Origin of the sequence: Mesorhizobium maamorense (assembly GCF_044998965.1) — a bacterium.
Classification (GTDB): domain Bacteria; phylum Pseudomonadota; class Alphaproteobacteria; order Rhizobiales; family Rhizobiaceae; genus Mesorhizobium.
The window spans coordinates 920,703-1,826,109 of the sequence record NZ_CP173356.1 but is presented as its reverse complement, the minus strand read 5'-3'; the positions used below and the strand labels follow the sequence as shown (position 1 = coordinate 1,826,109).

The 905,407-nt window shown below is 63.1% G+C and carries 854 protein-coding genes, 7 tRNA genes, 43 pseudogenes and 3 riboswitches (2 of these 907 only partly in view); of the genes and pseudogenes, 397 read left to right on the top strand and 507 right to left on the bottom strand.

What is annotated here, in order from left to right; all coding sequences use genetic code 11:
* A protein-coding gene (locus ACIU1A_RS09370) for an ATP-binding protein (protein ID WP_404927168.1) crosses the window boundary here: on the top strand, positions 1-598 show its end. 680 nt of this gene lie to the left of the window's left edge; only the last 598 of its 1,278 coding nucleotides appear in the window; its start codon lies beyond the left edge, outside the window; its stop codon occupies positions 596-598.
* Positions 599-683: 85 nt separating this feature from the next.
* On the opposite strand, the gene ACIU1A_RS09365 is transcribed toward ACIU1A_RS09370, so the two are convergent.
* The 3 genes from ACIU1A_RS09365 to ACIU1A_RS09355 form a co-directional block, all read right to left on the bottom strand.
* On the bottom strand, positions 684-1,055 hold the full coding sequence (locus tag ACIU1A_RS09365; RefSeq protein ID WP_246681934.1) for a DUF1515 family protein: 372 nt from the start codon (positions 1,053-1,055) through the stop codon (positions 684-686).
* A gap of 206 nt (positions 1,056-1,261) precedes the next feature.
* Positions 1,262-1,555: a hypothetical protein gene (locus ACIU1A_RS09360; protein WP_404927167.1), complete on the bottom strand. Its 294-nt coding sequence runs from the start codon at positions 1,553-1,555 to the stop codon at positions 1,262-1,264.
* A gap of 168 nt (positions 1,556-1,723) precedes the next feature.
* Positions 1,724-2,404, bottom strand: a complete 681-nt coding sequence (locus tag ACIU1A_RS09355; RefSeq protein WP_404927166.1) for a glycoside hydrolase family 108 protein — start codon at positions 2,402-2,404, stop codon at positions 1,724-1,726.
* Positions 2,405-2,483: 79 nt separating this feature from the next.
* Between ACIU1A_RS09355 and ACIU1A_RS09350 the strand changes: the two genes are divergently transcribed.
* Together ACIU1A_RS09350 and ACIU1A_RS09345 are read left to right on the top strand one after the other, a co-directional pair.
* Entirely contained in the window at positions 2,484-2,699 is a 216-nt protein-coding gene (locus tag ACIU1A_RS09350) for a hypothetical protein (protein WP_404927165.1), read from the top strand.
* A gap of 13 nt (positions 2,700-2,712) precedes the next feature.
* Positions 2,713-2,865 carry a hypothetical protein gene (locus ACIU1A_RS09345; protein WP_404927164.1) on the top strand — a complete coding sequence of 51 codons (153 nt, stop codon included), beginning with the start codon at positions 2,713-2,715 and terminating at the stop codon, positions 2,863-2,865.
* 226 nt (positions 2,866-3,091) lie between these two features.
* Here the strand turns inward: ACIU1A_RS09345 and ACIU1A_RS09340 are convergent, their stop codons facing one another.
* From ACIU1A_RS09340 to ACIU1A_RS09305, 8 genes are all read right to left on the bottom strand, one after another.
* Positions 3,092-4,108, bottom strand: coding sequence for an acyltransferase family protein (locus tag ACIU1A_RS09340; RefSeq protein WP_404927163.1), 1,017 nt, complete (start codon positions 4,106-4,108; stop codon positions 3,092-3,094).
* 24 nt (positions 4,109-4,132) lie between these two features.
* Positions 4,133-6,229 (bottom strand): hypothetical protein, encoded by a 2,097-nt coding sequence (locus ACIU1A_RS09335; protein ID WP_404927162.1) that lies wholly within the window; start codon positions 6,227-6,229, stop codon positions 4,133-4,135.
* Between the two features lie 76 nt (positions 6,230-6,305).
* The gene (locus tag ACIU1A_RS09330) at positions 6,306-8,591 is read right to left on the bottom strand and encodes a hypothetical protein (RefSeq protein ID WP_404927161.1); all 2,286 of its coding nucleotides are present in this window, start codon (positions 8,589-8,591) and stop codon (positions 6,306-6,308) included.
* Complete coding sequence (locus ACIU1A_RS09325; protein WP_404927160.1) at positions 8,576-8,983, bottom strand: DUF6950 family protein; 408 nt, start codon at positions 8,981-8,983, stop codon at positions 8,576-8,578. Before ACIU1A_RS09325 ends, ACIU1A_RS09330 begins: the two co-directional genes overlap by 16 nt.
* Positions 8,980-9,402, bottom strand: a complete 423-nt coding sequence (locus ACIU1A_RS09320; protein ID WP_404927159.1) for a hypothetical protein — start codon at positions 9,400-9,402, stop codon at positions 8,980-8,982. The genes ACIU1A_RS09325 and ACIU1A_RS09320 overlap by 4 nt, the downstream gene beginning before the upstream one ends.
* Before the next feature lie 18 nt (positions 9,403-9,420).
* Entirely contained in the window at positions 9,421-10,053 is a 633-nt protein-coding gene (locus ACIU1A_RS09315; protein WP_140624674.1) for a hypothetical protein, read from the bottom strand.
* A complete protein-coding gene (locus ACIU1A_RS09310) occupies positions 10,053-10,805 on the bottom strand; it encodes a hypothetical protein (protein WP_404927158.1) in 753 nt (250 codons plus the stop codon). Before ACIU1A_RS09310 ends, ACIU1A_RS09315 begins: the two co-directional genes overlap by 1 nt.
* A gap of 3 nt (positions 10,806-10,808) precedes the next feature.
* Positions 10,809-13,112, bottom strand: a complete 2,304-nt coding sequence (locus tag ACIU1A_RS09305) for a phage tail tip lysozyme (RefSeq protein WP_404927891.1) — start codon at positions 13,110-13,112, stop codon at positions 10,809-10,811.
* A 78-nt stretch (positions 13,113-13,190) separates the two neighbouring features.
* Between ACIU1A_RS09305 and ACIU1A_RS09300 the strand changes: the two genes are divergently transcribed.
* Entirely contained in the window at positions 13,191-13,364 is a 174-nt protein-coding gene (locus ACIU1A_RS09300) for a hypothetical protein (protein WP_404928106.1), read from the top strand.
* Here the strand turns inward: ACIU1A_RS09300 and ACIU1A_RS09295 are convergent.
* A pseudogene (locus ACIU1A_RS09295) lies at positions 13,314-13,502 on the bottom strand (phage tail length tape measure family protein); the annotation flags it as partial. The gene ACIU1A_RS09300 and the pseudogene ACIU1A_RS09295 sit on opposite strands and share 51 nt — an antisense overlap.
* Between ACIU1A_RS09295 and ACIU1A_RS09290 the strand changes: the two are divergent.
* Complete coding sequence (locus ACIU1A_RS09290) at positions 13,462-13,881, top strand: hypothetical protein (RefSeq protein ID WP_404928105.1); 420 nt, start codon at positions 13,462-13,464, stop codon at positions 13,879-13,881. The pseudogene ACIU1A_RS09295 and the gene ACIU1A_RS09290 overlap by 41 nt on opposite strands.
* A gap of 24 nt (positions 13,882-13,905) precedes the next feature.
* Here the strand turns inward: ACIU1A_RS09290 and ACIU1A_RS09285 are convergent, their stop codons facing one another.
* The 13 genes from ACIU1A_RS09285 to ACIU1A_RS09225 all read right to left on the bottom strand — a co-directional run bounded on the left by ACIU1A_RS09285 (position 13,906) and on the right by ACIU1A_RS09225 (position 21,456).
* Positions 13,906-14,061 (bottom strand): hypothetical protein, encoded by a 156-nt coding sequence (locus ACIU1A_RS09285; RefSeq protein WP_404927157.1) that lies wholly within the window; start codon positions 14,059-14,061, stop codon positions 13,906-13,908.
* A gap of 83 nt (positions 14,062-14,144) precedes the next feature.
* A complete protein-coding gene (locus tag ACIU1A_RS09280) occupies positions 14,145-14,492 on the bottom strand; it encodes a hypothetical protein (protein WP_404927156.1) in 348 nt (115 codons plus the stop codon).
* Positions 14,489-14,677, bottom strand: coding sequence for a hypothetical protein (locus ACIU1A_RS09275; RefSeq protein WP_404927155.1), 189 nt, complete (start codon positions 14,675-14,677; stop codon positions 14,489-14,491). Before ACIU1A_RS09275 ends, ACIU1A_RS09280 begins: the two co-directional genes overlap by 4 nt.
* A 12-nt stretch (positions 14,678-14,689) precedes the next feature.
* A complete protein-coding gene (locus ACIU1A_RS09270; RefSeq protein WP_404927154.1) occupies positions 14,690-15,424 on the bottom strand; it encodes a hypothetical protein in 735 nt (244 codons plus the stop codon).
* A gap of 55 nt (positions 15,425-15,479) precedes the next feature.
* Positions 15,480-15,893, bottom strand: coding sequence for a DUF4128 domain-containing protein (locus ACIU1A_RS09265; protein ID WP_404927153.1), 414 nt, complete (start codon positions 15,891-15,893; stop codon positions 15,480-15,482).
* Position 15,894: 1 nt separating this feature from the next.
* Positions 15,895-16,344 (bottom strand): HK97 gp10 family phage protein, encoded by a 450-nt coding sequence (locus ACIU1A_RS09260; protein WP_246676247.1) that lies wholly within the window; start codon positions 16,342-16,344, stop codon positions 15,895-15,897.
* Positions 16,344-17,384, bottom strand: coding sequence for a head morphogenesis protein (locus ACIU1A_RS09255; RefSeq protein ID WP_404927152.1), 1,041 nt, complete (start codon positions 17,382-17,384; stop codon positions 16,344-16,346). Before ACIU1A_RS09255 ends, ACIU1A_RS09260 begins: the two co-directional genes overlap by 1 nt.
* 447 nt (positions 17,385-17,831) lie before the next feature.
* A complete protein-coding gene (locus ACIU1A_RS09250) occupies positions 17,832-18,212 on the bottom strand; it encodes a hypothetical protein (protein ID WP_404927151.1) in 381 nt (126 codons plus the stop codon).
* A 1-nt stretch (position 18,213) separates the two neighbouring features.
* Positions 18,214-18,699, bottom strand: a complete 486-nt coding sequence (locus ACIU1A_RS09245; RefSeq protein ID WP_404927150.1) for a DnaT-like ssDNA-binding protein — start codon at positions 18,697-18,699, stop codon at positions 18,214-18,216.
* A gap of 4 nt (positions 18,700-18,703) precedes the next feature.
* Positions 18,704-18,892 (bottom strand): hypothetical protein, encoded by a 189-nt coding sequence (locus ACIU1A_RS09240; protein ID WP_404927149.1) that lies wholly within the window; start codon positions 18,890-18,892, stop codon positions 18,704-18,706.
* Between the two features lie 7 nt (positions 18,893-18,899).
* Entirely contained in the window at positions 18,900-19,853 is a 954-nt protein-coding gene (locus ACIU1A_RS09235) for a DUF2184 domain-containing protein (protein WP_404927148.1), read from the bottom strand.
* 14 nt (positions 19,854-19,867) lie between these two features.
* Positions 19,868-20,305, bottom strand: a complete 438-nt coding sequence (locus ACIU1A_RS09230; protein ID WP_404927147.1) for a DUF2190 domain-containing protein — start codon at positions 20,303-20,305, stop codon at positions 19,868-19,870.
* A 2-nt stretch (positions 20,306-20,307) separates the two neighbouring features.
* Positions 20,308-21,456 (bottom strand): DUF2213 domain-containing protein, encoded by a 1,149-nt coding sequence (locus ACIU1A_RS09225; RefSeq protein ID WP_404927146.1) that lies wholly within the window; start codon positions 21,454-21,456, stop codon positions 20,308-20,310.
* 46 nt (positions 21,457-21,502) lie between these two features.
* Between ACIU1A_RS09225 and ACIU1A_RS09220 the strand changes: the two genes are divergently transcribed.
* On the top strand, positions 21,503-21,994 hold the full coding sequence (locus ACIU1A_RS09220; protein WP_140518146.1) for a hypothetical protein: 492 nt from the start codon (positions 21,503-21,505) through the stop codon (positions 21,992-21,994).
* On the opposite strand, the gene ACIU1A_RS09215 is transcribed toward ACIU1A_RS09220, so the two are convergent.
* Positions 21,991-23,358 carry a DUF1073 domain-containing protein gene (locus tag ACIU1A_RS09215; RefSeq protein WP_404927145.1) on the bottom strand — a complete coding sequence of 456 codons (1,368 nt, stop codon included), beginning with the start codon at positions 23,356-23,358 and terminating at the stop codon, positions 21,991-21,993. The two genes, ACIU1A_RS09220 and ACIU1A_RS09215, sit on opposite strands and share 4 nt — an antisense overlap.
* Positions 23,359-23,442: 84 nt before the next feature.
* On the opposite strand from ACIU1A_RS09215, the gene ACIU1A_RS09210 reads away from it, so the two are divergent.
* Positions 23,443-23,790 (top strand): helix-turn-helix domain-containing protein, encoded by a 348-nt coding sequence (locus ACIU1A_RS09210; RefSeq protein ID WP_404927144.1) that lies wholly within the window; start codon positions 23,443-23,445, stop codon positions 23,788-23,790.
* Here the strand turns inward: ACIU1A_RS09210 and terL are convergent.
* From terL to ACIU1A_RS09190, 4 genes are read right to left on the bottom strand one after another with little or no spacing between them, the layout of a single operon-like run.
* Positions 23,787-25,175 carry a phage terminase large subunit gene (gene terL, locus ACIU1A_RS09205; protein ID WP_404927143.1) on the bottom strand — a complete coding sequence of 463 codons (1,389 nt, stop codon included), beginning with the start codon at positions 25,173-25,175 and terminating at the stop codon, positions 23,787-23,789. The genes ACIU1A_RS09210 and terL overlap by 4 nt on opposite strands.
* Entirely contained in the window at positions 25,162-25,626 is a 465-nt protein-coding gene (locus ACIU1A_RS09200; RefSeq protein ID WP_404927142.1) for a DUF2280 domain-containing protein, read from the bottom strand. The genes terL and ACIU1A_RS09200 overlap by 14 nt, the downstream gene beginning before the upstream one ends.
* Before the next feature lie 27 nt (positions 25,627-25,653).
* Positions 25,654-25,941: a putative metallopeptidase gene (locus ACIU1A_RS09195; protein WP_404927141.1), complete on the bottom strand. Its 288-nt coding sequence runs from the start codon at positions 25,939-25,941 to the stop codon at positions 25,654-25,656.
* The gene (locus ACIU1A_RS09190) at positions 25,892-26,281 is read right to left on the bottom strand and encodes a putative metallopeptidase (RefSeq protein ID WP_404927140.1); all 390 of its coding nucleotides are present in this window, start codon (positions 26,279-26,281) and stop codon (positions 25,892-25,894) included. The genes ACIU1A_RS09195 and ACIU1A_RS09190 overlap by 50 nt, the downstream gene beginning before the upstream one ends.
* A 34-nt stretch (positions 26,282-26,315) precedes the next feature.
* Here ACIU1A_RS09190 and ACIU1A_RS09185 point away from each other — a divergent pair, with 34 nt between their 5' ends.
* Entirely contained in the window at positions 26,316-26,924 is a 609-nt protein-coding gene (locus tag ACIU1A_RS09185) for a hypothetical protein (protein ID WP_404927139.1), read from the top strand.
* Between the two features lie 303 nt (positions 26,925-27,227).
* Here the strand turns inward: ACIU1A_RS09185 and ACIU1A_RS09180 are convergent, their stop codons facing one another.
* The 5 genes from ACIU1A_RS09180 to ACIU1A_RS09160 all read right to left on the bottom strand — a co-directional run bounded on the left by ACIU1A_RS09180 (position 27,228) and on the right by ACIU1A_RS09160 (position 31,153).
* Positions 27,228-28,925, bottom strand: a complete 1,698-nt coding sequence (locus ACIU1A_RS09180) for an ATP-dependent endonuclease (RefSeq protein ID WP_140568125.1) — start codon at positions 28,923-28,925, stop codon at positions 27,228-27,230.
* A gap of 254 nt (positions 28,926-29,179) precedes the next feature.
* Positions 29,180-29,824 (bottom strand): transcription termination/antitermination protein NusG, encoded by a 645-nt coding sequence (locus ACIU1A_RS09175; RefSeq protein ID WP_140568126.1) that lies wholly within the window; start codon positions 29,822-29,824, stop codon positions 29,180-29,182.
* On the bottom strand, positions 29,821-30,456 hold the full coding sequence (locus ACIU1A_RS09170) for a hypothetical protein (protein WP_404927138.1): 636 nt from the start codon (positions 30,454-30,456) through the stop codon (positions 29,821-29,823). The genes ACIU1A_RS09175 and ACIU1A_RS09170 overlap by 4 nt, the downstream gene beginning before the upstream one ends.
* Positions 30,441-30,935 (bottom strand): YdaU family protein, encoded by a 495-nt coding sequence (locus ACIU1A_RS09165; protein ID WP_404927137.1) that lies wholly within the window; start codon positions 30,933-30,935, stop codon positions 30,441-30,443. Before ACIU1A_RS09165 ends, ACIU1A_RS09170 begins: the two co-directional genes overlap by 16 nt.
* Positions 30,932-31,153 (bottom strand): hypothetical protein, encoded by a 222-nt coding sequence (locus tag ACIU1A_RS09160; RefSeq protein WP_404927136.1) that lies wholly within the window; start codon positions 31,151-31,153, stop codon positions 30,932-30,934. Before ACIU1A_RS09160 ends, ACIU1A_RS09165 begins: the two co-directional genes overlap by 4 nt.
* A gap of 92 nt (positions 31,154-31,245) precedes the next feature.
* On the opposite strand from ACIU1A_RS09160, the gene ACIU1A_RS09155 reads away from it, so the two are divergent.
* Positions 31,246-32,031 (top strand): HNH endonuclease, encoded by a 786-nt coding sequence (locus tag ACIU1A_RS09155; protein WP_404927135.1) that lies wholly within the window; start codon positions 31,246-31,248, stop codon positions 32,029-32,031.
* A 35-nt stretch (positions 32,032-32,066) separates the two neighbouring features.
* Here ACIU1A_RS09155 and ACIU1A_RS09150 read toward each other — a convergent pair whose 3' ends face one another.
* From ACIU1A_RS09150 to ACIU1A_RS09120, 7 genes are read right to left on the bottom strand one after another with little or no spacing between them, the layout of a single operon-like run.
* A complete protein-coding gene (locus tag ACIU1A_RS09150; protein ID WP_404927134.1) occupies positions 32,067-32,792 on the bottom strand; it encodes a hypothetical protein in 726 nt (241 codons plus the stop codon).
* Positions 32,789-33,658: a DNA-methyltransferase gene (locus ACIU1A_RS09145; RefSeq protein ID WP_404927133.1), complete on the bottom strand. Its 870-nt coding sequence runs from the start codon at positions 33,656-33,658 to the stop codon at positions 32,789-32,791. The genes ACIU1A_RS09150 and ACIU1A_RS09145 overlap by 4 nt, the downstream gene beginning before the upstream one ends.
* Entirely contained in the window at positions 33,655-35,049 is a 1,395-nt protein-coding gene (locus tag ACIU1A_RS09140) for a helicase (protein ID WP_404927132.1), read from the bottom strand. The genes ACIU1A_RS09145 and ACIU1A_RS09140 overlap by 4 nt, the downstream gene beginning before the upstream one ends.
* Positions 35,046-36,158 (bottom strand): DNA polymerase III subunit beta, encoded by a 1,113-nt coding sequence (gene dnaN, locus ACIU1A_RS09135; RefSeq protein WP_404927131.1) that lies wholly within the window; start codon positions 36,156-36,158, stop codon positions 35,046-35,048. Before dnaN ends, ACIU1A_RS09140 begins: the two co-directional genes overlap by 4 nt.
* Positions 36,155-36,523: a hypothetical protein gene (locus ACIU1A_RS09130; RefSeq protein WP_404927130.1), complete on the bottom strand. Its 369-nt coding sequence runs from the start codon at positions 36,521-36,523 to the stop codon at positions 36,155-36,157. The genes dnaN and ACIU1A_RS09130 overlap by 4 nt, the downstream gene beginning before the upstream one ends.
* A 20-nt stretch (positions 36,524-36,543) precedes the next feature.
* On the bottom strand, positions 36,544-36,885 hold the full coding sequence (locus ACIU1A_RS09125; protein WP_404927129.1) for a hypothetical protein: 342 nt from the start codon (positions 36,883-36,885) through the stop codon (positions 36,544-36,546).
* 3 nt (positions 36,886-36,888) lie between these two features.
* On the bottom strand, positions 36,889-37,269 hold the full coding sequence (locus ACIU1A_RS09120; RefSeq protein WP_140518127.1) for a hypothetical protein: 381 nt from the start codon (positions 37,267-37,269) through the stop codon (positions 36,889-36,891).
* 70 nt (positions 37,270-37,339) lie between these two features.
* Here ACIU1A_RS09120 and ACIU1A_RS09115 point away from each other — a divergent pair, with 70 nt between their 5' ends.
* Positions 37,340-37,558: a hypothetical protein gene (locus tag ACIU1A_RS09115; RefSeq protein ID WP_404927128.1), complete on the top strand. Its 219-nt coding sequence runs from the start codon at positions 37,340-37,342 to the stop codon at positions 37,556-37,558.
* Between the two features lie 5 nt (positions 37,559-37,563).
* Here ACIU1A_RS09115 and ACIU1A_RS09110 read toward each other — a convergent pair whose 3' ends face one another.
* On the bottom strand, positions 37,564-37,701 hold the full coding sequence (locus tag ACIU1A_RS09110; RefSeq protein ID WP_404927127.1) for a hypothetical protein: 138 nt from the start codon (positions 37,699-37,701) through the stop codon (positions 37,564-37,566).
* On the bottom strand, positions 37,698-38,609 hold the full coding sequence (locus ACIU1A_RS09105) for a GapR family DNA-binding domain-containing protein (protein WP_404927126.1): 912 nt from the start codon (positions 38,607-38,609) through the stop codon (positions 37,698-37,700). Before ACIU1A_RS09105 ends, ACIU1A_RS09110 begins: the two co-directional genes overlap by 4 nt.
* Positions 38,610-38,910: 301 nt before the next feature.
* On the opposite strand from ACIU1A_RS09105, the gene ACIU1A_RS09100 reads away from it, so the two are divergent.
* Complete coding sequence (locus ACIU1A_RS09100) at positions 38,911-39,264, top strand: helix-turn-helix domain-containing protein (RefSeq protein ID WP_404927125.1); 354 nt, start codon at positions 38,911-38,913, stop codon at positions 39,262-39,264.
* Here ACIU1A_RS09100 and ACIU1A_RS09095 read toward each other — a convergent pair.
* A complete protein-coding gene (locus ACIU1A_RS09095) occupies positions 39,248-39,469 on the bottom strand; it encodes a hypothetical protein (protein WP_140568139.1) in 222 nt (73 codons plus the stop codon). The genes ACIU1A_RS09100 and ACIU1A_RS09095 overlap by 17 nt on opposite strands.
* A 4-nt stretch (positions 39,470-39,473) precedes the next feature.
* On the bottom strand, positions 39,474-39,713 hold the full coding sequence (locus ACIU1A_RS09090; protein WP_404927890.1) for a hypothetical protein: 240 nt from the start codon (positions 39,711-39,713) through the stop codon (positions 39,474-39,476).
* A 419-nt stretch (positions 39,714-40,132) separates the two neighbouring features.
* Between ACIU1A_RS09090 and ACIU1A_RS09085 the strand changes: the two genes are divergently transcribed.
* From ACIU1A_RS09085 to ACIU1A_RS09005, 17 genes are all read left to right on the top strand, one after another.
* Entirely contained in the window at positions 40,133-41,056 is a 924-nt protein-coding gene (locus ACIU1A_RS09085; protein ID WP_140568140.1) for a hypothetical protein, read from the top strand.
* Positions 41,057-41,225: 169 nt separating this feature from the next.
* Entirely contained in the window at positions 41,226-41,417 is a 192-nt protein-coding gene (locus tag ACIU1A_RS09080; RefSeq protein WP_140568141.1) for a hypothetical protein, read from the top strand.
* Complete coding sequence (locus tag ACIU1A_RS09075; RefSeq protein WP_140568142.1) at positions 41,414-41,629, top strand: hypothetical protein; 216 nt, start codon at positions 41,414-41,416, stop codon at positions 41,627-41,629. Before ACIU1A_RS09080 ends, ACIU1A_RS09075 begins: the two co-directional genes overlap by 4 nt.
* Positions 41,629-41,904: a hypothetical protein gene (locus tag ACIU1A_RS09070; RefSeq protein WP_404927124.1), complete on the top strand. Its 276-nt coding sequence runs from the start codon at positions 41,629-41,631 to the stop codon at positions 41,902-41,904. Before ACIU1A_RS09075 ends, ACIU1A_RS09070 begins: the two co-directional genes overlap by 1 nt.
* Before the next feature lie 112 nt (positions 41,905-42,016).
* Entirely contained in the window at positions 42,017-42,247 is a 231-nt protein-coding gene (locus tag ACIU1A_RS09065; RefSeq protein ID WP_404927123.1) for a hypothetical protein, read from the top strand.
* Positions 42,244-43,020 carry an ERF family protein gene (locus tag ACIU1A_RS09060; RefSeq protein WP_404927122.1) on the top strand — a complete coding sequence of 259 codons (777 nt, stop codon included), beginning with the start codon at positions 42,244-42,246 and terminating at the stop codon, positions 43,018-43,020. Before ACIU1A_RS09065 ends, ACIU1A_RS09060 begins: the two co-directional genes overlap by 4 nt.
* Positions 43,017-43,676, top strand: coding sequence for a lambda exonuclease family protein (locus ACIU1A_RS09055; RefSeq protein ID WP_404927121.1), 660 nt, complete (start codon positions 43,017-43,019; stop codon positions 43,674-43,676). The genes ACIU1A_RS09060 and ACIU1A_RS09055 overlap by 4 nt, the downstream gene beginning before the upstream one ends.
* 63 nt (positions 43,677-43,739) lie before the next feature.
* Complete coding sequence (locus ACIU1A_RS09050; protein WP_404927120.1) at positions 43,740-44,240, top strand: hypothetical protein; 501 nt, start codon at positions 43,740-43,742, stop codon at positions 44,238-44,240.
* On the top strand, positions 44,237-44,389 hold the full coding sequence (locus ACIU1A_RS09045) for a hypothetical protein (RefSeq protein WP_404927119.1): 153 nt from the start codon (positions 44,237-44,239) through the stop codon (positions 44,387-44,389). The genes ACIU1A_RS09050 and ACIU1A_RS09045 overlap by 4 nt, the downstream gene beginning before the upstream one ends.
* Entirely contained in the window at positions 44,389-44,703 is a 315-nt protein-coding gene (locus ACIU1A_RS09040; protein ID WP_404927118.1) for a hypothetical protein, read from the top strand. Before ACIU1A_RS09045 ends, ACIU1A_RS09040 begins: the two co-directional genes overlap by 1 nt.
* Positions 44,703-45,095, top strand: a complete 393-nt coding sequence (locus ACIU1A_RS09035; protein ID WP_404927117.1) for a hypothetical protein — start codon at positions 44,703-44,705, stop codon at positions 45,093-45,095. Before ACIU1A_RS09040 ends, ACIU1A_RS09035 begins: the two co-directional genes overlap by 1 nt.
* Positions 45,092-45,415, top strand: coding sequence for a hypothetical protein (locus tag ACIU1A_RS09030; RefSeq protein ID WP_404927116.1), 324 nt, complete (start codon positions 45,092-45,094; stop codon positions 45,413-45,415). Before ACIU1A_RS09035 ends, ACIU1A_RS09030 begins: the two co-directional genes overlap by 4 nt.
* On the top strand, positions 45,412-46,083 hold the full coding sequence (locus ACIU1A_RS09025) for a hypothetical protein (RefSeq protein WP_404927115.1): 672 nt from the start codon (positions 45,412-45,414) through the stop codon (positions 46,081-46,083). The genes ACIU1A_RS09030 and ACIU1A_RS09025 overlap by 4 nt, the downstream gene beginning before the upstream one ends.
* The gene (locus ACIU1A_RS09020) at positions 46,080-46,340 is read left to right on the top strand and encodes a hypothetical protein (RefSeq protein WP_404927114.1); all 261 of its coding nucleotides are present in this window, start codon (positions 46,080-46,082) and stop codon (positions 46,338-46,340) included. The genes ACIU1A_RS09025 and ACIU1A_RS09020 overlap by 4 nt, the downstream gene beginning before the upstream one ends.
* A complete protein-coding gene (locus tag ACIU1A_RS09015; RefSeq protein ID WP_404927113.1) occupies positions 46,337-46,801 on the top strand; it encodes a hypothetical protein in 465 nt (154 codons plus the stop codon). The genes ACIU1A_RS09020 and ACIU1A_RS09015 overlap by 4 nt, the downstream gene beginning before the upstream one ends.
* Before the next feature lie 160 nt (positions 46,802-46,961).
* The gene (locus ACIU1A_RS09010; RefSeq protein ID WP_404927112.1) at positions 46,962-47,291 is read left to right on the top strand and encodes a helix-turn-helix domain-containing protein; all 330 of its coding nucleotides are present in this window, start codon (positions 46,962-46,964) and stop codon (positions 47,289-47,291) included.
* An 80-nt stretch (positions 47,292-47,371) separates the two neighbouring features.
* Positions 47,372-48,130, top strand: a complete 759-nt coding sequence (locus tag ACIU1A_RS09005; protein ID WP_404927111.1) for a tyrosine-type recombinase/integrase — start codon at positions 47,372-47,374, stop codon at positions 48,128-48,130.
* A 197-nt stretch (positions 48,131-48,327) separates the two neighbouring features.
* Here the strand turns inward: ACIU1A_RS09005 and rbsK are convergent, their stop codons facing one another.
* The 3 genes from rbsK to ACIU1A_RS08990 are packed head-to-tail and all read right to left on the bottom strand — an operon-like array spanning position 48,328 to position 50,791.
* On the bottom strand, positions 48,328-49,257 hold the full coding sequence (gene rbsK / locus ACIU1A_RS09000; protein ID WP_404927110.1) for a ribokinase: 930 nt from the start codon (positions 49,255-49,257) through the stop codon (positions 48,328-48,330).
* A gap of 4 nt (positions 49,258-49,261) precedes the next feature.
* Positions 49,262-49,714 (bottom strand): RbsD/FucU family protein, encoded by a 453-nt coding sequence (locus tag ACIU1A_RS08995; RefSeq protein ID WP_140515764.1) that lies wholly within the window; start codon positions 49,712-49,714, stop codon positions 49,262-49,264.
* A 27-nt stretch (positions 49,715-49,741) separates the two neighbouring features.
* Positions 49,742-50,791, bottom strand: a complete 1,050-nt coding sequence (locus ACIU1A_RS08990) for an ABC transporter ATP-binding protein (RefSeq protein ID WP_140685728.1) — start codon at positions 50,789-50,791, stop codon at positions 49,742-49,744.
* 289 nt (positions 50,792-51,080) lie between these two features.
* Between ACIU1A_RS08990 and ACIU1A_RS08985 the strand changes: the two genes are divergently transcribed.
* From ACIU1A_RS08985 to ACIU1A_RS08975, 3 genes are all read left to right on the top strand, one after another.
* On the top strand, positions 51,081-52,745 hold the full coding sequence (locus ACIU1A_RS08985; protein ID WP_404927109.1) for an ABC transporter substrate-binding protein: 1,665 nt from the start codon (positions 51,081-51,083) through the stop codon (positions 52,743-52,745).
* 87 nt (positions 52,746-52,832) lie between these two features.
* Positions 52,833-53,954 carry a carbohydrate ABC transporter permease gene (locus ACIU1A_RS08980; RefSeq protein ID WP_404927108.1) on the top strand — a complete coding sequence of 374 codons (1,122 nt, stop codon included), beginning with the start codon at positions 52,833-52,835 and terminating at the stop codon, positions 53,952-53,954.
* A gap of 13 nt (positions 53,955-53,967) precedes the next feature.
* On the top strand, positions 53,968-54,885 hold the full coding sequence (locus ACIU1A_RS08975; RefSeq protein WP_140515758.1) for a carbohydrate ABC transporter permease: 918 nt from the start codon (positions 53,968-53,970) through the stop codon (positions 54,883-54,885).
* Positions 54,886-54,930: 45 nt separating this feature from the next.
* Here ACIU1A_RS08975 and ACIU1A_RS08970 read toward each other — a convergent pair whose 3' ends face one another.
* Both ACIU1A_RS08970 and ACIU1A_RS08965 read right to left on the bottom strand, forming a co-directional pair.
* Positions 54,931-55,674: a creatininase family protein gene (locus tag ACIU1A_RS08970; protein ID WP_404927107.1), complete on the bottom strand. Its 744-nt coding sequence runs from the start codon at positions 55,672-55,674 to the stop codon at positions 54,931-54,933.
* 4 nt (positions 55,675-55,678) lie between these two features.
* Complete coding sequence (locus ACIU1A_RS08965) at positions 55,679-56,224, bottom strand: SIS domain-containing protein (RefSeq protein WP_140656290.1); 546 nt, start codon at positions 56,222-56,224, stop codon at positions 55,679-55,681.
* A 208-nt stretch (positions 56,225-56,432) separates the two neighbouring features.
* Between ACIU1A_RS08965 and ACIU1A_RS08960 the strand changes: the two genes are divergently transcribed.
* Positions 56,433-57,455, top strand: coding sequence for an aldo/keto reductase (locus ACIU1A_RS08960; RefSeq protein WP_140515754.1), 1,023 nt, complete (start codon positions 56,433-56,435; stop codon positions 57,453-57,455).
* A gap of 91 nt (positions 57,456-57,546) precedes the next feature.
* Here the strand turns inward: ACIU1A_RS08960 and ACIU1A_RS08955 are convergent, their stop codons facing one another.
* The 4 genes from ACIU1A_RS08955 to clpP all read right to left on the bottom strand — a co-directional run bounded on the left by ACIU1A_RS08955 (position 57,547) and on the right by clpP (position 62,899).
* Positions 57,547-57,819, bottom strand: a complete 273-nt coding sequence (locus ACIU1A_RS08955; protein ID WP_006201846.1) for an HU family DNA-binding protein — start codon at positions 57,817-57,819, stop codon at positions 57,547-57,549.
* A gap of 196 nt (positions 57,820-58,015) precedes the next feature.
* Positions 58,016-60,427: an endopeptidase La gene (lon, locus tag ACIU1A_RS08950; protein ID WP_140493937.1), complete on the bottom strand. Its 2,412-nt coding sequence runs from the start codon at positions 60,425-60,427 to the stop codon at positions 58,016-58,018.
* A 272-nt stretch (positions 60,428-60,699) separates the two neighbouring features.
* A complete protein-coding gene (gene clpX / locus ACIU1A_RS08945) occupies positions 60,700-61,974 on the bottom strand; it encodes an ATP-dependent Clp protease ATP-binding subunit ClpX (protein ID WP_140493939.1) in 1,275 nt (424 codons plus the stop codon).
* Positions 61,975-62,269: 295 nt separating this feature from the next.
* Complete coding sequence (gene clpP / locus ACIU1A_RS08940; RefSeq protein ID WP_027028064.1) at positions 62,270-62,899, bottom strand: ATP-dependent Clp endopeptidase proteolytic subunit ClpP; 630 nt, start codon at positions 62,897-62,899, stop codon at positions 62,270-62,272.
* 338 nt (positions 62,900-63,237) lie between these two features.
* Here clpP and ACIU1A_RS08935 point away from each other — a divergent pair, with 338 nt between their 5' ends.
* Positions 63,238-63,858: a hypothetical protein gene (locus ACIU1A_RS08935; protein WP_404927106.1), complete on the top strand. Its 621-nt coding sequence runs from the start codon at positions 63,238-63,240 to the stop codon at positions 63,856-63,858.
* Between the two features lie 2 nt (positions 63,859-63,860).
* On the opposite strand, the gene ACIU1A_RS08930 is transcribed toward ACIU1A_RS08935, so the two are convergent.
* A complete protein-coding gene (locus ACIU1A_RS08930; protein WP_404927105.1) occupies positions 63,861-64,964 on the bottom strand; it encodes an NAD(P)/FAD-dependent oxidoreductase in 1,104 nt (367 codons plus the stop codon).
* Between the two features lie 104 nt (positions 64,965-65,068).
* Here ACIU1A_RS08930 and ACIU1A_RS08925 point away from each other — a divergent pair, with 104 nt between their 5' ends.
* Positions 65,069-66,319, top strand: a complete 1,251-nt coding sequence (locus ACIU1A_RS08925) for a cytochrome P450 (RefSeq protein ID WP_404927104.1) — start codon at positions 65,069-65,071, stop codon at positions 66,317-66,319.
* A 35-nt stretch (positions 66,320-66,354) separates the two neighbouring features.
* Here the strand turns inward: ACIU1A_RS08925 and ACIU1A_RS08920 are convergent, their stop codons facing one another.
* The 6 genes and pseudogenes from ACIU1A_RS08920 to ACIU1A_RS08895 all read right to left on the bottom strand — a co-directional run bounded on the left by ACIU1A_RS08920 (position 66,355) and on the right by ACIU1A_RS08895 (position 70,782).
* The gene (locus ACIU1A_RS08920; protein WP_404927889.1) at positions 66,355-66,702 is read right to left on the bottom strand and encodes a cupin domain-containing protein; all 348 of its coding nucleotides are present in this window, start codon (positions 66,700-66,702) and stop codon (positions 66,355-66,357) included.
* 86 nt (positions 66,703-66,788) lie between these two features.
* Positions 66,789-68,069, bottom strand: a complete 1,281-nt coding sequence (locus ACIU1A_RS08915; RefSeq protein WP_140493947.1) for an O-acetylhomoserine aminocarboxypropyltransferase — start codon at positions 68,067-68,069, stop codon at positions 66,789-66,791.
* Positions 68,070-68,227: 158 nt separating this feature from the next.
* Positions 68,228-68,749, bottom strand: coding sequence for a CoA-binding protein (locus ACIU1A_RS08910; protein ID WP_140521835.1), 522 nt, complete (start codon positions 68,747-68,749; stop codon positions 68,228-68,230).
* A pseudogene (locus tag ACIU1A_RS08905) lies at positions 68,746-69,527 on the bottom strand (AAA family ATPase). The gene ACIU1A_RS08910 and the pseudogene ACIU1A_RS08905 overlap by 4 nt, the downstream one beginning before the upstream one ends.
* A complete protein-coding gene (locus ACIU1A_RS08900; protein ID WP_404927103.1) occupies positions 69,527-69,949 on the bottom strand; it encodes a VOC family protein in 423 nt (140 codons plus the stop codon). Before ACIU1A_RS08900 ends, ACIU1A_RS08905 begins: the two are co-directional and overlap by 1 nt.
* A gap of 11 nt (positions 69,950-69,960) precedes the next feature.
* Positions 69,961-70,782 (bottom strand): enoyl-CoA hydratase, encoded by an 822-nt coding sequence (locus ACIU1A_RS08895; protein WP_140521829.1) that lies wholly within the window; start codon positions 70,780-70,782, stop codon positions 69,961-69,963.
* A gap of 152 nt (positions 70,783-70,934) precedes the next feature.
* Here ACIU1A_RS08895 and ACIU1A_RS08890 point away from each other — a divergent pair, with 152 nt between their 5' ends.
* From ACIU1A_RS08890 to rpsI, 4 genes are all read left to right on the top strand, one after another.
* A complete protein-coding gene (locus tag ACIU1A_RS08890; RefSeq protein ID WP_140493956.1) occupies positions 70,935-71,381 on the top strand; it encodes a PaaI family thioesterase in 447 nt (148 codons plus the stop codon).
* Between the two features lie 62 nt (positions 71,382-71,443).
* Positions 71,444-72,091, top strand: a complete 648-nt coding sequence (locus tag ACIU1A_RS08885) for a LysE family translocator (RefSeq protein ID WP_404927102.1) — start codon at positions 71,444-71,446, stop codon at positions 72,089-72,091.
* A 274-nt stretch (positions 72,092-72,365) separates the two neighbouring features.
* The gene (gene rplM, locus ACIU1A_RS08880; RefSeq protein ID WP_010915638.1) at positions 72,366-72,830 is read left to right on the top strand and encodes a 50S ribosomal protein L13; all 465 of its coding nucleotides are present in this window, start codon (positions 72,366-72,368) and stop codon (positions 72,828-72,830) included.
* A 1-nt stretch (position 72,831) separates the two neighbouring features.
* Positions 72,832-73,314, top strand: a complete 483-nt coding sequence (gene rpsI / locus ACIU1A_RS08875) for a 30S ribosomal protein S9 (protein ID WP_140493960.1) — start codon at positions 72,832-72,834, stop codon at positions 73,312-73,314.
* 61 nt (positions 73,315-73,375) lie between these two features.
* Here the strand turns inward: rpsI and ACIU1A_RS08870 are convergent, their stop codons facing one another.
* The 3 genes from ACIU1A_RS08870 to ACIU1A_RS08860 all read right to left on the bottom strand — a co-directional run bounded on the left by ACIU1A_RS08870 (position 73,376) and on the right by ACIU1A_RS08860 (position 77,208).
* Entirely contained in the window at positions 73,376-74,764 is a 1,389-nt protein-coding gene (locus ACIU1A_RS08870; RefSeq protein WP_404927101.1) for an MFS transporter, read from the bottom strand.
* 81 nt (positions 74,765-74,845) lie between these two features.
* Entirely contained in the window at positions 74,846-75,904 is a 1,059-nt protein-coding gene (locus tag ACIU1A_RS08865) for a glycerophosphodiester phosphodiesterase family protein (RefSeq protein WP_404927100.1), read from the bottom strand.
* 95 nt (positions 75,905-75,999) lie between these two features.
* Positions 76,000-77,208, bottom strand: a complete 1,209-nt coding sequence (locus tag ACIU1A_RS08860) for an acyltransferase family protein (protein ID WP_404927099.1) — start codon at positions 77,206-77,208, stop codon at positions 76,000-76,002.
* 123 nt (positions 77,209-77,331) lie between these two features.
* Between ACIU1A_RS08860 and speB the strand changes: the two genes are divergently transcribed.
* From speB to ACIU1A_RS08845, 3 genes are read left to right on the top strand one after another with little or no spacing between them, the layout of a single operon-like run.
* On the top strand, positions 77,332-78,339 hold the full coding sequence (gene speB / locus ACIU1A_RS08855) for an agmatinase (RefSeq protein ID WP_140521821.1): 1,008 nt from the start codon (positions 77,332-77,334) through the stop codon (positions 78,337-78,339).
* A 29-nt stretch (positions 78,340-78,368) separates the two neighbouring features.
* A complete protein-coding gene (argC, locus tag ACIU1A_RS08850; protein ID WP_404927098.1) occupies positions 78,369-79,295 on the top strand; it encodes an N-acetyl-gamma-glutamyl-phosphate reductase in 927 nt (308 codons plus the stop codon).
* Complete coding sequence (locus tag ACIU1A_RS08845) at positions 79,292-80,134, top strand: aminoglycoside phosphotransferase family protein (RefSeq protein WP_404927888.1); 843 nt, start codon at positions 79,292-79,294, stop codon at positions 80,132-80,134. Before argC ends, ACIU1A_RS08845 begins: the two co-directional genes overlap by 4 nt.
* Positions 80,135-80,216: 82 nt before the next feature.
* Here the strand turns inward: ACIU1A_RS08845 and ACIU1A_RS08840 are convergent, their stop codons facing one another.
* Entirely contained in the window at positions 80,217-81,305 is a 1,089-nt protein-coding gene (locus ACIU1A_RS08840; RefSeq protein ID WP_404927097.1) for a COX15/CtaA family protein, read from the bottom strand.
* Between the two features lie 183 nt (positions 81,306-81,488).
* On the opposite strand from ACIU1A_RS08840, the gene ACIU1A_RS08835 reads away from it, so the two are divergent.
* Positions 81,489-81,704: a DUF2842 domain-containing protein gene (locus tag ACIU1A_RS08835; RefSeq protein ID WP_140556977.1), complete on the top strand. Its 216-nt coding sequence runs from the start codon at positions 81,489-81,491 to the stop codon at positions 81,702-81,704.
* 17 nt (positions 81,705-81,721) lie between these two features.
* Here ACIU1A_RS08835 and ACIU1A_RS08830 read toward each other — a convergent pair whose 3' ends face one another.
* Positions 81,722-82,780 carry a polysaccharide deacetylase family protein gene (locus ACIU1A_RS08830; RefSeq protein ID WP_404927096.1) on the bottom strand — a complete coding sequence of 353 codons (1,059 nt, stop codon included), beginning with the start codon at positions 82,778-82,780 and terminating at the stop codon, positions 81,722-81,724.
* An 88-nt stretch (positions 82,781-82,868) separates the two neighbouring features.
* On the opposite strand from ACIU1A_RS08830, the gene ACIU1A_RS08825 reads away from it, so the two are divergent.
* Positions 82,869-84,095: a GNAT family N-acetyltransferase gene (locus ACIU1A_RS08825; protein ID WP_404927095.1), complete on the top strand. Its 1,227-nt coding sequence runs from the start codon at positions 82,869-82,871 to the stop codon at positions 84,093-84,095.
* 46 nt (positions 84,096-84,141) lie between these two features.
* On the opposite strand, the gene ACIU1A_RS08820 is transcribed toward ACIU1A_RS08825, so the two are convergent.
* The gene (locus ACIU1A_RS08820; RefSeq protein WP_224705935.1) at positions 84,142-86,391 is read right to left on the bottom strand and encodes an exopolysaccharide transport family protein; all 2,250 of its coding nucleotides are present in this window, start codon (positions 86,389-86,391) and stop codon (positions 84,142-84,144) included.
* Between the two features lie 253 nt (positions 86,392-86,644).
* Here ACIU1A_RS08820 and ACIU1A_RS08815 point away from each other — a divergent pair, with 253 nt between their 5' ends.
* The 4 genes from ACIU1A_RS08815 (at position 86,645) to ACIU1A_RS08800 (ending at position 91,248) form a co-directional block, all read left to right on the top strand.
* Positions 86,645-87,208 carry a polysaccharide biosynthesis/export family protein gene (locus tag ACIU1A_RS08815; RefSeq protein WP_140493982.1) on the top strand — a complete coding sequence of 188 codons (564 nt, stop codon included), beginning with the start codon at positions 86,645-86,647 and terminating at the stop codon, positions 87,206-87,208.
* 9 nt (positions 87,209-87,217) lie between these two features.
* Entirely contained in the window at positions 87,218-88,348 is a 1,131-nt protein-coding gene (locus ACIU1A_RS08810; protein ID WP_404927094.1) for a glycosyltransferase family 4 protein, read from the top strand.
* 93 nt (positions 88,349-88,441) lie between these two features.
* Complete coding sequence (locus tag ACIU1A_RS08805; protein ID WP_404927093.1) at positions 88,442-89,977, top strand: undecaprenyl-phosphate glucose phosphotransferase; 1,536 nt, start codon at positions 88,442-88,444, stop codon at positions 89,975-89,977.
* Positions 89,974-91,248, top strand: a complete 1,275-nt coding sequence (locus ACIU1A_RS08800; RefSeq protein WP_404927092.1) for an O-antigen ligase family protein — start codon at positions 89,974-89,976, stop codon at positions 91,246-91,248. Before ACIU1A_RS08805 ends, ACIU1A_RS08800 begins: the two co-directional genes overlap by 4 nt.
* 80 nt (positions 91,249-91,328) lie before the next feature.
* Here ACIU1A_RS08800 and ACIU1A_RS08795 read toward each other — a convergent pair whose 3' ends face one another.
* The 3 genes from ACIU1A_RS08795 to ACIU1A_RS08785 form a co-directional block, all read right to left on the bottom strand.
* Positions 91,329-91,838, bottom strand: coding sequence for a ferritin-like domain-containing protein (locus ACIU1A_RS08795; RefSeq protein WP_140781469.1), 510 nt, complete (start codon positions 91,836-91,838; stop codon positions 91,329-91,331).
* Between the two features lie 117 nt (positions 91,839-91,955).
* Entirely contained in the window at positions 91,956-92,558 is a 603-nt protein-coding gene (locus tag ACIU1A_RS08790; RefSeq protein WP_404927091.1) for a DUF4142 domain-containing protein, read from the bottom strand.
* Between the two features lie 49 nt (positions 92,559-92,607).
* A complete protein-coding gene (locus tag ACIU1A_RS08785; RefSeq protein WP_404927090.1) occupies positions 92,608-94,005 on the bottom strand; it encodes a cytochrome B6 in 1,398 nt (465 codons plus the stop codon).
* 389 nt (positions 94,006-94,394) lie between these two features.
* Here ACIU1A_RS08785 and ACIU1A_RS08780 point away from each other — a divergent pair.
* Positions 94,395-94,471, top strand: a tRNA-Pro gene (locus ACIU1A_RS08780).
* Between the two features lie 46 nt (positions 94,472-94,517).
* Here the strand turns inward: ACIU1A_RS08780 and ACIU1A_RS08775 are convergent.
* Both ACIU1A_RS08775 and ACIU1A_RS08770 read right to left on the bottom strand, forming a co-directional pair.
* Positions 94,518-94,979: a YbaK/EbsC family protein gene (locus tag ACIU1A_RS08775; RefSeq protein WP_140521801.1), complete on the bottom strand. Its 462-nt coding sequence runs from the start codon at positions 94,977-94,979 to the stop codon at positions 94,518-94,520.
* Positions 94,980-95,117: 138 nt separating this feature from the next.
* Positions 95,118-95,402: a helix-turn-helix domain-containing protein gene (locus ACIU1A_RS08770; RefSeq protein WP_140624655.1), complete on the bottom strand. Its 285-nt coding sequence runs from the start codon at positions 95,400-95,402 to the stop codon at positions 95,118-95,120.
* Between the two features lie 285 nt (positions 95,403-95,687).
* Here ACIU1A_RS08770 and ACIU1A_RS08765 point away from each other — a divergent pair, with 285 nt between their 5' ends.
* Both ACIU1A_RS08765 and ACIU1A_RS08760 read left to right on the top strand, forming a co-directional pair.
* Positions 95,688-96,299 carry a hypothetical protein gene (locus ACIU1A_RS08765; protein WP_140583720.1) on the top strand — a complete coding sequence of 204 codons (612 nt, stop codon included), beginning with the start codon at positions 95,688-95,690 and terminating at the stop codon, positions 96,297-96,299.
* A 220-nt stretch (positions 96,300-96,519) separates the two neighbouring features.
* Positions 96,520-96,702 carry a hypothetical protein gene (locus ACIU1A_RS08760; RefSeq protein WP_140521795.1) on the top strand — a complete coding sequence of 61 codons (183 nt, stop codon included), beginning with the start codon at positions 96,520-96,522 and terminating at the stop codon, positions 96,700-96,702.
* Between the two features lie 280 nt (positions 96,703-96,982).
* Here ACIU1A_RS08760 and ACIU1A_RS08755 read toward each other — a convergent pair whose 3' ends face one another.
* The 7 genes from ACIU1A_RS08755 to ACIU1A_RS08725 all read right to left on the bottom strand — a co-directional run bounded on the left by ACIU1A_RS08755 (position 96,983) and on the right by ACIU1A_RS08725 (position 101,838).
* The gene (locus tag ACIU1A_RS08755; RefSeq protein WP_140515713.1) at positions 96,983-97,285 is read right to left on the bottom strand and encodes a hypothetical protein; all 303 of its coding nucleotides are present in this window, start codon (positions 97,283-97,285) and stop codon (positions 96,983-96,985) included.
* A 100-nt stretch (positions 97,286-97,385) separates the two neighbouring features.
* On the bottom strand, positions 97,386-97,925 hold the full coding sequence (locus ACIU1A_RS08750; protein WP_140494005.1) for a MerR family transcriptional regulator: 540 nt from the start codon (positions 97,923-97,925) through the stop codon (positions 97,386-97,388).
* A gap of 224 nt (positions 97,926-98,149) precedes the next feature.
* Positions 98,150-98,473 (bottom strand): integration host factor subunit alpha, encoded by a 324-nt coding sequence (locus ACIU1A_RS08745; RefSeq protein ID WP_140494007.1) that lies wholly within the window; start codon positions 98,471-98,473, stop codon positions 98,150-98,152.
* 100 nt (positions 98,474-98,573) lie between these two features.
* Positions 98,574-99,545: a beta-ketoacyl-ACP synthase III gene (locus ACIU1A_RS08740; protein WP_140494008.1), complete on the bottom strand. Its 972-nt coding sequence runs from the start codon at positions 99,543-99,545 to the stop codon at positions 98,574-98,576.
* 9 nt (positions 99,546-99,554) lie between these two features.
* A complete protein-coding gene (gene plsX / locus ACIU1A_RS08735) occupies positions 99,555-100,625 on the bottom strand; it encodes a phosphate acyltransferase PlsX (RefSeq protein WP_140494009.1) in 1,071 nt (356 codons plus the stop codon).
* 119 nt (positions 100,626-100,744) lie between these two features.
* Positions 100,745-101,293: a DUF177 domain-containing protein gene (locus ACIU1A_RS08730; protein WP_140515709.1), complete on the bottom strand. Its 549-nt coding sequence runs from the start codon at positions 101,291-101,293 to the stop codon at positions 100,745-100,747.
* Entirely contained in the window at positions 101,290-101,838 is a 549-nt protein-coding gene (locus ACIU1A_RS08725) for a ubiquinol-cytochrome C chaperone family protein (RefSeq protein ID WP_404927089.1), read from the bottom strand. Before ACIU1A_RS08725 ends, ACIU1A_RS08730 begins: the two co-directional genes overlap by 4 nt.
* A 114-nt stretch (positions 101,839-101,952) precedes the next feature.
* On the opposite strand from ACIU1A_RS08725, the gene ACIU1A_RS08720 reads away from it, so the two are divergent.
* Positions 101,953-102,468: an outer membrane protein assembly factor BamE gene (locus tag ACIU1A_RS08720; protein ID WP_140494015.1), complete on the top strand. Its 516-nt coding sequence runs from the start codon at positions 101,953-101,955 to the stop codon at positions 102,466-102,468.
* Positions 102,469-102,711: 243 nt separating this feature from the next.
* On the opposite strand, the gene ACIU1A_RS08715 is transcribed toward ACIU1A_RS08720, so the two are convergent.
* Together ACIU1A_RS08715 and ACIU1A_RS08710 are read right to left on the bottom strand one after the other, a co-directional pair.
* Complete coding sequence (locus ACIU1A_RS08715; protein WP_140685744.1) at positions 102,712-104,853, bottom strand: sodium-translocating pyrophosphatase; 2,142 nt, start codon at positions 104,851-104,853, stop codon at positions 102,712-102,714.
* Between the two features lie 230 nt (positions 104,854-105,083).
* Positions 105,084-105,584 carry a DUF2165 family protein gene (locus ACIU1A_RS08710; RefSeq protein ID WP_140880502.1) on the bottom strand — a complete coding sequence of 167 codons (501 nt, stop codon included), beginning with the start codon at positions 105,582-105,584 and terminating at the stop codon, positions 105,084-105,086.
* On the opposite strand from ACIU1A_RS08710, the gene ACIU1A_RS08705 reads away from it, so the two are divergent.
* On the top strand, positions 105,556-105,897 hold the full coding sequence (locus tag ACIU1A_RS08705) for a hypothetical protein (RefSeq protein ID WP_224519177.1): 342 nt from the start codon (positions 105,556-105,558) through the stop codon (positions 105,895-105,897). The genes ACIU1A_RS08710 and ACIU1A_RS08705 overlap by 29 nt on opposite strands.
* A 25-nt stretch (positions 105,898-105,922) precedes the next feature.
* Here the strand turns inward: ACIU1A_RS08705 and ACIU1A_RS08700 are convergent, their stop codons facing one another.
* The 5 genes and pseudogenes from ACIU1A_RS08700 to ACIU1A_RS08680 form a co-directional block, all read right to left on the bottom strand.
* The gene (locus tag ACIU1A_RS08700; protein ID WP_140494023.1) at positions 105,923-106,672 is read right to left on the bottom strand and encodes an ABC transporter permease; all 750 of its coding nucleotides are present in this window, start codon (positions 106,670-106,672) and stop codon (positions 105,923-105,925) included.
* On the bottom strand, positions 106,669-107,607 hold the full coding sequence (locus ACIU1A_RS08695) for an ABC transporter ATP-binding protein (RefSeq protein ID WP_140515705.1): 939 nt from the start codon (positions 107,605-107,607) through the stop codon (positions 106,669-106,671). The genes ACIU1A_RS08700 and ACIU1A_RS08695 overlap by 4 nt, the downstream gene beginning before the upstream one ends.
* Positions 107,604-108,767 carry an ABC transporter permease gene (locus ACIU1A_RS08690; protein ID WP_404927088.1) on the bottom strand — a complete coding sequence of 388 codons (1,164 nt, stop codon included), beginning with the start codon at positions 108,765-108,767 and terminating at the stop codon, positions 107,604-107,606. The genes ACIU1A_RS08695 and ACIU1A_RS08690 overlap by 4 nt, the downstream gene beginning before the upstream one ends.
* A 97-nt stretch (positions 108,768-108,864) precedes the next feature.
* Positions 108,865-109,776: pseudogene (locus ACIU1A_RS08685) on the bottom strand (ABC transporter substrate-binding protein).
* 78 nt (positions 109,777-109,854) lie between these two features.
* A complete protein-coding gene (locus ACIU1A_RS08680; protein WP_181165181.1) occupies positions 109,855-110,064 on the bottom strand; it encodes a hypothetical protein in 210 nt (69 codons plus the stop codon).
* Between ACIU1A_RS08680 and ACIU1A_RS08675 the strand changes: the two genes are divergently transcribed.
* Complete coding sequence (locus ACIU1A_RS08675) at positions 109,981-110,553, top strand: NADPH-dependent FMN reductase (protein ID WP_404927087.1); 573 nt, start codon at positions 109,981-109,983, stop codon at positions 110,551-110,553. The genes ACIU1A_RS08680 and ACIU1A_RS08675 overlap by 84 nt on opposite strands.
* A 14-nt stretch (positions 110,554-110,567) precedes the next feature.
* Here ACIU1A_RS08675 and ACIU1A_RS08670 read toward each other — a convergent pair whose 3' ends face one another.
* The 13 genes and pseudogenes from ACIU1A_RS08670 to ACIU1A_RS08610 form a co-directional block, all read right to left on the bottom strand.
* Positions 110,568-111,782: an MFS transporter gene (locus ACIU1A_RS08670; RefSeq protein ID WP_404927086.1), complete on the bottom strand. Its 1,215-nt coding sequence runs from the start codon at positions 111,780-111,782 to the stop codon at positions 110,568-110,570.
* Positions 111,779-112,279 carry a transcription antitermination factor NusB gene (gene nusB / locus ACIU1A_RS08665; RefSeq protein WP_140494035.1) on the bottom strand — a complete coding sequence of 167 codons (501 nt, stop codon included), beginning with the start codon at positions 112,277-112,279 and terminating at the stop codon, positions 111,779-111,781. Before nusB ends, ACIU1A_RS08670 begins: the two co-directional genes overlap by 4 nt.
* A complete protein-coding gene (ribH, locus tag ACIU1A_RS08660) occupies positions 112,276-112,770 on the bottom strand; it encodes a 6,7-dimethyl-8-ribityllumazine synthase (protein ID WP_140494037.1) in 495 nt (164 codons plus the stop codon). Before ribH ends, nusB begins: the two co-directional genes overlap by 4 nt.
* 237 nt (positions 112,771-113,007) lie before the next feature.
* Positions 113,008-113,625, bottom strand: coding sequence for a riboflavin synthase (locus tag ACIU1A_RS08655; RefSeq protein WP_140494039.1), 618 nt, complete (start codon positions 113,623-113,625; stop codon positions 113,008-113,010).
* An 11-nt stretch (positions 113,626-113,636) separates the two neighbouring features.
* Positions 113,637-114,760 (bottom strand): annotated as a pseudogene (ribD, locus tag ACIU1A_RS08650) (bifunctional diaminohydroxyphosphoribosylaminopyrimidine deaminase/5-amino-6-(5-phosphoribosylamino)uracil reductase RibD).
* A gap of 2 nt (positions 114,761-114,762) precedes the next feature.
* Positions 114,763-115,243, bottom strand: a pseudogene (gene nrdR / locus ACIU1A_RS08645) (transcriptional regulator NrdR).
* A gap of 139 nt (positions 115,244-115,382) precedes the next feature.
* Positions 115,383-115,973 (bottom strand): hypothetical protein, encoded by a 591-nt coding sequence (locus tag ACIU1A_RS08640; RefSeq protein WP_404927085.1) that lies wholly within the window; start codon positions 115,971-115,973, stop codon positions 115,383-115,385.
* Positions 115,974-116,054: 81 nt separating this feature from the next.
* A pseudogene (gene glyA, locus ACIU1A_RS08635) lies at positions 116,055-117,367 on the bottom strand (serine hydroxymethyltransferase).
* Positions 117,368-117,548: 181 nt separating this feature from the next.
* Positions 117,549-119,189: a Na+/H+ antiporter gene (locus tag ACIU1A_RS08630; RefSeq protein WP_404927084.1), complete on the bottom strand. Its 1,641-nt coding sequence runs from the start codon at positions 119,187-119,189 to the stop codon at positions 117,549-117,551.
* Positions 119,190-119,353: 164 nt separating this feature from the next.
* Positions 119,354-120,608: pseudogene (locus ACIU1A_RS08625) on the bottom strand (murein L,D-transpeptidase).
* 349 nt (positions 120,609-120,957) lie between these two features.
* A complete protein-coding gene (gene ldtR / locus ACIU1A_RS08620; protein ID WP_013896002.1) occupies positions 120,958-121,473 on the bottom strand; it encodes a transcriptional regulator LdtR in 516 nt (171 codons plus the stop codon).
* Positions 121,474-121,710: 237 nt separating this feature from the next.
* A complete protein-coding gene (locus ACIU1A_RS08615) occupies positions 121,711-122,133 on the bottom strand; it encodes a DUF6163 family protein (protein WP_140665439.1) in 423 nt (140 codons plus the stop codon).
* Positions 122,130-123,172, bottom strand: a pseudogene (locus ACIU1A_RS08610) (enoyl-CoA hydratase/isomerase family protein). The gene ACIU1A_RS08615 and the pseudogene ACIU1A_RS08610 overlap by 4 nt, the downstream one beginning before the upstream one ends.
* Before the next feature lie 195 nt (positions 123,173-123,367).
* Here ACIU1A_RS08610 and ACIU1A_RS08605 point away from each other — a divergent pair.
* From ACIU1A_RS08605 to ACIU1A_RS08595, 3 genes are all read left to right on the top strand, one after another.
* A complete protein-coding gene (locus ACIU1A_RS08605) occupies positions 123,368-124,198 on the top strand; it encodes a DUF2066 domain-containing protein (protein WP_140728257.1) in 831 nt (276 codons plus the stop codon).
* An 88-nt stretch (positions 124,199-124,286) separates the two neighbouring features.
* Positions 124,287-125,318, top strand: a complete 1,032-nt coding sequence (gene hemB / locus ACIU1A_RS08600) for a porphobilinogen synthase (protein WP_140521765.1) — start codon at positions 124,287-124,289, stop codon at positions 125,316-125,318.
* 221 nt (positions 125,319-125,539) lie between these two features.
* Positions 125,540-126,187 (top strand): dihydrofolate reductase family protein, encoded by a 648-nt coding sequence (locus ACIU1A_RS08595; protein ID WP_140557014.1) that lies wholly within the window; start codon positions 125,540-125,542, stop codon positions 126,185-126,187.
* A gap of 90 nt (positions 126,188-126,277) precedes the next feature.
* On the opposite strand, the gene ppk2 is transcribed toward ACIU1A_RS08595, so the two are convergent.
* Complete coding sequence (gene ppk2, locus ACIU1A_RS08590; protein ID WP_404927083.1) at positions 126,278-127,198, bottom strand: polyphosphate kinase 2; 921 nt, start codon at positions 127,196-127,198, stop codon at positions 126,278-126,280.
* 239 nt (positions 127,199-127,437) lie between these two features.
* On the opposite strand from ppk2, the pseudogene ACIU1A_RS08585 reads away from it, so the two are divergent.
* Positions 127,438-128,481: pseudogene (locus tag ACIU1A_RS08585) on the top strand (aldo/keto reductase).
* 80 nt (positions 128,482-128,561) lie between these two features.
* Positions 128,562-128,708 (top strand): hypothetical protein, encoded by a 147-nt coding sequence (locus ACIU1A_RS08580; RefSeq protein WP_140494066.1) that lies wholly within the window; start codon positions 128,562-128,564, stop codon positions 128,706-128,708.
* A gap of 27 nt (positions 128,709-128,735) precedes the next feature.
* Here the strand turns inward: ACIU1A_RS08580 and ACIU1A_RS08575 are convergent, their stop codons facing one another.
* Together ACIU1A_RS08575 and ACIU1A_RS08570 are read right to left on the bottom strand one after the other, a co-directional pair.
* Positions 128,736-128,969: a DUF982 domain-containing protein gene (locus tag ACIU1A_RS08575; protein WP_246670991.1), complete on the bottom strand. Its 234-nt coding sequence runs from the start codon at positions 128,967-128,969 to the stop codon at positions 128,736-128,738.
* Between the two features lie 130 nt (positions 128,970-129,099).
* A complete protein-coding gene (locus ACIU1A_RS08570) occupies positions 129,100-129,765 on the bottom strand; it encodes a GntR family transcriptional regulator (RefSeq protein WP_404927082.1) in 666 nt (221 codons plus the stop codon).
* A 118-nt stretch (positions 129,766-129,883) separates the two neighbouring features.
* Here ACIU1A_RS08570 and ACIU1A_RS08565 point away from each other — a divergent pair, with 118 nt between their 5' ends.
* Together ACIU1A_RS08565 and ACIU1A_RS08560 are read left to right on the top strand one after the other, a co-directional pair.
* Positions 129,884-131,137: a multidrug efflux MFS transporter gene (locus ACIU1A_RS08565; RefSeq protein ID WP_140557018.1), complete on the top strand. Its 1,254-nt coding sequence runs from the start codon at positions 129,884-129,886 to the stop codon at positions 131,135-131,137.
* 36 nt (positions 131,138-131,173) lie between these two features.
* Positions 131,174-131,539 (top strand): DUF423 domain-containing protein, encoded by a 366-nt coding sequence (locus ACIU1A_RS08560; RefSeq protein ID WP_140521759.1) that lies wholly within the window; start codon positions 131,174-131,176, stop codon positions 131,537-131,539.
* A gap of 15 nt (positions 131,540-131,554) precedes the next feature.
* On the opposite strand, the gene ACIU1A_RS08555 is transcribed toward ACIU1A_RS08560, so the two are convergent.
* A complete protein-coding gene (locus ACIU1A_RS08555; RefSeq protein WP_181167406.1) occupies positions 131,555-131,695 on the bottom strand; it encodes a hypothetical protein in 141 nt (46 codons plus the stop codon).
* Positions 131,696-131,768: 73 nt separating this feature from the next.
* Positions 131,769-131,912, bottom strand: coding sequence for a hypothetical protein (locus ACIU1A_RS08550; RefSeq protein ID WP_140494076.1), 144 nt, complete (start codon positions 131,910-131,912; stop codon positions 131,769-131,771).
* Positions 131,913-132,076: 164 nt separating this feature from the next.
* On the opposite strand from ACIU1A_RS08550, the gene ACIU1A_RS08545 reads away from it, so the two are divergent.
* Positions 132,077-133,153 carry a substrate-binding domain-containing protein gene (locus ACIU1A_RS08545; protein ID WP_404927081.1) on the top strand — a complete coding sequence of 359 codons (1,077 nt, stop codon included), beginning with the start codon at positions 132,077-132,079 and terminating at the stop codon, positions 133,151-133,153.
* Positions 133,154-133,168: 15 nt separating this feature from the next.
* Here ACIU1A_RS08545 and ACIU1A_RS08540 read toward each other — a convergent pair whose 3' ends face one another.
* The gene (locus tag ACIU1A_RS08540) at positions 133,169-134,347 is read right to left on the bottom strand and encodes an OpgC family protein (protein WP_140560565.1); all 1,179 of its coding nucleotides are present in this window, start codon (positions 134,345-134,347) and stop codon (positions 133,169-133,171) included.
* 201 nt (positions 134,348-134,548) lie between these two features.
* Between ACIU1A_RS08540 and ACIU1A_RS08535 the strand changes: the two genes are divergently transcribed.
* A complete protein-coding gene (locus tag ACIU1A_RS08535; RefSeq protein ID WP_404927080.1) occupies positions 134,549-135,208 on the top strand; it encodes an alpha/beta hydrolase in 660 nt (219 codons plus the stop codon).
* A 24-nt stretch (positions 135,209-135,232) separates the two neighbouring features.
* Here the strand turns inward: ACIU1A_RS08535 and ACIU1A_RS08530 are convergent, their stop codons facing one another.
* Positions 135,233-135,853, bottom strand: a complete 621-nt coding sequence (locus tag ACIU1A_RS08530) for a TetR/AcrR family transcriptional regulator C-terminal domain-containing protein (protein ID WP_404927079.1) — start codon at positions 135,851-135,853, stop codon at positions 135,233-135,235.
* An 80-nt stretch (positions 135,854-135,933) separates the two neighbouring features.
* On the opposite strand from ACIU1A_RS08530, the gene ACIU1A_RS08525 reads away from it, so the two are divergent.
* A complete protein-coding gene (locus ACIU1A_RS08525; RefSeq protein ID WP_404927078.1) occupies positions 135,934-137,124 on the top strand; it encodes a TCR/Tet family MFS transporter in 1,191 nt (396 codons plus the stop codon).
* 24 nt (positions 137,125-137,148) lie between these two features.
* Here ACIU1A_RS08525 and sthA read toward each other — a convergent pair whose 3' ends face one another.
* Entirely contained in the window at positions 137,149-138,537 is a 1,389-nt protein-coding gene (gene sthA, locus ACIU1A_RS08520) for a Si-specific NAD(P)(+) transhydrogenase (protein ID WP_140494088.1), read from the bottom strand.
* 201 nt (positions 138,538-138,738) lie between these two features.
* Between sthA and ACIU1A_RS08515 the strand changes: the two genes are divergently transcribed.
* From ACIU1A_RS08515 to ACIU1A_RS08505, 3 genes are all read left to right on the top strand, one after another.
* Positions 138,739-139,209: an RDD family protein gene (locus ACIU1A_RS08515; protein ID WP_140521755.1), complete on the top strand. Its 471-nt coding sequence runs from the start codon at positions 138,739-138,741 to the stop codon at positions 139,207-139,209.
* 138 nt (positions 139,210-139,347) lie between these two features.
* Positions 139,348-140,112 carry an arginyltransferase gene (locus ACIU1A_RS08510; protein WP_140494092.1) on the top strand — a complete coding sequence of 255 codons (765 nt, stop codon included), beginning with the start codon at positions 139,348-139,350 and terminating at the stop codon, positions 140,110-140,112.
* Between the two features lie 126 nt (positions 140,113-140,238).
* A complete protein-coding gene (locus tag ACIU1A_RS08505) occupies positions 140,239-141,135 on the top strand; it encodes a DMT family transporter (protein ID WP_140565175.1) in 897 nt (298 codons plus the stop codon).
* Here ACIU1A_RS08505 and ACIU1A_RS08500 read toward each other — a convergent pair.
* Together ACIU1A_RS08500 and parC are read right to left on the bottom strand one after the other, a co-directional pair.
* Complete coding sequence (locus ACIU1A_RS08500; RefSeq protein WP_404927077.1) at positions 141,123-142,322, bottom strand: AI-2E family transporter; 1,200 nt, start codon at positions 142,320-142,322, stop codon at positions 141,123-141,125. The two genes, ACIU1A_RS08505 and ACIU1A_RS08500, sit on opposite strands and share 13 nt — an antisense overlap.
* A 241-nt stretch (positions 142,323-142,563) precedes the next feature.
* Positions 142,564-144,816, bottom strand: a complete 2,253-nt coding sequence (parC, locus tag ACIU1A_RS08495) for a DNA topoisomerase IV subunit A (protein ID WP_404927076.1) — start codon at positions 144,814-144,816, stop codon at positions 142,564-142,566.
* Between the two features lie 312 nt (positions 144,817-145,128).
* Here parC and ACIU1A_RS08490 point away from each other — a divergent pair, with 312 nt between their 5' ends.
* Entirely contained in the window at positions 145,129-146,319 is a 1,191-nt protein-coding gene (locus tag ACIU1A_RS08490; RefSeq protein WP_404927075.1) for a hypothetical protein, read from the top strand.
* Positions 146,320-146,442: 123 nt separating this feature from the next.
* Here ACIU1A_RS08490 and aspS read toward each other — a convergent pair whose 3' ends face one another.
* Positions 146,443-148,233, bottom strand: coding sequence for an aspartate--tRNA ligase (aspS, locus tag ACIU1A_RS08485; protein ID WP_404927887.1), 1,791 nt, complete (start codon positions 148,231-148,233; stop codon positions 146,443-146,445).
* Positions 148,234-148,412: 179 nt separating this feature from the next.
* Entirely contained in the window at positions 148,413-149,279 is an 867-nt protein-coding gene (locus ACIU1A_RS08480) for a LysR family transcriptional regulator (protein ID WP_404927074.1), read from the bottom strand.
* On the opposite strand from ACIU1A_RS08480, the gene ACIU1A_RS08475 reads away from it, so the two are divergent.
* The 3 genes from ACIU1A_RS08475 to rnd all read left to right on the top strand — a co-directional run bounded on the left by ACIU1A_RS08475 (position 149,279) and on the right by rnd (position 152,845).
* Positions 149,279-150,283 carry a DMT family transporter gene (locus ACIU1A_RS08475; RefSeq protein ID WP_318012625.1) on the top strand — a complete coding sequence of 335 codons (1,005 nt, stop codon included), beginning with the start codon at positions 149,279-149,281 and terminating at the stop codon, positions 150,281-150,283. The two genes, ACIU1A_RS08480 and ACIU1A_RS08475, sit on opposite strands and share 1 nt — an antisense overlap.
* Before the next feature lie 99 nt (positions 150,284-150,382).
* Positions 150,383-151,618 carry an MFS transporter gene (locus tag ACIU1A_RS08470; protein WP_404927073.1) on the top strand — a complete coding sequence of 412 codons (1,236 nt, stop codon included), beginning with the start codon at positions 150,383-150,385 and terminating at the stop codon, positions 151,616-151,618.
* Between the two features lie 75 nt (positions 151,619-151,693).
* A complete protein-coding gene (gene rnd / locus ACIU1A_RS08465) occupies positions 151,694-152,845 on the top strand; it encodes a ribonuclease D (protein WP_140494108.1) in 1,152 nt (383 codons plus the stop codon).
* A gap of 30 nt (positions 152,846-152,875) precedes the next feature.
* Here the strand turns inward: rnd and ACIU1A_RS08460 are convergent, their stop codons facing one another.
* From ACIU1A_RS08460 to ACIU1A_RS08435, 6 genes are all read right to left on the bottom strand, one after another.
* The gene (locus ACIU1A_RS08460) at positions 152,876-153,295 is read right to left on the bottom strand and encodes an MAPEG family protein (protein ID WP_404927072.1); all 420 of its coding nucleotides are present in this window, start codon (positions 153,293-153,295) and stop codon (positions 152,876-152,878) included.
* A 29-nt stretch (positions 153,296-153,324) separates the two neighbouring features.
* Complete coding sequence (locus tag ACIU1A_RS08455; protein ID WP_404927886.1) at positions 153,325-153,798, bottom strand: hypothetical protein; 474 nt, start codon at positions 153,796-153,798, stop codon at positions 153,325-153,327.
* Positions 153,799-153,904: 106 nt separating this feature from the next.
* Positions 153,905-155,407 (bottom strand): IMP dehydrogenase, encoded by a 1,503-nt coding sequence (gene guaB / locus ACIU1A_RS08450; RefSeq protein ID WP_140494114.1) that lies wholly within the window; start codon positions 155,405-155,407, stop codon positions 153,905-153,907.
* 137 nt (positions 155,408-155,544) lie between these two features.
* Positions 155,545-155,994, bottom strand: a complete 450-nt coding sequence (locus tag ACIU1A_RS08445) for a PIN domain-containing protein (protein ID WP_404927071.1) — start codon at positions 155,992-155,994, stop codon at positions 155,545-155,547.
* Positions 155,991-156,236 (bottom strand): type II toxin-antitoxin system Phd/YefM family antitoxin, encoded by a 246-nt coding sequence (locus tag ACIU1A_RS08440; RefSeq protein ID WP_140494118.1) that lies wholly within the window; start codon positions 156,234-156,236, stop codon positions 155,991-155,993. Before ACIU1A_RS08440 ends, ACIU1A_RS08445 begins: the two co-directional genes overlap by 4 nt.
* 115 nt (positions 156,237-156,351) lie before the next feature.
* Positions 156,352-156,570 (bottom strand): hypothetical protein, encoded by a 219-nt coding sequence (locus ACIU1A_RS08435; protein WP_404928104.1) that lies wholly within the window; start codon positions 156,568-156,570, stop codon positions 156,352-156,354.
* Here ACIU1A_RS08435 and ACIU1A_RS08430 point away from each other — a divergent pair.
* Positions 156,488-157,868, top strand: a pseudogene (locus tag ACIU1A_RS08430) (MFS transporter). The gene ACIU1A_RS08435 and the pseudogene ACIU1A_RS08430 sit on opposite strands and share 83 nt — an antisense overlap.
* A 6-nt stretch (positions 157,869-157,874) precedes the next feature.
* On the opposite strand, the gene ACIU1A_RS08425 reads toward ACIU1A_RS08430, so the two are convergent.
* Together ACIU1A_RS08425 and ACIU1A_RS08420 are read right to left on the bottom strand one after the other, a co-directional pair.
* Complete coding sequence (locus tag ACIU1A_RS08425) at positions 157,875-158,672, bottom strand: RlmE family RNA methyltransferase (protein WP_404927070.1); 798 nt, start codon at positions 158,670-158,672, stop codon at positions 157,875-157,877.
* Positions 158,673-159,011: 339 nt separating this feature from the next.
* Entirely contained in the window at positions 159,012-160,361 is a 1,350-nt protein-coding gene (locus ACIU1A_RS08420; protein WP_404927069.1) for a Ppx/GppA phosphatase family protein, read from the bottom strand.
* 427 nt (positions 160,362-160,788) lie between these two features.
* Here ACIU1A_RS08420 and ACIU1A_RS08415 point away from each other — a divergent pair, with 427 nt between their 5' ends.
* Positions 160,789-161,721 carry a lysylphosphatidylglycerol synthase domain-containing protein gene (locus ACIU1A_RS08415; protein ID WP_404927068.1) on the top strand — a complete coding sequence of 311 codons (933 nt, stop codon included), beginning with the start codon at positions 160,789-160,791 and terminating at the stop codon, positions 161,719-161,721.
* A gap of 123 nt (positions 161,722-161,844) precedes the next feature.
* Positions 161,845-161,918: transfer RNA gene (locus ACIU1A_RS08410), tRNA-Gln, on the top strand.
* 38 nt (positions 161,919-161,956) lie between these two features.
* Here ACIU1A_RS08410 and ACIU1A_RS08405 read toward each other — a convergent pair.
* Complete coding sequence (locus ACIU1A_RS08405) at positions 161,957-163,144, bottom strand: IS481 family transposase (RefSeq protein WP_404927067.1); 1,188 nt, start codon at positions 163,142-163,144, stop codon at positions 161,957-161,959.
* 221 nt (positions 163,145-163,365) lie between these two features.
* On the opposite strand from ACIU1A_RS08405, the gene ACIU1A_RS08400 reads away from it, so the two are divergent.
* Together ACIU1A_RS08400 and ACIU1A_RS08395 are read left to right on the top strand one after the other, a co-directional pair.
* Positions 163,366-163,860 (top strand): hypothetical protein, encoded by a 495-nt coding sequence (locus tag ACIU1A_RS08400; RefSeq protein ID WP_224519168.1) that lies wholly within the window; start codon positions 163,366-163,368, stop codon positions 163,858-163,860.
* A gap of 364 nt (positions 163,861-164,224) precedes the next feature.
* Positions 164,225-165,229 (top strand): L,D-transpeptidase, encoded by a 1,005-nt coding sequence (locus ACIU1A_RS08395; protein ID WP_404927066.1) that lies wholly within the window; start codon positions 164,225-164,227, stop codon positions 165,227-165,229.
* A 93-nt stretch (positions 165,230-165,322) separates the two neighbouring features.
* Here the strand turns inward: ACIU1A_RS08395 and ACIU1A_RS08390 are convergent, their stop codons facing one another.
* The gene (locus ACIU1A_RS08390; RefSeq protein WP_140560557.1) at positions 165,323-166,009 is read right to left on the bottom strand and encodes a D-lyxose/D-mannose family sugar isomerase; all 687 of its coding nucleotides are present in this window, start codon (positions 166,007-166,009) and stop codon (positions 165,323-165,325) included.
* 186 nt (positions 166,010-166,195) lie between these two features.
* Between ACIU1A_RS08390 and ACIU1A_RS08385 the strand changes: the two genes are divergently transcribed.
* Entirely contained in the window at positions 166,196-167,254 is a 1,059-nt protein-coding gene (locus ACIU1A_RS08385; RefSeq protein ID WP_404927885.1) for a D-TA family PLP-dependent enzyme, read from the top strand.
* A 24-nt stretch (positions 167,255-167,278) separates the two neighbouring features.
* On the opposite strand, the gene ACIU1A_RS08380 is transcribed toward ACIU1A_RS08385, so the two are convergent.
* The 8 genes and pseudogenes from ACIU1A_RS08380 to hutI form a co-directional block, all read right to left on the bottom strand.
* Entirely contained in the window at positions 167,279-168,043 is a 765-nt protein-coding gene (locus ACIU1A_RS08380; RefSeq protein WP_404927065.1) for a heme ABC transporter permease, read from the bottom strand.
* A 164-nt stretch (positions 168,044-168,207) separates the two neighbouring features.
* Entirely contained in the window at positions 168,208-169,980 is a 1,773-nt protein-coding gene (locus tag ACIU1A_RS08375) for a glucan ABC transporter ATP-binding protein/ permease (RefSeq protein WP_140494133.1), read from the bottom strand.
* Positions 169,981-170,334: 354 nt separating this feature from the next.
* The gene (locus ACIU1A_RS08370; RefSeq protein ID WP_404927064.1) at positions 170,335-178,911 is read right to left on the bottom strand and encodes a GH36-type glycosyl hydrolase domain-containing protein; all 8,577 of its coding nucleotides are present in this window, start codon (positions 178,909-178,911) and stop codon (positions 170,335-170,337) included.
* A 268-nt stretch (positions 178,912-179,179) separates the two neighbouring features.
* Entirely contained in the window at positions 179,180-179,767 is a 588-nt protein-coding gene (locus ACIU1A_RS08365) for a HutD family protein (protein WP_140583760.1), read from the bottom strand.
* Positions 179,768-179,778: 11 nt separating this feature from the next.
* A pseudogene (gene hutU, locus ACIU1A_RS08360) lies at positions 179,779-181,448 on the bottom strand (urocanate hydratase).
* Between the two features lie 36 nt (positions 181,449-181,484).
* Positions 181,485-182,300, bottom strand: coding sequence for an N-formylglutamate deformylase (gene hutG, locus ACIU1A_RS08355; RefSeq protein ID WP_404927063.1), 816 nt, complete (start codon positions 182,298-182,300; stop codon positions 181,485-181,487).
* A gap of 70 nt (positions 182,301-182,370) precedes the next feature.
* A complete protein-coding gene (gene hutH / locus ACIU1A_RS08350) occupies positions 182,371-183,906 on the bottom strand; it encodes a histidine ammonia-lyase (RefSeq protein ID WP_140521721.1) in 1,536 nt (511 codons plus the stop codon).
* Positions 183,903-185,135 (bottom strand): imidazolonepropionase, encoded by a 1,233-nt coding sequence (gene hutI, locus ACIU1A_RS08345; protein WP_404927884.1) that lies wholly within the window; start codon positions 185,133-185,135, stop codon positions 183,903-183,905. The genes hutH and hutI overlap by 4 nt, the downstream gene beginning before the upstream one ends.
* Before the next feature lie 96 nt (positions 185,136-185,231).
* Here hutI and ACIU1A_RS08340 point away from each other — a divergent pair, with 96 nt between their 5' ends.
* Entirely contained in the window at positions 185,232-186,587 is a 1,356-nt protein-coding gene (locus ACIU1A_RS08340) for a formimidoylglutamate deiminase (protein ID WP_404927883.1), read from the top strand.
* A 13-nt stretch (positions 186,588-186,600) separates the two neighbouring features.
* A complete protein-coding gene (gene hutC / locus ACIU1A_RS08335) occupies positions 186,601-187,344 on the top strand; it encodes a histidine utilization repressor (protein ID WP_404927062.1) in 744 nt (247 codons plus the stop codon).
* Positions 187,345-187,472: 128 nt separating this feature from the next.
* Here hutC and ACIU1A_RS08330 read toward each other — a convergent pair whose 3' ends face one another.
* Positions 187,473-187,817, bottom strand: a complete 345-nt coding sequence (locus ACIU1A_RS08330) for a RidA family protein (RefSeq protein ID WP_172350986.1) — start codon at positions 187,815-187,817, stop codon at positions 187,473-187,475.
* A 221-nt stretch (positions 187,818-188,038) separates the two neighbouring features.
* Here ACIU1A_RS08330 and aztA point away from each other — a divergent pair.
* From aztA to ACIU1A_RS08310, 4 genes and pseudogenes are all read left to right on the top strand, one after another.
* Positions 188,039-188,873: pseudogene (gene aztA, locus ACIU1A_RS08325) on the top strand (zinc ABC transporter ATP-binding protein AztA).
* Complete coding sequence (aztB, locus tag ACIU1A_RS08320; protein ID WP_404927882.1) at positions 188,873-189,748, top strand: zinc ABC transporter permease AztB; 876 nt, start codon at positions 188,873-188,875, stop codon at positions 189,746-189,748. The pseudogene aztA and the gene aztB overlap by 1 nt, the downstream one beginning before the upstream one ends.
* Before the next feature lie 29 nt (positions 189,749-189,777).
* Positions 189,778-190,719: a zinc ABC transporter substrate-binding protein AztC gene (aztC, locus tag ACIU1A_RS08315; protein ID WP_404927061.1), complete on the top strand. Its 942-nt coding sequence runs from the start codon at positions 189,778-189,780 to the stop codon at positions 190,717-190,719.
* Between the two features lie 144 nt (positions 190,720-190,863).
* Positions 190,864-191,202, top strand: a complete 339-nt coding sequence (locus tag ACIU1A_RS08310) for a TIGR01244 family sulfur transferase (protein WP_404927060.1) — start codon at positions 190,864-190,866, stop codon at positions 191,200-191,202.
* Here the strand turns inward: ACIU1A_RS08310 and ACIU1A_RS08305 are convergent.
* Positions 191,199-191,666 carry an Lrp/AsnC family transcriptional regulator gene (locus tag ACIU1A_RS08305; protein WP_140515609.1) on the bottom strand — a complete coding sequence of 156 codons (468 nt, stop codon included), beginning with the start codon at positions 191,664-191,666 and terminating at the stop codon, positions 191,199-191,201. The genes ACIU1A_RS08310 and ACIU1A_RS08305 overlap by 4 nt on opposite strands.
* 138 nt (positions 191,667-191,804) lie before the next feature.
* On the opposite strand from ACIU1A_RS08305, the gene hppD reads away from it, so the two are divergent.
* The 3 genes from hppD (at position 191,805) to ACIU1A_RS08290 (ending at position 193,585) form a co-directional block, all read left to right on the top strand.
* Positions 191,805-192,917, top strand: a complete 1,113-nt coding sequence (gene hppD, locus ACIU1A_RS08300) for a 4-hydroxyphenylpyruvate dioxygenase (protein WP_404927059.1) — start codon at positions 191,805-191,807, stop codon at positions 192,915-192,917.
* A 69-nt stretch (positions 192,918-192,986) separates the two neighbouring features.
* Positions 192,987-193,211 carry a type II toxin-antitoxin system Phd/YefM family antitoxin gene (locus tag ACIU1A_RS08295; RefSeq protein ID WP_140557060.1) on the top strand — a complete coding sequence of 75 codons (225 nt, stop codon included), beginning with the start codon at positions 192,987-192,989 and terminating at the stop codon, positions 193,209-193,211.
* Positions 193,208-193,585, top strand: coding sequence for a type II toxin-antitoxin system VapC family toxin (locus tag ACIU1A_RS08290; RefSeq protein ID WP_404927058.1), 378 nt, complete (start codon positions 193,208-193,210; stop codon positions 193,583-193,585). Before ACIU1A_RS08295 ends, ACIU1A_RS08290 begins: the two co-directional genes overlap by 4 nt.
* Positions 193,586-193,594: 9 nt before the next feature.
* Here the strand turns inward: ACIU1A_RS08290 and ACIU1A_RS08285 are convergent, their stop codons facing one another.
* The 3 genes from ACIU1A_RS08285 to hmgA all read right to left on the bottom strand — a co-directional run bounded on the left by ACIU1A_RS08285 (position 193,595) and on the right by hmgA (position 196,597).
* The gene (locus ACIU1A_RS08285) at positions 193,595-194,131 is read right to left on the bottom strand and encodes a DinB family protein (protein ID WP_140515603.1); all 537 of its coding nucleotides are present in this window, start codon (positions 194,129-194,131) and stop codon (positions 193,595-193,597) included.
* Between the two features lie 19 nt (positions 194,132-194,150).
* Entirely contained in the window at positions 194,151-195,164 is a 1,014-nt protein-coding gene (locus ACIU1A_RS08280) for a fumarylacetoacetate hydrolase family protein (protein ID WP_404927057.1), read from the bottom strand.
* 119 nt (positions 195,165-195,283) lie between these two features.
* The gene (gene hmgA, locus ACIU1A_RS08275) at positions 195,284-196,597 is read right to left on the bottom strand and encodes a homogentisate 1,2-dioxygenase (protein ID WP_404927056.1); all 1,314 of its coding nucleotides are present in this window, start codon (positions 196,595-196,597) and stop codon (positions 195,284-195,286) included.
* A gap of 99 nt (positions 196,598-196,696) precedes the next feature.
* On the opposite strand from hmgA, the gene ACIU1A_RS08270 reads away from it, so the two are divergent.
* The 4 genes from ACIU1A_RS08270 (at position 196,697) to ACIU1A_RS08255 (ending at position 199,535) form a co-directional block, all read left to right on the top strand.
* A complete protein-coding gene (locus tag ACIU1A_RS08270) occupies positions 196,697-197,140 on the top strand; it encodes a MarR family winged helix-turn-helix transcriptional regulator (protein WP_140494170.1) in 444 nt (147 codons plus the stop codon).
* Between the two features lie 157 nt (positions 197,141-197,297).
* On the top strand, positions 197,298-197,936 hold the full coding sequence (locus ACIU1A_RS08265) for a lysophospholipid acyltransferase family protein (RefSeq protein ID WP_404927881.1): 639 nt from the start codon (positions 197,298-197,300) through the stop codon (positions 197,934-197,936).
* On the top strand, positions 197,933-198,883 hold the full coding sequence (locus tag ACIU1A_RS08260; protein WP_404927055.1) for a phosphatidate cytidylyltransferase: 951 nt from the start codon (positions 197,933-197,935) through the stop codon (positions 198,881-198,883). Before ACIU1A_RS08265 ends, ACIU1A_RS08260 begins: the two co-directional genes overlap by 4 nt.
* A 4-nt stretch (positions 198,884-198,887) precedes the next feature.
* Positions 198,888-199,535 carry a CDP-alcohol phosphatidyltransferase family protein gene (locus ACIU1A_RS08255; protein WP_181167398.1) on the top strand — a complete coding sequence of 216 codons (648 nt, stop codon included), beginning with the start codon at positions 198,888-198,890 and terminating at the stop codon, positions 199,533-199,535.
* 39 nt (positions 199,536-199,574) lie between these two features.
* Here the strand turns inward: ACIU1A_RS08255 and tdh are convergent, their stop codons facing one another.
* Together tdh and ACIU1A_RS08245 are read right to left on the bottom strand one after the other, a co-directional pair.
* Positions 199,575-200,609, bottom strand: coding sequence for an L-threonine 3-dehydrogenase (gene tdh / locus ACIU1A_RS08250; RefSeq protein ID WP_404927054.1), 1,035 nt, complete (start codon positions 200,607-200,609; stop codon positions 199,575-199,577).
* 52 nt (positions 200,610-200,661) lie between these two features.
* Positions 200,662-201,849 carry a glycine C-acetyltransferase gene (locus ACIU1A_RS08245; protein ID WP_140557066.1) on the bottom strand — a complete coding sequence of 396 codons (1,188 nt, stop codon included), beginning with the start codon at positions 201,847-201,849 and terminating at the stop codon, positions 200,662-200,664.
* Between the two features lie 322 nt (positions 201,850-202,171).
* Here ACIU1A_RS08245 and ACIU1A_RS08240 point away from each other — a divergent pair, with 322 nt between their 5' ends.
* Genes ACIU1A_RS08240 through ACIU1A_RS08230 form a run of 3 tightly spaced genes read left to right on the top strand, consistent with a single transcriptional unit; the run spans position 202,172 to position 205,036 of the window.
* On the top strand, positions 202,172-202,912 hold the full coding sequence (locus ACIU1A_RS08240) for a hypothetical protein (protein WP_404927053.1): 741 nt from the start codon (positions 202,172-202,174) through the stop codon (positions 202,910-202,912).
* A complete protein-coding gene (locus tag ACIU1A_RS08235; protein WP_404927880.1) occupies positions 202,836-204,296 on the top strand; it encodes a putative bifunctional diguanylate cyclase/phosphodiesterase in 1,461 nt (486 codons plus the stop codon). The genes ACIU1A_RS08240 and ACIU1A_RS08235 overlap by 77 nt, the downstream gene beginning before the upstream one ends.
* A gap of 5 nt (positions 204,297-204,301) precedes the next feature.
* Positions 204,302-205,036 (top strand): polysaccharide deacetylase family protein, encoded by a 735-nt coding sequence (locus ACIU1A_RS08230; RefSeq protein ID WP_404927052.1) that lies wholly within the window; start codon positions 204,302-204,304, stop codon positions 205,034-205,036.
* Positions 205,037-205,097: 61 nt separating this feature from the next.
* On the opposite strand, the gene ACIU1A_RS08225 is transcribed toward ACIU1A_RS08230, so the two are convergent.
* The gene (locus tag ACIU1A_RS08225) at positions 205,098-205,496 is read right to left on the bottom strand and encodes a MarR family winged helix-turn-helix transcriptional regulator (protein ID WP_404927051.1); all 399 of its coding nucleotides are present in this window, start codon (positions 205,494-205,496) and stop codon (positions 205,098-205,100) included.
* Between the two features lie 146 nt (positions 205,497-205,642).
* Here ACIU1A_RS08225 and ACIU1A_RS08220 point away from each other — a divergent pair, with 146 nt between their 5' ends.
* Entirely contained in the window at positions 205,643-206,050 is a 408-nt protein-coding gene (locus ACIU1A_RS08220; protein ID WP_404927050.1) for a hypothetical protein, read from the top strand.
* A 128-nt stretch (positions 206,051-206,178) separates the two neighbouring features.
* Here ACIU1A_RS08220 and ACIU1A_RS08215 read toward each other — a convergent pair whose 3' ends face one another.
* Complete coding sequence (locus ACIU1A_RS08215) at positions 206,179-208,224, bottom strand: FAD-dependent oxidoreductase (protein ID WP_404927049.1); 2,046 nt, start codon at positions 208,222-208,224, stop codon at positions 206,179-206,181.
* Between the two features lie 141 nt (positions 208,225-208,365).
* Between ACIU1A_RS08215 and queF the strand changes: the two genes are divergently transcribed.
* Positions 208,366-208,827 (top strand): preQ(1) synthase, encoded by a 462-nt coding sequence (gene queF / locus ACIU1A_RS08210; RefSeq protein ID WP_140515582.1) that lies wholly within the window; start codon positions 208,366-208,368, stop codon positions 208,825-208,827.
* Positions 208,828-208,836: 9 nt separating this feature from the next.
* On the opposite strand, the gene ACIU1A_RS08205 is transcribed toward queF, so the two are convergent.
* The 5 genes and pseudogenes from ACIU1A_RS08205 to ACIU1A_RS08185 all read right to left on the bottom strand — a co-directional run bounded on the left by ACIU1A_RS08205 (position 208,837) and on the right by ACIU1A_RS08185 (position 215,399).
* Entirely contained in the window at positions 208,837-209,442 is a 606-nt protein-coding gene (locus ACIU1A_RS08205) for a hypothetical protein (protein WP_140560535.1), read from the bottom strand.
* Positions 209,443-209,446: 4 nt separating this feature from the next.
* Positions 209,447-209,926, bottom strand: a complete 480-nt coding sequence (locus ACIU1A_RS08200; protein WP_140650049.1) for a DUF3828 domain-containing protein — start codon at positions 209,924-209,926, stop codon at positions 209,447-209,449.
* A gap of 140 nt (positions 209,927-210,066) precedes the next feature.
* Positions 210,067-212,048 (bottom strand): annotated as a pseudogene (locus tag ACIU1A_RS08195) (FAD-dependent oxidoreductase).
* A gap of 115 nt (positions 212,049-212,163) precedes the next feature.
* Positions 212,164-213,812: pseudogene (locus tag ACIU1A_RS08190) on the bottom strand (ABC transporter substrate-binding protein).
* Between the two features lie 39 nt (positions 213,813-213,851).
* Positions 213,852-215,399, bottom strand: a complete 1,548-nt coding sequence (locus ACIU1A_RS08185; protein ID WP_404927048.1) for a trimethylamine methyltransferase family protein — start codon at positions 215,397-215,399, stop codon at positions 213,852-213,854.
* 92 nt (positions 215,400-215,491) lie between these two features.
* Between ACIU1A_RS08185 and ACIU1A_RS08180 the strand changes: the two genes are divergently transcribed.
* Both ACIU1A_RS08180 and mutL read left to right on the top strand, forming a co-directional pair.
* Positions 215,492-216,394, top strand: coding sequence for a LysR substrate-binding domain-containing protein (locus ACIU1A_RS08180; RefSeq protein WP_140515572.1), 903 nt, complete (start codon positions 215,492-215,494; stop codon positions 216,392-216,394).
* Between the two features lie 67 nt (positions 216,395-216,461).
* Entirely contained in the window at positions 216,462-218,339 is a 1,878-nt protein-coding gene (gene mutL / locus ACIU1A_RS08175) for a DNA mismatch repair endonuclease MutL (RefSeq protein WP_404927047.1), read from the top strand.
* A gap of 37 nt (positions 218,340-218,376) precedes the next feature.
* Here mutL and ACIU1A_RS08170 read toward each other — a convergent pair whose 3' ends face one another.
* Entirely contained in the window at positions 218,377-219,120 is a 744-nt protein-coding gene (locus tag ACIU1A_RS08170) for a hypothetical protein (protein WP_404927046.1), read from the bottom strand.
* Positions 219,121-219,252: 132 nt separating this feature from the next.
* Positions 219,253-220,146: a DMT family transporter gene (locus ACIU1A_RS08165; protein WP_140521678.1), complete on the bottom strand. Its 894-nt coding sequence runs from the start codon at positions 220,144-220,146 to the stop codon at positions 219,253-219,255.
* A gap of 93 nt (positions 220,147-220,239) precedes the next feature.
* On the opposite strand from ACIU1A_RS08165, the gene ACIU1A_RS08160 reads away from it, so the two are divergent.
* On the top strand, positions 220,240-221,166 hold the full coding sequence (locus ACIU1A_RS08160) for a LysR family transcriptional regulator (protein WP_404927045.1): 927 nt from the start codon (positions 220,240-220,242) through the stop codon (positions 221,164-221,166).
* 3 nt (positions 221,167-221,169) lie between these two features.
* Here the strand turns inward: ACIU1A_RS08160 and ACIU1A_RS08155 are convergent, their stop codons facing one another.
* A complete protein-coding gene (locus tag ACIU1A_RS08155) occupies positions 221,170-221,718 on the bottom strand; it encodes a hypothetical protein (protein ID WP_404927044.1) in 549 nt (182 codons plus the stop codon).
* 172 nt (positions 221,719-221,890) lie between these two features.
* On the opposite strand from ACIU1A_RS08155, the gene ACIU1A_RS08150 reads away from it, so the two are divergent.
* Entirely contained in the window at positions 221,891-222,124 is a 234-nt protein-coding gene (locus tag ACIU1A_RS08150) for a DUF2093 domain-containing protein (RefSeq protein WP_140494196.1), read from the top strand.
* A gap of 92 nt (positions 222,125-222,216) precedes the next feature.
* Here ACIU1A_RS08150 and lpxK read toward each other — a convergent pair whose 3' ends face one another.
* From lpxK to ACIU1A_RS08120, 6 genes are all read right to left on the bottom strand, one after another.
* Entirely contained in the window at positions 222,217-223,248 is a 1,032-nt protein-coding gene (gene lpxK / locus ACIU1A_RS08145; RefSeq protein ID WP_404927043.1) for a tetraacyldisaccharide 4'-kinase, read from the bottom strand.
* Position 223,249: 1 nt separating this feature from the next.
* Complete coding sequence (gene waaA / locus ACIU1A_RS08140; RefSeq protein WP_404927042.1) at positions 223,250-224,566, bottom strand: lipid IV(A) 3-deoxy-D-manno-octulosonic acid transferase; 1,317 nt, start codon at positions 224,564-224,566, stop codon at positions 223,250-223,252.
* Positions 224,563-225,354: a lysophospholipid acyltransferase family protein gene (locus ACIU1A_RS08135; protein ID WP_140521674.1), complete on the bottom strand. Its 792-nt coding sequence runs from the start codon at positions 225,352-225,354 to the stop codon at positions 224,563-224,565. The genes waaA and ACIU1A_RS08135 overlap by 4 nt, the downstream gene beginning before the upstream one ends.
* A gap of 5 nt (positions 225,355-225,359) precedes the next feature.
* Entirely contained in the window at positions 225,360-225,605 is a 246-nt protein-coding gene (locus tag ACIU1A_RS08130; RefSeq protein ID WP_140494203.1) for a DUF4170 domain-containing protein, read from the bottom strand.
* A 76-nt stretch (positions 225,606-225,681) separates the two neighbouring features.
* Positions 225,682-226,485 (bottom strand): 3'(2'),5'-bisphosphate nucleotidase CysQ, encoded by an 804-nt coding sequence (locus tag ACIU1A_RS08125; RefSeq protein WP_140583786.1) that lies wholly within the window; start codon positions 226,483-226,485, stop codon positions 225,682-225,684.
* Positions 226,472-227,815 carry a TldD/PmbA family protein gene (locus ACIU1A_RS08120; RefSeq protein WP_404927041.1) on the bottom strand — a complete coding sequence of 448 codons (1,344 nt, stop codon included), beginning with the start codon at positions 227,813-227,815 and terminating at the stop codon, positions 226,472-226,474. The genes ACIU1A_RS08125 and ACIU1A_RS08120 overlap by 14 nt, the downstream gene beginning before the upstream one ends.
* Positions 227,816-227,972: 157 nt before the next feature.
* Between ACIU1A_RS08120 and ACIU1A_RS08115 the strand changes: the two genes are divergently transcribed.
* Entirely contained in the window at positions 227,973-228,389 is a 417-nt protein-coding gene (locus tag ACIU1A_RS08115) for a VOC family protein (protein ID WP_140521668.1), read from the top strand.
* Positions 228,390-228,415: 26 nt separating this feature from the next.
* Here ACIU1A_RS08115 and epmA read toward each other — a convergent pair whose 3' ends face one another.
* Complete coding sequence (epmA, locus tag ACIU1A_RS08110) at positions 228,416-229,462, bottom strand: EF-P lysine aminoacylase EpmA (protein ID WP_140515560.1); 1,047 nt, start codon at positions 229,460-229,462, stop codon at positions 228,416-228,418.
* Positions 229,463-229,585: 123 nt separating this feature from the next.
* Between epmA and efp the strand changes: the two genes are divergently transcribed.
* On the top strand, positions 229,586-230,155 hold the full coding sequence (gene efp / locus ACIU1A_RS08105) for an elongation factor P (RefSeq protein ID WP_140494213.1): 570 nt from the start codon (positions 229,586-229,588) through the stop codon (positions 230,153-230,155).
* A gap of 190 nt (positions 230,156-230,345) precedes the next feature.
* On the top strand, positions 230,346-230,888 hold the full coding sequence (locus tag ACIU1A_RS08100; protein WP_404927040.1) for a dihydrofolate reductase family protein: 543 nt from the start codon (positions 230,346-230,348) through the stop codon (positions 230,886-230,888).
* Positions 230,889-230,985: 97 nt separating this feature from the next.
* On the opposite strand, the gene ACIU1A_RS08095 is transcribed toward ACIU1A_RS08100, so the two are convergent.
* From ACIU1A_RS08095 to ACIU1A_RS08075, 5 genes and pseudogenes are all read right to left on the bottom strand, one after another.
* Complete coding sequence (locus ACIU1A_RS08095) at positions 230,986-231,855, bottom strand: patatin-like phospholipase family protein (protein ID WP_140521662.1); 870 nt, start codon at positions 231,853-231,855, stop codon at positions 230,986-230,988.
* Positions 231,852-233,228, bottom strand: coding sequence for a M16 family metallopeptidase (locus ACIU1A_RS08090; RefSeq protein WP_404927879.1), 1,377 nt, complete (start codon positions 233,226-233,228; stop codon positions 231,852-231,854). Before ACIU1A_RS08090 ends, ACIU1A_RS08095 begins: the two co-directional genes overlap by 4 nt.
* A 2-nt stretch (positions 233,229-233,230) precedes the next feature.
* On the bottom strand, positions 233,231-234,613 hold the full coding sequence (locus ACIU1A_RS08085) for a pitrilysin family protein (protein WP_140557097.1): 1,383 nt from the start codon (positions 234,611-234,613) through the stop codon (positions 233,231-233,233).
* A 140-nt stretch (positions 234,614-234,753) separates the two neighbouring features.
* The gene (gene rsmD, locus ACIU1A_RS08080; RefSeq protein ID WP_140624605.1) at positions 234,754-235,308 is read right to left on the bottom strand and encodes a 16S rRNA (guanine(966)-N(2))-methyltransferase RsmD; all 555 of its coding nucleotides are present in this window, start codon (positions 235,306-235,308) and stop codon (positions 234,754-234,756) included.
* A pseudogene (locus tag ACIU1A_RS08075) lies at positions 235,305-237,337 on the bottom strand (pseudouridine synthase). The gene rsmD and the pseudogene ACIU1A_RS08075 overlap by 4 nt, the downstream one beginning before the upstream one ends.
* A gap of 182 nt (positions 237,338-237,519) precedes the next feature.
* Here ACIU1A_RS08075 and ACIU1A_RS08070 point away from each other — a divergent pair.
* On the top strand, positions 237,520-237,969 hold the full coding sequence (locus ACIU1A_RS08070) for a nucleoside deaminase (RefSeq protein ID WP_404927877.1): 450 nt from the start codon (positions 237,520-237,522) through the stop codon (positions 237,967-237,969).
* Between the two features lie 17 nt (positions 237,970-237,986).
* On the opposite strand, the gene ACIU1A_RS08065 is transcribed toward ACIU1A_RS08070, so the two are convergent.
* Complete coding sequence (locus ACIU1A_RS08065; protein WP_404927039.1) at positions 237,987-238,739, bottom strand: hypothetical protein; 753 nt, start codon at positions 238,737-238,739, stop codon at positions 237,987-237,989.
* 154 nt (positions 238,740-238,893) lie between these two features.
* Positions 238,894-241,857: an isoleucine--tRNA ligase gene (ileS, locus tag ACIU1A_RS08060; protein WP_404927038.1), complete on the bottom strand. Its 2,964-nt coding sequence runs from the start codon at positions 241,855-241,857 to the stop codon at positions 238,894-238,896.
* 296 nt (positions 241,858-242,153) lie between these two features.
* Here ileS and ACIU1A_RS08055 point away from each other — a divergent pair, with 296 nt between their 5' ends.
* Both ACIU1A_RS08055 and ACIU1A_RS08050 read left to right on the top strand, forming a co-directional pair.
* Positions 242,154-242,597 (top strand): antitoxin Xre/MbcA/ParS toxin-binding domain-containing protein, encoded by a 444-nt coding sequence (locus ACIU1A_RS08055; RefSeq protein ID WP_140557104.1) that lies wholly within the window; start codon positions 242,154-242,156, stop codon positions 242,595-242,597.
* 2 nt (positions 242,598-242,599) lie between these two features.
* Positions 242,600-243,034, top strand: coding sequence for an RES family NAD+ phosphorylase (locus tag ACIU1A_RS08050; protein ID WP_140494233.1), 435 nt, complete (start codon positions 242,600-242,602; stop codon positions 243,032-243,034).
* 12 nt (positions 243,035-243,046) lie between these two features.
* Here ACIU1A_RS08050 and ACIU1A_RS08045 read toward each other — a convergent pair whose 3' ends face one another.
* Positions 243,047-243,817, bottom strand: a complete 771-nt coding sequence (locus ACIU1A_RS08045; protein ID WP_224519163.1) for a MipA/OmpV family protein — start codon at positions 243,815-243,817, stop codon at positions 243,047-243,049.
* 229 nt (positions 243,818-244,046) lie between these two features.
* Here ACIU1A_RS08045 and ACIU1A_RS08040 point away from each other — a divergent pair, with 229 nt between their 5' ends.
* Complete coding sequence (locus tag ACIU1A_RS08040; RefSeq protein WP_140521651.1) at positions 244,047-244,601, top strand: HdeD family acid-resistance protein; 555 nt, start codon at positions 244,047-244,049, stop codon at positions 244,599-244,601.
* Positions 244,602-244,833: 232 nt separating this feature from the next.
* Here ACIU1A_RS08040 and ACIU1A_RS08035 read toward each other — a convergent pair whose 3' ends face one another.
* Positions 244,834-245,814 (bottom strand): bifunctional riboflavin kinase/FAD synthetase, encoded by a 981-nt coding sequence (locus tag ACIU1A_RS08035; RefSeq protein WP_404927876.1) that lies wholly within the window; start codon positions 245,812-245,814, stop codon positions 244,834-244,836.
* 6 nt (positions 245,815-245,820) lie between these two features.
* Positions 245,821-246,681, bottom strand: coding sequence for a TIGR01459 family HAD-type hydrolase (locus ACIU1A_RS08030; protein WP_404927875.1), 861 nt, complete (start codon positions 246,679-246,681; stop codon positions 245,821-245,823).
* A gap of 247 nt (positions 246,682-246,928) precedes the next feature.
* Here ACIU1A_RS08030 and ACIU1A_RS08025 point away from each other — a divergent pair, with 247 nt between their 5' ends.
* The 3 genes and pseudogenes from ACIU1A_RS08025 to ACIU1A_RS08015 all read left to right on the top strand — a co-directional run bounded on the left by ACIU1A_RS08025 (position 246,929) and on the right by ACIU1A_RS08015 (position 251,762).
* Complete coding sequence (locus tag ACIU1A_RS08025; protein ID WP_404927037.1) at positions 246,929-248,842, top strand: pilus assembly protein TadG-related protein; 1,914 nt, start codon at positions 246,929-246,931, stop codon at positions 248,840-248,842.
* Between the two features lie 195 nt (positions 248,843-249,037).
* Positions 249,038-251,015: pseudogene (locus ACIU1A_RS08020) on the top strand (pilus assembly protein TadG-related protein).
* 114 nt (positions 251,016-251,129) lie between these two features.
* Positions 251,130-251,762 (top strand): LysE family translocator, encoded by a 633-nt coding sequence (locus ACIU1A_RS08015; RefSeq protein ID WP_404927036.1) that lies wholly within the window; start codon positions 251,130-251,132, stop codon positions 251,760-251,762.
* 22 nt (positions 251,763-251,784) lie between these two features.
* Here the strand turns inward: ACIU1A_RS08015 and ACIU1A_RS08010 are convergent, their stop codons facing one another.
* Complete coding sequence (locus tag ACIU1A_RS08010) at positions 251,785-252,609, bottom strand: DUF2189 domain-containing protein (protein ID WP_140515546.1); 825 nt, start codon at positions 252,607-252,609, stop codon at positions 251,785-251,787.
* A 330-nt stretch (positions 252,610-252,939) separates the two neighbouring features.
* Between ACIU1A_RS08010 and ACIU1A_RS08005 the strand changes: the two genes are divergently transcribed.
* Positions 252,940-253,446 (top strand): CAP domain-containing protein, encoded by a 507-nt coding sequence (locus ACIU1A_RS08005; protein ID WP_404927035.1) that lies wholly within the window; start codon positions 252,940-252,942, stop codon positions 253,444-253,446.
* Between the two features lie 53 nt (positions 253,447-253,499).
* Here ACIU1A_RS08005 and ACIU1A_RS08000 read toward each other — a convergent pair whose 3' ends face one another.
* The 7 genes from ACIU1A_RS08000 to ACIU1A_RS07970 all read right to left on the bottom strand — a co-directional run bounded on the left by ACIU1A_RS08000 (position 253,500) and on the right by ACIU1A_RS07970 (position 261,488).
* Positions 253,500-255,032, bottom strand: a complete 1,533-nt coding sequence (locus tag ACIU1A_RS08000) for a DHA2 family efflux MFS transporter permease subunit (RefSeq protein WP_140494247.1) — start codon at positions 255,030-255,032, stop codon at positions 253,500-253,502.
* 310 nt (positions 255,033-255,342) lie between these two features.
* Positions 255,343-256,521: an HlyD family secretion protein gene (locus tag ACIU1A_RS07995; RefSeq protein WP_140557111.1), complete on the bottom strand. Its 1,179-nt coding sequence runs from the start codon at positions 256,519-256,521 to the stop codon at positions 255,343-255,345.
* Positions 256,518-256,997: a MarR family winged helix-turn-helix transcriptional regulator gene (locus ACIU1A_RS07990; protein ID WP_140495025.1), complete on the bottom strand. Its 480-nt coding sequence runs from the start codon at positions 256,995-256,997 to the stop codon at positions 256,518-256,520. The genes ACIU1A_RS07995 and ACIU1A_RS07990 overlap by 4 nt, the downstream gene beginning before the upstream one ends.
* 128 nt (positions 256,998-257,125) lie before the next feature.
* Positions 257,126-258,145, bottom strand: a complete 1,020-nt coding sequence (locus tag ACIU1A_RS07985) for an iron ABC transporter permease (protein ID WP_181165125.1) — start codon at positions 258,143-258,145, stop codon at positions 257,126-257,128.
* 8 nt (positions 258,146-258,153) lie between these two features.
* A complete protein-coding gene (locus tag ACIU1A_RS07980; RefSeq protein WP_140521643.1) occupies positions 258,154-259,101 on the bottom strand; it encodes an ABC transporter substrate-binding protein in 948 nt (315 codons plus the stop codon).
* A gap of 45 nt (positions 259,102-259,146) precedes the next feature.
* Positions 259,147-259,935 carry an ABC transporter ATP-binding protein gene (locus ACIU1A_RS07975; RefSeq protein WP_404927034.1) on the bottom strand — a complete coding sequence of 263 codons (789 nt, stop codon included), beginning with the start codon at positions 259,933-259,935 and terminating at the stop codon, positions 259,147-259,149.
* Between the two features lie 255 nt (positions 259,936-260,190).
* Positions 260,191-260,400: riboswitch (cobalamin riboswitch) on the bottom strand.
* 62 nt (positions 260,401-260,462) lie between these two features.
* Complete coding sequence (locus ACIU1A_RS07970) at positions 260,463-261,488, bottom strand: LacI family DNA-binding transcriptional regulator (RefSeq protein WP_140494255.1); 1,026 nt, start codon at positions 261,486-261,488, stop codon at positions 260,463-260,465.
* A 181-nt stretch (positions 261,489-261,669) separates the two neighbouring features.
* Between ACIU1A_RS07970 and ACIU1A_RS07965 the strand changes: the two genes are divergently transcribed.
* The 7 genes from ACIU1A_RS07965 to ACIU1A_RS07935 all read left to right on the top strand — a co-directional run bounded on the left by ACIU1A_RS07965 (position 261,670) and on the right by ACIU1A_RS07935 (position 267,517).
* Positions 261,670-262,701, top strand: a complete 1,032-nt coding sequence (locus ACIU1A_RS07965; protein ID WP_140631406.1) for a Gfo/Idh/MocA family protein — start codon at positions 261,670-261,672, stop codon at positions 262,699-262,701.
* Between the two features lie 2 nt (positions 262,702-262,703).
* The gene (locus tag ACIU1A_RS07960; RefSeq protein ID WP_404927033.1) at positions 262,704-263,609 is read left to right on the top strand and encodes a sugar phosphate isomerase/epimerase family protein; all 906 of its coding nucleotides are present in this window, start codon (positions 262,704-262,706) and stop codon (positions 263,607-263,609) included.
* An 83-nt stretch (positions 263,610-263,692) separates the two neighbouring features.
* Positions 263,693-264,700, top strand: coding sequence for a substrate-binding domain-containing protein (locus ACIU1A_RS07955; protein WP_140515536.1), 1,008 nt, complete (start codon positions 263,693-263,695; stop codon positions 264,698-264,700).
* A gap of 85 nt (positions 264,701-264,785) precedes the next feature.
* Positions 264,786-265,583, top strand: a complete 798-nt coding sequence (locus ACIU1A_RS07950; protein WP_140560600.1) for an ATP-binding cassette domain-containing protein — start codon at positions 264,786-264,788, stop codon at positions 265,581-265,583.
* Positions 265,580-266,623 (top strand): ABC transporter permease, encoded by a 1,044-nt coding sequence (locus ACIU1A_RS07945; protein ID WP_404927032.1) that lies wholly within the window; start codon positions 265,580-265,582, stop codon positions 266,621-266,623. The genes ACIU1A_RS07950 and ACIU1A_RS07945 overlap by 4 nt, the downstream gene beginning before the upstream one ends.
* 218 nt (positions 266,624-266,841) lie before the next feature.
* Entirely contained in the window at positions 266,842-267,069 is a 228-nt protein-coding gene (locus ACIU1A_RS07940; RefSeq protein WP_404927031.1) for a DUF4160 domain-containing protein, read from the top strand.
* Positions 267,062-267,517: a DUF2442 domain-containing protein gene (locus ACIU1A_RS07935; protein ID WP_404927030.1), complete on the top strand. Its 456-nt coding sequence runs from the start codon at positions 267,062-267,064 to the stop codon at positions 267,515-267,517. Before ACIU1A_RS07940 ends, ACIU1A_RS07935 begins: the two co-directional genes overlap by 8 nt.
* Positions 267,518-267,656: 139 nt before the next feature.
* Here the strand turns inward: ACIU1A_RS07935 and ACIU1A_RS07930 are convergent, their stop codons facing one another.
* The 3 genes and pseudogenes from ACIU1A_RS07930 to ACIU1A_RS07920 form a co-directional block, all read right to left on the bottom strand.
* The gene (locus ACIU1A_RS07930; RefSeq protein WP_404927029.1) at positions 267,657-268,796 is read right to left on the bottom strand and encodes an alanine racemase; all 1,140 of its coding nucleotides are present in this window, start codon (positions 268,794-268,796) and stop codon (positions 267,657-267,659) included.
* Positions 268,793-270,084: pseudogene (locus ACIU1A_RS07925) on the bottom strand (D-arabinono-1,4-lactone oxidase). The gene ACIU1A_RS07930 and the pseudogene ACIU1A_RS07925 overlap by 4 nt, the downstream one beginning before the upstream one ends.
* A 12-nt stretch (positions 270,085-270,096) precedes the next feature.
* Complete coding sequence (locus ACIU1A_RS07920) at positions 270,097-271,278, bottom strand: MFS transporter (RefSeq protein WP_404927028.1); 1,182 nt, start codon at positions 271,276-271,278, stop codon at positions 270,097-270,099.
* Between the two features lie 126 nt (positions 271,279-271,404).
* Between ACIU1A_RS07920 and ACIU1A_RS07915 the strand changes: the two genes are divergently transcribed.
* The 3 genes from ACIU1A_RS07915 (at position 271,405) to groL (ending at position 274,446) form a co-directional block, all read left to right on the top strand.
* A complete protein-coding gene (locus ACIU1A_RS07915; protein ID WP_181165128.1) occupies positions 271,405-272,031 on the top strand; it encodes a TetR/AcrR family transcriptional regulator in 627 nt (208 codons plus the stop codon).
* Between the two features lie 393 nt (positions 272,032-272,424).
* Positions 272,425-272,721, top strand: coding sequence for a co-chaperone GroES (groES, locus tag ACIU1A_RS07910; RefSeq protein ID WP_006203049.1), 297 nt, complete (start codon positions 272,425-272,427; stop codon positions 272,719-272,721).
* Between the two features lie 69 nt (positions 272,722-272,790).
* Positions 272,791-274,446: a chaperonin GroEL gene (groL, locus tag ACIU1A_RS07905; RefSeq protein ID WP_140494274.1), complete on the top strand. Its 1,656-nt coding sequence runs from the start codon at positions 272,791-272,793 to the stop codon at positions 274,444-274,446.
* Positions 274,447-274,546: 100 nt separating this feature from the next.
* Here groL and ACIU1A_RS07900 read toward each other — a convergent pair whose 3' ends face one another.
* On the bottom strand, positions 274,547-275,158 hold the full coding sequence (locus ACIU1A_RS07900; protein WP_140494276.1) for a TetR/AcrR family transcriptional regulator: 612 nt from the start codon (positions 275,156-275,158) through the stop codon (positions 274,547-274,549).
* Between the two features lie 97 nt (positions 275,159-275,255).
* Here ACIU1A_RS07900 and ACIU1A_RS07895 point away from each other — a divergent pair, with 97 nt between their 5' ends.
* The 4 genes from ACIU1A_RS07895 (at position 275,256) to ACIU1A_RS07880 (ending at position 277,526) form a co-directional block, all read left to right on the top strand.
* A complete protein-coding gene (locus tag ACIU1A_RS07895; RefSeq protein WP_404927027.1) occupies positions 275,256-276,266 on the top strand; it encodes an NAD(P)-dependent alcohol dehydrogenase in 1,011 nt (336 codons plus the stop codon).
* Between the two features lie 36 nt (positions 276,267-276,302).
* Positions 276,303-276,749, top strand: a complete 447-nt coding sequence (locus ACIU1A_RS07890; RefSeq protein WP_404927026.1) for an OsmC family protein — start codon at positions 276,303-276,305, stop codon at positions 276,747-276,749.
* Between the two features lie 17 nt (positions 276,750-276,766).
* Positions 276,767-277,141 carry a nuclear transport factor 2 family protein gene (locus tag ACIU1A_RS07885; protein ID WP_140880467.1) on the top strand — a complete coding sequence of 125 codons (375 nt, stop codon included), beginning with the start codon at positions 276,767-276,769 and terminating at the stop codon, positions 277,139-277,141.
* Positions 277,142-277,247: 106 nt separating this feature from the next.
* Positions 277,248-277,526, top strand: a complete 279-nt coding sequence (locus tag ACIU1A_RS07880; protein WP_140637692.1) for a hypothetical protein — start codon at positions 277,248-277,250, stop codon at positions 277,524-277,526.
* Between the two features lie 100 nt (positions 277,527-277,626).
* Here ACIU1A_RS07880 and ACIU1A_RS07875 read toward each other — a convergent pair.
* The 6 genes and pseudogenes from ACIU1A_RS07875 to ACIU1A_RS07850 all read right to left on the bottom strand — a co-directional run bounded on the left by ACIU1A_RS07875 (position 277,627) and on the right by ACIU1A_RS07850 (position 279,971).
* A pseudogene (locus ACIU1A_RS07875) lies at positions 277,627-278,162 on the bottom strand (LysE family translocator).
* A 77-nt stretch (positions 278,163-278,239) separates the two neighbouring features.
* Positions 278,240-278,575, bottom strand: coding sequence for a YkgJ family cysteine cluster protein (locus tag ACIU1A_RS07870; RefSeq protein WP_140880465.1), 336 nt, complete (start codon positions 278,573-278,575; stop codon positions 278,240-278,242).
* A gap of 51 nt (positions 278,576-278,626) precedes the next feature.
* Positions 278,627-278,794: a hypothetical protein gene (locus ACIU1A_RS07865; protein WP_181167560.1), complete on the bottom strand. Its 168-nt coding sequence runs from the start codon at positions 278,792-278,794 to the stop codon at positions 278,627-278,629.
* A 1-nt stretch (position 278,795) separates the two neighbouring features.
* The gene (locus tag ACIU1A_RS07860; protein ID WP_140494290.1) at positions 278,796-279,200 is read right to left on the bottom strand and encodes a hypothetical protein; all 405 of its coding nucleotides are present in this window, start codon (positions 279,198-279,200) and stop codon (positions 278,796-278,798) included.
* Positions 279,200-279,427 carry a hypothetical protein gene (locus tag ACIU1A_RS07855; RefSeq protein WP_140494292.1) on the bottom strand — a complete coding sequence of 76 codons (228 nt, stop codon included), beginning with the start codon at positions 279,425-279,427 and terminating at the stop codon, positions 279,200-279,202. Before ACIU1A_RS07855 ends, ACIU1A_RS07860 begins: the two co-directional genes overlap by 1 nt.
* A gap of 334 nt (positions 279,428-279,761) precedes the next feature.
* On the bottom strand, positions 279,762-279,971 hold the full coding sequence (locus ACIU1A_RS07850; RefSeq protein WP_010915421.1) for a cold-shock protein: 210 nt from the start codon (positions 279,969-279,971) through the stop codon (positions 279,762-279,764).
* 302 nt (positions 279,972-280,273) lie between these two features.
* Between ACIU1A_RS07850 and ACIU1A_RS07845 the strand changes: the two genes are divergently transcribed.
* On the top strand, positions 280,274-281,428 hold the full coding sequence (locus ACIU1A_RS07845) for an ISNCY family transposase (RefSeq protein WP_404926836.1): 1,155 nt from the start codon (positions 280,274-280,276) through the stop codon (positions 281,426-281,428).
* A complete protein-coding gene (locus ACIU1A_RS07840; RefSeq protein WP_404927025.1) occupies positions 281,425-281,676 on the top strand; it encodes a hypothetical protein in 252 nt (83 codons plus the stop codon). Before ACIU1A_RS07845 ends, ACIU1A_RS07840 begins: the two co-directional genes overlap by 4 nt.
* A gap of 139 nt (positions 281,677-281,815) precedes the next feature.
* Here the strand turns inward: ACIU1A_RS07840 and ACIU1A_RS07835 are convergent, their stop codons facing one another.
* Positions 281,816-282,949 (bottom strand): metallophosphoesterase, encoded by a 1,134-nt coding sequence (locus ACIU1A_RS07835; RefSeq protein WP_404927024.1) that lies wholly within the window; start codon positions 282,947-282,949, stop codon positions 281,816-281,818.
* Between the two features lie 110 nt (positions 282,950-283,059).
* Entirely contained in the window at positions 283,060-283,725 is a 666-nt protein-coding gene (locus ACIU1A_RS07830) for a TetR/AcrR family transcriptional regulator (protein ID WP_404927023.1), read from the bottom strand.
* A gap of 119 nt (positions 283,726-283,844) precedes the next feature.
* On the opposite strand from ACIU1A_RS07830, the gene ACIU1A_RS07825 reads away from it, so the two are divergent.
* The 4 genes from ACIU1A_RS07825 (at position 283,845) to ACIU1A_RS07810 (ending at position 287,576) form a co-directional block, all read left to right on the top strand.
* Positions 283,845-284,627 (top strand): NIPSNAP family protein, encoded by a 783-nt coding sequence (locus ACIU1A_RS07825; RefSeq protein WP_404927022.1) that lies wholly within the window; start codon positions 283,845-283,847, stop codon positions 284,625-284,627.
* Between the two features lie 377 nt (positions 284,628-285,004).
* Positions 285,005-286,402, top strand: coding sequence for a class II fumarate hydratase (gene fumC / locus ACIU1A_RS07820; protein WP_404927021.1), 1,398 nt, complete (start codon positions 285,005-285,007; stop codon positions 286,400-286,402).
* A gap of 179 nt (positions 286,403-286,581) precedes the next feature.
* On the top strand, positions 286,582-287,004 hold the full coding sequence (locus ACIU1A_RS07815; protein ID WP_140584479.1) for a DoxX family protein: 423 nt from the start codon (positions 286,582-286,584) through the stop codon (positions 287,002-287,004).
* Positions 287,005-287,171: 167 nt separating this feature from the next.
* Entirely contained in the window at positions 287,172-287,576 is a 405-nt protein-coding gene (locus ACIU1A_RS07810) for a DoxX family protein (RefSeq protein ID WP_404927020.1), read from the top strand.
* A gap of 334 nt (positions 287,577-287,910) precedes the next feature.
* Here ACIU1A_RS07810 and ppx read toward each other — a convergent pair whose 3' ends face one another.
* Positions 287,911-289,446 carry an exopolyphosphatase gene (gene ppx / locus ACIU1A_RS07805; protein ID WP_404927019.1) on the bottom strand — a complete coding sequence of 512 codons (1,536 nt, stop codon included), beginning with the start codon at positions 289,444-289,446 and terminating at the stop codon, positions 287,911-287,913.
* A complete protein-coding gene (locus tag ACIU1A_RS07800; protein WP_140685788.1) occupies positions 289,446-291,638 on the bottom strand; it encodes an RNA degradosome polyphosphate kinase in 2,193 nt (730 codons plus the stop codon). Before ACIU1A_RS07800 ends, ppx begins: the two co-directional genes overlap by 1 nt.
* A gap of 200 nt (positions 291,639-291,838) precedes the next feature.
* Between ACIU1A_RS07800 and ACIU1A_RS07795 the strand changes: the two genes are divergently transcribed.
* Entirely contained in the window at positions 291,839-292,084 is a 246-nt protein-coding gene (locus ACIU1A_RS07795) for a zinc-finger domain-containing protein (protein ID WP_140494310.1), read from the top strand.
* An 18-nt stretch (positions 292,085-292,102) separates the two neighbouring features.
* Positions 292,103-293,324, top strand: a pseudogene (locus ACIU1A_RS07790) (FAD-dependent monooxygenase).
* A 34-nt stretch (positions 293,325-293,358) separates the two neighbouring features.
* On the opposite strand, the gene ACIU1A_RS07785 reads toward ACIU1A_RS07790, so the two are convergent.
* The 5 genes from ACIU1A_RS07785 to ACIU1A_RS07765 form a co-directional block, all read right to left on the bottom strand.
* The gene (locus tag ACIU1A_RS07785; RefSeq protein WP_404927018.1) at positions 293,359-294,021 is read right to left on the bottom strand and encodes a TIGR02117 family protein; all 663 of its coding nucleotides are present in this window, start codon (positions 294,019-294,021) and stop codon (positions 293,359-293,361) included.
* A gap of 115 nt (positions 294,022-294,136) precedes the next feature.
* Positions 294,137-294,886 (bottom strand): amino acid ABC transporter ATP-binding protein, encoded by a 750-nt coding sequence (locus ACIU1A_RS07780; protein WP_181165173.1) that lies wholly within the window; start codon positions 294,884-294,886, stop codon positions 294,137-294,139.
* A 69-nt stretch (positions 294,887-294,955) separates the two neighbouring features.
* Positions 294,956-296,113, bottom strand: a complete 1,158-nt coding sequence (locus ACIU1A_RS07775) for an amino acid ABC transporter permease (protein ID WP_140565096.1) — start codon at positions 296,111-296,113, stop codon at positions 294,956-294,958.
* Between the two features lie 3 nt (positions 296,114-296,116).
* Positions 296,117-297,304, bottom strand: a complete 1,188-nt coding sequence (locus tag ACIU1A_RS07770) for an amino acid ABC transporter permease (protein ID WP_140656239.1) — start codon at positions 297,302-297,304, stop codon at positions 296,117-296,119.
* 63 nt (positions 297,305-297,367) lie between these two features.
* Positions 297,368-298,396: an amino acid ABC transporter substrate-binding protein gene (locus tag ACIU1A_RS07765; RefSeq protein ID WP_140494320.1), complete on the bottom strand. Its 1,029-nt coding sequence runs from the start codon at positions 298,394-298,396 to the stop codon at positions 297,368-297,370.
* A 591-nt stretch (positions 298,397-298,987) separates the two neighbouring features.
* Between ACIU1A_RS07765 and ACIU1A_RS07760 the strand changes: the two genes are divergently transcribed.
* From ACIU1A_RS07760 to ACIU1A_RS07740, 5 genes and pseudogenes are all read left to right on the top strand, one after another.
* On the top strand, positions 298,988-300,172 hold the full coding sequence (locus tag ACIU1A_RS07760; protein WP_404927017.1) for a cystathionine beta-lyase: 1,185 nt from the start codon (positions 298,988-298,990) through the stop codon (positions 300,170-300,172).
* Between the two features lie 211 nt (positions 300,173-300,383).
* A pseudogene (locus ACIU1A_RS07755) lies at positions 300,384-301,473 on the top strand (HPP family protein).
* A 90-nt stretch (positions 301,474-301,563) separates the two neighbouring features.
* Positions 301,564-302,232, top strand: coding sequence for an RNA polymerase sigma factor (locus ACIU1A_RS07750; RefSeq protein ID WP_404927016.1), 669 nt, complete (start codon positions 301,564-301,566; stop codon positions 302,230-302,232).
* 115 nt (positions 302,233-302,347) lie between these two features.
* Entirely contained in the window at positions 302,348-302,872 is a 525-nt protein-coding gene (locus ACIU1A_RS07745) for a DUF4142 domain-containing protein (RefSeq protein ID WP_140494328.1), read from the top strand.
* The gene (locus tag ACIU1A_RS07740; protein WP_140565090.1) at positions 302,869-303,189 is read left to right on the top strand and encodes a cupredoxin family copper-binding protein; all 321 of its coding nucleotides are present in this window, start codon (positions 302,869-302,871) and stop codon (positions 303,187-303,189) included. Before ACIU1A_RS07745 ends, ACIU1A_RS07740 begins: the two co-directional genes overlap by 4 nt.
* Positions 303,190-303,292: 103 nt before the next feature.
* On the opposite strand, the gene ACIU1A_RS07735 is transcribed toward ACIU1A_RS07740, so the two are convergent.
* The 5 genes from ACIU1A_RS07735 to ACIU1A_RS07715 all read right to left on the bottom strand — a co-directional run bounded on the left by ACIU1A_RS07735 (position 303,293) and on the right by ACIU1A_RS07715 (position 306,595).
* Positions 303,293-304,513 (bottom strand): anion transporter, encoded by a 1,221-nt coding sequence (locus ACIU1A_RS07735; protein ID WP_404927015.1) that lies wholly within the window; start codon positions 304,511-304,513, stop codon positions 303,293-303,295.
* A gap of 153 nt (positions 304,514-304,666) precedes the next feature.
* Positions 304,667-305,455: a GGDEF domain-containing protein gene (locus ACIU1A_RS07730; RefSeq protein ID WP_140494334.1), complete on the bottom strand. Its 789-nt coding sequence runs from the start codon at positions 305,453-305,455 to the stop codon at positions 304,667-304,669.
* A gap of 185 nt (positions 305,456-305,640) precedes the next feature.
* The gene (locus ACIU1A_RS07725; protein WP_140494336.1) at positions 305,641-305,865 is read right to left on the bottom strand and encodes a hypothetical protein; all 225 of its coding nucleotides are present in this window, start codon (positions 305,863-305,865) and stop codon (positions 305,641-305,643) included.
* 289 nt (positions 305,866-306,154) lie between these two features.
* A tRNA-Arg gene (locus ACIU1A_RS07720) sits at positions 306,155-306,231 on the bottom strand.
* Between the two features lie 58 nt (positions 306,232-306,289).
* Complete coding sequence (locus ACIU1A_RS07715; RefSeq protein WP_140494338.1) at positions 306,290-306,595, bottom strand: ETC complex I subunit; 306 nt, start codon at positions 306,593-306,595, stop codon at positions 306,290-306,292.
* A 141-nt stretch (positions 306,596-306,736) separates the two neighbouring features.
* Here ACIU1A_RS07715 and ACIU1A_RS07710 point away from each other — a divergent pair.
* The 4 genes from ACIU1A_RS07710 to ACIU1A_RS07695 all read left to right on the top strand — a co-directional run bounded on the left by ACIU1A_RS07710 (position 306,737) and on the right by ACIU1A_RS07695 (position 309,813).
* Positions 306,737-306,813, top strand: a tRNA-Pro gene (locus ACIU1A_RS07710).
* A gap of 307 nt (positions 306,814-307,120) precedes the next feature.
* Positions 307,121-307,990 (top strand): ABC transporter ATP-binding protein, encoded by an 870-nt coding sequence (locus ACIU1A_RS07705; RefSeq protein WP_140494340.1) that lies wholly within the window; start codon positions 307,121-307,123, stop codon positions 307,988-307,990.
* On the top strand, positions 307,987-308,775 hold the full coding sequence (locus ACIU1A_RS07700) for an ABC transporter permease (protein ID WP_140584473.1): 789 nt from the start codon (positions 307,987-307,989) through the stop codon (positions 308,773-308,775). Before ACIU1A_RS07705 ends, ACIU1A_RS07700 begins: the two co-directional genes overlap by 4 nt.
* Positions 308,776-308,802: 27 nt before the next feature.
* The gene (locus tag ACIU1A_RS07695) at positions 308,803-309,813 is read left to right on the top strand and encodes an ABC transporter substrate-binding protein (RefSeq protein WP_404927014.1); all 1,011 of its coding nucleotides are present in this window, start codon (positions 308,803-308,805) and stop codon (positions 309,811-309,813) included.
* A 395-nt stretch (positions 309,814-310,208) separates the two neighbouring features.
* Here ACIU1A_RS07695 and hdaA read toward each other — a convergent pair whose 3' ends face one another.
* Genes hdaA through ACIU1A_RS07680 form a run of 3 tightly spaced genes read right to left on the bottom strand, consistent with a single transcriptional unit; the run spans position 310,209 to position 312,664 of the window.
* Entirely contained in the window at positions 310,209-310,913 is a 705-nt protein-coding gene (hdaA, locus tag ACIU1A_RS07690) for a DnaA regulatory inactivator HdaA (protein ID WP_404927013.1), read from the bottom strand.
* A gap of 34 nt (positions 310,914-310,947) precedes the next feature.
* Positions 310,948-312,135 carry an AI-2E family transporter gene (locus ACIU1A_RS07685; protein WP_404927012.1) on the bottom strand — a complete coding sequence of 396 codons (1,188 nt, stop codon included), beginning with the start codon at positions 312,133-312,135 and terminating at the stop codon, positions 310,948-310,950.
* Positions 312,107-312,664 (bottom strand): CDP-alcohol phosphatidyltransferase family protein, encoded by a 558-nt coding sequence (locus ACIU1A_RS07680; RefSeq protein WP_224658586.1) that lies wholly within the window; start codon positions 312,662-312,664, stop codon positions 312,107-312,109. The genes ACIU1A_RS07685 and ACIU1A_RS07680 overlap by 29 nt, the downstream gene beginning before the upstream one ends.
* A gap of 172 nt (positions 312,665-312,836) precedes the next feature.
* On the opposite strand from ACIU1A_RS07680, the gene purM reads away from it, so the two are divergent.
* From purM to ACIU1A_RS07655, 5 genes are read left to right on the top strand one after another with little or no spacing between them, the layout of a single operon-like run.
* Positions 312,837-313,913: a phosphoribosylformylglycinamidine cyclo-ligase gene (purM, locus tag ACIU1A_RS07675; protein WP_140494348.1), complete on the top strand. Its 1,077-nt coding sequence runs from the start codon at positions 312,837-312,839 to the stop codon at positions 313,911-313,913.
* Positions 313,910-314,623, top strand: coding sequence for a phosphoribosylglycinamide formyltransferase (purN, locus tag ACIU1A_RS07670; protein ID WP_404927011.1), 714 nt, complete (start codon positions 313,910-313,912; stop codon positions 314,621-314,623). Before purM ends, purN begins: the two co-directional genes overlap by 4 nt.
* Before the next feature lie 60 nt (positions 314,624-314,683).
* Complete coding sequence (locus ACIU1A_RS07665) at positions 314,684-314,938, top strand: type II toxin-antitoxin system HicA family toxin (RefSeq protein WP_404927010.1); 255 nt, start codon at positions 314,684-314,686, stop codon at positions 314,936-314,938.
* A complete protein-coding gene (locus ACIU1A_RS07660) occupies positions 314,935-315,276 on the top strand; it encodes a type II toxin-antitoxin system HicB family antitoxin (protein ID WP_140494354.1) in 342 nt (113 codons plus the stop codon). The genes ACIU1A_RS07665 and ACIU1A_RS07660 overlap by 4 nt, the downstream gene beginning before the upstream one ends.
* A 51-nt stretch (positions 315,277-315,327) precedes the next feature.
* Positions 315,328-315,837, top strand: a complete 510-nt coding sequence (locus tag ACIU1A_RS07655) for a histidine phosphatase family protein (protein WP_140520620.1) — start codon at positions 315,328-315,330, stop codon at positions 315,835-315,837.
* A 47-nt stretch (positions 315,838-315,884) separates the two neighbouring features.
* Here ACIU1A_RS07655 and ACIU1A_RS07650 read toward each other — a convergent pair whose 3' ends face one another.
* The 6 genes from ACIU1A_RS07650 to ACIU1A_RS07625 all read right to left on the bottom strand — a co-directional run bounded on the left by ACIU1A_RS07650 (position 315,885) and on the right by ACIU1A_RS07625 (position 320,414).
* Positions 315,885-316,124: a DUF680 domain-containing protein gene (locus ACIU1A_RS07650; RefSeq protein ID WP_140494357.1), complete on the bottom strand. Its 240-nt coding sequence runs from the start codon at positions 316,122-316,124 to the stop codon at positions 315,885-315,887.
* A gap of 190 nt (positions 316,125-316,314) precedes the next feature.
* Positions 316,315-316,542 (bottom strand): DUF680 domain-containing protein, encoded by a 228-nt coding sequence (locus ACIU1A_RS07645; RefSeq protein ID WP_404927009.1) that lies wholly within the window; start codon positions 316,540-316,542, stop codon positions 316,315-316,317.
* Between the two features lie 44 nt (positions 316,543-316,586).
* Positions 316,587-316,790: a DUF680 domain-containing protein gene (locus ACIU1A_RS07640; protein ID WP_404927008.1), complete on the bottom strand. Its 204-nt coding sequence runs from the start codon at positions 316,788-316,790 to the stop codon at positions 316,587-316,589.
* A 505-nt stretch (positions 316,791-317,295) separates the two neighbouring features.
* Complete coding sequence (dapB, locus tag ACIU1A_RS07635) at positions 317,296-318,069, bottom strand: 4-hydroxy-tetrahydrodipicolinate reductase (RefSeq protein WP_404927007.1); 774 nt, start codon at positions 318,067-318,069, stop codon at positions 317,296-317,298.
* An 8-nt stretch (positions 318,070-318,077) separates the two neighbouring features.
* Positions 318,078-320,171, bottom strand: a complete 2,094-nt coding sequence (locus tag ACIU1A_RS07630; protein ID WP_404927006.1) for an ATP-dependent helicase — start codon at positions 320,169-320,171, stop codon at positions 318,078-318,080.
* A 69-nt stretch (positions 320,172-320,240) separates the two neighbouring features.
* The gene (locus ACIU1A_RS07625; RefSeq protein WP_181169231.1) at positions 320,241-320,414 is read right to left on the bottom strand and encodes a hypothetical protein; all 174 of its coding nucleotides are present in this window, start codon (positions 320,412-320,414) and stop codon (positions 320,241-320,243) included.
* Between the two features lie 110 nt (positions 320,415-320,524).
* Between ACIU1A_RS07625 and ACIU1A_RS07620 the strand changes: the two genes are divergently transcribed.
* Complete coding sequence (locus ACIU1A_RS07620; protein ID WP_404927005.1) at positions 320,525-320,665, top strand: hypothetical protein; 141 nt, start codon at positions 320,525-320,527, stop codon at positions 320,663-320,665.
* Between the two features lie 213 nt (positions 320,666-320,878).
* Here ACIU1A_RS07620 and ACIU1A_RS07615 read toward each other — a convergent pair.
* The 3 genes and pseudogenes from ACIU1A_RS07615 to ACIU1A_RS07605 all read right to left on the bottom strand — a co-directional run bounded on the left by ACIU1A_RS07615 (position 320,879) and on the right by ACIU1A_RS07605 (position 324,493).
* Positions 320,879-322,037 (bottom strand): annotated as a pseudogene (locus tag ACIU1A_RS07615) (M20 aminoacylase family protein).
* 17 nt (positions 322,038-322,054) lie between these two features.
* On the bottom strand, positions 322,055-323,281 hold the full coding sequence (locus ACIU1A_RS07610; protein ID WP_404927004.1) for a Zn-dependent hydrolase: 1,227 nt from the start codon (positions 323,279-323,281) through the stop codon (positions 322,055-322,057).
* Positions 323,278-324,493: pseudogene (locus tag ACIU1A_RS07605) on the bottom strand (diaminopropionate ammonia-lyase). Before ACIU1A_RS07605 ends, ACIU1A_RS07610 begins: the two are co-directional and overlap by 4 nt.
* Before the next feature lie 102 nt (positions 324,494-324,595).
* Between ACIU1A_RS07605 and ACIU1A_RS07600 the strand changes: the two are divergent.
* Complete coding sequence (locus ACIU1A_RS07600) at positions 324,596-325,075, top strand: Lrp/AsnC family transcriptional regulator (protein ID WP_140494372.1); 480 nt, start codon at positions 324,596-324,598, stop codon at positions 325,073-325,075.
* Positions 325,076-325,144: 69 nt separating this feature from the next.
* Positions 325,145-326,287 carry a flavin-containing monooxygenase gene (locus ACIU1A_RS07595; RefSeq protein ID WP_404927003.1) on the top strand — a complete coding sequence of 381 codons (1,143 nt, stop codon included), beginning with the start codon at positions 325,145-325,147 and terminating at the stop codon, positions 326,285-326,287.
* An 11-nt stretch (positions 326,288-326,298) separates the two neighbouring features.
* On the opposite strand, the gene ACIU1A_RS07590 is transcribed toward ACIU1A_RS07595, so the two are convergent.
* From ACIU1A_RS07590 to ACIU1A_RS07575, 4 genes are all read right to left on the bottom strand, one after another.
* Positions 326,299-328,407: a molybdopterin-dependent oxidoreductase gene (locus ACIU1A_RS07590; RefSeq protein WP_404927002.1), complete on the bottom strand. Its 2,109-nt coding sequence runs from the start codon at positions 328,405-328,407 to the stop codon at positions 326,299-326,301.
* 156 nt (positions 328,408-328,563) lie between these two features.
* Entirely contained in the window at positions 328,564-330,441 is a 1,878-nt protein-coding gene (locus tag ACIU1A_RS07585; RefSeq protein WP_140494379.1) for an ABC-F family ATP-binding cassette domain-containing protein, read from the bottom strand.
* A 136-nt stretch (positions 330,442-330,577) separates the two neighbouring features.
* Positions 330,578-331,027, bottom strand: a complete 450-nt coding sequence (locus tag ACIU1A_RS07580) for a MucR family transcriptional regulator (RefSeq protein ID WP_140494381.1) — start codon at positions 331,025-331,027, stop codon at positions 330,578-330,580.
* Positions 331,028-331,347: 320 nt separating this feature from the next.
* Positions 331,348-331,860, bottom strand: coding sequence for a DinB family protein (locus tag ACIU1A_RS07575; RefSeq protein WP_404927001.1), 513 nt, complete (start codon positions 331,858-331,860; stop codon positions 331,348-331,350).
* 65 nt (positions 331,861-331,925) lie between these two features.
* Here ACIU1A_RS07575 and ACIU1A_RS07570 point away from each other — a divergent pair, with 65 nt between their 5' ends.
* Complete coding sequence (locus ACIU1A_RS07570; protein ID WP_140494385.1) at positions 331,926-332,618, top strand: glutathione S-transferase family protein; 693 nt, start codon at positions 331,926-331,928, stop codon at positions 332,616-332,618.
* A 63-nt stretch (positions 332,619-332,681) separates the two neighbouring features.
* Here ACIU1A_RS07570 and ACIU1A_RS07565 read toward each other — a convergent pair whose 3' ends face one another.
* The gene (locus tag ACIU1A_RS07565; protein WP_404927000.1) at positions 332,682-332,930 is read right to left on the bottom strand and encodes a DUF2934 domain-containing protein; all 249 of its coding nucleotides are present in this window, start codon (positions 332,928-332,930) and stop codon (positions 332,682-332,684) included.
* 297 nt (positions 332,931-333,227) lie between these two features.
* Here ACIU1A_RS07565 and ACIU1A_RS07560 point away from each other — a divergent pair, with 297 nt between their 5' ends.
* The 3 genes from ACIU1A_RS07560 to ACIU1A_RS07550 all read left to right on the top strand — a co-directional run bounded on the left by ACIU1A_RS07560 (position 333,228) and on the right by ACIU1A_RS07550 (position 335,702).
* Positions 333,228-334,382 carry an ISNCY family transposase gene (locus ACIU1A_RS07560; protein ID WP_140898061.1) on the top strand — a complete coding sequence of 385 codons (1,155 nt, stop codon included), beginning with the start codon at positions 333,228-333,230 and terminating at the stop codon, positions 334,380-334,382.
* A gap of 157 nt (positions 334,383-334,539) precedes the next feature.
* The gene (ndk, locus tag ACIU1A_RS07555; protein ID WP_010915217.1) at positions 334,540-334,962 is read left to right on the top strand and encodes a nucleoside-diphosphate kinase; all 423 of its coding nucleotides are present in this window, start codon (positions 334,540-334,542) and stop codon (positions 334,960-334,962) included.
* A 131-nt stretch (positions 334,963-335,093) separates the two neighbouring features.
* Entirely contained in the window at positions 335,094-335,702 is a 609-nt protein-coding gene (locus ACIU1A_RS07550; protein ID WP_404926999.1) for a class I SAM-dependent methyltransferase, read from the top strand.
* 26 nt (positions 335,703-335,728) lie between these two features.
* Here the strand turns inward: ACIU1A_RS07550 and ACIU1A_RS07545 are convergent, their stop codons facing one another.
* From ACIU1A_RS07545 to ACIU1A_RS07520, 6 genes and pseudogenes are all read right to left on the bottom strand, one after another.
* Positions 335,729-336,490 carry a YbaY family lipoprotein gene (locus ACIU1A_RS07545; protein WP_140494392.1) on the bottom strand — a complete coding sequence of 254 codons (762 nt, stop codon included), beginning with the start codon at positions 336,488-336,490 and terminating at the stop codon, positions 335,729-335,731.
* 92 nt (positions 336,491-336,582) lie between these two features.
* The gene (locus ACIU1A_RS07540) at positions 336,583-337,062 is read right to left on the bottom strand and encodes a molybdenum cofactor biosynthesis protein MoaE (protein WP_404926998.1); all 480 of its coding nucleotides are present in this window, start codon (positions 337,060-337,062) and stop codon (positions 336,583-336,585) included.
* A gap of 1 nt (position 337,063) precedes the next feature.
* Entirely contained in the window at positions 337,064-337,318 is a 255-nt protein-coding gene (gene moaD, locus ACIU1A_RS07535; protein WP_140624569.1) for a molybdopterin converting factor subunit 1, read from the bottom strand.
* A 1-nt stretch (position 337,319) separates the two neighbouring features.
* A complete protein-coding gene (gene pgsA, locus ACIU1A_RS07530) occupies positions 337,320-337,916 on the bottom strand; it encodes a CDP-diacylglycerol--glycerol-3-phosphate 3-phosphatidyltransferase (protein ID WP_140494400.1) in 597 nt (198 codons plus the stop codon).
* Positions 337,917-338,087: 171 nt separating this feature from the next.
* A complete protein-coding gene (uvrC, locus tag ACIU1A_RS07525; RefSeq protein ID WP_404926997.1) occupies positions 338,088-340,151 on the bottom strand; it encodes an excinuclease ABC subunit UvrC in 2,064 nt (687 codons plus the stop codon).
* Positions 340,148-340,908 (bottom strand): annotated as a pseudogene (locus ACIU1A_RS07520) (SDR family oxidoreductase). Before ACIU1A_RS07520 ends, uvrC begins: the two are co-directional and overlap by 4 nt.
* Positions 340,909-341,319: 411 nt before the next feature.
* Here ACIU1A_RS07520 and ACIU1A_RS07515 point away from each other — a divergent pair.
* Entirely contained in the window at positions 341,320-341,976 is a 657-nt protein-coding gene (locus tag ACIU1A_RS07515) for an outer membrane protein (protein WP_140494406.1), read from the top strand.
* A gap of 62 nt (positions 341,977-342,038) precedes the next feature.
* Here the strand turns inward: ACIU1A_RS07515 and ACIU1A_RS07510 are convergent, their stop codons facing one another.
* The 3 genes from ACIU1A_RS07510 to ACIU1A_RS07500 all read right to left on the bottom strand — a co-directional run bounded on the left by ACIU1A_RS07510 (position 342,039) and on the right by ACIU1A_RS07500 (position 343,779).
* Positions 342,039-342,635: a glutathione S-transferase family protein gene (locus ACIU1A_RS07510; protein WP_140624566.1), complete on the bottom strand. Its 597-nt coding sequence runs from the start codon at positions 342,633-342,635 to the stop codon at positions 342,039-342,041.
* A gap of 384 nt (positions 342,636-343,019) precedes the next feature.
* Complete coding sequence (locus tag ACIU1A_RS07505; RefSeq protein WP_140520634.1) at positions 343,020-343,466, bottom strand: histone; 447 nt, start codon at positions 343,464-343,466, stop codon at positions 343,020-343,022.
* Between the two features lie 142 nt (positions 343,467-343,608).
* A complete protein-coding gene (locus ACIU1A_RS07500) occupies positions 343,609-343,779 on the bottom strand; it encodes a hypothetical protein (RefSeq protein ID WP_404926996.1) in 171 nt (56 codons plus the stop codon).
* A gap of 226 nt (positions 343,780-344,005) precedes the next feature.
* Here ACIU1A_RS07500 and ACIU1A_RS07495 point away from each other — a divergent pair, with 226 nt between their 5' ends.
* Positions 344,006-344,317, top strand: a complete 312-nt coding sequence (locus ACIU1A_RS07495) for a transcriptional regulator (protein WP_404926995.1) — start codon at positions 344,006-344,008, stop codon at positions 344,315-344,317.
* 130 nt (positions 344,318-344,447) lie between these two features.
* Here ACIU1A_RS07495 and ACIU1A_RS07490 read toward each other — a convergent pair whose 3' ends face one another.
* The 5 genes from ACIU1A_RS07490 to ACIU1A_RS07470 all read right to left on the bottom strand — a co-directional run bounded on the left by ACIU1A_RS07490 (position 344,448) and on the right by ACIU1A_RS07470 (position 347,412).
* Entirely contained in the window at positions 344,448-344,900 is a 453-nt protein-coding gene (locus ACIU1A_RS07490; RefSeq protein WP_140494414.1) for a hypothetical protein, read from the bottom strand.
* 209 nt (positions 344,901-345,109) lie between these two features.
* Positions 345,110-345,274: a hypothetical protein gene (locus ACIU1A_RS07485; RefSeq protein WP_404926994.1), complete on the bottom strand. Its 165-nt coding sequence runs from the start codon at positions 345,272-345,274 to the stop codon at positions 345,110-345,112.
* A 35-nt stretch (positions 345,275-345,309) separates the two neighbouring features.
* Positions 345,310-346,158 (bottom strand): 23S rRNA (adenine(2030)-N(6))-methyltransferase RlmJ, encoded by an 849-nt coding sequence (locus tag ACIU1A_RS07480; RefSeq protein WP_404926993.1) that lies wholly within the window; start codon positions 346,156-346,158, stop codon positions 345,310-345,312.
* On the bottom strand, positions 346,155-346,766 hold the full coding sequence (locus ACIU1A_RS07475) for a hypothetical protein (protein WP_140818889.1): 612 nt from the start codon (positions 346,764-346,766) through the stop codon (positions 346,155-346,157). The genes ACIU1A_RS07480 and ACIU1A_RS07475 overlap by 4 nt, the downstream gene beginning before the upstream one ends.
* 37 nt (positions 346,767-346,803) lie before the next feature.
* On the bottom strand, positions 346,804-347,412 hold the full coding sequence (locus tag ACIU1A_RS07470; protein WP_246671778.1) for a TetR/AcrR family transcriptional regulator: 609 nt from the start codon (positions 347,410-347,412) through the stop codon (positions 346,804-346,806).
* A gap of 134 nt (positions 347,413-347,546) precedes the next feature.
* Between ACIU1A_RS07470 and ACIU1A_RS07465 the strand changes: the two genes are divergently transcribed.
* Positions 347,547-348,011: a carboxymuconolactone decarboxylase family protein gene (locus ACIU1A_RS07465; protein WP_404926992.1), complete on the top strand. Its 465-nt coding sequence runs from the start codon at positions 347,547-347,549 to the stop codon at positions 348,009-348,011.
* Positions 348,012-348,151: 140 nt separating this feature from the next.
* Positions 348,152-348,751, top strand: coding sequence for a YdeI family protein (locus ACIU1A_RS07460; RefSeq protein ID WP_140520638.1), 600 nt, complete (start codon positions 348,152-348,154; stop codon positions 348,749-348,751).
* A gap of 91 nt (positions 348,752-348,842) precedes the next feature.
* Here the strand turns inward: ACIU1A_RS07460 and ACIU1A_RS07455 are convergent, their stop codons facing one another.
* Positions 348,843-349,292, bottom strand: a complete 450-nt coding sequence (locus tag ACIU1A_RS07455) for a DNA polymerase III subunit chi (RefSeq protein WP_140494426.1) — start codon at positions 349,290-349,292, stop codon at positions 348,843-348,845.
* Positions 349,293-349,301: 9 nt separating this feature from the next.
* Positions 349,302-350,822, bottom strand: coding sequence for a leucyl aminopeptidase (locus tag ACIU1A_RS07450; RefSeq protein WP_404927873.1), 1,521 nt, complete (start codon positions 350,820-350,822; stop codon positions 349,302-349,304).
* A gap of 362 nt (positions 350,823-351,184) precedes the next feature.
* On the opposite strand from ACIU1A_RS07450, the gene lptF reads away from it, so the two are divergent.
* The 6 genes from lptF to rsmA all read left to right on the top strand — a co-directional run bounded on the left by lptF (position 351,185) and on the right by rsmA (position 358,789).
* Positions 351,185-352,387, top strand: a complete 1,203-nt coding sequence (gene lptF / locus ACIU1A_RS07445; protein ID WP_404926991.1) for an LPS export ABC transporter permease LptF — start codon at positions 351,185-351,187, stop codon at positions 352,385-352,387.
* Positions 352,384-353,469 carry an LPS export ABC transporter permease LptG gene (gene lptG, locus ACIU1A_RS07440; RefSeq protein WP_181165175.1) on the top strand — a complete coding sequence of 362 codons (1,086 nt, stop codon included), beginning with the start codon at positions 352,384-352,386 and terminating at the stop codon, positions 353,467-353,469. The genes lptF and lptG overlap by 4 nt, the downstream gene beginning before the upstream one ends.
* On the top strand, positions 353,469-355,889 hold the full coding sequence (locus ACIU1A_RS07435; protein ID WP_404926990.1) for an LPS-assembly protein LptD: 2,421 nt from the start codon (positions 353,469-353,471) through the stop codon (positions 355,887-355,889). Before lptG ends, ACIU1A_RS07435 begins: the two co-directional genes overlap by 1 nt.
* Before the next feature lie 90 nt (positions 355,890-355,979).
* Positions 355,980-356,912, top strand: a complete 933-nt coding sequence (locus ACIU1A_RS07430) for a peptidylprolyl isomerase (RefSeq protein ID WP_181167198.1) — start codon at positions 355,980-355,982, stop codon at positions 356,910-356,912.
* A gap of 13 nt (positions 356,913-356,925) precedes the next feature.
* Positions 356,926-357,942, top strand: coding sequence for a 4-hydroxythreonine-4-phosphate dehydrogenase PdxA (gene pdxA / locus ACIU1A_RS07425; protein ID WP_404926989.1), 1,017 nt, complete (start codon positions 356,926-356,928; stop codon positions 357,940-357,942).
* Between the two features lie 10 nt (positions 357,943-357,952).
* Positions 357,953-358,789, top strand: a complete 837-nt coding sequence (gene rsmA / locus ACIU1A_RS07420) for a 16S rRNA (adenine(1518)-N(6)/adenine(1519)-N(6))-dimethyltransferase RsmA (RefSeq protein WP_140565058.1) — start codon at positions 357,953-357,955, stop codon at positions 358,787-358,789.
* A gap of 56 nt (positions 358,790-358,845) precedes the next feature.
* On the opposite strand, the gene ACIU1A_RS07415 is transcribed toward rsmA, so the two are convergent.
* The 10 genes from ACIU1A_RS07415 to fabD form a co-directional block, all read right to left on the bottom strand.
* Positions 358,846-361,095 carry a molybdopterin cofactor-binding domain-containing protein gene (locus ACIU1A_RS07415; RefSeq protein WP_404927872.1) on the bottom strand — a complete coding sequence of 750 codons (2,250 nt, stop codon included), beginning with the start codon at positions 361,093-361,095 and terminating at the stop codon, positions 358,846-358,848.
* A complete protein-coding gene (locus tag ACIU1A_RS07410; protein ID WP_404926988.1) occupies positions 361,095-361,598 on the bottom strand; it encodes a (2Fe-2S)-binding protein in 504 nt (167 codons plus the stop codon). The genes ACIU1A_RS07415 and ACIU1A_RS07410 overlap by 1 nt, the downstream gene beginning before the upstream one ends.
* Positions 361,595-362,971: a c-type cytochrome gene (locus tag ACIU1A_RS07405; RefSeq protein WP_404926987.1), complete on the bottom strand. Its 1,377-nt coding sequence runs from the start codon at positions 362,969-362,971 to the stop codon at positions 361,595-361,597. The genes ACIU1A_RS07410 and ACIU1A_RS07405 overlap by 4 nt, the downstream gene beginning before the upstream one ends.
* Before the next feature lie 226 nt (positions 362,972-363,197).
* Positions 363,198-363,854, bottom strand: coding sequence for a guanylate kinase (gmk, locus tag ACIU1A_RS07400; protein WP_404926986.1), 657 nt, complete (start codon positions 363,852-363,854; stop codon positions 363,198-363,200).
* 3 nt (positions 363,855-363,857) lie between these two features.
* Positions 363,858-364,748: a YicC/YloC family endoribonuclease gene (locus ACIU1A_RS07395; protein ID WP_404926985.1), complete on the bottom strand. Its 891-nt coding sequence runs from the start codon at positions 364,746-364,748 to the stop codon at positions 363,858-363,860.
* Positions 364,749-364,918: 170 nt separating this feature from the next.
* Positions 364,919-366,127, bottom strand: a complete 1,209-nt coding sequence (mltG, locus tag ACIU1A_RS07390; RefSeq protein WP_140494453.1) for an endolytic transglycosylase MltG — start codon at positions 366,125-366,127, stop codon at positions 364,919-364,921.
* A 102-nt stretch (positions 366,128-366,229) separates the two neighbouring features.
* A complete protein-coding gene (gene fabF, locus ACIU1A_RS07385; protein ID WP_140494455.1) occupies positions 366,230-367,492 on the bottom strand; it encodes a beta-ketoacyl-ACP synthase II in 1,263 nt (420 codons plus the stop codon).
* Positions 367,493-367,526: 34 nt separating this feature from the next.
* Positions 367,527-367,763, bottom strand: a complete 237-nt coding sequence (locus tag ACIU1A_RS07380) for an acyl carrier protein (RefSeq protein WP_006203723.1) — start codon at positions 367,761-367,763, stop codon at positions 367,527-367,529.
* Between the two features lie 268 nt (positions 367,764-368,031).
* Positions 368,032-368,769, bottom strand: coding sequence for a 3-oxoacyl-[acyl-carrier-protein] reductase (gene fabG / locus ACIU1A_RS07375; protein ID WP_140494457.1), 738 nt, complete (start codon positions 368,767-368,769; stop codon positions 368,032-368,034).
* Positions 368,770-368,902: 133 nt separating this feature from the next.
* Entirely contained in the window at positions 368,903-369,844 is a 942-nt protein-coding gene (gene fabD, locus ACIU1A_RS07370) for an ACP S-malonyltransferase (protein WP_140520652.1), read from the bottom strand.
* Between the two features lie 276 nt (positions 369,845-370,120).
* Between fabD and ACIU1A_RS07365 the strand changes: the two genes are divergently transcribed.
* Positions 370,121-372,049, top strand: a complete 1,929-nt coding sequence (locus tag ACIU1A_RS07365; RefSeq protein WP_404926984.1) for an LTA synthase family protein — start codon at positions 370,121-370,123, stop codon at positions 372,047-372,049.
* A 45-nt stretch (positions 372,050-372,094) separates the two neighbouring features.
* Here the strand turns inward: ACIU1A_RS07365 and ACIU1A_RS07360 are convergent, their stop codons facing one another.
* Positions 372,095-373,804, bottom strand: coding sequence for a pilus assembly protein TadG-related protein (locus ACIU1A_RS07360; protein ID WP_404926983.1), 1,710 nt, complete (start codon positions 373,802-373,804; stop codon positions 372,095-372,097).
* A 450-nt stretch (positions 373,805-374,254) separates the two neighbouring features.
* Between ACIU1A_RS07360 and rpsF the strand changes: the two genes are divergently transcribed.
* The 13 genes from rpsF to ACIU1A_RS07295 all read left to right on the top strand — a co-directional run bounded on the left by rpsF (position 374,255) and on the right by ACIU1A_RS07295 (position 386,092).
* The gene (gene rpsF / locus ACIU1A_RS07355; protein ID WP_140494463.1) at positions 374,255-374,749 is read left to right on the top strand and encodes a 30S ribosomal protein S6; all 495 of its coding nucleotides are present in this window, start codon (positions 374,255-374,257) and stop codon (positions 374,747-374,749) included.
* The gene (rpsR, locus tag ACIU1A_RS07350) at positions 374,749-374,997 is read left to right on the top strand and encodes a 30S ribosomal protein S18 (RefSeq protein ID WP_006203718.1); all 249 of its coding nucleotides are present in this window, start codon (positions 374,749-374,751) and stop codon (positions 374,995-374,997) included. The genes rpsF and rpsR overlap by 1 nt, the downstream gene beginning before the upstream one ends.
* Before the next feature lie 213 nt (positions 374,998-375,210).
* The gene (gene rplI, locus ACIU1A_RS07345; protein ID WP_140494465.1) at positions 375,211-375,795 is read left to right on the top strand and encodes a 50S ribosomal protein L9; all 585 of its coding nucleotides are present in this window, start codon (positions 375,211-375,213) and stop codon (positions 375,793-375,795) included.
* A gap of 216 nt (positions 375,796-376,011) precedes the next feature.
* Entirely contained in the window at positions 376,012-377,304 is a 1,293-nt protein-coding gene (locus tag ACIU1A_RS07340) for a class I SAM-dependent methyltransferase (RefSeq protein WP_404926982.1), read from the top strand.
* 85 nt (positions 377,305-377,389) lie between these two features.
* Positions 377,390-377,713 (top strand): YnfA family protein, encoded by a 324-nt coding sequence (locus tag ACIU1A_RS07335; RefSeq protein ID WP_404926981.1) that lies wholly within the window; start codon positions 377,390-377,392, stop codon positions 377,711-377,713.
* A 3-nt stretch (positions 377,714-377,716) separates the two neighbouring features.
* Complete coding sequence (locus ACIU1A_RS07330) at positions 377,717-378,688, top strand: small ribosomal subunit Rsm22 family protein (protein WP_140624553.1); 972 nt, start codon at positions 377,717-377,719, stop codon at positions 378,686-378,688.
* A gap of 225 nt (positions 378,689-378,913) precedes the next feature.
* Positions 378,914-380,404, top strand: a complete 1,491-nt coding sequence (locus ACIU1A_RS07325) for a replicative DNA helicase (RefSeq protein WP_140494474.1) — start codon at positions 378,914-378,916, stop codon at positions 380,402-380,404.
* Between the two features lie 86 nt (positions 380,405-380,490).
* Positions 380,491-381,894 carry a DNA repair protein RadA gene (gene radA, locus ACIU1A_RS07320; protein ID WP_140494476.1) on the top strand — a complete coding sequence of 468 codons (1,404 nt, stop codon included), beginning with the start codon at positions 380,491-380,493 and terminating at the stop codon, positions 381,892-381,894.
* Positions 381,895-381,937: 43 nt separating this feature from the next.
* Positions 381,938-382,609, top strand: coding sequence for a CvpA family protein (locus tag ACIU1A_RS07315; RefSeq protein ID WP_140494478.1), 672 nt, complete (start codon positions 381,938-381,940; stop codon positions 382,607-382,609).
* A 121-nt stretch (positions 382,610-382,730) separates the two neighbouring features.
* Positions 382,731-384,200, top strand: a complete 1,470-nt coding sequence (gene purF, locus ACIU1A_RS07310) for an amidophosphoribosyltransferase (protein ID WP_404926980.1) — start codon at positions 382,731-382,733, stop codon at positions 384,198-384,200.
* A 48-nt stretch (positions 384,201-384,248) separates the two neighbouring features.
* The gene (locus ACIU1A_RS07305) at positions 384,249-385,004 is read left to right on the top strand and encodes an SDR family NAD(P)-dependent oxidoreductase (RefSeq protein ID WP_140494482.1); all 756 of its coding nucleotides are present in this window, start codon (positions 384,249-384,251) and stop codon (positions 385,002-385,004) included.
* 82 nt (positions 385,005-385,086) lie between these two features.
* Positions 385,087-385,722, top strand: coding sequence for a hypothetical protein (locus ACIU1A_RS07300; protein WP_140728190.1), 636 nt, complete (start codon positions 385,087-385,089; stop codon positions 385,720-385,722).
* 151 nt (positions 385,723-385,873) lie between these two features.
* The gene (locus tag ACIU1A_RS07295) at positions 385,874-386,092 is read left to right on the top strand and encodes a hypothetical protein (RefSeq protein WP_140494486.1); all 219 of its coding nucleotides are present in this window, start codon (positions 385,874-385,876) and stop codon (positions 386,090-386,092) included.
* 14 nt (positions 386,093-386,106) lie between these two features.
* Here ACIU1A_RS07295 and ACIU1A_RS07290 read toward each other — a convergent pair whose 3' ends face one another.
* Complete coding sequence (locus ACIU1A_RS07290) at positions 386,107-386,613, bottom strand: OsmC family protein (RefSeq protein ID WP_140494488.1); 507 nt, start codon at positions 386,611-386,613, stop codon at positions 386,107-386,109.
* Positions 386,614-387,129: 516 nt separating this feature from the next.
* Here ACIU1A_RS07290 and ACIU1A_RS07285 point away from each other — a divergent pair.
* On the top strand, positions 387,130-388,641 hold the full coding sequence (locus tag ACIU1A_RS07285; protein ID WP_404926979.1) for a S10 family peptidase: 1,512 nt from the start codon (positions 387,130-387,132) through the stop codon (positions 388,639-388,641).
* 153 nt (positions 388,642-388,794) lie between these two features.
* On the opposite strand, the gene ACIU1A_RS07280 is transcribed toward ACIU1A_RS07285, so the two are convergent.
* Together ACIU1A_RS07280 and ACIU1A_RS07275 are read right to left on the bottom strand one after the other, a co-directional pair.
* Entirely contained in the window at positions 388,795-389,682 is an 888-nt protein-coding gene (locus tag ACIU1A_RS07280; RefSeq protein WP_404926978.1) for a glutathione S-transferase family protein, read from the bottom strand.
* A 27-nt stretch (positions 389,683-389,709) separates the two neighbouring features.
* Positions 389,710-390,291 (bottom strand): VOC family protein, encoded by a 582-nt coding sequence (locus ACIU1A_RS07275; RefSeq protein WP_140633401.1) that lies wholly within the window; start codon positions 390,289-390,291, stop codon positions 389,710-389,712.
* Positions 390,292-390,614: 323 nt separating this feature from the next.
* On the opposite strand from ACIU1A_RS07275, the gene ACIU1A_RS07270 reads away from it, so the two are divergent.
* Together ACIU1A_RS07270 and ACIU1A_RS07265 are read left to right on the top strand one after the other, a co-directional pair.
* Entirely contained in the window at positions 390,615-391,502 is an 888-nt protein-coding gene (locus ACIU1A_RS07270; protein WP_140624547.1) for a DMT family transporter, read from the top strand.
* A 55-nt stretch (positions 391,503-391,557) separates the two neighbouring features.
* On the top strand, positions 391,558-392,460 hold the full coding sequence (locus tag ACIU1A_RS07265; protein ID WP_140562454.1) for a DMT family transporter: 903 nt from the start codon (positions 391,558-391,560) through the stop codon (positions 392,458-392,460).
* Positions 392,461-392,628: 168 nt separating this feature from the next.
* Here ACIU1A_RS07265 and ACIU1A_RS07260 read toward each other — a convergent pair whose 3' ends face one another.
* A complete protein-coding gene (locus ACIU1A_RS07260; RefSeq protein ID WP_404926977.1) occupies positions 392,629-393,492 on the bottom strand; it encodes a LysR substrate-binding domain-containing protein in 864 nt (287 codons plus the stop codon).
* 113 nt (positions 393,493-393,605) lie between these two features.
* Between ACIU1A_RS07260 and ACIU1A_RS07255 the strand changes: the two genes are divergently transcribed.
* Positions 393,606-394,013: a 4-oxalocrotonate tautomerase family protein gene (locus ACIU1A_RS07255; protein ID WP_404926976.1), complete on the top strand. Its 408-nt coding sequence runs from the start codon at positions 393,606-393,608 to the stop codon at positions 394,011-394,013.
* Between the two features lie 136 nt (positions 394,014-394,149).
* On the top strand, positions 394,150-396,372 hold the full coding sequence (locus ACIU1A_RS07250; RefSeq protein WP_404926975.1) for an AMP-binding protein: 2,223 nt from the start codon (positions 394,150-394,152) through the stop codon (positions 396,370-396,372).
* Between the two features lie 118 nt (positions 396,373-396,490).
* On the opposite strand, the gene ACIU1A_RS07245 is transcribed toward ACIU1A_RS07250, so the two are convergent.
* Together ACIU1A_RS07245 and ACIU1A_RS07240 are read right to left on the bottom strand one after the other, a co-directional pair.
* The gene (locus tag ACIU1A_RS07245) at positions 396,491-397,309 is read right to left on the bottom strand and encodes a phosphatidylcholine/phosphatidylserine synthase (RefSeq protein WP_140666238.1); all 819 of its coding nucleotides are present in this window, start codon (positions 397,307-397,309) and stop codon (positions 396,491-396,493) included.
* Between the two features lie 3 nt (positions 397,310-397,312).
* Positions 397,313-398,011, bottom strand: a complete 699-nt coding sequence (locus ACIU1A_RS07240; protein WP_140517832.1) for a phosphatidylserine decarboxylase — start codon at positions 398,009-398,011, stop codon at positions 397,313-397,315.
* 212 nt (positions 398,012-398,223) lie between these two features.
* Between ACIU1A_RS07240 and ACIU1A_RS07235 the strand changes: the two genes are divergently transcribed.
* Positions 398,224-399,105 (top strand): SMP-30/gluconolactonase/LRE family protein, encoded by an 882-nt coding sequence (locus ACIU1A_RS07235; RefSeq protein ID WP_140517830.1) that lies wholly within the window; start codon positions 398,224-398,226, stop codon positions 399,103-399,105.
* A 31-nt stretch (positions 399,106-399,136) separates the two neighbouring features.
* On the opposite strand, the gene ACIU1A_RS07230 is transcribed toward ACIU1A_RS07235, so the two are convergent.
* The 3 genes from ACIU1A_RS07230 to ACIU1A_RS07220 all read right to left on the bottom strand — a co-directional run bounded on the left by ACIU1A_RS07230 (position 399,137) and on the right by ACIU1A_RS07220 (position 402,882).
* Complete coding sequence (locus ACIU1A_RS07230) at positions 399,137-401,020, bottom strand: ABC transporter ATP-binding protein/permease (protein ID WP_140517829.1); 1,884 nt, start codon at positions 401,018-401,020, stop codon at positions 399,137-399,139.
* Between the two features lie 25 nt (positions 401,021-401,045).
* The gene (locus tag ACIU1A_RS07225; protein WP_140520669.1) at positions 401,046-401,393 is read right to left on the bottom strand and encodes a helix-turn-helix transcriptional regulator; all 348 of its coding nucleotides are present in this window, start codon (positions 401,391-401,393) and stop codon (positions 401,046-401,048) included.
* A 121-nt stretch (positions 401,394-401,514) separates the two neighbouring features.
* Entirely contained in the window at positions 401,515-402,882 is a 1,368-nt protein-coding gene (locus tag ACIU1A_RS07220; RefSeq protein ID WP_404926973.1) for an Ig-like domain-containing protein, read from the bottom strand.
* A 128-nt stretch (positions 402,883-403,010) separates the two neighbouring features.
* Between ACIU1A_RS07220 and ACIU1A_RS07215 the strand changes: the two genes are divergently transcribed.
* Positions 403,011-403,622: a TIGR00730 family Rossman fold protein gene (locus ACIU1A_RS07215; protein ID WP_140494518.1), complete on the top strand. Its 612-nt coding sequence runs from the start codon at positions 403,011-403,013 to the stop codon at positions 403,620-403,622.
* 101 nt (positions 403,623-403,723) lie between these two features.
* On the opposite strand, the gene ACIU1A_RS07210 is transcribed toward ACIU1A_RS07215, so the two are convergent.
* Positions 403,724-404,611: a LysR substrate-binding domain-containing protein gene (locus ACIU1A_RS07210; RefSeq protein WP_404926972.1), complete on the bottom strand. Its 888-nt coding sequence runs from the start codon at positions 404,609-404,611 to the stop codon at positions 403,724-403,726.
* A gap of 121 nt (positions 404,612-404,732) precedes the next feature.
* Between ACIU1A_RS07210 and ACIU1A_RS07205 the strand changes: the two genes are divergently transcribed.
* Both ACIU1A_RS07205 and ACIU1A_RS07200 read left to right on the top strand, forming a co-directional pair.
* The gene (locus ACIU1A_RS07205) at positions 404,733-405,023 is read left to right on the top strand and encodes a muconolactone Delta-isomerase family protein (protein WP_140555775.1); all 291 of its coding nucleotides are present in this window, start codon (positions 404,733-404,735) and stop codon (positions 405,021-405,023) included.
* 177 nt (positions 405,024-405,200) lie between these two features.
* Positions 405,201-406,198 (top strand): annotated as a pseudogene (locus tag ACIU1A_RS07200) (transporter).
* Here the strand turns inward: ACIU1A_RS07200 and rarD are convergent.
* The 8 genes from rarD to cysS form a co-directional block, all read right to left on the bottom strand.
* A complete protein-coding gene (gene rarD / locus ACIU1A_RS07195) occupies positions 406,176-407,102 on the bottom strand; it encodes an EamA family transporter RarD (RefSeq protein ID WP_404926971.1) in 927 nt (308 codons plus the stop codon). The pseudogene ACIU1A_RS07200 and the gene rarD overlap by 23 nt on opposite strands.
* A gap of 83 nt (positions 407,103-407,185) precedes the next feature.
* The gene (cimA, locus tag ACIU1A_RS07190; RefSeq protein WP_404926970.1) at positions 407,186-408,802 is read right to left on the bottom strand and encodes a citramalate synthase; all 1,617 of its coding nucleotides are present in this window, start codon (positions 408,800-408,802) and stop codon (positions 407,186-407,188) included.
* Positions 408,803-408,988: 186 nt separating this feature from the next.
* Positions 408,989-409,948, bottom strand: a complete 960-nt coding sequence (pip, locus tag ACIU1A_RS07185) for a prolyl aminopeptidase (RefSeq protein WP_140764157.1) — start codon at positions 409,946-409,948, stop codon at positions 408,989-408,991.
* Positions 409,945-410,421, bottom strand: coding sequence for a GFA family protein (locus ACIU1A_RS07180; RefSeq protein ID WP_140520673.1), 477 nt, complete (start codon positions 410,419-410,421; stop codon positions 409,945-409,947). The genes pip and ACIU1A_RS07180 overlap by 4 nt, the downstream gene beginning before the upstream one ends.
* Complete coding sequence (locus ACIU1A_RS07175) at positions 410,418-410,909, bottom strand: GFA family protein (RefSeq protein WP_140818856.1); 492 nt, start codon at positions 410,907-410,909, stop codon at positions 410,418-410,420. Before ACIU1A_RS07175 ends, ACIU1A_RS07180 begins: the two co-directional genes overlap by 4 nt.
* 6 nt (positions 410,910-410,915) lie before the next feature.
* A complete protein-coding gene (locus tag ACIU1A_RS07170; RefSeq protein WP_404926969.1) occupies positions 410,916-411,302 on the bottom strand; it encodes a VOC family protein in 387 nt (128 codons plus the stop codon).
* Positions 411,299-411,655 (bottom strand): endonuclease domain-containing protein, encoded by a 357-nt coding sequence (locus tag ACIU1A_RS07165; RefSeq protein ID WP_140520951.1) that lies wholly within the window; start codon positions 411,653-411,655, stop codon positions 411,299-411,301. The genes ACIU1A_RS07170 and ACIU1A_RS07165 overlap by 4 nt, the downstream gene beginning before the upstream one ends.
* Before the next feature lie 253 nt (positions 411,656-411,908).
* Positions 411,909-413,357, bottom strand: coding sequence for a cysteine--tRNA ligase (cysS, locus tag ACIU1A_RS07160; protein WP_404926968.1), 1,449 nt, complete (start codon positions 413,355-413,357; stop codon positions 411,909-411,911).
* Between the two features lie 416 nt (positions 413,358-413,773).
* On the opposite strand from cysS, the gene ACIU1A_RS07155 reads away from it, so the two are divergent.
* The gene (locus ACIU1A_RS07155; protein WP_140494544.1) at positions 413,774-413,929 is read left to right on the top strand and encodes a hypothetical protein; all 156 of its coding nucleotides are present in this window, start codon (positions 413,774-413,776) and stop codon (positions 413,927-413,929) included.
* Between the two features lie 65 nt (positions 413,930-413,994).
* Here the strand turns inward: ACIU1A_RS07155 and ACIU1A_RS07150 are convergent.
* Positions 413,995-414,770 (bottom strand): annotated as a pseudogene (locus ACIU1A_RS07150) (SOS response-associated peptidase).
* Positions 414,771-414,893: 123 nt separating this feature from the next.
* Here ACIU1A_RS07150 and ACIU1A_RS07145 point away from each other — a divergent pair.
* The 4 genes from ACIU1A_RS07145 to ACIU1A_RS07130 all read left to right on the top strand — a co-directional run bounded on the left by ACIU1A_RS07145 (position 414,894) and on the right by ACIU1A_RS07130 (position 417,275).
* Entirely contained in the window at positions 414,894-415,328 is a 435-nt protein-coding gene (locus ACIU1A_RS07145) for an NUDIX hydrolase (RefSeq protein ID WP_140494548.1), read from the top strand.
* A gap of 62 nt (positions 415,329-415,390) precedes the next feature.
* Entirely contained in the window at positions 415,391-415,765 is a 375-nt protein-coding gene (locus tag ACIU1A_RS07140) for a TIGR02301 family protein (RefSeq protein WP_404926967.1), read from the top strand.
* A 388-nt stretch (positions 415,766-416,153) separates the two neighbouring features.
* Positions 416,154-416,411, top strand: coding sequence for a hypothetical protein (locus ACIU1A_RS07135; protein ID WP_008874920.1), 258 nt, complete (start codon positions 416,154-416,156; stop codon positions 416,409-416,411).
* 69 nt (positions 416,412-416,480) lie between these two features.
* Positions 416,481-417,275: a hypothetical protein gene (locus ACIU1A_RS07130; RefSeq protein WP_224706163.1), complete on the top strand. Its 795-nt coding sequence runs from the start codon at positions 416,481-416,483 to the stop codon at positions 417,273-417,275.
* 104 nt (positions 417,276-417,379) lie between these two features.
* Here ACIU1A_RS07130 and ACIU1A_RS07125 read toward each other — a convergent pair whose 3' ends face one another.
* Both ACIU1A_RS07125 and ACIU1A_RS07120 read right to left on the bottom strand, forming a co-directional pair.
* Positions 417,380-417,607 carry a hypothetical protein gene (locus ACIU1A_RS07125; protein WP_140580909.1) on the bottom strand — a complete coding sequence of 76 codons (228 nt, stop codon included), beginning with the start codon at positions 417,605-417,607 and terminating at the stop codon, positions 417,380-417,382.
* A gap of 52 nt (positions 417,608-417,659) precedes the next feature.
* Positions 417,660-418,991 (bottom strand): dihydroorotase, encoded by a 1,332-nt coding sequence (locus ACIU1A_RS07120; protein WP_404926966.1) that lies wholly within the window; start codon positions 418,989-418,991, stop codon positions 417,660-417,662.
* A gap of 81 nt (positions 418,992-419,072) precedes the next feature.
* On the opposite strand from ACIU1A_RS07120, the gene ACIU1A_RS07115 reads away from it, so the two are divergent.
* From ACIU1A_RS07115 to ACIU1A_RS07105, 3 genes are all read left to right on the top strand, one after another.
* Positions 419,073-419,933 carry a YgfZ/GcvT domain-containing protein gene (locus ACIU1A_RS07115; RefSeq protein WP_404926965.1) on the top strand — a complete coding sequence of 287 codons (861 nt, stop codon included), beginning with the start codon at positions 419,073-419,075 and terminating at the stop codon, positions 419,931-419,933.
* A complete protein-coding gene (locus ACIU1A_RS07110; protein ID WP_140555790.1) occupies positions 419,933-420,565 on the top strand; it encodes an HD family hydrolase in 633 nt (210 codons plus the stop codon). Before ACIU1A_RS07115 ends, ACIU1A_RS07110 begins: the two co-directional genes overlap by 1 nt.
* 65 nt (positions 420,566-420,630) lie before the next feature.
* Positions 420,631-422,769: a putative bifunctional diguanylate cyclase/phosphodiesterase gene (locus ACIU1A_RS07105; protein WP_404926964.1), complete on the top strand. Its 2,139-nt coding sequence runs from the start codon at positions 420,631-420,633 to the stop codon at positions 422,767-422,769.
* A 9-nt stretch (positions 422,770-422,778) separates the two neighbouring features.
* Here ACIU1A_RS07105 and ACIU1A_RS07100 read toward each other — a convergent pair.
* Positions 422,779-423,668 (bottom strand): annotated as a pseudogene (locus tag ACIU1A_RS07100) (fatty acid desaturase family protein).
* Between the two features lie 115 nt (positions 423,669-423,783).
* Here ACIU1A_RS07100 and ACIU1A_RS07095 point away from each other — a divergent pair.
* Positions 423,784-424,701, top strand: coding sequence for a LysR substrate-binding domain-containing protein (locus tag ACIU1A_RS07095; RefSeq protein ID WP_404926963.1), 918 nt, complete (start codon positions 423,784-423,786; stop codon positions 424,699-424,701).
* An 18-nt stretch (positions 424,702-424,719) separates the two neighbouring features.
* Here ACIU1A_RS07095 and ACIU1A_RS07090 read toward each other — a convergent pair whose 3' ends face one another.
* The 8 genes from ACIU1A_RS07090 to ACIU1A_RS07055 all read right to left on the bottom strand — a co-directional run bounded on the left by ACIU1A_RS07090 (position 424,720) and on the right by ACIU1A_RS07055 (position 432,696).
* Positions 424,720-424,914 carry a DUF3303 domain-containing protein gene (locus ACIU1A_RS07090; RefSeq protein ID WP_404926962.1) on the bottom strand — a complete coding sequence of 65 codons (195 nt, stop codon included), beginning with the start codon at positions 424,912-424,914 and terminating at the stop codon, positions 424,720-424,722.
* Between the two features lie 98 nt (positions 424,915-425,012).
* Positions 425,013-426,476 (bottom strand): RimK family protein, encoded by a 1,464-nt coding sequence (locus ACIU1A_RS07085; protein WP_404926961.1) that lies wholly within the window; start codon positions 426,474-426,476, stop codon positions 425,013-425,015.
* A gap of 5 nt (positions 426,477-426,481) precedes the next feature.
* The gene (locus ACIU1A_RS07080) at positions 426,482-427,579 is read right to left on the bottom strand and encodes a GNAT family N-acetyltransferase/peptidase C39 family protein (RefSeq protein ID WP_140494571.1); all 1,098 of its coding nucleotides are present in this window, start codon (positions 427,577-427,579) and stop codon (positions 426,482-426,484) included.
* A gap of 204 nt (positions 427,580-427,783) precedes the next feature.
* Positions 427,784-428,575 (bottom strand): anti-sigma factor family protein, encoded by a 792-nt coding sequence (locus ACIU1A_RS07075; protein WP_404926960.1) that lies wholly within the window; start codon positions 428,573-428,575, stop codon positions 427,784-427,786.
* Between the two features lie 2 nt (positions 428,576-428,577).
* On the bottom strand, positions 428,578-429,090 hold the full coding sequence (locus ACIU1A_RS07070) for an RNA polymerase sigma factor (protein ID WP_140549337.1): 513 nt from the start codon (positions 429,088-429,090) through the stop codon (positions 428,578-428,580).
* Positions 429,091-429,246: 156 nt separating this feature from the next.
* Positions 429,247-429,663 (bottom strand): type II toxin-antitoxin system VapC family toxin, encoded by a 417-nt coding sequence (locus ACIU1A_RS07065; protein WP_404926959.1) that lies wholly within the window; start codon positions 429,661-429,663, stop codon positions 429,247-429,249.
* Positions 429,663-429,905, bottom strand: a complete 243-nt coding sequence (locus tag ACIU1A_RS07060; RefSeq protein ID WP_404927871.1) for a type II toxin-antitoxin system VapB family antitoxin — start codon at positions 429,903-429,905, stop codon at positions 429,663-429,665. Before ACIU1A_RS07060 ends, ACIU1A_RS07065 begins: the two co-directional genes overlap by 1 nt.
* A 52-nt stretch (positions 429,906-429,957) precedes the next feature.
* Positions 429,958-432,696: a DUF2339 domain-containing protein gene (locus ACIU1A_RS07055; protein ID WP_404926958.1), complete on the bottom strand. Its 2,739-nt coding sequence runs from the start codon at positions 432,694-432,696 to the stop codon at positions 429,958-429,960.
* 255 nt (positions 432,697-432,951) lie between these two features.
* Between ACIU1A_RS07055 and ACIU1A_RS07050 the strand changes: the two genes are divergently transcribed.
* The gene (locus tag ACIU1A_RS07050) at positions 432,952-433,416 is read left to right on the top strand and encodes an NUDIX domain-containing protein (RefSeq protein ID WP_404927870.1); all 465 of its coding nucleotides are present in this window, start codon (positions 432,952-432,954) and stop codon (positions 433,414-433,416) included.
* A 45-nt stretch (positions 433,417-433,461) separates the two neighbouring features.
* Here ACIU1A_RS07050 and ACIU1A_RS07045 read toward each other — a convergent pair whose 3' ends face one another.
* From ACIU1A_RS07045 to ACIU1A_RS07005, 9 genes and pseudogenes are all read right to left on the bottom strand, one after another.
* Positions 433,462-433,980 (bottom strand): PaaI family thioesterase, encoded by a 519-nt coding sequence (locus ACIU1A_RS07045; protein ID WP_140555803.1) that lies wholly within the window; start codon positions 433,978-433,980, stop codon positions 433,462-433,464.
* On the bottom strand, positions 433,977-434,747 hold the full coding sequence (gene recO / locus ACIU1A_RS07040) for a DNA repair protein RecO (protein WP_140565009.1): 771 nt from the start codon (positions 434,745-434,747) through the stop codon (positions 433,977-433,979). The genes ACIU1A_RS07045 and recO overlap by 4 nt, the downstream gene beginning before the upstream one ends.
* Positions 434,748-434,879: 132 nt before the next feature.
* On the bottom strand, positions 434,880-436,016 hold the full coding sequence (locus ACIU1A_RS07035; RefSeq protein ID WP_140517808.1) for a porin: 1,137 nt from the start codon (positions 436,014-436,016) through the stop codon (positions 434,880-434,882).
* Positions 436,017-436,596: 580 nt separating this feature from the next.
* Positions 436,597-437,486: pseudogene (locus tag ACIU1A_RS07030) on the bottom strand (aminoglycoside phosphotransferase family protein).
* 5 nt (positions 437,487-437,491) lie between these two features.
* Positions 437,492-438,424, bottom strand: coding sequence for a GTPase Era (gene era, locus ACIU1A_RS07025; RefSeq protein WP_404926957.1), 933 nt, complete (start codon positions 438,422-438,424; stop codon positions 437,492-437,494).
* On the bottom strand, positions 438,421-439,146 hold the full coding sequence (rnc, locus tag ACIU1A_RS07020) for a ribonuclease III (RefSeq protein ID WP_404926956.1): 726 nt from the start codon (positions 439,144-439,146) through the stop codon (positions 438,421-438,423). The genes era and rnc overlap by 4 nt, the downstream gene beginning before the upstream one ends.
* Before the next feature lie 4 nt (positions 439,147-439,150).
* Positions 439,151-439,900, bottom strand: a complete 750-nt coding sequence (gene lepB / locus ACIU1A_RS07015; RefSeq protein WP_404926955.1) for a signal peptidase I — start codon at positions 439,898-439,900, stop codon at positions 439,151-439,153.
* 77 nt (positions 439,901-439,977) lie between these two features.
* A complete protein-coding gene (acpS, locus tag ACIU1A_RS07010) occupies positions 439,978-440,391 on the bottom strand; it encodes a holo-ACP synthase (RefSeq protein ID WP_140494597.1) in 414 nt (137 codons plus the stop codon).
* Positions 440,388-440,987 carry a DUF2062 domain-containing protein gene (locus tag ACIU1A_RS07005; protein ID WP_140517804.1) on the bottom strand — a complete coding sequence of 200 codons (600 nt, stop codon included), beginning with the start codon at positions 440,985-440,987 and terminating at the stop codon, positions 440,388-440,390. The genes acpS and ACIU1A_RS07005 overlap by 4 nt, the downstream gene beginning before the upstream one ends.
* A 218-nt stretch (positions 440,988-441,205) precedes the next feature.
* On the opposite strand from ACIU1A_RS07005, the gene ACIU1A_RS07000 reads away from it, so the two are divergent.
* The gene (locus ACIU1A_RS07000) at positions 441,206-441,727 is read left to right on the top strand and encodes a GNAT family N-acetyltransferase (protein ID WP_404926954.1); all 522 of its coding nucleotides are present in this window, start codon (positions 441,206-441,208) and stop codon (positions 441,725-441,727) included.
* Here ACIU1A_RS07000 and ACIU1A_RS06995 read toward each other — a convergent pair.
* The 4 genes from ACIU1A_RS06995 to rpoZ all read right to left on the bottom strand — a co-directional run bounded on the left by ACIU1A_RS06995 (position 441,724) and on the right by rpoZ (position 445,489).
* Complete coding sequence (locus ACIU1A_RS06995; protein WP_404926953.1) at positions 441,724-442,113, bottom strand: VOC family protein; 390 nt, start codon at positions 442,111-442,113, stop codon at positions 441,724-441,726. The two genes, ACIU1A_RS07000 and ACIU1A_RS06995, sit on opposite strands and share 4 nt — an antisense overlap.
* A gap of 10 nt (positions 442,114-442,123) precedes the next feature.
* Positions 442,124-442,702 (bottom strand): orotate phosphoribosyltransferase, encoded by a 579-nt coding sequence (gene pyrE / locus ACIU1A_RS06990; protein WP_404926952.1) that lies wholly within the window; start codon positions 442,700-442,702, stop codon positions 442,124-442,126.
* 28 nt (positions 442,703-442,730) lie between these two features.
* Positions 442,731-444,959, bottom strand: a complete 2,229-nt coding sequence (locus tag ACIU1A_RS06985; RefSeq protein ID WP_140517800.1) for a bifunctional (p)ppGpp synthetase/guanosine-3',5'-bis(diphosphate) 3'-pyrophosphohydrolase — start codon at positions 444,957-444,959, stop codon at positions 442,731-442,733.
* 128 nt (positions 444,960-445,087) lie between these two features.
* Positions 445,088-445,489, bottom strand: coding sequence for a DNA-directed RNA polymerase subunit omega (gene rpoZ, locus ACIU1A_RS06980; protein ID WP_404926951.1), 402 nt, complete (start codon positions 445,487-445,489; stop codon positions 445,088-445,090).
* A gap of 332 nt (positions 445,490-445,821) precedes the next feature.
* Between rpoZ and ACIU1A_RS06975 the strand changes: the two genes are divergently transcribed.
* Together ACIU1A_RS06975 and ACIU1A_RS06970 are read left to right on the top strand one after the other, a co-directional pair.
* Positions 445,822-446,403: an NYN domain-containing protein gene (locus tag ACIU1A_RS06975; RefSeq protein WP_140494612.1), complete on the top strand. Its 582-nt coding sequence runs from the start codon at positions 445,822-445,824 to the stop codon at positions 446,401-446,403.
* Complete coding sequence (locus ACIU1A_RS06970) at positions 446,400-447,077, top strand: uracil-DNA glycosylase (RefSeq protein WP_404927869.1); 678 nt, start codon at positions 446,400-446,402, stop codon at positions 447,075-447,077. The genes ACIU1A_RS06975 and ACIU1A_RS06970 overlap by 4 nt, the downstream gene beginning before the upstream one ends.
* Before the next feature lie 14 nt (positions 447,078-447,091).
* On the opposite strand, the gene ACIU1A_RS06965 is transcribed toward ACIU1A_RS06970, so the two are convergent.
* The 3 genes from ACIU1A_RS06965 to dapA form a co-directional block, all read right to left on the bottom strand.
* Complete coding sequence (locus ACIU1A_RS06965) at positions 447,092-447,802, bottom strand: GH25 family lysozyme (RefSeq protein WP_404926950.1); 711 nt, start codon at positions 447,800-447,802, stop codon at positions 447,092-447,094.
* 83 nt (positions 447,803-447,885) lie between these two features.
* The gene (gene smpB / locus ACIU1A_RS06960) at positions 447,886-448,365 is read right to left on the bottom strand and encodes an SsrA-binding protein SmpB (RefSeq protein ID WP_006202221.1); all 480 of its coding nucleotides are present in this window, start codon (positions 448,363-448,365) and stop codon (positions 447,886-447,888) included.
* A 25-nt stretch (positions 448,366-448,390) separates the two neighbouring features.
* Positions 448,391-449,272, bottom strand: a complete 882-nt coding sequence (dapA, locus tag ACIU1A_RS06955) for a 4-hydroxy-tetrahydrodipicolinate synthase (RefSeq protein WP_140494617.1) — start codon at positions 449,270-449,272, stop codon at positions 448,391-448,393.
* Between the two features lie 302 nt (positions 449,273-449,574).
* On the opposite strand from dapA, the gene ACIU1A_RS06950 reads away from it, so the two are divergent.
* On the top strand, positions 449,575-451,620 hold the full coding sequence (locus ACIU1A_RS06950) for a lytic transglycosylase domain-containing protein (protein WP_404926949.1): 2,046 nt from the start codon (positions 449,575-449,577) through the stop codon (positions 451,618-451,620).
* A gap of 177 nt (positions 451,621-451,797) precedes the next feature.
* Positions 451,798-452,694: an alpha/beta fold hydrolase gene (locus ACIU1A_RS06945; RefSeq protein WP_404926948.1), complete on the top strand. Its 897-nt coding sequence runs from the start codon at positions 451,798-451,800 to the stop codon at positions 452,692-452,694.
* Positions 452,695-452,827: 133 nt separating this feature from the next.
* Here the strand turns inward: ACIU1A_RS06945 and ACIU1A_RS06940 are convergent, their stop codons facing one another.
* Together ACIU1A_RS06940 and ACIU1A_RS06935 are read right to left on the bottom strand one after the other, a co-directional pair.
* Positions 452,828-453,895, bottom strand: coding sequence for a site-specific integrase (locus ACIU1A_RS06940; RefSeq protein WP_140818837.1), 1,068 nt, complete (start codon positions 453,893-453,895; stop codon positions 452,828-452,830).
* Positions 453,896-454,136: 241 nt separating this feature from the next.
* On the bottom strand, positions 454,137-455,279 hold the full coding sequence (locus tag ACIU1A_RS06935; RefSeq protein ID WP_404926947.1) for a porin: 1,143 nt from the start codon (positions 455,277-455,279) through the stop codon (positions 454,137-454,139).
* Positions 455,280-455,750: 471 nt separating this feature from the next.
* Here ACIU1A_RS06935 and ACIU1A_RS06930 point away from each other — a divergent pair.
* The 4 genes from ACIU1A_RS06930 (at position 455,751) to ACIU1A_RS06915 (ending at position 458,844) form a co-directional block, all read left to right on the top strand.
* Positions 455,751-455,841: transfer RNA gene (locus tag ACIU1A_RS06930), tRNA-Ser, on the top strand.
* Positions 455,842-456,015: 174 nt separating this feature from the next.
* A complete protein-coding gene (locus ACIU1A_RS06925) occupies positions 456,016-456,258 on the top strand; it encodes a GIY-YIG nuclease family protein (protein ID WP_140646347.1) in 243 nt (80 codons plus the stop codon).
* 123 nt (positions 456,259-456,381) lie between these two features.
* Entirely contained in the window at positions 456,382-457,530 is a 1,149-nt protein-coding gene (locus ACIU1A_RS06920) for a porin (RefSeq protein ID WP_140494626.1), read from the top strand.
* A 201-nt stretch (positions 457,531-457,731) separates the two neighbouring features.
* The gene (locus ACIU1A_RS06915) at positions 457,732-458,844 is read left to right on the top strand and encodes a pyridoxal phosphate-dependent aminotransferase (RefSeq protein ID WP_140559452.1); all 1,113 of its coding nucleotides are present in this window, start codon (positions 457,732-457,734) and stop codon (positions 458,842-458,844) included.
* Between the two features lie 36 nt (positions 458,845-458,880).
* On the opposite strand, the gene ACIU1A_RS06910 is transcribed toward ACIU1A_RS06915, so the two are convergent.
* Positions 458,881-459,885, bottom strand: coding sequence for a bifunctional helix-turn-helix transcriptional regulator/GNAT family N-acetyltransferase (locus tag ACIU1A_RS06910; RefSeq protein ID WP_140520698.1), 1,005 nt, complete (start codon positions 459,883-459,885; stop codon positions 458,881-458,883).
* A gap of 152 nt (positions 459,886-460,037) precedes the next feature.
* Between ACIU1A_RS06910 and ACIU1A_RS06905 the strand changes: the two genes are divergently transcribed.
* The 6 genes from ACIU1A_RS06905 to ACIU1A_RS06880 all read left to right on the top strand — a co-directional run bounded on the left by ACIU1A_RS06905 (position 460,038) and on the right by ACIU1A_RS06880 (position 466,389).
* Entirely contained in the window at positions 460,038-460,322 is a 285-nt protein-coding gene (locus ACIU1A_RS06905; RefSeq protein WP_404926946.1) for an acylphosphatase, read from the top strand.
* 69 nt (positions 460,323-460,391) lie between these two features.
* Positions 460,392-461,042: a TetR/AcrR family transcriptional regulator gene (locus ACIU1A_RS06900; protein ID WP_404926945.1), complete on the top strand. Its 651-nt coding sequence runs from the start codon at positions 460,392-460,394 to the stop codon at positions 461,040-461,042.
* A 66-nt stretch (positions 461,043-461,108) separates the two neighbouring features.
* Complete coding sequence (locus ACIU1A_RS06895) at positions 461,109-462,272, top strand: isovaleryl-CoA dehydrogenase (RefSeq protein ID WP_404926944.1); 1,164 nt, start codon at positions 461,109-461,111, stop codon at positions 462,270-462,272.
* A 1-nt stretch (position 462,273) separates the two neighbouring features.
* The gene (locus tag ACIU1A_RS06890; protein WP_404926943.1) at positions 462,274-463,881 is read left to right on the top strand and encodes a carboxyl transferase domain-containing protein; all 1,608 of its coding nucleotides are present in this window, start codon (positions 462,274-462,276) and stop codon (positions 463,879-463,881) included.
* A 1-nt stretch (position 463,882) separates the two neighbouring features.
* Positions 463,883-464,446, top strand: coding sequence for an O-acetyl-ADP-ribose deacetylase (locus ACIU1A_RS06885; protein ID WP_140580871.1), 564 nt, complete (start codon positions 463,883-463,885; stop codon positions 464,444-464,446).
* Positions 464,428-466,389, top strand: coding sequence for an acetyl/propionyl/methylcrotonyl-CoA carboxylase subunit alpha (locus ACIU1A_RS06880; RefSeq protein WP_404926942.1), 1,962 nt, complete (start codon positions 464,428-464,430; stop codon positions 466,387-466,389). Before ACIU1A_RS06885 ends, ACIU1A_RS06880 begins: the two co-directional genes overlap by 19 nt.
* A gap of 79 nt (positions 466,390-466,468) precedes the next feature.
* Here the strand turns inward: ACIU1A_RS06880 and ACIU1A_RS06875 are convergent, their stop codons facing one another.
* Complete coding sequence (locus ACIU1A_RS06875; RefSeq protein ID WP_404926941.1) at positions 466,469-466,681, bottom strand: hypothetical protein; 213 nt, start codon at positions 466,679-466,681, stop codon at positions 466,469-466,471.
* 76 nt (positions 466,682-466,757) lie between these two features.
* On the opposite strand from ACIU1A_RS06875, the gene ACIU1A_RS06870 reads away from it, so the two are divergent.
* Entirely contained in the window at positions 466,758-467,381 is a 624-nt protein-coding gene (locus ACIU1A_RS06870) for a hypothetical protein (protein WP_404926940.1), read from the top strand.
* A gap of 63 nt (positions 467,382-467,444) precedes the next feature.
* Here ACIU1A_RS06870 and ACIU1A_RS06865 read toward each other — a convergent pair whose 3' ends face one another.
* Both ACIU1A_RS06865 and ACIU1A_RS06860 read right to left on the bottom strand, forming a co-directional pair.
* On the bottom strand, positions 467,445-468,566 hold the full coding sequence (locus ACIU1A_RS06865) for a branched-chain amino acid ABC transporter substrate-binding protein (RefSeq protein WP_404926939.1): 1,122 nt from the start codon (positions 468,564-468,566) through the stop codon (positions 467,445-467,447).
* Positions 468,567-468,964: 398 nt separating this feature from the next.
* Positions 468,965-469,231, bottom strand: coding sequence for a sel1 repeat family protein (locus ACIU1A_RS06860; protein WP_010915070.1), 267 nt, complete (start codon positions 469,229-469,231; stop codon positions 468,965-468,967).
* A gap of 446 nt (positions 469,232-469,677) precedes the next feature.
* Here ACIU1A_RS06860 and ACIU1A_RS06855 point away from each other — a divergent pair, with 446 nt between their 5' ends.
* The 5 genes from ACIU1A_RS06855 (at position 469,678) to ACIU1A_RS06835 (ending at position 473,356) form a co-directional block, all read left to right on the top strand.
* The gene (locus ACIU1A_RS06855) at positions 469,678-470,019 is read left to right on the top strand and encodes a DUF2147 domain-containing protein (protein ID WP_140517988.1); all 342 of its coding nucleotides are present in this window, start codon (positions 469,678-469,680) and stop codon (positions 470,017-470,019) included.
* Between the two features lie 198 nt (positions 470,020-470,217).
* Positions 470,218-470,376 (top strand): hypothetical protein, encoded by a 159-nt coding sequence (locus tag ACIU1A_RS06850; protein WP_404926938.1) that lies wholly within the window; start codon positions 470,218-470,220, stop codon positions 470,374-470,376.
* Positions 470,377-470,429: 53 nt separating this feature from the next.
* Positions 470,430-470,624: a hypothetical protein gene (locus ACIU1A_RS06845; RefSeq protein WP_404926937.1), complete on the top strand. Its 195-nt coding sequence runs from the start codon at positions 470,430-470,432 to the stop codon at positions 470,622-470,624.
* A 101-nt stretch (positions 470,625-470,725) separates the two neighbouring features.
* Entirely contained in the window at positions 470,726-472,186 is a 1,461-nt protein-coding gene (locus ACIU1A_RS06840) for an AMP nucleosidase (protein WP_246671782.1), read from the top strand.
* A gap of 159 nt (positions 472,187-472,345) precedes the next feature.
* Positions 472,346-473,356 carry an endonuclease/exonuclease/phosphatase family protein gene (locus ACIU1A_RS06835; protein WP_404926936.1) on the top strand — a complete coding sequence of 337 codons (1,011 nt, stop codon included), beginning with the start codon at positions 472,346-472,348 and terminating at the stop codon, positions 473,354-473,356.
* 13 nt (positions 473,357-473,369) lie between these two features.
* On the opposite strand, the gene ACIU1A_RS06830 is transcribed toward ACIU1A_RS06835, so the two are convergent.
* Together ACIU1A_RS06830 and ACIU1A_RS06825 are read right to left on the bottom strand one after the other, a co-directional pair.
* Entirely contained in the window at positions 473,370-473,963 is a 594-nt protein-coding gene (locus ACIU1A_RS06830; RefSeq protein WP_404926935.1) for a DUF922 domain-containing protein, read from the bottom strand.
* Positions 473,964-474,101: 138 nt separating this feature from the next.
* On the bottom strand, positions 474,102-475,781 hold the full coding sequence (locus ACIU1A_RS06825; protein WP_140559444.1) for an electron transfer flavoprotein-ubiquinone oxidoreductase: 1,680 nt from the start codon (positions 475,779-475,781) through the stop codon (positions 474,102-474,104).
* 309 nt (positions 475,782-476,090) lie between these two features.
* On the opposite strand from ACIU1A_RS06825, the gene ACIU1A_RS06820 reads away from it, so the two are divergent.
* The 3 genes from ACIU1A_RS06820 to ACIU1A_RS06810 all read left to right on the top strand — a co-directional run bounded on the left by ACIU1A_RS06820 (position 476,091) and on the right by ACIU1A_RS06810 (position 478,479).
* A complete protein-coding gene (locus ACIU1A_RS06820) occupies positions 476,091-476,645 on the top strand; it encodes a hypothetical protein (RefSeq protein WP_404927868.1) in 555 nt (184 codons plus the stop codon).
* A 109-nt stretch (positions 476,646-476,754) separates the two neighbouring features.
* Positions 476,755-477,627 (top strand): uracil-DNA glycosylase family protein, encoded by an 873-nt coding sequence (locus ACIU1A_RS06815; protein ID WP_404926934.1) that lies wholly within the window; start codon positions 476,755-476,757, stop codon positions 477,625-477,627.
* A gap of 48 nt (positions 477,628-477,675) precedes the next feature.
* Entirely contained in the window at positions 477,676-478,479 is an 804-nt protein-coding gene (locus tag ACIU1A_RS06810) for a helix-turn-helix domain-containing protein (RefSeq protein WP_404926933.1), read from the top strand.
* A gap of 9 nt (positions 478,480-478,488) precedes the next feature.
* On the opposite strand, the gene ACIU1A_RS06805 is transcribed toward ACIU1A_RS06810, so the two are convergent.
* On the bottom strand, positions 478,489-479,391 hold the full coding sequence (locus tag ACIU1A_RS06805) for a DMT family transporter (RefSeq protein ID WP_224617863.1): 903 nt from the start codon (positions 479,389-479,391) through the stop codon (positions 478,489-478,491).
* 282 nt (positions 479,392-479,673) lie between these two features.
* Here ACIU1A_RS06805 and pepN point away from each other — a divergent pair, with 282 nt between their 5' ends.
* Complete coding sequence (gene pepN / locus ACIU1A_RS06800) at positions 479,674-482,319, top strand: aminopeptidase N (protein ID WP_404926932.1); 2,646 nt, start codon at positions 479,674-479,676, stop codon at positions 482,317-482,319.
* A gap of 101 nt (positions 482,320-482,420) precedes the next feature.
* Here the strand turns inward: pepN and ACIU1A_RS06795 are convergent, their stop codons facing one another.
* The gene (locus ACIU1A_RS06795) at positions 482,421-482,834 is read right to left on the bottom strand and encodes a cupin domain-containing protein (protein WP_140517978.1); all 414 of its coding nucleotides are present in this window, start codon (positions 482,832-482,834) and stop codon (positions 482,421-482,423) included.
* A 243-nt stretch (positions 482,835-483,077) separates the two neighbouring features.
* On the opposite strand from ACIU1A_RS06795, the gene ACIU1A_RS06790 reads away from it, so the two are divergent.
* The gene (locus ACIU1A_RS06790) at positions 483,078-485,402 is read left to right on the top strand and encodes a PAS domain-containing sensor histidine kinase (RefSeq protein ID WP_404926931.1); all 2,325 of its coding nucleotides are present in this window, start codon (positions 483,078-483,080) and stop codon (positions 485,400-485,402) included.
* A gap of 44 nt (positions 485,403-485,446) precedes the next feature.
* On the opposite strand, the gene ACIU1A_RS06785 is transcribed toward ACIU1A_RS06790, so the two are convergent.
* The 15 genes and pseudogenes from ACIU1A_RS06785 to ACIU1A_RS06715 all read right to left on the bottom strand — a co-directional run bounded on the left by ACIU1A_RS06785 (position 485,447) and on the right by ACIU1A_RS06715 (position 500,995).
* Positions 485,447-485,926, bottom strand: coding sequence for a DUF4179 domain-containing protein (locus ACIU1A_RS06785; RefSeq protein ID WP_140520713.1), 480 nt, complete (start codon positions 485,924-485,926; stop codon positions 485,447-485,449).
* Between the two features lie 51 nt (positions 485,927-485,977).
* Positions 485,978-488,939 (bottom strand): annotated as a pseudogene (locus ACIU1A_RS06780) (bifunctional [glutamine synthetase] adenylyltransferase/[glutamine synthetase]-adenylyl-L-tyrosine phosphorylase).
* Positions 488,939-490,414, bottom strand: a complete 1,476-nt coding sequence (locus ACIU1A_RS06775) for an ATP-binding protein (protein WP_404926930.1) — start codon at positions 490,412-490,414, stop codon at positions 488,939-488,941. Before ACIU1A_RS06775 ends, ACIU1A_RS06780 begins: the two are co-directional and overlap by 1 nt.
* Before the next feature lie 8 nt (positions 490,415-490,422).
* On the bottom strand, positions 490,423-491,097 hold the full coding sequence (locus ACIU1A_RS06770; protein WP_404926929.1) for a response regulator transcription factor: 675 nt from the start codon (positions 491,095-491,097) through the stop codon (positions 490,423-490,425).
* A 342-nt stretch (positions 491,098-491,439) separates the two neighbouring features.
* Positions 491,440-492,984 carry a Do family serine endopeptidase gene (locus ACIU1A_RS06765; RefSeq protein ID WP_140494686.1) on the bottom strand — a complete coding sequence of 515 codons (1,545 nt, stop codon included), beginning with the start codon at positions 492,982-492,984 and terminating at the stop codon, positions 491,440-491,442.
* A gap of 135 nt (positions 492,985-493,119) precedes the next feature.
* On the bottom strand, positions 493,120-493,587 hold the full coding sequence (locus ACIU1A_RS06760) for a cytochrome c-type biogenesis protein (RefSeq protein ID WP_404926928.1): 468 nt from the start codon (positions 493,585-493,587) through the stop codon (positions 493,120-493,122).
* The gene (locus tag ACIU1A_RS06755; RefSeq protein ID WP_140494690.1) at positions 493,584-495,575 is read right to left on the bottom strand and encodes a heme lyase CcmF/NrfE family subunit; all 1,992 of its coding nucleotides are present in this window, start codon (positions 495,573-495,575) and stop codon (positions 493,584-493,586) included. The genes ACIU1A_RS06760 and ACIU1A_RS06755 overlap by 4 nt, the downstream gene beginning before the upstream one ends.
* Before the next feature lie 29 nt (positions 495,576-495,604).
* The gene (gene ccmE, locus ACIU1A_RS06750) at positions 495,605-496,048 is read right to left on the bottom strand and encodes a cytochrome c maturation protein CcmE (RefSeq protein ID WP_140494692.1); all 444 of its coding nucleotides are present in this window, start codon (positions 496,046-496,048) and stop codon (positions 495,605-495,607) included.
* 14 nt (positions 496,049-496,062) lie between these two features.
* Positions 496,063-497,217, bottom strand: coding sequence for a c-type cytochrome biogenesis protein CcmI (ccmI, locus tag ACIU1A_RS06745; RefSeq protein WP_404926927.1), 1,155 nt, complete (start codon positions 497,215-497,217; stop codon positions 496,063-496,065).
* 127 nt (positions 497,218-497,344) lie between these two features.
* On the bottom strand, positions 497,345-497,782 hold the full coding sequence (locus tag ACIU1A_RS06740; RefSeq protein WP_140517972.1) for a hypothetical protein: 438 nt from the start codon (positions 497,780-497,782) through the stop codon (positions 497,345-497,347).
* Between the two features lie 187 nt (positions 497,783-497,969).
* Positions 497,970-499,358, bottom strand: coding sequence for an ATP-binding protein (locus ACIU1A_RS06735; RefSeq protein ID WP_404926926.1), 1,389 nt, complete (start codon positions 499,356-499,358; stop codon positions 497,970-497,972).
* Positions 499,359-499,386: 28 nt separating this feature from the next.
* Positions 499,387-500,052: a response regulator transcription factor gene (locus ACIU1A_RS06730; RefSeq protein ID WP_140494700.1), complete on the bottom strand. Its 666-nt coding sequence runs from the start codon at positions 500,050-500,052 to the stop codon at positions 499,387-499,389.
* Positions 500,053-500,123: 71 nt separating this feature from the next.
* The gene (locus ACIU1A_RS06725) at positions 500,124-500,414 is read right to left on the bottom strand and encodes a hypothetical protein (RefSeq protein WP_140494702.1); all 291 of its coding nucleotides are present in this window, start codon (positions 500,412-500,414) and stop codon (positions 500,124-500,126) included.
* Complete coding sequence (locus ACIU1A_RS06720; protein ID WP_281405944.1) at positions 500,411-500,542, bottom strand: hypothetical protein; 132 nt, start codon at positions 500,540-500,542, stop codon at positions 500,411-500,413. Before ACIU1A_RS06720 ends, ACIU1A_RS06725 begins: the two co-directional genes overlap by 4 nt.
* A 45-nt stretch (positions 500,543-500,587) precedes the next feature.
* Positions 500,588-500,995 (bottom strand): DUF3168 domain-containing protein, encoded by a 408-nt coding sequence (locus tag ACIU1A_RS06715; RefSeq protein ID WP_140494704.1) that lies wholly within the window; start codon positions 500,993-500,995, stop codon positions 500,588-500,590.
* A 256-nt stretch (positions 500,996-501,251) separates the two neighbouring features.
* Between ACIU1A_RS06715 and ACIU1A_RS06710 the strand changes: the two genes are divergently transcribed.
* Positions 501,252-502,040: a 2-keto-4-pentenoate hydratase gene (locus ACIU1A_RS06710; RefSeq protein WP_140624508.1), complete on the top strand. Its 789-nt coding sequence runs from the start codon at positions 501,252-501,254 to the stop codon at positions 502,038-502,040.
* A 45-nt stretch (positions 502,041-502,085) separates the two neighbouring features.
* On the opposite strand, the gene ACIU1A_RS06705 is transcribed toward ACIU1A_RS06710, so the two are convergent.
* The 5 genes from ACIU1A_RS06705 to ACIU1A_RS06685 form a co-directional block, all read right to left on the bottom strand.
* Complete coding sequence (locus ACIU1A_RS06705) at positions 502,086-502,892, bottom strand: ABC transporter permease (protein ID WP_404926925.1); 807 nt, start codon at positions 502,890-502,892, stop codon at positions 502,086-502,088.
* 3 nt (positions 502,893-502,895) lie between these two features.
* A complete protein-coding gene (locus ACIU1A_RS06700) occupies positions 502,896-503,729 on the bottom strand; it encodes an ABC transporter permease (RefSeq protein WP_140517968.1) in 834 nt (277 codons plus the stop codon).
* Positions 503,730-503,745: 16 nt separating this feature from the next.
* Positions 503,746-504,858 (bottom strand): ABC transporter substrate-binding protein, encoded by a 1,113-nt coding sequence (locus ACIU1A_RS06695; RefSeq protein WP_140494711.1) that lies wholly within the window; start codon positions 504,856-504,858, stop codon positions 503,746-503,748.
* A gap of 69 nt (positions 504,859-504,927) precedes the next feature.
* Positions 504,928-506,022, bottom strand: a complete 1,095-nt coding sequence (locus ACIU1A_RS06690) for an ABC transporter ATP-binding protein (RefSeq protein WP_404926924.1) — start codon at positions 506,020-506,022, stop codon at positions 504,928-504,930.
* A 196-nt stretch (positions 506,023-506,218) separates the two neighbouring features.
* Positions 506,219-507,076: a LysR family transcriptional regulator gene (locus ACIU1A_RS06685; RefSeq protein WP_404926923.1), complete on the bottom strand. Its 858-nt coding sequence runs from the start codon at positions 507,074-507,076 to the stop codon at positions 506,219-506,221.
* Between the two features lie 75 nt (positions 507,077-507,151).
* Between ACIU1A_RS06685 and ACIU1A_RS06680 the strand changes: the two genes are divergently transcribed.
* From ACIU1A_RS06680 to ACIU1A_RS06655, 6 genes and pseudogenes are all read left to right on the top strand, one after another.
* A complete protein-coding gene (locus ACIU1A_RS06680) occupies positions 507,152-508,741 on the top strand; it encodes an amidohydrolase (RefSeq protein WP_404926922.1) in 1,590 nt (529 codons plus the stop codon).
* 28 nt (positions 508,742-508,769) lie between these two features.
* Entirely contained in the window at positions 508,770-509,702 is a 933-nt protein-coding gene (locus tag ACIU1A_RS06675; protein ID WP_404926921.1) for a dimethylarginine dimethylaminohydrolase family protein, read from the top strand.
* 206 nt (positions 509,703-509,908) lie between these two features.
* Positions 509,909-512,058, top strand: a pseudogene (locus ACIU1A_RS06670) (transglycosylase domain-containing protein).
* 133 nt (positions 512,059-512,191) lie between these two features.
* A complete protein-coding gene (locus ACIU1A_RS06665; RefSeq protein WP_140624505.1) occupies positions 512,192-512,776 on the top strand; it encodes a DUF1214 domain-containing protein in 585 nt (194 codons plus the stop codon).
* A complete protein-coding gene (locus ACIU1A_RS06660; RefSeq protein ID WP_404926920.1) occupies positions 512,769-513,338 on the top strand; it encodes a DUF1254 domain-containing protein in 570 nt (189 codons plus the stop codon). The genes ACIU1A_RS06665 and ACIU1A_RS06660 overlap by 8 nt, the downstream gene beginning before the upstream one ends.
* A 449-nt stretch (positions 513,339-513,787) precedes the next feature.
* Positions 513,788-514,819 (top strand): hypothetical protein, encoded by a 1,032-nt coding sequence (locus ACIU1A_RS06655; protein ID WP_140878928.1) that lies wholly within the window; start codon positions 513,788-513,790, stop codon positions 514,817-514,819.
* Here ACIU1A_RS06655 and ACIU1A_RS06650 read toward each other — a convergent pair.
* From ACIU1A_RS06650 to ACIU1A_RS06640, 3 genes are all read right to left on the bottom strand, one after another.
* The gene (locus ACIU1A_RS06650) at positions 514,797-515,144 is read right to left on the bottom strand and encodes a DUF1491 family protein (RefSeq protein WP_140494737.1); all 348 of its coding nucleotides are present in this window, start codon (positions 515,142-515,144) and stop codon (positions 514,797-514,799) included. The two genes, ACIU1A_RS06655 and ACIU1A_RS06650, sit on opposite strands and share 23 nt — an antisense overlap.
* 71 nt (positions 515,145-515,215) lie before the next feature.
* Positions 515,216-515,980: a peptidoglycan-binding protein gene (locus ACIU1A_RS06645; protein ID WP_404926919.1), complete on the bottom strand. Its 765-nt coding sequence runs from the start codon at positions 515,978-515,980 to the stop codon at positions 515,216-515,218.
* Positions 515,955-517,700: a PAS domain-containing sensor histidine kinase gene (locus tag ACIU1A_RS06640; protein WP_404926918.1), complete on the bottom strand. Its 1,746-nt coding sequence runs from the start codon at positions 517,698-517,700 to the stop codon at positions 515,955-515,957. Before ACIU1A_RS06640 ends, ACIU1A_RS06645 begins: the two co-directional genes overlap by 26 nt.
* Before the next feature lie 533 nt (positions 517,701-518,233).
* Between ACIU1A_RS06640 and ACIU1A_RS06635 the strand changes: the two genes are divergently transcribed.
* Complete coding sequence (locus tag ACIU1A_RS06635; RefSeq protein WP_404926917.1) at positions 518,234-518,584, top strand: DUF5330 domain-containing protein; 351 nt, start codon at positions 518,234-518,236, stop codon at positions 518,582-518,584.
* Between the two features lie 99 nt (positions 518,585-518,683).
* On the top strand, positions 518,684-519,112 hold the full coding sequence (locus ACIU1A_RS06630; protein WP_404927867.1) for a SufE family protein: 429 nt from the start codon (positions 518,684-518,686) through the stop codon (positions 519,110-519,112).
* 175 nt (positions 519,113-519,287) lie between these two features.
* Here the strand turns inward: ACIU1A_RS06630 and ACIU1A_RS06625 are convergent, their stop codons facing one another.
* Entirely contained in the window at positions 519,288-519,713 is a 426-nt protein-coding gene (locus ACIU1A_RS06625) for a MucR family transcriptional regulator (RefSeq protein ID WP_095089970.1), read from the bottom strand.
* Between the two features lie 429 nt (positions 519,714-520,142).
* Entirely contained in the window at positions 520,143-520,511 is a 369-nt protein-coding gene (locus ACIU1A_RS06620) for an SH3 domain-containing protein (protein WP_404927866.1), read from the bottom strand.
* Between the two features lie 116 nt (positions 520,512-520,627).
* Here ACIU1A_RS06620 and ACIU1A_RS06615 point away from each other — a divergent pair, with 116 nt between their 5' ends.
* From ACIU1A_RS06615 to ACIU1A_RS06605, 3 genes are all read left to right on the top strand, one after another.
* The gene (locus ACIU1A_RS06615; protein ID WP_404926916.1) at positions 520,628-522,742 is read left to right on the top strand and encodes a S9 family peptidase; all 2,115 of its coding nucleotides are present in this window, start codon (positions 520,628-520,630) and stop codon (positions 522,740-522,742) included.
* 67 nt (positions 522,743-522,809) lie between these two features.
* Positions 522,810-523,436 (top strand): LysE family translocator, encoded by a 627-nt coding sequence (locus tag ACIU1A_RS06610; RefSeq protein ID WP_140520736.1) that lies wholly within the window; start codon positions 522,810-522,812, stop codon positions 523,434-523,436.
* A 159-nt stretch (positions 523,437-523,595) separates the two neighbouring features.
* Complete coding sequence (locus tag ACIU1A_RS06605; RefSeq protein WP_404926915.1) at positions 523,596-523,985, top strand: SET domain-containing protein; 390 nt, start codon at positions 523,596-523,598, stop codon at positions 523,983-523,985.
* Here the strand turns inward: ACIU1A_RS06605 and ACIU1A_RS06600 are convergent, their stop codons facing one another.
* From ACIU1A_RS06600 to ACIU1A_RS06585, 4 genes are all read right to left on the bottom strand, one after another.
* Positions 523,986-524,936 (bottom strand): cytochrome c, encoded by a 951-nt coding sequence (locus ACIU1A_RS06600; protein ID WP_140559432.1) that lies wholly within the window; start codon positions 524,934-524,936, stop codon positions 523,986-523,988.
* Between the two features lie 9 nt (positions 524,937-524,945).
* Positions 524,946-525,383, bottom strand: a complete 438-nt coding sequence (locus ACIU1A_RS06595; RefSeq protein ID WP_404926914.1) for a c-type cytochrome — start codon at positions 525,381-525,383, stop codon at positions 524,946-524,948.
* Between the two features lie 157 nt (positions 525,384-525,540).
* Positions 525,541-526,143 (bottom strand): superoxide dismutase, encoded by a 603-nt coding sequence (locus ACIU1A_RS06590; RefSeq protein WP_140638749.1) that lies wholly within the window; start codon positions 526,141-526,143, stop codon positions 525,541-525,543.
* 172 nt (positions 526,144-526,315) lie between these two features.
* The gene (locus ACIU1A_RS06585) at positions 526,316-527,194 is read right to left on the bottom strand and encodes a branched-chain amino acid aminotransferase (RefSeq protein WP_140494756.1); all 879 of its coding nucleotides are present in this window, start codon (positions 527,192-527,194) and stop codon (positions 526,316-526,318) included.
* Positions 527,195-527,348: 154 nt separating this feature from the next.
* On the opposite strand from ACIU1A_RS06585, the gene ACIU1A_RS06580 reads away from it, so the two are divergent.
* Both ACIU1A_RS06580 and ACIU1A_RS06575 read left to right on the top strand, forming a co-directional pair.
* On the top strand, positions 527,349-528,011 hold the full coding sequence (locus tag ACIU1A_RS06580; protein WP_140517954.1) for a haloacid dehalogenase type II: 663 nt from the start codon (positions 527,349-527,351) through the stop codon (positions 528,009-528,011).
* Between the two features lie 202 nt (positions 528,012-528,213).
* On the top strand, positions 528,214-529,038 hold the full coding sequence (locus tag ACIU1A_RS06575) for a L,D-transpeptidase (RefSeq protein ID WP_140553967.1): 825 nt from the start codon (positions 528,214-528,216) through the stop codon (positions 529,036-529,038).
* Between the two features lie 85 nt (positions 529,039-529,123).
* Here ACIU1A_RS06575 and ACIU1A_RS06570 read toward each other — a convergent pair whose 3' ends face one another.
* Positions 529,124-530,662 (bottom strand): helicase HerA-like C-terminal domain-containing protein, encoded by a 1,539-nt coding sequence (locus ACIU1A_RS06570; protein ID WP_404926913.1) that lies wholly within the window; start codon positions 530,660-530,662, stop codon positions 529,124-529,126.
* A 283-nt stretch (positions 530,663-530,945) separates the two neighbouring features.
* On the opposite strand from ACIU1A_RS06570, the gene ACIU1A_RS06565 reads away from it, so the two are divergent.
* The 4 genes from ACIU1A_RS06565 to ACIU1A_RS06550 all read left to right on the top strand — a co-directional run bounded on the left by ACIU1A_RS06565 (position 530,946) and on the right by ACIU1A_RS06550 (position 535,224).
* Positions 530,946-532,388, top strand: a complete 1,443-nt coding sequence (locus ACIU1A_RS06565; protein WP_404926912.1) for a methylmalonyl-CoA mutase subunit beta — start codon at positions 530,946-530,948, stop codon at positions 532,386-532,388.
* A complete protein-coding gene (gene scpA, locus ACIU1A_RS06560; protein WP_404926911.1) occupies positions 532,385-534,505 on the top strand; it encodes a methylmalonyl-CoA mutase in 2,121 nt (706 codons plus the stop codon). Before ACIU1A_RS06565 ends, scpA begins: the two co-directional genes overlap by 4 nt.
* A 111-nt stretch (positions 534,506-534,616) precedes the next feature.
* Complete coding sequence (locus ACIU1A_RS06555) at positions 534,617-534,838, top strand: AbrB/MazE/SpoVT family DNA-binding domain-containing protein (protein ID WP_140494768.1); 222 nt, start codon at positions 534,617-534,619, stop codon at positions 534,836-534,838.
* Positions 534,835-535,224: a type II toxin-antitoxin system death-on-curing family toxin gene (locus tag ACIU1A_RS06550; RefSeq protein ID WP_140559427.1), complete on the top strand. Its 390-nt coding sequence runs from the start codon at positions 534,835-534,837 to the stop codon at positions 535,222-535,224. Before ACIU1A_RS06555 ends, ACIU1A_RS06550 begins: the two co-directional genes overlap by 4 nt.
* Before the next feature lie 9 nt (positions 535,225-535,233).
* Here ACIU1A_RS06550 and greA read toward each other — a convergent pair whose 3' ends face one another.
* Complete coding sequence (gene greA / locus ACIU1A_RS06545) at positions 535,234-535,710, bottom strand: transcription elongation factor GreA (RefSeq protein ID WP_140494772.1); 477 nt, start codon at positions 535,708-535,710, stop codon at positions 535,234-535,236.
* A 116-nt stretch (positions 535,711-535,826) separates the two neighbouring features.
* On the opposite strand from greA, the gene ACIU1A_RS06540 reads away from it, so the two are divergent.
* A complete protein-coding gene (locus tag ACIU1A_RS06540; protein ID WP_404926910.1) occupies positions 535,827-537,203 on the top strand; it encodes a TIGR03808 family TAT-translocated repetitive protein in 1,377 nt (458 codons plus the stop codon).
* Positions 537,204-537,214: 11 nt separating this feature from the next.
* Here the strand turns inward: ACIU1A_RS06540 and ACIU1A_RS06535 are convergent, their stop codons facing one another.
* Together ACIU1A_RS06535 and ACIU1A_RS06530 are read right to left on the bottom strand one after the other, a co-directional pair.
* Positions 537,215-538,219: an asparaginase gene (locus tag ACIU1A_RS06535; RefSeq protein ID WP_404926909.1), complete on the bottom strand. Its 1,005-nt coding sequence runs from the start codon at positions 538,217-538,219 to the stop codon at positions 537,215-537,217.
* 26 nt (positions 538,220-538,245) lie between these two features.
* Positions 538,246-539,412, bottom strand: a complete 1,167-nt coding sequence (locus tag ACIU1A_RS06530; RefSeq protein ID WP_404926908.1) for an acetyl-CoA acetyltransferase — start codon at positions 539,410-539,412, stop codon at positions 538,246-538,248.
* 188 nt (positions 539,413-539,600) lie between these two features.
* Here ACIU1A_RS06530 and betI point away from each other — a divergent pair, with 188 nt between their 5' ends.
* The 5 genes from betI to betB are packed head-to-tail and all read left to right on the top strand — an operon-like array spanning position 539,601 to position 545,897.
* Complete coding sequence (gene betI / locus ACIU1A_RS06525) at positions 539,601-540,191, top strand: choline-responsive transcriptional repressor BetI (RefSeq protein WP_404926907.1); 591 nt, start codon at positions 539,601-539,603, stop codon at positions 540,189-540,191.
* Positions 540,188-541,717 carry a choline-sulfatase gene (gene betC, locus ACIU1A_RS06520; protein ID WP_404926906.1) on the top strand — a complete coding sequence of 510 codons (1,530 nt, stop codon included), beginning with the start codon at positions 540,188-540,190 and terminating at the stop codon, positions 541,715-541,717. Before betI ends, betC begins: the two co-directional genes overlap by 4 nt.
* Positions 541,714-542,721 carry a threonine/serine dehydratase gene (locus ACIU1A_RS06515; RefSeq protein WP_140520747.1) on the top strand — a complete coding sequence of 336 codons (1,008 nt, stop codon included), beginning with the start codon at positions 541,714-541,716 and terminating at the stop codon, positions 542,719-542,721. Before betC ends, ACIU1A_RS06515 begins: the two co-directional genes overlap by 4 nt.
* Before the next feature lie 3 nt (positions 542,722-542,724).
* Positions 542,725-544,377 (top strand): choline dehydrogenase, encoded by a 1,653-nt coding sequence (betA, locus tag ACIU1A_RS06510; RefSeq protein WP_404926905.1) that lies wholly within the window; start codon positions 542,725-542,727, stop codon positions 544,375-544,377.
* Positions 544,378-544,433: 56 nt separating this feature from the next.
* Complete coding sequence (betB, locus tag ACIU1A_RS06505) at positions 544,434-545,897, top strand: betaine-aldehyde dehydrogenase (protein ID WP_404926904.1); 1,464 nt, start codon at positions 544,434-544,436, stop codon at positions 545,895-545,897.
* A 30-nt stretch (positions 545,898-545,927) separates the two neighbouring features.
* Here the strand turns inward: betB and ACIU1A_RS06500 are convergent, their stop codons facing one another.
* Complete coding sequence (locus tag ACIU1A_RS06500) at positions 545,928-548,168, bottom strand: AGE family epimerase/isomerase (protein ID WP_404926903.1); 2,241 nt, start codon at positions 548,166-548,168, stop codon at positions 545,928-545,930.
* 7 nt (positions 548,169-548,175) lie between these two features.
* Positions 548,176-548,349 carry a hypothetical protein gene (locus ACIU1A_RS06495; RefSeq protein WP_404928103.1) on the bottom strand — a complete coding sequence of 58 codons (174 nt, stop codon included), beginning with the start codon at positions 548,347-548,349 and terminating at the stop codon, positions 548,176-548,178.
* Between the two features lie 200 nt (positions 548,350-548,549).
* Between ACIU1A_RS06495 and ACIU1A_RS06490 the strand changes: the two genes are divergently transcribed.
* A tRNA-Pro gene (locus ACIU1A_RS06490) sits at positions 548,550-548,626 on the top strand.
* A 129-nt stretch (positions 548,627-548,755) separates the two neighbouring features.
* On the opposite strand, the gene ACIU1A_RS06485 is transcribed toward ACIU1A_RS06490, so the two are convergent.
* Positions 548,756-549,874, bottom strand: a complete 1,119-nt coding sequence (locus ACIU1A_RS06485; RefSeq protein WP_404926902.1) for a glycosyltransferase family 9 protein — start codon at positions 549,872-549,874, stop codon at positions 548,756-548,758.
* A 303-nt stretch (positions 549,875-550,177) separates the two neighbouring features.
* Between ACIU1A_RS06485 and ACIU1A_RS06480 the strand changes: the two genes are divergently transcribed.
* Entirely contained in the window at positions 550,178-550,522 is a 345-nt protein-coding gene (locus ACIU1A_RS06480; protein ID WP_404927865.1) for a hypothetical protein, read from the top strand.
* Between the two features lie 27 nt (positions 550,523-550,549).
* On the opposite strand, the gene ACIU1A_RS06475 is transcribed toward ACIU1A_RS06480, so the two are convergent.
* The 4 genes from ACIU1A_RS06475 to ACIU1A_RS06460 form a co-directional block, all read right to left on the bottom strand.
* Positions 550,550-552,169, bottom strand: a complete 1,620-nt coding sequence (locus ACIU1A_RS06475; RefSeq protein ID WP_404926901.1) for an ABC transporter ATP-binding protein — start codon at positions 552,167-552,169, stop codon at positions 550,550-550,552.
* A 1-nt stretch (position 552,170) separates the two neighbouring features.
* Entirely contained in the window at positions 552,171-553,289 is a 1,119-nt protein-coding gene (locus tag ACIU1A_RS06470) for an ABC transporter permease (RefSeq protein ID WP_404926900.1), read from the bottom strand.
* The gene (locus ACIU1A_RS06465) at positions 553,282-554,205 is read right to left on the bottom strand and encodes an ABC transporter permease subunit (RefSeq protein ID WP_140494801.1); all 924 of its coding nucleotides are present in this window, start codon (positions 554,203-554,205) and stop codon (positions 553,282-553,284) included. Before ACIU1A_RS06465 ends, ACIU1A_RS06470 begins: the two co-directional genes overlap by 8 nt.
* Before the next feature lie 171 nt (positions 554,206-554,376).
* Positions 554,377-555,969, bottom strand: a complete 1,593-nt coding sequence (locus ACIU1A_RS06460) for a peptide ABC transporter substrate-binding protein (RefSeq protein ID WP_140559418.1) — start codon at positions 555,967-555,969, stop codon at positions 554,377-554,379.
* Between the two features lie 285 nt (positions 555,970-556,254).
* Here ACIU1A_RS06460 and ACIU1A_RS06455 point away from each other — a divergent pair, with 285 nt between their 5' ends.
* Positions 556,255-556,701 carry a TadE/TadG family type IV pilus assembly protein gene (locus ACIU1A_RS06455; protein WP_404927864.1) on the top strand — a complete coding sequence of 149 codons (447 nt, stop codon included), beginning with the start codon at positions 556,255-556,257 and terminating at the stop codon, positions 556,699-556,701.
* The gene (locus ACIU1A_RS06450) at positions 556,702-558,471 is read left to right on the top strand and encodes a hypothetical protein (protein WP_404926899.1); all 1,770 of its coding nucleotides are present in this window, start codon (positions 556,702-556,704) and stop codon (positions 558,469-558,471) included.
* 20 nt (positions 558,472-558,491) lie between these two features.
* Here the strand turns inward: ACIU1A_RS06450 and ACIU1A_RS06445 are convergent, their stop codons facing one another.
* The 10 genes and pseudogenes from ACIU1A_RS06445 to ACIU1A_RS06400 form a co-directional block, all read right to left on the bottom strand.
* Positions 558,492-560,126 carry an alpha-glucosidase family protein gene (locus ACIU1A_RS06445; RefSeq protein ID WP_404926898.1) on the bottom strand — a complete coding sequence of 545 codons (1,635 nt, stop codon included), beginning with the start codon at positions 560,124-560,126 and terminating at the stop codon, positions 558,492-558,494.
* On the bottom strand, positions 560,119-562,122 hold the full coding sequence (glgX, locus tag ACIU1A_RS06440) for a glycogen debranching protein GlgX (protein ID WP_404926897.1): 2,004 nt from the start codon (positions 562,120-562,122) through the stop codon (positions 560,119-560,121). Before glgX ends, ACIU1A_RS06445 begins: the two co-directional genes overlap by 8 nt.
* A 156-nt stretch (positions 562,123-562,278) precedes the next feature.
* Complete coding sequence (locus ACIU1A_RS06435) at positions 562,279-563,907, bottom strand: alpha-D-glucose phosphate-specific phosphoglucomutase (protein ID WP_140514918.1); 1,629 nt, start codon at positions 563,905-563,907, stop codon at positions 562,279-562,281.
* A 3-nt stretch (positions 563,908-563,910) separates the two neighbouring features.
* A pseudogene (glgA, locus tag ACIU1A_RS06430) lies at positions 563,911-565,355 on the bottom strand (glycogen synthase GlgA).
* A gap of 106 nt (positions 565,356-565,461) precedes the next feature.
* Entirely contained in the window at positions 565,462-566,727 is a 1,266-nt protein-coding gene (glgC, locus tag ACIU1A_RS06425) for a glucose-1-phosphate adenylyltransferase (RefSeq protein ID WP_140494816.1), read from the bottom strand.
* 3 nt (positions 566,728-566,730) lie between these two features.
* Positions 566,731-568,977 (bottom strand): 1,4-alpha-glucan branching protein GlgB, encoded by a 2,247-nt coding sequence (glgB, locus tag ACIU1A_RS06420; RefSeq protein WP_404926896.1) that lies wholly within the window; start codon positions 568,975-568,977, stop codon positions 566,731-566,733.
* Positions 568,978-569,081: 104 nt separating this feature from the next.
* A complete protein-coding gene (locus ACIU1A_RS06415) occupies positions 569,082-571,550 on the bottom strand; it encodes a glycogen/starch/alpha-glucan phosphorylase (protein ID WP_404926895.1) in 2,469 nt (822 codons plus the stop codon).
* A 131-nt stretch (positions 571,551-571,681) separates the two neighbouring features.
* Positions 571,682-572,464 carry an ATP-binding cassette domain-containing protein gene (locus tag ACIU1A_RS06410; RefSeq protein WP_140495053.1) on the bottom strand — a complete coding sequence of 261 codons (783 nt, stop codon included), beginning with the start codon at positions 572,462-572,464 and terminating at the stop codon, positions 571,682-571,684.
* Positions 572,461-573,522: an ABC transporter permease gene (locus tag ACIU1A_RS06405; protein ID WP_140494823.1), complete on the bottom strand. Its 1,062-nt coding sequence runs from the start codon at positions 573,520-573,522 to the stop codon at positions 572,461-572,463. Before ACIU1A_RS06405 ends, ACIU1A_RS06410 begins: the two co-directional genes overlap by 4 nt.
* A gap of 156 nt (positions 573,523-573,678) precedes the next feature.
* On the bottom strand, positions 573,679-574,656 hold the full coding sequence (locus tag ACIU1A_RS06400) for a sugar ABC transporter substrate-binding protein (protein ID WP_404927863.1): 978 nt from the start codon (positions 574,654-574,656) through the stop codon (positions 573,679-573,681).
* A gap of 267 nt (positions 574,657-574,923) precedes the next feature.
* Between ACIU1A_RS06400 and ACIU1A_RS06395 the strand changes: the two genes are divergently transcribed.
* From ACIU1A_RS06395 to ACIU1A_RS06380, 4 genes are all read left to right on the top strand, one after another.
* Positions 574,924-576,150, top strand: coding sequence for an ROK family protein (locus ACIU1A_RS06395; protein ID WP_404926894.1), 1,227 nt, complete (start codon positions 574,924-574,926; stop codon positions 576,148-576,150).
* Positions 576,151-576,597, top strand: a complete 447-nt coding sequence (locus ACIU1A_RS06390) for an RbsD/FucU family protein (RefSeq protein ID WP_140638723.1) — start codon at positions 576,151-576,153, stop codon at positions 576,595-576,597. It abuts the gene before it with no gap.
* Entirely contained in the window at positions 576,594-577,517 is a 924-nt protein-coding gene (locus tag ACIU1A_RS06385) for a carbohydrate kinase (RefSeq protein WP_140494831.1), read from the top strand. Before ACIU1A_RS06390 ends, ACIU1A_RS06385 begins: the two co-directional genes overlap by 4 nt.
* A gap of 492 nt (positions 577,518-578,009) precedes the next feature.
* Entirely contained in the window at positions 578,010-579,152 is a 1,143-nt protein-coding gene (locus ACIU1A_RS06380) for a DegT/DnrJ/EryC1/StrS family aminotransferase (protein WP_404926893.1), read from the top strand.
* 10 nt (positions 579,153-579,162) lie between these two features.
* Here the strand turns inward: ACIU1A_RS06380 and cysQ are convergent, their stop codons facing one another.
* Genes cysQ through cysD form a run of 3 tightly spaced genes read right to left on the bottom strand, consistent with a single transcriptional unit; the run spans position 579,163 to position 582,810 of the window.
* The gene (gene cysQ / locus ACIU1A_RS06375; RefSeq protein ID WP_404926892.1) at positions 579,163-579,954 is read right to left on the bottom strand and encodes a 3'(2'),5'-bisphosphate nucleotidase CysQ; all 792 of its coding nucleotides are present in this window, start codon (positions 579,952-579,954) and stop codon (positions 579,163-579,165) included.
* 10 nt (positions 579,955-579,964) lie between these two features.
* Positions 579,965-581,902 carry a sulfate adenylyltransferase subunit CysN gene (gene cysN, locus ACIU1A_RS06370; RefSeq protein WP_181170895.1) on the bottom strand — a complete coding sequence of 646 codons (1,938 nt, stop codon included), beginning with the start codon at positions 581,900-581,902 and terminating at the stop codon, positions 579,965-579,967.
* Between the two features lie 2 nt (positions 581,903-581,904).
* Positions 581,905-582,810 (bottom strand): sulfate adenylyltransferase subunit CysD, encoded by a 906-nt coding sequence (gene cysD / locus ACIU1A_RS06365; protein WP_140638718.1) that lies wholly within the window; start codon positions 582,808-582,810, stop codon positions 581,905-581,907.
* 483 nt (positions 582,811-583,293) lie between these two features.
* On the opposite strand from cysD, the gene ACIU1A_RS06360 reads away from it, so the two are divergent.
* Together ACIU1A_RS06360 and ACIU1A_RS06355 are read left to right on the top strand one after the other, a co-directional pair.
* Positions 583,294-584,571, top strand: a complete 1,278-nt coding sequence (locus ACIU1A_RS06360) for an O-antigen ligase (RefSeq protein WP_140514968.1) — start codon at positions 583,294-583,296, stop codon at positions 584,569-584,571.
* A gap of 17 nt (positions 584,572-584,588) precedes the next feature.
* Positions 584,589-585,536 carry an NAD-dependent epimerase/dehydratase family protein gene (locus ACIU1A_RS06355; RefSeq protein ID WP_404926891.1) on the top strand — a complete coding sequence of 316 codons (948 nt, stop codon included), beginning with the start codon at positions 584,589-584,591 and terminating at the stop codon, positions 585,534-585,536.
* Here the strand turns inward: ACIU1A_RS06355 and ACIU1A_RS06350 are convergent.
* Both ACIU1A_RS06350 and ACIU1A_RS06345 read right to left on the bottom strand, forming a co-directional pair.
* On the bottom strand, positions 585,524-586,063 hold the full coding sequence (locus ACIU1A_RS06350) for a sugar transferase (protein ID WP_140494844.1): 540 nt from the start codon (positions 586,061-586,063) through the stop codon (positions 585,524-585,526). The genes ACIU1A_RS06355 and ACIU1A_RS06350 overlap by 13 nt on opposite strands.
* A 219-nt stretch (positions 586,064-586,282) precedes the next feature.
* On the bottom strand, positions 586,283-588,265 hold the full coding sequence (locus tag ACIU1A_RS06345) for an SDR family NAD(P)-dependent oxidoreductase (protein ID WP_404926890.1): 1,983 nt from the start codon (positions 588,263-588,265) through the stop codon (positions 586,283-586,285).
* A 542-nt stretch (positions 588,266-588,807) separates the two neighbouring features.
* On the opposite strand from ACIU1A_RS06345, the gene ACIU1A_RS06340 reads away from it, so the two are divergent.
* From ACIU1A_RS06340 to ACIU1A_RS06315, 6 genes are all read left to right on the top strand, one after another.
* Positions 588,808-590,241 carry a phosphomannomutase gene (locus ACIU1A_RS06340; protein ID WP_404926889.1) on the top strand — a complete coding sequence of 478 codons (1,434 nt, stop codon included), beginning with the start codon at positions 588,808-588,810 and terminating at the stop codon, positions 590,239-590,241.
* Complete coding sequence (locus ACIU1A_RS06335; protein WP_140738177.1) at positions 590,238-591,653, top strand: mannose-1-phosphate guanylyltransferase/mannose-6-phosphate isomerase; 1,416 nt, start codon at positions 590,238-590,240, stop codon at positions 591,651-591,653. The genes ACIU1A_RS06340 and ACIU1A_RS06335 overlap by 4 nt, the downstream gene beginning before the upstream one ends.
* Before the next feature lie 76 nt (positions 591,654-591,729).
* Positions 591,730-592,821 (top strand): GDP-mannose 4,6-dehydratase, encoded by a 1,092-nt coding sequence (gmd, locus tag ACIU1A_RS06330; protein ID WP_404927862.1) that lies wholly within the window; start codon positions 591,730-591,732, stop codon positions 592,819-592,821.
* A 2-nt stretch (positions 592,822-592,823) separates the two neighbouring features.
* Positions 592,824-593,924, top strand: a complete 1,101-nt coding sequence (locus ACIU1A_RS06325) for a DegT/DnrJ/EryC1/StrS family aminotransferase (protein ID WP_404926888.1) — start codon at positions 592,824-592,826, stop codon at positions 593,922-593,924.
* Positions 593,925-593,991: 67 nt separating this feature from the next.
* Positions 593,992-594,729: an ABC transporter permease gene (locus tag ACIU1A_RS06320; RefSeq protein ID WP_404927861.1), complete on the top strand. Its 738-nt coding sequence runs from the start codon at positions 593,992-593,994 to the stop codon at positions 594,727-594,729.
* Complete coding sequence (locus ACIU1A_RS06315) at positions 594,726-595,478, top strand: ABC transporter ATP-binding protein (protein WP_404926887.1); 753 nt, start codon at positions 594,726-594,728, stop codon at positions 595,476-595,478. The genes ACIU1A_RS06320 and ACIU1A_RS06315 overlap by 4 nt, the downstream gene beginning before the upstream one ends.
* Positions 595,479-595,689: 211 nt before the next feature.
* Here ACIU1A_RS06315 and ACIU1A_RS06310 read toward each other — a convergent pair whose 3' ends face one another.
* Together ACIU1A_RS06310 and ACIU1A_RS06305 are read right to left on the bottom strand one after the other, a co-directional pair.
* Positions 595,690-597,354, bottom strand: coding sequence for a glycosyltransferase (locus ACIU1A_RS06310; protein WP_404926886.1), 1,665 nt, complete (start codon positions 597,352-597,354; stop codon positions 595,690-595,692).
* The gene (locus ACIU1A_RS06305; RefSeq protein WP_404926885.1) at positions 597,354-599,642 is read right to left on the bottom strand and encodes a hypothetical protein; all 2,289 of its coding nucleotides are present in this window, start codon (positions 599,640-599,642) and stop codon (positions 597,354-597,356) included. Before ACIU1A_RS06305 ends, ACIU1A_RS06310 begins: the two co-directional genes overlap by 1 nt.
* A gap of 263 nt (positions 599,643-599,905) precedes the next feature.
* On the opposite strand from ACIU1A_RS06305, the gene ACIU1A_RS06300 reads away from it, so the two are divergent.
* Positions 599,906-600,514: an acetyltransferase gene (locus ACIU1A_RS06300; RefSeq protein WP_404926884.1), complete on the top strand. Its 609-nt coding sequence runs from the start codon at positions 599,906-599,908 to the stop codon at positions 600,512-600,514.
* A 21-nt stretch (positions 600,515-600,535) separates the two neighbouring features.
* On the opposite strand, the gene ACIU1A_RS06295 is transcribed toward ACIU1A_RS06300, so the two are convergent.
* Positions 600,536-600,664 carry a hypothetical protein gene (locus ACIU1A_RS06295; RefSeq protein WP_404926883.1) on the bottom strand — a complete coding sequence of 43 codons (129 nt, stop codon included), beginning with the start codon at positions 600,662-600,664 and terminating at the stop codon, positions 600,536-600,538.
* Between ACIU1A_RS06295 and ACIU1A_RS06290 the strand changes: the two are divergent.
* The 3 genes and pseudogenes from ACIU1A_RS06290 to ACIU1A_RS06280 form a co-directional block, all read left to right on the top strand.
* Positions 600,635-601,012 (top strand): annotated as a pseudogene (locus ACIU1A_RS06290) (glycosyltransferase); the annotation flags it as partial. The gene ACIU1A_RS06295 and the pseudogene ACIU1A_RS06290 sit on opposite strands and share 30 nt — an antisense overlap.
* Before the next feature lie 184 nt (positions 601,013-601,196).
* Complete coding sequence (locus ACIU1A_RS06285) at positions 601,197-601,682, top strand: glycosyltransferase family 4 protein (protein ID WP_404926882.1); 486 nt, start codon at positions 601,197-601,199, stop codon at positions 601,680-601,682.
* Between the two features lie 60 nt (positions 601,683-601,742).
* The gene (locus tag ACIU1A_RS06280) at positions 601,743-602,861 is read left to right on the top strand and encodes a glycosyltransferase (RefSeq protein ID WP_404926881.1); all 1,119 of its coding nucleotides are present in this window, start codon (positions 601,743-601,745) and stop codon (positions 602,859-602,861) included.
* 75 nt (positions 602,862-602,936) lie between these two features.
* Here the strand turns inward: ACIU1A_RS06280 and rfbD are convergent, their stop codons facing one another.
* From rfbD to ACIU1A_RS06175, 21 genes and pseudogenes are all read right to left on the bottom strand, one after another.
* On the bottom strand, positions 602,937-603,821 hold the full coding sequence (rfbD, locus tag ACIU1A_RS06275; protein ID WP_404926880.1) for a dTDP-4-dehydrorhamnose reductase: 885 nt from the start codon (positions 603,819-603,821) through the stop codon (positions 602,937-602,939).
* The gene (gene rfbB / locus ACIU1A_RS06270; RefSeq protein WP_404926879.1) at positions 603,818-604,888 is read right to left on the bottom strand and encodes a dTDP-glucose 4,6-dehydratase; all 1,071 of its coding nucleotides are present in this window, start codon (positions 604,886-604,888) and stop codon (positions 603,818-603,820) included. The genes rfbD and rfbB overlap by 4 nt, the downstream gene beginning before the upstream one ends.
* 31 nt (positions 604,889-604,919) lie before the next feature.
* Positions 604,920-605,474, bottom strand: coding sequence for a dTDP-4-dehydrorhamnose 3,5-epimerase (gene rfbC, locus ACIU1A_RS06265; protein ID WP_404926878.1), 555 nt, complete (start codon positions 605,472-605,474; stop codon positions 604,920-604,922).
* Positions 605,475-606,356, bottom strand: a complete 882-nt coding sequence (gene rfbA, locus ACIU1A_RS06260; RefSeq protein ID WP_140514965.1) for a glucose-1-phosphate thymidylyltransferase RfbA — start codon at positions 606,354-606,356, stop codon at positions 605,475-605,477. It abuts the gene before it with no gap.
* 19 nt (positions 606,357-606,375) lie between these two features.
* Entirely contained in the window at positions 606,376-607,830 is a 1,455-nt protein-coding gene (locus ACIU1A_RS06255) for an O-antigen ligase family protein (protein ID WP_404926877.1), read from the bottom strand.
* Positions 607,827-609,086, bottom strand: coding sequence for a hypothetical protein (locus ACIU1A_RS06250; RefSeq protein WP_404926876.1), 1,260 nt, complete (start codon positions 609,084-609,086; stop codon positions 607,827-607,829). The genes ACIU1A_RS06255 and ACIU1A_RS06250 overlap by 4 nt, the downstream gene beginning before the upstream one ends.
* Positions 608,974-611,352, bottom strand: a complete 2,379-nt coding sequence (locus ACIU1A_RS06245) for a GumC family protein (protein ID WP_404926875.1) — start codon at positions 611,350-611,352, stop codon at positions 608,974-608,976. Before ACIU1A_RS06245 ends, ACIU1A_RS06250 begins: the two co-directional genes overlap by 113 nt.
* 47 nt (positions 611,353-611,399) lie before the next feature.
* Positions 611,400-612,302: a polysaccharide biosynthesis/export family protein gene (locus tag ACIU1A_RS06240; RefSeq protein ID WP_404926874.1), complete on the bottom strand. Its 903-nt coding sequence runs from the start codon at positions 612,300-612,302 to the stop codon at positions 611,400-611,402.
* 21 nt (positions 612,303-612,323) lie between these two features.
* Positions 612,324-612,692, bottom strand: a complete 369-nt coding sequence (locus ACIU1A_RS06235; RefSeq protein ID WP_140629328.1) for a hypothetical protein — start codon at positions 612,690-612,692, stop codon at positions 612,324-612,326.
* 235 nt (positions 612,693-612,927) lie between these two features.
* Positions 612,928-613,413, bottom strand: a complete 486-nt coding sequence (locus tag ACIU1A_RS06230) for a hypothetical protein (protein ID WP_140663032.1) — start codon at positions 613,411-613,413, stop codon at positions 612,928-612,930.
* Positions 613,414-613,752: 339 nt separating this feature from the next.
* The gene (locus tag ACIU1A_RS06225; RefSeq protein ID WP_140514864.1) at positions 613,753-614,922 is read right to left on the bottom strand and encodes a glycosyltransferase family 4 protein; all 1,170 of its coding nucleotides are present in this window, start codon (positions 614,920-614,922) and stop codon (positions 613,753-613,755) included.
* A gap of 29 nt (positions 614,923-614,951) precedes the next feature.
* Entirely contained in the window at positions 614,952-617,417 is a 2,466-nt protein-coding gene (locus tag ACIU1A_RS06220) for a glycosyltransferase (RefSeq protein ID WP_404926873.1), read from the bottom strand.
* Positions 617,410-618,369 (bottom strand): hypothetical protein, encoded by a 960-nt coding sequence (locus ACIU1A_RS06215; protein WP_404926872.1) that lies wholly within the window; start codon positions 618,367-618,369, stop codon positions 617,410-617,412. The genes ACIU1A_RS06220 and ACIU1A_RS06215 overlap by 8 nt, the downstream gene beginning before the upstream one ends.
* 8 nt (positions 618,370-618,377) lie before the next feature.
* Entirely contained in the window at positions 618,378-618,653 is a 276-nt protein-coding gene (locus ACIU1A_RS06210) for a hypothetical protein (RefSeq protein WP_404926871.1), read from the bottom strand.
* Positions 618,654-618,696: 43 nt separating this feature from the next.
* Positions 618,697-619,956 (bottom strand): glycosyltransferase, encoded by a 1,260-nt coding sequence (locus ACIU1A_RS06205; protein ID WP_404927860.1) that lies wholly within the window; start codon positions 619,954-619,956, stop codon positions 618,697-618,699.
* 52 nt (positions 619,957-620,008) lie between these two features.
* Positions 620,009-620,998 (bottom strand): annotated as a pseudogene (locus ACIU1A_RS06200) (glycosyltransferase); the annotation flags it as partial.
* 143 nt (positions 620,999-621,141) lie between these two features.
* Positions 621,142-621,837 (bottom strand): bifunctional 2-polyprenyl-6-hydroxyphenol methylase/3-demethylubiquinol 3-O-methyltransferase UbiG, encoded by a 696-nt coding sequence (locus ACIU1A_RS06195; protein ID WP_181168414.1) that lies wholly within the window; start codon positions 621,835-621,837, stop codon positions 621,142-621,144.
* A gap of 103 nt (positions 621,838-621,940) precedes the next feature.
* Positions 621,941-622,966 carry an NAD-dependent epimerase gene (locus tag ACIU1A_RS06190; protein WP_140514855.1) on the bottom strand — a complete coding sequence of 342 codons (1,026 nt, stop codon included), beginning with the start codon at positions 622,964-622,966 and terminating at the stop codon, positions 621,941-621,943.
* Entirely contained in the window at positions 622,966-624,240 is a 1,275-nt protein-coding gene (locus tag ACIU1A_RS06185) for a nucleotide sugar dehydrogenase (protein WP_224617653.1), read from the bottom strand. Before ACIU1A_RS06185 ends, ACIU1A_RS06190 begins: the two co-directional genes overlap by 1 nt.
* A gap of 41 nt (positions 624,241-624,281) precedes the next feature.
* A complete protein-coding gene (locus ACIU1A_RS06180) occupies positions 624,282-625,559 on the bottom strand; it encodes a sugar transferase (RefSeq protein WP_181168415.1) in 1,278 nt (425 codons plus the stop codon).
* Between the two features lie 398 nt (positions 625,560-625,957).
* Positions 625,958-626,548 (bottom strand): biotin transporter BioY, encoded by a 591-nt coding sequence (locus tag ACIU1A_RS06175; RefSeq protein ID WP_140580800.1) that lies wholly within the window; start codon positions 626,546-626,548, stop codon positions 625,958-625,960.
* Positions 626,549-626,665: 117 nt separating this feature from the next.
* Here ACIU1A_RS06175 and ACIU1A_RS06170 point away from each other — a divergent pair, with 117 nt between their 5' ends.
* The gene (locus ACIU1A_RS06170; protein ID WP_404926870.1) at positions 626,666-627,574 is read left to right on the top strand and encodes an MBL fold metallo-hydrolase; all 909 of its coding nucleotides are present in this window, start codon (positions 626,666-626,668) and stop codon (positions 627,572-627,574) included.
* A gap of 10 nt (positions 627,575-627,584) precedes the next feature.
* Here ACIU1A_RS06170 and ACIU1A_RS06165 read toward each other — a convergent pair whose 3' ends face one another.
* Positions 627,585-628,370, bottom strand: coding sequence for a DUF1499 domain-containing protein (locus ACIU1A_RS06165; RefSeq protein ID WP_404926869.1), 786 nt, complete (start codon positions 628,368-628,370; stop codon positions 627,585-627,587).
* A gap of 175 nt (positions 628,371-628,545) precedes the next feature.
* Entirely contained in the window at positions 628,546-630,174 is a 1,629-nt protein-coding gene (locus ACIU1A_RS06160; protein WP_404926868.1) for a fatty-acid--CoA ligase, read from the bottom strand.
* 305 nt (positions 630,175-630,479) lie between these two features.
* Here ACIU1A_RS06160 and ACIU1A_RS06155 point away from each other — a divergent pair, with 305 nt between their 5' ends.
* Positions 630,480-630,836 carry a hypothetical protein gene (locus ACIU1A_RS06155; RefSeq protein ID WP_140514848.1) on the top strand — a complete coding sequence of 119 codons (357 nt, stop codon included), beginning with the start codon at positions 630,480-630,482 and terminating at the stop codon, positions 630,834-630,836.
* 140 nt (positions 630,837-630,976) lie between these two features.
* Positions 630,977-631,366, top strand: coding sequence for a DUF427 domain-containing protein (locus ACIU1A_RS06150; protein WP_404926867.1), 390 nt, complete (start codon positions 630,977-630,979; stop codon positions 631,364-631,366).
* A 38-nt stretch (positions 631,367-631,404) separates the two neighbouring features.
* On the opposite strand, the gene ACIU1A_RS06145 is transcribed toward ACIU1A_RS06150, so the two are convergent.
* Complete coding sequence (locus ACIU1A_RS06145; protein WP_140878879.1) at positions 631,405-632,145, bottom strand: polysaccharide deacetylase family protein; 741 nt, start codon at positions 632,143-632,145, stop codon at positions 631,405-631,407.
* 145 nt (positions 632,146-632,290) lie between these two features.
* On the bottom strand, positions 632,291-634,969 hold the full coding sequence (gene ppdK, locus ACIU1A_RS06140) for a pyruvate, phosphate dikinase (protein WP_404926866.1): 2,679 nt from the start codon (positions 634,967-634,969) through the stop codon (positions 632,291-632,293).
* A gap of 212 nt (positions 634,970-635,181) precedes the next feature.
* On the opposite strand from ppdK, the gene ACIU1A_RS06135 reads away from it, so the two are divergent.
* The 3 genes from ACIU1A_RS06135 (at position 635,182) to ACIU1A_RS06125 (ending at position 636,170) form a co-directional block, all read left to right on the top strand.
* The gene (locus ACIU1A_RS06135) at positions 635,182-635,526 is read left to right on the top strand and encodes a VOC family protein (RefSeq protein ID WP_404926865.1); all 345 of its coding nucleotides are present in this window, start codon (positions 635,182-635,184) and stop codon (positions 635,524-635,526) included.
* Positions 635,527-635,659: 133 nt separating this feature from the next.
* Positions 635,660-635,735, top strand: a tRNA-Gln gene (locus tag ACIU1A_RS06130).
* A gap of 66 nt (positions 635,736-635,801) precedes the next feature.
* Positions 635,802-636,170 (top strand): VanZ family protein, encoded by a 369-nt coding sequence (locus ACIU1A_RS06125; RefSeq protein WP_404926864.1) that lies wholly within the window; start codon positions 635,802-635,804, stop codon positions 636,168-636,170.
* Positions 636,171-636,250: 80 nt separating this feature from the next.
* Here the strand turns inward: ACIU1A_RS06125 and smc are convergent, their stop codons facing one another.
* From smc to ACIU1A_RS06110, 3 genes are all read right to left on the bottom strand, one after another.
* Complete coding sequence (gene smc / locus ACIU1A_RS06120) at positions 636,251-639,709, bottom strand: chromosome segregation protein SMC (RefSeq protein ID WP_404926863.1); 3,459 nt, start codon at positions 639,707-639,709, stop codon at positions 636,251-636,253.
* A gap of 114 nt (positions 639,710-639,823) precedes the next feature.
* Positions 639,824-640,567 carry a DsbA family protein gene (locus ACIU1A_RS06115; protein ID WP_404926862.1) on the bottom strand — a complete coding sequence of 248 codons (744 nt, stop codon included), beginning with the start codon at positions 640,565-640,567 and terminating at the stop codon, positions 639,824-639,826.
* Between the two features lie 142 nt (positions 640,568-640,709).
* Positions 640,710-641,210, bottom strand: coding sequence for a DUF721 domain-containing protein (locus ACIU1A_RS06110; RefSeq protein ID WP_140555929.1), 501 nt, complete (start codon positions 641,208-641,210; stop codon positions 640,710-640,712).
* A 56-nt stretch (positions 641,211-641,266) separates the two neighbouring features.
* Here ACIU1A_RS06110 and mutY point away from each other — a divergent pair, with 56 nt between their 5' ends.
* Together mutY and ACIU1A_RS06100 are read left to right on the top strand one after the other, a co-directional pair.
* Positions 641,267-642,484 (top strand): A/G-specific adenine glycosylase, encoded by a 1,218-nt coding sequence (mutY, locus tag ACIU1A_RS06105; protein ID WP_404926861.1) that lies wholly within the window; start codon positions 641,267-641,269, stop codon positions 642,482-642,484.
* Complete coding sequence (locus tag ACIU1A_RS06100) at positions 642,477-643,088, top strand: HAD family phosphatase (RefSeq protein ID WP_140494934.1); 612 nt, start codon at positions 642,477-642,479, stop codon at positions 643,086-643,088. Before mutY ends, ACIU1A_RS06100 begins: the two co-directional genes overlap by 8 nt.
* A 66-nt stretch (positions 643,089-643,154) precedes the next feature.
* Here the strand turns inward: ACIU1A_RS06100 and ACIU1A_RS06095 are convergent, their stop codons facing one another.
* Entirely contained in the window at positions 643,155-644,288 is a 1,134-nt protein-coding gene (locus ACIU1A_RS06095) for a site-specific DNA-methyltransferase (protein WP_404926860.1), read from the bottom strand.
* Positions 644,289-644,453: 165 nt separating this feature from the next.
* Between ACIU1A_RS06095 and ACIU1A_RS06090 the strand changes: the two genes are divergently transcribed.
* The gene (locus ACIU1A_RS06090; protein ID WP_404926859.1) at positions 644,454-645,143 is read left to right on the top strand and encodes an HAD family hydrolase; all 690 of its coding nucleotides are present in this window, start codon (positions 644,454-644,456) and stop codon (positions 645,141-645,143) included.
* Between the two features lie 35 nt (positions 645,144-645,178).
* Here ACIU1A_RS06090 and ACIU1A_RS06085 read toward each other — a convergent pair whose 3' ends face one another.
* Positions 645,179-645,904 carry a hypothetical protein gene (locus ACIU1A_RS06085; protein ID WP_404926858.1) on the bottom strand — a complete coding sequence of 242 codons (726 nt, stop codon included), beginning with the start codon at positions 645,902-645,904 and terminating at the stop codon, positions 645,179-645,181.
* Between the two features lie 129 nt (positions 645,905-646,033).
* Here ACIU1A_RS06085 and thrC point away from each other — a divergent pair, with 129 nt between their 5' ends.
* Genes thrC through ACIU1A_RS06065 form a run of 4 tightly spaced genes read left to right on the top strand, consistent with a single transcriptional unit; the run spans position 646,034 to position 652,242 of the window.
* Positions 646,034-647,431, top strand: coding sequence for a threonine synthase (thrC, locus tag ACIU1A_RS06080; RefSeq protein ID WP_404926857.1), 1,398 nt, complete (start codon positions 646,034-646,036; stop codon positions 647,429-647,431).
* 14 nt (positions 647,432-647,445) lie between these two features.
* Complete coding sequence (locus ACIU1A_RS06075) at positions 647,446-648,738, top strand: M16 family metallopeptidase (protein ID WP_404926856.1); 1,293 nt, start codon at positions 647,446-647,448, stop codon at positions 648,736-648,738.
* Positions 648,739-648,753: 15 nt separating this feature from the next.
* The gene (locus ACIU1A_RS06070) at positions 648,754-649,350 is read left to right on the top strand and encodes a GNAT family N-acetyltransferase (RefSeq protein ID WP_140494945.1); all 597 of its coding nucleotides are present in this window, start codon (positions 648,754-648,756) and stop codon (positions 649,348-649,350) included.
* Positions 649,351-649,353: 3 nt separating this feature from the next.
* Complete coding sequence (locus ACIU1A_RS06065) at positions 649,354-652,242, top strand: EAL domain-containing protein (protein WP_140514838.1); 2,889 nt, start codon at positions 649,354-649,356, stop codon at positions 652,240-652,242.
* Between the two features lie 22 nt (positions 652,243-652,264).
* Here the strand turns inward: ACIU1A_RS06065 and ACIU1A_RS06060 are convergent, their stop codons facing one another.
* Positions 652,265-652,873, bottom strand: coding sequence for a YqgE/AlgH family protein (locus ACIU1A_RS06060; RefSeq protein ID WP_140494949.1), 609 nt, complete (start codon positions 652,871-652,873; stop codon positions 652,265-652,267).
* Between the two features lie 169 nt (positions 652,874-653,042).
* On the opposite strand from ACIU1A_RS06060, the gene ACIU1A_RS06055 reads away from it, so the two are divergent.
* From ACIU1A_RS06055 to ACIU1A_RS06045, 3 genes are all read left to right on the top strand, one after another.
* On the top strand, positions 653,043-653,849 hold the full coding sequence (locus ACIU1A_RS06055; protein WP_140514836.1) for a protein-disulfide reductase DsbD domain-containing protein: 807 nt from the start codon (positions 653,043-653,045) through the stop codon (positions 653,847-653,849).
* A gap of 85 nt (positions 653,850-653,934) precedes the next feature.
* On the top strand, positions 653,935-654,417 hold the full coding sequence (locus tag ACIU1A_RS06050) for a peroxiredoxin (protein WP_404926855.1): 483 nt from the start codon (positions 653,935-653,937) through the stop codon (positions 654,415-654,417).
* Between the two features lie 2 nt (positions 654,418-654,419).
* Complete coding sequence (locus ACIU1A_RS06045; RefSeq protein WP_140671822.1) at positions 654,420-654,899, top strand: DUF2938 domain-containing protein; 480 nt, start codon at positions 654,420-654,422, stop codon at positions 654,897-654,899.
* Between the two features lie 155 nt (positions 654,900-655,054).
* On the opposite strand, the gene rnhA is transcribed toward ACIU1A_RS06045, so the two are convergent.
* The 11 genes from rnhA to coxB all read right to left on the bottom strand — a co-directional run bounded on the left by rnhA (position 655,055) and on the right by coxB (position 664,341).
* Positions 655,055-655,588, bottom strand: a complete 534-nt coding sequence (gene rnhA / locus ACIU1A_RS06040) for a ribonuclease HI (RefSeq protein WP_140494956.1) — start codon at positions 655,586-655,588, stop codon at positions 655,055-655,057.
* The gene (locus ACIU1A_RS06035; RefSeq protein WP_140494958.1) at positions 655,585-656,547 is read right to left on the bottom strand and encodes a homoserine kinase; all 963 of its coding nucleotides are present in this window, start codon (positions 656,545-656,547) and stop codon (positions 655,585-655,587) included. Before ACIU1A_RS06035 ends, rnhA begins: the two co-directional genes overlap by 4 nt.
* 5 nt (positions 656,548-656,552) lie before the next feature.
* Positions 656,553-657,563 (bottom strand): 4-hydroxy-3-methylbut-2-enyl diphosphate reductase, encoded by a 1,011-nt coding sequence (gene ispH, locus ACIU1A_RS06030; protein WP_404926854.1) that lies wholly within the window; start codon positions 657,561-657,563, stop codon positions 656,553-656,555.
* An 87-nt stretch (positions 657,564-657,650) separates the two neighbouring features.
* Complete coding sequence (locus tag ACIU1A_RS06025) at positions 657,651-658,406, bottom strand: SURF1 family protein (RefSeq protein WP_404926853.1); 756 nt, start codon at positions 658,404-658,406, stop codon at positions 657,651-657,653.
* Entirely contained in the window at positions 658,403-658,789 is a 387-nt protein-coding gene (locus ACIU1A_RS06020; protein WP_140494962.1) for a DUF983 domain-containing protein, read from the bottom strand. The genes ACIU1A_RS06025 and ACIU1A_RS06020 overlap by 4 nt, the downstream gene beginning before the upstream one ends.
* Before the next feature lie 259 nt (positions 658,790-659,048).
* Entirely contained in the window at positions 659,049-659,927 is an 879-nt protein-coding gene (locus tag ACIU1A_RS06015) for a cytochrome c oxidase subunit 3 (RefSeq protein WP_404926852.1), read from the bottom strand.
* Position 659,928: 1 nt separating this feature from the next.
* Positions 659,929-660,561: a cytochrome c oxidase assembly protein gene (locus ACIU1A_RS06010; RefSeq protein ID WP_140514826.1), complete on the bottom strand. Its 633-nt coding sequence runs from the start codon at positions 660,559-660,561 to the stop codon at positions 659,929-659,931.
* An 8-nt stretch (positions 660,562-660,569) separates the two neighbouring features.
* Positions 660,570-660,731, bottom strand: a complete 162-nt coding sequence (locus ACIU1A_RS06005; protein ID WP_140494968.1) for a hypothetical protein — start codon at positions 660,729-660,731, stop codon at positions 660,570-660,572.
* Between the two features lie 2 nt (positions 660,732-660,733).
* Positions 660,734-661,678, bottom strand: a complete 945-nt coding sequence (locus ACIU1A_RS06000) for a heme o synthase (protein ID WP_140494970.1) — start codon at positions 661,676-661,678, stop codon at positions 660,734-660,736.
* Between the two features lie 72 nt (positions 661,679-661,750).
* Positions 661,751-663,403: a cytochrome c oxidase subunit I gene (gene ctaD / locus ACIU1A_RS05995; RefSeq protein WP_140494972.1), complete on the bottom strand. Its 1,653-nt coding sequence runs from the start codon at positions 663,401-663,403 to the stop codon at positions 661,751-661,753.
* Between the two features lie 38 nt (positions 663,404-663,441).
* Complete coding sequence (coxB, locus tag ACIU1A_RS05990; protein WP_404926851.1) at positions 663,442-664,341, bottom strand: cytochrome c oxidase subunit II; 900 nt, start codon at positions 664,339-664,341, stop codon at positions 663,442-663,444.
* 375 nt (positions 664,342-664,716) lie between these two features.
* Between coxB and ACIU1A_RS05985 the strand changes: the two genes are divergently transcribed.
* On the top strand, positions 664,717-665,262 hold the full coding sequence (locus ACIU1A_RS05985) for an invasion associated locus B family protein (protein ID WP_140494976.1): 546 nt from the start codon (positions 664,717-664,719) through the stop codon (positions 665,260-665,262).
* 164 nt (positions 665,263-665,426) lie between these two features.
* Positions 665,427-666,839, top strand: coding sequence for a metalloprotease TldD (gene tldD / locus ACIU1A_RS05980; RefSeq protein ID WP_140514821.1), 1,413 nt, complete (start codon positions 665,427-665,429; stop codon positions 666,837-666,839).
* A gap of 21 nt (positions 666,840-666,860) precedes the next feature.
* On the opposite strand, the gene ACIU1A_RS05975 is transcribed toward tldD, so the two are convergent.
* Genes ACIU1A_RS05975 through ACIU1A_RS05965 form a run of 3 tightly spaced genes read right to left on the bottom strand, consistent with a single transcriptional unit; the run spans position 666,861 to position 669,290 of the window.
* Positions 666,861-667,259 (bottom strand): hypothetical protein, encoded by a 399-nt coding sequence (locus ACIU1A_RS05975; protein ID WP_404926850.1) that lies wholly within the window; start codon positions 667,257-667,259, stop codon positions 666,861-666,863.
* Between the two features lie 34 nt (positions 667,260-667,293).
* A complete protein-coding gene (locus tag ACIU1A_RS05970) occupies positions 667,294-668,529 on the bottom strand; it encodes a class I SAM-dependent RNA methyltransferase (protein ID WP_140514819.1) in 1,236 nt (411 codons plus the stop codon).
* Positions 668,526-669,290: a TlyA family RNA methyltransferase gene (locus ACIU1A_RS05965; protein WP_224617663.1), complete on the bottom strand. Its 765-nt coding sequence runs from the start codon at positions 669,288-669,290 to the stop codon at positions 668,526-668,528. Before ACIU1A_RS05965 ends, ACIU1A_RS05970 begins: the two co-directional genes overlap by 4 nt.
* A 175-nt stretch (positions 669,291-669,465) precedes the next feature.
* Between ACIU1A_RS05965 and ACIU1A_RS05960 the strand changes: the two genes are divergently transcribed.
* Positions 669,466-669,867, top strand: coding sequence for a GFA family protein (locus ACIU1A_RS05960; protein WP_140514816.1), 402 nt, complete (start codon positions 669,466-669,468; stop codon positions 669,865-669,867).
* Between the two features lie 25 nt (positions 669,868-669,892).
* Here the strand turns inward: ACIU1A_RS05960 and ACIU1A_RS05955 are convergent, their stop codons facing one another.
* The 6 genes from ACIU1A_RS05955 to ACIU1A_RS05930 form a co-directional block, all read right to left on the bottom strand.
* Positions 669,893-670,186: a hypothetical protein gene (locus tag ACIU1A_RS05955; protein WP_140520807.1), complete on the bottom strand. Its 294-nt coding sequence runs from the start codon at positions 670,184-670,186 to the stop codon at positions 669,893-669,895.
* A gap of 148 nt (positions 670,187-670,334) precedes the next feature.
* Positions 670,335-672,272 (bottom strand): 1-deoxy-D-xylulose-5-phosphate synthase, encoded by a 1,938-nt coding sequence (dxs, locus tag ACIU1A_RS05950; protein WP_224617667.1) that lies wholly within the window; start codon positions 672,270-672,272, stop codon positions 670,335-670,337.
* Between the two features lie 78 nt (positions 672,273-672,350).
* A complete protein-coding gene (locus ACIU1A_RS05945) occupies positions 672,351-673,271 on the bottom strand; it encodes a pirin family protein (RefSeq protein WP_404926849.1) in 921 nt (306 codons plus the stop codon).
* A gap of 40 nt (positions 673,272-673,311) precedes the next feature.
* Positions 673,312-673,578 (bottom strand): DUF2277 domain-containing protein, encoded by a 267-nt coding sequence (locus ACIU1A_RS05940; protein ID WP_010914875.1) that lies wholly within the window; start codon positions 673,576-673,578, stop codon positions 673,312-673,314.
* 98 nt (positions 673,579-673,676) lie between these two features.
* Entirely contained in the window at positions 673,677-673,928 is a 252-nt protein-coding gene (locus ACIU1A_RS05935) for an exodeoxyribonuclease VII small subunit (protein ID WP_140498064.1), read from the bottom strand.
* 3 nt (positions 673,929-673,931) lie between these two features.
* Entirely contained in the window at positions 673,932-674,858 is a 927-nt protein-coding gene (locus tag ACIU1A_RS05930; protein WP_140559379.1) for a histone deacetylase family protein, read from the bottom strand.
* A gap of 121 nt (positions 674,859-674,979) precedes the next feature.
* A riboswitch (cobalamin riboswitch) is annotated at positions 674,980-675,160 on the top strand.
* 48 nt (positions 675,161-675,208) lie between these two features.
* Between ACIU1A_RS05930 and bluB the strand changes: the two genes are divergently transcribed.
* Entirely contained in the window at positions 675,209-675,961 is a 753-nt protein-coding gene (gene bluB, locus ACIU1A_RS05925) for a 5,6-dimethylbenzimidazole synthase (RefSeq protein ID WP_140520811.1), read from the top strand.
* 43 nt (positions 675,962-676,004) lie between these two features.
* Here the strand turns inward: bluB and ACIU1A_RS05920 are convergent, their stop codons facing one another.
* Positions 676,005-676,610 (bottom strand): TetR/AcrR family transcriptional regulator, encoded by a 606-nt coding sequence (locus ACIU1A_RS05920; protein WP_404926848.1) that lies wholly within the window; start codon positions 676,608-676,610, stop codon positions 676,005-676,007.
* Between the two features lie 118 nt (positions 676,611-676,728).
* On the opposite strand from ACIU1A_RS05920, the gene ACIU1A_RS05915 reads away from it, so the two are divergent.
* Entirely contained in the window at positions 676,729-677,952 is a 1,224-nt protein-coding gene (locus tag ACIU1A_RS05915; protein ID WP_140674977.1) for an MFS transporter, read from the top strand.
* A gap of 50 nt (positions 677,953-678,002) precedes the next feature.
* On the opposite strand, the gene ribB is transcribed toward ACIU1A_RS05915, so the two are convergent.
* Complete coding sequence (gene ribB / locus ACIU1A_RS05910; RefSeq protein ID WP_140514808.1) at positions 678,003-679,103, bottom strand: 3,4-dihydroxy-2-butanone-4-phosphate synthase; 1,101 nt, start codon at positions 679,101-679,103, stop codon at positions 678,003-678,005.
* Positions 679,104-679,203: 100 nt separating this feature from the next.
* Positions 679,204-680,325: a chorismate synthase gene (gene aroC / locus ACIU1A_RS05905; protein ID WP_140738270.1), complete on the bottom strand. Its 1,122-nt coding sequence runs from the start codon at positions 680,323-680,325 to the stop codon at positions 679,204-679,206.
* A 182-nt stretch (positions 680,326-680,507) separates the two neighbouring features.
* On the opposite strand from aroC, the gene ACIU1A_RS05900 reads away from it, so the two are divergent.
* Positions 680,508-680,768 carry a DUF1344 domain-containing protein gene (locus ACIU1A_RS05900; protein WP_140498049.1) on the top strand — a complete coding sequence of 87 codons (261 nt, stop codon included), beginning with the start codon at positions 680,508-680,510 and terminating at the stop codon, positions 680,766-680,768.
* 104 nt (positions 680,769-680,872) lie between these two features.
* On the opposite strand, the gene ACIU1A_RS05895 is transcribed toward ACIU1A_RS05900, so the two are convergent.
* The 4 genes and pseudogenes from ACIU1A_RS05895 to ACIU1A_RS05880 all read right to left on the bottom strand — a co-directional run bounded on the left by ACIU1A_RS05895 (position 680,873) and on the right by ACIU1A_RS05880 (position 683,945).
* A complete protein-coding gene (locus ACIU1A_RS05895) occupies positions 680,873-681,460 on the bottom strand; it encodes a histidine phosphatase family protein (protein WP_140520815.1) in 588 nt (195 codons plus the stop codon).
* Between the two features lie 51 nt (positions 681,461-681,511).
* Complete coding sequence (gene fabI, locus ACIU1A_RS05890; RefSeq protein WP_140514802.1) at positions 681,512-682,330, bottom strand: enoyl-ACP reductase FabI; 819 nt, start codon at positions 682,328-682,330, stop codon at positions 681,512-681,514.
* Positions 682,331-682,435: 105 nt separating this feature from the next.
* Positions 682,436-683,384 (bottom strand): annotated as a pseudogene (locus ACIU1A_RS05885) (DnaJ C-terminal domain-containing protein).
* Positions 683,385-683,483: 99 nt separating this feature from the next.
* Positions 683,484-683,945 (bottom strand): RT0821/Lpp0805 family surface protein, encoded by a 462-nt coding sequence (locus ACIU1A_RS05880; RefSeq protein WP_140580763.1) that lies wholly within the window; start codon positions 683,943-683,945, stop codon positions 683,484-683,486.
* Positions 683,946-683,985: 40 nt separating this feature from the next.
* Here ACIU1A_RS05880 and pdxH point away from each other — a divergent pair, with 40 nt between their 5' ends.
* Complete coding sequence (gene pdxH / locus ACIU1A_RS05875; RefSeq protein ID WP_404926847.1) at positions 683,986-684,603, top strand: pyridoxamine 5'-phosphate oxidase; 618 nt, start codon at positions 683,986-683,988, stop codon at positions 684,601-684,603.
* Between the two features lie 139 nt (positions 684,604-684,742).
* Here the strand turns inward: pdxH and ACIU1A_RS05870 are convergent.
* Both ACIU1A_RS05870 and ACIU1A_RS05865 read right to left on the bottom strand, forming a co-directional pair.
* A pseudogene (locus ACIU1A_RS05870) lies at positions 684,743-685,492 on the bottom strand (crotonase/enoyl-CoA hydratase family protein); the annotation flags it as partial.
* A gap of 19 nt (positions 685,493-685,511) precedes the next feature.
* The gene (locus ACIU1A_RS05865) at positions 685,512-687,281 is read right to left on the bottom strand and encodes an acyl-CoA dehydrogenase (protein ID WP_404926846.1); all 1,770 of its coding nucleotides are present in this window, start codon (positions 687,279-687,281) and stop codon (positions 685,512-685,514) included.
* 227 nt (positions 687,282-687,508) lie between these two features.
* Here ACIU1A_RS05865 and ACIU1A_RS05860 point away from each other — a divergent pair, with 227 nt between their 5' ends.
* Complete coding sequence (locus ACIU1A_RS05860; RefSeq protein WP_404926845.1) at positions 687,509-687,745, top strand: hypothetical protein; 237 nt, start codon at positions 687,509-687,511, stop codon at positions 687,743-687,745.
* A gap of 377 nt (positions 687,746-688,122) precedes the next feature.
* The gene (locus ACIU1A_RS05855; RefSeq protein WP_404927859.1) at positions 688,123-689,238 is read left to right on the top strand and encodes a glycoside hydrolase family 25 protein; all 1,116 of its coding nucleotides are present in this window, start codon (positions 688,123-688,125) and stop codon (positions 689,236-689,238) included.
* Positions 689,239-689,262: 24 nt separating this feature from the next.
* On the opposite strand, the gene purD is transcribed toward ACIU1A_RS05855, so the two are convergent.
* Positions 689,263-690,546: a phosphoribosylamine--glycine ligase gene (purD, locus tag ACIU1A_RS05850; RefSeq protein ID WP_404926844.1), complete on the bottom strand. Its 1,284-nt coding sequence runs from the start codon at positions 690,544-690,546 to the stop codon at positions 689,263-689,265.
* Positions 690,547-690,704: 158 nt separating this feature from the next.
* The gene (locus ACIU1A_RS05845; RefSeq protein ID WP_404926843.1) at positions 690,705-691,526 is read right to left on the bottom strand and encodes a phytanoyl-CoA dioxygenase family protein; all 822 of its coding nucleotides are present in this window, start codon (positions 691,524-691,526) and stop codon (positions 690,705-690,707) included.
* Positions 691,527-691,617: 91 nt separating this feature from the next.
* Between ACIU1A_RS05845 and ACIU1A_RS05840 the strand changes: the two genes are divergently transcribed.
* Positions 691,618-692,529: a LysR family transcriptional regulator gene (locus ACIU1A_RS05840; RefSeq protein ID WP_404926842.1), complete on the top strand. Its 912-nt coding sequence runs from the start codon at positions 691,618-691,620 to the stop codon at positions 692,527-692,529.
* Between the two features lie 69 nt (positions 692,530-692,598).
* Entirely contained in the window at positions 692,599-693,582 is a 984-nt protein-coding gene (gene ubiA, locus ACIU1A_RS05835; RefSeq protein ID WP_404926841.1) for a 4-hydroxybenzoate octaprenyltransferase, read from the top strand.
* Positions 693,583-693,657: 75 nt separating this feature from the next.
* Here ubiA and ACIU1A_RS05830 read toward each other — a convergent pair whose 3' ends face one another.
* The 3 genes from ACIU1A_RS05830 to ACIU1A_RS05820 all read right to left on the bottom strand — a co-directional run bounded on the left by ACIU1A_RS05830 (position 693,658) and on the right by ACIU1A_RS05820 (position 696,822).
* Positions 693,658-694,224 carry a DUF6101 family protein gene (locus tag ACIU1A_RS05830; RefSeq protein ID WP_140498020.1) on the bottom strand — a complete coding sequence of 189 codons (567 nt, stop codon included), beginning with the start codon at positions 694,222-694,224 and terminating at the stop codon, positions 693,658-693,660.
* A 182-nt stretch (positions 694,225-694,406) separates the two neighbouring features.
* Positions 694,407-695,837, bottom strand: a complete 1,431-nt coding sequence (locus ACIU1A_RS05825) for an FAD-binding oxidoreductase (protein ID WP_404926840.1) — start codon at positions 695,835-695,837, stop codon at positions 694,407-694,409.
* 10 nt (positions 695,838-695,847) lie between these two features.
* The gene (locus ACIU1A_RS05820) at positions 695,848-696,822 is read right to left on the bottom strand and encodes an L-threonylcarbamoyladenylate synthase (protein WP_404926839.1); all 975 of its coding nucleotides are present in this window, start codon (positions 696,820-696,822) and stop codon (positions 695,848-695,850) included.
* Positions 696,823-696,984: 162 nt separating this feature from the next.
* Between ACIU1A_RS05820 and ACIU1A_RS05815 the strand changes: the two genes are divergently transcribed.
* On the top strand, positions 696,985-697,434 hold the full coding sequence (locus ACIU1A_RS05815) for a hypothetical protein (protein ID WP_404926838.1): 450 nt from the start codon (positions 696,985-696,987) through the stop codon (positions 697,432-697,434).
* A gap of 89 nt (positions 697,435-697,523) precedes the next feature.
* On the opposite strand, the gene glyS is transcribed toward ACIU1A_RS05815, so the two are convergent.
* The 3 genes from glyS to ACIU1A_RS05800 form a co-directional block, all read right to left on the bottom strand.
* Positions 697,524-699,821 (bottom strand): glycine--tRNA ligase subunit beta, encoded by a 2,298-nt coding sequence (gene glyS, locus ACIU1A_RS05810; protein ID WP_404926837.1) that lies wholly within the window; start codon positions 699,819-699,821, stop codon positions 697,524-697,526.
* Positions 699,822-700,159: 338 nt separating this feature from the next.
* The gene (locus ACIU1A_RS05805; RefSeq protein WP_140675004.1) at positions 700,160-700,645 is read right to left on the bottom strand and encodes an endonuclease domain-containing protein; all 486 of its coding nucleotides are present in this window, start codon (positions 700,643-700,645) and stop codon (positions 700,160-700,162) included.
* A gap of 411 nt (positions 700,646-701,056) precedes the next feature.
* Positions 701,057-701,977 carry a glycine--tRNA ligase subunit alpha gene (locus ACIU1A_RS05800; protein WP_404927858.1) on the bottom strand — a complete coding sequence of 307 codons (921 nt, stop codon included), beginning with the start codon at positions 701,975-701,977 and terminating at the stop codon, positions 701,057-701,059.
* Between the two features lie 216 nt (positions 701,978-702,193).
* Between ACIU1A_RS05800 and ACIU1A_RS05795 the strand changes: the two genes are divergently transcribed.
* Positions 702,194-703,348: an ISNCY family transposase gene (locus ACIU1A_RS05795; RefSeq protein WP_404926836.1), complete on the top strand. Its 1,155-nt coding sequence runs from the start codon at positions 702,194-702,196 to the stop codon at positions 703,346-703,348.
* A gap of 195 nt (positions 703,349-703,543) precedes the next feature.
* Positions 703,544-704,005, top strand: a complete 462-nt coding sequence (locus ACIU1A_RS05790; RefSeq protein WP_404926835.1) for a GNAT family N-acetyltransferase — start codon at positions 703,544-703,546, stop codon at positions 704,003-704,005.
* A gap of 62 nt (positions 704,006-704,067) precedes the next feature.
* On the opposite strand, the gene ACIU1A_RS05785 is transcribed toward ACIU1A_RS05790, so the two are convergent.
* The 5 genes from ACIU1A_RS05785 to ACIU1A_RS05765 form a co-directional block, all read right to left on the bottom strand.
* Positions 704,068-705,840: a tetratricopeptide repeat protein gene (locus ACIU1A_RS05785; RefSeq protein WP_404926834.1), complete on the bottom strand. Its 1,773-nt coding sequence runs from the start codon at positions 705,838-705,840 to the stop codon at positions 704,068-704,070.
* A 159-nt stretch (positions 705,841-705,999) separates the two neighbouring features.
* A complete protein-coding gene (locus ACIU1A_RS05780) occupies positions 706,000-706,467 on the bottom strand; it encodes a DUF1284 domain-containing protein (protein ID WP_140675012.1) in 468 nt (155 codons plus the stop codon).
* An 8-nt stretch (positions 706,468-706,475) separates the two neighbouring features.
* Complete coding sequence (locus tag ACIU1A_RS05775) at positions 706,476-707,057, bottom strand: biotin transporter BioY (RefSeq protein WP_140675015.1); 582 nt, start codon at positions 707,055-707,057, stop codon at positions 706,476-706,478.
* Between the two features lie 105 nt (positions 707,058-707,162).
* Positions 707,163-707,831 (bottom strand): GntR family transcriptional regulator, encoded by a 669-nt coding sequence (locus ACIU1A_RS05770; RefSeq protein ID WP_140497988.1) that lies wholly within the window; start codon positions 707,829-707,831, stop codon positions 707,163-707,165.
* Positions 707,832-707,937: 106 nt separating this feature from the next.
* Positions 707,938-708,954: a polyprenyl synthetase family protein gene (locus ACIU1A_RS05765; protein WP_140514769.1), complete on the bottom strand. Its 1,017-nt coding sequence runs from the start codon at positions 708,952-708,954 to the stop codon at positions 707,938-707,940.
* Between the two features lie 165 nt (positions 708,955-709,119).
* On the opposite strand from ACIU1A_RS05765, the gene ACIU1A_RS05760 reads away from it, so the two are divergent.
* From ACIU1A_RS05760 to ACIU1A_RS05730, 7 genes and pseudogenes are all read left to right on the top strand, one after another.
* Positions 709,120-709,344, top strand: a complete 225-nt coding sequence (locus ACIU1A_RS05760) for a DUF2007 domain-containing protein (RefSeq protein WP_135901951.1) — start codon at positions 709,120-709,122, stop codon at positions 709,342-709,344.
* Positions 709,344-710,144, top strand: a complete 801-nt coding sequence (locus ACIU1A_RS05755; protein WP_140497984.1) for a methyltransferase — start codon at positions 709,344-709,346, stop codon at positions 710,142-710,144. Before ACIU1A_RS05760 ends, ACIU1A_RS05755 begins: the two co-directional genes overlap by 1 nt.
* Positions 710,145-710,231: 87 nt before the next feature.
* Positions 710,232-711,096: pseudogene (locus ACIU1A_RS05750) on the top strand (S49 family peptidase).
* Positions 711,097-711,233: 137 nt separating this feature from the next.
* Positions 711,234-711,419, top strand: a complete 186-nt coding sequence (locus ACIU1A_RS05745; protein WP_140497980.1) for a hypothetical protein — start codon at positions 711,234-711,236, stop codon at positions 711,417-711,419.
* Between the two features lie 50 nt (positions 711,420-711,469).
* Entirely contained in the window at positions 711,470-712,348 is an 879-nt protein-coding gene (locus tag ACIU1A_RS05740) for a 4-(cytidine 5'-diphospho)-2-C-methyl-D-erythritol kinase (protein WP_404926833.1), read from the top strand.
* On the top strand, positions 712,335-712,889 hold the full coding sequence (gene moaB, locus ACIU1A_RS05735) for a molybdenum cofactor biosynthesis protein B (RefSeq protein WP_140818319.1): 555 nt from the start codon (positions 712,335-712,337) through the stop codon (positions 712,887-712,889). Before ACIU1A_RS05740 ends, moaB begins: the two co-directional genes overlap by 14 nt.
* Before the next feature lie 322 nt (positions 712,890-713,211).
* Entirely contained in the window at positions 713,212-713,457 is a 246-nt protein-coding gene (locus tag ACIU1A_RS05730) for a hypothetical protein (protein ID WP_140671798.1), read from the top strand.
* Between the two features lie 148 nt (positions 713,458-713,605).
* Here the strand turns inward: ACIU1A_RS05730 and ACIU1A_RS05725 are convergent, their stop codons facing one another.
* Complete coding sequence (locus ACIU1A_RS05725) at positions 713,606-714,130, bottom strand: glycosyltransferase (protein ID WP_140514953.1); 525 nt, start codon at positions 714,128-714,130, stop codon at positions 713,606-713,608.
* A 150-nt stretch (positions 714,131-714,280) separates the two neighbouring features.
* Between ACIU1A_RS05725 and ACIU1A_RS05720 the strand changes: the two are divergent.
* Positions 714,281-715,436 (top strand): annotated as a pseudogene (locus tag ACIU1A_RS05720) (PA0069 family radical SAM protein).
* A 142-nt stretch (positions 715,437-715,578) separates the two neighbouring features.
* Positions 715,579-716,274, top strand: coding sequence for a ribonuclease HII (locus ACIU1A_RS05715; RefSeq protein WP_404926832.1), 696 nt, complete (start codon positions 715,579-715,581; stop codon positions 716,272-716,274).
* A gap of 321 nt (positions 716,275-716,595) precedes the next feature.
* Here ACIU1A_RS05715 and ACIU1A_RS05710 read toward each other — a convergent pair whose 3' ends face one another.
* The 7 genes from ACIU1A_RS05710 to ACIU1A_RS05680 form a co-directional block, all read right to left on the bottom strand.
* Positions 716,596-717,087 (bottom strand): F0F1 ATP synthase subunit B, encoded by a 492-nt coding sequence (locus ACIU1A_RS05710; RefSeq protein ID WP_140514758.1) that lies wholly within the window; start codon positions 717,085-717,087, stop codon positions 716,596-716,598.
* Between the two features lie 10 nt (positions 717,088-717,097).
* Positions 717,098-717,697, bottom strand: a complete 600-nt coding sequence (locus tag ACIU1A_RS05705) for a F0F1 ATP synthase subunit B (RefSeq protein WP_140671796.1) — start codon at positions 717,695-717,697, stop codon at positions 717,098-717,100.
* A gap of 94 nt (positions 717,698-717,791) precedes the next feature.
* Positions 717,792-718,016, bottom strand: coding sequence for a F0F1 ATP synthase subunit C (locus tag ACIU1A_RS05700; RefSeq protein WP_140497964.1), 225 nt, complete (start codon positions 718,014-718,016; stop codon positions 717,792-717,794).
* A gap of 84 nt (positions 718,017-718,100) precedes the next feature.
* The gene (locus tag ACIU1A_RS05695; protein ID WP_140497962.1) at positions 718,101-718,859 is read right to left on the bottom strand and encodes a F0F1 ATP synthase subunit A; all 759 of its coding nucleotides are present in this window, start codon (positions 718,857-718,859) and stop codon (positions 718,101-718,103) included.
* An 87-nt stretch (positions 718,860-718,946) separates the two neighbouring features.
* Entirely contained in the window at positions 718,947-719,345 is a 399-nt protein-coding gene (locus ACIU1A_RS05690) for an AtpZ/AtpI family protein (protein WP_140498124.1), read from the bottom strand.
* A gap of 256 nt (positions 719,346-719,601) precedes the next feature.
* Entirely contained in the window at positions 719,602-720,783 is a 1,182-nt protein-coding gene (locus tag ACIU1A_RS05685) for a cell wall hydrolase (RefSeq protein ID WP_140671794.1), read from the bottom strand.
* 100 nt (positions 720,784-720,883) lie between these two features.
* On the bottom strand, positions 720,884-722,212 hold the full coding sequence (locus ACIU1A_RS05680; protein ID WP_140663079.1) for an MFS transporter: 1,329 nt from the start codon (positions 722,210-722,212) through the stop codon (positions 720,884-720,886).
* A 115-nt stretch (positions 722,213-722,327) separates the two neighbouring features.
* Between ACIU1A_RS05680 and ACIU1A_RS05675 the strand changes: the two genes are divergently transcribed.
* The gene (locus ACIU1A_RS05675; protein WP_404926831.1) at positions 722,328-723,248 is read left to right on the top strand and encodes a LysR substrate-binding domain-containing protein; all 921 of its coding nucleotides are present in this window, start codon (positions 722,328-722,330) and stop codon (positions 723,246-723,248) included.
* Positions 723,249-723,322: 74 nt separating this feature from the next.
* Here ACIU1A_RS05675 and der read toward each other — a convergent pair.
* Positions 723,323-724,755, bottom strand: a pseudogene (gene der, locus ACIU1A_RS05670) (ribosome biogenesis GTPase Der).
* Positions 724,756-724,758: 3 nt separating this feature from the next.
* Positions 724,759-725,424: a tetratricopeptide repeat protein gene (locus ACIU1A_RS05665; RefSeq protein WP_140514747.1), complete on the bottom strand. Its 666-nt coding sequence runs from the start codon at positions 725,422-725,424 to the stop codon at positions 724,759-724,761.
* A gap of 190 nt (positions 725,425-725,614) precedes the next feature.
* On the opposite strand from ACIU1A_RS05665, the gene ACIU1A_RS05660 reads away from it, so the two are divergent.
* Positions 725,615-726,628 carry a polysaccharide deacetylase gene (locus ACIU1A_RS05660; protein ID WP_404927857.1) on the top strand — a complete coding sequence of 338 codons (1,014 nt, stop codon included), beginning with the start codon at positions 725,615-725,617 and terminating at the stop codon, positions 726,626-726,628.
* Between the two features lie 36 nt (positions 726,629-726,664).
* On the opposite strand, the gene sbmA is transcribed toward ACIU1A_RS05660, so the two are convergent.
* From sbmA to ACIU1A_RS05645, 3 genes are all read right to left on the bottom strand, one after another.
* Positions 726,665-727,924: a peptide antibiotic transporter SbmA gene (gene sbmA / locus ACIU1A_RS05655; protein WP_140497950.1), complete on the bottom strand. Its 1,260-nt coding sequence runs from the start codon at positions 727,922-727,924 to the stop codon at positions 726,665-726,667.
* A 115-nt stretch (positions 727,925-728,039) separates the two neighbouring features.
* Positions 728,040-729,200, bottom strand: a complete 1,161-nt coding sequence (locus ACIU1A_RS05650; protein WP_404926830.1) for a YbfB/YjiJ family MFS transporter — start codon at positions 729,198-729,200, stop codon at positions 728,040-728,042.
* A 76-nt stretch (positions 729,201-729,276) separates the two neighbouring features.
* A complete protein-coding gene (locus ACIU1A_RS05645) occupies positions 729,277-729,477 on the bottom strand; it encodes a hypothetical protein (RefSeq protein WP_140520836.1) in 201 nt (66 codons plus the stop codon).
* A gap of 93 nt (positions 729,478-729,570) precedes the next feature.
* Between ACIU1A_RS05645 and ACIU1A_RS05640 the strand changes: the two genes are divergently transcribed.
* Genes ACIU1A_RS05640 through ACIU1A_RS05630 form a run of 3 tightly spaced genes read left to right on the top strand, consistent with a single transcriptional unit; the run spans position 729,571 to position 732,193 of the window.
* Positions 729,571-730,563, top strand: a complete 993-nt coding sequence (locus ACIU1A_RS05640; protein WP_404926829.1) for a LysR substrate-binding domain-containing protein — start codon at positions 729,571-729,573, stop codon at positions 730,561-730,563.
* Complete coding sequence (locus ACIU1A_RS05635; protein ID WP_140564288.1) at positions 730,560-731,816, top strand: aminopeptidase; 1,257 nt, start codon at positions 730,560-730,562, stop codon at positions 731,814-731,816. Before ACIU1A_RS05640 ends, ACIU1A_RS05635 begins: the two co-directional genes overlap by 4 nt.
* Before the next feature lie 23 nt (positions 731,817-731,839).
* Positions 731,840-732,193: a DUF488 domain-containing protein gene (locus ACIU1A_RS05630; protein ID WP_404926828.1), complete on the top strand. Its 354-nt coding sequence runs from the start codon at positions 731,840-731,842 to the stop codon at positions 732,191-732,193.
* Positions 732,194-732,380: 187 nt separating this feature from the next.
* On the opposite strand, the gene ACIU1A_RS05625 is transcribed toward ACIU1A_RS05630, so the two are convergent.
* The 3 genes from ACIU1A_RS05625 to ACIU1A_RS05615 all read right to left on the bottom strand — a co-directional run bounded on the left by ACIU1A_RS05625 (position 732,381) and on the right by ACIU1A_RS05615 (position 734,069).
* Complete coding sequence (locus ACIU1A_RS05625) at positions 732,381-732,734, bottom strand: ArsC family reductase (RefSeq protein ID WP_404926827.1); 354 nt, start codon at positions 732,732-732,734, stop codon at positions 732,381-732,383.
* Between the two features lie 218 nt (positions 732,735-732,952).
* Complete coding sequence (locus tag ACIU1A_RS05620; RefSeq protein WP_140497937.1) at positions 732,953-733,306, bottom strand: nuclear transport factor 2 family protein; 354 nt, start codon at positions 733,304-733,306, stop codon at positions 732,953-732,955.
* 130 nt (positions 733,307-733,436) lie between these two features.
* On the bottom strand, positions 733,437-734,069 hold the full coding sequence (locus ACIU1A_RS05615) for a 2'-5' RNA ligase family protein (protein ID WP_404926826.1): 633 nt from the start codon (positions 734,067-734,069) through the stop codon (positions 733,437-733,439).
* Between the two features lie 274 nt (positions 734,070-734,343).
* Here ACIU1A_RS05615 and ACIU1A_RS05610 point away from each other — a divergent pair, with 274 nt between their 5' ends.
* From ACIU1A_RS05610 to ACIU1A_RS05585, 6 genes are all read left to right on the top strand, one after another.
* Positions 734,344-735,501 carry a fumarylacetoacetate hydrolase family protein gene (locus ACIU1A_RS05610; RefSeq protein WP_140559346.1) on the top strand — a complete coding sequence of 386 codons (1,158 nt, stop codon included), beginning with the start codon at positions 734,344-734,346 and terminating at the stop codon, positions 735,499-735,501.
* A gap of 150 nt (positions 735,502-735,651) precedes the next feature.
* The gene (locus tag ACIU1A_RS05605; protein ID WP_281406201.1) at positions 735,652-735,780 is read left to right on the top strand and encodes a hypothetical protein; all 129 of its coding nucleotides are present in this window, start codon (positions 735,652-735,654) and stop codon (positions 735,778-735,780) included.
* A complete protein-coding gene (locus tag ACIU1A_RS05600; RefSeq protein ID WP_140497931.1) occupies positions 735,774-736,709 on the top strand; it encodes a substrate-binding domain-containing protein in 936 nt (311 codons plus the stop codon). The genes ACIU1A_RS05605 and ACIU1A_RS05600 overlap by 7 nt, the downstream gene beginning before the upstream one ends.
* 119 nt (positions 736,710-736,828) lie before the next feature.
* Positions 736,829-737,815 carry an ABC transporter permease gene (locus tag ACIU1A_RS05595; RefSeq protein WP_140497929.1) on the top strand — a complete coding sequence of 329 codons (987 nt, stop codon included), beginning with the start codon at positions 736,829-736,831 and terminating at the stop codon, positions 737,813-737,815.
* A gap of 3 nt (positions 737,816-737,818) precedes the next feature.
* Complete coding sequence (locus ACIU1A_RS05590; protein WP_140497927.1) at positions 737,819-738,610, top strand: ATP-binding cassette domain-containing protein; 792 nt, start codon at positions 737,819-737,821, stop codon at positions 738,608-738,610.
* Positions 738,611-738,725: 115 nt separating this feature from the next.
* Positions 738,726-739,748 carry a LacI family DNA-binding transcriptional regulator gene (locus tag ACIU1A_RS05585; RefSeq protein ID WP_140580727.1) on the top strand — a complete coding sequence of 341 codons (1,023 nt, stop codon included), beginning with the start codon at positions 738,726-738,728 and terminating at the stop codon, positions 739,746-739,748.
* Between the two features lie 336 nt (positions 739,749-740,084).
* Here ACIU1A_RS05585 and ACIU1A_RS05580 read toward each other — a convergent pair whose 3' ends face one another.
* The gene (locus ACIU1A_RS05580) at positions 740,085-740,678 is read right to left on the bottom strand and encodes a TetR/AcrR family transcriptional regulator (RefSeq protein ID WP_404927856.1); all 594 of its coding nucleotides are present in this window, start codon (positions 740,676-740,678) and stop codon (positions 740,085-740,087) included.
* 245 nt (positions 740,679-740,923) lie between these two features.
* Between ACIU1A_RS05580 and ACIU1A_RS05575 the strand changes: the two genes are divergently transcribed.
* The 6 genes and pseudogenes from ACIU1A_RS05575 (at position 740,924) to ACIU1A_RS05550 (ending at position 748,699) form a co-directional block, all read left to right on the top strand.
* Positions 740,924-741,172, top strand: a complete 249-nt coding sequence (locus tag ACIU1A_RS05575) for a hypothetical protein (RefSeq protein ID WP_140497921.1) — start codon at positions 740,924-740,926, stop codon at positions 741,170-741,172.
* A complete protein-coding gene (locus tag ACIU1A_RS05570) occupies positions 741,166-744,342 on the top strand; it encodes an efflux RND transporter permease subunit (RefSeq protein WP_404927855.1) in 3,177 nt (1,058 codons plus the stop codon). The genes ACIU1A_RS05575 and ACIU1A_RS05570 overlap by 7 nt, the downstream gene beginning before the upstream one ends.
* Positions 744,343-744,357: 15 nt before the next feature.
* A pseudogene (locus ACIU1A_RS05565) lies at positions 744,358-745,513 on the top strand (efflux RND transporter periplasmic adaptor subunit).
* A gap of 176 nt (positions 745,514-745,689) precedes the next feature.
* Entirely contained in the window at positions 745,690-746,382 is a 693-nt protein-coding gene (locus tag ACIU1A_RS05560; RefSeq protein ID WP_140762471.1) for a GntR family transcriptional regulator, read from the top strand.
* A gap of 29 nt (positions 746,383-746,411) precedes the next feature.
* Positions 746,412-747,518, top strand: a complete 1,107-nt coding sequence (locus tag ACIU1A_RS05555; RefSeq protein WP_404926825.1) for a mandelate racemase/muconate lactonizing enzyme family protein — start codon at positions 746,412-746,414, stop codon at positions 747,516-747,518.
* Positions 747,515-748,699, top strand: coding sequence for a mandelate racemase/muconate lactonizing enzyme family protein (locus ACIU1A_RS05550; RefSeq protein WP_404926824.1), 1,185 nt, complete (start codon positions 747,515-747,517; stop codon positions 748,697-748,699). The genes ACIU1A_RS05555 and ACIU1A_RS05550 overlap by 4 nt, the downstream gene beginning before the upstream one ends.
* Here the strand turns inward: ACIU1A_RS05550 and ACIU1A_RS05545 are convergent.
* Positions 748,696-749,241 (bottom strand): hypothetical protein, encoded by a 546-nt coding sequence (locus tag ACIU1A_RS05545; RefSeq protein WP_404928102.1) that lies wholly within the window; start codon positions 749,239-749,241, stop codon positions 748,696-748,698. The genes ACIU1A_RS05550 and ACIU1A_RS05545 overlap by 4 nt on opposite strands.
* Between ACIU1A_RS05545 and ACIU1A_RS05540 the strand changes: the two are divergent.
* The 4 genes and pseudogenes from ACIU1A_RS05540 (at position 749,233) to ACIU1A_RS05525 (ending at position 754,540) form a co-directional block, all read left to right on the top strand.
* Positions 749,233-750,598: pseudogene (locus ACIU1A_RS05540) on the top strand (ABC transporter substrate-binding protein). The gene ACIU1A_RS05545 and the pseudogene ACIU1A_RS05540 overlap by 9 nt on opposite strands.
* 69 nt (positions 750,599-750,667) lie before the next feature.
* A complete protein-coding gene (locus tag ACIU1A_RS05535; RefSeq protein WP_140498118.1) occupies positions 750,668-751,621 on the top strand; it encodes an ABC transporter permease in 954 nt (317 codons plus the stop codon).
* Positions 751,618-752,496 carry an ABC transporter permease gene (locus ACIU1A_RS05530; protein ID WP_140497909.1) on the top strand — a complete coding sequence of 293 codons (879 nt, stop codon included), beginning with the start codon at positions 751,618-751,620 and terminating at the stop codon, positions 752,494-752,496. The genes ACIU1A_RS05535 and ACIU1A_RS05530 overlap by 4 nt, the downstream gene beginning before the upstream one ends.
* Complete coding sequence (locus ACIU1A_RS05525) at positions 752,489-754,540, top strand: dipeptide ABC transporter ATP-binding protein (RefSeq protein ID WP_404926823.1); 2,052 nt, start codon at positions 752,489-752,491, stop codon at positions 754,538-754,540. Before ACIU1A_RS05530 ends, ACIU1A_RS05525 begins: the two co-directional genes overlap by 8 nt.
* 22 nt (positions 754,541-754,562) lie before the next feature.
* On the opposite strand, the gene ACIU1A_RS05520 is transcribed toward ACIU1A_RS05525, so the two are convergent.
* Entirely contained in the window at positions 754,563-755,465 is a 903-nt protein-coding gene (locus ACIU1A_RS05520) for a LysR family transcriptional regulator (protein ID WP_404926822.1), read from the bottom strand.
* Positions 755,466-755,579: 114 nt separating this feature from the next.
* On the opposite strand from ACIU1A_RS05520, the gene ACIU1A_RS05515 reads away from it, so the two are divergent.
* From ACIU1A_RS05515 to ACIU1A_RS05485, 7 genes are all read left to right on the top strand, one after another.
* Complete coding sequence (locus ACIU1A_RS05515; RefSeq protein WP_404926821.1) at positions 755,580-757,235, top strand: ABC transporter substrate-binding protein; 1,656 nt, start codon at positions 755,580-755,582, stop codon at positions 757,233-757,235.
* A gap of 240 nt (positions 757,236-757,475) precedes the next feature.
* The gene (locus ACIU1A_RS05510; RefSeq protein WP_404926820.1) at positions 757,476-758,273 is read left to right on the top strand and encodes a DUF427 domain-containing protein; all 798 of its coding nucleotides are present in this window, start codon (positions 757,476-757,478) and stop codon (positions 758,271-758,273) included.
* A gap of 80 nt (positions 758,274-758,353) precedes the next feature.
* Positions 758,354-759,118 carry an SDR family oxidoreductase gene (locus ACIU1A_RS05505; protein ID WP_140497899.1) on the top strand — a complete coding sequence of 255 codons (765 nt, stop codon included), beginning with the start codon at positions 758,354-758,356 and terminating at the stop codon, positions 759,116-759,118.
* Positions 759,119-759,568: 450 nt separating this feature from the next.
* The gene (locus ACIU1A_RS05500) at positions 759,569-760,543 is read left to right on the top strand and encodes an ABC transporter substrate-binding protein (protein ID WP_140514717.1); all 975 of its coding nucleotides are present in this window, start codon (positions 759,569-759,571) and stop codon (positions 760,541-760,543) included.
* Positions 760,544-760,619: 76 nt separating this feature from the next.
* A complete protein-coding gene (locus ACIU1A_RS05495) occupies positions 760,620-761,705 on the top strand; it encodes a glycine betaine/L-proline ABC transporter ATP-binding protein (protein ID WP_404926819.1) in 1,086 nt (361 codons plus the stop codon).
* Positions 761,702-763,678 carry an ABC transporter permease gene (locus tag ACIU1A_RS05490; protein ID WP_404926818.1) on the top strand — a complete coding sequence of 659 codons (1,977 nt, stop codon included), beginning with the start codon at positions 761,702-761,704 and terminating at the stop codon, positions 763,676-763,678. The genes ACIU1A_RS05495 and ACIU1A_RS05490 overlap by 4 nt, the downstream gene beginning before the upstream one ends.
* A 34-nt stretch (positions 763,679-763,712) precedes the next feature.
* On the top strand, positions 763,713-764,090 hold the full coding sequence (locus ACIU1A_RS05485; RefSeq protein ID WP_140649038.1) for a GFA family protein: 378 nt from the start codon (positions 763,713-763,715) through the stop codon (positions 764,088-764,090).
* Between the two features lie 6 nt (positions 764,091-764,096).
* Here the strand turns inward: ACIU1A_RS05485 and ACIU1A_RS05480 are convergent, their stop codons facing one another.
* A complete protein-coding gene (locus ACIU1A_RS05480) occupies positions 764,097-765,455 on the bottom strand; it encodes an NAD(P)-binding domain-containing protein (RefSeq protein ID WP_404926817.1) in 1,359 nt (452 codons plus the stop codon).
* Positions 765,456-765,717: 262 nt separating this feature from the next.
* Between ACIU1A_RS05480 and ACIU1A_RS05475 the strand changes: the two genes are divergently transcribed.
* Both ACIU1A_RS05475 and ACIU1A_RS05470 read left to right on the top strand, forming a co-directional pair.
* A complete protein-coding gene (locus tag ACIU1A_RS05475; RefSeq protein WP_140497887.1) occupies positions 765,718-766,440 on the top strand; it encodes an XRE family transcriptional regulator in 723 nt (240 codons plus the stop codon).
* Between the two features lie 111 nt (positions 766,441-766,551).
* The gene (locus tag ACIU1A_RS05470) at positions 766,552-766,920 is read left to right on the top strand and encodes an endonuclease domain-containing protein (RefSeq protein ID WP_224705000.1); all 369 of its coding nucleotides are present in this window, start codon (positions 766,552-766,554) and stop codon (positions 766,918-766,920) included.
* Positions 766,921-767,038: 118 nt separating this feature from the next.
* On the opposite strand, the gene ACIU1A_RS05465 is transcribed toward ACIU1A_RS05470, so the two are convergent.
* The 4 genes and pseudogenes from ACIU1A_RS05465 to ACIU1A_RS05450 all read right to left on the bottom strand — a co-directional run bounded on the left by ACIU1A_RS05465 (position 767,039) and on the right by ACIU1A_RS05450 (position 770,822).
* The gene (locus tag ACIU1A_RS05465; protein WP_404926816.1) at positions 767,039-768,079 is read right to left on the bottom strand and encodes a heme-dependent oxidative N-demethylase family protein; all 1,041 of its coding nucleotides are present in this window, start codon (positions 768,077-768,079) and stop codon (positions 767,039-767,041) included.
* Positions 768,080-768,088: 9 nt separating this feature from the next.
* Positions 768,089-769,054, bottom strand: coding sequence for a PDR/VanB family oxidoreductase (locus ACIU1A_RS05460; RefSeq protein WP_404926815.1), 966 nt, complete (start codon positions 769,052-769,054; stop codon positions 768,089-768,091).
* Positions 769,051-769,647 (bottom strand): dimethylamine monooxygenase subunit DmmA family protein, encoded by a 597-nt coding sequence (locus ACIU1A_RS05455; RefSeq protein WP_140520859.1) that lies wholly within the window; start codon positions 769,645-769,647, stop codon positions 769,051-769,053. The genes ACIU1A_RS05460 and ACIU1A_RS05455 overlap by 4 nt, the downstream gene beginning before the upstream one ends.
* 40 nt (positions 769,648-769,687) lie before the next feature.
* Positions 769,688-770,822: pseudogene (locus ACIU1A_RS05450) on the bottom strand (aminomethyltransferase family protein).
* 283 nt (positions 770,823-771,105) lie between these two features.
* On the opposite strand from ACIU1A_RS05450, the gene ACIU1A_RS05445 reads away from it, so the two are divergent.
* From ACIU1A_RS05445 to ACIU1A_RS05370, 16 genes are all read left to right on the top strand, one after another.
* Positions 771,106-771,387 carry a hypothetical protein gene (locus ACIU1A_RS05445; protein WP_140514705.1) on the top strand — a complete coding sequence of 94 codons (282 nt, stop codon included), beginning with the start codon at positions 771,106-771,108 and terminating at the stop codon, positions 771,385-771,387.
* Between the two features lie 13 nt (positions 771,388-771,400).
* The gene (locus ACIU1A_RS05440; protein WP_140497873.1) at positions 771,401-771,778 is read left to right on the top strand and encodes a hypothetical protein; all 378 of its coding nucleotides are present in this window, start codon (positions 771,401-771,403) and stop codon (positions 771,776-771,778) included.
* Between the two features lie 14 nt (positions 771,779-771,792).
* Positions 771,793-771,954 carry a hypothetical protein gene (locus ACIU1A_RS05435; protein ID WP_140497871.1) on the top strand — a complete coding sequence of 54 codons (162 nt, stop codon included), beginning with the start codon at positions 771,793-771,795 and terminating at the stop codon, positions 771,952-771,954.
* 14 nt (positions 771,955-771,968) lie between these two features.
* Entirely contained in the window at positions 771,969-773,372 is a 1,404-nt protein-coding gene (locus ACIU1A_RS05430) for an APC family permease (protein WP_140514701.1), read from the top strand.
* Positions 773,373-773,415: 43 nt separating this feature from the next.
* A complete protein-coding gene (locus ACIU1A_RS05425) occupies positions 773,416-774,105 on the top strand; it encodes a hypothetical protein (protein ID WP_181165153.1) in 690 nt (229 codons plus the stop codon).
* Entirely contained in the window at positions 774,102-774,431 is a 330-nt protein-coding gene (locus tag ACIU1A_RS05420; RefSeq protein WP_140497867.1) for a hypothetical protein, read from the top strand. The genes ACIU1A_RS05425 and ACIU1A_RS05420 overlap by 4 nt, the downstream gene beginning before the upstream one ends.
* Before the next feature lie 87 nt (positions 774,432-774,518).
* The gene (locus tag ACIU1A_RS05415) at positions 774,519-775,415 is read left to right on the top strand and encodes a glutamine amidotransferase family protein (RefSeq protein WP_140497865.1); all 897 of its coding nucleotides are present in this window, start codon (positions 774,519-774,521) and stop codon (positions 775,413-775,415) included.
* 4 nt (positions 775,416-775,419) lie between these two features.
* Positions 775,420-776,151 (top strand): protein GlxC, encoded by a 732-nt coding sequence (locus tag ACIU1A_RS05410; protein ID WP_404926814.1) that lies wholly within the window; start codon positions 775,420-775,422, stop codon positions 776,149-776,151.
* A 6-nt stretch (positions 776,152-776,157) separates the two neighbouring features.
* Positions 776,158-777,486, top strand: coding sequence for an FMN-binding glutamate synthase family protein (locus ACIU1A_RS05405; RefSeq protein WP_140514697.1), 1,329 nt, complete (start codon positions 776,158-776,160; stop codon positions 777,484-777,486).
* Positions 777,487-777,548: 62 nt separating this feature from the next.
* Positions 777,549-778,856, top strand: a complete 1,308-nt coding sequence (gene glnT, locus ACIU1A_RS05400) for a type III glutamate--ammonia ligase (protein ID WP_140497861.1) — start codon at positions 777,549-777,551, stop codon at positions 778,854-778,856.
* 35 nt (positions 778,857-778,891) lie between these two features.
* A complete protein-coding gene (locus ACIU1A_RS05395) occupies positions 778,892-780,145 on the top strand; it encodes a sarcosine oxidase subunit beta family protein (RefSeq protein ID WP_404926813.1) in 1,254 nt (417 codons plus the stop codon).
* 10 nt (positions 780,146-780,155) lie between these two features.
* Positions 780,156-780,431 carry a sarcosine oxidase subunit delta gene (locus ACIU1A_RS05390; RefSeq protein ID WP_140520863.1) on the top strand — a complete coding sequence of 92 codons (276 nt, stop codon included), beginning with the start codon at positions 780,156-780,158 and terminating at the stop codon, positions 780,429-780,431.
* Positions 780,432-780,634: 203 nt separating this feature from the next.
* A complete protein-coding gene (locus ACIU1A_RS05385) occupies positions 780,635-783,613 on the top strand; it encodes a sarcosine oxidase subunit alpha (RefSeq protein ID WP_404927854.1) in 2,979 nt (992 codons plus the stop codon).
* Positions 783,606-784,232 carry a sarcosine oxidase subunit gamma gene (locus ACIU1A_RS05380; RefSeq protein ID WP_404926812.1) on the top strand — a complete coding sequence of 209 codons (627 nt, stop codon included), beginning with the start codon at positions 783,606-783,608 and terminating at the stop codon, positions 784,230-784,232. The genes ACIU1A_RS05385 and ACIU1A_RS05380 overlap by 8 nt, the downstream gene beginning before the upstream one ends.
* 305 nt (positions 784,233-784,537) lie before the next feature.
* Complete coding sequence (locus ACIU1A_RS05375; RefSeq protein WP_404926811.1) at positions 784,538-786,907, top strand: DUF1989 domain-containing protein; 2,370 nt, start codon at positions 784,538-784,540, stop codon at positions 786,905-786,907.
* A gap of 252 nt (positions 786,908-787,159) precedes the next feature.
* A complete protein-coding gene (locus ACIU1A_RS05370) occupies positions 787,160-788,869 on the top strand; it encodes an APC family permease (protein ID WP_140514686.1) in 1,710 nt (569 codons plus the stop codon).
* 77 nt (positions 788,870-788,946) lie between these two features.
* Here the strand turns inward: ACIU1A_RS05370 and ACIU1A_RS05365 are convergent, their stop codons facing one another.
* The 4 genes from ACIU1A_RS05365 to ACIU1A_RS05350 form a co-directional block, all read right to left on the bottom strand.
* The gene (locus ACIU1A_RS05365; protein ID WP_404926810.1) at positions 788,947-792,096 is read right to left on the bottom strand and encodes an efflux RND transporter permease subunit; all 3,150 of its coding nucleotides are present in this window, start codon (positions 792,094-792,096) and stop codon (positions 788,947-788,949) included.
* A 247-nt stretch (positions 792,097-792,343) separates the two neighbouring features.
* A complete protein-coding gene (locus ACIU1A_RS05360; RefSeq protein ID WP_404927853.1) occupies positions 792,344-793,471 on the bottom strand; it encodes an efflux RND transporter periplasmic adaptor subunit in 1,128 nt (375 codons plus the stop codon).
* A gap of 74 nt (positions 793,472-793,545) precedes the next feature.
* The gene (locus ACIU1A_RS05355; RefSeq protein WP_404926809.1) at positions 793,546-794,154 is read right to left on the bottom strand and encodes a TetR family transcriptional regulator; all 609 of its coding nucleotides are present in this window, start codon (positions 794,152-794,154) and stop codon (positions 793,546-793,548) included.
* Positions 794,155-794,557: 403 nt separating this feature from the next.
* The gene (locus ACIU1A_RS05350) at positions 794,558-796,198 is read right to left on the bottom strand and encodes an acyl-CoA synthetase (protein ID WP_404926808.1); all 1,641 of its coding nucleotides are present in this window, start codon (positions 796,196-796,198) and stop codon (positions 794,558-794,560) included.
* 193 nt (positions 796,199-796,391) lie between these two features.
* On the opposite strand from ACIU1A_RS05350, the gene ACIU1A_RS05345 reads away from it, so the two are divergent.
* From ACIU1A_RS05345 to ACIU1A_RS05330, 4 genes are all read left to right on the top strand, one after another.
* Positions 796,392-797,357, top strand: a complete 966-nt coding sequence (locus tag ACIU1A_RS05345) for a sugar-binding transcriptional regulator (protein ID WP_404926807.1) — start codon at positions 796,392-796,394, stop codon at positions 797,355-797,357.
* A 79-nt stretch (positions 797,358-797,436) separates the two neighbouring features.
* On the top strand, positions 797,437-799,491 hold the full coding sequence (locus ACIU1A_RS05340; RefSeq protein WP_404926806.1) for a bifunctional aldolase/short-chain dehydrogenase: 2,055 nt from the start codon (positions 797,437-797,439) through the stop codon (positions 799,489-799,491).
* Between the two features lie 84 nt (positions 799,492-799,575).
* Positions 799,576-799,833 carry a type II toxin-antitoxin system RelB/DinJ family antitoxin gene (locus ACIU1A_RS05335; protein WP_140497837.1) on the top strand — a complete coding sequence of 86 codons (258 nt, stop codon included), beginning with the start codon at positions 799,576-799,578 and terminating at the stop codon, positions 799,831-799,833.
* Between the two features lie 59 nt (positions 799,834-799,892).
* Entirely contained in the window at positions 799,893-800,102 is a 210-nt protein-coding gene (locus ACIU1A_RS05330; protein ID WP_404926805.1) for a type II toxin-antitoxin system YafQ family toxin, read from the top strand.
* Positions 800,103-800,176: 74 nt separating this feature from the next.
* Here the strand turns inward: ACIU1A_RS05330 and ACIU1A_RS05325 are convergent, their stop codons facing one another.
* The 3 genes from ACIU1A_RS05325 to ACIU1A_RS05315 all read right to left on the bottom strand — a co-directional run bounded on the left by ACIU1A_RS05325 (position 800,177) and on the right by ACIU1A_RS05315 (position 803,869).
* Positions 800,177-801,229, bottom strand: a complete 1,053-nt coding sequence (locus ACIU1A_RS05325; protein ID WP_140555459.1) for a substrate-binding domain-containing protein — start codon at positions 801,227-801,229, stop codon at positions 800,177-800,179.
* Between the two features lie 40 nt (positions 801,230-801,269).
* Positions 801,270-802,265 (bottom strand): ABC transporter permease, encoded by a 996-nt coding sequence (locus ACIU1A_RS05320; RefSeq protein WP_140551153.1) that lies wholly within the window; start codon positions 802,263-802,265, stop codon positions 801,270-801,272.
* Positions 802,266-802,357: 92 nt separating this feature from the next.
* Positions 802,358-803,869: a sugar ABC transporter ATP-binding protein gene (locus ACIU1A_RS05315; protein ID WP_404926804.1), complete on the bottom strand. Its 1,512-nt coding sequence runs from the start codon at positions 803,867-803,869 to the stop codon at positions 802,358-802,360.
* A 135-nt stretch (positions 803,870-804,004) separates the two neighbouring features.
* Between ACIU1A_RS05315 and mtnK the strand changes: the two genes are divergently transcribed.
* Together mtnK and mtnA are read left to right on the top strand one after the other, a co-directional pair.
* Complete coding sequence (gene mtnK / locus ACIU1A_RS05310) at positions 804,005-805,276, top strand: S-methyl-5-thioribose kinase (protein ID WP_404926803.1); 1,272 nt, start codon at positions 804,005-804,007, stop codon at positions 805,274-805,276.
* Positions 805,273-806,367, top strand: coding sequence for an S-methyl-5-thioribose-1-phosphate isomerase (gene mtnA, locus ACIU1A_RS05305; RefSeq protein WP_404926802.1), 1,095 nt, complete (start codon positions 805,273-805,275; stop codon positions 806,365-806,367). Before mtnK ends, mtnA begins: the two co-directional genes overlap by 4 nt.
* 37 nt (positions 806,368-806,404) lie before the next feature.
* On the opposite strand, the gene ACIU1A_RS05300 is transcribed toward mtnA, so the two are convergent.
* The 4 genes from ACIU1A_RS05300 to nanR all read right to left on the bottom strand — a co-directional run bounded on the left by ACIU1A_RS05300 (position 806,405) and on the right by nanR (position 810,238).
* Positions 806,405-807,205 carry a sugar phosphate isomerase/epimerase family protein gene (locus tag ACIU1A_RS05300; protein ID WP_404926801.1) on the bottom strand — a complete coding sequence of 267 codons (801 nt, stop codon included), beginning with the start codon at positions 807,203-807,205 and terminating at the stop codon, positions 806,405-806,407.
* Positions 807,206-807,265: 60 nt separating this feature from the next.
* A complete protein-coding gene (locus tag ACIU1A_RS05295; protein WP_404926800.1) occupies positions 807,266-808,111 on the bottom strand; it encodes a phosphogluconate dehydrogenase C-terminal domain-containing protein in 846 nt (281 codons plus the stop codon).
* Positions 808,112-808,156: 45 nt separating this feature from the next.
* Positions 808,157-809,419: a ribulose-bisphosphate carboxylase large subunit family protein gene (locus ACIU1A_RS05290; protein ID WP_404926799.1), complete on the bottom strand. Its 1,263-nt coding sequence runs from the start codon at positions 809,417-809,419 to the stop codon at positions 808,157-808,159.
* Between the two features lie 105 nt (positions 809,420-809,524).
* On the bottom strand, positions 809,525-810,238 hold the full coding sequence (gene nanR, locus ACIU1A_RS05285; protein WP_140497819.1) for a transcriptional regulator NanR: 714 nt from the start codon (positions 810,236-810,238) through the stop codon (positions 809,525-809,527).
* Positions 810,239-810,598: 360 nt separating this feature from the next.
* Here nanR and ACIU1A_RS05280 point away from each other — a divergent pair, with 360 nt between their 5' ends.
* From ACIU1A_RS05280 to ACIU1A_RS05235, 10 genes are all read left to right on the top strand, one after another.
* Positions 810,599-811,621 (top strand): ABC transporter substrate-binding protein, encoded by a 1,023-nt coding sequence (locus tag ACIU1A_RS05280; protein WP_140520883.1) that lies wholly within the window; start codon positions 810,599-810,601, stop codon positions 811,619-811,621.
* A gap of 73 nt (positions 811,622-811,694) precedes the next feature.
* Positions 811,695-814,178, top strand: coding sequence for an ATP-binding cassette domain-containing protein (locus tag ACIU1A_RS05275; protein WP_404926798.1), 2,484 nt, complete (start codon positions 811,695-811,697; stop codon positions 814,176-814,178).
* The gene (locus ACIU1A_RS05270; protein WP_404926797.1) at positions 814,175-815,239 is read left to right on the top strand and encodes an ABC transporter permease; all 1,065 of its coding nucleotides are present in this window, start codon (positions 814,175-814,177) and stop codon (positions 815,237-815,239) included. Before ACIU1A_RS05275 ends, ACIU1A_RS05270 begins: the two co-directional genes overlap by 4 nt.
* Before the next feature lie 94 nt (positions 815,240-815,333).
* Complete coding sequence (locus ACIU1A_RS05265) at positions 815,334-816,161, top strand: phosphogluconate dehydrogenase C-terminal domain-containing protein (protein ID WP_404926796.1); 828 nt, start codon at positions 815,334-815,336, stop codon at positions 816,159-816,161.
* Positions 816,162-816,435: 274 nt separating this feature from the next.
* Positions 816,436-817,377 (top strand): D-ribose ABC transporter substrate-binding protein, encoded by a 942-nt coding sequence (locus ACIU1A_RS05260; protein ID WP_404926795.1) that lies wholly within the window; start codon positions 816,436-816,438, stop codon positions 817,375-817,377.
* 76 nt (positions 817,378-817,453) lie between these two features.
* Complete coding sequence (locus ACIU1A_RS05255; protein ID WP_404926794.1) at positions 817,454-818,098, top strand: DUF2291 family protein; 645 nt, start codon at positions 817,454-817,456, stop codon at positions 818,096-818,098.
* Positions 818,095-819,642, top strand: a complete 1,548-nt coding sequence (locus ACIU1A_RS05250) for a sugar ABC transporter ATP-binding protein (RefSeq protein WP_404926793.1) — start codon at positions 818,095-818,097, stop codon at positions 819,640-819,642. Before ACIU1A_RS05255 ends, ACIU1A_RS05250 begins: the two co-directional genes overlap by 4 nt.
* Complete coding sequence (locus ACIU1A_RS05245) at positions 819,642-820,706, top strand: ABC transporter permease (RefSeq protein ID WP_404926792.1); 1,065 nt, start codon at positions 819,642-819,644, stop codon at positions 820,704-820,706. The genes ACIU1A_RS05250 and ACIU1A_RS05245 overlap by 1 nt, the downstream gene beginning before the upstream one ends.
* Positions 820,707-820,708: 2 nt before the next feature.
* Positions 820,709-821,743, top strand: a complete 1,035-nt coding sequence (locus ACIU1A_RS05240) for a Gfo/Idh/MocA family protein (protein WP_404926791.1) — start codon at positions 820,709-820,711, stop codon at positions 821,741-821,743.
* The gene (locus ACIU1A_RS05235; protein ID WP_404926790.1) at positions 821,740-823,578 is read left to right on the top strand and encodes a hypothetical protein; all 1,839 of its coding nucleotides are present in this window, start codon (positions 821,740-821,742) and stop codon (positions 823,576-823,578) included. Before ACIU1A_RS05240 ends, ACIU1A_RS05235 begins: the two co-directional genes overlap by 4 nt.
* Positions 823,579-823,580: 2 nt before the next feature.
* Here the strand turns inward: ACIU1A_RS05235 and ACIU1A_RS05230 are convergent, their stop codons facing one another.
* Positions 823,581-824,294, bottom strand: coding sequence for a transcriptional regulator NanR (locus ACIU1A_RS05230; RefSeq protein ID WP_140514647.1), 714 nt, complete (start codon positions 824,292-824,294; stop codon positions 823,581-823,583).
* 282 nt (positions 824,295-824,576) lie between these two features.
* Between ACIU1A_RS05230 and oiaX the strand changes: the two genes are divergently transcribed.
* Complete coding sequence (oiaX, locus tag ACIU1A_RS05225) at positions 824,577-825,827, top strand: 3-oxo-isoapionate-4-phosphate decarboxylase OiaX (protein WP_404926789.1); 1,251 nt, start codon at positions 824,577-824,579, stop codon at positions 825,825-825,827.
* A gap of 8 nt (positions 825,828-825,835) precedes the next feature.
* On the top strand, positions 825,836-827,158 hold the full coding sequence (locus ACIU1A_RS05220) for a four-carbon acid sugar kinase family protein (protein ID WP_404926788.1): 1,323 nt from the start codon (positions 825,836-825,838) through the stop codon (positions 827,156-827,158).
* Here the strand turns inward: ACIU1A_RS05220 and ACIU1A_RS05215 are convergent.
* Positions 827,155-827,973 carry a class I SAM-dependent methyltransferase gene (locus ACIU1A_RS05215; protein ID WP_404926787.1) on the bottom strand — a complete coding sequence of 273 codons (819 nt, stop codon included), beginning with the start codon at positions 827,971-827,973 and terminating at the stop codon, positions 827,155-827,157. The two genes, ACIU1A_RS05220 and ACIU1A_RS05215, sit on opposite strands and share 4 nt — an antisense overlap.
* A 149-nt stretch (positions 827,974-828,122) precedes the next feature.
* Positions 828,123-828,662 (bottom strand): Lrp/AsnC family transcriptional regulator, encoded by a 540-nt coding sequence (locus ACIU1A_RS05210; RefSeq protein WP_404926786.1) that lies wholly within the window; start codon positions 828,660-828,662, stop codon positions 828,123-828,125.
* 49 nt (positions 828,663-828,711) lie between these two features.
* Here ACIU1A_RS05210 and ACIU1A_RS05205 point away from each other — a divergent pair, with 49 nt between their 5' ends.
* The 4 genes from ACIU1A_RS05205 (at position 828,712) to dhaL (ending at position 832,445) form a co-directional block, all read left to right on the top strand.
* Positions 828,712-829,902 (top strand): MFS transporter, encoded by a 1,191-nt coding sequence (locus ACIU1A_RS05205; RefSeq protein ID WP_404926785.1) that lies wholly within the window; start codon positions 828,712-828,714, stop codon positions 829,900-829,902.
* A gap of 59 nt (positions 829,903-829,961) precedes the next feature.
* A riboswitch (FMN riboswitch) is annotated at positions 829,962-830,164 on the top strand.
* A gap of 76 nt (positions 830,165-830,240) precedes the next feature.
* The gene (locus ACIU1A_RS05200) at positions 830,241-830,714 is read left to right on the top strand and encodes a 6,7-dimethyl-8-ribityllumazine synthase (protein WP_404926784.1); all 474 of its coding nucleotides are present in this window, start codon (positions 830,241-830,243) and stop codon (positions 830,712-830,714) included.
* Between the two features lie 77 nt (positions 830,715-830,791).
* Positions 830,792-831,799: a dihydroxyacetone kinase subunit DhaK gene (locus ACIU1A_RS05195; protein WP_404926783.1), complete on the top strand. Its 1,008-nt coding sequence runs from the start codon at positions 830,792-830,794 to the stop codon at positions 831,797-831,799.
* Between the two features lie 10 nt (positions 831,800-831,809).
* The gene (gene dhaL / locus ACIU1A_RS05190) at positions 831,810-832,445 is read left to right on the top strand and encodes a dihydroxyacetone kinase subunit DhaL (protein ID WP_404926782.1); all 636 of its coding nucleotides are present in this window, start codon (positions 831,810-831,812) and stop codon (positions 832,443-832,445) included.
* Here the strand turns inward: dhaL and ACIU1A_RS05185 are convergent.
* Genes ACIU1A_RS05185 through ACIU1A_RS05175 form a run of 3 tightly spaced genes read right to left on the bottom strand, consistent with a single transcriptional unit; the run spans position 832,442 to position 834,467 of the window.
* The gene (locus ACIU1A_RS05185) at positions 832,442-832,885 is read right to left on the bottom strand and encodes an RpiB/LacA/LacB family sugar-phosphate isomerase (protein WP_140497783.1); all 444 of its coding nucleotides are present in this window, start codon (positions 832,883-832,885) and stop codon (positions 832,442-832,444) included. The genes dhaL and ACIU1A_RS05185 overlap by 4 nt on opposite strands.
* Positions 832,886-832,919: 34 nt before the next feature.
* Positions 832,920-833,678: a triose-phosphate isomerase gene (locus ACIU1A_RS05180; protein WP_404926781.1), complete on the bottom strand. Its 759-nt coding sequence runs from the start codon at positions 833,676-833,678 to the stop codon at positions 832,920-832,922.
* A gap of 18 nt (positions 833,679-833,696) precedes the next feature.
* Positions 833,697-834,467, bottom strand: coding sequence for a DeoR/GlpR family DNA-binding transcription regulator (locus ACIU1A_RS05175; protein WP_404926780.1), 771 nt, complete (start codon positions 834,465-834,467; stop codon positions 833,697-833,699).
* Between the two features lie 263 nt (positions 834,468-834,730).
* Between ACIU1A_RS05175 and fba the strand changes: the two genes are divergently transcribed.
* The gene (gene fba / locus ACIU1A_RS05170) at positions 834,731-835,795 is read left to right on the top strand and encodes a class II fructose-bisphosphate aldolase (RefSeq protein ID WP_140497777.1); all 1,065 of its coding nucleotides are present in this window, start codon (positions 834,731-834,733) and stop codon (positions 835,793-835,795) included.
* Positions 835,796-835,816: 21 nt separating this feature from the next.
* On the opposite strand, the gene ACIU1A_RS05165 is transcribed toward fba, so the two are convergent.
* The 13 genes and pseudogenes from ACIU1A_RS05165 to ACIU1A_RS05105 all read right to left on the bottom strand — a co-directional run bounded on the left by ACIU1A_RS05165 (position 835,817) and on the right by ACIU1A_RS05105 (position 850,852).
* Positions 835,817-836,608: an aspartate/glutamate racemase family protein gene (locus ACIU1A_RS05165; protein WP_140629103.1), complete on the bottom strand. Its 792-nt coding sequence runs from the start codon at positions 836,606-836,608 to the stop codon at positions 835,817-835,819.
* Positions 836,605-837,966 (bottom strand): dicarboxylate/amino acid:cation symporter, encoded by a 1,362-nt coding sequence (locus ACIU1A_RS05160; protein ID WP_140520896.1) that lies wholly within the window; start codon positions 837,964-837,966, stop codon positions 836,605-836,607. The genes ACIU1A_RS05165 and ACIU1A_RS05160 overlap by 4 nt, the downstream gene beginning before the upstream one ends.
* A 2-nt stretch (positions 837,967-837,968) precedes the next feature.
* Positions 837,969-838,802 carry an ABC transporter substrate-binding protein gene (locus tag ACIU1A_RS05155; RefSeq protein ID WP_181167654.1) on the bottom strand — a complete coding sequence of 278 codons (834 nt, stop codon included), beginning with the start codon at positions 838,800-838,802 and terminating at the stop codon, positions 837,969-837,971.
* Between the two features lie 227 nt (positions 838,803-839,029).
* Complete coding sequence (locus ACIU1A_RS05150; protein ID WP_140672566.1) at positions 839,030-839,971, bottom strand: sugar phosphate isomerase/epimerase; 942 nt, start codon at positions 839,969-839,971, stop codon at positions 839,030-839,032.
* A gap of 48 nt (positions 839,972-840,019) precedes the next feature.
* Positions 840,020-841,537, bottom strand: coding sequence for a glycerol-3-phosphate dehydrogenase (locus tag ACIU1A_RS05145; protein WP_140672565.1), 1,518 nt, complete (start codon positions 841,535-841,537; stop codon positions 840,020-840,022).
* Between the two features lie 45 nt (positions 841,538-841,582).
* Entirely contained in the window at positions 841,583-842,623 is a 1,041-nt protein-coding gene (locus tag ACIU1A_RS05140) for a 2-hydroxyacid dehydrogenase (protein ID WP_404926779.1), read from the bottom strand.
* A gap of 10 nt (positions 842,624-842,633) precedes the next feature.
* Positions 842,634-844,187 carry an FGGY-family carbohydrate kinase gene (locus ACIU1A_RS05135; protein WP_404926778.1) on the bottom strand — a complete coding sequence of 518 codons (1,554 nt, stop codon included), beginning with the start codon at positions 844,185-844,187 and terminating at the stop codon, positions 842,634-842,636.
* Positions 844,187-845,312, bottom strand: a pseudogene (locus ACIU1A_RS05130) (ABC transporter ATP-binding protein). Before ACIU1A_RS05130 ends, ACIU1A_RS05135 begins: the two are co-directional and overlap by 1 nt.
* Complete coding sequence (locus ACIU1A_RS05125; RefSeq protein WP_140514619.1) at positions 845,309-846,427, bottom strand: ABC transporter ATP-binding protein; 1,119 nt, start codon at positions 846,425-846,427, stop codon at positions 845,309-845,311. Before ACIU1A_RS05125 ends, ACIU1A_RS05130 begins: the two are co-directional and overlap by 4 nt.
* A gap of 5 nt (positions 846,428-846,432) precedes the next feature.
* Positions 846,433-847,290, bottom strand: coding sequence for a carbohydrate ABC transporter permease (locus ACIU1A_RS05120; protein ID WP_140497759.1), 858 nt, complete (start codon positions 847,288-847,290; stop codon positions 846,433-846,435).
* A gap of 12 nt (positions 847,291-847,302) precedes the next feature.
* Complete coding sequence (locus ACIU1A_RS05115) at positions 847,303-848,226, bottom strand: carbohydrate ABC transporter permease (RefSeq protein WP_023777019.1); 924 nt, start codon at positions 848,224-848,226, stop codon at positions 847,303-847,305.
* A 160-nt stretch (positions 848,227-848,386) separates the two neighbouring features.
* Positions 848,387-849,832, bottom strand: coding sequence for an ABC transporter substrate-binding protein (locus ACIU1A_RS05110; protein ID WP_140497757.1), 1,446 nt, complete (start codon positions 849,830-849,832; stop codon positions 848,387-848,389).
* A gap of 45 nt (positions 849,833-849,877) precedes the next feature.
* Complete coding sequence (locus ACIU1A_RS05105; protein WP_181165158.1) at positions 849,878-850,852, bottom strand: sugar-binding transcriptional regulator; 975 nt, start codon at positions 850,850-850,852, stop codon at positions 849,878-849,880.
* Between ACIU1A_RS05105 and ACIU1A_RS05100 the strand changes: the two genes are divergently transcribed.
* Complete coding sequence (locus ACIU1A_RS05100; protein WP_140739414.1) at positions 850,781-851,071, top strand: hypothetical protein; 291 nt, start codon at positions 850,781-850,783, stop codon at positions 851,069-851,071. The two genes, ACIU1A_RS05105 and ACIU1A_RS05100, sit on opposite strands and share 72 nt — an antisense overlap.
* 115 nt (positions 851,072-851,186) lie before the next feature.
* Here ACIU1A_RS05100 and ftsZ read toward each other — a convergent pair whose 3' ends face one another.
* On the bottom strand, positions 851,187-852,224 hold the full coding sequence (ftsZ, locus tag ACIU1A_RS05095) for a cell division protein FtsZ (RefSeq protein WP_140497755.1): 1,038 nt from the start codon (positions 852,222-852,224) through the stop codon (positions 851,187-851,189).
* 473 nt (positions 852,225-852,697) lie between these two features.
* On the opposite strand from ftsZ, the gene ACIU1A_RS05090 reads away from it, so the two are divergent.
* From ACIU1A_RS05090 to fhuB, 5 genes are all read left to right on the top strand, one after another.
* Positions 852,698-854,053: a glutamine synthetase family protein gene (locus ACIU1A_RS05090; protein ID WP_140514618.1), complete on the top strand. Its 1,356-nt coding sequence runs from the start codon at positions 852,698-852,700 to the stop codon at positions 854,051-854,053.
* 125 nt (positions 854,054-854,178) lie between these two features.
* A complete protein-coding gene (locus ACIU1A_RS05085; protein WP_404926777.1) occupies positions 854,179-855,063 on the top strand; it encodes a helix-turn-helix domain-containing protein in 885 nt (294 codons plus the stop codon).
* Positions 855,064-855,200: 137 nt separating this feature from the next.
* On the top strand, positions 855,201-857,390 hold the full coding sequence (locus ACIU1A_RS05080; RefSeq protein WP_404926776.1) for a TonB-dependent siderophore receptor: 2,190 nt from the start codon (positions 855,201-855,203) through the stop codon (positions 857,388-857,390).
* 22 nt (positions 857,391-857,412) lie between these two features.
* Positions 857,413-858,288: an ABC transporter substrate-binding protein gene (locus ACIU1A_RS05075; RefSeq protein ID WP_404926775.1), complete on the top strand. Its 876-nt coding sequence runs from the start codon at positions 857,413-857,415 to the stop codon at positions 858,286-858,288.
* Positions 858,289-858,314: 26 nt separating this feature from the next.
* Positions 858,315-860,291 (top strand): Fe(3+)-hydroxamate ABC transporter permease FhuB, encoded by a 1,977-nt coding sequence (fhuB, locus tag ACIU1A_RS05070; RefSeq protein ID WP_404927852.1) that lies wholly within the window; start codon positions 858,315-858,317, stop codon positions 860,289-860,291.
* 15 nt (positions 860,292-860,306) lie between these two features.
* Here the strand turns inward: fhuB and ACIU1A_RS05065 are convergent, their stop codons facing one another.
* Complete coding sequence (locus tag ACIU1A_RS05065; RefSeq protein WP_404926774.1) at positions 860,307-861,167, bottom strand: MurR/RpiR family transcriptional regulator; 861 nt, start codon at positions 861,165-861,167, stop codon at positions 860,307-860,309.
* Positions 861,168-861,336: 169 nt separating this feature from the next.
* Between ACIU1A_RS05065 and murA the strand changes: the two genes are divergently transcribed.
* The 9 genes from murA to ACIU1A_RS05020 all read left to right on the top strand — a co-directional run bounded on the left by murA (position 861,337) and on the right by ACIU1A_RS05020 (position 872,264).
* Positions 861,337-862,593: a UDP-N-acetylglucosamine 1-carboxyvinyltransferase gene (murA, locus tag ACIU1A_RS05060; protein ID WP_404926773.1), complete on the top strand. Its 1,257-nt coding sequence runs from the start codon at positions 861,337-861,339 to the stop codon at positions 862,591-862,593.
* The gene (locus tag ACIU1A_RS05055) at positions 862,590-863,474 is read left to right on the top strand and encodes a BadF/BadG/BcrA/BcrD ATPase family protein (protein ID WP_404926772.1); all 885 of its coding nucleotides are present in this window, start codon (positions 862,590-862,592) and stop codon (positions 863,472-863,474) included. Before murA ends, ACIU1A_RS05055 begins: the two co-directional genes overlap by 4 nt.
* Positions 863,475-863,648: 174 nt before the next feature.
* The gene (gene murQ / locus ACIU1A_RS05050) at positions 863,649-864,581 is read left to right on the top strand and encodes an N-acetylmuramic acid 6-phosphate etherase (RefSeq protein WP_140672693.1); all 933 of its coding nucleotides are present in this window, start codon (positions 863,649-863,651) and stop codon (positions 864,579-864,581) included.
* Between the two features lie 140 nt (positions 864,582-864,721).
* On the top strand, positions 864,722-866,236 hold the full coding sequence (locus ACIU1A_RS05045) for an ABC transporter substrate-binding protein (protein ID WP_404926771.1): 1,515 nt from the start codon (positions 864,722-864,724) through the stop codon (positions 866,234-866,236).
* Positions 866,237-866,381: 145 nt separating this feature from the next.
* Positions 866,382-867,341, top strand: coding sequence for an ABC transporter permease (locus tag ACIU1A_RS05040; RefSeq protein WP_140555522.1), 960 nt, complete (start codon positions 866,382-866,384; stop codon positions 867,339-867,341).
* Complete coding sequence (locus ACIU1A_RS05035; RefSeq protein ID WP_404926770.1) at positions 867,341-868,180, top strand: ABC transporter permease; 840 nt, start codon at positions 867,341-867,343, stop codon at positions 868,178-868,180. Before ACIU1A_RS05040 ends, ACIU1A_RS05035 begins: the two co-directional genes overlap by 1 nt.
* Positions 868,177-869,925 (top strand): ABC transporter ATP-binding protein, encoded by a 1,749-nt coding sequence (locus tag ACIU1A_RS05030; RefSeq protein WP_404926769.1) that lies wholly within the window; start codon positions 868,177-868,179, stop codon positions 869,923-869,925. Before ACIU1A_RS05035 ends, ACIU1A_RS05030 begins: the two co-directional genes overlap by 4 nt.
* A 222-nt stretch (positions 869,926-870,147) precedes the next feature.
* A complete protein-coding gene (locus tag ACIU1A_RS05025; protein WP_404926768.1) occupies positions 870,148-871,149 on the top strand; it encodes a serine hydrolase domain-containing protein in 1,002 nt (333 codons plus the stop codon).
* Positions 871,149-872,264, top strand: coding sequence for an anhydro-N-acetylmuramic acid kinase (locus ACIU1A_RS05020; RefSeq protein WP_404926767.1), 1,116 nt, complete (start codon positions 871,149-871,151; stop codon positions 872,262-872,264). The genes ACIU1A_RS05025 and ACIU1A_RS05020 overlap by 1 nt, the downstream gene beginning before the upstream one ends.
* Here the strand turns inward: ACIU1A_RS05020 and ACIU1A_RS05015 are convergent, their stop codons facing one another.
* The 3 genes from ACIU1A_RS05015 to ACIU1A_RS05005 all read right to left on the bottom strand — a co-directional run bounded on the left by ACIU1A_RS05015 (position 872,265) and on the right by ACIU1A_RS05005 (position 875,952).
* A complete protein-coding gene (locus ACIU1A_RS05015; RefSeq protein ID WP_404926766.1) occupies positions 872,265-872,693 on the bottom strand; it encodes a GNAT family N-acetyltransferase in 429 nt (142 codons plus the stop codon).
* A 65-nt stretch (positions 872,694-872,758) separates the two neighbouring features.
* The gene (locus ACIU1A_RS05010; RefSeq protein ID WP_404926765.1) at positions 872,759-874,150 is read right to left on the bottom strand and encodes a sigma-54-dependent transcriptional regulator; all 1,392 of its coding nucleotides are present in this window, start codon (positions 874,148-874,150) and stop codon (positions 872,759-872,761) included.
* Positions 874,147-875,952, bottom strand: a complete 1,806-nt coding sequence (locus ACIU1A_RS05005) for an ATP-binding protein (protein ID WP_404926764.1) — start codon at positions 875,950-875,952, stop codon at positions 874,147-874,149. Before ACIU1A_RS05005 ends, ACIU1A_RS05010 begins: the two co-directional genes overlap by 4 nt.
* A gap of 341 nt (positions 875,953-876,293) precedes the next feature.
* On the opposite strand from ACIU1A_RS05005, the gene ACIU1A_RS05000 reads away from it, so the two are divergent.
* Positions 876,294-877,604 carry a dicarboxylate/amino acid:cation symporter gene (locus tag ACIU1A_RS05000; protein WP_404927851.1) on the top strand — a complete coding sequence of 437 codons (1,311 nt, stop codon included), beginning with the start codon at positions 876,294-876,296 and terminating at the stop codon, positions 877,602-877,604.
* Positions 877,605-877,718: 114 nt separating this feature from the next.
* On the opposite strand, the gene ACIU1A_RS04995 is transcribed toward ACIU1A_RS05000, so the two are convergent.
* From ACIU1A_RS04995 to ACIU1A_RS04970, 6 genes are read right to left on the bottom strand one after another with little or no spacing between them, the layout of a single operon-like run.
* Complete coding sequence (locus ACIU1A_RS04995; protein ID WP_404926763.1) at positions 877,719-878,729, bottom strand: ROK family protein; 1,011 nt, start codon at positions 878,727-878,729, stop codon at positions 877,719-877,721.
* A complete protein-coding gene (locus ACIU1A_RS04990) occupies positions 878,726-879,448 on the bottom strand; it encodes a ribulose-phosphate 3-epimerase (RefSeq protein ID WP_404926762.1) in 723 nt (240 codons plus the stop codon). The genes ACIU1A_RS04995 and ACIU1A_RS04990 overlap by 4 nt, the downstream gene beginning before the upstream one ends.
* Positions 879,445-880,278, bottom strand: a complete 834-nt coding sequence (locus tag ACIU1A_RS04985; RefSeq protein WP_140685216.1) for an alpha/beta fold hydrolase — start codon at positions 880,276-880,278, stop codon at positions 879,445-879,447. The genes ACIU1A_RS04990 and ACIU1A_RS04985 overlap by 4 nt, the downstream gene beginning before the upstream one ends.
* Positions 880,275-881,096, bottom strand: a complete 822-nt coding sequence (locus ACIU1A_RS04980; protein WP_140497708.1) for a sugar phosphate isomerase/epimerase — start codon at positions 881,094-881,096, stop codon at positions 880,275-880,277. Before ACIU1A_RS04980 ends, ACIU1A_RS04985 begins: the two co-directional genes overlap by 4 nt.
* Positions 881,096-882,172 carry a Gfo/Idh/MocA family protein gene (locus ACIU1A_RS04975; protein WP_404926761.1) on the bottom strand — a complete coding sequence of 359 codons (1,077 nt, stop codon included), beginning with the start codon at positions 882,170-882,172 and terminating at the stop codon, positions 881,096-881,098. Before ACIU1A_RS04975 ends, ACIU1A_RS04980 begins: the two co-directional genes overlap by 1 nt.
* A gap of 4 nt (positions 882,173-882,176) precedes the next feature.
* Positions 882,177-882,998 (bottom strand): sugar phosphate isomerase/epimerase, encoded by an 822-nt coding sequence (locus ACIU1A_RS04970; protein ID WP_140763440.1) that lies wholly within the window; start codon positions 882,996-882,998, stop codon positions 882,177-882,179.
* 175 nt (positions 882,999-883,173) lie between these two features.
* On the opposite strand from ACIU1A_RS04970, the gene ACIU1A_RS04965 reads away from it, so the two are divergent.
* The gene (locus ACIU1A_RS04965) at positions 883,174-884,322 is read left to right on the top strand and encodes a Gfo/Idh/MocA family protein (protein ID WP_404926760.1); all 1,149 of its coding nucleotides are present in this window, start codon (positions 883,174-883,176) and stop codon (positions 884,320-884,322) included.
* Between the two features lie 8 nt (positions 884,323-884,330).
* Entirely contained in the window at positions 884,331-885,296 is a 966-nt protein-coding gene (locus tag ACIU1A_RS04960) for an alpha/beta hydrolase (protein WP_404926759.1), read from the top strand.
* Here ACIU1A_RS04960 and ACIU1A_RS04955 read toward each other — a convergent pair.
* From ACIU1A_RS04955 to ACIU1A_RS04920, 8 genes are all read right to left on the bottom strand, one after another.
* Positions 885,284-886,318: a LacI family DNA-binding transcriptional regulator gene (locus ACIU1A_RS04955; RefSeq protein ID WP_404926758.1), complete on the bottom strand. Its 1,035-nt coding sequence runs from the start codon at positions 886,316-886,318 to the stop codon at positions 885,284-885,286. The genes ACIU1A_RS04960 and ACIU1A_RS04955 overlap by 13 nt on opposite strands.
* A gap of 288 nt (positions 886,319-886,606) precedes the next feature.
* Positions 886,607-887,398, bottom strand: a complete 792-nt coding sequence (locus ACIU1A_RS04950) for a sugar isomerase domain-containing protein (RefSeq protein ID WP_140520921.1) — start codon at positions 887,396-887,398, stop codon at positions 886,607-886,609.
* Between the two features lie 40 nt (positions 887,399-887,438).
* On the bottom strand, positions 887,439-888,209 hold the full coding sequence (locus ACIU1A_RS04945) for a GntR family transcriptional regulator (RefSeq protein ID WP_140555545.1): 771 nt from the start codon (positions 888,207-888,209) through the stop codon (positions 887,439-887,441).
* Complete coding sequence (locus ACIU1A_RS04940) at positions 888,206-889,081, bottom strand: ROK family protein (RefSeq protein ID WP_404926757.1); 876 nt, start codon at positions 889,079-889,081, stop codon at positions 888,206-888,208. Before ACIU1A_RS04940 ends, ACIU1A_RS04945 begins: the two co-directional genes overlap by 4 nt.
* Positions 889,078-889,815, bottom strand: coding sequence for a PIG-L deacetylase family protein (locus ACIU1A_RS04935; protein WP_404926756.1), 738 nt, complete (start codon positions 889,813-889,815; stop codon positions 889,078-889,080). The genes ACIU1A_RS04940 and ACIU1A_RS04935 overlap by 4 nt, the downstream gene beginning before the upstream one ends.
* Positions 889,812-890,669, bottom strand: a complete 858-nt coding sequence (locus ACIU1A_RS04930) for a carbohydrate ABC transporter permease (protein ID WP_404926755.1) — start codon at positions 890,667-890,669, stop codon at positions 889,812-889,814. Before ACIU1A_RS04930 ends, ACIU1A_RS04935 begins: the two co-directional genes overlap by 4 nt.
* Positions 890,666-891,598 (bottom strand): carbohydrate ABC transporter permease, encoded by a 933-nt coding sequence (locus tag ACIU1A_RS04925; RefSeq protein WP_140514575.1) that lies wholly within the window; start codon positions 891,596-891,598, stop codon positions 890,666-890,668. Before ACIU1A_RS04925 ends, ACIU1A_RS04930 begins: the two co-directional genes overlap by 4 nt.
* Before the next feature lie 50 nt (positions 891,599-891,648).
* Positions 891,649-892,917, bottom strand: a complete 1,269-nt coding sequence (locus ACIU1A_RS04920; protein ID WP_404926754.1) for an extracellular solute-binding protein — start codon at positions 892,915-892,917, stop codon at positions 891,649-891,651.
* 322 nt (positions 892,918-893,239) lie between these two features.
* Here ACIU1A_RS04920 and ACIU1A_RS04915 point away from each other — a divergent pair, with 322 nt between their 5' ends.
* Complete coding sequence (locus ACIU1A_RS04915; RefSeq protein ID WP_404926753.1) at positions 893,240-895,432, top strand: extracellular solute-binding protein; 2,193 nt, start codon at positions 893,240-893,242, stop codon at positions 895,430-895,432.
* Entirely contained in the window at positions 895,429-896,292 is an 864-nt protein-coding gene (locus ACIU1A_RS04910) for a carbohydrate ABC transporter permease (RefSeq protein ID WP_404926751.1), read from the top strand. The genes ACIU1A_RS04915 and ACIU1A_RS04910 overlap by 4 nt, the downstream gene beginning before the upstream one ends.
* Here the strand turns inward: ACIU1A_RS04910 and pcaD are convergent.
* A complete protein-coding gene (gene pcaD / locus ACIU1A_RS04905; protein WP_140671878.1) occupies positions 896,282-897,106 on the bottom strand; it encodes a 3-oxoadipate enol-lactonase in 825 nt (274 codons plus the stop codon). The genes ACIU1A_RS04910 and pcaD overlap by 11 nt on opposite strands.
* Before the next feature lie 131 nt (positions 897,107-897,237).
* Here pcaD and ACIU1A_RS04900 point away from each other — a divergent pair, with 131 nt between their 5' ends.
* Positions 897,238-898,899, top strand: a complete 1,662-nt coding sequence (locus tag ACIU1A_RS04900; protein WP_404926749.1) for an alkaline phosphatase family protein — start codon at positions 897,238-897,240, stop codon at positions 898,897-898,899.
* Between the two features lie 107 nt (positions 898,900-899,006).
* Here the strand turns inward: ACIU1A_RS04900 and ACIU1A_RS04895 are convergent, their stop codons facing one another.
* The 6 genes from ACIU1A_RS04895 to ACIU1A_RS04870 all read right to left on the bottom strand — a co-directional run bounded on the left by ACIU1A_RS04895 (position 899,007) and on the right by ACIU1A_RS04870 (position 903,397).
* Complete coding sequence (locus tag ACIU1A_RS04895) at positions 899,007-900,266, bottom strand: ABC transporter substrate-binding protein (RefSeq protein ID WP_404926748.1); 1,260 nt, start codon at positions 900,264-900,266, stop codon at positions 899,007-899,009.
* Positions 900,267-900,329: 63 nt separating this feature from the next.
* Positions 900,330-900,761 (bottom strand): DUF4440 domain-containing protein, encoded by a 432-nt coding sequence (locus tag ACIU1A_RS04890; protein ID WP_140583868.1) that lies wholly within the window; start codon positions 900,759-900,761, stop codon positions 900,330-900,332.
* On the bottom strand, positions 900,758-901,813 hold the full coding sequence (locus ACIU1A_RS04885) for an aldo/keto reductase (protein WP_140763457.1): 1,056 nt from the start codon (positions 901,811-901,813) through the stop codon (positions 900,758-900,760). Before ACIU1A_RS04885 ends, ACIU1A_RS04890 begins: the two co-directional genes overlap by 4 nt.
* Complete coding sequence (locus tag ACIU1A_RS04880; protein ID WP_140648998.1) at positions 901,810-902,169, bottom strand: TIGR04076 family protein; 360 nt, start codon at positions 902,167-902,169, stop codon at positions 901,810-901,812. The genes ACIU1A_RS04885 and ACIU1A_RS04880 overlap by 4 nt, the downstream gene beginning before the upstream one ends.
* Position 902,170: 1 nt before the next feature.
* The gene (locus tag ACIU1A_RS04875) at positions 902,171-902,659 is read right to left on the bottom strand and encodes a DUF3830 family protein (RefSeq protein ID WP_140497666.1); all 489 of its coding nucleotides are present in this window, start codon (positions 902,657-902,659) and stop codon (positions 902,171-902,173) included.
* 9 nt (positions 902,660-902,668) lie between these two features.
* Complete coding sequence (locus ACIU1A_RS04870; RefSeq protein WP_404926746.1) at positions 902,669-903,397, bottom strand: GntR family transcriptional regulator; 729 nt, start codon at positions 903,395-903,397, stop codon at positions 902,669-902,671.
* 145 nt (positions 903,398-903,542) lie between these two features.
* Between ACIU1A_RS04870 and ACIU1A_RS04865 the strand changes: the two are divergent.
* The 3 genes and pseudogenes from ACIU1A_RS04865 to ACIU1A_RS04855 all read left to right on the top strand — a co-directional run.
* Positions 903,543-904,342, top strand: a pseudogene (locus ACIU1A_RS04865) (ABC transporter ATP-binding protein).
* Positions 904,339-905,106 (top strand): ABC transporter ATP-binding protein, encoded by a 768-nt coding sequence (locus ACIU1A_RS04860; protein ID WP_404926745.1) that lies wholly within the window; start codon positions 904,339-904,341, stop codon positions 905,104-905,106. Before ACIU1A_RS04865 ends, ACIU1A_RS04860 begins: the two are co-directional and overlap by 4 nt.
* Positions 905,103-905,407 (top strand): annotated as a pseudogene (locus ACIU1A_RS04855) (branched-chain amino acid ABC transporter permease) (it continues 605 nt past the right edge of the window). Before ACIU1A_RS04860 ends, ACIU1A_RS04855 begins: the two are co-directional and overlap by 4 nt.

Here is a 905,407-nt window from a genome sequence, read left to right as displayed (position 1 = left end):
GACGATGTTGCTTGATCCTCTTTTGCCAGGCGAGCGGATTGACGTAATCGACCGCGGAATGAAGGTCGCAAACGAAAAGAACACGGCGGCCACTGACATAACCCTAGAAGCTAAGAACCTGCTGGCGGACCTTTCAGAAGGGTACCCCCATTTCATCCAGCAATTCGCGTTTTCAGCCTTTCAGCATGACAAAGACAACCTAATCACAGCCCAAGATGTGATCGGCGGAGCCTTTTCGGAAAATGGAGCGCTGTCCCAGCTTGGGGATAAATATTTTAATGAGATGTATCACCTACGGATTGCGTCAAATGACTATCGCCACGTGCTTAACACCATGGCGTCACACGGGGACCAGTGGGTCTCGCGCAGGCAGATCATCGAAGAGTCAGCCCTCGCCAAAACCACTGTGACCAACGCCCTGAATGCGTTAAAGGCTAGGCAGATTATCATGTCAGATGACAGCAGAAAGGGGCGCGGCTTTTATCGCTTGCCCACCCGGTCTTTCGCAGCCTGGATTAACGCTATTCGCTCCGTTTCTGAGCGCACAGAAGGCCAGGTCGGGTTTGCTGCTGGGGTCCCTCTCGATACAACATTTTAACCGCGTCATTGCCACCTATTACCACCTATTACCCTCGAAGAGATTGCAACCTGGCGGGCCGAAACAAAACATCAGCAGATCCAGGCTACCCACCCCGCAGCACGCGCCAGATGTCCGTCCAGTATGCTGTAACGAGCGAAGCCAGCGCCGCTGCTCCCATGCCGGTGACACCGAGCGCCCCGAGGCCCATCAGCTTCCAGCGCGTCACCTCCGCCGTGACTTCCTTGACGCTGGTCATATCGGCATTGAGCTTGCTGACGGCCGTCTCGGTGGCACTCACGCGCTCCACCAGCTCGTCGGTCTTCTGGTACATCTTCGCCCGGCTGGCAGCTGCGCGCTGTTCAGATTGCTCATAACTGAGCGCTGCCCGGGCATCGCTATCCTTGATGTCGCGCCGGATCTCGGTGATGTCGCGCTGCATGTCTTGCGTGGCTTGCAGCAGGCCGCCGATCATCATTTCCAAGCTTTTCGTTCCTGATGTCGGCATCATCCCCGCCCTCGGTGCAAAGCTATGATTTCAGTTCGGCACGGCGCGCAGCGCTGGCCCTGGTGTGCAGGTCGCATTCCGCACGGGTGTAGAGCTTCACCGCGCAGCCGGGCGCCATGGTGCGGTCGATCTTGTTCTGGTCGGCGATGCTCTTGCCCTGCGCACCGGCAAGGCTGTTACCGATGGCCTGTCGTAGCGGCGTTACACCGCTGACGCCCGAAGTCGTACACGCCGCCAGCGTCGATGCACTCGTCAAGAGACATGCGAGCATCAATGCCCTTGTGGATCGCATCGGTGTTCTCCTTTTCGATCTTGGCGCGCAGCTCGTCGGCGCCCCAATGTTTGATGAGCGCGTAGCCCCCGGCCGCAGCGCCCGAGATGGCGACAGCGATGGCGGCCCAGGCGATAACGCCGGCCAGCGGGCGGGGAACGCCGAGGATGCCGGCAACCAGAGAGATGAGCCAGGTCATGCCGGCGCGGTACCGAGCGCTTCAGCCAGGTGCTTGGCCTTGCGGTTGACGTACCAGCGATAGGCAAGGCCGCCGATGACCAGCAGTGCACTCGCGAACGCCAGGGCAACGACGACTTTTCCAATGAGCTCGCTCGAATACGAGAGCGGCGAGATCTGGTTCTGGAGCTCAGTTAACGTGCCAGCGAGCCCACCGCCGGCGACGCCACCACCGGTCGCCAAATCGGCCGGCGCTGTCGATGGCGCCGCCTTGGCATCCTCGACCAGCGCCTTTGCCTGACCGCCGTCGACGAAGCTGGCGGCCTGCGGCGTCTCGCCGGTCGCCCATGCCTTGCCGATCGCGCGCACTTCGGCAACGCGCGCTGTCCAGCCCTTGCCGAAGGTCGGGAACGTGCCGAGATGGCGAAGGAAGTTCATGCGCGAGATCACAGATGCGATCGATCAGCGCGTCGTTGTTGTTGACCGCCTTCAGCGCCGCCAGCGTGCCCACGCCCATGACGCCGTCGATCGGCCCGGTATAGATCGGGCGAAGCGCCTGTTGGAGCCACATGATCGAACGGCCGGGCCCGGAGTTCACGCCGCCATCAAACACGACGTAGTCGACGCCGTCGGGCAGCAGGTCGCCCTTCACCGCGTCCCAATACTGGCGATCATAGATCTCGCCAACCTCGTCCATGGTGATGCTCTTGACCGAGCGCTTCGCCAGACCCTTGCCCTTCCGGTAGCCGTCATAGACGCGCTGCGTCACACCCTTGTTGGTCGGGCCGCCCGGATCGGCCGGATGGTTCACATAGCCGCCTTCGTGCGCCAGCACCTTGGCAAGCGATTCTTTTTCGCGCGAAACGGCCATGACAGTTTCCTTTCCGCCCTTGCGGGCAGCTTGTGGCTTTTCAGATTTTGGCTATGGTCGGCCCCGGGAGGGCCAGGGGATGAAATACGACGAACCCCGAGGGGATTGGGTTTCGCTACCCAAGCCGTGGCTGGAGCTACGGCAGCATTTGCGGGACGCGGTTTTCGACGCCGGCGAAGTCCACACCTATGACGGCGGACATCTCCTGTTGGTCGACGGCCTATGGGAAGTGATGGTGAGCGGGGATCACAACGACGCCGGCGTTGTTCTCAATGCGCTGCGCAAACCAAGCTAAAGGCCCGTACGCGATGGAAACTCAACTGGAAGCCTTGAGCGGGCGGCTCCTGAAACTATGGCAGGAATGGGCGCCCGCCATGGGCGTTGTCGTCGCCATCCTGGTCTGCCTGGTCTGGACGGTCTACCTGCCAATCATCGGATTGCGGCACCTCTTGGGGTACTGAAGTGCAGGTGCTTGAACTGCTGCGCAGGCCGAATTAGGCCGCGGCAGGACTGGCTCAAATAGCCGGCAGCTTACGTCCACATCCGAGATGTCGCTCTAAGCTTGTGCGGTAGCTTCCGCCTGGGGATGCACATGGACCGACCGAATTCTCCGTCTAAGCGGCATCTCGAACCCGTAATAGCTAGCGGTAGCGACCACCAGCGTCGTCGCGATCATCGTGCCATTCATCAGAATCCCTCGCCAGGTTGAAGTCCGGCCCATCGGAGGAATGCGACAAAAACCAAAATGTGGGTCAGGTAGATCGAATACGAAATCTCGCCGAGAAACTGAAATGGGCCGCATGTCAGTCCCCGCGCCACCAAGCCTCTTCCATCTGCCGTTCCAAGTATGATCAGCGGGAAGGTAAGCAGCAAAGCTTGTGCGTTGACGACGCCGTAATACCAGGCGACGAGAATGGCAAAGGCGAACACCAGGACCAAGCCGAGACCTCGCGCGGCCGCCCTTCTGAGCCAACCATCATTGATGTAAGCGCAGTAAATCAGCCACCCAGACACAAATCCCAGAATTCCTCTGGCCGGATTGACGTAGTACGATATGGCGCTCGGCGGCGTGTATATCTCGCTGTTCAGGAGACGAGAGTCGAAATACCACATGAACAGGAAGTAAGACCCGATCATCAGCAACGTGGTGATGATCAAGATTGCTGCATCGCTTCGCATCCTTGGTAGCAAAAAAATCACCGGGAAAGCGAAAACATAGCAGAACACCTCAACCGACACAGACCATGACGGGCTATTCCAATGAACCCCGTTTCCGATGAGGGGCCAGGCGTTGACGGTAAGCAATTGGGCCACAGCGTCGCGAACTAATCTGCCGACCGGATATGCAGGCGGCGGGGTGAAATGAACCACGTAGATCGCCCATGCGATCATCAGTGTGAGGGCGTAAAGCGGATAGATTCTCGCCACTCTTGCGAGCAGGTATTTCCCCACTTTCAAGCGTCGCCCGGTGCCGTATCCATAGGCGTAGCAAAGGGTGAAGCCACTCAAGACGAAGAACAGATCTACTGCCGCGTTGTGCCACATGTAGAACATATGAAGATTGGCGGGCAGCATGATGTGCAGATGCGCGAGGGCTACGACTACCGCAGCCACCCCGCGCACGCCGGTGAGAGCTTTGAGTTCTGGCTGTTTTAGATGCGCAGAGGCTAATGTGTTACGCCGCTCCATTGCCATCCATTGCATGACCCAAAGCTGGAAAGCAATGTTCTAGTTTATGAGCTTAGCGGCACGCATTGCCGCTTCGAGCGACAGGACGCGCCGCGATGCGTTCACCAGCGCGTTGTCCACGGCTTGTATCGCAGATTGCGAATAGGTCGCCGCGTGGGTCTGGCCACCGTAAGTGGCATAGGCCCCTTTGTTTGCGGTACCCGTGCCTGCGGTCCAGCCTATGTCTCGCGGGCTGAATACCGTGGCTCCAAAGTTATCCTGCACAAAGCTGTTGACGAAGGGTACAGTCGCGCCAATGGGCGTCGTGTTGCTCTCGGAGACATCGTTGCCGACAATGATGTGGGTGTCATTCTCGGCGTAGATGCCAAATCCGGCTGGGCCGTCATGGCCAAGTGAGGAGCAGCCGGTGACCACGGCGCGGCCCGCCGCCAAATAAATGCCAATCTGCTCACCGCCGGCCTCAGCCGCGCCATTGTTTCGCGCCGTGCATCCGGTGATGGTTATGCGAGGGCAAGACGTCACAATGCCTGAGTAAGAGTGCCCTAGAGCCACGCATCCGGTCAGCAGGGCGGCTGTATTGTTGGATGTCAACGTGATGCCCCGCCCGACATTGGGAGCCGGGATGCTTTTGTTGACGCCGACCGCCGAGCTTCCATTGATTTCCGTCTCAAGCCCATTGATGTGGCTCTCGGTGGTGCCGTAGGTGTCGATGTAGAGACTGTCTCCACCTTCTTCTCCGGAGAACCCGCCGATGATGCGCACGCCATTGATCGGCTTTCCAGACGTGCCCATGTAGGCGATGCCGCCGAGCTTGTTGGCGTAGCTCCAGAAATCGACAAGCGGGCCAACAACGGCAGACGTTCCGAAGTTCGAGAAGTACTTGATGCCGCGATCGTTCGAACGCTGGGCAAAGCAGGAGATGACCTCCCACTGAAGGCCAGCCGCGACGGCATCCTCATTCGTGATGTAGTAGCCGTTGCCGTATGCGTTGTCCGAAAAGTTGTCGTAAATCTTGCTCAGGCTTGTGGCACACATGCGGTAGTTATGCCAATGGCCCGTTGCCTCGATGCGCGTAACTCGAGCCCGCTCCGTGATGCCCGCAAAGTGGATACCATTCTGCGCGTTGCTTGTTGGAACGCCGTTACGGTTCAGGGTGAAGTCGCTGAACTCGATATAGGACAACCCAGATGCAACCGAGAAACCATGGCCGGTCGAATATGTGGTGATGACCGTATTGCCACGGCCCGCGCCAATAAAGCGGGTTCCTGACAGCGTGATGTTGATCGTGGAACTTAGTTTATAAGTCCCCGGTGGGACGATAATCGCTTTCCCAGCGGCGGCAGCCGCTTGGAATGCCGCCGAACTATCGGAACCGCCAGTTGGGTCGACAGTCCCATAGGCAAAAACAGACGCGCCCGAGTTCAACGAAAGTGAATACCCGGCTCCGTTGAAAGTTAGCAGCTTCCCCTTGTCGCCAGCAGTTGTTGCCGGCAGATTTATCGTTGCGGCGGCCGCAATGGCGGCAGCGGCAGCCGCTTCAGCCGCAGCTTGGATGGCGGCGCTGGCCGGGTCGGACAGAAGCCGGAAGGTCGAGCCGGATTTATAGCCGGCAACCACCATGCCAGCGACGAGACCGCCAGGAACGACATCGTTGCCGGCGGACGTCTTTATCGTTAGCGCCGCGCCGCCGTTGAACGCTACCGTCACTGGCGATGCGGTATTCGCCTCGAAAACAATGAAATTGATCAGCGCTCCACCATCGGCGGACGGGAGCGGAATGGTGCTGGTCGCGATGATTGCATTGGGTGTGCCCGCACCGGCATCCGTGGCCCTGATATAGCTGTAGGGCAGATCGGCAACGCGCGTCCACGATCCGGCACCGGAGGCGCCGAGCTTGCGATAGATGCCGTTGTTGGCGACGGTCGGATCGCCCACCACCCATGCCGACGAATTGGCGCCGTGGGCGAGATCGGCATCCATGTGCGCCTTGGTGTCATAGATCAACCCGCCATTCGACAGGAAGGCGGTGATGATGCCCTCGACCCAGGTGCCCCATGCCCGCAACAGCGCCTTGACCGGCTGAGACGGATTGGAGGACGGCCCATCGGCCATGATCGTGTTCATCAGTTCGGGCATGCGAAAGCTCCAGGGCTGGAGACCCCGCCGGAACGGCAAGGGTGAAATTCGTGGAAGCGGGTTAGACGGCCTGGGGTTAGGTGACGACTTTCGGGCCGGTGGCGACGCTGGACGTACTTTCCACGCCAGAGCCGTTCACCGAGCGCAGCCAGTAGTAATAGGTGCCGGCGGCGAGCGGGGTATTAGTCCAGGCATCGGACGAGGACGGCGCGCCATATTCGGTGCGGACCACGGTTGCGGCGCCTTCGTTGTTGACGGTGTTTCGGCGGATGTTGGTGGCAACATAATTGCCGGAGTTTGGCGTATTCCAGGTAAGTGCGACCTGGCCGACACCGCCAGTGGCGACCACACCCGAAACGGCGGCCGGCGGTGTGTTGTCGACTGTGGAGACCACCGTTTCGCTATCGGAGTAATCGCCATAGCTGCCGTTCGACCCGATATAGACGGCCTCGATGTTGATCGATGTGTCGGCGGGAACCGGATTGGTGTTCAGCACGATGAGACCGGCATCCGGTGCGATCCCGGGGAATTTCTGCTCGATCCAGGCCCCAGGAACACCGCCGCCCACATCGGCGACGCGATAGCGCAGCGCCGGCGTGAGATCACTGCGGTTCGGATCAACCAAGGCGAGGCGGATGTAGACTGTCCCGCTGCCGGATATTGCCGCCGCGGTATCGATGATTGGCTTCGGGATGCCGTCGGAAACCGGCTTCGCCGGCACGGGTGGCGCCGCCCCTTCATCGACCGCCGGGTTCCAGTCGTCGATCTCCGGGCCGGAACCAGGCATCTTGATCCACGTCATCTGAAAACCGCCGCGCGAAACGGAGAGGGCCGACCGCCGGTTAGCGATCAGCTTGCCATCCATCGATGGCAGCCGCCGCGGCGTCGCCAGCCTGACCCATGGCGCGTACACCGCGTTGATGCCGGTGAAGCGGACGTCGAACGTGCCGCGCTTCTTCTCCCGCAGACGCGCGAACTCCCGCTTGCCGAGCCGGCGAGCCTGACGCCATTGCTGGACCCAGATATAGTTGCCGTCTTGCGGCAAGACGCGACCGGCCTCGATCTGTGCCGGCGTGTCTTCGAAAAAGTCGGTGTCGGTTGTCGTGAAATCGGTGGCCGGATAAGTGAATTTCGGGATGAACTGGTTGACCTCTTCCTCAAACAGGACATCGTGCTGCACGGTGTGGCCGACGATATCGGCGTCCGTCAGCGTGGCGACATACTTTTCCCTGAACTTGCCGGCGACGAATAGCAGCGCGCCATCGCCGCGCTCGCACATCCAGCCGTCGCAGGAGGCGAGGATGGCATTCGTGCCGCTTTTCGGATCATGGTCAGTGGTGTCGAAGCCGCCGCACTCATAGCGCTTCTCCGTGCCGCCAGCGGCCCGGGGCACGTCTTCATCGCAGACGTCGGCCTCTTCCTGCCACATGTCGAGAACCGGCAGCAGCGCCTTGCGGAAATCGCGTTTTGTGCCGAACGGATTGAAACATTCGTGCCAGGCCAGAGTGAGGGCCGAATTCTTCGAGAAAGCCCATGTCGCCGGGTTTTCCGGATCCTGCGCGGGATCGCGGAAGTCCCAGACCAGCGCCAGTTCTGCGACCACCGACAGAGCCGGCTTGCCGTAGGGAAACCGCTTCTGGAAGTTTTCTGCACCAGGTGCGTTGCATGTCATGCCTACCGACGCCTGGCCATCGCCCCGATGTTCCGACGTCCAGACGCCTTCGGCGCCAAGATCATCTACGATCTCGGCAATCGCAGTTTCCGGTGTCAGCCCCAGTCGGCGATAGATGCGTACAGGATCGGCGTCGTTGTATCGGTCGCCGTCCGGGCTGATGACGGTGTTGCCGTCGAGCTCGACCTTGTCGTCATTCAGGTAGTAGCCGGTGTAGGCGTTGATGCGGTGGCCGACGATCGCCTGCACCGAATACATCCGGTTGTCGACCGCTTCCCAAAGCATCATTGCGCCGGCAAGCCTGGCCTCGCCAACCCCCCAGAACCGGTAGGGGATTGGCTGCGTCAGCGGCGCGCGGCCGTCCTCCGGCTTCGGCGGCTTCGGCGTCAGCAGGTACTGCACGCCGGCGACGATGGCTGTTGTCGCAATGGCCGAGGCGATGGCCGCATAGGAGACAGTCGTGCCGAAAAGCGTGAACCCGCCAGAGCCAAGAATGGCGGTGAAGATCGGCGTGAAGATCGGATCCTTGCGGACAGGCCAGCGGTATTCGCCGTGCCAGCCCTCTGCGATGATCTCCTGCGTCGACGCGGTCTCGAAGGCGCCGATGCCGGGATTGTAGGTGCGCGCTCGCGAAACCTTGGCCAGCGCCTGGCGCAACGCGTCATCGAACGGGTTCACGCGATACGCCATGCCACGCCGGTCCAGTCGAGATGCTTCACCATTGCCCCGCGCGCCGACATCACCGCCCAGAGCGGGCCGAACCTGATCGCCGGGATGTCCTTGATGGCGACACCGCCGGCGTCGAATCCGGTCATGGTGCTGATGATGCCGATATCGCCGTCCTGCGGCTGCTGGACGCGATGGAAGCCGAGAACACCGAGCTTTGCCCCGACGAGGGCTTCGCAGCCGCCGGCGGCCCGCAGGATGACTTCCGCGCCATCGGCGTCGAAGTAGGCGCCGCGCAGCTCGGCAGCTGGATCCTTGCCAGTCGCCTCGACCACCCAGTCGGCCGCGAACAGCGTGCAGTCGGTGAACCCCCACTGCCAGCGATGCGGCAGCCGTATATACTGTTCCAGCGTCATTGGTGCGCGGAGTTGAAGCGGAGCAGCACTGCGTCTGCATCCTGAATGTTCCTGCCGTCAAAATGGCTGCGATAGATGCAGCAGCTGGACGCGCCCTCGAACAGCATGAGGTACGGGTCAGTAAACCCTCTCATCGCTAAAAACGTGCAGTCTTTGATCGAAATATTGTCGGCCCGAACGACCACAGCCTTGCGGATGGCGAACAGTCCACCTTCGATGGCCCCACTCTCTGCCTTGACGACAACGCCATCCACCCGGAACGGCCTCCCATCGAACAGCGCCTGCAACCCGTCGCTGTCGTCGCGGACACCATCGCCATAGATCGTCGGGAGTGACGCCAGAGCAAGCGTTGGCTGCGCGATCGCAACCGCAGCAATAGCCAGCGCACCGCGCAGAAAACTGCGACGTGAGACATCCATCGGGAATGATCCTTTTGTCTAGTAATTCGGCCATGCCGGCGCGACACCGCGCGCCAGACGCGCGGTGCCGTCGCAGAACTTGTCGGTCGGATACATCGCCTTCTGGTGCGGGCCGGACCACAGTACCAGCGAGGCGCGCGACCTGGTGTTCGACCCCGAAACCACGGCAAGCGTCAGGGTCGTGGTCGGGTTGTCAGTGCCTGAGACTGGCGGCATGGATTCGGTGGGATGCGACGCCGTTCCTGTCCAAAGCGCAATGATCGGCGTCGTCGGCTGGTAATAGTCGTCCAGCGTGGTGAAGCCGATCTTCAAATCCTTGCCGCGGACATCGGGCATGGTGTCGAGCACGTTCGCCGCGGTGTCCGGGTCGACGCCAGATATCCCGAATTCCACGCTGGAGCTCTGGCCATTGACGAGCACCTCGAGCGTCGGGATGTTGAGCAGCCTGCCGCCGCCGAGATAGACGGTACCATCCTCGTCTAGGCTGTCGAAACCGGCAGGGATGTCGTTGACGCCTGCCCAGATATGCAGGCCGGGATCGCTGTCGAGCCGGAAGAAGATGCCAAGTATATGGCTCGATCCCATGCGATCGACGACCTCTTGAGGCACATAGTCGACGGAGTAGGAGCCAATCAGGTCCTGCCAGGCCATTAGAAGCCCTCAACGAACTGGATCGTTGGCGTCGACTGCCACCAGCCCTCGGCCTCCCATGCCAGCGTGAAGCTGGACGGGAACTTCATCACGCAGCGCGGCCGCGCGAATTCGATTCGGGTTCCTGCCGGCACCGCTTCGCGCAGCGGCCGGTCGAGCGACAGGACGTATTGCGAACCGGTGTAGGCCACGCCCTCGACGGTTTCAGTCACCGGGACAGGGTCCGAACTCTCCCAGTAACGGTAAGCGCGCCAGCCCTTGGTCGGGTGATAGATCGAAAACCAGTCGGACCAGCGCAGATTGCGCTCGGCGCCGTAGATGTTCAGCGTGATCTGGCCAGCATTAAGCGCCGCAGTTGCGCCCATGGTGCCGAACACGGTCGCCTGGCTATAACCGGCGCCATCAGAAAAAAGCGACGTGTCCGAATGTGGAATGCGAGTGATGACAGACCGGGGGACGCCGTTCATGACCGGGAACGGCCCAACCCAGTCCGATAGGATCGGCACATTCATAAATCGGATCGAGCTGTTCATGCGCGCCGCGATCCAATTGATGTATTCATGCTCTTCGCGGGCCCGTACGACACAACCCTCGTAGGAGCCGACAAGAACGCCCCCGCCGCTGGTTTCGATCGTGATCGATTCGCCGAGGCCGTTGCGACCACCTTCCAGTCCGCCGCCCTTGGTGTCGAAGGACAATCTGGCCGGCTTCAAGAAATTGACGTCGAGCGTGGGGAGATTGATGTACCCCATCGCCTATCCCTTCTGAGAAGTGTAGCGGCGCTGTGTGTCACCGAAGCCGCCGTTCACCTGGCCCTGGTGGTACTCGCCGATCGCCTCTTGGGCGCCCTGCTTGGCAAGCGTGCGGACATGATCATCGCCGCTTGCGCCAGTGACGTGGACGTGAAGCTCGACCTTGCCCTGCGACTGGCCGCGGTTCTGGTTTGCCGCCATCTGCATCGAGGCAGGGTTACTCCGGATCACATCACCGGAGCGGAGCTTCTTCAGTTCGGGACCGCGCTCGCCAACCCACGCCCAGCCCTCGGGTGCGTTTTCCGTGCCATCGGCATAAAAATTGACATAGCCGCCCGGATTGGAACTGAGAAAGCTAAACGCTTTGGTCCCGCTAAACGCAGAGCTCAAGCCGCCAAACAGTGACCCGAGCAAGCCGCCACCGCCACCGCCGCCGCCGGGCGCTGTGGGAAACTGGCTGAGTGCACTGCCCATCTTCCCCATCCCCTCGCCCAAGGAACCGAGACTTCCGGTCGCCTTGGCGGCGGTGCCACCGAACTTGTCGAGCGCCTGCTCGGCGCCGGAAAGGCGGCCGGAGAAGTTGTCTGCACCTTCAGGGTTGGCGAGCGAGAAGCCTCGAGGCCGTTCGAAGCCGGCGAATGCCGCTGTGGCCGATCGGACGTCCGGGGCGGCCTTGAGGCGGGCGAGTGCACCGCTTTCGGACGAGTTCAATTCCTTCCAAGCGAAATCGAGTTGCCCCTGCACATCGCCGAGATTGCCCTTGCCGCCTATGGCGCTCAGAAGTTGCGGGGCGCGGTCATTGTGCTGGAACAGCCCGAATGCATTGCCGGCGTCGCCGATCGCCGTCGGCTTGAATGCCGATTCCGCGCTGATGTTGCCGAGAATGCCGGCCACCTGGTGATCGGCAAGGCCCTTGGACTTGAAGAAATTCCATGCCTGCGCGGCAACGCCACCAGAGCCGACCGCAGCCAGCGGCGCGCGTGTAACCGCGCCCGGGGCATAGTTGTCGTTGGCCCCGCCAAGAATCGAGCCGACCACGCTGGTTCCGGCCGAGGCAAGACCGCTCCCGCCCGGCTTCTGTCCCGTCAGGGCAGACGCAAAGGCCGTGGCAAGCTGATCGAATATTTTCGACCAGGCCTTGTCCATCGAGTTCGTTAGGGCGTTCAGGATCGAAGTCCCCAACGCCTTGCCGATATTGCCGCCGCTGTTCAGCAGCTCGGACTTGAAGCCGTTGAGGAACCCAGAAGCCATGTCCTTCGCCTCGCCGAACCTGGTCATGTCGCGCATCTGGCCGGCTTCCGGCGAATCCATCCCGATGCCGGTGCCGCGAAGGCGTGAGGCGATCGTCTGCTCATCCTTGGTCAGAAACTGCTGCGACCGTTCAAAAGCCAGATCATTGCCGAGTTGCGCGCGCGCGATCTGATTGGCCATCTCGCCATAAGCGTCAGCCTTCTGCTTGATCAGCTCAAGTTCCTGCTGATCGACGGGCACATTGTTGCGCGCCGCTTCTTCACGAAGCTGCTGCGTCAACTGGAACTGCATGCGCATCGCTTCGGCCGCGCCGGAGGTCTTGCCGATCAGGTCAAGATCGAGTTGCTGCGAGGCAAGTGTCTGGTCGAGCGAGCGCTTCCTGTCCTTCTGCGCCTCGTCCAAGGCGTGCTGAGCGGCCAAGGCGGCTTGCTGGCCGGCCATGTCGATCCGGCGCGCGCGCTCTGCCGGGTTCTCGTTGTCGTTGTACTGGGCGCCTGCCTGAGCGCGTGCAGACGCCGCCAATTCTGCCGGGGATCGGGCAAACAGTCCCTGCCTCTGGGCATCGAATGCCTGCTGAGCACGAGAGGCCGACACCGAGCCGGCGGCCTGGTACTGCTCATATGCGCCCATGTTATCGGTGCTGAGTGCGCCTCGACGAAGAGGCAGGCCACCGGGGCCGACGGCTTTCGCCAAAGCCTCCTGCGCAATCTGCAACTGCTTGAGCGCGCGCGCCGCGGCATCCGCGTCCTTTGTCAAATCCATCAGCTTGCCGGCGGAGGTCGTCAAGGCGGCATTGTTCGGGTCAAGCGCCCACTTGTCCTCAACCATCTTGCGGAAGCCGATGATGTCGGGCGTCCCATCTTTGGCGGTTTTCCGCAGATGCTCAATGGCATCAGCGAACGGCTGGAACTCCCCGGCAACACTGAAGAAACCGCCAGCACTCTTGCCGGGGCTCACGAAGCGACCGAGATCCGACATTGCGCCTTGGGTCTGGTTGGCAATCTGGATGCCGAGACCGGCCTGCGTCGCCGATGACGACAGTTGCAGCCCGTTCAAGCTCGATACCGAGAACGCATCCTTGGCCTTGTCCGCGATCGTTCCATAGATGTCGCCGATACCCCTGAGAACGGCGGCATGATCCTTCAGCAGGACGTCGAGGCCTTTCACCTCCTTGCGCGTCGAGATGATGTAGGTGGCGAGACCGGCAACGGCCGCCACCCCCGCGCCGGCAGCAAGACCAGCCGGCGTCACCATGAAGGCGAGCAAAGCCTGTCCGGCCGACTTGGCTGCGGTTCCAACAGCCGCTAATGAACCTCGCAGCCCGCCCGGCCCTTCTTCCAGCGCGCCATAAACCTGCCCGATCTGCGAGGCGAATATCTGCACCGGCGATGCACCGAGCGCAAACATGGTGATCACGTCGTTGCCCTGGCGGGAGAGGTTGAGCATCTGCGATGAGGTGAGCCGCGCCGCATTGGCGTTGTCGTTCAACGCCTTCGTCGACTTATCCGCCGCCGGGGCCACCCTGCCGATGCCGGTGACGACCTTAGCCGAGCCGGAACCGATGTTGGCAAGGGTCGTGTTCGTCTTCTCGGCCGTCGCGACGAGCTTGACCAGGGAGGCATTGCCGCCTTCGACCAGTGTCGACAGCTTGAGCAGCGTGGCGTTCGCCTGGTCGACGCCGGAGGCGATCTTGGCCAAGGCAGCGTTGGACGCACTGGAGGCGGTCGAAAGCCTCTTCTGCGCCGCCTCCGCCTTGGTCGCGGCGGCCGACATGTTTTCAAGATTGGCCTTCGCCGTGACAGCTTGCGAGCTGTCGATGCGGTAGCCGAGTTCGGCAACGGTCACAGGTTCACCCTCTCACGAACATTGCGTCGAACATTTCTTCGGTCATGATCGGGCTGCTTTCGACGACTTCGATCGTCTCGTCTCCGCCGCCATAGACAGCCTTGAGGACCGTTCCGATCATGTCGCAACGGCCGGCATAAGCGATCTGGATAGCGTTCACGTCGGCTTTGAGGGCCTGTTCTTCTGACCAGCCGAGCCAGCCGAGAGCCTTCTCGGCGAGGTCGTTATAGAACTCGACAAGGCCTATGCGCCTGTCTGAGGGTCCTCGGTTCCCTCTCCTCCCGACATCGGCCGCCCGCCATTGGCGATGATCGTCAGGTAGGTGGAGACCGGGCCGATCAAGTCGGTGAGGCCCGTTCGGTAAACACGGTTCGGCACTTCCTTGGCCTCGTTGCCGGTCAGGCCGAGGCCGAGCGTGACAACGGCGACGATGGTGTCGAAATCGTACTGCCCGACGGAGCGAACGGCGCCGGATATGCCGCCGCTCTGGCGCGAGATGGACTGCGCCGCCTGCAATGAGGGGCGAAGCGTCACCTTCTCGCCGTCGAGTTCGATATCGACGTTCCCGGCGCCCAATGCTGGCTTGCTCATGCCTTCTTCTCCGGTTCGGCCTTGGGCGCCTTGATCGGCGTTCCCACCGCCTCGAAGGGCGACGGCATGGCCTTGGCTTCGGTATGGGTCAGTTCGAGCTCGACGTGATTGCCGGGCGCGAGAAGGTATTCCTGGCCCTTATGGGAGAGCTTCTGAGCCTCGGTGCCGCGATTGAACACTTTCATGGTGACCTCCTGTCAGCCCAGCGCCGCAACGCGGACATAGTTGGTGTTGGGAAGCACGGTGCAGTTGAGCATCTGGGCATCGTTTGCGCCGCCCATGCCTTCCTCTGCGCCGGCCACCATGCCCATGAACAGCCGTTCCGGGCCGGTCGGGACCGTCGTGGCGGTGTGGACACCAGACTGCGTTCCGGTCGTCGTGATCTCGGTGCCGCCCTTCGTTGCCGAAAGGGTGAACGTGTCGGCATCCGGAACAGCCTTGACGAAGTATTCCGTGCCGGCGACGAGGCCGGTCGGCAGAGCGCCCGTGGTAGAGAACTTGACCTTAGTACCGGCCACGAGACCGTGCGCGGTCCATGTCACGACACCAGGCGCGGCGATCGTGATGGTAGCGGCCGCGGATTTCGGGATCGGGGCGCCATTCAGAACGATGCGGAACGGGTAGTTGTAGTCGGTCTGCTCCGCCGCGATCATCGCCAACTGGCCGGGATCATTGACGTTCAGAGCGAAATTGTCGGAACGCTGCGGGGCCTGACGGGAGCCCTTCCAGTTGTAGGTGCGCCGGCGATTGAGCAGCGTGACTGAGTTGCCCTGGGCGGCATCGCCGGAATTGCCCATCGTCTCGTACTGGCCGACCTCGATCCACGAAACGCTGGCGAAATCAGCCTCCACCACGTCGATATCGGGAACGTCGATCGGCGCTGAACCGATATAGAAGCGGCTGCCCGCAACAGGGGACACTTTAATAGGCATTGCTGCCTCCTTTTCAGTTTAGGTGGGGTGCCCTCGCCAGGGGCGGCTTATGGCGTCAGGCAAAAGCTTCGAAAGAAACCGTCACCGGCGTCTGCCAATGGGTGTCGTCAGCTATGGGCTGCGCGACGTCCGGGGCTTTGGTCACCCGCAGGGATATCGATCCGTATGTCATCTGGAGATCAGTCGGGAACCATGCCGCCACACGACCAGCTATCTCCGCCGCGACGGACGCGTCCTGGTTCTTCTTGGCGAACACGTCGATCTGGAGGAGGCCGATGCGCTGGTGAGGATCGGTCGAGCCGATGAACAGCCGGCGGTTGATGTTCGGGACGTGGGTGACGCGCAGGTACCCGGTGATCGGCTTGACGAAATCCTCGTTCGGCCACGCGATCGGGAGAACTGGCGACAGCGTGAGGGTCTGCACCCTGCCCTTCAGCGCGAGCCATATCTGGGTTTCGATACTCGGCATTTCAGAGCCCCAGCCTGCGCTTCACTTCAGCCGCCTTGGCCTCGACGATCATGACCCAGCGCTGCGCAACCAGCGTCACCCAAGGCCGCGGTGTCGTGCCGTTGGCGCCATAGTGGACATAGGCCGCATAGTTGGCCGTGTATCCGAGATAGATCGTGTCGCCGAGATCGGCGCCATTGATGACCAGGATGACGTCGCCGAGGTCGGCCGGCACCGGTGCGCCTGGATTGTTTCGCGACAGCGTCGGCATTGCCGAAGTCGACGCCATCAGCGAGGCCCGGAGGAAGCCGGTGCGCTTGTACCCTGGCGGCTGGGGCTTCGCGTAGACCTCGTCTGCGAGAAGCTGATCGAGTTGCGAAACAAGCTCTTGCGCCGATTCCTTGAACACGATCTCAAGCGCGTTGGGCACCTTGGCGCACCAGTCGCCGACAGTCGCGGCAAAAGACGCCATCACCGCACCAACTGGGCGACGAAATCGATCTTGTATTCGCAGAAGCACTTGCAGCCGAGTGTGTGCCTGGTCGGAACCCCGGGTGCATGCGGGTACGGGATTGCGGTGCCGTCCGGCGCCGTGAAAGACTGATCGAACGGGACCACCTGCCCTTGCATGGCGATGTGCTGCATCCGGCCGTGCTCCTGCGGCGTGTGCTTCCAGCCTTTGGTGACATGCTGGGCCTGAAGGTTGCCCTTCTCCATCTGCTGCCGAAAGGCGATGTCTTTCGAGGCGCCCAAGGCAGCGAAGGTTTCATGCAGGCCGATGGTGTCTGCCCTCAGCTTCAGAAGGCTGTCAGCGTACCGGCCGGTGATTCTGTCGACCATTGCTGCGGGAACAGGCTTGCCGTCGGCGATCGCCTTGGCCACGGTCTTGTCGAACCGCTTGTCCCGCCGCGTCCGCTCGAGATAGTTCCGCATCTGGACTGGATCGCCGGATAGCAGTTCCTCGCGCGCGGTGGCGACGAATGAGGCCTGCGGACCGGTCAAGCCGATGATGCCGCCCTCTCGCCGCCCGGTGATGGTGGAGACACGCCCGACGACAGTAACGGCCGTCTTGGTCGGGTTGTCCCCTCGTGCGAGCCCGGTTTCCAGCGCCGCCCTGATCGCGGTCTGCTGATCTTGGACGATGCCGGTGATCAGCTGCGCCGAATGAGCCTGTAGCCACTGCTCGGCCGCCATATTGCGAGCATCCCAGCGCACCACGATGCGATGACCGGACGGATCGCGCAGGGTCGGGAACTGGTCGACTGTCGCGACGCCGCCGCCGTTGAAAGCCGCCCGGATCGCCTCATCCAGCGGGCGGAAGGCGGCCGGATCAAGGTGCATGGCGTTTATCGCGCCGTTGATGTCGCCACGCTCCAGGCGTTCAAACACGCGGCGCAGGACGATGTTCGACCTGATGTCGTCGATCGCTTCGATGAAGGCGGTGCGAACAGCCGGCTCGAATTGAGAGACGAGGATATCGAAGCGCTGACGAGGCGTGAGGCGGACGAGCATCGATCAGTTCTCCTTGCGATCCTGCTCAACGAATGCCACTGATATGCACAGGGGTTACTTTTGGGGGGACACGATGTATTCAACTCGCTTCGCTTTTCTCACCGTGATCTGCGCGCTTCCGCTCACCGCCTGCACCGGCGTACAAGGTGAGCATTATATTGGAATCCCGGGATCGTTGGCTTGGTTCCAAACGGCTTCGCCGGCAACTATCGCCGCTTATTTCGAACCTCGTTGTCAGGCATATGGCTTCAAGCCCGGAACAGACGAGATGGCACGATGCATCCAAGGTGAAGCATCGAGCCTACGAGCCGCAAAAGAGGCAAGGTTCCGCAGCTCCGGTACTACAACAGTCTACGCACCGCCTGCGCCACCAGTCTATCAGCCACAGAGGACTACGTTCACGAGTTGCCGTGCAACCGGCACCGGAAACGTGAACTGCACAACCTACTAAGCCGCGCAGAACGCCGTCCATGCCACCACGGTCCCCGCCGCAGGCGTCGGCCGTAGGCTGGTGATGACGCGCTCGGATCCGTCTATCATCAGGGAGTCGGTGAGCAGTGGCACGACCTCTGGCACGGCGAACGTCACCATGTCTCCGGTCTCGACGATCAAAACGCCGTTTTCATACCGCTGGTCGACGCGCTTAACAGCAGCATCGAGCGGATAGAGCACCACCGTCGGCTCGACCGGCGCCCAAGGCTGGTCAGGATCGACAACGCCGGGCGTCTCGCGCTTCAACTGGACCACGCCCTGCCCCAGCCCGCCGGCGGCGTCTGGCTGGAGCAGTTCGGTGACCATTTCGGCCATGTCGTCATAGAAACCGGCCACGTCAGACCACCATGATGGCGGGGAACCCCGTCACCGGGCCGATCAGCGGAGCCAACAGACCCTCAATGATGGTCGAGACTGGCGCGTCGGGTGCGAAGATGTTGCCATCGTCGCCCGGCTCAAAGAACTCGCGCTCGATGCCCTCGACCTTCTGGCGCTTTACCTTCTTGGACGGGTCGAACGAGATCGACAGCGATCCCGGCTTCTTCAATTCGATGTAGGCTGCCTCATAACTGGCCTGTTCAACCCTTGTCGGGATGAGATCGGAGGCAAGCGCAGAGCCATAGGCCGTGGCGCCGGTGCGCGGCCATTCCCGCTCCTGGGCAATGCCGCCCGTCGGCTGACCCGAAAACCGCAGCCCATAGGTGCCGTCGATGTAGGCGCTGCCCCGCTGCCGCAGAGCAGCAAACGGGGCATCCGCCGCATAGGTATAGCCGGCCGCGTCCCAATATGCCTTGAGGGCGTCATCGGTTCCGTAGCCGGCCATGGTGTTAGGCTTTCTTCTCTTCGACCGCCTTGGCCGCGGCTGCTCCGAACTCGAACCAGCCGGTGCCCTTGGCAACCTTCAGTTCGGCGTCCGAGAGATCGGCGTCGACGGTCTGGCCCGGCTCGACGAGAACCGGACCATCCTTGGTATTGAGACCGCGAGGGCCAGCCTGGGTGTTGGTGACTTTCATCATCGCCTCCTCAGACGCCGTCGAGATAGCGGATCGACTTCGGCCGGCGGATGTCGACACCACCGAGACGGAAGATGCCGGGAACATCGAACTTGATCGGCCCGGTCTGCCAGGCCGGCAGGAACCGGAACGGCATCGGCATGTGGAACTTCAACACCTCGGGCGAGCGGCGATAGGCCACCATGCGCTTGGTGCTGCCGGCGCCCGACGCATCGAGGTAGCCGAACATGCCGCGGATGGTGAGCGGCTGGCCCGTCACCAGCGTGTAGATGTTGTTCTTCATCACCCACTCGAGGATCGTGGTCTGGTTCACCGCGTCGATCCGGCGCGTCGAGATGTCGAGCAGCACCGAGTACGGCAGCAGGATGGTGTCCGCGATCTCGGCGCCCAGCGCGCCGGTGAAGATGCCGGTGAGCTGGCCGTTGATGTCGCGAAGGATCTGGTCGGGCGTTTTCGACGCGAAGGTCGTGGCCGAACCCGTGCCATCCGCCGGCGCCGTGGTTGCCGTGGGCGTGGTCGAGTTGACCAGGCCAAGGAAGCCCTTGCCGGCATCACCGACGAAGGCAACGCTGTCGATCTTCTCCTCGGCGATGCGGCGGGCGGCCGAGGCCTTGTCATTCGACAGGTTCATGCCGAGCAGCTGGGCGGTGCCGAGCTCCTCGAGATTGTAGCCGTAGCCGATCGCCGCCATGGAGACGGTCGTCTCGAACTTCTCGCGGGTCAGCTCGACCTTGGGCACGTCGTGCGCATTGCCGTTGAACCACTGCGCCTGGCCGACCGAATCCATCGAGAAATACGTGACGGACTGGATCCATTCGGGCGCCGAAGTGTCAACCGGGACCAGGGACGGATACTGGATGTCCTGATACCGGATCGCGTAGACCGTCGGCTCGATGAGCGTGGCCTGACGGATAAGGAAGCTCATCGCGACTTGCTGAGCGTCCTGCATGATGTGTGCGTTCATTGTGGCCGCTCCTGTTAGCCGAGGCGCAGCGCAGCGAGGCCAGCACCGGCGGTGCTGGTATCCCACTGAGCGTTGGCGATGAGGGTGTTGGACGTCGAGACGTTCGTGAGAACGCCCGTTGCCGGCACGTAGTAGACGGGATCGCCGACGGCGACCGCGACCGAAGCCTGGACGACGATGACGCCCTTCTTCATGATTGCCGCCGTGGCGTACTGCTCGTACTTGCCGGTCGGCTGCGTCGAATCCAGAACGGCGATGCCGCAGAACTTGACTGTGGCTTCGCTGTCCACGACCTGGTTGTCAGCCGTGCCCTGAACCGCGACCTTGCCGAAGCCGATACCTTCCGCGTCCTCGCAAAGGCGGGACACGATGTCGGACGGCTCCATGTTGAGGACCATGCCCTCGATCCAGCGCGCATGCTGGGCGCTATAGGTAGTCTGGACTGCCGGCATGATCAGGCCTCCTTCTTGTTCTGCCAGGCCGAGGCGAGATGATCGGTCATGGCCTGGTGGGCGGTGGCGACAGTGCCGGCCGCGTCATTGGTCTGGAGGCCGTTCTGCACGACCTGGCGGAACGGATCGGTGCCGCCGATCTTCTTCGCCGCGTCCTCGACCAGGATGTCGAAACGGGCATCGATGTACGCGTCGGCCTTGTCCTTGACCGCGGCATCGCCGAGCGCGGCGGTGACAGCGGCCTTGCGGATAGCGCCGTCACTGAGACCATCGGACTTGACGTCCTTGGCGATCGCCTTGGCCTTGGTGATCAGATCGGCGCGAGCCGCGACACGCTTGTCGAGGTCGGCGTCCGACAGCACCTTGGCGATGGCGGCATCGCGTTCGGCGTGGGCCTTGGCGAGATCGGCATCCTTGGCCGCGAGAGCGGTCTGGTGCTTCGTTTCGGCGTCGGCGAGCTTGGCCGCCGAGGACTGCAAGTCCGCGAGCAGCTTGGAAATGGCCTGGGCGCCCTGATCGGTGGTGGTCACCGACAGTCCGTCCACGACCACAGTGCGAAGTGCATCACTCATGGTGATGGTCTCCTTGTCAGTGGTTGAAATCGGGGCGGCGCCCCATGGTCCCACACCGTCACCGATGCGAGCTTTTGAACCGGCCCGGGCCCGATCGACGAGCGCCAGGTGGTTGATCTTGATGCCGCGCTGCTGCGCGTCGAAGGCCTCGCCGTCGGCAGTGATGCCAGGCGTGAAGTCGAGATCGCAGGTGTACCCGGCGGAGAGCTCGCGCTTGCCATCCATCACCGACTTGATGGCGGCCGCGTCCTTGAGGATCAGCGGCAGCATGACCCAGTTGCCGTCCTGCTTGGCGGCAGTGCTGACCTCGCCGACGGATAGCGCCTTCCAGTTGTCGGCAGTCACCTCCTCGTCGGGATGATCGACCGTGATCGGGGCGTGGCTGAACGACTGAAGGCTGTCCTGAGAGAACACCTGATCGGCGGCCCGGTAGACCCGCACAACGTCCTGATCCGGCTTGCCGACCTCATGGCCGGCGTAGAGCTGGATGCCGGTGCGCACGGCGCGCGCGGTGGCGACAAGGTAGCCGTCGGCGGTCTGGCGCGTTCCCGCGACAGATACTTTGTCGGTGAATTGCATTTCATATGCCTTTGTGTTTGGATCAAGAAGGGCGGAGTTGTTACACTTGACACTTCATGACATTCACGACATCGCAGAGATTTTTGGTGCAATAGGTGCGCTTATCGGAGCGGTAGGTACCATCGCCTTGACTTGGCTAGTTTTTCGCTTTTCTCAAAAACAGGAGGCTCAGAAATCTACAGAGGATGTTCAAAATTGGTGGCAGACACACAACTCGGTGGTCTTGAGCAACCCTAGGCTTCTATCTTTGGAGAAGCGCCTTCATCCATTCGGCGATCTGACTGATGAAGAGGTTCGGCGGCTGTACATCCATTTCATGACGCTTAATGTTTGCTACAATGCCTGGGCCAACAGGGATCAGATCGACCGGTCCCTATCTGAGTCAACGATAGACAATAGCGTCAATCGACTGTTTCTCGACCGAGATTTCGTAGTGCAACACGTTTTGCCACGCGGGTATCCGAAAGACTTTGCCGAAGAAATCCTACGACGCCTTGGGCTCCGAGAGTCGACCGCGAAGCCTCTACCGATGAGCTAGGGCTTTTCCCGTTGACCAATCTGTAGTGTCGCGGCCACTACTTCATCCTCGCTCGGCTCCTGCTCGGCCAAGGTGCCGAATTCATCAATGGCCGCTTCCAGACCAGGCAACGAGCCGTCCTCCACAAAGGCATTGACCAGTGCTTCGCTGAGAGCATCGATCGGGATCAACGGCGACTGGCCATTGCCACCAGCGAGAGCGCGCGCCGCATCGGACTTGGTCTTGAAGACGTCGGCTTTCTCCTTCTCCGACATGCCCCAGAGCGGCGCCCACTCGTAATAGACATCGGCCGGGCGCGAGCCGAGGGCCGACCTGATCAGCGCTTCATCGAGCCGATGCATGGCAGGCGTCATCTCGACCTGCTGCATGGCGGAGAGGCGATCGTAGTAGTTGCGCAGGTCCGATTCGCCGGTGGCGTTCATGCCGGCCGGAGCTTGGCCCAGCAAACGGGTTGCCGGGATGTCCGCGGCGCCGGACACGATCTGCAAGAACCGGTCGAGCACATCAGGCAGCGTGGCGAAGGATGCCGACTTCTGCTCGTATTCCTCTTCCTTGTCGAGGAGCAGCGTGCCGTTGATGCCCTTGGCAGTATTGGCGAGGGTATACCTCTCCAGGATCTTGGCCTTGTAGTCCTCGTTGGCGAGGCTCGCCATGAAGTTCGGCACCTTGATGATGTCGATCTTCGCTTCGAACACCAGCGAGGCGATATTTGCCGCGGTGCCATCGGCCTGCTTGATCGCGTCCATCACGGACTGGAGCACGCTGTCGCCCCACGACAACTGACCGTCGACCAGATCAATATCGGGTTGCGCGTTGCCCTGGAAGATGGCCAGGCGCGACGGGTGGATTTGGACCTGCGCAGTGGTGCCGGCGGTCAGCGTGTAGAACTTCGGCTGGCCGTAAAACTCGGACGCCGGGTCGCGGTCGATCTCGCCGGCGGTAAGCTGGCGGCGCGACAAGACCGTGAAGTATTTGACCCCGCCCTTGCCGATACGCTCGATCTCGATCGGCGCGGCTAGATCAGCATCACCGGTGCCGATATGGATGGCAGCGCCACCCCAGAGCCTGGCCCTTACCTTGGCCTCGAACACCTTGCCGCGAACATTAAGCCGGTTCTCTTCCGCCTCGATCGGTTCGATGACGTTTCCCTCGGCCTGCCAGTCGCGCCATGCTCGGACCGCATCAAAGGCCGGGATGTCGACGATCTTCCTTGGAAGCCAAGCCGTGCGGTAGGCGTTGAGCAGTTCCGCATCCGACAGCGGCGTGAAGGCGTAGTAGTTCGACGAGGCCTTGTCCCTGCCCGTCCCCATGCGGGAAATGAGATTGGTCAGGCTGTCCCTGGCAAGCGTGATGATGTTGCCCATACGAGGTTCTACCGCTTTCACATTTTTCTTGATCGGCGTTACTTTTTATGTGATTGTGGTGAAATAAGAAGAAGGAATTGCCGAATGTCGCAACATAATAGCCCTATCTTTCCTCAGCAACTTGTCACCGCCTTGAAAGAGAGAGGCATGGCCGCATCGGATCTCGCCCGTGCAATCGGGGTAAGCCCAACCGCGGTTTGGAACTGGCAGCATGGGAACACCTCGCCCCGTCCTGCTGCGCTTGAGTCGGTCGCGGCAGCGCCTGGTGTTACCAGCCAGTTTCTACTTTACGGCCCCCCAACCGGCGATGACGAAGTGGACGAGATTGAGACAGTAGCCGCAGTGCTTGAAGCGGCTAAAGTGAAGATCGCGGAACTCACAGGCATCTCGATCGAGAACGTCAAATTGCGCTTGGAGATGGCGGCGGATTAGATATTCGCCAAGGTGTAGGTGCTGGCATCAATCAGGGCGTTGAACGCCCGGCTTGTGCTGTCGGCGTCGTCATCGTGCGCCGCTTCGGGAAACCCTTCGAGCGCTGAGAACCATGCCTCATTCCAGGGCGCCCGCAGGACGAGCACGTTGCCGGCCTCAGCCTGCGCTGAGAAGGGACTGAAGCGCGTAACCTTGTCGCCCGATTCCGGTGTAGCCCTGGCGTCGAAGCCGACGAGCAGTTTGACCAGGTTCGTGACTTGCGACTTGCCCGCCTGTCCAGGGTCCTGTGGCAGCGAGATTTTCGTCGAAATGCCGTCGGCATCGGCCGTGTTCTTGATCAAACGCTCGACGCCGGCTGGCGAAAGGAAATCCTTGACGTGGTGGCCGACGATGTATCGCCCGTCGGGCAACTTGCCGATTTTTGTGCCCGCCGTGCCGTCTGGATCGTTGCCCTCGACCTTGGGCGTCGAGGCCAAATCCCAGCCGCGCATCCATGTGACGCCGGCTGGCACCGCGTCGACCACTTCGCACCAGCCGCGCTGGAACAGCAAGCCAGCAGCCGGCCGTATTTTCCAGTTACCGCCGAGTAGGCGCTCCCGCTCGACCGTCGGCTGCGCCATGAGGTTGGCGAGATAGCCGGGATCTGCGGCCATGAGCAGAGCATTGTCGCTAAGCTTGGCCGGAATGAACGTCACCGACTTTGGCGGGATCGGCTCGCCATCAATCGGGTTGACGTGATGGGCAAGTTCTTCCTTGCTGTCTGCCCAGATGATCGTGTCGCCGATGCGAACGAACCAGCGGATGACGCCAGCGCGCTCAGGGATCGCAAAGCCGGTTTCCTGATCGATCCACCAGGAGATGAATTCGGCTACCCAGCTATCAGCATCAGGGTTGCATGTCGCTCGAACGTATGGCCGCACGCCGCACATGGAGCGATTGCGGCTGAGCATGTACCAGAACTGCTTGGCCGAAAAATGCGTCAGCTCATCGAAACAGATGAGCGGTATCTGCGAGCCCTGCCAGTTGTAGATCGTCTTTTCGTGCTCGAGGTGAGCGAACGAGACGCCCGCACCTGACGGAAAGGTCCAACTCAGGTCAGGCGCCGATCGCGGTTGCGCGCTCAGGTGCGGATAGAGCTTTTCGCTTTCATCCCAAAGTCCGCCCTCATTGCGAACCTGCGTCAGATTTCGGCGGAAGAAGACCGCCCCAAAGCCGGGATTGGCGACATGCCGCAGCGGCTCCATGAGCAGCGCCCATGTCTTACCGCCACCAGCCGCGCCGCCGTAGATCGCGATATCGGCAGGGCTCGCCAGAAATGTGGTCTGAGGCCCTCCCTGCGGACGAACTATGGTCGGGCCGCCCTGCCCTTGCTCAACTCCTGCCATTATCGGGCAACTGGAAGATGGTGACCGGTGAAACTGGCACCGGCAGCTCCTTCCCGTCCTTTCCCGTCAACTCTCGGCGGTTCGTGTAGGCGTTGCCGACTTCCTCGGCTGCCTGCTTGTGCAGTTGCGCGGCCAAGCTCATGTTGCCCATGTTCTCGGCCTTGTCTGCCATGCGCTGGAGAGCGCGGAGACGAACGGCGCGATGGCTGATGGCGATGGCGGCTGTGTCCTCGAGAAAGGTCTTGCGGGTCTCTTCGAACAGCGTACGCCACTTGAGCGAAAGGTTGGACCCAGCCTTCTTGGTCGGATCGTAACATTCGACTGCTTGCGGCGTTAGCGTGACCGCGTAATCCTTCTTGAGGGCGGCAGCGACCACGGACGGGCTATCGAAGCAGGCGAGCGCTTGAACCACGTAGGTTTGCTGCTCTGGATTGAGTTTTGCTCGGGCCATCGGCTTTATCAGGACGCCATCAAGGGTTTACGCGACGCGAAGGCGGCAGGTCCCGCAGGCCTGGGCAATGCTCACATTGGCGATTTCAGGTGCGGCTTTTGCCGCGTCGACCATCTCGCGAACACCAGTGGCATCGGCACCATAGCGCCTGACCACGCCGACGAACTGTTCTACGTCGTGTCCCTTTATGGCGAAGGCCGGTAACCCGCTCCTGCGGAACTTCGGCTGGCCGAACATGTCGCGCTCTTGGCCGCAGTGATATAGCTCATGCTCGACCAAGGCGCAAAACTCGGCGTCGCCGCATTGGCTTGGCATAGTGGGCGTCGAACGTCAGGATGAAATCCGGCACATCGCCGAACCAGTCTAGGATCTGCCGCTCGATCCGAGCGCGCAGCCATTTACCTGCCGGCGGCAAACCTCTCTCGGCTTGGCCGATGATAGATCGCCCTGCCCTGCCATTCGGCACGTTCGTCCAGAGTGCGCCGATGGTGGCCTGGTTAAGGTGGCGATGGTCGTCATTACGAAGGAAGGCATCGTCAGCGATGAAGGTCGCGCGCGCCCACTTGCTCAAATCAGCCGAAGCGGCAAAACAGATCGCGTCCGTTTCCAGCAACTCGAGCGGCGGCAGCGGGCGCTGCTTGTCGGTGAGCGCCATTGTGTTAGCTTCCTACGTAACGTGGAGGGGTGAAATGGGCGAATGGTTTAAAGAAAAATGGATCGAATTGCTTATCCTGGCAATAATCGTCCCGTCCGCAATCGGCGGAATTACATGGGCTTTCGACATTGGAGCAAAGCTAGCCGTCCAAGAAAATCGGACAGAAACAATCCTCGCGTCATTGCCCGAATTGCGCACTCGGGTTGCTCACGAATCCATCTACGGAGCGTTCCAGACCGCCGTCTTGGTTTCACAGCCTTATGAGCGCAACGACCAATGGTTCACCGAGCTTCAACTACTCGATGCTGCGAACGGGAAGGTCACAAAATTTGAAACGAAGATGACGGGCCCAAATGATACCGACCACGTCTGGGCCGTTTATGGAAAATCCCTCGCTAAAGACCCCAAAGCCGCAAATTTTGATGCCATGCAAAATATGGCGACCACAGTAGATCTCACCAAGATGCTTCCGCCGACGATAAATTCGGAATCCAGTTTCGTTTCCTATGTGCCGGCGGATCAAATCGAAACCGTAATCAAGACGACGGGTGCAACCGAACAAAATAGCATTCCGGCTCCAGATGTTAACACTTGGCCGACGTTGCTTGACGCTACGGCAGGGATTCTAAAACCACAAAAGTGATAGCGGAAATGGCTGCGCAAAGCCGAGAGGTGGTGAAACTCCCCTCTATGGCCCGGCGAGTATTCCCTCCGACGGAGGTCCGCTACAGAACAGCCAAATCACCTGACGCCAGATGATAAATCATCTGCGCCAGAGTGCAAGCGATGTTCACGCTGCGTTCCCAAAGCCGAGTCTATGGAGATCGGCTTATATAGAGCAGCTCGCCGATCCCATGGAGGTTTACGCCAACTGCCAGCGCGACGGTCAGACATCCGCTATCGCGCGGTGCTTGCCTGACAACGCGCCGGCGATCCGCAAGACCCCTCAGTTTGGGATGCCTAGGCGCAGTGGATCGTCGATCCACCGCTTAATCGTTTCAATGAAGCTCCAGACGTCGTCATTGGCCGGAGCGAGATAGTCGGCGTGACTCGGATCAGAGCCCATTATAGCGAACGCATTGAGCAGCCACTGCGTTTTGTTGGCGATCTTACTGATGCCGTTGACTCCATTGAGCCAACATTCCAACTCACCAGAAGTCACGAAAAACACGCCATAGCGTGCGAACTCTTCCATAAGAGCCTTTGCTTCGTCGCGGCTAGCTTCAGGCAGGGCTTCAACCCCAAGCTTTTTACACTCCTTCTTGCCCACATCAGCCATGACCTTTGCCAAAGCGTCACGCCGAACATGCAGAGGCCGCAGAACGGCAGCGTCTGCGCTGAGTAGCGGCCAGACATGCGCAAAATCGTTGTCCATCAGAACATCGAAATCCATAATGCTCGCCGCAGGTACACCCAGACTTCTCAAGGGCAAGGCGATGCGCGGAATAGTTTGCCAGTTCTGTGCGTTTAAAAACAAGGCATCTTCAATTCCGCGACGCACCGTCACCAAGCGAGCATTGACCTCATCATAGAACGCTCGATCCGCGTCGGCTTCGCAGACAAGCACCCCTCGGTGAAACAGCCCCCGCATTGCATGCGCCGATCGCAAAAGAGGATTGCTCATTAGCTCGCGAACGCGCGCAGGCTCAATAGATCGGCTTGTCGCTCTCCCGAATTCATGGGTTAGCCTTACGATCCTAAGTTCCGGAGCCGTCTGCATACACCCCAGAAGGAAATCGGAGCTATGGGTAGCGACCACTAACGTCGCGTCTCGATCGCGTGCCGTTTGCGCCAGGACGCTGCCGACGCGGCGTGACAAGGTTGGATGCAAGAACGCCTCGGGCTCATCGATGAGCAGGATGCGATCAGGCAAACTCATCACCGCGGATACGAGGCCGACAGATGTCTTGACACCGTCTCCAAGATCGCTGAGCAGATCGGCATCTGCATGAAATGCGCGCGCTTCGCTATCCAGCGCTTGTTCCTCCGCCTCCGTCTTCGGTGCACGTTTGCTGAGACGGATACGAAATTGCGTCATACCTGTAGGGTCGACGACGAAGAACTTCGCGAACGCATCTTGAGTAAATTTTCTGACTTTCTGCCGGGCGTCTTTATCAAGGAAAAGCGCCCAGAGATGATTTTGCGGCTTCTCTTCAAGTGGGCCCGTTGCTTTCGGGTCTGTGAGATCAAATCGTGTGCGACCATCCAGTAGGATGGTGAAAAACTTGACAAAATTGTTTTTAACGGATGCGTGAAAATCATTCTCTGCCCAGCCCTCGAACCATTTGGCCGTATAGACGTGGATAAGTAGCTGTGGCTCATTCATTTTTACGCTTGGTTTCCGGAAGTAGGTATGGTCGGCGACCGTCGTATTTCCTGGCGGCGTACCGATCTCAAACATCTTCATCATTGCGGCGATGCCCTCCCGATCTGGCAGGGTGAGATCAACGCTGTCTAGCAATTGGTAGCTATCAATCTCGTTGTTCGCACATTTCGCATATATCTCCCGCAGCGTACGGCTTTTGCCGGCATTATTGGGACCCACAAGGACCGTGACGTTCGGACAATCGATGGACAAAGGAAGTTGACCAGGGGCGGGACCTGCCTTGAATGTCAGTTTCGCGACTTTGAGAACATTTTTCATGGCTACATTAAATCAGAACTAGCTCGACCTCGTCGAGCGTGACGTCACCGGCTGCCCCGATAGAGGTGCGGCCTGCGCATGACGCCGACGACGGCCAAGAGCGTCCCACTATGATGCCCGCTTCCGCGTAAGCAAATTCTTGCTGAACGTCCGGTTTGAGGCGCGAACTGGTCATGCGCTTTCACCTTGGTGAGTGCACAAGCGGTCGAGTAGATATTAACGCGGCGCCCGCCAGCCACCCCTGCCGCCAAAGGTCAGGCCGCGCGGGACGGATAAGGCTCGATATCGCCGGCGTCGAATTCAGCAGCCACCAGCCGGCCAAACATCTCGATCATGCTCTTGACCGTCCCCCTACCCGTGACGCCCACCACCTCGCCATGGAAGCCGGCGAGCATGTGTGTATGCTGCCAGTCCTGCTTGACGCGGATGGCTTGACCTTCTGGGAAAGTCATCTGGATAGTCTCGCGCCTGGTCTTGCCTTCGAGCTTACGCTTGATCCGCGATTCCTTGGTGTCGTCGAACTCGAGCTCGGCCTCCGCTCGCATGTAGGCTTCGACGGCAGGCGTGGGCACCTGCCAAGGCTTGCCAAACGGCCCGTCATAGCTGAGCAGGCGGCCGAGCCCGTCGCAATCCTTCAGGTACTCGCCATTCGCCGACGGCAGAGCCACAAAGATGTACCCGGTGAACAGCGGGAAGCGCCGCACGATGCGTGCGTTGGTCCGGTGATGGATAATCTCCTTGCGCATGCGCGGGTAGTAGCATTCGAACCCCTCGTCGCGGATCGAGCGCTCGGCGATGATCTCGTCTTTCCGTTCCTCCGGAATGCCGAAGCGATCTTTCGCCGTGCGTGAGCCGCCGGGGCCGATCTTGGCGATGAACCACTTTGCTGTGCTGCTCATGACCGACCTTTCACGATTTTGGTTTGCTCGAGCTTCGAAATGTCCTGCCGGGGCCGCTTGAGCGCGTCGATGCGCTTCTGCTCGGCCTGGTTCATCGCGATGCGAGGCAGGCCCTGACGCTTCGCCGCGCCAGCTGTGGCGGCCTCGGCCAAGGCTGCGACACGCTTGCGCACCGCTGGATCTTGGCGCTCCATTTCGATCAGGTGGCGCTTGTGGTCTTCCCGCGCCCGGTCGATCAGCTTCGATGCTTCGGTGCGCAGCGCGGCGCGCTCGGACAGAAATGGCGTCATGATCGCCCTCGCCCGCTTTGCGAATTCGGCACAGGTCGGCATGAACTGGCCGGTGTGATTGTCGACGCGGCCGGCGAGGAAGTCGCTGGCAGCTTCGGAAACCGCCCATGCCGGCAGATCCCGACATGCTGCCAGGAACTCGCCGGCCATCTCGGCGTGGTCGATCTCGGGTTGGTCCCGGAACTGGCCGGCCATGCGCAGCACCGCGGCACGGGTGTCGGATGCATCACAAGGTTTCATCAGCCCGTCGATCTCGGCGACACGAGCTTTGATCGCTCTCGCCCGGTCCCGGTATTTCTCGGGCAGCTTGTCGAAATCGTCCGTGGCTACGAGGTCACGCATTTGAGGAACCCCTCTTCGATTTTTTGCTGACGGGATTTTTTCGGCGCGCTGGCGCGCTCTAGAAAACCGTTAGGTTTTCCTTTGATGGTTATGGAAGGATGGCATTGCTCAAGCATCGCTTTAGCATCACCCTTTTTCTTGTCTTTCCAACGGCTTGCGGCGGCATTGCTCGCTTTCGCCTTTCTATCGACCGCCAATCGCCTCTCTTTCTTGAGACGTTTTTGCGACCACCTTTTGCTGCGGCCATCGAGGCTCCAGAAAGCCATGATGATGCTCTTCATCTTCCGCCAGCGCGCCGCGGAGACGCCGGCAGTCCGCGCCAGCATGTTGTCATCGTCGGCCAGGGAATTTGTCGGTGATGCCCACGCGGCCATGAGCAGTTGGAGATAAGCGCCATGCTCCTCCGTGGTCAGGTGCCGCGTGTCACGATGGTAATCATCGACCCAGAACGGCATGTACGGCAGGCGATTTCTGCTCACCCGGCCCTCCGGTCGGCGCGCGCGCCTTCCTTGGCCAACGCCAGCGTTCGGTAAACGGCGTCCTCGCGGCAGCGCAGTGCTTTTGCGATGCTGTCCGTATCGAACTGGCCGGAGCTCCACATCACGATGGCGGCCAGCGCCTGCTCATCGCGGAGGTAAGCATCGCCGGCCAGGCTGTCATCGAAGACTCCGTGGCAGTGCGGGCATGAGGTTTTCATTGCGCCGCCCTCGCTTGCGAAGATGCGCCAGAGCGGTTTGAATGAAATGCTGCAAGGGGGGAACGATGACTTGGGGATACGAACGCGGGCGCGTGTACAACAGACGCGCCGACATTCACGCTAGATTCCGTGGGCAACAGCAGGGCGGCATCATCACGCCCGTGGAGCACTCGTTGGTTATCATTGTCACCGGCGAGGAGGGCTTGGCACACGGCTACGCCGATCGGCGCCGGGCAGATGGCGTTTTCGAATACTTCGGCGAAGGCCAAGTTGGGGATATGCAGATGGTCCGCGGCAACGCTGCGATCGCCAATCATTCGGCCGCGGGAAAATCGCTGCTGCTGTTTCGTCGCGCGCCGGGCGGCCTGGTCTTCGATGGCGAGTATGTCTACGAGCGGCATCATTTCGAGCCGGCGCCAGACCGAGAAGGCAACGAACGACAGGCGATCGTGTTTGAGCTCCGGCCTATTGAGAACGTGGATGAAGCGGTCGAGCAGCAGGACCCGGCCGAAGCGCCCCTTGCCAGAATGAGGGATGCCGCCTTCGAGGCTGCCAACCTTGCGCCTGGTCGACGCGTGGTCGAGATGACGGTGGTGGAGCGCAGCCGACGCGTGCGGGACTATGTTGTCGCCCGTGGTGTTGGCCATTGCGAAGGATGCGACGCGCCGGCGCCGTTCAGGCGGCCGAACGGAACACCGTACCTGGAGCCGCACCACATTCGCCGGCTCAGCGACGGCGGGCCCGATGATCCGCGATACGTCATTGCCCTTTGTCCGAACTGCCATAGGCGTGTCCATTCGGGCGCGGACGCGCGCCAATATAATGCGGAACTGTTGAACAGGATGGATAGAATTGAGCCAACGCTGCCCTGGGTGTGAGCAGCTCATACCGCTGCCCTCAGATTCGTCGGAGATCATGCTGCCTCCGCCAGGAAGTGGTGCTCGCGGCTCGTCAGCCGGGCATCGTGATAGGCGCAATACGACTTTCCGGCTTCTACGCGGACACCGCAGCACAACATGTCGGGACCGGGTTTCTCCTCCAGATCGGAGCTCAGCGGAGCGCGGCAACGATCGAACAGGCAATCGATGAAGCGCATGGCAACGAAGTGCGCCTGAGCCCCGACCACGCGCGTCGAGGGGCGCGTCAGGTAGTCAAAGGCTGTGGGCTCCCGATCTAGGTCCGACGTGACAGCCAGGAAGAGCTTGCCCGGCAATTGGCCCGGCGAAACCTTGCCTTTGGCGGACGGCCTCCCCTTCTTCCCTTGGAAGCCGATTTCCTTCAATTCAGGTGTGCGCAGCACAAGGCTTTTCACGCCGAAGCGCGATATTGCCCTACCGCTCTTGCCGGCTAACTGGCGGGCGATCTGCGCATAGTTTTTCTTGGCCTGGAGTCCTTTCGCAACCAGTTCGATTTCAGCGGCCGTGTAGATGCTGCCCTGTCCCGAGCCTGGCGATGGGTTGCCCCGGCTGAAGCCAACTGCAGCAAGCGCCTTGTTGCGGTGAACGATGCCGATGATCGAGTTGCGTGAAACCGATCGACCACTGACCGATGATAGTTTGCTCGCTACCTGAGACGCCGAATCGCCTTGCCTGAGCCAGACGGCAATTTGATCGATTTCGGATTGAGCGTAGCCAGTCATGCCACCGCGCTCGCGATCATGTCGGACTGGCGGTCCTCGGAATCGAGATACCGACAGGCCTGGCGCCAGTAGCTTTCCTTGGTTTCGGTGCCGATGAACTTACGGCCCAGGCGAAGCGACATAACGCCTTCGGAACCAATGCCCATGAATGGCGACAGCACGACGTCGCCGGGGTTGCTCCACATGACCAGGGCGCGCTCTATGACGTCGAGCTGCAAAGGGCAAAGGTGACGCTCGTCGGCTCCCTCTCGCGCCATGGCGACGTTCAGGACGTTGGACTGGTTGATCGTCATCCAGACCGGCTCTGCCCACTCCTGCCACTGGGAGAGCGGGAAATCTTCCGGCGTGTGCTTGATCGGATCGGCGTTTTCACCGGGCTTGATGAAGGTTAGGAGATAGTCGGGCATGCCGCCGCGCGACTTCGAACTGTCCTTCTGCAACTGCTTGTAGAGCAGGCCTATGTGCTTGGTGCGCGTCATCTCCGTGACCGGGGATTTCCGTATGGTGCGTCGGCCGTGGTAGAGCCACCCGGCATCCTCATGAATCTGAATAATCTGGCCGGAAAAATCCTTGATCCCGATGGCACCGTCCTTCCATTTGGTCATCGGAAGGTCCGAACAATGAACGGCCGTCAAGCGGCCCGGCTTGGTGACGCGCAACTTCTCTCGAACTAGCCAGGCATAGTGTTGCGCGAATTCGTCATCGGTCGAGTTGCCCATGTCGGCGGCCGATTCCGAATAAACGAACAGCGAACCGAACGGCGGCGAGTAGACGCTGAAGTCGATGCTTTCGTTTGGCATCTGCATCAGGACATCGACGCAATCTCCTTGGATCGCCTGCCAGTTGGCGCCTTCATTCGAATTCAAGCAGCGGATATCCATGGGGCGAGCCTCGCAATATGGTTGGGCTGGTAGGCCGTTTTGACGGCCCACGACTGTTCCTGCGCCCGGCGCATCGCGGCGCGCATGGCGGTTTTCATCTTCGAATGGTCGTCGGATTTCCGGGATATGACGCTGCCGGTCGCCATCTCGCCTTCGGCGATCGCCAGGTGGACCATGAGCATGCGCTCCTGACCGAACCGCAAGCACCGGCGCACCGCCTGATACCAGGTCTCGTAGGAGTAGGACCGACCAGCAAAAGCCATGCGGGCGCAGAACGGCCAATCCAGGCCGAAGCACATGGATGGCTTGGCGATCAAATGCTTGAACTGCTTGGAGGCAAACCCTTCAAGCTTTTCCTCTTTTTCCTCGATCGATTGCGTGCCGCGAACCTCGACGGCATCAGGCAATGCCGCAATGAGCGCATCGGCCTCGTAGTTCGTGTCGCACCAGATCACCCACGGCTCGTCCAACTCGGAGGCCACGGCGGCGGCGATCACCTCCGCGCGCGCCTCGCATGTGTGGCGCTTGACCTCGTGCAGGCCGGTGGCCGAGAGCGAGGAGGCGCCGAACATATCGCCATCGCCTGCCTTGATGGCCTGGCCGCCGGCGGCATGCCGGACAATCTCAAATCCCGGCAGTTGGTAGCGCGCATCGCTGGCGTCGTCACCGAGGTCTGACGGACGCTCCGCCATTCTTGCCCAAGATGCCATCCAGTCCCAGAATGGGCGCTCCGCATGGCCTTTGAGACGCCATTGTTGTGAAGCGGTCGAGGTATCGTTAATGAAAAACCGCGATAGCATTTCGTTGTAGGCCATGACAGAGCAGAACTCGGCGTAGGATCCGAACTCCATATGATCGTTCGGCGCCGGCGTGGCGGAGGCCACGAGCTTGAACCGGGCATCACGGTGCGCTTCGGTCAGGTCTCGCCTGGTGACACCGGAAAAGCTCTTGAGGATCGAAGCTTCATCGCAGGAGACGATGCCGAACGAACTGGCGTCTACCTGCTCGCGGCGGTCGTAATTGCAGATGTTGATTAGGCCGGGCTTGACCTCGGTTTGATCGCGGACGACGCGGGCCTCATAGCCCCACTTTTCGGCGCGGCGCTTGGTCTGGCCGGCGACGGCCAACGGCGTCCAGATGATCGGCGTGAGGTTGGTCGCCTCCATGGCGCGCTGGCAGAACTCAAGCTGGACCTCAGTCTTGCCGAGCCCCGTATCGAGGAAGCACCCCGCGGATCCGACGCGGAGGTGATGCTCGACGCATGATCGTTGAAACGGGAACAGATGCTCGGAAAGGTCCGGTGTCGAGGCCAAGCCCCGATCCGAAACCTTGCGCACCTTGCTTGCCAGAAAATCGGAATATGCGGCGACAGTCACTCCGCTGCCTCCTTGTAGGCAGGCACGAATTCGGCGAGACGGCTATCACGATATGGCATCGCAAACGTGACCCTGGAAGCATCGTTCGGATCGTGGATCGTGATGCCGGTCTGGTGGTCCGCGTACCGGAGCTCGATTGTCTCGCAGTCGAAGCTGGACAGGATCGGAACGGCGACGTGGTGGACGACGGCAATCTGGAAATCGTCCCCGTGATAAGCGATCTCATCGACTGCCTCGCCGGTCGCGGTCACGGATGACAGCGTGACCTTCCCGTCCCTGCCGACGAACAGGATCGAATGTTCCTTGGCATCCGCGACGAGCGCAACGCGCCCCAGCGAGGCCAACAGCTCCTGCCGGTCAAGAATGATCGAAGTGGAGTTCTTCGGGATCAGGCGATGATAGTCAGGATAGGTGCCTTCGATCAGTTTCGATGCCAGGGTCTGGTTCCCGGACTGGAAGCGCACGAAGGCCTCGGACGCATCCACATTGACCGGACCAGACCACGACGGCGTGTCGATGATGGGAACGATGACAGATGGCATCGCCGCGGCCGCATGCGGTGCATCGACCGACATCAGCGACAGTTTCTTGCCATCGGTCGCGCAGAACTCCAGCTGACCTTCATGGACACGCCATGACACGCCGATGAGGAAATAGCGGCCATTGGGCTGTTCGGCCGAGAACGCGACGGCCTTGCCGATCCTGGTCAAGACGGCGCCGTCGACCGCAAACGCACAGTCACCGTCCTTGGTGAGCATCGGCATTTCAGGGAAGTCGGCCGCTGGCAGGACCGGCATCTTGAACTTGGACTTGCCGATGGTGACGGTCGCCTGCCGATCGTCAGCTGAGAGGCTGACCTCGCCCGACGAACTCTTGATTGCCTTGAGGAGCAGCGAGGCCGGCAGGCAAAGCACACCGGGCTCCTGCACTTCGGCAGGGCACGAATCCGCGGCGGCTTGCTCGAGATCGGTCGCGACGAAATAGACCTGGCTACCCTTCGCCTTGATCAACACATCGGCGATGATCGGGATCTTGTTGTCGGATGCCGCGTATTTGCCGACGAAGGTCAGCGCGGCGAGGATTGTTTCTCGTTCGGCAGTGAATTTCATGCCGGCACCCGATCGGGAAAGAGGTTGCGCTGCTCGCGAACGGAGCGAAGCCGGCCGTTGGTGATGTCATTCAGGATATCGACTGCATCCTGCCTGCGACCCTCACAAATCGCATCATGCAGACGGTCGGCGTCGTCGGTTAAGTCGGGCGCTTGCGCGATCTCCTTTTCGAGATTGGCGATCGCGTCGTCGTGATCATCTTTGGCGACAACCTCCTGGAGGTCGATCGCGTCATCGATCGCCATTTTGCGGACATCATTCCAAACGTTGTGCTCTTTGATCGCCGCGAGAAATTCGGTCTTGTCTTCCTCGACAAGCCTAGCCATGCGGTCGAAAATATCGGGGGACTGCACGTCCATCTTCATTGACCCCTTGATTGAGATTTTCAGGCGAGAGCGTCGAGCGCGGCGCGGTTGTAGGCCGTGAGCTTTTCGTCGTCGGATATGGCCTCGGCTGTGCGTTGCCGAGCGAAAGCCTCTCCTTCAGCCAAGGCGGTCATTTCGGCTTCATGCCGAGCCTTCTCGGCCTTCCGAGCGGCGGCGAATGCAGCGAGATCAGCCTTCAGCGCGCGCTTGGCCTCCGCGACGCGCTGCAAACAGGCGGCCGCTTCCCTGCGGTGGAGATCGGCCAGCTTTTCAGCGTTGGGCCGAGGCGCGAGCTTGAGCGGGAAGACGTTAGCAAGGTCGGCTTCGACCGCTTCGGCAAGGCTCTTGGTCATTGCGTTCATCGTTCACCTTTCAGCTTTCTTGCCAGCCACAAGATCAGCCAGCCTAACCAGCGCCGAACTATCTTCATGGCGCGCCCTTTCCTCGTCGTATGCTGCGTCAGCCTTGGCGAACCCGGCCGCAACCCAGGCTTGGAACAGGGGAAGCCATCTATGAGTGAGCATCCCCCGCGCCGGTCTATTCCACCCCTGTAAGATCACGTCGGCATCCACTCCGCATTCCGATTGGATGCGATATGCTGCCGTTTCTATGTTATCGCCGGGACCACGGTGGTATTTCCCCAGCAGGTCCGTCGCCATTCTCTTGGCGCTTCTGCCTGCAAACATCGGATCGTTGATTTCGATCACAGACATCTTGTTACCCTTTACACGCGACTTGTCGCCCATGACATGAACCCTTTGCTATGTTGCTTTCATGAGCAGCAGCAACAGAAGGGATTGGCGAGAACTTGAGACCATGGAAGAAGCCGCGCGTCGGTTGATTGGCGTCATGGACGAGCGAGCGAAACGAAGGGCTTCCGGACGCCTTCAAGGGCCGGAACAAATTCAGGATCAGCCGTTGTCCCCGGCTGAAAATGCGGACGGCGAGAGGCTTTTGGGTTCGGGTAGCCTCGATCGCCGTCCGCAGTCTGCCGATGCCGACAGAGAGGACAGTTGCGGCAGCGGATTGGGTTGAGGAGATCACGCGCGCCGCTCCCGCTTCATGATCTTGCGGCGTTCGACCTCACGGCGCGCGGCGGCTTCGCTGGCTGCCGAGACAGTGCCGATTTCCGGGTCGAACACGATGACTGTTCCGTCATGGGTCCAGATGGCGCTCATGCTGCCCTCCCCCGCTGCCGAGCTATGGCGGCGTCATTGGCGCATTTCGCGCAGGAAGCTTGGCTATGCGACCACCGGCAGGACTGCGGCTTCTGGCAATCGGGATTGAGTGCTGGCGATGGTGCCTTTTTGAGGAATGCCGGGACATCGGCATCGGAAATGGTGACGGCTCGCCCGGAATTGCCCTGGCCTATGGCACCCTGACCGACAACGATCTGATGAGGATCGTCGTTTTTTGCACGGGCGACTTCCGGGCTTGGTTTGCTGGGATGGCCGGCATCCCCTGGAGTAGCGCGGTCAGGTATCTCAGAATGATTGGCCGGCGCCGCAAGGGGATCGACGCCGGCCTCCTTTGTTGCAGGTTGGGCTTGGGGTGCGGGCACTGCAACAGAGCTGGAATTGGTGGCCGGAGCGGAGGGAGGAGGTTCCGCCCCGGCCGTATCCGTCGTTTCTGGGGAGGAGGTCAGATCGGACGAATTCTGTTCGATGATCTCGCCGGTTTCGGCGTCGTGCGGCGGAAGGTCGGTCGCGATGTTTTCATGCTTCATCGCGATCTTGGTGCCACCGTCGGCGCGCTTGCCGGCCGGAAATTCTTTAATGTTTTCTCGTGTGCGCGCACGGGCATGCGCCTGTGGCTTGCAAGCATCCTCGTAAGCGAGGCGATACAGGTCGAGGATGCTGTTGCGCTCCTCGAATTCCTGGATGCCAGTCTTGGCCTTCTTGCGAAGCTCGGTCACCAAGGCCCCGACGGCGGTGCGGTCGAAACCGCAGCCCTTCAATTCGGCATAGACTTCCTTGACGTCGTCGCCGATCGCGTCCTGCTCTTCCTTCAAGCGCAGAATGCGATCGACGAAGGCGCGCAGCTGGCCCGCGGCAACTGTCTGGCTGGTTTCGGTGGTGTCGGTCATGCCGCGCGCTCCGGCGCAGCGCCGAAAATGTCAGCCAAATCAGATCGCAACTCGTGAGGAGGAATACCTGTCGCCTTGGAAACGGCCCCTACTCGATCCGCGGGGACTTGGTCCCACATCGATATCGCAGACGGGGATACGCCTATCGCGAGAGCGAGCTTTGTTGCCCGTCCGCGCTCTTCTGCCAGGTATGCTTTGAGCTTTTCCATGTCGCCTATTTAAGCCCCACTGAATTTTCAGTCAAGCTGATTTTTCAGTGGGGCTTTATGGAATGGCGCTTCATGGCCAGCGATCATTAGCCATGCAGAAAACGATCCCAGGGCTTGCGGTTCGAACATCGGTGAAAGAGCGACGCGTTGCGCGCGGATGGGGCCAAGAGGAGTTGGCCGCCAGAGCCGGCATGAGCACAACTACGATTCACAACCTCGAGGCCGAGAAAAACGGCTTCACCGATAAGTCTCTTTCCGCAATTGCTGAGGCCTTGGGCTGCACCCCCGCCGAATTGTTGCTGCCTATCGATGCAACGCCACCCCACGTGATCCGCGGTGATGCGCAGATATTATCTATGCTCGCTCGGATTGAAGGCCTCACCAGCAAGGATATCGATGTGGCCTTCGGCGTCATCCAGCTTGCGCTGTCTAAACGGGGCGGATGAGCACTAGCGGTATCGTGTGGTCAATTTGCACTTGCCATTCGCCGCCGTGCAGAAGGGCCATCGCTGTTGATATTTCAGCAGCCTTTCGTTTTATGACGATGTAAGAATCCATCGGCGGGCCGGCGCCGGCGGAATTCCGTAAATCCGCAACGATCTGCTCGTTCCGCGTTTTATAGCGCGGCTTGATCCGATGCCTGATGGCCATCGGGTCACACCCTCTCCATCTCGCGAACTTCGTCCGGCACCGCGCCGAATGCGTCGATCAGCTTTGCGTCTTCCCACTCGCCGGTTTTGGGATCGCCTTCACGCTGGAAGGCCACTACCAGCGCCTTCCTGATGGCCAGGCGCTGAGCCAGACTGCGGGCATGGCTGGTGCTGTTAGCCTGGATCGGACTGTCGGCATGGAGCTTGCCGCGCTTGCCTGCGATGAAAGACTGGACGACGTACATAGCACTCAATTTTCGCCTCCTTGGCTTATGGTTAGGAGGATAGGAAAGGCTTCCTATGACGCAGAGTCAACGGGAGCTCGCGGTGTCCGCGTGACGAGGCTCCTGACAAGTACCTTCAGGAGTGATTTCGGATAGTGCAGATTCCTGACAGGCTTCGCTTGACGAGCCGGACACGCCAGCGGTGCCCGTGTGCATCAGAATGCATCGGATTGAACCGCGTCAGACTGGAGAAATTTGGGGGTTTCAGCTACATTAGTGCTGATTGCAGCAAAAAGCCGCCCCCGGCCAAGGAAAGCGGCTTTTCGTGAGCGATCAACAGCTAGGCTGGACCGTTCTACGCATCCCTGAATTTAGGTATCAGGGAGAATTTGTCCAGCCTAGTTCGACATCACCTCAACATGTTGAAAGGGCTAGATAAAATGACAGATAGCAGCGATTTGGTCACCACCCCTCGGCAGCTGCGCCTTGATCTCGAGGTTGCCGCAGAGCGGGAAATAGACGGCGTTGGAATGGGAGTGCTTACCGATGGCACTCCCTTTTTGACGATCCGCGGCCTTGCAAGGATGTGCGGCATCGACATGGCGTCGATAGTCAGAATGACCGCCGCATGGGATGACACTCCGCTCAAGCCACGCGAACAGAAAATCCGCGAACTGATCCGCGCGGCGGGAGGCGATGACACAGTCGCCTTTTTCGGCTTTATCAAGAACGGCGTGGTTCATCACGCCGTGCCGGCGGCCGTCTGCATGGCTGTAGTTGAGTATTATGCTTTCGAGGCACGCGGCGATAACGACCAGGCCTCGCGCAGCTACCGCACCTTGGCCCGAAAGGGCTTTAACGACTTCATCTTTGCCCAGGTTGGGTATAACCCCGCAGGCTCGCCGAGCATTGCTTGGCAGCAATTCCACGACCGCGTCACCGTCGCCTACCATGCCGTCCCGGCCGGGTTCTTTTCAATCTTCAAGGAAATCGCCGACATCCTAGTGACGTTGATCCGCTCCGGCGCGGATCTCGGCCCGCATTTCGTGCCTGACATCAGTGTCGGGCAGCGGTGGGCGGCCCATTGGAAGAAGCACAATCTTGAAGTGCTCTACGGCGAGCGCCGTCAGTACGAGCACAACTATCCGACTTATTTTCCCCAGGCTCCTTCGAACCCGCAGCCGGCCTATTGCTATCCCGACGATGCGTTGCCGGAGTTCCGCAGCTGGGTCCGCAAGGAGTACCTGCCGACGCATATGCCGCAATACCTCAACACGAAAGTGGCTCAGGGGCACATCTCGGCTCCGAAGGCCATCACAGCAATCAACGCGTTCGCGCCGCCTCGCCCCCTGCCCGGCAGATAAACTCTCAAGTCTCAGCAATCAGGAAGCCCGCTCCGGCGGGCTTTTTGCTGTGCGCGATTCGGGCGGCCCACTCATCAACGAGCTACAGTTTCAGTCCCACTGATTTTTCAGCTTGACTGATTTTTCAGTGTGGCTTAAATTCCTCATCAACACCAGATGAGGAACGGCAATGAACGCCACCACCTACGAAATCACGCTCGACGGGACCAAGCGCACCGTTACGCTTGCGCAGTTCCGCGCCGAGATTGAAGCCCGTCGTGCAGCAGCAGCCCCAATCATAGCTGCTTTGCTTGCTGGCGATATCGAAGCCTGCGCAGCCGCTCAATCCGCAATGCGCGCCAAGTTTTCGGTGTCGGCATGAACGCCGCCCTACGCAAGGTGATCGCCGAAAGCGCCGACTTCCGCATCGTCACCAAGATATTCGGCGGGCTGCTCGGCCCGGAATACACAGTTGCCGCTGGCGGCCGGTACTACCGCGTCGGCGAACTCACCCTCAACCAGTTGAAACGCGGCATTCCTGCCGAAGACCTCGATTTGCTCGAAGTCGACCCCGAAACGGACGAGGCGCTGTGATGACCCCGATCAGCTTCCGCGAAGTCTTCGTCATCATCCACAATCTCGACCAGTCCGACCTCGAGCAGGCCGGCGTGATCAATCCCGGCGCCAATGGCGGGTCGGACTGGCGCCGGTTCAACAGCGATTTTGGCACCTTCGTTCTCAAGCTTCCGAGCGAACGGCTCGACAAGCTGGTCGGCCTGATTGGAGGGCGCCGCCCGCGCGAAAGCGCGGCGCCGGCCGTCCGCCTCGCCTTCTTCGATGGTGAAGACCGTTCAGGGGAGGTTTGCTGATGGGCACTGCCCTCACCCACGCATGCAATTGGCTGGTCGCGCATCCTTGGATCGCCAGCATCATGCTTTGCACAACGTGTGTCGCGGCCGGTCGGCTCGATCTGGTGCTCCCATGACTGCGCCCGCATTCTTCTCCGAGCACGTCGACGCGGTCGTCGACGGCAAGCCGCTCCATGAACAACTGACAGCGCTCGCAGCACTCATCCAGGAAGCACAGCACAACAAGGATGCCGGCTACGGCCCGCCCGCCGACGACCTGCGCATGGCGCGTCGCCGCTGGCTCACCCTCTACGACCAATGGGCAGCGGAAAACCTGCCGTCTTACGAAAGGAAGGTTGCATGAGCACGTCTCTCGACGTCCGCACGGACGATACCCATCTCGCACCATCGCCCGACGATCGCATGGTTGCCGCCATCGAACGCGTCGCCATGGACCCGACGGTCCCGATCGAACGCCTCAAGGAAATGCTGGCGATGAAGGAGCGCATGGAAGACCGCGCGCTCGAAGCTGCCGACCGTCTGGCAAAGAAGGCGTTTTTCGCGGCCATGTCGAAGTGCCAGGCCGAATTGCCGGTCGTCACCAAGAACCAGAAGAACGACCACACCAAGTCGACCTATGCCGACCTCGCCGCAATCGAACAGCAGGCCATGCCGATCATCCATAAGCATGGCTTCGCGGTCTCCTTCCAGCCTGACGGCTACAACGAACTTGGCGAACTGCGCATCCTTTGGGAAATCTCTCACGAGGACGGGCATGTCAGGAACGGTGACGCCGGCATACCCGTCGACGCCGCGGGATCGCAGGGTAAGGTCAACAAGACCGGCACCCAGGCATTCGGGAGCACCGCGACCTACGGCCGGCGCTACCTACTCTGCATGCTGTTCAACATCAGCACCGGCGATGATCGAGACGGTAACCGGGGCGATGACGACGCGACGATCACCAATCAGCAGCGGGACGAGCTGCAGAACCTGATCGACGAGCTCGGCTGGAACGTCCCTGACTACTGCAAGTGGCTGGAGATCGACGCCTTGACCCACCTCAAGGCCCGTTTCTTCGCGCGGGAAAAGCAGCGGCTCGAAACCAAGATCAGCGTGAAGGGATCGGCGAAATGATCACCATCATCAACTGCGCCCAGAACACCGAGGAATGGCACCTCGCCCGCGCCGGCATCCCGACTGCCAGCATGTTCGCCACCGTCATGGCATCGGGCCGCGGCGGCGGTGACAGCAAGACCCGCGCGAAATACATGCGCCAGCTTGCCGGCGAAGTCATCACCGGCAAGCCCATGGAAGGCTTCACCAACGCCCATATGGATCGCGGTCATGAAATGGAGCCGGAGGCGCGCGAGCTTTACGCGTTCGCGACCGACACGCTTCCCGAACAGGTCGGGTTCATCCGAAACGGCCAAAAGGGGTGTTCGCCGGATTCGCTTGTTGGCACGAACGGCATGCTGGAAATCAAGACCAAGCTGCCTGACCTGGTTATAGAATGTTGGGAGCGCGGAGACTTCCCGCCCGAACATAAGGCGCAATGCCAGGGCGCCCTCTGGGTCGCCGAGCGTGAGTGGATCGATATCGTCGTCTATTGGCCCGGCATGCCCGTCTTCATCAAGCGTGCTTTCCGCGACGAAGGGTACATTGCCGAGATTTCAAATGCGGTCGACCAGTTCAACGCTGAACTTGCCGGCGTTGTCGATCGCGTTCGGCACTACGGCCGCCGCTCTGAAACCCTGAACAATCCGCTGGTTCAAAACGTCTTAGCTGGCTGACCTCCAGCGGTCCGGCGCGGCTGTGTTCCCTTACCGCGCCGGCACATTCTCAAAGGAACGACCATGAGCCGCGACAGCATCAACATCATTTTCGAATGGGACGGCGAGGCAATGCGCCCGCTATCGCGCTTCCATAACCTGGCGAATGCCGAGTTTGTGGTCGGCGAGCGGTACCGCTGCGAAGTTCAGGAAGATCGCTCATGGGTCAGCCACAAGCACCAATTCGCGTGGCTGCATGAGGCATGGCTGTCCCTTCCTGAGCATATTGCGGCTCGGTTCTTGAACGAAGACCAGATGCACAAGCACGGCCTGATTGCCGGCGGCTTCTGCGACAGCACGACCGTTCCTTGCGCCAGCCGGGCCGAAGCCGAGCGCTGGTACAAGCATCTCCGCTCCCGCGAGCCCGATACCGTGATTTCGATCAACGGCAATGTGCTGATCCAGTTCACAGCCTGGAGCCAATCGCGCCGCGCCATGGACGCCAAGACGTTCCAGAAGAGCAAGCAAGCTGTCCTTGACTATGTTGACGATCTGCTCGGCGTCCAGCGGGAGCAGGCAGCATGAAAACACCTCAGCACCTCTCTGACCTCTCCGACCACCGCAAGCGCCAGCAGATGACGGAACAGCTTCGCCGCGATGTCGTGGCCAAGCGCAGGATCCGGGTCAAGGCAGTCGGCCGGCACGTCGCCGCGGTGAAGCCGGAGGCTCGCTGATGGCACCGAGAAACAGCCGTGTCACCAGTACAGAAGTCATCTACGGCTTTTGGCTTGTGTTCGAGGAAGCTGGCGCCGTTCGATTGGCTCGTACATCGCCAAGTCTTGGCCGGGCCGAGCGCGCCATGTTCGTCCAGGCGAACCTACCGCGCAGCCTTTGGCAGACGCCAAGTTTGAGGGCGAGCATTGGTGTCCAGGCTGGCCCGAACGGCGGCTACTCTGTCGACCTCGCCGTTGCCTCTGAGGCCCTTCGCGGCGCACTTGGCGTTGATGTGGATCTTCAAGTGATCCCACATCATGAGAGCGGACGCTGATGGCCCGCCGCGAGTTCCCCAAGGATGTCTACGCGCAGATCGTGCGCCGCGCCATGCTGCCCACCGGCGAGATCGTCTGTGAAGGCTGCGGCTTGGTGCTGGGCAAGAAGCCCTATCACGTCGACCACACGGATCCTGACGCGCTGTTCCTCGACAAGAAGAGCAAGCTCACCGCCGCAGACGGGAAATGCCTTGGCGTCGAATGCTGCCATGCGCCCAAGACCAAGGTCGACGTCGCCAACATTGCCGAGGCCAAGCGCCGCGAGGCCAAGAACCTGGGCATGAAGACCAGGATCAAGGCGAAGATCGCCAGCCCGCCGAAGGCCGAGAAACCGGCCCCGAAGCCCCTGCCTCCCCGTCGAAACCTATTTCAGAGATTGGAGCAGTCATGAGTGAAGCGAAGCATACGCCGGGACCATGGCGCATCGATGCCGGCTACGAAGGACTGGTTATCATCGGCAAGCCAGCGTGGAAGCGTAGCGGCGAGTGGTGCATCGCCACGCTGGACGACCTATTGGGCGATCATGACGACGAGGCGCAAGCCAACGCCCGCCTGATAGCCGCCGCGCCTGATATGCTGGCCGCTCTCCAAGCCATCGTTGCAAAGTTCGATCCCGCCGCATTGGTCGAAAAGGATCTACCGCACAGCGACTTGGCCGACGAGATGCAAGCCGCGTTTGCCGCCATCTCCCGCGCCGGAGCCAAGCCATGACCAGGGTTGGAGAGACGCCGGCGGAAGAACTGAAGCGCCTCATTGGCGAATACCAGGACGATGATGCCGGAGAATCCACAAAGGCTGAAGCTTGGAACCTCATTGCCGATTTCACGGTAGAGAACAGCGCCGCAATTCTTCGCGCCCTCTCCCCCTGTCTGGATGGAGCGGAGCCGGAGGCCGTCTGTGATGCTTTCGACGTGCTTTCGCTCAGCGAAGCCTACGGTGGCAGCGGCGCTACGTCTGTCTCATCCAAAGACCTCAGCGCACTGGAGAAGGCTGTGAAGGCCCTCCGCGCCTCTCTAGCTAGGAAGAACACCGGGGCGGCGACGCCGGTGGCGTATGCAAGCGCCGGGCAACTGATGGGCTTTGAGGATCGACCCGGCGATGAGGGCGGCGTCTACATACCGCTGCGCAAGACACCATGCGGGCAATTCCAGATGCCGCTGTTTTCCACCCCCGCTGCTGGAGAACTGGCGGTGAAGGTCGGCCTATCCGAAGTGTATCACATTGAGCATGATGGATTCGAAGGCTCCGTCATCGGCTCCTACACCACCCGTGAAGGCAAGCGGGGCGTCGTTCTCCAGCAGATTGGCACCAAGGTTGTGCACGTCTATGGCGAGAAGTGGCTTGCCCTCGCTTCTCCCAAGCAAGGAGAGAAGGCATGAGGCTGACAGCAGTTCAGCGTGTTGTCTATCTGGCGCCAACCGCCAAACGCTACTATTTCACGCGGCGGGCGGCGGCGGGCGCCGAAGCGCGCGCGCTCATCAAGCGGAAATACCCAACAGAGCGCCCGGAATCCGAAGGTGGATACGTTACATATCGGGGCTGGCATTGGAGCGAAGATGAGCGCCTCGTCAAGGTTTGCAGCCGCCTAACCAAGCGCATCCTCCGTCTTGCCCTCTCTTCCGGGAGCGAGCCATGAGCGCGGACAAGCTGATAGAGCGGCTGCGGGCGGGACTTGCCGGAACAACCAAAGGGCCATGGCGACACTACACAGCTCCGCTGCGCAGCGGCATGACTGTCATCAACGAGGTCCAATGCGATGAGCGCGCACCTGTCGTCGCATGGGCCGGATTTGATGACAGTTTCCGCTCCAAGGCCAAGCACACGCGCAACGCAGCGCACATCGCCCGCTGCTCCCCCGACAACATCCGCGCCCTTCTCGATCTCCTCGCCTCCATCCAGGCCGATAACCTTCGGCTGAGGGAAGCGCTGGAAGCAATCCGCGACGAACGCGGCATTTGCGTTACATGCGGCGAATTGGCCGACGCAAAATCAAATTGCGTTGGTTGCGACGAAAGCCAACCCTGCCGATGGGGCCCGCGCGACCCGAGAGCGGTCGCCGCCCGTTCCCTATCTCAGGCTGGGGAGGGAGAGCAGTGAGTCGCGACAACAGAGACATAATCGTTGCTCTTCGCGCAATCGCCGCCGTGGCCGAAAAGTTGGCTGACGACATCCAGAACAGCCGGCTCTGGGAAGGCGAACGCGACGCGGCGATGGGCCAAATTGGCGCCTACCTTCGCAGCATTCCGAAGGAGCGCCCATGACCCACCCCTCCCATAGCAAGGCGGCCGATCTTATCCCCAACGTATTCACACCCGCCATGCTTGCGGAACGCTGGGCATGTTCCGAGCGACACATACGCAATATGGTGGCGTCCGGTGAGCTTCCCGCCTTCCGGCTGGCAGGAAAGCTCTTGCGCATCCGTGGCGCCGACGTGGAGAGGTTCGAATGTCAGACTGGCGGATCACAAGATTGCGGGGTGAATATTGCCTCACATGGCACGAGGGAGACATCCGCCGACGTTATCGACTTGGAACCGATGACCCGAAGGAGGCGGCCCGCCGCGCCCCGGCTCGATACGCGGAGCTAACCAGGCCGAAGGGCTCGACCGTTGGTGATCTATGGGCGAGTTATTGTCTCGACAAAGCCGGCCGATCGGTGGTCACCACCATGGGATATACGTGGAAGGCTCTGGAGCCATATTTCGGTAGCATCGAAGGTGAGGCCGTCGCGGTCGCCGATTGCCGCGCCTACACCGAGCATCGCCGCAAGGCCGGGAAAAAGGACGGATCGATCCACACCGAGCTCGGCCACCTGCGATCGGTCCTGGTGTGGGCGCACAGGGCGCGCCTGATCAAACATGCCCCGCACATAGAGAGACCGTCGAAGCCGGATCCGAAGGAAGGCTATCTAACCCGCTCGGAGGTGTCGCGGCTGATCGAGGCCGCCAACTCGCCCCACATCAAACTGGCAATCAGGCTGATGATAGCAACCGGGGCAAGGAATGCGGCTGCGCTGCAACTGACATGGGACCGAGTGGATTTCAAAAACCGGATGATCCAGTTGCGCAATCCATTCGACAAGGCGAGGCGCAAGGGCCGCGCGACAGTGCCGATCAACGATTCCCTTCTTGCCGCTCTGGAAGAAGCCAGGAAAGGCGCGCTGACGCCCTATGTAGTCGAATGGGCCGGCGGTTCCGTGACTTCGATCAAGAAGGGCATCAAGACTGCCGGGGCTGCTGTGGGGCGCCCGGACGCATCACCGCACATGTTGCGCCATTCGGCCGCCGTGTGGCTGGCTGAAGATGGGCATTCCATGGATGAGATCGCCCAATTCCTCGGCCACGAAAACAGCCGGATCACGTTCAAGACCTATGCCAGGTATTCGCCCGGCTATCTGCGCCGTCTGGCATCGTCGTTGGACGTTTGATTTACGAAGTGCTCTTTGGCACAGTGAACCTCGAAAACGGAACACAAGTTGAACATGACGCCGGAAACAGTAGGATACGAAGCGCCCCTTTCCCAGAGAAGCACGGCGTTCAGTGGGGCGCACATTGTTTACACCGAAGATGTCGGCGGTTCGAGCCCGTCATCGCCCACCATTCAGGCGCCTTTCATTCAAACGCCTCAGCCCCTCGCCAGCAGCGCCTCGACCTCGTGCAAGTCCGGCATGGACGGCGCGGTGCCTGGCCTCGTCACCGAAATGCCCGCAACGGCGCAAGCAAAGCGCACGGCTTGCAGGGGCTCCACCCCACGCGACAGCGCGGCGGCCAGGCCGCCATTGAAGGCATCGCCGGCTCCCGTGGTCTCGACCACCGGGCCGGCGCTGACGGCGGCGACATGTTCGGACCGATCCCTCGTGTGCAGCAATGCGCCTTTCTCTCCCAACGTGACGATGACGGCGCCGGCGCCCTTTTCGAGCAGCTTGCCGGCGGCTGCGCGGGCGTCATCGACCGAGGCGACCTTCATGCCGGTCAACTCCTCCGTCTCGGTCTCGTTGGGCGTGAGGTAGTCGCAGAGCGAATAGATGCGGTCGGGGAGCCTGGCCGCCGGAGCCGGGTTGAGGATGGTCGTCACCCCTGCCCCGCGCGCGATCTCCAACGCCCGCAGCGCCGCCTCGATGGGCTGTTCGAGTTGCGTCACGAAGACGCCGGCACCACGAATCAGGGCGGCATTGGCCTCGATGTCGTCGGGCGAGATCAGCATCGCCGCGCCGGGGCTGACGATGATGGCGTTGTTGCCGGTGCCCTCCTCGACGAAAATATAGGCAGCGCCCGTATAGCTGTCGGGCGTGTCGATCACGGCATTCTTCACGCCAGCGTCCTTCCAGGTGCGCTTGGCCATGTCGGCGAAGGCATCGACGCCGAGGCGCGTGAGGAAGGTTGCATCGGCGCCGAGCTTACCGGCCGCAACCGCCTGGTTCGAACCCTTGCCGCCGGGACCGAGGGTGAAGGACGTTCCGAGGATCGTCTCGCCCATGCGCGGCTGCCGCGCGGCGCGATAGGCCGTGTCGGCGACAAAGACTCCGAGGATGACGATCGGCTTGCCGGCCACCATGCCGCTACTCCGCATCCGGCGGGACCACGCCCTTGCGGAAGGCAAAACAGCCGTAGAAACGGCGTTCGCCGGTCTGGATGACGCAGTAAGCCTGCTTGGCGCGCTCGTAGAAAGCGTAGCGCTCGACCGGCAGCATCGGCCATGGCTTGCCCTCGGCGGCGTCGATCTCCTTTTGCACTTCCTGCTGAACGGGCGGGATCTCGTCCGGCTTGCCGACGATCTCCATGCGCGCGGCTGAATCGTCGACGAACGTATCCAGCGGGTAGAGCGACAGCACCGCCTTCACGACTTGCGCCGCCGGCGCGTCGATGCGCAGCAGCCGCCCGAGCGCCGTCTGGCGCGCCACCGAATCGGAGGGGAAGTTGGTGTCGGCGATAATCAGGTCGTCGCCGTGTCCCATCGCCCGCAATGCCTGGAGCACGTCGGCATTGAGGAGCGGATTGATCCCTTTGAGCATGATATTCCTCGTGAAATGAGTTTGAGATCAGAGACGCTTGCCGGTCTCGGCATCGAACAGATGGATGTGGTCGAGCCGCGGCCTGAGCTTGAGCGTATCGCCGGGCTTGAAGTCGTGGCGTTCGCGGAACAGCGCCACCATCTCGCCGTCCCCGAAACGCAGGAAGACCAGGGTTTCCGAGCCAGTCGGCTCGACCACCGAAATCTTGGCAGGCACGCCATCGGCATGGATCTCGAGATGCTCCGGCCGCACGCCATAGACGACGGCGCGCCCTTCCTCCACGGCGCTGCCGGGCGCGACCGGGAACAGAGCGCCGGCGATGTCGACACCGCCCTTGCGCGCGACGCCCTTGAGCAGGTTCATCGACGGAGAGCCAATGAAGCCGGCGACAAACAGGTTGGCAGGCCGGTCGAACAGTTCCAGCGGTGCGCCGACCTGTTCAATGCGGCCGTCGCGCATCACCACGATCTTGTCGGCCATGGTCATGGCTTCGATCTGGTCATGCGTGACATAGATGGTGGTGGTCTTCAGCCGCTGGTGCAGTTCCTTGATCTCGGTGCGCATCTGCACACGCAGCTTGGCGTCGAGATTTGAGAGCGGCTCGTCAAACAGGAACACCTGCGGGTTGCGCACGATGGCGCGGCCCATGGCGACGCGCTGGCGCTGGCCGCCGGAAAGCTGCCGGGGATAGCGTTTCAGGTAAGGGTTGAGGTCGAGGATGTCGGCGGCGCGCTTGACCCGCTCGGCAACCACGGCCGGATCGGTTTTGCGCAGCTTGAGCGCAAAGGCCATGTTCTGCTCGACTGTCTTGTGCGGATAGAGCGCATAGTTCTGGAACACCATGGCGATGTCGCGCTTGGCCGGCGGCAAGTGGTTGACCACACGGTCGCCGATGGCGATCGTGCCGCCGGAGACGGTCTCCAGCCCCGCCACCATTCTCAGCAGCGTGGACTTGCCGCAACCCGAAGGACCGACCAGCACCACGAATTGGCCGTCAGATATATCGACGCTGACTTCGTGCAGAACCTTGACGGTTCCAAACGCCTTGGCCACTTTGCTGATCGCGACTTGAGCCATATCTCCCCCATCGGCTCCATTGCCGTATGCGCAGAAGCTAACCAACGCGACCTGCCAGGGCAAGCCGGTCTCTTTCCGACAAAAACCCAGTCTCGTTGACACGGCGTTTGGTTGCGAGAATAGTGACGGGCGCTGGTCCGAATACCGGTTGCCCGAACCAAAAAAACGGAACTTCAATCGAGCAGGTGGGGTCCTGCGTCGTTCGTTTCCGAACCGGGAGAATCGTTTGGCGCTCCAGCGCCTGAGAAATTTGGCCGCATTCACAACAGATATTCTGGGAGGAACATCGATGAAAACAGGTCTCTACGAAACGCTGGTCCGCGCGGGGGCAACCCGACGCGACATATTGAAGGGCGCGGCCTCGATGGCCGCGATCGCTGCCGCATCCGGCGCCGGGCTCGGCGCCCTCACGCGCCCGGCCTCCGCTGCCAGTGAGCTGCGCTCGAAAATCCTGCAGATCCCCGGCGTGGGCAAGGGTCAGCCGACCGACGCCGACTTCCAGAAGGTCGGCGAGCTCTGCCTCGAGGCGACCAAGGCCAATGTCAAGGAAGGCGAATTCGCCGGCGTCGAGCTTACCTTCATGGGTCTCAACAACCAGAACCTGCACAATGTGCTATTCCGCGGCTTCCTGAAGCCCTGGGAAACCTATACCGGCGCCAAGATCAACTGGATCGATCTGGCGCAGGCCGACTACAATGCCCGCCTGCAGCAGTCGATCGCCACCGGCACGGTCGACTTCGACATCATCGAGATGGGCGCTCCGTTCGAGGGCGACGTCTGCGGCAAGGGCCTCACGTCCGAGATGCCCGACTGGGTCAAGACCCAGATCGATTTCGACGACCTCGTCAATTATCTGAAGCCGCCTGTCGGCACCTGGAACGGCAAGCAGTACCGCGTGACCGTCGACGGCGACGCGCATAATTTCAATTACCGCACCGATGTGTTTTCCGATGCCGACCTCGCCAAGGCCTGGAAGGACGGCGGCGGCGGCGGTGAATGGGGCGTGCCGAAGACCTGGCAGCAGGTCCAGGCGGTCACCAAGTTCCTCAAGGGCAAGCAGGTCAAGGGTCAGGACGTCTACGGCTATCTCGACGCGCCGAAACCCTGGGGCGGATTCGGCTTCTATTTCCTTGGCAGCCGCGCCACCGCCTACGCCAAGCACCCCGACGACAAGGCCTGGCTGTTCGACGCCGACACGATGAAGCCGCGCATCAACAATCCGGCCTGGGTGCGCGCTATACAGGACGTGATCGACGCGCTGCCTTCGGAGCCTGCCGACCAGATCAACGCCGATCCGAACACCACCGCCTTCCAGCAGTTCCTGGCCGGCACCGGCTCGATGGTCACCTGGTGGGGCGATGTCGGCTCGAACGTCAAGACCAACGACTCCTCCGTCGTGGGCGACGTCACCGGCTTCTCGATCCTGCCCGGCTCCGACGATGTCTACAACTCCAAGACCGGGCAGTGGGACAAACTCGCCAGCGGACCGAACTATGCGCCGAACTGCGCCTATCTCGGCTGGGGCGTATACGTCATGGCCCGCGTCGATAGCGACGAGAAGAAGAAGAAGGCGGCATGGTCCGCTGCCGCCCATCTCGGCGGCAAGGACCTGTCGATCTGGACGGCGATGTACCCGTCGGGCTTCCAGCCCTACCGCAACTCGCATTTCGACATTCCGGAGTGGGTGGCGGCGGGCTATGACGAAACCTTCATCACCTCCTATCTCAAGTCGGAATCGGACAGCTACAACCACCCGAACGCGGCGATCGAGCCACGCATTCCCGGCATCTTTCAATACTATTCAGCCGCCGAGGACATTCTGGCAAACACCTTCGCCGGCAAGATGAAGGCCCAGGAGGGCGCAGACGCCATTGCCGCGGCCTGGGAGAAGCTGACCGACCAGATCGGCCGTGACAACCAGATCAAGCTCTACAAGGCCTCGCTCGGTCTGTAGGCAGGCGTTATGGCCCGGCGGAACCTGTTCGCCGGGCCGTATCTCGGCCGGCTTCGGCCGGTCATTTGCGCAAATGAGGCAAGAGGCGTGGCTGACCAGACTTCGACCACGAATGCGTGGCCGGCAAATTCCGTACCGGACGACCTGATCCCGCCCGGCCGCAAACGCCTTGGTTGGGCCCTGATGGCCGTCGCGACGCTCGGCCTTCTGGCAACGATCCTGGTGCAAGTCCTCTACAAGAGCGAGGTCGACACAATCGGCTTCGAGACATGGCGGCCCGTGGTCTACGCCTATGTGCTGTGGGGCGTGGCGCTCGGCATCGGCCAGGTGCTGACGCGCGGCGAAGACGGCCAGCGTGCGCTGTTCCTCCTGCCGGCGCTGCTGTTCACCATCGCCATGGTAATCTTCCCGACCCTGTTCGGCTTCTATATCGCGCTGACGGACTGGAACCTGAGTTCGTTCTCGGGCCGCAAGTTCAACGGGCTCGACAATTTCTGGCAGATGCTCGGCGATCCCTATTACCGCAACGCGCTGTTCAACATGGTGCTCTATGTGCTGGCGGTGCTGGTCGAATATGTCATCGCCTTCGGCTTGGCGCTGCTGCTCAATGCGCAGATCCGGGCGCGCAAATTCTTCCGCGTCGTTTTTTTGATGCCGCTGATGCTATCGCCGGTCGCGGTCTCGTGGATGATCGGCAAATCGCTGATGGAGTACCGGTTCGGGCCGGCGGCGACACTGGCCCGCCACCTCGGCTGGGACAACCCCGCCTTCTTCTCCAACCCGATCACCGCCCGCATCTCGATCATGATGCTCGACGCCTGGACCTTCATCCCCTTCATGATGATCATGCTGCTTGCCGGCCTGCAGGCGATGTCGCGCGAGGTGCTGGAGGCCGCGCGGGTCGACGGCGCCACGGCCTGGCAGACCTTCTGGCAGGTCACTTTCCCGCTGATGCTGCCGGTGTCGGTGACCGCGGTCGTGTTGCGCATCATCTTCAAGCTGAAGCTGGCAGACATCATCATCACGGTCACCTCGGGTGGTCCCGGCGGCGCCACCGATTCCGTGTCGAGCTTTATCTACCGCGAGTACCGCGACCGTTCCAATGTCGGCTACGGCACGATGCTGGCGATGGCCTATCTCGTCATCATCGTGGTGTTCGTGACCTGGCTGCTGAAGGTCGCCAACCGCTTCGTGCGCAATGTGAACTAGCGCGGCAGGGATCATGAGCGTTCAGACCACCGACTATACCGTCTCCGAAATCCGCTCACCGGCGAGCTTCATCACCAGCCGCGTCTTTATCTACGGCGCGCTGGTGTTCTGGGCCTTCATCTGCCTGTTTCCGATCTACTGGACGATCACGACCTCGTTCAAGTCGGCGGTAGACGTGACCCAGGGGCATCTGATCCCCTTCGTCGATTTCCAGCCGGACTGGAAGGGCTGGCGATCGCTTGGCCTGTCGCCGGATTCGATCTTCCAGACGTCGACCGTCCGCGACGAATTCTTCAAGCGCTTCATGAATTCGGTCATCACTTCGGTCGGCGCGTCGAGCCTCGCCATCGTCATCGGCAGCCTCGCCGCCTACGGCCTCACGCGCTACCGCTATCACTTCGCCTGGTTCAAGAACGAGGACATTTCCTTCTTCTTCCTGTCGCAGCTCATCCTGCCGCCGGTCGTGCTCGCACTGCCGTTCCTGGTGCTTTACCGCGAAGTCGGACTGCTCGACACGCGCATCGGGCTGATCCTGCTCTACACGCTGATGGTGCTGCCGATCGTCATCTGGATCATGCGCGACCAGTTCAATTCCATCCCGGTCGAGCTCGAGGAAGCGGCCCTCGTCGACGGGTTGTCGATCTGGGGCGCGTTCTTTCGCATCGTCATGCCGATTGCCCTGCCCGGCATGGTCGCGGCTTTCATCCTGGCGATGGTGCTGTGCTGGAACGAGTATTTCTTCGCCGCCCTTTTGACCTCGACCGACGCCAAGACAATTCCGGTCATGGTGGCGAGCCAGACCGGTTCGCAAGGCATCAACTGGTGGTCGATGGCAGCGCTTGCCACGGCGGCAATCGCGCCCTTGGCCGTCATCGGCATCGCGCTGGAGCGCTACCTGATCATGGGTATGACCGCGGGAGCGGTGAAATAGGCGGCGCCGTCCTTACCTTCTCCACAAGGGAGAAGGAGAACCGCGCTAGCCCCTCAGGATCGTGCGCAGGTGATTCATGATCATGGCAACGCCCTCTGCTCCGAGCGCAGCCGAGGCATCCGGAGCGCTGGCCGTATACCAGCTCGTATTGTCGGCGAAATGGCCGGCATCGACAGCCTCAGGGCATAGCGCCAGCATCAGCGAGGTCTCGCCGATGCCGGCATGATCGAACGGGTACTTGCCGTTCATCTCGGCCGGCATCAGCGGATGCACCTGCACCCAGTTGAAAAAATTGCTGCCCTCGGCATGCTCGGCATAGTAGGCGGCCATCGCCTCGGAGCCCCACCAGCCTTCACCTCGTTCCTTCTCAAGGAAGCGGAAGATCGCCTGACGTCCGGCGGCCTTGAAGGCGAGATCGGTCGGCATGCCGGCGGCGAAATTCTCGGTCTGGTGGTGGATTATGGCGTGGATGTTGCGAAAACCGATGCGCAGCAGGCTGTAGAACAGTTCCTCCGCGAAGGGCGCCAGTTGATTGCCGCCAACCTGCACCGAGCCTGTGCCCTCCGGCGGCGCCACGGCGTAGCTCGCCGCGCCGTAGTAGAAGGGCGGCAGGATGACGATCTCCCGCTCCTTCTCAAACAGCTCCAGCGTCTTGACGACCGCCAGCGTGTCCATGCCGACCGCCATGTGCTCGCCATGGTATTCGAGCACGCCGAGCGGCAGCGCGATCGGCCAGTTCTGGGCGATCGCCTTGCGGATCTGGTGCGGCAGCATCAACTCGTAGCGCATCGCACTACTCCATATTGGTGTGACGGGCCCGCATCGCCTCCGGCGAGGCCGCGGTCAGACCCCTGAGTTTCAGCACCATGACCTCGAACAGCAGGAACAGCGCGCCTTCGAACACCGATCCCATCGGCAGGACCGATGTTTTTTGCGGACCCTGGTCGTCAGCCATGGTTTGCGCCGGCACGAGCAGCGTGAAGTCAGCCAAGCGCGCTGCACTGCCGCCCGGCTGAGCGGTCAGAAGCAGAACCGTCGCGCCGGCCTGGCGCGCCACCTGCATCAGGGTCAGCACGGTCGCGGTTTCTCCAGGCCCGGAACTGACCAGGAAGATATCGCCCTGCCCCACGGGCGGCGTGGTCATGTCGCCGACCACCGACACCGGGAGGCCCAGATGATGGAGGCGCATGGCGAAGCCCTTGACCTGCAAGGCCTCGCGGCCGCAGCCATAGACGACGATCTGCCGTGCTCCTGCAAGTATCTCGCAGGCGGCATCGATCCGGCCGTCGTCGACGCGCGCCAGCACAGTGCCGAGCTCGTCCAGAGCGGTCCTGAACATCTGCGAGCCCGCATCGCTCACGACGGTGGCGTCCAACGATCCGAGGTCGAAGAAGAGTGGAAATTCCCGGTCACGTCTCTCCCCGAACAGCTTGTTTTTATTCATGCTATCACCGCCAAAATCCGTGTCCAACGCCCCTGCGCGCTTTTGCTGTGCCACGAGCGTGATAGTGTCATGTCAGACAAATCAATGAGGCAAACGGCAGGATATGAAGACACGGCATTTCGACCGCATCGGCAATGGCGGCATCAGCTTCACCGAACTCGGCTTCGGCACGGCGCCGCTCGGCAACCTCTACCGCGCGGTCTCCGACGAGGACGCCAATGCGACGCTGGAGGCTGCATGGGCGACCGGCTGCCGCTATTACGACACCGCGCCGCTCTATGGGCTTGGCTTGTCGGAGACGCGGCTCAACCCCTTCCTGCGCGGCAAGAAGCGCGACGACTACGTGCTGTCGAGCAAGGTCGGCCGCATCATGCGCGCCTGTCCGCCGCAAGAGCGCACCGGCATCGGCAAGTTCTTCGACACGCCGTCGCGCAAGGAGGTCTACGACTACAGCTATGACGGCGTGATGCGCTCCTTCGAAGCGTCCCTGGAACGGCTCGGCGTCGACCGCATCGACATTCTGTTCGTGCACGACGTCGACATCTTCACCCATGGCAGCAAGGAAGCGTCCGACCAGCGCATAGAGGAGTTTATGCGCTCCGGCTATTACGGGCTGCTTGCCTTGCGCGATCAGGGCGTCATCAAGGCCTTCGGTGGCGGCATCAACGAATGGCAGGTTGCCCAGACATTGGCCGAGCGCGGTGATTTCGATCTGTTCCTGCTCGCCGGCCGCTATACGCTGCTCGAGCAGGAGGCGCTGACATCCTTCCTGCCGCTCTGCCAGAAGCGCGGCATCGGCATCGTTTTGGGCGGCCCCTACAATTCCGGAATCCTGGCCACGGGGCCGAAGCCGGGTGCCTTCTACAACTACACCGAAGCGCCGCGGGACGTGCTCGACCGGGTGGCGCGCATCGAGGCGGTCTGCCGACGGCATGACGTGCGCTTGATCGAAGCAGCGCTGCAGTTCCCGTTGCTGCATCCGTCCGTCGTGTCGGTGATCCCCGGTGGCCAGCGGCCAAGCGAGGTCGAAAGCAATCGGTCACTGCTCGATGCGAGACTGCCGGCGGCACTCTGGGCCGACCTGAAGAAGGACGGCCTGATGCGGGCGGACGCGCCGACCGGGTAGCTCGCAATCGCGAACCTCGACCAGTAGGAGCGCAAAAGAAAAGCCGGGGCTTGCCCGGCTTTTCTGATATTTTGAAATTTAAAAAAGGCGCTTAATTGACGGCGTCCTTGAGACCCTTGCCGGCCGAGAACTTCGGCACGGTGCGCGCCGGGATCTTCACTTCGGCGCCGGTCTGAGGGTTGCGGCCGGTCGAGGCTGCGCGCTTTGACACGGTGAAATTGCCAAAGCCGACAAGCCGGACATCGCCGCCCTTCTTCAGTTCGCCGGTGATGACGGAGAATACCGCATCGACAGCCGACTGCGCGTCACCCTTCGAAATGCTCGCGGCGTCGGCAACAGCGGACACCAGTTCGTTCTTGTTCATAAAAATTCCCTTCCATGAGAACACCGGAACTCACGACTCATCCGGCAGGAAACGGACTTTAGAAAGAAGCGCTCCCGCAACCAAGTCGAAAAGCCGGGAAAGGATGGAAAAAAGCCCGGAATTCCGGGGTTTTTCACATGAAAAAGCCGGGCGCGAGGCCCGGCTTTCTGTTTTTGCGCTGCAACTTTAGCAAGAACTAATGCGCAAGCGACTTTCCGGCGTCATCCGCAGTGTCCGTCGCGGCAGGAGGATTGACCGGTTCGACCCATTCGATTGGCTCCGGCATACGCACCAACGCGTGGCGCAACGCCTCGCCGACCCGCGAGACCGGGATGATTTCCATACCGTTCTTCACGTTGTCAGGAATATCCGCCAGATCCTTGGCGTTGTCTTCCGGGATCAGCACTTTCTTGATGCCGCCGCGCAGTGCGGCAAGCAACTTCTCCTTCAGACCGCCGATCGGCAGCACCCTGCCGCGCAGCGTGATCTCGCCGGTCATGGCGACATCGGCCCTGACCGGAATGCCGGTCAGCACGGAGACGATCGCGGTCGCCATCGCCACACCGGCCGACGGTCCATCCTTGGGCGTGGCACCCTCCGGCACGTGGACGTGGATGTCGCGCTTGTCGAACAGCGGCGGCTCGATGCCGAAATCGAGAGCGCGCGAGCGGACATAGGAGGCCGCCGCCGAAATCGATTCCTTCATCACGTCGCGCAGATTGCCGGTCACCGTCATGCGGCCCTTGCCGGGCATCATGACGCCTTCAACCGTCAGCAGCTCGCCGCCGACTTCCGTCCAGGCAAGTCCGGTGATGACGCCGACCTGGTCGTCTGCCTCGACCTGACCGAAGCGGAAGCGCGGAACACCGAGATAATCGGCGAGATTGTCCGCCGTGATGTTCACAGTCTTCTTCTTCGTCTTCAGGATCTCGGTCACCGCCTTGCGCCCGAGCTTCATCAGCTCGCGCTCCAGGCTCCTGACGCCCGCTTCACGGGTATAGGTCTGGATGATGGCGCGGATCGCGTCCTCACTGACGGAGAACTCCTTCGGCTGCAGCGCGTGATCGCGCACCACCTTCGGCAGCAAATGCCGCTTGGCGATCTCGATCTTCTCGTCCTCGGTGTAGCCGGCGATACGGATGATTTCCATGCGGTCCATCAAGGGCGCAGGGATGTTCAGCGTGTTCGCCGTCGTCACGAACATCACACTCGACAGGTCGTACTCGACCTCCAGGTAGTGATCCATGAACGTCGAGTTCTGCTCGGGATCGAGCACCTCGAGTAGCGCCGACGACGGATCGCCGCGGAAATCCTGGCCCATCTTGTCGATCTCGTCGAGCAGGAAGAGCGGATTGGATTTCTTCGCCTTCTTCATCGACTGGATGACCTTGCCGGGCATCGAGCCGATATAGGTGCGGCGGTGACCGCGGATCTCGGCCTCGTCACGCACGCCGCCCAGCGCCATGCGGATGAACTCGCGGCCGGTCGCCTTGGCGATCGACTTGCCGAGCGAGGTCTTGCCGACGCCGGGAGGGCCGACGAGGCACAGGATGGGCCCCTTGAGCTTCTTCTGGCGGCTTTGCACGGCGAGATACTCGACGATACGGTCCTTGACCTTGTCGAGACCGAAATGGTCGGTGTCGAGCACGTTCTGCGCGAACGCCAGGTCCTGCTTGACCTTGGAGTTCTTGCCCCACGGGATCGACAGGATCCAGTCGAGATAATTGCGCACCACGGTGGATTCCGCCGACATAGGCGACATCGTCCTCAGCTTCTTCAATTCGGCTTCCGCCTTTTCGCGGGCCTCCTTGGAGAGCTTGGTCTTCTTGATGCGGGCCTCGATCTCGGCGGCCTCGTCGCGGCCATCCTCGCCTTCGCCGAGCTCCTTCTGGATCGCCTTCATCTGCTCGTTGAGGTAGTATTCGCGCTGCGTCTTCTCCATCTGGCGCTTGACGCGCGAGCGGATGCGCTTCTCCACCTGCAGGACGGAGATCTCGGCTTCCATGAAGCCCATCGCCTTTTCCAGCCGCTCCTTGACCGAGAGCGTGGCCAGCATCTCCTGCTTTTCGGGGATCTTGATGGCGAGGTGCGAAGCGACCGTGTCGGCGAGTTTGGAATAGTCGTCGATCTGGCTGGCGGCACCAACCACCTCGGGCGAGATCTTCTTGTTAAGCTTGACGTAGTTTTCGAAGTCGGTGACGACCGAACGAGCCAGCGCCTCGACCTCAACCTCTTCCTCTTCCGGCTCGACCAGCGCGGTGGCGCGGGCCTCATGGAAGTCGGGACGGTCGGTGAACGCGGTGATTTTCGCGCGCGAGGCGCCTTCGACCAGCACCTTGACGGTGCCGTCGGGCAGCTTCAGCAATTGCAGCACGTTGGCGAGCGTGCCGATATCAAAGATGGCATCGGGCTCCGGATCGTCATCGGCGGCATTCATCTGGGTGGCGAGCAGGATCTGCTTTTCCTGACCCATCACCTCTTCCAGCGCCTTGATCGACTTTTCACGCCCGACAAAGAGCGGAACGATCATGTGCGGGAACACCACGATGTCGCGCAGTGGGAGGACTGCGAAGACGCCGTCGCTGGGAGCCTTGGTTATTTTGGCCATTGTCCAACCTTTCATGTCGCGGCCGCCAATCGGCCAACCGCGAATCTTATATTAACGACCGGGGATCGTTCCGCCTACCACCGTTGTGACGGGAGTTTTACAGCACAGAAATCGGGCACCTCGGCCTTCTCGTGTTAGGTGGATGCAGGAGGGCCAAAGATCAAGAGTTAACATCGCCGGCGTTCCATTCCCTCGCGAAGGTCGCATGCCTCTCATGGCAAAACGGCGCCCCGAGGGCGCCGTTCCACAAAAATATGGGTTCAAGTGGCATGTCAGGCGCTGACATTGCCCTTCTTTTCCTTCTGTTCGGAATAGATGTAGAGCGGCCGGGCACTGCCGGTCACCACTTCTTCCGAAATCACCACTTCGCGCACGCCTTCGAGCGCCGGCAGTTCGAACATGGTGTCGAGCAGGATCGCTTCCATGATGGAGCGCAGGCCACGCGCGCCGGTCTTGCGCTCGATGGCGCGCTTGGCGATTGCAGACAATGCGTTCTCGTGGAAGGTCAGGTCGACATTCTCCATCTCGAACAGCCGCTGGTATTGCTTGACCAGTGCGTTCTTCGGTTCGGTCAGGATCTGGATCAGCGCCGGCTCGTCGAGGTCTTCCAGCGTCGCCAGGACCGGCAGACGGCCGACAAACTCGGGGATGAGGCCGAACTTCAAGAGATCTTCCGGCTCCACAAGGCGGAAGACATCGCCGGTGCGGCGATCCTCGGGCGATGCCACGGTGGCGCCGAACCCGATCGAGGTCTTGCGGCCACGATCCGATATGATCTTGTCCAGCCCGGCGAAGGCGCCACCGCAGATGAACAGGATGTTGGCGGTGTCGACCTGCAGGAACTCCTGCTGCGGATGCTTCCTGCCGCCCTGTGGCGGTACCGAGGCGACAGTGCCTTCCATGATCTTCAACAGCGCCTGCTGCACGCCCTCGCCCGACACGTCGCGGGTGATGGACGGGTTATCGGACTTGCGCGAGATCTTGTCGATCTCGTCGATGTAGACGATGCCGCGCTGGGCGCGTTCGACATTGTAGTCGGCCGACTGCAACAGCTTCAGGATGATGTTCTCGACGTCCTCGCCGACATAGCCGGCCTCGGTCAGCGTCGTGGCATCGGCCATGGTGAAGGGCACGTCGATGATGCGGGCGAGCGTCTGCGCCAGCAGCGTCTTGCCGCAACCGGTCGGGCCGATCAACAGGATGTTGGACTTGGCCAGTTCGACATCGTTGTTCTTGCCGGCATGGGCGAGGCGCTTGTAGTGATTGTGGACGGCCACCGAGAGCACGCGCTTGGCGTAGGGCTGGCCGATAACGTAGTCGTCGAGAACCTTGAGGATCTCCTGCGGGGTCGGCACACCCTCGCGCGACTTCACCATCGAGGTCTTGTTCTCCTCGCGGATGATGTCCATGCACAGCTCGACGCATTCGTCGCAGATGAAGACCGTCGGGCCGGCGATCAGCTTGCGCACCTCATGCTGGCTTTTGCCGCAAAACGAGCAATAAAGCGTGTTCTTGGAATCGCCGCTGTTGTTGCCGACTTTGCTCATTTTCATGTCCTTTCATGGCCGCCCGCCGATGGTCTGGCTGAAAGGGCGCATACTCTATTTATCGCGGGAATCCGCCGCCGCCAGTATCCCGGCTCCCGCAACGTATTCCGTACGAAACACAAATCAGAAAACGTGGCAATGATTCGCAGCAACCCCACACAAAGCTAAGCCGTCGAAAATCAACATAGCCTTAACGTAGGCAATCCCGATCGTCGAGGGAACAGCCAATTGTGGCCGAAATGCCGCAAGACGCGCCAAAAGCGCGTGATGCCGCCATCCAACTGCCAATATGCCGTTATGCCAGCGCCCCTTCGGCCGCTTCGCGCGACGAAATGACTTTGTCGATCAGGCCGAAGTCCTTGGCCTCGTCCGCGGTCATGAAATGGTCACGGTCGAGCGTCTTTTCAATCTCGTCGTAGCTCTTGCCGGTGTGCTTGACGTACACCTCGTTGAGGCGGCGCTTCAGTTTAATGATGTCCTGGGCATGACGCTCGATGTCGGACGCCTGGCCCTGGAAGCCGCCGGACGGCTGGTGAACCATGATGCGGGCGTTCGGCGTGGCGAAGCGCATGTCCTTGTGGCCGGCGGTCAGGAGCAGCGAGCCCATGGAGGCCGCCTGGCCGATGCACAGCGTCGACACGGCCGGCTTGATGAATTGCATGGTGTCGTAGATGGCCATGCCCGAGGTGACGACGCCACCGGGCGAATTGATGTAGAGGTTGATTTCCTTCTTCGGATTCTCGGCTTCCAGGAACAGAAGCTGCGCGCAGACCAGCGTCGCCATGCCGTCCTCGACCGGACCGGTGATGAAAATGATGCGCTCCTTGAGGAGGCGCGAGAAAATGTCGTAGGCCCGCTCGCCGCGATTGGTCTGTTCGACCACCATCGGAACGAGGTTCATGTAGGTTTCGACGGGGTTCTTCATTCGTTATCTCTTGTCTCGCGGTGGGATTCCGGCGCCGGACATGCTGGCAACTCGGGCAGAATCGGTTCTGGATCGTTATTGTGTAAATAGGATGCCGGCTCATCCTTGTGCAAGGCCGACCCCTCCTAGCCATCTGGGTAAGTCGAATCAAGCTTTCCAGGCGAGATTCGCAGCGGCGGGCGCTTCCGCCGGCTCGCGACGGCACCTGCGGCCGAAGACAGGTAGCAGTTTCTTAACCGCATCACTTAACGAAATGCGCCGAAACTGCTTTTCTCGCGGACCGCTTCCCCTACAATTCAACGTTGAACTTGTGTCCACGGTTCAACAGGGGGAATGTCATGTCCAGGAAAACCGCATGCTTCGCCATGGCCGGGCTGACCATGCTTGGCTCGATTTCGCAGACGGCCGCGGGCGGCCGCGCCGTCGAATGCTATGAGCGGGTCCGCACGCCTGATGTCTATGATACCGTGTATGAGGACGTGATGATCAGTCCGCCCAGCCAGCAGGTCGATTATGAAGCGCCGATCTACGGCGCGCGCGAGCGCGTGGTGCCGATCTACGGCGCGCGCGAGCGCGTGGTGATGACGGTTCCGGCACAGGTGACCTATGAGGTGGTGCCCGCAATCACCCGCACCGTCTACCACACAGTCAAGGTCGACGATGGCGGCTATTCCTGGGAATGGCGCGTCATCCACGGCCGCAAGGTGCTGTGCAAGGTCCGGCACGGGGCGCGCTATGAACGCGTCGCCGAAACGGTGGTGATCCGGCCGGAGCGCACGAGGCGCACCGTCATCCCGGCGCAATATGACAGGATCGCCGAGGAGGTGCTGGTGCGACCGGAGCAAAGGCGCGTCGTCGACATTCCCGCCGCCTACCAGACCGTCGCGCGGCGCGTGCTGGTGCGCGAAGGCTCATCCGGCTGGCGGCGCGTGCATATTCCCAGACATTGCCAAGACTGAATTCAGGCGATTTCGGCTCGCAGCCAACGTTTCAGGCCGGCAATATCGCCATCATCGACAGCCGCCGCCACGCGCCGGCCGACCGCCGCCCCGAATTTATAGCCATGGCCCGAGCAGGCCGAGACGATCAGGCATTTGCCCGTCTCATGCGCCAGGAATTTCTCATCGTCCGTGAATGTATAGGCGCAGGTGACCACTTCGGTCACCTCATACTCCTCGATGCGGGCGATCGGCGGCGAAAACAGGTTGCGAATCGCCTCGCCCTCGCCCGGCACCGGCTGCCGGTTCCAGTCGGCGTCGCTGGTCGGCACCCTGTGCAGGCCTGAACCGAATTTCATGCCGGAACCTCGGGTCAGCGGGATCATGTAACCGTCGGTCTTGCCACCTACATCGAGGACTACGGGCGCACCTTCCCAGACGGCCTTGAGGTCCGCCGGCGGTTCGACATAGGCGAGCGCGGTTCGGTACGTCTTCAGTTCGCCGCCGAGTTCGGGGAACAGTTTCAGCACCCAGGCGCCCGCAGCGACGACGATGCGGTCGGCCTGCATCGTCTCGCCGGACGCGAGCACGATATGCCCTGCCTCGGAGTCGACCGCCGTCACCTTGCTGTTCTCGTAGACGTTGGCGCCGTTGGCGCGCAGCCACTTGGCCAGGCCGGACGCGATCTTGCGGCAATGCAGCGCGCCGCCTTCCGGCGAAAAATAGGCGTAGCGGAACGAGCCCGGCTCCAGGAAAGGCCAGCGTTCGACCGCGGCATCAGGTTCCAGCAGGTCGAACGGATAGTTTCCCTCCTCCAGCCCTTCCCGGTATTCCTCGGCTTCGTCGCCCGGCTCGCGCGAGACGCAGAGGAAGCCCCTGGAATCGAGATGGTTCTCGCCGAGGTCGGCCCACATCTCGTCCCAGGCTTCATAGGCCTCGCCGATCAGCCGGCCGTAGCCGGTCCCGGCCCGGTAGGCACGGCGAATGATGCGGTGATGGTCGCCGGATGCCGCCAACGGATTGGGGATCGGTCCCTGCTCGACGATGGAAACGCTATGGCCGGCCTTGACCAGCGACCATGCGGTGGAGAGACCGGCGATGCCCGCGCCGACAACGATCACATTCATCAAATCAGACTTTCCGCAGCCGTTGCGGCTGGCTCAACGCATTGGATTGCGGGCGCCAACATACGGTCTGGAACCAGGCTGGCAAGCCGCGCTATTGGTCTGGCATGACCAAATCGACGCCATCCTACCTAGCCTTTGATCCAGCGACCCGTCGCCTGAGGCTTGACCCGCACGAGTGGGCTTTCTTCCAGGATCCGTACGAGGCCTACACGTTCCTGCACGATGCATCGAACGTCTTTTTCTGGGAAGAATTCGGGTTCTGGTGCTTTGGCGGCTTCGACGATGTCGACAAGCTGTTGCGCGACCGCCGCTTCGGCCGCCATAACCCGGCGGGCATTCCCGACAGTCGTGGCATCGACCGGGATAGAACACATCTCAAGGCATTCGACGGCATCGAAGCCAATTCCATGCTGGAACTGGAGCCGCCGGTGCACACGCGGCTTCGAACACTGGTCAACCGCGCCTTCGTCTCGCGCCAGGTCGAGCGGCTGCGGCCGCGTGTGGAGGCACTCGCCAACGAACTGATCGATCGTTTCGAGCCGGGCAAGCAAGTCGACCTGCTGCCCGCCTTCGCTTCTCCCCTGCCCATCACCATCATCGCCGAGATGCTCGGCGTGCCGGTCGAAATGGGACCGCAACTGCTCGACTGGTCACATCGAATGGTCGCCATGTACGTGCATGGCCGCACTCGCGAGATCGAGGAGACGGCCAATCGCGCGGCGCAGGATTTCGCCGATTTCCTGCGCGGCACCATCGCCGAACGGCGCAAAAATCCCGGCGACGACCTGCTGTCGCTGCTGATCTCGGCGCAGGAGGGCGGCCAAAAATTGTCGGAAGACGAAATGGTGTCCTCGGCGATCCTGCTGCTCAATGCCGGCCACGAAGCGACCGTGCACCAGACCGGCAATGCGGTGCGCTCGATCTTGGCGCAAGGCGGCGACCCGCGCCGTTTCTTCACCTCAGCCGAGGCAACAGCGGCCGCTGTCGAGGAATGCCTGCGCTTCGACGCGCCGCTGCACATGTTCACCCGCTACGCCTACCAGGAGATCGAAATCGCACCCGGGATCGTCGTGCAGCCCGGCCAGACAATTGGCCTGCTCCTCGGCATGGCCAACCATGACCCGCATGCCTTTGCCGAGCCGCGGGCCTTCCGGCCGGGTCGTGTCGACCAGAAGAACGTGTCGTTCGGCGCCGGCATCCATTTCTGCGTCGGCGCGCCCCTGGCCAGGCTCGAATTGCAGGTGTCGCTGAAAACCTTGTTCGAGCGGCGCCCAAAACTCCGTCTTGCCCAAAGCCCAAGCTTCCGTGACACGTATCATTTCCATGGGCTGGAAGCGCTCACCGTCGGCTTCTGAAGGAGCGCAGGCCTGAGCTGTGAGCTGCGCGCAGCTCACAGCCTGATCACATACTCCTTGCGGGTGGTTTCAAGCACTTCCCAGCTTCCCTTGAAGCCAGGTCGCAGCACGAAGCTGTCGCCGGCCCTGACGGTGCGCGCTTCGCCACCCTCCTCTTCGATCACCGAAACGCCGGAAAGGATGTGACAGAATTCCCATTCGTCGTAGACGATGCGCCACTTGCCCGGAGTCGATTCCCAGATATCGGCATAAAGACCGCCTTCGCGCTCCTCGACGTTCCAGGTGCGGAATTTCGGATCGCCCGAGATCAGGCGATCGGGCGCCGGCGCGCCTTCTTCGGCGTCGACAGAATCCGTCGATATCGTCAGGTAATGCTCGGACAGGATTTGCCTCCATGAAGAACCGGCCTCGGGCCGGCTCGCCTTACCCCGGCGTTTTGCGCCGACCCTCCCACGAGGGGGAGGATAGATCAAACTTTGGCGAGTGCCTGTTCGAGATCGGCGACGATGTCGGTGACGTCCTCGATGCCGATGGACAGCCGCACCGTGTCCGGTCCCGCACCCGCCTTGACCTTCTGCTCGTCGGACAGCTGTCGGTGCGTGGTCGACGCCGGATGGATGACCAACGACTTGGTGTCACCGACATTGGCCAAATGCGAGAACAACTCCAACGCTTCGACGAATTTGACGCCGGCCTCGTAACCGCCCTTGAGGCCGAAGGTGAAGACCGCGCCGGCGCCTTGCGGCGAGTATTTCTTTTGCAGGGCGTTGTTCTTGTCGCTGGGAAGGCCGGGATAGTTGACCCAGGCCACCTTGGGATGGTTGGACAGCCAGCCCGCGACGGTGATCGCATTGTCGCAATGGCGCTGCATGCGCAGCGGCAAGGTTTCGAGGCCTGTCAGAATGAGAAAGGCGTTGAACGGCGAAATCGCCGGGCCGAGATCGCGCAAACCAAGCACGCGCGCGGCGATGGCGAAGGCGAAATTGCCGAAGGTTTCGTGCAGCACCAGGCCGCCATATTCGGGGCGCGGTTCCGACAGCATCGGGTACTTCCCTGATTTCGACCAGTCGAACGTGCCGCCATCGACGATGGCGCCGCCGATCGAGTTGCCGTGACCGCCAATGAACTTGGTCAGCGAATGGACGACAATGTCGGCGCCGTGCTCGATCGGCCGGATCAGGTAGGGCGAGGCCAGGGTGTTGTCGACGATCAGCGGCAGGCCATGCTTGCGCGCGATGTCGCCGATCTTCTCGATGTCGACGAAGGTGCCGCCGGGATTGGCCAGACTCTCGATGAAGATCGCCTTGGTCTTGTCATCGATCTGGCTCTCGAAGGTTGACGGATCGTTCGCTTCGGCCCAGCGCACCTCCCAGCCAAAGTTCTTGAAGGCATGGCCGAACTGGTTGATCGAACCGCCATAGAGCTTGTTGGCGGCAACGAAATTGTCGCCCGGCTGCAACAGATTGTGGAACACGATTACCTGGGCGGCGTGGCCGGACGCCACCGCAAGGGCGGCCGTGCCGCCCTCGAGCGCCGCTATGCGTTCTTCGAGCACCGCCTGCGTCGGGTTCATGATGCGGGTGTAGATGTTGCCGAAGGCCTTCAGCCCGAACAGCGAGGCGGCATGATCGGCGTCGTCGAAAACAAAGGAGGTCGTCTGGTAGATCGGCGTGGCGCGTGCGCCGGTGGCCGGATCGGGCTTGGCACCGGCATGGACGGCGAGCGTGTTGAAACCGGGCGTGCGGGTCACTGAAACCTCCCTCGAAAAAAACTTCTGAAATTCGCCGGCCATTCTTGGCCAAGCTCGACCACGAATGCAAAGAAGAAAATACCCTTCGGCGTGTCATCTTCGACCAGGCAGCAGGAAAATACGGCTCCTGCCGGAATAATTTTGCGCCTTCCCCTTGTCTATTTTTGCCGCACGCCGAAACTCTGGAATCCCGACCGCATCAGCGGCTTCTTCGACGACAGCACACCGGAATTGACCCCGGTCCAGCCGATCTCGCCGGACAGCTTGCCATATTCGATCTTGGGGCAGCGGTTCATCACCACCTTGACGCCGGCGGCTTCGGCGCGTGCGGCGGCTTCGTCGTGGCGCACGCCGAGTTGCATCCAGATCACTTTCGGCAGGGGATCGAGCTTCAGCACCTGGTCGACAACGCCGGCCACCGCCGCCGAGGCGCGAAAGATGTCGACCATGTCGATGGGCTGGGCAATCTCGGCAAGGCTGCCATAGACCGTACGGCCGAGTATCTCCTTGCCAGCATGGCCCGGATTGATGGGGAACACCTCAAACCCCTTGGCCAGCAGGTATTTCAACACGAAATAGCTTGGACGAACGTCGTTGGCGGACGCGCCGACCATGGCGATGGTCTTCACCGAATTGAGGATGCCGGCGATGTAGGCGTTGTCATAGCTATCGTGATTCATGGCTCGTCCTCATACAACGCCTCGGCGAGAAAGCCATCAGGATCACTGCTGAAATCGCGCATCATGCGGAAGTGGTCCGTATCACGAAAATCGGTCAAATCGAGCCCGAACCGGCTGATGCGGAACAGCCGCGCGCCTGGACAGGCCATCAGCAGCGGCGAATGCGTCGCCATGATCACTTGCGCAGTGCCCGACCGATCCATGCGCCGCAGCATCTTGAGAAGTTCGATCTGGCGCGATGGAGACAGCGCACTTTCGGGCTCGTCGAGGATGTAGATGCCTTGCCTGCGGCAACGTTCCTCGAAGAAGCGGATGAACCCTTCGCCATGCGACCAGGACAGAAGTCGGGCGGAGGTGGCTTGAACGGATCTTCCAGGGCCACCTGGTCAAGATAGCGAGCCACCGAGTAGAAGGATTCGGCGCGAAAGAACCAGCCGGCGGTGACTTTTGGCAACCAATGGCCACGGAAGGTATCTGCCAGCGCGGCACCACTCCTGTCGATGGCGCCGGAATGGTCGACAGGCCGGTAGCCCTTGCCGCCTCCGGCTTCGTCGTAACCGGCGAGCGCGCCGATCGCCTCGAGCAATGTCGATTTGCCGGTGCCGTTCTCACCGACGATGATGGTAATTGGTGTGGTGAATTCGAGTTCGAAGGCGTGACCGCGAAACAGCGGCAGGTTCCACGGGTATTTTTCCCAATCGGTCACCCGCTCGGAATCGAGCAGAATGCGCTTGAGATAGGGCGCCTTGAGCCGCGTCAACTGCCTGCGGTGAGCCATCAATCGGGCAGCGAGATCGTACCGTCTTCCGCGATCGGAAAGGCCGGGTTGTGCGCCACTTCCCAGACATGTCCGTCGGCATCGGCGAAATAGCCGTACCAGCCGCCCCAGAAGGCACGGCCTGCCAGCTTGACGATGCGGCCGCCGGCCTTTTCAGCCATCGCAAGCACCGCGTCGACTTCGGCATCGGAGCGGGTGTTGTAGGCGAGATAGACGGCGGAAGGCGCCTTGGCGAAGGTGATGCCGGAATCCTCCTCGGCGCTGACGCGCGGGAACAGGCCGAGTATAACACCACCCATCTGGAAGAAGGCGACGCCATCGGTGATGCCGGCATGACGCTTCAGGCCCATCGTCTCGTAGAAGCGCACCGCACGATCGAGATCGTCGGTGGCGATGGTGATGATGGAGATGCGCGGCTCCATGACTTTCGTCCTTATTCGTCGGTCCATTCCGGCTTGCGTTTGCCGATAAAGGCGCCGATGCCCTCCTGGGCGTCACGCGCCAGCATGTTCTCGACCATGACCCGGCCGGTATAGGCATAGGCATCCGCCAGCCCCATCTCGGCCTGCTCATAAAACGCTTCCTTGCCGGTCTTCAGCACCGAAGATGATTTTGAAGCAATGGTTTGGGCGTATTTGTTGACAATCTGATTCAGGTACTCGCGCGGCACGACGCGGTTGACCAGGCCGAACTCCTTGGCGGTCGCGGCATCGATGGTTTCGCCAGTCAGGAGCATTTCCATGGCGTGCTTGCGCGAGACGTTGCGAGACAACGCCACCATCGGCGTCGAGCAGAACAGGCCGATGTTGACGCCCGGCGTGCAGAAGGTCGCCTCATGCGAGGCGATGGCGAGGTCGCAACTGGCGACAAGCTGCAGGCCGGCGGCGGTGGCAAGGCCATCCACTTCGGCGATCACCGGCTTGGGGTGGCGCACGATCGCCTGCATCAGCGTAGCGCAGGCGGCAAACGTCTCTTCGAAGAAGGCCTTGCCGCGATCGGCGTCGGCGCGGCGCGCTGTCATCTCCTTGAGATCGTGGCCGGCGCAGAATACCTTTCCGGCCGCCGACAGCACTATGACGCGAACGGCCTTGTCGGCCCTGGCACGGTCCAGTTCCTCCGTCAGCGCCGCCATCACCGCCAGGGAAAGCGCGTTCGCGGGGGGATTGGCAAGCGTCAGGCGCAGCACGCCCTCGTCGCGGCTAGCCGCAACCGGCCCTTCAACTGCGACAGGCTTGATGGCAAGGATTTCGGCCATGGCTAAGGTCTCCGCGATTCCATTCCGCTGGCAGCGTATCTAATATCGGCTGGGGTTTCATCAACACCGTATCGCTTGCGCCAGTAGGATGAAGGTGTTGCCAGAAACGCGCCGCTTCGCCCATACAGGCTTGGCGCAGAATGAGGACCGAAATGCCCGCCCAGACCAAGCTCGAGCCGGTGCTGACAGCAGCCCAGGTCAATGCGCTGATGGAGACCGTGTTTCCGCAGCTCAACGAAAAGGGCGCGGCCTTTGAGGCAACCGACGTGTTTCCCGGCGGCTGCACCGTGCGGCTTAATGCCGGCGAACGGCATTTGCGTCCCGGCGGTACGGTGTCCGGCCCCGCCTTGTTCACGCTGGCCGACATTGGCGGCTATGTCTGCGTGCTCAGCCATGCCGGGCCGGATGCGCTCTCGGTCACCACCAATCTCAACATCAATTTCGTCCGCAAGGCCGAAGCGGGACCGATCGATGGCCATTGCCGCATCCTGAAGCTCGGAAAGAACCTGATGGTCTTCGACATCGACATCGTCGCTGGCCCGGAGGGGCAGACAGTGGCGCACGCCACCGGAACCTATTCGATCCCGCCGAAACGCTGACACGGAGAAGGCCGATCCGGCATCCTGGCCGGAACTCCCGATCGACACGTCCGTTTTGCGGCATGCCCGATCTGACCACATACCTTGCCTTTCTCGGCGCCGTGCTTGCCTACCAGCTTTCCGGCGTCGGGCCCGATATGATGCTTGTGATCAGTCGCGGCGTCGGACAGGGCTGGCGCCACGCGCTGGCGGCCGCGACAGGCTGCGTATCGGCCGGCGTCGTGCAAATTCCATTACTTGCGATGGGACTTGCCACGCTGATCACATCCTCGCCGCCTCTTTACAGCTTTCTCCAAATCGTCGGCGCCATCTATCTGATCGCCATCGTGGTCAAATTCCTGTTGGCGCGCCAGCAGGATAAAAGTCGTACCTTTGCCTTTGCCAACACCGGTGGCACTGCAGCCGCTTTCCGGCAGGGCATGATCTGCAATCTCACCAATCCGACGACGCTTGCCTTCATGTTAGCGATGCTGCCGCAATTCGTTCACCCTTGGGCCGGTCCAGCGGCGTTGCAGTTCATCATTCTCGGCACGACTATGAAGACGATGGGAATGGTTGTCCTCGGCGCCGTCGCGCTGACGTCCGGCGCGGTCGGCGGCTGGCTGTCGCGCCGAAGCAGCTTCGTCGTGTGGCAGGGAAGGCTAGCCGGAGCCATTATGGTCGCCGTCGGCATCAGACTCCTGCTTGCAGTGACGAGTGGCCGGCGGTGAGCGAAATACCAGCCGTTTTGGCGGTAGGCCGTGTTGTAAAATAATACCACATAGTTTAGCGCTTGAAATTTAACGGTTTTTCGTTTTCGTTGACTCCCAATGATGCTTGACGAGGGCTACCCTTCTCCCCTATAAGCCCTCACGAAGCAGCGGCCCGCAAAGGCCGCCGTTTTGTTATTGGCGGCGGGCAAGCGCTTTTCGCCAATCCAAGCAACAAGAAACGCCTTCCTTATCGTTTGTGGATTGGGGAAGGTCCGAACCGAAAGCAGAAAACATGACAACCTTTTCGCAGAAGCCTGCGGATGTGGTGAAAAAGTGGATCCTGATCGACGCCGAAGGTCTCGTCGTCGGCCGTCTCGCCACCGTTATCGCCAATCATCTTCGTGGCAAGCACAAGCCGACCTTCACCCCGCATGTCGACGACGGCGACAATGTCATCGTCATCAATGCCGACAAGGTGGTGTTCACCGGCAAGAAGTTCACCGACAAGGTCTATTACTGGCACACCGGGCACCCCGGCGGCATCAAGGAGCGCACCGCGCGCCAACTGCTTGAAGGCCGTTTCCCCGAGCGTGTCGTCGAGAAGGCCGTCGAGCGCATGGTGCCGCGTGGCCCGCTCGGCCGTCGCCAGATGAAGAACCTGCGCGTCTATGCAGGTGCCGAGCATCCGCATGTCGCCCAGCAGCCAGAAGTGCTCGACGTGGCCAAGCTGAATTCCAAGAACAAGAAGGTCGCATAAGATGGCTGAGCTTTCCTCGCTCGCAGAACTGGGCGCCGCCACCGGCAACACCAATACGCAGGCCGCGGCACCCGTCCATGTCCAGAAGCTCGACAAGTCGGGCCGCGCCTATGCCACCGGCAAGCGCAAGAACGCCATCGCGCGCGTTTGGGTGAAGCCAGGTTCGGGCAAGATCGTCGTCAACGACAAGGAATTCGCGACCTATTTCGCGCGTCCGGTCCTGCAGATGATCCTCAACCAGCCGATCATCGCCGCCAACCGCTCGGGCCAGTACGACATCGTCGCCACGGTCATCGGCGGCGGCCTTTCGGGCCAGGCCGGCGCTGTGCGTCACGGCATCTCCAAGGCGCTGACCTATTACGAGCCGGCGCTGCGTGCCGTGCTCAAAAAGGGCGGCTTCCTGACCCGCGACAGCCGCGTCGTCGAGCGCAAGAAGTACGGCAAGGCGAAGGCCCGTCGTTCGTTCCAGTTCTCGAAGCGCTAAGCGCATCGCAGCTTCACAACCGAAAGGCCGCCTCCGGGCGGCCTTTTTGCGTTGCGCATCACTATTGAGCGGAATGGTCGGCGTCGCGGATGAACAGGAACGCGCAAAGTGCCGAGCCGGCCACCGCGAGCGCCGAGGCCAGGAATGCCAGTTGCATGCCCTCGATCGTGCCCAGCGCCAAGGCGGATCCGAACAGCGCCACCCCGATCGCGCCACCCGACTGGCGCACGGTGTTGAGCACGCCCGATGCCGTTCCCGACATCTCCGCCGGCACGGAAGACAACAGCGCGGTGGTCATGGCCGGTACGGCAAGACCAATGCCGACCGGCAGGAACAGCAGGCGCCACAGCAGCGACAGGTAGGACGTATCGGCCTGGATCAGCGCCATCAGTCCGAAACCGGCTGCCCCGACGAACAGGCCAATCGCCATGGGCGATCGTGGGCCATGATTTGCGGCAATGCGCCCGGCGGCAATGTTCGACAGGGTGACTGCCGCCATGAACGGCAGGAAGGCGAGCCCCGTCATTTCGGGAGAAAAATGCCTTTCCTGCTGGAAATACAGGCTGAGCATGAAGATCGTGCCATAGAGCGTCAGGTTGACGGCCAGTCCCACGAGGCTAGTCACAGCCGGCACGCGGCTGGCAAAGAGACCGAGCGGAAACATCGGCGCCCTCGTCCGGCTCTCGACCAGCAGGAACAGGCTTGCGGCCACCGCCGCCAATACCAGTCCGCCGATGACCGGCATCGAGGTCCAGCCCGATGAACCGGTTTCGATAAAGGCGCCGGTCAGCGAAAACAGCGCCAGCACGACAAGTCCCTGCCCCACCCAGTCGATCGGCGGCCGCTCGGCCTTGAGCGGCGTTTCCTGCAGAAACCGATAAGCCATCCAGATGGCGAGAGCGCCAATGGGCAGGTTGACCAGAAAGATGCTGGCCCAGCCAAGCGACGCGACCATGAAGCCGCCGAGCACCGGCCCTGCCGACAGCGCGATGCCGCCCGCCGCCGTCCACAGCCCAACGGCGCGTGCCCGGCGCGCCTTGTCGGATGCGTAGGCGCGATTGAGGAGTGCCAGCGAACACGGCATCAGCAAGGCGGCACCCGCGCCTTGTGCAGCGCGCGCCGCAATTAGGAACCAGGCACTCTGAGCCAGGCCGCAAGCCAGCGAAGCAATGCTGAACAGCGCCATGCCGCCAACGAAAACGCGGCGAGCGCCGACCCTGTCGCCGAGGGCGCCGCCGGCGAGCAGCAGCGAGGCGAAGGCAAGCGTGTAGGCGTCGACGACCCATTGCAGGCCGCCGACCCCCATCGACAGCCCAGTACCGATCCTGTTCAGCGCGACGTTGACGATGGAGACATCGAGCTGCACGACCACGAAGCCGAGGCTGGTCGCAGCAACGGTGGCGGCATAGGCGGCAGGGCGCTTGATAACGATGGTATCGGGCATGCCCATGGATAACGGGTTTCCCCTGACACCGTTGCGTCAGCAGGCGCCGGCCTGCGACAACCAGGCCGGAACTTCAGCCGCGGCAAATCAATTGATGCTGGCGGTCGCGGCAGGTTCGACGCGTTCGCCCGTCCCCGCATAGGGCACGCGAAACCCATTTGCCGCCAGCCAGCCTATCGCCGCCTTCGGCTCATCGGTCTGGATGATTGTGGCGCCGCGATCGGCCCAGAAGCCCCAGGCTTCACGCGGCAGGCTGGCCTGAACCGCCAGTTCATCGCCCCGACCGCCGGCAAGGAAGCCGCCGGGCTTGTTGACGATGGCGTAGGTGTCGGCCCAGATGTGCCAGTCGCCCCTCACCGCCGTCGCGCGCATGCGCGCGCTGAACAGCGCTCCGCCAGTCTCGGTCAACGTCTCCGCGCCGGCGCGCCAGTTGATCAGCTCGATCGCGCGCGGCGCAAAAGCATGGTCGACCGTCGCGACGAAACCGGCGTCATGCACTGCGTCGTCGGCGATGATCGGCATGAACTGGAAGCCGCCGCCGATTGCAGCCATGGCGGCCTTGACCATGTCGATCCTGGCCTGGCTCCAGAGGTTTTCCTTGACGATGACCTGGTCGGCCATGCCGAGATCTCGCGCCACCGCGACCATGCCCGACAGGTCCCCAACCTCCAGCTTGTTGTCGAGATTGATGAGAATCCTGTCCCTGGTCGCCAGCAGCATCTCGCGCAGCGTCGAGACTGTCTCGTCGGTGACGGCGCCTGTGCCTTCGATCACCAGCCGGCAACTCTTCAGTTCGGCCAGCGTGTACTTAACCACCTCACCCTCGCAGGTCGTGGTGCGATCAAGCCAGCTGTCATGCATGACGACGAACTCGCCGTCCTTGGAGCGCCTGAGGTCGACCTCGACGATCTCGGCGCCGATCGCGATCGAGCCTTCGACGGCGGCAAGCGAATTTTCCGCATACAGCCTCTTGCCGGCCTGCATGCTGCCGGCGCGATGCGCAGCCACCATGACGTGGTCGCGCCACTGGTTGGCATGTTCGAAGCGGTCGAGGATCTGCCTGGCGCGGGTTTCGCCCGCCATTGACTGGCTGGCGGAAGCCGCCAGCGTGACGGAAAGCAGAAGGCTCGGCCAGAAGGTCCGCATCGAGAATCGCTCCATTCCGGATCGAACCGGGAATAGGCGATGCCCGTGACATCTGGGTGAACGAAGCCGGCTAGCGGTTGCCGCGATATGTCGCCTCAGATGCGTTTCGACAGTCGGCGGAAGCAGGCCATCGCGGGCATCTCGACGAAACGCCAGGTGATCCAGGAGACACCTATCGTGGCAAGGAGCATGACGAGGATCGCAACGTCCCCCGCCCAGCCGGCGCCGAAGCCGATCGCCGGCTCTCCGCGCAAGACGATGTCGCCGACAAGACCGAGGCCGAGCTTGCGCTCGACCAGGCCGGCGACGTTGATCATGCGCGCCTGGACGAAGATGTGGACCATGTAGATCGAGTAGGACAGCGCGCCGAGCGTCAGCATGAAAGGGGTTCTCAGGAAGACACTGATCCAGCCGCCCTCATGGGCAAAGAGGAACAGCGCCAGCGCGAACACCAGCGGTGCTGCTATCCCGGCATCATTGTCGCCCGCCAGTGCAACGAAAAGCACAATGACAGCCGCCATGACGATTTCGGCAAGGGTCCAGCTCAGCAGCGGGCCGGTCCGGGCAAGCGCCTGTCGCGCGCCTGCAATGGAATCATGCTGGAACCAGGCAAGCAAGGCGCCGAGTGAGAAGCCGTACAGGCAGCGTATGAAGCCGAAATCGAAGGACACATCCATATGGTGGGTCGAGTAACCAAGCAGGAACAGCGGCGCGGTGATGGCGGCGGCGACGAACCACACCCAGGCGCGTGCGCCTGCGGTGAAGACCACTCCCGCGAACAACAGATAGGCGAAGAACTCCGCCGAAATGCTCCAGCTTGGCGCATTCCAGGTCAATTGGTCCTCGAAGCCGACCCCCTGGAGCAGCAGCAGGTTGGCAAGCAGGCTCTGGAGGCTGAAGCCGCCGGTGAAGGGAGCGGCACCGGCGCCATGCACCTGCGGCAGCATCAGCCGCAGCAGCTCGAATCCGGCAAAGGCGGCGAGCATGAGAAAATGCAGCGGATAGATGCGGCCGAAGCGCACCACCGCAAAGCGTGCGACCTCCCGCGGCTGGTTCAGCCGCCAGCCATAGGAGCTGGCGATGACGAAACCGGAGAGAACGAAGAAGAAGTCGACAAACAGATAGGACGAACCGACAAAGGCGTTTTGCGAGATCGTCGAAGCGGTCGGGAAGTGGAACAGCGCCACCAGCAGGGCGCAGATGCCGCGCCACGAATCGAGAACCAGGAACCGCTCACCCGCCACCGTGCCGGACTGGATCGACGCCGCGCCATGGGGAGAATCAAGAAACGCGGTCTGCGTCATGATGATACAATCCTGTCTCGCGGCGGCACCGCGCCCGCGCCGTTTCGTTTCCCCAAGCTGTGACTGGCATGTTGCGTGCCGGTTCTGTAGTTGTTGCACCCCGATGAAAACCAAGGATCCGTAATGGCGAACAAGAACATCGACCATGCCTTCACAGCCCGCTCAAAGACGGGCGCTTCGCTGGAGCCGACCTATGCCGGCGCGCTGTCGTTCATGCGACGCAGATACACGAAGGATGTGAAAGGCGCGGACGCTGTGGTTTGGGGCATCCCTTTCGATGCCGCCGTCACCAATCGGCCCGGCGCGCGTTTCGGGCCGCAGGCGATCCGCCGCGCCTCGGCAATCCTCGACAACGATCCGCAATATCCCTTTTCGCGCGATCTGTTCGAGCACCTCGCGGTGGTCGACTATGGCGATTGTCTGCTTGATACCGGCAACCACCAGAAGACGCCGGGGACGATCGAACGCGAGGCGACCAAGATCCTGAAGACAGGTGCTTTCCTGCTGTCGCTGGGCGGCGACCATTTCGTCACCTGGCCCCTGCTCAAGGCACATGCCGCAATCCATGGCCCGCTCGCTCTGGTGCAGTTCGATGCGCACCAGGATACCTGGGAGGATGACGGCAAACGCATCGACCACGGATCCTTCGTCGGCCGCGCGGTCAAGGAAGGCATTATCGATCCCGACCGCTCGATCCAGATCGGCATCCGCACCCACGCGCCCGACACGTTCGGCATCAAGATCCTCTACGGTCACGAGATCGAGGAGATGCGTGCATCCGACATCGCCTACGCCATCGTCGACAGGACGGGCGGCAAGAAGACCTATCTCACCTTTGATATCGACTGCCTTGATCCTGCCTATGCACCCGGCACCGGCACGCCGGTCGCCGGCGGGCCGTCCTCTGCAAAGATCCTGTCGACGCTGCGCCAGCTCAATCAGATCGATATTGTCGGGGCCGATGTCGTGGAGGTTGCGCCGGCCTACGATCACGCCGATATAACGGCGATTGCCGGCTCGATGATCGCCATGCAGTATCTTGGCCTGCTGGCCGAGCGGAAAGCACGGCTCGAAGAGCTGAACAACGGCAGCCACAACGGCGCCGCGGTGAATCAAGGCAACGGCATATAGTTTTCGATATCAGGGAATTTGATCAGCCAATGAAACCGAGAATCTTCATCGACGGCGAGCACGGCACCACCGGCCTCCAGATCCGGGCGCTGCTTGCCGAGCGCGGCGACCTGGAGATCATTTCAATTCCCGCCGAGCGCCGCAAGGAAACGGCGGCGCGAGCCGAATTCCTCAATGCCGCCGACGTTGCGATCCTGTGTCTCCCGGACGATGCGGCGAAGGAAAGCGTGTCGCTGATCTCCAACGAGACCACCACGGTCATCGATGCTTCGACCGCGCATCGCGTCGCGCAAGGCTGGGAATATGGCTTTGCCGAGATGGACAAGGAGCAGGCGAAGAAGATCGGGGCGGCAAAACGCGTCGCCAATCCCGGCTGCTGGCCGCAAGGACCGATCGCGATGCTGCGGCCGCTGGTCGCCGCCGGCCTTCTGCCCGCGGATTTCCCGGTCACCGTCAACGGCATCTCCGGTTATTCGGGCGGCGGCCGCCCGATGATCGAGGACTATGTCGCCAAGGGCGAGGACGCCTCTGAATTTCTACCCTACGGGCTCACCCTCCAGCACAAGCACGTGCCGGAGCTCAGGGCCTATGCGAAACTGGCGCACGATCCGATCATGCAGCCAGCAGTGGGCAATTTCGCGCAAGGCATGATCACGGTGGTGCCGCTGCAGCTCGGTGGCCTCGACCATGTGCCGACCGGTGCGGAACTCCATGCAGCCATCGCCGACCATTTCGCCGCCATCAAGGGCGGCGTGGTCGAAGTGGCGCCCTATGCGCATCTGGAGCGCATTCCGGAGATCGATCCGGAAATCTACAATGGCACCAACCGCATGAAGCTCTACGTCTTTGCCAATGACAAGCGCGCGCAGGCCCTGCTGCTCGCCGTTTACGACAATCTCGGCAAAGGGGCATCGGGGGCTGCCGTACAGAACATGGACCTGATGCTCGGCCTCTGATGGCGGCACCGGCATTTCCGGACCGCTGGAAGATCAGCGCGCCCGAGCTCATCGCCGAGACCTTTTCGAGCCGCATCTGGAAGGTGCGGCGCGAGGATGGCTCGCCGGCGATCGTCAAGGCGCTGAAGCCATTCGACGATGTAGCAGACGAGTTGCGCGGCGAGCATTTCCTTGCCTGGCGGCGCGGCGAAGGCGCCGTGCGGCTGCTGGGCCGCGACGGGCACTCCATGCTGCTCGAATGTGCCGGGGAGACCATGCTGTCGCATGTTCTTGCCGAGCAGGGAGATTTGGCCGCCACGGAAATCGCGGCGGAGGTGATGGCAAAGCTGTTTTCGCCATCGGATCACCCCGCTCCGCCCGACCTGCAGCCGCTTCGGGAACGATTTTCCAGCCTGTTTAAGAAAGCGGAGGCCGACCGTGTCGTTGGCCGGAACAGCCTTTATGTCGAAGCGGCGGAAATCGCCGACCGGCTGCTGGGTGGTCCGCATGATGTCAGGCCGCTGCATGGCGACCTGCATCACGACAACATCATGCACGGAGCACGCGGCTGGCTGGCGATAGATCCGAAGGGCGTTCTCGGCGACCCGGGATTCGATGCCGCGAACATGTTCTACAATCCTCTTGATCGCGACGACCTTTGTCTCGATCCCCCACGGATTGCCGGGATGGCTGAAGTCTTTGCGCGAACGCTGAGCCAGACGCCGGCGGCAATACTGGATCACGCCATCGCCTATGGCTGCCTGTCGGCTTCCTGGCACCATGAGGACGACAACGCGATCGAGGAGAACCGCGAACTGTCGGTCGCAGCAGCGATCCGAACGGTACGGCTCGGCTTCTGATCCGTGCAGCCTTGCGTCAGGCGGAATTCGACGGCGACAAGACGATGGCGCAGTCGAACGTTCTGGATGTGACCGGTGAGACTCAGCGTCCGAGGGCGATCTCGTGGGGCAAGGGATAGGCGCCCTTGGTGCCGCGCCAATGCGCGGCGGCGAACCCCAGCACGATCAACGCGAATCCCTGGTGGATCAGCGCCATGTGCAGCGGCACATGCATCAACAGCGTGCCGATGCCGACGGAGGCCTGCACCAGCACCAGGGCAAACAACAGCGTCGCGCGACGAGCATGCGTTGAACCGGGCAGACGGCGACGCGCGGCGATCATGTGCCACAGGGCGACGACGAGCACCGTGTAGGCGCCGATCCGGTGCACGAACTGCACCGTCTTGGGGCTTTCAAAGAAATTGCGCCATGCCGGCTCCAGGATCAGCAGATCGCCGGGGATGATCTTGCCGTCCATCAGCGGCCAGGTGTTGTAGCTCAGGCCGGCGTGGAGCCCGGCGACCAGACCGCCGAGATAGATCTGGATCAGCGCCAGAAGCACTATGAAACCAGCCAGTTTCTGGGTCGAACGATCGGCCGCAGGTTCCGAATGCGGCGCCAGGCCGCGCGCGACGACCATGGTCGCCGTGAAGATCAGGGCGGCAAGCGTCAAATGGGTGGCGAGCCGGTATTGGCTGACCGAGACGCGGTCGACCAGACCCGAGGCAACCATCCACCAGCCGATAGCGCCCTGCAGACCGCCGAGAAGCAGGATGCCGACCAGCTTCGGCCCCAGTCCGCGCTCGATGCGGCGCGCCGCCCAGAAGAACAGCAGCGGCAAGGCGAAGACCAGGCCGACGCTGCGCGCCAGGAGACGATGCGCCCACTCCCACCAGAAGATCGACTTGAATGCCTCGATGCTCATGCCCTTGTTGAGCTCGGCATATTGCGGGATCTGCTGATAACGCTGGAATTCCTCTTGCCATTCGGCGTCGTTGAGCGGCGGGATGACGCCGTGGATCGGCTGCCACTCGGTGATCGACAGGCCGGACTCGGTGAGCCTTGTGGCGCCGCCGACCAGCACCAGCGCGAACAGCACCAGAAGCACGACGTAGAGCCAGCCGCGCACCAGCGCGCGGTTGTGCAGATCGCGGTCACGCGCCTCGTAAGGCGCGGCAGTAATGGCGGCCATGGATTTATCCCGGCAGGTTGAAGTCGCGGATTGGTGGACCATCGCATTCCCGCATGCAAGACCGGGCGGCGCGGCACGCCGTCGCGCCGCGTCTGTCGGGTTGCACAGCTTCGCGTCAAGGCCTATGGCCAAGCCGACACATTGAGCTGGGCCGCACTCTACCCCGGCTCCAGGAGGCCAACCATGCCCGTGCGCCTGAAAAAGCTGATCGGAATGTTCCTGCTGGTGGCGCTTGTCGTCATCTACGCGCTGGTCGCATCGATCTTCGCGGTCGCCCGGCTGTCCGAGGCGGGCCCGTGGACGCATTTCCTGTTCTTCCTGCTAAGCGGCCTGCTCTGGGTGCTGCCGGCCATGGGCATCATCAAATGGCTGATGCTGGAGCCTCGGCCCAAGCGCTGAACCGTTGCCGGCCGGCCTCAGATGGTGACCACCATCTTTCCGGCGTTGGCGAGCGGCGTCGTCACGCCAGACAGCATGGTGCGGATGTGGGCGAGGTTCTGATAACGGCCGTTGACCGAGATGCGCGGCAATGCGTGCAGGAAGCCGGCGTGTTCGGGGCGCAGCACGCCATGACGGGTGGTCACGGCCGAGGTGTAGCCGGCATCGCGGACAAAGCCCACTTCGCGGCAGCCGACGGCGCTGGCATAGCCGTAGGGATAGGCGAAATGGCGCGGCTCCTCGCCCAGCTCGGCTCGCAGGATGGACTTCACCCCGACGATTTCGTGCCGCGCGTCGGCTTCTGAAAGCCGCTTCAGATTGCTGTGGTTGATCGTATGAGCACCGATCGTTACGAGCGGATGCGCTGCGATCGCGCGGATCTCCGACCAGGTCATCAGCGTGTCGACGCGCGGCCGGCCGGCGTCGACGCCGTTCGCATGCGCCAGTTCGCGCAGCACGGCGCGCAGGTCCTCCTCGCGAACCTCGCTGGTGAGATAGGTGTGCAGCCGTGCGATGGCCTGGAGCTTTTTGGCCGGGCTGGTGCAGTCGATCGTCGTTTGCCCGTCGGACGTCGTCAGGGTCAGGCGATCGCCCGCGTTGACGAGATCCTCGACCACGTCCCACCACAGATCCGCAGTGCCGTTGATCAGCCCCGGAGCCACATAGATGGTGATCGGCGCGCCGTGCTTTTCCAGCACCGGCAAGGCTTCGGTCATGTTGTCGCGATAGGCGTCGTCGGCGGTGATGGCGGCGAACTGGCCGCCCTTGCCGCGCGCCGCGATACGCTCCACCGCCTCGTCCATCGAGACGAAGGCGTAGCCATCCGCCTTCAGGCCGGCGATCATGGCGTCGAGGAAGCCGGGCGCAATGTTGAGATGACGGTTGACGCTGTCTGGCTTTTCGGGCTTTGCCGTAACGCGGTGCAGCATGAGGATGGCGCCAATACCGCCGACCAGCGGTTTGGCCAGCGGTGCGAGGCCGGTATAGCGGGCGACGTTGAGCGCCAGCTTTCGGATTGCCTCCCCGCCGTCGATCATTCCTTCACCTTTTGCGCCTAGGCTGAACCAAGCACGGATACGCCTGAGCGCCCCCAAATCGGCAGCAATACGTCCTAAGGATTGAGGTATGGTTGACGCGGCCGCGTCATTTGACGGCAATCGCCTGGCGGCAATCGAAGCCCCGCCCAGTGTGCCGCCGATAGAGCCGGCTGGGCTGTCGGTTTCCACCGCTTCCGCCGATGGGATCGCGGCCTATGCCGCGTTCTGCCGCTCCGCCGTGTTCGCGCCGGCGCAGAGCGCGGTTTGGATCCGCAACTGGGCCGCGCAGGTCGAGCCGGACCCGGTCGTGGCGATGCTGAATTGCGAAGGCAGACCGGTTTTCGCACTGGCGCTGGAGGTCGTCGGCCATGGGCCATTCCGTGTTGCCCGCTTCATGGGCGGCCGCCACGCCAATGGCAATTTCGTCGCCGCCGACCCGCAATGGCTTGCCAGGGCGGACAGTGCGGCTATTCGTTCGACCCTGGCGGCCATAGCCGAGGCTCGCCCCGACATCGATCTCGTCGCCTTCGAACGCCTGCTGCCCGACCTCGATGGCGTAGCCAACCCACTCGCCTCGTTCGATTATTTCAACAGCCCGAACCTGTCGCTCGCCGTCGACCTGGTCGGCGGTTTCGATGCACTGCTCTCTCGCGCAAACGGAAAGCGCAAACGCAAGAAGCACCGCTCGCAGACGCGCAAGTTCGAGGCCATCGGCAGCCATCGGCGCATCGAGGCGCGGACCGTGGACGAGGTCGGCCGGCTGCTCGACGGCTTTTTCGAGATGAAGGAATCCCGCTTCCGCAGGATGGGCATCGCCAACGTCTTCGGCGACAATCAAGTGCGCGCGTTCTTCCGTGCTCTGTTCACCGAGGCGCTTGCCGAGGATAAGCCCTCCTTCGTGCTGCACGGGCTCCAGGTCGCCGGCAAGCTTCGCGCCGTGACCGGATCGAGCCGCTCGGGCAAACGGCTGATCTGCGAGTTCGGCGCGATCGCCGAGGATGACCTCGCCCACACCAGCCCCGGCGACTTCCTGTTCTTCGGCAATATCCAGGAAGCCTGCGAGGCGGGTTTCGACGTCTATGATTTCTCGGTCGGCGACGAGCCGTACAAGCGTTTATGGTGCGATATCGAAACGCAGCACTTCGAGGTGCTGGTTCCGCTGACGTCGAAAGGCCGCGCACTGGCGCTGGGGCTGCGGCAAAGCGCCAGGCTGAAAGCCGTCGTCAAGAACAGTCCGACGATCTGGAAGCTGACCAAGCTGCTGCGTCGCAAGGCCGCTGGCCAGGCGCCGGCGCCCGCCGAGGACGGTAGCTAACCCGCCCACCTTCCAACGTGATGACCACAAGCGCCGCTCATCGGACTCAAGCCGCCGAGCGCCTTCCCGGCACCGGGGTGCCCGGCGGTTCGTGGCCGAGCGGGGTCACCAGCGTCAACTCCGGATAGCCATTCTCGATAAGCTTGACGGCGGCCTGCGTCACCTCATCATCCGGCTCCAGCATGGAGAGGAACACCTCGGTCGCATCGCCACCCAGACGGCTGATGCCTTGGGCGTCGGCGGGACCGCATTCGACCACCACCAGGTCATAGGCGGTGGTCAGCGATTGCATGATGATCGGCAGCCGGTCGGCGGCGCGCATGGCGCGAACCGGATCGGCGGTGCCGACAGGAATGACATGGCAGTCGGAATAGAGGTCGGGGTGGATGACTTCGCTGAACTGCGCCTGCGACGCGAGCAGATTGGTGATGCCCGGGAACAGTCCGCTGTCGAGCATCGGTCGCGAGGCGGCGCCGGAAGCCGTGAGGTCGAGCAGCAGCACGCGCAGGCCGGCGTCGGAGACCTCACGCGCCACCAGGATCGCGGACGCGGCCGCCTCGTCACCTTCGGGCGACACGAAGATGGCGCGCGCGGCGCCGCTTGCGATCAGCTTTTCCGCCGCTTTTTCAACGTCGATCTCGCCCAGCACCGAACGCGGCCTGGTTTTGGCGACCGGGACGGCCTCGGCAACAGGGACGGTTTCGGCGACCGGTGCGCCGGCGGCGGGTTCGACCTCTATGGCAGATTCCGCCGGCGAGAGCAGATCCGGTTCCACCATCATCTCCGGTTCCACCGCTTTCTCAGCGTGGTGCTCAGGCCCGGACTCTGGAATGATCGTCGTTTCCCTGGCCGCGACCGGCATCGCCACCTCGTCGATCGGCTCGAAGCGAGCGCCGCTGGCCGGGCGCATGGCGCGGCCGGAAAAGAGTTCGCGCAGCAGCGTGAACACCGACATGAGCAAAAGCGAGGCGGCAAAAGCAGCACCGACGATCGGCCCGATCTTGGGGAAGTAGGCCTCGGAAGGCACTACGGCCTTCGAGATGACACGCGCGTCGACCGGCACGTAATTGCGATCCTGGCGCGAAGCCGCCTCGCGGTAGTTGGTCAGGTAAAGTTCGAGCTGCTGGCGCTTGGCGGCAGCGTCACGCTGCAGCGCATCGAGACCGACCTGCTGTTCGCCTGCCTCCGCGGAAGCCGCCTTCAGCGTGTTGACGTCGGCGACGAGCTGGCTCTCACGTGACTTGGCGGCATCGGCCTGCATCGCCAGGCCCTTCATCACCTTTTGAGCTTCACTGCGGATCTGCGCGTCGAGATCGGCTAGCTGCGATTTTGCCGCGCGGATGCGCGGATGATTATCGAGCAGCGTCGTCGACAGGTCGGCGATGTTGGCGCGCAGTTCGACCTGCCGTTCGCGCAAGCGCTGGATCAGATCGGATGACAGCACCTCGGGCAGCGAATCCAGCGAGCCGCCATTCTGCAGCGCCTTGCGCACGCTGTCGGCGGTGCCTTCGGCGGCGGCGCGGTTGGCCCGCACCCGCGACAATTCGGTCGACAGTTCGGCCAGTTGTTGGGTGGCGAGCACAGAATTGTTGCCGCCCACCAGAAGGTCCGACTGGGCGCGATAGGCGGCGACCTTGGCCTCGGCATCCCTGACCTGCTTCTGCAAATCGGCGATCTCGGGAGCCAGGAAGTCCGCCGCGGCGGTGTTGGATTCGAGCTTGGCCGCGCCCTGCCCGGCAATGTAGGCGGCGGCAATGGCATCGGGGATAGCAGCCGCGAGCTTGGGATCTTCCGAGGAGAACTCGATGGCGATGATACGCGTCTTTTCGACGCCATAGACGTTGAGCTTCTCGCGCATCTTCTTCAGGACGCGCTCATCGACCGGGATATCCAGGGGATCGTTCTTCAACCCCACCAGGATCAGCAGGCGGCTGAGAGGCGACATATCGACAGTTTCATCGAATTCGTGCAATCGCGACAGATCAAGCTTCTGCGCCACCCGCTTCAGGATTTCGTTGGACGAAATGATCTGGACCTGGGTGGCGACGCCTTGCTCATCGAGGATCGGCTTGTCGCTGTCATTACTGCCGGCGGGGCGCGTGTAGACGGATTCACGCGTATCGATCTGAACCTGCGTCTGGGCCTTGTAGTGCTTGGTTGCCAGCGAAGCGAGCGCAAACGCCAACCCGGTGACCACCAGGGAGACGACCAATATTCGCAGCCAGTTCCTCGCCAGGCTGGCGAAGAGCTGCCCAAGATCGACGTCAACGTCTGCGGCCGTGGACTGAACGGACATGCATCCTACTCCGATACGGATCGCATGCACCGTAAACAACTATGGTAACTCAGCCGTTAAGATCACAGCAAGCTTCCGCTAGGACTTACTGGGAGGCGCCAAGCAAAATCGCCAAAGTTGTAAAACTCCTGTCGATCGATGCCGTATCGGTCGTACCCTTTACCGGCCATTAACCCTAACAGGACGATAACGGACGCGCTCTCAGATGTTTGCTGCGACGCCGCAGCGGCCAGTCGAAGGTATGTGTCCTGTCATGAAAAGCACTGCTTCCCTCTTTCGCGCGCTGCTTGCCGTGTCGATGCTTGCTGGCTGCTCCAGCTACCGGCCGACGCCGGCCGCCTTCCACGAGGTGCTCGATCAACCCTATCGCCTGGGCGCCGGTGACCGCGTCCGCGTCACCGTGTTCGAACAGGACGGGCTGACCAACACCTATAGTGTCGACCAGTCCGGATATCTCTCCTTCCCGCTGGTCGGTGCCGTGCCGGCGCGCGGCCACACCGCCCAGCAGATGGAAAAGGAAATCGCCGACAAACTGCGCCAAGGCTACCTGCGCGATCCCGATGTTTCCGTCGAGATCGACCGCTACAGGCCTATCTTCGTCATGGGCGAAGTGGGCGCCGCCGGCCAGTATTCCTATGTGCCCGGCCTCACCGTTCAGAAAGCCGTCGCCATTGCCGGCGGCTTCACGCCGCGCGCCAACCAGGAAAGCGTCGACATCACCCGAGATATCAACGGGAAGGTGATGACCGGCCGGGTTGTTACGTCGGACCCGCTGCTGCCCGGAGATACCGTCTATGTGCGCGAACGTCTGTTCTGACGAACACACGTGGCGGACAAACTCAGGATCGTCCATTGCTTTCGTTCACCTGTCGGCGGGATATTTCGGCATGTGCGGGACCTCGCGGAAGCTCAGGTCGCCGCCGGCCATTCGGTCGGCATCGTGTGCGATTCGACCACAGGCGGGGAATTCGAGGAGCGCTTGTTCGATCGGATGAAGGCCATACTGGCGCTCGGCATCCATCGCACGCCGATGCAGCGCCATGTCGGACTGGGGGATCTCGCCTCGGCCTGGCGCACCTACGGAATCATCAAGGAATTGCGGCCGGACGTGCTGCACGGGCACGGCGCCAAGGGTGGCGCCTATGCCCGTCTGTTCGGCTCACTGTTGCGGGTATCAAGGTCTCGCGTAGCCCGCCTTTATTCGCCGCATGGCGGTTCTCTCCACTATGACGAGAGCACGTTCACGGGAAAGCTGTTCTTCGCGCTCGAGCGATCCATGGCTCACTTCACCGACTGTCTGCTGTTCGTCTCGGACTATGAGCGACGCACCTATCGCAGGAAGGTCGGCGAGGCGCCCATTCCGAACGCGCTGATCTACAATGGCCTGCGCGCGGCTGAGTTCGACCCCGTTCCGGAGAAGCCCGGAATGGTGGACCTGCTCTACATCGGCATGATGCGTGACCTCAAGGGACCCGACATCTTCATCGACGCGCTGGCCCTTGCGGGGACACGGCTCGGACGCCCGCTGGGCGCGGTCATGGTGGGCGACGGCGACAACCTGCCTCGGTACCGCGCGCAAGTGAGGCGGCTCGGGCTTGACGGCAATGTGCGTTTCCTGCCGCCGATGCCGGCCAGGGATGCCTTTGCGCTGGGCGCGCTGGTCGTCGTTCCTTCGCGCGCCGAAGCATTGCCGTATGTCGTGCTCGAGACGCTGGCGGCGGGAAAACCGATGATCGCCACGGCCGTTGGCGGCATACCGGAGATCTTCGGCGCCGATTCCCCTGCCCTGATCAGACCTGATCCGTTGCAGCTTGCCGACAAGATCGCCGAAGCGCTGGCCGATCCCGCCGCCTATCGAAAACTGATGCCCGATCGCGCCGATCTGGAGGCACGCTTCGGAGCCGATGTCATGGCTGCCGAGATCGAGAAAGCGTATTTCGCGGCGCTGGCCAAATAAACCACCGGCCCAAGCCCTTCCAAAGCCACGCGTTGTTTCAAGGGTTTCTTAGCTCTCTTTTGCTATTGCCTGGGGGAAGCTTGCGGAAATCCCATGAACGAGATCGATCCCGTGCACCGCTTTTCGGCAGAGGCTGTGCGCAAACTCGACACCCCGACCGATGGCGGCATGCCGGGCGGCATGAATGATGTCGCCCGTCAGGTCGCCTCGCAATACCGGCGCGATACGATGTCGCCGATCATGGTCAGCGGCGTCCTGCGGATGGTCGAGTTCGCAGTGCTGTTCCTTTCCGGCCTCGGCGTCTATTTCTACTTTGTCGGCTTCTTCAACTATTTCGCCTGGCAATATCCGCTGACGATCGCCGCCGCGTCGTTCCTTGCAGTGGTGCTGCTCGACGTCACCGATTGCTACCAGATCGTCTCGCTCATGCGGCCGATCGCCAATTTTGGACGTTTGCTGCTGGTCTGGGCCGGCACGTTCGCCCTCATGGCGCTGACGGCATTCGTGATGAAGATATCTGAAAACTATTCACGATTGCTGTTCGGCACCTGGTTCGCCGTCGGTTTCATTCTCATCTTCGGCCTGCGGCTGGTGATGTCGAAGCTGATCCGGCGCTGGGCGCGCGACGGCCACATGGAGCGGCGCGCCGTCATCGTCGGCGGCGGCAAGGCAGCGGAGGCCCTGATCCGCTCGGTCGAGAGGCAGCCCTACAACGACATCCGCATTTGCGGCATTTTCGACGATCGCAGCGACAAACGCTCGCCGCCTATCGTCGCCGGCTATCCCAAGCTCGGCACAATCTCGGAGCTGATCGAATTCGCCCGCGTCGCCCGCATCGACATGCTGATCGTGTCGCTGCCGCTGACCGCCGAATCGCGCGTGCTGCAATTGCTGAAGAAACTGTGGGTGCTGCCGGTCGACATCCGGCTGTCGGCGCATTCGAACGCGCTGCAGTTTCGTCCACGCGCCTATTCCTACATCGGCTCGGTGCCGATGCTCGACATCTTCGACAAGCCGATCAACGACTGGGATTCGGTGGCCAAGCGCGCCTTCGACATCGTTTTCAGCCTGATCGGCATCGTCGTGTTCTCACCGGTGATGCTGGCGACCGCTATCGCCATCAAGCTCGACAGCAAGGGACCGGTGCTGTTTCGCCAGAAGCGGCATGGTTTCAACAATGAGGTGATCGAAGTCTACAAATTCCGCTCGATGTATGCCGACCGGTCGGACCCGACCGCCAGACAGACGGTCACCAAGAACGACCCGCGCGTTACCCGCGTCGGCCGCTTCATCCGCAAGACCTCGATCGACGAGCTGCCGCAGTTCTTCAATTCGCTGCTGGGTTCGCTGTCGCTGGTCGGCCCGCGGCCGCACGCGATTGCCGCGCAGTCGCACAACCTGCTCTACAACGAAGTGGTCGACGGCTATTTCGCGCGCCACAAGGTCAAGCCCGGCGTTACCGGCTGGGCGCAGATCAATGGCTGGCGCGGCGAGATGGACACCAACGAGAAGATCCGCATGCGGACGGAATACGACCTCTATTATATCGAGAACTGGTCGATGCTGTTCGACCTGCGGATCCTGTTCCTGACGCCGATTCGGCTGCTCAACACGGAAAACGCCTATTGAGCGCGGTCACCCATGACCTGCCGCGCGCGGCGGTCAATGCGAAGCTGATCGCGCTGATTTCCTCGGGCGCGGTCGGGCTCGGCATCCTGCTTTCCGGCTTCGTCATCAGCGAGCCGGCTCCTTACGAGATCTACATGGCCGGCCTGATCGCCATCTGGGCGCTTTTCGGTTTGAGGATTTCGCACGCGGCCGCGCCGCTGCTGGTGCTTCTGGTGACGATGAATATCGGCGGCATGATCGCCATGACGCAGATGTCAGACCTCGCCAACACGCCGCTCTACCTTGCAGTGTCGCTGTTTCTCGCCTTCAGCGCGGTCTTCTTCGCATCGGTCACCGCCACGCAGCCGAGCCTCTACCGGCTGATCTTCATTGCCTATGTCGTATCCGCGGTGATGACTTCGCTGCTCGGCATAGCAGGGTATTTCCATGCCTTCCCGGGCGCGGAGATGTTCACCAAATACGACCGCGCCGCAGGCGCCTTCCAGGACCCGAACGTGTTCGGGCCGTTCCTAGTTCTGCCCGGCATCTATCTGCTCTATCTGCTGCTGACCGGGCCGGTCTCGCGCATGCCGCTGCTGGCGGTGCCGCTGCTCATCATCACATCAGGCATCTTCTTCTCCTTCTCGCGCGGCGCCTGGGGCATGTTTGCCGTCTCTGCCGTTCTGCTTACCGGCTGCCTGTTCCTGCAGAGCAACAGCGGCATGTTCCGGCTGCGCGTGGTGGTGATGACCATCGCGGCATTGTCGCTGCTGACGATCGCCATGATCGTCATCCTGCAGCTGCCGGGCGTGGCGGAAATGCTCTCCAACCGTGCCCATCTCGAACAGAGCTACGACACCGCCCGCCTCGGCCGCTTCGCCCGCTATGCAATCGGCTTCCAAATGGCGATGGAGCACCCGTTCGGCATCGGGCCTCTGGTGTTCGGCACCATCTTCGGCGAGGACACCCACGACATCTGGCTGAAGATGCTGATGGATTATGGCTGGCTCGGCTTCGTATCGTTCCTGACGCTTGTCCTCTGGACGATATGTGCCGGATTCCGCATCCTGCTGCGCGACCGGCCATGGCAGCCCTATCTCCTGTGCGCCTATGTCGCCTTCATCGGCAATGTCGGGCTCGGCACCTTCATCGACATCGACCATTGGCGCCACGTCTATCTGCTGCTCGGATTGGTCTGGGGCGCGATCGCGCTGGAACACCGTCATCAGCGGCAATTACGGCTGGCGATGCCGAAAGCTTCACGTGACCGCGGAGCGCTATCGGCTCGATAGTCGCCGCCGCCGACAGGCAGCGCGCGCTGCCGCTGTCGCACGATCATGGCCGGCGAAATTCGACGCGATGACAGGCCCGATTATCGTTTTGCGGCATCGCTGTCGGCCGCGGCGCGAGACAGGAACATCTGCGTCGTCTCGGCGAGATGGCTCTTGAGCCAATCCGCCATCGCCTCCTCTTCGCGCAGATTCTGCTCAGACACACGCGCCACCTCGGCCTCCCCTTCGGCGTTGGCCGCGGCGATGAGCATCGTGTAGGAGGCAATCTCCATATGCTCGAAAGTATAGCTGGCGAGCGAGCCCTTCATCACCTCGTCGCCGGCAAACACGCCGCTGATCGACTGGGCCATGGCGGTGAGCTTGCCGCCTGCGTCTTTCATCGCGGAGGATCCCTCTCCGATCCGGTCAAGACAGCTTTTGAGGCGCGAGGCCTGCTGCCGCGTCTCGTCGAGATGCTGACGGATGCGGTTGCGGAGTTCCGGATAGCTTTCGAGGCGTGACAGTTGCCCGGAGAGCATCGTCTCGGCCTGCTCCTCCATGGCGTGAGCGTCTCTCAGCCACTGTATCAACCAGTCGCGCGATTGTGTCATGAAGGTCTCCCTTGGGTTGCTCGCCCAAACCGCGAGTGGAGAGCATTGTTCCGCCCGGGCTATGGCAGGTTCGGCCAGAGGCGCTGCCAACGCGCGGATTGGCCGCCGACGCGACGGTCACTTCTTGCTCTGGCCCGAGGCATCGGCCAATGCCGGGTTCACCAGCTTGCTGCGGACGTCCCGCGCCATTCGCAGATGCTCCAGTACGGCCGGCAGGATATCCGAGGCGAAATGCTGGACATCCGGATCCTGGCCGGAGCCGATCTCCCATTCAAGGAGTTGCACAGTCTTCTGATGCTCGACGATCTGGCCGCTGATGTAAGCCAGATCGAATTCGACGCCTGTAAGCTTTTCCAGCCTGGTACGCATCTCCTCGTGCTCGGCATCCAGCCCAGGCGGAAGCGGCATCTTGGCCGCTTCGGCGAGCGACTTCAGCCTGTCGTTCGCCCTCTGGTGGTCGTCAACCATCCTGCGGGCAAAGTCTTTCACCGCGGCATTTTCGGATTGTCCGGCAAGCTCGCCGAAGCGGACCTCGGCCAGACCGCCAGCAGCGGTAAGCTGCGCGAACAGCCGGTCCTGATAGTTGGTTTGGTGAGGCATTGGCTTGCCGGGAGATTCCTTCATCGTGTCCGGCGCCATGCCAGCCGGATTGCCGAACTGGGCGAAGGCGGTGGCGGCAGGCAGAAGCGCAAGCCCCACGACAGTTGCGAGTAGACGCATGCGAACCTCCTCGGGAAGCGTATCGCGCCGGATATCACGGCGCGCTTTCTCAGAGCACGAGCAGATAGGCGACCAGCGCGTCCTTTTCCGATTGGTCGAGTTTGGTGCCCAGCACCAGATTGAAGAACTCGACCGTGTCGGCGAGCGTCATCAGGCGGCCGTCATGCAAATAGGGCGGCGTGTCCTTGATGCCGCGCAGCGCGAACGTCTTGATCGGACCGTCGGGAAGCTCGACCATGTCGTTGACGGTCTGTCCTGGCTTGTAGAAACGATCGAGCTTCAGATCGTGCATGTTGTTGTCCATGAAGGACGTCTGCGGATTGTGGCATTGGGAGCAGCGGCCCTTGCCCATGAACACCGCTTCCCCTTTCAATTCCTCTGCTGACGCCAGTGCCGGATCGAGGCGGCCAAACGGATCGAGCTTAGGCGCCGGCGGGAAATCGATGATGTTTTGCATCTGTGCCATCATCGCCACCTGGTTCGGGCGGTCAGGCAGGTTGACGCCCTTGCGGGTGGCACTGACATGATCGCCATTGAAATACGCGGTGCGCTGCTCGAATTCGGTGAAATCCTCCACGGACCGCAATGAGCGCTTCGATCCATGTATCTGCTGGTTGAAGAGGCCGCGCAGACTGGTGGTGTCGAGACGGAAGCGCGCCGCCTGCGGCCTGATGTCGGGTGTCTGATGGAAGGCGGCGTTAGTGTTGAAATTGGAATGGCAATCAAGGCAGGCGACACCCATGCTCTGGCCAGCGACCTTGCGGTCCTCGGTCTGATTGAACTCTTCCTGCGGGAATGGCGTCAGCAGAAGCCGCAAACCCTCCATCTGTACTGGGGTGATGATGCCGTTCATGATCTCGTAGTAATTGCGGATGGTAAGCAGTTCGCCGCGCGAGACATCGCCGAGTTCAGGGTGGGTGGTCAGGAAAATCGGTGGCGGGAATTCGGGCGTCAGGTGATCGGGAAGATCGAAATCGACGTCGAAGCGGCGCAGATCACGGCCTTCCTGGCGGCCGATCTCGCGGATTTCCTTCTCGGGAAACACTTGGCCTCCGGCAGCCTGCTTGACATGAGGTAGCGGCAGGAAGCCAGCCGGCAGAAGACCCTGGTCACGAATATCGCCGGGGCTCATCGAGCTTAGCCTGTCCCAGGTCGAGCCACCCGCCAGCTTGACCCTGACGCCACCCTGGACCGGCTTCTTGCCGTCGGTCATCATCACGCCCGGTATCGGACGGTCAGCCAGATCATAACGTTGCTCCAAAAGCTTCTTCTGACGCTCCATCACGCCAGGCTTCTGCGCCTCGTCATCGGCTTTCACCGCGGAAAAGGGCTGGCTCGGCAATGGCCGATAGGTGATGTCAGGAGGCAGCGGATCCGAGAACGCACTGATGCTGGCCGCCGCGACGATGATCGCGCACGGAAGGCCGATATGGAGTTTGCCGGTCATTTCGTCCCTCCTAAGTTCCCCGGACGGTTGCCAAACCGGACCGGGGGCGGTTTGTTCCAAGGCGGGAGTTGGCGAAAGGGAATTTATTTCCGCCACCGGATTGAGCCATCGCCGGGCCCGTCATCTCTGAATGCAGGGCGACATCTTCCCCGCCTCGAACGGCGACGCCACGTTTGGAAAGCAATTCCCGGCCAAGAGAGCCCCGACAGGTGGAGGCATTTACCCTGAAGGAAGCCTTGCTCATGGCATGGTCCACGGAGCGACCCGCGAATGCCCGTGGGACTTCCGGTCAGGTTTGACGCGATTTATCGGCGATGGTTGGTTCTGCTTCCGGAGGCGGTTTTAGCGCTTGCGCGCCAAGCCTCGAATATATATGGCTTTGCGCGGTCCGGAGTGTAGCGCAGCCCGGTAGCGCACTTGACTGGGGGTCAAGGGGTCGTCGGTTCGAATCCGGCCACTCCGACCATTTTAAACAAGGACTTACCCCCAAAGTCCGTCTCATCTATCGCCATCTACCCCTGGCACACATCGACCCATTCGGCGCCGGTGAGATCAGCCATGCGTTGCGGTGCGATGCGCACCGCCGCGTTGGTGGCGCCGGCGGCGGGCACCACCTCTTCGAAACCGCGCAGCGACACGTCGCAATAGACCGGCAGCGGCGCCGGCAGGCCGAACGGGCAGACACCGCCGACCGGATGGCTGGTTGCCTCGATAACCTCAGCGGCCTCCAGCATGCGCGGCTTGCTGCCGAACCGATCCTTGAACTTGCGATTGTCCAGCCTGGCGGTGCCGCTGGTCACGACCAGCATGGTGCGTTCGCCGACGCGAAGGCAGATCGTCTTTGCGATCTGTGCCGGCAACACGCCGTGCGCCTGCGCAGCCAATGCTACGGTTGCCGAACTCGCGTCAGTCACGATCACGTCGATGTCAGGCGCCTTGCTGGCAAAGAAGGCACGAACGGATTCCAAGCTCATCGAAACCCCGCGGATCGAAATGACGAAGCAGCAAGCTAGGCCGGCGCGTCCATAAACACGTGCCGAAGCCTTCAGTCACGGCAAACAGAAAACCCGCCAAGGTCCCCGGCGGGTTTTCGAACATGCATGGCACTGGCGCTACAGCACGGGGCGGTCTTGCGCGGCCCGCGCCTGCACGGCCGTGCCGAGCAGCGCCTCCTGAGGAAGCCGAAGCGCCGACGCAATACGGCGCAGTTGCGACGGATCGGCCGTCCTGCCGTTCTCGATATCCTCGATTTCGTCGACCGACAGACCGGTTGTCAGGGAAAGCTCCTCGACACTGTATCCCTTGGTTTCCCGAATCGTTCTGAGGGCGCTATGGCCTTGCCCGGCTTCGCTGGCAACCAGTTCCGGGAGGGGTTCGCGCTTTGCACTGTATGGCATTGGCAACTCCGTTGGCTGAAAGAGTTTGATGAAAATGGTGTTGCCTGAGACGGCGAGAACATGCCCGCTTGCGGGTGATTTGCCAAGTCACAAACTGGCCGTCACAGCATCGTGAACCATGCTTGGCGGACGCCGCTCGCAACCGCTCTCGATCAAGTTCTTTTGAACACCTGATCACCTCGTCCCTCGATGATTTTTACGACCCCGTTCGTTGGTTCAATTGCGCCGGCGCGAAACCCAAGACGTTGCCGGCGCGGCTGTCATTTTCCTGAAAGGATCGATGCGATGAAATTGCGGACAATCATGATCGTGCTCGGCACGCTTTCCAGCCTTGGCCTTGCTGCAACCAGCGCGCCGGCGGCAGACACGGTGCGGGTGCGCGGCGTCGTGGCCAGTTCCGACCAATCCCAGCTGACGGTGAAAAACCGCCAGGGTGGCATGGATAAGATCAAGCTCGCTGCCGGATGGAAGATATCGGGCGTCGCGGGCGCGTCGGTAAAGGACATCAAGCTCGGCGATTTCCTCGGCATAGCATCCGTGTCGAAGGCCGATGGCGGCAGCGGCGCGCTCGAGGTCGTGGTGTTTCCCGCAGCCTTGAAAGGCACGGGCGAAGGCGACCGCGCCTGGGACCTCAAGCCCAACAGCCGCATGACCAACGGCACCGTCGCCGACGTGACCGACGTGAATGGCCGCGCGGTGACGCTGACCTATGACAACGGCCAGACAAAGAAGATCTCAATCCCCGACAAGACGCCGGTCGTCACCTTCGCGCCGGCCACGCCGGGCGATCTCAAGCCCGGCGCGCCCGTCGTGGTCACCGCGACGCGCGGCGCCGACGGCACGCTGAGTGCCAACCGCGTCGTGGTCGGCAACAATGGCGTGGTCCCGCCCATGTAAGCCGGTTGCGTCTGCGGCCCCGTATCGAAATTTCTCCCGCTCATCGGCGCTGTGGGCTCAGCCTGTCGGCGGAGCCCACAGCCTGCGCCGCCAGACACATTCCAGAAACAAAATTCTATATTCGGGAAATACTGACGAAAAAAATCGGGAGCGTAATCCCGCTCGCGGCGAACAGGCTGTTGGCCTGATTCAGATTGCCTGCGAAAAAAGGAAGATATCCATGAAGAAGTCCCTCCTCTCGGCCCTCGGGCTTGCAGTTGCACTTGCATTCACCATGCCAATCCTCGGCGCGACCAGCGCTGATGCCGCGCCGATGCACAAGCATCATCGTCATCATCGCAAGCACCATCGCAGCCACCACTACCATCATCACCACCACAAGGTTATGGGCAAGAAGGCCTGAGCTTAACCGACTGCCAATGAGAAGACCGGCTTTGGCTTCTTGTTCGAAGCCGGTCTTCTCCTGGTTTCCCCGGATACGCGCCGTATCAGCGCGATCTCGCAGCGCTACAACGAGCGCCTGCTCTGACGAAAAAACCCCTGTTCGTGCTGCAGACCGACAAGCTGGGGCTATGGCCCTTTTTCGTGGCACCCACAGGTGCCGCTGTCCTAAACCGGGTGCACTTTCGGGCAACATGAATCGCCCGCGCACCGATCCAGCGGAACCGAGGAATAAATAAAGGTCAGCGCCGGCTGAACAGCAGACTGGCGACCAGACCAAGCACCACAAAGCCGATCGCCGCGGCCGTCGCCGGATGCTCGCGGGCGGATTTCTCGATCGCCCTGCCCCGCTCGCGGATCGCCGGCAACGCATCGTGCAGACGTTCCGCAAGGTCGGAATACGTGTCAAGCGCCGCGTCGCGACCGTCTTCGTAATAGGCGCCGCCCCGCCTGGACGCAGCCTTCTTCAGGGCCGCCAATTCCCTGGAGAGTGCAGCGACCCGCCTGTCGAGATCGACGTCCGAGAGGGTCGAGAATAATGCCATGATGCGTTTCCTTGTCTGCTCAAGCCTTGTCTTGCTCAAGAAAACGTAACGCATCACCCAAAGGCGGGTTCCCGTTCTTCAGGCGCCGGCCGGTTGCCCGTCAGCGCACTTGGTCGAGGAGGCGCTTGCATTCGAGGAGGTCGAACAACGCTTCCTGCAACAGCGCGCGATTGTCCCGCGACAGTTTCGAAGCGTCCGGCTGGACCGGGCCTTCCTCGTCGCTCTTGCCAAGACCGAAGAAACGGCGGCTGGGCTTGACCCTCGGCTGGCCAACCAGTTCGTCATCTCCGCCGCGCGGCTGCGCTGCCGCCGTCAACGGCACCTGGTCGGCCTGCTTTCGTTGCGAGATCGCCTCGACGGCGGCCATATCGCCATTGCCGATGGCAACCAGGAAATGGTTGCCGTTTTCGCGCAACAGCTTCTGCACGCCCTTGATGGTGTAGCCCTGGTCGTAGAGCATATGGCGAATGCCCTTGATCAGTTCGACATCCTGCGGCCGGTAGTAGCGGCGGCCGCCGCCGCGTTTCATCGGCTTGATCTGGTTGAAACGCGTTTCCCAGAAGCGCAGCACGTGCTGCGGCAGATCGAGGTCTTCGGCGACCTCGCTGATGGTGCGAAAGGCGTCAGGGCTCTTGTCCATGGGCGAAATCCTCACACTGGAGCATGATCCCGGGACATGGGAACCGGCGTTCGAACGAGATTCCCTCGACAGGAGGGGAGCTCATTCCGGCTGCGCGTAACGATCACGCGGAACACCAATCCGGCCATGTTGCCGAATCGGGTCTCATTTCAGCGGTTTGTGAGGCAATATTCAAGCCCGGCATCATCGCAAGGCCTGTTTTCAACCGTGCATTTGCAGCGAGCCTACTTGCCGCCCTTTGCCTTGCCGCTCTGGTGGGAGCGCAAGATGCGGTTCTTCAGCACGTTCGACGACTTGAAGGTCATCACCCGGCGCGGCAGGATCGGCACCTCTTCGCCGGTCTTGGGATTGCGCCCGATGCGCTCGTTCTTGGAGCGGACGTGGAACGTCGCGAAAGACGACAGTTTCACCGTCTCGCCACGGACGATCGCCTCGCAGATCTCGTCCAGCACCGCCTCGACGAGTTCGGCCGATTCAGTGCGCGACAAACCTACCTTGCGGTAAACGGCTTCGGCAAGGTCGGCGCGCGTAAGTGTCTTTCCCCCCATGCGACCGTCCCATCAGCTCAAACATAAAATCGATACAACAGCGGCAGAGCCTAAGTAATTGATCCGGCAAGGTCAAGGACCGAACCGGACCGTTCGGCACTTACCAGCGAAGCAGAACCGCGCCCCAGGTGAAGCCGCCGCCCATCGCTTCCAGAAGCACAAGGTCGCCCTTTTTGATGCGGCCATCGGCAACAGCCACGGAAAGCGCCAGCGGCACGGAAGCAGCCGAGGTGTTACCGTGCAGATTGACCGTCACCACCACCTTTTCCTCAGCTATCCCGAGCTTCCTGGCGGAAGCGTCAATGATCCGTTTATTGGCCTGATGCGGCACGAACCAGTCAAGGTCGTCGGCGGTGATGCCGGCCTGCGAAAACGTCGCCTCGATGACGTCGGTGATCATGCCCACCGCATGCTTGAAGACCTCGCGGCCTTCCATCCTGAGATAGCCGACCGTTCCTGTCGTCGAAGGCCCGCCGTCGACAAAGAGCTTGTCCTTGTGCGCGCCGTCGGAGCGCAGGCTCATCGCTAGCACACCGCGGTCGGCAATACTGCCGCCCCCTTCGCCGGCTTCAAGAACCAGGGCGCCGGCGCCATCGCCGAACAGTACGCAGGTCGAGCGATCGGTCCAGTCGAGGATGCGCGAGAAGGTCTCCGAGCCGATCACCAGCACGCGCTTGGCCAAGCCGCCGCGAATATAGAGGTCGGCCGTGGTTACCGCATAGACGAAGCCCGAGCATACCGCCTGCAGGTCGAAGGCAAAGCCGTGATGCATGCCGAGCCGGTTCTGGATTTCGACGGCCGTGGCCGGAAAAGTATTGTTGGGTGTCGAGGTCGCCAGCACGATCAGGTCGATGTCTCCGGGTGTCAGGCCGGCATCGGCGAGCGCTGCGCGCGCCGCCGCCTCACCCAGCGAAGCGGTGGTCTCGTCGTCGGCCGCGATATGGCGCTGGCGGATGCCGGTGCGCTGGGCGATCCACTCGTCCGAGGTTTCGACCATGCCTTCAAAGTCGGCATTCTTCATGATGCGGCGGGGCAGCGCGGCGCCCATGCCGCGCACGACTGATCTGATCAAAGTTCTTTCCTATTCCTTTGCGTCGCTGACGACGTCGGATTTCCTAGATGTCTGGGCATGCGGATTGCGCGCATGGAACAAGTCCAGGTCGGCCTCGATGCGGTCGAGCAGATTGTTGCGCACCATATCGTAGCCGAGTTCGATGGCGGCGGCGAAACCATCCGAATCGGCGCCGCCGTGGCTTTTCACCACAATGCCGTTCAGCCCCAGGAAAACGCCGCCATTGGAGCGGCCGACATCCATCTTTTCGCGCAGGCGATCGAACGCGCCCTTGGCGAAGATATAGCCGATCCTGGCCATCAGCGTACGGCTCATCGCCGCCCGCAGGTAGCCGCCAATCTGGCGCACCGTGCCTTCCGCCGTCTTCAGGGCGATGTTGCCGGCGAAGCCTTCGGTGACGACGACGTCGACCACGCCCTTGCCGATATCGTCGCCCTCGACGAAACCGTGATAGTTCATCGAGGCCATATTGGCTTCACGCAGCATGCGCCCAGCCTCCTTGACCTCTTCCTGGCCCTTGATCTCCTCGACGCCGACATTGAGTAGGCCGACACTAGGCCGCGAGACGCCGAAGACCGATCGGGCCATGCCGGTTCCAAGGATGGCAAAATCGATGAGCTGGTGCGCATCCGCGCCAATGGTGGCGCCGACGTCGAGGACCACGCTTTCGCCGCGCAGCGTCGGCCAAAGTGCCGCGATCGCCGGGCGGTCGATGGTGGCCATGGTGCGCAGGCAGAATTTCGACATCGCCATCAGCGCGCCGGTGTTGCCGGCCGAGACGCAGGCGTCCGCCGTACCCGACTTGACCGCCTCGACAGCCTTCCACATCGATGACTTCCAGCGGCCATGGCGCAGTGCCTGGCTCGGCTTGTCGTCCATCCTGACGGCCACCTCGCAGTGGAAGAATTCGCTCACACCGGCCAGCTTGGGAAATTTGGCCAGTTCGGGTCGTACGGCCTCCTCCCGCCCGTAGATGACGAAGCGGACGTCGGGACGGCGGGTCGCGACCGTCATGAGCGCCGGAATGACCACGGCTGGTCCGTGATCGCCGCCCATGGCATCGATGGAAATCCTGATCACGCGGTATTCATCTCACGGTTTTGCTTAGGCGGCGGATCGTTTTAGTGATCGCGAAGGTTCGGCGAAAATAGCGGTTTTGGACATTCGCACAACCGACTTTTCCGTCGCGGGCGAGGTTTTCAGGATTTTCCCAACAGCGACCGCAGTTTCTGCTGAAATTCATTCTCCACCGGTTCGGCCTCGCGGCCGGCATCCAGCGACGCACCCGGCTTGCGCGGATAAGGATCGATGGCCAGTCCGAAGAACTGCTCGGCGAGTGCCCCGACATCGATCGTGTCGCCTGAAAATGTTTCGGGACTGTCAGGTCCATCCGCGTCGAGCAGGATCTCGCCGCCGCCTTCGAATCCCTGTCGTCCAAGCTTGGAATCCTCGGGCAGGAACAGAGCCTCGAATGATTCGTCGATATGCGCCCCGACCGGATCGAGCGTGACGATACAGGCCTGGGTGATGTCGGCCTCGACCCGGCCGCTGACCTTCACGCCATTGCGTTTCCACGGCGTCACCAGGAATTCGGCACGGTAGGCTTCGACCGAGAGCAAGCTGTGCTCTTCGGCGAGTGTCGCGCGCTGGGTGGCGTCGGCCTCGATGACCACCGGCAAGCCCTTCTGCGGCAGGCGGGCGACGTTGGCAAAAAACGATACCGGACTTTGCGGGTCGGCGTGCTTCATCGATCTGCCTCCTGGGCGAGCGGAAAGGTCACCGTGCCGGAGACGATCGCCCGGCACGGCTGCGTGGCCAGCCGGTTGCGGGCATCGGCGACATAGTCGGACAGTCGTGACGCTTCCGCCCAGGCCGCAGCGTCGGGCCGGACATTGCGTGCAAGGGCGGCGGTGAGCCCATCATGATCATTGCGCTCCAATGCGTCGCCATAAGCGGCGGTGCGGCCATAAAACATCTTCGCCAGCTTTTTCATGCGCTTGGGCACTCCGACATCGCCAATGCCGAGTTCCCGCAGCGAATGGTCGACGTCGAGAAAAAACTCGTCGATCAGCACCTGCGCGATCTCCTGCGCCACGCCGTCTTCCCCACGCAGCCGGTGCTGGACCAGGAACATGTGCAGCGACAGCATTTCGAAACGCCCAAGCGGCGTGTCCGGCACATTCCAGTGGGAATAAAATACGGTCTGCCGCGCGGCCGCCACGATTTGTGCGTAAAGCGCGTCGGTGATGGCGCGGTTGGCGTGGCGTTCGCGACCAAAAAGGCGCTGGAACATGGGGATGGTCTCCGGGGACCGTTTGTTGAATTGGCCTTGTTGCATCGGCAAGCAAGCTGGTTTACCGGTTTTGCGGCCCAGCGCAAGTTGCGGCGATATAATGGAGAATTGTTGTTGCGCGCGCTGAATTTCAAGTCGACCTTCTCTTCCAGGCCCGCTGGCGCGATCTCGCTGCTGGCCATCATTGCGGCGCTTTCGGCCTGCAACAGTTCCAAGATGATCGGTGATCTGAACCCCAGCGAAACGCTGACGCAGGGGTATGTCATCGATCAGCAGGCGATCGATTCGGTGCCGGTCGGCTCAAGCCGCGAGCAGGTGCTGCTCGCGCTCGGCACGCCCTCGACGACGGCGACCTTCGACAATGAAGCCTTTTACTACATCTCGCAGACTCGCAAGCGCTATGTCGCCTTCGACAAGCCCCGGCTGATCGATCAGCATGTGCTGGCGGTTTATTTCGGGGCCGATGGGCGGGTCACCCAGATCGCCAATTACGGCCTGAAGGACGGCAAGATCTTCGACTTCATCTCGCGCACCACGCCGACTGGCGGCAAGGACCAGAACTTCCTCAGCCAGATCATCAACGGCGCCAGCAAGCTGGCGCCCGGCATTCCCGGCGGCGGCACTCCCTGATCTCAGACCCGCCTCCCCTTGGGGATGGCAGCACCATCTCAGGCGACCAAAAACCCGTGGGAGCGATCCCACGGGTTTTTGTTATCATGGGGCGGGAGAGGCCGGCTCGTGGGCGATGGGCAGACAGCGACGGCAGGACGCGGACGCAGCCGTTGAAATTCGTTTTCCGCGTTCCAAAACCGCCGTCAAATAAAAACCCGCGGGGATTGCTCCCCGCGGGTTTTCAATGTCGAGCTTTGCCGCTCAGCCGTGCGCCAGCACCGCCAGCAGCAGGAGCGCCACGATATTGGTGATCTTGATCGCCGGGTTGACCGCCGGGCCGGCCGTGTCCTTGTAGGGATCGCCGACCGTATCGCCGGTCACCGAGGCCTTGTGCGCCTCGGAACCCTTCAGGTGCTTGATGCCGTCCTTGTCGGTGAATCCGTCCTCGAACGACTTCTTGGCGTTGTCCCAGGCGCCGCCGCCCGAAGTCATCGAGATGGCGACGAACAAGCCGTTGACGATGACGCCGAGCAGAGAGGCGCCGAGAGCCGCAAAGGCCGACGCTTTCGAGCCCGAGATCAGCAGCACGCCGAAATAGACGACGAGCGGCGCCAACACCGGCAGCAGCGACGGGATGATCATTTCCCGGATCGCCGCCTTGGTCAGAAGATCTACCGCGCGCGCATAGTTCGGCTTGGACGTGCCGGCCATGATGCCCGGGTCGTCACGGAACTGCTTGCGCACCTCCTCGACAATGGCGCCCGCCGCGCGGCCGACGGCCGTCATGGCGATGCCACCGAACAGATACGGGATCAAGCCGCCGAAGATCAGGCCGGCGACGACGTAGGGGTTGGAAAGATCGAAGGAGACCTCGCCCATGCCCTGGAAGTAGGGATATTTGTCGCCATTGGCGGCAAAGAATTTCAGGTCGTTCGAATAGGCCGCGAACAGCACCAGTGCGCCGAGGCCCGCCGAACCGATGGCATAGCCCTTGGTCACCGCCTTAGTGGTGTTGCCGACCGCGTCGAGCGCGTCGGTGGAGTGGCGCACTTCCTTGGGCAGGCCGGCCATTTCGGCGATGCCGCCGGCATTGTCGGTGACCGGGCCAAAGGCATCGAGCGCGACGATCATGCCGGCAAGGCCGAGCATGGTGGTGACGGCGATCGCCGTGCCGTAAAGGCCGGCGAGCTGATAGGTCGAGATGATGCCGCCGACGATGACGATGGCCGGCAGTGCCGTCGATTCCAGAGAGACCGCAAGGCCCTGGATGACGTTGGTGCCGTGCCCGGTCACCGACGCCTGGGCGATCGAGTTGACCGGACGCTTGTTGGTGCCGGTGTAGTACTCGGTGATCACGACGATGAGACCGGTCACCACGAGGCCGATCAGGCCGCAGATGAACAGGTTCTTGCCGGTGATGACCATGCCGGCGACAGTGCCGACCTCGCCCCAGCCAAGCGTGGCCGAGGTGGCGACGCCCAAGCCCACGATGGACAACAGGCCGGTGACGATCAGCCCCTTGTAGAGCGCGCCCATGATCGAACCGTTGGAGCCGAGCTTGACGAAGAAAGTACCGACGATCGAGGTCAGGATGCAGGCGCCGCAGATAGCGAGCGGATAGAGCATCGCGGCACTCAGAACCGCGGTGCCGCCAAAGAAGATGGCGCCCAGCACCATGGTGGCGACGACTGTCACCGCATAGGTCTCGAACAGGTCGGCCGCCATACCGGCGCAGTCGCCGACATTGTCGCCGACATTGTCGGCAATGGTGGCGGGGTTGCGCGGATCATCCTCGGGAATACCAGCTTCGACCTTGCCGACCAGATCGCCGCCGACATCGGCACCCTTGGTGAAGATGCCGCCGCCGAGACGGGCGAAGATTGAGATCAGCGAGGCGCCGAAGCCGAGCGAAACCAGCGAGTCGATGACGATACGGTCATTGGGCTGAAGCCCCATGAAATGGGTGAGGATCAGGTAGTAGATCGACACGCCAAGCAGGGCAAGGCCGGCAACAAGCATGCCGGTGATGGCGCCCGACTTGAATGCGATGTCGAGGCCGGCGGCAAGGCTGTTGGAAGCGGCCTGTGCCGTGCGAACATTGGCCCGCACCGAAACATGCATGCCGATGAAGCCGGCCGCGCCCGAAAGCACGGCCCCGATCAGGAAGCCGATCGCGGCGGTGACGGACAGCAGCCACCAGGCGAGCAGCAGCACGACCACGCCGACGATGGCGATGGTGGTGTACTGGCGCGCCAGATAGGCTTGCGCGCCCTCACGGATGGCGGCGGAGATTTCCTGCATGCGTGCATTGCCCTGGTCCGACGCGAGGACCGAACGTGTCGCCCAGATGGCGTAAAGGACAGAAAGCAGGCCGCAGGCGATGACGGCGGAAATTATGGTCATGCCGGGTTTTCCTCGATTGCTGGCCCAAAAGAACCCCTCCCTGGGCCGTTGAGACAAAGACGGAATCCCGTGCGCGGAATCCCCCTCTTCGCAGCGGTGTATGCGAAACAGGGCCGCGAACGTCAAGATATTGTTCGGTTTTTGCCCGGCTTTCGCCCAAAAGAGCCAGACGGCGGCAGGTGTCGCCATGCCGCTGCTGCTTTATATCGATTGAAATCACGGATCAGCACTCAGGTTTGGCGCAGATCACCGTCTGGCTGGACGACGAAGATCAGCACCGCCAGCATGGTCATGTAGAACATGAATGCCTTCTGCTGGCCGTTCCAGATGCTCGATTGCCACATGGCGAACCACTCGCCGCCCACCACCATAAATCCAAGATACCAGATCAGGAATCCCATCGTCGCGGCGATAACGGCGAATTTCTTGGCATCGTTGAAAACCTCTCCGCTGGCATTGCGCGCTTGCCACAGGTTCCAGGCCGCGATCAGGTAGAGCAGACAGGTCAGCGCCTCGCCGGCGATGATGAGCCAGTAGCCCGTCGTCCATAGCGAGGGGTTGGTGATCGAGCGATACATCAGCGCGTTGCCGGGAAAGGTCGTGTCCATGCTCAGCACGTGCTGGACAAAGGCGAAGTTTGAGCCGTAATCGGTGACGTTGCCGAAAGCGACAAGAAAGGCGAAAGCCGCCAGACAGAGACACATGACGATCTTGGAGAAGCGCAAGGTCATGGCAAGAACTCCTGCTGAAGGATCGGGGCATCGGCCCAATCAATCGCCGAGTCCCGAAGATCGCGCAACTGGCAGGCGGGTGTTGATTACGCTCACGGCCAGCGCAAGACATTATGCCGGCAAGCAAGTCATCGCCGAACCCATCGAGGCGCTCCAGCTCGGCAGCGATTGCGCCGTGGGTGATCTTGTCTCGCTCGTGAAAGCCGGCACACAACACGACTTTGCCGTCATCTGCCGCCGCTGGATCTGCAAAGAGCAAGGCATCGAACTCGAACTGACGCTCGACCACCCTGCCCGTTCAAGTGGACGTTGAAAGATCGGAGCACCGGGACGGAAGCCTACTCGGCCTGGCGCCCCATGCGCCGCGCCGCATAGCGTTCGACCGCCGACAATCCATCATAGATCAGCACGGCCAAGGCGGCGACGATCAGGCCGCCCTGCAAGATGAAAGCGAGATTGTTGGACAAGAGCCCGGCAATGATCACCTCGCCCAATGTCTTCGCTGCAACCGTCGAGCCAATGGTGGCGGTGGCCAGGCTGATAACCACCGACAGCCTTATGCCGCCGAGGATGACCGGCGCGCTGAGCGGCAATTCGACCTTCAGCAGCCTTTGCCAACCGGTCATGCCGGCACCGCGCGCCGCTTCCATGACATTGCCGGGCAACGTCGTCAGGCCGGTCAGCGCGTTCTCGAAGATCGGCAGCAGACCATAGAGGAACAATGCGATCAGCGTCGGCTTCTCGCCGAACCCGACCGCCGGCACGGCAAGCGCCAGCACCGCCACCGGCGGGAAAGTCTGGCCGATATTGACCAGGCTGCGTGACAGCGGCAGGAATTCGGCGCCGGCAGGCCTGGTGACCAGGATGGCGAGCGCGACCGCCACGATGGTGGCGGCGAGCGTGGCGATCAGCACGGTGCGCAGGTGCAGCAGCATCAGCGTCAGCAGGCTACCCTGATTGTAGATCACAGGCGCGCCGTTCTCGGTCAGCGGCTTGAGCAGCGGCTCGAACCAGCCGGGACTGGTGACGAAAGCGACCAGCAGCACCACCAGCGCAAGCCTGAGCAGCAACGGCAGCCAGGCTTTCATGCCGGCCTCGCCGCACGCTTCACCAAGCCGTCGACGGTAACGCGACCGAGCGGCTTGCCGTCGGCATCCTTGACCGGCAGCGCCGGGCGGCCGGACCAGAGAAGTTCGGCCAGCGCGTCGCGCTGGCTGGCGTCGCCAGGAATCGCCTCACCTTCGGCCGCGCCCTTTTCGACTGCGTCGCGCACGCGGCCGAGCGACAGCAGCCGGAACGGTTTTTCGCTGGCGCCGACCAGGGTCTCGACGAAGCCGCTGGCCGGCCTCGCCAGTATCTCCGCCGGCCTGGCATATTGTACCAGCTTGCCGGCATCCATGACGGCGATCTTGTCGCCCATATGCACGGCCTCTTCCATGTCGTGGGTGACGAGGATGATGGTGGTGCCGAAGCGCCTCTGGATCGCAAGAAGGTCTTCCTGCGCCTTGGTGCGGATTATGGGGTCAAGCGCGCCGAACGGCTCGTCCATCAACAGCACGTTGGGTTCGGCCGCGAGCGCGCGGGCGACGCCGACGCGCTGCTGCTGGCCGCCGGAGAGCTCGTGCGGGTAGCGCGGGCCGTAGGCCTGCGGGTCGAGCTGATAGAGCGTCATCAGTTCGTCGACGCGCGCCTTGATGCGATCCTTATCCCAGCCAAGCAGCACCGGCACGGTGGCTATGTTCTGCGCCACCGTTCGGTGCGGGAACAGGCCGTGGCCCTGGATGGCGTAGCCGATGCTGCGCCGCAGCTCGTAGCCGGGCACCGAGCGGTTGTCGGCGCCGTCGAGCTTGATGACGCCGGAAGTCGGCTCGACCAGCCGGTTGATCATGCGAAGCAGCGTCGTCTTGCCGGAGCCCGAGGTGCCGACGATGACGCAAAGGGTGCGGGGCTCTATGATCATCGAGACTTCATCGACCACCGTGGTCGCATCGTAGCGCTTGGTAATGCCTTCGATCTCGATCATGCGGGGTCCGCCCTGCGCTTGGTTGAGGTCATTTCGATCACCGCGTCGAGAATGATGGCAGCAGCGAAGGCGAGCGCAACCGTCGGCACGGCGCCAAGCAGCACCAGGTCCATCGCGGTCTGGCCGACGCCCTGGAACACGAACACGCCGAAGCCGCCGCCGCCGATCAGGGCGGCGATAGTGACGAGGCCGATGTTCTGCACAAGCACGATGCGGATACCGGTGAGGATCACTGGGAAGGCCAGCGGAAACTCGACGCCGAACAGGCGTTGGCGATCCGTCATGCCCATGCCGCGCGCCGCGTCATTGGCGGCACGCGGCACACCGGCAAGGCCGACCACGGTATTGGCGACGACCGGCAGCAGCGAATAGAGGAACAGCGCCACGAACGCAGGTGCCGTTCCGATGCCGCGGATACCGAGCGCGGCCGCTCCCGGCACATGCGCCGCCACCCAGCCGAGCGGTGCGATCAGCAGGCCGAACAGCGCGATCGAGGGAATGGTCTGGACGATGTTGAGCACGTTGAGCACGCCGGCGCGCAGGCGCTCGACGCGATGGCACAGGATGCCAAGCGGCAGGCCCAGTATCACCGCCGCCGCCAGCGAACCAAGCGCCAGCGTGACATGTTTGGCGCCCTCGGCCCAGAAACTGTCGGCACGGTTGAAATATTCCTTGAGGATCGAAAGGCTGTCCCAGGATCCCGATATGAGCAGCAGCCCGATGGCGAGCGCGGCAACGACAAGCACGCCGACACGTGACCAGGGAGACAGGTTCATTCTCGTCAGCACGTCGGCCAGCAGGAGGGTAAAGGCGAAGATCAGCAGCCAGAACCCGGAGGCGGGCGAAACGCGTGCGAAGGTATTGCCTGCCGGGGTCAGGAATGTCCCGGTGACGCCGATCAACAGCGCGAGAGCCGCCAATGTCACGACGCTGGCGGCCAGGCGCAGCACGAGCGGCGTCTTGAACAGCGCTACAAGCGCGGCCACGACAACGATGGCCAAAAGCAGCGGGCCGGCCAGTGCCGGAAGTGCCTCAACGATCGAGCGCGCCTGGCCGGGCACGATGCGATTGGCGCGGAACGTGGCGAAAGGAGCGGCGAAAACCGCATAGGCAGCGATCGCGGCGATGACCACGCCGAGCTTGTCGAAGCGGAGGGTCATGGGGCGCATCTGCGCAGAGCGGCGTCACCAGAACGCAATGCAGTTGCAGAATTGTGAACTCTGCGCAAGGCCAGCATCACGGTCAGCCAAGCGCTGTCTACTTCAAGAACCCGTTCTTTTTCAAAAGTCTTCCGCCACACCCTTGACCGGCTCACCGCCGACCTGGACGCGGCCGTTGAGTTCCTTGCAGCGTGATGAGGTCGAGCTTGGCGAAGACCGGCTTCAACAACGTCTCGATCTCGGGATGCTCCTTCAGCACCGCCTCGCGGATGATCGGCGCCGGCTGGTAGACCGGCTGCACGCCCTTGTCGTCGTCGAGCACGACCAGCCCGGAGGGCGCGATGCCGCCGTCAGTGCCGTAGACCATGGCGGCGTTGGCGCCATTGGTCTGGTTGGCTGCCGCCGCGATGGTCGCGGCCGTGTCGCCGCCGGAGAGCGTGATCAACTGGTCAGGCTTCAACGTGAAGCCGTAGGTGGTCTGGAGCGCCGGCAGGGCCGCGGCTGAATTGACGAACTCGGCCGAGGCCGCGAGCACCACCTTGCCGCCGCCGGCGACATATTTGCCGAAGTCGGACAGGGTGGCGAGCTTATTGGTTTCGGCCACCTCCTTGCGCAGTGCGATCGCCCAGGTGTTGTTGGCCGGCGACGGCGACAGCCAGACGATCTTGTTGGCGTCGTAATCGAGCTTCTTGGCCGTCTCATAGGCCTTGGCGGCGTCCTTCCAGACCGGGTCGTCGGCCTTCTCGAAGAAGAAGGCGGCATTGCCGGTGTATTCGGGATAGATGTCGATCTCGCCGGCGGTGATCGCCTTGCGCACCACCGGCGTGCCGCCGAGCTGGATGCGGTCAGTGGTCTTGATGTTGTTGGCGTTGAGGACGAGCTGGATGATGTTGCCGAGCACGCCGCCCTCGGTGTCGATCTTCGAGGAGACGACCACCTGAGCATTCGCCGATGCTATCGCAATACCGAGCGCGAGCGCCGCGCCAGCCAGAAGCTTGATTGAAAACATTGTAAAATCCCTTGCTGTGAACCGGAATTCGGTGCCGCATATGAGCACGGCTCCAACGTCTCGTCGGGGCACACGGTTTCATAACAAGTGGTACAGACGCAATATTTTTGTTCGGAAGGCCAATTGCGACGCGACGCTGGCGATCTGCTGCCATCTGGCGGATAATGCGGTGAGGGTGCGGGTGGCAAACACGGAGAGCGTGTCATGGCCATACACAAAGTCGGTTACCTCATCGGCAGTCTTGCCCGGGAATCCATCAACCGCAAGCTCGCGAAGGCGCTCGTTCAACTTGCCCCTCCCGAACTCGACATGACCGAAATCGCCTTCAAGGATCTGCCACTGTACAGCTACGACTATGACGCCGACTTCCCATCGGCAGCCCGGGATTTCAAAAAGGCGATCGCCTCCGTGCAGGCCGTATTGTTCGTCACCCCGGAGTACAACCGCTCGATCCCTGGTGGATTGAAGAACGCAATCGACTGGGCCAGTCGGCCCTACGGCAAGAATTCGTTCGCGCGCAAACCGTCGGCCGTCATCGGAACATCGCCGGGCGCCATCGCGACCGCCGTCGCCCAACAAAGCCTTCGAAGCGTTCTGAGTTTCTGCAATTCGCCCCAGATGAACGCGCCTGAAGCCTACATACAGTTCACGCCGGGGCTGATCACCGACGACGGCGAGGTGACGGTCGAATCCACTGAGGACTTCCTGCGCAACTACATGGCTGAGTTTCACATGTTCATAGCGCGAGTGCTTCAGGTTCTGCCGCCGGACGCATAAATTCAAATTGGGCGTCAAGCCAGACGCAAGCTCGCAATCCTCAGCGCGCCGAGCGCGACGAAGCATAGCACGGTGACGGGAAAGATCATCCAGTTCAGCATGGTCCAGCCCCAGGCATTGTAGACCATGCCCGACATCAGCGAGGCGCAGGCCACGGAGCCGAACAGGACGAAGTCGTGGAACCCCTGCACCTTGCCCTTTTCGGAAGGCCGGTAGCTTGCCGCGACCATGGCCGTGGCGCCGATGAAGCCGAAATTCCAGCCGAGGCCGAGCAGGATCAGCGCCGTCCAGAATTGCCATAGCGCCAAGCCGGACAGCGCGACGACCGCACAGCCGATCAGCAGCAGGAGGCCGACCGCGACAATGCGTTCAGCACCGAAGCGATGGATCAGCGATCCGGTGAAGAAGCTCGGCCCGAACATTGCCATGACATGCCACGAAATGCCGAGCGTCGCATCGTCCTCCGACAGGCCGCAGCCGACCATGGCGAGCGGCGCGCCGGTCATGACGAAGCTCATCAGGGCATAGCTGCCGACCGCGCAGAAGAGTGCCGCGACGAAACGCGGCTGCGTGACGATCTCGGCCAAGGGCCGGGCATCGCTGCCGGCAATTTCCGTTCCGCCGGCGGCGGCCCTCGCCGGCAGGCGCAGCAATGACAGGATCGCCGCGCCGACGGCGGCTAGCACCAGGATGGATGCGAACGAACCGGCAAACATCACCGGTGCGAACAACTCGCGGGTGAAGATGACGATCTGCGGTCCCAGAATGGCGGTGATGATGCCGCCCGCCAGCACGAAGGAGATGGCGCGCGCCTTGAACTGCGGCGGCGCATTGTCGGCGGCGGCAAAGCGGAACTGCTGGACGAAGGCGCCACCGACACCGATCACTGTCAGGCCGAAGGCAAACAGCCAAAAACTGCCATGGAAGAGTGCCAGCGTCGCGACCAGACCGCCAAGCGCGGTGACGATCGTACCGGTCATGAAGCCGCTGCGCTGGCCCATGGCGCGGATGATGGCCGCCGCCGGCAGCGCACCGAGTGCCACGCCGAGATTGAAGCCGGTGATCGGCGCCGTCGCCAGCGACTTGTCCGGGCCGAGCAGATATTGACCGGCAAGCGCGCCCATGGAGATGGCGATGGGCGCTGCCGAACCGATGATCGCTTGCGAGGCGGCGAGGATCAACGCGGTGCGCCGCGCCTCCCTGGCCGCCTCGATGGCGACCGCCGTCATGAAGCGTCCTTGCCGCGTCCCTCGCCACGCACCCGACGGGAGACGCGATCGAGCACGGCGTTGACCAGCTTCGGCTCGTCTTCCTCGTAGAAAGCCTTGGCGATATCGACGTATTCGGAAACGATCACCGCCACCGGCACGTCTTCGCGCTTCATCAGTTCGTAGACACCGGCGCGCAGGATTGCGCGCAGTGTCGAATCGAGGCGCGACAGCGGCCAGTCATCGGTCAGCGCCTGGCGGATAACCGGATCGATGGTTTTCTGGTCCTCGACGACACCGGTGAGGATGGCGCGGAACCATTGGGCATCCGCCTCGCGGTAAAGCGCGCCATCGACTTCCTTGCCAAGGCGAAACGCTTCGTATTCGGCAGTGATCTCGAAGACGCCGCTGCCGGCGACATCCATCTGATAGAGGGCCTGCACGGCGGCAAGCCGCGCCGCGCCGCGCTTGTTGGCGTGGCGCACCGTGGGCTGTCCGGGCGAAGCGGGGTCGCTCACGATCGCGCTCCCAGTCGTTCCTTGAGCGCGATCATGGTCAGCGCCGCGCGCGCGGCAAAGCCACCCTTGTCGCCCTCCGAACGCTTGGCTCGCGTCCAGGCCTGCGCGTCGTTTTCCGTGGTCAGGATGCCGTTGCCGATACAGACCGAGTCCTGCACGGACAGGTCCATCAGTGCGCGGCTGGATTCATTGGCGACGATATCGAAGTGGTAGGTGTCCCCGCGGACGACGGTGCCAAGCGCGACGAAGCCGTCATAGTTCATGCCGCCTTCCGCCGCGCCGTCCAGCGCGAAGGTAATGACGGCGGGAATTTCGAGCGAACCTGGAACGGTGACGACGTCGTAGGTCGCACCCGCTTCGTCAAGCGCGCTCGTCGCGCCTTCGAGCAGCGCGTCGGCAAGATCGTCGTGGAAGCGTGCCTCGATAACGAGAAGGTGGGCCTTCTTCTTCGGGCGAATGAACGCTTTGCCGTGTTGGGATGTGCCAGCCATAAATGTCTCCGGGATCGCCGGTGACTTAGGCCGAAGCCGGATTGATCGCAAGCACAAGATTGCCTCATTGGGACGGGGTACCGAGATCGGACAGTCTGTAGCGAGGCTTTGAGCCCAGGCAACAATGGCGTGGGCCACTACTCCGCCAGCATCTACATCGGCCACCCCAGCCGCGCTTGCACTTTGGAATTCCTGTTTTCCATCACCGCTAGTTCCTCATGAACAGCTCGGCGATGCTCAAAGCCCCTCTTTCGCCGCTTCCGCCAGGCGCGCCGCATAGCGGGCCATGGTATCGATCTCGAGATTGACGCGGTCGCCGACCTGGCGCTCACCCCAGGTGGTGACGGTCAGCGAATGGTGGATCAGAAGCACGTCGAAGCGGGTGCCTTCCACCTTGTTGACGGTGAGCGAGGTGCCGTCGAGCGCGACGGAGCCTTTCGGCGCGATGAACTTCGCCAGCTCGCGCGACGCTTCCAGCGTGAAGCGCACCGCATCGCCCTCGTCCTTGCGCTCGACGATCTCGGCGGTGCCGTCGACATGGCCCGACACGATATGGCCGCCAAGCTCGTCGCCGATCTTCAGCGCCCGCTCAAGATTGATGCGCGTGCCTGACTTCCAGCCCATCGCCGTCGTCAGCCGGAGCGCCTCCTCCCAGGCCTCGACTTCGAACCAGCGCGCGTTCGAGCCGCTGTCGGGCAAGGCCGTCACGGTAAGGCAAACGCCGCCGCATGATATCGAGGCGCCGATGGCGATGGTTTCGGGATCATAGGCGGTGTCGATACGCAATCCCACGCCTTCCCGCAGCGGCTTGACGGCCGCGACGGTACCTATGTCTGTAACAATGCCGGTAAACATCGGTGTTGATCCTAAAAGTCTCTTATCCACTCGGCGTAGCTGTCCTCGCCGAACCGCATCTCGCGCAGTTTGCGAAATCCCGCTGGGACATGGTTGGCATCGATGGGCGATGCAATGCCCCCTTGCCGATCGCCTCCGGCCCCCGGAACAGCACGATGCGGTCGACCAGGCCTTCCGACAGGAAGGCGCTGGCCACCCTGGCTCCGCCTTCGACCAGCACGCTGGCCATGCCGAGCGCGGCAAGATCCTCGAGCAGTTCCGGCAGCGCCACGCCGCCTGCATGCGTCTCGGTGCCGATGAAACGCACGCCGGCGCGTTCGAGCGTTGCCCGCCGCAGAGGATCGGCTTCCAGGCAAGCCGCGACGTAGAGCGGCACCCGGTCGACACCGGACACCAGTTTCGAAGTCTCAGGCAGCCTGATCTGCCTGTCGAGCACAATGCGCGCCGGCGACCGGTTCTCCAATCCCGGCAAGCGCACCGTCAGCGCCGGGTCGTCCTCCAGCGCCGTGCCAATGCCGATCAGGATGGCATCGGCTTCGGCGCGCATTAAATAGACTTCACGGCGCGCAATGTCGCCTGTGATCGACACCTGCCCAGCCCCTTCCATGCCGATCTTGCCGTCGCTGGAAAGCGCTAGCTTGAGAGTCACTTCCGGCCGTTTCCTAAGCGATCGAATGAGATAGCCGGCCATCTGCTCGGCGGCCTCCGCCGCCAGGACATTCTCCACAACCTCGACGCCCGCGGTGCGCAGGATCGCGTAGCCTTGGCCTGACACGCGCGGATCGGGGTCGCTGGCGGCGCCAACGACGCGCGCGATGCCGGCAGTGACCAGTGCATTAGCGCAAGGCGGCGTGCGTCCGTGATGCGCGCAAGGCTCCAGCGTGACGTAGGCGGTGGCGCCGCGCGCCAGTTCGCCCGCTTCGGCGAGCGCCTCGGTCTCGGCATGCGGGCGGCCGCCGACAGCGGTGACGCCGGTGCCGACAATCATCGGGCCCAAGCCATCGTCGCGCACGATGAGTGTGCCAACGGAAGGATTGGTTGAGGTCCGGCCCGCATTCCTGCGCGACAGTCTGAGTGCGGCTGCCATGAAACGGCGGTCAAGGGCTGCCTGTCCGGCCTCGCTGCGTTCCGCCATGCTCAGCCAGCGTCCTCTTCGCTCTTGTCCTCGTCGCCTTTCAATTCCCCCAGCAGCTCATGGAAATCCTTGGCCTCGCGGAAATTGCGGTAGACCGAGGCGAAGCGGACGTAGGCGACGTCGTCGAGCGACTTCAGCGCTTCCATGACCAGCCGCCCAACCTCGCCCGAGGCCACTTCGGTCTCGCCGGAGCTTTCCAGCTGGCGCACGATGCCGGTCACGGCACGATCGATGCGCTCGGGATCGACATTGCGCTTGCGCACCGCGATCTCGACGGAGCGCAAGAGCTTGTCGCGGTCGAAAGGCACTTTTCGCCCCGACTTCTTGACCACGACGAGGTCGCGCAACTGCACGCGCTCGAAGGTGGTGAAACGGCCGCCGCAATCGGGGCAGACGCGACGCCTGCGGATCGCCGCGCCATCCTCGGCGGGGCGCGAGATCCTTCACCTGCGTATCTTCGGACTGGCAATAGGGACAGCGCATTGAGAGCCTTGGGTTCACGAATCTGGTGAGGCGAAAAGGCTTAGAGCCTTTTGCCACGATGGCAAGGCACGCAGACCCTTTCGCGTCAGAGATAGCGAGCCGCGAGGCAGATTGCCAGCACCCGCCTTCGCGCGCTTGGCTAGGGTGCAACGTCCTTGGTCGGAAAGCCGCATGATGTGCCGAGGTTGCGGTAGGCTTTAGTGAAGCCGTCCATCGGAATGCTGGCGAAAGCCTCTTTGCCGAAAGCGACATCGAGCGAGGTGACTTTGCGCATGGCTCGCAAGAGCGCGAGAGTGGTCTTGGGCTGGTTGTCGACCGTCCAGCTGGGACGGCCGTTCACGGCATCGTTCGAATAGACGGTGGCGGAAACCTTGACGCCAGGATCACCAAAAGTCGCGGCGATCTTCTTGCCAGTGGGCAGGTTCCGGTTGTCGACAATAAGCATGATGGCCGGGTAGGCGTCCGGCGGCATGGCGTCGCCGTTCGAGATCGACAGCGTCAGCGTGCCCGAATTGCCGCTGGCATCGAAAAAGGCAGTCGAAGCGGCGCAGGTCTTGCGCGCATCCTGCCCGGTGTCGAGCGTATCAACGATGGTTGTCCATCTGCCGAACGTAGCGGTGGCGGGCATTTCTGGGGCGGGTTGGGTCTGCGCAAGGGCAGCGCCGGGCAATGTCAGGAAAACGCCCAGCAAGCCATGGGCGCCAAGAGTGGCGGGGCGGAAATTACGCATCGTCTGGTCTCCAGTTCGGCGCGTCGACCGATCGGGGGTCGGCGCGCCGCTGGCGGATAAGAGATGACGCGTGGCGCGAGGTCAACCGAGATAAGGGTAGAGCGGAATCGATCGGTCAGCGCCACGACCTTGGCCTTGACCGCGGCCTCGACCGAGGCATTGCCCTCATCGGAATTGGCGGCCTTGAGGCCATCCAGCACCTCGGCGATCAGCTTGCCTATTTCGCGGAACTCGGCCTGGCCGAAGCCGCGCGTTGTGCCGGCGGGCGTGCCGAGCCGCACGCCGGAGGTGACGAAGGGCTTTTCCGGGTCGAAGGGGATGCCGTTCTTGTTGCAAGTGATGTTGGCGCGCCCAAGCGCTGCTTCGGCGCGCTTGCCGGTGGCATTCTTGGGGCGCAGGTCGACCAGCATCAGGTGGTTGTCGGTGCCGCCCGACACGATGTCGAGGCCAGTCTCCTGTAGGCTGGACGCCAGCGCCTTGGCGTTGGCGGCGACGCTCTCGGCATAGAGCTTGAAGCTCGGCTTCAGCGCCTCGCCGAAGGCAACCGCCTTGGCGGCGATGACATGCATCAGTGGTCCGCCCTGCAGGCCGGGGAACACCGCCGAGTTCATCTTCTTGGCGATCTCCTCGTCGTTGCACAGGATCATGCCGCCGCGCGGGCCGCGCAGCGACTTGTGCGTGGTGGTCGTCACGACATGGGCATGCGGCAGCGGCGAGGGATGCACGCCGCCTGCCACGAGGCCGGCGATGTGGGCCATATCAACCATGAGGTAGGCGCCGACCGCATCGGCGATCTCGCGAAAGCGCTTCCAGTCCCAGATGCGCGAATAGGCGGTGCCGCCGGCCAGGATCAGCTTCGGCTTCGTCTCATGCGCCGTCTTCTCGATGGCGTCCATGTCGAGCAGGTGGTCGTCCTTCCGCACGCCGTAGGACACGACCTTGAACCATTTGCCGCTCATGTTGACTGGCGAGCCGTGCGTCAAATGCCCGCCGGAATTGAGGTCGAGGCCCATGAAGATGTCTCCCGGCTGCAGGAGGGCTAGGAATACCGCCTGGTTCATCTGGCTGCCGGAATTGGGCTGCACGTTCGCGAAGTTGCAGCCGAACAGTTTTTTCGCGCGCTCGATCGCCAGCTCCTCGGCGACGTCCACGAACTGGCAGCCGCCATAGTAGCGCTTGCCCGGATAGCCCTCGGCGTATTTGTTGGTCATGATCGAACCCTGCGCTTCGAGCACGGCGCGCGAGACGATGTTCTCAGACGCGATCAGTTCGATCTCGTGGCGCTGGCGTCCGAGTTCGTTGCGGATCGCGCCGAAAATTTCCGGATCGGCATCTTCCAGCGTGGTTTCGAAGAAGGATTCGAATTTGTTCGACGCTGCCGCTGCTGTTGCCATGGCCTGAATTCCTTAGGTCCGGAGGTCGGTTTTGTCTTGCGCATGCCGTTGTCCCAAACCCCTGCACATTTTTGTGTGACAGGATTGGGTTCGCCGCGCCATTAACACAGTTGTTTTCGCCTCGCCACGTTTGCGGCGCGAAATTTGCTGGCCGGATTGCGGCAAGCAGAGCGGCGAACCGTTATTTCCTGTCGCGCCGCTGCTTCAGAAGAGCCTCGGTCAAGGTGATCTCGGAAAACAGCGCCCGCATCGTATGGTCATTGATCTCGCGGCTGAGAAACATGGCGCGTAGCGCGGCGCGCTCGGCTTCTATGCCGGCCGCCCTGAGTTCAAGCTCCAGACGGCTCGCCTCGCGCGCCTCGGCACGCGCTTCGTCGGCCCCGTCGGAGGCGGCGATGCGGCGCCGGTAGCCGGCGACGATGCTGTCGGCAACGGCGAGCCGTGCCTCGACGGCCCCGCCCTCGCCTGCCTCATTGGCGATGCTCTCGATCCTGGCGATCGCCGCATTGGCTGCGCCGACCCGCGCCCGGCGCTCCTCGGCCGCCGCCGCGTCCTCGCCCGGTTCGACCAGCCCGCGAGCGATCTTCGGCAGCGCGAGGCTGGCGATGGCCAGCGAGCAGATGATGACCCCGGCGGCGAGGAAGATCACCACGTCGCGGGCCGGGAACGGCGAGCCGTCCTGCAAGGTGAGCGGCAGCGACAGGATACCGGCCAACGTGATCGCTCCGCGCACGCCGGCGACCGATCCGGCGAGCCGCACGTGCAGGCCGAACGGCTCGGCCTTTCGCTTGCCGAGCCGCGCCGCCATGGCGCCCGCCATGTCGCCGATCCATATCCACAGGAAACGCAGGCCGATCAGGCAAAGGGTCAGCAGCAGGACTGCCAGCACCGGCTCGATGATCCAGTGCCGGCTGGACAACTCCGGCGGCACCTTACGGATGATATCGGGAAATTGCAGGCCAAGCAGGATGAAGAGCGCGCCGTTGAAGACGAAGGACAGCGTCGACCACAGCGACATCGTCTGCATGCGCGCCGAGACACCGAGAAAGCGGAACATGCCGGAAACTCCGGTCAACAGGCCGGCGGTGACCGCCGCCAGAATGCCCGAGGCGCCGATATGCTCGGCGCCGAGATAGGAGACGAAAGGCACCAGGATCATGACCAGAACCTGCGCCTCCGCCGGCACGCCGCCGATGCGGTTGAGCAGTTGCAGCGCCTTGGCGGCAACGAACAGCGCCGCCATGCCGGCGAGAATGCCGGCAGCCACGGCATAGAGAAAGCTCAGCGAGGCCGCGGCAAAGGAAAAGCTGCCGGTCAATGCCGCCACCACGGCAAAGCGGAACATGACCAGACCCGACGCGTCGTTGAGCAGCGACTCGCCTTCCAATATGTGCATCAGCCGCGCCGGAACGATGTTCCTGTCGACTATGGAAGACACCGCCACCGCGTCGGTCGGCGACAGCACCGCGGCGAGCGCGAAAGCGACGACGAGCGGGATGCTGGGCACGAGCCAATGCAAGGCGTAGCCAAATCCGACGATGGTGAAGAAGACCAGTCCAATGGCAAGGTCGAGGATGGGGCCACGCAAGGCGACAAGCTCGCGTTTGGGCGCAGCAAAGGCATCGGCGAACAGAAGCGGCGGAATGAATACGAGCAGGAACAGTTCCGGATCGATCTCGACATGCAGCCCGCGCGCCGGCCAGGCCAGCGCAGCACCCATGGCGATCTGCAGCACCGGCAGCGGCACCCGCACCAGCCGCACCAATGCACCGGAAAGCGCCACCAGGACGAGCACGACGAGGACGAAGACGGCAACTTGCATGGTCCGATTCCGGCAGTTTTGCCGACCATGCGCAATCGCCCGCGCTTCGTCCAGCCGGAGCGCGCCTACGCAGAGTTGGAGGTCAGCGGCGGTGTGAACGGCTTGGCGACGGCGACAGAAAAAGGCCGCTCAAGAGCGGCCTTTTTTCCTGAATAATCAATCGCTTAAAGCGACGAAGTGATCTGCAGCTCGTTGTTTCCGTCGAGGCCATATATGTCGTCGCGGAACTGGACGACGCCGGGGCCCGTCGACCAAGCCGAGAGATAGAGGAAATGCACCGGCACCGGGTTGGTGACCTGGACCGGCGTGTTTTCGCCGGTCTTGATCGCAGCCTCGAAATGCTGACGGTCCCAGCCGGGCGTGTCGCGTAGGATCCAAGTGACGAGGTCGCGCACGTTTTGCACGCGTACGCAACCCGAGGAATCGAAGCGCATCATCTTGCCGAACAGGCTCTGCTGCGGCGTATCGTGCATGTAGACGCCGTCCGGGCTCGGGAAATTGATCTTCACCGACGCCATGGCGTTGTCCGAACCGGGATCCTGGCGGAAACGGTACTTGGCCGCGTCGTCGGTCGACCAGTCCACATTCATCGGATCGACTTCGCTGCCATCTGGCGCAAACAGGCGAATATGGCTGTTCTTGAGATAATCGGGGTCCTTGCGCATCAATGGGATGATGTCCTTGCGCACGATCGACACCGGCGCGTTCCAATATGGATTGACGATGATCTCGTTGATCTTGGAATTGACGATCGGCGTCTGGCGATCGATCTTGCCGACGATCGCGGTATGGCGAAGCACTACGCGATCGTTCTCGACCGCCTCGACCTGCGCTGCCGGAATATCGACCAGCACATAACGGCTGCCAAGCGTGCCCGCCTTCTCCTTCAATCGCTGGAGATTGGTTTGCAACTGGCCGAGCCGGATCTGCGCCGAAACGTTCATCGCCGCGTAGGTATATTTGCCCAGCGCTCCGTCGGCCGGCAGGCCGTGGCGCAATTGGAAGCGCTTGACCGCCGAGTCGACATAGGAATCGAAGGCCGTCGAGATGCCGGCGCTCTGCGACAGGTCGCCGGCGACCATCAGGCGCTTGCGCAGCGGCACGACATCGGGATCGTCGACGCCGAGCTGCAGATTTCTTGGTCGCGGGAACCTCGACCCAGCCGCCCTGCCCGACAATGTTCTGGTACTGCGCCACAGCCTGCTCGGTGAAGGCGACGGTCTGCGGGCTGAAGATCGGCAGCGTCGAGGCCACCTTGCCGCCTGCGCTGGCGCGGGCGTCGAACTGATCGTCCCAGTTGCCGCGCGCCGAGGACTTCAGGATGTCCCCGATCACGTCCTGCGCGCTGGCGCGGCCGGCAACAACGGCGGCTGCGAGCGCGGAGGCTCCGGAAAGGAAGAAACGGCGGCTGGTTCTCATGGACGTTCCAGACATTTGTAGCAGTTCGAACACTTGCTGCGTTGATCATCGGGCGATCTCGCCCGCACTCTAAAATTGGCAATCTTAACAATTAGCCAACCATGGTCCGCATCACCTCGGTGTGAAAACGCGCAAGACTACGCGGCTGCGGGTGAACTCATGGTCTTCACCACTGCATCACTGCCATCTTCGGTTCCATTGGAATATGGCGGCAACGTGGCCTTGGCCCCCAATTTGCTTCGGCCAGCGCAACGAAAAGAAAAGACCGATGCTTTTCGGCACCGGCCCCGACTGGAGGTCGCTGTTGCGGCCGCGCTTCTGTGGCGCGGCTTCTGATTGGGGATGTGGCTTACATCCGGTAAGCGATGGTGTCGTTCCAGAAGCGGTCGAGGCGCTGGAGGGCGCGGTTCATCTGCTTGAATTCGTCGGTGTTGATGCCGCCGACCTGCTCGATCGAGCCGACATGGCGCTCATAGAGACCGGCGACCACGTCCGCCACCTCGTTGCCCTTCGGCGTCAGCGAGACACGGACCGAACGACGGTCGATGCGCGAGCGCTGGTGGTTGATGAAGCCGAGATCGACAAGCTTCTTGAGATTGTAGGAGACGTTCGAGCCGAGATAGTAGCCCCGCGAGCGCAACTCGCCGGCAGTCAGCTCCGAATTGCCGATGTTGAAGAGCAGCAGCGCCTGGATGGCGTTGATGTCGGAACGGCCATTGCGGTCGAACTCGTCCTTGATCACGTCGAGCAGACGGCGGTGCAGGCGCTCGACCAGTTGGAGCGATTCCATGTAAAGGGAACGGATTGCCTCGCGGCGATCGTCGGAAACGTTGGCGGTCTTTGCCGCCGGACGCGAATTGATCATTGTCTTTGCCTCTCGTTTGTCGCCCTGGTGATTTTTTGTTTTTCACCTTGATCGCGACACTATCGAATACTCATAAAATTCGACTTAAACGCCAAGGCTAACAAGAGCTTACCGGTAATAGGTTTCGCAAGACGCTTAACGAACGGTCACTCGAGCAAGGATAATTAACCTAAAGATTTAGCCAATGATTTCAGGGCGAAATCCGATCCGCCGGATCGCCGGCGGCGCGTGCCGGCTTCAGGTCCGGGGCGACCGCTTCTGCAGATAGATGACGAGGCGGAAAACGACATAGAGCAGCGCCACCCCCGCATGCGAGACGACGATGAGCGGGCGGTGGCCGAAGAGTTCGGGAAAGCCGGCATACATGACGATCTCCGTCGCGGCGCAGATGAACCAAATCACCGGCCCCCAGGAAGCCAGCATCCATAGGCCGGCTGCGGCAAAGGGAAAAAACACGGCGAGCATCACCGCTGTCACCTGCCAGTGGACCGGCATCAGGTCGAAGCGCCACAGCGAGCCGGGATAGAAGCCGATAAGCCTGATCCAGTACAGGATACCGAACAGCAGGCAGTATCCTGATATGATTCGCTGGAACCAGGCGAAGATAACCTCCACCCCTGAAGGCTGAAGCACGACGCGTCTGGACGTCACCTCACTCATAGCGCGAGTTCCCGTTCACCGAGCGAGGCAAAATAGGCATCGACATCCGCGTCGTCGACCGCATCGAGGGTTGCCGGCAGCCATTGCGGCTTGGAACCCTTTTCGATGATGGTGGCGCGTATGCCTTCGTAGAAATCGTGGCCCGCGAGCATCCGGTTGAGGATGCGGAACTCCATCTTCATGCATTGATCCATCGGCAGCGTCAGGCCGGCAGTGATCTGGCGCCAGGCGACACGAAGGCTGGTCGGCGAGCGCGTCAGGATCGTCGCCAGCGTCCTTGCCGCAAACTCATCGCTCCCTGCCGCCTGCTCCAGGCTGCCGATGATATCGGCAAGCGACGCCTGCGCGAAGTGATGGGCGATCGCCTCCAGCACCTGCCTGTCCGTCTCGCGCTTCGCCGGGATGAAGAAGCCGCGCAGCACCGATTCGGGATCGCCGGTGGCGGCGAGCTGGTCGAGAAAGCCAGCCTGGTCCTGCGCCTTGATCGTATGCGTGGCCAGCCCGGACCACAACGCGTCGCCATAGCGGATACGATTGCCGGTCAGCGCCAGGTACATGCCGAAGGAACCTCCAAGATCGGGCAGCAGATGGCTGGCGCCGACATCCGGGAAAAAGCCGATACCCACCTCCGGCATGGCGAACTGCGCATTTTCCGTCATCACCCGGTGCGATCCATGAAAGGAGATGCCGACGCCGCCGCCCATGACGATGCCGTCGATCAGCGCCACATAGGGTTTTTGAAACGCGCGATCTGGGCGTTCAGCCGATACTCGTCGGCGAAGAACTCGACAGGCGGCTTACCGGCCCGGCCGGCCTCATAGATGTGGAGAATGTCGCCGCCGGCCGAAAACGCCCTACCCTCGGCCTTGACGACGACGACATCGACGCTCCAGTCCCGCTCCCAAGCGTGCAATGCCTTGGCGAGCGCGTTGACCATCCCGTGCGTGACCGCATTGAGTGCCCGCGGCCGCGTCAACGTGACGATGCCGGCCCGGCCCAGATGTTCGAAGCGGATCTCGTCGCCTCCGCCAAAATCCATCGTGAAAGAATCCCTCCCCCGCTCCGCCGGGACTGAAGTGCTAAAGCGTGGGCCATGGCCGCGTCAATGCCGGCATGCCGGCAGCGCGTCTTGGCTCGTGCCGGAGCCTAGTGCTAAAAGAGCCGTTGTGGCCGCAACGCCGGGAACCGCACGGCGACTGCGCAGCTGTAGCGGGTTTCCAAAGGGGTGTTGCTCATGGCTGGATTTGCGCGCCTCGTGCCGATGACGATCGGGCTGATCGTCATTTGCCTGGCTTTGCAACCGACCCTGGCGGCAAGCCTCGCCGATCTTTACCAGTCGCAGACCATCGTCAACGGTCGGTACGAGAAGAACCGCCAGGCCGGCTTCAAACGTTGCCTCGACGCGGTTCTGGTCCGGGTTTCCGGCGACCAGCGCCTGCCGGCGAAACCGGAGATGGCGGCGCTGCGCGACAAGGCCGGCAGCTTCGTGGCGGCCTTTCGCTACCGCGATCGCATGGAAGGCATTCCCAACCATGACGATCAGGGCACGTATGATCGGCCTCACAATCTCTACTGCCAGTACAGCCCGGCGATGATCGATCCGGTGCTGGCTTCGCTCGGCAGCAGGCCATGGCTGACCGAAAGGCCACGGCTGGCGGTGTTCTTGTCGACCGAGCGCGGCGTCAAGCATTTCGCGCTCGATGCCGATGACGAGCGCGGCGTGCTGATGCGCGAGTCGTTCGGCAATGCCGCCGCGCCGATCGCCATGCAGGTAACCTTCCCCACGGCAGCGCTGCTGTCGAAGGCGGGGCTGGACGACAGGATCATGCGCGACGCCGACATGGCGAAGCTGGACACGGTTGCGAAAATGGCCGGCGCCGACCAAGCGCTTTCCGGCAGCATCGTCTGGAGCGGTAAGGAGTTGGGCTGGATCGCCGACTGGCGGCTGGCGAAGGCCGGCAAGACCTACGCCTGGCAAGTGCGCGGCGTCGGCTTCGACGAGGCGTTCCGCGTCGGCATGCGCGGTGCGGCGCAGATCCTTTCGGGCAATGGGCAACCCGAATAGAGACCCGATCGGATTGCTGGCACAAACGTGTCGCATTGGTCAGCACCACGGGTGCGTGATAAAAGCCGGCCAAACGAGAGTTTTGGCGATGAACAGATTCACCCCCGCAAAACCTGCCGGCGCGCGCAGCGTCGACGACATCACCGGCAGCCGCCGCTTGCGACGAATGCGCAAGGCCGACTGGTCGCGGCGCCTGGTGCAGGAGAACAGGCTTTCCGTCGACGACCTGATCTGGCCGATCTTCGTCGTCGACGGCAGACAAGTGCGCGAGCCGATCGCCGCCATGCCGGGCGTCTTCCGCCTGTCGATCGATCTTGCCGTCAAGGAGGCCGAACGCGCGGCGAAGCTCGGCATCCCCGCGCTCGCCACCTTTCCCAATGTGGACATTTCGCTGCGCGACCAGACCGGCTCGCATATCCTCGACCCCGACAACGTCATCAACCGCGCCACGCGCGCGATCAAGGACGCGGTGCCTGAGATCGGCGTCATCACCGACGCCGCGCTCGACCCGTTCACCAGCCATGGTCATGACGGCATCCTGCGCGACGGCCTCATCGTCAATGACGAGACGGTGGAACAGGTAACCGCGGCGGCCGTCATACAAGCAGCGGCCGGCGCCGACATCATCGCGCCGTCCGACATGATGGACGGCCGCATCGGCGCCATCCGCGACGCGCTCGACGCAAACGGTTTCCAGGACGTGGCGATCATGTCATATGCAACGAAATTCGCCTCCGCCTTCTACGGGCCGTACCGCGAGGCGGTCGGCACGGCCGGCCTGCTCAAGGGCGACAAGAAGACCTATTACATCGACCACGCCAATTCAGACGAAGCGGTGCGCGAGGCCGAGCAGGACCTGGCCGAAGGCGCCGACATGCTGATGGTCAAGCCCGGCCTGCCCTATCTCGATATCATCCGCAGGCTGAAGGACGAATTTGCGGTGCCAACCTTCGCCTACCAGGTGTCGGGCGAATATTCGATGATCAAGGCGGCGGGCGCCAATGGCTGGATCGACGGCGAAAAGGCTATGCTGGAATCGCTTCTTGCGTTCAAACGCGCCGGCTGCGACGGCATTTTGACCTATTTCGCCCCTGAGGTGGCGGAGATGCTGAGAGCATAGTTTCCTCCCAGCGCCTTCAAACCATATGCTCTTCATGGAACTCACCGGCGAATGAGCCGGTATGGCGGCTGTCTCGGCAGCCGCCACTTTCACTCTGGACATCGCATGGGCGAAGTACGGATATGCATCTTCTCGATCGCTGAAAATACTACTTGCAATTTGCAATCGGTTTGCTAGAAAGTAACTGCTTGCAAAATACAACTGGTCTGAGGAGGCTTTCCATGTCCAGACTTCGCGTCAACGCATTCACCTTGTCGCTCGACGGTTACGGCGCCGGTCCCGACCAGGATTTGAAAAACCCGCTCGGGGTCGGCGGGGAAGCCCTGCACAAATGGATGATCGGTACCCGCACCTTCCGCAAGATGGTGCTCGGAGACGACGGCGGCACAACCGATACCAACGAGGCGTTCGCGGCGCGCAGCTTCGAGAATGTCGGCGCCTGGATCCTCGGCCGCAACATGTTCGGGCCGATCCGCGGCGAATGGCCTGACGAAAACTGGAAGGGCTGGTGGGGCGACAGCCCGCCCTATCATGTGCCGGTCTTCGTGCTGACCCACCATGCGCGCGAGCCGATCGTCATGGAGGGCGGCACGACCTTTTACTTCATTACGGATGGCATCCATTCGGCGCTCGAGCAGGCAAGGGCAGCGGCCAATGGCAGCGATGTGCGGGTCGGCGGCGGCGTCGCCACCATCCGGCAGTACCTCCAGGAGAGGCTCATCGACGAGATGCATCTGGCGATCTCGCCGGTGCTGCTCGGCTCCGGCGAGCACCTCTTCGCCGGGATTGATATGCCGAAGCTCGGCTACGCGTGCAGCGAACAAGTAGCGACGCCGCTTGCCACGCATGTCGTCATCAAGCGGACTTAGGAATTAGTTGTCTGCGACAGTGGGAATTGGCAACCCTTGGTGCAGATCCTTTCTCCCCGTCACTATACGGGGAGAAGGACAAACTCTCGTTCAATACTTCTCGGGCACGTAGAGCTCGCGCGGCAGCACCTGGCGCTCGTATTCGGGATTGAAGACCCGCTCGGGCAGCGTGATCTCCTCGTGCGGCACCTCTTCATAGGGAACCTGCTGCAAGAGGTGGTCGATGCAGTTCAGCCGGGCGCGCTTCTTGTCGTTGCCCTCGACGATGAACCAGGGCGCCTCCGGAATGTTGGTACGGGCGAAGGTCTCTTCCTTGGCCTTGGTGTACTGTTCCCAGCGCACCCGCGACTGCAGGTCCATCGGCGACAGCTTCCACTGCTTCATCGGATCGTGGATGCGCATCAGGAAGCGCATCTGTTGTTCCTCGTCGGTGATCGAGAACCAGTATTTGACCAGCGTGATGCCCGAACGGACCAGCATGCGCTCGAACTCCGGCACGTCACGGAAGAATTCCTCCACCTGATCGGGCCCAGCGAAACCCATCACCCGCTCGACGCCGGAACGGTTGTACCAGGAGCGGTCGAACAGAACGATCTCGCCGCCGGCCGGCAGGTGCGGCACATAACGCTGGAAATACCATTGCGACGTCTCTCGCTCGGTCGGTGCCGGAAGCGCCACGAAGCGGCAGATCCGCGGGTTGAGCCGCTGGGTGATGCGCTTGATGACGCCGCCCTTGCCAGCCGAATCGCGGCCTTCGAAGATCACCACAAGCTTCTTCTTGTGGTAGGCGACCCAGGATTGCAGCTTGATCAGCTCGGATTGCAGCCCGATCAGGTCGCGAAAATACTGCATGCGGTCGATAGAAGGCGGATGCGCGTTCTTGTAGATCCTGGCGATCTCCAGCGACAGCGCCGGTTCCGACATCTCCAGTTCATAGTCCTCGTCGAGCGTGTCGGCGAGTTCGGCTTCCAGCCAGTCCCGGGCGCCGGACTTGGGTATGGATTCATTCATCGGTGTTCCTCCATCTGCAAGCTGCCGCCTCCGGCAACGACCGGGCGCACTGGTCGCGTCCTGACGGCGGCGCGCAACGCCCTGATCGACTGAGTATAGGCCGGCAATGACGGTTTTATTGCAGGGGCACGCCACGGCCGCTCATCGGTGTGCTGGGGCCGGAGGGCGACAAGCCGCACGGATTGTCCTACAAATCCAGCAACCTGATCGGGCCATTCTTCTCAATCGCGAGGACTGACATGGAATACCGCACTCTCGGCCGTTCCGGCCTGAAGGTTTCGGCGCTGACGATGGGCACCATGACCTTTGGCGGCGCCGGCCCGTTCGCGGCTGTGGGCAACAGCGATCTCGCCGAGGCGAAGCGCATGATCGATCTGTGCATTGATGCCGGCATCAATCTCATCGACACGGCCAATGTCTATTCGGACGGCCTGTCGGAGGAGATCATCGGCGAGGCACTCGGCGGCAAGCGCAGGAACGACGTGCTGATCGCCTCCAAGGCGCGCATGCGCATCGGCGACGGTCCCAATGACGAAGGCCTGTCGCGCCATCATTTGATCCGCGAATGCGAGAAAAGCCTTAAGCGGCTCAAGACCGACGTCATCGATATCTATTTCCTGCACGAATGGGACGGCGTGACGCCACTCGAAGAGACCATCGCCGCGCTCGACACGCTGGTCGGCCAGGGGAAGATCCGCTATATCGGCTGCTCCAACTATTCCGGCTGGCAGGTGATGAAGGCGCTCTCCATCAGTGACACCCGCCATCAGCCGCGCTTCGTCACCCAGCAGATCCACTACACGCTCGAAGCACGCGAAGCCGAATACGAGCTGCTGCCGATCTCGGTCGACTAGGGATTGGGCGTGCTGGTGTGGAGCCCACTGGCGGGAGGCCTGCTGTCGGGCAAGTATCACCGTGACAGCCCGACCGCGCGCCAGGTCGCCGGCTGGTCCGAACCGCCAATCCGCGACGAGGACCGGCTGTGGCGGATCGTCGATGTGCTGGTCGAAATCGGTAAGGCCCGCGGTGTGTCCGCCGCACAGGTGGCGCTTGCCTGGCTGCTTGGCCGGCCGGCTATCAGCTCGCTTGTGATCGGCGGGCGCAACGAGGCCCAGTTCAGGGACAATATCGCGGCGGCCAGCCTGACGCTGGCCGGCGAGGAACGTGATCGCCTCGACGCGGTCAGCCGCCCGCCCCTGCTCTATCCCTATTGGCATCAGCAGCTGACGGCAAAGGAGCGTTTCGGCGCCGCCGACCTTGTGATCGACCGAAGCAGCTTATAGGAACCCTGGTGCCGGCTCCGAGACGTCGGAAGGCGAACGACGCGTAGTCAGCCCACAAGAACAGCAAAAAAGGAGCCGCTATGGCACGAGCACCAAATTACGATCAGGAACGCAAAGAACGCGATCGCCAGAAGGCGGCCAAGAAGGCCGAAAAGCTGGCGGCCAAGGCTGCGGCGCGGGAGCGTCAGAAACCCGAGACTGACGCCGAGATTGAAACAGAGGAATGACGGCGCGCGGCGGCAATCCGGCCTGGATCAGGCCGGCGCCTTGTCGCTGACGAAGACGTCCACTTCACGCGCCGCCGCGATAAAGGCGCGCCTTGCGTTCATGGCCGGCTTGTCGCCGGCCAGCGCATCGTGGCAGGCCTGCAGCGCCGCGCGATGCTTGGGGGTGCGCTTGCCGGGCCAGCTGTTCATGAGATAGTCGGAAGCCTCGCGGGCCGAGCGTAAGAGCTGTGTACTTCCCGCCGTGACTGATTTGACGGTCACGGGTACTTCAAATCGGTTGTTTTCCATCGCCCGGTCCTACGCCATCGGCGTCCGCGAAGCGAGGCCGAAAGTGGGGCTCGGGGCCGGTGGTCCTTTTTTCGGCGGCGAGTGGCCTGCCCTGCAGGCCGCATTATGCCGCCACGACGGCAAATCCCCTGGCGCGAAGGCCGCGGCGATCATTGGCCAGCGACGTCAACAGACGGTCGCGACTGCCCACGATATGCTGCGAGAGCAAGCGCGCGGCTTCCTGTGCATCGCCGCTCCGCACGGCGGCCAGGATGGCATGATGTTCGGCCCACGCGCGGCCAAGGGCCGCTCCATCGCGTACCTCCAGCCAACGGGCGCGCGAAAGCCTGGTCATCGCGTCGCGGACGGCCCGAAACAGGAATTCATTGCCGGACAGTCGCGCCAGCTCGATGTGGAAATCCATGCCGACGCGATGCCATTCCTCGCGCGGAGTGTCGTCGTCGCAGGAGACGAGCATAGCCTCGATGACATCGACGGCACTTCTGTCGGCAAGCCCGCATGTCAGCCGCAAGGCCGCGACCTCGACCGCTTCGCGGTAGACCGCGATCTGCTCGAGTTCGGCCAGGTTGATGGGCGAGACCGTCCAGCCGCGCCCGTCCCTGCCGACCAGCCCTTCGGTTTCGAGCCGCAGCAGCGCAGCCCTGACCGGCGTGCGCGAGGCGCCGAAGCGGCTTTCGATCCAGCGCTCGGTGAGTTTCTCACCCGGGCCGATCTCAAGTCCAAGGATCATCCCGCGGAGCTGCCGTTCGACGTTGTGCATCTGCGACATCGTTGTTGCCTTTTCACGTGCCCGCATTGACAGCGGTCGGGCTGTGGGTCCATGACGGATACCGACTTGGTATCCCAAAATGGTATCCACAACAATCCCTGGCACACGCAGGCACGGCATGACGCAGAACGATACGGAACAGGGCGGCTACAATATCCACTGGCGGCGCAATCTCGCCGTCTGCTTCGCGGGTTCGTTCAGCACGCTCATCGCCATGACCCTGCTCTTGCCGTTCCTGCCGCTCTATGTCGAGCAACTGGGCGTCGAGGGCCATGCGGCGATCGTGCAATGGTCGGGCATCGCCTATGGGGCGACCTTCTTCGCGGCGGCGCTCGTTGCGCCGTTATGGGGACGGCTCGGCGACCGCTACGGCCGCAAGCTGATGCTGGTGCGCGCCTCCTTCGGCATGGCGATCTGCATGTCGCTGACCGGAATGGTCGAGACGGTCTGGCAATTGGTGCTGCTGCGCCTGCTGATCGGCTTTGCCGGCGGCTATTCCTCCGGCTCGACCATATTGGTGGCCATGCAGACGCCGAAGGACCGCTCCGGCTGGGCGCTCGGTGTCTTGTCCGCTGGCATCACGGCAGGTTCGCTGGTCGGCCCCTTGCTCGGCGGCGCGCTGCCGCCGGTAATCGGCATCCGCGCGACCTTTCTGTTGTCCGGCGGCGTCATCTTCCTTGCCTTTCTGGCGACGACATTCCTGATCAAGGAGAACCAGCGCCCGCAAGCAAGCAAAGCCGCGACGGCGGCAAAGCCGAAGAGCGGCTGGTCGCAAATTGCCGACAAGCGTCCGGTCGTGGCCATGCTGACGACCGGCATGCTGCTGGCCTTCGCCACCATGTCGATCGAGCCGATCATCACCGTCTATGTGCAGCAGCTGATCGAGGACCAGAGCCGGGTGACGCTCGTTGCCGGCGTGGTGATGTCGGCGGCCGCCCTTGGCGCAATCCTGTCGGCGTCATGGCTTGGCAGGCTCGCCGACCGCGTCGGTCACTGGAACGTCGTCGTCGGCGCGCTGGCCGTGTCGGCGCTGCTGCTCATTCCGCAGGCCTTCGTCACCGACGGCTGGCAACTGATCGGGCTGCGCTTCCTGATGGGCCTGGCGCTCGGCGGTTTGCTGCCTTGCATCACCAGCGTCATCCGCCACAACATTCCCGACGGCGTCGGCGGAAACGTGCTCGGTCTTTCGATCTCGGCCCAATATGTCGGCCAGGTCGCCGGACCGCTTGCCGGCGGTTTCGTCGGCGGCCATTTCGGCATGCGGGCGGTGTTTCTCGGCACGTCGGTGCTGATGGCGCTCGGCGCGGTCTACAACTGGATTGTCCAGGCGCGGCGGACGCGGCATATGTTGATGGAAGCGGGCAAGCCCTGACGAACTGCCCAGCCGATCAACCGAAGGAGCGTCGACATGAACCTGACCGAAACGACCGGCAGCCGTCTGCTTGTGCTCGCCGCCGGCATCGTGGGCGCGGCCGGCGTGGCGCTGTCGGCGGCCGCCGCACATCTCGGCGGCGCCTTCACCGGTACGGCGGCATCGTTCCTGCTGATGCACGCACCGGTGTTTCTCGCCGTCGGTCTCCTCGACGCGAATCGCCCGCTGCGGTTAGCCAGCCTGGTGCTGCTCGTCGGGCTCGTGCTTTTCACGGGCGATCTTCTCGCCCGCGATTTTCTCGGATCGAGGCTGTTTCCGATGTCGGCGCCGATCGGAGGCACCCTGCTCATCGCAGGCTGGCTGACCATAGCTGTCTCCGCCGTGGTGCGTCGGCGACCCTGAGATGCGCGGCCGGTTTCAATCCCGGCGACGTTCAAGTCGGATCCAAAGATCGCGGTTGCGCGCCGAGAGCGTCGCGCGGCGCGGCGCCTCTGGCCGCTCCGCGGCCGTGCCGATGCCCCAATAATTGCGATAAATGTCGTCGAACAGATGCTTCATGGGATGCATGGCTCTTCTCCTCTTGATTTGAATTGAATCGATCCAATAGGCCGACGCAAAAAATTCACGCCAGTCAGCTCCGCTTGCGCGCCACCAGGAAGCGCAGATCGCGAATCCACGGGCTTGTTCCGCCGCGGCGCTTGGACTTGTTGGCGGCCGACCCGATGCTCCAGTCGTTGCGGTAGATGTCTTCGAACAGATAGTTAACAGGATGCATGGCGCACCTCCCATCTAGGTTTAATCCAGCAGGCAGGTCTTAGTTGGATCGATTCAAAGATAGGCCTATGGAAGCCGCCGGTCAAGCAAAATTTGAATCGATCCAACGAAAGTGCTAGATGCAAATCGGGAACGTGCTAAATGCATGTCAGGAGGCACGCGCAAATGGCGTCACTCACCGCAGGCAATCGACGACCCGTCCGGCTGGCCGACATCGCCAAGGCAGCCGGTGTTTCGCACGGCACCGCCTCCAACGTTTTCAGCCGCCCCGAGATCGTGCGCGAAGAAGTCCGCGAACGGGTCCGTGCGGCGGCCGAGGCGATGGGCTATGCCGGCCCCGATCCCAAGGGCCGCCTGCTGCGGGCCGGCAAGGTCAACGCCATCGGCGTGGCCACCGCGGAGCCCCTCTCCTATTTCTTCGAGGATCCCTTCGCGCGCGTGATGATGGCCGGTATCTCGCAGGCCTGCGATGCGACCGGGGCCGGTATCTCGTTAGTCTCGGCGGCCAACACCGAACAGCTTGCCTGGAATATCCAGAGCGCCCTTGTCGACGGCTTCATCGTCTTCTGTATCGAAGGCGGCTCGCGCCTTGTCGAATTGGCGCGTGAGCGCAAACTGCCCTTCGTGGCGCTGGACCTGGATTCGGAGGATGGATCCGTCGCGGCGATCGGCGTCGACAACATCGCCGGCGCCAGCCTGGCGGCGCGCCATCTGACGGAACTCGGGCATCGCCGCTTTGCCGTGCTGGCGCTGCCTTTCGCCGACGGCAGGACAGGCATCATTTCGCCCGAGGAGCTTCGCGCCGCGGCCTATGCGGGGACACGCGATCGCCTCACCGGCTACTTCCGGGAGCTTTCGCGGGTTGGCATCGATACATCCAAAGTGCCCGTCTACGAAACCGCCAACGATGCCGCCACCACAAAGGCGGGGCTGGAAACGATCTTTGCTTCCGGCGAACCACCCACGGCCATCCTGGCGATGTCGGACAGGATGGCCTTGGCAACGCTTGAATGGCTGAGCGCGCGCGGGCTGAATGTCCCCGATGATGTTTCGGTCATCGGTTTCGACGGCGTTCCCGAAGCAGCGCTATCCGAGCCGCCACTGACCACCGTCGCACAGCCGATCGCCGAGATGGGCCGGCTTGCGGTCAAGGCGATCCTGGAAAACGACGGCAAGATCAGTCGGCAATTGCTGCCGGTCGAACTGATTGTGCGCGCCTCCTCGGCTCCACCGCGCCGCTGAACCGACTCGCCGACCTCAGCGGTTGGCTCTAGCCACGGCCGAGATACCGAACGACGCCTGGACGGGCTTGGCGTCCTTTTGCGTCGTCCTGGCTTTCCCCGAACCCCCGATGGTCGACAACCATTCGAGGTAGAAAGCGAGCGCGAACTGCATGGCGATGCCGGCGGCGAGCAGCAGGCTGTCATAGGCGAGGCCGCCGGGATTGATCAGCTTCATTACCTGGGCGACCATGGCGATCAGCGTGCCGGCGATGAACACCGGCAGCGAGCGCTTGCCGAGTATCGCCAGCGGATGGTCGGGTCCGGTGCGGAACAGGTTCGAGACCGCAGGCAGTGCCACCACCAGATAGCTGACCGCCAGGATGTGCAGCAGCCGCGGGAGCGACAGGAATGTCTTGTCGAAGCCGGTCAGCACCACCGGCAGGTCGAACCAGGTCACCTGGCCCCAAAGCGGACTATGCACCCATGCCAACGCGGCCAGCACATAGGCAGCGGCGGGACCGATCAGCCAGCGGTTGGCTGGAATGACGCCGCCGCGCCTGACATGCAGCATGGCGGCAAGGCCGATGTTGAACAGGAACTGCCAGGACAGCGGATTGAGGAACCACAGGCCGGGCTCGGGATAGTTCGGCGGGGCGATCTGCCAGATGCCGGCTACAAGCCACAGCAGGCCGGACACGGTCAGCGCTGCAAGCGGCCTGTAGCTGATGAACAGCAAGAAGGCCGGCGCCAGCAAAAGCAGCACCGCGTAGACCGGCAGGATGTTGTTGTAGCCGAGTTGGTGGCCGAGCGTGACGATGCCGACCAGCACCTCGGGCGTGTCCTTCATCAGCGGTTCGATGTTGATCAGCTTCAGCAGTTCCGGCCGCCGGCCGAACACCGCCGCGGCACAGAACAATGCCATTACCGCCATCGTGGTGACGATATGGGCGATATAGAGCACGCCTGCCCGCCGCCACATTTTCAGCGTCGCGAGCAGCCGGCCTCCCGGGCGGAACTTCGTGCCATAGGCAAGCGCGACCGAAATGCCCGATATCAGCACGAAAGCCTCGGCCGCATCCGAAAAGCCGAAATTCTTGTAGGTCAGGGTGTCGAAAGCCGTGCCCGGCACATGGTCGACGAAGATCGTCAGCAGCGCGAGCGCACGCAGCACATCGATGCGCGTATCGCGCTCGGTTGGAACTGGGGTGGTCATCGACAAAAGGCCTCAAAGCTGGTTGTTCATGCCCAGCAATGCGACCCCCGGCGCACCGCTTCGATTCCTCCGCGATGGAGTATATCGGCGCAGAAACGGACTGAAATGCGCCCGGTTCAATCAACTTTCGCGGAGCATGAAAATATTGCGTTTTGAAGCCGGCAAATTGAGTGAAACGAAATGTAATCAAAAGGATACGGCATGAGCGATACAAGCGTCGAAAACAGCCTGCCGCAGCTGGATCTGGCCTTTCCCTATCGCTTCTTCGGATCCGGCGGGGCCAGCGACGAATGCCTGTTCCTGCTGCATGGATCAGGTGTCGACGAGACGACCCTGGTGCCGCTGGCGAGGCAGATCGCACCGCATGCCTGCCTGGTCGCCGTGCGTGGCCGCATCGTCCAGGACGACGGCTTCCGCTGGTTCGAGCGGATCACGCCGACCAGCTTCGAGCAGGCCAGCATCCGCCGCGAGACGGCCGCTTTCGCACGCTTCATGGCCGAGGCCATGAAGCGGCACCGGATCGATCCGAAGCGCGCGGCTTTCCTCGGCTATTCCAACGGCGCCAATCTGGTTTCCAGCCTGATGCTGCTCCATCCCGGCCTTGTCGGACGGGCGGCACTGCTGCGGCCGATGCCGGTGCTGGACGAGACGCCGGCAACCGATCTGACCGGCATCAAGGCGCTGATTGTCGCCGGCGCCGCCGACCTGACCTACGGACCCTTCGCGCCGGCCCTGGTAACGCTGCTCAGCCAGCGCGGCGCCGAGGTCGACGCGCGTATCGTCGCTTCGGGCCATGAAATCGGCGACCCCGATGCCGCGATCGTGCGGCAATGGCTTGCCCCGCCCGCTCCTGCCGCCTGACGGGCAAGACGCGGATCGCCGCGCTCAGCCTCCTTCAGCGATGCCGGCCTGCGCCCCGGCAATCAGCAAGTCGAGGCCGCTTTCGAACAGCGCCTCGTGACCGCCCGCACGATAATCGGCCAGGGCCTGGCTGAGCAGCGGGTAACCGCTTGCCTTGGCATCGAGCGCTGCACCTCGACCCGGGCCGGCCGGATATTCTGCCTGTTCCTCGAGGACGCAGCCCACCGTGTAGCGCCCGACGATCATCAGCAACCGCATGGCCATGACGGAAGGCATGCCGGCCTCGCGCGGAAAAGTGAGCAACCGTTCGACATGTTCGAGATCGCCCGGATCGGCCTCGGTACCGGCATGGACGCGCGCACCGTCGCGATAGGCCATCAAGGCGCCGCGGAAGCTGCGGGCGTTGTTGCGTACGAATTCCTGCCAGCTCTCGCCCGGCAGCGGTACCTGATGTCCATGGCCGCGCCGCAGGATCTCCTCGTTCATTGCGTCGAGCAGGGCGCGCTTGTTCCTGAAATGCCAGTAGAGTGCCGGCTGCTGGACCTTGAGCCGCTGCGCCAGCAGCCGGGTCGAGAGCGCATCGATGCCGACGTCGTTCAACAGCTCGAGCGCCTGCGCCACGATCAGCGCCTTGTCCAGCTTCATATGCACCTCGCTTGCCCAGCCAATTTATCGGTGATAAACGCTACCTTATCACCGATAAACTTTAGGAAAGAAGCATCTCGATGAAAAGGGCCTATCTCGTCGTGCTGACGGCAATGGCGCTGGACGCGGCCGGCATCGGGCTGATCATGCCGGTGCTGCCGGGGCTGTTGCGCGAGGTTGGCCATGTCGAGGACATTGGCTGGATTTTCGGCGCGTTCCTCGCCGCCTATGCCGCAATGCAGGTGCTGTTTTCGCCCCTGCTCGGCGCGTTGTCCGACCGCTACGGCCGCCGGCCGGTGCTGCTTCTGTCGCTTGCCGGGTCGATGCTGGATTATCTGTTCATGACCTTCGCGCCGTCGCTGCCGCTGCTGTTCGTCGGCCGACTGATCGCCGGCCTAACGGGCGCCAGCATGGCGGTGGCCTCCGCCTATATGGTCGACATCAGCAGCGAAGAGCGGCGCGCCCGCGCCTTCGGCCATCTGAGCGCCGCTTTTGGCGTCGGGTTCATCGCCGGTCCGGTGCTCGGCGGCCTGCTCGGCGATGTCTGGCTGCGCGCGCCGTTCCTGGCGGCGACAGGGTTCACCGGCATCAATCTGGTGCTGGCCTTCCTTCTGCTGCCGGAGCCGGAGCGGGTCGGCGGCACAGGCGAGCCGCTGTCGTTCAACCCGCTGGCGCCGCTGCGTTGGGCCCTGACTTTTCCGGCCCTCCTGCCGCTGCTCGGCGCCTTTGCCGTGCTCGGCCTTGTCGGCGAAGTCGGCGGCACCGTCTGGGTTCTCTACGTGCAGGACAAATTCCGCTGGAGCCTTTTCACTGTGGGCATCTCGCTGGCATTGTTCGGCCTCTTCCATGCCGGAGCCCAGGGTTTCGTCGCCGGACCGATCGCCGAGCGCTGGGGCGAAAGGCGAGCGCTCATGGTCGCCATCCTTGCCGACAGCACGGCCTATGTGTCGATCGCGCTGGCCTGGCAAGGCTGGATGGCGTTCGCGCTGTTGCCGCTTTTCTGTCTCGGCGGCATCGGAGCCCCGGCGCTGCAATCGTTGCTGACGTCACGTGTCGCGGCAGATCACCAGGGGCGATTGCAAGGTGTGCTCACCAGCATGACGAGCCTGGTCTCGGTGCTCGGACCACTCGTCATCGCCATGCTCTATTTTCGCACTCGAATGGTCTTCCCAGGCATGGTGTGGGTCGCGGGCGCGACGCTCTATGTCCTCTGCCTGCCCCTGCTGCTCGCAACCGGATCGCCCACGGCCAAACGGGAGGCGGCGGAGTGAGGATAATAGTGGCCGGCGACAGGGTTATCCCTGCCCCATCCTGTTCCAGGCGTCCAGCCCGGCGATCTTATAGGCCTCGGCCAGCGTGGGATAGTTGAATGTATTGTTGACAAAGAAGTCGACCGTGCCACCCAGATTGATCACCGCCTGGCCGATGTGAATCAGTTCGGTGGCGCCCTCGCCGACGATATGCGCGCCGAGCAAGCGGCGTGTCTCGATCGAGAACAGAAGCTTCAGGAAGCCGGTGTTGACGCCCATGATGTGGCCCCGCGAGGTCTCGCGGAAACGGGCCACGCCAACCTCGTAGGCGGCGCCGCTCTCGCGCACCTGTTCCTCGGATTGGCCGACGGTGGAGATCTCGGGCACCGCGTAAATGCCATAAGGAAAGGTTTCCGGCGGCGGCGGCAATGTCACGCCGAAAGCATGGCACGCGGCTACCCGGCCCTGCTCCATCGAGGTGGAGGCCAGGCTCGGAAAGCCGATCACGTCGCCGGCGGCGTAAATGTTGGGCACGCTGGTCTGGAAGGTGTGCGGATCGACCTTGATGCGTCCCCTGGAGTCAGCCTCGATGCCGACCGCATCGAGGCCGAGGCTACCGACATTGCCGGTGCGGCCCGCGGCGTAGAGCACGATCTCGGAACGTATGGTGCGCCCGTCGGCCAGCGTGACCTCTGCATGGTCGGGCCTGGAGGCAATCTCCTTCACGGCGCTTCCCAGCCGGATGGTCATGCCGCGGTCGCGCATCTGGTGGATGAAGTCGTCGACGATCTCGCGGTCGACGAAATCGAGGATCGTGTTGCGCGGCTCGACCAGCGTCACCGGCACGTCGAGTGCCGAAAAGATCGTCGCGTATTCGACGCCGATGACCCCGGCGCCGATGACCGTCAGCGTGCGCGGCAAGCGGTCGAGCTCGAGCATTTCGTCACTGTCGAACACGCGGCTCTTGTCGAACGGCACGTCGCCCGGCCGGTGCGGCCTGGTGCCGACGGCGATCAGCGCATTGGCGAAGCCGACCTCGCTGTAGTCGCCATTGTCCGATGTCAGGCTGACCCTGTTGGGCCCGAGAAATTTCACCGCGGCGCGGGAGCTCTTGACCGTGTTGCGCATGAACTGGTGCTGCAGCACCTCGACCTCGTGGTCGAGCGTCTTGTGCAGGCGCTCGACCAAGTCTCCGACCGAGATGTCCTGCTTAACCCGATAGCCGCGCCCATAGAAGCCGCGCTCACGCCAGCCCGAGAGATTGAGCACGGTTTCGCGCAGCGTCTTCGACGGAATGGTGCCCGTGTGCACGGAAACGCCGCCCAGGCGCCGCCCCCTGTCGACGACCAGTACCGATTTGCCGAGTTTGGCCGATTGTACAGCGGCACGACGGCCGGAAGGGCCGCTGCCAATGACCAGCATGTCGTAATCCATCCTGCCCGTCCCTGCCCCTTGGCGCTTTTGGTGCGCCGCAACAAGCTAACGCCATGTCAGGCGCGAATTCAACCGGCCCGCCGGCCGCTTCCCCCGCCTTGCGCACCGGGAAAGGCTCGATCTTGATTCCGCCATCAGCCTTTACCATTTTCCCAGCAGGTGGGGCGCAGGCTAAGCAGGCCCCTGTTACGAGGAAATTACATGAACGCTCGCGTTCTCGACGGTGAAATCATCAATACCAGGCTCGACGACGTGAGGGCCTATGAAGGCGTACGCACGCGGCGTGTCCTGGCGGTCATGATCGACTATGTCATTGTCGCGCTGCTCATCATCCCTGTCGCCATATTAGTGTTCTTCCTCGGGCTTTTGACCCTCGGCCTTGGCTGGATGCTGTTCGGCGTCCTGGTCCCGGCCGTCGCGATTCTCTACATCTGGAACACGCTTGGCAGCGCCAACCAGGCGACCACGGGCATGAAGATGATGGGCATCCGGCTCGATCGGCTCGACGGCAGGCCGATCGACGGGCTCACGGCAGTGGTCCATTCGGTGCTGTTCTGGGCCGGCAACGTCATCCTGTCGCCGCTGGTGCTGCTGGTGACGCTGTTTTCCGATCGCAAGCGCACGCTGCACGACCTGCTGCTCGGCACGGTGGTCAGCCGCACCGGCCGCTGAGGCGCATTTTCGCAAGCATCGCCGCGGCGTCGGCACAAATGTGAAGGCGTCCGCATGGCCACGCCTTCACAATCCTGTTGAATTTTTCGCTTTCCGCGCCAAAGGTAGAGCGATTCGAAGGAGTGTTTCCGAGACTCGATGACGCAGCACCCGACCCAGTCGCCGCAGTTCTTCCTGACCGCGCCGTCGCCGTGCCCCTATCTCGACGGCCAGTTCGAGCGCAAGGTGTTCACGCATCTGGTCGGCGACAAGGCGTCAGAGATGAATGATCTCCTGACCCAAGGCGGGTTCCGCCGCTCCCAGAACATCGCCTACAGGCCGGCCTGCGAAACCTGCCGCGCCTGCGTCTCCGTGCGCATCCTGGCGCAGGAATTCGTCGCCAGCCGCAACATGAAGCGCGTGCTGCAGCACAATTCCGATCTCGTCGGCGCCATGCACAATGCCGAGCCCTCGACCGAACAATATTCGCTGTTCCGCAGCTATCTCGATGCCCGCCACCGCCGCGGCGGCATGTCGGACATGACGGTTCTGGACTACGCCATGATGGTCGAGGACACCCATGTCGACACCAAGGTCATCGAATATCGCCGGCGCGGGCCCGATACTTTCATCACCGGCAAGGGACAGGGCGAGCTGATCGCGGTGGCGCTCACCGACAAGATGGCCGACGGCCTGTCGATGGTGTATTCCTACTTCAATCCCGACTTCGAGGAGCGGTCTCTCGGCACGTTCATGATCCTCGATCACATCGCTCGCGCCAGGGCGATGGGGCTGCCCCATGTCTACCTGGGATACTGGGTCAACGGCTCGCGCAAGATGAATTATAAGATGCGCTTCATGCCGCAGGAGCATCTCGGCCCGAAGGGCTGGGAGCGCTACACCAACGAAGCGGTCTCACGCTGAGTTTTTCCAAGATCCACGTTTAACTGTTTCAACGCAGGGGATGCTGGTCTTTCAGCCGCTTGGCGGGAGAGTGCGTCATTGCGCCGATCGGCTGTCCCATCTGTATTTCATTACGAAAGTTTGCAAATGACGTCCCACAGCGACCACCAGAAGGGCCTTCTGATAACCGCCATTGGCGGCCTGACGCTGACCCTCGACATTCCGCTGATCCGCCTCGCCGATGGCGGCGCATGGACGATCCTGCTCTTGCGCGGGGCCGCCACCTTCATCGCCGCAATGATCATCTGGGCTGTCTGGCGGGCGCTCAGCCGAAACGCGCCTCAGCTCATTCCAGGCTGGTCGGGACTTGCGGCCGCGATATGCTACGGGCTGACCTCGATCACGTTCGTCACCGCCGTCTTCTACACCTCGACCGCCGACCTGGTGTTCATCCTGGCCTTCAACACGGTGTTCGCCGCGCTCTTGTCCTGGTTGTTTCTCCAGGAAAAGCCGCGGGCGGTGACGCTCGCGGCGATGCTGGTCATGATCCTCGGTGTGCTGGTAATCGTCGGCGGATCTGTCGGCACCGGACACCTGTTCGGCAATTTCATGGCGCTGTGTTCGGCCTTCTTCATTTCCGTGGCCATCACCATTTCGCGGGCCAGCGGCAAGGACATGGGCTTCACGGCGCTCGTCGGGGTGGTTCCGTCGCTCGTGCTGGCGGCCTTCATGGTGTCAGGTGAAGGCATCCATGTGAGCGCGCCCTGGTGGATCATCTTTAATGGCGCCGTGATCATGCCGATTTCGTTCTTCTGCCTGGCGGCCGGCCCCAAATACATCTCCGGACCGGAAGTGGCGATGTTCTACCTTCTGGAGACCGTGCTGGCACCGGTGTGGGTATGGCTGATCTTTTCCGAAACGCCGTCACGCAACAGCCTGATCGGCGGCGCGATCCTGATCGTCACATTGGTGGTCCATTCGGTGTGGCAGTTGCATGACGGACGCAGGCGCCGCGCCGCCCTTGCGGTGCGTCATCCGGCCTGAATCTTCTTCGCCTCGCCGTCGATCTCGATCAGCGACGGCGAGCCTTCCTGTTCAGGGGAAGCAGGCATCTCGTCCATCATTTCCACCTCGCGCAGCCATTCGCGCCAGATCGCCACCAGCAGTGCCATCAGCACCGGGCCGATGAACAGGCCGAGAAAGCCCATCGTCTTGACGCCGCCGATCAGGCCGAAAAAGGTCGGCAGGAAGGGCAGTTTTATCGGCCCGCCGACGAGCTTCGGTCGCAATGTCTTGTCGACGATGAACAGTTCGACCGTCCCCCAGATGAACAAAGCCAGGCCGGCCACCGGTGAGCCGCTGGCAGCGAGATAGATCGAAACCAGCGTGAAGGACAGCGGTGCCCCGCCGGGAATCAGCGCCATGACCCCGGTGAGCGCGCCAAGCGTCACGGGCGACGGCACGCCGGCCAGCCAGTAGGCGATGCCGAGCACCAATCCCTCGCCGATGGCGATGACGGTCATGCCGGTCACGGTCGAGGAAATGGTCGCCGGCACGACCCGCGAGATGCGCTCCCACCTCGTCGGCAGGATGCGCTCGCCCAGGCGATCGACCTGGCCCGCGAAATGCTCGCCGTCGCGATAGGCGAAGAACAGCGCGATCATCATGAACAAAAGCGTCAAAAGCAGGCCGAAGGCGCTGCCGCCAGCGGCAAGGACGCCGCGATAGATGCTGCCGATATTGGCGCCGCTGACCAGTTGGATCAGTTCGCCGATGCCGCCGGGATGGCCGAGATTGGTCGTCCATTGCTGGTTCAGCCATTCTCCTACGATAGGCAGCGTGGCGATCCAGTGCGGTGTCGGGGCGCCGTGCCGGTTGGTCTCGATCGCCCAGCCGACCCATTCGCGCACCTCGTTGATGGCGTAGGTGCCCGCGAGCGCGATCGGTATGACCAGGAAGGCAAGGATGAACAATATGGCGAAGGTGGCGGCGATGGTGCGGTTGCCGCCGACACCGGCCAAAAGCCGCCGGTAAAGCGGCCAGCTTGCGAAGGCGATGACCAGCGCGGCCAGCACCGGGAACAGGAAGCCGTGGAAGAAATAGACGCCGGCGGCAACGATCAGCACCAGCAGCCAGCGCGCCGCCGAGAGCGGTGGGATGACGGCGGCTCTGAGCGGCGTCGACAGACCGAACAGGCGCTGCCCCGGTTTCTGGATTTTCGTTTCCTTCAAACGCTCGTCTCTCCCCGGCCATCCCGCGGCTTATGCTCTGATATAGTGCAGCAATCGTGACGATAGTTCAAAAGGTGATGGTGAAGCTGCGGATCTCCCCCTCGAGGGGGAGATGGCCGGCAGGCCAGAGGGGGTAGCCGCGCGTAAGGCGCTAGCATTCTTTGTTCAAAGCAATGAGGTTGCGTCCAGTCGAACCGACCCCTCTGTCGCCTTCGGCGGCATCTCCCCCTCGAGGGGGAGATTACCCAAATTTCCCGGTCCTCGGGAAACCCTTCGGAACCATGCGGCCAGCCGACGCGCGGGCGCCGATCCATTCGGCCAATTCCTCGCGCGACCTTGTAAAGGTGCGGTCGGCCGAATCCTGCCAGGAAAGACCGGTCTCCAGCGTAAATGGCTTGAGATCAAGAAGCCCGCCATCCTTGTATTTCTGCAGCCGCACGCCCTTGCCGCGGCTCATTTCCGGAATGTCGGACAGCGGAAACACCAGCATCTTTCGGTTCTCGCCGACGATAGCCAGATGATCGCCGCCGACCGGCACGCAGCGCTTGGCTTCGTCGGGCGCCTTGACGTTCATCACCTGCTTGCCCTTGCGGGTGTTGGCGACGACCTCTTCCTCCGGCACGATGAAACCGTTGGCGTCATGCGAGACCAGCAGCAGCTTGCGCTTCGGATCGTGGACGAAGGCGGTGACGATGTCCTGGTCATTGTCCATGTCGACGATGATGCGGATCGGCTCGCCATGGCCGCGCCCGCCCGGCAGCCGATCGGCGCCGATGGTGTAAAATTTGCCGCCGGTGGTGAACACCAGGATCTTGTCGGTCGTCTGCGCATGGAAGGCGAGTTTCAGGCTGTCGCCTTCCTTGAACGCAAGCTGCGAATGATCGGTCAGATGACCCTTCATCGCACGCAGCCAGCCCTTTTCCGAAACCACCACGGTGACCGGCTCGCGCTCGATCATGGCATGTGCGATGTCGGTCAGGTCATGCTCGGGCGCATCGGCGAACTGGGTGCGGCGCTTACCGAGCTCGGTCTCGGGGCCGAATTTGTCCCGCAGGCTCGCAACCTCCCACTTGATCGTCCCCCATTGCTTGGCTTCGGACGCAAGCAGCGCCTCGATCTGCTTCTTTTCGGCAGTGAGGCCGTCGAATTCCTTGCGGATCTCAAATTCTTCCAGCTTGCGCAGGGCGCGCAGGCGCATGTTGAGAATGGCTTCGGCCTGGGTGTCGGTGAGCGACCAGCGGGCCATCATGACCTGCTTGGGCTCATCCTCCTCGCGGATGATCTTGATCACCTCGTCGATATTGAGATAGGCGATCAGGTAGCCGGCAAGGATCTCCAGCCGTCTTTCGATCTCGCCGAGGCGATGTTTCGAGCGGCGGATCAGCACGTCGCGGCGATGCTCGAGCCATTCCTGCAGCACGCCCTTCAGCGACAGGACATTGGGCACCTTGCCGCGCGACAGCACGTTCATGTTGAGCGGGAAACGGCTTTCAAGCTCGGTGAGCTTGAACAGCGATTCCATCAGGATGCCGGGATCGACGGAACGGCTCTTGGGCACCAGCACGACGCGGATGTCCTCGGCGCTCTCGTCTCTGATGTCCTCGAGCAGCGGCAATTTGCGCGCCATCAGGAGCTCGGCGATCTTTTCGATCAGCCGCGCCTTCTGCACGGCATAGGGGATTTCGGTGACGACGATGCTCCAGGTGCCCCTGCCCTGGTCTTCCTGACTCCATTTTGCCCGCACGCGAAAGCCGCCACGGCCGGTTTCATAGGCTTCGAGGATGGAGGCGCGGCTGTCGACGATGATGCCGCCGGTCGGGAAATCCGGGCCCTGGACGAAATCCATCAGCTTGGCCACCGGCGCGTCCCGATGCTCGATCAGGTGAAGGGCGGCGTCGCAAAGTTCCGCCGCGTTGTGCGGCGGGATCGATGTCGCCATGCCGACCGCGATGCCGGACGAGCCGTTGGCCAGCAGGTTGGGGAAGGCGCCCGGGAGCACCACCGGCTCCTCGTCCTCCTCATTGTAGGTCGGCCGGTAGTCGACAGCATCCTCGGTGATGCCCGCGAGCAGCTCGGTCGCCACATCGGTCATGCGCGCTTCGGTGTAGCGCATGGCGGCGGCGTTATCGCCGTCAATGTTGCCGAAATTGCCCTGGCCGTCGACCAAGGGGTAGCGCATCGAGAAATCCTGCGCCAGCCGCACCAGCGCATCGTAGATCGACTGGTCGCCATGCGGGTGGAACTTGCCCATCACCTCGCCGACGATACGAGCGCATTTGGCGAAGCCTTGGTCGGGGTTGAGGCGCAGCAGGCGCATGGCGTGCATGATGCGGCGATGGACCGGCTTCAGCCCGTCGCGGACATCGGGCAGCGCCCGGTGCATGATGGTCGACAGCGCATAGGCAAGATAGCGCTCCTCCAGCGCCTTCTTCAGGTCCACCGGTTCGATATGATCGCCGCCACCATTGTCAGGCGGCAAAAGCCTTTTTCCCATGGGCTGGAACTAGCCGAGCGGGTGATTCGCGGCAAGAGGGCAAGTCCTAAAGCGGGAGCATGGCCTGCCCTGCAACACGAGCCGCGAGGCAAGCCCGCCAGCCAACATCAATCTGTTACATGCCGTCTCTATTGCGAAGCGCGACGACGCTCGGCGGCCCGGTCTCCAGGGTGTTCGGATCGGGTTTGCCTTTCGCCGCGATTTTTGACCATTGTGGCGGGATGCGCCTTTTTCCCGTCCAGTTCGTCACTGAAGGGTGATGGCGCCAAAAATTGAAAAATAATTTTCAGGACACTCTCAGGGGCATTCGCGATGACAATCAAACGCTCGACTCTCAGGAAATTCCTCTTTTCGACCTTCTTGCTCACATTGCCGCTGAACGCGGCGCTCGCCCAGGACACCGCGGTCGCCGACCGGCTGAAGACGGCGCTTGCCGCGCAGGGCGTCGATATTTCCTGGACCGGCGTGACCGGCGACAACGCCAGCATGGTGTTGCAGGGCGTATCCATCAAACCGGGCGCGGAAAAAGAGGCCCTTGCGATCGGCGACGTCAAACTCGAAGGCGTGACCGAAGCCAATGGCGGCTATGATATCGCAACCGTGTCGACCTCGGCATTCGAACATAGCAAGGACGGCGTCACCCTCAATTTAAGCCCCCTCGTCATCCACGACATGATGGTTCCGGCCAGCGGCGCCAGCGGCCCGCTGGGCTCGCTGATGATGTACAAGTCCGCCGAACTCTCGAACATGAGGGTCAAGATCGCCGACAAGGCCGCTTTCTCGATGGACGGGCTTGCCATCGAAATCACGCCGCCGGCCGACGGCCAAGCGATGAAATTCACCGGCACCACCGAGAAGTTCAATGCCGACCTGACGCTGGTCGAGGATCCCACATCGAAGGAAGTCATCAACGCACTCGGCTACCAGAACATTGCGGGCAATTTCGAGATGGCCGGCACCTGGCAGCCCACGGACGGCAAGATGGAGCTGTCGAAATACAACATTTCGGTCGAGAATGCCGGCACGCTCGGCATGACCTTCGATCTCGGCGGCTACACGCTCGACTTCATCAAGTCGCTGCAGGAAATGCAGAAGAAGATGGCCGCGCAGCCCGAAGGGGCCGACAACTCGGCGCAAGGCATGGCCATGCTCGGCCTGTTGCAGCAGCTTTCCTTCAACAGCGCCTCGATCCGTTTCGACGACGATCTGCTGACGGGCAAGGTGCTGGACTATGTCGGCAAGCAGCAAGGCATGTCGGGCAAGGATATCGCCAACCAGGCCAAGGCGATCGTGCCGTTCGGCATGGCGCAGCTCAACAATCCGGAGCTGACGGCGCAGGTAACGGCGGCGGTCGGCAAATATCTCGACGATCCGAAGAGCCTCGAAATCTCGGCTAAGCCGCCGGCGTCGGTGCCGTTCGCACTGATCATGGCGGGCGCCATGTCCAATCCGACCGACCTGCCGAAGACGCTCGGCGTCACCGTCAAGGCCAACGAAGACTGATCGAAGCGACCTCGACTTGCTTCAAGATACGAAAAGCCCGGCAGCGATGCCGGGCTTTTGTCTGCGATTCTCAATCGAACGAGTCACTTCGGAGGCTTCTTTAAAGCGCCGTCCGAAGCGCCATCATGCCTCTTTCTTGATCGGTGCGACACGCAGCGACAAGTCGCGAAGCTGCTGCGGCGTGGCTTCCGACGGCGCATTCATCAACAGGTCGTAAGCCTGCTGGTTCATCGGGAACATGGTGATCTCGCGCAGGTTCTTGGCGCCCACCAGCAACATCACGACGCGGTCGATGCCGAATGCCGCTCCGCCGTGCGGCGGGGCGCCGTACTGAAACGCACGGTAAAGGCCGCCAAAGCGCTCCTCGACGGTCTGGCGATCCAGTCCGACCATCTCGAAGGCCCTGACCATGGTTTCGGGCAAATGGTTGCGGATGCCGCCCGAGGCAATCTCGAAGCCGTTGCACACGGCGTCGTACTGGAATGCCTTGATGCCGAGCGGCTCCTGGTTGTTGAGGGCGTCGATGCCGCCCTGCGGCATCGAAAACGGATTGTGGGCGAAATCGATCTTCTTCTCGTCCTCGTTCCACTCGAAGAACGGAAAGTCGACGATCCAGCACAGCTCGAAACGGTCGCGGTCGACAAGGTTCAGTTCCTCGCCGGCGCGGGTGCGCGCAGCGCCCGCGAAGGAGACGAATTTCTTGGGATCGCCGGCGACGAAGAAGGCGGCGTCGCCATCGGCAAGGCCCAGTTGAAGACGGATCGCCTCGGTGCGCTCCTCGCCGATGTTCTTGGCAAGCGGACCCGCGCCTTCGATTTTCTCGCCTTCCTTGCGCCAGAAGATGTAGCCCAATCCGGGCTGCCCCTCGCCTTGCGCCCAGCTGTTCATGCGGTCGCAGAAGGCACGGCTGCCGCCGGTCCTGGCCGGAATGGCCCAGACCTCGGCCTTGGGATCGTTGGCCAGGATGTTGGCGAAGACCTTGAAGCCGGAATCACGAAAATGGTCGGAGACCGCCTGCATCTCGATCGGGTTGCGCAGATCCGGCTTGTCGGTACCGTATTTGCGCATCGCAACATCATAGGGGATGCGCGGCCAGTCCTTCGTGACGGGCTTGCCGTTGGCAAAGGCCTCGAAGACCGATGTCATCACCGGCGCCATGGTGGAGAGCACGTCATCCTGCTCGACAAAGCTCATTTCGAGGTCGAGCTGGTAGAATTCGCCGGGCAGGCGGTCGGCGCGCGGATCCTCGTCGCGGAAGCAGGGGGCAATCTGGAAATAACGATCGAAACCCGAGACCATGATCAGCTGCTTGTATTGCTGCGGCGCCTGCGGCAGCGCATAGAAAGTGCCGGGGTGAATGCGTGACGGCACCAGGAAGTCGCGCGCGCCTTCGGGCGACGATGCGGTGAGGATCGGCGTCGAGAATTCGGTGAAGCCGACCTCGCCCATGCGCTTGCGCATCTCGGCGATGATCTTCGTGCGCGCCACGATGTTCCTGTGCAGCGTCTCGCGGCGCAGGTCGAGGAAGCGGTATTTCAGCCTGATGTCCTCGGGATAGTCCGGCTCGCCGAAGACCGGCAGCGGCAATTCCTTGGCCGCCGAAAGCACTTCGATCTCGCGCGCGAAAATCTCGATCTCGCCGGTCGGCAGGTTGGCATTGGTGGTTTCAGGCAGGCGCGCCTTGACCTCGCCGTCGACGCGGATCACCCATTCGCCGCGCACTGTTTCGGCGATCTTGAAGGCCGGCGAATCGGGATCGGCGACGATTTGGGTCAGGCCATAGTGGTCGCGCAGGTCGATGAATAGCAGGCCGCCATGGTCGCGCACGCGATGCACCCAGCCCGACAGGCGAACGGAAGCGCCGACGTCGCTCTTTCTCAACTGGGCACAGGTATGGCTGCGGTAACGGTGCATTGTCATGGGCAAAAGTCCGGGATGTTGGGTTGCCGGCCGAAGCATCGCGGCCCGGCCTGAAAAATTTGCGCGAAAAGCGCATGGGAGGCCCGGTTTGTCAAGGCGAGTGGGCGGAGGGCCAGGGCAACGAACCCGGGTTGACGGGTTCTTTCGGAGCATTCGCCGGCGCGCAGGTCGCCCTATGAACCAAGGCTTGACAGCCGCAGGCGATGCGCGAGGTGATCGACGACCAATGCGGCGCTTGCGGAAGACGTTGTGGCCCGATGAAGGCGGATCTCCGCCCCGGACAGCGGCGGCACATAAGGGCCAGGATGGACATCGCGCAGGCCGGGCGCGAGCATGCTGCCCTTGACCACGGTAACCGCAAGGCCCTGCTCGACGATCGCCTCCGTCGCGGCAAGGCTCGGGCTGACATAGGCCAGTCGCCACGGCCGGCCCGCTCTGTCGAGCGCGTCAATCGCCCATGCGCGAAACAAGCAATCGGGGTCCGACAACGCGACGGGCAGCGGATCGAGTTCTTCGACAGAGTGGGTCCTCGCCGCCGCCCATATCGCTCTTTCGCGGCATATCAGATCGCCCTCGGCCACACCTTCCGGATGCATGGCGATGACCGCGTCAAATGATGAGCCGAGCCGTTTCAGCAGCCGCGCCGTGAGGCCGATCTCCATTTCGACCTGCATGAGCGGAAATCGCACGGCGATATCGGCGAGGAGGCGTGGCAGGATCTTGGTGCCGTAGTCCTCCATGACGCCTATCCGGATGCGTCCCGCTACCCGTTGGTTGGAGACACGGGCAATCGCCTGCTCGTTAAGTGCAAGAATGCGGCGTGCGTCGATCAGAAACCCCTCGCCGGCGGCCGTAAGCTCGACATGGGCCGTCGATCGACGGAACAGCGAAATGTCGAGGCGCTCTTCAAGGCGCTTCACCTGCAAGCTGACGGTGGCTTGCGTTCGATTGAGCTGCTCGGCGGCTCGCGTGAAAGAGAGCCGCTCGGCAACGACGACGAAAGTCCGCAACAATTCCGGATCGAGACTCCGACTGCTCATTGCGCAAGCTTATCAAGCTCATTGCATTTATTCGATTCCTTTTACCCGGTTTGCCCGATACCGCTGGACTCCGAACTGGCAGAGGGGAAGCGATGGAAACTGGAGGCGTGCTCGCGGCGATTCTCTCCAGCGCCTTTGGCGGCACCGCTGTCGGTGCAACGCGCTATCTCGCGCGTTCGCTGGATCCGCTCACCATCGGCGCGATCCGGTTCGGGGGTGGTTTTCTAGTGCTCGCCGCCGTAGCGCTTCTGCGGCGGGACAAGTGGCCTGCGAAAAGCGATTGGCCGGGCGCCGCCGCATTGGGCCTGCTGTTCTTCGGCCTATTCCCGGTGCTCTTCAACGGAGCCCTTGTCTACACGACGGCGGCGCGAGGAGCTCTGGCGCTTTCGACGCTGCCTGTGCTCACAATGCTCGCAGGCGCGGTTCTGGGGATCGAACCGCCGACGACGCGCAAGATCGTCGGCGTCCTGGTCGCGATGGCCGGAGTGGCTGTCGCGCTTGGCAGCAGCCTGACGACAGCTCCCCAGGGCGCCTGGCGCGGAGACCTCCTGATGATCGCGGCGGCATTCTGCATGGCGCTCTACAATGTCTGGTCGCGACCCTTTCTCACCCGCTGCGCGCCGACATCATTCGCCGCGTTTGGCATGGCCGTCGGCACGGCCTGCCTGTTGGCGCTGTCGACTTTGACTGGAGGCCTGACGCGACTTGCCGCGCTTGAGGCGTCGCAATGGGTTGCCAGCGGATACCTGGCCGTAATTTGCGGCGCCCTGATCTTCTTCCTCTGGGCGTTCGCGCTTGAACGTGCGCCGCCAACGCTGGTTGCCGTTTCAGTTGCCGTGAACCCCGTGACGGCATCGATCTTCGGCGCCGTCTTTCTCGGTGAGCAAATCAATGCAAACCTAATTGTCGGGCTCATCGCTGTCCTCGCGGGAATAGCCATCGCGTCGGGAGCAGCCGGGCGGTTCGCCGTGGGACGTCGAGGAGGCAGGCGCCGACTTCCTTGAACGGAAAGGCGGACACATCCTGTTGGCGCGGGGAATTGCCGCTGGTATTGACAGAAGCGATGGTTCAAGAAGGGATCACAGACATGTGATCGCCTCTTAATGTCCTCCATCCGTCCGCTGATCCCGCTCCTCATCGCCGCAGGCATCCTGCTCGGCGGCAATGGGCTGCAAAGCACGCTGATCGCGCTGCGCGGCGCGCAGGAAGGTTTTTCGGCTTCCGACATCGGCCTGATGGGCACGTTCTATTTCGCCGGCTTCCTGCTCGGCTGCCTGGCCGTCACCCGCATCCTGAAGGCGGTCGGCCATGTCAGGACCTTCTCGGCGCTGGCCGCGGCCGCCTCGGCCGGCACATTGCTCCTGGTTCTGGTCATCGACCCGGTGATGTGGTGCGCGGTGCGTTTTGCCGGCGGTTTCTGCTTCGCCGGCCTGTTCACGGTGATGGAGGCCTGGCTCAACTCCGGGGTCAGCAACAAGGACCGCGCCCGCGTGCTTGCCATCTACCGCATGGTCGACATCGGCTCGGTCACCGGCGCGCAGTTCCTCATCCCGATCTTCGGAGCGGGCGGCTTCGCCATATTCGCCATCATGTCGATGATGATCACGCTGTCGCTGGTGCCGGTATCGCTGGGCGATCGCTCCAACCCGACGCCGCCGGAAGACGTCAAGCTCGACCTGGCGCGGGTCTGGCGCATCTCGCCGCTCGGCTGTTTCGGCTGCATCGCCGTCGGCGTCACCAACAGCGCGTTCCGCACGCTGTCGCCGGTCTATGCCGAGCAGATCGGCATGTCTGTCGCCGATGTCGTCACCTTCGTCAGCGTCGGTATCTTCGGCGGCGCACTCATCCAATACCCGCTAGGCTATCTCTCCGATCGCTGGGACCGGCGCTCGGTGCTGCTGGCGACGACATGCTGCGCCATGCTGGCAGCGCTGGCGCTTGCGTTCGTGGCGGGAGCCGACCCGTTTCTCAACTTCCTCATCATCTTCATCTTCGGCTGTTTCGCCATGCCGCTCTACTCGCTGTCGGCGGCGCACTCCAACGACCGCGCCGGCGCGGGCGAGTTCGTTCTGATCAACGCCGCCTTGATGCTGTTTTATTCCTTCGGCGCCATTGGCGGCCCTTTCGCCGCATCGACGGCGATGCAGTATTTTGGCCCAAGCGCGCTGTTCGTGTTCAGCGCGCTGGTCTATGCAATCTTCATCGCCGTCATCCTCTATCGGATGCGGGCACGATCGGGCGTGCCGGCTGGCAAGCGCAGCCGCTTCACCGCGCTGTTGCGCACCTCGACGGTTTTCGCCCGGCTGGCGAGAAGAAACGGCGATCCGGACGGGCCGTGATGCGAGCGCCAACGCTTGACGAAAGCCTTCCCGGCTGAAATCTAGGAAGACCCTACTCCTGCCAAAAGCGATTTGATGCACGTCATCACCACCCAAAAAGAACTCGAGACCGTTCTCGCCGCTTTCGAAAAATCGGATTTCGTCACCGTCGACACCGAATTCATCCGGGAAACGACCTTCTGGCCGATCCTGTGCCTGATCCAGATGGCGGCGCCCGGAATAACGGCGCTGATCGATCCGCTGTCGCCAGACATCGACCTGAAGCCGTTTTTCAGGCTGATGGCCAATGAATCTGTCGTCAAAGTCTTCCATGCCGCGCGGCAGGACATCGAAATCATCGTCCATCTGGGCGATCTCGTTCCCCATCCGGTGTTCGATACCCAGGTTGCGGCGATGGTCTGCGGGTTCGGCGACAGCGTTTCCTACGATCAGCTCGTGCAGCGCGTGACCGGCGCGCGGCTCGACAAGTCCTCGCGCTTCACCGACTGGCGCCACCGGCCGCTGTCCGAAAAGCAGCTCGACTATGCGCTTGCCGACGTCACCCACCTTATCGAGGTCTACCAGCATCTCAGCGCCGAACTGGAGCGGGAGAACCGCGCCCACTGGCTGAACGAGGAGATGGACGTCCTGACCTCGCGCGAAACCTACGATCCGCACCCCGAGGATGCCTGGAAGCGGCTGAAGATGCGGCTGCGCAAGCCGCAGGAGCTGGCGATCGTGCAGGCCGTGGCGGCATGGCGCGAGCGCGAGGCGCGCGAACGCGACGTACCCCGCGGCCGCGTGCTCAAGGACGACGCCATCTACGAGGTGGCGCAGCAGGCGCCGCGCGACGCGGCCGCGCTGGCCAAGCTGCGCACGATACCGAAGGGCTGGGAGCGCTCCTCGACCGCGGCGGCGCTGCTTGGCGCGGTCAACACCGCACTAGCTCTGCCCAAGGAGCAATTGCCGAAGCTGCCAAAGAGTTTTCAGCCGCCCGAGGGATCGAGCGCCGCCGCGGAGCTGTTGAAGGTGCTGCTCAGGATCGTGGCCGAAAAGCAAGGCGTCGCATCGAAGGTCCTGGCTTCCAGCGACGACATCGACCGCATCGCTGCCGAAGGCGAAGCCGCCGACGTGCCGGCGCTGCAGGGCTGGCGCCGCGCCGTTTTCGGCGAGGCGGCGCTGAAGCTGGTGCGCGGCGAGATCGGCATCAAGTTCGACAAGCGCAAAATAGCGGTGTTCGATTTGTAGGCGGAGCGCCCCAACGAAGGGGAGTACTGCTCAAACCACCCGGAGCAGGTGCAGCGCGAGCCAGATCCAGCCCAGCAAAAGAATCACTGCCCCCAGGGAGAAAGACCGGCTGCGCAGGAGCAGATTGTTGCTGGTCAGGTGAACCCAGGCATGAAAATAGCGGGTCCCGACAAAGATCCACATCAGGGCCAAGGTCAGATAGTTGACGCCGTTGGTCAGGTGCAACATCAGGCACAGCACATAGAAAAGCACCGGCAGTTCGAACTGGTTGCTGAGGTTGCTGGCAACTGTCACGCAGGAGGCCGGCTCGGTCGAGCGCGCCTTGTACTGGCTGACTTTGGCTTCGCCCGATTGGATGGCGACATACCTGCGCCGGGCCATGGCGCCATAGACGATGTAGACCAGCAACACGTGCGCCAGAACAGGCCAGAAAATCGATGTCTGGTTCATGAACCCTCCCCGCCCGGTGCCGGGTCAGATCAATTCTGTTTCTGACCCGCCAGCCAGAAGACGGCGATGACGATCACCGGAATTGCGAGCAGCGCGAATTTGGTGACGATCAGCGCCGAGGCGAGACCCAGGGAATCGGGATTGGCCGACAGGAAATCCGACAGAAGGCGGGCCACGGCGATGTTCTGGGCGTAGTTGGCGATCGTGTAGGGCAGCACCAGGATCAGTGCGAAGATCGATTGCATCTGGCCCGGAAGCACGCGGAAATTCCTCAACCGCCTTCCCGCTGCCAGGATCAGGCTGACCAGCGTCACCGACAACAGCGCGGGGAACAGAAGATCGAAGGTCAGATAGTGCCAGACCAGGATGATCTCGCCGCCGCGCCGGCCGAGCGCCGTCAGCCAGGCCATGCCTTCATCCGGCGTGAAGCCAAAAACGCGCATGTCGAGCGACGGCAAACCGCCACTCAACTGGCGGAAATAGAAGAACTCCATGAGCGTCATGGCGATGAAAACCGCCACCGATGCGGTGCAAAGGGCGGCAGCGTGGCGCGATAGCCGCAAGATAGTCGCGGCCAGATTGCGCCAGAACGTGTACTGGTCGGGCCGATCAGGCTCCGCCGGGATAGTTGGGGCTTTCGCGGGTGATCGTGACGTCATGGGCGTGGCTTTCACGAAGTCCGGCGTTGGATATGCGCACAAAGGTGGCGCGTTCGCGGAAATCGGCAAGGTCGCGGCCACCAACATAACCCATAGCGGCTTTCAGGCCGCCTGCAAGCTGGTGCAGCACGCCAGACACAGGTCCTTTGTAGGGGACCTGCCCCTCGATGCCTTCCGGCACCAGTTTCAGCGTGTCGCGAACCTCCGCCTGGAAGTATCGGTCGGCCGAGCCGCGCGCCATGGCGCCGACCGAACCCATGCCGCGATAGGCCTTGAAGGAGCGGCCCTGGTGCAGATAGACCTCGCCCGGGCTTTCGTCGGTGCCGGCAAGCAGCGAGCCGATCATGGCGGCACTGGCGCCGGCGGCAAGCGCCTTGGCCAGATCGCCGGAATATTTGATGCCGCCATCGGCGATCACCGAGGCGCCCGATTTGTGCGCAGTCTCCACCGCCGACATGATGGCCGACAGCTGCGGCACGCCGACGCCGGCGACGATGCGGGTGGTGCAGATGGAGCCGGGGCCGATGCCGACCTTGACGGCATCGGCGCCGGCATCGATCAGCGCCTGGGTGCCCTCGGCGGTGGCAACGTTGCCGGCCAGGATGCGCACCGAATTGGAGAGTTTTTTCGCCCGCGTGACGGCATCGAGGACACGCTGCGAATGGCCGTGCGCGGTGTCGATGACCAGAAGGTCGACGCCCGCCTCGATCAGGCGCTCGGCGCGCTCGAAACCGTCGTCGCCGACGCTGGTGGCGGCCGCGGCGCGCAGACGCCCCTGCGCGTCCTTGGTGGCGTGCGGGTTGAGCTGCGATTTCTCGATGTCCTTGACGGTGATCAGGCCGACGCAATTGCCCTGCTTGTCGACGACGACGAGCTTTTCGATGCGGTGCTGATGCAGAAGCCGCTTGGCCTCGTCCTGGTCGACATTCTCCTTGACCGTGATCAGGTTCTCACGGGTCATCAATTCATAGACTTTCTGCGCCGGATCGGAGGCGAAGCGCACGTCGCGATTGGTCAGGATGCCGACCAGCCGTCCGCTCTTGTGCCCGCCGGAGCCGCCATTCTCGACAACCGGAATACCCGAGATCGAGTAGGTGCGCATCAGCGACAACGCGTCGGCCAGCGTCGCGTCGGGACCGATGGTGACCGGGTTGACCACCATGCCGGATTCGAATTTCTTCACCTGCCGCACCTGCTCGGCCTGCTCGGCCGGCGAGAAATTGCGGTGGATGACGCCGATGCCGCCGGCCTGCGCCATGGCGATGGCAAGCCTTGCCTCCGTGACGGTATCCATGGCCGCCGACAGGATCGGCACGTTGAGGTCGATGTCGCCGGCAATCCGGGTGCGGATGTCGGTCTGGCCGGGCATGACTTCGGAATGGCCGGGCTGCAAAAGCACGTCGTCAAAGGTCAGCGCCAGCGCGCCGGTGGACGTTTCGATGATTTTTGCCATGGCCAGCCCTTTGAATGCGGGAAAAGCGCTGGACCGGGATGGACAGCGCGACTCTCTTCTTCCCTTTCAGGATTGGCGGTGGCTGGTACCACGTCCCGGCACGGAAGAAAAGCCGATCGTTGCGGACGCTTCAGCTTCTATTGCGAACCAAGGAAAGCATCCAGCAAAGCGTGACGCGGCGATGCAAAGGGGTTGACGACGGTTACACCGCCCCAGGTGAAGCCGTCCTGCAGGTCTTCCGACAGAAGCAGCCGGCAACCCGTTTGGGATGCAGCCGAAAGAATGACGGCATCCCAGATGCCGAAGCGATGGTCCGCCGCAAGATCGACAGCCATCGTCATCACCTCCGGCGTCGTCCCGGCAACCGGGAACGCGTCGCGCCAGCTAAGCAGCGCATCCCGAGCCTCCTTGGGCGACCTTCCAGCCTCGCGGACAAGGACCTTGAACAGTTCACCCAGCACCTGGACCGGAACAATGGCAGCGTCTTGTGGAACCTTGCGCAGCAGTCCGAGAACGTGGTCGCGTTTGGCTACGTTGTTAACGCCCTCTGCGTAGGCAAGAATGTTGGTGTCGAGCGCGACCCTCACAGGTCATCCTCGTAGAGCTCATCGCGGGTCCAGCGTCCTGCATCGGCAACCGGCTGCCGTTCGAGTCGCGACAGCAATGCCGCGCGCGAGCGGGAGGCCACACCCTCGTGCCTCTCCGCAGGCACGATCCGTGCCACCGGCCGACCATGGCTTGTCACGAGGTAGCTCTGGCCCTCGCGTACCTCACGCAGGATGCGAGAAAATCTGCGATTGGCATCGGCTGCCGAAACGGCCTCTTCCATGATCATAACGTCCTGTAGTTATTTTCACTACAATAGGGATAGTGTCCGCTTTTTGCAAGCAATCGCGTATCGCAGCCGCCACCGGAGGTTGCGGTCGCATAAAAGTGACAGCAATTTAACACGACATTGGTGTCCAGCCGTGATAACCGCCCTGCCTGCCGGCAAACTCCCGGTCGGCAACATCTGGAATCAAGCCCGGACGCGTTCCTTTGAACCGAACCATTCCGCTCATATTGGCGGTCGCTCTTTTCATGGAAAACATGGATTCGACCGTCATCGCCACATCGCTGCCGGCGATCGCCCTCGACATCCACACCAGCCCGATCGCGCTCAAGCTGGCGTTGACCTCCTATCTTGTGTCGCTGGCGATCTTCATTCCCATCAGCGGCTGGATGGCGGATCGCTTCGGCGCCAAGAACGTTTTCCGCGCCGCGATCGCGGTGTTCATCGTCGGTTCGGTCGCCTGCGCCGTTTCGGGCTCGCTGCCGGCCTTCGTGGTGTCGCGCTTCCTGCAAGGCATAGGCGGCGCCATGATGACGCCGGTCGGGCGCCTGGTGCTGGTGCGCGCCACGCCCAAGAGCGAACTTGTCGCGGCGATGTCCTGGCTGACCGTGCCGGCATTGGTGGGCCCGCTGGTCGGACCGCCGATCGGCGGCTTCATCACCACCTACTTCACCTGGCACTGGATCTTCCTGATCAATGTGCCGATCGGCCTGATCGGCATCTGGCTGGCCACCCGCTTCCTGCCGGAAACCGAGATCGATGGAGACGCCGCCGCTCGATTTCGTCGGCTTCGTGCTGAGCGGGCTGGCGGCGTCCGGCGTCGTGTTCGGCCTGTCAGTGATCAGCTTGCCCTATCTGCCGCCGGCGACCGGCTTCATCACCGTGGGCGTCGGGCTGGTGTCGGGCGCTCTCTACCTCATGCATGCGCGCCGTGCCAGGAACCCCCTGCTGGCGCTCGACTTGTTCCGCAACCAGGTATTCCGCTCCTCCGTGCTTGGCGGCGGACTTTTCCGCATCGGCATCGGCGCCGTGCCGTTCCTGCTGCCGCTGATGTTCCAGATCGGTTTCGGGCTGACGCCGTTCCAGTCCGGCATGATTACCTTCGTCTCCGCGATCGGCGCCATCGGCATGAAATTCGTCACAGCGCTGATCTTCCGCGTCGTCGGCTTTCGTCGCGTGCTGATCGTCGGCTCGCTGGTGGCCGCCGCGTCGATCGCCGTCAACGGCCTGTTCACGCCCGATACGCCCTATCTCTTGATGCTGGCCATGCTGCTGGTGGGCGGCTTCATCCGCTCGATGTTCTTTACCGGCATCAACGCCCTCGCCTACGCCGAGGTTTCAGCCGAGGACACGAGCAAGGCAACACCGATCGCCGCCGTGTTCCAGCAACTGTCGATCGCGCTGGGCGTGGCGGTTGCCGGCGGCATCCTGGAAGTATCGACGGCTATCCACGGCGGCCCGTTGACATTGCCGGACTTCCATACCGCCTTCTTCATCGTCGCGGCAATTTCCGCCGCCGCATCGCTGTCGTTCATGCGGCTGGCGCCCGATGCCGGCAACGCCGTATCGGGCCACGGCCGCCTGACCATGCCCAAGCCGCTGGAACCGGTGAGGTCGCCGGGGGAGTGAGACGGTTCAGCCGTCGCCGTCCGCCGGCCCTTCGCCATGGCTCCGTGCGCTCAAGTTCTTCGAGACATCCACTGGACGTTCCGATCCGCCTGATGGCGGACCGGATTCTCGCCCTTTGAAATCCTTCGCCAGTAGATACAGCTCCACCGACTCATCGCGCGACGCAGGCGGCTTGACGTGGTGGACGGACCGGAAATTCTTCTTCAGCATCGAGAGCAGCTCGTTTTCGGCGCCGCCCTGGAACGTCTTGGCCAGGAAGTGGCCGCCCGGCTTCAGCACCGACAGCGCGAAATCGGCGGCCACCTCGCACAGATGCATGGTGCGGATGTGGTCGGTCCGCTTGTGGCCGGTGGTGGGCGCCGCCATGTCGGACAGCACGACATCGGGATCGCCGCCAAGCGCCTCGGCCAGCTTCGGCGGCGCCTCGGGATCGAGGAAATCCATCAACAGCACCGGCGCGCCGGGCACCGCGTCCATCTCCAGATAGTCGATGCCTACGACATGCGGATTTTCCGCGGTCGATTTGGTCCGCGCGGCCGCGACCTGGCACCAGCCGCCGGGGGCCGCACCAAGGTCGATCACCTTCATGCCGGGTTTCAGCAGATGGTGCTTGTCGTCGATCTCGATCAGCTTGTAGGCCGCGCGCGAGCGGTAGCCGTCAGCCTTGGAGCGCTGGACGTAGGGATCGTTGATGTGGCGCTGCAGCCAGCGGCGCGACGATTCCTTCAGCCCGCTTTTCTTCTTGATCCGCGTCTTCAGCACGCGAATGCCGGCCGAGCCCGGCTTTTCCGGTTTCTTGGTCATTGGTTGACTTCTTGTCCAAGTTTTCTCGCTTGCCGGGTTGTGGCCGTTTTTCGGCGGCAGCGCGTTTGGCAAACGGCTTCCCCCACTCCGTCGCTGCTTCGCAGCGCCACCTCCCCCCTCCGGAGGGAGAGGAAGGGCGCCAAGATTGGCTAGCTCGCGCCATTCCTCTCCCCCGTCGATCGGGGAGAGGTGTCGAGCGAAGCTCGACGGAGCGGGGGCGACTGCTCACCGGAGCAACACTTGCGCCAGCTTGCCCGAGCGTGACTTCTGGACAAACGGAGGCGTTTGTCCGCGAAAACCGGTCGCCACTTTTCGCTGACGCGGTCCTGCGGTTGGGGATCATGCTCTGCCGCGCCCATCGTTGCGCCAGACGCCGTCATCGGCCATCAGCTCGCTCAAGATGCCCTCGCGCAGGCCGCGGTCGGCGACGCGCAGCCGCTCCGATGGCCACACGGCCCGGATCGCTTCCAGGATGGCGCAGCCGGCCAGCACCAGGTCGGCGCGGTCGGCGCCGATGCAGGGATTGGCGACACGCTGCTGGAAATCCCAGCCGACCAGCTTTTCAACCATGCGGTCGACGCTGTCCCTGTCCATCCACAGGCCGTCGACGCGGCGGCGGTCGTAGCGGTCGAGATCGAGATGGACGCCGGCCAGCGTCGTCACCGTTCCGGAAGTGCCCAGCAGATGGAATTTCGGGCTGGCCTTGAGGTGAGCCAGCCGATCACGGCCGTCGAAGGCGGCGAGCCGGGCGGCCACGTCGTCGACCATGGCGCCAAAAATCTCGCGCGTCACCGTGCGGCCGCCGAAGCGCTCGGCCAGCGAGACGACGCCGACCGGCAGCGACGTCCACGACACGATATGGTTGGCGAGCCGCGGCGAGCGGCGGCCGGTGAGATCGATCAGCGCGATCTCGGAGGAGCCGCCGCCGATGTCGAACAGCACGACGCCCTGCGTGTCGCGCTCGACCAGCGAACCGCAGCCGGACACCGCGAGCCGGGCTTCGGTCTGTCGGTCGATGATTTCGAGCTTGAGGCCAGCCTCGCGCTCGACGCGCTCCAGGAACTCGACGCCGTTCGCCGCCGAGCGGCAGGCTTCGGTGGCGATCAGCCGCGCCTTCCTGATCTTGCGGTTGCGCAGTTTCTCGCCGCAGACCTTCAGGGCCTCGACCGCGCGGTCCATCGCCGGTTGGCCGAGGCGGCCGCTGGTCGTGAGCCCCTCGCCCAATCGCACGATGCGCGAAAAGGCGTCGATGACACGAAACTGGCCATGACGCGCCGGCACGGCGACCAGCAGCCGGCAATTGTTGGTGCCGAGATCGAGCGCGGCAAATACCGGCAATTCCGGCATCGTCGGGCGACGGGCCCCCGGTTCTGGCCGAGCCACCGCGATGGGCGGTGTGGCTATGCCTGCAAGCGCCGCGCCAGCCGCGGCGGCGCGTGGCGCCGGCGCCCCATTCGCCGCGGGACGGATATCGTCGCGCGCAAAAACCTTGCGCCCGCGCCGGCGTTTGCGCCTTTTCTTGGCCTTGCCCTTTTGATGGTGGTTTGCGTCGCTCGCCTGCCCGTCGGCGGAGCGTGGCTCCGTCGGGCGGCGTTGCTGCCATTTGGCGGTCCCCAGGCCTGCCGGCCCCGGGGAAGCGCTGGACGCGCCCACCTCCGGCGCGCCGGCGCCGGTGTCGCGGTCTTCCACTGTCGTTCCTTCCGGCGCCGCGCGAACCGGCGAACGGACGCAGCAGGCGCTTCTTTGTTTCAAGTTGCCGCCAGACTAACAGCGCCGGCCCGGATCACCAAGTGCCGCGTGGCACGAATTTTGCCGGGCTGTCCGCAAACCGCCCGCTGCCGCGTCTTGCGCAAAGTGGGGGTAAACAGCGACTTTCAGCACAAATGCGTGTGGGGACGGTCGCATGGCCGGGCCGATATTCCCGCTCGGCTGTCGATTTTCCGCCTCTCAACGACGATTACGATTGCGGCTTGCCATAGCGGCAAGGCCCGGCGGTTGAATAGCCGGCTTCGATGAGGCATCTCTGAAATGGAGGGGGCAGAGCGATCGGAATCGCTGACCGCTTTCCCGCGATGACAGCGAAGGCAACGGGCCCGCAACGCATGGCAGTCAGGCAATGAACTGGAGACGCTATTTCTGGCCGGTCGTCGGCGTCGGGGCGGTGATTTTCTCGCTCCTGCTGCTCTGGCACGAATTGCGCGGCATTTCGCTGGATGATGTCTGGGACGGTATTGCGGCGATCCCGGCCCGCGGCTGGATCCTCGCGGGGCTGAGCTCGGTTGTCGCCTATGCCTCGCTCGCCGGCTACGACCACATCGCGCTCCTGCATATCGGCAAACGCGTGTCGTGGCTGTTCGTCACGCTGTGCTCCTTCACCACCTACGCGCTGTCGCACAATATCGGCGGCTCGGTGTTTTCGGGCGCCGTCATCCGTTATCGCGCCTATGGCACGAGGGGATTGAGCGGACAGGACGTCGGCGTGCTGGTGGCGATCTGCTGGATTACCTTCGTGCTGTCGACGGTACTTGCCTCCGGCCTCGTTCTGGTGCTCGAACCGCAGATCACCGACCGCTTCTCCGGCATAGCCCATCACGGCCTGTCGCGGGCTGCGGGCATCGTCATGCTTGCCGTCGTCGCCGCCTATATCTTCGGCAGCTGGCTGCATCTGCGGCCGCTGAAGATCGGCAGCTTTCAGATTCACTATCCGGCCCTGCCGATCGTGGCGCGACAATTACTGATCGGCCCGATCGAACTCCTGGCGGCAGCCGCGATCATCTTCTTTGCCCTCCCCGGGACCCATAACCCCGGCTATTTCGTGGTGCTCGGCGTGTTCCTCGTCTCCTTCTCGATCGCGCAGATCTCGCACGCGCCGGGTGGGCTGGGCGTGTTCGAGGTGGTGTTCCTGGCCGGGCTCTCCGACATGGACCCCGTGGGCGTGCTGGCGGCCCTGCTGGTATTCCGGCTGTTTTATCTCATCGTCCCGCTGTTTCTGGGCCTGGGCATCGTGCTCTACTTCGAGCGCTCGCAGTTCGGGCGGACAGGCAATTGAAAAGCCGCGCCGAAACATCACAATTGAAACACCGGCAGGCTTGACTATTTTCTGCTGGCGGCTACAAGGCAGCGCTCACAGCGGTTCGCCCGCTAGGCCCGCGCGGTTTATGACCTCGCCTGCTGGGGAATAGGTTAACGGTAGACCCACGGACTCTGACTCCGTTAGTCCTGGTTCGGATCCAGGTTCCCCAGCCAGCTTCACTCTGGTCCGTTCCGGACACATAGGTTACGGTTTATACCGGAGACATGGATAACACTTTTGGCCCGAAGGGGTTTTGGAGTGGTTCGAGCCTGCATGTCTCATCATCGAAATATCCCAAATCGTAGTCCATGAAGCTAGCCAGCCAGATATGGTCCTCGACCTGTTTGATGCCGACGATCTGGCCGGCAAAGACAAGGCTGAGGTTGATCTTCTTTCTGTTATAGCAGATGCGGCCGCAGGTGGTGACGGTGACGGCCTTGTCGTGAAACGGATAGTCGAGGTCTGGTAGGCCGGCATAGGGACGCGTTGAGGGCGCGTAGCGCTCCGCCGGGTAGTCCATGTCGAGCGCCTGGTGCGGGCGTTCTGAGTTGAACTCATCGATGAAGTCATCGAACCTGGCCTGCTGTTGAAGGAAATTGGCACCAGCCGGTTTGGTGGTTTCCTTCTTCAGGGTGAGGTGCATGCGCTCATGACGCCCGTTCTGCTGCGGGCAGCCCGGCTTGATGCGCTCGATGTCGATGCCCAGGCGCAGCCACCAGACCGACAGCTTGCTGAGGTTGAACAGCGCATTGGGGCTGGCGAAGGGAACGCCATTGTCGGTCCTGATCGCGCTGGGGAGGCCGAACTCTTTGAAAACGCTTTCGAACACGGTGAAGGCACAGGCTTCCTTGGTGGTCGAGAGCGCCTCGCAGGCGATGAGATAGCGGCTGGCAAAGTCGGTGATCGTCAACGGATAGCAATAGCGCCGATCGGCGAGCATGAACTCGCCCTTGTAGTCGGCACACCACAGATCGTTGGGGCGACAGCCGTTTGAAAGCGGTGTCCCCGTCGCCCGGTTTCGCCTGCGCTTGCGGTGCTCGACCAGGCCGTGGCGATCGAGCACGGCGTGCACCGTCGAGATCGCCGGCCGGTGCACATCCGGATACAGCCGGGCCAGCCGCTCGCGTATCTTCGGCGCGCCCCATGTCGGCTTGTCTTGCTTGAGGCGCACAATCAGCTTCTCGATTTGAAACGGAAGCTGATTGGCGTGGCGATAGGGCCGACGCGATCGATCCGTCAGCCCCTCCAGGCCGCTATCGTTGTAGCGCGCGAGGATCTTGTAGCCGGTCTTGCGCGAGATATCGAACTCTCGGCAAAGCACGGCCATCTTCTCACCGTCCAGCAGCCGGGCGACGAACTTCAGCCGCTCTTCCATGACGTTACACTCCTTCCAAGGCACCTTGCTCTCCTTGCAAAGGGCCGAAAGTGTAACCCATCTATCCGGAATGAACTGTCACCCATCCCTCGGGAAGGGCATCCCACCGTCCGCACCAGACCAACCAGCCTGATCCGCCGTCTCGCGATCGAACAGGCAGCCCGATCATCACGGGTTGAAATATCGGGGCGGCCTCTTACCTCGGTGAAGGGCGGGCGAACAATCCAGCAGATCGGAGAGCGGTTTTGGCGTCTCGCGGGATTCGACTACCGGCTATCCTGTTTCTTCTCACCGGCACGGGCGCGCTCTGGTCCTGCGTCGTTCCCGACGATACGTCCAAGCTTGCGAAAGAGGATCCCACAACGGCTGCCGCCCAAAAGGAAATGGTCGGCCTCAGCGAAGCGGATCTGCGAATGTGTGCGGGATTCCCCACCGCCACCGCCGACGAAGGAGCATCGGGGCAAATCTGGAGCTACGAGCGCGCGGTGCAGCGGGGCAATGTCAATGTCGTGCTTCCTACCTTCGCGGTGGGCCCTATCCCTTCCGTCGGCGGGTCGTTGAATGTCGCTCCGGGAGGTTATTGCAACACACAGGTTCGCATCGTCGATGGCCGTGTGGCTGAGGTCGCCTATGCGGGCGATAACAACCTTCCAAACCGCCGCGATGGGCTGTGTGTCAGCGCCGTCGACGCATGCGTCGTCTATGCCCGCAAACAAAACAAGGGCAGGCCTGGCAGTTAATGGCGTTCGACACCGGTGCGTGTGAGCCCGGCGTTGCCATAGGCGCTGCACGGGCTGGTGGAATGCCTGACACGGCGCGGCGAAGCGAGGAGTTGCCGGCGCTGCTGGCAAAGCTCGCCACGGCGATGGCCAAGGCGGATGTACCGATCAGCTCGTCATGCCTGTGTGCAGGACGAGCGTGCAGCCGGCGCCGAGTTCTTGCCGTTAAGTCTATCATCACATGCATCCGCGCGACCGCCGGACGTCCCGATCCGTATTCCTCATACTGGCGGTCGGTGATCGCGGCTCAAATGCAGGGGGGAATGGAACCAGATCGGCCCTGCAACGTCATAGAAGCAGGTGCTCATGCAGGAGTGTGACGTCGATGACCAGGCTCCTTCTCGTCGCGGCTGTCGTGCTCGCCATGGCATGTGACGTATCGGCGGCGGCAAAGCTGGACGTCGCAGCCGTCAACAACGCGCAATTCGACGACAGCGAAGCAAAAGGCGTCAGTGCGACCGTGCTGAAGGCACAGATCCTTCTGGATCGCGCGCGCTTCTCGCCGGGCCTGATCGACGGCCGCGCAGCAGAGAACTTCGCCAAGGCGGTCCGGGCGTTTCAGGCGGCCAACGGGCTGCCCGCCGATGGTAAGCTCACCCGCCAGACCTGGGACAAGCTGGTCGCGACCTCCCCGAGCCCGGCGCTCGAGACGTACGAGCTGACGCGCAAGGATGTGCGCGGACCGTTTACCAGGCGAATTCCGGCGCGCATGGAGAAAATGGCCCGCCTGCGCAGGCTCGGCTACCACAACGCGGCGGAAAAAATAGCGGAGCGCTTCCACGTCAGCCAACAGTTGCTTCAACGGCTCAACCGTGGCGTCGGCTTCAGGAAGGCCGGGCAAAAGGTGCTGGTGCCTGCCGTCACCCGAGGCGATCCGCCCGCGGGTGTTGCTGAGGTCGAGGTCGACAAGGGCGCGCGCCAGCTTCGCGTGCTCGACCCGTCCGGCAAAGTGCTTGCGGTGTACCCCGCCTCGATCGGCAGCCAGGAGAAGCCGGCGCCGAGCGGCCAGGCAGAGGTCAAACGCGTGGTGCACAACCCCACCTATCACTACGATCCCGACTTCGCCTTCAAGGGGGTGAGGACCAAACGCCCCTTCACGATCGCCGCCGGGCCAAACAATCCGGTGGGATCGGTGTGGATTGATTTGTCCATCGAAAGTTACGGCATTCACGGGACTCCGGACCCGAGCAAGATCGGGAAAACCTTCTCGCATGGCTGCATCAGGCTGACCAATTGGGACGCCGAAGACCTCGCCTCCGAAGTGCACGAGGGCACGAAGGTCATCTTCACCGGCGAAGCGGTGGGATCGATCACCCAGGGATCGCCGTAGAGGCAACCGGGGGAATCACTTTCACGTGGCTGCTGCCATTGAGGCGCTGCCGGCCTTGCCGTCAACCGGCCGGCGCCTCAATTCACGGCGAAATCACCCCAGCCACTTCTCATAATCGGACACCAGCAGGTGCAGCGGCGCGACGTCCTCGTCGATATTGGAGAAGCGACCGATCGGCTCGCGAAACACATTGTCGGTGAGATCGTCATTGACGGTCGACACCTCGCCGATCAGTACGTCCTTGCCTTCGGCCCAGAAGGCATGCCAGACGCCGGGCAGCAGCGTGACGCTCTGGCCCGGATCGAGCTTCAGCAGCCCGCCCGCCGGCAACCGGTGGATGGTGCCGTCGACAGGCACCGACACCTCGGCCTTGGGATCGATGCCGCCGTCGCGATCGTGCATGAACAGTTCCAGCACCAGCTTGCCGCCGCCACGGTTGATGATGTCCTCGGCCTTGATGTTGTGGCGGTGCATCGGCGACAACTGGTCCTTGCGCGAGATCATGATCTTCTCGGCATAGAGCATGCCCATGCCCTTCTTCATGTCCTCGTAGCGGCCGTTGCGCACTGTGAACAGGAACAGGCCGAGCTCCTTGAATTTTTCCTGGCCGTAGTCGGTGATGTCCCAGCCGAGCCGCGAGGTGAAAATGGCCGAGGAATCGACCTGGCGCGCCTTCATCTCTTCCGGCGACCAGTAGGCGAAGGGCGGCATGATGTAGCCGAACGAGCGGATGAAAGCGTCGGCTTCGCGGATGATGTCGTTGATGGCGGAGCGTTTCATGATCGTGGTCCTCGTGTCGACTTTTCCGACAAATCGCATAGCCGAACGACGATGCGGTGTCGATCCGTATTGCCTCGCCCCGGCTTGCAGCGCGGACGCATGGAACCTCCGATCCGCTCGGCTGGCCGCGTGACATAAGGCGCTTTCAGGGCCATAACCCCTGCGGATTCCACAGGGTGACAGATGATGCCGACCATTCACGACCTCGATACGCCATCGATCCTGATCGACGCCGCGCGCGCCGAAGCCAATATTGCCCGCGCGCAGGCGCATGCCGACCGCCACGGGTTGAAGCTCAGGCCGCACATCAAGACGCATAAGCTGCCCTATTGGGCGAAGAAGCAGGTGGCGGCGGGCGCGGTCGGCATCACCTGCCAGAAGATCGGCGAGGCCGAGGTGATGGCCGATGCCGGGCTGACCGACATTTTTCTCCCCTACAACATCCTTGGCCGTGCCAAGCTGGAGCGGCTGAAGGCGCTGCATGGGCGCGTCACCCTGTCGGTGACGGCGGACAGCGTTGAGACGATCGACGGACTGGCCGCCACCTTCGCCGATGCCGGCCATCCCCTGCCGGTCCTGGTCGAATGCGACACCGGCATGGGGCGTTGCGGCGTGCAGACGGCTGGCGAGGCTGTTGGGCTGGCAAGACAGATCGACACGGCCAAGGGCCTCGCCTTCGGCGGGCTGATGACCTATCCGGCCGCGGGCCGTGCGGCGGAGGCCGAGGCCTGGCTCGCCGGCGCCAGGCAGGCGCTGGCTGCCTGCGGCCTCGCCTGCGAGCGCATCTCCAGCGGCGGCACGCCCGACATGTGGCGCTCCGGCGAAGACAGCGTCGTCACGGAATACCGGCCCGGCACCTACATCTATCTCGACCGCTACCAGGTCGCCAAGGGCGTCGGCAGCCTCGACGATTGCGCGCTGAGCGTGTTGTCGACCGTGGTCAGCCATCCGACGCGGACGCGTGCCATCCTCGACGCCGGCAGCAAGGCGCTGTCGAGCGACACGCTGGGGCTCGCCGATTTCGGCGAGTTGCTCGGCGTTGCGGGAGCGCGGGTGACCGGCCTGAGCGAGGAACACGGCACGGTCACGCTCTCAGGCGATGGCAAGCTTCGCATCGGCGAGCGCGTGCGCGTGGTGCCCGACCATTGCTGCGTCGTCACCAACCTGTTCAATGAGGTCAATTTGATCGACGGCGAGACGGTGCTGGAAACCCTGCCGGTGGCCGCACGTGGGCGGATGGGATGACTTCTTTGGCCAGGCGCGGGTGATTCAAGCCGGCTGACGCTCAGCCTGCCGGGCCGCGACCCTGCGCATCGCAATCACCCGCCGCCGGTGGATTTCGGTACGCATCGCCATCAGGTGCAGCGCGAAGAACAGCACCGTGAAGCCGATGGCCATCACCAGCAGCGGCCAGAGCATCGAGGAGTCGATGGTCGATCCGCCCATGCGGAACACCGAGGCCGGCTGATGCAGCGTGTTCCACCAATCGACCGAGAATTTTATGATCGGGATGTTGATGAAGCCGACCAGCGTGATGATGGCGGCGGCCCAGGCGGCGCGGCCGGCGTCATCGAGCGCGCGGGTCAGCGCGATGATGCCGAGATACATCAGGAACAGCACGAAGACCGAAGTCAGCCGCGCGTCCCACACCCACCAGGTGCCCCACATCGGCTTGCCCCAGATCGAACCGGTGACCAGCGCCAGCGCGGTGAAGACGGCACCTATGGGGGCCGCCGATTTCAGTGCGACATCGGCCAGCGGATGGCGCCAGACCAATGTGCCGAGCGCCGAGAGCGCCATCAGCGTGTAGCACATCATGGCCAACCAGGCGAAAGGCACATGGATGTACATGATGCGGACGGTGATGCCTTGCTGGAAGTCCTCGGGCGCGGTGAAGCTCATATAGAGGCCGGCGGCAAGGGTCAGCGCCGCAATCGTCGCCAGCCACGGCACCACCCGGTCGGCAAGCGCCACGAACCGTGTCGGGTTGGCAAGATCGGTCCAGCCGCTCAGGCGTGAAGTGCTGTCGCTCATGCCGCTTTAAATAGCCCGGCTATGCGTCTGGGGCAATCGAGGGAGTGTCGCAGGCCTTGTCACCTCCCCTTGGGGGGTTGCTGCGAAGCAGCGGGGTGAGGACGGCGGCGCTCCCCGACCGGACCTTCGGTCCGACCTCCCACGGGGGAGGTAAAAGAACCCGCTCAGGCGGCCTCGCCCTGTATCGAGCGGCTGAGGCGGCGGACCTCTTCGTCGTTGAGCAGGCCGCCGGCGCGCAGCAGGCTGGCGAAACGGCCGTTGCGCAGCGACAGCTCGGCGAAGCCACCCATTTCGACCACCCTGCCCTTGTCCATGAACACGACCAGATCGGCGTCGCGGACGGTAGTCAGGCGGTGGGCGATGATGAAGGTGGTGCGGTCGCGGCGCAATTCGTCGATCGCTTCCTTGACGCGGTCTTCTGTCTCGACGTCGAGGGCGCTGGTCGCCTCATCCAGCACCAGGATCGGAGCATCCTTCAACACGGCGCGGGCAATGGCGATGCGCTGGCGCTCGCCGCCAGACAACTGGCCGCCGCGTTCGCCGACTACCGTGTCGTAGCCATTGCTCTTGGCCAGGATGAAGTCCTGTGCGGCAGCCGCGTTGGCGGCGGCATGGATCTCGTCGTTGGTCGCATCGGAGCGGCCGACGCGGATGTTGTCCTCGATCGAGCGGTTGAGCAGGCCTGCATCCTGGAACACGGTGGCGATCGAATGGCGCAGCGACTTGCGGGTCACGGTGCGGGTGTCGATGCCGTCGATCAGGATACGGCCGGTGGACGGCGAGAAGACGCGCTGCAACAGATTGATGAGCGTGGTCTTGCCGGCGCCGGTCGGCCCAACGATGGCTACGGTCTGGCCCGCCTGGACCTCGAAGGAGACGTCGTGGATGCCCTGCCCCGAATTGGCGAATTCGAAGCCGACATTCTCGAAGCGGACATGGCCGGTGACGTTAGTGAGATCGCGCAGCCCGTCCGGTTCGGCGGCGTCGGCCGCCGAGTCCTCGAGATGGTAGAAATCCTCGAGCTTGGCGCGGGCTTCCGAAATCTGGTTGGCGAATGCCGACATCTGGTCGAGACGTGCGATCAGCAGCGTTGCAAAACCGGTGAAGGCGATGACGTCGCCGATGCGCAGCTGGCCGTGGGTGACCAGATAGGCGCCGATCAAAAGCACCACCATCATCGAAATCGTCGACGACAGGCGATGCAGCGCATTGGCCATGGCCCACCAGTCGAGCACAGGGTTCTGCGCATCGAGCAGGTTCTTGACGTAGCGGCGCAGCGTATCGGCCTCATGGCCGAGGCGGTTGTAGCTCTGCAAAACGGCGACGTTGCTGACCGAGTCCGTCACATGGGCGAATACGGTGTGATAGTGGCGCTCCACGGCGGCCTGGCCTGCCTTGGTCCGCTTCATCACCAGCCGGCCGATGCCGACATAGAGCACGCCGAGAGCCAGCAGCACCATCGACATGCGCACGTCCATGCTGAGCGCGGTCGGGATCAGCAGGAACAACGCGACGGCCGTGGACAGATGCTGGCGCATGAATTCGAGCCAGAGACTAAACAAGGTCTCCACGGCACGCAGCAGCGTGTGCAGGGAATTGGACGTGCCGCGCTGATGATGCCAGGCGAGCGGCATGGTGATGACGCGCTCGAAGGAGTCGCAGAGCACTTCGCTGCGCCGGGCGTGGGCGAAGCGGTCGGCGCCGCGCGCCACAAGAACGAACGCGATGATGTTAAAGGCGCCCAGGCCGGCCCAGAGGGCGAGGGTCGAAAAGACGGAGCCGTGTGCGGAAATCGCGTCGATCACGCGACCGAACATGATCGGCTCCAGGATGGCGATGATGGCCAGCGCGACATTGGCTGAGCAGATCAGCGCTACGCGTTTCCTGTCAGCTGCCAAATAACCGAGCGCTCGCCAGTAGATTTGCAGAAGGGACACTTCAGCTACTCCGCCAAAACATTTATTGTGCACCGCACCATTTCTTGACACGTATCGGTTAACGCGTCGCAAAACAATGCCCGTCTATCCCTTCCGTTCCCGTTTAGCGAACAAAAGATGACGACGAGGCGAAATCTCACGTGATCACCTAACGGGTTGAGATAAAAGGTGAAATGTCAGCCTTGCGGCAAAATCATGGCAGCCGCTGAGCGCTGCCACATTTTTAATCACGGCGATCTTGCCCGGCATGGCCCGACCGGATCCGCCGGCTGCCGAAGCGGAGATCTGCAAATAGACAAAAGACTATCGCGCGCATTCCGGAGGATGCGCGGGACAGGGTTGAAGCTGTTGATTTTACGAAGGTATCTTCACGACGACTTCGACCTTGCTACCAGCCTTCGGTTGGAAAGACGCGGATTTCGTCTTCGAACCATCAACTTCAAGCGAGATCGACTTGGTCTTTTTGTCGCGGACGACACGCACCGTGACTTCGGCCCCCAGCATTTTGAGCGTGGCGGCGTAGCCATCCCAATGGCTGGGCAGTTTCGGCCTAAACGTGATCTGCTTTCCACGCCGCTCGATGCCGAGAATGCCTTCGACCGCCGCCCGGTACAGCCAGCCCGCCGAGCCCGTGTACCACGTCCAGCCACCGCGGCCGCCCTTGTTGTCGCTGGCATTGCCGTCGCCGGCGTAGATATCGGCCGCAACCACGTAGGGCTCGACGCGGTAGCGCTCTGCCGAGGCCTCGTCCAATGCGTGGTTGACCGGGTTCAGCATCGAGAAGCAGCGATAGGCCTCGTCGTTCAGCCCCATTTCGGCCAGCGCGATGACGAACCAGGTGGCGGCATGAGTATACTGGCCGCCATTCTCGCGAACGCCCGGCGGGTAGCTCTTGATGTATCCCGGGTCCTTCTTCGTCTTCGAAAAGGGCGGCGTGAACAGCTTGAGGATCTTGAGTTCGTCGTCGACGAGCAGCTTGGTCGCCTGCTGCATCGCCGTCGTCGAACGCGCCGGATCGCCCTCGCCCGAGAGTACGCTCCAGGACTGGGCGATGGAGTCGATCCTGCACTCCTGGGATGAGCGCGAACCGAGCGGCGTGCCATCGTCAAAACTGCCGCGCCGATACCATTCGCCGTCCCACGCCGTGCTCTCCAGCGCGCGTTTCAGCGCGTCGGCATGCTTTGCCCAGGCCTGCGCGTGCTTGGCATCACCCTCGGTCTTGGCCACGGCGGCGAAGTCGCCCAGCGTCCGCAGCAGGAACCATCCGAGCCAGACGCTCTCGCCCTTGCCTTGCTCGCCGACGCGGTTCATGCCGTCATTCCAGTCGCCGCCGAGGATCAGCGGCAGCCCGGCGGGACTGCTGCGCGCAATGGCAAGATCGAGCGCACGCGCGCAATGCTCGTAAAGGGACGCCGTCTTTTTCGAAATTTCGGGCGTGAAGAAGGCATCGTGCTCGCCCTCGCCGAGCGGCTGTCCATCGATGAAGGGCAGCTGCTCCTTCAGGATGGTGGCGTCACCCGTCACCAGCAGGTAGCGCGCGGTGGCATGGGCCAGCCAGACCACGTCGTCGGAGATCAGCGTACGCACACCCGCCCCGGTGCGCGGCAGCCACCAATGCTGCACGTCGCCTTCAGGGAACTGCCGACGCGCCGCGTTGAGGATCTGGTCTCGCGCCAGTTTGGGATCGTGCGCCAGCAGAGCCAGCGTGTCCTGCAACTGGTCGCGGAAGCCGAAGGCGCCACTGGCCTGATAGAAGGCAGAGCGGGCGCGGATGCGGCAGGCGAGGCTCTGGTAGGGCAGCCAGTGGTTGACCATGGTGTCGAGCGCCTTGTCCGGCGTTTCGACCTGGATGGTGTCGAGGAAGCCGCGCCACTCGCGCTCGTTGTCGGCCAGACGCTGGTCGAAATCCCTGCCCCGATGCTTGCGCACCAGGGCGCTCGCTTCCGCGGCCGAGCCGGCGTCCCCGAGCAGCCAGAACAGCGTGACGTCGCCGCCGGCCGGAACATCGATGTCGCGGGCGATTGCAGCGCAGGGATCGTCGCCGGCCTCCACGCGGCCTGACAGTCCCGCGCCGCTCAGCACCGCCTGCGGAAACTCGCTGGTGCCGTGCCGGCCCAGGAATTCAGTCCGGTCTGCTGTCACCGAATGCACGCCGTCATCGGCGGCGAGGAAGGCGACGCGCTCCCCGAAATCGAGCCCGTAGGGGTTCTGTGCCAGCAAGGCGCCGGTGGCGGCATCGCGCGACGGAACGATGGTCGCCGCCGTGCGCGAGCGATGTCCGCCCAGCACCCATTCGGCATAGGCATAGACGCGCAGCCTGGCCGGCGCCGGGCCGGCATTCTGGATGCGCAGGCGGGAAATCTTCACCGGGTCGACCGGGTCGACGACATGGGTGAGGTCCATCGATAATGAGCCGCGCTTCGACCGGAAGGTGGAGAACCCTTGGCCGTGCCACGTCTCGTAAGTCATCGACGGATCGCGCACCACGGCGGCGAGCGGCGAGAATGCCCGGCCACTGGCGTGATCATAGATATAGATGCCCTCACCGGGCCGGTTCGAAACCGGATCGTTCGACCACGGCGTCAGTTGGTAATCGCGGCTGTTGCGGCTCCAGGTGAAGGCAGCGCCTTCGGCGGAGACGTGGAAGCCGAACGAGGCGTTGGAAATAACATTGATCCAGGGTTGGGGCGTGGTGCTGCGGCCGGCCAGGCGGACGACATAATGCCGCCCGTCGCCCTCGAAACCACCGAACCCGTTCCATTGGCTGAGCCCGTGCCCGTCCGCCGCCAGGGCCTGCGAGCCAAAGGAATGCGTCATAGGCCCCAATTCGGGCAATGCCGCCGGCTGCTGGGCATCGCGCGCCTGCAAGGCGGCCACTTCGGCCCGCTCGATCTGATCGAAGATGGTGCCGTTGCGCGTGTGCAGAACCACGCGGGCAACCGCAAGCAGCGTCTTGTAGGTGGTCTCGTCCATCAGGTCGCGGCGCACGGCGAATATGTGCTGGCGCGGTCCGAGCTCCTTGCCGCGCAAGCGGCTGTTCTCGCACAGGGATTCGACTGCTCGCTGCAGGTCCTGCACATAGGACGAGGCCTGTTCGTTGACGACGACGAAATCGATCATCATGCCACGGGTGCGCATGTACTCCTGGAAACGCAGCGCCTGGGCGACGATTTCGAGATCGGCGACGTCGCCGATCCTGACCAGGAAGATCGGGAAATCGCCGGAGATGCTGGTCGGCCACAGGCTCGACTGCTTGCCCAGTCCCGAAGCGATGGATTCGGCCGGCAGGCGCAGGAACGGATCGGGATAGATCAGATAGCGCGCCAGCTTCTGTACGTTGGCGGCGTCGGCCAGGCTGAGGCCGAGATGCCGGGTCTGCACCTGGCTGCGCGTCCAGGCAAGCATTGCCTGTCGGGCAAAGCTCTCCGGGTGGTCGAGCCGGGCAATGGCCTCCTCCAGCTCCGCGCGGTTGGAACCGACGACGGTCCAGAAGGTCAGCGATATCTTCTTGTTGGCGGGCACGCGCACCTGGCGGCGCAGCGAGGCGACGGGATCGAGGGTGAAGCCGGAATGGCCGCCAAGCCGGGCGCCCGGATCGAACGCCGCAGCGTCGACGATGGTGCGGCCGCGGCCGATGAAGGCGCGCCTGTCGGTCTCGGCTTCGGCGTCGCGCGCCGGACCGGACGGGTCGGTGACGAAATGCACCATCGTCACGTCTGGCTCGCTGGTCTCGCGCTTGCGCCGCGTGGCGAAGATCGCCCCATTGTTGGGGGCAATTTCGGTCTCCACGAACATTTTCGAGAAGGCGGGATGGGCATTGTCAGATACCTCCAGGCCCAGCACGAGCTCGGCGAAGGAGGTCACTTCGATGTGGCGGTCGGTCGGTCCCTCGTTGAACAGCGTCACGCGCCGGCCTTCGCCATTGCCTTCCGAGATGACGATGCATTCGACCTCGGAGCGCAGCGTGCCGACCAGTTTGACGAAGCTCGCCTTATCGTCGGAGAACAGCGTCTGGGTGCGCTCCTCGGCCGCGCGCTTGGGCTCCGCCGTCGCCGACCACCAATCACCAGTGCCGGCGTCGCGCAGGAAAATGTAGGAGCCGAGCCGGTCCTCGGTCGGGTCCGGCTGCCAGCGCGTGACGGACAGATCGCCCCACCGGCTGTAGCCGGAGCCTGTCGCGGTGACCATCACCGAATAGCGGCCGTTCGACATCACGTTGGTCGAACGCAGCGCCCGCACAGGATCGAGCACGATGCGGGTGTCGGGACTCTCGGTTTCGGTCTCGTCCTTCGCCCGTTCGTCCGCCTCGGTCCTGACGGTCGCGGTCGGGATGTCGCGCGGCGCCCTCTCCTGGAGCAGAAGTTCGGCCGACTCGATGACCGGATCGCTGTGGAAACGGTCGCGCAGGCGACCCTCGAAAATGGCATCGGCCACCGCCGCGATCGACATGCCGGAATGGTGGGCCATGTAGTTCTGCACGACGACGTGATCGGTGCCTTCCGGCACGCGCTGCGGCGTGAAATCGACCGCGTCGTAGTAACCATGGCGGCCAAGCGCGCCGAGTTCCCGCAGGCGCGCGAGGTTCTGCACCGCTTCGCGCGGGTTGAACTGCGCGGCGAGCACGGTGGCGTAAGGCGCGATCACCGTGTTCTGGCCAAGGCCGCGCTTCAGCCCGAGACCGGGCACGCCGAAATTGGTGTACTGGTAGGTCAGCTCGCGGTCGCGGGCATTGTAGGCCGCTTCCGAGATGCCCCAGGGCACATTCTTCTGGCGGCCATACTGGATCTGACGCTTGATGATCAGCTTGCTGGTCTGGTTGAGAATCGAACCTTGCGGTTCCTTCATCACCAGCGGCGGCATCAGATACTCGAACATCGAGCCGGACCAGGACATCAGCGCGCCCTGGAAGCCTATCTCGACGATCGGCCGGCCAAGCCGGAACCAGTGCTCAGTCGGCAGGTCGCCCTTTGCGATGGCGAACAGGCTGGTCAGCCGCGCCTCGGAGGCCAGAAGATCGTAGCAGCTCTCGTCGAGCTGGTGCTCCTCGACCCGGTAGCCGATCGACAGCAGCTTGCGCTCCGGCCGCATCAGGAACGAGAACTCCATCTCGAAGGCGAAGCGGCGCGTGCGCTCGCGCAGGGTGAGCAGCTTGGCACGCAGCGCCTCTACGGCGTTGTCGTCGCTGTGGGCGTCGTGGACATGCGCCTCGCAGGTGGTTTCGAGCCTGGCCGCCCAGTCGACGATGACATCGCTCTGTGGCGATGCCGCCTCGGTGTGGATGGCGGTGGCGAGCTTGCGGATCTCGCCGGCCAGCACAGCCAAATTGATGGTGCGGATCGAGGCCATTTCCGGCTGCGCCTTGATGGTGTCGACGGCGCGCCGCATGCCGTCGAGGCGGTCGGCAAGGCGCTGGCGCAGCGGCCGCAGCTGACGGCGGTCGTCGGGCAGCTCATCCAGGCTCTCGCCGAGGATGGTCACTGTGTCGAGGATGCCCTCGAAATCGCCCTGGAGGTGAACGGACGGCGCCTCGGCCCATTCGGCGCAGGCCGCCGCCACCGCCACCAGATGGCCGGCGAGATTGCCGCTGTCGACAGCCGAGATGTAGAGCGGATAGAGCGGCTTCAGTGTGGTGGTGTCGTACCAGTTGAAGAGATGGCCGCGGTTGCGCGGCATGCTCTCGATGGTCGTCATGGTGGCATCGATGCGGGTGATGGCATCGGACAGGCTGATCCAGCCGAAATCGCGGGCCGAGACGACCGACAGGAGATAGACGCCGATGTTGGTCGGCGAGGTGCGCGGCGCGACCACTGGCGCCGGGCTCTCCTGGAAATTGTCCGGCGGCAGATGATGATGCTCGGCCGTGACGAAGGTTTCGAAATAGTGCCAGGTGCGGCGCGCCACCGTGCGCAGCGCATGGATGTCGGCCTGCGATATGCGCAGCCGGTCCTCGGTCTCGGCCGAGCGGCTGATCCAGCTGGCGATCGCCGGGGAGCCGATCCAGAACAGAGCGAAGAAAAAGGCGACGAAGGCGCCGGTGGAATCGGCCAGCACCGGAATGGCGAGGCCGACGAAGCCGATGATCACGGCGCCGTACATCATGCCGTAGTAGGAGCCGATGCCGTTGTCGCCGGCCTTGTGCGCCTGCGAGGCGGTGCGCCATTCCAGCAGGTTCTGCCGGGAGACGAACAGCCGGTAGAGCGTGCGCACGATGGCGTCGCCCATCATCCAGGCGTTATGCGCCATCAGCACGATCTTCAAGGCCACCATGGCGGTGCCGAAGGCCACGTCGCGCGCCAGCGCGGAGAAATGGCCGCGCGGCGTCTGGTCACCGCTCTTGGGCAGTATGGCGTTGACGACGTCGAAAGTGGGCGCCATGAACAGGCTGAGGATCAGCAATGCCTGCCATTGCGCGGCCTGCGTGAAGGGCAGCAGCGTCCAGCCGGCGATCGCCGCCATCACCCAGAAGATCGGCGTCAGCGAGCGGCGCAGATTGTCGACCATCTTCCAACGCGACAGCGCCGGGACGCCGGAGCGCGGATCGAGGATGAAGCCCAGGAGCTGCCAATCGCCGCGCGCCCAGCGATGGTGGCGCGAGGCGTCGACCGAATAGCGGGTCGGGTAATCCTCGACCAGTTCGACGTCGGTGACGAGCGCAGAACGCGCCAGCGCGCCTTCGAGCAGATCGTGGCTGAGGATGGTGTTTTCCTCGATGCGGCCCTGCAACGCGGCCTCGAAGGCATCGACGTGGTAGAGGCCCTTGCCGGTGAAGGAACCGTCGCCGAAGACGTCCTGGTACAGGTCGGACACCGCAAAGACATAAGGATCGAGGCCGCGATTGGCCGAGAAGACCCGTTGGAAGAACGACGCCTCGTCGCCGCTGGTCAGCGAAGCGGTGATACGTGGCTGCAGGATCGTGTAGCCCGAGGTGACGACGCGCCTGGTGGCATCGAAATGCGGTCGGTTGAGCGGGTGGCAAAGCTTGCCGACAAGCGTAGCGACCGCATCGCGGGTGGTGCGCGTGTCGGCGTCGAGCGTCATTACGTGAACGACTTTTTCCGGCAGCGGCACATCGAGCGGCAGGAAGGTGGTGTCGCTGTCGCCGCGCAGCAGCAGGTCAAGCTCGTGCAGCTTGCCGCGCTTGCGCTCCCAGCCCATCCAGCATCCCTGCGCGGCATTATAGAGCCGGCGCCGGTGCAGGAGATAGAAGCGCGGCGCGCCTTCGGCGGGATAGCGGGCGTTGAGGCGGGCGATCTCGTCACGGGCGAATTCGAGAATCTCGGTGTCGGCCGCGTCGATCTCGGTCTTGCTGTCGGGCCAGTCCGACAGCAGGGCGAAGTGGATCTCGTCCGCCAGATTGGCGAGGTAGTGCACTTCGATGTTGCGGATGTTTTCCTCGACGTCGTCGCGCGAGCCGATCAGCGACGGCACCACCACCAGCGTGCGTGCCTCGGACGGCACGCCGTGCCTGTAGTCATAGCCGATAAGGCGCGTCGGCTTGAGGAACAGCGAGACAACGGTATTGAAGAAAGCGAGCGCGCCTTCGCTGGCCGGCACGGCAAACAGCGCCAGCATCAAGACGATCGAAGGCACAGACAGGCCGAGATTGGCAAGGGCATTGCCGGAAACCACCAGCAGCAGCACGGTCAGCGCAAAGACCGGCAGGACGATGCCCAGCCATCCGGTCTTGGCAAAGGTGCGCTTGACGGTCTGACTGACGGTCGGTCGGTAGCCGATCGCCTTTTCCAGCTCCAGCCGGCGTGGCCCGACAAGGAAAAAACCGACATCCGTGTGCGCTAAAGGAGCCGCAAGGCCATCTGCGCCGTCGGCGGCGGATGCAATTTCGTTGGTGATCTGGCCGGCCAGTTCGATCGCCTTTTCGGCGACGCGATATTCCGACAGATTCGAGCGGCGGGCCAGCTCTTCGATCGCGGTCCGGTACTGGTCACGCGAGAAGAAATCGAGCGCGGCGAAGTCGGTGCGCTCGCGCAGCACCGTGTCGATACGGCTGACGCCCTCGAACCACACCGTCCAGTCGATATCGTTGATGAGACGCAGGCCGCGTATGATGTTGCCGGTCGTCACATTGCCGCTGGACAGCGTATGATGCTCGGAAATGATGATTTCCTCGGCGTCCGAGCCGGTCTTCTCGAGTTCGCCTTCCAGCCACTCCAGCGCCTTGCCTGCATTCTGCGAGCCGTCGCGCAAGCGGTAGAGCAGTTGCGTGGCAAAGGTGGTGTCCTGGGCGTGCGCGCTGAAATTGGCCAGGATCGCTTGCCGGTCGCGGGTATCGTCGGTCGCCAGCACCTTGTCGGCGACATCATTGGCGATCTGGCGCATCTGCCGGGTGCGGTTGACCCTGACCGCAAGGCGGCGAAGATTTTCGATCAGAACGAAGCGCAACAGCGACGGCAGCGCCCAGAGTTCGCCGATCTTCAGCGGCTCGACCGACTGGAAGCCCTGGACGATGGCCTTGAACATGGTCGCGGAGACGGAACTGTCGGAATGCGCCACATAAGTCCAGGCCAGCGCCAGCGCGCGCGGCACGCCGCCGCCGTCGGGCAACTTCAGCGTCGGCAGTTGACGATAGAAGCGGCGCGGCAGGTCGCGCTTGACCTGGAAAATGGTTTCCTCGACCAGATAGTTGTTGTCGAGCAGCCATTGCGCCGCGGGCGTGATGGTCTCGCCCCTCGCCTGCGCGGCGTTGGTCGAACGGTAGACTTCGAGGATCTTCTTGGCGCTGTCGCGGATGCGGGCCTGGAAATCGAATGGCGTCAGGCCGAACAGATCCGCGAGATCGCCCTTGGCCAGGCTTTCACCGAGCAGCCGAAGGCGTTCCTCCGGCAGGAAAATGGATCTTATCGGTTCTTCCGTGATGGGCGGGAAGCTCGCGCTGGTCTTTTCGATTTGTGCTGGATTCGTCTGAATATTCATTGAAAATTCCGTAAGCGGGCACTCAGCGGCGTCACCGCCACGGCAATGGCCCTAAAACCGATTCAAATGCAATTGGTTGCATGCCCAGCTTTTGCCGAAAATTGTTTCCGCACCACGACAAGGCATCGTCTTTTTCGACCGCTTCAAAGACGAACGCCTCTCACTCCCGCCGAGACCGATCGACGGAAAGGATTCAGGCTTTTTCGTGATCCCGGCTGGAGCTTACCCTATATTTCGCCGGCATCGCGATCATGTTTGGAAACAAGCGTTAATCGTTGGCTCGAATGCCATCGATCCGGACCACGAATACTGTCGTGTCGTCGATCGGCTGGATGCGCAGGCCAGTTGTGGCTGAGGCAGTCAGGAGCGCGTCGAGGTGGCCAAGGCGAACAGGCTCAGCGGCGGCAACCACGACTTCCCCACCCAGACACAGGACGAGGGTCGCCCGGCTTTCAGTTCCGATTTCCAAAGGGTTCGAGATTACGAGGCGTTCGACGGAATGCCTCATGCGGCCGCGACGAGTCATTACGTTGAGATCGGTGATCGGGCCGGCGATCAGTTCGGCACCGGTCGGCCGGTCGGCCGGAAAGGAAAGCGGGGCTGAAGCGGCGGTCAGGCGCGCCGGCGGCTGGCCGGCGACATCAAGAACGATCCCCTCGCCCTCCAGCACCGACAGCGTGCGGTCGATGCCGGCAAAGCTGGAGAACGGCCCTCCGCTCTCGACGCGCGCCATCGAGACACGCCAATCGAAGGCGTCGAGCCCGGCATCGGCCGGCGAGACGGCGATTTCCGTCGTCACGCCGCCGCCGTTCTTCCATGGCATCGATTTGTATTCGGCTGCCCGCAGGACGCGCATCGGTCGGCCTGTTATCCCAGAATGCCGGGCAAATTGAGCTGATGCTCCCTGGCGCAGTCGATGGCGATGTCGTAGCCGGCGTCGGCGTGCCTCATGACGCCGGTCGCCGGATCATTCCACAGCACCCGCTCCAGGCGCCTGGCTGCCTCAGGCGTGCCGTCCGCGACGATGACCATGCCTGCATGCTGGGAAAAGCCCATGCCGACACCGCCGCCATGGTGCAGCGACACCCAGGTGGCGCCCGACGCCGTGTTGAGCAAGGCGTTGAGCAGCGGCCAGTCGGACACCGCGTCCGAGCCGTCCTTCATCGCCTCCGTCTCGCGGTTTGGCGACGCGACCGAGCCGGAATCGAGATGGTCGCGGCCAATGACGACAGGCGCCTTGAGTTCGCCTCTGGCGACCATCTCGTTGAAGGCCAGGCCCAGCCGGTGGCGGTCGCCGAGGCCGACCCAGCAGATGCGCGCCGGCAAGCCCTGGAAAGCGATGCGCTCGCGCGCCATGTCCAGCCAATTGTGCAGATGCGTGTTGCCGGGCGTCAGTTCGCGCACCTTGGCGTCGGTCTTGTAGATGTCCTCCGGATCGCCGGAAAGGGCCGCCCAGCGGAAGGGGCCGATGCCGCGGCAGAACAGCGGCCGGATATAGGCCGGCACGAAGCCTGGGAAGGCAAAGGCGTTCTCGAAGCCTTCTTCCTTGGCGACCTGGCGGATGTTGTTGCCGTAGTCGAGCGTCGGCACGCCGGCGTTCCAGAAGGCCACCATCGCCTCGACATGCTCGCGCATCGAGGCGCGGGCGGCTTTCTCGACTGCTTTCGGGTCGGACGTGCGCTTCTCGCGCCACTCGGCCAGCGTCCAGCCCTTGGGCAGATAGCCGTTCAACGGATCGTGCGCCGAAGTCTGGTCGGTGACCATATCGGGGCGCACACCGCGCCGCACCAGCTCGGGCACGATATCGGCGGTGTTGCCGACCAGGCCGACCGACTTCGCCTCGCCTGCCCTGGTCCAGCGCGCGATCTTCTCCAGCGCCTCGTCAAGCGTATCGGCACGCTCGTCGACATAGCGGGTGCGCAGCCGGAAATCGATGCGGTCGGGATCGCATTCGACGGCCAGGCAGCAGGCGCCGGCCATGACGGCCGCGAGAGGCTGGGCGCCCCCATGCCGCCGAGGCCGCCAGTCAGGATCCATTTGCCCCTGAGATCGCCGCCATAGTGCTGGCGGCCGGCCTCGACGAAGGTCTCGTAGGTGCCCTGCACGATGCCTTGCGTGCCGATATAGATCCACGAGCCGGCCGTCATCTGGCCGTACATCATCAGGCCTTTCCTATCGAGCTCGTTGAATTTCTCCCAGGTCGCCCAATGCGGCACCAAATTGGAGTTGGCTATCAAAACGCGCGGCGCGTCCGGATGGGTGCGGAAGACGCCGACCGGCTTGCCGGACTGCACCAGCAGCGTCTCGTCCTCGCCAAGCGTCTTCAGCGAAGCGGCGATGCGGTCGAAATCGTTCCAGGTGCGCGCGGCCCGGCCGATGCCGCCATAGACGACCAGTTCGTTGGGATTTTCGGCGACATCGGGATCGAGATTGTTCATCAGCATGCGCAGCGGCGCTTCGGTCGTCCAATACCTGGCATTGAGCTTGTCGCCGCGGGGGCTGCGCACTTCGCGGATGTTGTGGCGAGGATCGGTCATGTCGTCACTTCCCTTTCAGACGAGTGCGGCGAGGCGTCAGCCCTCGACCCACGAAATCGCGGTCTCGAGGATGGATGTCAGCGTGGCGCGGATCGGCGCGGCGAAGGCGGCGTCGTAAGGCACCGGCCAGCTGTCGGGCGCGCCCTTGCCTTCGGGCTCTCGCATGTAGCCGCGGTTGGACAGTTCCATCTGCAGCGCATGGACGCCGTTTTGCGGCTGGCCGAAATGGCGCGTGATCCACCCGCCCTTGAAGCGGCCATTGACCACGAAGGTCTCGCCGGTCTCGGCCAGGATCCCGGCGACCTTTTCCTGCAGCGCCGGATCCGTGCTCTTGCCGTCATTGGTGCCGAGATTGAAGACCGGCAGCGTGCCATCGAACAGGCGCGGCAGCACAGAGCGGATCGAGTGGCAGTCATAGAGGACGATTTTGCCATGCAATCCGCGCAGCCGGTCGATCTCGGCCTGGAGCGCGGCATGATAGGGCATGAAGAATTTTCGGCGGCGCTCGTCGATTTCCGACGGCCCCGGTTCCTCGCCTGTACGGTAGAGCGGATCGCCGTCGAAGGTTTCGGTCGGGCACAGCCCGGTCGTCGCCTGACCAGGGTAGAGCGAGGCGCCGGACGGATCGCGATTGACGTCGATGACGGTGCGCGAGATGGCGGTGTGCACGACGGTGGCGCCAAGACCTGCGGCGAAATCATAGAGCTTGTCGATCCACCAGTCGCAGTCGCGCTGGCCAAGCCAGCTCGAGACCAGCCGGTTGTCGAGACCGGCGAGATCGATGCCGGTGTGCGGCATGGAAACCAGCAGCGGCGCGGTGCCTTGTTTTACCGTCAGCCAAGGAGGTGTCATGCGAGGCCTCCGCAGGTTGGAGCTCTACGGCTGGGATGAGAAGGAACGCAACCTACCATGCCAAGCACTCTCATGAGGCAATCCCCGGCAGCGCCACCGCGCTCGCCGCCTTGACCGCCGCACCGCTTCGCACCATGGCGATGGCTTTCTCCATGTCGGGATGGAAATGCCGGTCGTTGTCGAGATGCGGCACCTCGGCCCTGACCAATTTGCGCACCGCTTCGAGTGCGGCGCTGGAAGCAAGGGGCGCGTGGAAATCGCAGCCCTGGGTCGCGGCCAGCAACTCGATGCCGATGACGGCCGTGGCGTTCTCGACCATGCCGATCAGCCGGCGCGCACCATGTGCGGCCATCGAGACGTGATCCTCCTGGTTGGCCGAGGTCGGGATCGAATCGACGCTTGCTGGATAGGCCTTCTGCTTGTTTTCGGAAACCAGCGCTGCCGCCGTCACCTGCGGGATCATGAAGCCGGAATTCAGGCCGGGCTTCGGCGTCAAAAAGGCGGGCATGCCCGACAGCGCAGGGTCGACCAGCATGGCGATGCGGCGCTCCGACAGCGAGCCGATCTCGCAGACGGCGAGTGCGATCATGTCGGCGGCGAAAGCCACCGGCTCGGCATGGAAATTGCCGCCCGACAAGGCGGTGTCGTCCTCGGCGAAGATCAAGGGATTGTCGGTGACGCCATTGGCTTCCGTGCCGAGCGTGTCGGCCGCCTTGCGCAACACGTCCAGAGCGGCCCCCATCACCTGCGGCTGGCAGCGCAGGCAATAGGGATCCTGCACGCGCTCGTCGCCGACGCGGTGGGATTCGCGGATGGCGCTGCCGGCCATCAGACTGCGCAGCGCATTCGCCGTCTCGATCTGGCCGCGATGCTTCCTCAAGAGATGGATGCGCGGATCGAAGGGGGCGTCCGAGCCCCTGGCGGCGTCGGTGGACAGTGCACCCGCGACCAGTGCCGACTGGTAGAGAACTTCGGCCTCGAACAAGCCCGCCAGCGCGTAGGCGGTCGAGAACTGCGTGCCGTTAAGCAGCGCCAGCCCTTCCTTGGCGCCAAGGATGACAGGCTCCAGCCCATGCGAGACGAAGGCGACCTTGGCCGGGAAGCGGCCATGCGGCGTGAAGCATTCGCCGACGCCGATCATCACGGCCGTCATGTGTGACAGCGGCGCGAGGTCGCCGGAGGCGCCGACCGAACCTTGCGCCGGCACCACCGGGATGACATCGTTGGCCAGCATCGCTTCCAGCAGCTCGATGGTGCGCGACCGCACGCCGGAGGCGCCCTGCGCCAGGCTGGCAAGCTTCAAGGCCATCATCAGCCTGCAAACAGCGACCGGCATCGGCTCGCCGACGCCGGCGGCGTGCGAGAGCACGATGTTACGCTGAAGCGTTTCGAGATCCTGGGCAGGAATGCGGACGCTGGCCAGTTTGCCGAAACCGGTGTTGATGCCATAGACCGGCTCGCCCTTGGCGACGATGCGTGCGACAGCCTCCGCACTCGCCTTGATCTTTGGCCGGCAGGCATCGTCGAGCCTGGGCACGGCGCCGCGATAGATGGCGCGCCAGTCGGCCAGGGTCACGTTGCCGGGTTTCAGTACGAGTTCGGTCATTGTCCTCTCCAGATGCGCGCGTGCAAGGGGTTGAAGCCCATGCGGTAGACGAGTTCGGCAGGGCGCTCGATGCTCCAGATCGCTAGATCGGCGGATTTGCCCGCCTCCAGCGTGCCGGTCTGTCCGAGCAGACCCAGTGCGCGGGCGGCTTCGCGGGTCACGCCCGCGAGGCATTCATCGACCGTCATGCCGAACAAGGTCGCCGCCATGTTCATGGTCAGCAGCAACGACGTCAGCGGCGAGGTGCCGGGATTGTTGTCGGTGGCGACGGCGATCCTGACGTCATGCCTGCGGAATAATTCGATCGGAGGTTTCTTCGTTTCGCGAATAAAATAGTAGGCGCCGGGCAGGATCGTCGCCACGCTGCCCGATGCAGCCATTGCCGCCGCGCCTGCCTCATCGGTGTATTCGAGATGATCGGCCGACAACGCGCCATAGCGCGCGGCGAGTTCGGCGCCATGCAGGTTCGACAATTGGTCGGCATGGAGCTTTACCGGCAGGCCAAGCGCCTTTGCGGCTTCGAAGACCCGTGCCATCTGCTCGACCGAAAACGCGATGCCTTCGCAGAAACCATCGACGGCGTCGGCAAGCCCGTCGGCAGCAATGGCCGGCAGGATCGTGGCGGTGATGAGATCGATGAAGGCGTCCTTGTCGCCCTTGGCTTCCGGCGGCAAGGCATGGGCGCCGAGAAAGGTCGTGCGGATCGTCACCGGGCGCTCGGCGCCCAGGCGGCGCGCCGCGCGCAGCGACTTTTTCTCGTTTTCCAGGTCAAGGCCATAGCCGGACTTGACCTCGACGGTGGTGGCGCCCTCGGCGATCAGCGCATCGAGACGCGGCAGTGTCTGAGCGACCAATTCGTCCTCACCCGCGGCACGCAAGGCCCTGACCGACGAGACGATGCCGCCGCCGGCCCTGGCGACCTCCTCATAGGTGGCGCCGGCCAGCCGCATCTCGAACTCGTTGGCGCGGTCGCCGGCATGGACGAGATGGGTGTGGCAGTCGATCAGGCCGGGCGTGATCCAGCGGCCCTCGCAATCGACGATCTCGGCACGCTGCTCGAACGCCGCCGGAATATCGGCTTCGGCGCCGGCATAGACGATGATGCCGTCACGCGCGGCGACGGCGCCCTTTTCGACGACGCCCTGCCCTGCCCCTTCGGCAAAAGTCGCCAGGCGCGCATTGCGCCATATGCGAACCGCCGCCGCCCGGCCCCTGCTTTCTCCAGCCATCATATTTTCCCTTTGAAAGGATGGCTGTTATGTATATACATATTAAAAAGCACCGCAAGTGCTATTGTCATCATAAGCCAGGATTCGGAGAACAACGTGACGGCGATCTTTGCGGAACAGGCGCTTCTGCCGGAAGGCTGGCGAAGCAATGTGCGCATCGCCCTGGACGAAGGCCGCGTTGCGGCAATCGACGCCGGGGTTGCGCCGAACACCGGCGACGAGCGCCACGCCATCGTCCTGCCGGGCATGCCCAACCTGCATAGCCACGCGTTCCAGCGCGGCATGGCCGGACTTGCCGAGTTGCGCGGCCCGTCGGCCGACAGTTTCTGGAGCTGGCGCGAGGTGATGTACCGTTTCGCGCTGTCGATGACGCCCGATCAGGTCGAGGCGGTCGCCGCCCAGCTCTATGTCGAGCTGCTGGAGGCGGGCTTTTCGCGCGTCGGCGAATTTCATTATCTGCATCACGACCGCGACGGAAAGCCCTACGCCAACATTGCCGAAATGGCCGAGCGCATCGCGGCCGCCGCCGCAGAAACCGGCATAGGCTTGACGCTGCTGCCGGTCTTCTATGCACACTCTTCTTTCGGCGGCGCGGCTCCCAACGAAGGTCAGCGCAGATTCCTCAATGATGTTAACCGGTTCTCACGCCTGGTTGAGAAAAGTCGCGAATGCGTTCGCGCCTTGAATCAAGCGGTCATCGGCGTCGCCCCCCATAGTTTGCGTGCGGCGACGGTCGAGGAGTTGCGACAAGTCGCTGCGATGGCGCCGGACGGACCGATCCACATCCACGTCGCGGAACAAGTGAAGGAGGTCGAGGACTGCATTGCCTGGTCGGGCGCGCGTCCGGTCGAGTTTCTGCTTGGCCATGCCAATGTCGACCGGCGCTGGTGCCTGATCCATGCCACCCATATGACCGATGCCGAGACCATGGCGATGGCAAAAAGCGGCGCGATCGCTGGGCTGTGCCCGATCACCGAAGCCAATCTCGGCGATGGCATTTTTGCGGCGCCGCTGTTCGCGCAACATGGCGGCCGCTTCGGCGTCGGCTCCGATTCCAACGTGCTGATCGGGCTGCCGGACGAACTTCGGCAACTCGAATATTCGCAGCGTCTTGCCCACCGCGCCCGCAACGTGCTGGCGGTCGCCGGCGGCTCGACCGGCCGCGCGCTGTTCGACGCAGCGCTTGACGGCGGCAGCGTCGCCCTTGGCGCCGGCGCCTCGCGGATCGCCATTGGCGCATCCGCCGACCTCGTATCGCTCGACCACAGCCAGGCTTCGCTTGCCGGCAAGACCGGAGACGCGATCCTCGACGCCTGGATCTTCGCCAACGGCACCAAGGTCGATTGCGTCTGGGTGCACGGCCAAAAGCAAGTCAGCGGCGGCAGGCACGTCAGGCGCGACGCCATCGCGGCGTGTTTCCGCAATGTCATGACCGCGCTTTCGGCAGGCTGATCAGGGACAGCCCATGAGCATGGTGGCGACAGCGGAGACGGAGGGCGGCGAGACGGTGTCGCTGCATCAGCGCATCCTGTCGGACATAAGCGAGAAAATCCTGTCCGGCGCCTGGGCGCCGGGGCATCGCATCCCGTTCGAGCACGAGCTGACGGCCGAATATGATTGCTCGCGCATGACGGTGAACAAGGCGCTGTCGCAGCTTGCCAAGTCAGGACTGATCGAACGCCGCCGGCGCTCAGGCAGCTTCGTGCGTCAGCCGCAATCGCAAGCGGCGGTGCTGGAAATCCATGACATCAGGATCGAGGTCGAAGCGCTTGGGCTGCCCTATCGCTATGAGCGGCTGGCGCGCCTGAAGCGGCGCAGCAGCGCGCAAGACCGGTCGCTGCTCGGGCTTTCTGCCTCGGGTTGGGTACTATCGCTGGAATGCCTGCATTTCGCCGGAGAGCGGCCGTTCGCGCTCGAAGAGCGGCTGATCAATCTCTCCGCCGTCGCGGAAGCCGGCGAGGAAGAGTTCCTCGACATTGCACCGGGCCCGTGGCTGATCGGCCGTGTGCCATGGAGCGAGGCCGAGCATCGCATTCGTGCTGTTGCCGCCGACGAGCGTGTTGCCGATGCCCTCGACATCGACCTGAGCGCGGCCTGTCTTGTGGTCGAGCGCCGGACATGGAGCGCCGAGCACCCGGTCACCCATGTGCGCTTCACCTATGCAGCCGAGAGCCACACGTTGGTGGCAAGATTCACGCCGCAGGCCTGACCCTCCCCCTCTCCGGGAGGGTCGCGGAGCCGACGTTGCGAAGCAAGGTTGGCGAGACGGGTGGGGTGAGCGCCGCTCCCACCCCGCTGCTGCGCAGCGACCCTCCCACAAGGGAGAGGGTAAAAAGCTCAGATCGCCGCGGTGACAATGATCTCGACCAGATATTCCGGACCGGCGAGCTTGGCTTCGCCGGTGGCGCGTGCGGGTGTGTGGCCCTGCGGCACCCACTTGTCCCATTCCGAGTTCATCTCGGCGAAGGTGCCCATGTCGGCCAGCCAGATGATCGCCTGGACGATCTTGGTCTTGTCGGTGCCGGCCTTGGCCAACAATTCGTCGATCGTCGCCAGAATATCGCGGGTCTGCGAGGCGACGTTGCCGCCCGGCTCTCCGACCTGGCCGGCCAGATAGACGGTATTGCCGTGAATGACGATCTGGCTCATGCGCGGGCCAACATCGATGCGACGAATGCTCATGGGAGGTTTCCTTCCTTTGTGGTCGCGCCTCTTTAGAGTTGGCATCGGCTTCGGGCAAGGCCGAGCGTTCCAAATCCCCTTGGACCAGCAGCGCCGGAGGGTCACGGCAAGTTGAGCCGGCAGCCACAATTCCGCTCGATTGGCTTGTTGACTAATGTAATAACATCACATATCCAATCGGCGCTGCCCGGCAGCTGCACTACCGCCCCACGGACCGTCAAATGACCGAAACCTGCCTGACATTCCGTGACCTGACGCTTGGCTATAACAGCCATCCGGCGATCCATCATCTGGACGGCATCATACGCAAAGGCTCGCTGACCGCCGTCGTTGGCGCCAATGGCTCGGGCAAGTCGACGTTGATGAAGGGTATCGTCGGCGTGCTGAAGCCGATGGCCGGCGCGGTGACGCGGGCGCCTGGCGTGCGCGCCGCCTATCTGCCGCAGCAGTCGGAACTCGACCGCAGCTTTCCGGCCCGGGTCGTCGATCTGGTCTCGCTCGGCCTGTGGCCGAAACGCGGGCTGCTCGGCCGCCATACCAAGGAGGATCGCCAATCCGTCAGCGAGGCGTTGATGGCGGTCGGCCTTGGCGGCTTCGAGACCCGCCCGATCGACACGCTGTCGGGCGGCCAGTTGCAGCGCACCTTGTTTGCCCGCGTGCTGTTGCAGGATGCGGATCTCATCCTGCTCGACGAGCCGTTCAACGCCGTCGATGCAAAGACGATGGGCGATCTTATTGCGCTGATCAAGCGCTGGCATGGCGAGGAACGCACAATCATGGTCGTCGTCCACGACCTCGACCTTGTCCGGCAGAATTTTCCCGAAACGCTGCTGCTGGCCCGCCAGCCTGTCGCCTGGGGCGAGACGAAGGAGACGCTGCGGCCTGGAGAATCTCCTGCGGGCCAGGCGCTTCCATGAAGCGTGGGAAGAGAACGCGCCATGGTGCGAGCCGGGCGGACCCGATCATGACCATGACGGACATGATCACAATCATGATGAGCCTGCCCATGCACAGGATCGTCACCACCATCATGGCGCCGGACCAAGGGCTGCATGATGAACGTCTTCTACGAACTCTTCATCGCGCCTTTCGCCGATTTCGCCTTCATGCAGCGGGCGCTGTTCGGCTCGCTGATGCTGTCGCTCGGCGCCTGTCCGGTCGGCGTGTTCCTGATGTTGCGGCGCATGAGCCTCTCGGGCGACGCCATGGCGCACGCGATCCTGCCGGGCGCCGCCGCCGGCTTCCTGCTTTACGGGCTGGAAATCCTGCCGATGACCATTGGCGGCCTGATCGCCGGCATCGTCGTTGCACTCGGCGCGGGCGCCGTCTCGCGATTCACCATCCAGCGCGAAGACGCCTCGATGGCCGCCTTCTACCTGATTTCGCTCGCCGTCGGCGTGCTGATGGTTTCGGTCCGTGGCTCCAGCGTCGACCTCATGCATGTGCTGTTCGGTACGGTGCTGGCGCTCAACGATGAAGCGCTGACGCTGATCGGCGGCATCGTGCTGGTGACGCTTGCCAGTCTCGCCGTCTTCTGGCGGGCCTTGGTCGCCGAATGCCTCGACCCGCTGTTCCTGCGCTCGGTCAGCCGGTGGGGCAGTCCGGTGCATTTCATTTTCCTCGGCCTCGTCGTGCTCAACCTCGTTGGCGGCTTCCAGGCGCTGGGCACGCTTCTGTCGGTCGGACTGATGATGCTGCCGGCCGCCGCGGCCCGTTTCTGGACCGTGCGCGTCGAACCGATGTGCGTGCTGGCCGTGCTGATCGGCTTTGCCTCCTGCATCGCCGGACTGCTTCTGTCCTACCACGCCTCGCTGCCCTCAGGCCCGGCGATCATCCTGTCGGGAGGCGTCGTCTATTTCGCCTCGATCTTGTTCGGCACACGCGGCGCGCTGCGCGCCCGCATCGTCCATCACCGTCATCGGACGGCCTGATCCATCCCAAGCCTCCAAGGAGACCGCCCATGTTGAAATCGATCCGCGCCGCCCTTACGATGAGCGTTATAACAATAACTGCTCTCGACGCGTCGTCGGCCTTTGCGGCGCCCTTGAAAGTGGTCGCAAGTTTTACCGTCATTGCCGATTTCGCCAGGAATGTTGGCGGCGACCGCGTCAACATCACCACCATCGTGGGACCCGACGGCGATGCGCATGTCTACGAGCCGAGCCCGGCTGATGCGGTCGCCATGGCGGGCGCCGATCTGGTGCTGGTCAACGGCCTGCATTTCGAGGGCTTTCTACAGCGGCTGGTCGATGCCAGCGCCACCAAGGCCTCGATCGTCACCCTGACCAAGGGCGTGGCGGCGATCGACTTCAAACCGGAATTCGCCGATGCGGACGCGGCGGAGGGTGCGGGTACCGGCGGCAGCAAGACAGTCACCGACCCGCATGCCTTCCAGTCGATCGCCAACGCCAAGATCTATGTGAAGAACATTGCCGAGGCGTTCTGTGCGGCCGACAATGATGGCTGCGTCAGCTACCAGACCAACGCCGCGGCTTACACAAAGAAGCTCGACGCGCTCGAAGGTGAAGTGAAGGCGGCGATCCAGTCCATTCCCGAGGCAAAACGCGTTGTCATCACCTCGCATGACGCGTTCGGTTATTTCGAGCACGAATACGGCCTGACCTTCCTAGCGCCGGAGGGCGTCTCGACGGACTCCGAACCGTCGGCCGCCGACGTCGCCAAGCTGGTCGAGCAGGTCAAGCAGGACAAAGCGGCGGCGATCTTCGTCGAGAACATCACCAATCCGCGCCTGATCGAGCAGATCGCCAGCGAGACCGGCATCAAGGTCGGCGGCACGCTCTATTCCGACGCGCTGTCGCAGCCCGACGGCCCGGCCTCGACCTATATCGACATGATGCACAACAACATCACGCAGATCAAAGGCGCGATCCTCGGCAGTTGAGCCGCTCCGACCCAATCGGGCCCTCGCGGCCCGGTTGGATTTTCCGGTCAGCACTCGCTATTTGGCAGAGAAATCCCTCGGCGTGGATTGCCGGCCGTGCCGGGGAGTGGCAAGACTGCCCAACCAGATTGCGAGGACACCACAATGGAATACCGCGAGATCAGCGAGGACTATTCGGTCTCGGGCCAGATCCAGCCCGAGGACGTCGCCGCCATCAAGGCAGCCGGCTTCAAGAGCGTGATCTGCAACCGGCCGGACGACGAGCAGCCCGGCCAGCCTTCGGCCGACACGCTCAAGGCCGCAATCGAGGCTGCCGGGCTTGCCTTCCGCTACATTCCCGTCATCAGCGGCCAGATCACCGCGGAGAATGTCGAGGACCAGGGACAAGCGCTCGACGAGCTGGAAGGCCCGGTGTTCGCCTACTGCCGTTCCGGCGCTCGCTGCACCAATCTCTACGGGCTGATCCAGCAGTCGAAGGGTTAGATCGGCAGCGCGCCCGTCTCCTTGAGCGTCTCGAGCACAATCGCCGTCTTGACGTGCTGCACGGATTCGTGCGGCAAGAGCACGCCATTGACGAACTCCGACAATGATTTCAGGTCGGGCGTAACCACCTTCAGGATATAATCCATTTCGCCGGTCAGCGCGTGCGCCTCCTGCACTTCGGGCAGCCGCGCCACGAGTTCGCCGAAGCGCCGCGCATTGTCGCGGTTGTGGGTGGCCAAGGTCACCGAGATGACGTTGACCAGCGAAAAGCCCAGCCGGTCGCGGTCAAGCACGGCGCGATAGCCCTTGATATAGCCGTCCTCCTCAAGCCGCTGGCGGCGGCGCGAGCATTGCGAGGCCGAGAGGTTCACCCGCTCCGAAAGGTCGTTGTTGGTGAGCCGTGCGTCACACTGCAACAGCGCCAATATCTTGCGATCAAACTGATCAAGACGCGCATCATTCATGATACTTCCAAAAACCATGCACATTTCATGCATCAGATAAACATTTCAAGCGTTTGAATGCAAGCACCGTGCGACCTGCCCGCGCTATGATGAGTTGAGATGGCCTATGCAGGCCAAGCCAGCTTCCGGAGGATTATCATGGGTCCCTTCCCGCACGACGCCCCGCCCGCCAAGATCAGCAAGACCAACCCCGCCGGCACCGACGGTTTCGAGTTCGTCGAATTCGCGCATCCGGAGCCGCGGAAGCTGGCCCAGTTGTTCACCCGCATGGGCTACGTAGCCGTGGCCAGGCATCGCACGAAGGACATCACCGTCTGGCGGCAAGGCGACATCAACTATGTCGTCAACGCCGAGCCCAGCTCGCATGCGATGAAGTTCGTCGACAAGCATGGCCCATGCGCCTCCTCGATGGCGTGGCGGGTCGTGGACGCCAAGCATGCCTTCGAACACGCGGTATCGAAAGGAGCCACGCCTTACGAAGGCGCCGACAAGACGCTTGACGTGCCGGCGATCGTTGGCATCGGCGGCTCGCTGCTCTACTTCATCGAAACCTATGGCGAGAGGGGTTCGGCCTATGATGCCGAATTCGAATGGCTGGGCAAACGCGACCCCAGGCCGGAAGGCGTCGGCTTCTATTTCCTCGACCACCTCACGCATAATGTCTACCGCGGCAACATGGACAAATGGTGGGATTTCTACCGCGACCTGTTTGGCTTCAAGCAGATCCATTTCTTCGACATCGACGGCAAGATCACCGGGCTGGTCAGCCGGGCGATCACCTCGCCCTGCGGCAAGATCCGCATTCCGCTCAACGAGTCCAAGGACGACACCAGCCAGATCGCCGAATATCTGAAGAAGTACAATGGCGAGGGCATCCAGCACATAGCGGTGGGCACCGACGCGATCTACGAGGCCACCGACAAGCTTGCCGCCAACGGGCTGAAATTCATGCCCGGCCCGCCGGAGACCTATTACGAGATGTCGCATGCACGCGTGAGCGGCCATGACGAGCCGCTCGAACGCATGAAGAAGCATGGCATTTTGATCGACGGCGAAGGTGTGGTCGACGGCGGCACGACGAAGATCCTCTTGCAGATCTTCTCCAAGACCGTGATCGGACCAATCTTCTTCGAATTCATCCAGCGCAAGGGCGACGAAGGCTTTGGCGAAGGCAATTTCCGCGCACTGTTCGAATCGATCGAGCAGGACCAGATCAAGCGCGGCGTGATCAAGGTGCAGGCCGCGGAGTAGATCGATCCCGACCGGCGGCTTGCGGTTCGATAAATTATGACCTAAATTATGGTCACAAAGGATCGAGCCATGAATGTTTCCATCGCCGAGGCCAAGGCCAAATTGTCGGAACTCGTCAGCCGCGCGGAAGCCGGTGAAGAGATTGTACTCACGCGCCACGGCAAGGTGGCTGCGCGTATCGTGCCTCCGGCAACGGCGGAACCCTTGCCGCGTATCGGCGCGTTGAAAGGCAAGATCTGGATTGCGGACGATTTTGACGAACTCGGCCCCGAATGGGACGAGTACGTCAAATGATGATCGGCCCGTTTCTCGCCGATACCCATATCATCCTTTGGTCGATTTCGGACGATCGACGTCTCAGCAAGCACTACCGCGCCATCCTGGCTTCGGAAGCGGTGGTGTTCGCCAGCGCGGCAAGCGTCTGGGAAATTGTCATCAAGCGCTCAATCAGAAAACTCGATGCGCCGGATGATCTGCCAACACTGCTTCCAAGGATGCAATTTCAGCCGCTCGCCGTCACCTTCCAGCATGCGAACGCTGTCGCTGGCCTACCCCACCACCATGGCGATCCATTCGACAGACTACTGATTGCGCAGGCGCAAATGGACAAACTAACCATCATGACATCCGACCCGCATTTCGCCCGCTACGACGTCGCCCTGACATAAGCAGTGGTCTCACAAACCCAGCCGTCCAACCTCCTCCTGCCTTAGCTTCAAATCATAATCGAGCAGGAACTCGTCGAGTTGCGGCGGCGCGACCGACGTGCCGGACAGCATCGCGTGCACCTGGCCGCGATGGTGGATGTCATGCAGGAAAACATGGGCGAGGATATCGCCGATCTTTTCCGGGATCATGCCGTCTCCACGCCGGTCAGTGATGACATGGCGGTCGAGGTCGGCTTCCAACAAGGCATCGCAGAAGGTGATCAGCCTGCGGTCGAACTTGATCTGGGCCACTGACAAGTCGGCTGCGCTATCGAACGGCACGAAATCATCGTACACCGCGGCGCCGATACCGCCCTGCTCCAGAAAATCGAGATAGAGAAGATCGACCGCAAGGATGTGGTTGAGCGTCGCCCTTATCGACGGGAAGAAGCTGATGCGATTGGCTTCGAATTCACCAGGCCCCAGCATAAGCACGGCGCGGTAGAGCCGGTCGTTCGACCAGCGATTGTTGCGGGCCATGCGGCGCAGATGATCAAGTAGGTTCATCCTTCAACTTTTTGCGCTCTCACCCTTCATATTTCTCGACCGTCTGCTCGATGGCGCCGAAGATCGAATGCCCGGCCTTATCCTTCATCTCTATGCGCACCGTGTCGCCGAAATGCAGGAACGGCGTCTTCGGCTCGCCTGTCTCGATGGTCTCGATCATGCGCAGTTCGGCGATGCAGGAATAGCCCGCGCCGCCGGCCGAGACAGGTTTGCCAGGCTCACCGCCGAGCTTGTTGGAGACGGTGCCGGAGCCGATGATGGTGCCGGCCGCCAGCGGCCGTGTTTTCGCCGCGTGCACGATGAGCGTGGGGAAATCGAACGTCATGTCGACGCCGGCATTCGCCCGGCCGAAAGGTTTGCCGTTGAGGTCGGCAAGCAGCGGCAGGCTGACCTTGCCGCCATCCCAGGCCTCGCCCAACTCGTCCGGCGTCACCGCGACCGGCGAGAAGGCCGAGGACGGCTTGGATTGAAAGAAGCCGAACCCCTTGGCGAGTTCCGGTCCGGTGATCGCACGCAGCGTCACGTCGTTGACCAGCATCACCAGGCGAATCGCCTCCCGCGCTTTTTCGAGGCTGGCGCCCATTGGCACATCATCGACAACGACCGCGACTTCCGCCTCCATGTCGATGCCAGAGGCCTCGTCGGCCATGCGGATCGGGTCTCGCGGCGGGATGAAGCTGTCGGAGCCGCCCTGATAGATCAGCGGGTCGGTCCAGAAGCTCGCCGGCATCTCGGCCCCGCGCGCCTTCCGCACCAGTTCGACATGGTTCACATAGGCCGAACCGTCAGCCCATTGATAGGCGCGCGGCAGCGGCGAATGGGCATTATGTTCGTGAAAGCGCGCCGACGGCACCGCATTGCTCTCGAGCGACTCCGCCATTGCGGCCAGATGCGGCGAAATCCGCCGCCAATCGTCGAGCGCCGCCTGCAGCGTCGGCACCAGGAAGGAGGCATCGGTGAAGCGTGTAAGATCGCGCGAGACGACGACGAGCTTTCCGTCGCGCGTCCCGTTCTTCAATGTGGCAAGCTTCATGCGGTTTCCTCTCCTGACGCGGCCTTGCACCGCTTGGCCCACAACAAGGCTGTTATGGGCAATCGTCAAGCCGCCGGCTCAACTTTCCTGAAGGCAGTTTTCCGACGGCAGCGATCCATTCAGGACCAATCGCCCTCGGGTGTGCCATTGAAGCGCTTCTTCAGATCGGCCCAGCAGTCGATGTAATTGTCCTGCCTGGTGTCGAGTTCGGCAGCGTAGTGGGTCAGCATCTGCGGGAACCGGGTCTCGAACATGAAGGCCATGGTGTTGTCGAGCTTGACCGGTTTCAGATCCGCGCGCGAGGCCTTTTCGAAGCCAGGCGCGTCCGGGCCATGGGCCAGCATCAGATTGTGCAGGCTGATGCCGCCGGGAACGAACCCTTCTTCCTTGGCGTCGTACTGGCCGTGAATCAGCCCCATGAACTCGCTCATGATGTTGCGGTGATACCAGGGCGGGCGGAACGTATCCTCCGCCACCAGCCAGCGCGGCGGAAAGATGACGAAATCGATGTTGGCGGTGCCCTCCTCGCCGCTCGGCGCCGTCAGCACCGTGAAGATCGACGGATCGGGGTGGTCAAAGAGGATCGCACCAACCGGCGAAAACGTTGCCAGATCATATTTATAGGGTGCATAGTTGCCGTGCCACGCCACCACATCGAGGGGCGAATGGCCGATTTCCGTGACATGAAAATGTCCGCACCATTTGACGATCAGCCGGCAGGGCGTCTCCTTCTCCTCAAACCAGGCGCAGGGCGTCTTGAAATCGCGCGGATTGGCCAGGCAGTTGGCGCCGATCGGGCCGCGGTCGGGCATCGTCAGCTTGGCGCCGTAGTTCTCGCAGACATAGCCGCGCACTTCGGCATCGACCAGTTCGACCTTGAACACGAGGCCGCGCGGCAGGACCGCGATCTCGCCGGGCCTGAGCTCGATGACCCCCATCTCGGTGACGAAGCGCAAGGCGCCTACCTGCGGCACCACCAGCAACTCGCCGTCGGCGTTGAAGAAATGGTCGTCGACCATCGACCTGTTGGCGACATAGACATGCGCCGCCATGCCGGTCTGCCCAAGCACGTCGCCGGCGGTGGTGATCGAGCGCATGCCGGCGATGAAGTCGGTCGGCTCCTTCGGGATCGGCACCGGGCTCCAGCGATACTGGCCGAGCGCCAGCTCATGATCGCCGACATTGGGCGCACTTTTCCAGAAGGGATAGCTCACCGACTTGAAGCGCCCGGTATGTCTGACGCTCGGCCTGATGCGGTAAAGCCAGGAGCGCTCATTGGTGCCGCGCGGCGCGGTGAAGGGCGAACCGGAGAGCTGCTCGGCATAGAGGCCGTAGGCCGGCCGCTGCGGTGAATTACGCCCCTGCGGCAGCGAACCCGGCAGGCTTTCGGTTTCGAAATCGTTACCGAAACCCGGCATGTAGGAAAAGGCCATCGCTTCCTCCTCGCGAATGCTTGACCAAATTGGTTTCATTTGTAACCATCCAAAATGTAACTATCAATGCCGTGCGCCGGCATTTCTCGATGGCTGGTCATGGAATCCGAAATCCTGGAACTCGAAAGCTTTCTGCCCTACCGGCTGTATCGGCTGGCCGATGCGCTGAGCCGCGAATTCTCTCGGATCTACAAGGAGCGTCACGGCCTCACACGGCCGGAATGGCGTACGCTTTCGGGGCTTGGCCAGCGCGGCACAATGACCGCGACGGAACTCGGCGCGCAGTCGGCGATGCACAAGACAAAGGTTTCGCGTGCCGTGGCGGAGCTTGAGCGTCGCCGCTGGCTCATCCGAACCACTGACGAGAACGATCGCCGCGTCGAGCACCTGGCGCTGACCAGAGCCGGACTTGCGGCCTATAGCGAGATGGTGCCACTGGCGAAGGCTTTCGAACGGGAGCTGCTGGCCCAGCTGAGCGCCGACCAGCAAGCCTCCATCGTCAAAGGCGTTGCGTCCTTGGAAAGCGCGTTGGGTCTGAGATAGCGGCTATCGGCAGATAGAATATGAGACGGTGGCTCGACGCGACAGCGCCTTGAAGCAGAGACTGTCTGGCGGTCATTTTCGATCGCTGCTTGCTCGGTGGCGGATTTTCAGTGCTGTATGTCAGTCAGTGATCATCGACGGGCGAATTGGGGGAAGAATGAAGTCGCTGCTCGCGAGGCCGGTGGCCGTGGTCGTCTTGCTGTTTGCCAGAGCCATCACCGCTGTGCGGCCGTTTTGGCATGAAGGCAGATTGCCTCGGCGTCGCTCGATCTTCTTTGCCAATCATTCCAGCCATGGCGATTTCATCTTGATCTGGGCTGTTCTGCCGCCGCGCCTGCGGCGGCGGGTGCGTCCCGTAGCGGGTGCCGACTACTGGCTGAAATCAAAAGTCCGAGCCTTCATCGGCCGTGACGTTTTCAATGCCGTACTGATCGAGCGCAATCGCGATGGACGCACGATGGATCCTGTCGAAAGCATGGGAGAGGCGATGAGGGAAGGCTCTTCGCTCATTCTCTTCCCGGAAGGCACGCGCAACCAATCCGACGCGTCCTTGCAGCCATTCAAGTCCGGGCTGTTCCATTTGGCGGCATCGCACCCGGATTTCGAGTTGGTGCCGGTATGGATCGCCAATCTCAACCGGGTGATGCCGAAAGGGGAATTCGTGCCTATCCCGCTGATCTGCACCGTGACGTTCGGCGAGCCAATGAACCTGGCTGATGGCGAGAGCAAGGATATGTTCCTCGAGCGGGCACGTGTGGCGCTGCTGGCGCTGGCACCGAAAAAGGCAGCGGAATGAGCTCAACCCAATTCGATATGATGGTTCTCGTGCTCGGCGTCTGCGGGATCCTGCTCGTGGCCTCTTTCGTGGGGCATATCCTGGAGCGACGGCTGTCGCCAGAAGGCTCCAACCCAGCCATCGAGAACCTCAACGCCCGTATCAATGCCTGGTGGGTAATGGCGATCCTCATCGCCATAGCATTCATCGCCGGGCGGATCGGCGTCCTGCTTCTCTTCGGCTTCTGTTCCTTCGCCGCACTTCGCGAATTCGTGACGCTGACCAACACCAGGCGTGCCGACCACTGGGCGCTGGCCACGGCGTTTTTCGTCGTGCTGCCGGTACAGTATGTGCTGCTCTGGATCGAGGACTACGGGATCTTTTCTGTTTTCATCCCGGTCTACGCCTTCCTGTTGATGCCAATCATCTCAGCCACACGGGGCGACACCCAGCACTTCCTCGTTCGAATTGCCGAGGTGCAATGGGCGTTGATGATCTGCGTTTTCTGCGCCTCCCACGTCCCGGCTCTTCTGACGTTGCATATTCCCGGCTACGAGGGTCGCAATGTGCTTCTGATAGCCTTCCTTGTCATCGTCGTGCAATTGAGCGACGTACTGCAATACATCTGGGGAAAGGCGATCGGGCATACGAAGATCGCACCAAAGCTTTCGCCGTCCAAGACGCTTGAAGGTTTCCTCGGCGGCGTTGCAAGCGCCAGCCTCATCGGCGCTGGCCTGTGGTGGATCACGCCGTTCTCTCCGCTTCAGGCGGGCGCGATGGCCTTCCTGATCACGCTGATGGGTTTTTTCGGCGGCCTTGTGATGTCCGCCATCAAACGTGACCGCGGCGTGAAGGATTGGGGCCATCTGATCGACGGCCATGGCGGCCTGACAGATCGGCTGGATTCGGTGGTTTTCTCCGCTCCGATCTTCTTCCATCTCACTCGTTATTTCTGGTCACCGGGATGAGGCAGTGATGAACACGGGCGATCGCAGACCACTTGCAAGCCGCGACACGCGCTGGGCACAAGCGACGGCCAGACGTCTCGCCGCACTCTCCGTGACCCCCAACCAGATTTCGCAGGCCAGTATCCTCGCCGGCGCGCTGGCAGGCACGGCCTTCTGGCTTGGCGGGCAGAGCGGCGGCACTTCTCGTTTGCTGCTGTTGCTGGGCGCGGCGCTGTTTTGCCAACTGCGGCTGCTGTGCAATCTGTTCGATGGCATGGTCGCCGTCGAGGGCGGCAAGGCGTCGGCCGACGGGCCGTTCTGGAACGAGTTCCCGGACAGGCTCGCCGATATCGCCATCATGGCCGGCATAGGTTACGGCATCGGCATGCCTGGCCTTGGCTGGGCAGCGGCCTGTTTTTCGGTTCTCACCGCCTATGTGCGGGAATTGGGGCGGGCCAACGAGACGCCGAGCGATTTCACCGGACCGATGGCCAAGCCACATCGCATGGCAGTCGCAACCGTCGCGGCACTGCTATCTACCGGAGAATTCCTTTGGAATGGCCACAACGAAGTCTTGACGCTTGCGCTCGCCGCCATTGCCATCGGCGCCGCCGCAACTGCGTTGCGGCGCGCCTGGCGACAGGTGCGATGGCTGAAAACCAGGCGACCCTAGCATCGCCTGCCTCGAGGCCTGAGACTCCCGGCGCATCGATTACCAGTCCATCACCACCTTGCCCGAACTGCCGCTGCGCATCGCATCGAATCCAACCTGGAAATCATCGATGCCGATGCGGTGCGTGATCAGGCCTGAGACGTCGAGCGGGCCCTGGACCAGCGCGATCATCTTGTACCAGGTCTCGAACATCTCGCGGCCATAGATGCCCTTGAGATGCAGCATCTTGAAGATGACCTTGTTCCAGTCGATCTCGAACCCGGTCGGCGCAATGCCGAGGATGGCGATCTTGCCGCCATTGTTCATGGTGTCGATCATGTCGCGGAAGGCGGGGGCTGCCCCCGACATTTCCAGGCCGACATCAAAACCCTCCGTCATGCCGAGCGCCGGCATCACGCCGCTCAGTTTTTCCTTGGAGGCGTCGACGACGTGCTGGACGCCAAGCTTGCGCGCAAGATCCAGCCGAACCGGATTGATATCGGTGATAACGACCTTCCTGGCGCCGACGCATTGCGCCACCAGCGCGCCCATGATGCCGATCGGTCCGGCGCCGGTGACCAGCACGTCCTCGCCGACCAGATCGAATGACAATGCGGTGTGAACCGCATTGCCCAGGGGATCGAAGATCGCGGCGATCTCGTCCGGCACATCGTCCGGGATCGGCACGACATTGTGCTGTGGGATCGCCAGGTACTCGCCGAAGGCGCCCGGGCGATTGACGCCGACGCCGAGCGTGTTGCGGCACAGATGCCCCCTGCCCGCGCGGCAGTTGCGGCAATGTCCGCAGACGATGTGGCCTTCGCCCGACACGCGTTGGCCGACCTTGTATTCGGTGACCGCGGCGCCGAAATCCGCGACGGTGCCGACGAATTCATGGCCGGTCACCATCGGCACGGGCACCGTCTTCTGCGCCCACTGGTCCCAATTGTAGATGTGGACGTCGGTGCCGCAGATCGCGGTCTTCTTCACCTTGATCAGGACGTCGTTGGGGCCGATTTCCGGCACCGGCACCTCTTCCATCCAGATGCCCGGCTCGGCCTTGGCCTTCACCAGCGCCTTCATCATGTTCGACATTCTTTTGTCCCTTGAATCTCTTGATCCGGAAGCGGTTTGCGGCGCCGGTCGCTCAGGAAATCACACCTAGTTCCTTGCCAACCGCACCGAAAGCCTCGACCGCCCGATCAATGTCGGCGCTGGAATGCGCAGCCGACATCTGCGTGCGGATGCGCGCCTGGCCCTTGGGCACTACCGGGAAGGAGAAGCCGATGACATAGATGCCGCGTTGCAGCATGCGCGCCGCCATCTCCTGCGCCAAGCTGGCATCGCCCAGCATGACCGGGATGATCGGATGGCCGGCGCCTGCCAGCGTGAAGCCGAGCTTCCCCATCTGTGTCCGAAACCGTTCCGCATTGGCATATAGGCGCTCGCGCAGGGCATCGCCATTGCGGATCATGTCGAACACTCTGATCGAGGCGCCGGCGATCGCCGGCATCAGCGTGTTGGAAAACAGATAGGGCCGCGAGCGCTGGCGCAGCCAGTCGACCACCTGTTTCTTGCCGGACGTGTAGCCGCCGGAAGCGCCGCCCAGCGCCTTGCCGAGCGTACCGGTGATGATGTCGACCCTGCCCTCGACGCCGCAATGCTCAGCCGAGCCGCGGCCGTTCCTGCCGACGAAGCCGACCGCGTGACTGTCGTCGACCATGACCATGGCATCGTATTTTTCGGCCAGATCGCACACACCCGCGAGATTGGCGATGATGCCATCCATCGAGAACACGCCGTCGGTGGCGATCAGCCGGAAACGGCAATCCTTCGCCTCCTTCAGCCGCGCCTCGAGATCCGCCATATCGTTGTTGGCGTAGCGGAAGCGCTTGGCCTTGGACAGCCTGACCCCGTCGATGATGGAGGCGTGGTTCAGCGCATCGGAGATGATGGCGTCCTCCTCGCCCAGAAGCGTCTCGAACAGTCCACCATTGGCATCGAAGCAGGAGCCGTAGAGGATGGTGTCGTCCATGCCGAGGAAGGACGATATCGTCGCTTCCAACTGCTTGTGCTCCTCCTGCGTGCCGCAGATGAAACGCACCGAAGCCATGCCGTAGCCGTAGCGGTCGAGCGCGTGCTTTGCCGCCTCGCGCAGGTCGGGGCTGTCGGCGAGGCCGAGATAGTTGTTGGCGCAGAAATTCAGCACCTTCTCGCCGCCAACCTCGATCTCAGCCGACTGCGTGGAGGAAATCACCCGCTCGGACTTGTACAGTCCGGCCGATCTGAGCCCCTCAAGTTCGCCGTCGATATGGGAGAGAAATGCTGCGGTCATGATCGTGCCTCGTTTGACGTGGGCCGACTGTCGTCCCGCACGCACAAAAAATCCACCGCAAAAGCGACCGGATCAGGTGGCTGGGTAATGTCGAACGGATGCCGCAGGCATGGCTCGAGAGACGATCCGGATCACATGGGGCCGGCGAATGTTCAAATGCGGACCGGCCGCGAAAGAGGCCGATAACCATTTCGCGACCTTTAAGCCTTTCCCCTTGTCGGCCAGCTGTCGATTTCCAGTCCTGTTAATGTTTGCAGTTCAATGATGCTCATACAGGAATCCGTTGGCGAGAGGGCCGCCCCCCAAGATGTCGCAGCAGCCGGTGCAAACCGTTTCAGGCAAGCTCATACTGCTGATCAAGGCTGGTTATTGGCTGGCGCTGCTGATCATCGCCGCCATGGTGGTGGCTTCCTTCATCCTGCTGCAGCAGGTGATGGCCACCCAACGGCACAACCATACGCTGCTCGATATCGTCAGCACGCAAAAGACGCTGTCGCAGCGCATCGTCTTCCTCGCCGGTGCGACCGGTGCTGCTTCGCGCGACAAGCAGCCGGCGCTCGTCAACGCGCTCAAGCAGGCGACGGCGGAGTTCGAAACCAACTATGACCTGCTGCTCAAGCAGACGGCCGCCGATCCAAAGTCGCCGGCCAGGCTCGATCCGAAGACGATCGAGAACGTCCTTTTCGGCAAGCCTTTCCATCTCGACTATTTTTCCGTCGGGCTGGTCGCCAATGGCGAACGCCTGGTATCGGCCTTCTCGTCCCAACTCGCACTCGGCGACAATGGCGGCTACAAGGGCGGTTACGAGCGCGTCACCCTCGACGCCTCGGTCGCCAACGCAACATTGTCGGGCTATTCGGCGCTGGGCCAGCGCATCAGCGCTTTCGCCGACGAACGATCCGAAAAAGATGCTCGATCTGCACCGCACGCTGTTTTACGCCACGATCGGCGTCATCGTTCTGGTGGCGCTGTTCATCTTCCGGCCCATGTCAAACGCGATCCTGCGCAAGACGCGCGAACTCGTCGATGCGCGCAATTCGATGGCCTTCATCGCCGTTCATGACGGGCTGACAGGTCTGCACAACCGCACATTCCTGACCGACCATTTCGACACGCTGATCAAGAGCGCGCATCGTCGGCGCGAACGTCTTGCGGTGGTGCAGCTTGATCTCGACCGGTTCAAGCAGATCAACGACACGCTCGGCCACGCCGCCGGCGACTATGTGCTGGTCATCACGGCCCAGCGCATGCGCGATTCCTGTCGGGCGTCGGATCTGTGCGTGCGCCTCGGTGGCGACGAGTTCGTGATGATCCTCAACGGCGCCGGCGGCAGCGAAGACATCAACATGCTGGCACGGCGCATTCTTGCGCACATCAACGAGCCGATCGTCTTCCAGGGCACGACCATTCTACCGGGCGCCAGCGGCGGCATCGCCGTCTATCCGATCGACGCCGACAACGCCCAGGACCTGCTGGTTCACGCCGATCTGGCGCTTTACTCCGCCAAGAAGATGGGCGGCGGCAATTTCTCGTTCTTCTCCGAGGAATTGCGTCGCGAACTCGATTATCGCAAGCAACTTGAGCACGACATCAAGGTTGCCATTTCACAGCAGGCATTCCAGGTCTATTTCCAGCCGCAGGTTTCACTGAGCGACGGCACGATCAGTGGCATCGAGGCGCTGGTGCGCTGGAACCATGCCGAGCGCGGCATGATCTCGCCTGGCGAATTCATTCCCGTCGCCGAGAAATGCGGTTTCATGCCTGATATCGGCCGCATCGTCATCAGCAAGGCGATCAACGAAGCCGCCGTATGGAACCGCGACGGCATTGCTTTCGGACGACTTGCGGTCAACGTATCCGGAACCGAATTGCGCGAGCACGACTTCGATGCTTTCCTGTTCGAGACGCTTGAGAAGGCCGGCCTGCCGCCGCAGAAACTGTCGCTGGAAATCGTCGAATCCGTCATTCTCGATGACGAGAAGACAGGCATCGCGGCAAAGCTACGCCATATCAGGGCCGCCGGCGTCCATCTTGAGCTCGACGATTTCGGCACTGGCTACGCGTCGCTCAGCCACGTCAATCCCAACGAGATCGACCGGCTGAAGATCGATCGCCGCTTCGTCCAGAACATCCATGAGAACGGTGACAACTCCAAGATCGTGCGCGCCATCACCGAGCTCGCGCGCGGCCTTGGTATCTCGATCGTCGCGGAGGGCGCCGAGACCGAAGCCGAACTCGATTCACTGATGGCCATCGGATGCGACCAGGTGCAGGGCTACTCCATCGCCTTCCCGATGCCGCAGGACAAAGCCCGTGACTGGCTGAGCGCCCGCATGCCGAAGAAGGCTAGGCTAACGGTGCTGCAGGAAGCCTGGCGTAGGCAGCCCTCACCCGCGCTTGACAACTCATCACCGAAATGGCGCCCTGTGACGATCGCAAACGGGTAGCCCCGATGCCGCTTCTGCTTGCTTTGCTGACCATGCTCGCCGCATTTCCCGCTTATGCAGCGGATCGCACCATCTATCTGACTTTCGATGACGGACCGCTGAACGGCACCAGCAACATCCTCGACGCGCTGGAAGCGCAGCAGGTGCCGGCGACGTTGTTCATGGTCGGCATGCATGCGCAGGCGAGCGCGGGCAACAAGGCATTAGTCAGACGCGCAAAAGCTCTGCCGCTGGTGACGGTCGGCAATCACAGCTACAGCCACGCCAACAATCGCTACCAGCATTTCTATGCCGATACGGAAGGCGTGGTGGCCGACATGCTGCGGGCCAATGCCGTGCTCGGGCTCGCTCCAGCGGTTCATGCGAGGCTGCCTGGGCGCGACGTGTTCAGACTGCCCTCAATGTCGAAGAACGACACCTCGCTCGGCCTTGCGCAGGAAGGCCGGGAGGAGCCGGACTACGAATTCGTCGCCGCTTCCGGCTTCTATCTCTATGGCTGGGACCATGAGTGGGTGCATGACGACACAGGCAAGCCGGTGCAGAGCGTCGACCACCTGGTCAGCGAGATCGATCACTTGTTCGGCTATGGCCGCTTCGTCAAGCGCGGAAAGATGATCCTGCTCATGCATGACGAGATGTTCCAGGACGGCTTCGACGGCAAGACGAAACTGACCAGGCTGATTACAGCGCTGAAGCAGCGCGGCTATGCTTTTGGGACAATCCAGAGCTATGACGACTGAGCGGGCGATCCCTAGAGCGCCTAGTGTCGAAAGAGATTTACGTGGCGCGCCTTGGACATCGTCAGCTTTCCACATTGGCCCGCAAGGTCGCCAGCACTTGCGCAAACTCCGCCAGCCTGTCGTCTGACAGGCCCACGCGCAGCCGCTTGTCGAAAGCAAGCGCCGCCTTGCGCAGTGTCTCGAACATCGCCTCTCCGGCCTCTGTCAATTCGACCAGATGGACCCGGCGGTTGACGGGGTCGCGGCGGCGCGTCAGCAATCCCTGCGCCTCCATCCCGTTCAGATGATGGGTGAGCGTCGCTCCCTGTATGCCGATCATTCCGGCAAGCTCACGCTGGTTGGCAAGCTTGCTCGATTTGACCGACAGCAGAGTAAGCCAGACGGGCAATGTGCCGCCGGCTTCAACCAAAGCGGTGTCGAAGGCCTGTGCAACAAGCTTGGCGGTGCGGCCGAGATTCATGCCGACCGGCGGGCGTTCAAAGGGCGTCATGGCAAGACACTAGACGGTGTTTTCCACGGATGGAACTGGCACTCATTTATACATTGACATCTAACAGTTAGATATCTAACTATTTAGGCGACGGCGGGCAAGAGAGGAGAGCTGGTATGCAATATGTCTACATCATCACCATCGGTCTTCACGTCATGGCGGGGGTGTTCTGGGCCGGCACCACCATCACGCTGGCGCGCGACCCCGAGATCCGGGCTGAACGCTTCATTGGACCGCAAATGGGAGCGGCCGGCATGGTGTTTCTCACCGGTGCGCTGCTCTGGTATTTTTTCCATGGTGCCTATTTCGGTTCGATGGAAATGGTGCTGGCCCTCGGCATCGTTGCCGCCTTCGCCGCGGCTGGAGTGCTCAGCACCATGGTCCGCCGCACCAGCACGCAGCTTGCTGGCGCCAACGCGGCCACCGAACCTGCCCTGCGCGCGAAGATGGCCCAAGGCGAGCGAATCGCCGCCTGGCTGCTGGTTCTCACCGTGCTCTGCATGGCCACCGCCAGAATGTTCTGATCACGGATCGTACGGTGCCGGCGCAAGCAGGCGGCGTACGCGGCGCGCCACGAACCAAGGCAGCAGATGGCTCTACTTGCGGAGGTTCCGTTGCGCGCCTCCCCGAAATTGTTAGCGACAGCAGCCTTTCAAATCCTTAGCCCGAACCTGATGCCGTCATAGATGGCGGCGTGGATGTTGCGCGAGGCGACGGCATCGCCGATGCGGAACAGCACGAAAGATCCTTGCGGATTGCGCTCGGGAAAAATGTCGCCACCACTCACCAGCCGCTCATAGTCTATGGCGCCGCCGTTCGTCGCCAATGGCTTCAGCGAGAGATAAAGGTCGTCTAGCGGCGCCGTGCCATGCTCGACCACCACCTGGTCGACCCGCCGCTCGCCGCGCCAGCCATCGGCGAAATCGGAGGCAAGCTCGGCAACCAGTTGATTGCCCTCGCGGCGCACCGAGCGCAGCCTTGTGTTGATAGTGATGGTGACCCCCTTCTCCTGGAAGGCGCGCATGTAGGGTACGTGGTTCATGCCGCCCATTTCCGGCGCGAAGAATCGCTCCGGCGAAACCAGTTCCAGCTTCGAACCGGCAGCCGCGACGAGTTCCGCAGCGCCCATTCCCTGATGGCCTCCATTGTCGTCATAGAGCAGCACGTTTTCAGCCGGCTTGACGCTGCCAGCCATGATGTCCCAGCTCGATGTGACAAGAGTGTCGCCCGCCGTCAGCGGCGGATTCTGCGGCAGTCCGCCGGTGGCGATCACCACGACATCGGGCGACAACGCCAGAACGTCGTCCTTCTCGGCCCAACTGTCGTAGCGGATCTCGACGCCGAGCCGGTCGAGTTCGGCCAACCGCCAGTCGACGATGCCGATCAATTCCTTGCGGCGCGGGTTCTGCGTCGCCAGCCTGACCTGCCCGCCGGCCTGGCCCGATGCCTCCAGCACCGTCACCTGATGGCCGCGCTCCGCGGCCACGCGCGCTATTTCCAGTCCGCCTGCACCAGCGCCGATGACGACGACTTTTCGCTTTGGTCCCTCGGCCTTGGTGATGATATGCGGAATGTCCGCCTCGCGGCCGGTCGCCGCATTGTGGACGCAGAGCGCCTCGCCGCCTTCGTAGATGCGGTCGAGGCAGTAGGTGGCTCCGACACACGGGCGGATTTCGTGCTCGCGCCCTTCCATCACTTTGCGGACGATGTGCGGATCGGCGATGTGGGCGCGGGTCATGCCGACCATGTCGAGCTTGCCGGCGGCGATGGCGTGGCGCGCGGTTGCGACGTCGGAAATTCGCGCCGCGTGGAAGGTCGGGAATTTCGTCGCCGCCCTCACCTCGCCGGCGAAGTCGAGATGCGGCGATGAGCGCATGCCGGTCACCGGAATGACCTTGGTCAGTGCCGCGTCGGTCTCGATCGAGCCCCGGATGATGTTGAGGAAATCGACCTTGCCTGATGAGGCAAGCCGCCTGGCGATCTCGACGCCCTCCTCTTTCGACAGGCCTTGCGAAAAATCCTCGTCGGCGACCATACGTATGCCGACGACGAATTTTTCGCCGACGGCCGCCCGCACGGCGTCGAGCACCATGTCGGTGAACCGCAGCCGGTTGTCGAGCGAGCCGCCGAATTCGTCGTCCCGATGGTTGGTGGACGGAGACCAGAAGCCGTCCATCAGATGGCCGTAAGCCTCGAATTCGATGCCGTCGAGACCGGCGGCCTGGCAGCGCTGGGCGGCGGAAGCATAGTCGGAAACGATGCGTTCGATATCCCAATCCTCGATGGTCTTGGGAAAGGCGCGATGCGCCGGCTCCCGCACCGGCGAAGCCGACAGGACGGGCAGCCAGTCGGCCTTGTTCCAACCGGTTCGACGGCCGAGATGGGTGATCTGGATCATCACCTTGCACTCATGCTCGTGGCAGGCGTCGGTCAGTTCCGCGAGCCATCGCACGATCCCGTCATCATAGAGATGCAAATTGCCGAAAGCGGCCGGGCTGTCGCGTGAAACGATGGCCGAGCCGGCGGTCATTGTCAGCGCCATGCCGCCCTTGGCCTTCTCCGTGTGGTAGAGCCGGTACCGCGCCTTGGGCATGCCGTCTTCCGAATAGGCAGGCTCGTGGCTGGTCGACATCACCCGGTTCTTCAACGTCAGATGCTTGAGCTGATAGGGCTGGAGAAGCGGATCGTTGCTGGTCATCGTCTTCCTGCGGTTTCAAATTGTGTTATTGAGCGGCCAGATGCGCCGCCCCTGAGTGGATTGCGGCGTTTATTCCAATCTTCGTTCGCGCCGACCGCCATGGAAGCGTGCTTCCGGCGACAGGCAGGCAAGGAGCCGTCCATGATCGATACCAAAACCCTCACCCAGCTCGGCGCGCATGTCGAGACGCCACAGAGCCCGGAAGCGGCGGTCCTGGAAACCGTGCCGTTTTCGCGCGGCGACGGCCCGCCGGCCATCGTGCGCTTCACCTGCCCGGAATTCACCTCGCTGTGCCCGGTCACCGGCCAGCCTGATTTCGCCCACATCGTCATCGACTACGCACCCGACGCTGCTCTGGTGGAATCGAAGTCGCTCAAGCTGTTCATGACCTCGTTTCGCAATCATGGTGCTTTCCATGAGGATTGCACCGTCATGATCGGCCGCCGCATCGTGGCGGCAACGAGCCCGCTATGGTTGCGCATCGGCGGCTATTGGTATCCACGCGGCGGCATTCCGATCGACGTGTTCTGGCAGACGGGCGCACCGCCGGAAGGCGCCTGGCTGCCCGAGACCGGAGTGGCGCCCTATCGCGGGCGAGGCTAGCTCGAACCATCATTCGCATTGGTACTGGCTGAGCGCCCATTCACCGGTCACCGATAGCAGGTCCGATATCTTCCATTCGCCGTCGACCCTTTTGAACTTCCACTCAAGGCGGTGCGGGTTGCCGGCGACGACGAAGGCGACGATGACCTTGGCCTGGTCGCCATTGATCGCCTCGAGCGTCTTCAGGCTCTTGTCGATCTCGGCCTTATCATAGTCGGCATTGTCGAGCGCCATGTTGGGGTCGAGGCACTCGCCCTGCCCGGATTTGCGCAGCGCATCGCTCTTGTCGAGCACCGTTTTCGCCGGATCGACGAAATGGCGGCGCTGCGACGGATCGACCTCCAAGCCGACCTGATCGTAGAATGGCCGGACCACCGCTGTCGGCGAGCCCGGCTGAATTGGGGCGGCAGGTTCGCTCGGCGAGGCAGCCGGTGGTGTTGCCGGCTCGGCGGCTGCGCGAGGTGCAGGCGCTGGCGGCGACCCGTTGTCGTCGGGCGCGGTGGCCGCCGGAGCGTTTGCCGGCGGCGCGCCGAGCAGCCCCTGCGCGGCGCCGCCACTCAAGTCCGCCGCCATAATGCACACGGCCGACAGTGCCAGGAACCGGCGGCGGGCCATCGGATCACTCCGGATCTTGGCCCGCCAGGCATTCGAGCTGGCTCAGCGTCCAATCGCTGGTCTTCGATGCGATGTCCGATATCCTCCACTTGCCGTCGATCTTCTTCAGCGACCAATGCATTTCGCGTTGTGCATCGTCTCCTTCGGGAAAGAGGCTGAAGCTCGCCACCACCTGGGCAGTATCGCCATCCACCATCTCGGACACTTTCAGGGTCTTGGAGACGGTCTTCTGGTCGAAATCCTGCGCATCGAGGCCCGGATCGAAATCGATGCAGGCGACCTGGTCCGGATTCTTCCTCGTTGCCTGATCGTTGAGGTCGAACAGTCTCGTCACCGGCTCGGTGAAGCGATCCCGGTATTTTGCGTCGGCCTCGAACTTGACATCCGGAACATAGAAGAATTTCACGGCGTCCGACGCCGGACCGGCCAGGGCGACAGCGGGAAAGGCCGTCGAAAGGGCGGCAAGGAGCACTGTCAGTCTCATGCAGAATCTCCGGCTTTTGATGGCTTGGCGCAATCCAGTAGCACGCATCCTGCATATCGGCTTTTTTGCGGCTCATGAAGCCCGCGGCCGCGTCGCGGCCGATGCAGGTCATCCGACAGTCGTGCGTGCCAAGACTGCGATCAGAGACCAAGCGCCACCTTGCGGCCATCATGGATGGCAAAAGCCGCCTGCCTTGAGGCGGTACAATCACCAATCGACGTGTGGGCAATTTTGCGCCTGTCGAGTTCGACGGAAAGCATGTCGGCTGCCATATTCGTCGTGGCGAAGACCAGCGCATCGGCTTCGACGTCCTGCTCGGTTCCGTCGAGCAGGGAAGCGACCCTGGCGGCCTTCCCGTCCCAATGAACGATGGCGCTCTCGGTCAAAAACCGCACCCGCAGCCTGGCGAGTGCGCGGCGCAGCGGCGCGTCGACTGCCATTCGCTGAAGCTCTTTGCCAACCAGGGCGTCAGGTGTCACAAGCGTCACATTGTGACCGTCCTCGGCGATTTTCCATGCGGTGCCACACCCTTTCCAATTGCCGCCATCGTCGAGCAAGATAACATTTTTGCCTGGTCTCGCCTCACGGGCCATCACGGCTTCGGCCGAGAGAACCAGCCCGCCGCCCGGGATGCTTTCCCACTGCGGCAATGCCCGTTGGAAAGCGCCGTCTGACGGCATCGAGCCGGTTGCGATGATGACGTGGTCCGCGCCTTCGCGCTCGACATCCTCCACCTCGACATATTGTCCGTACCGGACGTCGACCTGAAGCTGGCTGAGCTGGCGCTGGTACCAGTCGATCAGATCCAGAATCTGGGCGCGGCGCGGTTGCAGCCCCGCAAGGCGGAACTGCCCCCCAAGACGGTCGGAAGCCTCGGCCAGCGTGACACGGTGACCGCGTTCGGCTGCTACACGCGCCGCTTCGAGGCCGGCGGGACCGCCGCCGACGACCAGTACGCGCTTGGGTTGGCTAGCCGGGGCGAAGCGATCTCCGCCCCATTCCCATTCCCGCCCCGCCGAGGGATTGATGACGCAGCTGATCCAGTAGTCGCGGCTGCGTCGGCCCCAACACATCTGGTTGCAGGACAGGCACCCGCGAATGTCTTCCGGCCGTCCGGCGGCGGCCTTTGCAGCCAGGTGCGGATCGGCGATCTGCCCCCGCACGATGGAAACCAGATCAGCGTGGCCTTCGCTCAGCACACTTTCGGCATTCTGCGGCGTACGGATGTGACTCTCGGCGGTGACCAACGCGTGGCGCACGGTGGATTTGAGCACGGACGCCAGGTCGGCGCCGAGCTTTTCCGGATAAACAAAGGTCGGGATGATTTTGTAGAAATCGAAGTAGGAGCCCGTTCCACAAGTCACATAATCCATCAAAGAATCGCGGTCGTGGAGGTCGATTATCTCGGCCAATGCTTCGCGCTTCAGCGCCACTTCGACTTCCGGTTCGTCGTTGACCGCAAGGCCGATGATGAAATCATCGCCGCATTCCCGGCGAATTCTGCTCATCACCTCACGGCTCATCCGGGTGCGATTTTGAAGGCTGCCGCCCCACCGGTCGTCGCGGCGATTCGACCAGGGCGTCCAGAACTGGTCCAGCATCGAATGATACGCCGCCCAGACCTCGACGCCGTCGAAACCGGCCTCGCGGCAACGGCGCGCCGCCTGCACGAAACCGTCGATCGTTTCTTCGATCTCGGCTTCGGACATTCGATGCGAACCGTCAGAGTCGTGATAACTCGGCAGTCCGGAAGGGGACCAGCCGGCATGGAACGAGTTGTCCGCGTCCGCGTGCTGACCGACATGATAGAGCTGCTGGATGGCGACGGCGCCGTTGCCGCGGATCGCTTCCGTCACTTTGCGGAAATGGGGGATCACGCTGTCGTCGGAAGGACGGAAGTTGCCGCGGGTAGAATCCCGGCCCGGTGCACCGGCATCGGCTCGACGACGATCATGCCCGCGCCGCCGATAGCGCGTTCGGCATAATAGCCGACATGCCGTTCTGTCGGCAGTCCCTCTACCGCCATGTTCGCGGTATGGGCTCCGAACACGATCCTGTTGCGTAAGGTCTTGCCGCGCAGAGCAATCGGCGTGAACAACCGGTTGAAGACCTGCCCAGACATGTACCGCTCCTCAAAAGCCCTAGCGGCAGCACCCGAGCGCCAGCGCCCGCAGCCATAATCGATTTGCCGGACAGCCGGCACCTGAAAGGGTGCCGGCATTCGCCAACCATTGCAGCTAGGCGTCCAGCCAGACGTTCTGGAGGTCCATTTCAAAAGTCTGGTGGACGCCGTAGTTCTTCACCTTCTTGCTCGTATGACTGTAGAGCTTCTGCCAGAACGGCTGGATGATGACGCCGGAATCCTGCAGGATCTGCTCGACATCCTTCATCACCTCCTTGCGCTTGGCGACGTCGATCAGCGATAGCGCCTGCTTGAGCTTGGCGTCGAAATCGGGATCGAATACGCCGATTCATTCCAGGCCTCGCCGGTGCGATAGCCGAGCGCCAGCACCTGGACGCCGAGCGGGCGCATGTACCAGATCGTCATCGAATAGGGATATTTCGTCCAGTCGTTCCAGAACGTCGAGCCCGGCAGCACCGTCCGTTTCACCTTGATTCCGGCCTCGCGCAGCTGGCCCGCGATGGCATCGCCGGTGTTCTTCTGCCAATCATCCTCGATGGTGATCAGCTCATGCTCGAAGTCGGCCTGACCCGCCTCCGCCATCAGCTTCTTGGCGCCGGCGGCATCACGCTCCTTCTTGGGCAGTGGGTAATATTCCGGATGGATGGGGCTGACATGGTGGTTTTCGCCGACCGTGCCGCGACCGCTATAGCCAAGCTGCAGCACCGCGTTGTTGTCGACCGCCATCTGGAGCGCGTTGCGAACACGCTTGTCATCATAGGGTTTGTGCGTGACGTTGGTGCGCGCAACCAGGGTGGTCGCGGTCGCCACCTCCGATTTCTCCAGCCCCATCTTGTCGAGGATGTCGATAAAATCGGCGGGCGACTCGAAATTGAGGTCGATTTCGCCGGAATCGAAGGCATTCACCGTGGCGTTGAAGTCGGTGCCGTAGTCGATGAATTCGACGCCGTCGAGCGGAGCTTCGCCGCCCCACCATTTGCCGTTCTCGCGGCGCTTGACGACAGCCTTCTGGCCAACATCGTAAGAGACCAGCTCGAAGGGTCCGGTGCCGATCGGCTTCTTGATCGGATCGGCGCCATCGGCATCGAAATTGCGGTGGACGACGAGCGCCGGATAGTCGGTGAAGTTCGGGATCAGCGAAATGTCGGGCTCGGAGAGCTTCAGCTTGACCGTGTTGTCGTCGATCTTGGTGATCGCGCCGTCCCTTGCCTTGCCGGTCTTGGCGTCGATCAGCGCGCCGACACGCGCGGCCATGGAGTTGCCGGCGACGCCCTTCTCGCACCAGCGCGTCACATTGTGCACCACATCATCGGCGTTGAAGGTATCGCCATTGTTCCAGGTGATGCCCTTGCGCACGTGCAGCGTATATTCGGTGGCGTCGTCGTTGATGTCCCAGCTTTCGAGCAGCACCGGCTCGAAGGTGAACTGCCTGGTATAGCGCACAAGCGGCTCCAGCCAGGTGCGCGAGATGTTGGCAAGCTCAACCCAGTCATAGGTGCGCGGATCCTTCTGCGCCTTCACCGACATCGAGACATGCAGCGTTCCGCCCTTCTTCGGCTCCTCGGCCAAGGCGTCCGTCGGCGCGGCAAGGCCGATCATGCCATAGGCCAGAGCCGTCGATGCCCCGAAGGCGCTTGCCAGCGCCAGGAATTCGCGCCGATCGATCCGACCCGCACGCGCCTCGTTGGCCATCTCCTCTATGGCGCTTGGAACACGATCACCATTGCTTTTGAAAAGCGTCATTTTTTCCTCCCTTGTGGTTCCCGTCAGATCTTCGTCCCGTCAGCTAACGCTGTCCGGCAGTTTCTCCTCGCGCAGCGCGATGAAATCCCTGAGACCGTCTGCAATACCCTCATCGAGCTTCGGCTCCTCATAATCGGCCAGCATGTTACGCGCTTTCTCGCGGCCGCGCGTGTCATGGTCCTTCGCCCCTTCGGCCTTCCACTGTTCATAGGAATTGAAATCCATGATGCTGGGCATGAAGAAGGCCCGCTCGAAATGCTCGAGCGTGTGCTGGGTGCCGAGAAAATGGCCCTGCGGCCCCACCTCGCGGATGGCGGCCATCGCTTCCTTGAAATCGTCGAACGGCAGCCCGCCGGCATATTTGTGCCAGCCGACGAGCTGTTCGCAATCGGTCGCGAACTTCGAATAGCCGCAGGTGAGACCCGCCTCGAGCCATCCGGCCGAGTGCCAGATGTAGTTGGCTCCGGCAAGGATGGCGGCATGCATGAGCATGTTCGCCTCGTAGCCGGCCTGGGCATCGTTCAGCTTCGAGCCGACATGGAAGCCGGACGTGCGCCACGGCAGCCCGTATTTCCGCGCCAGCGCGCCCATCAGATACATCATCTGCGCGGCCTCCGGCGTGCCGCCCATCGGAGCGCCGGTCTTCATGTCGACCGTGACCATGAACTGGCCGTAGATTTGAGGCGAGCCGGGACGCAGGAGCTGGGTGAACGCTACACCGGCAAGCGCCTCGGCATTGACCTGCGCCACCGCGCCCACGGCCGAGGCCGAGGTCGAGGCGCCGCAGAGCGCGAAGGGCGCCAGGATCAGCGGCTGATTGTGACGGGCATAGACCTTCATCGCATCCAGCATGGTGGCATCCCATACCAGCGGTGAATTGCAGTTGGTGATCGACACCAGCACAGGGTTGTCGCGCACGTAATCCTCACCGAACACGATGCCCGCCATCGCCATCGTGTCTTCCGCCCGATCCTTCGACGTCACGATGCCCATGAACGGCTTGTCGGAATGCTTCAGCGCCGAATGGATGATGTGGAGGTGACGCTTGGGCACCGCTATTTCCATCGGCTCGCAGATGATCGAGCTCGAGGAATGCAGGGCTGGCGCCATGTAGGCGAGCTTGTGGAAATTGTTGAGGTCGGCGAGCGTGCCGTAGCGCCTGACATTGTCGAGGTCACGCACATAAGGCGCGCCATACATCGGCACGAAGATGGAATTCTTTCCGCCCACGCGCACCGTACGCTCAGGGTTGCGCGCGTTGAGCGTGAACTCCGAGGGCACCTTCGAGACGAGCTCCATCAGCAAGGCCCGGTCGATCCGCACTCTTGTCTCGGAGACGTCCGCGCCGGCGGCCTTCCACATTTCGATGGCCTCATCGTCGCGGAACTCGCATCCGACGTCCTCCAGGATGGCGAGCGATTCCTGGTGTATGAGTTCCACTGCCTCGTCCGGCACCATCTGATAGACGGGGATTTGGCGGACCAGTGTCGGAAACGACGTTACCGGAGCTCCCCGCAGCGCCTTGCGCCCCAGGCGGCCGCCGGCTCGACGATTGGCGTGTTCGGTCACAGCGGCCGGTGCGTTCATGGCAACTCCATTCCTCTTATACCTCGCAGCCTAGACGCACAAAACAGGAATGTGACGCTGGAAAATCCTGATCTCTTGTATAAGCTCTGCTTATGCGAAACCTGCGCCACCTCCTGCCCTCGGCCGGCAGCCTGATCGTCTTCGAGGCGGCGGGCCGCCTGTCGAGCTTCACCGCCGCCGGGCGAGAGCTCGGCATGACCCAGGCCGCCGTTTCCTACGCGGTGCGCGGGCTGGAGGAACAGCTCGGCGCCAAGCTGTTCCAGCGCCGTCACCGGCAGGTCAGCCTGACGGAGGCCGGCGAGCGTTTCCACGCCGACGTCTCGCTGGGCCTGTCCCACATCCGCAAGTCGGCGGAGGATCTGCGCCTGCAGGCGACCGGCGGCCACGTGACGCTTGCCGCCTCGACTGCGTTCGGCTCCTTCTGGATGATGCCGCGGCTGCAGCAGTTTCGCGACGAACTGCCGGGCATTGATCTGCGCATCCAGACCGCCGACCGCGACCTTGACATCATCGCAGAGGGCATCCCGCTTGCCGTGCGCGGCGGCGAACCGAGGGACTGGCAGGACTATCATTCGCTGCCGCTTGCCGACGAAGAGATCTTTCCCGTCGCCGGCACCAGCTACGCGGCGAAGTTCGGCCTGCCCAAATCGGTCGCGGAACTGGCCACGCACCGTCTCATCCATCTCGAGGAGCCCTATCGGGAGGCGGCGAGCTGGAATGAGTGGTTCGAATCGGCCGGCGCCCGTCTCGGCGATACCGCGCGCGGCCTGCGCATCAACGACTACGGGCTGGTAATCCAGGGCGTCATGGAAGGGCAAGGCATCGCGCTCGGCTGGCGCCACCTTGCCGAGCGGATGCTGGCGACGGGACTGCTGGTGCCGGTGACGGACCATGTGCTCAGGACCGGCAAGGCGTTCTATGTCATCTGGCCGAGGAACCGGGAGCTTAGCGAGAATGCCCGCAAGGTACGGGATTGGCTGGCAGCGCAAGCGTGAGGTCGTTCACTGTTTTCACCGTACTTCACCCTCGCCCGCTCGGCACGAATCCGCCTATACTGTCATCATGCCCATACGCCAGCTTTCCGAAACGATGATCAACCAGATCGCCGCCGGCGAAGTCATCGAGCGTCCGGCAAGCGTGGTGAAGGAACTGGTCGAGAACGCGCTTGATGCCGGTGCGGGAAAGGTCGAGGTCGTCACATCAGGCGGCGGATTGAACCTGATCCGTGTCACCGATGACGGCTTCGGCATCCCCGAACAGGAGCTTTCGCTGGCGATTGCACGCCATTGCACCTCCAAGCTTGCCGAAGACATCCACGACATCCGCTCGCTCGGTTTTCGAGGCGAGGCGCTGCCGTCGATCGGCTCGGTGTCGCGGCTGTCGATCCGCTCGCGCACGGCGGCAAGCGACAGCGCCGCCGAGATCGGCATCGAGGGCGGCAGGATCTCGCCCGTCAGGCCGGCGGCGGCCAATCGCGGCACCACAGTGGAGGTGCGCGACCTTTTCTTCGCAACCCCGGCAAGGCTGAAATTCATGAAAGGCGAGCGCGCCGAAAGCTCGGCGACCAGCGACGTGGTCAAGCGCATCGCGATCGCCTTTCCGACCGTTCGCTTCACGCTCAGCGGTTCCGACCGCTCGACGCTTGAATTGCCGGCGACCGATGACAGCGCGGACGGACGCCTGCGCCGCATCGCCCAGGTGATGGGGGCCGAGTTTCCCGACAATTCCATTGCCATCGATGCGATGCGCGAAGGCGTGCATCTGACCGGCCATGTATCGATCCCGTCCTTCACCCGCGCAAACGCGCTGCAGCAATATGCCTATGTTAATGGCCGGCCAGTGCGCGACAAGCTGATCGCCGGCGCTATCAGAGGCGCCTTCGCCGACGTCCTGCCACGCGACCGCCATGCGGTCACGGTGCTTTTCCTGACACTCGACCCGGCGATCGTCGACGTCAATGTCCACCCAGCCAAGGCCGATGTCCGCTTCCGCGACCCCGGCCTGGTCCGCGGGCTGATCGTCGGCGCCATCCGCCAGGCGCTTGCCGAAGCCGGCATCCGCGCCGCCACTTCCGGTGCCGCCGGCATGATGGCGGCGTTCCGGTCGGGAGCGGCGTCATACGCCCATGGCGGCCCGGCCAATGGTCACCGCAGCTACCAAGCGGCCTACCGCGCCTCGGGCTCTGCCGGTTTCGACCGCGCACGCTCGCCGCAACGGCCACTCGACATGGAGTTCCAGGGTTCAGGATTCGAACGAAACGGCGGGTTCGGCGAAAACGAGCAGGCGGCGTTCGATGCCGGCCCGATCGCCAGCGCCGACGCCCGGGCAGGACAGGGCGAAGCGGCGGAGACGCTGCTTGGCACGGTGCTCGGTGCGGCACGGGCGCAGGTGCATGAGAACTACATCGTCGCCCAGACCAGGGACTCACTTATCATCGTCGACCAGCATGCCGCGCATGAGCGGCTGGTCTACGAGGCGTTGAAGAACGCGCTGCACGCGCGCGCCGTGCCGTCGCAGATGCTGCTTCTGCCGGAGATCGTCGACCTGCCTGAAGAGGATGCCGAACGGCTCGCCACGCATTCCGAAACGCTCGCCCGCTTCGGGCTCGGCATCGAGCGTTTCGGGCCGGGCGCCGTGGCCGTGCGCGAGACACCGTCGATGCTGGGCGAGACCAACGTCCAGCAATTGGTGCGCGACCTCGCCGACGAGATCGCCGACAACGACACCGTCGACACTCTGAAGGAAAGGCTGGACAAAATCGCGGCGACCATGGCCTGCCATGGTTCGGTGCGTTCCGGCCGCCTGCTCAAGGCCGAGGAGATGAACGCGCTGCTGCGCCAGATGGAGGCCACGCCCGGCTCCGGCACCTGCAACCACGGCCGCCCGACCTATATCGAACTCAAGCTGGCGGACATCGAAAGGCTGTTCGGGCGGCGGTGAAGTTTGGCCCTATGTCGGCAAGGCCGGGCGCCATCGGTCACTTCTTTTGCTGGTATTTCCTGGCGGAACGATTGAAAATGTAATCCATCGTGTGTCCGTTGCCGCCGCCACGAAAGTTCACGGAGATGATGTCCTTGTGACGCTCCACCCATTTCTGGACGTTCATGTAGATAGGCGTCATCAACATGCCCGCATCGCAACCATCGTCATCGAAAGGGATTTGCTGGACGACCTTGCCGCTGGTCTTCTTGATGACCTGCATTTTCGTCATGCAAATCCCTGAACCGGTGTTTGTGTAAAGTCCGGCAAACCGGTCGGCAGCGGTCTCAGCCCAAAAGGGAATTTCGACAGTTCCGTCGAGTTTCGCCTCGCCCGTGTCGTCCAGGCTTGCAACCTTCTTCAGCGTGACCGGAAATTTGTCCGCGCCTTTGCGCCAGGTCCCTCTCGCACCGCTTTCGCCGATGTCGAGGGAAAGCGGGCAATTCGTGGTATCGACTGGTGTCTTCGATCCCATCACCATGATGCGTTCAAATTCCTGGTCGTCCGAAATCGCGCACAGCGAGAGCCTGGTGCCGCTGACCGTGCCGTAGAGCGCGATCGGACTCTGCCTAGCGTCGTAGAAATAACTTCCCTCGACCGTTATGCCGCTGCCGAAGCTGTCATATGTCTGAAGCGATAGATGAACGGGATCGGGTCCTATCGACCCTTCGTAGTTCTCCACGTGATACCAGCCGGCGACGGCCTTTTGGCTCAGCAGCAGCAAGCAGAAAAACGCGGCCACGAACGCTCTTCCCATCCCGATCCCCTCCATCAGCACAAATCAGGATAGCGCGCCTTAGCCCGTATCACAGGGGTTGCCGGTTGAAGCAGCGCCTTGTGGATTTGAGTCGGAAAACAGCCGCAACTCTCTGATTTATCGTTTCAAATTCACTACGATGACGCCCCCTAGCGCCAGCGCGCCGCCAAGCAGGCCGAGCAGCATCGGGACTTCGCCCAGCCAGAAGAAGCCGATCAGGGCGGACATGGGAGAGACCAGATAAAGGAAGTTCGAGGCACGCGCCGCAGGCAAGCGCGAAAGCGCCGTCGCCCAGGCGGCATAGGCGATCAGGCTCGGCACGACGCCGAGATAGATGACCGCCCCCAGCCCCGCCATATCGGCGACCGCCGCCTGCGAAAAAGCTGCCGGCAGGAAGGGCGCCAGGCAGAGCGCGCCGAGCACCATGTTCGAGGCCGCGATGGTCAGTGGATGGTGGCGGGCGAACAGCGGCTTCTGCACGATGGTGTTGACGGCCGAACAGAGCGCCGATCCCAGCACCAGAAGCGCACCCGTGTCGAAATGCAGGCCCTGTCCGTCGGCCATGGCGATAATGCCGATGCCGCTGAAGGAAATGGCGGTGCCGACCCAGGCCATCGTCGAGAATCGTTCGCCGAGCAGCGCCATCGCCATGATGGCGGTGAAGATCGGGCTGACATTGATGATGAATCCGGCAGCACCGGCCGAAACCGTCAGTTCGCCGAAATTGAGCATGGCGGTGTAGAGCGCGACGAAAACGGCGCCGCCAAAGGCCAGGCGCCACAACTCGCCTATGCGCGGCAGCGTCGGCCGCCTGACAGCAAGGAAGATCGCCGCAGGTACCGCGGCGATGGCAAAGCGCAGGGCGCCGAGTTCGAGCGGCCCGAACGCGGCGAGGCCAGCCCGGATCGCCGGAAAGGCGGAGGCCCAGCCAATCACCGTCAGCGCCACCGCTACGGCCGCGGTGGTGTCCATCCGCTGTGCTGGATTCAACGTGCTCGTCATCGCCCTCATCTCGTCGTCCTCCCGTTCTTTCGCCTCTCGATGAGGAGAAAACGCTTTTTCGGACCAATTGACAAACGACCAAATCGAGGGTCAGCTGTGACTATGGATCACAGCTTAGACGGCATCTTGCCGCTCGAGACACTGCGCGCCTTCGATGCAGCGGCACGCACGGGGAGTTTTTCGGCAGCCGCGCAGAGGCTCCACCTTACCCATGGCGCTGTCAGCCGGCAGATTGCCAAGCTGGAGGACTGGCTTGGCCTGAAGGTTTTCGAACGCGGGGCGCGCGGCGTGACGCTGACGAACGAAGGCAATCGCCTGCATCTCAGGACCACAGAAGCCTTCGCGTTGATCTCGGTCAATTCGGACCGTTGGGTTGAACCGCGCGGCACCGCAGTGGTGCGGCTGGCTTCGATCCCTTCGGTGAGCGGCTTGTGGCTGATGCCACGCATGGCGGCGCTTGAGAATGATCCCACCCGCCTGCGCATCGTGCTGGATGTCGATAACCGCCAGGCCGATCTCGCCGATGAAGGCATCGATCTGTCGGTGCGCTGCGGACGCGGCCGCATCCCAGGCCGCGTTTCGATGCAGTTGTTCGAGGAGTATCTGTTTCCGATCGCCTCGCCGAGCCTCGCGCCGGAGATCGGTGGCGGCGACCCGGCCCGGCTGCTCAAATTCCCGCTGATCAACGATTCCGACGCATCCGGCTGGCGCGCCTGGTTCGCCGCGCAGGACATGGATTACCGGCCGCGCCCGCAGGACCGCCGCTTCGAAGACTACAATCTGGTGCTCGATGCCGCCGCACACAGCCTGGGCATCGCGCTGGCACGCCCGCCGCTCACCGAACACCAGATACGGTCGGGGCGTGTCGTGGCCGTCGACGACCGCGTTGTGCTCAATCCCGTTTCCTACTGGCTCGATCGTCCTGCCGGGAGGCCCCGCGCCGCTGCCGCCGACCTGTCGCGCCGGATCGCGGCGCATGCCGGGGTGTCGGCGGAAAAGATCGAACACTTCATCGAAGCCGACACGTAGGTTTCAGCGAATGGCCAGCCAGGCAAATGCAATGAGCGCGGCAACCAGCAGCCCCATCGCAACCGAAGCTCGCCCGATACCGGCCGTGCCTTGTTTGCGACCCCCCGATGCGGCGTCACTTGGCTGGCCGGTCATGCGCCCCGGCACCACATTGTCGGCCGGCGCCTTTTGCACGACGGATACCCGCGGCGAGACGAACGCCGGCCACGAGAGCGGCGCGGGCCGGGCAGCGCCGCCGTCTTCGGCTCTTGTGACGGCCACTGGCACGCCGCGCTGAGCCTCGTCGCCTGGCGACGTCTGCTTGCGCGCCGCAATCTCGGAAACGGCCTTTCTGGCGGTGTCCATATCCGGCTCCATCGCCGCCTGATAGGCCCCGTACGATCTGCGGTGCGGCCAATTGCTGCGACGTCTCGCCGACGCGGGCGGCAGGGCCGCCAACGCTTCCAAGGCCGGTTGCGGGCGTAAGACCGGCAGCGGCGGTTGCATGGCCATCTTGACCAGCGCTGCCTTGAGCGCATCGGGTTTCGCCGACGGCACCGCCTGCGGCGTCATCGCCTCCTTGAGCAAGGAAGCCGGCCGAGCGGAAGAAATGTCCATCATGTCCCCACCAATGGTACTCTTCGGCTCATCAAATAGGATATCAGCATTGCCTCGAGCTTGTCCCATGCTTGACCTTGCCGGCAATTTGTGGCGATGAACTCGGCATGAAGCTCGGCACCAAAGCATGATGAACCGTTTCGAAGGCCCCGGCGGCAAGGAAGCCCGTATTCGCTATCTCGACGGCGACTTCCAGGTGACGAGCCCCGGCGCGTTCGTGCGCTGTGCCGTGACCGGCGAAAGCATTCCGCTCGACGAGCTGAAGTACTGGAGCGTCGAGAGGCAGGAGCCCTACATCAACGCCGCGGCCTCATTGCGCCGCGAGATCGAGGCGCATCCGGAATTGCGCAAGCGAAGCTGAGCAAATCCCGGAATGCGCAGCCGTTTCTGTCCGCCGTTGCGTAAAAACCAAGAAGCAGAGCGGGTCAGCGATTCCATCGAAGGCTGAACGCCTTAGCCCTTAAGCTTAAGCTTACGCTGGCGCCAGGCATCGAGCGTCTCCTCGATGATACGTTCGGGAACGTGGTCGAGCTCGAAGACCGCATCGATTTCCAGCACGTCGAGACGATCGAGAAAATCCTTCGAAGCGCCATGGCGCAGCCGGGCGGCGTCCTTGGCGGTGGTGATGAGGCCGAGCCCTTCGGCGCGCGCGGTGGCCGCCAGTTCGGCAAGCTCATCCTCGCCGTAGAAATGATGATCCGGAAACGGCCGCTTCAAAGCCACCTCGCCGCCGGCCTCCTCTACCGTGTCGAAGAATTTCTCGGGGTGGCCGATGCCGGCGAAGGCGAGATAGCGTTTGCCGGCGAGGCGTTCCTTGCCGCTCGGCTCGGTGTGAGCCTCGAAGATCGGCCGGCCGGCGCGCGCCGCCTGGCGCACCACCGCGTCGGCGGCGGTGCCGTCACCCATCTTCAACAACCCGCTGGTGAAGACCAGCTGATCGACGACCCTGGCCCTGAGCGGTCCACCCGGGATGACACGGCCGTTGCCAATGCCGTAGCGCGTGTCGACGACGACCAGCGCATAGTCGATATGGATGCGCGCGCTCTGGAAACCGTCATCCATGATCAGGAAATCGCAGCCATGATTTTCCATGAGCAGTCGGGCGCCGGCGGCGCGGTGCGGCGTCACTGCCACGGGCGCGTGTTCGGCCAGCAGCAGCGGCTCGTCACCGACATGCCTGGCGCTGTCGTGTTTGATGTTGACGATATGCGGCTCGGCGAAGGAGCCGCCATGGCCGCGCGAGAGGAAACCGGGTTTGAGCCGCATGCGCCTGGCGTGTTCGGCCATGGCGATCGCCACCGGGGTCTTGCCCGTCCCGCCGACGGTGAAATTGCCGATGCACAGAACCGGCGCTTCGATCTTCTCGCGTCTGGCCCGCCGCATGCCACGGCCGGCGACGAATGCATAGGCGGCCGACAGCGGCGACAGCGCGAAAACGCGCCAGTCCGGCTCCTCCCACCAGAACGGCGGTGCTTCGGAGGCCATTTTAGCGCCCGTTCGCGCCCTTCAGGCGCGCCTTGACGACCAGCGGCTGGATATAGGGCTCAAGCGACTTCAGCGTGCGCGCCAGCGCGCCGCGCATCTCATCGACGGTCGCGGCGCCGGCCGCCATCATCTCATGGCGCGCGACTTCGTTGGTGAGCAGGAAGTTGACCGCACCGGCCAGCATGTCGCGGTCGCGCACCAGCTTGGCGCCGCCGCTGTCGAGCAGGCGCTGGTAGGCCTCGCGGAAATTCTGCACGTTGCGTCCGGCAAGGACCGCCGTCTCGAGCATGGCTGGCTCGAGCGGGTTCTGGCCGCCTTCGGAGGTGAGCGAACGGCCGACAAAGGCGATCTCGGTCATCCTGAGATAGAGCCCCATCTCGCCGATCGTATCGCCGAGCAGGATGTCAACGTCGGGCCCGATCCTGTCGGCCTTGCTGCGCCGCGCGACCTTGAGGCCCATGCCGGAAATCTGCTCGGCCAGGGCCTCGGCGCGGTCGGGATGGCGCGGGACTACTATCGTCAGCAGGCCGTGGTGACGCTTGTGCAGCATCGCATGGACCTCGGCGGCAACCACTTCCTCGCCGTCATGGGTCGAGATCGCCGCCCAGGTCGGACGGCCGCCAATCTGCCGCTGCAAAGTGGCCAGCGCCCGTTCGTCGACGGGCGGCGGGTTGGTGTCGACCTTGAGATTGCCGGAAACGGTTACCGGCCGGGCGCCGAGCGCGCGGAAACGCTCGCCATCGACATCGGACTGGGCAACGACATGGGCAAGGTTCTCGAACAGCGCCTCGGCAATGTTGGGGCGCTTCTTCCAGGACGTGAAGGAGCGGTCGGACAGCCTGCCATTGACCAGAACCTGCGGCACGTGGCGGGCGCCAAGCTCGAGAATCGTCATCGGCCAGATCTCCGATTCGGCAATGATCGCCAGATCCGGCTTCCAATGGTCGAGGAAACGGCTGACCGCCGGCTTGAGGTCGAGCGGCACATACTGGTGGATGATGCGGTCGCCCAATCTCTCGTCGGCGACCTTGGCCGACGTTACCGTGCCGGTCGTCAGCACGATGTTGACCCCGTAGTCGAGTATGCTCTCGACCAGGGGAACGACAGCTATGGTTTCGCCGACGCTCGCGGCGTGGATCCAGATAACAGGCCCATCGGGGCGAGGCCGGCCGGCGACGCCGTAGCGTTCGCGGCGGCGGTTGCGGTCTTCCTTGCCGCGCGAGGTGCGCCAGGCAACATAGGGTCCGACCAGCGGATAGGCGACAGCGCCCGCCAAACGATATGCCGTCAGCATGGCACGCGCCCAGCGACCGCTCATCGCGGGGCATCCACGAGACGGTAGGCCTCGGCGGTCGCGGCATTGAGCGAGGCCGTCACTTCGAGGCGCTTGCGCTCCATCTCGGCGTCATCGGCATTGGCCGGCACGAAAACCGGTGTACCGATGATGATGGACGAGCGGCCGAACGGCAGGTTGATGGTCGTCTTGTCCCAGCTCTTCTCCAGCACCTTGCGGCGGCTGGTGGCAATGGCCGCCGGCAGGATCGGCCGGCCGGAGAGCCGCGCCAGGAGCACGATGCCAAGCCCCGCATCGCGCGGCGTGCCATGGGGGATGTCAGCGATCATGGCGACGTTCTTGCCGGCGACGAGCGACTTTTTCAGGGCGATCAGTGCCTTGGCGCCGCCCTTGTCGAGATGTTTGGCATTATCGCGCCCGCCGGAGCCGCGTACGGCCTCGATGCCGAATCTCTCGATCATCAGGGCGTTGAGTTCGGCATCGGCACTGCGCGACACCATGGCGACGAGCGGCCTGCCCTTGGGGTAGTAGGCCGGCGTCAACAGATGCTGGCCGTGCCAGAGCGCAATGATGCCGGGCTCGAACTGGGCATAGGCACCGCCGGTCAATTTCGCCGAGCCGTCGACGACGCGGTTGGTCAGGCGCACCAGCCGAACGAACTGCGCCAGCAGGCCGACGATGATGTTCTTGACGAATCGCGACTGCGCCAGCGGCTTGCGGATCCTGCGCCAGAAGGCCTTGGTGGCGCGGCTGCGGCCCCTGCCCGTCGGCGTAGCCTGGCCGGGCGGCGCTTTCGCCAGATCATTATCCATCGAAGTCAACCGACAGCCTTGTGGTCGGGGTCCAGGAGCCGATGCAGGTGCACGACGAAATAACGCATATGGGCATTGTCCACGCTGGCCTGCGCCTTGGCTTTCCATGCCGTATGGGCGGATTGATAGTCGGGATAGATGCCGACGATGTCGAGCGCGTCAAGATCGCGGAATTCGGTGCCGCCAAGCTTCTTCAGTTCGCCGCCGAACACCAGGTGCAAAAGCTGTTTCTTTCCGTCTTCCGCGGCCATTTCGGTCCTTCACATATTGTGAGTTTGTGACAGGTCTAGACCAAAGCCGCCGACTTTGGAACCTTCGATAATGCTTTCAATCATCCAGTCCGGCAATGACGCCCACGAGCACCGCCAGCAGTTCACCGCTGCCGGCGGCGAGCGCGCCGTGGCGGGTCACCTCGCCGGCATAGAGCGGCGCGCGGCCATGCGGGTCGAGCAACTGGCCGCCCGCCTCGCGCAGGATAAGGTCGGCGGCGGCGATATCCCAGTCGTGCGCGTTCGGCTTTACGAAAGTGGCATCGAGCGTGCCGTTGGCGATCATTGCCAGGCGATAGGCAAGCGAAGGGCTGTAGGGCGCCCGCTTCAGCCGTTCCTGCCAGCCGGCCGGTATCCTGTCGAGCAATTGCTTCAACCCCGAAATTTCGGCCTTGTCGCCGGGCTGGCGCACCGCGATGCGGCTACCGTTGCGGAATGCGCCCTGGCCGGGCAGCGCCCAGTAAGTCTCGTTGAGCGCCGGACATTCGAGCACGCCGGCAAGCGAGCGGCCATGCTCGACGACGGCGACGCTGACGCACCAGGTGCGCTGGCCTTCCAGGAAGCCCCGCGTGCCGTCGATCGGATCGACGACAAAGGTTCGGCGCGCCGAAAGCCGCACTGGATCGTCGACCGTCTCCTCGGACAGCCAGCCATAATCCGGCCGCGCCGCAAGCAGGGTCTGGCGCAAATACGCATCGGCGGCGTGATCGGCCTCACTGACCGGCGAGGTCCCGCCCTTCATCCAGACCTGCGGGCTGTTGCCGAAGTAACGCATGGCGATGACGCCGGCCTCGCGGGCAGCGTCGCGCAGCAGCGGCAGATCCTCCGTGGCGCCAGTCGTGGTCAGATCATGCTCCGGCAAGGGTCATGCCTTCGATCAGCAACGTGGGGGCGGCGGTGCCGAAATTGCGATCGAGATCGCTTGCCGGCACCATGTTGAGGAACATCGTCTTCAGGTTGGAGGCGATCGTGACTTCGGCGACGGGGTAGGCAAGCTGGCCGTTGTCGATCCAGAACCCGGAAGCGCCGCGGCTGTATTCGCCGGTCACCATGTCGACACCTTGCCCGAACACCTCGTTGACGTAGAAGCCCGTCTTGAGCGAGGCGATCAGTTCTTCCGGCGAGCGCTCGCCCGGCTCGATGGCAAGATTGGTCGAAGACGGCGAGACGGACGAGCCGCTGCGCGAACCGCGTCCATTGGTAACGAGACCCAGTTCCCGCGCCGCCGAGGTCGACAGGAACCAGTGGTTGAGCACACCGTTCTCGATCATCAAAAGCTTGTCGCCTTCGACGCCTTCGCCGTCGAACGGACGCGAGGCCTGGCCGCGCCGCCTCAGCGGCTCGTCGGTGACGGTAATGGCCGATGCAGCCACCTTTTTGCCCATCATGTCGCGCAGGAACGACGTCTTGCGCGCGACGGCAGCGCCGTTGATGGCGCCCGCGAGATGGCCGGCAATGCCGCGCGCCACGCGCGGATCGAACACCACGTCGACCGGTCCGGTCGCGGCCTTGCGCGCGCCGAGCCGGCGCACGGCGCGTTCCCCGGCCTTGCGGCCTATGTCTTCCGGCGCATCCAGGTCGGCAAAATGCTGGCGCGAGGAGAATTCATAATCGCGCTCCATGCCGGTACCCTCGCCGGCGATGACGCTCGTGGAGCGCGAGAAGCGCGAGGCGACATAATGGCCGAGGAAGCCGTGCGAGGTGGCCAATACCAGCCCTCCGAGCCCGGCGCTGGCATTGCTGCCCGCCGAATTGGTCACGCCTTTGACGGCCAGAGCCGCCGCTTCCGCGGCCAGTGCCGCTTCCTTCAACTGGTCAGCCGATACTTCTGTTGCATCGAACAGGTCGAGATCGCGCGTCTGCCTGGCCAGCAGCGCCGGATCCGCGAGGCCCTGGTTGGGATCTTCGGGAGAGACCCTGGCCATGGCGACGGCACGTTCGGCAAGCGCCTTCGGGTCGGACGCGGCAGTCGCGGAAACACTTGCCACCCGCTGGCCGACAAAGACACGCAGCGAAACGTCGTCGCCTTCCGAGGCCTCGGTGTTTTCGACCTTGCCCAGCCGCACCGACACACCGGTCGAGCGGCCACGCACCGCGACGGCATCCGCGGCATCGGCGCCAGCTTTTTTGGCAGCCTCGACCAGGGCCGCGACGCGGTCGGTCAATCTTGATGCGTCCGATATATCGCTCATACGCGTGATCCTGCTGTTGCGGCTGGCCTGGGAGCCGCCGTCCCCCATCTATTGTTCCGGTCCGGCTTGTGCAATGGCACAAGCTTCAATCAAAATGCATCGGTTCAGCCGCCCATCGCGAAGCGCGGCACCGCATCGCCAGCACGGAGCATTTCCAATGACGCCTTTCCATCTTGCCTTCCCGGTCCGTGATCTCGATGAAACACGCGCTTTCTATGGCGAGGTGCTGGGTTGCGCCATCGGCCGCTCTTCGGAGACCTGGGTCGATTTCGACCTGTTCGGCCACCAGATGTCGGCGCATCTGCGGCCACGGGCCGCGCCGGCCGCCAGTGACGGGAAGGTCGACGGCATGGCGGTGCCGATCCCGCATTTCGGCGCCGTGCTTTTGATGGATGACTGGCAGCGGCTTGCCACGCGGCTGGAAGCACGCGCCGACATAGACTGGCTGGAGCGGCCGATGATCCGCTTCAAGGGAGAGCCCGGCGAACAGGCGACGCTGTTCATCCGCGATCCCTCGGGCAACGCGCTGGAATTCAAGGGCTTTCGTTCGCTGGAGCAGATTTTCGCGCATTGACATGGTGCAAGCCGTGGCGCGCGGACTCAGGACCCGGCAACAGGCGTCCAGATCACATCCTCGATCTTTTGCGCGCCCGTGGCCAGCATCGCCAGCCTGTCGAAGCCGAGCGCGATGCCGCTGGCCTGTGGCATGACCGCGAGTGCCGCGAGAAAATCCTCGTCCAGCGGATAGCGCTCGCCATAGACGCGCTCTTTCTCGTCCATTTCCATGATGAAGCGCCGGCGCTGCTCCTCGGCGTCCGTCAACTCGCCGAAGCCGTTGGCAAGTTCGACGCCGCAGCAATAGAGCTCGAAGCGCTCGGCGACGCGGGGGTCGCGTGGGCTCGGTCGCGCCAGAGCCGCCTCGGCGACCGGGTACTCGCAAAGGATGGTCGCGCGGCCGATACCGAGATTGGGCTCGATCTTCTCCACCATCACCCGGCTGAACAGGTCGGCCCAGCCGTCGTCGGGCGCGGTACGCAGGCCGGCACCGGTCAGGGCCTGATGGAGCGAATCGCGGTCGGTGATGCCGTCGGCGCTGACCGTCGCAAGCAGATCGATCCCGGCATGGCGCGCGAAGGCGTCCGCCACCGTCAGCCGCTCCGGCTCCGCGAAAGGATCGCAGTCGCGGCCGCGAAAGCTGAAGCGCGTGGCCCCTGCCCTTGTCGCGGCCAGCGCCAGCAGATCCGCGCAATCCCGCATCAGGCTCTCATAGGTTTCGCCGACCCTGTACCATTCGAGCATGGTGAATTCGGGATGGTGCAAAGGGCCACGCTCGCGGTTGCGATAGACCGGGCCGAAGCTGAAGATCCTGGTCTCGCCGGCAGCGAGCAGCTTCTTGCAGGCGAATTCCGGCGACGTGTGCAGATAGAGCGGCTTGCGCTGCCCGTCCGGCGCGACCGCCTCGGTTGCGAAGGCCGCCAGATGCGCCTCGTTGCCGGGCGATATCTGCAGGGCCGATGCCTGCACCTCGATGAAATCGCGACGGGCGAACCAGTCGCGCAAGGCGGCGGCAAGGCCGTTGCGCAGCATCAGGCGCGAACGGCGATCGGCATGCACATGCGGCGTCCACCAGGGCGAAGCGGCGGTCATGGGCGGTTTGAAGGCGCGCTGGTTCGCGTTGGGGGCTGGCGGTTCGCGCCGAGATGCGCTAGGCCCCCATCCAGCGCCGCGCAAGCCGGCAAACGCCCGTCAACTCTCGCAGGATAAAAAACCGTGGTGAAAGTCATCGCCAGTTCGCTCCGCAAAGGCAATGTCGTCGACAAGGACGGCAAGCTTTATGTGATCCTCTTTGCCGAAAACATCCACCCAGGCAAGGGCACGCCCGTGACGCAGCTCGACATGCGCCGCATCGGCGACGGGGTGAAGGTTTCGGAACGCTACCGCACCACCGAACAGGTGGAGCGCGCCTATGTCGAGGAGCGCGAGCACACCTTCCTCTACGCCGACGGCGAAGGCTATCACTTCATGAACCCCGAGACCTACGACCAGGTGGCGGTGTCGGAAGCCGTCGTCGGCGATGCCGCCCCCTATTTGCAGGAAGGTATGCCGGTTCAGGTCTCGCAGTTCAACGGCATCGCCATCTCCCTGGTGCTGCCGCAGCGGGCCACCTTCGAAGTGGTCGAGACCGAGCCCACGACCAAGGGCCAGACGGCGTCCTCTTCCTACAAGCCCGCCCTGCTCTCCAACGGCGTGCGCACCGCCGTGCCGCCGCATATCGCGCCAGGCACCCGCGTGGTGGTGATGACGGCCGATGGGTCCTATGTGGAGCGCGCGAAGGACTGAGAGCACTGCGCCAGGCGTCGCCAGCTTCTCAGCCGGACCCTATTTTTAGCCGCTGACGATGATCGGCGGCATCGCCAATTGGCGCCGGCCGAGGCCGGCGCTGCCCGGGCAAACAACAAGCGCAGCGTTATTTCCAGAAGCGTGTCGCACAAAGCCATCATCGTTCGTCCTTGTGGAAAGGAGAACGCCAATGAGAAAGCTTATCGTCACCGAATTCATCAGCGTCGATGGCATCGCCGAAGTCGAGAAACTGCCTGGCGTGACCTGGAACGACGAGATGAACAGGTTCAAGGAGGACGAGCTGGCTGACAGCGGCGCCATGCTTTTGGGACGCACAACCTACGAGATTTTCGCCGGCTCGTGGCCGAGCGAAACCGGAGACTTCGCCGACCGGTTCAACGCGCTGCCGAAATACGTCGCGTCCAGCAATTTGAAGGTGCTCGACTGGAAACCGGCCGAGCTGCTCAGGGGGCCGCTGCCGGAGGCGGTCAGGACACTGAAGCTAGGTAGCGGCGGCAACATCTATGTGCATGGCAGCCTCAGCGTCGCGCAGGAACTGTTGCGCCATGGTCTGGTCGACCGCGTCAGGCTGCTGAGCTACCCCGGCACCGTCGGCCAAGGCAAAAAGCTGTTTCCGGCCGACGATCCGGTGTCGCTTGAGTTGATTTCCGTCAAGCCATTCAGCAACGGCGTGGTGGCGCTGGAGTATGCGCCGGTGCTGGCGAAATCGTAGTCGGTTAGAGTGCCCTTCTTCCAGAGAGGACTGGAGGGCGCCTGGTTTTCGGGATCAAAGCTATAGCGGTGACGTGAGGCAACGTGTGGACCTCGCGTCACCCGGTCTGCTTTCCCCGTCTTTGCTCGACGGCAGCACTTTCCCTAGCCTCCACCACCCTCTCCACCTCGCGCTTCAGCTGATCCTTGATGTCCGCCGTCTCGGTCATCAGGACCTCGATCTTGAGGAAGTCGAGCACGCGGTATTTGGACACCGCCGGGCGGATCAGGATGTCGGGCTGGCACTGCTTCAGCTTGTTGGCGATGATCGACTGCATCATCAATTGCGTGGCGCCGAACATCAGGTCGACGGAGGTCGGCCGCCTGTGGTCGGCCTCTTCCGGCGCGCCGACCACGTCGACGCCGATGATGATGTCGGCATCATCCTCGATCAGGTCGAAGGGCACGGGGTTGTAGATGCCGCCGTCGATCAGCAGCCGGCCGTCGCGCATCACCGGGCGGAACACGGCAGGAATGGCCGCTGAAGCCGCTAGCGCCGAATGCAGGTCGCCTTCGGCGAACACGGCCAGCTTGTGGCCGAAATAGTCCGTCGCCGTCACCTTCAGCGGGATTTTCAGCTCGGCGAAGGTTTCGGGAATGGCTTCGGGCAGGAAGGCCTTGAGGATGCGCTCGACATTGAACTGGCTGACGCGGATGCCGGCCTGCATGGCCTCGGCGATGGTGCCGGGCCGCGCCCGCCACATGCGGCTCGCCACCTCGGCGCGGCGGCCGAGGATCGAGCGTGCATAATCGTGGATGTCCTTGCCGGTCATGCCGGAGGCCATGCCGGCGCCCATGATGGCGCCGATGGACGAGCCGGCGATTGCGACCGGCCTGATGCCCAGTTCGTCCAGCGCCTCGATGACATGGATATGCGCCAGACCGCGCGCGCCGCCGCCGCCAAAGGCGATGCCGAAGGTGAGGTTCATCCCTTGTTGGCTCCGGCCAAGGGCGGTCCGACGACCATGATGGTCGGCTCGGCCGACAAAAGCTTCTTCGCCGCGGCCTTGACCTGGTCGAGTGTCACCGCGTTGATGAGGCCGGTGCGGCGCTGAATGTAATCGACGCCGAGGTCGTCGAGCTGCAGCTCGACCAGGGTCGCGGCGATGGCGCTGGAGGAGTCCAGGTTGTTGATGGCGTAGGCGCCGATCATGTATTTCTTGGTCGCCGCCAGTTCCGCGTCGGTCGGGCCGTCCTCGGCAAGCCGCTTGACCACGTCCCGCACGATGCCAAGGGTTTCGGCGGCCCGGTCCGATCGTGTGCCGGTGGTGACGATCAGAGCGTCGGCATGGTCCTGGTTGATGAGCGAGGAATTGACGCTGTAGGCCAGCCCGCGCTTCTCGCGCACCTCTTGGAACAGGCGCGAGGTGAAGGTGCCGCCGCCGAGAATCTCGTTCATCAGAACCGCGGGGAAGAAATCCGCCGCCTTGCGCTTCACGCCGGGCCAGGCAAGCTGCAGCGAGGTCTGCGGCAGGTCGTAGTCGACCTCGATATGCCGCGCCAGATTCGGCTCGACGTCGGCAACCGGCGCGAGCGCCTGGTTCTGCGGCAGGTTGCCGAACACCATGTCCAGTTTCTTCTTCAGCGTTTCCGGGTCGATGGCGCCGACCACCGCGACATGCAGTCCGCTCCGCGCGAAGACCGCCTTGTGCAGCGCCTTCAGATCGTCCCGCGTGATGGCGGCGATGCTCTGCCTGGTGCCCTGGTCGGAGCGCGAATAAGGATGATCGCCATAGAGCGCGCGCGCCCACCTGTCCTGCGCGATCGTATCGGGGTCGTTCTCTCCGGCGATGATGCCGGACAGGATCTGGGCGCCGATGCGATCGATCGGCGCCTGGTCGAAACGCGGCTCGTTGACCGCCAGCCGCAGCAGGTCGAACGCCTCGTCGCGCTGCTCGGCCAATATGCGCATGGAACCGTAGATGCCGTCGCGGGTCTCCTCGAAGCTCATCTCGGCGCCGGCGTCGTCGAGCTTCACCTGGAAGGCGTCGCTGTCCAGAGGGCCTGCGCCTTCGTCGAACAGACCGGTCATCAGGTTGGCCAGCCCTTCCTTATCCGGCGGATCCTGCGTCGAGCCGCCCCCAAAGACGAAACGGATGGCCACCATCGGCACCGAATAATCCTCGACGAGCCAGGCGGTGACGCCCTTAGGCGAGGTGACCTGCTGGATGTCCATGGCGCGGGCGGCAAGCGCCGGCAGGACCAGGAAGAAGATGGAAAGGAGCAAAGTGACAAGCGCTGCGCGTGCCCTCCCTTCTCCCCGTTTGGGAGACGGGAAAGAGCCGTGTTGCTCGCTCTTCATCATCAATTCCCCGCCTGTTGCTGCGGCAAGAGATAGCCGGTCGTCGACCGGGCCAGCACCAGATAGCGCGCGGCGACGGCCTTGATCTCGCCGGGAGTGATGTTGCGGATGCGCTCCGGCCATTGCTCGATGTCCTGCACATTGCCGCCGGTGGCAAGCTCGGCGCCATAGATATTGGCCATCGAATCCTGTTTGTCGCGGGCGAAAACCATCGAGCGGACATAGCGGTCCTTGGCCTTGTCCAGCTCCTTGACGGTGACGCCTTCCCTGGCGATGCGCACGACCTCCGCGTCGACGGCCGCCTCGACATCGACGAGCCTGGCGTCGCCGCGCGGCGTGCCATAGACGGTGAAGTTGGTGTCGTCCAGCATGGTGCCCTGGAAATAGGCCCCGGCGTTGGAAGCGATGCCTTGCCTGACCACCAGCGCCTGATACAGCCGGCTGCGGTTGCCGCCGCCCAGTATTTCCGCCAGCAGGTCGAGCGCCTCGGCTTCGCCGGGCTTGGCCGTGTGGTAGGACGGCACCACCCATTGGGTGGAGAAATTCGGCACGCTGACGCGGGCGTCGGACAGCGTCACCGTGCGCCTGGTGTTCTGCTCCGGCTCGACCGGGCGGACGCGCGGCGGCAGGTCGGGCCCGCGCGCGATCTTGCCGTAGGTTTTCTCGGCCAGAGCCTTGACCGTGTCGGGCTCGACGTCACCGGCCACGATCAGCACCGCGTTGTTGGGCTGGTAGTATTTGTTGTAGAAGGCGATGGCGTCGGTGCGGTTCAACTGCTCCATCTCCTGCATCCAGCCAATGACCGGAATTCGGTAGGGCTGGTTCTGCCACAGCGTGGCGTCGAGTTCCTCTTCGAGCACCGCCTCGGGACTGTTGTCGATGCGCGAACGGCGCTCCTCCAGGATGACGTCGCGCTCGGTCTTGATGACATCGTCGGTGAGGATGAGGTTGCGCATGCGGTCGGCCTCGAAGCTCATCATCAGCTCGAGCGCCGACGGCGCCACCGTCTCGTGGAAGGCGGTGTAGTCGTAGGAGGTGAAGGCATTGTTGGAGCCGCCTATGTCGGAGACGGCGCGGTCGAACTCGCCGGCGGCGTGATTGGCCGTCGCCTTGAACATCAGATGCTCGAAGAAATGGGCGATGCCGGATTTGCCTGGCGGCTCGTCGGCGCTGCCCACCTTATACCACACCATATGGGTGACGATCGGTGAGCGATGGTCGGGAATGACGACCACTTCCATGCCATTGTCGAGCAGAAAATCCGTTACCTTGAACTCGGCCGGCCGCTTGTCGGCGGCGAAGGTCGCCGGGGCCAGTCCGGCAATGACCAAAGCCAGCGATGTGGCCAAGAGCGTCTTGCGCAGCCATTCAGCCTGAAATGTCATCAATGGCTCCGGTTTCTCATGACGGACGATAGGCGGCGAGCCGATGTTGTGAAAGTGAATTGTTGATTACTGGCATGGCACGACCTGCTCCCCTGGGAAGAGGGCTCGCATTCCATCTTCGCCCGCAAATGAAGCTTAACTCAGGCGGCCTCGACAAGCCGGATCAGCGTCTCGCCATAGTGGCGCTCGTCGACAACTGAAAATCCCGGTCCCGGCTCGAAAGGCGCCGCCGCTGCCTCCTCGACCACGCACAGCGCGCCGGGACGCAGCCAGCCGCCTTGCTTGGCCGACCTCAGCGCGCGTTCGCCAAGACCCTTGCCGTAAGGTGGATCGGCGAAAACGAGGTCGAACGGCGCCAGCGTGCCGGCCTCGCCCAGAGCCGTCGCGTCGCGCCGGAATATCTTGGTGCGGCCGGTCAGGCCGAAGGCCTCGACATTGTCGCGGATCAGGCCGCGGCCTTCGGCCGACTCCTCGATGAAGACGCCATAGGACGCGCCGCGCGATAGCGCCTCGAGCCCGAGCGCGCCTGTGCCTGCGAACAGGTCGAGCACGCGCGCGCCCTGCAGCCGATCGGCAAAGCGATGCGCCAGCACATTGAAAACAGCCTCGCGGGTGCGGTCGGTGGTGGGGCGGATGGCGCTGCCGCGGGGCGTCGCCAGCGGGCGCCCGCGAAACTCGCCGCCGACGATCCTCATTTCGCCCTTGGACCCTTGGAACCGCCGCGCGGCCGCTCGCCGCCGCCACCCGGACGTTCGCCACGCGGCTTGCCGAACGGCTTGGGGCCGCCCGGCTTGCCGCCGGGCTTGCCATAGGCCGGCTTGAAAGACGCCTTGCGGGCCTTGGCCTCAGCGGCTTTGGCAGCGTCCGCTTCCGCCCTGCCCTTGCCGATTGGGCGCGCGCCCGGCGCCATCCAGACATTGGCCTTGCGCTGGCCGGGCGGCTCGATCGGCCGCTGCTCGCGCTCGGATTTCTTGCCGCCCGGTTTGCCGCCAAAACCACCGCGCGGCTTGTCGCCGAAGCTACCGCGTTCGGGTCTCGGGCCGCGGTCGCCAAAGCTTTTTCCGGCCTCGCGCCTCTGTCGGGGCTGGTCGACAGTTTGCCCAGCGCCTCGTCACGGCTGCCTTCGCGGCGCTTGCGGTTCTTGATCAGGCCGCCCTCGCCGATCGGCCGGTGGTCACCCTCGCGCGAAAATCTCGGCCGCTCGGCCTCCTCGCGCCGCGGCTCGCCCCGCCGCACCGGCAGGTTGGAAAACGGCTTTGTTATCTCGGCATCGAAATTGGCACCGGATTCCTCTATCAGGCGTTCGCCGAGCTGATCGCGCAACACCTTGCCCTTGATCTCCAGCACATGGCCTTCGGGGAGCTCGTCGAGCTGGAACGGGCCGTAGGAGATGCGGATCAGCCGCGTCACGTCGAGGCCGAGCGCGCCGAGAATGTTCTTGACCTCGCGGTTTTTGCCCTCGCGCAAGCCGATGGTCAGCCAGGCGTTCGAGCCTTGCTCGCGATCGAGGCTCGCCTCGATGGCGCCATAGAAGACGCCGTCCACGGCAATGCCTTCGCGCAAACCCGCAAGCGCACTTTCCTCGACCTTGCCATGGACGCGCACCCGGTAACGGCGCAGCCAGCCGGTGGCCGGCAGTTCGAGCACGCGAGACAGGCCGCCATCATTGGTCAGCAACAGCAGGCCTTCGGTGTTGATGTCGAGCCGGCCGATGGTCATCAGCCGGGGCAATTCAGCCGGCAGCACATCGAAGACGGTCTTGCGGCCCTCGGGGTCGCGGTTGGTGGTCACGACACCGGCAGGCTTGTGGAACAGGAACAGCCGAGTGCGCTCGATCGGCGGGATCTCCATGCCGTCGAGATGGATGATGTCGCCCGGCATCACATTGAAGGCCGGCGAAGACAAAACCCGGCCGTTGACCTTGACGCGGCCGGCCGCGATCAACTCCTCGGCGTCGCGGCGCGAGGCAAGCCCGGCGCGAGCCAGCCGCTTGGCGATCCGCTCGCCGGCTTCCTCGGGCGCCTCCGCAGGACGCGGACGGGACTTGAAACCGCCTTGCGGCCGGTCGGCAGCGAAATCGCGCTTCGGACGGTCAGAGAAGTCGGGCTTGGGCCGATCGGCAAAATCACGCTTAGGACGATCGAAGCGTCTTTCACCCGTCGCACCTTCAGCCGCCATTGGCAGCTCGCCGTGCGGTGCATACGGCTTGCGCGGGCCTTCGCGGTTTTCATATGGCTTGCCTTGCGGACGCGGACCCTTGTTGAAGAGCCGCTCCGAGCGCCCGCCTTCCCCGTTTTCGCGCGGCTTGTACTCACGCTTCCGTGGCCGTTCGCCATCGGCGGGCATTGGACGCTCGCCGCGCGGTGCGTAGGGCTTGCGCGGGCCTTCGCGGTTTTCATAAGGCTTGCCTTGCGGACGCGGACCCTTGTTGAAGGGCCGCTCCGGGCGCTTGCCTTCGCCGCCTTCGCGCGGCTTGTACTCACGCTTCTGGGGCCGTTCGCCATCGGCGGCCATCGGCCGCTCACCGCGCGGCGCGTAGGGTTTGCGCGGCCCTTCGTGCTTTTCGAAGGGCTTGCCGCCGTCGCCACGCTTGGCAAACGGTTTCTTGGCGCCGAAGGCTGGCTTGCCGCCTTTGCCGGCATCGCGCCCACGCGCGCCCGCCGGTTTCGGACCGCTTTTGCCCGGACCCTTCTGGCGCGGAGATTTCTTGTCGTTGTCGTCCATGTGGCCTTTGTCCGTTTGCGCTGCTACAGCGTGGCGCATCCTTTCGGGCGCGCAACGAACGCTGTAGCATTTTTGATTTGGCGCATGATCATTTCCGAAAACCGTACCCGATTTTCGAGGTTATGCGCTCAATAACAGGATCACCGTCGAGTGGCGAGGAGATAATCGGAATGGAAACCCGCGTGAAGCGGCCCGATTTCATGGCGCTGGCGCTGGAGGAGGCACAAGCGGCAGCCTCGCGCGGCGAAGTGCCGGTCGGCGCCGTCATCGCCAGCGCCGGCACGGTCGTGGCCAGTGCCGGCAACCGCACCCGGGAGCTTGCCGATCCGACGGCCCATGCCGAGATGCTGGCCATCCGCGAAGCCTGCCGAAGGCTGTCGAGCGAGCGGCTCACCGGACACGATCTCTATGTGACGCTGGAGCCTTGCGCCATGTGCGCCGGCGCCATCTCCTTCGCCAGGTTGCGCCGGCTCTACTTTGGCGCCGCGGACGAAAAGGGCGGCGCGGTGTTCAACGGCGTGCGCTTCTTCGCTTCGCCGACCTGCCATCACACGCCCGACATCTATGCGGGCATCGCGGAGGCCGAATCGGCCCTGCTGCTGAAGGATTTCTTTCGGGAACGCCGCGACTGAACGGGGTGCGATACCCGTCAGCAAAGCAAATGCGCCCCGCTTTTTACAGGGACGGCAGCCAGTCGAACCAGCCACCCTTCTTGCCTTCCGCCTCTCTTCTTCAGGCGGCGTTCCTTTTTGTACTCGTCTTCGCCGAGTTCGTTTTGCGGCGCCGTGCCGGATGCGACGCGATAGGCAAGGGGCGGTTCGCTCAGATATTTGCGGGTATTCGGATCGCCCTGCTTGCTTTCGGCAAGGCGGCGCTGGATATCGGCGGCGCGGCCCTTGTCGGAATCGGCAGGCGTCCAACGCGGCGGGTGACTCGAGCCGGATTCTTCCATCGCCTTCTTCACCGAGGCGGGATCCGTCTGCACGTCGTCGACGATCTGCGACTGGTAGGACGGATCATCCTGGTGTGCGGTCGCGTCGGCGCGCAGGCGGGCACGGCGCTGCTCGGGCGATTCTGGCCATTCGGCGCTTGCGGTCTCGATGCTATCCTGTGGCGCCGGCAGCGCTTCCTTCTGACCAGGCGCCGGCTTCACCAGGGTCGGACGCGGCTTGTAATCGATGTGTTCCTTCCGCTTCGGCGCGAACGAAAAAGCGCCCGTGAGATCGCCGGCCAATTGTTCGCCGGCGGTCTTGTCGGTGCCGTAGGTCGGAGAACCGACACATCCGGACAGAGCGAGCCCCGATGCGACAAGCGGCGCCAACAGCGCGAGGCGCGCGTTAAATCTCTCGGTCATGCCAAAAAGTCCCACTCTAGACAGCCTCTCGATCGCCGCCGGCCCCAAGGTCCGGTCCCCATGTCCAAGTACTTGCGACGAAAATCCGGCGACAATTTGTCTTCCGGAGTTTCGCGTGTTTACCTCAACCACTCGTTAAGGGCAACGCGCGGACGGATTTGCACCGCCCGGCGTGGCATTTGTGCACCGATATGCCTGGCCTTCAAAGCCGGCCGAGCGCCCTAAGCTCATGCAGCACGGCGGCGTCGCGCGCCGAGACATCGGGAAAGGCAGGATCCTGCCCGACATCGGCGGTGTAACGCCATGACCGCGCGCATTTGACCAGGCCGCGGTCCTCGGCTTTTTCGATCACCACGGCGACGCCCTTCACGTCTTCGAGCGTGAAGGCGCCTTGTTGCGCCTCGCCATGGGCGATGACGAGATCGCTAGTGATCGCCATTTCGGCCATGTCGACATCCGATATCGCCGCCTCGAGCGCCGCATCGTCGATGGTAACGACGGGCACCGCTTCCAGCGACGAGCCGATCACCTTCTGGGCACGCGCGATTTCCAGCGCACCGGTGACGACGCGGCGCACCTGCCGCACCTTACGCCATTTTTCCGCCAGCGCCTCGTTCTTCCAGTTTTCCGGGATTGCCGGGAACTGGTCGAGATGTACCGAGACGGCATCGGGATGGCGGTCGAGCCAGGCCTCTTCCATGGTGAAGGGCAGCATCGGCGCCAGCCATCTTACTAGGCAGTCGAAAAGGTGGCGCACCACCTGCACCGAGGCCTTGCGCTTCGCGCTCGACGGCGCATCGCAGTAGAGCGCGTCCTTGCGAATATCGAAATAGAAGGCCGACAACTCGACCACCATGAAATCGAGGAGCGCACGGGTGATGCGCTTGAACTCGAAGGCATCGTAGCCCTGGCGCACCACCTCATCGAGTTCGGCGAGGCGATGCAGCATCAGCCGTTCCAGCTCCGGCATCCCTTCCAGCGGCACCTCCTCGCCATCGTCGTGGGCGAGCGTGCCCAGCATCCAGCGGATGGTGTTGCGCAGCTTGCGGTAGGCGTCGATGTTGGTTTGCAGCACGTTCTTGCCGAGGCGCTGGTCTTCCCAATAGTCGGTCGTCACCACCCACAGGCGCAGGATGTCCGCGCCGGACTGCTTGATCACGTCCTGCGGGACGACGGTGTTGCCGAGTGACTTCGACATCTTGCGGCCGTCCTCGTCCATGGTGAAACCATGGGTGACGACGGTGTTGTAAGGTGCCCTGCCCCTGGTGCCGCAGCTTTCGAGCAACGAGGAGTGAAACCAGCCGCGATGCTGGTCGGAGCCTTCGAGATAGACATCGGCCGGCCATTTGAGGTCCGGACGATCCTCCAGCGTGAAAACGTGGGTCGAGCCTGAATCGAACCAGACGTCGAGGATGTCCGTCACCTGCTTCCATCTGGAGGCATCGTGATTGCCGAGGAAACGGTCCTTGGCACCGGCGGCGAACCAGGCATCGGCGCCTTCTTTCTCGAAAGCGTCCATGATGCGCTGGTTGACCGCCTCGTCCTGGAGCACATTCCCGTCGGCGTCGGCGAAGACCGCGATCGGCACGCCCCAGGCGCGCTGGCGCGACAGCACCCAGTCGGGCCGTTCCTCGATCATGGCGCGAATGCGGTTCTGCCCCGCCCCTGGCACGAAACGGGTGTCGTCGATCGCCTTCAGCGCACGGCTGCGCAGCGTCGTGCCGTCGCCGAGGTCCTTGTCCATGTAGACGAACCATTGCGGCGTGTTGCGGAAGATGACCGGTTTCTTCGACCGCCAGGAATGCGGATAGGAGTGTTTCAGCCGACCGCGCGCGAACAACGCGTTGCGCTTGATCAGCTCATCGATGACCGCTTGGTTGGCATTGCCCTTCTTGCCGTTGTCGTCAAGGACGCGCGCCGCGCCACCCTCACGATCCGGACCGAAGCCCGGCGCGTCCTTGGTGAAAAAGCCGGCATCGTCGACGGTGAACGGGATCGCGGTGTCGACGCTGCGCGCGCGCAGGTCCGGGGCCGCGTCCATCCAGGCGTCGAAATCCTCGCGACCATGGCCCGGCGCCGTGTGAACGAACCCGGTGCCCGCATCATCGGTGACATGGTCGCCGGCAAGCATGGGCACCGGAAACTCATAGCCGCCTTCAAGACCCTTGAAGGGATGCGAAAGCGTAAGACTTCCAAGCTCTTGCGCCGACACGCTGCGAAGACGATTCAAGGTGACTTTGGCCTTGACCGAAGCCTCTTCGGCCAGTGTATCGGCAAAGATCAGCTTTTCGCCCGGCTGCGGGCCGAAGGCGTTCTCGGCTGCCGTGACCTCGTAGAGGCCGTAGTTGATGCGCGGCGAATAGTTGACGGCACGGTTGCCGGGGATCGTCCAGGGCGTCGTCGTCCAGATGACGACGTGGGCCTGCAGCAGATCGAGAGCGCCCTCGGTCAGTGCGGCCTCTCCGTCAGCGACGGGGCGCACCAGACTGGCGACGGGGAACTTCGCCCAGATCGTATCCGACTCATAATCCTGATATTCGATCTCGGCCTCGGCGAGCGCGGTGCGCTCGACGACACTCCACATCACCGGCTTGGAGCCGCGATAGAGCTGGCCCGACATGGCGAATTTCAACAGTTCGCCGGCGATACGCGCCTCGGCGTGGAAGGCCATGGTCGTATACGGATTCTTGAAGTCGCCGATGACGCCAAGGCGCTGGAATTCCGCCCCCTGAACGCCGATCCAGTGAGCGGCGAAATCCCGGCATTCCTTGCGGAATTCGTTGACCGGCACCTCATCCTTGTTCTTGCCCTTGGCGCGGTACTGCTCCTCGATCTTCCATTCGATCGGCAGGCCGTGGCAGTCCCAGCCGGGCACGTAATTGGCGTCGCGGCCGCGCATCTGGAAGGAGCGGTTGATGACGTCCTTGAGGATCTTGTTCAGCGCATGGCCGATGTGGATGTTGCCGTTGGCATAAGGCGGACCGTCATGCAGCACGTATTTCGGGCGACCGGCGGAGGCCTCGCGCAGCTTGCGGTAAAGATCCATCTCCTGCCAGCGCTTGACCAGCACCGGCTCCTTCTCGGGCAAACCGGCACGCATCGGGAAATCCGTCTGCGGCAGGTAAAGCGTCTTGGAATAGTCGATCGTTTCAGCTGTATCGGTCATTGGTCTGCCATTGTGGATTGCCCGGCGGCAAGGGAGCTCGGGCCTGAACTATCATGATCTGGAAAAAGCGCGAGGGGTCGCGCGCAAGATTCCCGGCGGCTCCGACAGCTCTCAGGCCGTCCGGAACACCGGGCTGGTAATTCGTATCGTAATCGCGACGGAACGCGAGACCACTGTCATGGCCGCGCTTTTAAACGAGGTGGGCCAGCTTGGAAAGCCCGAACTCCAAGGCACTCGCCTTGCCGCTTGTGCCAATTGCGCATATATGTTTGGGCAAATGGCACCGGAGGCGCGTCATGTCCAATCCGCATCGCAAGGTCCACGTGCCGGCTGCCAGACGGGCCGCCCGTAAGGAGAAGGTCGAGCTTGCGCAGGATGGCTTGGTCCGGGATGCCGCAACGGGGCAATTCCTGGTCAGCTTCACCAAGGTGGAAGAACTCCGCCACCGTGGGTTCAGCAATGACGAAATCTACAAGATCGTAGGATCGCGGCGCACTTTGGCGCGCAGGAAAGAACGCAATGAGAAACTGAGTATTGCCGAGTCCGATCGCGTCATGCGCATCGAGCGCATTTCCACAATGGCGGATCGTGTTTTCGGAGACCACGAAAAAGCGCAACGTTGGTTGCGCAAACGCAGCCGGGTGCTCAACGAAGCGCCTATCACGCTCCTGCAGTCGGAAACCGGTGCTTCCCTGGTGGAGGAGGAACTGCATCGCATCGATTATGGCATTTTCGCCTGACGATGCGTCTATGGCGTATCTCCAACTTCGCCGACCTGTCCGGCCGGGGCGGCATGCTCAGCTCCGGCCGTTGGAACATCAAGGGCACCGCCATTGTGTACTGCGCGGATCATCCCGCCACGGCGCTTCTTGAAATTCTCGTTCATGTCGACGTGGAAGATTTGCCGCCCACGTTCCAGCTCCTGGAAATCGAAGTGCCTGACGGCGTCTCCATTGCCGTCCCCGATTTGCCCGAGGGCTGGAAAGACAATCCGGCCAAGACACGCGAGATTGGCAGCGATTTTGTCAGTGCCGCCAGCCATCCAGTCATGGAAGTTCCTTGCGTGATCGTTCCCTTCGCCAGAAACTATATTCTCAATCCCGCCTTGCTGGAACGCGAAGGCATCGCCATCGTCGGCACCACAAGTCATCAGATCGATACGCGATTGCTGGAATAAGGCCGGTACCGGCTACATCTTGAAATCGAAGCGATAGGTCGTCGATACGCCGATCATGAACTGGTTGCGGTCGCCGCGCTCCTTGACCAGGCTGGAATCGGCGGCCGGGCCTTCGAGGCGTGAATATTCCCCGAACAGGCTGGCGGTCATCGGGTCGGTCACCTTCCACGTCACCGCACCGCCAAGGCCGACCGATTTCAGGCCGCCGCCGGGATTATACTGGTTCAACCCCGAGGCCACGGCTTCCTGCGCGTCGACGCCGTAATAGGCGTCGAAATATTTGGCGGAGGCGAACGAGACGCGCGGCCCGCCAGAGATCCTGACGGTTGGCGTCACATCGTAGAAGGCGTCGGCGGCGATGTCGGCGACGAAGCCGTTATGGGCGCGGATGCCGTGCCGCAGCTCGGCACGCGCACGTATCCAGTCCGTCGGATAGAATTCGAAGAAGCCGCCCACCTCGCCGCCCCAGCGGACCGGATCGAGGCCCTTCAACTCGTCGGCATCGCCATCGTCGCGCGAGAACAGGAACTTGCCGGTCAGGCCGGCGCGAACGCCGCCGTCATCGACCAGCGCCAGCGAAATGTTGTCGTTGCGTGAGGTGAAGCGGGCCGCCGGGCCAGCCTTGCCCAAGGAGATGATCGGCGAGGCGCTGAGCAGGTACTTCTTGCCGCCCTCGAAATTGGGCGCCACCATGCCGGTGGCGCCGACCGTCAGATACCAATCGCCGGACAGCCAGCCGAAGGCGCCCTCGCCGGCATCGGCCGCACCCGAGGTAGCCAGCATGACGGTAGCCAAGGCTGCAGAAATTTTCCCGACCGGACTCATGGCTACCCCATTAACACGATACGATTGTCTTTCGGTCACAGCTTTGAAGAGGCTTTGGTAAAATTTGATTTAAGGTCGAGACGTCCGGCTCGCATTGCTTGCACCATCCGGCCGCCGTCGGCTGGACGCGGGTCGGCACCAAGGGTAACTTCATCCCCTGCTGGCGGTCCTCGATGGAGATGGCGACATGACCCTGCACGGCGATGCACTGAAGAACGCGATCGGACAGACGCGAGGAAAGTGGGGGTGGTTTGTTGGTCTGGGCGTGTTGCTGCTGATCCTCGGCGGCATTGCCTTCGGCAACCTCTTCATCGCCACGGTGGCTTCCGTCTATGTCGTGGGGTGGCTGATGCTGGTGGCCGGCATCATCGAGATCATGCATGCCTTCGGGGTCAAGACGTGGGGCCGCTTCTTCTACTGGCTGCTCAGCGGATTGCTCTACGCGGTCGCGGGCTTTTTCGCCTTCGACAACCCGCTGCTGGCCTCGGCGGTGCTGACCTTCTTGCTGGCCGTCGCGCTTGTCGCTTCCGGCGTGCTGCGCGCCTGGGTCGGTTACAGCCACCGGCCTGAGCGCGGCTGGGGCTGGATCGTCGCGGCCGGCGCCATCAGCGTGATCGCCGGGTTGATCATAGCTATGGGCTGGCCGGTCAACAGCGTATGGGTGCTCGGCCTGTTCCTGGCAATCGACCTGATCTTCCAGGGTTGGACCTTCATCGCCGTCGGTCTGGCGCTGAAAAAGTAACGTCTGATTCGAGCATGATCTAACCCGAAAACCGGGCGCCACTTTTCGGGATCATGCTCATTTTGTTAAAGCATGATCTTGCCCGAAAACCGCACTCCACTTTTCGGGACCATGCTCATTTTGATAAAGCATGATCTTGCCCGAAAACCGCACTCCACTTTTCGGGACCATGCTCATTTTGTTAAAGCATGATCTTGCCCGAAAACCGCACTCCACTTTTCGGGACCATGCTTCAAAAAGCCATGGCCGCGTCGAGTTGCGAAAGCGGCTTGACGCCGGCCAGCAGTGCTCTCGCCTCGGCCTCGTCGCGCTTCATCTGCGCGACCAGCGCATCAAGCCCGTCGAACTTGACCTCGCTGCGCAGGTAACCGAAGAACGACACCTGGCAGATCTCGCCATAGAGGTCACCGGAAAAATCGAAGACGAAGGTTTCCAGAAGCGGCGCGCCATCATCGTCGACGGTCGGACGGCGGCCAAAGCTGGCAACGCCATCATGCAGCCTTCCGTCGGCGCGGCGAAAGCGAACGGCATAGATGCCTTCCCTGAGGGTGGCCTCGGCGGGAAGCCTCATGTTGGCGGTCGGAAAGCCGAGCGTTCGCCCCAGTTTCTGGCCGCCCGCGACTTCGCTCTCCACCGTGAAGCGATAGCCGAGCAGGCCGGCGGCCTCGGCCACCGCGCCTTCGCAAAGCAAGGCGCGGATGCGGCTCGATGAAACCACCTCGGCGCTTTCGTCCCGAAATGCATCGACCAGCGTGACGCCGAAGCCATGGCGCTCGCCAGCCGCCATCAGATAGGCCGGCCCGCCCTGGCGGTCCTTGCCGAAATGGAAATCGAAGCCGGTCACGGCATGGGTGATGCCAAGCGTTCTCTCAAGCACGTCGGTCACGAAAGCTTCCGCCGATAGCGAGGCGAAGTCGCGCGTGAAAGGCTGTTCGACGAGCGCGGCAAAGCCCAGCAGCGACAGGAGCCGCGCCTTCATCGGCGGCGGCGTCAGCACGAACAGCGGTATCTCGGGCCTGAATATCTTTCGCGGGTGCGGTTCGAAAGTCAGCACCAGCGCCGGCACGCCACGCCGCCGCGCCTCCGCCAATGCCCGTTCGAGCACCGCCTGATGACCGCGATGGACACCGTCGAAATTGCCGATCGCGACAACGCCGCCGCGCAAATCGGCGGGCAGCGGCGCGGTTGCCGAAAGGTGCTGGAAAGCGTCCATCGCCATCTACCGCAGCCTGGGAATGACGGCCACTGGATGATAGCCGTGCCTGTCAAGAAACGCGGCGAGCCTTGCGGGATCCGGTTGCGATGCATCGCCATAGTCGCGGGCATGAATGCCGCCTGAGACATAGAGAACGTCGAAACCGTTGTCGGCCGCGCCCTTGATATCGGTCAGCATGCCGTCGCCGATGGCCAGCACCTGGCGGCGCTCGACCGGCCGGCCAAGGATCTCCGCCACCTCCTTCATCGCCACATCATAGACGGGCGCATAAGGCTTTCCGGCGATCAACGTGCGGCCGCCGAGCTGCGCGTAGTCGCGCGCCAGGGCGCCGGCGCACCAGATGATGCGTTCGCCGCGCTCGACCATGATATCCGGATTGGCGCAGATGAAAGGCAGGTTCCTGGCGCGCAGCCGCCGCAGCAGCCCCGCATAATCTTCGGGCTTCTCCACTTCGTCATCGAACAGGCCGGTGCAGACGACGCCGGATGCCTCGAACTCCTCGACGAGATCGACGTCGAGCCCGTCATAGAGGGTGAGGTCTCGCTCGGCGCCGATATGGAAGATCTGTCGCGGGCCTTCCACGATCAGGTCGCGGGTCACGTCGCCCGAGGTGACCACGCGGTCGTAGGCCGATGGGGGAACGCCGATGACGTTCATCTGGGCCACGACGTCGGCGCTGCGGCGCGGCGAATTGGTGATCAGGACGACGGGAATGCCGGTCGTACGTGCTGCCGCCAGCGCCGACGCAGCCGCGGGAAAATGCCTTTCGCCATTGTGCACCACGCCCCAGACATCGCAGAGAATGGCCGAATAGTTCTTCGACAGGTCTTCGAGCGAACCGATGGTGTCAGGCGAGGCCGCCATGCCGTATCCTTCAGTCATGATCGTTGCGGTGCCGCAGCCGACGGTTCGCCGCAGCCGGTTGAATTATCCGAACCGGCCCAGCCTGTCACCAGCTTTCGCCCTTAACCGGACATCCGCCACCGTTCACCGGTTGGTTAACGAGCTTTGAAGGTGAGGCCTGACCTTGGATATATTCCAGAAACCTGAAATTTAACGATTTATGACACCGTCCCCAATGACTATCGATTTCGTGGGGGCAGCTGTGACAATGATCCGAAGATCTGGACGCGACCGGCGTGGCAATTATGCGCTGATGACCGTGCTCGCCATGGTGCCGCTGATGGGTGCCGTGGCTATCGCCGTCGACTATACGGAAATGGTGGGCCAAAGGCAAAACGCCTTGAATGCCTTGGACGCGGCAGGCTTCGCCACGGCCCAGCAGATCGTTGCCGGCGCCAGCGACGCCGACGCGGTGGCCTATGCCAAGAATTTCTTCGAAGCCAATCTCGCGCATATCGATCCGGCCAACACCACGCTGGCCGTGACGCTGCCCAACAACAACACGGGCGGCGGGACGCTGAAGCTCTGCGCTACCTTGGTCTACAAGCCCTATTTCGAGCCGACGGCTAAACTACTGCTGGGCGGCAGCGCCGGGAGCACCGATATCGGCTTCAGCACCTGCTCCGAAGTGCGCCTCAAGAACACGCTGGAAGTGTCGCTGGTGCTCGATAATTCCGGTTCGATGAAGGAGCTCGGCAAAGGCTCGAACAAGGTGCGGTTCGACCTTCTCAAGAGCGCCGCCAAGCAGCTGGTCGACCAGTTGGCCGGCCAGGCCCAGCAGATGAGACAGGTCACCAAGCCGGTCCAGTTCAGCCTCGTTCCCTTTGCCGCCTCCGTGAATGTCGGTGCGGGCAACGCTTCGGCGGCGTGGATGGACACGACCGGCCTATCGCCTATCCATCATGAGAATTTCGACTGGACGACCATGAGTTCGTCCTTTTCGTCCACCAAATACGCGCAGAAGATTGCCGGCATCTGGTACGCGAAAGGCACCGGCTGGGACGCGAGCCAGAAAGACCAGCCGCTGACCCGGTTCTCGATCTACAAACAGATGAAACGCATTTCAGCGTGCAGTCTCAAGAATTGGGACGGTACTTGTGCATCGAACGCGACCTTCACCTATGCGCCGGTCGCGAGTTGGGGTGGCTGCGTCGAGTCGCGCCCATATCCATACAATATCCAGGACACAGCTGCATCGACGACACTGCCTGCAACGCTTTTCGTGCCTATGTTCGCGCCCGACGAAACCGACCGCGTCGATAGCTCTTCAAGGCCAGCCAATAACAATTGGGATGTCGACGCCCCAGTGAGTTCAACCGCGTCCGATGCCGCACGCCAGCGCTATATGCCAAAATATTTCGACTGGGTGAACAAGGTGACGCCGGCCTACGGCATGGACGCCGGGCCGAATACAAGCTGCAGCACGACGGCAATCACGCCACTGACCGATGTTTCCACGACAGCCGGCGCAACTTTGATCAAGAACGCCATCGATGCCATGGCCGACGACGGCGCCACCAACGTTCCGGAAGGCATGGCCTGGGGCTGGCGGACCCTTTCCAGCACCGCACCTTTCACCGAGGGCCGGCCCGAAACGGAAAGAGGCAACGACAAAGTACTGATCGTGCTGACCGACGGCGCCAACACCTACTACACGCCGACCTCGGTGACGGCGCAGACCTACTCTGGAACCAATTGGAATTCTGGCGGTAACGACCTGGCTGGCAGCAAGGCGATCTATTCGGCTCTCGGTTACGTCGTTCCCTACAGCAACGGCTACAGCTACGGCCGCATGTTCCTCGGAACGGATGTCACCAAGGACGACTACAGCAACGCCAACTACACTAAGGCCATGAACGAGCATTTCACCGCGCTCTGCAATAACGCCAAGGCCGCCGGGGTCATGGTCATGACCATCGCGCTTGATCTGGACGCCACCAAGACAGCGGAGAAAACGCAGATGGATGCGCTGAAGGCCTGTTCTTCGGATTCCCGCTTCAGCAAGGACAAGACCGATCCGAGCAAGCCGATGAAGCTGTTCTGGAATTCGACGGGCGCAACGCTGTCCGACGATTTCAAGGCGATCGGCAACGAGCTGTCCAACCTGCGCATCGTCAGCTGATCCGACGAATTCCACGTCGACGCCCTGCATCCGGCGGGGCGCCTGTTTGGACGGCACGGGGCCGCAACTTCCAGATTGGTTAGCGGTTGATGAAGCGCTGGGCCAGCAATCGAGCGGTTTCCCAAACCCGTCCTTCAGCGTTTTGTGGAAAGCTGGCGTCGATCGAGAATCCGCCGGCGGGGGCCGCTGCAAGACATGCGTGAAATCTGGCGTCAATTCCACCGCGACAGGCGCGGCAACTATGCTCTCGTGACAGCCTTCGCGATGGTCCCGCTGATGGGCGGGCTGGCGCTCGCGGTCGACTTCACGGAAATGAACCGCGAAAAGCAGACGGTGTTGAACGCGCTCGACGCCGCCAACTTCGCCACGGCACGCCGCCTGACGGAAGGCGCCACCGACGACCAGCTGAGGGCCTATGCGCTCGACTTCTTCAACGCCAATCTGAACGATGTCGATGCCGCCAACACGACGCTCAACCTCACTTTGCCCAGCAACGCCGCTGGCGGCGGAACAATGAAGCTTTGCGGCACCTTGACCTATAATCCTTACTTCCTGCCAACGGCGAAGATACTGCTCGGCGGCACCGGCGCCACCAATATCGGCTTCACCGCGTGCTCGGAGGTGCGGCTGAAGAACACGCTCGAAGTGGCGCTGGTGCTCGACAATTCCGGATCGATGGTCACGCCCGGAACCGGCTCGGGGCAGAAGCGCATCGATCTCCTCAAGACCGCGGCGAAGCAGCTGGTCGACACGCTTGCCCAGCACGCCGCGATGATCAAGCAGGTCGACAAGCCGGTGCAGTTCGGCCTCGTACCCTTTGCCGCCTCGGTCAATGTCGGTCCTGGCAACGGCAATGCATCCTGGATGGACACCGAGGGCCTGTCACCGGTGTCGAACGAGAATTTCGACTGGTCGACGCTGAACGCCGCCAACAAATACGCCCAGCAGACCAACGGCATCTGGTACAAACGCGGCACCGGCTGGGGCGACGAGGAAGGCCAGATGCTGACCCGGTTTTCGCTCTACCGCGACATGAAGGTCGTCACCAGCCATGAGCGTGTTAAAAACAGCAAGCACGTTGTTTGTGCTGAATACAACTGGAACAATACCTGCAAGCGCAGTTACGACGCATACGACTATGTCGATTCCTACGGTCCGTTCGCCAGCTGGCAAGGCTGTGTCGAAGCCCGGCCTTACCCCTACAATGTCAACGACGCCCCGCCGTCCGGCGGCTCGGCCAACACCGGGATAGGCGTGGGCGATCCGGCGACGATGTTCGTGCCGATGTTCGCCCCGGATGAACCCGGCAATCACTGGAAGATCACCCAGGATCCCAACGAAGCCGCACCAAAGACCTACGGCGCCATCAACAGCTGGTGGAACGACGATCCTTCGAGCAGCAGCGGCCAAGCCCGGCTGCGCAACATGACCAAGTATTTCCAGCCGCGGCCGATCGATGCACCGGTATTGCCCGCAGGCAACGGCCCGAACTACAGTTGCACTACCAACCCGATCACGCCGCTGACCGACGTCAGCGTCGCCGATGGGCTCGCTACGATCAAAGCCGCGATCGACCTGATGCAGCCGGATGGCGGCACCAATGTTCCCGAGGGCATGGGCTGGGGCTGGCGGGTGGTCTCGAGCGGCGAGCCGTTCACGCAGGGGCGCCCGGAAACAGAAAAAGGCAACGACAAGGTGGTGATCGTGCTGACCGACGGCGCCAACACCTATTACACGCCTTCCTCGCTCAGTTATTCCGACCCCGCCGATCTCGAAGTCGACCTACGCGTCCTACGGCTATCTCAAGCCCGGCTATGCCGGCACCTCGGTCGGGCGCCTGTTCATGGGTACATCCAGCGCCATCGGCCAGTTCGACTATTCGAACGGCAATTACACCAGCGCGCTCAACGAGCAGATGACGACGCTTTGCAACAACGCCAAGGCGGCCGACATCATGGTGATGACGGTGGCTCTCGACCTGTCCACGACCAAGACCACCGACAAGAACGCCATCGATGCGCTGAAATCATGCTCGTCGGACTCGCGCTTCCGCAAGGACCCGGCGGATCCGAGCAAACCCGCCAAGCTGTTCTGGAATGCGACGGGCGCCAGCCTGTCGAACGATTTCAAGGAAATCGGCAACGAATTGTCGAACCTGCGCGTGGTCGGTTAACCGAACTCTGGCGCAACGCCCGACGCCGCCAAGCCCTTGTGGGCGCCTGCCGCAACGGGCACATAATGGCTGCACGCTGGACCGCATCCATCGCGGCACGCCTGGGGACGAACAATGCCCGATACCGCCAACCACCTCGCCTTCGCGCTGGTCTGCCTGGGCATGGTGCTGACGCCGGGTCCAAACATGATCTACCTGATCTCGCGCTCCCTGTCGCAAGGGCCGAAGGCCGGGTTGATCTCGCTTGGCGGGGTCGCCGTCGGTTTTCTCTTCTATGTGCTGTCGGCGGCATTCGGAATCACGGCGCTGCTGCTGGCCGTGCCCTTCGCCTATGACGCGCTGCGCTTTGCCGGCGTGCTCTATCTCCTGTGGCTGGCCTGGCAGGCCGTGAAGCCGGGCGGACGCTCGCCATTCCAGGTGCGCGACCTGCCGAAAGACGGGCCGCGCAAGCTGTTCGCCATGGGCCTGATGACCAATCTGCTCAATCCGAAGGTGGCGGTGCTCTATTTGTCGCTGCTGCCGCAATTCATCAGCATTGGCAAAGGCCATGTCCTGTCTCAGCTTCTTGTGCTCGGCGCGACGCAGATTTCGATCAGCCTGACCGTAAATGCCATCATCGCGGTGACGGCCGGCTCGATCGCCGCGTTTCTCGCCGGGCGGCCTTTGTGGCTGGTCATCCAGCGCTGGACGATGGGAGGCGTGCTGACGGCGCTGGCGCTGAAGATGGCGACCGACGCACAGCGCTGAGGGCGGCGGTCCCGGCGTTGGTCTACATCGGCCGCCTTGTCTGCTGGGTCCGCTCCGGTTCCACCACCTTGCGGTAGAGGTGCCAGGTGGCATGGCCAAGGATAGGCATAACGACCGCGAGCCCGGCAAACAGCGGGATCGAACCGATCACCAGCAGCACTGCGACCGTCAGGCCCCAAAGAGCCATCTGCAGCGGATTTGCCATCACCGCCCGGGCCGAGGTTTCTATGGCCGAAACGGCGCCGACGTCACGGTCGAGCAGCAGCGGGAAGGCGACGACAGTGGTGGCCAACACGATCACGGCGAAAACGAAGCCGGCGGCGTTGCCGAGAAGGATCAACGTCCAGCCTTTGCTGGTCGTCAGCACGTCGCGGACAAAGGCGCCGATCGAAGCCGGCGGCTGGTCGCCGAACAGGCTGGTGTAGATCGACTGCGCGGTGAACAGCCACAACAGGAACAGTACGAAAAGCATGATGCCGATGACCGCGATCGAAGGCACCGCCGGCGAGTGGCGGACATCGAGGGCATGCCGCCAATTGGTGTTCATGCCGAGCTCGCGCCGGCGGCTGATCTCGTAGAGGCCGAGCGCGGCGAAAGGGCCGACAAGGGCGAAACCCGACATCAAGGGATAGACGAGCTGAATGGCGTTGGAGCCAGACGTCCACTGCGTCAGGATCAGGCCGACGATGGGATAGATCAGGCACAGGAAAACGTAGTGAGACGGTTTTGCCCAGAAATCCTCGGCGCCGAGCCGCAGCGCATCCCAGAGGTCCGATGTGGTGATGTGGCGCACCGTGGGCTGCACATGCATTCCACGCGCGTCCGCCATGACATGAAAGCTGGCCATAAGCTTCCTCCCGTTGTCGGGGGCGGTCACCACCGTGATGGCCGCCCGTAGCTGCCACTAGTAGATGTAACAGCATACCCGATTTGCCAGGGGCTGTCGCCAAATCGATGGTTCCGGACAGGCTATCACGGGATTGTCATCGCTGCCCGGCAGAAGCCGCGCGATCTTCGGCATCGGATTTCCCGGACGATGGGCCATTTTGAAGCTGGATGGCCAAACGCAACGCTTGAAGACTACGCGGTGCGATCAGAGAAGGCCAAGGCATCAATTTCCTCGACAGTTTCTTCGGCTTGCCCGTCAAAAGCCATGATCGCGACTATGCAGGCAGGAATGAGCATTGTCATCGACCTCCCTCCAGAACCGCGCCGGACAAGGCGCTCCTTGCTGATCGGCCTTGCGGCCATTGCCGGGCTTGCTGCTTGCAGCACCGTTTCCGTGCCCACGGGTGAGGGCGCAGGTGTCTCTTCCTCCGCCACGGCCACCCTGGCCAACTTGCGCGCCGCGGCCGGGCGGACTCCGCTGACCGCGGACACCCAGCTCGAACAGGCGGCGTTGCAGCAGGCCGGCTACATGGCGTCGCGGACGCGCATGAGTCACACCACCGGCTGGGGCAAGGATTTCGCCTCGCGCATGAAGGACAATGGCGTGCACGGCGCTGCGGCCGAGAACATCGCCGAAGGCCGCTTCGACCAGCAGAAACTGTTCGATATCTGGATGCATTCGACCGGCCACCGGCGCAACATACTCGACCCGGACTTCAGTCGTTTCGGGCTTGCCTATGTCCGCGACGGCCGCGACCCCGGCCTCCGCTACTGGGCCCTGGTGCTCGGAAGGTAGCAAAGCCATCGCCGGCAGCGGCATCGCCGGCAGCGGACAGCCGTCGGCGAATATCAATCCATATGTGCCGCCGGCGCGCCGCCAGCCGGCGCCGTCTTCGGCTTGCGCAGCAGGATCACGAACGGAATGGCGGCCAGCGTCATTATCATCAGGATTTTGAAGTCGTTGACGTAAGAGATCATCATCGCCTGGATGTTCACCATCCTGTCGACCTGGGACAATGCCATCTGGTCGCCGCCGGCCGCCGCCGGCGAAACCGCCCACAGATTGGGGTTGAACGGATTGATAAAGGTGGAAAGCTCGGCGTGATTTATCTGTGTATTGCGCACCATGAGCACCGTCACGACCGATACGCCGATGGACGAGCCGAGGTTGCGCACAAGGCTGAACAAAGCCGTGGCATCGGTGCGGAAGCGCACGTCAAGCGTGGCGAAGGCCACCGTCGACAGCGGCACGAATACCATTCCCATTCCCAGGCCCTGGATGATGCCGGAAGTGATGATCAGCCAGTTGTCCATCTGGGGCGAGAAGCCGGCCATCGTGTAGAGCGACTGCGCGGTCAGGAGGAAGCCGATGACGACGAGGATTCTGGCGTCGACCTTGCTCATGAGCCGGCCGACGACGAGCATCGAGATCATCGTCCCCACGCCGCGCGGCCCGATCACGATGCCGATGGTGATGGTCGGATAGCCGAAGATGGTCGACAGCATCGGCGGCAGCAGCGACATGCTCGCCAGGATGAGCACGCCCATGACGAAGATGAACGCCAGCCCGGTCACGAAATTGCGGTCGAGGAAGATCTTGGGGTCGATGAAGGGATGCTCTGCCGTCATCGTGTGGATGATGAACACCCAGAAGCCGGTTATCGAAAGGCCAAGCTCGATCCAGATCTCGACCGACGAGAACCAGTCGACCTCGCCACCACGATCGAGCAGCAGCTGCAGAGCGCCGACGCCGAGCGATATCATGGCGAAGCCGAAGAAATCGAAGCTTCGCACCCGCCGCGCAATGGCCGGCAGATAAGCGGCCATGCCGAGGAAGGCGACGATGCCGACCGGCAGGTTGATGAAGAACACCCAGCGCCAGCTGAAATTCTCGGTCAGCCAGCCACCAAGCGTCGGACCCAGAATCGGCCCCAGCATGATGCCGGCGCCCCAGATGGCCATTGCCTGGCCGTGGCGTTCCTTCGGGTTGATGTCGAGCAGGAAGGTCTGCGACAGGGGCACGATCGCGGCGCCGAACACGCCTTGCATGAGCCGGAACAACACAATGGTTTCAAGGCTCCAGGCCAGACCGCACAGCATCGAGAAGATGGTGAAGCCGACCACCGCCGTCAGGAACAGTTCCTTGCGGCCGAAACGGTCCGCAAGCCAGCCGGTGACCGGCGTCATGATCGCCGCCGCCACGATATAGGAGGTCAGCACCCAGTTGATGTTGTCGGGCGAGGCGCCGAGATCGCCGGTCATGGTCGGTAGCGCGACGTTGGCGATCGTGGTGTCGAGCGCCTGCATGATCGTCGCCAGCATGAGCGCAACCGTGATCAGGCCACGATGCGGCACTTCTTTGAAAGGTTCTGGCGTGCTCATGATGCGGAACTTCCAGCCGGTAACAAAAACGTGTACACAGGGTTTCCGGGCGGCAAAGCCTTCCGTTGAGAGACCCTCATCGCGGTGGGACGCGATTATCGATGTGGGGGTTACATCGACCGAAAGTCTCGATTGAGCGGATGCCTGCCGCCCGGAAACATGAGGACCGACGGGTCCGTGTCGAAGATTTCAGCTTTCGATCAAGCCGCGATGCGGTTTGCCCCGAAGGCTGACCCTTTAACTCCTCCCATCAGACCAATCCCCCTGCTCAGTGCGTCCACCCGCATGATCCCCGCGGGCTTCCGCTGATTTACTTCGCGACCTCGCCAGCCGTGGCGTGGCCGAAAATGCCAGGCAGGCCGCGCGCCACGCCCGTGTCGACGGTAACGGCCGCGCTCATGCCTGTGCGCAGCATCATCTTGGCGTCGGGATCGCTCAGCTCCAGACGGACCGGAATACGCTGGGTGACCTTGACCCAGTTGCCGGTAGCGTTCTGGGCGGGCAGCAGCGAGAAGTCCGCGCCGGTGCCGGCGCCGATGGCCTTGACGGTCGCTTCGAAGGTCCTGCCCGGATAGGTGTCGACCACGATTTCGGCCTTCTGGCCCGGCTTCATATTGGTCAGCTGCGTTTCCTTGAAATTGGCGTCGATCCAGGTATCGCCGGTCTCGACCAGCGAAAACAGCGGCGTGCCGGAGCCGACATACTGGCCGACCTTGAAGGAAGCAGCCTGGTAGACGACGCCATCGGCGGGCGCCTTCACGGTGGTCTGCGCTAGGTCGTAGGCAGCCTTGTCGCGCGCGGCGAGCGCCGACATCACGGTCGGATGTTTGTCGGTCTCGATATCGGGATTGCCGCCAAGCGCCGCCTTGGCGCTGACGATACCCTGTTCGGCGACGGCAAGCTGCTGCTTTGCCTTATCGAGATCGTTCCTGGCCTCATCGAGCGAAGACTTGGCGTTGATGCCTTTCTGGGCGAGATCGGCGGCACGGTCGTATTGCGACTGGGCATAGGCAACTTCGCTGCTGGCGGATTTCTCCTGCGCCATGGCCTGGCTGTAGGCGGCACGCAGCTGCTCGACGTTGAGCCGCGCCGCTGCCACCGCCGCGTCGGCCTGCGCAAGTGCGATCCGGTAAGGCTCGGGGTCAATGGCGAAGAGAAGATCGCCTTGCTTCACCCTCTGATTGTCCGAGATGGCGACCTGAACGATGCGGCCCGCCGTATCCGAGGCGATCGATACCTTGGCCTGCTGCAGGTTGGCGTTCTCCGTCTCCTGGTAGCGCCCCCCAGTGACCCAGACATAGCCGCCACCAATGACCAACGCCGCCGGCAGGGCGAACATCAACAAGAAGCGGCCGAGACGGCGCTTCTTCTTTGGCGCCGGCGCCGGCTCTGCCGGAGGTGTCATTGTAACAGGGGCCGCGGCCGGCTGCTGCGGCGCTTCCATTTCCACTTTGGCGGCGTTTTCGTCGACCTTGGCTACCGCGTTCATGCTGCTGCGCCTTCCGTATTCTTGACCTTGTCGCAGGACGGTGAATCGCCATCCGCGAGATTCTGTGCCATCGCATCCAATGCCCTGATCAGGACGCGGCGATCGTCCGGCGAAACGCCGGTCAGCGACTCCTCATAGACTTCGCCGGCGAGGCTCTTGACCTCCGCATACGCGGCACTTGCCTTGGGAGTTGGGAAGATCATGCGCACGCGGCGGTCGGCGGCGTCGGAGCGGCGCTCGATCCAGCCGCCCTCCTCCATCCGGTCAACCAGCCGCGAGACGCTGATCGGCTCGATTTCAAGCAGTTCGGCAAGCCGCGCCTGCGAAACGCCCGCTTCCTTGGCGACGCGAACCATCAGGCGCCATTGCGCCGAGGACAGGCCAAGGCCGCTGGCGCGCGCTTCGAAGCGCTTTCGCATCAGCCGCTGCACGTCGTGGATCAAAAATCCCAATCTGTCTACGCCTTCGGAAACCATGAGTGGCATATATAATAAGCGTGCTTATCATTCAAGTCCGGCATTGTTCCAGAAGCCGGCAAACGTGCATGGCAGCCGTGCAGCACAATCATGGCTGCGTCCGATGATTTCGGCCGCCGCGACACCCATTACAAGCGGTTGCGGATCAGCATGGTGACAACGAAGAAGGCGCCGAGCGAGCTGGTGATGATGCCGATCGGCAGTTCCTGCGGCGGCAGCAATGTGCGCGCCAGAAGGTCGCTTGCCAGCAACAGCACCGCCCCGAACAGCGCGCAACTTACGATCAGGCGCAGATGCAGCGCGCCGGCCAGCGGCCGCGACAGATGCGGGATCATGAGGCCGACGAAGCCGATGACGCCAGCGACCGAAACCAGGATCGCGGTCGAAAAAGCGGCGACCAGAAACGTCGTCCGTCGCATTCGCGCCACCGGCACGCCAAGACTTTCGGCGGCATTTTCGCCGGCCAGGAAAGCGTCCAGCCGGCGATGATTCCACAGCCCGTACGCCGCAATCGTGCCGGCCCCAAGCGCACCCAGCCAGATATTGTCCCACCGCGCAAGGCCGAGCCCGCCCATCGTCCAGAACAGCACCGAATGGGCGGCGCGCTGGTCACCGGCAAAGACCAGGTAATTGGTCAATGCGGTGAACATGAAGGAGACCGCAAGTCCGGCGAGGATCAGCCGTTCGGGGCCTTGTCCCCTCACCCGCGCAACCAGCAAAAGCACAACGCAAGCCGCCAGAATACCGCCGGTGAACGCAGCGATCGGTAGCGTCCAGATCCCGAAACTGTCGCCGAAGACGGTGATGACGGAGACAGCGCCGGCGGCGGCTCCCGACGAGAGGCCGAACAGGAACGGATCGGCAAGATCGTTGCGCGTCACCGTCTGTAACAGCGCGCCGACCACGCCCAGGCCGCCGCCGACACAGATGGCCAGGATTATGCGCGGCAATCTGAGGTCGACGACGATCCTGCCGACCGGGCCGGACACGTCATGCCCCTTCAATCCGATCGCATGGCCAAGTGCTGCAACGACGTCGCCCAACGGAATCATCGTCGAGCCATAGGCGATCGACAGCAGCGCGAACGCGGCGATTGCCAACGCCGCCGCCGTCATGGCCAATAGGAATGCCTTGTGCCGCAAAGTCATGTTCCCGGTTAAAACGCTTCCGGATGCATCGCCCTGGCAATCTTGCCGATCGCGTCGATATTGGCCGGCCCGGGTGTCAGTTCGGCATAGCGAAGCGCCACGAAGCGTTCGTTCCTGACCGCGTCCGTCTCCTTCATTGCCGGATGCGCTTTCAGGAAATCGAGCAGCTTCCGGTAGCCGCCGCCATCCTGATAGTCGAGCAGGATGAGGAATTGCGGATTGCGCGAGGCCACCGTCTCCCAATCCGTGTTGCCCCAGCTGGTGTCCATGTCGGCCATGATGTTGTCGCCGCCGGCCGCGGAAATCATGGCGTTGGGAATGGCGAACTTGCCTGATGTGAACGGCTTGTCCTCGCCGGAATCATAGAGGAACACGCGCGTTCCCCTGCGGGCGCCGACCTTGGCCGTGATTTCGGCGAGCTGCGCCTTCCAGCCGGAGACGAGCTTATCCGCTTCGGCCTCCTTGCCGAAGATCTTGCCCAGCTTCTCGACATCGCCATAGAGCAGGTCCATCGAAGCGGCGGGGCGGTTCTTGTCGAGATGGACGCAGCTTTCCGTCAGCACCAGGGTCTTGATGCCGTGTTGCGCCAGCGTATCGGGCGTCACCTCGCCGCCCGGCTTCATGCCGTAGTACCAACCGGCGAAGAAGAAGTCGGGCTCGACAGCGACCAGGTTTTCCAGCGTCGGATATTTGGGCGCCAGTTCCGGGATCGAGCCTTGCTCGGCCTTGAATTCGGGGCCGACCTTGTACCATCCGGTGATGCCGGTCAGGCCGACGATCGACGGCTGCAGCTTCAGGGCGAAGGCCATCTCGGCCATGTTGAGATCGTGAATGACAGCGCGCTTTGGAGGCGCGTCGAAGGTCAGCGACTTGCCGCAGCTGTCGACCGTCACCGGAAAGGCGAAGGCCGTAGAGGCCAGCAGGGAGAAGGCAAGAGACACGGCAAGGCGTTTCACGGATGTTGCTCCTTGTTGAACGGGATCTGCCGGAAATGGCTTCGATCACGAAGATGGCGCGGCACGGTTCGGAACCTCGAACACCGTCAGCTCGCGGTCCTCCGTCGGGTGGCGCAACCTAAAGACGTCGATACCGAAGATCTCGCGGATCAGCTGCTGGGTGAGTGCTTCCCGTGGCGGCGCCAGCACATGCAACCGGCCATGGCTCATCACCGCGACCCTGGTGACGAAAGGCGTCACCAGTGCCAGATCGTGCAGCACCGCGATCACGGTCATGCCGAGGCCTGCAACCAGTTCGAGCAACTCGCTGCGCGCCCGCGGGTCGAGATGGTTGGTCGGCTCGTCGAGGAACAGGATCTTCGGCTCCTGCGCGATGGCGCGGGCAAGCTGGGCGCGCTGGCGCTCGCCGCCCGACAGCGAGCCGATGGTGCGGCCAAGCAGCGGCAACAGCCCGGTCCGGCGCAGAGCCTCGACGACAATGTCGCGTTCCTCGCTCCTGTGCCTGCGGCCGGTATGCGGAACCCGGCCGAGCTCGACATAGTCGATCACCGCCAGCCGTGGATCCGGTTGATCGGTCTGGCCGACGACGGCGATGTGCAGCGCCCGCTCGGCGGTCGAAATCCTGTCCAGCAAGCGCCCGGTTAGCTTCACTTCGCCCGAACTCGGCCTCAGCATGCCCGATAGCATGCGCAGCAATGTCGTCTTGCCGGCGCCGTTGGGACCGATGATGGCGAGACGGTCGCCCGCCGCCACCGAAAGGCTGACCGGATACACCAGATGCAGGCCATCCGCCGCTGCGGCCAGGTCGCGGGCATCGAGAAGCGGCGCGGTCATGGGCAATTCCTTGCAGGGCCTGCCGGAATACGGGCCAGCGTCTTGCTTGCCAGTCCTGCCGGACGCTGGCCTGAATTCACCTCGGTGGCGATATCGCGGCAAAGCGTGCACACGACGATGCGATGCATGGCAATGCGATGTATGCGATCGATGGAGCCGTCCAACTTCCGTCACTTTCAAAATGGCGACGGAAGGAAGCTGGCTTGAACCGGTCGACAAGACCGAAACCTGCGTCTCCTCCCGGCACACCCCGTCCGGTCAACTCATGCAGATGGCAGGTCTCCTGGCTCGCGGGTCGTTGCGCCATCCTGCCTTCCCAGCCTTGCCGGCCAGTGGCTTCTCGGATTTTGCTCGCCGCTTACAGTTGCGGGGGCAGCCATGGCTTCGACCCGAAAATCGGGCCTCACCATGTTCCCTTTTCACCCCTCGCCTTGCGGCGCGGGGACCATCACGAGTCGCAGCCTAGGATGCAGGCAGCGTCAAGGCAAGGTCGATGCATGTTCTGTTATAACGATACAAACGTGTGGTCAATCACTATCGCGCGCCACCAGTTCCAGCGGCCAGACCTCGCGAATGATCTCTGGCCCTTTCGCGCCGGCGAAAGCCGGGAGCGAGGCGAGCAGGATTTCGCCGAGCCGCCGCCCCATCGGGTCAAGGCTCGGACGAAAGCCGGTCAGCGCCGGCGAGAAATAACGGCAGAGTGGCGTGTCTACGATGACGATCACCGCGACATCCTGCCCGGGTTTGATCCCCATTTCGGCGAGCGCTTTGCAGCCGCCGAGCGCCATCGAGTCGTTGTTGAAGATAATCGCGGTCGGCGGATCCTTCGACCGCATGACTTGCGGTGTCACCGCGTAGCCACCGGCTTCGTTGATAAAACCATCCACAATCAGGCCGGGATCGACTTCGATGCCGTGCCGCCGCAGCGCCTTGCAATAACCCTCCAGAAACAGATAACCGAAATTCAGGTCAAGCGACGGCCGGATGGCGGCGATGCGGCGGTGGCCACGCGCAACCAGCCGGTCGACCGCATCGGCGCCCGCCTTCTCGAAATCCAGATCCAGAGAGGGATAGCTGTCGTCGCCGGACCGGCTTCGGCCGAGCGTCGCGAAGGGAAAGCCGGCCTTGCTCAGATAGTCGATGCGATCGTCCTCGCGCCGCGTCCAGGCCAGTACGACGGCATCGGCACGACGCGTCTCGACGACGCGGCGCAGCCGCTCCTGTTGATAATCCGCCGGCGCGCCCATGACGATGATCAGGTCCAGCCCGCACTCGGCCAATGTCGCTTGCAGTCCGGTGAGGAACGGAATGAAGAACGGCTCGCCATACTGCTGGTCGCCCGGATGCGGCTGCAGCATGAAAGCCACGGCATGGGTGGTGCCGCGGCGTAGGTTCCTGCCCGAGTGGTTCGGTGAATAATTGAGCTTCCGGGCCGCCTCGAGCACGCGCTGGCGTGTCTCGGCGTTCACGTCGGCGCGCCCGTTAAGCGCGCGCGAGACTGTACCGATCGAAATGTTCAGGTGCCGCGCAAGATCGTGAATGCTGGACGCCAAGACCTCCCCCTCCTGCTTCTGGCTAGCACCAGCCGGTCGTGCGGCCAAGGCGTTTCAGAGCCGACGGTACAAATCCGATTGACAATATATGCCATCGGGTGTGTCATCGTAAACGTTTACGGAAGTCATTTACGGACTGCCGTGGGTGCCAGCCAGGAGGGGTTGGCCGGAGGAGCGCTGGATGATGCACGTCGTCCTGGTCGGGTGCGGAGCCATGAGCAAAACCTGGCTCGAGGCCATCAGCCAATCCCCTGCCGTCAAGATCGTCGGTCTCGTCGACCTCGACGCCGACAGGGCGCGCCAGCGGGCACGCGAATACGACCTCGCCGGGGTCGCGATCGGGACCGATCTCGACGTCGTTCTCTCCCAGACCAGACCCGATGCGGTGTTCGACGTGGTCGTGCCTGCCGCCCGTCGCGCCGTGGCGAATTCGGCCTTTGCCCATGGCTGTCATCTGTTGACGGAAAAGCCGCTGGCCGACAGCCCGGACAATGCGCGCGCCATCATCGACGATGCGCGGCGCGCCCGGCGCATCCATGCCGTGGTGCAGAACCGCCGCTACGTCGCCAACGTCCGGCGCATCCGGCGCTTCCTCGGCTCCGGGGCCATCGGCGCTGCGACCAGCATCCATGCCGATTTTTTCATTGCGCCGCATTTCGGCGGTTTCCGCGAAGGCATGCGCCATGTGCTGCTGCTCGACATGGCGATCCATACATTCGACGCCGCCCGCTACATGGTCGATGGCGAGCCGACCGAAGTGTATTGCCGGGAATGGGAGCCGGCCAATTCCTGGTACCGGCAGGGATCGTCGGCAAGCGCCACCTTCGAGCTCGGCCAGGGCAAGATGTTCACCTATCGCGGCAGTTGGTGCGCCGACGGTTTCCGCACCAGTTGGGAAGGCAGTTGGCGCATCGTCGGCGAACGCGGCAGCCTGACCTGGGATGGTCATGACGAGTTGAAGGCCGAAGCCGTGCTGCCGGAACGCGAAGGCCTCCTCGACAAGGTCGTGCCGGTAGCGGTGCCGCCGCTCGACCCTGCCGACCGCATCGGCGGGCATCTCGGCGTCATGGAAGATTTCGTCCGCGCCGTGGAAACCGGCACCGAGCCGGAGACGCGCGGCGCCGACAATATCAAGAGCCTGGCCATGGTTTTCGCGGCGATCGAAAGCGCCGAGACCGGGCGCCGGATCGAAATCCCCAGGCAGGAAGGATGACCATGGCGGACCCGCTTCTTGACATCAGGATCGGCACCATGGTGCGGGCCAATCTCGAAGATCCGGCCGCCTATGTCAGGCAGATCCTGCCGCTCGGTTTCGAGAGCGTCCAGCCCTTCTTCTGGCAGACGCTGGGCGGCAAGGACCTGGGGCGGCTCGCCGGCGAGATCCGCGACGCGATCGGCGATGCCGATGTCAGCGTCAGCTCGATCGGCGTGTTCGGCAATCCACTCGAGAGCGGCGACACCGACCGCGGCGTGCTCAAGGCCTGGGAAACGGTGATCGACAGCGCGCATCTGTTCGGCACCAATCTGGTCAGCGGTTTTACCGGCCGCATCCGCGGCAAGCAGCTGACCGACAGCCTGCCGCGCTACCGCGAAGTCTGGGGCGAATTGGCCAAACGCGCGGCCGACAAGGGCGTGCGCATCGCCTTCGAGAATTGCGCCATGGATGGCAACTGGGCCGGCGGCGACTGGAACATCGCCCATAATCCGGACGCCTGGGAGCTGATGTTCAACGAATTGCCGGATGAGAATCTGGGTCTGGAATGGGAGCCCTGCCATCAGTTGGTCTATCTGATCGACCCGATCCCGCAGATCCGCAAATGGGCGCCGCGCATCTTCCATGTCCACGGCAAAGACGCGACGGTGCGCTGGGATGTCATCCGCGAGCACGGCGTCTTCGGCCGCCTGCCCTTCGTGCAGATGCGCACGCCCGGCTTCGGCGACAGCGACTGGACGCGGGTGATCAGCGAATTACGGCTGGCCGGATACAAGGGCGCCATCGACATCGAAGGTTGGCACGACCCGGTCTATCGCGACGATCTTGAAATTACAGGCCAGGTCCGCGCGCTGGAATACCTCCAGCAATGCAGGGGAGGCCTGAGCTACCTGCCGAACCCGACGTGAGGATTGGCCGGCGGGAGGAGCCGGACGGGATTGCCGAAGCAGATGTCGAAACCCTCGCTCGCGAGGACAAAGGAGGAACGTGCATGAGCATCGCCAAGAGAACGACACTTCTGCGCACGACCGTGGTGGCGACCGCCACGGCGCTCGCCGCCGCCATCTCCACCTTGCCGGCACAGGCGCTCGACGCGCAATGGTGCAAGGACGTCCACATCCGTTTCTTCGTCGGCGGCGCCGAGGGCGACGCTTTCGGCACCATTGTCTACAATGGCGCCAAGCAGGCTGCGGCCGATCTCGGACCGAAAGTGGATTACATCTTCTCAGGCTGGGACATCGAAAAAATGGTCCAGCAGCTGCGCGAGGCGGTCGCCGTCAAGCCCAACGGTATTGCCATGATGGGCCACCCCGGCGACGCCGCCATCATGCCGCTGGCCGAACAGGCGCATAAGGACGGCATCAAGATGATGTACCAGAACGTGCCGGTGCCGACGGTGGTGGCGGCCTTCGGCGGGGGCTATGTCGGCGCGCAGCAGGAACAGCAGGGCCGCGCGCTCGGCGCGGAAGCCTTCAAGCTGGCCAAGCTCAAGGCCGGTGACAAGGCAATCATGATCGGCCCGTTCGAGAATGAGAGCCGCGGCGCCCGCGAGCGAGGAACCGTCTCCGCCTTGAAAGAGGCCGGCATCGATGTCGTTCAAATCAATTCCGCAACCGAGTGGGCAGCCGATCCGAATCTGGCGATCCCGGTGATCACCGCCGCCTTGCTCAACAATCCCGGCGTGAAGGCCGTCGGCTACCCGGGCGGACAGATGCTCGGCAACGTCCAGACCTATATGACGGCGGCGGGCCGGAAGCCGGGCGACATCTTCAATTTCGGCTTCGACACCAGCCCGCAGATCGTCGAAGCCTTCAAGGGCGGCTGGGTGCAGCTGACCGCCGACCAGCAGCCGTTCATGCAGGGCTATCTGCCGATCCTCAGCCTCTGCCAGCAAGTGGTGCTGGGGCTGGCACCGATGAATGTCGATACCGGCGCCGGCTTCGTCACGCCTGAGAATTACAAGATCGTCGCCGAACTGGCCAAGCAGGCACTACGCTGACCTCCCAAGCCGCCGGCCGGGGGCTCAGGCCCGGCCGGCGGGACCGCCGGCGAGGCCCGGCATGCGACAAGCAAGCGAGGACCCGATGGCCGAACGCATCATCGAACTGCGCGACATCACGAAATCCTACGGCCAGGTCTATGCGCTTGGCGGGGTCAATCTCAGCGTCGACCGCGGCGAGGTGGTCGGACTGATCGGCGACAATGGCGCCGGCAAGTCGACGCTGATCAAGATCCTCGCCGGCGCGGTCAAGCCGACCAACGGCGAGATCCTCGTTCGCGGCAAGCCGGTCACCGGCTGGAACGCGGCGCGCTCGCGCGACGCCGGCATCGAGACCGTTTTCCAGGACCGTGCGCTGGCCGTGCAGCAGACCATCGTGCGCAATATCTTCATGGGACGCGAACTCACCGGTTTCCTCGGCTGGCTGAAAGTCGGCACCGAAATCAGGGAGGCGAGCCGGCTTATGCGCGAGATCGGCTTCACTTCGAAAGTGTTCACGCCGCAGTCCGTCGTCGGCCAGCTTTCCGGCGGCGAGCGCCAGGGCGTGGCGATCGCGCGCGCCATCTACAAGCAGGCCGACCTGATCATCCTCGACGAGCCGACAACGGCTCTGTCGCTGACCGAAACCGCCAAGGTCTTCCACTTCGTGCGCCAGGTGCGGGCGAGCGGGCGCTCGATCCTGTTCATCGGCCACAACATCCACCATGTCTTCGACATCGCCGACCGTTTCGTCGTGCTCGATCGTGGCACTGTGGCGCTGCAGGCCGACAAGCGCGACATCAAGTCGGCCGACACGCTCGTCAATTTCATGGAAGACCTCGCGCATCCCGGCGGACTGCCCGGCTTGGGCGAAGCCCAGCGCGCGGAGGACACAAGGCCATGAGCAACATCGCCGAGCCCAATCGCCAGGCTCCCTCGCCCCATACCGAAATGGGCGAAGCGGCGTGGAAGCACCCGTCGGATCATTTGCTGCGCGGCTTCGTTCTCGACAATCGCGCGGCGCTGGGCACGCTCGGCGTTTTCGTGGTGATGATGGTCGCCTTCACCATCGCCAATCCGACGGTGTTCACCACCTGGTTCCTCTACAGCTCGGTGCTGACCACGCTGCCGGTCGCGCTGTTCGTGGTCGTGCCGCTGGTCTTTGTCGTCACCTCCGGCGAAATCGACCTGTCGTTTCCGGCGACGATGGGTTTTGCCTCCTGGGTTTTCGCGCTGGTCGTTCAGGCCGGCTACGATCCCTTCCTCGGCATCGTCGCAGCACTCGCCACCGGCATGCTGCTCGGCTTCCTGGTCGGCGTGCTGGTCGTCTATGGCAGCCTGTCGTCGCTGATCGCCACGCTCGGCATGAACTTCCTGCTGCGCGGGCTGATCCAGATCATCAACGAAGGCAAGTCGACCGCGCTGCCGACGCTCGGGCAAAGCTGGACCTATACGATCTTCTCCAGCCAGGTTTACGGGATTCCGGTACAGATCCTGTGGGCGCTCGCCTTCGTCGTGTTCGCCGCGCTGCTCTACAACCGCCACCGCTTCGGCGCGCAGGTGAAGGTGGTCGGCGACAATCCCGACAGCGCCCAGCAGATGGGCATCGACGTCAAGCGGGTGAAGGTCAAGGTGTTCGTCTTCGTCGGCATCGGGGCCGCGATCGGCGGCACCTTCTCGACGATGATCAACTTCACCTGGTGGCCAACCGCCGGCGACGGCTATCTGTTGCCGGTGCTGGCTTCGGTGTTCGTCGGCGGCACGCCGACCTGGGGCGGCATCGGTACCGTGTTTGGCGGCGCTATCGGCGCGCTGACGGTGGCGTTCATCCAGACCGGCGTCGTCGCTGCCGGCCTCAGCGGCTTCTATGTGCAGTTCTTCAACGGGCTGATCATCATCCTGTCGCTGCTTGGCCACCGCTGGAACCAGGCGCGCTACCGCTGAAACGCTACCCAAGGCCGGCCGTTCGGCGCGACCGTCCGAGCTCAATCCGGTAGCTACAACGGCGGCCGCGCGGACGAGAACGCAGGGCCGGGGTCGTCGATTTACGTCACGCGCAATATCGATCAAACTGATGAAATGCGACGCTTTGGTGCACCCAGTGCACTTTCGCTTGATTTAGTGCACCCTCTGCATTAAATTTGGCGCGATGGAACAGCCACATGCCCACTTTGAAGGTTCTCGACGGCATCAAGATTCAGGTCTTTGCGGATGACCATAACCTGCCTCACTTTCACGCGTTGAAGGGTGAGTATGAAGTCCTGATCAGGATTGGCTCATGGAACGTGTTGCGTGGCCAAATGCGTCGCAAAGACCTCGATGCCGTAATCGCTTGGGCTAACTCGCATGAAGAGGAGTTGCGCAATGAATGGACCCGCCTCAATGGTTGACGATACCGTAACAGTCGGCAATCCGCTCCCCAGGATCGCCTCGGTCACCATGATTGATGGCCGCCGCGTGCGCATCACCTGGCGAGACGGCCGCTCCAATACGGTTGACCTGAATCCAGTGTTGAATAGCCATCGACACTTCATTCCGCTTCGCGACGATGACGAGCTGTTTGGAACCATGCGGGTTAACGAAGACGGCAATGCAATCGAGTGGGACGGGGGAATCGAGTTGTCAGCCGAATGGATCGATCCCCTGCCCTCAATTGGTATGGAGAACCGGGAATTCCGCCATATCATGGACGATCTGCTGAAATTCTCGCTTGAGGGGATGGCGCTCCAGTTGGAAATCTCCAGGCGCCAAATTGCCAACTATAGAGGATCGACACCGATCCCCAATTCAATCGCGTTGGCTACTCGATATCTCGCCGAGAAGGCCGGTCAACGATGACCCCGTCTGGAGGCGGATAGGCTCGCTGACTGTTCCAAGCATGCGGCTGCTGGCCGCCAGCGCATCGTGGCTTTGGGTTGACGGTCGGTCTGTTACATCGAAGCGTCTGGTTTGGCCTCATCGTAACGAGGCACCATGCCTACCCCATCGGCAGCGCGGGCCAGCGGTCCACGAGGCTGCCGCCCGAAAAAACCGCGATCGGTCCGAACTGCTGCAGCACCGCCTCGCTCTGCGTCGGGCGCAGGAAGGCGTAGTCGCCGGACCTGGTGGCGGCATCGCCGGGCAGGCCCATGAACTGCTGGTTCGAGGAAAGGCCAAGCAGGCCATTGGCCTTCATGCCTTCGGGAAACACCGGTTCGGCCATCCATTTGCCGCCATAGAGATAGCAACCCTTGCGCGGAAACCGGCCGACCGTCTGCAGCAGGCGGGTGACCGCCGGCGGGCCTGGCAGCATCGGCTCGACCACCTTGAGGATCGGCGTGGCGATGAAGGCCGCGGGCTGGAAGCCGTCGAGGCCGGGCGTGTCGAAATCCCCGGGCAGCACGAAGGCCGACCCGATCGACACTTCGTTGGCCATGCCGCCACGATGAAGCAACGCGGTCTTCGAGCCGCCGATGTTCAGTGTTCGGTGCTGGTCCTCGCCGAGAGCCGCGATGAACGCCGCGGCCCGCTGCGACGCCTCTGCCAGCGCCTTTTTGGGACCGCCGAACAGACCGGGAATGTGCGGCGCGTGCGCCTCGTAGGCCATGACGCCTTCGCAGCGCAACCGGGCGGGCAGCACGTTCAATGCCTTCGACAGCGCACGCGGTTCGGCGAACCCGCCCCGATGCAGCCCGACATCGATCTCGAAAGCGATGCGCAACCCGACGTCGAGTTCGGCGGCCAGAGCGCCGTATTCCGCCAGTCTCTCCTCGCTGTCGATCAGCCAGCAGGCGCGCGACCAGTCGGCGGTACCGCTTGAAATCGCTTGCCTTGCCGCGCCGACCGGCATCGGCTTGCCGTAAAGCATGTCGGCATCGGGAAGAGCGTCGAGCACGGCCCTTGTGATCGGCGGATGAAACGTCATGAAGCGATGGGTGCCGAGCGCCTCGGCGATATGCGAAAGCAGCGGCAGGCAAGCAAGCGACTTGTCGACCAGCCGCACGGCAAGGCCGGGCGCCAGTCTCTGCTTCACCAGGTCGATGTTGCGGTCCAGCCGGTCGCGGTCGAGCACGAGACAAGGCCGAAAGACGCCGGCCGCCCTCAACGCATCCGACAGCGTGGTGAAATAGCCGCTCATTGGCCGATGCCGAACAGGCCGGCCATGTAGGGCGAGACGAAACGGTTCTCGGGATCGATGTCTCGCCGAACAGCCATCGCATCATCCCAGCGCGGATAGAGCTTTTTGAAATCCGCCGCCTTCAGGCTGTGCATCTTGCCCCAATGCGGCCGGCCGCCATGCCTGCGAAAGATCGGCTCGGCCGCCCGCATGAAGGGCTCAGGGTCGTTGGCGGCATCGTGGTGAATGGCGATCGAGCAGGTCAGACGCTTGTAGAAGGGCGAAAGCCAGAACATGTCGGGTGCCACCGAGCGCACCTCCATCGGAAAATAGACTTCCGGAAAGTGCTTCTCGGTCAGCTCGATGATCTGCGTGATCACCTTCGGCCCCTCCTCGAAAGGCAGATGATACTCCATCTCGTTGAACTTGGTCTGGCGGTCGCTGGCATAGACGTTGAGCCAGTCTTGCACATAATCCTCGGCCGGCACCTTCTTCACGGCGCCGCGGATCAAAGAGCGGCGCAGCCACGGCAGCCGGCGCAGCCCCGGCTCAGCTTGCGTAGCGTCGCCAGGCCGGCCTCGTCGTCGTCGGTCGGCCTGGTGGTCGGGTTCGCGTCGCTGAGGTCGCTGGCGATGAACTGCGCGTAGCCGGAAAACGGAATGTAGTAGAATTCGGCCGACCGGTGCGCGGCCATCATCATCTCGAAATCGCGCAGCATGTCGGCGATCGGCAGCACCCATTTGCGGCGGCGCAGCCGGTAGGTCGCGATGTTGTTCAGCGTGACTTCGGTCAAGATGCCGAAGGCGCCGAGCGCAACGCCCATCGCATGGATCATGTCCTGGTCGCGGGTCCGATCGAATTCGCGCAACTCGCCCCGCCCGTCCACGATCTGCACCGTCTCCAACCGGGTGTGGTAAGCGCCCAGCGCCGGCCCGGAACCATGGGTGGCGGTGCCCAGCGCGCCGCCGATCGCCTGACGGTCGATGTCGCCCATATTGGGCAGGCCCTGGCCCAGGCCTTGCAGTATGTGCATCAGCGGGCCGAGCCGGGTCCCTGCCCGCACCCGCGCGCGATGGCTTTGTACATCGTGCGAGACCAGCCCCTCGATCTTCTCCAGGGAAACGATCGAGCCTTGCGATGCCACCAGCGGCGTGAAGGAGTGGCCAGCACCCGCCACGCGCAGCGGCCCAGGTGCCGTGCGCACCAGATCGGCAAGCTCGCCGGCGTCGGTTGGAGTGGCGACCAGCTTCGGCTCGGCGCGCACGAAGCCCGACCAGTTGCTCCAGTTCCGCGCGGTGATCGTCGACATCTAGCCGTCCCGTCAGACGCGCCGACGGCGCATAGTGGCCACGAACAGGCCAAGCAGGGCCACGCTGGCAAACGCGCTTGCCGCGGCGAATTCCGGCACGGGCCGGAAATCCTTGCCGTCGATGAGCAGCGACGCCGCGACCGGCCCGATCGCCAGGCCGAAGAGCTGTGCAGCCGGCACCAGCAGCACGGCGGTACGCGTCTCGTCCGCCGTGATCGCCAGCCGGATCTGATAGGGTACGATGAACAACAGGATGAAGCCCATGACAAAGGCGGCGATCCAGAATGTCGTCAGGCCAGGTGCGCTGGCAAGAACAAGGGAGGAGACCAGCGCGACGGCACCGATGGCCGTAATGGCAATGCGGTAATCGATGCGCGCCTCGAACACGGTCGCCGTCATCGCGCCCAGGACCTGCGTCGCCAGGCTGGCCGAGACGATCAGACCAACGGTCCAGCTATCAATCCCATACTGCGCACCGAGCGGTTCCAGGAAGGCCCAGATCGCGCCGAAGAACATGAAGTAGCAGAAGACCGACACTAGCGCGGTGATCGACGGAACCGTCAGCACATTGGCCAGGTTCTCCTCTTTCGGCAGGTCGGCGTAGTCACCGGGTACGGTGAAAGCGGCCGCCAGCGAGACGACGCAGACGACGGCAAGCACGATGAAGCCGCCGGACGACCCCGCCTCGGGAATGACATAGAGTGCCAAAAGCAGAGCGAGCGCACATTGCGCCAGGGTCTGCAGCGTCACGAAATAGCCGCCGATGCGCTCCGCCCGGCGCGAACGGGCGATCAGTTCGGTGGCGATCGCGACCAGACCACCTTCAGCCAGCCCGGCGATGGCGCGGGCGGCGATCAGCGCATTGGCGCTTGCGGCATGGGCGGTCCATACATTCGCCAGGGCCAGCAGGATCAAAAGGACGGCGCATTTCCAGCGCATGTTGCGCGCGGAAAGCAGCATCGCCACCACGGCTGAACCGATGGCGATCGCGATCATCTCCGCCGTGGCGACCAGCGCCAGTTCATCGCCGCTGACATGGCCCTCGGTGTAGAGCGCGCCAAGCAGCACGGGCTGAAGCCCGAGGATCAGCAGCCCGACCGAGCCGATCCATAATGCGGAGCCGAGCTCGACGCCGGTCGGGTTGCCGACCAGCCAATCGCCATTTTCCGCTTGTACGGCTTGCGTCGCAGTCACGAGGCGCCTCCCAACGTCCTTGCAGTGCGATAAAAAAGCTGACAACTTGTCAGCATTACGAAACTGATACTTGATCATGTTTCTTGTCAACCGGGAATTTTGAAGCTCTCGCGAGAGATTGGGCGCATGGCGGAAGCAAGGCGGATGGCGACGGCGCCGAGGCGCAGGCCCAAGCAGGAGCGGAGCCGCGAACGCATCGACGCGATCCTTTCGACGACCATGCGGCTGATCGGCGAAAAAGGCATCGACGCAGTGACAATGAAGGAAGTGGGCGCTCTGGCGGGAGGACCGATCGCCACCGTCTACCATTATTTTCCCAACAAATCGGCGATCCTGGCGATGCTCTATGAGCGCTTCTCGGAGGAAAGCCGCGCACGCTTCGGCGAGATCATCGCCGAAATAAGTGGGCTTGAGGACGTGACGGCTGCCGCGGACCGCATGATCGAGGACTATTACCGGCGCGTGGCCGACGACCCGGCCATCCAGGATCTGCAGAACGCGATCCAGGCCGACAAGGCGCTGCAGAACCTCGACATTGCTGAGACAAGGCACCAGGCCAAGATGTTCTGCGACCACGTCGCTCCGATGCTGCGGCCCGACCGGCGCGAAGACTTCGCGCGCGTGGTGTTCCTGATCTTCCAGCTTGCCGGCGGCGTCGTGCGGCTAGCGCTGACGCAGGACGAGAAGGAAGGCCGGCGCACGATCGACGACTACAGGTCCATCATCCATACGCAGCTGAGATTGTTTCTGTAGTTTTCGGCGGCGGCTTTCGCGCCCCTCTCCCGTGACATCGACACGTCTTGCGTATCGAAGTATCGGGCGGCAGGATCTCTGACCGATAGCGGCAGAGCACCCCTGCGCGCCTTGTTTTGCCGTCGATTGCGGGAGGAACCGGCGCATTTCGCATGAAAGGCCAGCGGCAACTGGCACGTTCTGCGAGCGGGCTTTCGCGGAAAACAAAATTTCGCGCCGCTGCCCGCTCGCGCGCGCCTTGACTCTCGCCAGCCAGCAGCCTATTTCACCGCCACGTTAGCACTCGCCATTGGTGAGTGCTAACCACAGGTCCGGTACCGCCGGGCTTTGTAGATTGTCCGGCTTCGCCGGACGGAGGAACTGTTTCTCACCGTTCTCATCGAGGAAGAAAACATGGCAAAGTCGAAGTTCCGCCCGCTTCATGACCGCGTGGTCGTACGCCGGGTCGAATCCGAATCCAAGACCGCCGGCGGGATCATCATCCCCGACACGGCGAAGGAAAAGCCGCAGGAAGGCGAGATCATCGCCGTCGGCTCCGGCGCCCGCGACGAAGCTGGCAAGCTCGTGCCCCTGGACGTCAAGGCTGGCGACCGCATCCTGTTCGGCAAGTGGTCGGGCACCGAAGTCAAGCTCAATGGCGAAGACCTTCTGATCATGAAGGAATCCGACATTATGGGCATCATCGGCTGAATATCGGCCTTCCCATCAACTGAATCTTAAATCTTCGGGCTCGATCCGAGCCCCTGCCAGGAGTTGAACATGGCTGCCAAAGACGTAAAATTCTCCCGCGACGCCCGTGAGCGCATGCTGCGCGGCGTCAACATCCTCGCCGACGCGGTGAAGGTCACGCTCGGCCCCAAGGGCCGCAACGTCGTCATCGACAAGTCGTTCGGCGCACCGCGCATCACCAAGGACGGCGTCACCGTCGCCAAGGAAATCGAGCTTGAGGACAAGTTCGAGAACATGGGCGCGCAGATGGTCCGCGAAGTCGCTTCGAAGACCAACGACATCGCCGGCGACGGCACCACGACTGCGACCGTTCTGGCGCAGTCGATCGTCCAGGAAGGCCACAAGGCGGTTGCCGCCGGCATGAACCCGATGGACCTGAAGCGCGGCATCGACCTGGCCGTGACCGAAGTGGTCGCAGCTCTCGGCAAGGCCGCCAAGAAGATCAAGACCTCCGAGGAAGTCGCCCAGGTCGGCACCATCTCGGCCAATGGCGACGAGTCGGTCGGCAAGATGATCGCGGAAGCGATGCAGAAGGTCGGCAACGAAGGCGTCATCACCGTCGAGGAAGCCAAGACCGCCGAGACCGAGCTGGAAGTCGTCGAAGGCATGCAGTTCGACCGCGGCTATCTCTCGCCCTACTTCGTCACCAACCCCGATAAGATGGTTGCCGATCTCGAGGACGCCTACATCCTGCTCCACGAGAAGAAGCTCTCCAACCTGCAGGCCATGCTGCCGGTCCTGGAAGCGGTCGTGCAGACCTCCAAGCCGCTGCTCATCATCTCGGAAGACGTCGAAGGCGAGGCCCTGGCCACGCTGGTCGTCAACAAGCTGCGCGGTGGCCTGAAGATCGCCGCCGTCAAGGCTCCGGGCTTCGGTGACCGCCGCAAGGCCATGCTGGAAGACATCGCCATCCTCACCGGTGGCCAGGTCATCTCCGAAGACCTCGGCATCAAGCTCGAGAATGTCGGCCTCAACATGCTCGGCCGCGCCAAGAAGGTGTCGATCTCGAAGGAGAACACCACCATCGTCGACGGCGCCGGCAAGAAGGCCGAGATCCAGGGCCGCGTTGCCCAGATCAAGCAGCAGATCGAGGAGACCACCTCGGACTACGACAAGGAGAAGCTGCAGGAACGCCTGGCCAAGCTCGCCGGCGGTGTTGCCGTGATCCGCGTCGGCGGTGCGACCGAAGTGGAAGTGAAGGAAAAGAAGGACCGCGTCGATGACGCCCTCAACGCGACCCGCGCGGCCGTGGAAGAAGGCATCGTTGCCGGCGGTGGCGTGGCCCTGCTGCGCGCTTCGGGCAACCTCAAGGCCACCGGCGTCAACTCCGACCAGGCCGCCGGCATCAACATCGTGCGCCGCGCGCTGCAGGCTCCGGCCCGTCAGATCGCTGCCAACGCCGGTGCGGAAGCATCGATCGTTGCTGGCAAGATCCTCGAGAACAAGGGCGCGACCTTCGGCTACAACGCCCAGACCGGCGAATATGGCGACATGATCGCCATGGGTATCGTCGATCCGGTCAAGGTCGTGCGTACGGCTCTCCAGGACGCGGCCTCGGTCGCCGGCCTGCTGGTCACCACCGAAGCCATGATCGCGGAGGCTCCGAAGAAGGAGTCGGCTGGCGGCGGCATGCCTGGCGGCATGGGCGGCGGCGGCATGGGCGGTATGGGCGGCATGGACTTCTAATCCAGCCATCTGCTTTATGCATGTGGAAAGGGCGGCAGCGATGCCGCCCTTTTCTTTGCACATTCAGGCCTTGCTTCAGCGTAGTCGGTTGGAATCAGCGTCAGACAGCAGTGCTCTCCGCTTGCCGCGTCGCCTTGCCGGCGAGGACTGCCTGCTCGATCAGGGTAGCCACCTCATCGGCCACGACGTTGATCGATGAGCGATCGCGGGTGGCGCGGGCAATCACCATCAGGCCTTCCAGCGAGGACTCGACCAACAGCGCCAGCGCCCGTGCGCGGCGCTCGACCACCCCTGCCCTGACAAACGCCTGGCGCAGCAGGCCGATCCACTGCTCGAAAGCGGAGCGGCAGATTTCCTCCAAGTCCGGCACGTCGTTCGGCGCATCGAGCACGACCGGCGCGATCGGGCAGCCGAGCGAGAATTCGTTGTCCTCCAGCATGCGAGCGACCGACTGGTAAATGTGGTGAACGGCGACCGCCGGATCGCTTTCCGCCGCCAGCTCGGCACCAAGCCTCTCAGTCACCTCGGCCACGCTGGCGCGCGTCACTTCGACGACCAGTTGATCCTTGCCACCGGGAAAGTGGAAATAGAGCGAGCCGCGCGGGGCGCCGCTGGCGCTCAGTATGTCATTGAGCGAAGTGCCGTGATAGCCGCGCCGCCTGAGCAGCAATCCGGTCGTTTCGAGTATGCGGGCTCTCGTATCGTTCGCCATGTCAACCTCTGTCAGGAGAGATCCTTATAAGCCTTGCCAGAAATATGACAACTGGTCTACATAATATGTAGATCAGTCTATATAATCGAGAGCCGAAATGCGCAGCTATCGTCTTGAGGGTTTGGGCGGAACCGAATGTCTGGTGATGCGGGTGGAGGTGCGACCGGAGCCAAGGCCCCAGGAGATCGTGGTGCGGGTGCGCGCCACCTCGCTCAACCGACGCGATACGATGATCCTCAATGGCACCTACCCCCTGACACCGCGCCGCGGGATCGTTCCGCTCAGCGACGGCGCCGGCGAGGTCGTCGCCATCGGCGATGATGTCACACGCTTTGCCGTCGGCGACCGTGTCACCGGCAGCTATTTCGCCCGCTGGATCGATGGCCGCATCAATGCCGGACTGATCGACCAGCTCGGCTGCACGCTGGATGGCATGCTCGGCGAGTACGCCGTGCTTGACGAGCAATGGGCGGTGCGAGTTCCCGAGCATCTCGACTGGCGCGAGGCGGCAACGCTGAGCTGCGCCGGCCTGACAGCCTGGAACGCACTGACCGGGGCGGAGATTCCCAAGCCCGGCCAATGGGTTCTAGTCATAGGCTCGGGCGGCGTCTCGCTGTTCGCGTTGCAGTTCGCCAAGCTGCTCGGCTGCCGCGTCGTCGCCGTCACCTCTCGCGCCGAGAAGGTCGGCAAGCTGCGGGCGATGGGGGCCGACCTCGTCGTGTCCTCGACCGACATGCCGGAATGGGGGGCGATGGTGCATGACGAAACCGGCGGTATCGACCTTACCGTCGAAACTGGCGGCCCGCCGACCTTCGCGCAGTCGATGATCGCCAGCGCGCTTTACGGGCGCATCGTGCTGCTCACCATTCAGGATGCGAAAGGCGCAACGGTGCAGATCCCGGGCGCCGTCTATCAGCGCAGCCTCGCCACCATCGGCCGTCTGTTCGTCGGCAGCCGCGCGAACCTCGAAACGATGCTCAACGCCGTCTCGGCGCACCGGTTGAGGCCGGTCATCGACAAGGTCTTCCCCTTCACCGAGGCCCGCGACGCCTACCGCTATTTCCAGCAAGGCGACGTGTTCGGGAAGGTCGTCATCGACGGAGCCTGATCTTCAACATCAATCGAACCTCAAGGGAGAACAGCAATGACAATTCGTGAAGCTTCGGCCGAGTGGCAAGGCACGCTGAGGGAAGGTTCAGGCCAGCTGCGGCTTGGCAGCGGTGTGTTCGAAGGCGCTTATTCCTTTCCGTCGCGTTTCGAGAACGGCCCCGGCACCAACCCGGAAGAACTGATTGCGGCCGCGCATGCCGGCTGTTTCTCGATGGCGCTGACCTTCACCCTTGGCCAGGGAGGTCATATTCCCCGGGACATCCGCACCGTCGCCAAGGTGCACCTCGGAGCGACGGAGGCCGGGCCGACCATCACCCGCATCGACCTTGAAACGTCGGTGGACGTCGCGGGGCTCGCCGAAGACCAGTTCGAGCGCCTTGCCCAGTCCGCCAAGGCGAGCTGTCTCGTTTCGCGCGCGCTGGCCGGCGTGGCCCAGATCAACCTCAAGGCGACCCTCGTGGGCACCGCCGCGCAACAATGAATCAGGAGAAGCACGAGATGAGCAGCATCATGGACAGTCATCCAGAGTCGCGGCGGACAGCCGAGATCATGCGGCGCTTCAACGACGTGTTCCAGTTGCACGATCCGTCGGCGCTTGCCGAGTTGGTGGGCGAGGACTGCGTGATTGAAAACACCGTGCCGGCACCGGACGGTGCGCGCCATGCCGGCAAGGCGGCCTGCGTCGGGCTATGGACGGCGATCGCGACTCAGCCCGGCACGCGCTTCGACATCGAGGAGACCTTCGTCGCCGGCGAGCGGGCGACGATCCGCTGGCGCTACTGGATGGCGGACGGCAATTCGCTGCGCGGCGTCAATCTGATGCGCGTCGAGGGCGGGCGTATCGTCGAGGCGATGGGCTACGTCAAGGGATAGGCTGGCTTCACCATATGAGTTACTCCTAATACACATCGGTTTGTGCTAGGAATAGAGTCCGACCGCCATTAGACGATCGAGAAAGACCATAGGGAGGACTAATGTCATGAACATCAGAACCGCCTGCTTTGGAGCACTCGCGTTGACCGTTCTCAGCGGCACGGCACTTGCCGGAGCGCTCGACTCGCCCAAGATGATGGAACCGTTCTTCACCGATGCGAGCATGAAGACGATGAAATCCGACGCCGAGATGAAAGCCGCCTGGGCAAAAATGTCCAAGGACGACCAAGCCATGATGATGAAGGACTGTCAGGATGCGGCGATGAGCAAGCCGTATGCCCCGTTCTGCGAAAAATTGAAGGCGCTCGGCGGCGCGAACAAATGATTGCCGGCTAGTCCGGAGTTGAAGAACAAAAGAAGGCGGGCCAAGGCTCGCCTTCTCATTGTTCGGCATCGATTTCGTGCCAAGGCGGGGCGAACGAATTCTACCTGTCCGCCAGCGCAAGCTTGGCGCCGAGCATGACGAAAGCGCCGGCGAACGTGCGGCGCATCCGAAGGTCAAAAGCATGAAGACGCTGCTCAGTTCCAGCATCTTCGACAGCGCGTGCGGCTCGGTCGTGCTGACGAACTGCGGCAGGAAGGCAAAGAAGAAGATCGACAGCTTCGGGTTGAGCACATTGACGAGGATGCCTCTCGCAATCACCTTGCCGGTGGAGCGCGGCGCGACATTGTCCTCGACGTTCAGACCACCCCTCTCCTTCAGCGTGTTCCAGGCCATGTAAAGGAGGTAGGCGACGCCCAGATATTTCAGCGTCTCGAAGGCGACCGCGCTGGTGTGCAGGAGCGCGGCGAGGCCGGTGATGGCGGCAGCCATATGCGGGATGATGCCGAGCGTGCAGCCGAAAGCGGCGACGATGGAGGCGCGGGCGCCGCGGGAAAGCCCGGCGCTCAGCGTGTAGAGGACGCCGGTGCCGGGCGAAGCCACCACGATCAGCGACGTCAACAAGAATTCGATGCTCACGATTTGGTTCTCCGCTGTGCTGCCCGGCGGGCAGCGTAGCAGCGAAATCCCCGCGCACAAGCCGCGGCGCCGTCAGATCAGAGGACAGGCAGCCCGTGCGCCCGACGCGCCATCAGGCAATCCTCGTCGCCGGGCATGCAGGCGCGGCAGACATCCGGGCGCAGCTCGTAGATGCCGCAAGCGGTTGCCTTGCCCACTTCGCCACAGAGAGCCGAACAGCGCGCGCCCTCGCAACGCATACCCGACAGATCGGTCGCGACATACTTGTCCGGGATACGGTCGAGCTGCGCGTCGTCCTCGGTGGAAAAGCGCGGCCACTCGGCCGAGTAGGAGCAACAGGCGCCGCAGCTCTGGCAATCAAATGCCGGGACGGTGCCTCGTTGCGACGATGAAAGGCTGGCTGCGGTCACCAACGAGAACGGTCCCTGCACAGCAGATTGCGGTCGGCGTCTTGCGGCAAGGCGCTATTTCTTCTTGCCTGCCTTGCGCGACGGCGCCTCGGCCGGAGACTTGAATAGGTCGGTCGCGGCCTCGGCAGCGGCATCCGCCTTCGGCGCGGCAGCCGGCTTGACCGGCTTTGCAGCGGCGGCGGGCGCCGGCGGTTGGTCCTTGGCGGAGAATTTTATGGCCATCTCAGTCCTCGTCGGCGAAGCGCGATGGTGCGCGCGGACTGCGCAAACGGCCGATCAGGGCCGAAACCGCCGTTATGTTCATTTCCTCAGGCGACCAGTTCCTCGCCTCCGCGATGTGATGCGGCGCCAGTTCGCGATGCGTGCTGCCGCTGTAGGCGGCGTCTTGATGGGTCACCGGCTCGCGGGTCTTGGCGTCTTGGCGGACATATTCGATCAAATAGTTCGGGCACTCGGCGCGGCCCCGCACGCCGACGCGCACCTGTGCATCGCCATGGACGCGCTTGCAGCGTTCGAGTTTTTCCAGCACACGCCGAACATATTCGACTGGCTTGTCCAATGTTTCGACCATGTCGGCGATGGTCGCATCAGCGGCGATGGGTGTCGCCGGCACACGCTTCGTCGCCATCAGCGTCTTCCGGCCCGTTTCGGCAACGCCGCCTGTGCGGCCGCCGCAGCCATTTCATCTGCCTCTTTTTCCAGGCGCAGTTCGCGCAAACGCGCGGTCTTGGCTTCACGCGCCTCGGTGAGGGCATCGCGTTCGGAAATGATGCGGTTGAGCGACATCGACTGGGTTTGCGTCTTGCTGAACAAGGGCACTGCCTGATCAGCAGCTGTTTTCGAATTGGCGGTCAAAATTTTTCTCCTGTCAGGAGTCTCGTGCCGATAGGGCAAGACCGGTCTTCAGTCAGGACCCACGCACAAAAGCATTGGGGCGGCGGATTCAATTTGCTGGAGCGTCCCTTAGCACGTTCAGGCCGACGCGCAGCGCATTTTCGACGGCGAGACCCACAAAGTGAAAAAGGCCAGGCACCGCCTGACCTTCCATGAGAGCGTCGCGCATCCAGTGGATGCACAGGACGCTCCGGCACGCAGCGTGCGAAAACTCAGGTTTCCGCCGCCATGCGCCCGAATTCGCCATTCACCAGTGCCAGTACATCCGTGGTCACCGGGAAGGCTGAATCCTTTTTCAGGCCGCCTTCAACTGGTCGGCCGACATCTTGCCGGACTTGTTGTCGCGGACCATCTCGTAGCCGAGCTTCTGGCCCTCGACGATGTCACGCATGCCGGCGCGCTCTACGGCCGAGATGTGGACGAAAACGTCGGCAGAGCCGTCGTCAGGCTGAATAAAACCAAAACCTTTGGTGGCGTTGAACCATTTAACTGTGCCGGTGCTCATGACGAACCCTTTCCATGGCAAATACTCGTTCGCCGTCATGCGGATGCACAACGTCGTTTGTCTCGATTTTTGATGTGGGAAGTTCGTCAAAGGCGCGCTGCAAAGCGCGGATAACAAAAGTCAGTCAACAAATATCGACAAAGGTCTTGTAAGCTATTTAAACGGCCATGTCAATTCTTGGCTCACCCGCCTGTCGTAAGCACATGAGTTGTCCGGATTAGGTAGCACGTGAGTTGTCCGGTTTTATCGCCAGCGGATGGAGGCTGGGGATGAAGCGGACGGCATGGCTACAGGAACGGAGAATGCAGAAGTTTCGAGACGTATTGAGCCGCTGGAATGGCGGCGATCTTTCGATGATGGAGGCAGGCGAGTTGCTTGGCATGTCGGAGCGGCAATTCCGACGCTACCGCGACCGGTACGAAGAAGCTGGGGAAGCAGGGTTGCTGGATCGGCGCTTGGGCAAGCTTTCGACGCGTCGGGTGCCGGCGGAAGCGATTGAGGAGATGCTGGAGCTTTACCGTCATCGCTACCTCGGCTGGAATGTGAAGCATTTCCACGAGCACCTGCTGCGCGATCACCATTTCAGCTGGGTCTACACCTTCATCAAGACGCAGCTCCACGCGGCGGGCCTTGTGGAACGGGCCAAGCGGCGCGGTGCTCACCGGCGCAAGCGGGAGAGGAAGCCTTGCGAGGGGATGATGCTGCATCAGGATGGCAGCCGTCATCGATGGCTGGCGGGTGAGCCGATGCTGGACCTGATCGTGACGATGGACGATGCGACGAGCACGATCTATTCGGCCTTCCTGATCGAGGAGGAAGGCACGGCGTCGAGCTTTCAGGGCCTTCTGGAGACATTCGTCGCCAAGGGATTGCCATCGAGCCTCTACAGCGATCGCGGCAGCCACTATTTCGTGACGCTGAAGGCCGGCGAGGCGGTCGACAAAAGCCGGCTGACCCAGGTCGGCCGGGCACTCGAGCGGCTGGGTATCGAACATATTCCAGCCTATTCCCCTGAAGCGCGAGGCCGCTCGGAGCGGATGTTCTCCACCTTGCAGGATCGGCTACCGAGAGAGCTGGCGCTGGCCGGAATTGCCGACATCGAGGCCGCCAACCGGTTCATCGCACAGACCTACCTACCAGCTCACAATGCCCGCTTCGCCAGGCCGGCCGCGGTCGAGGACAGCGCCTTTGTCGCCGCAGACCCGCAACAACTGGCCCAGATCCTGTGCATCGAGGAGGAGCGCGTCGTTGCCCGCGACAACACGGTCGCCTTCGCGCGGCTGCGATTGCAGCTGCCGCAGAGCCCGATCCGGCATCACTTCGTCAAAGCCACCGTCAAGGTCAGGCACTACCCGGATGGAACCCTCGCGATCTTTCACGGGCCGCGCCGCATTGCTCGCTACAGCTCTGACGGCGCCGCAATCGAAGACACTTGCCCCATCAGGCAAGCCGCGTGAACCGCTTCGACGCCAAAACAGAAGCGGACAGATCATGTGCTACCAAACCGGACAACTTGATTAGCTACCGACATTCTTGGCTCACCCGCCGCGACGGTTCATGCCAATCGGCACTGAACAAAGCGGCCCTAAAAAATCTGGACGCGCCGGGAGCCATTTCGGTCGAAGCACGTTTCATGGTTGTCGTCAGCAATTCACGAGAGCAATCGAAGGAAAAGCTAACGGCAAAGACGCCCCCCGCACGATAAAAGGTGCGAGGGGCGTTTTCTTTCGGCCTTGCATCGCGGCGGTCATCATCGGCGGCATCTCGTAGCGGAGGCCGAGGCCCGAGCGCACTGCCAGGTCGACGTCAGTCAGCGTCCGGGACGAAAAGGCCGCTGCGGGCTTTCATGTCTGGAACGGTTTGCTGAAGGCGTTGGTGAATGTGACCCCGCCGTGATCGTCGCTGGCTTCGCCCAGCACGACATCCATGCCATCATTGGTGACCCGCGCCAGTGCGAACCCGCCCATATAGGCCGCCTTTGGCTTGAAGAGATCAAGGCCGTCGCGCTGATAGATCATCGGCACCTCGTGCTGATGGCCATGGAAGGCGGCAATTATGTTATAGCCCTTCAGAGCCGCAAGCAGTGCCTGACGGTCCGCATCGCTCCACCAATGCGGCGGCCCCTTGCCGTCGTCGTCGAACGCCTTTTTGGCGGGATCCCATCGCTCAGTCGAAAAATTATCCCAGCCATAATGCTGAAACAGGATGACCGGGCGGCCGTCCGCCGCATAGGTCGCCAGATCCTGCTTCAGCCAGGGCAGGCTGCTCTCCGCGCCATGGCCGGTGTCGCCAGCGAAACGGTGGGTCTGGACAAGATGCAGCCCGCCCCAGTCCCACGCATAGCAGTCGGTCTCGACATCGTAGTCGGTGGCCGGAACCGGTGGCTTGAAGAACACGCCGGCACGGTGATTGACTTCGACATAGTCGCGCATTTCGCGCCGGTACCAGTCAACGTGATGCCGCGGGCCGTTTTGGTCGAGGTCATGATTGCCGAGCCCGACATAGACTGGAACATGCACGCGGTCAGGCCCCATGCCTTGCTGGTAACGCTGGCTGAATTGCAGCAATTGCGTGCCTTCACTCGGCTGGGTGATCTGACCACCGCCATCGTCGGTCATGTCGCCGCCGATGACGAGGCCGAGCGGCGTGCCGATTCGGCTGCCGGCGGAGCGTAGGCCCGTCGGGACGCCGCCGATCTCGACGGGCCATGTTTTGTCGCCAATGCCGTTCAGAGCCGCCACATTGCGCAGCAAGGCAGCGTCGGTCTTGCCTTCCTGCTGGCAATTGGGACTCAAGCCGCTGGCCATGCGGCAGGCATGGACATCGGCGATGAACAGGAAGGTGGCATCGACAGGCTGAATGCGCTGCCCGGTCTGGCCGAGCGCCGGGCGTGGAAGCGCAAGGGCCGTGGCAAGACCGGCGGCCCGCGCCAGAAAACGGCGTCGTGATACCGATTTTGGTGAGAAGCGCTTCATCATGGGTTGAAGTTCAGCACGGACACCGGTCAGCAGTAAAGTTCAGCGCCCGGTCCACGGCTGCCCTCCCCCAGAACGGAACTGAGTTGTAGGGATCGTTCCCGTCCTCGGCATCAAAGGTTTCCCGGTGGCAGCAATATCCTGCGACGCCGCCTCGTTGGGGCCATGGGCGAAGCTTGGGCGACATTCTGCTCCAGCCCCGCCAGGCAATCGCGCAACATGCCGGCATCCTGCGCCGTCTTGGCCATCGACATCGCGCCGGAATAGGCCGCGACGGCCAGGGCGGCGAAACGCTGCGGGTCGGTGTCCTGCTCCCTGCCCGCCTGCTGATCAGCCCGGACCTTGTCGGCGATCGCCTGGCGCCAGCCGGCAAAAATGCCGGCAAGGGCGGCGCGCAACTCGGCATCGGCGAGCGACAGTTCATGTGCAAGGTTGTTGAGGGGACAGCCGCGCACGAAGCCTTGTTGCTCAAGTTCCGCCGCCACGGCTTCGAAGGCTGCACGCACGCCTTCGCGCGCCGAAGCGGCCGCCCGCAAAGGCGCCATCCATGTCTCTTCGACCGCCGCGGCCACACGCTCTTCGATCACCGCCAGCGCCAACGCTCTCTTGGTCGGGAAATGATGATGCAACGCGCCGCCGCTGACACCCGCCGCCGCCATCAGATCGCCGAGACTGGACGCGTGATAGCCGCGTACCTGAAAGGACTCCTGCGCGGCATCGAGCACTCTGTTGCGCATGCCTTCGGGATCATTGGTGCGCTTCTGGGCATGCCCTGTCATCGGGAATCTCCACCGTGCCCCTCCAGGAGGGAAGAAAAAGAAGCTAGCAGATTGACAAAACAGGACAACCGGTCTGTTTTGTAAAACAGGATGATCACCCTGTTTTTGGAGACGAGCTTATGAGCCTGCCCCTGAGTGCCACATCGGAGACAGCAGCGCTCGCCTCCCCGGTCGTCGAACTGCGGCAGTACACGCTGAAACCTGGCAAACGCGATACCCTTATCGACCTCTTTGACGGCAAGCTGATCGAAGGCCAGGAAGAGGCCGGGATGACCATCATCGGCCAATTCAGGGACCTCGATCGCCCCGACATGTTCGTCTGGCTGCGCGGTTTCGAGGACATGGAGGCGCGCAAACGTGCCCTGAGCGCCTTCTATGACGGTCCGGTATGGGCAGCGCACCGCAATTCAGCCAATGCCACGATGATCGATTCCGACGATGTGCTGCTGCTCAAGCCTGCGTGGACCGGGGCTGGCTTCGATCTCTCCGGCGCCTTGCGCGCGGGCTTGGCCGTAGACGAAAAGCCAGGCAGAAGCACGCCGCTGTCAGGCATGGTCGTGATTCGGATTTATCATTTGCGGCCGGGCACAGAGGCCGCGTTCGCCAGCCGCTTCGAGGCCGAAGTCGCGCCGATGACGGCGTCACCCGGTGCGCGGCTGCTCGCCGCTTTCGTCACGGAGCATGCGGAAAACAGCTTTCCACGCCTGCCGGTGCGAGCGAGTGAGAATGTTTTCATCAGTGTGATGGGTTTTGATGGCGAAGAAGCGCAGGCCCAGCATGAAACCGCGCTTGCCGCCTCACCTGCATGGCAAGCCTTCTCGCACGCCGTCCGACATGACCTGACCAGACCGACCGAAACCATGCGCCTGTCGGCGACATCGCGCTCGCGGCTTTGTTGCTGATTTCCCAGTCCGCGCGGAGGCGGCGTCTGATCAGAGGCGGGGCGGCGTCTTTGCGGTGGACGGCGGGTATACGGCGGAGTGAGTGGACAGCCGATCTCCCCCCTCGTGGGGGAGATGGCCGGCAGGCCAGAGGGGGGCGCTGTCCCGCCGATCTCTCATTCGATTGCACTTCCGCCCTTGTTCTAACCTGAACGCAGCTGAATGACGACAGATAGCGTTCCTTCGCGCTCCCGCCGCCCTGCCGGGCATCTCCCCACGAGCGGGGAGATTGGCTCCGTCTTCAACCGATTTGCATCTTCATCGCCCGCAATCTCCGCTTGATGCGTTTTGTGCAACGCGATACGCCGTTGCCCAAATCGACAGACCGGAGACTTGCCGTGAGCGCTGCCAAGACCAGAACCGAAACCGATACGTTCGGTCCCATCGAGGTCGCCGCCGACCGTTATTGGGGCGCGCAGGCGCAGCGTTCGCTCGGCAATTTCAAGATCGGTTGGGAAAAGCAGCCGGCATCCGTCGTGCGCGCGCTCGGCATCGTCAAGCGGGCGGCGGCGGAAGCCAATATGGAGCTGAAGCGGCTCGATCCGGCGATCGGCAAGGCGATCGTCGAAGCCTCTCAAGAAGTCATCGACGGCAAGCTCAACGACCATTTCCCGCTGGTGGTCTGGCAGACCGGCTCGGGTACGCAATCCAACATGAACGCCAACGAGGTGATCTCCAACCGGGCGATCGAGATGCTGGGCGGCGTCATGGGCTCCAAGAAGCCGGTGCACCCGAACGACCACGTCAATATGAGCCAGTCGTCGAACGACACCTACCCGACCGCCATGCACATCGCCTGCGCCGAGCGCATCGTGCATGACCTGTTGCCGGCGCTGAAGCACCTGCACAAGGCGCTCGCCGCCAAGAGCAGAGAGTTCAACCATATCATCAAGATCGGCCGCACCCACACGCAGGACGCCACCCCGCTTACGCTGGGCCAGGAATTCTCGGGCTACGCCGCGCAGGTCGCTTCGTCGATCAAGCGCATCGAGCTGACGTTGCCCGGCCTGCAGGAACTGGCGCAGGGCGGCACCGCCGTCGGCACCGGCCTCAACGCGCCCGTCGGCTTCGCCGAGCGGGTGGCCGACCGCATCGCCGCCATCACCGGCATCGCCTTCGTCACAGCGCCGAACAAGTTCGAGGCGCTCGCCGCCCATGATTCCATGGTATTCTCGCACGGTGCCATCAACGCCGCTGCCGCCGCGCTGTTCAAGGTCGCCAACGACATCCGCTTCCTCGGTTCCGGCCCGCGTTCGGGCCTTGGCGAATTGTCGCTGCCGGAAAACGAGCCTGGTTCCTCGATCATGCCGGGCAAGGTCAATCCGACGCAGTGCGAAGCGATGACCCAGGTCTGCGTGCAGGTGTTCGGCAACAATGCGGCGCTCACCTTTGCCGGCAGCCAAGGCCATTTCGAGCTCAACGTCTACAACCCGCTGATGGCCTACAACTTCCTGCAATCGGTGCAGTTGCTCGCCGACGCTTCGGTCTCCTTCACCGACAATTGCGTCGTCGGCATCGAGGCGCGCGAAGACAACATCAAGGCGGCCCTCGACCGCTCGCTGATGCTGGTGACGGCGCTTGCGCCCACCATCGGCTACGACAGCGCTGCCAAAATCGCCAAGACCGCGCACAAGAACGGCACCACGCTGCGCGAGGAAGCGCTGGCCACCGGGCTGGTCAGCGAAGCCGACTACGACCGGATCGTGCGGCCGGAAGATATGACCCATCCGGGGTGAAGGCACTTTTTCGGCGGGAGAATATCCTCCCGCCACCGCATCGACCGGCACGAATTTCCGTTTTTCACCGCTTCACGGAAACGTATGTCCTGTGAACAATGTGTCGCCAGGCAGGCGGCTTTGGTGAACAGTCGGCATAGTCTATCTGACGGGCGATCAACCCCATTCGGAGAGCCACCATGTCCACCAACACTTCCTTCGCCGGCGCCGGCACCGCGTCCAACAGTTCTGTCACGATCCTGCTCGGCCGCATCCTGCTCGCGGTCATTTTCCTGCTTTCCGGTTTCGGCAAGCTCAGCGCCCTTTCCGGCACCGCGGCCTATTTCGGCGGCCTCGGCCTGCCCTTGCCGACCGTGACGGCCATCGTCGTCGGCCTCATCGAACTGCTTGGCGGCCTGGCCATTCTCGTCGGCTTCCAGACCCGGATTGCCGCCTGGGTGCTGGCGATCTTCACCGTCGCCACGGCCCTGGTCGCCCACACCGGCTGGGCCGACCAGATGCAGATGATCAACTTCATGAAGAACCTGGCGATCACCGGCGGCTTCCTCGTGCTGGCTTCCTCAGGCGCCGGCGCCTATTCGGTCGACGCCAAGCGCGGCTGAACTTCCTCCCCGTCTTGACAGCAGTGGCGCGGAATTTTCCGCGCCACTGTTTCGTTGTCGGTGCAGAAGCCTCAATTCAGCGCCCGGATTTGCCGGGCATTGGTGGTAGGATCGATCGGTCCGGGTGGGTAAAGGCCCAAACCGGCCAACCGACAACGGAGGTGATCATGCCTCGCAACGCACTGCTTCTGGCTTCGCGGCTGCTGCTTGCCGCGCTATTCGTACCGTCAGGCTTCCATGCGCTCGCCGACATTGCCGGCACGTCGGGCTATTTCGCCGGCCTTGGCCTGCCGCTTCCGGGGCTCGCCGCGTGGGGCACGGGCCTGTTCGAGCTGATCGCCGGACTGCTGATACTCATCGGCTTCCAGACCCGGATCGTGGCTCTGCTTTTGGCCGCCTTCTGCATCGTTGCCGGCTTCATCGGCCATTACGGCCAGGGCGCCGATGATGCGACGCTTGCCTTCCTGCACCAGCAGATGCTGATGAAGGACATCGCGATATCGGGCGGCTTTCTGGCGCTCGCCATGGCCGGCCCCGGCGCCTGGTCGGTCGACGGGCGGGCTGCGGTTTGATATCGCCTAAATCCAAGGGCAGGCCCGGAACCAACCAGACATATGCCCCGGGTTGAACTTTTGATGCCCGGGCCAAGTCAACACCCGCGTCAAGTCGACCCCCACTCCGTCGAACTGCGCTCGACACCTCTCCCCCGATCGACGGGGTAGAGGAAGGGCGCGAGTTCGCCAATCTTGGCGCCCTTCCTCTCCCTCCGGAGGGGAGAGGTGGCTTGGCGAAGCCAAGACGGAGTGGGGGAAGCCGGTCTTCAAACGCGAAGCCGCTGACAAGTGGCGCGATTGAGTTGGTCTATATCGGCGTGGATCAGATAACTCACGCTCTGGTAGGCCGTACCTATTTCACCGAAACGCTCGGTCCGCCCTCGACCGCCAGCACCAGGCGGCGGCCGGTAATTCGCGCCAGTTGCGCCAAGCGCCCGGCGGGACGCTCGCCATAGAGATCTGCCAGAGATGCCGGCAAGACCAGCGCCAGCACGCCATTGCCGCGCTGCTCCCATTTCAGCCTTGGCATGACGTCGGGCATCGAGGCGGTCAGCAGGTAGACGACGCGCATCGATGCCGCCAGCACCCGCGCCCGCTCCAGATAGCGCGGTGTCGCCAGCGCCTTGATCTCGGGCGCGATGGCTTCGTTGAAGATGCCGTCGTGCCGATAGGCATTGGCCATCGCCAGATAGGCGCGGCCAGGGTGGTCCACGCCGAAAAAGGAGGCGTGGGCGATGATGTTGAGCGATTGCTTGCCGCGATATTCGGGATGCGCGCGCCAACCGATGTCGGCCAGCAATGCCGCCGCGTGGCGGTAGCGCGCCTCGTCCTCGGTCTCGTCGATGCCGAAAGCGGCAAAGGTCTTGGCCGTCCAGTCGACGAGTTCATGCGCATGGGTGACCGAGCGCGAGCGCAGCCGGGCGAGTTCCTCCGATGCCGAGATCAGAGGATCGGCCTTCTGCTCGGCCTGGTCGAGCAGGGAATAGAGGAAGCCTTCGCGCACGCCGAGCGCCGAGACGATGATGTTCGACGGCTGCATCGCCGCCATGATCTCCTGCAGCACGATGGCACCGTAAGGCAGGAGCGAGCGGCGGTTCTTCGAAACACCCTCGATGCCTTTGATCTTCTCGATCTCGCCTTTCGCCACTTGCCGCAGGAAATTGGCGGCACTTTCGACGCCGATCTCGTAGTGGTGCATGACGCCAAGCGGATAGTTGGTCATCTCCATGTGCAGCCGGGCGAGATTTCGCCAGGTGCCGCCAACGGCATAGAAAGGCCTGCCTTGCCCGCTTTTCAGAAGCTTCGCCCGCCCCAGCTCGTCGCGCACGATTTTCGCCGCCTGCGTGAGGGAATTCTTGGCCATGTCCTGCAGGCGCAGGCCGCCCAGCGGTAACGTTATGCCGTCGCCGATCGCTTCGCCATTGACGTCGACCAGTTCAAGGCTGCCGCCACCGAGGTCACCCGCAATACCGTTGGCCGGATGAAAGCCGCAGATGACGCCGAGCGCGGAATAGTAGGCTTCCTCGCGGCCGCTGATCACGCGGATCTCGGTCTTGAGCACGTCTTCGGCGCGGTGGATGAAATCGGGGCCGTTGACGGCCTCGCGCGCGGCGGCGGTCGCCAGCACGTACATGTGCTCGGCACCGGCCTGGTCGGAGAGCGCGCGGAAGCGGCGGAACTCCTCCATCGACCGTGTCACGCCCTCGGGGTCGAGCTTCCCCGTCGACACGATGCCGCGGCCGAGGCCCGCCAGCATCTTTTCGTTGAACAGCATGGTCGGCGAGCGCGCCAGCCCCTCATAGACGACAAGGCGGATCGAATTCGAGCCGATGTCGATGATGGACAGCGGTCGGCGATCCTGCAGCCGGCCCTGGGAATCGGACAGCATCAGGCGGCGGCGTTCTTCTTGCGGCGCTTGAATTGCGCGATCCGCTTCGGCGCATGCGATTTCAGCGCATCACCCCGTCCCGACAGGCTCGGATTGGTCATGAAATATTCCTGCGCGTTGAACGGCTCCTCGCCCTCCTCGAGCACGACGCGCCGGGAGGTTCCATCAGCCAATACGTCGAAACTTTGCTGATTGTCCATGATGTTGCCGAGCATGATCTGGCCCAGCACCTGTTCATGCACAGTTGGGTTGGTGATCGGCACCATGGTCTCGACGCGGCGGTCGAGGTTGCGCGGCATGAGGTCGGCCGAGGAGATGTAGACGACGGCCTCGTCCGACGGCAGGCCGTGGCCATTGCCGAAGCAATAGATGCGGCTGTGCTCGAGGAAACGGCCGACAATCGACTTGACCCTGATGTTTTCCGACAGGCCCGGCACCTGCGGCCGCAGGCAGCATATGCCGCGCACGACCAGGTCGATCTCGACGCCCGCTCGGCTGGCGTCGTAGAGCGCGTCGATGATGATCGGATCGACCAGCGCGTTCATCTTCATCCAGATGCGTGCCGGCCGTCCCTCGAGTGCGTGGGCGACCTCATCGGAGATGTGCTGCAGGATACGGTTCCTCAGCGTGAAGGGCGAGATCGCCAGCCGCATTTCGGCGGTCGGCTCGGCATAGCCGGTGATGAAGTTGAAAAGCTGGGCGACATCGCGTGCGATCGTTGCATCGGTGGTGAAGAAGGACAGGTCGGTGTAGATGCGCGCGGTCACCGGATGGTAATTGCCGGTGCCCAGATGCACATAATTGCGCAGCTTGCTGTCCTCGCGCCGCACCACCAGCGACATCTTGGCGTGGGTCTTGAGCTCGAGGAAGCCGAACACGACCTGGACGCCGGCGCGCTCGAGGTCGCGCGCCCAGCGGATGTTGGCCTCCTCGTCGAAGCGCGCCTTGAGTTCGACCAGTGCCGTCACCGACTTGCCGGCCTCGGCGGCGTCGACCAGCGCACGCACGATCGGGCTGTCGTTGGAGGTTCGGTAAAGCGTCTGCTTGATCGCCACCACTTCCGGGTCGGCCATCGCCTGGCGAAGGAACTGAACCACCACGTCGAAGGATTCGTAGGGGTGGTGGACGATGATGTCCTTCTCGCGGATAGCGGCGAAGCAATCGCCGCCATGCTCGCGGATGCGCTCGGGGAAACGCGGATTGTAGGGCGTGAATTTGAGGTCGTCGCGGGCAACGGCGACGATCTCCGAAATCTGGCTGAGCGCCAGCGGGCCGGTCAGGACGCTGATGCGGCTCGACGAAACGCCGAGTTCGCCGGCGACGAATTCGCGTAGTTCGGCCGGCATGAGCATGTCGAACTCGATGCGAATGACGGAGCCGCGGCGGCGGCGCTTTAGCGCGGTCTCGAACAGGCGCACGAGATCTTCCGATTCCTCCTCGACCTCGATGTCGCTGTCGCGAATGATGCGGAACGTGCCGGAGCCCTTGACCTCGTAACCCGGGAACAACTTGCCGATGTAAAGGCCGACCGCCTCTTCCAGCGGGATGAAGCGGACATGGTGCTTGCGGTCCGGCAAACGGATGAAACGCTTCAGCGCCACCGGCAAGCGCAAGAGCGCGCTCATCTCCTCGCCGTTCTTGCGATGGCGAAGCTGCAGCGCCATCGAGAAGCCGAGATTGGGGATGAACGGGAACGGATGCGCCGGGTCGATCGACAATGGCGTGAGAACAGGAAACACCTGGTCCTGGAAGTGCTCCTCCAGCCAGGCCTTCTCGTCCTTGGTCAGCGCGTCGCGGGTGATACTCTCGATGCCTTCCTTGTTGAGCAGCACGGTCAGCGCCGAGAGGCTTTTCTGCTGGTCTTCCTGCAACCGTTCGACCTCGCGAAGCAGTTGTTCGAGCTGCTGCTCGGGGGTACGCCCATCCGGGCTTCTCAACACGATGCCTTCGCGAACCTGGCCGGCGAGACCGGCGACGCGCACCATGAAGAACTCATCGAGATTGGCCGCGGAGATCGACAGGAAACGTACCCTCTCCAGCAGCGGATGGTTTGTGTTCTGCGATTCCTCGAGGACGCGGCGGTTGAACTGCAACCAGGAGAACTCGCGATTGACGAAACGATCCGGATTGCCTTCCGGGCTTGCCGCTTCCGCATTGATGAACTCGCTCTGGACCGGCTTCAGTTCGTTCATGGTTCCTGCTCTTCCCACGTCTGGTTGCTTCGCCGCTTTCGGGCGGCGCCCAGGCTGTTGCGCCTGGCTGCGATGCTCCAGCCGGTTAACCGGCTTAAGTTATCCTCTGACAGGCTTTTGCGACAGTTTCATTTCATCGAACTTGCAAACAGGCCGGTTATGATCCAAACGCTGAGCAGACTGCGCTAAAGGAGACGACGATGGCAGGCGGTTCCATTCCCCATTTCCAGAACGATGCGGGCCATCCGGCGATCGACATCGGCGTCAAGGAATTCATGTGCACCGGCGCCAACCCGCCTTTCGACCATCCGCATGTGTTTCTCGATATGGGCGACGACAATGAGAAGGTCTGCCCCTACTGCTCGACGCTCTACCGCTATTCGCCGAAGCTGACGGCGATGGAAACGCTGCCGGCCGGCTGCCTCTACATCGACCAGGCCGCCTGACTTCCAGCGGCCCGGCCAATGGCAGACGCACAGTCCCGGCAAGTCATCATCGCCGGGGCGGGTATTGCCGGGCTGACCGCGGCGTTGGCTTTCGCTGAGCGCGGCTATCCCGTGCGGATCTTCGAACAGGCGCAGCGCCTGGAGGCGGCCGGTGCCGGCATCCAGCTTTCGCCCAACGCGACGCGCATCCTGCGTGAGTTCGGCGTACTCGACGCACTTCTTCCCAATGCCGTCAGGCCGGAAGCCGTGGTGCTGAAGAATGCGGCAACCTTGGGCGAACTGGCGCGCGTACCTCTTGGACGAACCGGCGAGGCGCGCTGGGGTGCGCCCTACCTCGTGGCGCATCGAGCGGACCTGCAAAACGCGCTGATGGCGCGCGTGGCTGCCATGCCCGATGTTCATCTCACCACCGGCGCGCGCCTTGGCAGCGTCACGATCAACAGTTCAGGCATCACCGCGGCAGCCGATGTGGGTGGCAGGCCCATCGCGGCGGAAGGTTTCCTTCTGGTCGGCGCCGATGGCGTCTGGTCGTCGGTGCGCGGACTTGCCGACCAAGGAAGGAAAACCAGGCTTGCGAAAAGCCACTTCTCCGGCGAACTGGCCTGGCGGGCAACCGTCAGCGCAGACAGTCCTGCCGGGCAAACTTTTGCAGAGATCGGTGCGCCGGACTGCGTCACCACCTTCCTGCATCCCGGCTTTCACATGGTCGCCTATCCCGTCAGCAAGGGCAGCGCCATCAACCTCGTCGCTTTCACCAGGGGCGAGCGTATCGCCGAAGGCTGGTCCGGCCATGCCGATCCCGCAATCCTGGCCGGCGCCATGCGCCGCACCGCGCCGGCGCTGGCAAGGCTTGCGGAGTTGGCCGGCCCATGGGCGGCCTGGCCGATCCATACGGTCGATCAGAAGCAGCCATGGGTAAGGTCGGGCCGCATCGCGCTGGTCGGCGACGCGGCGCATGCCATGACTCCGTTCGCGGCACAGGGCGCCGCAATGGCCATCGAGGATGCCGCCACGCTTGCCGATGTCATGGCCGCCTCCCCTGCCGACCTGGCCGGAAGTCTTCAAATCTGGGAAGGCCTGCGCCGGCCGCGCGTCGTGAGTGGCACGTCGCGGCGCCCTCAACCGCCTTGCCTGGCATGCCTGGGGTCCGGTGGCGTTGGCGCGCAACCTTTTCCTGAAAATGCGGGCGCCGGAGAAGCTCGCCGCGGATTTGGACTGGCTTTATGGGTGGCGGGCCTAGAACTCGAACGAGGCGTTGGCGTTATCTGCGCGACCTACCAATTATACAGCCTCAACGACCACCCGAGCGAGACCGGCAACGGGTTCCACCAACCGGTGCGCAGGCCGGCGGTTCGCAAGGCGGCCGCGGTCCAGGTGTTGCAGCCGGCCAGCGCATTGAAATGGCCGTTCGCCTCATAGAAGCGGTCGAAATTGGAATAGGCGGCCCCGGCGATGACGATCGGCCCGCCTGGTCCTTGCTGAAAACTCGCATCGATGAAGTCGAGCAATGCCGCAAAGCGGTCCTCCGGGATGTCGAAACCGGCGACGTCGGGTCCGGAGATATTGCCGGCGACCTCGACATGCATCACTGAAGCGTCAAGCGTCAGGGCCTTGAATACGGGCATCGCCTTCAGCTGCGACCAGGTCGGCGTCTCCAGGTAGAAGGCGCGGCCGCCCCAGCCGAAGACGATGTAGCGCACCTCGGGCGCGTCGGAAGGCTGGCCGGCAGCGGCGAGGAAGCGAAAGCGCCGGCGCACGCCGTCATCGACGGGAATGGCGATGTCGGTGTGGATCGGATTGCTCAGCACCAGAATGTGCCTGGTGCCCTCGCCGGCCGCGGCAGCCGGCCAAAGTGGCCGCGGCACCAGCGTGCCGAGTGCCGCGACCAGCACCACCGCGGCAACCAGCACGGCCAGGAAACGAAGGCGTTTTCTCATCCGGGCATAGTTCTTGCGATTCCATCACGTTTCAATCGAAACGATCCGATCGGCCAAATGTGAAAAAGCCCGACCGTGGCGCGGCCGGGCTCCTTCCATTTCGACGAGGCAGCGCTCAGTGCAATATCTGCGACAGGAACAGCTTCGTGCGCTCGTGGCGCGGGTGATCGAAGAACTCGGCCGGCGTGTTCTGCTCGACGATCTGGCCCTGATCCATGAAGATCACCCGGTTGGCGACTTTCCGCGCGAAGCCCATTTCGTGGGTGACGCACAGCATGGTCATGCCTTCCTCGGCAAGGCTAACCATGGTCTCCAGCACTTCCTTGATCATTTCCGGGTCGAGTGCCGAGGTCGGCTCATCGAACAGCATGATGCGCGGGTTCATGCACAGCGAACGGGCGATCGCCACGCGCTGCTGCTGACCGCCGGAGAGCTGGCCCGGATATTTGTTGGCCTGCTCGGGGATCTTGACGCGCTTGAGGAAATGCATGGCCATCTCCTCGGCCTGTTTCTTCGGCGTCTTGCGGACCCAGATCGGCGCCAGCGTGCAGTTCTCCAGGATGGTCAGGTGGGGGAACAGGTTGAAGTGCTGGAACACCATGCCGACCTCTCGGCGCACCTCGTCGATCTTCTTGAGATCGTTGGTCAATTCCTTGCCGTCGACGAAGATCTTGCCCTTCTGGTGTTCTTCGAGCCGGTTGATGCAGCGGATCATGGTCGACTTGCCGGAGCCGGACGGGCCGCAGATGACGATGCGCTCGCCGCGCATCACCTTGAGGTTGATGTCCTTCAGCACATGGAACTCGCCATACCATTTGTGCATGGCGATGATGTCGATGGCGACATCGGTGGTCGAGATGTGCATCTTCGCGGCATTGACCTTGATCTCTTCCGCGCTGACGGCGTTTTCGGTGGCCATGAACCAATCCCCTTTTTATCGTTTGTAACCGGTATCGAGCCGGCGTTCCGTATACATTGAATAGCGCGACATGCCGAAGCAGAACAGCCAAAACACGAAGGCGGCGAACACGAGACCGGATTTCGCGGTCTGCGGCGTCGCCCAGTTGGCGTCCGAGAAGTTCTGCTTGACCACGCCGAGCAGGTCGAACATCGAAATGATGAGGACCAGGCTGGTGTCCTTGAACATACCGATGAAGGTGTTGACGATGCCGGGAATGACCAGCTTCAGCGCCTGCGGCAGCACGATCAGTCCCATCTTCTGCCAATAGCCGAGGCCGAGCGAATCGGCGCCCTCATATTGGCCCTTGGGGATCGCCTGCAGGCCGCCGCGCACCACCTCCGCCATATAGGCGGCGGCAAACAGCGACACGCCGATCAGAGCCCTCAGGTACTTGTCGAAGGTGACGCCGGCCGGCAGGAAAAGCGGCAGCATGACGCTGACGAAGAACAGCACGGTGATCAGCGGGATGCCGCGCACAGCTTCAATGAAGATGATGCACAGCATCTTGACGATCGGCATCTTGGAGCGCCGGCCGAGCGCCAGCACGGTGCCCAGCGGCAGCGACACGGCGATGCCGACGAAGGAGAGGCTGAGCGTGATCAGCAGTCCGCCCCACCGCGACGTCTCGACATGCGGCAGGCCGAACACGCCGCCGACCAGAAGGAAGAAGGCGACGATCGGCAGCACGAGGAAAAGCAGGATGGCGTTCAGGCCCTTGCGCGGCACGCTGGGGACCAGCATCGGCACCAGCAGCGCCGCGAACAGGATGGCGACCAGGATCGGCCGCCAGCGCTCCTCGACCGGATAGGTGCCGAACATGAACTGGCCGAACTTGGCGTTGACGAAGGCCCAGCAGGCGCCGCTCCAGCCATCGGGCTGGATGCCGCCCTGCGCCACGGTCGCGCAGACGGTCCGGTCCGGCCCGGTCCACTGGGCATTGATGAAGGCCCAGTTGATGACCTGCGGCAGGACCCAGGCGACGATGATGATGCCGAGTATCGTGAGAATGGTGTCGCCGACCGAACCGACGAGGTTCTTGCGGACCCAGGCATACAGGCCGCGCTCGCTGATCGGCGCCGCCTCCGCCAGGGCCATTTCGGTGCGCACCCAGGACATGTCGTGTTCCTGCATGGCCTACCTTTCCACCAACGCCATTCTGGCATTGACCACGTTCATCACGGCGGAGGTCACCAGGCTGAGTATGAGATAGGCGATCATCATGATCAGCACGCCCTCGACCGCCTGGCCGGTCTGGTTGAGCACCGTGCCGGCGGTCGCCGTCAGGTCCGGATAGCCGATGGCGATGGCCAGCGAGGAGTTCTTGGTCAGGTTGAGATACTGGCTGGTCAACGGCGGGATGACGATGCGCATGGCCTGCGGCACCACGACCAGCCGCAGGATCGATCCCGACCGCAGTCCAAGTGCGGCGGCGGCCTCGGTCTGGCCCTTGCTGACACCCCTGATGCCGGCACGCACGATCTCGGCGATGAAGGCCGCCGTGTAGCAGGACAGCGCCAGATAGAGCGACAGGAACTCCGGCTTGACCTGGAAGCCGCCGGTCAGGTTGAAGGTCGACTGTTTCGGAAAATCGAAGCTCAGCGGAAAGCCGCTCAGCGCGTAGGCGAGCAGCGGCAGGCCGACGATGAGCGCGACGGACGTCCAGAACACGGGAAACTGCTGACCCGTCGCCATCTGCCGCTGGCGCGCCTTGCGGGCGACGAACCAAGCCATGGCGATGCCCACGATGAGCGCCACGAATATCAGCCAGGAGCCCTCGGCCCAGACGGCGCGCGGAAAATAGAAGCCGCGCTGGTTGAGGAAGGAACCGAAGGGCAGGTTATAGCTCTCGCGCGGCGGCGGCAGCACGGCCAGCACGCCCGAATACCAGAAGAAGATGACCAGCAGCGGCGGGATGTTGCGGAAGATCTCGACATAGACCGTGCAGATCTTGCGGATCAGCCAATTCTGCGACAGCCGGCCGATGCCGATGACGAAACCGATAATGGTCGCGGTGACGATGCCGGCCACGGCGACGATGATGGTGTTGATCAGGCCGACAATGATGGCACGACCGTAGGTCGAATCGGACGTGTAGGCGATCGGCGTGTCCGAGATGTCGAATCCGGCGCGGCCCCTGAGGAAGCCGAAACCGGAGGCGATATGGAGACGCTGCAGATTGTCGATGACGTTCTGCACGATCCACCAGACGGAGCCGAACAGAACGACGATGACCAGCGTCTGGAAAAAGAGGCTGCGGACTTTCGGGTCGTTGATAAAGGACCCGCGATTTGTGTCCTCGCGAAGGATTTCCTGCGATGCCATCACCGTCCCCTGTGAAAGAGAAACCGGAAGGCAGATGGTTCTGCCTTCCGGATCACATTTCGATCAGCGGATCGGCGGAGCGTATTGCAGGCCGCCCTTGGTCCACAGCGCGTTGATGCCGCGAGCGATCTTCAGCGGGCTCCCCGAGCCGACATTGCGGTCGAACATTTCGCCGTAATTGCCGACCGCCTTGACGATGTTGACGACCCAGTCGTTGGAGACGCCGAGATCGGTGCCGATCTTGGTGTCGGCTTCCTGGCCGAGCACGCGTTTGATCTCAGGGCTGGCCGAGTTCTTCATCTCGTCGACATTGGCCTTGGTGATGCCGAGTTCCTCGGCATCGAGCAGCGCGAAATAGGTCCACTTGACGATATGGTACCACTGGTCGTCGCCCTGGCGCACTGCCGGTCCGAGCGGCTCCTTGGAGATGATCTCCGGCAGCACGACGTGATCGGCCGGCGCACCCAGCGTCAGGCGGATGCCGTAAAGGCCCGACTGGTCTGTGGTGTAGACGTCGCAGCGGCCGGCGTCATAGGCTGCGTTGACCTCTTCGAGCTTCTCGAAAACGACCGGATTGTACTCCATCTTGTTCGCCTTGAAGTAGTCGGCGAGGTTGAGCTCGGTGGTGGTGCCGCTCTGCACGCAGACGGCGGCGCCGGACAGCTGAAGCGCCGAATTGACGCCCGGCAGCTTCTTGGCGTTGATCATGAAGCCCTGGCCGTCATAGTAGGTGGTGCCGATGAAGTTCAGGCCAAGTGCCGTGTCGCGGTTAATGGTCCAGGTGGTGTTGCGCGACAGGATGTCGATCTCGCCCGACTGCAGCGCGGTGAAGCGCTCCTTGGCGCTGAGCGGCGTGAACTTGACCTTGGAGCCGTCACCGAAGACGGCGGCCGCCACGGCGCGGCAGAAATCGGCATCGATGCCTTGCCAGTCACCCTTGTCGTCCGGCGCCGAGAAGCCGGCCAGGCCCGTCGACACGCCGCACTGGATGAAGCCCTTCTGCTTGACCGTGTCGAGCGTGGTGGCTGAAGCCGTTGAAGCCACGGCTCCAAGCGCGGCGGCTCCAAGGATGCCGATTGCAATGTGTTTCATGACCCACAGACCCTTTTCTGTTTTCAGGCAAACCTGATCTTTTTTTCCCGCGTGAACGCAGCTTTCCGTTCCGGCCCATTTCTGGAACTCCGCATCGCAGTCGACGCGCCGCCTCCCATTCACGAACAGCATCGAAGGCGATAATTCCTGTGAGGTCAAGGAAAATGACCGAATTCAGATGGGTTTGAAAATCGTTTGCCGCAATTGCCTGAATCGCAGACAAACGCGCCCGCAATTTAGTCACAAGCGCGAATAAAGCCGGCGAAGCTCGCCCTACGCCAGGCTGCGCTCTGTCCGCAAAAAATCCATCCGCCCGATTACTCTGCGTTACTGTGCTCTGCCGGCCGGATGCGTGCCGATGTCTGCGCCCTCTGGCTGGTCTGGGTCATGGTGAAGGTGCGCTTTGCGCTATTAGGCGACGCATGCCGCTGCCGGCGGCGGGCTTTCTGGCCGCGGCATTACCGCTTGCAGTCGGCCTGCGGCGGCTCGGCAATTGGCACATTCGAAGTCGGGGTCCTGGCGAAAGCCGGCTGTTGCGCGGTCCATGTCGCCGCACTATGGCTAGCGGCTTACCAAAAAAGGCGACGACGAATGGCAAAAGACGGCAACGAGCCGGTGACTGGCAAAATAGGCATCAACACGCGGCTTGCCCATTCGGGCAACAACCCGCACGACTATTTCGGCTTCGTCAATCCGCCTGTCGTGCACGCCTCCACGGTGCTGTTCCGCAATGCCGCCTCGATGGCTGGACGGGACCAGAAATACACCTACGGCACGCGCGGCACACCGACCACCGACGCCTTGGCCCAGGCCATAGACGCGCTGGAGGGGTCGGCCGGCACGATCGTGGTCCCGTCGGGCCTGGCGGCGGTGACGGTGCCGCTGCTTGCCTTCGTTTCGGCGGGCGACCACCTGCTGATCGTCGACAGCGTCTATCATCCGACGCGCAACTTCGCCGACACGATGCTGAAGCGGCTCGGCGTCGAGGTCGAGTATTATGCTCCCGGCATCGGCGCGGGCATCGCCGCCTTGATCAAGCCGAACACCAAGGTGGTGTTCACGGAATCGCCGGCTTCAAACACGTTCGAGGTGCAGGACATACCAGCCATCGCCAAGGCCGCGCACGCCGCCGGTGCCATCGTCATGATGGACAATACCTGGGCGACGCCGCTTTATTTCCGTCCGCTCGACCATGGCGTCGACATCTCGATCCATGCGGCGACGAAATATCCCGCCGGTCATTCGGACGTGCTGCTGGGTACGGTGTCGGCCACCGAGGCCTGCTGGAAACAGCTGTATGAAAGCTTCTGCACGCTTGGCTGCTGCGCCGGACCCGACGACGTCTACCAGGTGCTGCGCGGCTTGCGCACCATGGGGGTGCGCCTCGATCACCATCAGCGCAGCGCGCTCGCCATCGCGGCATGGCTGGAGGGCCAGAAGGGCGTCGCGCGCGTGCTCCACCCTGGCCTTCCCAGCCATCCCGACCACGCGCTGTGGAAGCGTGACTTTTCCGGCTCCAGCGGCATCTTCTCCATCGTGCTCGACGGCGGCGGCCAGAAACAGCAGCACGCGTTCCTCGACGCATTGCGGATCTTTGGTCTCGGCTACTCCTGGGGCGGTTACGAGAGCCTTGCCGTGCCGGTCTGGCTCGGCGACCGCGTCGTTGCCAAGGGCCCCTATGAAGGGCCGTTGATTCGTCTCCAGATCGGCCTCGAGGATGTCGAGGACCTCATGACCGATATTCTTCGCGGGCTCACCGCCGCCGTAGCGGCCTGACGCGACCTCTCGGACCGAGACCAGTAACGCCCGCAAGGCCTTGACGCGATTGAGCAAACGGAGGCCGCACGCGGCGCCCCGGACCGGCCATTTCGGCAATATTATTCTCCCCATCCGCAGTTTTGCGGATTTGTTTGACTTCCAAATTGCCGGCTTCCGCTTCATTGCGGCAGCGGAAATTATTCCCCAGCCACCGCACCAAGAGCCTGTCATGGCGTTCCGTCTCTTTGTTCCCATTCTTGCCGGCGCGACGCTGCGCGAACGCATCATCGCCTGCGTCGGTGCGATGATCGGCATTGCGCTGACTGGCGCGATCAGCGGACTTACGCTGGGTAGCGGCCCACATGTGCCGCTGCTGGTGGCGCCAATGGGAGCATCGGCGGTGCTGTTGTTCGCGGTGCCCGCCAGCCCGCTGGCGCAGCCTTGGTCGATCATCGGCGGCAACACGATCTCGGCGCTTGTCGGCGTGATCGTGGTGCAATTCGTGCACCAGCCGGTGCTCGCCACCGGTATTGCGGTAGCGCTGGCGATCGCCGCAATGTCGTTCACGCGCTGCCTGCATCCACCCGGGGGTGCGGCGGCATTGACCGCGGTGTTCGGCGGTCCAGCCGTCATCAGCGCCGGCTTCCTTTTTTCCTTTCGTGCCCGTGGCGGTCAATTCGATGCTGCTGGTGGCGCTTGGCTACGGCTTCCACAAGCTGGCCCGGCGCAACTACCCGCACGTGCCGGCCCCGGCGCCGGTAAACAGCCACGGCACCATCGACCCGCCGGCGCAATTGCGTGTCGGTTTTCGCTCCGAGGACATCGATGCCGCGCTTGGAGCGCTCGACGAGACCTTCGACATCGACCGGGGCGATCTCGACCGGCTGCTGCGGCAGGTCGAGCTGCAGGCCATGGTGCGCGAGCATGCGACGTTGCGGTGCCAAGACATCATGTCGCGCGACGTCATCTCGGTGGACGAGCACACGCCAGCCGCCGCTGCGCGCCAATTGCTGCTTGACCACAACATACGAACCTTGCCGGTGGTGGATGCCGAGGCAAGGCTGGCCGGAACCGTGGGCTTGCGGGAACTGACGCTGGCGGCCGGCACGGTCGGAACCGTGATCTCGCCGGCGGCAACCGCAACTGCCGGCTCGAACGCCATGGCGCTGCTGCCAGTGCTGACCGACGGGCGCAGTCACGCCGTCATCATCGTCGACGATAAAAACCACATCCTCGGGCTGATCACGCAAACCGATCTGCTGGCCGCGACGGCGCGGATGCAAAACACCGGCAGGGAGCCGGCCAAAGTGCTAGCATAGGCAGCCAGGCGGATCGCCTGGCGTGATTTTTCGGGAACCTTTTTTCGAAACCTGCATCCAATCTTCCGTGCAAGGATCGATGGAGGACACATGCCCGCGCTGACGGCAGCATCAACGGCGACGGACGAGCTGCGGCTCGTAGCCCGCGCGCTCGCCCGCGACAGCGATGCCTTTCGCAAGATCATGAAGCTGAACAATCAGCGGCTCTACCGACTGGCGCGCGGCATGGTGCGCAATGACAGCGAGGCCGAGGACATCGTGCAGGAGGCCTATGTCAGGGCCTTTACCAATCTCGGCACCTATCGCGGCGATGCTTCGCTTTCCACCTGGCTGTCGCGCATCGTCATCAACGAAGCGCTCGGGCGGCTTCGCAAAGGACGGCGAACCGTGGCCATGCCTGAAAACTCGGAAGCGCAGATCATCCGGTTTCCCCTCAACCCAAGCGACGATCCGGAGCGGACGATGGCGCAGCGGCAGATTCTTGCTCTTGTCGAGCGGGCGACCGACAGCCTGCCCGACGCCTATCGCGCGGTTTTCGTAGCCCGCGTCATCGAGGGGCTGAGCATCGAGGAGACCGCCGACCTGCTTGGCGTGCGGCCAGAGACCGTCAAGACGAGACTGCACCGCGCCCGCGCTTTGCTGCGCAAGGCGCTGGACGACGAGATCGGGCCGGTGCTGCTCGACGCCTTCCCCTTCGCCGGCCGGCGCTGCGAGCGGCTGACGCAGGCCGTGATGAAGCGGCTCGGATTCGAGGGCTGATCTTCAAGGCCAGATCTTTCGCCGATTGTCGGGAACGTTTCCGCGCCATCCTCATCCAATGAATGTCAACCCAGATGAAGCCCGCTGCCCAGGCTGTCGGGCAGAAGGAGATGCCATGCTTATCCGACACACCGCAGCGCTTGCCGCCCTCTTGCTGCTTGGCGCTGCCCCATTCGCGCAAGCGGCCGACAAGCCGACCGACCCACAGATCGCCCACATCGCCTACACTGCCGACATGATCGACATCGAGGCGGCCAAGCAGGCAATCAAGAAATCCAAGAACAAGGAAGTTGTCGATTTCGCCAAGGACATGGAGCGCGACCACGAAGCGGTGAACAAGCAGGCGCTCGACCTGCTCAAGAAGCTCAAGGTGAAGCCGGAAGACAATGCCACCAGCCAGGCGCTGACCAAGGCGGCGAAAGAGGAACATGCCAAGCTCGCCAAGCTGAAAGGGGCTGCCTTCGACAAGGCCTATATCGAAAACGAGGTGGCCTACCACAAGCAGGTCAATGGAGCGCTCGAAACCCTGCTCATTCCGTCGGCCAGCAATGCCGAGCTGAAGAGCCTGCTCGAAACCGGCCTCAAGATCTTCCAGGGGCATGAGCAGCATGCCGAACATGTCGCCGGCATGTTGAAATGAAAGCGGCCGTGCTGATCCGACCGCTCCTTGCCTGGCTGGCGCTGGTGCTTGCCGCCGGCCCGGCGCCGGCCGCGACGATCGAGGTGACGATCGAGAAGCTCGTCTTCTCGCCCGCAAGCGTCGAGGCCAGGGTCGGCGACACGATCGAGTGGGTGAACAAGGACGCATTCGCCCACACGGCCACGGTGAAGGGCAGCTGGGAGGTGATGATCCCGCCGAAGGCGAAGGGAAAACTGACCCTCAAGACGGCGGGAGCGGTTGATTATTTCTGCCGCTTCCATCCCAACATGAAAGGCCGATTGGTAGTGGCGCCCTGAAAATCTGGGCCGGTGGCGGGACTTGGCCGCAAATACCAAGCCCCGTCACGCCGGAGCCCCCGTCACTCCGGAGCAATTGAGCACGGAACAGTCGCGCCAGGGATCAGAGCGCCAGCCATGCCGTGCCAGCCGCCAGCGTCAGCAGCGTCAATGGCAGGCCGACTTTGAAGAAAGCGCCGAACGACAGCGACGTGCCGGCGGCGCGCGCCTGCTCGGCAACGATCAGATTGGCGACCGAGCCCAGGAGCGTGAAATTGCCGGCCAGCGTCGAGCTCATGGCGACGACCAGCCAGGCGCGCTCGGGGTTGTCCAGGCCGGGGATGAAGGGCCGCAGCGCCAGCACGGCCGGCACGTTGCTCATTATGTTGGAGAGCAACGCGGTGAAGCCCGACAGGCGCCAGACGTCGTCCAGCCCGAGGTTCTTGGCCGATGCGACGATGTCCGGTGTCAGCAGCGTTCGTTCGGCGCCGGCAACCACGATGAACAGGCCGGCGAACATGAACAGCAATGGCCCGTCGATTTCGCGATAGATGCGCTCTGGTTTGATGGCGCGGGTGAGCAGGAGGATGGCGCCGCCGATGAGCGCCGCCTTGGCGACAGGCACACCGGCGAAGAAGGCCACGGCCAGTCCGATGCAAACCACCACCGCTTTCAGCACCTGGCGGCGATGCATGCGGCCGCGCGAGACCTGCGGCGTCAATTCGCCGTTGCGCGCGAATTCGGTGCGGTAAACGACGCGAACAATGGCGATGACAGCGACGAGACCGAACAGCGCTACCGGAGCCAGAGCCGCTGAAAAGGCCGGATAGGAGATGCCCGACAGCGCACCGATGACCATGTTTTGCGGATTGCCGGTGATGGTGGCGACACTGCCGCAATTTGACGCGGTGGCGGTCGCGATGAGGTAAGGAACCGGATTGCGTTTGATGGCGCGGGTGACGTGAACGACGATCGGCGCCATGACAAGACAGATGGCGTCATTGACCAGGAAGGCCGACAGCAGGCCGGTCAGCAGGGTCACCATAACCAAAAGCATGAACGGCGCATGCGCATGCTCGATCGCGATGGCACCGAGGCCGCGGAAGGCGCCCGAGACCTTCAGATGCGCCACCACGATCATCATGCCGAGCAAAAGCGTGATGGTGTCGAAATTGATGGCGCGGTAGGCATCCTCCAGGCTGATCGCCCCGATGGCGATCATCGCGGCCCCGCCGAGCAGTGCGATCCCCGCCCGATCGAGGCGCAGGCCTGGTATGCGGCCGACGGCGACGCCGGCATAGGTCAGGACCAGGATCAGCAGTGCCGCCGCGCCCATCAATGTCATGCGAAGAAGGCCCTGCCCGATGCATTCAGCCCCGGCCGGAGCTGTGGCCACCACCTTTAGCGGGCGGCGCGCAAAGCGAAAATACCTTCTGCGTGATGGCTGCAGAAATCCCCAGCGACGCGCCCCCGGCGCCGGTGGCTGGCCGGATCCGCCTCAATGAACCGTGATTGTCGCGGCTGGCGGCGTTTGCTGAGAAACCATCGGATCGAAACTGACCTGGTCGCGTCCATTCGATTTGGCTGCATAGAGCCGCCTGTCGGCTGCCGAGAATATCTCCTCATAGGTAGTCGGCCCGTTAAAGGCAGTACCGCCAATGCTGACGGAAAGCGGACAGGACCGGCCGCCCGGCGAAAATTCCACCTCACGAATTCGCCGGCGGATGCTTTCGGCAACCAGCCAGGATTGCGAGGGATCGACACCGGGAAGAAACACGCCGAATTCCTCGCCGCCGATGCGGCCGACGATGTCGGTGCCGCGGAGCTGATCCTTGATCGTCTGCGCGATCAGTTTGAGCGCCTGGTCGCCGCAGTCATGCCCAAGCCGGTCATTGATCGATTTGAAGTGATCGGCGTCGATGATCAGCAGTGCACCGGAATTGGCCGACGCCTGTTTGCGGACCTGTTCGAGATAGGCTTCGACCAGCATGGAGAAAGCGCCGCGGTTGAGCACCGCCGTCAGGCTGTCGGTGGCGGCAACGACGGTGAGATCGCGCTGGGCAATGGCCAACTGGCGTATCTTCCACATCAGGAAGAAGAGAAACGATCCACCCAGCACCAGGGGCAACAGAATGTCGGTCAGCTGAGCCCGCCACACAGCTTCGGGGGAAAGATACGGGAAGTTGAACGAATCGACGAAAAACGCCACGCCAATGAAGAACGCCGTGCCGGCGGCGGTGACGGCGATCACCCTGCCCCAACTCGTCGGCGACAGGTCGAGCTTCATCTCTTCAACTCCGTTAGCCGCGTCTACTATGACGCGCCAACGCAAACAAAACGATAAGACTTTCCCTCCAATTCGACGGCAGAGGTTGCAGGGTTACGGCCGCCGGACCGGCGGCCGCCTCCGGCCTGCGTCTCGAAGATTTGTCCGGATGATCGATCCGGACCTACGACAGGAGGGTCCTGCCGTCAGCCGTTGGGCGCCGATTCGCCCAGCGTCTCTGCAACAAAGGATGCCGCGATCAGATCGTCGGCATCCAGGCCTAGAGAGCCTTCGCCCGCTCCCATGATGGCGGCAACCTTGTGGAAGGTCTTCAGCTCATGGTCGGAAATCCGGGCGGTTTGCATCTTGGCTTTGAGCTCGGCGATACGTCGCCCCAAGGCGGGCGACGTTCCAATTTCACGTTTCGACATGACGCGGTTTTCTCCTTCCCCAACCCATGCTTGTTTTGCCCGCCATTCGCAGCCCGAATGCTTACTTTTATGAGGGACCGCGAATACAAGGCCCCGAACGCGTGATCCTTGCGAAGGTTCCCGCGCGACAAGGTCACGAAATAATACGGAAAGGGCGCCACGGCGGCGGCGTGCCGCCGTCGCGCCGGCAAGCGCATTCGGGAAGACAAAAAGGGATGAAAAGTTCCGACCGGATTCCTGCCCGCGTTGAAATTCCTCACGTCCGGAGCAGCTAAGCCCTTGAAATTATTGGCGATCCCGACAGGATTCGAACCTGTGACCATCGGCTTAGAAGGCCGGTGCTCTATCCAGCTGAGCTACGGGACCGCTGGCCGGCTCGGAGCCGGTAAGATGTCTGCGCTGGCGCCCGCCCGGGCTTTGCCGGTCAATGCGTCCAGGGCGTCCTGCGGTCATAGCGGAAATTTTCCGCATAGGAAATCTGGCGGCGCTTGGGCTCTTTCGGCTCCTCGACGCGGTAGGCGAGCCCTTCCTTCTCGGCATAGGCCACGGCCTCTTCACGCGTGTCGAAGGTCAGCTTGATCTGGCTCCTCATGTCGCCGGAAGTGGTGTAGCCCATCAGCGGGTCGATTTTCTTGCGCATCTCGGGATCGAATTCCAGCACCCAATGGCCGGTCTTGGCCGTGCCGGACTGCATCGCGGTTTTGGCTGGACTGAAAATGCGCGCGGACATGACCACCTCATTGCTGTGCAAGGCAGCATGGCCGCCTCTTCGCCCGTCATTACTGCGCAATGCCGACGGCGGCAAGGTTTTTGCACTTGCAGGTTTTTGCACTTGCCATGCAACACTGAAATGAATAGGCAACAGACCGTTCGGAGTGTAGCGCAGCCTGGTAGCGCATCTGGTTTGGGACCAGAGGGTCGGGAGTTCGAATCTCTCCACTCCGACCACCTTTCACAGAACAGGCAATCGAGGGCCGTTGGCGCCTGCGAATGGCAATGTGTCGGGTGCAGAATGGGGCTGTCGGCAATCTCCGCGCGCGCCCAGTGGTCTTTGCTGCTGCATGTCACGGTCGCAACAAAAAGCCGCGGACGGCAAAGTTGCCTGCTCCACCGCATCGACTATTGTGAGCCGGAACACGACACGGTGCGGGGCAACAGATGCCCATCGGACATCGACTGTCCCGCTAAAGCCTCACGGAGGAACCATGAGCGACAGTTGGACACCCACCCGTCTCGGCGCAGGGCGGCATTCAGCATGACGACGGAAACCGCCACGGGCGGCACGGAGACAAAATTCAGACAGCCGCCAGCCGGAACCGGGATCGCGGTCGATCTCGATGGAGTGACCATAGATTTCGCATTGGCGGCCGGGCGTAGCTTCCAGGCGGTCGCCCGCGCCGATCTGAAAGTCGGCGACCAGGAATTCGTGGCGATCATTGGGCCGACGGGCTGCGGCAAGTCAACGCTGCTGAATGCCGGCGCAGGGCTTCTCGAGCCTTCGGCAGGCAGCGTCCGTGTGTTCGGCGCCCCGCTTCGCGGTCTCAACAGACAGGCTGGCTACCTCTTCCAGCAGGATGCATTGATGCCCTGGAAGACCGCTCTGGACAATGTGGCCATCGGGCTGGAAGTGGCAGGCGTGCCCTCTTCCGAAGCAAAGGAACGCGCGCGAGCATGGCTCGGACGCGTCGGCCTGGCTGCTTTCTGCGAGCGCTACCCTCACATGCTTTCAGGCGGCCAGAAAAAGCGCGTTGCTCTTGCGCAGGTGCTGATCCGCGACCCCAAGATCATCCTCATGGACGAACCCTTCGGACCGCTCGACGCACAGACGCGGCTGATCATGGGCGGCCTTTTGCTCAAGCTGTGGTCGGACGACCGCAAGGCGGTGATGTTCGTCACCCACGACCTCGAGGAAGCGATCGCGCTGGCTGATCGCGTGGTGGTGATGTCAGCCGGTCCCTCGGCACGCATCATCGGCGACTTTCCAATCCCGCTGGCGCGTCCACGCGATATTTCGGAAATCAGGCTGGAACCGCGCTTCCAGGAATTGCATCGCGACATCTGGCACATGCTGAAGAAGGAAGTGCTCAAGGCTTACGGCGAGATTGAAGAAGGAGCGATCCGATGAAAAGGACGACGCTGCTTTTCGCACAGCTAACCGTGGCCGTCATCGTCATCGCGCTCTGGCAGGCAGCGTCGACGACGCACCTGATCGGCGATCCGAACAATATTTCCTTCTTCTTCTCGACCCCGTTGGCGGTGGCAGGCCAGATATGGAAGTGGTTTGCCACCGGGACGATCTGGCATCATCTGTGGATCACGCTGTGGGAGTCCATGCTGGCCTTCGCCATCGGCTCGCTGGCAGCGATCGCGATCGGCTTCTGGTTTGCCCGCAAGCCAAGACTTGCGGCCGTCTTCGATCCCTATGTAAAGGCGGCCAATGCGCTTCCCCGCGTCGTGTTGGCGCCGATCTTCACGCTTTGGTTTGGCCTCGGCATCTGGTCCAAGGTTGCCTTGGGCGTGACGCTGGTTTTCTTCATCGTCTTCTTCAATGTCTACCAGGGCGTGAGGGAGGTGAACACGACGGTGCTGGCCAATGCCCGAATGCTCGGCATGAACGAACGGCAATTGCTACGCCACGTCTATATGCCATCGGCATTGTCCTGGGTGTTTTCATCGCTCCATATCTCCGTCGGATTTGCCGTGGTCGGCGCCGTGGTCGGCGAATATCTCGGTGCGGCCGGCGGACTAGGCTATCTGATACAGCAGGCCGAGGGCGTGTTCGACGTGGCGGGCGTCTTTGCCGGAATGTTCGTCCTCGCCGCTTTCGTGCTCTTGATCGACTGGATCGTCACGCTGATCGAAAAAAGGCTGCTTGTCTGGCGGCCTGAATTCTCGAAACCAGGCCGATAGGCCCCAATTCCGCTCAAGGAGGAGATCATGAGGATCATTTCGAAACTTGCGGCCGCCGCCGTCGTATTGCTCGCGGTGGCCACAGACGCGGGGGCTGCCGAAAAGGTCACCATTTCGATCGGCGGAGCATCATGCCTCTGCTACATGCCGACCGTGCTCGCCAAACAGATCGGCGCTTACGAAAAAGCCGGTATCGATGCAGACCTCGTCGATTTCAAGGGCGGTTCTCAATCGCTGACCGCAGTATTGGGCGGCAGCGCGGATGTGGTGTCCGGCTATTTCGATCACACGGTGAAATTGGCCGCCAAGAACCAGCGCCTGCAATCCTTCGTCGTTTACGACCAGTTCCCGGGACTGGTGCTGGCGGTGGCGCCGGGCCAGACCGGCAAGATCAAGTCAGTGAAGGACCTTGCTGGCAAAAAGGTCGGCGTGACCGCTCCCGGTTCCTCGACCGACTTCTTCCTGAAGTTCCTTCTGCAGAAGAACGGCATCGACCCGACATCCGCCGCCGTGATCGGCGTTGGGCTGGGCGCTACCGCCGTCGCCGCCATGGAGCAAGGGCAGATCGACGCCGTGGTGACGCTCGATCCGGCCGTCACCGTGCTTCAGGCCAGGCATAAGGACCTGACCATCCTGGCGGACACGCGCACCCAGAAGGATACCGAGGCGGTATTCGGAGGCGACTATCCCGGCGGAGCGCTTTACACCCGGCCGGAATGGATGGCCGCGCATCCCCAAGCAACGCAGGGATTGACCAATGCCATGCTTGCCACGCTGGATTACATTCACTCCCACAGCGCCGAAGAGATCATGGCCCAGATCCCCGACAATCTGATCGGCAGCGACAAGGACGCCTATCTGGCCGCGTTGAAAAATGCGATCCCCATGTATTCGACCACCGGGCTCATGGATCCAAAAGGCGCGCAGGCCGTGCTCGACGTTTTCTCTCTCGGTTCGCCCGATGTGGCCAACGCCAAGATCGATATCACGCAGACGTACACGAACGACTATGTGAACAAGGCGAAGAACGCCAACTGACGAGATCAACGTCAAGCAGCGGGCATATGGCTCGTTCGCCTTAGCCACGGAGTTCACCGAGCGCCGGCATTTCAGCGACTCGGTGGCCTCGTCGCCATTTTGGGTATCCGTCAATTGACGAATACCCGTTCTTCTCTCACCTAGCTTGGCATTGCGCGGGCAAGCCGAACGCGCAGCAATAGTGAGGGTGACTGAAGTCACATGAAGGTAAGCTCGCCGGGCGAGAACCCCAACCGCCCCACTCCCGGCGAGCCTACAACCTGATTTGGAACGCAATCAGGACCGGGATCAGCCGGCAAGCTTGTATCGCAAGATCGGTGCCAGCTTTGTTTCCCGAAATGGGACGGTTAAAGGGACATGGAACCACCATTTGCTGGCCGGCCGACCATCGCGCCCTAAACCTCGAACTCGCCCTGCCCCTCGTCCATGGCGCTGACGGTTTCAGCCGCCAGCGCCCGGGTGATCGGCGTCTTGCGTTCGAGCGCGGCGCGGTCCAGCCGCTCCACCACGCGCATGGCCGTCGCCAGGGAGCGCTCGATGCGGCGCACCAGATATTGCACGACATGCGGCTCGACCTCGACCTGGCGGTCGGCGAACAGCTTGGTGATGACACCTGCCAGCAGGAGATCGTCGGGTTCGTGGATCTCGACGGTTGCCGCCGCCTTCAGCCGCGACGCCAGATCGGGCAGCGTAACGGCCCAGGCCGAGGGAAAGCGGCGCGCCGTCAAAAGCAAATGCGAGCCGCTGCCGCGCACCGCATTGATCAGATGAAACAAACCCTGCTGATCGACGGTGCCGGTATCGACATCGTCGATCAGCGCCGGCCGAGCACCGAGATTTACAATGCTGTCGCCGACGCGGCGCGCGTCGACCTGAACAGCATCCGCCCGTGCCCGCCAGATCGAGGCCAGATGGGTCTTGCCGGAACCGGCCGGGCCGGCCAGCACGACCACCGGCGAGGGCCAGTCCGGCCAGCGATCGACCAGCGCCACTGCCTGGTTGTTGGTGCCGGAAACGACGAGTTCGTCTCGCGAATAGCCGGTGCCATGGCCGAGATCGAGCGGCAGCTGGCGCGGCGGGTCGGCCCTCTGGTCGCTCATGCCAGGCTCAGCCGCGCGACCCGGCCAGGCCGGATCATGGATTGATGCCTTTGCGACGATCGGCCGGCAATGGCGGCGCGGCCTTGCCGTGACCCTTGTAGAGCGGCGATTCCAGATAACGCGCAATGGCAAAGCGCACCAGCACCGCGACCGCGGCCGATGCAGGCACCGCAATCAGCAGGCCGACGAAGCCAAACAGCGCGCCGAAGGCGAACAGCGCGAACATCAGCCACACCGGATGCAAGCCGACGCTTTTGCCGACCAGCCGCGGCTGCAAGATATTGCCCTCGATGAACTGGCCGATGAAGAACACCACCGCGACCGCGACGACCATGGTCCAGTCCGGCCAGAACTGGACGAAGGCAACGCCGACGGCCAGCACCAGCCCGGTCAGCGAACCGACATAGGGGATGAAGGAGATCAGCCCGGCGAACAGGCCGATGAGGATGCCGAAATTGAGACCGGTCAGCGTCAGGCCGGTGGCATACATGGCGCCCAGCACCAGGCACAGCGTGCCCTGCCCGCGCACGAAGCCGGCCGTTGCCGTGTTGATGTCCCTGGCGATGGCGCGCACCGTGGCGACATTGTCCCGCGGCACCCAACTGTCGATCACCGCCACCATGCGGTCCCAGTCGAGCAGCATGTAGAAGGCGACCACCGGCGTCACCACGAACAGGCTGATCACCGAGACCAGCGCCACGCCCGAACTCCATATCGAGGTGAACACGGTTGTCAGCAGACCGAAGCCGGATGTCAGCAGTGAGTTCAATCCGTCGCGCAGGCCATTGGCGTTGACGCCGAATTTCTGTTCCAGCCATTTTGGATCGAACGAGGTGATCAGGCTCTGCAGCCGCGTCAGGTACTCAGGCAACTTGCCGGCAAAATCGGCCATCTGCGTCGCCAGCACCGGGATGAGGATGACGAAGGCCAGCACCAGCACGACGAGGAAGGTGATGAGGATGACTACCGTTGCCATGAAACGGCTGAGGCCGAGCCGCTGCAGCCGGTCGGCCACGGGATCGAGGAAATAGGCGAGCACCATGCCGGCCACGAAGGGCAAGAGGATGGCGCTGAAAACATAAAGGAAAAGCGCGAGCGCGGCGACGCCGGCCAGCCAGAAGAAGATCTGCCGGCGGAATCCGGCGGATGGATCATCACCGGCTGCCGCCGGCGCGCTCGCCGCAACTTCTTTGTCAGGTGCCCGGGGTGGAGCCTTCGCCATAGCCGCTCATATGCCTCAGCCAAGCCACGAGATAGGCTGCGGCCGAAGCCACGGTCAAGACCCCGGACAGCATTATGAGGGCGGGACGAAGTGGATCGAGATGGATCGAAAAAGCAAGCTCACCCAGCACCAGCGCCGCCAGTACAATCTGGATGGCGGTGTTGACCTTGGAGACGAGGAGCGGCTTCATCTCGACGGGGTGGGCCATCACGGTGGACAACAGCACCGCACAAATGATCAGCGCGTCGCGCGATACCATGGTGACGACCAGCCACAGCGGCAATTGCCCGATGAAGCCAAGGACGACGAACACGGAAACCAGGAGCAGCTTGTCGGCCACCGGATCGAGATAGGCGCCGAGCTTGGAATGCTGGTTGAACCGGCGGGCGATGAAGCCGTCGATGCCGTCGGAGATGCCGGCAACGAGGAACCCGGCAAAGGCCCAATCCCAGCGCGCCTGAAGCATGGCCAGCACCACGGCAGGCACCAGGACAAGGCGCATGATTGTGATTAGGTTGGGGATGGTCAAGCGCATGTCCCGTCGCTTCTGTCTGAACGATAGATGATGGAGATGAGGGATAGGCGCAAGAGAGAAGCTGCCGAGCTTCCCCTGGTGGGGAGCAGCAGTTTCAGCGCCGTTTTCCTTGCGGACCGAAACTGTTCATGCGAAGAGCCGCAAAGGAAACAGCGACAAGCCAGATATGAAGCGCGATACAGTCAAGCGTAAGAACGGGCTCACCTATGCCGAGGCTGGCGTCGACATCGATGCCGGCAATCTCATGGTCGAGAAGATCAAACCGCTGGTCAAGGCCACGCGCCGGCCGGGCGCCGATGGCGAGATCGGCGGTTTCGGCGGCCTGTTCGACCTCAAGGCCGCCGGATTTACCGATCCGGTGCTGGTCGCAGCAAATGACGGCGTCGGCACCAAGCTGAAGATCGCCATCGACGCCGGCAAGCACGACACGATCGGCATCGACCTGGTGGCCATGTGCGTCAACGACATCGTCGTGCAGGGTGCCGAACCGCTGTTCTTTCTCGACTATTTCGCCACCGGCAAGCTCGATCCGGACCAGGGTGCGGCGATCGTCGGCGGCATCGCCGCGGGCTGCCGGCAGGCCGGCTGCGCGCTGATCGGCGGCGAGACGGCGGAAATGCCGGGCATGTATCACGGCAAGGACTATGACCTTGCCGGTTTTGCCGTGGGCGCGGCCGAGCGCGGCCAGCTTCTGCCCACCGACGACATCGTCGAGGGCGACGTGCTGCTGGGGCTGGGTTCGTCGGGCCTGCATTCCAACGGCTTTTCGCTGGTGCGCCGCATCGTTGCGACCAGCGGCCTGGCATGGACCGATCCGGCTCCCTTCAATGACGAGGCCACATTGGCCGAGGCGCTGCTCGAGCCGACCCGCATCTATGTGAAATCGATCCTGAAGGCGATCCGCAACACGCACGGCATCAAGGCGCTGGCCCATATCACCGGCGGCGGCTTCCCTGAAAACATTCCGCGCGTTCTGCCGAAGGAGTTCTCGGCCGAGCTCGATCTCGACGCCATCGACGTGCCGCCTGTGTTCTCATGGCTGGCCAAGACCGGCGGTGTGGCGCCTGAAGAGATGATGCGCACCTTCAACTGCGGCATCGGCATGATCCTGGCGGTGGCGTCCGGCCAGGCGGCGCAGGTCGCTGCCGTCTTGCAGGAAGCCGGCGAGACGGTGACGCCGATCGGCCGGATCGTGCCGCGCCGCGACGCCGGCGTCATCTATCGAGGTTCGATCGGTCTATGAGCGCGCAGAAGAAACGCACTGTCGTCCTGATCTCGGGGCGCGGCTCCAACATGACGGCGCTGATCGCCGCCGCCAGCGACCCGGCTTTCCCCGCCGAAATCGTCGGCGTCATCTCCGACAAGACGGATGCCGCCGGGCTCGGCATGGCGAGGGCGCGCGGCATCGCCACCCAGGTGATTTCCCGGGCCGACCACGCCAGCAAGCAGGCCCATGACGCCGCGATCGATGCGGCGCTCACGGCCTTCAATGCCGAGATCGTGGCGCTGGCCGGCTACATGCGCATTCTGACCACCGGCCTCGTCCAGAAATGGCAGGGTCGCATGATCAACATCCACCCTGCCCTGCTGCCAGCCTTCAAGGGGCTCGACACGCATGCGCGCGTGCTTGCCGCCGGCATGCGCATCCATGGCTGCACGGTGCATTTCGTCACGTCCGAGATGGATGACGGCCCGATCATCGCACAGGCGGCCGTGCCGGTAATGGTCGGCGACAATGCCGACACACTTGCCGCACGGGTGCTGAAGGTGGAACACCAGCTCTATCCGCTGGCGCTGGGGCTGGTCGCCGAGGGCAAGGCCCGGATGGAAAAGGGCCGCGCCGTGTTTGCCCGCTTCGCCGACGATGCCGACAATGCAACCTCGACGATCATTGCACCGAGCCCGCTACGCGAGGAAATCGATTTCGAGCAATTGGCGCGGATCACGCCGTAGGCATTTTTGCAGTCATAATTTGATTGCAAACTTTGGCGCACCCGCCTATCTCATGCTTGCATGAACAGCAAGCATAGGCGCGTGCTCAAAGCGATATTCACCGATCCAGTTTCGGGCAGTACCGAATGGATTGCCGTCGAAGCCTTGCTGGTCGCCGTTGGTTGCCAGGTGATCGAAGGAAGCGGCTCACGCGTGCGTTTTGTCTTTAAGAGCGAAGTCGAGACGTTCCACCGGCCACACCCTTCAAAGGAAGCAAAGCGATATCAAGTACGGGATGCTCGCCAATTCTTGTTGAGGATCGGAGTGAAGCCATGAATGCGATGACCTACAAGGGCTATTCGGCCCGTGTTGATTATGATGACGATGACGAGATTTTCTTCGGCCGTATTGCCGGTATTCGAGACGGCGTATCCTTCCATTCAGAAACTGTCGCGGGGCTAAAAGCCGCCTTCCATGAAGCCGTGGACGACTATGTCGAAACTTGCGCGAAAATCGGTAAGTCGCCGCAAAGACCTTATTCCGGCAATCTCATGTTGCGCGTTGACCCCTCGGTTCATTCAAAAGTCGCAATGGCAGCGGAACTCGCAGGCAAGAGCCTGAACCAGTGGGGAGAAGAAGTCTTGCGCGAGGCCGCCGAAAAGCAAATTGCCTGAACCAGCAGCTGTCCTGCCTCCATCTGCATCCGCCATTCGACCGGGAGTATCGTGAAACAGTTGTTTGTGCTGCGCCACGCCAAGTCGAGTTGGGACGATCCCAACCTCCCCGATTTCGACCGGCCGCTCGCCGAACGCGGATTGAAGGCGGCCCAATTGATAGGGCGCGAACTCGCGGCGCGCGGGTGGCTCCCGGACCAGGCGCTGGTATCGCCGGCGCTGCGCACCCGTGAGACCTGGCGGCTGGTGGACGCGGAGTTGCCAGCGCATCCACGAGTCGCGTTCTCCGAGGCGCTTTATGAAGCCTCGGCGACGGATATTCTGAGCCAGATTCGTCAAGCCGATCCGTCGAACGACAGCTTGCTGGTGGTCGGCCACAATCCCGGTCTGCAATATCTGGCGAAACAGCTTGCCGGGCCAGGGTCAGAGGCCAAGGCGCGCAGGAGGCTCGAAGGAAAATTTCCAACGGCAGCCTTTGCGCGCCTCGTTTTCCAGGGCGACTGGTCCAACCTGTCGTCCGCGCGGCTGACGCATTGCCTGCGTCCGAAGGATCTGCGCTAGAAATCCGGGGTTAAGCTGGCAGCCAAGGCCGCTGCGTGTCCGGGACGTTAATTGCCCCAGATGCCTTGGCCGGGTTCGGGCCAGTCGGTAGTGGGCTTCGTCTTGGCATCGCCTGTCTCGTGGCCGGCCATGCCCGTATCCTTGAGCGCGCCGGTGACAAGGTGGTCCACGCCCGCCATCGGGGCGACGGGCTGGTTGGCATTGTCGGAGCCATAATGGTCGCTGCCGGCAAAGGCGCTGCCGGTCGCAACGAGGATGGCGGCGGTGGCGAGGGCGATCTTGTTCATTTCAATCTCCTGGATTCATCCGTTAGGCGGCGTCTTGGGAGGACGGTTCCGCTAAGGACAAGACCCCAGGCACTCCTGTTTTATTCCTGGGCTCGGATTGTTTTCTGCCGAGCTTGGAGGATTGGTCATGCGCAAAAAACAAGAGCGGCGGGCCGGGCCCACCGCTCTTTGTGGTCGAAGACTTACAGAATCAACGGCCCCAGATGCCCTGGCCAGACTGAGCCGGCACGTTGGCATTCGCGTCGCCCTGCGCCTTTATGGACTTGGTGATCGAGCCGGTATGCGTGGTGTCGATGTTGGAGGTCGACTGGTTGGCAACCGGCTGGTTGAAATTGTTGGAACCATAATTGTCGCTGCCGGCAAAGGCGCTGCCCGTGGCAATGAGAATGGCGGCGGCGGTAAGAGCGATCTTGGTCATTTCTTTACTCCTGAGTTCAAGTTGGTTGATGTCGGCAGTCGCGATCAACGGCCGAAAAGGTTGCGGTCTGCGCCCTGCGAAGCCGGGGCCTGGACGGTTCCATTCGTCTTCGAGATCGAAGCGATGACGGAATGGTCGACAGCGGCGGCGGGCTGATTGGCGTTGGCCGAACCATAATTGTCGCTGCCGGCGAAAGCGGTGCCCGTGGCAACGAGGATGGCAGCGGCGGTAAGAGCGATCTTGGTCATTTTGGTTACTCCAGTATGTTTGTTCTGTCCGTCTAGTGGCGTGCCCTTGGGAGGATTTCGCGTCGCTCGGACCACCCCGAGATGGGTCTGCGGTGTTGTCGTTTCCAGTCACGAAAATGTGCCAAAAAAGCTGTGGGACGGCCCTTGAAATTGAAACGACATCGCTGGCTGCCACAATTTTATCTTGTTGAACCAACGGTTTATTGAGAAAACTCCATTGAGCCCACCCGTTTGCGCAGAGCGTACGTTCACCGTTTGATGTACGGTCCGTCAACATAAATCGAACCGAACGGTTCGGTCTTATCTACGTAAGGCCCGCGCAAGTGGCCGCATCCGGGCGTTTGCTTTGCGGCTGGGTCGACATTGTCGCTTGCAAACGGGCTGAAGGACGCGCCAAGAGGCGCGCCGCATTCTCCACGCGGAGGCTTCGCCTCCGGTCGCGGCAGGCGCAAGCTTTCAGTCATTTTGGCGACTGGAGAAATGGAAAGCGGCGGGTTCTGGCCCGTCAAGAAGCGCCAAAGCCAAGGACGTCGCGCATACCGTATTGACCGGGCGGTCGCCCGGCCACCCAGAGGGCTGCGGCGATGGCGCCACGGGCGAACATGACGCGGTCCTCGGCCGCATGCGACAGGGTGACGATCTCGCCCCCGGTGCAGAAGCTGACGCTGTGCTCGCCGACGATGCTGCCGCCGCGCAGCATCGCGAAGCCGATCTCGCCGGCAGGCCGCGCACCGGTGACACCGTCGCGAACACGCCTCGCCATCGCATTGAGTTCGACGCCGCGTCCGTCGGCAATGGCTTGGCCGAGCATCAGGGCGGTGCCCGATGGCGCATCGATCTTGTGGCGGTGATGCGCCTCTAAAATCTCTGCATCCCAGTCCGCGGGACCGAGCGCTCTCGCCGCCTGCTCGACCAATCCGACCAGCATGTTGAGCCCAAGCGAAAAGCTCCCGGAGCGTACGATGACAACGGTTTTCGCGGCATCGGCGATGGCTGCCAATTCAGCGTCACCGAAACCGGTCGAGCCAATGACCATGGCAGGCCCGCGACGGCCGGCGCAGGCTCTCGCCAGATCGGCCGATGCCGCCGGCGTGGTGAAATCGATCACCACATCGGCCAGGCCGAGCGCCTCGTCGCGGCTGACCAGCCCATCGCCTACAACGCCCGGTCGATGAAAGCGGGCAGTGAGCGCCAGCCGCGAGTCGGCCTGCACGGCGTCCGCCATCTGGCGCCCCATGCGGCCGAGCGCACCGGCAATTGCGATCCTGACTGGCTTCATCGCTGCGGCTATTTCCACATGCCGCGCATGCGCGCGCCAATGTCGACGCGTATCTCCGGCCGGGGCGCCCTGCCCGGTGCTGCTTGCGCTGCCGGCCATACCGTCTGTTCGAATGCCGCAAGGAGGGAGGCCGGGATGAAGCGCGTGCGCGAGGCATAGACATGGCGGTCGCCGCGCGCCGCCTGGCCATGCGGAAAGAAGCGCTGCGGCATGACCAGGTTGAGGCTGTCCTTGGCCCTTGTCATCGCCACGTAAAGCAGCCGGCGCTCCTCCTCGATATCTTCCCTGGTACCAACGCCGAGATCGGCCGGAATGCAGCCATCGACGGTGTTGAGCACAAACACGTTCTTCCACTCCTGGCCCTTGGCCGAGTGGATGGTCGACAGGATCAAATAATCCTCGTCGCGGTGCGGCGGCCCGGCCTGGTCGCTGGTCGCGTCCGGCGGATCGAGCGTCAGCTCGGTCAGGAACCGTTCGCGCGAAGCGTAGCCGGATCCGATCTGCTCGAGCTGCAGAAGGTCGGCCCTGCGCGTGGTTGCGTCCTCGTGGATGCGCTCGAGATGCGGCTCGTACCAGAGCCTGACCTGTTCGAGATCGGCCGGCCATTTGGCGCCGGCACGCAGGCCGGAGTAGAGCGAGACGAAGCCCGGCCAGTCATCCGCCGCACGCTGCGGCGGCCGCCAGCCGGCAAGGCCCATCGCCTCGTCCAGCGCCGATGTCATCGTCTCCACGACTTGCGCCGCGGCCGAGGGGCCGATGCCCGGCAAAAGCTGCAGCACGCGAAATCCGGCGACGCGGTCGCGCGGGTTTTCGGCAAAGCGCAGCACCGCCAGCACATCCTTGACGTGAGCGGCATCGAGGAATTTCAGCCCACCGAACTTGACGAAGGGAATGTTGCGCCGCGTCAGCTCGATTTCCAGAGGCACGCTGTGGTGCGAGGCGCGAAACAGCACCGCCTGCGATTTCAGTGCCGTGCCGGCCTCGCGCTCGGCCAGGATGGCCTCGCAGACGAAATTGGCCTGTTCGACCTCGTCGCGTACAGTCACCAGCCTCGGCTTGGCGGCGGATTTGCGTTCCGACCACAGGTTTTTGGTGAAGCGTTCCGAGGCCTCGCCGATTACCGCATTGGCGGCGGCCAAAATGGTTTCGGTCGAGCGGTAGTTGCGCTCCAGCATCACCACATCGGCGGCCTGCGCGAATTGGTTTGGGAAGTCCAGGATATTGCGCACCTCGGCGGCGCGGAACGAATAGATCGATTGCGCATCGTCGCCGACCACCGTCAGCCCGGCGCCATCGGGTTTGAGCGCCATGAGGATCGAGGCCTGCAGCCGGTTGGTATCCTGGTATTCGTCGACCAGCACATGGTCGAAACGCCCGCCCAGATGCGTCGCAATTTCCGGTTCCGCGGTCATCTGTGCCCAGTAGAGCAGCAGGTCATCGTAATCGAGCACGTTCTGCGCCTGCTTGGCCTCGACATAGCCGGCGAACAGCTGCTTCAGCTGTTCGGCCCATCCGGCGCACCATGGAAAGGCGGAGCCCAGCACCTCGCCGAGCGGCGCCTGCGCGTTGACGGCGCGCGAATAGATGGCAAGGCAGGTGCCCTTGGTGGGAAAGCGCGCTTCCGTCTTCGAGAAGCCGAGTTCGTGGCGCACCAGGTTCATCAGGTCGGCCGAATCCTCGCGATCGTGGATGGTGAACGCCGGATCGAGGCCGATCTCCTGCGCGTAATCGCGCAGCAGCCGCGCACCGATGCCATGGAAGGTGCCGGCCCAGGTCAACGCGTCAGTGACGATGGAGGCGTTACGGCCGAGCACCTCGCCGGCGATGCGCTCGACGCGCCTGGCCATTTCGGACGCGGCGCGGCGTGAAAACGTCATCAGCAGGATGCGGCGCGGATCAGCCCCCTTGACGATGAGATGGGCGACGCGATGCGCCAGCGTGTTGGTCTTGCCCGAGCCGGCGCCGGCGATCACCAACAGCGGTCCTGCGATCCCGCCATCGCCATGTTCGACGGCCTGGCGTTGGGCGTCGTTCAGCCTTGCGAGATAAGCAGGCTGGTCGGTCGGTTCCCGAAATGTCGAATCATGGGCGGCAAGGTTCATCGCCCATCAAGCATCGTTTCCGCTTTGTTCGCAACAAGGAAGCGGCGCGGCGAGCTCAGGGTCGACAGGTCAGCGTTCCGGATCGACACCCATGGCCGCAGACTGCCTGCGCAATGCCTCCCGATCATTCTTCGGGACTGGCAGCAACAGGGGATCGACGGTGTCGGGTACGTCCTCGATCAGCTTGCGCGCGAGGCGGTAAGTGACGAAGGCGATGGTGCAGGCCAAGAGCAGACGGATCATCCAGCAGTCCTCCTTTGCCTGATCCAACCGGAGACATGAGCTTTTGTTCCTCGGCTTGATCGTCGCAACCAAACGGAGGTCGTCTCGTTGTCAGACGAGAGGAGGTAGCGATGAAGAAGCTCTCCCTAGGCCTTCTGCTGATCGTTCTGGCCGTGTCGGCCTGCGACAACAACGTCCCGCCAACCAAGGCCCCGGCAGCGGAAAACCCGCACGCCGACGGCAATCCTGTAGTCGATAAGACCGGCAAATGAGTTGACATGCGTGCACCAACGCCGCGGACCACGGCGGGACAGCACAAAGCACAGCCTGGAAAGGACGGCCGGCGCCGCTTGGGAGGTGCCTGATAGCGCCGGCCAGGCGGATATCAGGTCCGCCGCAATGTGGATGTTAGCTGAGTCTTGCCGTAGCGTCATGGGGATTCCACCCCTTTGGCTTCCCGCCAAATTCCGGAACGACCGCGCCGTTCATGCTCCCAATCGCCGTCTGACGACCGCGGCATGGAAATTCGTGCCGAACAGCAGGCCGTCATCGTTGAAGTCGTAGCTCGGATTGTGCAGCGGCGCCGTGTCGCCATTGCCGAGGAAGACGAAGCAACCGGGCACGTGAGCGAGGAAACGGGCAAAATCCTCCAGAGCCGGTCATCGGCTCGCGGGCGACGGCGACGCCTTCGGGCGCGAACACGTTTCCGGCGGCTGCAAAGGCCTCGTCGACCAATTCGGCGTCGTTGTGCAGCGGCACGAATTCCCTGCTGTAGGCGACCTCGGCGGTGACGTTGTAGGCGGCGGCGGTGCCGGCGGCGATGGTGCGCATCTGCTTCTCGATCTCGGCGCTGACCTCGGGGCGAAAGCTGCGGGCGTCTCCCAGGATACGGGCAAGGCCGGGCAGCGCGTTGCGGGTGCCGTCGGTGATCAGCTCGGTTACCGAAACCACCGATATGTCGGCCGGGCTCAGCCGGCGCGAGACGATGGTTTGCAGATTGGTGACCAGCGCGCAAGCGGCGACCAGTGTCTCCTGTCCATCCTGCGGCCCGGCAGCGTGGCCGCCGAGGCCTCTCAGAACGATCTCGAAGATATCCTCGGCCGACATCATCGGGCCGGGGCGGGTTTCGAAATGGCCAATCGGCAATCCGGGCAGATTGTGCAGGCCGAAAATCTCATCAAAGGGAAAGCGGCGCATCAACCCATCGTCGAGCATGGCCAGCGCGCCCCTGCCCCACTCCTCGGCCGGCTGAAAGATGAAGCGCACCGTGCCGTTGAACCCGCCCTCCCCGGCCAGCAGCTTCGCCGCGCCGAGCAGCATCGTGGTGTGGCCGTCATGGCCGCAGGCGTGCATGATTCCGGGATTTTGCGAGCCATAGGCCACAACCGATTGCTCGGTGATGCGCAGGGCATCCATGTCGGCCCTGAGCGCGATCGCCCTGTTGCCGCTGCCGCGCTTCAGCGTGCCGACGACGCCGGTGCCGCCGACGCGCTCGGTCACATCGTCGAGGCCGAATTCGCGCAGTTTGGCAGCGACGAAGGCCGCGGTGCGCTTTTCCTCGAACCCGAATTCCGGATGGGCATGCAGATCGCGCCGCCAGCCGGTCATCTCCTGCTTCAAGGCATCGAGGTCGATTTTGGCCATTTCTCCGCCCCTCTCAACTAGGTTGCAAGTCGGGTGACGACATCGAGCAGAATGTTGGCGCCAGCGACGAGCTCGGTACCCTCGGTGTATTCGCGCGGATTATGGCTGATGCCCCCGGCGCTCGGCACGAAGATCATCGCGGCAGGTGCGATACGCGCCATCATCTGCGCATCATGGCCGGCGCCGGACGTCATGCGCTTCGAAACCAGCCCGCGATTGATGGCAGCGGCCTCGATCAGCTCCACGATGCGGCTGTCGAAGATCACCGGCTCGAAGCGCGCCAGCCGCTCGACCGAGATCATCACGCCTTCGGCGGCGGTGAGTTCTTCGAGGTGAGCGGCGAGTGCTGATTCCTCCGCCTGCAACCGGTGCTCGAAAGGATCGCGCAGGTCGATGGTGAAGACCGCTCGCGAGGGAATGACGTTGATGGCGTTGGGCTCGAAACGCATCGTGCCGACGGTGGCGACGGTCGGCGTGTTCGAAGCCTTGGCACGATCGTGCAGGAAGGCGACGACACGCGCGGCCGCATGGCCGGCGTCGCTGCGCATCGACATCGGCGTGGTGCCGGCATGGTTGGCGACCCCGTCGATGGTGATGCGCTGCCAGGAGATGCCTTGCAGGTTTTCCACCGCGCCGATCGGCACGCCTTCGCGCTCCAGCACCGGGCCCTGCTCGATATGCAGTTCGAGATAGGTATGCGGCTTGAGGAAGCCCGGCTGCTCGTCGCCGGCATAGCCGATGCGCGCCAGTTCCTGCCCGAGCACGCTGCCGTCGGTCCCCACGGCCGCCAGCGCCTCGTCGATCGCAACACCGCCGGCATGAACCAGCGAGCCCATCATGTCGGGGGAATAGCGCACGCCTTCCTCGTTGGTGAAGGCGGCAACGGCCAACGGGCGTGACGGGACAAAGCCTGATGCCTTCAGTGTCTCGAGTGCCTCCAGCCCGGCCAACACGCCGTAGCAGCCGTCATAAATGCCGGCATCTATGACCGTATCGATATGCGAGCCTATCAGGATCGGCGCCTGCCCGGCATTCTCAGGCGTCCGCCAGATGCCGAAGATATTGCCCATGCGGTCGATGGCGACTTCGAGCCCCGCCTCGCGCAACCAGCCGACGAAGCGGTCGCGGCCCTGCCGGTCGGCGTCCGAGGCGGCAAGCCGCACCAGCCGGCCCTCGCCGTCGCGGCCGATGGCGCCGAGGTCCCGAATACGGCCAAGCAGCCGCTGCGCGTCGACCGAGATCATGGCGTTGCTCCAGAAAGTACCTTGCCCGCAAGCACGTCCGCGGCGGCCACGCCGACGAGTTCGGCATAACGCCTGGGATCGGTTGCGCCTTCGGTGTTGACGACCAGCACCCGCGAGAGCCGGTCGAAGCCGAGTTCGGCCTTATTGTCGGCCAGCGCCCGGATCAGTCCGGCCAGGCCGACCCCGCCGCTTTCGCCGGCAACGATGGCCGGATCGCCGCCGGCCGGCCGCGCAAGCCTCCGCATCACGGCGACCGCATCCTCCTCGTCGACGGTCATGAAGGCATCGGCGGCACGCGCCAGCACGCGCCAGGCGACAGGCGACAGGCGACGCCTCGTAGCATTCGAGCATCGCCATGACAGTCGCTTCGCCATGCGCGATCTTGACAGGATGGCCAGCCCTGGCGGCGCCCAGGATGCAAGCGGCACGTGCGGGCTCGACCACCGTGAAGACCGGCCTGGCATCGCCGAGCACGATGGCGAGATGGCCAGCCAGGGCGGCGGCAATGCCGCCGACCCCGGCCTGGACGAAGACATGGGTGGGCGGTTCGCCGAGCTGGCGCAGCGCCTCGCGCATGATCGCGGTGTAGCCTTGCATGACAAGGCCCGGAATGCGCTCATAGCCGGGCCACGAGGTATCGGACACGACGGTCCAGCCCTTGTCCGCCGCGACGCGTGCGGCTTGCCTGACCGAATCATCGTAGTTGCCGTCGACGCGGATCATCTCGGCGCCGTAGCGGGCGATAGCCGTGATGCGTTCGTCGCTGACGCCGGCATGGACGAAGATCGTCGCCGTGGCCCCGACAAGCCGCGCGCCCTGTGCCACCGAGCGGCCGTGATTGCCGTCGGTCGCGCAAACCATCGTCATGGTGGCGGCGACCGCCCTGACATCGGGCTGATCGAGATCGGCGATGCCGAGCGGCCTGCCAAGCCGGCGGCCCGCTTCCTCCAGCACCAGATGAACGACGGCATAAGCGCCCCCAAGCGCCTTGAAGCTACCGAGGCCGAGGCGAAAACCCTCATCCTTGAGGTGGATGGCGCCAATGCCCAGTTCGGCGGCCAGCGCCGGCAGCGCATCCAGCGGCGTCTCCTGATGATTGGCGCGATGGGACAGGAAACGCTCGGCCGCGTCTGCCCCCGCAACCCCAAGCGTTTCGGCGTCGACCGGATCGAGTGGGCTGCCGTGCAAGGCATTGCGGTTGAGCAGGAACATCAAGGCCTCCTTGGCTGACAACGAGACTATATTGCAAGGCAGGCGCAAAAAGCGCTGTATTCAAGGCCCCGAAATGCAAGTTTGTTTCCTCAGGACATGCCATTGCCTGCGTTGCCAGCCTCGCTCGACAGTTTCGACCTCGCCATTCTCGCCGTGCTGCAGAAGGACAACACGACGCCGCAGCGACTGATCGGCGAGGCCGTGAACCTGTCGGCGCCGGCGGTGCAGCGCCGTATCAAGCGCATGCAACAGACCGGCGTCATCGCGGCCAATGTCGCGGTCATCGAACCGGCGGCGGTCGGCCAGCCCATCACCATCTTCGTCGAGGTCGAACTCGAAAGCGAACGCACCGAACTGATCGACGCGGCCAAGCGGCAATTCCTGGCGGCGCCGGAAGTCCAGCAATGCTACTATGTGACAGGCGAGGCCGACTTCATCCTGGCCATCACGGTGGCCGACATGAGCGCCTATGAGGCGCTGACGCGGCGCCTGTTCTTCAACAGCAACAATGTCCGCAAATTCCGCACCTTCGTGGCCATGGACCGCGTCAAGGTCGGCCTGACGGTGCCGCTGCCGGGATGAGCGATCAGGTTGCATGTCTGGCATGCTTTCGCCATTCTCCGCATCGCGAATTAGCAGCGGGAGGCGCGCTTGCACGACACCACCCCGGTTGCGATCATCGGTGCCGGGCCGGCGGGCCTGGCCGTTGCCGCGTGCCTGCGGCAGGCCGGGGTCGACTTCATCTTGCTTGAAAAAGAGCAGCAGCCCGCTCCCGCCTGGCGGCGCCACTACGAGCGCGTCCACCTGCACACGACCAAGCGCTATTCATCCCTGCCCTTCGTGCCCTTCCCCAGGCATTATCCGCGCTATGTGCCACGTGATCTGTTCGTCGAATACCTCGATGCCTATGCGCAACGCTTCGATTTGCGGCCCCGCTTTGGAGAAGCGGTGCGTGCGATCCGCCGGCAGGGCAGAAGCTGGGGCGTCGAAGCGACATCGGGCACCGTGCGCGCTTCCCATGTGGTGATTGCCTCGGGATACAATGCCGAGCCGCTGATGCCGGCATTCGCCGGCGCCGGCAGTTTCAAGGGCAAAAGTCTGCACAGCGCGGATTACCGCAACAACACGCTGTTTGCCGGCCAGTCGGTGCTGGTCATCGGCATGGGCAACACCGGCGCCGAGATCGCGCTCGACCTGGCGGAAGGCGGCGCGCATCCGACGATCTCCGTGCGCGGCGGCGTCCATATCGTGCCGCGCGAACTGCTCGGGGTGCCCATCCAGGTCGTCAGCATGGCGACGCGCCTGGGGCCGCGACGCGTCAATGACGCCGTCTTTCCTATCATCCTCGATCTGGTGTTGGGCAGGCTGGAGAAATATGGGCTCAAACGGCCCAAGCAGGGATTGCTGGAGCAGATATCCCTGGCGTCGCGCATCCCGGTGATCGATGTCGGCACCATCGGCAAGATCCGCGAAGGCGCGATCAAGGTCGCGCCCGACATTGCCGAGATATCAGAGGGCGGCGCCCGTTTCGTCGATGGTCGGCACAGCGACTTCGACGCGATCATCTTCGCCACCGGCTACCGCCCAGCCTATGCCAAATTCCTCCAGCCCGGCGTTGAGCCTGGCGCCAGCGGCGTCAATGCGCGCGCTTCGGAACTCGGTCTTTATCTCGTCGGCTTCCACAATTCGGTCACCGGCCTGCTGCGCGAAATCGGAATCGAAGCCCAGGCGATCGCCGACGACATTCGTCTCCGGCAGAACAGAAAAAGGACGGCCGAAACCCTGCCGGTATGAGCTGAGGCCGCTCAGCTTGCCTTGCGCAGCCACACCTTGTTGTCGTGGAATGCCGCGCCGCCATAGGGTGCGGGTGCATCGGCGCCAGTCAGCACGTTGATGCCCTCGCCGCGCTCATGCGCGCTGTTCGGCCAGATGCCTTCGGCGATCACCACGCCGCGCTTGATGCCGTCGAACAGCCTCGCATGCAGCACCACCTCGCCGCGCGCATTGCCGAGTTCGACACGATCGCCCTCTGCCAAACCGTGTGCGGCGGCATCGTCGGGATGCAAGAGCAATTCCGGCCGGCCTTCCTTGGCCTTCGACACCGGCGTTTCGGAAAAGGTCGAGTTGAGGAAGTTGCGTGCCGGCGACGTAGCCAGCCGGAACGGATGCGCCTCGTCGGCAACCTCGATCAGGTCGACATGATCAGGAAATTGCGGCAACTGCTCCACCGGGCCGAACAGGCCCATGCTTTTCGGCGGCCTATTGGGGGCGGCTTGTCCGGTCCAATCGGCGCGGAAGCGGAATTTGCCGTCCGCATGGCCGAAGCCCTTGGTGAAATGCGCGGTTTCGAAATCCGGCTGCAGGTCGACCCATTTCTGCTCCTTCAGGCTGGCAAAGCTGCCCAGCCCGCGCTTGCCCAGAATGATATCGATATGCTGCTGTTCGGTGAGACCGAAGCCCGGCCTGTCGGCGACGCCGAGGCGCTCAGCCAATTGCTCGATGACGAAATGGTTGGTGCGCGGCCCTTCCGGCGGCTCGATCAGTTTCGGGCCGAGCGTGATGTGCTGGTTGCCGCCGCCCTTGTAGATGTCGTCATGCTCGACGAACATCGTTGCCGGCAGCACGACGTCGGCGAGCTTGGCCGTGTCGGTCATGAACTGCTCGTGCACGCAGGTGAACAGATCCTCACGCAAGAAACCCTGCTTCACCAGCCGCTGCTCGGGCGCGACATTGGCCGGGTTGGTGTTCTGGATGAGCAGCGCCGTCACCGGCGGCCCGCCATAGAGCGCATCCGGCGCCCCCGTCAGCACCGGGCCGATGCGCGAATGATCGAGAAAGCGGATCGAGGGATCGCGCATGCGCGTGCCCTCCAGCACCTCCTGGTTGAGCTTGAAGATGCCGGAATTGGAATGGAAGGCGCCGCCGCCCTCATATCGCCAGGCGCCGGTGACGGCGGCGATGCAGGAGGCGGCATGCATGTTGACCGCGCCGTTGCGCTGGCGGGCAAAGCCGTAGCCGAGGCGGAAATAGGTTTTCCTGGTCGTGCCGACGAGACGGGCAAAACTCTCTATCTCGGCCACAGTCAATCCGGTGATCGCGGCCGCCCATTCGGGTGAGCGTGTGCGCAGATGCGCTTCCAGACCTTTCGGGTCATCGGTGTATTTCTCGAGATAGGCGCGGTCAGCCAAGCCTTCCCTGAACAGCACATGCATGACCGCGCAAGCCAGCGCGCCATCGGTGCCAGGCTTCAGGACAAGGCCCATGTCGGCCTGCTTCATCGTGGCGTTCTCATAGACGTCGATGACCACGATCCTGGCACCGCGCTCCTTGCGCGCCTTGATGGCGTGGGTCATGACGTTGACCTGGGTCACCACGGCATTGGTGCCCCAGATCACCACGCAATCGGACTTGGCCATTTCGCGCGGGTCGGGACCGCGCAGCGCGCCCGCCCCCATCATCCAGCCGGTCCAGGCCAGGTTGGTGCAGATCGAGCCGAAGAAGCCCGAATATCTCTTCGCATGCCGCAGCCGCTCGATGCCGTCGCGCTGCACCAGCCCCATCGTGCCGGCATAAAAATAAGGCCAGACCGTCTCCGAGCCGTATTTTTCCTCGGCCGCGATGAACTTTTCGGCGACGAGGTCCAGCGCCGCTTCCCAACTTGTTTCCTGCCAGGCGCCCTCGCCCTTGGCGCCTTTGCGCACCAGCGGCTTCAGCAAGCGATCGGGATGGTGGACGCGGTCGGCGTAACGAGCAACCTTGGCGCAGACGACGCCGGCCGTATAGCTGTTGGACTTGGCACCATGGACGCGGCCGATGCGGTTGCCGTCAAGCAACTCGACCTCGAGCGCGCAGGTCGACGGGCAATCATGCGGACAGGCCGAATGGCCGATGCGAAGGCTGGCGTGCTGGTTCATGGCACTTGTTTAGCCGTTTTCGAACAGGCGTGTAGGGCCAGATCTGACCGTCCCCTTGAAGGAGAGGGTCGGCGCGTAGCGCCGGGGTGGGTTGTGGCGCAGACCCCCACCCCGCTCCGCTTCGCGGATCGACCCTCTCCACAAGGGGGAGGGTAACTACTCCGCCGTGCCTTCCTCATACTCGGCCGACATGGTCAGCCATTTTTCCTCGTGGCCGGCGAGCGTCTGGGCGAGTTGCGATCGCTCCTTGGCCAGCCTTGTCGCCGTCGAGGGATCCTTTTCGTAGATTGCTGGGTTGGCCAGTTCGTCCTCGATGCCGTCGATGCGCTTGCGGATGCGGTCCATCAGCGCTTCGGTGGCGCGAATTTCCTTGGCCAGCGGCTCAAAGGCGGCGCGGCGCTGGGCCGCCTCGCGGCGGCGGTCGGCCTTCGAGGCTTTTTCCGCCTCGCGCCGCTCGCGCCGGTCGCCGGACACGCCTGTGACCAGCGTCTTGTAATCTTCGAGGTCGCCGTCATAGGGGTTGACGGCGCCATCCTTGACCAGCCACAGCCGGTCCGCCGTCGCTTCCAGGAGATGGCGGTCGTGCGAGATCAGGATGACGGCGCCGGGGAACTCGTTCAGCGCATGGATCAAGGATTCGCGGCTATCGATGTCGAGATGATTGGTCGGCTCGTCAAGGATGAACAGGTTCGGCCCCTCGAAGGCCGACAAACCCATCAACAGCCGCGCCTTCTCGCCGCCGGATAGGTCTTTCGCCGCCGTGTTCATCTTTTCGGTGGTGAGCCCAAACTGGGCGACACGGCCGCGCACTTTCGATTCCGGCGCTTCCGGCATCAGCCTGCGAACATGCTCGTAGGCGTTTTCCTCAGGCCTGAGATCGTCGAGCTGGTGCTGTGCAAAGATCGCCACCTTCAGCCCCGGCGCCACGGTCATGGTGCCGGTCTCCTGCTTCAGGCGGCCGGAGAGCAGCTTGGCAAAGGTCGACTTGCCGTTGCCATTGGCGCCAAGCAGCGCGATGCGGTCGTCGGCATCGATGCGCAAGGTCATCTTCTTCAGGATCGGCTCACCGGGTGTATAGCCGACATTGACATTGTTCAGCGCGACGATCGGCGAGGCCACCGTCTTCACCGGCTCCGGGAAAGAAAATGGCCGCACCGTGTCGTTCACGATGGCCGTGATCGGCTTCATCTTTTCAAGCGCCTTGATGCGGGACTGAGCCTGTCTTGCCTTGGATGCCTTTGCGCGAAAACGCTCGACGAAGGATTCCATATGCTTGCGGGCGGCTTCCTGCTTGATGCGGCCCTTTTCCTGCTGTTCTTTCTGCTCGGTGTACTGGCGTTCGAACTGGTCGTAGCCGCCGCGCCAGAAGGTCAGCTTCTTCTGGTCGAGATGGACGATCGAGTTGACGGCGCGGTTAAGCAGGTCGCGATCGTGCGAGATCAGCAGCACCGTGTGCGGATATTTGGAAACATAGTTTTCGAGCCACAGCGTGCCTTCGAGATCGAGATAGTTGGTCGGCTCGTCGAGCAGCAGAAGATCGGGTTCGGAAAACAGCACGGCAGCGAGTGCCACGCGCATGCGCCAGCCGCCGGAAAACGAGGAGGCCGGGCGGCGCTGCGCGGCGTCGTCGAAGCCGAGACCGGCCAGGATGGTGGCGGCGCGCGACTCGGCCGAATGCGCGTCGATATCGGCCAGCCGCATATGGATGTCGGCAATACGGTGCGGATCGGTCGCCGTCTTTTCCTCCTCGAGCAGCGCCGTGCGCTCGAGGTCGGCTTTGAGCACGATCTCGATCAGCGGCTCCTCGGTTCCGGGCGCTTCTTGCGCCACCTGGCCGATCCGCGTGTTCTTCGGCAGGCTGATCGAGCCCGTCTCGGAAGGGAAATCGCCTGTTATGGCCTTGAACAGCGTGGTCTTGCCGGTACCGTTGCGGCCGACAAGTCCGGCCTTGGTGCCGGCCGGCAAGGTCAGCGAGGCATGGTCGAGAAGCAAGCGCCCCGCCATGCGCAGCGAGAGGTCGTTGATGATAAGCATGGCCGCGCTTTTGCACGGGAGACCGGCGCTTCGCAAGACCTTGCGGGCCGGTTGGCCACGCAAGGCATGAAAACGGCGCGCGCAATGGCGCCGTCAACATCGCAGCTCAGAGGCTTCCGGCTGCAGTCGGCCGCGCTCAGGCGCTGGCTTTGCCGCGCTTTGTCGCCTTGGCCACGGGGGCCGGCGCTGCCGGCTTGCGGCCAAGTCCCGTCGACTTCGCCAGCGCTGACCGTGTCGCTGAGTAGTTCGGAGCGACCATCGGATAGTCGGGCGGCAGGCCCCATTTGGTGCGATACTCATCCGGGCTCAGCCCATAGTCCGTCCTGAGGTGCCGCTTGAGCGACTTGAACTTCTTGCCGTCTTCCAGGCAGACGATGTAGTCGGGAAAAACCGACTTCTTCGGGTTCACCGCAGGAACCAGGCTTGGACTTTCCGCGACAACGGCACCTCCGAGCTTTCGCACCGAGGCACTGACGCTGGCAATCAGGTCAGGCAGGCCGGAAACCGGCAGCGGGTTGTTGCCGACATAGGCCGAGACAATGTCAGCGGTCAGCTCGATAACGGTCTTATCCTCGATATTTGACAAATCTTTCACCCTATTTGCGACAAAATCATCTACCCCAGAGAAGAATTTCGTCGATGCATTTATTTAACCGCGTCCCCCAAACGGACCAGCAAATCTCAAAACGAATCAAGACTTGCAGTCAAATATTTTTTAGGGAAATCGGCTCCGTGCAAACTAGAAAAGCTAATTTTTCGGGTCGGCAGACTTGGGCGGCCCGGTTGGAAGGCCAATATCTGTAAAACACGCGCCGTCGGTCATAACGCGCTCCAACGTCTTTCGGCCCTCAGTTCGCAGTTTCCGTGAAACGGTGAAAACTGCTCTATCGCAGCCGGCGGCCGAAATCAGGCGTATGCGCGCCCTTCCTCGGTGCGCTGGAAATGCGCCAGATCGAGCTGCACGGAAGGGCGGCCCAGAACCGTCAGGATCATATGGGCCTGGCCGCGGTGGTGGGTCTGGTGGTTGAAGACGTGGTCGAGCGCCGGAGCCAGCCGTTGCGAGACGGTGCGCATGTCCGATACCGTCATGTATATAAAGCGGCCCGACAGCGCCTTGTCGCTCAACGCGCCAACCCAGCCGACGATCCGCCGGTCCTCCGCCTCGCGCGCCATGCGCAGGCCCGGCAACGCCTGGTACAGTATGGCGTCCAGCGCCGTCGGCGCATCGCCCTCGCCGGTAAAGCGCTTCATCCAGATGCGATCGGCGGCCAGGAGATGGTTGAGCGTGCGCTTCATCGAGCCGAAGAAAGCGCCGACGTCGCGATTGAATTCCTCTTCGTCGAGATCGGCGGCGGCATCGTAGATGCGGCCATTGGCCCATTGATTATAGGCCGCAAACATCATGAAGTGCCGTTTCATCTTTTCTCCCGCCGGCCTGTGTCGAGGCGTTGCGGGATACCTAAACCGCAAGGAAGCCGCCGCCAATGACCATTCTGCTTTATGATCTCGTCGGACGCGACGCCACCCGCCCCTTCAGCCCGCATTGCTGGAAGGCGACGATGGCGCTGGCGCATAAGGGGCTGGAGATCAGCGCGGTGCCGACGCGTTTTCTCGAAGTGCCCCGCGTCGAGGGCGGCGCATCGAAACTCGTGCCGGTGATCCGCGACGGCGAGACGGTCGTCGCGGATTCCTTCGCCATCGCGCTTTATCTCGACGAAACCTATCCGGACCGGCCGTCGCTGTTTGGCGGTGAAGGCGGCAAGGCCATGGCGCGCTTCATCGAGCGCTGGTCGCAACTGACCATCCATCCCTATGTGACCACCGCCGCGATCATGGACCTTTATGCCATGCAGGATACGGAGAACGCCGCCTATTTCCGCCAGAGCCGGGAGCAGCGCCTGGGCAAGAGCCTGGAGGAGGTGATGGCCGCGCGGGACGCCGGGCTTGGCAATTTCAGGGCTTCGCTGGAGCCGCTGCGCTCGATGCTCGCCTATCAGCCATTCATCGGCGGAGATTCGCCCCTGTTCGCCGACTATATCGTGTTCGGCGCGCTGCAATGGGCACGCGTCGCCTCGCCCTACCCATTGCTCGACGACCACGATGTCGTGGCGCAGTGGTTCGCCCGCTGCCTCGACCTGCATGGCGGGCTGGGTCGAACGGTTGCGGCGGCCGCGTGAACCGTAGCGCCTGACCTTGCGGCAGGGCTAACGACGAGCCATCGGCTCCGCTATGGCCAGGTCTTATTTGGCCGCCTTTTTTGGCTTGCCGGGCTTGGCCGCGGTCTTGGCCTCATTGGGCGCGGTTTTTGCCTTGCCGGCGACGGCCGCCTTTCTTGCTGGCTTCTTCAACGCGGATGACCCTGCATCCTCCTGGTCGATGTCGACCGTCGCCTGTTGCCAATGGCGCTCATGCTGTCCGGCCGGTTGCCCTTCTTCCTGCCAGATATGATGTGCGCGGCTGCGAATGCGCTCCTGGCGATCGTCTGTCATGGTCATGGTCTCCATCCGGGCCGACCTCAGCGCGGCGCCGACATGTGACTATAGCAAGCAAAGCCTAATATTGCAGCCGTCCGATCTCGGGCTGGCGGCATCGCCGATATCGGCCCGGCACGCAAACGCGCATGGCGTCGACTTCCCCTGTCGACACCTCTGTCGACTTCCTCTGTCGACTTCCTCTGTCGTAAGCAGATGAGTTGTCCGGATTAGGTAGCACGTGAGTTGTCCGGTTTTATCGCCAGCGGATGGAGGCTGGGGATGAAGCGGACGGCATGGCTACAGGACCGGAGAATGCAAAAGTTTCGAGACGTATTGAGCCGCTGGAATGGTGGCGATCTTTCGATGATGGAGGCAGGCGAGTTGCTTGGCATGTCGGAGCGGCAATTCCGACGCTACCGCGACCGGTACGAAGAGGCTGGGGAAGCTGGGTTGCTGGATCGGCGCTTGGGCAAGCTTTCGACGCGTCGGGTGCCGGCGGAAGCGATTGAGGAGATGCTGGAGCTTTACCGTCATCGCTACCTCGGCTGGAATGTGAAGCATTTCCACGAGCACCTGCTGCGCGATCACCATTTCAGCTGGGGTTACACCTTCATCAAGACGCAGCTCCACGCGGCGGGCCTTGTGGAACGGGCCAAGCGGCGCGGTGCTCACCGGCGCAAGCGGGAGAGGAAGCCTTGCGAGGGGATGATGCTGCATCAGGATGGCAGCCGTCATCGATGGCTGGCGGGTGAGCCGATGCTGGACCTGATCGTGACGATGGACGATGCGACGAGCACGATCTATTCGGCCTTCCTGATCGAGGAGGAAGGCACGGCGTCGAGCTTTCAGGGCCTTCTGGAGACATTCGTCGCCAAGGGATTGCCATCGAGCCTCTACAGCGATCGCGGCAGCCACTATTTCGTGACGCTGAAGGCCGGCGAGGCGGTCGACAAAAGCCGGCTGACCCAGGTCGGCCGGGCGCTCGAGCGGCTGGGTATCGAACATATTCCAGCCTATTCCCCTGAAGCGCGAGGCCGCTCGGAGCGGATGTTCTCCACCTTGCAGGATCGGCTGCCGAGGGAGCTGGCGCTGGCCGGAATTGCCGACATCGAGGCCGCCAACCGGTTCATCGCACAGACCTACCTACCAGCTCACAATGCCCGCTTCGCCAGGCCGGCCGCGGTCGAGGACAGCGCCTTTGTCGCCGCAGACCCGCAACAACTGGCCCAGATCCTGTGCATCGAGGAGGAGCGCGTCGTTGCCCGCGACAACACGGTCGCCTTCGCGCGGCTGCGATTGCAGCTGCCGCAGAGCCCGATCCGGCATCACTTCGTCAAAGCCACCGTCAAGGTCAGGCACTACCCGGATGGAACCCTGGCGATCTTTCACGGGCCGCGCCGCATCGCTCGCTACAGCTCTGACGGCGCCGCAATCGAAGACACTTGCCCCATCAGGCAAGCCGCGTGAACCGCTTCGACGCCAAAACAGAAGCGGACAGATCATGTGCTACCAAACCGGACAACTTGATTAGCTACCGACACCTCTGTCGACTTCCTCTTGGCAATGGGCCGGCCGGCTTGTATAGAGCCCGCCACTCCCAATCCAACCAGACAAGGACGACCCAATGGCGCTCGAACGCACCTTTTCCATGATCAAGCCGGACGCAACGCGGCGCAATCTCACCGGCGCTATCACCAAGATGCTGGAAGATGCCGGTCTGCGCGTCATCGCTTCGCGCCGCGTTTGGATGAGCCGCCGCGAGGCGGAAGGTTTTTACGCCGTCCACAAGGATCGTCCGTTCTTCGGCGAGCTGGTGGAATTCATGTCGTCGGCGCCGACGATCGTGCAGGTGCTGGAAGGCGAGAACGCCATTGCCAGGAACCGTGAGGTGATGGGCGCCACCAATCCGGCCAACGCCGCCGAAGGCACCATCCGCAAGGTGCATGCGCTGTCGATCGGCGAGAATTCGGTGCACGGCTCGGACGCGCCGGAAACCGCCGCGCAGGAGATCAAGTACTGGTTCTCCGACACCGAGATCGTCGGCTGAGCCGACCCTGGCATTGTGACCGAAAAAGGCCGGCGGATTGCCGGCCTTTTTCATTGAAACGGATCGATCCGGCACTGCCGTTGAACCCTTGCCCGCGCTAAAGTCGGTCAGGCACAGGGAGCCGGCGAAGCATGACCAGCACCATTCCCGGCTTCTTCCAGGGCACCGAGATGCCATCGAGCGGCTGGTGGGAGGTGCTGTGGCCCGACCCCGGTGCCGTGCTTTCGTCAACGGGACTGAAGCCGGGCATGGAGGTGGCCGACCTCTGCTGTGGCGACGGCTGGTTTACGTTGCCCATCGCCAGGGTCGCCCGCCATGTCCTCGGCATCGATATCGATACCGACCTGCTCGACGTCACCCGTCGCCGGCTCAATGAAAACGGCACGAGGAATTTCGATCTCGTAGCGGGCGATGCCTATGAACTCGCGAGCCTGATATCCCGCCCCGTCGATTTCATCTTCATGGCAAACGCCTTCCACGGCGTGCCGGACCGGCCACGGCTGGCGCGAGCCGTTAGCGAAGCGCTCGTCCCTGCCGGACGCTTTGTTGTCGTCAACTGGCATCAGCAGCCGCGTGAACAAACCACGGTGCTCGGCGAGCCCCGCGGACCGAAGACCGAATTGAGGATATCGCCGGAACAGACCATCACGGCCGTCGAGGCGGCCGGCCTCAAATTCATCGAGCTGGTCGAGGTGCCGCCCTACCACTATGGCGCCGTGTTCGAAAAAATGAGCGGCTGACCTCCGCCGACAGCCGTTTCACGGCATCAGCTCGCGGCGCTGAAACGCAGGATCTCGCGGCCGTTCCCGTCGGCGATGGTCAACTTGCCGGCATCGACTTTATACGAAGCCGCCTTTGCCAGAGCCTCGAACAGCGCCTTTTCCTCCGCCATCACCTCGGGCGCGCAGGCCTTGTAGGTCGAGCCGATGTCGCTGATCGCGATCTTCTGGCCATCGAGGTTGGCGGTGGCAAAATAGCTGTTGCAGGGACCGTTGCCGTCGGCCTTGCCTGCTTCACTCACCCGGAATGTCGCTTGCGATGCGGTGATGGCTACGCCGTCGACATAATCGAGAAGCCAAAGCTGATCGAGAACGGAAGCAGTGGGCTCGGGACTTGGCGTCACCATCTTGAGCATGATTGTTTGCGGCGCATCGGTCAGCGGATCGACTTGATGGCGCTCATCCGAGATGAACAGGAGCCTGTCGCCGACGGTGATGCGGGCCTGCAACGCATAGGTCATCCGCCGCTGGATCCGGGACGGATCGAATTTGACCGCAAAGCTGATCGGCACCTGGCCTGCCGGCGTCAGCTTCTGTTCGCCGACGATTTTGGCGGGCGCGTCGGCCAACGAGACATCGGCAAGCTGGACCGAGAGCACGGCATTGGGCGGCAAAGCGATGCGCTCGCGGTAGGTCACCTCGCCTTTCAGGGCTTTTTCGGCGGCCACGGAGAGTTCCGGCACGGCCAGTATACCGACGACCAGAGGCACGAAACCGAAGACGAAGAACTCCGCTATCCTGTCCAGCATGACCATCTCCCTTCCCCGGGCTGGCCACAGCCCAGGCTGACCAACAGCGAATTGGCCAAAGGATTGCGGTCAATGCGTGGCTGAGGCGGAATTTATTCGGACGGTGGCCTCCAGCGTCCTGCCGCCTGTTCGTCTTTCTCCTTGGCCTCGACCCAGCCGCCTTCGGAGCCGTCAACGCGATGCTCCTTCTTCCAGAAGGGAGCGCGCGACTTCAGATAATCCATGAGGAAATTCGCCGCCTCGAACGCGGCTTGCCGATGCACGGAGGCCGCCACCACCAGCACGATGTTCTCGCCTGGCCGGATCTTCCCATGACGGTGGATGGCGGTGATGCCCTGCAGCGGCCAGCGCAGAACCGCTTCGGCCGCGATGCGAGTGATTTCGGCCTCGGCCATGCCCGGATAATGCTCGAGCTCAAGGGCCGAAAGCGTTCCCTGTTCGTCGCGGCACAGGCCTGAGAAGGTGACCACTGCGCCGATGTCGGCTCGGCCTCGCGTCAGGCTGGCGATTTCGGCGGCAACGTCAAAGTCTCGGCGCTGAACGCGCACGACGGGTACGACCGCGCCGGCCATCTCAGCCCCCGGTCATCGGCGGAAACAGCGCGATCTCGCGCGCGCCTGCTATCTTCTCGCCGTGCTCGACATGTTCCTGGTTGATGGCGACGCGGATCACGTCGGGATGTTGCAGCGCATGGTCGTATTCCTCGCCGCGCGACTTCAGCCAGCGCAACAGGTCCGCAACCGTGTCGACGCCATGCGGCAATTCCACGTCTTCGTCCGGCTTGCCGATTCGCTCCCGCACCCAGGCGAAGTAGATGAGCTTCGTCATCCTATTCGTCCATGATGTGCTTGAGGCCGGCACGGAAATAGTCATAGCCGGTATAAAGCGTGACCAGGGCAGCGATCCACAACAGCACCAGGCCGGTCTGTGTGGTCAGCGGAAAAATCTTGTCGCCGGCCGGACCGGCGAGCAGGAAGGCGATGGCGACCATCTGGATAGTGGTCTTCCATTTGGCAAGCTGCGTCACCGGCACGGAGACCTTGAGCGCCGCCAAATATTCGCGCAGGCCCGAAACCAGGATTTCGCGGCACAGGATGATGATCGCCGCCCACAGCGACCAGCCGGCAATGCCGGCATGGCGGTCGGTGTCAGCGGCAAGCAGCAGCAGGCATGTCGCGACCAGCAGCTTGTCGGCAATGGGGTCGAGCATCTTGCCGATGTTCGAGGTCTGCTTCCAGGCGCGGGCGAAATAGCCGTCGAAATAGTCGGTGATGGACGCCAGCAGGAAAATGATCAGCGCCGACCAGCGGGCGAAGTCGCTCGACTTCAGATGCCCCTCGAGGAAAAAGCACAGCACCACCAGCGGCACCGCGATAATGCGGGCGTAGGTGAGGATGTTCGGGAGGTTGAACGCGCGCTGAGCCATATCCGGGGGAACTCTTTCTGCCTGCGTACTCAAATCAGAAGCTGATGTAGGGGGTCAACAGGCCAAAATCGATTGGCCAGCAAAAATAGGCCAATCTTGTCATCTCGCGGGCTACGCCGCGCCGCTCCTTGCTTCGCCCGGGAGCCGACGGTCGCTTTCGGGCGACATGCATCAGTTCTCGTGAAAATGGTTGTAAACCAGTCTGGCCACCTGCTCGGAAATGCCGTCGACCTTTACCAGGTCCTCGATTGCCGCGCGACCGACCGCCTTGGCGGTGCCGAAATGCATCAGCAGCGCCCGTTTGCGGCTGGGGCCGATGCCGCCGATCTCGTCGAGCGGGCTCTTGACCATCTCCTTCTTGCGGCGGGCCCGGTGCGAGCCGATGGCGAAACGGTGAACCTCGTCGCGTAGGCGCTGGACAAAATAGAGCACCGGGTCGCGTACCGGCAGCGAAAACGAGTCCCTGCCCTTGACGAAGAAGCGCTCGCGTCCCGCGTCGCGGTCCTGGCCCTTGGCGATGCCGATGGCCACGACCCGGTCCTCGATGCCGAGATCGGCGAGGATCTTGCGCACGGCGCTCATCTGGCCCTGGCCGCCATCGATCAGGATGACGTCGGGCCAGGCAGGGAAGCCGCCCGACATGTCGCCCTCATCGCTGTCCGCCTCGCCTGCCGCGGCATCGTCGGGCGTCACATCGCCATGCTCCTTGAGCAATCGTGAAAACCGCCGCTCCATCACTTCGCGCATCATGCCGAAATCGTCGCCGGGCGTGATCTCGGTCGAGCGGATATTGAATTTCCGGTACTGGTTCTTCACAAAACCTTCCGGCCCGGCGACGACCATGGCGCCGACGGCGTTGGTGCCCATGATGTGCGAATTGTCGTAGACCTCGATGCGCACCGGCGGCTTTTCGAGCCCGAAGGTCTCGGCGAAGCCGGCGAGCAACCTGGCCTGCGTCGAGGTTTCGGCCAGCCGACGGCCGAGCGCCTCGCGGGCATTTTGCAACGCGTTGTCGGTCAGGTCCTTCTTCTCGCCGCGCTGCGGCACCGAGATCGATACTTTGCGGCCGGCGCGGGTCGAGAGCGCCTCGGCCAACAGTTCCTGGTCCTCCACGGCGTGCGACAGCAGAATGGCCTGCGGCGTCGGCTTGTCGTCGTAGAACTGCGCCAGGAAAGAGCCCAGCACCTCTGCGCCTTCCAGCGCCGGATCGGCCTCCGGGAAATAGGCGCGGTTGCCCCAGTTCTGGCCGGTGCGGAAGAAGAACACCTGGATGCAGACCTGGCCGCCCTCCTGATGGATGGCGAAGACATCGGCCTCGTCGACGGTCTGCGGATTGATGCCCTGGTGGCTCTGCACGTGCGAGAGTGCCGCCAGCCGGTCTCGATAGATGGCGGCGCGCTCGAAATCGAGGTCTTGCGAGGCCTGCTGCATGGCGGCCGAAATCTCGGTCTTCACCTTCTGGCTGCGGCCGGAAAGGAAATCCTTCGCCTCGGCGACCAGTTCGGCATAGTCGCTATGCGAGATCTCGCTGGTGCACGGACCGGCGCAGCGCTTGATCTGATACAGCAGGCAAGGCCGCGTGCGGTTCTCGTAGAAGGAGTTGGTGCAACTCCTCAGGAGGAAGGCGCGCTGCAAGGAATTGATGGTGCGGCCGACCGCGCCCGCGGAAGCGAAGGGGCCGAAATAATCACCTTTGCGCGAACGCGCGCCGCGATGCTTGTAGATGCCGGGCGAGACATGGTCGCCGGTCAAGAGGATGTAGGGAAACGACTTGTCGTCGCGCATCAGCACGTTGAAACGTGGCCGCAGCCGCTTGATGAGGTTGGCCTCCAACAGCAGCGCCTCGATCTCGGTGCGAGTGACGACGAACTCCATCGTCGCGGTCTCGCGCACCATGCGGCCGATGCGGTTGGTGTGGAAGCGGCCTTGCGCGTAATTGGTGACGCGCTTCTTCAGGCTGCGAGCCTTGCCGACATAGAGCACGTCGCCATTGGCATTCATCATGCGGTAGACGCCCGGCGCATTGGGCAGCCGCTTGACCAGCGTCTGGATCACTTCGGCGCCGACCATACCGTCGGCATCGCCGGCATGCGGCGTCCAGTCGATGGCGGTGAAGGCGACGTCCGGGCCGGCCGGTTCGACGATCTCCTCCGCCGCCTCGTCCTCGACGTCGATTTCGGGAGGCAGATCGTCGGCGCCGCCACGCATCTTGTGTTTCTGCTCTGCGGGACTCATTCCGTCATGCCTGTCACATCAGGTGTGCGCCATGCAAGATGCTGGCCGCCATCAAGCGCGATCATCTGCCCGGTAACCGAGCGGGCTTCCCAGAGATAGCGGATTGTGGCGCCGAATTCCGGCAATTGCGGGCCGCGTTTCAAAATGAGACCGGCGAGTTGCGCGGCAAAGTCACTGTCGTCCTGGTGCGCGTTCTTCAAGGTCGGGCCGGGACCGATGGCATTGACGCGGATACGCGGGCCGAGCGCCTGCGCCATCATCTGGGTTGCCGTCCACAAGGCGGACTTCGACAGCGCATAGGAGAAGTAGCGCGGCGTCGGCCGCCAGACACGTTGGTCGATCATGTTGACGATCAGCCCCTCCCGCCCGTCCGGCAGGGCCCGGGCAAGTTCTGCGCCAACAGCGCCGGGGTCTTCACATGAATGGCGAAGTGGCGGTCCCAGCCCTGCCAGTCGAAATCAAGAACCGAATCGTCCTCGAACAGCGAAGCGTTGTTGACCAGCAGCGAGATCGGCCCGAGCGCGGCTTCGGCGCGGCCGACCAGGTCGCCGACCTCGGCCATGTCGGTCAGATCGGCGGCGACCACGGCGGCGTGGCCGCCGGCGCGGTTGATCCGCTGGGCAAGCGCATCCGCGTCATCGCGCGAGCGGTTGCAGTGAATGGCGACGGCAAAACCGTGGGCGGCGAGATCCTCGACAATCGCGCTACCGATCCGTTTTGCCCCGCCCGTCACCAGCGCCGCGGTGGCTTTGCTCATCTGTTGTCAATCCTCGGTTTCGGCGCAAAGGAGGGCGCCGGCAAATTATGGCCCGCCACCGGTTAAATGGCGTTCGCACCTGCGGCAGCATTGTGGCGAAACGGCCGGTTCGGCATCTCGAGCCGGCCCCGCAATGAGCCAGCCTCGAAACAATATAGGGGGCCGGACTCCTTGCACCAAGCCGCGTGCGGCGCGGCACGACCCATCTGCTGACATTTCGCTGTTGCGAAGATGCAACGTCAAGTTTCTGCCTCATTCGCGCCGGGGAATGACCCAAGTTCAGGTTCGCTTCAGCCGCATTTCGACACGACATTTGGAACCGACGAACGCCAGATCCGTTTCACCCCCCGGACGGGTTGATGGGCGATCGTAAGAACAAGCCTGTGTCCTGTGGCTTAAGGAGTAACAACAATGCAAGCCAATCTCAAATTCGCACGGCCGTTGGCCGTAGCGCTCGGGCTCTTCGCCCTCGGTGGAACTGCCTATGCCGCCGATGTGGTCCAGGAAGAGCCGCCGGCACCTGCCCCGGTCGCCGAACTGCCCGTCGCGTCCTGGGCCGGCCCCTATGCCGGTCTTAATCTTGGCTATGGCTTCAGTGGCCGTACCAAGGAAAAGGATTTCGACGTTGAGACCGATACCAAGGGTTTCATCGGCAGCGTCTTCGGCGGCTATCAGTGGCAGCAGGAGAACTTCGTCTACGGCGGTGAAGCCGAACTCGGCTACAACGGCGTCAAGGGCGACGACAATGGCATCGACTCCAAGGCCGGCTTCGAAGGCTCGCTGCGTGCCCGTCTCGGCTACGCTGTGACCCCGGAAATCCTGCTCTACGGCACCGGTGGTCTCGCCGGCAGGAGCCTGAAGGTGGAGGACAGCGTCCTCGGCGCCAGCGACCGCGCCACCATGATCGGCTGGACCGCCGGTCTTGGTACCGACATCAAGCTGACCGACAATGTGTTCGGCCGCGTCGAATACCGCTACACCGACTTCGGCAGCAAGGACTTCGATGGCATCGGCAAGGTCAAGGCCACCGACAACCGCGTCACCTTCGGCGTCGGTATGAAGTTCTAAGTCGTTCAAGCCACGACACGAAGAAGCCGGGCCTCGCGCCCGGCTTTTTTATTGTCGGCCGCTCACGCGGGAACGCAGGGTTTCAGGTCCGGGAATTTCTCATCGAAGCGCGCGGCCCAGCGGACCAGCCGGTTGCGGCCTTTTTCCCATTTCCCGGCGAAACGCAGCGCCAGGTAGCCAAGGCAGGCGCGCAGCGCCATCTGGCCGGCGGTGATCTTCTTCGGCAGTTTCGGCGGATTGGCGTTGAGTAGATCGAGCGCGGCGGTGATCTTCGCCCACTGGCGATCGAGCCAGGGCTGGTAGACCATCTCCTCGGGCCGCGTGCGGCGCTCATAAACCATCGACAGCGCACAGTCGCAGATGCCGTCCGCCAACGCTTCCAGCACTTCCGCTTCCAGCCGCTTGTCGGGATTGCGCGGAAACAGCGCGCTCTTCGACATCCGGTTGAGCTGCTGGGTGATGGCTCGGCTGTCGTGGATCGAGCGGCCGTCGTCGAGCACCAGCACGGGGATCTTGCCCAGCGGATTGGCGCCGATCAGTTCGGCCGGCTTTTCTTCGGTTTTGACAGGCGCCAGGTCGACGGCGATGCCGGCATAAAGGGCCGCCATTCGCACCTTGGAACTATAGGGGGACGTGGAGGCGTAAAGCAGCTTCGGCATGATCGGGTTCCTGTTGGCAGCCCGTCACTGTTGACCGGGCGCCCTTCCCCGCGCAACAGCCAGAAGCGGAAAAACCAGCCGCCAGCAGCCGGCGACCACTCCTGCATGCCTTGGTCTCTTGTACGCCTTGATCAGGATGCGCCGCATGATGACGGCGGCAAACTCCGACAGGCCGACAAGACCAACGATCGTCCCGTCGCCGCGTGATGGCGCGGGCAACAAAAGCCCACCGGACTTCGCCCTGCGGCGAAGTCCTGGGAGCTGCGAAAGATATCTGGCGTCCGCCCCTCTCGTTGCGCCCCAATGCCAGAGCAGAGGGCGCGAGGCCTCAACGGCACCTGCCCTCATTTCTGCCGACACGGTCCCCGGCGCGAAGAAACGTGACTATTTCTTCGCGGCCTTCGCCGGCGCTGCTTTCTTGGCGGCTGGCGCCGCCTTCTTCACCGGTGCCGAAGACTTCGCCGCGGCAGCCTTGGCCGGAGCCTTGGCAGGGGCTGCCTTCTTTGCAGCGGGCTTGGCCGCGGCCTTGGCAGCCGGCTTCCTGGCCGGAGCGGCTTTCTTTGCCGGAGCGGCCTTCTTGGCCGGTGCAGCCTTCTTTGCGGATGCGGCGCTGGCCTTGGCGGGCGCTGCCTTCTTCGCCGCCGGTTTCGCGGCGGCCTTGGCTGCCGGCTTCTTGGCCGGTGCCGCCTTTGCCTTCGGCGCTGCCGCCTTCGGCTTGGCAGCGGGTGCTGCTTTCTTGACTGCGGTCGCGGCTTTCGCCGCCGCCGCTTTTACAGGTGCTTTCTTTGCCGGTGCCTTGGATGCCGGCGCTTTTGATGACTGCTTAGCCATGCGATGCCCCTTGCGTTATGCCGACGACCGTTAATGGCCCGGCGTGTCATGCTTATCTGACTCGCGCCTCGCTAGCCAGCGAAGCAATGATATGATTTTCTCAGCTTAAATTTTCGTTGCGATCGACACATGATCACACTCATCATCGCAAAAATATGGCGTTATCTTCCGATATCGCCAGCAATTTGGCATCGACATTCTCGATGCGCTGCGTGGGCGCGCCTGCCATGAAGCTGCAAAGATCAGCAAGCAGCTTCACGCATTGATCTTCGGCCGCGAATATCATGAGCTGCGGCTTATAGAGAATGATCATCTTTTGCAGGCGACCGGTCCCTTCGGATTACAAGTGCAATGCGATGCGCCGATCTGGAGATCACCTTGTCAAGCCTGGCTTCATCACTGAATTGACAGATTACTCTGCATGCCAGAGTATTCTGGCAAGTGTGTTCGATGTCGTTCACAAAGGCGAATGGTTAGTACTGCCCGAGGCTGCAGAGCCGTAGGGTGACAGCTCAAGGTCCGCAGCATTGGAGCCATTGATGAGTGCCGACGACATCATCCATCAGAGTACACGGCTCAGGATCATGGCCGCCCTGAACACGCTGGAAAGACGCGAGGCGCTGGAGTTCACGCAGCTGAAGGCCATGATCGAAACCACCGACGGAAATCTCGGCGCGCATCTCGATACGCTGGCCAAAGCGGGCTACGTCGATGTTGAAAAGCTTTTCGTCGGGCGGCGGCCGCGGACACGGATCAGAGCAACGACGATCGGGCGGCGCGCTTTTCGCGGTCACATTGCCTTTCTTCGAAAGATCATCGGTGAAGCCGAGGCGACGCGAGGCAGGAAATAGCACTGCGATTGGCAAACATTGTCGGCGCGTGCCGCGCGGCACATATTTTCGTCAGGGCCGATACCCCGAGTCGCAGAAAAGGCCCGCGGCTTAGGCCGCAGGCACCAACAAATCGACTGGAAACCGCCCGCTAGCGCAGGATGCGGCAGCGGCCGTTGTAGACCATCCAGCGGTCGAAGCCCGAGACGCAGAATTCGACATTGTCGCCGATCGAGGCAAAGCCCTGGCCTTCCTCGATCAGGTACCAGATGGCGCGGTCGCGGCCATCCGACAGGGCGACCGTGGCGCCGCAATAGCGCCGGCCGATCGGCCATTCCTCGCTGGCCGGCAAGTAGCGGTGCTGGTGGATGCGGTGGAAATCGGTGATCGCGACATCCGGCAGGTGCGGGACGTGCCGCACCTGATAGGAGAAGCGGCTGGTGATCTTGTTCAGCACCCAGGCTTCGCCGCAAATGCCGCTGTCCTCGTCAGAATAGACGGCAAGATCGGCGGCTTGCGCCGCCTGGGTGAAGCCAAGCGATGTGCCAAACGGCGTGCAGAGCGAGATCAGGGCGGCAAGGGCGGAGCGGGCGAAGCGAGTCATGGCAGCCTCTCAAGGTCGATTGCGCGCACTGTGCGGGATTCGCCGGGCGGCGGTCAAGCGATTGCATTGACAATGGTTTCCAGGGCGTGGCCGCCGGCTTTGGCCGCCGGCCATCAGCCGGGGCGCGCCGCCAGCAGCAGCCCGCCGATAACGGCGATGTTGACCAGGAAGGCGGACCTCAGCGCCTGCCTTTCCGGCCCGTGATGGCGTCAGAAGGGCAGGACGAGCAGGTTCGCCGCCACCGTGAACAGGATGAGCGCGCCGGCGGCATAGGGCACCGCGGCGCCGATGGCGAGGCAGAAGCCGGCCACCAATTCCAGCGGAGCGGAGCCGGGCCGGCCGCAGACCCGCTTTAACTGTTTGTCTTGGCGCATCTGTAAGGACGCCGCTCGCAGCCTGCATCCCGCTGCTACTCCCCTGCCAGCCAGTTCAGCGTCCAGTGGGCCGGCTTTTCCAAGACCAGCAATTTGTGCAGGGCCGGCAGGAGAATGCGCAATTCACCTTCCAGCGTGAAGGGCGGGTTGGCCACGACTAGGCCGCTGCCGTCGAGGCTGGGCGCTTGCGACGCGGGCCGGATTTCGAATTCGATGTCGAGCAATTTCGGAACGCCGGTTTCCTTCAGCGCCTTGCGGAAGCCAATCACCGCCTTGCGGTCCTTGATCGGATACCACAGCGCATAGATGCCGCCCGGCCAGCGCTTGTACGCCTTCGCCAGCCCGTCGACGAGGCGGCCGAACTCGCCCTCTTCCTCGAAGGGCGGATCGATCAGCACCAGTCCGCGCTTTTCCTTCGGCGGCAGGTGCGCGCCGAGCGCCAGCCAGCCGTCGAGCTCGATCACCCTTGTCTGGAAATCGCCGGCGAATTCCGTCTTCAGCTTCGCGACATCCTTCGGGTGCAGCTCGATCGCCGATAGCCGGTCCTGCTTGCGCAGAAGGTGCCGCGCGACCAGCGGCGAGCCTGGATATTTTTTCAATTGACCGTCTGCGTTGCACGCACGCACCGCGTCGAGATAGGGCGCGAGCAGCATTGCGGCCTGGGCTTCGGGCGCGGCATCGACCAGCCGGCCGATGCCGCCTTGCCATTCGCCGGTCTTCTGCGCCTCGGGCGAGGACAGATCGTAGCGGCCGATGCCTGCATGAGTGTCGATGACGCGGAACGCCTTGTCCTTCTGCTTCAGATATTCAAGCAGCCGCGTCAGCACGACGTGCTTGAGGACGTCGGCAAAATTTCCGGCGTGATAGGCGTGGCGATAGTTCATGTGGAACCCCTGCCCCAACGTGGCGGCGGTGGCTGTGAATTCGGATTTTGCGGCCGGCCGCCGGCAGAACGCAAGGACAGCAGGAAGCCGATCAAGCCGATCGCCATCAGCGCGAAGCCAACCGGTCGCGCACGGCTGTCGGTCTCGCCCACACCGGAGCGCAAGACAAGATCGACCACGCGTATCGGGATGTCGTCGGCGTCGCCGGGACCGACGGTGAAGACATAGGGGCCGGGGCCGACGGTCCGGATCACGCCAGCCTCATCGCGGAAGATCTTGTCGGGCAGTTGCGGGCTCGCCTGACGCGGATTGTCGGAATGATTGAACTGAAGCGTCGAGGCAAGCACCGTGCGGCCGCCGGAGGCGGCTGTCAGCGTCAGCACCGTGCGCTGCTGCGAAACGATGCGCTCGGCCCTCGCGGTCAAGTCGACCAGCACCCTGACCGGCGCATCGCGCGCGGCAAGCGGCACTGTGACCTGCCTGAAGCGGCCACCCTCATAGACCCGCCAGCTGCCGATCTGGTGACCGGAGAAATTGGTCATCGCCCATGGATAGATGGCGCCGACGCTGATGCCGGCGAGCAGGATCAACAGGAACAGAAAGCGCATTCAGGGAATCACCTTGTAATCGGACGTTGCCGGACAATTAGCCTCCATTGGCGCTGTCGCGCAGGCGCTCCATTTCGTCCAATAGCATGTCGAGGCCGAGTTCGAATGTCTTGTCGAAACCGCCAGTGCCGAAATAGGTCCCGGCCGCCATGACACTGGGGAAATCCTTCGCCAGTTGCTCGTCGTCGACGGTGGTCACCGCCGACGGGCCCTTGGCGTAGCCCGCGGTCTCGTCGAGGATCGCGCCCATGAGATAATAGCTGGCGGTGCGAAACAGCCTGGCGCTGAGTTCCGGGCCGAAACCGCCAGCCTCGAACAGGCCGATGACGCCGTTCAGCATCGCAAGGCAAGGCGGCGAATTCATCCGGTAGACGACAAGGAATGGCGCAAAGGCCGGGTGCTCCCTCGCAACACGGCGAAACTCATGCATGACCATCCGAATCCTGTCGCGCCACGGCATGCTGTCGTCGGGGATAACCATCCCGCTGACCTGGCGATCGACCAACGCCTCATAGAGGTGCGCTTGCGAGGGGAAGTGATGATAAATGCTCATCGCCTCGCAGCCGAGCACGGCGGCGAGCTTGCGCATCGAAAAACCGGAAAGGCCCTCCTTCTCGATCACCTCGAAAGCGGCATCCTCGATCATCTCGCGGGACAGCCGTCCGCGTGCTCGCTTTTTTTGATCGATGAGTCCATGGCCGCGCTTGACAACTTACAGCGTAAGGTTCATTTTTCACTCATCTTACACAGTAAGGCTAACAAAGACCAGAGGAGGAAAACATGTCACACCATCGCATTGCCAAATCCGTGCATTCGTCCCTCCATCGTGCGTTGGCTCTAACCGCCGTGGCCTGCGTCCTCGCCGCGGCCCCTGCCTATGCCGACGACTACGATGCAACCATAAAGGACATCCAGTCGACCATGGGCGGCGTGCCGAGCTTTGTGAAGCAACTTCCCAAAGCCGGTCTGCCCGGCGCCTGGGCCGAGGTCAAGGCCATCGAACTCAGCGACAAGACGGCGCTGCCGCCAAAGGTAAAGTCATTGATCTCGCTGGCAGTGGCGGCGCAGATCCCGTGCAACTACTGCATCTGGTCGGACACGCAAAACGCCAAGCGCGCCGGCGCTACCGATGAGGAAATCCAGGAGGCGGTGGCGATGGCGGCGCTGACCCGCCATTGGAGCACCATCTTCAATGGCATGCAGGTCGATTTCGACACGTTCAAGAAGGAAACGGGCGGGCAGTGAAACGACACCCGCGGTGGTCCGCGCCTGCGGGCCACCGCAGAACTGCCCTCATCCGACAGCCATCATCTTCGCCTTCGATTGTCATCCAGCGGGAAATGCCGCATTGAAAGTGCAATCGCAAAGCATGGACGAGGCCGCAAATGGCGCCGGTCAAGGTCGACCCCGACAAGGTGCACGAATTCGAGGACGCCGAGAGCTTTTATACTTGGCTCGGTGAACATCATGACAGGGAAACCGAGGTCTGGATCAAAATCCACAAGACCGGCTCGGGACTGAAGTCGATCTCGGCAAAGGAGGCGATCGAGGTCGTGCTGTGCTGGGGCTGGATCGACGCGGTGCGCAAGGGGCTCGACGACAAGAGCTTCCTGCAGCGTTACACGCCGAGGACGAAGAAAAGCATCTGGAGCCAGATCAACATCGACAATGTCGCCCGGCTGATCGACGACGGCCGGATGACGCGGCATGGGCTCGCCGAGGTCGAAGCCGCCAAGGCCGATGGCCGCTGGGCGCGTGCCTATGCCAGCGGCAAGGACATGAAAATTCCCGATGACCTGCAGGCCGCGATCGATGCCGAGCCAGAGGCTCGGCAAATGCTCGAAAAACTCAGCGCGCAGAACCGCTTCGCGCTCGCCTTCCGTATCCACAACATGAAGACCGAAGCCGGGCGCAGGAAGAAGATCGAGACTTTTGTCGAGATGCTCAAGCGCGGCGAGACGATCCATCCGCAGGGGAAGAAGTAAGGCTGCTCATGTACGAGCGACAGGTTTCTTCCGGCTCGATGATCGCGATCCACATTATCGACAAGGCAGCGATCAACCGCCGCTGACGTCCTCAAGCCTTGCGTTCCCAGCGGCGATCGGGCGTCTGCTGCCAATACGTCACCGCGTGGCCGGCGTCTTTCATCGTCTTCCAGTGCCCGCGGGCGGCCTCGACCTGGGCCGCATCGTGGCCGTCGAACAGGAACACGGCGCGCTCGTAGCCGCCAAGGTCCGGCGGCGCAGCGCCGTCCACCAGGAAGCGTATCTGCGCCGCGTTCGGGTTGCCTTCGCCGGTGGTCAAAAGGATCGGCTGCTCGGCGGGATGGGCTTCGCGGTCGGTGGCGTGCGCGAGGAAAGAATCGTCACGGAACGTCCACAGATGCTGGTCGAGCGCGTCGCGCCGCTCCTCGGTGCCGGTCTGCACCACGGCGCGCCAGCCGCGATCGACGCTGCGCTCAAGGAGGCCGGGCAGCGCATCCTCCAGCGTCGATTCAGTCAGGTGATAAAACAGCACGTCGGCCATGGGTCCCGATCAGCTCTCGTAGTGGTCGCGCACGAGCCGGTCGAGCAGCCGCACGCCAAAGCCGGAACCCCAGGACTGGTTGATTTCGTTCGACAGCGCCCCCATGGCGGTGCCTGCGATGTCGAGATGGGCCCAGGGCGTGTCCTTGACGAAGCGCTGCAAGAACTGCGCGGCGATGATGGCGCCGCCATAGCGGCCGCCGATGTTCTTCATGTCGGCATTCTTGGAATCGATCAGCTTGTCATATTCAGGACCGAGCGGCATGCGCCACAGCCGCTCCTGCGTCGACTGCCCGGCTGTCGCCAGGCGTTCCGCCAGTTCGTCATTGTTGGAGAACAGGCCGGCATAGTGCTGGCCGAGCGCGACCATGATCGCGCCGGTCAACGTCGCCAAATTGACCATGAACTTCGGCTGAAAGCGGTCATTGCAGTACCAGAGCGCGTCGGCCAGCACGAGGCGCCCCTCCGCATCGGTGTTGAGCACCTCGATGGTCTGGCCCGACATCGAGGTAACGATGTCGCCGGGACGCTGCGCATGGCCGTCGACGGCGTTTTCCACCAGCCCGATGATGCCGACGACATTGGCCTTCGCCTTGCGGGCGGCGAGCGCATGCATCAGTCCGGTCACCGCCGCGGCGCCGCCCATATCGCCCTTCATGTCCTCCATGCCGGATGCCGGTTTCATCGAATTGCCGCCGGTGTCGAAGGTGACGCCCTTGCCGATGAAGGCGACCGGGCTGTCCTTGGCCTTGCCGCCGTTCCACTGCATGACGGCCATGCGGGCGCCGCGCGGCGAGCCCTGCGCGACTCCGAGCAGCGACCCCATGCCGAGTTTCTTCATTTCCTTCTCGGCCAGGATCTCGACCTTGACGCCGAGGGCCTCCAGTTCCTTGGCGCGGGCGGCAAACTCGACAGGTCCCAGGACGTTCGCCGGCTCGTTGACGAGGTCACGCGCCAAAAGCACGCCGTCGATCACCGCCTCGGTCTCGGCGAAGGCCTTCTTCGCGCCCGCCGGATCGGCGGTGTGGATGGTTATCTTGGCCGGCTTTTTCGGCTCGGCCTTGTCGCCTTGGCCATCGTCCTTGTCTTTCCTGGTCTTGTACTTGTCGAAGGAATAGCTGCGCAGAAGAATACCCGCGGCAAGGCTGGCCGCCTGCGCACCGCTTGACGAGGCGCCGACCACGTCGAGCACCACCGCCACGTCCGTCGCCTTGCGCAGCGACCCCGCGATGGTGCCTCCAAGCTTCGTCCAGGCGTATTCGTCGAGCCCGGATACCTTGCCGACGCCGATCGCGACCAGCCTGTCGAGCGAGCTTGCCTGCGGCGTCAGCACTTCCATCACGCTGGCGAACTTGGCCGTGAATTCGGCCACAGGGAAGGCCCGTTCCAGCGTCTTGCCGGGATCATACGCCGCGGCGGTTTCGCTCAGGCCGCCATCATCCGCCGCTAGCACGAAGACCGTCCCCTTCCTGTTCGCGGCGGTCTGCGGCGCGGCGAATTTTGCGAAGGCGATCGAGGGTCTCTGGTTCATCATGTCCTGCTTTCGGGGAATGCGCGGCTCGCGCGAAGCGGTTGGAAGCGATCCGCGACATTTGGTCGTTTTCCGGCATTTGGCAAGACTTTGCCAAACGGGCTCCCCATATGGCACATGAATCGACGGCGATTCGTCGCGGCACGGCTCCGCTTTTTGGCCGCAACCTGTTGTTAACCATCGATGTTCGCCCTTTCTTATCCAATCCCGCCGACACTCCGGCCCAACGTGGCGAGCGATGTGGGACGGGAACCGGATCGTCTGCCTGACAGAGCCCGACGCAGCCAGTTGTGCGGGCGTCGCCGGACGGCTACCCTTATCCGGTGGCATGATGCCGTTCGAGAAAATTGAGAAAAGCCTTCATGAAGGTCGTTGAACGCTACATCATGCGCCGCGCTTTCGTGGTCTTTATTGCAGCGCTGGCCTGGACGCTGGCCATTGTTTGGACGACGCAAGTGCTGGCCAAGATCGACCTCGTCACCGACAGCGGCCAGTCGGCGCTGACCTTCTTCGAGGTTGCGGCCCTCATTCTTCCCTCGATCATTCCGATCGTGGTGCCCTTCGCGCTCGTCGTGGCGGTTGCCCAGACGCTCAGCGTCATGAATTCGGATTCGGAGCTTGCCGTCGTCAACGCAGCGGGCGCCTCGCGCTGGACCATTGTGCGGCCGATCATGATTCTCGCGGCCGCGGCCAGCGTCTTTTCCTTCGCCGTCGACAATGGCATCGACCCCTATGCGCGCCAGAAGAACCGGATGCTGGTGGCGGAGTCACGCGCGGATCTTCTGTCGCTGATCATCCAGGAGGGCACATTCCGCAAGATCGATGACGGGCTGTTCCTGCAGATAGGCGAGCGGCTTCCCGACAACCGGCTGGGCGGCATCTTCGTCGCGGATTCGCGCGAGGAAGGCGTCAACCTCGTCTACTATGCCAAGACCGGCAGCATCGTCGAACGCGGCGGCGAAAAGGTGCTGATGATGAATGACGGCGTCATCCATCGAAAGACGCTGACCGGCGACCTCTCGGTCATCCGCTTCACCTCTTACGCCTTCGACATGTCGGCCTTCATGGCGGCAGCGTCGGAGGTGACGCTGATGCCAAAAGACCAGACGACCCAGTACCTGCTCAACCCGAGTGCCAACGACAAGGTCTATCAGCAGCGCCCGAACGAATACCGGGCGGAGGTCGACCAGCGGTTCTCGGAATGGCTCTATTCCATGGTTTTCGCCCTGATCGCACTCGCGGTCGCCGGAGACGCACGCTCGCATCGCGAGGCGCGCGTCAATCCGCTGATCACGGCCATCGCGATATCGCTGTTCGTGCGCTGGCTGGGCTTTTTCGCCGCCAGCAAGGCCGATGAGGTTCCGCAATATGCGTATATGGTCTACGGCGTGCCCATCGTGTCGTCGGCGGTGGCAATCTGGTTCATCGCATCCAACCGGACGATGGAACTGCCAGTGGCCTGGGCAGATTGGCTGACGAATCTCGCCAGCCGGATGGCTGAAGCCTGGAATGCCGTCAAGCTGCGCCTGTCCAGGCGCAGCGCCTCGGGCCAGGGGGTCAGTTGATGGGCTGGACGCTGGGACGCTACTTCTTCTTCCGCTATGTCACGATTACCGTGTGGTTCTTCATCGGCCTGCTTGCGCTGGTGTTCCTGATCGATTTCACCGAGCTTTCCGGCCGCACGACCGGCCTGCCCGGCTTCACCTATGGAACGGCGCTGGCCATTTCCGGACTCAGGATGCCGATGATCATGCTGCAGACCGTGCCGTTTGTCGGTCTCTTCTCGGCGATGGCGACGCTGGTCTCGCTCAACCGCAGGTATGAACTGGTCATAGCGCGCTCAGCCGGCGTTTCGGCCTGGCAGTTCCTTCTGCCGTGCTGCATCGGAGCGCTGTTGTTCGGCGTCCTGTCGGTCGGTCTCATCAACCCGCTCGCAGCGCACGCCTTTTCCTGGTCCGAACAGATCGAAACCCAGTTGCGCTCGGGCAAGTCGAATACGGTGTCGGCCGACGCCGCGCCCTGGATCCGGCAGAAAACCAGCTCCGGAGACACCATCATCGGAGCGCGCGCCATCCTTAATCAGGGCCTGGAGATGGCTGACGCTGTCTTTTTCATCCTCGACCCGCAAGGCGATATCGTCGAGCGCAAGGATGCCGCGCGCGCCTATCTGCGGGACGGCTACTGGGAATTGCAGGACGTCAAGACCTTCAGGAACGGCACCATCCAGCCTGCGGCAAACGATCGCGTGCCGACCAATCTGAAGCCCGAATTCGTGCAGGAGCGGCTGGCGCGCCCGGAGACCATTCCATTCTACGATCTGCCGGGAAAAATCGAGGTTGCCCGTTCTTTCGGTCTCAAGGCAAATGCCTTTGCCATGCAGTTCGATTCGCTGGTGGCGTTGCCGTTCCTGCTCGTCGCCATGACGCTGATTGCGGCAACAGTTTCAATGCGATTTGCGAGGATGGGGCAATCGGCAACGATGATTCTGGGTGGCGTCGTTGCCGGGTTTCTGCTTTATGTCGTTTCGGTGCTGGTGAAGGCATTCGGCGTGGCGGGGTTCGTGCCGACTGTCGTAGCTGCCTGGGTGCCGGTCGTGGTAGCTATGTTCTTCGGGGTGACTTTCCTGCTATACAAGGAAGACGGCTAGTGAGGGAGGCCTTTTTGCCCAGTAACAGGCAGGCCGGTTTGGCGCGCCTTTATGCGGCGACCGCCTTGGCATGCCTGTTTGCATGCGCGGTTCCGCTGCCTGCGATCGCGCAGGATGTCGGCGACATGGCGACCAAGGTGCCGTCCGGCTCGCAGATGCTACTGGCGGCCGATACGCTGGTCTATAACAACGACAATCAGACCGTGACCGCCGTCGGCGGCGTGCAGATCGACTATGGCGGCAACCGACTTGTCGCGCAGAAGGTCGAGTACAACCGCAACACCAAGCGCATGGTCGCAAGCGGCAATGTCGAGGTGATCAACAGCGACGGCACCAAGATCAATTCGGATCATATCGACATCACCGACGACTTCGCCGACGGTTTCGTCAACGCGCTCCGCGTCGAAACCATCGACAAGGCCTATTTCGCCGCCGAAAGCGCCGAACGCATGGGCGGCGTGCTGACCACCTTCCACAATGGCGTCTACACTGCCTGCGAACCGTGCGAGGACAAGCCCGACAAGGCGCCGACCTGGCGTGTGAAGGCCAGGAAGATCATCTGGAACGGCGAAAAGAAGACGGTCCGCTTCGAGAACGCGAATTTCGAATTCTTCGGCTTCCCGCTCGCCTACCTGCCGGCGTTCGAGATCGCCGACCCGACGGTGAAGCGCAAGAGCGGCTTCCTGATCCCCGGCATCGTCTTCAAAAGCGATCTGGGCGTGGGGGTAAAGGTCCCCTATTATTTCGCGCTCTCGCCGACCTACGACCTGACCGTCACCGGCACCGGCTTTACCAAGCAGGGCTTTCTCGGTGAGGCCGAGTGGCGCCAGCGCTTCAACAATGGCGAATACAGCCTGAAGATCGCGGGGATTCAGCAGCGAGACCCCGATGCCTTCATCGACGCCGCCGGCCGCAATATCGATTCGGGCGAGGCCGGCGATCCCAACAAATTCCGCGGCATGATGGGCACGCAAGGCCAGTTCGCCATCAATTCGCGCTGGAATTTCGGCTGGGACGTGCTGCTGCAGACCGACAAGAACTTCTCGAACACCTACGCCATCGACAAATACAACGGGTCCGTTCACCAGTCGTCCGTTTACCTGACGGGGCTCGACGGCCGTAATTATTTCGACCTGCGCGCCATGCATTTCGAGGTGCAGGAAAACACACTCGACAGCAGCATCGCTGCGCGAAGCGGCCAGCAGCCCTGGGTGCTGCCCTCGCTCGACTATGCCTACATTCCGGATACATCGGTCGCAGGCGGCCAGTTGTCGTTCAACGTCAATTCGCGCGTCATTCGCCGCGATGACCTCGACGAGACCTATTTCACCCCTTACGACCCCAATTCAGGCACCCAACGTGTGCGCGGGATCGAGGGCGAATCCGGCCGGCTCACCGCCCAAGCCGAGTGGAAGCGGTCATTTGTCACCGATGACGGGTTGGTGCTGACACCCTTGCTGGCGCTGCAGGGCGACGTCGACTATGTCAACGCGTCATCAGCTTCACTCGCGGCCGTCAACCACATGGCGACGAATTTGGGCGAGCAGGATGATATGCGCTCGTCTTTCGCCCGCTATATGGCAACCGCCGGACTCGAGATGAGCTGGCCGCTGCTGTTTTCCATGGCCAGCGGCTCCAGTCATGTGTTCGAGCCGATGGCGCAGGTGTTCCTGCGTCCGAACGAACAATATGTCGGCGGCCTGGCTGTGCCGAACGAAGATGCCCAGAGCATGGTCTTCGACGCGAGCACCCTGTTCGAGCGCGACAAGTTCTCCGGCTATGACCGCATCGAAGGCGGCTCGCGCGCCAATGTGGGCCTTCGCTATTCCGGTTCCTACATCAACGGCTGGGGCACCAACGCCATCTTCGGCCAGTCCTACCAGATCGGCGGCGAGAACTCCTTCGACGCGCCGGACCTGGTCAATGTCGGCGCCTATTCGGGCCTCGAAAACACCAAGTCGGACTATGTCGGCCTGTTTGGCGTCAGCAGCCCGAACGGGTTCGCCGCCTCGGTCAGCGGCCGTTTCGACGAGCAGAGCTTCGAGGTTCGCCGCGCCGAGGTAAAGGCCGCCTATTCCGGCCTACCGGTGTCGCTGAGCGCCAAATACGCCTTCATCCAGGCTCAGCCGCTCTATGGTTTCACCACCGACCGCCACGAGGTCACGCTCGGCGCGTCCACGCATCTTGCCGAGAACTGGCGCGTGTTCGGAACGGGAACCTATGACCTCGAGGAAAGCCTGCTGGTCAAGGACGGGGTCGGTTTCGCCTACAATGATTCCTGCTTCACCTATCTGATGACGTACTCGCAGTCGCGCGACCTGAACACCAGGGAGGTGACGCAGAGCATCGGCTTCAACCTGTCGTTCCGCACCCTCGGCGATTTCGGATCGTCGAGCAGCGCCTTCGATACCACCCAGTAGCCCGCGACATCGTTTCGCCGCATAGGGCTGGCAGGGACTTCACAAACCCCGAAGAAGGATGAAGTTGGGCGGGACCGGGATAGAATTGGGATGTTTGCGATGAGGAAATACCTCTTTTCAGCAGGGTTGGCGCTGCTTGTGGCGGCGACATCCGTGTCGATGACCGTCATCACGCCGCCGGCTTTCGCCAGCGAGATCAAGTACGTCGTCAACGACATACCGATCACCAGCGGCGACATCGCGCATCGCGCCGCCTTCCTCAAGCTGCAGCGCAAGAAGGGCGACGCCGGCCAGGAAATGATCGATCAGACCTTGCGCATGGCCGAAGCCAGACGGCTTGGGATTCACATCAGCGACGCGCAGGTCGAGGCCGCGTACCAGCGCTTTGCCTCGAGCAACAAGATGCAGCTCAGCCAGCTCGACGGCGTCATGGAAAAGTCTGGAGTCAGCAAGGGCCATTTCAAGGAGTTCATCCGCGCCCAGATGGCCTGGAATCAGGCCTTGAGCGCGCGGTACCGTTCCGGCGAGGGCGGCAGCGTGACCGAGCAGGACGCCGTCAGGCGCATGCTCGACAAGGGCGGCTCCAAGCCGAGCGCCACTGAATACATGCTCCAGCAGGTCATCTTCGTCGTGCCGGCCGCCGAACGCAGCGCGACGCTGGGCAAGCGCAAGCGCGAAGCCGACGCCATGCGTGCCCGCTTCAACGGCTGCAACACGACGCGCCAGTTCGCCAAGGGCCTGATCGACGTCACGGTTCGCGATCTCGGCCGGGTGCTGGCGCCGCAACTGCCGCCGGACTGGGCCGAGCAGATCAAGGCCACCAAGGTTGGCGGCGCCACGCCTACCCGCCAAACGGAGCGCGGTGTCGAGTTCATCGGCATCTGTTCGTCGCGCGAGGTGTCCGACGACAAGGTCGCCCAGATGGTGTTCCAGAGCGAAGGCTCCAACGACAAGGCGGCCGACGATCTCAGCAAGAAATATGTCGACGAGCTGAAGGCAAAAGCCCGCATCGTCAAGCGCTGAGGTGGACAGGGCGATGCGCGCGCTGGCGTTGAGCGTCGGCGATCCTTCCGGCATCGGGCCGGAAATCGCGATTGCCGCGTTTCTGGCGCGTACAGCCGCGGCCCTTCCGCCCTTCTATCTCCTCGCCGATCCCGCGCTGATCGCCTCGCGGGCGCGCCGCCTCGGCGTTTCGCTGCCTATCGAGGAAACGACGCCAGCGCAGGCAACCGAGGTCTTTGGCCACGCACTGCCGGTCGTTACGCTGGCTGCCCGCTTCATCGACAGCCCCGGCCAGCCGGACCCGGCCAATGCGGCGGGCATCATCGAAGCGATCGATCGGGCGGTGGCCGCTAGCCTCGCCGGCGACGCCGCGGCCGTCGTCACCTGCCCGATCGCCAAGAAGCCGCTCTACGACGCCGGCTTCCGCTTTCCCGGCCACACCGAATATCTGGCGTATCTGGCGGCGCGGCACAGCGGCGTGGAAGCGATGCCGGTGATGATGCTGGCAGGCCCCGACCTGCGCACCGTTCCCGTCACCATTCACATCGCGCTGGCCGAAGTGCCGAAGGCGCTGACCACCGACCTGATCCTCGCCACGACGCGGGTCACCGCCGCCGACCTCAGGGACCGCTTTGGCATCGCCAACCCACGGCTCGCCATCGCCGGCCTCAACCCCCATGCGGGCGAGGATGGCTCCATGGGCCTGGAGGACCAGCGCATCATCAGACCGGCGATCGAGATCCTGCGAGCCGAAGGCATCGACGCGTTCGGGCCGTTGCCCGCGGATACCTTGTTCCATGCCCGGGGCCGGGCCGGCTACGACGTGGCGCTGTGCATGTATCACGACCAGGCGCTGATACCGGCCAAGGCGCTGGCCTTCGACGAGGCGGTCAATGTCACGCTCGGCCTGCCCTTCATCCGCACCTCGCCCGACCACGGCACCGCCTTCGATATCGCCGGCAAGGGCATTGCCCGGCCCGACAGCCTGATGGCGGCGCTGCGGCTTGCACGGCAGCTGGCCGACACCGACGCCAAATTTGTCACGCAATGAGGCTCAACCCATGAGCATGGATGGGCTGCCGCCGCTGCGCGAGGTCATCGAGCGCCACGGTTTGCAGGCAAAGAAGGCGCTCGGCCAGAATTTTCTGTTCGACCTCAACCTGACCGGCAAGATAGCGCGCGCCGCCGGCAGCCTGGCGGAGACGACCGTAATCGAGGTCGGCCCCGGCCCTGGCGGGTTGACAAGGGCCCTGCTTTTCACCGGCGCGCGCAAGGTCGTCGCCATCGAGCGCGACGAACGCTGCCTGGCGGCCCTCGCCGAGATATCGGCCCATTATCCCGGCCGGCTGGAGGTCGTTTCCGGCGACGCTCTGAAGATCGACTTCCCGACGCTTGCCGCGACCGCCGGTGACGGCGGGCCGGTCAGGATCGTTGCCAACCTGCCCTACAACATCGGCACGGAACTGCTGGTCCGCTGGCTGACCGTCGCGGACTGGCCTCCCTTCTATGCCTCGATGACCCTGATGTTCCAGCGCGAGGTGGCCGAGCGGATCGTCGCCGCGCCTGGCAGCGAGGCCTATGGCAGGCTCGGCGTGCTGGCGGGGTGGCGCACGCAGGCCAGGATAGCGTTCGACGTGCCACCCCAGGCGTTCACACCGCCGCCCAAGGTGACCTCCTCCGTCGTGCATCTCGAGCCGCGCGCGAAACCGCTATACGCCGACGTGAAAAAACTCGGTCGCGTCACGGAAGCCGCCTTCGGCCAGCGCCGAAAGATGCTGCGGCAGAGCGTTAAGAGCCTCGGCGGCGAAGCCCTGCTCGAACGCGCCGGGATCGACCCGACCCGGCGCGCCGAGACGCTCGATGTCGAGGAGTTCGTGCGGCTGACCAATGCGGTGTAGCACCGCCGGCCGTGGAGGGCGGCGCAATCCGATCCTTGTCGGGCGCACGCTTCGAACTACACGCCCAACACCGCCTTAACGCGCTCGCGCGTGTAGGGCAGGTCATAGATGCGTTTTCCCGCCGCATGGCGGAAGGCGTTGGCGATCGCGCCGGCTGTCGGGCCCTGCGCTGCTTCCGCGACGCCGAGATAGGGCGTGCCGGGATTGTCGACGACATGCACTTCCACGCTGTTCGGAACGGCGCTGAAGCGCAGGATCGGATAGGCCGACCAATCCGCGCTCAGGATGCGGGTGTCGTCGAAATGGACGGCCTCGTAAAGCGTCCAGCTTAGCGACTGCAAGATACCGCCTTCGGTCTGGTTGATGATCGAATCCGGCGCCACCGCTTCGCCGCAGTCGACCGCCGAGACCACATGCGAGATGGCGATGGCACCGCTGTCGCGATCGACCTCCGCTTCAAGCGCGACTGCGAGATAGGCGGCATGATTCTTGTACTTGGCGAAGGCGAACCCCCGGCCGCGGCCCTCCGGCATAGGATCATTGCTCCAGCCGAATTCTTGCGCCGCAACCTCGATCACCTTCCTGGCGCGCGGGTCCTTCATGTGCCTCAACCGGTATTCCACCGGGTCGGCGCCGGCCGCGAGCGCCAGCTCGTCCATAAAGCTTTCGATCGAGAAGACGTTGCAGTAGGCGCCGAGGCCGCGCAGCGACGAGACGCGCACCGGCATGTCGGCGACGAAATGCCAGTTCACCCGCTGGTTCGGCACGTCGTAGAGCGGGATGGCATTGCGGTCGCCATTGCCGAGCGGCGAGATCTGCAGCTTGGCCGGATCGGGCGGGAAATGCTTCGCCATCAGCCGGCCGGCGATCAGCGAACCTGCGGTTCCCGGCCGGGTGCCGTGACTGTTGCTCCACAGGTCATAGTGCCAGTTGACGATCTTGCCGCCGGCGTCGAGCGTTGCGCTGGCGCGCGTCAGCATGCCAGGGCCATAGGGCTCCCACAAATGCTCCTGATCGCGCATCCACTGCACGCGCACCGGCGTGCCGGGCAGCGCCTGCGCGATCAGCGCGGCGTCGGCCGCCGCGTCGTCGGCGCCATTGTGGCCGTAGCAGCCTGATCCCTCGGTGTGGATGCAGCGCACCTTTTCCGGTCCGACGCCGAGCATCTCGGCGATCGCCTTGCGGTCTGGATAAACGCCTTGAGTGTGCGTCCACACCGTGATGAGACCCTTGTCCGACAGGGCAACGGCAGCCGAGGGGCCGATCGACCCGTGCATCTGGTAGGCGCGGGTGAACTGCGCCTGCAGCGTCTTTGCGCCGGCTGCCGTGTCCGCGCCGACCGAGGTCACGGTGCCGACCTCGGCGACCGAGCGTTCGAGGAAGGCGGGGATATTGTCCTGGTCCGGCAAGGCCGGCTGCTCCTGCCACTTCGCCTTGGCGGCCATGGCGCGCATGGCCTGGACCGCCTGGAATTCCTGCCTGGCCACCACGGCCAGGAAGTCGCCGTCGCGGATCACCGCCACCACGCCCGGCATCGCCTTGATGGCCGCCTCGTCGACGCTGACGAGCTTGGCCGAATAGCTTGCTGGGCGAACGACGCGGGCATGCACCATGCCGGGAAGCCGCATGTCCTGGACGTAGGTCTCGCCTCCCGTTACCTTTGCCGGAATATCGACGCGGGCGAACGGCTTACCGATCGCGTGATAGCTGTCCGGCGATTTCAGCGCTGTGTCGGCAGATGCGTCCACATGCAGCAAATCCGCCACCACCAGTTCGCCATAGCCCACGGATTTCCCGTCCGGCCCGTTGATCCTGCCGCTTGCCGCCTTGAGCTGGTCGGCCGGAACGCCGAGCTTCTCGCTGGCCTTGGCGACCAGGATCTGGCGCACCTGCGCCGAGGCGTAGCGTATGGCGGTGCCGCTGTTCTGGATCGTCTGGCTGCCGGCGGTATAGCCCTCGTTCGGCGTCAGCGCGGTGTCGGCGGTGATGAGCTTGATGGAAGCCGGCTCGACCTCCAGTTCTTCGGCGGCGATCTGGCGTAGCGACGTCCTGGTGCCCTGGCCGAGTTCGGCCTTGCCAGTGAAGACGGTGATCGAACCGTCGGCATCCAACCTGATCCAGGCGTCGAGCGAGGGCGTATCGGCAAGGCTGCCCGGCAGTTTCTTGGCCGGCGCCGGCGTCGCGGGCGTCTGCGCCGTGGGCGCGGCCTCCTGAGCCTGCACGGGAATGGTGAAGGACACGACCAGCGCGCCGGTCCCGGCGAGAAAGCCGCGTCGTGTCAGGTCGGGAAAGGTTGGCGCGTTCATCATGCCCTCCCCGCGGCCGCGGCCGGCGCCAAGCCGGCCGATTTCGATTTCATCAGGTCGCGCGCGCGGCTCACTGCCCGCAGGATGCGCATATGCGTGCCACAGCGGCAGAGGTTAGGTTCCAGCGCCTGCCTGATATCGGCGTCACCGGCATCGGGTTTGGCCTCGAGCAGCGCATGCGCCCGCATCATCATGCCGGCGATGCAATAGCCGCATTGCGCCGCCTGCTCCTCGATGAACGCTTTCTGCATCGGACCCGGGTTCTCGATCGTGCCCAAGCCCTCGACGGTCTTGACCTCGCGGCCCTCCACCAGCATCGCTGGCGTCAGGCAGGAGAAGACGGGCTTGCCGTCCACCATCACCGTGCAGGCGCCGCATTGGCCAAGGCCGCAGCCGAACTTGGCGCCGTTCAGCTTCAAATCGTTGCGCAGCACGTAAAGCAGCGGCGTCGCGGGATCGACGTCGACGTGGTGGGAGATGCCGTTGACGTTGAGATTGATCATCTGTCCTTCGCTCCTACATTGTCCGGGCCGCGCTCGATGCCGTCCGAGGGCCGGACGCTGACTTGGTATTTTCCGCTCCTGGTGTCGGCGATCCTGGCGGCCGCATCCTGCCAGGCCGGCTTGCCGGCAAAGGCATCGCGCAGATAGGCCAGCAGGTTATTCACCTGGTCGTCCTTCAGCGTCGCTGCGGATCCCGGCATGATGGCGCTCGGGCGCCCACTCGCCGCCGGCAGGCCAAACAGCACGGTGTTGATGACGTTCTGCGGATCTGGCGCGTTGACCGCGCTCGACAGATGGAAATTGATACCGCCGAAAGGCGGCGGACGGCTGCCGTCGTGGCAGGTGGCGCATGCCGCCTGGTAGATGACGGCTCCACGCGCCGCCGGCGTATCGGCGGATGTCGGCGCCACGCCGGCGGTCGACGCCGGGTCGGCCGCGGCGCGGCCGCGGATGGCCTGCGCGGCGGTCGTCCGTTCGGCGGATGGTTCGCCCATGAGCGACATGACGTAAGTGGCCATGGCGTCGATGTCGGCATCGGGAAGCCGGCCGAGATTGCCCGTCACTTCGCCCATCGGGCCATTGGCGACGCCGTGGTCGGCATGCCAGCCTTGCCTGAGATAGGCAAACAGGCTGTCATGCGTCCACGGTATCGGCGCCGGTGAAGTGCCGTCGAGCGCAAAGGCCGTCCAGCCTTCGGCCTCGCCGCCGGCCATGTGCGACCCCTTCTCTTCCGCGCCGAGTCGATTGCGCGGCGTGTGGCAGGCGCCGCAATGACCGAGCCCATCGACCAGATAGGCGCCGCGGTTCCACTGCGTGCTTTGCGACGCATCGTTTTGATAGGCGCCCCTGTCGAAGAACAGCAGCTTCCAGCCGGCCAGCACGAAGCGCACATCGAGCGGGAAAGGCAGCTCGTTCGGAGGCGGCCGGTTGTTCACCGGCTGGCGCGTCATCAGATAGGCGTAGAGCGCGCGGTTGTCCTCATCGGAGACACGCGTGAAATGATCGAACGGGAAGGCCGGGTAGAGATGCCTGCCCTCGCGGTCGACGCCTTCGCGCATGGCGCGGTCGAAGGCTGCCTGCGACCAGCGGCCTATGCCGGTCTGCGGATCTGGCGTGATGTTGGTCGAATAGATGGTGCCGAACGGCGTCGGCACGGCGAGCCCGCCGGCAAAGGACTTTTCACCGGGCCTGGTGTGGCAGGAGGTGCAATTGCCGACGGAGGCCAGTACAGCGCCTTTCTCGATCAACGCCGGGTCGAACGACGATCGTTGCGGCGGCTCGACAGGGTCGATCGCCGGCTTCCAGGCATAGGCGAAAAATCCGGCGCCGCAGACAATGATGATGGCAAGAACGCCCAGCCAGAAGCGTTTCAAGATCTGCTCTCCCTCATGGCGGTACGCTGAAACGCTGCCGCCCGGCCGTTACCGGCGCCGCGGACGCGTTCGTGCGGGAGAAACTAGGGGCGCTGCCCTCTTCGTCAATTGTCTGATTTATGGCGCCGAAAAGCGCATCTTGCAGGCGCGACCTGCCCGGGCACATCGTTTGGTGCTGCCGGCCTTCGGCTTGTCCGCCGGCCCATCTTCGTGGGCAAAGGAAAGGCTAGCTCGTCTTCTCGTCCAAAAGTCCCGAGACGAAGTCGAACAAGCCGGGCCGACGATCGCGCCGCAACCGCTCGGCGACAACGATGCCGCGCACTTCGGCGAAGGCGCGATCGAGATCATCGTTGACGATGACGAAATCATATTCCTTCCAGTGCTCGATCTCGTTGCGCGCGTTCTTCAGCCGCGTCTCGATCACCGCTTCCTGGTCCTCGGCGCGGCGCTTCAGTCTTGCCTTCAACTCCTTCATCGAGGGCGGCAGGATGAAGATCGAGACGATGTCGGCGCGCATCTTCTCCTTGAGCTGCTGGGCGCCTTGCCAATCGATGTCGAACAGCATGTCGCGCCCTTGAGCGAGCGCAAGTTCCGCCGGTTCGCGCGGTGTCGCGTAGCAATTGCCATGCACCTCCGCCCATTCGAGCAGGGCGTCCAAATCGCGCAGCCGCTCGAACTCGCGCATGGTGCGGAAATGATAGTGAACGCCTTCGATCTCCGAGCCGCGGCGCGGCCTGGTGGTGACGGAGACCGACAGTTCGAGGCTGGAATCGCTCTCCAGAAGGTTGCGCGCAATCGTCGACTTGCCGGCGCCCGACGGCGACGACAGCACGAGCATCAGGCCCCGGCGGCGAATGCGGGACCCTAAATCCCTGGCGACCATCGGCTACTCCAGATTCTGGACCTGTTCACGGAACTGATCGACCACGGCCTTCAGTTCCAGTCCAATGGCGGTGACCGCGGCAGCGTTCGACTTTGAGCACAGCGTATTCGATTCGCGGTTAAATTCCTGTGCTAGAAAATCGAGCTTGCGTCCCATGGCGCCGCCGCCGGAAAGCAATGCACGACCGGACGTCACATGCGTCTTCAAGCGGTCGATCTCCTCGCGAATATCGGCCTTGGTGGCGAGGAAGGCGGCTTCCTGGTGCAAGCGGCCGACATCGAGGTTGGCCGAAGCATCCATCAAGAGCCGCACCTGTTCGGCGAGGCGCTCGCGGATGGCCGCCGGTTCGCGCGACGGATCCGCTTCAGCGCCCAGCGTCAGCGCCTCGATGGCGTCGATGTGGCCCAGCAGAAGCGTGCGAAGTGCCGCGCCCTCACCCTGGCGGGACCGCTCCAGCCCCTCCAGCGCCACCTCGAGTGCCGCCATGACGGCGTTGTCGAGCGCCGTGCGCACATCCTCGGTTTCGGTGGTCTCGGGAATATCGAGCACGCCGCGCAGCGACAACAATCCGTCGGCGGTCGCAGGAGCAACACCAAATTGTTCCTCGATCCGCTTGGCGAGCCCGGCCAGGTCCTTGAGGAAGGCCTCGTTGACAACGGGCTGGGACTGCATTCCGGCGGCGCGCGTGATGGTCAGCGTCGCCTGAAAATTGCCGCGCGCGAAACGTTTCTGAAGCGTCTGCCTGATGGCCGGCTCCAGCCGCTCGAAGCCCTGCGGCAGCCGCAGCCGCACCTCGACGCTCTTGCCGTTGACGGATTTGACCTCCCAGGCAATCGAGGTGCCGCCATGTTCGGCGACAGCACGCGCAAACCCGGTCATGCTCTGCAAATTCATGGTGCCTGCATACCCCCTGGCGCGTACTACGGATACTGCTTGATCCGGCCTCGCGCACCTTCAGAAAGCCGAAATGCCCGCCTGCCAATCGGCTTACGAGGCGCCCCGATAAATCCAAACGCTCCTGTCTTCAACCGATAGCGTGGACGAGCTGGAAAAACCGTGCGCCGCTACTGGGCCGCCCCCGCGTCGCCGTCAATGGGCGCGTCGGTCTGCCCCTCCACCTTGGCATCAGCCTTGGCCGCGTCGTCGACTTGCTTCTTCTGCTGGGCTCGATAGCGCGCAACGTTCTCATTGTGCTCGTTAAGCGTGGCGGCGAAGACGTGTCCGCCAGTGCCGTCGGCAACGAAATAGAGGTCGTCGGTCTTTGATGGATTGGCTACCGCCTCCAGCGCCGCGCGGCCGGGATTGGCGATAGGCGTCGGCGGCAGGCCGTTGATCACATAGGTGTTGTAGGGCGTCGGCTTCTGGATGTCCGACTGATAGATCGGCCGGTCGGCGGGTTTGCCCTTGCCGCCGAACAGACCGTAGATGATGGTCGGATCGGATTGCAGGCGCATGCCCTTGGCCAGCCGGTTCAGGAAGACCGCGGCGACGCGCGAGCGCTCATCGCCCTTGCCTGTTTCCTTCTCGACTATCGAGGCCAGCGTGACGAACTCGTCAATGCTGGCGAGCGGCAGGTCGGCGGCGCGCCGCTGCCAGACCTCCTCGACCAGCTTCTTCTGGTCGGCCAGCAGCTTGTCGATCATCTGCTGGCGCGTGGCGCCGCGCGTGAAGCGCAGCGTATCGGTGGCGAGACTGCCCTCTGGAGGCACGGTGGCCGGCATGTCGCCGCTCAAGGCGGGCTCGCCTGCGATGCGCGCCAGCGCCTGCTCGACTGTCAGCCCTTCGGGAATGGTCAGCGAGTACATGACCGACTTGCCGCTCTTCAGCAATTCCATGATGTCGCGCATGGACGCCCGGGGCTTGATCTCGTATTCGCCGGCCTTCAGCGCCGAATCATTGCCGAAGGCCCTAACGCCAAGACGGAATATGCGGGCGTCGCTGATCAGGCCGCGCCGCTCGAGCTGGTCGGCGATATCCTGGACGCCGGTGTTCGGCTTGACCAGGAAGGTGTCGCCATTGGCCGATGGGCCGGGCTCGGTGAATTCCTGCTTGCCGAAGTAAAGCGCGATACCCGCCGCCAGAACCATCAGCATCACCAAGGAGATGACGAAGTTCATGAACACGACGACCTGACTGCGCGAAGCACGCGAGCGCTTCGGCGGCGGCGTGCCGGCCTCCGGCCGCAAGGCTTCGGCGGCTGTCTTCGGTACGATCGGCCCCGATGTCGCCTGCCCTTGCCCGAACTCTCCGTTGCCGGCCGGATTTGTGTTCATTTCGCCCTACCGTTTGATCTCTCAACGAATCCCCTGCGGCAGAGTAGGGGCGAATATGGCAAAATTGACGACACGCCGAAGCGCCGTCCGGCAGGCGGACGGTCAGCCATTGTAGCGCTGGAAGACCAGTGAAGCGTTGGTGCCGCCGAAGCCGAAGGAATTGGACAACGCCACGTCGATCTGGCGGGCACGCGGCTTGTTCGGCACCAGGTCGATCGCGGTCTCACGCTCCGGATTGTCAAGGTTGATGGTCGCCGGCGCGATGTTGTCGCGGATGGCGAGGATCGAAAAGATCGCTTCGGCAGCCCCTGCCGCGCCAAGGAGATGGCCGATCGACGACTTGGTCGACGACATCGAAATCTTCGATGCGGCATTGCCGACCAGCCGCTCGACAGCGCCGAGCTCGATCGTGTCGGCCATGGTCGAAGTGCCGTGCGCGTTGATGTAATCGACATCGGCGGGCGTCAGCTTTGCCCGGTTCAACGCCGCCGTCATGCAACGGAATGCGCCGTCGCCATCTTCAGCCGGTGCGGTGATGTGATAGGCGTCGCCGGTCAGGCCGTAGCCGGTCACTTCCGCATAGATCTTCGCGCCGCGCGCCTTGGCATGCTCGAGTTCCTCAAGCACGACGACGCCGGCGCCCTCGCCCATGACGAAGCCGTCGCGATCGCGGTCATAGGGCCGCGAAGCCGTTTGCGGCGCGTCGTTGCGCTCGGTCGACAGCGCACGGCAGGCAGCGAAGCCAGCGATCGACAGTCGCGTCACCGGCGCTTCGGCGCCGCCGGCGACCATGACGTCGGCATCGCCCCAGATGATCAGCCGGGCTGCGTCGCCGATCGCATGCGCGCCGGTCGAGCAAGCGGTGACGACGGCATGGTTGGGGCCTTTCAGCCCATGCCGGATCGAAACCTGGCCGGAGACGAGATTGATGATCTGGCCGGGGATGAAGAAGGGGCTGATGCGGCGCGGGCCGCGCTCCTTCAGGATCATCGCGTTCTCGGCGATGCCTTCGATGCCGCCAATGCCCGAACCGATCAGGACACCGGTGGCGCACTGCTCGGCATGGGTCTTCGGCTGCCAGCCGGAATCCTTCAGCGCCTCGTCGGCGGCTGCGATCCCGTACAGGATGAAGTCGCCGATCTTGCGCAGTTCCTTCGGCTCGAGCACCGCCTCGGGATTGAAGGTGGCGTTGCTGCCGTCACCACGCGGAACGACATGGGCGATCTTGCAGGCAAGATCCTCCACCTCGAACTCGGTGATGCGCTTGGCGGCGCTGCGGCCGGTCAGAAGTTCCTTCCAGCTGTGCTCGAAGCCCATGCCGAACGGTGACAGCAACCCAAGGCCCGTGACGACGACACGCCTCATCGCAGGTCCTCCCCGGTGATGACTGCGGAAAGCGTCAGGCCGAAGCCTTGTCGATGTACTTCACGGCATCGCCCACCGTCAGGATGGTTTCAGCCGCGTCATCGGGGATCTCGACGCCGAATTCTTCTTCAAACGCCATGACGAGTTCGACCGTGTCGAGACTGTCGGCGCCCAGATCGTCGATGAAGCTCGCCTGCTCCGTCACCTTGTCGGCATCGACGCCCAGGTGCTCGATGACAATCTTCTTGACGCGCTCTGCGGTGTCACTCATTTGGGGCATCCTCGTCTTTTGGTTGTCTGTCTTCGTTAGCGGGCGGAATGCCGCTAATCAAGCTGAAAGATGGTCCCGCCGGAAACGCAATGGCCGCAGACCGGTTTTTGCCCGAACCGCCGGGTTGCGGGCCGCATTACACGAAAAATCGTGGGCGTCCAAGCCGAAATGGTCGCTTTTCACAGCCCGCCCAGGCGTTGCCTGTCGCCGTCTCAAAGCCACGCGAATACCCGGGCCCGGCCCGAAATGCATGCTTTGGCCGACCCGATCAGATCATCGCCATGCCGCCGTTCACATGGATGGTTTGGCCGGTGACGTAGCCGGCCTCGTTGGAGGCAAGATAAGCGACGGCGGACGCCACTTCGGCGCTGGTGCCCATGCGGCGCGTCGGGATAGCGGCCATGATCGCCTCCTTCTGCTTGTCGTTGAGCTTGTCGGTCATCGCCGATTCGATGAAGCCCGGGGCGACACAGTTGACGGTTATGCTGCGGGTGGCGATCTCCTGCGCCAGCGATTTGGAAAAGCCGATCATGCCGGCCTTGGAGGCGCAGTAGTTGGTCTGGCCGGGATTGCCGGTGACGCCGACCACCGAGGTAATGTTGATGATGCGGCCGTGGCGACGGCGCATCATCGGATGGGTCAGCTCACGCGTCAGCCTGAACACGGCCGTCAGATTGACTTCGAGCACGCTGTCCCAGTCGGCGTCCGACATGCGCACGAACAGCCCGTCCTTGGTGATGCCGGCATTGTTGACCAGGATGTCGACGCCCTCGAGATCGGCCTCCGCTTTCTGGCCGAGCGCCTTGACCTCGTCGCGGTTCGACAGGTCGGCCGGAAACAGCTTCACCCGGTCGCCCAGGTCGGCGGCCAGCGCCTCCAGTCTCTCGACGCGCGTGCCGTGCAGGCCGACGATGGCGCCTTGCGCATGCAGCACCCTGGCGATCGCCTCGCCGATGCCTCCCGACGCGCCGGTGACAAGTGCCTTGCGGCCGGTCAGTTCGAACATTGTGTTTTCCTCTTTGGTTTCGGAAGCTCAGCGAGCAACCTTATCTGTATACGTCTCGCGGGTATCCGATTGCCATCACCAACGGAATATCTTCAGCGATACAAGCCGCGCCATCAAATTCACACGCGGCGCCTCACCCGAGCGCCGCCAGTGCGGTTTCGACCTCGGCCGCGGAACCGACCGATGCCGTGGCGATTTCGCGGTTGATGCGCCGGGCCAGCCCTGAAAGCACTTTTCCCGCGCCGACTTCATAGAGCGTGGTGACGCCGTTCGCGCCGAACCACTCCACTGTCTCGCGCCAGCGCACGCGGCCGATCACCTGTTCGAACAGACGGCGCGCAATGATTTCGGGATCGCTGGTCGGAGTGACCGTGACATTGGAGACGAGCGGCACTACAGGCGCGTTCTTGGTTACCCCGGCCAGCGCCTCGCGCATGATCTCGGCGGCGGGCGCCATCAGCGCCGAGTGGAAGGGCGCGGAGACCTGCAGCATCAGCGCTCGCTTGGCGCCTTTTTCCGTGCACAGTTTGGCAGCCAGTTCGACCGCTGCCTTGGCGCCGGAAATCACCAACTGGCCACCGCCATTGTCGTTGGCGATCTGGCAGACCGATCCTTTGGCAGCCTCGGCGCAGGCGGCTTCGACATCGGCCTGCTCCAGTCCGATGATCGCCGCCATGGCGCCTTCGCCGGCGGGCACCGCCGCTTGCATGGCATTGCCGCGGATGCGCAGCAGCCTGGCGGCATCGGCAACCGAGACGAAGCCGGCGGCGGCAAGCGCCGAATATTCGCCCAGCGAATGGCCAGCGACGTAGGTAATCTTGTCCTTCAGCGAGAAGCCGCCCGCTTCCAAGGCCCTGATCGCGGCCAGCGATACGGCCATCAGCGCCGGCTGCGCGTTGGCGGTGAGCGTCAGCGTCTCTTCCGGCCCTTCCCAGATCAGCTTCGACAGGTTTTCGCCGAGCGCGTCGTCGACTTCGCTAAAAACCCTACGCGCCTCGGGGAAGGCATCGGCGAGGTCCTTGCCCATGCCGACAGCCTGGCTGCCTTGTCCCGGAAAGGTGAATGCAACGGCCATGTGTGGGCTCCCAAAGCTCGGTTCTGCTTGCCTGATACACGAATTTTCCTGCCTGTGACGCAACGCGGCCTGCCAAGTCAAGCCCGGTTCGACCCGGCCCCTTGGCAGCTTTGCCGGCCGAGTGCCTGTTCCAAAAGGCTTTTTGGCGATCACTCCTGATGAAAACCGCTCACGAATCGTTTGCTGGCTCTTCTTATTTCCGCCACAGGCGCTAGCTTTGCGTGACAATTCCATGACAATCGAGTGACGGGTCTGTCGCTGGGTGGGGAAGTTAAAGTGGCTAGGATTTCGAAAGGCGCAGGCAAAGCCGCGCCACAGTTTCTGGAAGACGATCCTTCCACCGGCTACCTGCCGGGACGGAAGTGGCCGACCATACGCTATGGGCTGACCAGCCTGCTGATCGCGGCCGTCCTGGTGTTCGCCATCGAATTGATCGTGCGCGGCGACTTCGCCGGCACGGTTTCCTTCTTCCTGCAGCCGCTCAAGCCGGGCTGGACCACGATCGTGGTGTTCGCACTGGTTCTGGTCGGCCTCGATGCCGTTTTCGGCCGCAGCTATCAAAGCCTGATGATCGTCGCGCCGCTGACGCTCTCGCTGGCTTTCATCGGTCACCAGAAATCGCATTATCTCGGCGATCCCCTCTACCCGACCGATTTCCTCTACTCCCGCCAGATCGTGGCGCTGCTGCCGCTTCTGGTGCGTGACCGTCCGATGACTGCCCTTGCCATGATTGTCGGCATCGTCGCCGGCCTGTCGCTGCTCATCTATGGCTGGCGGGTCTGGCGTCGAAAAGTGCCCATACTCAGCCGCAAGGGCCGTCTCGCCCGGCTGACGCTGGCCGTGCCGCTGCTCGCCTTCTTCGTCTCGATCATGGACTATGCCACCTTCTCCTGGACCCGGGACCGGCTGCAGATCATCCCGATCATGTGGGACCAGAAGGAAAATTACGCCTCCAACGGCTTTGCGCTCGCCTTCGCGCTTAACGTGCCGATGGCGCATGTCTCGGCGCCGCCAGGCTATTCGGAAAAGGCGATCGCGGCCATCGACAGGCCGCAGGTGACCGCCTCGGTGCCCCAGGAAAAGCCCGACATCATCGTCGTCATGAGCAGATCCTTCTGGGATCCGACCAAGCTGCCCGGGGTCACCATCACGCCCGATCCGATCCCCAACGTGCGGGCGCTGCGTTCGGGCTCCATGTTCTCACCCGAATTCGGCGGCATGACCGCCAATATCGAGTTCGAGGCACTGACCGGCTTCTCCAACGCCTTCCTGCCGGCCGGCAGCATCCCCTACCAGCAATATGTGCGCACGCCGACGCCGTCGCTGGCGACCTTCCTGAAGAGGGAGGGCTACAGGGCGCGCGCCATCCATCCGGGCACCAACTGGTTCTGGAACCGCGGCGCGGTCTATGCCGATTTCGGCTTCGACGACTTCAGATCGGAAGAGACGCTGCCGCCGATGCAAAAGCGCGGGCCGCTGGCATCCGACGCGGCGATGACGGACGAGATCATCAGCGAGGCCGATGCCAGCGATGCCCCGGTGTTCTTCTTTGCCGTCAGCCTGCAGAACCACGGCCCCTACGAGCCGAACCGCTACTACAACCCGACCCACACCGTGCAGGCGCCGATCAGCCAATGGGCGCGTGAATCGCTGCTGAGTTACACCGAGGGCTCGGCCGACGCGGACCGCGGTCTCGAACGCCTGATCGAATGGGCAAAGAAACGCTCTCGCCCCACCGTCATCGCCTTCTTCGGCGACCATCTGCCGCCGCTTGGGCCGGTCTATGTAGAGACCGGGTTCATGAAGGACAATGTCGCGCCGCGCAAGGAGGCTTCCGCCGAGGCGGCGCTGGAGCATCATCAGACGCCACTGGTCATCTGGTCGAACCGCACAGGCCCTGCCAAGGACATGGGCGCCGTCAGCCCCGCCTTCCTGCCCTATCACATCCTGAAAACGGCCGGCATCACCCACCCCTACTATACCGGCTTCCTGGGCGAGATGCGCGAACGCTACCGCGTGGTCGACCGCAATCTGCTGCTGACGCCGGCGGGAGAAGCCACGCCCGATTGGGCGCGGCAAAAGCAGATCGACCCGGCGATCCGCGACTTCCGGCTGCTGCAATACGACATGATGTTCGGCAAACGCCACGCGGCGCCCGACTTCTTTCCCGAAACGGTGGACAAGGTCGTCGCCCATATGAGCTGAATTTCGCGGCATCCTTCCAGGATGCCGCCCAGCGGGGTCGAGCGTTCAATTCGTCAGTTGCAATTTCGAGAATTTGTTGGCGATCTGCTGGAACACGTTCGGCAATTTGTTTGGATCGTTGACGGCGTAGTAGTCGCTGGGATCCGAGGCGCAGGCGCTGTAAAGCGTGCGGTTGGCGGCGGTATCGGATTGCAGCACCATCGTGTAGATTTCGGCGCCCTGCTTCTTCAACTGCGTGCAGACGCTTTTGGTCCATCCGTCGACATTGCGCGCGGCGGTCGTCTGATTGTCCGATCCAAGCCGACCGGCAGCGCCATAGTCTGAGCCCGCGAGAAAACCATAGGACGTATAGTCGGACTTGGTCGTCTCGTTGCTGGCGCCGTAGACGACATTCTCGCCGTCGGTGAGCAACATGACGATCTTGCTCACCCCAGGCGTCTTCCAAGGCGTACCCTCGGCGTATGGCGCACCCGGCGACAACACCCGCTGGCCCCAGGCCAGGCCCTCGGAAACATTGGTGCCGGACCCCGCCCATGCAAGCATCTTGGCGGCCTCGTTGCGAAGTTTTGTAAAGTCTTCCGTCAACGGGACGATTGGCGAGGGACAGGACCGGTTTGGCCCCACCGTCAATTGCAAGGCGTTTGGATCGTTTGTGACCGCGGTGGCAATGGCGGTGTTCTGCGGCGCCACATATTTGGCGACTGTTTCAAGATCACCCCGCAAAAGCCCGGCAGCACTTCCAAGCAGGCCGCTCAGGTCTATTCCGAGAATATTCAGTCCGCCATTCCGAGCAAGTTTGGCCTCATCAGGGGCGTCGTCGATAAACGAATTGTTGTAGTGATAGGCATCGTTTGAATAGCCGCTGGAAGGTCTCGTCCCCTTTCCCGGACTGTCCGGCGCGAAATACGGCACGAACAGAGTGTCGGGGTAACGTGGATCAGGCGGCGTATCGGCGATATTAAGGACACCAGGCCGCGCCTCGACGCAGCCTTTCCAACCCGTATCCTCCCCCTTGCCGTCCTTCCACCCCGTCAATTTGGCGGCAGCGGCCGGATCTTTCATCAACTGCCTGAACAGCGCCATATGATTGGGACGCTTGTCGTTGATGACGGGGAAATTGATTCCATTGGTGGATGACTTGCCGTCCATGTCGATCCAGGACGGGTCGAACCCGTCGCCGTTGACATTGACAGCCGTGACGAAGGGTACCAGCGCCACGCGGACCTTGCGCGTCGGTGATTGCGCCGCTTCCAGATATTTGAGCAGATTGTCCGTCGCTGTCTTGAGGGCAGCAATTTTGGCGCCGGCCATCGAGCCGGTGTTGTCCAGAACCAGCACGACTTCGAGCTGGTTGTTCGATCTGACCGCCGAGGCATCGACCACGATGTGCCTGCTCTCACCGAGCAGGAAGGCGAAGTTCAAATCGACGTCAGCCGAGGCGACGGCCTTAGTCTTGACGAAGTTGACGCCCCTGTCGACCGTCAACGTGGCCCGCGCATTTGTGAGTTCGCCATGTCCGGCTACGTTGGCCTGGAAATAGCGGTTGAAGGCGTCGGTGCGGGTGATGTCCAGATCGCCGAGATGCGAGGAGGCGAGATTTGCCGCGTCGAGCGCATTCTGCAGGTTGCTCTTGGCCCGCATGATGGTGGAGACATCGGCTGCGAAGGCCACCGCCGACAGGATGGCCGGCAAGCCGATCCCGAGCAAAAGCGCGAAGTTGCCGCTTTTCGAGCGCCAGAATTTCTTGAGAAGCATCCTTACCCCCGGAAATGCCTAGCCCGTTGCTGACAGCGGGATGCCGCTTTTTGCGCCAGACATGATGAATCGGCGGTTGATGCCGGGGCCGCAACCCCATACAACCTGTCATGGTGGTTAAGGCCTGGTTTCCGGGAACCACGGAGTCCTATCGCCGCACATGCCGGTTTTTCTGGCCCTGCGACATCCGGGATTGCCGCCTGCTCTTGCCTTCCACGTGGATTGCTATATAGACGCCGCCAATCTGCCGGTCCCAGCTGGGGGCTGAACGGAGGGCCGGAGGTTTTCGAAAACCTTCGCGTGAAGCCAGAAGCGCTTCCGCCTCCCGTGTCTCCGCTCTCGACCGTCTCGTCATGCTCCTTTCTTCCCCGCTCCTGGCGGGTCAGAGAAGTTGCAGAGGCTTTTGCCGCCGGGAACCGGGAGAGAAACGAAGAAAGGCGAAAAGACATAATGGCTCTTTACGAACATGTGTTTCTTGCCCGGCAGGACCTCTCGCAGCAGCAGGTCGATGCGCTTGTCGAACAGTACAAGGGCGTCATCTCCGCCAATGGCGGGTCCGTCGGCCGGGTCGAGAACTGGGGACTGAAGTCCCTCACCTACCGGGTCAACAAGAACCGGAAGGCATACTACACGCTGATGGATCTTGACTGCCCGCCGGCAGCGCTCAACGAAATGGAGCGCCAGATGGGCCTGTCCGAGGACGTGCTGCGTTTCCTGACCATCAAGGTCGATGCGCATGAGGAAGGTCCCTCCGCCATGATGCAGAAGCGCGAAGAGCGCTCGGAACGCGGCGGCTTCGGCGACCGCGACCGCGGCGACCGTGGTCCGCGCTCGTTCGGCGACCGTGATCGCGGCGATCGTCCGCCACGCAGCTTCGGCGGCGACGCTGGTGGCGATCGTGGTCCGCGCCGTCCGCGCGAAGGCTTTGAAGGGGGTGCAGAATAATGGTCGACATTAACCAGATCCCGACCCGGCGCCCGTTCCATCGCCGCCGCAAGACCTGCCCGTTCTCGGGCGCCAACGCGCCCAAGATCGATTACAAGGACGTGCGCCTCCTGCAGCGCTACATTTCCGAGCGCGGCAAGATCGTGCCGTCGCGCATCACCGCCGTCAGCCAGAAGAAGCAGCGCGAGCTCGCCAAGGCGATCAAGCGCGCCCGCTTCCTGGGCCTGCTGCCCTACGTGGTTCGCTAATCCTTGACGCGGGCGGCTCCGCCGCCCGCTTCTCTTCCACGGCGACGGGCGCCGCTGGATTGCGCATCAAATCCCAAGTTGAGGCCAAAAGCCTCTAACTGCCGCGACAGGCAGGACAGCGACACCGGCGGCAACGCCCTTTTGCTTCCTGACCTGTTCCAGAGAATTCGGTGCCGATCCCTTGATTGGCGCCCTAACGAAAGGAACAAAACCATGGAAGTCATTCTTCTCGAACGCGTTTCCCGCCTCGGCCAAATGGGCGATACCGTCAAGGTCAAGGACGGCTTTGCCCGCAATTTCCTGTTGCCGCAGGGCAAGGCGCTGCGCGCCAACGAAGCCAACAAGAAGAAGTTCGAAGGCCAGCGCGCCCAGCTCGAAGCCCGCAATCTCGAGCGGAAGTCCGAAGCCTCGCAGGTCGCCGAACAGCTCGACGGCAAGAGCTTCATCGCCGTTCGCTCGGCCGGCGAGACCGGCCAGCTCTACGGCTCGGTGTCGACGCGCGATATCGCCGACCTGCTGACGGCAGAGGGCTTTTCGGTCAACCGCAACCAGATCCAGCTCAACCAGCCGATCAAGACCATCGGCGTGACCAATGTGGCGATCGCGCTGCATCCGGAAGTCGAGGTCACGATCACGCTCAACATCGCCCGCACGGCCGACGAAGCCGAGCGCCAAGCCAAGGGCGAGACGCTGACCACCGCCGAGGCCATCTATGGCGAGGACATCAACGACAATGCCCGGCCGGAGAACTTCTTCGACCCGAACGCCGAGTTCGAGGGCGGCGAAGAGAACGCCTGACATCGGCGCGGCGCGCCTGCCGGCGCGCCGCATTCGGCTTCGGCCAATCAGCTCCGATCAGACTGGCAGCTCCGATCAGACCGGCAGTTCAAGTCAGACTGGACCAATGCCCGGGTTCACCACCTGGGCATTTTTGTGCCAAAAGGAACTTTTCGAAACCCTATATATTGATGCAGAGTAGGACAGCCTGTCTGACCGAGAGGGGACATTTGGGTCATGAATATTCTGTTGAAACGCGTTCTCGACCGCCTGGTGCGCACAGGCAGTCTCAAGGTGACCGGCCCACAGGGCACGACATTCGTGTTCGGTGACGGCAGCGGCGAGCCGGTGCATCTGCACATCAAGACCAGGCACGCCGAGCGCGCCATTACCTTCGATCCGATGCTGGCCGTGCCGGAAGCCTACATGGATGGCGAACTCGACATCCTCGAGGGCGGCGTCCTTGGCCTGATGCGCATCGCTTTCCAGAACATGGGCAGCGGCGGCATCGACGCGACGTGGTCGAAAGCCATCGAAGGCCTGCGCCACGCTTTCCGCCGCCTGCAGCAGATCAACACCGCGTCGCGTTCGCGCCGCAACGTGCAGCGCCACTATGATCTGTCGGGTGACCTTTACCGGCTCTTCCTCGATGAGGACATGCAGTATTCCTGCGCCTATTTCGAGCAGCCGGACATGACGCTGGACGAGGCGCAGGCAGCCAAGAAGCGCCACATCGCCGCCAAGCTCAGGCTGAAGGCCGGGCAGACGGTGCTCGACATCGGCTCCGGCTGGGGCGGGCTAGGCCTCTACCTTGCCAAGGCCTTCGACGTCGACGTACAGGGCGTGACACTGTCGACCGAGCAGCACGGCGTCGCCACCGACCGGGCGCATGCCCAGGGCCTGGAAAACCACGTTCACTTCGAGCTGAAGGATTACCGCGAACTCAACGAACGCTTCGACCGCATCGTTTCGGTCGGGATGTTCGAACATGTCGGGGTCAACCATTACCGCACCTTCTTCGACAAGAGCGCGACGTTGCTGAAGCCTGATGGCGTCATGCTCCTGCACACGATCGGCCGCTCCGGCGTGCCGTGGGCGACCAGCGCCTTCATCCGCAAATACATCTTCCCGGGCGGCTACATTCCCGCGCTTTCCGAAGTCATGCCGGCGATCGAGAAGTCAGGCCTCGTCGTCACGGACATCGAAATCCTGCGGCTCCATTATGCCGACACGTTGAAGCATTGGGGCCAGCGCTTCGCCGCCAACCGCGACAAGGCCAAGGCGATCTACGACGAGCGCTTCTGCCGCATGTGGGAATTCTATCTGGCAGCCTCGGAAGCCGCCTTCCGTTGGCAGGATCTGGTCATCTTCCAGATCCAGCTTGCCAGGAAGAACGACACCCTGCCGATGGCGCGCGACTATATGGTCAAATGTGAAAAGGCGCTCGAAATGCGCGACATGGGCCATCGCGAAGCGGCTCCGGTCGAAGAGCCCGCCAAGCCCGCCCGGCGCCGCAAGGTGGCGGAGTAGGAACAGACCGCTTTGCCGCATTGGCGCTTGCCATTCCCGGCTCGTGCCCTGAAAAAGGCCTCGTGATCGTCGCGAGGCCTTTTTCATGACCTACCTCCTCTATGCAGCCGCGGCGCTCGCCGAGATCGCTGGCTGTTTTTCGGTGTGGGCGTGGTGGCGGCTGGAGAAATCGCCGCTGTGGCTGCTGCCAGGTTTCGTTTCGCTCGTTCTCTTCGCCTGGCTTCTGGCCCTGGTCGACACCGGCGCGGCCGGCCGCGCCTATGCCGCCTATGGCGGCATCTACATCGCGGCGTCGCTGGCCTGGCTTTGGTTGGTGGAAAGCGTGCGTCCCGACCGGTGGGACCTTGCGGGGGCGGCGCTCTGCATAGTGGGCGCCTCTGTCATCCTGCTCGCACCACGAGGGGCATGAGCCGTGGAACTGCCTGCCCCGCTTCGACAGGCTGTCGATCGTGCCCTCGAAAACGTGCCGCTGCCGGTGCTCAGGCAGGCGGCGAAAACCCTGTCGGACCGTTACCGCGCCGAGATGCGCGACGGTCGCCTGCATATGGCGCAGGATATGGCGGTCAAGGCTTATCTGGCGACGCGGCTGCCGGCGACCTATGCCGCCGTCCGCGCCAGTCTCGACGCGGTGAACGAAGCGCAGCCGGAATTCGCGCCGGAAACCCTGCTCGATGTCGGCGCCGGCCCGGGCACGGTGCTTTGGGCGACGGCGGACCTGTGGCCCGGTCTTCAACAGGCGGTTTTGCTGGAAGCCAGTGCTGCGGTGCGCAAGGTCGGCGAGGCGCTTGCCGCCGATGCGATCGCTGCCCGGATCGCCTGGCAGGCCGGCGACGTGACCATCGACCTTGACGGTTTGCAGCCGGCGGACCTGGTCACCTGCGCCTATGTGCTGGACGAGATCGCACCGGCATCCCTGCCCAAAATGGTCGATCGGCTGTGGCAGCTCACGACAGACACGCTGCTGATCGTGGAGCCGGGCACGCCGGCGGGCTGGCAGCGTGTTCTCGCGGTTCGCCGGCAACTGATAGAAGCGGGCGCGCATGTGCTGGCACCTTGCCCGCACGAAGCCCCCTGCCCGCTCATCGCGCCCGACTGGTGCCACTTTTCGCGGCGCGTCGCCCGCTCGCGCCTGCACCGGCTGGCCAAGGACGCCGAAGTGCCATGGGAGGACGAGAAGTTCATCTATGTCGCGGCTTCGAGGCAGCCGGCGCCAGTCCGCGCGGCGCGGGTGATCGCGCCACCGAAAACCGGCTCGGGCAAGGCGGCGCTCAAGCTTTGCCGGCCGGACGGCAGTGCCGGAGAGACGCTTTTCAGCAAGCGTGACGGTGAACTGTTCAAGGCGGCACGGCGGTCGGACTGGGGCGATGTGCTCGATACAGCGTAGGGATTCGGGTGACGATCGTTCTTGCTTTGTTCCAAACCGTCGCGTAGAATCAGCACCTTGTCGAGTCAATCGGAATCAGGGCACGGGAATACTGTCCTGTGGACGGTTTTTTGTTTCTGTGAACAGTGGGCATCAAATCTGCTTGGGTGATAACTGTTGCAGATAAGTCAGCACTCAATTTTCCGATTCTGATATCGAGAGACCGGGATCGAAATCGGGGACATCATGGCAGAGGCAGCGCGGAAATTCGGCGTGGCGGAGCAACCGCTCTATCGCGAGGCGCCGAACAACATCGAGGCGGAACAGGCGCTGCTCGGCGCGATCCTGGTCAACAACGATGCCTTCTATCGCGTCTCCGACTTCCTGAAGGCCAGCCACTTCTACGAACCCCTGCATCGCAAGATCTTCGAGATCGCGGCCGAGCTCATTCGCATGGGCAAGGTGGCGACGCCGATCACGCTGAAGACCTTCCTGCCGGCCGACGAGAAGGTCGGCGACATGACGGTGGCGCAATATGTCGTGCGCCTGGCGGTCGAAGCCGTCACGGTCGTCAACGCCGCAGATTACGGTCGCGCCATCTATGACCTTGCGACGCGTCGCGCCCTGATCACCGTTGGCGAGGACATGGTCAACATCGCCTATGACGCGCCGGTCGACATGTCGCCGTCCGAGCAGATCGAGGATGCCGAACGGCGCCTGTTCGAGCTGGCCGAAACCGGACGCTATGACGGCGGCTTCGAGAGCTTCACCGACGCGGTCAAGACCGCGGTCGACATGGCCAACGCCGCCTACATGCGCGACGGCCACCTGTCGGGGTTGGCCACCGGCATGCGCGACCTCGACCGCCGCATGGGCGGCCTGCAATCGTCCGATCTGATCGTCCTTGCCGGCCGTCCGGGCATGGGCAAGACGTCGCTCGCCACCAACATCGCTTTCAACGTCGCCGAGGCCTATGTGCCGGCGCAGCAGGCCGACGGGTCGTTCAAGGCGGCGAATGGCGGTGTCGTCGGCTTCTTCTCGCTCGAAATGTCGTCGGAACAGCTCGCGACCCGTATCATCTCCGAACAGACGGAAATCTCCTCCTCGAAGATCCGCCGCGGCGAGATCACCGAAATGGACTTCGAAAAGCTGGTCGCCTGTTCGCAGACCATGCAGAAGATCCCGCTGTTCATCGACCAGACCGGCGGCATCTCGATCGCCCAGCTCTCGGCCCGCGCCCGGCGCCTGAAGCGCCAGCGCGGCCTCGACCTCATCGTCATCGACTATATCCAGCTGATGCAGGGCTCCAGCGCCAGGGCCTCGCAGAACCGCGTGCAGGAAATCACCGAGATCACCACCGGCCTCAAGGCACTGGCCAAGGAACTCGCGGTGCCGATCATCGCGCTGTCGCAGCTCTCGCGACAGGTTGAAAGCCGCGACGACAAGCGCCCGCAGCTCTCGGACTTGCGCGAATCCGGCTCGATCGAGCAGGACGCCGACGTCGTGATCTTCGTCTACCGCGAGGAATACTACCTCAAGAACCGCGAGCCGAAGCTCGGCACCGATGAGTACATCAAGTGGGAAAACGAGATGAACGAGATGCGCGGCAAGGCGGAGGTGATCGTGGCCAAGCAGCGTCACGGACCGACGGGCACGGTCACGCTAGCCTTCCACGGCGAATTCACCCGCTTCTCGGATCTGGCGGAGGAACATCATATCGCGGAAAGGTTTGAGTAGCTTTTTGACTCACCGTCGCGCTCCGTCACACCCCCTCTGTCCCGCCCACCTATCCAGCATCGGCGATCCCGAAGCAGGCCTCGCTAATGGCTAAATCCCGCGTCCAGTTCATCTGCCAGAACTGCGGATCGGTGCATCAGCGCTGGGCCGGCAAATGCGACGCCTGCGGCGAATGGAACACGCTGGTCGAGGAAGGTACGTCCGGCGGCATCGGTTCCGGGCCGGCCAATACGCGCAACGCCCGCAAGGGCCGCGCGGTGGTGCTGACCACGCTTTCCGGCGATATCGAGGACGCGCCGCGCATCGTGTCGGGCATCGGTGAGCTCGACCGCGCCACGGGCGGCGGCTTCGTGCGCGGCTCGGCGCTGCTGGTCGGCGGCGATCCCGGTATCGGCAAGTCGACGCTGCTCACCCAGGCTGCTGCTGCCCTTGCCTCGAGGGGCCACCGCATCGTCTATGTCTCGGGTGAGGAGGCGGTCGCCCAGATCAGGCTGCGCGCGCAGCGCCTCGGCGTCGCTTCCACACCGGTCGAGCTTGCGGCCGAGACCAATGTCGAGGATATCCTTGCCACGATCGCCGACGGTAAGCGGCCGGACCTGGTGATCCTCGATTCGATCCAGACGCTGTGGACCGACCTCGCCGATTCGGCGCCCGGCACCGTCACCCAGGTGCGTGCGGCCGCCCAGGCGATGATCCGCTATGCGAAATCCACGGGTGCTGCGATCGTGCTCGTCGGCCATGTCACCAAGGAAGGCCAGATCGCCGGCCCGCGCGTCGTCGAGCACATGGTCGACGCCGTGCTCTATTTCGAGGGCGAAGGCGGCCATCACTACCGTATCCTGCGCACCGTCAAGAACCGTTTCGGGCCGACCGACGAGATCGGCGTCTTCGAAATGTCGGACAAGGGGCTGCGCGAGGTTGCCAATCCGTCCGAGCTGTTCCTCGGCGAGCGCCACGCGAAATCGCCGGGAGCGGCGGTTTTCGCCGGCATGGAAGGCACAAGGCCGGTGCTGGTCGAAATCCAGGCGCTGGTCGCGCCCTCCTCGCTCGGCACGCCGCGCCGCGCCGTCGTTGGCTGGGACGGCGCCCGGCTGTCGATGATCCTGGCGGTGCTCGAGGCGCATTGCGGCGTGCGCTTCGGCCAACAGGACGTCTATCTGAACGTAGCCGGCGGCTACCGCATTTCCGAGCCCGCGGCCGATGTGGCGGTGGCGGCCGCACTGGTTTCCTCGCTCACCGGTCTTGCCCTTCCCGCCGATTGCGTCTATTTCGGCGAAATCAGCCTTTCTGGCGCCGTGAGGCCGGTTGCGCATGCGCAGCAGCGTCTCAAGGAGGCCGAAAAGCTGGGTTTCGCAAGCGCGGTTCTGCCCTTGGGCAGCGAGGAACTTGCCGGAGGAATCGGGGCCGGCGCTTTCCAGCCCACCGAGCTCGCCGACCTCGTGGCGCGCATAGCCGGCTCACGGCGCAGCCGCGCCAACGACGAAGAATGACGGGCTCACCTGGTGGTGAGCGACAGGGAGTGGGGCGACAAAGATGCCGATAACGCTGCTTGACGGAATTCTCGTCGGCTTCACCCTGGTCTCGGCGATGCTCGCCATGGTTCGCGGCTTTTCACGCGAGGTCCTGTCCATCGTGTCCTGGGCGGCGGCAGCCGCGGCGGCGTTCTTTTTCTACAAGCCCGTGCTGCCCTACCTGAAACCCTACATCGACAATGAAAAGATCGCCATGGCGGCCTCCGCCGGCGTCGTCTTCATCATCGCTTTGATCGTCGTCAGCGTCATCACCATGAAGCTCGCCGACTGGATCATCGATTCCCGCATCGGCGCGCTCGACCGCACGCTCGGCTTCCTCTATGGCGCCGCCCGCGGCATTCTGGTGGTTGCCGTGGCCCTGCTGTTCTTCAATTGGCTGGCCGGCGCCAAGGCACCGGCCTGGGTCACGGAGGCCAAGTCGCGGCCGCTGCTGGAACAGATCGGCGCCAAGCTTGAAAGCCTGCTGCCCGAGGATCCGGAAAACGCCATCCTCAAGAAGCTCAATCCGAATCAGCCGGCCGCCGAAACGCCCGCCGCACCGGACGCACCGGCCACGGATGCCCCGGCGGGAGGGGACGATGCCAATGCGCCGGCTCCTGACGACAGCGATGCCGGAACGCCTCCCGCGGACAACGCACCGGCCAATCCGGCCCCGGCGGCGCCGGCGAATTGATGAGTGATCGGGCGCCGCAGAACAGGCGCCCGAGACTGGCGGTGATCGTGAACCATCGCCGGGCGCGTTGCTTTTACGGCGCTGTCGCCTTATATGGCGATTTTAGCGGAGCTTGAGCCCCATGGCAGACGCAGACCACGTGCTTTCCGCGGAAGCTGACGATCACTTCCACGACGAATGCGGCGTGTTCGGCATTTTCGGCCGGCAGGACGCGGCGGCCATCGTCACGCTCGGCCTGCACGCGCTGCAGCATCGCGGCCAGGAAGCGGCCGGCATCGTCTCCTACGACGGCACCCAGTTTCATGTCGAACGCCATGTCGGCCTGATCGGCGACACCTTCACCAAGCAACGCGTCATCGACAGCCTGCAAGGCAATCGCGCCATCGGCCACACGCGCTACGCCACGACCGGCGGCGCCGGCATGCGCAACATCCAGCCCTTCTTCGCCGAACTGGCCGATGGCGGTTTTGCCGTGGCCCATAACGGCAATCTGACCAACGCCATGACCGTGCAGCGCGCGCTGCAGAAGCAAGGCGCGATCTTCTCCTCGACCTCCGACACCGAGACGCTTCTGCACCTCGTCGCCACCAGCAAGGAGCGCGATCTCAACTCGCGCTTCATCGATGCGGTGCGCCAGGTCGAGGGCGCCTTTTCGCTGGTGGCGATGACGGCCAAGAAGATGATCGGTTGCCGTGACCCGCTCGGCATCCGCCCGCTGGTACTGGGCGACCTCGACGGTGCCTGGATCCTGGCCTCCGAAACCTGCGCGCTCGACATCATCGGCGCGCGTTTCGTGCGCGACCTGAAGCCCGGCGAGATGGTCGTCGTTACCTCCAAGGGCATCGAGAGCCTGTTCCCGTTCGAGCCGCGGAAAACCCGCTTCTGCATCTTCGAATATGTCTATTTCGCACGCCCGGACTCTTCGGTCGAAGGCCGCAACGTCTACGAGGTGCGCAAGCGCATCGGCGCGGAACTCGCGCAGGAAAATCCCGTGGAGGCCGACATCGTCGTGCCGGTGCCGGATTCCGGCACGCCGGCGGCAATCGGCTTTTCGCAAGCCGCGGGCATCCCCTTCGAGCTCGGCATCATCCGCAACCACTATGTCGGCCGCACCTTCATCCAGCCCGGCGATTCGATCCGCCACATGGGCGTCAAGCTGAAGCACAACGCCAACCGCCGCATGATCGAGGGCAAGCGCGTCGTGCTGGTCGACGATTCCATCGTGCGCGGCACCACCAGCCAGAAGATCGTGCAGATGGTGCGAGACGCCGGCGCCAAGGAAGTGCATATGCGCATCGCCTCGCCGCCGACCAGCGCCTCCTGCTTCTACGGCGTCGATACGCCAGAAAAATCGAAGCTTTTGGCATCACGTATGTCGATCGAGGAGATGGCCGAATTCATCCGCGTCGATTCGCTCGGCTTCCTGTCGATCGACGGACTCTATCGCGCCGTCGGCGAGGCCAACCGCGACAACGAGCAGCCGCAATTCTGCGACGCCTGCTTCACCGGCCAGTATCCGAGCCGCCTGCTCGACTTCGAAGGCCACGACAATGTGCGCACGCTGTCGCTGCTGGCGACGAGCGGCGCATAGGATTGCCGCACTGCCAGTTGCCATAGCCATATTTCCGGAATCTATCGCATGACCTTCGACCTTTCCGGCCGCGTTGCGGTCGTCACCGGCGCCTCGCGCGGCATCGGTTACTTCATCGCCAGGGAACTGGCTGCCGCCGGCGCCCACGTCATTGCCGTGGCGCGCACCGTGGGCGGGCTGGAAGAACTCGACGACCAGATCAAGGCCGAGCGCGCCAAAACCGGCAAGGGCGAAGCGACGCTGGTGCCGCTCGACCTTGCCGACATGGCCGGCATCGACCGCCTGGGCGGCGCCATCCATGAGCGGTGGGGCAAGCTCGACATTCTCGTCGCCAATGCGGGCGTGCTCGGCGTGATCTCGCCGATCGGCCATGTCGAGGCGAAAACCTTCGAGAAGGTGATGACCATCAACGTCACCTCGACCTGGCGGCTGATCCGCTCGGTCGACCCACTGCTGCGGCTCTCCGACGCCGGCCGGGCCATCATCCTGTCGTCCAACGCTGCTCACTCGGCGCGCGCCTTCTGGGCGCCCTACGCGGCTTCCAAGGCGGCGGTCGAGACGATGATGCGCTCCTGGGCACATGAGACGCAGAGCCTGCCCTTGCGCGTCAATGCCGCCGATCCGGGGGCCACCCGCACCGCGATGCGCGCGCAGGCCGTGCCCGGCGAGGACCCGGAAACGCTGCCGCATCCCTCCGAGATCGCCAAACGCATCGTGCCGCTGGCAAGCCCCGACCTGAAAGAGACAGGATTGATCTTCCAGGCCAAGCACAACCGTTTCGTCGCCTACCGACAGCCGGAATAGCCGCATCTTTTTTGTCGGAAGAATTCGGCTCCGGGCGGCGTTCCTCGAATGTACATTCGAAGCTCAAACCCGGAGGACCGACATGCGCAGACTTATTCTCATCGCCGCCACCGCCACTATCTCCGCCTTGGCCGCCGGCACAGCCTTGTCACAAGATGCCAAGATGAGTTTCTTCGTCACCAGCGTCGGCTCGGGCAAGGGGGCCGACCTCGGCGGCCTGAAGGGCGCCGACGCGCATTGCGCCTCGCTGGCGGAAGCAGCCGGCGTCACCGGCAAGACCTGGGCCGCATATCTGTCGACCAGCACCGAGGATGCGCGCGACCGCATCGGCAAGGGACCGTGGGTGAATGCCAAGGGCATCAAGATAGCCGACGACGTCGCCTCGCTGCACGGCGATGCCAACGGCATCACCAAGCAGACGGCGCTCACCGAGAAAGGCGAGATGGTCAACGGCCGCGGCGACACGCCGAACCGCCACGATATGCTGACCGGCTCGAAACCCGACGGCACCAGGATCGCCGACCAGACCTGCGGTGACTGGACGATGAGCGGCACGGAAGGGGCAGCCATGATGGGCCATCACGACCGCACCGGGCTCGACGATTCAGCTGCCGCCAAATCCTGGAACTCTTCGCATGCTTCGCGCGGCGGCTGCGGCCAGGAGGCGCTGAAAGGCACCGGCGGCGACGGCCTGTTCTATTGTTTCGCAACGAATTGACCAGACCTCGCCCGCCCCGCCACATCACGCGGCTGTGATGTGGCGGGGCGGAAAGCTGAGTCGCGGTCATGCTTTCGTCATTTCCGCAGAGTTGATAGGATCGCATAGATTCCCACAACAAGCCCCGGCTGGGCAGAGCAAGGAAATTCCCATGGCTTCGAGCGTAGCGTTGGTCTGGTACCTGGTAATCGCCGGCCCGCAAGGCGGCATGGTCGTGTTGCCCAGCACGTTCGACAAGCGCGAACAATGCACCGCCGCCATCACCGAATACCAGAAGCAGCCGGCCCCGACCGGCTGGTCGCTGCAATGCGTGCCGAGCGCGTCACCCTTCACCGACGAGGGCGACGCGGAGGAACCGGCAGCGCAGTAAGGCGCGATGCGGCGTCAGCGCCGTGCGCTGACCGTCAGTTCCGGCTTCTGGTTGATGGTCTGGAACACCACGCAGTAGCGTTCGGTCAGCTTCAGCAAGGAATCGATGCGCTCCTGCGGCTCATCGGTGTCGAGACTGAAATTCAGCCTGATGGCGCGAAAACCGACCGGCGCATCCTTGGCAACGCCAAGCGTGCCGCGAAAATCAAGGTCGCCTTCGGCCTCGACCGTGGCGGCGCCGAGCTTGAATTCGAGCGCCGTCGCCACCGCCTTGAGCGTCACGCCGGCGCAGGCCACAAGTGCCTCCAGCAGCATGTCGCCCGAGCAAAGCTCGAGCCCCGAGCCGCCGGTTGCGGGATGCAGACCGGCAATCGCGAGAGCCCTGCCCGTCTCGACCTTGCAGGCGATCGACTGGTCATCGAGACTGCCTCTGGCCCTGAGCGTGATGAGCGCGCGCGAAGCATCATCGCGATAGGTCTCTTTCAGCGGCGCCTGCATGGCCTTCAGTGCGGTGGCGTCCATTTCGCTGCCCCTTTCGACGATCGTTTCTGGCGCTGGCATGCGTCAACCCACCGAGATTTGACCCGATCACACCGGAAAGCAAACATAATCATCGCGTTGGGACACAGGCGCGCGCAACCACTATCCCAAATGGACGGACGAGGCCTCAAAGACCGTCTGAGCCGTGGCGAGTGCCGCCGTCCCATTTTCCGGTGATCGACTCGGGTCAACGAGGGCTGGCGATGGGCAGTCGGGTGTGCGGGCGGTTTCTCCTGATTAGGAATTTTTTCTTGACAAGGTGAAGGCAACTATGGTATATTTCTGGTTATGGTGCTGAGTTGCGCCACGGACCCGCCGTACAGGCGGTTTTTTTCATTCAATGCTCTCTCAATAGCGCGTCGAGAAGGCTTGCACGGAACCCGCTGACCCGGATTCGTTGCTTGATGGCGGGCGATCCGTCTTCAGCCGGACAAGCCTTTCCTTTGACTTCGATCGCATTGGCTATAGCTATGCGACAAGCGTTCTCGCGGAGGCGTCATGCCGTTCAAGTTGAAACTGATCTCTCTCATCCTGCTGATGCTTGCTGCCTTCGCACAGCCTGTCCTGGCTGAAACGCCGGAGAGGCCGGCGCCGACCGGCGGTGTGCTGTCGCTGCTGCCGCCGCCGCAGGTCACCAGCCATTCGATCACGGTTGCCGGACGCAAGCTGGACTATCAGGCCAAGACCGGCACGCTGTCGCTGCTTTCAGGCAAGGCCGACGTCACGGCGGAGATCTTTTATGTCGCCTATACGCTGCGGCCACCGGCCGACGCGGCAAAAACGGCACCACGCCCCATTACCTTCGTCTTCAATGGCGGCCCCGGGGCGGCTTCCGCCTATCTGCATCTCGGTGCGCTCGGTCCGCGCATCATCACGACCGGAGCCGATGGCGAATTCCTGCCGCCGCCGCAAAAGATCATGGACAATCCGGACAGCTGGCTCGACATGACCGACCTCGTCTTTGTCGATCCGGTCGGCACCGGCTACAGCCGCGAGGCTCCCGGGCAGAACACCCACGATTTCTGGGGCGTCAACCAGGACGCCAGCTCGATCGGCGCCTTCATCCGGCTCTATCTGGCCCAGAACGGCCGCAGCAGCTCGCCGCTTTTCCTGGCCGGAGAAAGCTATGGCGGGTTTCGCGCGGCGCTGCTGGCCAGGACTTTGCAGGAAGATGTCGGCCTTAGCCCGAGCGGCATCGTGCTGATCTCGCCGGCGCTGGAATTCATGCTGGTGCAACCCGACGAATTCGAGCCGCTGCACTGGGCTCTCGAACTCCCCTCGCTGGCGTCGGTGCGGCTCAGTGCCGACGGCGTTACCGGCGAGGCGCTGCGGGCGCAGTTGGCCGCGGTCGAGCGCTATGCGCTTGGCGACTACCTCACGGCGCTGGCCAGCGGGCTGGAGCAAGGCGGGCGGCTGGCGAGCCAGCGGGTGGCCGAGATCACCGGCCTGCCCCTCGACCTCGTGCAGCGGAATTTCGCGCGTATACCGACCAGCCTTTTCGCGAGGGAGTTTGCCCGCTCGAAAAGCAAGGTGCTCAGCCCCTATGACGCCATGATCGGCACGGCCGACATCGCTCCTGAAAGCGCTCGCACCGCCGGACCCGATCCTGTGCTCGACCGCAGCGTTCCAGCATTGACCTCGGCTTTTGTCGGCTATGCCCGCGACGAATTGAACTACCACACCGATGTCAGCTACCGGCTGCTCAATGGCGAGATCAGCCGCAATTGGGACTACGGCACATCGCGGCAGGGCTATGCCGGCGTGATGAACGATCTGCAGCGGGCGCGCTCGCTCAATCCCGCGCTCGGCGTCGTCATCGTCAACGGCTACACCGACCTCGTCACGCCCTATCTGGCATCTCGCTATCTGGTGAACCAGGTACCGACGCTCGCCGGTGCAAAGCCCATCCGCGTCGATGTGCTGGACGGAGGACACATGATGTATTTCAGGCCGGACGGAAGGCGGGCGCTCAAGGCAGCGGCGGCGGAGCTTTACCAAGCGACGCAGTAAGCGTCGCTTGGAAACACCGGAGTGACGGGCAGTCCGCGATACGCTGGCGGGACAGTTCGCTCCTCTGTCCTCCAGGCAAAGGAGCCGCGAAGGACATCGCAGTTCATCTTGGCCGCCGGCTGCCTTCAACCGGCCTGCGGCGCCGAAGCGATCTCACACCCGTGGCTGTGACTTCACATGGGCAATGTAGCCGCGCACGTCGCTGGCCGGGTCTGCATAGGCCTTGCCGAGCTTCTTCTCCATCGCGGCCATGTAGTCGCTGGCCCATTCGGGCAGAGCATAGTCGATGACGGCGAGAAATTCGAGTGTCGCCGCCAGGCGGATGTCGGCGATAGACGGGTTCTTGCCTCCGATGAAGGGCTTGCCATCCCTGAAGAAAGAGTGGAACACCTCCAGCGGTTCGGAGATGGCGGCGATCGCCGCCTTCTGCGCCTCGGCCTTCCTGTCGGGATGAGCGTCGCTGTGGCCGACCTCTCCGGCATATTGCGGGAAACCGAGCGCCGGATAGGTGGCGCGCGCCACATAGGGATAGAGCGTGCCGATCAGGTAGAACATGGCGCTGTCGATCATCGCCCGCTTGGCAGGCGCCTTGGGGTAGAATTTCTCCAGCCCGTGCTTGTTGGCGAGATACTGCATGATGGCGCAGCTTTCCCAAAGCACCCCTCGCGGCAGGCCCTTGTCCTCGATCATCGGAGTCAGATGGGCCGGGTTGCGCGCCATGAATTCGGGCGAGCGCGTGCTGCCCCAGGCGTCGGCCTCGGCATGGTCCAGCCCGGCGGCGCGGGCAAACACCCGAACCGTCATGTTGTTGACGCTGGGCTTCAGCATGCTGATCATCAGGGCGGGTTTCTTCGCCGATTTCCCCTTGGTCCTGGACGCGGTTTTGCCGGCGGTTGCTGCTTTTGACGCCGCCTTGGCCGAAGGCTTTGCCGATATTTTTGGTGCCGGCTTGGCTGAAGCTTTTGCTGCTGGTTTCGCCGTGGCTTTTGGTGTCGCCTTGGCCGCCGGCTTCCTCGCACCCTTCGTCGCTGTCTTTGCCATGTGTTCCTCCCTTTGCTTATTCAAAAATCAATATGGATTGCGTGGCGCCCTGTCGGCCGACAATGTCGCGCGCGAGCGCTCGACCAGCGCCTGGATGGCGTCGGCCAGATGCGCCTCGGCGATGTTGTAGTCGCCACGCGCGACGCGGAGCTTGTGCGCTTCCATCAGCACGTCGGCATGGCTAAAGCCGGCCGGCGGCTCGAAACGGTAGGAAGCAAGTTCGATCAGCAGGCCAAGCGGATCCTCGAAATAGATCGAATCCATGAAACCGCGGTCCTTGACGCCACTGTGCTTGATGGCGCGCTCGTCAAGCCGGGCGACCGCCTGCAGGAAGGTCACGCGCGACACGGCAAAGGCGATGTGGTGGACGCAGCCGGTATCGGTCGGGGTGCGGCGCTTTGCCGGCGTGCGGGTCTCGTCGGTAAAGATGGTGATCAGCCGCCCGTCGCCCGGATCGAAATAGAGATGGCTTTCGGCTGCCTTGTCGAGGTTGGGTTGCTCGAAAATGAAAGGCATGCCCAGCACGCCTTCCCAGAAATCGATCGATGTCTGGCGACCGGCGCCGACCAGCGTGATGTGATGGACGCCTTGCGATTGCAGTTTCTGCATTGCGTTCTCCCCCTGATGTCGGCGTTTCGATATCCGTAAGTGCCAGCTGTCAGGCCCACCGCGCATGATGCGAATGGCGTCTCTTATGCGAGCGCTGGCTTCCTGATCCGCACCGTTCCCTTGGCTCGCCGAACCTTACGCGCCGGCTTTGTGAGACGATGCTAAACCAATCAGTCGCGCCGCGCCAGAAGCCGCATCGGGATCGGCCCTGCCCCAACGCAAGCACGGCGCTGGAGCAGCGCCATGCAAGGTTTCGCCCCTATAGCTGGCGGGAGCGGAGCCGACAGGGGCCGGAGCCGTTTTCACACAAGGCCGCTTGTCGCATGGCCGATGTCGCCATTCTCGAAACACGCGAAAGGGTTCTCGCCGGTATCCTCCTGACCGGCGCCGCCTATTTGCTTTTTTCGACGCAGGACGCTTCGATCAAGCTGCTGGTAGCCGGCATGAGCGTCTGGCAGATCCTGTTCTTCCGCAGCATCACCATACTGACCGCCTGCGCGGCGATCGGCGGACGGCATCTCTATGCGGAGACGGCGCGGTCGCCGATCGTGTGGCCGATGCTGTTGCGCAGCGTCTTCACCCTGGCGGCGTGGCTTTGTTATTACAATGCCGCGCGCAGCCTGCAGCTCGCCGAACTGACCACCGTCTATTACGCGGCCCCGATCATCGTCATCGTGCTTTCGGTGGTGATGCTTGGCGAAAAAGTGCCCATGCTACGCTGGCTGGCGGTGGCGATCGGCTTCGCCGGCGTCTTCGTCGCCTGCGACCCTGCCCATCTCGGCCTGTCCGTGCCGGTGCTGCTGGTGCTGGCCGCCGCTTTCCTGTGGGGCGTCGCTATCGTGCTGTTGCGCAAGACAGCACTTGCCGAGCGCTCGATGATCCAGCTCCTGCTCAACAATTTCTATTTCCTGATATTCTCGGCGGTGCCCGCGCTGCTCTGGTGGCAGATGCCCGGCTGGAGCGAACTGCTTCTGCTTGCCAGCGTCGGCGCGCTCGGCGGCTTGGCGCAGTATCTTCTCTTCGAAGGCATGAAACGGACGCCGGCCTCGATCATCGCGCCGCTGGAATACACTTCGCTGTTGTGGGCCTTCGCGCTCGGCTTCGCCATCTGGGGCGACGTGCCGCGTCGCGAAGTGTTTTTCGGCGCTGCTCTCATCATCACCGCAGGGCTGCTGATCGTCGGCGGCGAGCATTTCCGCAAACGGCTGTGACGGGCCAGATTTCTGACACTACGATGTCAGGACAGAACCACGTAAATTGGCTTTCATGACCGATGTAGCAGCCGCCACCGACACCGCAGAACGGACACTTGGCATCATCCTGGTGTCGTCGTCGGCGGCGGTGTTCGGATTGACCGGCGTGCTGACCAAATCGATCCATGCCGATCCGCTGACCATCACCTGCTGGCGCGGTTTCGTCGGCTCGATCCTGATCAGCCTCTATGTGCTGTGGCGCCGCCACCGCTCCGGCAACCGCCAAACGCTGCGGCTCGGCTGGCGCGGCTGGCTGCTGGCGGTGGAAGGCGCGCTGGCCAGCATCGCCTTCATCTGCGCCTTCAAATTCACCTTCGTCGCCAATGTCACGGTCATCTACGCGACGTCGCCTTTCATTGCCGCGCTGCTCGCCTTCCTGCTGGTGCGCGAGCCCTTCCGCCTGCAGACGATGTTAGCCGCCGCCGTCTCGCTTTGCGGCGTCGCGGTCATGGTCTGGTCGAGCTTCGGCACAGGCAATCTGTTCGGAGACGGGCTGGCGCTGCTGATGACGGTCGGCAGCGCGCTCTACATGATCATGGTGCGCGCCTTCCGCGACACGCCGGCGGTCTGGGCAGGCGCGGTCTCGGCCCTGCTGTTGTTCATACTCGGCTGGTTCGTCACCGACCCGCTTGCCGTCTCGGCAAGGGATGCCGTGCTGCTCGTCGCCTTCGGCTCGAGCTTCGCGCTCTCCTCGATCCTGTGGACGGAAGGCGCGAGGCTCATCCCGGCGGCTGAATCCGGCCTGCTCGGCTCTGCCGAAGTGCCGTTCGCGATCCTGTTTGCCTTCCTTTTCCTGGCCGAGATACCGCCCATGGCCAGCATGATCGGCGGCGCAATCGTGCTTTGCGCGGTCTTTGCCCATGCCGGCCGCGACTGGCTGTCGGCAAAGCAGCAACAAGCGCCAGGGCCGTTGTGAAAGCCGAGCCCAAAAAAATTTGCGCAGTCACGGAACCATCATCCCGTTCAGGCATTGTTGAGCCGACGGACCACCCCCGAGTCCCCCCAAACCCCTCGGTCCGTCCTACTCCAAGCCGACCGCAAGGTCGGCTTTTTCTTTGGCCCCGCGCCGGACGACAGGCCGCTGTCAGCCAAAAAGTCCTGGCACAGCCAGGCCGGTGCCGAGCAGTGCGGCCAAATCCCGCGCCGGGTTCTCGGCATCGGCGCGCAGCCGGATGGCGAATTCGGCAACGGGCACGGGCGGCAGCTCGAACGTGCGCGGTGCTTCGACAATCCCGGAATGGGCAAAGCGCGCGGTGCGCAGCGTCAGCGCAATGCCGGCCTTGACCGCCGTGCGCAGGCCGACCAGGCTCGCGCTGCCGGCCGCGATGCGATAGCGCCGACCGGCCGCATCGAGCGCCGAGATAGCCGCTTCGCGGAAGCCGCAATGCGGATCGAGCAATGCAAGCGGCAACTCGTCCTGTCGCGCAGCCAGCCCTTTTTGCGAACACAGCCACATCATCGGCTCGCGCAGCATGCCGATTTCGTCCGGCGTCGCAGCTTGCCGCATAATGATCGCCAGATCCAGGCTACCGCCCTGAAGGGCTTGCGCCAGCTCGGCGGAGCGGCCGACGCGCAGCTCGATCCTGACGCGCGGATGGCTTTCGGCGAAGGCACGCAGCAAATCGGGCAAGCCGCTGTCGGCGAAATCCTGCGTCGTACCGATCGCGATGCGTCCGTCGGCCCTTGCGCCCTTCAGGCCGAGCCAGGCTTCACGATGCGCTGCAAGGATACGCCGGGCATGGCCGACAAGCTCCTCACCGGTCGGCGTCAGGCTGCGGCCCCTGCCCTGCGGCGCCAGGAGCGGTTCGCCGACAGCCTCTTCCAGCCGCTGCATCTGCGCCGTCACAGCCGACGGTGAACGGCCGACGATAGAGGCCGCCTGCGCCAGCGAGCCGCCGTCGGCGAAGGCGAGGAATGTCCTCAAGAGGTCGGGATCGAGCGTTTTCATAATTCGATATTATCGAAGTATTCTCTGAAAACAATTCGATTTTCATGTTTCTTGGTTGGTGACAGGGTTGCATCATCGGCTGACAGAGGCCGCCAGAACCAAGGAGAAGGACAATGCCCATCATCAACGTCAGCGTCACCGGGAAGCCCGACGCCACGCTGTCCGCCAGGATCGCCAAGGAGGCGACCGAACTCACCGCCACGCACCTTCGCAAGAATCCGACCATAACGGCGGTTGCCGTCTCTTATCTCGATCCGCAGCACTGGTTCGCCGGCGGCACGTCGCTGGCCGAGCATGGGACCAATACGTTCTGGCTCGACATCAAGGTGGTCGACGGCACCAACACCAAGCTCGAGCTGGAAGCCTATCTCAAGGCGATCTTCGCCGCCTTCGGGCGCCTGCTCGGGTCCGTGCACGAAGAAAGCTACGCCTTCGTCCACGAAGTGCCGGCCGCCGCCTACGGTTATGGCGGCAAAACGCAGGAATTCCGCTTCATCAGCGGGAGACTGAAGGCGGCGTAAAGGATGCCGCTTTTGCCCTTCCCTTCGTGAGAGGCGGCAAGAGGCCCTTACGCATTGACCTTGCCCGCACATCGTCTAGGTTCTTGCCGAAGCGGCCGCAGAGCCGAGGTGCAAGGAACGTTGGGAGAGACGCGGCATGATCCTGACACTGGCGCTGCTTGCGGGTCTGGTCGTGGCCTGGCTGCTGATCGGGGTAGTGGAAAAGTTCCGCCTCGGCCTGCGCTTTGCCCAGGCGCTGCTCTACGTGCCGTTCAAGCTCGCCTATCGGATCAGCGACAGCCGCATAGCAATCGCGCGCGATGCGGTGGCGCCAGTCATCTATGTCATCTCACATCAGTCGCACTTCGAACCGGCGCTGATGCTGTCGCTGCTGCCTGACGACACGCTGCACATCCTCGACGGAGCCTCGGCCAGGGCACCATGGCTAGAGCCTTGGCGCGAGCTTGGCCGCACCATCGCCTTCAACGCCGAACACGTCTTCGTCAGCCGTAGGCTGGTGCGCGTGCTGAAGGGCAAGGGCCGGCTTGCCGTCTACCTGCCGGACGCGGTCGAGCCCGACGTCAAGTCGTTCCGGCTGTTTCGCGCTGTCACCCGCATCGCCATGCAGGCCGACGCCCGCATCGTGCCGATCTTCGTCGGCGGCGCCCGCGACCTTCCTGTCTCGCTGACGCCGGCCAGCATCGCGCCAAGGCGCTGGTTCCCTCGCCTGTCGATCAGCGCATTGGAACCAATGACCATCGCCGAGCTGGTGGCGCGCATTCCCGACCAGGCCTCGAACACCAACGCGCTGTTCGACCGCTTCGCCGAGGCGCGCTTCGCAGCCGCCGATCTCGATCGCGGCCTGTTCCTGGCCATGCGTGACGCCGCAACCAGGGTCGGCGCATCGCATCCGATCATCGAGGACGTCGTCTCGGGCGCGCTCAGCTATCGAAAACTGTTTATCGGCGCGCGCGTGCTGGGCAGGCGTTTCGAGACGGTGACGGCGCCCGGCGAAGCGGTCGGCCTGCTCCTGCCCAACGCCGATGGCGTGGTGCTGTCCCTGGTCGGGCTGCTCTCGGCCGGGCGGGTGGCCGCGATGATCAACTACACCGCGGGTCCGGCCAGCGTCACCGCCGCCATCCGCACGGCGGTGATCCGCACGGTCGTCTCCTCCCGCGCCTTCATCGAGAAGGCCGACCTCGGCGATATCGTGACGGCGGTCGAAAAGGGTGGCGCGAAATTTCTCTGGCTGGAGGATACACGCGCAAGCGTGACAGCGCTGGAAAAGCTTACCGCCGCCTTGCTGTGGCGCCGGCCGCTGCAGCGCCAGGACGCAGCCAAACCCGCGGTCATCCTGTTCACCTCCGGTTCGGAAGGCACGCCGAAGGCGGTGGTGCTGTCGCACAAGAACCTTTACGCCAACGCCATGCAGGCGGAAGCCCGTGTCACCATCTCGCCGGCCGATATCCTGCTCAACGTATTGCCTGTGTTCCACTCCTTCGGGCTGACGGGCGGCACCATCCTGCCGCTGGTTACAGGCGTAAAGCTGTTCCTTTACCCTTCGCCTCTCCATTACAAGATCATCCCCGAGATCGCCCGTAAGGTGAAGCCGACGGTCATGTTCGGCACCGACACTTTCCTCGCCAATTACGCGCGCGCCGCCAAGGACGGCGATTTTTCCAGCCTGCGCTTCGTCGTCGCCGGCGCCGAAGCGGTGAAGCCGGAAACCCGCCGCACCTATCGCGAGCGTTTCCAGGCCGAGATCATCGAAGGCTTTGGGCTGACCGAGGCCGCGCCCGTGGTTGCCGTCAACACCGCCATCCATAGCCGCGACGGCACCGTCGGGCGGCTGCTGCCGGCCATCCGCATGAAGCTCGAACCCGTCGAAGGCATCGATGGCGCCGGCCGTCTGTGGCTCGACGGTCCGAATATGATGATGGGCTACATGACCGCCGACCGACCGGGCGAATTGCAGCGGCTCGAAGGCTGGCACGACACCGGCGACATCGTCTCGGTCGACCGCGAGGGCTTCATCACCATTCGCGGCCGGGCCAAGCGTTTCGCCAAGATCGCCGGCGAGATGGTGTCGCTGGGTGCGGTCGAGATGCTGGTGCAGTCGCTGTGGCCGGAAGAGCGCCATGCCGCCGTGGCGGTGCCCGACAAACGGCGCGGCGAGCGCATCGTGCTGGTGACCACCGCCGACGATGCGAGTGCCGAGGAACTGCGCCAATTCGGCAAGAAGGCCGGGGCGGCCGAACTGATGGTGCCCAACGACATCGTCAAGGTGGAAGAGATCCCGGCGCTGGGCTCGGGCAAGACCGACTACGTGTCGGCCCGCAGACTGGCCATCGATCGTCTGGGGCTGAGTGCGGCGGCGTAGGCGAACGGCCTGAAGGGTCGTCTCGCCTAAATCGCAGGCCCGGGCGCAAAGCGCTGGCCTTCAATGCACCCTCTGTCGCCTTCAGCGACATCCCCGACTTCAAAGAGGGATAACAGCGTTATCCTATATCCGAAGGCGGCACCTGCTCGCCTTCCAGCCTGGCGCGCTTCGAATAGGCACGCACGCTGAAGGGCAGGAAGAGGAGATAACCGGCGACGGAGGCCGTCAGCGTGTACCAGGGATAGGTCATCAAGAGCAGGATGTAGAGCACGACCCCCAGGATGACCGGCAATACCTTGTCACCCGGCACCTTGACGCTCTTACCCGAATAGACCGGCAAACGGCTGACCAGCAGGAAGGCGACCAGTATGGTGAAGCCGGTGGCGATGAAGGCGGCCGGGCGGCCGGGCTCCAGCCCAAGCCGCAGGAAATACAGATAAAGCGGCAGCATCACCAGCACGGCGCCCGCCGGCGCCGGTACCCCAACGAAATATTCGGTCTGCCATGCCGGCCGCTCGGCCTTTTCCTCGTCAAGAACATTGAAGCGGGCGAGCCGCATGCCGCAGGCGATGGTGAACAAAAGGGCGGCAATCCAACCCGGCGATCCCGCGCGGTCGAGCAGGAAAGCGTAAAGCACCAGCGCGGGCGCGACGCCGAAATTGACGATGTCGGCCAGCGAATCCATCTGCGCGCCGAATTTCGACGTCGCCTTCAGCATCCGCGCCAGTCGGCCGTCTATGCCGTCGAGAAACGCGGCGAGCAGCACCATGACCACCGCGGGCTCGAAGCGGTTCTCGAAAGCGAAGCGGATGCCGGACAAGCCGGCACAGATGGCGAGCACCGTAACCAGATTGGGCAGCACCATGCGCATCGGGATTTCGCGAATGCGCGGGCCGCCGCTGGCATGTGCCTCGAATTTCTTGAACGGCGCGCCCACCGGTCAGGATATCCGCACGAGAGGCGTGGCGGCGATACCGCCGAATTCCGCCAGCACCGTTTCGCCGGCGACCGCCGTCTGGCCGACGGCCACGCGTGGTGTCGCCGCCTCCGGCAGGAAGACGTCGACGCGCGAACCGAAGCGGATCAGGCCGAAACGCTCGCCGATGGCGATCGAGCCGCCGGCCTCGGCCCAGCAGACGATGCGCCGCGCCACGAGGCCGGCGATCTGCACCGCCGCGACGGTGCCGTTGGGGCTGTCGATGACCAGCCCGTTGCGCTCGTTCTCGGTGCTTGCCTTGTCGAGTTCGGCATTAAGGAACTTCCCGGGCCGATGCTCGATACGGGAAATCTTGCCGCGCACCGGGGCGCGGTTCACGTGGCAGGAAAAGACGTTCATGAACACCGATATGCGGGTCATTTCGGCATTGCCGAGGCCAAGCTCGCGCGGCGGCACGGCCGGGCCGACCGCCGAGATGACGCCGTCGGCGGGGCTCACCACCAGACGGTCGTCGACCGGCGTCACCCGCTCGGGATCGCGGAAGAAATAGGCGCACCAGGCGGTGAGGATGAGCCCGATCCAGAACAGGATCGAGGAGAAATAGCCGAGGAAAAGCGTGCCCGCGCCAAAGGCGGCGATGAACGGATAGCCCTCGCGATGGATCGGTACGAACGCGTTCTTGACCGTATCGACAAGGCTCATGGGATGGGGCAGTCCCTGTTTCAGGTCCGGCCTCAATAACCGAAACACCCTCTGCCCGCAACGCGACAATGGCGAGGGAGGGGCGCGCAGTAGCCTTTTAGAATTGTCGGCCGCCATGTCGGCAAGCCATACGCTCGCCCGTCCTTGGCAGGACAGTGCCCCGCGACGCCTTCGGAACGGTGACGTGGGTCACGCAGCCAAGGAGCCAGCCAATGTCATCCGTTGCCGAGAACGCCAAGATTATCACCATGGGCCTCGCTTTCGGGGAATCGCCGCGTTGGCATGAGGGACGCCTGTGGCTCTGCAACTGGGGTACCGGAGAGATCGTCGCCGTGAGCGAAGACGGCAAGAGCAGGGTGATGCTCACCATGCCAGCGGTCCTGCCCTACTCCATCGACTGGCTGCCGGATGGCAGGTTGCTCGTGATTTCAGGCCGCGAAGGCCTGCTGCTAAGGCAGGAGGTGGATGGCAGGCTCGTCACCCATGCCGATCTGCGCGACCTCTCGAAAAGCCCCTGGAACGAGATCGTCGTCGATGGGCGCGGCAATATCTATGTCAATGGCGGCGGCCCGGCGCCGGCACCCGGCCAGCATTTCGGCCCGGGCACGATCGTGCTGATCACACCGGACGGGACGGCCAGGCAAGTGGCTGAGAATATCGCGTTTGCCAATGGCATGGCTGTGACCCCGGACAACAGGACGCTGATCATTGCCGAATCCCACTCCAACCGGCTGACCGCCTTCGACATAGCCGCCGACGGCACTCTGGCTAATCGGCGGGTGTGGGCCGATCTCGACGGCTATCCCGATGGCATCTGCCTAGATGCCGAAGGGACGGTCTGGTACGCGGATGTTCCCAACAAGCGCTGTGCGCAGGTACGCGAAGGCGGTGAGGTGCTGCAGACCGTGACCGCCGATCGCGGCTGCTTCGCCTGCATGCTGGGCGGTGTCGACGGCAGGACGCTGTTCATCACCGTCGCCGAATGGCGCGGCTTCGACCACATGTCGAGCGACGCCCGCACTGGTCAGGTGCTGGGCGTCGCTGTTTCCTCGCCTGGCGCGGGATGGCCGTCTTACATTTCGGGCACACGCTGATTGGCGAAAGCGATGGAGATAGCCAACGCCGCTACGACAGCTCCGACGTGCGCCTGCGCACCACCACACCCAGTTCGTCGCTTTCGCGGGCGATGCGCAGACGCTCCTCAGCTTCGGTCGCCTCGCGCTGGCGGTCCCACATCGAGGCGTAAAGCCCGTGCTTGCGCATCAGATCGGCATGTGTGCCGCGTTCGGCGATCTGGCCGTCCTTGAGCACGATGATTTCGTCGGCCGTGATCACCGTCGACAGCCGGTGGGCGATGACGATGGTAGTGCGGCCCCGGCTGACCAGGTCGAGCGCGGCCTGGATCTCCTGTTCGGTATGGCTGTCCAGCGCCGAGGTCGCCTCGTCGAGCATCAGGATCGGCGGCGCCTTGAGAATGGTGCGGGCAATCGCCACGCGCTGCTTCTCGCCCCCGGAAAGCTTCAGCCCGCGCTCGCCGACCATCGAGCGGTAACCCTCGGGCAGCCGCTCGATGAAAGGGCCGATCTGGGCGAGTTCGGCCGCCTTGCGCACCTCCTCCTCGCTGGCGCCGATGCGGCCGTAGCGGATGTTGTAGGCGATGGTGTCGTTGAACAGCACGGTGTCCTGAGGCACCATGCCGATCGCCGCGCGCAGGCTCTCCTGCGTCACTTCCCTGACATCCTGGCCGTCGATCAGCACCTGGCCCGACTGGATGTCGTAGAAGCGGAACAGCAGCCGCGAGATGGTCGACTTGCCCGCGCCCGAAGGACCGACGATGGCGACCGTCTTGCCGGCCGGCACCTCGAAGCTGATGCCTTTCAGGATCTTGCGGTTCGGATCATAGGAGAAATGCACGTCGCGGAATTCGACCTTGCCGGCTTCGATCGCGAGCGGCCTGGCACTGGGCTTGTCGACGATCTCCTGCGGCACGTCGAGCAGGTCGAACATCTGCTCGATATCGGTGAGGCCCTGGCGAATCTCGCGGTAGATGAAGCCGATGAAATTGAGCGGCACCGAGAGCTGCATCAGCATGGCGTTGATGAAGACGAAATCACCGACAGACTGCGTACCGCGCTGCACTTCGAGCGCGGACATGCACATGACAATGACCGTGCCCAGACCGTAGATGACGCCCTGGCCGAAATTCAGCCAGCCGAGCGACGTCCAGATCCTGGTCGCCGACATCTCGTAACGCGCCATGGAGCGGTCGAAGCGCTCGGCCTCCATGGCCTCGTTGTTGAAATATTTGACCGTCTCGAAATTGAGCAGAGAGTCGATCGCCTTGGTGTTGGCGTCGGTGTCGCTGTCGTTCATGTCGCGGCGGATCGAAATGCGCCAGTCGCTGGCGCGAACCGTGAACCAGACATAGAGCCAGACGGTGACCGCCACCACGGCTACGTATTTCCAGCCATAGGTGTAGGCGAAGATGCCCGTGGTCAGCGCGAATTCGAGGATGGTCGGCGCCGTGTTGAGCATGATGAAGCGCACGATCGTCTCGATGCCCTTGGTGCCGCGCTCGATGATGCGCGACAGGCCGCCGGTGCGTCGTTCGAGATGGAAGCGCAGGGACAACTGGTGCATATGGACGAAGGTGCGGAAGGCAAGCTGGCGCACAGCGTACTGGCCGACGCGGGCAAACAGCGCGTCGCGCAACTGGTTGAAGCCGAGTTGCACGAGCCGCACCACATTGTAGGCGACAACCAACATGACCGGGGCGAGCAGGAAGGCGGGCAGCGGCGGCGTCGATCTGCCGTCACCGGCCAAGGCGTCGGTCGCCCATTTGAAGAAATAGGGTCCCGCGACCAATGTCAGCTTGGCAACCACCAGCAGAATTGTCGCCCAGGTGACGCGCGCCCGCAGATCGGCACGATCCGCCGGCCACATATAGGGCCAGAGGTTAAGCAGCGTCTTGAAGGTCGGGGAATCGGCGGAGACGGTTTTTTCGGCCACTTTTCTTGCCTTTTGGGTGAGAGGGTCAGCGGCTGGTCGAGCAGGAAACGACGAGCGCGCTCAGCGAAGCCGACACGCCGGCAAGCGCGGCTTGGTCCACCTCGTAGCGCGAGCGCTGGCGGTCAGGCGCGAAGCGCACCAGCCCCGCCTCGACCAGGATCTTCAGATGCTGCGAGACGGTCGACTGGGCGAGATCGAGGTGGTCGACAACGTCCCGACAGCAGCAGAAACCGCTGGCAGACAGGCGTTTCAGGATCTCGATGCGCGCAGGGTGCGAGAGCGCGGCGAAGCGGGCAGCGATGGAGTGGCTGTCGGTGGTGCAAGAGGTTGGCGCGCTCGTCGCGCGGTCTTGTTCAGGCAGGGATTCGGTCATCGTTCATCGGCGATAGACGATGAACAGTGACGAGGCAAGCTGGCCGGATGGGGAGATTGCAGGCGGAGGGCTGCGAAGGATCGGCTTCGGAACGGCTTGCAGCCGCCCCGCTGACGCTTGCCTACTCCGTCTTCGCCGAATGCGTCGTCATCTGGTCACCCATCGCCTTGAGGTCGGCGGCCTCGCCTTCCTTAGACCGTGGCGGGACCTTGAACACCTGTCCCGGCCAGATGCGGTCGGGATTGCGGATCTGGTCCTGGTTGGCGAGATAGATTGTCGAGTAGCGCATGCCATAACCGTAAACGCGCCGCGAAATCCGCCACAGCGTATCGTGGCGGCGGATGATCACGGCGCCGTTGGCATGTTCGAGCTTAGGTGAAACAGTCTCGGCCACATCGGAAGGCGGCGTGGCCACTGCATCGGCCGGAGCCGGTTCCGCCGGGTTGGCGGGCGCTTCAGCGGCAGCCGACGGTTCGGCAGACTTTGCATCGGCCGCCTTGGATCCAGCAGGCGCCACGGCGGCGACCGCCTCGCCCGGTTCGCGCTCGAACGGTACGGCGGCGCGGGCCACCACCTTCATCCCGTCGGCATCGAGGCCATCGACACGGATGGTGTAACTGCCGACCGGTACGTCGCGCCTCGCCTCAACCAGGAAATGGCCATTCGGCGATGTCTGCGCTTCGCCAAGCAGGATATCGTTGGCATAGGCGCGCACCTTGCGGCCCGGGTCGGCGAGGCCGGCGACAAAGATCTTGCTGCCGTCAATCTCGACCGCTTCGACAACGATCTTGGGTTCGGCCACGGATGGCGCGGGCGGCGTTGTCGGCGCCGCAGGAGCAGGCGTTGCTTCGATGGCGGCGGACGTACCTGGCGCCGGAGCCGCGGCTGCAGGCGCTTCCGGTGTTGTCTGCGGCTGGGGCACGGTCAGCAGTTCGGCCGGCTTGCCCGGTTCCTCGACCATGGCCAGCACCTGGCCGCTCGCATTGGCGGGAATGGAGACGACGGCCGTCTGGGCGGAAGCGGTCGCGACATCGCCGGCGGTGGAGCGCAAGGCAATCGTATAGTCACCAGGCTTCAGCGGATCATCGAGCACGATGACGAAGGCGCCATCCGGACCGGCGACCGTCGAGCCGATCACGGTCGAACCGTTGAGGATCTCGACCTTTGAATTGGGCGCGGCATTGCCGGCGACGACGATCGAACCATCGCCTTCAACGCGCACCACGTCGAAGGTCGGGGCGATCGGACCCGCGACGGCAGGCGCGGTTGCCTCAGAGGTTGGAGCGGACGGTGCCGCAGCCTGCGGCAGCCGCGCTTCCGTGCCCGGATTGGCCGGCTTCGGCGCCACAGGCGGAGCCTGCGCCGCGACGTCCGCCGGCGGCGTGCGATTGAAATATGGGTCGAGCGCGCCCGACACATAGGCGGTTCCCGCGACCGCAACGGTCCCACCCGCCGCGAACAGAAACGCCTTCAACGGATTGATCGCCATCTACTTCCCTGCCCCTTAGCCACCTAACGCCGGTCTAGCCTGTTTTACCATCACCGACAAGAAAAAGCCCGGACTTCTCGGCCCTTAGGGCTTGACCGCGCTTTCAGACCCAATCACCAATCATCGGCATGAATACGATTCGATCCGTCTGCGTCTATTGCGGCTCGTCTCCGGGCCGCGATGAAACCTATGCCAAGGCTGGTCACCTGCTCGGGCGATCGCTTGCGCGCTCCGGCCTCAGGCTGATCTATGGCGGCGGCACCAAAGGCATCATGGGCGCTGTCGCTGAAGGCGCGCTCAAGGCCGGCGGCAAGGTCACCGGCATCATTCCCCGCTTCCTGATCAACAGGGAAGCAACCGAAACCGCGCTAGACCGGCTCGACGAGCTCGTGATCACCGAAAACATGCACGAGCGCAAACATAAGATGTTCGAGAAATCCGACGCCTTTGTGGCGCTGCCGGGCGGCATCGGCACAGTCGAGGAGATCGTCGAGGTCATGACCTGGGCGCAACTTGGCCATCACCGAAAGCCGATCGTCTTCGGCAATGTCGGCGGATTCTGGGATCCGATGCTGGCGCTTATCGACCATATGGCAACCGAAGGCTTCATTCACACCGCACAGCGGGTCAAGCCGCTGGTCGTCAATGACCCCGAGGCAATCGTCGCCGCCATCATGGTGGCAGGCTCCTCGGTCGATGCGCCGACGGAGGGCGTGCAGTCGGTGATAGATAAGATGTAGGGGAGTAAGGGAGTAAGGGAGTAGGGGAGTAAGGCAGTAGCGGAAGATAGAACCTACTGCCCTACTGCCCTACTGCCCTACTGCCCTACTGCCCTACTGCCCTACTGCCCTACTCCAGCCTGCCGCAGATCAGCGATTACCGCCCGCCGATCTTGGCGCCGCCAGGCAAGATGGATCGAGACCTTGCGCTCGAACCATGGCAGGTCCCGAAACAGGATCCCGGGCGGCGCGGCGATGCGCAGGCTCGACTGGACGGTGGCAAGGCCGAGGCCGGCGCTGACAAGGCCGAGCGAGGTCAACGGGTCCGCCGTCTCATAGGCGATATCGGGCAGGAAACCCGCCTTGGCGCAGGCGGCCAGGAACTGGCCGCGATTGGTGTCGTCGGGCTGGCGCACGACGGTGATCCAGACGCGGCCGTCGAGATGGTGCGGCTGGATATCGGCCACTTCGGCGAGCGGATCGCCTTCGGGCATCGCCAGCGCCAGCGGCTCGTGGCGCAGCGGCATGCTGGCGACATCGGGATCGTCCGCGGCGGGCGGCGAATAGACCAGGCCCAGATCCAGCGACCGCTGCCGCAGCTCCTCGATCTGCGCCGCCGAGCGCAGGCTTCTCAACTGGAGATGAAAATCCGGCCGGTCGCGGCGGAATTGGCGCAGCATCGCGGCGACAAGCCCGGCGTGCACGGCGCCTTCGACATAGCCGATGGCAAGACGCCCGACAGACCCGCTGGCAAGGTTTCGACCAAGTTCCTCCAGCCGGCGCGCGTTCGACAGCAGCGCGCGGGCCTCGGCGAGAAAGGCGCGGCCCTCGGCATTGAGATGGACGCGCTGTTTTACCCGTTCGAACAGGGTTACGCCAAGCTGCTGTTCAAGCTGCATGATCTGCCGGCTCAGCGGCGACTGCGAAATATGCAGCAGCTCGGCGGCGCGACCGACATTGCCGGTTTCCGCGACGGCGACGAAATATCGGATCTGGCGCAAGTCGAACATTTTTTGCTCCGCGCGGCATCAAGTCTTCAAAAGTCTCAACTTTAGCCTAATCAGTCTTGGACAGTCTGACCATCCAGCGCGATACCTGCCGTCACCTACCGCTGACAAACAGGAGACCGACATGCAGTTCTTTGCCCTCCTCACCCGCAACACCGAAAAATTCACCGATGCCGATTTCGCGCCGCTGCTGCCCGGCGAGGCCGAGCAGCGGCGCACGCTCTACGCCCAGGGCGCGGTTCGCCAGGTCTGGAACCGTGGCGACATTCCCGGGAGCGGCATGATGTTCGAGGCGGCCAGCGATGCCGACGTGCGCAGTCATCTCGGCAGCTTGCCGCTGGTCAAGGCCGGCATGATGGACATTGCCGCAATCGTGCCGCTGAACCCTTATCCCGGTTTCGGTCCGAAGCGCTAAGTGTGGCAGTCGCAATGCGGTGGCGGCGAAAGGCGCCGCCGCACTGACGCGGCCGCTCGAGAGAGTGTGATCGGCTGTCAAGGAACCGTCACACGAAACCCCGCCGCCCATGCTAGATGTTGCAATCACGCGCCGCCAAGCGGTGCGATGCTCGAAATATGCATCCGGCACTACACCATGGATACTGCTCTCGCCCCGGAAGGCACCGACCTGTCGCCCTACCTGCCAGACGAGCATGGGCTGTTCTTCATCTATCATTTCACCGCCGACGGCCTGCGCACCAAGGATGCCGCCGGCGCGCAATGGACGTGGCGCAGCTACCAGCTTTCCGACATGCGCGCACGCCACGAGATCGCCGCCGAACAGGCCCTGCCGGCGCCAGTGCGCGAGGCCTTCCTGTCCGCCAGCCATGGCTGCCACATCGACCTCGAGGATGACTGGCTCTACGGCGACCTGCCGGACCTGCGTCACGACTATTCGGCGGAAGCCGGCGGGCTTGGCCATTTCCGTTTCGCCCTCAACGACACCATGCTGGTCGGCGCCCGCAAGCAGCCCTTGCAGTCGGTCGACAATATCCGCAAGGCGATCGAGAACGGCTCGCGCAAGTTTCGCTCGCCGGCCGAGCTGATCGAGGCGGTCGTGGGCCAGTCGTTCGACGGCATGGCGGTGGAACTCGCTGCACTTGGCGACAGTCTCGACGGCATCGAGGACCGCATCGTCTGCGACGCATGGCACAATGAGCGGCAGGCGCTCGTCGATGCGCGCCGGCACCTGGTGGTGATTCACCGGCAGATGGCGACCCTGACAATCTGTTTCGCCATCTCGACCATTCGCACCGCAACGACCTGCCCGATTCGATCAACGACATGGCAGCACGGCTTTCGCACCGCGCGCAGACGCTGCACTATGATGGCGAGCAGTTGCAGGCGCGCGCCAGGCTGTTGCAGGACGAGCTGATGGCCAAGCTGACGACGCAGTCGAACCGGCTGCTCTACGTGCTGTCGGTGATGACCGCGGTGCTGTTGCCAATGACGATCATCTCGGGCCTGTTCGGCATGAATGTCGGCGGCTTGCCGCTGGTCAACACGCCGATAGGCTTCTGGGTGGTGACTGCGGTTTCGATGCTGATCGCCGGAGCGACCTATCTCTTCGTCAGGCGGCTCGGGCAGATGTAGCCCGGCGCGCCGTCGCCAGCATCGACCAGGAATACATGGCCAGCGCCGCCCAGATCAGGGCAAAGGCGACAGCCTGGGTGGTGTCGAACGGCTCTTTGAAGATCAGCACGGCGATCAGGAACACAATGGTCGGCGCAATATATTGCATGATGCCTATGGTGGAGAGACGCAAAAGCCTGGCGCCGAATGCGAACAGCAGCAGCGGCACCGCGGTCACCGGCCCGCAACCGGCCAGCAACGCCGCATCGACGCCGTTGCCGGAAACGAAATGGTCCTGTCCGGTGGCGATCAGCCAGGCGATATAACCCAAGGCCGGCACCGACAACAGAAGCACTTCGAGCAGAAAACCCTGGCTGGGGCCGATCGGCAGCGTCTTGCGGAAAAAACCGTAGGCGGCGAAGGAAAAGGCCAGCGCCAGCGATACCCATGGCAACTTGCCAGCCTCGATCGTCAGCACGGCGACCGCGATCGCCGCAAGCACCACGGCCGCGATCTGCAGCCGATCGAGCCGCTCGCCGAGCAGCAGGGCGCCGACCACGACGCTGACCAGGGGATTGATGTAATAGCCAAGGGCGGTTTCTACGGTGCGGTCGACGGCGATCGCCCAGACGTAGACGCCCCAATTGACCGAGATCAGCGCCGCCGTCAGCGCCGCCATGGCGATCGTGCGGGGCGAACGGATTGCCGCCTTGAAATCCGCCGTGCGGCCGGCCCAGACCAGAACCGCGGCGGCGATCGGCACCGACCAGACGATGCGGTGGGCAATCACCTCGGCAAGCGGCAGGTGCGCAACCGCTTTCATGTAGAAAGGCAGCAAACCCCACAAGAAATAGGCACCCAGCGCCAGCAGGAAGCCGCTGCGGGCTTTTGAAACTGCGTCCTGGGTAATTGCTTCAGCGGCCATGGCCCAACGCTATGGCCCAGTATCCTTGGCAAGACCATCGCAAAGTTCTGATGGATCAATGGACTTTCGCTGATGGTTCAAACTTACTCCGCCGCCACCAGACCCGCCATGTCCCGGTTCTTCATCAGCTTGTAGATGATGGAATCCATCAGCGCCTGGAACGAGGCGTCGATGATGTTTTCGGAAACGCCGACCGTCCACCAGCGGGCACCTGTCGCATCATGCGATTCGATCAGAACGCGAGTGATCGCCTCGGTGCCGCCATTGAGGATACGCACCTTGAAGTCGGCGAGTTCCAGATCGGCGATTTCGCCCTGGTATTTGCCGAGATCCTTGCGCAGTGCGATGTCGAGCGCATTGACGGGGCCGTGCCCCTCGGCCACCGACATCTTCTCCTCGCCCTCGACCAGCACCTTGACCACCGCTTCCGACACCGTCTTCAACTGGCCATTGGCATCGAAGCGGCGTTCGATCATGCAACGGAACGAGGTGACGTGGAAGAACTCGGGCAAGCCGTGCAGCATCTTGCGCGCCAGGAGCTCGAAGGAGGCGTCGGCGCCCTCATAGGCATAGCCGGAGGCCTCACGCTCCTTGACCACCGATATCAATGCGTCGAGCCGGTGATCGTCCTTCGGCACATCGATGCCGCGCCGCTTCAGCTCGGCCAGGAAATTGGCCTTGCCGCCCTGGTCGGAAACCATGACGCGGCGGCGGTTGCCAACCGCTTCCGGCGGCACATGCTCGTAGGTCGCAGGTTCCTTGGCGAGCGCCGAAGCGTGGATGCCGGCCTTGGTGGCGAAGGCGGAAGCGCCGACATAGGGCGCCTGCGCCTCCGGAGCGCGGTTCAAGAGTTCGTCGAAGGCGCGCGACAAGCGCGAAATGCCGGTAAGCGCCTCGGCGGAAATCCCCGTCTCGAAACGGTCGGCGAAGGCCGGCTTCAACGCCAGCGTCGGCACGATGGAGATCAGATTGGCGTTGCCGCAGCGTTCGCCAATGCCGTTCAGCGTGCCCTGGATCTGGCGCACGCCCGCTTCGACCGCGGCCAGCGAATTCGCCACCGCCTGACCGGTGTCGTCATGGGCATGGATGCCGAGATGGTCGCCGGGAATGCCCGCGGCGACGACCCTTTCGACGGTTGCGCGTAGTTCCGAGGGCTGCGTGCCGCCATTGGTGTCGCACAGCACCACCCAGCGCGCGCCGGCATCATAAGCGGTCTTGGCGCACGCCAGCGCATAATCCGAATTGGCCTTGAACCCGTCGAAGAAATGCTCGCAATCGACCATCGCCTCCTTCCCCGCGGCAATGGCGGCTTCCACCGAGGCCTTGATGGACTCCAGATTCTCCTCATTGGTGCAGCCGAGCGCCACACGGACATGATAGTCCCAGCTCTTGGCGACAAAGCAGATGGCGTCCGACCGCGACTGGACGAGTGCGGCAAGCCCAGAATCGTTGGAAGCCGACACCCCCGCCCGCTTGGTCATGCCGAAGGCGACGAACTTTGCCTGCGCGGTGCGCTTCTCCCTAAAGAAGGCCGTGTCGGTCGGGTTGGCGCCGGGGTAACCGCCCTCGACATAGTCGAGGCCGAATTCGTCGAGCAGCTTGGCGATGGCGATCTTGTCCTCGACCGAGAAGTCGATACCGGGCGTCTGCTGGCCATCGCGAAGTGTTGTGTCGAAGAGGTAGAGGCGTTGCTTTTTCATCGTCCTGTGGGCGCTTGAACGCCCCCCTCTGTCCTACCGGACATCTCCCCCTCAAGGGGGGAGATCGGCAGTTCGAATGTCCCGCCATCACCTGCGGCGCTGAAAATTTGCGAAACCCCGGGTGATGGCCAATCTCCCCCTTGAGGGGGAGATGGCCGGCAGGCCAGAGGGGGGTGAGCGCCGACATCAGTTTTTCCCCACAAACCCATCCGTAGCCCGGATCAGCCGGTCCAAGATACCCGGCTCGGAATAGGCATGGCCGGCACCCTCGATCAGGTGAAAATCCGCCTTCGGCCAGGCCTTGTGCAGCGCCCAGGCGTAGCGTGCCGGGCACGGCATGTCGTAGCGGCCGTGGACGATGGTGCCGGGAATGTCCTTCAACTTCCAGGCATCGCGCAGCAACTGTCCCTCCTCCAGCCAACCGGCATGGACGAAGTAGTGGTTCTCTATGCGGGCGAAGGCGACGGCGTAGTCGTCCTCACCAAACGGTCCGCTGGTCTCCGGCTCGGGCAAAAGCGTGATCGTCTCGCCTTCCCACAGGCTCCAGGCGCGGGCCGCCTCGATCTGCGCGTTTCTGTCGGACCCCACCAGCCGCTTGCGATAGGCGGCCATCAGGTCGCCGCGCTCGGCCTCGGGGATCGGCGCCAGGAAGCGCTCCCACTTGTCGGGAAACATCTCGGAGACGCCGAACTGATAGTACCATTCGAGTTCGGGGCGGGTCAGCGTATAGATGCCCCGTACGACGAGCTCACTGACGCGTTGCGGGTGCGTCTCGGCGTAGGCGAGCGCCAGCGTCGAACCCCAGGAACCGCCGAAGACCAGCCATTTGTCGAAGCCGGCCATTTCGCGCAAGCGCTCGATATCGGCGACCAGGTGCCACGTGGTGTTGGCCTCCAGCGAGGCATTCGGCGTCGACTTGCCGCAACCGCGCTGGTCGAACAGGATGACGTCGTAGAGATCGGGATCGAACAGCCGCCGATGCTTTGGCGAGATGGTGCCGCCCGGCCCGCCATGCAGGAATACCGCCGGCTTGGCGCCTTTGGTGCCGGAGCGTTCCCAATAGACCTGGTGGCCGTCGCCGACGTCGAGCATACCGCTCTCGAAAGCTTCGATCTCGGGATAAAGCGTGCGCAGTTCAGAGCTCATAGTTGCAAACCTTTGGACGGCCAGTCCGTCGTTTCATGGTCGGGATGCTGGAAGGAGATGATCTCCTCCTGCCTAGCGTAATAGTCTGGATCCTGGTGGACGGGCTGGTCGAAGATCGTCTCCACCCAAGGCAGCCGCCCGGCGTAATTGACCTGGATCTGCGGCGCCAGGTCGGAGCGATCGTCGAAGGCGCCGATGGCGATCTCCAAGCCGCCGGGCTGGCGGTAGGTCAGCGGCGTGCCGCAGCGGGCGCAGAAACCGCGATCGATGTTGACCGAGGACTGGAAATAGCTCGGCTCCTCACGTGTCCATTCGACGCCGTCCTTCGGCGCCGTCACCAGGGCGCCGAAAAAGGAACCGAACTGTTTCTGGCACATGCGACAGTGGCAGATGGACGGGCGTCCAAGCTTGCCCTTGATGCGGAAGCGCACGGCGCCGCACTGGCAGCCGCCGGTTCGAATGGTCTCGCTCATGATGTTTTCTCCGGCGGCCATTGCTCGGTGTCGTGGTCGGGATGCTGGTAGGAGACAAGCTCTGCCAGATAGGGGGCCGAACCCATGTCCGCCATCGTATCCTCGCCCGGCAATTCTGGAATGGAATCGACGTAAGGCAGCTTTGCCTCCGTGCCCCACTGGATGGTCGGCGCGATATCAGCCGGATCGTCGAAGGCCGCAATCGCCAGCGCCATGCCGTCCGGCGCCTCGAACGTCAGCGGCGTTCCGCATTCGGCGCAGAAGCCGCGCCAGGCAGCGTTCGACGAGCGGAAGCGCTTGGGCTCGCCGCGCGTCCAGTCCACCTTGGCGCCGCGCACCGAGACCAGCGGAAGGTAGAAATTGCCGCTCGCCTTCTGGCACATGCGGCAATGGCAGACCGAGGCATCGCCGAGTGCGCCCTCGACGCGAAAGCGCACGGCGCCGCACTGGCAGCCGCCGGTGTAGATCGGCCGGTTGTCGAGGCTCATGGCAGGTCACTCCGCATCATGGCAGACGGCCTCGACATTGTTGCCGTCGGGATCGAAGACGAAGGCGCCATAGTAGTCCGCATGATAGTGCGGGCGCAGGCCCGGCCCGCCATTGTCCTTGCCGCCGGCGGCGAGAGCGGCAGCATGGAAAGCATCAACCTCGGCGCGGCTGCGCGCGGTGAAGGCAACGTGCTGGTGGGCCTTTTGCCCCTCCTTGCCTTCCTGCAGCCAGAACACCGGCCGATCGCGGCCGTAGCCACCGACCTTGGCGCCGCCGGTGTATTCCAGCGGCACCATATGGAGCAGCGAGGCCCCAAGCGGCGCCATCGCCTTGTCATAGAAAGCCTTCGAAGCGTCGAAATCGGCAACGTCGATGCCGAGATGGTCGATCATGAAACGAACTCCTCCGTTGCTGGTTCCGGCACTTCCGCGCCAGCCAGGCCGGCCGCAATCACGATATGCTGACAGACATTGTCGATATCGCGGATCACGTCATCGTTCCAGAAGCGCAGGGTGGTCCAGCCGAGCGCTGTGAGCTTGGCTGTTCGCGCGGTGTCAGACGCCGAGACCTCATGAGAGGCGTGCTGAGAACCATCCAGCTCAACGATCAGCTTCCTGTTAGGGCAAGCAAAATCGACGATGTAGCCCGCTATTGGCATTTGACGTCGAAACGCCAGCCCCATGAGTCGGTGTGCGCGTATCTCATTCCAAAGCTTCAGTTCGGCGTCGGTCATAGCCTTGCGCATCTTGCGCGCATTGCCTCGATTGACAGGAGACACACGATAATGGATCACGGCGAGGCGCCCCCCTCTGTCCTGCCGGACATCTCCCCCTCAAGGGGGAGATCGGCAGTTTCGCTGACGGTGCCCAACCTCCAACGTCAGCGATTGGCGAAAGCCTCGGTGATATCCAATCTCCCCCTTGAGGGGGAGATGTCCGGCAGGACAGAGGGGGTGCTTCGCGCCAACCTCTCCATTCCCGCCACAAGAACAGTCGCCCTCACCGCTTCACCTCCCACGTCGTCACACGTTCGCCGGTGACCGGGTCCTTGCCGTCCTTCAGTTGTACGCCTTGCGCCAACAACTCGTCGCGGATGCGGTCGGCTTCGGCCCAGTTCTTGGCGGCGATCAATTCCAGGCGCCTGGCGATCGCCTTGGCGACCGGGGCTTCGTCGACCTTGGCCGCCCCCACATCGAAACCCAGGAAGGCAAGCGCACCCTTCAGCGAGGCCGCTGCGGCGTTTTCGCCATCGCCGCCGAAGTCGACCGCCTCGCCGGCCAACTGGGTCAAAACCTGGAAGGCGGCGTAGGTGGCGAGATCATCCGACAACGCCTGCACGACCTCGGCCGGCAATTGCCCGACCGCCGGCGCCAGATCGGCCGCGCGTTTCCACTTGCGCAGCGTGTTCTCCGCTTCCTCGAGCTTGCGCACGGAAAAGTCGATCGGTTCGCGATAATGGGTCATCAGCATAGCCAGCCTGAGCACCTCGCCGGGCCATTTGCGGCCGCCGAAGGTTTCGGTCTCCAGCAGCTCGTTGATCGAGTAAAAATTGCCGAGGCTCTTCGACATCTTCTGCCCTTCGACCTGCAGGAAGCCGTTGTGCATCCAGATGTTGGCCATCACATCGGTGCCGTGCGCGCAGCGTGACTGGGCGATCTCGTTCTCGTGGTGCGGGAAGATCAGGTCGAGACCGCCGCCATGAATATCGAAGACCTCGCCCAGATAGGCGGCGGACATGGCCGAGCATTCGATGTGCCAGCCCGGCCGGCCCCTGCCCCATGGGCTCTGCCAGCCCGGCTCCTCCGGGGACGACAACTTCCACAGCACGAAGTCGCCAGGATTCTTCTTGTGCGCGTCGACTGCAACGCGAGCACCGGCCTGCTGCTCGTCGAGATTTCGCTTCGACAACTGGCCGTAGTCGGGCATCGAAGCGGTGTCGAACAGCACTTCGCCTGCGGCAACATAGGCATGGCCGCGTTTGATCAGGCTTTGAATCAAGGTGATCATGTCTGCCTTGCCGTCGGCACGGGGCTCGACGAACTCGGTGGCGCGCGGCTCGACTGTTGGCTCCAGGCAGCCGAGCGTCGCGACGTCCTTGTGGAATTGGCCCGCGGTCTTCTCCGTCACCCGCCTTATCGCCTCGTTAAGCGACAGTCTGCCGGCTGATATCTCGCTGCCGAAATCGCGCAGTGCGCGTGCATTGATCTTGTCGTCGACATCCGTGATGTTGCGCACATAGGTGACGTGCGTCTCGCCATAGAGATGGCGCAGCAGCCGGAACAGCACGTCGAAGACGATTACGGGCCTGGCATTGCCGATATGGGCGAAGTCGTAGACGGTCGGACCGCAGACATACATGCGCACGTTCAGCGCGTCGATCGGGACGAAATCCTGCTTCGCGCGCGTCAGCGTGTTGTAGAGGCGCAGGCCCTTCGGTGCGTCAGACATTCCATGCCTTTCCGGTTCAGAACTTTTGCCTGGATGAAGCCAGCTCCGCGCCGAGGCGCAAAACGGACTCCAGCCTGCTGGCCGGGGCGTTTGTCCAATCTAGGGGAAGATGAGGCGAAAACGTCCGGACCAGCGCGAAGCTAGCCAATAATGCAAATGCCACAAATGGCGAAAGACGTTTTCATAGGCGGCTTTATCGCCTTGGCCAGTGTTGCCGTCAAGTCGCTTATCCCGAGAAAAACGACGCCAGAACTGGCAAATGCGTCGCCCGATCACACGGAATCAGCCACTGAAACATTTTATTAAACATGTCGGCACAGTCATGAAACATACGCCGGCTAGATCAACCTGCGTCACGATTTGGTCGGATTCGGCCGCCAAACGCAGACACGGAAACGTTATCTGGGAAGAGACACATGCCTCGAAGCAAGCAGGAAGCCAACCGCGCCAAGCAACCAGCGCTGGCAAACCATTATCGCGCAATCGGCCCGGCCGCGATCGTCGCCGCCCTGCTCCACACCGCGAAGAAGAAAAAGCCGGTGCAGAAAATCGTATCGCCCCGCGCTGCCTGAAGCAGTGCGCGATCGGCCCAAGGGTCGGAACGAGGCGCCAAACCGCACCTCGAACAGAGTTCCTGCTAAAACAGCGTCATCTGACTGTCGTCCGCGCCGGGTTTCCGGCGCTTGACCTTCTCGGGCTCGGGCCCGATCTCCCCTTCTCCTGAATCTCCGGCCCGGTGTTGGCGACCTTGTTGACGAGGTCGGAGACCGGAATCGCTTCGAAGAAGTCGCGTTGCGCCGGCCGCAACAGGTCGGCGACGTCGCGCGGCTCAAGTCCGCGGCAATCGAGCCAGCGGGTGAAGTCTTCAGGTGCGATCACCACCGGCATGCGGTCATGGATATGCGCGATGTCGGCATTGGCCTCGACCGTCAGAATGGCGCCGGTGTCCAACTCCGAGCCGCCCGGTTCCGCATAGGTTTCAACCAGCCCGGCAAAGGCGACCAACCCGCCATGCCGCGGCCTGATCCAGTAAGGCTGCCCCTTCCTGCCGCCCGCCTCTCCGGGCCGCGCCTGGCGCCATTCGTAAAAACCTGATGCCGGCACCAGCGCCCGGCGATGGCGCATGGCGGCTTTGAACGAGGCCTTTTCGATCACGCCTTCGGAGCGTGCGTTGAACAGCAGCGGAAATTCGCCGACATCCTTTACCCAGGCGGGGATCAGGCCCCAGCGCACCAGCATCGGCCGGCGGTCCGGCAGGTTGGAACCCGGCGCCGGCGGCGGGCCTGAGATCGCCATCAGCACCGGCTGCGTCGGCGCTATATTGTAGCGCGTAGGAAACTGCTCCACCTCCGCCAGCCCGAGGAAAGCGGCTGTCTGGTCCGGTGTCGCGGTCAAGGCAAAACGTCCGCACATGTCTATTGGTCCTGATGTCCGGTTTCGAAAGTGGCGATGGAACAGCAGCACTGCAACCGTTAAAGCTGTCCGACGTCGGCCGGTCCACAACAGGCTGCCGTAAATCAGGGCGATCGGATATCCATGGACGAAGTGCGAAAAGTCATTCCCGCGGTCTCGGTCGCCGTTGTGCGCGGCGACGCCGTGCTTCTGGTCAAGCGGGCGCGACAACCCTCGCAAGGGTTCTATGCATTCCCGGGCGGCAAGGTCGAAGCCGGTGAGACGCTGGAACAGGCGGCACGGCGCGAATTGCTGGAGGAGACGCAATTGCAGGCCGAAAACTACCGACGGCTGCGCGAAATCCTCATCGACGGCACGCTCGACGGGCATCCGGTCGATTACCTGCTGACGGTATTCGGTGCGGCCCATGCCGGCGGCGAGGCCGTGGCCAGCGACGACGCCGAGACCGCCGCCTTCTACACGCTGGCCGAAATGGCTGATCTGCCGCTTGCCGGTTCGGTGCTCGCGGTCGCCGAGGAACTGCTCGGACGGCCGTCGCAAACCCCTGAGCGACCCTGAAATCCGGAATTCGCCCGGCACAATCGCCTTGCAGGCGGCAAATTGTTTGGCCAGATTGACTTATGCGTTGCCTTCCTCTCCTTCTCGCGACATGCCTTGCCGTCAGCCCTGTGGCGGCACGACCGGCGTTCAGCGCCGAGGCACCCTTCGAACCGGGGCTGATGCGGCTGGCGGAGGTTCTGGGGTCGCTGCATTTCCTGCGCAATCTGTGCGGCGAAAAGGGCGACCAGTGGCGCGGCGAGATGCAGAAGCTGCTCGAATCGGAGAACCCGGATCCGCAACGGCGCGCCCGCTTCATCGCCAGCTTCAATCGCGGCTACCGCTCATTCGGCGGCACCTACACGCAATGCACCGCGTCGGCGACCGAAGCCATCAGCCGCTACATGAAGGAAGGTGAGACCCTGTCGCGCGACATCGCCTCGCGCTACGGCAACTAGCGCATATCGCCCAAAGTGCCCTCGCAAGAGCGCATCCGGCCTTCATCAACAGATATCCGGTCCATTGACGGCGACTGCGGGGCATATCCAGCTTGTGTCGAGAACTGTCATGGTGCAATCCTTTTGTTGCGCTTATGCAACAGCGTTAATGAAACGTTAGCGCGCGGATGTGGAATTAACTCAAACTGAAGGTTTTCACCCCGCAGGCACGCCTAATCGGCTAAGTTTGACCAGGATTGAATGCAGCTTCGCAAGCGCAACCGGCCTCCTGTAAAGAACGATCAAAAAAATGTCGTATTTACAAAGACTTATTTGCGGCTGCGTGTAAACGGAACAGATCAAGCCTGATCCATCGACGGATCGCTGCTTGCAAGGGTGGACATCGCTTATGGAACATGGTGTCAACGACATCGACGCGCTGGTCAGGGAAGAAAAGCGCCTGACCGCGGTGGAGAGCCACAGCGAGGCCTGGGCCGAAGGTCTTTCGGCAGGCATAGAACCCGAGATCATCGCCGAAGCGGCGCTTGAAACCGCGTTCGGCGAAATGCTGCGCGCCAACGGCGAGACATCGGCCCTTGCCCTGCTCGACCGCATGCGTGAAAAGGTGATTGCTGGCGCCTTCGAACCCGAACGGCTGCGGCACTGAACCGACGTCCGGTTCTTTGACGGCAAATGCCGCTCGGGCATCATGCCCGGAAGCAGGGAGAAACGGGCAGTGAATTTTTCGATGTCAGGCGAGCCGCGCGGCTTGGTCCTTTGCATCTGTTTCGCCGCGTGCAGTGCCGCGATCCCCTTGGTTGCGTGTCTGACAAGCAGTCCCGCTTATGCGCTGAGCGAGATCAAGCGCGAAGAATTCCCCTCGCCGGCCCAACCGATGGTGGACGACGACGTGTCGCCGCCGGGAAGCACCGTGCCGATACCCGATCCGGTCGGAACGCCATCTTCGACCAGCCAGCCAACCGCCCCGGACAAAGCCGAGCCGGTCACCCCGCCGAACGGCGACGGTGCCACCAACAGGCCGCGCGTCGATCCCGACGCGCCCACGCCGGAGGTCGTCTACGACCTCAGCAAGCTGCCTGAACCGGTGCGGCGCATGCATGACCTGATCATCGAAGCCTGCGAGAGCGGCGACATCGAAAGACTGAGGCCTTTGATCGGCAAGGGCGACGGCATGACCCAACTGTCGCTGGCCGACATAGATGGCGACGCCATTACCTTCCTCAAGGGGCTCTCCGGCGACCAGGATGGCCAGGAGATTCTTGCCATACTGGAGGAGGTGCTCAATGCCGGCTATGTCCATGTCGATGCCGGGACGCCACAAGAGCTCTATGTCTGGCCGTATTTCTTTGCCCTACCCCTGGACAAGCTCGACGCCAGGCAACGGGTCGAGTTGTTCAAGATCGTCACCGCGAGTGACTTCGACGACATGAAGCAGTTCGGCGCCTACATCTTCTACCGCGTCGGCATCACGCCCGCTGGGCAATGGACGTTTTTCGTCGCCGGCGACTGAAACTCGGACACGCGAGTGCCTATTCGTGCGGATCGCCCCGTCGAATGGCTGCATCGGGCCCGTTAATATTCCAGTTGCGGAGAAATCAGGAAGGAAACGAAACTTCAGCCAGTGGTCAAAAGAATGCCCTGGCCGAATTTTTCCGCCAGGTTCTGGATAAGCAGCCTTTCAGATGTTGTAAGGCGCTCTTGATCGACAAACCGCCAGTTGCGCTCGTAGATGGCGAAAGCTTCCTCGGCAGGAATCGGGCGCGTTGCATCGCGGCTCCAGACGAGTGCGTGTAGCTCCGGAAACTCAGCGGGGACAATCATTGGCGTGATATCTGTGCGCATAACCCACTCAACTTAGTGGATCGTGCCTAAGAAATCCAACGATGTGAAATGGCTATGCGGGCAACGCCTCGGCGAACTCCACTGCCCTGCCCTGGCCCGGCGTCGCGATCTCGCCCTCCCACATGATGCGCTGGCCTCGAATGACAGTGCCGACCGGCCAGCCGGTGACTTCCTTGCCGTCATAAGGCGTCCAGCCGGCCTTCGAGCCGGCTTGTGCATTGGTGATGGTCTCGCGCCGCTTCATGTCGACAATTGTAAAATCGGCATCATAGCCGGCGGCGATACGGCCTTTCCTGGCCATGCCGAAGATGCGCTGCGGGCCGTGGCTTGAAAGATCGACGAAGCGCTGCAAGGTCAGCCTGCCGGCGTTGACGTGGTCAAGCATGATCGGCACCAGCGTCTGCACCCCGGTCATGCCCGAGGGCGATGCCGGATATGGTTTTGCTTTTTCGGCCAATGTGTGCGGGGCATGGTCGGAACCGAGTACGTCGACAATGCCTTGCGCGATTCCGTGCCAGACGCCGTCGCGATGGCGCGGGGCACGGACGGGCGGGTTCATCTGGATCAGCGTGCCGAGCCGTTTGTAGTCGTCCGCCGACAGTGTCAAATGGTGCGGTGTCGCCTCGCAGGTGGCGACATCCTTGTGCTGTTCGAGGAACAATATCTCCTCGGCCGTGGAGATGTGCAGGACGTGGATGCGGGCACGGGCGGCCCGCGCGACGCGCACCAGCCGCTCGGTGCAGCGCAAGGCGGCGATCTCGTCGCGCCAGACCGGATGCGATGAAGGATCGCCCCCGATGCGCTCGCCAAGGCGTTCGCGCAGCCGGAACTCGTCTTCCGAATGGAAAGCGGCGCGGCGGCGGGTGTTCCTGAGGATCGAGGCGACGCCTTCATCGTCCTCGACCAGCAGGTCGCCGGTGGACGAGCCCATGAAAACCTTTATCCCGGCCGCGCCCGGCAGGCGCTCGAGCTCGGCGACATCGTTGGCGTTGTCGCGGGTGCCGCCGACCCAGAAGGCGAAGTCGCAGTGCATACGGCCGGTGCCGCGTCGGACCTTGTCGGCAAGCGTTTCTTCGCTGGTAGTCAATGGATTGGTGTTGGGCATTTCGAACACGGCGGTGACGCCACCGAGCACCGCCGCCCGAGATCCAGTCTCCAGATCCTCCTTGTGCTCCAGTCCCGGCTCGCGGAAATGCACCTGGCTGTCGACGACGCCCGGAAGGATATGCAGGCCCCGGCAGTCGATCGTCTCGCCGGCCGAGGCCTGGCGCAGATCGCCGATGGCGGCGATGCGCCCATTCTTCACGCCGACATCGCGTTGCCCCTCGCCGTCATGGTTGACCACCATGCCGCCTGTCAGGATGAGGTCGTAGGTGTTGGCCATGCTGATCGATCTCTTGCGGGGGAGTGTCAGCGGCTTACGTAATGGCCAACCGTTTTGCAAGATCAGGCTTTTATTCGCCCCATGCCCTTTGCCCTGCTGAAAGACCGCGCGCTCATCTCCATCTCCGGCCCTGATGCCGAACACTTCCTGCAGAACATCCTGACCACCGACCTCGACGCGCTCGGCGCCGGCGAGGCAAAACCGGGCGCGCTTTTGACACCGCAAGGCAAGATCCTGTTTGACTTCCTGATCTCACGGGCCGGCGAAAACGCGTTCCGCCTCGAATGCCGCGCCGACATCGCTGACGATTTCGTACGCCGGCTGATGCTGTACAAGTTGCGCGCCAAGGTCGAGATTGCCAAATCCGAACAGACGCTTGTCTCCATTGCCTGGGGAAATGAGTCAGCTCCCTCACAAAAGGATTCAACCGTGCTGGCCGACCGGCGCTTTCGCGATGAAAGCGTCACCCGCTCCTATGGCAGCGCTCAAGAGACTGACGACGGTGCCGCATGGCAGGCCTTGCGCATCGCGCATGGCATTGCCGAGAGCGGCACCGACTACCAGCTCGGCGACGCCTTCCCGCATGACGTGCTACTCGACGAGACCGGTGGCGTCGGCTTCAGGAAGGGCTGCTATGTCGGCCAGGAGGTCGTCTCGCGCATGCAGCATCGTGGCACGGCAAGGCGGCGGGTGCTGATCGTCAGGGCCGAACAGGCCTTGCCTGAGGCCGGCGCCGAATTGACCGTCGATGGGCGATCGGTGGGGACGCTCGGCTCGAACGCCGGCACGATCGGCCTCGGCATCGCCCGTATCGACAGGGTCAAGACAGCGCTCGACGCCGGCCAGCCGATCCTGGCCGGAGACGTGCCGGTTACGGTGGCCATTCCACCTTTCGCCAAATTCAGCTTTCCCCAGGAAGCCGCCGGCACGGAGAAGGCCTGATGGCGGCCGACCGCATCGGTGCGCCGCCACGCGCCTGGCAGCGCATGCTGTCCGGCCGCCGGCTCGACTTGCTCGACCCCTCGCCTCTCGACATCGAGATATCGGATATCGCCCATGGGCTCGCCCGCGTCGCGCGCTGGAACGGCCAGACCAGCGGTGAGCACGCCTTCTCGGTCGCCCAGCATTCGCTGCTGGTGGAAGCGCTGTTTTGCGACCTGATGCCCGATGCGCCGGCGGACGCCCGGCTTATGGCATTGCTGCACGATGCGCCCGAATATGTCATCGGCGACATGATCTCGCCGTTCAAATCGGTGATGGGCGGCAGCTACAAGGACTGTGAACTGCGCTTGCAGCGCGCCATCCATCTGCGCTTCTCGCTACCGCCGGAACCAGGCGCCGGCCTGCGCAAGGAGATCAAGCGCGCGGACCAGATCGCCGCCTATTTCGAGGCCACGCTGCTCGCCGGCTTTTCGACCGCGGAGGCGACCGAGTTCTTCGGTCGTCCACGCGGCTTCAGTGCCGAGCGCTTCGATTTCACGCCGCGCTCGGTAACCTGGGCACAGAATGCCTTCCTGAAGCGTTTTTCCGCGATCGAGAAGTCGCGGCGCAAGGTTGCTACGGCGGTAGGATAGAAAACGCTAAATTAACCGGAACAGCCGACAGTGCGGTGTTCGATCACGAGCCGCAGGCACGCCTCATGCCCGTCGTTGACGACAAGGATGGTTCGACCGTCCCTGAACAGGGGGCCGAAGGCATGGATCGTCGTCATATGGAAGACGAACTGCGCGAACAAAACGAACGCTTTTCGGCCGCCGTCGAGAACATGTCGCATGGTCTTTGCATGTTCGACGCCGACGAGCGCATGATCATCTGCAACGGCAACTATATCAACATCTTTTGCCTCGAGGCCAACGTGGCGCAGCCGGGCATCCATTTCATCGACATCCTGCGGCACAGCGTCGATGTCGGCATCGCCTCGCAAAGCGCCGAAGAACTTTACGCCATCCGCAAGCCCTATATCGATGGAGCGAAACCCTCGACCTATGAGGAGGCGCTCTCTGATGGACGCATCATCAGCATCTCGCACCGGCCATTGGCATCGGGCGGCTGGGTTTCGATCTACGAAGACATCACCGAGCAGCGGCGCGCCGAACAGGATCTCAAGGAACAGCATCGCCGCTTCGACGCGGCGCTCGAGAACATGTCGCAGGGCCTGCTGATGTATGACGCCGGCGGCAGGCTGATCGTACGCAATCAGCGCATCCTGGAGCTTTATGGTGTGACCGAGGTGGATCTGCCGCTCGGCATGACTCACCGCGAACTCCTCGAACGGCTGGTGCGCCTTGGGGTCTATGCGCCCATAGATGTCGAGGACGAAGTTTCGAGGACCGAGGCTCGCGTGCTGGCCGGCCAGACGCGGTCGACCCCCCGCCGGCTCGCCGACGGACGAACGCTGATGGTTGCCCGCCGGCCGATGAGCGGTGGCGGCTGGGTCGCCACTTTCGATGACGTGACCGAGAGCAGGCTTGCCGAGGAGCGCATGACCCATCTTGCGCATCACGACGTGCTGACCGGGTTGCCCAATCGCTCGGTGTTTCGCGACCGGCTCGACCGGGCACTGGAGGATGCGGCCGCGGGACCGCTGGCAATCTTCTCGCTCGACCTCGACCGCTTCAAGGTCGTCAACGATACGCTGGGACATCCGGCTGGCGACCGGCTGCTGAAAGGCGTGGCCGCAAGACTGCTGCGCTGCGTGGACAACGACGCAGATATCGTCGCCCGTTTTGGCGGCGACGAGTTCGTGATCGTCCAATTCAACGTCGAGGGCCTGGCCAGCGCGGAAAAACTGGCGAAACGCATTGTCGAGGCCATCGCCAAACCATTTCATGACAAGAGCCGGGACATGCATGTTGGCGTCAGCGTTGGCATCGCGCTTTCTCCCGGCGATGGCAGGGACGCCGATACATTGCTGACAAACGCCGACATGGCGCTCTACCGGGCAAAAAGCGAAGGGCGCAACCTGTACCGTTTCTTCGAGCCCGGCATGGATGCCACGGTGCGCGCGCGCCGGGCGCTCGAAGCCGATCTCGATACGGCGCTGCCGAGCCGGGAATTCGATCTCGATTTCCAACCGATCATGGCCATAGCTTCGGGCGAGATTGTCGGCGCCGAGGCCCTGATGCGCTGGCATTCGCCGTCGCGCGGCACTGTGGCGCCGGACGAATTCATTCCGGTCGCCGAGGAAACCGGGCTGATCGTGCCGCTTGGCGAATGGGCGCTGCGAAAGGCCTGTGCGACGGCGGCAGCCTGGCCACCTGGCCTGCGCATTGCGGTCAATGTCTCCGCCGTGCAGCTCAAATGCGGCGGCTTTGCTCGCAGCGTCATCTCTGCCCTGGCCTTTTCGGGCGTGCCGGCCAGACGACTGGAACTGGAGATCACCGAAACCGTGCTGATGGACGAGAGCAAAGCCGTCCTGAAGACGCTGCGACAGTTGCGTGAACTCGGCATCCGCATCGCGCTCGACGACTTTGGCACCGGCTATTCCTCACTCGGCTATCTCAGGCGCTTTCCCGTCGACAAGATCAAGATCGATCGTTCCTTCATCTCCGACATCGGCAATCTCGATACCGCAGCGATCGTGCGCACCATCATCGGACTGGGCGCCGAACTGGGCATCACCGTCACCGCCGAAGGCGTAGAAACCGAAGCACAGCTCGACATGCTGCGCCGAAACGGCTGCGTGGAGGCGCAAGGCTATCTGATCGGCGTGCCGTCAAAGGCGGCGGAGATTCAGCACCTGTTGAAATCGAGCGCGGTGCGCAGCCAGACCGGCTGACGCCATAAATCAGCGCAGCGTCTCGATGTATTTTTCATGGAAGCCGATATAACCCGGCTCGACAACCTTCAGATGCCGCTCGATCAGCGCATGAAACTCCGGCAACCGGTGGAAGGGCACGCCCGGATAGGCGTGATGCTCGGCATGGAAGGGCATGTTCCAGGCAAGCTTGCGCATAGCCCAGTTGGTCAGCGTCGTCCTGGTATTCTCCAGCATGTTTGCGACGAAGGGGCAGCGGCCATGCTCGGCCAGCAGATAGAGCCGCAGGAACGGCTGGCCGAGCAGCGCGGGAAAGATCCAGACATGGAGCAGCACCGTCGCCTTGAACCACAGCGCGAGCATCAGCACGACGGCGTAGAAGGCAATCATCGAGCGCGCCTCGGCGCGTACCTTCGAACGCCCCTTGGGGGCACGTAGCTGTCCTGGCAACGTCCCACGGCATTGGCGTAGAGCGTCTTCAAATGCCCCAACCACACTGGAAGTCCGGAAACGTGGACCAGGTACTGCCGCCAGGTTTCCGGCTTCGGGAAAGCCAGCTCCGGATCGCGTTCGGGATCCTGTGTGAAACGGTGATGGGCGAAATGGAAATAGCGGAACCAGTCGGCCGGCAGCGCGATCGCCAGGCTGCAGACACGCGCGACTGCGTCGTTCAGCCATTGCCTTTCGAAAGCCGTGCGATGCACCGTCTCATGCAGCAGCGTGAACAGGAACACGATCAGTATGCCTTGCGGCAGCATCAGCAGCGGCCAGAACGGCACCTTGGCGGCGATCAACGATCCGAGGAGCAGGATCGCGCCGAGGTGGAAAGCGAGCTGAACAAGGCCGGGCCCATCCGACTTGCCGGTTAGCCGGCTGCGCTCCTCATTCGTCAGCGAGGCGATCACGTCACGATGATCCATAGGGGCATTCCGGCCGATTGAATTCATTCGGTCAGCATACCCCAGCAAGAAACCTTTCTAACAACGAGGATTTCTGCAATATAGATAAGCTGAACTTATCTTTTTGGTCACCGCCATGGTTGCAATGCCATCGTTGCGAGGTCTTCAGGCCTTCGAGGCGGCTGCGCGCACCGGCAGCTTCGCCGCGGCGGCGGAAGAGCTATCGGTCTCGGCCGCCGCAGTCAGCCAGCTCATCCGCATCGTCGAGGAGCAAGTTGGCCGCAAGCTCTTCCACCGCGCCAACCGGCGTGTCGTCCTGAGCGAGGCTGGCGTCGAGATGCTGCCTCGATTGACCATGGCCTTCCAGGAAATCGGCAGCGTCTCGCGCCAGCTTGCAGGCGATGCGTTCCGCCCGCGGCTCGTTGTCTCGGTCCCTCCGTCCATGGCCATGGGCTGGCTTTCCGAGCGCCTTGCCGGCTTCATCGCCATCCACGGTGCCGTCGACATATCTCTCAGGGGCGATGACGACCCGGTGTCGTTCGACCGCGACCTGATCGACGTCAGGCTCTCCTACGGTCCGCACTATCGTGAGCACCCGATCGAGGACATTGTCCAGGACGCGGTCTATCCCGTCTGCGCGCCAAAGCTTGCCAGCGTGCTCGAGGCGGATGGCGGTCCGCTCGCCGGGCTGCCCCTGATCCACACCGACTGGGGACCGACCGGCGCATCCTTTCCCTCATGGCGCAGCTGGTTCGAGGCGGCCGGCATAGCGCCTGGGCGCGGCATTCAGCGCGGCCTGTCGGCAAACTCCTCGCGCGCGGCGCTCGACCTCGCCATTTCGGGACTGGGCGTGGCGCTGGCGCAAGGGATCTATTGCGCCGAGGCCGTGGAGGACGGCCGGCTGGTCCGGCCTGTCGCCAAGGCGATTGCGCTGCGCCAGCCCTATTGCCTGACGATTCCGCAGCGGAGCGCAAGAAGGGACGTCGTGGCGGCGTTCCGTGACTGGCTGGTCGATGAATGCCAGCGCGTGGTGAGCTCGCCGGCGCTCCGCTGAGCCAGCAAGCGGCGATGGTCAGAGGTGCCCGCTCAATGCCTCGACCATGTCCTTGTTCGCCGCCACCGGCACGATCTCGAACTCCACCAGATCCGCCCACTCGATCACCCAGCGCTGCAGCAGCGTGACGTCATCCGTCTCCACCAGCAGAAAGCAGCGGCTCATGTCCGCCGCGATCCAGCTATGGTGCACCAGAAGCTCCTCGGGCTTCAAGGCGACCGCGATCGCGGAAGCGGCGGTAGATCTCCTTGCGGTCGCAGCCTCGAAAATCCTCGGTGACCAAAAACAGCATCTCTGCCCCGCTTGAATGATTATCGGCCCGGCCGCTCCAAACGGTCCAGGAACCATTGCGTCAGCCGCACCCAGACCTCGTCCTTCTCGCCGGAATCCTCCCAACCATGATCGAGGTTGGGATTGTCGTTGACCTCGATGACGAAGACGCCGTCCTTGGTCTCCTTGAGGTCGACGCCGTAGAGGCCGTCGCCGATGCAGCGCGCCGCCTTGACTGCCGTCTCGACGACATGGGGCGGCGTCTCCTTCAGCGTGAAGGTCTTGATGCCGCCCTGGTCGGGCTTGCCGCTGGCCTTATGGTTGACGATCTGCCAGTGCTTCTTGGCCATTAGGTAATGTACGGCAAACAGCGGTTGGCCGCCGAGCACGCCGACACGCCAGTCATATTCGGTCGGGATGAATTTCTGCGCGATCAGAAGATCGGAATCCTCCAGCCATTCGGTAGCGAGCATCTTCAATTCCTCGAAATTGGCGCATTTCTTGACGCCGCGCGAGAAGGAGGAATCCGGGATCTTCAGCACCAGCGGAAAACCCAGCGTCTGCGCCGCGAGTTCAAGGTCGGAAGTGCCGGCTATCATCACGGTCGGCGGAACCGGCACCTTGTTGTAGGCCATCAGCTCGTTGAGATAGACCTTGTTGGTGCAGCGGATCATCGACAGCGGGTCGTCGATGACCGGCATGCCTTCCTGCTGGGCGCGGCGCGCGAAACGATAGGTATGGTTGGAGATCGAGGTGGTCTCGCGGATGAACAGCGCGTCGTAATTGGCGAGCTTGGCGAGGTCCCTCTTGGTGATCGGCTCGATTTCGACGCCCATCTTTTCGGCGATCCTGGCCCAGTAGCGCAGCGAGGAGATTTCCGAGGGCGGCAATTCCTCATGCGGATCGACCAGCGTGGCGAAAGTGTAGCGCGCCGGCGTGCGGCCCTTGGTGTCGCGCCATTCGCGATTGGTATAGGTGTCCAGGCATTGCAGGAAGAAGCTCTCCTCCTCCTCGGTCATGCGCGCCAGGGGATGAAAGCCGATCTTGCGGATCGAGGCCCATTCGGCACTATCCTTGATGTGGACCTCGAGCGCCGGCGCGCGGAACCAGTCGAACAGGAGCTTGGCGAATCGGTCCCACACCTTGGACGGGCCAATGCCGAAGAAGATGCAGACCTTCGCAGGAAAAGCGCCGCCAAGATCCTTGCGGCACTTGTTGAGCGCCAGCTCCAGTTCGGGCAGCGCATGTTCGTAAAGCTTGCGCTCCGACAGATCGATCATGGTTTCGACGGTCGGGATGACCTTGTGACCGCGCGAACCCGCCAGCAGCGAGGCATAATAGCCGCGGCTCTGGTAGCCGTAGTTGTTCGACAGGTTGATGACTTTGGGACGCTGGCCGCGAAACAGCGCCGGATGCGCGAGATAGTCGCGGTTCGTGATAATCTTGTGCGGTGTCGCCACCTGGTCGAGATCGCTCTGCCGGCCAGTTAAGATAACCCAGGTCATTGTTATCAGCGCTTCCCCAGAGTGATGGCGGCGCGCAGTCCGTCGCGGCCGAACTGCGCCATGTTCATAAAGATGCCGTAAGGCACGGGAATGTTGGCGGCATCAAGGATGGTCTCCTGCCTCTCGTCCTCAACCCAGGGATCGTGGATCAGGATATGGTCGCCGTCGTCGCCGATGGCCAACACCCAGTGCGGCACCTTCTTGCCGAACATCAGGAAGCCGCTGATCAGCACCAGCACCAATTTTCCTTTCGCGATCGCGGCGCGAATGTCGTCGATGGTGAATGAACGGTAATTCACCGGGATGCCGTAAAGTTCCGCGCGTCGGCGAAAGTCGACCTGGGCCAGTTCCATCACCCGGCGCTTGTCCGCGCTGCGCACCGACTGGAGGAACAACGCGCCGTAGAACGACACGTAAATCTCGGCCGCAAGGCCGCTCTCATAGCCGGCGACCGCGAGGCCGAACGGCTCGCAGCCACCCGGGCCCGACATCATGAAGACGGTCGTCGCTTCGCGCCAAAGACGAATTTCCCTGACCGGGTCCGGTACGAAGTCGTGATCGAAATTGCCCATGGCCATCATCAGGCAGCAGGGACCGCAAGTGAATTCGCAGGTCTGCTGGTAGAACGGCACGCTGGTGGCGGCCGGAAGTTCGCCGCGCAAGGTCTTCTCGTAGCGCAGCGCCGTGGCGCCGTCCTCGTAGTAATCGGGTTCGCGGCCGATCTTGCGGTAGCCGGCCCGCTCGTAGATGCTGATGGCGCGGGCATTATCCTCCCGCACTTCTAGGCGCAGCATCATGCGATCGTGTTCGAAGGCCGCCTCCTCCGCCGCCACTAGCAACCGGCGGCCGATGCCGAGGGCGCCAAAAAAGGGACTGGTGGCGATCGAATAAAGGCGCGCCACGCCGCTGCCCTTGCGAAACAGCACAATCGCATAACCGGCGACGCGGCCATCTCTTTCGGCGACCAGCGTCTCGGCGGTCTCGCGCTCGATGAACTGTCGGAAGGAGCGACGGGAAATGCGGTCGCTGGAGAAAACAGCTTTCTCGATGGCGGCGAGATCATCGACGTCAGTCGCGCGGGCCGTGCGAATCTCGGCAGGCATGCGGGCTTGGAAAACCTCGATTGGGTTGTGATGAAGGCCCTATTCGAAACGTCCAGACACCAGCCCAAAACGGCAGCGCCCATCCAGCGCTATCGCACCTCGATTAGGGCCGAATTGTGACAGATTGGCGCCAGCCCGGGAGGACAAAGGCTTTGAACCAGGTCACCGTTTTCGAGTAGGCGGCGGCGCCAAAAACGATGCTGTTCAACTCGCCAGGCCGGCCAGAAGCTGGCTGTAGGCGCTCTTGGCCACGATGGCCAATTGCTCGCGCGGCACTGAGCCGACGACAGCGCAGCCATAGCCCTTGTCCAGCCAGTAGACGGCCTGCGGGCCGGCTTGCGCCGAAGCGTAGGTCCCCCTGGCGTTCTCCACCGATTCGGCCGTTACAAAGAGCGATATGCGCTCGCCCTTGTCGTCTTCATAGAGCAGCATTGCCGCCTTGCTCTCGCCAGCCGGCAGCAACCTGCCGCCGACCAGTTGGAACCCGCTGCCGGTCAAGTCCGGCGCAACCAGCTTCAATCCGACCCGGTTGGACAGCCAGGTCAGCAGATGGTCCTTGTCGCTTGCCGGCACTTCCACCGCATGCCGCTTCTCGGCGGCATAGATGACATGCGCGGCGATCGCCTGCTCGGCCAACTGATCCTCGGCCTGATCTTCCCGGCCAATACCGTCGCTGCCGGCAAAGTAGCCGCCAAGCCCGCCCGCGGCCAGTAGACCGGCAGCGGCGGCGGCAAGCCACCAGCGCGAGCGTGGCATTGGCGTCCTGGCTGGCGCCTCGCCAAGCACCACCTTGCGCAACCGCACCGGCACCGGCTCGTCGATCACGCCAGCGAAGGCATCTCGCAATGCCGTCCTGTCGGCGATGAAACGGGCGCTTTTCGCCTTCATCTCGGGAGTGGCGTCGAGCCATGCGTCATAGGCGGCGCGCTCATCGGCCGGCAACTCGCCGTCGAGTGCCATGTGGATGTCGCGTTCGGAGAAATCGCGGCGGATCATTTCTAGACGATCCTTATCGAACGGCGGCGTGCCGTGTCGTCCAGCAGTCCGCGCAACTCCTCGCGCCCGCGCGCAATGCGCGACATCAGCGTTCCGGCCGGCACGCCCAGGATGTTGGCGGCCTCGGCATAGGAAAAGCCTTCGATCGCGACCATGACGAGCGCGGCACGGCGGTCGGGGCTGATCGCCTGCAATGCGTCGACGATCTCGCGCGAGGCGATGCTTTCCACCTGCTCGGCCGGCTGTGCAACCGCCTCGCCCGCTTCCAGCGGCAGCATCGCGGCTTCGCCGCGCCGGTTCACTTTGCGCATCTGGTCAATGAACAAATGATGCATGATCGTAAACAGCCACCTCCTGGGGCTTTCTCCCGTCTGCCAGTTGTCGAGCCGCATGAGGGCCCGTTCGAGACAGTCCTGGACGAGATCGTCGGCGGCATCGCGGTCGCGCAACAACGAGCGTGCGTAGCGGCGCAGGCGCGGTATTTCGCCGAGGATTGCTGCCTTCTTTTCGTCCATGACCGCTGGTTTTCGGAATTGCCCTATTCATCAGATTGAACGCGCCTTCGCGGCGTGACGCAAGCAGCCAGTGCGAAGCGGTCCACCGCCCCGGTCACCCAAGCAATGATGTAACGATGGGAGCGGCGGGTTTATTCCCAATCAATAGGAGGCCAACTACGCCAAATCGGTCTTGAGAAAGTCATTGTCTTTAAAGAGCAACGGAACATCAAGAGCCTTGGCGCAGGCGTAGGAAAAGCAATCACCAAAATTAAGGTCGGCCGGATGACCGACCGCTTTGCCGTACCGGATGCTGGCATCAATGGCGCGCCCCCCGATATCCTCGTTGATGGCTACATTGCGAGCGTCGATCTCAACAATGAACGCATCGACCAGATCGCGCGCCGCAGACAGCATTTCGGGAGTCGGCTTTTTGGCACCGGCATTCAATCGCCCGAGGGCAAGCGTAGCTTCGAGCCGAACAAGCGCTGAAATGTACAGCTGACCGTCGACGTCGGCGACCCGCTTCAGCAATTCCTCCCAACCCGATTCCTTGGCGAGAATTGCAACGACAACCGATGCGTCGACAAACATCAGTCTTCCCACATCTCGTCCATGAATGCCTTCATATCGAAGGTGGTGTCGGACGGCCCCAACGCCGCTGCTTGCGCTTGAAGAACGGCAATCCTCTCCCGCAGCGGTTTGCGGGCGCGGCTTTGTTCAAGTTCGTGCAAAAGCGCGGTTCGCACGGCTTCCGTTTTGCTCGGCGCATTCGTCTCGCGCTGCAATTTCGTCGCCAGCGCATCTACCTCATCGTCGCGGATATAGAGCGGCATATGAATATCTCCGTGAATATTCATATATTCCATTTTGAATATTCAAACAATCCTAACCCTCACGCCCCTTCGCCACCCTGGTCAAAAGCCGCTGGTAAAACAGGCCGATGCCAATCAGCACGGCGCCAAGGCCGATGAAGGACAGCGCGCGAAGCACACCCTCCAGCTCCGACATGTCGAAGAGGAACACCTTCAGTACGGCGACCGCGATCAATGCGGCCGAGGCGATGCGCAGCACCTGCGATTTCAGCCAGACGCCGGCGGTCAGCAGCGCCACGCCGATGATCAGCCAGAGTGCCGAATAGGTGTAGGTTTCCAACTGGCCAAGGCTGCTCCACAAGCCGATGAACTCGCCTTTGAACAGGCGCCGCACCGACAGCGTGGCATAGGCGAAGGCAAGCAGTGCCGCCACCAGCGCCAGCATGGCGGCATACCATTTCGGCCGCTTGTTGCGGGCATAGAGCGCAAGCCCTCCGGCCGCGACCGCCGGCAGCAGATAGGCGAGGAACAACAGGTTGAAGACCGGGATCTGCCCGGTCGACTCGTCGGTGAAAAGCGGGTTCAGCACCAGGAAATGCTGCACGACGATGAAGGCGACCGAGATCACGCCCGCCGCCATGGACCCGTAGCGCAGCACGGAACTTGGCGAGCGCCTGTCGATGGCCACGAGTATGGCGCCGGCGCCGATCGCGATCAGCGTGTAGATGGCCTGTTCGGCAAGTGTGGGCGCATCGCTGTTGAGGACACCGCCATGCATGGCGTGGCGCACCAGCATGGCAAGCGTCAGCAGTGCAAACAGCGCCGCCGAAGCTTCCATGGCCAGGCGCGGCCGGCCGTCGATGGTGCGGGCCAGTTGCCAGGCGGCGAAAGCGAAGGCGAGCGCCGGCACGCCATAGCCCGGCAGCAGCCAGTTGAAGACCGGGGTCGTCGACAGGAACTCGGGGCCAACGACGGTCGGATCGAAGATGACACGACCAAGCACCGCCGCGACCGCGCCGACGGAAATCCAGCCGAGCACCGGATAGGAACGCCAGCGCGTGGCCAGCGCCGGCACGATTGCGGCCGCACCAAGCAGGATGGTTGTCCAGCCGGAACTGAAGGCCATATGCAGCATCAGCAGGCCTGCGAGCGCGGCTCCGCCGAGCGCGAAGGATACGGCCGCCCTGCCCTGCAACGGCGGTTGCTCGCCTCGCGCGATCCACTCGCCGCCGGCAGCGAAAACCACGACCAGCAGCGCCGCCACGGCGGCGTAGGCAAGATCGCGGTCGAGATTGCCGAACGTGAACCAGAGTGCCAGCAGGACGACCAACGGCACGATGACGCCCCACGCCGCCCATGACGCAGCGCGGAAGTGGGTCGCGGCGGCAGATTTGCGGGCGGCCCAGAAACCGGCGCCGATGAAGACAAGGCCAAGCGCAACACCGATGCGCAAGGTCAGTGCGTTCGATGTCGCCAGGGGCACGGCATCGATGCCCAAGACGTCGCCTGAAAAATCGGAAGCGATCGAAGTCGGCGGGATGATGCCGAGATAGATCAGCACCGTCACCAGTCCCGCCGCATGGAGCAGTGGCAGCGCTGGGGGGCGGTAGAGCGCGACGGCCACCATCGCGGCGAGCACGACGGCTCCCGGCAAGGCATCGCCGGCAGCGACGAAGGCCGGATCGACCGAAAGGCCCAGCGCCGAGAGGGCAACAAACAGGCCCGGCGCGACGGACGGCCAGTCGAAAGCCGTGGCTGATCCGCCTTCGTCGCTGCGGCGGGCGAGCCAGACGAAGGCGAGCACGGCCAGCGTGACGGTGTTCACGAACAGGATCACGGATAAATTCGCGCCCGGCGCATCGGTCATGTAGAGGATCGTCCAGATGCCGGTACCGACAAAGGCCGCCGTCATCAGCAACTTCCAATCGCGCATGCGGGCAATGACGCCGCTGGCGGCAAGCACGATCGCCAGATAGCCGAACAGGGCCCAGGGATTGGGCGCCTGAGAGGCAATCAGCATCGGCGTCACCATGGCGCCGACGAGGCCGATACCAGCCAGCGCCTGGCCGTGGACAAGGGCGGCGGCAATCGTCGCTATGCCGATGGCGCCGAGCAGCGTGAAGGCGAGCGCCGGCCCGATAAATCCGTAGATGCCATGTGCGGCATAGACGGCGCCGAACAGGATGAAGGCGCCCGCCGCAGTCAGGATCGCCGGGATGTAGGCGCCTGCGGCGCCTTGCACGGGCACCCTGAAGCCGGTGCGGCGAATGAATTCGCCGGCTGCAATCAGCACAAGGCCGAGCAGCCCGGCCATGGTCAGCCGCACACCGGGGCCGAAAATTCCGGCTTCGATCGTGTAGCGGATGAGAAACAGGCCGCCCAGCGCCAGTGCCAAACCGCCGACCCAGACCGCCCAGCGGGTGCCGAGCGCCGTTTCGATATCGGGTTTGCCGGGCGCTTTCACCGCTGCGACAGGCTCGGCTACCTTGGGCGCCGCCTCGCCTGGTGTCCATGGTCCCGGCTTGACCTCGTCCGTCGCGGCGTCGGTTTCCAGAGCCGGCAGCGCCTGCCCGGTGGCTGCCTCGCTGGCCGTTGGCGAAACGACCACGGCCGCAGCAACAACGGCTTCGGCCGGCTGGCCCTCGGTCGCCGCCGGTTCGGACTGCTTGGCGAGAGGCGGCACGGCGCCGGAAAGGACGAGGCTCCGCAGTGCGCCTAGCTCACGCTCGATCAGTCCGATGCGGCTCTGCTGGCGCGAAATGATGACGAACAGCGCGATGATGGCGACAAGGCCGATCAGGCTTTCAAACATGGCGGCTCCCCCAAACCAGACCAGTTGCTACTGACAATCAAATGTGGCCTGCAAACGACCAGCCAACGGCCGTCGGATCGGCGGCTGGAAAGATCGAGCATGTTTCGGCGTCGAAAGCCAGCGGCTTGCGCCCATTGGCCCTCGGCATCGCTTGCGAATGGCCGGTTTCCGGAACATTGCCTGCCAAACCCGCAGCCGATGGCCTATGATACCTTGGCCGCAAAGGGTTCTCCAAGCGATGTCATGAGAATACGCATGCCGCAACGAAGCGCAGGACTGCTGATCTACCGGCGAAACGCCGGGGCCCTCCAGTTCTTGCTCGTCCATCCGGGTGGACCATTCTGGGCAAGAAAAGATGAGGGGGCATGGTCGATCCCCAAAGGGCTCGTCGACGAAGGCGAGGACGAGTTGAAAGCCGCCCGACGTGAGGCGGAAGAAGAACTCGGCGTCGCCATCAACGGCGACTTCCAGCCTGCCGGCAGTTATCGGCAGCCTGGCGGCAAGATCGTGAGTGCGTGGAGCGTCGAGGCCGACGTCGACACCGATGCCGTCAAAAGCAACATGTTCACCATGGAGTGGCCGCCACGGTCGGGATCCATGAAGGCATTTCCCGAAGTGGACCGGGCCGGTTGGTTTTCAGAGTTGGAGGCCGGTCTCAAGATACTCAAAGGCCAGCGCGCGATCCTGGACGATTTCGTGGAACGGCAAAATGCCGGATAACATCCGCTGTTATCACCGCTCGCCCAGTGCGCCTTAGGACGATTCCTATCGTGCCGCCAGATTGGAGGCCGGGAAGATCGAGCATGTCTCGGTGCCGAAAGCCAGCAGCTTGCCGCCGGCGTCCTTCAGCGTCGCTTCCGAAACGGCCAGCGTGCGGCCCTTGTGAATGACCTTGCCCTCACAGACCACCTCTCCGGTCCTGGGCGTGATCGGCCGCGTCAGGTTCACCTTGAATTCCGCCGTCGTATAGGCCTCGCCCTTTGCGAGCAGCGTCTGCACGGCGCAGGCAAGCGCCGAATCGAGCAGTGTCGCCGCCCAGCCGCCATGCACGCCCCCCAACGGGTTCAGATGGCGCTCGTTCGGCACGCCTCGGAACACGGCACGGCCTTCCGAAACTTCGGTCAGAGCGAAGCTGAGCTGGAAGGAAATCGGCGGCGCCGGATATTTGCCATCGATGATGCGCTGCAAAAGTTCCAGGCCGGTGTAGGCAAGCATGTCGGCATGCGGAATGGTGCCGAGGCCGAGCGGCGAGACCCGGCCTGGATAAAGTTCCACTTCGCTCATGTGATGATTTCTCTCGCGGCGGTTTCTCCGGACAGGCCTTTTGTCGTGTGGTGCTTGCGCAGCGCGGCAAGGAAGCCGGCGCGCGCGTCTGGTTGCTCGATGCCGCGCGGCTCATAGACATGACGGGTGAAGAAGAAGCCGGTGAGCCGGAAGGCATCCTGGATCGCCGCCGGATCGGCGCGCAGGCCGGAGCCACGCAGGAAGGCCGGCAGCGCCAGCATCTTGTCGCGCCAGGGCGCGCCGGCTTCCCGCGACACCGCTCGGCCCGATTTCGGCGAGACATAGGCAAGATCCTGCCGCGTGCCGGTCGCGGCGCACTGGCTGAGATCGAGACCGAAGCCCAGTTCGTCGAGGATCAGGAGCTCGAAACGGGCCACCAGTTCGCCGGCTGCATCGACGTCATCGAGATGCACGATCATCACCGACAGCGCCTCGTAGAGGCCGCCATGGGCGTCGCGCTCGGGCAGCAGGCGCAGATGCGCGGCCATGGTCTGCAGGCCATATACGGCGACCGCACTCTCCATCAACCTAGCCGCATTCATCTCGATCGCTTCGGCCTGGAACGTGCCGAGGTGCTCATCCAGGCGCGCCCGCCAAAGCAGGTCGACACGGTTGCCGGGCTGGAGAACAGGCTGCTGCTTGCGCGAGCGCCCGCCGCGCACGAGGCCGAGATGGCGGCCATGCGCACGCGTCATCACCTCGAGGATGGCGCTGGTTTCGCCATGCTTGCGGGTGCCGAGAATGATTCCCTCGTCGCGCCATTCCATGCCTGGAGCATTTCACCGATCGGGTGGCGAAATCAAGGTACGGGCTTGGTGCCTGGGCTGGCTCTCGCAAGGGTGCATAAAAAGCCGCCCGCAGCATAGCTGCGGGCGGGTCTGGTGGGGTCAGTCGATCCGTTAGAACGAGCGCTGGAAGCGGAGGATGCCGCCGACGCTGCTCTTCTTGTCGGCCTTGGTCCAGTTGTTGAAGTCGGCGTCGTCGAATTTTCCTGCATTGAGGTAGTCGACTTCAGCCGTGATCGTGTAACCGGGCACAATCGTGTATGCGACGTTGGCAGCGACGCCGAGATTCTTCCAGTCGTCATAGGAGATCTGGGCGTTGAACGAGGTCTTGTCGTTGAACTTGTAGGTGCCGCCACCCCAGATCGCCCAGTTTCCGCCCCACGGCTTGTATTGGGTGCGGCCCGTGCCGAAGTCGTTGATGTTGTCGTTGGTGCCGTAGCCGCCCATGACGAACAGCGTCAGTTCCTTGCCGACATTGACGTCCAAGCGAACCTTGCCGGCCACTTCCTCGTAATTGCTGTCATAGGCGACGACGCCGGTGACCGCACCCCAGTCGCCCTTGTACTTCAAGCCGCCGACGACATGCGGAACATAGCTGTCGATCGTGTTGACGCCGGTACCTTCTTCGAGCGAGACCACGGCCGAGAAGCCGCTGCCAGCGTCGAAATAGTACTGCACGACGTTGGTATCCTTGATACCGTACGGGATGATCGTGTCCTGGATGACGTTGCCGGCATAGCCGATAAACGAATCGTATGCCGTTTCATCCTTACCGACGCGCAGGCCGCCGAGCTGAATCCAGGCGAAGTTGAGGGTGGTCGCCTTGTTGCCGGCCTGCCAGCCAGTGCCGCCAGTCTCATAGTCGCCGCTGCTGTTGCCAAATTGAAAGCGAGTCTCGGTGTAGGTCTTCAACGTACCGAGCTCGGTTTCCTGGCCGGTCCAGGTCTTCAGCGCGAAGCGCATGTTCTTGTAGTAGGTGTCGTGGCTATCGCCGTCCATGTGATCGGCAACGTTGTTGACGCCATCCAGCGTGCCGCTGTCCCCGACGCCTATGTCATAGCGGAGATAGCCGCCGATGCGCAGGCAGGTCTCGGTGCCGGGGATATAGAAGTAGCCGGCGCCGTAGACGTCGCAGATCCTGACGTATTCAGCGGGTTCCGGCTCGGCGACGACGACAGCGTCGGCGGCGCGAGCGCCGGAGACCGCGATCAGTGCCGCGGCTGAGCCGAGAAGAAGGCTCTTGATGTTCATTTTCTGACCTCTCCAGTCAAAGTTAAAAATGGCTTCGGATTTTGGTTGGCGGATATATTTTCCCGCCTCACCACAACGAAAAAGGCCCGCACCGCGTCCCCTTTTCGCGGCGAACATACCCATCAATCTTCCGCCTTCAATGACAATTCCACAAACATTCGGGATTGATGACATAGATTAAATCTGTGTTGCAGAAATAGCACTGGCGAATTCACTTAAAACCACGGCACCGCACAAGTGGAACATTGTCATATTTCCGTAATAATTCCCTGTATGTTCCAATTTTATGATGATATTCTACGAACACCAATTGTTTGAGAAACTTCGCGTAAATAAACCCACTTCCATGGTCGTTTCTACCTAGCCATTCCCCAGCCACGTGAAACCGAAGCCGATCCCCTCGAAGGAGTCTTTCAGCGGGTCACGGGCACGCCGGGACGGACCACAGGCCATGATGGGAAGATCAATCCGACGTCGGCGGACTCGTCTGCAAGAATCCGCGCTGGCCAACTGAGAAGTCGACCCAACGGAACCTCGGCGTCCCTGGTCGATAGCCACCAGCCAACGGTTTGGGTCATTATTACCGGCGCTTGTGGTCGGCCAGCACCGCGTCGATCACGCGCCAGGATTGTTCGATCTCGGCCGAGTTGATGTCTATCTCGCCGGCGGCGGTGATCAGCGCCTTCCACAGTGCCCAGCCGCGGCCGCGCGCCCAGGTCGCGTCGTCGACGCCGAGGCCAGCGCGGAAGGCCCCCTGCTCTTTCCCTCGAACAATGTCCAGGCAATCGCCAGATCGCATGAGGGCTCGCCGACGCCGGAGGTGCCGAAGTCGATCACCGCGCTTAGCCTGCCGTGTTCAACCAGAAGATTGCCTCAGCTGACATCGCCGTGGAACCAGACGGGCGGGCCTTGCCAAGGGGCGGCAAGAGCCGTTTCCCAGACAGCGCTTGCCGCGCCGGCGTTGATACGGGTGTCGAGCGCCGCGATCGCTTGTCTCGTCTCCCCGTCATAGACGTTCAGCGGCCCGCCGCGAAAGAAATTGTGTTGGCCCGGCCCCGGTCCGCCAGCCGGGTCGATCCGCTTCAGCGCAACCAGAAAGCCGGCCAGGTCCGCCGCGAATTCCGACAGGTTGGCGATACGCTCGCGCTTTGCAGTCTCACCTTCGATCCACCTGTAGACGGACCAATGCCACGGATAGCCTTCGGCCGGGGCTCCCATCGCCAGCGGTATAGGGATGGGCAGCGGCAACAGCGGCGCCAGCCTCGGCAGCCAGCGATGTTCCTTCTCCACTTGCAGGGAATAGGCGGCGGCACTGGGCAACCGAACGGTCATCTCGTCGCCGAGACGAAAGCTTCTGTTGTCCCATCCGCCAGGTTCAATCGGCCGAACCGCAAGATCCCTCCAGCGAGGAAACTGCGCCGCGATCAACCGGCTGACCAAAGCTGCGTCGATATTCGACTTGCTAACCATCCATCCTAGTGCGGAAACTCGAGCCCCATCTCGCGGTAGCGCTCGGGATCGTCGCCCCAGTTCTCGCGCACCTTGACGAACAGGAACAGATGCACCTTTTGCTCGAGGATGCCGGCGATTTCCATACGCGCCGCCTGGCCGATGGCGCGGATGGTCTCGCCCTTGTGGCCGAGCACGATCTTCTTCTGGCTGTCGCGTTCGACATAGATGACCTGCTCGATGCGCACCGAGCCGTCCTTCTTCTCTTCCCATTTCTCGGTTTCGATGTGCGAGGAATAGGGCAGTTCCTGATGCAGCCTGAGATAGAGCTTCTCGCGAGTGATCTCAGCGGCGAGCTGGCGCATCGGCAGATCGGAGATCTGGTCTTCCGGATAATACCAGGGCCCCACCGGGAGCGCCTCGGCAAGGTAATCGAGGAGGTCCTTGCAGCCCGAGCCGGTCAGCGCCGAAACCATGAAGGTGCGCTTGAACGGCACTCTTTCGTTCGCTGCTGCCGCCAGCGCCAACAACGCCTCCGGCTTGACGCGGTCGACCTTGTTGAGGATCAGCGCCATCGGCTGGCGCACATCCTTCAGGCGTTCGAGAATGGCATCGGCATCACCTCTAATGCCACGCTCGGCATCGATCAGGAGCAGCACGATATCGGCATCCTTGGCGCCGCCCCAGGCTGTCGTCACCATTGCCATGTCGAGACGCCGCTTCGGCTTGAAGATGCCCGGCGTATCGACGAAGACGATCTGCGCGTTGTCGTGCGTGGCGATGCCTCTGACGATGGCACGCGTCGTCTGCACCTTGTGGGTGACGATTGACACCTTGGCGCCGACAAGCTGGTTGACCAGCGTCGACTTGCCGGCATTGGGCGCACCGATCAGCGCTACGAAGCCGGAATGCGTAACGGCCGCAGGCGCGGCCGGAACCGTGTCTTCCGTGGCTGTCATGCCGCGTCTCCCTGATCGATCCAGACACCTTCACGAATGAGAAGGGCGGCGGCGGCGGCCTGCTCGGCCTCGCGTTTGGAGCGGCCGCTGCCGACAGCCGGCTGAAACCCACCAACCATGACACTGACGGTGAACAGCGGATCGTGATCCGGCCCCTCTCGGCTATCGATGCGGTAGACGGGCAGGGCGCTTGCCGCCTGATGCGCCCATTCCTGCAACTCGGTCTTGGCGTCGCGTCGGCCGGCGCCCGACGCCTGCGAGCGCGGCTGCCAATATTTGTGGATGAAAGCGCGCGCCGCTTCCAGCCCGCCATCGAGGTAGAGCACGGCGATCAGTGATTCCAGCGCGTCGGCGCGCAGATTGACGCGCTTGCGTCCCTCGAGCCCTTGAACGTCGGATCCGGCGCGGATCAGCTCCGGCAGACCAATATGTTCGGCGATCTCCGACAGCGCCTCGGCATTGACCAGCGCGTTGAACCGCAGCGACAATTCGCCTTCCGCCGCATCGGGAAACGCGGCCAGCAGCATATCGGCCACCACGAGGCCGAGAACCCGGTCGCCCAGGAACTCAAAGCGCTCATAGTCGGTGCCGGCATTGGCGCCGCGGGCGCTGGCATGGGTCAAGGCACGCTGCAGGCGCCGGCGATCGGCAAAGGCATGGCCCGTGCGCTCCACCAGCGCTTCGGCGAGCGCGTCGGCGGTCAGCCGTCTTGTCGCCGCCATGACCCTAATTAACGAAGTGGAAGAGGCGCGAAGCACGCATAAGCGACGGCCACTTCCAGATTTCGAGCGGGCTCGCCTTGCCGGCGATCGAGAAGAAAACAAGGTTGGCCCGGCCAACCAGGTTTTCGGCCGGAACATAGCCGACGGAGAATCGGCTGTCGGCGGAGTTGTCTCTGTTATCGCCCATCATGAAATAGTGATCGGGCGGAACATCGAACTCGCGCGTGTTGTCGCCGATCGAGTTCGGCGACAGATCCAGCGTATCGTAGCTGACGCCGTTGGGCAGCGTCTCGCGATAGACGTCGATCGGATAGTCCTTTTCGGTGATGTCGGGATTGTCGATCTGACCGGTCTTCACGCGCGGGACTCCGACGCCGTTGATGAACAGCTGCCCGTCCTTCACCTGAATCTTGTCGCCGGGCAGGCCCACCACACGTTTGATGTAGTCAACGGACGGGTCCGGCGGGAACTTGAACACCACCACGTCGCCGCGCTTCGGCTCGGAGCCCCAGATGCGGCCCGAGAAAATGTCCGGGCCGAAGGGCAGCGAATAACGGGAATAGCCGTAAGACCATTTGGTGACGAAGAGATAGTCGCCCTCGAGCAGCGTCGGCCGCATCGAACCCGACGGGATCGAAAAGGGTTGGAACAAGAGCGTGCGAATGACCAAGGCAAGCAAAAGCGCCTGGACGATGACGCTGACGGTTTCGCCAAGCCCGCCGGATTTCTTCTGGGGTTTTTCAGCCACGCTCATGTCGTCCTCGATTGTGCGTTGGATGGTATAGAGTCTCGGCGCGCGCTGGGCAACGTCATGCCGGTGGTCAGATGCAATCAATGTGGCGCTTGTTCGACGGGCAACGCTTCGATGATCACAAAGGCTTGAGCAAGCGGAAAATCATCCGTGATGGTGAGATGGATCATCGCCCGATGGCCCTTTGGCAGAATCGCGTTCAGCCGCGCCTCGGCGCCACCGGTCAGTGCCATGGTGGGCGCGCCGCTCGGAAGATTGACGACACCCATGTCGCGCCAAAACACGCCCTGCGCCAGACCGGTGCCCAGTGCCTTGGCGCAGGCCTCCTTGGCGGCGAAGCGCTTGGCGTAGGAGGCCGCCCGCGCCCGACGATTTTCGGAGCGGGCCTGCTCGACCTCGGTGTAGATTCTCTGGATGAAGCGCTGGCCATGGCGCTCCAAGGACTTTTCAATGCGTCTGATATCGATCAGGTCGCTGCCGATGCCGATGATCATCGCGCGGTGGAACCGATGCTTGCGCTTGGGTGAGACGATTGCTCATGGCGGGCCGCGCGCTCTGCCAGCCGTTTGCGCCGCTGCTCGCGAAAGGCGTTCATGCCCCAGCGCGTGATGGCGTAGAACAGAAGCCCAAACGCCAGTCCAAGCGGTATCGCACCGATCAGCATCGGCTTCAGCACCGGGGCCCACAATTGCGCGAAGGAAAGGTTGTGCAGCATCTCGCCCAGATGCGCGGGCGGGCCGTGCGCCGGCAGGCGGTTGTGCAGGATCAGCTTGCCGGTCTCCCAGGAGGCGCCCCACAGCAGCGGGAACGTCAGTGGATTGCCGAAGAATACGGCGCCAAGTGCGGCCGCCACCAGATTGCCGGCTATGAGCCAGCACAGCACCGCGGCAATGGCGAAATGGAAACCCACCGGAAAGAACGAAGCAAAGACGCCGGCGGCGACGCCGGCCGCCACCGCATGCGGCGTGGCCTTCAGCCGCAGGATGCGCTTGGAGAAGTACTGCAGCGAGCGCGAAAACGACCGGCGCGGCCATAGATAGGTACGCACCCGCTCCAAGAGGCCATCAGGCTCGCGGCGTCGAAAAAGCACTCTATTCCAATTCCTGATCTACCAATACCCGCCGTCCTGCCACCCCAAGCCAGGTCACAGCAACTTATCTTGCGCTTCCGGGGCGCAGAAAGGCAACAACGACTTTGATATAGCGACAGGCTGCCTTCGGAACAACGAAACGCTGCCGCGATGGTCTGCCGCAGGGGGTAACAAGATCGCCATTGAGGCGAAACTGAGGAAAAAGAAGGACGGCCGGCATGGCCACCATTCGACCAGCGCGCGACGACGAGGCGAAAGAGTTGCCCGATATCGAGCAATCCGCCGGGCTGGCGTTTCGTTCCATACCGGACCTCGCCTGGATCGCCGAAGACGGCAATATGAGCGTCGAGCGGCACCTCGCAATGATCACCGAGGGCACATGCTGGGTCGCCACGGACAAGCGCGACCGCGCCATCGCCTTCTTGAGCGCCAGCGTTGAGGACGATGCATTGCATATCCTGGAATTCGACGTTCGTTTTGAGTGGCAGGGCTCGGGCATCGGCCGAGCCCTGCTGGAGACCGTTATCGAGGAGTCCAGGCGCCGCGGCCTTGCGACGATCACGCTGACGACATTTCGCGATGTTGCCTGGAACGCGCCGTTCTACAGAAAGTTCGGATTCCGCGTCCTGGAGGACGCGCAGATCGATGCGCGGCTCGCCGGGTGGCTGAGACAGGAAGCCGCGCACGGCATGCCAACGAGCCGGCGCTGCGCAATGCTGCTCGATCTCGCGCGGATTTAACGGCGGCTATCCAGATATTCACTGACCTCGACCAGATTGTCGTCGGGATCGCGGAAATAGACAGACATCATGCGACCGCGTGCGCCGACCCGCTCGACCGGTCCAAGTTCCACCGCCACACGATCGGCTTCGAGACTGGCGAGGAGTTCGCCGAGCGGCCGATCGGTGATCAGGCAGAAATCACCGGATCCGGGCGTCGGCGACTTCGCCTTCGGCTCGAAGGTGCGGCCGACCTCGTGGACATTGATCTTTTGGTTGCCGAAAGCCAGCGCTGTCGGCAGGCCCGGCATATCGATGCGCCGAAAGCCCAGAACGCGCTGATAAAAGGCGCAGGTGGCCTCGAGCGACGCCACTGTCAGCACGAAATGATCGATACTGATGATCATCCCGCCCCTCTCAGATATTGCGGCTGCCCGGCTTGATCGCCGGTATGGCGGCAAGTTCCGGCGGCAGCCGATCGGCCGGATAGGCCGGCACCTCGTACTCGGCGAGGGCGATCAGCGGCACGCCGACATCGGTCTTGCCCGCCGAGCGGTCGATGATGCAGGCCGCCGCCGCCACCTCGGCGCCAAGTTCGCGCAGGCAGTCGATGGTCTCGCGGATAGACAATCCAGTGGTGACGATGTCCTCGACAATGACGACACGCGCGCCGCGCGCGATCTCGAAGCGACGCAGCCGGAACTCGCCCCCTTCCCGCTCGACCCAGATCGCCGGCACGCCAAGATGGCGCGAAGTCTCGTAAGCCGGGATAAGCCCGCCGATGGCCGGGCCGACGACATAGTCGATTTTGCCCGGCACGGCGGCGCGGATCTTTTCGGCCAGCGCCTTGCACAGCCGCTCGGTCTTATCGGCATGCATGAACACGCGCGCCTTCTGCAGGAACACCGGACTGCGCAGACCCGACGTCAGAATGAAATGCCCCTCCAGGACAGCACCAGCCTGGCGAAAAATATCCAGCACCTCGTCCGTATTCATCCGTCTATCCCCATGTAGATCAGTCACGTTAGCCATTGACACGCCGTGCATCGCTAACGCTCGAATTGTCCTTGAGCTGCGACAGCAGCCGGTTGAGATGCTTCAGATCCCAGACTTCGAGATCGATCAGCATTTCGGTGAAATCGGGCGCGGTGCGCACCATTGACAGCGTATGGATGTTGGCATCGTTCGAGGCAACGACCTGGGCGATGTCGGCGAGCGATCCCGGTGCATTGATGGCGGTGACGGAAACACGCGCGGGGAAGCGTTCCTTGGTGCGCTCGTCGATGTCCCAGCGCACGTCAATCCAGCGCTCGGGCTGGTCGTCGAAAGCCTGCAGCGCCGGCGACTGGATCGGATAGATGGTAATGCCGGTGCCCGGCTGCACGATGCCGACGATGCGGTCGCCAGGCACCGCCCCTTCCGGCGCGAAACGCACCGGCAGGTCACCGCGCACGCCACGGATCGGCACCGCGCCGTCGCGCGGCTGGTCCTTGTCCTTGCGCGCGGCACGGCCCGGGATCTGGAACAGCATGCCGGCGGCGTTGCGGATCTTCGACCAGCCTTCCTCGCGCTGCTTGGGCGCCGCCGGCGTGACGCGCTCGTCCTTGTAATCTGGGAAGACGGCTTTCATGACGTCGGTGGACGCCAATTCGCCGCGGCCGACGGACGCCAGCACGTCCTCGATGTCCTTGCGCGCCAGCCGGTGCAGGACGGGCTTCAGGTTTTCCTTGGTGAAATTCTTGCCGGCCCGCTCGAAAGCCCGTTCGAGAATGCGCGCGCCGAGACCCGAATACTGCTTGCGGATGGCGTTCTTGGTGGCGCGGCGAATGGCGGCGCGCGCCTTGCCAGTGACGACGACGGATTCCCACGCGGCCGGCGGCACCTGCGCCTTGGAGCGGATGATCTCCACCTCGTCGCCATTCTTCAGCTCCGTCATCAGCGGCATGATGCGGCCGTTGACCTTGGCGCCGACGCAGGTGTCGCCGACATCGGTGTGAACCGCATAGGCGAAGTCGATCGGCGTGGCACCTTTCGGCAGCGCGATCAGCATGCCCTTGGGGGTGAAGCAGAACACCTGATCCTGGAACAGTTCCAGCTTGGTGTTCTCGAGAAAATCCTCGGGATTGTCGCCCTCGGCGAGTTGTTCGATCGTGCGCCTCAGCCAGGCATAGGCATTGGTTTCCTTCGAGATCGAATGGGCCGTGCCGTTCGCCTTGCCGCCGGTATCCTTGTAGATCGAATGGGCGGCGACGCCATATTCGGCGATCTTGTTCATCTCGCGGGTGCGGATCTGAAGCTCGACGCGCTGACGCGACGGCCCGACGATGGTGGTGTGGATCGAGCGGTAATCGTTCTGCTTCGGTGTTGAGATGTAGTCCTTGAAACGGCCGGGCACCATCGACCAGGCGGTGTGGATGGCGCCAAGCGCGCGATAGCAGTCCTCGACATTGTCGACGACGACGCGAAAGCCGAAAATGTCGGACAATTGCTCGAAGGAGAGCGCCTTGGCCTCCATCTTGCGGAACACCGACCACGGCTTCTTCTGCCGGCTTTTGACGCCTGCATTGATCGCATGCTTCTCGAACAGAGCCGACAGCGCTTTCTCGATCTCGGACAGCACGCCCTTGTTGCGCTCGAAAATCTCGGCGAGCCTGGCGGTGACGGCGCGATAGGCTTCCGGATTGATGTAGCGGAAGGCGATCTCCTCCAGCTCCTCGCGCATGCCTTGCATGCCCATGCGCCCGGCCAGTGGCGCATAGATATCCATCGTCTCCTCGGCGATGCGCAGGCGCTTGGCTTCCGGCACATGGTCGAGGGTGCGCATATTGTGCAAGCGGTCGGCGAGCTTGACCAGAAGCACGCGCACGTCTTCCGAGATCGCCAGCAGAAGCTTGCGCAGGTTCTCGGCCTGCTCGGCCTTCTTGGAGACGAGGTCGAGCTTCTTCAGCTTGGTCAGACCCTCGACCAGCTTGCCCATCTCGGGCCCGAACAGTTCGTCGATCTCGGCCCTGGTCGCCGTGGTGTCCTCGATCGTGTCATGCAGCAGGGCGACGGCGATCGTCGCCTCGTCCATGTGCATTTCGGTGAGGATGGCGGCGACTTCGAGCGGATGCGAGAAATAGGGGTCGCCGGAAGCGCGCTTCTGGTGGCCATGCTTCTGCATGGCATAGACATAGGCCTTGTTGAGCAACGCCTCGTTGACGTCAGGCTTGTAGCGCTGGACGCGCTCGACAAGCTCATACTGACGCATCATGGGCGGAATCTCTCGGCGATGAAATGAATCATGCGCCGCACTACTGCACGGCGCATGTCATAGATAGCCACGAAACTGCCGGGACGGAAGTGCCGGAAGCTTGTTCCAGGCGCCTCCGCAAAGCAGTCTTAGTAGTCGTCGCTCTTTTCCGGCGGCACCAGGCCTTCGATGCCGGCCAGCAGGTCTTCCTCGGTCATGCGATCGAAGGCGATGTTGTCCTCGGCCTCATCGGTATCGGCGGCCGTGACGGCTGCGCCGGTCTGATCAGCGATTGCCTCGCCATCGGCTTCGGGCTCGTCGACTTCGACATGCTTCTGCAGCGAATGAATCAGGTCTTCCTTGAGGTCGTCGGGCGACAACGTCTCGTCGGCGATCTCGCGCAGTGCGATGACCGGGTTCTTGTCATTGTCGCGCGGGACGGTGATCTGCGCGCCCTGGCTGATCTGACGAGCACGGTGGCCGGCCAGAAGCACCAGCTCGAAGCGGTTGTCGACCTTGTCGATGCAATCTTCAACGGTTACGCGGGCCATGGATTGCCCCTTTCATGCCTGGATTTAATGGAAAACAGGCGCGGTCAATAACCCGAACGCCGCCGAAATACAAGCATTATGGAATGCCGGGGCCGGAGAACGGACGATCTGTCATTGCTTTGTCGGATTTCCCCCGAAGCCGGTTTCGGTCGAGCTCCGGTGCGCCGGTACCAAGCCGGCGATCACAATTGCTTGCAGTGCGGCAACGAACCCTTGGATTGCCACAAAACTGGCGTTATTTCGAAAAGCGTAAGGTCAGCCGGTTTATTGCGAACCCTACTGATAGTCGCATTTCGTTTTGACGGCCGCTTATTTCGAAAAGGAATTTTTCCATGTTCGACCCCCGTGAAAAGATCGCCCTGTTCATCGACGGCGCCAATCTCTACGCCACGTCGCGCGCGCTCGGTTTCGACATCGATTATCGCAAGCTCCTGTCGAGCTTCCAGAAACGCGGCTACCTGCTGCGCGCCTACTATTACACCGCCCTGGTCGAGGATCAGGAATATTCCTCGATCCGGCCGCTGATCGACTGGCTCGACTATAACGGCTTCAAGGTCGTCACCAAGCCGGCCAAGGAATTCACCGACTCGACCGGCCGCCGCAAGATCAAGGGCAACATGGACATCGAATTGACCGTCGATGCGCTGGAACTGGCCGATGTCGTCGACCACTATGTCATCTTCTCCGGGGACGGCGATTTCCGCACGCTGGTCGAGGCGCTGCAGCGGCGCGGGCGCAAGGTGTCGATCGTCTCGACCATGGCCTCGCAGCCGCCGATGATCTCCGACGATCTGCGTCGCCAGGCCGACCATTTCATCGACCTGATGACGTTGAAGAACGAGGTGGGCCGCGATCCCTCCGAAAGGCCGGTGCGCCGACCCGAACCGGCCGAGACGGAAGAGGACGAGTACTGAGGGCGGCTGCGTTGGCCGCACATCTGGCCGCCTCCCCGGAACCCGATCGCGATTGCCCGCTCTGTCCGCGGCTGCACGGTTTCATTGCCGAGTGGCGGCAACGCGAGCCATCGTGGTTCAACGCGCCGGTTCCGAGCTTCCTGCCGCCCGAAGGCGACGATTCGGTCCGGCTGCTGATCGTCGGGCTTGCGCCCGGCCTGCGCGGAGCGAACCGCACGGGCCGGCCTTTCACGGGCGACTATGCCGGCGACCTGCTCTACGGCACGTTGATCGCGCACGGCTTGGCGCGCGGCGAGTTCAAGGCACGGCCTGACGATGGGTTGGAGCTCGTTGGAACGGCAATCACCAACGCCGTCCGCTGCGTGCCTCCCGAGAACAAGCCTGTGGGCGCCGAGATCGCCACCTGCCGGACTTTCCTTGTGCCGACGATCGCACGGTTTCCCAATTTGCGGGCCGTGCTGACACTTGGTTCGATCGCGCACCAGTCGACCGTGCGGGCACTGGGCCAGCGCGTCGCCGCCTATCCCTTCAAGCATGGCGGGCGGCAGGAGGCCGATGGCATTACGCTGTTTTCCAGCTATCACTGCTCGCGCTACAACACCAACACCGGCGTGCTGACCGAAGCGATGTTCGTCAGCGTTTTCAGGGAAATTGTGGCGTTCCTGGATTCGTAGGGTCTGGAATTGCCTTACAACGCCGGCGCGAACAACGCGGCCAGCGTCTCCTGACCGCCTTGCAGGACGTTCAGGTCGACGTCACCGACGATGCCCTCGACGCGGCCCCTGTTGTGGTACTGCCAGTAGACCCAATCGTCGCGACCCGGCTCGAGCAGCAGTGAGCGAAGCCAGAGCGGACGGGCGGCGATCTGTCCTGCATAGGCCGTTGCTGCATCGTCGGTCAGATAGATGATGGCTTTCTTGCCAAAGGCGGCTTCAACGGGACCGAGGAAGGCCTGGAGTTCGGTGTCGAGTTGTTCGGGCGAAGGACGCTGCGGGCAATTGCCGCCGAACTCGATGTCGACAACCGGCGGCAGCAAAGGCTGGTCGTGCGGCACCACGGCGATGAAATTCTTCGCCTGGTCGGCGCCCGGCCGGCAGAAGGTGAAAAAGTGATAGGCGCCGACAGCGAGCCCGGCAGCACGAGCCTCGCGCAGATTGATGGCAAAGGCATCGTCGACATGATCGCCGCCCTCGGTCGCCTTGATGACCGCAAAGGCGACATCGGCGGCGGCAACGCGTCGCCAGTCGATCCGGCCCTGATGATGCGAAACGTCGATGCCCCTGACAGGATATTTGCCGCGATCCGGAGAAAACGCATGGAAATAGAAGAAGCCGCCAGCGACCATGAGGATTGCAAAAACCAGGCTGACCGATCCCCAGAGGATGATCCGGTTCTTCAAGACTGTCCCCTCCGGTATTCTGGCTCCTTGGCTAGAACCCTGAAAGCCAAACACTTATCCGCTTGGCTACCGCCTGATGGCTGTCACCCGCGCTCTTTCAAGAGCCTGCCCTTCTCACGCGACCAGTCGCGCTGCTTTTCCGTCTCGCGCTTGTCGTGCAGCTTCTTGCCGCGACCTACGGCGAGCAGCAGCTTGGCCCGGCCCTGGTCGTTGAAATAGATCTTCAGCGGCACCAGGGTCATGCCTTCGCGGTCGACGCTCTGCGACAGCTTGGCCATCTCGCGCTTGTTGAGCAGCAGTTTGCGGCGCCGGCGCGGCTCGTGGTTGAAGCGGTTGGCCTGCAGATATTCCGGTAGATAGGAGTTGATCAGCCAAATCTCGCCGCCCTCGACCGAGGCATAGCTGTCCTGGATGTTGGCCTGGCCCTGGCGCAGCGACTTGACCTCGGTGCCGGTCAGCACCAGGCCGGCCTCGATCGTGTCGAGCACCTCATAGGAAAACCGCGCCTTGCGGTTTTCCGCAACGGTCTTGTTGTTGGGATCGGCTTTTCTGACTTGATTCATAATGCGGAGAGGTGGCGCCTCATCCCTAATTTATCAAGCCGGCGTGCTTCATCGCCGCGTCGATCTTTTCGGCCGTCGATTGTTCGACCGTGACCAGCGGCGAACGCAGCACGTTCTCGACCTTGCCGAGCTTCGAAAGCGCATATTTGGCGCCGGATACGCCGGGTTCGATAAAGATCGCCTTGTGCAGCGGCAGCAAGCGATCCTGCAATTCCAGCGCCTTGGCGCTGTCGCCGGACAGCGTCGCCTCCTGGAATTCAGCACAAAGCCGCGGCGCGACGTTGGCCGTCACCGAGATACAGCCGACACCGCCATGCGCGTTGAAGCCGAGCGCGGATGCATCTTCGCCGGAAAGCTGGATGAAATCCTTGCCGCAGGTCATACGCTGCTCGGAAACCCGTTCGACCTTGCCGGTCGCGTCCTTGACGCCGACGATATTCTTGAAGTCGTGCGCCAGCCGGCCCATCGTCTCCGGCATCATGTCGATGACCGAGCGCGGCGGGATGTTGTAGATGATGATCGGCAGCTTGGTTGCCCTTGCCACGGCGGCGAAGTGCTCATAGAGGCCGCGCTGCGTCGGCTTGTTGTAGTAGGGAGTGACGACAAGTGCAGCATCGGCGCCTGCCTGTTCGGCATATTGGACCAGGCCGATCGCTTCCGCGGTATTGTTGGAGCCAGCGCCGGCGACGACCGGAGCGCGGCCCCTGGCCGCCTCGATGCAGACCTTGACCACCTGACGATGCTCGTCATGCGACAGCGTCGGCGACTCGCCGGTGGTGCCAACGGGAACAAGGCCTGTCGTGCCCTCCGCAAGTTGCCAGTCGACAAAGGCGCGAAAGGCTTTCTCGTCGAAACGCCCGCTCTTTTCGAACGGTGTCACGAGCGCGGTCAGCGAGCCTCTCAGCATGTTCGTCCAACTCCTTGGGACTTCTTGTTCACGTATATCGTTATCCCAAAACCGGTAGCCACTTCTGGGCGATATGCATGGTGGTTTCGTCTCTGGTCTTAATGTCGCGCCTTCTAACCGAAAGCGAGGCGGCGCACCATAGTCTCGACATGGTTGCGCGGCAAGCATTGCCATGCTGCCAGCAAACGCAATTCGAACGGCCTCGATAACCTTTTGTTAACTGGCCCTTCATGACCTAAGTTTACGGTCTGGTCCGGGTCGCGAAGCTTCCGCGCCTGCTGGTGATGTGTAAAGGCTGAACGATGCCGACTAGGCGGCCTCATCTTTTCGCGCTCCTGGGCGCGGTCGTCGCGCTGATGCCGGAGATGGCGATCGGCGGCAGCGTCGACGTGCAGTTGACATCGGCCATTCCGGTACCCGGCATGCAAGGCTCGCAAGATGCGGGTCCACGCGATACGGCCCCCTCTCCCAGCATCGTGCAGTTGAAGAGCGGTCTGGACGCACTGGCGGCGGGCGACATTCCCGGTGCCCGCGCCGCACGCGATGCCCTTCCCGCCCGTTCGCTCGACCAGCACATCCTTGCCTGGGCAATCGCGCTTTATGGCGGCGACAAGGTGCCGAGCGGCGACATTGCGGCCGCAGCGAAGATGTTGCCCTACTGGCCGGGGACAACCGCGCTGCGCAAGAACAGCGAACGCGCACTCTATCGCGAGAACCCCGCCCCCGACATCGTTGTGCAAGCGTTCGACGGCAGCCAGCCGCAGACATTCGAAGGCGTGATGCTTCTTGCCCGCGCCTATGTGGCGCTGGGCCACACCAAGGCGGCCCGTTCGGTGCTGGTGCCGTTCTGGCGCACCGCGATCCTGGAGGCCAAGGACGAGACAGCGCTGATCAAGGAGTTCGGCGGGCTGATCCCGGCCGCCGATCACCGATTCCGTATGGAGCGCATGTTCTACGCCGACCGGGTCGGCGCGGCGCAGCGCGTCGCCGGCCTGGCCCAAGCGCAGCAACTGGCCACCGCCTGGGCGGCAGCCGACAAGGGCGACAAGAACACCCCCAAGCTGCTCAAGGCGGTACCGCCTTCACAGCGTTCGGCCGGCTATTTCTTCGCGCAAGCCGAATATCTGCGCAAGCAAGACAATATTGCCGACGCCGCCGCCATTGTGATGAAGGCGCCGACGGATCGCGAAGCGCTGGTCGACCCGGATGCCTGGTGGGTGGAGCGCCGGGTACTGTCGCGCGAGCTGGTCGACAAGGGTGACATGAAGGCTGCCTACAAGATCGTCGCCATGCATGCGGCCGAAAGCACCGCGAACGCCGCCGAAGCCGAATTCCATGCCGGCTGGTACGCTCTGCGCGGCCTGAACGATCCCAGGCTTGCGGCAACCCATTTCGCGCGCATCGCCGACCTTGCCCAGGGACCGATGACATTGTCGCGCGCCTACTACTGGCTCGGCCGCGCCGCCGAAGTTGGTGGCCCGGGTAACGCAAAGGATTATTTTGCGCGCGCGGCGGCCTACGGCACGACATTCTACGGCCAGCTCGCCGCCGAGCGCATTGGTCGCCCGGCGCTGAACATCGCCTATCCCACGCCGAGCGCCGCCGATCGCCAGAGTTTCGTCGGCCGCGAAGCCGTCGCCGCCATCAAGCGGTTGCAGGAGGCGGGCTACGACCGCTATGCCGAGACGCTCTATCGTGACCTTGCAGGACAGTTGACCAGCCCGGGCGAACTGGCGCTGCTGGCCGTGCTGGCGGAAAAGCAGGGCAACCACTTCATGTCGCTCAAGATCGGCAAGATCGCCGGCGCGCGTGGCATCGACGTCGGCGCGCTGTCGCATCCTTTGGGGGTCATCCCCGATAGCGCCGATATTTCCGGTTCGGGCAAGGCGCTGGCCTATGCCATCGCCCGCCAGGAAAGCGAATTCAACATCGGCGCCATATCGAGCGCCGGCGCGCGCGGGCTGCTGCAGCTGATGCCGGCAACCGCCAAGCAACTGGCGAAGAAGGCCGGGCTGCAATTCTCGCAGGCACGCCTGACCACCGACGCCGGCTACAATGCGACGCTGGGCTCGGCCTTCCTCGGCCAGCAGCTCGACCGCTTCAACGGCTCCTATGTGCTGACCTTCGCCGGCTACAATGCCGGCCCCAGCCGCGCTGCCCAATGGGTGGCGAAATACGGCGATCCGCGCGGCAAGGACATCGACGCCGTCGTTGACTGGATCGAGCGGATTCCTTACACGGAAACAAGGAGTTACGTACAGCGCGTGATGGAGAACTACGAGGTCTACAAGATGCGCATTTCCGGCAAGTATGACATTGTGGGAGATCTTGTGAACGGGCGGAGTTGACGGCTTTCATTCCTCTTGCGAGAGGAGTTGGCCTCGCGCGGACCCGCCCGCCTTGGCTGAGTGAAGGGGCCTCGCCACCTTCGGCCCGCAAGAGGAGAAGTAACTGCTCCATTTGACCATCCCTCCCCTCGCCTGTAGCAGACGGACCATCCGGCGAGAGCAAGCGGCAGCATTCCAATGGCGAGCGAAGGTTTCTCCGATTTCTTCTACGCGGGGCCCGATGGGCTGAAGCTCCATGCCCGGATCTATGGCGACGCAAATTCGCGACATTGGCCAGTCGTCTGCCTGCCCGGCCTCACCCGTAATGCACGCGACTTCCACGAACTCGCGCTCTATTTGGCCGGCAAAGCGGGAAGCCCGCGCAAGGTCGTCGCCTTTGACTGTCGCGGCCGCGGGCAGTCCGATTATGATCCCGATGTCAGCCGCTATAATGTCGGCGTCGAAGCCGGCGACATTCTTGCCGGACTGGCGGCATTGGGAATCGAGGAAGCCGCCTTCGTCGGCACCTCGCGCGGCGGCCTGATCATTCACGTCCTGGGTGCGCTGCGGCCGGCCATATTGAAAGCGATCGTGCTGAACGATATCGGACCGGTGATCGAGCCGGCCGGCCTTGCCCATATCCAGTCGTATCTCGAACGCAAACCGAAGCCGAAGACCTTCGCCGAAGCAGTGGCAGCCCAGCGCCGCGTTCACGGCCGGGATTTTTCAGCGCTCGCCGATGCGGACTGGGAGCGCATGGTGCTGGCGCTCTACCGCGAAACGGATCAGGGCCTGCTGCCGGATTTCGACCTGAAGCTGGTCGACACGGTTGCAAATCTCGACCTGACGCAGCCGCTGCCGGCGCTGTGGCCGCAATTCGACGCCCTGTCGGCCCTTCCCATGCTCGCCATACGCGGCGCCAATTCGAGTTTGCTGTCGGTGGGCACACAGCGGCAGATGCGGGAGCGCCATCCGGCAATGCAGACGATCACCGTCGAAGGCCAGGGTCACGCCCCTTTTCTCGAAACCGGAACCTTGCCGGGCGACATCGCCGCTTTCCTCGACAGAGCCGAGCGGCTGCCGACTCGCCTTTAAAAACCGTTGCCGGCGAGGCAAACGACAGCAGGGCGACCAAGGTAGGTTCCGAAGCCGGAATAGCATGCCTGAAATAACCGCAGATCGGGGGATCCACGGAATTGGTTGTCCACAGCGTCTTCAAAGCGTGAACTTATCGGGACTTTGAGGCCTTCTTCATTGCCTTAGCCGTGGTCTTCACGGCTGCCGGCTGGTCTGCCGCACCGCGCGCGGCAGCGCGCGGGGACGGTTCGGGCGCTGCCTTCACGCTGTCGGCGCCGCCAGACCGGGGTACTTCCAGCACGGTGACGCAGCCGTCAAGATCATTGGTGGCCAGATGCGCATAGCGCATCGTCATCGACAGGGTCTGATGGCCGAGCCACATCTGCACGCGCCTGATGTCGATGCCACCCTGGACAAGACGCGAGGCGCAGGTATGGCGCAGAATGTGCGGCACCACCTGATCGTCGGCGGCCAGACCGACTTCGGCCTTCGCATCGTTCCAGATGGCACGGTATTGAGCCTGGCTGAATGTGGTGAACGGGCCTTTCGGCCGACGGCCTTCGCCGGGAGGCAGCTTGATCACTTCCTTGACACGCTCGGTCATCGGAATGGTGCGGCTGCGGCCGGACTTGGTGATCCAGAAGGAGACGCGATGCTCCTGGATGTCGTTCCAGATCAGCCCGAGCGCCTCGCCAAGGCGGCAGCCAGTGTCGACCAGGAAGACGGAAAGCCGATAAGCATCCTCGCTGCGGCTCCTGATGGCAGCGAACAGCCTGGCCTCTTCGTCCCTTTCAAGGAAACGAATCCGTCCCGACCGCTCCTTCTGGCGGCGGAACTCGGGCAGGCTGTGGATATCTCCCATCTTGTAGGCCTTGCGCAGCAGTTTGCTGAGGGCAGCCATCTTTCGATTGATGGTTGCGTTGCTGTTGCCGCGCTGGCGCAAGGTGCCGATAAGGTTGTCCAGGGTACTCTGATCAAAGGCGCTGAAACGCTCCCCGAGCAGAATCTCGTCTATCTCGCCGATGAACGAGCTGACATTGTATTTATGCCGCCCATCATCCCACAATATGTCTCGATATGCCGAAAAAAGATCTCCAACCCTATGCGACTTTACTTCTCGTATTTTATTGTAGGTGTAGTTAAACTTTGAATTCTGAGAAGAAAACATCGAAAAATGATCGGAGGGCTCGCCCTCTTGAATCGCTTCGGTCGTCATCATTTGCCACACCCCCGAGTGGGATAGATTCAGCCCTATCCGCTTGGGAGCGTCCTTTCAAGAGATTTGAATCACGCAGTTGTGATTTCATCCGCCATCAGCGGATCCCACGAAACCATCCCACGGACTCTATTCAGCTACCGTTACCCCCTGTTCCTTCTGTTTGCCTTGATCCAGTCACGAAACAAAAACAGCCCGGGCGTTGATGCGCCCGGGCTGGATTTCACCTGTATGGAACCAGCCCTTAGAACGAGCGCTGGAAGCGGAGGATACCGCCGATGCTGCTCTTCTTGTCGGCGCCGGTCCAGTTGGAGAAGTCGGCATCGTCGAACTTGCCTGCATTGAGGTAGTCGACTTCGGCCGTGACCGTGAAGCCCGGGACGACGTCGTAGGCGATGTTCGCCGCGATGCCCAGGTTCTTCCAATCGTCATACGACACCTGCGCGTTGAACGAGGTCTTCTCGTTGAACTTGTAGGTACCGCCGCCCCAGACAGCCCAGTTGCCGCCCCACTGCTTGTAGAAACCGCGACCATGAGCGTCGATAACATTGCCCGCGTCGTCGTTGAGGTTGTCATCAGTGCCGTAGCCGCCCATGACCCACAGCGACAGTGCGTCGTTGACGTTCACGTCCAAGCGAACCTTGCCGGCAACTTCTTCGTAGTTGCTGTCATAAGCGACGACACCGCTGATGGCGCCCCAGCCCTGCGTCCACTTCAGACCGCCGACGACATGCGGAACGTAGCTGTCGATCGTGCCGACAACGCCCGCGCCTTCTTCGAGCGAGACCACGGCCGAGAAGCCGTTGCCAGCGTCGAAGTAGTACTGAACGACGTTGGTGTCGAAGTCACCATAAGGAACCAGCGTATCCTGGATCACGTTGCCGGCGTAGCCGACGAACGTATCGAAGGCCGATTCGTCCTTACCAACGCGGAGACCACCGAGCTGGATCCAGGCGAAGTTCAGCGAGACGTCCTTGTTGTGGGCGGTGTTGGCGAACTCGATGGCGTTGTCGTTGCCGAAGTTGAAGCGGGTCTCGGTGTAGGTCTTCAACGTGCCGAGCTCGGTTTCCTGGCCGGTCCAGGTCTTCAGCGTGAAGCGGGCATTTTTGTGCCAGGTGTCATTTACCGAGCCGTCCTGGTGGTCCGCAGTCTTCGAACCATTGAACGAACCGACGTCGCCGCCGCCGATGTCATAACGGATGTAGCCGCCGATGCGCAGGCAGGTCTCGGTGCCGGGGATGTAGAAGTAGCCAGCGCCGTAGACGTCGCAAATCTTGACGTATTCAGCGGGCTCCGGCTCGGCGACGACGACGGCGTCGGCGGCGCGCGCACCGGAAACTGCGATCAGGGCCGCAGCGGAGCCGAGAAGAAGGCTCTTGATGTTCATTTTCTGACCTCCAGTCAAAAGTTAAAAAACGGGTCTGGGTATTCTTTGCTGAAGGACAGCGTTCCCTGCCCCATCCCCACTACCGAAAAAGATGCGCACCGCGCCGCTCCTTCGAAATCGACATTACCCATGAGCAGACGGGGTTCAACCACGATCGTACCGGCGAAAGGGCTGTGCGGCTGCTATCCCCCATCGTTGTTGCACAAATGACACGATTTGGCCTCACTCAGAAAGCTCTCATTAACCTTCGGCCCGCCCCAGCCCCTTGTTTACGGGCAGAATCCGGCGATCGGCTGACGGAATCATGGCGAGGCCTTGAGCCGCCAGCCAGGGAATCGCCGCAGAACCGCCGCATCGCGGAAGGCCGCAGGCCGGTGCGTTCTTATTTTTCCGTATAATGGCTTCTTTTTCCGAGATATTGGCTGGGGCTTGTTGATTGTGCCGGCGCTTTTCTTTATCCAGCGGCGCAACGGAGAGGTGGCCGAGTGGTCGAAGGCGCTCCCCTGCTAAGGGAGTAGAGGTCAAAAGCTTCTCGTGGGTTCGAATCCCATCCTCTCCGCCATCCTGCTTCGCTCTTCGAGCTTCGCAGGACAAGCCCAGACCAGACCTCAGCGCGAAGCAGGATGCCCTCCGAAGCCTCGGCGAAGGAGGGCCGCAAGCTTGCAAAAGCAGGATTGGCAATACCCTCAGGTCGAAGCAGGATGCCCTCCGAAGCCTTGGCAAAGGAGGGCCGGTCGTGTGGTATGTATACCTGCTGGAAAGTAAGACTGCCGACGGTGAGCGTTATGTCGGCATCACGTCCGACCTGAAGCGACGGCTTGCCGAGCACAATGACGGAAAATCCAGTCATACATCCAAGTTCCTGCCATGGCAGATCGTCAGCTATGTGGCGTTCTCGAATCAAGCCAAGGCGACTTCATTTGAGCGTTATCTCAAATCCGGTTCCGGGCACGCCTTCGCCAGCAAACGTCTGTGGTGAATGCCCCTTCCTTTGTGAAAAATCCAGGGATTCCCGGAAAAACGCAGCAATACCAATTGTTTGCTGCAAAAACACGCACCACCAAAACGGTTGTTTCGTTCGATTCTGACTGGAGGTCAGAAAATGAACATCAAGAGCCTTCTTCTCGGCTCCGCTGCGGCCCTGATCGCAGTTTCCGGTGCGCGCGCCGCCGACGCCGTCGTCGTCGCCGAGCCGGAGCCCGCTGAATACGTCAAGATTTGCGACGTCTACGGCGCTGGCTACTTCTACATCCCCGGCACCGAGACCTGCCTGCGCGTCGGCGGCTATGTCCGTTACGACATCGGCGTGGGCGACACCGGCTCGTTCGACGGTGCGAAGGCTGCCGATCACCAGGATGGCGACGACCACAACACCTACTACAAGAACACGCGCTTCACGCTGAAGACCTGGACCGGCCAGGAAACCGAACTCGGCACCTTGAAGACCTACACCGAGACCCGCTTCAACTTCGGCGACGACAATGCCTTCGACGAGCCGATCAACGCCGCCCACAACCGGGACGTCTCGCTGAACTTCGCCTGGATCCAGCTCGGTGGTCTCCGCGTTGGTAAGGACGAATCGGCCTTCGATACGTTCGTCGGCTACGCCGGCAACGTGATCCAGGATACGCTGGTTCCTTATGGTGACTTCGACACCAACGTCGTTCAGTACTACTTCGACGCCGGCAACGGCTTCTCGGCCGTGGTCTCGCTCGAAGAAGGCACCGGTACCGACACGATCGACAGCTATGTTCCGCACGTCGTCGGCGGCGTGAAGTATACGCAGGGTTGGGGCGCCATCACCGGCGTCGTCGCTTATGACAGCAATTACGAGGAAGTTGCCGGCAAGGTTCGCCTGGACGTCAATGTCAGCGACGCACTGTCGCTGTTCATCATGGGCGGCTACGGCACCGATGACAACCTCAACGACGATGCCGGCAATTTTGTCGAAGCCCATGGTCGCGGCTTCTACAAGGCGTGGGGCGGCAACTGGGCTGTCTGGGGCGGCGGCACCTACAAGTTCAACGAGAAGACCTCGTTCAACCTTCAGGTGTCTGCTGACGACTGGAAGAACGTCGGCGTTGCGGCGAACGTGGCTTATGACGTCGTTCCCGGCTTCACCGTCACGGCCGAAGTCGACTACCTCCATGCCGGCCGGTTTGACGATGCTGGCTTCATCAACCCATCGTTTACGCCTGCCGATAAGAAGAACAGCGTCGGCGGCATGCTCCGCTTCCAGCGCTCGTTCTAACAGCTATCGCTTCGAATATCGAAACCCGGCGGGCAACCGCCGGGTTTTTCATTGGGGGTTATGATCGAGCGGCAAACGATTGTTCATTGCGCCTCGCTAAAGAACGAGAAAATCCAGCATCGCGGATGCGGGCTCGCGCAACTTGCACCCGCCTACTGACCGCGCTAGCAAGAAGCCCCTTCCCTCACGCGAGCTTTTGCCATGCGTCTGCGCCCTCCCCTTATGCCGCTCGTTGCAGCGCTTCCGTCGACCGTGCCGTTTGTCGGCCCCGAAGCGCAGGAGCGCGAGCGCGGGCGTGCATTCCGCGCCCGCATCGGCGCCAATGAGAGCAGCTTCGGGCCGTCGCCGCGCGTCATCGCCCGGATGGCTGAGATCGCGCGCGACATGTGGATGTATTGCGATCCCGACAATCACGACCTGAAAGTGGCCGCGGCAGCGCATCATAATCTGAAGGTCGAGAACGTCGTGGTCGGCGAAGGCATCGATGGCCTGCTTGGTCTGGTGGCGCGCATGTATGTGGCGCCTGGCGATGCGGTGGTCACCTCGCTCGGCGCCTATCCCACCTTCAACTTCCACATTGCCGGTGTCGGCGGACGGCTTGTCACCGTGCCCTATGCGAACGACCACGAGGATTTGGAAGGGCTGCTGGCTGCGGCCGCCAGGGAGAAAGCGCCGCTGGTCTATCTGTCCAATCCGGACAACCCCATGGGGAGCTGGTGGGAAGCGGCCGAGCTGACGCGCTTCATCGAAGCGCTGCCGGAAACCACCATGCTCGTGCTCGATGAAGCCTATGGAGAATTGGGGCCGGCCTCCGCACTGCCGCCCATCGACGTCTCGCGGCCGAACGTCATCCGCATGCGCACCTTTTCGAAAGCTTACGGGCTTGCCGGCATACGCTGCGGCTATGCGGTCGCCGAGGCCCAGGTGATCAGCGATTTCGAGAAGATCCGCAACCACTACGGCGTCAGCCGCATGGCGCAGGTGGCGGGCGTCGAGGCGCTCGCCGACCAGGATTATCTGGATTCAGTGGTGGCGCGGGTGGCGGCAGGGCGCCGGCGCATCGCGCAGATAGCCGAACAGAACGGGCTGACGCCGCTGCCGTCGGCGACCAATTTCGTTACCATCGATTGCGGCCGCGACGGCGCTTTCGCGCTGAAGATCCTGCAAGGCCTGTTGGCGCGCGACGTCTTCATCCGCAAGCCGATGGCGCCGGGGCTCGATCGTTGCATCCGCGTCAGCGTCGGACTGGACCACGAGCTCGACATTTTTGCCGAGGAACTGCCCGGCGCACTGGCCGCCGCCCGTGGAAACTGAACGAGCGTTGCCATAGCGGCGACACTTGCCGGCCCGTTAGAGATCGAGCTCCCAGTTCTGGCCGGTGAGTTCCTTGCCGAAACTGTGATGGCGCTCCTGTGAGACCAGTCTGAACCCGGCGCGCTCATAAATCGCGCGGGCGGCGACCAGAATGTCATTCGTCCACAGAACGAGCTTGATGTAACCGCAGGCGCGCGCCTGGTTCACGCATTCCGCAACCAGGCGCTTGCCGATGCCCAACCCGCGCGCCGCAGCCTCGACATGCAGCAGCCGCAGTTTCGCGACCTCGTCGTCCTGGTGAACCAGAAACACCGCGCCAAGCGGGAGGCCGGCGCGTTCGGCGATCCAGCAGAAATCGCGCCCTGGCTTGAAATTGCGGATGAAGTCGGCTCCGATTTCGGCAACCAAGGCTTCGAACTCGATGCTCCAGCCATATTCCTCGGCATAGAGCTGGGCCTGACGCTGAACCACCCAGCCAATGTCGCCGACGCGATGCGGACGCAACGTCACGACGGGGGGCGCCGCCTGGCCTTCAGCCGCCGGATCGCCCAGCAGCTCCGCTGCCTTGCGCAAGGCGTCGCCGAGTTCGGCCAAGCGGTGGTCGGGCAGGTTCTCGATAAGCCGGGAAGTGTCGCGGTCCGCCGCGGCCTGCAGACCGGCAAGGGCGTCCCGCCCCCTTGCCGTCAGCGACAGGATACGCCTTCGCCGGTCGACCGGATCGGTCCGGGTCTCGGTCAGGCCTTCGCCGGCGAATTTTCGCAGGATCCGCGTCAGATAGGCCGCGTCGAGACGCAGTTGCCTGGCGATGTCGGAGGCGGCCGGGCCGACATCGATGTCGAATGTCTCCGAAAGGAAGCCTCGCTCGCCGGCGATTTCCGCCGCCGCTGGGCGATCCCGATGACCAAGCTCGAACAGGACGCGCGCCTCGGTGAGCGTGAACGGGCTCTGCGTCAAGGTCTCGTCGAGAAGGCCGACAGTGCGGGTGTAGAAACGGTTGAAGTGCCTGATATCGGCCACCAAAGCACTGCGTTGGTCCAGCATCTGCGTTCAGCCCTTGGATGATGATAGCCACAGTGTTAGAAATTTAGTGGACTGAGTCAATTAAATTCGAGTTCGACTCGGGCCCCCTCTGGCCTGTTGCATTCCCCGTCGCCTGCGCCAGATTCCAGCAGACAAGCCTCTGGAGAAACACAATGGCTGACGATCGCAAGGCAGTGCGTGTGCGAGCCCACGGCAAGGTGCAAGGCGTCGGCTACAGGATCTGGGTCCGGAGCCAGGCCGCCAGCCTTGGGCTTGCGGGCTGGGTGCGCAATGAAGCGGATGGCTCGGTGACCGCCGAAATTGCCGGCACAGGCGAGGCCGTCTCGACCATGATCGGACGGCTTTGGAAAGGACCGCCGGGAGCGTCCGTTTCCGGGATTGACGTCGAGGATGCGGCATCTGGCAATCCCCTTACCGGCTTCCGGATCGATACCTGATGCGGCTTCGGCATACCTCTTGAATTAATTGAACGTTCGTTTTATTAATTCGCAACAAGGGAGGCTCTTTTGGCGCGCACGACAGGATCCGATGGCGGGAAGACCGAGGCGGCAGCCCGCGAGGCGGCGGTCAACCTGATCGCACAGCTCGGCTATGAGGCGATGTCGATGCGCCAGCTGGCGGCCGAAGTCGGCGTGCAGGCGGCCGCGCTCTATCGCTATTTCCCGACCAAGGAGGATTTGCTGTTCACGCTGATGCGCGAGCATATGGAGGAGCTGATCGCAGCCTGGAACGCCGCACGGCCCGCCGATGCCGATCCGGCAAGCCGGCTTTCGGCCTATGTCGAGAACCACATCGCCTTCCACATCGCCCGCCGCCATGCGACGCATGTTTCGAACATGGAACTGCGCAGCCTGTCGCCCGAAAGACTGACCCAGATACTGCGGATGCGCACGGCCTATGAGAAGGAACTGCGCGCCATTCTGCGTGACGGCGCCGAGGAAGGCGTGTTCAGCGTCGAAGACACCGGCCTCACCGCCATGGCGCTGATCCAGATGATGACCGGCGTCATCGTCTGGTTCCGGCCGGGCGAGCGGCTGTCGATCGCAGAAGTCACAGCGACATATCTTTCGATGACGATGCGGCTCGTCGGCGCGACGATCGACACCTACAGCGCCGCACGTCCGTTTGGACGCGCAAACGACGCTGTAGGATTTTAATTTTGCGCGTGATCCTTTCCGAAAATCCAAGTCGATTTTCGGGGGTCCTGCGGCAGGAGGAACCGGATGTATACGAACACGCTCAGCTTCGGGCATGACGAGGATATCGAGGCGTTGCGCGACCTGGTGCGGCGCTTCGCCCAGGACAGGATCGCGCCGATCGCGGCGGAAATCGACCGCTCGAACGAATTCCCGGCGCATCTGTGGGCGGAACTCGGCAATCTCGGCCTCCTCGGCATCACCGCCGATCCGGAGTTCGGCGGCAGCGGCATGGGCTATCTCGCGCACGTGATCGCCGTTGAGGAGATATCAAGGGCCTCGGCCTCGGTCGGCCTGTCCTACGGCGCCCACTCCAATCTCTGCGTCAACCAGATCGACCGCTGGGCAACGCCGGCGCAGAAGGAGAAATTCCTGCCGCCGCTTTGCTCGGGCGAGCGCGTCGGCGCGCTGGCAATGTCGGAGCCCGGCGCCGGTTCTGACGTTGTCTCGCTCAAGCTGCGTGCCGAAAAGCGCAATGACCGCTACGTGCTCAACGGCACCAAGATGTGGATCACCAACGGCCCGGACGCCGAGACGCTGGTGGTCTATGCCAAGACCGATCCAGAGCGTCATGCGCGCGGTATCACCGCCTTCATCGTCGAAAAGGCTTTTGCCGGATTTTCGGTTGCGCAAAAGCTCGACAAGCTCGGCATGCGCGGCTCCAACACCGGCGAACTGGTTTTCGATAATGTCGAGGTGCCGTTCGACAACGTGCTGCACGAGGAAGGGCGCGGCGTCGAGGTGCTGATGTCTGGTCTCGACTATGAGCGCACGGTGCTGGCCGGTGGCCCGATCGGCTTGATGGCCGCCTGTCTCGACGTCGCGGTCCCATACGTGCATGAGCGCAAGCAGTTCGGCCAAGCGATCGGGGAATTCCAGCTGGTGCAAGGCAAGCTCGCCGACATGTACACGACGATGACCGCCGCGCGCGCCTATGTCTACGCGGTCGCCGCCGCCTGCGACCGCGGCCAGGCCAGTCGCAAGGACGCCGCAGGCTGCGTTCTGTTTGCCGCCGAAAAAGCAACGCAGATGACGCTCGACGCACTCCAGCTTCTGGGTGGCAACGGATACATCAACGACTATCCGACCGGCCGGCTGCTACGCGACGCCAAGCTCTACGAAATCGGTGCCGGCACCAGCGAAATCCGGCGATGGCTGATCGGCCGCGAGATCATGGCGGAGGGGGTATAGCATGGCCGTCCTCCGGACCCAGATCTCCCCTTCCTCCGATACCTTCCACACCAATGCCGAACGCATGCGGGCGCTGGTCGGCGATATCGCCGAAAAGGCCGCGAGCGTCGAGCGCGGTGGCTCGGAAGAGGCGCGCGAGCGACACGTCGCGCGCGGCAAGCTGCTGCCGCGCGAGCGGCTGGCGCAATTGCTCGACACCGGGTCGCCCTTTCTCGAGATCGGCCAGTTCGCCGCATGGTCGATGTATGGCGAGGACATTCCCTCCGCCGGCATCATCGCCGGTATCGGGCGCGTCGAAGGCACGGAAGTGATGGTCGTCGTCAATGACGCCACGGTGAAGGGCGGCACCTATTACCCGCTGACGGTGAAGAAGCATCTGCGCGCGCAGGAGATCGCGCTGCAGAACAATCTGCCTTGCGTCTACCTGGTCGACAGCGGCGGCGCCAACCTGCCCAACCAGGACGAGGTGTTTCCCGACCGCGAGCATTTCGGGCGCATATTCTACAACCAGGCCAACATGTCCGCCTCAGGCATCCCGCAGATCGCCTGCGTCATGGGTTCGTGCACGGCGGGCGGCGCCTATGTGCCGGCAATGTCGGACGAGACGATCATGGTGCGCAACCAGGCGACCATCTTCCTCGGCGGTCCCCCGCTGGTGAAGGCCGCCACCGGCGAGGACGTCAGCGCCGAGGATCTCGGCGGCGCCGACGTCCATACACGGCTCTCCGGCGTCGCCGACCACTACGCGCTCGACGACGAGCATGCGCTGGCCATCTGCCGGCGCATCATAAAGAACCTCAATCGGAACAAGACCGTAAGCCTTGCCGTCCAGAAACCGATTCCGCCGCTTCATCCGGCAGATGATATCTACGGCATCGTGCCGACGGATCTGCGCCAGCCCTATGACGTGCGCGAGGTGATCGCGCGCCTCGTCGACGGTTCGGAGTTCGACGAGTTCAAGCAGTATTACGGCACCACGCTCGTCACCGGCTTTGCCCATCTTCACGGCATGCCGGTCGGCATCATCGCCAACAATGGCGTGCTGTTTTCCGAAAGCGCGCTGAAGGGCGCGCACTTCATCGAGCTGTGCTGCCAGCGCAAAATCCCGCTGGTGTTCCTACAGAACATCACCGGATTCATGGTGGGGCGCAAATATGAGGCAGGCGGCATCGCCAAGGACGGCGCCAAGCTGGTGATGGCAGTCGCCACCGCCCGCGTGCCCAAGGTCACCGTGATCATCGGCGGCTCGTTCGGCGCCGGCAATTACGGCATGTGCGGGCGCGCCTACTCGCCCCGCTTCCTGTGGATGTGGCCGAACGCCCGCATTTCGGTGATGGGCGGCGAGCAGGCGGCGACGGTGCTGGCCATGGTCAAGCGCGAGGGTATCGAGCGCAAGGGCGGCGAATGGAGCGCCGAGGAAGAAGCGAAGTTCAGGAAGCCGATCCTGATGAAATACGAGCATGAAGGCCACCCGCTCTATTCCTCCGCAAGGCTATGGGACGACGGCATCATCGATCCGGCCAGGACGCGCGAGGTCCTGGCGCTCAGCCTCTCGGCGGCGCTCAACGCGGAGAGCGAGGAAACGCGCTTCGGCGTGTTCAGGATGTGAGATGGGCGAGGTGCAGGACAGGATCCGCATTAACGTCGGCGACATCACCAAGCTGGATGTCGACGCCATCGTCAACGCGGCCAATTCCTCGCTGCTCGGCGGCGGCGGGGTCGACGGCGCCATTCACCGGGCGGCGGGGCCGGAACTCCTCGCCGAATGCCGCACGCTCAACGGCTGCAAGACCGGCGATGCAAAGTTGACCAAGGGCTATCGGCTGCCGGCCCGCTACGTCATCCATACGGTCGGTCCAGTCTGGCAGGGCGGCGGCAAGGGCGAGGCGGAGTTGCTCGCCTCCTGCTATCGGCGTTCGCTCGAAATCGCCGCCGAGAAGGAATGCCGCTCGGTCGCCTTTCCGGCGATCTCGACGGGCATCTACCGCTATCCGAGGGATGAGGCGGCAGCAATTGCAGTCGGCGCCGTAACCAGCTTCTTGAGCGGAAATACGACGCCGCAGACCGTCATCTTCTGCTGCTTCGACGAACAAATGGCCGAACTATACCGTGAGGCCGTTGCTTCCTCGAGGCGAACGCAGTCTACGGAGGTTTCATGTTCACAAAGATCCTGATCGCCAACCGAGGCGAGATCGCATGCCGGGTGATCCGCACGGCGCGCAGGATGGGGGTGCGCACGGTTGCCGTCTATTCCGATGCCGATGCGAAATCCCTGCATGTCGAGATGGCCGACGAGGCGGTACATATCGGTGCCTCGCCTGTCAGCGACAGCTATCTGCGCGGCGACAAGATCGTCGCGGCCGCCTTGGCGACAGGCTCGCAAGCCGTTCATCCCGGCTATGGCTTCCTGTCGGAAAATCCTGATTTCGTCGACCAGGTGGCGGCCGCGGGGCTCACCTTCATCGGCCCGTCGGCGGCCTCTATCCGCGCCATGGGGCTGAAGGATGCCGCCAAACGGCTGATGGAAAAGGCCGGCGTGCCCGTCGTGCCGGGCTACCATGGCGAGGCACAGGAGATCGTGGTCCTGGCCTCCAAGGCACGCGAAATCGGCTACCCCGTGCTGATCAAGGCGCGGGCCGGCGGCGGTGGCAAGGGCATGCGCCGGGTCGAGCACCCCGACGAGTTTTCCGAAGCGCTGTCGAGCGCACGACGCGAGGCGAAATCCGCTTTTGGCGACGACCGTGTACTGGTGGAAAAATATATCGACAAACCGCGCCACATCGAGGTGCAGGTTTTCGGCGACAATTTCGGCAATGCCGTCCATCTGTTCGAACGCGACTGCTCGGTGCAGCGACGCCACCAGAAGGTTATCGAGGAAGCCCCCGCCCCCGGCATGACGGAGGCGTTGCGCAAGGCGATGACCGAGGCGGCGGTGAAGGCCGCCAAGGCGATCAGCTACTCCGGCGCCGGTACCATCGAATTCATCGTCGATGCCTCGCAAGGCCTGAAGCCTGACCGCTTCTGGTTCATGGAGATGAACACGAGGCTGCAGGTCGAGCACCCGGTCACCGAGATGGTCACCGGCACCGATCTGGTCGAGTGGCAGTTGCGGGTAGCATCCGGCGAGAAGCTGCCGAAAACGCAAGGCGAGATAAAGCTTGCCGGCCACGCCTTCGAGGCGCGCCTCTATGCCGAGGATGCCGCAAGGGAGTTTCTGCCTGCGACCGGCACGCTGCATCATCTGAAATTTCCCGACATGGTTCCCCAAGGGGCCGCCATGCGTGTCGAAACCGGGGTGCGGGCCGGCGACGCCATTTCTCCCTATTATGATCCGATGATCGCCAAGCTGGTGGTGCATGGCGGGGACAGGCCGGCTGCGCTGGAGGCACTCGGCGCGGCGCTTGCGCGAACCGAAGTCGCCGGTTCGATCGTCAATACCGCCTTCCTCGCCGCGCTGGTGACCGATCCGGACTTTTCGGCGGGCGACGTCGATACCGGCCTGATAGGCCGCCACCAGCAGGCGCTGACCGAGATTGCGCCGCCGAGCGGCGAAACGGTCGCGGCCGCGGCCATAGCGGCCTCCGGGGCGGGCGCGCTGCCGGCATCGGATGATCCATGGTCGTCGCTTGCCGGCTACACGCATTTCCATGGCATGGCACGACAGATCCGGCTGAAGTTTGGCGAGGACGATATTCTGGCAAGGGTTTCGGTACGACCAGACCGGCGTTCCCAGGTGACGCTCCATGCACCCTATGACAGCGCCAATTCGCATGACCTTCGCGCCGTTCCTCGCCTCGCCCGCTGGCCAGGCCACATCACGATATTCGAAGGCGCGGCCGGCTATACGTTCGCGGTGCCGGACCCGTTGGCCAGAGGCGATGATGCGGCGGCGGCGTCAGGCAGTTTGCGCGCGCCGATGCCGGGACTGGTCAAGCTTGTGCGGGCGACAAAGGGCGATACGGTGATGAAGGGGCAACCGCTGCTTATTCTCGAGGCGATGAAGATGGAGCACACCATCGCCGCGCCGCATGATGGCGTGATCGCCGAGATCGCCACCGAGGGCGCACAGGTTACCGACGGCACCGTGCTGGTGCGGTTCGCCGAGGAGGCTGCTTAGCGTGATTTCTTTGATTGAAGCCGTTTAATTTCAGGTTTGAAGATGCTATCTGTACGGCTATGAGCAAGTCGCCTAACACTCAGCTAAGTTCGAAAAAGTCGGGATCTTGGGAGATCGTGACGACGTCTCCCGCCGGAAGGATTATTGAAACAACAGTATCTTCAGTAACGAAGCCATCTGTCAGGCCGAAGGTAGTTAAGTCGGCGATTGTTAAGAAGGCAGCAACGGCCAAGGCAAAAGCGGCGCCAACAAAGGCGGCAGCGGTCCACACGTTGACCCAGAAACCAATCACAAAGCCTGGTAGGATATCCGACCGCAAAGCGCTGGACGTCGTTACTCACTACGTAAGCAAGTACGCACGATAATCTATGGGCGCCCGTGATGTTTTCATCAATTGCCCATTCGATGTAGCCTTTGCACCAAGCTTCCACGCCTTGGTATTTGGCGTCTTAGCATGCGGATTCCGCGCGAGATGTGCTCGCGAGATGGACGATGGGGCTGAAACTCGCATAGATAAGCTCTATAGGATTGTGGAAGAAAGCCGTTATGGTGTCCATGATCTATCACGCACAGAACTGGATCCGATAAACAATCTGCCCCGCTTCAACATGCCATTGGAACTCGGATTGTTTCTTGGCGCGAAGCGATACGGCGATGACGAGCAAAAGAAAAAGCGATGCCTAATACTAGATGTTGCTCAGTATAGATATCAACAGTTCATTTCCGATCTTGCCGGGATGGATATTACCGCGCACCAAGGCATTCCTAGAACCATGGTAACGCGGGTGCGCGATTGGCTCGCGACAGTTTCGCGACGCAAATCAATTCCATCACCCAACTTAGCTTTGGACAGCTATGATAGATTCGTCGCGGCTTTGCCCGACCTCACGGCTCAGGCAGGCATCGATGGCCAAAACATTTTGTTTGCGGACTACGAAAGACTTGTTTTGGCTTGGATTCAGGCTGATCATGGTCGTGCAATACCAGCATAGATAGCGCTGGCCGGGACAAGCCCGGCCATTCTTTGTCTGATCGCCGCAGCGACGTCCGAGCGATTACGGCTTGATCGGCGCGTACTTGCCGTCGTGCCACTGGTTGATGTCGTAGCTGGCGTTCTTGAGGTCGCCCTTCTCGTCGAAGGTGACATTGCCGACAACCGTGCTGATTGGCTGCCCGTTCTTCAGCGCCTCGGCGACCTTGGCCGGATCATCGCTGCCGGCACGCTTGATGCCTTCCGCAAAGGCCTGGATCGTGGCGTAGGAAAACAGCGTGAAGCCTTCCGGCACGAAACCGCCGGCTTTGATCTTCTCGACGGCTGCCTTGGCTTCCGGCTTTGCCTGAGGATCCGACGGGAAGACGAACATGGTCCCTTCGCCGGCCGGGCCGGCAACCTGCCAGAACTCCGGCGAGGCTATCGAATCCGGCATGATCAGCTGGAACTTGATGCCTTGTTCCGCCGACTGGCGCAGGATCAGGCCAGCCTCCGGGTGATAACCGCCGAAATAGACAACGTCGGCCTTGAGGTCCTTGAGCTTGGTGACCAGCGCCGAATAGTCCTTTTCGCCGGCGTTGATGCCTTCATAGTCCACTTCCTTCAGGCCGCCCGCATTCATCGTTGCCTTGACCGCATCGGCAACGCCCTGACCGTAGGCACTCTTGTCATGCAGGATGACGACGTTCTTGCCGGCATATTTCTTCGCGATCCAGGGGCCGATGAAGGCGCCCTGCGCATCGTCACGCGTGTAGAGGCGCATGATCGTCGGCCAGCCGGCCTTCGCTGCGGCGTCAGTCAGCACCGGGTTCGAGGAGGCCGGGCTCATCATCAGGGCACCGGCTTCGGCATAGACGGCGGAAGCCGGAATGCTTGAACCCGAGCAAGCGTGGCCGTCGATGAACTTGACGCCATTGGCGACGATACGGTTGGCGACCGAAACCGCCTGCTTCGGGTCGCACTGGTCATCCTCGATATCTAGCTTGATCTGGCGACCGTCGACACCGCCGGCGGCATTGATCGCATCGGCGGCAGCCTGCGCGCCCTGCTTGAACTGATCGCCAATGGTGGCGAGCTGTCCGGTCATCGGACCGACCACCGAAAAGGTGATGTCGTCGGCATAGGCGACCGGCGCGCTCATCATCAGGCCGAAAATGGCCGCGTTCAAAATACTCAATTTTTTCATTGTGGTATGACTCCTCCACTCACGCGCGGCCGCCCCGGCCACGCTTCTTCCAGAGAGGCCGGACAATTTCATCCTTCGTGTGGCCTGTCTAGGCGCATTGACGCCGCTCGATTAGGCCTGCGAAGCATCGCTGGAGCAAAAAGGCAAAAGCCGCGCCGGCCTTGTTCCGGCCGGTCGCGGCTTTGCCTGTCGAGCTGTTTCTCAAGCGCCCCCGCACTCGAACCCAACTCGCCTTCCCTGTCTTCCTGCTGGCCTTGATCTTTCCGAAAACCGGATCATGGCCGCCGCGCCGCTGGCCCTGTCGGGCGTGCCGCGTTCTTGGTTTTGTCGCGTGGCCGTCTTACCGCGGCCTTGTCCTTGCCCGGCGGACCGGAAGGCGCCCTGCCTTATCTCTAAATTCAGTGCATCGTCATCCATTCGCGGGCTTCGCGCAGCGCCTTGGCGATCTCGACCTTCGACATTGCAGCCGACAGTTCCGAGCGCAGTTCCGCAGCGCGGGCCGAACCCTTGATCGCGGCGATGTTGAACCATTTGTGGGCGGCGACGACATCGGTCTCGCAATCGCGGCCCGTCGCATACATCATCCCCAGTTCGAAAAGAATGTCGGCCTGGGCAGTTGCCCCCATGGCGCCGAAGCCTGCTTCAAGCATTTCAAAACGTGCCATTTTTCAATCCTCTCTTCCGGCCCTGTCTGGCTCCCGAGAGCTGCCTCCGTTTGTCTGCCCGGGCTGCTCTTTCGATGCTTTCGAGAATGCCGCTCAGGCTTGAATCCGTCGTTAAATGGCGTGCTTAATTTGAGGAAAACAAAGCTAAAACAATAGGTAAACGTGGAAATTCGTTAAGGATACAAAGCCAGCGATTCAGCCGGATAGCGCCAAATTTGACGAAAATTTTCGCGAGCGGAATCAACACTCCGCTAACCACGCGAAACAAACGTCGCGCATGCATGCATTCATTTCCCTGCCGACATTGCTTCCGTCGGTGCTTCTGAATTGCCAAAGCTGCCGCTGCGGCACCGCTTTTGTTTTGCAGGGAGCTGGATTAGCTTACGTTTGCGTAAGCGGCAGACCGGCGAGGCGGAGCCTCCTGCCGGGTAACCAAGGGAGGAAAAATGTTTCGAAAAGCAAGCCTGGCCCTGGCGGCCACTTTGATCCTGACCGGTGTGGCCTGGGCCGATCCGATCGAGGGAAACTGGAAGACGCAGGCCGGCGATACCGCGGCCATCGGGGGCTCGGGTTCATTTTCCATCACGCTGAAGTCTGGCAAATATGCCGGCAAGACCATCGGTTCGCTCAAGGCGTCCGGCGACAACAAATACACCGGCAGCATAACCGACCCGGCAAACGACAAGACCTACTCCGGCAAGGCGACACTGTCGGGCACCTCGCTGAAAATGAGCGGTTGCGTGCTCGGCGGACTGATCTGCAAGAGCCAGACCTGGCACAAGCTCTGATCGACCCTATCCTTGCGACATGAAAACGGGGCCGGCAGGCCCCGTTTTCGTTTCATGATCCTGGCATGCTGTGCCGGCGGCCATGCTCCTTATTGCCTCCAAACCCATCAACCAATTTGAACGGCAGATGAACGCCGACATCAGAGCCGGTTCAGTCGTGCCCGGGCATTCTCCTGCGTGTTGAAGGAGACACGACCAATGCTCGCCCGCCGCTTCACCATCGTCTGCCTGCTGGTGAGCCTGTTTGGAATGTTCTTCGCCATCCTCGTCGCCGAAGCGGGCCGTCCGGCCCGTTCCTGGGACGAGGCCAGTTCCAGAACCTGCCGCCTCGCCTGCCCGATCACCCTTCGCCCCTGAGGCAGAAACCAAAGACCTGACCAAACCAAGATCTCGAAAGAAAAGCAAAGACCATGAACCCCATCGCCGCCAACCTCTTCAAAACCGTTCGGCTTCTGCCGCGGGCGGCGCTCATCCTGGCGTTTCTTGCCGCCCCGGTCCTGGCCGTGCCGATGATGCGTGCCGATGCCGGTTCCACGATCGACGCGCCAGCACTGAAGAAATCCGGCGTCGGTTTCGTGCTGCTGGTCAGCCTGCAGCGCGGATAAATCGCGCCTTCGATCGGGACACCCCTCCCAACCGCCTTTCCAAATCTCTATATTGAGCCATGGAAAAGCGAATCTATCCCCAAGCCATCGAATCTGTCGTCATGCCCGAGCCTTTTGGCCGGCAAAGCTTCGACACCGCCGAAAAGGCCGTCGCGGCGCTGCAAGCCCTTTATGACCGCAACACCAAGTTCCTGCGCGACTCCTTCGCGGCGCTTGCCGCCGGCGGGGACAGCAGCAAGCGCTACCGCGCCTTCTACCCGGAGATCGGCGTCACAACGAACTCGTTCACCCAGATCGATTCACGCCAAGCCTATGGCCACATGCCGACGCCGGGGCATTTTTCCACCACCATCACCCAGCCGAGCCTGTTCGAAAGCTATCTGGTCGAGCAATTGCGTCTGATCATGCGCAATCACGGGGTCGCGGTCACGGTCTCGGAATCGACAACGCCGATCCCGCTGCATTTCGCCTTTCTCGAAGGCACCCATGTCGACGGAACGGCGGCCGAGCGTATCCAGCGGCCGATCCGAGACCTGTTCGACGTGCCAGATCTCGACGGTACAGATGACCAGATCGCCAACGGCACGTTCGAAGTGGCGTTCGGAGAACCAAGGCCGCTGGCGCCCTTCACCGCGCAGCGGATCGACTATTCGCTCCACCGCCTGTCGCACTATACCGCGACCACGCCGCAGCATTTCCAGAATTTCGTGCTGTTCACCAACTATCAGTTCTATATCGACGAGTTCGTGGCGCGCGCCCGTGACCTGATGGAGAGTGGCGGCGGCGGATATGCCGAATTCATCGAACCGGGCAACGTGGTCACCAAAGCCGGGCAGAGCGCCCCGAGCGAAGGGATGGCGCCACAGCGCCTGCCGCAGATGCCGGCCTACCATTTGAAGAAGCCGAACCATGGCGGCATTACCATGGTCAATATCGGTGTCGGACCCTCCAACGCCAAGACGATTACCGACCACATCGCGGTGCTGAGGCCGCATGCCTGGGTGATGCTCGGCCACTGCGCGGGCCTGCGCAATACGCAGGCGCTGGGCGACTATGTGCTGGCGCATGCCTATGTGCGCGAGGATCACGTGCTGGACGACGACCTGCCGGTCTGGGTGCCGATCCCGCCGTTGGCCGAAATCCAGGTGGCATTGCAGGAAGCGGTGGCCGAAGTCACCGGCCTGTCGGGCTACGATCTCAAGCGCATCATGCGCACCGGCACTGTCGCCACCATCGACAACCGCAACTGGGAACTGCGCGACCAGCGCGGACCGGTTCAGCGGCTTTCGCAGTCCAGGGCGATCGCACTTGACATGGAATCGGCGACGATCGCGGCCAATGGCTTCCGCTTCCGCGTGCCTTACGGCACGCTCTTGTGTGTCTCCGACAAGCCGCTGCATGGCGAACTGAAGCTGCCCGGCATGGCGACCGAGTTCTACAAGCGGCAGGTGGCGCAGCACCTGACCATCGGCATCAGGGCGATGGAAAAGCTTTCGGAAATGCCGATGGAGCGACTGCATTCGCGCAAGCTCAGAAGTTTTTCGGAAACGGCCTTCCAGTAGCCGATCTGCGCGCCGCCAGAGCAATTCGCCGTCTTGCCGGCGATTCGCCATCTTGCCCGCAATTCGCTATCTTGATTGAGCCGCATTTTTGCCGATAACCGGGCGAGGACCATCGCTGGCAACTCATGCAGATCTGATCCGATGAAACGCAGTCGAGACATGGCGGCTTCACTGGTATTCATCGTGATGATGACGCTCTCGGTCGCGCTGGTGTCCGGCTTCTTCGGCGCCTTGCACCCGGCGCTCGATTCCTTTTCGCATTTCCGCATCCACCTCGCCGTGCTGATGGCGCTTTGCGCGCTGCCGCTGCTGGCGACATCGTTTCGCCTGCAAGCGGCCGCGGCCCTGGTTTTTGCCGTGGCCGCTCTTGCGACCGCTTCGACCGCCTTGCCTCGGCCGTGGCCGGTTCAGGCGGTCGCCAAATCCACCGACCAGGTAGTCTACAGCCTGCTGCAGATGAATTTGCGCTACGACAACCCGACGCCGAAGAAAGTGCTGTCACTGATCGGCCGGACCAATCCCGACGTCATCACCCTGGACGAGGTGTCGGCGATGTGGGCGACGGAGCTTGGCTACATCGCCAGCGCCTATCCATACCGGATCCTCTGTCCTTATCCCAACGGCGTATTCGGCGTCGCGCTGCTCTCGCGGCGACCTTTTGTCGCCGGAACCGCGCCACATTGCGAGCGCCGGGGCGCAATGGCCATTGCGACCATCGATTTCGGCGGCAGGAGCGCCGACGTCGCCGCCATCCACCTCAGCTGGCCGTGGCCCCGGGAGCAGTATTGGCAGATCGGCGAACTCTCGGAGCAGCTTTCATCGCTCGGCCAAACCGCCATCATGGCCGGCGATTGCAACGCGGTGCCATGGAGCGCCGCGGTGCGAAGCGTCGCCGCTCTCGGCGGACTGACGGTCATGCCGTCGGCCGGGTCGACCTGGATTCACCGGAAGCTGCCCGACTTCCTGCGCCGCTATGCAGGCCTCCCGATCGACCAGGCGTTCAGCAAGGGCGGCGTGACCATTCTGTCGTCAACGCGACTGGAAGATACCGGCTCCGACCATCTTCCCGTACTCGTGGAGTTCTCGCTTCGCCCCGACGACAGGCTGCCCCATGACGAGCATGAGAGCGCGCTCGCGGCGAGCGACCTTGAAAACAATCCGCGCGGTTGATGCTTCGGCATTCTCAGGGTTTGGTCAACGCTTCGACAAGGTGCTCGACAGGCCCGCCGCCGCGATGCTCGCGCGCATCGAAAGCGTTCTGCCTGGCTTCGTATTCGACATAGATGGCCTTGATCCGGCGCCGCGCCTCGAGATGCGTGCCGGTGCAGAACCAGTTGTCCGGGCGCCGCAGGCCGGCAAGCGCGGTCTCGGTGGCCCGCATCATCCGCCTCGCAATACCGCCATGCGTCTGCTCGTGCTTGCGAACGCCGATCATGAAACGGTCCCAACGCTTGCGCAGGACAGGGCTTGCCGACAAGAGCCGCGGGAAAGTGTAGGTTAGGTTGAGCGTCCCGTTGGCCTGCCGCAGATGGCAGGCACCATCCTTCCGGACGATATCGAGATCCCAATGCACGGCGTAACCGGTTTCGGCGATGGCGCGCGTCATATAGCCGTGCTTGGGTCCAAGCCGGTCCATCGCCTCGACAAGGGCGGCTCCGGTATTTCCAGCGACATCATAGGTGCGGATGTGAACGGTGAGCTTTGTGCCCGCCGACGCGGCTGATGCGCAAAGCAGCATGAAGACCATGGCGAGCATCGTGGGGCTGGTCAGGCGCATGTCCGCCTCCTTTGTCGGAGCCGAGCAGACCACACTCGGCGGAAGGCTTCAACGGGCTTGATCGAGGCAGGCGGTCGACGGCGACAGACAAGTCCGCCGCTGCTCGCATGTTCTTCGTGACGGCTTAGCCGGGCACGCTCACATGTTCTGATAGACCGGGCCTTCGCCACCTTGCGGCGGCACCCAGTCGATATTCTGGTTCGGATCCTTGATGTCGCAGGTCTTGCAGTGGACGCAGTTCTGCGCGTTGATGACGAAGCGCACGTCCTTGGCCGCCGGATCGGCAGCGGCATTGCCGTCCTTGTCGACCCATTCGTAGACGCCTGCAGGGCAGTAGCGCGTCGAAGGTCCGGCAAAGACGTCATGCTCGGAACGCTTCTGCAGCTCCATGTCCGCCACCAGCAGATGCACCGGCTCGTTTTCCTCGTGGTTGGTGTTGGACAGGAACACCGAGGACAAGCGGTCGAAGGTCAGCACGCCATCGGCCTTGGGATAGTCTATTTTCTTGTGCTTCGCGGCAGGCTCTAGCGTGGCATAGTCGGCCTTGCCATGCTTCAGCGTGCCGAAGGGCGAGAAGCCGAACAAAGTGTTCAGCCACATGTCCAGGCCGCCGATGGCGACGCCGGCGATGGTGCCGAAGCGCGACCACAGCGGCTTGACGTTGCGCACCTTCTTCAGATCCTTGCCGATGTCTGTCGCCCGCCACGCGGCTTCGTAAGCGGAGAGCTCGTCATTGGCGCGGCCGGCGGCGATTGCCTCGGCGACATGCTCGGCCGCCAGCATTCCCGACAACACGGCATTGTGCGAGCCCTTGATGCGCGGGACGTTTACGAGGCCGGCGGCGCAGCCCATCAACGCGCCACCCGGGAAGCACAGTTTCGGCACCGACTGCCAACCGCCTTCGGTAATCGCGCGCGCGCCATAGCCTAACCGCCTGGCGCCCTCGAAAGTACCGCTGATCGCCGGGTGGGTCTTGAAGCGCTGGAACTCCTCGAACGGCGACAGCCAGGGGTTCTTATAATTGAGGTGGACGACGAAGCCCACCGCCACCTGATTGTCGTCCAGATGATAGAGGAAAGAGCCGCCGCCGGTCTTGAGATCGAGCGGCCAGCCGAAGGAGTGCTGGACGAGACCCGGCCTGTGCTTCTCCGGCTTGACCTGCCACAGTTCCTTGAGGCCGATGCCGTATTTGCCCGGCTCGCGGCCCTCGGAAAGCCTGAACCTGGCGATCAACTGCTTGGCGAGCGAGCCGCGCGCGCCCTCTCCGATCAGCACATATTTGCCCATCAGCGCCATGCCCGGCGCGAAACCCGGGCCGTGTGTGCCATCCTTTTCGACGCCCATGTCGCCGGTGACGACACCGGTGACGGCGCCTTCCTCGTTATAGAGCAGGCCGGCCGCGGCGAACCCCGGATAGATTTCCACGCCGAGCGTCTCGGCCTTGGCCGCCAGCCAGCGGCAGACATTGCCAAGCGAGACGATGTAGTTGCCGTGATTGTTCATCAGCGGCGGCATCATCATGTTGGGCAGGCGGAAAGAGCCGGCGGGGCCGAGCACCAGGAAATGATCCGCCGTGACCGGCGTTTTGAACGGATGGTCTTGTTCGTCGCGCCAGCCCGGCAGCAACCGGTCGATGCCGATCGGATCGACGACGGCGCCTGACAAGATGTGAGCGCCAACCTCACCGCCCTTTTCCAGCACGACCACGGAAAGCTCGGGATTGACTTGCTTCAGGCGGATGGCGGCGGCGAGGCCGGCCGGGCCCGCACCGACGATCACCACGTCGAATTCCATGCTTTCGCGTTCGATATCGCTCATCAACCCCTCCGCACTGGCTTGTCGCTATTGCGCGTATCTTGCTGGCTCATGCGCTGCATAGCGCATCAAGTCGCGACAGGAAACCGGCGCGTCTGTGACAACGCGGATTTGGCCAAAAAGTCGCGCATCGTGCCGAAGGACACCCGTTTTGCGCCGGCCTGCCCGCAACGCGTACGTTTTTAATTGTTCGACGGCTTGCTTATCGGCCATACTTCGCACCATGCGCATTTCTGGGCCAGCCGGCTTCTCATCAACGCGCTTCCCATCGACGCCCGGCAGGGCCTGCCGGGCGTTCCTTTCGGCCCTCCCCTGCTGGCGCCGGTCCATGCCTTTGCAGACGAGGTGAAGGTCTGGGCCACCGGTGCCTACTCCTTCTCCGACGAGCTTGGCGGGTTCGAAATCACCGGCGCTTCCGGCACCGGCACCAAGGACGATCCGCTCGTCATCACCGAAGAGCTGAATTCAGCGACGCCGGTGACGTTGACCATCCGTGCAACCAAGCCGATCCAGGCGTTCGGCAAGGCGGGCGAGTTCGCCAACGGCATCATGTATTTGCGCTTGGACGTGCTCAACAACAGCGGCCAGGCCTGGATCGAATTCCAGTTCGAGCTTCAGGAGGTCCTGAATCAGCCGAGCGTCTTCGGCGACGGGCTTTCGTTCGACCAGCGCAACAAGACGCCTGACAATATCTGGTCGAGCAATTTTGCCGATTTCGACCGCGATTTTGAACCGTATGACCGTCTGCTGTTCAAGAACGGCAAGGTCGACCCGCTAAAGACCGCCAGGTTCGAATTCCTGATCACCGACTATACGCCGCGCTGGACCTTTTATCTGGTGCAGGACCCGCGCATACCGACGGGTTAGGTTGCGGTGAGCGTATGACGCTGCCACAGACAGGCCGTCATTGCCCGGTTGTGCCAATGTCCCCAATCACCAACTTGCAATATGCGACCAGTCGAACGATGGTGGCGCCATGACTGCCGCTTCCCCAAACAGCCGACCTGATATCGCCGAGCTGCTCGCCTTCTATGCCAGCGCGGGCGTCGACGAGGCGTTGGAGGACGCGCCGGTGAACCGCTTCGCGGAAGCCGCGCCCAAGCCGGCGGAGCGGATGCCTGCTGTCGCGCCGATCGATAGCAGGGCACCGGAGCGACCCGCCCAACCGCGTCTCGATGCCAGCGCCGTCCCTAACGCTCCGCCCGCGCGCGCGCCCATTTCCGCGGTACCCGACGAGGCGCAGGCGGCGCTGGCGCGTGAATTGGCCTCGGCTGCCTCGACACTGGACGAGCTTCGCCAGCACATGTCGACTTTTGACGGCTGCAACCTGAAGTTCACCGCCAAGAACCTGGTCTTTGCCGACGGCAACCCGGATGCATCGGTGATGCTGGTCGGCGAGGCGCCCGGCCGTGACGAGGATATAGAAGGCCTGCCCTTCGTCGGCCGCTCCGGCCGGCTGCTCGACCGCATGTTGGCCGCGATCGGGCTAGACCGGACATCCGTCTACATCGCCAATGTCATCCCCTGGCGGCCGCCGGGAAACCGCACGCCGACGCCGCACGAAACCGAGATCTGCCGGCCGTTCATCGAAAGGCAGATCGAACTGGTCAAGCCGAAGGTGCTGGTCAATCTCGGCGGGCCCTCGGCCAAAACCCTTCTGAATACGAGCGAAGGCATCTTGCGGCTGCGCGGCAACTGGCGCGCCCACACGACAGCGTCCGGCGTCGTTATTCCGGCGATGCCGACGCTGCACCCGGCCTATCTATTGAGGACGCCGGCGCACAAGAAGCTGGCCTGGCGGGATTTTCTCGAGGTGAAGGCGAAGCTAAGAGCGCTCACCGCCCCATGACCTCGCGGGTAATTGAAATGCGCCTGCCGTCGCCCTAACCATGCCCTCATGACATCTCCTCAAACCTCCGCCGGCAGCCTCATCCGTGAATGGCGCACCCGACGCCGGATCAGCCAGCTCGACCTCGCCACGGAAGCCGATATCTCGCAGCGGCATCTGAGCTTCGTCGAGAGCGGGCGGGCCGCGCCGTCGCGCGACATGGTGCTACACCTGGCCGAGCAGCTTTCGATCCCGCTTCGCCAGCGCAACCAGCTCTTGCTGGCGGCGGGCTTTGCGCCGAGCTTCAGCGAAAGGCCGCTGACCGACATTTCGCTGGCACCGGCCATGGCGGCGGTCGAGACGGTGCTTCGAGGGCACGAGCCGTTCCCGGCGCTCGCGGTGGACCGGCACTGGAACCTCGTTTCGGCAAACACCGCCATTGGGCCGTTCCTGGCCGACGTTTCCGAGCCCTCGCTGCTCAAGCCGCCAGTCAACGTGCTGCGGCTCAGCCTGCACCCTGGAGGTGTCGCGCCGCGCATCGTCAATCTCGCGGAGTGGCGGGCGCACCTGCTGGAACGCCTGAAGCACCAGAACGACGCGTCAGGCGATCCGGTGCTGATCGAACTGGAGCGTGAGTTGCGCGGTTATCCCTCCGGCCTGAAGAGTGGGCGGCCGGCGCGGGTCGAGCCGAGCGGCATCGTGCATCCGCTGCGGCTTACCCATGGGGATCAGGTGCTGTCGTTCATCAGCACCATCACCGTGTTCGGCACGCCGCTGGACGTGACGCTGTCGGAGCTGGCGATCGAGTCCTTCTTTCCGGCCGACGAGCAGACGCGGACGGCGCTGGTAAGATTGGCGAAAGAGCGGGCCTAACGGTGCTGATCACCCCTGCGGCGGGGCGGCCTTGCGCGTGCGGGTGCGTTCCAGGCCGAGTTGACGTTCGCGCCAGATGATGAAGATGCCGGCGGCAACGACGATCAGACCGCCGGTCAGCGTGTTCAGCGTGGCGACATCGCCGAAGACGAGATAGCCGACCAAGACGCCGAGGATCATCGAGGTGTATTCGAACGGCGCCACCACCGATGCCTCGGCATGGCGGTAAGCCGAGGTCATCAGGATCTGGCCAAGGCCGCCGCAGAAGCCGGCGGCGACAAGAAGGACCGCCTGCCCCGGCGTCAGCGCCTGCCACCCAAACGGCAGCGACAGCAGCGCCATGACGCTCGCGGTGACCGAAAACCAAAGCACGATCGTGGCGGTGCGCTCGCTTTGCACGAGATTGCGCACGAGCAGCATGGCGACGGCCGAAATCGCCGCCGCTATCAATGCGGCGATGACGCCGAGCACCTCCTGGTCATCGAGCGCCTCGCCGGAACTCAGGAGCGTCAGCTCCGGCCAGGAGATGATCAGCACACCGACGAGGCCGACGGCGACCGCGCTCCAGCGATAGACACGAATGGCTTCGCCGAGGAAAATCGAGCTGAACACCACCACCAACAGTGGCTGGGCGTAATTCAGCGTGATTGCTTCTGGCAGCGGCAACCGCGTCAGCGCGAAGAAGCCGAGCCCCATGGCGCAGACGCCGACGACGCCGCGCGCGATGTGGTTGAACGGACGGCTTGTACTGAAAGCCGTGCCGAGATTTCCCTTGAAAGCCAGAAAGGCAATTATCGGAAAGATAGCGAAGAAGGAGCGGAAGAAGACGATCTGTCCCGCCGGCACAGTGCCCGCCGCCTTGATGCAGGTCGACATGCCGACGAAGACCGCCACCGAGACGATCTTCAGCATAATGCCGGTGAGCGTGTTGTGCCCTACGGTATTGTCACTGTTGTCGCGGCCTGCTGTCACGCTCCCGCCGCTTCCCGCGTGGTTGCCCAGGTGCGCGCCGGCGTTGCCGGTCTCTCGATATGCCTGACGTCGTAGACGGCGGCCATGACTGCCTCGCGATGCTGGAAAGGAAGGTCTGAATAGACCTTGTCGCAGTTTTGTCGAGCCGCCGGTTCGTGTAAAGAGCGCGGACTTCAAAATTTTGGACGGGCAGGACAGGCCCGGAAAGACAGGAACCAAGGAATGCGCACAGACACTGGCCAGGTCTTCAAACTCGAAGACTATCGCCCCAGCGACTATCTCATTCCGGAAACGAACCTTGAATTCCGTCTTTCGCCAGGCGCGACGATCGTCACGGCAATTTTGACCGTCGAGCGCCGGGATGGCGTCGCGGCCTCTACGCCGCTTGTGCTGGATGGCGACGGGCTGACGCTCAGGCGCGTCGAGATCGACGGCAGGAAAGCCAAGCCGACGGATTTTGCCGTGACGCCCGACCGACTGACCATCCTCAGGCCCCCGGCGGCGCGTCGCTTTCGGCTGTCGATCGAGACCGAGCTGGCGCCGTCGGGCAATGAAGCGCTGATGGGCCTCTACCGCTCAAGCAACGTCTATTGCACGCAATGCGAAGCAGAGGGCTTCCGCCGCATCACCTATTTCCTCGACCGCCCCGACATCCTTTCCGTCTACACCGTGCGGATCGAAGCCCGCCGCGACGAGGCGCCGCTGCTTCTGTCCAACGGAAACCGGGTCGACAAGGGCGATCTCGGCGATGGCTGGCACTATGCCATTTGGCACGATCCCTTCCCCAAGCCATCGTATCTGTTCGCGCTGGTCGCCGGCAATCTCGGCCGGGTCGCCGACAGTTTCGTCACCATGTCCGGCCGCACGGTCGAGCTCGGCATCTATGTCGAGCCCGGCAAGGAGAAGCTCGCCGGCTACGCCATGGATGCCTTGAAGCGATCGATGCAATGGGACGAGGAGGCATTCGGCCGCGAATACGACCTCGATGTCTTCAACATCGTCGCCGTGTCCGACTTCAACATGGGGGCGATGGAGAACAAGGGCCTCAACGTCTTCAACGACAAATATGTGCTGGCCGACCGGGAGACCGCGACGGACGCCGATTTCGCCAATATCGAGGCGATCATCGCGCATGAGTATTTCCACAATTGGACAGGCAACAGAATCACTTGCCGCGACTGGTTCCAGCTTTGCCTGAAGGAAGGGCTGACCGTTTATCGCGACCACGAATTCTCCGCCGACCAACGTTCGCGTGCGGTCAAGCGCATCGCCGAGGTGCGCACGCTGCGCGCGCATCAATTCCCCGAGGACCAGGGGCCGCTGGCGCATCCGGTCAGGCCGCGCCGCTATCGCGAGATCAATAATTTCTACACGGCGACCGTCTACGAAAAAGGCTCGGAGGTGGTGCGCATGATCCGTACCATCCTCGGGCCTGATAGCTTTCGCGCCGGCATGGACCTCTATTTCGAGCGGCACGACGGCACGGCGGCGACGATCGAGGATTTCCTGACAGTATTCGAGGAGGTGTCCGGCCGCGACTTGTCGCAATTCGCGCTCTGGTACCATCAGGCCGGCACCCCTAACCTGGCGGTGAGCTCGACCTATAACCGGGCGGAGCGGGAATTCACTCTGGAAATCGAGCAATCGGTGCCGCCGACCCCGTCGGAAAGCCGCAAACGACTGATGCACATACCGCTCGCCTTCGGTCTGATTGGCGCCGGTGGCGAGCCGGCCGCCTATGACACGGTCGACGGCGCCAGCGTCGAGGACGGCATCATCCACATCCGCAAGCGCCGGCATGTGGTGCGCTTCTCAGGCGTCGCCGAGCGTCCGGCGGTTTCGCTGAACCGCGGCTTCTCGGCGCCGATAACGCTTGCCGTCGAGCAGAAGACCGATGACCAATTCTTCCTTGCCGGCCACGACAGCGACAGCTTCTCGCGCTGGCAGACCTTCAACACGCTGCTTACGGATGCATTGATCTTGGCCTTCCGCCAGATTCTCGACGGCGCCGAGCCTGGCTTCACCGCGCGGCTGACCGAGCTTGCCGGCAGGATCGCGAGCGACGAGACGCTGGAGCCGGCCTACCGGGCGCTGGCGCTTTCGCTTCCGGGCGAGACCGACATAGCGCGCGACATCGGCAAAAACATCGAACCCAACGCCATCTTCGCTGCGCGCGAGGCGCTGGCGCTGGCAATCGCCAGGGCTAACCGCGACGCGTTCGCCGGCCTCTACGAGCGGCTTGCCGACGCCGGCCCGTTCAGCCCGGACGCAGCTTCCGCCGGACGGCGGGCGCTGCGCAACGTCATGCTCGATTATCTCTCGCTGCTGTCAGATGGCGCCGGGCTTGCGGCGGAGCACTTCCGGTCGGCCACCAATATGACTGACCGCGCCGCGGCACTGACCGTGCTGGCGCACCGCCACCATGGTTCGCCGGAGGCAAACAAGGCACTGGCGGCTTTCGAAGATACATATGCGTCCGACCCGCTTGTGATGGACAAATGGTTCCAGATCCAGGCCAGCGTACCCGGTCCGCAGGCGGTGGAGACGGTTCGCGCCCTAACCTCGCATCCGGCCTTCTCGATGGCCAATCCGAACCGGGTGCGCTCGTTGATCGGCACATTCTCCAGTGCCAACCAGACCGGCTTCCACCGCGCCGACGGCGAGGGCTACCTATTCTTCACGCAGACCGTGCTCGAGGTCGAAAAACGCAATCCGCAGGTGGCGGCAAGGTTGGCAACGGCGCTCCGGTCGTGGCGTTCGCTCGAACCTGGCAGGCAGGCCAAGGCCAGGGAAGCGCTGCTTTCGATCGCCAATGCCGAAAACCTGTCGGCGGATTTAAGCGATATTGTCGAGCGTACGCTGGCGTGAGCCAGACCCAAGCGGCCACCATGGTGGTCGGCGGCAATGCCAAGGCAACGCCACCGGCCCGTCAGGCTGTGCTTCTGCTGCTCGAACGGATTCCCGCCTCCCTACGCGGGTATCAACATGGCGATGCGATGCACGCCGACCTCGGCGCTCGTATTCGTCGCCTCGTCGGTCTTGCCCTTGGCGCAAGTGTATATGTCGCCTTCCTTGAGCTTGAACTCCTTGTCGGCCTTCTTGATCGTGAATTCGCCCGCAGTGATGGTGCATACCATGTCGTTGTCCATCACCATCGCCGGCGCATGTGTGCCGGGCTGAAACACGACATCGACGATTGAGATGCTTTTGTAGGCAGGAATGTCTGAGTTTCCCGTGCCTACCTCCACCACTCTGATGCCGGGCGCAATCTCCTTGCCCTCCTTCGGGCCGTATGTCCTCGTTTTTACCGACGCCGCCAGGGCGAACAAAGGCGTTACCGCTGCCGCTGACACGCCGAGAGCAATTGCAGATCTGCGATTCATGCTTTCCTCCCAATGTGCAATCCCGCACGGAATATGCGTGATTTCTAATATTATTCCCTTTCCACGGTAATCGCCATCGCATGCCTCTGCTCGGTTGGCGGAAAAGCCGCTATTTTAGTCGATTTTTAATCTTTTTTCGCCGGACCACTGGACAAGGCGAATCACCTTTGATTCTTTAATGGCGATTCGGAAGTGCGGCGTTTGCCGGATCATCAAGCATAGGCAAATCGGGGAGTGCCATTTATGGCGAAGGCGGACGCGTGGGGCGCGCCCGGAGGGATAGCTTTTGCGCGTCGCGAGACGCCGCGAGGCGACGGCCTTGCCGGGAATACGCGGCTCATCGCCGAACCGGCCTACAAGCGGCTTCTGGCGGCGGAGCCATTGCTGCGCCGATCGATACCGGCTCTCATCGTCATCTTCCTGATCGCGATCGCGGCGCTGCGCGTCCTGTCGCTGATGAACGAACGCGACGATATCGAGCGCAACGCCAAGGCGATCCTGATGCTGGCGTCCGGTCAACTGGCGAGTTCGCTGGCCACCACGTCCGACACCGCGCCGGGCGCCATCCAGGACCTGTTGGAAACGACCAGCCGCCAGAGCGCGATGAGCCGCGGCCACGTTCTTGTCATCACCGACAGCGCCTTCAAGATCACCGCGGTGACGCCGCGCTCGATGTCCTGGCAAGGCCGTTCGCTGGATAGCCTCGCCCAGGGCGGCCAGCCTCTGTTCATGTTCGGCGACCGCGCCGGAGTGATGGAGGTCGATATTGGCGGGCAGGACTGGTATGCAGCGGTCAGCCTGACGAACGGTCGCAAAGGCGCGGCAGCGGCGCTGGTGCCGCAGGACGCGGTTTTCGACGCCTGGCGCAAGACAGTCTCGCTGAATGTGACGCTGTTCGTGCTGACGGCCGGCGTGCTGATCATCATCCTCTATGCCTATTTCGGCCAGGCGGCGCGCGCGCAGGCGGCCGACCGCATCTATCTCGAAGCGCATCAACGCATCGACATGGCGCTGGTACGCGGCCGCTGCGGCTTGTGGGACTGGGACATGGTGCGCGGCAAGATGTATTGGTCGCGCTCGATGTACGACATGCTGGGCTACGAGCCATGCGACACGATGCTGTCCTTCGGCGAGGTCGACGAGATCATCCATCCCGATGATGGCGACTTGTTCCAGCTCGCCAACAGGATCGTCGCGCGCGAGATCGATCATATCGATCAGGTGTTCCGGATGCGGCATGCCGACGGGCAGTGGGTATGGATGCGCGCAAGGGCGCAGGTCATGGATCCGGAAGCACCCGAAATCCAGTTGATCGGCATCGCCGTCGACGTCACCGAGCAGCGTCACCTGGCGCTTCGTTCCGAGGCAGCCGATTTGCGCCTGAGGACGGCGATCGAGAACATCAACGAGTCCTTCGTGCTGTGGGATGCCGCCGAGCGGCTGATCATGTGCAATTCCAAATACCAGAAGGACAATGGCCTTTCGGACCGTGACGTGATGCCAGGCGCCGTGCGCGCCACGCTGGAAGAGCGCATGCTCGCTTTCGCTTCCGATCGGCGGCTTGCCAACAGCAATGGACCGCAGGGCGGCGCGACGTTCGAACGGCAGCTGGCCGACGGCCGCTGGTTGCAGGTCAACGAACTCAGAACCCGCGACGGCGGCATTGTCTCGGTCGGATCCGACATCACCCAGATCAAGCTGCATCAAGAAAAGCTGGTCGACAGCGAGCGCCGGCTGATGGCGACCATACACGATCTCAGCCTCGCCCGCCGGGCCGAAGAGGAGCGCGCGCGCGAACTGGTCGAGCTCAACCGCAAATACATGAAGGAAACCGAGCGCGCCGAAGCGGCGAACCGGGCCAAGTCCGAATTCCTGGCCAACATGTCGCATGAACTGCGCACGCCCTTGAACGCGATCATCGGCTTCTCCGAGCTGATGGAACAGGGGCTGTTCGGCCCGCTGGGATCGGAGCGCTACGAGGAATACGCCACCGACATCAACAGCAGTGGCAAATATCTCCTGGGCGTCATCAACGACATTCTCGACATGTCGAAAATCGAGGCCGGCCAATTCTCGCTCGACCGCGAAGAGATCGATCTCGGCCCGCTGATCAGCGAGACGGTCAGGGTCGTCTCGCTGCAGGCCGCACAGAAGGCGATCACCGTGGAGACCCGCATCGCCGACGCGCTGACGCTGTTTGCCGACCGCCGAGCGATCAAGCAGATCGTCATAAACCTTTTGTCCAACGCAGTGAAATTCACCGGCCAAGGCGGCCACATATCGGTCAGGGCCCGCAATACCTCAGGGGCGCTGGTGCTGACGATCGAGGATAATGGCTGCGGCATCCCGAAGGAGGCGCTCGGCAAGCTCGGACGGCCTTTCGAACAGGTGCAGAACCAGTTCTCCAAGAGCCATGCCGGGTCCGGCCTCGGCCTCGCCATCTCGCGCTCTTTGGCCGAACTGCAAGGCGGTGCCCTGAAAATCCGCTCAACCGAAGGTGTCGGCACGATCGTGTCGGTGCGCATTCCGGTGAAGAAGGCGACGCCCGTGGTCAAGGTCGCGGCTTAAGCAACGGGCTCCGGCGATGTCGCCGAAGCCCGTGCCGGAAGGCGTTATTGCATGCTGCCGTCGTCGCCTTCGTCATCCCACTGACGGTGTAAGCCAAAGCGGCCGCCCTTTGGCAGTTCGCCCTTCTTGATCTTTCCGTCGTTGTTCTTGTCGAGCAGGGCAAAGAGCTTCTTGTCGCGACTGGCGATGTCGTCCGTCGTCAGCGTACCGTCGCCCTTGTTGTCGTAACGCGCGATGATGCGCCTGGCCATGTGCTCGAAGCGGGCCTTTTCCAGCGCTGCGGCGAGCTGCTCCACCGTGAGCTTGCCACCATTGTCGGCGACCAGCTTCTTCAACCGCGAATCCATGACGCTTGAGAACTGGTCGAAGCTGATGGTGCCGTCATTGTCCTTCATCGCCTTGTTGAGGCGCATCATCGTGCGCTCACGCATGTTTGCGCTGTCGATGTTCTCGGCATAGGCCGCAGTGCCGACGGCTCCTGCCAACGCGATGAAGGCGAACGCGAGCTTGGTTGTCTTTCTCATGGTCTTCTCCTGTTGCATCGTCACCCCCGATGCGATCCGCACGGCCGTTGATCACGGCCGCCCGGCACGAAGCAGAAGGTTGAAATCCTTCCTGACCTTCCGCGACGTCTCCTTGAGATGTGCTTCCAGCACACCGAAATCCGGCAAGTCGGTGACCGCCAGAAGCAGATCCGAAAGCCCCGGCGGCACATCGTCCCGCTCGAACTGGCCGGTGAGGCAAAGCCTGATCATCTGGGTCAGCGACAGATAGAGGCGGTAGGCCTCGCCAAGCTCCTCCCTGACATCGGCGGCTGCGAATTGTGGCGCAAGGCGCGACAATACCTCCGCGGTTGCCGTGACCCTGCGGCCGGACTCGACATTGCCCGTGACGACGGCCACCTGGGCGATGAATTCGAGATCGATCAGGCCGCCGGCAATGAGTTTGATGTCCCAGAGGTCGCGCGGCGGCTTTTCCTTTTCGATCATGGCGCGCATGTCGGACGCTTCCGCTTTCACCTGTGCTGCGTCGCGCAATTGCCCGAGCACCGCCGCAACGTCGGCTTCGACCTCGGCACAGAGCCTGGCATCTCCGGCAATGGCGCGCGCCCGCGACAGCGCCATGTGCTCCCAGGTCCAGGCCTCCTGGCGCTGGTATTTCTTGAAGGCGTCGACGTGGGTGGCCACCGGCCCCTTGTTGCCGGACGGCCGCAGCCGCAGGTCGAGTTCATAGAGCACGCCTTCCGCGGTCGGCGCGGAAACGGCCGAGATGAGGCGCTGCGTCATCCTGGTGTAGTAATGCGAGGGCGCCAGCGGTTTTTCACCGTCGGATTCCTCGGCGTCCGCATCGTGATCGTAGAGCAGGATGAGGTCGACATCCGACCCCGCCGTCAATTCACGGCTGCCGAGCTTACCCATGCCGAGCAGCGAAACCACGCCGCCGGCGATTGTGCCATGGCGCGCCTCGAATTCGGCCATAACCGCGTGCAACGCGGCCTCAATGGTGAGGTCGGCCAGGTCAGAAAAGGCGCGGCCTGCGCGGGCCGGATCGATCGAGCCGGCGAGCAGCCGCACGCCGATCAGGAATTTCTGCTCGGAGGCAAAGATGCGCAAACGATCGAGAACGTCCTCATAGGCGCGGTCGCCTTCGAGGAAAGCGGTAAGCCGTGCCGATAGATAGCCACGATCCGGCAATTCGGTGAGAAGAGCGGGATCGAGCAGGCCATCGAACACATGTGGCCGGCGCGTGATGATCGCGGCCAGTCGTGGCGCGGCGCCCATGATCGTCGCCATAAGCTTCAGCAACGCCGGATTGGACTGGAGCAGCGAGAAGAGCTGGATGCCTGCAGGCAGGCCGGCGAGGAACTCGTCGAAACGAATCAACGCCTCATCGGCCCGACGCGTCTGGCCGAAAGCCTTGAGCAGCGCCGGCGTCAGTTCCGTCAGTCGCTCGCGCGCCTCAGCCGACTGGGTGACGCGGTAGCGACCGAAATGCCAGCCACGGATCACGCGGCAGATGTCGCTCGTTCGCTGGAAGCCGAGACCGTGCAATGTCTGCAGGTGTATCGGGGTCGTCGACGTCGCCGGTGAAGACCAGATTGCCGATGCCTGCCGAAAGCTCCGGTGCGGTTTCGAACAGCGCCGCGTAGTGACGTTCGACCTGCTGCAGCGAGGCGCGGAAGCCCAGGGAAAAAGCAGCCGCATCGGCAAAGCCCAGCATGCGCGCGATTCGCTCCAGCCCTTCATCATCCTCCGGCAGGGTGTGCGTCTGCTCGTCGGCCACCATCTGGATGGCATGCTCGACCCGGCGCAGGAACCAATATTGCCGGGCCAGTGCGTCGCGTGCCTCGGCGGTGATCCAGCCGCGCGCGGCCAGTTGGCCGAGCATCGGCACGGTCTCGCGGCCTCGCAGTTCCGGGAAGCGGCCGCCGGCGATGAGCTGCTGCGTCTGGACGAAGAACTCGATCTCGCGGATGCCGCCGCGCCCGAGCTTGACGTTGTGGCCCTTGACCGCGATTTCGCCATGCCCCTTGTGGGCGTGGATCTGGCGTTTGATCGAGTGGACGTCGGCGATCGCGGCATAGTCCATGTATTTGCGCCAGATGTAAGGTTGGAGCTCCTTGAGGAAAGCGGTGCCGGCGTCCAGATCGCCGGCCACAGGACGCGCCTTGATCATGGCAGCGCGCTCCCAGTTCTGGCCGCGCGCCTCGTAGTAGCGCAGCGCCGCCTCGACCGGGATCGCCAGCGGGGTCGAACCGGGATCGGGACGCAGCCTGAGGTCGGTGCGGAAGACATAACCATGTTCGGTGCGGTCCTGCAGGATGCGCACCAGACGGCGCGTCAGCCGCGAAAACAGCTCCGTCGCATCGAGCGGATCGACGACGGCCGACGCTTCCGGGTCGAAGAAGACCACGAGGTCGATATCGGAGGAAAAATTGAGCTCATGCGCGCCAAGCTTGCCCATGCCGAGCAGGATCCAGCCCGACCGGTTCGAGGGATTGGCGGGATCCGGCAACTTCAGCTTGCCCTGGCCATGCGCGTCGCGCAGCAGAAAATCGACGGCGGCGCGCGTGCACGCATCGGCAAGGTCGCTCAACCGCCGCACCGTAAGCGAGGTCTCGGCCTCGGCGGCCAGATCGGCCAGCGCGATCAGGAAATGCGCATCGGCCTTCCATTGCCGCAATTCCATCATCAATCTGGATTCGGAGATCGTCTCGGAGAACGATGCCCGGTCGATCGCCACGATGATCGCCTTCAGCCGGGCCTCGACCGGCTGGTCGAAAAGCCCATCCAATATCTGCGGCCGGCGACGCGCCATGTCACGCAGGAACGGCGACAGGTCGAAGACAGCGGCCAGGAAGTCCTGCGCCTCACCCGTTCCAGCCAGGAATTTCGCCAGCCGTGTCAATCCTTCTTCGCGTGCCAAGGTGGCGATCTCGGCCAGCTCCTGCCGGGCCCGGCTGTCGTCCAGAGGAGCAAGCCTTGCCGCGGGCTTCAACAGCCAGTCCTTCGCCGTCCGCTTTGCAGCCGCCGTCATCAATGATCCTCCCGCGCGGGAAAACTCATGACCACGGATAATCCGGGATTACCAGGCAACAGATCAAGCCGGCCATAGTGGAATGTCATGACCGCCTTTGCGAGGCTGAGGCCAAGCCCGGAACCTGGCTGGGAACGGCTCTTCTCGAGCCGCACGAACCGTTCCGTCGCCCGGGCGCGATCGGCATCGTCCGGAATGCCCTGGCCGTTGTCGGCGACGACAAGCCTGATTTCGCCATGCGTGCGTTCGAGCGTCACGCGGACAGTCGGCTTGGAGGTGGAATCGGTCGAGTACTTGATCGCATTGTCGACGATGTTAGACAGCGCCTGGCCGATCAGCTCGCGGTTGCCGTCGACAAGGAATGCGCCATTGACCGCGGCTTCGAGCGAAACGCCAGCCTCTTCCGCCACCGGCTCGTAGAGTTCGACGACATCGCGCACGGCTGCGGCCAGATCGACGCGACTGGTGCTTTCGGAGGAATAACCCGCCTCCAGCCGGGAGATCATCAGGATGGCGTTGAAGGTCTTTATGAGCTGGTCGGACTCGGCGATGGTGCCTTCCAGCGCCTGGCGGTAGTCCGATGTCTTGCGCTTGCCCGAAAGCGTCGCCTCGGCGCGGTTGCGCAGCCGGGTCAGCGGCGTCTTCAGATCATGCGCGATGTTGTCGGAAACCTGTTTCAGCCCCTCGTTGAGCATGGCGATCCTGGCCAGCATGGCGTTGAGGTTCTCGGAAAGCCGGTCGAATTCGTCACCGGCGCCGGTCACCGGCAGCCGGCCCGAAAGATCACCGCCCATGATGCGGCGGCTGGCTTCCGAAACGCCATCGATGCGCTTCAGGGCGGCGCGGCCGACGAAGAACCAGATCAACAGCCCGCCCAGCCCCATCATGCCGAGCGCCAGCATCAGGGAGCGGCGGATGACGGCGCGGAACCGCTCAGGTTCGCCGAGATCGCGGCCGACCAGCATGATCATCTGGTTCGGCAGGCGCAGCACCAGCGCGATCGCATTGTGGCCCTTCTCACCTTCGGATCGGACCGCCGTATCGCCGGCTTGGGGCGTGGTCTGATCGGAAGGTGTGCTGCGCTGCCGGTCGAGCTCGCCTTCGCCGAAACGACGGTAGGAGAACGGCTCGGTCGTCCAGCCTTCGGTTTCGATGACCCCCGGCTCCAGGCTCTGCACGTTGCCGGTCAGGATCTGGCCGTTGGCGTCGGCGATCAAATAGAGATTGGCGCCGGGCTGGCGCGAGCGCTGCTCCACCACGCGCACCAGGACCGGCAGGCCGCCGCGCTGGTAGGCGCGGGCAAGGCCGAGCACCTCGTCGTTGATGGTCTCCTGCGTCTGCGCCGTCAGCATGCGCGCCGAAAGCGAGGTCATGTAGAGGACAAGCAGCACGGCGCAGAGTGCGAAGAGCAGGAGATAGAGCGCCGAAAGCCGCGCAGCCGTCGTCTTCATGATGGCAGGCACGGAAAGGGCCATGCCGCCGCCTAACCGGCCCTAAGCATGTAGCCGGCGCCGCGAATCGTATGCAGGATGGGCTTGTCGAAGCCTTTTTCGATCTTGCCGCGCAGTCGCGAGACATGGACGTCGATAACGTTGGTCTGCGGATCGAAATGATAATCCCAGACATTTTCGAGCAGCATGGTGCGCGTCACCACCTGACCGGCATGGCGCATCAGATATTCAAGCAGGCGGAACTCGCGTGGCTGCAGCGTGATCTCGCGTCCGGCGCGCCTGACCGAATGCGAAAGCCGGTCAAGTTCGAGATCGCCGACGCGGTAGACGGTTTCGGCCTCCTTGGCGCTGGCCCGGCGGTTCAGCACCTCGACGCGGGCGAGCAGCTCGGAAAAGGCATAGGGCTTGGTCAGATAATCGTCGCCGCCGGCGCGTAGGCCGGTGACCCGATCGTCGACCTCGCCCAGCGCCGACAGGATCAGCACCGGCGTGGCGTTGCCCCTGGAGCGCAGGCCGGCGATGACCGACAGGCCGTCGCGGCGCGGCATCATCCGGTCGATGACCATCACGTCGTAGTCGCCGGCATCGGCAAGCGCGAAGCCGGTCTCGCCGTCACCTGCGACATGCGCGGTGTGCCCGGTCTCGGTAAAGGCTTTCTGCAGATAATCCGCAGCCTCGCGATCGTCTTCTATGACGAGAATCTTCATAGGACCGTTATACGCGATTTCGCAGGAAGATTGAGTAGCCGGCATCTGCATTTTAGCCTTCGCCAAAGCGCATCGCGATCAAGATGATCCAGGCCGCGCGCGATAAAGTCTTGGTTCTCTGGTGTTGCTGGCCCAGACATGCTGCCGGCATGCCGTTGCCACCAAAGCGCTCCGCTTGTTCGCTCAGCCTGAGCGCATGGTCTGCGGGTGAGTGCGGCAGCGGGCGATGGGAAGCCCGCTGCCGCCGGAGGGGAGCACGATGACTGACTAACGTGCTCGGCTCCATACTTCCCGTGCGGCGGCTCGGGGGTGTTTGAAACCGCCGCACTGGAAAAGTCGTTGTCAGCCCTTGGCGACGGGCAGCGCCACAAAGCGGTTGTTGTCGTCGCGGGTGATCTGCATCAGGACAGCCTTGCGCCCGGATTTCACCGCTTCGTCCATGGCCTTGGTGACGTCGTCGGTGCCGTTGACTTCCATCGAATTGACCGCGGTGATGATGTCGCCCGGCTGGATGCCACGGTCGGCGGCATCGCTGTCGGGATCGACATCGGTCACCACCAAACCCTTGCCGTTCTCGGATTTGGTGACGGTCAGACCGAGATCGGCGAGCGTATCGGCCTTAGCCGGAGCCGCAGGCTTGTCGTCGGCCGAGGCCTGCTTGTCGCTTGAAGGCAGCTTGCCGAGCTCCACCTTGACGCTCTGGCTCTTGCCGTCGCGCCAGACCGTGACGTCAACCGACTTGCCCGGCGAATAGGCGCCAATTAGGCGGGCGAGCTCCTTCGGCGAAGCAACATCCTTGCCGTCGACCTGGGTGATCACGTCACCGGCGGTGATGCCGCTCTTCTTGCCGGGGCCGTCGTCCTGTGCGCTGGATACCAGTGCGCCGTTGTTGGACTTCAGGCCGAGCGATTCGGCGATGTCAGATGTGACCGGCTGGATCTCGACGCCGAGCCAGCCGCGCTGCACGGCACCGCTCTTCATCAGATCCTCGACGACCTGCTTGGCGGTCGAGGCAGGAATGTCGAAGGCGATGCCGACGCTGCCGCCGGAAGGCGAGAAGATAGCGGTGTTGATGCCGACCACCTGACCGCTGAGGTTGAAGGTCGGGCCGCCAGAATTGCCGCGGTTGACCGAGGCGTCGATCTGGATGAAATCATCATAGGGACCGGCGCCGATGTCACGGCCCCGCGCCGAGACAATGCCGGCGGTGACGGTGCCACCGAGACCGAAGGGGTTGCCGACGGCCACGACCCAATCGCCGACCCGAACCTTGGAGTCGTCGGCGAAGTCGACATAGGTAAATTTGCCGCCACCCTCGACCTTGAGCACCGCGAGGTCGGTGCGCGGGTCGGTACCGACCAGCTTGGCGTCGAGTTCCTTGCCGTCATTGGTCACCACGGTGAAGGCGGTGCCCTCTTCGACGACATGGTTGTTGGTGACGAGATAGCCATCCTCGGAGATGAAGAAGCCCGACCCTTGAGCCACCGGGCGCGGCTCGCCATTGCCGCGGTCACGATGCCCGAACCGGCGGTGGCCATCGTCGTTCTGGCCGCCCTGATCGCCAAAGCCGCGGAATTCCTTGAAAAAGCGGCGCAGCTGCGGATTGTTGGGCAAATTGTCGAAACCGTCCTGGTCGTCGGAGCCGTCATCGGCGGTGGGCTGGACCTTGGCCTTGACCTTGACGCTGACAACGGCGGGCGAAACGCGCTCGACGACATCGGCGAAGCTGGGGACCTGCGGCGCCTCGACGCGCACGGCATCGGCCAGAACGGGGCTGGTTCCGCTGGTCAACGCGCCAACGCCGATCGCGCCGGCAACGGCGACGGAAGCGACGGCAGCCAGGAGACGCTTGCGGGTGCGGGAATATGAATTGGGGGCAATATTCATGGGGTCTCGTATCCTCTTTTCGAAGGGACGCGCCTTGTCGGCATCCTGAGGAAGAGAATTAGAGCGGCGTACATTACGACGCCATTTCCGACGCATGAAACTTTGGTAATGTTGGCGAACGATCGCCGCCTGCACTCAATCGCGGCGCAGGATCGCCTCCAGTGCCGCCCGCTCGTCGGCGGAGAGGGATTTTGTCGCCAGTGTCCGGCGCGATCTCGCGCTGAGCACGACGAACAGGCCACCGGCCAAAAGCAGGATCACCGGCGTGCCCCAAAGCAGAGCGGTGCGCAGGTCGAAGCGCGGCTTCAGCAGCACGAACTCGCCGTAGCGCGAAACCACATAGTCCATCACCTGCTTGTCGGTATCGCCAGCGACCAGGCGCTGGCGCACCAGAACGCGCAGGTCACGGGCAAGATCGGCATCGGATTCGTCGATCGACTGGTTCTGGCAGACCATGCAGCGCAGCCCTTCCGACAGCGCTCGCGCTCTCGCTTCCAGCGTCGGATCGGCAAGCATCTCGTCGGGCTTCACCGCCAGCGCCGTGCCGGCAAAGGACAGCGCCAGCACCATCACGAGCGACGCGATGGACAACTTCGCCTTCATGGCAGGCCCGCGGGGCTCATGGCGCCGGCCTGCTTGCGGCGGCGCGAGGGTGCGCCGACGCGCAGGCGCCTGTCCATCAGCGACATGGCCGCACCAACCATCATGACCAGGCCGCCGCCCCAGATCAGCGTCACCAGCGGTTTCCACCACAGGCGCACCACGACCGATCCGTCATTGCCCTCGTCGCCGAGCGAAATGTAAAGCTGCGAAAGGCCCATCGTCCTGATGCCTGATTCCGTCGTCGTCGTCTGGCGTACCGGATAGAAGCGCTTGGCCGAGCTGATTTCGCCAACCGGACTGCCGCCGACACCGATCAGTTGGAAGCGACCGCGATCCTCGCTGTAATTCGGTCCCTGCGCCGGATGGAGCCCGACGAAACGCAGAGTGTGGCCGGACAATTCGACGGTTTGCCCGGCATGCATCGACAGGATCTTCTCGGTGCCGAAGCAAAGCGTGCCGACGATGCCAAGCGTGGTCAGGCCAAGACCGAGGTGGGCAAGCGCTGTGCCGAAGACCGAGCGCGGCAGGCCGAGCAGGCGCCTGACCATGACCCTCGCAGCCACATTGCCGAACCCCGCCTTGACAGCGAGGTCGGTGAGAGCGCCGAGGATCAGCCAGACGGCAAGGCCCACGCCAAGGGCTGCGAATACCGAAGCGCCGTTGATGAACAGGGCGGTGACCAGCGTTGCCAGAAGCGCCGCCGCGAAAGCTGCCATCAGGCGCTGCGCGACGGCGAAGACGTCGCCGCGCTTCCAGGCCAGCAGCGGCCCGAACGGAACCATGGCCAGCAACGGCACCATGAGCGGTCCGAAGGTGAGGTCGAAGAACGGCGCGCCGACCGAAATCTTGTCGGCCGAAAGGGCCTCGACGGCCAACGGATAGAGCGTACCGACGAGTACGGTGGCGGTGGCCGTGGTCAGGAACAAATTATTCAGCACCAGCGCGCCTTCGCGCGAAACCGGATGAAAGAGGCCGCCGGCCGTCAGCCTCGAGGCACGCAGTGCAAACAGCGTCAATGATCCACCGATGAACAACGTCAGTATGCACAGGATGAAGATGCCGCGCGTCGGATCGGTGGCGAAGGCATGCACCGAGGTCAGGACGCCCGAACGCACCAGGAAGGTGCCGAGCAACGACAGTGAAAAGGTCAGGATGGCGAGCAGCAGCGTCCAGATCTTCAGTGCCGAACGCTTTTCCATGACGATGGCCGAATGGAGCAGCGCGGTGCCCGCCAGCCACGGCATGAAGGAGGCGTTCTCGACCGGATCCCAGAACCAGAAGCCGCCCCAGCCGAGCTCGTAATAAGCCCAGTACGAGCCCATGGCGATGCCGCCGGTCAGGAACATCCAGGCCACCAGGGTCCACGGCCGCACCCATCGCGCCCAGGACGCATCGATGCGTCCGTCGATGAGCGCGGCTACCGAGAACGAGAAACAGATCGAAAAGCCGACATAGCCGAGATAGAGCAGTGGCGGGTGCACTGCGAGGCCGAGATCCTGCAAAATGGGATTGAGATCGCGCCCTTCGATGGGCGCCGGCGAAAGCCTGGCGAAGGGATTGGACGTTGCCAGGATAAACAGGAAGAATGTCGCGCCGATCGCACCCTGCACGGCAAGCACGTTGGCGCGTAGCGTCGCCGGCAGGTTGGAGCCGAAGGCGGCGACCAGCGCACCGAAGAAGGTCAGGATCAACACCCAGAGCAGCATCGAGCCTTCGTGATTGCCCCAGGTTCCAGTGATCTTATAGATCATCGGCTGCAGCGAATGGGAATTTTCCCAGACGCTGGCGACCGAGAAATCGGAGCTCGCATAGGCGCTGACCAGTGCGGCGAAGGACAGCGCCGTCAGGGCAAAGCCGGTGATCGCGACGGGAGCGCCGACCGCCATCAGGCGCTGATTGTTGGTGCGGGCGCCAAACAGCGGCACCACCGTCTGCACCAGCGCCAGCGCGAAGGCCAGGACCAGCGCGAAATGTCCGGTCTCAACCATGATCGCCAACCCGGCTATATCGAGCCTGCCTATTCACTCTTGCTCTCCTGCCAAACGCCCTTGGCCTTCAGCCCATCGGCCACTTCCTTGGGCATGTAGCGCTCGTCGTGCTTGGCCAGAACGCTGTCGGCCACAAAGACGCCATCCGGGCCGAACGTGCCCTCGGTGATGACCCCCTGCTCCTCGCGAAATAGGTCAGGCAGGATGCCTGTATAGGTGACCTTGACCGATTTATGGGTGTCGGTCACAGAAAACGCCACTGTCGCCCCCTGCCCGCGCTGGATCGTGCCTTTTTCCACCAGGCCGCCCAGCCTGATGCGCTGGCCCGGCTGCACCGTCGCCGTGGCCAGATCGGCGGGCATGTAGAAATAGGACGCCTTCTGGCCGAGCGCATAGAATGTCAGGCCGGTGGCGGCGCCGAGGAAGGCCAGGCCGCCCGCGATCACCGACAATCGTTTCTGTTTGCGTGTCATTGTCCGGTCCAGCCCTATTGCGTCGCCGTCAGGCCGAGCGAAGCGGCAAAAGCGGTGAATTTCCTGGCTTCGTCACTGTCGGCTCCAAAGACGGCAATAGCTCGGCTCAGCGCCTCGCGCGCCTGATCGGCCTTGCCCAGCGCGATGTAGGAACGAACGAGCCGCATCCATCCTTCCGGGTCGCGCGGATTCTGCCGCAGCTTCTCGTCGAGCCCGGCGACCATGGTGTTGATCATGGCTTCCCTGTCCTGCGGCGACATCGATGAAGCGGCATCGATATCGCCCGCGGTCGGTCCGTTTGCCGGCTCGCTCGAAGCGACGCCTGCATTGCCGGCGCCGGAACTATCGGACTTGGCCAGCGCCTGCTCGATCGCGCCGCGCCATGGCGAATCCTTCGGCAGCGTGCCCAGCATCGCCTGCCAGGCCGCGGCCGCCTCCTTGCTGCGGCCCTCCTGCGCCAAGGCCATAGCCAGGTAGAAGCCGGCCTTGGCATTGGCCGGGTCAAGTTTCAGGGCCGCCTCAAAGGCCTTCTGGGCATCCGCCGAAACGATGCCGCCGGCCGCGCTGGCGATCGCCTCGCCGAGACCGGCCCGGCGAACAGCGCTGTCGCCGTCGAGGCGAATGGCGTTGCGATAGGCGGCGACCGCGTCGGAAAAGCGCTGCATGCGCAGATAGACCGGCGCCAGCACGTCCCATCCCCTGCCGTCGGACGGATTGGCGGCAAGATGGGCTTCGGCGCGAGCCACAAGTTCGTCGACCGAGCTGTCGGCCGGATTCTTGGCCAGCCGCTCGCTGAGCGGCTGCGAGGGCAGATCGGGCGAGCCTATGTTGATGTAGAGGCCCCAACTGACCAGCGGCACCGCCAGCACGGCCGCGGTGGCGACAAGCCGCGTCGCGACGGATGTACGTCCGACGGATGCGCTGCCGGTCTGGTCCGCATTGTGGAGGCGAAGGATGCGCCGGGCGATCTCGGCGCGCGCCTCATCGGCTTCGGCAGGCTTGATCAGGCCACGGGCGGCGTCGCGGTCGAGTTCGGACAGTTGGTCGCGATAAACTTCCAGATCGTGCTCGCCGCTCGAAGACGCGCTTCTGGCGCCACCGGCCAGCGGCAGCAGCACCGCCAGGCTGGCGCCCAGCGTTAGGATTGCGGCTATGACCCAGAACAGCATGGTTCTTCCAATAACGTCAGAGCCTTGCCCTGCCAACACAAGCATACTGCGACGCTTTGACGGCGGGCGCGCCGCATATCCTTCATCGACATCAACCGGCCGGGTCCGAAATGGACCGGCTAGCCTGTCAGGTGAGCGGCGTCCAACTGCCATCGGCGTTGCGGCAAGCCGTTCCACGCGCCGTGACCCCTGCCCCGCCGGTAAAGACGGTCTGCGTGTACTGGCGGCAGTCCTGTGAGCCGACGCGGTAGGGCTGAGCCGGAACCACTTCGCCATAACGGGACGCCTGGGTGCCCTTCCACGTCACCTTCTGGCCGCTCGTGGTGTATTCGAGCGCCTTGTATTCAGCCTCGAGCGCGCTGCGCTTTTCGGCGTCGCTAAGCCCGCTGCCGATCGACCCGCCAATGAGGCCGCCGCCCATCGCAGAGATAATCGTCGTGGCGACTTTGCCGCCGCCGGATGGCGTCGAGGCCGGCGTCGCAGCGATGGTGGGAGCCTTGCCGCCCAAGGTGGTGCAGCCGGAAACGGCCATCAATGCGGAAACAAGCGCGACGCGAATCTTCATGCCAACAACCGGTTTTCTTGAGCTGGAGCCTGTCATGGATGCGCCGGGGGCCGCGTCATCGGAGAAGTCGGCGAGCCTATAATGTTGATATTTGTCGGAAATTTGGCCGTTGGGCCGGCTACGGAGCCAATCGGTGCGCCGCCATAACATGCCCAGTCCGTCAATGTCGATCGGCCGGGGAAAGGCATCACTGAAGGCTCCGCAATCGCACTACCGCCTTCAATCCGCCCATGCCGGACCGTTCGAGCAGCAGTATGCCTCCATACTCGTTGACGAGGTCGGCGACAATGGCCAAGCCGAGACCCGTGCCCGGCTTGGTCTCGTCCAGGCGTCGTCCGCGTTTCAACGCTTCGCGCGCTTTTTCCTCGGGTATGCCCGGTCCGTCGTCTTCGATGGCGATCTCGAACATGTTGTCGTCCTTGTCACCCACGGGAACGACGGAAATCGAAACCGCGCTCTTCGCCCATTTCATCGCGTTTTCGAGCAGATTGCCGAGCAACTCCTCGAGGTCCTCGCGCTCGCCGGCAAAGACGATCTCGATCGGCGGCAGCGACAACGACAGGTTGGTCTGCCGATTGAGCTTCTGCAAGACCCTGACCATGCGCTGCACCAACGGCGCTATCGGCGTGCGATAGACGACGCTGTCGCGCTGCGCCGCGACGCGGGCGCGCTGGAGATAGTGATCGACCTGCTTCTGCATGGAAGCGGCCTGTTCGGCGATCAGTTGCCCCTTGGCGCCACCAAGCGCCCGCCCCTCGTTGAGCAGCACCGCCAGCGGTGTCTTCAGGGAATGGGCGAGATTGCCGACCTGAGTCCGCGAGCGCTCGACGATACGCCGGTTGTTCTCGATCAAGGCATTGGTTTCGTTGGCAAGCGGTTCAATCTCGGCTGGAAACTGGCCGTCAAGTCTTTGCGCGGTGCCTTCGCGCACCATGGCGAGCGCGTTCCTGACCCTTCGCAGCGGTTGCAGGCCGAGCAGGATGGCGATGGCGTTGATGGCGATCATGCCGACGCCGAACAGGGAAAGGTAGGTCAGGAGGCGGCGCTGGAAGGTGGCGATCTCCTGTTCCAGTTCGGTCTTGTTGCCCATGACGCGAAAGCGGGCGGCGCGGTTCTTGGCATCGAGAACGAATTCGCTCTCGAACACGACCAACTCCTCGCCATCGATGCCTTGCGCCGCGTAGCTGCGCTGGAAATTGGCGTTGAAGGGAACGTCCGCCACATCGGGCGACGGGATCGTCTTGGTCATCGACGATGAGTGGAGATTGCCGTGCACCCCTTCCGAGGCGGGTTCGACGGACCAGTACCAGCCCGAATTCGGTTCCGAGAAGCGGAGGTCGCCGAGATCCGGAGCGCCGGTGAGCGCGCCGGTGTCGGAAATGCCGATGGAGCCGATCAGGTTGAACAGATGCGCAGAAAGCAGGCTGTCGAAACCGCGCTCGCTGGCCTGGCGGTAGAGCGTGGTAATGAGGGTGAAAATGACGATGAGGGTCAGGATCGCCCAGACCGTGGAAAAGGCGATGACGCGGAACGTCAGCGAGCGCGGCCACAAGCGCAGCGAGAGCCGCTTGCTCACGGTTGGGTTGGTAGGGAGCGGTTCCGCCTTACGCCTCCGGCTCACGCATGCGATAACCCATGCCGCGCACGGTTTCGATCATGTCGATGCCCATTTTCTTACGGAGCCGTCCGACAAACACCTCGATCGTGTTGGAATCGCGGTCGAAATCCTGGTCGTAGAGATGCTCTACCAGTTCGGTCCGCGAGACGACCTCGCCCATGTGATGCATCAGGTAGGCAAGCAGGCGGAACTCATGCGATGTCAGCTTCAACGGCACGCCGGCGACATCGGCCTTCGAGGCCTTGGTGTCGAGGCGCAGCGGGCCGCAGGTCAGTTCGGATGAGGCGTGGCCGGCGGCGCGGCGGATCAGCGCCCTGACCCGCGCCAGGACTTCCTCGATGTGGAACGGCTTGGTGACATAGTCGTCCGCGCCGGCGTCGATGCCGGAGACCTTGTCGCTCCAGCGGTCGCGGGCGGTCAGGATCAGCACCGGCATCTTGCGGCCGCCGCGCCGCCAGCGCTCGACCACGCTGATGCCGTCCATTTGCGGCAGGCCGATGTCGAGCACGACCGCGTCGTAGGGCTCGGTGTCACCGAGAAAATGGCCCTCCTCGCCGTCATATGCCCGGTCGACGACATAGCCGGCGTCGACCAGCGCATCCGATATCTGCCGGTTGAGATCCTTGTCATCCTCGACGACCAGTACGCGCATGCGAAGACCACTGCCTGTTGACCGATTGCTTCAGCTATAGGCCGATTCCGCCGGCCTGGGAAACGACGGGGTCAGTTCTGCGGGACGACGATCTCGGAGCGGCGCGGACGCTGCCCGTTCTTGCCCGGAACGAGCACGACGATGACGCAGACCGGCTGCCCGCCTCGCGTCGACTGCGAGGCCTTGGCAAGCGTCCCGCCATTCTGCTCGGCCACCTGCTGGCCGATCGCGTAGCAGTCGGCCGCCGCCACGACAATCGATTCATCCTGCGCGGCTGCCGGCGCAACGCTTGCCGGCACCGCAAGCAGCCCGGCGCAGAGCGCCAGGGTCGCGGTTCGGAAATGGGAGCGAAGCGTTCTCATGGCCAGCGTTGTAACGCATCGGCGCTGAACGTGAAATGAACGGTGATCGCCGCTGAAACCATGCTCGCCACCCCTGCAATGCGAGACAAACAAATTGAGATTTCACCGCCCAACCCGATGAAACCCATGAAGTTCCAGTCTAGACTCCGTTTCGTTCATATTGAAAGCGCGCGTCAGGCGTTTTCCTGGGTCAGCGCCCGAAAACGCAGCAGGCCGTGATGGACAAGCAGTTCCTCGTCATACCGCGCCTCGCTGAATTCGAGCGACAGGCGTGTCTGGCCGCGAGCACCGACCTCCAGCACCGCGTCGGCAAGGCGCGCCTCGATGGCATCCATGATGGCCCGCGTTTCGGCTTCGCCATGGGCCTTCGACCAGACATGCAGCGTAATAAGTTGATCGTCGCGGTTCTCGGCGCCGGTGTCCCAGTCAAAGGCGCAGGTCTGGCCGCATGTCACGTAGGGAAAGGCGACGTTGTCGGTTGGTTGTTCGCGCAGTCCGGCGCCGCCCAGCAGAGCCGACAGGGACGGATCGCTTTTTAGCCTCAGAAACAGTGCCTGTTGCAAATCGCCGGGCGCCGTCATCGTTTCTCCCTCACCCGGTGCGTTACCGACCCTGCTTGCCAGAAGCTCTTCCGCACTCCAGACGCTTTGCCGTATATAGCCATTTACTGAACGAACACGATTGCCGATTCGTTGTCACGATGATGAATGTCGATGATCTCGAAAATACGACTTCCCGACAATCTCGTCAGCGACGATGAATAGCGGGTGCCCTTTGCGAACCGCAAGCATCAGCAACGCCCGGCAGCGCCGCATTTCCTAATTTCAGGAGCTGATCATGCTCGATCCAGAAAAGGCCAGGGCCGCGTCGCGCCTCCTGGTAGGCCATTGGGACAAGGGCACCCGCCTCGACGCCATCCCCGAGGAATTGCGGCCGAAGACGCGGGCCGAAGGCTACGCCATCCAGTCGCACGTCATGGATCGCTCAGTGGCTCCGCTCTTCGGCTGGAAGATCGCGGCAACCAGCCTGGCCGGCCAGCGGCATATCAACGTCGACGGCCCAATGGCCGGGCGCCTCCTCGCCGAGAAGGCGGTCGAGGTCGGTGGCTCCGTTTCCCTGGCGACAAGCAAGATGCGTGTCGCCGAGATCGAATTCGCCTTCCGGTTCGGCCGTCAGTTGCCGCCTCGCCCGGCGCCTTATGAAATCGGTGATGTAGTGGACGCCGTGGCGAGTTTGCATCCGGCGATCGAAATACCGGACTCCCGCTATGACGATTTCTGCGCTGTCGGCGCGCCGCAGCTCATCGCCGACAATGCCTGCGCCAATCTGTTCGTCATCGGCGAGGCGGTGGAAGACGATTGGCGCGACGTAGATCTCGCGAAGCACCCGGTGGCCGCTTTTGTCCCCGGAAAATCGCAGCATAACGGATCAGGAGCAGCCGTGTTGGGCGATCCTCGTATTGCGCTGACCTGGATCGTCAACGAATTGTCGGGCTTGGGCATAGCGCTCCAGCCGGGGCAGATCGTGATCACCGGCACTTGCGTGACGCCGATCAGCGTCGAGGCGGGCGACGAAGTCATCGGCGATTTGGGCAGGTTCGGCCGGGTCTCGGTGCGCTTCTGCTAGCAGTTTTACCCCTGTGACAATCCCCTGAGGCAGACAGGCCCCCGGTCATTGTCCTCCACGCAGCCGCATTACGACGCTGCGCACTGCAAGCACCAGCACGGTGATGACGATCAGGATCACTGAAAGGGCCGCGATCGCCGGGTCGATATTGTCGCGCAGACCCATCCACATCAACCTGGGCAGCGTGATGGCGTTGACCGAGGTGATGAACAGCGTGACGCCGATTTCCTCCCAGGAGAGCACGAAGGACAGCAGTGCCGCGGTGACGATGCCGAATTTGATGTTGGGCATGATGATGCGCGTGGCGCGCTCCCAGACGCTGGCGCCAAGGCCACGCGCTGCGAGGTCGATACGGCGGTCAAGCTGGCTGAGGGAGACCAGGATCAGCACCGTGGCGAAGGGCACCGTCATCACCGAATGCGCCATGGCCACACCCAGCCAGGTGTCGTAGCCGAAAAAGGAACTGACGCCGGAGATCGAGGTGAGCAGGAAATAGAGCGTCACCGCCGAGACCACCGGCGGCACCACCATCGGTAACAGCACGAAGCCGACCAGAGCCGCGGTGAAGCGCGGCTGGAACATCCACACGCCAAGGCTGAAGCACAGTGCCAGCACCGTCGAGATGACACTGCTGACGATGCCGATCCTGATCGAGAGCAGGATGGACTGGAGCCAGCGCGGATCCTCGACCAGCGAGCGGTAGTGGCGCAGCGACAACTCGCCCGTCGGCATCGCCAGCATGCGGCTGGGCGTCAGCGAGACCGGGATCACGGCCAGCAGCGGCAGGAGCAGGAACAGCGCCACCAGGACGGCGAGGGCCAGCGAGACGGGACCGGGGCGATAGGTCGGCATAGGCTACACCAATTGCTTCGGTCTGACGTAGCGGAAGAGCAGCGCCATCAGGATGCCGACGAACAACACCAGCACCACGCTGATGGCAGCACCCAGCCCCCAGTCCGGGCTCTGGAAGATGCGGAGATAGATCAGTTCAGCGATCATGACGCTGCGGCCACCGCCAAGGATCGCCGGCGTGACGAAGAAGCCGAGCGAGAAGACGAAGACGATCAGCGCGGAGCCGATGATGCCGGAGCGCGTCATCGGCACGAACACCGTCCAGAAGGTGCGCATGCGGCTGGAACCCAGCCCGCGCGCGGCGAGCAGCACACGCTCGTCGAGGCTGCGCATGGAAGACGCCAGCGGAAAGACGGCGAAAGGAATGAGGAAGTGCGTCATGCCGACGATGACGCCGAATTCGTTGCGCACCAGCGTCAGCGGTTCGCCAATGAAGCCGATCGACTGCAGCCAGGTGTTGATCAGGCCGCGGTTGGAGAGAAGCGCCACCCAGCCGAAGGCGCGCGTCAGCACCGATATCCAGAACGGCACCAGGATGCAGAATTCGGCCAGCACCCGCTGCGCCGGGCTGCCGCGCACCCAGACCACGGTGATGGCGTAGGCAGCGGCAACCGATACAACGGTGACGATCGCCGCGATGCGCAGCGTGCGGACGAACACCGACTGTACCAGCGGGTCGGTTATCAGCGCGCCGTACTGGCCAAGCCCCGGCGTCGGCAGCGTGAAGCTCCACTTCACCACGCCGAGGAACGGCCAGGCATAGGCGAGGCCAAGGAACAGGAGCAGCGGCGCCATCAGCAGCGCCGCGCCCATCCTATCCGAGAGAACGCCTCTCATGTCAGCCCAGCGCCGGTCAGGCGGAGATGATCTTGGTATATTCGTCCAGCGCCGCCCCGTAATTCTTGGCGTACCAGTCCATGTCGAGCGGGATCTGCTTCTTCATGTTCTCGGGATCGACCGGGTTGATGCGCTTCTTGTCGGCGGGAACCAGAGCGTCGGCAGCCGGGTTGGCCGGGCCCTGACCGAGCTTGTCGAACATGACAAGCTGCTTTGCAGGGTCCTGCGCGCTGGCGATGAACTTCATCGCCGCGTCCTTGCCGCCGGGGTTGTTCTTCAACACGGCCAGTGCGCCGGGCGAAATCAGGCCCTGGTCCCAGATGAACTTGATCTGACCGCCCGAATCCTGCTCGATCAGCGAGGCTCGCGTCGACCAGACGATCGCCATCGAGGCTTCGCCGTTGAGCAACACGCTCTGGCTTTCCGCGCCGCCGCCCCAATAGGCGACGACGTTCTCCTTGAACGCGGCGATCTTGTCATGCGCGCGCTTGAGGTCGAGCGGATAGAGCGACGCCGGCGCGATGCCGTCGGCGAGAAGAGCCGCCTCCCAACTCGACACGCCCCATTTGTAGAGGGAGCGCTTGCCGGGGAATTTCTTCACGTCGAAGAAATCGGCCATGCCGGTCGGGGCATTGCTGCCGTATTTCTGCGAATCGTAGGCGATCACATAGGAGAAGAAATAGGTCGAGGCGGCGTAATCCCAGCCGAAACCCGGCCGCATCTTCTTCTTGTCGACTATTGTGTAGTCGATCGGCTCGAGCATGCCTTGCGCGCCAAGCGTGATGGCCGAGAACGGGTCGACGTCGACAAGATCCCAGGTCGGCGCACCGCTTTTAAATTGTGCCGCGATGGCCCCTTCGGTCGGGCCGGAGCCATCCATCTTGACGGTGATGCCGGTGTCCTTGGTGAAAGCCTGGCCATAGGCGGCGTCGTAAGCCGTGATGGCGTCGCCGCCCCAGTTGACCAGCACCAGTTCCTTCGCGGCGGCGAAGGACTTGGTCGAGCGCAGCAGCAGCGGCGTGCCGGCAAGCACGAGGCCTGCAAGTTGCGTGAATTGCCGGCGCGAGATCTCACCGCGCCTTGTCCTTTCGGAGAGCGTTTCGATGGCCTGTTTTTTGGTATCGTTCATGTTAGTTCCCCTTTGTTTTCGTTGATCGAATCCGGAATCCGGTGCGGCGAATTCAGGCCGCGCCGGTGCTCATTGCCCTCCGTCCGGAAGGAGGAAACCCTTTTCCGCCGGCCAGGTCAGCCAGACGGAATTGCCTTTGCTGAGTGCCGCGGCCGCGACCTCGTTCGGCACAGAGACGGTCACCTTCGCACCTTGGCGTGTCGTAAGGTCGAGTTTGGTCGCCGCGCCCAGATAGGTCGATCCGATCGCGGTGGCAGCTATGCCGTTCTCGCCTGCCGCCGCCTCGCGCGCTATCGACATATGTTCTGGCCGGATCGCCAGGATGGCATTGCCATCCACTGCTTCGGCGTTGCCGCGCAGCTTGATTGCCCGGTCTTCGCAGAGCGCGGTCGCGCCATGGTCGGCGACGCGCACGCCCTTCAGCGGCAGCATATTGATCTCGCCCAGGAACTCGGCGACGAAGCGGTTGGCGGGCCGGTCATAGACCTCGTCAGGCGCTCCGACCTGCAACAATTTGCCATGGTTGTAGATGGCGACACGCGAGGACAGCGCCAGCGCCTCGCTCTGGTCGTGGGTGACGAAGACGAAGGTGGTGCCGGTCTCCTGGTGCAGACGTTTCATCTCGGCCTGCATCTGGCCGCGCAGGCTCTTGTCCAGCGCCGAGAACGGCTCGTCGAGCAAAAGCACGCCCGGCTCGAACACCAGCGCGCGGGCCAGCGCCACGCGTTGTTGCTGGCCGCCGGAAAGCTGCGCCGGCAGCTTTTTCTCGTGGCCGAGCAGACCGACGCGCTCTATCATCTCGCCGACGCTACGCTTGATCTCGGCGGCAGATTTCTTGCGAACCTTGAGGGGAAAGGCGATGTTTTGCTCGACGCTCATATGCGGGAAGAGCGCATAGCCCTGGAACACCATGCCGGCGGCGCGCTGTTCGGCCGGCCGGTCGGTAATATCGACGCCGTCGCTGAACAGGCGGCCCTCGCTGGGCTGCAGGAAGCCGGCCAGGATCATCAGGAAGGTGGTCTTGCCGGAGCCGGAGGGGCCGAGCAGCGTCAAAAACTCGCCGCGGCCGATATTGAGCGTCAGATTGTCCAGCGCACGGAACGAGCCGAAGCTCTTGCCGATCCCGTTCGCCTTGATCTCTGCGGCCCGGCCGGGTTGCTGCATCCTGCCTCTTCCTTGGTGGCTGGGGAAATCGTAGGCAGCGCGAAGGCTCACCGCAACCGAATAGTTTTCGCCTGATCGGCAAATTTGATTCATCTATGGCGAATGCCGGCGACGCTGGAGCCGCGAAATTCACCTCTCCTGGGGGAGATCAGTTGATCTCAATATGTCCGCAACCTGTTCTCCGATAGCTTCGACCTCAACCATCCCCCAAACGCCTCCAGCACAGGGTGACCCGCCTTGGCGTGCTCGGAAACCAGGAAATAGGAACGCGGCGACGGGATCGAGGTCTCGAACGGCTTGACCAGCCGGCCCTCACCAGCGCCCGGCGGCTGGTCAGCTCGTCCCCCATGGCGATGCCCTGGCCGGCAATCGCCGCCGAGAAAACGAGGTTCATGTCGGAAAAGAAGATGCCGCCCTCGGTGTCGGGGTTCTCGACCTTGGCCAGCGCCAGCCAGCGCGCCCAGTCCTCCGTATCGCCAAGATGCAGCAGGTTGGCGCGCAGGACGTCGGCGGGCTTGGAAAAGCCGCCCACTTTGTTGAGTAGCGTCGGGCTGCAGAGCGGCGTGAACGAGATTTCGCACAGCAGTTCCACCACGCGGTTCGGCCAGTTGCCGACGCCAAAGGCAATGAAGGCGTCGGCGTCCGGATTGCTGACGTCGTCGAGCCGCCGGGGCGTCAGTATGCTCAGCGCCACGTCCGGATACATCTGCCGGAACTCGCCGATATGGGTGCACAAGAACAGCGAGGCGAAGCCTGGTGTGCATGAGACTGCGAAGGAGCCGCCGACCCCGGTGCCGGCGTTTTGCGCCACCGCGTCGCCGAGCACGGTCAGCGCCTTGCGCACGTCCGCGGCATAGCGCTGGCCGCGCGGTGTCAGCGCCACGCCCTTGCCGATGCGCTCCAGCAGATCGAAGCCGAGGTCGCGTTCGAGCAAGCGCAATTGATGGCTGACCGCACTGCGGGTGAGGTGCAATTCGTCGGCGGCGCGCCAGACGCTGCCATGACGGGCGAAACTGTCGAGGGCGCGCAGCGCCTGCGTCGATGGAATTCTCAAGAGGTGAACCGAATTTGCACGAACCGGGAAAACATATCACTTTTTGGCGAGCCGCTTCACTGCTTTCTTTGGCGCATGGAAAAACCGGTGACGACATCGGCGCAAGAAACCGCTCTTGCCTGCCTCGACGGCATCCAGCCGCTGCTGTCGGCCTGGACGCGCACCATCTTCGACTTCGGCGAGACTGCCTGGCGCGAGTACCAGTCGGCAGACTGGTATGTCGATCGGCTGAAGCGCGAGGGGTTTGCGGTCGAGGAAGGCTCCGCGGGCATGCCGACGGCCTTCTGCGCCCACTGGACCAATGGGGACGGTCCGACCATCGGCATGTATGCCGAATATGACGCCGTGCCCGGCAACTGCCAGGACGCTGCCACGGTGAGGCGGCCACGCCTCGGGCTCGGTTCCGAAGCCGGCGGCCATACCGATCCACACTCGGGCCTGGGCATGGCCAGCCTGGGCGGTCTGCTCGCCACCAAGGCCGCCATGCAGCGCCACGGCATTGCAGGCACGCTGCGCTTCACCGGCGAGCCGGCGGAGAAGGTGCGCGGCTCGAAACCGATCCATGCAGCCAAAGGCTATTATGACGGCCTAGCCGGCATGATCTCCTTCCATCCCTTCTACATGCTGCCGCTCTGCAACACTGCGCGCTGGGACACCCATTGCGGCGCTGCCTACGCGATGATCTATCGCTTCATCTGCGATGAGCCCGAGAATTGGGCACGCGCCGCCGGCGACGGCGCCCCGATCCCGCAAGCACATTCGGCGGTTCGCGCGCCCGGCGCCAACGACGCGCTGATGACGATGTACATAGCCTCCAAGGCGCTGCGCGATTCCATGCTGCCGCACCAGGGCGGCTGGTCGATCAGCGAGGCGATCCTGACGGCGGGCCAGGCCACCGCCGACAATCTGCCGGCAGGCCTTGCCGAGATCCAGTACATGATCCGTGTTCCGATCATCGCCATGGCCGAGCAGGTCACCGCCGTGCTCGACCGAAACGCCTCGGCCGCCGCCGCGATCAGCGGCTGCCGCTACGAACGGCACTGGGTTTCGAAGTCGCGGCCGGGGCTGGCCAATCATGCCATGGCCGGGATCGCCTATGAGGCGTTGGCGAGCGTCGGCCCGCCCCGCTGGGACGAGGCGGCGAAGAAGATCGCCCGCGAGATCCAGGTCAATGCCGGTGGGGTGGCGAGCGAAAACCCCTTCATCGACGAGCTGGAGCGGCTGATTGCACCACAGGAGGCAGAGGCGATCCTGCGCCGCGACCTGCCGCCGTCGCAGGTGAACTCGACCTCGGACGACTACACCGACATGAGCTGGCACGCGCCGACGGCGCGTTTCTATGTCGCCCGCCCTGCCCTGCGTTCGGCAAACGGTCATGTTTTTCCAGCTTGGGCGATGAACGCGCTGGGTGGCATCCCGGCGACCATCGACCCGATGGTCATCTGCGCGGCGAAGACCGTCGCGCTATCCGCCCTTCGCCTGCTGGAAGACAAGGCCGCGCGCGACATGGCGATGGACGAGTTCGTCACCCGAACCGGCGGCGGCATTGGCGGTTCGACCTGGATCGCGCCGCTCTGCGACTACGATCCGCCCATCAACTTCCGCTGGCCGGAATATGTCACCACGCCGCGCGGCCGCGACTGGTGGATACCAAGCAAGCTATGACCGCAAACGCCCATACGAGGAGAACCGCATGACCGTTCATGACCGCATCATCGCCGAGCCGTTTTCGCTGCAGCGCCGCAACCCGGCCGGCGGCACCAAGCCGCTGACATCGTGGGGTTTCGCCAACGAGACCGACGTCTTGACCGACGTGCTGCTCGGCTCGCCCAATTTCCTGCGCCATCTCTCGACCAGTTCGCTGTCGCGGAAACACCTGCGCGAGGCACCCTGCAACGTGCAGATCGCGCAGGCGCAACACAAGGATCTGGTCGCGGCCTACGAGCATTTCGGCGTCAACATCCACTGGCACGAGCCGACGCCGGAGCTGCCGATGCAGGTCTACTCCCGCGATTCCAGCGTAATGACGCCCTACGGCGCCATCATCACCGCCATGGCCAATTGGTGGCGGCGCGGCGAGAATTATGCCGCCATTCGCACCTATGAAAAACTTGGCATCCCGATCTATGACATGGTCACCGCAGGCACCTTCGAGGGCGGCGATTTCAACGTCATCGAGGACGGCGTGGTGCTAATCGGCTGCGGCGGCGCCCGCACGCAGGAAGCAGGCGCCCGGCAGGTGCAGGCCTGGTTCGAAAAAGAGGGCTGGGAAACACGTATCGCCTTCATCGACGAGTACTATGTCCATATCGACCTGATGGTGGTGCCGATCGCCGAAAAACTCACCGCCGTCTGCCTCGCCTGCACCGAGCCGGGGATCGTCGACTGGCTGAAGGGCAAAGGGCACGAGATCATCGACGTGCCGTTCCAGGACACGATGGCGCTCGGTTGCAACTTCATGTCGCTGGGCAAGGACAGGGTGATCGCGCCGACATCCAGCCAGTCGCTGATCGGTCAACTCAAGGCGCGCGGCTTCGAAGTGGCGGCCGTCGACATGAGCGAGATCTCCAAGACCGGCGGCGGCATCCACTGCATGGCGCAGGCGCTGAAGCGCGAGGCGGCCTGAGCCCGGAACGGCAACCCCCATCTTCGCCGGCCTGATCAGCATCAGGGGGGTGAATGGCAGTTTGTAACCGCCCCCATCAACAAACCCCGCAGGTGTGTCCTCGCCACCCTTGTGGGCGTCCGCAAATGGATGAATAGTCAGGGCGGCGTCGCCCTGAAACTGCCCGCTTGGTTTTCAGGCCGTGCTATAGCCGTCCGGGTTTTTGAATGGTCAGTCCTGAACCACGCAAGAGAAGAGGTGCGATCGCCGCCCGGCTGCTGGCGCTCGACGCATGGATTGATTCCTCTCTACGAGATCGGGTTCAAGGCGCGCCAGTTCTGGGAGGGCGCGACGATTTTCTCGCGGCGCTTTCGCGTCAACGGCTGGCGCCGTGGCATCGTCGAGTTGTTGAGCGAAGGTTTTACGCTTGGCGCCGGCGGCATCGTCGTCATGCTGGCGCTGGCTATTCCCGCCTTCCAGGACACGGCCGGCGACTGGCGCGCCCAGGGCGACTTCGCCGTTACCTTCCTCGACCGTTATGGCAACGAGATCGGCCAACGCGGCATCATCCAGCGCGATTCCGTGCCGGTCGACGAAATGCCCGATCATGTCATCAAGGCGGTGCTTGCCACCGAGGACCGGCGTTTCTTCGACCATTACGGCATCGACGTTCTTGGCCTGTCGCGCGCAATCTTCGAAAATGTGCGGGCAAACTCCGTCGTCCAGGGCGGCTCCAGCATCACGCAGCAGCTCGCCAAGAACCTGTTCCTGACCAATGAGCGCACCTTCGAGCGCAAGATCAAGGAAGCCTTCCTGTCGCTGTGGCTCGAAGCCAATCTGTCGAAGAAGGAAATCTTGCAGCTCTATCTCGACCGCGCCTATATGGGCGGCGGCACGTTCGGCATCGAGGCGGCGGCGGACTTCTATTTCGGCAAGAGCGTCAAGGATCTCAACCTCGCCGAGGCGGCGATGCTTGCCGGCCTGTTCAAGGCGCCGACCAAATACGCACCGCATATCAACCTGCCGGCGGCGCGCGCGCGCCAATGTGGTGCTGTCCAATCTCGTCGATTCCGGCTTCATGACCGAGGGCCAGGTGCTGCAGGCAAGACTGCATCCGGCCGATGTCGTCGACCGCGGCGAACAGAAGAGCCCCGATTATTTCCTCGACTGGGCCTTCGACGAGGTCAAGAAGATCGCCAAGCCCGGCCAGCACTCGCTGGTGGCGCACACCACCTTCGACGCCAACATCCAGAAGGCGGCGGAAGAGTCGGTGGAGTTCCACCTGCGCCAGTTCGGCAAGGAGTACAACGTCACCGAAGGGGCCGTGGTGGTCATCGAGACCAATGGCGCGGTGCGCGCGATCGTCGGCGGCCGCGACTATGGCGCCAGCCAGTTCAACCGCGCCACCAAGGCGCTGCGCCAGACCGGTTCCTCCTTCAAGCCCTATGTCTATGCAACGGCTATGGAGCACGGCTTTACGCCGAACTCGATCGTATCAGGCGGGCCGATCAGCTGGGGCAACTGGTCGCCGCACAATTACGGTGGCGAGTCGGCGGGCAAGGTCCCGCTGATCGTGGCCATGGCCAAGTCGATCAACACGGTGCCCGTGCGGCTTGCCAAGGACTATCTCGGCATCGGGCCGATCAAGGCGATGGCGGAATCATTCGGCGTGGAATCGCCGCTCGAAGCGCACAAGACCATGGTGCTCGGCACCTCGGGCATGACCGTGATGGACCAGGCGACGGGCTACAGCGTGTTCGCGCAGAACGGCTTCGTCGGCTCCAGGCATGGCATCACGCAGCTCGTCACCCGCACCGGCGAGGTGGTCTACGATTTCGCCAAGGATGCGCCGCCGCCGCATCGCGTGCTGTCCGAGCAGGCGCTGAAATCGATGAACACCATGCTTGTCGCGGTACCAGCGATGGGTACCGCCAGGCGCGCGCAGATCCCCAACATCGTCGTCGCCGGCAAGACCGGCACGACGCAATCCTACCGCGATGCCTGGTTCGTCGGCTTCACCGGCAACTACACGGCGGCCGTCTGGCTGGGCAACGACGATTTCACCCCGACCAAGAACATGACAGGCGGCTCGCTGCCGGCGATGGTGTGGCAGCGGCTCATGGTCTATGCGCATCAGAACATCGACCTCAAGCCTATCCCCGGCATCGACAAACCCTTCGTCGACGAGGAGATCGCGGCCAAGGCCGCGGAAGCGCAGAAGAAGAGCGAGGAACAGGCAGCGGCCGATGCCGCCGCCGAACGGCCGCCGGTGCTGTCCAGCCGGACGACACAGACGCTCAGGGACATGACCCACCTGTTCGAAACGGCGCGCAGGCTCGGTGCATCTGCTCCGCCCGAAACGCTGTCGGCGCTGTGATCGCGGCGCCTCTTCCCTTCTGTCTTCGGGAAGATGGAAAAGCCGCACCTTGCGAATCCGCGTCCTGCGGCTTGCCACACGACCCCGCGCCGCGATATCCCCGAGCGGCAATTCTTCATGCGCCCGGCCTTTCATGCTCAAGAACGCCTTCCTGACGCTGCTTTCGCTTGCCATAGCCATCGGCGGCGGCGGCGCCAGCGTCTGGTATGCGCTGAAAATGCAGGACGGCGTCGGGGCGATCAGAATCGGCCAGTGGACCGCCTTTCCCGACATCGGCACACCCGCAGCCGACCCCTATTCCAAGGCCCGCGTGGCGCGCGAGGGCGTGCTTGCGCTTGGCCGCGCCGAAGGGCTGTCCTTTGTCGCCGAGGACGACGCAGCTGGCGGAGAGCTCAGGCGCGAATGTACCTACACGATCGAAGGCGGATTTCCGACCGCCCGATTCTGGACCCTCTATGCCGCCGACCAATCGCTCGGCGTGGTCGAGACCGGCAAATCGCGGCTTGCCGCACTTCAATCCTATGGCGTGCTGCGCCAATCCGACAATTCGGTGCTCATTTCCGTCGGCCATCAACCGATGCCCGGCAATTGGCTGCTGACCGACGGTTCCGGCAGGATGTATTTCGTCTTGACATTCTACGACACGCCGATCGCCAGCAGCACCGGCCTGTCGGATGTTTCGCTGCCCAAGATCACCAAGGTCGGCTGCGATGCGTAGTGTCTACGCCGCGACGCGCAGACTTGTGCATGCCGTCCTTCTCGGCCTCGTCGGTGCCGGTATCGTGCATATCGTCGTGCTGCTTCTGGTGCCTGAATTCTCGGAACGCGATGCCTGGTCGCGGCTGTCGATGGCGTCGGATCTCTACCGGATGACCCGGCTCGATGCCGAGGCGGGCGGCGCGCCGGTGGTGAAATCGGTCGACCCGCTGTTTTATGCGACGGCTTGCCGGTTCGACCTCGATGAGGGAATGGTGAGGATCAGGGCGCCGGGCAATGTGCCCTTCTGGTCGGTGTCTGTCTATGACCGCAACGGCCACAACATCTATTCATTCAACGACCACACGGCGACCGGGGGCAAGCTGGATGCCGTGGTGCTGACGCCGGCGCAGATGATCGACATGCGCAGGGACCTTCCCGAGGAGCTTCAGGGAGCGATCTTCGTCGAAGCGCCGATCGACGAGGGCATATTCGTCATCCGCAGCTTCGTGCCGGACGACAGCTGGAAGTCGATCGTGTCGCGCTTTCTGGAGCAGAGTTCGTGCGAGCTGCAGGACTTTTAGACCGCGGCCCGAACAATCCGCATCAGAACAATCAAGGGCGGTGCCGCAGGGATGATTCCCGCCTCGGCCTCAAGAACGTTCAGTGGTGCGGCACTGGCGTGCGCGGCGATCCCGGCTTGTCAGGGCCGGCAGGCCGCGCCTCCCCGCGGCGGACCGCTCATAGCGGATGCCAGGAAAGATGATCACCGCCGCCGGTATTTCGGTGGTTTGCTTTGCTCGATTGGTCGGTGCCGTTCTCGGCACGAAAGACAGTACCATGCCCATGGTTCGCGTATTCCTCTCGGTTGCCCCGGAGCACAACGCAACGCCTCCAAATATCATTAAGGCCGGCAGAGGGTTAACGGAGCGCTAACGGATCCCAGCTAACTTGATCTTTGTTTTTGGCAATCGCGAAACCGACATGGTTCCGAGCATGGTCAAGCGTGTATAGAGTATCGGGCGTATCCCTCGTGTCATCTTCGGACTTCAGGCAAATCGCGGCAAGGACGGAATCAGGAAAGGCCGAAAGGCTGTTCCGCGCAGCGGTGTCTGCGTTCTGCTCGCTCACCCGGCCATCCCGCCGTGAAATTGGCCAGCTCGAAGATCTGACGCTGCCGCTGTTCGACAACGTGTCCGCCGAATCGCGCCGCTACGTTGCGGCGGCCCTCTCTGAATGCGAATATGCTCCGGCCGGGCTGGTGCGGCGCCTGTGCGAGGAGCCGGTGGGCATCGCCGCCCCCTTGCTCATCCGCTCGCGCGCAGTCAGTGACATCGACCTCATTGCGCTGATCGGCCGGCACGGACTGCCGCATGCGCGCGCGATCGCGCGCCGCAAGAACCTTAATCCGACTATCGCCGATCTGATCAGGGCACTGGAAAGGCCGACGCTGGTGCGGGTGCGCGATCCGGAAGCGGAAGCCTCTCCGGCACAAACCGCTCCCTCGAAGGCGCCGGCCGCCGACAGCGCGGCGAAGCAGCAGACGCCGGGCGTTGGTGCCGAAAATGCGCGGCGCAGACTGCGCTCCATGATGCGGACCGGCGAGGAGGCGCAGGCGGCGCAGGTCGATCCGTTCACCGGAGCCGACACCTATGCCAAATTGCGCGAGACGGCGCTGACCGGAAACGCCGCCTTCTTCCAGACCGCGCTCGCCGATGCGCTCGATATCGATTTCTCGACGGCCAGGTTGCTGACGGCGAATCAGAATTACATGCCGCTGCTGGCGGCGCTGCGCTCGCTCGACCTCAGCGAGGACCGGGCATTCCTGATCACGGTTGCCGTCTACTCCCGCGAGTTTCCGCATCCGCAGGCGATCCGCACCTTCCTCGATCGCTACCGGCTCCTGCACCGCGACGCGGCGCTGGACAAGGTGCGGGAATGGAAGGCCGTGACCCTGTCCGATGTGGTTCGCGACGCCGCCCCCACCAACAGCGCCAGCCGCGAGGCGTCGAACAGTGACGATGCAGCGGCCTTCCCTGGCCTCAGGACATCTTCACGGAAATAAGCTCCTCGACAGGAACAGCGCCGGCCTCGATCTCAACCACCCAGATGTCGGGATCGAATTTCTTCTCGCGTTCCAGCCTGGCGTCCAGCACCGAAGCATCGGCGGCGGTGGCGAGAAGGCTAAAGAAACGGTCGTCGGGCTTGGCCGAATCGTAGCTCGTCTGTGGCGCCGGCCCATAGAGAGCGATTTCACCAAGCCGGCTCCGCGTCAGGACGAACACGGCGCCGGCTTCGGTCGCGCCGCGCTTGACCACGGCGGCAAATCCGCCCGCGCCGAAAACCCGACGCAACAGGGCCGATACCCACAGATCCGTGGTCACGCGCATGAGAAAAGTCCGGACAGCATGCGGGCTATCTATCGGTATTTACACCGCTGGGCGAGCCGTTGTTTGCGCCGTCAGTTGGTCAGGCCGATCTCGCGCATCTTGACATAGACCAGTTCGTCGGGCTCGCCGGTCTGCGGCAGGCCGAACAGCGACTGGAATTCCTTGATGGCCGCCTTGGTACGGGCGCCGACGACGCCGTCGAGTTGCATGTCGTCATTGCCGAAGGCCTTGAGCCCGGCCTGTATCTTGACAATGCGAGGATCCGGCGCTTGGGAAGCCGTATCGGTCTGCAGCGACACTGGAACCGCCTGCGACACTTCGGGACGCGGTTGCGGTTTCGGCACGGCGGCGGTTTTCGGGGTCGCGCCCAGCTGATCGAGCAGCAGCGCGTCGATCTCGCCGGACGTGTTGAGCCCAACCTTCTGCTGATAGGCCTGGATCGCCTTGCGCGTGTTGGGTCCGGAAATGCCGTCGACCGTGCCGGCGTAGAAATCGAGATCCTTCAATATGCCCTGCACCTGCTCGACCACCGGATCGCCCTTGACCGGCGCCGGCGCGGTACCTGGCCGCACGATGTTGAAGGTGGTCTCCGGCTCATCAGCGGCCGCGTGCGGAACGCCCTGCATGCTGCGGGTCGCGAAGAAGGCGCCGGCATGCGGAAAAGGCTGGTACCACAGCGCATTCGCCGAAACGTAGAACAGCGTCACCAGGAATGCCGTCGACCCTCCCACCAGGACGGGATTGCGCGAAACCATGCCGCCGATGGCGACGGCTCCGTCCTGGAAGGCGTTGCTGCGGCGCTTGGCCGCCTTAGGCTGTTTTGCGGAGCGCGCCATTTCCGTCCCCTTTCGCCCTGGCCAGCGGCATCGTCAGCACCCCGGCCTTGTCCGCCGGCCGCCCTCTCGGCCCGTTCACCGGCAGGCTGATGGTGACCGTGGTGCCCTCGCCCGGCATGCTTTCGATCGACATGGTGCCTTCGTGCAGCGCCACCAGTCCCTTGACCAGCGACAGGCCAAGGCCGGTCCCCTCGAAACGACGGGTATAGTCGTTCTGGATCTGCATGAACGGCTTGCCGAGATTGGCGAAATCTTCCTCGGCGATGCCGATGCCGGTGTCCCGCACCCAGAAATGCAGGCGCGAACCGATCCGCTTGGCGCCGACGACGACATCGCCGCCATCGGGCGTGAACTTGATCGCATTCGAGACGAGATTGATGAGGATCTGCTGCACGGCGCGCCGGTCGGCGTTGATTTCGCCGGCGTCCGGAGCGATCTGCGCCTTGAGATCGATGTTCTTGGCCTGCGCCTGCAGCCGCATCATCGACTGGCACATGTCGACGGCTTCCATGAAGCGGAACGGCTCCGGTTCGGTCGCATAGACACCGGATTCGATCCGCGACACGTCGAGGATGGAGGTTACGACGGCAAGCAGATGCTGGCCGGAATCGCGCACCAGGCCGACATATTCCTTCTGCCGTGGATCCTTGAAGGCGCCGAACATCTCGTGCAGCAGCATGTCGGAGAATCCGATGATCGCATTGAGCGGCGTGCGCAGTTCGTGGCTCACCACCGCCAGGAAGCGCCCTTTCGCCACTTCGGCGGCGGCGGCTGCGTCATTGGCGGCGCCGAGGTCTTCGCGCAAGCGGGCGACCTCTTCGTTCTCGCGCAGCACAAGCGTGAAAACGTCGCCCTGCTCCTGCGCGCGCATCAATTCGAGCGAAAACGGCCGATAGTTGTCCGCCGGGCCATTGCCATTCTGTCCATTGCCATCCTGCGGCAGCCTGACGCGCAACTCCAGCCTGCGCGACAGCGCCCCGTCGCGCATGTCGGCCAAGGCGCTGAGATAGGAGACGCGATCCGACAGATGCACGCGATCGAAAAGCCCGGTTCCGCAAAGCAGTTCCGGGGGCAGTTTCAACAGCGTACGCGCCTTTGCCGAGGCATCGATAACCTCGCCATGGCGGGCGACGCGCAGGACCACCGCGTCGATCATGTCTTCCAGACGATCGCCGGTGTCCCCTACGTCGGCCGCAGCCGCCGCGTTGCGAACCGCCGATATACGCGGCACCAGCGTCAGTGCCCAGGCCAATGGCAGCAGCCAGTGCCACGCGGCGACCGGCGCCGCGGCGTGCGGGAGGACGGTTGCCGTCACAGGCTGCAACATAATGGCGACGATGGCGCAGACGGCCCCCCACAGCGCCGCGCGGCGCGAGGCGCCGATCCACCAGGCTTCGAACGGCAGCGCCACGAAAAGCATCGCGACCGGAGAGCTCAGCCCGCCGGCAGCGGCAACAAGACCGGCGAGCGCAAGTCCCGCGATCGCCAGCGCGGCCCGGCCGGCCAGATCCATCCTGCCGGTCGCGGCCACCAGCAAGGCGATGAACCAGCAAAGACCAAAGGCCGCGAAGATGGCGGCCACGGTGACGGCTGCGCCCATGCCTGACGTGACGAGCGTGACCGCGGCACCGGCGGCAAAGAACGGAGCGGCCAGCATGGCGCCGATAAAGCGACGCTGACGCTCGCGGTCGTCCAGCCCAAGAATGGAGGGATGGACCATACGTTCACAACCGGCGGCCATTGCCCCAGGCAATTCAACGTATCTGGCCTTGATCGGCATCAACTCAACGCACCCGCACTCGTCGTGAACAGCTCTGCTTTTGCAGATCGTTTTGATTGACTCTGAAACTCGCACCCAGCCTTTAAAGAATGGATAAGGCAGGGCCGACCCAAGGCCCGGCCCACGGCGAATATCGGGATGGGAGCGCCCGAAAACCCGGGCAAATGCCACCATAGTAAACGGAGGGTTATCCGCAGGGACCGCCCGCGGCGTGGCCAGCCGCAGCGCACCGACCGCCTGATTTTGTGGAAAACGCAATAAAAACAAAGCAGTATATGGCTAATGGATGATAAGAAAAATGGTTCCAATCTGAGACAAATCGACAGCAAAACGCTTCGTTTCGAATTTGCCTCAAATTTGAAGAAAATTCTCGGCTAACCCGCAAGCCGTCCTTTGCGCCTGTGTGCCAATATCCCGCCCACAAAAGAGGTCATGCTCATGGATGCATGATCCGGTCACGACGAGAGGCGAGCATGTTCTTCCTGATGAGAATGGCTTTCTGGTTTTCGCTGGTGCTGCTGGCACTGCCGCTGGGCGTCGGTCCCGGCGAGCCGGGCCAGGAAAGCGTAGGCCCGATCCAGGCTTTGTTCGCGGCCCGCGACGCGGTCGGCGACATCGCCGGCATTTGCGAACGCAAGCCCGATGTCTGTGAGACCGGCAAGTCGGCAATGCACACCATCACCGCAAGGGCCAAGGAGACCGCCAAGATCGCGGCCGCCATGCTGGACGACAAGTCCGCCGGCCCCGACACCTCCACAATGACCGGCAGCGTTCCGGAAGAAGTCGTCTTGCCCGAGACGGTCAACCTGCCGGTAAAGAATTAGGCCGTTTCGACGGCGCACCGCGGGCAGTCTGCCCTCTCGACGCCCGCGGTGTCCTTGTTTTTCCGTGACGCGGCGACGGTGGATGACTATATCCCAGTCATGACGACCACGATCCAGACGATCCGCGACGACTTCTCGTTCCTCGACGAATGGGAGGACCGCTATCGCTATGTCATCGAACTCGGCGAGGCGCTGCCGCCATTCCCCGACGAGGAACGCACCGCCGCCAACAAGGTGCCGGGCTGTGTCAGCCAGGTCTGGCTTACCACCCAACTGGGACCGGGGGGCGATCCGGTCATCACCTTCAGGGGCGATTCGGACGCCCATATCGTGCGCGGGCTGGTGGCGATAATGTTGGCGCTGTTCTCCGGCAAGACCGCCAGCGAAATCCAGAAGACCGATGCGGAAGCGACGCTGAAGGCGCTCGGCCTGGACGAGCACCTGTCGCCGCAGCGCGCCAACGGCCTTCGCTCGATGGTCAAGCGCATCAGGCGCGATGCAGAGGCCGCACTCGAGCAGACGGCCTGATATCGCCTCCGCGACCAGCCGATCGCACTGGTACCAGCGCTGTCCTTGGCCCACCGGCAAAGTAAAACGGCGCCCGAAGGCGCCGATATCGATCCGGTTGAACTGTCCGTCCGGCTCTATCTATCGTTTGAGCCGCATTCTGCGATGCCAAGTGCACTCACCTGGCAGCAAATGCTTAGCGGGCCTTGCGCTTGCGGCCGAGGCCCATCTTCTTGGCGAGCTGGGAGCGGGCGGCCGCGTAGTTCGGGGCAACCATCGGGTAGCTCGGGTCGAGGTTCCACTTTTCGCGATACTGATCCGGCGTCAGATCATAGTGGGTCATCAGGTGACGCTTGAGCGACTTGAACTTTTTGCCGTCTTCAAGACAAACGATGTAGTCGTCATGAACCGAGCGCTTCGGGTTCACTGCCGGCTTCTGCTTGTCGGCGGGCGGCTGTTCGGCGGTTCCGCCCACACGCCCGAGAGCAGCATGGACATCGGAGATGAGGTTCGGCAGTTCGCCGACCGGCACGGGATTGTTGCTGACATAGGCGGCCACCACGTCGGCGGTCAGCTCGATCAGCGCGTCGCTGTTTCTGGAAGGTGTTTCGACAATATCCATGGTCTTCAGGCCCCAACGAGAGTTAGTTTAGTGCGCCCTTTTTTACAGGCAAGGCATTGCACGAATTTTGTGCAGACAGAGCTTCTGCGATTCGTGTCGCGGGGGCATCAATGAACCTACCTAGCAAGTAAGTCAATTCGATCCTTGCACTATATTGAACGATGTTGATCAAATATTTCCGGATCAGCTTCAATCTTTCGTGCACGATGTAATTTTTCGATATTTCTCAGGCGAAACCAGCGACCGGTGACGCAGCGTTAGCTAACCGTTACATTCGCGCTAACTCACAAAGCATCTCCGAGTGCTTTGCTTTGCTTGGAGATCGCGCCGGCAATCTTGGTTGTTCACCCCCTTTCGCAAAACCAGAGGTTGCCCCACCTCGGCCATTGCCGGCCCTCACGCGTCGTGCAGCCGACCAGCTCGGATCACTCAATACGGGGCGATGTATTTGCCATAGGCCCACCCGGTGACGAAACCGCCGTTCTTCGCCGGATCATGCCAGACTTCGCACCAGCGATAGCGAACCGCCTGCTGCTGCTTCCATGCCGGCTGATTGGCGATATCGAGCAGGTTCGTCCCGCCGGTGCATCGCCCGGTCATCTGCAAAACGGTGCCGTTCGGATATGCGGCCTGTTTCTGGGACGTGCCCAAGGGATATTTGCGCACGTCGAGCGTGTCGCCGAACGGCACGTTGGCCACTTGCCAAGCGGCGAATACGGTCGCATGAGATTGGCCGGCGATGGCCATAGTTGCGGAAACGACGGCGAGAGCCGCGACGGTGCGAGCATAGATATACATTATTTCTCCTCCCGGCCCGCTTTCTGGAGCCCGGCGCAGCAATAAGACCCGGCTCTTGAACCCGCGCTGATCGGCGTGTTCATTGGCCATTCAGGACATTTCCAAAGCGAGACGCAATGACCAAAACTTCTGCATTCCCGGATGTCACCCCGCCAACGCCCGAGAAGCGGCCGGTTTTCGACACGCATCACGGTATCACGCGAACGGACGACTATTCCTGGCTGCGGGCCGACAATTGGCAGGAGATGTTCAGGGACCCCGCATTGCTCGATGCGGGCATCCGCGCCCATCTCGAAGCCGAGAACGCCTACCAGTCGAAACTGATGGCCGACACGGCCGATTTGCGGAAGCGGCTGTTCAAGGAGATGAAGGGTCGCATCAAGGAGGACGATTCTTCCGTGCCGATGAAGGACGGACCCTACGCGTATGGCTCCTCCTTCAAACTCGGCGGCGAGCAGCCGCGCTATTTCCGCATGCCGCGGGACGGCGGCGCGCAGCATATCCTGCTCGACGGCGATGCCGAGGCCGAAGGCAAGGCCTATTTCCGGCTTGGCGGCGTCGATCATTCGGCCGACCATGGCAAGCTTTTATGGGCGTTCGACGACAAGGGCTCCGAATTCTATACGCTTCGGGTGCGCGACCTCTCCGACGGCAAGGAACTCGCGGACACGGTTCCAGACACCGGCGGTTCGGGGGTGTGGAACGCCGCCAATGACGGGTTTTTCTACACCCGGCTCGACCCCAACCACCGTCCCTCCAAGGTGCTGTTCCATGCGCTTGGGCAGGATCCGGCAAGCGATCGGCTGATCTATGAGGAAAATGATCCCGGCTTCTTCATGAATGTCGGCGGCACGCGCTCCAATGAATGGATCATGGTTGCCATCAACGACCACGAGACATCGGAATACCGGCTGCTGAGCGCGGGCGAGCCGTTTGGCGAGCCGAAGTTGGTGGCGGCGCGCGAGACCGGTCTTCAATACGAGATGGAGGAAGGCGGCGACATTTTCTTCATCCTGACCAACGCCGATGGGGCCAAGGACTTCAAGATCATGACGGCGCCGGCGAGCGATCCGATCCGCGCCAACTGGCAGGAACTGGTTCCGCACGAGGCCGGCCGGCTGATCCTGTCGGTGATCGGCTTCAAGAACCATATGGTCAGGCTGGAGCGCAAGGAGGGCCTGCCGCGCATCGTCGTGCGCGACCGTGCAACCGGCGAGGAACACCTGATCTCCTTCGACGAGGAGGCGTTTTCGCTCGGCCTGTCGGGATCCCTGGAATACGACACCGAGATCATGCGCTTCACCTATTCATCGATGACGACGCCGGCGCAGGTCTTCGACTACAACATGCGCACCCGCGAGCGCGTGTTGCTCAAGACCCAGGAGGTGCCGTCCGGCCACGACCCGGAGCGCTATGTCACGCGTCGGCTGATGGCGCCCGCGGCTGATGGCGAATTGGTGCCGGTCTCGCTCTTGTACCGCCGCGATACCCCGTTGGACGGCTCCGCGCCTTGCCTGCTTTACGGCTACGGTTCCTATGGCATCACGGTGCCGGCGGCCTTCAACACCAACTGGTTCTCGCTGGTCGACCGCGGCTTTGTCTTTGCAATCGCCCACGTCCGCGGCGGCAAGGACAAGGGCTATGGCTGGTACGATGACGGCAAGCGGGTGCACAAGATGAACACTTTCACCGATTTCATCGCCTGTGCACGCCATCTGGTCGCCGAACGCTACACTGTGCATGACCGCATCGTCGCGCAAGGTGGATCCGCCGGCGGCATGCTGATGGGCGCGGTCGCCAACATGGCGCCGGACTGTTTCGGCGGCATCGTTGCCGAGGTGCCTTTCGTCGACGTGCTCACCACCATGCTCGACGCCAGCCTGCCGCTGACCCCGCCGGAGTGGCCTGAATGGGGCAATCCGATCGCGTCGGCGGACGACTACCGGACGATCGCCGCCTACTCGCCCTATGACAATGTCGCCGCGCTCGGCTATCCACCGATCCTGGCGCTAGCCGGTCTCACCGACCCGCGCGTCACCTATTGGGAACCGGCCAAATGGGTGGCGCGGCTGCGCGAGCGCAAGACGGGCGACAATCCGGTCCTGTTCAAGATCAACATGGAATCGGGCCATGCCGGCGCGTCCGGCCGGTTTTCCCGGCTGGAGGAGATCGCCTACACATATTCATTCGCCTTGAAAGTGACAGGCAAGGCAACAGGGCCGCAGGGCTGAAGCGGTCATTGCCCTTCGGCCCCTGGCGTGACTTGATCGGCGACGAACGCCGAAGAGGATGCGAGCAATGATCGACCTGGCCACATTGACCACCTATGTCGCCGTGGTGCTCGGTTTTGTGTTTATTCCCGGTCCCGCCACGCTGCTGACGGTCGCGCGGGCAACGAGTTCGGGAACCAAAGCCGGCATCGCAACCGGCGCAGGGATCGCGGCCGGCGACGTGTTTCACACCTTCACGGCCATGGTCGGCATCTCGGCGATCATCGCCGCATCGGCGGTGTTGTTCAGCGCCGTGAAGTATCTCGGTGCGGCATATCTCGTTTATCTCGGCATTCGCGCGATCATGGAAAAGACGCCGGCCGATCTCGCCGCCGGCAGGTTCCCAATCTCAGCGGGCAAGGCGTTTCGGCAAGCCATACTGACTGAGATGCTCAACCCCAAGACGGCGCTTTTCTTCCTCGCGTTCCTGCCACAGTTCGTGCGGCCCGAAAACGGATCGGTCATGCTCCAGCTGGCGGTATTGGGGATCATCTTTGTTCTGCTGGGCCTCTTCAGCACAGTGGTTTTCGCGGTGAGCGCAGGCGGGCTTGGCACTTTCCTGCGTCGAAATCCCACGGTGTTGAAATGGCAGGGCAAGATTGTCGGCGGCATCTACTGCGGCCTGGGCGTGCGGCTGGCGCTTCAGCAGCGCTGACGCGAAACGGTGACCGGCGCGCCTTCTCGGCGAGCCGGGCAATCATTGGTTTTTGAATTCCGTGTTGCTGGTTTTCGCTCGCAATTGCGATGCCCGCGCGCTACCCAAGGCGCGTTTTGTCCCGGGCAATGACAGCCCACAATCGCACAAGGGCCTGCCATGCTGCTCGTCGACGTCTATCTCGACAAATCCCCCATCCAGGGCATTGGTGTCTTTGCCAAAAATCCCATTTCCCGCGGCACGATGATCTGGAAGCTGGATCCGAGATTCGACCGGCTCATCGAGGTCGAGACCTATGAGAGCCAGACAGGACCGGTGAAGAGCTATCTCGATCGCTATGCCTATCCGAACAGGCGAGATCCGAACTACATCGTCTTCGAGGCCGACGATGCACGCTACATGAACCACGCCGACGAGCCGAATTGCGACGTATCCTCGCCGGAGGAAAGCTTTGCATTGCGCGACATCGCGGCCGGCGAGGAACTGACCTGCAACTACAATCATTTCTTCGAGGCGGGCTTCGACTTCCTGGGCGATCGCCACCCGTAGTCAGCTCGCCGGTTTTTTGCGCGCCGGATAGCCGTTCGGATGCGGCGGAACCGCCTTGAGATAGGCCGCGATCGCCGCGCGGTCCTCGGGCGCCAGTTCGGCCATGTTCCTCTGCACGTCGACCATGGCCCCGCCAACGGAATCGAAATCGGGCGTGAAGCCGGTTTCGAGATAGTTGGCGATGTCAGCCTGCGACCAGTCGCCGATGCCGCCCTCCCCGGAGGTGATATTGGGGACGATGCCGCTGCCTTCGGCGGCTGTGGCTCCAGCCAGCCACTCGCTCTTCTTTGTCCCCCCTGCAAGGTCACGCGGTGTGTGACATTCGCCGCAATGACCCGGTCCCTCGACCAGGTAGCGACCGGCAATCACAGGACCAGGCGCGCCTTCGGGCAGGGACACAACAGGCTGCTCGCTGAGATAGAGCCGTTTCCACAAGCCGATGCCGCGACGGATGTTGAACGGGAAACTCAATGAATTGGCCGGCGCTCGGCCGGCAACTGCCGGCAGCGTCTTCAGGAAGGCATAGAGATCGGCAATGTCGGCGGGCTTCATGCGCGCGTAGGACGTATAGGGAAATGCCGGATAGAAATGCTCGCCCGACGGGGAGACACCCTTCAGCATGGCATTGGCGAGATCCTCGGCCGACCACGCGCCGATGCCGTCCTTGGGATCTTGCGAAATGTTGGGCGGCACAAACGTGCCAAACGGAGTCTTGAGTTCAAGGCCGCCGACAAGTTCGAGCCGCTCATCGCCTTTCGAACCGGGTTTTGCATGGCAGGAGGTGCAGCCGCCGGCATAAAAAATGCGCTTGCCCCTGGCCGCGTCACCAGGCGCGAGCTTGGCCAGGGTTTCCGCATCGAGCTTCACCGGCGCCGAAAGCGTCCACGCGGCAACAGCGCCGACGCCGCCGAGCACGAGTGCGGCGCCGACAAACTTCCTCAGCCATGCCATGGCCGGCGATCAGCCTTTCTTGACCCTGTAGCCCTTGTGGCAGGTGCCGCAGTCGGAGCCGATGACGCCGATTTGCGCCTTCAGGGAATCCACGTCGGCTGGGGCCGCGGCGACCGCGGCCTTGACGTCGGCAAGATACTTGTCTTCTGTCGCCTTGAAACCGGCCATGTCTTGCCAGATCTTCGGCGCCGCCGTGGTGTCGCCGGTGTCGCTGCCCGCCGGGAACAGGACGTCGGCGTCGAATTTTTCCGCGTTCGCCTGGAGCGCCTGCAGCGCAGTCAGTACGGCGGCGGCATCAAAGGACTCCTCACCCTTGACCACTTTCGACAGGCCGCCGACGATCTTCCCGCGTTCCTTCATCAGGGCCTGGCGGTCGAGGATCGGGTCGGCAAAGGCCGCCGAACCGGCGAACGCGAGCATAGAGATGGCGACGACAAGCTTTCTCATTCAATTAGCTCCATGATGAGGGCATTTCGGGACAGGACGTTAACGGACGTGGCGGGAGGAATATTCCCTTCCCCGACGATTTTGCAGACCTTTGCTGTGGGATCTCGGCACAGAAAAGAGAAAAGCCCCGGGGGTGCCGGGGCTTTCTGAATCTCGATCAGGCTTTCGCTTTTTCGTAGAGTTCGAGAACATGATCCCAGTTGATCAGGCTGTCGACGAAGGCCTCGAGATATTTCGGCCGGGCGTTGCGATAGTCGATGTAATAGGAGTGCTCCCAGACATCGACGCCGAGGATCGGCGCCGCGCCATGGACGAGGGGATTCTCGCCGTTCGGCGTCTTCGAGATCGCCAGCTTGCCATCCTTGACCGAAACCCAGGCCCAGCCGGAACCGAACTGGGTCGTGCCGGCGGCGATGAAGTCGGCCTTGAATTTGTCGTAGCCACCCAGATCGCTGTCGAAAGCCTTCTGCAACGCACCCGGCAGCTTGTTGCCGCCGCCGCCCTTTTTCATCCACTTCCAGAAATGGATGTGATTGTAGTGCTGGGCGGCATTGTTGAAGAGGCCGGCATTCTTGCCGAACGACTGCTTGACCACCTCTTCTACCGACAGATCGCCAAGGCCGGCTTCGGCGGCAAGCTTATTGCCGTTGTCGACATAGGCCTTGTGGTGCTTGTCGTGGTGATATTCCAGCGTCTCTTTCGACATGTAGGGCTGCAAGGCCTCATAGTCGTAAGGCAGAGCGGGCAATTCAAAAGCCATGGAAGGTACTCCCTCAAGGAAATCCGGTGTTGATACCGGACTAAGATAGGTCTGGATTGGGTTCGGACAACTCCGAAAAGTGAAGCGCCGGGTGCTCTTTCTAAGCGGGTTCCGGAGAACTGTCACACAGTTTCCGGAAACCGGGCGCATTGCGACGAAAAGCCTGGGCGGATCAGCCCGCCGACGTCGAATGCGCCCAATCCCAATAGAGCTCCCGCGCCTTCTTGGCCACCGGTCCGGGCTGCAGGCTGCGGTCCTCGATGCGCGTGATCGGAATGACCTTGGAATGGTTGCCGGTCGAAAAAATCTCATCCGCTTCGAGGAATTCACGCACCGACAGCGCCTTTTCCGTGGTCTTGAACCCGTACTCGCCAAGCAACGTCATCGTGCGCGAGCGGGTGATGCCCGACAGGAAGGTGCCGTTCGGCGCCGGCGTCAGGACGTGGCCGTCCTTGACCAGGAAGATATTCGAGGTTCCGGTCTCGGCGACGTTGCCCAGCATGTCGAGCACCAGGGCGTTGTCGAAGCCGCGCATCTTGGCTTCGAGGATGGCGCGGCCATTGTTGGGATAGAGACAGCCGGCCTTGGCGTTGGTCGGCATGGTTTCGATAGTCGGGCGCCGGAACGGCGAAACCGTCACGGAAAAGCCGGTCGGCGAGATCATCGGCGATTCGTAGAGGCACAGGCAGAAACGGGTCGAGGCGGGATCGGCCGGCACGCCCATATAGCCGCCGTGCTCGGCCCAATACATCGGCCTGATATAGACAGCCGTCTTGCCATCGAATTTCTTCAATCCGTCCCAGGTCAGCCCGACGATCTTCTCGGCCGTCATCGAAGGCTTGAGACCGAGCGCGATCGCCGAGGCATTTACGCGCGCGGCATGAAGGTCAAGATCGGGAGCGACACCCTCGAACCAGCGGGCGCCGTCGAACACGCTGGTGCCGAGCCACATTGCGTGGCTGCGCGGGCCCAAAACGGCGACATTGCCCTCGTACCAGTCGCCGTCGACGAAAGTCCATGTCGCGGAAAGTGCGGCAGCCGCCAGTGTCATTGCTTTGTCCCGTTCCGATCAATCTCGTGTTGCAGCATTGGATGACGCTTTGGCCGGCGTCGTCAACCAGCATCGGGGAGTTTTGTTGAGGCCACGGACGGCGCGCTGCAATCAAGACTTGCACCTTGCCCCGCCTCGCCTCAAAACTGTTGCCATGCAATACGCCGCTTATGTTTTCGACGCCTACGGCACACTGTTCGATGTTCATGCCGCCGTGCGCCGCCACGCCGACGCCATCGGACCGGACGGCCAGTTGCTGTCCGAGATCTGGCGCGCCAAGCAACTCGAATATTCCTGGGTGCGTACGTTGATGGGCGCCTATGCCGATTTTTGGCAACTCACCGAGCAGGCACTTGATTTCGCGTTACACAAGGTGCCCTCTGCCGATCCCGGCCTCAAGGCGGTATTGCTGGATGCCTATTGGCGGCTGGACTGCTATGCGGAAGTGCCCGCCGTGCTGAAGGCGCTGAAGGCGTCCGGCGCCAAGCTGGCAATCCTGTCCAACGGTTCACCGGAAATGCTGGAGGCAGCCGTTAAATCCGCGGCGCTCGATCAGGTGCTGGACGATATCTATTCCGTCGATGCGGTACGGCGCTTCAAGACCGATCCGTCGGTCTACGACATGGTCACGACAGGCTGGCGCCTCTATCCGGGTGCGGTCTCCTTCCAGTCGTCCAACCGCTGGGACATTGCCGGCGCGACCAAGTTCGGCTTCCGCACCGTGTGGATCAACCGCTCCAACCAGCCGGAGGAGTATCGGGATTTTCCACCGGCCCTGATCCTGCCGTCGCTCGATGCCCTTGTCACAGGTGGCTAACGCATGCGGCCCAAAAGTAATCCTGGTTTTCGCTCCTGTGACCGTAGCGCCACAGTGGCGACGCGGTCACAGCTTCGCCTTTGTTTGTCCACCTTGAGGCCAGATTCGGAACCGCCTATCGCGCCCAAGTGTTGATGAGGCACCCTCGCAACGGTCGGCATATTCATGCTTTGTTGCGATTTCAGACTTAAAGAAGGCAACCATGTTCCCAGCCGAAATCGAATCCTATCGCCTGAGCCGTCGCGGCTTTCTCAATGCCGCAGCCCTGGGCGCCGCCTCGATCGCGGTTTCCGCATGCGCCACCACCGGGTCCGGGCCAGTCGAGCCACCGCCACCGGCCTATGTCGAGCCGCCGCTCGCCGACTACGTGACGATGTACGCCGCCGTCAGCGATGGCGGTTTCGAAGTGCCGGCCATTCCCGTCGACAGGATCGATCCGCAATTCCTGCGCCAGATCGTGCCCGACCCGACCGGCCAGAAGCCGGGAACCATCGTCGTCGATACGACCGGCCACTTCCTCTATCTGGTTCGTCCGGGCGGCCAGGCGATCCGCTACGGCGTCGGCCTCGGCCGCGCCGGCTTCGAATGGTCGGGCGATGCCGTCGTCCAGTGGAAACAGAAGTGGCCGAAATGGACGCCGCCGGACGAGATGATCGCCCGGCAGCCGGAACTGAGGCAATACAGCGCTGACAATGGCGGTATGCCGGGCGGGCTGAAAAACCCGCTCGGTGCACGTGCGCTCTATCTCTTCCAGGGCAACGTCGACACGCTCTACCGGCTGCACGGCTCGCCGGAATGGCGTTCGATCGGCAAGTCGGTGTCGTCGGGCTGCGTGCGCCTGATGAACCAGGACATTATAGACCTCTATGACCGCGTGCCTTCGAAGACCCCGGTCATCGTGACCAGCGACGCCAGCCAGCCCATGGTGGCGACCGCGAACCACAAAGCCATCCCGATCGATGCCGGCGTGCCGGACGGATCGGTTCTGCTTGGCCCGGTGAAAGCGGTGACCGACGCGATTTTCTGATCGGAGCGAGGGTGAATGCGGCGACTCGCCGCCTTCACCCTCCACATCAACCTGTCCCTGCGTGACCGTTGCGCGATCGCGCTCCCTATCTGCCCCTCGACAGACTTCCGAGGATCCCGCGCACGATGGCGCGGCCGACCGACGAGCCGACAGAGCGCACCACCGACTTGATCGCGGCTTCCGTCACCGTCTGGCGGTTGGATGGGCGCGGTTGAGGCGGGCGTCTGCCGCCGGACTGCGGCGGCGGAGCATCATTGCCGAAGCCCGGAATGGTCCAGCGTGAACGGCCTGCGTCGGCCTGCTGTGCCTCGGCATCCGCCGCGTCCTTGGCCTTCTTCTGCAGCATCTCGAAAGCCGATTCGCGATCGACACGCTCATCGTACTGGCCGATCGCCGGGCTTTCCTGGATCAGCTTCTGGCGCTCGGCGGGGGTTATGGGCCCAAGTCGTGACGATGGCGGACGGATCAGCGTGCGCTGGACCATGGACGGGATGCCCTTGGCTTCCAGCATTGAAACCAGCGCTTCGCCGGTGCCCAGTTGCGTGATTACGGTCGCGCAATCGAAATCCGGATTCGGCCGGAACGTCTCGGCCGCGGTCCTTACCGCCTGCTGCTCGCGCGGCGTGTAGGCGCGTAGCGCATGCTGGACGCGGTTGCCGAGCTGGGCCAGGATCTTCTCAGGAATATCCAAAGGGTTTTGCGTGACGAAATAGACGCCCACGCCCTTCGAGCGGATCAGGCGCACCACCTGCTCGACGCGGTCGATCAGCACCTTCGGCGCGTCGTCGAAAAGCAGATGTGCCTCGTCGAAGAAGAAGACCAGCTTCGGCTGGTCGGGGTCGCCCACTTCGGGCAGCTCCTCGAACAGTTCCGACATCAGCCAAAGCAGGAACGTCGCGTAGAGTCGCGGATTCATCATCAGCTTGTCGGCGGCCAGCACGCTGATGGCGCCGCGGCCGTCGCGGGTGGTGCGCATGATGTCGGCGATGCGCAATGCCGGCTCGCCGAAGAAATTCGCCGCCCCCTGCTGTTCCAGCACCAGCAGCGTGCGCTGGATGGCGCCGACCGAGGGTTTCGTCACATTGCCGTAGCGGGCGCTGATCTCTTCGGCACGCCCGGCGATATTGGCGAGCAGCGCCTGCAGGTCCTTGAGGTCGAGCAGCAGCAGGCCTTCCTCATCGGCGATGCGGAAGGCGATGTTCATGATGCCTTCCTGGGCTTCGGACAGATCCATCAACCGCGACAAGAGCAGCGGGCCCATCTCGGAGATGGTGGCGCGGATGGGGTGGCCCTGTTCGCCGAACAGATCCCAGAAGATGACGGGGAATTCCTGAAAGTCATAGGGGTCGAGCTTGACCTGCTCGGCGCGCTTGACCAGGAAATCCTGCGCCGTGCCGATCATGGCTATACCGGAGAGATCGCCCTTGATGTCGGCGCAGAACACCGGCACGCCGGCATTGGAGAATCCCTCGGCCAATATTTGCAAGGTGACCGTCTTGCCGGTGCCGGTGGCACCGGTCACCAGGCCTTGACGGTTGCCATAGTGCAAAAGCAGGTTTTCGGGACGCTGATAGCTGTCGTCGGGCTTGCGGCTGGCGCCTATGAAAATGGTGTCGTCAGCCATATGTCCGGTCTCCGCAAACTGCTGTGTATAAAACCAGCCCCCTGCCCGAAGGTATAGTGGGGCCCTTGCACAGCGACAATGGCGATCAGCGAAAATGGCCTTTTTTGGAGCTTGCGGATTTTGCCCATGTTTGGCAATCGTTCATGCTTCGTGCTCGAAGGCTGGTGTACGCTCGAGGGATCGAATTCGAGTCTTGGAAGCGCATTGCATTGCGGTATCGCACCGGGACCCGTAGACTGAAGTGCTCCAGGCTGATGCGGCCGCATAGTGACGAGGACAGTGGATGAGCGCCGGAGCCTTGACCAGGGATAACGAAGTTCCGAATGCCGACCGGCAGCGATGGCTGGCCCTGGCTGAAAAGGCGCTCGCCGGCGCATCTTTCGAGGAAAAACTGGTCTCGCACACCGATGACGGCATCCGCGTGGAACCGCTTTATGAGCGCGCGGCGGCGGCCGAGCCGATCGTGCGCGCCAACCCCGGATCGCCGTGGATCGTCAGCCAGCGCATCGACGATCCCGACATTGGTCGCGCCAAAGCCCAGGCGCTGGAGGACGTCGCGCAGGGCGCGACGGGATTGTCGCTCGTCTTCGAAGGTGCCCCGAACGCCTTCGGCTACGGCCTGCCGAGAACGGCGCAGGCGCTGGAGACGGTTCTGGACGGCATCCCGTTAAACCGCGTCCAGATCCGGATCGACGCCCACCCGTGGAGCCGCCCCATGGCCGACTGGCTGGTGGCGTTCCTTGGCAAGCGCCGCTCCGATCCGGCAAAGCTCAACCTCTCCTTCGGCATCGATCCGGCGGCGGTCCTGGCCGGAACCGGCCGGTTGCGCATGTCGATCGAGGCGCTGCAGGAATCCATGCCGCAATCGCTGGCACATTTCTTTTCGATGGGCGTGCCCGGCGTGCTGCTCGAGGCGGATGGGCGGGTGTTCCACAATGCCGGCGCCACGGAGGCGCAGGAGCTTGGCATCATGCTCGCTTCGGCCGTCTCCTATCTCAGGATGTTCGAGAAAGCGCGGCAACCGCTCGTCTACGCAGCGCCCCATATCGGGTTTGCGCTGAGCGCCGACCAGGATCAGTTCCTGTCGATGGCCAAGGTCAGGGCCTTGCGCAGGCTGTGGGCTCGCGTCCAAGAAGCCTGCTCGATCCCGACTTCGACGGCCAATATTCACGCCGAGACGTCGTTTCGGATGATGACGGCATTGGACCCGGAGACCAACATCCTGCGCACGACGATCGCCTGCTTCGCCGCGGCGGCGGGCGGAGCCGATTCGATCGCCATCCTGCCGCACACCGTCGCGCATGGCCTGCCGGCGCCTTTCGCACGCCGCGTGGCCCGTAATGCGCAGTTGATCATGGCCAATGAAAGCCACATCGATCAGGTCGCCGATCCCGCCTGCGGCTCCGGTGGCGTCGAAGCGCTCACCGCTGGCCTCTGCGAAGCGGCCTGGTCCGAGTTGCAGGCGATCGAGGCCGAGGGCGGCGTGCTGTCCAGCCTTCAGGACGGACGCATACAGGAACGCGTTCGCACCGCCGCCGCCCGGCGTGCTGCCGCCTTCCGATCCCGCGAGCGCGCCATCGTCGGCGCCACGCTCTATCCGCAGAGAACCGAGCGCGCTGTCGAGACGCTGGCCGCGGAGCGGCGACCTGCCTTCACGGAAGGCATCGTCATGTGCGAGCCGCTGTTTCCGGTCCGCATCGATCAATCGATCGGAGCCGCTTCTTGATTCCGGATTTCAGCCAGGTCGGCTGGGCGCCGCCGCGGCGGGCGCCAGTCGAGATCAAGGGCCAGCGGATGACGCCGGAAGGCCTTGCCGTCAAACATCTGTACAATCAGGGCGACCTGAAGGGGCTGCCGCATCTCGACACCTATCCGGGCATGCCGCCCTTCGTGCGCGGACCCTATCCGACCATGTATGTCCAGCAGCCGTGGACGATCCGGCAGTATGCCGGTTTCTCGACCGCGGAAGAATCCAACGCCCTCTACAGGCGCAATCTTGCCGCCGGCCAGAAAGGCCTGTCTGTCGCCTTCGATCTCGCCACGCATCGCGGCTATGACAGCGATCATCCGCGGGTGGCCGGCGATGTCGGAATGGCGGGCGTGGCCATCGATTCCATCCTCGACATGCGCCAGCTCTTCGACGGCATTCCGCTCGGCGAGATGACGGTGTCGATGACCATGAACGGCGCGGTGCTGCCGATCATGGCGCTCTACATCGTGGCTGCCGAGGAACAAGGGGTTGCGCAGAAGGATCTCGCAGGGACCATTCAGAACGACATTCTGAAGGAGTTCATGGTCCGCAACACCTATATCTATCCGCCGAAGCCCTCGATGCGGATCGTGTCGGACATCTTCTCCTACACATCCAGGCATATGCCGAAATTCAACTCGATCTCGATCTCCGGCTACCATATGCAGGAGGCCGGCGCGACGGCGGACCTGGAGCTCGCCTATACGATTGCCGACGGAATCGAATATGCCCGCGCCGGCGTCGCCGCCGGGCTCGACATCGACCGCTTCGCCCCGCGCCTGTCCTTCTTCTGGGCTGTTGGCATGAACTTCTTCATGGAAGTCGCCAAGCTCAGGGCGGCGCGGCTGCTGTGGTCGAGCCTGATGATGGAGAATTTTTCGCCGAAGGACGAGCGTTCGCTGTCCTTGCGCACCCACTGCCAGACCTCTGGCTGGTCGCTGACGGCGCAGGATCCCTACAACAACATCATCCGCACGATGATCGAGGCGATGGCCGCCACACAGGGCCATACACAATCGCTGCACACCAATTCCTTCGACGAGGCCATGGCGCTGCCGACGGATCATTCGGCCCGTATCGCCCGCAACACACAGTTGATCCTGCAAAAGGAATCCGGCACCACGCGCATCATCGATCCGTGGGGCGGTTCGGCTTATCTCGAGAGGCTGACGCATGATCTGGCAGCGCGTGCGCTTGCCCATATCGAGGAGGTCGAGGCGCTCGGCGGCATGGCCGCGGCCACCGAGAAGGGCATTCCCAAGCTGCGCATCGAAGAGGCGGCCGCCCGCACCCAGGCGCGCATCGATTCAGGCGAGCAGGTGCTGGTCGGCGTCAACGCGCACCGGCCCGGTGCGGATATCGAAGTCGACGTCTTGAAGATCGACAATGCCGAGGTAAGAGCCCGGCAACTATCGAAGCTGCAGCGGCTGAAGGGCACGCGCGACGTCGCGGTGCTCGAGAATGCGCTCGCAGCGCTCTCCCGCGCGGCCGAGAGCGGCGAGAACCTGCTCGAATTCGCCATCCACGCCGCGCGCGCCAATGCGACGGTCGGGGAGATTTCGCTGGCGCTGGAAAAGGTCTTTGGCCGCCACATCGCGTCGGTGCAGACGATTTCCGGCGTCTACCGCCAGGCGCTCGGCGACAATCCGGCCGTCGACCGGCTGCAGGAGAAGATCGGCGCGTTCGAGAAGAAGACCGGCGGCAAGCCGCGCATCCTGGTCGCCAAAATGGGACAGGACGGACATGACCGCGGCCAGAAGGTGATCGCCACAGCCTTTGCCGACCTCGGCTTCGACGTCACCGTCGGCGCCATGTTCCAGACGCCGGAGGAGATCGCGAAGCTGGCGGTGGAGCACGACGTTCATGTCGTCGGTGCCTCATCGTTGGCAGCAGGACACCTCACGCTCATCCCCGAACTCAGGGATGCGCTGAAGAGGCTCGGCCACAGTGACATGCTGATCGTTGCCGGCGGCGTGATCCCTCCGCAGGACTATGATGCCGTGCTGCAAGCGGGTGCGGCGGAAATCTTCCCGCCCGGTACCGTGATCCCGGAAGCAGCGGAGCGGCTGATCGACCGGCTGCTGGCGTCCTGAGTTATCGGCAACGAGTGTGTCCGGGCCTTCCTCCCATTCGTAAGTTATAATATCTGTTGCAACAACACAGCGATCGAGTTATAATCGGCGTTGCAACAGGGCTGATCCAGCATGAACACCACCATTCGCAAGATCGGCAATTCTGAAGGTGTGATCCTGCCCAAGGAGCTACTCGACCGCCTGAATCTCAAAGCCGGTGATCAGCTTCAGGTTCTCGAAACGGACAAGGACATCGTCCTCAAACCGGTCGACGATAGTTTCGAGCGGCAGATGGAAGCTGCTCGCAAGGTCATGGACAAGTACAAGGTCGCGCTCCAGAAGCTCGCCGAATGAACTGGGAGTTCCTGTCGCGCCGCGCGGTCGAAGCGATGCATGCCGAACAATTGCGCCGGCATGGCGGCGCACAAGGTTTGCGGGATGAAAATGCACTTGAATCGGCACTGGCCCGGGCCGAGAACAAGGCTAATTACGGCACTCCGTCGATTGCAGATCTTGCAGCAGCCTATGTCTTCGGCATTGCCAGAAATCATGCCTTTGTCGACGGCAACAAACGCACGGCTATTGTCGCCGCCGGCGCCTTCCTGATCGTCAACGGTCAGGTCCTGACGGCGGACAACGGCACGCTTTATGAATTCGTGATGGCTATCGCCGCCGGCGAGATCGATGAAGCGGGTGCCGCCGCATTTTTTCGCGACCACCTCGTGAAGACCGAGGACTGATGTTGGGGTTCAGCCGCCCGCGCTCAGCTTGACGATTTCCCATTCCTTGCCATTGACGGTGGCGACATCGCCGACCTTCTTGCCAAACAAAGCAATCGCCATTGGCGATACATGGGAAATGCTGCCTTTCGATGGGTCAGCCTCGTCCTCGCCGACGATCTTCCAGTGCACCTTCTTGCCGTCGTCGGCTTCGAGCGTGGCGCCCATGCCGAAGCGGATGACGTCGCTCCCGGGCTCGGGCACCGAAAGCTCGGCACTTTCGCGCCGCGCGGTCCAATAGCGCAGGTCGCGAGATACCAGTGCGATGCGCTCGCGGTCTCCCCGCCGCTCGGCTTTGGCCAATATGTCGCGCAGATCGGCCAGATTCTCGTCGATCATTGCCAGGCCACGCTCCGTCACCAGGTTGCGGTGTTGACTGATCGGCCGTTCGCCGACGCCTGCGATGGCGTTTTCGCTGTCTTCCTCGCGGGTAAAGGCTCTGCTCATTCCTTGAACTTATGCCCGCCCTCACGACTTCACAAGTCATTGCCCTCGCCGGGGACGCAGGTGCCTGACTGGCACGAATCCTGCCACTAGACGGGCAAAAGCCAGGACCTGTGCCGATGTTGAACAGACGCAAGCTGCTTGTCCGGACAGCCGGTTTTGCCGTGTTCGGGCTTTCGCTGGGCAAGGCAGCCGCCGCGAGCTTGCCCGGCGTCGAGAAAGCCTCGATGCGCGGATCGATCAACGCCACCGAGCTTGGCGTGCAACCCGGCACCTTTGACGATCAGAGCAAGGCTTTCGCCAAGCTGCTGCGCGAGGCCAGCGATCGCGACATGCCGGTTTTCCTGCAGCCCGGCACCTATGTCGTGTCCAACCTGACGCTGCCCGGCCGGGTGCGCCTTACCGGCGTGCCTGGCGCAACGCGCATCGTCTATGGTGGCGACGGCCACCTGTTCATGGCCGAACAAGCCGATCACATCGAGCTCAGCGGCCTGGTCCTCGACGGCTCAAACCGCTCGATGGGCGACTACGCGCAAGGACTGCTCGATCTGCGCCGCGTGGCGCATCTCATCGTCGATAATTGCCAGATAACCGGCAGCGGCAAGAACGGGCTGGCGCTCGAGCACGCGGCGGGCCGGGTCGAGCGCACGGAAATATCCGGAGCGGCGGACGCCGGCATCTATTCGGTCGAGGCCACAGGGCTGGCGATCACAGGCAACACCGTCTCCGACTGCGCCAATGGCGGCATCCTCGTGCACCGCTGGCAGGCGGCGGAGGACGGCACTATCGTCACCGGCAACCGGGTCGAACGCATCGCGGCGCGCGGCGGCGGCACTGGCCAGAACGGCAATGGCATCAATGCCTTCCGCGCCGCCAACGTGATCATCTCCGGCAACATCGTTTCGGACTGCGCATTCTCCGCCATCCGCGCCAACAGCGCCAGCAATCTGCAAGTATCGAGCAACACTTGCATGCGTTCCGGCGAAACGGCGGTCTATTCCGAATTCTCGTTCGAGGGCGCCGTTATCAGCAACAACATCGTCGATGGTGCCGCCAACGGCATCTCGATCGTCAATTTCAACGAAGGCGGACGCATGGGTGTTTGCTCGGGCAACATCGTGCGCAACCTGTCGACATCAGGCCCCTACCCCGCCGACCCGCCGGGATTCGGCGTCGGCATCGGCGTCGAGGCCGACACCACCGTGTCCAACAACGTCATCGAGAACGTGCCGCTCTACGGCATGTCGATCGGCTGGGGACCGTATCTGCGCAACGTCGTGGCCACCGGCAACATCATCCGCAAGGCGGGCACCGGCATCGTCGTCAGCGTGGTCGACGGTGCCGGAACTGCCATCATCTCCGACAATGTCATCGACGGCGCACGCAATGGCGCCATTGTAGGGCAGCGCTGGGCCGACCCGGCCACGGGCGATCTCGCCGCGTCAGCCGATACCGGCTTTCCGCATCTGACCGTCGAGCGCAATCATGTCAGTTGAGAGCGTCCGTCTCAGGCCAGTGCCGCCGTCGGCCTGAGCGCACCGACCTTGGCGCCTATCCGGCTTTCGATGGGTGCATTCGCCATTTCGAGCAGCTTCGCCGCCAAAACCTCGTCCGCGCGCAGCAGTCGGGCGATGATTACGGCCACCATGGATTCGGCGGCCCGGCCGGCACCATCATCGCATTTGAGTGCGATGCCGAGGCCAAGCTCGGGAAGCGCCGCGCAATGGACCCCTTCGGCGCCGCCCTTCGCAAATATTCGGCCAGGCGCCGCCTGCATCAGCGCGAGATCGGCGCGGCCTGTGCCGGCGACGAAGAACGGCTCGGCCATGCAAGCCGACAACAATCGCTTTGCCGCCCTGGCGCGCCCGGGCCCGAGGCCGGTGCCGGTCACCATGCGGGCAAAGCCAAGCGCGAAACTCTTGAGCGGCACCCCGTAGGTCGGGATCGAACAGCCGTCGGTCGCGCGCTCGTCGGCGCCGTGGCGAGCTCCCGTCACCGCCTGCATGGCATCGCGCACCATCTCCTGCAAGGCGTGATCCGCCCTGACATAGCCGTGAGGCTCGATGCCTGAATGGACGCAGGTGCAAAGAAAGCCGGAATGCTTGCCGGAGCAATTGTTGTGCAAAGCGTTCGGGGAACCGCCGGCGCGGGCGAGTGCTATCGTCGCGTCATGGCTCGACGGCCAATGCGCGCCGCATTCAAGCGCCGACCCGTCCAGCCCGGCCCTGGCGAGCATCGACCGCGCCAGTTCGACGTGGGCCGGTTCGCCCGAATGAGAGGCGCAGGCCAGCGCCAGTTCGCGGTTACCGAAGCCGTAGGCATCGGCAGCACCGCTTTCGACCAGCGGCAGCGCCTGGATCGCCTTGACCGCGGAGCGCGGAAACACCGGCCTCGATGTGTCGCCGATCTCGAGAACCGGCTTGCCATCGGCGTCGAAAACCGCGACCGCGCCTCGGTGCGCGCTCTCGACGATGGCGCCACGCAGAACTTCGATCAGAACCGGATTTGTCATGTTGCCCCCGCGGATGCGGGTCGCTTTTACCGAATCCGATCGAGAATGGAAACGTAGTTGGCGACCGCCGCGCCGCCCATGTTGAAGATGCCGCCAAGCTTGGCGTTGGGCACCTGGATGCCGCCGGCCTCACCGACGAGCTGCATGGCGCTCAGCACATGCATCGACACGCCGGTGGCGCCGATCGGATGACCCTTCGCCTTCAGGCCGCCGGACGGGTTGACCGGCAGCCGCCCGTCCTTTGCGGTCGTGCCGTCCAGCGCCAGCCTCGCGCCCTCCCCAGGCTTCGCCAGGCCCATGGCTTCATATTCGATCAATTCGGCGATGGTGAAGCAGTCATGCGTCTCGACGAAGGAGAGATCATCAAGCGTCACGCCGGCATTCCTGAGCGCCCGGCTCCAGGCCTGCTCGCAGCCTTCGAAGGTCAGGATGTCGCGCTTCGACATCGGCAGGAAATCCTGCACGTGCTCATTGGCGCGGAAGGTGACGGCGCGGCGCATCTTCAGTGCCGTCGCTGTCTCGGTGAGGACGAGAGCGGCGGCACCGTCGGAGACCAGCGAGCAGTCGGTGCGCTTCAGCGGGCCAGCGACGAAGGGGTTCTTCTCGCTCTCCTGGCGGCAGAATTCGTAGCCGAAATCCTTGCGCATCTGCGCATAGGGATTGTCGAGGCCGTTCTTGTGATTCTTGGCGGCGATCATGGCAAGCGCATCCGACTGATCGCCGTAGCGCTGGAAATAGGCTTGTGCGATCTTGCCGAAGACGCCGGCAAAGCCGGCCGGCGTGTCGCCATCCTCGGGCAAATAGGAGGCTTTCAGCAGGTTCCTGCCGATCTCGGGGCCAGGCGTCGTCGTCATCTGCTCGGCGCCGACCACCAGCACGATGCGGGCGGCATTGGCATCGATGGCGCGGATGCCTTGCCGGACAGCGGCCGAACCGGTGGCGCAGGCGTTCTCGACGCGCGTCGCCGGCTTGAAGCGCAGCCGGTCGTCGGCCTGGAGGACAAGGCTGGCGGTGAAATCCTGTGCGGAAAAGCCGGCGTTGAAATGTCCGAGCACGATCTCGTCGACGTCGTCCGGGCCAATGCCGGCATGGTCGAGCGCCTCGGTAGCCACTTTGATGATCAGGCTCTCCAGCGTTTCGCCTTCAAGTTTGCCGAAGCGCGAATGCGCCCAGCCGACGATGCATGCGGTCATGGCAACCTCCATTTGCCGCGGATCCTAACACGTCATATCGCGGCCTGAGCACTCAATATTGTTCAATAATGAACCGTTTTCCAGTCCGCGGGATGAGCCAAAGCCGACAATCGGTTGTTGTTTGGGCTGAATTTTTGTTGATTGACCCATCAATAAAAAATAATCTTCACCGAAACAATGGGAACAGCATGCCGAAAGTCGGAATGGAGCCACTGCGGCGTAAAGCGCTCATCGACGCGACGATCTCGGCGATCGGCGAGCGCGGCTCGCTTGACGTGACGATGTCGGAGATCGCCGGGCGCGCCGGCGTGTCGTCGGCGCTGGCCCATCACTATTTCGGCGCCAAGGATGAGCTGCTGTTCGCGACGATGCGGCATATCCTGGCCGAACTGACCACGGACATGCGGCGCGCGCTTCAATCCGCCGGTTCCCCACGCGAGCGCGTCTCGGCGGTCGTGGCCGTCAATTTCTCCGACATCCAGTTCCGGGCCGAAACGATCGCCGCCTGGCTCGCCTTCTATGTCGACGCGCAGAAATCGGCTGCGTTGCGCCGGCTGCTCAGGATTTATGCGCGACGGCTGCATTCGAACCTTATGAGCGGGCTGGCCGGCATCCTGTCCCGAGCAGAGGCCGACCGCGTCGCCGAAGCGACGGCGGCCATGATCGACGGGCTCTACATCCGGCGCGCGCTCAAGGACGGCGTGCCCGATGCCGCGACCGCGATCGCATTGGTCGAGGACTATCTCGAAACGAAACTCAGCGGACGGCAGACGCAGTGACACGCAAGCACCCTAACTTCCTGATCGTCATGGTCGATCAGCTCAACGGAACTTTCTTTCCGGACGGGCCGGCTGACTTCCTGCACGCGCCGCATCTGAAGGCGTTGGCCGCCCGCTCGGCGCGCTTCCGCAACAATTACACCGGCTCGCCGCTCTGTGCGCCGGGCCGTGCCTCGTTCATGAGCGGCCAGTTGCCGTCGCGCACCGGAGTCTATGACAATGCCGCCGAGTTCGCCTCGTCGATCCCGACCTTCGCTCATCATCTGCGCGCCGCCGGCTACCATACTTGCCTGTCGGGCAAGATGCACTTCGTCGGGCCGGACCAGTTGCACGGCTTCGAGGAACGGCTGACCACGGACATCTACCCCGCCGATTTCGGTTGGACGCCGGATTATCGTAAGCCCGGCGAGCGCATCGACTGGTGGTATCACAATCTGGGTTCGGTGACCGGGGCTGGCATTGCGGAAACCACCAACCAGATGGAATATGACGACGAGGTCGTGTTCCTCGCCACGCAGAAGCTCTACCAGCTTTCGCGGGAGCAGGATGATGAGGAGCGCCGGCCCTGGTGCCTGACCGTTTCGCTGTCACATCCGCACGACCCCTATGTCGCGCGCAAGCAGTACTGGGATCTCTACGAAAATTGCCAGGCGCTCGACCCGGAAACCAATTTCATTGCGTATGACGAACAGGATACGCATTCGCAGCGGCTGTATGTCGCCAGCGATTATCCGTCGTTCCAGATCACCCCTGAGCAGGTGCGCCGTTCGCGGCGTGGCTATTTCGCCAATATTTCCTATGTCGACGACAAGCTCGGCGAGTTCCTGGACGTCCTCAAGCGGACGCGCATGCTTGACGACACCACCGTCCTGTTCTGCTCCGACCATGGCGACATGCTCGGCGAGCGCGGCCTGTGGTTCAAGATGAGCTTCTTCGAGGGCTCGGCGCGGGTGCCGCTGATGATTGCCGGCAGGGGCGTTGCGGCCGGGCTGATCGAAGCGCCGGTTTCCAATCTCGACGTGACGCCGACGCTTTGCGAACTCGCTGGCATCGACATCGATGCCGTCTCGCCATGGACCGATGGCCAATCGCTGCTGCCTCTGATCGACGGTGAGCGGCGCAGCGCGCCTGTGCTGATGGAATATGCGGCTGAGGGTTCATACGCGCCTCTGGTGGCTATCCGCGAGGGCCGATACAAGTTCGTCCATTGCGAGCTCGATGCGCCGCAACTGTTCGATCTCCAATCCGATCCGCTGGAGCGGGAAAACCTCGCGGCCGATCCGGCCAACGAACCGCTGGTCGCGGCGTTCATGGACAAGGTGCGGGCGCGCTGGGACATGGCCGCTTTCGACGCTGCGGTGCGCGAAAGCCAGGCGCGCCGCTGGGTCGTCTATCGGGCGCTGCGCAACGGCGCCTACTACCCCTGGGATTTCCAGCCGCTGCAGAAAGCGTCCGAGCGCTACATGCGCAACCACATGAACCTCGACACTCTCGAGGAGAGCAAGCGGTATCCGCGAGGCGAATGATGACTACGCTTGTCCCCTCACTCGACCACCTGAAGCAAGCCTATGCGGTCACCGCCAAGGCGACGCAGATCACGCCGCTGCTGGAATCGGCGGCGCTCGCCAGGGAAACCGGCGCCGCTCGCGTCTTCGTCAAGGCGGAATCGCTGCAATGGGCGGGATCGTTCAAGGTTCGGGGCGCCTATTGGCGGCTGAAGCGGCTGTCGCCCGACGAAGCCAAGAAGGGCGTCGTCGCTTATTCTTCCGGCAATTTTGCGCAAGGACTGGCGGCTGCGGGCCAGGCGCTCGGCATTCCCGTCACCATCGTCATGCCGATCGACGCGCCGGCGGCCAAGCGCGACGCCACAGCAGGCTACGGCGCGCGCGTGGTGCTTACCGATCACGGCGAGCGCGCGCGTGAGGAAGTCGCCGCCGCCAAGGCGCGCGAGATCGCCGAGACCGAAGGGCTGACATTGCTGCATCCCTTCGACGATCCGGAAATCGTCGCCGGCCAGGCAGGTGCCGGGCTGGAGGCGCTGGAGCAGCTTTCTGCCAAGGGCGCGAAGGCGGACGTGCTGTTCTGCTCGGTCGGCGGCGGCGGCCTGATCGGCGGCGTTTCGCTCGCTTTCCACTACCTGTCGCCGGCCACAGAAATCATCGGCGTCGAGCCCGAAGGTTTCAACGGCATGGGCGCCTCGCTGGCGCATGGCAGCATCGAGACCATGCCGCTCGCCCCGAATTCGATCTGTGACGGGCTGATGTCGCGGCGGCCCGGCGACGCGCCGTTCGCGGCGGTCAGAACCGCCGGCGTTCGCGGCATCACTGTCGACGACGCCTTGGTGCGGCGGGCAATGAAAATCGCCTTCGAGCGGATGAAGCTGGTGCTTGAGCCGTCCGGAGCTGCCTCGCTGGCGGCACTGCTCGGCGGCAAGGTGGATGTGGCCGGCAAGACCGTCCTTGTGGTGGCTACCGGCGGCAATGTCTCGCTCGCCGATTTCATCACGCATATGAACGATGGGCGCATATGAACAATGCTTGAAGCGGATTTCGTCATCATCGGCTCCGGCTCCGCCGGCTCGGCCATGGCCTATCGCCTGTCGGAGGATGGCAAGCACTCGGTCATCGTAATCGAATTCGGCGGCTCCGATGTCGGGCCGCTGATCCAGATGCCATCGGCGCTGTCGATCCCGCTCAACATGAGCCTCTACGACTGGGGTTTTGCCAGCGAGCCGGAGCCGCATCTCGGCGGCCGCGTGCTGGCGACGCCGCGCGGCAAGGTGATCGGCGGCTCGTCCTCGATCAACGGCATGGTCTATGTGCGCGGCCACGCCCGCGACTTCGACCACTGGGCCGAACAGGGAGCCGCCGGCTGGGGTTTTGCAGACGTGCTTCCCTATTTCAAGCGCATGGAAGATGCGGATGGCGGCGAGGACGGCTGGCGGGGCCATGGCGGGCCGCTGCACGTGCGACGCGGCACGCGGAAAAATCCGCTCTATGGCGCCTTCGTCGAGGCGGGCCGCCAGGCCGGCTTCGAACTGACCGACGACTATAATGGCTCCAGGCAAGAGGGGTTCGGCCCGATGGAGCAGACCATCTTCGGCGGCCGCCGCTGGTCGGCGGCATCAGCCTATCTGAGGCCGGCGCTCAGGCGCAAAAACGTAAGCCTGGTCAAGGGCTTTGCGCGGCGGGTGATCATCGAGAATCAACGCGCCATCGGGGTCGAAATCGAAGCTCGCAAACAGATTCAAGTCGTTAAGGCGCGACGCGAGGTGATCGTCGCGGCATCGTCGATCAATTCGCCGAAAATCCTGATGCTGTCGGGCATCGGGCCTGCGGAACATCTCAGGGAAAACGGCATCACGGTGGTGGCCGATAGACCCGGCGTCGGCCGCAACCTGCAGGACCATCTGGAACTTTATATCCAGCAGGAATCGACAAAGCCGATCACGCTGAATTCGGTGCTCAACCCGTTTTCCAAGGCGATGATCGGGGCGCAGTGGCTGTTCTTCAAGACCGGCCTTGGCGCCACCAATCATTTTGAGGCGGCGGCCTTCGTGCGCTCGCGCGCCGGGGTCGACTATCCTGATATCCAGTACCACTTCATCCCGGCGGCGGTGCGCTATGACGGCAAGGCGGCGGCGAAGTCGCATGGTTTTCAGGCCCATGTCGGGCCAATGCGCTCGAAGTCGCGCGGCTCGGTGACGCTGCGCTCGCCGGATCCGAATTCGAAACCGGTGATCCACTTCAACTACATGTCGCATCCCGACGACTGGAGCGAGTTCCGCCACTGCATCAGGCTGACGCGCGAGATTTTCGGCCAGAAGGCCTTCGACGGCTTCCGCGGCCAGGAAATTTCGCCCGGCAGCCACGTGCAATCGGACGACGACCTCGACATCTTCATCAGGGATCACGCCGAAAGCGCCTATCATCCCTGCGGCACCTGCCGGATGGGCCGCGCCGACGAGGTCACGAGCGTCGTCGATCCGGAATGCCGCGTGATCGGCGTCGAGGGCCTGCGGGTAGCCGATTCCTCTATCTTCCCGCGCGTCACCAACGGCAACCTCAACGCGCCGTCGATCATGACTGGCGAGAAGGCTTCCGACCACATTCTCGGCCGCACGCCGCTGGCGCCTTCCAACCAGGAACCATGGATCAATCCCCGCTGGCAGGCGTCCGACAGATAGAGCATGATCGTGCAACCGCACGATCGGCATGCCGCTAAGACGATTTGGAGAAGCCCATGCGCGCCCAGCCAACGGCATCGCACTATGTCAACGGACGCTACATAGACGACGAGCAAGGCGCGCCACTGCCGGTCATCTATCCGGCAACCGGCGAGACCATCGCCCTGCTGCGCTCGGCGACGCCGAACGTGCTGGAACTCGCCATCGAGGCTGCGCGTGCCGCGCAACCGGCTTGGGCGCGGCTGAAGCCGGTGGAGCGCGGCCGCATCCTGCGCCGCGCCGCCGACATCTTGCGCGCCCGCAACGCCGATCTTGCCCGCCTCGAGACGCTCGACACCGGTAAGGCGATTCAGGAAACGCTGGTGGCGGATGCGCCATCGGCCGCGGATTGCCTGGAATATTTCGGCGGCGCGGTTGCAGCTTACAATGGCGAGGCTGTCGATTTGGGCGGGGCCTTCGCCTACACGCGGCGCGAGGCGCTCGGCGTTTGCGTCGGCATAGGCGCCTGGAACTATCCAATCCAGATCGCCGGCTGGAAATCCGCGCCCGCGCTCGCCATGGGCAACGCCATGGTGTTCAAACCATCGGAAAACACGCCATTGTCGGCATTGGCCCTGGCCGAGATCTACAGCGAGGCAGGCCTGCCCGACGGGCTGTTCAACGTCGTGCAAGGCTATGGCGATGTCGGCGCCAGCCTGGTCAGCCACGATGTCGTGGCCAAGGTGTCGGTGACCGGCTCGGTGCCGACCGGCCGCAAGGTGCTGTCGCTCGCCGGCTCGAAGATGAAGCACGCGACGATGGAACTCGGCGGCAAGTCGCCGCTGATCGTCTTCGACGACGCCGATCTCGAGAATGCCGTCGGCGGCGCCATGCTCGGCAATTTCTATTCGACGGGGCAGATCTGCTCCAACGGCACGCGCGTCTTCGTTCAGAAGGGCATCCATGACCGCTTCGTCGACCGGCTCGTCGAGCGAACCAAGAAGATCCGCATCGGCGATCCGCTCGATGGCGAAACCCAGATGGGGCCGCTGGTCAGCAAGGCACAGCAGGAGAAGGTCGTCTCCTACATCGCGGCGGGCAAGCAAGAAGGCGCCACGCTCGCCTGCGGTGGCAACGTGCCCTCGCTGCAAGGTTTTGAAGGCGGCTTCTTCGTCGAGCCGACGGTGTTCACCGGGGTGAGCGACAGCATGCGCATCGCGCGCGAGGAAATCTTCGGGCCTGTCATGAGCGTGCTGAAATTCGACGGCGAGGACGAGGTGGTCGAGCGCGCCAACGACACTGAGTTCGGTCTCGCGGCCGGCGTGTTCACGCGCGACCTGTCGCGCGCCCACCGCGTCATCGCCGAGCTGCAGGCCGGCACGTGCTGGATCAACGCCTACAACCTGACCCCGGTGGAAATCCCCTTCGGCGGTGTCAAGCAATCCGGCATCGGGCGAGAAAATTCACTGGCCGCGCTGGCGCTCTATTCGCAGATGAAGGCGGTTTATGTCGAGACCGGGGATGTGGTCAGCCCGTATTGAGCAAAATGTCGTCGGGACAGCGCCTCTTTCTCAGCCGCCCTTCTCGGCAGTCCCATCCAGATACTGCGTCAGCGCGCACACGAGATGATAAAAAATGCTGGCCGGCAGATCTGATGCCCGCGAGCGGCCGCGCTCGTCGACGCGGTCGATCCACAGACCCAGCGGCGCCGGGTCGATGTGCCAGCGGAACAGCCGGCCTACGCGTTCCTCGATCTCCGGCTTGAGATCGGGTCCGCCAGAACCGTCCAACGCAATCGCCGCCTTGACCGCTTCGGCCTGTGGCCAACTACGCGAGACCAGGTCCAGCGGCAGACCCTGCCGGGAGACGGCGCCATAGGCAAGGCCTGTGGCGCGGTTGAGGCCATTGGCGATGGCCGAGGCATAGAGTTTCCTGGCGAAGCCACTCAGTTCGGCCTGGCCGCTAAGAGCGGCGAAATCGACAAGCAGCGCGGCCCATTCGAAATGATGGCCGGGCTCGGTCCAGGTACCCTTCTCGCCCGCCACGGGCCTCCAGCCGGCGTCGAAATATTCACCCAGCGTCCAGCTTTCCGGATCGAAGAAGTGGTTGCGGAACAGGTCGATGATGCGTGCCGCGCGGCGCAGATAAGCGCGCTCGCCTGTCGCCTCGTGCCAGGCGAGGAAGGCTTCCAGAAAATGCATGTGCGGATTGGAGCGCCGCTCGCCCTGCCCGTCCGAGGTTTCGAGAAAGCCGGTCGTGCGGCTATCCTCGAGATGGGCATCGAGGAAGGCGAAGGTCTCCTCACCGAGCCGCAGCGCATCCGGATGGCCAGACATATGGGCATGTGCCAGCGCCAGAAGCACGCAGGAATGATCATAGGCGTCCTCGACCGGGTCGGCGACCGAACCGTCGATGTCGAGGGTGCGCACCCAGCCGCCCCTTGCCGTTCGGCCGTTGCCGGCCATGAAGTCGATGCCGTGGGCGATGAGCCGGTCGGCCGGGCCGTCCCAACCGCGTTGCTTGGCGACCGCGAAGGCATAGACTTGGCGGGCCTGCGTGCGCATGCGCTTGGGCTTCATCAGCGGCGTGGCATCGAAGCCAAGCGCCTCGTGGAAGCCGCCATAGCGTTCGTCGACGCCTGATGTCGACCAAAGCGGAAGCGTCTCCTGAAACAGCCAGTGATGGACGCGGCGACGCCAGGCGCCGCTTTCGATGACCCGGTCGTGGGCAGGCGTGAAGCGGGTTTCCAGCCGGCCGGATTTTTCGAGCTGCTCGACGATCTTCTTGACGTGCTGGCTATGGCTGACCGGGGCGACGAAGGTAGCGTCCGATGTCGAGACGATGGCGACATCTCTCATGCCGATGGCCGACAGCAGCCGGCCATCGCTGCGAATGTAGGAATTCTCGCAATCGACGGCGACGACGTCGCCGGCGATGACATTGCCTTGGCTATCGGCAGGCCCGACATCGAGCAGCGACTGCCAGGAGCCGAGATCGTTCCAGCGAAAGCTGGCCGGCACCATGGCGATGTCCTTTGCCCGCTCCGTGATGGCGTAGTCGATCGAGGTCGAAGGAATGGCGCCGTAGAGGTCCAGCGGCATGTAAAAGCCGGAAAGGTCCGATGTCGCAGCCTTGTAGGCAGCTTCGGTCGCCTGCCAGATCTTCGGCTCGAAAGCTGCGAAGGCATCGCGCATGGCGCCGGCGCGAAATAGGAAGATGCCGGTGTTCCAGTGGAAATTGCCGGCTTCGAGATACGCCTGGGCGGTCGCAAGGTCCGGCTTTTCGACGAAGCGCGAGACATCGAACACGCCTGCTCTTTCGGCGGCGACCTCGATGTAGCCATAGCCGGTCTTCGGCTGTGTCGGCTTGAGGCCGAACACCACCAGCCGCCCGGCGCTGGCAGCGGCAGCGCCCGCCTCAACGCTCTGCCAGAATTGCCGCGCGGTCGAAATCTCGTGATCGGACGGCACCACCAGCACCAGTTCGTCGCCGAATTCGGCGAGCGTGCGCAGGCTTGCCAGCGCCACCGCCGCGGCGGTGTTGCGGCCGGTGGGTTCGAACAGCGGCCCACCGCCAGCAAGGTTTATGCCGGCGAGATCGGCATGGACGCGCTCGGCATGGCGTTCGGAAGCGATCATGAAGATAGGCGTATCGCCGCTGGGCCGTGACGCCAGCCGGCGCAAGGTCTTTGCCAGCATCGAGCCGTCGCCCGAAAAATCATGGAACTGCTTGGGATTGTCCTCGCGCGATAGCGGCCAGAGCCGCGAGCCGACGCCGCCGCTCATGACGAAACTGACGATGCGCTGGCTCATGATGCCCTTATCCAAAGGTCTGGTTGTAGGCGCCGACTTCCGGACTGCGGCGCAGCACGGCGTCGACGGCCTTGAACGTCTGCCGGCGCCGCTGCGACGATACCGGGCTCTCCACCACCACGACAAGCTCCGGCAATCCGAACCTGTCGAGCCGTGCTTCGCCAACGATCCTGAGGGTCAAGACTGAAAATCTCCGGGCGGCTGGAAACACAAATCGCGCAAACGTTTGCCGAGGGGTGCCCTACCACGGAAGCCTTTAAGCGGCGTTTATTCGAGGCGCTGAAACAGGCTCGCGAAGAAAGCTGGCGAAATGCGACAGAAGTGCTGCCATTGACGCTTGCAGGAACCAGATGCGGCGGCTATAAGCCCGCGGTCTGGTCACGGAGTGTAGCGCAGCCTGGTAGCGCACCTCGTTCGGGACGAGGGGGTCGCAGGTTCAAATCCTGCCACTCCGACCAGAAAAACAAAGCGATACGCGTGTTTGTTGTTCCCGCCGCAGCGGCTCGATGTTTGATCGTCGCCTGCCCCAATTCATCGCTTTACGCAATTCCGGGCCGAAAACCGCTGCGCACTTTTCCTGAATTGCTCTAGCTGACGCGTTCTATGAGTTCGATTGCCGCTTTGGTGACGTCGGCGGCGTCAAGCCGTTGAACGCAATAAACGCCCCCTGCATTGCCCACCTTGCAGAGGCCCGGCGCTATGCACTTGCATGGCATCGGAGGCTGCAGCGTACGGTTGGGAACGCCAAGAGGCCCCCAGATGTCAGGTTGGGTCAGACCGAACAGGCCAACGACGGGCGTTTTCATGGCCGCGGCCAGGTGCATGGGTCCGCTTTCGTTGCCCAGGAAAATCAGGGCCTCGCCCAGCAGGGGCAAAAGGGTGGTCAGGGGTGCCTGGCCAACGAGATTTACGATCGGCGATGTTGCCGCATCCAACACCTTGCCTGCGATACCTGCCTCGTCCGGGCCGCCAACGATAACCGCCCGGAGACCCTTTCGACGGTAAATCTCTCCCAGGACCGATGCGAAACGATCCGGCTGCCAGCAACGGCCTGGGAAACTGGCGCCGGCATGGACGGCGACAAACGACTTCGTTTCCAATTCGTGTCGGGCAAGCAGCTGCTTTGCCTGACGCGAACCGGATTCGGTTGGCTTGAGGGACGGAATAGGATCGGTCACAGGAATGCCAAGGGCAAACAGCGGCGAAAGGTACCGATGCAGATAATGCTCACCGCCATGGCCGTATGTGGCGGCAAAGATGTTGGCGCTTTGGCGCTCCCAGAATTTCAGGGGCTGCTCCGATGGAACATAGCCTACGCGAAAAGGCGCCTTGACGAAGCGCATCACAAGCCGTGATGTCTTGGAGTCGGACAGATCGATGATAAGATCATACTCCGACTTCCTCAGATCGTGCAGGAGCCTGGACATTCCGGACATGCGCTCGAAAGGGGAGCCGCGCATTTTGCCGCGATCGAGCGAAACCACGCTGTCGGCGATGCCTTGCTCCAGAACGAATTTCGCCAGCGCCGCCTGGCATAGCATGGTGATCGTCGCGTTCGGAAACTCTGCCCGCAGATGCCTGACCAGAACCGAAGTTAGAACGACATCCCCGATAAACTTCGTCTGATTTATGAGTATTGATTGTACGTTGCCAGCCTTCGGCAGCGCCTTTGCCGGCTCTTTTGAATTCTTGATCCAACTTTTCATGGAATGACTATTCCATTTCAGCCAAAAAGAATCCAAAATTTTCGACAAACGATCGATGTAGGCAATAGCCAGGCAATGACAAGCTCGTTCTGTCCGCGGATATAGGATATCGCCTCAGCCATCAACCAGCCAGGAATATTTGTCAACGCAGATGGGGCTCGCAGGCTCTCTTTCAAGGGTTCCGCCGAGGCCGAACTCGTGACCGTCGTGAATGTGAATGACCCCGTTCGTTTCGGCGTACGTACGGATACGGGCATATCGGAGGGTGGCCATGGTCGCTTACGCTGGAGTAAGGTCGTGGACATGAAATTGCAGTCGACCGCCAGCAGGCCGTTCATCCGCGTGCTCCTTCTCGCCCTTGTCGGAGGCTGCGCGTCGACCAGCGGATCGATCGACCCGGCGAATTACGACAAGATGACATGCGCCGAACTGAACAGCGCCATAGGCGAAACCGCCAAAGGCATCTCGCAGACAGCCATCACGCGGGGCAAGGTCGCCAGCACCAGTGTTCCGAGATGGCTGCTGGGCGGCTCAAGCGTCAAGGCCGCGGTCGCCAATCGCGAAACGACCAGGATCGACCGGCTGAAGCAGCAGCAAGCGGCCATGGCCGCCGCCAGGGCGCGCAGATGCCCAAGGCTGGCGAGTTGAGCCGAGGCGCCGCCGCCCCGGCTCGCCTCACGCACTCAAGCGAAACCGCGTGACATCGATTGCGGCGCTCATCAGCGTCTGCGTGTAGCCGGCCTGCGGATTGCTGAAAATGTCTTCCGTCGGCCCTTCCTCGACGATCTTGCCCTGCTTCATGACGATGATGTAGTCGGCCATGGCGCGCACCACGGCCAGATCGTGGCTGATGAAGAGGTAAGACAGCTCATGGTCGGCCTGCAGCTTGCGCAGCAACTCCACGATCTGCTTCTGCACCGAGCGGTCGAGGGCGGAGGTCGGCTCGTCCAGCACCACCAGCTTGGGCTTGAGAATCATGGCCCGGGCGATTGCGATGCGCTGGCGCTGGCCGCCTGAGAATTCGTGCGGATAGCGATTGCGCGAATTGGGATCGAGGCCGACTTCACGCAGCGCCTCGACGGCGCGCTGGTCGCGCTGCTTGCCCGAGAGGTTCGGTTCATGCACCAGCAACCCTTCGGTAATGACCTGGCCGATGGTCATGCGCGGCGACAGCGAACCGAACGGATCCTGGAAGACCAGCTGCAATTGGCGCCGCAGCGGCCGCATCGTCTGGCGGTCGGCGGTCGAGATATCGCGGTCGCCGAAGCGGATGACGCCGTCGCTCGGCAACAGCCGCAGCAAAGCGCGGCCAAGCGTCGATTTTCCAGAGCCTGATTCGCCGACGATGCCGATCGTCTGATTGCGCCTCAGCCTGATCGAGATGCGGTCGACGGCGCGCAGCATCAGCGGTTCGCCGGCCAGAAAGCCGCCGCCGATACGGAAGGTGACCTCGACGTTTCTGCCTTCGAGCAGGACCGGCGCATTGGCCAGCGGCGGCGCCTTGGTTCCGGTCGGCTCGGCCGCCAGAAGCATCTTGGTGTAGGCATGCTGAGGACTGGCGAAGATGGCTTGCGCGTCCCCCTCCTCCACCACCTCACCGGAGCGCATGACATAGACCCGGTCGGCAAAGCGCCGGACGATGCCGAGATCGTGTGTGATGAAGACGATCGCCATGCCGAGCTTGCGCTGCAGCTCGGCCAGAAGCATGAGGATCTGCGCCTGGATGGTGACGTCGAGCGCAGTCGTCGGTTCGTCGGCAATCAGGATGTCGGGATCGTTTGCCAACGCCATGGCGATCATGACGCGCTGGCGCTGGCCACCCGACATTTCGTGCGGATAGGATTTCATGCGCCGTTCGGGGTCGGGAATATGCACCAGCCTGAGCAGGTTGAGCGCCTCCTCGCGCGCTTGCGCCGCATTCAAGCCCCGATGCCGGCGGATCGGTTCGATCAGCTGGTTGCCGATCGAATAGAGCGGATCGAGCGAGGTCATCGGCTCCTGGAAGATCATGCTGATCTTGCGGCCGCGGACCTTGTTCAGCTCGGATTTGCTTAGCGTCAGAAGATTGCGGCCGCGATAATCGACGCTGCCGGTGGCTTCTCCATTGGAGGCCAGCAGGCTCATCGCCGCCATCATCGTCTGGCTTTTGCCTGAGCCGGATTCGCCGACCACGGCGACGGTTTCTCCCGCCTTGACGTGGATGTTGATGCCTTTCACCGCCTCGACCGCGCCGTCGAGGGTGCGGAAGCGCACGCGAAGATCTTTTACGCTGAGAATGGTCTCTGCTGCGTCCATCTTAGCGGTCCTTAGGGTCGAGCGCATCGCGCAGGCCGTCGCCGACGAAGTTCAGGGCGAATAAGGTGGAGACCAGGAAGAAGGCAGGGAACAGGAGCAGCCAGTTGGCGGTGCCGATGTTCTTGGCGCCGACCGAGATCAGTACGCCCCAGCTGGTCATCGGCTCCTGGATGCCGAGCCCGAGGAACGACAGAAAACTCTCCAGGATAATGACCTGCGGCACCAGCAGCGTCATATAGATCACCACCGGCCCGAGCAGGTTGGGAATGACGTGGCGCAAAAGGATGCCGCGCTGGCCGACGCCCATGGCCTCTGCCGCCTGGACATATTCCTGGCGGCGGATGGACAGCGCCTGGCCGCGCACGATGCGGGCCATATCGAGCCACAGCACGGCGCCGACCGCCAGGAACATCAGCACGAAGTTGCGGCCGAAGAACACCACCAGCATAATGACGAAGAAGATGAAGGGCAGCGAATAAAGCACGTCGACAATGCGCATCATCACCTCGTCTACCCTGCCTCCGGCAAAGCCGGCAGTGGCGCCGTAGAGCACGCCGATGGCCACGGCCACGACGCCGGCGAGCAGACCGATGGCCAGCGAGACGCGCCCGGCCATCAGCGTCCGCGACAACAGATCGCGGCCGGTGTTGTCGGTGCCGAAAAGAAAATATTGCTGCTTGACCGAGGCGCTCATCGTCGCTTCGAGGCCGTCAGGCGACTTGCTTTCGATCCTGGTGTCGTCAAAGGCGTCGGACCGGTCGAGATAGCGGATGTTGCGGTCGTCGATCGCCTTGCTGGAGGTTACGGTGACGAAGACGCGATTGCCTTCCTGGCGCCAGTCCTTGATGTCGACACGCATGCGCTTGATCGCCTCATTAAGCGCGGTCTCGATCATGTCCGCCTTCGGATAGGCCGACAGGCTCGGCGGCGTACGCACGTAATCACCATAGATGGTGGTGTATTGGTGCGGCACGAACCAGGGCCCGAACACGCTGATCACAGCGATCAGGATCAGGTAGTAGAGGCTGAACATGGCGGCGCGGTTGGCCTTGAGGCGCGCCCAGGCATCGCCCCACAGCGAACGGCCGACGACCGGTGCGGCGATCGCGATATCAGTCATAGCGCACCCTCGGATCGACGACGGCATACATGACGTCGACGATCAGGTTGAAGACGATGGTGAAGATGGCGATGACCACCACCGTCCCCATCACCAGCGTGTAGTCGCGGTTGAGCGCGGCATCGACGAAGTAGCGCCCGACGCCGGGAATGGAGAAGATCGTCTCGACGATGATCGAGCCGGTGAGCAGGGCGGCGGCAGCCGGACCGGTGAAGGAGACGATCGGCAGGACGGCGCCGCGCAGCGCGTGCTTGACCACCACCGACCAGTCGGACAGGCCGAGCGCGCGCGCCGTGCGGATGTGATGCGAGCGCAGCGATTCGATCATCGAGCCGCGCATCAGGCGGGCGACGATGGCGATCTGCGGCAGGGCAAGCGTCAGCACGGGACCGATCTTGTTGATAAGCGCGCCATCGCCCCAGCCGCCGATCGGCAACAGCTTCCAGGTCAATCCGAACACGAGCTGGATAATCGGCGCGATGACGAAGGTCGGGATGGTGCTGCCCGCGGTTGCCAGCGCAATCACCGTGTAGTCGCCAAGTTTGTTCTGGTTGAGCGCCGCAATGGTACCGAGCACGCTGCCGAGCAGCAGCGCCAAGATCAGCGCGGAGGCGCCGAGCTGAATGGAAATAGGCAAGCCCTTCGCGAAAAGCTCGGTGACGGTAAAGTCCGGCATATTGTAGCTCGGGCCGAAATTGCCGCGCAGGAGATTGCCGAGATAGTGGACATATTGCAGCCAGAGCGGGTCGGCGAGCCCGAACTGGGCTTCAAGATTGGCCCTGATCTCGGGGCTCAGGCCCCGCTCCTGGTTGAACGGGCCGCCCGGTGCGACGCGCATCAGGAAGAACGCCAAGGTCACGATGACGAATAGCGTTGGAATGGCGGTCAGAAGCCGCCTGAAAATGTAGCGTAGCATCGGCGGTGCCCTGCTTCGGCCAGGGTGACGGGCATCCAACCGGACGCCCGCAGCGCTCTGGCACCTCTCATCTTCGCACCATGGCCTGGGAAAATCGATTTCGACTTTCGGGCCCCATGCGACGACAGCTCGAACCGCCGTCCTGAACGGGCGGCGGGTCGATCAAGGTTTTCAATCCTTGGAGATGAAGCGGGACGGATGCACGTCCATGACGTTGTCGACGAAGCCGTGCAGCTTCGGGGAAACGATATCGTGGTAGCTATAGTAGAGAAGCGGGATCTGGCCGACGTCGTCGACGAGGATACGCTCGGCGGCGGCGAGTTCCTTCATGCGCTCTTCCGGCTTGCCGCCGGCGGCGGCCGCCTTGTCCATGGCCGCCTCATATTGCGGGCTGTCATAGACCGAATAGTTGTTGCCGCTGGCCTTGCGCGAGATGCCCAGGAAGGTTTCGGGATCCTTGTAGTCGGCAATCCAGGCGGCGCGCGCAACGTCATAGTCACCCCTCTGCTCGAGGAAGGAGTAGTGGGTCTTGGTGTCGGTGTTGAGCAGCGTGACGTCGACGCCGAGCGGCTTCAGCTGTTCCTGGATGGCGACCGCGGTATTCTTGTGGTTCTCCGAGGTGTTGTATCGGATCTCCATCTTCAGCGGATGCTCCGGCGTGTAACCGAGTTTCTCGAGTATCTTCTTGGCTGCGTCCTCGCGGTCGATCTGCGACATGTCGGCATATTTGGCCATCGCCGGCGTGTAGCCCTCGATGCCCGGAGGGACCATCGAATAGCCTGGCAGCATTGAATTCTGCCAGACCTTTTCGGCAATGAAATCGCGGTCGATGGCCATCGAGATGGCATTGCGCAGCTCGACATTGTCCCAGGGCTTCTTGTCGGTCTTGATCGCGTAGTAATAGGTGCCGAGATACGGCCCCACCTTGATCTGATCACCGAACTTGGCCTTGAGGTCGGCGAGCTGCTCGGTCGGTAGATCGTCGTAGCTGTCGAGTTCGCCGGCCTCGAAGCGCTTCATCGCCGAGGAGCGATCCTCTGTCGGGATGTAGTTGACGACGTCGATCTTGACGCTTCCGGCATCCCAGAATTTCGGATTCTTGACCAGTTTCATATGATCGTTGGGAACCCACTCGGCCAGCGTATAGGCGCCGTTGGAAACGAGATTGCCCGGCTTGATCCAGTCGGCGCCGAGCTTGTCCATGGACGCCTTGTTGACCGGATAGGTCGCCTGGTGGGTCAGCATTTCGAGGAAATAAGGCGTCGGCGCCTTCAGCGTCACTTCAAGGGTGGTCGCGTCGATCGCCTTGACACCCATGTTCTCGGGCTTGCCCTTCTTGGTGTTGACTTCCTCGGCGTTCTTGACGGGATAGAGCATCGAGGCATATTCGGCGGCCGTGGCCGGGTCTTCGAGGCGGCGGAAAGCGAAGACGAAGTCTTCGGCCGTCACCGGGCTGCCGTCGGACCACTGGCCGTCCTTCCTGAGCTTGAAGGTGTAAACGGTGCCGTCATCCGACACCGTCCAGCTCTCGGCGGCGCCGGGGATGACGTTGGCCTTCTCGTCCTGCATCACCAGACCTTGGAACAGGTCGCGCAAGACGTTGGCTTCATAAACCGTCGATGTCTTATGCGGATCAACCGACTCGGATTCGGCAGCAGTGCCTCTGTTGTAGACGACCTCGGCAAAGGCCGGCGTGTAGAATGTTCCGGCGGCCAGCGCCATGGTTGTGGCGAATGCCGTCGCCTTCAGCATGTTTTTCAGCATGAAGTTTCTCCCTGTCGGCGCTGCCAACGGCGCGCCTTTGCGTGTTGACGCCCCGGGACCGATGTCTGGCCCCTTTGAGCGCGCCGCCGGTTCCCTCCGTCGGCTGGTGGCAGGAGACTAGACAGGCGGCAAGCTCTTTTCAACCGAGTACTGATTGACCCTAAGTCAATAGCCAGGAATCAAAGAAGCCGCGGCTAAATTAGCGTAGCTTTTCAATCATACACACTTCCAGGTTGCGCCTAGAGTTTTCGCTTTTTGCATGCGAACTTTGGCATGCTCGGCGGCATGGTTCAGAACGTCATTCGCCGGGTCCAGGGGCGCCGATTCCAGACAGACACTTCGGCAACTTCGGCGGTTGAGTTCGCTCTGCTTTCACCGATATTCATCCTTCTCCTGCTCGGAATGGTTGCATACGGTGTCTATTTCGGCGCGGCCAATTCAATACAGCAGATCGCGGCGGACGCCGCCCGGACGGCCATCTCGGGGCTGAACCAGACCGAGCGGCAGACGCTCGTGGCCTCGTTTCTCGCCAATAATGCCGGTGGATATCCCTTCGTCGACGCCAGCAAGCTGACTTATCGGGCCAATGACAGCACGGCGGACGGCAATCAGTTCGTGGTGTCGATCCAGTACGATGCCCGAAACCTGCCGATCTGGAATCTCTTTCCGGGCATAGCCATGCCGGGTACAACGATCAAACGCCAATCAACGATCAGGGTCGGGGGCATCTGAATGCTGCTCTGCGCGCGCTTGAAGGTCGGCAGGCTTGCACGCCTGATGCTTGGTGACCGGCGAGCGAATTTCACGGTGATGACGGCGTTGAGCGCGCCGGTCGCGCTGGCGCTGGCGGCGGTGGCGATCGACGAGGCCTCCATTTACACCGAGCGCCGAGAAGCACAGGCGATGGTCGACCTGGCAGCGATCACCGCGGCTTCGAACATCAACAACGTCCAGACCGCGGTCTTGACCACGCTCACCGACAACGGGATGCCAGGTGTCGTCGTTCAGGGCTCGGGTCAAACCATTCCCGCGGCGGTGGGCAAAACCGTCGTGACGGTCACGCGGGGCCGATATGCAGGGGCATCCTCGGTCAATGTGGATCAACGCTTCCAAGCAGGCGTAACCCCTTACAACGCGGTTCATGTGACCCTGCGCAAGATCCCCAACCGCTATTTCGCAAGCTCGCTGATCCCAACGCCCATCATCGGCACCGAAGCCACCGCCAGCATGACGCTACAGGCCACTTTCTCGGTCGGATCGAGGTTGCTCAGCGTCAATACCAGCAACAGCCCCATCCTCAACGCGCTTCTCGGCGGCCTCCTAGGCGGCAACATCTCGCTCAGCGTCATGGACTACAACGGATTGATCTCCGCCGATGTCAGCGTGCTTTCCTTCGTCGATGCCCTGGCGGTGCAATTGAACCTGACGGGCGTGACCTATTCGGACGTTCTGGCCTCAAAGGCTACAGTCGGCCAGATCGCCACCGCCATGGCCAATGTTCCCGGGCTCGGCAACACGGCCAAGGTCGCCTTGCAAACCATGGCAAGCAAATCGACCAACACGGTCAAGATTCCGCTCAGCCATCTCATTGACCTCGGCCCCCTCGGCAGACTTGGCCTCGGGCAGAGGCCAGCCGGCCTTGGCGTTGACGCCAGCGCGATGGGAATGCTGATGGCCGCCGCCGAACTGGCAAACGGTTCGAAGCAGATCGACCTCGGTCTCAGCACCGGCATACCGGGGGTGCTGTCGAGCACGCTCGCCATCGCCTTCGGCGAACCGCCGCAATCCTCGCCATGGCTGAAGGTTGGCGAAGTCGGCACCATTGTGCGGACGGCCCAGACCCGTATCAAGCTGGTGGTGAAGATCGGAGCCGGCAACAGCAATGTCGGAGGCGGTATCACCCTGGTGTCGTTCAGTCTGCCTCTGCATGTCGAAGTCGCCTATGCCGAGGCCAAGCTCACCGACATAAGTTGTCCGACAGGCCCCAGCAGCATCAAGGTGACCATCGCCACCCGTCCCGGTATCGTCGAAGGGCATCTCGGCGACAGCAGCAGCGCCGGCTTTGCCGATTTCACCAACAAGGAGACGTTTTCCAACACGGAAATCGCGAGCGTGAAACTTCTGATCATCCCGGTGCTGTCGGTGGTGGGCTCAGCGGCGTTCGACATGGCCAACAACACGCCAACGACGTTGACTTTCAACAAGGCCGATATCGATGCCAAGACGATAAGGACCGCTTACACCCAAAATTTTACCCAGTCGTTGACTACGTCGCTGGTCAGCGATTTGTCGCTGACGGCGAATTTACTCGGTCTGCCGCTGCTGAATCTGAACACGCTGATCGCAACCGTAAGCCCGCCAGTGGTGGCACTTCTGAACAGCGTAACAGCTCCGGTCGACACGTTGCTTACCAATCTGCTCGGAGCTCTTGGCGTGCGTCTCGGTGAAGCCGACGTCCGGGTCACCGGCGCAACGTGCGGACGTGCCGTGCTTGTCCAGTAAGATGGCCGGCACGCGCTGATCTAGGCAAGGTGTCCAAGAAAGCATCCGAGTGTCGGCAGCAAAAGCACGGCTTCTCCGGCGAGCGAGGCATCGCCGCCAAGTTTCGCAACCGCTCCTAGGTCTTGCGGCAGCGGCCAATTGGCCGGTTCCCCGGCGAAATTGAAGGCACAGAGCAGCCTCTCATCGCCCTGCTCGCGGACAAAGGCCAGCACGTCGCCTTCGACGTCGAGAAAGCGGATCGAACCACCGATCAGCGCCGGATGCCGCTTGCGCAAAGCAAGCGCCGAACGGTAGGCGGAAAGTACCGATTGCTCATTGCCGCTCTGTACATCGACCGCGCGAGCGCGATGGCTTTCCGGCACCGGCAGCCAGGGTTTACCGGTGGAGAAGCCCGCATTATCGGCGCCGGACTCCCAGACCATGGGCGTGCGGCAGCCATCCCTTCCCTTCACACCGGGCCAGAAGCGGATGCCTACCGGATCGCGCAGGTCCTCATAGGCAAGTTCCGCCTCCGGCAAACCGAGTTCCTCGCCCTGGTAGAGGCAGATCGAGCCACGCAGGCAAGAGAGCAGCATGATCGAGAATTTGGCCACCACGTCAGGATCGCCGCCCGGCCGCGTCCAGCGGCTGACATGACGCATGACGTCATGGTTGGAAAACGCCCAGCAGACCCAGCCATCTACGACAGCGTTTTCGAAAGCCTCGACACAGCCGCGCACATGCGCCGCCGAAAATTGCGGGCCAAGCAGATCGAAGGTGTAGCACATCTGCAGCTTGTCGCCGCCGGAGGTGTAGGCGGCCAGCGTCTGTAGGGAGCGCCCCTCATCACCGATTTCGCCGACGGCGGCGCGATCCCCGTACTCGTCGAGCAGCGCCCGAAAGCGCCGCAGGAACGCTAGATTTTCCGGCTGCGTCTTGTCGAACAGGTGCTCCTGGTAGAGGTAGGTGTTGGTCTCGGTGTTGGTGCCCGCAATGCTCGACGCCAAGGGCGCATTGCTGCGCAGCCAGCGGTCGTGGACGTAGTAGTTGACGGTGTCCAGCCGAAAGCCGTCGACGCCGCGCTCCAGCCAGAACCGCACAGTATCCAAGAGCGCGTCCTGGACCTCGGGATTGTGGAAATTGAGGTCCGGCTGCGAAGCGAGGAAATTGTGCAGGTAGTACTGCCGGCGGGTCGCATCCCATTCCCACGAGGGGCCGCCGAAGACCGACAGCCAGTTGTTGGGCGCGCCGCCATCCGGTCTGGCGTCGGCCCACACGTACCAGTCGGCCTTTGGATTGTCGCGGCTGGCGCGGCTTTCGACGAACCATTCGTGCCTGTCGGAGGAGTGCGACAGCACCTGGTCGATGACGATTTTCAGGCCAAGCCGGTGCGCTTCGGCAACCAGTGTGTCGAAATCCTCCAACGTGCCGAACATCGGATCGACGTCGCAATAATCCGATACGTCGTAACCCATATCGGCCATCGGCGACTTGAAGAAAGGCGACAGCCAGACGGCATCCGCGCCGAGCGAGGCGATGTGGGCGAGCCTTGATGTGATGCCAGCGAGATCGCCGCTGCCGTCGCCGGTCGTGTCCTGGAAGGAACGCGGGTAGACCTGGTAAATGACGCAGCCGCGCCACCAGTCGGCCGCTCGCTCGGCATTGTCGTCAGTCATCACGACCCTTTCCCTGTCTGGGCCCTTCCGTCCTGCGCTCGATCATGAAATTCACGCTGCGGCCCGGCAGCGCGCGAGAAAGATCAACTGCTTGCGCTTCGATGGCGGGATGCCATCGGAATCCGTCTCGCGCGGGCAATGTGAAGATGCATTGGCGGCGATCGCCATTGACCATGACGGCAAGCCGGCCATCCCCGCCGCCGAGCAGCATGACGAGGCGACGCCGGGCGGGATCGTTCCAATCCGCCTCGCCGAGCGGCGCCCCCGTCTCGGTGAGCCAGGCGACGTCGGCCGTGTCCGAACCCGCCAGCGGCTGGCCGGTGAAGAAATTTACATTGGAGAGCGCCGGCACCGCGCGGCGCAAAGCGGCCAGTGCACATGCGTAGCTTTCCAGCGCCTGATCACGCCCCTTCCAGTCGAGCCAGGTGATGTTGTTGTCCTGCGCATAAGCGTTGTTATTGCCTTGCTGGCTGCGGCTGAATTCGTCGCCGGCCGTCAGCATGATCGTGCCGCGCGAGGCGAACAGCGTGGCGAGCAGCGCACACTGGTCGCTGAAGCGCGCCTTCGCGATTGCCGCGTCGTCCGTCGCGCCCTCGACGCCGTTGTTCCAGGACAGGTTCTCGTTGTGGCCATCGCGATTTTGCTCACCATTGGCCTCGTTATGCTTCTCCTCATAAGCAACGATGTCGGCCAGCGTCATGCCGTCATGGGCCGCGATGAAATTCACCGTGCGGCTGGCGGGCTGGCCGCCCTTGGCGAAAATATCGGACGAACCGGCAAGTCGTGTCGCCAGCGTACCAACCATGCCGGCATCGCCGCGCCAGAAGCGCCTGGCATCGTCGCGATAACGATCGTTCCATTCCAGGAAGCGGGAGGGGAAGTTGCCGAGCTGATAGCCATCGAGACCGATGTCCCAGGGCTCGGCGATCAACACACGGCCGGCCAACAGCGCATCCTCGCGCATCGCCTCCAGCAACGGCGCTTGCGCTTCGAATGTGCCGTTGACGCGCCCCAGCACCGGTGCCAGGTCGAAACGAAAACCGTCGACGCCGGCATGGCGGACAAAATGGCGAAGCGTGTCGAGCACCATTTCCCGCACCGCCGGGTGATCGCAGGCAATCGTGTTGCCGGTACCGGTGTCATTGACCAGCCTGCCATCCGGCTGATGCCGGTAATAAGCCTGATTGTCTAGGCCGCGCAGCGACAATGTCGGACCGAGCCTGTCACTTTCGCCCGTGTGGTTGAAGACGAGGTCGAGAATGGTGCCGATGCCGGCCGCACGCAGCGCGGCAACGGTAACGCGCAATTCGGCCAGGCCGCCAGGGGCCAGGCGCGGGTCTAGTGCCATGAAGGTGACAGGGTTATAACCCCAGGCGTTGCTCAACCCGAGCGGCGGCAGATGCCGCTCGTCGATCGATGCGGTCACCGGCATCAGTTCGACGGCGGAGACGCCGAGCCTTTGCAGGTGCTCGACGATAGCCGGATGAGCAAGCGCGGCGGTCGTGCCGCGCTGTTTTTCCGGCACATCCGGATGCAGCTTGGTGAAGGCGCGCACCGGCACTTCGTAGATCAGGCCGCCCGGACGGAACAGCGGCGGCGGCACAGGCACAGCCGTGAGCAAGGCTTTCGCCACCGCCTTGGGCATCAGCGGCGCGGTGTCGGCACCTTCGTTGCGCCGCGCGGCGAGACGCCAGTGATAGGCGTAGGGCCGATCGATCTCGACGGCGTAGGGATCGGTCAGCAGCTTGTCGGGGTCGAACCAAAATCCGCGCTCGGGCGCGTAATCGCCATCGGCGCGAAAGCCGTAGCGGGTGCCCTCGCCGAGGCCGGAGACGAAGAGGGCATGCACGCTGTCGCCTTCCGGTTTCAGCTCCAGCCTGTCGAGTTCGCGCTCACCCTGCTCATCGAAGATCGACACCCAGAGGCGGCGCGCCGACGAAGACCAGGCGGCAAAGCGGATGCCGTCGGGGGTGATGGTGGCGCCTAGTGAGGTCATCGGCGCGTCCTCCACCCTCCCCCTTGTGGGAAGGGTCGCGAACGAAGTGAGCGGGGTGGGGGTGACGCCGGCAAAGCCCTCTACGAGCACCCCCACCCCGACCCGCTACGCGGATCGACCCTCCCCACAAGGGGGAGGGTGAAGCCACCGCCACGCTCAAGTAATCACGCTCGGCTTGTCGCGGCCGGTATGGCTCCTGATTCCCGCGATGTCATCCGCTGCTGCGATCAGATCGGCGAGCGCCTTCTGCGTATCGAGATCGTGCCTGGCCTTGTCCGGCTCGTAGCGCTCGATGTAGACGCGCAAGGTGGCGCCCGAGGTGCCCGTGCCGGAAAGCCGGAAGACGACGCGCGAGCCGCCTTCGAACAGCACCCTGATGCCTTGATGCTCGCTCACCGAACCGTCGACCGGATCGTGATAGGTGAAGTCGTCGGCATTGGCGATCTTCAGGCCGCGCACGCTGGTGCCCGGCAGCGAGCCAAGCTTTGCGCGCAGTTCGTCGACCAGCGCATTGGCGCGCCCGCTCTCGACTTCCTCGTAGTCATGGCGCGAATAATAGTTTCGGCCGTAGGTCGCCCAGTGCTCGGTGACGATCTGCTTACAGCTCTCGCCGCGCGCGGCGAGGATGTTGAGCCACAAAAGCACGGCCCACAGGCCGTCCTTCTCGCGCACATGGTTGGAGCCGGTGCCCGCACTTTCCTCGCCGCAGATCGTCGCCATGCCGGCGTCGAGCAAATTGCCGAAGAATTTCCAGCCGGTCGGCGTCTCATACATGCCAATGCCGAGTTTTTCGGCGACGCGGTCGGCGGCCCCACTGGTCGGCATCGAGCGCGCAATGCCCTTCAGGCCTTCCTTGTAGCCCGGCGCCAGGCGGGCGTTGGCGGCAAGCATGGCGACAGAATCCGACGGGGTGACGAAAATGCCCTTGCCGATGATCAAATTGCGGTCGCCGTCACCGTCGGAAGCGGCACCGAAATCCGGGGCGTCCGGTCCCATCATCTCGTCATAGAGATGTTTGGCATGGACCAGGTTCGGATCCGGATGGTGGCCGCCGAAATCCGGCAGCGGCTTGAAGTTGCGGCAGGTGCCGTCGGGCGCGCCAAGCCGGTGTTCGAGGATCTCCTTGGCGTAAGGGCCGGTCACCGCGTGCATGGCGTCGAAGCGCATGCGAAAGCCCGACTTGAACAGTTTGCGCAGCGCGTCGAAATCGAACAGGCTTTCCATCAGCTCGGCATAGTCGACGACCGGATCGATGATCTCGACCGTCATGCCGGCGGCCTTGACCGTGCCGATCGCGTCGATGTCGATCGGATCGATGTCGACGGTCTTGAAGCTGGAGATCGCCTTGGTCCTGGCGAAGATCGCATCGGTCAGCTTTTCCGGCGCCGGGCCGCCATTGCCGGCATTGTACTTGATGCCGAAATCCTCGTGCGGGCCGCCCGGATTGTGGCTGGCCGACAGGATGATGCCGCCGAACGTCTTGTATTTGCGGATGACATGCGAAGCGGCCGGCGTCGACAAGATGCCGCCCTGCCCGACCATCACCTTGCCAAACCCGTTGGCGGCGGCCATGGCGATGGCCTTCTGGATGACCTCGCGATTGTAGAAGCGGCCGTCGCCGCCGATCACCAGGGTCTCGCCCTTGAACCCGTCCAGCGCGTCGAAGATCGACTGGATGAAGTTCTCGGCATAGTGCTCCTGCTGGAATACAGGCACCTTCTTGCGCAGCCCCGAAGTGCCGGGCTTCTGGTCGGAATAGGGTTTGGTGGGAACGGTGCGTATCATGCTTCAAGCAACCCTTTTCGAAAGCAGCAGGCGATAGAGTTCAACGTATTTGTCAGCGCTTCGGTCCCAGGACAGGTCGGTCTTCATGCCCTGGCGCTGGATGGCCTCGAAGATCGCGGGGCTGGCATGGGCCTCGGCCAGGCGGCGGATGGCATGAAGCAGCGCGCCGCCGTCGCTGGGCGCGAACTGGAACCCGGTCGCCACGCCGGCGGCAATCGCCGCCTCGTTGGCGTCGATGATGGTGTCGGCGAGCCCCCCGGTGCGGGCGACCACCGGCACGCAGCCATAGCGCAGGCCATAAAGCTGCGTCAGTCCACAAGGCTCGAAGCGCGACGGGATGACGATGGCGTCGCAGCCGCCCTGCATGACGTGAGACAGGCCTTCGTCATAGCCCACGACGACGCCTATACGGCCGCGGTGGCGTGCGGCGGCGGCGAGCAGCGCGCCTTCGAGGCCGGCATCGCCCGAACCCAGAATAGCCAGCCGCGCGCCCGTCGCAACGATGCCGTCGACCGCCGTCGCCAATATATCCATGCCCTTCTGCCAAGTCAGGCGGCTGACGACGCAGACGATCGGGCTACCGTCGCGATCGAGGCCGAAACGGCCCTCGACAGCGGCCCTGTTGGGCGCGCGCGCCTTGAGCGAGGCGGCTGTATAGTTCGACACCAGATGCTTGTCGGTCTCCGGGTTCCAGATGGCGGTGTCGATGCCGTTGACGACGCCATAGAGATCGCTGGAGCGCATGTTGATCAGGCCGTCGAGACCCATGCCGAATTCCGGCGAGCGGATTTCTTGCGCATAGGTCGGGCTGACGGTGGTGATTGCCCAGGCAGCCTGCAGGCCGGCCTTGAGGAAGCCGACGCCGCCATAATATTCCACGCCGTCAAGCGCCATCGCCGCCGTCGGCAGTCCGAGTTCGCCGAAGATGCCGGCGCCGAACTGCCCCTGGAAGGCGAGGTTGTGGACAGTCATCATCGACGGCGTGCCGACCGCTTTGCCATAGCGCATATAGGCCAGCGTCATCGCCGACTGCCAGTCATGGGCATGCACGATATCGGGCATGTAACCGGAGATGGCACCGCCGGCGATGTCGGCGCCGGCCTGGCTGAGCGCTGCGAAACGGCGCCAATTGTCCGGCCAATCGGCACCCGCGGCATTGCCATAAGGACCGCCGGGACGATCGAACAGATGCGGCGCATCGAGCACGAAAAGATCGAGCCCGGCAAGCTGGACAGAATGGACCGAAGCCTTGCCGCCCTGCAGCAGCGGATACTTGTAGACAGACTTTTTTTCTTGAAGGCGTCCATCACCATGGGAAAACCGGGAATAAGCGTGCGCATGGTCACGCCTTTGGCGGCCAGCGCGACGGGCAGCGCGCCGGTCACATCGGCAAGCCCGCCGGTCTTGATCAGCGGAAAGATCTCGGGCGTGACCGACAGAACCTGCATGCGCTTACCGAACCGCTCCTGGTGCATGTAGCCCAAACCGTGCAGCGGTTCTGGGGCAAGGACATGCACAAACCACCCTAAAGTGACAGCTTGTTGATCAAACTGATCAGGTTGACAACTTGTTGATCATGTCCTGCGTGATCAGGCAGATGCCCTTTTCCGAAACGCGGAAGCGCTTGGCGTCGAGCACGGGATCCTCACCGACCACCAGCCCTTCCGGTATCCTTACACCGTGGTCGATGACGACGCGCTTCAACGTTGCGTTCCGGCCGACATGGACGTCGGGCAGCATGACGACTTCTTCCAGCGTCGAATAGGAATTGATGCGCGCGCCGGTGAAAATCAGGCTTTTCCTGAGCGTCGCACCCGAGACGATGCAGTCGCCCGATACCAGCGAGGACACGGCCGAACCGCGCCGTCCATCCTCGTCATGCACGAACTTCGCCGGCGGCTTCAACTCGGCATAGGTCCAGATCGGCCAGTCGCGATCGTAGAGGTCGAGTTCGGGCGTCACGTCGGTCAGGTCGATATTGGCTTCCCAATAGGCATCGACGGTGCCAACATCGCGCCAGTAGGCCTCATTTTCCGCGGTCGAGCGCACGCAGGACTTGGCGAAGCGGTGGGCGATCGCCTTACCGTGCTCGACGATATAGGGGATGATGTCCTTGCCGAAGTCGCGGCTCGAACCGGGCTCGGCCGCATCGCGGCGCAGCTGCTCCATCAGGAACTTGGTCTTGAACACGTAGATGCCCATCGAGGCCAGGGCAAACTCCGGTTTGTCTGGAATGCCGGGAGGGTCGGCCGGCTTTTCGACGAAGGCGATGATGTTGTCCTTGGCATCGACATGCATGACGCCGAAGCCCGTGGCCTCCATGCGCGGCACTTCGAGGCAGCCGACGGTGACATCGGCGCCGGCGTCGACATGCTGGCGCAGCATCAGCTCGTAGTCCATCTTGTAGATGTGATCGCCGGCGAGGATGACCATGTATTCGGGGCCATAGGCCTCGATGATGTCGATGTTCTGGTAAACCGCGTCGGCCGTGCCTTCATACCACTGGGTTTCCGACACGCGCTGGCTGGCCGGCAGGATATCGAAGCTTTCGTTTCGTTCGGGCCGCAGGAAGTTCCAGCCTCGCTGCAAATGGCGGATCAGCGAATGCGCCTTGTATTGGGTTGCAACCCCAAGGCGGCGGATGCCGGAGTTGAGGGCGTTGGAGAGCGCGAAATCGATGATGCGCGTCTTGCCGCCGAAATAGACCGCCGGCTTGGCGCGCCGGTCGGTCAGTTCCTTGAGGCGGCTGCCGCGCCCGCCGGCCAGCACATAGGCCATGGCGTCGCGGGCCAGCGGCTGGGTTCGTTTCGAGTTTGCCATTTTCTACCCTCCCAAGTTACCCGGTCTCGACATGGCTTGTTCCGCGACCAGTTCAAGCATGATCGTCGACAGCGGCGGCAAGAGCATCGTTGCGGAGATGCCCCCTTCCTCCGCCCGCGCTTCGACGGCGCCGCCATTGCCCTTGCCGGATCCGCCATATTCGGAAGCGTCCGTGTTGATGATCTCGCGCCATGTGCCGGCTTTCGGCAGCGGCACGCGGTAGTTGTCGCGCGGCACCGGCGTGAAATTGGAGATGATCGCGACCGGATTGCCTCCCGGCGCGCTGCGCAGCCAGGCGAAGACGGAATTCTGGCTGTCGTCGACGATCAGCCAGGAAAAGCCTTCCGGCTCGCAGTCGCGGCCGTGCAGGGCCGGTCGCGAGCGGTAGAGATAGTTGAGGTCGCGCACCACCTGCCAGACACCGCGATGCGAGCGGAAATCGAGAAGATTCCAGTCGAGCGCGCGCGCCTCGCTCCATTCGCGGCGCTGCGCGAACTCCTGGCCCATGAACAGCAGCTTCTTGCCGGGGTAGCCCCACATGAAAGCGTAGTAGGCGCGCAATGTCGCGAATTTCTGCCAGTCGTCGCCGGCCATCTTGCCAAGCAGCGTGCCTTTGCCGTGCACGACCTCGTCATGCGAGAGCGGCAGCACGAAATTCTCCGAGAAGGCATAGACTAGGCCGAAGGTAAGGTCGTTGTGGTGGTGTTTGCGGAAGATCGGCTCCTTGGAGAAATACTCCAGCGTGTCGTGCATGAAGCCCATGTTCCACTTGAAGCCGAAGCCCAGCCCGCCTTCATGGACCGGCGCCGAGACCTTCGGCCACGAGGTCGATTCCTCGGCGATGGTCATGACGCCTGGATGGTGGCCGTAGAGCTCCTTGTTCATCTTCTGCAGGAAGCTGACCGCCTCGAGGTTCTCGCGGCCGCCCTTCTCGTTAGGAATCCATTCGCCTGCCTTGCGCGAATAATCGAGGTAGAGCATCGAGGCGACCGCGTCGACGCGCAGGCCGTCGACATGATATTTTTCGGCCCAGAACAAGGCGTTGTTGACCAGGAACGACACCACCTCGCGGCGACCGAAATTATAGATCGCGGTGTTCCAGTCGGGATGAAAGCCCTGGCGCGGATCGGCATGCTCGTAGAGCGCAGTGCCGTCGAAATGGGCAAGGCCGTGCTCGTCGACCGGAAAATGCGCCGGCACCCAGTCGAGGATGACGCCGACGCCGGCACGGTGGGCGCCGTCGACAAAGCGGGCAAAGCCGGCCGGGTCGCCAAAGCGCGCCGATGGCGCATAGAGGCCTGTCGTCTGGTAGCCCCAGGAGGGATCATAGGGATGTTCGGAGATCGGCATGAACTCGATGTGGGTGAAGCCGGTCTCGACGACATAGGGGATCAGCCGGTCGGCCAGTTCATCCCATGACAGAAACGTTCCATCGTCGCGAAGCTGCCAGGAGCCGGCATGGACCTCGTAGATGGAGATGGCCTCGCGCCGGGGATCGGCATTGCGCCAGAAACTGCGATGCGCCTCGTCGCCCCATTGATGGGCGGGCGACGCAGCGGTCACCGACGCGGTCGCCGGGCGCAGTTCGGACTTGAAGGCAAACGGATCGGCCTTCAGCGGCAATCTTACGCCATCGGGGCCGATGATCTCGTACTTGTAGGGCCTGCCGGCGCCGATATCGGGGATGAATACCTCCCAGATGCCGGTGTCGCGGCGGTCGCGCATCGAATGGCGGCGGCCGTCCCAGTCGTTGAAATCGCCGACCACCGAGACGCGCCTTGCATTGGGGGCCCAGACGGCGAAATGCACTCCGGTGGCGCCTTCGTGCTCGATGACATGCGCGCCGAGCTTGTCGAACAGCCTCAGATGCGAGCCCTCGGCAATGTAGTAATCGTCCATCGGACCGAGCACCGGGCCGAAAGAATAGGGATCCGTCAACCACCAGTCGCCCCCGGCATTCCTGGCGTGATAGCGCAATGGCTGGCGCTTCTTGATCGACAGCTTGCCTTCGAAAAAGCCGCCATCGTCACGCCTGGACAGTTCACCAGCAATCATGCCGGTCAGCGTATAGGCGGTGACGAACTCCGCATGCGGAACGAAACAGCGGGCAAACAGGTTCTTGCCCACCTCATGGACGCCGAGGACCGCAAACGGATTGCCGTGCGTGCCGGCGACAATCGCCGCGACATCGCTGGCCGGGGCCGATCCGTCCGGCCCGCTTGTCGCAGCGGTCGCGCGCGGTTTCCTCATCGGGCAGTGTCCCTCCCCGGGCACCAAATGTTTGTTTTAAGGTATAAATTCGGCGTTTGAACTCACACCCCGGACTACATCGTTCGTGGCCTCATGCAATCACATCAGGCAGGTACGTTCCAGATGTCTTTCGCGTATTGGCGGATCGTGCGATCGGAAGAGAACCAGCCGACGCGCGCAACGTTGCGGATTGCCCTGGCGTACCAGTCCGGACTGTTGCGCCAGACGGCGTCGACGTCTCGCTGGCAAGCGGCATAGGCGTCGAAATCCGCCGCGACCATGAACCAGTCGCTGTCGTAGAGACCATTGATGAGATCGCGGTAGCGGTTGGGATCATCGGGCGAAAAGACGCCCGATGAAACGGCCGCGAGCGCCTGCGACAATTCGGGCGATGCCTCGATGACGCCACGCGGATCGTAGCCATTGTTGCGGCGCTCGGCGACCTCCGCCGTGGTCAGGCCGAAGATGAAGATGTTGTCGTCGCCGACGCACTCCTTGATTTCGACATTGGCACCGTCGAGCGTGCCAATGGTCAGCGCGCCGTTCAGCGCGAACTTCATGTTGCCGGTGCCCGAAGCCTCCATGCCGGCTGTCGAGATCTGCTCGGAAAGGTCGGCAGCCGGCATCATGATCTCGGCGAGGCTGACATTGTAGTTCGGCACGAACACCACCTTGAGCAAGCCGCGAACGGCCGGATCGCGGTTGATGACCCTGGCGACGTCGTTGGCCAGTTTGATGATCAGCTTGGCATTGTGGTAGCTGGGCGCCGCCTTGCCGCCGAAGAATTTCACGCGCGGCATCCAGTCGCGCTCCGGATGCGAGCGGATCTGGTCGTAGAGCGCGACCGCCTCGAGGATGTTCAGGAGTTGGCGCTTGTATTCGTGGATGCGCTTGACCTGGATGTCGAACAGCGCCGAGGGATCAAGCCGGATGCCGAGCCGGTCGGCGACGAGATTGGCCAACTTCACCTTGTTCTGCCGCTTCACGCCGGCGAATTTTTCGCGGAAAGCGGTATCGTCGGCAAAGGCATCGAGCCCCCTGATGGCCTCGATATCATCCAGGAAGCGGTCGCCGATCGCCTCGCGGGCGAGTGCGGTCAGACCTGGATTGCACTGGATCAGCCAGCGCCGCGGCGTGATGCCGTTGGTCTTGTTGTTGATGCGGTCGGGGTAGAGCGTGTGCAGGTCGGCGAATACCGTTTCCTTCATCAGCTCGGTATGCAGCGCCGAGACCCCATTGATCGAATGCGAGCCGACGAAGGCGAGATTGCCCATGCGCACGCGACGGTCGCCATTCTCCTGGATCAGCGAGATGCGGCTGATCTGCTCGCCGGAGAACTGATTGGTGGCGCGCGCCTCGAGCAGCACCTGCGCGTTGATGGCGTAGACGATCTGCATGTGGCGCGGCAAAAGCCGCTCGAACAGCGGCACCGGCCAGCTTTCCAGCGCCTCCGGCAGCAGCGTGTGGTTGGTATAGCCGAAGGTGCGTTTGGTGGTGTCCCAGGCCTGGTCGAAATCCATGCCGTGGACGTCCATCAGGAGGCGCATCAGCTCCGGCACGGCGATCGCCGGATGGGTGTCGTTGAGGTGTATTGCCGCCTTGTCGGGCAGCGACTTCAGGTCGCCATATTGGCTGAGATGCCGCTGCACGATGTCCTGCAAAGAGGCGGTGGAGAAAAAATATTCCTGCCGCAGCCTGAGTTCCTGCCCTGCCATGTGGGAATCGGCGGGATAGAGTACGCGCGACAGCGCGTCGGCCTTGTTGCTTTCGGCGAGTGCGCCGATGTGGTCGCCAGCATTGAACTTGTCGAGCAGGATCGGATCGACCGGCATGCCCGACCAAAGCCGCAAGGTGTTGACGCGGTTCCCCCGCCAGCCGACGACAGGTGTGTCGTAGGCGACGGCCAGCACATGCTCGGTCGGCTTCCAGACATGGCGTTCCAGCCGGCCATCCCTGGTGGTGACCGATTCCACCGAGCCGCCGAACCCGACCTCGAACGACCGTTCGCGGCGTTCGAACTCCCAGGGGTTACCGTGATCGAGCCAAGTCTCGGGCAATTCCACCTGCCAGCCGTCATGTATCTCCTGGCGGAACATGCCGTTGGCGTAGCGGATACCGTAGCCATGCGCGGGAATATCGACGGTGGCCATGCTTTCCATGAAGCAGGCGGCGAGCCGGCCGAGGCCGCCATTGCCAAGTGCTGCATCCGGCTCGAGCGTGGCGATGAGGTCGAGTTCCACACCCAGCGACGACAACGCCTCGCGCATGTTCTCCATCAAGCCGAGATTGGAGAAGGCGTCACGCATCAGGCGGCCGATGAGGAACTCCAGCGAGAGGTAATAGACGCGCTTTTCCTGCTGGGCGTAGGCCTCTTTCGTCGCCTGCATCCAGCGATCGACGATGCGGTCGCGCACGACCTTGATCGAGGCGGTCAGCCAATCGTACTGGGTGGCGACGGTGGTGTCCTTGCCGACCCTGTATTTGAGGGCCATCAAGACTTCTCTTGCGAGCGTCTTGGGGTCGGGATTTTCAAGCAGTGGCGGGAGGGGATCGGATGTCATCGTGCGTGTCATGCTGCCTCTCGTGCGGTTGCCACGATCATACCGGCTTTCATCATTCATCCCAGCCCATGCTACCGCATTGCAGCAAACGTTCAATCGATTTAAATAAGCCGGAGGTGACTTACCAGCGGCAATTTGGCAGTTCAGGCCGCCAGCGCCGCTTCCGGCGGCGTCTTTGCCCCGGTCATGAAGGCGACGGCATCGGACATTGTATGTTGTTTGGGATCGATGACGCACAGCCGACGACCCAGCCGATGGATGTGGATGCGGTCTGCCACTTCGAAGACATGCGGCATGTTGTGCGAGATCAGCACGATCGGCAGGCCCCGCTTCTTCACGTCGAGGATGAGTTCCAGCACGCGGCGGCTTTCCTTGACGCCAAGTGCTGCCGTCGGCTCGTCCATGATGACCATCTTGGAGCCGAAAGCGGCGGCGCGCGCCACTGCCACGCCCTGGCGCTGGCCGCCCGACAGCGTCTCCACCGCCTGGCTGATGTTCTGGATGGTCATCAGGCCGAGTTCAGTCAGCTTGTCGCGGGCGCGCTTTTCCATCGCCGGACGGTCGAGCATGCGAAGCCATTGGCCGACAAAGCCGGGCTTGCGTATCTCGCGGCCGAGAAACATGTTATCGGCGATCGACAGCGCCGGCGATAGCGCCAGGTTCTGGTAGACGGTTTCGATGCCGGCTTCGCGGGCCTCCATGGGCGACTTGAAGGCGACCGGTTTGCCCTCAAGCCGGATTTCGCCTTCATCGGGCACCACAGCGCCTGAAATCGCCTTGATGAGCGACGACTTGCCGGCGCCGTTGTCGCCGATAACAGCGAGGATTTCGCCGGGGTAGAGGTCGAAATCGGCATTGTCCAAGGCGGTGACGCGGCCGTAGCGCTTGACCAGTCCGCGAGCGGTGAGGATAGGGTCCTGGGTCATGCCGAAACCTTTCTGATCCATTGATCGACCGCCACGGCGCCGATGATCAGCACGCCGGTGAGCAGCACCTTCCATTGCGGATCGGCGCCCAGCATGTTGAGGCCCATGGAGACGACACCGACGATCATCGCGCCGAACAGCGTGCCGAGGATCGAGCCGCGGCCGCCGAAAAGAGAAATACCGCCGATCACCGTGGCGGTAATCGCCTGCAGATTATAGTCGGTCACGGCGGCCGACGGCGAGATCGACCCATTGCGACCGATGGAGACCCAGGCGGCGAAAGCGGCGATCAGCCCGGCCAGGGTATAGACCGTCATGAGCACCTTCTTGGTCTGGATACCCGACAGTTTCGCCGCCTCCTGGTCATCGCCGACAGCGTAGACATGGCGGCCCCATGCCGTGTGATTGAGCACGTACCAGAGGAGCAGCACGAGCGCGACCATCGCAATCACGCCGGCTGTGAGCACAGCAGTGCCGACCTTGAAGCTGAGCGCGAACAGATGCAGCAGCGGCGCCTGAACGTCTACGTCGGTGTCGCGGATCGTCTCATTGGCCGAATAGATGAAGTTCGTCGCCATGACGATGTTCCAGGTGCCGAGCGTCACGATGAATGGCGGCAGTTTCATGTAGGCGACAAGCACCCCGTTGAGCAGCCCGCAGGCAGCACCCGCGGCAAGTCCGATCGCCACGGCAAGGACGCTCGGCAGGCCGTAGCTGACGGCGCAATTGCCCATGATCACGGCCGAAATCACCATGATGACGCCAATCGAAAGGTCGATGCCGGCGGTGAGGATGACCAGGGTCTGGGCCGCCCCCAGAATGCCGACGATGGCGATCTGCTGCAGGATCAGCGTCAGCGTGTAGGACGAGAAGAAACGCCCGCCAATGGTGAGGCCGAACACGATGATCGCCAGGACCAGAACGATCAGCGGCACCGCGGCCGGCGTCGAATGCAGAAAATGCTGGATGCGTCTGACCGCCGATTTATGCTCGTCAAACGCGGCAACGCTCGTGTCGCTGCCCGAGAGAACCTTCTCGAATTCCTGAGCTTGAGACATGTTTCCTCCCCGTAGGGTATCAGCCACGCGGCGACACCCGTCCACGCCTTTCCGGTCTCCTGCCGGGATTGTTCGCGGTCACGCGACCATCGTCCACCCGAAGCGGCCGGGGATCAAGTCCGGCCGCTCCGTTTTTCGTTGCCAGTCAGACCGGCATCAGCCCCAGCACTTGGCGAGGCCTTCCTTGGTGTCGATGGACTTCACGCCATTGGCCGGCTTGTCGGTCACCAGATTGACGCCGGTGTCGAAGAAGTTCTTGCCTTCGGTCGGCTTCGGCTTGGTGCCGTCCTTGGCGAAGTTGGCGATGGCCTCGATGCCGAGTGCCGCCATCTGCAGCGGATATTGCTGCGATGTCGCGCCGATGACGCCTTCGGCCACCGACTTCACGCCGGGGCAGCCGCCATCAACGGAGACGATCAGCACCTGGCTTTCCAGGCCGACGGCCTTGAGCGCCTGATAGGCGCCGACCGCAGCCGGCTCGTTGATGGTGTGGATGACGTTGATGGTGTTGTCCTTCTGCAGAAGGTTCTCCATCGCCTTGCGGCCGCCCTCCTCATTGCCGTTGGTGACGTCATGGCCGACGATGCGCGCGTCATCCTCGTCGCCGATCTTGTTGGGATCCTTCACGTCGATGCCGTAGCCCATCATGAAGCCCTGGTCGCGCAGCACGTCCACGGTCGGCTGCGAGGGGGTCAGGTCGAGGAAGCCGATCTTGGCGTCCTTGGCCTTGTCGCCGAGCGTCGCGGCGGCCCAGGCGCCGATCAGCTTGCCGGCCTCCAAATTGTCGGTGGCAAAGGTCGCGTCGGCAGCGTCGATCGGATCGAGCGGCGTGTCGAGCGCGATCACCAGCAGGCCGGCGTCACGCGCCTTCTTCACGGTTGGCACGATGCCCTTGGTGTCGGACGCGGTAATGAGGATGCCCTTGGCGCCGTCGGCGATGCAGCTCTCGATCGCCGCGACCTGGCTTTCGCTGTCGCCGTCGATCTTGCCGGCATAAGTCTTGAGGTCGACACCAAGCTCCTTGGCCTTGGCGGTCGCACCCTCCTTCATCTTGACGAAGAAGGGATTGGTGTCGGTCTTGGTGATCAGGCAGGCGCCGACACCGGCCGCGGATGCGGACGAGGCGAATGCCATCAGGCCCAGAGCGGCCGCCGCAAAGACGGTGGACTTCAACAGTTTTGTATTGGTCACGATTTTCCTCCCAGTGGAACATTCCGGATGCCGGCCAACCGGCACCCGTACGGCATCCAAGCAACCTCTCCCGGTGGGATGCCTGCCTCAAATGACACCAGACCAATCTCTCTGTCAATAATTAAATCACTCTTATTTATTATTGACAGCCTTGCGCCGTTCGCACATTCTGTTCCAAAAGCCTCGAGGGGAAATGACGGGAGGAACAGGGTGGAGACGGCCATTGCCAGGCATGGTTCGCCCGAGGCGAATGAGAGCCTTATTCACCGCGGCACCAACCAGAGCGGCATGCGGGACCACAATGAGCGGCTGGTGCTCTCGCTGGTGCGCCAGCATGGCAGCCTGGCGAAGTCCGACATCGCCCGCATGACCGGACTGTCGGCGCAAACCGTCTCCGTCATCATGCGCGAGCTCGAGGAGGAAAGCCTGCTGCTGCGGCAGGCGCCGCTGCGCGGCAAGATCGGCCAGCCCTCAATCCCCATGGCGCTCAATCCCGAAGGCGCGTTCTTCATCGGCCTGAAGATCGGCCGCCGCAGCGCCGAACTCGTGCTGATCGATTTCCTCGGCAATGTACGTTCGATGCTGCAGCATTCCTACCGCTACCCTGCCCCGCGCGAGACGGTGGAATTCGTCACATCAGGCATGAAGAAGATGCGTGGCGAGCTTTCGCCCGCGCAGGACAAACGCATAGCGGGGCTCGGCATCGCCATGCCTTTCGAGCTCTGGAACTGGGCCGATACCGCCGGCGCGCCGCGCGACGTCATGGACGAATGGCGCCATCGCGATATCCGCGCCGACATCCAGGCGCAATGCGATTTTCCGGTCTATCTGCAGAACGACGCCACTTCGGCCTGCGGCGCGGAACTGGTCTTCGGCCAGGCAGGCGCCCCGCGTGATTTCGTCTATTTCTATATCGGCGCCTTTGCCGGCGGCGGCATCGTCCTCAACGGACGGCTCTTTGGCGGCCCGACCGGCAACGCCGGCGCGCTGGGCTCCATGCCGGTGCCCGGACCGGAGGGAAAGCCGACCCAATTGATCGACGTGGCCTCGATCGCCATGCTCGAAAAAGCGCTCAATGCACGTGGCGTCGAGGCTTCGCATCTCTGGACGTCGCCCGAGGACTGGGGCGAGATCGGCGCCGAGCTCGACGACTGGATCACAAACGCCTCGCGGGCGCTCGCTTATGCCATCGTCGCGGCATCGTCCGTCATCGACTTCGAGGCGGCGGTGATCGACGGCTGGATGCCGACGCAGGTGCGCCGCAGGCTGGTCGACGCCGTCATCGCAACCATCGACACGGTCGATGCCGAGGGATTGAAACTGCCAAACGTCCGCGAAGGCACCGTCGGTATTCACGCGCGCGCTCTCGGCGGCGCCAGCCTGCCATTATCCGAGCGCTTCCTGATCGGTTCGACCACGATTTCCAGGAGCATCTGAATGCTGATCGGAATCCCGGCGCTGCTCGGTCCGGAGCTTCTGGCGATCCTGCGTGCGATGGGGCATGGCGACGAAATCGCCCTGGTCGATGGAAACTACCCGGCCGAAGAGCAGGCAAGGCGGCTGGTGCGGGCCGACGGCCACCATCTCATGCCGGTGCTGGACGCCATATTGAGCGTGCTGCCCGTCGATGACGTCGTGCCGGAGGCGCTGTTTCGCGCCTCGGCCAAGGGCGACCCCTCGCTCGCCGATCCCGTGCATCATGAAATCGAAGTGCTGTGTGCAAAACGCGCGCCCGGGCGCAAGGTGGTTGCGCTGGCCGGTGCCGACTTCTATGCACGCGTCAGGGCCGCGCACGCCATCGTCGCGACCAGCGAACCCAGGCTCTACGCCAACATCATCATCCGCAAGGGCGTGATCCATCCGCCGGAGACGACAAGACAATGATCCTTTGCTGCGGCGAGGCCCTGATCGATATGCTGCCGCGCACGACGACGGAGGGAGAACGGGCCTTCGCACCCTATGTCGGCGGCGCGGTGTTCAACACCGCCATTGCGCTCGGCCGGCTGGGCGCTCCTGCCAGCTTCTTCTCGGGCCTGTCGTCGGACCTGTTCGGCGGCCAGCTCCGCGAAGCGCTCGGGGCGAGCAAGGTCAGTTCCACCTATGCGCACACTTCGCCCCGGCCGACGACGCTCGCCTTCGTGCGGCTGAACGATGGCCAGGCAACCTACACTTTCTACGACGAGAACACCGCCGGGCGCATGCTGACCGGCGAGGATCTGCCGCAACTTGGTCCGGAGATCGAGGCCATGCTGTTCGGCGCCATCAGCCTTATTTCGGACCCGGCTGGCGCCGCCTACGAGGAATTGATGAAGCGCGAGCATGGTCGTCGCGTCATGATGCTCGATCCCAACATCCGGCCGAACTTCATCCCGGACAAGGCAAAGCATCTGAAGCGTATCCGCGAGATGATGGCGATGGCCGATATCGTGAAACTCTCGGATGAAGATCTTCACTGGTTCGACGAAGCCGGCTCGCACGAGGATGTCGTGCGCAACTGGCTCGACCGCGGACCCAAGCTGATCGTCGTCACCCATGGCAGCGAAGGCGCCGTCGGCTACACCAGGGACCACACGGTCAGCGTAACGCCGCGAAAAGTCGAGGTGGTCGATACGGTCGGCGCCGGTGATACGTTCAATGCCGGCATCCTCGCCTCGCTGCATGAGCAGGGCCGGCTAACGAAAGCGGCGATTTCAGGCCTTTCCGAGGACGCCATCCGTGCGGCCCTGACACTCGGCGCCAAAGCGGCGGCGGTGACGGTATCGCGGGCCGGCGCCAATCCGCCCTGGCGCCATGAGATCGCCTGAGTGGCGCGCCAGAGGAACGAATCCGAATTAACAGGTTCCTTGGAACCTTCGCCGGCGCGCTGTTGATGAGGTAGTAAAGAAAACCCGCCTGTGCGGTGGGTCCTTGGCGCAACTCAGCACCATAGCCAAATATGTAGCATAGTTGCCTTCACCCCGTCAAGAAAAAATTCCTATCTTCGGATAGCTGCCGCACTGCGGACTGGCCGTTCTCAGGCCTTGGCTGACCCAGGTTCGGGCCGTGGTACGGCCCAACATGGATTGAGCCGGCCGATCACTTTATGTTTCGCAGGGTCGACTCTGGGGTTCTAAGGCCGTAATTGCGCCCGACGAAGCGCGGATTTCCGGCGTCTGGCTGACCGACACCGGAAAATGCGGTAACAGACTGCCACGATCGGGCAATTTGTCGCTCCGCGCGCCCGGCTTTCTCGGTAGGCGCAATTCTGATACCAGCGGGCCGAGGCTAGACCGCCTGGTTAAAAGTTTGAGGACGACATGCAGTTCATCGATCTTGGCGCACAGCGCGAACGAATCCGCGACCGGCTGAAGGCAGCGATCGACCATGTCGTCGAGGACGGCCGCTATATTCTCGGTCCACAGGTAGCCGAATTCGAGAAAAAGCTCGCCGCCTATGTCGGCGTCAAGCATGTCGTGGCCTGCGCCAACGGCACCGACGCACTGCTTTTGCCGTTGTTCGCCGCCGGGATCGGTCCGGGCGATGCCGTGTTCGTGCCGAGCTTCACCTTTGCCGCCACGGCGGAAGTGGTAGCGCTGGCCAAGGCCGAGCCGGTGTTCGTCGACGTCGATCCCAACACCTACAATATCGATATCGCCAGCCTCGAGGCGGCGATCACGATGATCAAGAACGAAGGCCGGCTGAAGCCCAGGGCGATCATTCCGGTCGACCTCTTCGGCCTTGCCGCCGACTACGATGCCATCATGGCGATCGCCGACCGAGAAGGCCTGATGGTGATCGAGGATGCCGCCCAGTCGATGGGCGGTTCGGCGGACGGCAAGATGTGCGGGTCGTTCGGCACGGTCGGCTCGACCAGTTTCTATCCGGCGAAGCCGCTCGGCTGCTACGGCGACGGCGGAGCGATGTTCACCAACGACGATGCCTTGGCCGATAAGCTGCGCTCCTTCGCCTTCCACGGCAAGGGCGAGACGCAATATGACAACATCCGGGTCGGCATCAATTCACGGCTCGACACGCTGCAGGCCGCGATCCTGATCGAAAAGCTGGCCATTCTCGAGGACGAGATGGTTGCCCGGCAAATGGTAGCGAACCGTTATGCCGAAGGGCTTGGCGATGTCGTCACGGCAGCCCGTGACCTGGACGGCAGCCGCTCGGCCTGGGCGCAATACGCCATCGAGACGCCCAAGCGCGACGGGCTGAAGGCGCATCTCGGCGAAAAAGGCATTCCGTCGGTCATCTACTATGTGAAGCCGCTGCACGAGCAGATCGCCTATCGCGACTATCCGAGAACGCCGACCGGTCTTGCCGTATCCGAGCAATTGCCCAAGCGCATCCTGTGCCTACCGATGCACCCCTATCTCAGCGAAGCCGATCAGGACCGGATCATCGAGACAATCCGCAACTATGTCGGATCGAACTCGGCGCAGGCCGCGGCCGAGTAGTCAGCCGGCTTCAGGCGGGGCTTGCCCCTGCCCTGCCGCTGGCGATGAAATGCGGATTGGCGAAATCCGCATCGCCGCCCTGGTTTCGCTTGCCATACATCAAGGGCTGTCCGTCCAGCGTGCGCGTGATGCCGCCGGCGGCGCGCAGCACGGCATCGCCGGCCGCGGTATCCCACTCCATGGTACGACCGAAGCGCGGATAAATGTCCGCCTCGCCATTGGCGACCAGACAGAATTTCAGCGACGAGCCGACAGAGACGATCTCAGCGACGCCGAGGTCGCGAATATAGGCTTCGGTTTCGGGCGTATTGTGGGAGCGGCTCGCAACCACGGCCAGCGGCGTCGCAGCCGCTCTTACCGAAATCGGCCGGCGAGAAACGATGCGGTAGTCGCCATCTATTTCGAGGGATTCCGCCCTCCCCGGCAGCCCGGAAAAGAAGCGCCCCGTGCACGGCGCGAAGACGACGCCGACTTCCGGCACGCCATGACGGACAAGCGCGATGTTGACGGTGAAATCGGTGCGGCGATTGACGAATTCCTTGGTGCCGTCGAGCGGATCGATCAGGAAGAAAGCCCCGTCCAGATCCGGCGGCACGATGCCGGCGGATGCTTCTTCCTCGGCCACGCAGGGAATGTCGGGAAAGGCGGCACGCAATCCGGCCAGAATGATCTTCTCGCTCTCGCGGTCCGCCTCGGTCACCGGCGAGGAATCTGATTTCTGGTCGACCGCGCAGCCGGCGTGGAACACACGCATGACCTCGCGGCCGGCCGCCAAAGCGAGCCCCTCGAAAATTTCGAGCATCGACCTGTCGTCAGATGCCGCCGCCATTGTCGTATTGGTCTTCGGCAATGTCACGCTCGTTCAGCCAGTGTTCCAGGGCATCTACCATCTCCTCGGCCGATTTGCCGAGTGTCTTCAGATGGATTTCCGGTTTTTCCGGCGCTTCGTAAGGCGAGTCGACACCGGTGAAATTCTTGATCTCGCCATTGAGCGCGCGGGCGTAGAGGCCTTTCGGGTCACGCCTGGCGCATTCCTCGAACGGCGTGTCGACGAACACTTCGATGAACTCGCCTTCGGCCATCAATTCGCGGGCCATGCGCCGCTCGGCGCTGAAAGGCGAAATGAAGGAAACGATGACGATCAGCCCTGCATCGGCCATGAGGCGGGCCACTTCGGCGACGCGGCGGATGTTTTCGACGCGGTCGGCGTCGGTAAAGCCGAGATCGCGGTTGAGGCCGTGGCGGACATTGTCGCCGTCGAGAATGTAGGTATGGCGCCCGGAGGCGAACAGCTTCTTCTCGAACAGGTTGGCGATGGTCGATTTGCCCGAGCCCGACAGCCCCGTGAACCAGAACACGGCGGGCCGCTGGTTCTTGATGTCGGCACGTACCCGCTTGCCGACATCGAGCGATTGCCAATGGATGTTCTCGGCACGGCGCAGCGAATGCAGGATCATGCCGGCGCCGACCGTGGCGTTGCTGATGCGGTCGATCAGGATGAACGCGCCGGTTGTACGGTTCTCGGCGAAGGTGTCGAAAGCGATCGGCGTGCGCGTCGAGATGTTGCAGATGCCTACTTCGTTCATCTCGAGCGACTTGGCAGCTTCACGGGCGAAGTCATTGACATTGACCCGGTATTTCAGGTCGGTGACCGTGGCGCTGGTCTGGTCGGTCTCGGTGCGCAGGATATAGGAGCGGCCCGGCAGCAGCGCATGTTCGTCGAACCAGACGATGTTGGCGGCGAACTGGTCGGCGACCTGCGGGCGTGCCGCAGGCGCCACCAGCATGTTGCCCCGGGAAATCTCGACCTCGTCATCGAGGACAAGCGTGATGGCCTGGCCGGCCACGGCCTGGGCGAGGTCGCCACCCTGCGCGACGATGCGCCTGACGCGGGAGGATTTGCCCGATTTGGCGACGACGACCTCGTCGCCTTGCGAGATGGCGCCCGAGGCGATCGTTCCGGCGAAGCCGCGGAAATCGAGATTGGGGCGATTGACGTACTGCACCGGAAAACGGAACGGCAGCTCGGCCGCGGCCTCGTCGACCGAAACGGTTTCGAGATGTTCGATCAGCGTCGGGCCGGAATACCATTCCATCCTGTCGGAGCGGCCGGTGACGTTGTCGCCGTAGCGCGCCGACATCGGGATCGGCACGATGGTCTCAAAGCCGAGATCGCGCGAAAATTGCAGATAGTCCTGCGTGATCCGGTCGAAGACCGCCTGGTCGAAATCGACGAGATCGATCTTGTTGACGGCCAGCACGATATGGCGGATGCCGAGCAGCGAGGCGATGATCGAGTGGCGCCTGGTCTGGCGCAGCACGCCTTGCCGCGCATCGATCAGCACGATCGCCAGGTCGGCGGTGGACGCGCCGGTGGCCATGTTACGCGTGTACTGCTCGTGGCCGGGCGTGTCGGCGACAATGAATTTGCGCTTTGGCGTGGCGAAGAAGCGATAGGCGACGTCGATGGTGATGCCTTGCTCGCGCTCGGCTTCGAGACCGTCGACCAGCAGTGCGAAATCGATGTCGTCGCCGGTCGTGCCGTGCTTGCGCGAATCGCGTTCGAGCGCGGCGAGCTGGTCCTCGAAAATCTGCTTGGTGTCGGACAGCAGGCGGCCGATCAGCGTCGACTTGCCATCGTCGACGGAGCCGCAGGTGAGGAAGCGCAGCAGCGATTTCTTCTCCTGCGCCGCCAGATAGTCGCGGACGCCGTCGGTAGGTGCGAGGCTCTTTGCCATGATGTGGCGCATGGTCAGAAATACCCCTCGCGCTTCTTCTTTTCCATCGAGCCGGCTTCGTCCCGGTCGATCAGGCGGCCCTGCCGTTCGGAGGTGCGCGCGGTCAGCATCTCGCCGACGATAGCTTCCAGCGTGTCTGCTTCCGATTCGATAGCGCCGGTCAGCGGGTAGCAGCCGAGCGTGCGGAAGCGCACCAGCCGATTCTCGATCGTCTCACCGGGGCGCAATTTCATGCGATCGTCGTCCTTGAGGATGAGCATGCCATCGCGTTCCACGACCGGCCGCTGCTTGGCGAAATAGAGCGGCACGATCGGGATGTTCTCCTGCAGGATGTACTGCCAGATGTCGAGCTCGGTCCAGTTGGACAGCGGAAAGACCCGGATCGATTCACCCGTGGCGATGCGGGTGTTGAAGATCTTCCACATTTCGGGACGCTGGTTCTTCGGATCCCAGACGTGCTGGGCGTTGCGAAAGGAAAAGATGCGCTCCTTGGCGCGCGACTTTTCCTCGTCGCGGCGGGCGCCGCCAAAGGCGGCATCGAAACCGTATTTGTCGAGCGCCTGGCGCAGCGCCACGGTCTTCATCACATGGGTGTGGGTGTTCGAGCCATGATCGAAGGGATTGATGTTGTCGCGCACGCCATCCTGGTTGACGTGAACCAGGAGATCGAAACCGAGTTTTTGCGCCATCTGATCGCGAAAGGCGATCATCTCGCGAAATTTCCAGGTTGTGTCGACATGAAGGAACGGAAAGGGCGGCTTGGCGGGATAGAATGCCTTCATCGCCAGGTGCATCAGCACGGACGAATCCTTGCCTACGGAATAGAGCATGACCGGCTTGGCGAAGGCGGCCGCGACTTCACGGAATATGTGGATTGACTCGGCCTCAAGCCGCTGCAGGTGCGTAAGCGCTGTTGTCATGGCCTGTCTAGCGTTCTCTCGTGCCTTCCGACAGAAGACCTGGCATCAAATCATCGGGCTTCCCGCCCGGTTCAAGCTTGCTTCTGGACAATGTTATTCTTGCGGGCGTTCTAGCAGATCGCCGCTGCCCAGAACAATGCAAGACGCGCCTGGCAAGGAGTGGTTCGGGAATGAATTTTCCATCCATGCGTCAAAATGCGGAAATTCCTGCTTGTCACGCCGGCGGCTGAGAAAATGCGGGGGAAAAAATTGCTTGATGAAAAGCACGCAGTCTTCGCCGCGCCCAAATCCGATCGTCTGCCAGCGACTACCGATTTTCGGTGGCAATCGGCCTTGATGCACTTTCAGAAAAAGACCCAAGCCGCTATACCGGCCCCTGAAAGCGGGCAGATGCACGATGCGACACGGGCAATTTCGGCAGGGCTATGTTCGCCGCCGTCAGACAATCCGCCGTGTGAAGCGTCCGAGAATGGTGAGCCGCCCTTGAGCCAGCTTTCATCGATAAGACGGCAGTTCTCGCCCGCGCGGATCAATATCTATTTTTCCATCGCTTGCTTCTTTTTTCCACCGGTCCTGGGGTCTGTGGTGAGCTTCGTGTTCAACGGCGGCGGCCTGTGGTCGGTTCTTTTGATCGCCTCGAAAAAGAGGCGCTTCAACATCGACCGGGCGATGATGGCGCTCACGATCGCGATCTATGCCTATTGCGCGGCAAATCTCCTGGCTTCGCTCGCCAATAACGCAATTGTCAGGGATGCGCCGCATCTGATCCCGCTCGTCACCTTCCTGTTTTTCCCCCTCTCCTATTCAACCTGGAGCATTACGCAGAAAACAACCCTTGTCCGGATCATAATCCTCAGCAGCATGGCCGCCTGTTTCGTCGCGCTGCTGTTGGCGATCATCCAGCAATATTGGATCGGGATGAGGGCGGAGGGCGGAGCGGGAAATGCGATCGTGTTCGCCACGGTCGTCTGCCTTGCAGTGATGGCCTGCGTGGCCGGTGCTCTGTCGGGCATCGAAAGGCACAAGAGTGCGCTGATCTGCGCAGCGCTCGGCGGAACGATCGCCATCATCTATTCCGGCACGCGTATCATCTGGCTGGCGCTGCTGATTTCCGGCATTGCCGTGCTGTTGATCAACCAGCATTGGCTGAAAGGGAAGAATGCCGTCCGTCTGCTGCTTCTGATGGCGGCGATCGGCGTCGCGGTCGCCGCTATCGGATTCCATACGATATCCGACAGATTTGATTTTCTGCGCTCTGATTGGGACGCGCTTGGGGCGCACGGCAATTCCGACACCTCGCTTGGAATACGTGTTGCCCTCTGGGACATCGGCCTGAAGGCATTTCGCGACATGCCCTTGTTCGGACACGGAGTGGGCGCCAACCAGCTCTTGATCAGGCAGGGCTTCCAAGACCTGTTCGCGAAAACGGCAGGTTTCAATCATTTCCACAATGGCTTCCTGACGGCATTGGTACAGGCGGGCATCCTGGGCGCCGTGACTTTGGCGGCGATCTTTGTCGTCGCCGGCAGAAACGCCGCCCTGGTCCTGCGCAACAGCGCCGACCCGATCGAGCGCTTTGGCGCCACCATGGTCGTCGTCATGGTGATCACCTACCTGACGGCCGGGATGACAGGCATCCTGATCGGCCAAGACATCCTGGATTCGGTGTTCATGGTCTTCCTGGTATCCGGGACCTATCTTGCGTCGGGACGTCAGGCCCCGTTGCCGGAAGAGATGCCGCTTCCGCCAGTCACGCAATAGCGGCTCCGGGCAAGGCAATGAAGGTCTTGGTCACAGGCGCATCGGGCTTCATCGGACGCCTTGTCGTGCAAAGGCTTTGCGAGGCAGGGGTGGAGGTTCGCCTCGCCTCGCGCTACCCAGAAAGGCTCGCTTCGGGCAGCGACATCGTTGGCTTGCCGCGTTTCGATGCGCCGGCCAAGGACTTCCTTGCCGTCACCCGTGACGTCACGGACGTCGTTCACTGCGCCGGCTTGAACAATGATCAAGGCGAGGCCACCGAAGCCGACTACCGAGCCGTCAACGCGGAACTGAGCGCGCGGCTGGCGCATGCGGCTGCCACGCAGGCAACCGGACGTTTCATCCAACTGTCATCGGTCCGGGCCGTGATCGGCGCCCGCGTCAGCGCAACGATCGACGAGCATACGGTCCCCGATCCGCAATGCGCCTACGGGCGCTCGAAACGCGAGGGCGAGATCAGAGTCCTGGACGCCTATGCATGGCACGGCCGCGCCGACGCGGCCGTGCTGCGCCTGCCGGCGGCCTACGCAAGCGGCATGAAGGGCAATCTGGCAATGCTGATGCGCCTGGCCGATACGGGCCTGCCGCTGCCGACAGGTATTCTGACAGGAACCCGCTCGCTGGTGTCGGCCGACGCAGCCGCGCAAGCCGTGCGGCATTTGTTGGCTCATCCGGGGCCGCTCAGCCCTGCCTATATAGCCAGCGACGTGCCTCCGGTGTCGGTGGCAGCCGTCGTAAGCGCCTTCCGTAAGGGACTTGGGCGGCCGGTGCGCCTGGCTGCCGTACCGGCCAGCCTGATGCGGATGGCCGCGGTGGCGCTAGGCAAGCGGGCGTTTTGGGAAAGCATGACGGCGACACAGATATGCGACCCTTCCCTGCTCGTCTCGCAGGGCTGGCTGCCGGAAACAGCGACGCTTGATCGTCTAAGCGAAATCGCGGCGCGCAGCAGGCAAGCTCAACCTGGATAAATCGTCGCAAGCAGGATGCGAAGATCAAGGCCGATCGACGCGACCTTGAGATAGTCGGCATCGGTTTCGGCCAATAGGGCCGGGTCCGACATGTCGATGCCCTTGACCTGAGCCAGGCCGGTGATGCCGGGAAGCGCCGATGAAACGCCCAGCCGTCGGCGGCACTCGATCAGCTCGGTTTGCGTCGGCAGACAGGGACGCGGTCCGACCAAGCTCATCTCGCCCTTCAGAACATTCCAGAACTGCGGCAACTCATCGAGCTTGAACTTCCGCAGGGTCTTTCCGGCCGGCGTCACGGCATTCGCCGGCGCCTCGTGCGAAGGCAAGGATGGCGTGCCGACATACATCGTGCGCAATTTGTGACAGCGAAAGAGCACGCCATCGCGGCCAACCCGCGTTTGAGAAAAGATGGCCGGACCGGGCGACGATATACGAACAGCCAGGACAGCGAGCGCCAGGACGGGTGAAGTGACCAGGAGCAGCAGCGCCGCGCCGGCAAGATCGAAGATTTGCTTGGCTGTCTTCATGAACCGCCGATAGTGCTCGTTGCCAAAACCAAAGACGAAAATACGAATCCGCTCGACGTAGCATGAGGCTATCGCTCGACCAAGCTCGACCCCTCGCCTGCTCGGGTGCGCCCGCAGAGGAATGCCAGCCAGCGCCCCAGGGTCCCGAAGGTCCGCCGATAAATGCCGCTCTTGCGCAGACTGCTCAAGCGCCGAAGAAGGCCAGGGTCTTTTGAAGCATCAGTTCGCCTGCCCGGCCGCTTTCGGGATCACGGCCTCAGGCACGTCCCCTCTTACCTTCTTGGTATGGTCAAGACCCGCAAGCACAGCGAGCGAGGATGCCTTGTCCTGGCTCTTCACGGATTGCTGCAGGGCCGCAAGCGCCGCCTGGACATCGGACCATTCCGCGACATCGGTGCTCAGGCCAAAAATCTTGGAAATGCCGAGTTCGACCAGCTCCTCATCCTCACCATGCAACGTTTCATGGAGTTTTTCACCCGGCCGGATTCCGGTGAAGCGAATGGGGATGTCCGTGTATGGGCTTTTTCCGGACATGCGGATCATCGTCTCGGCAACTTCGAGGATCGGCACCGGTTTGCCCATGTCGAGCATGTAGACGGCGTAGTCGTCGCCGGCTTTCCGCGAGGCGGCATCGGCCGCCGACATGATGACGAGGTCGACGGCTTCGGCCACGGTCATGAAATAGCGCGTCATGCGCCGGTCGGTTATGGTGACCGGACCTCCGGCCTCGATCTGCGCCTGGAATATGGTTGCGACCGAGCCATTGCTGCCAAAGACATTGCCGAACCGAACGGCTATGAACTTGGTGGCGGGGCGCCGCGCGCCGGGCTCGCCGGCGGCCGTTTCATGCAAGGCGCTGACGATCTGTTCGGCCGCCCGCTTCGTCAGGCCCAGCACGGATGTCGGGTCCACGGCCTTGTCGCTCGAAACAAGCACGAATTGCTTGACGCCGCATTTGGCGGCAACCTCGGCACAGACAAGCGTTCCGAAGACATTGGTCTGGATGGCCGAATCCCAGTTTTCCTCGAGCAAAGGCACATGCTTCAGTGCCGCGGCGTGGAAAACGATGTCCGGCTTGAACTCGGTGACGACACGCGTCATCTGGCGCCGGTCGGCGACATCGACAATGCGGACCTTGAGGCGGTCCTGGTCCTTCTCTTCGACATATTGGCTCAACTGGAAAATGCCGAACTCGGAATTGTCCGCAACCAGCACCGCCTCCGCGCCCAGTTCCAGTGACCTCTTGACCAGGGTGCGGCCGATGGAACCGGCGCCGCCGGTGACCAGGACGCGCTTGCCGCCAACGAAGGCGCCGATGCGTTCGATGTCGGACGGAACCGTGGGGCGGCGCAGGATCGTTTCCATCTCGACCTCGTCGAGAACGAGCTTTCCTTCCTGGCCAAGCTGCGAAAGCCCCGAGAACTGCACCACCGCTATGTCGCCTTGCCGGGCAACACGGACCAGCTCCGAATACTCCTCGATCTCGCGTTCGGCGCCGCTGCCGAAAATCAGCAGGTCCAGGCTTGTCGTACCTTTGGCGTATTCTTCCAGCACCTCGATCAGGCGGGGGCGAGTGGCCACGACGGGAACGCCCTGGATCCGAGTGCCCTGCGGAACACCGTGCTCGATCGCCATAATCCCCGCAATTGAATACTCTACAGGCTGCGTCGTGCGCGTGAAACGGATGATTACGTCGGCCTCGCTCAGCTTGCCGACAAACACCGCTCTCTTGGTCGAAGCCTTGCCGCGACTCAGAATGCGCCAGCTCGCGCCGTCGCGAAAGAACCGGTAGAAAATCCGGGGCGCCGAGATGATCGTGAAAGAAACCAGGAAGAAGACGATGAACTGGCGCTCATTGAGGCCCGCCACCGGCTGAAAGGAACGAACAAAAAGCGAAACACAGTAAAGGACGATGGTCAGTATTGCGCAGCCCTTCAGGATGTTGAAGAAATCCGGCGTCGAGGCGAAGCGCCACACAGTATTGTAGAGGCCGCAATATCTGAATAACAGATGACTAAGAATAATGATGCTCGCCCAGCAAGCGAAACCCGCAGGAGAGAACGCTTCGAACGAAAGCCTCGACTGCGATAAAGTCAGGCTAAGCGCCACCGCCACCAGAACCATGGTGATGTCTTGAATCATGATGATGGCGCGACGCATTGTGGGCCGGAGTCCGGGTACAGCTTCTACATAGGATTTCATCGGACGGTACTGAACTCCAGGCGCGAAGACTTCAATACTAAAGTGGCTCTAGAGCGAATACCATCCGTCACCGGCGGCTTCTTTTTAGTACCAAATCTTCGGCCCCCGCCGCGTGTATCGCATAGCGTGGACTTGAAATCATCGCCAGAGATTTTTTCATAGGTTGGCGGGTGAAGAGAAAGTCCGTTTGATCAAGATCTTGCACATCAACTGCAAAGAGCCCTAGAGTCCGACAGCAACTCAGGATAGAGAGAGGGGTCGGCCGGAGAGGTCAATCCTTGACTACTCTTTGCCCTGGTGCGGTCTGCTCTCGACCTATGGCCTATGGTTCCGCAGATATCAAGCGGTTCGAGAATGCCGGCAGCGCGATCGTGAGGCCATCGCTCGGTCCTTGACGCCAGACGGCTCTCACCCTGTCGACGCGGCTGGGAATGCAGTGTGGATAGCTGGAAGGAAAGGTGAACCGCCCGAAGCGATTTTGCGGTTGACAGCCAAGTCTGCTGCAATATGACGGTCTTCCCTTTACCAGCCAAAGCGAAGTGATGAAGTTTGGATCAAGTGGCCTGCGAGGGTTGGCTTCAGAATTAGTCGGGAAACCCAGCGGCCTTTATACGGAGGCTTTCGCTTGGCGTCTCGTTGCCGATGGGGTCCGATCGAAGGCCAAGGTGTTCGTTGGTCGCGACTTGCGCGATAGCAGTCCGACGATCGCCGCCAACTGCATGGCTGCCTTGGCGGCAAGTGGGTTTCAACCGATCGATTGCGGTGCCATTCCAACGCCAGCCTTGGCGTTGTATGCCGGGCAGCATGACGCAGCGGCGCTCATGGTTACGGGTTCGCACATCCCTGCGGACCGCAATGGCATCAAGTTCTATAGCCCGCGGGGCGAGATCACCAAGGCCGATGAAGCCGCTATGGCACACTATGCTGCCGAACGGCTAGACGCCTATTGCCCCCCGCCGCCAATAGGTACGGCTTTGCCGGGACATCACGACAATGCGATCGCCGCCTATCGCGCGCGCGCTGATGACATCTTGGAGCCTGGGTCCCTTTCGGGCCTGAGGCTCGGCGTCTATCAGCACAGTTCGGTCGCGGCGGATCTTCTGGTGGAGGTTCTCCGATCCTTTGGCGCAGATGTGACACCTGTCGGGAAATCGGAGACCTTCGTACCCGTCGATACCGAAGCCGTTGACGAAACCACAATTGCAAAGTTCAAGGGTTGGGCGCGGGAATTCCACCTCGACGCCATCGTGTCGACCGATGCCGATGCTGATCGGCCACTGATTGCCGACGAGAATGGTGACCTGTTTCGCGGCGACCTGATCGGCCTCGCCACGGCTCTGTTCCTGCGGGCTGACATCGTGGTGACGCCCGTGACTTCCAATTCAGGTATTTCGAAAGCCTTCGGTTTTACGGTTCTGAGAACGAAGGTCGGATCTCCCTTCGTCGTCGAAGCCATGGAAGCCTCACACCACCCCGAGAAAATCGTTGTGGGCTTTGAAGCCAATGGTGGCGTTCTCTTGGGGTCGGATTGTTCGCTACACGGCAAGACATTGACGGCATTGCCGACACGGGATTCACTGCTCCCCATCCTGGCTGTCCTCGGAATGGTTGCGTCGACAAGAAAGTCGCTGTCAGGTCTGCGCGCGTTGTGGAATCTTCCGGCCTGTGCAAGCGAACGCCTTGAGAATTTCCCAGTGGAGAGTTCGCGCAGCTTGATGCGTCGGCTCGCGGATCGGCCTGCACTGCAGCGGTTTCTGGCCCCGTTCGGGACTGTTGCTGAAGTTGACGAGACCGACGGCCTAAGGACACAAATGCTGACTGGCGAGATCATCCATCTGCGGCCGTCCGGCAACGCGCCTGAACTTCGCTGTTATTCGGAGGCAGCAGACCCAGGCAGAGCGAGAGCGATTGTGGCGCTGACGCTCGACAGGGCGCTGGCGATCGCATCCACAAACGAAGCAGAGGTCATTTCATGAAAGTGGTTCCCGTCATCATCAGCGGTGGAGCCGGATCGCGACTATGGCCTGCCTCAAGGCAATCGCACCCCAAGCCTTTTCTTAAAGTGGCGGACGGGCATTCGCTTATTCAGCACACAGTGCTGCGCGCCGCGTCGATTGAGGGAGTGGTGGAACTCGTGGCTGTAACGTCCGGGGACCACCTTTTCCTTACAAAGGACGACTTCGACGAACTGGATTCGGTTGTGTTGCCACGTACGTTTCTGCTCGAGCCGGAAGGCCGGGATACGGCCGCTGCCGTGGCGGCAGCCACTGTCCATGCCAAGGCAACGCAGGGCCCTGATGCGATTCTATGCGTCTTCCCGGCCGATCACATGATTGGCAACCTGCCCGCATTTCTAGACGTTATGGGCCGCGCCATCGAATATGCAAAACTGGGGCGGATTGCCACATTGGGCATCAGCCCGACCAGACCGGACACGGCATTCGGCTACATCGAAGCCGATGGTGAGAAAGTCGTCCGCTTCGTTGAGAAACCGGATCTCGACACAGCCAAGGCCTATGTCGCCTCCAAACGCTTCTTCTGGAACGCGGGGATATTCTGCTTCAGCGCGCAACGCATGCTCGACGAGATGGCTTTGCATTGCCCCGAAGTGATCCAGGCGGTTTCCGACAGTTATGAGAACGGCCGATTCAGTCAAGGCGAAGGCTTTGCCAAAATCGAACTCGCGCCGGAGCATTTTGGCTCCGCTCCGCGTATCTCTCTCGATCATGCGGTTATGGAGAAGGCGAACAATCTTGCCGTGGTTCCTTGCGACATGGATTGGAACGACATCGGATCTTGGAACGCAATGGCCGATTTGATCACTCCTGACGAAAGCGGCAACAGGCTACGCGGCGATGTTCATATGGTGGACACCACCGGCAGCTATATAAGTTCCGACAAACGCGTCATCGGCACGGTCGGGGTCAGCGATCTGGTGATCGTCGATTCTCCCGACGCATTGCTTGTCGCCTCCCGCGATCGCGTTCAGGACGTCAAGAAGTTGTTCGAGGGCCTCAAGGCTTCCGGGCATGAGGCGCATTTGGTCCACAGCACCGTACATAGGCCGTGGGGCACCTATACGGTTCTGGAGGAAGGCGAGCGCTTCAAAATCAAACGCATCGAGGTGAAACCCGGCAGACGTTTGAGTTTGCAGATGCACTACCATCGCTCCGAGCACTGGGTCGTGGTCAGCGGCTCCGCGAAAATAGTCAATGGCGACCAGGAGCTGTTCCTGGCGACCAACGAGTCAACCTACATTCCCTGCGGTCATAAACACAGGCTGGAGAACCCTGGCCGGATTGACCTGGTGATCATTGAAGTGCAAAGCGGCGATTATCTCGGCGAGGACGATATCGTGCGTTTTGACGACGTATACGGCCGCGCCTGACAATCCATTGGCTCACGGTGCTTGGGCGGGCAAAGCCTTAGGGGCTGGGCGGACACAAATCGGATACATCGAGAACATTGATGAAAAAAAAGCACTGATAACCGGCATCACCGGGCAGGACGGCGCCTATCTGGCGGCATTCCTGCTGGAAAAGGGTTATTCCGTTCACGGCGTAAGGCGCCGCACATCCCTTTTTAATACGGATCGCATCGATCATTTGTATCATGATCCGCATGAAAAGGGTGTAGATCTGACGTTGCATCATGGCGATCTGACTGACTCATCAAGTCTGATGCGGATCATTCAGCTCGTTCAGCCGGATGAGATTTACAATCTGGCGGCACAGAGTCACGTAGCCGTTTCATTTGAGGAACCTGAATACACCGCCAACTCCGACGCTCTAGGAGCGTTGAGAATTTTGGAAGCCATCCGAATTCTCGGCTTGGAGAAGAAGGTCCGTTTCTACCAGGCGTCCACGTCTGAACTGTATGGGCTCGTGCAAGAGACGCCGCAAAAGGAAACCACGCCATTCTACCCACGGTCTCCTTATGCCGTGGCCAAATTGTATGCGTACTGGATTACGATCAATTATCGCGAAGCATACGGTATCTATGCGTGTAACGGCATTCTGTTCAATCACGAGTCCCCAATGCGAGGTGAGACATTTGTGACGCGTAAGATTACGCGAGCGCTGGCACGGATCAAGCTAGGCATGCAAGAGAAGCTTTACCTGGGTAATCTAGATTCACTGCGCGACTGGGGGCATGCCAAAGACTATGTTGAGATGCAATGGCTTATGTTGCAACAGGAGGCGCCTGAGGATTACGTTATCGCAACTGGCGAGCAGCATTCCGTGCGCGAATTTGTGACCCTGGCGGCTGCGGAACTGGATATTGACGTAAGATGGGAGGGAAAAGGCGTCGACGAGAAAGGGTACGATAACAAAAGCGGTCAATGTATAGTGGCTGTCGATGCGGCTTACTTTCGGCCGACAGAAGTCGAAACGCTTCTTGGCGACGCCAGTAAAGCTCGAAAGAACCTTGGCTGGGAACCTAGAATTAAATTCACTGAGTTGGTCCAAGAAATGATTCGCGAGGACTTTAAGGGTGCCGAGCAGGAAAAGCTGCTTACAACGCATGGCTATCAACGCTTCACTCGCGCAGAATAACCATGGCACGAATTCCAGTATATGAGCCACACCTCAGCGGAAACGTATCGGCGTATGTCAACGAGTGCTTGACTACGGGTTGGATTTCCTCGCGTGGAGCCTTCATACCCCGATTTGAAAAAGCTTTTGCGGAGTATGTAGGCGCGAAAGAGGCGACAAGCGTGGCAAACGGCACCGTAGCCATCCACCTTGTGCTGGATGCATTGGGCATCGGTGCCGGCGACGAGGTCATCGTTCCAAGCTTCACCTACATAGCGTCGGTCAACACCATTTTGCAGACCGGCGCGACGCCGATCTATGTCGACTCGTTGGAAGACACGCTGCAGGTGGATCCGCAGGCAATACGTGACGCTATAACCCCGAGAACCCGCGCGGTCATGGCGGTGCATTTGTATGGCCATCCTTGTGATATGGATGCGATCTCGGGCCTTTGCCGCGATCACGATCTTTTGCTCATCGAGGACTGCGCGGAAGGCTTCGGGACCCGGTGGAAAGGCCGGCATGTCGGCACGTTTGGTGATGTTGCCACCTTCAGTTTCTTCGGGAACAAGACAATCACAACTGGCGAAGGCGGAATGGTTCTGGCGCGATCGGCTGAGGTGATGGACAAGTGTCGGCGCCTGAAAAGCCAAGGTGTCTCGCCGACCCGCGAATACTGGCACGACATGCTCGCCTACAATTATCGGATGACCAATATCCAGGCGGCGATCGGGCTTGCCCAGATCGAGATGGCTGAAGAGATCATCCACCGCAAGCAGCAGATCGCAGAGATATACCGGACCCGACTGTCCGGGCTTCCCTTGAGGACCCATGATCCCGTGGGCGACGTTAATCATTCGCACTGGATGTGTTCGATTGTCGTTGACCACGTTGAGGATCGAGATCGGTTGCGTGCGCGTCTTGCCGACGACGAAATCGAGACACGCCCGTTTTTCCCCTTAGCCAGCCACATGCCGCACTGTTATTCTGACCGGGCCTTTCCGAATGGCGATAGCGTAAGCAAGCGTGGCATCAATCTGCCGAGCTATCCCGGGCTGACCGAGGAACAGTTGAACCGCATATGTTCCTCGATCATCGGTTACTTCGAGGATCGACCGCGGTGACTTTGCGTTAAGGACATGGCCTGTGAACGAGTATCTTAGGGGCATTTGGGCCGCGCGATATTTTTGGATGCATCTCGCGATGGCGGATCTGCGCGGCCGCTGGAGGAGGTCCTTCTTCGGTGTCCTGTGGTCGATTATCCAGCCTCTGGGCCTTACGATCCTTATCTCCATCGTATTCAGCAAGATCTTCGACGCCGCGATCTCGGAATATGCGCCCTACATTCTCTCCGGGGTCATCATCTGGGAGTACATCGTCTTCAATGTGAGTGGAGGCGCATTGGCTTTCGTCCAGGCCGACGCATACATCAAGCAGACACGTCACCCGTTAGCGATATATACGCTTCGAAACGTCATTTCCGGGCTTATAGTGCTTGCCCTGGCCAGCATCAGCCTCATCGGTTGGGTGCTTGTCGCCATGCCGCAGAATTTCGGCTGGTCTTGGCTTGCCGCCCCCACGATATTTCCAATCATCGGTCTGATTGTCTGGCCGTGGGCGACGATAATGGCATATTTTTCCGCCCGTTTTCGCGATCTGCCGCATGCCCTTGGCCTGATATTGCAAGCGGTATGGTTTGTCTCACCAATCTATTTCGAGACGTCGGTGTTCCGCAAAGGCAATCTGCATGTCCTGCTGGACTACAATCCGATCTATCATCTCCTCCAGATCGTACGCGCTCCACTCCTGCATGGTGAATGGCCCGTCGCTGCCAACTATTTATGGTGCGTCGGAACTATAGCGGTGCTCGCCATGATCGCAGCACTCGTGGGCAGGTCCGCCGAAAAGAGGGTGATCTTCTACCTATGACAAACCGGATTCACCTCGAGTCGGTAAACCTCCATTATGCATCCGTGGGCTTCAGCGAGCGGTCGTTGAAGTCCATGCTGGCGTCGCTGGCGACGTTGAATGGAGGAGGCAAGAAGATCGTCGACATCCACGCATTGAAGGATGTTAGTCTGGACATTGGTCCTGGCGAACGTGTCGGCCTTTTAGGGCACAATGGGGCCGGCAAGAGCACGTTCCTCAAGATGGTGGCAGGATTATACCCGACGTCTTCCGGAAAGCGCGTGGTCGAGGGAACCGTCCGGTCTTTGTTCGACCTGAGTTTGGGTTTCGAGCCTGATGCCACCGGCCGGGAGAACATCCTGTACCGGGGACTTCTCCTTGGTCTCTCGCCCAAATTCATGCGCTCGATAGAGGACGAGGTTGTCGCCTTTGCCGATATCGGGGAGTTTATCGACTATCCGATCAAAACCTATTCCGCTGGCATGCAGGTGCGCCTCGCCTTCGCGATTTCGACAGCGGTCGGCGGCGACATTCTCCTCCTCGATGAGGTGATTGGTGCCGGTGATGCGAATTTTATGGGAAAAGCGCGCAAACGCATCCTGGATCTTGTCGAGCAGGCGGAGATTCTGTTGCTTGCTTCTCATGACTTCGCGACGCTACAGTCCATATGTGCAAGGGGAATTGTATTTCATCATGGCCAGATCATTTTTGACGGCGATATCCTCCGCGCTATCCACAAATACAAGATAGTAACCGGAATCGCTGTTTAACTCATAATACGGGCTTCGTTAAATATCTAGAGAAGAGCGTCAGTGGGCGGAGTATGTCAGGCGCATTTGTAAACCGCACCACAGTTGGAAAAATTCGAAATCTATTCCTACTCGGGAATGAAGCTTTTAAGTTGAAGGTCACTAGCTAAATGCCTAAACGGATTACCTAGGGTCAGCCTTCCGAAGGCGTTGGCATACGTAAGCGCAGATCTCACGGAAACTTGATTTCTGATCCATCTGCAGCAACTATCTTGCGGAACAGGCTCACGTGATCTCGCCCGACGTCAGCCCACGAACGATCGCGCATTTTATTGTAGAGAGGCATTTGAAGCTGTAGAAGCCGCTCCCTATTCTTCAAGCCCCAAGCGATTTTCGAAGCAATATCCTCCGGACTCAGTGGGTTAAAAAGCATCACGTCTGCAAGATCCGACTTAACGAACTCCGTCACCTGAGGAATTCGACTCATGATGCTTGGGGTTCCGACTGACATTCCCTCACTGAAGGTGAAAGGAAAACCGCCTTCATAAAGGGTAGGATTCACTACCAGGCTGGCTCTTGCGTACAATGCTGCAAGGACTTGATCGGGAACATCGTAGGCGAACAGGACATCATATTGCAGTCGATGTTCTTTGATGTACGCCTCCACATCGGGCGCATGTGAGACGTTTCCGGTCAAGACAAGTTTCGAGTAAATGAACCTCTTTCGGAGTGCGATTTCGTAACCTTTAATAAGATTTAGAACATTCTTGTTCGGCCTGAATTGCGACGCGTAAAATATAAAGCTAACGTCTTTTAGATCGATACTCGACAGGTATTCGTTGCCTTTCCAGGAAGTTAAACGGTATCCGTCTAGAAGATTTTTTGTAAACTGGTCGCGGGCATGACGATCGTCTAGAGTTCCCTTTATATTTACGTGTGATGATAAATTCATTGCGGCGTGAGGAATTACGGAAATTCTATCCAGAGGAACAGAAAACTGATTGGATAAATCTCTTTCGGCCGCCAAGGCGCTGTAAGCAGTGAAGTAACTCCCGCTCGCGATCGCTTCCTTCGCCCGTTTATAGATGTAAGGCGCATCTTTAATCGTCGACGCGAAAGCTGTTGGAAACTGCGAGATAAGCATGTCCGGAAAAGCCTGAACCCTCGACGCATGTATCGCGTTGAACTCGGGCCAGAAGACCGTCGGGCTATACCAAACGTCAACGTCCCTCATGGAATTTGCCATTCTAACGAGATAAAGCGATTCTCGCCGCGTAACCTCACGCAGCAAGATTTGGCTAAGCGGTGGTAGTTTTCGCTGCAATAAGGATCCAAACCCACGCTCGATAATCTGCCGGCCCTTGGATCGAAGAGTTGAGAGCCGCTGCCGTGCACGAAGGGTGAACGCCGACCTCGCGGCCGTGTAAGCTATAACGAGGCCAACTACCGCTAAGAGCGCGACAGGAGCAAGGATCGCCGCGATCGCGAAAAGGATAGCGGAGCTAGCAAGGAACCAAAGATCGTTGTCAGAAGACAACATCCAAACGAGACCCCGACCTGTCACCACTAGTAACTTAGCGACCAATCGAGAAAGAGCTGCCTTGAGCCTTGTTAGTCGACTGGTCTCCCTTGGTCTTTTTTTAACCCTTGCAAAGAGCTTCTCCCATAATCTAACGACAAGGGGAATCTTGGATTTGCCGATGATTTGCAGTCGATCGGTTGGAAAACCGCGAAAGAGATTACGAACATCGTCTTGCAGCCATGATGGGCAAAGTAGGACTACTTGTCCGCTGTCGCTCTCATTTATGCCGGCGACGATCGATCTCAGGAGTCGGCCCAGCCCTTGATTGGAGAGCTCGCTCCTGGGAGGGTATGCAATGAAGATGCCTATTTTCATCAAACGCCCAATATTCCTTTGATAGACCCGAAGAAATCGTAAGAGACGCTCCTCCAGCTAAACTGCTTCAAATGCTCAACGGAGGGAAGGATAGCTTGCTTTGATAACCACATCTTTTCCATATCTTTTAGGCTCTTTGCCAGAACTTTATGGTCTGATGAATCAAAGAATTCCGTGTTTAACGAGTACCGGTCGGAAATGTAACGCATAGGCGGATAGTCACTACTAAGAGTAGGTGTCCCGACGTAGGCCGCTTCAACCGCACACAAGGTCCCATTGTCCATTATGACGTTGTGTAGCAGAAATTTCGCACCTTTGATCTGTATCGCATATTCCAAGCTCGACACATCGCCAAGGATGTGGATACGGCTAGCAAGGTGCGGATTTTTGCGGATGAAAGCACGAGCTTCATTGACGTGATCCGGCAACCTATTGTCATCAACTTTCGAACTCGGGTCCATTTGGTCAGTCCCAACGCCCGTGACATGGCAATCCAGCTTGCCAGCATAACTGGTGTAGTATTGGTTGAGCGCCTTCAGAGTTTTCAGGTGATTTTTATGAGGTCCCAGATTCGTTGTCCAAATAAAGTATGGCCCCTTTTTGACTTTTTTCGACGCCTCTTCGAGTTGGTCTAATTCAGCTACGTGCGGGACAAGAATTGTTTGCGACCTCGGTTTTCCGACATAATGTACGATGTCTTCAATCGTGTGCGGAGTATTCGCCAAAACCGCGATCCCGTTTCTAGCGGTTTCGATGAAACCGCGCTCGTAGTCATTTCCCATCAAAGGGGCGTAATAGCGCTGAAGGTAATCATGCGCAAAGACACAATAGGGCCTGAGAGGTGCGACAGGATGGACATATCGATCTGACCCCAAGAGCCAAAAATCGCAGTCAAGAAAGTCGTAGGTTCCATCTTTGTGAAGGGTGAATCTGGCGCCTTGAGTTTTCGCCTCAAATCCTATACAGGCTTGGATCTCACTTAGGTCCGTTCCGTCAATCTCAACAGTCTTAAAAGGACGCGTTTCTATACCTTCGGCATATAAATCCCTCCAATCCGCCTCAGAATAAATTGGATTGTTGGGATAGCCGAAGACAACATCTACCGTTGAACCGTGCTCCATACTGCCACGCTTTAGCATCTTTGCAAGGAGCTTAACCATGTTGAGGGTGCCGCCACGGTATGCGGCCGGCAAAATGACGGCGACCTTTTTTCTTTTGTTACTGTTAGCTACCGCCTGAGCGCGGCAAAGTTCTATACTGGCTTCAATCCTGGGGAATTCCTTTCGCCAGCCAGCTTCGCAGAACTCTCTGGACATCGAGCGCAACAACACACCTTGGGCAGCTCTGATAGCGGTTATGAGCTTTTTATCGCCAGCTAGGATGGCCTTGATTTTCTTCTTAGCGTCCGCCTCTGTTTTACAGCGACCTGGCAGATTTGCGCCGCCAAGCAGATCAAGCATTCCGCCGGCCATAAATACCAAAGGCATGCCGAGCCGCACCGCTTCAAGCGGGTGGTAATGGAGATGTCGCATTTCTTGGCTGTGGTAAAACATTACACGGGTACGGCGCATCATTTGATCATAATCTTCGCGAGGTAGCATCCCGGTCACATTTGGGTCGGGAACGTCGATCGGCTGCGCGCCTCCGATGACATAAGGATACTCGCCAAACGTTCTCAGAAAATTTCGATAGATGTAATTGAAGTATGGAGATGAGCCAATGCGGGGACAGACGAACAGCACTTTAGCGTCTTCGCCGGTCCACTCGTCAGTAACACGCGCATCGTCGAGTCCGAGAGGAAGCGTGATTGCTTTCTCAAGGTACACTCCGCTCTCAATCGCTGCGAGATGATCATAAGCCTGCCCGAACCAAAAACGCGACTTATTCTTTTGCAACTCGTCAAGGAAAAAGTATTTAAGACTCGCGACTGTCACATCTGTATAGGTGACTCCATTTGCAAGCCCGAATGGTCTCATTACGCAGACGTTTTTAAATTGCCTTACAAGGCCTGCAAGCTGGGTAGGGAAGAAGCCAAAGAATGCGAGGTCAAAATGACGATTGGCGATTTCTGCCACCTCGGGCGAAAGCCCGGAATAGAAGTCGTGTCGGTTGAGAATCTCCAGGTCTTCCGACGGGATGGAAAGCCCAGCGTCTCGGCTGTAGTCGATCGATGCGCTTAGATTTCCTTCATCATAGGGGAAGACCTTTGGCAGGAATACCTCGTAGCCAAGAGATTCCAGGAGGGGGACCTCAAACTTCCTGAGGGTCCCATGGTTCATCAGCCACATTGCTCGCCTGGGGCGTGTTAACATTGGTTTCTCCGGGCGCGAATAAGCACGTCATGATGACGGGTGGAACTATGACGGATGATGGATCAAATCAAGGCTCTGCGTTAGGCGCTATTTTTTGGGTGCAAGCGAGCCGTTGACGGCGGCCAGCCGAATGAAATTGGCCCGGCCGATTCAATCAGCTATGCCGCGTGGTGATGGATAAGATAGACATACCAGCATTCTTGATGCCATAGCCGTGTGGGGGTATGAGGAACTTCACAATGAGCAAGGGGCTTCTCATTCTAGGGTTTGGTGGCCACGCACGCAGCGTTGGAGATATAGCACTATCGACAGGATTCGATAATTTGACTTTTGTCGACGAGGAGGCAAGGGATGGCGAGGAATTCGCCGATTTCCCTGCCGTCCGTGTTCTCCCCAGCAGTGCTGCCGGCCAGTGGCTGATTTTCCCCGGTTCAGGGGACAATGCCCGAAGACGCGCTCAATGTGAATCTGCCCTTCTTCCTCTTGCGACGCTCGTCGCACCGACTGCCTCTGTCGGGAGGCAATGTGAGATCGGGCAAGGCTCACTGGTCGCTCATCAGGCCCATATGGGACCGCTTACAAAGGTTGGCCGGGGCGTCATCATCAATAGCGGCGCAGTCGTTGACCACGAATGCGTGATCGGCGATTTTTCGCATATATCCGTCAATGCGACCGTTGCAGGCCGTTGCCGAATAGGCACACAGGTTCTGGTCGGCGCAGGTGCGACGGTGATTGATCGGCTCAGCATATGTGACAATGTCATCATCGGCGCTGGCGCAACGGTCGTCCGAGACATTGAAGTGCCCGGCGTGTATACAGGCACGCCGGCCCGTCGAGCCCACGGCTAGACAGCGCCAGCCGCTTTCCTTTCAGGCTCGAACAGAAAAACGGCCCGATTCATGAAAATCGGCATTGATGCCCGCAACCTTGTCCACAATCTCACAGGCATCGGCCGCTATGTGCTGGAGATGTGCCGTGGGTTGGCGGAAGCCGGTCACGAAATCTTTCTGTATCTCCCGGAGCGACCGGTGTCAGATCTGTCTCGTCTATCGGGCGGAACGTTTCGGATATCTGGTCATGCAGGCAATTTCAGGCGCATGGTTTGGGGTCAAACCATCTTACCCAAACAGGCAGCCCGCGACAAAATCGACATCTTTTGGGGCCCTGCCCACAGATTGCCCTTTAGCTTGGATCCGGATATTCCCCGCGTTGTGACCATTCACGATCTCGTATGGCACCATGCGGCATCGACAATGCGTTTGCAGGGCTGGCTCGGCGATCGCTTCCTCATGCGACCTGCAATATTTTCATCGGATAAGATCGTCGCAGTCTCGCGCTCTACGGCCGATGCCATTCGAATGCTGTATCCACAGGTCTCCAGGAAACTGCACGTGGTGTACCCTGGACTGACGCGCCTGGAGGATGGCGGGACCAGCAGCGTGCTTGCGGACAAAGGCATCGACCGCGAATACGCCCTCTTTGTCGGCACACTTGAACCCCGCAAAAACTTGCCAAGTCTCCTGGAAGCATATGCGCTGCTTCCGGAGCCGGTCAGGAAAAAATCTGCTGCTCGTCATAGCGGGGGGGCAGGGGTGGCGTCTTGGCGACCTGCGCGAGCGCATGGTGCGTCACGAAATCGAATCGGATGTGCGACTTACGGGATATGTCACGGACAGCGATCTTGCTGTCCTCTATCGCCGAGCGAAGTTTCTTGTCATGCCGTCGCTATACGAAGGTTTTGGTTTTCCAATTATCGAAGCAAATGGGGTTGGGGTGCCTGTCGTAACTTCAAACATGTCTTCCATGCCCGAGGTGGCTGGCGGAGCTGCCCTTCTTGTTGACCCGACCAACGTCCAGGATATCTCCGCCGCGATGGGCCGGATGGCGCTCGACAATGCATTGCGCTCGCGACTGGCTGAGAAAGCGCCCCTGAACGCGCTCCGGTTCGACTGGAGAAAAAGCGCCTTGGACCTGGCCGCAGTGTTCGAATTGGCCATAACCGCAAGAAGGCGCTGACGTGGAAGGTATGCTTCAGATTTTTGAACTGGCCATCGAGCGAAGACGGAAGACCAACATTTGAAAGTGCTGCATTTCTTCAAGACGTACTGGCCCGATACCTTTGGCGGGGTGGAGCGGACGATACATGCCATCGCTCAAAGCACCGCCAGCCGCGGCATTGAAACCGAAGTGCTCTCGTTGAGCCGTGCTCCGAACGAGAACACGCAGCATCTCGACGGGCACATGGCCCGAAAAGCCAAGCTGGATTTCGAACTGGCGTCGACCGGGTTTTCGTTCGAGGTCTTTCGGAACTTCGGAGCGCTCGCCAGGAAAGCCGACCTCATACATTACCATTTCCCATGGCCACTCATGGACATGGTGCATTTTCAATCCCGTCATGGCAAACCGACCGTCGTCACCTACCATTCCGACATCGTCAAACAGAGGCTTTTGCTGCCTCTTTATCGGCCGCTGATGCTGCGCTTCCTCAGGGATGTGGACGCTATCGTCGCGACATCTCCGGACTATTTGAAATCGAGCCCCGTTCTCAGAGCCTTGGAGGGCAAATCGGCGATCATCCCAATCGGCATCAATGAAACCGATTATCCCACGCCGACCGAAGCCGACAACAGATGGTGCCAAGCGGCGGTGACGGAGCCTTTCGTGCTCTTCGTCGGCGTCTTGCGCTACTACAAGGGGCTGGACGTGCTGATTCAGGCGGCCGACAAAGTCAGGTGCAAGATCGTTATTGCCGGATCAGGGCCTATCGAAGAGCGCCTGAAGCTTCAGGCCAAGACGTTGCGTCGCAACAATGTGATTTTCCTCGGCGAGGTGGCCGAGCGGCACAAGATGGCGCTCCTCCACAACTGCCTGGGGTTCGTTTTTCCGTCAAACCAAAGGTCGGAAGCCTACGGGCTTTCTCTCGTCGAGGCTGCGATGTGCGGTAAGCCGATGATCTCTTGCGAGATCGGAACGGGAACAAGTTATGTGAACAAGGCCGGCGAGACTGGGCTGGTCGTACCGCCTTCCGATCCAGGACGCCTTGCCGAAGCCATCAACCAGGTCGTCGATTCGCCGGTCGAGGCAGCGAACTGGGGGCGAGCTGCTCGCGATCGCTACGTTCGCCTCTTTACAGCTGACAGGATGGGAAAAGCATACGCCGAGCTCTATCACCAACTCGATAACCGCCGACGCTGAAATACGGCTTCGCGCTGTGGCAGCCGGTGAATCCCCGCGGGTTGATGGTTGTTGATGCAGTCAAAGCCCGTCAGGTCACCTGCTCAGGAGACGACGGACCACCTCTCGCGCCGACTTCTGCAGTACCGGCGCACTCCATCCAAACACGGAGGCGAACTTCGCGCTCGACAGCCGTGAATTGGCGGGGCGGCGCGCCTTGGTCGGATAGTTCGTCGCAGCAATATTGCGCACCCGCGCGGAGGGGCCACCGAGCCCACCGCTTATGTCCAGGATATGGCGGGCGAAGCCGCTCCAGTTGGTCTCGCCCGTGCCGGCCAGATGATAGATGCCCCACGCGGCGAAATCCTCGTTGCGGTGCAGCTGTGCTGCCGCATGCAGGATCGCGTCAGCGATATCAAGCGCGGAAGTGGGATTTCCCCATTGGTCGGCCACAACCGGTATCTCGTCGCGGTCGCTGGCCAGCCTCAGCATGGTTTTGGCGAAATTCTTGCCGAACGGGCTGTAGACCCACGCCGTGCGCAAGATCAGGTGGCGCGGATTGGCTGATGCCACCGCCTGTTCGCCGGCAAGCTTGGAGGCGCCGTAGACGCCAATCGGCGCGGTCGCGTCGGTTTCCAGATAGGGACCGTCCTTGGTGCCGTCGAAGACATAGTCGGTCGACAGATGGATGACCGGCACGCCGAGCCGAGCCGCCGCCAGCGCCACCTCGCCGGCGCCGGCGGCGTTCACCGCAAAGGCGAGCTCGGGTTCGTCCTCGGCCTGGTCCACCGCCGTGTAGGCGGCGGCCGACACGACGATATCGGGCATGGCGGCCGCTATGGCGTCGATCACGGTCCCGGGCCGCGCGAGGTCGAGTTGCGGCCGGCCGATGGCGATGACCTCGACATCTTCGCGCCCGCGCCCAGCCTCCAGAAGGCTTGCCGCGATCTGGCCCTCGCGTCCGGTGACAGCGAGCCTCACACGGCCGCCTTGCGGGCTTCGCCCAGTCTTTCGCCGGCATAGCGCTGTTCGCGGATCGGTCCCCACCACCATTTGTTGTCCAGGTACCAGTCGACCGTCCTTGCCAGGCCGCTGTCGAAATTCTCCTTCGGCGCCCAGCCGAGCTCGCGGCCGATCTTGCAGGCGTCGATGGCGTAGCGGCGATCGTGGCCGGGGCGGTCGGTGACGAAAGAGATCAGGTTACGATGGCTTTTGCCGCCGGCCCGGGGGCGCCTGGCGTCGAGCAGATCGCAGATCGTCTCGACGACACCCAGATTGGTGCGTTCCGAATTGCCGCCGACATTGTAGCTCTCGCCCGGCTGCCCCTTGGTGGCGATCAGTTCCAGCGCGCGCGCATGGTCCTCGACGAACAGCCAGTCACGCACATTGCCGCCGGCGCCGTAGACCGGCAGCGGCTTCTCGTCGAGCGCGTTGAGGATGACCAGCGGGATCAGCTTTTCGGGAAAATGGTAGGGCCCGTAATTGTTCGAACAATTGGACAGCACCACCGGCAGGCCATAGGTCTCGTGCCAGGCGCGCACCAGATGGTCGGAGGCCGCCTTGGAGGCGGAATAGGGCGAAGACGGCGCGTAAGGCGTCTCTTCCACGAACATGCCACCATCGAAGGGCAGGTCGCCGAACACCTCGTCGGTCGAGACGTGATGGAAGCGGAAACGGCCCTTCCTGTCGTCGGAAAGGCCGCGCCAGTACTCCAGCGCTGCGTTGAGGATCCGGTAGGTGCCGACGATGTTGGTCTCGATGAAGGCGCCCGGCCCATCGATCGAGCGGTCGACATGGCTCTCGGCGGCGAGGTTCATGACGATGTCGATATCGCCGCGGCGCAATATGTCGAGCACCGCCCTCTCGTCGCAGATGTCGGCGTGGGCGAAGCTGTAATTTCGTGCATTTTCGATCGGCCGCAGCGAGGCCAGGTTGCCCGCATAGGTCAGCTTGTCGAGATTGGTCACCCGGTAGGCCGGGTTGGCGCACAGATGCCGGCACACCGCCGAACCGATGAAGCCGGCCCCGCCCGTCACCAGAAAGTTCATGCCGCTATCCCCGTGCATCTGGCAATGTTCATCAGGCAAACACCTCGGCGGCGGCGAGCAGCGGCGCCTTGAGGTCCTTGTCAGAAAGCTGGAAGCCGCCAGCCGGCGGCGGCCATTCGATACTGATGGCCGGATCGTCGAAACGGATCGAGCGGTCGTGTTCGGGCGAATAGGTGTCGGTCACCTTGTACAGCACCTCGGTATGGGGCACGAGCGTCATGAAGCCGTGGGCGAAGCCCTTGGGCACCAGGATCTGGTTGCCCTTCTCGGCCGAGACCTCGAGGGCAACCCATTTTCCGAATGTCGGCGAGGAGCGGCGGATATCGACCGCGACATCCAGGACGCTGCCTCTGACAACGCGCAGCAGCTTGTCCTGGGCACGTGGCGGCAACTGATAGTGCAATCCCCTGACGACACCGGCCGCGGCGGAATAGGAGTGATTGTCCTGGACGAAGGCGAGTTCGAGGCCGGCCTCGGCGAAGCGTGCGGCGTTCCAGGTTTCGGTGAAGTAGCCGCGGGCATCGCCGTGCCGCTTCGGAATGATTTCGAGCAGACCTTCGATGCCAAGGGGTCTCACCTCCAGCATCTAGTCCTCCGACAACTCGACCACGCGACGGCGCAGATAAGCGGCATATTCATTTTTTCCCAAGCGGGTTGCCCGCTGCAACACTTCATCGGCCCTCAGCCAGCCCTGTTCGAAGGCGATTTCCTCCGGACAGGCGACCTTGATGCCCTGGCGACGTTCGATTGTACGCACGAACGAAGAAGCATCGTCCAGGCTGTCGTGAGTGCCGGTATCGAGCCAGGCATAGCCGCGCCCCAACCGATGCACCTGCAACTGGCCACGCTCGAGATAGGCATTGTTGACCGCCGTGATTTCGAGCTCGCCTCGAGCCGAGGGCCGAATCCTTGAGGCGATATCGACAACCTGGTTGTCGTAGAAATAAAGGCCGGTGACGGCCCAGTTGGATTTCGGCTTCTGTGGTTTTTCCTCAATCGTGAGCGCGGTTCCAGTGGTCTTGTCGAAGGACACCACGCCATAGCGCTCCGGATCCTCGACATGGTAGGCGAACACCGAAGCGCCGCTTTCGCGCGATGCCGCGGTGCGGCAAAGCTTGGACAATCCGTCGCCAAAATAGATGTTGTCGCCCAGTATCATCGAAACGCTGTCCGCGCCGATGAAATCGCGGCCGATAATGAACGCTTCCGCAAGCCCGTTGGGCTGCGGCTGCTCGGCGTAGGACAACTCAAGCCCGAATTCCGATCCATCGCCCAACAGCTCGCGGAAAACCGGCAGGTCCCGCGGCGTGGATATGACCAGAATCTCTCGAATCCCCGCAAGCATCAAAACGCTCAGCGGGTAATAGATCATCGGTTTGTCGTATACCGGGAGGATTTGCTTGGAGACCGCCAACGTTAGCGGATAAAGGCGCGTTCCACTGCCTCCAGCAAGGATAATTCCTTTCAAGAAACTCTCCTTGACATGCCTAAGTCCCCTCCCCTGACACAAGCCGCCCGTGCTTAGGTTTCATGCCGTGGCTTGTCAATCTGGTGCCCGACGAAGGGGCCGAGTGAGTGTCACCGGCCCCTGCCAACCGCCCTTGCCTTGCCGGGCCCGAGGTCCTGGCCGGGACAAGCAGATTGTCTTCATCGTGATGGCCTATCTCGCCCATCTCGCGCCTTTGGTTCAGCCGCTCGGCAAAACCCTTGTGAAAGACGATCGCATTCAAATAGGCAAACGTCATCGCGAGTGCTGCGGTTCGCAGGGGATAGTCGACAAGAGAGTGAACGAGCAAAAACGACACCGACAGAAATGCAGCCTTCTGTAACGGCTCCCGGCGAATCCGGACCGACGAGGCGAAAAGCAATATGGCATACACAATCATTAACAAAACGACCGGTATGCCGCCCTCAAGTGCCAATTCGAGGTAGTCATTGTGGGCATGATTTACATAAGTTCTGAAAATCATTCCGGCTTTTTCGTATATCTGATAGACCTTCGGAAAGCTGCCGAAACCAACGCCAGTCACCCAGTTCTCTTTCATTCCTTCGATCGTGGTGCGAGCAAACTCTGCCCTGCCGAAAGCCGGATCGACCACTTTCGCATCGATCTTCGCCCATGCGCCGATCGTGTAGACGGAAAGCCCGATGAAAACCGCAAGAATGCCATATCCGCCCGCCCTTGAGCGAGCGGACAGGAAGACAACTGATATCGCGGTGATCACCAGTCCGATCAGAATGCCGGCGCGCGAGCCGGCTGCCAGAAGAAGCAGCAAGAGCACCGTCAGCCCAAGCGATCCGGACAGAAAATGTCCACGGAACAAGCCGTAATAGACCACGAATGGGATGGAGACGAAGAGCAAGGCCGAAAAGTGATTTTGATTGGCAAACAGGCCCGCATTGATCGTAAACGGCAGCAATCCTTCTATGGCGACTGTGTCGGAGAGCGAATACTGGATCGCCGCGGCCAGGCCATTGCAGATGACGCCCATGAAAAAGAAAGGAACAAGGCCGTAGACCTCCTCGGTGCGCAGGCGGGTGACGCCGAGGAAAAATGCCGCGGCGGCGGCGAAATACAACATGCACTCGATCGTGCGCCCGACGCCGACGCTGACGAAGCGCGATTGCGTTTCACCATCCAGCCAGGGTCTGGCAAGCAGCACCTCGGGCCGCAAGCCGTCCAGCAAGGCCCCGGGCAGCGGAACGATCTGGAAGCAGAACACGGCTAGGCCGAGAGCAATCAGCCACAAGATCGCCCGGGGAATTGTTTGTCCGCTGGGCCGCGACAGGATGGCCGCGGCCGAGAGAATCGCCGCGATCTCGATCAGCGTTTCGGTGTAGAGGCCGCTCGCGGTGCCGCCGCCAATCAGCAGGGACAGGAAAAGAACCGACCCAAGCAGGTATTTGTCCCACTGCCCGGGCTGCCGTGACCGTGCTCTCACGACGACACCCTCTCGATGCTCAATCTGTGCATGACCAGCGTGCCGACGTATCGAAACCGCCAGCTCTCGGCAATTGCGGCTGTTTCCAGCCTCAGCAACTGTATCGGACACGCAGCCGGTCCGACGGTGAAATCCAGGCTCAGGCTTCGCCGGTTGAATGTGCCTTCCGGTATGTTGAAGCGCGCTATCTCGCTTGACGGGTCCGCGCATCTGACGGACCAGAACAGCTGCTTTGGCAGTTTGAGATTTGTTGCGGACACGGTCATGGACATCCGGTAAGAACCGGGGGGCAATTCGACATATTGCTGAAGCGCAGCGTTCTTGACCGGCGTGTTTAGAAATCGAACCGTCGCCCCGCTGTCGCTTTCACTTTCACCCGCGCCCTGCGATCCAGCAAAGGTGATCTCCAGCCCAGATCGGTCGTGTATCACCCAGTCGAACGGCTTGCCGCTGAAGAGCGGCTCGAAGCCGCCATTGAAGATATAGCCGCCCAGCTTCCGCTCCCGATCGGACAGGCTGAAAAGAAACAGCCGATAGGCCGGGCCATAGTCCTTCTGCTTGATGTAACCGGTGATAACGGCGGACAATTCGCTGGATTTCGGCGGCGCATCCGTGCGTCCGAGATCGAGCAGCAGCTGGTTTGCAGGTCCCAGGCTTTGCGGATTCTGGCCAAGGGCGAGAAAAAGCTTACCACGCCACGGCGCCTCTGCCTCCAGGGCTGCCAGCACGGCCTGATAGCCGTCGGAATTGGAAAGGATGGCAGGCCAGCCTGGGGCGATGGCCGAAAACTGGTCTGGCCACCGGCGCAGCAAGGTGTCGATCTCGCCCACGGCTCTCGCCAGATCGCCTGCCGCGATCGAGCGATCGATGGACCTCTGCAGCGCATGGATTTCAGTCTTGGACAGTTTTCGCGCCTGGTCGAAAAGTTCGAAAGCCTGGGCCTGTTCGCCTTGCCGATATCTGATCTCACCGATCAGGCTGTAGAGACGGGCGTCCGCGACATTGAAGCGAAGCGCATTCTTGGCCTTGGCGGCCAAGGCGCCGAGATCGACGCTCGTTTCGTTCAGCTCGCCGGCAATTTCGTCTATCAAGGCATCTGCGTTCAGCGGGTCCAGTGCCAGAGACACGCTCGGCGTTCCCTCCTCAAGGAGCCGACTTAGCCCGATCGACGAAGCCATCAACACCAGAACGGAGGCGACGAACCAAACGCTTGAACGCAGGAGATTTTGCATGAGAGGGCTGGCCTGCTCCGTCATCGACTTTGCCCTCAATCTTCGGCGTGCCCGCGCCATGTTCGTAATATTGGTAGTTCATGTATTTATAGGCGTAGTTGTAGTCGAACTTGTTCACCGCGAATTTCGACATTGCCGCCCCGATCACGTTCGCTCCGGCTGCGCGCAGGCGTTTCAGCGCCGTCTTGGCCGCCTTGCGCGTCACCTGGTTCGTGGAAATGACCACCAGCGTGCCCTCGGCAAGCCGGCTGAGAATGGGCGCATCGGACAGGCCGACGATCGGCGGAGCGTCGATGATGACGAGATCGAAGCGCTTGCCGAGATTGGTGACGATCAGCGCCATCTTCGGCGATGAAAGCAGATCCGCGGGGTTGGGCGGGATCGTTCCGGACGTCAGCACGGTCACGTTGGGATATTTGGTCGTCCTGAATATGCCCGCCACATCTTCCTTGCGCACGGTATTCGTCAGGAGATTGCTCAACCCGATCGCGTTGTCGAGACCGAACAGCCGATGAAGATTCGGTTTGCGCAGATCGCCGTCGATAAGCAAGACCTTCGCACCGAGGGCGGCGAAATCCTGGCCGAGCTTGAACGAGGTCGTCGACTTGCCTTCGGAAGGCTCGGAGCTGGTCACCAGCAGCGAACGCGGCGCGCCCTCCGCGCCGGAGAATTGCAGCGATGTTCGCAGCGAACGATAAGCTTCCGATAGCCCGGACTTCTGGTCGGCGATGCTGGCCGTCAGTTCGCGGTCATCGACGAGCGGCAGGATGCCGAGCATGGCCAGCCCCAGCTCCCTTTCGACCTGCTCGGGGTTGGTGAAGGTGTTGTTCAGCAACTCGATGATGTAGATGATCGATGCAGTGAGAGCCATGAACAGCGCTAGCGCGATCGCCAGATTGATGATCAGGCGCGGAGAATAGGGACTTGCGGGCAGGGTCGCGAAATCGACGATGGCTGCGCTTTGCGTCTTGAGCTCGGAGCTGACGCCTACTTCATTCAGCTTGGTGATGAGACTGTCATATTGCGACCGGTTGGAATCGACCTCGCGCTTGAGGATGGTGTATTTTATATTCTTGTCATTGAAGACGACCTGCTGCTTTTCCATCTCGGCGAGCTTGGATTTGAGGTCGGCTTCCTTATTCTGCGCTTCCTGGTACTTCAGGCGCAGCGAATCGGTTATCGCCAGGACGCCGTTATTATAGAGCCGCGTCAGCTCCTTGATCTGCGACTGGAGTTGCTGCATCTCCGGAAAGCCAGGCTTCAGAATGCTCAGTTTCTGCTGATATTGGCTCTTGAGGTCCGCGAGTTTTTCGCTGAGTTTTTGTAAGCCATCACTCTCCAGAACCGGCGACAGGCTGGAGCCTCGCCCCTTGTCTATCTGGTCCACGACGCGACCGGCATCAAGACGATCCTGGATAGCGGTCGCGAGCGCTGTGTTCAGCGCCTCGATGTTCGATCCGATCAGCGATTTGTCGTCGCCGGTGACGGTGATGCCGGCATCCTTCGCATAGGTGACCAGCTCCTCCTCGGACTTCTGCAGCTTCTGCTTGACCTGCAGGACCTGTTCCTGGATGAACTGTCTCGCCAGATCGGACGTCTCGCTGGTCTGGTCGAGACGTTGATCGATAAAACTCTGCGCGACCTGGTTGGCGACGTCGCTTGCGTATCTGGGCTTCTGGTCGATGAAGGTGATCGACAGCAAGCTGGTGTTGGTCACAAGGTTGACCGTCAGATCCTTCAGAACGCGCTTGATCGCCATTGCCTCTCGCTCTTCGGGGGTCTTTTCCTGGATCGAAGGCGATTTGGAAATTCCGAATGCACGGTAGAGGATGTTGCTGAGCGAGAAGCTCGGGGTTGGGAATAGGAAATCCGGTTTTTCGGAGAGCCCCAACTGAAACACGACGCGCTGGGCCAGCGCCCGGCTCTTCAGTTTCTCGCGAGCGGTCAGAAACGCGCGTAAGTCGCTGTTTTCGGAAACCACTTCGATGTCCTGAAAAACCTTTGCCGAAGGGACCAGGACTTCCAGCTGTGTCGTTGCCTGATATTTCGGCGTCTGCATCATTGTCACTATGATACCGGCAACTAGGCCAGCCACCGCCATCATGACAATCAGCCAGCGATATTGCACGACATAGAAAAGCAGCTTGAGCGGATTGAATCTCTCGTCGTGAGCGGCATAGTCTCGACCGTAAGGACTATAATTCTGCGCCCCGTCATAATAGAGGTCCGCGGACAAAGCCTGGCCATGTCGAGGACCGGCGATTTGGGACTGCCTGTTGCGATCGAGCATGCGCGAGGTGATCCTGGTTGTCCGTACCCTGGCCGGCCAGGCCTCCCTTACGGAATGACCGCAATTCGGGCCGCGCTCGACGCGAGGCCCAGGGCATCCTTCAAATTGTTCATTGCGATTTTCGACTTCGAAGCGAAAACCACGACCACGTCGCCGCCATAGATACGCGGGTTGCGATTCTTGCCGGCGCGGATTTCCTCGACATTGTAGTTTGCGACCAGCTTGTTTTGACCGACATTGCGGTAGACGAAGACCTTGCCGGCATCGCCGATGGCGTTGAAGCCTCCGGCAAGGGCGATCGCATCCAGCAAGGAGGCGCTGCTGGACACCGGATAGATGCCGGCCCTGTTGACCTCGCCGTCGACCGTGATGCGCTGGCCTATCGATTCCTTGACGAAAATCGTCACATCCGGCGATTGCAGATATTTTGCGCCATAGGCGGTCTCGATATCCTTTTCAAGCTGGCGGACCGTCTTGCCAGCCGCTGTCATCGTCCCGATAAGCGGAAGGGAAATCTGGCCGCTGGCGTCCACCTGAACCGTCCTGTTCAAGTTGTCGACCTGGAATACGCTGACTTCGAGTACATCGTTGGCAGACAGCGGCTGCTCGCTGCCGTTTTGTGTGTTCTGCGGTGCCGGCAGATCCTTCACCATCTGTAGCGCGCCGCCCCCGGCAAGCGCCGTTGAGGACGATGTCGGCTGCATCGCATCGACAGAGCTCGTGGACGATGATGAACTGCTCGCGCAAGCAGAGAGGGCGAGCAATACAAGCAATGCCGGCATCTCCACGCCACTTCCCCCGAGATCGAGAATGCCCATCACAGAGCCCCACTTTTGAACAGCTTGGGCGGCCCATCGAAATGGCCCGCACAGCTGGCTCCCGGCTTCTTCGCTCGTTTTTCCGATGGCGTGAGCAACTGGTTCTGCACTATCGCGCCCGAGCTTGCGCAAACCGGCGAGACCAGACCTTGCCTAGCGGCTGACTGCGTCGTCGTCATCCTGTAGTCCAATAGCCAGTGCGGCGCCGCCACCAACCGCGCCGGCGCCCAACAGCACCGGCAAAATGCCAGGTCCGGAATTGGCAGGTCCGGTAGCAGCTTCCTGCGCATCAAGCGAGACGCACATACCGCCTTGCACCGGATTGATGCTGACGGTCGCGTTGGCCGGAACATCAAGCGCGCAATTGGCGCCGATGGCCAAAGAAGCCGATGCTTGCGGCCCGGTCATGATGCGCGCGCCTGGATAAATCGGCGCTCCCGCGCCCACCCCGGCGTAACCGCCGGCCTGCGACATCTGCACATCACCCCGGACTTGGGTGAACTGGCCGACAATGCCAGACACGGGCGCAGCGGCCAGGCACGAACATGTCTGTGCCGACTGGGCAACAGCATCGGACGCTGTAAACCAGGCACCTCCCCCGGCGAGCGTGATAAAAGCGAAGACAACCCCAACCCGATGACGCCCGGTCATTTCTACCCCCTTCGAACCAACGACCCGCCCCCGGAACGGATCGCTTACGCACCCCTTCGATCAACAACACTCAAAGAACTCACCAGCACTCACGGTGGTCCGCCCCTCAGCGACTGACCGCTTTGTCGTCATCCTGCGTCGCCGCCAACACACCGCTGGTGACAAGCGCACCGGCGAAAATCCCTTCGGGCAGGCCAAACCCACTTGTGCCACCGGACGGCTGGATGGCCGCCGTCCGTTCTGAACCCACGAGTTTCAGACAGATGTTGCCGCCCACGCGTGAAACATCCAGACTGGAATTCGCCGGTACATTCATGTTGCAGCCGCCAACAAGTACGGATGCCGAACCCTTGGTACCGACTACCACCCGACTGCCAAGGCCGAGAGTGCTCCCCGCCTTTGCAGGACCATAGCCGACCGACTGCGAGACCATCACGTCGCCATCGGCGGAACGAATGGATCCAATCGCACTCGCCGGGCCGCGATAGGCGGCAGCGCAGCTGCAGGATACGTCCTGGGCGAAAGATGAAACCGAAGTGAAACCGCTCGCGGCAACCAACGCGCTCACTGTGGTTCTAATGATGACATTCATCCGTTTCGCCTTTCCTTCAAATCATCCCGGATATGCCAGATCAAAAGGTGGTGACATCAGCGTCTAACATTTTTTTTGCCACAATTCCAACCCGTGTCGCACGATGCGGAGAAGTTTGACCTGAACAACGCGCCATTTTAGCAATTACGTATAAATAATCCCGAGCTGTCGGCGATGGATGTCTGGCCCTCCAAAGAGAAATTACGATTCCCTTTTCATCCTGATTACACCGAGCCCAACTTGATCAAAGCCGAGCCCCCTCGAAAGCCGAGTCCCGTCTGCAATGCAGCAAGACAAGCTTAGCGCCTGCTTGAATGCCTGATCTCCTCGGCTCGAACTTCAACCGCGTTCAACTACACGCCGGCCCGGTTCATCGCCTGGCGAGGCATTGAGCTTCCCTATCTGCGTCATGTAGCACTCTATGACGATCCGTTCCGAAAACTGCCGCTCCACTTTGCTTCGGCTCTCCATGCCCATCCTGTTCCTGGATGCGGCGTCCATCGTTGCGAATTCGAGCATCTTGCTTGCCAGGTCGCCTGCGTCTTTCACCTTGCACAGCAGGCCGTTGACGCCGTGGTCCACCACCTCCCTGCAGCCGGGCACATCTGACGCGATCAGCGGCTTGCCCATCGCGGCTGCTTCCAGCAGCGAGCGCGGCGTTCCTTCCCTGTAGGAGGGCAAGACGACGCAATCGGCCGCGTCCAGGAAGGGACGGACGTCGTCGGTGGTTCCGAGATACTCGACCAGGCCTTCGCCTGCCCATCGCTCGACCTGCGCACGGCTGACCGCTGTGCGGTTCTCGACATCGAGGAATCCAAGAAGCTGGAAGCGCGCGCCAGGCATGTTGCGGCGCATCTGACGAGCTGCCTCGACGAACTCGCCCACGCCCTTGTCCCAGAGAAGCCTGGCCACCAGCAGAAAGACGATCGCGCCGGACGATTGGCTTTGGCGGGGCGCCGGAGAGAAGCGAATAAGGTCGACCCCGGAGCCCGGCAGCAGCGCGGTCAGTTCCTTGCGGACTAGGCGCTCGCTGACGAACAGCATCCTGTCGTCGTCATTCTGAAAGAAGACTATTTTCGAACGGGCCAGCGCCAGCCGGTACAGGACCTTGGCAATTTTCTGGAGAAGGCCGCCACGGACGAAAACCGTGCCGAGCCCTGAAACATTGTTTATGACCGGGATGCCATTGAGGTTTGCCGCCAGCGATCCGAACACGTTGGGCTTGATGGTGAAGCCGACAAACGCCAGCGGCCTCTCGCGGCGCAGCAGGCGCCAGTAGCGCCACAGAAGCACCATGTCGCGAAACGGCGAGGTGCCGGAATTATCCATCTCGATTTCGACATACCGGCAGCCCATCGGCGGGATCAGGCGCGAATACTCGTCCCTGGGCGCCGCAACCACCACTTCATAGCCCCGCCCTTGCAGCGCCTCGATGAGGCCTTTGCGGAAATTGACGACATTCCAGGACGTGTTGATGGAGATGATTATCTTTCTTCCGATCCCAAGCATCGTCCCCGCCTCCCCCAATGCCGTTTCGCTCACCGTCTTGTATGCAGTCGTGCCCTGCCCGGCCCAAAGGTCTCGAACAGCCGCAAGATCTCGTCGTCACTGGCGAGCGATGAGATGCGGGCGAAGCAGGCGTCCCTTGCAGGCCCCAGATCCTGTGGCCGAGCGATCAGCCTCGCGACCACGCGTGCGATGTCTTGCGGATCGTCGGGGTTGAAATCGAAAGCTGCCCCCTCGGGCATGTAGTACCTCGTGCCGCTGTCTCGCGACATCAGCACGGCACATCCCGCCCAGGCCGCCTCGATGGGAGACACCGCCGCGGGTTCAGCCCGCGAGGGCAGTATCAAGAGATCATGACCGGAAAAGACCGAGATCATGTCGTCATGCGCAATGTTGTTTTGAAACCGAAGCCTGTCCGCCACGCCAAGCGCCTGAGCCTCGCGCCGCAAGGCCTGACAGAAAGCCGTGTCGGCGTTCGTTGCCTCCTCGCCGCAGAATGTCAGGGAGAAGGGCATGGATGAAATCGCGGACAACGCCCTCAGAAGCAAACTGTGCCCCTTGCGCTCCCGGTATTTTGCCACCATCAGGATTCGAGGCGGCCACTGCAATGGCCTGCTTTCCAGGCCTTCAGTCCGGGCCGGCTCGAAAGGGCTCCCGAATGGCAGGGACATGGCATCGCCGAGCTTGGCCGGGCCAAGATTTGGCGAAAGCCGTGAGGTGAAATGCGGGATGCCTAGGCCATGAAAGACGGCTCTTCGAACCCATGTGCCACTCCATGCGCTGGGCTTGGCGTCCTCCTGGTCGTAGATGACCAGCCTGCGCCCTTGCAGAATTGAACAGAGTGCCGCGACCCTGCAAAACCATCGCGTCACTCCGCGGATGATCACCACGTCGGGGTCTTCGGCCTGCAAACGCTTCCAGTAGGAAAAGACGCCGGGAAAGGAAAAAGGCGAATTCGGAATGTTGCTCGAGCGCCGACGCATGATCATCCGGGACAGCGCGGATGGAGCCATCACGTTGGGAGAAACAAGAGCGTGATTCTCCGTGACGCTCGTTTCGACTACGTCGACCGCAACATGGTGCCCCGCCGAAGTGAGAATGCGAACCCAAGGTACCGCATTGGTGTGGTATCTTGGCAGGCAAAACAAGTATCTCAAAACATCAGCCTTCAGATATCTTCCGCCAGGCGGATCCGCCTTTTCAACAATAAGTGCGAAACCACCATCATCGCCGCATAGACCGCCGCCGATACGAGCAAGCCGGCCCAGGCGATGCCTGAAATTCCGATCCATCCGGACAAAGCCAGGCAAAGCGGAACATAGATGGCGATCGCCAGCGCCGTGATTTTCAAAAGCGGCTTCGTCCCGGCCAGGACCTGAATCAGGGGATTGAGATGCATTCCAGCGAGGCCGAAGCATTCGGCCGCGAACAAAATGGCAAAGAGCAGCGAAGCTTCCGCGTAGGCCGAACCGCCAGCCAGAAGGACGATGGGGTTTTGCAGCAGCACCCCCAACCGCCGTGCCGGCGGCGGCGCATGCCGAAACCACGGTGATGTGGGCGTTCAAGCGGTATAGACGAGAAGAAGGCTCTTGCTTCGACAGTTTCGCGATTTCGGGAAAGATCACCTGGTTCAAGGGACCGGTCAGCCGGGAAACCATCGTCGCCAGGCGCGATCCGAGCGAATAAGAGCCCGCGGCGACCTCTCCCAGCAGGCCCGCGACAAGGAACAATGCGAGATGCCGCCTGGCACTTATCATTGTCGAGAGCAGACTGGTCCCCGTGGCCATGGCAAGAAATGCCCAGAAGAAACGGCGTTTGGACCGGGAACGGAGCGGGTTGAACAATTCGATATCTTCCCGCCCGGCATAGAGAAGCAGGCGTACGAACAGCGTCAGGTTGTAGAATGCGCCGACCGCTGCCAGCACGATTACATAATCCGGCAATGAGGCATCGAGGATCCAAAGGACGAGAGAGGCAACCACCACGGCAACCCCTTGCATGAGTTGATTGCCGGCAATGACGTGGTACCGGCCGTTCAGCCGAAGCACACCTTTCGGCGTACCCGAAAGACTCGCCAACAAGGTGAGGCTGTAGATAATCGCCAGAAGGCGATTATCCCGCGACACGCCAACAGCTTCTCCAAACAGCAAGATCCCGCCTATCGCCAGGACCGTGGCGAGAAGGGCGGCTGAAACATCGAGGGCAATTCCGCAAGATGCCGCCGGTCCCAGACGCAAAGGCGACCTCGCGCACAGCCTGATCACTAGCTGCCAGCTCTCGAACGTGCATAGGCCGGAAACGAACGCCACATAGGCCTGAATTACGGCGAGTGTGCCAAAATTCCCCGGACCAAGCGACCGTGCGTTGAGCGCCAGTGCAAGGATGGAGCACAACGCGGCCACTCCGCTTGCGGACGTCGTAAACGTAACGTCGCGGGCAACCCGCCGCGCGCGCATCCATCCGGAAGGCTTGGCGACCGCCGTCACGTCCTCAGCCATTGTCTCGGCGCAAGGCCCGCGCCCCCTGCGGCATCACCTCGGCGGAGGCCGGTGGAAAACACTTCCGGTGCACATAAACCAAGCCAAAAATGAAAAGCGCAACGAGAACGGCTCGCTTGGCGGAGATGAAGGCGCCAAGCAGCTCCTTGCGCTGGATGTAGAATGTGAGATGGACGATGGCCACGATCAGCCCGGCCTTGAGCGTCGCGCTGCGCACATTGCGGATTATCGCCTCGACGGCAACACACACGAGCGACAGAATGACAACGAGCAGCGGAAATCCGGCATACCCGAAATTGGCAAAGAACTCCGCCCAGATGTTTGCAGCGACGCCACCACTGTAACCCGGAAATAGGAACGGCTGAACCTGCTCGTTGTAGGTGCATCCGTCCTTGCCAAAGACCGTATCCGAGAACGGAAACAGAGAAAGAGGCACCAGCCAAAGATTCGAGCACGGCAAGGTGTAGTCATATTTCACGACCAGATCCAGGTGAGCCAATGTCACGAACTGCTCCAGCCCCACGAGAGCGGAATCGGACAATTGGTCGAATTGTATTTTCTGACCTACAAGTTCAAAATTTCCTGCTTTTATTGCTGCATATACTGCCTTGTACACTGCAAGAAAAAAGAATGCGCCAATTCCTCCAATTATGTATCTTTTCCTGATCAAAAGCAGGGAAATGTTCCTGTACCTTATGTACAAACAAGCTAAAATCGCGATGGCAACCGAAGAGCGATGCCCGATATAGAGCGTAAGCATCAGTCCCAGGCAGCTCAAGATGATGACCAGCCTGGATTTCTTCCACCCCGACAGGGCTCCGAACACCATGCCGATGATGCAGCTGTTGTAAAATACATACTGGATCCGCCCGGTAGATGACAAAACATCGGCCTTTGAGGCCGAAAAAAGTGCCGGATTTGCTATCGAAATCCCACCGAACACCACCAGCATCACAATTATTACGATCGACTCCCCCGAACGTCGCCTTCGACTTCGAAATCTTGACGCCTTGGCATGAAGACCAGCATCGCGGCAGCAATGCAAGAAAGAGAAAGCGCAATGGCATATCCAGTGCCCGCGTGATATATGAAATCATACTTCCTTCTGCCGACATCAACATACTGAAATCCCCCGGTGACGAATGGCACAAAGTAGACCAAGCTCGACAAAAGCAACAACATTTGCGGCGTGAGCGCAAATGGCGAAACAAAATAATCTCGTTTGAGGTGCTTCACTTTCGTTCCATCGCTATCTGAATATTCGAATTGTTCTCACCCCTTAGCGGCTCAGGGACGATTTCTCCCACAGCAAGCCATACGAGTGCGCCATCCGCTCAAGCGAGAAATCCGCAGCGATGCGGTCGCGACATGCTTGCCGCCTGCTCGCCCAAGACCGGGTATCCTGGATTTCCGAAGCCATGATCTCGATGGAACGCGATAACGCGTCAGGGTTCCGCGGCGGAACGATCAATCCCGTGTTGCCGACAAGCATCGCGATGTCCCCGACGTCCGTTCCCACGCATGGCGTGCCGCATGCCATCGCCTCGGCAACCACGTTCGGAAAGGCTTCGCTGCTGGAGGCCAGCACATGAATGTCGAATGCATTCATCAAACCGGCAATGTCGTCGCTCGGCCCGAGAAGCTTCACCTTGTGGCGAACATCATAGCGCTCCAACAGCACGGCAAGCGCAGTGTTTTCAGCCGTCATACCCGGGCCGGCAAGAACACATTTGAAGGGAAGGCTCTTGTGCATCGACAGCCTGGACAGGGCAGCGAAGAGATTCTGGTGGTCCTTGTCGGGATGCCAGCGAGCGACGTTTCCGATAACGAACTGGCCATCACCTATCGACCAATCCCGACGGAGCCGCGCGCGCCCCCGGTCGTCCGGCTCGAACACGGCCAGATCGTAGCCATTCGGTATGATCGTCCAGTTCGAGCTCGAATATCCTGCATGGATGTGGCGCTGCGACGCGTTTTGCGAGCAACTGACAATCCGAGCCGGGATGATACCGGATATGAGAGCGCATATCCTGTCCACTGTCCTGGTCGTAAAGGAGGCCGCCCGCGGATCCAGTCCGCAATTGTGCATCCCCCAAAGAACCGGGCTGATGCCGCCAAGCCGCGCCAGGACGCCTCCGACGAGGTTGGCGTGATACATCCAGCACTGAACCACGTCCGGCCGATAGGTCGAGAACACGCGCCTGAGCGAGGCGAGCCCCTTGAGACTCAACCTTCCCTTTGGCATCGCCAGGCAGGCGAGCGGTATTTTGGCCGCGCGAAGCAACGGGCCATATTTTCCGTCACCCGAAAGCGAGACGACAAAATGGGAATGGCTGCGCTCGGCCGTGCACAGGCGGTATAGCGCTGCCTCGGCGCCGCCGTTCTCAAGTCCGGTGATGACGTGCAGGATCTTAATACGACCGCTCCTTCCCCACGGCGTTCGTGGGATCGACACCCATCGCGAGCAGGTAGGCGTCGGCCACCTTTTCGACACTGAAATCCCGCGCCCGACGCCTGACGTCCGGAGGATCAGCTTCATCAAGGGCGGCCATCACTTCTGCCGCAAAACCCTGGGCATCTCCGACCGCGGCGAGACGCCCCCACTTGCCGTCCTCCAGAATCTCGGCCGGACCGCTTTCGCAGTTGGTGCTCACCACGTTGGTCCCGCAAGCCATTGCTTCGATGATCGTGTTTGGAAATCCCTCCCTGCGGGAGGATTGAAGAAACAACGCTGCCCGCCGCATCCACGGATACGGATTCTTCGAAAAGCCGACCAGAGCGACCGAAGAATTCAGCTCGAGTTCGTCGATCAGGGTTTGAAGCGATCCCCGCAGCGGTCCTTCCCCGACAATGGCCAATTTGACGGCCCTCTTCGTCGCAATCCGCGCGAAGCTGCTTATGAGCGTGGCATGGTCTTTTGCGAAATCAAGCCGCCCAACGGCCACCAGCAAGATCCTGCCATCCTCGACCGCGAAGGGGTGATCGAGCGGTTCATCCGCCTGCTCTTCAACATGTTTGATGTCCAGCGGATTGTAGATCGTTTTGACGGAACTCCGGTGGACCCCGATGCTCTGGATCAGGTCTTCCGCGACGCCATGCGATACAGTGATGATCGTGTCGGCACGACCATAGGTCAGCCGCATGAGGAATGGCAGGAACTTCTCACGAACCAGCTTCGTATCAGCGACGGTCCTGGAAAGATTGCTCCTTTCCGATATCACGATCGGTGTCCGGCGCAGCGAGAGCATGGACGAGACGATGCCAACGATATTTGCATGGGGTAACGCCGTCAGCATCACTCGCGGCTGCTCCCGCCTCAAATACCGGATCAAAGCCAATACGGAAAACAGCAACCGCGAGGCTCGGAGGTCCTGTATCCTTATCGTCTTCGGAACCAAAGCGAGATACTCGCCCGTCGCACACCCAAGCACCAGATCGATCGGCAAGCCGCGCCGGCCAAATTCACTGGCCAGGGTGAGCATTGCCCGCTCGGTGCCGCCAGCACGAAGAGAGGGAATGAAGATAGCAATCCGAGCGTCTGGGCTGCCTGGTGATCTCTTGTCTTGGCGCGTGCACGTCACTCGGTTCGCCACCTTTCCTGGCCGGTCACGGCGAAAGCTTTTTGCTTGCGCCTGACCGTGCGCGATGAGCGATGCTCCACCCGGATACCGGGGAGACAGCCGTCGCACTCGGGTCCACGAAAGCGGAGAATATCTTCGGGTGATCAATGTCTTCGCCGAAAGACATAGGCGTAGGTTTCAGCCGCATCCTTCCCGATGAGAAGAGCCGAGAGACCTAGCCAGAGGCGCCAGACAAGGAAGGCCGGCACGAAAGCGTAGAAGTATGAACTCCTCCAGAACAGATGACGCTGGACGAGTTCCAGGCCATTTTGCGCTGCGATCCTTTCCACCTCGCTCGGCAGGCATCTGTCATAGAAGGCTGGGAAGCCGTCGTGCCCCCTGCCCTTGTCCGGATAGACCGCAAACAGCAGGCGACGCTTGATCGCCTCGGGCAAGACCCGATTGAGCCTGGCGAAAACGGCGTTGCGTGAAGGCGAGAAAATGGCGACCGTGCCGCCCGGCCTTACGCAGCTGGCAATGCCGCGAAATGCGCCTTCGCCGTCGCGGACGTGCTCCAGAGTGGCCTGGCATATGACCAGATCGGCATCTCCCTTCCCCCTGAACGAAGTAAGGTCCGCCTCGATCCGCTCGTCATAGATCTCGCCCGGAGCTTTCGACAGTTCCTTGGCATCGCGGTCCACCCCAACGACAACCAGCCCCAGACGACGCTTCTCGGCTAGGCTTACAAGCGGCCTTGCTCCTCCGCCCAGATCATAGACCAGTGCGTTAGGTGTAAAGAGCACCGGTGCGATTTCCGCAGCAAAGGCGTGGTTGCCATCCACGCGCAGCCGTAGCGGCAAGGCTCGGTCCAGACACTCTGAGACCGCCACGTTCGTGCGAACAAAACCCCGCAGCAAAGACGCTATCCCGTCATCGATTTCGTGGACAAGACGTGACCTCCCCCTACCTCCGCTCAAAATAGGCCTGGTACCATTCGACGAACCGCCCGACGCCCTCCGTCACGGACGTGCCGGGACGATAGCCGACCGCCGCCTGCAGCGCCGAAGTATCGGCGAAAGTGTCAGGCACGTCGCCGGCCTGCAGCGGCAAGAGCTCCACGATGGCCTTGCGGCCAAGCGCGTTTTCAAGCGCCTCGACATAGGCGGTCAGCTTCACCGGGTTGTTGTTGCCGATGTTGAAAATGCGCCAAGGCGCGCTGCTCGTCGCAGGATCCGGATGACCGGAATCCCAGGCGGGGTTAGCCGCGGCGGGGCTGTCGCTGGTGCGGATCACGCCTTCGGCGATGTCTTCGACGTAGGTGAAGTCGCGTGTGTGGTTGCCGTTGTTGAACAGCTTGATCGGCTCGCCGGCCAGGATGTTCCTGGTGAACAGGAACAGCGCCATGTCGGGACGCCCCCAAGGGCCGTACACTGTGAAGAAACGCAAGCCCGTGGTCGGCAGCCCGAATAGGTGGCTGTAGCTGTGCGCCATCAGCTCGTTGGCGCGCTTGGTTGCGGCGTAGAACTGCAGCGGATGGTCGGCCGGGCGATGCTCGGAAAACGGCATGTCGGTATTGGCGCCATAGACGCTCGACGTGCTGGCATAGGTCAGGTGGCCGACACGGCTGTTGCGGCAGGCCTCCAGCATGTTGGCGTAGGCGATAATGTTGCTCTCGACATAGGCGTGCGGGTTTTCAAGGCTGTAGCGGACGCCGGCCTGGGCGGCGAGATGGATCACCCTGTCGAAGGCGTGATCGGCAAAGCAGCCGTCCACCACGTTTCGCTCTGCGAGATTACCGTGGATGAAATGGTAGCCCGCATTGGTGTTGCGGCTTGCTTCGGCCAGAAGCCGCAGCCGCGCCTGCTTGATCTGCGGATCATAGTAGTCGTTGATGCTGTCTATGCCGACGACCTCGTCGCCGCGTTCGAGCAGCCGCCTGGCGACGTGATAGCCTATGAAGCCGGCAGCGCCGGTGACCAGAACCTTCATCAGAACCGCCCGTCCGTAACATCCCTGGGGAACAGACCCTTGATGTCGTAGACGACGCTAGGGTCCTTGCAAAGCGCCCGAAGACCGGCAACGCCCAGGGTGTGAAACTGCCCGTGCCCCACGGCGACGACAACGCCATCGTAACGCGCGGCGGGCATCTCTTTAACGCTCGTTACGCCAAAGGCGCGCGCGCATTCCTGCGCATCAACCCAAGGATCCCAGATATCGATGCCGGCATTGTACTGCCTCAGCTGCGCGACAATGTCGGCGACCTTGGAGTTTCTCAGGTCCGGACAGTTTTCCTTGAAGGCCGCGCCCATGACCAGAATCCGGCTGCCAACGACAGGTATGCCCTTGCGCATCATAAGGCGGGCCGTCTGGTCCGCTGCATGCCGGCCCATGCCGTCGTTGATGCGGCGACCGGCAAGAATCACCTCGGGATGATAGCCGAGTTCTTGAGCCTTGTGGGTCAGATAATAGGGATCGACGCCTATGCAGTGGCCGCCGACGAGACCAGGGCTGAAGCGCAGGAAATTCCATTTGGTGCCGGCCGCTTCCAGCACCTCCGACGTGTCGATGCCCAGTTTGCCGAAGATCAGCGACAATTCGTTCATCAAGGCGATATTGAGATCGCGTTGCGTGTTCTCGATGACCTTGGCTGCCTCGGCGACCGCGATGCTCGAGGCACGGTGCGTGCCGGCGGGAACGATCGAGGCATAGAGCGCGTCGATAGCGTCCGCCACCTCCGGCGTGGAGCCGCTGGTGACCTTGACGATCGTCTGCAGCCGGTGCTCGCGGTCGCCGGGGTTGATGCGCTCAGGACTGTAGCCCAGGAAGAAGTCTTCGTTGTAGCGCAGACCGGAATGTTTCTCGATCAGCGGCGCACACACCTCTTGCGTACAGCCGGGATAGACGGTCGATTCAAAGATTACCACCGCACCGGGGGAGATCACCTCGCCGACCGTGGCGGACGCCATGACAAGGGGCTTCAGGTCCGGCCGGTTGGCCCTGTCGATCGGAGTGGGGACAGTGACGATGAAAACTCCGCAATCCCGCAGATCGGCCTTGTCGCTGGTGAACCGCAGCCGCGTGGCGGCGTCGATTTCATCTCTGCTGGCCTCAAGCGTGTGATCCTCGCCACGCCTCAGCGCATCCACGCGCGATTGGCTGATGTCGAAGCCGACGACGTCCCTGATCGCTCCGAGGGCCACCGCCAGCGGCAAACCCACATAGCCAAGCCCGATGACAGCTATTTTCCTGGAGCCGAGGTCCATTTGCTTCCTGTCCGGCAAGCCTTAATCAGCCACGGCCTCCGCTATCGCGCACCATGGCCGGTAATCATCGTCTTGATGGTTCTGAGGGTGATGAGAACATCAAGCCAAGGCGAGAAGTTCTTTATGTAGTAAAAATCGTAGTGTAATTTCTCCATCACATCGTCGACCGCCGCAACATGCCCCTGGTTTACTTGCGCCCACCCGCTCACACCTGGCCTGACGATGTGCCGGTAGCGATAGAACGGCAATTCCGCCTCATACCAGTGCGACAGGACGACAGCCTCGGGCCGTGGCCCGATCCAGCTCATTTCGCCGCGCAGGATGTTGATTGCCTGCGGCAGCTCGTCGATCCTGAACTTGCGTAAAAAACGCCCTATCCGGGTGATGCGATCGTCGTCACGTTTCGTGATCGCCTTGTCCTTGTCGCTGCCAATGCCGGCTTGCTGCCTCATCGAACGAAACTTGTAGACCGTGTAGATCCGGCCCCTGTAGCCAATGCGGGGCTGGCGAAACAGCACCGGGCCCTCCGAGTCCAGCCGGATCAGCAGCGCGATCAACACCACGAAAGGTGAAAGAGCCACGACCATGACAAGCGCGGAGATCCAGTCGATTGCCTGCTTGATCTTGAGATAGGCCTGGTTCGGATTGAGCGAGCCGAGCGTGTTTTCCGACAGGTGTTCGATCTCGACGCGGCCGGTCAGCGATTCGCTGACCTGCTTGACGTGGTAGACCGGCGTGCCCGAAAGGGCCCGGTCCGCGATGTATCGTTCCCATTCGGCGTCAAGGTCGGCCCGCAGATCGACAACCACGCCATTCGCCCGTTCGATGACGGTGCCAGGCGAAGTGATCCAGAACCAATGCACTCCCGGCAGTGTCCTTAGGCGCTCTACGTTCCCGCCGGGAATGACGACCAGCCGGTACGGTTCGAGATGCCGCGTTATGATGCTCAGGCCAAAATACCAGAGCGTGGACTGGGTGAAGCTGGCAGCCGCCTGAAACCGGCTGTACTCGAAACGAAAAAAGAAAATAGTCAGGAAAACAAGCCCGTAGGACAGCACAAATGTCGGCAGGATGTAGCTGGCAGCGGCCACGCCGGGGAAATTCCCGATACGCCGATAGGCAAGGAAGCCTGCTACATGCGCAATGACCGCGGCAGCGACGGTTACCTGGAGATTGGCGACGTAGACCGCATCGGGTTTGAAGGCAATCCGGATGAGGGCCGGCGCGACGATCGCGAACGTCAGTCCGCCAATAAGTTGAAAGCGAATTTTGAACAGGAAGTGCCGGCTTCCGACAAGAGTTGATGTTGCGACATTCAACTTCTTCCCCCCTCGAAGCTGCCATGTCGGCGATTGCCATTGCAATAATGCGCTTGGCTTGGCCGTTCATTCGCAAAGCGGAATCGGGCCTCTCGCTACTGGCTGTTCGACTCAGTCGAAGATCAAGAGCTACGACACTGTAACGATACCAGCAAGTATCTATTTACACTGTAGCAATCGGCAGGATTTTTTATCAATCGCGTCGCTGAATGCGGTTCAAAAGCTATCGCTAATAAATTGGCTTACTGCCCGCCATCGAGAATGTCTGGACGCATGAAGGTAAATGGATGTTCGTATCTCTGGTGACTGGCTGGCTGCTTGGCCAAGACCTCCCAGTCACATCCGTCCGACCTGGATGAACCAGGTTCTTCCCCGGAATGCCTCAGTGGATCGCTAGTTCAGTTGCGCTTCAGCAGCGACCAGAGGGCAGGCACCAGGCTGGCAGCAAGAGCAACCTTGATCAGATCACCGACGATGAACGGCACGACGCCGAACTGCCAGGATTTTTCCGGACCGATGAGCATCGCCAGCCAGGCAAAGCCCATGGCCATCATGACGAACTCGGCAACCAGCATCGCGTTGAAAAGCTTGATCGGATGGCGATCCCAGCCGCGATCGGCGGCCCAGCCGGCGATCGCCGCCATGACCACGAAGCCGGCGAGATAGCCGCCGGTCGAGCCGAGCATGTAGGCAATGCCAATTCCCTTTTCCGGCGTGCTCTGGAAGACCGGGAAGCCCATCGCGCCCTCGGCCATATAGAGCAGCAGGGTGGCGACGCCGAGCCGCAGGCCGAAAGCGGCCCCGATCAGCAGGACGGCGAGCGTCTGCATCGAAATATCGACTGGCCCCAGAACCACCTTGGTCTTGGCCGACAGGGTCAGGAGCAATGTCCCGGCTATCGCCAGGAAAAACTGCGTTGCCAGCCGCGCCGCGCCATCTTGCGGCAGAGCCAGAGAAACAAGCGGACGCATCGTCGTTGCAGTTGCCATGGTCTTCCCCATCCGAGTGCCGCCATCCGATGATCGCGGTCTTGCGTTTTCCTATATTGGCTTGCGTGCTATGCGGCAATCGGTTTTGCCATTCCCGCAACAGGCATCGACACCGTCATGGCCCTCGAATTCGATACCAGCTTCGATCCCTGCTACGGCGGGGGCGTCAGCGTCGCGCCCGACGTGCAGCGCATCACGGCCCGAAATCCAAGTCCCTTCACCTTTCACGGCACCAACAGCTACATCGTCGGACGCGATACGCTGGCAGTGATCGATCCGGGGCCGGATGACGAAGCTCACCTTCGCACCTTGCTCGACGTCATCGCCGGCAGGCCGGTCAGCCACATCTTCGTCAGCCACACGCATCGCGACCATTCCCCGCTGGCGGCACGGCTGAAGCAGGAGACCGGAGCCCAGGTGATGGCGGAAGGGCCGCACCGGCCGGCAAGGCCATTGCATATTGGCGAGATCAACGCGCTCGATGCCAGCGCCGATACCGCTTTCGTTCCCGATCTCGCGCTGCCGGACGGCGCGCTGGTCGCCGGCGACGGCTGGGCAATCCGCACGGTCCTGACCCCCGGCCATACCGCCAACCACGCGGCATTCGCGCTGGAGGGCACCGGCATCCTGTTTTCGGCCGACCACGTCATGGCGTGGGCGACCTCCATCGTCGCGCCGCCGGACGGGGCGATGGCGGACTACATGGCCTCGCTGGACCGGCTGATTGAACGCGGCGACCGCCTGCTGCTGCCCGGCCACGGCGGGCCGGTGACGGCACCGCGAGGCTTCATGCGCGGATTGAAGACCCATCGCAAAATGCGCGAACGGGCCATATTGGAGCGGATCCGCGCGGGCGACCGCACGATCGCAGACATGGTCAAGGCGATCTACAGGGATACCGACCCGCGGCTGCATGGCGCCGCCGGGTTGTCGGTGCTTGCCCATCTGGAGGATCTGGTGGCGCGCGGGCTGGTCGCGACAGAGGCCGCGCCGGCCATAGACGGCATTTTTACGCCGGCCGCTTAGGCTCGAGTATCTAGTCGGCCGGAGCCGCGCCGACCTGGCCGGCGACTTCCTGATCCAACTCCGCCAGAAAGTCGGTGATGCGCGCAGCGTTGTCGCCGAGGTCGTAGCGGCCGTAGCGCGAAGCCGACCGCATGTCGACGAGAACCGTGTCCCCGTCGTCCGTGATGCGAATTGCCACGTCTGCGGGGAGGCCCAATACGAAGCTCCTGGCGACAGCGGTAATCGTCACGTCGCTCTGCCCGGCGAGCTCGGGATAAGGTCCGGTAAGATCCCAATTGCGGCGGTCGAGTACGGTTTCAACGGCAGTGACGACGGTCTCGAACGGCAGGTCGTAGCTGCGCGCGGTGACAAGCGGATAGCTGTCGGTCTGCAACCGCTGCTCGCCGGGCGTCGGCGGCGAGAGCACGTTCATGTCCTTCGTGCGACCGGTGACGTCGAGTGCCGGCGGTTCGTCGAAATCGGTCGAAATATCCCTGAGCGGCGGAAAGATTGTCGCCCAATAGGCGGCGATGCCATAGGGGGTCAGCACCAGCACTGCCAGCAAGACGCCGACCGTGATGTCGCGGCCGCCATAGTCGCCAAAATTCCACACCCTCGAGAAGGCAAATCCGGCGAACAGCAGCGCCAGCGCCGCCAACAACGCGACGATAGCCAACACCCACAGGAACACCGGCGTTTCAACGAGGTTGAAATAATGGCCGACGAACACGGTCAGCAAAAGCACCGCCGAAAAAGCAGCGGTGCGCCGCGACCATCCGGCAGCCTTCGACGTTTGCCGTTCCGAAATGCTGACCATGTTTCTCTGCGTCATCCCAAGCCGAAGAAGACTTAGCGCATGGCCACCAAAATCGGAATCGATTTTCGAGGAGGATCGTGCGCCAGTTGGAAATGCTATCGTGCGCTGCCGGAAAGGTGCACGGCGCTGCACTGTCCTTTTACGACCGCATCAGGCCGAGACACGCAATATCGCGTCAATCCGTCGGCAAGCGGTAGTCCCTGAATTGCTGGCGCAAGGTGATCTTCTGGATCTTGCCGGTGGCGGTGTGCGGAATTTCGCCGACGAAAGCGACGTCGTCGGGCATCCACCATTTGGCCACCTTACCGTCGAGAAAACCAAGGATATCGGTTTTGGTCGGTTCCTTCCCCGGCTTGCGGACAACCACCAGCAAAGGCCGCTCGCCCCATTTCGAATGAGGGACGCCAATGGCGGCTGCCTCGGCGACATCGGGATGGCCGACGGCCAGATTCTCCAGGTCGATGGTCGAAATCCATTCGCCGCCGGACTTGATGACGTCCTTGGCGCGATCGGTGATCTGCATATAGCCGCCAGCGTCGATGTGGGCGACATCCCCGGTATCGAACCAGCCGTCCTCGTCGAACTGCTCCGAGCCGGCGCCGCCGTAGTAGGCGCTGGCCACCGCGGGGCCGCGCACCTTCAGCCGCCCGAATGTCTTGCCGTCCCAAGGCAGCGCGTTGCCGTCGTCGTCCGTCACCTTCATCTCGACGCCGAAGGGCGGGTAACCCTGCTTGCCCTGGACATCGAGCCGGGCGTCACCCTGAAGGCTTTCATAGTCCGGCTTCAGCGTACACAGTGTGCCGAGCGGCGACATTTCGGTCATGCCCCAGGCGTGGACGACTTGGACATCGTAATTGTCCTGGAATTTCTTGGTGATGATGCGTGGGCATGACGAGCCGCCGATGACGACCTTGTTGAGGTAGGGCAGCTTCCTGCCGGTCTCCTCCAGATATTGCAGCAGCATCATCCACACGGTCGGCACGGCGGCACTGAAGGTTACTTTCTCGGTGTCGAGCAATTCATAGATGGAGGCGCCGTCCATCTTACAGCCCGGCATGACAAGCTTGGCGCCGATCATCGGTGCGCTCTGGCCAAGGCCCCAGGCATTGGCGTGGAACATCGGAACCACCGGCAGGATCGTGTCGCGCGAAGACAGGCCCATCGCGTCGGGCATGGCGGCGATCATGGCGTGCAGGACATTCGAGCGGTGACTGTAGACGACGCCCTTTGGATCGCCAGTGGTTCCAGACGTATAGCACATGCCGGCGGCGGTGCCTTCGTCGAAGCTCTTCCAGGCGAAATCGCCATCGGCCTCGTCGAGCCATTCCTCGTAGGCGACGACGTTGGGCAGCATGCTCTGCGGCAGATGCGCCCTGTCGGTCAGCACGATCACCTGTTTCAGGGACTTGACCGCGCCGGCGATCTTCTCGAGCAAAGGGAGGAAAGTCAGGTCGACAAAGACCGCCTTGTCTTCGGCATGGTTCATGATCCAGACGATCTGCTCGGGAAACAGCCGCGGGTTGAGCGTATGATAGATCGCGCCGATGCCCATGATGCCATACCAGGCCTCGATGTGGCGCGCCGTGTTCCAGGCCAGCGTCGCAATGCGGTCGCCCAGCCGATAGCCGTCACGCTCCAGGCGCTGGGAGATCTTCAGGGCGCGACGGTGGATGCTGGCGTAGGTTGTGCGCACGATCGGACCTTCGATCGAGCGCGATACGATCTCTCGCGCGCCATGCTGCCGCTCTGCGTTGTCGATAAGTTTGTGGCAAAGAAGCGGCCATTCCTGCATCAGCCCCAGCATTCGTTCCTCCCTTACGCTCCTCGCTTTTGTTGCCATTGTGAAGCGAACCGGTGGATTGTCCAGCCACCGCCGGGTGGCGAACGAAATCCGAATGCCGGTCGCGCAGGCAAGCGATCGAGTCGTGTCTTTTCTTGGAGGTCCGAATGCCTGGCGCTCATGCCATCGGACCGGCGGCCTTGAATTCATTATATCAGAGAAGACTAAATTACTTGACCGAGAGGAGAATTCGCCACAATCCGGCCATCGTCGGCATTAAATTTCGTTGATGGGCAAAGGGGTGCGATTGGCGACTGAAAGAGGTTCGCATGGACACGCAGCTCGACGATAAGGCACTGGAAAGTACGCTTGCCGAAAGCCTGGGCGATCTGGTGCCGGACACAAAGACTGTTTCCGAAGATGAATTTGTTGAAGTTGTCGGCGGTGCGCTCGAAGCGGTGGGCGGCACGCTGCTGTTCAAGATGTGCGTCCAGAACGAAGGGGAAGGTGAGCACGTCGCCGCGGCATCCGTGGGCGATGGCGGCAGTCGTCAATTCCTGCTGCTAACCTTGCCGACCGGCGGCGGCCACTTGAAAGTCGAGACCGCATCCAGGAGCAGCAATCCCGTGGCCGGTATTGCGGCCGCCTATGCCGGCCTGATGGACGCGTTCAGAACCGCGGCCTGAGCCTCGCCGGACAAGGTTATCGCTATAAATGCCGTCGGCAGCGCCCACGGCTGGAGACCGATTGCGGAATTGCCGGCGACAGTCGCCCTTGCGCAAACCACCTCGTCGACACACTTAAAGTTGAGACGAGGAGAAACAGCATGGACAAGATCGCCAACCCGGCACCCGGCTTCCAGCGCAATCCCGATAAGGTCATCACCATCGAACCGTATAAGGGCACCGTCACCGTGCGTGCAGGCGACACTGTTATCGCCTCATCGACGAACGCCAAGGTGCTGACGGAAGCGCCCTACCCGGCCGCCTTTTACATCCCGTTCGCAGACATCGATTTCAGCAAGCTGAGCGGCACGCAATCCTCGACCCATTGTCCCTATAAGGGCGACGCGAGCTACTGGAGCGTGCTGCCTGCCGGCGAGGCAGGCAAGGATGCGATGTGGGCCTATGAGCAGCCTTTCGACGAAATGGCTGAAATCCGCAACCACGGCGCGTTCTACGCAAGCAAGGTCAGCATCGAAGCCAAGCCAGGCTGAACGGACCAACGAGGAGGCCGGACCTGCCGTCCTGCCGGTCAGTCGGTGGTGCCGTTATTGCCGAAGCCTTCGGCATCGTCGAGCCGCACGAAGGTCAGACCCTTCTGCTTGAGCGCCAGCAGGCCCTGCACGACGCCCTCCCCGGCGGCATGGGTCGGCTGGTTGATATGGGCGATGATGACGTCGCCGTCCTTGGCAGCTCCTATGCGCCTTGTGGTTTCCCTGGCGCCGAGCAGTGACCCGCCATCGCCATTGATCGAGAAGCCGGCGATCTTGAAGCCCAGCTTGCGGATCATGGCGATCGCCGACGGACTATACTCCGCGGTCGCGCCACGAAACCATTTCGGCGCCGGCTCGCCAGTCCCGGCCAAGGCGACGGCGCCCGACTCGACCTCGGCCAGAACCGCTTCCGGACTGCCGGCGCTGCGTATGCCATAGATCTTCTGCGGCGTGTCGACGGCCGGGATGTGATGGCCGCCGTGGTTTTCCAGTTCGAACAGGTCGGGATGCGCCCGCATGATCTCGACGGCGGCGGCGTTCCGCTTCAGCCAGATGCCGGTGACAAAGATGGTCGCAGGTATCCTGTTTTCCACCAGCGCCGAGAGGATGCGGTTGTCGGTCCGTCCGCCGCAGGCATCGAGGGTCAAGGCAACGCGCCCGGCTCCGCCTGTATCGCGCTTGATGTGCAGGATCGGTTCGATCAGGGATGCGGCATGGCCGCTGGACACCACGGCCAAAGACATGACGACAATGCAGAGATTTTTTTGCAGCAGGCGCATCAAATCCAATTCCAATCGGGCGTTTAACGCAGGCATCCCAAGACCCGCATGAAGGCGAAAATCGGGAGCTGGATAGCAGAAAAGCACCAGACGCGACAATCTCACCGTCTTGCGGCAGTTCCTCGTTCCGATCGGCGGCAAGCGCTCAGCCGCGGCCCGCCTTTGCCACCTGAACGGCCGCCTGCGCGGCCGCCAACCTGGCGATCGGCACGCGATAGGGCGAACAGGACACATAGTCCAGTCCGACCTCCTCGCAGAAGCGGATCGAGGCCGGATCGCCGCCATGCTCACCACAAATGCCGAGCTTGATCCCTGGCCGCGTCGCCCTGCCCTTCTCGGCGGCCATGCGCACCAGTTCGCCGACGCCATGGATGTCCAGCGATACGAACGGATCCTGTTCGATGATGCCTTTCTGGCGATAGGTCTCCAGGAACGAGGCCGCGTCGTCGCGCGAGATGCCGAATGTCGTCTGGGTCAGGTCGTTGGTGCCGAAAGAGAAGAACTCGGCCGATTCAGCGATGACATGGGCGCGGATCGCCGCGCGGGGGAGCTCAATCATGGTTCCAGTCAGGTAATCGATCTTGACGCCGCTTTCGTCCATGACGCCCTTGGCCACCGCATCGATGCGCGCCTTGACGTAGTCGAGTTCCTTCACAAGCCCGACCAGCGGCACCATGATCTCGGGTACCACCAGCGCGCCGGCCTTGCGGCCGGCCTCGACGGCGGCCTCGAAAATGGCGCGCGCCTGCATCTCGGCGATCTCGGGATAGGACACCGCAAGCCGGCAGCCGCGATGGCCGAGCATCGGGTTGAATTCGTGCAGCGCCTCGGTGCGCTGCCTGAGCTTGTCCGGCGCAACATTCATCGCCGCCGCGACTTCGGCTATCTCGGCCTCGGTCTTGGGCAGGAATTCGTGCAACGGCGGATCAAGTAGGCGGATGGTCACCGGCAGGCCGGCCATGATCTCGAACAGCTCCAGGAAATCCGCCCGCTGCATCGGCAGTAGCTTGGCAAGCGCGGCGCGCCGGTCCTTTTCGGTGTCGGCCAGGATCATCTCGCGCATGGCGACAATGCGGGCGCCATCGAAGAACATGTGTTCAGTGCGGCACAAGCCGATGCCTTCGGCACCGAAGGAGCGCGCCATGCGCGCGTCGAGCGGGGTTTCGGCGTTGGTGCGCACCTTCATGCGCCGCACCGCGTCCGCCCATTCCATGATCGCGGCGAAATCGCCGGAGAGCTCAGGCTGAAGCATCGCTACTGCGCCCTTGAGCACCTGCCCGTTGCCGCCGTCGATGGTGATGATGTCGCCCTTGCGGAAGGTCTGCCCCATCGACATCAGCGTAGCTGCCTTATAGTCGACGCGCAGCGAACCGGCGCCCGAAACGCACGGCTTGCCCATGCCGCGCGCCACGACCGCGGCATGGCTGGTCATGCCGCCGCGCGTGGTCAGGATGCCCTCCGCCGCATGCATGCCGTGGATGTCCTCGGGACTGGTCTCGACACGCACCAGGATAGCCTTGCGTCCTTGTGTCTTGAGATCCTCGGCGTCCGCGGAGGAAAAAACGATTTCGCCGGTGGCGGCGCCTGGAGACGCCGGCAGGCCGACGCCGATGACGTCGCGCGCGGCCTTCGGATCGATGGTGGGGTGCAGGAGCTGGTCGAGCGAGGCGGGATCGATGCGGGCGACCGCCTCCTCTTTCGAGATCAGGCCGTCCCTGGCCATCTCGACGGCAATCTTCAGCGCCGCCTTGGCGGTGCGCTTGCCGGACCTCGTCTGCAACATCCACAATTTGCCGCGCTCGATGGTGAATTCGAGGTCCTGCATGTCGCGGTAGTGCTTTTCCAGCCTGTCCGAGATGGTGACGAAGGACTGGAAGGCGTCCGGCATCAGTTTCTGCAATGACGGCTTGTCGGAGCCGGCGGCGATACGGGCCGCCTCGGTGATGTTCTGCGGCGTGCGGATACCGGCGACGACGTCCTCACCCTGCGCATTCACCAGGAACTCGCCATAGAGCTGCTTTTCGCCGGTCGACGGATTGCGAGTGAAGGCGACCCCGGTGGCCGAAGTTTCACCCATGTTGCCGAACACCATGGCCTGGACATTGACCGCCGTGCCCCAGCTTTCGGGAATATCGTGCAGGCGCCTGTAAGTGATGGCGCGGTTGTTCATCCAACTCGAGAACACGGCACCGATCGCGCCCCAGAGCTGTTCGTGCGGATCCTGCGGGAACGGCCTTCCGAGCTCCTCTTCGACCTTGGCCTTGTAGAGCGCGATGACGCCTTGCCACTCGATAGCCGTTAGTTCGGTGTCGAGTTCATGGCCGAGGCTGGCCTTCTGGTCCTCGAGGATTTCCTCGAACACTTCGTGGTCGAGCCCCATGACGACATCGGAATACATCTGGATGAAGCGCCGATAGCTGTCATAGGCAAAGCGCGCATCGCCGGAATCGGCCGCCAGCGCCTCGACGGTTTCGTCGTTGAGGCCGAGATTGAGCACGGTGTCCATCATGCCAGGCATCGAGGCGCGGGCGCCGGAGCGCACCGACACAAGCAGCAGTTTCGACGGATCGCCGAAACGGCGGCCGGTGAGCCGGCCGATATGGTCCAGCGCCACGGCGACGTCCGCTTCAAGCCCTGCCGGATAGGCGCGGCCGTTGGCATAGTAGGCGTTGCAGACCTCCGACGTGATGGTGAAGCCCGGCGGCACCGGCAGGCCAAGGCTACACATCTCTGCCAGATTGGCACCCTTGCCGCCCAACAGATTCTTATCGCCAGCCCGGCCTTCGGCCGCACCATCGCCAAAGGTGAAAACCCACTTGGTCATGCTTTGCTCTCCGGTTGCAGGAGATTGGAAAGATTGACGAAACGGAAAGTCCCGTCATAACCCGACTTTGGACGGATATGATGCTGCAATGCGAAAGGCAAGGCGTCGGCAAGTCGTTTGGCTGCTACAATCGATTAAGCAAAGCTGCGGCAAAAGGACTTGCCACCGCAACGACCCGAGACTAGAACATACAGGGAACGAAGAGGTGCCCCATGAAGCTCACCGGAAAACTCGACTACCTGGAACTGCCGGCAACCGGCGCGACGCTGGACAGTGTGAAAGCCTTCTACAGCGCCGCCTTTGCCTGGTCGTTCACCGACTATGGCCCGACCTATTCGGCCTTTAGCGAGGGACTGGACGGCGGTTTCCAGGCCGACAGCGGCGACGCCACCGCCAAGCCGTTGCCGGTGCTCTATTCCCAGGATTTGGAAGAGACGCTGATAGCAGTCGAGAATGCCGGCGGCACGATCCTCAAACCGATCTTTTCGTTTCCGGGCGGCAGGCGGTTCCACTTTGCCGACCCGGCTGGAAACGAGATGGCGGTGTGGGGAGAATAGGCGGCACGACCGGCGCATGAGACGACCGTCGCCAACGGAGTCGTGGATCAGCAGGAAAGTCGCAATCTCCAGGCATTGAGCTTTCCACCGGCACAGCCTATAAGGCCGCGCGCAGTCGACGCATGTCAGCTGCTGGGGCGTCGCCAAGTGGTAAGGCATCGGTTTTTGGTACCGACATTCCCAGGTTCGAGATCCTGGCGCCCCAGCCAAGCGCGCAAGGTCCGTTCCGGACACATAGGTTACGGTTTATACCGGAGACATGTTGTTGGAGCAGAATGAGAATCTATTCCGTCGCCGAGCGGATTGCCTTTGTCGTCACGCTCCTGGCCGTCCTCGTTCTCGCGCTGCTGCCGGCACATCGCCTCAAGCAATTCGGGATCGATATCGGCTTCCACTATGACAAGCTCAATCACGCCAGCGCATTCGCCGTGCTGGCTTTCCTGGGCAGCCTCGGCTGGCCGCGGCAGAAGCCAGCGCTGATCGTCTTTCTGGCTTTTGTCGGTGCTGCCATCGAAGTCCTCCAGGGCACCACGGCGATAGGCCGCGATTTCGACGTGCTCGACTGGGTTGCCGATTGCATTGGCATTGCATGCGGTCTGCTGGCCGCGATCTGGGCGACCTGGATCGTGCAACGCGCAAGGTGAGAAGAAGCCGAACCCGACTTGCCTTACCGCGAAAGACAACGCTCAAAATCAGGCTTCAGCACGGCACGTTGAAGGTGAAGTCAGCTTGCCTCGCGCATGGCTTCGGCTGCCTGCAGATCGACCGAAACGAGCTGACTGACGCCCTGCTCGGCCATGGTCACCCCGAACAGCCTGTCCATGCGCGCCATGGTGATGGGATTGTGGGTGATGATGACGAAGCGCGTCTCGGTGGTCTTGGCCATCTCGTCCATCAGATTGCAGAAGCGTTCGACATTATGGTCGTCGAGCGGCGCATCGACCTCGTCGAGCACGCAGATCGGCGCCGGGTTGGTGAGGAACACGGCGAAGATCAGCGACATCGCCGTAAGCGCCTGTTCGCCGCCGGACAGCAGCGTCATGGTCTGCGGCTTCTTGCCGGGCGGACGGGCAAGGATTTCAAGCCCCGCCTCAAGCGGATCCTCGGATTCGATCAGCTGCAATTCCGCCGTGCCGCCGCCGAAGAGATGCGAAAACAGCCGCTGGAAATGGCCGTTGACCACGTCGAAGGCCGCGAGAAGCCGCTCGCGGCCCTCGCGGTTGAGGCTCTGGATCGCTTGCCGGAGCTTGCGGATCGCCTCGATGATGTCCTCGCGCTCCGAGACGATGGTCTCCAGCCGGTCCGAAAGCTCCTTCTGCTCTTCCTCGGCGCGCAGGTTAACGGCGCCGAGCCGCTCGCGCTCGATCTTCAGCCTGTCGAGCTGGCGCTCGATCTCGGCCATTTCGGGCATCGGATCGTCCGCTTCCAGCCCGGTATGGCGGATTACCAGATGTGGCGGCGTGTTCAGCGTCTCCTGGATGCGCGCCTCGACCTCCAGCCGGCGCTCGTCGGCCGCGGTCAAGCGCTCTTCGGCGCGGACACGGGTCTCGCGCGCCTCGGCCAGCGACTGGATGGCGCCGGTGGCCGCCTTGTCCAGTTCGGCCTGCCTGTTCTCCGCTTCCTGCAGACGGTCAGCTGCCGCCTTGCGCAAGGTCTCGGCTTCGGTGAGCTGCGACAGCAAGGCGCGCCGCTTGGCATCGATCTCGTCGGGTGCGTCGGCCAATCTCTCGCGTTCGGCCTCGGCCTCTGCCTTGCGTTCGCCCAGCGAGGCGATCTGCGTCGAAGCGTTCTCGGCGCGCTCCAGCCAGTTGCTGCGCTCGGCGCCGATCGCATCGAGCCGGCGCGACCGCGCCTCGGCCTCCCGCCGCAACCCTTCATGGACGGCACGCGCATCGGCGAGCGTGGCGCGGTCGCGGGCGACATTGGCCGAGGATTGCTCGAGCTGTATCTGCAGGTCGCCGAGATCGGGCGCGTCCTGCAGCAGCATTTCCGCCTCGGCAAAGGCGGCCGAAGTTTCTTCATGACTGTCGACAATACGGGCGCGGGCCTCGTCCAGGGCGGCGCGCCGGCTCGCCAACTCGCCGCCGGCCTTTTCGGCTTCGGCCAGCGCGTTGCGGGCGGCGTCCAGCCCGTGCTGGGCGTCGCGTCCGGCCTGACGCGCGGCGCGCTCGGCCTCGCTGGCCTCGCGAAGCGACTGTTCGGCCTGTGCGAGCACCGCCTCGGCCTCGCGCAGCATAAGCGTCGCCTGCACCGCTTCGGCATCGAGCTCGGCCAGCCGGTTCTTTTGCGCCAGGCGTTGCGCGGCCGCGGTCGGCGCGTCGGCGCTGGCGGTCAGCCCGTCCCACCGCCACAGCGCGCCCTCAGGGCTGACCAGCCTCTGGCCGGGCGCGAGCAGCCCTTGCAGGCGGCGGCCGTCGGCGGCTTCGACAATGCCGATCTGCGCCAGCCGGCGGGCAAGCTGCGCCGGGGCACGTACCACGCTGGCCAGGCTCTTGATGCCTTCGGGAAGCGCGGCGTCATCGGCCTGGATCGCGCTCTCGCCCCAATGCACCGGGGCGCTGCGGTCGAGCGGCACGTCAAGGTCCTCGCCGAGGGCGGCGCCCAAGGCCGTCTCATAGCCGCGCTCGACGCTGATCTGTTCCAGCACGGACGGGAAGAGATCGCCGCTGGCTGCGTTCAGGATCTTGGCCAGCGTGCGGGCTTCGGTTTCGATGCGCGCCAGTTCGGCCCTGGCGTCCTGTAATGGCGGGCGGGCGGCATTTTCGGCGGCGCGCGCCTCGGCGACCGCCTGTTCGGCGGCAATCGCGCCGGCCTCGCTCTCTTCGAGCCGCGCCAGCGCGTCCTCGACCAGAAGTCGCTTCTCGGCCGGGTCGGGCAGGCCCGCGACTTTGGAGAGTATTTCCGACAATTCGCGGTCGACATCGGCGAGTTGGCGGGCGAAACGGTCCCGACGCTCGGCGGTCTCGCGCAGCGTCCGCTCGACCTGATTGCGCGAAGCGGCGGCCTCGGCCCGCTCGGCGGTAAGTGCTGCAAGCCTGGCTTCGCTCTGCGAGAGCGTCGCGGCTGCCTGTTCGAAGGCGGCGCGGGTGGTTGCTTCACGCTCGGCCGCGCCGGCATTTTCGGAGTTGAGCGCTGCTTCCTCGGCGCGCAGGCGTTCGAGGATATCCGCATTGTCGCGCACCATGCGCTCCTCGCGGGCGATGTCACCGTCGAGCTGCTGGAGCCGGCGCTCGAGTTCCGCCTGACGGGCGCGGATGCGGCCGGCTTCTTCCTCGATCTGCGATCTGGCGATCGACAGGCGCTGGAAGGCCGCGGCCGCCGCAGCTTCGGCGTCACGCAAATCGGGCAGCCGATGCGCGCCGATACCTTGCTCCCTGGCGGCCGCCATCTGGGCGGCGGCGCGGTCGCCAACCAGGGCGGTGGCGACAGCCAGCGCCGAACGTGCCTCGCCTTCCTGGGCCTTGGCCAGCGTCCAGCGCAGATGGAGCAGCGTCGCCTCGGCCTTGCGGATGTCGGCCGACAGGTTCTTGAAGCGGGAGGCCTGGCGTGCCTGGCGCTTCAGGCTTTCGATCTGGCTTTCCAGCTCGCCAACGACGTCGTCCAGACGCTCGAGGTTCTGCTCGGCGGCCTTGAGCCTGAGTTCGGCCTCGTGGCGACGCGTATGCAGGCCGGAAATGCCGGCCGCTTCTTCCAGCAGGGCGCGGCGCGCCTGGGGCTTGGCCTGGATCAGCTCGCCGATGCGGCCCTGGCCAACCATCGAGGGCGAACGCGCGCCGGTAGACTGATCGGCGAACAGAAGCTGCACGTCCTTGGCGCGCGCTTCCTTGCCGTTGATGCGGTAGAGCGAGCCCGCCTCACGCTCGATGCGGCGCGACACCTGCAATTCGTCGGCGTCGTTGAAGGCTGCCGGCGCCGAGCGATCGCTGTTGTCGAGGAACAACGTGACTTCGGCGGTGTTGCGGGCCGGGCGCGTGCCCGAGCCGGAAAAGATCACGTCGTCCATGCCGGACGCGCGCATGTTCTTGTAGGAGCTTTCGCCCATCACCCAGCGCAGCGCCTCGACCAGGTTCGACTTGCCGCAGCCGTTCGGCCCGACAATGCCCGTCAGGCCGCGTTCGATCACGAACTCGCCTGGTTCGACGAAGGACTTGAAACCGAGGAGGCGAAGGCGCGAAAACTTCATTCACGCCGCCCTGAAAGCGACTTTTGCGAAAACGCGCCGCGGGTTTGCGGCGGCGCGCAGCACGGCCAAAGGCCACGCATGCCGAAGCGCTGCCGCTTCGGCATCGCCAGGACGTCAGAGCTGAGGGTCGATGATGGCCGACATTTCCTCAATCGACATCGCCCCTTTGTAGGTCTTTCCGTTGATGAAGAAGGTCGGCGTCGAGTCGACCTTGAATTCGTCGGCGCCGCGTTTCTGGACCGCCCTCACATCGTCCAGAAGTTTCTGGTCCGTCAAGCAGGCTTCGAAGGACTCCTGTGTAAAACCGGCGAGCTTGGAGATTTGCAGCAGCGCATCCTTGGTGTTGGACACGCCCACCCAGTTCGCCTGCTGCTTGAACAGGACATCCACCATCGGGAAGTAGTTGTCCTTGGCGCAGCGCGCCAGCATGAAACCGGCCTCGGCGCTCGGATCGAACGGGAATTCGCGCAGAATATAGCGCGCCTTGCCGGTATCGATGTATTTCTTCTTCAATTCCGGAAAGGTGGTTTCGGCAAAATGCGCGCAATGCGGGCAGGTCATCGAGGCGTATTCGACGATCGTGACCTTGGCGTCGTCCTTGCCGAGTTGCTTGTCGGGCAATGCGCCGGGCTTAAGCAGTTCGGCCATGTCGACGGTGCCTTGAGCCTCCGGCGCCTTGACGACGGCCGGCGTGGCCGATGTCGCGGGCGCGGCGGGAGCGGCAGGCTTCACATCGGCCGCCTTGGCTTCCTCACCAGAGTCGCTGCATGCCGCAAGCACGGCCACCACCGGAATGGCGGCCAGCGAAGACAGCAGGTTTCTGCGGGACAAGCTTTTGCCGAACGGAGGACGGTTCATACGAATCACCTGACAGGGGTTGGATTTTGCAACGCAAAGGCACGAAAAGGCGAGAGTTGGCGCGAATTAAGGCATCGCCGTCCCCAATCCAATCGTGAAACTTGAAGCTTATAATCACGAAATCGCGAGATTGGCGACGGTGCTATGACTTTCTTTGTCCCAGAATAGTGGCGCCGAGCCGCTCCAGAGAGGCACGCAGGCCATCGTCTTCTATCTTGCCGACGATGTGCGACAGTCTTGATTTTTCCGCCTCATTGAGAGGCCTGACGGGTGGTTTCGGGCGCGCCTTTTCACTTAGAACCGGCTTCTGCACTATCCTGATGCGGCCGATGGCCGTGAAGCCGAGAAATGCATTGACGCGATTGATGATCTCGCCGGCCTCATGCTGCAGATGGAGCGCCGCCATGCCCTCGCAGGCGATCACCAGCACGGCCGGCTCGAACGGGTCGTCTTCGTGCAGCCGCCGGGGCCACTGGATCTTTTCAGGGCGCGAATGGCCGGCCAGGCGCGAACCGGCAATCTCTTCCCACGACTGGACCAGGCTGACCGAAATGCCCGCCCGCTTGCGCAGCACCGGATCGAGGATCGCGGTGGCGAGATCGCTCACCGGAACGGGATTGCCGAAGGGCCTTTTCCCTGCCATGTGCGTTCTCCAGCCACCCACCTCCACTCTTCCCGGCCGAGGCCGACACGAGATCAATGGCACCGCACGAGCAGACCCGCAAGGCCATATCAGAGGACAGCAGCAGCGAAGCTGCGTCTAGTGACAGCAGCAAAGCTGCGTCTATTGACAGCAGCAGAGCTGCGTCCGGGGACAGCAGCAAAGCTGGCGATACCGCATCCCGCCTGCTCGCATGGTACGACGTGCATCATCGCGAGTTGCCGTGGCGCGTGACCCCGCGCGACCATGCCCGTGGCGTGCGACCCGATCCTTACCGGATCTGGCTGTCGGAGGTCATGCTGCAGCAGACCACGGTTGAAGCCGTGAAGGCCTATTTTCGCGCCTTTGTCGAGAAATGGCCAGATATCGCGGCGCTGGCGGCGGCGCCCGTCGAGGACGTGATGAAAGCCTGGGCAGGGCTGGGCTACTATTCCCGTGCCCGCAACCTCAAGGCCTGCGCCGATCTGGTGGCCGGGCGCGGCGGCCGGTTTCCGGATACGGAAGCCGGCTTGAAGGAATTGCCCGGCATCGGCGCCTATACTTCGGCGGCGATCGCGGCGATCGCTTTCGACCGGCCGGCTGCCGTCGTCGATGGCAATGTCGAACGTGTCGTGACCCGCCTGTTCTCCATTGCCACGCCGCTCAGCGAAGCCAAGGCCGGCATCCGCGCCCGTGTCGAGCGCATGGTTCCCACGACGAGGCCCGGCGATTTCGCCCAGGCGATGATGGACCTCGGCGCCACGATCTGTACCCCGCGCCGACCGCGCTGCATGCTTTGCCCGCTGCGCGAGGGCTGCAGCGCGGTCGTTTCAGGCGATCCTGAACAATATCCCGTGCGCCTGCCCAAGGCCGACAAACCGCTGCGGCGCGGGGCTGCCTTCGTCGCAGTGCGAAGCGACGGCGCCATTCTTCTGCGCAAACGCGCCGACAAAGGACTGCTCGGCGGCATGACGGAGGTGCCAACGACGGGCTGGACGGCACGGCTGGACGGCGCGACCACAGCGGCGGCCGCACCCTTTCCCGGCGACTGGCGACAAGCCGGCCGGATCGCGCATGTCTTCACCCATTTTGCGCTCGAGCTCGAAATCTTCCTCGCCCGAAGCACCGGCGAGACGCCCGCCGGGCATTTCTGGTCGCTGCCATCGGACATTTCGGGTGAAGCGCTGCCCACTGTCATGAAAAAGGCAATCGAGGCTGCGATACCCGGCGCGACGAAAAAGCCGTCACCGAACAGTGCAGAGAGGCCCCATGACTGAAATCCGCCACATCGTGTTCGACATCGGCAAAGTGCTGATCCACTACGACCCGAACATCCCGTTCAGCCGGCTTATTCCCGATGCCGAGGAGAGAAAGTGGTTCTTCGACAATGTCTGCACGCATGACTGGAACATCGAGCAGGACCGCGGCCGGACATGGGAAGAGGCGGAAACGCTGCTGATCGCGGACCACCCGGATCACGCGGAGAACATCCGCAATTTTCGCCGCCACTGGCACGACATGGTGCCGCATGCCTATGACGACAGCGTCGCCATCATGGTCGGCCTGATCGACAGCGGCCACGATGTCACCATGCTGACCAACTTCGCCGCCGATACGCTGGCCGAAGCGCGCAAACGCTTCGATTTTCTCAATCGTCCGCGCGGTGTCACCATTTCGGGTGAGATAGGCAAGATCAAGCCGGATCGCGACATCTACGACCATCACGTCGCCGCATTCGAGCTCGAACCGTCCGCGACGCTGTTCATCGACGACAGCCAGAAGAATGTCGACGGCGCCAAAGCGGCCGGCTGGCAGGCAGTGCTATTCACCGATGCCAAAACACTTCAAGCAGACCTTGAGCGGCTCGGAATCAAGGCGTGATTTGAATCGCTTCCAGTACTTCGTTGAGACTTTGAATCAACGCCAAGGCCGCGGCAATCGACAGGGTTAGCCCCCTGCCCTTTCCATGCCGAGACGCGCGATGCGACGCAGTTCGTCGATCGGGGTCAGGCCGCCGCTGCGTTCATAGTGCCAGAAGGTCCAGCCGTTGCAGGCATCCAGGCCCTGAACTTCGGCGCCGATCTTGTGGATCGATCCGGCACTATCGCCGATCGCCACCGTGCCATCGGCGCGAACCTTGGCCGCCCAGCGCTTCTTGGCGTCGTAGAGCGTGGCACCGGGCGTCACCAGCCCGGTGTCGATCAGGCTGACGAAGGCGACGCGAGGCTCGGCGCGCTTGCCAGTGAGCACGGTCAGGTCCGCACCGTCGAGCGGCCGCACCGCGTCGATGCGGTCATTGGCGGCGTCGATATAGGCCTGCTCGCGCTCTATGCCGACAAAATGCCTGCCAAGGCGCTTGGCCACCGCGCCTGTCGTGCCGGAGCCGAAGAAGGGATCGAGCACGACGTCGCCCGGCTTGGTCGAGGCCATCATGATGCGGGCGAGCAGCGCCTCCGGCTTCTGCGTCGGGTGCAGTTTATCACCATTGTCATTCTTAAGCCGCTCGCCGCCGGTGCAGATCGGGAACAGCCAGTCGGAACGCATCTGTATGTCGTCGTTCGACGCCTTCAACGCTTCGTAGTTGAAGGTATAGCCCTTGCCCTTCTGGTCGCGGGAGGCCCAGATCATCGTCTCATGCGCGTTCTGGAAGCGGCGACCGCGAAAATTCGGCATCGGATTGGTCTTGCGCCAGACGACGTCGTTGAGGATCCAGAAGCCGAGATCCTGCATCTTGGCGCCGACCCGGAAGATGTTGTGATAGGAGCCGATGACCCAGATGGTGCCGTTGGGCTTCAACACCCGGCGCGCGGCCAGCAGCCAGGCGCGCGTGAAGGCATCGTAGGCCTCGAAGCTCTCGAACCGGTCCCAGTCGTCGTCCACCGCATCGACCTTGGATTGGTCGGGCCGGTGCAGGTCGCCGTCGAGCTGCAGATTGTAGGGTGGATCGGCGAAGATGACGTCGATGCATTTTTCGGGCAGCCGGTCGAGCGCCGCGACGCAGTCGCCCTTCAGGATCGTGTCCAGCCATTCGGATTGCTGGGGAGCATGGGAAAGCTCGTCGACAAGACGCACGGCTGACATTTTTACACCCAAGGCACGCGTTACTGTTTACTCCCGGTTATGGTTACCGATCAGCGTAAATATTCGGTGAAGGGCAGCGATCGGACGCCGCCGGTTTGCGCCGACGTGCCCGTTGGTGTATGCCGCGCCGCCTGAAGCCTGCCCGTTCTCATTGCCCGGATCACCATGCCCCAGCCAGACCTTGTCATCTTCGATTGCGACGGCGTGCTCGTCGATTCCGAAATCATCGCCGCGCGCGTCGAGGCCGAGCTCCTGACCTTGTCCGGATACGAAATCTCGGCCGAGGAGATTGCCGAGACTTATGCGGGGCTGACGTTCAAGGACATTCTGATGCGGGTTGAGGAGAAGTCCAACATCCCGTTCCAGGTTTCGCTGATCGATCGCGCCGAAGAGCTGGTCGACCGGAAACTGCGCAGCGACGTTCGTGCCATCGAGGGCGTGCGCGAAGCGGTCGCCTCGGTGACGGCGCAACGTTGCATCTGCTCCAACTCACGCTCGGAGCGGATAGAATTCATGCTGGAGAAGGTGCATCTGCTGCCATTCTTTGCCGGGCGCATCTTCTCCGCGATGGAGACGCCGACCGGAAAAACCAAACCGGCTCCGGACGTGTTCCTGTTCGCCGCCGAAAAGCTCGGCGCCCATCCGGCAAACACTTTCGTCATCGAGGATTCCGTGCACGGCGTGACCGGCGCAAGGTCGGCAGGAATGCGTGTCATCGGGTTCACGGGCGCCGCCCATAGCTATCCCGGCCATGCCGATACGCTGACGGAGGCGGGCGCCGAGACGGTGATCCGCCGCTGGGCGGATCTGAGCGGCACGCTGGCCGCCCTATCAGAATGGTCGGCGGACGTGTGAGCGTCCGCTAGGCCCCGACGAGCACCCCTGCGGATTTAGTTGGTCGCGGCGGCTTTCTTCCTGTTTTTCTTCGATTTGTCGGTCGCGGCCTTCGGCGCATTTTCATCATAGCCGGCATAGGCCTGATAATCCTGCGCCGTCGGCGCCGGCACGACGATGTTGGAATCGGTGAACACGAACTGCGTGGCGACCGAGGGGTCGGTAACCTGGACCTGATATTGGTGGATCTGCGAATAAAGCACCTCGGTGCCATGCATCACCGCGGTGCGGATCGGCATGGTGATGGTGCCGGGCGTGAATTTCGGCCCTGGCACGATCTTGCCGGCGACGGCGATCTTCATCGTCAGCTGTCCGTCGGCGCGGCTGCAATCGCGGGTCACGTCGCTGATCGAGGCCTGATAAATGACCCTCGCCGAATCGTCCGGCGGAGTAGCAGCGGCAGCATCGGCCGCAGCCTGGGCCGCGGCATCCTGCGCGGCGTCGCCGGTCTTCTTGAGCTTGGGCCTGGGCTTCCGGGCTTCGTTGGCGTAGGTGTTGAAGAATGCCGTGCCGTCGCGAAGCATCACCCTCGGGCAATAGGCATTCAACTGGCTGGCCAGAATCTTGGGGTCCTGCGGCGGCGGTGGCGCGGTCGGGTCCTTCTTGCCAAAACCCAGGTTCAGCATACCGTTGTCGCCTGATTGGCAGCCGGCGGCGGCAAGCATAAAGCCGGTGAGCGCAAGACCCGCGACAAAGCGACCGCTGAATGTATGAAACGCCATGAAACTGCACTTCCCTCTCGCAAAGCTGGTGACGTATATCAACCGCGCGGCAAAAATGCGACTGAGCCAGCGTAGAAATTAACCACCTTGCGTGGGTCGAAAACCCAAGGCAGTAACGGAATTGTGACGATGCAATATGTGAGTACCCGCGGCGAGGCGCCCGCGCTTGGGTTTTGCGATGCCGTCCTGACAGGCCTGGCACGCGACGGCGGGCTCTATGTGCCGCGCCAGTGGCCGCAATTCTCGATGGCCGAGATCCGCGCCATGCGCGGCCTGGCCTATCCCGAACTGGCCATCCGGGTGCTGTCGCCGTTCCTTGGCGACGAAATCCCGGCCCCCGTGTTCGAGCGTCTGGTGCGGGAGGCCTATGCCACCTTCCGCCACGAGGCTATCTGCCCGCTGGTCCAGACCGGCCCCAACGCTTTTGTCCTCGAACTCTTCCATGGACCTACGCTCGCCTTCAAGGACGTGGCGATGCAGTTGCTCGCCCGGCTGATGGACCATGTGCTCGCCGAACGCAACCAGAATGCCACCATCGTCGGCGCCACATCGGGCGACACCGGCGGAGCAGCGATAGACGCCTTCGCCGGGCGCAGCCGCACCGACATCTTCATTCTCTTCCCGCATGGCCGCGTGTCGCCGGTGCAGCAACGGCAGATGACGACATCGAAGGCTGAGAACGTGCATGCCCTGGCGATCGAAGGCAATTTCGACGATTGCCAGGGCATGCTCAAGGACATGTTCAACGATCACGGCTTTCGTGACCGGGTTTCGCTGTCGGGGGTGAATTCGATCAACTGGGCCCGCATCATGGCCCAGATCGTCTATTATTTCTCCTCGGCCCTGTCGCTCGGCGCGCCCGATCGCCCCGTCTCCTTCACCGTGCCCACAGGGAATTTCGGCGATATCTTTGCCGGTTACGCCGCCAAAAAAATGGGCCTGCCAATCGATCGGCTGGTCATCGCCACCAACGACAACGACATACTGGCACGCACTTTCGCGACCGGCGAATACCGCACCAAGGGCGTGTTCGCGACCACCTCGCCTTCCATGGACATCCAGGTGTCGTCGAATTTCGAGCGCCTGCTGTTCGAGGCGTCGGGCCGCGACCCGGCGACCGTGCGGCGCTACATGGCCGGGCTCAAACAATCCGGCGCCTTCACCATAGAAGCCACGGAAATCGCGGGGATGCGAGCCGAATTCGATGCCGGCCGCGCAGATATGGACGAGGTCGCCGCGACGATCCGCTCGACGCTCGCGGCCAGCAACTACCTGCTTGATCCGCATACCGCGGCAGCCGTGCATGTCGCGGCCGGCAAGGCTTCGAATGCCGTGCCGATGGTGGTGCTGGGCACTGCGCACCCAGCAAAATTCCCGGCCGCCGTCGAGGCCGCCAGCGGCGTGTCACCCGCGCTGCCCGCATGGCTAGGTGGGTTGATGACATCGGAGGAAAAATACACGGTACTTCCCTCCGACCTGAAAATGGTGGAAGATTACGTCAGCCGCCGTGCGCGAGCGGCGCGTTAAGGAGTACGAACCATATGGGTGTTGAGGTAAGCCGTCTGTCGAACGGCCTGACAGTCGCCACCGAAACCCTTCCAAGCATCGAATCGGTTGCCCTGGGTGCCTGGGTCAAGTCGGGTGCCCGCAATGAGCGTGACGAAGAGCATGGCATGGCCCATCTGCTCGAGCACATGGCGTTCAAGGGCACAAAGCGGCGAACAGCCTTCGAGATCGCATCGGAGATCGAGGACGTGGGCGGCGAGATCAACGCCGCCACCAGCGTCGAGACCACATCCTACTATGCCAGGGTGCTCTCCGACGACGTGCCGCTGGCAGTCGACATTCTTGCCGACATCCTGCAGGAATCGGAATTCGATCCGCAGGAGCTCGAACGCGAGCAACACGTGATCCTGCAGGAAATCGGCGCCGCGCACGACACGCCCGATGACATCGTGTTCGACCGGTTCACCGAGACCGCCTTTCGCCACCAGACCATCGGCCGCTCGATTCTGGGCACACCGGAAACCGTCAAATCCTTTACCTCGAAGCAATTGCACGATTTCATCGAGCGCCAATACGGCGCCGAGCGCATGGTGATCGTGGCCGCCGGCGACATCAAGCACGACAATTTCGTGCGCGAAGTGGAAAAGCAGCTCGGCGGCTTCCGCACCAAGGCCGACAACACCATCCCGCAATATGCGCAATATGTCGGCGGCGATTTCCGCGAGGACCGCGACCTGATGGATGCGCAGATCGTGCTGGGCTTCGAAGGCCGCGCCTACCATGTGCGCGATTTCTACGCCTCGCAGGTGCTGTCGATGATCCTCGGCGGCGGCATGTCGTCCAGGCTGTTCCAGGAAGTCCGCGAAAAGCGTGGCCTGTGCTATTCGGTTTATGCCTTCCACTGGGGCTTTTCCGATACCGGAATATTCGGCGTCCACGCCGCGACCGGGCAGAGCGACATAGCCGAACTGGTGCCCGTCATCATCGAGGAATTGCAGAAGGCCAGCGAGAACATCCTGCAGGAAGAGCTCGACCGGGCGCGCGCACAATACCGCGCAGGTCTGATCATGTCGGCGGAAAGCCCGGCCAGCCGCGCCTCGCAGATCGCGAGACAGCTGCTCTTGTTCGGCCGGCCGATCGCCAAGGAGGAACTGATGGAGCGGCTGTCGGCGCTGACGGTCGATCGTTTGACCGACCTGTCGTCACGGCTGTTCTCGACCAAACCGACGCTTACCGCTGTAGGGCCCGTGGGTACGCTGGCGCCATACGAAGCGATCCTCGATTCGCTTCCGGGCACGCCCACCACGGCCCGCAAGCTCGCCGTCTAAGCCCGCACAAGCGCCGTGTTCGCGCTCCCTTTCTTTCGCCGCGACCTGCCGGCACTGAAGGGCGACCGCGTGACGCTGCGCGTGCCGTTCACCAATGACTACCGGGAGTGGTCGACTGTGCGCGGCGAGAGCCGGGCATTCCTCGAACCATGGGAGCCGCGCTGGGCGCCGGACGAGCTTGACCGGGCGGCATGGCGGCTGCGCATCAGCCGTTACCGCGAGGACTATGCGCAGGGGACCGCGATCGCCTTCTTCATATTCGAGAAATCGAGCGGCAGGTTGGCTGGCGGAATTACGCTCGGCAACATACGCCACGGGGTCTCGCAAAGCGGGCATGTCGGCTACTGGATCGGCGAGCGCTTCGGCGGCCGTGGCCTGATGACCGACGCCGTCAAGGTCGTGACCCGCTTCGCCTTCGATACGCTGAGGTTGCACCGGATCGAAGCGGCCTGTATTCCCGACAATATCAGGTCGATCCGTGTGCTTGAAAAAGCCGGATTCCGGCGCGAAGGACTTCTGCGATCCTACCTCAGGATCAATGGCATCTGGCAGGACCACTACCTCTACGCCCGGATCGCGGACGATCCGCCAGGCGCTGGAACGAAGGACTGATTTTTGACGAAATTCCTGCGCAACGGGCCGCTGTTCGCCTTTGTCCTCGCGACGATCCTGACGCTGTGCGCGGCGTCCTCGGCCTTTGCCGTCGAACCGATCAAGATCGCTCGCGACGATGTCGCGCTCGATCTGTCCGGCGCCGTGGAAATCTACCGCAACCAGGGCGAAAACTTCCAGGTTTCGACCGCGCCCGGGCCCGACGGCATCGTACGACGCATCGAGGTCGAGGCCAATGACGCCCGTTCCACCGGCGACTGGGCCGTGTTCGCGCTTGCCAACACCACCGACCAGCAGCTCGATCGGCTGATCGTGGCGCCGCATTTCCGACTGGTCAATTCCGGCATCTTCTGGCCGGATCTCGGCTCGACCCGTATCGCCGCCATCACGCCCAGCGAAGGCTTTGCGCTCGACCGCCAGAGCAGCCCGGACGCCGACGTCTTCCGGGTGACGCTGAACCCGGGAACGGTGATCACCTTCATCGCCGAACTCGCCTCGCCCAAGCTGCCGCAGGTCTATCTCTGGGACCCGGAATCCTACAAGGACTCAGTCAATTCCTACACGCTGTTCCGCGGCATCGTCATCGGCATCGCCGGGCTTCTCGCGCTGTTCCTGACCATCCTGTTCGTGGTCAAGGGAACCTCCATGTTCCCTGCGACCGCAGCACTCGCCTGGGCCGTGCTTGCCTATATCTGCGTCGATTTCGGCTTCCTCAACAAGATCATCGAGATATCGCCCGGCAACGAGCAGATGTGGCGGGCGGGAACGGAGGTGGCCCTGGCGGCGACCTTCGTGGTGTTCCTGTTCGCCTATCTCAACCTCAACCGATGGCACGGCCATTTCAGCTATGGGGCGCTGGTCTGGATCCTCGGGCTGCTCTTGATCGCCGGCGTCGCCATCGTCGACCCGGCGGTCGCCGCGGGCATCGCCAGGCTGTCCTTCGCCGCCACCGCGCTGACCGGGCTCGGCCTGATCATCTTCCTCGGCATACGCGGCTATGACCGTGCCATCATGCTGGTGCCCAGTTGGGTGATGGTGCTGTTGTGGCTATGCGGATCGTGGATGGCGATAACCGGCATGCTCGACAACGACATCGCCCAGCCGGCGCTTGGCGGCGGTCTGATCCTCATCATCCTGCTGATCGGCTTCACCGTCATGCAGCATGCCTTTGCCGGCGGCGCGCTGCACCAGGGTCTGTTCTCCGACCTCGAGCGGCAGGCGCTGGCGGTGGCCGGCTCGGGCGACACGGTGTGGGACTGGGACGTGCTGCGCGACCGCGTCGTCACCAAGCCCGACGTCAGCATCCAGCTCGGCCTCGCCCCTAACAGCCTGGGGGGTGCAGCCCGCAACTGGCTGCCGGTGCTGCATGTCGATGACCGCGACACGTTCCGCACCACGCTCGACGTGGTGCTCGAGCACCGTCGCGGCAAGGTGGCGCAGAACTTCCGGTTGCGCGGCGCCGACGGCCACTATCACTGGTTTGCGCTGCGCGCGCGCCCGGTTATCGGATCGGACGGTGAGGTCATCCGCTGTGTCGGCACCATGGTTGACGTCACCGAGCAGAAAAAATCCGAGGAGAGGCTGCTGCACGACGCGGTGCACGACAACCTCACCGGCCTGCCCAATCGCGAATTGTTCATGAACCGGCTCGAGGCGATCATCTCGATCGCACGGACCGAAGAGAAGGTGCGCCCGACCGTCTTCGTCATCGACATCGACCGCTTCAAGCAGGTTAATGACGGGCTCGGCATCTCGGCCGGCGACACCATCCTGCTCACCATCGCGCGACGCCTGCACCGGCTCTTGAAGCCGAAGGACTCGCTGTCACGCTTCGCCGGCGACCAGTTCGCCTTGATGCTGCTTTCCGAGCAGGACCCGGCCCGCATCGCGGCGGTGGCGGACGCCATCAAGCATGCCATCAACGCCCCGATCACCTTTGCCAAGCGCGAGATCGTGCTGACCGCCTCGATTGGACTGATCACCTGGACCTCCGCACAGACCTCGGCCGAGGACATGGTCAAGGACGCCGAGCTTGCCATGCATCAGGCCAAGCGCTTCGGCGGCGACAGGATCGAACCGTTCCGCCCGGCCTTCCGCACCGTCGGCACCGATCGGCTGCAGTTCGAATCCGACCTGCGCCGTGCCATCGAACGGCGCGAATTCACGCTTGCCTACCAGCCGATCGTTCGGCTGGAAGACGGCAGCGTCGCCGGCTTCGAGGCATTGCTGCGCTGGGACCATCCGCGCCGCGGCATGATCCCGCCGGCGGATTTCATTCCGGTCGCCGAAAGCTGCGGGCTGATCGTACAGCTTGGGCTGTTCGCCATGCAGCAGGCCGCCGAGGATCTGGCGGCATGGCAAAAGCAGATCGGCGACGCGCCGCTGTCGGTTTCGGTCAACCTTTCCAGCCGCCAGCTCATCCGCCGCGACCTGGTCAGCGACGTCCGCTCCGTGATTGCGCGGGCCAATCTGAAGCCGCGCTGCTTCCGGCTCGAGCTCACGGAATCGCTGGTTATGGACAATCCCGAGCAGACTGCCCATGTGCTGACCAAGCTGAAGCAGCTCGGCATCGGCCTGTCGCTGGACGATTTCGGTACCGGCTATTCTTCGCTGGCCTACCTGACGCGCTTTCCCTTCGACACGATCAAGATCGACAAGAGTTTCGTGGACGACAGCACGCCCAAACGCGCCGTGCTGCTCAAATCCATGGTCAGCATGGCGCATGAGCTCGGCCTGTCGGTGGTCGCCGAAGGCATTTCGGACGAGCGCGACGCGCTGGAGCTGCGCCAGATGGGCTGCGAATATGTGCAGAGCTTCATGTTCGGCGCCCCGATGCCCGGGGATCAGGTGCTGAAGACGCTGAAGGAACAGTATCCGCTGACGCAGGCGTAGTTGGCTTTCACGCCGCCGGAGCTCAGGCGTGGCCGGCCGCTACACTCAAATGCGCGAGGTCGATGCCGATCGAGGCGAGAATCCGGTCGTATTTGCGCTCGATGTCGGTATCGAACAGAAGCTCCGGAGTGGCCGGACAGGTCAGCCAGCCGTTTTCGGCTATCTCGGTTTCCAGCTGGCCGGCGCCCCAACCCGAATAGCCCAGCGCCATCAGCGCGTGACGGGGTCCCCGGCCCGACGATATGGCGCGCAATATGTCGACGGTCGCGGTCAGGCAGACATCGTCGGAAACGGTCAGCGAAGACTCCACCCGGTAATCGCCCGTATGCAGCACGAAGCCGCGGCTGCGGTCGACGGGCCCACCATTGCGAACGACGAAATCACGGGTACGGGCGGGCAACCGGATCGCCTCGTGCTCGTTCATGATGCCAAGTTGCACCAAAAGGTCCGGAAACAGCATCTGCTGCGTCTGGTTGATGATCAGGCCCATCGCGCCCTCATCGCTGTGGGCGCAGATGTAGATGACCGAGCGCGTGAAACGGTCGTCCTTCATGCCGGGCATGGCAATGAGGAACTGATCGTCGAGAAAGCCGCTGCCGGCGGCTGTCTTCTTGTGGCGCAACAAGTCCATAATCAGAGGGTAACGCGTTTCCCGGGCGCCGAAAAGATGTACCGCGCCGGTTTTCGACCAAGCCCGTGCCGCCGGCCGATCATTACCTGCGGCAAAGGTCACGCAAATATGATACCGGCAAGACCATGAAATCATTGCACGGCCATGAACGGACGATCAAATCATCACCATGCAAAGCTTGAAAATCCTGTTGCTCGGCGCCGTTATCGGATCGGCAATCACACTCCCAGCCGCGGCCTCTTCGTCCGCCTGGTACAACAGCGAAGGCGGCAAGGTACGGCTGGTGACGAGCGGCAAGCCCGACGATGCCGGCCGCATCCGGGGCGTTCTCGACATAGCGCTCAAGCCTGGCTGGAAGACTTATTGGCGCGACCCGGGCGACGCGGGTGTGCCGCCGCAACTCGATATCTCGGCCAGCACCAACATTTCCGATGCCAGCCTCTCCTTCCCGGCGCCGAAGCGTCATGACGACGGCTACGGCAAATGGGCGGGCTACGACTATCCGGTCTCGCTGCCGGTGACGTTCACGCTGTCGGCCGCGAAGGATCCGTCCGTCATCGACGCCGACATTTTCCTTGGCATTTGCGAGACGATATGCATCCCTGTGCAGACGCGGCTGACCGTCGACCCCGGCTCCGACCCGGACAATGCCGAGGACGCGGAGCTGGTCAAGGCGAGCTTCGCCGCCTTGCCCGCGCCGGCAAGATCCGACTTCGGCATCAACGTGCTGCCGGGCGACCATGAAACGCTGGTTGTGGAGGCGAGCTTTCCCGGCGATCCGGAAGCGGCGGACTTCTTCGTCGCAGGAGACCGCGACTACATGTTCGGTTCGCCGGCCCGTAGCCAGAAGGACGGCAAGCTGGTCTTCACCGTGCCGATCCTCGACCGGCCATCGACGACACCCACGGATGGCGGACTTCACTATACGCTGACGAGTTCGGCAGGCGCGGTCGAAGGGCTCTTGCCTTTCCCTTGATCCAGCCTCCCGCGATGGTTGCGGGAAACCGCATAGTTCGCTACCCAAGGCTACGTCCTTCCCCATTCTCCCAAGCGAGGAACTCATGACTATTTCCGCTGGCGACAGACTGCCCGATACGACGTTCAAGACGATGACTGCCGACGGTCCCAAGCCGATCACGACGGCCGAGATTTTTGCGGGAAAGAAGGTCGTGCTGTTTGCCGTGCCGGGCGCCTTCACGCCGACCTGCAGCAACAATCATTTGCCCGGCTACCTGGAGAACCGCGACGCCATCCTGGCGCGCGGTGTCGATACGATCGCCGTGGTTTCGGTCAACGACGTCCATGTCATGGGCGCCTGGGCGCGCTTCACCGTCGGTGAGGGCAAGATCCTGTTCCTCGCCGACGGCAATGGCGACTTCGCCAAGGCGATCGGCCTCGACGCCGACTTCTCCGGCGGAGGCATGGGTCTTCGGTCGAAGCGGTTTTCAATGATCGTCGATGACGGCAAGGTCACCGCCCTCAACGTCGAGACCAAGCCCGGCGTCGATGAATCCGGCGCCGCCAAGATCCTCGAACTGCTCTGACCATGACGTTCGACATCGCCTGGCGTAGCGTGGCGATCGGCATCGGCGCCACGCTGTTGATGGATATCTGGGCCTTTCTTCTCTACAAGATGTTCGGTCAAGCACGGCCGAACTGGGCCCCCGTTGGCCGCTGGGTCTGGCATTTACGGGAAAAAGTCTTTCACGACGATATTGGCGATGCGACGCCCTATGTACACGAATCGGCTTTGGGCTGGGCCTTTCACTATTTTGTCGGCATCGTCTACGGCATCATCCTTGTCGTGGTGGCCGGAGCGGGCTGGCTTGTCGCGCCGACTTTCCTGCCGGCTTTCATCCTCGGCATGGTCACGGTCGGCGCCGGCTGGTTCCTGCTGGCGCCCGGCATGGGCGCGGGCTGGGCAGCGTCGAAGCGGCCCAACCCGATGAAGGTACGGGCGCTGAATCTGGTGTCACACACCGTGTTCGCTTTCGGACTCTACGGTACGGCGCTGCTGATCCGCTGAGGATCTGCGGCTGTGCCGGCCTGCCGATCGGCCGCCACCCGTGGACAATTCGGCGCGCGTCGTCCCATTCCGGCCACCTGAACCTGGGGATGCGTCACATAGCGCAGGCCCGGCATGACAGAGATCCCAGCCTGGGGATGGTGCCGCCCCGGAATTCAATAGCTTTGGGTCGAACGCCGCGCCTTTGCCACCGCCGGCTGTTTGGACTGCGAGACCGGCTTGGGTGGGGTAGAAACAAGCCTGACCGGGCCCTTCTTGAACGGCGCCATGCCCTCACGAGCAAGTTCGTCGGCGCGTTCGTTCTCGGTATGGCCGGCATGGCCCTTGACCCAGATCCAGGTGACCTTGTGACGCCGATTGGCTTCATCCAGCGCCTGCCAGAGTTCGCCGTTCTTGACGGGCTTCTTGTCGGCGGTCTTCCAGCCGTTCTTCTTCCAGCCATGGATCCACTTTGAAATGCCGTCCATGACATATTTGCTGTCGGTGTGAAGATCGACCGTGCAAGGTTCCTTGAGCGCATTCAGCGCCGAGATGGCGGCAAGCAATTCCATACGGTTGTTGGTCGTCTCGGCCTCGCCACCCGATAGTTCCTTGGTGGCGCCGTTGAAGCGCAGGATCGCGCCCCAGCCGCCCGGGCCAGGATTGCCCGAACAGGCGCCATCGGTGAAGATCTCAACGTGTTTGCTCATGCCAGCCCATATTCCGAAGCAGATTTGATCGTCCGATGAAACCGCATTCTTCTGATGTATTCGGTCGGATCGCGTTTCATTACCAGCCCGCCATCAGGAACGGTCAGCCAGTCATACAGCCGGGTCAGCATGAAACGCAGCGCCGAGCCCCGTGCCAGCATCGGAAGTGCCGCCTTTTCCTGATTGCTCAGAGGCCGCACACCTTGGTAGCCGGCAAGCAGCGCCTTGCCCTTGGTGAGATTGAAGGAAAAATCCTTCTCGAAACACCAGGCGTTCAGGCATGTGGCGACGTCATAGGCGTAGAGGTCGTTGCAAGCGAAATAAAAATCAATCAGGCCGGAGAGCTTCTCGCCGAGAAAGAACACATTGTCCGGGAAAAGATCGGCATGGATGATGCCTTCCGGGAGACCCTTCGGCCAATTCCGCTCGAAGTCGGCGAAGTCGGCGTCGACTTCGGCCGCAAGGCCCGGCTCGACCTCGTCGGCACGGTCGCGGGCTGCCGACCAGAGCTTGCGCCAGCCGTCGATGGCGAGCGCATTGGGGCGGGTCATCGGAAAGTCGGCACCGGCCAGATGCAGGGAGGCCAGCGCCTTGCCGACCTCGGCGCAATGGATCGATGTCGGCCGCCGGAGCGAGAGACCCTCGAGGAAAGTGATGATGACGGCCGGCCGGCCCGCCAGCGTGCCGATGACGCTGCCGTCATGCGCGGTTACCGGCAGCGGGCAGGACACACCCTTTTTGGCGAGATGGCCCATCAACCCGAGGAAAAACGGCAGATCCGCCTTTTCGACCCGTCTTTCATAGAGCGTCAGGATGTAGGAGCCGCTGGAGGTGTGCAGCAAAAAATTCGAGTTCTCGGTGCCCTCCGCGATGCCCTTGTAGGACAGGAGATCGCCGACTGGGTAGTGCTTCAGGAATGCGCCGAGTTCGCCTTCCGCAACGTCGGTGTAGACCGCCATGTGCCTTACGGCGCCCCGTTGACGAAAGCCATGTCGGCCGCCGTCAGTTCGACATCGCGCAGTACCCGCATGACGGGAAAATCCTCCGTTTCAGTGGCCGTGATGGCCAGGTCGATCGTGACATCGAAGCGCTGGCGGAACGCATCGATGATCTCGTCGACGATGATCTCCGGGGCGGATGCCCCCGCCGACAGACCGAGCGTCGAGATGTCGCCGATGTCATCCCACGGAATCTCGGCGGCGCGCTGCACGAGAAGCGACATCGCAGCCCCCGCACGCTCAGCCACTTCGACAAGACGCCGCGAATTGGAGGAATTGGGCGCGCCGACGATCAGGTAGAGATCGGCGCCCGCGGCGGTATCCTTGACCGCTTCCTGACGGTTCGTGGTGGCATAGCAGATCGATTCCGCCGCCGGCGCCTTCAGGTCGGGAAAGCGGTCCTGCAGCGCGCGGATGATGCCGGCCGTGTCCTCTACCGATAGCGTGGTCTGGGTGACGAAGCCGAGCGCCTTCGGGTCCGCCGGCGCAAGCCTCGCGGCATCGGCTTCGGTCTCGATCAGCGTTACCGCGCCCTCCGGCAATTGTCCCATCGTGCCGATCACCTCGGGATGTCCGGCATGGCCGATCAGGAGCACGTGGCGGCCGAGCCGCTGGTGGCGCATCGCTTGCTTGTGGACCTTGGAGACTAGCGGACAGGTGGCGTCGAGATAGAACAAATTGCGCGCTTGGGCATCCGTCGGTACCGACTTCGGCACGCCATGCGCGGAAAAGACGACCGGCGACTGCCGATGTTCGGCCGGAATTTCCGAAAGTTCCTCGATAAAGACGGCGCCAAGGCTTTGCAGACCCTCGACGACATAGCGGTTGTGCACGATCTCATGGCGGACATAGACCGGCGCGCCATATTTCTTCAGCGCCAGCACGACGATCTGGATAGCACGGTCGACGCCGGCGCAAAAACCGCGCGGCTGGCAGAGGCGGATCGTCAGAGAAGGCTTTGTCGTGGTCTGAAGCATGAATCCGGGCCGTTTGATCAGAGCCGAAATGAGGTGCCTACCCCCGTCCTGTCAAGGGCGATGGCCCTTCAAGCGGGTCGGTCGCGCTCATTCCTCTTTCGCTGGCCTGCGAAGCCGCAGGATGAGAACGGCGGCAAGTGCCGCGGCAAGCCCATACCAGGTCATAGCATATTGCAGATGGCTGTTCGGCAGGTCGATGATGGTGACACCGCCGATGGGCAAACCGCCCGGATTCGGCGTCTTGTCGGCGTCGATGAAGATTGGCACCAGCTTGGCGCTCGCCGGCAAGCCAGCGCTCGCCGCCATCACGTCACGGTCCTTCCAGTAAAAGATGTTCTTCGCCACGTCGTTGTCGGGAAGCATCATCGACGGCTTTGCCGGCAGCGGATTGCGAGCGAGGCCGGTGACCGTGACCTTGCCCGCGACCTGTCCCTTGGCGCGCTTGGCGGCATCCTTCAGATCGTATGGCACGAAACCGCGATTGATCAGGACGAAGCGGCCATCGTCGAGGGCCAGCGGCGTGTAGACGTTGAAGCCGGCTTCGCCTTCCCATGTCGCGTAGAAATGCCGCTCGCCGGAATGCAGGAACGTGCCGGTCACCGTCACCGGCGTGTAGTCGGCGTCCCCAGTCGAGGCGAATTGTTTCTCGACCTCGGCCAGCGGGAACGGCGCCGAGTGGGTGCGCTGGTCGATGGTCTGGAGAAGACCTTCCTTCCAGTGCAGGCGCTGGACTTGCCAGGTGCCGAGTGCCAGCAGGATCAGGAGCAGGACGAGGCCAATGCCGAGCAGCAATACCGATCCTGGCCGCGAACGACCGCCGTCTTTGGCGGACATGTCGCTCATTCGCCGCGATCCAGCCGGCCCTCGGCCGCCTTGTTGCGGTACTGCAGCGTAAGCAGCACCCCCTTGATCAGCCGGAGCGCCGTCAGGCACAGCACCAGCGCCAGCGGGATCCAGACCAGCAGATGCAGCCAGAGCGGCGGGCTCAGCGTCACTTCGACCCAGAGCGCCAGGCCGACGATGATGAAGCCGATGATCAGGATGACGAAAACCGCGGGCCCGTCGCCGGCATCGGCATAGGAATAATCAAGACCGCAATTGGTGCAGCGTTTGCCTACGGTGAGAAAGCCGGAAAACAGCCGCCCCTCGCCGCAGCGCGGGCAGCGTCCATGCAAGCCCGCCGAAATAGGGTCGATCGGAGGCCAGATCGCCTTGTCGTCGCTCATTGCTTGCCGCTCAATCCTGATGGGTGTTCCATCGACCACCACTGCCCAGACTTCGTCCATGCCGGAGTCCGTAACGGCAATGCCGCCGTCGGTCCAGCCGACCAATTGAAGCAGCCGCCGAATCCGTTCGGCTGGCCGTGGATCATGATCATGTCGCCGGCATCGACACTGCGCGCCTCGCAACCGGATCGCATTGCACCGAAAAGAAGAAGGCGGCCACGTTGCCGCAGCCGCCCCTTCAAAAATCATCAGACCGGTATCAATGGGCTTCGATTACCGCGCCGACCGATCCCCAGACATAGATCGAGGCGAACAGGAACAGCCAGACCACGTCGACGAAATGCCAGTACCACGCGGCAGCCTCGAAACCGAAATGCTGCTTGGGCGTGAAATCGCCCTTCATGGCGCGGATCAGGCAGACGGCCAAGAAGATGGTGCCGATGATGACATGGAAGCCGTGGAAGCCGGTCGCCATGAAGAAGGTGGCGCCATAGATGGAATCCTTGAAGGCGAACGGAGCATGCATGTACTCGTAGGCCTGCACCATGGTGAACAGCATGCCGAGGCCGACGGTCAGCACCAAACCGTTGATCAGGCCCTTGCGATCGCCGTGGATAAGGGAGTGGTGCGCCCAGGTGACCGTGGTGCCCGACAACAGCAGGATCACGGTGTTGTAGAGCGGCAGGTGAAAAGGATCGAGAACCTCCATGCCCTTCGGCGGCCAGACGCCGCCGGTAAACGCGGTGCGGGCATATTGCTGCGCCTCGCTGGGAAACAGGCTGGCATCGAAATAGGCCCAGAACCAGGCGACGAAGAACATCACCTCGGAGGCGATGAACATGATCATGCCATAGCGCAGATGCAACGACACGACCCGCGTGTGATGGCCCTCATGCGCTTCCTTGATCGTGTCCGACCACCAGGCGAACATGGTGTAGAGGACGATAGCAAGGCCGATGAAGAACAGCCACGGATTGGCGATGTTGAAGCCGAAGATCGGGAACGAGCCGCCCTTCAGGTATTCCATGAGGCAAACGCCGCCAAAGGCGGTGACGAGCGCCCCTATCGATCCCAGGAAAGGCCACGGGCTCGGGTCGACGAGATGATAGTCGTGATGTTTTGCGTGCGCGTCTGCCATATCAACCCCCGAGATTTCCTTCGGTATTTGAAATTGTCTTGCTGTTGCCCTGGACCGGCTCCGACGATGCGACCGGCTTGTTCTTCTCGACCGGAAACATCGTGTAGGACAGGGTGATCGTCTTCACGTCCTTCAGTTCCGGCACGTTGACGATATCGGGGTCCACGTAGAACAGGACCGGCATGTCAAGCGTTTCGCCGGGCTTCAGCGTGGTGTCGGTGAAGCAGAAGCATTCGACCTTGTTGAAATAGGGACCCGCCAGTTCAGGCTGGACATTGAAGGTGGCGCGGCCGGTGATGGGGCGATCGAACTTGTTGGTCGCCTGATAGTGCGCCTGCACCGTCTCGCCGATCTTCATGGTCATCGAGCGCTGGACCGGCTGGAAATCCCACGGCACGCCGGCGATATTGGCATCGAAGCGGACGGTGATCTCGCGATCGAGCACGCGGCCGGCATACTGCTTCTCGACGCGTTGCGTCGTGCCGCCATAGCCTGTCGCCTGGCAGAACATCTTGTACAGCGGCACCGCGGCATAGGCCATGCCGATCATGCCGGTGAAGAAGGCAAGGCAGACGGCCGCAACAAGGCGGTTGCTGTTGTGCCCGGCCGGTTTGGCACTCGTGTCGACACCCATCTCCCGCCTCACATCGTGCCAGAGAGGTTATGACCGAACTTCACGATCGTCGCGATATAGAAGATAACGACCAGCACGGCCAAGGCTACGCCGATGGCGACCGAGCGGTTGCGCCGGGCCTTCCGCTGGCGTTCGGTCAAGGTGACCGTTTCGAGCTTGTCTTCGATCATGCTCATGCTCCACCCACCGCAAGTGCACGTTCGACGACGCTGTCGGCGAGATAGACGGCGAAGATGGCGAAGAGATAGAGCAGCGAATAGCCGAACAACGCCTTGGCTGGCTTCATCGCGCGATCGTCGTCGGACATGCCAAGCACTTTCCACGCATACCAGACAAAGCCGAGCCCGAGCAGCAGGGCAGCCACGCCATAGAACGGCGTGGTGTAGCCAAGCAGCCACGGCAGCACACCGACCGGGGCCAGCACCAGAGCATAGGCGAAGATCTGACGGCGGGTCGACGCCGGGCCGGCGACATTGGGCATCATCGGGATGCCGGCGCGTTCATAATCCTGCGACTTGAACAGCGCCAGCGCCCAGAAATGCGGCGGCGTCCACAGGAAGATGATGAGGAACAGGACGACGCTCTCCAGGCTGACCGTGCCGGTCACCGCGGCCCAGCCGATCACGGGCGGAATGGCGCCGGCAGCACCGCCAATGACGATGTTCTGCGGCGTCCAGCGCTTCAGCCACATTGTGTAGACGACGGCATAGAAGAAGATGGTGAAGGCCAGCAGCGCCGCCGACAGCCAGTTGACCAGCACGCCGAGCGTCATCACCGACAAAACCGAAAGCACCAACCCAAAGCTCAACGCCTCGTGGGGCTGGATGCGGCCGGCCGGCACGGGGCGGGTGGCGGTGCGTGTCATCACCGCGTCGATATCGGCATCGTACCACATGTTGAGCGCGCCGGAGGCACCAGCCCCGATGGCAATAGCCAGGATCGCGATCACCGCCAGCAGCGGATTGATGGTCACCGGCGCCGCGACCAGTCCGACAAAGGCGGTGAACACCACCAGCGACATGACGCGCGGCTTCAGGAGGGCGAAGAAATCACCCGCCGTCGCTTCCGACATGCGGAAGCCCGCTTCGTCAATGCTGGTTTCGTCGACAAGGGCCATGCGTACTCAAATCCATATTCCGTTTGGCCGAAACCGTCGGCGGACCGACGGTTTCGATTCCGGGCTGCCGCCTTATTTGATCTTCGGCAGCTGCTCCCACTGATGGAACGGCGGCGGCGAAGGCAGCTGCCATTCCAGCGTCGTTGCGCCCTCGCCCCATGGATTGGCGCCAGCGATCCGCTTCTTCTGGAAGGCTTCAAACACGCCATAGAGGAAGATCACCACGCCGACGGCCGAAATATACGAACCGTAGGACGACACCATGTTCCAGCCCGCAAACGCGTCCGGATAGTCGATGGTGCGGCGCGGCATGCCGGCAAGGCCGAGGAAGTGCTGCGGGAAGAAGACAAGGTTGACGCCGACGAACATGACCCAGAAATGGGTGTTGGCGATGACAGGCGAATACATGTAGCCGGTCATCTTCGGGAACCAGTAGTACCAGCCGGCGAAGATGGCGAACACCGCCCCCAGCGACAGCACGTAATGGAAGTGCGCGATCACGAAATAGGTGTCGTGCAGCGACCGGTCGAGACCGGCATTGGCCAGCTGAACCCCGGTAACACCACCGATCGTGAACAGGAAGATGAAGCCCAGCGCCCACAGCATCGGCGGCTTGAACGATATCGATCCGCCCCACATCGTCGCGATCCAGGAGAAGATCTTCACGCCCGTCGGCACCGCGATGACCATGGTGGCGAAGACGAAGTAGCGCTGCGTGTCGAGCGACAGACCGGTCGTGTACATGTGGTGCGCCCAGACGATGAAGCCGACCGCGCCGATCGCGACCATGGCGTAGGCCATGCCGAGGTAGCCGAACACCGGCTTGCGCGAGAAGGTCGAGACGATATGGCTGATGATGCCGAAGCCCGGCAGGATCAGAATATACACTTCCGGATGGCCGAAGAACCAGAACAGGTGCTGGAACAGCAGCGGATCGCCGCCGCCATCGGGAGCGAAAAAGGTCGTGCCGAAATTGCGGTCGGTAAGCAGCATGGTGATGCCGCCGGCAAGAACCGGAAGCGACAGCAGCAGCAGGAATGCGGTGACCAGCACCGACCAGGCAAACAGCGGCATCTTGTGCAGCGTCATGCCTGGCGCGCGCATGTTGAAGATGGTGGTGATGAAGTTGATGGCGCCCAGGATCGAGGACGCGCCGGCGATGTGGATCGACAGGATCGCCAGATCCATGGCCGGACCGGGCTGACCGGAGGTCGAAAGCGGCGGATAGAGCGTCCAGCCGCCGCCGACGCCGTAGGCGCCAGGCGCGCTCGGCACGAACATCGAGATAAGCAGCAGGATGAAAGCCGGCGGCAGCAGCCAGAACGAGATGTTGTTCATGCGCGGGAACGCCATGTCCGGGGCGCCGATCATGATCGGCACCATCCAGTTGGCAAAACCGCCGATCAGGGCCGGCATGACCATGAAGAAGATCATGATCAGCGCGTGCGCCGTGGCGAAGGCGTTGTACATGCTCTTGCCGCCATCGATCGCGGCGTCACCGTTCATGCCGTAGACCATCTGCGCCAGGCCGCTGAAGATCTGGATGCCAGGCTCCTGCAACTCCATGCGGATGGCGACCGACAGCGCGCCGCCGATGATGCCGGCCATGATCGCGAAGATCAGGTAGAGCGTACCGATGTCCTTGTGGTTGGTCGAATAAACCCAGCGCACCCAACCATGATAAGGCTTGTGGTCGTGCCCGTCGTGAGCTGCAGCGTCTGCCATGTTCCGCTCCGTTCCCTAAATCTTGCTAACCCGCGGCATCAGTTGCCGGCGGCCGCTACCTTGTTCTGGCCATCGACCTCGGCCATCAGCGTCTTGTTGGCGCCGGGCAGATCGGTCTTGGCCGCAGCCAGCCAGGTCTTGAACTGCGCGTCGGAGACGACGCGGATGGCGATCGGCATGAAGGCATGGTCCTTGCCGCAAAGCTGCGAGCACTGGCCGTAATAGAGGCCTTCCTTCTCCGCCTTGAACCAGGTCTCGTTGGTGCGGCCGGGAATGGCATCGATCTTGATGCCGAAGGACGGCATGGCGAAGGAATGGATCACGTCGGTCGCGGTGACGAGCACCCGGGTCATCGTGTGGACGGGCACCACCATCTCGTTGTCGACGGCAAGCAGGCGCGGATAGACCTTGCGATCTTCCTTGCCGGCGGCGGCACGGTCGCCATCCTGGAGGATCGCCGAGTTGAACGAGAGCGTATTGTCGGTCTGGTATTCGTAATCCCAGTTCCACTGGTTGCCCGTGGCCTTGACGGTGAGCTTGGCTTCTTCCGGCGGCGTGTACTGCGCGGTCAACAGCTGGAAAGACGGGATGGCGAGGCAGAGCAGGACGACGACGGGACCGACAGTCCAGATCACCTCGATCAGCGTGTTGTGGCTGGTCTTGGACGGAACCGGGTTGGCGCTCGCGCGGAATTTCACGATGCAGTAGATCAGAAGGACCAATACCAGGGCGGTGATCGGGATGATGAACCACATCGTGTAGTTTCCGAACCACTCGATCTGGCGCATCATGTCGGTTGCCGGCGCCTGGAAGGTCGTCTCCCACTCGACAGGCTGATCGGCATGGGCGGCCGTGCCGGCGAAAAACGTGGTAACGGCACAAGCGCTTAGAAACTTGGCACTTGCTGGAAACTTGGCGCTTGCCAGGAAATTTCTCATCGCCCTCTTCGTCTCCCAGTTCCTCGCGGCTGTGTCCACGAGAATAACGAACAATGCCGGGACGGGAATCCCGACTGTCTCAAGCTGGTTCAAACCATACTCTTTTTCCCTCCGCAAGAAAGGAGCGGAGGAAACCGTGCGGCATTTTTGCGCGCAAGCCGGGATGCATCTTTGAAGGCGGCGGCCGCCATGGCGAGTCGGCTATGTTCGACGGATCGGCTGCTTGCTGCCGGCCGGCGCGCCTGGCGTCGTAATTCGGGCGAAATTGGCTAGGAAAAGCGCCGCATGGGCATTTTCGTGGCGGCTCGGCCGCTGTCTCGTCCTTTACTTGGCTTTGGCGCGGCTTAAAGTGCCGTGATTCGCAATGGAGCCGTCATGAACTCTTGGCTGTCGGGATTTGGGCTTTCGAGCCCCTTGGCGAAGGTCATCTTTCTCGCCGCCTTGTCCGTCGCCGGCTTGTCGGCCGCCGGCCAGGCCAACGCGGCCCAGCCGAGCGGCACGGTGCGCTCGACGCATGGCGCGTGGTCGATCATCTGCGACACGCCGGCTGGTGCCACGTCCGAACAATGCGTGATGATGCAGAACGTCGTCGCCGAGGACCGCCCAGAGATGGGACTGTCGGTCGTCGTGCTGCGCACCGCCGACAACAAGGCGGAGATCCTGCGCGTGCTGGCGCCGCTCGGTGTGCTCTTGCCCAACGGGCTCGGCCTCAATGTCGACGGCAAGGATATCGGCCGCGCCTATTTCGTGCGCTGCTTCCAGGACGGCTGCTACGCCGAGGTCATCCTCGAGAAGCCGCTGCTCGATACGCTGAAGACCGGCACGTCGGCCACCTTCATCGTCTTCCAGACGCCGGAAGAAGGCATCGGCATCCCGGTGGACCTCAAGGGTTTTGCCGACGGATTTGCGGCCCTGCCGTAGACTCCCGCGCCTCGACCCGGGAGCTGCCGATCAACGATAGGTTTTCCGGACCTGGGATAGATCCGGGACGCCGCCGCCCTGCATTTGAATGACGATTGGCGATTGTCTGGGCGCGGCTTCGCGCCTACATCCCGGATATAACCATTCATCCACGGACATACGCCATGAACAGCCTTATCGGCCAATTCGATATTTCCGACGATCGCGTCAAGGAGATCGTCGCAGAGACCATCAACGGCGCCGACGATGGCGAGTTGTTCGTCGAATACAGCGAGAGCGAGGCGCTGATGTTCGACAACGGTCGGCTGAAGACGGCCAATTTCAACACCGACCAGGGTTTCGGCCTACGCGCGGTTGCCGGCGAAGCCAGCGGCTATGCCCACTCCAGCGACCTGTCCGAGGCTTCGCTGCGACGCGCGGCTGACGCCGTCTCGACCGTCAAGGGCGGCTATTCCGGAACGCTTGCCGCTGCGCCCGCCCGCACCAACCGCCATCTCTATGGCGATGAGAACCCGATCCCCTCCCCTTCCTTCGAGGCCAAGGCGAAGCTGTTGCAGGAAGTCGACGCATGGCTGCGCGCCGAGGATCCGCGCGTGCGCCAGGTCTCGGCATCGCTGACCTCGTCCTGGCAGCATGTCGAGATCGTGCGCGCCGACGGCCAGGTGGTGCGCGACATCCGGCCGCTGGTCAGGGTGAACGTGTCGGTGGTGGTCGGCGACGGCGACCGCCAGGAAAGCGGCTCCTACGGCATGGGCGGACGCAAGGCGTTCGGCGACTTCCTCGTCGAGGACAGCTGGAAGCACGCCGCCAAGGAGGCGCTGCGTCAGGCGCTGGTCAATCTCGAAGCCGTACCGGCGCCGGCCGGCACTTTCGACATCGTGCTCTCCAGCGGCTGGCCCGGCGTCATGCTGCACGAGGCCGTCGGCCACGGGCTTGAAGGCGACTTCAACCGCAAGAAAACTTCAGCTTTCGCCGGCCTGATGGGCCAGCAGGTGGCGGCAAAGGGCGTCACCGTCGTCGATGACGGCACGATCGCGGAACGACGCGGGTCGCTCACCGTCGACGATGAAGGCACGCCTTCGGCGCGCAACGTGCTGATCGAGGACGGCAAGCTGGTCGGTTACATGCAGGACCGCCAGAACGCCCGGCTGATGGGCATGCGGGCCACCGGCAACGGAAGGCGCGAGGGCTACGCGCACCAGCCTATGCCGCGCATGACCAACACCTACATGACATCGGGCGACATGGAGCCGGACGAGATCATCGCCTCGGTCAGGAACGGCATCTATGCCGTCTCCTTCGGCGGCGGCCAGGTCGACATCACCTCCGGAAAGTTCGTGTTCGGCTGCACCGAAGCCTACATGATCGAGAACGGCAAGGTGACGCAGCCGATCAAGGGCGCAATGCTGATCGGTAACGGGCCCGACGCCATGCACCGCGTTTCGATGATCGGCAATGACATGAAGCTCGACAACGGCATCGGCATGTGCGGCAAGGCTGGACAGGGCGTGCCGGTCGGCGTCGGCCAGCCGCACCTCAGGATGGACCAGATGACGGTCGGCGGCACAAGGGTTTGAAGCCGCCTCGTGGCCAGTCTGCTAGGTCTTGCTCACAGACCGGCGCGACGTGGCATACAGGATCAGGAAGCCGATAACGCCGCCGATCGCGTACTGGGTCCATGCACTCAGGTAGTCGACGATCCCATCATGGCCCGAGACATAGAGCGCAGCGCCGACAAACGTCATGACCGCGACGCCAAGCGCATAGGATGGCACCAGCCCCACACGCGTGAATTTTCTCAAGATCCAAGCGAGCACCGCACCGGTGAGCGCCATGATGAGAGCCGAACCAAAAATCTCGGCAACAAAACCTGGTGAAATCATCTTCTCCCCCATCCCAATTTGGATTATGCCTTTTTGAGGGGCAGATTCAACCGCAGTGGCGATGATCCACAACTTTAGCGATAAACCTGGCTGGGATTTCGGGGCAGACTGCATGACGCTGCCGGTCTCGCTGAGCAGGGCTAAGCGCCTAGCGTCTTTTCCGCGGCTTCTCCAGCAAGGCAACAGCCTCGACATGGGGCGACCACAGAAACTGATCGATCGGCGTCACGCTTTTCACCGCGTAGCCGCCGTCGATGAGGATGCGCAAATCCCGCGCGAGCGTCACCGGGTTACAGGAGACCGCGGCAACGAATGGAACATCCGAGCGGGCGATCTGCTTCGACTGATCCTCCGCGCCCGCGCGGGGCGGATCGAAGACAACGCCATCAAAGGCGTTTAACTCCTTGAACGTCAGCGGACGGCGGAACAGGTCTCGGCGCTCGCCGGTCACGCGTTTCAGGCCGGTGGCGAAGCGTGAACCCCGATCGAGCGCCGAAAGTGCGGCCGCATCGCCCTCCACCGCATGCACTTCCGATCTCGCGGCCAACCGCAGGGCGAAGCTGCCGCAGCCGGCGAAGAGATCGGCAATTTTTTTGGCACGTTTCAGATGTCCGCCGACGATATCGGCCATGGTCCGTTCGGCTGCCTCCGTCGCCTGCAGGAAGGCGCCCGGCGGCACCGCGACGGCAACGCTGCCGAACATGACGACAGGCTTCTTCGGCTCGATGATGATCTCGTCATCGATGGACAGTCTGGCAAAGCCCTGCGCAATGACAAAATTGGTGGCGATGCGGCGCTGGTTTTCGCCGAGCTTGCCCGATTCATGAACCGCCACGTCGAGGCCGGAACCCGTCACTGTGACCGCCATGCGAAACGATTTCGGGGTGGCGCAGATCAATTCGGCGAGTGCCCTCAAGCTGTCGAGCGCGTTGACGATCCCAGGCAGCGAGATCGGGCATTCGGAGATGGAAATGATTTCCGGCGACAGATGGCGATTGAAGCCGAGCAGCATGCCTGTTTCGGTGCGCCTGGCGGCGAGCACGACGCGGCGGCGCGTGTGCGGCGCGCAGGCGACCAGACCGCCTATTTCGCAATCGATGCCTCTCAGCGCATGCACGACCTTCTCGCGCTTCCACTGCTGATAGGCTTGCGCCTCCAAATGCTGGAGGGCGCAGCCGCCGCACTCGCCGAAATGGCGGCAGGCGGGTTCGATGCGCAGGGGCGAGGCCTCGATCAGCGCCATCAGCGTGGCGCGATCCCTTTCACGCGCCGCGGTGACAACCTCGCCTGGCAGCGTGAAAGGAATGAACAGATCGCCGCTTTCGGTGTCGGCGATGCCATCTCCCTGGGCGCCAAGCTTTTTGATGGTGAAGCGTGCACTCATCGGTCCTTGACCCCACCAAGCAGGAATTCGCGATTGCCGTCACCGCCCTCGATTGGCGACAGATGCAAGCCGAGCGAGCGCCAGCCGGGCACGGCATCCAGCCAATCCTGCAGCAAGCCGGCGACACGGGCGGCATGATAGGGGTCTTTCAGCAGGCCGCCCTTGCCGATCGCCTCGCGACCCGCCTCGAACTGCGGCTTGACCAGAAACATCGCTGCGGCACCGGGCTTGGCGATGGCAAGCGCAGGCGGCAGGGCCAGTTTCAGTGAAATGAAACTGACGTCGGAGACTATGAAGTCCGGACTGCGGCCGCCAAGATCGGCGGTTGAGAGATCGCGGGCGTTCAGCCCCTCGATGACCGTCACGCGCGCGTCCTTGCCGATATCAGCATGCATCTGTCCGTGACCGACATCGATCGCCGTGACATGGGTCGCGCCGCGTTCGAGCAGGACCTGGGTGAATCCGCCGGTCGAGGCGCCGATGTCGAGCGCCTCACAGCCGGCCGGATCGAGGCCGAAATGGTCGAGCCCGGCGATCAGCTTCAGCGCCGCGCGTGAGACATAGCCTTGGGCCGGGTCATCAACGGCGATGACGCATTCCGGTTGCACGGCCTGGCCAGGCTTTCGGGCAATAGCGCCGTCCACCGTTACCGTGCCACGTTCGATCGCGTCACGTGCACGCGAGCGGCTGGAAAACAGCCCACGCGCTACGAGCAGATCGTCGAGCCGCTGGCGCGTGCTGGCTGGCCGGGGAAAATTCATCGGTCTTCCTTGGCGAAAGCCGGCGGCGAAGGCAAGGAGATTGGAGCAGGAGAAGTAACATCGCCGCAGGGCAGCGACCGCAGAGAGCCGCTCGCGGCCAGTCGCATATCGCATCAGGTCGGCCACGATGATAAGGAAGAAACGCCGTTTTGCTGCCGAAGGCGAAGGAGGACGGATGCTTACGGGAACCTGCCATTGCGGTGCGGCCCACTGGACCTTGAAGGGCGATCCCGGGCCGATCACCGCTTGCAACTGCACGCTGTGCCGACGTTACGGCACGCTCTGGGCCTACGACTTTGTCGATGAACGTATCCGCGTCGTGGGGCCGATAAAAAGCTATAAACGTGCCGGCAAGGCCGAACCCACGCTCGAGATCCTGTTCTGCCCGACATGTGCGTGCGTGCTTGCCTGGCGCGGTTTGCGCCCAGCCGAGTCCGGCCGCACGCGGATCGCCGTCAATGTAAGGCTTGCGCCGCCGGAAGCCGTGGCCGACCTGCCGATCGATCATTTCGACGGTCTCGAGACCTACGACGATCTGCCGCGCGACGGCCGCTGCGTGCGCGACATGTGGTTTTGATTTGGGTGGTTTGATTTGGGCGAGATCAGAAGATGGTGCGGGGAGCCTGCCGTTCGACGGCGGGAGACAGGCCGTCATCCCGATCGCGGGCAACTTCCCTGCGCGGGCGCTCGACTGGCGCGGCGGATGCCGATGCGGCGTCCGGCGGGACAACAAGCTGCGGCAGCTGCTTGTAGGAGAAGCCGCCCCTGATATGCCCCATCCTGCTGGCGACTATATCCACGGCCGCCTTCTCGAGATTGCGGTCGTAGCGCGTTCCGGCGATGGCCGGCGCTGCGATGGCGGTCAGGATCGCCATGCCGCACAGAAGCGTCTTCACTGTTGTTGTCTCCCTGCCTGGCCAGAACCTAGCAGCGTGCCGTTGAAAAACGGGCAAGAGACACGGTAAGCAAAACGCCAAACCGCAATGTCAACAATGCGTTACGACATCGAGCCGGCAAACCGATTCAAGCGCTTGATGTGTCGAGTCAGGCGCGCTGGGCGCGGACCGCCTGCCCGAGGGCGGTGAAAACCGTATGGACGATGCCGGCGGCATCGAGACCGGCATCGGCATACATCTTTTCCGGCTTGGCGTGGTCCGCAAACACGTCCGGTAGCACAAGCGGGCGCACTTTCAGACCGCTTTCCAGCAGGCCCTCATGGGCGAGGAACTGCAAAACGTGACTGGCGAAGCCGCCGACGGCGCCCTCCTCCACCGTGACCAGAACCTCGTGCGAGCGGGCCAGCCGTCGGATCAGGTCCTCGTCGAGCGGCTTCGCGAAGCGCGCATCGGCGACGGTGGTCGAAAGCCCGGACGCGCCCAGTTCCTCGGCCGCGATCAGGCAATCCTGCAAGCGCGTGCCGAAGGAGAGGAGTGCCACCTTGCCGCCTTCCCTGATGATGCGGCCCTTGCCGATTTCGAGCACCGAGCCGCGATCGGGCATGTCGACGCCGACGCCATTGCCGCGCGGATAGCGGAAGGCGATCGGGCCGTCATCGTAGGTTGCCGCGGTGCGCACCATGTGGCGCAGTTCCGCCTCGTCGGCCGCCGCCATGACGACGAAGCCCGGCAGGGAGGCCAGGAAGGTGGTGTCGAAGGCGCCGCAATGGGTGGCGCCGTCGGCTCCGACGAAGCCGGCGCGATCGATGGGGAAGCGCACCGGCAATTTCTGGATCGCCACGTCGTGCACGACCTGATCGTAGGCACGTTGCAAGAAGGTCGAATAGATCGCCGCGAACGGCTTGTAGCCTTCGGTCGCGAGGCCGGCCGCGAACGTCACCGCATGCTGTTCGGCGATGCCGACGTCGAAGGTCCTGGCCGGAAACACTTCGCCGAACAGATCAAGCCCGGTGCCGCCCGGCATAGCGGCGGTGACGGCGACGATGCGCTCGTCCTCCTGGGCCTCCCGGATCAGGCTTTCGGCGAACACCTTGGTATAGGCCGGCGCGTTGGCCGGGGCCTTGGCCTGAGCGCCGGTGATGACGTCGAACTTGTTGACGCCGTGATATTTGTCGGCCGCGGCCTCGGCCGGCGCGTAGCCCTTGCCCTTCTGGGTGACGACATGGATCAGCACGGGGCCCTTGCCATTGTCACGGACATTTTTCAGCACCGGGATCAGATGGTCCAGATTGTGGCCGTCGATCGGACCGATATGGTAGAAGCCGAGCTCCTCGAACAGCGTGCCGCCGGTGACGTAGCCGCGCGCATGCTCAACCGCCCTGGTGATGGCACGGTCGGCACGCTTGCCAAGATACGAGGTCAGTTTCTTGCCGAAGTCGCGCAGGCCGACATAGGCCTTGCCAGAGGCCAGGCGCGCCAGATAGGCGCTCATGGCGCCGGTCGGCGGGGCGATCGACATGTCGTTGTCGTTGAGGATGACGATCAGGCGGGCATCGAGCGCGCCGGCATTGTTCATCGCCTCGTAGGCCATGCCGGCCGACATGGCGCCGTCGCCGATGACAGCGATGACATTGTTGCGGCCGCCGGCAAGATCGCGGGCCGCCGCCATGCCGAGGCCGGCCGATATCGACGTCGAGGAGTGGGCGGCGCCAAACGGATCGTATTCGCTCTCGGTGCGGCGGGTGAAGCCGGAGAGGCCGCCCTCCTGGCGCAGGGTGCGGATGCGATCGCGGCGCCCGGTCAGGATCTTGTGCGGATAGGCCTGGTGGCCGACATCCCAGATCAACCGGTCATCGGGCGTGTTGAAGACATAGTGCAGCGCCACGGTCAGTTCGACCACGCCAAGCCCGGCGCCGAGATGACCGCCGGTGCGCGACACCGCGTCGATCAGTTCGAGGCGAAGCTCCGATGCCAGTTGCGGCAATTCGCTTTCGGAAAGCGTGCGCAGCTCGGCCGGGATGCGGACCTTGTCGAGAAGCGGCGTATGCGGCGTTGCGTTCACGGGTAGGCCCAGGCTTCTGTTCATGCGCGGGATAGGCCGCCGGCAGGCGAAAGTAAATGCCTGTCAAATGACGCGGAAGGCACGGCCCCGTCGTCGATTTCCTCAGCCGTCCGGCAGGGGAATGAACTCTTTCTCATCGCCGGGAACGATGTCGAAGCGGCCTGTTTTCCATTCTTGCTTGGCCTGTTCGATGCGCTCCTTGGAGGACGAGACAAAATTCCACCAGATGTAGCGCTTCGAGCCCAGCGAGGCGCCGCCGAACAGCATGAAATGGGCACCGGCCTGTGAGGATACGACGATCTCGTCGCCGGGCCGGAACACCAGAAGCCGTTCCGCCGGAAACACGTCGCCGGAAATCGAGACCTCGCCTTCCAGCGTATAGATGGCGCGTTCTTCCGCGTCGGCAGGGATTTTCACGCTGGCGCCGGGCGCCAGCCTGAGGTCGGCGTAGAGCGTCTCGGAATCGGCCCGCACCGGGGAACGCAGCCCCTGGAAATCGCCGATGACGATGCGGCCACTGACGCCTTCCGCGTCGATGTCGGGAAGCCGCGCGACAGCGGTGTTTTCGAAAACCGGCGCCACTTCCTCCTTGCCGTCCGGCAGCGCCAACCATGTCTGCAGCCCCGAGATCGACATCGGCGCGCCGCGCAGTTCTTCCGGCGTGCGCTCCGAATGGACGATGCCGCGGCCGGCGGTCATCAGGTTCACGTCACCCGGCTCGATCACCATCTCGGTGCCGAGCGAATCGCGATGCCTGATCCTGCCGTCGAACAGGTAGGTGACCGTCGACAGGCCGATATGAGGATGCGGCCGGACGTCGAGCGCCTGACCGGCACGCAGGATGGCCGGGCCCATGCGGTCGAAGAAGATGAAGGGACCGACCAGCCGCCTTTTGGCGGTCGGCAAGGCGCGGCGAACCTGAAAACCGCCAATGTCCTTGGCGTTCGGAATGACCATCAATTCGATCTGGTCGCTGGCAAAGGCATCGCCGGCTTCAGGATCCCTCCCGGGAAAGAAGCTCATGAGCTCTCCTTGTCAGCGGCCGATGGCTGCTTTGGCCAGATCAGGCAAAGCGGATCGCCGCCTTCGCCCGCAGCTTGGCCGCAACCTCCTCGCGATTGCGCGGATGCTGGTTGGTTTCAAGCGAATCGAGAAGCTCGCGCGCCGACGCCGCGATGGCCTCGACGGCATGGTCGAAGGCGTGCTGGTTCTGCTTCGAAGGCCGCGTCGTTCCGCTCAGCTTGCGAACGAATTGAAGGGCTGCATCGCGCACCTCGTCGTTGGTCGCCGGCGGATCAAAATTGAACAGGGTCTTGATGTTTCTGCACATCGCTTCCGTATCTCCTCTTGTCCTGGAGCCGTTTCAATCGGGACGCGTTCTATCCTCAATCATGATCGTGTCAAAAACCAGAGAGACGGCTGCGTGCCTCAATCCGCATCCAGCGGCTCCGTCCCGACCGGCTTGCCGTCGCGGGACAGCCTGATCTTCTCCACCTTGTCCTCGGCCGCCTTGAGCAGCCGGTCGCAATGCACCTTCAGCGCCTCGCCGCGCTCGTAGATCCTGATCGACTGGTCGAGCGGCACATCGCCACGCTCCAGATCATCGACGATCTTCTCCAGCGCGTCGAGAGCCTGTTCGAAGCTCATCGCCTTGACGTCTTCGTTGGTTTCACCAGCCATCATTCATCCTTTCATCAGTCGCCCGACATGGGCGGCGACCGAAAATGCCAATCCTTGCAGATCGTAGCCGCCCTCGAGCAGGCTGACGAGCCGGTTGCCGCTGTGGCGCGCCGCGCGCTGCATGAGTTGGCCGGTCGCCCAGTCGAAATCATCCTCGGTCAGGTTGATCTCGGCCAGCGGGTCGCGATGATGCGCATCGAAGCCGGCCGAAATAATGATCAGGTCGGGTGCAAAATTGTCGAGCGAGGGCAGCACGCGCGACAGGAAGGCATCGCGGAACGCCTCGCTGCCGGTCTGCGGCGCAAGCGGCGCGTTGACGATGTTGCCGGCGCCGGTTTCGTTCTTTGCTCCGGTGCCGGGGTAGAGCGGCATCTGGTGCGTCGAGCAATAAAGCACGGACGGATCGTCCCAGAAAACATCCTGCGTGCCGTTGCCGTGATGCACGTCCCAGTCGACGATGGCGACGCGTTCGATATCGTGTTTGCGCTGTGCATAACGTGCGGCGATGGCCGCCGTGTTGAACAGGCAGAAGCCCATCGCCGTCGCTTTCTCCGCATGATGGCCGGGCGGCCGGGCGGCGACGAAAACGTTGTCTGCCCTGCCGGCAAAGACGTCGTCGACGGCGGCGTTGGCGGCGCCGATCGCGGTGATCGCCGCTTGCCAGCTCTTCGGGCTGGCCGTTGTGTCGGCATCTATGCGGGCGATGCCCGTATCGGGAATGGCGGCGCGTACCCGCTCGACGAAATCCTCGGGATGCGCGTAGAGAATGGTGGCCTCGTCGCCTTGTGGCGCCTCGAGGCGATCGAGCGCGGCAAAAGCCTCGTCGTCGAGCACGCGCTCGATTGCGCGCAAGCGGTCCGGCCGCTCCGGATGGCCGGGTGGCGTGATGTGCTCGAGGAAGATCGGATGGGTGTAGAGACGAGTGGCCATGCTCCCTATCTAGTGCCCCGGCGCGGCGATGGCCATGCATTGCGGCCTGATGGCTGGGGAAAATCGCGCCTGCGTCCATTCGAGTCGCCGCGGGGATTGGCGGCGTAGGGGCTTCGTCGTAAAGTCTCGGCCACTGCCTGGTGCCCGCCGCGAGCGGGAGAATCGGGAACACGGTTTGATACCGTGGCGTGCCCAACGCTGTAAGGGGGACCGCGCCGGTAAATGCCACTGTCGATGACGGGAAGGCGCCGGATGCGGGTTGATCCCGAGCCAGAAGACCGGCCTGGCAGGCATCGTCATCCGCATGGTCAGGCGGACGGCAGTTGATTGCAATCGCAAGGGGACAAGCGATGCCGGACAATATGACCATCCCCGTGGGTGACGGATTCGACCAGATGGCGCGCGATGCGGTCTACCGCGCCATGTTCACGCGGCGCGATGTCCGCAGCCATTTTACATCAGAGGCCGTCGACGACGAGGTCTTGGCGCGGCTGCTGCTTGCCGCCCATCACGCGCCATCGGTCGGCTTCATGCAGCCATGGAATTTCATCGTCATTCGTGGCACCGAACGACGGGAACAGGTGCGCGACCTGTTCCTCGCGGCGCGCGAGCAGGAATTGCCGGCGATCGAGGAAGAGCGGCGGGCGCTCTACCGCAAGCTCAAGCTGGAAGGCATCTGCGAAAGCGCGCTCAATATCTGTATCACCTGCGACCGCCGACGCTCACAGGGTTCGCCGCTGGGACGCTGGCACAATCCCGAGATGGATCTCTACAGCACGGTCTGCGCGGTGCAGAATTTCTGGCTGGCGGCGCGCGCCGAAGGCGTCGGCGTCGGCTGGGTCAGCATTATCGAGGCGCAGGCGTTGAAAGGCCTTCTGTCGATTCCCGAGCATGTGACGCCGGTGGCCTATCTCTGTGTCGGCCGTGTCTCGGAGTTCGCGCCGAAACCGGACCTCGAAACACATGGCTGGGGGCGGCGGCTGCCGCTGCCCGAGCTGATCATGAGCGAGACGTTTTGCGGACAGGGCGAAGTTCCGCTCAAATCAACGATCGCACGCCTCAAGGCGGCAACATGCGAAAAGTCTGACAAACCCTTGATTTGATTGCCGATACGGCATGCCCAGAGCTGCCGGCGGCCTGCCGTCGTCAGGCGGCTCCGGTATCCTTCCTCAACAATCCTTCAAGCAGTTGCTTGAATGCCGCCACCACGGTCTTTGACGTCGCTTCCGGGTCGTTCGAATTGGCGATCCGCTGCGCCGCCTGGCTGCTCGCCCCGTTGATCAGCCGTGCCGCGGTCTCGGGGTCTACGCCCGGGACAACTACCCCGTCGCCCTGCAGCGTCGTCAGGTGATCGGTCATCGACGCGACGCAGGCATTGGCGTTCGGCCATTGCGCGGGATCCCCCAGCACGGCCGGACCGTCCCGAAACATGATGCGCTGGATTTCCGGCTCCAGCGCCATTTCGATGTAGCTCGTGCATTCGTCGACGAAGCTTTGCCAGCGGGTCGGTGCTTTCGCTGCAACCTCATTCACCCGTGCCGCCATCTCGGCGTCTATCTCGGCGATAACCGCCTGCAAAAGCCCCTTCTTGTCCCCGAAATGATGATAGAGCGCACCGCGCGTCAGCCCGGCCGATGCGGTGAAATCATCCATCGATGCCTCGGCATAACCGATCGTTCCGAACGCATGCCGGGCCGCGGCAATCAATTTGGCGCGCGTTTCGGCGATCATTTCCCTGCGGGGCTTGTGCATCTCTTCTGGCCTTATCCACATACGTCACGTATGCCAATTGACATACGCGACGTATGATCTATTTAGTTCATACGCATCGTATGTAATTTCCGAATCGCCTTTTGTCGAGGAACGGACCATGCAGAACCCCTATTCCGAGATCTTTCGAGCCCCTGGCGCCAAGGGCTTTGCCGCTGCAGGCTTCATGGCGCGCCTGCCGATCGCCATGGCGCCGATCGGCATCGTGGCGATGCTGTCGCAGACGCGTGGCGAATACTGGCTGGCGGGTGCCGTCTCGGCGACATTCGCGCTGGCCAACGCTTTCCTGGCGCCGCAGATCTCCAGGCTGGTCGACCGCCTCGGCCAGACATGGATCGTCGTGCCCACCACCATCATCTCCGTGCTGGCATTCCTGCTGCTGATTGCGTCGGCCAACCAGGATTGGCCGGTATGGACAATGTTCGTGTCGGCGCTGCTGGCAGCGGCCATGCCCAGCATGCCGGCAATGGTGCGCGCGCGCTGGACCGAGCTTTTTCGCGGCCGGCCGGAGATGAACACCGCCTTTGCCTTCGAATCGGCGGCCGACGAACTGGTCTATATCGCCGGCGCGTCGCTGTCGGTGGGCCTCAGTGCGGCGCTGTTTCCGGAAGCAGGCATGCTGGCGAGCACGTTGTTTCTCGCTTTGGGCTCGATAGCATTCATCCTGCAGCGATCGACCGAGCCGAAAGTGCGGCCGGTGGACCATGGTTCGACTGGCTCGGCAATCCGCCTGCGGCCGGTACAGATCATCACCTTCGCCCTAATCTTCATCGGCGCGACCTTCGCGACGACGGAAGTGAGCACCGTGGCGATCACCAAGGAGTTCGGCCAAGCCGGTGCCGCAAGCCTGGTGATCGGCGTCTATGCGCTGGGATCGTTCGTGTTGGGCATCGTGGTCGGCGCGCTCAACCTCAAGACGCCGCTACAGCGCCAGCTGACCGTCGCGGTCGCCATCATCGCAGTCAGCACGATTTTGCCGCTCACCGCCGACAGCGTGCCGATTTTGGCGCTGACCGTCTTCATCAGCGGCGTGGCGATCTCGCCGACTTTCATCACGGCATTCGGCCTGATCGAACGGCATGTGCCGGAAGCGATGCTGACCGAGGGCATTACCTGGGTGACAACGGGAATCGGCATCGGCATGGCGCTGGGCTCTTTCGCCGCCGGCGCGGTGGTGGATGCGTTCGGCGCCCAGAACGGGTTCTGGGTCTCGGTGGTCGCGGGCGGCATCGCGCTGGTCACGGTGCTGCTCGGCCAGCGCAGTCTTGCCACTCACAAATGCGAGTTGGATGGGTGTGAAGCGGCCGTCGCTGCCGCGGAATGAACCATGACGCGTCCGGTTCAGCGGGTCGGACGCTATTGCCGCCGTCGAACCTAGAGAATCTCGGTCTTGGCGATGTGGATGCCAAAACCTTCGAGGCCGACATAGTGGCGCTCGCGCGAGGCGATCAAATTGATCGAGGAAATGCCGAGATCCTTCAGGATCTGAGCACCGAGCCCGATCTCGCGCCATTCATTCTCGCGACGGCGCGCCTCTTCGTGGTCCTCCCGGTCGCCGCTCGCCGGCCGGTTGCGCTCCTGGTGGGCGACACCGACCGAGCCCTCGCGCAGATAGACGATGACGCCGCGCTTGCGCTCGCCCATCGCCTTCATGATGGCGTCCAGCCGGTGGCTGGTGCCGAAGACGTCGGTCACCACGTCCTCGGAGTGCAGACGCACAGGCACCTCTTCTCCGTCGCGGATGTCGCCGAAGACGACGGCGACATGGTGCATGGAATCCCAGGGCAGCGTGTAAGTGAAGACCTGCGCCTTGCCGCCGAGCGTGTCGATCTCGGAGCATGCCACGCGTTCGACCAGCGTTTCCTTGCGTTGCCGGTAAGCAATGAGGTCGGCGACAGAAACCTGCTTGAGGCCGTGCTCCTCGGCAAAAGCCGCGACCTGCGGGCCGCGCTTGACGGTGCCGTCGTCATTGACCAGTTCCGAGATCACGCCGATCGGCGGCAGGCCGGCGAGCTTGCACAGATCGACGGCCGCCTCGGTATGGCCCGAACGCATCAGCACGCCGCCTTCGCGCGCGATGAGCGGGAAGATGTGGCCGGGGCGGACGAAATCGGAGGCGCCGACATTGCCGTTGGCGAGATTGCGCACGGTCAGCGTGCGGTCGTCGGCCGAAATGCCTGTCGTGGTACCATGCTTGAAATCGACGCTGACGGTGAAGGCGGTGGTGTGCGCCGAATCATTGTCGGCGACCATCGGCGCAAGGTTGAGGCGCTTGGCCTCCTCGCGCGGCATCGGCGTGCAGACGATGCCCGAAGTGTTGCGCACGATGAAGGCCATCTTTTCCGGCGTGCAATGGACGGCGGCGACGATCAGGTCGCCCTCGTTCTCGCGCCCGTCATCATCCATGACGACGACGATCTCGCCCCGCTCGAAGGCCCGGATTGCTTCGACGATTTTCTTCTGGTCGTAAGACATGGAATGCTCGCTTCGCTCGCAAGGGAGTAGGGGAATAGGGCGGTAAGGCAGTAGGGGAAAGGAAAAATTGCTCGTCTCGCGGGCAGCTTAACATACTGCCCTACTGCCCTACTGCCCTACTGCCTTCCTTGCCTGTCTGTCCTCGGTGCCGCAGATAATGGTCGGCGATTGCGCAGGCAACCATCGCCTCGCCGATCGGTACGGCGCGAATGCCCACACACGGATCATGGCGACCCTTGGTCATCACTTCGACGTCGTTGCCGTCCTTGTCGATCGACTTCCGGGGCGTCAGGATTGAAGACGTCGGCTTGACGGCGAAGCGGGCGATGATCGCCTGGCCGGTCGAGATGCCGCCAAGGATGCCGCCGGCATTGTTGGACAGGAAAACCGGCTGGCCGTCATTGCCGATGCGCATCTCGTCGGCATTCTGTTCGCCGGTGATGCGGGCGGCCTCGAAGCCGTTGCCGATCTCGACGCCCTTGACGGCGTTGATCGACATCAGGCCTGACGCGATATCCTGGTCGAGCTTTGCGTAGATCGGCGCGCCGAGGCCGGCCGGAACGCCGTCGGCGACGATCTCGATCACGGCGCCGACGGAGGAACCCGCCTTGCGGATGCCGTCGAGATAGCTCGTGAAAACGGGAACGGACGCCGGATCCGGCGTGAAGAACGGATTGTCCGCGTCGCCAATGAAATTCCAGTTCCAGTTGGCGCGGTCGATCGACTTCTCGCCCATCGATACCAGTGCACCGCGCACCACCATGCCCGGCACGACCTTGCGGGCGAGGGCTCCGGCAGCGACCCGAGCCGCGGTCTCGCGCGCCGAGGATCGGCCGCCGCCGCGATAGTCGCGCACGCCGTATTTGACGTCATAGGTGTAGTCCGCATGGCCCGGCCTGTACTGGCGGGCGATCTCTCCATAGTCCTTCGAGCGCTGGTCGACATTCTCGATCAGCATGGAGATCGGCGTACCTGTCGCGATCATCGTCTCGCCGTCGTTGTCAAGGATGAAGCCCGACAGCACCTTCACTTCGTCAGGCTCACGGCGCTGCGTGACGAAGCGCGACTGGCCGGGCCGGCGCTTGTCGAGTTCGGCCTGGATTTCGTCACGCGTGAAGCGGATGCCGGGTGGGCAGCCGTCGACCACGCAGCCCAATGCGGCCCCATGGCTTTCGCCCCAGGTGGTGACGCGGAAAAGATGGCCGAACGTGTTGTGAGACATCGCAAAGTGCCTTGCCCGGCATCGGAGCCGACTGAAGCCTGCCTTCTATTGGCGTTTTCCACAGGGGTCAAACCGTGATCTTCGGATTTAGTTTTGACACATTCGATTGGTTTCTGCTCTGCTCCATTCGCCGTTGAGGATCCGCCGCTACCCATGCCGGCGCAATACCAAAGAGGACGATGATGCGTACCCTGATTGGCGCTGTTGCCGCCACATTCCTGCTTTGCACCGCCGCTTTCGCCGGGCAGACCGAAGGCCTGATCAAGAAGATCGACAAGGACGCGCTGACCCTGACGCTGGACGACGGCAAATCCTACAAGCTGAACGCGGAAACCGATCTCGACGCGCTGAAGCCGGGCATGGACATCGTCATCGCCTATGACGTGACCAACGGCGAAAACGTCGTCACCGATATGCAGTTGCCTGACAGCGACTCCGACTAGGCTTCCAATGCAAATCGGCTGTTCGGCGTTTGTTGAGCCGTCACAGCCGTTTTATGCACCTGCGCCGGCAGCCTGCATGAGCCTTCCTGGATCGTGCCGGGTGCCTAAAGCCATCCCAAGGTGTCGCCTTCCAGCTTGAGCACGCGGTCCTGCGGTATCGCCAGCTTCGCCGCATCGTCCTCGGCCATGTCAAGCACGAAGCGAAACAAGGTGCGCATGACGCCGCCATGCGTCACGCAGACTGTCTGGCGCTCGAGCGCGTCGAACCACGGCTTTACCCGTTCTAGCAGCATCTGGTAGCTCTCGGCATCTTTGCCCGGTGGCTGAAAGTTCCATTTGTCCAGCGCACGCGTCCTGCTCGCACCCGGAAATTGCGTCTCCAGCTCGGCAAAGGTGAAACCCTGCCAGTCGCCGAAATTCACTTCAACAAGGCGGGGATCGGTCCCGTAGGCAGCCGGGTCGAGCTTCATGGCGGCGCGAATGCGCTCCATGGTCTCGCGCGTGCGCCGCATCGGGCTGGCGACGAAATCGAACTCTGCGGGATTGGAGATCAGGTCAGCCAGCCGATGCCCGTTTGCGCTCGCCTGCTCGCGGCCGAGCGCGTTGATGTCGGTATCGGCCTGCCCCTGAAGCCGGAATTCGGCATTCCACGCGGTCTGGCCGTGGCGCACGATATAAACCAGCGGGTACATCAGGTTTTCCGGAGGTCGGGCCAGGGCCTGGGCGGAGGATAGGCGGAGGAGTTAATCCTTGACTGTCGAAATGTCAGGTGCGTCGACCGCCTTCATGCCGACGACGTGATAGCCGGAATCGACATGATGCACTTCGCCGGTGACGCCGCGCGACAGGTCGGACAGGAAATAGACGCCGGAATCGCCGACCTCTTCCTGGGTGACCGTCTGCTTCAGCGGCGAATTGTACTCGTTCCACTTCAGGATGTAGCGGAAGTCACCAATGCCGGAAGCGGCCAGCGTCTTGATCGGGCCCGCCGAGATCGCGTTGACGCGGATCTTCTTGGCGCCGAGATCGACGGCGAGGTAACGCACGCTGGCCTCGAGTGCGGCCTTGGCGACGCCCATGACGTTGTAATGCGGCATCACCTTTTCGGCGCCGTAATAGGTCAGCGTCAAAAGCGAACCGCCATCGGTCATCAGCGCCTCGGCGCGCTTGGCGATGGTGGTGAAGGAATAGACCGAAATATCCATCGTGCGCAGGAAATTATCGCGCGTCGTCTCGACATAGCGGCCGGTCAGTTCGTCCTTGTCGGAAAAAGCGATGGCATGGACGAGGAAGTCGAGCTTGCCCCAATGATTGGCGACATTTGCGAAAACGTCGTCGAGGCTCGCCGGATCGGTCACATCGCAATGGCCGGCGACAAAGGCGCCGAGTTCCGCAGCCAGTGGCTCGACCCGCTTCTTGAACGCTTCACCCTGATAGGTCAGCGCGATCTCGGCGCCGTGGTCGACGCATGCCTTGGCGATGCCGTAGGCGATCGACCTGTTGTTGGCGACGCCGAGGATCAGGCCGCGTTTGCCGGCCATCAGGCCCTGTCCACCCGCCATATGCGTGCTCTCCGCAAGATTTCTTATTTGTGGAGAGCCCTATCGCACAGGCACAGAGCCCCTTCAAGCGCTCAAACGGGACAGTTCGGGGACAAGAGCCGCCAATCAGCCTTTTTGGCTGCGCAACAGCCCTTCGAGCGCGCTGTCGCCGCCTTCTGGCAGCACGATGCGCACATGGGCGTAGAGATCACCGTGGCCGCCGGCCTTTTCCGGCAGGCCCCTGCCCTTCAGGCGCAGGACCTTGTCCGAGCTCGACCAGGCGGGAACGTTGACCGCGAGCTTGCCGGTCGGCGTTTCTACGGCCACCTTGGCGCCAAGCACGGCATCGGCCAGCCCCACCGGCAAATCGGCATGCAGGTCGCGGCCCTCCAGGCGGTAGCGCGGATGCCGGCGGAAGCGGATCTTGACCAACGCGTCGCCGGGCTGGCCCGGCCCTTGCTCGCCCTGCCCCTTCAGCCGGATGGTCTGCCCGTCCTCGACATAGGCCGGCAGCTTGACCGCCACCTTGCGGCCGTCAGGGAACATCGCCGTGACCTTTTTCAGCGTTCGCCGCTTCCTCGATGGTAACGTCGAGCGTGACATTGAGGTCGGCGGCGGTTGCCGGCTGGCGGCGGTCACCCATTCCTGCCCCGCTTTGGCCGGGGCCGCGCGAGCCGGAGAAGACGTCGCCAAAAATCTGGCTGAAGATATCGCTGTTGCCATCGAACGGATCGCCGCCAGGGCGTCCGGAGCGGAACTCGAATCGCGAACCGCCGGCTCCCTGCTGCTGGCGGCGAAAACCGCCGAAGGGGTCACCGCCACCGGGGGCGCCCTCGAAGCCCTGGAAACGCGGCTTGCCGTCGGCGTCGATCTCGCCGCGATCGAAAGCGGCACGGGTCTTCTCGTCGCCGACGATCTCATAGGCCTGATTGGCCGCGGCAAAACGGTCCTTCGCCTTGGGATCATTCGGATTCTGGTCCGGATGATGCTTCTTGGCGAGTTTGCGGTACGCCGATTTTATGTCCTTGGCCGATGCGTTCTTTGCAACGCCCAGCACCTCATAGGGGTCGCGCATGCTTCCTGCCCTGGAGAAAGAGTGAGTCCATAGTCGCCTCTTATATGCGCTCGCATAGGAAGAAATTCCAGTGCTGGACGTTATTTCAGAGGTGGAAGATCAAAGCGCCCTGAAGTCCTGCATGCGCCAGCCGCCGGCGCTGGCCAGGCAAAGTTCGCCCGCGAACATGGCAACGCCGTCAAAGCTTTCGCGCGAAGCCTTGAAGCGGCGGCAGGTCTGACCCCCGTCCTTCAATTCCGCCAGTTCGGTGATGGAGCCGCGCGAACCCGTACCGGCATTGGCCCACGGCACGGCTTGACCGCCGAGCTGCTCGATGTCGGCGGAGGACACCGCGTTGCCGATCGTCGTCTGGTCGGAATCGCGGTCCGAATCCGCCGGCGCGGCTGGGGCCGAAATGCTGCCGGTCAGGATCGAGCGATCGACCTCGGCTTTTTGCAGGCTGAAGCCGCCCGCGCCACATGCGGCAAGCGGCAAGGCAATCATCACGATCGCGGCTTTAGCGCTGGCTGAAGCAAATAGGCTGCCTTGCCTGCTGTCAAAAGCTTGCGCGATGCGCGACAATCGGCAACCTCCCCTGTTTGGTGAAAATTTGAGAAAAACTATGAGTGAGACTGAGTTAACAAGCGGTGACTTTACCGAGGCCGCCGAGCCGTTTCGCCTTTTTGCCGCATGGCTGGACGACGCCACCAAAAGCGAAATGAACGACCCCAACGGCGTGGCGCTGGCAACCGTCGATGCCGAGGGCATGCCGGATGTGCGGATGGTGCTGCTCAAGGGGTTCGATGAGAGCGGCTTTGTGTTCTACACGAATTTCGAAAGCGGCAAGGGCCGGGAGATCCTGGGCAGCATGAAGGCGGCGATGTGCTTCCACTGGAAATCGCTGCGCCGCCAGGTGCGCGTGCGCGGGCCGGTGGAGATCGTCAGCGATGCCGAAGCCGACGCCTATTACGCGACGCGGCCGCGCGGCAGCCGCATCGGCGCCTGGGCCTCGAAACAGTCGCGGCCGCTGGAAAGCCGGTTCGCGCTGGAAAAGGCGGTGGCCGAATACACGGCCCGCTACGCCATCGGCGAGATTCCGCGCCCAAAACACTGGTCGGGTTTCCGCATCGTGCCGAAGACGATCGAGTTCTGGCACGACAGACCGTTTCGGCTGCATGACCGCGTGGTGTTTTCGCGCAATGCCGGGGGCGGTTGGGAGAAGACGCGGCTTTATCCCTGAGTTTGTAAACTAGCGCCGACATCCTCACTGCGCCTAGCCCGGGCTGGCCAGTGGCGACCGAGGCACGCGGATAGGTCGGCGCTCCACCCCCACCCGACCCTGCGGGCCGACCTCCCCATCTAGGGGAGGCGGGGGCCGAACTATTTTTTCTGGTCATGAATGCCGTCAGTGCAGCGCGGGCTTCGTCCGATTTCAGCCGCTCGCGAAAATGCTCGCTTTCCACGTTGATGCGGGCGACGAGGTCCTCGCGAGAGCCGCGCATCAGGTCGCGCGCGATCCTGAGCGCCTGCGGCGGCTTGGCCGCGATCTGGCCGGCGGCCGCCAGAACCGACGCCTCCAGCGCTCCTTCCTCGACAACTTCGTAGATCAGACCAGCGGCCTTGGCGCGTTCGGCCGAGAAGCCTTCGCCAAGGCCGAGCAGCGCGAACGCGCCCTGCTGGCCCAGGATGCGCGGCGCCAGCAGGCTCGATCCCGCTTCGGGCACAAGGCCGAGGTCGACGAAGGGTGTCCTGAACACGGTGCGCGGCGTGGCGAAGGTCAGGTCGCAGTGCAAATTGAGCGTGGTGCCGATGCCGACCGCGATGCCGTCGACACCGGAGACGATGGGTTTTTCGACCCTGGCCAGCGCCATCAGGAAATCCCAGACTTCCGTGCCGCCTTCGCCGCCAGTGGCGACGACCATGAAATCGGCGAGGTCGTTGCCGGAGGAGAAGGCACCGGGCACGCCGAGAAAGACATGGACGCGAATTGCCGGATCCGCATCCCCTTCGGCCAAGGTTTGCGACATCTTGGCGTACATGGCGCGCGTCAGCGCGTTCTTCTTGTCCGGGCGGTTTATGCGGATGATCTGGATGGCGCCCTGGCGCTCGACGAGGATATGGTCTGTCACGGTTCTTTCCTTGTGAACGTCAGGCGGAAATCAATGTCTTGCCGGCAGCGGCGAGGCTTGCGGCGCCGTCGACAACGCGCTCCTTCAAGGCACTTGTCTCGCCGAGCAGGTTTTCGGCGAAAAAGCGGCAAAGGGCGACGCGGCCGTGATCGGCAACGGCGCCCCGCGCCAAGTAGGCGCCGCCGGCTGCAAGCGAGACCAGCCGGAGATAGGGTGTCGCGCCGGCAAGCGCCTCGCCAGTCCGGCCATCGGCCGACAGTTTTTGCAGGAAACGTGTCGCTTGCGTCAGATCGTCGAGCCCGCGGTCGAGAGCATCGGCCGTATGGCCAAACCCTTCGAGATTCGATGTCCGCACGGCGCTGGCGACAGCGGCAAGCTCGGCGATGAAGCCGTGCACATGCTCGCCGCCGCCGAGCGGCAGTTTTCGGGTCACCAGATCGATCGCCTGGATGCCGTTGGTGCCCTCGTAGATCGGCGCGATGCGGGCGTCGCGATAGAGTGCCGCAGCCCCCGTCTCCTCGATGAAACCCATGCCGCCATGGACCTGGACGCCAAGCGAGGCGACCTCGACGCCGATATCGGTCGAAAAAGCCTTGGCAAGCGGCGTCAACAGGTTGGCCCGGTCGCGCCAATGCGCCGCCTGGTCACCAGACGATACGCGCGCCAGGTCGATGGCATGGGCACAGGAATAGCTGATCGCCCGCGCGATCTGCGTCAGCGCCTTCATGGTCAGGAGATTGCGCTGCACGTCGGGGTGATGGACGATCGGCGCCATGCCGGCGCCGGCGTAATCCGCCACCTTGCCCTGGCGGCGCTCATTGGCATAGGCGATCGCCTTCTGGGTCGCGGCTTCCGCGACCGCCACGCCCTGCATCCCGACGGCGAGGCGGGCATTGTTCATCATGGTGAACATGCAGGCCAGCCCCTTGTTCTCCTCGCCGATCAGCCATCCGATGGCGCCGGGCTTGGCGCCCTGAAAACCGTCGCCATAGATCATGGTGCAGGTCGGCGAGGCATGGATGCCGAGCTTGTGCTCGAGGCCCGAACAGAAGACGTCGTTGCGTGCGCCAGGCGAGCCGTCCGCGCCGACCAGGAATTTCGGCACCAGGAAGAGCGAGATGCCGCGCGTGCCCGCAGGCGCGTCAGGCAGCCGCGCCAGTACCAGATGGACGATATTGTCGGTGAGATCATGCTCGCCATAGGTGATGAATATCTTCTGGCCGAAGATGCGGTAGGTGCCGTCGCGGGCCGGTTCGGCGCGCGTGCGCAAGGCAGCGAGGTCCGAGCCGGCCTGCGGCTCAGTCAGGTTCATCGTGCCCATCCACTCGCCGGAGACGAGCTTTGCGAGATACTTGGCCTTGAGCTCTTCCGAAGCGTGCTTGTCGAGCGCCTCGACCGCACCCATGGTCAGCGTCGGGCCAATGCCGAAGGCCATGGCGGCGGAATTCCACATTTCGAGCGCGGCGACGCCGAGCATGGTCGGAAGCGCCTGCCCGCCATATCCTTCCGGGCCGGAGAGCGCGTTCCAGCCGCCGTCGATCCAGCGGCGATAAAGTTCCTTCCAGCCCGGCGGCATGGTCACTGCCGCGTCCTTCAGCACCGCGCCGTGCTCGTCGCCGATCTTGTAGAGCGGCGCGACCTCTTCGGTGGCGAAGCGGCCGGCCTCGCTAAGAACGGCGTCGACGAGATCCTCGCCGAGATCGCCGAACGTGCCGTCATCGAGGGCAGGCTTCAGGCCGGCCACATGCTTGAGGGTGAACGCGATGTCCTCGACCGGTGCCAGATACATGCCGCTCGCTCCTCCTGATGCATCGGCCAGGCTGATCCTAGGACCTGAGTGGGACCTGCTTGCCACACACCGTATTCGCCTTTGGGCGATCGCCCATCTTCTTTTTACGTAAACGTCAAATTTTGTCACGCTGATTTTGTAATCGCGCCGGCTCGTATTAAATGCGATGGACGCCGGGTCAAAATCGACCGGCAACAGACCAGAACCAGCCGACTGGAAACCAACTCATGCTTGCCAGACCTGGCGCCTACCGTTGTATCGAGTGCGGCCTGCCCTACCGGGCGGCGGGGTTCTCATACTATCACGGTGAATTGGAAAACGGCGCCGCCTATTGGTCGGATCGCGGTATATTGTGCTCGCCGAAATGCTCGCTCGCCCATCATCGCAAACGCGCGGCCGAAGGCACGCTGCCGCAACAGCCCGCGCCGGATCCGTTTGAATTCCGGCCGTTCATCCGGCGGTGAGCGCTGAACCATCGATGACATGATGCCAAGCGAACAGACTGCTATTTGCCCTTACCAAAACAGCGCTGCCCTCCATTGACGAGGCTGCCGCCGTCCGTCTTTCCATCGGGGATCGGATCGCCTTGGCGGAAACGATTGTGAATCCACCGAAAGCAAATGGAACGTTGCGCGCACCGTCAACCGTTACAAACGGCCTGTCGCGGAATCTTCGATAATCTCGCACTTGGCGGCTGTTCCCTGAAGGCCACTTCGGTCCGGGCCCTTTCCGAAGTAAATCCTTAACCATAGCGGTCCAGGATTTGCCTTTGATCAACGGGGATTCCTGTTTGAAGAGAACGGCGCATCTTCTTCGCCGCCCAGCGATCGCTCTCGCGGCGATGATGGCGCTGACACCGGCGGCAAGGGCCTCGGATTTCTCCGAGCCGTGGAAAAGTGCCGACCGGGCGCTTGTCGTCGATGCCTACGAATACAATTCCATCGACTGGGCGCAGCTTGCCACGGACAAGCGCGTCGTCGGCTTCATCAACAAAGCCTCCGACGGCATGTCGCCGCCCTATTCCTGCTCCGGAGACGATACCGAGGTCAAACTCTGCAAGGCACTGTGGAAACGCCATGCGGTGACGCGCGAACTGTTCCAGACGCGCAAGGTGGTCGCCAAGGCACTCGGCCTGAAATGGGGCGCCTATCACCTCGCCCGCCCCGGCAATCCAGTCGAGCAGGCCAATAATTTCCTTGATTTCGCCGATCCCGCGCGGGACGACCTCATGGCCCTCGACATCGAAGGCATCGATCCCGCGCAATGGATGTCGCTCGACGACGCCGAGGCGTTCGTGCGCCAGGTGCATCGGCGCATCGGCCGCTTCCCGGTACTCTACACCAATGGCAAGACCGCCCAGTATATCGCCGACAACAGCTACAAATACCGGCTGCTGTCGCGGCTGCCGCTCTGGTACGCGCGCTACAAGCCTGACATCGACGTGCATTTTCCCATCGGCAACTGGCAAGGCTATGCGCTCTGGCAGTTTTCGGCCCAGGCCAATTGCGGCCGCTTCCGTTGCCCCTACAGGGTAGCCGGGACGCCGGACGACATCGACGTCAACATCGCGCCGACAGATGCCGCCACGCTGCGCCAGCAATGGCCGTTCGGCGGGCTGATCGACGTGCCTGCGGATTATCTCGCCAGCGTACCGGTGCCGCTCTCGCGCGAAGCCGCTTTGGCCGGCAAGACTACCCTCATCTACGCCGATGTGGCGACGCCGCCGAGTTTCGGGGAAATGGTCGCGGTGCTTGGTTCGCGCTGGTCGAAATTCCGCGACGGGTTCCGCATGCCTGTCGTGAAGACGGTGCCGCGGCGGCCGATCTTCGGCATCGTCCAATATGTCGCCTGGAAGCGCACCGGGCAGCGTACCCCAGCGCAACTCGACGCCGCCTTCGCTGCGGCGGCGGACCCGGTGAGCACCGCTTCTACCGAACCCGACCGCGGCAAACGCTGAATTTGTGCGACCGGATGCTTGCGGTCAGCTTGCTCCTGCCGCTTCGCGCGCCACGGCCTGCCAGCCAATGTCGCGGCGGCAGAAGCCCTGCGGCCAGTCGACACGGTCGAGCGCGGCATAGGCCTTCTCCTGCGCCTCGCCGACAGTCGCGCCGACCGCGGTGACGTTCAAGACGCGACCGCCATTGGCGACCAGCGCACCGCCATTGATGGCGGTGCCGGCATGGAAAATCTGGGCGCCTTCGCTGGCAGCCTCATCGAGCCCGCGAATGACCGAGCCTTTTTCGGGCGTGCCGGGATAGCCCCTCGCGGCCATGACGACGGTCAGTGCCGCCTCGTCGCTCCAGCGCGCCGACATGTGCGCGAGCTGGCCATCGACGGCGGCATTGAGCAGCACCAGCAGGTCGTCCTTCAGCCGCATCATCAGCACCTGGCATTCGGGGTCGCCGAAGCGGGTGTTGTATTCGATCAGCTTCGGCCCTTCGTCCGTTATCATCAGCCCGGCGAAGAGAATGCCGGCGAAGGATGCACCTGTTGCAGCCATGCCGCGCATGGTCGGTTCGATGATCTCGCGCATGGTGCGCTCTACCATCTGCGGCGTCATCACCGGGGCCGGCGAATAGGCGCCCATGCCGCCGGTGTTGGGGCCGACATCACCGTCGCCGACGCGCTTGTGATCCTGCGCGGTGCCGAAGGGCAGTGCTGTAGTGCCGTCGCACAGGCAGAAGAAGCTGGCCTCCTCGCCGGTCAGAAACTCCTCGACCACGACTTCCGCGCCGGCCGTGCCGAAAGAGCCGTCGAAACAGGCGTCGAGCGCGGCCAGCGCCTCATCCATCGTCATTGCGACCGTGACGCCCTTGCCCGCGGCAAGGCCATCGGCCTTGATGACAATCGGCGTGCCCATCTTCTCGACATAGGCCTTGGCCGATGCCGGGTCTGAGAAACGGCCATAGGTGGCGGTGGGGATGTCATATCTGGCGCAGAGATCCTTGGTGAAGCCCTTCGATCCTTCGAGCCGCGCCGCCGCACGCGACGGGCCAAAGACGCGGATGCCCCAGCCACGCAGATCGTCTGATATGCCGGCCACCAGCGGCCCTTCCGGCCCGACCACGACGAGGCCGATCTGCTTGTCCTTGCAGAAGGCGGCGACAGCGGAATGATCGGCGATGTCGAGCTTGACCAGCTCCGCCTCGCGGCCCATGCCAGGATTGCCGGGCGCAGCATAGAGCTTGGTCAGCAACGGCGACGCGGCGATCTTCCAGGCGAGCGCATGTTCGCGGCCGCCGGAGCCGAGAAGAAGAACGTTCATGGCCACCTCTTGATGCCTGTAATCTTCCAAAGAACCCGCTATTGCTCTCTGGACGACGGGTCAAGGCATCCGGGCGATTTGGTCGAAATTGCGCACGGGAACGTTACCCCTGCCAGAAAATCGGCGGCGTCCTCCGCCGCCGATTTCGGGCAAGCGCCTCAGCTCTGGAAGACGATCGGGAACCAGTCCTCGCGCAGCTTCTGCCCCGGCTGCATGCCATGGCCATGATAGGGCGGCGAGGTGCGCCCCGGCCGTTCGACATAATGGGCATCGTCGCCGACCCAGCGCAGCGATAGCGCCCGCCGCCGCGCCGCAGTGAGGTTGCCGCGTGCGCCATGCGCTGTCCTGAAATCGAACAGGATAGCATCGCCCGGCTCCATTTCCCATTCAAGCACCTCCAGCGAGGGGTCCGTGTCTGGATCCGGCACCGGCAGGTAGTCGCCCTCGTCGGCATAGAAATTGCTGTCGTCGAGCCAACGCACCGGCAGGATCATCTTGTCCCATTTGTGCGAGCCGGCAATCAGCCGCAGCGTTGCCTCCTTTACAGGGTCGATAGGGATCCAGAAGCTCACCGTCTGCCGGCCGTCGACGAAGTAGTAAGGGATATCCTGATGCCAGGGCGTCGGCTTCTGGGTGCCCGGTTCCTTGACAAGGACATGATCGTGGAAGAACTGCGCCGTGCGCGACCGCATCACCGCGGCCGCCAGTTCGGCCGCCGGCGATTCGCGGACCAGCTTGACGAATTCGGGAATGCGTTCCCAGTTGCAGTAGTCGTCGAAGAAGCTGCCGCGGCCGTTGGCGATGTCCGAGGCGGTGGCGCTGCGGTTTTGCATGTTGCGCTCGATGCCGGCGGCGATCGTTTCGACCCAGTCCTTGAACGCGCCGCGGATGCAGACAGCGCCGTCGCGCTGGTAATCCGCTATTGTCCGCGCATCGATCAAGCCTGTGTCGATCGCGCGAGGTGCGGTCTGGGAAGCCATGGCATTCTCCTTTCAGGGATCGATGCCACTATCGCAACTCTCTTTCATTTAGTAAAATAATAACTTCTGATCCGTCATATAGTTATACTCTATGGGCCCTACCCTCACGCAATTGCGCTATCTGGTTGCCGTCGCTCGCCATGGCAGCGTTACCCGCGCGGCTAGGGCGTTGAACGTTTCACAGCCGTCCATTTCGGTGGCCATCGACGCGGTCGAACAGGATTTCGGCCAGAAACTCTTCGTGCGCCAGCGCGGAAGCGGCGTTTCGCTGACATCCTTCGGCCGCGCCGTGGTGGCCAAGGCGAAACAGGTCCTTGCCGAGACGGACGAGCTCATCGGTCTCGGCTCGCGCAAGTCGGCGCTCGGGGGCGAACTGGTGCTCGGATGCTTCGAAGATCTGGCGCCTTATTTCGCGCCGGCCCTGATCCGCGCCTTCTCGGAACGCCATCCTGAGGTTGCAGTGATCGTGCGCGACGAGACCTTCGAGACGCTCGGGCGGCGCCTCGGCGATGCCGCCGTCGACCTCGGGCTCACCTATGATCTTGGGCTGCCTTCGCATTTCGCCCGCATCCTGCTGCATGAGCTCAGGCCGCACGCGCTTTTGCCGGCTGGACACGCGCTGGCGGATCGTCCCGATGTCAGCCTGGCCGATCTGGCCGCCTATCCGCTGATCACGACGGACCAGCCGCATAGCTGGCAGCACATGCTGGACCTGTTCCGCAGCCGTGGCCTGTCGCCGGTCGCCGACAGGCAGACAAGCTCGTTCGAACTCCAGCGCAGCATGGTGGCCAACGGCTTCGGCGTCGCCGTCAGTTACACGAGGCCGAATGGCGACCGCAGCTATGACGGCTTGCCTCTCGTCTGCAAGCCGCTTTCCGATCCGCTGCCCATGCAGCGCATCATCCTCACCCATGACACGCATCAGCGCACGCCCAATGCCCTGCTGGCCTTCATCGACGTGGCAAAGAGCTGGTTCTCTACCCGCGACATCTTCGCCTCCTGAAGCGCTGACGAATGCCACTGCCCTGCTCGCCGCTTGACGGTTTGCGCGGCTGCTGCCACTCCATCGTTCATGGAAACGGTTCAGTCGAAAGCAGCCCAGGGCCGCGTCGCCGACGCGCCGAACGGCCATTGGGTGTACCGCGTGCTGCCGCGGCCGATATGGCCCTATGCGCAGCTTGCCCGATGGGACAGGCCGATCGGCTGGCAGTTACTTCTGTGGCCGTGCTGGTGGTCCGCGGCTCTCGCGGCCAGCGCCTATCCGCGCCCGGGCGATCCGCTGCCTTCGCTGCTGCCGGCGCCCTTGTATCTCGTGCTGTTCCTGGCCGGCGCCATCGCCATGCGCGGCGCCGGTTGCACCTACAACGACTTGGCTGACGAAGACATCGACAATCAGGTCGAGCGCACGCGCTCGCGGCCGCTTCCGTCGGGCAAGGTCACGCGGCGTGGGGCGTGGCTGTTTGTCATCCTGCAGGCACTGGTCGGACTTGCCGTGCTCTTGCAGTTCAACAGCTTCGCCGTCCTGCTCGGCGTCTGCTCGCTGGCCATCGTCGCCATCTATCCATTCATGAAGCGGATCACCAACTGGCCGCAACTGGTTCTCGGCCTTGCCTTTTCCTGGGGCGCGCTGATGGGATGGGCGGTTGAGTTCGGCGACCTCGACGGGCCGGCCATCATGCTCTATCTCGGCTCGATCCTGTGGGTGATCGGCTACGACACGATCTATGCGCACCAGGACAAGGAAGACGACGCCATCGTGGGCGTACGCTCGACCGCGCGCCTGTTCGGCGACAACACCAAGTCGTGGCTGGCCGGGCTTTACGGCGGCGCGCTTGTCTGCTTCGCCATCGCCTTCGCGTCAGCGCAGGCCCCTGTCGTGGCTCTGGCCGGACTTATCGCCGCCGGCGCCCACATGGCGCGGCAGATCCTGGTGCTGGATATCGACAATCCGGATCAATGCCTGCGGCTGTTCAGGTCGAACAACCAGGTCGGCTGGCTGATCTTCCTCGGCCTCATCGGCGGCTCGCTGTGGGTGGCGCTGAAGCCACTGGTGTAGTTTTCTTTCCCTTCTCCCCGTTTACGGAGAGAAGGTGGCGCCAGCCGGCGCCAGCCTTCCAGACAGAATTTCAGCCTATTCGCGCGCAATGATCTCCTCGCCGCCGATCACCAGCCTGAGACCGAGGTCACCCGCCCTGCGGCGGGCGAGGAAGCGCGGGCGGCGCATGGTCGAAACGCGGCCCTTGCGGCGGTCCTGCGGCGGCAGCGTCTTGATGGCGGCGCCGAGCGATTCCTCCAGCGTGCGGGCGATGCCGTCCGATTCGATCAACAGCATCGGCAGGCGATAGGCGTCGGCCCAGGCGCGCCAGTCGGCGGCGACATCGTCGAGATCGTCTGCCACCAGCAGCGGCACCGAAAGCATCGGATCATTGTGCAGGAGTTCCAAAGTCACCGTGACGTTACCTTCCGGGTCCTCCATCGCGCGGGCGGCAACACCCCGGAACGCATTGGCCGGCAGAGCTATGATCGCCGGTACGCCGCTCATCTCGAGCAGGCGGCGGATCACGGCGCCACGGTGGTCGATGGTGAAGGTCACGTCGCCATAGTCGTCGCGCGTGGCGTAGCTTACCACCTGCGGCAGGCGGAATGGGTCGAGGCGCATGTTGCGTCCCGCCCAGACTGGCTTCAGTCCAGTGTTCATTGAATGCCTTCCTGTTTCTCCTGAGAGCCGGTGTCCGGTTCTCTCCGGGCCAGTTTTCCCGGCCTCGTTATGGGGAAACAGTAGCGCGGCCTCCTTACCGCCGCGCTTAAGAAAGTCGGTTAAATTTTGCTGATCACGGGGATGGTTATCGGAATGCGACCGAGCGCTTGAATCCGAAAGGATCAGATAACCTTACCAGGATTCATGATGCCGGCCGGGTCGAAGGCCTGCTTGACCCTGCGCATCAGGTCGATCGCCATCGGCGGGGCGGTGGCGATCAGTTCGTCCCGCTTCAACTGGCCGATGCCGTGCTCGGCCGAGATCGAGCCGTGGAAGGAGCGCACGACGTCGTGCACGGCCTTGTTCATGGGGTGGTAGAGATCGAGGAACGCCTGGTCGTCGCCGTCGACTGGCCGCGAGATGTTATAGTGGAGATTGCCGTCGCCCATATGGCCGAAGCAGACCACGCGCGCTCCGGGGCTGACCGAAGCCACCGCGCCGGCGGCCTCTTCGATGAAACGTGGGATCGATGCCACCGGCACCGAAATGTCATGCTTGATCGAGGCGCCCTCGGGCTTCTGTGCGTCGGGCAACACCTCGCGGAAATTCCAGAAGGCATCGCCCTGGGCGAGGCTGGCCGCGATCACCGCATCGCCGACGATTTCCTGTTCCAGCCCGGCCCCGAGCACGTCCTCGATCAGGGCCCTGGCATCCTCCGGTGAACGGCCGGACGAGATCTGCATCAGCACATACCACGGCCAATCCTGCGCCAGCGGCCGCACCACGCCCTGGGCATGCGCCAGCGTAAAATCGTAGGGCCGCTTGCCGATCAGCTCGAAGGCGGTGAGCGCGGCGCCGGCGCGGTCCGTCGCCAGGCTGAACAGCGACAGCGCCGCCTCGGCCGACGGCAGGCCGACGAACGCAACCTCGCGACCTTTCGGCTTCGGGAACAGTTTCAGCACGGCGGCGGTGATGATGCCGAGCGTGCCTTCGGCGCCGACGAACAGGTTCTTGAGGTCGTAGCCGGTATTGTCCTTCTTCAGCTTGCGCAGATCGTCGAACACCTCGCCCGTCGGCAGCACCACCTCGACGCCCAGGCAAAGCTCGCGCGCATTGCCATAGGCCAGCACGCCGGTGCCGCCTGCATTGGAGGAAAGGTTACCGCCGATCTGGCAGGAGCCCTGCGCGGCCAGCGACAGTGGAAACAGCCGGTCGGCGGCATCGGCCGCTTCCTGCAACGTCTGCAAGATGACGCCGGCCTCCGCCGTCACGGTGTTGGACAAGGAATCGATCTCGCGGATGCGGTTCAGCCGCGACAGGGACAGCACGATCTCACGGCCGGACCTGTCCGGCACCTGGGCGCCGACCAGCCCGGTATTGCCGCTCTGCGGCACGATTGGCGTCCCCGTCTCGGTCGCCAGCCGCATGATCCGGCTGACCTCCTCGACGCTGCCTGGCCGCAGCACAAGCGATGTCGCGCCATGCCACAGCCCGCGCCGTTCGGTGATGTAGGGTGCTATATCGCGCTGGTCGCGCAATGCGTATTTCTCGCCAACGATCGCCGCGAAGCGGTCGATGAGAGCGGTGTCGAGAATCTCGGCGATGTCGGTCATGTGCGCGAAACTATGTTGGCGGCAAGCTATTGTCACGCGGCGCGGCGGCCCGCGAAAGCCGATCGTTGATCGCTTCGCCGAGCCCGTCGAAGGGAACGGGTTCGACGGCGATGATCCGCGCGCCGCTGCGATCGAGTTCCTGCATGTAGGCGAAAAGATTGCTTGCCGCTTCGCGCAGGTCGCCAGCCTCGGACAGATTGAGGCAGGCGGCCGCCTTTTGCCAGCCTTCGGCGCGACGTTTGCCGAAGGCCAGCAGCGCCTCGCCTTCGCCGACGGTCCCGGCGTTGAGCCGCACCGCGGCGTCAGGCGCATAGTGCGAGGCAAGCATGCCCGGCGCCTCGACACCGGCGTCGGCGCCGCGCAACAACTCCATGCCGACGACCGCCTCGATTTCCTGGGCGGCAATGCCGCCGGGCCTCAGCAGACGCAATTTTCCCTCTTCGGCCTTGACGATGGTCGATTCCAGCCCGACCGGCGTCGCCCCGCCATCGACGACCAGCTTTATGCGTGCGCCGAGATCAGCCGCCACGGCTTGCGCCGTCGTCGCGCTGATCCTGCCGGAGGAATTGGCGCTGGGGGCCGCAAGCGGCCGGCCGAGCCTTGCAATCAGGTCGCCGCCAAAGCCCCTCGGCATGCGCAAGGCGATCGTGTCGAGCCCGGCGGTGACCAAAGGATGGGTGCCGTTGCCGGGCCGCTGCGGCAGCACCAGCGTCAAAGGACCTGGCCAGAACGCAAGCGCCAATTTCCTCGACAGCGGATCGAACACAGCGATGCGCTCGGCCATCTCCATATCGGCGATATGGGCGATCAGAGGGTTGAAGCGCGGCCGCCCCTTGGCCTCGAAGATGCGCGCCACGCCGATGCCGTTGGTGGCGTCGCCGGCGAGCCCATAGACGGTCTCGGTCGGAATGGCGACCACCTCGCCGCTTTCAAGCAGCGCCAATGCCCGTTCCATCGCCTCGCCGACGGCAAGAATTTCAGCCACTCTGGTCACCTCACGAATGCCGGCTGCGTAGTACGATGGCGTTCAAGGGGCAAGCCCGGCCCTTGGCGATTTAACAATCCCTAAAATGCTACGGTTCCGCGAAAGCCGGCATCAATTCCGACCCGCTATCGTGCGGCTTCCGGGTAATGGGGAGCTTTCATCGTGTCTGTGCGTATTTGGGGAACGCTGGGTGTAACTCTGGCGGCGATGGCCGGCGGGGCCCAGGCCTCGTCACTGGTCTTTCCCGGAGCGCCGTCCGCAACGCCGTCCATTGTCACGCTGAAGGCAGCCGACGCTGCCCAGGCAGGCGATACGCGGTCGGTCACCGCACTCGGCGACCCTGACGTCACCTATGAAAAGGTGGCGGCGATCCCGAACGCGCCTGAGGCGCGGCACGGCTTCCTGCAAAACCCGATGATCATTCGCGGCGGTATCGTCGGCAGCGCCTTCTCGACGCCCACGCAGGCCAAGGCGCCGGCCACTGCCCCTGCAACCGCCACCGCTTCGGCGGCACCGGCGGCGAATGGGCAGAAGACCCCGGCGACATCACCGGCAGCCGCGCCGGCGGCGGCAGCGCAGCAGCCCGTCCCTGGGGTCGGCAAGCTCAAGTAGCGGCTGTCTTGACGTCGATCCGGCGTCCGGCACCATTGCCGGACAGGCCGCTTTTGCCGCCGTGGACGAGCGTCGCCGCCTGAAGTCCTCTAGCCCGCGATCTTGGAGAAATCCGCGACCTGATCGGTGGCGGCGCGGATGCGGGCGAGCAGCGCCAATCGATTGGCGCGCACGGCTTGATCCTCGTCATTCACGAGAACGCGTTCAAAGAATGAATCAACCGGTTCGCGCAAAACGCTAAGCGCCAGCATGGCGGCGGAAAAGTCTTCGTTTTTAATCGCTTCGCCGGCTTGCTTCTCGGCCTGATTCACCGCCGCGAACAACGATTTCTCGGCATCGTCGCGGAACAGCGCCGGCTCAACGGTTTCGGCGATCGCGGTTTTCTTCTTCTCCTCGGCAGCCAAAATGTTGGCCGCGCGCTTGGTGCCGGCAAGCAGGTTCTTGCCGTCCTCGGTGTCGAGGAAGGAGCCCAGCGCCTCGACACGGCGCACGATCTGCAAGAGGTCGTCGGACTGCGGCGTGATGACCGCGTCGATGAGGTCGTGGCGGGCGCCCTGATCGCGGAGGTAGACTTTCAGGCGGTCGTGGAAGAAGGCGAGAAGGTCTCGGACCTGATCTATGTTGCCAACCGTGTAGTTCGTGGAAGCGCTGCCGAAGATCATCGTCAGCCCCAGTCGAATGCGGTTCTCGATCAAAATCCTCACGACGCCGAGCGCAGCGCGACGCAGCGCGTAAGGATCCTTCGAGCCTGTCGGCTTTTCATCGATGGCCCAGAAGCCGACAAGCGTATCCAGCTTGTCGGCGAGCGCGACGGCGATCGACACCGGATCGCTCGGCACGTAATCGGACGGCCCCTGCGGTTTGTAGTGCTCTTCGATGGCTGCCGCCACGGACGGATGCTCACCCTGAAGCAGCGCGTATTTGCGGCCCATGGCGCCCTGCAATTCCGGGAACTCTCCGACGACTTCGGTGGTCAGATCGGCCTTGGCGAGAACCGCGGCGCGAGCGGCGAGCGCGGGATCGGCGCCGACGAGCGGCGCCAGTTCCTCCGCCAATCGCCTGATCCGCACCACGCGCGCGCCCTGCGTGCCAAGCTTGGCATGGAAGGTCACATTGAGGTGGTCGAGGCGCGCGATGCGCTGGTCGAGAGGCTTCTTCAGATCAAGCCCGAACTTTCTCGCCGACGCCTCGAGCTCGGCGAGATCAGGCAGATCGCCCTGGTCGGTCGTCCAGAAATAGAGCGCGTCGGAGAGGCGCGCGCGCACCACCTTGCCGTTGCCGTGGGCGATCTCCTTGCCGCCGTCACTAGCCTCGATATTGGCGGTGAGGATGAAACGGTTGGAAAGTTGGCTGATCTCCCCCTTGAGGGGAGATGCCCGGCAGGGCAGAGGGGGTCGTCTCACGTTGAGCGCCGGCGTCCTCTGTGTGCGAAAGGGAGTCGCGTCCCGTCGTGCCGACCCCCTCTGTCGGCTTCGCCGACATCTCCCCCTCGAGGGGGAGATTGGGCGCGATGTCACAAAGCACTTCTGGTTGGCGCGGATGGTCAGGCGGATCACCTCGGCCGGAATGGCCAGGAAAGCGTCTTCGAACGCGCCCATCAGCACGACAGGCCATTCCACCAGCCCGGACACCTCTTCCAGAAGCCCCTCGTCCTCGACCAGATCAAGCCCGTTGGCGAAAGCGAGGTTGCGGGCATCGGCAAGGATGATCTCCTTGCGCCGGTCTGCGTCGAGCACGACCTTGGCCGCTTCCAGCTTGCTTACATAGTCGTCGAAGCGGCGCACGGTGATTTCGCCGGGCGCGTGAAAGCGGTGGCCGTAAGTGACATTGCCCGAACGGATGCCGTCGATCTCGAAATCGACCACGACCGGCTCCTCGGTTTCCGGACCGAAGGTGCACAGGATCGATTGCAGCGGCCGCACCCAGCGCAGCGAGCCGGGCTTGGCCGAGGCCGGCCCCCAACGCATCGATTTCGGCCACGGGAAATTGCGGATGATGTCAGGCACCAGTCCGGCGATGATCTCTTCCGCCGCCCTGCCCGGCTTCGAGATATGGGCGACGTAGAAATCGCCTTTCTTCGGGTCGGAATGGACGTGTGCCTCGGCGACCGAGGAAAGCCCGGCCTTGCGCAGGAAGCCCTGGACCGCCTGTTCCGGCGCCGTCGTCGACGGCCCCTTGATCTCCTCGCTGATGTCCTTCGAGCGCGCGGTCAGGGCCCTGATGTCGAGCGCCAGTCGCCGCGGTGTCCAGTACTCGCGCGCCGCCTCGTAGGTCAGCCCTGCCTCGACCAGGCCGTCGGTCAGCATCTTCCTCAGATCGCCCGCCGCCTTGCGCTGCATGCGGGCCGGGATTTCCTCGGAGCGAAGTTCGAGCAAAAGATCCGGCATCAGAGTGTCTCCGCCCGCATGCCATTTTCCTGTTCGCGCGTCCTCGCGCCTCCGGCGCTGCGGGCGCGCGGCTGGGCCGGGATTTCCTCGGAGCGAAGTTCGAGCAAAAGATCCGGCATCAGAGTGTCTCCGCCCGCATGCCATTTTCCTGTTCGCGCGTCCTCGCGCCTCCGGCGCTGCGGGCGCGCGGCTGGGCCGGGATTTCCTCGGAGCGAAGTTCGAGCAAAAGATCCGGCATCAGAGTGTCTCCGCCCGCATGCCATTTTCCTGTTCGCGCGTCCTCGCGCCTCCGGCGCTGCGGGCGCGCGGCTGGGCCGGGATTTCCTCGGAGCGAAGTTCTAGAAGCAGGTCAGGCATGGATAGCTCCTCACCCTCCCCTCGATGGGGAGGGTCGGCGCGTCAGCGCCGGGGTGGGGTGGCGGCGTCTCAATCTCAAGCGCCTTCGGCGTCTGACGGGCGAAGGTCTGATTTCGTTCTTCCACCGCCGCATAGATCGTATCGAGCACGGAATCCAGTTCGTTTTTGATTTCGTAGTTCCAGAAACGGATGACACGATAGCCCTGACTTTCGAACCATTTTGTCCGAACTTCATCGTGTCGTTGCTGACGATCGAAACTGTGGTGAGCGCCGTCCACCTCGATGATCAGCTTCAGGCGGTGCGAGATGAAATCAGGGAAGTAAATACCGACCGACGCCTGCTTGCGAAAATGCGTGCCTTCCACCGGGATGCGCCATAGGTGCCGCCACAAGATGCGTTCTTCGTCGGTCATCGCCGCACGAAGCCGTTGCGCCGACCGCAGTTTGAACCGATCGAGTTTCGGCATGAGAAGTCGCGCTGTCACCCCCACCCGCCGCTTCGGGCGACCTCCCCCATCCAGGGGGAGGTAAAGAGGCCATAGCAACTCGGCTGGCCGCTGTCACCCTTTCCAGAAATTTTGGGCGTCCTGTCGGGACGGGATGATCCCACTCGTCCTTGGATCAAAGATTTCCATGAACCGAACGCAGCGCTGAAGCGACCCACGCTCAGGCAGAGAGCTATTGGCTGAACGACCATGAAAACGGCATCCAGACTTTTGCAAATCCTGGCGCTCAGCGCCTGCTTCACCGCTCAGGCCCATGGCGCCTTCTCGATGCCGGGCGTGCGCCAAGCATTGCGTATAATGGCCGGCCCGAGCGGCCAGATTCTATCGCCGATCGACGCTTCCCCCGATTTGATGAGGGAGGGTGCCTGAAGCTCAGGCCGCCAATCCGCCGGCCTGCGTCTTCAAGAACGCCTCGCCACAGGCTTTCGCCAGATTGCGCACGCGCAGGATGTAGCTCTGCCGCTCGGTGACGGAGATCACGCCGCGGGCGTCGAGCAGGTTGAAGACGTGGCTGGCCTTGATGCACTGGTCGTAGGCGGGAAAGACCATCCGGTGCATAGGCAGATTGTCGTTCGATGCGGGCGCGCCGGCATCGAGCAGCGCCTTGCATTCGGCCTCGGCATCATCGAAGTGGCGCAGCAGCATCGTCGTGTCGGCGTACTCGAAATTGTGACGCGAATATTCCTGCTCGGCCTGCAGGAAGACATCGCCGTAGGTGACCTTGTCGGCGCCGTCGCGGCCGTTGAAATTGAGGTCGTAGACATTGTCGACGCCCTGCACATACATGGCCAGCCGTTCCAGACCATAAGTGAGCTCGCCGGCAACTGGCGCGCATTCGATGCCGCAGACCTGCTGGAAGTAGGTGAACTGCGACACCTCCATGCCGTCGCACCAGCATTCCCAACCAAGGCCCCAGGCGCCCAACGTCGGGCTTTCCCAATCGTCCTCGACGAAGCGGATGTCATGCAGCAGCGAGTCGACGCCGATCGCCGCCAACGAGCCGAGATAGAGCTCCTGCAGGTTGGGCGGATTGGGCTTCAGGATCACCTGATACTGGTAGTAGTGCTGCAGCCGGTTCGGATTCTCGCCGTAGCGGCCGTCCTTGGGGCGGCGCGAAGGCTGGACGTAGGCGGCGTTCCAGCGCCTCGGTCCAAGCGCCCGCAGCGTCGTCGCCGGATGGAAGGTGCCAGCGCCCACTTCCATGTCGTAGGGCTGGAGGATCACGCAGCCATAGTCCGCCCAGTAATTGTGCAGAGTCAGGATCAGCCCCTGAAAGGAGCGGCTGGGATGCATATGGGCGGGGATTTCAATCGTCACGGTGGCCTCGGCTGCAAGGGCTGACTTGCGGCCCCGTCCTAGAGACACGGCGGCGAAGCGTCAAGCAAGGCGCGGGCGTCGTGTCGTAAGCACATGAGTTGTCCGGATTAGGTAGCACGTGAGTTGTCCGGTTTTATCGCCAGCGGATGGAGGCTGGGGATGAAGCGGACGGCATGGCTACAGGAACGGAGAATGCAAAAGTTTCGGGACGTATTGAGCCGCTGGAATGGTGGCGATCTTTCGATGATGGAGGCAGGGGAGTTGCTTGGCATGTCGGAGCGGCAATTCCGACGCTACCGCGACCGGTACGAAGAAGCTGGGGAAGCAGGGTTGCTGGATCGGCGCTTGGGCAAGCTTTCGACGCGTCGGGTGCCGGCGGAAGCGATTGAGGAGATGCTGGAGCTTTACCGTCATCGCTACCTCGGCTGGAATGTGAAGCATTTCCACGAGCACCTGCTGCGCGATCACCATTTCAGCTGGGTCTACACCTTCATCAAGACGCAGCTCCACGCGGCGGGCCTTGTGGAACGGGCCAAGCGGCGCGGTGCTCACCGGCGCAAGCGGGAGAGGAAGCCTTGCGAGGGGATGATGCTGCATCAGGATGGCAGCCGTCATCGATGGCTGGCGGGTGAGCCGATGCTGGACCTGATCGTGACGATGGACGATGCGACGAGCACGATCTATTCGGCCTTCCTGATCGAGGAGGAAGGCACGGCGTCGAGCTTTCAGGGCCTTCTGGAGACATTCGTCGCCAAGGGATTGCCATCGAGCCTCTACAGCGATCGCGGCAGCCACTATTTCGTGACGCTGAAGGCCGGCGAGGCGGTCGACAAAAGCCGGCTGACCCAGGTCGGCCGGGCGCTCGAGCGGCTGGGTATCGAACATATTCCAGCCTATTCCCCTGAAGCGCGAGGCCGCTCGGAGCGGATGTTCTCCACCTTGCAGGATCGGCTACCGAGAGAGCTGGCGCTGGCCGGAATTGCCGACATCGAGGCCGCCAACCGGTTCATCGCACAGACCTACCTACCAGCTCACAATGCCCGCTTCGCCAGGCCGGCCGCGGTCGAGGACAGCGCCTTTGTCGCCGCAGACCCGCAACAACTGGCCCAGATCCTGTGCATCGAGGAGGAGCGCGTCGTTGCCCGCGACAACACGGTCGCCTTCGCGCGGCTGCGATTGCAGCTGCCGCAGAGCCCGATCCGGCATCACTTCGTCAAAGCCACCGTCAAGGTCAGGCACTACCCGGATGGAACCCTCGCGATCTTTCACGGGCCGCGCCGCATTGCTCGCTACAGCTCTGACGGCGCCGCAATCGAAGACACTTGCCCCATCAGGCAAGCCGCGTGAACCGCTTCGACGCCAAAACAGAAGCGGACAGATCATGTGCTACCAAACCGGACAACTTGATTAGCTACCGACAGCAAGGCGCGGGCGGCGCGAGGCATGTCGAAAGCTTTGCGAGCGGCTGGCCCATTGCCGGCCATGAGCGCGTGCCTTCTGGTGAACGCTCACAACTCCGCCTCGCCAGACAACAGGTCAGCCATGCCCAACTCCATCACCGTCCGCCCGGTCACGCGCCAGGATTTCGCGCAATGGCTGCCGCTGTGGGACGGCTATAACGCGTTTTACGGGCGCTCGGGCGAGACGGCGCTGGCAAGCGAGATCACCGCCATGACATGGTCGCGCTTCTTCGACGCCTATGAGCCGGTGCATGCGCTGGTTGCCGAAAGTGAAGGACGGCTCGTCGGCCTCGTGCACTACCTCTTCCACCGCAGCACCACGGCGGTCGCGCCGAACTGCTATCTGCAGGATCTTTTCACCGACGAGACCTTGCGCGGCAAGGGCATCGGCCGGGCTCTCATCGAGGGCGTCTACGAGCGGGCGCAGGCGGCCGGTTCGGGCCGGGTCTATTGGCTGACGCACGAGACCAATCACACCGCCATGAAGCTCTACGACAGGATCGGCGAGTGCTCGGGCTTCGTCGTCTACCGCAAGCTGTTCTGACACGGCTGCCAACGTAAACGGGGCCCGACAAGGGCCCCGTTCGCGAGCAACATCATTTCATCTTAGCCCTTCGGCGCGGCCGGCGCCGGCTTGACCTTGGGGGTTTCCTGCGCCGTGTTGGACTCGATCGGCGGCAGGCCCTTCATCAGCTTCTGCTGCAAGGCGGCAAGCACGTCGGGATCCGGCTTCAGGTCGCGCGCCTGGTTCCACTGGAAGGTGGCTTCGAGTTTGCGGCCGACGCGCCAGTAGGCGTCGCCGAGATGGTCGTTCAGCACCGGATCTTCCGGCTTCAGCGACACCGCGCGTTCCATTTCGCGCACCGCGTCATCGTACCTGCCGAGGCGGAAATAGGCCCAGCCCAGCGAGTCGACGATGTAACCGTCGCTCGGCCTGAGATCGACGGCCTTCTGGATCATCGCCAGGCCTTCCTTCAGGTTCATATTCATGTCGACCCAGGAATAGCCGAGATAGTTCAGCACCTGCGGCTGGTCGGGCTGCAATTCCAGCGCCTTGCGGAAATTCGGCTCGGCCTTCGGCCATTCCTTCAGCCGCTCATAGGCGATGCCGCGCTGGTAGAAGATATTCCAGTTGGCGGCGGTCGGCGTCTTCAGCGTCTCGACGGCCTTGTCGTAGAGATTGGCGGCGGAACGGAAATCCTCCTTCGACGAATAAACCCCACCAAGCGCCAGATAGGCGCGCATGTCGTTGGGATGCGCATCGACGAAGGCCTTCAAATGCGTGATCGCCTCGTCATGGCGATCGAGATCGGCAAGGTTGAGGCCAAGCTGCAGGTCCGAAAGCTCCTTCAGCGGCGAGCTATCCGGTATCCGTCGGTAGAGCGCGATGGCCCCCTCGCCGTCCTTCAGCTGTTCGGAAACGGCGGCAAGCTGCACCAGGGCGGCATCGCTGTCGGGCTTCAGCGCCAGCGCATATTGCAGATAGAGCCTGACGAAAGGCTCACCGCCGCCGCGATTGAGCGCGGTCGCCAGATCAAGCAGTATCTCGGAGGCTCCGTCGGAGGGACCGGCAACGAAAGGCGGGATCTTGTCACCCTTGCTGATCCTGTCGCGCAAGGCGACGATTTCGAGCTTGCCCGGCGAAAACGCCTCGGCCTGGTCAAGCACCGATATCGCCTTGGCCGTGTCGCCCTTGCGTGCCAGGAACGAGGCATAGGCCTGCGCATTGCGCATCCAGGTTTCGGGAGCCGCACTGCCGGCAGCGGTGTCCTGCATGGTCGCGGCATAGATCGCGTCGGCCTTCTCAGGCATGTTGGACGCGTCGGCGATCAGCGCGCGGTGGAAGGATTTGAACAGGCCGAACCAGTCCGGCCCTTGCAGCTTGTCGATGAATGCCATCGCCTCGCTGGGGTCGCCGGCGCCCTCTTGGCCCCAGCCGGACATGACGCCGGAGATCAGCCGGTCGAGATCGGATTCCAGCGACAGCTTCAACCAATACTGCGCCTTGGAAAAATCCTTCTTGTGGAAGGAATCGACCGCCAGCGCCAGGCGCGAGAACCGTTCGACGTCGGGAACTTCCTTGAGCTTGTCGGCATAGACAAGGGATTCGTCGAAGCGGCCTTGCGCGATCAGCGACAGCATCAGGCTCTGCTGCAGGCCCGTATCGCTTGGATCGAAGGCCAGGGCCTGCTTGTAGTAGGCAATGGCATTATCCAGGTCGTTGTCACCCTCGGCGATCCGGGCAGCGAGATAGGCTCCCGAGAAAGATGTGATCTTCACCGGCTCGGTGGTCTGCTTGGCATAGGCCGGCAGCGCCGAAATCGCCATGCCCGTCACAAGTGCCAGCCTTGTCAGCCAGCGCGCACGTCCCTGCTGCATCGTATCCCTTTCAGCCAGGCGCCATCTCCGCGTCAGCGGGATCGACGTAGATTCGATCTTTCGGAGAAAAGCATGGCCTTTTTGGGGTCACGCTTCAATCCGCCTCGAATTCACAATCGGGTCACCCGATTAACAAACCATGCCGGCAAAGAACGGCTTTCAGCCCGAAACCGGCGCATCGGCGTCAGGAGTGCCCGGAAGACCGGAGGGCCGCAGGCGCGCGCCCTGATATCCGCCTGACGCCACCGCGCTGCACAGGCCGCTCCATTCACAGCCTCGGCAGGCCTCGCGCGTGAGGCCGGCCGAGAAGGCCTGCCGCATCCGCGCTAGCATGTCCGCACCGGGATCGAGGCGCGCACCGGCCCGGATTGGTCGCCCGAGCAAGGCGCCGGCATCGTGGGCGGCAACCCGGTCCCGCTCGGCGGCGCTGTCCCGCAGGCAATGTGGCTCCTGTTCATCCAGCAACGGTGCGCAGATGTCGTCCGGGCCGGACACGACCAGTATGTCCTCGCCCCGGCCAAGGCGCTGCGCGATACCGTCGTAGTTGGCCGTGAATGCGGGGCTGTATCCCTTGCCCACATAGGTGAGCAGGCAAAGGAGGTGATGAGCGCGCAGCCTTATCGTCACGGCTGGCGCTATTTCGCCTTGCCGCGCGGGAGCGCCATCAGCGTGGCGGCGCCAAGCGCCGACTTGAGCAGGCCACCGAGGACAAACGGCAGGAAGCCGAAGGCAACAGCCTTCTCGGCGCCGATGATGACGGCGAGCCACGCCGTGCCAAGGGCTAGGCACAGCAGGTTGCCGAGCAGCATGGCGGCAAAGGCAAGCACGACCCTGCCGCCGTTCCAACCGCGCTCCGCCAGCCAGCCGACCAGTACGCCGACAACCGGGAAGGCGAAGAGGTAGCCGCCCGTCGGACCAATGAAATGTTGTACGCCGGCAGCCCCGCCGGCCAGAACCGGGAAGCCGACCGCACCCTCGGCCAGCCAGGCGGCGATGGTGATCGCGCCCAGCCGCCAGCCGTAGAGCGCGCCGACCAGCGTCACGGCAAAGGTCTGCATCGTCACCGGAACCGGCACCATCGGCACCTCGATGTAGGAGGACAGCGCCAGGAACAGGGTGCCGAGCACGACGGCGCCCGCCTGCCAGCCGAGCGATCGCTCCTGAAGCCGGAGCGGGCTGAAGGACGGTTTTGCGGACGAGAACGCGATGTCGGTCATAGGGGCTCCCTTGGTCGATCCAAAATTATAGATAATTTTTGCCTTCGATCTATTATCGAAGCCACAATTTTCGGACGATGGCAAGGCACGCCTTGCGCAAGGCGGTTAGCCCACGATCGCGAAGGCCTCTCGCGTGGTGCCGGAGGCTGTCCTGACCGGCTTGCGGCCAATCCATTGCACGTGCCGCCCCAATGTCGCCGCGGCCGATTCGGTGTTGCCCTGCCGCAAGGCGGCCAATATCGCCCGGTGGTCCTGGTCGGTACGGGTCTCCCATTCCGAGCGCCATGCGGCGAACAGGAAACGGGCGCTTGCGGCGTGCAGGTCATCGATGGTGGCGAGAAGACGCGACATGCCGCATGGCGTCAGGATCAACCGGTGAAAGGCGCGGTTGGCTTCTTCCCACGACCTGACGTCCCGGGATTTGTCGCCGGCCTTGCTGGCCTCCTCGGCCCGATCGAGAATAGCGGAGGTCAGATGCGGCGCCGCGTGGCGCAGCGCCAGCACTTCGAGCGCCGCCCGCATTTCGGCGACCTCCTTGACCTCGCCGAGGTCGAAAGCCGCCACGCGCACGCCGCGGCGCGGTTCGCTGACGGCGAGGCCTTGCGCCTCGAGGCGGCGAAAGGCCTCGCGCACGGGCACATGGCTGGTATTAAACTCCTCGGCGACATGGTCCTGCCGCAACCGGGCGCCCGGCTCGATCGCGCCCGAGATGATGCGATCCGCCAGAACCTTGCCGATGCGCACCGCGATGGTGTCGTCCGTGCCCTTTGCCATGTTTTATAGATAATTTGCAGCCGGGCAGCTTGTCGAGGCGGCGGAGAAGGATTCACGGATTTCTCCCCAGCACGAGCCAGAGGAGAGCTGCGTGAAAGGCAGCGGCTCAGTTCACCCGGCTGATGCAGAAGTCGATGACGTCGATCAGCGCCGATTTCTGCGGCGTCGCCTCCAGCGGCGCCAGCGCGTCGCGGGCGATCTCGCCGAAATGACGGGCGCGCCCGATCGTGTCGGCGATCGCGCCGTGGTGGGTCATCAGCCCGATCGCCTTTTCGAGGCCGGCGTCATCGGTGACATTGTCCTCGATGGCCCGCTTCCAGAAGGTGCGCTCGGCCTTGCTGCCGCGCCGGTAGGCGAGAATGACCGGCAGCGTCACCTTGCCCTCGCGAAAATCGTCGCCGACATTCTTGCCCAGATCCTTGCTGGTGCCGCCATAGTCCAGCGCATCGTCGATCAGCTGGAAGGCGAGCCCGAGATTCATGCCGTAGGAGCGCAAGGCGGCGCGGTCGTTGCGCGTCGCCTGGGCGATGACGGGGCCGACCTCGGCGGCAGCCGAGAACAAGGCCGCGGTCTTGGCCTTGATGACGGCGAAATGCTCGTCCTCGGTGGTCTCCAGGTTCTTGGCGGCGGCAAGCTGCATGACCTCGCCCTCGGCGATGATCGAGGCCGCGCTCGACAGGATGTCGAGCGCCTCCAGCGAACCGACATCGACCATCATGCGGAATGCCTGGCCAAGCAGGAAGTCGCCGACCAGCACGCTAGCCTGGTTGCCCCAGATCATGCGGGCCGTCTTCTTGCCGCGTCGCATGCCGCTCTCGTCGACGACGTCGTCGTGGAGCAGCGTCGCCGTGTGCATGAACTCGACCGATGTGGCGAGCTTGACGTGGCCCTCGCCGGCATAGCCGAACATCTGTGCGGCGGCGAGCGTCAGCATTGGCCTGAGCCGCTTGCCGCCCGACGAGATCAAGTGGTTGGCGACCTCCGGGATCATCTCGACATCGGATCCGGCCTTCGACAGGATCAATTCGTTGACGCGCCCCATGTCGGCCGCCGTCAGGTCGATCAGATCCTTGATGGAGGCGGGTTCCCGCTTTCCGTTTTCGATGTTGAGAACGACACCCACGACAAACTCTCCCGTCTGATGTAACGCGTGCGACGGCACCCTTAGTTCCGTTACGGACTCTAGGGCGGCGAACGCGGCCACGGCAAGTGGCGAATTGGCGCGGCTTCTCTGGTTTCGGGCCTCGCATGCGTTTACATGAACGCGGCAAACTGAGAGTTTCGTCCGATGATAGAGCTCATTCGCACCAACGACGCGGTCATCATCTCCTTCGTCGAATCGCTGATGCGCGATGCCGGCATCGGCTGCTTCGTGGCCGACCAGAATATGAGCGTGCTCGACGGCTCGCTCGGCATCCTGCCGCGGCGCGTCATGGTCGACGCCGACAAGGCCGACGCGGCGCGGCGCATCCTGACGGATGCCGGCATCGCCAACGAGATCCGCCAAAAATAATGTCCGCCGCGCCAGCCGCCCTCGCCCCGGACACGCCAGCCCACACGGTCGATGCCTTCCATCGCGGCCGGTTCTGGCTGGTGCAGCCCAAGCATGGCGGCCATCGCGCCGGCATGGACGCCATGATGCTGGCGGCTGCCGTGCCGTCCTCCTTCGGCGGGCGTCTCGCCGATTTCGGCGCCGGCGCCGGTGCCGCGGCACTTGCCGTTCTGGCGCGCTGCCCGACGGCCCGGGCCGTGCTGGTCGAACGCGCGCCGGAAATGGCGGCTTTCGCCGCGGCCACGCTCGCGCATCCCGGCAACGCTCACCTCGTCGACCGCGCTTCGGTGCTCGTCGCCAATGTCGCGCTTTCGGGCCGCGCCAGGACGGCGGCCGGCCTCGGCGACAATGATTTCGATTTCGTCATCATGAATCCGCCCTTCAACGCCGCGCAGGACCGCGCCACGCCCGAGCGCTTGAGAAAGGAAGCGCATGTCATGGAGGACGGGCTGTTAGAGGGCTGGATCCGCAGTGCCGCAGCAGTGGTCAGGCCGCGCGGCGGGCTTGCCGTCATCGCGCGGCCTGAGCAACTCGGTTCGCTTCTCGATGCGATCGCGGGCCGTTTCGGCGACGCCGAGATGCTGGCCGTGCATCCCCGTCCCGATGCCGCGGCGATCCGCATCATCGTCAGGGCAACGTTCGGGGCGCGCGGCAAACTCGCCATCCGGCCGCCGTTGATGCTTCACGCGCAGACGGGCGACGGCCCGTCGGAACGGACGGAGATGATCAACAACGGCCTCGCCTCCCTGTTCGGAGATTGAACACAAACTGGCCGCGATGGCCGCGGCATTGCCGTTGGCCTTGAAATTCCTACATGCTGGCAACCCATCGAGCGGAGATCGACCTCAGTGAAACGCCTTTTCAACCGCCTGCTGCCGAAATCCTGGCGTTCCACGGTCGTCACCATTCCGGTTATCCGGTTGCACGGCACCATCCTGGCGGGCGGCGGCCCGTTCCGTCCCAGCCTGTCGCTTGCCTCCACCGCCGGGCTGATCGAAAAGGCGTTTTCCTTCGACGCGCCTGCGATCGCCATCTCCATCAATTCGCCCGGGGGCTCGCCGGTGCAGTCGCGGCTGATCTTCAAGCGTATCCGCGACCTCGCGATCGAGAAGAACAGAAAGGTGCTGGTCTTCGTCGAGGACGTCGCTGCCTCGGGCGGCTACATGATCGCGGTCGCCGGCGACGAGATTTTCGCCGATCCATCATCCATCGTCGGCTCGATCGGCGTGGTCTCGGCTTCGTTCGGCTTCCCGGAGCTGATGAAGAAGATCGGCGTCGAGCGCCGCGTCCATACGGCAGGGCAGAACAAGTCGGTGCTCGATCCGTTCAAGCCCGAGAAAAAGGAAGACATCGAACGGCTGAAGGCGCTGCAGCTCGAAGTGCACGAAACCTTCATCGATCTGGTCAAGGAGCGGCGCGGCACCAAGCTCAAGGACGATCCCGACCTGTTCACGGGCCTGTTCTGGACCGGCAAGCGCGGCCTGGAGCTTGGGCTTGTCGATGCGCTCGGCGACATGCGATCCGTGCTCAAGACGCGGTTCGGGGCGAAAAACCCAACTCAAGCTGATCTCGGCGCCGCGCGGTTTGTTCGGCCGCTTCGGGCTGTTCGGCTCGAGCAAGGGATTTTCGGCGCCCGATATTGCCGCCGCTGCCACCGGCGGCGTGATCGATGCGGCGCAAGAGCGCGCTCTGTGGGCGCGCTTCGGGCTTTGAAAACCTGGCAAAACCGTCTAGCATGAACCTCGAAGTTCCATGCATGTCGTTTTTCTCCAGAAACCGCCTTTGGACGACATGCGCCAACCGACCCGACCGGCCGCCCTTCGCCGGCCCAGCGTGGGAGGAGTTTTGATATGCCGCAGATCATTTTCTTCGCCGTCGTCGGGATCGCCGCTTATTTTGGCTACCGCACCTTCATCCGCGAGGCCGAGCGCGTAACCGCCAAGGTGCGGCGCACCGAAAAGCAGACGGCAAACGGCGCGATGGGGACGCTGGTGAAGGATCCGAAGACCGGCGAGTACCGGCTGGCCAAGGACTGATCCTCATTTCACTCGCAATCGAGAGCCTGGAATCCGGCCGGCGCGTCCGGATGTGGCCGGCGCCCGCCAAGATAAACCTCGCTCTGCATGTCACCGGCAGGCGCGATGACGGGTATCATCTGATCGAAAGCCTGGCGGTGTTCACGCGCTTTGGTGACAGGATCGAGATCGCGCTTGCCGAGCGAGACGATTTCAGCGTGTCCGGCCGCTACGGTCCGGATGTTCCCGTCGACGGCAGCAATCTGGTGCTCAGGGCGCGTGACGCGCTGCGGCAGGCAGCCGGTCCTCGCGGCACGCCGCCGGTCGCCATCAAGCTCGAAAAGAACCTGCCCGTCGCTTCCGGCGTCGGCGGCGGGTCGAGCGATGCGGCAGCAGTTCTGCGCGGGCTTGCGGCAAGCTGGCAACTCGACATCGACGATGTCGCGCTGGCGCGGATCGGGCTTTCGCTCGGCGCCGACATTCCCATGTGCCTGGCGGCCAGGCCGCTGATTGCACGCGGCATCGGCGAGGTGCTGTCGATCGTGCCTGATTTCTCGGCGCTCGGACTGGTGCTGGTCAATCCCGGCAAGGCGGTCTCGACGGCCGACGTATTCAACGCGCTGTCGCGGCGCGACAATGATCCGCTGCCGCCGCTGCCGCGCGTGGTCGACTTCCACGGCCTGCGCAACTGGCTGGAGATAACGCGCAACGATCTCGAGCCGGCGGCCCGCGCCATCGAGCCCGACATCGGCAAGGCACTTTCGGTGCTGAACAAGGCCGGGGCCGGTTTTGCCCGCATGTCGGGTTCCGGCGCCACGTGCTTCGGCCTGTTCGAGACCGGCAACGTCGCCAAGCGTGCGGCCGCGGACATCCGTGCCCGGCAACCCGACTGGTTCGTCGCCGCGACGCGCAGCATGACGACGGAGGCAGATGCCCATGGCCAGGACTGACGAGAGCCGTTCCTTCATTCCGGTCCGCATCGCGGTGCTGACCGTTTCCGACACGCGCAGCCTTGCCGACGACAGGTCCGGCCAGACGCTGGCCGATCGCATCGCGGATGCCGGCCACATCCTCGCCGCCCGCGATATCGTCACCGACGATGGAGACAAGATCCGCAACAAGGTGCTCGGCTGGTCGAAGGATGATGGGATCGATGTGGTCATCACCACCGGCGGCACCGGCTTCACCGGGCGCGACGTGACGCCGGACGCACTGGAGCCGATCTTCGAAAAGCGCATGGATGGTTTTTCCGAGGTGTTCCACCGCATTTCCTACGACAAGATCGGCACCTCCACGATCCAGAGCCGGGCGACCGGCGGCGTCGTCAACGCCACCTTCGTCTTCGTGCTGCCGGGCTCGCCCGGCGCCTGCAAGGATGCCTGGGACGGCATCTTGAAGGCGCAGCTCGACTACCGGCACATGCCCTGCAACTTCGTCGAGATCATGCCGCGCCTGGACGAGCACCTGCGGCGCGGCATGTCGGCTCCGTGAAAGCCGAGGCAAGGCGCTGGTTTCACGCCGCGTTTGCCAGGCAGAACACCGCCTTCGCCTTCGAAAGACCATTCCAAACCGGATGCGGCAGGACGTATCGTCTCGCGGCGGCGGCCATCGCCGTTGAAGACGGGCGGACGCGATGACAGTGCATAATGGCGGGTGCCATTGCGGCAACATACGCCTTCGATTTTCAACCGAGCTCGATCCATCGACAATCGAGGTTCGCGCCTGCCAGTGCTCGTTCTGTACCAAGCATGGCTCGCGCGCCGTCGCCGATCCGGACGGCAGGCTGGTCATCTCAGTCAAGGACATCCAGCGATTGAAGAAATACCGTTTTGGATTGGGGACGGCCGACTACCTGATCTGCGGTGAATGCGGTGTCTATACCGCCGCAATCGCCGGAGAGGACGATGCCAGGGCAATCGTCATCATCAACGCCCTGGACGATCAAAGGTCGTTCAGTCAGGAACCGATCCCGGTCGACTACGACGCGGAAAGCAAGGCACAGCGTCAAGCCAGACGTCGTCTTCGCTGGATGCCTGTGGAGATGCGTTTTAGCGAATGACCGGCTCGCCGTGGAAGCGCCGGCGCGAGGACCGCGAGACACCGAAACCACTTCCATCATCAGCCGCGGCCGGCGCGCCGGCACCCGCGTGATCGGAAACTGGCTGCGCGTCACATGTGCAACGCACGTAGACAGAGCAGCTGCAAAATCATTTGGACGGGCGGTGCTCTTGTTTTGCCGGAGCGGCCCAGATTTCGGCATCCAGCCGCTTGGTCGCCAGGCCGCGAGCGAGAGCCTCGGCGCTGCCGGCTCTTTTCGACAAGGATGTGGCCTGGCGCTTGCTGATCAGCAGCCCGTCGGCCAAGGCACGGTTTCCCGAGAAGATACGGGCCAGGAATGGCGCGCGGCCGGCGCGTGTGCGTGAAAACCGCGCCGCCATGGTTTGCCTCGCTGTATGCGCAACGACCTCGTCGATCCATCCGTCGACCAGCCGCGCGCCCGGTTCCAGCAGCAACAGCCAATCGCCTTTCGCGTGCCGGATGGCCGCCGCGACGCCGTCGGTCGCATACTGGCACCCGGCATGCTCGGCGACGCGATGGGTCTGGTCGGTGGAACCGGTGTCGCAGACGATGACCTCGCGCACCACGCCCTCGACCGCGCCGCCGATCAGCGTCGCCAGGGTGCGAGCGAGGCCCTCCTCGTCATTGTGGGTCTCTATGAGAACGGTGAGCATCATTTGCCGAATAGCGGAAAGCGGAACGCAGCGCCAGTTTTTGCGGCGCACCATAGAAAGTTCTTGCTTTGTTCTCGTTCGGCAAATAGGATTAAATTCATGAGCAGAGCGATTCGAAACAACATGGACAGTCCCTGGGAGCGGGCGAAGATGGAACCGATCATGCGCGCCGACATTGCCGCCTTCGGAGCAGGACGAGCCGAAATGGCCAATGCTATGATCGAGCAGAGCGGCATGCGCGTGCGTCCGGACCGCAACCGCGGCCGGTCGGCAGGCATCAACCCGTCCGGCCGGTTCGAGCCGGTCAGCCGGCATGTCTTCGACGATGGCTGGAACTCGCTGGAGGAACTGCCTCCCTTCAAGACCGAGGTGCAGGTCGAGAAGCCGCGTACCATAATCACCCGCAATGAATCGCCCGACATCTCCTTCGACCGCTCGATCAATCCCTATCGCGGCTGCGAGCATGGCTGCGTCTATTGCTTTGCGCGGCCGACGCACAGTTTCATGGGCCTGTCGCCGGGGCTGGATTTCGAGATCCAAACTGTTCGCCAAGCCCGACGCGGCGCGCCTGCTCGACAAGGAACTGTCGAAGGACGGTTACCAGCCGCGAACCATCGCCATCGGCACCAATACCGATCCCTACCAGCCGATCGAGAAGCAGTACCGGATCATGCGCGAGATCCTCGAAGTGCTGGAGGCGCGCGGCCACCCGGTCGGCATCGTCACCAAATCCGCCCTGGTGACGCGCGATATCGACATCTTGTCACGCATGGCTGAACGGGGCCTCGCCAAGGTGGCGTTGTCGGTGACCACGCTCGACCGCATGCTGGCGCGCACCATGGAGCCACGCGCCTCGACGCCGGCCAAGCGGCTGGAGGCGATCAGGCAGCTTGCGGATGCCGGCATCCCTGCTTCGGTCATGGTGGCGCCGATCATCCCCGGGCTGACCGATCAGGAGATGGAACGCATCCTCGATTCGGCGCACCATGCCGGCGCACGCGAGGCGGGCTATGTCGTGCTGCGCCTGCCGCTCGAGGTCAGCCCGATCTTCAAGGACTGGCTGCTGCGCCACTATCCCGACCGCTATCGCCATGTGATGTCGCTGATCCGCTCGATGCGCGAGGGCAAGGATTACGATTCGGAATGGGGCAAGCGCATGAAGGGCGCGGGTCCTTACGCCTGGCAGATCGGCCGGCGCTTCGAAATCACCGCCAAGCGGCTCGGTCTCAATGCCGAGCGGCGCACGCTGCGGACCGACCAGTTCGTCGCCGCCGGCAAGGACCAGGAGCAGTTGATGCTGCTTTGAACGACCGCGGCTGTTTGCCGCCGTGGCGAAAAAATCCCGTCCGGCCTGCCCCGGCCTGCAGACGGTGCCCTCCCGGTCCGGCGCCCCACCCGACCCGGAGGGACTTGCGGAGAATCAGAGCCGATGCGAACCTCGCCGCAACATGGCTCGCGCGCGTTCTGATTCTCCGCCTCTCTTCGAAATCGTCGAGAAACCCGATTTCTCCTTCGAGACGAAGGCGATGGCCGAAGGCCTGTGGCCGGTCGCGGGGATGGACGAGGCCGGACGCGGCCCGCTGGCCGGACCGGTGGTGGCGGCTGCGGTCGTGCTCGACCCTGCCAACATCCCCGACGGCCTCGACGATTCCAAACGGCTCAGCCATTTGCAGCGCGAGGAGCTGTTCGTGCGCATCATCGGCTCCGCGCTCGGCGTGTCGATGGCCTCGGTCAGCGCCGAGGGCATTGACGGCAGCAACATCCTCAAGGCGAGCCTGGAGGCGATGCGCCGTGCGGTCGCCGGCCTGCCGGTGCAGCCGAAGCTCGCGCTTGCCGATGGGCGCGACGTGCCGCCGGGCCTGCCTTGCACGGGGCGCGCGCTGATCAAGGGCGACCAGCGCTCGCAATCCATAGCCGCCGCCTCGATCGTCGCCAAGGTGATGCGCGACCGCATGATGTGCGGCTGCGGCAGCCATCACCAGCACTACGGCTTCGAAGTGCATATGGGCTATGCCACGGTCCGCCATCGCACCGCGATCGAGACGCACGGGCCGGTGGCGCGGCTGCACCGCGTGTCGTTCGCGCCATTCAGGCTTGAAGGTGCCGAGGTGGTGGAAGAAGAGAGCTTCGCCGGGCTGGATTAGGGCGGCTCGATCTATCTTGCGTTGGTAGGATTGGCGAAAGCGGCGGTGACAGCCAATCTCCCCCTCGTGGGAGAGATGTCCGGCAGGACAGAGGGGGGCGCTGTCCCTCCAGCCTATCAGTTAGTCTTGCCCAGGTTCCCTGCACTATCGGCACCCAATTCAGCTGATTTTGAATCGAGCGCTGGCGTTCCTTCGCGCCCCCCTCTGCCCTGCCGGGCATCTCCCCCACGAGAGGGGAGATCGGCAGCGTTGACCTCCGCGCCACAACAAAAAAGCCGCCGGGTTTCCCAGGCGACTTTTTTCATTTCTGTTGTTTTCAGCTCAGTTCAGCTTCGCCTTCACATCGGCGAGCGAGGTCTTGAACAGGTCGGCTCCCGCCTTGGCGTCGATCTTGCCGGCGAGCAGCGTGCGAGCGGCTTCGACGGCGATGTCGACGGCGCTGGCGCGCACTTCGCCGATCGCCTCGCGCTCGGCCTGGCCGATCTTCTGTTCGGCAAGAGCGGTGCGCCGCGCGACGTAGTCCTCGGTCTTCTTGTGCGCCTCGGCGGCGAGCAGTTCGGCTTCGCGCTTGGCCGCGGCGACGATGTCTGCGGCCTCCTGCTCGGCTTCCTTGCGCTTGCGCTGGTATTGGCCAAGCAACTGCTGGGCCTCCTCGCGCAGCCTGCGCGCCTCGTCAAGCTCGCTGCTGATCCTGGCGGCGCGGGCATCGAGCGCCTTGGCGATCAGGCGGGGCACCTTGATGTAGATGGCGATACCCAAAAAGATGACCAGGGCGATCGTGGCCCAGAGCGTTGCAAGAGATGTGGCGTCCATGATGCGCTCCTCACCCGGCCACGGACTTGACCGCGGCCGCGATCTCGGCCTTGCTGGCCTTGCCGCCGACCAGCGCCTCGACGATCGCCGAGGCAGTGTCCTCGGCGATGCTGCCGACTTCCTTCATGGCGTTGGCCTTGATGGAAGAAATGCGCGCCTCGGCCTCGCCGAGCTTCTCGTCGAGCGCGGCCTCGATCTTCTTGCGCGCGGTCTCGGCTTCCGCCTTGGCCGCGTCATTGGCCTGCTGGCCGATGGCGTTGGCGTTCTTCTTGGCTTCCGCCAATTCCTGCTCGTAAGCAGCAACGGCGGCGTCGGCCTCGCCCTTCAACCTCGCGGCCTGATCGAGATCCTGGCTGATGCGGTCGTTGCGGACATCGATGATGCCGCCAACGCGCGGCACCACCACCCTCTTCAGGAAGAGGTAGAAGAGCCCGAACGTGATCGCCAGCCAAAGAAGCTGCGACGGAAACGTCGCCGGATCGAATGGCGGAAACATGCCATGCGCTTCGGCAGGTACGCTGGTGCCGGAATGCGTGGCGCCTTCCGTCGCAGCGTGGCCAGCCTCGGTGGCAGGCGCGGACTCTTGCGCAAAGGCAGATGTCACGAACATGGACTATCCCCTGATATCAGACCCGCCGCTCTCGCGGCCGGCCTGTCCAATCTTCCCATAGCTTGGCCAAATAGCGGCTCAGCCAAACAGGGGCTCAGCCGAACAGGGCCAGCAGCGCGATGAGAAGCGAGAAGATGCCCAGAGCTTCGGTCACGGCGAAGCCGAAGATCAGACGGCCGAACTGGCCATCGGCGGCCGACGGGTTGCGCAGCGCGCCCGAGAGATAGCTGCCGAAGATGTTGCCGAGGCCAATGCCCGCGCCGCCCATGCCGAGGCAAGCGATGCCGGCGCCGATGTACTTTGCTGCTTCTACGTCCATTTGTTCAACTCCTTTGGATCTGAAATTCCGTTGCGATTCCATTCCGGCGGCAATGTTGAAAACTCTTGCGCCGGAAATTTTTTATCAGTGCCCCGGGTGCAGGGCGTCGTTGAGATACATGCAGGTCAGCACCGCGAACACATAGGCCTGAAGGAAGGCGACCAGCAGTTCGAGCGCGGTCAACGCCACGGCCATCGCCAGCGGCAGCACCGAGCCAGCGACGCCGACCGCGCCCAGCGCCGAGAGGCTGACGACGAAGCCGGAGAAGACCTTCAGCGTGATGTGCCCGGCGAGCATGTTGGCGAACAGACGAACCGAGAGGCTGACAGGGCGCGAGACGAAGGAGATCACTTCGATCAGCACCACCAGCGGCAGCAGGAACACCGGCACGCCTTGCGGCACGAACAGCTTGAGGAAACCAAGGCCGTGCTTGCCGAAACCGTAGACGATCACGGTGCCGATAACCAAGACGGCGAGGCCGAAGGTGACGATGATGTGGCTGGTGACGGTGAAGAAATAGGGGAACAGGCCAAGCAGGTTGGCGACCAGCACGAACATGAACAGGGAAAACACGAAGGGAAAGAACTTCATGCCCTGCGTGCCGGCGGCGTCGCGCAACATGTTGCCGACGAATTCATAGGCCATTTCGGAGATCGATTGCAGCCGGCCGGGAACGAGGCTGCGGCTCGACGTCGTCAGAAACAGGAATGCCGCGGCGACAACCACGGTCGCGACCATGAACAGCGCCGAATTGGTAAAGGACAAGTCGTAGCCGCCGATATCGATCGGTATCAGCTTGTTGATATGGAACTGGTGGATCGGATCGACCTTGTCAGCTGCCACGTTCAAACCCCGTCAGTGCCGCATGCGGCCTTGTTACCATGCCGCCCGTCGAAAGGCGGCTATTTCCAAATGCCGCCTGAAGGGCGGTCACTTGCTGTCGTCGCGGCCAGAGCGCGATTTGTCGCCCTGTCCGAATTCCGCCACAACGCCTGCCGAACGCATGACATTGAGCACGCCCGCGCCAAAACCAAGCAGCAGAAACACGATCAGACCCCATGGCGATGTCCCCGCCAGACGGTCGATGATCCAGCCGATGGCGGCACCGACCACCACCCCGGCGATGAACTCGCTGGACAGCTTGAGTGCCTGACCGTACCCGGTCACTGGTTTCGCGTCTTTCCCCTCGAGCCGGTCCGGCCGTCTTGTCGCAAGCGATGCTTCAAGTTCACGCCGGCGGCGCTCAAGTTCGTCGTCGCGGATGGCGGCTTCGTGCTGCTTGCCGCGGCCGGTTTCTCCGGTTCCGCCTGGCCCAGTTTCATCGGCCATCGCAACCCCCCTGCCCGGGCAGACCGTCACCGTCCGTCCGCTTCTAAAGTCGCCGGCAACATAGTTAGAGGGTTTGCGCCCGTCAAGCCACGGGCGGAAGTTCGTTACCATGTATTTTATACAATGAAATCAATATAATAGAGAGGTGCGACATCGTGCCCGCCATGGCGGCGCGGACGCCTTGAGCGAATCCTCCGCGCGACGGCTCTTCGAGAGACCGCGCAGCCGCGCAAAAATATGGACGCCTATCGGGCGTTCAGCTCCAGCCGCCGCCATAGGTGCGGTAGAAGATATGCAGGCCGATCTTGGTCATCTTCTGCATCGTACGCGCCCAGTTGGGATGGACGTAATTGGCATAGTAATGGGTCGACGATCCGACTTCTGGAATGAAGACCTTGCCGGCGGTCACCGCCATGCCGACATCCTGCGCGGTCTTGTAGGCGACCGGGTTGTCGATGCGCTTCTTCCTGCCGTCGCAGGCGAAGGAGAACTGGCAACGGTTGAACCAGCTGTCGTTCTGGTAGACGACGCCGCAGATCGAATTGGGATAGGCCGGATTGCGGACACGGTTGAGGATGACCTGGGCGACGGCGGCCTGGCCGCGCACGGATTCGCCCCGCGCCTCGAAATAGATGCCGTTGGCCAGGCATTTTTGCTCGGGCTTGGAGAAGACGCTCGCCGGAAGTGGATTCTGGATCCACGAATGGTCGCCCTTGGCCATCGGCGGGATGAAACGGCCGCTGTTGGGCTCCTCGTCCTGGAGCAGGGCCTCGAAGGGCGACGCCTTGGCATAATCGGGCGCGGCCTGCGCATAGGCCGTCGCCAGCACATCCGGATGATCGTTGTTGACCAGGGCGGCAAGCATGGGCGACACGCCGGGATCCGGCTTCTTGTCCTCACGCGCGTGGAATGCCGCGGCGATCTGGATTTCCTTGCCTTTGATCTGGGGTTTGGCGAAAGCCATCTTCAGGCCGCTGTCCATGCTGGGCCGCAGCAGGGATGAGGTGCGCTCGAAGATCGAGCCGGCGTTGAAGTTCTTCGGCGGGGCGACGGGAGAGATCTGGACGATGCGGCCCTTCTTGTCGGCGCGCACGATGCGGTCCTCATCAGGCGTAGTGCTGACCTTGCCGCCCTTGCCGCGAAAGGAGACGGCGCCGACGCCGGGCAGGCGCACCCCCGATCCGGAGAGCGAACCCGTCACAGCGTCGTCGACAAACGGCATCTCGGCGGCATGGACCGATCCGGCGACGGATTTCTCGACATAGGAATTCCAGCGGGTCGGCGCCTCGAGGCCGGAAACGAGGCTCGTCATATCCTGGTAGGCGGAAACCGTCGGAAATCCGATCCAGATGCCGAGGCCGACGATGAAAGGTGCCACGAGGCTGCGTTTCTTCTCACCGGCGACGGCAACAAGGCGCGTCAAGACACGTCGATGCACGGAACTCTCTCCAGGAACGCTACTGACCCCACTGGAGAGCAAAATGATGCATTAACCTTGATGGGACGTTAACAGCTTCGATCGGGTTTTCCCGGTCGGCTCAGGCTCGTGGTTGCGAAGTGGGGCGGTTTTGCGGCGGGACGGACATGGAGGCCGGCCGCAGGAAGATGGGCCACGCGATCAACGCGCACGCCGCCGCCGACAACCAAACGCCGGGCCAGGACCAGAGATGCAAGAGCCCCGGAATGGCCACCGGAACCAGGAAGAAACCTATGAAAACGAAGCTGTTGGCCAGGCTGAGCGCGGTGCCGACATGGCCGGCGCCGGCAAGCGTGGCAAGCTCGGTGTAGGCGACGCCATGCCAGGCGGAGACCAGGATGCCTGCGACAATCAGCATCACGGGAAGCGTGGCCATCACGACGGGTTGGCCGCCTGATATGGTCGGGCCGGCCAGGACCAGCAGCCAGAGCAGCGTGAAGGCAAGCGCGCTGAGCGCACTGCACAGGCGCAGGAACGGCCGGCGGTTGCCGTGGCGGTCGGTGAAGCGGCCGCTCCAGACGCGCATCGCCATGGCGCCGGTCTGCACGGCGGCGAGGCTTGCGCTGGTGGCCAGGGTCCCCATGCCGGCGAAGTCGTGCAGGAAGACCGATGCGAAGGTGAGTACGGCCACTTGCGGAAAGCACAGCAGGCCGATGGCCGCTGCGATGCGCCAGACCTCGACATTGCGCAGCGGCCGGGGCCCGGCCAGAACGGTCGGCGCGGCCGAACCCTGTGTCGGCGGTTCGTGCAGCCAGCGCCAGGCGAAGAAAGCGGAGATCACGGAGAAGGCGGCGAGCAGGCCATAGACCGCCGCGAAGCCATGCGTGGCGGCAAGCAAGGGCAGGACAAGAGCGCCCAGCCCGCCGCCAAGCGGCACCGCCGTCTGCCGGATGCTCATGGCGAATCCGCGTTCGCCTTCCCGGAACCAGCCCATGATGGCGCGGCCGCTCGAACCGTTGACGCTGCCGCCGAGCAGGCCGGTGGCGAGCAAGGCGGCGGCCAGGACATGAACGCCCGGCACGCCGGACGGGGATGGAACGACAAGCAACGCCATCAGGAACAGCCATGCCGCCGTGGCGCCGAGCCCGGTCAAAAGCACACGGCGATCGCCCCAGCGATCGGTGAGCAGGCCCCAGGGCAGTTCGCTGAGCGCAACGCCCAGACCGAGAAGGCCAAGCGCCAGGCCGAGCTGAGCATTGCCGAGATGATAGCCCTGCCGCATCAGCACCGCGGTTGCCGGTATGCCGGAGAAAGTAGCGGAAAAACCGGCATTGGCGGCGACGCCGATGCCCAGCACCTTCCAGCGGTGATTGGGCGTGAAGGTCCTGGAGCCGGAGCCTTCGGCCCGTGGCGTCGACTGACAATCGGTGCGGGTGACGATGGCGGACATGGTTTCATTCCCGTTTGCGGCCCGGTGACCGGCTTGACGGCGCATGTCTATCGCCATAGCTTTGTCCATAAAATCAGGAAGTTTTTGACGCACAATCCTAAAAAACGGGATTATCATGCGACGCGTGACATTCGACCTCGACGTCCTCAGAAGCTTCGTCACCGGAATAGAGCTTGGCAGCTTCGCCAAGGCGGCCGACCGGCTTGGCCGCTCGACCTCGGCGGTCAGCGCGCAGTTGAAGAAACTGGAGGAGCAGGCGGCGACGCCTATCTTCCGCAAGTCGGGACGCGGGCTGGCACTGACGGAAGCCGGCGAGACCATGCTCGGCTATGCGCGGCGGCTGGTCGAGCTCAATGACGAGGCGGCCGCCGCCATCCATGATGTCGAGCTGGAAGGCTGGGTGCGGCTCGGCCTGCAGGAGGATTTTGGCGAGGCGGTGCTACCTGACGTGCTCGGCCGCTTCGCCCGTGCCCATCCCAAAGTCAAGATCGAGGCCCGCATCGCGCGCAGCCATGAGCTCGCGGAGCGGATCATCTCGGGCAGCCTGGACATCGCACTTGCCTGGCACAGCGGCGCGACGCTGCCATACAGCCAGCATGTCGCCGACGTGCAGATGCGCTGGATCGGCCCGGCAAAGCGCATCGAGACCAGCCTGCGCCATGGCGAGCCGCTGCCGCTGGTGGCGCTGGAAGCACCTTGCCTGTTGCGCACGGTCGCAACCGAAACGCTCGACCGCGCCGGCCTGCCCTGGCGCATGGCCTTCTCCAGCCCGAGCCTTGGTGGCATCTGGGCGGCTGTTGCAGCCGGGCTCGGGCTGACGATCCGCACCGACATCGGCCTGCCGGCCAGCGTCAGCGCGATGACGCCGGAGATTGCCGGTCTGCCGGCGCTGCCCAGGATGACGCTGTTCCTGCACCGCAGGGATGCCGAACCCGAACCGGTGGCCACCCGCCTCGCCGATATCCTGCTGGAAGCGGCGCGGCAGGCACTACCGGAGGGCGCGCGGACGGATGAGAACCTGCTGAAGGTCGCCTAGGCCCTGGTCGCAACCCCTCTTCGTCATTCCAGGGTCTACACCGCGTCGAAGGGTTGGCACCCTTCCCCCGGACGTCAGCGCTTCTTGGCCCTGCCGGCAAAGGGATTGTCCGAAGTCCTCAACGCCATGCGGATCGGTACGCCCGGCATGTCGAAGGCTTCGCGCAGGCTGTTGGTGAGATAGCGGACATAGGATTGCGGCATCGCATCCGGGCGCGAGCACGAGACGACGAAGCCCGGCGGGCGCGTCTTGGCCTGCGTGACATATTTAACCTTCAGCCGGCGACCGGCAACCGCGGGCGGCGGATGATGCGCAAGAATGCCTTCCAGCCAGCGATTGAGCCTGCCGGTCGAGACGCGGCTGTTCCAGACCTTGTGCGTGCGGATGACGGCTTCCATGAGCTTGTCGAGGCCGCGGCCGGTCTCGGCCGAAACCGTCACAGCCTGCATGCCGCGCGCCTGCGGCAAAGCCGTTCGGTCTTTTCGCGCAGTTCGGCCAAGAGTTCCTGCGGATTGTCGATCAGGTCCCATTTGTTGAAGGCGATCACCGGCGCGCGGCCCTCGCGGATGATCAGGTCGGCAATCTGGAGATCCTGCTTCTCGAAAGGGATGGTGGCGTCGAGCACGATGATGACGATCTCGGCGAAGCGGATGGCGCGCAGGCCATCCTGCACCGACATGACCTCGAGCTTTTCATGGATCCTGGCCTTGCGGCGCATGCCGGCGGTGTCGAACAATTTTATGCGGCGGCCGCGCCAGTCCCAATCGACCGAGATGGAGTCGCGGGTGATGCCGGCTTCCGGTCCGGTCAAAAGCCGCTCCTCGCCGATCAGCGCGTTGATCAGCGTCGACTTGCCGGCATTGGGGCGGCCGACGACGGCAATGCGCATCGGCTTGGTGTCGTCATAGGCCGGCACCTCGTCGGCGTCGGGATCGGCGATATCCTCGCCGATCAGCACCTCGCTGGAGGCGATCTCCTCGTCGTCGTCCTCATCTTCGCCAAAGGCTCTCGCCTCGCCAAGTGCGGCGATCACCGCGTCGCGCAGGTCGGGCATGCCTTGGCCGTGTTCGGCCGAGACCGGAACCGGCTCGCCAAGCCCGAGCTCCCAGGCCTCCAGCATGCCGCCCTGCGCGCCCTTCGCCTCGGCCTTGTTGGCGACCAGCACGACCGGCTTGCCGGATTTGCGCACGATCTCGGCAAAGGTCCGGTCGTCCGGCAACAGGCCGGATTTGGCGTCGACGGTGAAGAAGATCAGGTCGGCCTCACGGATAGCGATCTCGGTCTGCGCACGCATGCGGCCGGGCAGCGTCGAGGCGGCGGCGTCCTCGAAACCCGCAGTGTCGATGACGTCGAAATGCAGGTCGTAAAGCTTTGCCGCATGGACGCGGCGGTCGCGGGTGACGCCCGGCGTGTCATCGACAAGCGCCAGCTTCCTTCCCACCAGCCGATTGAAAAGAGTCGATTTGCCGACGTTAGGCCGGCCGATGATGGCGACTTTGAAGCTCATATGTCACGACGCGCTGCCCGAGCCGCGGATCAGCTCGGACATCAGGGTCGCCCGTTCACGGGTGTTGCGCGGGGCACCGTCATCGGCGGCGATCTGGTCGAACAGCTTCAGCGCATCCTGGGTCTTGCCTTCCTTCCAGGCGGCCAGCCCGAGCGCCTCGCGCGCGGTGTGGCGCAGCGTGTTGGTGTCCGAGGTCAGGGCCTCGACGCGGCTCGACACATCGGCGAAGGAGCCGTGATCGACCAGCAGCAGCGCCGCCCTCAACCGCGCCATGTCGCGAATGCCCTGGGGAATGGCGGCGTCGGCCGCCACCTCGTCGAAATCCTTGACGGCTGCGTCGACATCGCCCTTGTCGGCCTTGACGGTGGCCGCGCGCATGCGGGCGAGCAGCGGATAGGCGCCGTAGCCATCCTTCTCCAATTGATCGAGCGCGGCCAGCGCCTCGTCGTTCTTGCCGTCATTAGCCAGCTTCAACGCTTGCGAGAAGGCATCGCCCGAACGGTTGGCGCGGGTCTCGTCCCAGTAGCGGTAGCCGACGAAGGCGGCGGTGCCGAGCACGACCAGCACCGCGACCACAAGCAGGGCCGGGCCGAAACGGTCCCACAGCTTCTGCGCCTGTTCGCGACGGATCTCGTCGTTGACTTCACGGATAAAACTGTCGTCGGACATCAATAAAACCATTCCTGCCCCGGGCCGGAGCGTTCGCGAGCCCGCGTTTTAGCGAAATTTTGTCGGCATGGAAGGGGTTCGACCGGAAAATCACCTATTCGCGGGGCAAACGGACGAAAAGGCCACCGCACCCACGCCACATTTGCGCTATAGCGGGGCCAAAACCGCCCGGGGTCAGTAGCTGTTGCCAATATCCTTTTCGTCTCGCGTTGCCGCGTTCTGTCTCGCTTCGCTTGCCACGGCCGGTGCGGCTTTCGCCGATCCACCCGGCTCGCGGGCGCCTTTGCCGGCAAGGCCGAAGCAGGTCGTCATCATCTCCTTCGACAGCGCCCGCGACATCTCGCAATGGAAGCGCAGCCGGGCGCTGGCGAAGCGCACCGGAGCGCATTTCACCTATTTCCTCTCCTGTGTCTTCCTGCTGTCATCGGAAACGCGCAGCCAATACACCGCGCCGCGCAAGACATCGGGCAAATCCAACATCGGCTTCGCCGCCTCGACGCAGGAAGTGAGCCAGCGGCTGGAGCAGATCGGGCTTGCGGCATCGGAAGGCCATGACATCGCCAGTCATGGCTGCGGCCATTTCGACGGCAAGGACTGGAGCAAGGCCGACTGGCTGAAGGAGTTCGCCTCGTTCGAGCACATCCTCGAAAACGCCTATGCGATCAACGGCATCGAGCCCGAGCCGACCGGCTGGCGCGATTTCGCGCGGCATGCGGTGGTTGGCTTCCGCGCGCCCTATCTGTCGACGAGCAAGGCGCTCTACGAGGCGCTGCCCGCCGCCGGTTACCGGTTCGACGCCAGCGGCGTCTCGCGCGGCCCGGTCCAGCCGCCGACCACCGCCGGCCTCGCGCGCTTTTCACTGCCGCAGATCCCGGAAGGACCGAAATCGCGGCCGGTTATCGCCATGGACTACAATCTCTATGTCAGGCATTCCGGCGGCTTCGAGCGGCCGAGCAAGGCAGGCGAGTTCGCGGACCGCACCTACCAAGCTTTCCGCGCCGCCTTCGAGGATCAATACCGGGGCAAACGCGTTCCGCTGCAACTCGGCTTCCATTTCGCGCTGATGAATGACGGCGCCTACTGGAACGCGCTGGAGCGTTTTGCCGGCGAGGTCTGCGTCAAATCAGACGTCGAATGCATCAGTTTTCGCGATTACATCTCGCGGCAGGGTTCTGGCCAGAAGCAGGCTTCCGTCGGCGGCTGAGCCGCCGACCCGTTTCGCACCCAGGTCTTTCCTGACTTAAGCGGGATCCTCGGCGCCTTGCCGCGCCAGATAGCGCTGGTCGATTTCCGGCAGCGGCTCGCCCTGCAGCGTCGCCTCGAAGGCGCGCAGGCGCTTATGCACCGATTGCAGTTCGACGATGGTCGACCAGGAGGTGAGCAGGAACTGCAAGGAACCCGTCACCTTGCCGAATGCATTCGAGATCTGGTTCAGCGCGCCGAACGTTATCTTGTGGGCGACCAGCGACGGCCCGAGGATCAGCAGCGAGAAAATATTGTCGGCCTGCAGGTAGGTGTACCGGACGACATTGAAATAGATGTAGTGGAAATACAGCCGGAAATAATTGTGGCGAACATTGGCGAACAGCGCGGCGGTGGTGGCGGGCTGGGCCCGGTCGGCATGATCCTCGCCGTAAACGAGCTCCTTGCGGTAGGCCGCCTCCACGCGCTGGTTGCGGAACTGCAGCCCTGGAAGCTTCATGCCGGCGATCATGACCGAAATCGTTCCGAACAGACACCAGGCCAGTGCCGCGACCACCAATGGCTGGGGTATCGCGCCGATGATCGGCAACTCGGTTATATGGGCCTGCAACTGGATCATGACCGGCAGGAAGGCGATCAGCGTCATGATCGACTGGACGAAGCTGGAACCCAGATCTTCCATGATCTGGGAAAACCGCATCGTGTCCTCCTGGATACGTTGCGAGGCGCCCTCGATGTGGCGCAGCCTGCCCCAGTTCTCGACGAAATAGTTGTTCATCGCCGTGCGCCAGCGGAAGATCCAATGGCTGACGATGAAGGCGTTGACCACCTGCACGTTCATACCGACCAGCGCAAGCCACGAGAAATCGGCCAGCCCAATGTAGAATTCGGCGTTGGTCGATTTTCCGGTGCCCGACATCAGCCCCTGCACATAGTCGAAGAAGGGCCCGTACCAGGCATTGACGGCGACGCTGACCTGCACATTGAAATAGATGAAGAACAGGATGACCGCCGTCATCAGGATCGACCAGCGTTGCCACGGATGCGGCGAATACCAGCTCCAGAACGCATAGAAAGCGACCACGCAGAACGCGAAGTAGATGTAGAACCAGAGAAACGGCTTCGAGACGAGGACGGCGATGCCGATAATGGGCGGTGCACCGGCTGCTGCCGGCGGCAGGCCGAAGACGGCGCCCAGTTGCTCACCCCCGAAAAACCAGAACAGGATCGCCGCAAGGCTCCAGACGGCGGCCGAAGAGAAAAACAGCTTCGGCTGCGGGAAGAAGGATACGAACACTGTGGCGAATTCCTCGATTTTTGCGCAAATCAGCTGGGTTCAGCAGGCATAAAGTCACACATTAGGGGGAAAGAAAATGCCCATGCCCGATGCCCGGCACCGAGCAAACCCACAATCATGGCGATTTTGGCGCGGCCGACCATATGATGACGCCGGAGGCGACCAGAACGGCCGCGGCGGCGATCGAGGCAAGGAAGAAATCGCCCGACGCCTGCGCCAGGAGCCCGGCGGCAATCGGGCCGATGATCTGGCCAAGACCGAACGAAGCCGTCATCAAGGCGAAGGTCCGCCGGGGAGCTTGTGGCGCCAGTTGCCGCGCGGTCTGCAGGCCGATCGCGGTGATGGCAATGAACGTGCCGCCAACGAGCAGGCCGCCGAGCAGCGGCCCGGTGCGCCCGCCTGCCGCGACGCTTGCGACAATGCCGACGACTTCGACGAAACATCCCAGCGCATAGGTCGTGTAAAGGCCGATCCGTGCCGATATCTTCTGCCAGAGCCAGACCGAGGGAAAGCCGGCAAGACCGGTGACCATCCAGACCACCGCCTCGAACACGCGTCCGCCGCCGCCTTGCCGGACAATGGCGACCAGGAAGGTCGCTGTCACCACGTAGCCGAAGCCGAACAAGCCGTAAGCGACGATCACCTTGGTCAGCGAGCGGTCCTTTGGCAGCGCCGGCTCGCGGCCGGTATCGCCGCTGGCCAGCGGACCGCTGTCCACCAGCAGCGCCACCACGATGAAGCCACAAGCCGAGATCGCCGCCGACCACAGCCAGCCCGCCGCCCAGCCGGCATGTTCGCTGACCAGGGCCGCCATCAGCACCGAGGACACGGCGATGCCGAGGCCGACGCCGCCGAAATGCCACGCCTGCAGATCGCTGCGGCCGGCCGCGGCAAGATGGCTGAAAACAATGCTGGCCAGGAACACCATGACGAAGGCGCTGGCCAGGCCTGCAAGAAAGCGGATGACGAGAAACGCGGCGATCGTATCCGACAAGCCCATCAGCGCGGCAAGCAAGGCGCTGGCGCCGAGGCCGGCCAGCATCAGCAGGCGCTCGCGCCCATGCGCCCAGCCGCCCGCCGCGGCGAAGGCGCCGGCGAGGTAGCCGAGATAGTTGGCTGACGCGATCCAGCCCGCATCGGCCGCCGACAGATGGAGTTCTTCCATCATGCCGGGCAGGATCGGCGTATAGACGAAACGACCAATGCCCATCGCGACAGCCATGGCGATCATGCCGGCGAAAGCGAACCGCAGCGCTGTTGAGGTGGCGGATGTCATCGCGGTGCACAATAAGTCCGTGGACCGGCGACACAACGCGCTTGCGTTGGGCCAGGCGCCGGGCCGTCAGCACCAATCAGCGGCAGCCCGCTTGCGCCGTCTCGTGGGCAGTGCGACGCGCCGTCAGCCGGAACGGCATGTCGCCGAGCTCACGCTCCGACATGGCGTCCAGCACGGGATGCGCAAGCGGATCGGCCAGCCAGGCGACCATTTCGCAGCCGTCTGGCGGCTCGTGCACAGGGAATACTATCTTGAGCGACGATAACAGCCTCAACATGTCAGCCTCCGCAGGCCTGTCCCGTGAATAAAGTCTGCGCTTTCGGCATCACTTTCAATTGAGATTTCAGCCCCGCTGGTTTAGAAAAACTCAATGGCCATGCTCAACCGCGTCCACCTCAACGGCCTTCGCGCCGTGGAGACCGTCGCCCGTCTCGGCTCGCTCGCCGCGGCCGCCGGCGAACTCAACGTTTCGGCCAGCGCCGTCAGCCAGCAGATAAAGCGCGCGGAGCAGCAGCTCGGCCAGGCCGTGTTCGAGAGAACGGCCAAGGGGCTGGTCCTGACGGAATTCGGCGCCATGTTCGCGACGCGCCTCGGCGCAGGTTTCCGCGAGCTCACCCAGGCCGTGGCGCTGGCCGACGAGGCGCGCCAATGCACGCTGGTGGTTTCCGTGGCGCCGGCATTCGCCTCCAAATGGCTGCTGCCGCGGCTGTCGCATCACTTCACCCGGCATCCCAACGTGCTGTTGCGCATCGACGCCTCGGTGCGGCTGGCCGACCTCGACCATTCCGATATCGATATCGCCATCCGGCTCGGCGACGGCAAATGGCCGGGCGGCAAGGCGGAGTTGCTTTTGGCACAAGAGGTGTTCCCGGTCTGCGCACCGTCGATAGCGAAGAAACTGAAATCGATCGAAGACCTTGCCCAGACCTGCGCGATCACCGACGAACGGGCGATGATCAACTGGGAAAGCTGGTTCGCCGCGGCCGGTGTCGAACCCGTCACCTTCCTGAAGGGCGCGCGCTTCACCGATCCGATGCTTTGCCTGGAATCGGCGATTGCCGGCCATGGTGTGATGCTGGGTTGGCAGTTGCTCGCCGCCGACGCGCTGGCCGACGGGCGGCTCGTCGCGCCGTTCGGGATCCGCGCCCAGAGCGGGCTTGGCTATTGGCTGGTGACCTCCGCCGCCAAGGCCGAAAGCCGCAAGGTCCGGGATTTCAAGCTCTGGATCAGGGAAGAGATCGAGGCGACGATGGCGCGGTTCGGCTCCGCGAAGACGGGCACGACCGATGCGATCACGGTGGAAAGCACCGTGGCGCCGGTCTATGTAGAGTCCGACATCAAACTACGGCAGGCAGGATCATGACCACACATTCGCGCGGCGTTTCCGCAACGATCGACCCGGTGAAGCTCGACAGGCTGGCCGAAGTCGCCATCAAAGTGGGGCTGCAATTGCAGCCCGGGCAGGACCTGGTGCTGACCTCCTCCATCGCCGCGCTGCCGCTGACCCGGCGCATCGTCGAGCATGCCTACAAGGCCGGCGCGGGGCTGGTGACGCCGATCTTCAACGATGACGAGATCACGCTGGCGCGCTTTCGTTATGGCGCGGACGCCGGCTTCGACCGCGCCGCCGGCTGGCTCTATGAAGGCATGGCCAAAGCCTTCTCCAACAATGCGGCGCGACTTGCCGTGCGCGGCGAAGATCCTTCGCTCCTGTCGGCGCAGGACCCGGCGAACGTGGCGCGCGCCAACAAGGCCAATTCGATGGCCTACCAGCCGGCGCTGGAAAAGATCACCGGCTTCGACATCAACTGGAACATCGTCGCCTATCCCGATCTCGCCTGGGCCAAGCAGGTCTTTCCCGATGATGCCGACGACGTTGCGGTGGCCAAGCTCGCCGACGCCATCTTTGCCGCCTCGCGGGTGGACGTGGAAGATCCGATCGGCAACTGGAAGGCGCACAATGCCGCCCTTCGCAGCCGCACCGAATGGCTCAACGGCCATGCTTTCCATGCGCTTCATTTCACCGGGCCGGGTACCGACCTGACGGTCGGGCTGGCCGACGGCCATGAGTGGATGGGCGGCGCCTCCACCGCCAAGAACGGCGTCACCTGCAATCCCAACATCCCGACCGAGGAGGTCTTCACCACGCCGCATGCGCGGCGGGTTGAAGGCCATGTTTCATCGACCAAGCCGCTCTCCTACCAAGGCACGCTGATCGACGAGATCTCGGTGCGTTTCGAGGGCGGCAGGATCGTCGAGGCGAAGGCTTCGAAGGGCGAGGACGTGCTGAAGAAAGTGCTGGACACCGACGAGGGCGCACGCCGGCTTGGCGAAGTGGCGCTGGTGCCGCATTCCTCACCGATCTCGGCGAGCGGCCTGTTGTTCTTCAACACGCTGTTCGACGAAAACGCCGCCTGCCACATCGCGCTCGGCCAATGCTATTCGAAGTGCTTCGTCGACGGCGCCTCGCTCAGCCAGGCCGAGATCGCGGAGCGCGGCGGCAACAAGAGCTTCATCCACATCGACTGGATGATCGGCTCGGACAAGATCGACATCGACGGGGTCGGCAAGGACGGCAGCCGCGTGCCGGTCATGCGCAAGGGCGAGTGGGCCTGACGGGAGCGCACGAAGGAGAGCGGATGGCCTTCGAGATCGCGGTCAAACGGGTGTATGAACCACCCTCGTTCGATGACGGGCAGCGGGTCCTGGTCGATCGTGTCTGGCCACGTGGCGTCAGCAAGGAGCATGCCGCGCTGGCGCTATGGCTGAAGGACATCGCGCCGAGCACCGGCTTGCGCAAGTGGTTCGGGCACGAGTCCGAACGATGGGCCGAGTTCCAGAAGCGGTATCGTGCCGAACTGGAAGGCAATGGCGAGGCCGTGGCGCAACTGCGCGCCCTGCTCCGCGACGGCAAGGTGACGCTGCTCTACGGCGCCCATGACGAGGCGCACAACAATGCCGTGGCACTGGCGGGGTATCTGAGAGGACAGTGACCTGTCCCTTCGTCATCCTCGGGCTTGACCCGAGGATCCATGCCGTGAACGTCCGTCCGGAAATGCAATGGAGCAGAATCTGCACGGCTGCGACGCCCAAAAGTCACGGCATGGATCCTAGGGTCTGCGCCGCGTCGCTTCGCTCCTTGCTCCGCCCTAGGATGACGAACTGAGAGTGTACCGCGCCCTACTTCCCGACCACCGCCGCCTCATAAACATCCGGCTTGAACCCGACCAGGATGCGGTCGCCAACCTCGAGCACAGGCCGTTTGATCATCGTCGGCTTGGCCAGCATCAGTGCCTTGGCCTTCTTTTCATCCAGGCTCTGTTTATCCTTGTCCGGCAACTCGCGGAACGTCGTGCTGCCCTTATTGAGCAGCTTTTCCCAGCCGACCTTGCGGACCCAGCCATCCAGCCTGCCCGCCTCGATGCCTTCCGCCCGATAGTCGTGGAACCGGCAAGGCACGTCGTGGCCCTCCAGCCAGACGCGGGCCTTCCTGATCGTGTCGCAGGTGGTGATGCCGTACATGGTGATCGTCAAAACAGGTGCCTTCCGGACTTCGAGATCTGGCCGCAGATTAAGCAGCCCCGGCGCGCTTTGCCAGCGGCCCGGCAGAACCATCGAAGAGTAAGTTTCTTCAATGGCGGGCGCGCGGTCGCCGATCCGTGACGACGATGTGCATCAGGTCGGATAGCGGCCAGGACATGATCCTGGCCGCTTAGGATGCGGCGAAATGTGCCGACAGCCGAAAACCCGTCTCAATAATAGAAGCGCTCTTCGGCAATCTTGCCGTTCTTGACCGTGTACAGGCCAACCTCGTCCATGGTGACACGCTGGCCCGTGGCCTTGGGCGTTATGTCAAATGTAAAGCGCACGGCGAACTGGTCGCCGTTGACATAAGGGCCCTCGACCGAGCCGCCATGGACTTCGTTGTTTTCCTGCCACCACTGGCCTTTCTGCTTGACGGCGTCCTTGCCGCGGCAGACGGCCATCGGCCCCTCCATGGCCTCATAGCTGACGATGTCGTCGGCATTGTATTTCTCGGCAGCACTTTCGTAGTCACCGCGCTTGAGAAGCTCCGTGAAATCCTTGGCAATTTCCGTGTTGGTCATGTGTTCCTCCTGTTCAGACGCATTGCAAATAGGGAAAGGTTGGCGGCCTGCCATCGTCGTGCCGTCTGGTAGCTGACATGCCATGTCAGGATGATGGACCGCGCGGACTATGCGAGGACGATGCAGGCTCTCACATGGCGGGCAGTGCATCGTCCTGGCCGGTCAGCCGCCAACGTCCGGGCTGCTTGTAGGCGCCCTTCCCAATGAGACTGTGGATCAGCACAAAATCCCGGACAGTCCAGCCGATCGGATCGATCGACCGCTCGCGAATGCTGGGAACGCCCACTTCATCACGAAGCAATGTAACATGCGGTTCGATGGACCTGGTGAGAAAGGGGTTTAGCGGGCTGTCCGAGATCACCGCCGTCAGATCACGCCAGAATTTCTGCAGCGGCTGATTGCCATCGCTGCCGCGCAGGACCAGTGCACCACCGCCAAAAGCCGACAGGCGATCGAACGATACCTCGAAGGGCTTCGCAACGATCATCGATCCGATATGACAGGCGGCCTCTGCCAGCTCTTGCGGATACTCCTCATGGTCGCCGAGGCCGACAAGCGAGATGTGGATGTGATTTTCCGGAACCAGCCAGCCTTGCAATCCGAACTCACGGTTCAATGCAATGGCCTTTCGCGCGAGACGACCAGCAATCGCGCTGCCGACGAGGATGGCAAAGAACAGCCGGTGGAAATGCTTCCCGGCCTGTTCCCATCGGAAAAAGGCCTGGCCGTTCTTCGCGGTTCCGAATGCGGGTTGCCCACTCATACTGATCTCGTCCGCCAATTGACTCAGGGCGAGCATATTAGAACAAAACGAGAACAAGCGCAAGCCGAAAAATGACGCAGGCGTTGGGGCTCCCGCACCGCCGCATGCATCCAACCCCTGAAGGAGTGCTTCCTTGCGGTACGCCAATCGCCGACGACGCCGGCAGACATGGCGCCTGGCTCACCACAAACGGGATAGACCTTTGACAGGAATCCGGTGAAAGTGCCGCGCCGAACCAGCAAGCCGCATTTTTGATGATCAGAGGACCGCACGCATGACAAACCCGATGCATCTGCCCGCCGAAGGCCTTTTTGTCGGGCGCGCCAGAAGCAGCGACGCCTCGCATCCCCTGGTGGTCACGGTGCGTGATGGCACCGTCTTCGACATCACGTCGAGCACGGCGCCGACCGTGCGCGATATCTGCGAGATGGCCGATCCGGCCGGTTATGTGCGCTCGGCCAAGGGCAAGCCGATCGGCTCGCTCGATGATATCGCGGCCAACAGTTTCGAGGCCGCGCGTGATCCGGCAAGGCCCTATCTCATCTCCCCCGTCGACCTGCAGGCGATCAAGGCCTCGGGCGTCACCTTCGTCGTCAGCCTTTTGGAACGCGTCATCGAGGAACAGGCGCGCGGTTCGGCGGAAAAGGCCGACGCCATCCGCGCCGACATTGCCGGGCTGATCGGCCACGATCTGTCCAAGCTCAAGCCCGGTTCGCCGGAAGCGATGGAGATCAAGGCCAAGCTCATCGCACGCGGCGCCTGGTCGCAATATCTGGAAGTGGGCATCGGCCCCGACGCCGAGATCTTCACCAAATGCCAGCCGATGGCCTCGGTCGGCTTCGGCGCCGATGTCGGCCTGCATCCCGTCTCGACCTGGAACAATCCGGAGCCGGAGATCGCCATGATCGCCGCCTCAAGCGGCAGGATCGTCGGCGCCACCATCGGCAACGACGTCAATTTGCGCGATGTCGAAGGGCGTTCCGCACTGCTGCTCGGCAAGGCCAAGGACAACAACGCCTCCGCCTCGCTTGGGCCTTTCATCCGCCTGTTCGACGGCACGTTCTCGATCGACGACGTAAAGCGGGCCGTGGTCCGGCTGAAAGTGGAAGGTGAGGACGGGTTCTCGCTGGAGGGCGCGAGCTCGATGGCCGAGATCAGCCGCTCGCCGGAAGAGCTCGTTGCCGCCGCCATGGGCCCGCATCACCAGTACCCGGACGGCCTGGCGCTCTATCTCGGCACCATGTTCGTGCCTTCGAAGGACCGCGGCGAGAAGGGCAAGGGGTTTACCCACAAGGTCGGCGACATCGTCACCATCTCGTCGGAGAAATTCGGCGCGCTGGTCAACCGGGTGCGACTGTCGCCGGACTGCCCGCACTGGACCTACGGCGCCAGCCATCTGATGCGCGATCTTGCCAGGGCCGGCCTCCTCTAGCTCTGGGTTCACCCGAGGGCGGTCAATCATCGCTCCGGCGACCCTCGAGGCCGGTATCGCCTGCCGCGAAAAATCATCCGAACTGATGCAATCTGATGGGACCGCTGATGGCGTCCCGTCAGGCGCCGACTACGACTGACAGGCGGAGGCTTGCCATTTGTCGAAAAAGAGGATGCTCTGATCATCCAACACGGCGTTGGCGAGGAGGACGCGGTCTTGCCCGATCAAGAGGGCGGTTTCGAACTGATCAGTTTCAAACGGGAGGAAATCAAATGCTGACACGGCTAAGAGTGGTTCTATACGGCCTGCTGGTCGCGCTGACGGTCATTCCGGCGGCGGCGCAGGCCAAGACGTTCTACTGGATTTCACATGGCGGCCCGGCCGATCCGGTCTGGACATACTTCCTTGCCGGCGCCAAGCAATGGGCCAAGGACACCGGCAATACCGTCAACACCTCGTTCCACAATGGCGACGTCGCCTCGCAGCAGGAGGCGGTGCGGGCCGCGATCTCGGCCAAGGCCGACGGCATCACCACCACCAGCCCCGATCCGGGCAGCCTTGTCGAGATCGTCAAGGAAGCCCGCGCGGCCAACATTCCGATCATCAATTTCAACACGCCCGATCCCAAGGCCAATTTCAACGCCTATGTCGGCGGCGACAATGTCACCTTCGGCAAGCACTGGGCGCAGTATCTGGTCGACAAGGGCCTGGTGAAGAAGGGCGACTTCGTCTGGATGCCTGTCGAGATTCCCGGCGCCACCTACGGCGTGCAGGAAGAGGAAGGCATCAAGAGCGTGTTCGAGCCGCTCGGCATCACCTATGAGGTGACCGAGGCGACGCTCGACCAGGCCGAGGTGATCAACCGCATGGTCGACTATCTCACCGCCAACAAGGCCAAGGTGAAGGCGATCATCGGCCTTGGCGACCTCGTCACCGGCTCGATCAAACGCGTGTTCGACCAAGTCGGCGTCAAGCCCGGCGAAATCCCCGTCGTCGGCTGGGGCAACTCGCTCGACACCACCCAGGAAGTGCTGAACGGCTACGTCAATGCCGGCCAGTGGCAGGATCCGCAGGCGACCAGTTATGTCGCGCTGTCGCTCGCCAACATGGCCGCCAGCGGCATTCCCCCGGGCTTCAACGTCATCACCGGCGCGCTCTATGAGAAAGATACCGCCGAGATCTACGACAAAATCCTGTCCGGCAAATAGCCCCTGATCTCCAGCGCCGCGCGTCCACCGGGCGTGCGGCGTCCCGCCCTTTCGCCTGGTATCGAGCCGTTTGATGCGGCCCGATGGTCCGGCCCATTCCAACCAGTCGCGGGTTACACGTGGAAAATCGTTCGCTTGTCCAAGGCCTGATCGCGCGGCCGGAATTCGGCCCCTTCGTGCTGCTCGTCGTCGAGATCGCCGTCTTCTGGGGTTTCAACCACGACTTCCTGTCACCCCAGAACATCTCCAACACGTTGGCCTTCACGGTCGAGCTCGGGCTGATCGCGCTGGCGATGACGTTGCTGATGACGTCGGGCGAATTCGACCTTTCCGTCGGCTCGCTGTTCGGCTTCTCGCCGGTGCTGATGTGGACGCTGTTCAACAGCGGCCTCACCTCGCTGGAGATGGGCTTCGTCCTCGCGCTGCTGGTCGCCGCCTTCATCGGCCTGGTCAATGGCTGGTTCGTCACGCAGCTCAAGATCCCGTCCTTTCTGGTCACGCTCGGCATGCTCCTGGTGGTGCGCGGCACCGCGCTGTTCGTCACCGACGGCTTTCCGCAGCGCACCTGGAGCGCCGAGGGCAGTTGGCTGGCGGAGGCGCTGGTCGGCGATTTCTTCATCGGCCCGTTCCGCATCTACATGTCGCTGTTCTGGTTCATCGCCGCGGCCATCGCGCTGGGCTATGTGCTGACGCAAAGCCGCACCGGCAACTGGATCCAGGCCGCCGGCGGCAACCCGAACGCTGCGAGGGCGCGCGGCGTCAATGTCAGCCGCGTCAAGATCGGCCTGTTCGTGCTGTCCTCGGTCATGGCCTCGCTTGCAGGCGTCATCTCCTCGCTGCGCACCTCGGCGGCCAACCCCAACAGCGGCACCGGCTACGAACTCGAGGTCATCGCCATGGTGGTGATCGGCGGCACGGCGCTGACGGGCGGGCGCGGCACCATCATCGGCACCGTGCTCGGCATCCTGATCCTGCGCGTCATGCGCAACGGCATCGTGCTGATCGGCGTGCCCGGCCTTGCCTACAACATCTTCATCGGCGCGATCATCCTTGGCATGATGGCGCTTCATTCATGGCTGGAACGCCGGCATCAGGCAGGGACGTGAACCATGGCCGAGCCACTGATCCGCATGCAGAACATCCGCAAGTCCTACGGGCGCGTGCAGGCGCTGGTGGACGCCAATTTCCATGTCAACGAGCGCGAGATCGTCGGCCTGCTCGGCGACAATGGCGCCGGCAAGTCGACGCTGATCAAAGTGCTGTCGGGCGCGGTGCCGCTGACCAGCGGCGACATCTTCATCCGCGGCAAGAAGGTGAACCTGCGCAACACCAGCGACGCCATCGCCAACGGCATAGAGACCATCTACCAGGATTCGGCGCTGGTCACCCAACTGTCGATCGCCCGCAATTTGTTCCTCGGGCGCGAGCCGATCAAGCCGCCGCGCTTCCTCAACCGCATGGACCAGGAGGCGATGAACACGGTCGCCCGCGACCTGCTCAAGCAGGTCGGCATTTCCAAGAACATTCCGCCGACCACGCCGATCGGCTCGCTCTCCGGCGGCGAGCGCCAGGCGGTGGCGATCGCGCGCGCCATGCATTTCGACAGCGATCTCATCATCCTCGACGAACCGACCAACAATCTTGGCGTCGCCGAAACCCAGGGCGTGCTGAGCTTCGTGCGCAGCGCGCGCGATTCCGGCCATTCCTGCATCTTCATCGCGCACAACATCCACCATGTCTTCCAGGTGGTGGACCGCATCGTCGTCATGCGGCGCGGCAAGGTGGTGGCCGGGGACATCGACCCCAAGACGACCAGCGTGGCGGAGGTTGAACGCGTCATCACCGGCATGTCGGACAAGGAGATCCGCGACGCCATCGCCGATGGCAAGGGATCGCATTGAGGACGAGGGCAACATCCCTGCGAAACAGCAGAATGGGCGTCCGGGCGATGGGCGCGATCGGCGCCGCTCAAATCGGCCGTCTGGCGTGCTATCGCATCGGCAATAGGGTTGCGGCATGAAAGCCACCGTCTCTGACATCGCCAGGAACTGCGAACTGTCGACGGCGACGGTCGACAGGGTGCTCAACAACCGGAAGGGGGTCAGCGCGGCCAACCGGCAGCGCGTCATGGAGGCCGCCAAGCAGCTCGGCTATCTGCCGGTCGCCGATCAGGTAACGCTCCCCTCGCGGCCGGCCAATCTGGAATTCTTCCTGCCGATCGGCAGCAACGCCTTCATGCAGGATCTGGCCAGGCATATCGAGGATTATGCCTCGCGCCTGCCGCTCGTTGCCTCGTGCCGGATCCACAACCTCGCCGGAATCTCGCCGAACGCTTTGCAGACCGCCGTCGAAAACCTGTCGCTGAAAGCCAACGGCGTCGGCGTCATCGCCGTCGATCATCCCAGGACGCGCAACATCCTGCGCGACATCGTCGAGGCCGGCATTCGCCTGGTGACGCTGGTGTCCGATATTCCGGCCGCACCACGCTCGGCCTATGTCGGCATAGACAACCGGGTGGCGGGACGGACCGCCGCACTCCTGATGGGGCGCTTCCTCGGCGACCGCGAGGGCCAGTTGGCGATGGTGGTCGGCTCGCGCTCCTATCGCGGCCATGAGGAACGCGAGATGGGTTTCCGCTCCGTGCTCGGCGAGGAGTTCCCCAACCTGAGCGTCAGCAGCGCCGTCGAGATCAACGACGAGACCGATGCCAGCTATGCCGAAACCATGAAGGCGCTGCGCAACGAGCCGGAACTGCTCGGCATCTATTGCATTGGAGCCGGACGCTCCGGCGTTGCCAAAGCCATCCGGGAGGCCAGGCCCAACCGCAAACCGGTATTCATCTGTCACGACCTGACGAGGGAAACGCGCGGCTATCTCGTCGACGATCTCGCCGACGTCGTCATCGACCAGAATGCCAGGCTGATCGCCGAGCAATCGGTCATCCGCCTGCTTGGCTCGATCGCATCATCGGCGCCCTACCTGACGCGGAAATTCATCGAGCCGCGGCTGATCTTCCGGGAAAACGTCCCGGTGCAGTGACGCGGCCCGCGAGGTCTTCCGGTCACGGTGTTCGCGAGCGATACGGCGAATCTGCACAGCTGCTATGCACGATTCACGATTGCCGAATCATTGGGCAACTCATAGCTTCTGGTTGTCGGCCATCTACTCCTCCCAGATGCGATGCCGGCGCTGAGTGGGGTGCACCTCCTCCCGCACCACATTCGAAATCGAGCCCGCTGCCACCTCCTCCCGGCAGCGGGCTTTTTTATTGCACGCCGGACATTTCCGGGAACGGCAGGGAATCCACGCAACATCAAAGCCACGGCAGACCGGAAGCGCACGCGCTGTCCGGCGCCAATGAGCCTTGCCGATGGATCAGCCCGCGGCGGCTCCGCCCCTGAAGGACTGGATCAACCCTTCCGCCATGCGCACCAATTGCGCGCTGGGACCTTCGGTGCCAACGGTCTGCACGCTCACGCGCGCGCCTTCGCACAGCAGCGAAAGCGTATCGGCCAGAAGTTCGGCCTGGCCGATGCCGGCGCCCCAGCAGAGCGCCACCAGGCGCTCGCGCTGGGCTTCCTTGAGTTCCTTGATCACGCGCCTGGCCGGATGGTCGGGTTCAGTCAGTTCAACCGCGGCGTTGGCCATGTCGCAGCCCCGGCAATCGGCCGTAAGCATCTCGGCCGCCTTGCGAACCCAGGCATGCAGTTGCGCGAGCTTGTCGCCCGGATGCTCGGCTTCGAATGCGTCCCACATCGCGCCGGCCTTTGATGCGGTGGCGCGCAGGCATTCGATGATCAGATCGTCCTTGGATTCGAAATGACGGTAGAGCGTCATCTTGTTCGTGCCGGCAGCCTCGGTGATGGCGTCGACGCCGACGCCCTTGATGCCGTGCTTGTGGAACATGTCGCGCGCCGTCTCCAGGATCCGATCCCGGGGACGAGGACGCTCCACGACGCCGTCTGTCATCATTGATCTCCTTCGTTTCCAAAAATCCCTCGGCCACCTCTTGACTAGGGTGTTACCGGTCTGTAACTTCCAGAATGTTACTTACTGGTAACACCTATGGCGTCCGCCGTCAATAACAAGACCGTGATCTGGTCCGGCCAGATCGGGGCGGGCGAAAAATTGCATTTCATGCGGCTCCGGCCGGTGAAGAGATGAAAAACGGTTCGCGAGCATGGGCTGCGAATCGACAGACAAGGAGCCGGCCAATGCCACAGCGCCGCGATCTTACCATAGATGAAGCCGTCCGGGATCCGATGATCCGGCTGGTCATGAAAGCCGACGGGGTCGATCCGCGCGCTTTCGAAACAATGCTGCGCACGCTTGCCGGTTCGCAGCGCGGCGAGGTGCCGTTGCTCCGTTCGTCGGAAGAGTTCGGACGCGGCCAGAGGCTGTCCAGGGTTGCCACTGCGTTCGGCAGGGCAAGAGCAGCCGGAGAGGCGTGCGTGTCGTGGTAAACTTCTTCATTCACCGCCCGATCTTCGCCTCGGCGATCGCCATCATCATGGTGCTCGCCGGGACGATTTGTTATTTCCTGCTGCCCGTCTCGCAGTTTCCCGACATCACACCGCCGCAGGTCGTGGTCAGCGCCCACTATCCGGGAGCCAGCGCGCAGGTGGTCGCCGACACGGTGACGACGCCGCTGGAGCAGCAGATCAACGGCGTGCAAGGCATGACCTACATGTCGTCGACCAGCTCAAATGACGGTTCCTCGACGATCACCATCACCTTCGATGTCGGCTATTCCCTGAGCACCGCCGCCGTCGACGTCCAGAACCGCGTCTCGCAGGCTGCCTCGTCGCTGCCGGCGATCGTCAATCAGGGCGGCGTGACGATCAAGAAGCAGAATCCGAACTTTGTCCTCATCGTCAACCTCACGTCGCCCGACGGCTCCGTCGACCCGGTGGCGCTGTCGAACCTTGCCTATCTGCAAGTGGTCGACCCGCTGAAGCGGCTGCCCGGTGTCGGTGACGTGCAGATTTTCGGCGAGCGGCGCTATTCGATGCGCGTCTGGCTCGATCCGGACAAGCTCGCCAATCTCGGCATCACCGCCGTCGACGTCCAGAACGCCATTGCCGAGCAGAACGTCCAGGTGGCCGCCGGCAAGATCGGCCAGTCTCCGGCGCCTGCCGGCACCGCTTTCGAGATGCAGGTCAATGCCGTCGGCCGGTTGAGCGATCCCAAGGAGTTCGGCGACATCGTCGTGCGCGCCAACACCACCACCGGTTCGCTGGTGCGGCTGCGCGACGTCGCCCGCATCGAGCTCGGCGCCCTGCAATATTCGTCGTCGGCCTTCTTCGGCAAGGACCCGACCGTGGTGCTCGCCGTCTATCAGATGCCCGGCTCCAACGCGCTCGATCTGCAGCAGCGCGTCAAGGACAAGATGCAGGAGCTGTCCGCCCGCTTCCCCAAGGGTGTCAGCTATGCCATGCACTACGACACGACGCGCTTCGTCTCGGCCTCCATGCATGACGTGCTGATCACGCTCGGCGAGGCTCTGGTCCTCGTCGTCGCCGTGGTTTTCATCTTCCTGCAAAGCTGGCGCACCACAATCATTCCGACGATCGCCATCCCGGTGTCGCTGGTAGCGACGCTCGTCGTCATGGAGATGATGGGCTTCTCGCTCAACATGCTCTCCCTGCTCGGCATGGTGCTGGCTATCGGCCTTGTCGTCGACGACGCCATCGTGGTGGTCGAGAATGTCGAACGACAGCTCGAGGCCGGGCTGAAACCGTTGGCGGCTACCAAGGCCGCCATGGCCGAGGTCACCGGTCCGATCATCGCCACCACAGCCGTGCTGATGGCCGTCTTCGTGCCGGTCGCCTTCATCCCCGGCGTTTCGGGACGGCTCTACAACCAGTTCGCGCTGACGGTGGCGATCTCGGTCGGCATTTCCGCCTTCAATTCGCTGACGCTGAGCCCGGCGCTGAGCGCCGCCTTCCTGCGCCATCGCCAAGGCACGCAGTTCGTGCTGTTCCGCTGGTTCAATACGGGCTTTGACAGGCTGTCGCATGCCTATGCCAATGGCGTGCGCATCCTCATCCGTTTGCGCTGGATCATGCTCGGCCTGTTCGCAGCCGGGCTGGTCGCCACCTATTTCGTCTGGGCGAAGCTTCCCTCGACCTTCCTTCCGGTCGAGGACCAGGGCTATTTCTTCGTCGTCATCCAGTTGCCCGACGGCGCTTCGCTGGAACGCACCGACGCGGTGGCGCAGAAGGCGCGCGACATCCTGCAATCGACGCCCGGCGTCGACATCGTCGGCTCGATCAGCGGCCTGAACTTCCTGACCAGTGCCGCGCAGTCGAATTCCGCAGTCGAATTCGCCATCCTGAAGCCGTGGGAGGAGCGTGGCCCCGACCAGAGCGCCTCCAAGCTTGTCGCCGACGTGCGCGGCAAGCTGATGCAGATCCCGGAGGCGTTCGCGCTCTCCTTCGATCCGCCCTCGATCCCGGGTATCGGCACCACGGGCGGCTTCGAATTCGTCGTCGAGGACCTTACCGGCCGCGGCAGCACCGCGCTCAACGACGCAACGCAAGCCGTGATCGCCGAGGCGCGCAAGCAGCCAGAAATCAACCCCCAGCAGCTGTTCTCGCCATTCTCGACCTCGACGCCGCAGTTCAACTACGACCTCGACCGCGCCAAGGCGAAGCTGCTCGGGCTCGACCTGCCTGACGTCTTCAACACGCTGCAGATCTATCTCGGCTCGCTCTACGTCAACGACTTCAACCTGTTCGGCCGCACCTTCCGGGTGACCATCCAGGCCGACAAGGATGCACGCGCGGGTGCGGCCGACATTTCGCGGCTCTATGTGCGCAATGCCTCCGGCGGCATGGTGCCGCTCAGCACGCTGGGCAAGCTGGTGCCGTTCGTCGGCCCGGAAACGGTGCCGCACTACAACAACAACGCCTCGGCCTCGATCAATGGCGGCGCCGCGCCCGGCTATTCGTCGGGCCAGGCGGTCGCCGCCATGGAGCGGGCCGCCGCCACGGCTCTGCCAAGGGATTTCGGCTTCGAATGGACCGGCATCACCTTCCAGGAGCTCAAGGCGGGATCGATCGCGTCGGTCGTCTTCGGCCTCGCCATCGTCTTCGTCTTCCTGATCCTGGCGGCGCAATATGAGAGCTGGGCGATGCCGTTCATGGTGCTGCTGGCAGTGCCGCTCGCCTTGTTCGGCGCGTTCGTGGTGCTGTGGGTGCGCGGCATGCAGATCGACGTCTACTCGCAGATCGGCTTCGTCATGCTGATCGGCCTGGCGGCGAAGAACGCCATCCTGATCGTCGAGTTCGCCCGGCGACGGCGCGAAGAAGGCCTCAGCATCGTCGAAGCGGCGATGGAAGCGGCACGGCTGAGGCTGCGGCCGATCCTGATGACGGCCTTCGCCTTCATCCTGGGCGTGCTGCCGCTGATGTTCGCGACCGGCGCCGGTGCTGCCAGCCGTCAATCGATCGGCACCACCGTCTTCGGCGGCATGGTGGCGGCGACCATCCTGTCGCTGGTGTTCGTGCCGGTCTTCTATGCGGTCATCGAACAGCTGCGCGAACGGCGCGGCGGTGAAGAGCCCGCTTCCCTGCATTCCGAACCAACTGCCGAACCCGCCTTGCCGCCCATGGCGCAAGCGGCCGAATAAGATTGGAGACTGAACATGCGTAAATGGAAAATCGCTTTGGGCGCCGCTGTCGCGCTGGGTGCAATCTCGGTGGCGAGCGTTCACCTGCTCGATATGGGCAGCCTCAGCCTCAATGCCGGCACGGCCGGAGCGGCAACGCCCGCTCCCGCGGCATTCGTCATGCCGGTGCCGGTGACCAGCGTGGTGAAGAAGACGATCCCGATCTATCTCGACTATGCCGCCCGCACCGAACCGATCCGCAGCGTCACGCTGCAGGCCAGAGTGCCGGGCTACCTGGAAGAGCAGGCCGCCGAAGACGGCGCCGACGTCAAGAAGGGCGACCTCCTCTACAAGATCGCGCCGCAGGACTTCCAGGCGGCGCTCGACCAGGCGAAGGCGCAGGTGCAGCGTGATACAGCGACGCTCGACTATGCCCGCTCCAATCTCGGCCGCGGCACCGAGCTCGCCAAGAGCGGCTATCTGGCCAAGGACAGCTTCGACCAGCGCACCAGCACCTTGCGCGAGGCGCAGGCGTCGCTGGCGCTCAACCAGGCGGCGGTCCGCTCGGCCGAGCTCAATTTGAGCTATTCGGAGATCTCGCGCTCCCTTCGCAGGCCGCATCGGCCGTAACCAGGCCTCGATCGGCACGCTGGTCAGCGTCGCCGGCACGGTGCTCAACACGCTGGTGCAGCTCGACCCGATCTATGTAACCTTCAATCCGAGCGAGAGCGATCTGGCGCAGATCGAGGAAGCTCGCGCCGCCGGCCCGATCGAGGTCGAGGTGCTGCTCCCGGGCGAGACCGAAGCCCATCAGAAGGGTGAACTCACCTTCATCGACAACACGATCGACCATTCGACCGGCACCATCACCGCGCGCGCCACCATCGGCAACGCCAAGTTCGCGCTGCTGCCTGGCCAATATGTTCGCGTCCGGCTGCACGTCAAACAGCAGCCCGATGCGCTGATGGTGCCGCAGGTCGCACTGGGTTCGAGCCAGCTCGGCAAATATCTTTACGTCGTCGGCAAGGGCAACACCGTCGACCAGCGGCTGGTTTCGACCGGGCCGATCAGCGGCGACCTGGTGGCCATCCTGAGCGGAGTCACGGAAGGCGACCAGGTGATAACAGGCAATCTGCAGAAGATCGGCCCTGGAATGCCGATTTCACCACTGCCACAGAAACCGGCCACCTGACTCCCCCGCAGGCCCGGTTTCAGCGCGGCGCCCCGGCCTTCCCACAGGTCGCGGGCGCCGCTTTTGCGAGCAGTTCCGCCCGACCAGTACCGCGATGTGAAAAAAGCCGCAAAAGTTCTTGTTAGATTGTCGACAATCTGTTTGTCTTGCGCTTGGTTTCGTCGGGAGTGGCCGGGATGGCAAAGGCTGATTTCAGTCCAATCGCGGATACGACGCGACGCGCGGAGATCGTGGCGTTGCTGCGACGGGCAATCCTGACCGGCCAGTTGGAGCCGGGCCAGAAGCTCAACGAGCTGCGGATTTCCGAGCAGATGCGCGTCAGCCGCGCGCCTTTGCGCGAAGCGATGCGCGAGCTGGTGCAGGAAGGCATCCTGACCAGCATCCCCTATGCCGGCACCTTCGTCATCAATGTCACCGCCAAGGACATCGACGATGTCTACTCGCTCAACAAGGTGCTCGACGAATTCGCCATCGAGCGGACATGGGAGCTGCGCGACCGGCGCTTTTTCGATGAGCTCGACCGGCGCCATGAGGCGGTGAAGCAGGCGACGCGCGACCGCGACACCACAAGGCAGATCGAAACCGCGCTGCAACTGCATGGCCTGATTCACGAATGGGCCGACAATTCCGTTCTTTTGGAAACATGGCAGCGACTGACCAGCCGGTTGCAGATGTATTTCGCCCTGCACCAGCAGGCACGCAACGAAGCCGTGCCCGCCGAGGACGTTCACGAGACCTACGTGCGGCTGCTCAAGGGCAACGACATGCGTGCTGCGCAGCGCCACGCCCGTCAACATATCGACCAAGATTTCCAAGAGCTTCTTGCCTACGCGCGCGCTCTCGAACGGCGCCCGTCGAAAGGCGCCTGATCCTTCCCCAGCGGACAACGGACATCAACGTGCAGATCGCAACCATCAAAGCCTACCATGTCGTGCAGCCCTTCGTGGACGGCCCCTACCGTATGTCCAAGGGACGCGTCGCCGACGCCTTCGACGCGGTGATCGTCGCCATCACCTCGGACGATGGCATCACCGGTTGGGGCGAGATGGCGCCGCTCGGTAATTTCTATTCGGCCGCCTTCCCTGCGGGCGCCCGTGCCGGCGTTATGGAGATCGCCCCGCACCTCATCGGCCACGACCCGCGCGGCCTCGCCGGCATCGGCCGGCTGATGGACATCGTGTTCAAAGGGCATCCCTACATCAAGTCGGCGCTCGACATGGCCTGCTGGGATCTCGCCGCGCGCGCCGCCGACGTGCCGCTGGTGACGATGCTGGGCGGCAAGGAGAGCGATACGGCCGAGCTTTACAAGGTCGTCACCCATGGCAGCGTCGATGCCATGGCCGCCCTTGCGCAGCGCATCGTCCAGGACGGCTTCCACCGGCTGCAGGTCAAGGTCGGCGGCAACGTCCGCGACGACATCGAACGCGTCACGGCGGTCGCCGCCTCAGTGCCGAAAGACACTGTCATCTTCTGCGACGCCAATGCCGGCTGGACGCCCTACCAGGCGCGCCAGTTCGCCGATGCGACGCGCTCGATCGATTACACATTCGAGCAACCCTGCACGACGATCGAGGAAAACATGTCGGTGCGCCGCATGCTCGACAAGCCGATGGTGCTCGACGAATCCGTCACCTCGCTCGAGGACATGCTGGAAATCCATCGCCGAGGCGCGGCCGACGGGCTGACGCTGAAGATCTCGCGGCTCGGCGGCGTCGGCAGGACCCGGCTGATCCGCGATGTCGCCGTCGACCTCGGCTTCATGATCACCGTCGAGGATACCGGCGGCGCCGAGATCGACACGGCAGCCATGGCGCATCTGTCGCTGTCGACGCCGCAGGAGCGCCGCCTGCACGCCATCGCGTTCCACGAATGGGTGACGGTGCGCACGGCGTCGAACAAGCCGCCGGTCACCGGCAGCCGCATGGGCGTTCCGGATGGTCCGGGCCTCGGCATCGACGTCGTCCCGGATCTTCTCGGCAAACCCTTCTTCGAGGTCGGCCGGTGAAAATCCGCGGCATCAAGGCGACGCCGATCAACCTCAGGCTCGAGGCGCCTTATGCCTGGGTGTTCGGTGAACTCGACGGCTTCTCGCCGACCATTGTCGAAGTGGAGACCGAAGATGGCCTGATCGGCCTCGGCGAAGCACCGATGCCGGCAGCAGCCGCGATCATCAACGACATCCTGGCACCCCGGCTCGTGGGCCGCGACGCCTTCGACATCGCCGGCGCCGAGCATGTCTGCCTGCCCTACTGGACCGGCGTGCAGTCGATCAACGACCGCACCCGCATCATGGCCTTCGGCGCGATCGAGATGGCGCTCTGGGACCTGCGCGGCAAGGCGTGGAACCAGCCGCTCTACCAACTGCTCGGCGGCGCCGTGCGCAAGGAGATCCCGTTCACCGATTACTTTTCGCTGCGCGGCGACGGGCCAAGCGTGAAAGGCGAGACGACAGCGGAGGAAGTCGCCGACTACTGCGTCGAGCTTCATGAGACCCACGGAACGACCTTCTTCGAAGGGAAGTTCTCGACGCAGGATCCAAAAATCTCGCTGAAGATGATCGAATTGATCCGCAGGAAGCTCGGCGACGATGCAATGATCCGCATCGATTCCAACCAGGCCTATTCGCTCAGCACCGCCCGGCGACTGACGTGGCCGCTGGAAGAGCTTAGCGTGCGCAATTGGGAGGATCCAGTGGCGACGATCGAGGAGATGCGCGAACTCAGGCGCCATTGCTCGATCCCGTTCTCGACCCACAACATCGACATCGCCCGCGCCATGGACCTCAAGGTGCCCGACGCCTTCGTCGGCAATCCAACCGCGCATGGCGGCATCGGCCGCATGCTGCGCTTCGTCGGCGCCTGCGAGCACGCCGGCATCGATTTCTGGTGCTACAGCGGCGACAGCGGCATCGGCAGCGCCGCCTACCTGCATCTATGCGCGGCGCTCGGCTGGATACGGGAACCGAACCAGTCGCTGTTTCGCATGCAACCGACCGACATCACCGAGGAAGGACCGTTTTGCCCGAGGAACAATGTCGTGCCTGTGCCGGAGGGACCCGGTCTCGGCATCACATTGTCGCGAGAACGGCTCGCTGCCTGCCATCGCGACTTCGCCGAGAACGGGCCCTGCAACAAATATCACGATCCGGCAAAGCCCGGAACTTACCGTCGTTTGCCGCTGAACTAGATGATGGCGGCCGGCCACAACAGAAGAAGCCAGCCGCCGCGATCCCGGTCGGAGAGGGTGGCCACGGACCAGAGGAAGCAGTGCAGCCCAGAAACCGGCACGTCCGCGCCAAGGACTGGATGGACCGGACAAAACCGCGTGCTACAGTCCCGGTCTACAGGCCTCTGGCGACCGGAAACGGTGTAGTCGCGAATTTTCGTCAACCATAAGAAACAGGGGAAAGGGTCAAACCCATGAGCAAGAATTATCGCATTCTCGACCTCATCCGGCGCAATCGCTCGCCGCTCGAAAATCACCTCATCGACGGTCTCGTCGACGGCCGTGTCAGCCGCCGCGACTTCATCCGCCATGGCAGCCTGCTCGGCCTGTCGCTGCCGCTGCTGGGCGGCATCACCACGGCCGCGGGCCTCGGTGCCATGCCGTCGCTCGCCCGGGCGCAAGGCGCGCCAGGCGCCACGATCCGCGTCGCAAGCAGCGTGCCGGCGGCGACGATCGACCCTGTCACCATCGCCGATGCCGGCGGCCTGCTGATCATGCAGCAAGTCGCGGAGTTCCTCTGCGTCGACGGCCCCGATCTCGTGCTCAAGCCGGCACTGGCTGAAAGCTGGAAGCCGAACGACAACGGCTCGGTGTGGACTTTCAAGCTGCGCAAGGGCGTGAAGTTCCACTCAGGCGGCGAAATGAAGGCCGACGACGTGGTGGCCAGCATCGACCGGATCGCCGACCCGGCCAACTCGTCCAACGCATTGTCGGTGTTCACCGGTATCCTGTCGAAGGGCGCCAGCAAGAAGGTCGACGACTACACGGTGGAATTCCACCTCGACGCCCCGAACGGCAACTTTCCCTACATGGTGTCGTCCGATAATTACAACGCCGTCATCGTGCCGGCGAGCTACAAGGGCGACTACGAAAAGAGCTTCGACGGCACCGGGCCGTTCAAGATCGACAAATACACGCCGAAGGTCGGCGCTTCCTTCGTCCGCAACGAAGGCTACTGGGGCGAAAAAGGCGCTGCCGGAACGCACCGAATTCACGTTCTTTGCCGACATGCAGCCAATGATCCTGGCGCTGCAGGGCGGGCAGGTCGACATCATCAACCAGATGCCCGTGCTGTCTGGCGTGGCGCTGCTCAACGATCCCAACATCGACATCATCAGCCTGAAATCGTCGGCACACCAGCAACTGCACCTGCGCTGCGACGACGGGCCGATGAAGGATGCGCGCGTGCGCCGCGCCATCGCGCTCAGCCTGGACCGCGACAAGCTGGTCGCGGGCCTGATGAAGGGGCGCGCCGTGGCCGGCAACGACAGCCCGTTCGCCCCGGTTTATCCCTCGACCGATGCGAGCGTGCCGCAGCGCAAGCAGGACATCGCGCAGGCCAAGCAGCTCATGGAGGCGGCGGGCGCGGGCAAGGGCTTCAAGATGACGCTGACCACCGAGCGCTATCTCGAAATCCCCGAATACGCCCAGCTCATCCAGAACTGGGTCAAGGAAATCGGCATCGAGCTCGAGCTCAACATCCTCGACCAGAGCGCCTATTACGGCGACGCCGTGTTCGGCAAATCGAACTGGCTGGACTCGGAAATGGGCATCACCGACTACGGCCACCGCGGCGTGCCGAACGTCTATCTTGCCGCCCCGCTGAAGAGCGAAGGCACGTGGAACGCGGCGCACTTCAAGAACAAGGACTACGACGCGCTGGCGACCAGCTATATCGCGGCCCTCGATCTCGAAGCGCAGAAGGCGACGGCAGGCAAGATCCAGAAACTTCTGCTCGAGGAGACGCCGGTCATCTTCGGCTATTTCTACGACTATCTGACGGCGACGGCGAAGGGCGTGGCCGGCGTGCAGCCGACCGCGATGTCGCAGCTGTTCCTCGAAAAGGCGTCGAAGGCCTGAGCGGAAGGGAAAGCCAATCCTATAACAGCCAGCTTCCTGACGGGAGCTGGCTACTCAGGAGTGTTAGCCATTCTCTCCTTCCTTGTCCGGCGCGTCTCGCTTTCGCTCGTCACGCTGTTCCTGCTCAGCATCATGGTCTTTCTGGGCGGACAGGTGCTTCCAGGCAATGTCGGGCGCGCCATATTGGGGCCGTTCGCCGACCAGCGCGCCGTCGATGCGCTCAACCATTCACTCGGCGTCGACCGGCCACTGCTTGCCCAGTACTGGAGCTGGATTTCAAACTTCGTCCAGGGCGACATGGGCACGTCCTACATCTTCCGCTCGCCGGTCGCCCCCTTCGTCATCGATGCGCTAGGCAATTCGATGAAGCTGGCGGCGGTCGCCTTCGTGCTGGTGGTGCCGATCGGCATCCTTGGCGGCGTCGTCGCAGCCCTCAACCTCAACCGGCCGCTCGACCGCATCATCAGCCTTGGCGGCCTGTCGGTGACGGTGCTGCCGGAGTTCGTCACCGGCATCATCCTGATCCTGATCTTCGGCGTCTGGCTGCGCTGGCTGCCGATCTCGGCGGCATGGCCGCGTGATGCCGGTTTCTTCACGCAGCTTTACTACCTGATCCTGCCGGCGCTGCCGCTGTTCCTGGTGCTGTTCGGCTATATCGCGCGCATGGCGCGCTCGGGCATGATCGAGGCGCTCGATTCCGACTATACGCGAACCGCGGTGCTCAAGGGCCTGCCCTGGCGCACGGTGATCTGGCGCCATGTGCTGCGCAATGCGCTGCTGCCGACCATCACCGTCATTGCCACCCAGACCGGCTATCTCATCGGCGGGCTGGTGGTGATCGAGACGCTGTTCCGCTACCAGGGTATCGGCTCGCTGATCTTCACCGCTGCGCGGGGCAAGGATTTCCCGATGCTGGAATCGGGCATCCTGACCATCGGCATCGTGTATGCCGTGGCCACCCTTGTGGCCGACTTCCTCTATTCCGTGCTCAATCCACGCATCCGGCTGGGGTCAGAACAATGAGCGCCGTCCAGACCAGTCCCGCCAGACAGGACGACACCCGCCAGCGCAGCCCCCTGGCGGAGGTTTTGTCCTCGCTGCTTCGCTCCGGCACCTTCCTCGTCGGCATCACCATCGTGCTGTTCTGGGTCGCCTGTGCGCTGTTCGGCGAACATTTCGCGCCCTACGATCCGCTCGCCGACGACATCATCAACGCGCTGGCGCCGCCTTCGGCCGAACACTGGTTCGGCACCGACCAGATCGGCCGCGACGTCTTCTCGCGCGTCATCGTCGGCTCGCGCGACATCCTGACCGTCGCGCCGCTGGCGACATTGCTGGCGACGGTGGCCGGCACCGCGCTCGGGCTGCTCACCGGTTACTTCCGCGGTATTGTCGACGATGTCGTCAGCCGCATCCTGGAAGCCTTCATGGCAATCCCGGTGGTGATCGTGGCGCTGCTCGCCATCGTGGCGCTCGGCACGTCCAAGACCACCGTCATCGTGGTCATCGGCCTGAGCTTCGCGCCGATCATCGCGCGCACCGTGCGCTCGGCGGTGCTGGCTGAGCGCGAGCTCGACTATGTCGCCGCCGCCCAGCTCAGGCATGAGAGTGCGCTGCATACGATGTTCGTCGAGATCCTGCCCAATGTCATTCCGCCGATCCTGGTCGAAACCACCGTGCGGCTTGGTTATGCCATTTTCGCGGTCGCCACGCTTTCCTTCATGGGCTTCGGCATCCAGCCGCCGTCGCCGGACTGGGGCCTCTCGATTTCCAGCAATTACGGCATGATCGGCGGCGGCTTCTGGTGGACCGTGCTGTTCGACGCGCTCGCCATCGCCTCGCTGGTGATCGGCGTCAACCTGGCGGCCGACGGCGTGCATGGAGCGTTCAATGACTGAACCCTCCAAGACCCGGAACGCGAAGGCCCAGAACGCACTCGACCTCAACGATCTGTCGGTCGCCTATCGTGTTTCCGGCCGAAACCGGGCGGTGCTGCGCAATCTCAGCCTGACCATCGGCCAGGGCGAGGCCTATGGGTTGGTCGGCGAATCCGGCTGCGGCAAATCCACGGTCGCCCTTTCCGTCGTGCGCTACCTGCCGCGAAACGGTTCGATATCAGGCGGCGCGATCTCGCTCGACGGCCAGGACGTCATGAAGCTCGATGCCGAGGCGCTCAGGCAAATGCGCGCCGAAAGCGTCTCCATGGTCTATCAGGACCCCGGCAAGGCGCTCAACCCGTCGATCCGCATCGGTCGCCAGTTGGCCGAGATCTTCGAGCTTGGGGGCAAAACGGGGCAGGCAGCCGAGGATCGCGCAATCGCCATGCTCAACCGGGTGCGGATCTCCGATCCGGCCAGCGTCATGCAACGCTATCCGCACCAGCTTTCCGGCGGCATGCAGCAGCGCGTGGCGATCGCCATGGCGCTGGCCAACGATCCTTCGATGCTGATCCTGGATGAGCCGACGACCGGCCTCGACGCGACCGTCGAAGCCGAGGTGCTCGACCTGATCGCGCAGCTGCGGCAAGAATTGTCGGCCTCGATCCTGTTCATCAGCCACAATCTCGCCGTCGTCTCCAACATGTGCGATCGCGTCGGCGTGCTCTATGCCGGCATGCTGGTCGAGGAAGGGCCGACGGAGGCCGTCTTCAACGATCCGCGCCATCCCTATACGGTAGCGCTGCTGCGCTGCCTGCCGCGCGGCGGCCAGCGCAAGGACCAGGGCCGCCTCGACACCATCCCGGGCTTTTTGCCCGGCATCGGGGCCGACATCAAGGGCTGCCCCTTCACCGACCGCTGCGCTCTCGCTACCGACCGCTGCCGCAACGAGTTGCCGCCGCTCTACGAACTGGGCGGCCGGCTGTCGCGCTGCCACTATCACGAGAAGGCGCAATCCCTGCCGCGCGCGACGCCCAGCGACGCGCCCGCCGCGCCGAAAGCCGCAGCCGCGCCGGTATTGCGGGTCGCCGGGCTGAACAAGACCTTTGCCAGCCATGGCCATTCGCTGCGCGCGGTGAAGGACGTGTCGCTCGATCTCAGGCCGGGCGAAACGCTCGGGCTGGTCGGCGAATCCGGCAGCGGCAAGACCACTTTCGCCAGGCTGCTGCTCGGCCTCGTGCCGCCCGACGACGGCGGCAGCATCGAGCTCGAGGGCAAGGCGCTGGCGCCGCGGCTGGGGGACCGCAGCGACGACCAGGTCAAGGCGATGCAGATCGTCTTCCAGAATCCGGACTCCGCACTCAACCGGTCGCATTCGATAAGGCATCTGATCGGCCGCGCGCTGAAGCGGCTGGCAGGGTTGAGCGGCAAGGCGCTCGAGGCGCGCCTCGACGACCTCGTCCGCTCGGTGCGGCTGACCGACCGGCATCTGGCCGTGAAGCCGCGCCAGCTGTCGGGCGGACTGAAACAGCGCGTTGCCATAGCGCGCGCCTTCGCCGGCGATCCACGCATCGTCGTGTGCGACGAGCCGACCTCGGCGCTCGACGTGTCGGTGCAGGCCGCGATCCTGAACCTGCTCGCCGATCTGCAAGCGAAGGAAGACGTCAGCTACATCTTCATCTCGCATGACCTTGGCGTGGTGCGCTACCTCTCCGACAAAATCGCCGTGCTCTATCTCGGCCGCATCATGGAGCTCGGCCCGTCGGAAGACGTCTTCTCCGGCCCGCATCATCCCTACACCGAAGCGCTGCTGTCGGCCGTGCCCAGGCTCGACCAGACCGAGACGGCGCGCATCCGTCTCGACGGCGAAATCCCCAGCGCCGCCAATCCGCCGCCGGGCTGTGTCTTCCACACGCGCTGCCCACGCAAGATCGGCCCGATCTGCGAACAGCAGGAACCGCCGCTGGCCGAGGCGCGCCCCGGACACTCGATCCGCTGCCATATTCCCTACGCGGAACTCGCCAGGCTGCAGAGGCCGGCAGCGGTCGATACCGAGCCGGCGTAGCCGAACATACGGCCCCTGCCCTTCACGGATGGCCGGCCATGCTGAAGGACCGGTCGCCCTCGGCAAAGCCCTGCTCGCCGGCCCAATCCCTCGTCAGTGCCCGCAATCCCGCCAAGGCCACGTCGAGCACATCCGACGACGCCGGATTGCTGGGATAGGCAAGATAGATCGGCCGCTGGAACACGGGCGTGTTCGCGACGCGTTTCATTTCGCCGCGCTCGATATGGGCGCTGACGGCGCTGAGCGGCAGATAGGCGGCGGCTTGCTGCGACAGCACGTGCTGCAACCCGATGAAGACCAGGCCGGCCGAAATGGCCGGCTTGACCATGCCGGTAAACGCCCGATCATGCTCGATGCGGAATTCGAGCCCCCAGTCCATCAGTATGTAGTTCTCGGTCCACGGCTTCGTCTGGGCGGCATGCTGGACAAGCACCACCTGATCGACGGCCAGCGTTTCGTAAACAATGCCGGGATGCGGCCGCGGCAGATAGAGGATGCAGATGTCGAGCAGACCTTCGGCCAGTTGATCGATCGCCAGATCGGGAAAACTGCCCTCGAGCCGCAACGCCACCTTCGGCCGCTCGGCGCGCATCCATTCGACCCATGGCGAAGTGATGCGCTCCCACAGATAGGCGGGCGCGGTCAGCCGCAGCAGTGTTTCGTAGCCATCGGGAACGGCGATGTCCTGCCTCGATTGCTCCCAGGTACGGGTGATTGCGGATGCATGCGGCAGGAACTGGCGGCCGGCCGGCGTCAGCGTGATGCCATCGCGTTCGCGGACGAAAAGCCGTCGCCCCAACTGCTCCTCCAGCACTCTTATCCGCGCACTGACGGTGGACTGGGCAAGGTTCAGCCGATTGGCCGCGACGGTGAAGCTGCCATGCTCGGCAATCTCCAGGAAACTGCGCAGGTTTTCGGTGTCCATGTCTTGGCTCTCCGCATCGAAAATTCCGATGGCCCCTATCAAAAAATATCGCTTTCCGCTGGCGGTCAACGATGAATTAGATGGCCTGCCCCAAGACAAGCGAGGATTGCAGCCATGCCGAAGCATTTCGAGAGGATCGACATCGCTCGCCGGAATCTCACTGCAATCGAAAATTCCGCTGTCGACGAATTGCTGGCCGGCCGGCTCGACCGGCGCGATTTCCTGCGCCATGGCAGCGTTCTCGGCCTTTCGCTGCCGTTCTTGGGCAGCCTTGTCGCCGCCGCCGGTCTCGGCACGCAAGAAGCCCGCGCCGAAGGCAAACCGGGCGGCACGGTGCGCGCCGGCGTGGCGACGCCAGGCGGGGCCATCGATCCCGTCACCTACTACGACAGCGGCAGCTACCAGCTGGTTTTCCAGACCGCCGAATTCCTCTGCGTCACACAGCCGGACCTCACGCTGAAGCCGGTGCTGGCGGAAAGCTGGTCGCCGAACGAGGACGGCAGCGTCTGGACGTTCAAGCTGCGCAAGGGCGTGAAATTCCACAATGGCGAGGACTTCAAGGCCGACGACGTCGTCGCGACCTTCGACCGGCTGGCCGACCCGGACGGGGCCTCGAACGCGCTTTCGGTGTTCAAGGGCCTGCTGTCGAAGGGCGGCACCCGCAAGGTCGACGACCACACCGTCGCCTTCCATCTCGACGTGCCGAACGGCAGCTTTCCCTATTCGGTGTCGATCGACAACTACAATGCCGTCATCCTGCCGGCGAACTACAAGGGCGATTACGAAGAAACCTTTGAAGGCACCGGCCCGTTTAGGCTGGAGACCTACACGCCGAAAGTCGGCGCGACCTTCATCCGCAACCCCGATTATTGGGGCGAGAAGGCGCTGCCGGACCGGCTCGAGTTCAAATTTTACGGCGATGTCCAGCCGCGCATCCTGGCGCTGCAGGCCGGCGAAGTGGACATTCTCGACGCCGTTCCGCTCGATGTCAGCCAAGTGGTGCTGAACAGCCCCGACATCACCGTGCTGCGCGTCGCCTCGACCGCGCACCGCCAGCTCCACATGCGCTGCGACATGGCGCCTTTCACCGACAAGCGCGTGCGCCAGGCGCTGGCGCTGTGCATCGACCGTTCCAAGCTGGTGGATGGGCTGTGCCGCGGGATGGCGGCGACCGGCAATGACAGCCCGTTTGCGCCGGCCTTCCCCGCGACCGACAGAACGGTGCCGCAGCGCGCCCAGGACATCGCCAAGGCCAAGCAGCTTATGGAAGCCGTGGGCCTCGGCAGCGGCTTCGACATCACGCTGACGACGCTGCGCTACTCCGACATTCCCGGCTACGCGCAGCTGTTCCAGAACTTCGCCAAGGAGATCGGCGCGCGCGTCTCGCTCAACATCGAGGACCAGGACAAATATTACGGCAAGGCGGTGTTCGGTCAATCGGACTGGCTGGACAGCCCGCTCGGCATCACCGACTACGCCCATCGCAGCGTGCCGAACGTGTTCCTGAAAAGCCCGCTGGTCAGCGACGGCCCGTGGAATGCGGCGCATTTCAAGAGCGCCGCCTATGACGGCATGGTCACTTCCTATCTCAAGGCGCTCGACATCGGCGCGCAGCGCGCGGCGGCGTCAGACATCCAGAAGCTGCTGCTCGACGAGACGCCTGTCATCTTCAGCTATTTCCCCGACCTCCTGGTGCCGGTGCGCAAGAATGTCAGCGGGCTGCCGCCGATCGCCGCCGGCCTGCTGCTCGACCGGGTGTCGCTGGGATAGAGGCTGGATGGACAATTTCTGATTTCGGGCGGCGAGGCTATTCGCCAGCGGGCTGCGAAGGGCGATGGGGGGCCATTGTTCGAGCCGCTCGACTCAGGAGAAGCCCGCCGCCCGGAAACCCACTCCGATACCATGACTCAGTCCAGGTCCATCTCGCTCTGCGCCAACACTCGATGACAAAAGAAACGGGAGACTACCATTCGCAAGCCTCATTTGCGCGGCCGTGGGCCGCATTTTCCCTTGCTCGACACGATCGTGCAGTATGAGTTCGAGCCCGGCTACGTCGCCTTCACCATGCCGACGCAGAAGCGGCTGCGCGTGCAAGTGGGATCGATGATCGTCGCCGACACGACCAGGGCGCTGGTGTTCTACGAATCCGATCACCTGCCGGTCTACTACTTCCCGATGAGTGATGTGCGCGAGGAGTTCCTGCTGCCGAGCAGGACGACGACGGAAGATCCGTTCAAGGGCCTGGCTACGCACTACTCGCTCAACACCGGCATCACCTTGGTCGAGGATGCCGCCTGGCGCTATCTCGACCCGGTCAAGAGCTGTCCGCCGATCGCGGACTACATGTCCTTCTACTGGCCCAAGATGACGCATTGGTATGAGGAGGACGAGGAGATCTTCGTCCACGCCCGCGACCCGTTCCGACGGGTCGACTGCCTGCCGTCGACACGGCGGGTGCAGGTGATCCTGGACGGCGAGCAGGTCGCTGATTCACGGCGCGGCGTGTTCCTGTTCGAGACCGGCCATCCGGTACGCCATTATCTGCCGATCTCCGACACGCGGCTCGATATGTTCGCGCCCAGCCGCTACATCTCGCGCTGCCCCTACAAGGGCATCTCCAACTACTATCACGTGACGACGGGCAAGAAGCGCCACGAGAACCTCGTCTGGTACTATCCGGAGCCGGTGCATGAGGCGGAGCGCATCAAGGGCCTGGTCTGCTTCCATCACGAACTGGTCGACAAGATCCTGGTCGACGGCGTCGAGATCCCGAAAGAAGCCACGGCCGCCTCCGACGGCTATTTCTAGCCGTGTCGCAATGCCCGCGCTGAAGGCTTGATCGGAACGCGGGACAGCGCATACCCTCCCTGAAGCAGGGAGGGCTATCGATGGATCTTTTCAAGCTGGACGGCGATGTCGCGCTGGTTACCGGTGCCGGCAGCGGCATCGGCCAGGCAATCGCGATCGGATTGGCGCAGGCCGGCGCCGACGTCGCCTGTTTCGGCCATGCATCGAAGGGCGGGCTGGAGGAGACCGCACAGCGTATCACCGCGCTTGGGCGCAAGGCGCTGGTGCTGACGGGCACGGTGACGTCCGAGAGCGATCTCGCGGCGGCGACCGACCGCGTCGAGAGCGAACTCGGCGCCCTGACGATTGCCGTCAACAATGCCGGGATCGCCGGATCGGAGCCGGCCGAGACGATGGCCCTGGAGACGTGGCGGAAGGTGCACGAGGTCAATGTCGCCGGCGTGTTCCTGTCCTGCCAGGCCGAAGCGCGCAAGATGCTGGCGCGGCGCAAGGGCTCGATCGTCAACATCGCCTCGATGTCGGGCACCATCGTCAATCGCGGGCTGACGCAGGCGCATTACAATTCCTCGAAGGCCGCCGTCATCCACATGTCGAAGAGCCTCGCCATGGAGTGGGCCGACCGCGGCCTGCGCGTCAACGTGGTCAGCCCGGGCTACACGCTGACGCCGATGAACAAGCGGCCGGAGGTGGCGGAAGAGATCAAGATCTTCAAGCGCGACACGCCGATGGGGCGCATGGCGACGCCCGAGGAAATGGTCGGGCCGACCGTGTTCCTGGCCAGCCGCGCGTCGAGCTTCGTCACCGGCCTCGACCTGATCGTCGATGGCGGCTACGTCTGCTGGTAAGGTGGCTCGGCAGGCGGGTTGGGTGCGACCTCGCCTGCGGTCCGAATTATGCATCCAGCAAGCCTTAGTCGTTGCGCCCGATGAACGTTGGTATATATATTTTCATCCCATGAAACCGTCCTGGCGATGGGGCTTGCCGGGCCGATAGCCGAGGTCAGGGGACCCTGATGGCTCGCATTTTTGCAGGGCGCCATAAGGCTGGCAATCGACCCGCAGATGATCGCTGTCGCAGCGATGCGTCGGCAGCTAGGACGCCGACCCTCTCAGCACCATTTCCGCAAATCAAAAACTCAGCACAATCCCGCCTGCGCCGGTTTTGGCCGCGCGATGGCGGAAACGGCCTTGCGCAAAGGCAGGTCTTTCCAACACAATCAAGAAAAAACCCAACAAGGGCAGAAAGACGCAAGAAGGGAACGAACGATAACCGTCACAGCTTGAAGGAGAACAAGCATGTCATTTCGGAGCAGAGTTTCTAAACTGTCCCTGGGCGCCGCCGCGCTCGCGGCACTGAGCCTGCCAACGCTTTCCGTCCACGCCGCAGCCCCTGAATCCAACGATCCCATCAAGATCGCGCTGTTCGACTGGACCAGCGTCAATCTCAACGCCAAGATTCTCGGCGGTATTCTCGAAAAGCTCGGCTACACCGTCGAATATCCGACTGCCGATTACCTCTCCAGCCTGACCACCGGTCTCACCAATGGCGACCTCGATATCGGCCTGGAATTCTGGGACACGACCGCCGGCGAGGCGATGAAGGCTTCCGACGCCACCGGCCAGACCGAACGCCTCGGCAAGCTCGGCCCCAAGGCCAAGGAAGAGTGGTGGTTCCCCGAATATATGAAGGAGAAATGCCCGGGCCTGCCCAATTGGGAAGCGCTGAAAGATCCGAAATGCGCCGAGGCCTTTTCGACGGCCGAGACGGCGCCCAAGGGTCGTTATCTCGGCGGTCCGGTGACCTGGGAGGGTTTTGACGACGAGCGCGTCGAGGCACTCAAATTGCCATTCACCGTCATCCACGCCGGCACCGACGCGGCGATGTTCGCGGAGCTCGATTCCGCTTACCAGCGCAAGGCGCCGATCATGCTGTGGATCTATTCGCCGCATTGGGCGCCGGCCAAATACAAGGGCGAGTGGGTCGAGTTCCCCGAATACACGCCCGAATGCTACAGCGACCCGAAATGGGGCACGAATCCCGATGCCAAATATGATTGCGGCAAGCCGCATGGCGAGATCTGGAAATATGCCTGGAACGGCATGAAGGACAAATGGCCCGTCGCCTACAAGGTGGCCAAGGCCTACACGGTCGACACCGACGAGCTCAACAAGATGAGCGGCGAGATCGACCTCGGCGGCAAGACGCCGGAGGACGTCGCCGCCGCCTGGATCGCCGCCCACGAAGCCGATTGGAAAGCCTGGGCACAGTGATCGCTCCGACTGGAGAATGAGACCCGGCCGTCGATCGGCCGGGTCTCAATCGTCGATATTCCAGAAGGACGCTTGAATGCCTGACAAGACCGAACAGGAATCGAACGCTGCGGGCGCGCCAAAGGATGCCCGCTCGATAAAGCTGGCCTGCCGCAATGTCTGGAAACTGTTCGGTTCGAACGCAGCCAGCTTCATCCGCGAGCGCGACGGCAAGGCCAGCATGGCCGATATCGCCGCTGCCGGACTGGTCGGGGCGGTACGCGGCGTCGATCTTGAAATCCGCCAGGGCGAGGTCTTCACCATCATGGGGCTCTCGGGGTCGGGCAAGTCGACCCTGGTGCGCTGCATGTCGCGTCTGGTCGAGCCGACGCACGGCAAGGTCGAGTTCGAGGGCAAGGACCTGCTCAAGATCTCCGATGCGGCGCTCATCGAACTCAGGCGCCACCGCATGGGCATGGTGTTCCAGAATTTCGCGCTGCTGCCGCATCTCAACGTGCTGGACAACATCGCCTTTCCGCTCAGCATCCAGGGGCAGGACCGCGCGACGCGCGAAGCACGCGCCCGCGACGTGATCGAGCTTGTCGGCCTGCGCGGCCGCGAGCATTTCTATCCGCGCGAGCTGTCAGGCGGCCAGCAGCAGCGTGTCGGCATCGCCCGCAGCCTGGCGACCAAGCCGGAGATCTGGTTCCTCGACGAGCCGTTCTCGGCGCTCGACCCGTTGATCCGCCGCGAGATGCAGGACGAGCTGACGCGATTGCAGACCATGCTGCACAAGACCATCGTCTTCATCACCCATGATTTCGACGAGGCGATAAGGCTGGCCGACCGCATCGCCATCATGAAGGATGGCGAAGTCATCCAGATCGGCACGCCGGAGGAACTGGTGGTTGATCCCGCGACCGACTATGTCACCGAATTCACCCGCGACGTCGACCGCGCCAAGGTGATCTCGGCGAAGAGCCTGATGCGCGCCTGCGACGGCGCCGAGCATGGCGGCACGGTGGCGCCAGAGGCCAAGATTGCCAGCTTCTCGGCCAGCATCGTCGCGGTCGGCAGACCGTTCGCGGTGGTCAACGGCAGCGGCAAGCCGATCGGCGAGGTGACGCCGCAAGCGGTGATCGACCTGCTCGCCGGCATCGAGAGGTCAGGAGCCGGTGCATGACAGTAACGGCAAGCGCCAGTGGGACGAGGCCGCGACCGGCGCAGACCCGGCTGCTGGTCTGGGCCGCAGCGCTTGCGGTGGTGCTGGTCGTGTTCCTGCTCCAGGACAGTCTCCCCTGGGCTGTCAACTATCCGGCCGAGGCGATCGTGCCGGTCGCCGATTGGGTCAGCGCCCTGATGCGCTGGATAAAGATAAACCTGTCATGGCTGACGCGGTCGACCACCGCCGTGCTCGGCGTGCCGCTCGATTTCGCGCTCGACCTTCTGGCCAAGAATTTCAAGATCGGCCACGGTGCCGACGCCTATGTGCTGCCGCGCCTGTCCTGGATCGGCGTCTGCGCGGCAGCCTTTGTCGCCGGGCATGCCGCTGGCGGTCGCAAGCTCGGCATGCTGGTCGGCGGCTGTTTTCTCTACATCGCGCTGTTCGGCCAATGGACCAGCGCCATGCTGACGCTGGCGCTGATTTCCATCGCCGTGCCATTCTGCATCGCCACGGGATTGTTCGTCGGCATCTGGGCCTGGCGCAAGCCTTGGGCGGAAAGGCTGATCGTCTCCCCTGCCCTCGATCTGATGCAGACCATCCCGACCTTCGCGTACCTCATCCCGATGCTGCTTCTGTTCGGCAACAGCCCGGTTTCGGCGATGATCGCCACCGCCGTCTTCGCCACGCCGCCAATGGTGCGGGCAACGATGCTCGGCCTGTCGCGGGTGCCGTCCGAGATCAACGATTTCAGCGAGATGGCCGGCTGCACGGCGCGGCAGAAACTATGGCGCGTGCTTTTGCCGTCGGCGCGGCCGACGCTGATGGTCGGCGTCAACCAGGTGATCATGCTGGCGCTGAACATGGTCATCATCGCCTCGATGATCGGCGCCGGCGGGCTAGGCTATGACGTGTTGCTGGCGCTGCGTGCGCTGAAGGTCGGCGAAGCCATGGAGGCGGGGCTGGCCATCGTGGCGCTGGCCATCGCGCTCGACCGGCTGAGCCAGGCCATCGCCGCCAACCATGCAAAAGGTCACGTCCACCGGCAAGTCCAGCCCGCTTTCTGGCGGCGCAATCTGACGCTGGCCGTCGCCATCCTGATCGCCACCACACTGCTTGGCCTCTTCGTGCCTGCCTTCGCGGCGGTGCCGAAGGCGATCACCTTCACCACTGCGCCATTGTGGAAAGCGGCGGTGAATTGGGTGACGATCAATTTCTTCGATGTCATCGAGGCGTTCCGCGTGGCGTTGATCCTCAACGTGCTGAACCCGGTGCGCGCCTTCTGCGAGGGCTTTCCGTGGCTGGGCGCGGTGTTCCTGCTCGGCCTTGCGGGCTATCAGCTTTCCGGGTTGCGCCTGGCCGCTCTGGTGGCAGTGCTGACCGCCTTCTGCGCCGTCACCGGGCTGTGGGAAAAGACCATGGCGACCGTCTATCTCTGCGGCATCTCGGCCTTCATCGCTTGCCTGATCGGCATTCCGATCGGCCTGATGGCCGCGCGCAGCGACCGCGTCGAGAAGGTGATCACGCCCGTCATCGACACGCTGCAGGTACTGCCCTCCTTCTGCTTCATCATTCCGGTGGTGATGCTGTTCCGCGTCGGTGACGTCACCGCGATGATCGCAACGATCGCCTTCGCCGTGGTGCCGGCGATCCGCTACACCAATCACGGCATCAGGCAGGTGCCGCCGGCACTGATCGAGGCGGCCAAGGTTTCGGGCTGCACGCCGCGCCAGACTTTCTTTCGCGTGCAATTGCCACTCGCGCTGCCCGAGATCATGCTGGGCGTCAACCAGACGATCCTGATGGCGTTGGCGATGATCATCATCTGCGCCATGGTCGGCACCCGTGATCTCGGCCAGGAGGTGTTCATCGCGCTGTCCAAGGCCGATTCCGGCCGCGGCATCGTGGCAGGCCTCGCCATCGCCTTCATCGGCATCGTCGCCGACCGGCTGTTCAATGCCTGGACGGCCAAGGCACGGGCAAGGCTGGGTTAAAGCTCAACCGGCGAACTTATCAAGGGAGGAAGACATGACCAGCAGGATTGCCCGCTGCGCCTGTGGCCAATTGCAGATCCGCTGTCCGCAACAGCCGGCCAAAATATCGCTTTGCCACTGCCTGGACTGCCAGCGGCGCACCGGCAGTCCGTTCGGGATAGCGGCTTTCTTCGATGCCGACGCGATCGACATCGACGGCTCATCCCAGATATTCCGGCGCAATTCCGACAGCGGCTTTCCCGTCACGTTCCACTTCTGTGGACACTGCGGCTCGACGGTGTTCTGGTATCCGTCGCGCAAACCGGAGGCGGTCGCTGTCGCGGTCGGCTGTTTCGCCGATCCGTCTTTCCCTGCGCCGACGCAAGCCGTCTATGGCGAAAGCCGCCACGACTGGGTCGTGTTGCCGGCCTGAAAGCCGCTACTCCGCCGCGACGCCCTTCACCTCCAGATAGCTCTCCATCGAATCGTCCAGCGCCTGCAGCCACGGCGTATGGTGCAGCGGCGCCATGGTGCCGGTCATCAACGAGCGGTAGGAATGGTCGCGGAAGCTCATGATGTCTTCCACCTTGTGATGCTCCCATTCCATGAAGGTCTGGTTGACCGCCTCGACGTCGAAGCCGGGATAGTCGGTCTGGTCCATCAGTTCCTTGGTGTAGTCGCCCTGGAACCAGATCATCTGCTCGGCGTCTTCCAGCGTCTCCTCGCGCGCCCGCCATCTGGCGCCGTGCTCGGCCATTGCCTGCGCGGACGGCAGCTTGATGCGGCCCATGATGACGTCGCGCGCGAACCAAGCCTGCGCGTCGAACATGTTGAAAGTGTAGAACTGGTCCTGCATGCCGATGTAGAAAAGCTTCGGGTTCTTCTCCCAAACGACGCCTTCATAGAGATCCAGCGGCCACATGCGGTTGGCGGTCTTGAGCTTCAGGTCGTCGGTGAGGAAGGGGAAGGAATGGAGATAGCCGGTGCACAGGATGATTGCGTCGATATCCTTGGTTGAACCATCCTTGAAATGCGCGGTCTTGCCGACGACCTTCTGGAGCAGCGGCACCTCTTTCCAGTTCTCAGGCCATTTGAAGCCCATCGGCTTGGAGCGGTAGCTCGAGGTGATCGACTTCGCCCCGTATTTGTAGCACTGCGAGCCGATGTCCTCGGCCGAATAGGAGCGGCCGATGATCAGGATGTCCTTGCCCTTGAATTCCATCGCGTCGCGGAAATCGTGGCTGTGCAGGATGCGGCCGTTGAAGGTCGAGAACCCCTCGAAATAGGGAACGTTTGGCACCGAGAAATGCCCGGAGGCGACGACGACATTGTCGAACTCTTCCGAATAGGTGACGTCGTTGGTGCGGTCATGCGCGGTGACGGTGAATTCCTTCGTCTCGTCCGAGAAGGTCACCATGCGCACAGGACTGTTGAAGCGCACCCATTTGCGCACGCCTGACTTTTCGACGCGGCCCTTGATGTAGTCCCACAGCACGGCGCGCGGGGGATAGGAGCCGATCGGTCGGCCGAAATGTTCCTCGAACGTGTAGTCGGCGAATTCCAGGCATTCCTTCGGCCCGTTCGACCAGAGATAGCGATACATCGAGCCGTGCACCGGATCGCCATGCTCGTCGAGGCCGGTGCGCCATGTATAATTCCACAGGCCGCCCCAGTCGGACTGCTTTTCGAAGCAGACGATCTCGGGAATGTCTGCCCCTTTGTCGGCCGCTGACTTGAAGGCCCTGAGCTGTGCTAGGCCGGACGGTCCGGCCCCGATGACGGCAACGCGAGTGTTCATTTCCGGGCCTCCATTTTTTTGATTTCCCCAGCGAAACAAATTTCACTGGCAGTGACAGTAATTGGCCCTTCGGCACTGTCAACAGTCATCTGCGGGAGCGGCGTTTGCGCAAGGCGGATTCCTGGCGAAGAACCCGCATTGGCCGAAATCGCGGGATTGGCGCATGCGACATAAGACGGCTTGCCGACGCGGCTGCGCTCATGTATCGCCACCGAACATGTTCACCTTGAGTGAAATAAATCCGCGAAGTCCGGGGGGCGACATGGCGAAAAACGCTTCAAATCCAAAGGCCGGTGCTGGAGCCGGCGGCGCAAAGGCAAAGCCGCTGCCAAAGGTCTCAGTGGACGGGAAGACCATCCGCGCGCCGCTGACACAGAACCCGCACGCCATCCGCGACACGCGTGAAAAGGTGCTGGAAGTGGCGATCGGCCGCGAGGTGCGCGCGTTCCGCAAAAAGCTCGGCATCACCGTCGCCGATCTGGCGGTCGCCACCGACATTTCGCTGGGCATGCTGTCGAAGATCGAGAACGGCATCACCTCGCCGTCGCTGACCACTTTGCAGGCGCTGTCGCGGGCGCTGGGTGTTCCCGTCACCGCCTTCTTCCGCCGCTTCGAAGAGGAGCGCAGCGCCGTTTTCGTCAAGGCGGGCGAAGGGTTGGACGTCGAGCGCCGCGGCACGCGGGCCGGCCACCAGTACAATCTGCTTGGTCACATCGGCTCGAACACCAGCGGCGTCGTCGTCGAGCCCTATCTGATCACGCTGACCGAGGATTCGGACGTGTTCCCGACCTTCCAGCACGAGGGCATGGAATTCCTCTATATGCTCGAGGGCGAGGTCGTTTACCGACACGGCAGCAATCTCTATCCGATGAAGCCCGGCGACAGCCTGTTCTTCGACGCCGACGCCCCGCACGGACCGGAGCAACTGACGAAACTGCCCATGCGCTATCTGTCGATCATCTGCTATCCGCAGAGCGCGGGGTAAGGGGACTCGATTTCCTTTTTTACAGCATTGGCGATTGGCGAAAGCCGAAGTGGCATCCGATCTCCCCCCTTGAGGGGGAGATGTCCGGCAGGACAGAGGGGGCGAACCGCGATGACGCATAATCTCGTATCCGCCAACAACCGCCGCAATGCGCGCAGGATGCGCAAGGTGATGACCGACGCCGAACTCAAGCTCTGGAATGAGATCAGGGCACATAGGTTGATGGGACTGGGGTTTCGGCGCCAGATGCCTATCGCCGGCCATATCGTCGATTTTGCATGCCCGGACAAAAAGCTGATCGTCGAGCTTGATGGTTCCCAGCATGGCCAAGCCGAAGCGTTGGAATTGGACGCTGCAAGAACCGCCAAGTTCGAAGCCCTGGGCTGGACCGTCCTGCGCTTCTGGAACGACGATGTTATCCGCGACATCGACAGTGTCTGCCAGCATGTCGTGATTGTGGCCGGGCTGGGCGGCGGGTGAGTTTCGCGGAGCGTTAGAGGTTGGACATTGGGCAAGGCCTGCGCTCCACGGCGCCCCCTCTGCCCTGCCGGGCATCTCCCCTCTTGGGGGAGATTGGCTGCTTGGAGGGCAGCGTCAATCAATCCGGCCCGAATCCCGGGCTCGTCGCACTGCCATCATCCAATTTCGACAGCCACTCGACCAGTGTCGGGCGGTAGCGCGTCAGCCCCTTGTAGGTGGCGAGTTCCTCGGGCAGGTCGCGGACGACGCGGTGCAGGCGGCGCGCCCATTTCGGTTGCGTCACCAGCTCGTCCATCTTGATCAGGTAGCAGCGGATCGGGAAGACGATGGCGTTGGAACGCGGCAGGCGCCAGAAGCTCTGCAACTCGACGCGCAGATGCACCTTGTCGCCGACATTGTCGGGCGTCACCGTCGCGCGGTCCGGGCCCCATTTGTGGTAATTCTCGGGGCTGGTGTCGAGGCGCGGATTGACGGTCATGGTCCAGTTCAGGCGACGCGCCGGCTTGCCCTGCTGGATGTTGATGAGGAACTTCAGCGCCCTGACGAAAATCCCCTTTTCATGTGCCAGCGGTACCGGAGCGTGCCACTCGAAGAAGTTCATGCCGATGTCGAAGTCGAGCGACCAGTCGGCCTGGGTGGTGACCATTCCGGCATCCATCCAAAGATTGCCGTCGCGCTGATCGAGGATGCAGAAATCGCCCTGGCTCTGGCGGGTGATGTATTCCATCGGTCCGTAAGGCAGCGTCGAGGTGTCGCCGAAGGTGAAGGTGTCGTCGATGCCGAGCGGCCGGTTGATCCAGCGCCAGCGGTCGCCGTCTCGGGTCAGCGTGAAATGCTCGGGATAGCCCAGCGCCTGCTGCTCCATCAGAAGTTCGAGCAGATCCCAGCCGGCCAGCGTCATGTGCGGCAGCGACTGGCAGCGCAACGGATCCTCGGCCAGGACCAGAGCGCGGTCCTGCATCTCGGCGACATAGTGCTCGTCGACATCGATCAGGTTTTCCAGCACGCTGCCCTTCGGACCGACCACATGCGGCTCGATGTTGATCGCATACATGTAGCTGTCTTCATGGAACGGAAACGGGAACCGCCTGATGTGCTCAGGGCTGTTCCTGAAGGTGAAGTCGTCGCGAAACGTTTCCTTGCGAAAGGTGATGCCCAAGCTCGCCTCCTATCTTTCCAAGACCAGCGATTTGCCTTCGAAGCGCGACACGCACGGCATGATCTTGCAATCGGAGCGATGATCTTCCTCGCTCAGCCAATGGTCGTTGTGGATGAACTTGCCGTCGGACGAAATGACGTTGGTTTCGCATTGGCCGCAAACGCCGCCGCGGCAGAGATAGGGCGGATCGACGCCGGCCGCCTCGATCGCCTCGAGCAGGCTCTGCTGCTCGCCGACCCGGATGCTCTTGCCGCTGACGGCCAGCGTCACATCGAAGGGCAATCCCGGTTGCGGCGCCGCGAAATGCTCGAAATGCACGGTCTCCGGTGGCCAGCCAAGCGCGGCGGCGCGCTCGCGCACCCAGCCGATCATGCCTGCCGGACCGCAGACATAGAGATGCGTGCCGAGCGGCTGCGACGACAGCAGCCGGTCGAGGTCTATGCGTTCCCCGCGGTCGTCGTGATAGAGCCGGACCCGGCGGCCGTAGCGCTGTTGCAGCACATCGGCATAGGTGCCGAGCGAAGCCGTGCGGCAGGTGTAGTGCAGTTCGAAATTGCCGCCCTCGCCTGCCAACTGCGCGGTCTGGGCCATGAAGGGCGTGATGCCGATGCCGCCCGCCAGCATCAAATGTTTCTTCGCCCGGAGATCGAGTGAGAACAGATTGACTGGATAGGAGATCACCATCTCCAGGCCGGGCTTGACGCTCCGGTGCATGAAAAGCGAGCCGCCCCGGCCGACATCGTCGCGACGTATCGAGATCGTGTATTCGCGCGTGTCGAGCGGCGAGCCCATCAGCGAATAGGGATTGAGCCTTGTGCGGTCGCCGTCGCGCATCTCGACCACGACATGGGCGCCACCTGAAAAGGTCGGCAACAGCTCGCCGTCGCGGCGGCGGAAATGAAAGCGGGTGACCAGCTCGTTGACGGGAACAACATCGCTGACGACGACGTCGAGTTTGGTGGTGCCGGTGCTCATCGGAAGACCTCCTCGATCGGAGGAATTTCGCTGCGATCCTCGGCATTGATGCAGACGCCCTGGAACGCCGCCAGCCGCCGCGAATAGTGGTCGCGTACCAGAAGTAGCAGGCCGCAATGCGAGCAGGTGGCGGGTTGCGTCGTTACATTCTCGGTGATGCCCTTGCAATGCACGCACTGCACGCGGCGCGCCAGCGAGCCGCGATGTTCGGTCTGGATCGCGGTGTGGTCGATGCCGGCATCGAGCGCCACCTGCATGGCCTGGCCGATCAGCCCTTCGGTACCGGCGAGATAGAGGCGCAGGCCCATATGCGCGTTATCAAGCGTCTGTTTCAGCCGCGGCAGCAGGCTGGCGAAGGACGGCGCCTGGTGGAAGCGCGCCGGTTTCAGCGCTTCGAGAGCGGCGACATGCTTGTCGTCCGGCCCGGGAATGAAGACGATTTCGGCACCGTCGAAGAACCTGTCCGGAGCCGTCTTGGCCATGTCCGCTATCGCGAGCGCACCCTCGGCATCGGCGATGAAAAGATGATGCTTGCCGGGCTGCGGCGACAAGGTTCCGTAGACGGGCCGGCTGATGATCGACTTGGCTGCCATTCTCTGCTTCGTGCCTCGAACCCTCGCCTTCGACTATGCCTCAGCCTTTCGCCGTGCGCTTGCTCTTCTTTGGGTCATCGAACGGCAATGGCTGCGCCGTCGCCTTAATCGATCCGCTCCTGTTGCGGATCTCGAGCCTTGTGTCCTTGACGGCGCAGTCGACGTCGAGGCGGACGATGCCCATCGATTTCTCGACCAGCGGCGAATACATGGCGCAGGTGACGACGCCGACTTGTCTGCCATCGCGATAGACCGGGGCGCCCTCGTCGGCCGGCTCCTTGCCGTCGAGCAACACGCCATAGATCTTGAAGCGCTCCTTGCCCTTGAGACGGTAGTGCTCCTCGGCGCCACGAAAGCCGGTCTTGCCCGGGCTGACGGTGAAGTCGAGGCCGAGTTCCCACAGCGTGTCGCCGGGGCCTTCATTCTCGAACGGATATTTCTGCGAATTGTCGTAGGGATAGAACAGGAGATAGCTCTCGACGCGCAGCATGTCGAGCGTGGTGAAGCGGCACGGGATAATGCCGGCGCTCTTGCCCTCGTCGAGGATCCTGTCCCAGATCGTGCCGGCATCCTGGCCGCGGCAGAAGATTTCATAGCCGCGCTCGCCGGTATAGCCGGTGCGCGAGATCATCACCGGAAAACCGAAGAGCTGCGTCTGCATGTGATGGAAATAGTTGAGGTCGCGAATGCCCGGCACGTGCCTGGCAAGATAGTCGACCGCCGCCGGCCCCTTGCAGCGAGAGGTCGTGCAGATTGTCGTCGAAGCACAGCGACACGTCCCTGCCCATCGCCGCCCGCTGCAACTCCTCATGTCCGGTTCCCGAGCCATGCACCACCATCCAGCTATTCGGCCCGGTGCGGTAGAGGATGCAGTCGTCGGTGAATTTTCCCGCCTCGTTGAGCATGCAGGCATAGGCCGATTTGCCGGGATAGATTTTTTCGACGTCGCGCGTGGTGGCGAGATCGATAAGGTGCGAGGCGTGCGGGCCTGTGATGTGGACCTTCTTCAGGCCCGAGACATCCATCAGCCCGGCCTTGGTGCGGATAGCGATGTATTCCTCGTCGGCATCCTTGTCGTAGGTCCAGGCGGTGCCCATGCCGCTCCAGTCTTCGAGTTTCGAACCCAGCGCGCGATGGCGATTCGCCAGGGTTGAAAATCTCCAGGATGCCGTCATCCGATCCTCCGTTCGATATTTTGATTATGTTCCCTGCTCCTGTGCGCGCGGGCTGGAGCTTTGAGCGAATATTGATCGCAAACGCGTGGGGCCTGCAATCCCCTGAAAGCAAATAATTTCATTGTCAGGCAAAATTCGTCATCCGAACAAGCCGGTTAACTCTGCGTAAATTCGCCTTGACAATTTCCGAATTCGGTCTGAATTTATGAAAAAAATTTCACTCTCTTGAAAGAGAACGGCGGACGGTGGATTCGGAACCGGACGTCGAAAAAGGGGAAAACCGATGTCAGACCTGCAGCAGCGCATCGAGGCGCTGTACCGTTCCGACTTGCGCGGATCCGCGCTCCTGATCGTCTGCCTGTGGGCGACGATCCTCTTCGTCCTCTTCATGACATGGCCGCATATCCCGCATGACGGCATCAAGGCCGTCGTCGCGATTGCCGCCGCCGCGGTGCTGATCTTCAACACGGCGGCGATCCTGGCCATGGTCAACCACTACAAGGAGGACAAGGAGTTCATCTACGGGCTCGACATCAAGAACTACGACCGCAACCGCAAATCCTGAGGGGGAGAGAAGCATGTCCCGCTACACGCCGCCGCAACAGAGCAAGGCCGGGCAGGTCTTCGATATCGCCGTCGTCGTGGTCGCCATCTTTGTGGCGCTGTGGCTGCCGCTGAAACTGGGATTGGCGGGAGCAGCCAAGTCCATCGACGCGCTCGACGCCAAGACCTGGGAGGCGCTCGGCCAGAACCCGACCATGGCGTCGATTTGGGAAAGGCTCGGCTATACGCCCGAGACCGCGCACGACATCATCCAGAACCGTTTCCACTACATCATCGACTGGCCGACGCTGGTTGTCATGGCAGCCGTGTTGATCGGTTATTTCGTGTTCCTGTTCCGGGCATCCGACCGTGAATATCGCGACGTCATCAACGAGAAGTTCGACGAGAAATAATCCGGGGACAGACCATGTGGATAGTACTCTCTTACGCATGCTGGGGCATCTCGATCGTGCTTGCGCTGTGGATGCTCTACGATTGGTTCAAGGTCGATACGACCTACTCCGAGGATGTGCTGACGTCCTCGCGCGAAGGCGAACTTGAAGCCGCTTCCGAAAAACACCGGATCTGAGTGGGGATTGATCGATGACGGTCGTGGTTGAAACTGCGGGTTCGGCAACAAATGGCGACAGGGTCTCGCTGCTTCGGGTGCTTGGCCCGGCCCATGTCTGGGCGTTGGGTGTGGGCATCGTCCTGGTCGGCGAGTTCACCGGCTGGAATTTCTCCGCCGACAAGGGCGGCGCGCTTGCCGCGCTGATTGTCTGCTGGGTCGTCGGGCTGCTCTATACCTCGGTCGCCATGATCGATTCCGAAGTGACGTCGACGGTCGCCGCCGCGGGCGGCCAATATGCGCAGGCCAAGCACATCGTCGGGCCGCTGATGGCCTTCAACGTCGCGCTGTTCCTGGTCTTTGCCTACACGATGCTCGAAGTGTCGGACGCCATCCTGCTCGGCGACACGATCGTCGCCAAGGCGGGCGTCGAGGGTCTCACCCACAACTCCTTCATCGCCGCCACCATCGTCGTCCTGGCATGGCTCAACTATCGCGGCGTGCTGATGACTCTCAACGTCAACTTCGTCATCACCGCGATCGCCTATATCTCCATCGTCATCCTGTTCTTCTCGGTCAGCCCGTGGACGCAAGGCGCGGTGCTGAAGCTCAACGAGTTGGTCACCCCGGACAATGCTCTGCCCTATGGCTGGATCGGCGTCATCGCCGCTTTCCAGTTCGGCATCTGGTACTATCTCGGCATCGAGGGCACCACGCAGGCGGCCGAGGAAGTGCGCTCGCCCGCGCGCTCGCTGCCTTATGGCACGATGGCCGGCATGATCACGCTTCTGATCGCCGCCGCCATGACCTGGTATGTCTGCGCCTCGCTGATGCCCTGGGAATATCTCGGCATCACTTATTATCCGCTGTGGGACGCCGGCAAGCTGACCGGCAACCCGCTGCTGGAAAACCTCCTGTTCATCGCCACGCTGCTTGCCGCACTGGCGTCCGCCAATGGCTGCATCAACGACGCGGCGCGCGCCTGGTTCTCGCTCGGCCGCGATCGCTACCTGCCGAGCTGGTTCTCGGCGGTGCACCCGAGATACCGCACGCCCTACCGCTCGATCCTGTTCCTGCTGCCGATCGCGCTCGCCTTCGCCTTTATCGCCGACCTCAACCAGGCGATCACCTTCTCGATCCTGTCCGGCGTGCTGCAATATACGTTCATGAGCATCAACATCATGATGTTCCGGAAGAAGTGGCCTCTGGGTTCGATCCGCCGCGGCTACACGCATCCCTTTCACCCGCTGCCGGCGATCGTCTTGTTCTGCCTGTGCGTGGTCACCTTCTTCGCCATCTTCCTCGGCTTCGGCTCGCAGCTCATCGCCATGGTCGCGTTCTATTTCCTGATCTCGCTGTGGTTCCATTTCTACCGCTACAAATTCGTGCGGCGCGGCGACCAGTTCACCATGCCGTGGCCGAAACCGCAGGGCTATTGATGGGAGTAGGCCCGTCCGAATTGGGCGGGCCTGGCATGACGAAATGTCCGAGGTGACGTCAGCACTGCTTGCCGGGGCGGCTGTCCTGGCTCTCGTCCTGCACTTTGCCTGGCTGGCACGCCGCAGCCGCGACAGGGCTGCCGTGGCGCGCGCCGCCGACCAGGCCAGCATCCGCGCCGTCATTGCCGACGCCGAAGATGTCTCGGACGGTACTGCCGGCGTCGTTACGTGGGAAGGCTCGTGGAACGGCCAGCGCGTGCAGTTGCGCACCATCGTCGACACGCTGGCGACGAGAAAGCTGCCGGCGCGCTGGCTCAGCGTATCGATAACGGAGAAAACAGCCGTGCCCGGCACCTTCGACATGATGATGCGGCCGGGCTCGCCGACGACATTCTCCAATTTCGACCATCTCGACCACACGCTGCCGAAGGCGCCCGGCTTTCCCGCCGAGGCGGTGCTTCGAACGGACCGCAGAGGCGTGCGCTTCCCGCAAAACATCATCGCCGACCACCTGGAGCCCTTTTCAGAAGGACGCGCCAAGGAGCTACTGATCACGCCAAAGGGTGTGCGTATCGTCTGGCTGCTGGCCGAAGCCGAGCGGGCCCGCTACGGTGTCTTCCGGCAAGCCGCTTTCGGTGACGCGCAAATCGACCCGGCGCTGATCTCGCGGCTGCTCGTATCCCTTTCGGGACTGCGCGACGCGATCAACAGGAACGAACGGAAAGCGGCATGACCGGCGCAACCCCCTCGCCCGGACCTACCAGCCCATATATCGTCTTGGGCGCGGCAACCCTGCTGCCGGGCAGCGGCCACGTCATGCTGGGCGTTCCCACGCGCGGCCTGCAGTTTCTTTTCTTCATGGTCATCCTGGCCTGGGTGACGGCGAAGATCGCCCCGCCCGACGCCAGCTTTGTCGGCCGCCACGCCGGCGGCTTCCTGATCTATGCGCTGTCGATCCTTGACGCCTACAAGATGGCTCGTATCCGGACCGCCAAATGGGCCCATTCCATGCGCCGGCAAGGCGATGGGCCGCCGGATGGGACAAAACACAACGCGTAACGAGAGGAATATTTTTTTCATACCAATTGAATTCCCCGAACTCATTCGATACATCATTTTTTGGCTACAAACGGTCTGGAGGCTGGCATGTGCGGAATCGTTGGACTTTTCCTGAAGGACAAGGCGCTGGAGCCGCAGCTCGGTGCGATGTTGTCGCAGATGCTGGTATCGCTCAGCGATCGCGGACCCGACAGCGCCGGCATCGCGATCTATGGTGCGCCGTCCCGCAACGAGGCCAAGATCACCATCCAGTCGCCGAGGCCGGAGCGTGATTTCCGTGGACTGGACGCCGAACTCACCAAGGCGCTCGGCGTGCCGGTGAGCGTCATGGTAAAATCGACGCATGCCGTCATCAGGACCACGCCCGAAAAGGTCGATGCCGCGCGTGAGACCATCCAGTCGCTCAGGCCCGACATCCGCATCATGGGTGCCGGCGAAGCCGTGGAAATATACAAGGAAGTCGGCTTGCCCGAGGCTGTGGTCGACCGCTTCGACATCCGTGGGATGACCGGAACGCATGGCATCGGGCACACCCGCATGGCGACGGAATCGGCGGTGACGACGATGGGCGCGCATCCATTCTCGACCGGCGCCGACCAGTGCCTGGTGCACAATGGCTCGCTGTCCAACCACAACAACGTTCGCCGCGAACTGGTCCGCGAAGGCATGAAATTCGAGACCGAGAACGACACCGAAGTGGCGGCCGCCTATCTCTCCTCCCAGATGGCGCATGGCAAGAACCTCGGCGAGGCGCTGGAGGGCACCCTCTCAGATCTCGACGGTTTCTTCACCTTCGTCGTCGGCACCAAGAACGGCTTCGGCGTGGTGCGCGACCCGATCGCCTGCAAGCCCGCCGTGATGGCCGAGACGGACCAGTATGTCGCCTTCGGCTCGGAATATCGCGCGCTGACCAAACTGCCCGGCATAGACAATGCGAGAGTCTGGGAACCGGAACCCGCAACCGTCTATTTCTGGGAGCATTGAGTTCATGCCGGCAACAAAACTTTCAACCGCGGCGGCGAGCGACCATGCCTCCCGGGTGTTCGACCTGGACCAGATGTCGCTGCGCGAGCTCAACCAGGCACTGCACAATCTGACGCCAGGCTCGAACGAGACCGCCTGGGAAGTGTTGAACCCGAAGGGCAGCCATTCGGTCGCCGTCGGCGTCGACCAGCCGGTCAGCATCGATGTGCGCGGCAGCGTCGGCTATTACTGTGGCGGCATGAATTCCGGCAGTGCCATCACCGTGCATGGTTCGGCGGGACCCGGCGTTGGCGAAAACATGATGTCGGGGTCGATAACAGTCAAAGGCGACGCCAGCCAATATGCCGGCGCCGCCGGCAAGGGCGGGCTGCTCGTCATCGAGGGCAATGCGTCCTCGCGGTGCGGCATTTCGATGAAAGGCATCGACATCGTCGTGCACGGCAATATCGGCCATATGTCGGCCTTCATGGCGCAGTCCGGCAATCTGGTGGTGCTGGGCGATGCCGGCGACGCGCTCGGCGATTCCATCTACGAGGCACGGCTATTCGTGCGCGGCAAGGTCGACAGTTTGGGCGCCGACTGCATCGCCAAGGAAATGCGGCCCGAACACCTCGAACTCCTGCAAGGCCTGCTCGATCGCGCCGGCGTCACCGGCGTCAAGCCGTCGGAGTTCAAGCGCTACGGCTCGGCGCGCACGCTCTACAATTTCAATATCGACAACGCCGACGCGTATTGAGGCAGCATGACCTATCGCAACCCGCCGACGACGCCGCGCAAATCCGCGACTTTCGACGACTACACGCTTTCCGAGATCCGCCGCGCCGCGGCCACCGGCATCTATGACATCCGGGGCGCCGGCGCCAAGCGCAAGCTGCCGCATTTCGACGACCTTCTGTTCCTGGGCGCATCGATCTCGCGCTATCCGCTCGAAGGCTATCGCGAGCGCTGCGACACATCAGTCGTGTTGGGCTCACGCCATGCCAAGAAGCCGATCGAGCTGAAAATCCCGATCACCGTTGCTGGCATGAGCTTCGGCTCGCTGTCGGGCCCGGCCAAGGAAGCGCTCGGGCGCGGCGCGACGCTGTCGGGCACCTCGACCACGACCGGCGACGGCGGCATGACCGAGGAAGAGCGCGGCCATTCCAAGCAACTCGTCTACCAATATCTCCCCTCGCGCTATGGCATGAATCTGCGCGACCTGCGGCGCGCCGATGCCATCGAGGTCGTCGTCGGCCAGGGCGCCAAGCCCGGCGGCGGCGGCATGCTGCTCGGACAGAAGATCTCCGATCGCGTCGCCGAGATGCGCACGCTGCCCAAGGGCATCGACCAGCGCTCGGCCTCGCGCCATCCCGACTGGACCGGGCCGGACGATCTCGAGATCAAGATTCTCGAACTGCGCGAAATCACCGACTGGGAGAAGCCGATTTACGTCAAGGTCGGCGGCGCCCGCCCCTACTACGACACAGCGCTTGCGGTGAAGGCCGGCGCCGACGTCGTCGTCGTCGACGGCATGCAGGGCGGCACGGCGGCGACGCAGGAAGTGTTCATCGAGAATGTCGGCCAGCCGACGCTCGCCTGCATCAGGCCGGCGGTGCAGGCGCTGCAGGATCTCGGCATGCATCGCAAGGTGCAGCTGATCGTCTCGGGCGGCATCCGCAACGGCGCCGATGTCGCCAAGGCGCTGGCGCTCGGCGTCGACGCGGTCTCCATCGGCACGGCTGCCCTTGTCGCGCTCGGCGACAACGATCCCCGCTGGGAGGCGGAGTACAACGAGCTCGGCACCACATCAGGCGCCTATGATGACTGGCACGAAGGCCGCGACCCGGCCGGCATCACCACGCAGGATCCCGAACTGATGAAGCGGGTCGATCCGGTGGCCGCCGGCCGCCGGCTGGCGAACTATCTCAAGGTGATGACGCTGGAGGCGCAGACCATCGCCCGCGCTTGCGGCAAGAACAGCCTGCACAATCTCGAACCCGAGGATCTCGTCGCACTCACGATCGAGGCCGCCGCGATGGCCGGCGTGCCGCTGGCCGGCACCAACTGGATACCGGGGAAGAACGGCTTCTGATCAACAAAGGGCCGAAGGCCATATGCTCTAGGGCCAACAATCGACAAAAATGGGGAACTTCCGTGACAGTTGATCTTGCAGAGTTCGCAAGGGCGAAAAACGTCAAATATTTCATGATCTCCTACACCGACCTGTTCAGCGGGCAACGCGCCAAGCTGGTGCCGGCGCAGGCGATATCAGATATGCAGAAGGATGGCGCCGGCTTCGCCGGTTTCGCTACCTCGCTCGACCTCACGCCGGCACATCCCGACATGCTGGCGGTGCCGGATCCGAATTCGGTTATCCAGCTGCCCTGGAAGCCTGACGTCGCCTGGGTCGCCGCCAACTGCATCATGGACGACAAGGAGGTCGACCAGGCACCGCGCAACACGCTTAAGCGACTGATCGCGGAAGCCGCTAACGACGGCATGCATGTCAAGACCGGCGTCGAGGCGGAATTCTTCCTGATCTCGCCCGACGGCAAAACGATCTCCGACGAATATGATACGGCGGCGAAACCATGCTACGACCAGCAAGCGTTGATGCGCCGCTACGACGTCATCGCCGAGATCTGCGACCACATGCTGGCGCTCGGCTGGGGCGCCTACCAGAACGACCACGAGGATGCCAACGGCCAGTTCGAGATGAACTGGGCCTTCGACGATGCGCTGGCGACCGCCGATAAGCATTCTTTCTTCAAGTTCATGGTCAAGTCGATCGCAGAGAAACACGGCCTGCGCGCCACCTTCATGCCCAAGCCCTTCCAGGGACTGACCGGCAATGGCTGCCATGCGCACATCTCGGTGTGGGACAAAACAGGCAAGACCAATGTCTTTGCCGACAATTCGATGGAGCTCGGCCTGTCGGCCAAGGGCAAGAACTTTCTTGGCGGCATCATGAAACATGCCTCGGCTCTCGCCGCCATCACCAACCCGACCGTCAACTCCTACAAGCGCATCAACGCCCCGCGCACCATTTCAGGCGCCACCTGGGCGCCAAACACGGTGACCTGGACCGGCAACAACCGCACCCACATGGTGCGCGTGCCCGGCCCCGGCCGTTTCGAGCTGCGGCTGCCTGATGGCGCGGCCAACCCTTATCTGCTGCAAGCCGTCATCATCGCCGCCGGCCTCGACGGCATCCGCTCCAAGGCCGACCCCGGCAGGCGCTACGACATCGATATGTACCAGCACGGTCACACGGTGGAGGGCGCGCCGAAATTGCCGCTCAACCTGCTCGACGCGTTGCGCGAATTCGACAATGACAAATCGCTCAAGACGGCGCTGGGTGAGGAATTCTCGTCGGCTTATCTAAAGCTGAAGCACCAGGAATGGAATTCCTATGCTTCGCACTTCACGCAATGGGAGCGCGACCACACGCTGGACATCTGACCGGCGCAGCGTGCGAGCGACCTCGGAATGAACGTATGAAATATTCGATCTTCTCGCTCGCCCGCGCCGCCTTCTCCGGCCACAAGAACTGGCAGCGCACCTGGCGCGACGCCAGCCCGAAGGACCGCTACGACGTGGTGATCATCGGCGGCGGCGGCCATGGCCTGGCCACCGCCTGGTTCCTCGCCAGCGAGTACGGCATCAGGAATGTCGCCGTACTTGAAAAGGGCTGGATCGGCTCCGGCAATGCCGGCCGTAACACCACCATCATCCGTTCCAATTACGGCCTGCCCGGAAACACCGGCTTCTACGAATTATCGATGAAGCTGTGGGAGCGGATGGAGCAGGACCTCAACTACAACACGATGGTCAGCCAGCGCGGCGTCATAAACCTCTATCACTCCGACGCGCAGCGCGACGCCTATGCGCGGCGCGGCAACACGATGCGCATCAACGGCATCGATGCCGAATTGCTCGACCTTGCCGCGGTCAAGAAGATGATGCCGTTCCTGAATTTCGACAATGCGCGCTTTCCCGTGCAAGGCGGGCTCTTGCAGCGGCGCGGCGGCACGGCGCGGCACGACGCGGTGGTCTGGGGCTACGCCCATGCGGCGAGCGCGCTCGGCGTCGACATCATCCAGAATTGCGAAGTGACGGGCTTCGTGCGCGACGCCAACGGCAAGGTGACCGGCGCCGAGACCTCGCGCGGCAAGATCGGCGCTGGGAAAGTCGGCATGGCCGTCGCGGGCTCCTCCTCGCGTGTCGCCGCGATGGCGGGCCTGCGCCTGCCGATCGAAAGCCATGTGCTGCAGGCTTTCGTCTCCGAGGCGATCAAGCCGCTCATCCCCAATGTGATGACGTTCGGCGCCGGCCATTTCTACGTCAGCCAGTCGGACAAGGGCGGCCTGGTCTTCGGCGGCGACATAGACGGCTACAATTCCTACGCCCAGCGCGGCAATTTGCCTGTGATGGAAGACGTCTGCGAAGGCGGCATGGCGCTGATGCCGATGATCGGCCGCGTGCGCCTGCTGCGCCAGTGGGGCGGCATCATGGACATGTCGATGGACGGCTCGCCGATCATCGACAAGACGCCGGTCGACGGGCTCTACCTCAATGCCGGCTGGTGCTATGGCGGCTTCAAGGCGACGCCGGGCTCAGGCCTCGTCTTTGCCCACCTGCTGGCCCGCGACCAGTCCCACAAGGAGGCCGCCCGCTTTCGCCTCGACCGGTTCCGGTCTGGTGCGATGATAGACGAAAAGGGCCAGGGCGCCCAACCGAACCTGCACTGAAGGCCCTGCCATGCGCATCACCTGTCCCTTCTGCGGCGAACGCGACCTCGGCGAGTTCACCTATCTCGGCGACGCCAAGCCGATGCGTCCGGAGGCTGGCGCTTCGGAGGACGACGTCTTCGACTACGTTTACCTGCGCGACAATGTCGCCGGCGTGATGGACGAGAATTGGTATCACGGCGGCGGCTGCCGAGCGTGGCTGAAGGTCACCCGCAACACGCTGACGCACGAAATTTCGGCCGTGGAGCCGGCGGCGGGCGCCGGGGCGAGGCAGGTTGCGAAATGAATTTTTCTGTCCAGCTCAGCGCCGCGGTGAAGGCCGGTACGTCTTTACCTCCCCCTTGTAGGGAGGTCGGACCGCAGGTCCGGGTGGGGTCGGCGCCGCCCCCCACCCCGCTGCTTCGCAGCGACCCTCCCCACCAGGGGGAGGGTAAGAAGCGGCAGGGCGATGAGGGGCAGCGCGACGCCAGTGCATGGGGCTGCATCGTGATTTCCTCCCAGTCCAATCGTCTCTCCACTGGCGGCCTCCTCGATCGTTCGTCACCGCTGAGCTTCCGCTTCGATGGCAAGACGTTCTTCGGCTTCGAGGGCGACACGCTGGCGTCGGCGCTGATCGCCAACGGCGTCAAGCTGGTCGGCCGCTCGTTCAAATACCACCGTCCGCGCGGCATTCTGACCGCCGGCTCGGAAGAGCCCAACGCGCTGGTCGAACTGCGCACCGGCGCACGCCGCGAGCCGAACACCAAGGCCACGACCGCCGAGCTCTATGAAGGGCTCGAGGCCGCCAGCCAGAACCGCTGGCCGTCGCTCCATTTCGACGTGATGTCGGTCAACCAGATCTTCGCGCCGATCTTCGTCGCCGGCTTCTACTACAAGACCTTCATGTGGCCGGCGAAATTCTGGGAGGCGATCTACGAGCCGGCGATCCGCCGCGCCGCAGGCCTCGGCCGCGCCGCCGGCGTTGCCGATCCCGACCATTATGACAAGGCCTGGGCGCATTGCGACGTGCTGATCGCCGGCTCCGGCCCGACCGGGCTTGCGGCGGCCCTTGCCGCCGGCCGCTCCGGCGCCCGCGTCATTCTGTGCGAAGAGGATTTTATTCCCGGCGGCCGCCTGCTCTCGGATGGCGGCACGATCGACGGGCTGCCGGCAGCCGAGTGGCTGTCGCGAACCCTGGCGGAACTCGAGGCAATGCCCGATGTCCGCATCATGACCCGCACGACGCTGTTCGGCGTCTACGATGGCGGCACCTATGGCGCGATCGAGCGGGTCAACGACCATCTGCCCTCGCCGCCCGAGCACCAGGTGCGCCAGCGCATGTGGCGCATCGTGGCCAGGCGTTGCGTCGTCGCGGCCGGCGCCCTCGAGCGGCCGGTCGTCTTTGCCGGCAACGATACGCCCGGCGTGATGATGGCTTCGGCCATGCGGACCTATGTCGCGCGCTATGCCGCCGCGCCGGCAAAACGCATCGCGCTGTTCACCAACAATGAGGATGGCTGGCGCACGGTCGAGACAGTACTCGGCGCAGGCTTGCAGATTGCGGCGGTCATCGACGCACGGCCTGACGTCTCGCCCGCCCATCGTTCGCTCGCCTCGAAGAGCGGCTTCCCGGTGCTGCATGGCGCCGTCAGCCGTGCGGACGGCGGCAAGGACGGTGTGAGGAAAATCTCCGTCTCTCTCACCGGCGGCGTGCGAGCCGAAGTGGAAGCGGACGGGCTTGCCGTCTCCGGCGGCTGGAACCCGGCGGTCGGGCTCACCTCCTATCATCGCGGCCGGCCGAAATGGCGCGACGACATCGCCGCCTTCGTGCCCGACGGCGCGCCTCCCGGCATGGTCGCCGCCGGTGCAGCCAATGGCTCGTTCGGTCTCGGCGCCTGCTTGGCGGGAGGGTTTGCAGCAGGCGCGGCAGCCGCGCTCGACGCCGGGCGCTGCGGCAAGGCCGGCACAGCACCGACTGCCGATGACGAGGCGTTCTCGTTGACGCCGCTCTGGCATGTCGCCGGCAAGGGCAAGGCGTTCGTCGACCAGCAGCACGATGTCACAGCTTCCGACATCGAACTGGCGCAGCGCGAGGGCTTCGAGTCGGTCGAGCATCTGAAGCGCTACACGACGCTCGGCATGGCGACCGACCAGGGCAAGACCTCCAACGTCGCCGGCCTTGCCATCATGGCCGCGGTGTCGGGCAAGTCCATTCCCGAAACCGGCACGACGATCTACCGCCCGCCCTATGTGCCGGTCGCGATCGGCGCCTTTGCCGGCCATCACCGCGACGAGACTTTCCACGCCACAAGGCTGACGCCCTCGCATCACTGGGCCGCCGAACAGGGTGCCGTCTTCGTCGACACCGGCCTGTGGAAGCGCGCGCAATGGTATCCGCGCACGGGCGAGAAGGACTGGCTGGAATCCGTCACACGCGAGGTCAAGACGGTGCGTTCCGGCGTCGGCTTCTGCGATGTCTCGACGCTCGGCAAGATCGACGTGCACGGCCCCGATGCCGGCGCCTTCCTCGACCGCGTCTACATCAACACCTTCTCCAGCCTCGCCGTCGGCAAGGCGCGCTACGGGCTGATGCTGCGCGAAGACGGGTTCGTCTACGACGACGGCACGACCTCGCGGCTGGCCGAGGATCATTATTTCCTCACCACCACCACCGCCAAGGCCGGGCTGGTGATGCAGCATCTCGAATTCTGCCGGCAGGTGCTGTTTCCCGAATTGGACGTGCAACTGACCTCGGTCTCCGACCAGTGGGCGCAATTCTCGATCGCCGGGCCGAAGACGCGTGATCTGCTGAAGGAGATCGTCGACCCGACAGAGGATCTGTCGAACGAGGGCTTCCCCTTCATGGGTGCACGCGAAATCGCGCTGCGCGGCGGCATCAAGGCACGGCTGTTCCGCATCTCTTTCTCCGGCGAAATGGCGTTCGAAATTTCGGTGCCGGCGCGCTATGGCGAGGCGCTCGTGCGCAATCTGATGCTGGCCGGCAAGCCGTTCGGCGTGACGCCATACGGCACCGAGGCTCTTGGCGTCATGCGCATCGAAAAGGGCCATGTCGCCGGACCGGAACTGAACGGCACGACCACGGCCGCCGACCTCGGCCTGGGCAAGATGATGTCGACCAAGAAGGATTTTGTGGGCCGCATCATGGCCGGGCGCGAGGCGCTGGTCGCGCCGGACCGGCAGGTCGTCGTCGGCATCAAGCCGACCGACAAGGCGCGGCGGCTGCGCTCCGGCGCGCACATCGTTCCGAAGGGCCAGACGCCCGGACCTGATAACGACCAGGGCTATGTCACCTCAGTCTGCTTCTCGCCGACATCGGATCAATGGATCGGGCTTGCTCTCGTGGAACGTGGTCGCGAGCGTATCGGCGAGACCGTGCGCGCGCACGATCCGCTGCGCGCAGAGGAGTATGATGTCGAACTGTGCAATCCCGTCTTCTACGACCCGGATGGAGGGCGCCAGCGTGGCTGAATTTACCTGGGATGCGCGCAGCCCTCTCGACCGCACGCTGGTCGTCGGTCCGCATGGCGCGCAGGGCGATACCGGCGTTTCGCTGACCGAGATCCGCAATTTCGACCTCGTGCAAGTGATGGCACGCCGCGGCAAGGCGGGTGACCTGGCCAGGGCTGCGACGGCGTGTTTCGGCATTGCCGGTCCGGATGCGCCCAAGGCGGTGCGGATTGCGGACGCCACGCTGATCTGGTCCGGGCCGGATCAGTTTTTCGTGCTGTCGAAGAGTGGCAAGCACGGGATGAAGGCGCTTGCTCCTCTGCTTGCCGGATCGGCTTCGCTGTCTGACCAGTCGCATGCGCGGGCGCTGATCAGCATCTCCGGTGACAAGGCGCGGGCGATGTTGGCCAAGCTGTCATCGCTCGATCTGCATGCCGGTGTGTTCGCGGTCGGCTCTGCCGCCGCGACCTCGATGGATCACACCAGCGTCACGCTCTGGTGTGGGAATGATCGGGCGGACGGACAGGCGGTGTTCAACGTTCTGGTCTTCGCGACCTTTGCCGAGAGCCTGTGGCACACGATGCTCGATGCGGCGGCGGAATATGGTTTGAATATCAGCCATTCCGAGGAAGTGACGTAGCCTTGCGCACGCCCTTCCCTTCTCCCTTGTGGGAGAAGGTGGCCTCGCGGAGCGAGGTCGGATGAGGGTGCTCCAGCTTGGCAATGACGGCACGCCGTCACCCACCCCCTCAACCGTCTCGGCGCTGGGCACTGATCCACCGCCCTGGGGCGAGCCACGGATCTCGTCCCGTCCTTCAGACCCCACAAGGGGAGAAGGAAGAACCTGCCCCACCACCGCCTTGCCAAACCCACCCGCACTGCTATTCTTGCTGCTAAAATAATTTCACACACAGGCAAACTTGTTTCTCGAACCGCAAGGCTGAGATGAGCCAGTCGCCCTACCCTGCCGTCGCATCCGGACCACCCCGGCCGAGCCTGATCCTGCGGCCCGGCCAGATCGCGCTGCCGCCGGGCATGGAGCGCTATACGGTCCAGGGCGATGGTGCGGTGTTGATCGAGGTCGAGGCCGGCGACACCATCACGGTGCGCAATGTCGAGGGCGGCCAGGCTTGCGAACTGCTGGCATGGGATGGCACCGGTGCGACCGATCCCTCCATCCTCGGGGAAAACTCCAACAGCAATGCCGCCGGCATCAAGGCGCTGCTTGCCGAGGGCGATGACAGCCTCGCGTCCCTGCGGCGCGGGCTCGCACGCCGGCAGGTGCGGCTCGACCAGGCCAAGGCGGTGCGCGTGTTCGGCGGCGCCACGCCGGCCGGCACCGAACAAGCTTTCACCGTCGTGCGCGACGGCTCGGTGGTGATTGCCGCGCCCGGCGGGCCGATGCTGGTCGACGGCCATGATACGGCGACGCCGCTTACCGTGATCGTGCGGCGTGCCACCATCCGTCCGGCGGCGAAGTCGCTATTGGCTGACCCGCTCGCCGATCCGGTGCTCGATTTGCGCGTCCATTCGGCGACGGCGGAATCCTACTTCGTCAAAGCCGGCGACTATCTGCAGATCATCGACGTCGACGGGCGCCAATGCACCGACTTCCAGTGCTTTTCGGCGCGCAAGCTGGACAAGGGGCTCGACCATCCGCTCGATGTGACGACGACACGCACGCTGATGGGCGCGAGCTATCCGATGCCGGGGCTGCACTCGAAGTATTACGACCAGGACATGGAGCCGCTGGTCGAAGTGGTGCAGGACACATGCGGCCGGCACGACGCCTTCGCGCTCGCATGCGCCGCCAAATATTACGATGACATCGGCTATCCCGGCCATGCCAACTGCTCGGAGAACTTCAACCGCGCGCTGTCGGACAAGGGCGTCACACCACGCGCCGGCTGGATGGCTATCAACTTCTTCTTCAACACGGCGATCGACGCGCATGGCATCATGGTCTCCGACGAGCCATGGTCGCGGCCCGGCGACTATGTGCTGCTGCGGGCCCTGACCGACATCGTCTGCGTGTCCTCCGCCTGCCCCGACGATACGACGCCGGCCAATGGCTGGGACCTGACCGACATCCATGTGCGCACCTATTCCGGCCAGCACAAATTCTCGCGTGCGATCGCCAGACGCATGACGCCCGATTCGGAACCGAAAATGACCCGCGAGACCTCCTTTCATTCGAGCTTTGCCAAGCACACCCGCGACTTCGTCGAGTACAGGGGCTATTGGCTGGCCAACTCCTTCGCCAGGGAAGGCGCGATCGCCGAATACTGGGCCTGTCGGCAGGACGCCGTGATCATGGACCTGTCGCCGCTGCGCAAATTCGAGGTCACCGGCCCGGATTCCGAAGCGCTGCTGCAGTACACGCTGACCCGCGACGTCAAGAAGCTCGGCGTCGGCCAGGTCGTCTATTCCGCCATGTGCTACGAGCATGGCGGCATGATCGACGACGGCACGCTGCTCAGGCTCGGCAAGGACAATTTCCGCTGGGTCGGCGGCGACGATCTGTCCGGCGAGTGGCTGCGCGAGACAGCCACAAAGCTCGGCCTCAACGTGCTGGTGCGCTCGTCCACCGACCAGATGCACAATATCGCCGTGCAGGGGCCGAAGAGCCGCGACATCCTGAGGAAGGTGATCTGGACCTCGCCGCTGCAGCCGTCGATCGAGGAACTGGAATGGTTCCGCTTCGCCGTCGCGCGCATCGGCGGCGGCAATGGCGTTCCGGTCGTCGTCTCACGCACCGGCTATACCGGCGAGCTCGGCTACGAGATCTGGTGTCATCCGCGCGACGCCGAAAAGGTCTTCGACGCGATCTGGGCCGCCGGCCAGCCGCATGGGCTGAAGCCGATGGGCCTGCAGGCGCTCGACATGGTGCGCATCGAGGCCGGGTTGATCTTCGCCGGTTACGAGTTCTCCGACCAGACCGACCCGTTCGAGGCCGGCATCGGCTTCACCGTGCCGCTGAAGTCCAAGACCGACGACTTCATCGGCCGCGAGGCGCTGATCCGGCGCAAGGAGAACCCGCAGAACAAACTGGTCGGGCTCGACATCGATGCCAACGTCGCGGTCGGCCATGGCGATTGCGTGCATGTCGGCCGCGCCCAGATCGGCGTCGTCACGTCGGGCATGCGCTCGCCGGTGCTGAACAAGACCATCGCGCTGGCGCGGCTCGATGTCACCCACGCCGCCATCGGCGCGCGAGTTGAAATCGGCAAGCTCGACGGCCACGCCAAGCGGCTGCCGGCGCGAGTCGTGGCCTTCGCCCATTACGATCCGCAGAAGACCAGGCCGCGTTCCTGACCGCGGCCTTCCGGGCATACGGGATTGCCCGTCGGCGGCGCCGCGGGGCACATTTGTGCGCCCGCCCGCAAGCGTGATGTGCACGGCGCGACAAAACGCTTGACGTGAAAGCGCGCCGGATCAATCTTCACTCCTAAGAAAAAAATACGACTGAGTGGAAACACTGAAGTCGCGGCGATATTGGCCGGGGAGCAAGCTTCGCAAAGTCGAGGCGTCGCCGGCGGGGAACATCAAAAAGGGGAATTCACCGACATGAGCACCATAAGCACGGTCCTGGACCAGCCTGCCGAAAGCAAGCTGCTCAGGCATATCGACTGGCGCGGCGCCTTCTGGGTGGCGAGCGGCGTCCCGGCCCTCGTCCTGTTCTCGATCGGCGGCATTGCCGGCACGACCGGGACGCTCGCTTTCCTGATCTGGACGGTGTCCATGGTCATGGGCTTCCTGCAATCCTTCACCTATGCCGAGATCGCCGGCCTGTTCCCGAACAAATCGGGCGGCGCCTCGATCTACGGCGCCACCGCCTGGCTGCGCTACTCCAAGTTCATCGCGCCCTTGTCGGTATGGTGCAACTGGTTTGCCTGGTCGCCGGTGCTCTCGCTCGGCTGCTCGATCGCCGCCGCCTATATCCTCAATGCGCTGGCGCCGGTGCCGATCTTTACCGACACGTCGCCCGAGGTCGCCGCCTATATCGCGGCACATGCCGGAACGAGCGCCGGCGACGCCATCACCGCGGTGACCGCGGCGGCGACCCCGGCGATCCGCACCTGGTCGGCGTTCAGTCACACGCTGGGTCCGGTGTCCTTCACCTTCAACGCCACCTTCTTCATCGGCGCCGTGCTGATGCTGATGATCTTCTCGATCCAGCATCGCGGTATCCTGGGCACCGCCAATGTGCAGAAATATATCGGCCTGCTGGTCATCGTCCCGATGCTGATCGTCGGCGTCGTGCCGATCTTCACCGGCCAGATCAACTGGGCCAATTTCTCGCCGCTGGTCCCCTTGGCCGCCGCCTATGCGCCAGAGCCCGGCGCCTGGAACATCGCCGGCTGGACGCTGGTGCTCGGCGGCATGTTCATCGCCGCCTGGTCGACCTACGGCTTCGAGACCGCCGTCTGCTACACCTCCGAGTTCAAGAACCCGGGCACCGATACCTTCAAGGCCATCTTCTATTCCGGCCTGCTCTGCATGCTGCTGTTCATCCTGGTGCCGTTCACCTTCCAGGGCGTGCTCGGCCTCAACGGCATGCTGGCGACGCCGATCGTCGACGGCTCAGGCGTGGCGGATGCTCTCGCCGGCATGGTCGGCGGCGGCGGACTTATCCACAGCCTGCTGGTGATGCTGATGATCCTGGCGCTGGTGCTGTGCATCATGACGGCTATGGCCGGCTCCTCGCGCACGCTCTACCAGGGCTCCGTCGACGGCTGGCTGCCGCGCTACCTCAGCCATGTCAACGAACATGGCGCGCCGACGCGGGCGATGTGGACCGACCTGTGTTTCAACCTGATCGTGCTGGCGATCGCCTCGGCCGACGCGACGAGCTTCTTCTTCATTCTCGCCGTATCCAATTGCGGCTACATCATCTTCAACTTCCTCAACCTCAATGCCGGCTGGATCCATCGCATCGACAACGGCCATATCGCGCGGCCATGGAAGGCCCCGACGTGGCTCTTGGGGATCGGGGCGGTCTTCGCCTATGTCAACGCGATCTTCATGGGCGCCGGCGCCAAGGTGTGGAACCCGATGGCGCTGTGGGCCGGGCTGATCACCGCGGCGCTGATCATCCCGGTGTTCTGCTTCCGCCATTACATCCAGGACGGCGGCAAGTTCCCCGACCACATGCTGGCCGACCTCGGCATGGCGGGAGCGGACCTCTCGGTGAAAAAGGCGGGCATGCTGCCCTATCTGACGCTGGTCGCCGGCGTGGCGGTAATGCTGATCGCCAACTGGTTTTTCGTCATCTGATTGCCTGACGGGCAAGCGGCCTTCGGCTCCGCAAGAACAGAAATCGGCCGGTCTCAAATGAGACCGGCCGATCTGGTTCATTCAGCCGCCAAAGCGAGTTGCGGCCTCTCGACGCCTTCGGCGGTTTCCGGTTCGGGCGTCTGTTCGTCGGTCGGCACCTTCTTGCGTTCGCGGCCGAAGAACAGGGCGTAGCCAGCGGGCAGCACCAGGATGGTGAGCACGGTTGCAACCAGAATGCCGCCCATCATGGCGTAGGCGAGCGGCCCCCAGAACACGCCGCGCGAGATTGGGATCAGCGCCAGCACCGCGGTCATTGCCGTCAACACGATCGGCCGGAAACGGCGCACAGCCGAGCCGATGATCGCTTCGGAGCGTTCCATGCCTTTCGCGATGTCCTGGTCGATCTGGTCGACGAGGATGATGGAGTTTCGCATGATGATGCCGAGCAGCGCGATGACGCCGAGGATGGCGACGAAGCCGAACGGCGCGCCGCTGATCAAAAGGGCCGCGGCCGCACCGATGATGCCGAGTGGACCGGTGGCCAGAACAAGCATAGCCTTTCCGAAATGCTGCAGCTGGACCATCAGCAATATGACGATGACGGCCAGCATGATCGGCGCCTTGGCGGCAATGGAAGCCTGGCTTTCCGCCGAATCCTCGGCACCGCCCTGGATCTCGATCTTGTAGCCGGGCGCCAGACCATCGCGCAGGCCCTTCATGTCGTTGTACATCTTGGTGACGACGTCGTTTGACTGCACGCCGTCGGGCAAGGTCGCCCGCACGCTGATGGTCGGCAAGCGGTCGCGCCGCCACTCGACGCCTTGCTCCAGCACCGGCACAACCTTGGCCACCTGCGACAGCGGCACGAAGCCACCGAAATCGGTCGGGATGTAGATGGAATCGACCGAGGACAGCAGCGCGCGGCTGGCATCCGGCTCGCGCGCGACGATGGACACCGTTTCTTCGCCGTCGCGGAAGTCGCCCAGCGGCGCGCCGGACATGGACGCCTGCAGCATCTGGCGGATGCGCTGCGAGGTGACGCCCAACGCACGGGCGCGGTCCTGGTCGATGACCAGCTTCATCGCCGGCACAGGTTCCAGCCAGTCGTCATGGACGGCGCCGAGCAGCGGGTTGGCCTGGAATTTCGCCTTCACCTGGTCGGCAATGCGTCGCACTTCCTGGCGGTCCGGGCCCATGACGCGCATCTGCACCGGCCAGCCTGTCGGCGGCCCGAGGAACAAGCGGTCGACCTTGCCGCGGATGGAGGGGAAGTCCTGCGCCAGGATGGTACGCAGCTTGACGATCAGCCGCTCGCGCGCCGGCTCGTCATTGGCCATCACAAGAAGCTGGGCGAAGTTCGGATTCCTGAGCTGCTGGTCCAGCGGCAGGAAGAAGCGCGGCGCGCCTTCACCGATATAGGTGGCGATGAAGCGCTTGTCCTTGTCGTCCATCATCTTGGCTTCCAGCGCCTTGGCCTGCGTCTCGACTTCCTTGATGCTGGTGCCTTCCGGCAGCCAGAGATCGACGAGGATTTCCGGGCGAGACGATTGCGGGAAGAAGTTCTGCGGAATGAACTGGAAGGCCCACAGGCTGGTGGCGAAGGTCACCAGCGTCATCGTCAGCACGATGATGCGATGGCGCACGGCCCAGGTAACGGTCGAGCGAAGCCGGCGATAGAAGCTGGTGTCGAAGACGTCGTGGTGGGAGCCGGCATGCTTGCGCTGCTTGAGGATCATATATCCCAGCCATGGCGTGAAATAGACCGCCACGAACCAGGACACGACGAGCGCGATGCCGACGACGTAGAACAGCGTGCGGACATATTCGCCGGCGGTGGAGGCGGCGAAGCCGACCGGAATGAAGCCGGCGGTGGTGATCAGCGTGCCGGTCAGCATCGGGAAAGCGGTCGAGGAATAGGCGAAACCCGCCGCCTCGATCTTGACCAGCCCCTCCTCCAGCTTGCGTTCCATCATCTCGACGACGATCATGGCGTCGTCGACAAGCAGGCCGAGGGCGATGATCAAGGCGCCGAGCGAAATGCGCTGCAGGTCGATGCCGATCTCGTACATGATGGCGAAGGTGGCGGCCAGGACCAGCGGGATGGCGATCGCAATGACAAGTCCGGAGCGCCAGCCGATCGACAGGAACGAGACGACGAGCACGATCAGCAGCGCTTCGCCGAGCGCATGCATGAACTCGCTGACAGCGTCCCTGACGACCTCGGGCTGGTCCGATATCTGATCGACGGAGACGCCATAGGGCAGCGCCTCCTCGAATCGCTTGTAGGTCGCCTCGACGTCCTTGCCGACATCGGTGACGTTGAAGCCCTTGGCCATGACGACACCGAGCTGGACACTCTCGTGGCCATTGAACCGATACTTGCGCTCGAAGGGATCCTCCAGCCCCGAGCTCACGGTGGCGATATCGCCAAGGCGCGTCACCTGGTTGCCGGCGCGCAAGCGCAGCTCGCGAATGTCGGCGGCCCTGGTGACATCGCCCTCGACCGAAATGCGGACCGAGCGCAGGCCGGTGTCGACAGAGCCTGCCGGGTCGACATTGTTCTGTCCCTTGATCGCGTTCTGCAGGTCGGTCAGCGTCAGGCCGCGCTCGGCCAGCGCTTTGGACGAGACGTCGATATAGATCTTCTCGGGCTGGTCGCCGATGATGACCGCCTTCTCGACGCCGGGCGTCGTCAGCAGCATGTCGCGGGCCTGGATGGCGAACTTCTTCAATTCGGGATAGCTGAAGCCATCGCCGCTGATGGAATGCAAGGTGATGAAGGTGTCGCCGAATTCATCGTTGAAATAGGGGCCGAGCAGGCCCTGCGGCAGATCGCCTGCTATGTCGCCGACCTTCTTGCGCACCTGATAGAAGGCGTCGTTGACCTGGGCAGCATTGGTGTCGCCCTTGATCTGAACCGTGATGATGGCGCTGCCGGCGCGCGTGTAGGAGCGCACGAAGTCGAGATGCGGCGTTTCCTGCAGCTTGCGTTCGATCTTGTTGACGACCTGGTCTTCCATCTCCTGGATCGAAGAACCCGGCCAGATCGCCTGCACGACCATGACGCGGAAGGTGAAATCGGGATCTTCCTTCTGGCCCATGCGCATCAGGCCGAGCGCACCGGCAAGGATGATCAGGCCGAACAGGAAACGTGCGATGCTCGGATGCCCGATCGCCCAACGCGAGAGGTTGAAAGGCCGCTTTTCAGTGTTGCTGTCGGTGGTCATGGCGCCAGTCCAGTCCAGTTGATCTGCAAGGCAGGTTCATCATGCCGTTCATGCGTTCTTCGTCTGGCTTCCGGGCGGCGAAGCTCCCTCAAGCGGAGAGACTCGCATCGCGTGTGACGCGACAATGATGCGGGGGAGCCATCTTGCCGGCGTCTCGACGATCGGGCGCCTGCCGCCCGGAAACCATGGCCTGCCCGGTCTTGCGGCTCGCGCCGCCAAGACAGGGGGCTTTCGTAGTGCCTGGCTGTCAGCGCAGGCTGCTGGTGGCAGCGTCGTCCGCCGCCGAGGCGGACTGCTGGAGACTGTCGCCGGACAGCTTGACCTTCAGATTGTCGGTCATGAACTGGGTGCCAGCGGCAACCACGACGTCGCCCTGCTTGAGGCCGTCGGCAACCGCGACGCCATCGGCGGTGAAGTTCGCGATCTTGACCGGACGCGAATGCACGGTGTCGCTGCCGCGGTCCACGGCCCAGACGATCTTCTGGCCGTCCTTTTCAGCCAGGGCGCTGAGCGGGATCGAGACCAGCTGGGTCTTGCTGTCGATCGAGGCCTGCACGTTGGCGGTCATGCCGAGCAGCACGCGCGGATCGTTGGGGAGCGAGACGCGAACGGCGAAGGTACGCGACTGCGGGTCGGCGCTGCCGGCCACTTCGCGGACCTTGCCGGCAAGCGTCAGCGCATCGTCCGCCCAGAAGCTTGCCTTGACCTCCTTCCCCGGCCTGAAGCCGGCAATATCCATTTCCGGCACCGCGATCAGCACTTCCTTCTCGCCGTCGACGGCAACCGTCATCACGGGCGTGCCGGCACCGACCACCTGGCCGACATCGGCACTGACCGCGGTGACGATGCCGTTCTCGCTCGCCTTGAGGTCGGTATAGTGCACCTGGTTCTGAGCCTGGGCGAGGGTCGAGCGGGCGGCATCGCGCGTCGCGACCGCTTGGTTGTAGGCCAGCGTCGCCTGCTCGAGCTGCGATTTCGGCGCGAAATTCTTGGCATAAAGCTGCTCGGCGCGCTTCCTGGCGAGATCCACCGTCTCGACCTGGCGCTCGGCGGCGTCAAGGCTCGCCGCGGCGCTTTTGACCGAAAGCTCGTAATCGGAGGGATCGATGCGGGCGAGGACGTCGCCCGAGGTGACATGCTGGCCGATGTCGACGAGCCTCTCGGTGACCTTGCCGGCAACGCGGAAGCCGAGATTCATCTCGGTGCGGGCACGCACCGAGCCGGAATAATCGAGCTGGCGGGTGGTCTGCGCCGCGCCGATCTCGACGACCTTGACGGGGCGGATGATATCCCTGACCTCCGCCTTCTCCTGGGAACAACCGGCCAGGCCGAGTGCCGCGACGATCAGGCCGGCAACGGGCAGCCAGCGGATAATGGAATTGGACGAAGACACCTTAGCACTCCCAAACTGGAGATTGATTGTCGTTGCCGGCGCCCGGCGGGCGGCGGCTATTTCTTCAAGGCCTTGATCGCATAGTCGATGAGGTCGTCGGGCATTGCCCGGTTGGTCTTGGCAAGACACTGGGCCACCATCTGCGGGTGGCACAAAATGACCGTGGCGGCGCCGAAGCAACGCGACGCAATCACCGGATCCTGCTCCCTGAATTCGCCGGCCGCGATGCCCTCGCGGATCACCTCGGCAAAAAGATCGTGGATACTGTCGACATGCTTGTCGATGACGCCCCAATCGCGCTCGAGAGCGACGATGACCATCTCATGGACCTTCTGGTCGTCGAGCATGACCTCCATCGTCATCTTGTACTGCGCGTGCACGTAGCGCCGCAGCCGTTCCTCGGCGCTGATCGGCAAATGCATGATCTCGTGGGCCATCCTGTAGCTGGCCCCGAGCATCCGGCCACAGACCGCCTGGTGGATTTCGACCTTGGACGCAAAGAAGCGATAGATGTTGGCTGGCGACATGCCGAGTTCGCGGGCAATGTCGGCGACATTGGTCTTGCCGTAGCCATAGTGCCGGAACAGGCGCTCGGCGCAATCGAGAATGCGCGTTACATTCTCGTGGCGAGCGGCATCGGCGACGAGGTTGGCGGTTTCGGACATAGCCTCTTTCGATTTACTAGTGATGAATTTTAATTTTCGTCACTCGTAAATCGAAAGGAACGCGATGTCAACGCGGATTCGGCGTACGCGTACAAAATGGTGACAGATGGTGACAGTGAGGGGGTGGCTCGCCTCGCACTTCGTCATCCCAGGGTGAAGCAGTCGCGAAGCGACGTAGCGGAAACCTAGGATCCATGCCGTGGCCTTGCGGCCGTGCTCCGGCAGTCGAGGATGGCTGCTGTGGGCTACAGTAACTTCCTGATCCGCCTCATTTTTTGACTGACATCAGGGCATGGATCCTAGGGTCTGCGCCGCGTCGCTTGGTCCTTGCTTCGCCCTGGGATGACGAAGTCACAAAGCCCGCCGCAAATTGTCGGGGTCATCGCAAGAGCGGCCATGCGGCCTACGCCTCCTTCGCCATCTCCCTTAGCCGGAATTTCTGGATCTTCCCCGTCGAGGTCTTGGGAATCTCGGCGAACACCACCGCTTTCGGCAGCTTGAAGCGGGCAAGCAGCGCACGGCAATGCTCGATGATCTCGGCCTCGGTCGCTGTCTTGCCGGGCTTCAGCTCGACATAGGCGACCGGCACCTCGCCCCATTTCTCGTCCGCCCGCGCCACCACGCCGCAAGACGCAACGGACGGGTGCTTGTAGAGCGCGTCCTCGACCTCGATCGAGGAAATGTTCTCGCCGCCCGAAATGATGATGTCCTTGGAGCGGTCCTTGAGCTGGATATATCCATCCGCATGCATGACGCCGAGATCGCCGGAGTGGAACCAGCCGCCGGCGAACGCCTCGTCGGTGGCCTTGCGGTTCCTGAGATAGCCTTTCATGACGATGTTGCCGCGAAACATGACCTCGCCGATGGTCTGGCCGTCGGCGGGCGTCTGCGTCATCGTTTCGGGATCCATCACCGTGAGGCCTTCGAGCGCGGCGTAGCGGACGCCTTGCCTGGCCTTCCTCGTGGCCCTCTGCCCCTTCTCCAGATGATCCCACTCATTGTGCCATTCGTTCACCACCGCCGGGCCGTAGGTCTCGGTCAGACCATAGAGATGCGTGACGGCGAAGCCGGCATCGGCCATGCCGGTGAGCACCGCTTCCGGCGGCGGCGCGGCGGCCGTGTTGAAGGTGACGGCTTGCGGGAACTGGCGCTTGTCCTCATCCCTGGCGTTGATCAGCACCGACATGACGATCGGCGCGCCGCACAGATGGGTGACGCCATGGTCGGCGATGGCGTCGTAGATCTGCTTCGGCCGAACCCAGCGCAGACAGACATGGGTGCCGGCCTGGACGGCCAAGGTCCACGGAAAGCACCAGCCATTGCAGTGGAACATCGGCAGTGTCCACAGATAGACCGCGTGCTTGGCCATGCCGGCATGGACGGTGTTGGCGTAGGCCATCAGCGCAGCACCCCGATGATGATAAACGACGCCTTTCGGGTTGCCTGTCGTGCCCGAGGTGTAGTTGAGCGAAATGGCGTCCCACTCGTCGTCTGGCGTCGACCAGGCGAAATTCTCCTCGCCCTCGGCAACGAAGGCCTCGTAATCAAGAGTGCCGATGCGACCGCCCTTCGGATAGGGAGCGTCCGCGGCGTAGTCGGGATCGTCATAGTCGATGACCAGGGGCTTCACCTTGGCCAGATCGAGCGCTTGCCGAACCACTTCGGAGAATTCGCGATCGACGATGAGCACCCTGGTCCCGGCATGGTCGAGCTGGAAAGCGATCACGGCGGCGTCGAGGCGGGTGTTGAGCGAATGCAGCACCGCCTTGGTCATTGGCACGCCGAAATGCGCCTCCAGCATCGGCGGCGTGTTCGACAGCATCACCGTCACCGTGTCGCCCTTGCCGATGCCGCGCCCGGCAAGCGCCGAGGCGAGCTGCAGCGAACGCCGCCAGAAATCGCGATACGTCACGCGCTGCCGGCCATGGATGATGGCGACATGATCGGGATAGGTCTTGGCGGCCCGCTCCAGATAAGTGAGCGGCGTCAGCGGCTGGTGGTTGGCAGCGTTCCTGTCGAGATCCTGTTCATACGGATTGCCCATGCTGTCCTCCCCAAATGTCCTTTTGCCGACAAGTTCTAACCACAGGCTGGGGCCGCGTCACCAGCAACGATGCCACGACAAAGCGCGTCTGGCGCAATGATGATCTAGATTTGGCGCGCGTAAAGGCATCGCGTACCTCCGCGCGGTTTGACTTTTGTCGAGAGCCGTGACTAATGTCAGCCGAGGAGAAGGCATGGCAATCCGACCGGCAGAACAACTTATCCACAAGGCCGCCTGGCTCTATTATGCGCATGGCCTGCGCCAGGACCAGGTGGCGAGCCAGCTTAACATTTCCCGCGCCTCGGTTGCCATGTATCTGCGCAAGGCGCGCGAGACCGGCATCGTCAACATCTCGACCTCGACCCAGCTTTTCACCGACGATGTCATGGCGCGCAAGCTGGAAGACGCATTGGAATTGGACGCGGTCTGGATCGCGCCGGAAAACGGCCATATCGCCGATCCCGCCACCGACATCGCGGTGCTGGCGGCGAGCGTCTTTCTCGAACTGGTGAAAAAGGGCGACCGCATCGGTGTCGCTTGGGGGCGCACCGTCTACATGATCGCCGACATCATGTCCTACGCCGATCTCCAGGATGTCACCGTGGTGCAGCTCTGCGGCAATCTCGGCGCGCCCTATTCCTATCGTCCCGACCAGTGCACGATGGAGATCGCCCGACGGCTCAACGCCAAGGGCATCAATTTCTACGCGCCGCTCGTGCTGACCACCGAAGAGCTGGCGCGCGGCCTGCGGGCCGAGCCTGTAATCCGCGAACAGCTGTCGAGCATCCACGAATGCGATCTGGCGCTGTATTCGGTCGGCGCCGTCGATGCCGACAGCCATCTGGTCAAATGCGGCGCGCTGACATCAGACGAAATGGCCGACCTGCGCAAGGCGGGCGCGGCCGGCGTCATTGCCGGGCAGATCATCGATGCCGAGGGCAAGGTGCTCGACTGCGGCTACAACCGGCGGGTGATCTCGGCGGAGCTTTCCTCGCTGCGCGCCATTCAGAAGCGGCTGACGGTGGTGCAGGAGGACAGCAAGTTCGAACCCCTGCTCGCTGCGATCGCCGGCGGCCTTTGCACGCATCTGGTGGTCGGCGCCGATATGGCGCAGCGGCTTCTGGATCATGCCGGAGCGCCAAGCAAAAAGGTATCCTAGAGACCATTCCTGCCGCAGCCGTCATCAAGGCGTCGCGGCATTCCTGTTTCACCACTATGACAGCAACTGGACGAAGCTAATGAAGAACCTGTGGAATGACGGCGACGCGGAGAAGATGGTTGCCGACTATGCAAAGAAAGGCGTCGGACGCGATCTCGCGCTGCGCGTCTACACGACGCGCCTGCTGGGCGGCGAACCGCGACTGGTGCTGCATGGCGGCGGCAACACCTCCTGCAAGACCAAGGCGACCGACCTCGTCGGCGACGAATGGGACGTGCTGTGCGTCAAGGGCAGCGGCTGGGACATGGCCGTCATCGAGCCGCAGGGCCTGCCGGCGGTGAAGATGGGCGCGCTCATCAAGGCGCGCGCGCTGGACAAGCTCTCCGACGAGGACATGGTCGCGCTGCAGCGCGCCAATCTCATCGATCCGTCCTCGCCCAACCCATCGGTGGAGACGCTGCTGCACGCCTTCCTGCCGCACAAATTCGTCGACCACACGCACTCGACCGCCATCCTGGCGATCGTCGACCAGGAAGACAGCCAGCCGCTGGTGAAGACGGTGTTCGGGACCAAGATGGGCTACGTGCCCTACATCATGCCGGGCTTCGACCTCGCCAAGGCGGCGGCCGACGTCTTCGATGCCGACCCTGATGTGGAAGGACTGATCCTCGACAAGCACGGCATCTTCACCTTCGGCGACGACGCCAAGCAGGCCTACGATCGGATGATCCATTATGTGAATGTCGCCGAGGAGTATGTTGCCAAGCATGCCAAGCCCAAGGCGGCAAAGGCCGCGCTTCCGGCGAAGCTCGCGACGCCGGCTTCCATCGCTCCTATGTTGCGCGGCGCCGTGGCGGTGGCACGCGGCGAAGGCCGCTTCGACCGCATGATCAGCGATTTCCGCACCTCGGATGCGATCGTCGATTTCATCAATTCGGCCGAGATCGCCGACTACGCCGCGCGCGGCGTGTCGACGCCGGACCTGTCGATCCGCATCAAGACCGGGCCGATGGCGGTGCCGGCGCCAGATGCGGACAAGGCCGGCGACTACAAGGCCGTCATCAAGAACCATGTCGACGCCTTCGCCAAGGAATACCGCGCCTATTTCGAGACCAATGACGCGCTCGACGACGTCAAACGCACCATGCTCGACCCGATGCCGCGGCTGACGCTGGTGCCGGGGCTCGGCATGTTCGGCCATGGCCGCACGCTGAAGGATGCCAGGATCGCTTCCGATGTCGGCGAAATGTGGATCGAGGCCGTGCGTGGCGCCGAGGCGGTCGGCCGTTTTCATCCGCTTTCCAAGGCCGACCTGTTCCCGCTCGAATACTGGTCGCTGGAACAGGCCAAACTCGCCTCCAACAAGCCGAAGCCGCTGACCGGCCAGGTCGTGCTGATCACTGGCGGAGCCGGTGCGATCGGCGCCGCGACAGCCAAGCTTTTCGCCGACAATGGCGCCCATGCGGTGGTCGTCGATCTCGATGGCGAAAAAGCCGCTGATGCGGCCAAGAAAGCGGGCAACAATTCGATCGGCGTCGCCGCCGATATCACCGATCCGGACCAAGTGCGTGCAGCCTTCGACAAGGCGGTCGCCGTGTATGGCGGCGTCGACATAGTGGTGTCCAATGCCGGTGCCGCTTGGGAAGGCCGGATCGGCGAACTTGACGACGCGCTGCTGCGCAAGAGCTTCGAGCTCAATTTCTTCGCCCACCAGTCGGTGGCGCAGAACGCGGTGCGCATCATGCTCGAACAGGGTACCGGCGGCGCTCTCCTGTTCAACACCTCCAAGCAGGCGGTCAATCCGGGTCCGAAATTCGGCGCCTACGGCGTGCCGAAGGCGGCGACGCTGTTCCTGTCCAGGCAATATGCACTGGATTACGGCGCGCATGGCATCCGTTCCAACGCCGTCAATGCCGACCGCATCCGCTCCGGGCTGTTGACCGACGCCATGATCGCCAGCCGATCGGGCGCACGCGGCGTGTCGGAAAAAGAGTACATGTCCGGCAATCTGCTCGGCCAGGAGGTGACGGCGCAGGACGTGGCGCAGGCTTTCCTGCACCACGCGCTGGCCGACCGCACAACCGCCGACGTAACGACGGTCGACGGCGGCAATATCGCGGCGGCGCTGCGGTAGCACGGTCACGCACAGCGCAGACGGCAGGCTTGCAAGAACACCCGTTTGTAGCTACATTGTGGCTCAACAGTAAGGAGTCGCAACATGGCTACGGATACGGTTGTCCGCGCTCGAATTGATGCCGCGACAAAGGACCAGGCTACCGAGGCCCTGGCGGCAATGGGACTGTCGGTCTCCGACGCCATTCGCCTGCTGCTGGTCCGCGTCGCCGCCGACAAGGAATTTCCCTTTCCGGTGAAGGTGCCGAACGCAACCACCCAAAAGGCCATGGCCGAATTGGAAAAAGGCAAAGGCAAGCGTTTCGCGTCAGCCGACGAATTGTTCAAGGATTTGGGCATCTGACATGCCGACGCCCGTTCACTCCGGGCAATTCCGCAGGGACGTTAAGCGCATGGAGAAGCGTGGCAAAGACCTCGCTAAATTGCGCGAGTTGTTGGGCCTGCTCATCGCCGGACTGCCGGCGCGTTATAAGGATCACCCCTCTAAAAGGCGACTGGAAAGACTATCGGGATGCGCATGTAGAACCGGATTGGCTCTTGATCTACCGCATTGCCGACGATGAGCTGCGGCTTGCCCGCACCGGCTCCTACTCCGATCTGTTCAACGAATGAAGACAGCAAAAAAGCCGCCTGCAGTTGCTGCAAGCGGCTGTTCCAAGTGTGAGCGAATTGCAATATCGATTGGCCTACTTCGCGTTCGGGTTCGGCATCCAGGCCGGCATCGCGACATCGGCGTGGGCGAACTGCGGCAGCTTGGCCGACAGGTCCTCCATATTCTTGATGTCCTTGTCGAGAAGGTCCTTCTGGGTGATCAGCGTCGGCGGCACGACGACGTTGTGGCCTGGGTCTTCGCCGGCCAGCAGCTGCGCCAGCGCACGCACCGAGACCTGGCCGACGACGGCCGGGTTCGTGGCCGCGGTTGCCGCCCAGGCGCTGTCGGGCTCGCGCATCGCCGCAATGTCGGAGGTCGAGATGTCGGCCGAATAGATCTTGATGTCCTTGTTCAGGCCCGCCTCGTCGACGGCGATCTTCACGCCCTTGGCGAACTCGTCATAGGGAGCAAACATCACCTTGATGTCCGGATGGGCGGTCAGCACCGAGCGCGCCTGGTTGGCGACCGAGTTGGCGATCGGGTTGTCCAGCGTGCCGAACATGGCGACTTCCTTGATGCCCGAGTATTTCTTCTTCACGTCGACCCATGTCTCATTGCGGCGGTCGAGCGGGGCGATGCCCGCGACATAGACATAGCCGGCCTTCCAGCTCTCGCCATTATCCTTGACCGCCTGCTCGAGCGCGAGGCGCGCAAGGTCGCGGTCTGACTGCTCGATCTGCGGGATCTTGGGGTTTTCGACGTTGACGTCGAAAGCGACCACCTTGATGCCGGCGTCGACCGCGCGCTGGGCGGCGTCCTTCATCGATTCCGTCAGGCCGTGCTGGATGATGATACCCTGCACGCCGAGCGCGATGGCCTGGTCGACCATGTCGGCCTGGAGGGCGGCGTCCTGGCGGCTGTCGAGCACGCGCAGGTCGACGCCAAGGGCCTTGGCCTGCGCCTCGACGCCGGACAGATAGGCCTGGAAGAAATCCCCGGTCGAGAGATAGCGCACCAAGGCGATCTTGACGCCTGGCTTGTCGAACGGCGCCGGGCGATCGGCAGCCAGGGCCGTCCCTTGCACCAGCAACGCCGCGCCGGCGAGCCCGAGTGCTGCCTTGCCCAAAAGTCTTCTTGTGATGTTCACGTCGTTTCCTCCACTTGTTGAAATGCAACCCGGTCGAAATCTATGTCCTGCCCCTGCCGGAAAGAGCGAAGGTGAAGACAAGGGCGACGACCAGAACGGCGCCCTTGATGAAATCCTGCGTGTAGTACGGCGCGTTCATCATCGTCAGGCCCTGCAGCAGGACACCGACGAACACGGCGCCGACGGCCGTGCCGAACGCGTTCGGCTTGGCGGCGCCGAGCACCGCGTAGCCGATGAGCGCCGCGGCGACGGCGTCGAGCAGAAGGTTATTACCCGAGGCGATGTCGCCGCGTCCAAGCCGGGCGGCGAGCAAAATACCGCCGATCGAGGCAAAAACTCCTGAAATGATATAGGCCCAGATTTTGTATGCCTTGACAGGCGCGCCGGCGAGTTCGGCGGCGCGCTCATTGGAGCCGACTGCATACATCATGCGGCCGAAGCGGGTGTATTCGAGGAAGAACCAGATCAGCACCGCGAGCACCGCGAGGACGACGACCGAGACCGGAACGAGATTGGGAATGAAGAAGTCGAAGCGATGGCGGCCGAGCGCCAGGAACGCCTCGCCGAACTTGCCGTTGGCGACCGAGCCATCGGGCATGGTCATGCCGGTGGCGATCGAGCGGCCTTCGGTCGGGATGCGCTGCAGGCCGACCAGCAGGAACATCATGCCGAGCGTCGCCAGCAGGTCCGGCACGCGCATATAGACGATCAGCCAACCATTGATGAGCCCAACAATAACGCCGATCAGCAGGCAGACGATGACCGCGACGACAGCGTTCTGCTCCAGCACCACCATCACATAGGCCGCCGCCATCATGGCTGACGTGGCGACCGAACCGATCGACAGGTCGAAGCCGCCAACGACCAGCGTGGCGGTGACGCCAAGCGCCAGCACGCCGGTGATGGCGACCGACTGGAAGATGAAGACCGCGCTTTGCGGCGAAACGAAACCGTCGGCGGCGATCGCGAAATAAGCGACGAGCCCGAACAACAGGACGATGAAACCGTAGCGGATGGCGTGGTTGCGCTGCGTCATTCAGCATCCCCGCGCGCCGCTGCCGTTTTTACCCAACTCGAACCCATGCCCTCCATTCCAATTGTCATCGTCAGCTCTTCAATTCCAGCCGGTCAAGCCGCGCGGTGCGGCAGCCCACCGGCCACCTCGGCCAGCAGGCGATCGAGATCGATGTCCGCGTTGCGGTGTTCGCCGACGATGGTCTGCTCCGACATCACCAGGATACGGTCGGCCGTCTCCAGCGCCTCGTCGAGTTCGGTGACGAACAAAAGCGTCGCGCGGCCATTGGCGCTTGCCCTCAGCTTGGCGGCGATGTCGCGCCTTGCCGAGATGTCAACGCCCTGAAACGGCTCGTCGAGAATGAACAGCCTTGCATCCTGCGCCATCCAGCGGGCGACCATCACCTTCTGCTGGTTGCCGCCGGACAATGCCGACATCTCGTCCTTCTCGGAGCGGCAGACGATGCCCAGTTCCTGGATCTGCCGGCGCGCCGTGGCGCGTTCCAGGCGGCGCTTGAGCACGCCCAGGTTCGACATCCTTCTCAGAAACGGCAGGCTGACATTGCGCTCGATGTTGAAGCCGCCGATGATGCCGCTGGTGGCGCGATCCTTTGCGACGAGGAAGACACCGGCGGCGATCGCGTCGCCGGCCGAGCGCGGCACGTAGGGCTTGCCGTTCATCGTCATGGTGCCGGCGAGCGGCCTGCGCACGCCGAACAGCGTCTCGGCAAGCGCTGTCTTGCCGACGCCGACCAGCCCGGTCACGGCAACGATCTCGCCGTCGCCAAGCGTCATCGATATCGGCCTGGCACCCGGGGCAATGCGCAGGCCTTCGACGGTCAGCACCGCCTTGGCCGAGTGCCTGACGACGATCTGGTCGAGGTGGATCTTACGGCCGAGCATGGCATTGACCGCACCTTCGTAGTCGAGCGGCTTCTTGTCGAAGACGCCGGAGACGGCGCCGTCGCGCATCGAGACGATGCGGTCGGCAAGCCGCCTGATATCGGACATGCGGTGAGAGATGTAGAGGATCGCCACGCCTTGCGCGCGCAGCCTGTCGACCAGCGCAAAAAGTCGATCGGCTTCGGCGCTCGATAGCGATGAGGTGGGTTCGTCGAGGATCAGCACTTTCGGCTGATGTGCCAGCGCGCGGGCAATCGCCACCATCTGGCGATCGGCCAGCGAGAGATCGCTGACGCGCGCCTTCAAGTCGATCGCCAGGTCCATGCGGTCGGCAACCGCCTTGGCCTCGCGACGCACACGGACCGGGTTGAAGAGCACCGGGGCGCCACTGCCGCTCAGCCTGTCCAATGTCAGATTGGTCGCCACGTCAAGGTCGGCGACGACACCGTCATTGATATTCTGGTGAACGGTGACGACGCCAGCGCGGATCGCTTCCGCCGGTCTTCCCGGCGCAAAGTCCTGGCCGGCCAGGGTCATGGTGCCGCCGTCGCGCTCGTAGACGCCGCTGACGATCTTGACGAGGGTGGATTTGCCGGCGCCGTTGGCGCCCATCAGGACGGTCACTTCACCGGCATGGAGTTCGAGCGAGACGCCGCCAAGCACCTCGTTGCGGCCAAAGGATTTCCTCAGTCCCTCTACGCGGAACACGGCATTGCCGACCATGCGTTCCTCCCTGCCCGTGACGCTATGGGCTACATCGGCAATTGTCAACACGATTGACAATTGCCAGAGCGCTACCTAGCTTGGCCCCGCCGCCGTGGCTCCGCTATTATTGGGGAACGAGCAGGAGAGGTGAGGATGACCGGGAAGACGCCGTTCGAAGCACTGTCGGTGGAGACGCTCGCCACGCGGCTCGGCACTAACGAGGCGCTCACCGGGCGCATCGGCGAGGACACCAGCCGCTGGAAAGTGCGCGAGGTCGGCGATGGCAATCTGAATCTCGTCTTCATCGTCGAGGGTGATAAGGGCGCGGCTGTCGTCAAGCAGGCCCTGCCCTATGTCCGGCTGGTCGGCGACAGCTGGCCGCTGCCGCTGAAGCGTTCCTTCTTCGAATATCACGCGCTGACGCGGCAGGAGGCGCGCGCGCCGGGCTCGGTGCCGGCCATCTACCATTTCGACGAGACCCAGGCGCTGATCATCATGGAGTATCTGTCGCCGCACATCATTTTGCGGCGGGCACTGATCGAGGGCCGGCAATTGCCGAACATCGCCAGGGATATCGGGCTGTTCATGGCCCGCACCCTGTTCCGCGGCTCCGATTTCTCGATGGTGACCAAGGAACGCAAAGCGGATCTGGCGCTGTTCGCCGACAATGTCGAGTTGTGCGATATCACCGAGAACCTGGTGTTTTCCGATCCTTATTTCGACGCCAAGCTGAACCGCCACACTTCGCCGCAGCTCGACGCCCTGGTCGCCGAGTTGCGCGCCGACCGCGACCTCAAGGTGGAAGCGCAGCGCCTGAAGCACCTGTTCGCCGCCAATGCAGAGACATTGCTGCATGGCGACCTGCATTCCGGCTCGATCATGGTCACGGATACAGAGACCAGGATGATCGACCCTGAATTCGCCTTCTACGGGCCGATGGCGTTCGACGTCGGCATGTTGCTCGCCAATTTCTGGATGGCCTTCTTCTCGCAGCGGGGTCATGAGCAGAGCGGCAAGCGCGACGCCATGCGCGCTTATCTGCTCGATGTCACAGCGCAGACGTGGTCGGTGTTCCGCACCGAGTTCTCGCATTTGTGGCGCACGGAACGCAACGGCATGCTCTACCAGAAGAGCCTGTTCGAGGATCAGGGCGACAGGCTCGGCGCCGAGCAGGCGCTCGACCATGTGCTGCACCAGATCAGGGACGACCTCCTCGGCTTTGCCGGCATCGAGGTGCACCGGCGCATCCTCGGCCTCGCCCACAATGCCGATTTCGAAACCATTGCCGACAAAGACCTGCGCGCCACATGTGAAGCGAGGGCGCTGAAGTTCGGCCGCCACATCGCCGTCAATAGGCGTCATATTCACAGCATCGACGAGGTCAACAACCTGGCCACGCTGATCGAACAGGAGAACCGCATTTGAACGTCGGCGAGCGCCACTATCGCACCATCTGGCTGAGCGACGATGGGCGCTCGGTGGAGATCATTGACCAGCGCTGGCTGCCGCATGACTTCCGTATCGTGAAGGTCGACACCGTTAATGGCATCGCCACCGCCATCCGCGACATGTGGGTGCGCGGCGCGCCGCTGATCGGTGTCACCGCTGCCTATGGCGTTGCCATGCAGATGGCGGACGATCCGGCGGATGCCGCGCTCGATGCCGTCTGGGAGACGCTCCACGAGACGCGTCCCACGGCGATCAATCTGCGCTGGGCGCTGGATGAGATGCGGCGGTTCCTGCGGCCGCTGCCGACGGAACAACGCGCCGCAGCCGCCTATCGTCGCGCCAGCGAGATCGCCAACGAGGATGTCGGGCTCAATCGCGCCATCGGCGAGAACGGTCTCGCCATCATCAAGGACATCGCGGCGCGCAAAAAGCCGGGCGAAACCGTCAACATTCTGACCCATTGCAACGCCGGCTGGCTGGCTACCGTCGACTACGGCACGGCCACCGCGCCGATCTACCTGGCAACGGAGGCCGGCATTCCGGTCCATGTCTATATCGACGAGACGCGGCCGCGCAACCAGGGCGCCCAGTTGACGGCCTGGGAGATGGCCGGCCACGGCGTGCCGCATACGCTGATCGTCGACAATGCCGGCGGCCATCTGATGCAGCGCGGCGCAATCGACATGGTCATCGTCGGCACCGACCGCACGACGGCCGACGGCGACGTCTGCAACAAGATCGGCACCTATTTGAAGGCACTCGCCGCCGCAGACAATGACGTGCCGTTTTACGTTGCGCTGCCTTCGCCGACCATCGACTGGACGGTGGGCGACGGACTTGCCGAAATCCCGATCGAGGAACGCTCCGGCGACGAGGTTTCGCTGGTGTGGGGCAAGACCGCGAGCGGCGAGATCGCCCAGGTGCGCGTCTCGCCGGAAGCGACGCCCGCGGCAAACCCCGCCTTCGACGTGACGCCGGCGCGGCTGGTCACCGGCCTGATCACCGAACGCGGCGTCGCCAAGGCCTCGCGTGAAGGGCTGAATGCGATGTTCCCGGAGCGTGGATAGCCGGCTCTCGCAAAGGCAAGGAACCACCTTTCGCTGTTCAGAAGGTGCTGCTCTTTGCGATCTCCAGCGAATTGACGAAATCCAGTGAACGCCGCAGCGCGCTCCGAATGGTGGCGATATCCACCGGCGCGCTCCGCCGTTGGGGATCACGGTGCTGCGGGCGCCGCAGCCGCAATGGCAGTTCGATGCTGACCGGCAGCGTCGCGGGAAGCGTTGCCCAGTACGGTTCGTAGCCGATCGAGCCGTCGCCGATAGCGCAAAATGTCCATCCCTCCCCGGTGCTGACGACATCCTTCAGATGAGCATGCCCAACGGCATCGATGGCATCAGCGATATCTTGCGCCGGCTGCACCGTCTCGTTGCTGTAGGTAAAGACATTTCCGCCGTCGTGGTTCAGACGCACGTGTCGCGATCCGATGTCCCGAATGAAGCTTGCCCCCATCCGGGCACTGCCGAGCAGATCGCCTTGGCCATGTCCGGGATTCTCGAGCGCCAGCACGATGCCGACTTCCTCCAGCCTCGGCAGGAGGGCGTCAATCGTTTTGCGGATCGCCGCGCTGTTTCTCGCCGGGCCGGCATTGGTAATCAGGAAGGACGCACCAAGACCGGCGGCAAAGCCGATGCGCCGGGACAAGGCGTCGGGGGCATCGGCCCCCGACAGGTCGAGATGAGCCGACACGGCATTGATCCCGAGCCCGGCATGTTCCGCTGCCTGGCGCAGCTTCGCGGCGTGCGCAGCCGCAAACATGCCTTCATCGAAATCGACATAGCCGCGAATGAAGGCCGGCTCGACATGGAGGGCGCCGGCCGCCGCAATCTCCTCGATGGCCAATTCCATGGAATAGCCATCGAAGAGCGCGGTCGATACCGATATGATCCGGGCCGGCGAAGGCAGGGCTCAGGCTCCCTTGCCGTAGACGATCAATTCCGAAGCTTCCTTCACCTTGGCCGGTGTGAGCGCTTCGCGCCAGTCGTCCCGGACCACGACGCCTTTGGCGAATCGCATCAGCCTCAGCGCCGCATCGGACGGCACTTTCGGAGAGAAGCCGAACCACATGGCGATCTCGACGTTCAGATGGCCTATCAGGAAGTCCAGCGCGGCCTGTCTGGGAATGCCATATTTGCGCTCACACTCCTCGACGGCCTCGACCATGGTGTCGACGAAGGGCATGGCCACCATTTCGGACAGGCCCGGCTCCAGGATCGCCAGTTGTTCGACCGTGACGCGATGGCTGTCGATGATCGGCGACCACATGGCCCTGCACACTTCCTCGCCAAGCGCATAGTGCTCTTCCGGACCTTGCATCAGGGCACAGACGATCGATTGCCTGGCGATGCCGCCATGGTAATCGCGACGCGCGGCCCATTCCGTCTCTTCGCCGAACAGCGGCGGATGGCAGGGATGGCCGACGAAATAGGTGAGATCCGGCCGATCCGCGGGCAAGTCGCCGGCATAGGGCGCTGCCGCATCCAGAATGAGGATCATGGTGCCCGCGGCAAGCATCGGCGAAATCTGGCGCGCCACCTGGCCGATGATGTTGTCCGGCAGAGCCATTACCACCACCTTGGCGCCGGGAATGCCCTCCTCCATGGCGACGGCGCCGATATCGGCCTCTCCCAGCCGCGTGCGACCGGCCTCGCCGATCTCCACGGCGCGGACATCGTAGCCCGCTTCGATCAGCTTGCGCGTCACGCGGAAGCCCATCTTCCCTCCGGCTCCAAGCACCGCCACGGATGTCGTCATTTGCTTCTCTCCCATTTGCCTTGATGGCGCGCCGATGGCGCAGATTCAGCCGAACGCTTGCAGCGCGGCTTCGAGCTCCGGATGCGTGGCGGCGTAGTCGCGTGCGGGAACCCCTGCCGCCGCGGCTTCGAAAGCATCATGCAGGCTTCGAACGCCGGCGGCCGGCCCGCCTGGATGCGCCATGATCCCGCCGCCGCAGCAATAGATGAAATCGTCCGAGCCGAGCCTCGTATAGGTCTCGGCCGCCTGCACAGCGGTCTGTCCAGACGAAAACACCGGCATGACCGTATCGGGACGGCCAGCCCGCTCGAACATCGGGGTGAGACAGCCATGGGCCGACGCCATCACCGATTCGTCCGGCTCGCAGAACTTGTTGGACAGCCCGTTGACGTGCATGTGGTCGATGCCCGCCAGACGCCAGAATTTCTGATAGGCGAGATAGCTCATGCCGAGATCGGGAGAGCGGCTGAAGAGGCCCCAGCCGGCCCGATGGCCGTGCAGCGCAACGGCGGAGTGGCGACGCATCTCGATGACCGCGGACAGGCCGACAGAATTCAGGACCAGCATGGCGCAGGTCCCGCCACGGCGCTCGATCAGGTCCAGCTGGCGACGCATGGCGTCGATGTCCCCGGAAATGTTGGCCGCATACATGACCTTGCGCCCGGTCCTGTCGGCGTGCCTGTCTATCACCGCCATGACCGCTTCGAACCGGTGTTCGAACGGCGAATGCGGAGGGTCCCCCATCAATTCGTCGTCCTTGATGAAATCAAGCCCCGCGGCAATCAGCGTGTCGGCCAGGGCCGCCGTCTCCTGCGGGGTAAGACCAACGCTCGGCTTGACGATGGTGCCGATCAGCGGACGCCCGTCGACGCCGGTCAGGCGACGCGTTCCCTCGACGGCGAAGGCCGGCCCTGGGTAGGCATCCGCGAAGGCATCGGGAAAGGTAACGTCGAGGAGACGCATGGCCGAGAAATGATGCAGCTCGAACAGATTGCCGAGAACCGTCGACCAGACCGAAGCCAGCACTGTCCCCGTATTCTCGATGTTCCAGGAAAGGGCCACCTTGGCCCGGTGCGGCCTCACGGTCGCATTTTTTGGCGAGCGCGAGAACGGCAACGCCTCGCTGTCGACCTCGGCAACATCGCTGATGAATTCGACGCGGGCTCCGAACTTGCGCAGCAGCTCCGGCGTTTCTCCGGGTATGGCGCGGAAAGTCCCGCTTGATTGTTCGCCCGCCATCGCAGCCGCGGCAACCTCCAGCGGGTAGCGGGTTTCGATCAGATAGGTGGCGCGGAGGCGACCGGACAATGCAGGCTTCCCGACTGGAATGACGTCCACGGAGTGACCGTTAGCACCAAAAAGAAATCATGTCATCATATGAGTTTTCTCGGGCAAAAAAATTTCGGCGGCCGCTCAGCCGGCTCCGCCACCGGCCAGTTTCGAATAGAGCTCGTTGGCGCGGCCAATGTGGTCGGCCATTGCCGCGCTCGCGCCTTCCGGATCGCCGCCGGCGATTGCCTTGTAGATCCGCTCATGCTCCTCGACCGTCAGCCGCTCGGCGCCTTTCATCGCCACCAGATCCCGCTTGAAACGGGACAGCCATTCGAGCATTCCCTTCGCCACCGCCGCTATCATCGAATTGCCGCTCATCTCCGCAATGACGGCGTGGAACTCCATGTCGGCCGCCACGAACCGGGCCTGGTCGCCCTTTGCCTCGCGCAAATGACGCAAGGTCTCCGCGAGGCGTTCCAGACTCTTGGCCGTGGCGCGCCGCGTGGCTATCCGGACCAGGCCGGTTTCCAGCAAGAGCCTGACTTCCTTGAGTTCTTCGAGCCCGCGAGAGTTCGTCGCCAGCATCATGACCATCGCCGCGGAGACCTGATCGACGATGACATCAGGCGTCGGATTGATGACGCGGGCACGTTCTCCGTGCGAGATCCTGATAAGTCCCATCTGCTGCAGCGACAGCATCGCTTCCCTGATCGAGGGCCGGCCGACGCCGATCATCGTCATTAGTTCCTTTTCCGACGGCAATTGAGAGCCGGGCGGGAATTCGGACGTGGAGATTGCCGCCATCAGCCGGTCAAGCACCTCCACATACAATTTCTTTTTCTGGACCGGCTCCATCCGTCCCTCCTTGGTGTTCGCGGCATAGTCGATCCCGAGTCGCGTCGGCAGACAAGGGTCGCGCCATCGATTGACATTACATATATGATGACCTAACGTCCGTCTACGGTCGACTTTGGACTGGTCACCAGTTGCTGGAGCAGGCCGGCTCCGTTTGGCCAAGGAAAGAACGAAGCTGACGGCCGAGCTTCGTCTCGTCCTTAAATCGAAGGAGGTTTCGGCAATCGAGGTTCCGGTGCCCGCTTGCCTATTTGGTATGCTGGTATAACATGTAGCTGGTATGGCGTCTTTCGGAGGACGTCGTAACGGAATGGCAGAAGGCCGACGTATCGGCCGGTGTTTTTTTGGGAGGAAAATATCATGAAGTTTTCAACCGTGGCGGCGCTTGCCGGGGCCGCGCTGGTCAGCGTCTCGGCTGTGCCGGCAATGGCGTCACCGGATGCGCCGGTGATCGCGCTCGCCAACGCCTATTACGGCAACACCTGGCGGCACCAGATGGTGGAGGCTTTCGAAGCCTCGGCCAAGGAAGCCAAGGCGGCCGGTCAGATTGCCGACTACATCGTCATGAACGGCGACGGCTCGGTGGCGCAGCAGAACAGCCAGATCGCCGAACTGATCCTCAAGAAGGTCGACGTGCTCGCCGTCGATGCCGCCTCGGAAACCGCAGTCAACGGGATCATCGAAAAAGCCTGCAAGGCCGGCATCATCGTCGTTTCGTTCGATTCGGTCGCCTCGGCGCCCTGCAACTACCAGCTCAACTTCGACTTCAAGGGCTACAAGGCAGCCCAGGCCGAGGCCGTCTTCAAGATGATCGGCGGCAAGGGCAACGTCATCCAGGTGCGCGGCGTCAAGGGCTCGGCGCCCGACAACGACATGTTCAACGCGCAGCAGTCGGTGCTGGCCAAATATCCCGATATCAAGGTTGTCGCCACGGTCTACGGCCAGGCGACTGCGTCGGTCGCACAGGCGGCCATTGCCAACGTGCTGCCCTCCCTGCCGCATGTCGACGCCGTGCTCGCACAAGGCGGCAGCGACGATGTCGGCATCGCCCAGGCATTCGTCCAGTATGGCGGCGACTATGCCGGCAAGATGCCGATCATCGAAGGCGGCGGCGGCACCGACTTCGTCAAGTGGTGGGCCGAGGAGAACGCCAAGAACGGCTACCAGACGGTCTCGATGAACACCACGCCCGGGATTGGCGGCGCCGCGTTCTGGCTTGGCCTGTCGCTGCTCAAGGGCGCCAAGGCACCCAAGATGATGATCATGCCGGTGGCTACCGTCGATGCCGGCAACCTCAAGGAATATGCAAAGCTGCCGGGCGGCCAGATCATCAGCCCCAGCTATTCGCTCGACTGGGTCAAGCAGAACCTGCTGAGCAAGTAAGGTTGGCAATGCCAGGGACCGGGCGCCGCGGAACGGCCGCGCCCGGTCCTTGCCGTGAAGAAACGGAGGACGAATGTCCCATCTCGCCGTAGCCGCCCCGCAAGGCGCAGCCGCCGCGGTGCTCGCCGATCCGGCCCGGCAGAGCGTTGTTTCGCTTTCCGGGATCACTAAGAGCTTCGGACCGACGCTGGCGAATGCAGAGATCGACCTCGCCGTCTCCGCCGGCGAGATCATCGGGCTGGTCGGCGGCAACGGCGCCGGCAAATCGACGCTGATGCGCATCTTGTGCGGGGCGATGTGGCCGACCCTGGGCTCGATTTCGTTTGCCGGCCAGAATATCGGCTTCGCCGGCTACGACACGGCGGAGGCACAGCGCCGCGGCATCCGCATGGTGCACCAGGAATTGTCGCTGTGCGCCAACCTCTCGGTGGCCGAAAACTTCTTCCTGGAAATTCCGGCGGATGCCGCCAACCGGCCGGGCTGGCGGGCACTCTACAGGGCGCGCGCCCGCTCGGCGCTGGACGCCGTCTTCCCCGCAAACGGCATCGATGTGAATGCCGAAGTCGGCCACCTCTCCATCGCCGAACGGCAAATGGTCGAGATTGCGCGCGCCGCCGCGACACCCGGTGTCAAGCTGATCGTTCTTGACGAACCGACCTCCTCGCTCGATCTCGATCGCTCGAGACAGTTGCGGGCCTTCATCCGCGAGCGGGCCAAATCCGGCCTCGCCTTCATCTTCATCAGCCACAAGCTTCAGGAAATCATCGACATCGCCACTCAGGTGGTCGTGCTGCGCAATGGGCGCACCGCCTGGCGCGGCGATGTGGCCGATACGTCGATCGGCAAGCTGGTGCAGCTCATGGGAGGCGACGCCAACTCGATCCACCAGCACGGTACCGCCACCACCGGCAGCCGCGAAGCGCTGGTGCGACTGTCCGGGTTCCTGACGGCCGAACTCGGCCACGACATCGAGATCGGCCGCGGTGAAATCATCGGACTGGCAGGCCTCGAGGGCAGCGGCCAGAAAGAGTTGCTGCACGCAATCTTCAAGCCCGATTCCGGAACGGATGCGGCCGTCGTCAGAAACGGTGAAGCCGGTTTCATCGCGGGCGACCGCCAGAAGGAAGGCGTGTTCCCCTTGTGGAGCGTGCTGGGAAACATCAGCATCGGCGCTCTGGTGCGCCGCCCGGCGCTGGGCCTGGTCTCGGACCGCGCCAACCGCGCGGCAGCGGCCGACGCCGCCGGCCGGCTGCGGCTCGACGAGACCCGCTTCGGATCCAACATATTGGAGCTCAGCGGCGGCAACCAGCAGAAGGCGCTGGTTGCCCGGGCGCTCGTCGCCGACACGCCGATCGTCCTGCTCGACGACCCGACGCGCGGCGTCGACATCGCCACCAAGCAGGACTTCTACCGCCTCTGCGACGACATTGCGCGAGGCGGGCGCACGCTCATCTGGCACACGACCGAAGATGCCGAACTCCTGGCCTGCGACCGCGTGCTGGTGTTTTCAGGCGGCCGCATCGTCAAGGAACTGGCCGGCGAGGCGATCACGGAATCAGCCGTCGTTGGAGCGTCCTTTGCCCAGCAGACGGACAAAGCTGCCAGTGCGGGACGCAGCGGCGCTGTCGGCGCCGGGCTTGCCCGCAGGCTGGTGAACGCTGCCCCCTTCATCGGCCTCGCCGCCGTACTGGCCGTGATGATCTCGGCCAATCCGGCGGTCGCCTCCATTTTCGGGCTCGACCTCTTGCTGATGCCGGCGCTGTCGCTGGTGCTGGTGACCGCGGCGCAGATGTTCATCGTCGGCGGCAGCGAGATCGACCTCGGCGTCGGCGCGTTCGCGGGGCTCGTCAGCGTGCTCAGCGCCACGCTGCTCTACGACCAACCGTGGCTCGGCGCCCTGGCGCTGGCGGCGGCGATCGTCGCCTATGCCGGGCTCGGCGGCCTGATCCAGGCGCGCAAGATCCCGGCCATCGTCGTCACGCTGGGCGCCTCCTTCATCTGGGTCGGGATAGGCTATGCGCTGCAGCCGACGCCCGGCGGCGCCAGCCCCGAATGGCTGTCGACAATGTTCAACTGGTCGCTCGGCTTTGTGCCAACCTCGATCATCCTCATCGCCGCGGTGGCAGTCGTGGTGTTCGTGATCGACCGGTTGCCGCTCGGCGTGGTGCTGCGCGGTTTCGGCAACAATCCGACCGCGATGATCCGTTCCGGCTGGTCGCCGACGCGCTACGCGCTGGTGCGCTACCTCGTCGCCGGGCTATTCGCCGCCGCCGCCGGCCTGTCGCTGACGGCGATCAACACGGCGAGCGACATCAATTCCGGCAATTCGTTCACCCTGCTCAGCGTCGCCGCCGTGGTGATGGGCGGCTGTTCGCTGCTGGGCGGCGTCATCTCGCCGGTCGGCGCCGTCGCCGGCGCGGTCACGCTGGCGTTGATCGGCGCCCTGCTCGGCACGCTGAGCGTGAGCAGCGACTTCAACGCAGCGACGCAGGGACTGATCCTCATCGCGCTGCTGACCTTGCGCAGCCTGACCGCGGACCGCAGGAGCGAACAATGAATGCGTTTGCCGCCTTCAGCCCTTGGGCGCAGAAAAACCGCTGGATCTGGTCGGCGATCGGGGTGCTGCTGCTCTGGCTGGTGCTGTCCATCGTCACCAACCGCTTCAGCCTCTCCAGCCTGTCGGGCATCGTTCTGTCGGCCTCGTTCCTAACGGTCGTCGGCATCGGCCAGATGTTCGTCGTCACCACCGGGCGCGGCAATATCGACCTTTCCGTGGCCTCGGTGATCACGCTCAGCGCTTTCGTGGCGCTGCTGACCATCAAGGGCCAGGACGCCAACCTCGCCGTCGGCGTCGGCGCCGCGATCCTGCTCGGCCTTGCGGTCGGCGCTCTCAACGCGCTGCTCGTCGTCGGGCTGAACATACCGGCCATCATCGCCACGCTGGCGACGGGCTATGTGCTGGCAACCGCAACGCTGCTGTCGAACCGCGCGATATCGGGCTTCGCCGTCAGTCCGCTGTTGAAGACGCTGGCGACGGGCCGCGTCGCGGGCGTGCCGATCATGGCAGTCATCGCCATCCTGGGCGTCGCCGCAACGTCGTTCGTGCTACGCTATACCGTTTACGGACAACTGCTCTCGGCAGTCGGCCAGAACCGCGCGGCGGCGCGGCTAGCAGCGATCCGCAACAACCGGGTCATCGCCTCGGCCTTCATCATCTCCTCGGTGCTGGCCTCGCTCAACGGGCTGCTGCTGGGCGCCTATATCGGCGGCGCCTTTCTTGAAATGGGCCAGCCCTATCTCCTGCAATCCATCGCCGCGGTGGTGCTGGGCGGGACGCTGATCTTCGGCGGCTCCGCGACGGCGCTCGGCACATTGTTCGCCAGCATCCTTTTGATCCTCATCGTCACGACCATGCAGATCATCGGCCTGCCGCCCGGCGCGCAGGACATCGTCCAGGGCATCGTGGTCATTTTCGTTCTGGCGCTGGCCGGCCGGCAGGTGCTGTCGCGGCGCGCCGCCATCGACCCCGCCGCCATCGACCCCGCCGCCCTCGAGAGCGCAGCCGGCGACGGCACGGCGAAACCTAAGGCGGGCGCTGCGGCAATCAGGCCGCAGTGACAATGATTTCTCTTGCCAAGATGGTAGAGTGATCATACCAGTATATAAGGTGACGATGGCGAGACCATCGTTCAATATTTAGGAGCAAGGCTAGATGACGACGATCGCGCTGTTCGGTGCCGGCGGCAAAATGGGTTACCGCCTTTCGACCAATTTCCGCGGCTCGCCCTATACGATCCACCATGTCGAGGTCAGCGAGGCCGGGCGCGAGCGGCTGAAGACCGGGCTGGGCTTCGATACGGTCAGTGCCGACGAGGCGCTGGAAGGCGCCGAGGTGGTGATCTTGGCGGTTCCGGACACCCATATCGGCAAGGTCGCGGCAAGCATCGAAAGCAAGCTTGCGCCGGGCACGATGGTGATCGTTCTCGATGCCGCGGCGCCGTTTGCCGGCCATTTGCCTGATCGTCCCGACCTGACCTACTTCGTCACCCACCCCTGCCATCCGCCGATCTTCAACGACGAAACCGACATGGCGGCCAAGAAGGATTATTTCGGCGGCGTCAAGGCCAAGCAGCACATGGTCAGCGCACTGATGCAGGGACCGGAAGCGGACTACGCCAAGGGCGAGGCCATCGCCAAGATCATCTGGGCGCCGGTGATGCGCTCGCACCGCGTTTCCGTCGAGCAGATGGCGCTGCTCGAGCCCGGCCTTTCTGAGACCGTGTGCGCCTCGCTGCTGGTGGTCATGAAGGAAGCTGTCGACGAGGTCGTGGCGCGCGGCGTCGACCAGCAGGCGGCCCTCGATTTCCTGCTCGGCCACATGAATGTGCTCGGCGCCGTAATCTTCGGCGAAACCAAAGGTGTGTTCTCCGACGCCTGCAACAAGGCCATCGAATTCGGCAAGCCGGTGCTGATGCGCGACGACTGGAAGCGGGTCTTCGAACCGGAAGAGATCGCAGCCAGCATCCAGCGGATTACCTGAGCGGGCCGCCGCTTAGATACAGATCACCTGAATTAGTGGTTGACTCATTATACCAGTTAGCTTTAGCTGTTCCCGGACTCGGATCGGTCATGCTTTGTTGGAAGTTTGAAGTTGATGCGAGTGAGGACGGCGGGAGCGGAGCGAGGAGCAGTTCGGAGACAGCCGGCGATCGGCTCTGAAATCCGGGCGGCGCGCTGCCGGCCCTGCCTGACGAATTCAATCGTAGATAGAGGCCTCGAAACGATCGAGGCATGGGTTTCAACGGGAGGACTTCATGAAACTGACACGCAGAATGACGCTTGCCGCCTTCGCAGGCGTGCTGGCACTCGGCACGGCGATGCCCGCCTATGCGGCGGATCTCATCGCCATCATCACCCCATCGCACGACAATCCCTTCTTCAAGGCGGAAGCCGTCGGCGCCGAAGCCAAGGCCAAGGAATTGGGCTACGAGGCGCTGGTGCTGGTCCATGACGACGACGCCAACAAGCAGTCCGAGCTGATCGACACCGCGATCGGCCGCGGCGCGAAGGCGATCATCCTCGATAATGCCGGTGCCGACGCCACCGTCGCCGCCGTGCAGAAGGCCAAGGGCGCCGGCGTCCCCTCCTTCCTTATCGACCGCGAGATCAACGCCACCGGCGTCGCGGTGGCTCAGATCGTCTCCAACAACTACCAGGGCGCCCAGCTCGGCGCGCAGGAATTCGTCAAGCTGATGGGCGAGAAGGGTAATTTCGTGGAGCTGGTCGGCAAGGAATCCGACACCAATGCCGGCATCCGTTCCAAGGGCTATCACGACGTCATCGACGACTATCCGGACCTGAAGATGGTCGCGCAGCAGTCGGCCAATTGGAGCCAGACCGAGGCCTATTCCAAGATGGAATCGATCCTGCAGGCCAATCCTGACATCAAGGGCGTCATCTCCGGCAACGACACGATGGCGATGGGCGCCTATGCGGCGCTTGCCGCGGCTGGCCGCAAGGACGTCATCGTCGTCGGCTTCGACGGATCGAACGACGTGCGCGATTCCATCACCTCGGGCGGCATCAAGGCGACGGTGCTGCAGCCTGCCTATGCCCAGGCGCAGATGGCGGTCGAGCAGGCCAACGACTTCATCAAGAACAAGAAGTCGCCCGAGAAGGAAAAGCAGCTGATGGATTGCGTGCTCATCAATGGCGACAATGCCGCTAAGCTGGAAACCTTCGCGCTGAAAAACTGAGCCGGCGCAACGCGAACAGCGAGGGGCGAACCGAGGTTCGTCCCTCGTTCCTTTTCACCAGGATGCCTCGACCGCCATGCAGAAAAAGCCGAGTTGGCCGATCCTTGCCCTGACCGCCGGCATCGCGCTCAGCGCCTGCAAGATCCTGCCGACGCCGTCGGCGCAAGGCGACGGCAATGCTTCCGCCTTCAACCCCGACAAGATGGTCGAGGACATATGGGCCGCGAAAGTCATCCCCTACCTGCAGCAGAAGGCGGGACCGTTCGCCGAGGTCCATGCGCTGGCGAAGACCGATCCGGCCGCGGCCGGCGCCAAATACGGCAATCCGAAGAAGCAGGCGAATTCGCCATGGACTTTCGCGGTCCGCGTCGAAGGCAAGATCGTCGCCGCCAATATGCAGTCGCGCGCGGCCACCATCGACGTCGACGCCGACGGTGACGGCAAGGCGGACGCGCGCGTTCAGATCGGGCCCGCGATGCGCGGCACGGCACTGCGCGACAGCCTCGACTTCGTCCAGTTCAACGACTTCACCAACCAGATCGACTTCGCCCAGTTCGGCAAAGCTTTCAACGCCTATGCGGACAAGACGGTGCTCTCCAAGCTGCCGCGCGAGGCGCTGGAAGGCCGCACCGCCAAGGTGCTCGGCGCCTATACGATCGAAGGCGGCCAGGACCTGCCGCTGGTGACGCCGGCGGAGGCCGAGATCGGGCCGAAGCCATGAGCCAGGCCAATGGCCATGACGTCATCCTCAAGCTGGACGATGTCTCGAAAGTCTATGCCGGCACGGTCGCGGTCAAGCAGGCGAATTTCGAAGTGCGCAAGGGCGCGGTCAACGTGCTGGTCGGGGAAAACGGCGCCGGCAAGTCGACGCTGATGAAGATCATCGCCGGCGTCGAGCAGCCGACCGTAGGGCGCATCCTGCTCGAAGGCGAAGAGGTCTCTTTCTCGTCGTCGGGAGATGCGGTCGACCGCGGCATCGGCATGGTGTTCCAGGAGCTGAACCTGTTCGGCAACCTTTCGGTCGCCGAGAACATCTTCGCCACGCGCGAGATCACCAACCGCTTCCGCAAGATCGACCGCAAGGAACAGGAGCGCCGGGCCGGTGAATTCCTGGAGCGGCTGGAAGCCGGCATCCGGCCCGACATGCTGGTCGAGGATCTGCGCATCGGCCAGCAGCAACTGGTCGAGATCGCCAAGGCGGTTTCGCTCGACGCCAAGATCCTCATCATGGACGAGCCGACCTCGGCGCTGAGCGCCGCCGAAGTCGAGATCCTGTTCAAGGTGATCGCCGACCTCAAGGCGCGCGGCGTCGCCATCGTCTACATCTCCCACCGGCTGGAGGAACTGATCCGCATCGGCGACTACATCACCGTGCTGCGCGACGGCCGCATCACCGGCCAGGAGGAGATGAAAAACGTCGATACGCAGTGGATCGTGCGGCAGATGATCGGCTCGGACGCCAAGGACTTCGCCAAGGCCGACGGCCATGTGCCGGGCGCGGAAATCTTCCGCGCCGAGGAGATCTGCCTGCCACGCGTCACCGGCGGGCTGGCGGTCGACCACGTCTCGCTGTCGCTGCGCGCCGGCGAGATTCTCGGCATATACGGGCTGATGGGTGCGGGGCGCAGCGAGCTGTTCGACTGCATCATGGGCCGTCACGGCCATGCCAGCGGCAGGATCTTCATCGCCGGAAAGCAGGTGAAGGAGCGCGACACGACGCGTCGTATCCAGCGAGGGCTGGCCTTGATCCCAGAGGACCGCCAGCGCGAGGGCCTGGTGTCGATCCTGTCGGTCGCCAGCAACCTGACGATGGCGAGCCTGTCGCGCTTCGTGCGCCTGTTTCACATCCGCGGCGGTGCCGAGCGGCAGGCCGTGATGCAGATGGTGCGGGAACTCGCAATCAAGGTCGCCGACCCGGCGCAGGAGGTCTCGTCGCTGTCGGGCGGCAACCAACAGAAGGTGGTGATCGGCAAGGCGCTGCTCACCGGACCGAAAGTGCTTCTGATGGACGAGCCCAGCCGCGGCATCGATGTCGGCGCCAAGGCCGATGTCTTCCGCACCATGCGCAAGCTTTCGCGCGACGGGCTGGGCATCCTGTTCGCCACCTCGGACCTCGACGAGGTGATGGCGCTGTCCGACCGCATCGCGGTGATGAGCAATGGCAGATTGACCGGCATGTTCGACCGCGCCGAAGCGACGGAGGCGGCGATCGTCGCCGCGTCGGCGCTGGGCCACGGACCGGCCGCACATGGGGAGCAACGCTGATGACTGACATTCCGGCCAAGGCTGCCGCTTCCTCCGCCTCCAGCGGCTCGGCGCTGCTGACGCTGATGAAGCTCAGAACCTTCATTGCGCTGATCGCCGTGCTGGTGTTCTTCTCGATCGCGGCGCCGAACTTCCTGTCGGCCGCCAATCTGATCCTGATGGCCAAGCACGTGGCGCTCAATGCCTTTCTCGCCATGGGCATGACCTTCGTCATCATCACCGGCGGCATCGACCTTTCGGTTGGTTCGATCGTCGGCCTGTGCGGCATGGTGGCCGGCTACCTCGTGCTCAACGGCATCGACCTGCAGATCGGCTACACCATCTATTTCAATGTCGTCGAGATCGCCTTGATCACGCTCGCGGTCGGCATGCTGATCGGCGCCGTCAACGGGCTGCTGATCACCAGGCTCAACGTCGCGCCCTTCATCGCCACGCTCGGCGTGCTCTATGTGGCGCGCGGCTTCGCGCTGCTTTCCTCCGACGGCCGCACTTTCCCCAATCTCGTCGGCAAGCCGGAACTCGGCACCACCGGCTTCGGCTTCCTGGGTGCCGGCCGGCTGCTCGGCCTGCCGGTCTCGATCTGGATCCTGATCGTGGTGGCGCTGGGGGCGGCCTATCTCGCCCGCTACACGCCGCTTGGCCGCCACATCTTCGCCGTCGGCGGCAATGAGCGCGCCGCGCGCATCTCGGGGGTGCGCGTCAACATGGTCAAGATGTTCGTCTACATGTCCTCCGGCTTCTGCGCTGCAATCGTCGGGTTGATCATCTCGTCGGAGCTGATGGCCTCGCATCCGGCAACGGGCGAGAGCTTCGAGCTCAACGCCATCGCCGCGGCGGTGCTTGGCGGCACCTCGATGTCGGGCGGTCGCGGCACGATCGGTGGCACCATCGTCGGCGCCTTCGTCATCGGCATCCTGTCGGACGGGCTGGTGATGATGGGGGTGAGCTCGTTCTGGCAGATGGTGATCAAGGGCCTCGTCATCATCGTCGCCGTCGTCGTCGACCAGGCGCAGCGCCGGCTACAGCAGCGCGTCACCCTGATGCAGATGGCAAAGGCGGGCTGAGCATGGCGGAGTTGCGTGGAGCGCTGATCGGTTGCGGCTTCTTCGCCGTCAATCAGATGCATGCCTGGCGCGACATAGAGGGCGCCTCGATCGTCGCCATCTGCGACCGCGATCCGGAGCGGTTGCGGATCGTCGGCGACCAGTTCGGCGTGGCGCAGCGCTACAACGATGCGGCGGAACTTTTCACCGCCGAGACGCTCGACTTCGTCGACATCGCCACCACTGTCGGCAGCCATCGACCGCTGGTCGAGATGGCGGCCGCGCATGGTGTTCCCGTCATCTGCCAGAAGCCGTTCGCGCCGACGCTTGGCGATGCCAAGGCGATGGTCGCGGCCTGTGCCAAGGCCGGCGTGCCGCTTATGGTGCATGAGAACTTCCGCTGGCAGTCGCCGATCCAGGCGGTGCGCGCCCTGCTCGACAAGGGCGAGATCGGCACGCCATTCTTCGGCCGCATCTCCTTCCGCTCCGGCTATGACGTGTTTTCCGGCCAGCCCTATCTGGCGACCGGAAAACGCTTCATCATCGAGGACCTCGGCATCCACATCCTCGACATCGCCCGCTTCCTGCTCGGCGACGTCACGAGCCTGACCGCGCGGACCACACGCATCAACCCCGCCATCGCCGGCGAGGATGTGGCGACGATGCTCATGGATCATGCCGGCGGCGCCACGTCGGTTGTCGATTGCAGCTATGCGACGAAGCTTGCCACCGAGCCGTTCCCGGAAACACTTATCGAACTCGACGGCGTCGACGGCACGATCCGGCTGGCGCAGGGCTACCGGCTGACCGTCACCGGCAAGAGCGGAACCAGAGTGAGCGATGTCTCGCCGCCGCTCCTGCCCTGGGCCTCGCGGCCATGGCACAACATCCAGGAAAGCGTGCTGGCCATCCAGCGGCACTGGGTCGACTGCCTTGTCGGCGGCAAGGAGCCGGCGACCTCGGGCGCCGACAATCTGAAGACATTCGCCCTGGTCGAGGCCGCCTATGCGGGTGCTGCGAGCCGCGAACCGGTGCAGATCGAAGCCTTGCTGCAATGACGGCCGACGTGTTCGATCTTTACGGCACACGGGCGGCCGAAGCGGCACCGATCCTGCTGCAGGCGGGCGCGCTGAGTGCCGAGCTGGTCAATGGCAATCTGCGCACAATCCGGCATGCCGGCACCGAAGTGCTGCGCGCCATCGCCTATATCGTACGCGACCGCGACTGGGGCACTTATGAGCCGGAGCTCACGGACCTGACCATCGACCAGAAGGTCGACCGTTTCTCGGTAAGCTATGAGGCGAATTGCACCGGCCCGGGCGGCAGCAGCCTGCGCTTCCACGCGACGATCGAAGGCTCCGCCGACGGCAGGCTGGTCTTCGATGTGGCCGCACTGCCGGAGAGCGATTTCGAGACCAACCGCTGCGGCTTCTGCATCCTGCATCCGATCGCCGGCCTCGCCGGCAGCCCGGTGACGGTGGAGCACACCGATGGCAGGGTGGTGGACACGGAACTGCCTGATCTGATCGACCCATGGCAGCCCTTCAAGGACCTGCGTGCCATCACCCATGCAGTGCGTCCCGGCGTCAGCGCCGAATGCAGGATGGAAGGCGATACTTTCGAAATGGAGGACCAGCGCAACTGGTCGGACGCCTCCTACAAGACCTATGTGCGGCCGCTGGCCTTGCCGTGGCCCTATGTGCTGCCGGCCGGCGAACCGCTGCGCCAGACGGTGAGCCTGCGCCTCACCGGCGGCGCCGGGATGCCCGCCGCGACCGCGAGTGCCGAACCGGTCCGCATCGAACTCGGCGAGACCGGGCCGAGGCTGCCCGATGTCGGCGTGATCGTCTATCCCGAGGGCGTCGAGGCAACGCTGGCCGAACTGCCGATGCTCGCAAGGCTCGGTCCGCGGCAACTCCTGTTCCACTTCGATCCGACGCGCGGCCACGGCCTGGACGCGCTGCGCGCCCATGCCCGGCTCGCCGCGGCGCATCCCGCCTCGACCACGCTCGAATGCGTGGTGGCCTGCACGGGCGACCTCGATGCCGAATTCTCCGATGTCGCCGATATGGTGCGCCGGGTCGGCCTGCGGCTCGATGCGGTTGCCGTCTCGCCTTCGGTCGACCGCCAGTCGACGCCGCCGGGCAGCGCCTGGCCGGCATGCCCGCCGCTGGAAGAAATCTATGCCGCGGCGCGGCGCGCCTTTCCCGGGATCCGCCTCGGCGGCGGCATGTTCAGCTATTTCACCGAGCTCAACCGTAAGCGCGTGCCCGCCGACCAACTCGATTTCGTCACGCACTGCACCTGTCCGATCGTTCACGCCGCCGACGATCTCAGCGTCATGCAATCGCTGGAGGCGCTGCCCTTCATCACCCGGTCGACCCGGGCGATCTTCGGCGACAAGCCTTACCGGATCGGCCCGTCGACCATTGCCATGCGACAGAACCCCTATGGCGGCGCGACCAAGGACAATTTTGCCGGCCAACGCATTGCCATGGCGAACCGTGATCCCCGCCATGCCGCGCAGTTTGCCGCCGCCTGGACCATTGGCTATGCCGCGCGCGTCGCGCCGGCCGGGCTGGAGATGCTGACACTGTCCAGCATCACCGGCCCGTTCGGCTTGCTGGCCGCATCCGGCGAACCTGTCGCCGAGGGATCGCCGCGGCCGATTTTCCGGGCCGTCCAAGGGCTTTGCGAACTGGCTGGGCTCGCGCATGTTGCCGCGAAAACAAGCGACGAGACGCGTGTTGCGGCGCTGGCCGGTCGCGCCGCCTCGGGCGACATTGTCGTCTGGCTGGCGAACCTGACGGCGAACGACGTCCCGGTTGATGTTTCGGCACTGGGTCAGGGCCATCTTACGATGTCGCCCTACGCCATTGTCCGGGTTGGCTAGAGCTACTTATCGGAATTCATCACATAGAGCGCACGCGAGCGTTCGAGATGCTTGATCATCGCCTTTTCGGCGCCGTCGGCATCACGGTGCTCAATGCGGTCGATGATCTCCTCATGCTCGGTAAGCGTGTATTGTTCCTTGCCGGTCCAGATCAGCATCTCGGTGTGGTATTCCTTCAGCCAGCCGAGCGTGGCTTCGCTGACGGCGACATAGATCGGATTGCCCGATATCGCCGATATCTGGGTGTGGAACTTCATGTCGGCGGAGATGAAGGCTTCGGAATCACCGCGCGCGGCGCGCTGCTCGGCCACCGTTGCCCTGAGCCGCTGCACATCCTCGGCGGTCGCCTTTTCCGCGGCTTCCCTGACCATGCCGCGCTCGAAGAAGATGCGCGCCGTCTTCAGGTGCTCCAGCGTGTCCCTGGATGAAGACAGGATGATCTTGGCCGCGCCGTCGACCTGCTTGATGATCGATTTGGCGGTTAGTTGCAGCACCTTGGCGCGCTCGCCATGCGAGATGGCGACCAGTCCCATATTGCTCAGCGCCTGCATGGCCTCGCGGATCGCCGGCCGGCCGACCTCGAAGCGCTCCATCAACTCGCGTTCGGACGGCATGTCGTCGCCCGGCTGCAGCTCGCCGCTGGTGATCAGCCGCTTCAGCCTTGCAAAGACTTCGTCGGAAAGTTTGCGCCGGACGATCGGCTCCGAACGGTTCATCGTGACGAATCACTCCCTGGCCCGGTTCGTGTTTAGCATTCCAGGCAGGATTACCGGAATGCCTGCGCCTGGAGCGGTCCCGCGATTTCATGCAATCGCCAAGCCGCGCCAGCTGTTTGTTCCAGGCATTCCGAACGAAAAACGCCGCTCATTTCCCGGAATTGCCGAAGCCGGCCCTCTTGCCGAAGTCGGGATATTGCTTGCAATACTTAGGTACTCATTATACCAGATTTCCTGCGCGACAAAACTTTTTTCGAACCCTTTTCGAGCGGCCGACAGACCATGATCACGCTTACCTATCGCATCGAAACCTCTGGCAGCATCGAAGCGCTGGCGGCCAAGATCGCGAGCGACCAGTCGACCGGCACCTTCGTCCCACTGCCCGGCGAGACCGAGGAATTAAAGGCGCGTGTGGCGGCTCGTGTGCTGGCGATCAGGCCCCTGCCCGATGCCGAGCAGCCGTCGCTTCCCGGATCCGGGAACGGCCCCTTCCGGCGCGCCGATGTCGATATCGGCTTCCCGTTCGACGCCATCGGCACCGACCTGTCGGCGCTGATGACGATCGCCATCAGCGGCACCTATTCGATCAGGGGCCTGTCCGGTGTCCGGGTCATCGACATGAAGCTGCCGGAACAATACCGGGGCGCCCATCCCGGCCCGCAATTCGGCGTTGCCGGCAGCCGCAGGCTGACCGGGGTCGAGGGCCGTCCCATCATCGGCACCATCGTCAAGCCGGCGCTTGGCCTCAGGCCGGACGAGACAGCCGCGATGGTGGGCGAACTGATCGAAGCCGGCGTCGATTTCATCAAGGACGACGAGAAGCTGATGAGCCCGGCCTATTCGCCGCTCGCTGAGCGGGTGAAGGCGATCATGCCGCTGATCCGCGACCACGAGCAAAAGACCGGCAAGAAAGTGATGTACGCCTTCGGCATCTCGCATGCCGATCCCGACGAGATGATGCGCAACCACGATCTGGTGCTGGAAGCCGGCGGCAATTGCGCGGTCGTCAACATCAACTCCATCGGATTCGGCGGCATGGCTTTCCTCAGGAAGCGCTCCGGGCTGGCGCTGCATGCGCACCGCAATGGCTGGGACATTCTCACCCGCCATCCCGGCCTCGGCATGGATTTCAAGGTATGGCAGCAATTCTGGCGGCTGCTCGGCGTCGACCAGTTCCAGATCAACGGTATCGGCTCGAAATACTGGGAGCCGGACGATTCTTTCATCCGCTCTTTCGAAGCGGTGACCACGCCGCTGTTTTCATCATACGATTGCGCGCTGCCCGTGGCCTGCTCCGGCCAATGGGGCGGCCAGGCGCCCGAGACCTATGAGCGCACCGGCCGCACGGTCGATCTCCTCTATCTCTGCGGCGGCGGCATCGTCAGCCATCCGGACGGGCCCGGCGCCGGGGTGCGCGCGGTGCTGCAAGCGTGGCAGGCCGCGGTCGAGGGCATTGCCCTCGACGAATTCGCGCGCGACCATGCCGAGCTGGCACGCTCGATCGAGAAATTCAGCGACGGCAAGGCGGCCTGAGCGAAGCCATGCAGAACCTGCTCCTGAGCTATTATGGCGACGACCTCACCGGCTCGACGGATGTCATGGAGGCGCTCGAGCTCGGCGGCGTACCGACGGTGCTGTTCATGCGTCGGCCCGATGAGCGCCTGCTGGCGCGATTTTTCCATTGCCGCGCCGTCGGACTGGCCGGCACCAGCCGAAGCGAAACGCCGCAATGGATGGAGCAGAATCTGGCGCCCGCCTTCGAATGGCTGAAGAGCCTCGAAGCGGCGATCTGCCATTACAAGATCTGTTCGACCTTCGATTCCAGCCCGACGGTCGGCAATATCGGCCGCGCCATCGAGATCGGCCGGCGCATCTTCGGCCAGAGTAGCGTGCCGATGGTCGTCGGCGCGCCGCAGCTCAAGCGCTACACGGCCTTCGGCAATCTTTTCGCGGCGTTCCGCGGCGAGTATTTCCGCATCGACAGGCATCCGGTGATGAGCAGGCATCCGGTGACGCCGATGAACGAAGCAGACCTGCTCGTGCATCTCTCGCGCCAGACCAGTCTCAGCTCCGGCCTTGTCGACCTGGCTGCATTGCAGACCGACGATCTCGCGCAAACGGTCGACCAGGCCGTGCAAAACAGGGCGGTCATCCTGTTTGATGTCGAAAGCCGCCAGACACAGAGACGCGTCGGCGAACAGATCTGGCGCATCCATGACCAAGGCCATGGCTTCGTCGTCGGATCCTCGGGCATCGAATATGCCTTGCTTGCCGAATGGGCCGGCAAAGGCATTGCCTCCGGGCAGGCGTCGTTCGCGCCGCCGGGACCGGTAGACCGCCTCGCGGTGGTCTCGGGCAGCGTGTCGCCGACCACCGAAAAGCAGATCCGCCACGCCCTTGCCCACGGTTTCGACGGCGTCGAGATGGATGCCATGCAACTGGTCACGGAGGGCGCCAAGGAGGCAATCGAGCGCGCCGTCGCGAGCGGATTGGCAAGCCTGGCTGCGGGGCGCAGCGTCATCCTCTACACCGCGCTTGGCCCACAGGCCGACCGTGGCGCCGAGATCGACCGGATCGAAGGTGCGCGAAACACGCTCGGGCGAGCGCTGGGAACAATCCTGCGCCGGTTAATCGTGGAACAGAAACTCAAGCGCGCGGTGATCGCCGGTGGCGACACCTCCAGTCACGCGCTCGGACAATTGGCCATCGACGCGCTGACGGTGCGCATGCCGTTGCCGCAATCGCCGGGATCACCGCTCTGTGTCGCCCATGGCGGCGGTGCGATCGATGGACTCGAAATCGCGCTCAAGGGCGGCCAGGTCGGCACCGACGCCTATTTCGAGACGATCCGGTTGGGAAGCTAAGCCGTTGCCATGATGACGTGAGCCTGAATTTTGGCGGCCACCGCGCCGCTGCCATGTCTGTCTGCAATCGCGGATGCGGCGTAGTCGGTCGCGGCTTGCAGCTTCCCGGCCTCCCGGGCCTCGATTTCGGTGCGAAGCACAGTTCCCTGGCAATAAGCGACGGCGGGAAGGCGCGGCGAGGATGCACGGCTTTGTTCGGCTCTCGTCTCGATCATTACACCGGAGAACCCAGCATCCTCCAGCTCGTGACGGATCACTGCCTTGTCGTGGTAGCCATGGGGTGTGCGTGCCAGAAAGCGCGGCGGATCGTCGGGGAAGATCCTTGCGAGAGCATTCGTCACATCATCGGCAAAGACGTTCTCCTCGATGCGATCCCATACGCTGAACAGGAAATGTCCGCCCGGCCTCAGGACACGCCTGGCCTCGCGGTAGGCCGATGGCCGGTCGGGAAAGAACATCGCACCGAACTGACAGCAAACGAGGTCGAAGGTCGCATCTTCAAACGGCAGCGCCAAGGCGTCCGCTTGACGCCATGTGATGCGACCGTCGGGAGGTTGTCGCGAAGCGGCGTAGTCGAGCATCGGCTGGTTGAGGTCAGTTACCGTATAGCTTGCGCCGGGAGACAGTTTCGGCGCCAATGCGCGGGTAACGACCCCGGTGCCGGCGGCCGTCTCCAAAACCGCGGCGGGCGACAGGGACGCTGCTCGCGCTACAAGATCCGTAGCGAACGGCTCGAAAATCAACGGCACCATATAGCGATCGTAGTTTTCCGGTATGGAGCCAGCGAATACCTTGTCCGTTTCCAGCGTTGCCATCACCCGCCCTCTGCCTAGAGGCTCGGGAGATTAGCATATCATTGCTTGTTTTGCGCCGTTTTCGGCGGAGACGACCAGTCCAGCTCCAAATCAAAGTGATAGAGCATGATGTCGTCCGAAAACCGCTTCACGCTTATCGGCATCAGGCCTTAGTACAGAGGCTCGGCCATGTGCCTGGGCGCCGGCCACTGCGTCGTGACGCCGGGCTGCACCGGCCGCTCAAGATAGGTCGACAGCACCACGTAGCTGCGCGTCGAGGTGACGCCGGGTGTCTCGTAGAGGCGCGACAGCAGGCCTTCAAGCGCCCGCGTGTCCTCCGTGCGGACCTTCAGCAGCATGCAGGTGTCGCCGGCAACCGTGTGGATCTCCTCGACCTCCGGATATTGCGAAACCGCCATCAGCTCCGGCGTCTTGCCCCAGCCCTTGGTGTCGATATGCACGAATGCCAGCAGCGGCTTCTTGACCGCTTTGGGGTCGATGATGGCAGCCGTGCCGCGAATGGCGCCGCTGCGCCGCAGGCGCTTGACGCGCTCATGCGCGGCGGGCGGCGAGAGGCCGACACGATCGCCGAGCTCAGCATAGCTGACCGTGGCGTCGTCGACGAGAACGCCTAATATCTTTCTGTCGATCGCGTCGACATCGCGGGGCGCCGGCCTGTTCTGCGGAATGCTATTTGTTTCTTCGTTCATAGTGCAAATTCCCGATTGTGGCCGAATAAAATACGGCCATTATGAAGATATGTCGAACAGCGATCAAGCAGTAACCCTGGGTGCGAATGCCCGGCCGCCCATCCCGGCGCTGGCCTATCTCTTGACCGGATGCATCGCCGTCATCGGCTCGAACTCCCTGGTGCTGGGTCCGATTGCTCCCGCCGTGGCCGTGTCGTTCGCGACCAGCGTGCCTGTCGTGATGATGGCGGCCGCCGCCTTCGGCCTCGGCACCTCGGCGAGCGCCCTGTTCCTGGCGCGCTATATCGACCGGATCGGCGCGCGCCGGATGCTGCAAGCGGCCTTGCTGCTGCTCGCATTGGCGCTTGTCGCGAGCGCCGCGGCGCCGACTGTGACGGCACTGGTCGCCGCGCAGCTTCTCGCCGGCATCGCCGCCGGCGTCGCCATGCCGGCAATCTATGCCAGTTCCGCGGCGATTGCCCCACCTGGACGGGAAAGCGGAACGATCGGCGTTGTGCTGACCGGATGGACGCTGAGCATGGTGGCCGGCGTTTCGCTGTCGGCGGTGCTTGCCGATCTCGTGCACTGGCGGGCCGTCTTCGCCGCCGTGGCGCTGCTGGCGACGATGGCGCTTGGCAGTCTTACCGCATCGTCACTCCCGGATGTCAGAAAGGCCGGCCCGGCGCCGGCGCCGCTTGAGGCGCTCGGCATTCCCGGCATCGTGCCGCTGCTGATCGCCTGCGGCGCCTTCATGACCGCCTTCTACGGTGTCTATGGCTATCTTGGCGACCATCTGCACAGCGGGCTGGGCCAGCCGGTCAGCGCCAACGGCCTAGCCGCACTCGCCTATGGGGCCGGGTTCGGCACGGCGGCGCTCTTCGACGGCATCATCGATCGCCTGGGGGCTCGCCGCGTCATGCCCTTCGCTTACCTGCTCGTCGCCATCGTCTATGTCGCGATCGCCGCGACAAGCAAAAGCTATGGCATGACGCTCGCCATGGTGGCGGCCTGGGGTCTCGCCAATCATTTCGGTCTGAACGTGCTGGTGATGCGCCTGTCGGCGCTCGATCCGTCACGGCGCGGCACGATCATGGGTCTGAACAGCGCGGTGACATATCTGGCGGTCTTTGTCGGCACCACCGGCTTCGGGCCGCTATATTCGGATTTCGGCTTTGCCGCATCGGCAATGGTGGCGGCGTTGCTGATGCTGGTCGCGGCTTCGGCAGCGGCATGGCGCACGCGCCAGCCACACAGGACGTGATGGGCCACCAGCCTTCGCCTGGTTGACAGCGGCGCCCCTGCCCTTCCATACAAAGCCGTTAATGTTCTCAGGGCGGGGTGAAAGTCCCCACCGGCGGTAAGGACTCCTGATTGCGCATGGTTTCTTTCCGAAAACCGGTCCGGTTTTCGGGGTCATGCGCGGGACCCAAGCCCGCGAGCGCTTTCCGGCAAAACCGGAAGGGTCAGCAGATCCGGTGTGATTCCGGAGCCGACGGTTACAGTCCGGATGGAAGAGAACGAAACGGAAGACGGACCGCTCCGGCGGCCGGTTTTCGTATCGTGCGTCCTGATTCTGGTTCGAAACGGAAGGATGGACCCATGAATCAGCATTCCCACAAAGACTATGAAACGACCCGCGTTGCCGTTGTCAGGGCACGCTGGCACGCGGATATCGTCGACCAGTGTGTCGCTGCCTTCGAGGCGGAGCTTGCTGCACTGGGCGACGGCCGCTTTGCCGTCGAAATCTTCGACGTGCCCGGCGCCTACGAGATCCCGCTGCACGCCAAGACATTGGCCGAGACGGGTCGCTACGCCGCGATCCTCGGCGCTGCCTTCGTCGTCAATGGCGGCATCTACCGGCACGAATTCGTCGCCGGCGCGGTCATCGACGGCATGATGAATGTGCAGTTGACGACCGGCGTGCCGGTGCTTTCGGCGGTACTGACGCCGCACAATTACCACGACAGCGCCGAGCACCACCGCTTCTTCCTCGAGCACTTCCAGGTAAAGGGCAAGGAAGCGGCCGGCGCATGCCTTCAGATTCTGGCGGCGCGAAGGCACATCGCCGCCTGAAACAGCCGAGAGCGGGGTGGAAATCGCGGTAACAGCCTGTAGTATCTCGGGAAAATGCCGAGTTCGGGAGGATGCCGGTGCAGACCAAGAAGATCATCAATGACGGCAACCGTGCCGTCGACGAGATGCTAGAGGGGATTCTGGCCGCGCATCCCAGCCATCTCAGGAGCGCGGACGGCAGCCCGCGCTCGATCATCGCCCGCAACGGACCGCGTCCCGGCAAGGTCGGGCTCGTCGTCGGCGGCGGCTCGGGCCATGAGCCGACCTTTCTCGGTTTTGTCGGCAAGGGCCTGGCGGACGCGGCGGCGATCGGCAATGTCTTTGCCTCGCCGCCACCCGATCCCATCCTTGAATGCGCCAAGGCGGCGAACGGCGGCGCCGGCGTCCTGTTCACGTACGGCAACTATGCCGGGGACGTGATGAATTTCGACATGGCGGCCGAAATGGCCGCCATGGACGATATCGAGGTGCGCACGGTGCTGACCACCGACGATGTCGCCTCGGCACCGCGCGACCAGCGGCAGAAGCGTCGCGGCGTCGCCGGCAATTTCTTCGTCTTCAAGGCGGCCGGCGCGGCCTGTGACCGCATGCTCTCCTTCGACGAATGCGAGCGCATCGCGCGCAAGGCCAACGATCACACCTTCACCATGGGCGTGGCGCTGTCGCCCTGCTCGCTGCCGCAGACCCGGCGGCCGAATTTCGAGATCGGCGCCGACGAGATGGAGATCGGCATGGGCATCCATGGCGAGCCGGGCATCGCGCGCGGCAAGCTCGGCACCGCCGACGAGATCACCGACGAGATGCTGGACAAGATCCTCGCCGAGATGGCGCCTTCGCGTGGCGACAAGGTCGCGGTGCTGGTCAATTCGCTGGGCTCGACACCGTTGATGGAGCTCTACATCATGAACCGTCGCGTCAAGCAGCGTCTCGACGACATCGGCGTTTCCATCCATGCGACCTGGGTCGGCAATTACTGCACGTCGCTCGAAATGGCCGGCGCCTCGGTGACGCTGTTCCATCTCGATGGCGAGTTGCAGACCATGCTCGACCATCCGTGCGACTGCGCCATGTTCCGCGCCGGCTGAGGAGTGATCCGTGAGCATCGATAGCGCTGACCTGAAGAGAATGTTCGATGCGATCGCGGTGGCGATCGAAGCCGACAAGGACCGGCTCTGCCACCTCGACGGCGTCATCGGCGACGCCGATCACGGTATCGCCATGGCGCTCGGCTTCAACGCAGTGCGCGACGCGCTGGCGCCACTCGACCTGGCGGCGACCGAGCCGACCGCGCTTCTCAACATGGCGGCTAAATCGTTCCTCAACGCGGTCGGTGCGTCGTCTGGCCCGCTCTATGCCACCGCCTTCATGCGCGCCGCCGCTGCCGTCAAGGGCAAGACCACGCTGGCGGATGCGGATGTCGTCGCGCTGTTCCAGGCGATGGCGCAAGGCATGCGCGATCGCGGCAAGGCCGAGATCGGCGAGAAGACGATGATCGACGCCTGGCTGCCGGCGGCGGAAGCAGCCGGCGCCAGCAATGCGGCGGGAAAAGGCCTTGCCGAAAGCCTTGATGCGGCAGTGAACGCGGCGCGCCGGGGGGCCGAGGCGACCAAGGACATGATCGCCGCCAAGGGCCGCTCCTCGCGGCTCGGCGAACGCTCGCTCGGCCATATCGACCCCGGCGCCGCCTCGGCCGTGACCGTCATCGAGGCGTTGCGCGACAACCTGGCTTAGGCCTGCTTCGCCTCATCGAGCTTGTTGATCGCCTGGACATTGCCGGCCGACGGCCCCTTCTCGTCGAACTCCGAGGCCAACCAGGTATCGACGATCGCCTTGGCGAGTTCAGGGCCGATGACGCGGGCGCCCATCGTGATGATCTGCGCGTTGTTGGATTTGGCGGCACGCTCGGCGGAATAGGTGTCGTGGGTGAGTGCCGCGCGGATGCCGGGCACTTTGTTGGCCGAGATCGAGACGCCGATGCCGGTGCCGCAGAACAGGATGCCGCGGTCGTTCTCGCCGTCGATGATCGTCTGCGCGAGCTTTTGCGACAGGTCGGCATAAAAGCCGGCCTGGCTGAGGTCGCTGACGGTGAGGCCGGATTTTGTCGCGAGATGCGCGGCGATGACATCGAGCAGCGGCTTGCCGGCGCTGTCGGCTCCAATGGCTATTTTCATGGTCGTGTCCTTTCTTGAATGAGATTTCGTTCGTTCAGATCGCCGCCGAGGCGCGCCTGAGCATGTCGATGTAGCCCTCCGCCTGCCAGGCCGAGCGGCCGATAAAGAGGCCATCGATGCTGGGCTGGCCGATCAGCTCGGCCGCGTTGCCGGGATTGACGCTGCCGCCATAGAGCACCGGCGGGATGGACGGCAGCAGGCCGCCGGCCACTTTCTTGATCAGCGCCTGCTGTTTTTCGGCATAGACGGAGCTGGCCGGAATACCCTTGTCGCCGATCGCCCAGACCGGCTCATAGGCAAACAGGATTTTTGCCGCCTTCGCCTCGCCTTCGAGGAACTGCAATGCACCCTCGACCTGGCTGGTCAACACCGCATCGGCCTTGCCGTTTTCGCGCTCCGCCAGCGTCTCGCCGACGCAGATCAGTGGTATCAGTCCGTGCTTGACGGCGGCCGCCGTCTTCAGGCCGACGGTACGATCGGTCTCGCCGAAATGCTCGCGCCGTTCGCTGTGGCCGAGTTCGACCATGTCGAGACCGCAGTCGCTCAGCATCAGCGGCGAGATCTCGCCGGTCCAGGCCCCGGCATCGGCCCAGTGCATGTTCTGGGCACCGACCTTGACCCGCGTCGACGACAGCGCCTGCTTGACCTCGCGCACCGCCGTGAACGGCGGGATGACGAAAGGCTGGATGCGCTCGTCGAAGCCTGGCACGAAGCCGGCCAATGCCCCGGCGAAATCCAGCGCCTCGGCGAGCGTCTTGTTCATCTTCCAGCTTGTACCGACCCAATAAACCACGCCTGCGCTCCTTGATCCTCAATCCTTGTTGGCGACCACCGTCAGCGAAACGCCGGCGGCATCCAGTGCGGCGCGCATTCCGGGCTCAGGCGCGCGACCGGTGAAGACGGCATCGAACGCCTCGAGTTCGGTCAGGAAATGCAGCGCCGTGCGGCCGAACTTGCCGTGATCGACCAGAAGGTATTTGCGGGTCGCTGCTTCCATCATCAGCCGCTTGATCTGCACCACCTCCTGGTCCTGGTGGAAAGCGGAGGCGCCATGGATAGCCGATGACGACAGGAAGGCGACGTCCGCGCGCAGCGATCTCAGCGAAGCCTCGGCGAGCAGGCCGAAAAAGCCGTGGAACTTCTTGCTGTACTGGCCGCCGAGCGCAATGAGGTCGATGCCCCCGGCGCCGGCCAGGTCCTGGATGACGGTCAGATTGTTGGAGATCACCGTCAGCGGCCTGAAATCGGCGAGATGCCGCGCGATGCCGCCAGCCGTCGAGCCGTCGTCGATGATGACAGTCTGGCCGGGTTCGATCATTGCCACGGCGGCCGCCGCAAGACGCTGCTTTTCCCCTGTCGCCTGCTTTTGCCGGTAACGGAAATCGCTTTCGAAGAGACCGCTCGGCTGGATCGAAGCCCCGCCACGCACCTTGCGCAGGAAACCGCTCTCCTCAAGGTCGTCGAGGTCACGATGCACCGTCATCCTGGAGACGCCAAAGCGTGAGGCAAGATCGTCGACGCTCGCCGCGCCGACGTCCATCAGAAAGTCCATGATGCCTTGACGCCTGCTATCGCTCTTCATTGCTGCCGATGTCCGCCAACCGACGCTGGCTCCTCGATAAGATAACATATTTCTTCCTGAAACTATCATGATTTTTGTGATAATGAGATGTTTTCCTGGGATATTCCCGTGGCTTTCATCACGGCCCTGTAACAAGAATTGCTGCCGGGACGGTGTCTGACGGTTGCGGTTGCACGGAAATCCGGCCAGAAGCATCGGTGGGCTGGACGATGCGCGGACAGCCTGCAACCACAGGTTCGAAACCAGATACGGGAGACTATTCGTTGGCTCGCATCACACTGAGACAATTGCTCGATCACGCCGCCGAATACGGCTATGGCGTGCCGGCCTTCAACATGAACAACATGGAACAGGGCCTCGCCATCATGGAGGCGGCGGAAGAGACCAAGTCGCCGGTCATCCTGCAGGCAAGCCGCGGTGCGCGTGCCTATGCCAATGACGTGGTGCTGGCCAAGCTGATCGATGCGCTGGTCGAGATCCATCCCGACATCCCGGTCTGCATGCATCTCGACCACGGCAACAACGAGGCTACCTGCGTCACCGCGATCCAGCATGGTTTCACCTCGGTAATGATGGATGGATCACTCAAGGAGGACGGCAAGTCGCCGGCCGACTACGCCTATAATTCGGGCATCACCAAGCGCGTCGTCGACATGGCGCATTGGGGCGGCGTTTCGGTCGAGGGCGAGATCGGCGTGCTGGGCTCGCTGGAGAGCGGCGGCGGCGAGCAGGAGGACGGCCACGGCGTCGAAGGCGCGATCAGCCACGACCAATTGCTCACCGATCCGGTGCAGGCCGAGCAGTTCGTGCGCGACACCCATGTCGACGCGCTGGCGGTTGCCATGGGCACCAGCCACGGCGCCTATAAATTCTCGCGCAAGCCGGACGGCGCGGTGCTGGCGATGAACGTCATCGAGGAAATCCACCGCCGCCTGCCGAACATGCACCTGGTCATGCATGGTTCGTCCTCGGTGCCGGAGGATCTGCAGGAGATCATCAACAAATATGGCGGGCAGATGAAGCCGACCTGGGGCGTGCCGGTGGAAGAGATCCAGCGCGGCATCAAGCATGGCGTGCGCAAGATCAACATCGACACCGACAACCGCATGGCGCTGACCGGCGCGATCCGCAAGGTGCTGACGGAAAATCCCTCGGAATTCGACCCGCGCAAATATCTGACGCCGGCGATGGCGGCGATGAGGAAGCTGTGCAAGGAGCGTTTCGAGCAGTTCGGCACCGCCGGCAACGCGCCGAAGATCAAGCCGCTGCCGGTCTCGGAAATGGCCAAGCGTTACAAAGCGGGCAGCCTCGATCCGAAATTCGGCTAAACGACCAGTTCCCGGAGCGGTTCAGTGTTGGATAGAACCGCCGAACCGCTCCAGCTCTTTACGGGATGAGAACACCGGCCGAGGTCGCGGAACGTCCTGCGCGGCGAAGCCCAACCGTGTCAAACAGGCTCGCGCCAGGGCTGCATTGCTGTCGATGACGACCAATCCGTTCGTAGGGTTGAGGCTGGCGGCCACCACCGACAGTTCGGTGCAGCCGAGAACGGCCGTATCGGCGCCGGCCGATCGCGCGATTTCAAGCGCGCGCTCGGTTTCGCTCGCCGCCTCCGCGATCGAACCACCCTTGACCAGGCCGATCGCTCTATCGACGCGACCCTGGAATTCCGTGACGGCGGGAAAGCAGAGCTCAAATCCCGCCGCCGACATCCTGTCCCGATAGAAGCCGGAGACCAGCGTGCCCTGCGTGGCGAGGATCGTAACCTTGCCTCGGCCCAGGCTACGATGGGTTTCAGCTACGACCGCGTCGGCGATATGGATGATCCGCGCCTGCGAGCTCGCCGCCAACTGCTCATACCAATGATGGGCGGTGTTGCACGGCATCGCGATACAGGCAACGCCGAGCGCATTGAGCGTCGAGACCGCGGCTTTCAAAGACGCCAGCGGACCGTCATGGCCGGCAAGGATCGCCTCGGTCCTGTCAGGCAGCTGTGGCACGCTGAGGATGACGGCGGGCACATGCTCATTGTCCCGGAACGCCTGGGTCATTCGGGTCAGCTTGAAGTAGAAGTCAGCCGATGCCAACGGCCCGAGGCCGCCAATGACGCCGAGCTGGAGGCTGATGCCATGGTCGATCATCGAGCGGGCTCGGCTTCGAGCTGTTCCGACGCCGCTTCGACAGACTGCGTTGTCTCCCTGTGGCTGGGCGCGATCATTGCGGTGCTCGCCGCAACGGTGCAGACGCTAGACAGCGTCATGAACGTGTCGACGGCCGCGTCGACCGCGACGAACAGGGCGAACGCCGCCTCGAAGGGAATCTTCAGGTAGCCACAGACGATCGACATCTGGGACAGGATGAGCAGGCTGCCCATGCCGCCGGTCGTGAGCGCGAGAAGCGCCGAGGTGATGCCGACGAGCAGGAGGTCGGGGATTGCCAGCGGACGGCCGTAGAGCTGAGCGATGAAAAGAACACCAGACGTGTAAAGCAGCGCCGGGCCTGTCCGCAGCAGTGCCGCCTGCAGCGGCACGAGCAGTTCGACGACCACGAGGCTGAACCGCAGACGCTCGCTCAACAGGTTTATGACCCACGGAAGCGAGGCGACGGTAGAGCGCGTGGTGATGGCTACCATGAGAAGGGGCTGACAGGTCTTGATCGTGGCCCAGTAGCTTCGCCGAGAGCGGATGGCGATAACGCCAAATGCGCCGGCGATGAATGTGAGGCAGGAAAGACCCATCACCAGCAGATAACCGCCCATCAGCGTGAGCGGCTTGGTTCCGGTCGACGCGGTCTGATCCGCGATCAGGATGAAGGTTGCAAACGGCAATCCCCAGATGAACCAGTTGGTAAGGACCGTGCAGGCCCGGTAAACCGCGTTCAGCGCCTGAGACAGGCTCATGGACGAAGGCTGGGGAATCTTGCCCATCGCGAGCCCGAAAAGCAGGCAGAACAGCAGGACCTGGATGGTTTGACCGGAGGCCAGCGCGCTGAAGACGTTGTTCGGTACAAGATCGAGCAGTATCGAACGCCCGGTGTCGGATCCCTCATTGGGTGGTGGTTGGTAGGGGAATGCGAGATCGGTGGATACACTGCCCTGCGAATTGATGAACTCGCCAAGCTCGATGCGCGATTGAGGATTCTCGATCTGGCCCGGCTGAAGGACAAGCGAGTAGGTGCCACTCACCAACACGCTCAGGAATGACACGACCAGCACCGCCATACCCACCCGGCCAAGGTAACGGACCGAGTTGGGATCCTGAACCATCGACATGATCGAGAAGATGACCGACGAGACCAGGTAGGGCAGGACGACCATCTTGAGGAAATTCAGGTAGAGCTGCGCCACAGGGCTGATCGCATGGGCAAATGCTGGATAATAGAGGCCGCAAAGGATTCCCGCCCCGATCATCGCAATCGTCGTCGCGGGCGAGCGCAATATGCGCCTCGCCGCCAGGCGCCAATCGAAAGCCAAGGGTCCGGCTGCTTCCGTGACGGCCATCGTCAGGCTTTGCTCCCCAACCGGTAGCGCGCGATGATCTCGTCAGTGTTGAGAACCTGCTGACCGCGCGCGAGATCGAGGTAAAGGTCGATAAACGCCGCGAGATGCGGATTGTCCGGTCGCACACCGATTGCGATCGTGTCTACCTTGTCGGTCAGCGTGATCGAGCGCGCGGCGACCGTCATCGACGGATCGTCGACCATCAGCTTCTTGATCTCGAAATCGTCGCGATACGCCATGTCGATCGTCCCATCGCGGATCGCATCGACAACCATGTCCCAGCCTGTAAAACGATGAACTTGTGCATGCGGGAAGGTCGTCGCCGCATAGGTTGCGAATGAAGAGCCCTCGATCACGCCGAGATCGCCCGAGAAATCGCGGATGATCTGCTCGGGTGGTTTGCCTTGCGCGATGCGCGCCAGGTTGAGGCGATTGGCGATGAGGCCTTGGTGCAGCATGGCATAGGGCCGGGAATAGAGGATTGAGCGGCCACGGCGAAGGGTTCGGCTGAGCTTGCCGATGGCTATGTCCGCCTGGCCGGAAGTCAGCTGTTTCACCATGCCGTCGAACGTTGCGGCGGATCGGTCGAACACCGGCTCGACGCCGAGCTCCGCTGCTATGCCGCGGGCCAGTTCCATGTCTATGCCGCTGTTCCCCGATCCATCGGCCGGGAAGAATGGATCGGAGGCAAAGGCCGGCATTGCAATGCGCAGCGCATTGTCGCCGACGACGGGAGCGATCTCCGCCTGCTGTCCTGGAGTATTGGCCGCCCGAGCTTGCGCGACCAGCAAGCCGACGCTTCCGGCCGTGAGCAGCGTACGACGTGTAACCGACATGCGGATTCTCTAGTTCGCGAGGGAAGCCGGACAAACAAATCGGACCAATTCGCAGTATGCATGGCGAAGTTAAACAAAAGTATCTTTCGCATTGTACTTTTATAGCAATCAGCAGCGCAGGCTGCCGCAATACTCGCATTATCTAATATGTCATCTGGTTGCTTCGCTGGCGGGCCAACCGGTTGGACGTCAACAGCGCGAGTGGCATCGGCTCCCCACTCCGACCTCTACCCGTTTTTCGGCAGCAGGTCAGGCCTGCCCGTGTCGATAAAGGGCGCCCAGTAGTCGACCGATTCGCGGATCATGGCGACCACCTGATGGTCGACCGGTTCGCGCTCGCGGAACGACAGCTCGAGGCAGATCTCGTTGTCGGTGCCGCCGCCGCGCCGCACCGTCTCCAGCAGCTTTTCAGGCGTGATGCGGCCGTCCCTGTTGTGAGCCGCGGTGAACGGCCAATGGCCACCCTTGTTCATCGACGATTGCTTGATGTGGATGATCGGCGACTTCCTGGGGAAAGCCTCGGCCCAGGCATAGGGATCGATATCGGCCGGGTTGCTGGAGGTGACGTCGCCATGGTCGATGTCGACCATCATCTCCAGCGGAATGGCCATCCCGGCCGCGTCGATCGCATCCTGCAGCAGCCGGCAATTCTCGATCGTGTGGCCGAACTCGCGGCCGACCGACATCGGCTCCCAGAACAGGTAGTTAAGCCCGGCCGCGCGGGCGTGTTCGGCGACCTCGCGCCAGCATTCCAGTGCAATGTCGAACAGGCGCGCGCGGCGCGCGGGATCATCATAATCGCGATGGGTGAAGATCGCGAATTGGGTACCCATGCCGCCGGCGCCAAGCTCGGCCGAGATGTCGGCAAAGGTCTTGAACCAGTCGACATAGTAGCGGCGCACATCGGCGTCTGGATGGCCGAAATGGTTGAGCCGGCCGTAAGGACCGGTCATGCCCGAGGTCACGCGCACGCCGGTGCGGGAGAGTGCGCCACGAAACAGGCGGACGAATTTCACGATCGTCGCCGCCGGCCAGCCCGGATTGACGAATTCATGCGTGAGCTGAATGTCCCTGATGCCGATGTCGTAGGCAATGGTATCGACCAGGTCGTCAGGCTCGGCAAAGCGATTGACCAGCGGATTGGTGTTGAGGGAGAGCGTGAATGCCACGATCGCGATCCTCTCAGCCCTGTCGCGCTACATTGGCAATGATTGCCATCACCCTGCCCTCGCCAGCCGGCTCGCGCACCAGTGTTCGAAAGCCGATCTCTCCTCGGCGGAAAGATGCAGGCCGTGCTTGGTGCGCCGTTCGAGAATGTCGGCCGGTGTCTCAGCCCATTCTTGCTCGAACAGGTAACTGGCCTCGCGCTCGAAGAAATCCTTGCCGAAACATCGCCCGAGTTCCGCAAGCGAACGGGCTGCGCCGACCAGAAGGCGTGTCCTGGTGCCGTAGAGCCGACCGTAGTGCTTGAGCAGCGATGCCGGCATCCATGGATACTCCCGCCCGAGATCTCCTAGAAACTGTTCGAAATCGGCATTGGCGATGTCGCCGCCAGGCAGATGCGCCTTCGCCGTCCAGGGCTTGCCCATCCGGGGGAAGAACGGAGCGATCCTGTCCAGCGCATGCTCGGCGAGCTTGCGGAAGGTGGTGATCTTGCCGCCGAAGACGGACAGCAGCGGCGCCTCAGCATTCGGCGCATCGAGTTCGAAAATATAGTCGCGAGTCACGGCACTCGGGTTGTCGGCATTGTCGTCATAGAGCGGCCTGACGCCGGAGAACGAATAGACGACATCGCCGCGCGCGAGGCCGCGCTTGAAATAGCGGTTGACCACCCTGATCAGGTATTCGATCTCGCTCTCGTCCGCCGCCACGTCCTCGGGTCGACCGTCATAGGGAATGTCGGTGGTGCCGATCAAGGCGAGATCGCCCTGATAAGGATTGATGAAGATCACCCGCTTGTCGCTGTTCTGGATGAGGTAAGCTTGGCGGCCCTCCCAGAATTTGGGCACGACGATATGGCTGCCCTTGACCAGGCGGACATTGCGCGTTGAGTTCTGGCCAGCAACGCGGTTGATGATGTCGTTGACCCAAGGGCCGGCGGCATTGACCAGCGCCCGCGCCCGCACCGTGGTCTTCACGCCGGTCTTGCCGTCGCGCATCTCCACCGACCAGAGGCCGCCTTCCCGGCGTGCGGCGGTGCAGGCGGTTCGGGTGAAGATCTTCGCTCCGCGCTCGCGCGCATCCAGCGCATTGATCAGCACGAGACGGGCGTCGTCGACCCAGCAATCGGAATATTCGAAACCGCGCTTGAACTCGTCCTTGATCGGCGCACCCTCGGGCGCGGTGCGCAGGTCGAGCGTGCGGGTGGCCGGCAGCCGCTTGCGGCCGCCGAGATGGTCGTAGAGGAACAGGCCGAGCCGCACCAGCCAGGCCGGCCGGTCGTCAGGACTGTGCGGCAGCACGAAGCGCATCGGCCAGATGATGTGCGGCGCCGATTCCAGGAGTACCTCGCGCTCGATCAGCGCCTCGCGCACCAGGCGGAACTCGTAATATTCGAGGTAGCGCAGGCCGCCATGGACGAGCTTGCCCGATCGCGAACTGGTGCCTTCCGCCAAATCGTCCTTTTCGCACAGGATGACGGAGAGGCCGCGGCCTGCCGCATCGCGGGCTATGCCGGCGCCGTTGACGCCGCCGCCGATGACGAAAAGGTCGACGATTTCGGGTCCGCCGCTCATCTCGTCACGATCTCGCTGCCGGATTTACACACCATGGCTGCCGCCTCAGCACGGATTGACCGGAGGCAGCCCGGCGATATAGCGGCGCACTTCCTCGGCGGCCTGCTCGGCCGCATAGGTCACGGTGCGCACCGAGGCGCCGGCGATATGCGGCGTCAGCGTCACGTTGGGAAGCTGCAGCAAGGGCCAGTCCGACGGCACAGGCTCGACCGCGAACGTCTCCAGCATGGCGCTGGCGATCTGGCCTGAAACAAGCGCCTCATAGAGTGCGTCATAGTCGACCAGCGGCCCGCGCGCCGTGTTGACGAAGATCACGCCGGGTTTCATCCGCGCGATGGTGTCCTTGCCGATCAGGCCGCGCGTCTCCGGCGTCACCCGCGAATGCAGCGTGACCACGTCGGAGCGGGATAGGAGATCGTCAAGCGCGACCAGTTCGACGCCGGCGTTGCGGTCCTCTGCGCTCAACTGCACATAGGGGTCGCTGACCAAGACGTGGCAGCCGAAGGCGCGCAACAGCCTGATCACTTTCGTGCCGATGTTGCCATAGCCGACGACGCCGACGGTCATTTCGCTAAGCTCGCGGCCGGTGCGGTCGGCGCGGTAGAGATCGCCGCGCCATTCGCCCCTGCGCAGCGCTTCGTGGCCGACCCGGATCAGCCGTGTTTCGGCCAATATCGCGCCGATGGTGAATTCGGCCACGGCGGTTGCGTTGCGGCCGGGCACATTGACGACAGTGATGCCATGTGTGCGGGCCGCTTCCATGTCGATGTTGATCGGGCCGCCGCGCGAAACCGCGACCAGCTTCAGCGCCGGCAGGCGCCGCATCATGCCTTCCGACAGCGGCGCGAGCTGGGTGACGAGGATCTCGGCGTCGCCGATGAACTCGACGACCTCGTCGGGACGGCCGAAATACTCCTTGACCTTGTCGAGGCCGAGCGCCGGATCGCCGAATTCCATCGGCTCGTCGGGCCAGGCGGTCTGCAATGTCCTGACATCGAGGTCACCGCTCGCGACCTTCTCGATTTTGGCGCGAAACACCTCCGGAAGCATGAAGTTGTCACCAATGATCGCTATTTTCCTGGGCATACTCGACTTCTCAATTTGCCTGCACCGAAGCCATCGCGCGCCAGACCGGCCGCAGCGCCTGGTGCGCCAACATGTAGGACGGGGTCATCCTGTCGTAGATCGCGGCGAGGTCCCGATCACTCGGCTCCGCCTCGCCAAGCAGCGGCGTCACCCATTCCGCGACGCATTCGTCCATCGACTTGTACAGGCCGACGCAGACCGCGGCTATCATCGCCGCGCCGGCCGCCCCGGCCTCCTCGCGCTGGCTGGTGCGGATGTCTGCGCCGACGGCGGCTCCGAGGATCTTGCGCAGCGCCGGGCTTCGGGCGGCGCCTCCGGTCAGCCGGATCTCGCGCGGCAACGGCCCCATGGCGGCGTAGCAATCGCGCGCGGCGAAGGCCAATCCCTCGAAGACGGCGCGCACCAGGTCGGCATAGCCGTGGCGCGAGGATATGCCGACGAAGCCGGCCCTGGCATTGGCATCGACGAACGGCCCCCGCTCGCCGGCCTCGGACACATAGGGCTGGTAGAGCAGCGAGGCGGGCTGCGAGGCCGCGATCCAGGCATCGACGAGCGCGATCATCTCGCCATTGCTGCGGGTGATGCCTTGCGAGGCGAGGATGCCGGAGGCAAGCCCAAGCACCCAGTCGATGTTGAGCGTCGCCGCCATGTTGGACTGCATCTGCGCGAACACGCCGGGCGCCGGCATGGCCATGGTATAACCGGTCGCGGCCTCGTTGAGCTGCACGTCGTCCGGCGTCTCGGCCAGCCGCATATGCATGCCGGTGGAGCCGATGATTGTGCAGCCGGGCTTGCGCTCGCGGTCGAGCAGGCCGGCGCCAAGCGCGGTGCAGACGACGTCGACATAGCCGAGCACGACCGGCGTGCCGGCAAGCATGCCGGTGGCGGCGGCCGCCGCCTGCGACAGACCGGCGCTGTGCCTGGTGCCGTCTGTGACCGGCGGTAGCAAATGCCTGAGGTCGGCGACGCCGAGCACGTCGAGCACATCCTCGCTATAGTCGCGGGTGCGGAAATCGCCAAAGGTGAAGGTTCCCTCGGAGGGGTCGGTGGCGCGCTCGCCGGTCAGCTTGAAATAGAGCCAGTCCTTGCAGTGAAACGCCGTCGCCGCCTTGCCAAGCATTTCGGGCATGTTGCGCTTCATGAACACGAACTGCGAGCCCTGCTGGCAGGCGGCGAGCCCGCTGCCGGTCTTTTCGAAGCGCAGCCGGTCCTCGGGCCGCGCGCGGATCTCCTCGACGACGCCGGCGGCGCGCGCGTCGAGCCAGAGCCAGCCCTTCGCCACCGGCTCGCCCTTGCCGTCGATCAGCCAGGTGCCGTCGCCCTGCCCGGTCACCGCGATGGCGATGGTCCGGCCGGCGAGATCGGGCACTTTCTCGGCGAGCTGGCGCAAGGTCGCCGCCGCATCCACCCATGTGCGCGCAAGATCCTGTTCGGCGCCGCCGCCCGGCAGCGTCTCGTAATGGTTCGGCGTTGCCGCGGCGGCGATCTGCCGGCCTTTCGTGTCGAAGGCGATGGACTTGATGACGGAAGTACCGGCGTCGATACCGATCAAGAGATCACGCATCAGGCGAGCTCCATGCCGTGCGAAATGGCCTCGCCGCTCGCCTGGTCGAAGACATGCAGGTTCTTCGGGTCGATGCTGACATTGATCGGCGCGCCAAGGTCCAGCCGGGTGCGGTCGTGCTCGACCAGGACCAGCGAGCCGCCGGCGAAATCGGCCGCGATATGGGTCTGGTCGCCAAGCCACTGGTTGGCCGAGACCCTGGCGGGAACACCCTCCTTCGAGCGCCGCACCGCATAAGGCCTGATGCCGATGACCACCCGCTCGCGGCTGAGCAGCTGGTCGCGGACCGGAGCGCTGAAGGCGTCCTTGTCGTAGTCCAGCGACAGCCCGTCGGGAAGCCTGGAGATTGATGCGCCCGGCGGTGGCGCCGACATAGGCCTCGAAGACGTTCATCGGCGGCTCGCCGACGAAGGTGCCGGTGAACAGGTTCGCCGGACGCTCCTTGATCCTGTCCGGCGTATCGAACTGCTGCAGCACGCCGCCTTCCATCACCGCGATGCGGTCGGCAAGCGCATTGGCCTCGGTCTGGTCGTGGGTGACCAGGATCGCGGTCAAGCCGCGCTCCTTGATGAAATGCTTGATGCGGCCGCGCAGCACGGCGCGAAGCTGCGGTTCGAGCTGCCCCATCGGCTCGTCGAGCAGGTGCAAATCGGCGTCGCGGATCAGCGCCCGGCCCAGGCTGGCGCGCTGCTGCTGGCCGCCGGAGATAGAGCTTGGGTAACGCTCCAATATATCCTCGATCTCGAGCAGCTTGGCGATGCTGGCAACCCTGGCCTCGACCTCGCTTCTGGGCAGCCGGGCCGCCTTGAGCGCGAAGGCCATGTTCTCGCGCACCGTCAGCGGCGGGTAGAGCGAATAGCCCTCGAAGGCCATCGCCACGTTGCGCCTGACCGGCGGCAGCGTGTGCACCTGGCGGCCGGCGACCGAGATCGCGCCGCGCGACACCTCCTCGAAGCCGGCGATCATGCGCAAGGTCGAGGTCTTGCCGCAGCCGGACGAACCGAGCAGCGCCACGATCTCGCCCTTGCCGATCTCCATCGTCAGCTTCTTGACGGCGTGGACGCCCCGGTCGATCGGGCCATAGAATTTGTCGACGCCGGAAATGGTGAGTGCGCTCACGCTCATGCGGCTTCTCCGTTGCGCAAACTGACGACATTCTTCGAGCCGATGCGCTCGCCGCCGGCGCGATCGAACAACAGGGCGCTCTTGCCGTCGACGGCAATGTGGGCCTTGCCTTCGCTGCGGCCCGGTGTTCCGGCCGGCCGCGAAACCAGGATCTCGCGGCCGCGCAACGTGCGCACCAGCGTGACGATCTTTTCGTTGAGCGGGGTTTCGGCCTCGACCGTCACCGGAATGGCGCCGGGTTCATTTTCGCCGACGAAATGCAGTGCTTCCGGCCTGAGCCCGATGATGCAGTCGCGGCCGACCGCGGTCTCGGGAGCCCCGGCGAGATGGACCTGCACATTCGACAGGGCGACATGGATTCCCTTGGCGCCAAGCGCCGGCTTGACGTCGAGCAGGTTGATGGTCGGGTCGCCGAACAGCCGGGCGATCTCGACATTTGCCGGCTCGCGATAGATCTGTTCGGGCGTACCGAGCTGGCTGATGACGCCTTGCGACATGACCGCGATGCGGTCGCCGAGCGCCATGGCTTCCTTATAATCCTGGGTGACGTAAACGACGGTGGCGCCGCGGTCGGCAAGCAGTCGCGGCAGTTCGAGCCGCATCTCGAAACGCAGCTTGGCGTCGACATTGCGCAAGGGATCGTCGAGCAGCAGCAGCGGCGGCGAGCCGACCAGCGCACGGGCAAGCGCGGTGCGCTGCTTCTGGCCATTGGAAAGAGCGCGCGGCTTGTGGGAGAGCACATGGGCGATCTTCAACAGCTTGGCGACGCTCTCGACGCCGGCCTTGATCGCTCCCTGCGACGACCGCTTGGCCTCCAGCGGCGTCGCGATGTTGTCGAATGCGCTCATATGCGGAAACAGCGCGAAATTCTGGAACGCCATGCCGACGCCACGAAATTCGGCATCGACGTCGGTCATGTCCTCGCCGCCGATGAGGATCTTGCCTTCGTCGGGGTCGATGACGCCGGCGACGAGGCGCAGCAGCACCGTCTTGCCGGCGCCGGAGGGTCCGAACAGGACCAGCGTCTCACCGTCGGCGACGGTCAGCGAAAGATTGTCGAGCACGGTCTGGCTCTTGTAGCGCTTGACGAGATTTCTGAGTTCGAGGCTGGCCATTGGAACTACCCCTTCACCGCGCCGAGCGACAGGCCTTCGACAAGGTAGCGCTGCGCATAGAGGGCGAGCGCCAGCGTCGGCGTGATCGACAGGACGATGGCCGCCGAGATCTGGCCGTACTGGATGCCCGAGGAGGTGATGAAGGCGAGCGCGCCGACCGTCACCGGTTGCTTGTCGGCCGAGGCCAGCACCAGCGCGAAGACGAAATTGTTCCAGGCGAAGATGAAGGCAAGCAGGCCGGCAGCGGCGATGCCGGGGCCGGCGAGCGGCAGCGCGATCTTGCGGAAGGTGGCAAACCAGGAATGGCCGCCGATGCGATAGGCATATTCGATGTCGGCCGGAATATCCTCGAAATAGCCGCGCACGATCCACAGGATCAGCGGCAGGCAGATCAGCTGGTAGACCCAGATCAGCCCGATATAGGTGTTGGCCAGCCCGAGCTTCTGGAAATAGAGCGTGAGCGGCAACAGCACCAGCAGGGCCGGCGCGAACCTGAACGACAGCAGCGTGAAGGCGATGTCCTCCGAGCCGCGGAACTTGTGCCGCGCGAAGGCGTAGGCCGCCGGGACGCCGAGCAGCAGCGAGACCGCCACCGAGGTCACCGACAGGAACACCGAATTCCACAGGTTGCGCATGAAGGCGATGTCGAGCGTGCCGGCGGCGGTCGTCAGCTTGCCGGTGATCAGCGCGGTGTAGTTGGCAAGCGTCGGCTCGAAGACCAGCTGCGGCGGAATGCGCAGGATGGTCTCGTTGGTCTGGAACGACATCATCAGGATCCAGACGATCGGGAACATGAAGAAGATCACGACCAGCGTGAGTGCCGCGCCGCGCAGGGTGCGTTCAAGCAAGGAGGTGTGTTCCATGGCTGCCTCCTCCTATGCCTGGCCACGGGCGCGCTCGCGCAGCCTGAGCCAGTTCTTGATGAAGATGTTGGAGAGGAAATAGGTGATCGCCCACAGGATGATCATCAGCGCCGCCGAGCGGCCGACATTGGTCGACTGGAAGAAGTTGAGATAGGCCTCGACCTGGAACACGGTCAGCGTGTCGCCCGGTCCTCCTTGCGTCATGGCGTAGATGATGTCGAACTGCTGGATGGAATCGAGCAGGCGGAACAAAGTCGCCGTCAGGATATACGGCGTCAGCATCGGCAGCGTGATGCGGAAGAAGACGAAGCTCCTCGGCACGCCATCGAGGGCCGCGGCCTCGAAGGGCTGCGTCGGCAGGCTTCGCAGGCCGGCAAGCAGCAGGATCATGATGAAGGGCGTGTAGACCCAGATATCGACGAGAACGACGGTGAACAAAGCCGTCGACGGCGACGAGGCCCAGCGGAAATCCTGTAAGCCGATGAGGCTGGCGAGATAGCTCAAGACGCCGAAGCCGGGATTGGTCATCAGCTTCCACATCAGCGCGGCCAATGCCGGCGCCGTCATCAGCGGCATCAGCAGCATGATCGAGATGAAGTTGTTCAGGGTCGAGCGCTTCTGCAAAAGCAGCGCGATGGCCAGGCCGAGAAGCAGTTCCAGCACCACCGTGGTGCCGGCATAGAGCAGCGAGACCTTGAGCGTGTTCCAGAACTTCGGATCGGTAAAAAAGGAGATGTAGTTGTCGCCCCAGTTGAACTGCCGCGCCCAGGGCTGGCTCAGCCGATAGCGCTGGAACGAATAGACGACCGAGGTCAGGAACGGAATCAGGATGCCGATGCAGACCAGCAGAGCCGGCAGGCTGAGCACGTAGGGCAGCACTCTCTTGCTGATCCTGAAGCCCGAGGGCTTGGGCCTTTGCGATACCACCGCAGTCATCGTGCTGCTCCGTTGTCCCTGTCGCTCCGCCCTGCCGGCCGCCCAAGGGAGCAAGGCGGCCGGTCGGGCGAATTGGCGGCCACCTTACGGCCCCGCGTCGCAATCTTGAAAAGGTCAGGTGAGGACCGGCCTGCCAAGGCTGGCCGGTCCTCCATTACATCTAGCCGAGGCCGGCTTCCTTGAGCTGGCCGTTGATGCTTTCGGCCAGCTTGTCGAGGCCCTCGTCCACCGGCACTTCCTTGGCCACCATCTTTTGCAGCGTCGCCGCCCATTCGGTGGTGAGATCGAAGAACAGCGGCTGCGCCGTGAACTTGATCGAGGCGCCCGGCGCCGAGGCGTCGAACATCTCGACATAACCGGGATAGCTCTTGTTCAGCTTCTCGCGGAACGTCTCATCCTTCCAGACCGACTGGCGGACCGGATTGACGAAATCCATCTTGGTGGCGCCGAACAGAGCATGCTCGGGTCCGGAGGCCCACTGCATGAAGTACCACGTGGCGTCCTTGTCCTTGGAGAAGTTGGACATCGACAGCGACCAGATCCAGATGTTCGGCGTTGGCGCCTTGGCCTCCGGGTTGGCCTTGAAGGCGGCAAAGGCAAGCTTGCCGGCCATCTTGTTGTCGCCGCCATTCATGAAGTAGCCGAGGATGTCGGCGTCGAAGATCATCGCCGAGGCGCCGGCGCCGAGATCGGCGCCGACCTGGTACCAGGTGTAGGTCGACCAGTCCTTCGGACCGCTTTCCTGGATCATCTGCACCCATTGCTTGTGGAAAGCCTTGGACTGGGCGGTGTTCATGGCGGCCGACAATTTGCCGTCGGCCGACACGTTCAGATCCTTCTGGTCGAAATTGGCGTAGGCCGAAAGGAAACCCGGATGGATCGTCGCCCAGGAGCGCGACCCGCGGACGCCAATGCCGTAGACGCCGCCGCCGACATCCTTGGTGAGCTTGGCGGCCGCGGCCACCATCTCGTCCATATTGCCGGGAACCTTGACGCCTGCCTTGTCGAACATCCCCTTGTTGTAGGTGATGTTGTTTTGTTCGAAGCCCCACGGAATGCACCATTGCTTGGCGTCTTCGGACCCCAGGGCACCGCCCGGCTTGCCGTTCCAGGCGCAGGAGTTCTTGACGCCGGGCAGGAAGTCATCCCAGGCATAGTTGGGGTTGGTCTTGGCCGGATCCTTGATCCATTCATTGAGGTCGGTGATCCAGCCGGCTGGGCCGTAGGTCCAGGTCATGTAGGCGCCGGTCATGAAGGCATCGTATTCGGGCGAGCTCGCCGACAACGCGGCCGTGACCTTGTCGAAATAGACGTCTTCCGGGAACACGTCGTAGACGACATTCATGCCGGTCAACTGCTTGAAGTTTTCGAGGTTGGCGATCATCGCATCCGCATAGGGATGCTTGTTGAGCAGGAGCTTGATGGTCTTGCCCTGGTGCGCCTTCCAGTCGAAGTCGGCGGCCAGCGCCCGGGTCTGCCCAAGATTGAGCAGCGTACCGGCCGTGCCGGCGGCAAGGCCCATCGCACCCAGGCCCTTGATCAGCCCACGACGGTCGACTTGTCCGCGCAGGAAAGCGTCAATGAGGTCTTTCTCTTTCTCATGCATTTGGTCTTCTCCTCCACAGGGTAGTTTTAACTGAACCGACGCCGGCTACCCGACTGGCGTCTCCTCCACGAGCGATCGCGCTGTACGCTCATCAGTTATCAGGCCCTTGAGATAGCGGCCCTCCAGCACCGCTTTGACGGCTCGAACCTTGACCTTGCCGCCGGCTACCGCGACGATCCGGCGGCTGGCGATGTCCTCGCGCGCCAGCGCCAGCGCCCGATTGGAAAGGGTTGTTGCCACCGCTTTGCCGGCATCGTCGAAGAAATGGCCGAGCAATTCGCCGACGCCGCCATTGCGGCGGATCTCCTCCATCTCGCCCTTCTCAATCATGCCGGTGGCGACGAGCGAGGCTTCGCGTTCGGCCGTGCCGATGCCGGCAAACAAAAGGTCGGCGGATCTTGCGAGATCGAAAACCTCGCTGATGCCCTTCTGTCCCAGCAACACCGCGCGGTCGTCCACCGTGTTGGCGAACATTGGCACCGGCATCACATAGGCTTCGGCGCCGGTGCGCTCGGCGAGGCGGTGAATGACGTCATGCGGGTTGGCCGAGAACTTCCGCGTCAAGCCGCCGAGCAGCGAAACGAAGCGGATCTTGTCTGTCGAGCTGCGCGGCAGGTATTCCACGCAGGCGGCGAGCGTGCGGCCATGGCCGACGCCGATCAGCGCCTGCTCGCCGCGTTCGATCTCACGCTTGAGGAATTGCGCGCCGGCGATGCCGAGCGCCTTGAGCGGCAATTCCTCGGAATCGAAATCGGGAACCACCTCGCAATAATCGAGGCCGTAGCGGCGCGACAGCTCGTCCTCGAGCTCGACGCATTCCGAGACTTCGCCGTCGATATAGACCTTCACCAGCCCTTCCTGATTGGCCTTGGTGATGAGGCGGTGGGCCTTGAGGCTGGTCAGCCCGAGGCGCTTGGCAACCTCGGACTGGGTCAGGCCGCCAGCGTAATGAAGCCAGGCGGCGCGTGCCGCCATGCCGGTTTCATCATCGCGCAAGAGGCCGTTTCCAAATCCAACCACGTTCCGCCCTCTGATATTTTTTTCAGTTTCTGCAAAATTTTTCACATGGACGCATCGGAGTCAAGCGCCAAGCGCCTGCAAACGCTGATTTTCAACGAGAATGGACGAGCGAACACCGGCGTGGCACCGGTCAGGGTAACAGCGGCAGCGAAAGCGCAGGAACCCGATCACCATCGCCGCCGTCCAGGTGAAGCGGCGGCGCCCAGCATTCGCCGGTGAGCGGATCGCACCATTCGGCAAGCCGCTTTCGGGTGATCAGCTCCAGGCTGAACTTGGTGGTGCGCCGGCGACGTCGAGGTGCCCGGCAGCGGCCAAGGCCGCCGGCGAGCAGCGCCTATTGCAACGTCCGCGCCGCGAATGGCATGGAATGGTCGTGCGCCATGCCGGCATCGGCATCTTCCACGCCGAGCCCGCGGTCGAGGCCGGTGGCCACCACCGAAACCCTGAACCGGCCTTCCATGCTCTTGTCGAAGATGGCGCCGACGATGATGTCGGCGTCTTCATAGACCTCTTCACGGATTCTCGTGGCGGCCTCGTCCACCTCGAACAGGGTCATGTCGCGGCCGCCGGAAATCGAGACCAGCACGCCCTTGGCGCCCTTCATCGACATTTCGTCCAGCAGCGGGTTGGCGATGGCGGCTTCCGCCGCCTTCATCGCCCGGCTATCGCCTGACGCCTCGCCGGTTCCCATCATGGCGCGGCCCATGCCGCGCATCACCGATTTGACGTCGGCGAAGTCGAGGTTGATCAGGCCTTCCTTGACGATGAGATCGGTGATGCAGCTGACGCCGGCATAGAGCACCCGGTCGGCGATGACGAAGGCATCGGCGAATGTGGTCTTGGCGTCGGCGATCCGGAACAGGTTCTGGTTGGGGATGACGATCACGGTGTCGGCGCTTTCGCGCAGCCGCTCGATGCCCTCTTCGGCCATCTGCATGCGGCGCCTGCCCTCGAAAGTGAACGGCTTGGTGACGACGCCGACCGTCAGGATGCCTGCCTTGCGCGCCGCCTGGGCGATGACCGGCGCGGCGCCGGTTCCGGTGCCGCCGCCCATTCCGGCGGTGACAAAGCACATGTGGGTGCCGGCCAGATGGTCCATAATCTCGTCCAGCGATTCCTCGGCCGCGGCGCGGCCGATCTCGGGAAGCGATCCGGCGCCCAGCCCTTCGGTTACATGCGCGCCGAGTTGGATCAGCCGCGTCGCCTTGGACATGGTGAGCGCCTGCGCGTCTGTGTTGGCGGCAATGAATTCGGTGCCCTGAAGCTGCTCGGCGATCATGTTGTTGATGGCGTTGCCGCCGCCGCCGCCGACGCCGACAACGGTGATCTTGGGTCTCATCTCGGAGATCTCGGGCTTCTTGAACTCGGCCATGCCTCTTCTCCTTCGCCAGTCGCTCGCGCTTCACGCCCCGCCAGATCGATCACACCGCAAAACGGCAATCGACGCAGAGCGGCGTGACGAATCAGTCCGCTCGGATGGGTGTCCCAAAAAGCCAGAGAGCGGCCAGAGGTGCAAGTGCGGGGAAGGTCAAGATTTGTGATAGGGACGTTTCATATCCCACGACGGCCGCGCATGCCCGAGAGTGATGCCGGCATCCCGGCTTCACCCTGCGCGCGCCAAGCCCGATGCCGAGCCTTGGCTTTCCACGCTCTTGCCTCTATGTTTCGGTCGCAGATCGCGCAACTGGTTTTGAAATGCCTCCCGACATCCCAGCTAATGACTTGAATAAATAGGGAAACATCCGGCTGCGGCCAGATATGGATCCCGAAAACTCACAAGCCATTTTTACCAGGGACAGCGCGGCCGATCAGGGCTCGGGCACCTTCGAAACCAGAGGTTGGAAATTGGGCGATGCAATTGCGGACGTTCTGAGCTGGCTTGAGAGCCGAAACGACATCCAGAGCCTGAGGGCCGCGGTGTGCGACCTCAACGGCATCATGCGGGGAAAGCGCATCCCCGTCGAGCAGGCGCGCAAGGCACTGGAGGGCAAGCTGCGCATGCCCTATTCGCTGATCGGGCTGGACATCTGGGGCGAGGATATCGAAGGCAACGCGCTGGTGTTCTCGACCGGCGACGCAGACGGATTGTGCCAATGGACCGGCCGCGGCATCCTTCCGGTGAACTGGACGGCGCATCCGACCGCCCTCATCCCGCTCTGGCTCGCCGACGAAGGCGGCGCACCGTATCTCGGGGATCCCCGGCGGGCACTGGCCCGTATCCTCGACCGCTACAAGGCTTTGGGCCTGACGCCTGTGGCCGCCACCGAGCTCGAATTCTATCTTGTCGACCCGCAATCGCAGCGACCGGTCGGGCCTGTCTCGCCGGTCACCGGGCGGCGTCTGGATTCCGACGCGGCACTGTCAATCGACGAGATCGACGACTTCGAGGCCTTCATCCACGACATCTACGAAGCCTGCCGAGCACAAGGCATTCCCGTCGATACCGCCATTGCCGAGAACGGCGTCGGCCAGTTCGAGATCAATTTGAACCATGTCGCGGACGCGCTGCGGGCAGCCGACGACGCCGTCCTGTTCAAGCGCACGGTGAAGGGCATTGCCCGCAAGCACGGCTTTGCCGCCTGCTTCATGGCCAAGCCTTATGGCGACCGAGCCGGCAACGGCTTCCACGTCCATTTCAGCCTTGTCGACGCCAACGGGCGCAACGTCTTCGACGACGGCACCGACCAGGGCTCCGGCATTATGCGCCACGCTGTCGGCGGACTGCTGGCGGCGATGGCCGAGAGCACGCTGGTGTTCGCGCCGCATTTCAACTCCTACCGCAGGCTCCGGCCGAGATCCTACGCGCCGACCGCCGTCGCCTGGGGTTACGAGAACCGCATGGTCGCGATCCGCATTCCCGGCGGCCCGACTGGTGCGCGCCGGATCGAGCATCGCGTGTCGGGAGCGGACGCCAATCCCTATCTTGTGCTTGCCGCCATACTGGGCGCGGCACTGGTCGGCATCGAAAGGCAGATGTCACCGGGCGACCCAACCGGGAATGATGGGCAAGGCCTTGCCCCGGCCAAGCTGCCGCCGGACTGGGCATCCGCGATCGCGGCCTTTGAAAGCGGGACGCATGTGGCGGAGATCTTCCCGGCGATCCTGCGCCACTCTTTCATCGCCTGCAAACGCCAGGAACTGAATACATTCGCGCTCAACGTCAGCGACTTCGAGATCGAGACCTATCTCGAAAGCGTCTGAGGCTGCGCTGACCGACAGCAGCGGCGTCGGTTCAGCACGACCTTCGAACGCAAGGGCTTGCGGTGCTGTCGCTGACCGGGCATACATGATCTTTTCTATCATGTTTATGCCCAGGATAAGCAGAATTGACCTTCGTCGCGCGCATGGAGAGCCGGATTCAGGGATTTGCCGTGATCGGCGAGCTGAAATGGCACGTCTGGGACGGCGTCGTCGCCGACCTCTGGGATGTCTCATGCGGTGACAATGCCGAGGGTTATTACGTCTCTCCCGACCCCCGGCTGTTCGTCGCTCTCGATATCGACGGCGACGGTGCCTTCGTCGTCGAAGGCGCCCAGGGCGAACCGCGCCGCCACAACAAGGCGTTTTCCATAGCCTATATACCGGCCGGGGTGCCGATCCGCGGCCGCGTCGAAGGACTCAAACGGATCAGGCATCTCGACCTTCATTTCGACGCGGCGACACTGACCCGCCGCTTCGGCCGCAGCCTCGATCGCGATGCCTTGCAGATCTCGCGCCTCCAGTTTCGCGATGATCGGATCGCCACGCTTGCCGGCCTTATCGCCGCTGAATGCGGCAGCGAGTGGAACCTGCATGATCTTTATGGCGAAGGTCTGCTCAACGCCTTGTTCGCATGCCTTTTCCAGATAGACCGGCCAAGTGCCGCCAAGCGCCGGTCGCCCCTGCCCCGCCGCAAACTGCGCCTCGTCAAGGATTACATCGACGCCCACTGCCTGGACAGGATCCGCCTTGCTGATCTTGCCGCCCTGACCGGCCTGTCCGAAACCGCGATGAGCCATGCCTTCAAGGCAGCAACGGGCGTGCCGCCGCATCGCTGGCAGATGCAGGCGCGGATCGACAGGGCAAAGGCGATGATGGCGCATGAGGCTGCCTCGCTTGGCGACATCGCCCAGGCCACCGGCTTCTTCGACCAGGCGCACCTTACCCGCGTGTTCAAGTCCGTGGTCGGATTGACCCCGGGTGCGTGGATGAAGAGCGCCGGCCGCCGGTGACATTTCCGCAACATGGCACCGCGATATCAGTGGTTTGGACAAGAATGGACAAGCCGCCCAAATCAGTCCAATGACCCGTTGATAAGTTGAGGTAAACCATCAAGTATCTCAACGACGACAGGCGGGGACTTTCCTGAATGAGCAGAATTTACCGGATCAAGGCGCTTCTGGCGGCCGGCGTCGCCGCTGCCGCGACGATCCCGCCAATGCCGGCGTTCGCGCAGACGGCGCAATCCAGCACCCAGCTCGAACCGGTCGTGGTCGAGGGCGAGGCCGGAGACAGCGCGACCGGGCCGGTCGACGGCGTCGTCGCCAAGACAACCAGAACCGGCTCCAAGACGGCGACCGACATCAAGGAGGTCCCGCAATCCGTCTCAGTGGTCGGACGGCAGGAGATCGAGGATCAGGGCGCACAGAAAGCTGACGAGGCGCTGCGCTACACCGCCGGGGTCTTTGCGCAGCCTTTTGGCCCCGACAGCGACACCAACTGGATGTACATTCGTGGCTTCGATGCAACGGCCACCGGGACCTACATGGATGGCCTCCAGCTGTTCAGTTATGGTTTCGGCGGTTTCTATGTCGACAGCTTCGGCCTTGAGCGCATCGAAGTGCTGAAGGGGCCGGCCTCGGTGCTTTATGGCGGCAGCAATCCGGGCGGCCTGGTCAACTATGTCAGCAAGCGCCCGGACTTCGAACGCACGCGCTATGTCGAAACCGGCGTCAACGATGCCGGCAATGTCTATCTCGGCTTCGACACCGGCGACGTCGCCAACAACGGCACGGTCAGCTACCGGATGACGGGCAAGGTCGCCGGCGGCGATACCTACAGCGACCTGCAGAACGGTTGGCGCGGCTTCATCTCGCCGAGCATTAGCTGGAAGCCGGACGAAGCGACCACGCTAACCATACTGGCCAATTACAGCCACATCGACGAGAACCATAATGGCGGCAGCTTCCTGCCCTACGATGGCACCGTGGTCGATCACATTGTCGGCGGCGTGAACTATGGCCGCATCGATCCCGATGCGAACTTCACGGAGCCGAGCATCGATCTCTACAAGCGCGAACAGGGCTCCCTCGGCTACGAGTTCGAGCACACGTTCGACAATGACTGGACCGTTCGCTCCAGCGCCCGTTTCACCGCCGCCGACATCGACGAGGTCAGCGTCTATCCGAACGGCTGGTCAACCATCGGAGGGCCGACCGACCTGGCGCGCATCGTTTTCGATCACGACACCACGGCCAAGACGTTCCTCGCCGACAACCAGATCGAAGGCAAGGTGGCGACCGGAGCGATCGAACATACGATCCTCGCTGGCGTCGATTTCAAATATTACAACATCGACCAGGTACAGTCGTCCGGCCTCTACGATCCCAATTATGATAATCCAATCGACGCTTTCGATCCGGTGTACGGTTCGCCGCTGACGCCTCGCGTCAGCTATCTCAATCAGGACCTGACGCAGAAGCAGCTTGGCTTCTATGCACAGGATCAAATGCGCTTCGGCGATGGTTGGCTGGTGACACTGAACGGCCGCTACGACCGTGGCTGGCTCGAAGCCGACAACCGCCCGACCTATTACTCGGCGGGCTCCAGCACGCAGAGCAGCACGGTTGGCGACTTCTCCGGCCGCGCCGGCCTGGCCTATGAGTTTGCCAACGGCGTAACCCCCTATGCCAGCATCGCCACCTTCTTCAATCCGATCATCGGCACCGATGCGATGGGCAATCTGTTCAAGCCGGAAGAGGGCACGCAATACGAAGTCGGCGTGAAGTATGTGCCGACTTTTGTCGATGGCCTGTTCACCCTGTCGCTGTTCGACCTGACCCGCCAGAACGTGCCGTCGAATGTCACTCCCTTCACCCAGATGCAGACCGGCGAGGTGCGTTCACGCGGCGTCGAACTCGAAGGCAAGGTGAACGTGACGGAGGATTTCCGGCTTACCGGTGCATTCACAGCTTACGACATCGACATCACCAGGGACGCCAACCCGGCGCTCGTCGGCAAGACGCCTTTCATCGTGCCGGAAGTGATGGCTTCCGCATCGGTCGATTACACCTTCCGTGGCGACTGGTATGACGGCATCTCGATTGGCGGCGGGTTGCGCTATATCGGCTCCTCATGGGCAGACAATGAGAATACAGCGAAGGTTCCGGCGGTGACGCTGGCCGACCTGAAGCTCGGCTACGAGAAAGAGAACTGGGGCGTCGACCTCAACATCACCAACCTTTTCGACAAGAGCTATGTGTCGAGTTGCCAGACAACGCTCACCTGCTCCTACGGCGAAGGCCGCTCCTTCAAGCTGAAGGCGCACACGAGTTGGTAGTCATGGACCGAACCCACCGGCGATGATCCATCCGCCCAACAGACGGCAGGTGCTTGCGCTAACGGCCGCGGCCTTGCTGCCGCCGGTTGCCGGCAGGACTGCGACCCCAAATGTTGCCGCGATCGATTGGGGCATGCTGGAAACGCTTCTGGCGCTCGGCGTCGAGCCGGCGGCGGCGACCGAACTGATCCAGTTCCGCAGGATTGCGGTCGAGCCTGCCGTTCCCCAAACCGTGACCGATCTCGGACTGCGCGGCACGCCCAACTACGAGCTGTTGCGCATCGTCGCGCCGGACCTGATCGTCATCTCCAATTTCTACGAGTACCAACGCCCGATTCTGGAACGCATAGCGCCGGTGTTCGCGCAAACCGTCTACGATGCCGGAGTACCGCCCTACGCTCTTGCCGAGGCAGCGACGCTGGCGCTGGGCGAGAAGCTCGGACGACCGGCCGAAGCGAAGCGTTACCTCGACGAAACCGCCGACGACATAGCGCGGCGTCGCGCCGCCATGCCAACCAGGTCCGCACGGCCGGTCTTTGTCATCAGCCTCGGCGACTCCAGGCACTTCCGCGCCTTCGGTCGGGACTCCATGTTCGGTGACGTGCTCACGCGGCTCGGCCTGGTCAATGCCTGGTCCGACGAGACAAGTTACAGCGCGGCAGCACCCGTTGGCCTGGAGGCGCTGGCGCGGGTGCCCGAGGCCTCCATCCTGATCGTCTCGCCCTTGCCGGCGGATATCGGGCGCTCGCTTCCCACCAATGCCTTGTGGAACGCGCTGCCTGCCGTGCGCCAGGGCCGCGTCGCGGTGCTCGAAGCCATCAACCATTTCGGCTGCCTGCCGTCGGCCCGCCGCTTCGCGCGCCTGGCGACGGCGGCGCTTGCGGGTCATGCTTCGTGACGGAGCGCGCTGTGGCCCGAAGCGAGATGCCTCACCGCACCATCGGCGGCGCGCGGTCGCCCATCATCCTGTGGGGCCTGCTCGCGGGGCTGGCCACACTCTTGTTCGCATGGCGCGTCGGCATGCAGCAGCCGGCATCGGTGCCGGGCGATCTCCGCCATGTCATCCTGTTCTACAGCTCGCTGCCGCGCGCCGTCGTAGCGGTGCTGGCGGGCGCCGTGCTCGGCCTGTCCGGCCTGCTGTTGCAGCATGTGCTGCGCAATCCGCTGGCGGAACCATCGACGCTCGGCATTTCGGGCGGCGCGCAACTGGCGATGACGCTCGCCTCGCTTTACGCGCCGTTGCTGATGGAGCGGTCGCAAGGGCTGTTGGCCTTTGCCGGCGGCACCGCCGCTGTGCTGCTGGTGCTGGCGTTGACCTGGCGGCGCGGGCTGGAGCCGGTGTCGGTCGTGCTCGCCGGAATGATGGTGGCGCTGACCGCGAGTTCCGTCAGCGCCGCGCTGATCCTCGCCAATGGCGATTACCTGTTCTCGCTGTTCATCTGGGGCGGCGGGTCGCTGGTGCAGCAGGATTGGCAACCGGCTATCGCCCTGACGATCAGGCTGGCGGCCGGCGCCGCCGCGGCGCTGATGCTGCTGCGGCCGCTGACCATCCTTGGCCTCGACGACGCCTCGGCGCGCGGCCTTGGCGTTGCCCGCCACACCAGCCGCTTTCTCATCATCGCGCTTGCGGTGTGGATGGCAACGACTGTCGCGGCGCAGATCGGCGTCATCGGTTTCGTCGGCCTTGCCGCGCCGGCGCTCGCCACGCTTTCGGGCGCGCGCACCCTGCGGCAGAAGCTGGTCGCCGCGCCGCTGATCGGCGCGGTACTGCTGTGGCTGACGGACGGGCTGGTCCAGCTCGCCGCCGGAGCCGGCGGCGAGCGCATTCCGACCGGCGCGGGAACCGCGCTTCTGGGCGGCCCACTGCTGCTGTGGCTGTTGCCGAGGCTGCGCATGTTCGAATGGCCGCATCTCGGTTCCAATGGCGCGGCACCGCGCAAGGCCCGCCGTCCGTGGCTCATCATCCTCGTCCTGCTTGCGCTCACATTTGCCGCCGTCTTGGCCCTCGTGGTCGGGCGCGGACCGGCAGGGTGGTCGATCGCCAGCGGCGACCTGCTGGCCGATCTTGTCTCCTGGCGCGCGCCGCGTGTCGGCGTGGCCGCGGCCGCCGGCGCGATGCTCGCGGCGGCAGGCGTGGTCATCCAGCGCGTTACCGGCAACCCTCTGGCGAGCCCCGAAGTGCTTGGCGTCGGCACCGGCGCGGGCGCCGGTCTGACCGCCGTGCTGACGGTCAGCGCAACGATCGGGCTCGGCTGGCAGCTCGCCGGCTCGGCCGCGGGCTCACTGGCGGCACTGGCCGCCATGCTGGCCATCGCCGCCAAGGCAAAGTTCGGCGCCGACCGATTGCTGCTTGCCGGCATTGCCATGAGCGCACTGTGCAGCGCGCTGATCACCGCGACGATCGCGATGGGCAATACACAATCCTATGTGCTGTTGCGCTGGCTGAGCGGTTCGACCGGCCAGGCGACCGCCCTGGACGCAGCCGTTGCACTGGCCTGCCTGTTGCCACTGACGCTGCCGCTTTTTCTTGCCGCGCGCTGGCTGGACATCCTGCCGCTCGGGGCCGACAGCGCGCGCGGACTTGGCGTGCCCGTAGCCGGCGGGCGGCTGATGCTGGTCGTTGTCAGCGCGCTCCTGACCGCGCTGGCCGCTTTGATCGTCGGCCCGTTGAGCTTCGTCGGCCTGATCGCGCCACACCTTGCCCGGCTCCTCGGCTTTTGGCGCGCACGCATTCATCTTGCCGGGGCGATGCTTCTGGGCGCCTTGCTGATGACCATATCGGACTGGCTGTCGCGCATGGCGGCCTTCCCGTACGAACTGCCTGTCGGCCTGTTCGCCTCACTGCTCGGCGGGCCGTATCTCGTCTACCTGCTTGCCAAGGGCGTGCCTCGTCAGGGCTGACGCGGTCCGGGCATGTCAGGAAGACCGTTCGGCCTTCAGCACCGAGACCGCCGCCTCGCTGTTGTGGACGTAGTCATTGGCGTCCGGCTGCTTTTGCACCATGAGGATGAACAGAAGGTCGGTCAGCGTCAGCTGCGCATCGCGCGCGGTGATGGACGATGAGCGCGCACGCTCCTCGTCGGCGATGGTGTAGAGGCAGATATCGGCAACGCGGCCCAGCGGGTTGTCGTGCAGGCCGGTGACGGCGATCACCATGGCGCCGCGCTTGCGGGCGAGCTCGGCGATACGCAAGGTTTCGATGCTGGCGCCCGAATGGGAGAGCGCGAACAGCACATCGTCAGGCCCGAGCGTCGAGGCATTGGCCATCTGGATATGGCTGTCGCTGTCATGCAGCACATTGCGGCCAAGCTTCATCAGCTTGTAGGAGAAATCACGCGCCACCAGCGAAGAGGCACCGACGCCGACCAGATGGATGCGGCGCGCACCGTCCAGCAGTTCGAGCGCCCTGGAGATGATCCGCTCGCTGTTGGCGGCGACGGTCCGCTCCATTGACAGAAGCTTGCTGCCGACCAGCTTCTTCAAGATGACCTGATAGCCGTCGCCGACCTCGATCGAACCATGGATCATACCCGCCGGCACCTGCCATTCCCGTGCCTTGGCTTCGCTGACGGCGAGCTTGAGCTCCTGGTAGCTGGCATAGCCGAGCTTCTGGCTGAACTTGACGACGCTCGACTGGCTGCGCCCGATCTCAGCCGCAAGAGCAGCCGTCGACAGCCGCAGCATCTCGTCGGGGTTTTCGACGATGTACTGGCCGATCTCACGATCGCCGGGCGCCATGCCGTCGAGCTTGGCATTGATCCTGTTCAGAACGGACATGATTCCCCTTGCGCTTTGGCGTCCAGCCGCACGGCCAAGGAATAATTTATTCCAATTTCGATTGACAGCCAAGAACGCGGAATTAATTTTCAAGCGGGCCGGATTGAGCTCGGGAACAGCTTTCGAGAGCGCCGCGCCCGGACGCGGCCCGGCGCACAAGGTTTCAGCCATGGACACACTGCGCATCGTCGGCGGGCAAAGACTGCAAGGCGCGGTCACCATATCGGGCGCCAAGAACGCCGCTTTGCCGCAGATCGCGGCGGCGCTGCTCAGTCCCTACCCGCTCGAACTGACCAACCTGCCCGATGTGACCGATGTCGAGAACATGCTCAGCGTGGTGCGGCTGCACGGCGCCGAGGTGACGCGATCGGCCCATGCCGCGACGATCGACACCCGTGCCGCCGTTTCCAGGGAGACGTCCTACGACACCGTCAGAAAGATGCGCGCGACGGTGCTGGTGCTGGCGCCGCTGCTCGCCCGTTTCGGCCATGCGCGGGTTTCGCTGCCCGGCGGCTGCGCTATCGGCGCGCGGCCGGTCGACATGCATGTCGCCGCGCTCGCGGCACTGGGCGCCCGGATCGCCATCGAGAACGGGCTGATCGTCGCCTCGGCGCCGAACGGGCTCACCGGCACGCGCATCGTGCTGAGCTCGCCATCGGTCGGGGCGACGGAAACCGCCATGATGGCGGCGACCACGGCAAAGGGCGAAACCGAAATCCTCAACGCGGCGCGCGAGCCCGAAGTGGCCGATCTCGCCGCTTGCCTCAACGCGATGGGCGCGCGCGTCGAAGGCGCCGGCACGCATCGCATCCTGATCGCCGGCGACACGGACTGGCGCGCGGCCAGGCACGACATCATTCCCGACCGCATCGAGGCCGGCACCTATGCCATCGCCGCGGCGATCACCGGCGGGCAACTGGAACTGACGCATGCTCGGCTCGAGCACATGGCCTCCGTGGTGCAACTGCTGGAGGCGACCGGCGTCGGCGTCTGGCCGGGCGACCGCGGGCTCATCGTGTCGCGCGAGCAGCCGCTCAAGGCCGCCGACGTCACGACGGAACCCTATCCGGGCTTTCCGACCGATCTCCAGGCGCAGTTCATGGCGCTGATGTGCTGCGCGCAGGGCGCGTCGCTGCTGCGCGAAACCATTTTCGAGAACCGCTTCATGCATGTTCCCGAACTGATGCGGCTCGGCGCCAACATCAAGCTGCAAGGCACCACCGCGCTGGTGCGCGGCGGCGAGAAACTGCATGGCGCGCAAGTCATGGCCACCGATTTGCGCGCCTCGGTGTCGCTGGTGCTGGCGGCCTTGGTCGCCGAGGGCGAGACGACCATCAACCGGGTCTATCATCTCGACCGTGGCTATGAGCAACTGGACCGCAAGCTGCGTCTGTGCGGCGCCGACATCGAGCGGCTGAGCGCATGAACAACGGCCGCTCCGATTATTTTCTCGGCGTCGACGGCGGCGGGACCGGCTGTCGCGCCCGTATCGAGGACGCTGAAGGAATCGTGCTGGGACAAGGCCTCTCCGGTCCAGCGTCGACGCGGCTCGGCATCGACGCGGCCTGGGCCTCGGTTGCCACGGCCTTTGGCGCGGCGATCGAGGAGGCAGGGTTCGGAGCGGCCGAAACCACCCGGATCCACGCCGGCATCGGTCTTGCCGGGATCGGCCGCAAGGGCGCGCTGGAGGCGCTGCGGGCGATCGCGCATCCCTTTGCCAGCATCGATTTCGTCAGCGATGGCGTCGCCGCCTGCCTCGGCGCGCATTCGGGCCAGGACGGCGCAATCGTCATCGCCGGCACCGGTTCGATCGGCCTCGGCTTCGTCGAGGGCCGCGACCTGCGCGCCGGAGGCTATGGCTTTCCGATCTCCGACGAAGGCAGCGGCGCCGATCTCGGGCTGAAGGCAGTGCAGCTGGCGTTGCGCGCCCATGACGGCCGGCATGAGCGCACGGCACTGCTGGCGGAAGTCATGCAGCGTTTCGAGAACGACCCGATGCAAGCCGTGGCCTGGATGGACCGCGCCAGCGCCACCGACTATGCGGCCCTAGCGCCGATGGTGATGCGCCACGCCGACCAGGGCGATCCGGCCGGGCGGCGCATCGTGAAAAAGGCCGCCGAACAGATCGACACGCTGGTGCGGGTTCTGTTCGAAAAAGGCGCGCCGCGCGTGGCCCTGCTGGGCGGGCTCGCCAGTCCGCTCGAACCATGGCTCGCACCCGACGTTCGCCGGCGCCTGAAAGCCGCCGATGGCGACGCGGTTTCCGGGGCGATCATTCTTGCCCGCAGGTCACTCGGCAAGCATTAGCGCGGAAGGAATAATTTATTCCATCTTTCCGTTGACGGAACGAATATTCAATTCTAAGACGTTAACGAAACGGGGTAGCATAACGAAATACGCGTGTGCCGGAGCCAAAGAGGAACCACTTCCGAACAGGCTGAGCGGCCTTATTTTTGAAAGCACTGATTTGAAAGCACTGGGATGAGCGAGCAAGGTTTGATGTCCGAGCTGGACCGGCTGGTTTCCGAAGGCCGGAATCCGCGGACCATGGACATCGACCTGCTGCCGACGATCGATGTGCTGCGCAAAATCAACGACGAGGACCGGGTGGTTCCGGCAGCGGTCGAAAAGGTGCTGCCGGACATCGCGGCCGCGGTCGACCGCATCGTCCTCGCCTTCCAGAAAGGCGCTCGGCTTATCTATATGGGCGCCGGCACCAGCGGCCGGCTGGGCGTGCTCGACGCCTCGGAATGTCCGCCCACTTTCGGAGTGCCGGAAGGCATGGTCGTTGGCCTGATCGCCGGCGGGCCCGACGCGCTGGTGCGCTCGACCGAAGGGGCCGAGGATGATCCCAAGATGGGCGCCAGGGCCTTGCAGGACATCAAGCTCACCCCGGACGACGTGGTGGTCGGCATCGCGGTCAGCGGGCGCACGCCCTATGTGATCGGCGGGTTGAATTATGCCAAGCAGGTGGGGGCAACGACGGTCGCCCTGTCCTGCAATCCGGCATCGACCATAGCAGGCATTGCCGACATCGCCATCTCGCCGGTCGTCGGTCCCGAGGTGCTGACCGGCTCGACGCGGCTGAAATCCGGAACGGCGCAGAAGCTGGTGCTCAACATGCTGAGCACGGCCTCGATGATCCGCATCGGCAAGAGCTACCAGAACCTGATGGTGGACCTTAATCCGTCCAACAGGAAACTGGCCGCCAGGGCAACCAGGATCGTGATGCAGACCACAGGCTGCACGGCGGCGCAGGCGCGCCAGGCGCTCGGCCGGACCGGCAACGACGTGAAGCTGGCGATCCTGCTGACCATCACCGGGCTTGAGGTCGAGGAGGCGCGCGCAGCCCTCGCCAAGGCAAGGGGTTTCCTGCGAAAGGCAATCAGCGACGAGACGCATGAAGGCGCTTGAGACCAGACGGCGTGAAGCTGCTTTACACAAGACGGCGCGAAGCCGCATAGACTGGGCCGATAGTCCAAAGCGCGTGTGTCTTGGAAGCGGTCCGCAGAAACTGCAAGGGCATCGGGTTCAAGCAAAGATGGGAGACGAGAATGGTTCACCTCACAAGAAAGCTGCTGTCGGGCATCACGCTGGCAGCCATGCTCGGCATCGCCACGGTCTCGACGCAGGCGGCGACGCTGCACATGGCCTGGTCGCAGGACGCAACGGGACTTGATCCGCACAAGCAGACGGCCTTTTCCTCGCTGCGGCTCCTGGAGCTGATCTATGAGCCGCTGGTGCGGGTCGATGCCAGCCTGCAGATCATCCCGGCCATCGCCACGTCCTGGGAATTCTCCAAGGACGGCAAGGAGCTGACCTTCAAGCTCGATCCCAAGGCGAAATTCCAGGACGGCGCTGCCGTGACCTCGGCCGACGTCAAGGCATCGTTCGAGCGCATCCTGGACGAGAAGACAGGCGCCGCCGCCCGCGCCAACTTCCTGTCGATCGCCAGCATCGACACGCCGGACGTTGGAACCGTCGTGTTCCATTTATCGCAGCCCGACGCGCCGATCCTGACGGCGATGAGCGACATCAACGCGGCCATCGTGCCGGCGGCCGAGATCAAGGCCGGCTCGATCGGCACCAAAACGGTCGGCTCCGGCCCGTTCAAGCTCGATAAATGGGACCCCAACGCCAAGGAAGTCTTGAGCGCCAACAAGGAATGGGCCGGCGGCGCGACCGGCGTCGACGGTATCGAAATCAGCGTGCTGCCCGATGAAGCGGCGATCCTCGCCGCCATGCGCACCAAGCAGGTCGATTTCGCGCTGCTCAACGATCCGCTCGTCGCCACGCTGGTGCCGAAGGAGGCTAGCCTGCAACTGAACCGCGCGCCGGTGCTGGCCTATAACGTGCTGCAGCTCAATCCGTCACGCAAGCCGATGACCGAACTCAAGGTGCGCCAGGCGATCTCCTGCGCCATCGACCGGCAGGAGGTTCTGGACACCGCCGCGCTCGGTGAAGGCAAGGTCACCGGACCGCTGACCATCCCAGCACTTGCGACCGATCCAAGCCAGCTCTTCTGCTACAAGCGTGATGTCGAGAAGGCCAAGAAGTTGATGGCGGAGGCAGGCTTTGCCGACGGCTTTTCGGCGACCGTGATCGGCGCCACCGGCGAGCCGCCGACGGCGGCGGCAGAAGCCCAGGTCATCCAATCGCAGCTCGCCGAGATCGGCGTCAAGCTCGACATCAAGATGATGGAGCTCAACGTCTATGTCGATGCCTGGCTGAAGGGCGATTTCGACATGGCGATCGCGCTCAATGGCGGCCGCGCCGACCCCTACACCATGTACAACCGCTACTGGACCAAATCAGGCAATCTGCAGAAGGTGGCCAACTACATCGACGATACGCTGGACAGCCTGATGCAGAAAGGCCGCACCGAGACCGATCCGGCCAAGCGCAAGGCGATCTTCACCGAGTTCGAGAAGCACCTCGCCGAAGTCTCGCCCTGGATCTGGCTCTACACGTCCTACAGCTATACCGCCCAGCAGAAGAACGTCGCCGGGTTCGTGCCGACGCCGACGGGCACGCTGTTCAGCCTCAGCAAGGTTACCATCCAGCAGTAGCCGTGGGCGGCCCTGGAGACGGATGATTTCAGGTTGAATCGACCTGAAATCTGAATCCGCCTCTAGATCCAAGGGATAGAGCATGATGTCGTCCGAAAACCGCTTCACACTCGGCATCATGCTCTAGACGAGAGGTCTTCTTCGCGTGAACTATCTGATGCGACGACTTGCGGCGTTTCCTCTCGTCCTGCTTGGCGTGTCGATCCTGGTCTTCGTGGCGATCCGGATGGTGCCGGGCGATTCGATCACCGCGATGCTGGGCACCGAAGCCGGCCTGCTGACGCCGGCACAGCGCGATGCGCTCGCCGCCTATTTCGGCATCGACCAGCCCTGGTTCGTCCAGTACTGGCGCTGGATCGGCGGCATCCTGCACGGCAATTTCGGCATCTCCGTCACCTATGGTAGGCCGGTATTGGACGTCATCCTCGAGCGCTTCCCGCTGACGCTGGAACTGGCCGTGCTGTCGATGATCATCGCACTCGCCGCCGGCATGCCGGCGGGCATCTACGCCGCCACGCATAGTGAGAAACTGTCCGACCTCGGTGTGCGCGTCGTCGCTATGATCGGCCAGTCGACGCCGAGCTTCGTGCTCGGCCTTTTGATCATCTACGCGCTGTCGGCCGGCTTCGGCGTGCTGCCGGCCATGGGCGAATTCGCGCCGCTCTGGCAGGATCCCTTGCGTAATCTCAGCCAGCTGATCCTGCCTGCCATCACGCTCGGCTTCGCCTTCGCCGCCTCGGTCACCCGCATCTCGCGCTCGGCCATGCTCGACGTGTTGAGCGACGACTATGTGCGCACCGCCCGCAGCAAGGGCGCCTCGGCGCGCAGCGTCATCTGGCGGCATGCGCTCCCCAACGCGCTGATCCCCGTGGTGACGCTGAGCGGCATCGAGTTCGGCTATCTCCTGGGCGGCGCGGTCATCGTCGAGCAGATCTATGCCCTGCCCGGCCTCGGCCGCATGGTGCTCGACGCCATCCTCCAGCGCGACTACGCGCTGGTGCAGGGCAGCGTGCTGTTCATCGCCTTCAACTTCATGATCGTCAATCTCCTGGTCGACCTCGCCTATGTCGCGCTCGATCCGCGCATCCGGCTGGGCGAGCAGTGATGCGCATGCTGCGCGCCATCTTCGGGCACAGCAGCGGCCGTATCGGCGGCGTGATCGTCGGCGTCTATCTCCTGGTCGCCATCCTCGGCCTGTTGGGACTGACCCCGCACAATCCGATCACACAATACCGGGTCGACCGGCTGCATGCGCCCAGTGCCGCCTACTCGATGGGCACCGACCTGTTCGGCCGCGACGTGGCGAGCCGGCTGATGGCGGGCGTCGGCCAGTCCTTCACCGTGGCTTTCTTTTCGGTAGCCTTCGCCGCGCTTGCCGGCACCGTGCTGGGGCTCGCCGCCGCCTGGCTCGGGCGCCGCTGGGACGGCGTGCTGATGCGGATCATGGATGTGCTGCTGGCTTTTCCTGCCATTCTTCTGGCGCTGCTCATCGTCACCGTTGCCGGACCTGGCACATGGACCAGCGTGGTCGCCATCGGCATCGTCTATACGCCGATCTTCACACGAGTGGTGCGCGGCCCTGCTTTGTCGCTCAAAGCGCGCGAATTCGTCGACGCCGCGCGCACCTTCGGCAGCAGCTCCAGCTACATCGTCACGCGGCACCTGCTGCTCAATCTGGTCGCGCCGCTGACCGTCCAGGTGACGCTGGCGCTCGCCTGGGCACTGCTGACCGAGGCCGGCCTGAGCTTCCTCGGTCTCGGCACGCAGCCGCCGGCCGCCTCGCTCGGCCTGATGCTGAGCGACAGCCGCAATCTGATGGAAACCGCCCCATGGCTGATGATCTTCCCCGGCCTGGCGATCATGATCAGTATTCTGGGCTTCAACCTCTTGGGCGACGCCTTGCGCGACATCCTCGATCCCAGAATGCGGAGAGCGCTCGCATGATCCCGCTTCTGTCGGTCCGCGATCTGCGCGTCGGCTTCGGCCGCCACCCGAAAGCCAATGAGGTGGTGCGCGGCGTCAGCTTCGATCTCGCCGACGGCGAAACGCTGGCCATTGTCGGCGAAAGCGGCTCGGGCAAGTCCGTCACCGCGCTGTCGATCAACCGTCTCATCGATTTCGGCGGCGGCCGCATCACCGGCGGCGCCATGACGCTGAAACGGGCCGACGGCAGTCTCTTCGACCTGACGACCGCGACCGAGCGGCAACTGACCGGGATCTGCGGCGCAGAGATCGGCATGATCTTCCAGGAGCCGATGACCTCGCTCAATCCTGTGCTGACGATCGGCACGCAGATCGAGGAATCGTTCCGGCTGCATCGCGACCTGACCGGCCGGCAGGCCACGGCGGCGGCCAAGGACGCGCTCGACCGGGTGCGCATCCCCGATGCGGCAAGGCGGCTGAAATACACGCCCAACCAGCTGTCGGGCGGCATGCTGCAAAGGGTGATGATCGCCATTGCGCTCGCCTGCAATCCGCGTCTGCTGATCGCCGACGAACCGACCACGGCGCTCGATGTGACGGTACAGGCGCAGATCATGGCGCTGCTTGCGGAGCTCAAGCAGGAAAGCGGCATGTCGATGATCTTCATCACCCACGACATCGGCCTTGTCGCCGGGATCGCCGACACGGTGATGGTGATGCAGAACGGGCAGGCCGTGGAACAGGGCGAACTGAACCAGGTCCTCGACAGGCCGCAGCACGCCTACACGCAGCATCTGTTGCAGGATGTGCCGCATTTCGCCCACGGCCGCGCGACACGCGCGGACGGACAGCGCGGCAAGAATACAAGGACCGACCCGGCCCTTGAGGTCAACGGCCTGGTGGTGCGGTTTCCGCTCAGGAGCGGTTTCTTCAGCCATGCCAGCGGCGCGGTGCACGCCGTCGACGGTGTCGACTTCGACCTGATGCCGGGAGAGACATTGGCCATTGTCGGCGAGAGCGGCTCGGGTAAATCAACCACCGCGAAAGCAGTCCTTGGGCTGGTGCGCTCGACGCGCGGCAGCTTCTCGGTCGGCGCCCGGACGGCCTCGGCAAAGCACGGCGCCAAGCCCGTGCAGATGGTTTTCCAGAATCCCTACGCTTCGCTCAACCCGCGGCTGAGCATCGAGAGCATCCTGGCGGAGCCGGTGATCGCCAATGGCGGCCGGGCGGACGCCGAAACGCGAGCCAGGATGGCGAGCCTGCTGGAGCGCGTCGGCCTGCCGCAGAACAGTTTGCAGCGCTATCCGCACGAATTCTCCGGAGGCCAGCGGCAAAGGCTGTGCATCGCCCGCGCGCTGATGCTCAACCCGTCGGTCGTCGTTCTGGATGAAGCGGTTTCCGCCCTCGATGTTTCAGTGCAGGCCAAGGTGCTGGAGCTGCTGGTCGACCTGCAGCGCGAGTTCGGGCTGGCCTATCTGTTCATCTCGCACGATATGGCTGTCGTCGAGCGGATCGCTCATCGCATCGCCGTCATCTATGCCGGCCAGATCGTCGAGATCGGAGACGCGGCCTCGGTGCTGTCGGCGCCGAAACATTCCTACACGAAGAAGCTCATATCAGCGGTTCCGGCCATCGACCGGCGGCATGAGCGTTTCGAGGTCGACACACGCCAAGTGCCTTCCCTGGTGCGCCCGCAAGGGTTTGAGCCGGCGCCGGCGAGATGGGAGGAATTTGGGGTAGATCATATGGCGAGGGTGGAAGGGTGATGCATGGTGCCCTGGGCTCGGTTAGGTCGGCGGGACAGCACCCCCTCTGTCCTGCCGGACATCTCCCCCGCAAGGGGGAGATCGGATGTCGCGTCGGCTTTCGCCAATCTCCGATGGTGGAAGGCTGGCGGGACATCAACTCTGCCAATCTCCCCCTTGCGGGGGAGATGCCCGGCAGGGCAGAGGGGGTGTGACGGAACTCGGCCTTTCAGGAGGCCCGCATTGACCAACCTCGCCCAGATCTTCGACCGCGCGTTCCAACCACTCGCAGCGGCAGTTGCCGCCAAGCGCATCCCCGGTGGCGTGCTCGGCATCGTTGACAGGAATGGCGACCGCATCACCAGGGCGATCGGCTCAGCCCAACTCGTGCCTAAGCAGCGACCGATGCGTGAGGAGAGCTGGTTCGACCTGGCATCCCTGACCAAGGTGATCTTCACCACGCCGCGCATTCTGGCGCTGGCTCAGGACGGTGCCATCGATCTCGACGCACCACTCGTCTCGGTGCTGCCGGACCTTCGCCAATATGACGCGAGTGCCTGGGAGCGGAAGGTGACGTTTCGCCAGTGCCTCGGGCACCAGACGCCCTTCCCGGCCGTCGAACCGATCTACACTTACGGGCGCGACCCCGACCTGCTGCGCGCCTTCATCCTGCAACGGGAATGGCGGGCACGCGATCGGGTCTATTCCGACATCAATTTCATCCTGCTCGGTTTTGCGCTCGAGCGGCTGTCGGGCAAAACCATCCGCGACATGGAGCCCGGTCCGGGCTTTGCGTGGTCCGCCGAGCCAGATCTCGCCGCGGCAACAGAAGACTGCACCTGGCGCCATCGGGTTCTGTCCGGCGAGGTTCACGACGACAATTGCGCGGCGCTGCAAGGGGCCGGCCATGCCGGCCTGTTCGGCACGGCGGCCTCGGTGCTCGATTTCGCCCAGGGGCTGCTGACCGGCGCATCCGAACGGTCGATCGCGCCGATGCGCACGCCCTTGTCCGCCACCCGCACCCATGGCTGGGAGCGTCCCTATGACGGCTGGTCCGGCGGCGCTTTGTGCGGCCCCGGAACGATAGGCCATACCGGCTTTACCGGCACGGGGCTGTGGATCGACTTCGACAGAGGCAAGGCCTGGACCTTGCTTACCAACCGGATCCATCCGACACGTCACTTCGACAGCGGAATCGTCGCGCTTCGCCAAGCGGTCGGCGATCTCATCAATGGAGTTCGATAATGGAATCCATCTGGGCCGTCGGCCTGATGACCGGCACCGTGCTGGACGGCAACATCGATGTCGCCCTGATCAAGACAGATGGCGAGCGCATCGACGATTTCGGCACCTACCGGCTGATGCCCTACCCCCCGTCGATCCGCTCGCTGCTGGAAGAGACGCTTAAGCAGGCGCGGGGCTGGAATTTTGCCGGACCGGAGCCGGCGATCTTCCGCGAGGCCGAGGAGGCGCTGACGCGCGCGCAATCGGCGGCGGTCAGGGAGCTCGTCGAACGCCATGGGATGACAATGGCGGATATCGGCGTCGTCGGCTTCCACGGCCAGACCGTGCTGCATCGCGCGCCGCAAATCGGCCGGCTCGGACAGACCCGGCAGCTCGGCGACGGCGAGTTGATGCATGCGATCCTCGGCACCAAGGTCGCCTATGATTTCCGCTCTGCCGACATGCGCGCCGGAGGACAGGGCGCGCCGTTGGCGGCCGCCTATCACACCGCGCTGATGCGCAGCGCCGGCGCCAGTGGCGAGGTAGCCGTGCTCAACCTAGGCGGCGTCGCCAACATCACCTGGTGGGACGGCGGCGACAATGTCGTTGCCTTCGACACCGGCCCCGCCAACGCGCCGCTCAACGACTTCATCAAGTCAAAGGGGCTCGGCGAAATGGACCGCGACGGCGCGCTTGGCCGGGCGGGAACGGTCGACGAAGCCCGGCTCGCCAAGCTGCTGCAACACCCCTATTTGACCAAACCCTATCCGAAATCGCTGGACCGTTTCGACTTCGGCGCCACCATGGCGGATGGCCTGAGCGCCGAGGACGGCGCCGCGCTTTTGACCGCCTTCACCGCCGCCGCGGTCGGCAAGGCACTCGATCTTCTGCCGAGCCGGCCGAAAAGACTGGTGGTCAGCGGCGGCGGCCGCCACAACCCGACGATGATGGCAATGATCGCCAGCCGCGCCGGTGTCGAGGTGGTGCAGGCCGAAAGCCTCGGCTGGAGCGGCGACGCGGTGGAGGCGGAGTGTTTTGCCTTTCTCGCGGTGCGCGTGCTGCGCGGCCTGCCGATCAGTTTCCCCAGCACGACGGGCGCGCCGCAGCCGATGCGCGGCGGACGGCTGGCCGGTTGATCAGCCCGCCGACAGTTTTTCTTGCAGGAAGACGCGGCTGCGGCCGACGGGGAAATCGGCGAGTGTTCCGAAGGGCTGATAGCCCTGGCGCCGATAGACCCTGGCGGCGTTGGGGTTGAAGGTGTCGATCCAGGCGTTCTGGCAGCCGCGCGCCATCGCCTCCTTCTCAGCCGCGTCCAGCATCGTGCCGGCCATGTGCCGGCCGCGCAGCCTTTCGTCGACCCACAGCCATTGCACGTAAAGCCAGCCCCAGGCGGTGTAGCCCGAAATGCCCGCGACAATCGCGCCGGCTTCGTCACGCACGAACACCGCAAGGGCCTTCCTTTCGGAAGCGCCGACATCGCCGTCGTTGAACGCCATCAAACGCTCGCCGAGAAAGGCGAGTTCCTCGGGCAAGGGGGTTGCCGTCGTCTCAAGTGTCGTGATCATGGCTCATCCGAAATGCGCAACGGAATACGAACAGAGTTACGAAGGCCGGAGCGCCTGCGCAACGCCTATGTCCGTTCCCGAACAGCTTGCCGGTCCGGGTCGCCACCATTGCGGAATTCGGAGGCGGAAATGCCGTAGCGCTTGAGCTTGTCGTAGAAAGTCTTGCGCGGCACGCCGAGTGCGTCGATGGCCCCGCGCACGTCGCCGGCATGATCGCGCAAAGCCTCGCGGATGAGTTGCGCCTCGTAGCGGCCGACCCGTTCGGGCAGCGCCGCCGAGGGCTCCGGCAAGCGCGCGGACGTTGCCCTGGCCTCCTCTTCGGGCCCGAGGCCAAGCGCGACCCGGTCGGCAAAATGCGCGAGCTCGCGCACATTGCCGGGCCAGTCATGCGACTGGAGATGGTCGCTCACCGCGGCATTCACGGCCGCGACAGGACGGCCGAAACGCTGCGAGGCGTTACCCAGGAAATGCCCGAACAGCATCGGGATGTCGCCGCGCCGCTCGCGCAGCGGCGGGATGCGCAGCATCACCACGTTGAGGCGGAAATAGAGATCCTCGCGGAAATCGCCGCGCTGGTCCGGCCGACCCAGATCGACCTTCGTTGCCGTGACGACCCGCAGATCGAGGCTGCGCGTTTCGTTGGAGCCGAGCGGGGTGAGGCTGCGCGTTTCCAGCACCCGCAGCAGCTTGACCTGGAGCGGCGGCGGCATGGATTCGATTTCGTCGAGGAACAGCGTACCGCCGCTGGAATGCTCGATGCGGCCGATCCGCCGCCGCTGCGCCCCGGTGAACGCACCCGGCTCGTGGCCGAACAGCTCGCTCTCGATGACGGTCTCCGGCAGGGCGCCGCAATTCAGCGCCACGAAAGGCTTTGCGCGGCGCCGGCTCCATCGGTGCAGGAGATCCGCCACCACCTCCTTGCCGGTGCCGGTCTCCCCTTCCACCAGCACGTCGACATCCATGTCGGCGATCTGGCGCAAGGTCTCGCGAAGGCGGCGGATGGCGGGCGCCTCGCCGATCAGCGGCAGGCCCTCGGCGGCCTGCGCGGCGGCCTCGTGCAGCCGCCGGTTCTCCATCACCAGCCGCCGCTTTTCGCTTGCCCGCTTCAGCGCTTCGACAAGGCGCTCGCCGGCATAGGGTTTCGGGATGAAATCGTAGACGCCATCCTTGAGCGCGGCCACCGCGAGATCAATATCGCCATGTCCGGTGACCAGGATCACCGGTATGTCGATGTCGATCGCCCTGATCCGATCGAACAGCTGCAAACCGTTCATGCCGGGCATGCGGATGTCGCTGACCACCACGCCCTGAAAATCCCGGTCGACGGCGGCAAGCGCTGCCTCCGCGGCCTTGAACGCGATCACGCCGAAGCCGGCAAGCTCGAGCAATTGCGTGGTGGCGTGAAGCAGATCCGCGTCATCTTCGACGAGCGCGACCAGCCCTGATCCCTCAGTCATTCAATTCGCCTCAGATCTATGGTGAAGGATGCGCCTTTCGTGCTGCCCGGATCGAGGCGCAGCGTGCCGCCCAGTTCCTGGGCGATCTCCTGCGAGATCACCAGACCGAGGCCAAGCCCCTTTTCCTTGGTGGTCTGGAACGGCATGAACAAATTGCCGGCCGCTTCCGGCCCGAGGCCAGGTCCATTGTCGCGCACCGAAACCAGCACCCTGTCGTCGCGCTCGGCAAGCTCGATCTCGATGCGCGGATCGGGCCGGTCCTTCAGGGCATCCAGCGCATTCTGCAAGAGATTGACCAGGATCTGCTCCAGCCGGATTCGGCTGGCCATGACCGTCGGCGAGGCGGTGCCGCGCGGCTTGACGACGGTCACGCCGGAATCGCGGATGCGGCCGGACAGGAGCGACAGCGCGCCGTCGATCGCTTCGCGCACGGGCAATGGCGAGGCGGCGACGCCTGGCCGCCGTGCGAAGGTGCGCAGCGTGCTGGTGATGGCGCCGATGCGCTCGGTCATCGACACGATCGATGTCAGGTTGCCCGAGACGGATTCGACCTTGCCGCCATGCAGGAAGCGGCCGGCATTCTCGGCGTAGGTGCGTATCGCCGCCACCGGCTGGTTGATCTCATGCGCGACGCCGGCGGCGATCTGGCCGAGGATGGAAAGCCGGTTGGCCTGGGCGAGATCGTCGCGCAGCCGGCGAACCTTGGCCTCGGCGTTTTCGCGCTCGGCGATCTCGCCGGCAAGGGCCATGTTGGAGCGGGTCAGTTCCGCCGTTCGTGTGCTTACCCTGCTCTCCAGCTCGGCATTCATGCGCGCCAGCGCTTCCTGCCTCAGGCGGCGCGCACGGCGGCGCCTGAGAAGCACGTAGGCAAGCAAACCCGTGAGCAGCAACGCCAGCAGCGTGGTCAGGCGCGCCGTGTTGACGGCCGACGTCAAAGCGGCATCGGCAGGCGTGAGCAGCCACAGACGCCAGCCGGGAACGGCGCCGGGCAGGTCTTGCGCCACTTCGACGAACTGGCGCGATTTTCCGGCATTGTCGATTGTCGCCAGGCCGTCACCGGCACCGCGTCGTATCGGCAGCGGTTCGAAGCCGGTTTCGGCAAGTTGAAGCTGCGCGTGAGCTGTCGCGGCATCCGCGGCCGAGAGCGGCGCAAGCGCGTGGAAACGCCACTCGGGCCGGCTGGTCGCCAGCACGACACCGCGCTCGTCGGTGACGAAGACGACAAAGCCGCTGGAGCGCCAATTGGCTTCGACGCCGTCGAGTTCGACCTTCAGTACGGCAACGCCGAGCGGCGTCTTGCCGTCATCGACGCGGCTGGCGAGATAAAGTCCCGGCCTGCCGCTGATCGTGCCGAGGCCATACTGGCTGGCGGCGCCCTTGGTCATGGCGTCGGTGAAATAGTGGCGGAAATTGTAGTCGATGCCGACGAAGCTGCCCGGCTCGCCGGCGTTGCTGGCCGATATCGCGATGCCTGCCGTGTCGATGACATAGATGGCGGATGCCGAGGCGTCGGCGGCAATGGCGCGGAGCTTGTCGTCGAGCGCTGTCTCTTGCGTTTTGCCGGCCCGGCGCAACGCGTCGCGCACCGCATCGTCGCGTGCCAGCACCAAGGGAACGAGACGCTGCTTTTCGATTTCGCCGGTCAAGGTGCCCGCCGCCAGCGGCAAGGCTGCCAGTGCTCCGTCGCGGAGATCGCCGGCAGCCTGGTTGGCGGCAAGGCGCCCGGCAATCGCGACCGCTCCCGCCAGCATTACCAGGCCGATCAGGAGAATGAGCCAGCGGCCGTCACGCAGCCTGGCCATCGCTTCACGCAGCAGGTCGCGGCCGGCGAACTCCGGGGATGCGCTATCGGTGTCTGCCTGCGGCGTCTGCCCTCTCCACCGTTCGCTGTTCAGCAGCCACTGTAATGCGAAACTCCGCCCAGGCAAACAAGGGGTGAGTGCGGAAATCCGCACATGCCTCCATCGAAACGGGGACAAAACTGCCGAAAATCCAGGGTTCCGGCCTTTTCTCGATCTGGCACGGCGCTTGCAAAACTCTCGACAGCGGCGAGCGACCGGAGCGCCGCGATGGGAGAAGTCTTGCGGGGCGGCGCGTGCCGTTCCCTCCGGCCAGGGAGATAGCAGATGCACATGGCAGACCAATCACGCGCGCGCGCGCGCAGCGCAAGCCGCTCTACGCCCAACTCTACGTGCAGGTGCTGGTGGCGATCACCGTCGGCATCCTGCTCGGCCATTTCTATCCCTCGCTCGGCGAGAGCATGAAGCCGCTCGGCGACGCCTTCATCAAGCTGGTCAAGATGATCATCGCCCCGGTGATCTTCCTTACCGTCGCCACCGGCATCGCCGGCATGAGCGACCTGCAGAAGGTAGGCCGCGTCGCCGGCAAGGCGATGCTCTACTTCCTCACCTTCTCGACGCTGGCGCTCATCATCGGCCTGATCGTGGCCAATGTCGTGCAGCCCGGCGCCGGCTTCAACATCGACCCGGCGACGCTCGACGCCGCGACCGTCAACAGCTACGCCGCCAAGGCGCACGACCAGTCGGTCACCGGCTTCCTGATGAACATCATCCCTGCCACCATCGTCGGCGCCTTCGCCGACGGCGACATATTGCAGGTGCTGTTCTTTTCAGTGCTGTTCGGCATTGCGCTGGCGCTGGTCGGCGACAAGGGCGCGCCGGTGCTCAATTTCCTGCAGGCGCTGATGGCGCCGATGTTCAAGCTGGTCAGCGTGCTGATGAAGGCAGCCCCTATCGGCGCCTTCGGCGCCATGGCCTTCACCATCGGCAAGTACGGCATCGGCTCGGTCATCAACCTCGCCATGCTGGTCGGCACCTTCTACATGACCGCTTTCCTGTTCGTGTTTATCGTGCTGGGCGCCGTCTGCCGCTACAACGGCTTCTCCATCCTGTCGCTGATCCGCTACATCAAGGAGGAGCTGCTTCTGGTGCTGGGCACCTCGTCTTCGGAAGCGGCACTGCCCTCGCTGATGGAGAAAATGGAGAAGGCCGGCGCCAAGCGCTCGGTGGTCGGCCTGGTCATCCCGACCGGCTATTCCTTCAACCTCGACGGCACCAACATCTACATGACGCTGGCCGCGCTGTTCATCGCGCAGGCGACGAACATCCACCTCTCCTTCGGCGACCAGATCCTGCTGCTCCTGGTGGCGATGCTTTCCTCCAAGGGGGCGGCCGGCATCACCGGCGCCGGCTTCATCACCCTTGCCGCCACGCTTTCGGTGGTGCCGGCCGTGCCTGTCGCCGGCATGGCGCTGATCCTCGGCGTCGATCGCTTCATGTCGGAATGCCGGGCGCTGACCAACTTCGTCGGCAATGCGGTGGCGACGCTGGTGGTGGCGCGCTGGGAAGGCGAGCTCGACGAGGCCAAGCTGGCCAGGGCGCTGGCGGGAACGGCCGACGACAGCCTGCCGGCGGACATCGTTCCAGCCGAGTAATCGCAGCGGCCGCATAGCGATAGCAAATGGCCGGAGGCATCGCTGCCTCCGGCCATTTTTCGTGTGTTCACCGTGTGAGGCGGCAGGACTTGCGCACGCCGCGCAGCCCGGCCATCAGTGTCCCTCCCCATCTCCGGGATATCTGTTCGGCCCTTCGACAGGCACGCGGGCCGTGCCGTCGTCGAACAGGACAAGGCTTGCCGCGCCGATCAGCCCGGCGTGGCGGCCGAGCTGGGCCTGAACCACCGGCACGTCGCGATAGGCGCGCATGGCGCGCTGGCCGATTGTCGCCTCTATTGCCGGAGCCATCAGATCGAGGCCATTGGCGATGCCGCCGCCGACGACCAGCACGTCGGGCGAATAGAGATGCAGGAGGTTGGTGAAGCCGACGCCCAGCCAGCGCGCTTCCTCCTCGAGCAGGGCCAGGGCGAGATCGTCCTGCAGCCGCGCTGCATCGACGACATGGCGGCCCGTCACCTCGGCATTAGCCGAGAGGCGGCGCAGCGTCGAGCCGTCGAAGGCCGACGTCGCGACATTGGCGCGGCGGCCGAGCGCGGTGCCCGAGGCGATGGCCTCGAAACAGCCGACGACGCCGCATATGCAGCGCTCGCCTTCGTTGGTTATGGTCATGTGGCCGATCTCGGCGGCAAGACCCCGGCGGCCATGCAGGATGCGCCCGTCGACGACGACGCCGCCGCCGATGCCGGTCGAGACGGTGACGAAGACGAGCGAACGGGCGCCGTGGCCGGCGCCGAAGCGCCACTCGCCGAGCGCTGCCGCATTGGCGTCGTTCTCCAGCCGCACCGGCAAGCCGAGCCGCCGCTCGAGGATGTCGGCCAGCGGCACGTCCAGCCAGCCGGCGAGCGTCGGCGGCCCGACCGCGATGCCGGCCAGCGGATCGAGCGGTCCCGGCGCACCGACGCCGACACCGAGGATGGTAAGCGCCGGTGCCTCGGCATGGATGGTCGCGGCGAGAGCCTCGATCTGGCCGATCACCACTTCGGGACCGGCCTGCGCCTGTGTCGGCACCGCCGCGAATGCCAGTATCTTGCCATAACGGTCGACCAGGGCGGCACGAAGCTCGGTGCCGCCAAGATCGATCGCGAGAGCGGCCTCGTTGCTCATGCCGCGACTTTCAGCCCGTGCAGCCAGCCGATGCGGCCGGCCAGATCCTTGTCACCGAAGGCGAGCGAACCAAGAACGACGGTCTCGGCGCCCGCGGCACGCAGCAGCGGCACCGTCTCGTGGCGGATGCCGCCATCGGCGGCAAGAACCACGTTCGCCTCGCGGCCGGCTTTCCTCAGGATGGCGCGGGCAGCGCCCAGCCTGTCACAGGCTTTCTCCGAAAGGCCTTGCCCCTTGACGCCGATCGCGGTTCCCAGAAGCGTGACGAACGCGACTTCGGACACAAAGGGCCTCACCGCTTCGACGGACGTTTCCAGCCGCAGCACGACGCCGGCTTCGGCGCCAAGTTCGCGCGCCAGCCGCACGGCGCGCAATCCTGCTTCGCCATTCTCGGCATGGACGCTGATCATGTCGGCGCCGGCCTCGATGAATTGGCGCGTCTGTTCCTCGACGATTGTCCCGTCGACCATCAGATGGACATGGATGGGCTTGGCCGTCAGTTTGGCAATACGGGCGACCAGATCGGGGAAGAACAGGAAGGACGGCGCGAAGTGGCCGTCAGCGACATCGATGTGGTGAAGGTCGACATAGGGTTCGATGCGCTTCAAGTCGCTCTCGAAATTGGCGAGATTGGCAGACCAAGACGAGAATTCAGCGATCAGACGATCGCGCGGCAATGCGGCGATAGCGGCCGGGCCTGACAGGGGTTTCGAGATCATGACTGGTCCTGGTTGTTGAAATTTTTATCGAGAAAGCCGCCGATCGCGGCACGGATTTCGGCGAAGTGGCGATCCCTGTCGGTGGCCTTCGGTGTCACCTCGGTGAAGATCGCGTTGAGGATTGTCTTCACCAGTTCGCGGGCAGTCGCCAAGGGATGGACGAGGTCGACGCCGCTTCCGACGACGAGTGTGGGGATTGAGAGCGCAGAGGCTGCGGCCCGCGAAACGCCGGGCCCATCGCCGGCGATTGCCTGCATCATTTCGGCGAAGTCCGCTGCATTGTCGCGCTCGAAGAAACCGAGAAGGGAAGCCAGATTGTCGGGTGCCTCGGCGCGGAACCGGGCGGCCGTGGCCGAAGCGGCAAAGACGGCGCGCGCCTCGTTCGGCGGACGGTTTCGGATGAGCTCGGCCACTTCCGCATAGGGACGCATGTTTTCAGGGGCCGCGTCGAAAGCCCAGGCAGGCCGGACCAGCACCAGGCCGGTGACGCGCTCGGGATGCCGGACGGCCAGGCGCAGCGCGATCGCCGCACCCATCGAGATGCCGCCGGCGACGAAGCGTTCGATGCCGGCCGCATCGGCGGCGGCCAGCACGTCGTCGGCGAACATGGCGATCGAAAAGGGGCGCTTATGGCCGGCACCGGAGCCGCCTTGCGCCCGGCATTCGACGGTGAGCCGGCGTCGCGACGGGCCGTCGGGAAAACTCTGCGCCACCTGGGCGGCGTCACCGCCGAGACCGTGCTGGAAGACGACGGGAAGCCTGCCTTGCTCCGTGTCGAAGACACGAAGCGCCGCATCGTCGCGAAGCATGGTCGTCGGTGCGACGCTCATCGGAGCAGGCGGCGCAGAAAGGCGGCAACGGCGGGAGCTTCGTCGGCCGACAGTCCGTGCGTGACAAGCGGGCCATCGAATTTCACAGTGTTCAGCCGCGCGACGAAATCCGGAAAATCGACAATGCCCTCCCCTGTTGTGGCAAAGCGGCCGTCGGCATGCCGGTCCTTGGCATGCGCCATGGCTATATGGGCAGCGGCCTCGTCGATCGCCGCCGCGACGATGGCGCGCGCCTCCTCCGGCGTCGTATGCTCGAACAGGTTCGCCGGATCGAGCACGATCTTCAGATGCTTCGAGCCCATGTCGGCGATCAAGCGGGTGGCATCCTTCGCCGAGGTGACGATGTTGGCCTGTTCGGGCTCGATGCCGAGATCGACGCCTGCGCCTTCGGCCAGCGCCAGCGCCTTTTCCATCTCAGTGGCCATGTCGGACCAGGCGGCCGGTGTGGCGTTGTCGGGATGATAGGCCCATTGGTCGGCTGCATTGCGCGAGCCGGTGCAGAGCGTGACCAGCGGAATGTCGAGGGCGGCGGCTGTATCGATGACGACGGCAAGGCGGCGAAGACCATCATCGCGCACCGCCTTGTCTGGATGCGCCATGTTGTAGGTGCCCGACAGGGCGGCGAGCGATACGCCTGTTGATCGGGCGGCGGCGCGAATGGCCGAAATGGCTGCGTCAGGCACCGCATCGGGCATCGACGGCAGGCCGGCGCAAGCGAGATTGAATTGCGTCGTCTCATAGCCCGCCTGCCGCACTGCTTCCAGCACAACAGCCGGCTCGGTGCCCGCAAAGGTCTTGGCGAAGACGCCGAGACGCATCAGACCGCACCCGAGACGGAAGCGAGCTCGATCCGCTCGCTGGTCTCGACGGAGCGGGCAACGGCGACCATGGCGCGGATCGAGGCAATGCCGTCCTCGACATTGGCACCGCGCATCGGCGCGCCGTTCAGCACCGTGTCGGCGAGACCTTCCAGCTGGCGACGGAAGAAATGGCCGTCGGCGCCGAGCGGTTTTCGCGAGGTCGCGTCCTTCTCATGGAAGATGTCGACCTCGCTGGCGCGGAAGTACCAGGGATTGAACGTCTTGGCGATGACGGAGCCGTTCTCGCCATAGAGCTGGAAACCCTCGTGCCAGTCCATGCGTACGGCGACGGTGAGATCGAGATGGCCGAGCGCGCCGCTGGCGAACTCGGTCTCGACGAACCAGCAATAGGCGCCGAAGCGTTCGTTGAGACGGGCGCGTACGGCCGTGATCTCGCCGCAGAGGAAGCGGGCCGTATCGACCAGATGCGAGCCGTGCGCCAGCATGAAATACTGCCGGAGATCCGCCTTCGGATTGCCGGATGGTTTCTTCGCCAGCTTGCTGGTGACAGGCAGCGGCTGCACCGCATCCGTATTGGTGTAGCGGTGGGTGGAATCGCAATACCAGGCCTTCAGCGCCAGCACCTCGCCCATTTCGTCGCGGACGAAGTCGCGCGCCGCCTCCAGCGCCGGATCGAAGCGTTTCATGTGGCCGACCTGCAGGATCCTGCCGGAGCGTTTCACCGCCGCCGCCAGCGCCTCGCCTTCCTCGACCGAAGTTCCGATCGGCTTTTCGCACAGCACATGCTTGCCGGCGTCGAGCGCCTTGATCGACATCGGCACGTGATAGGCGTCCGAGGTGGCGACGATGACCGCTTCCAGCTCCGGATCGGCGAGCATCTCGTCATAGTCGGCATACATCTTCCGCGGCTCGTAGGTGGCGCCCATGCGGGCGAGCAGGTCGGGCGCGGCGTCGCAAATGGCGTAGAGGTCGGCATTGCTGGCCTTTGCACAGGATTCCAGATGCGCGAACTGCGCGATGGGGCCGCAGCCGAGCACGCCGACCCTGAGGCGCCTGTCCTGTTTCCTGATCACCGTCTCAGGCCCCGTAGCCGCGCATCGTCTGGCGGTTGGTCTTGACCGCGCCGGCAGGATCGGCCGCGGCCGTGTCGGATTCTTCTTCAAGCACCAGCCAGCCGTTGAAGCGCGGCGCCGCACCGACGATCTCGATCACTTCAGGCGTGTCGCAGACGCCTTTACCCAGCATCGCCCAATCGCCCTTGGCGTCGACGTCCTTCAGATGGATGTAGCGGATGCGGTCGCGGTAGGTGGTAAGCGTATCGGCCATGTCCTTGTGGCCGCGCAATATGTGGCCGGTATCGGGCACCCAGCCGACCAGGTCGGGTTCGAGCAAGGCAAAGATCGCGTCGTAGTCGGCGCGGTCGAACAGCAGCGTGTTGTGGTGCGAACTCGGATGCACTGCGACCTGGACGCCGGCCTTTCGCCCGAGCTCGCCGGCCCTGTTGTAGACCTCCGCGGCGATAGCGAATTTGTCGTCGCGCGAGCCGTTGGAGACGACGGTCGCCGAGCCCATCGAGACAAGCGCACCTGGGAACGCGGCGGCGAAATCGATCCAGCGCCTCGCGGTTTCGAGATCGGCGCCGATCTCGTCCTTCAGCGTGAAGCCGCTTTTCGAACCGAAGGCGAAGGAGACCAGCGTCAGGCCGGATGACCCCAGCGCCGCGGCGAACTCCGTCGGTTTGCCTGCATAGCGGCCGATCATGGTGTCGGTGATCTCGATGCCGGCATAGCCGCCATCGGCGATCGCCTTCAGGAGATCGTCGGGGCCGCCGGTCCAGGCCTTGCCGAGCATCTCCCAGGTGAAGGTCTGGCAGCCGACCTTGAGCTTCGTCTTCGTCATGTCGTTCATTCCTTGACGCCGCCCTGGGTTTCCTTGGCGCCCCTGGGTTTCGCATGGTCTATAAAAATTTTACGCGCGTCAATATTCAATATGTTGTATAGCGGCTGCGAGGAATGATCCATTAGCGGGCAACGGATCGGGCAGAGCGTGGCCGCATCGGAGGAACGACAAGAAAATGCACGGACAATCGAAGACGAAGCTTGGGATCGGCGTCGTCGGATGCGGCAACATCTCGATGACCTACCTGCGCAATGCCGCGCTTTTCGGCGGCATCGAGCTGCGCGCCTGCGCCGACATCTCGGCCGACATGGCTACCTTGCGCGCCAAGGAATATGGCATCCGTGCGCTCGGCGTCGATGCGATGCTGGCCGATCCCGAGATCGATCTCGTCCTCAACCTGACCATCCCGGCGGCACATTTCGACATCTCGTTTTCGGCGCTTTCGGCGGGCAAGCATGTGTTTACCGAAAAGCCGCTGGCGACCTCGGCCAGCGACGGGCGCCGCCTGGTGTCGGAGGCGGCCAAGCGGGGGCTGCTGCTCGGCTCGGCCCCCGACACTTTCCTCGGCGCCGCCGGCCGGCGGGCGCGCCGCCTGATGGATGAAGGCGCCATCGGCCGCGCCGTGACCGGCACAGCCTTCATGATGGGCCGCGGCATGGAGCACTGGCACCCCAACCCACAATTCTACTACCAGCCGGGCGGCGGCCCGGTGTTCGACATGGGCCCCTACTATCTGACCATGCTGGTCAATTTGCTCGGTCCCGTCCAACGCGTCATGGCAATGGCGACGCGGGGCCAGCAGGAGCGGCTGATATCAGCCGAGGGACCGTTCAAGAACACGACCTTCAAGGTCGGCACGCCGACCAACGTGCTGTCGCTGCTCGAATTCCGGTCGGGCGCGACAGTCACCTTCGGCGCCTCATGGGACGTCTTCAAGCACTCCAACCATCCGATCGAACTGCACGGCACGGAGGGCTCGCTGCGCCTGCCCGACCCCGACACGTTCGGCGGCACCGTGTCCTTGTCCGAGCGCGGCGCCGAGTGGAAGGATTTCCCCAGCGAGGGCGAACTCTACGGCGCCCGCAACTGGCCTTATGCCGCGCCCGACCGCGCCAATTATCGCATGCTCGGCGTCGCCGACCTCGTGCGTTCGCTCGCGACAGGTGCCACGCCCCGCGCGTCCGGCAATCTGGCGCTGCATGTGCTGGAGATCATGGAGGCGATCCTGCGCTCCGGCGAAATGAAAAGCCCGGTCGCCATTGCTGGCGATGTCGTCCAGCCGGCCCTACTCTCGGAGGACGAGGCGCGCGGCCTGCTCGCCTAGATGCAATCATGACGGAGATTGCGATGACGCTCGATCCTGATGCTCTGCGTGCCCTGGAAATCGGCCGCGCGGCCGGTGGTGAGCCGTTCGAGAACGGCAGCGTGGCGGCGGCGCGGGCCGCCTACAACGCTTCGTTCCCGGCGCAGCAGGGTGAACATGAGCCGGTCGCGGCGACGTCGCAGCGGCAGATCGACGGACCGAACGGCCCGGTTCCGATCCGCATCCATCGCGGCATCGGCGCACCGCGAACCGGCGCGCGCGCCGTGCTCTATCTGCATGGCGGCGGCTGGGTCATCGGCAATCTCGATTCGCATGACGAGATCTGCCGCTGGCTGGCCAATCTGGCCAATGCCGTCGTCGTCTGCCCCGCTTATCGACTGGCACCAGAGCACAAGTTCCCCGCCGGGCTCGAGGACTGCGCGGCAGCGCTCCGCTTCATCGCGCAAGACGCCGGGGAGCTCGGCATCGATCCTGCCCGTATCGCCGTTGCCGGCGACAGCGCCGGCGGCAATCTTGCCGCCGTGCTGGCACTGCTCGCCCGCGATGGGCAAGCACCGCCGCTTGCCGCCCAGATCCTGATCTATCCCAACACCGATGCCCGCCAGACGGCGGACAGCTACCGCCGTTTCGGTAACGGGTTTGGACTGACCGCCGCCACCATGGCCTGGTTCCGCGACCACTATGTGCGCACCCCGGACGACATCAAGGACTGGCGCGTTTCGCCGCTGCTGGCACCGAGCCTTGCAGGCGCGGCGCCGGCGTTTGTCGTGACCGCCGGTCACGATATCCTGGCCGACGAAGGGACCGCCTATGGCGAACGCCTGCTTGCTGAAGGGGTGCCGCTGGTCCTGCGGCACTGGCCGGGCCAGATCCACGGCTTCGTCTCGATGGGCCGCTACATTCTCGCCGCGCGGCAAGCGATGAGCGAGGCCGCGGCCTGGCTCCAATTGCAGACGCGCGCTCAGGCCGACTGACGCATCACCAGGGTCGCGCCGAGCTTGACGTTTCGCACGAGGTCATGCGCGGGCGGGCGGGCCTCGTCGAGCAAGGCCAGCAAGATCTCGACGCTGCGGCCGGCCATTGCGCCGAAGTCCTGCGCCATGGTGGTGAGCGGCGGACAGGTGTAGCGGCTCAACGGGTGGTCGTCATGGGCGGCGACACGGAAGTCGCAATCGGGCTTGCGGCCGATCTTCAGCCCGCGCGTGAAAGCGGCCGACATGATGCCGAAGGCGAGCCGGTCATTGGCGCACAGCATGGTGCGACCAGGCAGGCCTCCCTTGTCGAGCGTCCTTTCCATCCATTCATGGCCGATCCGCTCGAAGTCCCAGGTGTAGTCGCGCGCCGCGTTGATGACGACAGGCTCAAGGCCGGCGGCCCGCATCGTCTCGATATAGCTTTGCAGTCGCTCGCCCGAATTGTGGTTGACGTGCGGGATGTCGACATACACCGGCGGCTCGCCGGACCGGCAGAGATAATCGACCATGATCGACGTGCTCTGGTGGTTGTCGTTGCCGACGAAGGGCGTGTCACCCTCGATATAGGTGTCGAAATAGACGATCGGGATGTCTTTGCCCATCCGTTCGAAGACGCCTGGCTCGGAGACCGATCCCAGCGGGGCCACGATGGCGCCGGCCACCTTCAGCGAGGTGAGCGTCTTGACCGATTCCGACTCAAGCCTGGGCGAACCGTGCGAGGAGATGACGATCGGCCAAAAACCTTCGTCGCGGCAGCGCAGCTCAATGCGGCTGACCATCTCGGCATAGAACGGATCGGTGATCGCCGGCACGACGATGCCGACATTGCGGGTGCGCTTGCGGTTGAGATTACGGGCGAAGAGGTTCGGCTGATAATCCGAGGAGCGAAGCGCGGCCTCGATGCGGGTGCGCGTCGCCGGCTTGACGCTCGCCGGATCATCGAAATATTTCGACAGGGTCGGCCGTGACACGCCGCACGCCCGGGCGAAGTCATCCATCGTGCGGTGCGTCTTTTCCGCCATCGATATTCAGGGTCCCTTGCCCTCGCCCGCCGCCCCGGCCGACACGAGTCACGCGGCCGTTGCCTGGAAGCAGCAATGCTCGACCGAACTTGTCCAGTCAAGTTTTAACGGTTCCCAATAGATCGCGGAGTCATTACGCGCGTCAAATTATTTATTGACGCTTTCAAAGCGACACTGAAGCTTCGGAAGGAAGCCAATGGGATAGGCCCGGTCTTGCATCGACGATGATAAGTTCGTATTGGGCGCATCCATGGCGGGAGGCGTCCGCGACGCCTCCCGCCCCGAACATCATTCGCCCCGCATCGTCGCCTGGAAGGCCGGCAGGTGCTTTTTCTGTGCTTCCAGCATGCGTTCGCGGTAGACGCCGTAGATGACATCGGTGTCGTGCAGGGTCACGCCCGCGATCGTCGGCGAGGCGAAGACCGGCAGTTCGATGCCGCGCTTGGCGAGCTGCTCGGCGGTACGCGCGATCAGCTCATGCGCCAGGATCATGGCGAGCACCGTCGAAGAGCCGGAGACCGGACGGCTCCAGCCCTCGACCGGCACGATCGCATCCTCTATCGGCGAGCAGGTGTCGATGACGAGATCGGCCGCGTCGGCCAGTCGCTTGCCGGAGGAGTGCGTCGCGGGCTTGTCGAGATTGTTCTTGCTGGTGACCGCAACGACGAAGATGCCGCGCTTCCTGGCATAGAGCGCCGTATCGATGCCGGAAGAGTTGCGGCCGCTGTGGCCGAAGATGATGATGGAGTCACCCTTGTTGAGCGGCTGATGATCCAGGAATTTTTCGGCGTATTTCTCGGTGCGCTCCAGCCACAGCAGCTCACGCACGCCGCCGGCGCCGAGCACATTGTGCCACATCACGCGCGGGTCCGTCAGCGGGTTGAAACCGACATAGCTGCCGTAACGCGGAAACACTTCCTGCACCGGCAGCACCGAATGGCCTGAACCGTAGAGATGGATCAGACCGCCGCCTTCAAGCGAGTCGGCAAAGCGGCTGGCTGCCTGGCCAAAGGCCGCTTCATTGGTTTTCGCTGCCTGGTCGATGAGGGCGGCGAGACGGTGAATGTAGAGGTCGGACACGTGGGTACTCCTGTTAAGTGTCTGCTTGGGTGATGATGGATCAGCTTCGCGGATTTGACGGGACGCGCCCGGCGCGCAGCGTCGAGCGTATCTCGTAGCGGTCGCCGCGCATGATGGAGACAGTGAACTCGAACGGACCGCGCTCGTCGGTGGCGATACGCTCGACCACGAAGGCCGGACTGCCGACCGGCAAATCGAGCAGCTCGGCGTCCGCCGCTCCGACCGCGCCGACGCGATAATTCTCGCGCGCCGCCACCGGCACGATGCCGTAGTGGCGCTCCAGCGCCTCGTACAGCGATCCCTGCAGCAGGCCGGCGTCGAGGAAGCCCGGCACGCGCGCGGCTGCGAGCTGCGCCGTCTGGATGCCGATCGGCTCGTTGTTGCCGAGCCGCAGCCGCCGGATGCGCACCACCGGGTCACCCTCCTCAATCTCCAGGGCGCCGGCCGCCGCCGCATTGGCGGTGGTGAGGCTGCAATCGAGCAGGCGCGAGCCGGCAACGACGCCGATATTGCCCATCTCCTGAGTGAAGCTCGTCAGTTCGCGGGTGCCGGCGACGAGCGTGGTGGAGCGCACGAAGGTGCCGCGTCCGTGTTCGCGGCGCAGCAATCCGCTTTCCTCCAGATTGCGCAAAGCGTGGCGCAGCGTGATGCGGCTGACCCCGAACAGCGCGCCCAGCCGGTCTTCGGCCGGGATCTGGTCGCCCGTCGCCCATTCGCCGCTCTTGACGATGGCGCGGATGGCCTCCTCGACCTGATACCAGAGCGGCTCGGGCCTTCTGCGATCCGGCTGCTGAAAACTGGCTTCACTCATCGGATCTGTCTCCACCCGCTTCCGGCCTGCCCGGCCACTGCCGCACCGACCAGGCCTGCGCCAGGGCCGAACGCGCCAGCCTTGAGAGAAATGCCGCGCAGATGCGGCGGCAGTTGGCGCCGCAGCGCGGCAAGCAGCGGCGGTCCGATGACGTCAAGCGCATCGGCAAGGCCGCCGGAAACCAGGATCACCTGGGGGTCGAGCAGCGCGACGGCGCCGGCAAGCGCGGTGCCCAGCCGGCGCGCCGGCAGCTCGAGCAAGGTCTGTGCCGCGAGTTCGCCCGCCTGGGCAGCCGCGATCAGCTGGCGGCCGCTGGCAAGGCCGACCTGACCGGCAAGCGCGTCAAGCGCACGGCCCGATGCAACGCGCTCCAGCCAGCCGCTGCGCTCCTCGCCATGGTCCTTGATGTCGGCGCAGGCCCAGCCGAACGAGCAGGCGCCGCCATGCGTGCCGGCGACGATGCGGTGGTTGGCGAGCACCGCCGAGCCTATGCCCGTGCCGATTGCCAGCAGGATCGCATCCGACATGCCCTTCGCGCTGCCTTCAACGGCTTCCGCCAGCAGGGCGATCTGCGCGTCATTGCCAACGGCGACGCGCAACCGCGGGAACAGCGCCGCGATGTCGACACCGTCGAGCCAAGGGAGATTCGGGATCCAGCGGCAGACCGACCCCTCGACGAGACCTGGCACCGCCAGGCCCAACGCCTTGACCACGCCAGCCTCGGCGCAAAGCGCCGTGATACGGGCGACGAAGGCATCAAGGCTTGCCGGCGCCGGTTCGCGGCTCGGCCTCTCCAGCGCGCTGACATTGCCGGACTGGACGGCGGCGCGCAGATTGGTGCCGCCGAGATCGATGGCCAGAACCCGCGTCATCGGCGCCCTCCGGCAGCCGGTGGCGCGAACAGACCGCTGCCGGCGTTCCAGGAATGCGAGGCCGCCGCGAAGGCCTGCGCATGGCGCGTGCCGCGCAGGCAGCCGCGCAGACGGTAGAGCGCGCTGTAGTAATCGACATAGGGGAAGCTGCTCAGGCCCCGCGCCAACTCGTATTCATGCACCGCCTCGCTCCACGCCTCGAAGCCGTCGCTGACGTCGACCAAATGCTCGGGGCGGAAACCGTCATCGTCCTCCCAGTTCTCGCCGAACAGCAGCAAGCCCGGCGTAAAGGCGGCATGGTCGCGCGCAACGGTCGGCAAGGCGGCGAAGAAGATGCCGGTCTGCGTCAGCTTGGCTGCGGCGCGATGGTCCTTGTGCCAGCTGCCGTGCCAATGGGTTATGACCACTTCCGGCTTCAGCTCGCGAATGACATCGCACAGTTTCAGCGCCGTCTCGTCATCGGAAGGCAGGAACGCATCATGCAGGCCAAGATTGCGCATGGCGACGCCGAGGCGCGCGGCCGCCCTGCCCGCTTCGTCTTCCTTCTGCGCGCAATAGTGCTCGGGAATCAGGCACGGATGGCCCTGCTCGCCCATGCTCAGGTGCAGGAACGTCACCGTGGTGCCCCTCAGTACGGCGGCCGCCGCCAGCGGTCCGGCGATCACCTCGGCATCGAAGGCATGCGCGCCGACGACCAGGATGGATTTGGCGGCATAAATCCTGTCCTCGATCATTTCATGCCTCCCCCGGCGCCGACGCCCTCGCGAATCTGGCGGGCGAGCAGACAATACATGATCAGGATCGGCGCCATGGAGATCGCCAGCGAGGCGAACACCAGGCCCCAATCGGTGCGGTACTGGCCGACGAAGACGCTGATGGCCAGCGGCACGGTCTTGTAGCGGTCGTCGAAGATGAAGATCAGCGGGAAGAAGAAGTCGTTCCACACGGCGATCGCCGTGAAGATGGCGACGATCGACACCGCCGGCTTCACCATCGGCAGGATGATCTGGAACAGGATGCGGACCTCGCCGGCGCCGTCCATGCGTGCCGCCTCGTCGAGTTCGGAGGGTAGGACGCGCATGAAATTGGCGAAGATGAAGACGGCGAAGGGAATGCGGATCGCCGAATAGACGAGGATCAGTCCGGTCAGGGAATCCAGCAGGCCGAGATTGCGCATCAGCGTGAACAGCTCGACCGAGGCGAGCCTTATCGGCAGCATGATGCCGGACAGGAACAGGCCGAGCATGATGGCGTTCCAGCCCAGCCGGTAACGGCTGAGCGGATAGGCGGCCATGGCCGAGACGACGATGGTGAGGATGACCGCCCCGGCGGTGACGATCAGGCTGTTGATGAAATTGTGGCCGAGGTCGGCACGTGTCCACGCGTTGACGAAATTGTCGAAGGCCCAGCTTGTCGGCAGGCCGAGCCGGTTGTCGTAGATTTCGGCCGTCGACTTGAAGCAGGAGACGACGAGGATGTAGAGCGGCAGCAGCACGGCCGCCGTCCATACGGCAAGCACCGTCCAGCCGGGCAGCCGCGAAAGCCGGCGCGAGATCACGGGATTGCCTGACATGGCCAGCGTGCTCATAGCTGCACCGTGCGGCGGTCGAAGAAGCGCAGCATCAACAGTGTGCCGACGCTGAGGATGAGGAACAGCATGGTGCCCAACGCCAAAGCAAGCCCGATATCGGTGATGCCGACGGCGCCCTCCGCGCCGAAGGCCAGCCTGTAGAAATAGGTCACCAGCGTGTCGGTCGAATAGCTTGGATTGCCCTGCACGCCTTGCATCACATAGACGATGTCGAACTGGTTGAAGGTGTTGATGAAGGACAAAGTCGTCAGCGTGCCCAGCGCCGGCATCAGCAAGGGCAGCGCGACGGAGAACAGCATGCGCGCATTGCCGGCGCCGTCGAGTTTCGCCGCCTCGAAGATCTGGCCCGAAATCTGCCGCAGGCCCGCCGTGTAGATCAGCACCGGCAGGCCCATCCAGTTCCAGGCGTCGACGGCGACCAGCATGGCCAGCGCGGTGTGGCTGTTGCCAAGCACGGTTAGGCTGCCCTGATGCAGGCCAAGCCCGTTCAGCGCCCATTCGACCACGCCGCCCGGCGCCAACAGCAGGCGCCACAGCGCACCGACGATGACCGGGCTCAGCACCGCGGGGAAGAAAAACACCGACTGGAAGAAGGCCGCACCCCGATCACGCAGGAACAGCAGCCAGGCGAACAGCAGTCCGATGCCGTTCTGGAAGACCATGATGCCGAAGAACCAGGCGGTGTTGTGCCAGAGCGCGCCGTAGAGCCTGGCGCTACTGGGGAAAACGAACAGGCGCGAAAAATTCGACAGGCCGGCGAACTCGGTGATGCGCAGCCCCTTCCAGATGAAGAAGCTGCCCCACAGCGACATCGCCAGGGGATAGAGGACGAACAGGGCGTAGACGGCCAGCGCCGGCAGGATGAAAAGCACGGCCATGCGCTGCTGCGTTCGCTTCAGGCTGCTTTTGCGGCGACGATCGATCATGCGTGGCTTGCCCGGTGGGAGGCCGGCCGCATTGCGGCCGGCCCGGCTCCTTACTGCTTCGGCTTGAACCAGGTGGCGACGGCGGCCTGCATGTCGGCCGCCAGCTTCTCCGGTGCGATGTTGCCTTCGACCATGTCGATGATCTCCGCTTGCAGGACGGAAGAGGCGGTCGGCGACTGCCAGCGGAAGCCGACCAGCGTCAGGTAGGGCGTCGAGTTCTTCGACATCTCCATCATCTCGGCCAATACCGGGTCCTTCACCGTGACATCGGTGCGGGCCGGCGGCCAGCCGAGTTCGTCGGCGAACATCTGCGCGAATTCGGCCGAGGCCATGAAATCCAGCACCTTGATCGCGGCTTCCTTGTTCGCGCTTTCGGAGACGAGGCCGTAGGAGCCGTCCGAGAAGGCCGAGGTGTAGAGCTTTGCCCCCGCATCGTCGGCGGGGAACGGGAAGATCGAGAATTTCAGCTTCGGGTTCTGCGATTTGAAGCTGCCATTCTCGAACGAACCGCCAAGAAACATCGCGGCCTTGCCACCAATGAACTGCTGGGTGGCGGTGGTGTAGTCGATCCCGGCGAAGCCGTCGGGGAAATAAGGCTTCAGCTCGGCGAAGCGCTTCAGCGCCGCGACATAGCGCGGATCCTCGAAGGTCGCCTTGCCGGTCATCATCTCGTCGTAAAAGCCGGGGCCGTAGACGGTCGGGCCGATGACGCCGACGCCGATCTCCAGCTCCCACGCCGAGCCGTTGGCGCCGCCGGTGGCGATCGGCGTGACGCCGGCCGCCTTCAGCTTGTCGCAGGCGGCGACGAAATCCTTGTAGGTCTTGGGGACCTCGATGCCCTGCGCGGCAAAGATATCCTTGTTGTAGAAGACGCCCATCATCGGCACCGAATAGGGCACGCCGTAAAGCTTGCCGTCGGCGCGGCCGCGCGCGCCGCCAAGGGCCGCGTCCGGCATGTTCTTCAGTTCCGGCACGCTCTCGTCGAGCGCGTCGAGATAGCCCGCCTCGACGAAGGGCTGCAATTCGCCATAGGCCTTGAGCTGGGCGATGTCGGGCCCGCGCCCGCCACGCAACGCCGTGCTCAGGCGGTTCTGGTAGTCGGCATCCGGCGTGAACTGGATATTGACCTTGATGCCTGGGTTCTTGGCCTCGAAGGCATCGAAGATGCGGCGCATCGCGGCTTCGTCCTCGGTGCGCCAGCTCCACAGCGTCACCGTGCTGTCGGCCCGCGCCGGCAGGCTGGTGAACAGGCCAGCGCAGGCGGCAAGGCCGCCGATCAGGCCAAGGGCTGCGCGTCGGTGAATTGAAAGCATGCTCATTGCCAGTCTCCCATTTTTATCTGTCCTTGGCGTTCCGCGGCCCTGTGGACGCCGTGGAAGAGTCATTTTCTCAGACAAGTCATTATAACGACATAGCAGCTTCCGCAAGAGGTCCTGGCACTCCCTCGGGAGCAGCTGAGCTAAGCTAAAAAGCGATGTGTTAATCGTAAGTTGCTGTCTATATTGGCGAATTTCGTAATCTAGCGGACACTTACAGAAATCAGAGGTAGCCCGTGCGAAGCTTTTTCGCAATCGGGCCTTGCGCCAGCGCTTCATGTTGTCATAACGTCATCGTGATCGCTAAGCCTGAGGGAGGATGAGGATGTCTCTTGCCTGGACTTCGAAACTGGCTCTGGCCGCGAGCCTTGCCATCCTGCCCGCCAGCGGCTGGGCGCAATCGGTCAACATCTCCTATCTCACCCATTGGTCGCCGGAGACGGTCGCATTGCTGGAAACGGCGGCCAAGGACTATGCAAAGACAAATCCGGATGTCAGCGTCACCGTGCGCGCCGTTCCCTTCGGCGATCTACTAACGACGCTGCGCTCCCAGGGGGGCGGCGCGGACGGTCCTACGATCGGCGGCATCTACGATCTCTGGTTGCCTGAGCTCGCCCGCGACAAGCTCGTCGCGCCCGCCCCCGACCCCGTCGCCGAAGAGGTCAAGGGAGCATGGCCGGCTGGCGTGGTGAGCGCCGCGTCGGTCGGCGGCAAGCTCTACGGCATTCCCAACGAGATCGACGTCTACGCGCTGAACTACAACAAGGCACTGTTCAAGCAGGCCGGCATTGCCGCCGCGCCGAAAACCTGGGACGAGTTCAAGGAGGCGGCGAAGAAGCTGACCAACAAGGATGCCGGCCAGCAGGGTTTCGGCATGATCAATTCCTGGGCGGCGGGCGTCGTCCATCCCTTCGCCTCGCTGCTGGTCTCCAATGGCGGCGACCTGGTCAAGGACGGCAAACCGGCGCTGGACACTCCGCAGGCCGCGCAGACCTTCCAGCTCTATGAGGATCTCATCAAGTCGGGCGCCAGCGTGCCGGCCATGGCCACGGCAGACGCCAACACCACCGGCCCCTTCCTCGACAATTTCGTCTCCGGCAACACCGGCATGATCATCATGGCCAATTGGTGGGAAAGCGCGCTGAAGGCAGGCATGGGCGACAGGTTCGCGGATATCGCCACCGCACCAATCCCCGTCGGCCCGAGCGGCGACAAGCCGCATTCGATCTCCTATTCCTGGATGACGGTGGTCAACGGCAATGCCGGCGAGGCCGAGCAGAAGGCCGCATGGGAATTCCTGGCCTGGCTCAACAATCCGAAATCCGGCAAGAACGGCGCCTCGGCGATGTCCGACATCTTGATGTCGATGGGCATCCTGCCCTCGCGCAGCTCCGATATCGAGGCCCACAAGGACAAGCTCGGCTCGGAATTCCTGTCGGGCTATGTCAGCGTGCTGGCCGACGCCAAGCCCTTCCCGGTCGTGCCGGGCGGACAGGAGTTCTCCAGGAACCCTGCAGCAGACGCTGGAGGCGTTGCAGTACGGCCAGATCTCGGCCAAGGATGCGCAGGCGACGGCGCAGGCGGACGCCGCCTCGATCCTGGAGCGCGCCGCCAAGTAGACCGAACCATGATCAACAGGTACCGTGCCTCGGCGGGCATCATGCTGGCGCCCGCCGTGACGCTGATCGGCATCTTCATCCTGTTGCCGATGCTGCTCACCGTCTGGCTATCCTTCCAGGACTGGTCGACGCAGACGCCTTTTTCCAATGCGACCTTCATTGGCTTCGACAATTTTCGCGAGATTTTCGGCGCCTCATCGGTCGGACGCGACTTCAAGGGCGCGTTGATCAACACCTCCGTCTACACCGCGCTTTCCGTCATCCTCATCCTGCCGCTCTCGGTCGCCTTCGGACTGATGGTCCACCAGCACGATGTTGGCGGCGGCACAGCGCTGCGGACCGTGCTGTTTTCCACCTACATGGTGCCGATGATCGCGGTGGCGCTGGTGTGGTCGAAGCTCTATTCGCCTGGTGAAGGGCCGCTGAACCAGATGCTCGGCCTGCTCGGCATCGGCCCGCAACCCTTTCTGTCGTCGCCGCGCTCGGCGCTGATCTCGATCGTCCTGCTCAACGTGTGGCAGCAGGTCGGCTATTTCACGGTGCTGGCGATTGCGGGGCTGACCCAGATTTCCGGCAGCCTCTACGAGGCGGCAAAACTCGACGGCGCCAACCGGTTCGAGCAGTTCCGCTTCATCACCTTGCCGTTGCTGCGGCGCACACTCCTGTTCAGCGCGGTGATCGCCATCATCAACGCCGTGCAGGTGTTCGAGCCGGTGGCGCTGATCACGCAGGGCGGGCCGGTCGGCTCGACCAATGTCTTGACCTATCACATACGCCGCGTCGGCATCGAGCGCGCGCAGGGCGGACTGGGTTCGGCCATGGCCGTCATGCTGATGCTGTCGCTGATCGTCGTGGTCTGCGCTCTGTTCGCCTTTGCCAACCGGAAGGATCAGGAATGAGCGCGGGATCGTCGAGCCGGTTGCCGCGCAGACGCCCCGCCGGCCGCAAGGCGCTGCTGGCCACGCTCATGCTGCTCGTGGCCGTGGCGTCGGCCTTTCCGCTGGTTTGGATGGTTCTGTCCAGTCTCGAGACTCCGGCCGAGAGCATGCAGCTGCCGCCGGTGTGGATCCCGCACACGCCGAGCCTCGACGCCTATGAGAAAGTTTCGGGCGTGGTCAATGTCGGCCGTTCTATGTGGAATTCCCTGGTCATCGCCTCGATCACCACAGCCGGTATCCTCATCACCAGCATGATGGCCGGCTACGCCTTCGCCAAATACCACTTCCCCGGCCGCTCGCTTTTGTTCTCGGTGCTGATCGCGACCATGTTCCTGCCGCCGATCGTGACGCTGATCCCGCTCTATCGCCTCGTCGGCTCGATCGGCCTCAATGCCAGCCTCGCCGGCATCATCGTGCCCAACCTCGCCAATGCCTTCGGTATCTTCCTGATGCGCCAGTTCATTGCAAGCGTGCCTGACGATCTGATCGACGCTGCGCGCATGGACGGCGCCTCCGAACTGCTGATCCTGTTCAAGATCGTGGCGCCCAGCGTGGCGCCGGCGATCGCGGCATTGGCGCTGTTTGCCTTCGTCTATCACTGGAACAGCTATCTGTGGCCGCTGACCGTGCTGCAAGGCAACGCCGACGCCTATCCGATCGTCATCAGCCTCAGCCGGCTGTTGAGTTACAACAGAGGCGCCGTCAACACCGGGTTGGTGATGGCCGGCGCGACGCTTGCCGTGCTGCCGCCGCTCATCCTCTTCGTCCTGCTGCAGCGCTTTTTCGTCGATTCCATCGTCGGCTCGGCGATCAAGGGGTAGCCGCGCTCAAAGGTTTCTGCCCCGGAGGAGGCGACGCGACAAAATCGCGGATCAGCGCGACCACCGCCTCCGGCTGTTCGATGCAGGGAATATGGCCGGCATTAGGAATGATTTCGAAGCGGGCGCCGGGGATCAGCGCTGCCAACGAGCGGACGAGATCGGGCGGTGTCGAGCCGTCCTGGTCGCCGACCATGCAAAGTGTCGGCACCGCGATACGCCGCGCGGCCTCGGTGAGGTCGGCGTCGCGGACCGCCATGCATGTCCCGATGTAACCCGGCAGCGCCTGCCTAGTCAGCATATTGCGGCAACCGGCAAGGTCGGCCGCACGCGCGGCATGGAAGCCGGGCGTGAACCATGCTTCCATCACACCGTCGGCTATCGCCTCGATCCCGTCGCGCTCGACGGTGGCGATACGCTTATTCCAGCTCTCGTCCGTGCCGATCTTGTGCGCCGTGTCGGACAGGATCAGAGCCTCAACGCAGCTGGGATGACGGGTATAGAGCCGCTGCGCGATCAAGCCACCGACCGACAGGCCGAACAGCACGACCCTGCCGAGATCGAAATGATCGATGAGGCCCAGGAGATCGTCGACATGATCATCGATCGACCGGATGCCGCTGCCGATATCGGAAAGTCCGTGGCCGCGCTTGTCGTAGACCAGCAGAGGCATGTCACCGCTTAATTGCGAGATGACATCGTCCCAGATGCGCAAATCGGTACCCAGCGAATTGATGAAGATCACCGGCCGCGCGGTGCCGGTCGCCTCGATATAGCGGTGGTGCAGCGCAAGGCCGCCAATGGTGACGAACGGCACGATTTCGACCCTCCCGGCTCTCACAGTGCATGAGGCATCTGGTTGGGTAAAATGATATTTTGAGGCATCGTTGTAGGACATCGGCCGTTCTGGCACACCGGTCTTGCGCGAACCACAATGACGGACGACCAATGACAGACCGCCGCAACGTCCTTTTCATCATGTGCGACCAGCTGCGCTTCGACTATTTGAGCTGCGCCGGACACCAGACCCTGCACACGCCGAATATCGACCGGCTGGCCAGCCGCGGCGTGCGCTTCACCAACGCCTATGTACAATCGACCGTATGCGGTCCCTCGCGCATGAGCGCCTATACAGGCCGCTATGTCCGCTCGCATGGATCGACGCATAACGGCGTGCCGCTCAGGGTCGGCGAGCCTACGCTCGGCGACCATCTGCGCGAGATCGGCGTGCGCTGCGCGCTGATTGGCAAGACGCATATGAGGGCCGACGAGGAAGGCATGGAGCGCCTCGGCATCGACAAGACGTCCATCATAGGCGTGCGCGTCGCCGAATGCGGCTTCGAACCGTTCGAGCGCGACGACGGGTTGCATCCGTCGTCCGCCTACGATCCCGACCCGGCCTACGACCAATATCTGCGCGAGCATGGCTTCGATGCCGCCAATCCGTGGGAGCACTGGGCCAATTCCGGTGAAGGCGAGAATGGCGAAAATTTCAACGGCTGGCTGCTCGTCCATGCCGACAAGCCGGCGCGCATCCCCGAGGAGCATTCGGAAACACCCTATATGACGCGCCGCGCCATGCGCTTCATTGAGGAGGCCGAGGCAAAGGGCGAAGCCTGGTGCGCGCATCTCTCCTACATCAAGCCGCACTGGCCCTACATCGTGCCGGCGCCCTATCACGACGTGTACGGCAAGGCCGACATAAAGCCGGTCGTGCGCAGCGAAGCAGAACGCGTCTTGCCTCACCCGATCTTCGAAGCCTTCCAGCAGGAGCGCTATTCCCGGAACTTCTCCCGCGACGAGGTCCGCGAAAGGGTCGTTCCCTGCTATATGGGCTTGATCAAACAGATCGACGATCAGTTGGGCGGATTGTTCGAGTTCATGGAGCAGCGCGCCCTGTTCGACAACACGATGATCGTGTTCACCTCCGACCACGGCGACTATCTCGGCGACCATTGGCTGGGCGAAAAATACCTGTTCCACGACGTCGCGGCCAAGGTGCCGATGATCGTCTGCGATCCGCGCCGGCAGGCCGACGCGACGCGCGGCACGACGTCCGATGCGCTGGTGGAGATGATCGACCTCGCGCCCACCTTCCTCGACTTCTTCGGCGGCAAGGCGAAGCCGCATATTCTCGAGGGCCGGTCGCTGCTGCCGCTGCTGGCAGGCCAGGACGTGAAGTGGCGGCGGCACGCGGTGAGCGAGTACGACTATGGCGGCGATGCCGCGCGGCTGAAGCTCGCTATGCCGGTCGCCGACTGCAAGCTCTACATGATCACCGACGGCCGCTTCAAACTGGTCCATGGCGAGGGCCTGGCGCCGATGTTCTTCGATCTGAACGGCGATCCGGACGAACTGCGCGATCTCGGCACCGAAGCATCGGCGGCGGCCGACATCGAACGATTACGGCAGGCGCTGTTCCGCTGGCTGGCGCTGCCCAACAACCGCATCACCGCCGCCGAGGAATGGCTGACGGGAAACGACGACAAGATCCGGCACTTCGATCCGTTGATCGAGCCCGGCGTGCTGATCGGCTACTGGGACGAGGCCGAACTCGCCGAACAGCACGAAAGACGCAGGCGCTGGCTGTCACGCGAGTCGGGAGAATGAAACCCGCAACCGTTGTTGTGGACGGCATGTTTCAGAGCGCAGTGCCGGAGCGGGTTGCTCGCAGTCCGGCATCGAGCGATCGGTGCCGGACTGCCTGATGTGGCGGCCTATTGGAGCTTCGCCTGCAGGGCGTTGACGTCGTCGGTGGTCATTTCACCGTCGGTCGTTACCTTGCCGTCGACGATCTTCCACAGGCGGAACGGACCGGTGATGTCGCCATATTTGTCGAAGGCGACCGGGCCGATAACACCTTCGTAGCGGATCGGCTTGCCTTCCTTGATCAATCCGAGCGCCTTGGCGAACTCGTCCTTGCCGGCAAAGATCGGCGCGCCAGCCGGATCGACCGCCTTGTACATGGCGTCCTTGATCTTGGCCGGATCCTCTGAGCCGGCGATGGCGATTGCCAGGCCGACAATGGCGCCGGCATCATAGGAACGGTCGGCCGCAGGATTGGACGGTTCGATGCCCGAAAACTCCTTGTAGTTCTTGGTGAAGTAGTCGGTGGAGGCGGTCGGGCTGGTGCCGGACGAAGTGCCATAGGCCTCCTTGAGATAGTCGGCGCCGACGGACTCGATGAAGTCCGGGCTGTTCATGCCGTCATTGAGCAGGAATTTCTGCACGCCGCCTTGCGAAATCCAGGTGCGGGCGACGGTGGCGCCGTCAACCGGCGTGCTGACGAGATAAAGCCCGTCAGGCTCGCCGGCCATGGCCGCCGTGACTTCCGAGGCATAGCTCGACTGCTTCTCGTTGTAGGGAGTGTCGGAGACGACGGTGCCGCCGAGCGCTTTGTAGGCGCGCGAGAATTCGGCCACCATGTTGACGCCGAAATCATTGTTGACATGGATGATCGACAGCTTCTTGAAGCCCTTGTCGATGGCGTATTTGGCCGCGGCCACGCCTTGCAGCGCATCGGAGGTGATGGTGCGGAAGAAGATGCCATTGGTCTTGCCATCGCGCCCGAGCGCGGTCAGCGTCGGCGAGGACGAAGCCGGCGAGACCTGGACGATCTTGGCCGGTGCGGTGACCGAGGTCAGGATCGGGATCGACACAGAGGAGATGATGCCGCCGATGATCACCGGCACCTTCTTGACCTGAACCAACTGGGTCGCCGCATCGACGGCGATATTGCCCTGGCTCTGGCTGTCGCGCGTGTCGGTCACCAGATCGCAGCCGCGAACGCCGCCGGCGTCGTTGATGTCGCGGAAGGCCATCTCGACCGATTTTGCGCCGGCCTGGCCGTATTCACCGGCCGGTCCGGTCAATTCCATGACCAGGCCGACCGTGATCTTGCAGTCGGCGGCATGTGCCGCACCGGCGATCATCACGAGAGCGAGCGCGGTGGTGAGTTGGAGTATCGTCTTTCTCATTGTTGTTCCCCTTGAGCTACACGAATTGAGTTACACGAACCAAATTTCACGTCTGGAGCCTGTTCAGCTTTCCGGCATCTGCAGCCAGGTTTCATGCAGATGTCGCCATTCGACGCCGTTGGGCGCCGATGGATTGGTGGTGAAGAGCGCACTCGACTGACGACGGCTGTGCTTGCCGGCCCGCAACTGCGCCTCGACATAGAGCACGACGATCGCGTCGCCGGTTTGCCAACCCGGCCGGATGTCCTCGATCGAGATGGCGAAGGCTTCGTCGCAGGAAGCGCGGCTTGCGCGGACATGGTCGACCACCGCATCGCGATCGAGGACCGTGCCGTCAGGCGTGACCATGGCCAGGCCTTCGCCCATGACGCGTTCGAAGCGGCTGAAATCGGCCTTGCCGGCGCGCGATGCGACGAACCAGTCGACAAAGAAGCGATGCAACTCGACGATTTCGGTGCTGGCCCGCGAAAACAGGCTTTCGGTGGCGACGCTCATGGCCGGGCCGCGTTGAGGTTGTAGTGCATGATCGAGCCGTGGCGGCCGTGACGGTCACGCTCCAGCGTGTAGACGTCGCCGAGGGGACCACGGCTCTGGGCGATCACGGCGCCGATCTCCGCCCGGTCCTCGGCCCCGAGCGCGACATCCATGATCTTCGCATTGGCCAGCGCATGCGCCTGGTTGCGGGCGCCGACGATGACGGCCGCCACTTGCGGCTGCTCGAGCACCCAGGCGCTGGCGACAGTGGCGATGTCGACGCCGTGGCGGTCGCCGATCCGCTTCAGCACCCTGAGCAGGGCCTGGAAGAGCTCCCAGCCGCCGAAATCGTCTATGATCAGCTTGTATTTGACCAGCGAGCGGTTTTCGAGCGGCATGTCCGGTTCGGCGACGCCGAGCCATCTGTCGCCGAGAAAGCCGCCGGCCACCGAACCGTAGCAGAGAAAACTGACGCCGTTGCGTGCCGCGAGCGCGGCGAGGCTCGCCGCCGGACGCTGGTCGAGGACGGAGTATTGCAGTTGCTGGCTGACGACTGGCACGCCGGCCGACAGGATCTCGCCAAGGCGCTGCGTATCGAAATTGGTGGTGCCGACATTGCGCACCTTGCCTTCCAGCCGTAGCTCGTCGAGCCAACCCATCGCGTCGACATAGCGAGGCACTGAATAGTCCCACCAGTGGAACTGCACGAGGTCGAGCCGTTCGGTCTTCAGCCGGCGCAGAGACTGGTCGACGATGCCTCTGATGTAGTCGCGGCTGATGCCGGCGAGCCGCTCGAGGTCCGGCACCAGCTTGGTGTGCACCCTCATCCTGGCGGCGGCATCGAGACCACGTTCGTTGGCCAGACGCAGCCGCGCCGCTCCGATCAGTTCCTCGACGCCGGTGTAGATATCGGCGCAGTCATAGGTCCAGATGCCGGCGTCGAAGGTGGCGATCAGGTCAGATACCGCCTGCTGACGGTCGACCGCGCCGTGGCCGCCGGCCAACTGCCAGCCACCGCGAATGACGCGCGAGATTGTGTAGCCGGGGCTGAGTTCGAAAGTCTTGGCGGTCATCTCTGCTCACTCTCCTTCGGCAGCGGCACCGCCGTGGTCTCGGCGTGGCTGAACCGCCGTTTGCCGGTCCTGACGATCCTGAGCCTGCTGGCGCAATTGGGATCGGGACAGGCGATCTCGGCATCCGAGGTCATCCAGTCATTGGCATGGGTGGGGCGCTGCTTTGCAGCCAGCAGCGGCAGCACGGCCGCTATGGAATAGATCGAAAATCCCTGGCCCGCCGGCATCGACAGCATCTCGCCCTTCAGCTCGAAATAGTCGCCGGGCCTGGCGCCGCAATAAACCGGCTTTCCTTCGGGGACGACAGCCTCGACGCGGAGGTCGAAAAGTTCGAAGCTGTCGTCGCGTTCAGCCATTTCAGCTCTCCAGCCGCGCGAAGGTGACGTCGCAGGCGCCATTGCGGCGAATGATGCCGCAGGCAGATGCGAACTGATCGCGTTGCTCAGGCAGCACCTGCGCAACGACGCTCCCCGCGAGCCAGCCGATCGGAAACAGCAGGCGCGCGCCTTGCCCGTAGAACAGGCCGATGTCGAAGATCGCATGCGGGTTGCCGCCCCACATGCGCGGCGGCACATAGGAAAGCACGATGTCGCCGGGCTGCGGCGTCAGCGTCGCGTTCTCCGCCGGCAAGGCCTGGGCAAAGGCCTCGCCGTCCAGATGCGCCGCGGGGATCGGACAGGAGATTTCCGGGCCGGTCCACATGGCATGAATGCCCGCGACGACGCGCGGCTCGGCCAGGTAAGACCACAGGAACGTTGCGTTCTCTGGCGCTTTTTCCGGCAGCAACTGCGCCGTCACCGACAGCTCGGAATGCGGCTCGGTGATCCTGATGATGCGTCTGGTCATATCAGGCATTCACTCCGCTTTTGCCGTCAACTTCAGCTTGTCGCGCAGGAAAGCGAAAGGGCGGCTGATGTCGGCCACCAGCGCCTCGCGTGCGGCCTGGGCATCCTGCGCCGCAAGCGCGGCGACGATGCTGCGATGATAACGGGCGGTGTCGACCTCGCCGGCCTCGGAAAAGGCATAGATTGCAACGCGGATGCATGGTCCCGACTGCAGCCAGAGGCTCTCGATCATCGGGATCAGCACGGCGGAACCGCAGGCGCGATAGATTTCGAAATGAAAGCTCTGATTGAGCGTCACCTCGCGGTCGACATCCTTCTTGTGCTTCAGCGCCCGCATCTCGTCCCATTCACCGAGAATGGTTTCGATGGTGGCGATCTGACGCGGATCCATGCGCGCGGCGGCAAGCGCGATTGCCTCGCCTTCGATCAGGGCACGGGCGCGCAGGAGGTCGTCGATGCGTTCCAGCGTGATCGGCGGCACCCGCACCGAGCGGTTTGGAAGCGCTTCCAGCGCCTTTTCCGTGATCAGCCGCCCAAGCGCCTCGCGCACCGGCATGGTAGACGTGACCAGCGCATCGGCAAGGCCGCGTATGGTCAGAACCTGGCTCGGCTCGAAGAGACCGCCAATCAGCGCCCTGCGCAATTCGGAATAGACGCGGTCCTGCACCGTCTCGCGGCCGACCGGCGCGAGTTGCGCGGCGATGACCTCGTTGGTGCGCTCGACAGCAGCCCTTTGCATGGCGTTCCCGATCTTGGCCTTTTCGGCGGCCTGGCCTGTTTTCGGCTTGCGGAGAAAATTAAAGCTGATTACCGTGATCAAAGCAAGTGTGATCACAAATCAAAAAATCAGAAAGCGGCAAAGATCGCTTCGGCCAGAGGGCTTGATGAACGACACGGCGAAACGGCATGGGACGGAGACCCAGGCGCCGGTTCTGGCGGCAAAGAACGTCGTGCGGCGTTTCGGCGGCCTTGTCGCCGTCAACGATGTCTCGTTCGAGGTCCGCCCGGGCGAGATCCTCGGCCTGATCGGCCCCAACGGCGCCGGCAAGACGACGATGTTCGACCTGCTCGCCGGCAGCATCCTGCCTACAAGCGGCGAGATACGTCTCAACGGGGCGCTCGTCTCCGGCGAAGCAGCGCACCTGCGCATTGGCCGCGGTCTTGGGCGCACCTTTCAGATTCCCCGGCCCTTGCCCAATCTCACGCTGATCGAAAACGTCATGCTCGCCGCGCAACGTCAGGCAGGGGGCGGCTGCTCGCCAATTTCCTGATCCCGTGGCGGGTCGCCGCCGAAGAGAAGGCAGCCGCCGAGAAGGCTGCCGAACTGCTTGAACTCGTCTCGCTCACCCGGCTGGCGCACGAACCGGCGCGGGTGCTTTCGGGCGGCCAGCGCAAACTGCTCGAACTTGCCCGTGTGATGATGGCCGACCCGGCGATCATCCTGCTCGACGAGCCCGCGGCCGGCGTCAACGCCACGCTGCTCGAAGTCATCATCGACCGCATCCGCGACATCAACAGAAGCGGCATCACCTTTCTTCTGATCGAGCACAACATCGACATGGTGACGCGGCTTTGCCATCGCGTCCTGGTGATGGCGGGCGGCGAGCTTCTGTGCGAAGGCACGGCCGACGAGGTGGCGCGCGATCCGCGCGTGATAGAGGCTTATCTCGGGGGCGCGGCGTGACCGGCACCGCGCTTGACGTCCGCAACCTCGAAGCCGGCTACGAACCCGGCGTGCCGATCGTGCGCGGCGCCTCGATCACCGTGAAGAAGGGCGAAATCGTCGTCGTTCTCGGCCCCAACGGCGCCGGCAAGTCGAGCCTGATCAAGGCAATTGCCGGTCTCGTCCCGGTCACCGGCGGCACCGTTCTCCTCGACGGCAAGGATATCACCACCGCACCGGCCCACACCATGGTGCGGCTTGGGCTCGCCTTCGTGCCACAGACGGAGAACGTGTTTCCACTGATGTCGGTCGACGACAATCTCAGGGTTGCCTGCGGTATCATCGAGCGCCGCGAGGTTCCCGCCCGCATCGACGAGATGTACGCGACCTTCCCGGACCTGGCGCGCCAGCGCCGCATCGCCGCCGGCAATCTGTCGGGCGGGCAGCGCCAGATGCTGGCCGTGGCGCGGGCGCTGATCGTCCATCCCAAGGTGCTGGTGCTGGACGAGCCGTCGGCCGGCCTGTCGCCGAAATTCGTCTCGATGGTGTTCGAGATGCTGGCCGGCATCCGCAAGTCCGGCGTCACCATCCTGCTGGTCGAACAGAACGCCAAGGCGGCGCTCGCCATCGGCGACCGCGCCTATGTGCTGGTCGAAGGCAAGGACCGGCACGAGGGCATCGCCTCTGAACTGTGGAGCGATCCGGTGGTCGCCGAGCTCTATCTTGGCCAGCGCCCGGACAGCGCCGGCAAGGCCGCGCCTTCAGGCAAGGGAAGTGCGGCATGAACCTGCAATTCATCGTCGACGGATTGCTGACGGGCTCGATGATCGGCCTCGGCGCCATCGGCGTGACGCTGACCTATTCGATCCTGCGCTTCTCGAACTTCGCCCATGGCGACTTCATGGCCTGGGGCACTTATGCGACGCTGGCCGTCGTAGGCGCCATCGGCGCGACGATCGGCAAGGTGGCGCCGATCGCCCCGCTTTCCTTCGGCTGGCCGCTCATCGTCGCGCTGGTCGTCGGCATGGCATTCACCGCCCTGCTGGCGCTGCTGCTCGACAAGGTGCTGTTCGCGCGGCTGCGCTC

Coding starts and splice junctions, on each gene's coding strand:
- ACIU1A_RS05215 (WP_404926787.1), bottom strand. CDS start 827,973: ATGGCAACGCTGGAAACGGACAAGGTATTCGCTGGCTCCATACCGGAA.
- ACIU1A_RS05280 (WP_140520883.1), top strand. CDS start 810,599: ATGAAGTTTTCAACCGTGGCGGCGCTTGCCGGGGCCGCGCTGGTCAGC.
- ACIU1A_RS08280 (WP_404927057.1), bottom strand. CDS start 195,164: ATGAAGCTTGCCACATTGAAGAACGGGACGCGCGACGGAAAGCTCGTC.
- ACIU1A_RS08045 (WP_224519163.1), bottom strand. CDS start 243,817: ATGCTGGCTACCTCGGGTGCGGCCGATGCCGGCGAGGGCGCCTTCGGC.
- ACIU1A_RS08015 (WP_404927036.1), top strand. CDS start 251,130: ATGCCCGATACCGCCAACCACCTCGCCTTCGCGCTGGTCTGCCTGGGC.
- ACIU1A_RS09090 (WP_404927890.1), bottom strand. CDS start 39,713: ATGTACGTCGTCCAGTCTTTCATCGCAGGCAAGCGCGGCAAGCTCCAT.
- ACIU1A_RS07860 (WP_140494290.1), bottom strand. CDS start 279,200: ATGGCGACGAAGCGTGTGCCGGCGACACCCATCGCCGCTGATGCGACC.
- ACIU1A_RS05675 (WP_404926831.1), top strand. CDS start 722,328: ATGCGACGCGTGACATTCGACCTCGACGTCCTCAGAAGCTTCGTCACC.
- ACIU1A_RS08115 (WP_140521668.1), top strand. CDS start 227,973: ATGACGCCTTTCCATCTTGCCTTCCCGGTCCGTGATCTCGATGAAACA.
- ACIU1A_RS08490 (WP_404927075.1), top strand. CDS start 145,129: ATGACAATCAAACGCTCGACTCTCAGGAAATTCCTCTTTTCGACCTTC.
- ACIU1A_RS06625 (WP_095089970.1), bottom strand. CDS start 519,713: ATGGATATTGTCGAAACACCTTCCAGAAACAGCGACGCGCTGATCGAG.
- ACIU1A_RS05745 (WP_140497980.1), top strand. CDS start 711,234: ATGCCGCAGATCATTTTCTTCGCCGTCGTCGGGATCGCCGCTTATTTT.
- ACIU1A_RS09100 (WP_404927125.1), top strand. CDS start 38,911: ATGCAGAAAACGATCCCAGGGCTTGCGGTTCGAACATCGGTGAAAGAG.
- ACIU1A_RS04990 (WP_404926762.1), bottom strand. CDS start 879,448: ATGATCTCGAAACCCCTGTCAGGCCCGGCCGCTATCGCCGCATTGCCG.
- ACIU1A_RS08025 (WP_404927037.1), top strand. CDS start 246,929: ATGATCCGAAGATCTGGACGCGACCGGCGTGGCAATTATGCGCTGATG.
- ACIU1A_RS06530 (WP_404926908.1), bottom strand. CDS start 539,412: ATGACCGCATGCATCGTCGGCTGGGCGCATTCGCGCTTCGGCAAACTT.
- ACIU1A_RS06885 (WP_140580871.1), top strand. CDS start 463,883: ATGGGCGAGGTGCAGGACAGGATCCGCATTAACGTCGGCGACATCACC.
- ACIU1A_RS05975 (WP_404926850.1), bottom strand. CDS start 667,259: ATGCAGTCTGCCCCGAAATCCCAGCCAGGTTTATCGCTAAAGTTGTGG.
- ACIU1A_RS08215 (WP_404927049.1), bottom strand. CDS start 208,224: ATGACCAGCAACGATCCGCTTCTCCAGCCCTATCAGCTCAAGCATCTG.
- ACIU1A_RS07325 (WP_140494474.1), top strand. CDS start 378,914: ATGGCAGAGGCAGCGCGGAAATTCGGCGTGGCGGAGCAACCGCTCTAT.
- ACIU1A_RS06460 (WP_140559418.1), bottom strand. CDS start 555,969: ATGCTGAAAAACATGCTGAAGGCGACGGCATTCGCCACAACCATGGCG.
- fabI (WP_140514802.1), bottom strand. CDS start 682,330: ATGGCGGGTGGACAGGGCCTGATGGCCGGCAAACGCGGCCTGATCCTC.
- ACIU1A_RS06125 (WP_404926864.1), top strand. CDS start 635,802: ATGAGAATCTATTCCGTCGCCGAGCGGATTGCCTTTGTCGTCACGCTC.
- ACIU1A_RS06710 (WP_140624508.1), top strand. CDS start 501,252: ATGCTCGATCCAGAAAAGGCCAGGGCCGCGTCGCGCCTCCTGGTAGGC.
- ACIU1A_RS05005 (WP_404926764.1), bottom strand. CDS start 875,952: ATGGCCAGGCTGCGTGACGGCCGCTGGCTCATTCTCCTGATCGGCCTG.
- ACIU1A_RS08055 (WP_140557104.1), top strand. CDS start 242,154: ATGTCCAATCCGCATCGCAAGGTCCACGTGCCGGCTGCCAGACGGGCC.
- ACIU1A_RS08715 (WP_140685744.1), bottom strand. CDS start 104,853: ATGACCATAATTTCCGCCGTCATCGCCTGCGGCCTGCTTTCTGTCCTT.
- ACIU1A_RS07610 (WP_404927004.1), bottom strand. CDS start 323,281: ATGATCTCGGTCGACGCGCAGCGGCTGCTTGGCCGTATTCGGGACCTC.
- ACIU1A_RS09330 (WP_404927161.1), bottom strand. CDS start 8,591: ATGGCGTATCGCGTGAACCCGTTCGATGACGCGTTGCGCCAGGCGCTG.
- ACIU1A_RS05115 (WP_023777019.1), bottom strand. CDS start 848,226: ATGACTGCGGTGGTATCGCAAAGGCCCAAGCCCTCGGGCTTCAGGATC.
- ACIU1A_RS09150 (WP_404927134.1), bottom strand. CDS start 32,792: ATGACTGGCTACGCTCAATCCGAAATCGATCAAATTGCCGTCTGGCTC.
- ACIU1A_RS07070 (WP_140549337.1), bottom strand. CDS start 429,090: ATGGACGAAAAGAAGGCAGCAATCCTCGGCGAAATACCGCGCCTGCGC.
- ACIU1A_RS07590 (WP_404927002.1), bottom strand. CDS start 328,407: ATGAACCAGCACGCCAGCCTTCGCATCGGCCATTCGGCCTGTCCGCAT.
- ACIU1A_RS09065 (WP_404927123.1), top strand. CDS start 42,017: ATGACTGCGCCCGCATTCTTCTCCGAGCACGTCGACGCGGTCGTCGAC.
- epmA (WP_140515560.1), bottom strand. CDS start 229,462: ATGACCGCCGCTTCGCCCTGGTGGACGCCGCATGTGCATGCCGATCGC.
- purN (WP_404927011.1), top strand. CDS start 313,910: ATGAGCGCGCAGAAGAAACGCACTGTCGTCCTGATCTCGGGGCGCGGC.
- ACIU1A_RS06680 (WP_404926922.1), top strand. CDS start 507,152: ATGGAAAAACCGGTGACGACATCGGCGCAAGAAACCGCTCTTGCCTGC.
- ACIU1A_RS05615 (WP_404926826.1), bottom strand. CDS start 734,069: ATGAGTGGGCAACCCGCATTCGGAACCGCGAAGAACGGCCAGGCCTTT.
- ACIU1A_RS09290 (WP_404928105.1), top strand. CDS start 13,462: ATGGTGATCACGTCGTTGCCCTGGCGGGAGAGGTTGAGCATCTGCGAT.
- ACIU1A_RS05520 (WP_404926822.1), bottom strand. CDS start 755,465: ATGGACACCGAAAACCTGCGCAGTTTCCTGGAGATTGCCGAGCATGGC.
- ACIU1A_RS07660 (WP_140494354.1), top strand. CDS start 314,935: ATGAATGCGATGACCTACAAGGGCTATTCGGCCCGTGTTGATTATGAT.
- ACIU1A_RS05055 (WP_404926772.1), top strand. CDS start 862,590: ATGAACAACGGCCGCTCCGATTATTTTCTCGGCGTCGACGGCGGCGGG.
- ACIU1A_RS09335 (WP_404927162.1), bottom strand. CDS start 6,229: ATGCCCGAACTGATGAACACGATCATGGCCGATGGGCCGTCCTCCAAT.
- ACIU1A_RS06760 (WP_404926928.1), bottom strand. CDS start 493,587: ATGAAGGCGAAGTTGTCCATCGCGTCGCTCGTGATGGTGCTGGCGCTG.
- ribB (WP_140514808.1), bottom strand. CDS start 679,103: ATGTCTTACGACCAGAAGAAAATCGTCGAAGCAATCCGGGCCTTCGAG.
- ACIU1A_RS08010 (WP_140515546.1), bottom strand. CDS start 252,609: ATGGCCAGCTTTCATGTCATGGCGGACGCGCGTGGAATGCATGTGCAG.
- ACIU1A_RS07685 (WP_404927012.1), bottom strand. CDS start 312,135: ATGGCGAAGGCTCCACCCCGGGCACCTGACAAAGAAGTTGCGGCGAGC.
- oiaX (WP_404926789.1), top strand. CDS start 824,577: ATGATCACGCTTACCTATCGCATCGAAACCTCTGGCAGCATCGAAGCG.
- ACIU1A_RS06045 (WP_140671822.1), top strand. CDS start 654,420: ATGACGTTCGACATCGCCTGGCGTAGCGTGGCGATCGGCATCGGCGCC.
- ACIU1A_RS06415 (WP_404926895.1), bottom strand. CDS start 571,550: ATGACACGCACGATGACATCCGATCCCCTCCCGCCACTGCTTGAAAAT.
- ACIU1A_RS06410 (WP_140495053.1), bottom strand. CDS start 572,464: ATGACCCAGGACCCTATCCTCACCGCTCGCGGACTGGTCAAGCGCTAC.
- ACIU1A_RS05160 (WP_140520896.1), bottom strand. CDS start 837,966: ATGGCCGTCACGGAAGCAGCCGGACCCTTGGCTTTCGATTGGCGCCTG.
- hutH (WP_140521721.1), bottom strand. CDS start 183,906: ATGACCGAACTCGTACTGAAACCCGGCAACGTGACCCTGGCCGACTGG.
- ACIU1A_RS06165 (WP_404926869.1), bottom strand. CDS start 628,370: ATGGTCAGCATTTCGGAACGGCAAACGTCGAAGGCTGCCGGATGGTCG.
- ACIU1A_RS08480 (WP_404927074.1), bottom strand. CDS start 149,279: ATGAGCAGTCGGAGTCTCGATCCGGAATTGTTGCGGACTTTCGTCGTC.
- rsmD (WP_140624605.1), bottom strand. CDS start 235,308: ATGAGGATCGTCGGCGGCGAGTTTCGCGGGCGCCCGCTGGCGACGCCC.
- ACIU1A_RS06700 (WP_140517968.1), bottom strand. CDS start 503,729: ATGAGAGGCGTTCTCTCGGATAGGATGGGCGCGGCGCTGCTGATGGCG.
- ACIU1A_RS06010 (WP_140514826.1), bottom strand. CDS start 660,561: ATGGGTGTCGACACGAGTGCCAAACCGGCCGGGCACAACAGCAACCGC.
- ACIU1A_RS05930 (WP_140559379.1), bottom strand. CDS start 674,858: ATGGCCACTCGTCTCTACACCCATCCGATCTTCCTCGAGCACATCACG.
- ACIU1A_RS06815 (WP_404926934.1), top strand. CDS start 476,755: ATGACTGCCGCTTCCCCAAACAGCCGACCTGATATCGCCGAGCTGCTC.
- hmgA (WP_404927056.1), bottom strand. CDS start 196,597: ATGGCCTTTTCCTACATGCCGGGTTTCGGTAACGATTTCGAAACCGAA.
- ACIU1A_RS06355 (WP_404926891.1), top strand. CDS start 584,589: ATGAAGGTCTTGGTCACAGGCGCATCGGGCTTCATCGGACGCCTTGTC.
- rpsR (WP_006203718.1), top strand. CDS start 374,749: ATGGTCGACATTAACCAGATCCCGACCCGGCGCCCGTTCCATCGCCGC.
- ACIU1A_RS07060 (WP_404927871.1), bottom strand. CDS start 429,905: ATGCCGCTCTATATCCGCGACGATGAGGTAGATGCGCTGGCGACGAAA.
- ACIU1A_RS06910 (WP_140520698.1), bottom strand. CDS start 459,885: ATGCTGGACCAACGCAGTGCTTTGGTGGCCGATATCAGGCACTTCAAC.
- fabD (WP_140520652.1), bottom strand. CDS start 369,844: ATGGCCGTTGCATTCACCTTTCCGGGACAAGGCAGCCAGGCTGTCGGC.
- pip (WP_140764157.1), bottom strand. CDS start 409,948: ATGAGCTCTGAACTGCGCACGCTTTATCCCGAGATCGAAGCTTTCGAG.
- ACIU1A_RS07990 (WP_140495025.1), bottom strand. CDS start 256,997: ATGGTTTCCGAAGGCGTAGACAGATTGGGATTTTTGATCCACGACGTG.
- ACIU1A_RS08310 (WP_404927060.1), top strand. CDS start 190,864: ATGGAATACCGCGAGATCAGCGAGGACTATTCGGTCTCGGGCCAGATC.
- ACIU1A_RS07775 (WP_140565096.1), bottom strand. CDS start 296,113: ATGCAGGAACACGACATGTCCTGGGTGCGCACCGAAATGGCCCTGGCG.
- ACIU1A_RS05825 (WP_404926840.1), bottom strand. CDS start 695,837: ATGACCGACATCGCCGAGATTCTCGACACCGCTCTCATCGACCGCTTC.
- ACIU1A_RS07415 (WP_404927872.1), bottom strand. CDS start 361,095: ATGAACGCGCCAACCTTTCCCGACCTGACACGACGCGGCTTTCTCGCC.
- ACIU1A_RS08990 (WP_140685728.1), bottom strand. CDS start 50,791: ATGGCTCAAGTCGCGATCAGCAAAGTGGCCAAGGCGTTTGGAACCGTC.
- ACIU1A_RS05650 (WP_404926830.1), bottom strand. CDS start 729,200: ATGACATCCGCCACCTCAACAGCGCTGCGGTTCGCTTTCGCCGGCATG.
- ACIU1A_RS04985 (WP_140685216.1), bottom strand. CDS start 880,278: ATGAGCGTCGCACCGACGACCATGCTTCGCGACGATGCGGCGCTTCGT.
- parC (WP_404927076.1), bottom strand. CDS start 144,816: ATGGGAAAAAGGCTTTTGCCGCCTGACAATGGTGGCGGCGATCATATC.
- ACIU1A_RS08975 (WP_140515758.1), top strand. CDS start 53,968: ATGAGCGTTCAGACCACCGACTATACCGTCTCCGAAATCCGCTCACCG.
- moaD (WP_140624569.1), bottom strand. CDS start 337,318: ATGACGAAGCTCATCTACTTCGCCTGGGTGCGGGAGCGAATCGGCAAG.
- ACIU1A_RS06825 (WP_140559444.1), bottom strand. CDS start 475,781: ATGAGCGATATCGAACGCGAAAGCATGGAATTCGACGTGGTGATCGTC.
- ACIU1A_RS08085 (WP_140557097.1), bottom strand. CDS start 234,613: ATGACATTTCAGGCTGAATGGCTGCGCAAGACGCTCTTGGCCACATCG.
- ACIU1A_RS06740 (WP_140517972.1), bottom strand. CDS start 497,782: ATGAAGATTCGCGTCGCGCTTGTTTCCGCATTGATGGCCGTTTCCGGC.
- ACIU1A_RS08135 (WP_140521674.1), bottom strand. CDS start 225,354: ATGGATAATGATCTGGCGAAAGCGCCGCCCGGCCAGGCTACGCCGACG.
- ACIU1A_RS07455 (WP_140494426.1), bottom strand. CDS start 349,292: ATGGCCGACGTGCTGTTTTATCACCTGACTGAATCGACGCTGGAGGAT.
- ACIU1A_RS08910 (WP_140521835.1), bottom strand. CDS start 68,749: ATGAATCACGATAGCTATGACAACGCCTACATCGCCGGCATCCTCAAT.
- ACIU1A_RS05265 (WP_404926796.1), top strand. CDS start 815,334: ATGACGACGATCGCGCTGTTCGGTGCCGGCGGCAAAATGGGTTACCGC.
- guaB (WP_140494114.1), bottom strand. CDS start 155,407: ATGGCAAAAATCATCGAAACGTCCACCGGCGCGCTGGCGCTGACCTTT.
- ACIU1A_RS09045 (WP_404927119.1), top strand. CDS start 44,237: ATGAAAACACCTCAGCACCTCTCTGACCTCTCCGACCACCGCAAGCGC.
- pgsA (WP_140494400.1), bottom strand. CDS start 337,916: ATGGCTCAGCGCGCGTTCAACCTCCCGAACATCCTCACCTACGCCCGC.
- ACIU1A_RS06175 (WP_140580800.1), bottom strand. CDS start 626,548: ATGGCAACTGCAACGACGATGCGTCCGCTTGTTTCTCTGGCTCTGCCG.
- ACIU1A_RS05495 (WP_404926819.1), top strand. CDS start 760,620: ATGCCTGACAAGACCGAACAGGAATCGAACGCTGCGGGCGCGCCAAAG.
- ACIU1A_RS08970 (WP_404927107.1), bottom strand. CDS start 55,674: ATGCGCTACGAGTTGATGCTGCCGCACCAGATCCGCAAGGCGATCGCC.
- ACIU1A_RS08705 (WP_224519177.1), top strand. CDS start 105,556: ATGACGATCTTGGAGAAGCGCAAGGTCATGGCAAGAACTCCTGCTGAA.
- ACIU1A_RS09025 (WP_404927115.1), top strand. CDS start 45,412: ATGACCAGGGTTGGAGAGACGCCGGCGGAAGAACTGAAGCGCCTCATT.
- ACIU1A_RS07950 (WP_140560600.1), top strand. CDS start 264,786: ATGGCCGAACGCATCATCGAACTGCGCGACATCACGAAATCCTACGGC.
- ACIU1A_RS08390 (WP_140560557.1), bottom strand. CDS start 166,009: ATGAAACGCTCCGCCATCAACGACATCATCCGCGAAGCCGACGCTTTC.
- ACIU1A_RS08040 (WP_140521651.1), top strand. CDS start 244,047: ATGACCCTGCACGGCGATGCACTGAAGAACGCGATCGGACAGACGCGA.
- ACIU1A_RS07145 (WP_140494548.1), top strand. CDS start 414,894: ATGGACGAAGTGCGAAAAGTCATTCCCGCGGTCTCGGTCGCCGTTGTG.
- ACIU1A_RS06805 (WP_224617863.1), bottom strand. CDS start 479,391: ATGCTGAAGATCGTCTCGGTGGCGGTCTTCGTCGGCATGTCGACCTGC.
- ACIU1A_RS09350 (WP_404927165.1), top strand. CDS start 2,484: ATGAAATACGACGAACCCCGAGGGGATTGGGTTTCGCTACCCAAGCCG.
- ACIU1A_RS07570 (WP_140494385.1), top strand. CDS start 331,926: ATGACCATTCTGCTTTATGATCTCGTCGGACGCGACGCCACCCGCCCC.
- ACIU1A_RS05960 (WP_140514816.1), top strand. CDS start 669,466: ATGCTTACGGGAACCTGCCATTGCGGTGCGGCCCACTGGACCTTGAAG.
- ACIU1A_RS08550 (WP_140494076.1), bottom strand. CDS start 131,912: ATGCATCCTGTTAACTATCTGTTCGAAGACATCTACCGCAACGACTGG.
- ACIU1A_RS04935 (WP_404926756.1), bottom strand. CDS start 889,815: ATGATCGAGGACAGGATTTATGCCGCCAAATCCATCCTGGTCGTCGGC.
- ACIU1A_RS08270 (WP_140494170.1), top strand. CDS start 196,697: ATGGAATCCGAAATCCTGGAACTCGAAAGCTTTCTGCCCTACCGGCTG.
- ACIU1A_RS08505 (WP_140565175.1), top strand. CDS start 140,239: ATGACGTCCCACAGCGACCACCAGAAGGGCCTTCTGATAACCGCCATT.
- ACIU1A_RS06100 (WP_140494934.1), top strand. CDS start 642,477: ATGACTGAAATCCGCCACATCGTGTTCGACATCGGCAAAGTGCTGATC.
- clpX (WP_140493939.1), bottom strand. CDS start 61,974: ATGAGCAAAGTCGGCAACAACAGCGGCGATTCCAAGAACACGCTTTAT.
- ACIU1A_RS06405 (WP_140494823.1), bottom strand. CDS start 573,522: ATGTCTCAAGCTCAGGAATTCGAGAAGGTTCTCTCGGGCAGCGACACG.
- ACIU1A_RS08265 (WP_404927881.1), top strand. CDS start 197,298: ATGAAGTCGCTGCTCGCGAGGCCGGTGGCCGTGGTCGTCTTGCTGTTT.
- ACIU1A_RS08160 (WP_404927045.1), top strand. CDS start 220,240: ATGGATCACAGCTTAGACGGCATCTTGCCGCTCGAGACACTGCGCGCC.
- ACIU1A_RS06635 (WP_404926917.1), top strand. CDS start 518,234: ATGTTCTTCCTGATGAGAATGGCTTTCTGGTTTTCGCTGGTGCTGCTG.
- ACIU1A_RS05185 (WP_140497783.1), bottom strand. CDS start 832,885: ATGAAAATAGCCATTGGAGCCGACAGCGCCGGCAAGCCGCTGCTCGAT.
- ACIU1A_RS06475 (WP_404926901.1), bottom strand. CDS start 552,169: ATGGACGCAGCAGAGACCATTCTCAGCGTAAAAGATCTTCGCGTGCGC.
- glyS (WP_404926837.1), bottom strand. CDS start 699,821: ATGCCGGATCTTTTGCTCGAACTTCGCTCCGAGGAAATCCCGGCCCGC.
- ACIU1A_RS07780 (WP_181165173.1), bottom strand. CDS start 294,886: ATGCACATCTCGACCACCGATGTCGCCATCGACATCATCGCCATGCAC.
- dnaN (WP_404927131.1), bottom strand. CDS start 36,158: ATGAAATTCACTGCCGAACGAGAAACAATCCTCGCCGCGCTGACCTTC.
- ACIU1A_RS06575 (WP_140553967.1), top strand. CDS start 528,214: ATGTTCCCAGCCGAAATCGAATCCTATCGCCTGAGCCGTCGCGGCTTT.
- speB (WP_140521821.1), top strand. CDS start 77,332: ATGGCGAACAAGAACATCGACCATGCCTTCACAGCCCGCTCAAAGACG.
- ACIU1A_RS04980 (WP_140497708.1), bottom strand. CDS start 881,096: ATGCGTCTCGGCGTCTTCGCCAAGACCTTTGCGGGCACCGAGCCGGCT.
- ACIU1A_RS09310 (WP_404927158.1), bottom strand. CDS start 10,805: ATGGGGTACATCAATCTCCCCACGCTCGACGTCAATTTCTTGAAGCCG.
- ACIU1A_RS07795 (WP_140494310.1), top strand. CDS start 291,839: ATGGCAGGCGGTTCCATTCCCCATTTCCAGAACGATGCGGGCCATCCG.
- ACIU1A_RS06995 (WP_404926953.1), bottom strand. CDS start 442,113: ATGATCATCAGTATCGATCATTTCGTGCTGACAGTGGCGTCGCTCGAG.
- pyrE (WP_404926952.1), bottom strand. CDS start 442,702: ATGAATACGGACGAGGTGCTGGATATTTTTCGCCAGGCTGGTGCTGTC.
- ACIU1A_RS07845 (WP_404926836.1), top strand. CDS start 280,274: ATGCAGAAGTTTCGAGACGTATTGAGCCGCTGGAATGGCGGCGATCTT.
- ACIU1A_RS06050 (WP_404926855.1), top strand. CDS start 653,935: ATGACTATTTCCGCTGGCGACAGACTGCCCGATACGACGTTCAAGACG.
- uvrC (WP_404926997.1), bottom strand. CDS start 340,151: ATGAGTCCCGCAGAGCAGAAACACAAGATGCGTGGCGGCGCCGACGAT.
- ACIU1A_RS06580 (WP_140517954.1), top strand. CDS start 527,349: ATGCAATACGCCGCTTATGTTTTCGACGCCTACGGCACACTGTTCGAT.
- ACIU1A_RS05415 (WP_140497865.1), top strand. CDS start 774,519: ATGTGCGGAATCGTTGGACTTTTCCTGAAGGACAAGGCGCTGGAGCCG.
- ACIU1A_RS06090 (WP_404926859.1), top strand. CDS start 644,454: ATGCCCCAGCCAGACCTTGTCATCTTCGATTGCGACGGCGTGCTCGTC.
- ACIU1A_RS08595 (WP_140557014.1), top strand. CDS start 125,540: ATGTCCAGACTTCGCGTCAACGCATTCACCTTGTCGCTCGACGGTTAC.
- sthA (WP_140494088.1), bottom strand. CDS start 138,537: ATGGATTACGACATGCTGGTCATTGGCAGCGGCCCTTCCGGCCGTCGT.
- ACIU1A_RS06880 (WP_404926942.1), top strand. CDS start 464,428: ATGTTCACAAAGATCCTGATCGCCAACCGAGGCGAGATCGCATGCCGG.
- ACIU1A_RS08260 (WP_404927055.1), top strand. CDS start 197,933: ATGAGCTCAACCCAATTCGATATGATGGTTCTCGTGCTCGGCGTCTGC.
- ACIU1A_RS05140 (WP_404926779.1), bottom strand. CDS start 842,623: ATGCCCAGGAAAATAGCGATCATTGGTGACAACTTCATGCTTCCGGAG.
- ACIU1A_RS07290 (WP_140494488.1), bottom strand. CDS start 386,613: ATGGACGCCACCGCACTGAAGGCCATGCAGGCGCCGCTGAAAGAGACC.
- ACIU1A_RS05020 (WP_404926767.1), top strand. CDS start 871,149: ATGGAATCCATCTGGGCCGTCGGCCTGATGACCGGCACCGTGCTGGAC.
- ACIU1A_RS08965 (WP_140656290.1), bottom strand. CDS start 56,224: ATGTTCAGGACCGCTCTGGACGAGCTCGGCACTGTGCTGGCGCGCGTC.
- ACIU1A_RS06920 (WP_140494626.1), top strand. CDS start 456,382: ATGAACATCAAGAGCCTTCTTCTCGGCTCCGCTGCGGCCCTGATCGCA.
- cysQ (WP_404926892.1), bottom strand. CDS start 579,954: ATGCTCGAAATTTTCGAGGGGCTCGCTTTGGCGGCCGGCCGCGAGGTC.
- groES (WP_006203049.1), top strand. CDS start 272,425: ATGGCAAAGTCGAAGTTCCGCCCGCTTCATGACCGCGTGGTCGTACGC.
- ACIU1A_RS06835 (WP_404926936.1), top strand. CDS start 472,346: ATGGCGGCTTCACTGGTATTCATCGTGATGATGACGCTCTCGGTCGCG.
- ACIU1A_RS08305 (WP_140515609.1), bottom strand. CDS start 191,666: ATGAATGATGCGCGTCTTGATCAGTTTGATCGCAAGATATTGGCGCTG.
- ACIU1A_RS08725 (WP_404927089.1), bottom strand. CDS start 101,838: ATGTTCCAGCGCCTTTTTGGTCGCGAACGCCACGCCAACCGCGCCATC.
- ACIU1A_RS05210 (WP_404926786.1), bottom strand. CDS start 828,662: ATGAACGAAGAAACAAATAGCATTCCGCAGAACAGGCCGGCGCCCCGC.
- ACIU1A_RS08675 (WP_404927087.1), top strand. CDS start 109,981: ATGGCCATACACAAAGTCGGTTACCTCATCGGCAGTCTTGCCCGGGAA.
- ACIU1A_RS06590 (WP_140638749.1), bottom strand. CDS start 526,143: ATGGCTTTTGAATTGCCCGCTCTGCCTTACGACTATGAGGCCTTGCAG.
- ACIU1A_RS07935 (WP_404927030.1), top strand. CDS start 267,062: ATGGTTGACGATACCGTAACAGTCGGCAATCCGCTCCCCAGGATCGCC.
- ACIU1A_RS06810 (WP_404926933.1), top strand. CDS start 477,676: ATGACATCTCCTCAAACCTCCGCCGGCAGCCTCATCCGTGAATGGCGC.
- ACIU1A_RS05370 (WP_140514686.1), top strand. CDS start 787,160: ATGAGCACCATAAGCACGGTCCTGGACCAGCCTGCCGAAAGCAAGCTG.
- ACIU1A_RS09315 (WP_140624674.1), bottom strand. CDS start 10,053: ATGGCCTGGCAGGACCTGATTGGCTCCTACTCCGTCGACTATGTGCCT.
- ACIU1A_RS08765 (WP_140583720.1), top strand. CDS start 95,688: ATGAAATTGCGGACAATCATGATCGTGCTCGGCACGCTTTCCAGCCTT.
- ACIU1A_RS07545 (WP_140494392.1), bottom strand. CDS start 336,490: ATGCTGGACAGGATAGCGGAGTTCTTCGTCTTCGGTTTCGTGCCTCTG.
- ACIU1A_RS07495 (WP_404926995.1), top strand. CDS start 344,006: ATGAGTGCCGACGACATCATCCATCAGAGTACACGGCTCAGGATCATG.
- ACIU1A_RS06610 (WP_140520736.1), top strand. CDS start 522,810: ATGATCGACCTGGCCACATTGACCACCTATGTCGCCGTGGTGCTCGGT.
- ACIU1A_RS08415 (WP_404927068.1), top strand. CDS start 160,789: ATGAACTGGAGACGCTATTTCTGGCCGGTCGTCGGCGTCGGGGCGGTG.
- ACIU1A_RS06455 (WP_404927864.1), top strand. CDS start 556,255: ATGGTTCAGAACGTCATTCGCCGGGTCCAGGGGCGCCGATTCCAGACA.
- era (WP_404926957.1), bottom strand. CDS start 438,424: ATGACAGCCACGGAAGACACGGTTCCGGCCGCGCCTGCGGCCGTTACG.
- mtnK (WP_404926803.1), top strand. CDS start 804,005: ATGACCGGGAAGACGCCGTTCGAAGCACTGTCGGTGGAGACGCTCGCC.
- ACIU1A_RS06250 (WP_404926876.1), bottom strand. CDS start 609,086: ATGACGGAGCAGGCCAGCCCTCTCATGCAAAATCTCCTGCGTTCAAGC.
- ACIU1A_RS09120 (WP_140518127.1), bottom strand. CDS start 37,269: ATGGGCGACAAGTCGCGTGTAAAGGGTAACAAGATGTCTGTGATCGAA.
- ACIU1A_RS05680 (WP_140663079.1), bottom strand. CDS start 722,212: ATGTCCGCCATCGTCACCCGCACCGATTGTCAGTCGACGCCACGGGCC.
- ACIU1A_RS09320 (WP_404927159.1), bottom strand. CDS start 9,402: ATGGATGTCTCACGTCGCAGTTTTCTGCGCGGTGCGCTGGCTATTGCT.
- ACIU1A_RS08290 (WP_404927058.1), top strand. CDS start 193,208: ATGATGATCGGCCCGTTTCTCGCCGATACCCATATCATCCTTTGGTCG.
- ACIU1A_RS08365 (WP_140583760.1), bottom strand. CDS start 179,767: ATGCGCGTCCTGCGGGCAGCCGAATACAAATCGATGCCATGGAAGAAC.
- ACIU1A_RS05300 (WP_404926801.1), bottom strand. CDS start 807,205: ATGGAATTGGCCATCGAGGAGATTGCGGCGGCCGGCGCCCTCCATGTC.
- ACIU1A_RS04925 (WP_140514575.1), bottom strand. CDS start 891,598: ATGATCGATCGTCGCCGCAAAAGCAGCCTGAAGCGAACGCAGCAGCGC.
- ACIU1A_RS05895 (WP_140520815.1), bottom strand. CDS start 681,460: ATGTACCCGCTGGTTTATATCGTGCGCCACGGCCAGACCGCGTGGAAT.
- ACIU1A_RS06190 (WP_140514855.1), bottom strand. CDS start 622,966: ATGAAGGTTCTGGTCACCGGCGCTGCCGGCTTCATAGGCTATCACGTC.
- ACIU1A_RS06310 (WP_404926886.1), bottom strand. CDS start 597,354: ATGAAAATAGGCATCTTCATTGCATACCCTCCCAGGAGCGAGCTCTCC.
- ACIU1A_RS04900 (WP_404926749.1), top strand. CDS start 897,238: ATGACAGACCGCCGCAACGTCCTTTTCATCATGTGCGACCAGCTGCGC.
- rfbB (WP_404926879.1), bottom strand. CDS start 604,888: ATGAACTTTCTGGTGACGGGCGGGGCCGGCTTCATCGGTTCGGCGGTG.
- ACIU1A_RS05740 (WP_404926833.1), top strand. CDS start 711,470: ATGTGGCCGGCGCCCGCCAAGATAAACCTCGCTCTGCATGTCACCGGC.
- ACIU1A_RS06060 (WP_140494949.1), bottom strand. CDS start 652,873: ATGGACTTGTTGCGCCACAAGAAGACAGCCGCCGGCAGCGGCTTTCTC.
- hemB (WP_140521765.1), top strand. CDS start 124,287: ATGAACAGATTCACCCCCGCAAAACCTGCCGGCGCGCGCAGCGTCGAC.
- ACIU1A_RS05335 (WP_140497837.1), top strand. CDS start 799,576: ATGGCTACGGATACGGTTGTCCGCGCTCGAATTGATGCCGCGACAAAG.
- ACIU1A_RS06110 (WP_140555929.1), bottom strand. CDS start 641,210: ATGGCAGGGAAAAGGCCCTTCGGCAATCCCGTTCCGGTGAGCGATCTC.
- ACIU1A_RS08895 (WP_140521829.1), bottom strand. CDS start 70,782: ATGGCCGAAATCCTTGCCATCAAGCCTGTCGCAGTTGAAGGGCCGGTT.
- ACIU1A_RS08960 (WP_140515754.1), top strand. CDS start 56,433: ATGAAGACACGGCATTTCGACCGCATCGGCAATGGCGGCATCAGCTTC.
- ACIU1A_RS07765 (WP_140494320.1), bottom strand. CDS start 298,396: ATGAAACACATTGCAATCGGCATCCTTGGAGCCGCCGCGCTTGGAGCC.
- ACIU1A_RS08955 (WP_006201846.1), bottom strand. CDS start 57,819: ATGAACAAGAACGAACTGGTGTCCGCTGTTGCCGACGCCGCGAGCATT.
- ACIU1A_RS04940 (WP_404926757.1), bottom strand. CDS start 889,081: ATGACGCGGGTTCTGGCCATCGATCTCGGCGGCACCAATCTGCGCGCC.
- rpsF (WP_140494463.1), top strand. CDS start 374,255: ATGGCTCTTTACGAACATGTGTTTCTTGCCCGGCAGGACCTCTCGCAG.
- ACIU1A_RS08230 (WP_404927052.1), top strand. CDS start 204,302: ATGCCGCTTCTGCTTGCTTTGCTGACCATGCTCGCCGCATTTCCCGCT.
- ACIU1A_RS08695 (WP_140515705.1), bottom strand. CDS start 107,607: ATGATCGAGATCGAAGGCATTACCAAGCGCTACGATGCGACCACGGTG.
- ndk (WP_010915217.1), top strand. CDS start 334,540: ATGGCGCTCGAACGCACCTTTTCCATGATCAAGCCGGACGCAACGCGG.
- glgB (WP_404926896.1), bottom strand. CDS start 568,977: ATGAGGAAACCGCGCGCGACCGCTGCGACAAGCGGGCCGGACGGATCG.
- purM (WP_140494348.1), top strand. CDS start 312,837: ATGAAGCGCGATACAGTCAAGCGTAAGAACGGGCTCACCTATGCCGAG.
- ACIU1A_RS07240 (WP_140517832.1), bottom strand. CDS start 398,011: ATGAGCCTTGTCGATACGGTCAAGAACGCGTTCGTACCGATCCATCGC.
- ACIU1A_RS05420 (WP_140497867.1), top strand. CDS start 774,102: ATGACCGGCGCAACCCCCTCGCCCGGACCTACCAGCCCATATATCGTC.
- ACIU1A_RS05530 (WP_140497909.1), top strand. CDS start 751,618: ATGAGCGCCGTCCAGACCAGTCCCGCCAGACAGGACGACACCCGCCAG.
- ACIU1A_RS08530 (WP_404927079.1), bottom strand. CDS start 135,853: ATGAAGCTGGACAAGGCGCTGATCGTGGCGCAGGCGCTCGAGCTGTTG.
- tdh (WP_404927054.1), bottom strand. CDS start 200,609: ATGTCGAACATGATGAAGGCGCTGGTGAAGGCCAAGGCCGAGCCGGGC.
- ACIU1A_RS06085 (WP_404926858.1), bottom strand. CDS start 645,904: ATGGCGTTTCATACATTCAGCGGTCGCTTTGTCGCGGGTCTTGCGCTC.
- ACIU1A_RS05065 (WP_404926774.1), bottom strand. CDS start 861,167: ATGTCCGTTCTGAACAGGATCAATGCCAAGCTCGACGGCATGGCGCCC.
- ACIU1A_RS07225 (WP_140520669.1), bottom strand. CDS start 401,393: ATGACCGAATCCCTGCCTGAACAAGACCGCGCGACGAGCGCGCCAACC.
- acpS (WP_140494597.1), bottom strand. CDS start 440,391: ATGATCATCGGCATCGGCAGCGACCTGATCGATATCAGACGCATTGAA.
- ACIU1A_RS05220 (WP_404926788.1), top strand. CDS start 825,836: ATGCAGAACCTGCTCCTGAGCTATTATGGCGACGACCTCACCGGCTCG.
- ACIU1A_RS06555 (WP_140494768.1), top strand. CDS start 534,617: ATGAACACCACCATTCGCAAGATCGGCAATTCTGAAGGTGTGATCCTG.
- ACIU1A_RS05435 (WP_140497871.1), top strand. CDS start 771,793: ATGTGGATAGTACTCTCTTACGCATGCTGGGGCATCTCGATCGTGCTT.
- ACIU1A_RS06465 (WP_140494801.1), bottom strand. CDS start 554,205: ATGCTACGCTACATTTTCAGGCGGCTTCTGACCGCCATTCCAACGCTA.
- ACIU1A_RS04930 (WP_404926755.1), bottom strand. CDS start 890,669: ATGAGCACGCTGGCCATGTCAGGCAATCCCGTGATCTCGCGCCGGCTT.
- ACIU1A_RS07055 (WP_404926958.1), bottom strand. CDS start 432,696: ATGTTTGAAAGCCTGATCGGCCTTGTCGCCATCATCGCGCTGTTCGTC.
- ACIU1A_RS07360 (WP_404926983.1), bottom strand. CDS start 373,804: ATGCTTCTCAAGAAATTCTGGCGCTCGAAAAGCGGCAACTTCGCGCTT.
- ACIU1A_RS05645 (WP_140520836.1), bottom strand. CDS start 729,477: ATGTTGAGGCTGTTATCGTCGCTCAAGATAGTATTCCCTGTGCACGAG.
- ACIU1A_RS08755 (WP_140515713.1), bottom strand. CDS start 97,285: ATGGCATTATTCTCGACCCTCTCGGACGTCGATCTCGACAGGCGGGTC.
- ACIU1A_RS07475 (WP_140818889.1), bottom strand. CDS start 346,766: ATGCGCTTTCTGTTCCTGTTGATCCTGCTCGCCGGCATCAGCGTCGGC.
- ACIU1A_RS08840 (WP_404927097.1), bottom strand. CDS start 81,305: ATGGCCGCCATTACTGCCGCGCCTTACGAGGCGCGTGACCGCGATCTG.
- ACIU1A_RS08095 (WP_140521662.1), bottom strand. CDS start 231,855: ATGAACCTCACCTTCGGCATCGCCTTTGGCGGCGGCGGCGCGCGCGGT.
- ACIU1A_RS07335 (WP_404926981.1), top strand. CDS start 377,390: ATGACCTACCTCCTCTATGCAGCCGCGGCGCTCGCCGAGATCGCTGGC.
- ACIU1A_RS06620 (WP_404927866.1), bottom strand. CDS start 520,511: ATGTATATCTATGCTCGCACCGTCGCGGCTCTCGCCGTCGTTTCCGCA.
- ACIU1A_RS05490 (WP_404926818.1), top strand. CDS start 761,702: ATGACAGTAACGGCAAGCGCCAGTGGGACGAGGCCGCGACCGGCGCAG.
- ACIU1A_RS09200 (WP_404927142.1), bottom strand. CDS start 25,626: ATGGCCCGAGCAAAACTCAATCCAGAGCAGCAAACCTACGTGGTTCAA.
- ACIU1A_RS06775 (WP_404926930.1), bottom strand. CDS start 490,414: ATGGCCCTTTCCGTGCCTGCCATCATGAAGACGACGGCTGCGCGGCTT.
- ACIU1A_RS07140 (WP_404926967.1), top strand. CDS start 415,391: ATGCGTTGCCTTCCTCTCCTTCTCGCGACATGCCTTGCCGTCAGCCCT.
- ACIU1A_RS05125 (WP_140514619.1), bottom strand. CDS start 846,427: ATGGCCAGCCTCGAACTCAGAAATCTCGTCAAGCGCTACAAGAGCCAG.
- ACIU1A_RS07705 (WP_140494340.1), top strand. CDS start 307,121: ATGACGACGGAAACCGCCACGGGCGGCACGGAGACAAAATTCAGACAG.
- ACIU1A_RS05505 (WP_140497899.1), top strand. CDS start 758,354: ATGGATCTTTTCAAGCTGGACGGCGATGTCGCGCTGGTTACCGGTGCC.
- ACIU1A_RS07500 (WP_404926996.1), bottom strand. CDS start 343,779: ATGATCATTCTCTATAAGCCGCAGCTCATGATATTCGCGGCCGAAGAT.
- ACIU1A_RS09020 (WP_404927114.1), top strand. CDS start 46,080: ATGAGGCTGACAGCAGTTCAGCGTGTTGTCTATCTGGCGCCAACCGCC.
- ACIU1A_RS06665 (WP_140624505.1), top strand. CDS start 512,192: ATGCTCAAGAACGCCTTCCTGACGCTGCTTTCGCTTGCCATAGCCATC.
- ACIU1A_RS08150 (WP_140494196.1), top strand. CDS start 221,891: ATGATGAACCGTTTCGAAGGCCCCGGCGGCAAGGAAGCCCGTATTCGC.
- ACIU1A_RS05200 (WP_404926784.1), top strand. CDS start 830,241: ATGAATCAGCATTCCCACAAAGACTATGAAACGACCCGCGTTGCCGTT.
- ACIU1A_RS05640 (WP_404926829.1), top strand. CDS start 729,571: ATGGCCATGCTCAACCGCGTCCACCTCAACGGCCTTCGCGCCGTGGAG.
- ACIU1A_RS06540 (WP_404926910.1), top strand. CDS start 535,827: ATGTTGAACAGACGCAAGCTGCTTGTCCGGACAGCCGGTTTTGCCGTG.
- ACIU1A_RS06220 (WP_404926873.1), bottom strand. CDS start 617,417: ATGGCTGAGGACGTGACGGCGGTCGCCAAGCCTTCCGGATGGATGCGC.
- ACIU1A_RS08770 (WP_140624655.1), bottom strand. CDS start 95,402: ATGCCATACAGTGCAAAGCGCGAACCCCTCCCGGAACTGGTTGCCAGC.
- ACIU1A_RS08785 (WP_404927090.1), bottom strand. CDS start 94,005: ATGACCGGCAAACTCCATATCGGCCTTCCGTGCGCGATCATCGTCGCG.
- ACIU1A_RS08545 (WP_404927081.1), top strand. CDS start 132,077: ATGGCGTCACTCACCGCAGGCAATCGACGACCCGTCCGGCTGGCCGAC.
- ACIU1A_RS05770 (WP_140497988.1), bottom strand. CDS start 707,831: ATGGCAAAGGGCACGGACGACACCATCGCGGTGCGCATCGGCAAGGTT.
- ACIU1A_RS08615 (WP_140665439.1), bottom strand. CDS start 122,133: ATGAGTGAGGTGACGTCCAGACGCGTCGTGCTTCAGCCTTCAGGGGTG.
- ACIU1A_RS05775 (WP_140675015.1), bottom strand. CDS start 707,057: ATGACCGACATCGCGTTCTCGTCCGCAAAACCGTCCTTCAGCCCGCTC.
- ACIU1A_RS04910 (WP_404926751.1), top strand. CDS start 895,429: ATGAGCGCGGGATCGTCGAGCCGGTTGCCGCGCAGACGCCCCGCCGGC.
- ACIU1A_RS05425 (WP_181165153.1), top strand. CDS start 773,416: ATGTCCGAGGTGACGTCAGCACTGCTTGCCGGGGCGGCTGTCCTGGCT.
- ACIU1A_RS05045 (WP_404926771.1), top strand. CDS start 864,722: ATGGTTCACCTCACAAGAAAGCTGCTGTCGGGCATCACGCTGGCAGCC.
- ACIU1A_RS07255 (WP_404926976.1), top strand. CDS start 393,606: ATGCCCATCATCAACGTCAGCGTCACCGGGAAGCCCGACGCCACGCTG.
- ACIU1A_RS05075 (WP_404926775.1), top strand. CDS start 857,413: ATGATCCATCCGCCCAACAGACGGCAGGTGCTTGCGCTAACGGCCGCG.
- ACIU1A_RS08605 (WP_140728257.1), top strand. CDS start 123,368: ATGGCTGGATTTGCGCGCCTCGTGCCGATGACGATCGGGCTGATCGTC.
- ACIU1A_RS07250 (WP_404926975.1), top strand. CDS start 394,150: ATGATCCTGACACTGGCGCTGCTTGCGGGTCTGGTCGTGGCCTGGCTG.
- lepB (WP_404926955.1), bottom strand. CDS start 439,900: ATGAGCGTGGCTGAAAAACCCCAGAAGAAATCCGGCGGGCTTGGCGAA.
- ACIU1A_RS08730 (WP_140515709.1), bottom strand. CDS start 101,293: ATGAAGCACGCCGACCCGCAAAGTCCGGTATCGTTTTTTGCCAACGTC.
- nanR (WP_140497819.1), bottom strand. CDS start 810,238: ATGGAGCCGGTCCAGAAAAAGAAATTGTATGTGGAGGTGCTTGACCGG.
- ACIU1A_RS05455 (WP_140520859.1), bottom strand. CDS start 769,647: ATGGCAGCCAAGTCGATCATCAGCCGGCCCGTCTACGGAACCTTGTCG.
- ACIU1A_RS06945 (WP_404926948.1), top strand. CDS start 451,798: ATGGCGAGCGAAGGTTTCTCCGATTTCTTCTACGCGGGGCCCGATGGG.
- cysD (WP_140638718.1), bottom strand. CDS start 582,810: ATGACAACAGCGCTTACGCACCTGCAGCGGCTTGAGGCCGAGTCAATC.
- fhuB (WP_404927852.1), top strand. CDS start 858,315: ATGCCTCACCGCACCATCGGCGGCGCGCGGTCGCCCATCATCCTGTGG.
- ACIU1A_RS07785 (WP_404927018.1), bottom strand. CDS start 294,021: ATGAGAAAACGCCTTCGTTTCCTGGCCGTGCTGGTTGCCGCGGTGGTG.
- ACIU1A_RS07975 (WP_404927034.1), bottom strand. CDS start 259,935: ATGACCGCGCCGCTTCTCGATGCCCGCGACCTGGCCGCAGCGGCGGAT.
- ACIU1A_RS08890 (WP_140493956.1), top strand. CDS start 70,935: ATGCCCGCCCAGACCAAGCTCGAGCCGGTGCTGACAGCAGCCCAGGTC.
- ACIU1A_RS05245 (WP_404926792.1), top strand. CDS start 819,642: ATGACTGACATTCCGGCCAAGGCTGCCGCTTCCTCCGCCTCCAGCGGC.
- ACIU1A_RS09130 (WP_404927130.1), bottom strand. CDS start 36,523: ATGAAGATGGACGTGCAGTCCCCCGATATTTTCGACCGCATGGCTAGG.
- ACIU1A_RS05010 (WP_404926765.1), bottom strand. CDS start 874,150: ATGACTGAGGGATCAGGGCTGGTCGCGCTCGTCGAAGATGACGCGGAT.
- ACIU1A_RS06390 (WP_140638723.1), top strand. CDS start 576,151: ATGCTGATCGGAATCCCGGCGCTGCTCGGTCCGGAGCTTCTGGCGATC.
- ACIU1A_RS06155 (WP_140514848.1), top strand. CDS start 630,480: ATGGACACGCAGCTCGACGATAAGGCACTGGAAAGTACGCTTGCCGAA.
- ACIU1A_RS09210 (WP_404927144.1), top strand. CDS start 23,443: ATGTCGCAACATAATAGCCCTATCTTTCCTCAGCAACTTGTCACCGCC.
- ACIU1A_RS07645 (WP_404927009.1), bottom strand. CDS start 316,542: ATGACCAAGATCGCTCTTACCGCCGCCGCCATTCTCATTGCCACGGGC.
- ACIU1A_RS08295 (WP_140557060.1), top strand. CDS start 192,987: ATGAATGTTTCCATCGCCGAGGCCAAGGCCAAATTGTCGGAACTCGTC.
- ACIU1A_RS05240 (WP_404926791.1), top strand. CDS start 820,709: ATGGCGGAGTTGCGTGGAGCGCTGATCGGTTGCGGCTTCTTCGCCGTC.
- ACIU1A_RS05120 (WP_140497759.1), bottom strand. CDS start 847,290: ATGGAACACACCTCCTTGCTTGAACGCACCCTGCGCGGCGCGGCACTC.
- betI (WP_404926907.1), top strand. CDS start 539,601: ATGCCGAAAGTCGGAATGGAGCCACTGCGGCGTAAAGCGCTCATCGAC.
- waaA (WP_404927042.1), bottom strand. CDS start 224,566: ATGAGCGGTCGCTGGGCGCGTGCCATGCTGACGGCATATCGTTTGGCG.
- ACIU1A_RS07175 (WP_140818856.1), bottom strand. CDS start 410,909: ATGAGCCTCGACAACCGGCCGATCTACACCGGCGGCTGCCAGTGCGGC.
- ACIU1A_RS07280 (WP_404926978.1), bottom strand. CDS start 389,682: ATGGCAAAGACAGCGACGAAGGGTGCGAGGAAGCCGGCGGCCAAGGCG.
- ACIU1A_RS09215 (WP_404927145.1), bottom strand. CDS start 23,358: ATGGGCAACATCATCACGCTTGCCAGGGACAGCCTGACCAATCTCATT.
- ACIU1A_RS06135 (WP_404926865.1), top strand. CDS start 635,182: ATGAAGCTCACCGGAAAACTCGACTACCTGGAACTGCCGGCAACCGGC.
- ACIU1A_RS06160 (WP_404926868.1), bottom strand. CDS start 630,174: ATGCTGGGGCTGATGCAGGAATGGCCGCTTCTTTGCCACAAACTTATC.
- ACIU1A_RS08005 (WP_404927035.1), top strand. CDS start 252,940: ATGAGCATTGTCATCGACCTCCCTCCAGAACCGCGCCGGACAAGGCGC.
- ACIU1A_RS05315 (WP_404926804.1), bottom strand. CDS start 803,869: ATGGTCGGCAATGCCGTGTTCCGCGTAGAGGGACTGAGGAAATCCTTT.
- groL (WP_140494274.1), top strand. CDS start 272,791: ATGGCTGCCAAAGACGTAAAATTCTCCCGCGACGCCCGTGAGCGCATG.
- ACIU1A_RS07430 (WP_181167198.1), top strand. CDS start 355,980: ATGTTTGCGATGAGGAAATACCTCTTTTCAGCAGGGTTGGCGCTGCTT.
- ACIU1A_RS05430 (WP_140514701.1), top strand. CDS start 771,969: ATGACGGTCGTGGTTGAAACTGCGGGTTCGGCAACAAATGGCGACAGG.
- ACIU1A_RS09340 (WP_404927163.1), bottom strand. CDS start 4,108: ATGCAATGGATGGCAATGGAGCGGCGTAACACATTAGCCTCTGCGCAT.
- ppdK (WP_404926866.1), bottom strand. CDS start 634,969: ATGACCAAGTGGGTTTTCACCTTTGGCGATGGTGCGGCCGAAGGCCGG.
- recO (WP_140565009.1), bottom strand. CDS start 434,747: ATGGAATGGCGCGACGAGGGAATCATTCTCGGCACCCGCAAGCATGGC.
- ACIU1A_RS07550 (WP_404926999.1), top strand. CDS start 335,094: ATGACCAGCACCATTCCCGGCTTCTTCCAGGGCACCGAGATGCCATCG.
- ACIU1A_RS05460 (WP_404926815.1), bottom strand. CDS start 769,054: ATGAGCACCGGCACCACCAAACTCGACGTCGTCGTCAGCGATGTTGTT.
- ACIU1A_RS07890 (WP_404927026.1), top strand. CDS start 276,303: ATGACAATTCGTGAAGCTTCGGCCGAGTGGCAAGGCACGCTGAGGGAA.
- ACIU1A_RS07750 (WP_404927016.1), top strand. CDS start 301,564: ATGCCCGCGCTGACGGCAGCATCAACGGCGACGGACGAGCTGCGGCTC.
- ACIU1A_RS07745 (WP_140494328.1), top strand. CDS start 302,348: ATGCTTATCCGACACACCGCAGCGCTTGCCGCCCTCTTGCTGCTTGGC.
- ACIU1A_RS05260 (WP_404926795.1), top strand. CDS start 816,436: ATGAAACTGACACGCAGAATGACGCTTGCCGCCTTCGCAGGCGTGCTG.
- ACIU1A_RS06245 (WP_404926875.1), bottom strand. CDS start 611,352: ATGCTCGATCGCAACAGGCAGTCCCAAATCGCCGGTCCTCGACATGGC.
- ACIU1A_RS05320 (WP_140551153.1), bottom strand. CDS start 802,265: ATGACGCAGCGCAACCACGCCATCCGCTACGGTTTCATCGTCCTGTTG.
- tldD (WP_140514821.1), top strand. CDS start 665,427: ATGAACAGCCTTATCGGCCAATTCGATATTTCCGACGATCGCGTCAAG.
- ACIU1A_RS08120 (WP_404927041.1), bottom strand. CDS start 227,815: ATGAGCGATATATCGGACGCATCAAGATTGACCGACCGCGTCGCGGCC.
- ACIU1A_RS06485 (WP_404926902.1), bottom strand. CDS start 549,874: ATGAAAAGTTGGATCAAGAATTCAAAAGAGCCGGCAAAGGCGCTGCCG.
- ACIU1A_RS06570 (WP_404926913.1), bottom strand. CDS start 530,662: ATGGCTGACGACACCATTTTCATAGGCGCCAGCCGCAAGCCCGACGAC.
- ACIU1A_RS09365 (WP_246681934.1), bottom strand. CDS start 1,055: ATGATGATCGGCGGCCTGCTGCAAGCCACGCAAGACATGCAGCGCGAC.
- ACIU1A_RS05135 (WP_404926778.1), bottom strand. CDS start 844,187: ATGCGTGATCTCTTGATCGGTATCGACGCCGGTACTTCCGTCATCAAG.
- ACIU1A_RS07395 (WP_404926985.1), bottom strand. CDS start 364,748: ATGAATTTGCAGAGCATGACCGGGTTTGCGCGTGCTGTCGCCGAACAT.
- ACIU1A_RS06890 (WP_404926943.1), top strand. CDS start 462,274: ATGGCCGTCCTCCGGACCCAGATCTCCCCTTCCTCCGATACCTTCCAC.
- ACIU1A_RS09240 (WP_404927149.1), bottom strand. CDS start 18,892: ATGATGAAAGTCACCAACACCCAGGCTGGCCCTCGCGGTCTCAATACC.
- ACIU1A_RS05230 (WP_140514647.1), bottom strand. CDS start 824,294: ATGAACCGTTCGGAGCCGATCGTCCGGCGCAAACTTTCCGACGAAGTC.
- ACIU1A_RS08225 (WP_404927051.1), bottom strand. CDS start 205,496: ATGAATCTCGGCCGCACCGCCAAGCTTGTTGCACAGGCCTTCGACACC.
- ACIU1A_RS06345 (WP_404926890.1), bottom strand. CDS start 588,265: ATGAAATCCTATGTAGAAGCTGTACCCGGACTCCGGCCCACAATGCGT.
- ACIU1A_RS06205 (WP_404927860.1), bottom strand. CDS start 619,956: ATGAAGCTGATCCTCCGGACGTCAGGCGTCGGGCGCGGGATTTCAGTG.
- rplI (WP_140494465.1), top strand. CDS start 375,211: ATGGAAGTCATTCTTCTCGAACGCGTTTCCCGCCTCGGCCAAATGGGC.
- ACIU1A_RS05175 (WP_404926780.1), bottom strand. CDS start 834,467: ATGAAGAGCGATAGCAGGCGTCAAGGCATCATGGACTTTCTGATGGAC.
- ACIU1A_RS05575 (WP_140497921.1), top strand. CDS start 740,924: ATGCCACAGCGCCGCGATCTTACCATAGATGAAGCCGTCCGGGATCCG.
- ACIU1A_RS05250 (WP_404926793.1), top strand. CDS start 818,095: ATGAGCCAGGCCAATGGCCATGACGTCATCCTCAAGCTGGACGATGTC.
- ACIU1A_RS05755 (WP_140497984.1), top strand. CDS start 709,344: ATGTCCGCCGCGCCAGCCGCCCTCGCCCCGGACACGCCAGCCCACACG.
- ACIU1A_RS07050 (WP_404927870.1), top strand. CDS start 432,952: ATGCCGCAACGAAGCGCAGGACTGCTGATCTACCGGCGAAACGCCGGG.
- ACIU1A_RS05800 (WP_404927858.1), bottom strand. CDS start 701,977: ATGCATCCCAGCCGCTCCTTTCAGGGGCTGATCCTGACTCTGCACAAT.
- ACIU1A_RS07625 (WP_181169231.1), bottom strand. CDS start 320,414: ATGATCCGTCTGCTCTTGGCCTGCACCATCGCCTTCGTCACTTACCGC.
- smc (WP_404926863.1), bottom strand. CDS start 639,709: ATGAAGTTTTCGCGCCTTCGCCTCCTCGGTTTCAAGTCCTTCGTCGAA.
- ACIU1A_RS09010 (WP_404927112.1), top strand. CDS start 46,962: ATGACCCACCCCTCCCATAGCAAGGCGGCCGATCTTATCCCCAACGTA.
- ACIU1A_RS05700 (WP_140497964.1), bottom strand. CDS start 718,016: ATGGACGTAGAAGCAGCAAAGTACATCGGCGCCGGCATCGCTTGCCTC.
- argC (WP_404927098.1), top strand. CDS start 78,369: ATGAAACCGAGAATCTTCATCGACGGCGAGCACGGCACCACCGGCCTC.
- ACIU1A_RS06895 (WP_404926944.1), top strand. CDS start 461,109: ATGTATACGAACACGCTCAGCTTCGGGCATGACGAGGATATCGAGGCG.
- ACIU1A_RS05715 (WP_404926832.1), top strand. CDS start 715,579: ATGGCTCGCGCGCGTTCTGATTCTCCGCCTCTCTTCGAAATCGTCGAG.
- ACIU1A_RS06630 (WP_404927867.1), top strand. CDS start 518,684: ATGACGACCACGATCCAGACGATCCGCGACGACTTCTCGTTCCTCGAC.
- ldtR (WP_013896002.1), bottom strand. CDS start 121,473: ATGATCAATTCGCGTCCGGCGGCAAAGACCGCCAACGTTTCCGACGAT.
- ftsZ (WP_140497755.1), bottom strand. CDS start 852,224: ATGGCCGAGTTCAAGAAGCCCGAGATCTCCGAGATGAGACCCAAGATC.
- ACIU1A_RS08235 (WP_404927880.1), top strand. CDS start 202,836: ATGTCAAACGCGATCCTGCGCAAGACGCGCGAACTCGTCGATGCGCGC.
- ACIU1A_RS05760 (WP_135901951.1), top strand. CDS start 709,120: ATGATAGAGCTCATTCGCACCAACGACGCGGTCATCATCTCCTTCGTC.
- ACIU1A_RS07505 (WP_140520634.1), bottom strand. CDS start 343,466: ATGGCTAAGCAGTCATCAAAAGCGCCGGCATCCAAGGCACCGGCAAAG.
- ccmI (WP_404926927.1), bottom strand. CDS start 497,217: ATGCTGTTCTGGGTCATAGCCGCAATCCTAACGCTGGGCGCCAGCCTG.
- ACIU1A_RS05805 (WP_140675004.1), bottom strand. CDS start 700,645: ATGCCGAAACTCGATCGGTTCAAACTGCGGTCGGCGCAACGGCTTCGT.
- purD (WP_404926844.1), bottom strand. CDS start 690,546: ATGAACGTTCTTCTTCTCGGCTCCGGCGGCCGCGAACATGCGCTCGCC.
- ispH (WP_404926854.1), bottom strand. CDS start 657,563: ATGCTTCAGACCACGACAAAGCCTTCTCTGACGATCCGCCTCTGCCAG.
- ACIU1A_RS07560 (WP_140898061.1), top strand. CDS start 333,228: ATGCAAAAGTTTCGAGACGTATTGAGCCGCTGGAATGGTGGCGATCTT.
- ACIU1A_RS08515 (WP_140521755.1), top strand. CDS start 138,739: ATGAACGCTCGCGTTCTCGACGGTGAAATCATCAATACCAGGCTCGAC.
- ACIU1A_RS07730 (WP_140494334.1), bottom strand. CDS start 305,455: ATGAAGCTCGACCTGTCGCCGACGAGTTGGGGCAGGGTGATCGCCGTC.
- ACIU1A_RS07065 (WP_404926959.1), bottom strand. CDS start 429,663: ATGTTTGTCGACGCATCGGTTGTCGTTGCAATTCTCGCCAAGGAATCG.
- ACIU1A_RS06695 (WP_140494711.1), bottom strand. CDS start 504,858: ATGAACGATACCAAAAAACAGGCCATCGAAACGCTCTCCGAAAGGACA.
- ACIU1A_RS05560 (WP_140762471.1), top strand. CDS start 745,690: ATGGCAAAGGCTGATTTCAGTCCAATCGCGGATACGACGCGACGCGCG.
- ACIU1A_RS05145 (WP_140672565.1), bottom strand. CDS start 841,537: ATGAGCGGCGGACCCGAAATCGTCGACCTTTTCGTCATCGGCGGCGGC.
- ACIU1A_RS09035 (WP_404927117.1), top strand. CDS start 44,703: ATGGCCCGCCGCGAGTTCCCCAAGGATGTCTACGCGCAGATCGTGCGC.
- ACIU1A_RS05845 (WP_404926843.1), bottom strand. CDS start 691,526: ATGGCTTCCCAGACCGCACCTCGCGCGATCGACACAGGCTTGATCGAT.
- ACIU1A_RS05830 (WP_140498020.1), bottom strand. CDS start 694,224: ATGAACACTGGACTGAAGCCAGTCTGGGCGGGACGCAACATGCGCCTC.
- ACIU1A_RS08380 (WP_404927065.1), bottom strand. CDS start 168,043: ATGAGCGACAGCACTTCACGCCTGAGCGGCTGGACCGATCTTGCCAAC.
- ACIU1A_RS04920 (WP_404926754.1), bottom strand. CDS start 892,917: ATGAGCATGCTTTCAATTCACCGACGCGCAGCCCTTGGCCTGATCGGC.
- clpP (WP_027028064.1), bottom strand. CDS start 62,899: ATGAAGAACCCCGTCGAAACCTACATGAACCTCGTTCCGATGGTGGTC.
- ACIU1A_RS09355 (WP_404927166.1), bottom strand. CDS start 2,404: ATGGCCGTTTCGCGCGAAAAAGAATCGCTTGCCAAGGTGCTGGCGCAC.
- ACIU1A_RS05580 (WP_404927856.1), bottom strand. CDS start 740,678: ATGACAGACGGCGTCGTGGAGCGTCCTCGTCCCCGGGATCGGATCCTG.
- ACIU1A_RS05410 (WP_404926814.1), top strand. CDS start 775,420: ATGCCGGCAACAAAACTTTCAACCGCGGCGGCGAGCGACCATGCCTCC.
- ACIU1A_RS08885 (WP_404927102.1), top strand. CDS start 71,444: ATGCCCGATCTGACCACATACCTTGCCTTTCTCGGCGCCGTGCTTGCC.
- ACIU1A_RS06285 (WP_404926882.1), top strand. CDS start 601,197: ATGCGCTGCTTCCGGAGCCGGTCAGGAAAAAATCTGCTGCTCGTCATA.
- ACIU1A_RS06015 (WP_404926852.1), bottom strand. CDS start 659,927: ATGGCAGACGCGCACGCAAAACATCACGACTATCATCTCGTCGACCCG.
- ACIU1A_RS09105 (WP_404927126.1), bottom strand. CDS start 38,609: ATGACCGACACCACCGAAACCAGCCAGACAGTTGCCGCGGGCCAGCTG.
- ACIU1A_RS08200 (WP_140650049.1), bottom strand. CDS start 209,926: ATGAGACTGACAGTGCTCCTTGCCGCCCTTTCGACGGCCTTTCCCGCT.
- ACIU1A_RS06170 (WP_404926870.1), top strand. CDS start 626,666: ATGGCCCTCGAATTCGATACCAGCTTCGATCCCTGCTACGGCGGGGGC.
- ACIU1A_RS06915 (WP_140559452.1), top strand. CDS start 457,732: ATGCGTCTGCGCCCTCCCCTTATGCCGCTCGTTGCAGCGCTTCCGTCG.
- ACIU1A_RS04915 (WP_404926753.1), top strand. CDS start 893,240: ATGTCTCTTGCCTGGACTTCGAAACTGGCTCTGGCCGCGAGCCTTGCC.
- ACIU1A_RS06860 (WP_010915070.1), bottom strand. CDS start 469,231: ATGGCACGTTTTGAAATGCTTGAAGCAGGCTTCGGCGCCATGGGGGCA.
- gmk (WP_404926986.1), bottom strand. CDS start 363,854: ATGGTCGCCAGGGATTTAGGGTCCCGCATTCGCCGCCGGGGCCTGATG.
- ACIU1A_RS07960 (WP_404927033.1), top strand. CDS start 262,704: ATGGCGGACCCGCTTCTTGACATCAGGATCGGCACCATGGTGCGGGCC.
- ACIU1A_RS07465 (WP_404926992.1), top strand. CDS start 347,547: ATGTCACACCATCGCATTGCCAAATCCGTGCATTCGTCCCTCCATCGT.
- ACIU1A_RS07540 (WP_404926998.1), bottom strand. CDS start 337,062: ATGGCCGGCGCGGTCGTACCCGTCGTGCGCGTTCAGCGCCGAGACTTT.
- ACIU1A_RS04895 (WP_404926748.1), bottom strand. CDS start 900,266: ATGAGAAAGACGATACTCCAACTCACCACCGCGCTCGCTCTCGTGATG.
- ACIU1A_RS07885 (WP_140880467.1), top strand. CDS start 276,767: ATGAGCAGCATCATGGACAGTCATCCAGAGTCGCGGCGGACAGCCGAG.
- ACIU1A_RS08640 (WP_404927085.1), bottom strand. CDS start 115,973: ATGCGTAATTTCCGCCCCGCCACTCTTGGCGCCCATGGCTTGCTGGGC.
- betA (WP_404926905.1), top strand. CDS start 542,725: ATGCTTGAAGCGGATTTCGTCATCATCGGCTCCGGCTCCGCCGGCTCG.
- ACIU1A_RS07180 (WP_140520673.1), bottom strand. CDS start 410,421: ATGAGCGAGACCATTCGAACCGGCGGCTGCCAGTGCGGCGCCGTGCGC.
- ACIU1A_RS07215 (WP_140494518.1), top strand. CDS start 403,011: ATGAATACGATTCGATCCGTCTGCGTCTATTGCGGCTCGTCTCCGGGC.
- ACIU1A_RS07165 (WP_140520951.1), bottom strand. CDS start 411,655: ATGCGCAAGGCTATGACCGACGCCGAACTGAAGCTTTGGAATGAGATA.
- rsmA (WP_140565058.1), top strand. CDS start 357,953: ATGAGCATGGATGGGCTGCCGCCGCTGCGCGAGGTCATCGAGCGCCAC.
- hppD (WP_404927059.1), top strand. CDS start 191,805: ATGGGTCCCTTCCCGCACGACGCCCCGCCCGCCAAGATCAGCAAGACC.
- ACIU1A_RS06550 (WP_140559427.1), top strand. CDS start 534,835: ATGAACTGGGAGTTCCTGTCGCGCCGCGCGGTCGAAGCGATGCATGCC.
- ACIU1A_RS05030 (WP_404926769.1), top strand. CDS start 868,177: ATGATCCCGCTTCTGTCGGTCCGCGATCTGCGCGTCGGCTTCGGCCGC.
- ACIU1A_RS09175 (WP_140568126.1), bottom strand. CDS start 29,824: ATGAGCAGCACAGCAAAGTGGTTCATCGCCAAGATCGGCCCCGGCGGC.
- ACIU1A_RS07235 (WP_140517830.1), top strand. CDS start 398,224: ATGTCATCCGTTGCCGAGAACGCCAAGATTATCACCATGGGCCTCGCT.
- bluB (WP_140520811.1), top strand. CDS start 675,209: ATGCCGGACAATATGACCATCCCCGTGGGTGACGGATTCGACCAGATG.
- ACIU1A_RS09345 (WP_404927164.1), top strand. CDS start 2,713: ATGGAAACTCAACTGGAAGCCTTGAGCGGGCGGCTCCTGAAACTATGG.
- ACIU1A_RS07485 (WP_404926994.1), bottom strand. CDS start 345,274: ATGCGCCAAGACAAACAGTTAAAGCGGGTCTGCGGCCGGCCCGGCTCC.
- ppk2 (WP_404927083.1), bottom strand. CDS start 127,198: ATGAATGAATCCATACCCAAGTCCGGCGCCCGGGACTGGCTGGAAGCC.
- ACIU1A_RS05295 (WP_404926800.1), bottom strand. CDS start 808,111: ATGACGACATCCGTGGCGGTGCTTGGAGCCGGAGGGAAGATGGGCTTC.
- ACIU1A_RS08750 (WP_140494005.1), bottom strand. CDS start 97,925: ATGGACAAGAGCCCTGACGCCTTTCGCACCATCAGCGAGGTCGCCGAA.
- ACIU1A_RS06315 (WP_404926887.1), top strand. CDS start 594,726: ATGACAAACCGGATTCACCTCGAGTCGGTAAACCTCCATTATGCATCC.
- ACIU1A_RS05350 (WP_404926808.1), bottom strand. CDS start 796,198: ATGGGCAATCCGTATGAACAGGATCTCGACAGGAACGCTGCCAACCAC.
- ACIU1A_RS06225 (WP_140514864.1), bottom strand. CDS start 614,922: ATGCTTGGGATCGGAAGAAAGATAATCATCTCCATCAACACGTCCTGG.
- ACIU1A_RS08555 (WP_181167406.1), bottom strand. CDS start 131,695: ATGAAGCATCTGTTCGACGACATTTATCGCAATTATTGGGGCATCGGC.
- ACIU1A_RS09110 (WP_404927127.1), bottom strand. CDS start 37,701: ATGAGCGCCATCTGGACCCATGACGGAACAGTCATCGTGTTCGACCCG.
- ACIU1A_RS07120 (WP_404926966.1), bottom strand. CDS start 418,991: ATGGCCAACACCTACGACCTCATCCTGACAGGCGGCATGGTGGTCAAC.
- ACIU1A_RS08395 (WP_404927066.1), top strand. CDS start 164,225: ATGACCAGGCTCCTTCTCGTCGCGGCTGTCGTGCTCGCCATGGCATGT.
- ACIU1A_RS09160 (WP_404927136.1), bottom strand. CDS start 31,153: ATGAAAACCTCATGCCCGCACTGCCACGGAGTCTTCGATGACAGCCTG.
- ACIU1A_RS08155 (WP_404927044.1), bottom strand. CDS start 221,718: ATGACGCCGCAGGCGGTGCCGTCGGCGAAACCCGATGCGCTCAAGGCA.
- ACIU1A_RS06565 (WP_404926912.1), top strand. CDS start 530,946: ATGAGCGCCGGAGCCTTGACCAGGGATAACGAAGTTCCGAATGCCGAC.
- dapB (WP_404927007.1), bottom strand. CDS start 318,069: ATGAAGCCAGTCAGGATCGCAATTGCCGGTGCGCTCGGCCGCATGGGG.
- ACIU1A_RS06450 (WP_404926899.1), top strand. CDS start 556,702: ATGCTGCTCTGCGCGCGCTTGAAGGTCGGCAGGCTTGCACGCCTGATG.
- ACIU1A_RS05710 (WP_140514758.1), bottom strand. CDS start 717,087: ATGGACGCCACATCTCTTGCAACGCTCTGGGCCACGATCGCCCTGGTC.
- ACIU1A_RS09245 (WP_404927150.1), bottom strand. CDS start 18,699: ATGGCCGGCTACGGAACCGATGACGCCCTCAAGGCATATTGGGACGCG.
- ACIU1A_RS05635 (WP_140564288.1), top strand. CDS start 730,560: ATGACCACACATTCGCGCGGCGTTTCCGCAACGATCGACCCGGTGAAG.
- ACIU1A_RS06470 (WP_404926900.1), bottom strand. CDS start 553,289: ATGACTGATATCGCGATCGCCGCACCGGTCGTCGGCCGTTCGCTGTGG.
- mutL (WP_404927047.1), top strand. CDS start 216,462: ATGCCCATACGCCAGCTTTCCGAAACGATGATCAACCAGATCGCCGCC.
- glgC (WP_140494816.1), bottom strand. CDS start 566,727: ATGGCAAACTCGAAACGAACCCAGCCGCTGGCCCGCGACGCCATGGCC.
- ACIU1A_RS06640 (WP_404926918.1), bottom strand. CDS start 517,700: ATGGTCCATCCCTCCATTCTTGGGCTGGACGACCGCGAGCGTCAGCGT.
- ACIU1A_RS06115 (WP_404926862.1), bottom strand. CDS start 640,567: ATGAACCGTCCTCCGTTCGGCAAAAGCTTGTCCCGCAGAAACCTGCTG.
- ACIU1A_RS09260 (WP_246676247.1), bottom strand. CDS start 16,344: ATGGCGTCTTTTGCCGCGACTGTCGGCGACTGGTGCGCCAAGGTGCCC.
- ACIU1A_RS07300 (WP_140728190.1), top strand. CDS start 385,087: ATGCGCAGACTTATTCTCATCGCCGCCACCGCCACTATCTCCGCCTTG.
- ACIU1A_RS06905 (WP_404926946.1), top strand. CDS start 460,038: ATGGCTGACGATCGCAAGGCAGTGCGTGTGCGAGCCCACGGCAAGGTG.
- ACIU1A_RS05665 (WP_140514747.1), bottom strand. CDS start 725,424: ATGTCCGACGACAGTTTTATCCGTGAAGTCAACGACGAGATCCGTCGC.
- ACIU1A_RS05865 (WP_404926846.1), bottom strand. CDS start 687,281: ATGTATCTGGCACCGGTCGAGGACATCGCGTTCACCCTCAAGCATGTG.
- ACIU1A_RS08090 (WP_404927879.1), bottom strand. CDS start 233,228: ATGAAGAGCGAGCAACACGGCTCTTTCCCGTCTCCCAAACGGGGAGAA.
- ACIU1A_RS09005 (WP_404927111.1), top strand. CDS start 47,372: ATGGGATATACGTGGAAGGCTCTGGAGCCATATTTCGGTAGCATCGAA.
- ACIU1A_RS06035 (WP_140494958.1), bottom strand. CDS start 656,547: ATGGCGGTCTACACCGACGTTGCGGAAGGCGAACTCGGCGCATTCCTG.
- ACIU1A_RS06690 (WP_404926924.1), bottom strand. CDS start 506,022: ATGCAGCAACCCGGCCGGGCCGCAGAGATCAAGGCGAACGGGATCGGC.
- ACIU1A_RS05940 (WP_010914875.1), bottom strand. CDS start 673,578: ATGTGCAGAAACATCAAGACCCTGTTCAATTTTGATCCGCCGGCGACC.
- ACIU1A_RS07205 (WP_140555775.1), top strand. CDS start 404,733: ATGCAGTTCTTTGCCCTCCTCACCCGCAACACCGAAAAATTCACCGAT.
- ACIU1A_RS08745 (WP_140494007.1), bottom strand. CDS start 98,473: ATGGGGGGAAAGACACTTACGCGCGCCGACCTTGCCGAAGCCGTTTAC.
- ACIU1A_RS07220 (WP_404926973.1), bottom strand. CDS start 402,882: ATGGCGATCAATCCGTTGAAGGCGTTTCTGTTCGCGGCGGGTGGGACC.
- ACIU1A_RS08865 (WP_404927100.1), bottom strand. CDS start 75,904: ATGCGGACCTTCTGGCCGAGCCTTCTGCTTTCCGTCACGCTGGCGGCT.
- ACIU1A_RS05395 (WP_404926813.1), top strand. CDS start 778,892: ATGAAATATTCGATCTTCTCGCTCGCCCGCGCCGCCTTCTCCGGCCAC.
- ACIU1A_RS09055 (WP_404927121.1), top strand. CDS start 43,017: ATGATCACCATCATCAACTGCGCCCAGAACACCGAGGAATGGCACCTC.
- ACIU1A_RS08790 (WP_404927091.1), bottom strand. CDS start 92,558: ATGCGTCTACTCGCAACTGTCGTGGGGCTTGCGCTTCTGCCTGCCGCC.
- ACIU1A_RS09280 (WP_404927156.1), bottom strand. CDS start 14,492: ATGAGCAAGCCAGCATTGGGCGCCGGGAACGTCGATATCGAACTCGAC.
- murQ (WP_140672693.1), top strand. CDS start 863,649: ATGAGCGAGCAAGGTTTGATGTCCGAGCTGGACCGGCTGGTTTCCGAA.
- ACIU1A_RS06850 (WP_404926938.1), top strand. CDS start 470,218: ATGCTCGCCCGCCGCTTCACCATCGTCTGCCTGCTGGTGAGCCTGTTT.
- ACIU1A_RS06755 (WP_140494690.1), bottom strand. CDS start 495,575: ATGGTTGAGACCGGACATTTCGCGCTGGTCCTGGCCTTCGCGCTGGCG.
- smpB (WP_006202221.1), bottom strand. CDS start 448,365: ATGAATCAAGTCAGAAAAGCCGATCCCAACAACAAGACCGTTGCGGAA.
- hutI (WP_404927884.1), bottom strand. CDS start 185,135: ATGGCTGGAGAAAGCAGGGGCCGGGCGGCGGCGGTTCGCATATGGCGC.
- cimA (WP_404926970.1), bottom strand. CDS start 408,802: ATGAAAAAGCAACGCCTCTACCTCTTCGACACAACACTTCGCGATGGC.
- ACIU1A_RS09080 (WP_140568141.1), top strand. CDS start 41,226: ATGAACGCCACCACCTACGAAATCACGCTCGACGGGACCAAGCGCACC.
- ACIU1A_RS07985 (WP_181165125.1), bottom strand. CDS start 258,145: ATGACTTTGCGGCACAAGGCATTCCTATTGGCCATGACGGCGGCGGCG.
- ACIU1A_RS04945 (WP_140555545.1), bottom strand. CDS start 888,209: ATGAGTGAAGCCAGTTTTCAGCAGCCGGATCGCAGAAGGCCCGAGCCG.
- dapA (WP_140494617.1), bottom strand. CDS start 449,272: ATGCTGAGAGGCTCGCTGACCGCGCTCGTGACACCGTTCGAAAAGAGC.
- ACIU1A_RS05585 (WP_140580727.1), top strand. CDS start 738,726: ATGAAAGCCACCGTCTCTGACATCGCCAGGAACTGCGAACTGTCGACG.
- ACIU1A_RS08540 (WP_140560565.1), bottom strand. CDS start 134,347: ATGACCACCCCAGTTCCAACCGAGCGCGATACGCGCATCGATGTGCTG.
- ACIU1A_RS05690 (WP_140498124.1), bottom strand. CDS start 719,345: ATGGCCGATGAAACTGGGCCAGGCGGAACCGGAGAAACCGGCCGCGGC.
- ACIU1A_RS05155 (WP_181167654.1), bottom strand. CDS start 838,802: ATGTCGGTTACACGTCGTACGCTGCTCACGGCCGGAAGCGTCGGCTTG.
- ACIU1A_RS06595 (WP_404926914.1), bottom strand. CDS start 525,383: ATGAGAAAGCTTGTCGTCGCCATCTCTATGCTCGCGTTCGCCGGTTCG.
- ACIU1A_RS05900 (WP_140498049.1), top strand. CDS start 680,508: ATGCGTACCCTGATTGGCGCTGTTGCCGCCACATTCCTGCTTTGCACC.
- ACIU1A_RS05795 (WP_404926836.1), top strand. CDS start 702,194: ATGCAAAAGTTTCGGGACGTATTGAGCCGCTGGAATGGTGGCGATCTT.
- ACIU1A_RS09360 (WP_404927167.1), bottom strand. CDS start 1,555: ATGACCTGGCTCATCTCTCTGGTTGCCGGCATCCTCGGCGTTCCCCGC.
- ACIU1A_RS08180 (WP_140515572.1), top strand. CDS start 215,492: ATGCGAAACCTGCGCCACCTCCTGCCCTCGGCCGGCAGCCTGATCGTC.
- aztC (WP_404927061.1), top strand. CDS start 189,778: ATGTTGAAATCGATCCGCGCCGCCCTTACGATGAGCGTTATAACAATA.
- aroC (WP_140738270.1), bottom strand. CDS start 680,325: ATGTCTCACAACACGTTCGGCCATCTTTTCCGCGTCACCACCTGGGGC.
- ACIU1A_RS07260 (WP_404926977.1), bottom strand. CDS start 393,492: ATGAAAACGCTCGATCCCGACCTCTTGAGGACATTCCTCGCCTTCGCC.
- ACIU1A_RS09185 (WP_404927139.1), top strand. CDS start 26,316: ATGGGCGAATGGTTTAAAGAAAAATGGATCGAATTGCTTATCCTGGCA.
- ACIU1A_RS06840 (WP_246671782.1), top strand. CDS start 470,726: ATGCCCGAGCCTTTTGGCCGGCAAAGCTTCGACACCGCCGAAAAGGCC.
- fabG (WP_140494457.1), bottom strand. CDS start 368,769: ATGTTCGAACTGACCGGCCGCAAGGCACTTGTCACCGGCGCGTCGGGA.
- ACIU1A_RS06320 (WP_404927861.1), top strand. CDS start 593,992: ATGCATCTCGCGATGGCGGATCTGCGCGGCCGCTGGAGGAGGTCCTTC.
- ACIU1A_RS07620 (WP_404927005.1), top strand. CDS start 320,525: ATGAAGAAGCTCTCCCTAGGCCTTCTGCTGATCGTTCTGGCCGTGTCG.
- ACIU1A_RS06075 (WP_404926856.1), top strand. CDS start 647,446: ATGGGTGTTGAGGTAAGCCGTCTGTCGAACGGCCTGACAGTCGCCACC.
- ACIU1A_RS05600 (WP_140497931.1), top strand. CDS start 735,774: ATGCTGACACGGCTAAGAGTGGTTCTATACGGCCTGCTGGTCGCGCTG.
- ACIU1A_RS06325 (WP_404926888.1), top strand. CDS start 592,824: ATGGCACGAATTCCAGTATATGAGCCACACCTCAGCGGAAACGTATCG.
- ACIU1A_RS06615 (WP_404926916.1), top strand. CDS start 520,628: ATGACCAAAACTTCTGCATTCCCGGATGTCACCCCGCCAACGCCCGAG.
- cysS (WP_404926968.1), bottom strand. CDS start 413,357: ATGTCTGACGCACCGAAGGGCCTGCGCCTCTACAACACGCTGACGCGC.
- ACIU1A_RS09230 (WP_404927147.1), bottom strand. CDS start 20,305: ATGCCGGCAGTCCAGACTACCTATAGCGCCCAGCATGCGCGCTGGATC.
- ACIU1A_RS07080 (WP_140494571.1), bottom strand. CDS start 427,579: ATGCCTGCCGAGATTCGCACGGCCCGCGCGACTGACGTCGATGATCTC.
- ACIU1A_RS09050 (WP_404927120.1), top strand. CDS start 43,740: ATGAGCCGCGACAGCATCAACATCATTTTCGAATGGGACGGCGAGGCA.
- ACIU1A_RS09040 (WP_404927118.1), top strand. CDS start 44,389: ATGGCACCGAGAAACAGCCGTGTCACCAGTACAGAAGTCATCTACGGC.
- ACIU1A_RS05165 (WP_140629103.1), bottom strand. CDS start 836,608: ATGATCGACCATGGCATCAGCCTCCAGCTCGGCGTCATTGGCGGCCTC.
- ACIU1A_RS08820 (WP_224705935.1), bottom strand. CDS start 86,391: ATGTCCGTTCAGTCCACGGCCGCAGACGTTGACGTCGATCTTGGGCAG.
- glgX (WP_404926897.1), bottom strand. CDS start 562,122: ATGACCTCACTAGGCGCCACCATCACCCCCGACGGCATCCGCTTTGCC.
- ACIU1A_RS07085 (WP_404926961.1), bottom strand. CDS start 426,476: ATGACCTGGGTTATCTTAACTGGCCGGCAGAGCGATCTCGACCAGGTG.
- ACIU1A_RS06340 (WP_404926889.1), top strand. CDS start 588,808: ATGAAGTTTGGATCAAGTGGCCTGCGAGGGTTGGCTTCAGAATTAGTC.
- ACIU1A_RS08205 (WP_140560535.1), bottom strand. CDS start 209,442: ATGGCCCGCCGCCGGTTCCTGGCACTGTCGGCCGTGTGCATTATGGCG.
- ACIU1A_RS06150 (WP_404926867.1), top strand. CDS start 630,977: ATGGACAAGATCGCCAACCCGGCACCCGGCTTCCAGCGCAATCCCGAT.
- ACIU1A_RS08795 (WP_140781469.1), bottom strand. CDS start 91,838: ATGACACAATCGCGCGACTGGTTGATACAGTGGCTGAGAGACGCTCAC.
- ACIU1A_RS07965 (WP_140631406.1), top strand. CDS start 261,670: ATGATGCACGTCGTCCTGGTCGGGTGCGGAGCCATGAGCAAAACCTGG.
- ACIU1A_RS09095 (WP_140568139.1), bottom strand. CDS start 39,469: ATGGCCATCAGGCATCGGATCAAGCCGCGCTATAAAACGCGGAACGAG.
- ACIU1A_RS09115 (WP_404927128.1), top strand. CDS start 37,340: ATGGAAGAAGCCGCGCGTCGGTTGATTGGCGTCATGGACGAGCGAGCG.
- ACIU1A_RS04995 (WP_404926763.1), bottom strand. CDS start 878,729: ATGAGCAACGAGGCCGCTCTCGCGATCGATCTTGGCGGCACCGAGCTT.
- ACIU1A_RS05915 (WP_140674977.1), top strand. CDS start 676,729: ATGCAGAACCCCTATTCCGAGATCTTTCGAGCCCCTGGCGCCAAGGGC.
- ACIU1A_RS08860 (WP_404927099.1), bottom strand. CDS start 77,208: ATGACGCAGACCGCGTTTCTTGATTCTCCCCATGGCGCGGCGTCGATC.
- coxB (WP_404926851.1), bottom strand. CDS start 664,341: ATGAGAAATTTCCTGGCAAGCGCCAAGTTTCCAGCAAGTGCCAAGTTT.
- ACIU1A_RS07105 (WP_404926964.1), top strand. CDS start 420,631: ATGCCCGTCGTTGACGACAAGGATGGTTCGACCGTCCCTGAACAGGGG.
- ACIU1A_RS09060 (WP_404927122.1), top strand. CDS start 42,244: ATGAGCACGTCTCTCGACGTCCGCACGGACGATACCCATCTCGCACCA.
- rarD (WP_404926971.1), bottom strand. CDS start 407,102: ATGGCCGCTGAAGCAATTACCCAGGACGCAGTTTCAAAAGCCCGCAGC.
- ACIU1A_RS07210 (WP_404926972.1), bottom strand. CDS start 404,611: ATGTTCGACTTGCGCCAGATCCGATATTTCGTCGCCGTCGCGGAAACC.
- hdaA (WP_404927013.1), bottom strand. CDS start 310,913: ATGAGCGACCAGAGGGCCGACCCGCCGCGCCAGCTGCCGCTCGATCTC.
- ACIU1A_RS05365 (WP_404926810.1), bottom strand. CDS start 792,096: ATGACCACCGACAGCAACACTGAAAAGCGGCCTTTCAACCTCTCGCGT.
- ACIU1A_RS07565 (WP_404927000.1), bottom strand. CDS start 332,930: ATGACAGACGATCGCCAGGAGCGCATTCGCAGCCGCGCACATCATATC.
- ACIU1A_RS05255 (WP_404926794.1), top strand. CDS start 817,454: ATGCAGAAAAAGCCGAGTTGGCCGATCCTTGCCCTGACCGCCGGCATC.
- ACIU1A_RS06500 (WP_404926903.1), bottom strand. CDS start 548,168: ATGAGCCAGCGCATCGTCAGTTTCGTCATGAGCGGCGGCGTCGGCTCG.
- ACIU1A_RS07650 (WP_140494357.1), bottom strand. CDS start 316,124: ATGAACAAGATCGCCCTCGCCACCGCCGCCATCCTCGTTGCGACCGGC.
- ACIU1A_RS05945 (WP_404926849.1), bottom strand. CDS start 673,271: ATGAGCTTCTTTCCCGGGAGGGATCCTGAAGCCGGCGATGCCTTTGCC.
- ACIU1A_RS07930 (WP_404927029.1), bottom strand. CDS start 268,796: ATGAGCGGCTATTTCACCACGCTGTCGGATGCGTTGAGGGCGGCCGGC.
- ACIU1A_RS06385 (WP_140494831.1), top strand. CDS start 576,594: ATGATCCTTTGCTGCGGCGAGGCCCTGATCGATATGCTGCCGCGCACG.
- ACIU1A_RS08805 (WP_404927093.1), top strand. CDS start 88,442: ATGAACGAGATCGATCCCGTGCACCGCTTTTCGGCAGAGGCTGTGCGC.
- ACIU1A_RS09195 (WP_404927141.1), bottom strand. CDS start 25,941: ATGCCAAGCCAATGCGGCGACGCCGAGTTTTGCGCCTTGGTCGAGCAT.
- ACIU1A_RS08710 (WP_140880502.1), bottom strand. CDS start 105,584: ATGACCTTGCGCTTCTCCAAGATCGTCATGTGTCTCTGTCTGGCGGCT.
- ACIU1A_RS05855 (WP_404927859.1), top strand. CDS start 688,123: ATGATGGCGCTGACACCGGCGGCAAGGGCCTCGGATTTCTCCGAGCCG.
- ppx (WP_404927019.1), bottom strand. CDS start 289,446: ATGCTGTCCGATTCCCAGGGCCGGCTGCAGGATCGCCGACCGCTGTCC.
- ACIU1A_RS05470 (WP_224705000.1), top strand. CDS start 766,552: ATGACGCATAATCTCGTATCCGCCAACAACCGCCGCAATGCGCGCAGG.
- ACIU1A_RS07510 (WP_140624566.1), bottom strand. CDS start 342,635: ATGCCGAAGCTGCTTTACGCCTCCACGTCCCCCTATAGTTCCAAGGTG.
- ACIU1A_RS05405 (WP_140514697.1), top strand. CDS start 776,158: ATGACCTATCGCAACCCGCCGACGACGCCGCGCAAATCCGCGACTTTC.
- ACIU1A_RS07835 (WP_404927024.1), bottom strand. CDS start 282,949: ATGATGAAGCGCTTCTCACCAAAATCGGTATCACGACGCCGTTTTCTG.
- ACIU1A_RS07575 (WP_404927001.1), bottom strand. CDS start 331,860: ATGAAACGGCACTTCATGATGTTTGCGGCCTATAATCAATGGGCCAAT.
- ACIU1A_RS06020 (WP_140494962.1), bottom strand. CDS start 658,789: ATGAGCGACGACAAGGCGATCTGGCCTCCGATCGACCCTATTTCGGCG.
- ACIU1A_RS07760 (WP_404927017.1), top strand. CDS start 298,988: ATGGCAAAAGACGGCAACGAGCCGGTGACTGGCAAAATAGGCATCAAC.
- ACIU1A_RS08130 (WP_140494203.1), bottom strand. CDS start 225,605: ATGGCCGCGGAAGACGGAAAGAAACAGCTTTTGCACCTGGTGTTCGGC.
- ACIU1A_RS05725 (WP_140514953.1), bottom strand. CDS start 714,130: ATGCTCACCGTTCTCATAGAGACCCACAATGACGAGGAGGGCCTCGCT.
- ACIU1A_RS08030 (WP_404927875.1), bottom strand. CDS start 246,681: ATGGCGGCCTCGCCTGACACCATCGGTTCGCTCGAAGACCTGTCGAAG.
- ACIU1A_RS08565 (WP_140557018.1), top strand. CDS start 129,884: ATGACGCAGAACGATACGGAACAGGGCGGCTACAATATCCACTGGCGG.
- ACIU1A_RS05475 (WP_140497887.1), top strand. CDS start 765,718: ATGGCGAAAAACGCTTCAAATCCAAAGGCCGGTGCTGGAGCCGGCGGC.
- ACIU1A_RS07115 (WP_404926965.1), top strand. CDS start 419,073: ATGCCCTTTGCCCTGCTGAAAGACCGCGCGCTCATCTCCATCTCCGGC.
- ACIU1A_RS06975 (WP_140494612.1), top strand. CDS start 445,822: ATGTTCGACCCCCGTGAAAAGATCGCCCTGTTCATCGACGGCGCCAAT.
- ACIU1A_RS05015 (WP_404926766.1), bottom strand. CDS start 872,693: ATGATCACGACACTTGAGACGACGGCAACCCCCTTGCCCGAGGAACTC.
- rpoZ (WP_404926951.1), bottom strand. CDS start 445,489: ATGGCCCGCGTAACCGTTGAAGATTGCATCGACAAGGTCGACAACCGC.
- ACIU1A_RS08870 (WP_404927101.1), bottom strand. CDS start 74,764: ATGGGCATGCCCGATACCATCGTTATCAAGCGCCCTGCCGCCTATGCC.
- ACIU1A_RS06400 (WP_404927863.1), bottom strand. CDS start 574,656: ATGGCATTCGCCTCGTCCGCATCCGCGGCCGGTGTCGGCGCCTGCCTG.
- ACIU1A_RS05440 (WP_140497873.1), top strand. CDS start 771,401: ATGTCCCGCTACACGCCGCCGCAACAGAGCAAGGCCGGGCAGGTCTTC.
- ctaD (WP_140494972.1), bottom strand. CDS start 663,403: ATGGCAGACGCTGCAGCTCACGACGGGCACGACCACAAGCCTTATCAT.
- ACIU1A_RS06865 (WP_404926939.1), bottom strand. CDS start 468,566: ATGAAAAAATTGAGTATTTTGAACGCGGCCATTTTCGGCCTGATGATG.
- ACIU1A_RS08670 (WP_404927086.1), bottom strand. CDS start 111,782: ATGACGGCGGTCGCCATCGAGGCGGCCAGGGAGGCGCGGCGCACCGCG.
- ACIU1A_RS08455 (WP_404927886.1), bottom strand. CDS start 153,798: ATGACGCTCATGGAGTTCTTCTATTTCCGCCAGTTGAGTGGCGGTTTG.
- ACIU1A_RS05525 (WP_404926823.1), top strand. CDS start 752,489: ATGACTGAACCCTCCAAGACCCGGAACGCGAAGGCCCAGAACGCACTC.
- ACIU1A_RS08700 (WP_140494023.1), bottom strand. CDS start 106,672: ATGAAAGCCTGGCTGCCGTTGCTGCTCAGGCTTGCGCTGGTGGTGCTG.
- ACIU1A_RS08630 (WP_404927084.1), bottom strand. CDS start 119,189: ATGCAAGTTGCCGTCTTCGTCCTCGTCGTGCTCGTCCTGGTGGCGCTT.
- ACIU1A_RS08050 (WP_140494233.1), top strand. CDS start 242,600: ATGCGTCTATGGCGTATCTCCAACTTCGCCGACCTGTCCGGCCGGGGC.
- ACIU1A_RS05100 (WP_140739414.1), top strand. CDS start 850,781: ATGAAGCCAGGCGGCGCGTGCCGCCATGCCGGTTTCATCATCGCGCAA.
- ACIU1A_RS05275 (WP_404926798.1), top strand. CDS start 811,695: ATGTCCCATCTCGCCGTAGCCGCCCCGCAAGGCGCAGCCGCCGCGGTG.
- ACIU1A_RS05620 (WP_140497937.1), bottom strand. CDS start 733,306: ATGACCAACACGGAAATTGCCAAGGATTTCACGGAGCTTCTCAAGCGC.
- ACIU1A_RS08690 (WP_404927088.1), bottom strand. CDS start 108,767: ATGACCCTCCGCTTCGACAAGCTCGGCGTGGTCATCGCCGCGATCGCT.
- terL (WP_404927143.1), bottom strand. CDS start 25,175: ATGGCAGGAGTTGAGCAAGGGCAGGGCGGCCCGACCATAGTTCGTCCG.
- ACIU1A_RS05920 (WP_404926848.1), bottom strand. CDS start 676,610: ATGCACAAGCCCCGCAGGGAAATGATCGCCGAAACGCGCGCCAAATTG.
- ACIU1A_RS05375 (WP_404926811.1), top strand. CDS start 784,538: ATGAGCCAGTCGCCCTACCCTGCCGTCGCATCCGGACCACCCCGGCCG.
- ACIU1A_RS06725 (WP_140494702.1), bottom strand. CDS start 500,414: ATGAGAACGCTTCGCTCCCATTTCCGAACCGCGACCCTGGCGCTCTGC.
- ACIU1A_RS06305 (WP_404926885.1), bottom strand. CDS start 599,642: ATGTGGCTGATGAACCATGGGACCCTCAGGAAGTTTGAGGTCCCCCTC.
- ACIU1A_RS07800 (WP_140685788.1), bottom strand. CDS start 291,638: ATGAACGAACTGAAGCCGGTCCAGAGCGAGTTCATCAATGCGGAAGCG.
- ACIU1A_RS09270 (WP_404927154.1), bottom strand. CDS start 15,424: ATGCCTATTAAAGTGTCCCCTGTTGCGGGCAGCCGCTTCTATATCGGT.
- ACIU1A_RS09085 (WP_140568140.1), top strand. CDS start 40,133: ATGACAGATAGCAGCGATTTGGTCACCACCCCTCGGCAGCTGCGCCTT.
- ACIU1A_RS07725 (WP_140494336.1), bottom strand. CDS start 305,865: ATGTCGAAACGTGAAATTGGAACGTCGCCCGCCTTGGGGCGACGTATC.
- dxs (WP_224617667.1), bottom strand. CDS start 672,272: ATGAACAGAAGCCTGGGCCTACCCGTGAACGCAACGCCGCATACGCCG.
- ACIU1A_RS06335 (WP_140738177.1), top strand. CDS start 590,238: ATGAAAGTGGTTCCCGTCATCATCAGCGGTGGAGCCGGATCGCGACTA.
- ACIU1A_RS05965 (WP_224617663.1), bottom strand. CDS start 669,290: ATGAATTTTCCCCGGCCAGCCAGCACGCGCCAGCGGCTCGACGATCTG.
- ACIU1A_RS09125 (WP_404927129.1), bottom strand. CDS start 36,885: ATGAACGCAATGACCAAGAGCCTTGCCGAAGCGGTCGAAGCCGACCTT.
- ACIU1A_RS06660 (WP_404926920.1), top strand. CDS start 512,769: ATGCGTAGTGTCTACGCCGCGACGCGCAGACTTGTGCATGCCGTCCTT.
- ACIU1A_RS08985 (WP_404927109.1), top strand. CDS start 51,081: ATGAAAACAGGTCTCTACGAAACGCTGGTCCGCGCGGGGGCAACCCGA.
- ACIU1A_RS07830 (WP_404927023.1), bottom strand. CDS start 283,725: ATGACAGGGCATGCCCAGAAGCGCACCAATGATCCCGAAGGCATGCGC.
- fabF (WP_140494455.1), bottom strand. CDS start 367,492: ATGAGGCGTGTCGTCGTCACGGGCCTTGGGTTGCTGTCACCGTTCGGC.
- ACIU1A_RS06600 (WP_140559432.1), bottom strand. CDS start 524,936: ATGGCATGGCTGAGGAAGTTTGTCGGCGCCGCACTCGTGCTCGGCGGC.
- ACIU1A_RS07410 (WP_404926988.1), bottom strand. CDS start 361,598: ATGATCAATCTCAACGTCAACGGCATCTCCCACCACGTCGACGTCGAT.
- rnc (WP_404926956.1), bottom strand. CDS start 439,146: ATGGCGGCGACAAGACGGCTGACCGCCGACGCGCTCGCCGAAGCGCTG.
- ACIU1A_RS08245 (WP_140557066.1), bottom strand. CDS start 201,849: ATGACCGCAGCATTTCTCTCCCATATCGACGGCGAACTTGAGGGGCTC.
- ACIU1A_RS07000 (WP_404926954.1), top strand. CDS start 441,206: ATGGCCACCATTCGACCAGCGCGCGACGACGAGGCGAAAGAGTTGCCC.
- ACIU1A_RS06720 (WP_281405944.1), bottom strand. CDS start 500,542: ATGGGTTTCATCGGGTTGGGCGGTGAAATCTCAATTTGTTTGTCTCGC.
- ACIU1A_RS07995 (WP_140557111.1), bottom strand. CDS start 256,521: ATGAACGCGGTAGCCAAGGTCGACGAAAACGCCGCCAAAGTGGAAATG.
- ACIU1A_RS07315 (WP_140494478.1), top strand. CDS start 381,938: ATGCCGATAACGCTGCTTGACGGAATTCTCGTCGGCTTCACCCTGGTC.
- ACIU1A_RS07735 (WP_404927015.1), bottom strand. CDS start 304,513: ATGACATTGATGGGCGCGGCGGCACTGCTGATCCTGGTCCTGACCTAT.
- ACIU1A_RS06005 (WP_140494968.1), bottom strand. CDS start 660,731: ATGATCGAAGACAAGCTCGAAACGGTCACCTTGACCGAACGCCAGCGG.
- ACIU1A_RS07275 (WP_140633401.1), bottom strand. CDS start 390,291: ATGCAGAAACTGCAATCGCAAGGCGTCCATCACATCACGCTGGTCGGC.
- ACIU1A_RS08560 (WP_140521759.1), top strand. CDS start 131,174: ATGAACCTGACCGAAACGACCGGCAGCCGTCTGCTTGTGCTCGCCGCC.
- ACIU1A_RS05035 (WP_404926770.1), top strand. CDS start 867,341: ATGCGCATGCTGCGCGCCATCTTCGGGCACAGCAGCGGCCGTATCGGC.
- aspS (WP_404927887.1), bottom strand. CDS start 148,233: ATGCACCGTTACCGCAGCCATACCTGTGCCCAGTTGAGAAAGAGCGAC.
- ACIU1A_RS06350 (WP_140494844.1), bottom strand. CDS start 586,063: ATGAAGACAGCCAAGCAAATCTTCGATCTTGCCGGCGCGGCGCTGCTG.
- ACIU1A_RS07955 (WP_140515536.1), top strand. CDS start 263,693: ATGAGCATCGCCAAGAGAACGACACTTCTGCGCACGACCGTGGTGGCG.
- ACIU1A_RS05445 (WP_140514705.1), top strand. CDS start 771,106: ATGTCAGACCTGCAGCAGCGCATCGAGGCGCTGTACCGTTCCGACTTG.
- ACIU1A_RS08000 (WP_140494247.1), bottom strand. CDS start 255,032: ATGAGCACGCCAGAACCTTTCAAAGAAGTGCCGCATCGTGGCCTGATC.
- ACIU1A_RS07585 (WP_140494379.1), bottom strand. CDS start 330,441: ATGCTTATCATCAACGACCTCTCGCTGCGCATGGCGGGGCGCTTGCTT.
- ACIU1A_RS08580 (WP_140494066.1), top strand. CDS start 128,562: ATGGCACGAGCACCAAATTACGATCAGGAACGCAAAGAACGCGATCGC.
- ACIU1A_RS06790 (WP_404926931.1), top strand. CDS start 483,078: ATGGCGAAGGCGGACGCGTGGGGCGCGCCCGGAGGGATAGCTTTTGCG.
- ACIU1A_RS05235 (WP_404926790.1), top strand. CDS start 821,740: ATGACGGCCGACGTGTTCGATCTTTACGGCACACGGGCGGCCGAAGCG.
- rnhA (WP_140494956.1), bottom strand. CDS start 655,588: ATGAGCAAACACGTTGAGATCTTCACCGATGGCGCCTGTTCGGGCAAT.
- ACIU1A_RS07380 (WP_006203723.1), bottom strand. CDS start 367,763: ATGAGTGACACCGCAGAGCGCGTCAAGAAGATTGTCATCGAGCACCTG.
- ACIU1A_RS07900 (WP_140494276.1), bottom strand. CDS start 275,158: ATGGCGAACGATACGAGAGCCCGCATACTCGAAACGACCGGATTGCTG.
- ACIU1A_RS07265 (WP_140562454.1), top strand. CDS start 391,558: ATGACCGATGTAGCAGCCGCCACCGACACCGCAGAACGGACACTTGGC.
- ACIU1A_RS07450 (WP_404927873.1), bottom strand. CDS start 350,822: ATGAACCAGAGACCCTCGATCGCCTTCGCAAAATTCGCCGCGCCGCAG.
- ACIU1A_RS07305 (WP_140494482.1), top strand. CDS start 384,249: ATGACCTTCGACCTTTCCGGCCGCGTTGCGGTCGTCACCGGCGCCTCG.
- ACIU1A_RS07850 (WP_010915421.1), bottom strand. CDS start 279,971: ATGAGCACCGGCACAGTTAAATGGTTCAACGCCACCAAAGGTTTTGGT.
- ACIU1A_RS08460 (WP_404927072.1), bottom strand. CDS start 153,295: ATGAACCAGACATCGATTTTCTGGCCTGTTCTGGCGCACGTGTTGCTG.
- ileS (WP_404927038.1), bottom strand. CDS start 241,857: ATGACCGATACAGCTGAAACGATCGACTATTCCAAGACGCTTTACCTG.
- ACIU1A_RS09225 (WP_404927146.1), bottom strand. CDS start 21,456: ATGCAATTCACCGACAAAGTATCTGTCGCGGGAACGCGCCAGACCGCC.
- ribH (WP_140494037.1), bottom strand. CDS start 112,770: ATGGCTGGCACATCCCAACACGGCAAAGCGTTCATTCGCCCGAAGAAG.
- ACIU1A_RS05205 (WP_404926785.1), top strand. CDS start 828,712: ATGTCGAACAGCGATCAAGCAGTAACCCTGGGTGCGAATGCCCGGCCG.
- ACIU1A_RS08830 (WP_404927096.1), bottom strand. CDS start 82,780: ATGATCGACGGCGGGGAGGCAATCCGAAAGCTGGCGCTCAACGTCGCC.
- ACIU1A_RS06855 (WP_140517988.1), top strand. CDS start 469,678: ATGTTTCGAAAAGCAAGCCTGGCCCTGGCGGCCACTTTGATCCTGACC.
- mltG (WP_140494453.1), bottom strand. CDS start 366,127: ATGAACACAAATCCGGCCGGCAACGGAGAGTTCGGGCAAGGGCAGGCG.
- ACIU1A_RS09255 (WP_404927152.1), bottom strand. CDS start 17,384: ATGCTCGTCCGCCTCACGCCTCGTCAGCGCTTCGATATCCTCGTCTCT.
- ACIU1A_RS09325 (WP_404927160.1), bottom strand. CDS start 8,983: ATGACGCTGGAACAGTATATACGGCTGCCGCATCGCTGGCAGTGGGGG.
- ACIU1A_RS07285 (WP_404926979.1), top strand. CDS start 387,130: ATGCCGTTCAAGTTGAAACTGATCTCTCTCATCCTGCTGATGCTTGCT.
- ACIU1A_RS08835 (WP_140556977.1), top strand. CDS start 81,489: ATGCCCGTGCGCCTGAAAAAGCTGATCGGAATGTTCCTGCTGGTGGCG.
- ACIU1A_RS07940 (WP_404927031.1), top strand. CDS start 266,842: ATGCCCACTTTGAAGGTTCTCGACGGCATCAAGATTCAGGTCTTTGCG.
- ACIU1A_RS07170 (WP_404926969.1), bottom strand. CDS start 411,302: ATGATCGACCATCTCGGCATCGACGTTGCCGATTTCGACGCTTCGAAG.
- ACIU1A_RS07470 (WP_246671778.1), bottom strand. CDS start 347,412: ATGATCGAGGATGCCGCTTTCGAGGTGATCGAGAAGGAGGGCCTTTCC.
- ACIU1A_RS04890 (WP_140583868.1), bottom strand. CDS start 900,761: ATGAGCGTCGCCACCGAAAGCCTGTTTTCGCGGGCCAGCACCGAAATC.
- ACIU1A_RS09070 (WP_404927124.1), top strand. CDS start 41,629: ATGACCCCGATCAGCTTCCGCGAAGTCTTCGTCATCATCCACAATCTC.
- ACIU1A_RS07340 (WP_404926982.1), top strand. CDS start 376,012: ATGAATATTCTGTTGAAACGCGTTCTCGACCGCCTGGTGCGCACAGGC.
- ACIU1A_RS04965 (WP_404926760.1), top strand. CDS start 883,174: ATGCACGGACAATCGAAGACGAAGCTTGGGATCGGCGTCGTCGGATGC.
- ACIU1A_RS07155 (WP_140494544.1), top strand. CDS start 413,774: ATGCCTCGAAGCAAGCAGGAAGCCAACCGCGCCAAGCAACCAGCGCTG.
- ACIU1A_RS06785 (WP_140520713.1), bottom strand. CDS start 485,926: ATGAGAAAGACAACCAAGCTCGCGTTCGCCTTCATCGCGTTGGCAGGA.
- ACIU1A_RS08775 (WP_140521801.1), bottom strand. CDS start 94,979: ATGAGCTTGGAATCCGTTCGTGCCTTCTTTGCCAGCAAGGCGCCTGAC.
- ACIU1A_RS05480 (WP_404926817.1), bottom strand. CDS start 765,455: ATGAACACTCGCGTTGCCGTCATCGGGGCCGGACCGTCCGGCCTAGCA.
- hutC (WP_404927062.1), top strand. CDS start 186,601: ATGAGCATGGTGGCGACAGCGGAGACGGAGGGCGGCGAGACGGTGTCG.
- ACIU1A_RS05860 (WP_404926845.1), top strand. CDS start 687,509: ATGCTTGCCAGACCTGGCGCCTACCGTTGTATCGAGTGCGGCCTGCCC.
- ACIU1A_RS06795 (WP_140517978.1), bottom strand. CDS start 482,834: ATGAATCGCAGATCTGCAATTGCTCTCGGCGTGTCAGCGGCAGCGGTA.
- ACIU1A_RS04960 (WP_404926759.1), top strand. CDS start 884,331: ATGACGGAGATTGCGATGACGCTCGATCCTGATGCTCTGCGTGCCCTG.
- ACIU1A_RS09190 (WP_404927140.1), bottom strand. CDS start 26,281: ATGGCGCTCACCGACAAGCAGCGCCCGCTGCCGCCGCTCGAGTTGCTG.
- rbsK (WP_404927110.1), bottom strand. CDS start 49,257: ATGGTGGCCGGCAAGCCGATCGTCATCCTCGGAGTCTTTGTCGCCGAC.
- ACIU1A_RS08035 (WP_404927876.1), bottom strand. CDS start 245,814: ATGGACGCTTTCCAGCACCTTTCGGCAACCGCGCCGCTGCCCGCCGAT.
- moaB (WP_140818319.1), top strand. CDS start 712,335: ATGGCCAGGACTGACGAGAGCCGTTCCTTCATTCCGGTCCGCATCGCG.
- ACIU1A_RS07895 (WP_404927027.1), top strand. CDS start 275,256: ATGCGCAGCTATCGTCTTGAGGGTTTGGGCGGAACCGAATGTCTGGTG.
- mutY (WP_404926861.1), top strand. CDS start 641,267: ATGGCACCGCACGAGCAGACCCGCAAGGCCATATCAGAGGACAGCAGC.
- ACIU1A_RS06770 (WP_404926929.1), bottom strand. CDS start 491,097: ATGAAGATTCTCGTCATAGAAGACGATCGCGAGGCTGCGGATTATCTG.
- ACIU1A_RS08330 (WP_172350986.1), bottom strand. CDS start 187,817: ATGAGCATTCGTCGCATCGATGTTGGCCCGCGCATGAGCCAGATCGTC.
- ACIU1A_RS07270 (WP_140624547.1), top strand. CDS start 390,615: ATGGCCGATGTCGCCATTCTCGAAACACGCGAAAGGGTTCTCGCCGGT.
- ACIU1A_RS05500 (WP_140514717.1), top strand. CDS start 759,569: ATGTCATTTCGGAGCAGAGTTTCTAAACTGTCCCTGGGCGCCGCCGCG.
- ACIU1A_RS07490 (WP_140494414.1), bottom strand. CDS start 344,900: ATGACTCGCTTCGCCCGCTCCGCCCTTGCCGCCCTGATCTCGCTCTGC.
- ACIU1A_RS06185 (WP_224617653.1), bottom strand. CDS start 624,240: ATGGACCTCGGCTCCAGGAAAATAGCTGTCATCGGGCTTGGCTATGTG.
- ACIU1A_RS08930 (WP_404927105.1), bottom strand. CDS start 64,964: ATGAATGTGATCGTTGTCGGCGCGGGCATCGCCGGTCTCTCCACCGCA.
- ACIU1A_RS08815 (WP_140493982.1), top strand. CDS start 86,645: ATGAAAAGCACTGCTTCCCTCTTTCGCGCGCTGCTTGCCGTGTCGATG.
- ACIU1A_RS04875 (WP_140497666.1), bottom strand. CDS start 902,659: ATGACCAGACGCATCATCAGGATCACCGAGCCGCATTCCGAGCTGTCG.
- lptF (WP_404926991.1), top strand. CDS start 351,185: ATGAAGGTCGTTGAACGCTACATCATGCGCCGCGCTTTCGTGGTCTTT.
- ACIU1A_RS05840 (WP_404926842.1), top strand. CDS start 691,618: ATGGGCCCTACCCTCACGCAATTGCGCTATCTGGTTGCCGTCGCTCGC.
- rpsI (WP_140493960.1), top strand. CDS start 72,832: ATGGCTGAGCTTTCCTCGCTCGCAGAACTGGGCGCCGCCACCGGCAAC.
- ACIU1A_RS08100 (WP_404927040.1), top strand. CDS start 230,346: ATGAGAAAGCTTATCGTCACCGAATTCATCAGCGTCGATGGCATCGCC.
- ACIU1A_RS07630 (WP_404927006.1), bottom strand. CDS start 320,171: ATGAACCTTGCCGCCCATGATTCGACATTTCGGGAACCGACCGACCAG.
- queF (WP_140515582.1), top strand. CDS start 208,366: ATGATCGATACCAAAACCCTCACCCAGCTCGGCGCGCATGTCGAGACG.
- thrC (WP_404926857.1), top strand. CDS start 646,034: ATGCAATATGTGAGTACCCGCGGCGAGGCGCCCGCGCTTGGGTTTTGC.
- rplM (WP_010915638.1), top strand. CDS start 72,366: ATGACAACCTTTTCGCAGAAGCCTGCGGATGTGGTGAAAAAGTGGATC.
- ACIU1A_RS06935 (WP_404926947.1), bottom strand. CDS start 455,279: ATGAACATCAAGAGCCTTCTTCTCGGCTCCGCTGCGGCCCTGATCGCA.
- ACIU1A_RS07110 (WP_140555790.1), top strand. CDS start 419,933: ATGGCGGCCGACCGCATCGGTGCGCCGCCACGCGCCTGGCAGCGCATG.
- ACIU1A_RS06300 (WP_404926884.1), top strand. CDS start 599,906: ATGAGCAAGGGGCTTCTCATTCTAGGGTTTGGTGGCCACGCACGCAGC.
- ACIU1A_RS09265 (WP_404927153.1), bottom strand. CDS start 15,893: ATGCCGAGTATCGAAACCCAGATATGGCTCGCGCTGAAGGGCAGGGTG.
- ACIU1A_RS06715 (WP_140494704.1), bottom strand. CDS start 500,995: ATGACGGCGCCCGGCGATTTGCAACAGGCACTGTTTCTGAGGCTAAAA.
- ACIU1A_RS06380 (WP_404926893.1), top strand. CDS start 578,010: ATGCAGTTCATCGATCTTGGCGCACAGCGCGAACGAATCCGCGACCGG.
- lon (WP_140493937.1), bottom strand. CDS start 60,427: ATGGCCAAAATAACCAAGGCTCCCAGCGACGGCGTCTTCGCAGTCCTC.
- ACIU1A_RS05790 (WP_404926835.1), top strand. CDS start 703,544: ATGCCCAACTCCATCACCGTCCGCCCGGTCACGCGCCAGGATTTCGCG.
- ACIU1A_RS06765 (WP_140494686.1), bottom strand. CDS start 492,984: ATGAATATTGCCCCCAATTCATATTCCCGCACCCGCAAGCGTCTCCTG.
- ACIU1A_RS09275 (WP_404927155.1), bottom strand. CDS start 14,677: ATGAAAGTGTTCAATCGCGGCACCGAGGCTCAGAAGCTCTCCCATAAG.
- ACIU1A_RS06025 (WP_404926853.1), bottom strand. CDS start 658,406: ATGAGCGACATGTCCGCCAAAGACGGCGGTCGTTCGCGGCCAGGATCG.
- ACIU1A_RS09170 (WP_404927138.1), bottom strand. CDS start 30,456: ATGCGTGACCTCGTAGCCACGGACGATTTCGACAAGCTGCCCGAGAAA.
- pdxA (WP_404926989.1), top strand. CDS start 356,926: ATGCGCGCGCTGGCGTTGAGCGTCGGCGATCCTTCCGGCATCGGGCCG.
- ACIU1A_RS06055 (WP_140514836.1), top strand. CDS start 653,043: ATGCAAAGCTTGAAAATCCTGTTGCTCGGCGCCGTTATCGGATCGGCA.
- ACIU1A_RS08470 (WP_404927073.1), top strand. CDS start 150,383: ATGTCCTCCATCCGTCCGCTGATCCCGCTCCTCATCGCCGCAGGCATC.
- ACIU1A_RS06675 (WP_404926921.1), top strand. CDS start 508,770: ATGACCGTTCATGACCGCATCATCGCCGAGCCGTTTTCGCTGCAGCGC.
- ACIU1A_RS08185 (WP_404927048.1), bottom strand. CDS start 215,399: ATGAACGCACCGGCCGCTGTGACCGAACACGCCAATCGTCGAGCCGGC.
- ACIU1A_RS08995 (WP_140515764.1), bottom strand. CDS start 49,714: ATGCTCAAAGGGATCAATCCGCTCCTCAATGCCGACGTGCTCCAGGCA.
- ACIU1A_RS07515 (WP_140494406.1), top strand. CDS start 341,320: ATGCAAGCCAATCTCAAATTCGCACGGCCGTTGGCCGTAGCGCTCGGG.
- ACIU1A_RS05630 (WP_404926828.1), top strand. CDS start 731,840: ATGGCCTTCGAGATCGCGGTCAAACGGGTGTATGAACCACCCTCGTTC.
- ACIU1A_RS05270 (WP_404926797.1), top strand. CDS start 814,175: ATGAATGCGTTTGCCGCCTTCAGCCCTTGGGCGCAGAAAAACCGCTGG.
- rfbC (WP_404926878.1), bottom strand. CDS start 605,474: ATGCTGGAGGTGAGACCCCTTGGCATCGAAGGTCTGCTCGAAATCATT.
- ACIU1A_RS09030 (WP_404927116.1), top strand. CDS start 45,092: ATGAGTGAAGCGAAGCATACGCCGGGACCATGGCGCATCGATGCCGGC.
- ACIU1A_RS06730 (WP_140494700.1), bottom strand. CDS start 500,052: ATGCGCGTACTGGTCGTCGAGGATGACAAGGATCTCAACCGGCAGATA.
- ACIU1A_RS05935 (WP_140498064.1), bottom strand. CDS start 673,928: ATGGCTGGTGAAACCAACGAAGACGTCAAGGCGATGAGCTTCGAACAG.
- ACIU1A_RS05985 (WP_140494976.1), top strand. CDS start 664,717: ATGAACTCTTGGCTGTCGGGATTTGGGCTTTCGAGCCCCTTGGCGAAG.
- ACIU1A_RS06705 (WP_404926925.1), bottom strand. CDS start 502,892: ATGCCGACCTATCGCCCCGGTCCCGTCTCGCTGGCCCTCGCCGTCCTG.
- ACIU1A_RS07915 (WP_181165128.1), top strand. CDS start 271,405: ATGGCGGAAGCAAGGCGGATGGCGACGGCGCCGAGGCGCAGGCCCAAG.
- ACIU1A_RS06645 (WP_404926919.1), bottom strand. CDS start 515,980: ATGGCGCGCTCCGCAAAACAGCCTAAGGCGGCCAAGCGCCGCAGCAAC.
- ACIU1A_RS07075 (WP_404926960.1), bottom strand. CDS start 428,575: ATGATCCGCCGCGATTTCTCCGAACGCGACATCCACATGGCACTCGAC.
- ACIU1A_RS07695 (WP_404927014.1), top strand. CDS start 308,803: ATGAGGATCATTTCGAAACTTGCGGCCGCCGCCGTCGTATTGCTCGCG.
- ACIU1A_RS08570 (WP_404927082.1), bottom strand. CDS start 129,765: ATGTCGCAGATGCACAACGTCGAACGGCAGCTCCGCGGGATGATCCTT.
- ACIU1A_RS06950 (WP_404926949.1), top strand. CDS start 449,575: ATGCCGACTAGGCGGCCTCATCTTTTCGCGCTCCTGGGCGCGGTCGTC.
- radA (WP_140494476.1), top strand. CDS start 380,491: ATGGCTAAATCCCGCGTCCAGTTCATCTGCCAGAACTGCGGATCGGTG.
- ACIU1A_RS08425 (WP_404927070.1), bottom strand. CDS start 158,672: ATGACCAAGAAACCGGAAAAGCCGGGCTCGGCCGGCATTCGCGTGCTG.
- purF (WP_404926980.1), top strand. CDS start 382,731: ATGGCAGACGCAGACCACGTGCTTTCCGCGGAAGCTGACGATCACTTC.
- ACIU1A_RS07700 (WP_140584473.1), top strand. CDS start 307,987: ATGAAAAGGACGACGCTGCTTTTCGCACAGCTAACCGTGGCCGTCATC.
- ACIU1A_RS07460 (WP_140520638.1), top strand. CDS start 348,152: ATGGCGCCGGTCAAGGTCGACCCCGACAAGGTGCACGAATTCGAGGAC.
- hutG (WP_404927063.1), bottom strand. CDS start 182,300: ATGACACCTCCTTGGCTGACGGTAAAACAAGGCACCGCGCCGCTGCTG.
- ACIU1A_RS06535 (WP_404926909.1), bottom strand. CDS start 538,219: ATGACAAATCCGGTTCTGATCGAAGTTCTGCGTGGCGCCATCGTCGAG.
- ACIU1A_RS08935 (WP_404927106.1), top strand. CDS start 63,238: ATGTCCAGGAAAACCGCATGCTTCGCCATGGCCGGGCTGACCATGCTT.
- ACIU1A_RS07945 (WP_404927032.1), top strand. CDS start 265,580: ATGAGCAACATCGCCGAGCCCAATCGCCAGGCTCCCTCGCCCCATACC.
- ACIU1A_RS08900 (WP_404927103.1), bottom strand. CDS start 69,949: ATGGAGCCGCGCATCTCCATCATCACCATCGCCACCGACGATCTCGAT.
- ACIU1A_RS05110 (WP_140497757.1), bottom strand. CDS start 849,832: ATGCATGAGAAAGAGAAAGACCTCATTGACGCTTTCCTGCGCGGACAA.
- ACIU1A_RS06830 (WP_404926935.1), bottom strand. CDS start 473,963: ATGCGCCTGACCAGCCCCACGATGCTCGCCATGGTCTTCATGCTGCTT.
- cysN (WP_181170895.1), bottom strand. CDS start 581,902: ATGCGCCACATCATGGCAAAGAGCCTCGCACCTACCGACGGCGTCCGC.
- ACIU1A_RS05485 (WP_140649038.1), top strand. CDS start 763,713: ATGACCAGCAGGATTGCCCGCTGCGCCTGTGGCCAATTGCAGATCCGC.
- ACIU1A_RS07880 (WP_140637692.1), top strand. CDS start 277,248: ATGAACATCAGAACCGCCTGCTTTGGAGCACTCGCGTTGACCGTTCTC.
- ACIU1A_RS06845 (WP_404926937.1), top strand. CDS start 470,430: ATGAACCCCATCGCCGCCAACCTCTTCAAAACCGTTCGGCTTCTGCCG.
- lpxK (WP_404927043.1), bottom strand. CDS start 223,248: ATGGCCTCCGAAGCACCGCCGTTCTGGTGGGAGGAGCCGGACTGGCGC.
- ACIU1A_RS08535 (WP_404927080.1), top strand. CDS start 134,549: ATGAGCGATACAAGCGTCGAAAACAGCCTGCCGCAGCTGGATCTGGCC.
- ACIU1A_RS06650 (WP_140494737.1), bottom strand. CDS start 515,144: ATGCGCGTGACCACGGATCTGTGGGTATCGGCCCTGTTGCGTCGGGTT.
- ACIU1A_RS08165 (WP_140521678.1), bottom strand. CDS start 220,146: ATGAGGGCGATGACGAGCACGTTGAATCCAGCACAGCGGATGGACACC.
- ACIU1A_RS06605 (WP_404926915.1), top strand. CDS start 523,596: ATGCTGCTCGTCGACGTCTATCTCGACAAATCCCCCATCCAGGGCATT.
- aztB (WP_404927882.1), top strand. CDS start 188,873: ATGAACGTCTTCTACGAACTCTTCATCGCGCCTTTCGCCGATTTCGCC.
- ACIU1A_RS06000 (WP_140494970.1), bottom strand. CDS start 661,678: ATGGCCCTTGTCGACGAAACCAGCATTGACGAAGCGGGCTTCCGCATG.
- ACIU1A_RS08760 (WP_140521795.1), top strand. CDS start 96,520: ATGAAGAAGTCCCTCCTCTCGGCCCTCGGGCTTGCAGTTGCACTTGCA.
- ACIU1A_RS08510 (WP_140494092.1), top strand. CDS start 139,348: ATGACGCAGCACCCGACCCAGTCGCCGCAGTTCTTCCTGACCGCGCCG.
- ACIU1A_RS07770 (WP_140656239.1), bottom strand. CDS start 297,304: ATGGCATCGCAGGAAATCCTTCGCGAGGACACAAATCGCGGGTCCTTT.
- rnd (WP_140494108.1), top strand. CDS start 151,694: ATGCACGTCATCACCACCCAAAAAGAACTCGAGACCGTTCTCGCCGCT.
- ACIU1A_RS06215 (WP_404926872.1), bottom strand. CDS start 618,369: ATGCTGGTGGTGTTCGGTGGGATTTCGATAGCAAATCCGGCACTTTTT.
- ACIU1A_RS09235 (WP_404927148.1), bottom strand. CDS start 19,853: ATGAACGCACACATCATGCAGGACGCTCAGCAAGTCGCGATGAGCTTC.
- ACIU1A_RS05515 (WP_404926821.1), top strand. CDS start 755,580: ATGCCGAAGCATTTCGAGAGGATCGACATCGCTCGCCGGAATCTCACT.
- ACIU1A_RS06870 (WP_404926940.1), top strand. CDS start 466,758: ATGGGCGCCCGTGATGTTTTCATCAATTGCCCATTCGATGTAGCCTTT.
- ACIU1A_RS08220 (WP_404927050.1), top strand. CDS start 205,643: ATGCAATATGTCTACATCATCACCATCGGTCTTCACGTCATGGCGGGG.
- murA (WP_404926773.1), top strand. CDS start 861,337: ATGGACACACTGCGCATCGTCGGCGGGCAAAGACTGCAAGGCGCGGTC.
- ACIU1A_RS05080 (WP_404926776.1), top strand. CDS start 855,201: ATGAGCAGAATTTACCGGATCAAGGCGCTTCTGGCGGCCGGCGTCGCC.
- ACIU1A_RS07045 (WP_140555803.1), bottom strand. CDS start 433,980: ATGAGCGAAGTGGAACTTTATCCAGGCCGGGTCTCGCCGCTCGGCCTC.
- ACIU1A_RS04870 (WP_404926746.1), bottom strand. CDS start 903,397: ATGCAAAGGGCTGCTGTCGAGCGCACCAACGAGGTCATCGCCGCGCAA.
- ACIU1A_RS06585 (WP_140494756.1), bottom strand. CDS start 527,194: ATGACACTGGCGGCTGCCGCACTTTCCGCGACATGGACTTTCGTCGAC.
- ACIU1A_RS06515 (WP_140520747.1), top strand. CDS start 541,714: ATGATGACTACGCTTGTCCCCTCACTCGACCACCTGAAGCAAGCCTAT.
- ACIU1A_RS06940 (WP_140818837.1), bottom strand. CDS start 453,895: ATGATGACGACCGAAGCGATTCAAGAGGGCGAGCCCTCCGATCATTTT.
- ACIU1A_RS06095 (WP_404926860.1), bottom strand. CDS start 644,288: ATGTCAGCCGTGCGTCTTGTCGACGAGCTTTCCCATGCTCCCCAGCAA.
- ACIU1A_RS07135 (WP_008874920.1), top strand. CDS start 416,154: ATGGAACATGGTGTCAACGACATCGACGCGCTGGTCAGGGAAGAAAAG.
- ACIU1A_RS08825 (WP_404927095.1), top strand. CDS start 82,869: ATGGTTGACGCGGCCGCGTCATTTGACGGCAATCGCCTGGCGGCAATC.
- ACIU1A_RS07125 (WP_140580909.1), bottom strand. CDS start 417,607: ATGCGCACAGATATCACGCCAATGATTGTCCCCGCTGAGTTTCCGGAG.
- ACIU1A_RS05590 (WP_140497927.1), top strand. CDS start 737,819: ATGGCCGAGCCACTGATCCGCATGCAGAACATCCGCAAGTCCTACGGG.
- ACIU1A_RS09300 (WP_404928106.1), top strand. CDS start 13,191: ATGATCCTTCAGCAGGACGTCGAGGCCTTTCACCTCCTTGCGCGTCGA.
- ACIU1A_RS05970 (WP_140514819.1), bottom strand. CDS start 668,529: ATGAGTGCACGCTTCACCATCAAAAAGCTTGGCGCCCAGGGAGATGGC.
- ACIU1A_RS06145 (WP_140878879.1), bottom strand. CDS start 632,145: ATGCGCCTGCTGCAAAAAAATCTCTGCATTGTCGTCATGTCTTTGGCC.
- ACIU1A_RS06480 (WP_404927865.1), top strand. CDS start 550,178: ATGAAATTGCAGTCGACCGCCAGCAGGCCGTTCATCCGCGTGCTCCTT.
- ACIU1A_RS07035 (WP_140517808.1), bottom strand. CDS start 436,016: ATGAACATCAAGAGCCTTCTTCTCGGCTCAGCCGCGGCACTGATCGCG.
- ACIU1A_RS06230 (WP_140663032.1), bottom strand. CDS start 613,413: ATGAATGTCATCATTAGAACCACAGTGAGCGCGTTGGTTGCCGCGAGC.
- pepN (WP_404926932.1), top strand. CDS start 479,674: ATGCGCACAGACACTGGCCAGGTCTTCAAACTCGAAGACTATCGCCCC.
- ACIU1A_RS04880 (WP_140648998.1), bottom strand. CDS start 902,169: ATGGCTGAACGCGACGACAGCTTCGAACTTTTCGACCTCCGCGTCGAG.
- ACIU1A_RS06985 (WP_140517800.1), bottom strand. CDS start 444,959: ATGATGCGTCAGTATGAGCTTGTCGAGCGCGTCCAGCGCTACAAGCCT.
- ACIU1A_RS05610 (WP_140559346.1), top strand. CDS start 734,344: ATGACAAACCCGATGCATCTGCCCGCCGAAGGCCTTTTTGTCGGGCGC.
- ACIU1A_RS07480 (WP_404926993.1), bottom strand. CDS start 346,158: ATGAACTATCGCCACGCCTATCACGCCGGAAATTTTGCCGACGTCCTC.
- ACIU1A_RS05390 (WP_140520863.1), top strand. CDS start 780,156: ATGCGCATCACCTGTCCCTTCTGCGGCGAACGCGACCTCGGCGAGTTC.
- ACIU1A_RS07095 (WP_404926963.1), top strand. CDS start 423,784: ATGGTTGCAATGCCATCGTTGCGAGGTCTTCAGGCCTTCGAGGCGGCT.
- ACIU1A_RS04970 (WP_140763440.1), bottom strand. CDS start 882,998: ATGACGAAGACGAAGCTCAAGGTCGGCTGCCAGACCTTCACCTGGGAG.
- pdxH (WP_404926847.1), top strand. CDS start 683,986: ATGAGTGAGACTGAGTTAACAAGCGGTGACTTTACCGAGGCCGCCGAG.
- ACIU1A_RS09075 (WP_140568142.1), top strand. CDS start 41,414: ATGAACGCCGCCCTACGCAAGGTGATCGCCGAAAGCGCCGACTTCCGC.
- ACIU1A_RS08440 (WP_140494118.1), bottom strand. CDS start 156,236: ATGGAAGAGGCCGTTTCGGCAGCCGATGCCAATCGCAGATTTTCTCGC.
- ACIU1A_RS08525 (WP_404927078.1), top strand. CDS start 135,934: ATGAAAAGGGCCTATCTCGTCGTGCTGACGGCAATGGCGCTGGACGCG.
- ACIU1A_RS05785 (WP_404926834.1), bottom strand. CDS start 705,840: ATGCAGCAGGGACGTGCGCGCTGGCTGACAAGGCTGGCACTTGTGACG.
- greA (WP_140494772.1), bottom strand. CDS start 535,710: ATGAGCAGAGCCTTTACCCGCGAGGAAGACAGCGAAAACGCCATCGCA.
- ACIU1A_RS06435 (WP_140514918.1), bottom strand. CDS start 563,907: ATGATACGCACCGTTCCCACCAAACCCTATTCCGACCAGAAGCCCGGC.
- ccmE (WP_140494692.1), bottom strand. CDS start 496,048: ATGACACGCAAACAGAAACGATTGTCGGTGATCGCGGGCGGCCTGGCC.
- ACIU1A_RS05340 (WP_404926806.1), top strand. CDS start 797,437: ATGAAGAACCTGTGGAATGACGGCGACGCGGAGAAGATGGTTGCCGAC.
- ACIU1A_RS07810 (WP_404927020.1), top strand. CDS start 287,172: ATGCCTCGCAACGCACTGCTTCTGGCTTCGCGGCTGCTGCTTGCCGCG.
- ACIU1A_RS07825 (WP_404927022.1), top strand. CDS start 283,845: ATGAGCCTGCCCCTGAGTGCCACATCGGAGACAGCAGCGCTCGCCTCC.
- ACIU1A_RS09015 (WP_404927113.1), top strand. CDS start 46,337: ATGAGCGCGGACAAGCTGATAGAGCGGCTGCGGGCGGGACTTGCCGGA.
- ACIU1A_RS05705 (WP_140671796.1), bottom strand. CDS start 717,697: ATGTTCGTGACATCTGCCTTTGCGCAAGAGTCCGCGCCTGCCACCGAG.
- ACIU1A_RS04955 (WP_404926758.1), bottom strand. CDS start 886,318: ATGGCGGAAAAGACGCACCGCACGATGGATGACTTCGCCCGGGCGTGC.
- ACIU1A_RS07815 (WP_140584479.1), top strand. CDS start 286,582: ATGTCCACCAACACTTCCTTCGCCGGCGCCGGCACCGCGTCCAACAGT.
- ACIU1A_RS07640 (WP_404927008.1), bottom strand. CDS start 316,790: ATGACCAAGATCGCTCTTACCGCCGCTGCCATCCTCGTTGCCACGGGC.
- ACIU1A_RS05345 (WP_404926807.1), top strand. CDS start 796,392: ATGGCAATCCGACCGGCAGAACAACTTATCCACAAGGCCGCCTGGCTC.
- ACIU1A_RS09180 (WP_140568125.1), bottom strand. CDS start 28,925: ATGAAAAATGTTCTCAAAGTCGCGAAACTGACATTCAAGGCAGGTCCC.
- ACIU1A_RS05355 (WP_404926809.1), bottom strand. CDS start 794,154: ATGTCCGAAACCGCCAACCTCGTCGCCGATGCCGCTCGCCACGAGAAT.
- ACIU1A_RS06445 (WP_404926898.1), bottom strand. CDS start 560,126: ATGACTGACGACAATGCCGAGCGAGCGGCCGACTGGTGGCGCGGCTGC.
- ACIU1A_RS07740 (WP_140565090.1), top strand. CDS start 302,869: ATGAAAGCGGCCGTGCTGATCCGACCGCTCCTTGCCTGGCTGGCGCTG.
- ACIU1A_RS08370 (WP_404927064.1), bottom strand. CDS start 178,911: ATGAATATTCAGACGAATCCAGCACAAATCGAAAAGACCAGCGCGAGC.
- ACIU1A_RS07865 (WP_181167560.1), bottom strand. CDS start 278,794: ATGGCCATAAAATTCTCCGCCAAGGACCAACCGCCGGCGCCCGCCGCC.
- ACIU1A_RS07295 (WP_140494486.1), top strand. CDS start 385,874: ATGGCTTCGAGCGTAGCGTTGGTCTGGTACCTGGTAATCGCCGGCCCG.
- ACIU1A_RS08285 (WP_140515603.1), bottom strand. CDS start 194,131: ATGAACCTACTTGATCATCTGCGCCGCATGGCCCGCAACAATCGCTGG.
- betB (WP_404926904.1), top strand. CDS start 544,434: ATGCGCGCCCAGCCAACGGCATCGCACTATGTCAACGGACGCTACATA.
- ACIU1A_RS08655 (WP_140494039.1), bottom strand. CDS start 113,625: ATGTTTACCGGCATTGTTACAGACATAGGTACCGTCGCGGCCGTCAAG.
- ACIU1A_RS08385 (WP_404927885.1), top strand. CDS start 166,196: ATGCCGACCATTCACGACCTCGATACGCCATCGATCCTGATCGACGCC.
- ACIU1A_RS07715 (WP_140494338.1), bottom strand. CDS start 306,595: ATGTCCGCGCGCATTTTCAGTCCAGCCAAAACCGCGATGCAGTCCGGC.
- ACIU1A_RS08925 (WP_404927104.1), top strand. CDS start 65,069: ATGACCAAATCGACGCCATCCTACCTAGCCTTTGATCCAGCGACCCGT.
- ACIU1A_RS04885 (WP_140763457.1), bottom strand. CDS start 901,813: ATGACCGCCAAGACTTTCGAACTCAGCCCCGGCTACACAATCTCGCGC.
- ubiA (WP_404926841.1), top strand. CDS start 692,599: ATGGAAACGGTTCAGTCGAAAGCAGCCCAGGGCCGCGTCGCCGACGCG.
- ACIU1A_RS07665 (WP_404927010.1), top strand. CDS start 314,684: ATGAACAGCAAGCATAGGCGCGTGCTCAAAGCGATATTCACCGATCCA.